Origin of the sequence: Mucilaginibacter sp. McL0603, from assembly GCF_049992945.1 — a bacterium.
Lineage (GTDB): Bacteria > Bacteroidota > Bacteroidia > Sphingobacteriales > Sphingobacteriaceae > Mucilaginibacter.
In genome coordinates, this window is the sequence record NZ_CP188251.1 from 288,143 (window position 1) to 1,210,888 (window position 922,746).

The 922,746-nt window shown below is 40.8% G+C and carries 822 protein-coding genes, 11 tRNA genes, 6 rRNA genes and 4 pseudogenes (2 of these 843 only partly in view); 439 read left to right on the forward strand and 404 right to left on the reverse strand.

The genetic code is table 11. The features are described 5' to 3' along the window. From ACPPVU_RS01415 to ACPPVU_RS01425, 3 genes are all read right to left on the reverse strand, one after another. Positions 1-76, reverse strand: the 5' end (the start) of a protein-coding gene (locus ACPPVU_RS01415; protein WP_426669903.1) for a metal-dependent hydrolase. Its footprint begins 602 nt before the window's first position; only the first 76 of its 678 coding nucleotides appear in the window; the start codon lies at positions 74-76; the stop codon falls past the left edge of the window. A 25-nt stretch (positions 77-101) separates the two neighbouring features. Continuing rightward, a complete protein-coding gene (locus tag ACPPVU_RS01420) occupies positions 102-407 on the reverse strand; it encodes a YbaB/EbfC family nucleoid-associated protein (protein ID WP_426669904.1) in 306 nt (101 codons plus the stop codon). Positions 408-555: 148 nt separating this feature from the next. Then, positions 556-1,785: a serine hydrolase domain-containing protein gene (locus ACPPVU_RS01425; RefSeq protein WP_426669905.1), complete on the reverse strand. Its 1,230-nt coding sequence runs from the start codon at positions 1,783-1,785 to the stop codon at positions 556-558. Between the two features lie 115 nt (positions 1,786-1,900). On the opposite strand from ACPPVU_RS01425, the gene ACPPVU_RS01430 reads away from it, so the two are divergent. From ACPPVU_RS01430 to ACPPVU_RS01465, 8 genes are all read left to right on the forward strand, one after another. Beyond that, positions 1,901-2,938, forward strand: a complete 1,038-nt coding sequence (locus ACPPVU_RS01430) for a tetratricopeptide repeat protein (protein WP_426669906.1) — start codon at positions 1,901-1,903, stop codon at positions 2,936-2,938. 29 nt (positions 2,939-2,967) lie between these two features. Continuing rightward, positions 2,968-3,990 carry a tetratricopeptide repeat protein gene (locus ACPPVU_RS01435; RefSeq protein ID WP_426669907.1) on the forward strand — a complete coding sequence of 341 codons (1,023 nt, stop codon included), beginning with the start codon at positions 2,968-2,970 and terminating at the stop codon, positions 3,988-3,990. 3 nt (positions 3,991-3,993) lie between these two features. Next, positions 3,994-4,353 (forward strand): hypothetical protein, encoded by a 360-nt coding sequence (locus ACPPVU_RS01440; RefSeq protein WP_426669908.1) that lies wholly within the window; start codon positions 3,994-3,996, stop codon positions 4,351-4,353. 539 nt (positions 4,354-4,892) lie between these two features. Continuing rightward, a complete protein-coding gene (fumC, locus tag ACPPVU_RS01445; protein ID WP_426669909.1) occupies positions 4,893-6,290 on the forward strand; it encodes a class II fumarate hydratase in 1,398 nt (465 codons plus the stop codon). Positions 6,291-6,418: 128 nt separating this feature from the next. Beyond that, positions 6,419-6,931: a fumarate hydratase gene (locus ACPPVU_RS01450; RefSeq protein WP_426669910.1), complete on the forward strand. Its 513-nt coding sequence runs from the start codon at positions 6,419-6,421 to the stop codon at positions 6,929-6,931. Between the two features lies 1 nt (position 6,932). Further along, complete coding sequence (locus tag ACPPVU_RS01455) at positions 6,933-7,730, forward strand: S1/P1 nuclease (RefSeq protein ID WP_426669911.1); 798 nt, start codon at positions 6,933-6,935, stop codon at positions 7,728-7,730. Between the two features lie 90 nt (positions 7,731-7,820). Then, positions 7,821-8,264, forward strand: coding sequence for a low molecular weight protein-tyrosine-phosphatase (locus tag ACPPVU_RS01460; RefSeq protein ID WP_426669912.1), 444 nt, complete (start codon positions 7,821-7,823; stop codon positions 8,262-8,264). 45 nt (positions 8,265-8,309) lie between these two features. Continuing rightward, positions 8,310-8,453, forward strand: coding sequence for a hypothetical protein (locus tag ACPPVU_RS01465; protein ID WP_426669913.1), 144 nt, complete (start codon positions 8,310-8,312; stop codon positions 8,451-8,453). A 21-nt stretch (positions 8,454-8,474) separates the two neighbouring features. Here the strand turns inward: ACPPVU_RS01465 and ACPPVU_RS01470 are convergent, their stop codons facing one another. Continuing rightward, positions 8,475-8,975 (reverse strand): GNAT family N-acetyltransferase, encoded by a 501-nt coding sequence (locus ACPPVU_RS01470; protein ID WP_426669914.1) that lies wholly within the window; start codon positions 8,973-8,975, stop codon positions 8,475-8,477. Between the two features lie 118 nt (positions 8,976-9,093). On the opposite strand from ACPPVU_RS01470, the gene hisS reads away from it, so the two are divergent. Next, on the forward strand, positions 9,094-10,599 hold the full coding sequence (gene hisS / locus ACPPVU_RS01475) for a histidine--tRNA ligase (RefSeq protein WP_426669915.1): 1,506 nt from the start codon (positions 9,094-9,096) through the stop codon (positions 10,597-10,599). A 178-nt stretch (positions 10,600-10,777) separates the two neighbouring features. Here the strand turns inward: hisS and ACPPVU_RS01480 are convergent, their stop codons facing one another. Then, a complete protein-coding gene (locus tag ACPPVU_RS01480; protein ID WP_426669916.1) occupies positions 10,778-13,312 on the reverse strand; it encodes a TonB-dependent receptor in 2,535 nt (844 codons plus the stop codon). A gap of 178 nt (positions 13,313-13,490) precedes the next feature. On the opposite strand from ACPPVU_RS01480, the gene ACPPVU_RS01485 reads away from it, so the two are divergent. From ACPPVU_RS01485 to ACPPVU_RS01500, 4 genes are all read left to right on the forward strand, one after another. Then, positions 13,491-13,739, forward strand: a complete 249-nt coding sequence (locus tag ACPPVU_RS01485; protein WP_426669917.1) for a hypothetical protein — start codon at positions 13,491-13,493, stop codon at positions 13,737-13,739. Between the two features lie 98 nt (positions 13,740-13,837). Further along, on the forward strand, positions 13,838-14,176 hold the full coding sequence (locus ACPPVU_RS01490) for a hypothetical protein (protein ID WP_426669918.1): 339 nt from the start codon (positions 13,838-13,840) through the stop codon (positions 14,174-14,176). A 73-nt stretch (positions 14,177-14,249) separates the two neighbouring features. Then, positions 14,250-14,957, forward strand: a complete 708-nt coding sequence (locus ACPPVU_RS01495; RefSeq protein ID WP_426669919.1) for a peptidylprolyl isomerase — start codon at positions 14,250-14,252, stop codon at positions 14,955-14,957. Between the two features lie 115 nt (positions 14,958-15,072). After that, a complete protein-coding gene (locus ACPPVU_RS01500; protein WP_426669920.1) occupies positions 15,073-15,840 on the forward strand; it encodes an exodeoxyribonuclease III in 768 nt (255 codons plus the stop codon). A 45-nt stretch (positions 15,841-15,885) separates the two neighbouring features. On the opposite strand, the gene ACPPVU_RS01505 is transcribed toward ACPPVU_RS01500, so the two are convergent. From ACPPVU_RS01505 to efp, 3 genes are all read right to left on the reverse strand, one after another. After that, a complete protein-coding gene (locus ACPPVU_RS01505; RefSeq protein ID WP_426669921.1) occupies positions 15,886-16,056 on the reverse strand; it encodes a DUF1059 domain-containing protein in 171 nt (56 codons plus the stop codon). Positions 16,057-16,157: 101 nt separating this feature from the next. After that, positions 16,158-16,790: a Crp/Fnr family transcriptional regulator gene (locus ACPPVU_RS01510; protein WP_426669922.1), complete on the reverse strand. Its 633-nt coding sequence runs from the start codon at positions 16,788-16,790 to the stop codon at positions 16,158-16,160. A 104-nt stretch (positions 16,791-16,894) separates the two neighbouring features. Then, positions 16,895-17,458, reverse strand: a complete 564-nt coding sequence (gene efp / locus ACPPVU_RS01515) for an elongation factor P (RefSeq protein WP_426669923.1) — start codon at positions 17,456-17,458, stop codon at positions 16,895-16,897. A 195-nt stretch (positions 17,459-17,653) separates the two neighbouring features. Here efp and ACPPVU_RS01520 point away from each other — a divergent pair, with 195 nt between their 5' ends. Continuing rightward, on the forward strand, positions 17,654-18,841 hold the full coding sequence (locus tag ACPPVU_RS01520; RefSeq protein ID WP_426669924.1) for a class I SAM-dependent rRNA methyltransferase: 1,188 nt from the start codon (positions 17,654-17,656) through the stop codon (positions 18,839-18,841). A 127-nt stretch (positions 18,842-18,968) separates the two neighbouring features. Here the strand turns inward: ACPPVU_RS01520 and ACPPVU_RS01525 are convergent, their stop codons facing one another. The 7 genes from ACPPVU_RS01525 to ACPPVU_RS01555 all read right to left on the reverse strand — a co-directional run bounded on the left by ACPPVU_RS01525 (position 18,969) and on the right by ACPPVU_RS01555 (position 25,340). Then, entirely contained in the window at positions 18,969-20,225 is a 1,257-nt protein-coding gene (locus ACPPVU_RS01525) for a hypothetical protein (RefSeq protein ID WP_426669925.1), read from the reverse strand. Next, positions 20,206-20,769: a hypothetical protein gene (locus ACPPVU_RS01530; protein WP_426669926.1), complete on the reverse strand. Its 564-nt coding sequence runs from the start codon at positions 20,767-20,769 to the stop codon at positions 20,206-20,208. Before ACPPVU_RS01530 ends, ACPPVU_RS01525 begins: the two co-directional genes overlap by 20 nt. After that, positions 20,766-21,341, reverse strand: coding sequence for an RNA polymerase sigma factor (locus ACPPVU_RS01535; protein ID WP_426669927.1), 576 nt, complete (start codon positions 21,339-21,341; stop codon positions 20,766-20,768). Before ACPPVU_RS01535 ends, ACPPVU_RS01530 begins: the two co-directional genes overlap by 4 nt. Before the next feature lie 118 nt (positions 21,342-21,459). Then, positions 21,460-22,086 (reverse strand): AAA family ATPase, encoded by a 627-nt coding sequence (locus tag ACPPVU_RS01540; RefSeq protein ID WP_426669928.1) that lies wholly within the window; start codon positions 22,084-22,086, stop codon positions 21,460-21,462. 65 nt (positions 22,087-22,151) lie between these two features. Further along, positions 22,152-22,805 carry a nicotinamide riboside transporter PnuC gene (gene pnuC / locus ACPPVU_RS01545; protein ID WP_426669929.1) on the reverse strand — a complete coding sequence of 218 codons (654 nt, stop codon included), beginning with the start codon at positions 22,803-22,805 and terminating at the stop codon, positions 22,152-22,154. 13 nt (positions 22,806-22,818) lie between these two features. Further along, positions 22,819-24,873, reverse strand: a complete 2,055-nt coding sequence (locus tag ACPPVU_RS01550; protein ID WP_426669930.1) for a M13 family metallopeptidase — start codon at positions 24,871-24,873, stop codon at positions 22,819-22,821. Between the two features lie 224 nt (positions 24,874-25,097). Then, positions 25,098-25,340 carry a helix-turn-helix domain-containing protein gene (locus tag ACPPVU_RS01555; RefSeq protein ID WP_426669931.1) on the reverse strand — a complete coding sequence of 81 codons (243 nt, stop codon included), beginning with the start codon at positions 25,338-25,340 and terminating at the stop codon, positions 25,098-25,100. 395 nt (positions 25,341-25,735) lie between these two features. Between ACPPVU_RS01555 and ACPPVU_RS01560 the strand changes: the two genes are divergently transcribed. Continuing rightward, the gene (locus ACPPVU_RS01560) at positions 25,736-26,875 is read left to right on the forward strand and encodes an acyl-CoA dehydrogenase (protein ID WP_426669932.1); all 1,140 of its coding nucleotides are present in this window, start codon (positions 25,736-25,738) and stop codon (positions 26,873-26,875) included. A gap of 57 nt (positions 26,876-26,932) precedes the next feature. Next, a complete protein-coding gene (locus ACPPVU_RS01565) occupies positions 26,933-28,165 on the forward strand; it encodes a peroxiredoxin family protein (RefSeq protein ID WP_426669933.1) in 1,233 nt (410 codons plus the stop codon). A gap of 94 nt (positions 28,166-28,259) precedes the next feature. Here ACPPVU_RS01565 and pepT read toward each other — a convergent pair whose 3' ends face one another. After that, positions 28,260-29,501 (reverse strand): peptidase T, encoded by a 1,242-nt coding sequence (gene pepT / locus ACPPVU_RS01570; protein WP_426669934.1) that lies wholly within the window; start codon positions 29,499-29,501, stop codon positions 28,260-28,262. 92 nt (positions 29,502-29,593) lie between these two features. Here pepT and ACPPVU_RS01575 point away from each other — a divergent pair, with 92 nt between their 5' ends. The 4 genes from ACPPVU_RS01575 to ACPPVU_RS01590 all read left to right on the forward strand — a co-directional run bounded on the left by ACPPVU_RS01575 (position 29,594) and on the right by ACPPVU_RS01590 (position 33,210). Continuing rightward, entirely contained in the window at positions 29,594-30,316 is a 723-nt protein-coding gene (locus tag ACPPVU_RS01575) for a hypothetical protein (protein ID WP_426669935.1), read from the forward strand. Positions 30,317-30,318: 2 nt separating this feature from the next. Next, a complete protein-coding gene (locus ACPPVU_RS01580) occupies positions 30,319-30,666 on the forward strand; it encodes an MmcQ/YjbR family DNA-binding protein (protein WP_426669936.1) in 348 nt (115 codons plus the stop codon). A gap of 168 nt (positions 30,667-30,834) precedes the next feature. Continuing rightward, on the forward strand, positions 30,835-32,577 hold the full coding sequence (locus ACPPVU_RS01585) for a M14 family zinc carboxypeptidase (RefSeq protein WP_426669937.1): 1,743 nt from the start codon (positions 30,835-30,837) through the stop codon (positions 32,575-32,577). Then, positions 32,578-33,210 (forward strand): rhomboid family intramembrane serine protease, encoded by a 633-nt coding sequence (locus ACPPVU_RS01590; RefSeq protein ID WP_426669938.1) that lies wholly within the window; start codon positions 32,578-32,580, stop codon positions 33,208-33,210. Here ACPPVU_RS01590 and ACPPVU_RS01595 read toward each other — a convergent pair. After that, positions 33,179-34,168 carry a hypothetical protein gene (locus tag ACPPVU_RS01595; protein WP_426669939.1) on the reverse strand — a complete coding sequence of 330 codons (990 nt, stop codon included), beginning with the start codon at positions 34,166-34,168 and terminating at the stop codon, positions 33,179-33,181. The two genes, ACPPVU_RS01590 and ACPPVU_RS01595, sit on opposite strands and share 32 nt — an antisense overlap. 401 nt (positions 34,169-34,569) lie before the next feature. Between ACPPVU_RS01595 and ACPPVU_RS01600 the strand changes: the two genes are divergently transcribed. Beyond that, positions 34,570-35,583: a dipeptide epimerase gene (locus tag ACPPVU_RS01600; RefSeq protein WP_426669940.1), complete on the forward strand. Its 1,014-nt coding sequence runs from the start codon at positions 34,570-34,572 to the stop codon at positions 35,581-35,583. 382 nt (positions 35,584-35,965) lie between these two features. Further along, a complete protein-coding gene (locus tag ACPPVU_RS01605; RefSeq protein WP_426669941.1) occupies positions 35,966-36,832 on the forward strand; it encodes a 3-keto-disaccharide hydrolase in 867 nt (288 codons plus the stop codon). 88 nt (positions 36,833-36,920) lie between these two features. Here ACPPVU_RS01605 and ACPPVU_RS01610 read toward each other — a convergent pair whose 3' ends face one another. The 4 genes from ACPPVU_RS01610 to ACPPVU_RS01625 all read right to left on the reverse strand — a co-directional run bounded on the left by ACPPVU_RS01610 (position 36,921) and on the right by ACPPVU_RS01625 (position 38,977). After that, a complete protein-coding gene (locus ACPPVU_RS01610; protein WP_426669942.1) occupies positions 36,921-37,463 on the reverse strand; it encodes a hypothetical protein in 543 nt (180 codons plus the stop codon). Positions 37,464-37,544: 81 nt separating this feature from the next. Then, complete coding sequence (locus ACPPVU_RS01615) at positions 37,545-38,453, reverse strand: prohibitin family protein (protein WP_426669943.1); 909 nt, start codon at positions 38,451-38,453, stop codon at positions 37,545-37,547. Positions 38,454-38,467: 14 nt separating this feature from the next. Then, positions 38,468-38,656: a DUF6358 family protein gene (locus tag ACPPVU_RS01620; RefSeq protein ID WP_426669944.1), complete on the reverse strand. Its 189-nt coding sequence runs from the start codon at positions 38,654-38,656 to the stop codon at positions 38,468-38,470. Positions 38,657-38,659: 3 nt separating this feature from the next. Then, complete coding sequence (locus tag ACPPVU_RS01625; protein ID WP_426669945.1) at positions 38,660-38,977, reverse strand: rhodanese-like domain-containing protein; 318 nt, start codon at positions 38,975-38,977, stop codon at positions 38,660-38,662. 124 nt (positions 38,978-39,101) lie between these two features. On the opposite strand from ACPPVU_RS01625, the gene ACPPVU_RS01630 reads away from it, so the two are divergent. From ACPPVU_RS01630 to ACPPVU_RS01660, 7 genes are all read left to right on the forward strand, one after another. Then, positions 39,102-40,220 carry a DUF4407 domain-containing protein gene (locus ACPPVU_RS01630; protein ID WP_426669946.1) on the forward strand — a complete coding sequence of 373 codons (1,119 nt, stop codon included), beginning with the start codon at positions 39,102-39,104 and terminating at the stop codon, positions 40,218-40,220. A gap of 99 nt (positions 40,221-40,319) precedes the next feature. Then, positions 40,320-40,613 carry a nucleotidyltransferase family protein gene (locus ACPPVU_RS01635; RefSeq protein ID WP_426669947.1) on the forward strand — a complete coding sequence of 98 codons (294 nt, stop codon included), beginning with the start codon at positions 40,320-40,322 and terminating at the stop codon, positions 40,611-40,613. After that, positions 40,603-40,950 (forward strand): HepT-like ribonuclease domain-containing protein, encoded by a 348-nt coding sequence (locus ACPPVU_RS01640; protein ID WP_426669948.1) that lies wholly within the window; start codon positions 40,603-40,605, stop codon positions 40,948-40,950. The genes ACPPVU_RS01635 and ACPPVU_RS01640 overlap by 11 nt, the downstream gene beginning before the upstream one ends. 61 nt (positions 40,951-41,011) lie before the next feature. Next, positions 41,012-42,877 carry a M61 family metallopeptidase gene (locus tag ACPPVU_RS01645; RefSeq protein WP_426669949.1) on the forward strand — a complete coding sequence of 622 codons (1,866 nt, stop codon included), beginning with the start codon at positions 41,012-41,014 and terminating at the stop codon, positions 42,875-42,877. 4 nt (positions 42,878-42,881) lie between these two features. Continuing rightward, positions 42,882-44,180 carry a M20/M25/M40 family metallo-hydrolase gene (locus tag ACPPVU_RS01650; protein ID WP_426669950.1) on the forward strand — a complete coding sequence of 433 codons (1,299 nt, stop codon included), beginning with the start codon at positions 42,882-42,884 and terminating at the stop codon, positions 44,178-44,180. A 78-nt stretch (positions 44,181-44,258) separates the two neighbouring features. Next, complete coding sequence (locus ACPPVU_RS01655; RefSeq protein ID WP_426669951.1) at positions 44,259-44,858, forward strand: hypothetical protein; 600 nt, start codon at positions 44,259-44,261, stop codon at positions 44,856-44,858. A gap of 98 nt (positions 44,859-44,956) precedes the next feature. Continuing rightward, positions 44,957-45,544 carry an FG-GAP repeat domain-containing protein gene (locus ACPPVU_RS01660; RefSeq protein WP_426669952.1) on the forward strand — a complete coding sequence of 196 codons (588 nt, stop codon included), beginning with the start codon at positions 44,957-44,959 and terminating at the stop codon, positions 45,542-45,544. A 7-nt stretch (positions 45,545-45,551) separates the two neighbouring features. Here ACPPVU_RS01660 and ACPPVU_RS01665 read toward each other — a convergent pair whose 3' ends face one another. From ACPPVU_RS01665 to ACPPVU_RS01680, 4 genes are all read right to left on the reverse strand, one after another. After that, positions 45,552-46,046, reverse strand: coding sequence for a GNAT family N-acetyltransferase (locus tag ACPPVU_RS01665; RefSeq protein ID WP_426669953.1), 495 nt, complete (start codon positions 46,044-46,046; stop codon positions 45,552-45,554). Positions 46,047-46,093: 47 nt separating this feature from the next. Next, complete coding sequence (locus ACPPVU_RS01670; RefSeq protein WP_426669954.1) at positions 46,094-46,723, reverse strand: hypothetical protein; 630 nt, start codon at positions 46,721-46,723, stop codon at positions 46,094-46,096. Further along, positions 46,713-47,219 carry an RNA polymerase sigma factor gene (locus ACPPVU_RS01675; protein ID WP_426669955.1) on the reverse strand — a complete coding sequence of 169 codons (507 nt, stop codon included), beginning with the start codon at positions 47,217-47,219 and terminating at the stop codon, positions 46,713-46,715. The genes ACPPVU_RS01670 and ACPPVU_RS01675 overlap by 11 nt, the downstream gene beginning before the upstream one ends. 111 nt (positions 47,220-47,330) lie before the next feature. Next, entirely contained in the window at positions 47,331-48,611 is a 1,281-nt protein-coding gene (locus ACPPVU_RS01680) for a replication-associated recombination protein A (RefSeq protein WP_426669956.1), read from the reverse strand. 64 nt (positions 48,612-48,675) lie between these two features. On the opposite strand from ACPPVU_RS01680, the gene ACPPVU_RS01685 reads away from it, so the two are divergent. From ACPPVU_RS01685 to ACPPVU_RS01715, 7 genes are all read left to right on the forward strand, one after another. Next, positions 48,676-49,320, forward strand: coding sequence for a DNA-3-methyladenine glycosylase family protein (locus tag ACPPVU_RS01685; protein WP_426669957.1), 645 nt, complete (start codon positions 48,676-48,678; stop codon positions 49,318-49,320). 1 nt (position 49,321) lies between these two features. After that, positions 49,322-50,197, forward strand: a complete 876-nt coding sequence (locus ACPPVU_RS01690) for a glutamate--tRNA ligase family protein (protein ID WP_426669958.1) — start codon at positions 49,322-49,324, stop codon at positions 50,195-50,197. Between the two features lie 68 nt (positions 50,198-50,265). Continuing rightward, entirely contained in the window at positions 50,266-50,601 is a 336-nt protein-coding gene (locus ACPPVU_RS01695; RefSeq protein ID WP_426669959.1) for a PadR family transcriptional regulator, read from the forward strand. After that, a complete protein-coding gene (locus ACPPVU_RS01700) occupies positions 50,598-51,173 on the forward strand; it encodes a hypothetical protein (protein ID WP_426669960.1) in 576 nt (191 codons plus the stop codon). Before ACPPVU_RS01695 ends, ACPPVU_RS01700 begins: the two co-directional genes overlap by 4 nt. 67 nt (positions 51,174-51,240) lie before the next feature. Continuing rightward, positions 51,241-51,966, forward strand: coding sequence for a CPBP family intramembrane glutamic endopeptidase (locus tag ACPPVU_RS01705; RefSeq protein ID WP_426669961.1), 726 nt, complete (start codon positions 51,241-51,243; stop codon positions 51,964-51,966). Next, a complete protein-coding gene (locus tag ACPPVU_RS01710) occupies positions 51,915-52,133 on the forward strand; it encodes a hypothetical protein (RefSeq protein WP_426669962.1) in 219 nt (72 codons plus the stop codon). Before ACPPVU_RS01705 ends, ACPPVU_RS01710 begins: the two co-directional genes overlap by 52 nt. A 57-nt stretch (positions 52,134-52,190) precedes the next feature. Further along, complete coding sequence (locus tag ACPPVU_RS01715) at positions 52,191-53,183, forward strand: hypothetical protein (RefSeq protein WP_426669963.1); 993 nt, start codon at positions 52,191-52,193, stop codon at positions 53,181-53,183. A gap of 11 nt (positions 53,184-53,194) precedes the next feature. On the opposite strand, the gene ACPPVU_RS01720 is transcribed toward ACPPVU_RS01715, so the two are convergent. The 5 genes from ACPPVU_RS01720 to ACPPVU_RS01740 all read right to left on the reverse strand — a co-directional run bounded on the left by ACPPVU_RS01720 (position 53,195) and on the right by ACPPVU_RS01740 (position 58,027). Then, positions 53,195-54,364 carry a hypothetical protein gene (locus ACPPVU_RS01720; RefSeq protein ID WP_426669964.1) on the reverse strand — a complete coding sequence of 390 codons (1,170 nt, stop codon included), beginning with the start codon at positions 54,362-54,364 and terminating at the stop codon, positions 53,195-53,197. Then, positions 54,361-55,338, reverse strand: coding sequence for a DUF2157 domain-containing protein (locus ACPPVU_RS01725; protein ID WP_426669965.1), 978 nt, complete (start codon positions 55,336-55,338; stop codon positions 54,361-54,363). Before ACPPVU_RS01725 ends, ACPPVU_RS01720 begins: the two co-directional genes overlap by 4 nt. A 158-nt stretch (positions 55,339-55,496) precedes the next feature. Next, a complete protein-coding gene (locus ACPPVU_RS01730; RefSeq protein ID WP_426669966.1) occupies positions 55,497-56,060 on the reverse strand; it encodes an isochorismatase family cysteine hydrolase in 564 nt (187 codons plus the stop codon). 29 nt (positions 56,061-56,089) lie between these two features. Then, positions 56,090-57,358 (reverse strand): MFS transporter, encoded by a 1,269-nt coding sequence (locus tag ACPPVU_RS01735; protein WP_426669967.1) that lies wholly within the window; start codon positions 57,356-57,358, stop codon positions 56,090-56,092. A gap of 51 nt (positions 57,359-57,409) precedes the next feature. Next, the gene (locus tag ACPPVU_RS01740) at positions 57,410-58,027 is read right to left on the reverse strand and encodes a TetR/AcrR family transcriptional regulator (RefSeq protein ID WP_426669968.1); all 618 of its coding nucleotides are present in this window, start codon (positions 58,025-58,027) and stop codon (positions 57,410-57,412) included. A gap of 323 nt (positions 58,028-58,350) precedes the next feature. On the opposite strand from ACPPVU_RS01740, the gene ACPPVU_RS01745 reads away from it, so the two are divergent. The 4 genes from ACPPVU_RS01745 (at position 58,351) to ACPPVU_RS01760 (ending at position 64,538) form a co-directional block, all read left to right on the forward strand. Next, complete coding sequence (locus ACPPVU_RS01745; protein WP_426669969.1) at positions 58,351-59,598, forward strand: MFS transporter; 1,248 nt, start codon at positions 58,351-58,353, stop codon at positions 59,596-59,598. Further along, positions 59,598-60,446, forward strand: coding sequence for an ROK family protein (locus tag ACPPVU_RS01750; protein ID WP_426669970.1), 849 nt, complete (start codon positions 59,598-59,600; stop codon positions 60,444-60,446). Before ACPPVU_RS01745 ends, ACPPVU_RS01750 begins: the two co-directional genes overlap by 1 nt. Before the next feature lie 162 nt (positions 60,447-60,608). Further along, complete coding sequence (locus ACPPVU_RS01755) at positions 60,609-63,266, forward strand: glycosyl hydrolase 2 galactose-binding domain-containing protein (RefSeq protein ID WP_426669971.1); 2,658 nt, start codon at positions 60,609-60,611, stop codon at positions 63,264-63,266. A 123-nt stretch (positions 63,267-63,389) separates the two neighbouring features. Continuing rightward, positions 63,390-64,538, forward strand: coding sequence for a hypothetical protein (locus ACPPVU_RS01760; protein WP_426669972.1), 1,149 nt, complete (start codon positions 63,390-63,392; stop codon positions 64,536-64,538). A gap of 95 nt (positions 64,539-64,633) precedes the next feature. Here ACPPVU_RS01760 and ACPPVU_RS01765 read toward each other — a convergent pair whose 3' ends face one another. From ACPPVU_RS01765 to ACPPVU_RS01780, 4 genes are all read right to left on the reverse strand, one after another. After that, complete coding sequence (locus ACPPVU_RS01765) at positions 64,634-65,281, reverse strand: YceH family protein (RefSeq protein WP_426669973.1); 648 nt, start codon at positions 65,279-65,281, stop codon at positions 64,634-64,636. Between the two features lie 103 nt (positions 65,282-65,384). Beyond that, positions 65,385-65,762, reverse strand: a complete 378-nt coding sequence (locus ACPPVU_RS01770) for a hypothetical protein (RefSeq protein ID WP_426669974.1) — start codon at positions 65,760-65,762, stop codon at positions 65,385-65,387. A 372-nt stretch (positions 65,763-66,134) separates the two neighbouring features. Next, on the reverse strand, positions 66,135-66,530 hold the full coding sequence (locus ACPPVU_RS01775; protein WP_426669975.1) for a hypothetical protein: 396 nt from the start codon (positions 66,528-66,530) through the stop codon (positions 66,135-66,137). A gap of 288 nt (positions 66,531-66,818) precedes the next feature. Next, positions 66,819-67,697 (reverse strand): carboxypeptidase-like regulatory domain-containing protein, encoded by an 879-nt coding sequence (locus tag ACPPVU_RS01780; RefSeq protein WP_426669976.1) that lies wholly within the window; start codon positions 67,695-67,697, stop codon positions 66,819-66,821. Positions 67,698-67,990: 293 nt separating this feature from the next. Here ACPPVU_RS01780 and ACPPVU_RS01785 point away from each other — a divergent pair, with 293 nt between their 5' ends. From ACPPVU_RS01785 to ACPPVU_RS01885, 21 genes are all read left to right on the forward strand, one after another. Beyond that, positions 67,991-68,821, forward strand: coding sequence for an MBL fold metallo-hydrolase (locus ACPPVU_RS01785; protein ID WP_426669977.1), 831 nt, complete (start codon positions 67,991-67,993; stop codon positions 68,819-68,821). A 201-nt stretch (positions 68,822-69,022) separates the two neighbouring features. Beyond that, entirely contained in the window at positions 69,023-72,157 is a 3,135-nt protein-coding gene (locus tag ACPPVU_RS01790; protein ID WP_426669978.1) for an AsmA family protein, read from the forward strand. Between the two features lie 540 nt (positions 72,158-72,697). After that, a complete protein-coding gene (locus ACPPVU_RS01795; protein ID WP_426669979.1) occupies positions 72,698-74,275 on the forward strand; it encodes a glycerol-3-phosphate dehydrogenase/oxidase in 1,578 nt (525 codons plus the stop codon). Positions 74,276-74,321: 46 nt separating this feature from the next. Beyond that, entirely contained in the window at positions 74,322-75,815 is a 1,494-nt protein-coding gene (gene glpK, locus ACPPVU_RS01800; protein ID WP_426669980.1) for a glycerol kinase GlpK, read from the forward strand. Positions 75,816-75,946: 131 nt separating this feature from the next. After that, the gene (locus ACPPVU_RS01805) at positions 75,947-76,675 is read left to right on the forward strand and encodes an MIP/aquaporin family protein (RefSeq protein WP_426669981.1); all 729 of its coding nucleotides are present in this window, start codon (positions 75,947-75,949) and stop codon (positions 76,673-76,675) included. 129 nt (positions 76,676-76,804) lie between these two features. Further along, on the forward strand, positions 76,805-77,905 hold the full coding sequence (locus ACPPVU_RS01810; protein WP_426669982.1) for a glycoside hydrolase family 18 protein: 1,101 nt from the start codon (positions 76,805-76,807) through the stop codon (positions 77,903-77,905). A gap of 213 nt (positions 77,906-78,118) precedes the next feature. Beyond that, positions 78,119-78,601: a hypothetical protein gene (locus tag ACPPVU_RS01815; protein WP_426669983.1), complete on the forward strand. Its 483-nt coding sequence runs from the start codon at positions 78,119-78,121 to the stop codon at positions 78,599-78,601. An 18-nt stretch (positions 78,602-78,619) separates the two neighbouring features. After that, complete coding sequence (locus tag ACPPVU_RS01820; RefSeq protein ID WP_426669984.1) at positions 78,620-79,261, forward strand: hypothetical protein; 642 nt, start codon at positions 78,620-78,622, stop codon at positions 79,259-79,261. Next, entirely contained in the window at positions 79,237-80,019 is a 783-nt protein-coding gene (locus ACPPVU_RS01825) for a sensor histidine kinase (RefSeq protein ID WP_426669985.1), read from the forward strand. Before ACPPVU_RS01820 ends, ACPPVU_RS01825 begins: the two co-directional genes overlap by 25 nt. A 44-nt stretch (positions 80,020-80,063) precedes the next feature. Then, positions 80,064-80,720, forward strand: coding sequence for a response regulator (locus tag ACPPVU_RS01830; RefSeq protein ID WP_426669986.1), 657 nt, complete (start codon positions 80,064-80,066; stop codon positions 80,718-80,720). 102 nt (positions 80,721-80,822) lie between these two features. After that, the gene (locus ACPPVU_RS01835; RefSeq protein ID WP_426669987.1) at positions 80,823-81,158 is read left to right on the forward strand and encodes a tRNA-binding protein; all 336 of its coding nucleotides are present in this window, start codon (positions 80,823-80,825) and stop codon (positions 81,156-81,158) included. Continuing rightward, on the forward strand, positions 81,158-81,628 hold the full coding sequence (locus ACPPVU_RS01840; protein ID WP_426669988.1) for a nucleoside deaminase: 471 nt from the start codon (positions 81,158-81,160) through the stop codon (positions 81,626-81,628). The genes ACPPVU_RS01835 and ACPPVU_RS01840 overlap by 1 nt, the downstream gene beginning before the upstream one ends. A 205-nt stretch (positions 81,629-81,833) precedes the next feature. Beyond that, on the forward strand, positions 81,834-82,445 hold the full coding sequence (locus ACPPVU_RS01845; RefSeq protein WP_426669989.1) for a superoxide dismutase: 612 nt from the start codon (positions 81,834-81,836) through the stop codon (positions 82,443-82,445). Between the two features lie 67 nt (positions 82,446-82,512). Next, a complete protein-coding gene (locus tag ACPPVU_RS01850) occupies positions 82,513-83,508 on the forward strand; it encodes a zinc-binding dehydrogenase (RefSeq protein WP_426669990.1) in 996 nt (331 codons plus the stop codon). 5 nt (positions 83,509-83,513) lie between these two features. Then, positions 83,514-84,527 (forward strand): 2Fe-2S iron-sulfur cluster-binding protein, encoded by a 1,014-nt coding sequence (locus ACPPVU_RS01855; RefSeq protein ID WP_426669991.1) that lies wholly within the window; start codon positions 83,514-83,516, stop codon positions 84,525-84,527. A 213-nt stretch (positions 84,528-84,740) separates the two neighbouring features. Continuing rightward, positions 84,741-85,541 carry a shikimate dehydrogenase family protein gene (locus tag ACPPVU_RS01860; RefSeq protein WP_426669992.1) on the forward strand — a complete coding sequence of 267 codons (801 nt, stop codon included), beginning with the start codon at positions 84,741-84,743 and terminating at the stop codon, positions 85,539-85,541. After that, positions 85,538-86,149: a gliding motility lipoprotein GldD gene (locus ACPPVU_RS01865; protein ID WP_426669993.1), complete on the forward strand. Its 612-nt coding sequence runs from the start codon at positions 85,538-85,540 to the stop codon at positions 86,147-86,149. The genes ACPPVU_RS01860 and ACPPVU_RS01865 overlap by 4 nt, the downstream gene beginning before the upstream one ends. Positions 86,150-86,443: 294 nt before the next feature. Beyond that, a complete protein-coding gene (locus ACPPVU_RS01870) occupies positions 86,444-87,076 on the forward strand; it encodes an MBL fold metallo-hydrolase (protein ID WP_426669994.1) in 633 nt (210 codons plus the stop codon). Between the two features lie 146 nt (positions 87,077-87,222). Beyond that, entirely contained in the window at positions 87,223-88,452 is a 1,230-nt protein-coding gene (locus ACPPVU_RS01875) for an FtsX-like permease family protein (protein WP_426669995.1), read from the forward strand. Positions 88,453-88,552: 100 nt separating this feature from the next. Beyond that, a complete protein-coding gene (gene rbfA, locus ACPPVU_RS01880; protein ID WP_426669996.1) occupies positions 88,553-88,924 on the forward strand; it encodes a 30S ribosome-binding factor RbfA in 372 nt (123 codons plus the stop codon). Between the two features lie 88 nt (positions 88,925-89,012). Continuing rightward, positions 89,013-89,708 carry a peptidoglycan DD-metalloendopeptidase family protein gene (locus ACPPVU_RS01885; protein WP_426669997.1) on the forward strand — a complete coding sequence of 232 codons (696 nt, stop codon included), beginning with the start codon at positions 89,013-89,015 and terminating at the stop codon, positions 89,706-89,708. Here ACPPVU_RS01885 and ACPPVU_RS01890 read toward each other — a convergent pair whose 3' ends face one another. From ACPPVU_RS01890 to ACPPVU_RS01925, 8 genes are all read right to left on the reverse strand, one after another. Continuing rightward, complete coding sequence (locus ACPPVU_RS01890) at positions 89,709-90,782, reverse strand: SGNH/GDSL hydrolase family protein (RefSeq protein ID WP_426669998.1); 1,074 nt, start codon at positions 90,780-90,782, stop codon at positions 89,709-89,711. It lies immediately after the preceding gene. A 152-nt stretch (positions 90,783-90,934) separates the two neighbouring features. After that, the gene (locus ACPPVU_RS01895) at positions 90,935-92,065 is read right to left on the reverse strand and encodes a DUF6515 family protein (protein WP_426669999.1); all 1,131 of its coding nucleotides are present in this window, start codon (positions 92,063-92,065) and stop codon (positions 90,935-90,937) included. Between the two features lie 268 nt (positions 92,066-92,333). After that, positions 92,334-92,903, reverse strand: a complete 570-nt coding sequence (locus ACPPVU_RS01900; RefSeq protein ID WP_426670000.1) for a thiamine pyrophosphokinase — start codon at positions 92,901-92,903, stop codon at positions 92,334-92,336. A gap of 119 nt (positions 92,904-93,022) precedes the next feature. Continuing rightward, a complete protein-coding gene (locus tag ACPPVU_RS01905) occupies positions 93,023-93,646 on the reverse strand; it encodes a thiamine phosphate synthase (RefSeq protein ID WP_426670001.1) in 624 nt (207 codons plus the stop codon). Positions 93,647-93,751: 105 nt separating this feature from the next. Then, positions 93,752-95,452, reverse strand: coding sequence for an alkaline phosphatase PafA (gene pafA / locus ACPPVU_RS01910; protein ID WP_426670002.1), 1,701 nt, complete (start codon positions 95,450-95,452; stop codon positions 93,752-93,754). A gap of 82 nt (positions 95,453-95,534) precedes the next feature. Beyond that, positions 95,535-96,650: an acyl-CoA dehydrogenase gene (locus ACPPVU_RS01915; RefSeq protein ID WP_426670003.1), complete on the reverse strand. Its 1,116-nt coding sequence runs from the start codon at positions 96,648-96,650 to the stop codon at positions 95,535-95,537. 9 nt (positions 96,651-96,659) lie between these two features. Then, on the reverse strand, positions 96,660-97,322 hold the full coding sequence (pnuC, locus tag ACPPVU_RS01920) for a nicotinamide riboside transporter PnuC (protein ID WP_426670004.1): 663 nt from the start codon (positions 97,320-97,322) through the stop codon (positions 96,660-96,662). Between the two features lie 236 nt (positions 97,323-97,558). Beyond that, the gene (locus ACPPVU_RS01925; RefSeq protein ID WP_426670005.1) at positions 97,559-99,946 is read right to left on the reverse strand and encodes a TonB-dependent receptor; all 2,388 of its coding nucleotides are present in this window, start codon (positions 99,944-99,946) and stop codon (positions 97,559-97,561) included. A gap of 368 nt (positions 99,947-100,314) precedes the next feature. Between ACPPVU_RS01925 and ACPPVU_RS01930 the strand changes: the two genes are divergently transcribed. From ACPPVU_RS01930 to ACPPVU_RS01980, 11 genes are all read left to right on the forward strand, one after another. Beyond that, positions 100,315-100,803 carry a hypothetical protein gene (locus ACPPVU_RS01930; protein ID WP_426670006.1) on the forward strand — a complete coding sequence of 163 codons (489 nt, stop codon included), beginning with the start codon at positions 100,315-100,317 and terminating at the stop codon, positions 100,801-100,803. Positions 100,804-100,955: 152 nt separating this feature from the next. After that, positions 100,956-102,701, forward strand: a complete 1,746-nt coding sequence (aspS, locus tag ACPPVU_RS01935; RefSeq protein ID WP_426670007.1) for an aspartate--tRNA ligase — start codon at positions 100,956-100,958, stop codon at positions 102,699-102,701. A 43-nt stretch (positions 102,702-102,744) separates the two neighbouring features. Further along, positions 102,745-103,206 (forward strand): FKBP-type peptidyl-prolyl cis-trans isomerase, encoded by a 462-nt coding sequence (locus ACPPVU_RS01940; RefSeq protein ID WP_426670008.1) that lies wholly within the window; start codon positions 102,745-102,747, stop codon positions 103,204-103,206. Positions 103,207-103,295: 89 nt separating this feature from the next. Beyond that, on the forward strand, positions 103,296-104,606 hold the full coding sequence (locus ACPPVU_RS01945) for an amidohydrolase (RefSeq protein WP_426670009.1): 1,311 nt from the start codon (positions 103,296-103,298) through the stop codon (positions 104,604-104,606). Positions 104,607-104,626: 20 nt separating this feature from the next. Next, complete coding sequence (locus ACPPVU_RS01950; RefSeq protein WP_426670010.1) at positions 104,627-105,172, forward strand: hypothetical protein; 546 nt, start codon at positions 104,627-104,629, stop codon at positions 105,170-105,172. Positions 105,173-105,235: 63 nt separating this feature from the next. Beyond that, on the forward strand, positions 105,236-105,904 hold the full coding sequence (locus tag ACPPVU_RS01955; RefSeq protein WP_426670011.1) for a hypothetical protein: 669 nt from the start codon (positions 105,236-105,238) through the stop codon (positions 105,902-105,904). Positions 105,905-105,919: 15 nt separating this feature from the next. Next, entirely contained in the window at positions 105,920-106,768 is an 849-nt protein-coding gene (locus ACPPVU_RS01960; RefSeq protein ID WP_426670012.1) for a hypothetical protein, read from the forward strand. Positions 106,769-106,775: 7 nt separating this feature from the next. Next, entirely contained in the window at positions 106,776-107,096 is a 321-nt protein-coding gene (locus ACPPVU_RS01965; protein ID WP_426670013.1) for a low molecular weight protein tyrosine phosphatase family protein, read from the forward strand. 63 nt (positions 107,097-107,159) lie between these two features. Further along, positions 107,160-107,468 carry a hypothetical protein gene (locus ACPPVU_RS01970; protein WP_426670014.1) on the forward strand — a complete coding sequence of 103 codons (309 nt, stop codon included), beginning with the start codon at positions 107,160-107,162 and terminating at the stop codon, positions 107,466-107,468. Between the two features lie 393 nt (positions 107,469-107,861). Beyond that, a complete protein-coding gene (locus ACPPVU_RS01975) occupies positions 107,862-108,176 on the forward strand; it encodes a hypothetical protein (protein WP_426670015.1) in 315 nt (104 codons plus the stop codon). Position 108,177: 1 nt separating this feature from the next. Next, positions 108,178-108,537, forward strand: a complete 360-nt coding sequence (locus tag ACPPVU_RS01980; protein WP_426670016.1) for a hypothetical protein — start codon at positions 108,178-108,180, stop codon at positions 108,535-108,537. 235 nt (positions 108,538-108,772) lie between these two features. On the opposite strand, the gene ACPPVU_RS01985 is transcribed toward ACPPVU_RS01980, so the two are convergent. Beyond that, positions 108,773-110,305 carry a serine hydrolase gene (locus ACPPVU_RS01985; protein WP_426670017.1) on the reverse strand — a complete coding sequence of 511 codons (1,533 nt, stop codon included), beginning with the start codon at positions 110,303-110,305 and terminating at the stop codon, positions 108,773-108,775. Positions 110,306-110,406: 101 nt separating this feature from the next. Here ACPPVU_RS01985 and ACPPVU_RS01990 point away from each other — a divergent pair, with 101 nt between their 5' ends. Beyond that, positions 110,407-112,605, forward strand: coding sequence for a DPP IV N-terminal domain-containing protein (locus tag ACPPVU_RS01990; protein ID WP_426670018.1), 2,199 nt, complete (start codon positions 110,407-110,409; stop codon positions 112,603-112,605). Between the two features lie 163 nt (positions 112,606-112,768). Here the strand turns inward: ACPPVU_RS01990 and ACPPVU_RS01995 are convergent, their stop codons facing one another. Together ACPPVU_RS01995 and mutY are read right to left on the reverse strand one after the other, a co-directional pair. Next, positions 112,769-113,197, reverse strand: a complete 429-nt coding sequence (locus ACPPVU_RS01995) for a single-stranded DNA-binding protein (RefSeq protein ID WP_426670019.1) — start codon at positions 113,195-113,197, stop codon at positions 112,769-112,771. A gap of 25 nt (positions 113,198-113,222) precedes the next feature. Further along, positions 113,223-114,269, reverse strand: coding sequence for an A/G-specific adenine glycosylase (gene mutY, locus ACPPVU_RS02000; protein ID WP_426670020.1), 1,047 nt, complete (start codon positions 114,267-114,269; stop codon positions 113,223-113,225). A 106-nt stretch (positions 114,270-114,375) separates the two neighbouring features. Here mutY and ACPPVU_RS02005 point away from each other — a divergent pair, with 106 nt between their 5' ends. The 5 genes from ACPPVU_RS02005 (at position 114,376) to radA (ending at position 119,697) form a co-directional block, all read left to right on the forward strand. Further along, complete coding sequence (locus tag ACPPVU_RS02005; protein WP_426670021.1) at positions 114,376-114,747, forward strand: HU family DNA-binding protein; 372 nt, start codon at positions 114,376-114,378, stop codon at positions 114,745-114,747. Positions 114,748-114,756: 9 nt separating this feature from the next. Continuing rightward, positions 114,757-115,638 (forward strand): tetratricopeptide repeat protein, encoded by an 882-nt coding sequence (locus tag ACPPVU_RS02010; protein ID WP_426670022.1) that lies wholly within the window; start codon positions 114,757-114,759, stop codon positions 115,636-115,638. A gap of 274 nt (positions 115,639-115,912) precedes the next feature. After that, complete coding sequence (locus ACPPVU_RS02015) at positions 115,913-117,463, forward strand: Rne/Rng family ribonuclease (RefSeq protein WP_426670023.1); 1,551 nt, start codon at positions 115,913-115,915, stop codon at positions 117,461-117,463. 115 nt (positions 117,464-117,578) lie between these two features. After that, positions 117,579-118,115 (forward strand): hypothetical protein, encoded by a 537-nt coding sequence (locus ACPPVU_RS02020; RefSeq protein WP_426670024.1) that lies wholly within the window; start codon positions 117,579-117,581, stop codon positions 118,113-118,115. Positions 118,116-118,191: 76 nt separating this feature from the next. Then, the gene (radA, locus tag ACPPVU_RS02025) at positions 118,192-119,697 is read left to right on the forward strand and encodes a DNA repair protein RadA (RefSeq protein WP_426670025.1); all 1,506 of its coding nucleotides are present in this window, start codon (positions 118,192-118,194) and stop codon (positions 119,695-119,697) included. A 62-nt stretch (positions 119,698-119,759) separates the two neighbouring features. On the opposite strand, the gene ACPPVU_RS02030 is transcribed toward radA, so the two are convergent. After that, positions 119,760-121,181: a hypothetical protein gene (locus ACPPVU_RS02030; protein WP_426670026.1), complete on the reverse strand. Its 1,422-nt coding sequence runs from the start codon at positions 121,179-121,181 to the stop codon at positions 119,760-119,762. Between the two features lie 250 nt (positions 121,182-121,431). Between ACPPVU_RS02030 and ACPPVU_RS02035 the strand changes: the two genes are divergently transcribed. Next, entirely contained in the window at positions 121,432-121,887 is a 456-nt protein-coding gene (locus ACPPVU_RS02035) for a DUF4920 domain-containing protein (RefSeq protein WP_426670027.1), read from the forward strand. A gap of 255 nt (positions 121,888-122,142) precedes the next feature. Here the strand turns inward: ACPPVU_RS02035 and carB are convergent, their stop codons facing one another. Continuing rightward, positions 122,143-124,959 carry a carbamoyl-phosphate synthase large subunit gene (gene carB, locus ACPPVU_RS02040; protein ID WP_426670028.1) on the reverse strand — a complete coding sequence of 939 codons (2,817 nt, stop codon included), beginning with the start codon at positions 124,957-124,959 and terminating at the stop codon, positions 122,143-122,145. A gap of 279 nt (positions 124,960-125,238) precedes the next feature. Here carB and ACPPVU_RS02045 point away from each other — a divergent pair, with 279 nt between their 5' ends. After that, positions 125,239-125,766 carry a hypothetical protein gene (locus ACPPVU_RS02045; protein ID WP_426670029.1) on the forward strand — a complete coding sequence of 176 codons (528 nt, stop codon included), beginning with the start codon at positions 125,239-125,241 and terminating at the stop codon, positions 125,764-125,766. A gap of 20 nt (positions 125,767-125,786) precedes the next feature. Here ACPPVU_RS02045 and panD read toward each other — a convergent pair whose 3' ends face one another. Beyond that, the gene (gene panD, locus ACPPVU_RS02050; protein ID WP_426670030.1) at positions 125,787-126,137 is read right to left on the reverse strand and encodes an aspartate 1-decarboxylase; all 351 of its coding nucleotides are present in this window, start codon (positions 126,135-126,137) and stop codon (positions 125,787-125,789) included. Positions 126,138-126,390: 253 nt separating this feature from the next. Then, positions 126,391-127,230, reverse strand: a complete 840-nt coding sequence (gene panC, locus ACPPVU_RS02055; RefSeq protein WP_426670031.1) for a pantoate--beta-alanine ligase — start codon at positions 127,228-127,230, stop codon at positions 126,391-126,393. Between the two features lie 232 nt (positions 127,231-127,462). Here panC and ACPPVU_RS02060 point away from each other — a divergent pair, with 232 nt between their 5' ends. From ACPPVU_RS02060 to ACPPVU_RS02075, 4 genes are all read left to right on the forward strand, one after another. Continuing rightward, positions 127,463-128,287: a glycogen/starch synthase gene (locus ACPPVU_RS02060; protein ID WP_426670032.1), complete on the forward strand. Its 825-nt coding sequence runs from the start codon at positions 127,463-127,465 to the stop codon at positions 128,285-128,287. Positions 128,288-128,302: 15 nt separating this feature from the next. Next, complete coding sequence (locus tag ACPPVU_RS02065; RefSeq protein ID WP_426670033.1) at positions 128,303-129,694, forward strand: DUF4270 family protein; 1,392 nt, start codon at positions 128,303-128,305, stop codon at positions 129,692-129,694. Between the two features lie 117 nt (positions 129,695-129,811). Further along, positions 129,812-131,647 (forward strand): glutamine--fructose-6-phosphate transaminase (isomerizing), encoded by a 1,836-nt coding sequence (glmS, locus tag ACPPVU_RS02070; RefSeq protein ID WP_426670034.1) that lies wholly within the window; start codon positions 129,812-129,814, stop codon positions 131,645-131,647. Positions 131,648-131,964: 317 nt separating this feature from the next. Next, the gene (locus tag ACPPVU_RS02075; protein ID WP_426670035.1) at positions 131,965-132,900 is read left to right on the forward strand and encodes a LysR substrate-binding domain-containing protein; all 936 of its coding nucleotides are present in this window, start codon (positions 131,965-131,967) and stop codon (positions 132,898-132,900) included. A gap of 58 nt (positions 132,901-132,958) precedes the next feature. Here the strand turns inward: ACPPVU_RS02075 and ACPPVU_RS02080 are convergent, their stop codons facing one another. From ACPPVU_RS02080 to ACPPVU_RS02090, 3 genes are all read right to left on the reverse strand, one after another. Next, positions 132,959-133,780, reverse strand: a complete 822-nt coding sequence (locus tag ACPPVU_RS02080) for a class I SAM-dependent methyltransferase (protein WP_426670036.1) — start codon at positions 133,778-133,780, stop codon at positions 132,959-132,961. A gap of 569 nt (positions 133,781-134,349) precedes the next feature. Continuing rightward, positions 134,350-135,111, reverse strand: coding sequence for a phosphosulfolactate synthase (locus ACPPVU_RS02085; protein WP_426670037.1), 762 nt, complete (start codon positions 135,109-135,111; stop codon positions 134,350-134,352). A 234-nt stretch (positions 135,112-135,345) separates the two neighbouring features. Continuing rightward, the gene (locus tag ACPPVU_RS02090; RefSeq protein WP_426670038.1) at positions 135,346-136,749 is read right to left on the reverse strand and encodes a tetratricopeptide repeat protein; all 1,404 of its coding nucleotides are present in this window, start codon (positions 136,747-136,749) and stop codon (positions 135,346-135,348) included. Between the two features lie 252 nt (positions 136,750-137,001). On the opposite strand from ACPPVU_RS02090, the gene amaB reads away from it, so the two are divergent. The 4 genes from amaB (at position 137,002) to ACPPVU_RS02110 (ending at position 142,093) form a co-directional block, all read left to right on the forward strand. Beyond that, entirely contained in the window at positions 137,002-138,543 is a 1,542-nt protein-coding gene (amaB, locus tag ACPPVU_RS02095) for an L-piperidine-6-carboxylate dehydrogenase (protein WP_426672237.1), read from the forward strand. A gap of 23 nt (positions 138,544-138,566) precedes the next feature. Continuing rightward, complete coding sequence (locus tag ACPPVU_RS02100; protein ID WP_426670039.1) at positions 138,567-140,210, forward strand: S8 family serine peptidase; 1,644 nt, start codon at positions 138,567-138,569, stop codon at positions 140,208-140,210. Between the two features lie 243 nt (positions 140,211-140,453). Next, positions 140,454-141,437 carry a pyruvate dehydrogenase complex E1 component subunit beta gene (locus tag ACPPVU_RS02105; RefSeq protein ID WP_426670040.1) on the forward strand — a complete coding sequence of 328 codons (984 nt, stop codon included), beginning with the start codon at positions 140,454-140,456 and terminating at the stop codon, positions 141,435-141,437. Positions 141,438-141,619: 182 nt separating this feature from the next. Beyond that, entirely contained in the window at positions 141,620-142,093 is a 474-nt protein-coding gene (locus tag ACPPVU_RS02110) for a hypothetical protein (RefSeq protein ID WP_426670041.1), read from the forward strand. 413 nt (positions 142,094-142,506) lie between these two features. Here the strand turns inward: ACPPVU_RS02110 and hxlA are convergent, their stop codons facing one another. Together hxlA and hxlB are read right to left on the reverse strand one after the other, a co-directional pair. Then, positions 142,507-143,139: a 3-hexulose-6-phosphate synthase gene (gene hxlA, locus ACPPVU_RS02115; protein ID WP_426670042.1), complete on the reverse strand. Its 633-nt coding sequence runs from the start codon at positions 143,137-143,139 to the stop codon at positions 142,507-142,509. Between the two features lie 39 nt (positions 143,140-143,178). Next, positions 143,179-143,769, reverse strand: coding sequence for a 6-phospho-3-hexuloisomerase (gene hxlB, locus ACPPVU_RS02120; RefSeq protein WP_426670043.1), 591 nt, complete (start codon positions 143,767-143,769; stop codon positions 143,179-143,181). 205 nt (positions 143,770-143,974) lie between these two features. Between hxlB and ACPPVU_RS02125 the strand changes: the two genes are divergently transcribed. Further along, entirely contained in the window at positions 143,975-144,838 is an 864-nt protein-coding gene (locus ACPPVU_RS02125; RefSeq protein WP_426670044.1) for a helix-turn-helix domain-containing protein, read from the forward strand. A 48-nt stretch (positions 144,839-144,886) separates the two neighbouring features. Here ACPPVU_RS02125 and ACPPVU_RS02130 read toward each other — a convergent pair whose 3' ends face one another. From ACPPVU_RS02130 to murQ, 6 genes are all read right to left on the reverse strand, one after another. Next, positions 144,887-145,273, reverse strand: a complete 387-nt coding sequence (locus ACPPVU_RS02130; RefSeq protein WP_426670045.1) for a hypothetical protein — start codon at positions 145,271-145,273, stop codon at positions 144,887-144,889. A gap of 115 nt (positions 145,274-145,388) precedes the next feature. Continuing rightward, positions 145,389-147,638, reverse strand: a complete 2,250-nt coding sequence (locus tag ACPPVU_RS02135) for a CRTAC1 family protein (RefSeq protein WP_426670046.1) — start codon at positions 147,636-147,638, stop codon at positions 145,389-145,391. 151 nt (positions 147,639-147,789) lie between these two features. Beyond that, positions 147,790-150,027, reverse strand: a complete 2,238-nt coding sequence (locus tag ACPPVU_RS02140; protein ID WP_426670047.1) for an FG-GAP-like repeat-containing protein — start codon at positions 150,025-150,027, stop codon at positions 147,790-147,792. Between the two features lie 127 nt (positions 150,028-150,154). Further along, positions 150,155-150,889, reverse strand: a complete 735-nt coding sequence (locus tag ACPPVU_RS02145; protein ID WP_426670048.1) for a Bax inhibitor-1/YccA family protein — start codon at positions 150,887-150,889, stop codon at positions 150,155-150,157. 170 nt (positions 150,890-151,059) lie between these two features. Next, the gene (locus ACPPVU_RS02150) at positions 151,060-151,626 is read right to left on the reverse strand and encodes a hypothetical protein (RefSeq protein WP_426672238.1); all 567 of its coding nucleotides are present in this window, start codon (positions 151,624-151,626) and stop codon (positions 151,060-151,062) included. 152 nt (positions 151,627-151,778) lie between these two features. Beyond that, a complete protein-coding gene (gene murQ / locus ACPPVU_RS02155; RefSeq protein ID WP_426670049.1) occupies positions 151,779-152,591 on the reverse strand; it encodes an N-acetylmuramic acid 6-phosphate etherase in 813 nt (270 codons plus the stop codon). Between the two features lie 112 nt (positions 152,592-152,703). Between murQ and ACPPVU_RS02160 the strand changes: the two genes are divergently transcribed. Next, on the forward strand, positions 152,704-154,284 hold the full coding sequence (locus ACPPVU_RS02160) for a S41 family peptidase (RefSeq protein ID WP_426670050.1): 1,581 nt from the start codon (positions 152,704-152,706) through the stop codon (positions 154,282-154,284). On the opposite strand, the gene ACPPVU_RS02165 is transcribed toward ACPPVU_RS02160, so the two are convergent. The 3 genes from ACPPVU_RS02165 to era all read right to left on the reverse strand — a co-directional run bounded on the left by ACPPVU_RS02165 (position 154,281) and on the right by era (position 157,453). Beyond that, on the reverse strand, positions 154,281-154,919 hold the full coding sequence (locus ACPPVU_RS02165; protein WP_426670051.1) for a hypothetical protein: 639 nt from the start codon (positions 154,917-154,919) through the stop codon (positions 154,281-154,283). The two genes, ACPPVU_RS02160 and ACPPVU_RS02165, sit on opposite strands and share 4 nt — an antisense overlap. A gap of 182 nt (positions 154,920-155,101) precedes the next feature. Then, entirely contained in the window at positions 155,102-156,403 is a 1,302-nt protein-coding gene (gene der / locus ACPPVU_RS02170) for a ribosome biogenesis GTPase Der (protein WP_426670052.1), read from the reverse strand. A 171-nt stretch (positions 156,404-156,574) separates the two neighbouring features. Continuing rightward, positions 156,575-157,453, reverse strand: a complete 879-nt coding sequence (era, locus tag ACPPVU_RS02175) for a GTPase Era (protein WP_426670053.1) — start codon at positions 157,451-157,453, stop codon at positions 156,575-156,577. Between the two features lie 144 nt (positions 157,454-157,597). Between era and ACPPVU_RS02180 the strand changes: the two genes are divergently transcribed. From ACPPVU_RS02180 to ACPPVU_RS02190, 3 genes are all read left to right on the forward strand, one after another. Then, a tRNA-Met gene (locus ACPPVU_RS02180) sits at positions 157,598-157,670 on the forward strand. A 280-nt stretch (positions 157,671-157,950) separates the two neighbouring features. Next, positions 157,951-158,673, forward strand: a complete 723-nt coding sequence (locus ACPPVU_RS02185; protein ID WP_426670054.1) for a peroxiredoxin — start codon at positions 157,951-157,953, stop codon at positions 158,671-158,673. A gap of 457 nt (positions 158,674-159,130) precedes the next feature. Continuing rightward, complete coding sequence (locus ACPPVU_RS02190) at positions 159,131-159,538, forward strand: EthD family reductase (RefSeq protein WP_426670055.1); 408 nt, start codon at positions 159,131-159,133, stop codon at positions 159,536-159,538. Positions 159,539-159,788: 250 nt separating this feature from the next. Here the strand turns inward: ACPPVU_RS02190 and ACPPVU_RS02195 are convergent, their stop codons facing one another. Both ACPPVU_RS02195 and ACPPVU_RS02200 read right to left on the reverse strand, forming a co-directional pair. After that, positions 159,789-161,213, reverse strand: coding sequence for a glycosyl hydrolase family 79 C-terminal domain-containing protein (locus ACPPVU_RS02195; RefSeq protein ID WP_426670056.1), 1,425 nt, complete (start codon positions 161,211-161,213; stop codon positions 159,789-159,791). 497 nt (positions 161,214-161,710) lie between these two features. Further along, a complete protein-coding gene (locus ACPPVU_RS02200; RefSeq protein ID WP_426670057.1) occupies positions 161,711-162,433 on the reverse strand; it encodes a class I SAM-dependent methyltransferase in 723 nt (240 codons plus the stop codon). Positions 162,434-162,517: 84 nt separating this feature from the next. Between ACPPVU_RS02200 and ACPPVU_RS02205 the strand changes: the two genes are divergently transcribed. Then, positions 162,518-162,718: a LysR family transcriptional regulator gene (locus tag ACPPVU_RS02205; RefSeq protein ID WP_426670058.1), complete on the forward strand. Its 201-nt coding sequence runs from the start codon at positions 162,518-162,520 to the stop codon at positions 162,716-162,718. Positions 162,719-162,962: 244 nt separating this feature from the next. On the opposite strand, the gene ACPPVU_RS02210 is transcribed toward ACPPVU_RS02205, so the two are convergent. The 4 genes from ACPPVU_RS02210 to chrA all read right to left on the reverse strand — a co-directional run bounded on the left by ACPPVU_RS02210 (position 162,963) and on the right by chrA (position 167,384). After that, positions 162,963-163,889, reverse strand: a complete 927-nt coding sequence (locus ACPPVU_RS02210) for a hypothetical protein (RefSeq protein ID WP_426670059.1) — start codon at positions 163,887-163,889, stop codon at positions 162,963-162,965. A 548-nt stretch (positions 163,890-164,437) separates the two neighbouring features. Continuing rightward, positions 164,438-164,731, reverse strand: coding sequence for a putative quinol monooxygenase (locus ACPPVU_RS02215; RefSeq protein ID WP_426670060.1), 294 nt, complete (start codon positions 164,729-164,731; stop codon positions 164,438-164,440). Between the two features lie 43 nt (positions 164,732-164,774). Beyond that, a complete protein-coding gene (locus ACPPVU_RS02220) occupies positions 164,775-165,542 on the reverse strand; it encodes an SDR family oxidoreductase (RefSeq protein ID WP_426670061.1) in 768 nt (255 codons plus the stop codon). Positions 165,543-166,055: 513 nt separating this feature from the next. After that, entirely contained in the window at positions 166,056-167,384 is a 1,329-nt protein-coding gene (gene chrA, locus ACPPVU_RS02225; protein WP_426670062.1) for a chromate efflux transporter, read from the reverse strand. Between the two features lie 177 nt (positions 167,385-167,561). Between chrA and ACPPVU_RS02230 the strand changes: the two genes are divergently transcribed. Both ACPPVU_RS02230 and ACPPVU_RS02235 read left to right on the forward strand, forming a co-directional pair. Beyond that, complete coding sequence (locus ACPPVU_RS02230; RefSeq protein WP_426670063.1) at positions 167,562-167,951, forward strand: hypothetical protein; 390 nt, start codon at positions 167,562-167,564, stop codon at positions 167,949-167,951. Positions 167,952-168,109: 158 nt separating this feature from the next. Next, positions 168,110-168,592: a DoxX family protein gene (locus ACPPVU_RS02235; protein ID WP_426670064.1), complete on the forward strand. Its 483-nt coding sequence runs from the start codon at positions 168,110-168,112 to the stop codon at positions 168,590-168,592. A 260-nt stretch (positions 168,593-168,852) separates the two neighbouring features. Here the strand turns inward: ACPPVU_RS02235 and ACPPVU_RS02240 are convergent, their stop codons facing one another. Next, complete coding sequence (locus tag ACPPVU_RS02240) at positions 168,853-169,302, reverse strand: cupin domain-containing protein (RefSeq protein WP_426670065.1); 450 nt, start codon at positions 169,300-169,302, stop codon at positions 168,853-168,855. 105 nt (positions 169,303-169,407) lie between these two features. Between ACPPVU_RS02240 and ACPPVU_RS02245 the strand changes: the two genes are divergently transcribed. Next, positions 169,408-169,872 (forward strand): zinc-binding dehydrogenase, encoded by a 465-nt coding sequence (locus ACPPVU_RS02245; RefSeq protein ID WP_426670066.1) that lies wholly within the window; start codon positions 169,408-169,410, stop codon positions 169,870-169,872. 140 nt (positions 169,873-170,012) lie between these two features. Here ACPPVU_RS02245 and ACPPVU_RS02250 read toward each other — a convergent pair whose 3' ends face one another. Further along, positions 170,013-170,381, reverse strand: a complete 369-nt coding sequence (locus ACPPVU_RS02250) for a chorismate mutase (RefSeq protein ID WP_426670067.1) — start codon at positions 170,379-170,381, stop codon at positions 170,013-170,015. A gap of 438 nt (positions 170,382-170,819) precedes the next feature. On the opposite strand from ACPPVU_RS02250, the gene ACPPVU_RS02255 reads away from it, so the two are divergent. The 8 genes from ACPPVU_RS02255 to ACPPVU_RS02290 all read left to right on the forward strand — a co-directional run bounded on the left by ACPPVU_RS02255 (position 170,820) and on the right by ACPPVU_RS02290 (position 180,311). Then, on the forward strand, positions 170,820-171,668 hold the full coding sequence (locus tag ACPPVU_RS02255; protein ID WP_426670068.1) for a hypothetical protein: 849 nt from the start codon (positions 170,820-170,822) through the stop codon (positions 171,666-171,668). Positions 171,669-171,782: 114 nt separating this feature from the next. Continuing rightward, positions 171,783-174,896: a sensor histidine kinase gene (locus tag ACPPVU_RS02260; protein WP_426670069.1), complete on the forward strand. Its 3,114-nt coding sequence runs from the start codon at positions 171,783-171,785 to the stop codon at positions 174,894-174,896. A gap of 48 nt (positions 174,897-174,944) precedes the next feature. Then, complete coding sequence (locus ACPPVU_RS02265; RefSeq protein ID WP_426670070.1) at positions 174,945-175,592, forward strand: response regulator; 648 nt, start codon at positions 174,945-174,947, stop codon at positions 175,590-175,592. Positions 175,593-176,074: 482 nt separating this feature from the next. Continuing rightward, on the forward strand, positions 176,075-176,725 hold the full coding sequence (locus ACPPVU_RS02270; RefSeq protein WP_426670071.1) for a FadR/GntR family transcriptional regulator: 651 nt from the start codon (positions 176,075-176,077) through the stop codon (positions 176,723-176,725). Positions 176,726-176,729: 4 nt separating this feature from the next. Continuing rightward, complete coding sequence (locus tag ACPPVU_RS02275) at positions 176,730-177,563, forward strand: sulfite exporter TauE/SafE family protein (RefSeq protein WP_426670072.1); 834 nt, start codon at positions 176,730-176,732, stop codon at positions 177,561-177,563. Positions 177,564-177,577: 14 nt separating this feature from the next. Further along, positions 177,578-177,979: a DUF1634 domain-containing protein gene (locus ACPPVU_RS02280; protein WP_426670073.1), complete on the forward strand. Its 402-nt coding sequence runs from the start codon at positions 177,578-177,580 to the stop codon at positions 177,977-177,979. A gap of 69 nt (positions 177,980-178,048) precedes the next feature. Beyond that, the gene (locus ACPPVU_RS02285; RefSeq protein WP_426670074.1) at positions 178,049-178,843 is read left to right on the forward strand and encodes an alpha/beta hydrolase; all 795 of its coding nucleotides are present in this window, start codon (positions 178,049-178,051) and stop codon (positions 178,841-178,843) included. Positions 178,844-179,369: 526 nt separating this feature from the next. Continuing rightward, positions 179,370-180,311 carry a ketopantoate reductase family protein gene (locus ACPPVU_RS02290; protein WP_426670075.1) on the forward strand — a complete coding sequence of 314 codons (942 nt, stop codon included), beginning with the start codon at positions 179,370-179,372 and terminating at the stop codon, positions 180,309-180,311. 181 nt (positions 180,312-180,492) lie between these two features. Here the strand turns inward: ACPPVU_RS02290 and ACPPVU_RS02295 are convergent, their stop codons facing one another. Next, complete coding sequence (locus ACPPVU_RS02295) at positions 180,493-181,533, reverse strand: alpha/beta hydrolase (RefSeq protein WP_426670076.1); 1,041 nt, start codon at positions 181,531-181,533, stop codon at positions 180,493-180,495. 149 nt (positions 181,534-181,682) lie between these two features. Between ACPPVU_RS02295 and ACPPVU_RS02300 the strand changes: the two genes are divergently transcribed. The 3 genes from ACPPVU_RS02300 to ACPPVU_RS02310 all read left to right on the forward strand — a co-directional run bounded on the left by ACPPVU_RS02300 (position 181,683) and on the right by ACPPVU_RS02310 (position 185,034). Continuing rightward, the gene (locus ACPPVU_RS02300) at positions 181,683-182,519 is read left to right on the forward strand and encodes a helix-turn-helix domain-containing protein (RefSeq protein ID WP_426670077.1); all 837 of its coding nucleotides are present in this window, start codon (positions 181,683-181,685) and stop codon (positions 182,517-182,519) included. Between the two features lie 400 nt (positions 182,520-182,919). Next, positions 182,920-184,233, forward strand: coding sequence for a glycosyltransferase (locus ACPPVU_RS02305; RefSeq protein WP_426670078.1), 1,314 nt, complete (start codon positions 182,920-182,922; stop codon positions 184,231-184,233). 12 nt (positions 184,234-184,245) lie between these two features. Beyond that, positions 184,246-185,034, forward strand: coding sequence for an alpha/beta hydrolase (locus ACPPVU_RS02310; protein ID WP_426670079.1), 789 nt, complete (start codon positions 184,246-184,248; stop codon positions 185,032-185,034). 254 nt (positions 185,035-185,288) lie between these two features. On the opposite strand, the gene ACPPVU_RS02315 is transcribed toward ACPPVU_RS02310, so the two are convergent. Continuing rightward, on the reverse strand, positions 185,289-187,739 hold the full coding sequence (locus ACPPVU_RS02315; RefSeq protein ID WP_426670080.1) for a TonB-dependent receptor domain-containing protein: 2,451 nt from the start codon (positions 187,737-187,739) through the stop codon (positions 185,289-185,291). Positions 187,740-187,919: 180 nt separating this feature from the next. Between ACPPVU_RS02315 and ACPPVU_RS02320 the strand changes: the two genes are divergently transcribed. Next, positions 187,920-188,633 carry a hypothetical protein gene (locus ACPPVU_RS02320; protein ID WP_426670081.1) on the forward strand — a complete coding sequence of 238 codons (714 nt, stop codon included), beginning with the start codon at positions 187,920-187,922 and terminating at the stop codon, positions 188,631-188,633. Between the two features lie 156 nt (positions 188,634-188,789). Here the strand turns inward: ACPPVU_RS02320 and ACPPVU_RS02325 are convergent, their stop codons facing one another. Beyond that, the gene (locus ACPPVU_RS02325) at positions 188,790-189,581 is read right to left on the reverse strand and encodes a hypothetical protein (protein WP_426670082.1); all 792 of its coding nucleotides are present in this window, start codon (positions 189,579-189,581) and stop codon (positions 188,790-188,792) included. 507 nt (positions 189,582-190,088) lie between these two features. Between ACPPVU_RS02325 and ACPPVU_RS02330 the strand changes: the two genes are divergently transcribed. After that, entirely contained in the window at positions 190,089-190,556 is a 468-nt protein-coding gene (locus tag ACPPVU_RS02330) for a nuclear transport factor 2 family protein (protein WP_426670083.1), read from the forward strand. Positions 190,557-190,863: 307 nt separating this feature from the next. Here the strand turns inward: ACPPVU_RS02330 and ACPPVU_RS02335 are convergent, their stop codons facing one another. Next, on the reverse strand, positions 190,864-191,232 hold the full coding sequence (locus tag ACPPVU_RS02335) for a winged helix-turn-helix transcriptional regulator (RefSeq protein WP_426670084.1): 369 nt from the start codon (positions 191,230-191,232) through the stop codon (positions 190,864-190,866). A gap of 401 nt (positions 191,233-191,633) precedes the next feature. Here ACPPVU_RS02335 and ACPPVU_RS02340 point away from each other — a divergent pair, with 401 nt between their 5' ends. The 5 genes from ACPPVU_RS02340 to ACPPVU_RS02360 all read left to right on the forward strand — a co-directional run bounded on the left by ACPPVU_RS02340 (position 191,634) and on the right by ACPPVU_RS02360 (position 196,411). After that, positions 191,634-192,422 (forward strand): SDR family NAD(P)-dependent oxidoreductase, encoded by a 789-nt coding sequence (locus ACPPVU_RS02340; protein WP_426670085.1) that lies wholly within the window; start codon positions 191,634-191,636, stop codon positions 192,420-192,422. Between the two features lie 84 nt (positions 192,423-192,506). After that, positions 192,507-193,247: an SDR family oxidoreductase gene (locus ACPPVU_RS02345; RefSeq protein ID WP_426670086.1), complete on the forward strand. Its 741-nt coding sequence runs from the start codon at positions 192,507-192,509 to the stop codon at positions 193,245-193,247. Between the two features lie 40 nt (positions 193,248-193,287). Next, positions 193,288-194,157 (forward strand): NmrA family NAD(P)-binding protein, encoded by an 870-nt coding sequence (locus ACPPVU_RS02350; protein ID WP_426670087.1) that lies wholly within the window; start codon positions 193,288-193,290, stop codon positions 194,155-194,157. 487 nt (positions 194,158-194,644) lie between these two features. Further along, entirely contained in the window at positions 194,645-195,196 is a 552-nt protein-coding gene (locus ACPPVU_RS02355) for an RNA polymerase sigma factor (RefSeq protein ID WP_426670088.1), read from the forward strand. A gap of 450 nt (positions 195,197-195,646) precedes the next feature. After that, on the forward strand, positions 195,647-196,411 hold the full coding sequence (locus tag ACPPVU_RS02360) for a DUF4382 domain-containing protein (protein ID WP_426670089.1): 765 nt from the start codon (positions 195,647-195,649) through the stop codon (positions 196,409-196,411). A gap of 81 nt (positions 196,412-196,492) precedes the next feature. Here the strand turns inward: ACPPVU_RS02360 and ACPPVU_RS02365 are convergent, their stop codons facing one another. Beyond that, positions 196,493-197,491, reverse strand: a complete 999-nt coding sequence (locus ACPPVU_RS02365; protein ID WP_426670090.1) for a YncE family protein — start codon at positions 197,489-197,491, stop codon at positions 196,493-196,495. Positions 197,492-197,581: 90 nt separating this feature from the next. Between ACPPVU_RS02365 and ACPPVU_RS02370 the strand changes: the two genes are divergently transcribed. From ACPPVU_RS02370 to ACPPVU_RS02425, 12 genes are all read left to right on the forward strand, one after another. Then, positions 197,582-198,424: a chromate resistance protein ChrB domain-containing protein gene (locus ACPPVU_RS02370; RefSeq protein ID WP_426670091.1), complete on the forward strand. Its 843-nt coding sequence runs from the start codon at positions 197,582-197,584 to the stop codon at positions 198,422-198,424. A gap of 87 nt (positions 198,425-198,511) precedes the next feature. Then, positions 198,512-199,909, forward strand: coding sequence for a TolC family protein (locus ACPPVU_RS02375; protein ID WP_426670092.1), 1,398 nt, complete (start codon positions 198,512-198,514; stop codon positions 199,907-199,909). Further along, positions 199,906-203,070 carry an efflux RND transporter permease subunit gene (locus tag ACPPVU_RS02380; RefSeq protein WP_426670093.1) on the forward strand — a complete coding sequence of 1,055 codons (3,165 nt, stop codon included), beginning with the start codon at positions 199,906-199,908 and terminating at the stop codon, positions 203,068-203,070. The genes ACPPVU_RS02375 and ACPPVU_RS02380 overlap by 4 nt, the downstream gene beginning before the upstream one ends. Continuing rightward, entirely contained in the window at positions 203,067-204,152 is a 1,086-nt protein-coding gene (locus tag ACPPVU_RS02385; RefSeq protein ID WP_426670094.1) for an efflux RND transporter periplasmic adaptor subunit, read from the forward strand. Before ACPPVU_RS02380 ends, ACPPVU_RS02385 begins: the two co-directional genes overlap by 4 nt. Before the next feature lie 117 nt (positions 204,153-204,269). After that, positions 204,270-205,256, forward strand: a complete 987-nt coding sequence (locus ACPPVU_RS02390; RefSeq protein WP_426670095.1) for a DUF1259 domain-containing protein — start codon at positions 204,270-204,272, stop codon at positions 205,254-205,256. Then, positions 205,256-207,406 carry a DUF5916 domain-containing protein gene (locus ACPPVU_RS02395; protein WP_426670096.1) on the forward strand — a complete coding sequence of 717 codons (2,151 nt, stop codon included), beginning with the start codon at positions 205,256-205,258 and terminating at the stop codon, positions 207,404-207,406. Before ACPPVU_RS02390 ends, ACPPVU_RS02395 begins: the two co-directional genes overlap by 1 nt. A gap of 116 nt (positions 207,407-207,522) precedes the next feature. Then, positions 207,523-207,972 carry a chromate resistance protein ChrB domain-containing protein gene (locus ACPPVU_RS02400; protein ID WP_426670097.1) on the forward strand — a complete coding sequence of 150 codons (450 nt, stop codon included), beginning with the start codon at positions 207,523-207,525 and terminating at the stop codon, positions 207,970-207,972. Further along, on the forward strand, positions 207,957-209,138 hold the full coding sequence (locus ACPPVU_RS02405; RefSeq protein ID WP_426670098.1) for a chromate transporter: 1,182 nt from the start codon (positions 207,957-207,959) through the stop codon (positions 209,136-209,138). Before ACPPVU_RS02400 ends, ACPPVU_RS02405 begins: the two co-directional genes overlap by 16 nt. Before the next feature lie 174 nt (positions 209,139-209,312). Beyond that, positions 209,313-209,858 carry a hypothetical protein gene (locus tag ACPPVU_RS02410; RefSeq protein WP_426670099.1) on the forward strand — a complete coding sequence of 182 codons (546 nt, stop codon included), beginning with the start codon at positions 209,313-209,315 and terminating at the stop codon, positions 209,856-209,858. A gap of 24 nt (positions 209,859-209,882) precedes the next feature. Further along, the gene (locus ACPPVU_RS02415; RefSeq protein WP_426670100.1) at positions 209,883-210,749 is read left to right on the forward strand and encodes a helix-turn-helix domain-containing protein; all 867 of its coding nucleotides are present in this window, start codon (positions 209,883-209,885) and stop codon (positions 210,747-210,749) included. Between the two features lie 160 nt (positions 210,750-210,909). Next, positions 210,910-211,788 carry a sugar phosphate isomerase/epimerase family protein gene (locus tag ACPPVU_RS02420; RefSeq protein WP_426670101.1) on the forward strand — a complete coding sequence of 293 codons (879 nt, stop codon included), beginning with the start codon at positions 210,910-210,912 and terminating at the stop codon, positions 211,786-211,788. Positions 211,789-211,967: 179 nt separating this feature from the next. After that, positions 211,968-212,156, forward strand: a complete 189-nt coding sequence (locus ACPPVU_RS02425; protein WP_426670102.1) for a DUF3606 domain-containing protein — start codon at positions 211,968-211,970, stop codon at positions 212,154-212,156. Between the two features lie 644 nt (positions 212,157-212,800). On the opposite strand, the gene ACPPVU_RS02430 is transcribed toward ACPPVU_RS02425, so the two are convergent. The 3 genes from ACPPVU_RS02430 to ACPPVU_RS02440 form a co-directional block, all read right to left on the reverse strand. Next, on the reverse strand, positions 212,801-213,658 hold the full coding sequence (locus ACPPVU_RS02430) for a sigma-70 family RNA polymerase sigma factor (protein WP_426670103.1): 858 nt from the start codon (positions 213,656-213,658) through the stop codon (positions 212,801-212,803). A 263-nt stretch (positions 213,659-213,921) separates the two neighbouring features. Next, on the reverse strand, positions 213,922-214,395 hold the full coding sequence (locus ACPPVU_RS02435) for a hypothetical protein (protein WP_426670104.1): 474 nt from the start codon (positions 214,393-214,395) through the stop codon (positions 213,922-213,924). Between the two features lie 4 nt (positions 214,396-214,399). Next, positions 214,400-215,338 carry a heme-binding domain-containing protein gene (locus tag ACPPVU_RS02440; protein WP_426670105.1) on the reverse strand — a complete coding sequence of 313 codons (939 nt, stop codon included), beginning with the start codon at positions 215,336-215,338 and terminating at the stop codon, positions 214,400-214,402. Between the two features lie 287 nt (positions 215,339-215,625). Between ACPPVU_RS02440 and ACPPVU_RS02445 the strand changes: the two genes are divergently transcribed. Next, a complete protein-coding gene (locus tag ACPPVU_RS02445) occupies positions 215,626-216,915 on the forward strand; it encodes a BamA/TamA family outer membrane protein (RefSeq protein ID WP_426670106.1) in 1,290 nt (429 codons plus the stop codon). A gap of 48 nt (positions 216,916-216,963) precedes the next feature. On the opposite strand, the gene ACPPVU_RS02450 is transcribed toward ACPPVU_RS02445, so the two are convergent. Further along, positions 216,964-217,605, reverse strand: coding sequence for an START domain-containing protein (locus tag ACPPVU_RS02450; protein WP_426670107.1), 642 nt, complete (start codon positions 217,603-217,605; stop codon positions 216,964-216,966). A 145-nt stretch (positions 217,606-217,750) separates the two neighbouring features. Continuing rightward, positions 217,751-218,182 (reverse strand): hypothetical protein, encoded by a 432-nt coding sequence (locus ACPPVU_RS02455; protein WP_426670108.1) that lies wholly within the window; start codon positions 218,180-218,182, stop codon positions 217,751-217,753. Between the two features lie 534 nt (positions 218,183-218,716). Between ACPPVU_RS02455 and ACPPVU_RS02460 the strand changes: the two genes are divergently transcribed. From ACPPVU_RS02460 to ACPPVU_RS02475, 4 genes are all read left to right on the forward strand, one after another. After that, on the forward strand, positions 218,717-220,273 hold the full coding sequence (locus ACPPVU_RS02460; RefSeq protein ID WP_426670109.1) for a lipase maturation factor family protein: 1,557 nt from the start codon (positions 218,717-218,719) through the stop codon (positions 220,271-220,273). 169 nt (positions 220,274-220,442) lie between these two features. Continuing rightward, on the forward strand, positions 220,443-220,844 hold the full coding sequence (locus tag ACPPVU_RS02465) for a hypothetical protein (protein WP_426670110.1): 402 nt from the start codon (positions 220,443-220,445) through the stop codon (positions 220,842-220,844). Between the two features lie 410 nt (positions 220,845-221,254). Next, positions 221,255-222,115 (forward strand): hypothetical protein, encoded by an 861-nt coding sequence (locus tag ACPPVU_RS02470; protein ID WP_426670111.1) that lies wholly within the window; start codon positions 221,255-221,257, stop codon positions 222,113-222,115. Positions 222,116-222,303: 188 nt separating this feature from the next. Beyond that, positions 222,304-222,450 carry a hypothetical protein gene (locus tag ACPPVU_RS02475; protein WP_426672239.1) on the forward strand — a complete coding sequence of 49 codons (147 nt, stop codon included), beginning with the start codon at positions 222,304-222,306 and terminating at the stop codon, positions 222,448-222,450. Between the two features lie 86 nt (positions 222,451-222,536). Here the strand turns inward: ACPPVU_RS02475 and ACPPVU_RS02480 are convergent, their stop codons facing one another. From ACPPVU_RS02480 to ACPPVU_RS02500, 5 genes are all read right to left on the reverse strand, one after another. Continuing rightward, the gene (locus ACPPVU_RS02480) at positions 222,537-223,004 is read right to left on the reverse strand and encodes a hypothetical protein (RefSeq protein ID WP_426670112.1); all 468 of its coding nucleotides are present in this window, start codon (positions 223,002-223,004) and stop codon (positions 222,537-222,539) included. A 2-nt stretch (positions 223,005-223,006) separates the two neighbouring features. After that, the gene (locus tag ACPPVU_RS02485) at positions 223,007-223,501 is read right to left on the reverse strand and encodes a helix-turn-helix domain-containing protein (protein ID WP_426670113.1); all 495 of its coding nucleotides are present in this window, start codon (positions 223,499-223,501) and stop codon (positions 223,007-223,009) included. A gap of 1 nt (position 223,502) precedes the next feature. Then, positions 223,503-224,003, reverse strand: a complete 501-nt coding sequence (locus ACPPVU_RS02490; protein WP_426670114.1) for a hypothetical protein — start codon at positions 224,001-224,003, stop codon at positions 223,503-223,505. Between the two features lie 595 nt (positions 224,004-224,598). Then, complete coding sequence (locus ACPPVU_RS02495; protein WP_426670115.1) at positions 224,599-225,030, reverse strand: hypothetical protein; 432 nt, start codon at positions 225,028-225,030, stop codon at positions 224,599-224,601. Positions 225,031-225,132: 102 nt separating this feature from the next. After that, the gene (locus tag ACPPVU_RS02500) at positions 225,133-225,816 is read right to left on the reverse strand and encodes a hypothetical protein (protein WP_426670116.1); all 684 of its coding nucleotides are present in this window, start codon (positions 225,814-225,816) and stop codon (positions 225,133-225,135) included. Between the two features lie 336 nt (positions 225,817-226,152). On the opposite strand from ACPPVU_RS02500, the gene ACPPVU_RS02505 reads away from it, so the two are divergent. Further along, complete coding sequence (locus tag ACPPVU_RS02505) at positions 226,153-227,868, forward strand: hypothetical protein (RefSeq protein ID WP_426670117.1); 1,716 nt, start codon at positions 226,153-226,155, stop codon at positions 227,866-227,868. 357 nt (positions 227,869-228,225) lie between these two features. Here the strand turns inward: ACPPVU_RS02505 and ACPPVU_RS02510 are convergent, their stop codons facing one another. The 5 genes from ACPPVU_RS02510 to ACPPVU_RS02530 all read right to left on the reverse strand — a co-directional run bounded on the left by ACPPVU_RS02510 (position 228,226) and on the right by ACPPVU_RS02530 (position 233,761). Then, entirely contained in the window at positions 228,226-228,957 is a 732-nt protein-coding gene (locus ACPPVU_RS02510) for a MauE/DoxX family redox-associated membrane protein (protein ID WP_426670118.1), read from the reverse strand. An 84-nt stretch (positions 228,958-229,041) separates the two neighbouring features. Further along, positions 229,042-229,602, reverse strand: coding sequence for an AraC family transcriptional regulator (locus ACPPVU_RS02515; RefSeq protein ID WP_426670119.1), 561 nt, complete (start codon positions 229,600-229,602; stop codon positions 229,042-229,044). A gap of 67 nt (positions 229,603-229,669) precedes the next feature. Next, the gene (locus ACPPVU_RS02520) at positions 229,670-230,962 is read right to left on the reverse strand and encodes an MFS transporter (RefSeq protein WP_426670120.1); all 1,293 of its coding nucleotides are present in this window, start codon (positions 230,960-230,962) and stop codon (positions 229,670-229,672) included. A 142-nt stretch (positions 230,963-231,104) separates the two neighbouring features. Next, positions 231,105-232,382, reverse strand: coding sequence for a PQQ-dependent sugar dehydrogenase (locus tag ACPPVU_RS02525; protein ID WP_426670121.1), 1,278 nt, complete (start codon positions 232,380-232,382; stop codon positions 231,105-231,107). 248 nt (positions 232,383-232,630) lie between these two features. Beyond that, on the reverse strand, positions 232,631-233,761 hold the full coding sequence (locus ACPPVU_RS02530) for an acyltransferase family protein (RefSeq protein ID WP_426670122.1): 1,131 nt from the start codon (positions 233,759-233,761) through the stop codon (positions 232,631-232,633). 376 nt (positions 233,762-234,137) lie between these two features. Here ACPPVU_RS02530 and ACPPVU_RS02535 point away from each other — a divergent pair, with 376 nt between their 5' ends. The 11 genes from ACPPVU_RS02535 (at position 234,138) to ACPPVU_RS02585 (ending at position 242,070) form a co-directional block, all read left to right on the forward strand. Beyond that, positions 234,138-234,710: a Crp/Fnr family transcriptional regulator gene (locus ACPPVU_RS02535; RefSeq protein ID WP_426670123.1), complete on the forward strand. Its 573-nt coding sequence runs from the start codon at positions 234,138-234,140 to the stop codon at positions 234,708-234,710. Positions 234,711-234,820: 110 nt separating this feature from the next. Next, positions 234,821-235,339 (forward strand): YceI family protein, encoded by a 519-nt coding sequence (locus ACPPVU_RS02540; RefSeq protein ID WP_426670124.1) that lies wholly within the window; start codon positions 234,821-234,823, stop codon positions 235,337-235,339. 29 nt (positions 235,340-235,368) lie between these two features. Further along, entirely contained in the window at positions 235,369-235,587 is a 219-nt protein-coding gene (locus ACPPVU_RS02545) for a tautomerase family protein (protein ID WP_426670125.1), read from the forward strand. 213 nt (positions 235,588-235,800) lie between these two features. Beyond that, positions 235,801-236,178 carry a nuclear transport factor 2 family protein gene (locus tag ACPPVU_RS02550; protein WP_426670126.1) on the forward strand — a complete coding sequence of 126 codons (378 nt, stop codon included), beginning with the start codon at positions 235,801-235,803 and terminating at the stop codon, positions 236,176-236,178. Between the two features lie 47 nt (positions 236,179-236,225). After that, a complete protein-coding gene (locus ACPPVU_RS02555; RefSeq protein ID WP_426670127.1) occupies positions 236,226-236,525 on the forward strand; it encodes a putative quinol monooxygenase in 300 nt (99 codons plus the stop codon). A gap of 37 nt (positions 236,526-236,562) precedes the next feature. After that, the gene (locus ACPPVU_RS02560; protein ID WP_426670128.1) at positions 236,563-237,648 is read left to right on the forward strand and encodes an NAD(P)H-dependent flavin oxidoreductase; all 1,086 of its coding nucleotides are present in this window, start codon (positions 236,563-236,565) and stop codon (positions 237,646-237,648) included. Between the two features lie 181 nt (positions 237,649-237,829). Continuing rightward, the gene (locus tag ACPPVU_RS02565) at positions 237,830-238,462 is read left to right on the forward strand and encodes a TetR/AcrR family transcriptional regulator (RefSeq protein WP_426670129.1); all 633 of its coding nucleotides are present in this window, start codon (positions 237,830-237,832) and stop codon (positions 238,460-238,462) included. A 77-nt stretch (positions 238,463-238,539) separates the two neighbouring features. Beyond that, complete coding sequence (locus tag ACPPVU_RS02570) at positions 238,540-239,391, forward strand: SDR family NAD(P)-dependent oxidoreductase (RefSeq protein ID WP_426670130.1); 852 nt, start codon at positions 238,540-238,542, stop codon at positions 239,389-239,391. Between the two features lie 54 nt (positions 239,392-239,445). Beyond that, positions 239,446-239,898, forward strand: a complete 453-nt coding sequence (locus ACPPVU_RS02575) for an organic hydroperoxide resistance protein (protein ID WP_426670131.1) — start codon at positions 239,446-239,448, stop codon at positions 239,896-239,898. Positions 239,899-239,932: 34 nt separating this feature from the next. Beyond that, positions 239,933-240,868 (forward strand): alpha/beta fold hydrolase, encoded by a 936-nt coding sequence (locus tag ACPPVU_RS02580; protein WP_426670132.1) that lies wholly within the window; start codon positions 239,933-239,935, stop codon positions 240,866-240,868. Positions 240,869-241,011: 143 nt separating this feature from the next. Next, positions 241,012-242,070 carry an alpha/beta fold hydrolase gene (locus ACPPVU_RS02585; protein ID WP_426670133.1) on the forward strand — a complete coding sequence of 353 codons (1,059 nt, stop codon included), beginning with the start codon at positions 241,012-241,014 and terminating at the stop codon, positions 242,068-242,070. Positions 242,071-242,222: 152 nt separating this feature from the next. On the opposite strand, the gene ACPPVU_RS02590 is transcribed toward ACPPVU_RS02585, so the two are convergent. Beyond that, the gene (locus tag ACPPVU_RS02590; protein WP_426670134.1) at positions 242,223-243,269 is read right to left on the reverse strand and encodes a sensor histidine kinase; all 1,047 of its coding nucleotides are present in this window, start codon (positions 243,267-243,269) and stop codon (positions 242,223-242,225) included. Positions 243,270-243,509: 240 nt separating this feature from the next. On the opposite strand from ACPPVU_RS02590, the gene ACPPVU_RS02595 reads away from it, so the two are divergent. From ACPPVU_RS02595 to ACPPVU_RS02620, 6 genes are all read left to right on the forward strand, one after another. Further along, positions 243,510-243,962 (forward strand): SRPBCC family protein, encoded by a 453-nt coding sequence (locus tag ACPPVU_RS02595; RefSeq protein WP_426670135.1) that lies wholly within the window; start codon positions 243,510-243,512, stop codon positions 243,960-243,962. Then, a complete protein-coding gene (locus ACPPVU_RS02600) occupies positions 243,943-244,266 on the forward strand; it encodes an ArsR/SmtB family transcription factor (RefSeq protein WP_426670136.1) in 324 nt (107 codons plus the stop codon). Before ACPPVU_RS02595 ends, ACPPVU_RS02600 begins: the two co-directional genes overlap by 20 nt. Positions 244,267-244,283: 17 nt before the next feature. Further along, positions 244,284-245,165 (forward strand): DUF2911 domain-containing protein, encoded by an 882-nt coding sequence (locus tag ACPPVU_RS02605; RefSeq protein WP_426670137.1) that lies wholly within the window; start codon positions 244,284-244,286, stop codon positions 245,163-245,165. Positions 245,166-245,219: 54 nt separating this feature from the next. Then, positions 245,220-245,654 carry a hypothetical protein gene (locus ACPPVU_RS02610; protein WP_426670138.1) on the forward strand — a complete coding sequence of 145 codons (435 nt, stop codon included), beginning with the start codon at positions 245,220-245,222 and terminating at the stop codon, positions 245,652-245,654. 67 nt (positions 245,655-245,721) lie between these two features. Beyond that, the gene (locus ACPPVU_RS02615) at positions 245,722-246,420 is read left to right on the forward strand and encodes an SRPBCC family protein (protein ID WP_426670139.1); all 699 of its coding nucleotides are present in this window, start codon (positions 245,722-245,724) and stop codon (positions 246,418-246,420) included. A 74-nt stretch (positions 246,421-246,494) separates the two neighbouring features. Continuing rightward, positions 246,495-246,968, forward strand: a complete 474-nt coding sequence (locus ACPPVU_RS02620) for an SRPBCC family protein (RefSeq protein WP_426670140.1) — start codon at positions 246,495-246,497, stop codon at positions 246,966-246,968. 289 nt (positions 246,969-247,257) lie between these two features. Here ACPPVU_RS02620 and ACPPVU_RS02625 read toward each other — a convergent pair whose 3' ends face one another. Continuing rightward, positions 247,258-248,139, reverse strand: a complete 882-nt coding sequence (locus tag ACPPVU_RS02625) for an alpha/beta fold hydrolase (protein ID WP_426670141.1) — start codon at positions 248,137-248,139, stop codon at positions 247,258-247,260. A gap of 189 nt (positions 248,140-248,328) precedes the next feature. Between ACPPVU_RS02625 and ACPPVU_RS02630 the strand changes: the two genes are divergently transcribed. Then, entirely contained in the window at positions 248,329-248,616 is a 288-nt protein-coding gene (locus ACPPVU_RS02630) for a hypothetical protein (RefSeq protein ID WP_426670142.1), read from the forward strand. 184 nt (positions 248,617-248,800) lie between these two features. Continuing rightward, positions 248,801-250,027 carry an MFS transporter gene (locus ACPPVU_RS02635; RefSeq protein WP_426670143.1) on the forward strand — a complete coding sequence of 409 codons (1,227 nt, stop codon included), beginning with the start codon at positions 248,801-248,803 and terminating at the stop codon, positions 250,025-250,027. Positions 250,028-250,140: 113 nt separating this feature from the next. Here ACPPVU_RS02635 and ACPPVU_RS02640 read toward each other — a convergent pair whose 3' ends face one another. From ACPPVU_RS02640 to ACPPVU_RS02655, 4 genes are read right to left on the reverse strand one after another with little or no spacing between them, the layout of a single operon-like run. Then, on the reverse strand, positions 250,141-250,908 hold the full coding sequence (locus ACPPVU_RS02640; protein ID WP_426670144.1) for a LytR/AlgR family response regulator transcription factor: 768 nt from the start codon (positions 250,906-250,908) through the stop codon (positions 250,141-250,143). Then, positions 250,889-251,935 carry a sensor histidine kinase gene (locus ACPPVU_RS02645; protein WP_426670145.1) on the reverse strand — a complete coding sequence of 349 codons (1,047 nt, stop codon included), beginning with the start codon at positions 251,933-251,935 and terminating at the stop codon, positions 250,889-250,891. Before ACPPVU_RS02645 ends, ACPPVU_RS02640 begins: the two co-directional genes overlap by 20 nt. After that, positions 251,932-252,411: a hypothetical protein gene (locus ACPPVU_RS02650; protein ID WP_426670146.1), complete on the reverse strand. Its 480-nt coding sequence runs from the start codon at positions 252,409-252,411 to the stop codon at positions 251,932-251,934. Before ACPPVU_RS02650 ends, ACPPVU_RS02645 begins: the two co-directional genes overlap by 4 nt. Before the next feature lie 5 nt (positions 252,412-252,416). Next, positions 252,417-253,379: a heme-binding domain-containing protein gene (locus ACPPVU_RS02655; RefSeq protein WP_426670147.1), complete on the reverse strand. Its 963-nt coding sequence runs from the start codon at positions 253,377-253,379 to the stop codon at positions 252,417-252,419. Positions 253,380-253,645: 266 nt separating this feature from the next. Between ACPPVU_RS02655 and ACPPVU_RS02660 the strand changes: the two genes are divergently transcribed. The 3 genes from ACPPVU_RS02660 (at position 253,646) to ACPPVU_RS02670 (ending at position 255,904) form a co-directional block, all read left to right on the forward strand. Further along, positions 253,646-254,005 (forward strand): hypothetical protein, encoded by a 360-nt coding sequence (locus tag ACPPVU_RS02660; protein ID WP_426670148.1) that lies wholly within the window; start codon positions 253,646-253,648, stop codon positions 254,003-254,005. 200 nt (positions 254,006-254,205) lie between these two features. After that, the gene (locus tag ACPPVU_RS02665) at positions 254,206-255,093 is read left to right on the forward strand and encodes a dienelactone hydrolase family protein (protein ID WP_426670149.1); all 888 of its coding nucleotides are present in this window, start codon (positions 254,206-254,208) and stop codon (positions 255,091-255,093) included. A 31-nt stretch (positions 255,094-255,124) separates the two neighbouring features. Then, positions 255,125-255,904, forward strand: coding sequence for an HAD family hydrolase (locus tag ACPPVU_RS02670; protein WP_426670150.1), 780 nt, complete (start codon positions 255,125-255,127; stop codon positions 255,902-255,904). A gap of 69 nt (positions 255,905-255,973) precedes the next feature. Here ACPPVU_RS02670 and ACPPVU_RS02675 read toward each other — a convergent pair whose 3' ends face one another. Together ACPPVU_RS02675 and ACPPVU_RS02680 are read right to left on the reverse strand one after the other, a co-directional pair. Next, positions 255,974-257,191 (reverse strand): IS4 family transposase, encoded by a 1,218-nt coding sequence (locus ACPPVU_RS02675; protein ID WP_426672240.1) that lies wholly within the window; start codon positions 257,189-257,191, stop codon positions 255,974-255,976. A 455-nt stretch (positions 257,192-257,646) separates the two neighbouring features. After that, on the reverse strand, positions 257,647-258,765 hold the full coding sequence (locus tag ACPPVU_RS02680; RefSeq protein WP_426670151.1) for a deoxyribonuclease II family protein: 1,119 nt from the start codon (positions 258,763-258,765) through the stop codon (positions 257,647-257,649). Positions 258,766-259,227: 462 nt separating this feature from the next. Here ACPPVU_RS02680 and ACPPVU_RS02685 point away from each other — a divergent pair, with 462 nt between their 5' ends. The 3 genes from ACPPVU_RS02685 (at position 259,228) to ACPPVU_RS02695 (ending at position 261,317) form a co-directional block, all read left to right on the forward strand. Then, entirely contained in the window at positions 259,228-259,791 is a 564-nt protein-coding gene (locus ACPPVU_RS02685; protein WP_426670152.1) for a DUF4468 domain-containing protein, read from the forward strand. A gap of 208 nt (positions 259,792-259,999) precedes the next feature. Continuing rightward, the gene (locus tag ACPPVU_RS02690; RefSeq protein ID WP_426670153.1) at positions 260,000-260,560 is read left to right on the forward strand and encodes an REP-associated tyrosine transposase; all 561 of its coding nucleotides are present in this window, start codon (positions 260,000-260,002) and stop codon (positions 260,558-260,560) included. Between the two features lie 187 nt (positions 260,561-260,747). Next, entirely contained in the window at positions 260,748-261,317 is a 570-nt protein-coding gene (locus ACPPVU_RS02695; protein ID WP_426670154.1) for a hypothetical protein, read from the forward strand. Here ACPPVU_RS02695 and ACPPVU_RS02700 read toward each other — a convergent pair. After that, on the reverse strand, positions 261,304-261,624 hold the full coding sequence (locus ACPPVU_RS02700) for a hypothetical protein (protein ID WP_426670155.1): 321 nt from the start codon (positions 261,622-261,624) through the stop codon (positions 261,304-261,306). The two genes, ACPPVU_RS02695 and ACPPVU_RS02700, sit on opposite strands and share 14 nt — an antisense overlap. Positions 261,625-261,664: 40 nt before the next feature. On the opposite strand from ACPPVU_RS02700, the gene ACPPVU_RS02705 reads away from it, so the two are divergent. After that, complete coding sequence (locus ACPPVU_RS02705; RefSeq protein ID WP_426670156.1) at positions 261,665-262,126, forward strand: SRPBCC family protein; 462 nt, start codon at positions 261,665-261,667, stop codon at positions 262,124-262,126. A 142-nt stretch (positions 262,127-262,268) separates the two neighbouring features. Here ACPPVU_RS02705 and xth read toward each other — a convergent pair whose 3' ends face one another. From xth to ACPPVU_RS02725, 4 genes are read right to left on the reverse strand one after another with little or no spacing between them, the layout of a single operon-like run. Beyond that, a complete protein-coding gene (gene xth, locus ACPPVU_RS02710) occupies positions 262,269-263,039 on the reverse strand; it encodes an exodeoxyribonuclease III (RefSeq protein ID WP_426670157.1) in 771 nt (256 codons plus the stop codon). Between the two features lie 30 nt (positions 263,040-263,069). Further along, complete coding sequence (locus ACPPVU_RS02715; RefSeq protein ID WP_426670158.1) at positions 263,070-263,747, reverse strand: GNAT family N-acetyltransferase; 678 nt, start codon at positions 263,745-263,747, stop codon at positions 263,070-263,072. Positions 263,748-263,783: 36 nt separating this feature from the next. Beyond that, positions 263,784-264,503, reverse strand: a complete 720-nt coding sequence (gene recO, locus ACPPVU_RS02720) for a DNA repair protein RecO (RefSeq protein WP_426670159.1) — start codon at positions 264,501-264,503, stop codon at positions 263,784-263,786. Beyond that, positions 264,493-264,861 (reverse strand): diacylglycerol kinase family protein, encoded by a 369-nt coding sequence (locus ACPPVU_RS02725; protein ID WP_426670160.1) that lies wholly within the window; start codon positions 264,859-264,861, stop codon positions 264,493-264,495. Before ACPPVU_RS02725 ends, recO begins: the two co-directional genes overlap by 11 nt. A 138-nt stretch (positions 264,862-264,999) precedes the next feature. On the opposite strand from ACPPVU_RS02725, the gene ACPPVU_RS02730 reads away from it, so the two are divergent. Continuing rightward, a complete protein-coding gene (locus ACPPVU_RS02730) occupies positions 265,000-265,776 on the forward strand; it encodes an SDR family oxidoreductase (protein ID WP_426670161.1) in 777 nt (258 codons plus the stop codon). A gap of 14 nt (positions 265,777-265,790) precedes the next feature. Here ACPPVU_RS02730 and ACPPVU_RS02735 read toward each other — a convergent pair whose 3' ends face one another. Continuing rightward, entirely contained in the window at positions 265,791-265,976 is a 186-nt protein-coding gene (locus tag ACPPVU_RS02735) for a hypothetical protein (protein WP_426670162.1), read from the reverse strand. A 1-nt stretch (position 265,977) separates the two neighbouring features. Further along, entirely contained in the window at positions 265,978-266,208 is a 231-nt protein-coding gene (locus tag ACPPVU_RS02740; RefSeq protein ID WP_426670163.1) for a hypothetical protein, read from the reverse strand. Positions 266,209-266,281: 73 nt separating this feature from the next. Here ACPPVU_RS02740 and ileS point away from each other — a divergent pair, with 73 nt between their 5' ends. Genes ileS through ACPPVU_RS02755 form a run of 3 tightly spaced genes read left to right on the forward strand, consistent with a single transcriptional unit; the run spans position 266,282 to position 270,672 of the window. After that, positions 266,282-269,680, forward strand: coding sequence for an isoleucine--tRNA ligase (gene ileS, locus ACPPVU_RS02745; protein ID WP_426672241.1), 3,399 nt, complete (start codon positions 266,282-266,284; stop codon positions 269,678-269,680). Continuing rightward, positions 269,681-270,067, forward strand: coding sequence for a TraR/DksA family transcriptional regulator (locus ACPPVU_RS02750; protein ID WP_426670164.1), 387 nt, complete (start codon positions 269,681-269,683; stop codon positions 270,065-270,067). After that, positions 270,067-270,672, forward strand: coding sequence for a lipoprotein signal peptidase (locus ACPPVU_RS02755; protein WP_426670165.1), 606 nt, complete (start codon positions 270,067-270,069; stop codon positions 270,670-270,672). The genes ACPPVU_RS02750 and ACPPVU_RS02755 overlap by 1 nt, the downstream gene beginning before the upstream one ends. Before the next feature lie 387 nt (positions 270,673-271,059). Here ACPPVU_RS02755 and ACPPVU_RS02760 read toward each other — a convergent pair whose 3' ends face one another. Then, on the reverse strand, positions 271,060-272,679 hold the full coding sequence (locus tag ACPPVU_RS02760; protein ID WP_426670166.1) for a M28 family metallopeptidase: 1,620 nt from the start codon (positions 272,677-272,679) through the stop codon (positions 271,060-271,062). 139 nt (positions 272,680-272,818) lie between these two features. Between ACPPVU_RS02760 and ACPPVU_RS02765 the strand changes: the two genes are divergently transcribed. From ACPPVU_RS02765 to ACPPVU_RS02775, 3 genes are all read left to right on the forward strand, one after another. Then, positions 272,819-273,088 (forward strand): SIMPL domain-containing protein, encoded by a 270-nt coding sequence (locus ACPPVU_RS02765; RefSeq protein ID WP_426670167.1) that lies wholly within the window; start codon positions 272,819-272,821, stop codon positions 273,086-273,088. A gap of 35 nt (positions 273,089-273,123) precedes the next feature. After that, positions 273,124-273,510 (forward strand): SIMPL domain-containing protein, encoded by a 387-nt coding sequence (locus ACPPVU_RS02770; protein ID WP_426670168.1) that lies wholly within the window; start codon positions 273,124-273,126, stop codon positions 273,508-273,510. A gap of 147 nt (positions 273,511-273,657) precedes the next feature. Continuing rightward, positions 273,658-274,080 (forward strand): hypothetical protein, encoded by a 423-nt coding sequence (locus tag ACPPVU_RS02775; RefSeq protein ID WP_426670169.1) that lies wholly within the window; start codon positions 273,658-273,660, stop codon positions 274,078-274,080. 17 nt (positions 274,081-274,097) lie between these two features. Here ACPPVU_RS02775 and serS read toward each other — a convergent pair whose 3' ends face one another. Then, entirely contained in the window at positions 274,098-275,369 is a 1,272-nt protein-coding gene (serS, locus tag ACPPVU_RS02780; protein WP_426670170.1) for a serine--tRNA ligase, read from the reverse strand. Between the two features lie 144 nt (positions 275,370-275,513). On the opposite strand from serS, the gene rsmI reads away from it, so the two are divergent. Together rsmI and lnt are read left to right on the forward strand one after the other, a co-directional pair. Next, positions 275,514-276,194 (forward strand): 16S rRNA (cytidine(1402)-2'-O)-methyltransferase, encoded by a 681-nt coding sequence (rsmI, locus tag ACPPVU_RS02785; RefSeq protein WP_426670171.1) that lies wholly within the window; start codon positions 275,514-275,516, stop codon positions 276,192-276,194. Positions 276,195-276,326: 132 nt separating this feature from the next. Next, positions 276,327-277,979, forward strand: coding sequence for an apolipoprotein N-acyltransferase (gene lnt / locus ACPPVU_RS02790; RefSeq protein WP_426670172.1), 1,653 nt, complete (start codon positions 276,327-276,329; stop codon positions 277,977-277,979). Positions 277,980-278,023: 44 nt separating this feature from the next. Here the strand turns inward: lnt and ACPPVU_RS02795 are convergent, their stop codons facing one another. Together ACPPVU_RS02795 and ACPPVU_RS02800 are read right to left on the reverse strand one after the other, a co-directional pair. Further along, on the reverse strand, positions 278,024-278,878 hold the full coding sequence (locus tag ACPPVU_RS02795) for an N-acetylglucosamine kinase (RefSeq protein ID WP_426670173.1): 855 nt from the start codon (positions 278,876-278,878) through the stop codon (positions 278,024-278,026). Beyond that, positions 278,875-279,255 (reverse strand): response regulator, encoded by a 381-nt coding sequence (locus ACPPVU_RS02800; RefSeq protein ID WP_426670174.1) that lies wholly within the window; start codon positions 279,253-279,255, stop codon positions 278,875-278,877. Before ACPPVU_RS02800 ends, ACPPVU_RS02795 begins: the two co-directional genes overlap by 4 nt. Before the next feature lie 183 nt (positions 279,256-279,438). Between ACPPVU_RS02800 and ACPPVU_RS02805 the strand changes: the two genes are divergently transcribed. After that, on the forward strand, positions 279,439-281,190 hold the full coding sequence (locus ACPPVU_RS02805) for a M61 family metallopeptidase (RefSeq protein ID WP_426670175.1): 1,752 nt from the start codon (positions 279,439-279,441) through the stop codon (positions 281,188-281,190). A gap of 165 nt (positions 281,191-281,355) precedes the next feature. Beyond that, the gene (locus tag ACPPVU_RS02810; protein ID WP_426670176.1) at positions 281,356-283,881 is read left to right on the forward strand and encodes an ATP-binding protein; all 2,526 of its coding nucleotides are present in this window, start codon (positions 281,356-281,358) and stop codon (positions 283,879-283,881) included. A gap of 10 nt (positions 283,882-283,891) precedes the next feature. On the opposite strand, the gene ACPPVU_RS02815 is transcribed toward ACPPVU_RS02810, so the two are convergent. Together ACPPVU_RS02815 and ACPPVU_RS02820 are read right to left on the reverse strand one after the other, a co-directional pair. Then, positions 283,892-285,223, reverse strand: coding sequence for a sigma-54-dependent transcriptional regulator (locus ACPPVU_RS02815; RefSeq protein WP_426670177.1), 1,332 nt, complete (start codon positions 285,221-285,223; stop codon positions 283,892-283,894). A gap of 150 nt (positions 285,224-285,373) precedes the next feature. After that, positions 285,374-285,523, reverse strand: coding sequence for a hypothetical protein (locus ACPPVU_RS02820; RefSeq protein ID WP_426670178.1), 150 nt, complete (start codon positions 285,521-285,523; stop codon positions 285,374-285,376). Between the two features lie 300 nt (positions 285,524-285,823). On the opposite strand from ACPPVU_RS02820, the gene ACPPVU_RS02825 reads away from it, so the two are divergent. Further along, positions 285,824-285,979 (forward strand): lmo0937 family membrane protein, encoded by a 156-nt coding sequence (locus tag ACPPVU_RS02825; protein ID WP_426670179.1) that lies wholly within the window; start codon positions 285,824-285,826, stop codon positions 285,977-285,979. A 158-nt stretch (positions 285,980-286,137) separates the two neighbouring features. Here ACPPVU_RS02825 and ACPPVU_RS02830 read toward each other — a convergent pair whose 3' ends face one another. From ACPPVU_RS02830 to ACPPVU_RS02850, 5 genes are all read right to left on the reverse strand, one after another. Next, positions 286,138-286,689: a ferritin-like domain-containing protein gene (locus ACPPVU_RS02830; RefSeq protein WP_426670180.1), complete on the reverse strand. Its 552-nt coding sequence runs from the start codon at positions 286,687-286,689 to the stop codon at positions 286,138-286,140. A gap of 94 nt (positions 286,690-286,783) precedes the next feature. After that, positions 286,784-289,285 (reverse strand): DNA ligase D, encoded by a 2,502-nt coding sequence (ligD, locus tag ACPPVU_RS02835; RefSeq protein ID WP_426670181.1) that lies wholly within the window; start codon positions 289,283-289,285, stop codon positions 286,784-286,786. A gap of 1 nt (position 289,286) precedes the next feature. After that, on the reverse strand, positions 289,287-290,057 hold the full coding sequence (locus ACPPVU_RS02840; RefSeq protein WP_426670182.1) for a Ku protein: 771 nt from the start codon (positions 290,055-290,057) through the stop codon (positions 289,287-289,289). A gap of 105 nt (positions 290,058-290,162) precedes the next feature. Then, entirely contained in the window at positions 290,163-291,593 is a 1,431-nt protein-coding gene (locus ACPPVU_RS02845; protein WP_426670183.1) for a glycosyl hydrolase 53 family protein, read from the reverse strand. A gap of 290 nt (positions 291,594-291,883) precedes the next feature. After that, positions 291,884-293,209 carry an APC family permease gene (locus tag ACPPVU_RS02850; RefSeq protein WP_426670184.1) on the reverse strand — a complete coding sequence of 442 codons (1,326 nt, stop codon included), beginning with the start codon at positions 293,207-293,209 and terminating at the stop codon, positions 291,884-291,886. A gap of 93 nt (positions 293,210-293,302) precedes the next feature. Here ACPPVU_RS02850 and ACPPVU_RS02855 point away from each other — a divergent pair, with 93 nt between their 5' ends. Both ACPPVU_RS02855 and glgP read left to right on the forward strand, forming a co-directional pair. Further along, positions 293,303-295,096, forward strand: coding sequence for a glycoside hydrolase family 9 protein (locus ACPPVU_RS02855; RefSeq protein WP_426670185.1), 1,794 nt, complete (start codon positions 293,303-293,305; stop codon positions 295,094-295,096). A 40-nt stretch (positions 295,097-295,136) separates the two neighbouring features. Further along, entirely contained in the window at positions 295,137-296,789 is a 1,653-nt protein-coding gene (glgP, locus tag ACPPVU_RS02860; protein ID WP_426670186.1) for an alpha-glucan family phosphorylase, read from the forward strand. A 248-nt stretch (positions 296,790-297,037) separates the two neighbouring features. Here glgP and ACPPVU_RS02865 read toward each other — a convergent pair whose 3' ends face one another. Beyond that, entirely contained in the window at positions 297,038-297,301 is a 264-nt protein-coding gene (locus ACPPVU_RS02865; protein WP_426670187.1) for a hypothetical protein, read from the reverse strand. A gap of 130 nt (positions 297,302-297,431) precedes the next feature. Between ACPPVU_RS02865 and acpS the strand changes: the two genes are divergently transcribed. The 11 genes from acpS (at position 297,432) to ACPPVU_RS02920 (ending at position 307,721) form a co-directional block, all read left to right on the forward strand. Continuing rightward, positions 297,432-297,806 carry a holo-ACP synthase gene (gene acpS, locus ACPPVU_RS02870; protein ID WP_426670188.1) on the forward strand — a complete coding sequence of 125 codons (375 nt, stop codon included), beginning with the start codon at positions 297,432-297,434 and terminating at the stop codon, positions 297,804-297,806. Beyond that, the gene (locus tag ACPPVU_RS02875) at positions 297,806-299,098 is read left to right on the forward strand and encodes a phenylacetate--CoA ligase family protein (protein ID WP_426670189.1); all 1,293 of its coding nucleotides are present in this window, start codon (positions 297,806-297,808) and stop codon (positions 299,096-299,098) included. Before acpS ends, ACPPVU_RS02875 begins: the two co-directional genes overlap by 1 nt. 259 nt (positions 299,099-299,357) lie before the next feature. After that, positions 299,358-300,908 (forward strand): HAL/PAL/TAL family ammonia-lyase, encoded by a 1,551-nt coding sequence (locus ACPPVU_RS02880; protein ID WP_426670190.1) that lies wholly within the window; start codon positions 299,358-299,360, stop codon positions 300,906-300,908. Then, positions 300,905-301,633, forward strand: a complete 729-nt coding sequence (gene fabG, locus ACPPVU_RS02885; RefSeq protein ID WP_426670191.1) for a 3-oxoacyl-ACP reductase FabG — start codon at positions 300,905-300,907, stop codon at positions 301,631-301,633. The genes ACPPVU_RS02880 and fabG overlap by 4 nt, the downstream gene beginning before the upstream one ends. Positions 301,634-301,636: 3 nt before the next feature. Further along, the gene (locus ACPPVU_RS02890) at positions 301,637-302,056 is read left to right on the forward strand and encodes a 3-hydroxyacyl-ACP dehydratase (protein ID WP_426670192.1); all 420 of its coding nucleotides are present in this window, start codon (positions 301,637-301,639) and stop codon (positions 302,054-302,056) included. Positions 302,057-302,065: 9 nt separating this feature from the next. Continuing rightward, positions 302,066-303,202 (forward strand): beta-ketoacyl synthase N-terminal-like domain-containing protein, encoded by a 1,137-nt coding sequence (locus ACPPVU_RS02895; RefSeq protein WP_426670193.1) that lies wholly within the window; start codon positions 302,066-302,068, stop codon positions 303,200-303,202. Between the two features lie 34 nt (positions 303,203-303,236). Beyond that, positions 303,237-303,857: a hypothetical protein gene (locus ACPPVU_RS02900; RefSeq protein ID WP_426670194.1), complete on the forward strand. Its 621-nt coding sequence runs from the start codon at positions 303,237-303,239 to the stop codon at positions 303,855-303,857. A 6-nt stretch (positions 303,858-303,863) separates the two neighbouring features. Then, positions 303,864-305,063, forward strand: coding sequence for a beta-ketoacyl-[acyl-carrier-protein] synthase family protein (locus ACPPVU_RS02905; RefSeq protein WP_426670195.1), 1,200 nt, complete (start codon positions 303,864-303,866; stop codon positions 305,061-305,063). Between the two features lies 1 nt (position 305,064). Next, positions 305,065-306,120: a beta-ketoacyl synthase chain length factor gene (locus ACPPVU_RS02910; RefSeq protein WP_426670196.1), complete on the forward strand. Its 1,056-nt coding sequence runs from the start codon at positions 305,065-305,067 to the stop codon at positions 306,118-306,120. An 8-nt stretch (positions 306,121-306,128) separates the two neighbouring features. Then, on the forward strand, positions 306,129-306,503 hold the full coding sequence (locus ACPPVU_RS02915) for a hypothetical protein (protein ID WP_426670197.1): 375 nt from the start codon (positions 306,129-306,131) through the stop codon (positions 306,501-306,503). A 117-nt stretch (positions 306,504-306,620) separates the two neighbouring features. Then, positions 306,621-307,721 carry a zinc-dependent alcohol dehydrogenase family protein gene (locus ACPPVU_RS02920; RefSeq protein WP_426670198.1) on the forward strand — a complete coding sequence of 367 codons (1,101 nt, stop codon included), beginning with the start codon at positions 306,621-306,623 and terminating at the stop codon, positions 307,719-307,721. Positions 307,722-307,825: 104 nt separating this feature from the next. Here the strand turns inward: ACPPVU_RS02920 and ACPPVU_RS02925 are convergent, their stop codons facing one another. From ACPPVU_RS02925 to ACPPVU_RS02965, 9 genes are all read right to left on the reverse strand, one after another. After that, positions 307,826-308,356: a hypothetical protein gene (locus ACPPVU_RS02925; RefSeq protein WP_426670199.1), complete on the reverse strand. Its 531-nt coding sequence runs from the start codon at positions 308,354-308,356 to the stop codon at positions 307,826-307,828. 157 nt (positions 308,357-308,513) lie between these two features. Then, positions 308,514-308,777: a phosphopantetheine-binding protein gene (locus ACPPVU_RS02930; protein WP_426670200.1), complete on the reverse strand. Its 264-nt coding sequence runs from the start codon at positions 308,775-308,777 to the stop codon at positions 308,514-308,516. Between the two features lie 64 nt (positions 308,778-308,841). Further along, positions 308,842-310,122 carry an ABC transporter permease gene (locus ACPPVU_RS02935; protein ID WP_426670201.1) on the reverse strand — a complete coding sequence of 427 codons (1,281 nt, stop codon included), beginning with the start codon at positions 310,120-310,122 and terminating at the stop codon, positions 308,842-308,844. Further along, positions 310,115-310,876: an ABC transporter ATP-binding protein gene (locus tag ACPPVU_RS02940; RefSeq protein WP_426670202.1), complete on the reverse strand. Its 762-nt coding sequence runs from the start codon at positions 310,874-310,876 to the stop codon at positions 310,115-310,117. The genes ACPPVU_RS02935 and ACPPVU_RS02940 overlap by 8 nt, the downstream gene beginning before the upstream one ends. Then, positions 310,867-311,880, reverse strand: a complete 1,014-nt coding sequence (locus ACPPVU_RS02945) for a BtrH N-terminal domain-containing protein (protein WP_426670203.1) — start codon at positions 311,878-311,880, stop codon at positions 310,867-310,869. Before ACPPVU_RS02945 ends, ACPPVU_RS02940 begins: the two co-directional genes overlap by 10 nt. Then, entirely contained in the window at positions 311,870-312,277 is a 408-nt protein-coding gene (locus tag ACPPVU_RS02950) for a hypothetical protein (protein ID WP_426670204.1), read from the reverse strand. The genes ACPPVU_RS02945 and ACPPVU_RS02950 overlap by 11 nt, the downstream gene beginning before the upstream one ends. 86 nt (positions 312,278-312,363) lie before the next feature. Further along, complete coding sequence (locus ACPPVU_RS02955) at positions 312,364-313,512, reverse strand: beta-ketoacyl-ACP synthase III (RefSeq protein ID WP_426670205.1); 1,149 nt, start codon at positions 313,510-313,512, stop codon at positions 312,364-312,366. Between the two features lie 2 nt (positions 313,513-313,514). Beyond that, a complete protein-coding gene (locus ACPPVU_RS02960) occupies positions 313,515-314,414 on the reverse strand; it encodes a hypothetical protein (protein WP_426670206.1) in 900 nt (299 codons plus the stop codon). Between the two features lie 35 nt (positions 314,415-314,449). Beyond that, positions 314,450-314,938, reverse strand: a complete 489-nt coding sequence (locus tag ACPPVU_RS02965) for a hypothetical protein (RefSeq protein ID WP_426670207.1) — start codon at positions 314,936-314,938, stop codon at positions 314,450-314,452. A gap of 249 nt (positions 314,939-315,187) precedes the next feature. Here ACPPVU_RS02965 and ACPPVU_RS02970 point away from each other — a divergent pair, with 249 nt between their 5' ends. The 7 genes from ACPPVU_RS02970 (at position 315,188) to ACPPVU_RS03000 (ending at position 319,830) form a co-directional block, all read left to right on the forward strand. Beyond that, positions 315,188-315,997 carry an SDR family oxidoreductase gene (locus tag ACPPVU_RS02970; protein WP_426670208.1) on the forward strand — a complete coding sequence of 270 codons (810 nt, stop codon included), beginning with the start codon at positions 315,188-315,190 and terminating at the stop codon, positions 315,995-315,997. Positions 315,998-316,086: 89 nt separating this feature from the next. After that, the gene (locus ACPPVU_RS02975; protein ID WP_426670209.1) at positions 316,087-316,347 is read left to right on the forward strand and encodes a hypothetical protein; all 261 of its coding nucleotides are present in this window, start codon (positions 316,087-316,089) and stop codon (positions 316,345-316,347) included. 3 nt (positions 316,348-316,350) lie between these two features. Further along, a complete protein-coding gene (locus ACPPVU_RS02980; protein ID WP_426670210.1) occupies positions 316,351-316,812 on the forward strand; it encodes a 3-hydroxyacyl-ACP dehydratase FabZ family protein in 462 nt (153 codons plus the stop codon). After that, positions 316,809-318,080: a beta-ketoacyl-[acyl-carrier-protein] synthase family protein gene (locus ACPPVU_RS02985; protein ID WP_426670211.1), complete on the forward strand. Its 1,272-nt coding sequence runs from the start codon at positions 316,809-316,811 to the stop codon at positions 318,078-318,080. The genes ACPPVU_RS02980 and ACPPVU_RS02985 overlap by 4 nt, the downstream gene beginning before the upstream one ends. Beyond that, entirely contained in the window at positions 318,080-318,334 is a 255-nt protein-coding gene (locus ACPPVU_RS02990; protein WP_426670212.1) for an acyl carrier protein, read from the forward strand. The genes ACPPVU_RS02985 and ACPPVU_RS02990 overlap by 1 nt, the downstream gene beginning before the upstream one ends. Further along, the gene (locus tag ACPPVU_RS02995; protein ID WP_426670213.1) at positions 318,334-318,990 is read left to right on the forward strand and encodes a 4'-phosphopantetheinyl transferase family protein; all 657 of its coding nucleotides are present in this window, start codon (positions 318,334-318,336) and stop codon (positions 318,988-318,990) included. Before ACPPVU_RS02990 ends, ACPPVU_RS02995 begins: the two co-directional genes overlap by 1 nt. A 78-nt stretch (positions 318,991-319,068) precedes the next feature. Further along, the gene (locus tag ACPPVU_RS03000) at positions 319,069-319,830 is read left to right on the forward strand and encodes a PIG-L deacetylase family protein (protein WP_426670214.1); all 762 of its coding nucleotides are present in this window, start codon (positions 319,069-319,071) and stop codon (positions 319,828-319,830) included. A gap of 108 nt (positions 319,831-319,938) precedes the next feature. Here the strand turns inward: ACPPVU_RS03000 and ACPPVU_RS03005 are convergent, their stop codons facing one another. Further along, positions 319,939-320,220, reverse strand: a complete 282-nt coding sequence (locus tag ACPPVU_RS03005) for a DUF7710 domain-containing protein (protein ID WP_426670215.1) — start codon at positions 320,218-320,220, stop codon at positions 319,939-319,941. A gap of 110 nt (positions 320,221-320,330) precedes the next feature. On the opposite strand from ACPPVU_RS03005, the gene ACPPVU_RS03010 reads away from it, so the two are divergent. The 11 genes from ACPPVU_RS03010 (at position 320,331) to ACPPVU_RS03060 (ending at position 335,946) form a co-directional block, all read left to right on the forward strand. Further along, positions 320,331-320,603: a hypothetical protein gene (locus ACPPVU_RS03010; RefSeq protein WP_426670216.1), complete on the forward strand. Its 273-nt coding sequence runs from the start codon at positions 320,331-320,333 to the stop codon at positions 320,601-320,603. Positions 320,604-320,930: 327 nt separating this feature from the next. Further along, positions 320,931-321,572 (forward strand): (2Fe-2S)-binding protein, encoded by a 642-nt coding sequence (locus tag ACPPVU_RS03015; RefSeq protein ID WP_426670217.1) that lies wholly within the window; start codon positions 320,931-320,933, stop codon positions 321,570-321,572. Next, complete coding sequence (locus tag ACPPVU_RS03020) at positions 321,569-322,549, forward strand: FAD binding domain-containing protein (protein WP_426670218.1); 981 nt, start codon at positions 321,569-321,571, stop codon at positions 322,547-322,549. Before ACPPVU_RS03015 ends, ACPPVU_RS03020 begins: the two co-directional genes overlap by 4 nt. A 6-nt stretch (positions 322,550-322,555) precedes the next feature. Then, positions 322,556-324,709: a xanthine dehydrogenase family protein molybdopterin-binding subunit gene (locus tag ACPPVU_RS03025; RefSeq protein WP_426670219.1), complete on the forward strand. Its 2,154-nt coding sequence runs from the start codon at positions 322,556-322,558 to the stop codon at positions 324,707-324,709. A gap of 11 nt (positions 324,710-324,720) precedes the next feature. Next, positions 324,721-326,847, forward strand: a complete 2,127-nt coding sequence (locus tag ACPPVU_RS03030; RefSeq protein ID WP_426670220.1) for a xanthine dehydrogenase family protein molybdopterin-binding subunit — start codon at positions 324,721-324,723, stop codon at positions 326,845-326,847. Between the two features lie 22 nt (positions 326,848-326,869). Then, positions 326,870-328,012, forward strand: a complete 1,143-nt coding sequence (locus ACPPVU_RS03035) for an XdhC family protein (protein ID WP_426670221.1) — start codon at positions 326,870-326,872, stop codon at positions 328,010-328,012. Next, positions 328,009-328,596 (forward strand): nucleotidyltransferase family protein, encoded by a 588-nt coding sequence (locus ACPPVU_RS03040; protein WP_426670222.1) that lies wholly within the window; start codon positions 328,009-328,011, stop codon positions 328,594-328,596. Before ACPPVU_RS03035 ends, ACPPVU_RS03040 begins: the two co-directional genes overlap by 4 nt. A 162-nt stretch (positions 328,597-328,758) precedes the next feature. Further along, positions 328,759-330,420 carry a non-ribosomal peptide synthetase gene (locus ACPPVU_RS03045; protein ID WP_426670223.1) on the forward strand — a complete coding sequence of 554 codons (1,662 nt, stop codon included), beginning with the start codon at positions 328,759-328,761 and terminating at the stop codon, positions 330,418-330,420. A 400-nt stretch (positions 330,421-330,820) separates the two neighbouring features. After that, positions 330,821-332,947 carry an aminodeoxychorismate synthase component I gene (gene pabB / locus ACPPVU_RS03050; RefSeq protein WP_426670224.1) on the forward strand — a complete coding sequence of 709 codons (2,127 nt, stop codon included), beginning with the start codon at positions 330,821-330,823 and terminating at the stop codon, positions 332,945-332,947. A 29-nt stretch (positions 332,948-332,976) separates the two neighbouring features. Then, entirely contained in the window at positions 332,977-333,267 is a 291-nt protein-coding gene (locus tag ACPPVU_RS03055; protein ID WP_426670225.1) for a chorismate mutase, read from the forward strand. Positions 333,268-333,471: 204 nt separating this feature from the next. Next, on the forward strand, positions 333,472-335,946 hold the full coding sequence (locus tag ACPPVU_RS03060) for a non-ribosomal peptide synthetase (protein WP_426670226.1): 2,475 nt from the start codon (positions 333,472-333,474) through the stop codon (positions 335,944-335,946). Positions 335,947-335,982: 36 nt separating this feature from the next. On the opposite strand, the gene ACPPVU_RS03065 is transcribed toward ACPPVU_RS03060, so the two are convergent. The 20 genes from ACPPVU_RS03065 to ACPPVU_RS03160 form a co-directional block, all read right to left on the reverse strand. Continuing rightward, positions 335,983-336,867, reverse strand: coding sequence for a prephenate dehydrogenase dimerization domain-containing protein (locus tag ACPPVU_RS03065; protein WP_426670227.1), 885 nt, complete (start codon positions 336,865-336,867; stop codon positions 335,983-335,985). Positions 336,868-337,135: 268 nt separating this feature from the next. Continuing rightward, complete coding sequence (locus ACPPVU_RS03070) at positions 337,136-338,536, reverse strand: efflux transporter outer membrane subunit (RefSeq protein WP_426670228.1); 1,401 nt, start codon at positions 338,534-338,536, stop codon at positions 337,136-337,138. Continuing rightward, positions 338,526-341,696, reverse strand: a complete 3,171-nt coding sequence (locus tag ACPPVU_RS03075; protein WP_426670229.1) for an efflux RND transporter permease subunit — start codon at positions 341,694-341,696, stop codon at positions 338,526-338,528. The genes ACPPVU_RS03070 and ACPPVU_RS03075 overlap by 11 nt, the downstream gene beginning before the upstream one ends. A 38-nt stretch (positions 341,697-341,734) precedes the next feature. Continuing rightward, on the reverse strand, positions 341,735-342,883 hold the full coding sequence (locus ACPPVU_RS03080) for an efflux RND transporter periplasmic adaptor subunit (RefSeq protein ID WP_426670230.1): 1,149 nt from the start codon (positions 342,881-342,883) through the stop codon (positions 341,735-341,737). A 526-nt stretch (positions 342,884-343,409) separates the two neighbouring features. Further along, complete coding sequence (gene zwf, locus ACPPVU_RS03085; RefSeq protein WP_426670231.1) at positions 343,410-344,924, reverse strand: glucose-6-phosphate dehydrogenase; 1,515 nt, start codon at positions 344,922-344,924, stop codon at positions 343,410-343,412. A gap of 42 nt (positions 344,925-344,966) precedes the next feature. Continuing rightward, entirely contained in the window at positions 344,967-346,085 is a 1,119-nt protein-coding gene (locus ACPPVU_RS03090) for an AI-2E family transporter (RefSeq protein ID WP_426670232.1), read from the reverse strand. Between the two features lie 359 nt (positions 346,086-346,444). Further along, complete coding sequence (locus ACPPVU_RS03095) at positions 346,445-349,216, reverse strand: MGH1-like glycoside hydrolase domain-containing protein (RefSeq protein WP_426670233.1); 2,772 nt, start codon at positions 349,214-349,216, stop codon at positions 346,445-346,447. 204 nt (positions 349,217-349,420) lie between these two features. Further along, positions 349,421-351,850, reverse strand: coding sequence for an AsmA family protein (locus ACPPVU_RS03100; RefSeq protein WP_426670234.1), 2,430 nt, complete (start codon positions 351,848-351,850; stop codon positions 349,421-349,423). 270 nt (positions 351,851-352,120) lie between these two features. After that, positions 352,121-352,909, reverse strand: coding sequence for a hypothetical protein (locus ACPPVU_RS03105; RefSeq protein WP_426670235.1), 789 nt, complete (start codon positions 352,907-352,909; stop codon positions 352,121-352,123). Between the two features lie 33 nt (positions 352,910-352,942). Beyond that, on the reverse strand, positions 352,943-354,340 hold the full coding sequence (locus ACPPVU_RS03110) for a DUF2252 domain-containing protein (RefSeq protein ID WP_426670236.1): 1,398 nt from the start codon (positions 354,338-354,340) through the stop codon (positions 352,943-352,945). A 645-nt stretch (positions 354,341-354,985) separates the two neighbouring features. Beyond that, on the reverse strand, positions 354,986-355,396 hold the full coding sequence (locus ACPPVU_RS03115) for a type II toxin-antitoxin system VapC family toxin (RefSeq protein WP_426670237.1): 411 nt from the start codon (positions 355,394-355,396) through the stop codon (positions 354,986-354,988). Positions 355,397-355,413: 17 nt separating this feature from the next. Further along, positions 355,414-355,659 carry a DUF6364 family protein gene (locus ACPPVU_RS03120; protein WP_426670238.1) on the reverse strand — a complete coding sequence of 82 codons (246 nt, stop codon included), beginning with the start codon at positions 355,657-355,659 and terminating at the stop codon, positions 355,414-355,416. A 279-nt stretch (positions 355,660-355,938) separates the two neighbouring features. After that, positions 355,939-356,010 (reverse strand) — tRNA-Glu (locus ACPPVU_RS03125). Positions 356,011-356,103: 93 nt separating this feature from the next. After that, positions 356,104-357,408, reverse strand: a complete 1,305-nt coding sequence (locus ACPPVU_RS03130) for an MFS transporter (RefSeq protein ID WP_426670239.1) — start codon at positions 357,406-357,408, stop codon at positions 356,104-356,106. Continuing rightward, the gene (locus ACPPVU_RS03135; RefSeq protein WP_426670240.1) at positions 357,405-358,070 is read right to left on the reverse strand and encodes a bifunctional 4-hydroxy-2-oxoglutarate aldolase/2-dehydro-3-deoxy-phosphogluconate aldolase; all 666 of its coding nucleotides are present in this window, start codon (positions 358,068-358,070) and stop codon (positions 357,405-357,407) included. Before ACPPVU_RS03135 ends, ACPPVU_RS03130 begins: the two co-directional genes overlap by 4 nt. Before the next feature lie 13 nt (positions 358,071-358,083). Beyond that, on the reverse strand, positions 358,084-359,121 hold the full coding sequence (locus ACPPVU_RS03140; protein WP_426670241.1) for a PfkB family carbohydrate kinase: 1,038 nt from the start codon (positions 359,119-359,121) through the stop codon (positions 358,084-358,086). Next, the gene (gene uxuA / locus ACPPVU_RS03145; RefSeq protein ID WP_426670242.1) at positions 359,122-360,315 is read right to left on the reverse strand and encodes a mannonate dehydratase; all 1,194 of its coding nucleotides are present in this window, start codon (positions 360,313-360,315) and stop codon (positions 359,122-359,124) included. Between the two features lie 146 nt (positions 360,316-360,461). Next, the gene (locus ACPPVU_RS03150) at positions 360,462-362,153 is read right to left on the reverse strand and encodes a sodium/sugar symporter (protein ID WP_426670243.1); all 1,692 of its coding nucleotides are present in this window, start codon (positions 362,151-362,153) and stop codon (positions 360,462-360,464) included. 47 nt (positions 362,154-362,200) lie between these two features. After that, positions 362,201-363,526, reverse strand: coding sequence for a xylose isomerase (xylA, locus tag ACPPVU_RS03155; protein ID WP_426670244.1), 1,326 nt, complete (start codon positions 363,524-363,526; stop codon positions 362,201-362,203). A gap of 18 nt (positions 363,527-363,544) precedes the next feature. Beyond that, positions 363,545-365,032, reverse strand: a complete 1,488-nt coding sequence (locus ACPPVU_RS03160; RefSeq protein WP_426670245.1) for a xylulokinase — start codon at positions 365,030-365,032, stop codon at positions 363,545-363,547. Positions 365,033-365,132: 100 nt separating this feature from the next. On the opposite strand from ACPPVU_RS03160, the gene ACPPVU_RS03165 reads away from it, so the two are divergent. Next, on the forward strand, positions 365,133-366,164 hold the full coding sequence (locus ACPPVU_RS03165) for a LacI family DNA-binding transcriptional regulator (protein ID WP_426670246.1): 1,032 nt from the start codon (positions 365,133-365,135) through the stop codon (positions 366,162-366,164). A 5-nt stretch (positions 366,165-366,169) separates the two neighbouring features. Here the strand turns inward: ACPPVU_RS03165 and ACPPVU_RS03170 are convergent, their stop codons facing one another. After that, positions 366,170-367,711, reverse strand: coding sequence for an alpha-N-arabinofuranosidase (locus tag ACPPVU_RS03170; protein ID WP_426670247.1), 1,542 nt, complete (start codon positions 367,709-367,711; stop codon positions 366,170-366,172). Between the two features lie 186 nt (positions 367,712-367,897). Here ACPPVU_RS03170 and ACPPVU_RS03175 point away from each other — a divergent pair, with 186 nt between their 5' ends. Both ACPPVU_RS03175 and ACPPVU_RS03180 read left to right on the forward strand, forming a co-directional pair. Next, a complete protein-coding gene (locus ACPPVU_RS03175; protein ID WP_426670248.1) occupies positions 367,898-368,341 on the forward strand; it encodes a DoxX family protein in 444 nt (147 codons plus the stop codon). Between the two features lie 109 nt (positions 368,342-368,450). Continuing rightward, positions 368,451-369,614 (forward strand): putative sensor domain DACNV-containing protein, encoded by a 1,164-nt coding sequence (locus tag ACPPVU_RS03180; protein WP_426670249.1) that lies wholly within the window; start codon positions 368,451-368,453, stop codon positions 369,612-369,614. 112 nt (positions 369,615-369,726) lie between these two features. Here the strand turns inward: ACPPVU_RS03180 and ACPPVU_RS03185 are convergent, their stop codons facing one another. After that, positions 369,727-370,533 (reverse strand): DUF4350 domain-containing protein, encoded by an 807-nt coding sequence (locus ACPPVU_RS03185; RefSeq protein WP_426670250.1) that lies wholly within the window; start codon positions 370,531-370,533, stop codon positions 369,727-369,729. 68 nt (positions 370,534-370,601) lie between these two features. Here ACPPVU_RS03185 and ACPPVU_RS03190 point away from each other — a divergent pair, with 68 nt between their 5' ends. Continuing rightward, positions 370,602-371,516: a hypothetical protein gene (locus ACPPVU_RS03190; RefSeq protein WP_426670251.1), complete on the forward strand. Its 915-nt coding sequence runs from the start codon at positions 370,602-370,604 to the stop codon at positions 371,514-371,516. Positions 371,517-371,523: 7 nt separating this feature from the next. On the opposite strand, the gene ACPPVU_RS03195 is transcribed toward ACPPVU_RS03190, so the two are convergent. Continuing rightward, the gene (locus tag ACPPVU_RS03195) at positions 371,524-371,955 is read right to left on the reverse strand and encodes a response regulator (protein WP_426670252.1); all 432 of its coding nucleotides are present in this window, start codon (positions 371,953-371,955) and stop codon (positions 371,524-371,526) included. A 162-nt stretch (positions 371,956-372,117) separates the two neighbouring features. Here ACPPVU_RS03195 and ACPPVU_RS03200 point away from each other — a divergent pair, with 162 nt between their 5' ends. Further along, on the forward strand, positions 372,118-372,780 hold the full coding sequence (locus tag ACPPVU_RS03200; protein WP_426670253.1) for a hypothetical protein: 663 nt from the start codon (positions 372,118-372,120) through the stop codon (positions 372,778-372,780). Positions 372,781-373,020: 240 nt separating this feature from the next. Here ACPPVU_RS03200 and ACPPVU_RS03205 read toward each other — a convergent pair whose 3' ends face one another. Next, positions 373,021-373,878 carry an alpha/beta hydrolase gene (locus ACPPVU_RS03205; RefSeq protein ID WP_426670254.1) on the reverse strand — a complete coding sequence of 286 codons (858 nt, stop codon included), beginning with the start codon at positions 373,876-373,878 and terminating at the stop codon, positions 373,021-373,023. A 285-nt stretch (positions 373,879-374,163) separates the two neighbouring features. Here ACPPVU_RS03205 and ACPPVU_RS03210 point away from each other — a divergent pair, with 285 nt between their 5' ends. After that, complete coding sequence (locus ACPPVU_RS03210; protein ID WP_426670255.1) at positions 374,164-375,744, forward strand: alpha-amylase family glycosyl hydrolase; 1,581 nt, start codon at positions 374,164-374,166, stop codon at positions 375,742-375,744. 5 nt (positions 375,745-375,749) lie between these two features. Here ACPPVU_RS03210 and ACPPVU_RS03215 read toward each other — a convergent pair whose 3' ends face one another. Continuing rightward, positions 375,750-376,649: an AraC family transcriptional regulator gene (locus tag ACPPVU_RS03215; RefSeq protein WP_426670256.1), complete on the reverse strand. Its 900-nt coding sequence runs from the start codon at positions 376,647-376,649 to the stop codon at positions 375,750-375,752. Positions 376,650-376,772: 123 nt separating this feature from the next. Between ACPPVU_RS03215 and ACPPVU_RS03220 the strand changes: the two genes are divergently transcribed. Next, positions 376,773-377,594, forward strand: a complete 822-nt coding sequence (locus ACPPVU_RS03220) for a phytanoyl-CoA dioxygenase family protein (protein WP_426670257.1) — start codon at positions 376,773-376,775, stop codon at positions 377,592-377,594. A gap of 99 nt (positions 377,595-377,693) precedes the next feature. On the opposite strand, the gene egtD is transcribed toward ACPPVU_RS03220, so the two are convergent. The 6 genes from egtD to ACPPVU_RS03250 are packed head-to-tail and all read right to left on the reverse strand — an operon-like array spanning position 377,694 to position 384,057. Then, positions 377,694-378,686, reverse strand: a complete 993-nt coding sequence (gene egtD / locus ACPPVU_RS03225) for an L-histidine N(alpha)-methyltransferase (RefSeq protein WP_426670258.1) — start codon at positions 378,684-378,686, stop codon at positions 377,694-377,696. A gap of 19 nt (positions 378,687-378,705) precedes the next feature. Continuing rightward, positions 378,706-379,854: an ergothioneine biosynthesis protein EgtB gene (gene egtB / locus ACPPVU_RS03230; RefSeq protein WP_426670259.1), complete on the reverse strand. Its 1,149-nt coding sequence runs from the start codon at positions 379,852-379,854 to the stop codon at positions 378,706-378,708. Positions 379,855-379,856: 2 nt separating this feature from the next. Next, complete coding sequence (locus ACPPVU_RS03235; RefSeq protein WP_426670260.1) at positions 379,857-381,428, reverse strand: ABC transporter permease/substrate-binding protein; 1,572 nt, start codon at positions 381,426-381,428, stop codon at positions 379,857-379,859. Beyond that, positions 381,421-382,380 (reverse strand): ABC transporter ATP-binding protein, encoded by a 960-nt coding sequence (locus ACPPVU_RS03240; RefSeq protein WP_426670261.1) that lies wholly within the window; start codon positions 382,378-382,380, stop codon positions 381,421-381,423. The genes ACPPVU_RS03235 and ACPPVU_RS03240 overlap by 8 nt, the downstream gene beginning before the upstream one ends. Positions 382,381-382,388: 8 nt before the next feature. Further along, complete coding sequence (locus ACPPVU_RS03245) at positions 382,389-383,774, reverse strand: mercuric reductase (protein ID WP_426670262.1); 1,386 nt, start codon at positions 383,772-383,774, stop codon at positions 382,389-382,391. Between the two features lies 1 nt (position 383,775). Further along, positions 383,776-384,057 (reverse strand): DUF427 domain-containing protein, encoded by a 282-nt coding sequence (locus ACPPVU_RS03250; protein ID WP_426670263.1) that lies wholly within the window; start codon positions 384,055-384,057, stop codon positions 383,776-383,778. A gap of 294 nt (positions 384,058-384,351) precedes the next feature. Between ACPPVU_RS03250 and ACPPVU_RS03255 the strand changes: the two genes are divergently transcribed. From ACPPVU_RS03255 to ACPPVU_RS03300, 10 genes are all read left to right on the forward strand, one after another. Then, positions 384,352-384,423 (forward strand) — tRNA-Glu (locus ACPPVU_RS03255). A gap of 853 nt (positions 384,424-385,276) precedes the next feature. Further along, positions 385,277-386,326, forward strand: a complete 1,050-nt coding sequence (locus ACPPVU_RS03260) for a DUF481 domain-containing protein (RefSeq protein ID WP_426670264.1) — start codon at positions 385,277-385,279, stop codon at positions 386,324-386,326. A gap of 563 nt (positions 386,327-386,889) precedes the next feature. Beyond that, a complete protein-coding gene (locus tag ACPPVU_RS03265) occupies positions 386,890-388,110 on the forward strand; it encodes a DcaP family trimeric outer membrane transporter (RefSeq protein WP_426670265.1) in 1,221 nt (406 codons plus the stop codon). 95 nt (positions 388,111-388,205) lie between these two features. Continuing rightward, the gene (locus ACPPVU_RS03270; RefSeq protein ID WP_426670266.1) at positions 388,206-389,660 is read left to right on the forward strand and encodes an aspartate ammonia-lyase; all 1,455 of its coding nucleotides are present in this window, start codon (positions 388,206-388,208) and stop codon (positions 389,658-389,660) included. Between the two features lie 26 nt (positions 389,661-389,686). Further along, positions 389,687-390,754 carry a type II asparaginase gene (locus ACPPVU_RS03275; protein ID WP_426670267.1) on the forward strand — a complete coding sequence of 356 codons (1,068 nt, stop codon included), beginning with the start codon at positions 389,687-389,689 and terminating at the stop codon, positions 390,752-390,754. Between the two features lie 67 nt (positions 390,755-390,821). After that, positions 390,822-392,114, forward strand: coding sequence for an OprO/OprP family phosphate-selective porin (locus tag ACPPVU_RS03280; RefSeq protein WP_426670268.1), 1,293 nt, complete (start codon positions 390,822-390,824; stop codon positions 392,112-392,114). Between the two features lie 97 nt (positions 392,115-392,211). After that, positions 392,212-393,642: an anion permease gene (locus ACPPVU_RS03285; RefSeq protein ID WP_426670269.1), complete on the forward strand. Its 1,431-nt coding sequence runs from the start codon at positions 392,212-392,214 to the stop codon at positions 393,640-393,642. Between the two features lie 50 nt (positions 393,643-393,692). Next, positions 393,693-394,355 carry a succinate dehydrogenase cytochrome b subunit gene (locus ACPPVU_RS03290; protein WP_426670270.1) on the forward strand — a complete coding sequence of 221 codons (663 nt, stop codon included), beginning with the start codon at positions 393,693-393,695 and terminating at the stop codon, positions 394,353-394,355. A gap of 2 nt (positions 394,356-394,357) precedes the next feature. Then, positions 394,358-396,268, forward strand: coding sequence for a fumarate reductase/succinate dehydrogenase flavoprotein subunit (locus ACPPVU_RS03295; RefSeq protein ID WP_426670271.1), 1,911 nt, complete (start codon positions 394,358-394,360; stop codon positions 396,266-396,268). A gap of 21 nt (positions 396,269-396,289) precedes the next feature. Beyond that, complete coding sequence (locus ACPPVU_RS03300; protein ID WP_426670272.1) at positions 396,290-397,036, forward strand: succinate dehydrogenase/fumarate reductase iron-sulfur subunit; 747 nt, start codon at positions 396,290-396,292, stop codon at positions 397,034-397,036. 121 nt (positions 397,037-397,157) lie between these two features. Here the strand turns inward: ACPPVU_RS03300 and ACPPVU_RS03305 are convergent, their stop codons facing one another. Next, positions 397,158-397,799, reverse strand: a complete 642-nt coding sequence (locus ACPPVU_RS03305) for a hypothetical protein (RefSeq protein WP_426670273.1) — start codon at positions 397,797-397,799, stop codon at positions 397,158-397,160. A 302-nt stretch (positions 397,800-398,101) separates the two neighbouring features. On the opposite strand from ACPPVU_RS03305, the gene map reads away from it, so the two are divergent. Beyond that, positions 398,102-398,866 carry a type I methionyl aminopeptidase gene (gene map / locus ACPPVU_RS03310; RefSeq protein WP_426670274.1) on the forward strand — a complete coding sequence of 255 codons (765 nt, stop codon included), beginning with the start codon at positions 398,102-398,104 and terminating at the stop codon, positions 398,864-398,866. Between the two features lie 248 nt (positions 398,867-399,114). On the opposite strand, the gene ACPPVU_RS03315 is transcribed toward map, so the two are convergent. The 6 genes from ACPPVU_RS03315 to ACPPVU_RS03340 all read right to left on the reverse strand — a co-directional run bounded on the left by ACPPVU_RS03315 (position 399,115) and on the right by ACPPVU_RS03340 (position 401,793). Further along, on the reverse strand, positions 399,115-399,579 hold the full coding sequence (locus ACPPVU_RS03315; protein ID WP_426670275.1) for a response regulator: 465 nt from the start codon (positions 399,577-399,579) through the stop codon (positions 399,115-399,117). 184 nt (positions 399,580-399,763) lie between these two features. Then, entirely contained in the window at positions 399,764-400,192 is a 429-nt protein-coding gene (locus ACPPVU_RS03320) for a hypothetical protein (protein ID WP_426670276.1), read from the reverse strand. Beyond that, positions 400,144-400,509, reverse strand: coding sequence for a hypothetical protein (locus ACPPVU_RS03325; RefSeq protein ID WP_426670277.1), 366 nt, complete (start codon positions 400,507-400,509; stop codon positions 400,144-400,146). The genes ACPPVU_RS03320 and ACPPVU_RS03325 overlap by 49 nt, the downstream gene beginning before the upstream one ends. 55 nt (positions 400,510-400,564) lie before the next feature. Continuing rightward, positions 400,565-400,888 carry a hypothetical protein gene (locus ACPPVU_RS03330; protein WP_426670278.1) on the reverse strand — a complete coding sequence of 108 codons (324 nt, stop codon included), beginning with the start codon at positions 400,886-400,888 and terminating at the stop codon, positions 400,565-400,567. A gap of 2 nt (positions 400,889-400,890) precedes the next feature. After that, positions 400,891-401,028, reverse strand: coding sequence for a hypothetical protein (locus ACPPVU_RS03335; protein WP_426670279.1), 138 nt, complete (start codon positions 401,026-401,028; stop codon positions 400,891-400,893). A 33-nt stretch (positions 401,029-401,061) separates the two neighbouring features. Further along, a complete protein-coding gene (locus ACPPVU_RS03340; RefSeq protein WP_426670280.1) occupies positions 401,062-401,793 on the reverse strand; it encodes an acyl-CoA desaturase in 732 nt (243 codons plus the stop codon). 539 nt (positions 401,794-402,332) lie between these two features. Here ACPPVU_RS03340 and ACPPVU_RS03345 point away from each other — a divergent pair. The 5 genes from ACPPVU_RS03345 to ACPPVU_RS03365 all read left to right on the forward strand — a co-directional run bounded on the left by ACPPVU_RS03345 (position 402,333) and on the right by ACPPVU_RS03365 (position 408,109). Further along, positions 402,333-403,145 (forward strand): hypothetical protein, encoded by an 813-nt coding sequence (locus ACPPVU_RS03345; protein WP_426670281.1) that lies wholly within the window; start codon positions 402,333-402,335, stop codon positions 403,143-403,145. 64 nt (positions 403,146-403,209) lie between these two features. Further along, complete coding sequence (locus tag ACPPVU_RS03350; RefSeq protein ID WP_426670282.1) at positions 403,210-404,337, forward strand: Rv1355c family protein; 1,128 nt, start codon at positions 403,210-403,212, stop codon at positions 404,335-404,337. Positions 404,338-404,373: 36 nt separating this feature from the next. Beyond that, entirely contained in the window at positions 404,374-406,518 is a 2,145-nt protein-coding gene (locus ACPPVU_RS03355; RefSeq protein ID WP_426670283.1) for a sensor histidine kinase, read from the forward strand. A gap of 101 nt (positions 406,519-406,619) precedes the next feature. Then, positions 406,620-407,705 carry a hybrid sensor histidine kinase/response regulator gene (locus tag ACPPVU_RS03360; RefSeq protein WP_426670284.1) on the forward strand — a complete coding sequence of 362 codons (1,086 nt, stop codon included), beginning with the start codon at positions 406,620-406,622 and terminating at the stop codon, positions 407,703-407,705. Beyond that, the gene (locus tag ACPPVU_RS03365) at positions 407,705-408,109 is read left to right on the forward strand and encodes a response regulator (protein WP_426670285.1); all 405 of its coding nucleotides are present in this window, start codon (positions 407,705-407,707) and stop codon (positions 408,107-408,109) included. The genes ACPPVU_RS03360 and ACPPVU_RS03365 overlap by 1 nt, the downstream gene beginning before the upstream one ends. Before the next feature lie 186 nt (positions 408,110-408,295). Here the strand turns inward: ACPPVU_RS03365 and ACPPVU_RS03370 are convergent, their stop codons facing one another. The 4 genes from ACPPVU_RS03370 to ACPPVU_RS03385 all read right to left on the reverse strand — a co-directional run bounded on the left by ACPPVU_RS03370 (position 408,296) and on the right by ACPPVU_RS03385 (position 412,457). After that, positions 408,296-408,880 (reverse strand): carboxymuconolactone decarboxylase family protein, encoded by a 585-nt coding sequence (locus tag ACPPVU_RS03370; protein ID WP_426670286.1) that lies wholly within the window; start codon positions 408,878-408,880, stop codon positions 408,296-408,298. 69 nt (positions 408,881-408,949) lie between these two features. Then, the gene (locus tag ACPPVU_RS03375; protein WP_426670287.1) at positions 408,950-409,495 is read right to left on the reverse strand and encodes a peroxiredoxin; all 546 of its coding nucleotides are present in this window, start codon (positions 409,493-409,495) and stop codon (positions 408,950-408,952) included. A gap of 220 nt (positions 409,496-409,715) precedes the next feature. Then, positions 409,716-411,260, reverse strand: coding sequence for an ADP-ribosylglycohydrolase family protein (locus ACPPVU_RS03380; protein ID WP_426670288.1), 1,545 nt, complete (start codon positions 411,258-411,260; stop codon positions 409,716-409,718). Between the two features lie 108 nt (positions 411,261-411,368). Next, positions 411,369-412,457: a fatty acid desaturase gene (locus ACPPVU_RS03385; protein ID WP_426670289.1), complete on the reverse strand. Its 1,089-nt coding sequence runs from the start codon at positions 412,455-412,457 to the stop codon at positions 411,369-411,371. A 420-nt stretch (positions 412,458-412,877) separates the two neighbouring features. Between ACPPVU_RS03385 and ACPPVU_RS03390 the strand changes: the two genes are divergently transcribed. Further along, complete coding sequence (locus tag ACPPVU_RS03390) at positions 412,878-413,072, forward strand: cold-shock protein (protein WP_426670290.1); 195 nt, start codon at positions 412,878-412,880, stop codon at positions 413,070-413,072. 100 nt (positions 413,073-413,172) lie between these two features. Next, complete coding sequence (locus ACPPVU_RS03395; RefSeq protein WP_426670291.1) at positions 413,173-413,358, forward strand: hypothetical protein; 186 nt, start codon at positions 413,173-413,175, stop codon at positions 413,356-413,358. Here ACPPVU_RS03395 and bglX read toward each other — a convergent pair. Both bglX and ACPPVU_RS03405 read right to left on the reverse strand, forming a co-directional pair. Continuing rightward, the gene (gene bglX / locus ACPPVU_RS03400) at positions 413,355-415,604 is read right to left on the reverse strand and encodes a beta-glucosidase BglX (RefSeq protein ID WP_426670292.1); all 2,250 of its coding nucleotides are present in this window, start codon (positions 415,602-415,604) and stop codon (positions 413,355-413,357) included. The genes ACPPVU_RS03395 and bglX overlap by 4 nt on opposite strands. A 32-nt stretch (positions 415,605-415,636) precedes the next feature. Next, positions 415,637-417,355 carry a GMC oxidoreductase gene (locus ACPPVU_RS03405; protein ID WP_426670293.1) on the reverse strand — a complete coding sequence of 573 codons (1,719 nt, stop codon included), beginning with the start codon at positions 417,353-417,355 and terminating at the stop codon, positions 415,637-415,639. A gap of 150 nt (positions 417,356-417,505) precedes the next feature. Here ACPPVU_RS03405 and ACPPVU_RS03410 point away from each other — a divergent pair, with 150 nt between their 5' ends. Continuing rightward, positions 417,506-418,321 carry an alpha/beta fold hydrolase gene (locus ACPPVU_RS03410; protein ID WP_426670294.1) on the forward strand — a complete coding sequence of 272 codons (816 nt, stop codon included), beginning with the start codon at positions 417,506-417,508 and terminating at the stop codon, positions 418,319-418,321. On the opposite strand, the gene ACPPVU_RS03415 is transcribed toward ACPPVU_RS03410, so the two are convergent. The 3 genes from ACPPVU_RS03415 to ACPPVU_RS03425 are packed head-to-tail and all read right to left on the reverse strand — an operon-like array spanning position 418,318 to position 421,649. Next, the gene (locus ACPPVU_RS03415) at positions 418,318-419,190 is read right to left on the reverse strand and encodes a sugar phosphate isomerase/epimerase family protein (RefSeq protein ID WP_426670295.1); all 873 of its coding nucleotides are present in this window, start codon (positions 419,188-419,190) and stop codon (positions 418,318-418,320) included. The genes ACPPVU_RS03410 and ACPPVU_RS03415 overlap by 4 nt on opposite strands. Before the next feature lie 57 nt (positions 419,191-419,247). Continuing rightward, a complete protein-coding gene (locus ACPPVU_RS03420) occupies positions 419,248-420,942 on the reverse strand; it encodes a GMC oxidoreductase (protein WP_426670296.1) in 1,695 nt (564 codons plus the stop codon). A 2-nt stretch (positions 420,943-420,944) separates the two neighbouring features. After that, positions 420,945-421,649 carry a galactosamine-6-phosphate isomerase gene (locus ACPPVU_RS03425; RefSeq protein ID WP_426670297.1) on the reverse strand — a complete coding sequence of 235 codons (705 nt, stop codon included), beginning with the start codon at positions 421,647-421,649 and terminating at the stop codon, positions 420,945-420,947. A gap of 203 nt (positions 421,650-421,852) precedes the next feature. On the opposite strand from ACPPVU_RS03425, the gene ACPPVU_RS03430 reads away from it, so the two are divergent. Continuing rightward, positions 421,853-422,584 carry a hypothetical protein gene (locus ACPPVU_RS03430; RefSeq protein WP_426670298.1) on the forward strand — a complete coding sequence of 244 codons (732 nt, stop codon included), beginning with the start codon at positions 421,853-421,855 and terminating at the stop codon, positions 422,582-422,584. A gap of 32 nt (positions 422,585-422,616) precedes the next feature. Here the strand turns inward: ACPPVU_RS03430 and ACPPVU_RS03435 are convergent, their stop codons facing one another. The 3 genes from ACPPVU_RS03435 to ACPPVU_RS03445 all read right to left on the reverse strand — a co-directional run bounded on the left by ACPPVU_RS03435 (position 422,617) and on the right by ACPPVU_RS03445 (position 424,686). After that, complete coding sequence (locus ACPPVU_RS03435; RefSeq protein ID WP_426670299.1) at positions 422,617-423,315, reverse strand: DoxX family protein; 699 nt, start codon at positions 423,313-423,315, stop codon at positions 422,617-422,619. 70 nt (positions 423,316-423,385) lie between these two features. Beyond that, the gene (locus tag ACPPVU_RS03440; protein ID WP_426670300.1) at positions 423,386-424,504 is read right to left on the reverse strand and encodes a DUF2911 domain-containing protein; all 1,119 of its coding nucleotides are present in this window, start codon (positions 424,502-424,504) and stop codon (positions 423,386-423,388) included. A gap of 47 nt (positions 424,505-424,551) precedes the next feature. Next, entirely contained in the window at positions 424,552-424,686 is a 135-nt protein-coding gene (locus ACPPVU_RS03445) for a hypothetical protein (protein ID WP_426670301.1), read from the reverse strand. Positions 424,687-424,936: 250 nt separating this feature from the next. Between ACPPVU_RS03445 and ACPPVU_RS03450 the strand changes: the two genes are divergently transcribed. Next, complete coding sequence (locus tag ACPPVU_RS03450; protein WP_426670302.1) at positions 424,937-425,953, forward strand: sensor histidine kinase; 1,017 nt, start codon at positions 424,937-424,939, stop codon at positions 425,951-425,953. Beyond that, on the forward strand, positions 425,950-426,660 hold the full coding sequence (locus ACPPVU_RS03455; protein WP_426670303.1) for a LytR/AlgR family response regulator transcription factor: 711 nt from the start codon (positions 425,950-425,952) through the stop codon (positions 426,658-426,660). Before ACPPVU_RS03450 ends, ACPPVU_RS03455 begins: the two co-directional genes overlap by 4 nt. Positions 426,661-426,784: 124 nt before the next feature. On the opposite strand, the gene ACPPVU_RS03460 is transcribed toward ACPPVU_RS03455, so the two are convergent. Beyond that, positions 426,785-427,213, reverse strand: coding sequence for a VOC family protein (locus ACPPVU_RS03460; RefSeq protein ID WP_426670304.1), 429 nt, complete (start codon positions 427,211-427,213; stop codon positions 426,785-426,787). A gap of 105 nt (positions 427,214-427,318) precedes the next feature. Between ACPPVU_RS03460 and ACPPVU_RS03465 the strand changes: the two genes are divergently transcribed. Both ACPPVU_RS03465 and ACPPVU_RS03470 read left to right on the forward strand, forming a co-directional pair. Continuing rightward, complete coding sequence (locus ACPPVU_RS03465) at positions 427,319-427,999, forward strand: response regulator transcription factor (protein ID WP_426670305.1); 681 nt, start codon at positions 427,319-427,321, stop codon at positions 427,997-427,999. A 3-nt stretch (positions 428,000-428,002) separates the two neighbouring features. Then, positions 428,003-429,361, forward strand: a complete 1,359-nt coding sequence (locus ACPPVU_RS03470) for an ATP-binding protein (protein ID WP_426670306.1) — start codon at positions 428,003-428,005, stop codon at positions 429,359-429,361. A gap of 4 nt (positions 429,362-429,365) precedes the next feature. Here ACPPVU_RS03470 and ACPPVU_RS03475 read toward each other — a convergent pair whose 3' ends face one another. Then, positions 429,366-430,031 (reverse strand): YoaK family protein, encoded by a 666-nt coding sequence (locus tag ACPPVU_RS03475; protein ID WP_426670307.1) that lies wholly within the window; start codon positions 430,029-430,031, stop codon positions 429,366-429,368. Between the two features lie 140 nt (positions 430,032-430,171). On the opposite strand from ACPPVU_RS03475, the gene ACPPVU_RS03480 reads away from it, so the two are divergent. From ACPPVU_RS03480 to ACPPVU_RS03490, 3 genes are all read left to right on the forward strand, one after another. Next, entirely contained in the window at positions 430,172-431,446 is a 1,275-nt protein-coding gene (locus ACPPVU_RS03480; RefSeq protein WP_426670308.1) for a TolC family protein, read from the forward strand. A 7-nt stretch (positions 431,447-431,453) separates the two neighbouring features. After that, a complete protein-coding gene (locus tag ACPPVU_RS03485; protein ID WP_426670309.1) occupies positions 431,454-432,557 on the forward strand; it encodes an efflux RND transporter periplasmic adaptor subunit in 1,104 nt (367 codons plus the stop codon). Between the two features lie 81 nt (positions 432,558-432,638). Next, complete coding sequence (locus ACPPVU_RS03490; RefSeq protein ID WP_426670310.1) at positions 432,639-435,767, forward strand: efflux RND transporter permease subunit; 3,129 nt, start codon at positions 432,639-432,641, stop codon at positions 435,765-435,767. Between the two features lie 140 nt (positions 435,768-435,907). Here the strand turns inward: ACPPVU_RS03490 and ACPPVU_RS03495 are convergent, their stop codons facing one another. The 8 genes from ACPPVU_RS03495 to ACPPVU_RS03530 all read right to left on the reverse strand — a co-directional run bounded on the left by ACPPVU_RS03495 (position 435,908) and on the right by ACPPVU_RS03530 (position 445,938). Beyond that, positions 435,908-438,349 (reverse strand): ABC transporter permease, encoded by a 2,442-nt coding sequence (locus ACPPVU_RS03495; RefSeq protein ID WP_426670311.1) that lies wholly within the window; start codon positions 438,347-438,349, stop codon positions 435,908-435,910. A gap of 110 nt (positions 438,350-438,459) precedes the next feature. After that, on the reverse strand, positions 438,460-439,572 hold the full coding sequence (locus ACPPVU_RS03500) for a hypothetical protein (RefSeq protein ID WP_426670312.1): 1,113 nt from the start codon (positions 439,570-439,572) through the stop codon (positions 438,460-438,462). Positions 439,573-439,602: 30 nt separating this feature from the next. Continuing rightward, positions 439,603-440,721 carry a hypothetical protein gene (locus tag ACPPVU_RS03505; RefSeq protein ID WP_426670313.1) on the reverse strand — a complete coding sequence of 373 codons (1,119 nt, stop codon included), beginning with the start codon at positions 440,719-440,721 and terminating at the stop codon, positions 439,603-439,605. A gap of 308 nt (positions 440,722-441,029) precedes the next feature. Continuing rightward, the gene (locus ACPPVU_RS03510) at positions 441,030-442,049 is read right to left on the reverse strand and encodes an asparaginase (RefSeq protein ID WP_426670314.1); all 1,020 of its coding nucleotides are present in this window, start codon (positions 442,047-442,049) and stop codon (positions 441,030-441,032) included. Between the two features lie 46 nt (positions 442,050-442,095). Next, positions 442,096-442,863 carry a TatD family hydrolase gene (locus ACPPVU_RS03515; protein ID WP_426670315.1) on the reverse strand — a complete coding sequence of 256 codons (768 nt, stop codon included), beginning with the start codon at positions 442,861-442,863 and terminating at the stop codon, positions 442,096-442,098. Between the two features lie 41 nt (positions 442,864-442,904). After that, a complete protein-coding gene (locus ACPPVU_RS03520) occupies positions 442,905-443,876 on the reverse strand; it encodes an FKBP-type peptidyl-prolyl cis-trans isomerase (RefSeq protein ID WP_426670316.1) in 972 nt (323 codons plus the stop codon). A 55-nt stretch (positions 443,877-443,931) separates the two neighbouring features. Next, positions 443,932-444,927, reverse strand: a complete 996-nt coding sequence (locus ACPPVU_RS03525) for an FKBP-type peptidyl-prolyl cis-trans isomerase (RefSeq protein WP_426670317.1) — start codon at positions 444,925-444,927, stop codon at positions 443,932-443,934. Next, positions 444,928-445,938, reverse strand: coding sequence for a DHH family phosphoesterase (locus tag ACPPVU_RS03530; protein ID WP_426670318.1), 1,011 nt, complete (start codon positions 445,936-445,938; stop codon positions 444,928-444,930). Positions 445,939-446,062: 124 nt separating this feature from the next. On the opposite strand from ACPPVU_RS03530, the gene ACPPVU_RS03535 reads away from it, so the two are divergent. After that, positions 446,063-446,482 carry a nucleoside-diphosphate kinase gene (locus tag ACPPVU_RS03535; protein ID WP_426670319.1) on the forward strand — a complete coding sequence of 140 codons (420 nt, stop codon included), beginning with the start codon at positions 446,063-446,065 and terminating at the stop codon, positions 446,480-446,482. 365 nt (positions 446,483-446,847) lie between these two features. Here ACPPVU_RS03535 and ACPPVU_RS03540 read toward each other — a convergent pair whose 3' ends face one another. Together ACPPVU_RS03540 and recF are read right to left on the reverse strand one after the other, a co-directional pair. After that, positions 446,848-447,138 (reverse strand): DUF721 domain-containing protein, encoded by a 291-nt coding sequence (locus ACPPVU_RS03540; RefSeq protein WP_426670320.1) that lies wholly within the window; start codon positions 447,136-447,138, stop codon positions 446,848-446,850. After that, positions 447,131-448,231 carry a DNA replication/repair protein RecF gene (gene recF / locus ACPPVU_RS03545; protein ID WP_426670321.1) on the reverse strand — a complete coding sequence of 367 codons (1,101 nt, stop codon included), beginning with the start codon at positions 448,229-448,231 and terminating at the stop codon, positions 447,131-447,133. Before recF ends, ACPPVU_RS03540 begins: the two co-directional genes overlap by 8 nt. A gap of 253 nt (positions 448,232-448,484) precedes the next feature. Between recF and ACPPVU_RS03550 the strand changes: the two genes are divergently transcribed. The 5 genes from ACPPVU_RS03550 to ACPPVU_RS03570 all read left to right on the forward strand — a co-directional run bounded on the left by ACPPVU_RS03550 (position 448,485) and on the right by ACPPVU_RS03570 (position 451,553). After that, positions 448,485-449,162 carry a tetratricopeptide repeat protein gene (locus ACPPVU_RS03550; protein ID WP_426670322.1) on the forward strand — a complete coding sequence of 226 codons (678 nt, stop codon included), beginning with the start codon at positions 448,485-448,487 and terminating at the stop codon, positions 449,160-449,162. Between the two features lie 110 nt (positions 449,163-449,272). Beyond that, complete coding sequence (gene ribH, locus ACPPVU_RS03555) at positions 449,273-449,767, forward strand: 6,7-dimethyl-8-ribityllumazine synthase (RefSeq protein ID WP_426670323.1); 495 nt, start codon at positions 449,273-449,275, stop codon at positions 449,765-449,767. Positions 449,768-449,994: 227 nt separating this feature from the next. Continuing rightward, positions 449,995-450,324 carry a bacillithiol system redox-active protein YtxJ gene (gene ytxJ / locus ACPPVU_RS03560; protein ID WP_426670324.1) on the forward strand — a complete coding sequence of 110 codons (330 nt, stop codon included), beginning with the start codon at positions 449,995-449,997 and terminating at the stop codon, positions 450,322-450,324. A 64-nt stretch (positions 450,325-450,388) separates the two neighbouring features. Then, the gene (gene lipA / locus ACPPVU_RS03565) at positions 450,389-451,267 is read left to right on the forward strand and encodes a lipoyl synthase (RefSeq protein WP_426670325.1); all 879 of its coding nucleotides are present in this window, start codon (positions 450,389-450,391) and stop codon (positions 451,265-451,267) included. 76 nt (positions 451,268-451,343) lie between these two features. Then, positions 451,344-451,553 (forward strand): anti-sigma factor, encoded by a 210-nt coding sequence (locus ACPPVU_RS03570; protein ID WP_426670326.1) that lies wholly within the window; start codon positions 451,344-451,346, stop codon positions 451,551-451,553. Positions 451,554-451,855: 302 nt separating this feature from the next. Here the strand turns inward: ACPPVU_RS03570 and ACPPVU_RS03575 are convergent. The 6 genes and pseudogenes from ACPPVU_RS03575 to ACPPVU_RS03600 form a co-directional block, all read right to left on the reverse strand. After that, positions 451,856-453,277: pseudogene (locus ACPPVU_RS03575) on the reverse strand (NAD(P)H-hydrate dehydratase); the annotation flags it as partial. Between the two features lie 57 nt (positions 453,278-453,334). Continuing rightward, on the reverse strand, positions 453,335-453,907 hold the full coding sequence (locus ACPPVU_RS03580; RefSeq protein ID WP_426670327.1) for a hypothetical protein: 573 nt from the start codon (positions 453,905-453,907) through the stop codon (positions 453,335-453,337). A 20-nt stretch (positions 453,908-453,927) separates the two neighbouring features. Then, positions 453,928-454,182, reverse strand: a complete 255-nt coding sequence (locus tag ACPPVU_RS03585) for a Txe/YoeB family addiction module toxin (protein WP_426670328.1) — start codon at positions 454,180-454,182, stop codon at positions 453,928-453,930. After that, entirely contained in the window at positions 454,179-454,433 is a 255-nt protein-coding gene (locus tag ACPPVU_RS03590; RefSeq protein ID WP_426670329.1) for a type II toxin-antitoxin system Phd/YefM family antitoxin, read from the reverse strand. Before ACPPVU_RS03590 ends, ACPPVU_RS03585 begins: the two co-directional genes overlap by 4 nt. A gap of 59 nt (positions 454,434-454,492) precedes the next feature. Next, on the reverse strand, positions 454,493-457,339 hold the full coding sequence (gene uvrA / locus ACPPVU_RS03595; RefSeq protein WP_426670330.1) for an excinuclease ABC subunit UvrA: 2,847 nt from the start codon (positions 457,337-457,339) through the stop codon (positions 454,493-454,495). 233 nt (positions 457,340-457,572) lie between these two features. Then, positions 457,573-458,334, reverse strand: a complete 762-nt coding sequence (locus ACPPVU_RS03600) for a lytic transglycosylase domain-containing protein (protein ID WP_426670331.1) — start codon at positions 458,332-458,334, stop codon at positions 457,573-457,575. A gap of 224 nt (positions 458,335-458,558) precedes the next feature. Between ACPPVU_RS03600 and ACPPVU_RS03605 the strand changes: the two genes are divergently transcribed. After that, the gene (locus ACPPVU_RS03605; RefSeq protein ID WP_426670332.1) at positions 458,559-460,142 is read left to right on the forward strand and encodes a pseudouridine synthase; all 1,584 of its coding nucleotides are present in this window, start codon (positions 458,559-458,561) and stop codon (positions 460,140-460,142) included. A 151-nt stretch (positions 460,143-460,293) separates the two neighbouring features. Beyond that, positions 460,294-461,424: a lactonase family protein gene (locus ACPPVU_RS03610; protein WP_426670333.1), complete on the forward strand. Its 1,131-nt coding sequence runs from the start codon at positions 460,294-460,296 to the stop codon at positions 461,422-461,424. A 103-nt stretch (positions 461,425-461,527) separates the two neighbouring features. Here ACPPVU_RS03610 and bshA read toward each other — a convergent pair whose 3' ends face one another. The 6 genes from bshA to ACPPVU_RS03640 form a co-directional block, all read right to left on the reverse strand. Continuing rightward, on the reverse strand, positions 461,528-462,670 hold the full coding sequence (bshA, locus tag ACPPVU_RS03615; protein ID WP_426670334.1) for an N-acetyl-alpha-D-glucosaminyl L-malate synthase BshA: 1,143 nt from the start codon (positions 462,668-462,670) through the stop codon (positions 461,528-461,530). A 264-nt stretch (positions 462,671-462,934) separates the two neighbouring features. After that, positions 462,935-463,315: a VOC family protein gene (locus ACPPVU_RS03620; protein WP_426670335.1), complete on the reverse strand. Its 381-nt coding sequence runs from the start codon at positions 463,313-463,315 to the stop codon at positions 462,935-462,937. Between the two features lie 65 nt (positions 463,316-463,380). After that, positions 463,381-464,187, reverse strand: a complete 807-nt coding sequence (locus tag ACPPVU_RS03625; protein ID WP_426670336.1) for an AraC family transcriptional regulator — start codon at positions 464,185-464,187, stop codon at positions 463,381-463,383. A 150-nt stretch (positions 464,188-464,337) separates the two neighbouring features. Beyond that, positions 464,338-464,784 (reverse strand): hypothetical protein, encoded by a 447-nt coding sequence (locus tag ACPPVU_RS03630; RefSeq protein WP_426670337.1) that lies wholly within the window; start codon positions 464,782-464,784, stop codon positions 464,338-464,340. Between the two features lie 17 nt (positions 464,785-464,801). Further along, entirely contained in the window at positions 464,802-466,634 is a 1,833-nt protein-coding gene (locus tag ACPPVU_RS03635) for a serine hydrolase domain-containing protein (protein ID WP_426670338.1), read from the reverse strand. Beyond that, positions 466,606-468,237 carry an amidohydrolase gene (locus ACPPVU_RS03640; RefSeq protein WP_426670339.1) on the reverse strand — a complete coding sequence of 544 codons (1,632 nt, stop codon included), beginning with the start codon at positions 468,235-468,237 and terminating at the stop codon, positions 466,606-466,608. The genes ACPPVU_RS03635 and ACPPVU_RS03640 overlap by 29 nt, the downstream gene beginning before the upstream one ends. Before the next feature lie 284 nt (positions 468,238-468,521). Here ACPPVU_RS03640 and mutL point away from each other — a divergent pair, with 284 nt between their 5' ends. The 6 genes from mutL (at position 468,522) to ACPPVU_RS03670 (ending at position 475,716) form a co-directional block, all read left to right on the forward strand. Continuing rightward, the gene (mutL, locus tag ACPPVU_RS03645) at positions 468,522-470,381 is read left to right on the forward strand and encodes a DNA mismatch repair endonuclease MutL (RefSeq protein ID WP_426670340.1); all 1,860 of its coding nucleotides are present in this window, start codon (positions 468,522-468,524) and stop codon (positions 470,379-470,381) included. Positions 470,382-470,405: 24 nt separating this feature from the next. Further along, positions 470,406-471,125 carry a rhomboid family intramembrane serine protease gene (locus tag ACPPVU_RS03650; protein ID WP_426670341.1) on the forward strand — a complete coding sequence of 240 codons (720 nt, stop codon included), beginning with the start codon at positions 470,406-470,408 and terminating at the stop codon, positions 471,123-471,125. Positions 471,126-471,156: 31 nt separating this feature from the next. After that, positions 471,157-472,029: a rhomboid family intramembrane serine protease gene (locus ACPPVU_RS03655; RefSeq protein ID WP_426670342.1), complete on the forward strand. Its 873-nt coding sequence runs from the start codon at positions 471,157-471,159 to the stop codon at positions 472,027-472,029. Next, a complete protein-coding gene (locus tag ACPPVU_RS03660) occupies positions 472,019-473,128 on the forward strand; it encodes an endonuclease/exonuclease/phosphatase family protein (RefSeq protein WP_426670343.1) in 1,110 nt (369 codons plus the stop codon). Before ACPPVU_RS03655 ends, ACPPVU_RS03660 begins: the two co-directional genes overlap by 11 nt. A gap of 102 nt (positions 473,129-473,230) precedes the next feature. Beyond that, the gene (gene cysS / locus ACPPVU_RS03665; protein ID WP_426670344.1) at positions 473,231-474,694 is read left to right on the forward strand and encodes a cysteine--tRNA ligase; all 1,464 of its coding nucleotides are present in this window, start codon (positions 473,231-473,233) and stop codon (positions 474,692-474,694) included. A 155-nt stretch (positions 474,695-474,849) separates the two neighbouring features. Continuing rightward, complete coding sequence (locus ACPPVU_RS03670; protein ID WP_426670345.1) at positions 474,850-475,716, forward strand: hypothetical protein; 867 nt, start codon at positions 474,850-474,852, stop codon at positions 475,714-475,716. Positions 475,717-475,777: 61 nt separating this feature from the next. Here the strand turns inward: ACPPVU_RS03670 and ACPPVU_RS03675 are convergent, their stop codons facing one another. After that, entirely contained in the window at positions 475,778-476,740 is a 963-nt protein-coding gene (locus ACPPVU_RS03675) for an AAA family ATPase (protein WP_426670346.1), read from the reverse strand. Between the two features lie 15 nt (positions 476,741-476,755). After that, positions 476,756-478,252 (reverse strand): peptidylprolyl isomerase, encoded by a 1,497-nt coding sequence (locus ACPPVU_RS03680; RefSeq protein WP_426670347.1) that lies wholly within the window; start codon positions 478,250-478,252, stop codon positions 476,756-476,758. Positions 478,253-478,380: 128 nt separating this feature from the next. Here ACPPVU_RS03680 and ACPPVU_RS03685 point away from each other — a divergent pair, with 128 nt between their 5' ends. Beyond that, positions 478,381-478,893 (forward strand): hypothetical protein, encoded by a 513-nt coding sequence (locus ACPPVU_RS03685; protein ID WP_426670348.1) that lies wholly within the window; start codon positions 478,381-478,383, stop codon positions 478,891-478,893. Positions 478,894-478,895: 2 nt separating this feature from the next. Further along, the gene (locus ACPPVU_RS03690; protein ID WP_426670349.1) at positions 478,896-479,480 is read left to right on the forward strand and encodes a non-canonical purine NTP diphosphatase; all 585 of its coding nucleotides are present in this window, start codon (positions 478,896-478,898) and stop codon (positions 479,478-479,480) included. A gap of 1 nt (position 479,481) precedes the next feature. Here ACPPVU_RS03690 and ACPPVU_RS03695 read toward each other — a convergent pair whose 3' ends face one another. Next, positions 479,482-482,061: an OstA-like protein gene (locus tag ACPPVU_RS03695; protein WP_426670350.1), complete on the reverse strand. Its 2,580-nt coding sequence runs from the start codon at positions 482,059-482,061 to the stop codon at positions 479,482-479,484. 102 nt (positions 482,062-482,163) lie between these two features. Between ACPPVU_RS03695 and tilS the strand changes: the two genes are divergently transcribed. From tilS to ACPPVU_RS03735, 8 genes are all read left to right on the forward strand, one after another. Next, positions 482,164-483,498 (forward strand): tRNA lysidine(34) synthetase TilS, encoded by a 1,335-nt coding sequence (gene tilS / locus ACPPVU_RS03700; protein WP_426670351.1) that lies wholly within the window; start codon positions 482,164-482,166, stop codon positions 483,496-483,498. Next, entirely contained in the window at positions 483,495-483,986 is a 492-nt protein-coding gene (locus tag ACPPVU_RS03705; protein WP_426670352.1) for a hypothetical protein, read from the forward strand. The genes tilS and ACPPVU_RS03705 overlap by 4 nt, the downstream gene beginning before the upstream one ends. A 113-nt stretch (positions 483,987-484,099) precedes the next feature. After that, positions 484,100-486,112: a tetratricopeptide repeat-containing sensor histidine kinase gene (locus ACPPVU_RS03710; protein ID WP_426670353.1), complete on the forward strand. Its 2,013-nt coding sequence runs from the start codon at positions 484,100-484,102 to the stop codon at positions 486,110-486,112. Between the two features lie 5 nt (positions 486,113-486,117). Further along, complete coding sequence (locus ACPPVU_RS03715; RefSeq protein ID WP_426670354.1) at positions 486,118-488,328, forward strand: ATP-binding protein; 2,211 nt, start codon at positions 486,118-486,120, stop codon at positions 488,326-488,328. 8 nt (positions 488,329-488,336) lie between these two features. Beyond that, entirely contained in the window at positions 488,337-490,565 is a 2,229-nt protein-coding gene (locus tag ACPPVU_RS03720; RefSeq protein ID WP_426670355.1) for a tetratricopeptide repeat-containing sensor histidine kinase, read from the forward strand. Between the two features lie 46 nt (positions 490,566-490,611). Then, on the forward strand, positions 490,612-491,913 hold the full coding sequence (locus tag ACPPVU_RS03725; protein WP_426670356.1) for a sensor histidine kinase: 1,302 nt from the start codon (positions 490,612-490,614) through the stop codon (positions 491,911-491,913). A gap of 28 nt (positions 491,914-491,941) precedes the next feature. After that, positions 491,942-492,319, forward strand: a complete 378-nt coding sequence (locus tag ACPPVU_RS03730) for a response regulator (protein ID WP_426670357.1) — start codon at positions 491,942-491,944, stop codon at positions 492,317-492,319. Further along, entirely contained in the window at positions 492,319-493,362 is a 1,044-nt protein-coding gene (locus ACPPVU_RS03735; protein ID WP_426670358.1) for an adenylate/guanylate cyclase domain-containing protein, read from the forward strand. Before ACPPVU_RS03730 ends, ACPPVU_RS03735 begins: the two co-directional genes overlap by 1 nt. A 97-nt stretch (positions 493,363-493,459) precedes the next feature. Here the strand turns inward: ACPPVU_RS03735 and ACPPVU_RS03740 are convergent, their stop codons facing one another. Genes ACPPVU_RS03740 through ACPPVU_RS03750 form a run of 3 tightly spaced genes read right to left on the reverse strand, consistent with a single transcriptional unit; the run spans position 493,460 to position 495,946 of the window. Next, positions 493,460-494,338, reverse strand: coding sequence for a YitT family protein (locus tag ACPPVU_RS03740; protein ID WP_426670359.1), 879 nt, complete (start codon positions 494,336-494,338; stop codon positions 493,460-493,462). 16 nt (positions 494,339-494,354) lie between these two features. Continuing rightward, positions 494,355-494,930: an HD domain-containing protein gene (locus ACPPVU_RS03745; RefSeq protein WP_426670360.1), complete on the reverse strand. Its 576-nt coding sequence runs from the start codon at positions 494,928-494,930 to the stop codon at positions 494,355-494,357. A gap of 53 nt (positions 494,931-494,983) precedes the next feature. Continuing rightward, positions 494,984-495,946 (reverse strand): isopenicillin N synthase family dioxygenase, encoded by a 963-nt coding sequence (locus ACPPVU_RS03750; protein WP_426670361.1) that lies wholly within the window; start codon positions 495,944-495,946, stop codon positions 494,984-494,986. A gap of 186 nt (positions 495,947-496,132) precedes the next feature. On the opposite strand from ACPPVU_RS03750, the gene ACPPVU_RS03755 reads away from it, so the two are divergent. The 5 genes from ACPPVU_RS03755 (at position 496,133) to ACPPVU_RS03775 (ending at position 501,602) form a co-directional block, all read left to right on the forward strand. Next, a complete protein-coding gene (locus ACPPVU_RS03755; protein WP_426670362.1) occupies positions 496,133-497,743 on the forward strand; it encodes a DUF6600 domain-containing protein in 1,611 nt (536 codons plus the stop codon). A gap of 90 nt (positions 497,744-497,833) precedes the next feature. After that, the gene (locus ACPPVU_RS03760) at positions 497,834-498,283 is read left to right on the forward strand and encodes a thioredoxin family protein (protein WP_426670363.1); all 450 of its coding nucleotides are present in this window, start codon (positions 497,834-497,836) and stop codon (positions 498,281-498,283) included. A 244-nt stretch (positions 498,284-498,527) separates the two neighbouring features. Beyond that, the gene (locus tag ACPPVU_RS03765) at positions 498,528-500,519 is read left to right on the forward strand and encodes a KUP/HAK/KT family potassium transporter (RefSeq protein ID WP_426670364.1); all 1,992 of its coding nucleotides are present in this window, start codon (positions 498,528-498,530) and stop codon (positions 500,517-500,519) included. 244 nt (positions 500,520-500,763) lie between these two features. Then, positions 500,764-501,075 carry a hypothetical protein gene (locus ACPPVU_RS03770; RefSeq protein WP_426670365.1) on the forward strand — a complete coding sequence of 104 codons (312 nt, stop codon included), beginning with the start codon at positions 500,764-500,766 and terminating at the stop codon, positions 501,073-501,075. Between the two features lie 74 nt (positions 501,076-501,149). Then, positions 501,150-501,602 (forward strand): 3-oxoacyl-ACP synthase, encoded by a 453-nt coding sequence (locus tag ACPPVU_RS03775; RefSeq protein WP_426670366.1) that lies wholly within the window; start codon positions 501,150-501,152, stop codon positions 501,600-501,602. A gap of 4 nt (positions 501,603-501,606) precedes the next feature. On the opposite strand, the gene ACPPVU_RS03780 is transcribed toward ACPPVU_RS03775, so the two are convergent. Together ACPPVU_RS03780 and cysC are read right to left on the reverse strand one after the other, a co-directional pair. Then, positions 501,607-502,437, reverse strand: a complete 831-nt coding sequence (locus tag ACPPVU_RS03780; RefSeq protein WP_426670367.1) for a sulfotransferase — start codon at positions 502,435-502,437, stop codon at positions 501,607-501,609. A gap of 25 nt (positions 502,438-502,462) precedes the next feature. Then, the gene (gene cysC, locus ACPPVU_RS03785; protein WP_426672242.1) at positions 502,463-503,059 is read right to left on the reverse strand and encodes an adenylyl-sulfate kinase; all 597 of its coding nucleotides are present in this window, start codon (positions 503,057-503,059) and stop codon (positions 502,463-502,465) included. Between the two features lie 222 nt (positions 503,060-503,281). Between cysC and ACPPVU_RS03790 the strand changes: the two genes are divergently transcribed. From ACPPVU_RS03790 to ACPPVU_RS03805, 4 genes are all read left to right on the forward strand, one after another. Next, on the forward strand, positions 503,282-503,686 hold the full coding sequence (locus ACPPVU_RS03790; protein WP_426670368.1) for a response regulator: 405 nt from the start codon (positions 503,282-503,284) through the stop codon (positions 503,684-503,686). A 219-nt stretch (positions 503,687-503,905) separates the two neighbouring features. Then, positions 503,906-503,980, forward strand: a tRNA-Val gene (locus ACPPVU_RS03795). Positions 503,981-504,042: 62 nt separating this feature from the next. Next, positions 504,043-504,282 (forward strand): GIY-YIG nuclease family protein, encoded by a 240-nt coding sequence (locus ACPPVU_RS03800; RefSeq protein ID WP_426670369.1) that lies wholly within the window; start codon positions 504,043-504,045, stop codon positions 504,280-504,282. Beyond that, positions 504,276-504,348 (forward strand) — tRNA-Leu (locus ACPPVU_RS03805). The genes ACPPVU_RS03800 and ACPPVU_RS03805 overlap by 7 nt, the downstream gene beginning before the upstream one ends. A 145-nt stretch (positions 504,349-504,493) precedes the next feature. Here ACPPVU_RS03805 and ACPPVU_RS03810 read toward each other — a convergent pair. From ACPPVU_RS03810 to ACPPVU_RS03825, 4 genes are all read right to left on the reverse strand, one after another. Continuing rightward, positions 504,494-504,997, reverse strand: a complete 504-nt coding sequence (locus ACPPVU_RS03810; RefSeq protein WP_426670370.1) for a hypothetical protein — start codon at positions 504,995-504,997, stop codon at positions 504,494-504,496. Between the two features lie 471 nt (positions 504,998-505,468). Further along, positions 505,469-505,618, reverse strand: coding sequence for a hypothetical protein (locus ACPPVU_RS03815; RefSeq protein WP_426670371.1), 150 nt, complete (start codon positions 505,616-505,618; stop codon positions 505,469-505,471). 32 nt (positions 505,619-505,650) lie between these two features. Further along, entirely contained in the window at positions 505,651-506,121 is a 471-nt protein-coding gene (locus ACPPVU_RS03820; protein ID WP_426670372.1) for a hypothetical protein, read from the reverse strand. Between the two features lie 302 nt (positions 506,122-506,423). Further along, positions 506,424-507,503 carry an acyltransferase family protein gene (locus ACPPVU_RS03825; RefSeq protein WP_426670373.1) on the reverse strand — a complete coding sequence of 360 codons (1,080 nt, stop codon included), beginning with the start codon at positions 507,501-507,503 and terminating at the stop codon, positions 506,424-506,426. A 155-nt stretch (positions 507,504-507,658) separates the two neighbouring features. Here ACPPVU_RS03825 and ACPPVU_RS03830 point away from each other — a divergent pair, with 155 nt between their 5' ends. The 3 genes from ACPPVU_RS03830 (at position 507,659) to ACPPVU_RS03840 (ending at position 509,682) form a co-directional block, all read left to right on the forward strand. Beyond that, the gene (locus ACPPVU_RS03830; RefSeq protein ID WP_426670374.1) at positions 507,659-508,258 is read left to right on the forward strand and encodes a Crp/Fnr family transcriptional regulator; all 600 of its coding nucleotides are present in this window, start codon (positions 507,659-507,661) and stop codon (positions 508,256-508,258) included. Positions 508,259-508,382: 124 nt separating this feature from the next. After that, positions 508,383-509,240 (forward strand): SDR family oxidoreductase, encoded by an 858-nt coding sequence (locus ACPPVU_RS03835; RefSeq protein WP_426670375.1) that lies wholly within the window; start codon positions 508,383-508,385, stop codon positions 509,238-509,240. A gap of 25 nt (positions 509,241-509,265) precedes the next feature. After that, on the forward strand, positions 509,266-509,682 hold the full coding sequence (locus ACPPVU_RS03840; protein WP_426670376.1) for a nuclear transport factor 2 family protein: 417 nt from the start codon (positions 509,266-509,268) through the stop codon (positions 509,680-509,682). A gap of 220 nt (positions 509,683-509,902) precedes the next feature. Here ACPPVU_RS03840 and ACPPVU_RS03845 read toward each other — a convergent pair whose 3' ends face one another. Beyond that, positions 509,903-510,607 carry an alpha/beta hydrolase gene (locus ACPPVU_RS03845; RefSeq protein WP_426670377.1) on the reverse strand — a complete coding sequence of 235 codons (705 nt, stop codon included), beginning with the start codon at positions 510,605-510,607 and terminating at the stop codon, positions 509,903-509,905. Positions 510,608-510,735: 128 nt separating this feature from the next. Beyond that, positions 510,736-511,587: a helix-turn-helix domain-containing protein gene (locus ACPPVU_RS03850; protein WP_426670378.1), complete on the reverse strand. Its 852-nt coding sequence runs from the start codon at positions 511,585-511,587 to the stop codon at positions 510,736-510,738. 235 nt (positions 511,588-511,822) lie between these two features. On the opposite strand from ACPPVU_RS03850, the pseudogene ACPPVU_RS03855 reads away from it, so the two are divergent. Further along, a pseudogene (locus ACPPVU_RS03855) lies at positions 511,823-511,927 on the forward strand (FAD-dependent monooxygenase); the annotation flags it as partial. Positions 511,928-512,483: 556 nt separating this feature from the next. After that, positions 512,484-512,780, forward strand: coding sequence for a hypothetical protein (locus ACPPVU_RS03860; protein WP_426670379.1), 297 nt, complete (start codon positions 512,484-512,486; stop codon positions 512,778-512,780). 50 nt (positions 512,781-512,830) lie between these two features. Here ACPPVU_RS03860 and ACPPVU_RS03865 read toward each other — a convergent pair whose 3' ends face one another. Beyond that, positions 512,831-514,216, reverse strand: a complete 1,386-nt coding sequence (locus ACPPVU_RS03865) for a sigma-54-dependent transcriptional regulator (protein ID WP_426670380.1) — start codon at positions 514,214-514,216, stop codon at positions 512,831-512,833. Then, complete coding sequence (locus ACPPVU_RS03870; protein WP_426670381.1) at positions 514,213-516,489, reverse strand: tetratricopeptide repeat-containing sensor histidine kinase; 2,277 nt, start codon at positions 516,487-516,489, stop codon at positions 514,213-514,215. Before ACPPVU_RS03870 ends, ACPPVU_RS03865 begins: the two co-directional genes overlap by 4 nt. Positions 516,490-517,372: 883 nt before the next feature. On the opposite strand from ACPPVU_RS03870, the gene ACPPVU_RS03875 reads away from it, so the two are divergent. Next, positions 517,373-517,762: a hypothetical protein gene (locus ACPPVU_RS03875; protein WP_426670382.1), complete on the forward strand. Its 390-nt coding sequence runs from the start codon at positions 517,373-517,375 to the stop codon at positions 517,760-517,762. A 50-nt stretch (positions 517,763-517,812) separates the two neighbouring features. Here the strand turns inward: ACPPVU_RS03875 and ACPPVU_RS03880 are convergent, their stop codons facing one another. Further along, positions 517,813-518,754 carry a LysR substrate-binding domain-containing protein gene (locus ACPPVU_RS03880; protein WP_426670383.1) on the reverse strand — a complete coding sequence of 314 codons (942 nt, stop codon included), beginning with the start codon at positions 518,752-518,754 and terminating at the stop codon, positions 517,813-517,815. A 93-nt stretch (positions 518,755-518,847) separates the two neighbouring features. On the opposite strand from ACPPVU_RS03880, the gene ACPPVU_RS03885 reads away from it, so the two are divergent. The 3 genes from ACPPVU_RS03885 (at position 518,848) to ACPPVU_RS03895 (ending at position 522,136) form a co-directional block, all read left to right on the forward strand. Further along, positions 518,848-520,341: a catalase gene (locus ACPPVU_RS03885; protein ID WP_426670384.1), complete on the forward strand. Its 1,494-nt coding sequence runs from the start codon at positions 518,848-518,850 to the stop codon at positions 520,339-520,341. A 241-nt stretch (positions 520,342-520,582) separates the two neighbouring features. After that, entirely contained in the window at positions 520,583-521,233 is a 651-nt protein-coding gene (locus tag ACPPVU_RS03890) for an HD domain-containing protein (protein WP_426670385.1), read from the forward strand. Between the two features lie 408 nt (positions 521,234-521,641). Further along, positions 521,642-522,136: a hypothetical protein gene (locus tag ACPPVU_RS03895; protein ID WP_426670386.1), complete on the forward strand. Its 495-nt coding sequence runs from the start codon at positions 521,642-521,644 to the stop codon at positions 522,134-522,136. A 74-nt stretch (positions 522,137-522,210) separates the two neighbouring features. On the opposite strand, the gene ACPPVU_RS03900 is transcribed toward ACPPVU_RS03895, so the two are convergent. Further along, positions 522,211-523,350, reverse strand: coding sequence for a glycoside hydrolase family 18 protein (locus ACPPVU_RS03900; protein ID WP_426670387.1), 1,140 nt, complete (start codon positions 523,348-523,350; stop codon positions 522,211-522,213). Positions 523,351-523,677: 327 nt separating this feature from the next. On the opposite strand from ACPPVU_RS03900, the gene ACPPVU_RS03905 reads away from it, so the two are divergent. From ACPPVU_RS03905 to ACPPVU_RS03925, 5 genes are all read left to right on the forward strand, one after another. Then, positions 523,678-526,002: a PSD1 and planctomycete cytochrome C domain-containing protein gene (locus ACPPVU_RS03905; RefSeq protein WP_426670388.1), complete on the forward strand. Its 2,325-nt coding sequence runs from the start codon at positions 523,678-523,680 to the stop codon at positions 526,000-526,002. A 5-nt stretch (positions 526,003-526,007) separates the two neighbouring features. Further along, positions 526,008-527,465 (forward strand): DUF1501 domain-containing protein, encoded by a 1,458-nt coding sequence (locus ACPPVU_RS03910; protein WP_426670389.1) that lies wholly within the window; start codon positions 526,008-526,010, stop codon positions 527,463-527,465. A 12-nt stretch (positions 527,466-527,477) separates the two neighbouring features. Then, a complete protein-coding gene (locus tag ACPPVU_RS03915; protein WP_426670390.1) occupies positions 527,478-528,503 on the forward strand; it encodes a hypothetical protein in 1,026 nt (341 codons plus the stop codon). A gap of 3 nt (positions 528,504-528,506) precedes the next feature. Then, a complete protein-coding gene (locus ACPPVU_RS03920) occupies positions 528,507-530,660 on the forward strand; it encodes an FN3 associated domain-containing protein (protein ID WP_426670391.1) in 2,154 nt (717 codons plus the stop codon). A gap of 96 nt (positions 530,661-530,756) precedes the next feature. Then, the gene (locus ACPPVU_RS03925) at positions 530,757-533,096 is read left to right on the forward strand and encodes a tetratricopeptide repeat protein (RefSeq protein WP_426670392.1); all 2,340 of its coding nucleotides are present in this window, start codon (positions 530,757-530,759) and stop codon (positions 533,094-533,096) included. A 47-nt stretch (positions 533,097-533,143) separates the two neighbouring features. Here ACPPVU_RS03925 and ACPPVU_RS03930 read toward each other — a convergent pair whose 3' ends face one another. Genes ACPPVU_RS03930 through ACPPVU_RS03940 form a run of 3 tightly spaced genes read right to left on the reverse strand, consistent with a single transcriptional unit; the run spans position 533,144 to position 535,087 of the window. Then, positions 533,144-534,007, reverse strand: coding sequence for a class I SAM-dependent methyltransferase (locus ACPPVU_RS03930; RefSeq protein ID WP_426670393.1), 864 nt, complete (start codon positions 534,005-534,007; stop codon positions 533,144-533,146). A gap of 14 nt (positions 534,008-534,021) precedes the next feature. Further along, the gene (locus ACPPVU_RS03935; protein ID WP_426670394.1) at positions 534,022-534,372 is read right to left on the reverse strand and encodes a DUF2304 domain-containing protein; all 351 of its coding nucleotides are present in this window, start codon (positions 534,370-534,372) and stop codon (positions 534,022-534,024) included. A gap of 4 nt (positions 534,373-534,376) precedes the next feature. Continuing rightward, positions 534,377-535,087 carry a glycosyltransferase family 2 protein gene (locus tag ACPPVU_RS03940; RefSeq protein WP_426670395.1) on the reverse strand — a complete coding sequence of 237 codons (711 nt, stop codon included), beginning with the start codon at positions 535,085-535,087 and terminating at the stop codon, positions 534,377-534,379. A gap of 212 nt (positions 535,088-535,299) precedes the next feature. On the opposite strand from ACPPVU_RS03940, the gene ACPPVU_RS03945 reads away from it, so the two are divergent. Next, complete coding sequence (locus ACPPVU_RS03945; protein ID WP_426670396.1) at positions 535,300-535,551, forward strand: hypothetical protein; 252 nt, start codon at positions 535,300-535,302, stop codon at positions 535,549-535,551. Between the two features lie 46 nt (positions 535,552-535,597). Here the strand turns inward: ACPPVU_RS03945 and ACPPVU_RS03950 are convergent, their stop codons facing one another. Beyond that, complete coding sequence (locus ACPPVU_RS03950; RefSeq protein WP_426670397.1) at positions 535,598-536,677, reverse strand: hypothetical protein; 1,080 nt, start codon at positions 536,675-536,677, stop codon at positions 535,598-535,600. Positions 536,678-537,130: 453 nt separating this feature from the next. On the opposite strand from ACPPVU_RS03950, the gene ACPPVU_RS03955 reads away from it, so the two are divergent. The 9 genes and pseudogenes from ACPPVU_RS03955 (at position 537,131) to ACPPVU_RS03995 (ending at position 542,399) form a co-directional block, all read left to right on the forward strand. Beyond that, a complete protein-coding gene (locus ACPPVU_RS03955) occupies positions 537,131-538,006 on the forward strand; it encodes a glycoside hydrolase family 25 protein (protein ID WP_426670398.1) in 876 nt (291 codons plus the stop codon). Between the two features lie 207 nt (positions 538,007-538,213). Further along, a complete protein-coding gene (locus ACPPVU_RS03960; RefSeq protein ID WP_426670399.1) occupies positions 538,214-538,552 on the forward strand; it encodes an ArsR/SmtB family transcription factor in 339 nt (112 codons plus the stop codon). 109 nt (positions 538,553-538,661) lie between these two features. After that, positions 538,662-538,865, forward strand: a pseudogene (locus ACPPVU_RS03965) (SRPBCC domain-containing protein); the annotation flags it as partial. 33 nt (positions 538,866-538,898) lie between these two features. Next, positions 538,899-539,264, forward strand: coding sequence for a DoxX family protein (locus tag ACPPVU_RS03970; RefSeq protein WP_426670400.1), 366 nt, complete (start codon positions 538,899-538,901; stop codon positions 539,262-539,264). Between the two features lie 14 nt (positions 539,265-539,278). Then, complete coding sequence (locus ACPPVU_RS03975; RefSeq protein ID WP_426670401.1) at positions 539,279-539,506, forward strand: hypothetical protein; 228 nt, start codon at positions 539,279-539,281, stop codon at positions 539,504-539,506. Positions 539,507-539,520: 14 nt separating this feature from the next. After that, positions 539,521-540,309 (forward strand): alpha/beta fold hydrolase, encoded by a 789-nt coding sequence (locus tag ACPPVU_RS03980; protein WP_426670402.1) that lies wholly within the window; start codon positions 539,521-539,523, stop codon positions 540,307-540,309. Positions 540,310-540,390: 81 nt separating this feature from the next. Beyond that, the gene (locus ACPPVU_RS03985) at positions 540,391-541,113 is read left to right on the forward strand and encodes a hypothetical protein (protein ID WP_426670403.1); all 723 of its coding nucleotides are present in this window, start codon (positions 540,391-540,393) and stop codon (positions 541,111-541,113) included. Positions 541,114-541,255: 142 nt separating this feature from the next. Further along, positions 541,256-541,870, forward strand: coding sequence for an START domain-containing protein (locus tag ACPPVU_RS03990; protein ID WP_426670404.1), 615 nt, complete (start codon positions 541,256-541,258; stop codon positions 541,868-541,870). A gap of 169 nt (positions 541,871-542,039) precedes the next feature. Beyond that, positions 542,040-542,399 carry a response regulator gene (locus ACPPVU_RS03995; RefSeq protein ID WP_426670405.1) on the forward strand — a complete coding sequence of 120 codons (360 nt, stop codon included), beginning with the start codon at positions 542,040-542,042 and terminating at the stop codon, positions 542,397-542,399. 14 nt (positions 542,400-542,413) lie between these two features. Here the strand turns inward: ACPPVU_RS03995 and ACPPVU_RS04000 are convergent, their stop codons facing one another. The 7 genes from ACPPVU_RS04000 to ACPPVU_RS04030 all read right to left on the reverse strand — a co-directional run bounded on the left by ACPPVU_RS04000 (position 542,414) and on the right by ACPPVU_RS04030 (position 557,566). Next, entirely contained in the window at positions 542,414-543,316 is a 903-nt protein-coding gene (locus ACPPVU_RS04000) for a metallophosphoesterase family protein (protein WP_426670406.1), read from the reverse strand. A 424-nt stretch (positions 543,317-543,740) separates the two neighbouring features. Further along, positions 543,741-545,153, reverse strand: coding sequence for a glycoside hydrolase family 30 protein (locus tag ACPPVU_RS04005; protein ID WP_426670407.1), 1,413 nt, complete (start codon positions 545,151-545,153; stop codon positions 543,741-543,743). A 92-nt stretch (positions 545,154-545,245) separates the two neighbouring features. Beyond that, positions 545,246-546,670, reverse strand: a complete 1,425-nt coding sequence (locus ACPPVU_RS04010; RefSeq protein ID WP_426670408.1) for a RagB/SusD family nutrient uptake outer membrane protein — start codon at positions 546,668-546,670, stop codon at positions 545,246-545,248. Between the two features lie 75 nt (positions 546,671-546,745). After that, entirely contained in the window at positions 546,746-549,793 is a 3,048-nt protein-coding gene (locus ACPPVU_RS04015) for a SusC/RagA family TonB-linked outer membrane protein (protein ID WP_426670409.1), read from the reverse strand. A gap of 316 nt (positions 549,794-550,109) precedes the next feature. Beyond that, positions 550,110-552,056 (reverse strand): 7TM diverse intracellular signaling domain-containing protein, encoded by a 1,947-nt coding sequence (locus ACPPVU_RS04020; RefSeq protein ID WP_426670410.1) that lies wholly within the window; start codon positions 552,054-552,056, stop codon positions 550,110-550,112. A gap of 402 nt (positions 552,057-552,458) precedes the next feature. Further along, positions 552,459-554,297 (reverse strand): RagB/SusD family nutrient uptake outer membrane protein, encoded by a 1,839-nt coding sequence (locus tag ACPPVU_RS04025; protein ID WP_426670411.1) that lies wholly within the window; start codon positions 554,295-554,297, stop codon positions 552,459-552,461. A 29-nt stretch (positions 554,298-554,326) separates the two neighbouring features. After that, positions 554,327-557,566, reverse strand: coding sequence for a SusC/RagA family TonB-linked outer membrane protein (locus ACPPVU_RS04030; RefSeq protein ID WP_426670412.1), 3,240 nt, complete (start codon positions 557,564-557,566; stop codon positions 554,327-554,329). A gap of 597 nt (positions 557,567-558,163) precedes the next feature. Here ACPPVU_RS04030 and ACPPVU_RS04035 point away from each other — a divergent pair. The 13 genes from ACPPVU_RS04035 to ACPPVU_RS04095 all read left to right on the forward strand — a co-directional run bounded on the left by ACPPVU_RS04035 (position 558,164) and on the right by ACPPVU_RS04095 (position 581,810). Then, positions 558,164-559,237, forward strand: a complete 1,074-nt coding sequence (locus ACPPVU_RS04035) for a sensor histidine kinase (RefSeq protein ID WP_426670413.1) — start codon at positions 558,164-558,166, stop codon at positions 559,235-559,237. After that, on the forward strand, positions 559,224-559,943 hold the full coding sequence (locus ACPPVU_RS04040; RefSeq protein WP_426670414.1) for a LytR/AlgR family response regulator transcription factor: 720 nt from the start codon (positions 559,224-559,226) through the stop codon (positions 559,941-559,943). The genes ACPPVU_RS04035 and ACPPVU_RS04040 overlap by 14 nt, the downstream gene beginning before the upstream one ends. Positions 559,944-560,015: 72 nt before the next feature. Beyond that, complete coding sequence (locus ACPPVU_RS04045) at positions 560,016-560,837, forward strand: hypothetical protein (RefSeq protein WP_426670415.1); 822 nt, start codon at positions 560,016-560,018, stop codon at positions 560,835-560,837. A 338-nt stretch (positions 560,838-561,175) separates the two neighbouring features. After that, complete coding sequence (locus ACPPVU_RS04050; protein WP_426670416.1) at positions 561,176-561,556, forward strand: hypothetical protein; 381 nt, start codon at positions 561,176-561,178, stop codon at positions 561,554-561,556. 70 nt (positions 561,557-561,626) lie between these two features. Further along, positions 561,627-566,009, forward strand: a complete 4,383-nt coding sequence (locus ACPPVU_RS04055; RefSeq protein ID WP_426670417.1) for a CusA/CzcA family heavy metal efflux RND transporter — start codon at positions 561,627-561,629, stop codon at positions 566,007-566,009. Continuing rightward, complete coding sequence (locus ACPPVU_RS04060) at positions 566,006-567,181, forward strand: efflux RND transporter periplasmic adaptor subunit (RefSeq protein ID WP_426670418.1); 1,176 nt, start codon at positions 566,006-566,008, stop codon at positions 567,179-567,181. Before ACPPVU_RS04055 ends, ACPPVU_RS04060 begins: the two co-directional genes overlap by 4 nt. Before the next feature lie 475 nt (positions 567,182-567,656). After that, positions 567,657-568,247, forward strand: coding sequence for an RNA polymerase sigma factor (locus ACPPVU_RS04065; RefSeq protein ID WP_426670419.1), 591 nt, complete (start codon positions 567,657-567,659; stop codon positions 568,245-568,247). Positions 568,248-568,352: 105 nt separating this feature from the next. Next, on the forward strand, positions 568,353-569,354 hold the full coding sequence (locus ACPPVU_RS04070) for a FecR family protein (RefSeq protein WP_426670420.1): 1,002 nt from the start codon (positions 568,353-568,355) through the stop codon (positions 569,352-569,354). Between the two features lie 156 nt (positions 569,355-569,510). Further along, positions 569,511-573,089: a SusC/RagA family TonB-linked outer membrane protein gene (locus ACPPVU_RS04075; protein ID WP_426670421.1), complete on the forward strand. Its 3,579-nt coding sequence runs from the start codon at positions 569,511-569,513 to the stop codon at positions 573,087-573,089. 17 nt (positions 573,090-573,106) lie between these two features. Next, entirely contained in the window at positions 573,107-574,873 is a 1,767-nt protein-coding gene (locus ACPPVU_RS04080) for a RagB/SusD family nutrient uptake outer membrane protein (protein WP_426670422.1), read from the forward strand. Between the two features lie 97 nt (positions 574,874-574,970). Beyond that, positions 574,971-577,397, forward strand: coding sequence for a bifunctional YncE family protein/alkaline phosphatase family protein (locus ACPPVU_RS04085; RefSeq protein ID WP_426670423.1), 2,427 nt, complete (start codon positions 574,971-574,973; stop codon positions 577,395-577,397). 146 nt (positions 577,398-577,543) lie between these two features. Beyond that, a complete protein-coding gene (locus ACPPVU_RS04090) occupies positions 577,544-578,965 on the forward strand; it encodes a hypothetical protein (protein ID WP_426670424.1) in 1,422 nt (473 codons plus the stop codon). Then, positions 578,943-581,810 (forward strand): TonB-dependent receptor domain-containing protein, encoded by a 2,868-nt coding sequence (locus ACPPVU_RS04095; RefSeq protein ID WP_426670425.1) that lies wholly within the window; start codon positions 578,943-578,945, stop codon positions 581,808-581,810. The genes ACPPVU_RS04090 and ACPPVU_RS04095 overlap by 23 nt, the downstream gene beginning before the upstream one ends. 39 nt (positions 581,811-581,849) lie before the next feature. Here ACPPVU_RS04095 and ACPPVU_RS04100 read toward each other — a convergent pair whose 3' ends face one another. The 10 genes from ACPPVU_RS04100 to ACPPVU_RS04145 all read right to left on the reverse strand — a co-directional run bounded on the left by ACPPVU_RS04100 (position 581,850) and on the right by ACPPVU_RS04145 (position 594,030). Then, positions 581,850-583,172: an ATP-binding protein gene (locus ACPPVU_RS04100; RefSeq protein ID WP_426670426.1), complete on the reverse strand. Its 1,323-nt coding sequence runs from the start codon at positions 583,170-583,172 to the stop codon at positions 581,850-581,852. A 247-nt stretch (positions 583,173-583,419) separates the two neighbouring features. Then, a complete protein-coding gene (locus ACPPVU_RS04105) occupies positions 583,420-584,502 on the reverse strand; it encodes an efflux RND transporter periplasmic adaptor subunit (RefSeq protein ID WP_426670427.1) in 1,083 nt (360 codons plus the stop codon). 15 nt (positions 584,503-584,517) lie between these two features. Then, positions 584,518-587,697 carry an efflux RND transporter permease subunit gene (locus ACPPVU_RS04110; protein WP_426670428.1) on the reverse strand — a complete coding sequence of 1,060 codons (3,180 nt, stop codon included), beginning with the start codon at positions 587,695-587,697 and terminating at the stop codon, positions 584,518-584,520. 10 nt (positions 587,698-587,707) lie between these two features. Further along, the gene (locus ACPPVU_RS04115; protein WP_426670429.1) at positions 587,708-589,129 is read right to left on the reverse strand and encodes a TolC family protein; all 1,422 of its coding nucleotides are present in this window, start codon (positions 589,127-589,129) and stop codon (positions 587,708-587,710) included. A gap of 119 nt (positions 589,130-589,248) precedes the next feature. Beyond that, positions 589,249-589,593 (reverse strand): hypothetical protein, encoded by a 345-nt coding sequence (locus ACPPVU_RS04120; protein ID WP_426670430.1) that lies wholly within the window; start codon positions 589,591-589,593, stop codon positions 589,249-589,251. Between the two features lie 30 nt (positions 589,594-589,623). Then, on the reverse strand, positions 589,624-590,277 hold the full coding sequence (locus ACPPVU_RS04125) for a FadR/GntR family transcriptional regulator (protein WP_426670431.1): 654 nt from the start codon (positions 590,275-590,277) through the stop codon (positions 589,624-589,626). 696 nt (positions 590,278-590,973) lie between these two features. Then, positions 590,974-591,504, reverse strand: coding sequence for an RNA polymerase sigma factor (locus tag ACPPVU_RS04130; RefSeq protein WP_426670432.1), 531 nt, complete (start codon positions 591,502-591,504; stop codon positions 590,974-590,976). 107 nt (positions 591,505-591,611) lie between these two features. After that, positions 591,612-591,860 (reverse strand): hypothetical protein, encoded by a 249-nt coding sequence (locus ACPPVU_RS04135; RefSeq protein WP_426670433.1) that lies wholly within the window; start codon positions 591,858-591,860, stop codon positions 591,612-591,614. A 70-nt stretch (positions 591,861-591,930) separates the two neighbouring features. Then, complete coding sequence (locus ACPPVU_RS04140) at positions 591,931-592,671, reverse strand: SDR family oxidoreductase (RefSeq protein WP_426670434.1); 741 nt, start codon at positions 592,669-592,671, stop codon at positions 591,931-591,933. Positions 592,672-592,905: 234 nt separating this feature from the next. Beyond that, a complete protein-coding gene (locus tag ACPPVU_RS04145) occupies positions 592,906-594,030 on the reverse strand; it encodes a sigma-54 interaction domain-containing protein (RefSeq protein ID WP_426670435.1) in 1,125 nt (374 codons plus the stop codon). Between the two features lie 530 nt (positions 594,031-594,560). Here ACPPVU_RS04145 and ACPPVU_RS04150 point away from each other — a divergent pair. Then, the gene (locus ACPPVU_RS04150; protein WP_426670436.1) at positions 594,561-596,849 is read left to right on the forward strand and encodes a tetratricopeptide repeat-containing sensor histidine kinase; all 2,289 of its coding nucleotides are present in this window, start codon (positions 594,561-594,563) and stop codon (positions 596,847-596,849) included. 2 nt (positions 596,850-596,851) lie between these two features. After that, positions 596,852-598,237, forward strand: coding sequence for a sigma-54-dependent transcriptional regulator (locus tag ACPPVU_RS04155; RefSeq protein ID WP_426670437.1), 1,386 nt, complete (start codon positions 596,852-596,854; stop codon positions 598,235-598,237). A 503-nt stretch (positions 598,238-598,740) separates the two neighbouring features. Here the strand turns inward: ACPPVU_RS04155 and ACPPVU_RS04160 are convergent. The 7 genes from ACPPVU_RS04160 to ACPPVU_RS04190 all read right to left on the reverse strand — a co-directional run bounded on the left by ACPPVU_RS04160 (position 598,741) and on the right by ACPPVU_RS04190 (position 608,314). Next, positions 598,741-599,649 (reverse strand): hypothetical protein, encoded by a 909-nt coding sequence (locus tag ACPPVU_RS04160; RefSeq protein ID WP_426670438.1) that lies wholly within the window; start codon positions 599,647-599,649, stop codon positions 598,741-598,743. 118 nt (positions 599,650-599,767) lie between these two features. After that, positions 599,768-600,991 (reverse strand): family 16 glycosylhydrolase, encoded by a 1,224-nt coding sequence (locus ACPPVU_RS04165; RefSeq protein ID WP_426670439.1) that lies wholly within the window; start codon positions 600,989-600,991, stop codon positions 599,768-599,770. A 24-nt stretch (positions 600,992-601,015) separates the two neighbouring features. Continuing rightward, a complete protein-coding gene (locus tag ACPPVU_RS04170; protein ID WP_426670440.1) occupies positions 601,016-602,905 on the reverse strand; it encodes a glycoside hydrolase family 30 beta sandwich domain-containing protein in 1,890 nt (629 codons plus the stop codon). Positions 602,906-603,366: 461 nt separating this feature from the next. After that, on the reverse strand, positions 603,367-605,280 hold the full coding sequence (locus tag ACPPVU_RS04175) for a 7TM diverse intracellular signaling domain-containing protein (RefSeq protein WP_426670441.1): 1,914 nt from the start codon (positions 605,278-605,280) through the stop codon (positions 603,367-603,369). A 988-nt stretch (positions 605,281-606,268) separates the two neighbouring features. Continuing rightward, on the reverse strand, positions 606,269-606,883 hold the full coding sequence (locus ACPPVU_RS04180; RefSeq protein ID WP_426670442.1) for a YdeI/OmpD-associated family protein: 615 nt from the start codon (positions 606,881-606,883) through the stop codon (positions 606,269-606,271). A 19-nt stretch (positions 606,884-606,902) separates the two neighbouring features. Further along, positions 606,903-607,310, reverse strand: coding sequence for a VOC family protein (locus tag ACPPVU_RS04185; protein ID WP_426670443.1), 408 nt, complete (start codon positions 607,308-607,310; stop codon positions 606,903-606,905). A gap of 104 nt (positions 607,311-607,414) precedes the next feature. Beyond that, complete coding sequence (locus tag ACPPVU_RS04190; RefSeq protein WP_426670444.1) at positions 607,415-608,314, reverse strand: helix-turn-helix domain-containing protein; 900 nt, start codon at positions 608,312-608,314, stop codon at positions 607,415-607,417. Positions 608,315-608,646: 332 nt separating this feature from the next. On the opposite strand from ACPPVU_RS04190, the gene ACPPVU_RS04195 reads away from it, so the two are divergent. After that, positions 608,647-609,396 carry a hypothetical protein gene (locus ACPPVU_RS04195; RefSeq protein ID WP_426670445.1) on the forward strand — a complete coding sequence of 250 codons (750 nt, stop codon included), beginning with the start codon at positions 608,647-608,649 and terminating at the stop codon, positions 609,394-609,396. Between the two features lie 257 nt (positions 609,397-609,653). Here the strand turns inward: ACPPVU_RS04195 and ACPPVU_RS04200 are convergent, their stop codons facing one another. From ACPPVU_RS04200 to mbfA, 7 genes are all read right to left on the reverse strand, one after another. Further along, positions 609,654-610,094, reverse strand: a complete 441-nt coding sequence (locus ACPPVU_RS04200; RefSeq protein ID WP_426670446.1) for a VOC family protein — start codon at positions 610,092-610,094, stop codon at positions 609,654-609,656. Positions 610,095-610,139: 45 nt separating this feature from the next. Next, the gene (locus ACPPVU_RS04205; RefSeq protein ID WP_426670447.1) at positions 610,140-610,631 is read right to left on the reverse strand and encodes an SRPBCC family protein; all 492 of its coding nucleotides are present in this window, start codon (positions 610,629-610,631) and stop codon (positions 610,140-610,142) included. Positions 610,632-610,672: 41 nt separating this feature from the next. Next, positions 610,673-610,996, reverse strand: coding sequence for an ArsR/SmtB family transcription factor (locus ACPPVU_RS04210; protein ID WP_426670448.1), 324 nt, complete (start codon positions 610,994-610,996; stop codon positions 610,673-610,675). A gap of 394 nt (positions 610,997-611,390) precedes the next feature. Further along, positions 611,391-612,560 carry an efflux RND transporter periplasmic adaptor subunit gene (locus ACPPVU_RS04215; protein WP_426670449.1) on the reverse strand — a complete coding sequence of 390 codons (1,170 nt, stop codon included), beginning with the start codon at positions 612,558-612,560 and terminating at the stop codon, positions 611,391-611,393. 2 nt (positions 612,561-612,562) lie between these two features. Next, positions 612,563-616,909, reverse strand: a complete 4,347-nt coding sequence (locus tag ACPPVU_RS04220) for a CusA/CzcA family heavy metal efflux RND transporter (RefSeq protein WP_426670450.1) — start codon at positions 616,907-616,909, stop codon at positions 612,563-612,565. A 71-nt stretch (positions 616,910-616,980) separates the two neighbouring features. Beyond that, positions 616,981-617,322 carry a hypothetical protein gene (locus tag ACPPVU_RS04225; RefSeq protein ID WP_426670451.1) on the reverse strand — a complete coding sequence of 114 codons (342 nt, stop codon included), beginning with the start codon at positions 617,320-617,322 and terminating at the stop codon, positions 616,981-616,983. A gap of 455 nt (positions 617,323-617,777) precedes the next feature. After that, the gene (gene mbfA / locus ACPPVU_RS04230; protein ID WP_426670452.1) at positions 617,778-618,731 is read right to left on the reverse strand and encodes an iron exporter MbfA; all 954 of its coding nucleotides are present in this window, start codon (positions 618,729-618,731) and stop codon (positions 617,778-617,780) included. 476 nt (positions 618,732-619,207) lie between these two features. Here mbfA and ACPPVU_RS04235 point away from each other — a divergent pair, with 476 nt between their 5' ends. The 25 genes and pseudogenes from ACPPVU_RS04235 to ACPPVU_RS04355 all read left to right on the forward strand — a co-directional run bounded on the left by ACPPVU_RS04235 (position 619,208) and on the right by ACPPVU_RS04355 (position 642,707). Then, positions 619,208-620,050: an alpha/beta hydrolase gene (locus ACPPVU_RS04235; RefSeq protein WP_426670453.1), complete on the forward strand. Its 843-nt coding sequence runs from the start codon at positions 619,208-619,210 to the stop codon at positions 620,048-620,050. A 100-nt stretch (positions 620,051-620,150) separates the two neighbouring features. Beyond that, positions 620,151-621,161 (forward strand): enoyl-CoA hydratase/isomerase family protein, encoded by a 1,011-nt coding sequence (locus tag ACPPVU_RS04240; RefSeq protein WP_426670454.1) that lies wholly within the window; start codon positions 620,151-620,153, stop codon positions 621,159-621,161. A 63-nt stretch (positions 621,162-621,224) separates the two neighbouring features. Continuing rightward, positions 621,225-621,881 (forward strand): peptide-methionine (S)-S-oxide reductase MsrA, encoded by a 657-nt coding sequence (msrA, locus tag ACPPVU_RS04245; RefSeq protein WP_426670455.1) that lies wholly within the window; start codon positions 621,225-621,227, stop codon positions 621,879-621,881. A 49-nt stretch (positions 621,882-621,930) separates the two neighbouring features. Beyond that, the gene (locus tag ACPPVU_RS04250) at positions 621,931-622,893 is read left to right on the forward strand and encodes an alpha/beta fold hydrolase (protein ID WP_426670456.1); all 963 of its coding nucleotides are present in this window, start codon (positions 621,931-621,933) and stop codon (positions 622,891-622,893) included. A 69-nt stretch (positions 622,894-622,962) separates the two neighbouring features. Continuing rightward, entirely contained in the window at positions 622,963-623,541 is a 579-nt protein-coding gene (locus ACPPVU_RS04255; RefSeq protein ID WP_426670457.1) for a TetR/AcrR family transcriptional regulator, read from the forward strand. Positions 623,542-623,639: 98 nt separating this feature from the next. Continuing rightward, positions 623,640-624,107 (forward strand): DinB superfamily protein, encoded by a 468-nt coding sequence (locus ACPPVU_RS04260; RefSeq protein WP_426670458.1) that lies wholly within the window; start codon positions 623,640-623,642, stop codon positions 624,105-624,107. A 28-nt stretch (positions 624,108-624,135) separates the two neighbouring features. Then, a pseudogene (locus ACPPVU_RS04265) lies at positions 624,136-624,488 on the forward strand (DUF1348 family protein). Between the two features lie 103 nt (positions 624,489-624,591). Continuing rightward, the gene (locus tag ACPPVU_RS04270) at positions 624,592-625,266 is read left to right on the forward strand and encodes a cytochrome b/b6 domain-containing protein (protein ID WP_426670459.1); all 675 of its coding nucleotides are present in this window, start codon (positions 624,592-624,594) and stop codon (positions 625,264-625,266) included. Further along, the gene (locus ACPPVU_RS04275) at positions 625,247-626,044 is read left to right on the forward strand and encodes a molybdopterin-dependent oxidoreductase (protein ID WP_426670460.1); all 798 of its coding nucleotides are present in this window, start codon (positions 625,247-625,249) and stop codon (positions 626,042-626,044) included. Before ACPPVU_RS04270 ends, ACPPVU_RS04275 begins: the two co-directional genes overlap by 20 nt. Positions 626,045-626,426: 382 nt before the next feature. Beyond that, on the forward strand, positions 626,427-627,020 hold the full coding sequence (locus ACPPVU_RS04280; RefSeq protein WP_426670461.1) for a Crp/Fnr family transcriptional regulator: 594 nt from the start codon (positions 626,427-626,429) through the stop codon (positions 627,018-627,020). Between the two features lie 87 nt (positions 627,021-627,107). Beyond that, a complete protein-coding gene (locus ACPPVU_RS04285; protein WP_426670462.1) occupies positions 627,108-627,626 on the forward strand; it encodes a YceI family protein in 519 nt (172 codons plus the stop codon). Between the two features lie 54 nt (positions 627,627-627,680). Next, on the forward strand, positions 627,681-628,415 hold the full coding sequence (locus tag ACPPVU_RS04290) for an SDR family NAD(P)-dependent oxidoreductase (protein WP_426670463.1): 735 nt from the start codon (positions 627,681-627,683) through the stop codon (positions 628,413-628,415). 1 nt (position 628,416) lies between these two features. Then, positions 628,417-629,211 (forward strand): nuclear transport factor 2 family protein, encoded by a 795-nt coding sequence (locus ACPPVU_RS04295; RefSeq protein ID WP_426670464.1) that lies wholly within the window; start codon positions 628,417-628,419, stop codon positions 629,209-629,211. A 202-nt stretch (positions 629,212-629,413) separates the two neighbouring features. After that, complete coding sequence (locus ACPPVU_RS04300) at positions 629,414-629,818, forward strand: hypothetical protein (RefSeq protein ID WP_426670465.1); 405 nt, start codon at positions 629,414-629,416, stop codon at positions 629,816-629,818. A 19-nt stretch (positions 629,819-629,837) separates the two neighbouring features. Continuing rightward, complete coding sequence (locus tag ACPPVU_RS04305; protein ID WP_426670466.1) at positions 629,838-630,428, forward strand: YceI family protein; 591 nt, start codon at positions 629,838-629,840, stop codon at positions 630,426-630,428. A 10-nt stretch (positions 630,429-630,438) separates the two neighbouring features. Beyond that, the gene (locus ACPPVU_RS04310; protein WP_426670467.1) at positions 630,439-630,972 is read left to right on the forward strand and encodes a YceI family protein; all 534 of its coding nucleotides are present in this window, start codon (positions 630,439-630,441) and stop codon (positions 630,970-630,972) included. Positions 630,973-631,126: 154 nt separating this feature from the next. Further along, positions 631,127-631,552 (forward strand): OsmC family peroxiredoxin, encoded by a 426-nt coding sequence (locus ACPPVU_RS04315; protein WP_426670468.1) that lies wholly within the window; start codon positions 631,127-631,129, stop codon positions 631,550-631,552. Positions 631,553-631,762: 210 nt separating this feature from the next. After that, a complete protein-coding gene (locus ACPPVU_RS04320) occupies positions 631,763-632,602 on the forward strand; it encodes an SDR family NAD(P)-dependent oxidoreductase (RefSeq protein ID WP_426670469.1) in 840 nt (279 codons plus the stop codon). A 32-nt stretch (positions 632,603-632,634) separates the two neighbouring features. Continuing rightward, the gene (locus tag ACPPVU_RS04325) at positions 632,635-634,056 is read left to right on the forward strand and encodes an MFS transporter (RefSeq protein WP_426670470.1); all 1,422 of its coding nucleotides are present in this window, start codon (positions 632,635-632,637) and stop codon (positions 634,054-634,056) included. A gap of 29 nt (positions 634,057-634,085) precedes the next feature. Continuing rightward, positions 634,086-634,940: an alpha/beta hydrolase gene (locus tag ACPPVU_RS04330; RefSeq protein ID WP_426670471.1), complete on the forward strand. Its 855-nt coding sequence runs from the start codon at positions 634,086-634,088 to the stop codon at positions 634,938-634,940. A gap of 134 nt (positions 634,941-635,074) precedes the next feature. Further along, positions 635,075-635,710, forward strand: coding sequence for an FMN-dependent NADH-azoreductase (locus ACPPVU_RS04335; protein WP_426670472.1), 636 nt, complete (start codon positions 635,075-635,077; stop codon positions 635,708-635,710). 109 nt (positions 635,711-635,819) lie between these two features. Beyond that, on the forward strand, positions 635,820-637,757 hold the full coding sequence (locus tag ACPPVU_RS04340; RefSeq protein WP_426670473.1) for a sigma 54-interacting transcriptional regulator: 1,938 nt from the start codon (positions 635,820-635,822) through the stop codon (positions 637,755-637,757). Between the two features lie 94 nt (positions 637,758-637,851). After that, a complete protein-coding gene (locus ACPPVU_RS04345) occupies positions 637,852-640,419 on the forward strand; it encodes a tetratricopeptide repeat-containing sensor histidine kinase (protein ID WP_426670474.1) in 2,568 nt (855 codons plus the stop codon). Positions 640,420-640,671: 252 nt separating this feature from the next. Continuing rightward, positions 640,672-641,310, forward strand: coding sequence for an RNA polymerase sigma factor (locus ACPPVU_RS04350; protein WP_426670475.1), 639 nt, complete (start codon positions 640,672-640,674; stop codon positions 641,308-641,310). 293 nt (positions 641,311-641,603) lie between these two features. Further along, positions 641,604-642,707 (forward strand): ATP-binding protein, encoded by a 1,104-nt coding sequence (locus ACPPVU_RS04355; protein WP_426670476.1) that lies wholly within the window; start codon positions 641,604-641,606, stop codon positions 642,705-642,707. Positions 642,708-643,035: 328 nt separating this feature from the next. Here the strand turns inward: ACPPVU_RS04355 and ACPPVU_RS04360 are convergent, their stop codons facing one another. The 12 genes from ACPPVU_RS04360 to ACPPVU_RS04415 form a co-directional block, all read right to left on the reverse strand. Continuing rightward, entirely contained in the window at positions 643,036-643,893 is an 858-nt protein-coding gene (locus ACPPVU_RS04360; protein ID WP_426670477.1) for a sigma-70 family RNA polymerase sigma factor, read from the reverse strand. A 198-nt stretch (positions 643,894-644,091) separates the two neighbouring features. Then, on the reverse strand, positions 644,092-644,664 hold the full coding sequence (locus tag ACPPVU_RS04365; protein ID WP_426670478.1) for a hypothetical protein: 573 nt from the start codon (positions 644,662-644,664) through the stop codon (positions 644,092-644,094). 36 nt (positions 644,665-644,700) lie between these two features. Next, positions 644,701-644,925, reverse strand: coding sequence for a hypothetical protein (locus ACPPVU_RS04370; protein WP_426670479.1), 225 nt, complete (start codon positions 644,923-644,925; stop codon positions 644,701-644,703). Positions 644,926-645,449: 524 nt separating this feature from the next. After that, entirely contained in the window at positions 645,450-645,785 is a 336-nt protein-coding gene (locus ACPPVU_RS04375) for a LytTR family DNA-binding domain-containing protein (RefSeq protein WP_426670480.1), read from the reverse strand. 5 nt (positions 645,786-645,790) lie between these two features. Continuing rightward, complete coding sequence (locus ACPPVU_RS04380) at positions 645,791-646,309, reverse strand: hypothetical protein (RefSeq protein WP_426670481.1); 519 nt, start codon at positions 646,307-646,309, stop codon at positions 645,791-645,793. 412 nt (positions 646,310-646,721) lie between these two features. Then, a complete protein-coding gene (locus tag ACPPVU_RS04385; RefSeq protein WP_426670482.1) occupies positions 646,722-649,745 on the reverse strand; it encodes a KAP family P-loop NTPase fold protein in 3,024 nt (1,007 codons plus the stop codon). 195 nt (positions 649,746-649,940) lie between these two features. Next, positions 649,941-650,471, reverse strand: a complete 531-nt coding sequence (locus ACPPVU_RS04390; RefSeq protein ID WP_426670483.1) for an ORF6N domain-containing protein — start codon at positions 650,469-650,471, stop codon at positions 649,941-649,943. 74 nt (positions 650,472-650,545) lie between these two features. Next, positions 650,546-651,763 (reverse strand): site-specific integrase, encoded by a 1,218-nt coding sequence (locus ACPPVU_RS04395; protein ID WP_426670484.1) that lies wholly within the window; start codon positions 651,761-651,763, stop codon positions 650,546-650,548. A gap of 251 nt (positions 651,764-652,014) precedes the next feature. Continuing rightward, positions 652,015-652,102, reverse strand: a tRNA-Ser gene (locus tag ACPPVU_RS04400). Between the two features lie 2 nt (positions 652,103-652,104). Then, positions 652,105-652,392 (reverse strand): GIY-YIG nuclease family protein, encoded by a 288-nt coding sequence (locus ACPPVU_RS04405; protein ID WP_426670485.1) that lies wholly within the window; start codon positions 652,390-652,392, stop codon positions 652,105-652,107. Between the two features lie 157 nt (positions 652,393-652,549). Next, complete coding sequence (locus tag ACPPVU_RS04410; protein ID WP_426670486.1) at positions 652,550-653,062, reverse strand: hypothetical protein; 513 nt, start codon at positions 653,060-653,062, stop codon at positions 652,550-652,552. A 139-nt stretch (positions 653,063-653,201) separates the two neighbouring features. Continuing rightward, the gene (locus ACPPVU_RS04415) at positions 653,202-653,525 is read right to left on the reverse strand and encodes a hypothetical protein (protein ID WP_426670487.1); all 324 of its coding nucleotides are present in this window, start codon (positions 653,523-653,525) and stop codon (positions 653,202-653,204) included. Between the two features lie 266 nt (positions 653,526-653,791). On the opposite strand from ACPPVU_RS04415, the gene ACPPVU_RS04420 reads away from it, so the two are divergent. The 6 genes from ACPPVU_RS04420 (at position 653,792) to ACPPVU_RS04445 (ending at position 659,675) form a co-directional block, all read left to right on the forward strand. Further along, positions 653,792-654,763: a polyprenyl synthetase family protein gene (locus ACPPVU_RS04420; protein WP_426670488.1), complete on the forward strand. Its 972-nt coding sequence runs from the start codon at positions 653,792-653,794 to the stop codon at positions 654,761-654,763. Then, complete coding sequence (locus tag ACPPVU_RS04425) at positions 654,763-655,812, forward strand: TerC/Alx family metal homeostasis membrane protein (RefSeq protein ID WP_426670489.1); 1,050 nt, start codon at positions 654,763-654,765, stop codon at positions 655,810-655,812. Before ACPPVU_RS04420 ends, ACPPVU_RS04425 begins: the two co-directional genes overlap by 1 nt. A 50-nt stretch (positions 655,813-655,862) precedes the next feature. Then, entirely contained in the window at positions 655,863-656,345 is a 483-nt protein-coding gene (locus tag ACPPVU_RS04430) for a group II truncated hemoglobin (RefSeq protein ID WP_426670490.1), read from the forward strand. A 133-nt stretch (positions 656,346-656,478) separates the two neighbouring features. Then, positions 656,479-657,270, forward strand: coding sequence for a diadenylate cyclase CdaA (gene cdaA / locus ACPPVU_RS04435; protein WP_426670491.1), 792 nt, complete (start codon positions 656,479-656,481; stop codon positions 657,268-657,270). A gap of 81 nt (positions 657,271-657,351) precedes the next feature. Further along, positions 657,352-658,791: an ankyrin repeat domain-containing protein gene (locus ACPPVU_RS04440; protein ID WP_426670492.1), complete on the forward strand. Its 1,440-nt coding sequence runs from the start codon at positions 657,352-657,354 to the stop codon at positions 658,789-658,791. Positions 658,792-658,853: 62 nt separating this feature from the next. Beyond that, positions 658,854-659,675 (forward strand): sterol desaturase family protein, encoded by an 822-nt coding sequence (locus tag ACPPVU_RS04445; RefSeq protein WP_426670493.1) that lies wholly within the window; start codon positions 658,854-658,856, stop codon positions 659,673-659,675. Here the strand turns inward: ACPPVU_RS04445 and ACPPVU_RS04450 are convergent. The 3 genes from ACPPVU_RS04450 to ACPPVU_RS04460 form a co-directional block, all read right to left on the reverse strand. Then, positions 659,665-660,033: a hypothetical protein gene (locus ACPPVU_RS04450; RefSeq protein ID WP_426670494.1), complete on the reverse strand. Its 369-nt coding sequence runs from the start codon at positions 660,031-660,033 to the stop codon at positions 659,665-659,667. The genes ACPPVU_RS04445 and ACPPVU_RS04450 overlap by 11 nt on opposite strands. 129 nt (positions 660,034-660,162) lie before the next feature. Beyond that, positions 660,163-662,673 carry a M1 family aminopeptidase gene (locus ACPPVU_RS04455; RefSeq protein ID WP_426670495.1) on the reverse strand — a complete coding sequence of 837 codons (2,511 nt, stop codon included), beginning with the start codon at positions 662,671-662,673 and terminating at the stop codon, positions 660,163-660,165. A gap of 9 nt (positions 662,674-662,682) precedes the next feature. Next, on the reverse strand, positions 662,683-663,963 hold the full coding sequence (locus tag ACPPVU_RS04460) for an amidohydrolase family protein (RefSeq protein WP_426670496.1): 1,281 nt from the start codon (positions 663,961-663,963) through the stop codon (positions 662,683-662,685). Between the two features lie 255 nt (positions 663,964-664,218). Here ACPPVU_RS04460 and ACPPVU_RS04465 point away from each other — a divergent pair, with 255 nt between their 5' ends. After that, positions 664,219-666,591: an ABC transporter permease gene (locus ACPPVU_RS04465; protein WP_426670497.1), complete on the forward strand. Its 2,373-nt coding sequence runs from the start codon at positions 664,219-664,221 to the stop codon at positions 666,589-666,591. A gap of 286 nt (positions 666,592-666,877) precedes the next feature. On the opposite strand, the gene ACPPVU_RS04470 is transcribed toward ACPPVU_RS04465, so the two are convergent. After that, entirely contained in the window at positions 666,878-667,288 is a 411-nt protein-coding gene (locus ACPPVU_RS04470; RefSeq protein WP_426672243.1) for a BrxA/BrxB family bacilliredoxin, read from the reverse strand. 219 nt (positions 667,289-667,507) lie between these two features. Between ACPPVU_RS04470 and ACPPVU_RS04475 the strand changes: the two genes are divergently transcribed. From ACPPVU_RS04475 to ahcY, 3 genes are all read left to right on the forward strand, one after another. Beyond that, a complete protein-coding gene (locus ACPPVU_RS04475; protein ID WP_426670498.1) occupies positions 667,508-668,386 on the forward strand; it encodes a M23 family metallopeptidase in 879 nt (292 codons plus the stop codon). 63 nt (positions 668,387-668,449) lie between these two features. Beyond that, positions 668,450-668,872, forward strand: a complete 423-nt coding sequence (locus ACPPVU_RS04480; RefSeq protein WP_426670499.1) for a bactofilin family protein — start codon at positions 668,450-668,452, stop codon at positions 668,870-668,872. A gap of 52 nt (positions 668,873-668,924) precedes the next feature. Continuing rightward, positions 668,925-670,241, forward strand: a complete 1,317-nt coding sequence (gene ahcY / locus ACPPVU_RS04485) for an adenosylhomocysteinase (protein ID WP_426670500.1) — start codon at positions 668,925-668,927, stop codon at positions 670,239-670,241. Positions 670,242-671,019: 778 nt separating this feature from the next. Here ahcY and ACPPVU_RS04490 read toward each other — a convergent pair. From ACPPVU_RS04490 to ACPPVU_RS04510, 5 genes are all read right to left on the reverse strand, one after another. Continuing rightward, positions 671,020-671,784 carry a carboxypeptidase-like regulatory domain-containing protein gene (locus ACPPVU_RS04490; protein WP_426670501.1) on the reverse strand — a complete coding sequence of 255 codons (765 nt, stop codon included), beginning with the start codon at positions 671,782-671,784 and terminating at the stop codon, positions 671,020-671,022. An 84-nt stretch (positions 671,785-671,868) separates the two neighbouring features. Beyond that, positions 671,869-672,270, reverse strand: coding sequence for a DUF5655 domain-containing protein (locus ACPPVU_RS04495; RefSeq protein WP_426670502.1), 402 nt, complete (start codon positions 672,268-672,270; stop codon positions 671,869-671,871). Positions 672,271-672,280: 10 nt separating this feature from the next. Further along, entirely contained in the window at positions 672,281-672,673 is a 393-nt protein-coding gene (locus ACPPVU_RS04500) for a hypothetical protein (RefSeq protein WP_426670503.1), read from the reverse strand. Between the two features lie 67 nt (positions 672,674-672,740). After that, complete coding sequence (locus tag ACPPVU_RS04505) at positions 672,741-675,116, reverse strand: hypothetical protein (protein ID WP_426670504.1); 2,376 nt, start codon at positions 675,114-675,116, stop codon at positions 672,741-672,743. Between the two features lie 214 nt (positions 675,117-675,330). Next, entirely contained in the window at positions 675,331-676,323 is a 993-nt protein-coding gene (locus ACPPVU_RS04510) for a polysaccharide deacetylase family protein (RefSeq protein ID WP_426670505.1), read from the reverse strand. An 88-nt stretch (positions 676,324-676,411) separates the two neighbouring features. On the opposite strand from ACPPVU_RS04510, the gene ACPPVU_RS04515 reads away from it, so the two are divergent. The 4 genes from ACPPVU_RS04515 (at position 676,412) to ACPPVU_RS04530 (ending at position 681,339) form a co-directional block, all read left to right on the forward strand. Continuing rightward, a complete protein-coding gene (locus ACPPVU_RS04515; protein ID WP_426670506.1) occupies positions 676,412-677,128 on the forward strand; it encodes a pyridoxine 5'-phosphate synthase in 717 nt (238 codons plus the stop codon). 289 nt (positions 677,129-677,417) lie between these two features. Then, positions 677,418-680,327, forward strand: coding sequence for an aminomethyl-transferring glycine dehydrogenase (gcvP, locus tag ACPPVU_RS04520; RefSeq protein WP_426670507.1), 2,910 nt, complete (start codon positions 677,418-677,420; stop codon positions 680,325-680,327). A gap of 122 nt (positions 680,328-680,449) precedes the next feature. Continuing rightward, positions 680,450-680,761, forward strand: a complete 312-nt coding sequence (locus tag ACPPVU_RS04525; protein ID WP_426670508.1) for an antibiotic biosynthesis monooxygenase family protein — start codon at positions 680,450-680,452, stop codon at positions 680,759-680,761. A gap of 158 nt (positions 680,762-680,919) precedes the next feature. Then, on the forward strand, positions 680,920-681,339 hold the full coding sequence (locus tag ACPPVU_RS04530; protein ID WP_426670509.1) for a response regulator: 420 nt from the start codon (positions 680,920-680,922) through the stop codon (positions 681,337-681,339). A gap of 73 nt (positions 681,340-681,412) precedes the next feature. On the opposite strand, the gene ACPPVU_RS04535 is transcribed toward ACPPVU_RS04530, so the two are convergent. Next, positions 681,413-682,183 carry an MBL fold metallo-hydrolase gene (locus ACPPVU_RS04535; protein WP_426670510.1) on the reverse strand — a complete coding sequence of 257 codons (771 nt, stop codon included), beginning with the start codon at positions 682,181-682,183 and terminating at the stop codon, positions 681,413-681,415. Between the two features lie 161 nt (positions 682,184-682,344). Between ACPPVU_RS04535 and recJ the strand changes: the two genes are divergently transcribed. From recJ to ACPPVU_RS04550, 3 genes are all read left to right on the forward strand, one after another. Beyond that, positions 682,345-684,051 carry a single-stranded-DNA-specific exonuclease RecJ gene (gene recJ, locus ACPPVU_RS04540; protein ID WP_426670511.1) on the forward strand — a complete coding sequence of 569 codons (1,707 nt, stop codon included), beginning with the start codon at positions 682,345-682,347 and terminating at the stop codon, positions 684,049-684,051. A 97-nt stretch (positions 684,052-684,148) separates the two neighbouring features. Continuing rightward, complete coding sequence (gene lptB / locus ACPPVU_RS04545) at positions 684,149-684,886, forward strand: LPS export ABC transporter ATP-binding protein (RefSeq protein ID WP_426670512.1); 738 nt, start codon at positions 684,149-684,151, stop codon at positions 684,884-684,886. Between the two features lie 155 nt (positions 684,887-685,041). After that, positions 685,042-686,562, forward strand: coding sequence for a GH3 auxin-responsive promoter family protein (locus ACPPVU_RS04550; RefSeq protein WP_426670513.1), 1,521 nt, complete (start codon positions 685,042-685,044; stop codon positions 686,560-686,562). Between the two features lie 671 nt (positions 686,563-687,233). On the opposite strand, the gene ACPPVU_RS04555 is transcribed toward ACPPVU_RS04550, so the two are convergent. The 4 genes from ACPPVU_RS04555 to ACPPVU_RS04570 form a co-directional block, all read right to left on the reverse strand. Then, entirely contained in the window at positions 687,234-687,698 is a 465-nt protein-coding gene (locus ACPPVU_RS04555) for a GNAT family N-acetyltransferase (protein ID WP_426670514.1), read from the reverse strand. An 88-nt stretch (positions 687,699-687,786) separates the two neighbouring features. Further along, complete coding sequence (locus tag ACPPVU_RS04560) at positions 687,787-688,275, reverse strand: DUF421 domain-containing protein (RefSeq protein ID WP_426670515.1); 489 nt, start codon at positions 688,273-688,275, stop codon at positions 687,787-687,789. An 84-nt stretch (positions 688,276-688,359) separates the two neighbouring features. Continuing rightward, positions 688,360-688,821, reverse strand: a complete 462-nt coding sequence (locus ACPPVU_RS04565; protein WP_426670516.1) for a GNAT family N-acetyltransferase — start codon at positions 688,819-688,821, stop codon at positions 688,360-688,362. A gap of 35 nt (positions 688,822-688,856) precedes the next feature. After that, positions 688,857-689,207, reverse strand: coding sequence for a hypothetical protein (locus ACPPVU_RS04570; RefSeq protein WP_426670517.1), 351 nt, complete (start codon positions 689,205-689,207; stop codon positions 688,857-688,859). A 208-nt stretch (positions 689,208-689,415) separates the two neighbouring features. On the opposite strand from ACPPVU_RS04570, the gene ACPPVU_RS04575 reads away from it, so the two are divergent. Then, positions 689,416-689,808: a hypothetical protein gene (locus ACPPVU_RS04575; protein ID WP_426670518.1), complete on the forward strand. Its 393-nt coding sequence runs from the start codon at positions 689,416-689,418 to the stop codon at positions 689,806-689,808. Positions 689,809-689,810: 2 nt separating this feature from the next. On the opposite strand, the gene folP is transcribed toward ACPPVU_RS04575, so the two are convergent. Then, entirely contained in the window at positions 689,811-690,662 is an 852-nt protein-coding gene (folP, locus tag ACPPVU_RS04580) for a dihydropteroate synthase (RefSeq protein WP_426670519.1), read from the reverse strand. Positions 690,663-690,797: 135 nt separating this feature from the next. On the opposite strand from folP, the gene ACPPVU_RS04585 reads away from it, so the two are divergent. From ACPPVU_RS04585 to ACPPVU_RS04600, 4 genes are read left to right on the forward strand one after another with little or no spacing between them, the layout of a single operon-like run. Continuing rightward, positions 690,798-691,334, forward strand: coding sequence for a DUF1599 domain-containing protein (locus ACPPVU_RS04585; RefSeq protein ID WP_426670520.1), 537 nt, complete (start codon positions 690,798-690,800; stop codon positions 691,332-691,334). Continuing rightward, the gene (locus ACPPVU_RS04590; protein WP_426670521.1) at positions 691,331-692,476 is read left to right on the forward strand and encodes a BT_3928 family protein; all 1,146 of its coding nucleotides are present in this window, start codon (positions 691,331-691,333) and stop codon (positions 692,474-692,476) included. The genes ACPPVU_RS04585 and ACPPVU_RS04590 overlap by 4 nt, the downstream gene beginning before the upstream one ends. A 4-nt stretch (positions 692,477-692,480) precedes the next feature. Next, a complete protein-coding gene (locus ACPPVU_RS04595) occupies positions 692,481-693,539 on the forward strand; it encodes an ABC transporter permease (protein WP_426670522.1) in 1,059 nt (352 codons plus the stop codon). 7 nt (positions 693,540-693,546) lie between these two features. Beyond that, positions 693,547-694,050 carry a shikimate kinase gene (locus tag ACPPVU_RS04600; protein WP_426670523.1) on the forward strand — a complete coding sequence of 168 codons (504 nt, stop codon included), beginning with the start codon at positions 693,547-693,549 and terminating at the stop codon, positions 694,048-694,050. A 110-nt stretch (positions 694,051-694,160) separates the two neighbouring features. On the opposite strand, the gene ACPPVU_RS04605 is transcribed toward ACPPVU_RS04600, so the two are convergent. The 6 genes from ACPPVU_RS04605 to ACPPVU_RS04630 all read right to left on the reverse strand — a co-directional run bounded on the left by ACPPVU_RS04605 (position 694,161) and on the right by ACPPVU_RS04630 (position 700,833). Further along, entirely contained in the window at positions 694,161-694,670 is a 510-nt protein-coding gene (locus tag ACPPVU_RS04605; RefSeq protein ID WP_426670524.1) for a phosphoribosyltransferase family protein, read from the reverse strand. A 109-nt stretch (positions 694,671-694,779) separates the two neighbouring features. Next, entirely contained in the window at positions 694,780-695,178 is a 399-nt protein-coding gene (locus tag ACPPVU_RS04610) for a hypothetical protein (RefSeq protein WP_426670525.1), read from the reverse strand. A gap of 46 nt (positions 695,179-695,224) precedes the next feature. After that, positions 695,225-696,634, reverse strand: a complete 1,410-nt coding sequence (gene rlmD / locus ACPPVU_RS04615) for a 23S rRNA (uracil(1939)-C(5))-methyltransferase RlmD (protein ID WP_426670526.1) — start codon at positions 696,632-696,634, stop codon at positions 695,225-695,227. 1,858 nt (positions 696,635-698,492) lie between these two features. Further along, positions 698,493-699,848, reverse strand: coding sequence for a cell envelope integrity protein CreD (gene creD / locus ACPPVU_RS04620; RefSeq protein WP_426670527.1), 1,356 nt, complete (start codon positions 699,846-699,848; stop codon positions 698,493-698,495). A 50-nt stretch (positions 699,849-699,898) separates the two neighbouring features. Next, positions 699,899-700,204 (reverse strand): winged helix-turn-helix domain-containing protein, encoded by a 306-nt coding sequence (locus tag ACPPVU_RS04625; protein ID WP_426670528.1) that lies wholly within the window; start codon positions 700,202-700,204, stop codon positions 699,899-699,901. After that, positions 700,201-700,833, reverse strand: a complete 633-nt coding sequence (locus ACPPVU_RS04630) for a hypothetical protein (protein ID WP_426670529.1) — start codon at positions 700,831-700,833, stop codon at positions 700,201-700,203. Before ACPPVU_RS04630 ends, ACPPVU_RS04625 begins: the two co-directional genes overlap by 4 nt. Before the next feature lie 137 nt (positions 700,834-700,970). Between ACPPVU_RS04630 and ACPPVU_RS04635 the strand changes: the two genes are divergently transcribed. Then, positions 700,971-701,372, forward strand: coding sequence for a hypothetical protein (locus ACPPVU_RS04635; RefSeq protein WP_426670530.1), 402 nt, complete (start codon positions 700,971-700,973; stop codon positions 701,370-701,372). 198 nt (positions 701,373-701,570) lie between these two features. On the opposite strand, the gene ACPPVU_RS04640 is transcribed toward ACPPVU_RS04635, so the two are convergent. The 9 genes from ACPPVU_RS04640 to tcmP all read right to left on the reverse strand — a co-directional run bounded on the left by ACPPVU_RS04640 (position 701,571) and on the right by tcmP (position 708,851). Next, positions 701,571-702,152, reverse strand: a complete 582-nt coding sequence (locus ACPPVU_RS04640; RefSeq protein ID WP_426670531.1) for a TetR/AcrR family transcriptional regulator — start codon at positions 702,150-702,152, stop codon at positions 701,571-701,573. 3 nt (positions 702,153-702,155) lie between these two features. Then, positions 702,156-702,572, reverse strand: a complete 417-nt coding sequence (locus ACPPVU_RS04645) for a Rieske (2Fe-2S) protein (protein WP_426670532.1) — start codon at positions 702,570-702,572, stop codon at positions 702,156-702,158. After that, positions 702,569-703,603 (reverse strand): phenylalanine--tRNA ligase subunit alpha, encoded by a 1,035-nt coding sequence (gene pheS / locus ACPPVU_RS04650; RefSeq protein ID WP_426670533.1) that lies wholly within the window; start codon positions 703,601-703,603, stop codon positions 702,569-702,571. Before pheS ends, ACPPVU_RS04645 begins: the two co-directional genes overlap by 4 nt. A gap of 66 nt (positions 703,604-703,669) precedes the next feature. Further along, positions 703,670-704,860, reverse strand: coding sequence for a glycine C-acetyltransferase (gene kbl / locus ACPPVU_RS04655; protein WP_426670534.1), 1,191 nt, complete (start codon positions 704,858-704,860; stop codon positions 703,670-703,672). A 325-nt stretch (positions 704,861-705,185) separates the two neighbouring features. Further along, positions 705,186-705,659: a hypothetical protein gene (locus ACPPVU_RS04660; RefSeq protein WP_426670535.1), complete on the reverse strand. Its 474-nt coding sequence runs from the start codon at positions 705,657-705,659 to the stop codon at positions 705,186-705,188. 525 nt (positions 705,660-706,184) lie between these two features. Then, positions 706,185-706,463: a hypothetical protein gene (locus ACPPVU_RS04665; protein ID WP_426670536.1), complete on the reverse strand. Its 279-nt coding sequence runs from the start codon at positions 706,461-706,463 to the stop codon at positions 706,185-706,187. Positions 706,464-706,511: 48 nt separating this feature from the next. Next, positions 706,512-706,949 carry a hypothetical protein gene (locus tag ACPPVU_RS04670; RefSeq protein WP_426670537.1) on the reverse strand — a complete coding sequence of 146 codons (438 nt, stop codon included), beginning with the start codon at positions 706,947-706,949 and terminating at the stop codon, positions 706,512-706,514. Positions 706,950-706,954: 5 nt separating this feature from the next. Continuing rightward, on the reverse strand, positions 706,955-707,716 hold the full coding sequence (locus tag ACPPVU_RS04675; RefSeq protein WP_426670538.1) for a DUF5131 family protein: 762 nt from the start codon (positions 707,714-707,716) through the stop codon (positions 706,955-706,957). A 4-nt stretch (positions 707,717-707,720) separates the two neighbouring features. After that, positions 707,721-708,851: a three-Cys-motif partner protein TcmP gene (gene tcmP, locus ACPPVU_RS04680; RefSeq protein ID WP_426670539.1), complete on the reverse strand. Its 1,131-nt coding sequence runs from the start codon at positions 708,849-708,851 to the stop codon at positions 707,721-707,723. 377 nt (positions 708,852-709,228) lie between these two features. On the opposite strand from tcmP, the gene ACPPVU_RS04685 reads away from it, so the two are divergent. Beyond that, entirely contained in the window at positions 709,229-709,666 is a 438-nt protein-coding gene (locus tag ACPPVU_RS04685) for a DsrE family protein (protein ID WP_426670540.1), read from the forward strand. 615 nt (positions 709,667-710,281) lie between these two features. On the opposite strand, the gene ACPPVU_RS04690 is transcribed toward ACPPVU_RS04685, so the two are convergent. Further along, a complete protein-coding gene (locus ACPPVU_RS04690; protein ID WP_426670541.1) occupies positions 710,282-711,532 on the reverse strand; it encodes a DUF2130 domain-containing protein in 1,251 nt (416 codons plus the stop codon). Positions 711,533-712,222: 690 nt separating this feature from the next. Between ACPPVU_RS04690 and ACPPVU_RS04695 the strand changes: the two genes are divergently transcribed. The 3 genes from ACPPVU_RS04695 (at position 712,223) to ACPPVU_RS04705 (ending at position 716,705) form a co-directional block, all read left to right on the forward strand. Further along, positions 712,223-713,143, forward strand: a complete 921-nt coding sequence (locus ACPPVU_RS04695) for a YARHG domain-containing protein (RefSeq protein WP_426670542.1) — start codon at positions 712,223-712,225, stop codon at positions 713,141-713,143. 9 nt (positions 713,144-713,152) lie between these two features. Continuing rightward, positions 713,153-713,800: a DUF2306 domain-containing protein gene (locus tag ACPPVU_RS04700; protein ID WP_426670543.1), complete on the forward strand. Its 648-nt coding sequence runs from the start codon at positions 713,153-713,155 to the stop codon at positions 713,798-713,800. A gap of 2,014 nt (positions 713,801-715,814) precedes the next feature. Next, complete coding sequence (locus tag ACPPVU_RS04705) at positions 715,815-716,705, forward strand: DUF6515 family protein (RefSeq protein WP_426670544.1); 891 nt, start codon at positions 715,815-715,817, stop codon at positions 716,703-716,705. A gap of 1,508 nt (positions 716,706-718,213) precedes the next feature. On the opposite strand, the gene ACPPVU_RS04710 is transcribed toward ACPPVU_RS04705, so the two are convergent. From ACPPVU_RS04710 to ACPPVU_RS04720, 3 genes are read right to left on the reverse strand one after another with little or no spacing between them, the layout of a single operon-like run. Next, positions 718,214-718,519: a hypothetical protein gene (locus tag ACPPVU_RS04710; RefSeq protein ID WP_426670545.1), complete on the reverse strand. Its 306-nt coding sequence runs from the start codon at positions 718,517-718,519 to the stop codon at positions 718,214-718,216. A gap of 1 nt (position 718,520) precedes the next feature. Beyond that, entirely contained in the window at positions 718,521-718,658 is a 138-nt protein-coding gene (locus tag ACPPVU_RS04715) for a hypothetical protein (RefSeq protein ID WP_426670546.1), read from the reverse strand. Beyond that, entirely contained in the window at positions 718,651-719,574 is a 924-nt protein-coding gene (locus ACPPVU_RS04720) for an IS1595 family transposase (RefSeq protein WP_426670547.1), read from the reverse strand. Before ACPPVU_RS04720 ends, ACPPVU_RS04715 begins: the two co-directional genes overlap by 8 nt. A gap of 1,388 nt (positions 719,575-720,962) precedes the next feature. On the opposite strand from ACPPVU_RS04720, the gene ACPPVU_RS04725 reads away from it, so the two are divergent. Next, entirely contained in the window at positions 720,963-721,268 is a 306-nt protein-coding gene (locus ACPPVU_RS04725) for an antibiotic biosynthesis monooxygenase (protein WP_426670548.1), read from the forward strand. A gap of 307 nt (positions 721,269-721,575) precedes the next feature. On the opposite strand, the gene ACPPVU_RS04730 is transcribed toward ACPPVU_RS04725, so the two are convergent. The 4 genes from ACPPVU_RS04730 to ACPPVU_RS04745 form a co-directional block, all read right to left on the reverse strand. Next, entirely contained in the window at positions 721,576-723,102 is a 1,527-nt protein-coding gene (locus tag ACPPVU_RS04730) for a SusD/RagB family nutrient-binding outer membrane lipoprotein (RefSeq protein ID WP_426670549.1), read from the reverse strand. Positions 723,103-723,113: 11 nt separating this feature from the next. Beyond that, positions 723,114-726,341, reverse strand: coding sequence for a SusC/RagA family TonB-linked outer membrane protein (locus ACPPVU_RS04735; RefSeq protein ID WP_426670550.1), 3,228 nt, complete (start codon positions 726,339-726,341; stop codon positions 723,114-723,116). A gap of 453 nt (positions 726,342-726,794) precedes the next feature. Then, on the reverse strand, positions 726,795-728,288 hold the full coding sequence (locus tag ACPPVU_RS04740) for a SusD/RagB family nutrient-binding outer membrane lipoprotein (RefSeq protein WP_426670551.1): 1,494 nt from the start codon (positions 728,286-728,288) through the stop codon (positions 726,795-726,797). A 10-nt stretch (positions 728,289-728,298) separates the two neighbouring features. Beyond that, positions 728,299-731,550 (reverse strand): SusC/RagA family TonB-linked outer membrane protein, encoded by a 3,252-nt coding sequence (locus tag ACPPVU_RS04745; protein ID WP_426670552.1) that lies wholly within the window; start codon positions 731,548-731,550, stop codon positions 728,299-728,301. A 984-nt stretch (positions 731,551-732,534) separates the two neighbouring features. Between ACPPVU_RS04745 and ACPPVU_RS04750 the strand changes: the two genes are divergently transcribed. From ACPPVU_RS04750 to ACPPVU_RS04800, 11 genes are all read left to right on the forward strand, one after another. Continuing rightward, entirely contained in the window at positions 732,535-733,491 is a 957-nt protein-coding gene (locus tag ACPPVU_RS04750; RefSeq protein ID WP_426670553.1) for a DUF6515 family protein, read from the forward strand. Positions 733,492-733,934: 443 nt separating this feature from the next. Next, complete coding sequence (locus tag ACPPVU_RS04755; RefSeq protein ID WP_426670554.1) at positions 733,935-734,072, forward strand: hypothetical protein; 138 nt, start codon at positions 733,935-733,937, stop codon at positions 734,070-734,072. A 158-nt stretch (positions 734,073-734,230) separates the two neighbouring features. Then, positions 734,231-736,687: a DUF5686 family protein gene (locus tag ACPPVU_RS04760; protein WP_426670555.1), complete on the forward strand. Its 2,457-nt coding sequence runs from the start codon at positions 734,231-734,233 to the stop codon at positions 736,685-736,687. Positions 736,688-737,151: 464 nt separating this feature from the next. Further along, on the forward strand, positions 737,152-738,108 hold the full coding sequence (locus tag ACPPVU_RS04765; protein WP_426670556.1) for a rhodanese-related sulfurtransferase: 957 nt from the start codon (positions 737,152-737,154) through the stop codon (positions 738,106-738,108). A 119-nt stretch (positions 738,109-738,227) separates the two neighbouring features. Then, positions 738,228-741,116, forward strand: a complete 2,889-nt coding sequence (locus ACPPVU_RS04770) for a ligand-binding sensor domain-containing protein (protein WP_426670557.1) — start codon at positions 738,228-738,230, stop codon at positions 741,114-741,116. Between the two features lie 258 nt (positions 741,117-741,374). After that, complete coding sequence (locus ACPPVU_RS04775; protein ID WP_426670558.1) at positions 741,375-744,356, forward strand: SusC/RagA family TonB-linked outer membrane protein; 2,982 nt, start codon at positions 741,375-741,377, stop codon at positions 744,354-744,356. A gap of 18 nt (positions 744,357-744,374) precedes the next feature. Further along, on the forward strand, positions 744,375-745,859 hold the full coding sequence (locus ACPPVU_RS04780; protein ID WP_426670559.1) for a RagB/SusD family nutrient uptake outer membrane protein: 1,485 nt from the start codon (positions 744,375-744,377) through the stop codon (positions 745,857-745,859). Positions 745,860-745,878: 19 nt separating this feature from the next. After that, positions 745,879-746,742 carry a LamG-like jellyroll fold domain-containing protein gene (locus ACPPVU_RS04785; RefSeq protein WP_426670560.1) on the forward strand — a complete coding sequence of 288 codons (864 nt, stop codon included), beginning with the start codon at positions 745,879-745,881 and terminating at the stop codon, positions 746,740-746,742. Between the two features lie 108 nt (positions 746,743-746,850). Continuing rightward, the gene (locus ACPPVU_RS04790) at positions 746,851-748,518 is read left to right on the forward strand and encodes a glucoamylase family protein (protein WP_426670561.1); all 1,668 of its coding nucleotides are present in this window, start codon (positions 746,851-746,853) and stop codon (positions 748,516-748,518) included. A 20-nt stretch (positions 748,519-748,538) separates the two neighbouring features. Beyond that, positions 748,539-749,891, forward strand: coding sequence for a glucoamylase family protein (locus tag ACPPVU_RS04795; RefSeq protein ID WP_426670562.1), 1,353 nt, complete (start codon positions 748,539-748,541; stop codon positions 749,889-749,891). Positions 749,892-750,049: 158 nt separating this feature from the next. Beyond that, positions 750,050-750,847, forward strand: a complete 798-nt coding sequence (locus tag ACPPVU_RS04800) for a prolyl oligopeptidase family serine peptidase (protein ID WP_426670563.1) — start codon at positions 750,050-750,052, stop codon at positions 750,845-750,847. A gap of 107 nt (positions 750,848-750,954) precedes the next feature. Here the strand turns inward: ACPPVU_RS04800 and ACPPVU_RS04805 are convergent, their stop codons facing one another. Next, positions 750,955-751,344 (reverse strand): GIY-YIG nuclease family protein, encoded by a 390-nt coding sequence (locus tag ACPPVU_RS04805; protein ID WP_426670564.1) that lies wholly within the window; start codon positions 751,342-751,344, stop codon positions 750,955-750,957. A gap of 102 nt (positions 751,345-751,446) precedes the next feature. On the opposite strand from ACPPVU_RS04805, the gene ACPPVU_RS04810 reads away from it, so the two are divergent. From ACPPVU_RS04810 to ACPPVU_RS04820, 3 genes are all read left to right on the forward strand, one after another. Beyond that, positions 751,447-753,741 carry a GH92 family glycosyl hydrolase gene (locus tag ACPPVU_RS04810; protein ID WP_426670565.1) on the forward strand — a complete coding sequence of 765 codons (2,295 nt, stop codon included), beginning with the start codon at positions 751,447-751,449 and terminating at the stop codon, positions 753,739-753,741. Between the two features lie 37 nt (positions 753,742-753,778). Beyond that, the gene (locus tag ACPPVU_RS04815) at positions 753,779-754,114 is read left to right on the forward strand and encodes a hypothetical protein (RefSeq protein ID WP_426670566.1); all 336 of its coding nucleotides are present in this window, start codon (positions 753,779-753,781) and stop codon (positions 754,112-754,114) included. A gap of 213 nt (positions 754,115-754,327) precedes the next feature. Further along, a complete protein-coding gene (locus ACPPVU_RS04820; protein WP_426670567.1) occupies positions 754,328-755,716 on the forward strand; it encodes an alpha-L-fucosidase in 1,389 nt (462 codons plus the stop codon). A gap of 219 nt (positions 755,717-755,935) precedes the next feature. Here ACPPVU_RS04820 and ACPPVU_RS04825 read toward each other — a convergent pair whose 3' ends face one another. Further along, positions 755,936-756,499: an RNA polymerase sigma factor gene (locus ACPPVU_RS04825; RefSeq protein WP_426670568.1), complete on the reverse strand. Its 564-nt coding sequence runs from the start codon at positions 756,497-756,499 to the stop codon at positions 755,936-755,938. Between the two features lie 386 nt (positions 756,500-756,885). Between ACPPVU_RS04825 and ACPPVU_RS04830 the strand changes: the two genes are divergently transcribed. The 3 genes from ACPPVU_RS04830 (at position 756,886) to ACPPVU_RS04840 (ending at position 759,258) form a co-directional block, all read left to right on the forward strand. Next, positions 756,886-757,365, forward strand: coding sequence for a hypothetical protein (locus ACPPVU_RS04830; RefSeq protein WP_426670569.1), 480 nt, complete (start codon positions 756,886-756,888; stop codon positions 757,363-757,365). A gap of 123 nt (positions 757,366-757,488) precedes the next feature. After that, the gene (locus ACPPVU_RS04835; RefSeq protein ID WP_426670570.1) at positions 757,489-757,671 is read left to right on the forward strand and encodes a hypothetical protein; all 183 of its coding nucleotides are present in this window, start codon (positions 757,489-757,491) and stop codon (positions 757,669-757,671) included. Between the two features lie 39 nt (positions 757,672-757,710). Then, entirely contained in the window at positions 757,711-759,258 is a 1,548-nt protein-coding gene (locus ACPPVU_RS04840; protein ID WP_426670571.1) for an NAD(P)/FAD-dependent oxidoreductase, read from the forward strand. On the opposite strand, the gene ACPPVU_RS04845 is transcribed toward ACPPVU_RS04840, so the two are convergent. Then, entirely contained in the window at positions 759,259-759,405 is a 147-nt protein-coding gene (locus ACPPVU_RS04845) for a hypothetical protein (RefSeq protein ID WP_426670572.1), read from the reverse strand. Between the two features lie 39 nt (positions 759,406-759,444). Between ACPPVU_RS04845 and ACPPVU_RS04850 the strand changes: the two genes are divergently transcribed. The 3 genes from ACPPVU_RS04850 to ACPPVU_RS04860 all read left to right on the forward strand — a co-directional run bounded on the left by ACPPVU_RS04850 (position 759,445) and on the right by ACPPVU_RS04860 (position 761,021). Beyond that, on the forward strand, positions 759,445-759,933 hold the full coding sequence (locus tag ACPPVU_RS04850) for a DinB family protein (RefSeq protein WP_426670573.1): 489 nt from the start codon (positions 759,445-759,447) through the stop codon (positions 759,931-759,933). A 79-nt stretch (positions 759,934-760,012) separates the two neighbouring features. Continuing rightward, entirely contained in the window at positions 760,013-760,378 is a 366-nt protein-coding gene (locus tag ACPPVU_RS04855) for a CoA-binding protein (RefSeq protein ID WP_426670574.1), read from the forward strand. 67 nt (positions 760,379-760,445) lie between these two features. Then, positions 760,446-761,021: a hypothetical protein gene (locus tag ACPPVU_RS04860; RefSeq protein ID WP_426670575.1), complete on the forward strand. Its 576-nt coding sequence runs from the start codon at positions 760,446-760,448 to the stop codon at positions 761,019-761,021. 18 nt (positions 761,022-761,039) lie between these two features. Here the strand turns inward: ACPPVU_RS04860 and ACPPVU_RS04865 are convergent, their stop codons facing one another. After that, on the reverse strand, positions 761,040-762,416 hold the full coding sequence (locus tag ACPPVU_RS04865; protein ID WP_426670576.1) for a methyltransferase RsmF C-terminal domain-like protein: 1,377 nt from the start codon (positions 762,414-762,416) through the stop codon (positions 761,040-761,042). A gap of 755 nt (positions 762,417-763,171) precedes the next feature. On the opposite strand from ACPPVU_RS04865, the gene ACPPVU_RS04870 reads away from it, so the two are divergent. The 6 genes from ACPPVU_RS04870 to ACPPVU_RS04895 all read left to right on the forward strand — a co-directional run bounded on the left by ACPPVU_RS04870 (position 763,172) and on the right by ACPPVU_RS04895 (position 770,534). After that, positions 763,172-764,693 (forward strand): 16S ribosomal RNA (locus tag ACPPVU_RS04870). A 286-nt stretch (positions 764,694-764,979) separates the two neighbouring features. Further along, a tRNA-Ile gene (locus ACPPVU_RS04875) sits at positions 764,980-765,054 on the forward strand. Positions 765,055-765,147: 93 nt separating this feature from the next. Next, a tRNA-Ala gene (locus tag ACPPVU_RS04880) sits at positions 765,148-765,224 on the forward strand. 283 nt (positions 765,225-765,507) lie between these two features. Then, positions 765,508-768,391 (forward strand): 23S ribosomal RNA (locus ACPPVU_RS04885). Positions 768,392-768,608: 217 nt separating this feature from the next. Beyond that, a 5S ribosomal RNA gene (gene rrf, locus ACPPVU_RS04890) occupies positions 768,609-768,720 on the forward strand. The 16S, 23S and 5S rRNA genes sit together here with 2 tRNA genes alongside, the layout of an rRNA operon. A gap of 437 nt (positions 768,721-769,157) precedes the next feature. Then, complete coding sequence (locus tag ACPPVU_RS04895) at positions 769,158-770,534, forward strand: aspartate kinase (protein ID WP_426670577.1); 1,377 nt, start codon at positions 769,158-769,160, stop codon at positions 770,532-770,534. A gap of 7 nt (positions 770,535-770,541) precedes the next feature. On the opposite strand, the gene ACPPVU_RS04900 is transcribed toward ACPPVU_RS04895, so the two are convergent. The 13 genes from ACPPVU_RS04900 to ACPPVU_RS04960 form a co-directional block, all read right to left on the reverse strand. After that, on the reverse strand, positions 770,542-771,006 hold the full coding sequence (locus ACPPVU_RS04900) for a luciferase family protein (RefSeq protein ID WP_426670578.1): 465 nt from the start codon (positions 771,004-771,006) through the stop codon (positions 770,542-770,544). A gap of 1 nt (position 771,007) precedes the next feature. Continuing rightward, a complete protein-coding gene (locus tag ACPPVU_RS04905) occupies positions 771,008-771,925 on the reverse strand; it encodes a hypothetical protein (protein ID WP_426670579.1) in 918 nt (305 codons plus the stop codon). 4 nt (positions 771,926-771,929) lie between these two features. Beyond that, positions 771,930-772,433 carry a hypothetical protein gene (locus ACPPVU_RS04910; protein ID WP_426670580.1) on the reverse strand — a complete coding sequence of 168 codons (504 nt, stop codon included), beginning with the start codon at positions 772,431-772,433 and terminating at the stop codon, positions 771,930-771,932. Positions 772,434-772,448: 15 nt separating this feature from the next. Continuing rightward, a complete protein-coding gene (locus tag ACPPVU_RS04915; protein WP_426670581.1) occupies positions 772,449-773,375 on the reverse strand; it encodes a TIGR01777 family oxidoreductase in 927 nt (308 codons plus the stop codon). Between the two features lie 3 nt (positions 773,376-773,378). Further along, positions 773,379-774,158, reverse strand: a complete 780-nt coding sequence (locus tag ACPPVU_RS04920; protein WP_426670582.1) for a DUF393 domain-containing protein — start codon at positions 774,156-774,158, stop codon at positions 773,379-773,381. Between the two features lie 53 nt (positions 774,159-774,211). After that, positions 774,212-774,580 (reverse strand): hypothetical protein, encoded by a 369-nt coding sequence (locus ACPPVU_RS04925; protein ID WP_426670583.1) that lies wholly within the window; start codon positions 774,578-774,580, stop codon positions 774,212-774,214. Between the two features lie 75 nt (positions 774,581-774,655). Beyond that, a complete protein-coding gene (locus ACPPVU_RS04930) occupies positions 774,656-775,162 on the reverse strand; it encodes a GbsR/MarR family transcriptional regulator (protein WP_426670584.1) in 507 nt (168 codons plus the stop codon). A gap of 67 nt (positions 775,163-775,229) precedes the next feature. After that, complete coding sequence (locus ACPPVU_RS04935) at positions 775,230-775,658, reverse strand: putative toxin-antitoxin system toxin component, PIN family (RefSeq protein WP_426670585.1); 429 nt, start codon at positions 775,656-775,658, stop codon at positions 775,230-775,232. Next, on the reverse strand, positions 775,651-775,848 hold the full coding sequence (locus ACPPVU_RS04940; RefSeq protein ID WP_426670586.1) for a hypothetical protein: 198 nt from the start codon (positions 775,846-775,848) through the stop codon (positions 775,651-775,653). The genes ACPPVU_RS04935 and ACPPVU_RS04940 overlap by 8 nt, the downstream gene beginning before the upstream one ends. Positions 775,849-775,914: 66 nt before the next feature. Next, positions 775,915-777,471, reverse strand: a complete 1,557-nt coding sequence (locus ACPPVU_RS04945; RefSeq protein WP_426670587.1) for a hypothetical protein — start codon at positions 777,469-777,471, stop codon at positions 775,915-775,917. Then, the gene (locus tag ACPPVU_RS04950; RefSeq protein WP_426670588.1) at positions 777,472-779,316 is read right to left on the reverse strand and encodes a glycosyltransferase family 2 protein; all 1,845 of its coding nucleotides are present in this window, start codon (positions 779,314-779,316) and stop codon (positions 777,472-777,474) included. It lies immediately after the preceding gene. Between the two features lie 112 nt (positions 779,317-779,428). After that, positions 779,429-781,471 (reverse strand): cellulose biosynthesis cyclic di-GMP-binding regulatory protein BcsB, encoded by a 2,043-nt coding sequence (locus tag ACPPVU_RS04955; protein WP_426670589.1) that lies wholly within the window; start codon positions 781,469-781,471, stop codon positions 779,429-779,431. A 13-nt stretch (positions 781,472-781,484) separates the two neighbouring features. Next, entirely contained in the window at positions 781,485-782,831 is a 1,347-nt protein-coding gene (locus tag ACPPVU_RS04960; protein ID WP_426670590.1) for a sensor histidine kinase, read from the reverse strand. A gap of 70 nt (positions 782,832-782,901) precedes the next feature. On the opposite strand from ACPPVU_RS04960, the gene ACPPVU_RS04965 reads away from it, so the two are divergent. From ACPPVU_RS04965 to ACPPVU_RS04975, 3 genes are read left to right on the forward strand one after another with little or no spacing between them, the layout of a single operon-like run. Continuing rightward, positions 782,902-783,471 (forward strand): glycoside hydrolase family 5 protein, encoded by a 570-nt coding sequence (locus ACPPVU_RS04965; protein WP_426670591.1) that lies wholly within the window; start codon positions 782,902-782,904, stop codon positions 783,469-783,471. Positions 783,472-783,494: 23 nt separating this feature from the next. Continuing rightward, positions 783,495-784,034 (forward strand): glycoside hydrolase family 5 protein, encoded by a 540-nt coding sequence (locus ACPPVU_RS04970; RefSeq protein ID WP_426672178.1) that lies wholly within the window; start codon positions 783,495-783,497, stop codon positions 784,032-784,034. A gap of 59 nt (positions 784,035-784,093) precedes the next feature. Next, positions 784,094-785,074 (forward strand): acyl-ACP desaturase, encoded by a 981-nt coding sequence (locus ACPPVU_RS04975; protein WP_426670592.1) that lies wholly within the window; start codon positions 784,094-784,096, stop codon positions 785,072-785,074. A gap of 113 nt (positions 785,075-785,187) precedes the next feature. Here the strand turns inward: ACPPVU_RS04975 and ACPPVU_RS04980 are convergent, their stop codons facing one another. Next, positions 785,188-785,520, reverse strand: a complete 333-nt coding sequence (locus ACPPVU_RS04980; RefSeq protein WP_426670593.1) for a hypothetical protein — start codon at positions 785,518-785,520, stop codon at positions 785,188-785,190. A 79-nt stretch (positions 785,521-785,599) separates the two neighbouring features. Between ACPPVU_RS04980 and ACPPVU_RS04985 the strand changes: the two genes are divergently transcribed. The 3 genes from ACPPVU_RS04985 to ACPPVU_RS04995 all read left to right on the forward strand — a co-directional run bounded on the left by ACPPVU_RS04985 (position 785,600) and on the right by ACPPVU_RS04995 (position 788,915). Continuing rightward, on the forward strand, positions 785,600-786,496 hold the full coding sequence (locus ACPPVU_RS04985) for a YitT family protein (RefSeq protein ID WP_426670594.1): 897 nt from the start codon (positions 785,600-785,602) through the stop codon (positions 786,494-786,496). Between the two features lie 58 nt (positions 786,497-786,554). Then, positions 786,555-787,577, forward strand: a complete 1,023-nt coding sequence (locus tag ACPPVU_RS04990; protein WP_426670595.1) for an aldo/keto reductase — start codon at positions 786,555-786,557, stop codon at positions 787,575-787,577. Between the two features lie 423 nt (positions 787,578-788,000). Then, entirely contained in the window at positions 788,001-788,915 is a 915-nt protein-coding gene (locus tag ACPPVU_RS04995; protein ID WP_426670596.1) for a BamA/TamA family outer membrane protein, read from the forward strand. Positions 788,916-789,089: 174 nt separating this feature from the next. Here the strand turns inward: ACPPVU_RS04995 and ACPPVU_RS05000 are convergent, their stop codons facing one another. The 10 genes from ACPPVU_RS05000 to ACPPVU_RS05045 all read right to left on the reverse strand — a co-directional run bounded on the left by ACPPVU_RS05000 (position 789,090) and on the right by ACPPVU_RS05045 (position 798,095). Then, positions 789,090-789,572 carry a nuclear transport factor 2 family protein gene (locus ACPPVU_RS05000; RefSeq protein ID WP_426670597.1) on the reverse strand — a complete coding sequence of 161 codons (483 nt, stop codon included), beginning with the start codon at positions 789,570-789,572 and terminating at the stop codon, positions 789,090-789,092. Positions 789,573-789,950: 378 nt separating this feature from the next. Continuing rightward, a complete protein-coding gene (locus ACPPVU_RS05005) occupies positions 789,951-790,613 on the reverse strand; it encodes a DUF1349 domain-containing protein (RefSeq protein ID WP_426670598.1) in 663 nt (220 codons plus the stop codon). 192 nt (positions 790,614-790,805) lie between these two features. Continuing rightward, complete coding sequence (locus ACPPVU_RS05010) at positions 790,806-791,573, reverse strand: DUF4846 domain-containing protein (protein WP_426670599.1); 768 nt, start codon at positions 791,571-791,573, stop codon at positions 790,806-790,808. Between the two features lie 19 nt (positions 791,574-791,592). After that, complete coding sequence (locus ACPPVU_RS05015; protein ID WP_426670600.1) at positions 791,593-792,360, reverse strand: M15 family metallopeptidase; 768 nt, start codon at positions 792,358-792,360, stop codon at positions 791,593-791,595. Positions 792,361-792,424: 64 nt separating this feature from the next. Next, a complete protein-coding gene (locus ACPPVU_RS05020; protein WP_426670601.1) occupies positions 792,425-792,628 on the reverse strand; it encodes a hypothetical protein in 204 nt (67 codons plus the stop codon). Between the two features lie 117 nt (positions 792,629-792,745). Then, positions 792,746-793,282 carry a hypothetical protein gene (locus ACPPVU_RS05025; RefSeq protein WP_426670602.1) on the reverse strand — a complete coding sequence of 179 codons (537 nt, stop codon included), beginning with the start codon at positions 793,280-793,282 and terminating at the stop codon, positions 792,746-792,748. A 70-nt stretch (positions 793,283-793,352) separates the two neighbouring features. After that, complete coding sequence (locus tag ACPPVU_RS05030; RefSeq protein WP_426670603.1) at positions 793,353-796,769, reverse strand: methylmalonyl-CoA mutase family protein; 3,417 nt, start codon at positions 796,767-796,769, stop codon at positions 793,353-793,355. 200 nt (positions 796,770-796,969) lie between these two features. Beyond that, positions 796,970-797,317, reverse strand: a complete 348-nt coding sequence (locus ACPPVU_RS05035; protein WP_426670604.1) for a hypothetical protein — start codon at positions 797,315-797,317, stop codon at positions 796,970-796,972. 156 nt (positions 797,318-797,473) lie between these two features. Beyond that, positions 797,474-797,743, reverse strand: coding sequence for a hypothetical protein (locus ACPPVU_RS05040; RefSeq protein ID WP_426670605.1), 270 nt, complete (start codon positions 797,741-797,743; stop codon positions 797,474-797,476). 193 nt (positions 797,744-797,936) lie between these two features. Next, a complete protein-coding gene (locus ACPPVU_RS05045) occupies positions 797,937-798,095 on the reverse strand; it encodes a hypothetical protein (RefSeq protein ID WP_426670606.1) in 159 nt (52 codons plus the stop codon). Positions 798,096-798,440: 345 nt separating this feature from the next. Between ACPPVU_RS05045 and ACPPVU_RS05050 the strand changes: the two genes are divergently transcribed. The 5 genes from ACPPVU_RS05050 to ACPPVU_RS05070 all read left to right on the forward strand — a co-directional run bounded on the left by ACPPVU_RS05050 (position 798,441) and on the right by ACPPVU_RS05070 (position 805,050). Continuing rightward, on the forward strand, positions 798,441-799,385 hold the full coding sequence (locus ACPPVU_RS05050) for a TIGR01212 family radical SAM protein (protein WP_426670607.1): 945 nt from the start codon (positions 798,441-798,443) through the stop codon (positions 799,383-799,385). Between the two features lie 81 nt (positions 799,386-799,466). Beyond that, positions 799,467-800,669, forward strand: coding sequence for an acyltransferase family protein (locus tag ACPPVU_RS05055; protein ID WP_426670608.1), 1,203 nt, complete (start codon positions 799,467-799,469; stop codon positions 800,667-800,669). Positions 800,670-800,795: 126 nt separating this feature from the next. Further along, positions 800,796-802,028, forward strand: a complete 1,233-nt coding sequence (locus ACPPVU_RS05060) for an acetylxylan esterase (RefSeq protein ID WP_426670609.1) — start codon at positions 800,796-800,798, stop codon at positions 802,026-802,028. Positions 802,029-802,031: 3 nt separating this feature from the next. Next, positions 802,032-802,880, forward strand: coding sequence for a hypothetical protein (locus ACPPVU_RS05065; protein WP_426670610.1), 849 nt, complete (start codon positions 802,032-802,034; stop codon positions 802,878-802,880). A 37-nt stretch (positions 802,881-802,917) separates the two neighbouring features. Next, a complete protein-coding gene (locus ACPPVU_RS05070) occupies positions 802,918-805,050 on the forward strand; it encodes a tetratricopeptide repeat protein (RefSeq protein WP_426670611.1) in 2,133 nt (710 codons plus the stop codon). 208 nt (positions 805,051-805,258) lie between these two features. On the opposite strand, the gene ACPPVU_RS05075 is transcribed toward ACPPVU_RS05070, so the two are convergent. From ACPPVU_RS05075 to ACPPVU_RS05095, 5 genes are all read right to left on the reverse strand, one after another. Then, positions 805,259-806,758, reverse strand: coding sequence for an IS1182 family transposase (locus ACPPVU_RS05075; protein WP_426669617.1), 1,500 nt, complete (start codon positions 806,756-806,758; stop codon positions 805,259-805,261). Between the two features lie 128 nt (positions 806,759-806,886). Next, on the reverse strand, positions 806,887-807,375 hold the full coding sequence (locus ACPPVU_RS05080; RefSeq protein ID WP_426670612.1) for an SRPBCC family protein: 489 nt from the start codon (positions 807,373-807,375) through the stop codon (positions 806,887-806,889). Between the two features lie 32 nt (positions 807,376-807,407). Further along, positions 807,408-807,887, reverse strand: a complete 480-nt coding sequence (locus tag ACPPVU_RS05085; RefSeq protein WP_426670613.1) for a GNAT family N-acetyltransferase — start codon at positions 807,885-807,887, stop codon at positions 807,408-807,410. Between the two features lie 6 nt (positions 807,888-807,893). After that, positions 807,894-808,724, reverse strand: coding sequence for a sulfurtransferase (locus tag ACPPVU_RS05090; protein WP_426670614.1), 831 nt, complete (start codon positions 808,722-808,724; stop codon positions 807,894-807,896). A 66-nt stretch (positions 808,725-808,790) separates the two neighbouring features. After that, positions 808,791-809,264 carry a ribonuclease H-like YkuK family protein gene (locus ACPPVU_RS05095; protein ID WP_426670615.1) on the reverse strand — a complete coding sequence of 158 codons (474 nt, stop codon included), beginning with the start codon at positions 809,262-809,264 and terminating at the stop codon, positions 808,791-808,793. Positions 809,265-809,599: 335 nt separating this feature from the next. Here ACPPVU_RS05095 and ACPPVU_RS05100 point away from each other — a divergent pair, with 335 nt between their 5' ends. Next, positions 809,600-811,648, forward strand: a complete 2,049-nt coding sequence (locus ACPPVU_RS05100; protein WP_426670616.1) for a M13 family metallopeptidase — start codon at positions 809,600-809,602, stop codon at positions 811,646-811,648. Positions 811,649-812,041: 393 nt separating this feature from the next. Here the strand turns inward: ACPPVU_RS05100 and tnpA are convergent, their stop codons facing one another. The 3 genes from tnpA to ACPPVU_RS05115 form a co-directional block, all read right to left on the reverse strand. Beyond that, positions 812,042-812,503, reverse strand: coding sequence for an IS200/IS605 family transposase (tnpA, locus tag ACPPVU_RS05105; protein WP_426670617.1), 462 nt, complete (start codon positions 812,501-812,503; stop codon positions 812,042-812,044). Between the two features lie 235 nt (positions 812,504-812,738). Then, positions 812,739-813,731 (reverse strand): IS110 family transposase, encoded by a 993-nt coding sequence (locus ACPPVU_RS05110; protein WP_426668270.1) that lies wholly within the window; start codon positions 813,729-813,731, stop codon positions 812,739-812,741. Between the two features lie 362 nt (positions 813,732-814,093). Beyond that, positions 814,094-815,086: an IS110 family transposase gene (locus ACPPVU_RS05115; protein ID WP_426668270.1), complete on the reverse strand. Its 993-nt coding sequence runs from the start codon at positions 815,084-815,086 to the stop codon at positions 814,094-814,096. A 405-nt stretch (positions 815,087-815,491) separates the two neighbouring features. On the opposite strand from ACPPVU_RS05115, the gene ACPPVU_RS05120 reads away from it, so the two are divergent. Then, positions 815,492-816,034 (forward strand): cell division protein ZapB, encoded by a 543-nt coding sequence (locus tag ACPPVU_RS05120; protein WP_426670618.1) that lies wholly within the window; start codon positions 815,492-815,494, stop codon positions 816,032-816,034. Positions 816,035-816,076: 42 nt separating this feature from the next. Continuing rightward, positions 816,077-816,559 (forward strand): hypothetical protein, encoded by a 483-nt coding sequence (locus ACPPVU_RS05125; protein WP_426670619.1) that lies wholly within the window; start codon positions 816,077-816,079, stop codon positions 816,557-816,559. 90 nt (positions 816,560-816,649) lie between these two features. Here ACPPVU_RS05125 and ettA read toward each other — a convergent pair whose 3' ends face one another. Then, positions 816,650-818,332: an energy-dependent translational throttle protein EttA gene (gene ettA / locus ACPPVU_RS05130; RefSeq protein ID WP_426670620.1), complete on the reverse strand. Its 1,683-nt coding sequence runs from the start codon at positions 818,330-818,332 to the stop codon at positions 816,650-816,652. Between the two features lie 773 nt (positions 818,333-819,105). Between ettA and ACPPVU_RS05135 the strand changes: the two genes are divergently transcribed. Continuing rightward, positions 819,106-821,646 (forward strand): ATP-dependent Clp protease ATP-binding subunit, encoded by a 2,541-nt coding sequence (locus tag ACPPVU_RS05135; protein ID WP_426670621.1) that lies wholly within the window; start codon positions 819,106-819,108, stop codon positions 821,644-821,646. A 229-nt stretch (positions 821,647-821,875) separates the two neighbouring features. Further along, entirely contained in the window at positions 821,876-822,115 is a 240-nt protein-coding gene (locus ACPPVU_RS05140) for a hypothetical protein (RefSeq protein WP_426670622.1), read from the forward strand. Between the two features lie 74 nt (positions 822,116-822,189). On the opposite strand, the gene ACPPVU_RS05145 is transcribed toward ACPPVU_RS05140, so the two are convergent. Both ACPPVU_RS05145 and ACPPVU_RS05150 read right to left on the reverse strand, forming a co-directional pair. After that, the gene (locus tag ACPPVU_RS05145; protein WP_426670623.1) at positions 822,190-823,344 is read right to left on the reverse strand and encodes an acyltransferase family protein; all 1,155 of its coding nucleotides are present in this window, start codon (positions 823,342-823,344) and stop codon (positions 822,190-822,192) included. Between the two features lie 220 nt (positions 823,345-823,564). Beyond that, positions 823,565-824,599, reverse strand: a complete 1,035-nt coding sequence (locus ACPPVU_RS05150) for a carboxypeptidase-like regulatory domain-containing protein (protein WP_426670624.1) — start codon at positions 824,597-824,599, stop codon at positions 823,565-823,567. A 303-nt stretch (positions 824,600-824,902) separates the two neighbouring features. On the opposite strand from ACPPVU_RS05150, the gene ACPPVU_RS05155 reads away from it, so the two are divergent. Beyond that, a complete protein-coding gene (locus tag ACPPVU_RS05155) occupies positions 824,903-825,328 on the forward strand; it encodes a hypothetical protein (protein WP_426670625.1) in 426 nt (141 codons plus the stop codon). A 110-nt stretch (positions 825,329-825,438) separates the two neighbouring features. Here the strand turns inward: ACPPVU_RS05155 and ACPPVU_RS05160 are convergent, their stop codons facing one another. The 12 genes from ACPPVU_RS05160 to ACPPVU_RS05215 all read right to left on the reverse strand — a co-directional run bounded on the left by ACPPVU_RS05160 (position 825,439) and on the right by ACPPVU_RS05215 (position 837,585). Then, positions 825,439-826,251 (reverse strand): enoyl-ACP reductase FabI, encoded by an 813-nt coding sequence (locus ACPPVU_RS05160; RefSeq protein ID WP_426670626.1) that lies wholly within the window; start codon positions 826,249-826,251, stop codon positions 825,439-825,441. 232 nt (positions 826,252-826,483) lie between these two features. Next, on the reverse strand, positions 826,484-827,269 hold the full coding sequence (locus tag ACPPVU_RS05165) for a serine aminopeptidase domain-containing protein (protein ID WP_426670627.1): 786 nt from the start codon (positions 827,267-827,269) through the stop codon (positions 826,484-826,486). Positions 827,270-827,294: 25 nt separating this feature from the next. Next, positions 827,295-828,971 (reverse strand): DNA repair protein RecN, encoded by a 1,677-nt coding sequence (gene recN / locus ACPPVU_RS05170; protein WP_426670628.1) that lies wholly within the window; start codon positions 828,969-828,971, stop codon positions 827,295-827,297. A 92-nt stretch (positions 828,972-829,063) separates the two neighbouring features. Next, positions 829,064-830,095, reverse strand: a complete 1,032-nt coding sequence (locus tag ACPPVU_RS05175; RefSeq protein WP_426670629.1) for an alpha/beta hydrolase — start codon at positions 830,093-830,095, stop codon at positions 829,064-829,066. Positions 830,096-830,248: 153 nt separating this feature from the next. Then, positions 830,249-832,327: a M56 family metallopeptidase gene (locus tag ACPPVU_RS05180; RefSeq protein WP_426670630.1), complete on the reverse strand. Its 2,079-nt coding sequence runs from the start codon at positions 832,325-832,327 to the stop codon at positions 830,249-830,251. Between the two features lie 101 nt (positions 832,328-832,428). Beyond that, entirely contained in the window at positions 832,429-832,803 is a 375-nt protein-coding gene (locus tag ACPPVU_RS05185; RefSeq protein WP_426670631.1) for a BlaI/MecI/CopY family transcriptional regulator, read from the reverse strand. 335 nt (positions 832,804-833,138) lie between these two features. Next, on the reverse strand, positions 833,139-834,038 hold the full coding sequence (locus ACPPVU_RS05190; RefSeq protein WP_426670632.1) for a DUF4835 family protein: 900 nt from the start codon (positions 834,036-834,038) through the stop codon (positions 833,139-833,141). Continuing rightward, a complete protein-coding gene (gene coaBC, locus ACPPVU_RS05195; RefSeq protein WP_426672179.1) occupies positions 834,035-834,670 on the reverse strand; it encodes a bifunctional phosphopantothenoylcysteine decarboxylase/phosphopantothenate--cysteine ligase CoaBC in 636 nt (211 codons plus the stop codon). The genes ACPPVU_RS05190 and coaBC overlap by 4 nt, the downstream gene beginning before the upstream one ends. 11 nt (positions 834,671-834,681) lie before the next feature. Beyond that, the gene (locus ACPPVU_RS05200) at positions 834,682-835,236 is read right to left on the reverse strand and encodes a flavoprotein (RefSeq protein WP_426670633.1); all 555 of its coding nucleotides are present in this window, start codon (positions 835,234-835,236) and stop codon (positions 834,682-834,684) included. Positions 835,237-835,361: 125 nt separating this feature from the next. Further along, positions 835,362-835,688: a DNA-directed RNA polymerase subunit omega gene (locus ACPPVU_RS05205; protein WP_426670634.1), complete on the reverse strand. Its 327-nt coding sequence runs from the start codon at positions 835,686-835,688 to the stop codon at positions 835,362-835,364. Positions 835,689-835,695: 7 nt separating this feature from the next. Further along, positions 835,696-836,625: an outer membrane protein assembly factor BamD gene (locus tag ACPPVU_RS05210; protein ID WP_426670635.1), complete on the reverse strand. Its 930-nt coding sequence runs from the start codon at positions 836,623-836,625 to the stop codon at positions 835,696-835,698. Between the two features lie 111 nt (positions 836,626-836,736). Continuing rightward, the gene (locus ACPPVU_RS05215) at positions 836,737-837,585 is read right to left on the reverse strand and encodes an NAD-dependent epimerase/dehydratase family protein (protein WP_426670636.1); all 849 of its coding nucleotides are present in this window, start codon (positions 837,583-837,585) and stop codon (positions 836,737-836,739) included. Between the two features lie 684 nt (positions 837,586-838,269). Here ACPPVU_RS05215 and ACPPVU_RS05220 point away from each other — a divergent pair. From ACPPVU_RS05220 to ACPPVU_RS05245, 6 genes are all read left to right on the forward strand, one after another. Continuing rightward, positions 838,270-839,791 (forward strand): 16S ribosomal RNA (locus ACPPVU_RS05220). A 204-nt stretch (positions 839,792-839,995) separates the two neighbouring features. Next, positions 839,996-840,070: transfer RNA gene (locus ACPPVU_RS05225), tRNA-Ile, on the forward strand. A gap of 83 nt (positions 840,071-840,153) precedes the next feature. Further along, positions 840,154-840,230, forward strand: a tRNA-Ala gene (locus tag ACPPVU_RS05230). A gap of 283 nt (positions 840,231-840,513) precedes the next feature. After that, positions 840,514-843,397, forward strand: a 23S ribosomal RNA gene (locus tag ACPPVU_RS05235). Positions 843,398-843,614: 217 nt separating this feature from the next. After that, positions 843,615-843,726, forward strand: a 5S ribosomal RNA gene (gene rrf, locus ACPPVU_RS05240). Between the two features lie 701 nt (positions 843,727-844,427). Further along, complete coding sequence (locus ACPPVU_RS05245) at positions 844,428-845,498, forward strand: AAA family ATPase (RefSeq protein WP_426670637.1); 1,071 nt, start codon at positions 844,428-844,430, stop codon at positions 845,496-845,498. Positions 845,499-845,592: 94 nt separating this feature from the next. Here ACPPVU_RS05245 and ACPPVU_RS05250 read toward each other — a convergent pair whose 3' ends face one another. The 3 genes from ACPPVU_RS05250 to ACPPVU_RS05260 all read right to left on the reverse strand — a co-directional run bounded on the left by ACPPVU_RS05250 (position 845,593) and on the right by ACPPVU_RS05260 (position 847,891). Further along, positions 845,593-845,889, reverse strand: coding sequence for a type II toxin-antitoxin system YafQ family toxin (locus ACPPVU_RS05250; protein WP_426670638.1), 297 nt, complete (start codon positions 845,887-845,889; stop codon positions 845,593-845,595). A 7-nt stretch (positions 845,890-845,896) separates the two neighbouring features. Next, positions 845,897-846,106 (reverse strand): hypothetical protein, encoded by a 210-nt coding sequence (locus ACPPVU_RS05255; RefSeq protein ID WP_426670639.1) that lies wholly within the window; start codon positions 846,104-846,106, stop codon positions 845,897-845,899. Positions 846,107-846,736: 630 nt separating this feature from the next. After that, entirely contained in the window at positions 846,737-847,891 is a 1,155-nt protein-coding gene (locus ACPPVU_RS05260; RefSeq protein WP_426670640.1) for an IPT/TIG domain-containing protein, read from the reverse strand. 291 nt (positions 847,892-848,182) lie between these two features. Between ACPPVU_RS05260 and ACPPVU_RS05265 the strand changes: the two genes are divergently transcribed. Then, a complete protein-coding gene (locus ACPPVU_RS05265) occupies positions 848,183-848,965 on the forward strand; it encodes a hypothetical protein (RefSeq protein ID WP_426670641.1) in 783 nt (260 codons plus the stop codon). A 16-nt stretch (positions 848,966-848,981) separates the two neighbouring features. Here ACPPVU_RS05265 and ACPPVU_RS05270 read toward each other — a convergent pair whose 3' ends face one another. Continuing rightward, entirely contained in the window at positions 848,982-849,860 is an 879-nt protein-coding gene (locus ACPPVU_RS05270; protein ID WP_426670642.1) for a restriction endonuclease, read from the reverse strand. Between the two features lie 19 nt (positions 849,861-849,879). Next, the gene (locus ACPPVU_RS05275) at positions 849,880-853,524 is read right to left on the reverse strand and encodes a DUF7149 domain-containing protein (protein ID WP_426670643.1); all 3,645 of its coding nucleotides are present in this window, start codon (positions 853,522-853,524) and stop codon (positions 849,880-849,882) included. Positions 853,525-853,771: 247 nt separating this feature from the next. Between ACPPVU_RS05275 and ACPPVU_RS05280 the strand changes: the two genes are divergently transcribed. The 3 genes from ACPPVU_RS05280 to ACPPVU_RS05290 all read left to right on the forward strand — a co-directional run bounded on the left by ACPPVU_RS05280 (position 853,772) and on the right by ACPPVU_RS05290 (position 855,559). Next, positions 853,772-853,939, forward strand: a complete 168-nt coding sequence (locus ACPPVU_RS05280) for a hypothetical protein (RefSeq protein WP_426670644.1) — start codon at positions 853,772-853,774, stop codon at positions 853,937-853,939. Continuing rightward, a complete protein-coding gene (locus ACPPVU_RS05285) occupies positions 853,909-854,595 on the forward strand; it encodes a KilA-N domain-containing protein (protein ID WP_426670645.1) in 687 nt (228 codons plus the stop codon). The genes ACPPVU_RS05280 and ACPPVU_RS05285 overlap by 31 nt, the downstream gene beginning before the upstream one ends. A 415-nt stretch (positions 854,596-855,010) precedes the next feature. Then, entirely contained in the window at positions 855,011-855,559 is a 549-nt protein-coding gene (locus tag ACPPVU_RS05290) for a nuclear transport factor 2 family protein (protein WP_426670646.1), read from the forward strand. A gap of 187 nt (positions 855,560-855,746) precedes the next feature. On the opposite strand, the gene ACPPVU_RS05295 is transcribed toward ACPPVU_RS05290, so the two are convergent. The 4 genes from ACPPVU_RS05295 to ACPPVU_RS05310 all read right to left on the reverse strand — a co-directional run bounded on the left by ACPPVU_RS05295 (position 855,747) and on the right by ACPPVU_RS05310 (position 859,592). Then, the gene (locus tag ACPPVU_RS05295; RefSeq protein WP_426670647.1) at positions 855,747-856,226 is read right to left on the reverse strand and encodes a DUF3368 domain-containing protein; all 480 of its coding nucleotides are present in this window, start codon (positions 856,224-856,226) and stop codon (positions 855,747-855,749) included. After that, entirely contained in the window at positions 856,204-856,434 is a 231-nt protein-coding gene (locus ACPPVU_RS05300; RefSeq protein WP_426670648.1) for a UPF0175 family protein, read from the reverse strand. Before ACPPVU_RS05300 ends, ACPPVU_RS05295 begins: the two co-directional genes overlap by 23 nt. A 133-nt stretch (positions 856,435-856,567) precedes the next feature. Continuing rightward, positions 856,568-859,105 (reverse strand): DUF5686 family protein, encoded by a 2,538-nt coding sequence (locus ACPPVU_RS05305; protein ID WP_426670649.1) that lies wholly within the window; start codon positions 859,103-859,105, stop codon positions 856,568-856,570. A 181-nt stretch (positions 859,106-859,286) separates the two neighbouring features. Further along, complete coding sequence (locus ACPPVU_RS05310) at positions 859,287-859,592, reverse strand: hypothetical protein (protein WP_426670650.1); 306 nt, start codon at positions 859,590-859,592, stop codon at positions 859,287-859,289. 110 nt (positions 859,593-859,702) lie between these two features. Between ACPPVU_RS05310 and ACPPVU_RS05315 the strand changes: the two genes are divergently transcribed. Further along, positions 859,703-859,885, forward strand: a complete 183-nt coding sequence (locus ACPPVU_RS05315) for a hypothetical protein (RefSeq protein WP_426670651.1) — start codon at positions 859,703-859,705, stop codon at positions 859,883-859,885. A gap of 97 nt (positions 859,886-859,982) precedes the next feature. Beyond that, a complete protein-coding gene (locus ACPPVU_RS05320; RefSeq protein WP_426670652.1) occupies positions 859,983-860,489 on the forward strand; it encodes a TMEM175 family protein in 507 nt (168 codons plus the stop codon). Between the two features lie 185 nt (positions 860,490-860,674). Here the strand turns inward: ACPPVU_RS05320 and ACPPVU_RS05325 are convergent, their stop codons facing one another. Then, complete coding sequence (locus ACPPVU_RS05325; protein ID WP_426670653.1) at positions 860,675-860,896, reverse strand: YdeI/OmpD-associated family protein; 222 nt, start codon at positions 860,894-860,896, stop codon at positions 860,675-860,677. 212 nt (positions 860,897-861,108) lie between these two features. Here ACPPVU_RS05325 and ACPPVU_RS05330 point away from each other — a divergent pair, with 212 nt between their 5' ends. The 5 genes from ACPPVU_RS05330 (at position 861,109) to ACPPVU_RS05350 (ending at position 866,094) form a co-directional block, all read left to right on the forward strand. Then, positions 861,109-861,951, forward strand: coding sequence for a phosphatidylinositol-specific phospholipase C/glycerophosphodiester phosphodiesterase family protein (locus ACPPVU_RS05330; protein WP_426670654.1), 843 nt, complete (start codon positions 861,109-861,111; stop codon positions 861,949-861,951). A gap of 218 nt (positions 861,952-862,169) precedes the next feature. After that, complete coding sequence (locus ACPPVU_RS05335; protein ID WP_426670655.1) at positions 862,170-863,498, forward strand: cytochrome ubiquinol oxidase subunit I; 1,329 nt, start codon at positions 862,170-862,172, stop codon at positions 863,496-863,498. Between the two features lie 7 nt (positions 863,499-863,505). Then, positions 863,506-864,030: a hypothetical protein gene (locus ACPPVU_RS05340; protein ID WP_426670656.1), complete on the forward strand. Its 525-nt coding sequence runs from the start codon at positions 863,506-863,508 to the stop codon at positions 864,028-864,030. 94 nt (positions 864,031-864,124) lie between these two features. Next, a complete protein-coding gene (locus tag ACPPVU_RS05345) occupies positions 864,125-865,072 on the forward strand; it encodes a hypothetical protein (protein WP_426670657.1) in 948 nt (315 codons plus the stop codon). 5 nt (positions 865,073-865,077) lie between these two features. After that, entirely contained in the window at positions 865,078-866,094 is a 1,017-nt protein-coding gene (locus ACPPVU_RS05350) for a cytochrome d ubiquinol oxidase subunit II (protein ID WP_426672180.1), read from the forward strand. A 121-nt stretch (positions 866,095-866,215) separates the two neighbouring features. On the opposite strand, the gene ACPPVU_RS05355 is transcribed toward ACPPVU_RS05350, so the two are convergent. Then, entirely contained in the window at positions 866,216-866,980 is a 765-nt protein-coding gene (locus ACPPVU_RS05355; RefSeq protein ID WP_426670658.1) for a class I SAM-dependent methyltransferase, read from the reverse strand. Between the two features lie 235 nt (positions 866,981-867,215). On the opposite strand from ACPPVU_RS05355, the gene ACPPVU_RS05360 reads away from it, so the two are divergent. After that, the gene (locus ACPPVU_RS05360) at positions 867,216-869,960 is read left to right on the forward strand and encodes a family 78 glycoside hydrolase catalytic domain (protein ID WP_426670659.1); all 2,745 of its coding nucleotides are present in this window, start codon (positions 867,216-867,218) and stop codon (positions 869,958-869,960) included. Positions 869,961-869,970: 10 nt separating this feature from the next. Next, positions 869,971-870,309, forward strand: a complete 339-nt coding sequence (locus ACPPVU_RS05365; RefSeq protein WP_426670660.1) for a hypothetical protein — start codon at positions 869,971-869,973, stop codon at positions 870,307-870,309. Between the two features lie 27 nt (positions 870,310-870,336). On the opposite strand, the gene ACPPVU_RS05370 is transcribed toward ACPPVU_RS05365, so the two are convergent. From ACPPVU_RS05370 to ACPPVU_RS05390, 5 genes are all read right to left on the reverse strand, one after another. Next, positions 870,337-870,687: a HepT-like ribonuclease domain-containing protein gene (locus ACPPVU_RS05370; protein WP_426670661.1), complete on the reverse strand. Its 351-nt coding sequence runs from the start codon at positions 870,685-870,687 to the stop codon at positions 870,337-870,339. Then, entirely contained in the window at positions 870,680-870,970 is a 291-nt protein-coding gene (locus ACPPVU_RS05375) for a nucleotidyltransferase family protein (protein WP_426670662.1), read from the reverse strand. Before ACPPVU_RS05375 ends, ACPPVU_RS05370 begins: the two co-directional genes overlap by 8 nt. A 61-nt stretch (positions 870,971-871,031) precedes the next feature. Beyond that, entirely contained in the window at positions 871,032-871,808 is a 777-nt protein-coding gene (locus tag ACPPVU_RS05380) for a GLPGLI family protein (protein ID WP_426670663.1), read from the reverse strand. 4 nt (positions 871,809-871,812) lie between these two features. Beyond that, entirely contained in the window at positions 871,813-873,384 is a 1,572-nt protein-coding gene (locus tag ACPPVU_RS05385; protein WP_426672181.1) for a TonB-dependent receptor domain-containing protein, read from the reverse strand. Positions 873,385-873,386: 2 nt separating this feature from the next. Further along, a complete protein-coding gene (locus ACPPVU_RS05390) occupies positions 873,387-874,601 on the reverse strand; it encodes a hypothetical protein (protein WP_426670664.1) in 1,215 nt (404 codons plus the stop codon). A gap of 168 nt (positions 874,602-874,769) precedes the next feature. Between ACPPVU_RS05390 and ACPPVU_RS05395 the strand changes: the two genes are divergently transcribed. Both ACPPVU_RS05395 and ACPPVU_RS05400 read left to right on the forward strand, forming a co-directional pair. Next, a complete protein-coding gene (locus ACPPVU_RS05395) occupies positions 874,770-875,147 on the forward strand; it encodes a hypothetical protein (protein ID WP_426670665.1) in 378 nt (125 codons plus the stop codon). Between the two features lie 97 nt (positions 875,148-875,244). Continuing rightward, positions 875,245-876,846 carry a S8 family peptidase gene (locus tag ACPPVU_RS05400; protein ID WP_426670666.1) on the forward strand — a complete coding sequence of 534 codons (1,602 nt, stop codon included), beginning with the start codon at positions 875,245-875,247 and terminating at the stop codon, positions 876,844-876,846. Between the two features lie 106 nt (positions 876,847-876,952). On the opposite strand, the gene ACPPVU_RS05405 is transcribed toward ACPPVU_RS05400, so the two are convergent. Further along, positions 876,953-877,705, reverse strand: coding sequence for an SDR family oxidoreductase (locus tag ACPPVU_RS05405; RefSeq protein ID WP_426670667.1), 753 nt, complete (start codon positions 877,703-877,705; stop codon positions 876,953-876,955). Positions 877,706-877,792: 87 nt separating this feature from the next. After that, complete coding sequence (locus ACPPVU_RS05410) at positions 877,793-878,392, reverse strand: Crp/Fnr family transcriptional regulator (RefSeq protein WP_426670668.1); 600 nt, start codon at positions 878,390-878,392, stop codon at positions 877,793-877,795. Positions 878,393-878,557: 165 nt separating this feature from the next. On the opposite strand from ACPPVU_RS05410, the gene ACPPVU_RS05415 reads away from it, so the two are divergent. Genes ACPPVU_RS05415 through ACPPVU_RS05425 form a run of 3 tightly spaced genes read left to right on the forward strand, consistent with a single transcriptional unit; the run spans position 878,558 to position 884,208 of the window. Next, positions 878,558-880,642, forward strand: coding sequence for a penicillin acylase family protein (locus ACPPVU_RS05415; protein WP_426670669.1), 2,085 nt, complete (start codon positions 878,558-878,560; stop codon positions 880,640-880,642). Positions 880,643-880,690: 48 nt separating this feature from the next. Further along, the gene (locus tag ACPPVU_RS05420; protein ID WP_426670670.1) at positions 880,691-883,375 is read left to right on the forward strand and encodes a glycogen debranching protein; all 2,685 of its coding nucleotides are present in this window, start codon (positions 880,691-880,693) and stop codon (positions 883,373-883,375) included. Positions 883,376-883,404: 29 nt separating this feature from the next. Beyond that, positions 883,405-884,208, forward strand: a complete 804-nt coding sequence (locus ACPPVU_RS05425) for a DUF5995 family protein (protein ID WP_426670671.1) — start codon at positions 883,405-883,407, stop codon at positions 884,206-884,208. 97 nt (positions 884,209-884,305) lie between these two features. Here ACPPVU_RS05425 and ACPPVU_RS05430 read toward each other — a convergent pair whose 3' ends face one another. Beyond that, positions 884,306-884,743, reverse strand: coding sequence for a UPF0158 family protein (locus ACPPVU_RS05430; RefSeq protein ID WP_426670672.1), 438 nt, complete (start codon positions 884,741-884,743; stop codon positions 884,306-884,308). 405 nt (positions 884,744-885,148) lie between these two features. Between ACPPVU_RS05430 and ACPPVU_RS05435 the strand changes: the two genes are divergently transcribed. Genes ACPPVU_RS05435 through ACPPVU_RS05445 form a run of 3 tightly spaced genes read left to right on the forward strand, consistent with a single transcriptional unit; the run spans position 885,149 to position 887,283 of the window. Next, the gene (locus ACPPVU_RS05435) at positions 885,149-885,625 is read left to right on the forward strand and encodes a c-type cytochrome (protein ID WP_426670673.1); all 477 of its coding nucleotides are present in this window, start codon (positions 885,149-885,151) and stop codon (positions 885,623-885,625) included. Between the two features lie 25 nt (positions 885,626-885,650). After that, complete coding sequence (locus ACPPVU_RS05440) at positions 885,651-886,202, forward strand: YceI family protein (protein WP_426670674.1); 552 nt, start codon at positions 885,651-885,653, stop codon at positions 886,200-886,202. A 40-nt stretch (positions 886,203-886,242) separates the two neighbouring features. Beyond that, positions 886,243-887,283 (forward strand): YncE family protein, encoded by a 1,041-nt coding sequence (locus ACPPVU_RS05445; RefSeq protein WP_426670675.1) that lies wholly within the window; start codon positions 886,243-886,245, stop codon positions 887,281-887,283. Between the two features lie 38 nt (positions 887,284-887,321). On the opposite strand, the gene ACPPVU_RS05450 is transcribed toward ACPPVU_RS05445, so the two are convergent. Then, positions 887,322-888,242, reverse strand: coding sequence for a helix-turn-helix domain-containing protein (locus ACPPVU_RS05450; protein ID WP_426670676.1), 921 nt, complete (start codon positions 888,240-888,242; stop codon positions 887,322-887,324). Positions 888,243-888,254: 12 nt separating this feature from the next. After that, entirely contained in the window at positions 888,255-889,148 is an 894-nt protein-coding gene (locus ACPPVU_RS05455) for an NAD(P)H-binding protein (RefSeq protein WP_426670677.1), read from the reverse strand. Between the two features lie 365 nt (positions 889,149-889,513). Between ACPPVU_RS05455 and ACPPVU_RS05460 the strand changes: the two genes are divergently transcribed. Further along, the gene (locus ACPPVU_RS05460; protein ID WP_426670678.1) at positions 889,514-890,335 is read left to right on the forward strand and encodes an alpha/beta fold hydrolase; all 822 of its coding nucleotides are present in this window, start codon (positions 889,514-889,516) and stop codon (positions 890,333-890,335) included. 135 nt (positions 890,336-890,470) lie between these two features. Then, complete coding sequence (locus ACPPVU_RS05465) at positions 890,471-890,650, forward strand: sigma factor-like helix-turn-helix DNA-binding protein (RefSeq protein ID WP_426670679.1); 180 nt, start codon at positions 890,471-890,473, stop codon at positions 890,648-890,650. Between the two features lie 85 nt (positions 890,651-890,735). On the opposite strand, the gene ACPPVU_RS05470 is transcribed toward ACPPVU_RS05465, so the two are convergent. The 13 genes from ACPPVU_RS05470 to ACPPVU_RS05530 all read right to left on the reverse strand — a co-directional run bounded on the left by ACPPVU_RS05470 (position 890,736) and on the right by ACPPVU_RS05530 (position 903,102). Beyond that, on the reverse strand, positions 890,736-891,845 hold the full coding sequence (locus tag ACPPVU_RS05470; protein ID WP_426670680.1) for an ATP-binding protein: 1,110 nt from the start codon (positions 891,843-891,845) through the stop codon (positions 890,736-890,738). A gap of 100 nt (positions 891,846-891,945) precedes the next feature. Further along, a complete protein-coding gene (locus ACPPVU_RS05475) occupies positions 891,946-892,509 on the reverse strand; it encodes an RNA polymerase sigma factor (RefSeq protein WP_426670681.1) in 564 nt (187 codons plus the stop codon). 355 nt (positions 892,510-892,864) lie between these two features. Continuing rightward, positions 892,865-893,248: a sensor histidine kinase gene (locus ACPPVU_RS05480; protein ID WP_426670682.1), complete on the reverse strand. Its 384-nt coding sequence runs from the start codon at positions 893,246-893,248 to the stop codon at positions 892,865-892,867. Positions 893,249-893,369: 121 nt separating this feature from the next. After that, on the reverse strand, positions 893,370-894,209 hold the full coding sequence (locus ACPPVU_RS05485) for an SDR family NAD(P)-dependent oxidoreductase (RefSeq protein ID WP_426670683.1): 840 nt from the start codon (positions 894,207-894,209) through the stop codon (positions 893,370-893,372). Between the two features lie 171 nt (positions 894,210-894,380). Then, on the reverse strand, positions 894,381-895,115 hold the full coding sequence (locus tag ACPPVU_RS05490; RefSeq protein ID WP_426670684.1) for an SDR family NAD(P)-dependent oxidoreductase: 735 nt from the start codon (positions 895,113-895,115) through the stop codon (positions 894,381-894,383). A gap of 52 nt (positions 895,116-895,167) precedes the next feature. Then, complete coding sequence (locus ACPPVU_RS05495; RefSeq protein ID WP_426670685.1) at positions 895,168-895,686, reverse strand: YceI family protein; 519 nt, start codon at positions 895,684-895,686, stop codon at positions 895,168-895,170. 810 nt (positions 895,687-896,496) lie between these two features. Then, entirely contained in the window at positions 896,497-897,495 is a 999-nt protein-coding gene (locus tag ACPPVU_RS05500) for a hypothetical protein (RefSeq protein ID WP_426670686.1), read from the reverse strand. Positions 897,496-897,930: 435 nt separating this feature from the next. After that, positions 897,931-898,587, reverse strand: coding sequence for a peptide-methionine (S)-S-oxide reductase MsrA (msrA, locus tag ACPPVU_RS05505; RefSeq protein WP_426670687.1), 657 nt, complete (start codon positions 898,585-898,587; stop codon positions 897,931-897,933). 31 nt (positions 898,588-898,618) lie between these two features. Then, positions 898,619-899,251 (reverse strand): FMN-dependent NADH-azoreductase, encoded by a 633-nt coding sequence (locus ACPPVU_RS05510; protein WP_426670688.1) that lies wholly within the window; start codon positions 899,249-899,251, stop codon positions 898,619-898,621. Between the two features lie 135 nt (positions 899,252-899,386). Then, the gene (locus ACPPVU_RS05515) at positions 899,387-900,175 is read right to left on the reverse strand and encodes an alpha/beta hydrolase (protein ID WP_426670689.1); all 789 of its coding nucleotides are present in this window, start codon (positions 900,173-900,175) and stop codon (positions 899,387-899,389) included. 150 nt (positions 900,176-900,325) lie between these two features. Continuing rightward, positions 900,326-901,231 carry a helix-turn-helix domain-containing protein gene (locus ACPPVU_RS05520; protein WP_426670690.1) on the reverse strand — a complete coding sequence of 302 codons (906 nt, stop codon included), beginning with the start codon at positions 901,229-901,231 and terminating at the stop codon, positions 900,326-900,328. 128 nt (positions 901,232-901,359) lie between these two features. Continuing rightward, positions 901,360-902,244: an alpha/beta fold hydrolase gene (locus ACPPVU_RS05525; RefSeq protein ID WP_426670691.1), complete on the reverse strand. Its 885-nt coding sequence runs from the start codon at positions 902,242-902,244 to the stop codon at positions 901,360-901,362. Between the two features lie 306 nt (positions 902,245-902,550). Beyond that, positions 902,551-903,102, reverse strand: coding sequence for a TetR/AcrR family transcriptional regulator (locus ACPPVU_RS05530; RefSeq protein WP_426670692.1), 552 nt, complete (start codon positions 903,100-903,102; stop codon positions 902,551-902,553). 220 nt (positions 903,103-903,322) lie between these two features. On the opposite strand from ACPPVU_RS05530, the gene ACPPVU_RS05535 reads away from it, so the two are divergent. Continuing rightward, positions 903,323-904,411, forward strand: coding sequence for a nickel-binding protein (locus ACPPVU_RS05535; protein WP_426670693.1), 1,089 nt, complete (start codon positions 903,323-903,325; stop codon positions 904,409-904,411). A 141-nt stretch (positions 904,412-904,552) separates the two neighbouring features. Beyond that, a complete protein-coding gene (locus ACPPVU_RS05540) occupies positions 904,553-904,942 on the forward strand; it encodes a DUF4242 domain-containing protein (RefSeq protein ID WP_426670694.1) in 390 nt (129 codons plus the stop codon). A gap of 51 nt (positions 904,943-904,993) precedes the next feature. On the opposite strand, the gene ACPPVU_RS05545 is transcribed toward ACPPVU_RS05540, so the two are convergent. The 13 genes from ACPPVU_RS05545 to ACPPVU_RS05605 all read right to left on the reverse strand — a co-directional run bounded on the left by ACPPVU_RS05545 (position 904,994) and on the right by ACPPVU_RS05605 (position 914,356). Further along, the gene (locus ACPPVU_RS05545; protein WP_426670695.1) at positions 904,994-905,509 is read right to left on the reverse strand and encodes an OsmC family protein; all 516 of its coding nucleotides are present in this window, start codon (positions 905,507-905,509) and stop codon (positions 904,994-904,996) included. Between the two features lie 1,357 nt (positions 905,510-906,866). Next, positions 906,867-907,802: a hypothetical protein gene (locus tag ACPPVU_RS05550; protein ID WP_426670696.1), complete on the reverse strand. Its 936-nt coding sequence runs from the start codon at positions 907,800-907,802 to the stop codon at positions 906,867-906,869. Between the two features lie 9 nt (positions 907,803-907,811). Then, positions 907,812-909,242, reverse strand: a complete 1,431-nt coding sequence (locus ACPPVU_RS05555; RefSeq protein WP_426670697.1) for an MBOAT family O-acyltransferase — start codon at positions 909,240-909,242, stop codon at positions 907,812-907,814. Positions 909,243-909,244: 2 nt separating this feature from the next. Next, complete coding sequence (locus ACPPVU_RS05560) at positions 909,245-909,487, reverse strand: acyl carrier protein (RefSeq protein WP_426670698.1); 243 nt, start codon at positions 909,485-909,487, stop codon at positions 909,245-909,247. Between the two features lie 2 nt (positions 909,488-909,489). After that, entirely contained in the window at positions 909,490-911,016 is a 1,527-nt protein-coding gene (locus ACPPVU_RS05565) for an AMP-binding protein (protein WP_426670699.1), read from the reverse strand. 712 nt (positions 911,017-911,728) lie between these two features. Continuing rightward, positions 911,729-911,995, reverse strand: coding sequence for a GIY-YIG nuclease family protein (locus ACPPVU_RS05570; protein WP_426670700.1), 267 nt, complete (start codon positions 911,993-911,995; stop codon positions 911,729-911,731). Positions 911,996-912,101: 106 nt separating this feature from the next. Then, positions 912,102-912,368 (reverse strand): GIY-YIG nuclease family protein, encoded by a 267-nt coding sequence (locus ACPPVU_RS05575; RefSeq protein WP_426670701.1) that lies wholly within the window; start codon positions 912,366-912,368, stop codon positions 912,102-912,104. Positions 912,369-912,606: 238 nt separating this feature from the next. Continuing rightward, positions 912,607-912,741, reverse strand: a complete 135-nt coding sequence (locus tag ACPPVU_RS05580; RefSeq protein WP_426670702.1) for a GIY-YIG nuclease family protein — start codon at positions 912,739-912,741, stop codon at positions 912,607-912,609. Positions 912,742-912,847: 106 nt separating this feature from the next. After that, positions 912,848-913,114 (reverse strand): GIY-YIG nuclease family protein, encoded by a 267-nt coding sequence (locus tag ACPPVU_RS05585; protein ID WP_426670701.1) that lies wholly within the window; start codon positions 913,112-913,114, stop codon positions 912,848-912,850. Positions 913,115-913,220: 106 nt separating this feature from the next. Continuing rightward, a complete protein-coding gene (locus tag ACPPVU_RS05590; protein ID WP_426670703.1) occupies positions 913,221-913,487 on the reverse strand; it encodes a GIY-YIG nuclease family protein in 267 nt (88 codons plus the stop codon). 106 nt (positions 913,488-913,593) lie between these two features. After that, positions 913,594-913,860 carry a GIY-YIG nuclease family protein gene (locus ACPPVU_RS05595; RefSeq protein ID WP_426670704.1) on the reverse strand — a complete coding sequence of 89 codons (267 nt, stop codon included), beginning with the start codon at positions 913,858-913,860 and terminating at the stop codon, positions 913,594-913,596. Positions 913,861-913,966: 106 nt separating this feature from the next. Continuing rightward, on the reverse strand, positions 913,967-914,233 hold the full coding sequence (locus tag ACPPVU_RS05600) for a GIY-YIG nuclease family protein (RefSeq protein ID WP_426670703.1): 267 nt from the start codon (positions 914,231-914,233) through the stop codon (positions 913,967-913,969). A 49-nt stretch (positions 914,234-914,282) separates the two neighbouring features. Beyond that, positions 914,283-914,356 (reverse strand) — tRNA-Met (locus ACPPVU_RS05605). Positions 914,357-915,035: 679 nt separating this feature from the next. On the opposite strand from ACPPVU_RS05605, the gene ACPPVU_RS05610 reads away from it, so the two are divergent. The 3 genes from ACPPVU_RS05610 (at position 915,036) to ACPPVU_RS05620 (ending at position 918,298) form a co-directional block, all read left to right on the forward strand. Further along, complete coding sequence (locus ACPPVU_RS05610) at positions 915,036-915,416, forward strand: START-like domain-containing protein (RefSeq protein ID WP_426670705.1); 381 nt, start codon at positions 915,036-915,038, stop codon at positions 915,414-915,416. A gap of 29 nt (positions 915,417-915,445) precedes the next feature. Beyond that, positions 915,446-916,870: an LptF/LptG family permease gene (locus tag ACPPVU_RS05615; RefSeq protein ID WP_426670706.1), complete on the forward strand. Its 1,425-nt coding sequence runs from the start codon at positions 915,446-915,448 to the stop codon at positions 916,868-916,870. Between the two features lie 225 nt (positions 916,871-917,095). After that, positions 917,096-918,298: a bifunctional 3,4-dihydroxy-2-butanone-4-phosphate synthase/GTP cyclohydrolase II gene (locus ACPPVU_RS05620; protein ID WP_426670707.1), complete on the forward strand. Its 1,203-nt coding sequence runs from the start codon at positions 917,096-917,098 to the stop codon at positions 918,296-918,298. On the opposite strand, the gene ACPPVU_RS05625 is transcribed toward ACPPVU_RS05620, so the two are convergent. Then, positions 918,292-922,746: the 3' portion of a translocation/assembly module TamB domain-containing protein gene (locus tag ACPPVU_RS05625; RefSeq protein ID WP_426670708.1), read on the reverse strand. Its footprint extends 15 nt past the window's final position; 4,455 of the gene's 4,470 nt are visible here — the last part of the coding sequence; its start codon lies beyond the right edge, outside the window; the stop codon is at positions 918,292-918,294. The genes ACPPVU_RS05620 and ACPPVU_RS05625 overlap by 7 nt on opposite strands.

Here is a 922,746-nt window from a genome sequence, read left to right on the forward strand (position 1 = left end):
TAAAAGGATCAAATAATAATTTTTTGCCACCGGTTTCAATTTCGAATGCCGCGTGACCATAAAAGGTGAATTTCATAGTAATAAAACGTTTTTTTTAATGGTTATTTACCGAACATATTACCAAGACCGCCAAACATATCTTTTGTCAGTGCAGCCATCTCGCTCTGGCTCACATTTTCTGCCTGCACCAATGCCTTATTCACTGCAACCTGCAATAACTCCTCAAGCTCTTCCTTATCGGCGGTTTTTAAAAAATCTTCATCGATATTAATGGACTGGATTACTTTGTTGCCATTGGCGGTAACGGTGATCTTGCCGTCTTCTGCAGTGCCCGAAACAGTTATCCCATCAAGGCGTTTTTTTACTTCGCCTGCTTTTTGCTGCGCTTCAAATAGTTTGTCGAACATGGTCTTTTAAGTTAAGTGGTTGATTGAGTTAGATTGGGTTGATTAGGTTATAAACAACCAACGATTGCAAAGTTGAGAAGTTTTCAAATAATTACAATTTAAAACCTATTCAACCAAATCAACTATTTAACTCAATCAACCAAAGAAACTAATCTTCCGCCGTATCGCCATTACCATTATAGGCACCTTTGCGAATAATGGGCATGCCTTCCAGCTTGAAAAGATCGTCCAAATGTAGTAAGCTTCCGTTAACCAAGTTGCCGAGCAATACAATTGTTACGTCATTTTTTAGATCGCGCACAAAAATATGCCTGAAACCGTGCCACCAGCCGGTGTGATAAACCACCATTTGACCGGGAGCTTCAAAAAGTCTCCATCCATAGCCGTAGTTAAAATGTCCCCGTATCATTGGGTTGCGGGGAGTATATGCAGAATCTTGAGTAGCGGGTTTGATCAGCATACCTGCTCTTAATGCCTGGTCGAACAGGTAAAGATCGCCTACAGTGCTGTAGACACCTTTGTCGCCTACTGGTCCGTCCAAAAAATTAGGAGCTACAGAATATCTCCAGCTGTTACGGTCGTGGCCAATCACATCAGCCGGGATCTTATCATAAACAGCTTTTGAGTAAACTGCTGTATGGGACATGCCGGCGGGTTTAAAAATATTTTCTTTCACATAATCAGCATAGCTCATGCCGCTCACTTTTTCTATGATTGAACCCAATACCATAAAATTGGAGTTATTATACAAAAAGCGTTTATCGGGCTTATTGAATGGCGTAGGCTTGTATTGGGCGATCATGTCCATCGCTTCGGCATTGGTAAGGCCCTTGCGTTGGTTGCGATGCTCCTTGCGATAAATATCATCAATAAAATATACATAGTTCATCATTCCCGAGCGATGTGTTAGCAATAGTTTGATAGTAACACCATCATAAGGGAAGTTTGGGAAAAAGTCTTTTACATCCTGGTTCAATTTGAGTTTACCGCGCTCCATTAGTTGCATAATTGCGGTGGAGGTCATGGTTTTGGTAACCGATGCTAACTGGAATTGTGAGTTGATCTTCAGGCTGTCACGTGTAAGGTGATTGGCCCAGCCCAGGGCGTTCTCATATATTATTTTACCATGTTTGGCTACCAGTATATTACCATTAAAGGCACTTTTTTCGTGTAATTTATGAAAGAATTGATCTATCCGCTTATCCGCATCCTTTGGATCATACTTTAAAAGCGCGGCAGGATCAAAGGGTTTGCTACTATATTTTGGACTTGCGGCAGAGGCAGTATTTGTTGGGCTGGTTTTATTGTTGTTTCCGCAGGACATTAGCAAAAGCAATGGTGCGGAAATTATCAGGAGTTTTTTTATCACTAATCTCATATCTTATTCTAAATCACTTGAAGAAACGCGAAAATTGGAAAATATATACCGTCATGGAATTAAAGTTTTACACATTTCGTTCTTTTAGTTAACAACGTTTACATATTTTTAGTACATGAACTTTTTTCACAAGACCCTATTTATTGTCGCCATAGGCAGCATTTCATTTTCGGCCAGGGCACAGGACAATAGCCCGGTTCCTGATCTGATCAAACAAGGTGTGCAGCTTAACGATCAGGGCAATTATGCCGGTGCGATAGAGAAATACAATGAAGCACTAAAAATAGATCCTGATAACAGTCAGGCATGTTACCAAATGGCCTTCTCTCTATTTGCATCGGGAAAAGGCAACGAAGCGGTTTCATACATTGAAAAGGCCATAAAGGCTAGCACTAATCCGTCTTTAATCGCCTCATCTTATGATCTTTTGGGCAGTATATATGATCAGGATCATAAAAGCGCTCAAGCAATAGAAGCCTATAAAAAAGGGATAGCAGTAAATCCTAAATATCAGCGCCTGTATTATAATTTGGGAATAGCCCAATTCAGAAATAAACAATATGCCGAGGCTGAGGCAAGTGCAATCGAGGCGATCAAACTCGATCCAAAACATGCCAGCAGTCAGCGGATGTATGCATTGGTAACCTTTCATCAAAACAAGCGGGTTAATGCCTTAATGGGGTTTTGTAATTTTTTGATACTGGAACCGCAGGGTCCGCGCTCGGCCGAGGCTTATAATAACATCCAGCATATTTTACAGGGCGGTGTACTTAAGGACGCCAGTGGCCGGAATACGATTATAATATCTCCAAAAGGTGACCAGGATAATGAAACGTTGAATTTGAGTATCTCCATGATTGTTTTATCGGCCCAGAAAAAAAAGCTGGCAGGAATGGAGCTGTTAGAATATGAATTTAAACACATATTTATGATAGCCGGAGAGTTAACTGAAAAGAAAACCGATAAAAGCTTTTTTGACAAGTTTTATGTTGATTATTTCTATAAGCTGGCCCAAACCAATAATATGCCCGCGTTTACACGGCTGGTTAGTGCAAGTGCCAATAATGATGAATACAACAAATGGATGAGCGATAATGATCAACTGGTAAAAGAATTGAATAATTGGGTAGCGACAAGGCAGAGAGATTTTTAAGATTTGATAAATCTTATTAGTTTTAATGCATGAAACCTTATCACAAATTATCACTTATTATTTTATTCTTATTTATCGGAACAAAAGTCTTTTCACAAATCAATGGTGATGCGAAAAGACTTGTCAAAGAAGGTGTAGCTTTAAACGACTCTGGTAAATATGATGAAGCTATTGACAAATATAACCAAGCTATAAAAATCGATTCCAGATACGAAAGTGCATATTACGAAATGGGATTTACTCTTTTTAGCTCTGGAAAGGGAAAAGAGGCGATTCCTTACCTTATCAAGGTAGTTGCATTAAATCCTCAATCAGCTGGCGCGTTTGATTTGCTTGGAAGTATTTATGATGACCTTAAAGACCCCGATAAAGCTATAGACTATTTTAAACAAGGTATAAAAGCGGATAGCAGCTATCAACGATTGCATTTTAACCTGGCTATCACCTACTACAGACAGGGGAAATTTACAGATGCTGAAGTTTCTGCAATTAATGCCATTAAACTTGATCCGAAACATGCCAGTAGCCAAAGGGTATATGCAATGGCTACCTATAAGGAGGGTAAACGAGCCTGCTCATTATTGGGCTGGAATAGCTTTTTACTACTGGAGCCCCGGAGCAAAAGATCAGCCGAAGCTTTAGCTTATATTAAAAATATATTGAACTATGGCATCACAAAAACCGGCGAAAAAAGTATAACGGTTAATGTTCCTTCTACTGATTTGAATTCAATAAATTTAGGTATGCAAATGGCAGTTGTAACTGCATGTGATAATAAAAAGAATATAAGCCCTGCTGATTCTTTGACACTTCAATTAACGTCAGTTTTTCAGATAATTGGCGAGCAATCGGATAAATTGGAAACCCCGTTCTTTTCAAATTATTATGCAAAATATTTCCAAAAGCTGTCGATTTCAAAAAGCATGCCTGCATTTGTCCGTTATATTAGTTTAAGTATGTATAAAGACGAAAATACAGCTTGGTTTAAGAGGCACGATGATGAACTTAAAGATCTGGAAAAATGGGTCTCATTAACAAAAAGGGGCTTTTAAATAATGGGGGATCAAAATATTTCTATCGGGGAAAGGCTCAAATACTATCGCAAACTTGTCGATAATCATCCCGAAGCCGTGCTAAAGGTTCCTTATACGTCTTTGAATGGCAATATGTACAGCTATTTATCCAAAGGGGGTTTTTTGGCACTTCGGTTAGGGAAAGATGACCGGGAAGCTTTTCTTGAAAAATATAAGACTTCCTTGGTATATGCTTATGGCATTATCCAAAAGGAATATGTAACCGTGCCGGATAGCCTTTTGCAGAATATTGATGAGATGAAATATTTTTTTGATTTGAGTTATCAGTATGCGAGCTCATTAAAGCTGAAGCCAACTACTAAAGGGAAGAAAAAAGATTAATATTGTACACGCGTTCTAACTTAAACCTTAACTATTACATGAACAAAAAACTACTTCTGGAATTTATTCCTTTAATACTCTTTGTAATGTTCGGAATATTTACATTTTTCAAAATCCCTTACATGGGAATAATCACTTCGCTTAGCGGAATGTTGCTTGCAATGCTTTATTTCTACGGAGCATTTTGGCTATTTGCCGAAACCACGGCACCGACTGTGAGCCGAGTAGTCGCAGGGCTTGCATTTAGTTTAACTATTATCAGCTGCATATTTTGCTTGTTTCACTGGCCGTATTGGAAATTTTATGGAATTATTAGTTATAGCGTGTTAGGAATAGTGCTAATTTTATGCCTGGTCAATTACAAATCAGCTGCTTACAAACCCTTATTATACCGATGTATTTTATTTCTTGTTGTTCTTTCTTTGATATATAGCTATAGACTATTTTTGGCCTGAAAACAACAATAATATTACTATTCCCATTCCCCTACTTCATATAAAACCCTAACTTTGCCCGCAAAATAATTCATTACAAACAGCATGAGTTTCAGAACTGAACACGATACCATGGGCGAGGTACAAGTGCCTGCCGATAAATACTGGGGAGCACAAACCGAACGTTCACGTAATAATTTTAAAATTGGTCCGGAGGCATCTATGCCGAAGGAGATCATTGCTGCTTTTGCTTATCTGAAAAAGGCTGCTGCATATACCAATACTGACCTGGGCGTTTTACCTGCCGAAAAGCGCGATCTTATTGCACTGGTTTGCGATGAGATATTAGCCGGCAAACTTTCTACTGAATTTCCGCTGGTGATCTGGCAAACAGGTTCGGGCACGCAATCTAACATGAATGTGAATGAGGTAGTTGCCAACCGTTCTCATGTATTGAAAGGTAGCAAACTGGGCGAAGGAACAACTTTTATCCACCCAAATGATGATGTGAACAAATCGCAGTCATCAAATGATACCTACCCTACTGCCATGCATATCGCCGCCTATAAAATGGTGATGGATGTTACTATACCGGGCATTGAGAAATTGCGCGATACACTGAAAGCTAAATCAGAGGCTTTTAAAGGAGTGGTTAAGATCGGTCGTACCCATTTGATGGATGCTACGCCGCTTACTTTGGGGCAGGAATTTTCGGGCTACGTATCACAATTGGATCATGGCTTAAAAGCATTAAGAAATACATTGGATCACCTGTCAGAATTGGCACTGGGTGGTACAGCTGTTGGTACAGGTATCAACACACCGAAAGGATATGATGTTAAAGTGGCTGAATACATCGCCAAATTCACTAACCTGCCTTTCCGTACTGCTGAAAATAAGTTTGAGGCTTTGGCTGCGCATGATGCTATTGTGGAGAGCCACGGTGCATTAAAACAGATTGCAGTATCATTAATGAAAATAGCTAACGATATCCGTATGTTGGCTTCGGGCCCGCGTTCGGGTATTGGCGAGATACATATTCCGGATAATGAGCCGGGGTCATCTATTATGCCGGGTAAGGTTAATCCAACCCAAAACGAAGCAGTGACCATGGTGGCTGCACAGGTAATGGGTAATGATGTTACTATTTCTATCGGCGGCTCCAACGGCCATTACGAACTAAATGTGTTCAAGCCGGTAATGGCAGCCAACTTTTTGCAATCGGCACGTCTAATTGGGGATGCCTGCATGTCATTTAATGATCATTGCGCCAAAGGTATCGAGCCGAATTATGAGGGCATCAAAAAGCATCTGGAAAACTCATTGATGCTGGTAACTGCACTTAACCCGCATATCGGTTATGAAAAAGCTGCAAAAATTGCCAAGACGGCCCTTAAAGAGAACTCTTCACTACGCGAGGCTGCTATCAGTTTAGGTTATTTGACCAATGAGCAGTTTGACCAATGGGTTCGTCCGGAAGACATGATCGGAAGTTTGAAATAAAAGGCCATTCAATAATTTTGTCATTCTGAACGATAGTGAAGAATCTTCTGTAACATACAGAGCGGAGATGCATGACGAAGAAGATGTTTCGCTATCGCTCAACATGACAATAAGTACTAAAATATTCGATGCAAAAACCTTTCGGCTTTCACCTTTTAGCTTTCACCTTATTAGTGGTCTTCGGCCTGGCATCATGTAAACCCAATCCTAATATGCAGGGTAAGGGTGAAGTGTATTTGCAAGGTGAGTGGCGGCAGGATTCCGTTTCAAATGAGAAGCAATTGCTGCAATATTCTATTTATCATTTCAGGTTTAGCTGTGATTCTTTTTTTCTGCAGATCAACTCATTCAGCAAAGTAAATAATGGCGCTGATACCTGTATGCGGTCGGGCCATTGGTCTGAATATGTAAGGGGCAGCTACCAGCAGATGAGTGATACGCTACACATGAGGGGACAGTTTTGCAATGCTGATTATACTCTTAAACAAGAAGGCGGTTGTTTCCGCTCGGGCATTTATGAAGAGTTGTTCCTGGTCAGCAAAAAAACGGATTCGCTTATTCAATTTTCAAGTACATCCAGCGTTATACCCATTAATGCACATTTAACTAAACATACTACCTGTAACCCAAAACCATTGTAATATGAAACTGAACTTATTAAAAAAACTGGTCCTTGGCATTGCTATTATTTATGCTCCGCTGCAATCTATGGCATGGGGGACCGAAGGTCACCGTGTGGCCGGACAAATTGCCGACAGTTATTTAACGCCAAAAGCTCGCGCGGCCATAAAAGCCATATTAGGTAACGAAACTATTGCCATCAGCAGCAACTGGGCCGATTTTATAAAATCTGATCCAAATTTTAGCTATTTGTCAAGCTGGCATTATATCGATCTGGATAAAAGCTATACTTATCCTGAACTAAAAGAATACTTAGACCAGGACACCAAAGTGGATGCGTATACCAAGCTGAATTTTCTGATAGGCGAATTAAAAAAGAAAGACCTGAGCAAAGAGAATAAATTGCTTTACCTGCGTATGCTGATCCACATTGTGGAGGATGTACACCAGCCTTTGCACGTTGGTCATACTGATGATAAGGGTGGTAATGATATTAAACTAACCTGGTTTAACAATCCAACTAATCTGCACTCGGTTTGGGATTCGCAGATAATAGAATTTCAGCAATTAAGTTATACAGAGTATACAACCTGGATTAATCATACAACAGCTGCTGAACGCGCCAAATGGCAGAAAGCACCTATCAGCGAATGGCTTTTTGAATCGAGCCAGATAGCCGGAAAAATATACGACGAAGTAAAGAACGGCGATTCACTGAGTGGTTACAAATACAATTTCAACCACATCGAGACGGTTAATCAACAGCTGTTAAAAGCAGGTGTCCGCCTGGCGGGGATTTTGAATCAGATATTCGGTTGATTGAGTTTATTAAGTTAAGTGGTTGATTAAGTTATGGAACGATTGAAATAACTTAATCAACCCAATCAACCACTCACTAAATCAACTCAAATGAAGATTCTAATGGTTTGCCTGGGCAATATTTGCCGTTCACCGCTGGCGGAGGGTATTATGCAGAACCTTGCTGATGAGAATGGCCTGGATTGGCAGATCGATTCGGCCGGGACAGGAAACTGGCATGTGGGTGAAGGACCGGACAGGCGGTCGACCCGCGCGGCACGTAATCATGGTATCGATATCAGTAAACAAGTATGCAGGCAATTCAGAAGAAGTGACTTTCATGAGTTTGACCACATACTGGTGATGGACAAAAATAACCGCTCGGATGTATTGGCTATGGCGCCTGATGCGCAGGCTGCTGCTAAAGTAAAACTGTTGTTGGGCGATAAGGAGGTACCTGATCCCTATTATGACGATACTTTGTTTGAGCCGGTGTTTCAATTGATAGAGAAGGGGTGTAAGGAGATAATCAGGGTTCTACGAGAAAAGCAGTAGTCAATATTTATTATGATTCTATTTGATAAGAAATGCCAATTGAATATGGACAGAATACTTGTTGAAGTAGATGACATATCTGCCAAGACAGAAGATGATTTTTGGCAATTCTTAGAGAAAATTGGTAAAAAGGCCGAAAGTAACGGGCTTACTGAAGAACAGTTGGATAAGTTACTAAATGAAGAATAGACACTTTTTATACTACCTGATCTACCTTTTCAACCTGAAATAAGCCAACTCCTTCCCTTCTTTCATAAAATTATTTTCGCGCACCAGTCCGGCTTTTTCTAATACTTTTTGCGATCCGATATTCCCTAATGTAGTTATTCCTACAATTTCTTTTGCATCGGTGTGGGTTAATGCGTAACCAACCATAATGGTGGCCATTTCGCTGGCTAGGCCCTTACCCCAGTATTTTTTGTGCATTGCGTAGCCCAGTTCTACTTTGCCCTCCTCATCCTCGTAGTTTCTAAGCAAACAGAAGCCCATAAAATCATCATCAACGTTATTGAATATGCCCCAGCGACCTAATGCCTTATTTTCTGCATAATCATCCAAAACTTGTTTGAATATTTTGATGTGCTCTTGCCTGGTCCTGTATGGGAGGTGTTGTGTAACCTGTTCATCATCGAATAGCGCCATGTACGCATCTTCTTCTTCGGCTGTAAAATTTCGGATTACGAAATCTGGGGTCTGGGCGATAATGTGCATGAAGCAAATTTATATTATTTGTCTGAACCATGATTTTATGGATTAAAGGATTTACATGATTTTTAATACATTCGGCCGATAGCCATAAAATTTATCAAATCGTGTTACCTTTGCGGCTATGGCATCCATCAAACCATCTGTCCCTAAAGGCACACGCGACTTTTCACCGGCCGAAATGGCTAAACGCAACTATATTTTTGATACCATTAAAGGTGTTTTCCGCAAATATGGTTATCAACAGATCGAGACGCCTTCGATGGAGAATTTGAGTACTTTGATGGGTAAATATGGGGATGAGGGGGATAAGTTGATATTTAAGATAATTGATTCAGGTGACTTTACTATTTCTACGAGAAAACGAATCATAGACACTTTAGATATATTATTGGGAATCCAGCAGGCAGAGAGTAAAGAGAAACGTGATTCTACTATCATGACTATGAATGAAGCTGCTGGTATGTGGAATTTTGATATTGAAAAAGCAAAGCAGCAAATACTTGATTTAATTGCTCCCAATACATTAGCTACCGAGATTTCCGAAAAAGCCCTCCGCTATGATCTCACCGTTCCTTTCGCCCGCTACGTAGTAATGCACCAGAACGAGATCACATTCCCGTTCAAACGTTTCCAGGTGCAGCCGGTTTGGCGTGCTGATAGGCCACAGCGTGGGCGTTACCGCGAGTTTTATCAGTGTGATGCGGATGTGGTAGGCTCTGATTCTTTACTCAACGAGGCCGAATTTGTAATGATCTATGATGAGGCTTTAGGCAAATTGGGCTTAAAAGACTTCACAATAAAAATTAATAATAGAAAAATACTATCTGGGATAGCTGAAACTATAGATAAAAACGATAACATCATTGATCTGACTGTCGCTATTGATAAATTGGATAAAATCGGGCTTGACGGAGTGATAAAAGAACTATTGGAAAGAGGCTTTACACAGGCAGATATTGAGAAAATAAAGCCTGTTATACTACTGCAGGGCTCTAATGAGGAAAAACTGGCCAGTCTGCGTGTGGCATTAAAAATTTCAGAGATAGGATTAAAAGGCTGCGATGAGATACAAACCGTTTTAGATTACATCGCTAAGTGTAAACTTAAAACTGCCAAACTGGAACTGGATATTACTTTAGCCCGCGGATTGAACTACTATACCGGCGCTATTTTCGAAGTGAAGACGAACGAAGTAGCTATGGGCAGCATCGGAGGTGGCGGCAGGTATGATGATCTTACAGGCATGTTTGGGTTGAAGGGCCTTACTGGTGTTGGTATATCCTTTGGTGCTGACCGCATCTATGATGTACTGGACGAGCTTAACCTTTTCCCGACAGCAACTAACCAAAGTACGCAAGTACTTATTTGCTGCTTTGATAAAGAGGGCGAAACTTATGCGCTCCCCCTGTTACAACAATTGCGGGATAAAAATATCAATACAGAATTATACCCTGCTGGTGCCAAGATCAAGAAACAAATGGAGTATGCTAATAACAAGCAGATCCCTTATACTATTGTGATCGGTAGTGATGAGATGCAAAGCGGGTTGTTATCCTTTAAGGATATGACAAGTGGTTTGCAGGAGAAATTGAATGCGGACGAGATCGTTAGTCGGTTAAAAAAATAATGTCATTGCGAGGAGCGTGGCAGTTGGCGTGGAAGGGCGACGAAGCAATCCCATACTATACAGAGCAAAAATGCATAGTTCGCGATTGCTTCTTCACCGCTCCGGCCGTTCATCGCAATGACAGGTTTTTTAGGTAGAGACGCGACGTGCATCGCGTCTCTATGGGGGGAATGAATAATTATCCGTTAGTCTTTGTGTGCGGTGACAAATCAAACGGCACAATTACCTTAAAGCTGATATTGCGGCCCATGTTAAAGATACCGGGTTGCACACCTGGCGGCACGGTTGGGTTATCAAAATATTTCAACCGGCTCATGTTCGACTGGTAATTTACATTACCCAGGTTAGTACCCTCAATAAATATTTTCAGGATAGGATTTCCTGCAGCATTAACGATGTTGCCGCCTATCCCTGCACTTATCAAATTATATCCTGCAGTATATGTTTCTGTACCATAAGCAGAGAAATAATGATCCTGCGCAGAATAATGATCAAACCCCGCAAAGGCATAAGTATTTCTGAAAATACCGAACCCTTTGGCGAAAGTTCCGCGTAATTCAGAATGGGTATGCAGTGGTGGTATAAATGGCAGATATTTCAAACTGTCAGGGACTTTACCACCCGTGCCCAGATTGGTGCCATAAGTCAGGCTCAATGAGTTCTCGAAATGCAGCCATGAAAGAGGGTGAATATCTAAGTTAAACTCGCCGCCGTTGATGCGGGCTTTGCTTTGAACGTAAGTAAACTTACTATATTGGCCATTGGGATTAGACGAACCATCAGGATTAACACGCTCGGGGTTGCCATTTGCATTCAGTATTTGCTCCTGGAAAATATAGTTCTGTATGTTATTACTATAAAGTTCGACACTGGCTGAAACATTAGGCAGGGTCAAAAAAGCACCAACGTCTGCCTGTACGTTAAATTCGGGCTTAAAATTACTGTTACCTACATGGTATATCTGCGAACCCGGATCAGCACCGTTGGCAGATAATTCTGCTATACTTGGGGCCCTGAAACCGCGTGCAATGTTACCCTTTAGCAGGAAAGCATCAGTGAAATTGTAAGTTGCACCAAAACTTCCTGTAGCGCCTGTGAACGTTTTATTCAATGCGCTAAATTGTTGAACTACATTTGGTGCTGTAGTTGGGTTTGCCCCGGTATAAAGCGATGGGTAAAATGCTTTGGAAGTATCAAGATAAGCTGCCTGTCCGCTAAATGAGCGGCTGTCATAACGGGCGCCACCTTCCAGATCTAATTTTCCAAAAGTCTTTTTTATGATGAAGAACGGCCCAATATCAAACTGATGATAGGCAGGTATCGGGAAATCGGTAGCATCACCTATAGTATTATTTTGGTATTGCCCGTTTACACCAACCGTAGTTTCAAAATCGTTACCCAAAATATAATTATACTTTATATCGTAAGTATAAGTACTTAGATGCAGGTTCAGTCCGGCAATATCAGGTTCGGTTGGATGGGTATATTCACGCCTGTGGCTAAATTCGTAACCCAGGTTCACTATCAGGTTGCCGTTGCCTAAGATGAAGTTACTGTTATCATAAATACGGTAAAGCTGAACATGCTGGTGCAGTGGTGTAATGCTGTATGAGTTTAAAACTGACTCAGGTACAATAGGCCGATAAGTATCCGCATCACTGATCTGTTGTGTGAATTTACGCGTCAAAGAATCACGGCTGCCATCGGGTATTTCCTGTTCGTCATCAAAAACAGAGGCATTCAGATAAGAATAACCCCATGATTTATTTAAACCAACCATTACCCGTGCATCCTTCTCCTGGAAACCGGTTCCGTATACCCTGCCATCATGCTCGTTTTGATAATCTTTAGCTTCTTTGGCTGATATAATAGTTCCCCATACCAAGCCATTATTATTGCCTTGTAAGCGGAAAGAGCTGCTTAACAAATTATTATTTGTACCATAATTGCCCGAAAACGAGCCTAGTATTTTACCCTCAGGAACAGGTGTTGGCGAAAGCAGGTTAACCACACCGCCAATAGCATCAGACCCATAACTTAAACTCGCAGGACCTTTGATCACTTCAACACGGTCGATGGAATTTTGGTCCACCTCTATCCCGTGTTCATCACCCCATTGCTGACCTTCCTGGCGTATACCATCCTGTAAAGTGACTACCCTGTTGTAACCTAAACCATGTATGAAAGGTTTGGAAACATTTGGTCCGGTGGTAACGGCACTGATGCCCGGCAGGTTAGCAATTTCGTCAATCACATTTGTGGAAGCTGAATGCTGGTCTATATAAGTTTTGCTTATGGCCGCCATGGGCACGGGGTCTCTTTTTATCTCGGTGGCTTTGCTTACCCCAGTGATAACTACTTCGGCAGCTTCAATTGATGAGGCCTGTAACTGGACATTTAATTGCGTGGTTTTTGAAAAATCAACTCTTTGATTAAATGTTCCATAACCAATAAAACTAACCTGCACCAGGTAAATCCCTTTTGGTAACTGGTTGATAATGTATTTTCCATTAGCATCGGATACAGTGCCTTTACGTAGATCGGGAACAGATATAGTGGCACCGGGTATTGGCTTACCATCGGCTTTATCGGTAATTGTACCTGTTAATGTGCTGATCACATCTTCAGCATCGGTTTTATGTCTGATTGCGGCATTTGAGAACGACGCGAAATTTATAAATAGTAAGGAAAAGCAAAATAGCTTCAATTTCATAATAATAATTTTAAGATCTAATAATACCGCCGGTAACAGCAGTTGTTAATTGGAAGAGGTCACTTATTTATTATGAAAGTGGGGGAGCGCGCCCGGAAGCGAGAACAAGGGCAATGCTGATAAAATCATATTTACCCTGTTTGTAGAAATGATCTGAAGAAACCAGCGGAATAAAATAATGATGCGCAGAAATAGTCATGCTGTTGTGATGCATAACATCGCACAACTGACACTTTTCTGTTACCGTTTGCTGGTTTTGGGCTGTTTGATGGGTATGGTATTTTATCAAATGCTGGTGAGCAGATACCATCACCTGTCCTGCCACAAAGCAGATCAGAACAATCCAGGTGTAAATGATATGTCGTTTACTCTTTTTCAAACAGCTTTATTGAGATCGGACAATAATTATGCCTTGCTGCAAAAATAGTCAAACACAATTATAAAACGCCATCCCATCGTAACAATATCGTTGTATTGCATATTTAGCAGATTCTTTTAATTGCCGGCGCAATGTATCTTTGGCGAATGAAACCTGCTGAAATTAATTTGAAATGGGCCGCACTGCAAAAACAAATATCAACCGATTTTGATACCGACACACCCGATATAAAAGTGATGCTGTTTTTGATTGGAGTGCAGGAGTTGGGGCAAGGGCCAAAAAAATTCAGCAAACGCCAAAAGGAAGAGTTAATGCATATTGCTACCTGTAAATTGTTCAGCCAAATGGGCTTTTACGAGCTGGAAGGTCTTGATCAGGACGGCTGGCCGCATTGGAAGCTGGTACAAACCATACCCAATTATACTTTGCTGGAACAGGAAATGGTGATGAAATCCCTTATCATTAATTATTTTGAGAATATGTAGGTGTAGCACAATACTCACCTGCGCATTTTATAAATACGAAAAATTTAGAAAAAAGCTAATTCAATTTAAAAGTATGAAAAGACTATTTACAATCGCATTCTTATTACTCACTGTTACTGCCTTTGCCAAAGGGCCTAAAAATCAATACGTAAGGATAAAAACCAGTTATGGCGAATGTATCATCCGGCTATATAATGAAACCCCGCAGCATAGGGATAACTTTATTAAGCTGGCCAAAAAGGGATTTTACAATGGAACACTATTTCACAGAGTGATCCAGAATTTTATGATACAGGGTGGTGATCCGGATTCAAAAGATCCTAAAAAAGCAACTCCGGGTGCTGAGTTAGGTAATGGAGATGTTGGTTATACTGTTCCGGCTGAATTTAAGGATAGCATTTTTCATAAGCGCGGAGTATTGGCCGCAGCAAGAGATGATAATCCGAAGAAAGCATCCAGCGGTTGCCAGTTTTATATTGTCGAGGGTAAACGTTACACCGAAGGCAAACTGGATACGCTGGAAAAAGCAGAAAGAATGCATGGCCATAAGTTCCCTGCATGGCAAAGGGAATGGTACGAAACCGTTGGAGGAACTCCGCAACTGGATCAGAGCTATACTGTGTACGGAGAGGTAATAACAGGTTTAGATATGGTAGACCGTATTGCTGCGGTTAAGAAGGATGAGCGTGACCGCCCGGTTGCAGATGTGCCGATGACTGTGGAGCTGCTGAGTAAAAGTGAATGCAAGGAATTGGATAAATTGCTGGGATTAGAACAATAAATTTCCTTAAATAATAACGAACATCGAACACCGAATTTTGAATGATGAAATAATTCATAAAACATTTTACTTCGACATTCGATATTCAAAATTCATTATTCGATATTCAACACAAATGAAGATCATCACCTATAACGTTAATGGAATACGTTCTGCAATCAACAAAAACTGGCTGGCCTGGCTACAAGCTACTGATGCCGACGTGGTTTGCCTGCAGGAAATAAAAGCCACCCCGGATGTATTGACCGACTTAGGTTTGGTTGATGCAATGGGCTACCAGCATTACTGGTTCCCGGCTGAAAAGAAGGGCTATAGCGGAACGGCCATCTTCACCAAACAACTACCAAAGCATGTTGAATACGGTTGCGGAATAGCCGATTTTGACAGGGAAGGAAGATGCATCCGGGTTGATTTTGATGAGGTATCGGTAATGAGCGTTTATTTCCCCTCAGGTTCAAGTGGTGATGACCGGCAGATATTTAAATATCGCTTTCTGGATGAGTTTGGCAAATACCTTACCCTGCTAAAAGTGGACTATCCAAAATTGGTAGTATGCGGAGATTATAATATTTGTCACCGCCCTATTGATATCCATAACCCTAAATCAAATGCCAATTCATCCGGCTTCCTGCCCGAAGAGCGCGAGTGGATGGAGAACTTTATTGAGTCGGGCTTTATAGATACTTTCAGGCATCTTAACAAAGAACCACATAACTATACCTGGTGGAGTTTCCGCGCAAACTCACGCGCCAAGAACCTGGGCTGGCGTATTGATTATACGATGGCAAGTAAAGAATTGGAAGAAAATATTAAAAGGGCAGCGATTTTACCGGAAGCAAAGCATTCGGACCATTGCCCTGTTTTGTTGGAATTGGAGTTTTAGCCAAAGAATTGACAACTTTCTAAAAGTTGTCAATTCTAAAACAAGTTATTCTTCTTTGATTAACCCTTTTATCTGTTCTGCTAACTCGGGTGTGACAGAAAGCCCATGAACGATCTTTGCATGTTCGGCGGCCTGGGTTAAAATTTCTTCGTCTGTTTCTGCATGAATTACGGCCTCGCAATCAAAACCGGCATCTGCGCAATGTAATGTCTTCATAATTTTGCCTGATTTTTAAGTTTAATAATTATTTATAAGACAAAATTATAAACTGCTAAATATCAGAACGGTATCAAATGATACACAAGCAAAAAATATTTTCAGGAAACTAACTCTATATGCCCGCGGAATAGTTTGATTTTATTCTGATGCTCATAATCTTTCAGAATCCGGGATATTACTACTCTTGTGGTACCTAACTCGTCAGCCAGTTGCTGGTGTGAAAGATTTATACACTTTCCGTTTTCCTTACTTGCAGCTTCTTTCAAATATTCCATAACGCGTGTATCAATATTTTCAAACGCCACGCCCTGGAATGAGTTGATCAACTGATCGTACCTGGTCCTGAACATCTGCATTACGTACCTGTTCCATGATGGGTATTTTAATTGCCACTGGTCGATCAGGCTGGCTGGAAATATTAATACTTCCGTGGGCTCAGTCACCACACCATGCGAAGTGCTTTTATTATTAAAATAAGCAGCGGCAAGCGACATGGTACAGGTCTCCTCTGCCCTTACATAATAAAGCAATATCTCCCTGTTCTCACTTTGTTGAAAAACCCTGATGGCTCCTTTAAGTACGATAGGAAGAAATTTTACATATTGCCCGTCGCGAACAATGATATCGCCCTTTTTAAATGAAAGTAATTGTCCGTGCTGCAGTAATTCTTCCTTAAATCCCGGCTCGGTAAAGAAAGGTAGTTTTTTCAGAAGATCGGCTGTGTTTGTCATAATGGATCAAACGACTAACTATCATTGATCTAATTTACAATTAATTACATAAAAAAAGCTCCTGGAAACAGGAGCTTTTGTGCTTTTGTTAGTTTTATTGCTAATTATGCTTTTACGCGCTCTACATATGCACCCGTAGCAGTATCTACCTTCACTTTATCACCAATGTTGATGAACAGAGGAACTTTAATTTCAGCACCGGTTTCAACGGTTGCATTTTTTAATGCACCGCTTGAGGTATTACCGGCCACAGCAGGCTCGGTATAAGTGATCTCTAATTCGGCAGAACCTGGTATTTGTCCCATTATAGGCTCGTCGCTTTCAAAAGCTACAATCACATTCATGCCTTCTTTTAAAAACTTAACAGCACTTCCAAACAATATTTTTGGAACATTATGTTGCTCATAAGTGGTATTGTCCATAATTACCAGGTCGTTACCGTCTTCATACAGGTATTGATAATCATTAGTCTCCACACGTGCTATAGTTACATCTTCGTCAGTACGAAAACGGTATTCAACCAGTTTGCCTGTTTTTACATTACGCATACGTGCCTGGTAAAAAGCACGAAGGTTTCCGGGTGTACGGTGCAAAAACTCCTCTACCTGCAATAATTCGCCATTAAAGCGAAGGATATTGCCATTCTTTATTTCTGATGCTTTAGACATAAAAATTTTATTGAGGCGCAAACTTAGCCACTTACAAGCAAAGAAACAAGAACACGATTAAAGGAATGATTGATTTACAGGTTATTGTTAGTCGGGAAGTCCGCTTAAGTCCGCAAGTCCGTAAGTTTTTTTTCTTACTTTCCGACTTCCGGACTTCCCGACTTTTGGTCTCAACCAAATAACTACCTTTGCAGCATGGTGGATGTGATATTAAAAAAAGGTAAAGAAAAAGCGGTTCTTCAGCGTCACCCCTGGTTATTTTCAGGTGCTATTGAAAAAGTGAAAGGTAAGCCAGTCAATGGAGAGATAGTAAGATTGCTAAACGATAAAGGCGCTTTTATGGCCTATGGTTTTTATAACGACCAATCACGCGTGGCCTTGCGTTTGCTTGAATGGGACGAAAGCGTTGAAATTAATGAAGATTGGTTCCGTAGGAAAGTAGCAGTAGCAGTGGCAAGTCGCAGTAGTTTATTGGAAGATGGTAAAACAAATACCTGCCGACTTATTTTTAGCGAAGCGGATTACCTGCCGGGATTGATAGTGGACAAATATGCTGATTACTTGGCTGTGCAAATACTTACCTCGGGTATCGAAAAGATGATGCCTGTAATTATTGATGAGCTGCAAAAACTCTTACAGCCTAAGGGTATTTTTGATAAGAGCGATGCCTCGTCACGCGCTCACGAGGGTTTGGAGACCATCAACCAGGTATTGGCCGGTGAGCATCCGCCCGAAATAGTAAAAGTGCTGGAGAATAATGTTACCTATGGCATCAACATCGCCGAAGGACAAAAATCCGGGTTTTATTGCGATCAACGCGATAACCGGCTGATCACTGCTTTGCATGCAAAAGACAAAAAGCTACTGGACTGCTTTAGCTATACAGGTGGCTTTACATTAAATGCTTTAAAAAATGGCGCATCGTCAGTAACCAGTGTGGATAGTTCGGCATTGGCAATTGAAACATTGAAAGAAAACATTCAATTAAACAAGCTGGATGCATCTAAACATACCGCCATTCAATCAGATGTAAACAAACAACTGCGGGCATTACGCGAGCAGGGTGAAAAATTTGATATCGTCGTGCTTGATCCACCCAAATATGCCCCATCGCGTTCTGCGTTGGATAAAGCATCACGGGCTTATAAGGACTTGAACCGTATGGGTATGTTGCTGCTCAATAGCGGCGGTTTGCTGGCTACTTTTTCCTGCTCGGGCGCGATGGATATTGACAATTTTAAACAGGTACTGGCTTGGGCCGCACTGGATGCGGGTAAGGAAGTACAGTTTATTTACCAGTTTTGTCAACCCGAGGATCATCCGGTTAGGGCATCTTTTCCGGAAGGGGAGTATCTGAAAGGATTACTTTGCCGCGTTTATTAGCGGTAAAAGAATCAGGAGTAAAAACCAAGAATCAGGAAACGCCGGTCAAAAAATGTAAGACAAATGGAGTCTGATTTTATTCTTCCTGTCTCGACTCCTGATTCTATAATCTTGGTTCTTAATAAAGCTACTCTATTTTCACGCTCTGGTAAGTGCTGTTGATGGTGATCTTATTGTTGGAGTTACTATTACCCATATAGCCCCTGTAGCTTTTGGTTGGATGGAAACCTTTTGAATCATCAGGTGATTTGCTGGTTACTTTAAGCCGGTTATCATCATAATTAAAGCTGCCATACCTAACGGTTATATCAAAATCAAAGCTCTCATCACCCCGCAGACCGATGTTTACGCTGGAATATTTTCCGTTGATATCTAAACTTTTTAATCCTTTGCTGATCTCGTTGATCTTTATCCCACCTCCATATTTCGCATTAATACTGCCCGATGTGGTGAGTTTACCTATATCAATAGGCGCATAGGATACATTTGCCTCTAATCTGCCTACATTACCCAATTTTAATGAGCCATAACCCAGGTTGATACTTCCACCAGCTAATTCCTCAATATTCACTTCATAATAGCGAACATTAAACTCGTTTGAAGTATTAGTGAGTGCTTTTGCAGTTAATGAACCATAAGAATTATCAATGCTTACTTTACCGCTCAGGCTTGGTAACACGACAGCGCCGTATTTGTTACTCAAAGATAGTGACATAGTAGACGGCATATAGACGGTATAATTCACCTCTACTTTATGATGGTCATTCATATTATTGAATAAATTATTCCATATCGAGCTTGATCCGTTGCCAAAATTGGTACTGAAAGATACTACATCGCCGCTTTTATTATCAGATATGCTGATAGCATCGATCATTTTCTGGGCAGTCTCATTATCACTGGCATCTCCCTTAATTTGCACATCAACCTTTACCTCATTCTTGTTCCAGGTGTTCACGTTTACACGGCCATATTTATTTGAAATCTCTAATCGGTCATTGGCGTCAACAGAATAACTTTTACTGTAAGTTTTTATCTTTTCCTCTGCACTGCCGCTCTGTATAATCATGACTTCACCATCACTATCATTATCGCCAATGCTGACAGTAACACTGTGCACAATATTATTTACGTTTGATGATATAATAGAGCCCAGCCTCTCTAAATGCATGCCGTTGATGCTGGCATTCAGATCATCACCCAGATTGTCCAGGGCCATTTCAAGGTGTTTGGTTTTCACCTTCACTTTCATGCTTTTATTAAAAGCTTTACTATCGTAAACGTTTGTACCGGCTGTATCAGGCTCATCCTGTGCAAATCCTGGTTTAGCCAGGATCAGCATAGCGGCGATAAATAATACCGGTTTATATATTTTTAGTGTCATTGGTTTGCTCCTGTTTGGTTTGTTTAAGCTGCTCTATCACTTCTAATTGCTGATTAAGCACCTCGGTTTGTATCTGAAGGTTACGTATCATGGCCCGTAGAACGCGTTCCTGGTTGGGACTGTTAACCAGGTCACGATTAAGCCTTTTATAGGTCGAATCCATTTGTGCTATTTCAGCGCTGAACTCTTTATATAATTCAGGGTCTGATTTGGATATCGATTTTAATTCTTTTCTTTTTGATTGAACCATTGAGGTATACTGTATCCGTTGTTTGGCATATACCGGGTTAATGGCTGCATAATTAACGCGATCATTTCTTTCGTTATGCAGATATATAGCGAAACTGATACCCATTATCACAACTATCGAAGCTGCCACCCGCAAAACGAAGCTAAGCGAAAATGTTTTTGCTTCGCGCTTATTTATAGCCGAACCTTCTGCAGGCAGATGTTTCTCAATTTTTGACCACAGATCTGCTGACGGTTCAAGGTCATCAAACTCTTCCTTATTCATTTTAATGAAATCTTCTAATCTCTTGCTCATGGTGTTATCCCCTTTTTTGTTAAAATCTCATACAACTTTCTTTTAGCCCTCAAAAATTGTGTTCTCGAAGTGTTTTCTGAGATGTTTAATATTTGTCCTATTTCTTCATGGTCATACCCTTCAAGCAGGTATAACGATATTACTAACCGGTAGCCATCCGGTAATTCCTTTATGGCTTCTTTTACCTGGACCACTTTATATTGGATTTCTTCATCGCTTTCACTTTCCTCATCCGCAATATTCTCCAATTGGTCCTCTCCCAGCTCAACCAGTTCTAGTTTACGTTTGCGCAACAAATTAATTGCCCGGTGAACAACGATTTGTTTCAGCCATAAACCAAAGGTGGTTTCCTGACGGAAATCCTTTACACGGTTAAAGGCATCCAAAAAGGCTTCCTGTAATACATCTTCGGCTTCGTCAATACTGCCCACTATCCGGAAGGCGACGTTTAGCATCGCTTTCGAATACAAACGGTAAAGCTCGAAGCAGGCTTTTTTACTGCCACGCTTACACTCGACCACAAGGTCATAATGTTTATCAATGTATACGGATTCCAAATTTTCAGCTTTCAAATTATATGACGCGCTGTTTTTTTGAACGTTGCACGAAACCTTAAATTAAGGTAAAGAAATTGTTGGGATTAAGGAAGTCGGAAGACAGAGGCCTGAAATCGGAGTTTTGATTTTAAGATTAATTTTCCGACTTTCGACTTCCGACTTCCGACTTCAAAAAATTATCAATAGCCTTCACCGCGCTATCATACCTTTCCTGCCCGGTGCCGGATATCAATACATAATTAGAATTAAGTGCATTCAATTCCTTATACCATACATCCATAAAATGTTCGCGGTCATTAGGGAAATCGCGTAGGGGATCATCCTCCCAGGGCAGGTCGATGCTAAGCAGCAGGTAAAGATCGTATGGATGTTTAGGTAACTCGTCCAAAACTTCCTGTGGTGAGCGGCCAAAGGTATGATCGCTCCATATTTTTACAGTGATGAAGGTAGTATCACAGATCAGCAGCTTATTGGCTTTGGGAAGATATTCTTCTTCGAGCGCTATTTGTCCGTAAAACATGTTGATCTCATCCTGCCAGGTGGGCGGCTCGGTTAGCTTTTCGCAATACTCCCGAGCATATTCAGGCACCCAAACGGTATTATAGTGATCAGCAAGATAAGCAGACATGGTTGATTTACCTGTTGATTCGGGACCTACTATGGCGATTTTGATTATTTCGGATTTTTCGCCTTGGTTTGTTTTTTCAAGGTGCTCAAGAGGGCTTTGCCGTTTCGGATTTTCGATTTCGGAATTTGGCATTTTGAAATTGTTTTAGTTGTTACCTGGCATAAATAAATTCGAAATTGAACATCCGAAATTCGATATCACGTTAATTGTTTTTTATATTCTTTTTTCCAGTCAATATAACCAAACACTGCTATTGCTACATAAATAGCATACATTACGGCAGTCAAATCTAAATGCTTGAAAATATAAACGCCTACGTAAATAATATCTACAAATACCCATATCAGCCAGTTCTCTAAAACCTTGCGGGCTAAAAATACCTGTGCCACGAGGCTGCATGCTGTACAAAAGCTATCCAAATAAGGATATGATGCCGGAGTATATTTTAAAACGGAACCCAGAAAAACAGTGAAAATTACAATTGCTATTACAGATAAAATAATTTCCTTTTTGGTGATACACAAAACCGGGATTTTCTTTTCAGTGGCGGGTTTATGGCTCCAATAATACCAGCCATAAATATTCATTCCCATAAAATAGAATTGGAGACCCATATCTGCATACAAGCGACTATTAAAGAAAATAAAAATGTATATGCCTACGCTGATAATAGCAAATGGCCAGTTCCAGATGTTGTTTCTTGCAGCCAGGTAAACGCAGAGCAAGCCTGTGATAACACCAATAATTTCGAGCCATGTTTGATGTTGCCACCAATCTTGCAAGGCATGGATGATTTGCATGGGGCCAAATATAAGTAGAGACGCAATACCTTGCGTCTCTACAATTGTCATTAAAGATTCTGATTTACCAGATCTTTACCCTTTTATCCGGTTCGAGCCACATTTTATCGCCCTTTTTAATGTTGAAGGCTTTATAAAACTCAGGCACATCACTAAACGGTCCGTTTACGCGCAAAAAGCCGGGTGCATGTACATCAGTCAATATTTGATTAGCTAATACCTCGTCGCGTTCGTGTCCCAACCAACCCAGGGAGTAGCCTAAAAAGAAACGTTGCAGAGGCGTAAGGCCATTGATCTTTTTCCCCTCTTTATATTGCTGTGTTTTTTTGAAAGCATCCAATCCTAAAACAATACCGCCCAGATCGGCAATGTTTTCGCCAAGTGTAGCTTTACCATTTACATGCAGGCTGTCCAACACAACATAACTGTTAAACTGATCAACCAGCATTTGTGCACGCTGAGCAAATTTTACCGAATCCTGTGGAGTCCACCAGGTTTTTAAATTTCCATGCACGTCGTATTGACGGCCCTCATCATCAAACCCATGGGTTATTTCGTGACCGATAGTTGATGCAGCCACATAGCCATAAGCTACAGCATCATCTACCTCTTCATCCTTTATACCCGGTATCAGAAACTGCGCTGCAGGCAGCGTGATCTCATTATTTGATGGACTGTAATTGGCGTTATAAGTTTGCGGCGACATGTTCCATTCTTTATGATCTACCGGCTTACCCAATTTATTTACGTTGACCATATACGCCCAATGCCTTGCGCTCATCACATTACCCGCGTAAGATTCGCGACTAATAACCAATGCTGAAAAATCCTTCCACTGATCAGGATATCCAACTTTCGGATGTATGGCATTTAATTTTTCAAGCGCCTTTTGTTTAGTTTCGGGGCTCATCCAGTCCAGTTTCTGAATATGCTCGCGATAGGATTCACGGATGGCCTCTACCATGGCTACATATCTTTCCTTGCTCTTTTCAGAAAAATATTCTTTAACAAATAACTGCCCGAGTAATTCACCCATCAGGCCATTTTCATTATCTAATACTCTTTTCCAACGTGGCAATTGCTCTTTTTGCCCGCGCATCACCTTACCAGCGAAACGGAAATTCTCTTCAACAACTGCATTATTTAAATAAGGCGCATAAGAACCGATCAGCTTAAAACGCAGGTATGCTTTCCAATCATCAATTGAAAAAGTACTTAGCGCTTTATTTACTGCCTTATAATATTCAGGCTGACCAACTATAACAGAATCAACAGATGCATATTGCAATTGCTTAAACAAGCCATTCCACTCAATATCCGGTGTCAGGCTGTTTAATTCAGCAACAGGCATTTTGTGATAATTGCTGTACGGATCGCGCAGATCTTCCAGTTTGCGGCTATTCTCCGCCAGGAATTTTTCGATATTATAAACACTTTTTGCTTCGTCAGCAGCTTTTTGATCGTCCAACCCGGATAACGCCAGCATAGCTGGCAGATATTTACCGGTATAATCATTACGTATACGGGTGGTACGGGCATCAGTTTTAAAGTAATAATCCCGGTTTGGCAGTCCCAGGCCCGTTTGACCAAGCTGCACCATCATCTTAGAGCTGTTTTTATCATCCTGATCCACGCGGGAGCCAATGATATTGCGTGTCCCGGTTGAAGTTAACAAAGCTGCAGCATTCAGGATGTCGTTTTTGTCCTTTATCTGATCGATCAGTTTTAATTGGCTCTGTAACGGAGCTAAACCAGATTTTTCGATGCCAGCGCTATCAAGACCGCTATAATAAAAGTCGCCGATCTTTTGCGTAGCCGATCCAGCGGTAGCATTTGCCTTTAATGCATCTTCGTTGATCTTTTTTAGCCTTTCGCGTATTTCTTCTTGTACCACATTACCAATGCCCCAGCTGGAATAGGCAGGCGGAATAGGGTTCTTTTTTATCCAACCTCCATTTGCATACATAAAAAAATCCGCTCCGGGACTTACAGATTGGTCCAGGTTGTTATAGACCGGGTCATTTGGCTTATCAGTAAATTTTTTGGTTTGATAAGCACATAATGAAAAAGCTGCAAACACAGCCATATAGATAAGTGAGTTTTTGTTTGTTTTTTTCATGAACAAGCTATTTGCAACAAACTTAATTAAAAATCTTTGCTCTCTTTTTCCTGTTATTTAAATGATATGAGAATCCAGATATCCAGGGGTTTTGAGAGTTTTCAGAGGAGATTTTACCGACAACTAAATTGAGCAGTAATTATTGTATTGTGTGAAATAAAATACAAAAGTGTATTAAATAATGGAATGAAAGCGGTTTTTAAGACACTCACTAAAACCGCATTTTAGTAAATACCATGGAAAAAACCTGATAAGGATACATCAAAATAGTAACAAACCTTCCTTAAGGTATCTAACCGTATATCTACCTTACCGGATTCGAGCCTGGCGATGTTAATATTGGTTTCGCTGTAAAATTTCTCCTGTGTAACTTGGTTTTGCCGTCTTAAAGTTTTGATTTGTAGCGCTATTTTTCTCTTAAAAGCATCCTCTGAATTATTAAGGTACTCAAAATCAGTAAGTAACATAGTAAGGTAATAGTTTAGTAATGGGTATGTAGTGCAAGCTAAATAAAATAAATGAGCAAACTAAACCTTAAGTTATAATATTATTGTTACGTTAAGTTTGCAAATTCTGACGTATTCGTCATTGAGGTTATGGAATTGTGGCGTTACTTTTGTTTATTGATTAATGACTCTGCATTAGAATCTGTGAAAAAATAGAAATTTCATCTACCTATGAAAAACATTTTTTAAGAATTCTCAGACGCCCAAGCTGGGATTATTTGTTCTTTGTTTTGGGTTTAATCAATAGTTTAAATTAATTAGGGGAAAGAGAACTTTGAAAAAGGTTCTCTTTTTTTGTGAAGACGCTTTTTACTATGCGTGCATAATATTATTTTTGACGGATAACCCATTGTACCATGCATTTTGAATTAACAGAAGAACAATTGATGATACGCCAGGCGGCAAGGGATTTTGCGCAGACAGAGCTTAAGCCAGGTGTAATAGAGCGGGATGAGCACCAAAAGTTTCCAGCCGAACAGGTAAAGAAATTAGGCGAGCTTGGTTTCCTGGGTATGATGGTTTCTCCCCAATATGGCGGCAGTGGCATGGATGCTGTATCCTATGTGCTGGTAATGGAGGAACTTTCTAAAATAGATGCCTCAGCATCGGTAGTAGTTTCGGTAAACAACTCTCTTGTGTGTTATGGTCTTGAAAAATACGGAACTGAGGCACAGAAAGAAAAATACCTTGTTCCGCTTGCAAAAGGTGAAAAAATAGGCGCTTTCTGTTTATCAGAACCCGAAGCAGGTTCTGATGCTACTTCGCAAAAGACGACTGCTATTGATATGGGCGACCACTATTTGCTTAACGGCACAAAAAACTGGATAACCAATGGCGGCAATGCCTCCACTTACCTGGTAATAGCACAAACCGATGCCGCTAAAAAGCATAATGGTATTAATGCACTAATAGTTGAAAAGGGGATGGAAGGCTTTACCATAGGCCCGAAAGAAAATAAATTGGGTATACGCGGATCTGATACCCATTCGTTAATGTTTACTGATGTGAAAGTGCCGAAGGAAAACAGGATAGCCGAAGATGGTTTCGGTTTTAAGTTCGCCATGCAAACACTGGAGGGAGGACGTATAGGCATAGCTGCGCAAGCGCTCGGCATTGCATCGGGGGCTTATGAACTGGCACTGCAATATTCTAAAGAACGCAAAGCTTTTGGCAAAGCCATCTCTGATTTGCAAGCTATCCAATTTAAACTGGCTGATATGGCCACAGAAATTGAAGCTGCCCGTTTGCTGTGTTTAAAAGCAGCCTGGCAAAAAGACCATGGTTTGCCTTATGGACAGGCTAGTTCTATGGCCAAATTATATGCTTCTGATGTGGCGATGAGAACGACGGTAGAAGCTGTTCAGATACATGGGGGTTATGGATTTGTAAAGGAATACCACGTGGAGCGTTTAATGCGCGATGCCAAGATCACACAGATATATGAAGGTACCTCTGAAATTCAAAAGATTGTCATTTCGCGCGAAGTGTTGAAATAATAGAATAGTTTTCGCTTACTTTGAAATAGTATATCAACTTAATAGACTATTTTAAGAATGCGTTATAAAAATCTATTGTTCGCAAGCCTTATCACATTTATCGCTAATACAAGTTTCGCTCAAAGCAGTTTAAAAACAGGTATCTGGCGTGGGGCGTTAATGACCTCTTCAGGTAATGAGTTGCCCTTTAATTTTGAAGTGACTACTGACGCCGGTAAACAGCAACTGGCCATTATAAATGGTGGAGAAAGATTTAAAGTGACCGACATAAAGCAGGAAGGTGATTCTGTTTTTATACAAATGCCACTATTCAATTCAGAATTCAGGTTGAAATATGAGGGTGAAAGCCTAAAAGGGAAATGGATAAAACATTTGGGTAACAGAGACGGTGTGATGGATTTTACTGCTGCATCCGGACAAAGCTGGCGTTTTTTAAAAGATCCCGAAAAACCTGCCTATAATGTTAGCGGCAGATGGTCGGCTATATTTGGGGAAGGCGCTCACGCAGATACTACCATAGGTGAATTCAAACAAAACGGATCAGAATTAACAGGCACATTTTTAACTACAACAGGGGATTACCGCTATTTACAGGGAACGGTAAGCGGCAATAAACTTTATTTATCAACTTTTGATGGTGGTCACGCATTTATATTTACTGCAGGAATTAAAGACGATAAAACTTTAGTGGGTGGTAAATTTTACTCAGGCTATTCTGGCTTGGATAAATGGAACGCTGTGCGAAATGAAAATGCTAAATTACCTGATGCCTATTCACTCACCTATTTAAAACCAGGCTATAAAAAGATAGATTTTAGTTTCCCGGATATCACAGGGAAGAAAGTTTCTTTAGATGATGCACGTTTTAAAGGTAAAGTAGTTATTGTGCAGTTATTAGGTTCCTGGTGCCCGAATTGTATGGATGAAACCTCCTACCTGATAAACTACTACAAAAAATATCATCCGGAAGGTGTAGAGATCATCGGTTTGGCTTACGAACGTACAACTGATTTTTCTAAATCGGTCCCGACTTTAAAGCAATTGAAGAGCAGGTTTGATATTAGTTATCCTTTACTAATTACCGGTTATACCCCTGGCTCAGGCGATCCGCAAAAAAGCTTGCCTATGCTGGCCGACTTTAAAGGCTTCCCTACTACTATTATCATAGATAAAAAAGGTGAGGTAAGAAAAATTCATACCGGTTTCAGCGGGCCAGGCACCGGTGAACACTATACAGAGTTCACCAAAGAATTTGAAAAATTGACGGACGATTTACTGGCAGAAAAATAATGTTAGTCCGAAAGTTGGGAAGTCCGAAGGTCTGAAAGAAGAATCTTGCAAAACATAAACTTCCCGACTTATGCGGACTTTCGGACTATCAACTTTACGTCTTCTCCTCCCATATCATACACAAATGCAAAATGGTTTCAACTGCTTTTTGCATATCCTGTATGGATACCCACTCCTGCTTGCTATGGAAAGCATGTTCGCCTGCGAAAATATTAGGACAAGGTAAGCCCATAAATGAAAGCCTGGATCCATCAGTGCCACCCCGAATACTGCACAAGCGCGCATCTAATCCGGCACGCCGCATAGCCTCCATTCCATATTCGACGATTTGTGGATGCTGGTCCAATACTTTTTTCATATTACGATATTGCTCATGTACCTTTAATTCATAACTGCATCCGGGGAATTTTTTTAATACCTCATCAGCTATTTTTCTGATGACATCGGCATGCTGCTTTAATTTATCTTCATCAAAATCGCGAATAATAAATTCGATCTCTGCAGTTTCCACATGCCCGCTGATACCAACGGGATGTACAAATCCCTGCATATTTTCGGTTCCTTCGGGGGATAACTCATATGGCAAAGCATCAATTATTTGTCCGGCTATTTTAATCGCGCTCTGCATTTTTCCTTTAGCAAAGCCGGGATGTGAGCTGATACCATTAATAACGAGCTTCGCACCATCGGCAGAAAAGGTTTCATTTTCCATATTCCCGGCGCTTTCACCATCCATCGTATATCCAGCATACGCTCCTAATTTTTTAATATCCACTTTATCTACTCCACGCCCTATTTCCTCATCCGGTGTAAATAAAATCCTTATTTTTCCGTGCTTTATTTCCGGATGATTCATTAGCTGATGACAGGCATCCATAATTTCGGCAACACCCGCTTTATTATCGGCTCCTAACAAAGTTGTTCCGCTCGCTGTAATAATATCGTTACCTATCTGATTCTTTAGATCGGGATGATCACTTAACCTGATAATTTGTGAGGGATCATCGGGCAGCACAATGTCCTGACCCTGATAATTTTTATGTATAAGTGGCTTTACCCCATACCCGCTGCAATCAGGTGCTGTATCCATGTGCGAGCAAAAACAGATCACCGGAATGTTGCTTTTATCACTGTTGGATGGTATCGTGGCGTATACATATCCGTACTCATCAATATGCGCATCTTGTAACCCTGCGGCATGTAATTCCGTTACAAGTGCTGTGCCCAAATTTTTCTGCTTTAGGGTGGAAGGACAGGTATCAGAGGTGGGGTCTGATTGGGTATCAATTGTTACATAACGAATAAAACGCCCGGCAACTGTAAATTTAAAATTCATATGTAGCATATATATAGATGTAAATTTTATTTTTGGAATGTGTTATGTTGTGTTGTTCCCCAAATTATAAATTATTGATCAAATAATAAACATTGAAAAAGTTCATTCTACTTTTCGTATTAACATGCTGTGCCATTATTGTAAACGCCCAGGTGGGTTACAATTATAAAGAGTTTTCCGTTGGATTGGATGTAAGTTATGAGCGGGGGTATACCAACCTAACGAATCAAGACTACCATATTGGTGAAAGCGTCAATTTTACTTATAATTATAGTCCTTATATTCCTATTACTGCCGAACTGCAATTTGGATCACTGTCTGGTGGTGGTGCATATCCATCGGGAGATAAGTATGGCCGCCAGTACTTAAATCAGTTTGAAGCGTTTGTAGTACACGGAGATTTGGGACTGGGAGAGCTTATTGATTACTCCCAGAGTGATCTTATGAACATGTTAAAAAACTTTTATGGTGGTACCGGGCTTGGAGTTGTATTTAACAATAATACAGTTACAAGGCATCCAAGTTATGACCCTTCTTATACATTCCCCGGAAGCAATTCCAGCATTAACCCTATTATACCATTAAGGTTTGGTTATGAATTTAAATTATATAACGATTACGAAGAGCCCTGGATGGCAATAGATATCGGCTATGTACATAATCTTGTGTTTGGTGAGGGACTTGATGGTTATGATGACCCTTCAAGTAAATTTAAAAACAACGCCACAAATCAATATAGTCAGATAGTTATTGGCGTTAAATTTGCCCTTGGTAACGTAACATCCTACAACAAGTTTATAAGAAGTTTCTATTAATCTTGAATATTGAAGAAATACGCGATTATTGCCTGGCAAAATCCGGAGTAACAGAGGGCCTGCCCTTTGGCGGGGACACGCTGGTATTTAAAGTTGGCGAAAAGCTTTTCCTTTTGATCAGTATTTCTGACAGCACAAATTTCAACGTTAAATGCGATCCCGAATGGGCTGTTGAACTGCGCGAGCAGCATCCTGAAATAAAACCGGGCTATCACATGAACAAAAAGCATTGGAATACAGTATCCACTGACGGTAACCTAACACACCGCCAGTTATGCGAAATGATAGATCATTCGTATGATCTGGTATTGAAAAGCCTTCCAAAAAATATCCGGGAAAATATAAAATAGATAGCAAGCGTTCACGTTCACATCGCATGAACACCATTTAAATTACTGATTATAAAATACTTGCAATTTTGCCTCTACTGACAAATCATTGTCACCACATTTGTAATATCCACATGACTTTTACTTTGTTAATCCCCTCCCAAACTTATATTTGCTGAAATAATTTTTATGAAGAAATTCCTTGCCGTATTGCTTGCCTCTTTTATTTTTTTGCAGGCCAATGCCCAATTAACCCCGTTTGAATTAAGTAAGGATAAAAACTATACAGCAACCTATGCCGAGGTGATTGCTTACTACCAGAAGCTAAGCAAGCAATATCCTCAGATGAAAATGACCAATTATGGTACAACCGATGTAGGTAAACCATTAAGCCTGATCGTTTTGTCAAAGGACAAAGTTTTCGACCCGTCACTGATCAAAAAGCAAAACAAAAGAGTTCTATTGATCAATAACGGCATCCATCCAGGTGAACCGGAAGGCATAGATGCCAGTATGATGATCGTTCGCGACCTGTTGAAAAACAATAAACTACCTAAAGATGTGGTGTTATGCTTTATAGCGGTATACAATATCGATGGCTGTTTAAATCGTGGCGTGTCACGTATCAATCAAAACGGTCCGCGGGCTTATGGTTTCAGAGGGAATTATAAAAACCTCGACCTGAACCGTGATTTTATAAAAGCCGACAGCAAAAATGCTTTGGCTTTTATGCAGATACTCAACACCTGGCGGCCCGAAGTCTTTTTGGATAACCACACCAGTGACGGGGCCGACTACCAATATGTAATGACCCTGATAGAAACGCAAAAGGATAAACAAAACCCCATACTGGCAGATTACACTTCAAAAACACTTTCCCCCGAATTGTATAAACGCATGGCAAAAAGCGGTTATGAAATGACACCTTATGTAGAAGAGATAAAAGGCACGCCGGATTCAGGCATAGTAAGCTTCCTTGAAACGCCACGTTTTGCGACTGGCTATACGGCGCAGCATAATATCATAAGCTATATTACTGAAACACACATGTTGAAGCCATTTAATAAACGTGTTGATGCTACTTATGATTTTATGAAGCACCTGATCGACATATGTGAGCGTGATGCCAAACTGATAGGCGAGGTAAAACACAAGGCCGATGAGCAGGTAAAACAGCAAACAAGATTTGCCCTTAACTGGATACTGGACGAAGCCAAATATGATACCCTAACGTTTAAAGGATACGAAGCTGGCCGCAAACCCAGCGAAGTAAGCGGATTACCACGTTTGTACTATGACGAAAGCAAGCCTTATACAAAAACCATCAGGTATTATGATAATTATAAGGCGACTGCATTTGCCGATAAACCGATGGCTTATATTATCCCGCAAGCATGGCAAAAAGTGATCGAATTGTTTAAGCTGAACAATATTGTGATGCATAAATTAACCCACGATACCACACTTGATCTTCAGATGTATTATATCGGCGATTATAAAACTGGCCAGCGTCCTTACGAAGGACATTATGTGCACACCAATGTCCAGCTAAAACCAGTCGACATCAAAGTGAAATTTTATGCAGGCGATTATGTAGTATATACCAACCAGGCCCTGAACCGTTATATTGTGGAAACACTTGAACCACAAGGGGTCGATTCATTTTTTACCTGGAACTTTTTCGATTCTGTTTTAGGCGAAAAAGAATACTTTTCGGACTATGTTTTTGAAGATGATGCCGCCAAATTACTGAAAAGCGACCCGGACCTGCGTAAAAAGCTGGATGATGAGAAAGCGAAAAACCCTCAACTGGCCAACAGCGCAGCTGCACAATTAAATTTCGTGTACCGTAATTCGCCTTATTTCGAAAAAACCTACCTTCGGTACCCAATTGGCAGACTATTAACCAATACCAAACTCGATATTCAATAAATGGAACAATATTTTAGTGTGGCCCCTGTGGCCTGTGTTATTTTTGCAATTACTATCATCGTTACCCTCATCGCTTTTTATAATGAGGATTTCTATAATAAGTTGATACTCCAGCCCTACAATGTATCAAAGGGCAAGTATGTGTATACCCTTATCACCAGTGGATTTATACATGCCGATTGGATGCACCTGCTGTTCAACATGATGACCTTTTATTTTTTCGCGTTTCAGTTAGAGGCTACCATAGGTCACTGGCAGTTTGCGTTGCTTTATATGGTGAGTTTGATTTTAAGCGATCTGCCATCAGTAGCAAAGCATAAGAATGATTTTTGGTATCGAAGTCTGGGTGCATCAGGCGCGATAAGTGCAGTTGTTTTTAGTGCGATATTGTTTAACCCCCTGGGTAAAATGGGATTAATTTTTCTTCCAATTCAAATACCCGCTGTTTTGTTTGGAATATTGTATTTGATCTACTGTTCTTATGCTTCAAAACAGGGGCAGGGAAATATCAATCACGATGCACACCTGTTTGGTGCGCTTAGTGGTATAATGATCACTATAATATTAGTCCCCCAGGTAGTGCCTTACTTTTTCCATACAGTTACCGAGGGAGTTCAATCTTTGCTGCATTAATAAAATTACCATCGGCATTCACTAAGAAGCTCATGGGGTTTTCTGGATCTTTGATGATCTCCAATAACAGGAAACCCCACTTTTTCCAAAAATTTTCAAGCACCTGTCCGTAAGTTTTATTTTGCCAGAAATCAAATAGCGGCTTGCTGCTTATACCGCGCAGGGGCATGCTTTCAATGTACGTAGTATCGCCGGCAGGCAAAATGTTGTACTCCGGCAGACGATTAAACAAGTAAGCCGAATAAAATATCCGTGCATTAAATTCTTCAAACTGTATAGGATGCAGGGTTTGTCCCTCAATTTTTTGCAAGATCTCTTTATGGAAAACGCGATTAGCCCCGTTATCCTGCAAGCAAATGATCAGCCCAAAATCTTTTATCCGCAAAGAAAAAGTTAAAGTATTGATCTCGTCACGATAGCCAAAAAGATCCTCTTCATTTTCCACCTTAAACAAAAACAGACTGAATGGCTTAAACTCTTCCATCACAATAGGCTGATTTAAACTCTGCAGCATCAAATGCAGATTGCCGAATTTATGTATAAGCGCCTGCGAAATATTAAATTCCTGTCCCTGTGTGTGCTGTTGTCTTATCCCGGACTGCACCTCGTTGAATAAAATGCCGTAAAGCAATTTACCCGCCCATTGAAAGAGTTTTAACTCATCCACATTTTTCACGGCATCAAAACCAATATCAAAAGCTGCAGCTATTTCAGCTTCGAGAGGTTCAAGATATTGCTCATTTATTTTTGCTGCGCATGGAATTTTTAGATCCTTATAAGTAGCAAAGCTTTCATCTAATAGTTTAAAAGGTTGATCGGCCAAATTGTAACGGTTCATTAACCAGGTAGGAAATACCTGAATCTTTTCTTCTTCGGATGTTAATGAATGCCCCGACAAAAAGCAGGTGCGGTTGCTGAAATTAGACTTTTTGAACGGTTCGTAAATTTGTGCGGACATGGCTGCAAAGATAAGCAGGAAATATTATCAGGCTAATTTGTAGTATACGGAATCAGGTTAGCCTGCAAAAAATTTACTTATGGGTGTTTTTATATCTTAATTACATTACCCCCGGGGTAAAATGTTGGCAGAAAAAAAGATATGGTAATAATTTTTTGTGCTGTAGGTACAATACATTGTTCGCCATGGTTATTCGATATGCATATCCAGGTGTTGCACCTATGGCGCAAAAAACCATTTTAATTATTTTTCTACCAACATTTTGCTCCTAAAGGAGCAGCTTTCTTTCCCCCTCTTTCCGCAAAGCGGAGAAAGGGGTGACAAGCGTAGCGATGTCGGGGTGAGTCAACTAGGCATGCGAAAGGTATATTAATTAAATTATTTTAGCTTTGAATTTTAACATGGAACTGACTTTTCAACCTTTTGAACTAGGGTTAAAACACCCCTTTACGATTGCCAAATTTTCGCGCACCTCTACCCCTTTGATGCTGTTGCAGCTCAAACATGAAGGCTATACCGGCCATGGTGAGGCTTCCATGGTGCCCTACATGGGTGAAGGCCATCAAAGCGCAACCGAATTTTTAAATAATGTTGATGTTAAACAATTTAAATATCCCTTTGATTTCGCGGCGATAATTAATTACCTCGATAGCATCGCAGCCGGACAACCAGCTATAAAAGCTGCCATTGATATAGCTTTGCATGATCTGGATGGAAAGATCAGACAACAACCCTGTTGGCAATTGCTCGGCAGCGATCCAAATAAAATGCCGGTCACCAGTTTTACTCTTGGAATCGATACACCCGAAGTCATCATCCAAAAAGTAAAAGAAGCGGCAAGCTGCAAAGTGATAAAAGTAAAATTAGGGCGTGATAGCGATAAAGAATTAATACAAACTATCCGCTCGGTTACCAACGTGCCTTTATACGTTGATGCAAACCAGGGCTGGACCGACCGTCAACAAAGCCTGGATATGACCCACTGGCTGCATGAGCACGGAGTTTTACTAATAGAACAACCCATGCCGAAAACCGATCTCGACGGTAATGCCTGGCTCACTGAGCATAGCCCTATCCCAATTATTGGTGATGAAGCCGTACAACGCTTGCCCGATGTAGAAAAAGCAAAAGGCATTTACCACGGCATCAATATAAAGCTGATGAAATCCGCAGGGATGCATGAGGCACACCAGATGATATTAAAAGCAAAAGAGCTTGGATTAAAAATATTGATAGGCTGTATGAGCGAAACCAGTTGTGCTACTTTGGCAGCTGCAGCCCTCGCCCCCCAATGCGATTGGGCCGATCTGGATGGACCGCTATTGACCAGCAATAACCCTTTCAAAATGCCGGAATTTAAGGATGGAAAGTGGGTGCTGAGTAACGAACCGGGGCTGGGAATTCAACGCATTTAATTCAAATTGTCATTGCGAGGAACGAAGCAATCGCATACTATACAGGGCGGACTTACATAGTATGCGATTGCCGCGTTTAGCTTATGGTCGGTGATAACATCACAAGTCTTCGGAAGATCGAAAAAGAATCCAACACAATTCATTTTGTCATTCTGAACATAGTGAAGAATCTTCTGCGTTGACTAAGTATGCGCCATATTTTTCACCGTAAAGTCCTGGTGAAGAAGATTCTTCGCTCTCGCTCAGAATGACAATTCCTTCTTTAGCTAATTCTATCTTCGTTAATCCCGACAACACGGTATTAGGCTCAGCCACTAACAATCTAATTAGTTACAGCAACTTGTCCTATATTCTATTAAGTTTACACCTATAACTTTTTATTATGAAAGCCTCGCTGTTAACAATCTGCTGTATTCTAATCTTATTCACCGGTTCATCTTTTCAACCTAAAGACGACTGGACTTACTTGCTTGACAAAAATCTAACTAAGTGGAATATCTACCAAAGCTTTCATCATAAGTTAGGCTATAAAGGTGAAGCACCGAAAGATGAGAATGGTAACCTGATAAAACCGATCGGTTATAACATTAACCAGGATAAGGTATTTACTACGATGGAAGAAAACGGCGAGCCAGTTTTGCATATTGATGGTGATATTTATGGTTGCCTGTTCACTAAACAGGATTTCGGCAATTATGATCTGAAACTAAAAGTGAAATGGGGTACACATAAGTATGTGCCACGCGTAAATGAACCAAAAGATTCAGGCGTACTCTATCATTCACAAGGAGAATGCGGTGTAGAATACTGGCGCACCTGGATGCTGAGCCAGGAATTCCAGGTAACAGAAGCCGGAATGGGCGATTATTGGTCGCAAGCCAGTTCAAGATCAGATGTTAAGGCAGTAAAAAAAGGCAGCGATTACTTTTTCGATAAGAACGGCACTTTAACCGCTTTTGGTACCGGAACAGGTAACGGTGGCTTTTGCCATGCAGGTGTTGATGCCGAAAACAAAGATGGCTGGAACGATCTCGAACTGATCACTTACGGCGATAAAAGTATCCGTATCGTAAATGGCCAGGTTGTAATGGCGCTATCAAACAGCAGGTACGTAGTTAATGGCGAAGCAAAGCCATTGGTTAAAGGCAAAATCCAAATCCAAAGCGAAGCCGCCGAAGTGTTTTATAAGGATATCAAGATAAAATCGATAAACGGGATACCGGAGGAATATGCCGGATATTTCAAATAAAAAAAGGCGAATTAATCGAAGTTTAAATTCGTTTCAGTTTATGGCCAGACTTACGAAGTTTTAAAAACTTCGTAAGTATTTCTTTCAATTACACATTTGCTTTTTTATTCCTTTCTAAACTGAAAGAATGTAGCTGTTCAAAAACTTTATTATTATCTTTTTTTATTGAGATTGATAAAAATTCTTGTGATTTATTATATTGAACCTGAAGAACTACCAAGATATTTTCAGCCGAAGAATCTATATCAGATATTTCTAATTTCTCTTTTTGAAGAAATAATCTAATTGTAGTATGAAGTTGTAGATAAAATTGATCTATAAGTGATTGTACATCAAGGTGTAATATAAATATGTTTTTCTTTAAGTTTACTTGGTAATTAAGCAATTCTTCCGCAGTTATAATTGAAGACAAAATCCCAGAAATTTTGTCTAATTGTTTTGGTGCATCACCATAATTATTTGAGTCAAGATTGGTATTGCAATCTTTTGCTTTGTCAGCTAACTGCGCATTAATTAAGGAAATAATTTGATAACGAATTGCCCTATAGCCAACAAAAAGGGCTATTATTGCCACTACCAATGCAAGTATAGAACTGAGTAAATTGTAATCTATATTATTAGAACAACTCATAGGTGATAATTTTAAAGAGGCGAACTACACATATTTAATAATTTTTGTAATTCACCTCTTTCAAAAAATTTGTTTCAGAATCTATTTATCACTCAACATAATCGGATTCCCCTTACCCCCGCCGCCAATAATGATCACTTTGGCATTTGGCGATAAAGCAATTTCCTTTTGAGCTTTGATGCTTTCGTATATCAATTGCTTGTCAGACAAACCGGTAGAAAGTATTTTCTGATAATCGGCTATACCTTGCGCTTCTACACGTTTACGGTCGGCTTCCTGGCGTTCCTTCTGTAGTACGAACTGCATTTTCTGTGCATCCTGTTCAGCATTAATTTTTGATTCAATACTGGCGCGTACAGTTGCCGGCAATGTGATATTACGTACCAATACCTGTTGAACCTCGAGCCCGTTTTTGGCGAAATTATCTGTAATGGTTTTGTTGATCTTGAATTGAAATTCCTGGCGTTTTACAGAGTATAAATCTACAGCCTGGTAATTTACCGCATTATCTCTGATGGCAGTGCGTGTTACCGGGCGTACTATCTTATCTTCATAATTAACACCAATGTTTTGCAAAATAAAAGGTGCTTTTGCAGGGCTCACCCTATACAAAACAGAAAGATCTATAGTTACTTCCAATCCATCTGACGATAATACGCGGATGGCATCGTCACCTTGCACCTGTCCCTCACCACTCCTGGCGCTCATGGTATAATTTTCAGTCTGGATGCTGAAAGTAGTTACATCAACCAAAGGGTTTATAATGTGTAACCCGCTTTCCAATACTTCATCCTGTACTTTACCAAAAAGTACCTGTACGCCAATTTTACCCGGATCGATTACTTTAACAGCGGAGAGTAATAAACCCAAAACAATAATGACGATTCCTACAGTGTTTACGATACCACCAAAACGGCTGCCTGGTTCCGGCGAGCGTTTGAGCACTATGCCCACAATGAGCACAATGACACCTAATATTGCGATAAGCATTTTTTTGGTTGAATTTAAGGTTTTTTCTGCATGTTGCGTATTTCTTTCAGCAACCGTATCTTCAAAATTACAAATACAGCGCCTATAAATACAGCACCCGCTATATATTCGTACCGGGTATGTTCAAAACCGTAATATGCCAGTGCCAGGCAAACAAAAATGCCGATGTTATAGAGAACATTCAGCGCTAATTTTTTACCCATGGCTTAATATACTTGTATAGTAGGATCAATTTCTTCCGCCCAGGCTAGTATGCCGCCTTGCAGGTTGTATAAGTTTGTAAAGCCAAACTGCTGCTCCAATTGACTAATAGCTGCTGCACTGCGTTTTCCACTGCGGCAATGTACCACTACAGGTTTGTCTTTAGCTATCTGCTCGGCCTCGATCAGTATCCCCCCAAGCGGAATCAGTTTACCACCCAGGTTTGACATTTCATATTCAAAATCTTCGCGAACATCTATCAGTTGAAAATCTTCGCCCTTGTCCATCATTTCCTTCAGCCTCTTTACAGTTATTTCTTTCATCTTTTTTTATTAATTTCAATCAAATGTAAGTTTTTTCTATATTAATTAATTGCGAAGATAATTTGTAACAATCAATAAGTAAGTGCGTTTTATATATGTTTGCATTAAAATTACATTTTAGCCGATGAAGAAGGTAACCCGGTTTTTTTGGTTCTGTTCAGGGGCCCACGTAGGTACGTTAAAAAAATATCCAATAGAGCATAATAAATATGTAGGTATTGGTGCCACTATATTCTTTACTGCGTTATTCGCCTCAATGTCAGGTGGTTATGCCATGTATTTTGTATTTAACGGGAGTCCGTTTGCCGTCGGATTTGCTATTTTATTTGGGTTGATATGGGGCCTTGCCATCTTTAATATGGACAGGTATATTGTATCAAGTATCAATAAAGAAGGTACCACCAACCAACAAATATTGCAGGCTTCCCCGCGAATTTTGCTGGCAATTATGATCGGGATTGTAATATCACGCCCGCTCGAGCTAAAAATATTTGACAAAGAAATACGCCAAAAATTAAAAACAGCCTACCTCAAAGGGCAGCACCGTAAGATCGATACGCTCCAAAGAACATACAATGAGAAGTACGGTATGGAGCTGACCAAAAACAATGATCTGAAGAAAGAAAAGGATTCGCTGGAAAAGGATATCAACCGCTCACGCTATGAATTGAATCAGGAAGTTTTTGGCGATAAAACCAACCAAACATCTGGCATAGAGGGCTATGGCACTTATGCCAAGCAAAAGCAGACTGTTTTGCAAGAGAAAGAAGACAGGCTAAAACAGGTCACCAACAATTTGGGACAAATGGATAATTATCTAAGCCAGCGTAAAGAATTTGAAGGTTTAAGTGGTACACGAATGTTTAACCCACACGAGTTGGACAGCCTGAGCAATATCGCAGGTTTCTCAGACCGCAACTGGGCCCTGGGGCAGTTAACCTACAACGAAAATGGTACCCGCGACCTGGATACCTACCTCGCCATTTCATTTATTGGTTACCTGTTTATTTTATTTGAGTGCTTACCGGTATTTGTAAAACTGATGTCGCCCAAAGGCCCGTATGATGTAGCCATAGGTAAGGTAGCCGAGGCTAACCTGCATTTTGCTGAAAAGGACAAAGAACGTGAAATGGAGGCCACAGATCAGGTATTTGAACATGATGTTGAAACTGACGTTGACCGAAAAAAGAAGATCATCACAGCCCAATCAGAATATGACCTGGAGCGGCATAGTTATGATTAAGTTAGTTAGGTAGTTGATTGGGTTAGATTGAGTTGATTAAGTTAAATGAGGTCAACCTACTCACCAAATCAACTCAAAATAAATATTATATTTGTATAAATGCAGTTATCAGCCAGGGATATACAAATTGTAAGGGATTATTTTTCTAATCAACCGGTAATAAAAGCCTATTTATTTGGTTCATATTCTCGTAATGACGCTGATCATGATAGTGATGTAGATATATTGGTTGATCTAGACTATTCAAAACATATTGGGCTTGGCTTTGTGCAAATGCAATCAGATCTGCAACAAAAGCTCAAAAAAAAAATCGACCTGGTTTCTTCTAAAGCAGTTTCTAAATACCTTCAACCATTTATAGAGCAAGATAAAGTTTTGATTTATGAAAGGTAAGATAGGTGATCGTCAAAGATTGCTTCATATTTTGGATGCGATTAATGAAATTCAACTTTACACTGAAACAACTAATCTAAAATCCTTTCTTGCAAATTCTATGATGCGTTTTGCTTGTGTAAAGCAAATTGAAATAATAGGAGAAGCCGCAAATTATATAACGCCCGAAACAAAGGCAATGTTCACCGATTTAGAATGGAGCCAAATAGTAGGAATGCGGCATATTCTCGTTCATGAATATTTCGGAATGGATTTCGAATTAATTTGGCAGGTGGTTATTAATGATCTCCCTATATTGAAAGAAAAGATTCTATCTGCTATAAATACTATTCAGTAATAGCATTAATATAAAACTTTTCCCGATTTAATAGTAATTTCAGCGCTATTAATTCGATATCATGAAGAAGTTTTATTTATTGGCAATTACATTACTATTGGCTACTGCATCATTTGCACAGCAGGAGCAAAAACCTATTTTTTATTCCGTTTCATTCCCTAACGCTGTACATCACGAGGCCGAAATTGTGCTAACTATACCGCAAGCACCAAGTGGCAGGATACTGTTAAGAATGAGCCGTTCCTCGGCGGGAAGATATGCCACGCATGAGTTCGGCAAGAACATTTATAATATTAAAGCATATACACAGGGTGATACCAGCCTTAAAATAAACCAGATTGAAGGTGACCTGTATGAGATACCTGTGCATGGAAATACTGTTAAAATAAGCTATACCCTGTTTGGTAACTGGACCGATGGCACTTATGCAAGCATTGATCCAAGTCATGCCCATCTCAATATGCCTGCTGCATTTTTATGGGTGGTAGGTCAGGATAACCGACCAATAAAATTTGAATTCAATGATTTGGATAAATACGGCTGGAAAGTAGCCACACAGCTAAAAAATGAAGGCGCCAATATCTACAGTGCTCCAAATATGCAGTATATGATGGATAGCCCAACTGAACTATCTGCATACAAAATAAGCAACTGGCAGGTGGATAATAATGGCAAAAAGGAAACTATCAACCTCACTATTCACTCAGATGATGACCAGGCTACCATAGATGGTTTCGCAAAAAAGGTTGAGCGCATGGTTTTGGAGGAGAAAGCTGTTTTTGGCGAACTTCCTGTTTATGATTATGGCGAATACACTTTCCTCGGGGATATTTCTCTAAATGATTCCGGCGATGGTATGGAGCACCGCAATTCAACCTGCATTACTATACCGATTGCTAAAGTTGGTGGTTTTGAGAATAGATTGTTGGGGGTATTTGCACACGAATATTTTCACAGCTGGAATGTAAAGCGCATTCGCCCAAAATCATTGGAGCCTTTTAATTTTGAACATGCCAATATGAGCAGCGAGCTTTGGTTTGCCGAAGGTTTTACCCAATATTATGGCGAAATGGTGTTGGTGCGTGCGGGTTTTAATACTGTCGACGACTATACCGGTACTATTGGCGGATTGGTTAATCAGATCTTAAATACACCCGGTGCTGCCAAATCTTCTGCCGCGCAGATGAGCCGTTACTCGGTGTTTGCCGATGCCGGGGTATCTATCGATCCAAATAACCAGGCCAATATGTTCACCAGTTATTACACCTATGGTGGTGCAATTGCTTTGGCGCTTGATCTTCGCTTGCGCAGTGAGTTTAACCTGACGTTGGATGATTATATGCGTACTGTGTGGTTGGATCGTGGTAAGGTAATGAAACCTTATACCATTCCTGATCTGCAAAGTGACTTGGCTAAGGTGACCAAAAACCCCAAATTTGCTGCTGACTTTTTCAATAAATACATCTATGGCATAGAAAAAAATAATTATGAAGAATTATTAGCGAAAGCAGGTCTGCTATTGCGCAAAGCTGCACCGGGCAAAGGCTGGGCTGGTCCGTTAAGTTATAACCGCAACCGTGGCCGCTCGGGCGAAGCACGTACCGCAGGCGAAGAAGGTTTGCCTGTGCAGATCAGTATCATCGGTACGCCGGTTTACAAGGCAGGCTTGGATGTAGGCGATATTATTTTGAAGGCTGATGGTAAGGAAGTAAAAGATATGCAGGCTTTTACCGATATTGTAGCAGCAAAAAATCCGGGCGATAAGGTAGTTGTTAATTACAAAAATCGTACAGGCGAACACGAAGCAACCATCACACTTGAAGAAAGTCCGTACCTGGAAGTGGTTACTTATGAAAAAGCAGGTAAAGAACTGACTAAAGCACAAACAGATTTCCGTAATAACTGGCTATCAACCAAAGTAAAATAACAGGATGAAGAAATTTTTATTTGCAGGCGCATTACTTGCTTTGTCAGCAGGCGCTTTTGCACAGGATGTTGACAAAATGATCAAACAGGATGATGTGGAACGCATTATCAAAACTTTGTCGGCTGATGATATGCAGGGAAGAGGAACTTTTACCCCCGGCATTGAAAAAGCGGCACAGTTTATTGAAGGTGAATACAAGCAGATCGGATTGCAGCCAATGGAAGGTAATTCAGGTTATCGTCAGAATTTTTCGATGATCAAAACTGTACCTGTTAAAACAGAAGTAACTATAAATGGTGTTGCTATCCCTGCTGATAATGTTGCTATTGCAGGCAGCTCTGCATTTAGCTGGAATAAATTGGAAGATGCAGAAATAGTAAAAATTACACCGGACAAAGACTTGCGGAAAGAATATATAAGCGCCCTACAAAGCGATAAAAATATGCTGCTCCTAATTGATCCTAAGTTCGAAGCTATGTTTAAAAGGGTCCGCGGCCGTTCTGCAGGCGGTAGCGTTGCTTTTAAAGATGCCCCTGCAAAACACGCACTGGTTTTTGTTTTGGGAATTTTTGATGATGTAAAATCATTCACTGTAAACTATGATGTGAAAAACCAGGAATTACCGTTGTTTAACGTAGCAGGCATTATTCCCGGCAAAACAAAGCCTAATGAGTATGTTGTATTTTCCGGGCACTATGACCACCTGGGAATCATAGCACCCGTAAAAGGTGATAGTATTGCCAACGGTGCAGATGATGATGCATCCGGTACAACTGCTGTGATCAGCCTGGCTAAATATTATAAAAAGTTAGATAACAATGCGCGTACCCTGGTCTTCGTGGCTTTTACAGCCGAAGAGATCGGCGAATACGGTTCACAATATTTTGCCAAAACGGTTGATCCTGAAAAGGTAGTAGCCATGTTTAATATAGAAATGATCGGCAAGGCTTCTAAATTCGGACAGAACTCGGCTTTTATTACCGGCTATGAACGGTCTGATTTTGGTACGATACTGCAAAAGAATTTAGAAGGCACCGCCTTTAAATTTTACCCCGATCCATATCCCGCCGAAGATTTGTTCTACCGCAGCGATAATGCTTCCCTGGCTAAAGTAGGTGTTCCCGCGCACACCATATCGACTGATCAGATCGATATCGATAAATTATACCATACTGTGGGTGACGAATTCAGCACACTGGATGTAGGTAATATTACCTCAACTATTAGGGCGATAGCTTTAAGCTCGCGCACAATAGTAGCAGGCACCGATACGCCAACACGGGTAGCTAAATTGGAAAGATAATTGTTTTAGTAGCAGTTGCAGTTTAAAGTGGCAGTTAATCACTGATACTGCCACTTTAAATTGCAACTTAGGAAACCTATGAATAATGAACTGCACACAATTCCCCGCATAGCCATCACAAGTATAGCAACAGGCTTACTAATGATGGCTTTTTTTACTACGATGTGGACGGGTATTGCTTGTGGCAGTTTGAAACATGGAATAATTTTGCTGATTTTATTCGGCATTATAATTATCACATTTATAAGCTTTGCTATATACCTGTTCGGTATATCCAAACGCTTCCCTAAACTTGAAAGCGAAACAGATAAAGCAGAAGGCAAACAAGCTGGAAAATGGTTCGGAATAATTTTTGGCGCCGAAGGCCTGGGTATTTTTGTGGCGATCAACATAGTTGTTAATCTTGGTCATGCCGACCTAACCATACCCGTTATCGCCCTCGTTGTGGGATTACACTTTTACCCATTGGCAAAAATATTTAAACGGACAATTGATTATTACCTCGCTACCTGGACAACAGTAATAGCCATTATTGCGATTGTGCTTATTCTAAAGAAAGTTTATCCCCCGGCAAATGTTGATGCTTTTGTAGGTATCGGCACCGCTATCGCGACATCGGGTTATGGTTTGTATATGATCTACGTTGGCAGGAATTTAAGTAAGAAGGTAATACAATGAAGTATCCTAAACTAACTTGTTGTTCATCGCTGGTAATTTTATTATTAGTTTTTTGCTCCTGCAAACAAAAAACTAACGTTAAAGTCTCGAAACCTTCTTTGAAACAAATCGATGTTAAATCTTCTCAAGATACAGGCAAAGCTATCTACGACAGCTCCATTATTTTATTTAACGATACTGCTTATAGGGTAAATATCAGAGTTTTTGATAGGGAAGCTGAAGGCGAAACAAAAGCTAATGCGATACTAATTCTGAAACAGACTCAAAATGGAAGGATGTTGATTTTAACAAAAGACAGTATATACACAAGAAATGGAGGGTATGTGCAATTCGCTGATTTCAACAATGATGGAATAAAAGATTTGCTCGTTTTTTACACTGATGGTGCGCGTGCTAATCCAAGATTTCACCTTTATCTAATCAATACTAAATTGCACCGATTAATACCTGTTAAGGGATTCGAAGAGTTAACCAATGCTGAATTTGATAGTAAAAACAATATTATTATTAGCGTTGGTCTCTCAGGTTCAGACTATTATTCATTTTATAGGATAACAAGAAAAAATAAACTAATTAACCTTGGTCACTCATTTGAAGTACGCGAAAGTCATTCTAACGAACATGCTGACAGCGTAAGGTATAATAATGCAATAAAGGCGATATTAAAGGACAATAAGACGGAATAGCTCTAATTTATAATTCCTTCCGCATCACATAATCATTCATCCAATACGGACCGATAGCTATATCTTCTTCATAAGCTACTGAAAAGCCCATTTTCTCATAAAAGTTTTTTGCCTTGTTATAGCGGTTTACATTCAGGTCAAGTATATTTTTGCCGGCCTCAATAGTTTTGTTCGCTACCTCAGTAATCAGTGTTTTACCGTACCCCTTACCCTGTGTTTCGGGCAGGCAATATAATTTGTGCAGTTTATAAATGTCAGGGTCTTCCTCGCGTGGCGAGTAGGCAGCAAAGGCAACGGGTTTCTCTTCCTCTATTAACAACAAATAGATCTGGCTGCCGGTATTAAGCTGTTGAGAGATCTTTTCAACCGAATAAATTTCATTCAGCATAAAGCTGATCTGCTCTTTTTCTAATATCGGCGAGTAGGCTACCCACCACGTATCTTCGGCTATTTGCCTGATGGTCTCGAGATCATTTATAGTTGCTTGTCTGATAGAATACATTTTTCAAATATATCAGAACACCCGTAGAGACGCAAAATATTGCGTCTCTAATCTTCTCTTTCCAGATCGTCCACTACCTTTTTAAGCCCTGCCAGATATTTACCGTATAGAGAGCGGACGGATAAGTTGATGCATACATAAATTATTGCGAATGAAATGAGTATAATAGAAAACACCAATATCATCATTCCGGGGGATACCGTTACACTACCCGATAAAATACGCTGTATGAGATCGAATGTTTTTTTACCGCAAACTAAGCCAAAAGTTATCATCACGGCTAATGGTGTTACGCAAAGATTGTAAGCCTTGTATAATTCTATGTTCAATTCCAGTTCATAAGCTACTTTACGAATACTGTTTTTTACATTCAGATCATAGTACCCTATTGATTTATAGAATACATAAAACTTGAAGAAATAATACGCGTTAGGTATCATTAAGGTAAATATTAATACGCTCGCCGTGGCAAAGAAAAAGGCATTTTGCTGATAGAAAAATAAAAAGCCGAACATTGCAAGGTAGCTGATCAATGTTGCTATAAATTCTTTTTTCATATTTCTGCGTATTTTCGCGATAGCCGAAGTGGTGTCCCTCAGAGCGGCAGTACTTACCGGCAAATGCATGCCTGAAGGCTCATCTTTGTTCCAGGCATCTTTTAAATCATCAATATTCATAATTCATTTCTTTAATTAAGTCCTTCAATTTGTTTTTAACCCGATTTAGCCTAACCCGTAAATTAACCTGCGTTATACCCAAACTGGCAGAAATTTCCTGATAGCTTCGATTTTCCATGTATAGAAATATCAATGCCCTTTCTACCTTATCGAGTTGCTGTACGGCCTTGTAAAATACCGCCAGTTGCTCCTCCTTTTCCCCGGAGGTAACAGGCGCGTCCGGGTGGTCAAAATTTTGAGGCAATTGTTCAATATCCGGGCGGCGTTTTTGTTTCTTAAAGAAAACAATTGCTGTATTTAACGCGACGCGATACATCCATGAGCTTATTTTACTTTCGCCCCTGAATGAATCAAACACAACCCAAAGCTGTAATATTATTTCCTGGAGCAGGTCGTCCTGATCTTCAGGGTTATCCTGATAAATTTTACATATTTTAAAAAGCATCCCTTTGTTTTGCTCAATTGTCTGCAGAAAAAGGGTTTCCTTATTGTTCACCTTAAATACCGTTACAGTGTTAATGCTTAATACACAATAAGTATCATTTTTTAAAATTTGTTACAAAGAAGATTTAATTGTTGGGGGGCGATGATATTTCCGTCGTTTAGATTAATATTTATACCTGTCGCCCCAAAGTTTCTTTAATTTTTCTTTTGTCTCCGCTTCGCGGGCATTGTTGCCTGGCTGATAAATTTTTGTCCCCTTGATCGCATCCGGCAAAAAATCGATATCGACAAAATTACCCTCATAGCTGTGGGCATATTTGTAATCTTTGCCGTAGCCGATATTCTTCATTAGCCTGGTGGGTGCATTGCGTAAGTGCAAAGGCACAGGCAAATCCCCGGTTTCCTTTACCAAAGCAATAGCAGCGCCAATGGCCGTAGTAGCCGAATTACTTTTGGGCGATGTAGCCAAGTAAATAACCGTTTGCGATAAGATCAATTGCGACTCAGGCATCCCGATCACATTGACTGCATCGAAACAGGATTGTGCCAACAATAAGGCATTAGGATTAGCATTACCAATATCCTCTGATGCCAGGATCAGCATCCGGCGGGCAATAAACTTGGGATCTTCACCCCCTACTATCATCCGTGCCAACCAGTAAACCGCACCATTCGGATCACTGCCGCGCATGGATTTGATAAAGGCCGAAATAATATCATAATGCTGCTCGCCCGTTTTATCATACAGAGCCATGTTTTGCTGCACATGCTCCAGCACCATATCGTTGGTGATGGTTATTTTCTTTCCGTCGAATGCATTTACAAGCAGCTCGAAAATATTTAACAGCTTACGTGCGTCGCCGCCAGAAAGGCGTAACAAGGCCTCGTGCTCTTTTATCTCGATCTGTTTTTGTTGCAGCACAATGTCTTCCTTCATTGCCTTATTGAGCAAACTCACCAAGTCATTTTCTTCCAGGGGCTGCAAAATATAAACCTGGCAACGGGAAAGCAAAGCCGAGATCACTTCGAAAGATGGATTTTCAGTTGTAGCACCAATCAGCGTAACTATCCCACGTTCCACCGCACCCAGCAACGAATCCTGTTGCGATTTTGAAAAACGGTGTATTTCATCGATAAATAAAATGGGCAATACCTCGCCCTGTTCTTTTAATAAGGACGCCTTTTCAATTACCTCACGTACATCTTTTACACCAGAATTGATCGCACTTAGCGAAAAGAACGGCCGGTAAAGCGATTGCGAAATAATATAGGCCAGCGTGGTCTTGCCCACACCCGGTGGCCCCCAGAATATCATGGATGGCAACGAACCCGATTCAATGGCTTTGCGTAATACCGCACCCGGTCCCACCAAATGTTTCTGACCCACATAATCATCCAAAGTTTTTGGGCGCATGCGCTCAGCTAAAGGAGGCAAATTGTTCATGGTAGTAAAAATCTGAAAAGTAAATGCTAAATCCTAAAGAAATTAGTATTTTAGAAACAATTATATGATACAACAGTTTGACAGGTCCAATTATCAAACTATTTGTGACCAGCTAGCTTCCTCCGATCCGGAGCTTAAAAAAATAATTGATACCCACGGCTATCCCCCTTTTTGGTCAAGGCCAAATAGCTTTGAATCATTGGTGCATATTATTTTGGAGCAACAGGTTTCCCTGGCTTCGGCATTATCAGCATTAAACAAACTGAAGGAAAGGATACAGGAATTAACACCAGCGAGAATATTATTATTGACCGACGAAGAAATGCGCGCCTGTTATGTAAGCAGGCAAAAAAGCAGCTACATCAGGTACCTGGCCGAAGCACTTTTGAGCGGACAATTAAAACTGGACAATTTGCCGCATTTGCCAGATGAAGCAGTTCGTGCACAACTGGTCGCGCTAAAAGGCATAGGCAACTGGACGGCGGATGTTTACCTGATGTTCGCCCTGCAGCGGGCAGATATTTTTCCTATCGGTGATCTGGCTGCAGTCAATGCGCTGAAGCGGGTTAAACAGTTGCCTGCCAAAACTACCCAGGAAGAAATGCTGGAAATAACCACACAATGGCAGCCTTATCGGACTCTTGCTGCTATGCTGCTCTGGCATTATTATTTAAGTTCGCCCAAACCATCTGCAAAAACAAAATCCTGACGTGAGCATCCCAAATTATAAAAAGACACGCATAGCCCCCACGCCGAGTGGTTTTTTGCATTTGGGAAACGTGCTGTCTTTTAGTATCACCGCTGCGCTAGCACAAAAACACGGCGCGAAAATATTATTAAGAATAGATGATCTTGACCAGGCCCGGGCAAACGACCAATATCTGCAGGATATTTTTGATACGCTGAACTTCCTGGAGATACCCTGGGACGAAGGCCCGCGTGATGTAAATGAATTTAAAAATACCTACTCACAAGTGCATAGGATAGGGTTGTATAATGAGACACTTGAAGATTTGCGTGCCCGTAGACGTATTTTTGCCTGTACCTGCTCCCGTCAGCAATTGCGTGACAACATTCCGTGTGCCTGCCGAGATAAAAATATCCTTTTAAATGAAAAAGATGCAAGCTGGCGTTTGATAGCAGATGATCAGGCTGAGTTAAATGTTAAAGATTATTCAGGACAGATTATTCATGCTGCATTACCAGGAGATATACACAATTTCATAGTCAGAAGAAAGGATGGTCTACCCTCATACCAGTTGACTTCTGTTGTTGATGATCTGCATTATGGGGTCGATCTTATCATACGCGGCCAGGACCTATGGTCATCCACAGTGGCGCAGCACGAACTCGCAAATACGCTCCATAAAGGTGATTTTCATGCCATCACATTTTATCATCACCCCTTACTAGTTGAGCCGGATGGGCAGAAACTTTCCAAATCCGATGGTGCCACTTCTGTACGCTATCTGCGCCAATCAGGTAAAGCGCCAGTCGATATCTATAGAATGATCTCGGCATCACTTGGCATTAATGCAGAAATAAATAGCTGGCAGCAGCTTGCAAATACACTTATTACTACTTAAAGAAATTTATTTTAAAAAATACATAGCAAAGTATTGTACATTGTATTACTATGTATTATATTTGTCGCATGAATACTGAATTTGTACAGAACTGGTTTTCCCAGGTAAAGAAGGGTACCCTATCCTATATCATCCTCATCATACTGGATGAAAAGGAATATTACGGTTATGAACTTGTGCAGGGAATAAAAATTCATACAACACTGGAGGTTGCTGAGGGTACTTTATACCCTTTGCTAAACAGGCTAAAAACAGAAGGAATTGTAGATTCTAAATGGATCGAGCAGGAATCAGGCATCCCCCGCAAATATTATACATTAAGTAAGGATGGCAAGGCTACACTAACTGAAATGAAGAAGATCTGGTCAGCATTGGAAACAGCCATTCAAAAAATTCAAAAATGAAAAGAATTATTTTTAAAAGTCAAACAGCTCAAAGGATCTACGACGATTACTTTAAACGCGTTAACAGGTGCATCAAAATATTATCTGCTGAAGATCAGCTGGAGTTACAAATGGAACTGAACAGCCATGTTTACGAGGCAACACACACCGCTTTGCCCGAAAATGAAATCGATACATTAATGAATGTATTAGAAAAGCTTGGCGATCCTGAAGTAATGTTGCAGCCATCTGTTGCTTATAAAAAAGCGCAGCAGGCCGGCAGGTCATTCAACCCTAAACACATTTTGCAGGCTTTGTACCTGAATACTTTTAGAGGTATAGGCTATTTTATGATTGCCCTGATCTATTTATTGATCATCGCATTTGGCTCATTGATCGTACTCAAAATCGCTTCACCAGAACATACCGGGTTTTTTATTGGAAACGGCCACTTCTTTATGGGCTACAATACTCATCCGACCACTGGGCTTACCGAAGTACTGGGTAACTGGTTTATCATTACAGTTATAGCATTAATGGTCCTGTTTTATTTTTTAAACACCCTGCTATTTCGCTTGCTGAAAAGGAAGTAGCTTTTTTTATAAATATATACATCGCATTGCTATGTATTTTGTTATACAACTTAAAACTAAAATCATCATGACTAACACATTGAAAGAAAACAACAACTCATTATCCCGCAGGAAGATCATTTTATTCACAATGGCTTGCATAGCCATATTTGTAGTCATCGCAGTTATTTGCGATATGCTAACATCATGGATCACTGTCAGGGTGGTCAAAGTAGTAATAAGGGAAGTTTTTTTAAGGATGCCTATTACAATTTTCACGCTTCACCTTTTTGCCAAAAAGACAATAAAAGCCTATGATCCAACTGCTATCTATGGTAAGCTGACCACAGTAAATATGGCAAAATGGATAGTAATCGGCTTTGCTTTACCAATTGCTATCTGGCTGTTTTATTATTTGTTTCATTTCGCTATTCCTTTTCAGCATACCGTAGATTCGCTAAGCGTAGCAGATAAAATTAACCTGTTTATTATCTGGTTAGCTGTTTCCATTGCAGCCGGGATAACTGAAGAAGTGATGTTCCGCGGACATCTTTATAAGATCATCAGCAACAGGTATTCAAAATTCCAATCAATGCTGATTACATCACTCCTTTTTGGCCTGGTACACATAGCTATGCTGACATCATTTACCCTGGTTGATATTCTTATGGTAGTTTTTGGCGGCATAGTAGCAGGCATGATGTTCTCCTTTATTTATCAATCCACCAAAGTGATCTGGTATGCAGCAATAGTTCATGTGATATGGGATATTTCTTCATCGGAAAGATCACAACCCTTGCTTCCTCACAGGTAGATGCTGATAAGGCCATACTGGCTTTTAAACTAACATCACAAAACCTGCTCCTTAGTGGTGGAAATTTCGGGATAGAAGCATCTGCACCATGCCTGGTAACTTACCTGGTGGTATCGGTAATTTTATATAAAAGGTTTTACAATTATAGGAACAAGATATCTTTGTAATGTGCGGATCAATTGTTATTATCGTACCCTGTAACCACCTTACATTATCACCATACGATGACACCTAATCCGTTATTAATTAAGCTATTCTGTTTATTGGCTGTTTTTTCTGTTTTGCAAAGCTGTAGTCCTCATGATCCAGGCACCTGGAAAAATGGCGAAATAGAAAGCAGCCAGAAAGAAGATTTTCATGCGCTTAACAAACAATTGTTAGAGGGTCTTAAATCCAATTCTCCGCGACAAGTAGAGGCTGTAATGTCAGAGGTGTTTATTGAGGATGTTAACAGGCTAAGATTAATAGAGCTTTGCAGCAACCGCCTTAAGGAAGATAGTTATACATTGCTCGATGAGTACTATGTTGTTCACAAAGATCGCGGCGACAAAACTATTGAAACAAAGGATCGGAATATTAACAATTATTCACTGCATTATAATGCTGAAACACGTGAAATGTATATGGCATTTTTTGTTCCAAAGTCGATACCTAACAAATACATGATATCAGCAGTGTATTGTAAATTTAACTACGGCTGGAAATTGACCCGACTTGAGCTAAGTCCGTATACTTATAACGGTAAAACAGCACCAGAGCTTTTTGAAGAGGCCAAAAAGATGTATGACAAAAAATACCTTTTAGATGCTTTAGACGATATACAGCTGGCACAAAGCTGTGCAAACCCATATGAAGGCTGGCAGTACCAGGATGAAAGCGGAATGGGTGATCTTCATTCAAAAGTGATCGAAGAGTTAAACAAGAAATATGTCTATCCCTTTACCCTGGAACAGGTGCCAACCCATCCCCGCATATTCAGTATTGCTACCCAAACTACTCCCGAAGGCGTATTCCCACTGGTTTATTATAAGTCGACAGTTAAATTAAGTGATGCAGCCGGATTGAAGAAAGAGAACGACAACATTAAAAAAGTGATTGGTAAACTGATACCGGGAATTGATCAAAATAAAAAATACGTTTACTATGATGCGTTTAACGAGTGGCCGAGGAGCGACCGTTCTGTTGACCGTGTAGATCTGATCGACAAACTGAAATAATCAAGTGATAGTTAAAAACTATCGCTTGATCCCCCACCGCCAAAGTCGCCGCCGCCAAACTTAGCGCCATCATTAGCAGGCGCAGCGGGGGCTTTGGCAAATGTTTCAGCAACGATGAGCGATTCTACTTTAAGGTTGTCCATCATATTTGAATCATCTTGTTCAGCATAGGTAAAGCCATGTTTTGGGTTTTTTAGGTATTTCATGATTGCATATGAGATACCTAATACTGTTGCTCCCACAATGGTAAGCATTATATCTAATGGCAGTATATGATAATAAGCATGGAAAGTTATTGCCGCGGCTGCAATCAGTATTAAGCCAATACGCAGCAGGGTCGCATTTTTTTTCCGGATACCCAATCCAAGGTAAATAAATGGTAACAGTATGGTCAACGCCCAAAAGAAGCCGCCAAAGGGCAATGCTTTTGGAGCAGTAATGTTGCTGCTGTTAAACTCGCTGCCCAATGTTTGTACTACATAATAATTACCGGCAGCATAAAGGGTGATCAAACTGATAACCTGCACAATGACGAGGCAGTTTTCATAATTGATAGTTGAAGATTTCTTACTGCTTACAACTGCCGCTAAATAAACGCCAACGGACACCAGCATCATAACGAATGCTTCAGTATTCAGGCCGGATGGTACTATCTTCATCCAACCAAAAAAGATGAAAGCGAAAAAAGCCCCGCATGATATGGCAGCCATCAGTATATCGGTAAAACGAAGCGTTAAAACCAGGCTTATAATAAAAATGAAAAGCGAAAGTGGCAGAGCTACTTCGTTATGAAACAGCATCATGGTGAAACCAACTGAAAACATACATCCTGAAATAAATAGCAAAGCATTATCAACACCAGAACGGTAATGATGCTTTACATATACTATTAATTCTAACCCGATATAAGTTAAGGCTCCCAGGAAAAAATACCATCCAGCTTTGTCTACAGCATCAAAACCTGTCATAAGCGTTAATAAGCCGCTGCCAAAAAGAACAATAACACAGGTGAGAATAATTAGCCCGATGCGCACAAACAGGTTAGGCGTGTAAAACTCAACAGGATATTTCTCCTGTATAGCGCCAAACTCAGCATCGGTTATACAACCCTTGTTCAATTGTTTTTTTAATTGCGTCTGCAGCCGCAGATTGGCTAACCAGGTTTTATTGTAAGCAATCATGCTGCTTTTATTTTTTTGTTAAGGTTGATCAACACGAATATGAGGCCGATAGCAGAGCCAATAAAATACAACATCATAAGATACAATGCGCCTTCATCCTGCATCAAAATAAGTACGCGCACCACCAGGCTGCTTATAGTTATATAACTGTAAAGGATAACTAATAGCAAAAAGTAAAACGACCGATTTTTAAAAGCATCGCGATAAATAAACCAGGCGAGTGCACCTATACCAATTATAAACACTACCCACAATACTGAACTATAATAAAAGAAGTAACCGGCTAAAAGCGAGATAAAAGTTACATGCACACCATAATGCTGGTAACTAAATTTAAAGTGCTTTTTAAAATTAAAATGCTGCGTAGCATAAGATCCTGCCAGCAATAAAATACCCAATAACAAGTAGGTATAAATTATCGTTTCGCTGTTAAAATCGCTGTGTAACAATAGCTCTTTTGGAGTGACGGATACCCCCATCCATATAGCCAAATTGGCAATGGCCATATTGAGTATACCCAGATGATCAAAAAAATAAGCCACAAAAAATAATACCAGCATGGGTATCAATGTAGCCAGGCCGTAATTAGTACCGAATGCCTTATATTCAAACTGCAAATAGCCTACAAAAGTTATGAAGCTGATACAGGCCAGTAACAGCACATAGTCAAAAGAAGTATTTGGCGATTTTACTTTATCAGTACTAAAAGGCAGATGGGTTTTAAAACTGTAAGAAAAACATCCGATACAGATCAGGGCGATCAGTAACAAAACAAATTGATGACCGATGGTGTCTATATTCTCATAGATCAATATGCCCAAACCTGTAGTCAGCAGCAATACACCCAGGTAAAGCAAAGTCTTTATTTCCCAATGAACAGAAAATAGCTGTGGCTCCTCATTGCGATTTATTTTATTGAAAGACTCATCACTGATCAATCCTTCCGCATGTAAGGTTTTATAAAGGTCGGTCATCTCGATTTAGGTTTGGCTTATCAAGTATAGTAAAGATAATTGGTTAATGCTATTTCTAGCGTTAACAACTCTTTATGAAATCAAGATGAATCATCTTTAAACATGCCTGGTGCTTGTATAAGAACTATCAGAGCACCAGGCATATTAGGCATATATTACTACACGGTATGCCATTCCTCAACCGTCAGCACATCGGCCTGGCGAGGAAAAACTTTGGTCGTCAGTACGCGATGCACTTCCTCGTCGCTATCTGCGCAGCAATCGGCCAGTACGGTTATGCGATAATCCTTATCTGCCGCTTCCCGTAAGGTGGATAAAACTACTCCGCTGGTAGCTATACCAGTCAGTACCAAATGCTGAATGCCGTAAGCCCGTAAAATAACTTCCAAATCGCTGCCGGTAAATGCGCTTACACGCCGCTTTGTAACCACAACTTCATCGGCTTGCGGTTTTAAATCTTCATGAACTCTCATAAATTCGGCCATGTCAACGCTTGCGAATCGTTCCTTACTGGCAGCGAAACCTTTATTGTTCAGGCTGACTTCCGGTGCGCCCTGCCGGAAACCAACCACTACGTAGATAACCGGAATTTTCTGGTCGCGTGCTTTCGCAATAGCTTTGGCTGTAGTGCTGAGGATAGCTGCCGTGTCGGGCAGCATGGCTACGATACCTGCCTGCACGTCCATAACTAAAAGGGCGGTGTTTTGAGTTTTTGGTTCCATTCTGTTGTTTTTTTAGATAGTATAAGTAATTATGTTTCTATGGTTTTTTGTTTAACGGTTGTTTCTACCGGCTTATTCTGTTCGACTTTTTTGAGCAATATTTTGCTAAACACCGCTGTTATCACAAGTGCCATAATTCCCTGACCCAGCATGGTTAATGGTGCTGTTATTCTTTGCGATATGCCACCGATAAGCAAACTCCCTAAAGGCAGCATGCCAAAAAAACTCATGGCCATGTAGCTCATTACCCGCCCGCGCATGTGGGTGGCAGCTTCCATTTGTATGGTAGTAATGCTGGCCGTCATGGGCATCAACGAACCAAAACCTATCAACACTGCAAAGGGCATAGCTAATGCAAAATAGCCAATGCGCGAAAAAATAATAAGGCCTATGCCTAAAATGCATGTACTCAATAATATCACCACCCTCAAATTGGTTCCCTTTTTTAACGAGGCAAAAAACAAACTGCCCAAAATAGCACCAAAGCCCATAAAGCTGCTGATGTAGCCATAAGTGGCAGCATTGCCCTTAAAAATAACCTTGGCAAACACAGGCACAATGGTATCGTAAGGGAAAACGAACAGGCTTAATATGGTAAGCAACAATATAATGGTGCTGATGCCAGGTGTTTGTCTGAGGTATTGCAATCCTTCGGCAAGCTCATGGACGATTTTTTTCTTTACCGCTGGCGGATTAAACGGCGGCAATTTCATCAGTAACAAAGATGTAATAACCGCTATAAAACTTAATGCATTTAACGAAAAACAAATGCCTGCACCAAAAGCTTGCAAAACAAGACCGGATAGTGCCGGGCCAACCAGCCGGGCTATATTTACCATACCCGAGTTTAGCGCGAGTGCATTTGGGAGGTCTTCTTTATCACTGACCATTTCATGCACCATGGGCTGCCTCGCCGGTACGTCAAAAGCATTTATAATACCTAATATTACACTCAGCGTTAGTATTTGCCATACTACATAGTGGTTGGTTAAAATTAGTATGGCCAGCAGCACCGCCTGTAGCATCGATGCCGTTTGGGTAACCAGCAATATTTTATGACGGCTGTACCTATCGGAAACCACACCGCCGTGCAACGAAAGTAAAAACGAAGGGAATTGTTGTGCAAACACCGCTAACCCCAGCATAAAGGCCGAGTGGGTAAGTGAATAAATTACCCAGGTTACCGCCGTGCGCTGCATCCAGGTACCAATTTGGGAAACAGATTGCCCGGCAAAAAACAAAGCATAGTTCCGGTTACGGAATGCGCGGAAAGTATTTCTGGTTCGTTCGCTCTTCATATTTTCTTTTAGACAATATTTGTCATTTTGTCGAAACCGGGTTAAAAAAAATTATTGCTTCAGCCCGTACATGGCCATGCGGATAAACATATCTACTGCCGGCGTAACCTTTCCATAATCACTTTCCAGTTCCAGTTCACGCTTTAATCCGCGCAGGCTGCTAAGCAGGACCAGGATGAGCATCTCCAGCTCAGAAGCTGACATTTTACGCAGTTCCCCTTTGTTCATGCCATCTGTGAGCAAAGCTTCCAGCAAAGTGCTTTCCTGCCGGATGATCAGGTTATGAAGTACAACTTTAGTTTTCTGGAAATTAGAAAAAGCATCAGCATCCATACCTGCATCGAGCATCTTAAAAAAAGATCTTTTTTCACGAAGTACCTCAAGTTTGGTGAGAAAGAAAGCACGAAGCTTTTGTTCAATGCCTGACGCCTGGTCAACGGCGCAGGTCATCGCCGTCAGCATTTCACGAATTTCTATCATTACAACCGCATCGAAAATTTCATCCTTACTTTTGTAGTAGTAATAAAGTGAGCTTCGGCCTTTGTCGATTGCTTTAGCTACATCGTCCATCGTCACCTTCGCTAAGCCATGCACCTGGAACAGGCATTTAGCTGCCGCCAGAATCTGTTGCTGTATTAAATCTTCTTTGGTAGAAATGCTTGCTGACATACGGGAGAAATTTTAATAATTCAAAAGTAGAAACTTTAGACAATTGAACGAAAATTGTTTAAATGTTTGAAATTAATAGATGATTTTATTTTTAAACGTCCGTTTTCTGGTTGCAGAGTTGAGCGACATGATTACCACACCCTGCTCATCTATTACAAGAATGTATTAACTTAATTGTTCCCGGACAGCCTCTTGGATTTTGAGAATTTTCTAAGTATATCATGAATGTTACTCAAATACTTTTTAAAATTTTTGCAAAAGTTAGGTTATACTGAAAATTTATCGATATTAGATACGCTTTCACACGGCCTAAATTAAACTTCATGAAACGTAACTACTACATCGTGGCATTGATCATGCTCACGTTCTTCGTTATTTCTTTCCTTACAAATATTATTGGGCCGTTATCTCCCGAATTTATAAAGGATTTCAAGTTAAGTGATCTTTTAGCCGGGGCTCTTCCTTTTGCTTTTTTCATTGCCTACGGGGTGATGTCAATCCCATCAAGTATGCTTGTACAGAAGTATAACGAAAAGACGATCATGGTATCAGCGTTTATTGTTGCCTTTTTTGGGTCTTTACTTTTAGCCAGCGAGCCTAATTATCTCACAGCCATATTATCGCTTTTCCTCATAGGATGCGGAATGGCAATGCTGCAGGTAGTAATTAATCCATTACTAAGAACAGCAGGCGGTGCAGAAAACTATGCGTTTACCTCTGTGCTTGCACAATTGATATTTGGAGGGGCATCATTTGTTAGCCCACTGGTATATTCATACATGGTAACCAACCTGAATAAGGGAAATCATTCAGGTGTTTTCTCCCTATTGCAGCCACTGGTTCCTCACGGCCTTACATGGATATCGCTGTACTGGCTTTTTACTGTCATCTGCCTGTTCATGTTTGTTATTTTGTTGGTTTCTAAATTCCCGAAGGTTGAATTGCAGAGTGACGAAAAGGCTGGTCCATGGCAATCACATGTAAAGCTTTTTTCAAAGCGAGTTGTTATCCTGTATTTTATAGCATTATTCTGTTATGTAGGGACCGAGCAGGGAGTATCCTACTGGATGTCACAATTCCTTTTTGAATACCATAAGTTCGACCCGCAAACAACCGGCGCAACAGCCGTAGCCTATTTTTGGGGATTAATGACCGCAGGCGGCATTTTAGGGCTGATCTTACTGAAAATAATGGATAGCCGAAAGCTATTGATACTATTTAGTATTCCTGCTATTATTTGTTTCACATTGGGTTTGTTTGGAAGCGCACAGGTTTCCCTGTACTCTTTTTCAATCGTTGGGTTTTTCATGTCGGTAATGTATCCCATTATATTTTCCCTCGCCCTTAGCTCGGTTGAAGAAGACCATGGCTCCTTTGCTGGTATATTGGTTACAGGCATTATAGGCGGAGCTGTTGTACAGATATTGATTGGTGCTTTAGGTAACATGATCGGCTTACGTGGTGGCATGACGTTTTTATATATCACCTTCGGTTATATGTTAAGCATCGGCTTCTGGGCAAAACCACTGATCACCAACCAAACTGTATTTGATAAAAAAGATAAAGCATAATGGATAACAGAGTTATAGGGATAGATCTGGGCGCGACTAATATTCGCGGTGCCGTGGTGGGTGAAGATTATATGTCTGACATTATTTCCCGTCGTATTCAAACCAAAGGCACCGAAGAGCAGGTACTCCAGGATGTATACTCACTAATTGATTCACTGATCGGCAGCAGCGTAGTAAAGGCCATAGGTATAGGCGTACCGAGCGTAGTGGATGTAGAAAAGGGAATTGTATATGATGTGGTACATATTCCGTCATGGAAGGAAGTTCATCTGAAGGAGTTGCTTGAAAAACGTTATCAGATACCCGTGTTCGTGAATAATGATGCCAATTGCTTTGCCCTGGGCGAGTATTATTTTGGTAAAAGCAAAGGTAAACCAAACATGATCGGCTTAACTATAGGAACCGGACTTGGTGCAGGTGTTATAATTAATGGTCATTTATATGCAGGTAAGAACTGCGGCGCGGGTGAGTTCGGCATGGTGGATTACCTGGAACAGAACTATGAATTTTATGCCAGTGGTTCATTTTTTAAAAATGTTTACGGGTTGAACGGCGAAGGTGTATTTAAGAATGCACAGAGCGGTGATAAAGAGTCGTTGAAATTATATGAAGAACTGGGGATGCACCTTGGCAATGCCATCAAGTTGATCATGTACACCTACGATACGGAATTGATCATCCTGGGTGGATCTGTGCAACTCGCTTTTGAGTTTTTCGAAAAAAGCATGTGGGCGCGGATCAAGACATTCGCTTTCCCCAAAAGCATCGAAAAATTGGAGGTGAAGACGTCGGTGCTGCAAAACAGTGGCATACTGGGCGCGGCAGCATTGTATTATGATGCACAATAAAAACGTGGTTGGAATGTGCGATTCCTTCCTTGGGGAAGGGAAGGTAGGGGTTTAATGCATTGCTAAGTGAAGAAACCCCTCCCTGCCACTACACATTCAAACACACCCCTCCCAAAGGAGGGAATTTATAAAGACAATTAAACAATACTTAAATAATCTGTTATGAAAAAGATTGTCCTTCTCATCGCATTAGCGCTTTTCATTAATTATTCGTTCGCACAAGACAACGAAACTTTCCGGATGATCCTGAAAGATAACTGGCAAATGCAATCGGCATTAAAAGATCCGTCACCTGCAGCGACCATATCACAGGATAAGTTCGAGCCAAAAGGCTGGTATAAGATCAGTGTACCATCCACTATCATAGCCGGACTGCTGGCCAACAAAGCTTATGATTTCGACCCATTCTATGGGATGAACTTTGAAAAACTAAACGATCCTGCCCTTGACAAACCCTGGTGGTTCAGGAAAGAATTTGAATTACCTGCTTCGGAGAAAGGAAAGAACGTTGTACTGAAACTGCATGGCATCAACTATAAGGCAAACGTATGGTTGAATGGCGTACTCATCGCTGATTCAACTAAAATAAAAGGCCCTTTCAGGATAATCGATCTTGATGTGACCAAACAGATTAAAAGCTCTGGAAATAACGTGCTGGCATTAGAGATCACAAGGCCATTCACCCCAAATAAACAAAAAGGTGATTTAGCTATTGACTATGCCGACTGGATACATTACCCACCTGATTACAATGCGGGTATAGTAAATGATGTCGAAATAAAAACTTATGATAAAGTAGGCATCCAATACCCATTGGTAACTACAAATTTTGATCTGCCTTCGCTTGCCGTTGCACATTTAACAGTTGATGCACTGGTAACCAATTATTCAAAAAATGAGCAGGATGTAGTGGTAAAGGGTAAAATAAACAGCGATATCGCCTTTGAAAAAAAGGTGCATTTGGGACCTAATGAAATTAAAAATGTAACCTTTACTCCTGCTGAATATTCACAGCTGAATATTAAAGATCCGCATATTTGGTGGCCTTGGCAATATGGTAAACCCGAGCTGAACAAGATCGAGCTTTCTGTACTGCATGATAATGCTGCAAGTAATACCATTGCCGAAAATTTCGGTATCCGCCAGATGACGTCAAAACTGATCGATGATCACTCACGTGTATTTATTGTAAATGGCAAACAGATCATGATACGCGGTGCTGCATGGTCACCGGATATTTTTCAACGCCGCTCGCCTGAAAGACAAGAGCAGGAGCTGAGATTATACAGAGACATGAACATGAACATCGTCCGCTCGGAAGGTAAAATGGAAGACGATCATTTTTATGCCCTGTGCGATAAATACGGTCTGCTGGTAATGACCGGCTGGATGTGCTGCGGCGCATGGCAATATCCCGAAAACTGGGATGCGGCAAAAAGACAAGTGGCTATGGCATCAGACAGCAGCGTAATGTATTGGCTGCGCAATAAACCAAGCCTGATGGTTTGGCTGAACGGAAGCGACATGCCGCCACGCGATACCAGTGTTGAGCGCGATTACCTGAAGATCGAAGCGGCTTTAAAATGGCCGAACCCTACCATATCAACTGCCGATGCAAGCAAATCAAAAGTATCAGGCTTTAGCGGTGTAAAAATGGCTGGTCCGTACGAGTGGGTGCCGCCAATCTATTGGGAAACAGATTCGACCAGCAAATACGGTGGCATGTGGAGTTTCGCTACAGAAATATCTCCCGGCCCATCTATCCCGCCATATGAAAGTTTGATCAAATTTCTACCAAAAGATTCGCTATGGTACACTTCGGCCGACTGGCAATACCATTGCGGTACGATGACCTTTGGTAATACCAAAGTATTTAATGCTGCGCTGATCGGGAGATATGGTCAGCCTGCAAACATTAAACAATATGTAGCATTTGCGCAAGCGCAAAATTACGAAGCACACCGTGCTATGATGGAAGCCTATGGCTTGCATAAATACAAAACCGCCACCGGCGTAGTGCAGTGGATGGGCAGCAACCCATGGCCGGGACTGATATGGCATACCTATGATTATTACCTGTACCCTGCCGGAACTTATTTCGGAATGAAAAAATCCATGGAGCCACTGCATATCATGTACTCCTATGCAAATAACGAAGTGCATATTACCAATTCACTGCTCGAGAAATTTACTGGTTTAAAAGCCGAGGTTACAGTTTTTAACCTGGATGGAAGCGTGAAACTTGTTAAAATAGTCAATGCTGACGTAGATGCCGATGGTACACAAAAATGCCTTACGCTGCCTGCAATTGATGGTTTATCTGATTCCTATTTTCTTCGTTTGCAACTGAATGATGCCGCAGGCAAGGTAAAAGACATTAACTGGTACTGGTTGTCTAAAAAGCCTGATGTACTGAACTGGAAAAAATCAAAATGGTATATGACACCTCAAACATCTTATACCAATTTCTCAGCTTTACAAAATATCGGCAAAACAGCCTTGAAACTATCTTATCAAACCGAAAAGGGTGCCGATACAACTGTTAATACAGTAACGATCACTAATACCGGCAAAACGGTTGCCTTCCAGGTGCATTTGCGTGCATTGAAAGGTAAAGATGGCGACGATATCCTGCCGGTGATCTTTAGCGACAACTATTTAGAACTTGCCCCCGGCGAAAGCCGCGTGATATATTGCAAATATGCGGATAAGGATGCCGCACATGCTGAGCCTTATTTTGTAACTTCTGCATGGAATATTGATATGGCGGCAAGCAAGTCGGAAAAAGAATCAGGGTTTGAAGAAGTGTGGGTGAAATAAAATTACAAGGTCTGTTATACTGACCCCGTCGAAGCCGTCCTGCCAGCAGAGGAAATTTTAAGTTTTTTTAACATTTTCAATGCTTTGGTGATTACTTTAGCTAAAATTCTGTAAATAACTGAAATGAGTTCCATCAATATCACCATAAAGAATAAATTAGAGCGCCTTTCCTTGAAAGGAATCAACTTTGGGAATCTTAAATATACTGTCAAAAATTTAGCTGAAAAGCTTTTAAAGGAGAAAATTTTATTGATTACTAAAGACCGGGCGAACAACAGCAGCTTTGTTTCTATTGGTTCAATTAAACCGCTGGCACGGTATAAGTACCTTTACCTTGGTCGGGCAGCACACGTAAGGTACCTGTTAAAGATCAGTTTTAATACCCGGAAGCTACTGCCATATCTTTTAAATAAAACCGGATTAGTGGTAATAAAGGATAGCGGATTAGTAGACATTTTGCGGGAACAAGTTGTTATGCAACCAAGTTTTATCGACCTGGAAATTTCTTTGCCGGATACTTTTGAGGACTACTATAAGACACTAACCGGTGCACGTGCAGATGTCAGAAAGATCAAGAAAAATGGCTATACATCTACCATTTCTAAAGAGCCCGGCTGGGTTGATAAATTCTTTGATCATTATTACGTACCCTCCATGCGCGGGCGGCATGCTGAAGAGGCTTATATTATGCCCAGGCACGAAATTATGGCCTTAATTAAACAACCGGGTGCAGAATTTCTGGATATATTCTCGAATGGCCAATGCGTTGCCTCAACATTATGTAAGGCTGATGGCGTCAAATATTATTATTTGCGTGTGGGCTGGTTAAACGGCGATGACAGCCTATTAGCTGCAGGCGCTACAGCGGCTATTTATTGGTTCCTTATTCAAAGAGCTTATGAATTGGGCTGTAAAAGTATAAGTTTAGGCGGCACACCACCATACCTTGAAAATGGCGTTTTGAAATATAAAGCGAAATGGCAGGCCCGGTTTTGCCCTGATGTTTTCTATGTTGAAAACTATCTGCTGCTCGATCCGTCCAATCCTGTTTGTTATCAATTTTTGCACGATACATCTTTAGTTGTTTTCGGTTTAAAAAACTCGCTCATCGTATTGAGCAGTAAATTATCCACAGATCTTAGTATGCCGGGAATTATTTTGAATGATATTGAAAGTTGGTTTTTGTTAAGGCCACAGCGCTCTGAATTTTACCCGGCTGGAATGGAAGACTTACCTGAACATCTGCGTTATTGGTATCAGAAAATACCATAAAGGCCCAGGCAATATGCTCTTGGCTATTACCTGCAAATTATCCATTCCCTTGCAGGAACCAGGAGCCTTCCGGCTCAGAAATTAAGACTTGCGACTCAACTCAACTCCTTCATCAACTTATCAAAAGCCTCTCTCAACTCAGCAAGCTCCTGTTCTAACTTAGCAACCCGGGCTTCCAACTCACCTGAAGATCTTTTTGACGGTTCTTGCGTGAATTCTTCGTCGTCCCATTCCGTTACACCACTCAGTAAATGCATATAACGTACCTCTTTTTGTCCGGGACGTCTTGGTAATTGTTTGATAAAAGGAATATCCCCCGAAGCAAGGTTTTCTAACATTTCCTGCACCTCTTCTATCGACTCGAATTCATACAAACGGCCCGAATTGGTGTTGATCTCTCCCGGCGTTTGCGGTCCCCTCAATATTAGCAGACAAATAATCGCCACCTGTGACGGGATAACCGGGTATACAATAGCAAAATTATGCTTGTATTTTACCACACGATCTGTGCCTCCTGTGGCTGTTGATATCAACCCACGTCTTTTAAGTGTGTTTAATGCCAGTACCACGGTTTCCTCATTATACTGCACCACCGGGTTGCGCGAAGTCTTTTGATTACAGGCCGCAATAAGACTATTGACAGTCATGGGATAATAATCGGGCGTGGTGCGGCTTTTCTCCATTAATGAGCCGAGCACACGTAACTCGGTATCATCCAGTACAGGTAGGGTTTGTGAATCCATCGGCTAAAGATAGAAAACAGGCCGTCTTTTTTTCAAATAAAAAAGCATCACCCAAAGATGATGCCTGTGTAAACTTGAATTTATTTATGTATCCCGGTCTTAATTATTGGAAGAAGAAATATGATTTGGCCTGACCGTCGTCATATACATGCATTGTTTTCTTTACTGATTGACCGTCAGAAACAATTTCAACTGTATAATCGCCATATTCAAGGTTGTTTATCAAATAACCTTTTTGTGCGCTGGCTTCTTTCGACAGCAGGTCTTTAAAAATTACGTTGTGCTCACTGTCATAAATGATAACGATTGATTTGCTGGCTGTTTCTTTGCTGATCTGTACGGCGAAGCCGTTGTCATTTTTTAGTGGTGCAAAATAAACTTCATCCTGTAAATCGTTGCTTGTAAATTTTGCTGGTGATGCTGCGAATACGCTTGTGCCTATTACTAATAAAAGGGCTGCTAATGTGATTGACTTTTTCATGATAGTATTTTTTTATGTTAATTTTTGAATTTGCTCCGTGCTTTCAATAATCAAAGAAACAACGACTTTGAACATAAAAAAAATGTATTAGACCACCGTGCCAAAGGTGTAGACCAACGCTCTTTTTTAACCGATAAGAGCTTATAACTACTTATAAATAAGGCAAATATGAGGTTGATAGTGTAAAAAGTATATCTTGTAGACTGATTTACCCTGTTCATCGGTTATTTTTACAGAAACGCCTGAAATAACGCGCCTTTTACGCCGGCAGTCCAGCAAGTACACGGCCTGAATTTTTGATATTAAAAAACGCCGTACCTGGTAACAAGTACGACGCCGTTTAATTGTGCAGCCTATGTAAGAAGAGATTGTTTATATCATATGTACGATTTTCTTTCGGCCGTTATCATACACATAGAATGATGTTTTTATATCGTGCGTTTTAGAAAAAACTTCAACGGTATAATCGCCGTTGGCAAGATCAGACAGAATGTATTTCTTTTCCGCTTTCATGCCTTTTGTCAGGCGATCTTTAAAAACTACATTTTTATACTGGTCATAAATGATAACCACTGAACTCCCGGGCTCCGGTTTATCTACCATTATGGCAAAGCCTCCTTTTTGGTGTAGCGGAATAAAGCTAACCTGTTCATGCGTTTGTATATGCTTTATTGTTGTTCTACGGTTATTAGGCTTTGCTGAAACTGTTGAACAAACTCCCACTCCCAATGCCAGGAATAAGGCAGCTCGTGTGACGAACTTTTTCATGATCTTTAATTTTTAATAAAATAATCATGCTCCTACTAAAAAGAAGCAATAAATTTAACTTTCATGAAAAATAACAACATAATTACGAAAGTGTTTCATTTTTTTAACCTCAACTTGTTAATAATTAATGAGATATACTGCTTCGGGGCTTGGAACGTAATATACAGGGCAAACGCATTAAAATTTCGAGAGCTTTTTTTCTTTGGATGCTAATATTCCTCGTCTGATTCTTTTTAAGGATATTTAAAGTGACAGAGTCTTTTTGTAATTAGCTTTGCCGCTTTAAACTTAATAAGCTATTGTTACAAAGCTGCTCAAATTCACACCCATTCTCTTCCATTTGTCCTGACTAGCAATTCTTACGTAACAGTTTTTAGAAAGTGGCGTCACCGCGACCGGGAGTATGGTTATTGGGTTTTCTTTTTTATACATTCGGCTTTCTATCCATTGAACTGTCACAATAAACTCCCTGTCAACGTTGATATTATATCGTTCCACATCTATTTTATTCCAGCCAATTTTAAAATTGTCAACAGTTGCAAAAATTTGCTTATTATACATTAATGTGTCGGGCAAATCGTTCTTCACGGAGTAGACATTTACCCTGAATTTTATAAAATTGAAGTTGTTTGCTGAAATGTAAAAGTTAAAATCCTTAATAATGGCATTTTTTCTGTTTGTTTTATAGCGCATACCCATTTCCGAACCTATAGTTTCGTCTGCTGACTTTTTGTTATGAACGGATACTTGTACAAGTTTGCTGACATGCTCCCTTCCAATGACTTCCGTGTTTGCCCGTTGGATTGAATTTGTAATTGGCACTTCTGCAAGTTGCTCGACCTTTACAATCAACTTAATTGCCTTACTACTATCTGACATAAAATCTTTTACGGGAATTTTCAATGCGGAGTAACCTACCATACTTACTTGTATGGTGTCTGAAAAATTGTCTTGACTGATATTGAAAATAAAATGGCCAGACGTGTCAGAAACCGTACCCAAGGAATTATTTAAAATGCCTACACTTACATAAGCCAATGGCGAATTGCTTTCTTTGTCTAAAACAATTCCTTTAAGTGTTACATTTTCGGCTGCAGATCCCTGTGCGAAGGTTTGCCAGGTAACGGTACAAACAAGGATAAGGATTAGGAATGGTTTGAATATCATGATTAATAGGTTTAACTTGATTACAACTATAAAGATATGATAACAAATTCAAACTGAACTATAAATTTAGGGGTCATAAAAGTCGCTGTCAAGCCTCGAACAATTGAATTGATTGTAACAAACCCAAGGTTAGTCCAGATTTACAATATTGCAAATCCGGATTAAGGGTTATATGCCGATTTCTCAATTATTTTATCTCGTTTACGCTGACGCAATATATAGCAGATAAATTGCTTCATTCAATTTATTATATTTAGAGAAATCTCATCCAAATACGTTTATTTTGTAATTAAATGTCCCTCTTTATTGCATCACTAAATTCTGGGAGTAATGGTAACTGCTATTACATAGGTAATGAGCGTGATGCCATACTGATTGATGCCGGCATATCCTGCCGCGAAACAGAGAGGCGCATGCACAGGCTAGGCCTATCCATGCAAAAAGTGAGGGCTATTTTTGTATCGCATGAGCATAGCGACCACATCAACGGCATTACCGTACTATCCAAAAAATACAACCTGCCGGTTTATATCACCCCCGGAACACTCAATAACTGCAGCCTGGTACTGGATGAGCAAAGGACGTTTTCCTTTATAGCTTATGAAGTAATTCAAATCGGCGAACTGTTGATCTCTGCTTTCCCTAAATTTCATGATGCCGCACATCCGCATAGCTTTATAATTGAATGCAAAGGAGTAAAAGTTGGTGTACTTACTGATATTGGCGCGGCTTGTGAAAATGTTATTAAGCACTTCAGTCAATGCCATGCAGCATTTTTAGAGGCTAACTATGATGAGGAATTACTAGAAAAAGGCCGTTACCCCTATCACCTAAAAAGACGTATTCGCAGCGGATATGGACACTTATCCAACAGCCAGGCATTGGAAGTATTTATTAATCACCGCTCTGCTCATCTGAGCCATCTGCTCCTATCACACCTTTCAAGAGATAATAACCGCCCCGAACTGGTTCACGAACTATTCAATCAGCATGCCAACGGAACAGAGATCATTGTAGCATCCCGTTACGAAGAATCAGCAGTTTACCATATTGACGGATTGCCTGTATCCCAACAACAGCCTGTCAGTATTCATGAAGGGCAAATGCAGTTCAGTTTGTTTTGATATAGGATTTAACATCACTGTCTGTTTATTTTTGCCTCTATTACTTTTGTCAGAATCACAGATTGAACTGATTTAATGATCCCGCTGATTATTATAAGTTGATATAATAAAAAATCTGTGCAATAATAGAAATCCGAAAAATCAGTGATTCAGACAATTTTTTATTTTTAATTTCATGCACCCCTACTTATAGGATTTTATATGAAGTTACCTTTTAAAAAGATACTGTTTAAGACGCTGAAAATAAGTGGTATCGTGATCGGATCGATATTGTTGCTGATGTTTCTGCTGCCAGTACTTTTCCCTAAAACCATTACAAATAAGATAAAACAGCTCGCCAATCGGAGCATAACCGGTAAGGTAAGCTTCTCCGGAACAAATCTTTCGTTCTTCAAACGCTTCCCTGAACTAACCCTCACGCTTGAAGATTTTTCGCTAAAGGGTAGCGCCCCTTTTCAGCAGGATACTCTTGTAGCGGCTAAAGAAATATCCTTTGCGGTTGATCTGACATCACTGCTAAGAACCAAACTTAAAGTAGACAAAATATACCTGAGCGATGCCTTTATCAATATTGAGGTAGACAGCTCAGGAAATGCTAATTATAATGTATATAATTCGCCCGCCAAAAATCCGCAGGCACAAACGGACACGGCCAGCGCATCACTGGGTATCGATCAGATCATTATTCAAAAAAGCCATTTGGTGTATGACGATGCATCTCTACCCATGCAGATAGATGCCCGGGGTTTTAATTACAAAGGCAGCGGCGATCTGACTAAAGATGTATTCGACCTGCATACACACCTGGAAGTTGCTTCTGCTGATTTTATTTATGATAATCAGGCATATGTAACCAATAAAAAAATAAATGCCGACCTGGTAACCAGCATCAATACCAAATCGCTGGCCTTTGCATTTCAAAAGAACGACCTGATGATCAACCAACTCCCGGTACAATTTAAGGGCAGTTTTGAGTTCTTGAAAGATGGTTATGATATGGATTTCAAATTCACCTCGTACCCGAGCGATCTGAGCGATATTTTCACTGTCCTGCCTCCCGAATATGCCAAATATGTAGCCAATACAGATGTAGATGGCACCGGCGTGATACAGGTTGGTTTAACCGGAAAATACATAGCGGCAAAAAACCTTAAACCAGATTTCACTTTTAGCATGAAGGCTAAAAACGGGTATATCGCCAATAATAAAACGCCCTCACCAGTACGCGATCTGTACCTGGATATGAATGCCAAAATACCTAATCTTGATCCCAATCGCCTTTCGTTCAGTATAGATTCATTACATTTCAGGATAGACAATGATTATTTTAATTCAAAATTCAGCATCAAGGGATTAAAGTCCCCTGAGATTTTTATGCGGGTAAATACAGAGATCGACCTGGCGAAATGGAACCGGGCTTTTGGTGTTAAAACTGTTGACCTGAAAGGGCGTTATGCACTTCATTTATTGGCGCAGGGCAAATACTCAACTGGTCTGCAAAAACGTGGTTTGCGGCATGTAGATACAGTGATTACGAGCATACCCAAATTCAGCTTGAAATCGTCCTTTAAAGATGGTTATATTAAGTACGCTAAAGTACCTGAAGCCATTAAGAATATCGGCTTTGAACTGGATGCCAGTTGCCCGGATAATGATGTTAAACATGCCTCGATGCAATTAACCAACCTCAATGCATCTGCTTTGAGCAACTATATTAAAGGATATTTTAAGTTGAGCAATGCTACAGGATTAACGATGGATGGCGACTTGCAATCTAAGTTCCACCTGGCCGATCTGAAACAGATTTACCCGGTAGAAGGATCGGACATAAGGGGTGATTTAAGTATCGATATAAACACAAAAGGACGCTACATCGCAGCTCAGAAGATATACCCGATTACCAAAGCAGAAATTAACCTGCAAAACGGCTACATCAAAACCAAATATTATCCCAACCCGGTTGAGGACCTGCAGGTAAGCACCAGTATCGTAAATACGACAGGTACGCTAAACGGAACACATGTGAATATCAAGCCTGTTTCGCTGAAGTTTGAAGGCCAGACCTTTTTGCTGAAAGCTGATCTGAAAAACTTTGCTGATCTGCAATACAGTGTCAAATCACAAGGTACGCTTGACATAGGAAAGATATACAAAGTGTTCGCTGTTAAAGGATACGATGTAAAAGGACTGATCATTACCAATTTCTCATTGAAAGGCAAACAAAGCGATGCTTTAGCAGGAAGGTATAATCAATTATTCAATTCAGGAACGATGCGGGTGAAAGACCTGGTGCTTACTTCTGATTTGTTCCCCAAGCCTTTCATCATCAAATCCGGGCTCTTCAGTTTTAGCCAGGATAAAATGAAGTTTGATGCCTTTACGGCAAATTATGGTAAATCGGTTATTATATTGGATGGAGCTTTATCTAACGTGATCGGTTATTCGCTTCAACCTAATTCACCTTTGCAGGGTACTTTCAACCTGAAGAGCGATTTAATTTTAGCTGATGATTTTATGGCCTTCGCCGATGGTCCTGCATCAGCCGCGGGTCCGGCAAAAAGTACATCACAAGCATCTGGTGTGATCTTAGTGCCTGCCAATCTTAATCTCACTTTCACTGCGGATGTGAAAAAAGTGAAATATAACGGGATGGGTATTGATAGTGTAAAAGGACAGATGATCATCAACAACGGTCAGATCATTTTAAAACAGGCAGGTTTTACTTTGATTGGTGCACCTGTAGTAATGGATGCCACTTATGGCAGTATCACACCCCAAAAAGCCTATTTTGATTACCACATTAATGCACGGGATTTTGATATCAAAAGGGCCTACAACGAGATCAAATTATTCCATGACATGGCTACCTCAGCTTCGAGTGCTGAAGGCATTGTTTCCCTGGATTATAAATTAAACGGCAAACTGAACAGCAATATGCAGCCGGTATATCCTACACTAAAGGGTGGCGGCGTGCTTTCAGTAAAGAAAGTGAAAATTAAAGGCTTTAAATTATTTAGTGCTGTTGGAAAAGAAACCGGTCATGATAGTCTTTCAAAGCCCTCGGATGTTTCAAAAGTGGATATAAAAAGTACTATTGCTAATAACATCATCACCATTGAACGTACCAAAATGCACGTGGCGGGCTTCAGACCAAGGTTTGAGGGCCAGGTGGATTTTAATGGTAATCTGAACCTGCAATTCCGGCTGGGTTTACCGCCGTTGGGGATATTCGGGATCCCGATGACCATAACCGGCACGCAAACTAAGCCTATCATACATATGAGTAAAGGCAAAAAAGAGGATGAGCTGAAAGTGCAAGCCAGCGATGACCAGTAACGGCCAGGGAAATCTCCTTTAAAATGGCAGGTGTATAAATTTTAGGCTAAAGCCGATTTAATAATTCCAGCTTAGCCGGCTGAAGCCAAACGGCAATGAATAATAAAATAAAATTCATTGCCGTCCCAAAAATGGCTAGCGTGTACCCACATCTTTATGATTTGCCCCATCGGGGCAAAATGTCGGTAGAAAAAAAAGATATGAAAGCTATTTTTGCACCATAGGTGCAATACATTTTTCGCCATTGTTATTCAAAATGCATATTCAGGTATTGCACCTATGGCGCAAAAAAATCATTTTAATTATCGTTCTACCAACATTTAACTCCTAAAGGAGCAGCTTTTCTTGAGAAATATGGATGTGGGTACACGGTAGCCATTTACGGGGCGGAAAGTATATAAAGTAGAGGGCTTAAGCCAAAAAATTCAGCGATAAAGTTTTAAAAGCGATTTCCCCGCAATAACGGCACTTTACGAATTGTTTTCAATTTAATATTTCGTTATTAACGTGCGGTAATTTTAAAGTTCTTAAATTGCTGTGATGATTCCGACTAACCGAGCTCACATTTTGAAACCATTGTCCAATTCCGAAAAGGAATGGGATATCATCGTCGTTGGCGGCGGAGCAACAGGCTTGGGTACTGCATTGGATGCGGCCTCGCGCGGTTATCAAACTTTATTACTGGAGCGGGCTGATTTTGCAAAAGGCACTTCAAGCCGCAGTACTAAACTGGTGCATGGCGGTGTGCGTTACCTGGCACAGGGGAATATCGGCCTGGTGCGCGAGGCTTTGTATGAACGTGGGTTATTACTCAAAAATGCACCTCATCTTGTAAAAAATGTATCCTTCATAATCCCTAACTATCATTGGTGGGAAGGTCTATTTTATACAATCGGTTTGGGTGTTTATGACTTGCTGGCGGGTAAATTAAGTTTCGGCCGTACAAAGCATATCTCTAAAAATGAAGTATTAAACAAACTACCCGGCATCAACCCAAAGAGCTTATATGGTGGAGTGGTTTATCATGATGGCCAGTTTGATGATTCGCGGCTGGCAATAAATCTCGCTCAAACCTGCCTGGAACAAGGAGCCACTGTGCTTAATTATTTCAAAGTAACAGGACTTCTAAAAAACGCTCAGCAAAAAATATCAGGAGTTAAGGCAACCGATCTGGAAACAGGAGAAAAATATCAGCTTAAAGCAAAAGTTGTTATTAACGCTACAGGTGTTTTTGTTGATGATCTTTTGCAGATGGATAAGCCCGGCAAAAAACCATTAGTGAGGCCGAGCCAGGGTATACATTTTGTTTTGGACCGATCTTTTATGCCCTCGCATGATGCCCTGATGATACCTAAAACTGATGATGGGCGTGTGCTTTTTGCAGTACCCTGGCATGATAAGGTAGTGGTAGGTACTACAGATACACCAATTGATTCCCACAGCCTTGAACCGGTTGCATTAGAACAAGAGATAGATTTTATATTAAAGACTGCTGCCAAATACTTAACAAAAGCACCAACCCGAAAAGATGTATTGAGCGTATTCGCAGGCCTGCGTCCTTTAGCTGCCCCGCAGAATGATTCATCAAAAACAAAGGAAATATCGCGCAGCCATAAACTGATTGTATCAGAATCGGGCCTGATCACTATTACCGGTGGTAAATGGACAACCTACCGCAGGATGGGCGAAGATACAGTTGATAAGTCAATACAAATTGGTGGTCTAAATTCACAATCCTGCAAAACCAAGGAACTGCCCATACACGGAAGTATGCAGGGTGTTGATTGGGATAACTACCTATACGTTTATGGAAGCGACCGGGATAAAGTTCTTGATCTGGTAAACGAAAACCTGGAATGGGGTAAAAAACTCCATCCGCATTATGATTATTTGCAGGCTGAAGTAATTTGGGCTGTACGCAATGAGATGGCGCGAACAATTGAAGATGTACTTGCGCGAAGGGTAAGATTGTTATTTCTTGATGCAAAAGCTGCTAAAGAAGCGGCACCCGTAACGGCAAAATTGATCGCCGCTGAGCTCGTGAAAGATGCAGAATGGCAGGAAGAACAAATACTATCATTCAATACACTGGCGGATAATTATTTATTGCAGCCTTGATGTTTATAATGTAGATTTATACACCAATTATTCTTTTCAACCCTAAATGGAACAATATATTTTGGCCCTTGACCAGGGCACAACCAGTTCGCGTGCTATTGTGTTCGATCACAAAGGGCAGATCAGATCGGTTGCCCAAAAGGAATTTAAGCAGATCTTTCCCCAGCCCGGATGGGTTGAACATGACCCAAATGAAATATGGTCGAGCCAGGCAGGAGTAGCCGCCGAAGCAACCGCGAAGATGGGCATTAATGGCACAAACATTAAAGCTATCGGCATCACCAATCAGCGGGAAACTACCATAGTTTGGGACCGCACAACCGGCGAACCCATTTATAATGCTATCGTTTGGCAGGACAGGCGTACTGCAGCTTTTTGCGACCAGTTGAAGAGTGATGGTCATACTAATCTGATCCGCACAAAGACGGGCTTAGTGATCGACGCCTATTTCTCAGGCTCAAAGATCAGGTGGATATTAGATAACGTCCCCGGTGCACGGGCCAAAGCCGAAGCGGGTGAATTAGCCTTTGGCACAGTGGATAGCTGGCTGGTTTGGAAACTTACGCGTGGGCGCATACACGCTACCGACGTTACCAACGCCTGCCGTACTATGTTATTCAATATCAGGACTCTGGAATGGGATAAAGAACTACTCAAAATATTTAACATCCCCGCAAGTATGCTGCCTGAAGTGAAACAAAGCAGCGAAATATACGGCGAGACCGCTACTACCATTTTCGCATCCAAAATTCCGATCGCAGGTATAGCGGGCGACCAGCATGCGGCGCTTTTCGGGCAGATGTGTATTGATAATGGCATGGTAAAAAACACCTATGGCACCGGCTGTTTTATGCTGATGAACATCGGTGATGAGTTTATCGAATCAAAAAATAACCTGCTCACCACCATAGCCTGGAAAATTGACGGCAAAACCCAATACGCTTTTGAAGGCAGTATATTTATTGGTGGTGCGGTAGTGCAATGGCTTCGGGATGGGTTGGGAGTGATCAAAACATCTGCTGAAGTAGAGCAATTAGCCTCAACTGTGCCTGACACTGGCGGAGTATATTTTGTACCTGCATTTGCCGGTTTGGGCGCCCCCTATTGGGACGCCGAAGCAAGAGGTACCATAGTAGGCCTTACCCGTGGCTCAACAGCCGGACATATTGCCCGCGCGGCGCTTCAATCTATCGCTTATCAAACTATGGATGTGTTAAAGGCAATGGAAGCAGATGCAGGCATGCCGATAAGAGAATTAAGGGTTGATGGTGGCGCAACAGCCAATAATCTGTTGATGCAGTTCCAGGCGAACCTGCTTAACTGTAAAGTGATCAGGCCAAATATAGTAGAGACTACTGCACTCGGCGCAGCCTACTTAGCCGGACTAGCCGTAGGATACTGGAAAAACCGCGAAGAGATACAACAACTATGGCAAACCGAAAGGGAATTTATCCCGGCAGCAGATACACCCGAAGTGCAGAACGGAATCAAAGGATGGAAGAAAGCTGTGCGGGCTGCACAAGCATGCAACGACATTTGAGAATCAAGAGTAAAGAACCAAGAAACAGGAATAAAAAAAGAACCGTTGGAGTTAAACAATACAATCTTGCTTCCTGGCTCTTAAATCTTGACTCCAATATAAATTATTTCATTTAAAAAAACCTCCTTACAATGTCTCCATTCATAGCCGAACTGATCGGCACCATGCTATTAATCCTTCTAGGCGACGGTGTAGTTGCCAATGTTCTTTTAAACGATACCAAAGGCAACAACAGCGGCTGGATAGTGATCACCACTGCCTGGGGTCTGGCCGTATTTGTTGGCATTACGGTGGCGGGTCCATATAGTGGGGCGCATTTAAACCCTGCAGTTACCATCGGACTTGCTATTGCGGGTAAATTTGCCTGGGCTAGTGTTTTACCTTACATAGCCGCCCAGATGATCGGCGCCTGCATTGGCGCTTTCCTGGTTTGGTTGATGTATTACGATCATTTTCAGCGGACGAATGATCCGGGTTTTGTTTTAGCCTGTTTTTGTACCGGACCGGCGGTGCGTAATTATGTCTCAAATATTGCCAGTGAAATTATAGGTTCGTTTGTGCTGATCTTTGTTGTTTTTTATGTGACTAAAGGAGAGATCATCCCGACTAAAACTCCCATTGGTTTAGGATCAGTAGGTGCTGTACCCGTTGCTTTTTTGGTTTGGGTGATAGGGCTTTCCTTAGGCGGTACAACCGGGTATGCTATTAATCCGGCGCGCGATTTGGGTCCCCGTATTATGCATGCTATATTACCTGTAAAAAGTAAAGGCAGCAGCGATTGGGCATATTCCTGGATACCTATATTAGGCCCAATCATCGGCGCAGCAATAGCAGCGTTTCTTTACATGCATTTGAATTAATTAAGATTTTATATACTAATATTTGTTTTGCCTCACCAAACTCTCCCCCTTTGGAGAGAGGAGTTTGAATACAAATATTTGATAGAGTTTGGGGTGAGGCTCTCTGCTTTTGAATTAATAAAATTTAAGATGAAAAAGTTTTTGATTTTCGTGTTGGTGCTATGCTCATCAGTAATTTTTTGCACCGCTCAGGATAAACCTGTTATTATAGGTTATGTAGGGGGCTACCGGGGTTTGATCAATGTAAATGTATCAGCTAAAAAATTGTCCATTATCAATTATGCTTTTGTTGATGTGAAGGATAACCGGGCATGGCTGCACAGGGAAGCAACAGATACCGTCAACTTCAGGCGTTTAAATGAACTTAAAAAACAAAACCCTGCACTTAAAATTGTAATATCAATAGGCGGCTGGACCTGGAGCGGGAAATTCTCTGATGCCGTATTAACAGATACCGCAAGAGCAGCATTTGCAGCCAGCGCTGTGGATATCGTCCGTAAATATGATCTGGATGGCGTGGATATCGATTGGGAATATCCAACCATAAAAGGTCTGGATGGAAATATATACAGGCCGGAAGACAAACAAAACTATACCCTGATGTTCCGCGACCTGCGCCATGCCCTTGATAGCATCAAACAACAAACCGGCAAAAGTTACCTGTTAACAACAGCTGCAGGCGGATTTAAAAACTTTGTGGATAATACCGAAATGGGTAAAGCACAGCAATATCTGGATTACATCAACCTGATGACCTATGATTACTCTTCCAAAATAGCAGAACATCATACCAATCTGCACAAGTCCAAACTGTATAAAGGGAAAAACAGTGCTGATAAGGCTGTGGATGCTTTTATAGCAGCAGGTGTACCATCAGAAAAATTAGTAATGGGCATTGCTTTTTATGGGCGCGCTTATAACCTTGCATCTGATACCAAAAGTGGTATAGGTGACAGTATTCTTAATCGCGATAGAGGCTGGGGATATAGTACAATAAAGGATAGCCTGGTCAATCAGAACGGTTATGTAGAATATCGCGATAAAAAAGCTAAAGCGCCTTATCTATACAATGCTTCCAAACGGCAATTTATTACTTATGACGATGAATGGTCGGTCAAGAAAAAATGCAAGTATGTACTCAAAAATAAGATGGGCGGCGTGATGTTTTGGGAATATAGTTCCGATCCGAAGGAATATTTACTGGATGAGGCGAATACCATTTTAAAGTGATTTGTAGCCTAACGTGCCAGCACTGTTTCTGATACGTAAAACTACGCAATATTAGCGGGTGATTTTTGTGGGTTTAAATAAATAACATTGCAAATGAGGCAATTACATTGTTTTTGCTCTTTGCAATGCTTTGTAACGCTACCTATGCTTTGTTGATGAAATAACCTATTAACATTATTTTAGTACAAAATCCCTAAAAACCTATTATTTATTATGGAAACTAAAGAAAAAACAAAAACAACAGAAACATCAGAATCAAGATGCCAGCTGACGGGAAAAGAGGGTTCGCCGATCGATCTTAAAGTCGCAGCGGAATGGACACGAAATCATCGTCACAGGCATCCTGGTGGCGTGATATCCCAATTTTTCGGCCAGGAAATCTTAAACCAGATCCTTGAGCAACCGGATTGCATAGGTCTGCGTTTTTATTATGCTAACAGTAAACCTTTAACCGGATGGCAGCGCTTTGCGAAAAAAATCTTCAAAAAATCCGAAGGAGAAGTGCACTTGATAATTAGCGGAGTAACCCCTGATGGTAAGGATCAACTGCCGGCATCAGGAAAAGGTATAGATGGACAGGCATTAGGAGCCCACGTTGCATTGGCACAGGCCACAACCGGCAGTACACTTGGCGAGCAAGCGATACCTTGTCCCGGAGGCACCGGATGTCCTCAAAATGTGCTTACCGGGTCATGAGATAAAATAATTTAGGTAATGTCCATAACTGTCATACTGCTCTATAGTTCAATAGCATTGGATATTTTACCATTGCTTGCTGCTTTATACAACTATCGCAGGCTCGACGGGGTATTAAAATTATTTGCTTTTTTTTGCCTGATACCCCTAACTTTTGATCTCCTGGAATGGATCTTATCAAAATTCCAGGTACATAACAATTGCCCTCTTTTGCATTTATATGATCTGTTTGCCATATTATTTTTTACAGCGATTTATTACAGAGCATTTTACGGATCAATTTTAAAGAAGATTGCTTTGATACTTGGTGGAGCGGGCTTAGTTGTTGTTGTTTGTAATGCGATTTTTATTGAACATATATGGACGTATCCCTCAATTTCAAATACTGTTTTATGCCTGCTGATGATTATCGTATCATTAACCTATTTTTACCAGTTGTTAACCCGGCAGGAATTTTTACATATAGAGAAGCAGGGACTGTTCTGGATAAATTCTGGAGTTCTATTTTATTTTTCTATCAATATCTTCCTGTTTATGCTTTATAATAAAATGAGTATAAGTGTAAGGAACGATTATTATGTGATACAAACGGGGACAAGTATTATTGCTAACTTACTTTATTCAGTCGGATTACTTTGCAAACCTCAGAAAACAACCTGATACCTGTATTGATAACGGGAACGATCGTAGTAATTATACTCGTTGTTTTTTTATTCCTTTTTGTGATCGTATACCAGAGAAGGATGATCAAAAACCAGGTAGTATTAAGACAATTGCAGGATGAAAAACAAAGCGACCTGCTTAATGCAGTTTTTGAAACCCAGGAGACTGAACGTAAGCGCCTTGCCGAGGATCTTCACGATAGCGTTGGACAAGTTTTATCAGCAATAAAAATGAATCTTCACCGAATCGAAAAAATATATGAAAGTGATAATACAAATGGCCTATTATCAGATACCCGCAAACTTACCGATGAATGCATACAAGAAATACGAAATATCATCCATAATGTATTACCGCCCGTGCTAACTGATTTTGGTTTGATCGATGCTTTGCAGGCGTTATGCACCAAAATGGCGCAGACGACTGATATTAATATCACTTTTACGCGGAACCTGGCTGATGAAAGGTTCCCGTCAGAAATTGAACTGACGTTTTATCGCATAGCACAAGAGCTTTTCGGCAACGCGGTTAAACACTCGGGTGCCTCGGCTATACAGTTGTACATTACAAAAGAAACAGGTTGGCTGGTAATGTCATTCAGTGATAATGGTGCCGGTTTCGATATGGATAATGTGAAACATGGTTTCGGACTGAAGAACATGCAAAGCAGGGCTCATCTCATCAATGGGAAAGTACATATTTATACTAAACCCGAAAACGGCACACTTACTACATTAAAGGTTAAATTGCCCTGATTATTAACAGACTATAATTATCTTTACGCAAATTTAGCCTGCTTATGAAGCCAATAAATCTGGCAATTGCGGATGATCATAAAATTTTCAGGAACGGCTTGAAAGCTATGCTGGAAGATTGCCCCGACTTTAAACTGCTGATAGAAGCCTCGAATGGCAAGGAGCTTATTGGCCAGTTAGCTACCCATACCCCCGACGTAATATTAATGGATATAAAAATGCCCGAAATGGATGGTATGCAAACCACAGCCTATATTCATGAGCATTTTAAACAGATCAAAGTGTTAACTCTTTCCATGCACAATGAAGATAAGTACATTGTAGATATGATGAAGGCCGGTGCTTCGGGATATCTGCTTAAGAACGCAGAGCCCGAAGAGATCATTGACGCCATATCAACAGTTTACGAAAAAGGCTTTTATTTTAATGAACACCTGTCTGTAACGCTCATTAAACAATTGGTAGGCCCGGGCAGCTATACTGATAGCGCCGGACAACAAACTGTAGATCTAAATGACCGGGAGATAGAAGTATTAAGACTGGTTTGCCAGGAATATTCCAACCAGGAAATAGCCGATAAAATATTCCTGAGTGTGCGTACGGTTGAAGGTTATCGCGCACGCTTGTTTGAAAAAACCGGTTCAAAAAACCTGGTGGGGCTGGTGATATTCGCCATCAAGAGAGGGATTATTAGCGTTTGATCGATGTCAGAAGTCTGAGTTCTGATGTCTGAAAAAAATCTAATCAAAAAAATCTTCTGACCTCAGATTTCCGACTTCAGATTTCAACAATATCTTTGCACAATGGAAACCATTACCTGGCATGATTTTGAAAAGGTAGAGCTTCGCGTTGGTACGATACTGGAAGTTGCTGATTTCCCCGAAGCACGCAAACTTGCCTACAAAGTAAAGGTTGATTTTGGTCCTTACGGTATCAAATGGTCAAGTGCGCAGATCACCAAACACTACACGAAAGAACAGTTGCCTGGCCGGCAGATAGTGGGAGTGATCAATTTTCCAAAAAAACAGATCGCCACGTTTATATCCGAGTTTTTGGTGACCGGCTTTGCCGATGAAAACGGTGATATCGTATTAACCTCAGTTGAACATACCGTGCCCAACGGCAGTAAATTAATATAATGCGTTACTATAATTTTGGCGATGAGCAGCCTGCCATATCGCCCGATGATTTTTTTATGAATGAGGCCCTCAAAGAAGCCAAACAAGCTTTAGCCGAGGATGAGATACCCATTGGAGCGGTAGTAGTTTGCAACGGGCAGATCATTGGCCGCGGCCATAACCTTACAGAACGCCTTATTGATGTATCCGCACACGCAGAAATGCAGGCACTGACCGCTGCAGCGAATTTTTTGGGTGGTAAATATCTCAGAGATTGTACCTTATATGTTACTATGGAGCCTTGTGTTATGTGTGCAGGAGCATGTTATTGGTTCCAGCTGAGTAAGATCGTATTTGGTGCTTATGATACCAAATTAGGTTTCGGTAGGTTGAATCAAAAGATCACCCACCCCAAAACACTTATTACCGGCGGCATCCGCGAAAATGAATGTGCGGAACTGGTGCGGAATTTTTTTAAAAGCAAGCGGTAGCTGTTTTATAGTCGATGGTCCATAGTCGATAGACCATAGTAGTTGATTGGAAAGTTTATTATCCGATATATATAACTATGGACTATGGTCTATTGACCATGGACAATAATTCACACAAAAACTTGACATTAATTTAGAACAAAAGTTAATCTCATACCTTTATATTTGTACCTCAACGAACATTAACCTTTTAAAATAAATTATTATGGCATTCACACTACCTGCGTTATCATACGCTACCGATGCTTTGGAACCACACATTGATAAAATGACGATGGAGATCCACCACGGAAAACACCACCAGGCTTATGTAACCAATTTAAACAAGGCCCTTGAGGGTAAGCCTGAAGCAAACAGCAGCATTGACGATATCATTAAAAATATTTCAAAATTCCCGCCGGCGGTTCGCAACAATGGTGGTGGCCATTACAACCACACCATGTTTTGGACATTGCTTTCACCAAGCGGCGGTGGCGAACCTACAGGAGCTTTGGGTACTGCAATAACAAGCACTTTCGGGACATTTGCCGATTTCAAAACCAAATTATCAGAAGCCGGTGCTACCCGTTTCGGTTCAGGTTGGGCATGGCTGATCGTTACACCTGACAAAAAACTGGCAATAAGCTCTACCCCTAACCAGGATAATCCGCTGATGGATATAGCTGAAGTTAAAGGCATCCCGGTTTTAGGCATCGATGTTTGGGAACATGCTTATTACTTAAAATATCAGAACCGCCGTCCTGAGTATTTAGCTGCTATCTGGAACGTGATCAACTGGAACCACGTTGCTGAATTGTATGCAAAAGCAATAGCTTAATTTTAAATCAACAAATAAATTGAACGGCGGGATAGAATTATTCTGCCGTTTTTTATTACTACCTATTATGAAGGCAATGGTTCTGGAAGCGGACGATAAACCGCTAGTATTAAAAGAAGTTGAAAAACCCGTATTGCAGGCTGATGAGGTATTAGTGCAGATAAAAGCTGCCGCCTTAAACCGGAGGGATTACTGGATAACCGTAGGTAAGTATGCGGGAATAAAATATCCCTCAATAATTGGTTCTGATGGTGCCGGCATAGTAGCAGAAGTGGGCAGTGACGCAAATAAAGTATGGTTGAACAAGGAAGTGGTTATTAATCCCTGCCACAACTGGGGAAACCATGATGAATATCAGAATCGCGATTTCACAATATTGGGTCTACCCGAAAACGGAACTTTTGCCGAATATGTAAAAGTTAAAGCCGAATATTTATATCCAAAGCCCCCACACCTTAGCTGGGAGCAAGCAGCAGCACTCCCCTTAGCCGGATTGACTACCTTCCGGGCATTATTTACTAAAGCCAAAGCAAAAAAAGGCGATAAAGTGCTGATAACCGGTGTAGGCGGTGGAACAGGTGTATTTTCCCTGCAATGGGCAGTAGCAGCCGGATGCAAGGTATTTGTGACCTCCGGATCGGGCGATAAAATACAACGCGCAAAAGATTTAGGTGCTTCAGCCGGGGTTTGTTATAAAGCGCAGGACTGGGCACAGGAATTACAGCATCTGACAGGTGGCTTTGATGTCATTATCGATAGCGCATTGGGTAATGGATTCGATAAACTGCTTGATATCAGTAACCCCGGAGGACGTATTGTATTTTTTGGCGGAACGGCAGGCAATATTCCCGCACTAAATGGCCGTAAAATATTCTGGAAACAATTACAGATCTTAGGTACCACCATGGGTTCACCTGATGATTTTAAGGCAATGATCGATTTTGTAAATAAGCACAGGATCACGCCTATAATTGACGAAGTGTTTCCGCTTGCACAAGCACAAAAAGCGATAGATAAAATGGAGAACTCATCACAGTTTGGGAAATTAGTACTTACAATCTAATCAGAATGCTTCAGTTAAAAATTGAAGCCATTAAATGGGAAACCCCCGATACGGCCACTTTCTTTTTAAGTGAACTATCCGGCAAGAAGATCCACTACAAGGCCGGGCAGTTTATCACGTTTGTATTTACTCATCATACCGAAGAGATCCGCAGATCATATTCATTAAGCTCATCGCCTGATGAAGATTTATTGGCTATCACTGTAAAAAGAATAACCAATGGCGAAATATCCCGTTTTATGCTAAGTAAGCTAAAGCCGGGTGAAATATTGAATGCTGTCGAACCCGCAGGTAGATTTACGGTAACCGATTCCAAATCAAATAAAAATATTTTTTTATTTGCTGCCGGCAGTGGTATCTCCCCCGTATTCGCGCAATTAAAACATGCGCTTGCTCGCCCCGGTAACAGCCGTTTCATACTTATTTATAGCAGCCTAAACCAGTCCTCGATATTGTTCAAAGAAGAACTGGATAAATTGGCAACAGATCATCCCGGCAGGTTAAAGATCATTCATCTTTTAAGCAGTGATGGGAACAGGTTAAATAATACGACAGTAGAGCAGTTGGTAAAGAGGAATGCCACCTTCGACCTGAATAAAGCAGAATTTTATCTATGCGGCCCTTTCGCCTATATGCGAATGATAAGGCTTACACTGATATTTATGGAAATAGAGCCTGCACAGATACGTAAAGAGAACTTCGTAATTGAAACTGTAGCAGTAACCACCGGCAAGAGTACTTATCCACCCGGAAAGATCAAGATAAATTATAAAGGCGAGTTATATGACATCAGCGTAGGCGAAAATCAATCCATATTGCAAGCTGCTCTGCAAAATAACATACAATTGCCCTATAGCTGTCGTGCCGGGATATGCTCAACCTGTACTGCCCTGTGTAAAAATGGCACAGTGGTAATGACGGAAAACGATGTCCTTACTGATAAAGACCTTGACGAAGGTTGGATATTAACCTGTACAGGCCATCCAATTGGTGACGATGTAGTAGTTGAATTTAAGTGATAGATAGTCCGAGCAGTAGTGGCCTGAAGATAGCCAAAACAGGAAATTGTCATTCTGAGCGAGAGCGAAGAATCTTCTTCATCAGGACTTTACGGTGGAAAGTACAACGTATACTTAATAAACGCAGAAGATTCTTCACTATGTTCAGAATGACAAAACGAAATTTAAATGCAAGCAAATAGAAATCCCATCCTTTCTTATTAATATTACAGCATGAAACAATATGGTCTCATAGGCTTTCCGCTTTCACATTCTTTTTCTAAAAAATTCTTCACTGCAAAATTTGAAGCAGAAAAGATAGAAGATACCCAATACGACCTTTTTCCTGTTGAACATATTAAAGACCTGCTGGCTTTGCTGCATCAGCATCCTAATCTTTGCGGACTTAACGTAACCGTTCCGCATAAAATAAATGTACTTAAATATCTGGATTGGATAGAGCACGATGCCCGTACCGCAGGTGCCGTTAACTGTATCCGAATCACAGCTGAAAGTCCTGTGGTAGCAGCATTCACCGGGGAAGTAGGCATTAAGGGGCATGATTTTAAGCTTGAGGGCTTTAATACTGACATTTATGGATTTGAGGCATCTCTAAAACCTTTGCTTAAACAACATCATGACGAAGCACTGGTTTTAGGTGATGGCGGCGCGGCCAAAGCAGTTAAATGCGTGTTAGATAACCTAGGTATCAACTTTAAATCCGTTACCAGAAAGGAAGTTCCAGGTCATATTTTATTCAGTAGTTTAAGGCCACATCATATTGAAAAATATAAACTGATCATTAATACTACACCAATAGGCATGTCGCCCAATGTTGATGAGTGCCCGCCAATACCATATGATGCAATCACTGACAAGCATCTGCTTTATGATCTGATCTATAACCCCGAACAAACTTTGTTTTTGAAAAAGGGAGAGGAAAAAGGTGCAGTTACCAAAAACGGATATGAAATGTTAGTATTGCAGGCTGAAAGATCCTGGGAAATATGGAATTCAAAAGAAATTTATCCATGAAGAAAATAGCACTGTTTATTCCTGCTTTATTACTCCTTGCTGCCTGCCATAGCAATCATGATTATACGCCAAAACCGCGTGGATATTACCGGATCATTTTCCCTCAAAAAGAATATCAGCCATTTAACGGGCCTTACCCCTTTACTTTTATCTACCCAAAATATGCGGTGATAGAAAAAGACACTAATTCAATACCTGGGAAAAGCGATAAAAAACTGATCAATATGAAGTATCTGCTGAATATGCAGTTCCCCCAGTTTAATGGCACGCTTCACCTGAGTTATGAAAGCATTACCTCAAAAAAAGTTTTTGATGAGCTTACCGAAGATGCTAGAAATTTTGCTTTTAAACATACAGTAAAAGCTACCTCTATCGATCAGGGTATCATCCACAATGCTGATCGCAAAATATATGGCATTTACTATACCATTGATGGCAATGCAGCATCATCTGTGCAGTTTTATCTTACCGATAGTACTAAGAACTATATTCGTGGAGCCCTTTATTTTAACACCCCTCCCCGTCTGGACTCGATACAACCTGTGCTGAAGTTTGTAAAAAAGGATATAGACACGATGATCAAAACCTTCAGGTGGAAGGGAGAATAAATTTGGGATGCACGGAAAACGCTTTTTAAAATTTTCTGCAATTTTGGCTAAAGCCCCGCTTGTTTCCTCATCCTTTCCGCCCCATAAATGGGACGGCAATGAATTTAAGCATCAGATTTTTTTATTCATTGCCGTTTGGCTTCAGCCAACGGCTAAGTTGAAAATAATTAAATGGCTTTAGCCTCAAATCTATACGCCTAACATTTTAAAGCAATTTCTCTGATTTCGGATGCCGAATTTTCGATTTCGGAATTATAAATCCGAAATTGCACCTTCTTAATTCGAAATAAAAACATGATCCAATCATTCGTAAATAACCCTTTCCAGGAGAATACCTATATTTTATTTGATGAAACCAGCGAATGTGCTATTATTGATCCGGGTATGTACAATGCCTCCGAGCAAAATGTAGTAGTCAATTTTATCAGGGATAATCAATTAAAGCCGGTGATACTCCTAAACACCCATTGCCATATCGACCATGTGCTGGGCAATAAATTTGTGTTCGATCAATATGGATTAAAGCCGCAGTTCAATGAAGGAGAATCATCCGTATTAGCATCTATACCTGCTTATGCACCACAAATGGGCATACGTTATGAAACTTCTCCGCTGCCCGATCATTACCTTGGCGAAACAGGGGCCGTTATTTTCGGCAACACCGAATTAAAATTGATCTACGCACCCGGACACTCACCCGCTCATCTTTGTTTTTATGATGAAGCCGAAAACCTGCTGGTAGGAGGCGATGTGTTATTCAGAGGGAGTATAGGCCGTACAGATCTGCCCGGTGGCAATTATGACCTGCTGATCCGCAATATCCGCGAGAAACTGTTTACCCTGCCTGATGATTGTGTTGTATATCCCGGCCATGGCCCCGAAACCACTATCGGCTTTGAAAAAAAGCACAATCCATTTTTTACGTAGTGGTTAAGGTTTTACGTAATACGTTTGACGTGGTACGTTTTTTCAGCGCAAATAAAAAACATATAATCTCTGCCCGTTTTTCTTAAATTGGACACAAATAAAAACGTACAACGTACCACGTCAAACGTATAACCCAGAAACAACCTTTGAACACTTCCATCTACATAGCCAAACGATACCTGTTTTCGAGGAAAAAGATGCATGCAATTAATATTATTTCCGGTGTATCCATGCTGGGGGTATTTATCGGCAGTGCTGCTTTAGTTATTATTTTATCGGTATTTAATGGTTTAGAGAAAGTAATCCTTTCGGCATACAGCAATTTTACGCCCGAGCTCAGGATAGAGCCCCGCCAGGGAAAAACCTTTGACCCCAATACGCCTTATTTCAATGCGCTTCGCCGCGATCCAAAACTGGTTTCGTTCACTGAAGTATTAGAAGAAAAAGCGCTGATAAGATATGGACAAACGGGTCAGTTTATCGGAACAGTGATGGGCGTAAGTGATGAGTTTTTGAAAAATCAGCAGCTGGATAGCACCATTGAAAAGGGCTCATTCACACTGAAAGATAAGAATAACTTTTATGCGGTTATAGGTGCTACCGTACAAGGAAAACTATCTGTCAATATTCACGATCAACTCTCGCCCCTTGAGGTTTATTCGCCCCGACGGGATGCTTCCAATTCCGCAGACCCTTTAAGTGCATTTGAAGTAAAATATATTTATCCATCAGGTATTTTTAATATTCAGCAGGATTTTAACGGGCTGATCATTACACCGATCGAGTTTGTCCGTGGTTTACTGAATGAACCTAAAAACATTTCGGCTATTTATCTCAATTATAAAAAAGGCACCAACCTGAAAGATATGCAAGCTGACGTGGTGGATAAAGTGGGTAGTATGTTCACAATCAAAAACCGTTTCGAACAAAATACCGATCTATATAAAACATTGAACTACGAACATTGGTCTATATTCATGATCCTCACATTTGTGCTCATCATCGCTATATTTAACATCGTCGGGTCGTTAACCATGCTGGTAATCGATAAGCAAAAAGATATTGCCATTTTAACCAGCCTTGGTGCTAATAAGCGGTTGATACAGGGCATTTTCTTTTTTGAGGGAATGATGATATCGTTCATTGGATGCATTTTAGGGATAGCAGTAGGGCTTATATTTTGTGTTTTGCAGGAGCAGTTTGGTTTTATCAAATTTGGAGACAACCTGACGATAATAGATGCTTTTCCCATCGCTTTAAAATTTACCGATTTTATACTGGTATTTTTAACGGTGACCGGGGTAGCCGTCATAGCGTCAGGAATTAGTGCACGTTTAAGTATCAAAAGACTCGGAGAGATCAAAGAGGAATTGTAAATTTGGAAGACCCGAAGGTTGTTTGGAGAAATCAAAACAGAATTGAAAGTTTAGAGTTTAGTAATTAGAATTTAGAGCTTAGGGTTTAATTTAAAAGAATATGGAATCGAAACGTCAGCAAAAATTTGCAGGAGTAATACAAGAGGACCTGGCAGCTATATTTCAGAAAGAAGGCCTGAACATGATGCCTAATACCCTTATTACCATTACCAAGGTAAGGGTAACACCCGATCTGGCCATTGCCAGGGTTTTCCTGAGCTTTTTTAATACCAATAATGCCCAACTGGCACTCAACACTATAAAATCGCACTCTTCTGAATTGCGCTATAAGTTAGGCGCGCGTATAAAAGATCAGGTGAGGATCATCCCTCAGCTTGAATTTTTTATAGATGATACCAGCGAGTATGTTGAACGTATGGATAAGATATTCGATAAGATCAGCAAGGAAGAAAGACAGCCGGATACTGAATAATTTTAAATGGCCTGTACTGCCAGATTTACGAAGTTTATAAAACTTCGTAAATCTTTCTGAGGATGACAATGCTCCTATCAAATCCTTAATGAATAAGCATACTCAATTAGAAAACTTCATTAATAATCACCCGGCGCAAATTGGCAAAGTAGTTGATTTCAACCCCGAAACCGACCGCCTTTTTAAATTTGATTTTACTGCATCCAATACCGAATTAGCTCCGGAAGATGTGAATGATACTACAAAATTCAGCAATTGGGTAACTAAAAAACTTAAAGATAATAACAGCAGGTATGGCATTGGCGGCTACATGGAACACCGCACCCTATATGCCCGCAGCGAATTATTTAATACAGAAGACGAACCACGCCGCCTGCACCTGGGCGTTGATATATGGGCCGATGCAGGTACGCCCGTTTATGCCCCGATGAATGCAACTATACACAGCTTTGCTGATAATGATCATTTTGGTGACTACGGCCCTACCATCATTTTAAAACATCAGCTTTATGATTTAGAACTTTATACTCTGTACGGTCATCTTAATCGCGAAAGTCTTGAAGGATTATCAGTTGGTGATTCTATCAACAAAGGGGAAAAAATAGCAGACTTTGGTAACCAGGATGAAAATGGTCACTGGCCGCCGCACCTGCATTTTCAATTGATGTTTGATATGGAAGGTTGTTATGGTGATTATCCGGGTGTAGGCCGTTTCTCAGAAAAAGATAAGTACCTCAAAAATATTCCTGACCCGAATTTGATCCTTGGATTCCCTGATCGATAATCACCAGCCCTCGACCTGTTTAATATAAGCTGTTAATTCATCAGCAATTTGCATATGCTCAGCCATGTCCGGGTGGCCGCCGCAGCCATTATGATATCTTTTTGAGAAAAAGTATTTGTATACTTTTTTATCGCCTTGAGCATTCATGTAAGCAGCAATACCCGACAAATACTTTCTTAACACTACATTCAACGTAATATTAGCCATCGGACTGGTTAAACAAATAATATCCGCTTTAGGATAATGCATCCTTACTGTATTGATGAATTTAACATAGGCGCTACAGAAAAGCGTGGAATCAACAACTCCATCATTTTGCCCCAAGCATATCGTCACTACATCCGGTTGGTAGCGACTAAAATCCCATTGCATTTTATTATTACGCAGGTACATTTTATCCAATACATCAGGCATCAAAATGTCCATATTGCAGCAGCTGTGAGTAAGACCAATACCCGCCACGGCAGTTAGCTGCCACTGCGCATCCAGCGCACGTGAAGTGACTGGGCCATAACTCATATAAGCATTATGCTGATCATACCATTGTCCTTCATCACAAGGGATGACAGACAGGTCCATACCTGTACCGGCTGTAATGGAATCGCCGATGTATTCAATTTTTCGTTTTGGTTTTGACGGAAGGGACAACATTTTATCACATTTTATCCCAACAAATTCCAGGTAACCGATACCCGATTCTGTATCCTTGCAAATAGTGATGATATGTTCCGTATCGGCCAGCCCTTGCGCAGCTTTTATGATGTTTTGCTTATCTGTTAGTTTAATCCTTACAGGCGCATTATTATCAATAGCGATCTCTATGTAATTGTGGTTATCCCCACCTAATATTTCATCGTTGATCACCAACTCGCAATCCGTCCCTTTAAACTTTGCCTTAATGTAAACGCCAGGCGACCAAAACCTCGGTTTTAGCGGATCTGAGAAATCGATCCTCCCAAAATATTGAATGTTAGTATTATTGGCTTTGTACAAGTTTAAAGCAGGCTTTTTAGGTTTTGCAAAAGCGATGTTGATGGATAGGATTAAAAGCAGTATAGAAAATCGGCGGGTCATAGGTTGTTTTACGAGTATGGTAGTGGATAAAGTTATATGTTTGAAAACAGACCGATCAATACTTTTATAGCAATTTGTTAAAGATTTAGCATTATTACTAAACAATAAAAGCCCCGGTAAACCGAGGCTTTTAAAAATTTTATTTTTATAGCTTATTGATTTTGTGGCGCATCTTCCGGTGTACCTACTATTTTATAAACCTTGTTATTGTTTGCGTCACGGGCATCCTGGTAATAATAACCATCAGTTGACACATAGTATTTTTCACCATTAAGATTGATCTTCCTGCAATCTGGTGGAAGTGATTCAACTATATCACCAACCTGTGGAACCTGTTGGTCGCCACCGTTAGGATTATTTGTATTCAATTCGCCATCTTTACCCTGAACCTGGTAGGTTATGCTGCCATCATCTTTAGTAATGGGCAGATAATATACACCATTAGCTTCATAGTATTGCTCGCCATTGATTACAATAGATTGAGCATTTGAAGGTAATGTATTGATTTCAGCGCCTACAGGTGGTTCAACAACAGTGTATTCATTGTTGTCATATTGGTAGAATAAACCAGCGCTGTAATAGAATTCAGCGTCACCATAATAGAACGGATAATAACCATATGGTAAAAACCCTATACTGAAACCAAGTCTTGGTGCATAATAAGTACCATAATATCCGTGATGGTAGTGGTAATAATTACTATTCCTCCAGTAAGAAGGGCCATAAAAACCACGGCCACCAACACCTACCGAAGCACGGCCACCAGCACCTACATAGCCACGGGTACCAACATAACTGCGGGCAGTGGTATTAGCATAGCTGCTGCCGCCATAATTAGGTGATCCGGGATAAATTGCAGAGCGATGAGCAGCACCTACAGTATAACCGGGAGCATTTGTGCGTGGTGGAGCTATAGCAACCCGGGAACTACCATTGCCTGGTCTGTAAGATCCTACACCGCTTACTGTCCTGCTACCGCCATTGAATGATGGTCTTGCACCACCACCGGCATTAAATGATGGCCTTGCGCCGCCACCGCCATTAAATGACGGCCTCGCACCACCGCCACCTGAAGGAGCAGATGGTCTTGCGCCACCACCACCACCGCTTGATGAACCACCAGACGGTTGTGAACTACCACCTCCTCCGCCACCACCGGATGAACCACCACCACCGGATGAACCTCCGCCACCCCGGTGCTGGGCATTAGCAGACACTGCTACAAACAGGCACAATAGTCCGTTTAAAGCTACGGTAATTAAATATTTATATGTCTTTTTCATGATCTGTATTATTAATATCTACAACTAGCTATGATTTATAGTTGATCGATATAAGTTTGGACTAAAATAATTGCAAATGGTTTAAAGTTATATTTAAATAATTCGCAAAAAGCAGACCAATGTTTTTACGTGTGACTCAAACACAAGGTTAGAATTCTTTTTGCAGAGGTAAATGTAATAATTAATCGTAATTCTATATAATGGGTGTTCAAACAAACAGTTAATTTTAAATAATTCTGACGAAATGGCTGATTAGTAACAAACATGTTCAGATACTCTCGGCAATGAACAAAAACGGTTGTTCAAACCGCAGGTTGAAAAAGCCATCATGAGTGGTCCTGAAACTATGCTTTCCGACGGGTTCCAATCCCTGGTAGTGCAGATCATGTGGATAGGTCAATATTTCGATCTTATCCCCGGCAGGTTTCCATTTACTGAAACCCGAATTAACGGCATAAATTTTTTGATTACCATAAAAGATCACCAAATCGATCTTGTCAACAAAAAACAAATAATCCTTTAAGTGAAATTCATCTGTTATAATATTCACAGCGGGATAATTATGCGTTACCAGGTATTTTAAAGCCGCTTCAGCCGTTGTGTCATTCCCCACCGGCATCTGCTTAACATCTGATTGCAAATTGCTGTGTAAATCATTGGTAATTATCCAGTCTATTTTAATACCATAGTCATTCAATGATTTTGCAGTTTGCTGTGTAGCTATAACAGTTGGATTCCATTCCAGCAATTGCCCCAGTAATTCCGCCGGAAAACTATCCAAACCCAGCACCAGTAGTGCAGGCTCCTGTTTTTCGCGGACAATGTGATGCGAGGACATGGCTTAATTTCAGATGTTAGTTTTACAATAGAAAATTAAGTAAATAGTTTGGTATTAGTGACCAGTTAATCAGCGATTAGTGATCAGTCCTTAAAGTTTATAATGAAAGTGGAATTTTCCTAATAGATTTTACGGTAAAATTCTTTTAAAACGGCTCCGGGATCAATTGCCAGGTTGATAGCGCCCGATACAGCTATACCGTATACACCTGTTTCTAATAAAGGTTCAATATCATTTAATTGTATACCACCTACAGCAATAACCGGTATTTCGATAGGATGCTTCTGTAGTTCGCGATAGCCCTGAAACCCAAGTAAGGGTTTATTATTTGGTTTAGTATCGGTATGCGCAAAAGGACCGTATCCACAATAGTCCACCACTCTCGTATTTTGTACCTGCAACAAATTTTCAATATTGGTTGCTGATGCTCCCAACGTTTTATCATCGCCAATATGTTTGCGTATAGTGATCAGGTCAGCATCAAAATCTTCGATATGTACACCCTGAGCATCCACCCTGTCCAATAATTCATAATGATTGGTTAAAATAAGTGTGGCACCCCAGTCATCACAAATTACTGCTATCTCGTTGATCTCATCTACCAGTTCATCATCAGCCTTGGTAAGGCAGCGGTACTGTATCCAGTTTGCCCCGGCCTGGCAAGCGATCTGCACCTGTTCAATATGACTTCTATGCGGCAGGTCCTGGGTGAGGTAATGGAATTTAGATATGTATTTTTTCATAGTTATAGTCCGGAAGACCGTAAGTCTGAAAGTCCGGAAGTATTATTAAAGTTTAAAAAAATTCAATTCCCATCTTTCGGACTTCCCGTCTTTCCGACTTCCGGACTATTTTAGCGCCTCTGCAATCGGCTTGCCTATACATCCGTTCGGTGCCTGTATATGCAATAACGCAGCTACAGTTGCAGCAATGTCGGTCATATGTGTTTCGCGGTTCAGGTGACCGTGAGGTATACCCCAACCCATAAATACCAGTGGGATATGTGCATCATAGGGATTCCAGGTGCCGTGTGTAGTACCTGTTTTGCTGTAGGCATCATACCATCCTGGTTTTAAAATGATCTGTATAGTGCCGCTATGTTCTACACTATAACCATTGATAATACGTGTACGCAGATCTTCGGGGATATTGGCAGTTTGTGCTTTTGCCATGTCCACTGCATAAGCTACGCCCGCTTGCTGCATCAAAAACTCAATACAATCCTTTTTTAATGCTTCTTCATCCAGCTTTGCATACCTGATATCTTTATAGTTGAAATTAACCTGGTAATTACCCAGACTAAGAACAAGGTTTTCTACCTTATATTTACTTAACAGCATTTTATTCAGATCACTTTTAACTGTAGCACCGTTCCACATTCCGGCAGGGATATTATGATCATTTAAAAAAGTTGGATTGTGCGCTGCACCATGATCGGCAGTCAGGAAGACTGTATAATTCCCCTTACCCAGTTTAGCATCTAAATAGGTAAAGAATGTTGCAAAGTCCCTGTCAAGTTTCAGGTAGGTGTCTTCTATTTCAACCGAGTTTGGCCCGAATTGGTGGCCAACATAATCAGGAGATGAAAAGCTTACCGCCAGGAAGTCGGTTGCATCGCCCTGACCCAGTTTTTCACCATTGATGGCAGCTATCGCCATATCAAGTGTTAAGGTATTACCATAAGGCGTTGATCTTATTAAACCTAAATTGTTCTTGTATAATGCCGATGTTTTTACGGGCAAACTTGGCGTATCAGTGCCCTTAAATTTACCTTCGTATCTCGGGCTGATATCAGGTGTGCTTTGTAAGTAGGAATCTATAGGATAAGCGGGTATCCAGTCTTGCTTTAAATAGGTTTCCGGCATTTTTTGGTCGTTAAAATCCTTTACCCATTGCGGCAGATCGTTCATATAATAAGTACTGGTTATCCAGTTGCCGGTTTTGTCTTCGAACCAATAAGCGGCATTGGCGGTATGCCCTGCAGGTAAAATACCACCCCTGTCCTTAAGTGCAATGCCAATTACCTTTGACCTGAAATTTGTTGCCAAACGAAGTTCATCGGTAACAGTGCTTGTTAACAGGTTGCGCGGCGAGTTTTGTCCCTCTAAAGCCGGGGGACTTCCGACAGCCTTAACCGACGTATCACGGGTGCAATAAAGTGATTGCCCTGTAGCCTGCACAATAAAATCATTACCAGCTATGCCAGTTAACGCAGGTACCGATCCGGTATAAATACAAGTATGTCCTGCAGCGGTTACCGTCGGGATATAATCAATCAGCGTATTTTCGCAGCTGAAACCTTCATTCAGCAAGCGTTTAAAACCGTTGTTTTGGTAACGGTCGTAATAGCGGTATAAGTAATCCCAGCGCATCTGGTCAACAACAATGCCTACAACCAGTTTTGGGCGGGGCACAGATGTGTTTTGTACTGCTTCAGCAGCAGTTTTGGCAGGAATTACATTTTCGGTAGTTTTTTTCTTTTTTGTTTGGGCTGATACATTCAGCGCGGCAAAAGCTAACGACGTTAACAGCAGGTATTTGATCTTCATCAGGGAACAATTTTTATTTGGCGCAAATATCTGCAAAGTGATTAAAATCTAATGTGATATTTGCGTTACGACAATTTAAAGTTTATGTTTCGGGATCGGCAAAAGTTAGCAATGCATGCTGGCTTGCAGTATGCAAATCGCGCCAGGCACGGTTAATTTCTGTTTCGGTACTTGCTGCAATTAATCCGCATAAAGGATAAAGCCTGTCTACAGTTTCCCTGGCTAATTGAGCAAGCCTGCGACTGGTAATGCTAACCCTTTTTAATTGTTCATCAGAAACCGCATTGTCTTTTGTAATAGTATCCCATGATTGGTCCACTGCCTCAAAAAACCTTTCCCTTGCCAGGTTCATATTATTCTTCGACCAGTCCAGTTTTTTAATTAAAAGAACTTTTTGTCCATCTGTGAGCCTGGGCTGTTTAATTTTATCCTGAAAGATGCCTTCACAAAGATCCATAAAATGAATAGCGATACCCGATAAGTTAACTGCCAATGTCGTTTCTGCCAATTGCAAAAAGGGATATTGATATAATGGTTCCGGAACAATTGCTGCTAGAGGATCGATCTTAAATTGCCGGTTGTTAGCAACCTTAAGGCCCTTAATTTCAAAAGCATCGCTTCCGGTAGCTACCATGCCGATATATTTCCATGCAGGCAGTGTATTGACATCCTTTTTATCAAATATAAAAGGCAGGATTAGTGGTTCGCCACCATCATCCAAAACAGGCTCTCCATTTTTTTTGATGATGCAATTAGCCGTAATATGTGTAGCATGATGCGCACCACTGGCATATTTCCAGGTGCCGTTTATGATATATCCGGTATCAGTAATATCGGCTGTGCCACCTGCTGCACCACTCCCTGCAAGACAAACTTTAGGATCATTAAACAGGTCTGCAATTTCGGGAGATATAAAACCGCCGAACCAACCAGCACCGCTGCACAAGGTAACTACCCAACCGGTGCTGCCGTCTGTCCAGCTTATTGCCTCTTGCAACCGTACCAAATCAGGCAGAGTTATTTGCAACCCGGTATAAGCCTGTGGTACTAGTAGCTTAAACCATTTATTTTTATAAACTACCCGTAATTGTTCCGGATGAAGCATACCCATTTGTTCGGCTTCAGCTGCTGTACTGCGAATGCTATAAACATCAGTTTCATCAATAAACTTTGAAGGGTGTGGAATAGTATTTTCCATTGTATTAATTTAATAAACTACCTTTTCAAGCCCCTCTCCCTTGGAGAGGGGTTGGGGTGAGGCATTTTCCTTTTTCCAAATAGCAAGCCACTCAAAGAATCCGAAGAATGCTACAATAAATAAAAACAGGGTAAGCACCGAAAACAGGATAAGATGTTTATAGCACAACAGCGGGATAGCAAACAGATTAGAGATATTGAGCAATATCCAGTTTTCGAGTTTACGCCTTGCCAGCAACCACATCCCAGCCCATGCTGTCGATGATACCCAGGCATCCCACACCGGCACATTTGATGTGGTGAATTTTTTAAGCAGTACATACAATATCGCCCACCCGGCAAATACGATAAGTAAGGTGATAACCCATTCACGTCGTGTTGCCCACGTGATGGTTACCGGTGGCTCATCCCGCCGTTTTATCCAGTGTACCCACCCATAAATACTCATCACCAGATAATAAACATTTAAGGCTGATTCTGCATACAAACCGGCGATCATTAAAATATAGATCCCGATAAACGTGCCTGCAATACCTGTTGGGTAAAGCCATATATTGTTTACTTTGGCCAACAATACTTCAGCTACACTAAACAATACGGCAGCCCATTCCCAAAACGTGGTTTCTTTAACCTGTTCTAAAAAGAGTTGTATCCAGTGATTTAAATCCATCATTACTGATTTACTTAACTATTAATTTGTTTTGCCCTCTTTCCGCGCAGCGAAGAGAGGGCCGACCAGCATAGCGTAGTCGGGGTGAGTAACTTGCTGTAATGCATAGCGTTAATATCGCTTTTATATTTACTCACCCGGTCGTTTCCGCCTAAGGTCGGATCGACCACCCTCTCTTCGCTGCGCGGAAAGAGGGATCTTTATTTAGTTTGACCTAAGCATACCCGATATTTTTCCGCCTAAAACTTAAGATTTAAAGAAGCCAGGAAATTGATCGGAGCCTGCGGGAAAAAATAATTATAGTTAACCACCTTACCGCCCTCAATATCCGGGTAGGTAGCACCGTCAGACTGATATTTTTTGCTGAATATGTTATTAACCAGCAAACCCACGCCAACATTCTTAACACCTTTTATCTTGAAATTATAATTCAGACGAACATCATTCACCAGGTATCCGTCTAAGGATCTGCTTTGGGTCGATGTATTATCCAGATATTGTCTGCTTACATATTTGGTGATAAAAGCGACCTCGCCGTTTTTTACCAGGCGATAACTGATTACGCTCGACCCGACAAAATCGGGAGAATAAGCAATGTCAGTCTTCTTATACTGCACCAGGTCCAGGGTTCCGGTATCATAGTTTTGGAGATACTGCGGGAAGTTTTTTACTTTATTGGTGCTCAGGGTTGCATTTATCGACCAGTTTAATGGTTCGGCAATCTTTACCTTTGCGCTGGCTTCGATACCTGCACGATAGCTGTCTTTTATATTGGTTCGGATAGCTTCACCTACGGTGTCAAGCTTTCCGGTTAACACCAACTGGTTTTTGTAAAGCATATAAAACCCATTGATGCTGGCGCTAAAAGCTGGCCCGCTGAAACGGTAACCGACCTCAAGATCCTTCAGATTTTCCGGCTTAGGACGGTCCTGGGGCGATGATCCTGTATAGTCGCTGCGATTAGGCTCATGATTGCCCACAGCAAGCGATGCATAAACATTACTATGCGGATCTATTTCATAAGTAATACCCACTTTCGGATTAAAGAAATTCAGTTCAACCGATTGCTGCGCGCTGTTCAGGGCCGCGTTGAATCCTAAGAATGAATAATAAATATGGCGGTATTGCATGTCGCCGTAAAGCAGCACTTTGCCTGTGTGATACTCGGCACGGCCAAAAACATTGAAATCGGTTTTTTTAGCGTTGTCACGTTCATATTCATAATCAGGCGGGATGTTGGTGCTTTCCTGTGTCCATTCAATATTGTTATAGTGGGCACCTTTGTATTCATTATAAGCGCCGCCAAGGATCATATTCAATTTGTCGTCCGGTTTATAATTTAGGTTGTAAGTCAGGCCGTAAAAATCGTTATTCAACCATAAACGCCTTACAAGGTCTGTTGTGTCAATGGTTTTACCACCTACCACAACCGGGGTGACGCCATAATTTGCAAGAGGCTCTGCATTTTTATATTCCTCATAATAACCATAGCCTTTTGTATAATGCAAGGCCCCGCTAAACGAAAGCTTGCTGGTAATCTGCTGATTGTAAAGTAGCTGGTAATAGTTCTGCGTATAATTATCAGTTTGGTTTTTATAATAACTGTTGCTCGAGTTGATGTATCCCAATTCGTTATATCTGCGGTTCCCGGCGTTTACACTATCTTGCGGTACACCGTCCCATGCCTGGTAAGTTTGTTCATGACCTGAAAATACATTCAGCCGCAGCACACTGTTTTTGCCATAATAAGCACCAGTTAAGAAGTAAGATTTCAGATGCGAAAATGCCCGGTCAATGTATCCGTCCGAGTTCATTCTTGATAAACGACCATCAAAGCTAAAATGCCCGCCAAGTAAACCCGTACCTACTGCCACAGTATTTTTAACTGTTCCGTATGATCCGGCCGAATTATTCAATTCCGCATAGGCGGTATCATGCCGGGTGGTAGTTTGGATATTGATACTTGCGCCAAATGCACCGGCGCCATTAGTAGATGTACCCACACCACGCTGTACCTGTATATTATCAACAGACGAAGCAAGGTCGGGCAGGTCGACAAAATAAACCCCCTGATCTTCAGCATCATTGATCGGGATACCGTTCAGCGTCACATTGGTCCGGGTAGCATCCGAACCACGTATACGGATACTGGTATAGCCAACTCCTGCTCCGGCATTTGAGGTAACTACCGTTGATGGGGTTTGCTCCAGTAAATACTCAAACCCACGACCCGAATTATTTTTATCGATATCCTTTTTACTAAGATTGGTAAACGCAGTAGGTGAATTATTGGAGGCCCGTGTAGCACTTACGGTAATTTCTTCGGTAAGTGTGGTGCTGTTATTAAGCGAAATATTAAGGATGGTATTTACAGTCAGTACAACTGCTTTTTCAAAAGGCAGATAGCCGATGTAAGTTACCTTTAAAGTGTAATTGCCATTTGGCACGTTGCTGAGCTGGTACTTACCGTTTCCATCAGAAATAGTAGTATTGGCTGGATTAATAGTGACAGTTGCGCCGGGCAATGGTGCACCCGTTTGATCAGTGACTTTCCCCGAAATGGAAAGTTGGGCCGTGGCTAGGACAGGCAACAGCAAGGCGAATAGCGCCGTGAATAAATTTTTCAAAATGAATTAAATAAAACTTGTTAAACCATCTGCCCACCAGGGTTGGAATGCGCAGTACACTTAACTTTTTACCTCTCCCTACGCCGGCATTACCCGGATCAGGTGTAGCCCCCGACCCCTAAAGGGGAGGAGTAAATAGTCAAAGAAATCCTTAGGACTATCAACTCCCCCTTCAGGGGGTCGGGGGGCATGGGTTTGATCTCAGCCCGTCTTTCAGTTTGGTAAAATAACCTGCAGATTATTTTGCGACCAAAGCAAGGCACCCCTTGAGAATTATAGGGCAAATATAAGTTTAGATATTGGATTTCGGATGTTTGATTTCGGATTTGTATAATTATAAGCTTAAATTCGATAAATGACAATACCTAATGGGACAAATTACATACGCATTAATAGAACACGGATTAAGCCCGAAAGAGATTTTGGAACTCCCTTTTTATTTAAAATCAACTGCAAATGATATTATCAACGGTGAATGGGCTTGGACTAATCCAAACATGGACATCAAATTCTTGGATAATTATTGGAATAAAAAGCCTGATTACTTTTTCACGAATTCGTGGAATGAGGAAGACTTTCCTTGGTTGAAAAAGGAAAATTTATCATTAGATTTTCCCCATCCTAACCTTGTAAAATTTGATCATCTACTAAATTGGTATTTCTTTTTTAGAAATGATTCTCAAATAAATGAGTTTAAAAAATTAACAAAGGATATTGCAGAATTATTAAAACCAGTTGATATGATTATAGTTCCTGAAACATTCTACGATGCTGTAAAGGAAAATGAAGGATTGACTGTTGAAATGTTTAGAAGAAAGGCAATAATCGGAAAAAGCCCTTTTATAGAAGTGGGATAATTCATTTTTTAAAATAGTTTCCATATTAACTGGTTTGTGCCAGTCATGAAAATTGCGCTTTTCTATTTCTTGTCCTTGTACTCCAACCTAAACTTTACCTTTCTCATTTCACCTCAAAAACGTAAGTTTGCAAACTTTTACATACACAAGTTATGCTACGAACACATACCTGCGGCGAATTAAATATCAGCCATTTAGGCCAGTCAGTTACCTTATGCGGATGGGTGCAAAAATCACGCGATTTGGGCGGTACCACATTTATTGATGTGCGTGACCGTTATGGTTTAACCCAACTTGTTTTAAACGAAGGTACTACTGACGACCTGCGCACTAAAAGCCGCAGCCTGGGCCGTGAGTTTGTGATAAAAGTAAGCGGTAAAGTTATTGAGCGTACCAGTAAGAATACCAAAATCCCTACAGGTGAAATCGAAATAGCTGTTGAAGCGCTTGAGATATTAAATGAGTCTAAAATTCCGCCGTTCATGATCGAAGATGAAACGGATGGTGGTGAGGAGTTACGTGCTAAATACCGCTATTTAGATTTACGCCGTAACCCTATCCGTAATAACCTGGTGCTTCGCCACAAAATGGCACAGGAAGTGCGTAAATATTTAGACGGACTCAACTTTATCGAAGTTGAAACTCCCGTGTTGATCAAATCAACGCCGGAAGGTGCACGCGACTTTGTGGTGCCAAGCCGTATGAATCCGGGTGAGTTTTATGCCCTACCGCAATCACCCCAAACTTTTAAACAGTTGCTGATGGTGAGCGGGTTTGACCGTTATTTCCAGATCGTAAAATGTTTCAGGGACGAGGATTTGCGTGCTGACCGTCAGCCTGAGTTTACACAAATAGACTGCGAAATGGCTTTCATTACGCAGGAAGATATCCTGCATATTTTTGAAGGGTTGACTAAACACCTGTTCAAGACAGTTAAAAATATTCATTTGGACCCTATCCCACGCATGCAATATGCTGATGCGATGCGCTTATACGGTTCTGATAAACCGGATATCCGCTTCGGGATGCAATTTGTGGAGCTGAATGATATTGTAAAAGGCAAAGGCTTCAGCATATTTGATAATGCTGAATTGGTTGTCGGTATCAATGCTAAAGGCTGTGCAGCTTATACCCGCAAGCAAATTGATGAGCTGACCGAGTTTTTAAAACGCCCACAAATTGGTGCTACAGGGTTAATTTATTGCCGTTACAATACGGACGGTACTTTAAAATCATCAGTAGATAAATTTTATAACGAAGACGAGCTGACCAACTGGGCAGCAGCTTTTGAAGCAGAAGCAGGCGACTTAATGCTGGTGTTAGCCGGACAAGAAGAAAAAGTACGCAAGCAATTGAATGAGCTGCGTTTAGAAATGGGTAACCAGTTAGGCTTACGCAATAAAGATCAGTTTGCTCCTTTATGGGTGCTTGATTTTCCTTTATTGGAGTGGGATGAAGAAACAGGCCGTTTCCATGCTATGCACCATCCGTTCACTTCGCCAAAGCCTGAGGATATCCCAATGTTGGATACTGATCCTAAGAATGTACGCGCTAATGCATATGACCTGGTGATCAACGGAACTGAAATAGGTGGCGGTTCAATACGTATCCACGACCGTGCTTTGCAGGCCCTGATGTTTAAGCATCTTGGTTTCAGTAAAGAAGAAGCACAAAAACAATTCGGCTTCCTGATGGATGCTTTTGAATATGGTGCACCGCCGCATGGTGGTATTGCATTTGGTTTCGACCGTCTGTGTTCTATCTTCGCCGGGTTGGATTCTATACGTGATGTGATCGCTTTCCCTAAAAATAATTCAGGCCGTGATGTGATGATCGATTCGCCATCAACCATTGCTGATGAACAGTTAAATGAGTTGAAAATAAAGACGACGGTATAATTTTCTTCGAAAAAGAAAGTTATTCAATCAAAATTATTTGTGCATGAAGAGATATATCCTATTACTTGTTTTATTTATTGCTGCGTTTTCATCCTGTAAAAAAGATACACCGTTTGACCCCGTCAAGCAGGCCGCAGCTGATGACGCTTCTATACAAGCTTACATTAAAGCTAATAACATTACAGCCACAAAAGACCCATCCGGGCTTTATTACCAGATTATTACACCGGGAACAGGTGCTTATCCCACTAAAAATTCGTTGATTTCGGGCCAATACACAGGTAAATTACTAAACGGAACGGTGTTTGATTCCAATTCAATTCCTAATGACCCGTTGTCGGGTTTTATAACAGGCTGGCAAATCGGGATACCTCATATTAATACCGGTGGAAGAATATTACTATTGATACCATCTGCATTGGGTTATGGGAATTCAAAAAGCGGAAGTATACCCGCTAATTCGGTATTGATATTTACGTTTGACCTTACTGGTTTTAACAATTAGAAAAGAGCAGATCTTTTATTGAATGATATAAAGGGCGATTTATTTAAATCGTCCTTTTATTTTTATATTCGGTAAAAAATCCCTTTTTAATGAAAAGACTTTACCTGCTAGCATTATGTGTTTTCTCTGTACCTGCATTAGCGCAGGACAATACTTTAAAAACTATAGTAAACAAAAAAGCAGACTCGTTACAAAGCCAGGTTGTAGCATGGCGAAGGGATTTCCATCAAAACCCGGAACTGGGTAACCACGAATTCCGTACGTCAGCTATTATAGCTAAACATTTGCAGTCATTAGGTTTGGAGGTAAAAACAGGAATAGCAACTACGGGTGTAGTAGGCATATTGAGAGGTGATAAACCCGGTCCGGTTGTGGCCCTGCGTGCTGATATGGACGGGCTGCCTGTTACTGAGCGTACCCCTGTTCCGTTTGCATCAAAAGTAACAACCGTGTATAATGGCAGGGAGACAGGTGTAATGCACGCCTGCGGGCATGACTCGCACATGGCTATCCTTATGGCCGTAGCAGAGATATTATCATCGATGAAAAGTGAATTACACGGTACAGTAAAGTTCATTTTTCAGCCGGCTGAAGAGGGTGTACTGCCCGGTGAAAAAGGCGGGGCCGAAGAGATGGTAAAAGAAGGCGTGCTGGAAAATCCAAAGGTTGATGTCATCTTTGGGCTGCATATTAATTCACAAACCGAAGTGGGCAAGATCAGTTATCGTCCCGGCGGAGCAATGGCCGGTATAAACGACGTGCAGATTATTGTAAAAGGACGTTCAGCACATGGCGCATATCCGTGGTCGGGTATTGACCCTATCGTTGTTTCTGCACAGATCATCAACAATCTGCAAACTATCGTAAGCAGGAATATCAATGTGACGGAAAATGCTGCTGTGGTAACTATAGGGGCAATAAACGGGGGTAACAGATCAAATATCATCCCTGAAAAAGTGGAGATGCTGGGCACATTGCGCGCGTTCACGCATGCAGATGAGCAGTTGCTGATAGCACGGGTAAAACAGATCGCAACAAAAACTGCCGAGGCTCAGGGCGCTATAGCGGAAGTAAAAATCCCTTATAGTTCACATTACCCGGTTACTTATAATGATCCGGAATTGACCGAAAAGATGTTGCCAACCTTACAACAAACTGCCGGGATGGACAATGTGATGCTGAGGCCTCCTGTAACCGGTGCGGAGGATTTCAGTTTTTATGAAGAAAAGGTGCCGGGTATATTTTTCTTTTTAGGGGGGATGCCTAAAGGCGGGAATCCGCAAACTGCGCCATCACATCATACACCTGATTTTTATATAGATGAGAGCGGATTTGCATTAGGTGTTAAAGCTTTATGTAACTTAGCTTTAGATTATATGGATGAGAAAGGTAAATATTAATACATTTGCGAATAACCTTTATGAGTAAGCGATTTTTAACTATTCTATATTTAAACATAGCTGCGGCCATGTTTTTTGGGCAAATCAGCTATGCGAAAAATAGCAGTGGCATATCTGCATCATCATATTACTCAAATACGGGCTTTAAAATTGTTGACTCAGCGGCGAATCGAAATGCGGTAATGGATATTATTAACACGGTTGTAAAAGCTTCCGGTACTTTTGATATTGATGCAGTGGCCAATCTTTATACTCCAAACGCTGTCATTGCTGATGAAGAACCCCCATTTTCATGGAACGGCCCCACCGCAGGTGTTCAGTGGGTAAGCACTGTTGAAAAAACCTGTAAGGACTTTAAATTAAAAGGATTCAAAGGTAAAATAGGGTCGATTAACGTTTACCTGCAAACCGATGAAAGTATTTATGTAGTGGTACCTGTGGAATATTCCGGTTCAATCAAAGAAAATCATTTTGAAGAGGATGGCGCTTTTACCTTCGTATTCAGGATGGTTGGCGGCCACTGGCTGATCAAAAGCCAGGTATGGATGGCGCGCAAAGGGTTATAATTGCCAGTGTAAATAACATCCAAGACAAATTCTTCGTTCTAAACCTATCAACTTATCAGAATAATGAGTGTCAATTTCCTGACCTTTCAGCAATTTAATGATCCCGCTTTGGCAGAAAGTCTTGTTGATCTGTTAGTCGACAACAAAGTCGCCTATGAGGTGGAAGAGGAACTCGTAGCGATTAATACTTTAACAGCCATTAATAACGAACTAACCAAAGTTTACTATGTTAGAATTAACGCCGATGATTTTATCAGGGTAAACCAGCTTTTAAAAGAACGGGATGATCAATACATCAATGATGTTGAGAGGGATTATTACCTGTTTGATTTCACAAATGACGAGCTAACCGAAATACTTGAAAAAGAAGATGAATGGAGCAGTTTTGATCATGAACTTGCCAAAAAGATCCTTACTGAGCGGGGAGTTGATGTAGACATCGTAAAGCTGGCTGTTATTAGTGAATCTCGTTTAAATGAATTAAGACAGCCCGAAGAGCAAGAAACCACCTGGAGGTATCTTGGATATTTTTTTGCTGTTATGGGGGGAGTTCTCGGTATTTTTATCGGCTGGCATCTATCATCTCATAAAAAGACATTGCCCAATGGTGAACAGATATATGCTTATAATGACAACGACAGGAAGCATGGCCGAATCATTTTTTATATAGGTATATGTTGTTTTATAAGTTGGATTATTTTGAAATTAGTGTTTTTTAACGGACAAAACTGATACAAGACTAATAATATGAAAGCAATTATCATTCTTTTGTTGCTAATTTTTACCTGCTCAACTGTGTTTGCACAGGAGAAAGACTTAAATAAAATTGCAGATAGCATTTATAACGAAGGTATGCGGCTTTACATGTCTGAATGGGCTTCGTGGAATGGTACAGATGTTTTCAGGGAAAAATGTACGAGTATGCAATCCCTGTCAACGGGCTATTTATCATACGACAATGGCAATGGCTTAATCAACATTTTTTTCTCTGAGGGCACTGATCCGAAAGTATTGTCTACTATTTCGTTTGGATATGATCTTGAAGCTAAGAATTATAAACTGGATACCATTAGCCGGAGCTTTAATGCTATTGAACGTAATTTATACACCATACGGCAAACTGCTCTCAAAGAGATGGACAAAGACACATTTTTCAGGCATTATGATAATACCAGTTTGAACCTGATACCGATTATCAATAACAACATCAAAAAAGTATATATACTGACAGGGACAAGCGTGAATGGCGTGGTTATTTTCGGCAATGATTACCTGATAAACTTTGATAAGGATAATAACATTATCAATAAAAAAAGGCTGCATAAAAATCTTATCCCGGTGTATACCGATAAGGATACTACCGGGACTATTTCATTTCACACACACCTGGCTGAAACAGGTGATTTTATGACCAGTACAGATGTATGTACATTATTACTTTATGAAAAATTCACCAAATGGTCACAGCATTATGTTGGATCACCGGATTATTTTTCTATTTGGGATTGTAAAACAGACAAATTGGTTATTATAACTATGGCAGCGATGAAACGGATACAGGAATCGCAGAAAAAGGAACCCCCAAAGAAAAATTAATTATCGCTTGTCCAACCTCCTATTTATATGCAGTAAAAATCAATGGCGCAGTCCTACTGCAGAACTATTATTTAAGGATCATCCAATACATACGGCCCGTTCGGCAGGGACAAGCGATAAGGCGCGGATTAAGGTAAGCCAGAAAATTATTGATTGGGCCGATGTGATATTTGTAATGGAAGGCAAGCATCGCGATATCATCAGGCAGCGTTTTAATTTTGCGGATCAAACTATCATCGTGCTCGATATGGCGGATGATTACCAGTTTGGCGATGCCGAACTAATTGACATATTGAAGCTTAGTTTGGCTGATTATCTGCAGAAATAATCTCCTAATTAATTTGATAATGTGGCTTGTTTTTTGCTTATATTTGAGTATAAGCCATCAATTATGAGTGTTAATGAAATCAAATGCCCCGAATGTGGCGCATGGAATCAGTCGACCGGGATGGTTGACGCCAAGTGTGCTAGTTGTAATGAATATCTTGAACCCGAGCGTGTTGCACACGAAGAGGTTAAAAAAATAGATGCAGCCCGCAGGGTAAATTATTACCTTGAAATAAAGGATAGCGACGAAACCCTCACTCAAATTTTCAAACTTTTCGTAAATTCTGTGAGGTGGACCGCATATTACATGGTGATGCTGTTTTTCATCTTTGTAGCAAGCGTCATATTCATTGTAGGTTTGATCGCTGCTTAATAGTCTTTCACTGCCTTCATTAAACAATCCTTCGATTGTCTATATCATATTACGTCCTTTCATTTCTATTCTTCGCTTTCTGGCGATAGTGTTTCTGTTTGTGGCAGTGTAAGAGTTCAGTTATCCATAAAATTATAAACGCGTATTACATTGTACTGAATGTTAATATGTTAGTATATTCTATTTGAATAAAAACCCAGATAAAAATAGCTTTGATATATCAGTTAAAAGTTATTGTTTGTTTGGTTAATTAAATTTCATGTTAGTCGGGGTATAATAGCCCGGCTAATTTTTTTATAAGAAGCGAATGCCAACCGTTTCTGCCTTAACCAATCCGTCTGTCGGTAAATACCACAATCCTATTTTCTTTATCTTTGAGTCTTAGTACCAATTATGAGCCAGGTTAGTGAAATAAAGTGCCCGCACTGCGGCAAGTGGACTTTATGGAACGGCAGTGTGGATGACAGATGCCTTTATTGTGACGAGTTCCTCGAACCTCAACGGTTCTCGCGTGAAATCGAAAAGAAGATCGCTGATGAAGTAAAAAAGGAAAACGATTACTTTGCAATTAAGCCCGGCGACGGCCTTTTTAAACGCAGGGTAAAACGCTTTTTTAATTCATTCCGCTGGGCAGTATATTATTTGGAGATCGCCTTTTTTATATTCATCACCCTGCTGCTGGTATTGCTAAGTTTAATGGCTGCTTAAAATGAAAACGTTACTCAACGGATGGTTTATTGCAGGCTGTTTAACCTGGTTGATTGTAATAAGTATGAGAAAGCTCGGCCATCCAATACCTGTATTAAATGGCTATATAAATGATGCTGTGGCCATACCCGTTATAGCCAATCTGGGGCTGTGGTTTCAACGGGTATTTATGATAAAAAACGATTATTATGTACTGGCGCCCTGGCACGTGATCTTCATCATTATCTATGTAACATTGCTCTTTGAAGGGCTACTTCCTTATATATCAAAAACTTACACCGGCGACTGGCTTGATTTTTTTTTATATACAGCAGGGGGGATATTTTTCTATAAGATAATGAACAAGCCTTATAGGATATAAAATGTCGAAAAACAAGAACTTTAATTAATTGATAATATATAAAAAAAAATTTTCGCGTCGCAATTACACAATGACTTAAAAACAAATATTTTATATATATTTGTGGCTACAAAGTAACATCATTGTTACAATGTGATAAGGTTTAGGTAAAAACCCCCAATCAGCGAGTGAAAGGGGGTTTTTTTATTTACTTCACTGATCGTCAAAAACTTAGACACATTGCATAAACAATAATCTATTGGACCTTCTTAAAATCGTAAGGATCATATTCAACAAAATCCGCCACTTTTACCCGCACACTTGTTACTTTACCGTTTTCAACTGTAAAAGGGAAAACTGCTTTACCAAATGTCGGATCAGAGAAAGTAACGTAAAAACGATTGCCACCTAACGGTTGTAAATGGGCAAACATTTTAGGGTGATGTTCAAAACGCATCTCAAGGTCATTGTTTAAGCCTTGAGTAATAGTCATAGTACCATAAAGATCATTGGCATATTTGCCGGTGTATTGCCCTGCTAATAACATTGGCGGGCGATTAAGAGCAACGCTATCACGTAACTTTTTATCCTTTTGCTGTTCAACATCCTGTCGTGATTTGGAACGCGCGAGATATTTATCGCTATAATTACTAAATGGCTGTTTAAAATAAACATCCATAATATCCCATTTCAAAGCCTCGTAAAATGAATTGACATCGGTATTAGTTAATATGATAATGCCTAAATGTTCTTTTGGTACAAGTGTAACCGAAGAAACATAGCCATTTACACCACCTGTATGCATTACAATGTTATGATTTTGGTAAGTCTCTAAGAACCAGCCCAGGCCATAAAGCTCATAATCGGACTCACCATTCATGTGTGTTACCTCCCCAACAATATCCTGCGGCTCACGTGTTGCTTTAATTGCTGCTTCGGGTATTACCTGCCTGGCGCCTACTTTACCGTCGTTTAGCAAGGCCAATACCCATTTGCTCATATCATTTACTGATGAGCTGATGGCGCCAGCCGGTGCAAGTCCATCTATCTGGCAATAAGGTATAGCGGTAAGCTGTCCGTTTATAAAGGTATGAGGAACGGCACGGTTCAATGATTTGCTAATATCAGCAGTAAGCGCCAATGTGTTCATCATCCCCAGCGGGGCAAATATGTTTTCTCTTAAAAATATCTCCCAGGGCTTGCCGGTTACTTTTGGTATGATCTGCCCTGCGGTAAGGAAAGCCGAATTAGTATATCCCCATTTGGTACGGAATGGATAAGCAGCCTTGACATGGCTCATTTTCTCAATCACCTGGTCGCGGGTGAGATCAGTATTATAAAAGGTAAAATCTCCCTGGAATGTACGGAAACCTATTCTGTGGCAAAGCAAGTCGCGTATATCGGCTTCTTCGTTCGCATACTTATTGTCGAGTTTGAATGTCGGAATGTATTTGGTCACTTTATCATCCAGCGAAAGCTTACCCTGTGTTTGCAGCATGGCTATCGCTGTAGCTGTAAAGGCTTTGGTATTGCTGCCGATCATGAACAGCGTATTTTCATCAACTTTATTATTCAGGCCCAGCTCTTTCATGCCATAGCCCTTCATCATTACCACCTTGCCATCTTTAACAATACATACGGCGGCACCGGGTATGCGCCAGTTGGTCAGAGCACGGCTGACATATACATCCAGGCTGTCAGAAATAAACTTGCTGCGGTTTACTCCCTGCGCCTTTGAAAGCGATGTAACGATTGTAAGGACAATTATAACGAGATATAGCTTTTTCATGCGGAATTATTAATTTGCGCGGTATTTGATCATTGATTCGGCCCCAAATTTATTGATTGGATACAACAAATCTCAATTTACTGAACACTAATTTAATTTAAATGAAAACCAGGTTTTATTACTCGGGGGTTATTCTCGTGACCCTTGCCTTGATGTTCTGCTTTCAGAACAAGGCAAAAGCCCAGCGCGGCGGCGTTAATTGGGCAAAAGACGGGTATCAGTACTATCGCAACATGCCGGGTGAGGGCATAGTTGAATTTGATACCCGCGACTCGGCAAAGAAAACAGCTATCGTAACAAAAGAAATGCTTACCCCGCAGGGAAAATCTCTTTTAGCAGTAAGTAGTTTTTCATTTTCTGATGATGGAAGTAAAGTAATGCTCTTCACTAATACCAAAAGGGTATGGCGTTACAATACGAAAGGAGATTATTGGGTATATGATATGGCTGCTAAAACGCTGAAGCAAATAGGTGTAGGCAAACCTGTATCCTCATTAATGTTTGCTAAGTTGTCACCTGACGGTACCAAGGCTGCCTATGTGAGCGAGCATAATATTTATGTAGAAGACCTGGCAACAGGAAGCATTAAGCCTTTGACCACTGATGGTACTTCCAGGCTGATCAACGGCACTTTCGACTGGGCTTATGAAGAAGAGTTTGATTGCCGCGATGGTTTCCGCTGGTCGCCTGATAGCAAGCTGATCTCCTACTGGCAGATTGATGCCCGCAAGATCAAAAACTACCTGATGCTGAATACTACAGATTCAATATATCCATACAACGTTCCGGTAGAATACCCGGTTGCTGGTGAAGATCCAAGCTCATGTAAAGTGGGTGTGGTAGATATCAGTACTGCAAAAACAACCTGGATCGATGTTCCGGGCGATAATGTACAGCACTACATACCACGTATGGAGTGGACAACCAATTCGAACGAGATCATACTGGAGCAACTGAACCGTGCTCAAAACGAGAGCAAAATATTTGTGGGCAATGTATCAAACGGCGCCGCGCACGTAATACACCAGGAGAATGATAAAGCCTGGATAGACGGAAAAGCCCGCTGGAATGAAGGCAACCCTGTTGGTTGGGACTGGCTGAAAAGCGGCAAGGAATTCATTTGGGTGAGTGAGAAAGACGGATGGCGCCATATCTACAAAATATCAACCGACGGCAAAGAGACCCTGATCACTAAAGGTAATTACGATATGATCAGGCTTAATTGCATTGATGAGGCGGATGGATATGTCTATTTTACAGCATCACCTGACAATGCTACTCAAAAATATCTTTTCCGTGTAAAGCTGAATGGCTCAAGCAAAAATCCTGAAAGGTTAACCCCGACGAACTTGCCGGGTACTCATAATTATAACATCTCTCCAAATGGAAAGATAGCGATGCACAGTTTCTCAAACAGCTATACAATGGCTCAAAATGAGGTGGTGAGCCTGCCGGATAATAAGCACATAAGCGGTGCTCCTATGGCAGTAAACCAGGGTGCAAAAAATAAACCGGTATTCTTTAAAGTTAAAACTGTTGACGGTACTGAAATGGACGGATGGATGGTAAAACCAACACATTTTGATTCGACAAAGAAATACCCCGTTGTATTTACAGTATATGGCGAGCCTGCCGGACAAACAGTTACTGACACTTATGGCATAGGCCGTAATGGCTTATATGTAGGCAGCATGGCCGATGACGGTTATATCTACATGTCTGTTGAGGGACGCGGCGCACCTGCACCAAAAGGAGCTGCATGGCGCAAGTCAGTTTACAAAAGTATCGGTATCATCAACATCCGCGACCAGGCTATGGCTGCCAAAGAGATCATGAAATGGTCTTTTGTTGACTCAACCCGCGTTGCCGTACACGGATGGAGTGGAGGCGGTTCTTCTACCCTTAACCTGATGTTCCAATACCCGGAAATTTATAAAACAGGTATCGCTGTGGCAGCAGTAGGATGGCAATTATCATACGATAATATTTACCAGGAGCGCTACATGGGCGTACCTACCGATGCAGCCGGTCGTGAGCCGTTCATCAAAGGATCACCTGTAACTTATGCTAAAAATTTGCGTGGTAATTTATTGTACATACACGGCACAGGTGATGACAATGTGCATTACAGGAATGCCGAATTGCTGATCAACGAGCTGATCAAATACAACAGGCAGTTTCAGCTAATGTCTTACCCAAATCGTTCACATGGTATATTTGAGGGCGAGGGTACTACACTGCATTTGCATACCTTGTTTACTCAATATTTGAAAGATCATTGCCCTCCGGGAGGAAGATAGATCGCTAAAATATCGAATAATTAACATCGAACGCCGAATGATGAAGTATGTATTGATTAAATACTTCATCATTCGAAATTCAACATTTGGTGTTCGATATTACTTAAAACGAAAGCCCTGGATATTTATTTATCGGGGGCTTTTTTGATAGGGTTTAGGGGATTTAAAATGGAAGATCGTCGCCGGTTGTATTATTGTGGAAAGTATCACCGTTGGTTGATCCCTTTCCTGTTTGACGCGAGTTGCCATCAGGTTCAAAATCGCTTTTACGACCCAGCATGGTAAAGTTCTCAGCAACTATTTCGGTTGTATATTTTTTAATGCCTTCTTTGTCTTCAAAAGAACGGGTCCTGAGTTTTCCCTCAATGTAAACCAGTTTGCCTTTCTGCAGAAATTTGCCGGCCACATCAGCCAAACCGCGCCACATCACAATGTTGTGCCATTCGGTTTGCTCCACCTTTTGGCCATCCTTATTAAAAGTTTCTGAAGTAGCAAGCGGGAAACTGGTAACAGACACTCCGCCTTCCAGGTAACGCATTTCAGGATCTTTGCCTAAATGGCCGATCAAAATAACTTTATTTATACCAGACATGATTTAAATTATAAAGAGAATTTATTTACAAATTAAATAAATTATTTAGAAATATAAAAATGATTTTCGGCATGGCCAATTTTTCTAAATTATTTACGTTAGTGTAAAACCATTTTTGTTCTAATTTAATTGGTTTATTTTCTATATGTATAAACTGTGCATGCAAATGTTGATGTGTAAGTATGTGTTTCTTTACAGGGAAGGTATTAATGATCCGGACATTTTCTCCGAAATACTCTTTAACGGGGGGCAATATGATGACTTCTTCCGATGGTAAACGCTCCTGAGTTTCAAACAACGGAAGGTCATACATGTTTGCCCAAATGTCCTTTTCATCACGTTTATTCATTAAAATGTTATCGCCATCGGTGATGAGCAGATAATTTAAGTAGCGCTCTTTTATTTTGAGTTTTTTTAGCTTTTGAGGTAAGCTGTTTATCATGCCGTGTTTAAGCGCATAGCAACCTTCTCTTACCGGGCATATTCCGCAATCTGGATTTTTAGGTTTGCAAAGCATTGCTCCAAATTCCATCATGGCCTGGTTATGCAGTCCGGGATGTTCTTTGCTCAGCAAATCGTTTGCAATGCCCTGGAAGAGCTTTTTTCCTTTTGTGCTATTGATGGGTTCACTGATGCCGAAATATCGTGCCAGTACTCTGAAAACGTTTCCATCGACTACCGCCCTGGCCTCATTTGCAGCGAATGAAGAAATAGCAGCGGCTGTATATTCACCAATGCCTTTCAGATCGGTCAACTGAAGGTAATCTACAGGAAACACCCCGTTGAATTTTTCAACCACTTGCCGCGCCGTTTTCAGCATGTTTCTTCCGCGGGAATAATAGCCCAGGCCCTGCCATAAGTTTAGTATATCACCCTCATCCGCGGCCGCGAATGACTGCACATCCGGATATTTTTCAATAAAACGATGAAAATAGGGCATCCCCTGTTCAACACGTGTCTGTTGCAAAATAATTTCTGAGAGCCATATTACATAAGCGTCGGTACTGTTGCGCCAGGGTAGTTCTCTTTTGTTTTTAAGGTACCACTGTATCAATTCGTTCGATAGATCCATCTGGTCAAATGTAATGTGCAGACGGGGCAATTAGATGATAATTGTAACGTTTATGTACTAATTACGTATTCAATAAAAAAAATCGACCAATTATTTTAATCTTTGGTTGGAAACCAATACTTTTGCAACCCCAAAACAGTTAAGTAATTACATAATTAAACAAAGAAAATCTGATATGACTAAGGCAGAAATTATAGCTGAGATCTCTTCTAAGACAGGTATCGAGAAAGTAGACGTTCAAGAAACTGTAGAGGCTTTTTTCAAAGTTGTTAAAACCTCAATGGTTGGTGGCGAGAATGTGTATGTGAGAGGCTTCGGCAGCTTCGTAGTGAAAAAAAGAGCGAAAAAAACAGCGCGTAATATTTCAAAAAACACTGCTATAATTATTCCTGAGCATTTTGTTCCAAGTTTTAAACCTGCAAAAACTTTTGTTGAGAAAGTAAGATCAGGTAACAAAACTACAAAAGCAGCTAAATAATTTTATAACATGACCAGGAAACAAATAACCGTAATTGTAATAGTTCTTGCCATTTCCGGTTATTTGTATTCCCTGCCTGTTAAAGGCTTAATAAAACCGAAGGACGCGAAAGCTACTGAAGGTCATGTTAATGGCTCACAACCTTCTTCAACTGTTAGAAATGTAACTGTTGAAGATGTATCCTCTCCTGCTAAAACTGCAATTGGTGCGGCGCTTGCCGCAAGAATAAATGACCTTGAAGGGCAATTAAAAAACACTTCAGGCGATGCAGACAAATTGGTAATAGAAAAACAACTGGCTAAACAATGGGACGACGATAATCAGCCGGCCCCTTCAGCTTTTTATTACCAGGCAATAGCACAAAAAGAGAGTACGTTTGATAACTGGATGAATGCAGGCAATCATTTTAATGAAGCCTTCAAATCTACCCAGGATACAGCAGTTCAGCCGGCTTTCATTGAAAATGCGATAGGTGCCTATAAGAATGCCGTTAAGCTGAAACCAGAAGATCTGGGAGCAAAAACGGGTTTAGGTATTGCATACGTTAATCAAACAAGCCTTGGTATTACTGATCCAAACGGAGGTTCGCCAATGCAGGGTATTATGTTACTGCTTGATGTAGTAAAGCAAGACCCGAACAACAGGAATGCTAACCTGAATTTAGGTTTGTTCGCTATGAAATCGGGACAGTATGAAAAGGCTGTTGCCCGGTTCAAAACAGTTATTGCACAAAAGGCTGAAGTTGAGCCTTATTTTTATCTTGCAGAAAGTTATAAGCAACTTGGAATGAAAAAAGAAGCCATTGATGCTTATCAGAAATGCAAGGAAATGATCCCTGACCCGATTGTTGGCCAGAAGATCGATCAGTATATAAAGGAATTAAAAAATTAAAATTCACATTTAAAAATTATTATTATGCCCAGCGGTAAAAAACGTAAGAGACACAAAATGGCTACCCATAAACGTAAAAAACGTTTAAGAAAAAACAGACATAAAAAGAAGTAAGTTTTTAGGTTGATTAAGTGAGTAGTTGATTAAGTTATCATATCGAAATAACAACTCAATCAACTTATTCCAACCTGATCAACTATTGAACTTACTTACTATTGTTTTACCTCTTATGATAGGCGGCAGATTCATGTCGCTTTAAGAAATGGAGTAGCAGTTGATAAAAGAATTAATTATCGATTCAACCCCGAACGGGGCTACCATTGCGTTATTACAGGATAAACAACTTGTAGAACTTCATAAAGAGCAGGTGACCAACAATTATACTGTTGGTGATATTTATTTGGGCAGGATCAAAAAGATCATGCCCGGCTTAAATGCTGCTTTTGTTGACGTTGGCTACGAGAAGGATGCTTTTTTGCATTATCTTGACCTTGGCCCGCAGGTGCAAAGCCTGCTTAAACTGACCAAGCAAGTACGTAGTGGTGGTTACCAATCGAAGTTGTTAGACAATTTTAAGCTGGACGCTGATATCAATAAATCCGGTAAAATATCGGAGGTGTTGACAAAAAATCAGCTTATCCCGGTACAAATTGCTAAGGAACCGATATCAACAAAAGGACCCCGCCTCAGTTCCGACCTGTCAATAGCAGGCCGGTATGTGGTGTTAGTGCCGTTTTCAGAAGCCATCTCTATATCTAAAAAGATAAAGAGTAACACTGAGCGTAACAGGCTGCGTAAAATTGTTGAGAGTATAAAGCCCAAACATTTTGGGGTGATTATTCGTACCGTTTCGGAAGGAAAGGGTGTGGCCGAGATGCAATCGGACCTGCTCGACCTGATATCGAAATGGGAAAGCTTTATTACGCGTTTACCTTCTATCGAGCCTGCTAAAAAAGCATTGGGCGAGATCGATCGTACATCAACGCTTTTACGTGATATCCTTAACCCCGATTTTCAGCATATCTATGTAAATGATAATGCCATTTACGAGGAGATACGCACCTATGTGCACCAGATATCCCCGGATCTTGAAAATATAGTTCGTCTGCATAAACATAAAGACCCCATATTTGAATACTACGGGGTTGATAAGCAGATAAAGGGCGCTTTTGGTAAAACGGTGAATTTAGCAGGTGGTGCTTACCTGGTGATAGAGCATACCGAGGCCCTGCACGTAATTGACGTGAACAGCGGTAACCGTACTGCCAGCAAAGAAAACCAGGAAGAAAATGCCTACCAGGTAAATAAAGAAGCTGCCAGGGAAATTGCCCGTCAGTTAAGATTGCGCGATATGGGCGGCATTGTGGTTATCGACTTTATAGATATGCACAAGCCCAATAACCGTAAAGACCTCTTTGATTTCCTTCGGGATGAGATGTCACACGACAGGGCGAAGCATACTATTTTACCGCCAAGCAAGTTCGGCCTGGTACAGATCACCCGCCAGCGGGTAAGGCCGGAAATGAATATCGTTACCAGCGAGGTTTGTCCAACCTGCCATGGTACTGGCACCATACGTCCGACAATTTTATTACTGGATGATATAGAAAATAACTTCAACTATATCCTGGTTGAGCAAAACGAAAAAAGCATTACTCTTGTAGTACACCCTTATATTGAGGCTTACATTAAGAAAGGTCTTGTTAACCGCCAATGGAAATGGTACTTTAAATACGGCCAATGGATAAAGGTTAAAAGTAATCCGGCCTATCAGATCACCGAGTTCCACTTCTTCTCATCCAAAGACGAAGAAATTAAATTATAAATGTGCAGATATGCAAATTTGCGAATGTGCAGATGCTTTGATAGGGTATCTGCATTTTTGTTTTTAGGGTCAATTTTAAAGTCGTATCTTGTTGTTAAAGTACCCAAACCTGAATATGAAATCTATCATCTTCCTATCGATTTTACTGTTATTTATTGGATGCAACAAGCCTGTTCATCGGAATAATAAAATAACGAAAATTGAATTTGCGAGAAGTGGCGCCTGGGCTGATTTTGGAGCTTCAATAAGCATTGACAGTGGGTTAAATTATAAATATTGGGGAGATTATAAAAGTGCAAAACAAAAATATTTTGTCGGGAAAATAAGCAAGGGATTTTGGGATACCTTGAACATTAAATTAGAGGGAATAAAATTTAAAACAGTTACACTCGGGACTGATCGTGGTTGCATGGACTGCGAATATTACGAATTGATTGTTCATTGGGAAAATAGAACAAAGCGTATACTAAGGAATGATTCTCAACCAGAAGATTCTGTCATGAGCGTATTTAAGTGGTTGGACAGGAGTCACAATATTTTAAAGCTCAGAGAGGTGAAAGATTCTATAAAATTCGAAGACAGAACTCATTTTGTGTTGAAGCAGTCTATTAAGTCAATAAAATTCCCCCCGCCTCAAAATTCAAATAACTAATATTTTTAGTATTTTTATCGATTGATGATTTAAAATCTGCACATTTGCACATACGCACATTTGCACATCAAAAACATTGGCTAAATCTAAAGTTGCATATTTCTGTCAAAGCTGTGGCTTTGAATCTCCTAAATGGCTGGGCAAATGTCCGTCATGCCAACAATGGAATACTTTTGTAGAAGAGGTCATCGAAAAGGTAAATATTGCTGTGCCTACATGGAAAAGCAACTCTACTACCACACAACGCGCTAATAAGCCTGTACAGGTTTCAGAAATTACTTTTGATGAGGAGCAGCGGATGCTAACACCGGATAAGGAATTTAACCGTGTCCTGGGTGGAGGAATCGTAGCGGGCTCATTGGTATTGATAGGCGGCGAGCCGGGTATAGGGAAATCAACTTTAATGCTGCAGCTTGCACTCAATATGCCAAATCTGAAAGTTCTGTATGTATCTGGTGAAGAAAGTGAACGGCAGATAAAGATGAGAGCGGAGCGGCTTATGCCGGAGGGTGGAGAGCGGAAGGCGGAAGGCGGAACACCCCAATCCCCAATTCTAACCGCCAAACTCGACATTGAAAATCCGACTTCCGACTTCCGACTTCCGACTTCTGACTTCGGAAAGGGTTGTTTTATCCTCACGGAAACGTCTACCCAAAACATATTTAAACAGATAGAACAACTGGAGCCTGACCTGGTAGTGATCGACTCGATACAGACGCTTTACTCGTCGCATATTGAATCTACACCCGGAAGCGTATCACAGGTTAGAGAATGTACTGCTGAATTGCTGCGCTTTGCTAAAGAATCATCAACACCGGTATTCCTGATTGGGCATATTACTAAAGATGGCATGATAGCGGGCCCCAAAATACTTGAGCACATGGTTGATACTGTTCTGCAGTTTGAGGGCGACAGGCATCATGTTTACCGCATCCTTCGGGCTGTTAAAAACCGGTTTGGATCTGCATCTGAACTGGGTATTTATGAAATGCTGGGCGAGGGTTTACGCGAAGTATCCAATCCATCAGAAATATTGCTTTCGCAACGCGATGAACCATTGAGCGGCATCACTATATCTGCAACGCTGGAAGGCATGCGGCCTATGCTGATAGAGACCCAGGCATTGGTGAGTACATCTGCTTACGGAACACCACAACGTACCGCTACGGGCTTTGATACCCGCCGTATGAGCATGCTATTGGCCGTGTTGGAGAAACGCTGCGGATTTAAATTGGGCGCGAAGGATGTTTTCCTCAATATAACCGGGGGCATAAGGGTTGAAGACCCGGCTATAGACCTGGGACTTGCTGCAGCCATTATTTCTTCACATGAGGATATCCCTATCCCATTTAAGACTTGTTTTGCAGGTGAGATTGGTTTATCAGGCGAGATAAGAGCAGTCAACCGCATAGAACAACGTATTGCCGAAGCACACAAATTAGGCTTTGAGCAGATATTTGTATCAAAATATAACCTGGCCTCGGGAGGTAAGGACAAAAAACGACTCGATTTGTCGCGCTATAATATTGAAGTTAAAACGGTAGGCAGCATTGAAGAGGTATTCGGATTGCTGTTTGGTTAAAGGAAAAGGCCTGATTCTAAGCGAACCAGGCCTTTTATTATTTTGCGAAATTTTGGTTTTAATTAATTGGAATTAACAACTAATACTTTACGTATCCTGTTATTGTCGGAGTCGGCTACATAAATATTTCCTGCAGCATCTACACCTATACCTTGTGGTGTATTAAATTGCGCAGCTGTTCCTGAACCGTCTGCAAAGCCGGTAACATTTGAAGCACCAGCCAGATCATAAAGTACCTTTGCAGCGGTCAGTTCAATAATGCGCCCGGCTTGGTCTGTTATAAAGAAATTACCCTGTGCATCCATAGCTATACCAGCAGGATAACCTATCAAGGCTGATTGCCCGGGCCCACCTGCTACAGTGGTTACAACGGCTGCAGGAGTAATTTTCCTTATCGCACTATTTCCGGCGTCGGCTACAAAAATATTACCGGAAGCATCAAGCACCAAAGCAGAAGGGTTATTAAATGAGGCATATGTGCCGGTAGTTGTATTAACGGTTCCATTTACATAGCCAGGTGTTTTAGTGCCTGCAACAGTAGTAACCACACCAGTTGAAGTAACTTTACGAATTACGTTGTTATTAAAATCCGCCACAAACAAATTGCCTTTATTATCAACTGCTACCCCGGCAGGGCTGTTGAACTCTACGGTATCAGTAGATGCCTTACCACTTAAGTGTCCGTCTGTACCATTTACGTATCCGGCAGTGCCATTACCGGCAATTGTAGTTATGATGCCAGACGTATTAATTTGGCGTATTACATTGTTGCCAAAATCGGCCACAAAAATATTACCCTGTGCATCAACAGCTAAACCTCGTGGGCCATAAAACGTTGCGCTTAATGCATTGCCCTTATCGCCGGAGTATCCTGCAGTCCCGGTGCCGGCTATTGTCGTTACAGTGCCGGAAGGTGTGATCTTTCTTATACGGTTATTGAATGCATCGGCTATATAAATGTTGCCTTGCGCATCCAAAGCAATGCCTTGCGGATTATTGAAAAGCGCGGCCGTGCCCAGTCCATCAGCATAACTGCCTGTTGCATTACCGGCAAAGGTGGTTACTGCGCCTGTTACTCCTGATAAAGTACTGCTCGTAACAAATTTCACCACTGCTCCATACCCTGTGCCATATTGGTTGCTTGCATAGGCTCTTACATAGTAAGTAGTGCTCGGTGTTAAACCGGTTAAATTACTGGTAAAAGTATAGCTATAGGTAATGATCGGATCTGTTGTCTTCGAATCAGCGATGGTCGGTGTTTGATTTGAGGTGCTGTAACATATCCCGTTTGCGGTTATGGCTGATGACCCTATTGATGTAATAGTGGCACCACTTTGTGCAGTGGTTGAGGTAACATCCAATATTACGTCATTGGTAGTTAAACTGGGAGGATCAGTTACTGCCTGGGTTTTTTTGCAGCTGGTTCCTAATAAAATAGCAGAAAGTGAGATGAATAAAATGGCAATGAGTAGGGGTTTTTTCATTTAGATAATTTTTTAACGTAATGATCGATTCATGAGCAAATGTGGTTTAATGAAAGCTCATATGCATCACCTGCAATTTTTGCAAACGTAGCTTAAATAAGCCTAATGCATAACAGATTCCAATACTAATTCAAAATTGTTACTTTATAAACTGATTTAACAAATATTAACAATGTGCATAGTATAAAATCCTCTTTTGTAAATCCGGTGCAGCCTGAAACTTTAAAATTTTTTCATTGTTGTTCAATTAATGACTATTACGAAGAAAACGATCTTTTTATTACAGGCCCTCTTATTTTCATTTGCAGTTTTTGCACAAACAAATAAACCATTGCCACACGGGACAATTTTTGGAAAAAAACCCGATGAAACAGCCATGGTGAATGCTGATAAATTACAAGCATTTATGGCTCAGAAACCGCGGATAAGTACTACGATTAAAGGTAAAGTGATTAAGGTTACCAAGGAAAAAGGAGGTTGGTTTGACCTTGACGCAGGAGGCGGGAAAGTGATCGCAGCGCATTTTAAGGATTACAACATCAATATTCCGGCTGATCTTAAAGGGCGGACAGTTATTGTAGAGGGCGTGGCCCAAAAACAAATTGTTGCAGATGATCAGCAGCACTATGCAGGCGAAAATCAGCCTAAAGCAAAAGATAACTCTAATCAATTGACCTTTGAAGCAACAGGATTGATAGTGGAGTAGCCCCCGGCCCCTAATGTCATGATGTTAAGGTTTTTAAATATCCAACATCGAATATCCAATGCTGAATAATGAAGTAAAAAAATCGGTGTTCGATATTCAAAATTCATTATTCGATATTATCGGCGTCTCGGTTGTGCTTAAGTAATGATATCTGGCCAGTCCCTGAAGGGGGTTATAAAGTCAGTAATTCATGTAGCATTCCAATAAAAAAGGCGAAAGGGTTACCTTTCGCCTTTGTCCTTTCTGCCTTTAACCTTATTTACTAAGGTACATTGATTTTTCTTTATACAAATGCCTGAAATATGGATCTTCCAGGTTTGGTATGAAACGGATAGCTTCACCGGTTGACTTCATTTCAGGGCCCAGCTCTTTGTTCACTTCAGGGAATTTATCAAAAGAGAACACAGGTTCCTTTATCGCATAGCCCTTTAGCTTACGTACTATTGTAAAGTCCTTTAGCTTATTCACACCAAGCATGATCTTGGCTGCAATATTGATATAGGGTACATCATAAGCCTTTGCAATAAACGGCACCGTACGTGATGCACGTGGGTTAGCTTCGATCACATAAACCTTCTCATCCTTTATTGCGAATTGTATGTTCAGTAAGCCGCGAACGTTTAATGCCTTCGCGATCTTTATTGTATGGTCTTCCATCTGTTTGATCACATGGTCAGACAAGTTGAATGGCGGCAATACTGCACTTGAATCGCCCGAGTGAATACCCGCTGGCTCAATATGTTCCATCAAACCGATAATGTGGACATCATCCCCATCACTGATGGAATCTGATTCAGATTCTTCAGCACGATCAAGGAAGTGGTCTATCAGTACACGGTTGCCAGGTAAATTCTTCAACAGGCTAACCACTGCTTTTTCCAGGTCCTCATCATTGATCACGATACTCATGCCCTGCCCGCCTAATACGTAGCTTGGGCGAACCAATACCGGGTAACCTACTTTGTGCGCTACCTCGATAGCTTCTTCTGCGTTTTCGGCAACACCATACCTGGGGTACGGAATTTCAAGTTCTTTCAGCAAGTCGGAGAAACGGCCGCGGTCTTCGGCAATATCCATATTGTCGAATGATGTACCGATGATCTTAATACCATGCTCATTCAGCTTCTCAGCCATTTTCAATGCAGTTTGTCCACCCAATTGAACAATCACCCCTTCTGGTTTTTCCAGTTCGATGATCTCACGAACATGCTCCCAAAAAACCGGCTCGAAATAAAGCTTATCGGCCATGTTAAAGTCGGTCGACACGGTTTCAGGGTTACAGTTGATCATGATCGCTTCGTAACCTGATTCCTTCGCGGCCAGCAAACCATGCACACAGCTATAGTCAAACTCAATGCCCTGACCTATGCGGTTAGGGCCCGAGCCCAATACGATTATTTTTTTCTTATCAGATGCTATCGATTCATTCTCACCTTCGTAAGTCGAATAATAGTATGGTGTTTTTGCGGGGAATTCAGCGGCACAGGTATCTACCATTTTATATACCCGGCGAATGCCAAGGCGCTGACGGCGCTGGTAAACATCCTCCTCACTTACATTACCTAATATATGGGCGATCTGTGCATCCGAAAAGCCTTTTTGCTTCATGGTATAGAAGAACTCCTCGGGCACATTATTTAGATGGTAACGACGCAGTTCAACCTCCAGGTTTACAATTTCCTGTATCTGGTTCAGGAACCAGCGATCGATTTTTGTTGCTTTTCTTACAGATTCTATCGGCACACCCAGGCTCAACGCATCATAAATGTGGAACAGCCTGTCCCAGCTTGGATTTTCAAGACTGTGCATGATTTCGTCCAGGTTGCGGCTTTGGCGGCCATCGGCACCTAAACCGGCGCGACCAATTTCCAAACTCTGACAAGCTTTTTGCAATGCTTCAATAAAGCTGCGACCTATACCCATCACCTCGCCTACTGATTTCATTTGAAGGCCCAATCTTTTGTCGGCACCTTTAAACTTATCAAAGTTCCAGCGTGGTATTTTTACGATCACGTAATCCAATGTCGGCTCAAAATAAGCCGAAGTAGTTTTGGTGATCTGATTTTCAATTTCATCCAGATTATAACCGATAGCCAGTTTAGCGGCTATTTTAGCAATAGGGTACCCCGTTGCTTTTGATGCCAGTGCTGATGAGCGCGAAACACGCGGGTTAATTTCGATAGCGATGATCTCCTCGTCGGCCGGGTTTACCGAGAACTGTACGTTACACCCTCCGGCAAAATTGCCTATGGCACGCATCATTTTGATGGCCTGGTTACGCATTGACTGGTAGCAGCGGTCGCTTAGTGTCATAGCGGGCGCTACGGTTATCGAGTCGCCGGTATGGATACCCATCGGGTCAAAATTCTCGATAGAGCAAATGATGATCACATTGTCGCGATTATCACGCAGCAGCTCCAGCTCGTATTCCTTCCAGCCTAAAACCGCCTGCTCTACCAAAACCTCGTGGGTTGGCGATGCTTGCAGCCCGCGGCTTAGTGCGGCATCAAATTCTTCTTTTTTATGTACAAATCCTGCTCCCTTACCACCCAGCGTATAACTTGGACGTATTACCAACGGGAAGCCGATATCCTGCGCAGCTTCTTTACCTTCTAAAAACGAGTTGGCAATTTTTGATTTAGCCACGCCTACACCTATGTCAACCATCAGTTGGCGGAAGGCCTCGCGATTTTCAGTTTTTTCTATAGCGGCAATATCAACACCTACTATTCTTACGCCGTATTTTTTCCATAACCCGCGTTCATCAGCCTCGATACAAAGATTCAACGCAGTTTGGCCACCCATAGTAGGCAGTACGGCATCTATTTTTTGTTCGATTAAAATTTTCTCGATGCTTTCGCAGGTTAAAGGCAACAGGTAAACGTGGTCGCCAATAACATTATCGGTCATGATAGTAGCAGGGTTGCTGTTGATGATCGATACGGTAATACCTTCATCTTTTAGTGAAAGTGCTGCCTGTGAACCGGCATAGTCAAATTCACACGCCTGGCCAATAATAATAGGGCCTGAACCAATAATTAAAACGGATTTGATGGAAGTATCTTTGGGCATAGTTTTTTGAGTCTTAAGTCTTGAGCCCCTGAGTCTTAAACCTGTCCAAAAATTACTATGGACTATGAGCTATCAACTATGGACTTTACTATGCACTGAAAGGGAAAATCCCGACTTCAGTGTCGGGATGCAAAGATAGAAAAATAGAGTTATTCGTAACCAGGATTTTTCAATTTTTAATAAGCGCCGTTTTCTTGACTTAAAAATGATTTATCATTCTATTGTTAGCTCAGAATTTTTATATTTACGATACTAGATAAACCGATTTTAACTACCATAATGAAAAGATTCTTTTTGGCATTGACTATTCTCTGCACAGTCATCAGCAGTTGTGCGATGTTCCAGTCCATGGTCAAATCCTCATTCCCCTATACTACTACGTTGGTTGTTCCAGCCGCATCTCAAGCAGGCAACTCATATTCGGCCATTAGTATGGCCACAAGCTTTGATCAGAATTTTAGTAAAAGCGGCAATAATGGCGACAGGATAACACTGGTACGCATTGTGTCGGCTAAGTTAACATCGACAGAGCCCTCTGATTACAATATAGGAAATTTACAATCGGTAAGGATTTTCCTTTCAAAAGAGGATGGCACTGATGAAATAGTGGTTGCCGAGCGAAATGATATAGGAGCTAATGCCGGTAACAATGTAGTGCTGGATATAGATAATTCGCACATGCTGGATGAATTGGTACGCGAACCCGGTATAAGAGTGCGCATGGCTTATAAAGTACGTAAGGGTTTTAGCACCGATGCCAGTCTACATGTGGTTTTGGGGTTAGCGGCGTATCCGGCACCCAAATAGATTAAGAAAAATACGCCGGTCTACTTAATCAGCTTGTTGTCTGCATCAGGAAATACCAATATTGGTTGATAATTGCGGGCCTCGTCCATTTCCATATAAGCATATGACATAATAATCACAATGTCTCCAACCTGCGCTAGCCTGGCGGTAGCACCATTTAAACAGATAGTTCCGGTACCGCGTTCACCCCGTATTACATAGGTTTCAAACCGGGCACCGTTATTGTTATTTACGATCTGTACTTTCTCATTGGCTATAATATTAGCCGCATCCATTAAATCCTCATCTATGGTGATGCTGCCGACGTAATTCAACTCAGCCTGAGTTACCCTTGCGCGGTGCAGCTTGGATTTTAATACCTCAATAATCATGATGCAAAGTTAGTAATTTAGTTAATCAGAGATTAGAGATTAGTGATTAGTTGCATTATGATGACGACTGTTGTCAGTTACCAGTTAATCAGAGGTCAGTGATTAGTTAATTAGTGATCAGGTGTTTTTGTATGAATTACTTACCGGCTCATAATTAACAAATCCACTGTCAATTATTAGGTAACCAGCGATTAGTGATCGGGTATTTTGTATGAATTGCCTACCGATCACTGATTAACGGATCACCAATTAACTAATCCACTAAAATAATATTATCTATCAGCCTTGTATTGCCTACTTTAACTGCTACAAGAGCCACTATGCTTTTGGTTTGCTGATCAGCACTATGCAGACTATCGCCATCCACTACCTCAAAATATTCCAGTTGGACGCCGGGTTCAGCATTGATCATTACTTCGCTGGCATTTGTTAACGAAGCAATATTACTCTTATTAAAATGCTGTTTAAGCCAGTTGAGGGTTTTTGATAATACAAGTGCATGCCGCCTTTCCTCAACTGATAAATGTATATTTCTTGAGCTCATGGCCAGGCCATCCGGTTCGCGCAGTATAGGGCACATAACCAGCTTAACCGGCAAATGCAGCAACTCGACCATTTTTTGGATAACTAAAAACTGCTGATAATCCTTTTGGCCAAAGAAAGCCATGTCCGGCTTAACAATATCAAATAATTTGAACACAACCTGCGTAACCCCCTGGTAATGGCCGGGCCTGAATTTTCCTTCAAGCAAATGCTCCAGTTCGCCTATGTCTAAATGCCATTGCTCATTGGCGGCATACATCTCATTTACCTCCGGGTTGAACAAAATGTCGCAACCAGCCTGCTCTAATTTTTCAATATCGGAGGCTATCGGGCGCGGATATTTCTCCAGGTCTTTAGGATCGTTAAATTGCGTTGGGTTAACAAAAATACTGCAAATTGAAACGTCACAATATTGTTGCGATTGCGCCAATAGCGATAGATGACCCTGGTGTAGTGCACCCAATGTAGGCACAAAACCAATCTTTTTTCCGGCCTTACGCAATTGCTCAAGGTACTCGGTAAGGTTTTTCTTAGTAGTGAAAATTTCCATCAAATGGATTGTTTTTTATTGGCGATGAAGCTATCATGAGCAATTTAATTTATTGAGTTTAGCTCATGATGGTTTCAAGCTATGAAATTTAATAAAAATCGGGCAAAGTTGTGCATTTGATTAAAAATAACCAAAACTAACTTGCATAATACATTGATAATTCATAAGATAATGCTTATATTTGCAGACTCAATTTTTTGACTTCTTTACATAAATTTAATACTGATTAGAGATGGGTAAATCTAAGCTTCTGTTCATCACACATGAAATGTCACCTTTCCTCGAACTCTCTAAAATTTCAGAAATAACGCGCCAATTGCCACAGGCAATGCAGGAAAAAGGTTACGAGATCCGTATCCTTATGCCACGTTTCGGGAATATAAATGAGCGTAGGAACAGACTTCATGAAGTGATTCGTTTATCGGGTATGAATATCATTATTAACGATAATGATAACCCTTTGATCATTAAGGTAGCGTCGATTCCGGCAGCGCGTATGCAAGTGTATTTTTTGGACAATGAAGAATATTTTCAGCGTAAGTATGTGTTTGGCGATAAGGATGGAAAGTTCTATGCTGATAATGACGAAAGGACGATTTTCTTTTGCAAAGGTGCATTGGAAACTGTAAAAAAATTAGGCTGGGCGCCTGATGTGATTCACTGCCATGGCTGGATGAGCGCATTGGTACCTGCTTATTTAAAAACAACTTATAAGGATGATCCGACTTTCAAAAACTCGAAAGTGATCTATTCTATTTACGAGAATGATTTCAATGGTCAGCTTAATCCTGACTTTGCACGCAAAGCAGTTATGGCTGATATGACTGAGAAACATACCGAGGTTTACAAACCCGGAACGAACTCATCACTATATGCCGGTGCCATCCACTATTCTGACGGAATAGTTTTGGGCAGCGAAAATATCGATGAGGAAGTGTTAAATAATGTTAAAAACAGCCATAAATCAGTTTTAGAGTTTAATTCCACTTCTGATTTCGAAAATTATTACAATTTTTACGACGAAATTACCAACGAAGAATTGGTACATGTTGCATAAGCTTTGAGATCATATATGAAATTTTTCCGAATAGACTTATTGACCTTGTTAATAAGTCTTTTTATTTTGAATAGCTGTAAGAACAAGGATACCGTAGGGCTTGACCCGGGTCCTGCACTTCAACTTAATGGTTCACTGGTAGATACAGCGACGGTAATTGTAAATACGCTCAAGGAAGATTCGGTACCGACATCCTCCCTGGCTAAAACCCCGCTGGGTTATTTCATTGACCCGGTATTTGGCTCTTTAGAGTCAAATATTGCTGTTGGGCTTAATTTGCCTGGCAGTGTGCCTTACTCATTGCCTACAGGAACAATATCTATTGACTCTGCAGTTTTGGTGTTAAAATATGCCGATGGCTTTTATGGCGACTCTCTTACTTCAAGGTATAAAGTTAATATTTACCAATTAGGCGCAGGTGCACGTCCGTTAGGCAAAACGTATTATAATACAATGAATTGGGATGGCCTTGCCAATAAAGCAGTACTATTGGGGACACGCACATTTAATGTACGCTCGCATGATAGCATCAAGATATTAAATATCATAACCGGACAGCCTGATAGCTTAATAAAAGTAGCGCCTCAATTAAGAATACCAATAGATAAAAACTTTGTCAATAGTATTTTATTTGGAGCAAGCAGCGCAACGCTGGCCTCAAATACTGTTTTCCAAAATACCGTTAATGGGCTATATTTTACTATGGACAAAACCGGATCAACCGGTGCCGGTGGGATAATGATGTTTGGCTTGACCGATTCATTAAATGTATACTACAAGGCTACAAATGGTACAACTATAGATACTGCCATGGTTGCGCTTCCGCTTGGTATCCATACTGCGCAAATAAAACACACATTTTCTACTACGCTCCAAACTGAATTCGCGGATACTACGAGTTCAAGAAATTCGATCTATCTGCAGGGATTGGCTGGTACAAAAGTCAGGATCAAATTCCCGTATCTCAAAAGCATGATAAAAAACATTGGGAATATCGTTATAAACCGCGCAGAGTTGGTAGTAACGCCCGATGGAACTACGATCATTCCTTTTAAGCCACAGCCTAAAATAACCATGTACAAATATGATATTGCACATCAGAAAATTGAATTGGAAGATGCAAACTCGCTAGATCCCCGTTACCAGGGTGTAGGTGTATTTGGCGGATATTATGGTACAGCTACAAAAAGCTACCATTTTATTGTAACTGCTTATATTCAAGACTTAATGGACGGAAGAACAGTTGATTATGGTACTTACCTGGCGCCTGTTGACACTACCAATACAACCGCCATTGATATTAGTCCCACACCTCAGACGGCAGGAAGAGTGGTTGCCGTCGGGAGCGACAAAACTTCCGCCTCCCGTATCAAGCTGAATATCATTTATACCAAGATAAATAAGTAAAGTAAAGGCCTCATAAAGAGGCCTTTTTTATTTATTGTAACTATTTTAGCTGTTACTGTTGATTATGTCAGATAGCTAACTATTTTTGTTACTTCTTAAATTTAAAAACTTCTACTTATGTGTGGTATTGTTGGTTATATTGGTTATAGAGATGCATATCCTATCATTATCAAGGGGTTACATCGTTTAGAATATCGTGGATATGATAGCGCAGGCGTTGCTTTAATTGATAAAGATCTTAAAGTTTATAAGAAGGCCGGCAAGGTAAGCGACCTGGAAAGCTTTGTTAAAGATGTAAATTTAAAGGCCACAATTGGCATGGGTCATACCCGTTGGGCTACACATGGTATCCCCAGCGACCGTAACTCTCATCCGCATTCTTCCGGCAATCGTAAGCTTACTATTATTCATAACGGTATCATTGAGAATTATGCAGTCATTAAAGAGGCTTTGCTGGCAAAGGGGCATGTGTTTTTAAGCGATACCGATACCGAAGTGTTAATACACCTGGTTGAAGATATCCAGCAAGAAACAGGGCTTGATCTTCATGAAGCTGTAAGGGTAACTCTTAATAAAGTAATCGGCGCTTACGCTATTGTGATCATGAGCTCTGACGAACCGGATCAATTGATCGCTGCACGTAAAGGCAGCCCATTGGTTATAGGCGTTGGCGAAGGTGAATATTTTGTTGCGTCAGACGCTACGCCTATTGTAGAATACACAAAAAATGTGATCTACTTAAATGATAACGAAATAGCCTATATACATAGGGAGAATCTTCTGATCAAGAATATTGATAACACAGTACAAATTCCCTATATACATGAGCTTGACCTGAAGCTGGAAATGCTTGAGAAAGGTGGCTATGACCATTTTATGTTGAAGGAGATATACGAACAGCCACGATCGATCCGTGATTGTATGCGCGGCAGGATATATCCGCAGCAGGGTAAGGTGCAATTGGGAGGCATAAAAGAGTATACCGAAAAACTAAAAAATGTAGACCGTATCATCATTGTGGCCTGCGGTACTTCGTGGCATGCCGGGTTGGTTGGCGAATATTTGATAGAGGAATATGCCCGCGTTCCGGTTGAAGTAGAATATGCTTCTGAATTCAGATACCGTAATCCTATCATTACTGAAAAAGATCTGGTAATAGCGATATCACAGTCGGGTGAGACTGCCGATACAATGGCTGCTATTGAATTGGCAAAAGAAAAAGGAGCAACAATATTTGGTATTTGTAACGTGGTTGGTGCTTCTATTCCGCGCACTACACATGCAGGGGTATACACACACGCTGGTCCCGAAATTGGGGTGGCATCAACCAAAGCATTTACCGCACAGGTTAGCGTACTTACTTTAATCGCTTTTTATATAGCACAGCAACGCGGAACTATTACTCAAAGCAAGCTGATAGAATATTTAACAGAGCTTGATGAAATACCTGAACTGGTAGAAAAAGCACTTAAATCAAATGAGCACGTTAAAGCAATTGCAGCTAAGTTTAAGGATTCTACCAACTGTTTGTTTTTAGGCCGGGGCAGCTCATTCCCGGTTGCTCTTGAGGGTGCATTGAAGCTTAAAGAAATATCCTATATCCATGCGGAGGGATACCCTGCCGCCGAAATGAAGCATGGTCCTATCGCTTTGATAGATGATGATATGCCGGTTGTATTTATAGCTACTAAACATTCATCGTATGAGAAAGTGATCAGCAATATACAGGAGGTTAAGGCCCGTGGCGGGCACGTAATTGCCATTGTTACTGAAGGAGATACCGATGTAAAAGCGATGGCGGATTTTGTCATAGAAATACCTCAAACTGCGGAAGCTTTTGTGCCATTACTGGCTACTATACCTTTACAACTATTGGCTTACCATATCGCTGTAATGCGCGGATGTAATGTAGACCAGCCAAGAAATTTGGCGAAGTCGGTGACGGTGGAATAGGTTATAGGTTATACGTGAGACGTTTTACGTAGTTGTAAGAATAGCCCTCTGTAATAAATATACAGGGGGCTTTTTGCGATGGATAGTTGAACGTATAACGTCCAACTTAAAACGTATAACCAATTCTTAGCTACAACCATTTCTATTATTCTTTAATAGAGAAAATCAATAATTATTATATTTGAATTAGATTTGATCTATATTGGTTAAGTTCAAGAAGCAAGCGCCAGGATTAATAAATCCCAAATATTTGTTTTGCACTTTTTAACCCGGTTTAAAACTTGATTCCTGACTCTTAACTCTTAAATCCTATCTATATGACAATCACGCAACTTGAATATATTGTAGCTGTTGACACCTACCGTAGCTTTGTTTTGGCGGCTGAAAAGTGTTTTGTAACCCAGCCTACACTAAGTATGCAGGTTCAAAAGCTCGAGGACACACTTGGCGTTAAAATATTTGATCGCAGCAAGCAGCCAGTGACCCCTACTGAAATTGGTATAGAGATCATTGACCAGGCAAGGATATTACTAGCTGAAAGTGAAAAGATACGTGAGATTATCACCGACAGGCAAAAAGAACTATCCGGTGAATTGAAAGTGGGTATTATCCCTACTGTATCACCATATATCCTGCCGAAAATAATCAGCAGTTTTATTCAGAAGTATCCGCAGGTAAAATTGATTGTGTGGGAGCAAACCACGGAGGATATTATTCAGCAATTAAAACTGGGCACGCTGGATTGCGGCATATTATCAACCCCATTGCGTGAAAATGCACTGACTGAGATACCTGTTTTCTACGAAAATTTTGTGGCTTATGTATCTAAGAACAGTAAATTATCGAAGAAGAAAAGTATCAGTCCGGAGGATATTGATATGGAAGAGATATGGGTGCTTAACGAAGGCCACTGCATGCGCGAACAGGTGCTGAATATTTGCCAGCGTCGCAAGACCACAAAAGGGTTCCTGCATTTTGAATATAATACAGGTAGTGTAGAAACCCTGAAACGAATGGTTGATCAAAACAACGGTGCAACTATTTTGCCCGAACTAGCATTAGCTGAATTAAGTGACAAGCAATTAGATAAAGTCCGCTACTTTAAATCGCCGGAACCAGCAAGGGAAGTTAGCATTGTTATCCAGAAAAACTTCCTTAAACGCCGTATGATAGAAGCGTTAAAGAACGAGATATTAGAATTTGTTCCCAAGCGAATGAAAAGCAAGAAGAAGAAAGAAGTGATGGAGATATAATGATTTCGGAGTTGAGATGTTCGATTTCGGATTTATTTATCCTTATGCCGATATGAAATTATTTCTTTCTTGCAGCGATCATCATGTGCGGACTTAATGAAAGCAGCGATTGATCATTTTCTGTGATCTTCATCAGTTCCAGCATCCTTTCTTTTTTTTCCGGATTGGATCGGCTTTCAAAATAATTTTTATCAAGCCATACCATACCTTCTACGGCATACGTATCCAGGCATGTAAGCCCGGCTTCTTCAAATTCGGCCTTTAATTCAGCAGGGCGATGGAAATAAGCATTAGGCAATATACCCGGCATATTTGCAGGTGGGGTGTGTATGCCCGTCGTCAATTCCACCTCGCACATGGCAAATATTTCAGGCGTGTGGATAAATCCGTTCAATAAGGCTGCAATGGCAGATGCGGAATGATTGATGGCAAAGCCAAGCACCACTCCATTCGGTTTTAATACCCGTTTAGCTTCTGTAATCGCCCTGATCCTATCAGCTTTTAATTGCAGATGATATAATGGCCCATGCAGTATTATAACATCAGCAAAACTGCCTGCCAGTTCCAATTTTTGCGCTTCCCCTAATAGGCTTTTGAATGGCTTTTTGGCTTTGTTGGATCTTTTATTGGCTTGTTTAATATGCTTCTCAACCGGGTCGATCAAATATAACTGGTGACCTAAGCCAGCCAGCCATTCTGAATAAACGCCTGGGCCGCCACCAACATCTATCACAATTCCTTTTTTAGGCAGATAACGTTGAATGAGTTCTTTATTGCGCTCAAACTCCAGTGGGCCGAGGCCAAGCTGCAGCCTGCCCTCTTCGGAAGTGTTAGCGTAGAAGTCGTCGATATCAGAGTTGATGAGATTTTGTGAGGCCATAACGATTGCCCGAATATAGCAATGTGTTTGCACAAACCATAGGGATGGGTTTAAAACGAAGAGTGTTCGAAAGATTTAATTATCGAATAACTTCCCTCCCAAGGGAGAGCTACTGTGTACCCATCTTTATAATTTACCCCAATCGGGGTAACATGTCGGTAGAAAAAAAGATATGATAGTTCCTTTTGCCCCGTAGGTGCAATACATTTTCCGCTATTGTTATTAGAAATGCATATTCGGTTATTGCACCTACGGCGCAAAAATCATTTTAATTATTCTTCTACCAACATTTAGCTCCTAAAGGAGCAGCTTTTTTTGAAAAAAAAGATGTGGGTACACGGTAGCCTAGAGAGGGGTGCGGCCGAATGTGAAGTAGCAAGGAGGGGTTTTATGCGCTATTAAAGCTACCGAAAAATCCCTTCCTACACCCCTGCCTACCGGCAGGCAGGTTCCCCGAGGAAGGAATCGCATATTCACACCCTCATTTTTAATGTTTCAAACCCATCACTATAAAACAAAAAAACCCTCAGATCGCTATCCGAAGGCTTCATTAATATTATGTAGCTATATTACAGATTCAAAAAATGATCAAAAGTATCGCTGCGGATACCCAGGCGCAGGGTTTCCAGCGGTATTACATCAGCAGGGGCTATATTGCCCAGACTTACGTTGGCCCCAATCAGTTTGATAAACCAAACCTGCTGTGCTTTTTGTGGAGCTTCCCAAATGATTTTTTCTTCGGGTATCTGGGTTAATATTTCATCAACCAATCCCTGCCTTACTTCTCCCGAATCACGATAGATACCCACATTGCCGCTTTCGCGTGCTTCAGCTATTACTTTCCAAGATCCTGCCTCAATTTCGGCATTCATCAGCTTGATCCATTTATAAGGCGCAAATATTTTTTGCACGTCTTTGGAACCAACCTCTGATATCACAGTTACCTGCTCACTCAATTTGCGGATATATTCACATTTCAGTTCGTGCTCGATCTCTATCGACCCATCAGAAACTTCCACATGCTCCATTTTGTATTTATCCAGTATGCGGCGATAGTCCTCAAACTGGCCACGTACAATAAATGCCTCGAATAAGGTGCCGCCAAAATAAACAGGGATACCGGCATCACGATAAAGTTTTAATTTTTCATCAAGATTAGGAGTAACAAATGAAGTTGCCCATCCCAATTTAACGATATCAGTATAAAGGCCGCCTACTTCGATAAAATCCTCCACCTGGCGTAAACTCAGCCCCTTGTCCATCACCATGGTAATACCACTGTTACGGGGTTTAACGGTGCGTTCGGGTAAATTGTTCAATGGGTAGTTCATTGATATTAATTAGTTATAGGCTATAATAAAAAGTTCTAATGGTCGCAAAGGTCTATATAAATGTGCAGATGTGCAAGAGGGATGTGCAGATATACAGATGTGAAAATACGCATATATGAATGAATCAAATGGACTTTTTTACTTTAAAATTAAATCCAGGGCAAAAAAAATGCAGATGTGTAAATCGCTACGTATCTAACAATTTACACATCTGCACATCTTCTTATCCGCACATTACTTGCAATACCTGTTAATGATATCCAGTATCACTTTGTTTTTTTGCAACTGCGGCAAGTAGTCGAACAATATATAATGCTTTTCCGGGTCGGACGATAATGCCAGTTCCAGGAAATTCAGCGCTTCTTTGTAATCGCCGAAGGCAAATAAATAGGCCACCATGCGGTAATACAATTCGGCTGCTTCAGGATTATTTTTGATAGCCTGAGACATTACTTCGATAGCATCTGATAAACGGGTTTGCTCATACAGTATAGATGAGTAATCCAGCCATGCGTCTACATCAATAGGGTTTAACTCAACCACTTTTTCGTAGGCATGCTCAGCTTCGACCATGTGGCCCAGCTTGTATTCTGCATCGGCAATGGCAAACCAGTAGTCGGCATTGGCGATATCCAGGTCGAGCGCTTTTTTATAAAAGTGCAGGGCCTCAAAATAACGTTCTTCAAAATCAAGCGTTACTCCGATACCGAACCAGCCATCAGCCAGTTTAGAATCCATTTTAACTGCTTTTTTATAGAACGCACGTGCATCGTCCATCTGCTCCAGCTTTTCATAGCATTCGCCTATAGCGCAATAAGTATCCGCATTGGGTTGTTCGTATTCAAAGGTCTGGCGGTATACCTCAATAGCTTCCGCATATTTTTCAAGGTTGACCAGTGCATTGCCCTTATTAAAGTAAGCGGATGCGAAGCTATCCTTGATCAGGATGGCATAGTCATAAGCATCAATCGCTTTTTCAAACAGGCTTAATTTAGTGTAGGCGTTACCCAGGTTATACCATGCAGCATAACTGTAAGGTTCGCTGTCGATATATTGCTGATAAAACTGCACGCTTTCCTCCTGGTTGTCCATCACATCGTAACAGAAAGCCAGCTCATATAAAGCGTCCTGGTTTTCCATATTCTGTTGCAGACACATTTTCAGGTAAGTAATGGCCGTGTTATAATCGCCCATGTTTTGGTGTACATATGATATATGCAGCAAAATTTCATCGGTCTCGTCAGCCAGTTCCAGTGCTTTTTCGTAGTTCTCCAAAGCTTCGGCATAGCGCTCCATGTTTTCATAGAGATTGCCGCGGATGATATAAATATCCGCATCCGAAGCTTCGAGCAACGCCGCCTTCTCGAGTGCCAAAAAGGCATCGCTGACACGGTTGGTGACGACCATAAGCTGGGCTTGCTTGATTAAAAATACGGCGGCAAAGGGATGCTGATTGCAAGCATATTCAACCACCTGAAGGGCTTTCGCCGGATCATTCTTTTCGATGTAGTAGTCGATAATATTTTCAAACGCCTGCGCATCAAAAAAATACTGATCATGATTACGAATCATTTCTTCGTAACGTTCAACTGAGAACTTGGGGTCCTCACTGAAACCAAATTCAAATTCTTCTTCCATTCAATATATTTTTCAGAACGCGAGCTGCTATTTTGCCCTTCATATAATTGTTGGGCTTTTTAGCTTTTGCTGTCTCAAATTACAATTTGTACCTTCTTTTAGGGAATTTAGTTTTCAACATTCAAACATTTTTAACAAGGTTTTTTGCAAGTACCTGATAGTAAACGAAAAACATTTAAGAGTTTGAGTCCGGCAAAGGATGAGTTGATAGTAAATTGCCCTAAAGATTTTACCTTTGACAAATTTACGATTATGAGCCTTAATATTTCAACGATTCTTAAGCATTTACATATAAACGACAATAATGAGGCGTTTAGTACAGGTGCTATCTTGGGAAGCAGTGCGGATGCACAGGTAAAAACTATTGTTTCGCCGGTTGACGGCAAAAAAATAGCTTCGGTTAAAATGGCCACAAAGGCCGACTATGATAAAGTAATTGAAAAGGCCGGTGAGGCGTTTAAACAATGGCGCAACGTGCCTGCACCGAAACGTGGCGAAATAGTGCGTCAGGTTGGTGAAGCTTTGCGCGCAAAGAAACAGGAATTAGGCGCGTTGGTATCCTATGAGATGGGCAAAAGTCTGCAGGAAGGTTACGGCGAAGTACAGGAGATGATCGATATATGTGATTTTGCCGTTGGACAAAGCAGGCAATTATACGGCTTAACGATGCATTCTGAAAGACCGGAGCACCGCATGTATGAGCAATATCATCCGCTGGGCATAGTGGGTGTTATCTCAGCATTTAATTTCCCGGTGGCTGTTTGGAGCTGGAATGCCGCATTGGCCTGGGTGTGTGGAGACGTTTGTGTTTGGAAACCATCTGAAAAAACACCGCTGACTGCAATAGCTTGTCAGCACATTGCCCAGGAGGTTTTCGCTAAAAATGGTGTTCCTGAAGGTGTGTCCTGCCTGGTGATAGGTGATAGAGTGGTAGGCGAATTAATGTCTAATGATAAACGTGTACCATTGATCTCAGCTACTGGTTCAACCCGTATGGGAAAAGCAGTAGGCGCAGCCGTTGGCGCGCGTTTAGGGCGTAGTTTATTAGAGCTGGGTGGAAACAATGCCATCATCGTAAGCCAGTATGCTGATTTAGATACTGTACTGGTTGGCGCAGTGTTTGGCGCAGTTGGTACTGCCGGGCAGCGTTGTACCAGTACCCGCAGGCTGATCATTCATGAAAGCGTTTATGATCAGTTTAAACAAAAAATAGTGAACGCCTATAAGCAGATACGTATTGGCGACCCACTGGATCAAAACAATCACATGGGGCCGTTGATAGACCAGGACGCAGTAAAACTTTATCTTGATTCCATAGAAAAATGTAAATCAGAAGGCGGCAAGTTTGTGGTAGAAGGCGGTAAATTGGATGGTGCGAACTATACTTCGGGCTGTTACGTAAAACCATGTATTGCCGAAGTGGAAAATCATTACCAGATCGTTCAGCATGAGACCTTTGCACCTATTTTGTACCTGATAAAATATAGTGATCTAACACAGGCTATCGAGCTGCAAAATGCTGTTCCGCAGGGGCTTTCATCTGCTATCATGACAAATAATTTACGTGAGGCAGAACAATTTTTATCTTATGCTGGTTCTGATTGTGGAATAGCCAATGTAAACATCGGAACATCAGGTGCCGAAATAGGCGGCGCTTTTGGAGGTGAGAAGGAAACGGGCGGTGGCCGCGAGTCGGGGTCTGATGCCTGGAAAGTTTATATGCGACGCCAAACCAACACCATCAATTATTCAACTAAATTACCACTGGCGCAAGGCATTAAATTCGACCTGTAGCTTATACTATCTAACCAAATTCGATGTTCATTACTCCAAAGTTCCTTATAAGCTGCATTTTAACCGGCTTTTTGTTCATAAGCCTGAATACTTTCGGTCAAACGCTGCCACCTTCACAACCTGATCCGCCTAAAAACTGGCACGTACTTGATTTAAAGGCTGACGGATATTATGGTATCAGCCTGGTGCAGGCCTACCAGTTTATCAGTGGTCTTAAAAGCAAGCCTGTAATAGTTGGTGTTATTGACAGCGGCATTGATACCTTACAAAAAGATCTGCAGGGAGTGCTTTGGGTAAATCCCAAAGAAAAGCCAGGTAATGGCAAAGACGATGACCATAATGGCTATACTGACGACGTACATGGCTGGGATTTTTTGGGTGGCCCCGGAGGCAAAGCTGATTTTAGTGAAACCGAGGAAGAAGTACGGGAATATCATCGGCTTAAAGGAAAATACCTGAGTCTTACAGCTGAAACAGCTGAAAACAAAAAAGAATATGCTTATTGGGCCAATGTAAAAACGGAGTACGATTCAACTGTTACCAAGGCACGTATAGAGACCAGCCAATTGTCGCCCATTATGAATGCAATGGTTGAGACCAGTGGCTATATCAGGCATGCCTTAAATTTAAAGGCTAACCAGACATTCACCAAAGCCGATGTGGAGCATTTGCAAACAACCAACGATACGTTGCTTGAAGTTAAAAATTTGTGGGTAATCGCCTTTAGCGATGAGGTGTCGACCAGTACAAATGTGAAGGTGCTAAAGGAGCTGAGCGAATATATGGCCAAGCTTAATAACTCTATAAATCCTGACCTTGAAGCCCGTAAACGAATTGTTGGCGATGATCCGAATATTTTGGATCATAAGCCATACGGTAACAATATATTAAAATATAATGATGCCTCGCACGGTACTGAAGTAGCAGGATTAATTGGCGCTATCCGTAATAATGATTATGGGATAGATGGGGTTGCTGATAATGTAAAATTGATGGCAATTAAGGCTATACCAATAGGCGATGAATATGATAAGGATGAGGTTAGCGCCATCCATTACGCTGTTGATAACGGAGCGAAGGTGATTAATATGAGTTTCGGTAAAAAAATATCACCGCATAAGGAGTGGGTTGATGAGGCTTTTAAATATGCTGCAGCACATGATGTACTTTTGGTGCTTGCGGCAGGGAATGATAACAAGGATGTTGATGCAAAGCCTGATTATCCGAACGATACTTTTGCGGATGGTTCTGCTACTGATGCGGATAATGTGATTAATGTAGGTGCATCCGGCTTAAAGGCTGACGAGAATCTTGCTGCTGCTTTTAGTAATTACGGGCAAAAAAATGTGGATCTTTTTGCGCCGGGAGTTAAGATCACTTCAACAGATTCAGATGCGGAAACGATAACAGACGATGGAACCAGTTTTTCGGCTCCTATCGTTACCGGGATAGCTGCTTTGATATTAGAATACTATCCTGATTTGAGCGCACGGCAGGTAAAACAAGCGATAATGGAATCGGCTACGCCACTGAAAGGTACGATGGTTTTAAAACCAGGCACCAAAGAGAAGGTGGATTTTACTACCCTGTCAAAATCCGGAGGTATAGTAAATGCCCGTAAAGCGTTGGAAATCGCCTCGAAAATGAAAGGTGAAAGAAAAAAATAAAGCTATTGAGTTGAGGCAACTCAGGTCGAATTCAGCCATAAATACCAGATAATTTTAGGCAGATTATTATCCCAAATGTGTTTACTATAGGGGGCAAATATAGCCGATAATCACGTGCATAAGCATTGCTGTGTCAGACTTTTGTATCTATTTTAATATAAAAGCCGATACATTATGCAGCTAATTGCATTTCACACATTAGTGATTATATTTGCGTTCGCAAAAATTCATTTAAATATACTAATGAGAGAAATACAATTCAGAGAAGCGCTTCGGGAAGCCATGAGCGAAGAGATGCGCAAGGACGATAAAATATACCTGATGGGTGAAGAAGTGGCCGAGTATAACGGTGCTTATAAAGTGAGCCAGGGTATGCTGGATGAATTTGGTGCCAAGCGTGTAATTGATACGCCGATCTCTGAGTTAGGCTTTGCCGGTATCGGTATCGGTTCTGCTATGAATGGCCTGCGCCCGATCATTGAGTTCATGACCTTCAACTTCTCGTTGGTGGCTATTGACCAGATCATCAACGGTGCTGCCAAGATCATGTCGATGAGTGGTGGTCAGTTCTCTGTCCCAATCGTTTTCCGTGGCCCTACAGGTAATGCAGGGATGCTTAGTTCACAACACAGCCAGTGCTTTGAGAACTGGTATGCTAACTGCCCCGGCTTAAAAGTGGTTGTACCATCAAATCCTGCTGATGCAAAAGGTTTATTAAAATCTGCTATCCTTGACCCGGATCCGGTAATTTTCATGGAATCAGAATTAATGTATGGCGATAAAGGCGAAGTTCCGGAAGAAACTTATTATATCCCGCTTGGCAAAGCAAATGTAACCAAAGAAGGTACAGACGTTACCCTGGTTGGTTTCGGAAAGATCATGAAAGTGGTAAATGCTGCTGCTGCCGAACTGGAAAAAGAAGGTATCAGTGCTGAAGTGATTGACCTGCGTACTGTACGCCCGATCGATTATGATACAGTGATCAATTCCGTAAAGAAAACAAACCGTTTGGTAATTGTTGAAGAAAGCTGGCCATTGGGCTCTATCGCAACAGAAGTAGCCTTTAAAGTACAAAAAGATGCTTTTGATTATTTAGACGCTCCTATCCTGCGCATTATGGGTGGCGACGTTCCCCTTCCTTATGCACCAACCCTGATACAGGAATACCTGCCAAATCCAGAAAGAGTGATCAAAGCAGTAAAAGAAGTAATGTATGTAAGTAAATAATCTTCGAACTTAAAAATATCACAAAAGGCTCCGATTTAGGAGCCTTTTGTATTTGAATTGTACTATATTCACTTAGTATGTTCAAAAGGTGTCTCTTAATATTTTCTATTTGTGCCGCCTTCTTTTCTTGTAGACCAAATTCGTCCCACCCCCCTGTTGCAGCTAAAAATGTCAAAGACAGTTTGAAAAGAATTACTGACTTTGATCATCACTATAAAACAATCCACGTCATAGTTGCATTATGTGACAACAAATACCAAGGGATAATACCTGTGCCGGCAAAAGTTGGCAACGGGCAGGATCTGGATAATAATCTTTATTGGGGTAGCAAGTATGGTGTACGTAGCCATTTTAAAAATTCCAAGAATTGGAAATTAGTAGGGAAGTATAGAATTGATAGTATAAAACTTGAACGGTTAATCTTTAAAAACGCTACAAATAATTACTACCTCATTGCAGGTGCTTATAATGGCCGGTACATTAGAAATGCGATCAAGGATTTTTTGTATAGCAGTTCAGGTCAGTTAAAAGATACTATTCATACAGATAATAAAACAATTGGCATTAATGGGAATGCTAGCCTTCTGGCTTATATCGGGCATGAAGCAAAAAGTATTTTGAATTCCCAATTAGAGCTGCCAATGCTAACCCGTTGATATGGACTAACCAACTAATGTGCCCTGAAGCATATACTTTGCATGATGCAATAATTGGATATATTAATAATGAGTCGGCTGATGCTATCAGGATGAGGGCGGTAAAGGCATATAGTAAATATCAAAAGTGCAGCACTACACAATCCAAAAACATTTTAGTTACCGGATGGTAAGAAATATTAAGAGGTCGTCTCAAAAGTATAATTTACAAAGTGGAGCAAAATATTATTTGGCTTTGTGTGCTTTGTGTTCTTTTCTTAATGATCTCTGTGGTAAAATTAAACCACCAAGACTACTAAGATTTTGCAAAGGTCACAAAGATAAATCCAAGCCAAATTTTGTTCTGTGCGCCAAATGGAATTTTTACTTATAAGACAGCCCCTTATCTCGAGATACTGTTAACAGTTTGCTAATCAGGCGGCATCTATTGCTTCGCGAAGTGCTTTCGCCGCCGCCGCCGGATCTTGTGCACCATAAATTGCAGCCCCGGCAACAGCCACCCGGGCACCAGCATTAATCACGGCACCAATGTTGTTAATATTAACACCGCCTGCAATAGATACCGGTACGCCGGCCCTTGCAGCTTCATCAATTAATACCTGGATAGAATACCCTGATGTCCATTGTTCATCTAAGCCTGCATGTAATTCTACAAATTCAACACCCAGGCCTGCTACTTCCCGTGCGCGTTTTACACGGTCGGGATAACCAATCGTGTCTACCACAACTCCTTTGCCGTGGGCTTTTGCTGCTTTTACAGCACCAATAATAGTTGCATTGCCGGCTGCGCCCATAACAGTTACCAAATCGGCACCCGCTTTAAAAGCAATGTCTGCTTCCAGTTCTCCGGCGTCTGCTGTTTTAAGGTCTGCAAATACCAGTTTATCAGGGTGTGCCTTTTTCATCGCTGTGATAACACCAGACCCCATATTTTTTATAAGTGGAGTACCTAATTCAATAATATCTACATAAGGTGCAACTTTTGCGGCTAATGCCAGTGCATCATCGGTTGTCAATAAGTCTATTGCTACTTGTAATTTGGCCATTTTATTTTCTATTTAAAATTAATAATTATGTATTTTATATTATTCCATGTTAGCGTGTCGTTTCCATAATTCCTCGGCGGGGGTACCGTCAATTGCCCATAAGGTCTGGAATATGGCATCGGTGATCAGCAATAAGGCCTGTTCGAAAAGACTGCCCGCATATTGTTTGGATTTGCTGCCACCATGATCCTGCTTTTCTGCTGCAGGCACCTGGATGTGATGATCAGAAAGCTCTACCAGAGTTGAAGTTGAACCGGCAGTTATAGCAATCACTTTCGCTCCAGCCTGTTTTGCCTTTTCAGCCGCCCTTACAATGGTGCCGGTGGTTCCAGAACCCGATGCGGCCAATAACAAATCGCCTGATTGTATGGCAGGTGTTGTGGTATCACCAACAAAATAGGCACTAAATCCAAGGTGCATCAACCGCATGGCTGCTGATCGCATCGAAAACCCCGAACGTCCTGAAGCAATCAGAAATATCGATTTGGCTTGCCAAATGCTTTTAATTAGCGAGGGAAACTGGGTATAGTCAATGCCGCCCGCCAACTGCAAATTTTCACGAAGTACTATGTCAAGGTTTTTCCGGACATCTGCTACCAACTGCTCATCTTTTATGTTCTCTGCATCCATTTTGCTGACCCGATTAAAATTGTGTACAAACGTACCGGAAAGGTTAGCGCAGTTGGTTATACAATCCGCTTATTCAGGTGGACTATCAGGAAATTTCGTAAGAAAAAAGTCATAAAAACGTCTCATATGGTGTATATTTCCGAATAGTCCACTATAATTGCCTAATTATCCTATTCGAAAAATTAAAAGTAGCAACCTTTATATTATGCAGACTATTTTGAAAGAAACGAAGCTGGAAAGCTCACTGATCTATATCCGAAATCTGAATAATTGCCCCCCCAGCTATCTGAATGATCCGGGCAGAAAAGATTTCTTTGAAATAGTATGGTTAAAAAACGAAGCGCCGCTGCATGCTTTGAAATTTAACGATACAGATGTTAAAGGTGATTGGATTTACCTGATTCCTCCCTACCGTGTCCATCAGCTTAATAAAGCAGGAAAAAAGGGTGAGCTCATTTCATTCAAGCGGGAAATTTTGGAAGAAGAGGACAAGGAATTTCTGCTGGACCTGTTCAAAATTTTTAATGTACAGGGAGAGTTTTCATGTTTACGTATAAACCAGGAATCAGCAACCGGCCTTGGTAGTGTTTATACTTTATTAAGTGAAGAGTATGAAAAAGGAAAGGATAACCTGATTGTAGTAAAAGCGCTTTTAAAAGTATTTTTATTGAAGCTTATCCAGATAAAGGAACATGAATTTACGGACCATGATATCAATCAGAAACGAGTGTATGAGTTTTTAATGCTGCTGGAAAGTAATTACCTGCAGGTACGCAATACGGATTTTTATGCAGGAAAGCTGGGCATTAGTTCTAAAAGACTTAATCAGATACTAAAGGACAAACTTGATAAGACTGGAACGCAACTTATCCATGACCGTATTATTCTGGAGTCAAAACGGTTGATAATCCACAGTGAAAGCACCATCAAAGAGATTGCTTATGATCTTGGGTTTTCAGACCGGCCATATTTTAGCCGTTTCTTTAAGAAGCAAACCGGACAAACACCGGATGAATTTCAAAAACAGGCACAAAACCATGTAAAGTCAAAATTGAACACCTTGATTTGAATGACTGAGCAATAGAATATATTGTTTTAATTATTTAAACATATATAATTAACTTTCTGATGTTGCGCTCCATCCATCACTCCAACCATTACTTTTACCGCCTTTATTTTCTTTTATCAGCTTATCATAGCTGGCGGCCTGTGCAGGCGTTAATATGGCTTTGATCTGGTTGATCGTAGAGGTACGTAATGGCCCGATATCTTTCATCATTTTATCGGTATTGCCTTGGTCTGCAACTTTTATCTTTTCAAATTTCTCTGATGATTCTTTATAAACAGCCGCTACTTTGGTAGTTTGGTCATCAGTAAGTTTGAGTTCCTTCTGTAAGCTTTTAGCTTTTTCTACAGGATCGGTGGTTGTTTTTTTGGTAGTTTGGGAATAACTTGCTGCAGTTAATCCAATAAACAAACAGCATAATAACAAAATTCTCTTCATGGGTTCTTGAATTTTTTCTACAGTTTAATCTACTAAATGTAACGCTTATTTTACAGAAACAAAAGCAATAACAAATTGATTTTTAATTCTTAATAATTTATTTGCCTTACTCTTATTATGAGCCTGCAGCCATCGACATGTTCATAGACATACCCTCCTTGTGTTTATAAATCAACTTTTTCAGATGAATCACTTCGGCATGTTGATTTCCTTCCGTTATGTGCAGAAATTGATTCGGGGCAATATTTGTAAGTCGCTGCACAGTTTGGCTGCCTGCCCATTTAATTTCGATCTCATCAATCAATTTAGCCTGGCCTATGCCTATTTCCTGTCTTAGAGGCGAAGACCCAAAGCTTCCTCCGGAATTGACATCTTTATAAACGCTCCGTTTTACGCCATTCTCTGTAAATGTCACTTTAAGGTGACTGCCTATGGCCGCTTTATTTGATTTTACCCCTTCCAGCTTTAAACCGATCCAGTTGTTGTTACTCTGACCAGGGTTTACATAGAGTGAACTGTTATAAGAATCACCTTTGTAGGCACCACCCATCTCAATAAAAATATCCTGAGTACCCGTATTTCTAATATCGGCAAATGCTACACCGTGGCCTTTTTGAAGGTTGCCTGTGCGGGAAGAGGTGGTGACATCAGCGAATTTTTTGCCGTCGATATTCTTAAATAGTTTATTTGGAACAAGGGATTTGAAATCAGGGTTGCCTGTACCGAAATACATATCCGTGTAACCGTCATTATCAATATCGCCAAAATTAGCGCCCATGCTAAAAACAACCTTATCCAGGCCGGTCTCTTTAGTAACATTGGTAAAAGTGCCGTCATGATTGTTTTTGTACAGGTAAATATTCCCCGCATCCGGTACTGGTTTGCCCAATGCTTCTGCAGCGGCATAGATAGCTAAAGTTTTATCGTAAGTATAGTCAGCTACCATTATATCCTGCCAACCATCATTATTATAATCATAAAACCAGGTGGTAAAGGTGCTTTTTGTGTTAGCTGCGATCCCTGATTTTGCTGTAACGTCTTCAAAATCTACATCCCTTCCGCCTTTACCTTTGTTTTTTAACAGATACTTTTTACCGTCCATCGTGGATATAAAGATATCCGGCCAGCCATCATTATTGAAATCTGCAGATGTTACTCCTTTTACATAGGATGTAATGGCACAATGCGCTTTTTCCGCCACATTAGTAAAAGTGCCGTCGTGATTATTCATATATAACATGCAAGTATGGGTACCACCAGAATCCAGACTTAATGGATTTTCGGCACCGACATATACATCAAGCCAGCCGTCATTATTAAAATCGGCCCAAACAGCCGTTTGGGTGGGATGAAGGAAAAACAATCCGCTGGGGATCGTCACATCAGTAAAAGTACCGTCACCGTTGTTTCTTAATAGCGAACTTGGTTGATTTCCTAAGCCCTGGGTATTCCATGCTCCGCGCAAAACAAAAATGTCCAGCTTACCGTCATTATTATAGTCTGTTTGTTGGATATTAAGGCCTCCCGTTAGCCCTTTCAAGCCACTTTGCTCTGTGCGATCGCTAAACGTACCGTCTTTATTATTTTGGAAATAATGCATCGGATTATTCAGTTCCCATCCCGATGTTACAATATCCAGGTATCCGTCATTATTAAAATCATCAACAATGACCCCACCAGCCTCTCCGTAAATATCCAGGCCCAGGTCAGGCGCCATATCTGTAAATGGTTTTACTTTGTAACCGGTATCAGCCCCAAGATTGGGTATTAAAAATTCCTTTGGCACTTGGTTGGGATAGCCGCCAAGAGTCATAAATGCAATGTTAAGGAGCCATCTCGATGCCAGATCGTTAGGATTGTTCTTTAACAACCTTTCATATACTTTTATAGCCTTTTGTGAACCAGTTTTTATCTTATGGATGCCCTCGTTTTTTATAGGATATATACAAGATGATCCATTATGATTAAGCATGCAATTAGTACGTTCACCCAATCGCATATAAGCTATACCCATACCAGGCAGTATATCACTTGCCTCCATTGGCGACAAGCGTTTAGCCAGGTCCTGGTAGATGTTTACGGACTGTTCCTCCTCGCCGTTTTTTAACAGTAATGGTGCCTTTTTTAAAAGTATATAAGGGTTATGTTCATTATGTGGTAGCTTAAGCAATGAATCGTAATGATATAGTTTACTTTCAACTCGGAATGAGTTTGACGTATTGTTATTCTTTTTATTTAACTTTTGAAGTATGTCGATCATTTCCTGGTGCGATGATGGGGCTCTATGACAGGAAACAATTGAACTAAGTGCGGATAGGGCGACAATAATTTTAGTGATTTTTTTGCGATTTTTTTTAGGTATCATTATTAGCTTTAGATAGGTATCCCTAAAGCTAATTGCCGATATGTCGCAAGATGAATAAGTTTAGTAAAACTTGTGATACACTACTAAAAAGGGCGTTTTTTCAATAATATTGTTACAAATGAATTAGCATAACAGCATAAAATAGACATGCTCAATTTAGCCCTGCAGCCATTGACATATTCATAGGCATACCTTGTTTGTGTTTATAATTTAGTTTTTTCAGATGAATAACTTCAGCATTAGCTTCACCTTCTGTTATATGCAGGAATTGATTGGGACCAACATTTGTAAATCGCTGCATGGTTTGACTACCCGCCCATTTTATTTCGATCTCATCAATTAATTTGGCCTGCCCTATCCCTATCTCCTGTCTTAAAGGTGAAGACCCAAAGCTGCCACCGGAATTAACATACTTATAGACGCTCCGTTTTGTGCCATTCTCTGCAAAGGTTAATTTGATGCGACTGCCTATAGCCGCTTTATTTGCTTTTACACCCTCCAATTTTAAGCAGATCCAATTGTTATTATTTTGACCGGGATTTACATAGAGTGAACTGTTGTAAGAATCGCCTTTATACGCGCCGCCCATGTCTATAAAAATATCCTGGATACCGATATTTCTAAAATCGGCAAATGCTACACCGTGGCCTTTTTGCAGATTACCTGTGCGTGAAGAGGTAGTAACATCGGCAAATTTTTTGCCGTCGATGTTTTTGAATAATTTATTAGGTACCAACGATTTGAAATCAGGATTACCTGTACCGAAATACATATCCGGGTAACCGTCATTATCAATATCACCGAAGTTAGCCCCCATGCTGAAAACGACCTTATTTAAACCCGCCTCATTGGTTACGTCAGTAAACGTTCCATCATGATTATTCTTGTACAGGAATACGTTGCCTGCTTTTGGAATAGGTTTTCCAAGTGCTTCGGCGGCAGCGTAAGTTCCAAGCGATTTATCAAAAGCATAATCGCAAACTAATATGTCCTGCCAGCCATCATTATTATAATCATAAAACCAGGTAGTAAAAGTGCTTTCTTTGTTAGCAGTTAAACCTGCACTTTCAGAAACGTTTTCAAAATCTACTGCCTTACCACCTTTCTGTTTATTTTTCAAAAGGTATTTTTTACCATCCATGGTGGATATGAAAATGTCAGGCCAGCCATCATTATTAAAATCACCAGCAGTTGCTGCCTTTACATAATTTTCGAAATCGCAATGCGCACTTTTAGCCACATTGGTAAAAGTACCATCATGATTATTGATGTATAGCATACAAGCGTGTGTTCCGCCGCTGTTGCCTAAATTTTCAACACCAACAAACAGATCCAGCCAGCCATCATTATTAAAATCAGCCCATACTGCAGTTTGGGATGGATGGAAATATAACAGGCCGCTTGGTATCGTAACGTCGGTAAAAGTGCCATCCCCGTTATTGCGTAGCAGTGAGCCGGGCTGATTTCCGAACCCTTCAGTATTCCATCCGCCGCGTTCTATAAAAATATCGATGTTGCCATCGTTATTATAATCGGTCTGCTGAATATTCGACCCCCCGGTTATCCCTTTTAACCCGCTCTTTTCGGTAAGATCGCTAAACGAGCCATCCTGGTTGTTCTGAAAATAATGCATCGGATTGCTCAGGTCCCAGCCAGTCATAACAACATCAAGATACCCGTCATTATTAAAATCATCAACAATAAGTCCGCCGGCCTCGCCATAGATGTCCAGGCCAAGGTCGTGCGCCATATCCGTAAAAGGTTTTACTTTATAAGCGGTATCAGCATCAAGGTTGGGTATCAAAAGCTCTTTAGGTACATCTTTAGGATAACGGCCCAATGTCATAAACGCGATATTAAGCAGCCACCTTGATTGCAGGTCATCCGGATTGTCCTTTAGTATTCTTTCATATACTGCTATCGCTTTTTGTGAGCCCGTTTTTATTTTATGTACGCCTTCGTCTTTTATCGGGAATATACATGATGATCCGGTATGGTTAAGCATGCAATTAGTGCGTTCGCCCAAACGCATATATGCCAGGGCCATTCCGGGGCGCATATTGCGTACTTCAGTTGAGTCCATACGCTTAGATATGTCTTCATAAATGTCTACTGATTTCTGCTTCTGGCCGTCCTGCAGCAAAAGAGGTGCTTTTGCCAGAAGAGAGAAAGCATTGCTACTGTTGCCAGGCATATTAAGCAGGGAATCGTAATGGGCTAATTTGGCCTCGGGCCTGAATGGGTTTGCCACATCGTAATTCTTTTTATTCAGCCGCTGAAGTATGCTGATCATTTCCTGGTGCGAAGATGTTCTATGACAGGAGGCAATAATGCCGAAAGCCATTAATGCAATAGCAGCTTTTGCAATAGTATACTTTTTAGAGATCATGTTTTGTAAATTCAAATGCAGAGAGATTTTTAAAAATACAAAATATGCCAAACAACCTGCAAAAAAAATCCCGGTGCTTTGTGCAACCGGGATTTTATAATTTTTAAATGAGTATTTTATTGACGAATTATCTTCTTCCGCCGAAAATGCGTAGCATCGAAGTAAACAAATTAATAAATGTTGTGTAAAGAACAAAAGCACCTATTAACACCAATTTTTTAGAGCTGTCAGTACCGAATTCCATGCCTGCACCAATTCGTTTCAGCATTTGCATGTAATAAGCAGTCAATCCGATCATAATCGCTACAAACACAAAGCTTAATAAGTATTGAAGTTGCGCACTACCAAGAAAGAAATTAATAAGGCCAACAGCAAAAGCAGCGAAAAATATCATGATCAATATTGATCCGAATTTTGTCAAATCCATGTGCGTTGTATAACCCGCAATTGCCATTATACCAAAGACTACAGCAGAACTTAGGAAAACTCCAAATATTGAGCTTGCTGTATAGATAAGGCCAAAAATACTTAAGCTAACGCCTATTGTTACTGCGTACGTAATAAACAGAAATAGCATAGCCGGGTATGAAATGCGGTTAAAACCAAAGCTTATTACAAATGAAAAAGCAACTGGGGCAAATATTGCCAGATAACCTAAGCCCGTAAATCTATGAGCAACGGGGTCAACTATAAGATCCATTAAACTCGCATTTGCGAAAAACTCAAAAGTGGTGAAGGCTGAAATGCCTAATGCTACAAACATCCATACAAATACACTTGCTAAATATTTGCGTGAGGTTGACTCACTGTCTTCTATCTGGATTACATTATTATAATTGTAATCCTGGTTCTGATTTTCCATTTTTTAAAAAAATTGATTTTTTATTTTATACGAATTTACGAAAATTTTGATACATATCGGATGTGCAAATGTGCGGATATGCAGATGTGCATATGTTTTTGCTTTTCCCGATCATCTGCACATTTACTCATTTGCATATCTGCACATCGAACAATCTGCACATTAAACATCTAATTAAGCCTTTTTACCAGTTGTTCTTCTACCTTTTTAAATACCTGTATTGGTTTCAGGTTGCGCCAAACGATGTCGTCCAGTTCGCCGCCAAAATTGATATAGTAGTCGATATTGTTCCGCTTAAATTCATCGATCACATGCTCCCTGAAATTGACACCGGCTATCCACCCGTCTTCCACATCCTGGAACCACTCCTCGTAGTAGCAGTCGTCAGATGAATGGTAGTTTAACACATTCTCGCCGATCAAAATAAACTTGTTGATACCATTATCGATCATCAGTTCCAATATCTCGCGCTTTAACAGCATGATATCATTATTAATAGCATCGTTCCATTCACCTATCAGTTCAATTATACTGTATCCGCGTTCATAATCAGCAAACAGTACTTTTAAATATAAAGTGCTTGAGCCAAACGAATCCCACTGCGGGTGAAGCAAATAGTTATAGATCTGCTTATCAAATTCAAACTCACTGTATTCCGTTGCATAAAAAGGCGAATATTCATCCTCGGATGCAATGTAATCATCCCTCCATTTATAATATGGCTCTATCTCGTGCATTAGCCAGCCCCTCCAACCTCCCATACCTCATCCGGCTTTCAGCCACCTTCTCCAAAGGAGAAGGAAGACGGAATAGTCGTTTTGTTTGGGAGGCGTTTTTTGTTTCTAATTTATTAATTATTTGTACATCTGCATATTCACGCATCTGCACATTATTTAGCCTGCATATGTACTTCAACCGCCTTGCGCACGTTGCCGTATTTTATCAGTAATTCGGCTGCCTCGTGTTCAGGCAGACCTGTATAATTCATCACCATTCGTGTACCTCGGTCAACCAGCTTGTTGTTGGTTAACTGCATATCCACCATCTTATTGCCTTTTATTCTGCCTAACTGTATCATCACGCTGGTGGTTAGCATGTTTAATACCAGTTTTTGTGCTGTGCCGGCTTTCATCCTTGTTGAACCTGTTACAAATTCCGGTCCGGTTATTACTTCAACCGGATATTTGGCTTCTGCCGCCACCGGACTGCCACTATTGCAGACAATGCAACCGGTAGCTATATGTTTCTCATTAGCCTTTCGCAGGCCGCCGATTACATAAGGCGTAGTGCCTGAAGCAGCAATGCCAACTACCACATCTTTTTCATTTATACGGTAAGCCGACAGATCTTTCCATGCTTGTTCGGTATCATCTTCAGCAAACTCAACAGCTTTACGGATAGCTCCGTCACCGCCGGCTATTATACCGACAACCATATCAAAAGGAACGCCAAAAGTAGGCGGGCATTCCGAAGCGTCAACTACACCGAGGCGGCCGCTGGTACCAGCACCGATATAAAAAAGACGTCCGTTATTCCTCATTTTTTCGGTAACTATAGTTACCAATTTTTCTATTTGGGGAATAGCTTTTTCTACAGCATCAGGAACGGTACGATCCTCCTTATTGATATTTTTAAGGATATCAGACACGCTCATCTGCTCCAAGTTGTTGTAATGAGAGTCTTTTTCGGTAGTTCTTTCCATTTTCACGGGTAATCTTTTAACAAAATTCGGTAAAAATCATCAAATACGAACAGGGTCGGGCATATTATTATTTGCCTTGCCATTCAATTGTTTAACTTTGTAATCCAAGGTGATGAAAAAGGCGGCGACGATTATTTTCAGGTCATTTATATTAATATTACTAGGTATAGCCATTGGGTTATATCTGGCGGATAGTCCGCGCCGTGTTTTCCCGTTTTCAACAAGTAAAGTATCCAAAGTTTTACAATTGGTGCACCGCAACTATGTAGATTCCGTTAATGTGGATAGCATTGAAGGTGTTACTGTAAATAATCTTTTACAAAGCCTTGATCCGCATTCGCTTTATCTGCCCCCGCAACAGGCTCAATCTATTAATGAACGTCTTGATGGCGGATTTGAAGGAATAGGCATTGAATACCAGCTACTGCGAGACACACTTGTGATTACCCAGGTTTATGAACGGGGACCCGCCCAATTAGCGGGTATTAATACAGGTGATAGGGTGATCAATATCAATAATAAAAAATTCTCGGGTACGCATCTTACTTCATCAACAGTAAATAAAGTTTTCCAGGGGGTAAAGGATTCAGAGATCGCACTTTTAATTCTTAAGCCTGCTGACCAGTCAATAAAAACATACCATGTTAAACGCGGCCATGTGGACTTAAGCAGCCTGGATGCCGCCTACATGACTGCACCTGCTACCGGTTACATCAAGATCAGCAAGTTTGCTGCCACTACAGATGCCGATTTCAGGAGGGCATTTAAAAAACTAAAGGCTGAAGGAATGCAAAGATTGGTGCTCGATCTTCGCGGCAATGGAGGCGGTTATCTTAACTCTGCTACAGCATTGGCAAGTGAGTTTTTAGACAAAGGCAAACTGATAGTTTATACCCAGGGCATTCATGAGCAGCGTGCTGATTATTTTGCGACAGATTCGGGCTTATTTAAACATGGCAAGCTGGCTGTTTTGATAGATGAATACTCTGCTTCGGCAAGCGAAATACTGGCAGGAGCCCTGCAGGATTTTGACCGGGCAGTGATCGTAGGCAGGCGGTCATTCGGTAAAGGGTTAGTGCAACAACAATTTCCATTTTCTGATGGTTCGGCTATCAATTTAACGGTAGCGAGGTATTATACGCCTTCGGGAAGGTCGATACAAAAATCATACAAAGGCGGGATTGAAAGCTATCACAATGAATTGGCTGAGCGTATGCAGAAAGGCGAATTATTTTCGGAACAAAATTATACCGCCGATAGTGCTTTCAAAAAAGCTGCTGTTTATCATACATCAAATGGGAGAAAAGTATTTAGCGGTGGCGGCATAATGCCCGACCTGTTTGTACCTGCCGATACTACCGGCAATACCATGCTGATACAGGAACTAAACAATCAGCAACTTTTTAATGCCTTTGTAATCGACAAAATGCAAAGCACTCTGAATAGCTTTAATACAGATGACAGCTTTGTGAAAGATTATGCGATGAGTGATAGCCAGTTTGATGATTTTATCGTTTATGCTTCTAAAACTTTGAAAGAAATGGATTCAAACGAGGTTAAAATATCAAAGGACAATATTAAACAGATATTAAAAGCCTTTGCGGCCCGCTATAAATGGGGAGATACTGCCTACTTCCAGGTAATGAATACCAATGACCCGGCACTTAAAAAAGCTATCACAGCTATTTACTAAAACAAGATTATACCACTGTTATAATTAATAGTTTTACCGCTTCCATCCTGAAATACTGCTTGCGGGTAAGATGCATTTTTAGGAGCAACCCACCATGCTTTAACAAAATTAGGAGTGCTGTTGACATTATCGTTCAGATCATAATAACCAAATTGGGCTACCAGGCACGAGTCTTTTAAACCTGTAGCTAATGTACTGTTGTGTTTATTTACTTCTGCAATGTATGCTGCCCTCAGTTGAGTTAACTGAAGTGCAGAAGAAGTACTCAAGTTAATTGCACCGTATCTAACACCAGATGTTGCTTGCAAAACATTGTTTTTAAACTGGTACCATATCTCGCCTGAAAGAACCGGAAGCCCATTAATCTGTTGAATTACAAAAACACTCTGATAAGTGCCTGCATTAACATCACTAGTTGGTACATCATAGGATGAGAAATATTCTAATTGAATATCATTATAGGGAATGTTATTCTGTTTAAGTAACTGAATTGCCGATACCGAGTCGCTGCTTTTAATATTGAAATTTTGCCGTTTTATCCGGGTGATGCAGCCACCGTCACCAGGTAGCTGGTCATTTTTTTTGCAGGAGGCAAATGCCAAAGCTATAAATGCGATAAGGTATATCTTCTTCATAATAAAATTATTAGCTTGTAATAATTGACATTACGGAGTTAGCCTTGCAAGTGTAACAGTGATGTGCAGATTCTGGATGTGCAGATGTGCGAATTCTAAATGACCAGATGATTAAAAAAGAATAAACCCATTTGCATATCCGCACATCTGCATATTTGCACATTTACTCATCTGCATATCGACTACTTTTGCCTGAAGAATATCTGTACCGGGCTTCCGGTAAAATCAAAATTCTCGCGCAGTTTATTTTCTATAAAACGATAGTAAGGTTCTTTAAGATATTGCGGCAAATTGCAGAAGAAGGCAAACATAGGCGATACACCATTGATCTGCGTGATGTACTTTATTTTAACGTATTTCCCTTTGATAGACGGCGGCGGGAAGTTTTCGATAATAGGCAGCATCACCTCATTCAGTTTTGAAGTTGGGATCTTTTTCTTACGGTTCTCATAAACCTGCTGGGCAGTTTCGATCACTTTTAATACCCTTTGTTTTTCGGTAACTGAAGTAAATACGATCGGAATATCTGTAAAGGGAGCGATCTTATCACGAATCTGCTCTTCAAATACCTTAACGGTTTTATTGTTCTTTTCGATCAGGTCCCACTTGTTGACCACGATCACAATACCTTTTTTATTCTTTTCGGCCAAATGGAAAATATTAATATCCTGCGACTCAATACCCTCAACCGCATCAATCATCAGGATCACCACATCAGCTTCTTCTAAAGCTTTGATGGTACGCATTACCGAATAGAACTCAATATTCTCTTTTACCTTGGTTTTTTTACGCATACCGGCGGTATCCACCAGCATAAAATTGTGGCCGTATTGGTTATAATGGATATGGATCGAATCTCGTGTGGTTCCTGCTATAGGGGTGACAATATTACGGTCCTTGCCTATAAGTGCATTTATAATAGATGATTTGCCTACGTTAGGACGACCAACAATGGCAAATTTTGGCAAGGCGTTTTCCTCAACAACTTCTTCATCAAAATCTTTTACTACGGCATCAAGCAATTCACCAGTTCCTGAACCTGTCATGGAGGAAATATTATATATCTCGCCTAGACCAAGACTGTAAAATACCGTAGCATCTATTTGTTGCGAATTATTATCCACCTTATTAACCACCACATGCACAGGTTTTTTGCTTCTGCGCAGTAATGCAGCTATTTCATCATCCAGGTCAGTGATGCCGGTAGTTACATCCACCATAAACAGGATCACAGTAGCCTCTTCAATAGCTATGACAACCTGCTCGCGGATAGCAGCTTCAAAAACATCTTCGGAATTAGCTACATAGCCACCAGTATCGATCACTGTAAAATTGTGATGCGTCCACTCGGCAACACCGTAATGGCGGTCGCGCGTTACACCGCTGAAATCGTCTACTATAGCCTTGCGGCTTTCTGTTAAGCGGTTATATAAAGTCGACTTGCCCACATTCGGCCTGCCTACGATGGCTACTATGTTACTCATTGTTTTTTTAAGATTTGAGATATGAGATATGAGATGTGAGACGGGAAAATTGCCTGTCAAATATCAAAAATCTGTATCTAAATTATTTTTGTATGTGTGAGAGCAGAAATTTGGAGATAAGTAACCAGGTGCTTGGTTCTCACGTCTCACATCTCATATCTCACATCTAATTTAATCTTCGTACCCGAATCTTTTCAGGTAATTTTTTTTACTGCGCCAGTCGGGGATCACTTTGATGAACATTTCCAGGAAAACCTTCTTCTGGAAGAAATCCTCCATATCCTTGCGGGCATAGGTACCTACCTTTTTAAGAGTTTCACCGCCCTTGCCAATCAGAATATTCTTTTGCGAATCGCGCTCTACGATGATCTCCGAACTGATACGATATAGTTCATCCCCTTCCTTAAAGGCAGTGATAATTACCTCGGTGCTGTAAGGGATCTCTTTCTCGTAGATCTTAAATATTTTCTCGCGGATAATTTCCGAAGCAAAAAAGCGATCGTTACGGTCGGTCAGGGCATCTTTCTCATAATAAGGCGGATGCTCGGGCAGATGCTCTATCACGAAGTTCATCACCGCCAAAACATTATGGTCTTTCAGCGCCGAAACAGCGAATATGGCTTGTGGCTTTAATTTATCCTGCCAGTAGTCTACCTTTTGCTTTACAGTTTCTTCGTCAGATTTATCTATCTTATTAATAATAACGCACAGTGGTGCTAATGACCCCTGCAATTTTTCGAGTACGTCGCCTTCATCATACTTTTCGTTGATGTCGGTTACCAGTAATATCAGGTCGGCATCTACGATAGATCCGTTAACCTGGTGCATCATAGTTTCCTGCAATGCATAATGTGGTTTGATGATACCCGGCGTGTCAGAAAACACGATCTGGTAGTCTTCATCGTTTACAATACCCAGTATTCGATGACGTGTAGTTTGCGCTTTTGGTGTAATAATGGACATTTTTTCGCCTACCAAAGCATTCATAAGCGTGCTTTTGCCTGCGTTGGGCTTACCAATTATGCTTACAAAACCTGCCTTATGACTCATATAAAAATAAATAAAATATTATTTGGACTGCAAAGAAACGAATTATATCTTTGCAGTCCAATTAAAACGGAGTGCAAATTGCATTTTTGATAATTGGAAACAACTTTCCGAAGTTATGATCGGATCGAAAAATATAAAAAATAGTGCGGGATGGAGCAGTTGGTAGCTCGTCGGGCTCATAACCCGAAGGTCGTAGGTTCGAGTCCTGCTCCCGCTACCGAAGCCTCTCAGAGAAATCTGAGAGGCTTTTCTTTTTTACCTGGTAGCTCATCGGGCTCATGTCCGCTGGTAAGCGGACGTAGGTTCGAGTCCTGCTCCCGCTACCTCAAGAAAATGAAAAGCCTCAAGTCGAAAGATTTGAGGCTTTTTTGTTTCATACATTTCGCAGATTGCAAATCTGCCGTTATTTACTCCTGTATGGAACATCCGGACTAAATAAGGAAAGGAATCTCTCGTTCCAGTGTTAGTTAAAAGGTCGGCCAAACCCGGCAACGGCCTTGGCGCAAGCAGTTGCCCGGCAGGCCAACCACAATAAATTTTTAATGACAAGCAACCTGATTCCGCAGACTATCGTAAATTTGATAATAACACCATTAACAAATCAAAACAATCTCGCTATGTTCAAGAAATATTATTGCTTATCTTTTTTAGTTTTAAGCTTATCACTCCTGGTATCCCAATCTGGCTTTGCCCAATTGGCAATGTTGTCAAAAGGAGATGCTGCGCCTGCCTTTAACGCCAAGGCCAGCCTGGCCGGCAAAGAATTTGATTTTTCATTAAAAAACGCCTTGGCTAAGGGGCCAGTTGTGGTCTATTTTTATCCTTCCGCCTATACCGGCGGCTGTGATGCGGAAGCACATGCCTTCGCTGAACTCAAGGATAAATTTACAGCGGCGGGAGCCACTATTATCGGTGTATCTGCAGACGATATTCAGCGGTTGAATGCATTTTCTTCTGATCCACAGTACTGTGCAGGCAAGTTTCCTGTTGCTTCAGACCCCGGGGGTGAAATTGCGGCAAAATACGGACTGACAATATCTGCTGGAAAATCCGGAATTAAAGATGTACGCGGCCAGGACCTTATACACGGCTTCATCCCGCGAACCACTTACGTCATCGATAAGGGAGGTAAAATTGTAGCAGTATTTTCATCAAATACCGATCATATTTCACCTACCGATCATGTTGAAAAGTCGCTGGCGATAGTAAAAGGGCTATAAGTTGCAGGCTGGGTTCAAAATTTAAATCTCTTCTGTTCGAAGTCGGTAACTTCGAAGGAGTATCGTTGTAGAATTCGTCGACACTTTATATAGCCTTTTATTAAAGCTCTTAAATTCACCAAAAAAGTTCGAGATTTATCCCGTTTCGTCTACTAAAGTAAGTCAAAAGCCTCAAGTCGAAAGATCTGAGGCTTTTTGTTTTGTACCCTCATGACAATTTACGCGAGTATGGACATTCACATCATTTTGCGGTTAAGCGTGGATGCCTAACCGGGCGGGTGTAAAATTTAATAACTCCTTGTTTTTCAAAAAATATTTGAGCTATCTTAATTCCATATTTCCAAATCGGTCTTTTCAATTGTTTTCATCTAAAATAACGTTTTGTGAATAAAGACAATATTTTAATATTTGTGTATAATACTCAAATTGAACATTTTATCAATTAAATAAATTAATTATGAAATTAAAACTAATTGTATCGTTTTTGCTTTTAACTACTTGTTTTACTGCGTTTAGTCAAGAAAAGCAGAACATGGCTGTTGTTGAGAGAGGCTTAATTAAAATATCCATCATGTACCCTTATGCCGAAGGTAAAACCTTTAATATGGAGTATTATGAAACTAAGCACATGCCTATGGTAGCAGGGTTTTTAGGATCAAATTTGATTAAGTATACCATTGAAAAAGGGCTTGCCAATGGTATTCCTAACCAACCACTGCCTTTTATGGCTATCGGAATATTTTATGTAAAAAACTTAAGCGATTATCAAGCGGCTATCGGGCCGCATATAGACGCCATTCGTGCGGATTTTTCAAATTACACCAATATCAGTCCGGTCATTTTGGTGAGTGAGGTGATAAAGTAAAGATAAAGTTTTCACAAGATGGCAGGCAACTCGCCGGTTGAACCAACTCTTAAATATTATCGAATATTTGCAAGTCATGCATTAAGCGGTTCGATAATAATCCTGTTGAGGCAACCAGTAAGTCAAAAGCGTCAAGTCGAAAGATTTGAGGCTTTTTTGTTGCCAATCCATTACACCGTATTACAAGTGGCAAGGTGATTAAAGCAAAATTCAGGCAATATGATAATTAATTTACCGCCATATTTGCGTATTACTTTATTGTTATAACTGCAGCGCTTGCTGCCGGAACCTTTATAATAAAACTACTCTTGCCTATTTGGGACTCTTCCTGATTTGCCGGCGAAAAACTACCATCGCCTTGTACTGCAGCACCGGCAAAAGTGATCCCGGTTGTTGAATTAACTGCCGGGGCAGTCAGGCGCATAACATTAATGCTGGTAACAGTTTTACCTGCGTTTACAGTAAGCGAAATGTCCTTTTTCTGCTCTTTGTTGATGATGGTCATTGTATAGCCCTCATTTGTGCTGCAGGCATAGGCGGTATAATTGGAATCGTTATTAGGAATATTAACAGGAATAATCGTTCCTCCGGAAGCACCGTATTTGAAGGCCAGCATCGCATAATATACAGCATTCGCGGTGCATTGTCCGTTAGAAGTGACAGATATTGGCGAATAAACCAATTCACCGCCATGGAAATTGATACCCTGCCCGTTATTGGCAGCAATTGACCACATCAGGTCAAGCGCCCATAGCGTTCCCGCAAAAGCATCGCTTACACCTTGCTTCCCGCCACCCCAAATACTGTTGGTCTCTGTAATGCGATAGGTCAAACCTACCTGCTTTGAAGCGTTATCTAAAGCCTGGAGATAAGGGATCAGCGTAATATCCGTTGAAAGTATGGTTTGACAATCAATGTAAGGATCTGTAGCCGGACCGTCGTTGTAATAGTGGGCGTCGAGCAGCATAATGTTCTTAGAATTGTTTGCGGCAAATGTTTGAGCCCAGCCCAGGTTATCACTTACATCCGGCCCTGCGAATTGTGCCTGGGGTACCTGTGTTTTTATGGATGCGAAATTGGTGTTCCACTCGCTTTGATAGTCCTGTTCAGAATAGTTTGTGGGCCTGTAACCTAACCTGAAATAATCGGGTTCATTGCCTATCTGTAGTGCATAAAGGTTAGCGCCAAGTTGCTGGTAAAGATATTTGGTTTCGTCTATAGAAGCATTAATATTAGTATGCCCCAGGTTAAGCCCGAAAATAACCTGCCAATTAGTTTTTCGCGAAAAATCTGCCAGCCTGTCAATACCCGCAGGAGTGAGCACATCAAAATGGGTATCAGCATTAAATCCGTTGCCCGTCCAATCGGTCTCATCGCTGCTATTGCCACCCATACGTATAACTCCTGGCCCAAGATTTTTGATCAACTGGAGCATTGCCGGATTATTGGGATCCAGGAATTCCGGGTTGCGGGATAAAATCCAGTTCTCAAAACTTAGTCCTTCGAAATTTTGCGGAATAGCATTTGCAGGGTGATTGATATCAAGTGTTAAGGTCCCATCCGTTTGTTCGTTAAGAGGTGGCGCAGGATGATTAGGGTCAAAATGGGGATCGTTTTTCTTAGCGCAGGCGCTGAAAATTAAAAGACAAAGTGCCAGTATGTAGGTTTTTTTCATTGTGACAGGTCCAGGTTTAGGACAAACGAATATACGAAAAGCGCTTAATAAAGTTTTACTCTCATACATCTATTGGTTTTCAGTTTTGGAATAATTTTCCAAAAGGAAAGATGTAGGAGTAATTTACCTTCCCGGAAGCGTTTTTGGAGAAGCTTGTTTTGTTGGATATGTACCTCAATCTAACCGCAAAAGAAGTGGCCAGAAGCTATCGTTTACCCCATTTGTTAAAATTTTATCGAAATAAATCCATCTTTACAAAAAGAAATTGCTGTCGCTGTCTTAAATGTGAGGTACGTGATACGTACATATCCATTCGCTTCTCCGGTTTAATTACTGCCTCCGAAATGGGCTCAAACCAGTTATTGAATAGCTGACAAAATCTTCAAACTGTCTTTTGGGGCTCGGGTTTAGTCCTGTTCGGTTACCTGAGCAAGTCAAAAAACCTCAAGTCGAAAGTCCCGAGGTTTAGCTTAACTGCATTGTGTTTCTTTAAAGGTCTATTTTATTGCGCCAAACGCAGCAAAGCACGAGTTCTTGTGTAATACATCTATGGTACTAAATCCAACTTTTGCAAGCAATGAAAGCTGATAATTCAGCGAACGGGGGGTATCCTCATAGCTTACATAATCCAACACTTTCTGACGGTATTCTGAGCCTCCCAGAGTGTCTAAATAGCTGCTATACTTATCTTCAAATAACTTAATAATCCATTCAGAATCATGAGAGATTAAATCCGAGACCCAAAAACTACCCCCTGGTTTCAGTGCTTTATAAATTTTATTAAACATCAATTCCCAGTCGTCGTCGTCGCGCAAATGATGCAGTGTGGCGGCAGCAAGAATAATATCAAAATGATTGTCAGGCAGGTCAAGGTTTCGCATGTCATCCTGAATTAAAGTTACCGTGCCCTTCGTTTGCGGCGTAACCCTTTCTTTGGCTTTCTGTAACATGGGCATGCTCAAATCATTCAAAACGCAGTTTAGGCCAGAAACCTTACTCAACATCTTCAGGGTGTAATTACCCGCGCCGCAACCTATGTCCAGCAGCTCCGTTGCATGTGGGTTAGTATACTTTGCCGCTTCTGTGCATAACTCCATGGTTAGCGGTGCGTCAATAGTGGTTTGCTGACCTGTTTCGAGGTTAGAAAAGCGTTCGGTGTCGTTGTCAAATCTTTCTCTGATCTGTTGGTTTGTTGCCTTTGTTGAATAATCCGTTTTCATACTTAAATTTTGATTTGTCGAAGTTACCCGGTTTAATGATATTTGAAAAATATCAATTTTATCAATTATTGATACTTAATAGGTATGGAACTAAGACATCTTTTATATTTTAAAGCGGTTGCTGACGAATTACATTTCCGAAAAGCCGCACTAAAGCTTTTTATTTCTCAACCATCCTTAAGCCGGCAGATAAAAGAGTTGGAGGATGAATTAGGTGTACTGTTATTTACCCGGAAAAATAAGCGGGTAAACCTTACCGATGCCGGGATTTGTTCAGCAAAATAAAAATTTGCTTTTCCACCCTGAAAGTCGAATTAAAAAAACTGTCAGACAAAAACATCCCATAATAAACAATTAAAGAGGCTGTCCCGAAGTACACTGCCTCTTTAATTGTTGAGCACAAATTCTATTTATCGGATAATTGAACTCCGTTTAAGCCACACTAGCTTTTAAAGAAAAAGAATCATATTATATTTTTTCTAATTAATCAAATATTCAAATCATAATTCTTGATTAGTCAGAATCTTAGCTACTTAACAACAGGACAATTAACTGTTGCACCAATAGCTGTACTTGGTACAGCGAGAGCCGAGGCTAAATTGGTAACCTTTGAAAAATTAGAGATATCAATTTTAGTCACATTCCACAAAGGGGAATACCCTGTTTGTGTTGGGTTAACCGAAATAACATTGTGGGTTTGGGTGCTTCCTGCAACAGTTGCAAATCCCATGGAAGGATCTGTATTATTTGCAAAAAATACATAGATAGGCGGCGCAGGGACCTGGTTGGCCGAAGTAAGCATTAGCGGGGTTTTTGCTTCATTAAAGTTAAAGTAAACAACTGTGCTGTCTTTATACCAGCCTGTAACTAAAGATTGCGGGCTGGTGCTTCCATATGTTAAAGCAGCGGTAGACCCAAATGGTACTACAGGGCAATTAACAATTTGATTGGTGGCGACAATAGGATAGCCCGAATTTAATATAGCGGTTGCGTTAGTTAACGAATTAGGCACATAGTTATCGGGTACCATTACTTTATTTACAAGCCAAAAGTCATTATATCCTGCATCGCCAGGTTTTACAGGTATAACATGGTTTTGGGCTGTTAACTCTACAGTCGGGGTGCTTTGCTTAAAGAAAACATAAATAGGAACAGGCGTTACAGGGAGCACATCAAAATTATAATAAGTAGTTGGTGTTCCATCTGGATTTAAACCATGGGTAATAAAAGGCGCTACATCCATATTAATGGGTGCATTTGCTGCCGGTAACCCGTTAGTAGCTGTCCGGACAAAAATATGGCCGAAAGCACTACTAAATCTGTCAACATATGCATGTGGTGCAGTTTTGATGTCTTTTCCAATAGGGGTGGATAATGAATTCTTCTTACAGGAAGTCGCTACTGTAAAAAGCAGAATTGCAGCTGCTATAACTGCACCGGAATTAATTGTTTTCATACTGTTTTTTTGTTTATGTAAACCCTTAGTCGGGTGCCCTTAATAGGCCTTACAAAGTATTTTAAAATTTATTCTTTACTTGTAAACAAACTAAGATGGTGTTTTCCATTTAGGCTGAGACAATGTGATATTTATCTGAATATAAAAAGCGTTCCGAATTTCACCACGGGTTTTAACCTAATCTTAAATCCCTTGTGCAAGCCCGCCGTTACGCTTTTATCTTCATATTGTTATAACCGTAGCCGATAGAACTACATGATACAAGGTGCAACCTGCACATAGGGAAACAACCCCAATCCCCAGTTTTGATAAAAATTCATGCTTTTCCACTGTTCCTGGCATTTTTACAGGTGTAGATATCCTGCCCTGCCTGGTTGATCGTCCAGGCAAGTAAAATCATAGCGATATATTTCATTTTATTTTGGTTTTGAAAATGCGTTTAAATTCCAGAAAGCCGGATGCAGCCATTACGGCCATCCGATTTGCTAACAATCAGATCAGGCACCTGCATACAGGTGCCTGATCTGATGTTTATCGAAGTTTTTACTTTATTTTACAGCGATCAGGTCCACCTTTTCAATGACAGGAGCTGAAGCTAATAATTCCGGGGCCTTGGTCATTAACGCCTGCGCAATTTGTCCTCCCAGGTGAGCATTACGCCCTTCTTCATGTTCAAAGGTATCAAAGATGCCAAAGGTGGAAGGCCCCAGTTGCAGGGCGTACCAGTTAATGGTATCATTTTCCTGCTGCGCTAAAGGCAATGCGCTTTTTATAAAATCTGCTACTTCTTTTTCTCTTCCAGGCTTAGCTTCGAGCCTGGCCAACAATGCTAATTTTACCATGATTTAATGTTTAAAATGTTAATTTGTTATTGATACTATTGTTTTATAACAGGCCTGTGGTCACCCCACCGTCTACAGACAGGTTCTGGCCAGTTATATAAGATGCTTTATCCATCGCCAGGAAAGCGACTGCAGCCGCTATTTCATCATCCTGCGCTACACGGTTGAATGGCGTTCTGGACTTTATTTTCTCCAGTTTATCCGCCTGTGACAAATAACCTTTGGTCAATGGTGTTTCGGTAAACCATGGAGAAACCGTATTAACACGGATGCCGTAACCGCCCCATTCAGCAGCCAAATTCCGTGTTAATTGGATGAGGCCAGCTTTGGCCATTCCATAAGGTGCACCGGTTTGCAAATCATAGGAACCGGCAACAGAGGATATATTGATAATGGCAGGACTGTCGCTTTTCCTGAGCAAAGGGAGCAACACCCTGCAGAATTCAAACGGCGCTAATAGATCAGTATCTATCACGCGAAGATATTCGTCCACAGTATATTCATCGCTGGCTTTCCTGAAATTGATTCCCGCGTTGTTTACAAGTATATCCAACCTGCCCCAATGGCTGGTGATCCAATCATTAATTGCCATACGGTGATTAAGGTCTGAAACGGAACCTGCCAGTATGTGTCCGGTAAGGCCTGTGTTTATGATGGAATCCAGTGCAGACTGAAGATCATTTTCATTCCTTCCGGTAAATAACACCTCTGCTCCTAAAGATGTCAATTCCTTTACCACAGCTTTGCCTATTCCTTTTGAACCACCGGTAACCAGGGCTTTTTTGTTTTCAAGATTCCAGTTTTTCATCATTAATTCGTTTACTTTAAATTATATTTTATTTTTTATGCCCATGAGCATTTTCAACTTTAGCGCAATTACAGATCACCTGCAGCCATTTAAGATTAGCACTAAAAGTGGTGGATTAATAAGTTTCTCCTTATAATATCGTCTTGGTCGAAAGAGCTTTCCAATCCTTACAAAAAAAAATAAAAACCGTTGTAAGAACTTTGCAGCAGGTATGACCAACGCTCAGCAGGACAAAGTTCTTGATACAACAATCTTAATACACGCATCTGCTTTATACTCCGTTCAAGTTCGTAAATAGACTTTTCAATGTGTCATATATAGGTCGCCTCTTCGGTATCTGATGTTTCCCAAACCAAATGGTACTGATTATTACCGGAAAGTAAAAACACAAAAGAGAAAGGCTCCAATACAAAACGAAGTTTCAACATGGTTCATTCATGTTTCATCGGACCGCTATTGACAGGTGGATGTCGGCGTAAAAAAGATTGGAGGATGAAAGAATCACAAATCTGTTAATCAAATACCAGCAATGAACCTCAAAAAACCAACACATAAACTAAGGAATATCAGGTAAATCGCATTAAGGTTAAGGCGGACCAAAAGGAATAGCGAGACCAATATCCAGGCCAATGAAATGAGATCCAAATGTGCTATTGCAACCCCGCCGGGAAATATAACGTCTTTACCGAGATAGATCGTCAGATTAAAAATTACTCCCACGACTGCGGCTGAGACCAGTTTGAGCACAGAGCTGATAGTCTGGCTTCCGTGGGATTTTTCAATGAGGGGGCCACCGGCAAAAATATAAAGGAAACAGGGCAAAAAAGTATAAAAAACAGTGGTCAGTAATGCGACCGTACCCATCAATATGGATTCATGAAAATGGTTGAAGCCCGACATAAAACCCACAAATCCAACTACGATAATTAACGGCCCAGGAGTTGTTTCGGCTAAGGCAAAACCGTCGACCATTTGCATTTTAGACAACCAGGCAAACTTCCCTACAGCGAACTGGGCAACATAGGGTAAAACCGTATAGGACCCGCCAAAGGTAAAGAACGCAGTTTGGGTAAAAAACAGGATAAGGTTTTTCCAAAATGGCCTGTCAGGAAGAAAAATCAAACAGCAAACAAAGGGCATCAACCACAGAACAAAAAATACAACAAGCTGAATTACCATGTTTTTCCAACTGAACTTTTCTGTTTGGCTTGCAGATATTTGGTTGATGAAATAACTCTTTTCATCGGCCAATTCCTGTTCGCTTGTGTCCTGGTCTCTAAGCAATGATCGCGGATTTATATAATGCAGAAGAACGGCAATGATTATGGTTCCGATAATGATCAATAGCAGAGAAATATTGAAAAAGAAAATACAGATAAATGCAAGCCCTGCAATAGCGCAATGCAGCGGGCTTTGCAAGGATTTTTTTCCAACACGAAAGAGTGCGACAATAATCAGGGCAATGACCGCGGGCTTCAGTCCGTTAAATAAGGAATAGATCCAGGGCAGGTTGCCATAGGAGACGTAGACGATACTCAAAGCTAGCAGGATAAACATCGAGGGTAGCACAAATAGGATTCCTGCGGCTATACCGCCTTTTTTCCCATGTAATTGCTGCCCGATATAGATCGATAATTGCTGCGCTTCCGGCCCCGGCAACAACATGCAGAGACTGAGGGCGTGAAAAAAACGGCTGTTGCTGATCCACTTCTTTTTATCTACTAAAAAATCATGCATTATGGCAATATGTCCGGCGGTTCCGCCAAAGCTAATCCAACCTAATTTAAACCAAAAACGTAATGCTTCTTTGAATTTTGGACGTCTTGCGGGGGGAAGATTTAACATCGTTAAAGGTACGAAAAATGCCCCTGATTGCCCCGAAATTGAACAATTAGATCGTCATAGCTATTCAATAAATCTTGATAATTTTACACAAATCTGAAATTGTACTATTAGCTTTTGCCCCAAATCTTTTAGCTTTGAAAAGAATAAATCAACCCAAGGTTAAAGAACATTTTGAGTATGATAGCATCTGAAAAGATTCGCCATTTCTTTAAGCCATCTGCCATCCTTTTGTTCATACTCATTTTTTTGATCTTTGGTTATTGCCCCGTGAGGGATTCTTTATTTTCTGCTCTGGGACGCGCGCCACAAACTGCTCAGCATAAAAAGATCGGCGAAATAAAAACATTTACCTATCATATTTGTCAGGAGTCCGGTCCCGATAAATTAACGCCTGTTCTGGCACATATTTCAAATGCCAACCCCTTGGCTTTTATAGCCGTTGGTATATTGATTTTTTGCACAAGCATTGTCGACCTGCAAAAGATGGCCATTCGGTATCAGGATATTGCTGTGATCAGCTCAAATCAGGTTCCCATTTATCTCAGAAATAAAGTATTGCGCATCTGATATTTATTCTAAAAGATTACCCTTTGAAGTTCCTGTTAAGGTGCTTTTACTCATTTCAACATATTAAAATGTCTTAATTTGACGGGAGTTGATAAACACTTGTGCATGTTATCAATTCCGGCAAAGTCATTATCTATATTTCATTAAAAATTAAAACGATGAAGAACAACATATTGTCTATAGCTGGTAAAAATTATCAGCAACTGGCCCCTTTATTTTTACGTTTAGCAGTTGGTTTTGGCTTTATGGCCCATGGCTGGGCCAAATTGAGCAGAGGTACTGCCGGATTCGAAAAGCTATTGGTACTGACTGGCGTCCCTCTGCCGCATGTTAATGCGTATTTAGTACCTGCTATTGAGATACTGGGCGGAATGGCCATTTTTATTGGAACGATAACCGTTATTGCAGCCATACCTTTGATCGGTACTATGCTGGTGGCCATGGTTACCATCCAATTAAAATTCGGGTATAGTTCTGTAAAAACCATCGGCTTAACTGCAAGTGGCCCCATTTTTGGACCTCCGGGTTATGAGATCAATCTCCTGTATATCGCAGCGCTCGTTGCACTGATGTGTTCAGGACCAGGACTACTGTCAGTAGATCAATGGCTGGCCGGGAAAAAGCAGAACGTTAACCGGTAACAACTATGTTGAACCTGAAAAACTAATATAAAGAGTAGCACCCCGAGCTGCGTTAAGCCCGGTAAACTGAAATGTTTACCGGGCTTTAAAATAAATTAATATTGCGTGGTGCTGTAAGGTTTTTTTAAAGAAACCCACTAATATATAGCTTGTCTTAAAGATAAATAACACATGTTAATTTAGGTTTCGGGTTTATATTTAAAAGCTGGACTGATCAATAGTCCACCCCTTATTAGCATCCAATAGCTTTATAACAATAATCAGAGGCTGCTGCCCGGAGGTCCTAAAGTAATATCGCCGATTTCGCCGGAAACCTTTGCAAACTGCTCCATGTCAATAGATTCAACGGGTGGTATATTCTCAGCACCGGCGGTTCCAAATTGGGTCAATAGTGACCCAAATCCGGCTGGGGCAAATGTTTGAAGCGTTCTGGTAATACCTTGTTTTTGCGTTGCTTCCAGCGAATGCGGCATTCCTTTTGGGATAAAAAAATGCTGACCACTGTTTAAAGTAATTGATTCTTCTTTAGTGTGAACGGTCATTTGCCCTTCGATAACGTATACCAGTTCGGTATAACCGCCATGTATATGCGGCGGTGTTTTTACTCCGGGTTTTGATCTTTTTTCAACCTGGTCATACTCCAAATTAGGGTAGTGAGGATCGGTAATAACATAATGATGTGACCCGAAAAGCCAAAAAGAGTTTTTCATAGTTTTGATATTTATAAATGTTCGTAAACATTTGTTTTTTATCGTATTAGTGCAATCCCCCAATTCGGGGATTATTTGACCATTTTGTGTGCTTTAGAGCACCGCATGAATTCGGATTTTAAGTCAATAAATCTCATTCTTTACATTGGGGCAATTAATTATAACTCGGCTGCCGATCTCCCGTCGGAAATTGCTACGCTATGTCCTGCAGGGGTAGATATTTATTTTGACAATGTGGGCGGCAATATCTCGGATGCAGTTATCGCCAATATCAATAGTTATGGAAGAATTATTGCCTGTGGTGCAATATCGAATTATAATGATGCTTCAATACCGACCGGTCCGAGCCTTTTGCCCCTGGTTGTATATAAATTTTTAAGCATCCACGGATTTCTTATAGCTGACTTTGCGCCAAGGTTTCCCGAAGGTGTTAAACAACTGGCTGCCTGGATAAATAGTGGGGATTTGCATTATTCCGAAACCACGATCAATGGTTTTGAAAAGCTTCCTGAAGCTTTTATTGGGCTTTTCCAGGGGAAAAATACTGGGAAAATGATCGTTCAGGTTTAGATTGATCTGATCGAATATTACAGGCTGGGTTTTACTGATTTTTTAGCCCTGTACCTCCAGTGAACAGGGCTAAAAATTTGTCCGAAGACCCGCCTGGCAGCAAGGTTACGAACGATATGAATTAAATAAGTTTTTCATCATTATTGATTTTTCTTGATATCCTCTTCAATTCGCAGGCTTTCCTTGTGAATGGCATTTAGTAATTCAGTTACGAATTCTGCAGATAAACCTTCCTTTTCGCCCGCTGCAATAGCTTGGTTTAAGACTTCCTGAAAGCGGGCTGCTTGTAAAGGAGCGATATTATTTTTCGCTTTATATATGCCGATTTCTTTTACTATTTTTTCTCTTTCGCCTATCAGTTCAATGAGTTGTTTATCAATCCGGTCAATTTTTTTACGGCTGTTTTGCAATGTGGTGTCAGCCGCCGGTGGTACGCTCTGAGCGTGGGCTGGGTAATTGCAATAAAATAACAGGGTTAATACTGCTGCTAAAAAGAGATATTTCTTCATGATTTTAATGGTATACATATTAATAGATGTGTTTGATAATAAATACTGCCTATTGAAACGAACATGGTTTGTATCTTATTACAATAACCGTTTTGAGTTAATCACTCCCGTCGTATTCTTCGGCAATTTGATCAACGAATGCTATACAGGATCTGGAATGGCAAACCGTTGATTAATAAGCGGCTAAGTCAAGCAAATAAACACAGCCGGCAGAGTTATTCATTTTACCGTATCCCCAAAAGTGGTGTAGCCCTTTCACCAGTATCGGTAGCAACAAAAGAACCGGATGCGAGGCAAATTTGCAATGTTAAAATTATTAACCGGTTTGCGGCACTTAACAAATAAAAAACTTTGCGATCAATCATGACAGAAAAGTTATCGGGCCGGCCGGTAAATAGTTTTATAAAACATTAACAAAACAATTTTTAAAAATCAATTATGAAAATCAACTTTATTAAAGCAAGTGCAATACTGGCCCTTGTAGTCGGCCTGGCATCCTGTTCAAAAAACAATGATAATGCTTATAATACTCCGGCGGGTACAGCAACCGTGCAATTGGCTAATAATTCAAAATTCGGAAGCATTTTAACGGATAAAACTGGTCGCACGCTATATTCTTTTGCAGTTGATGCTGCTGCCCAATCAAATTGTAACGGTAACTGTGCCGTAACATGGCCGGTTTTTTATGATCCCGCCCCGGCATTGGGTACCGGCCTTAAAAGCACAGATTTTGGCGTTATAACCCGTGCAGACAATAGCAAACAAACCACCTATAAAGGCTGGCCGCTGTATTATTACGCTGGCGATAATAAGGCCGGTGATACCAACGGTGACGGCATCGGCAAAACCTGGTTTGTTTCAAAACCCGATTACACGGTAATGTTAGCCAACGAACAGCTAACCGGTGCCGATGGTGTTGCTTATAACAGCCAGTATAAACCAGGGGCAGAAATTGTGCAATATATTACTGATGACTATGGCAGAACGTTGTATAGCTTTATAAAAGATAAAGCCGATTCGAATACTTATACTAAATCTGACTTTAGCAATGACAGTGTTTGGCCTATCAATCAAGTTTCAAAAGTGTTAAACGTCCCTTCCATTTTAGATAAATCAATGTTTGGAAGTATCACTGTTTTTGGTAAACCTCAATTAACCTTCAAAGGCTGGCCAATGTATTACTTTGGTGCCGACGGCGGTGTAAAAGGAAGCAATAAAGGGGTTAGTGTCGGTCCTGGTGCATGGCCGGTTGAAAATACCACTACAGTTGCGGCTCCTTCAAATTAATGTAATATATTAATAATTAAAGCTTAATATAATAATAATTAAAGTGCAGGCAACGTTCCAGGTCACGATTACGTGATAGCGTAAAAACTATCTATAATAAATGCACCTATGCTAATGAGGTATCTTGCCGAATCCGTTCTGAACAAGATTAATATCTTCAGTGTTTGTTTATCGTTGCTGACTACTATTTTTTGCAACAGTGTAGCTCAGGCCCAGGCTGACAGGCCATTTTTTAGAAATATTGGAACAGAAAATGGCCTGTCGCACGATAAAGTCAATTGTATTATGCAGGATAAGCGTGGCTTTTTATGGTTTGGTACTGAAAATGGTTTAAATCGTTATGATGGCCGCTTTTTTACTGTCTTTAGAAGCCAGCCTAATGATACCTCCAGTATTTCCGGAAATATTATTACCGATTTGCATGAAGATAAAAGCGGCATCATCTGGATAGCTACTGCTGATGGCGGACTAACACGATATAACTATCATTTGCCCGCGTCAAGGCAATTTAAACAGTATAAATACAATGCGCGTGCTGCCGCAGGCCTGCCCGAAAGCCACATCAGCAAAATTGTCGAGGATGAAACCGGCAATTTGTGGCTGGCCACTACCAACAGCTTTGTAGTAAGGTTTAATAAACAAAGCGGTAATTTTGATCTGCCTGTGAAAAATGGCAATGCCGGTATCCTGTCATTAGCCATGGCAGATAGGGATACCTTATGGGTTGGCAGATCTGACGGGGGCTTATTAAAAATCAATACACGCACGCTGCAATATAAATTTAGCAACTGCTGTAATAATTTATTAAAAAAATCGGCTCATACCCCTGTCACGTCTATTTTTAAAGATGGCAGCAACACCGTGTGGTACGGCACCCTGGACAAGGCATTATATAGTTATGAACCAATAACACATAACGAAAAAGTATATCAGCCGTCGGCAACCGGAGCGCCTAACGATGAAGTAGTATCGTTTACTGAAGATAACCGGAGGAAAGTATGGATAGCCACCCAAAGCTCCGGCGTGGCTGTTTATGATCGTGCTTCGCATAAATTTAGCAGCTACCAGCATAGTGCCAGGGATGGTTCATTAATTAATAACCATGTAAATGTTGTTTTTACTGACCGGACTGGTATTGTTTGGATAGGTACCGATAATGGGGTGAGTATACATGACCCCGTTTATTCGCCCTTCCAACAATATTTTCTGCCTAAAAGTCCGGACGGGAAAGATATTACCGTTTATGATTTTTATCGCGACGGGGATGATAATCTCTGGATAGCCACCAGCGATGGTATCTATATCAAACAACAAGGCAGCAATATTTATGAACACCGCAAACTGGTTTATAACGGGCATTCCCTTGCTGTTACCAAATTTTTTATTGATAAGGATAAAACGACTTATTTAGGGACCGACTACACTTTATTTAAGTATAACCTGCAAACCAACCAGCTATCGCTTTTGCCCAATACGACATCAGACAGGGTAATGAAAAGGCTTGTGAACTCCAGGATCGTATCTATAGTCAGGGATACGATTGATACTCACCCGGTGCTGGTAGTTTCGCCTTATGGGCAGTATATAACCTATTACGACCTTGCCAGGAATAAGTGGGTATCGCACGTTGATTCGGTAAAAAAGATCATCGGGAAATTAAATATAAAAGACAACCTGGTCAAGAAATTTTATAAAGACAAAAAAGGCGGTTTGTGGCTGGCTACAGATAAGTTTGGCCTGGGCGCCTGGCAGCAGAGCAATATGCCCATAAAGTACTTTACCAATGACCTGGCCGATAATTCATCCATAAGCAGCAATGATGTTTTTGACATGGAGGAAGATAAAACGGGTAACCTGTGGGTAAGCACCTATGGTGGCGGGCTCGATTATTTTAACAAGGGCTCCGGCAAGTTTATACACATCAGGGAATCAAGCAATTTAACCGAGGGCATGCAGGCAGATACGCACGGAAATGTTTGGATGATATGTGATGGTCATATGCACGAGTACAATCCTTTAAAAAAAATATATAGTTGTTATGACCTGCCAAGCCTGAAACATAACGGGGGCATTAAGGGCTATATTTATAAGGATACAAACGGCAATTTTTATGCCGGAGGAGTTAATTTCTACATTTCATTTAGTCCGGGGAGTATCAGCAAAATAAAGAACGATCCTGATGTATATTTCACCGATTTTAAGATATTCAATACCTCCTATAATCAGCTGCTTGAAAATAAAACCATCAAATTAAATCACGAACAGAATTACTTTTCGCTGGAGTTTTCGGCGCCGGAGTACAGCAGCAACCATATACACTATGATTATATGCTGGCAGGGTTTGATAAGGGTTGGGTTGATGCCGACAGGCGTAACTTTGTCAGCTATTCAAACCTGCCCGGCGGTAAGTACCTGTTTAAGGTAAGGGCTTGCAACTGGAAGGGTAACATGGTTGAAAAATATTCTTCTGTTATAATTATCATAAGCCCTCCGTTTTGGCTGGAGTGGTGGTTTTATGCCTTGCTGTTCCTCATTATTGTACCTGTTATTTATATGCTTTACCGCTTCAGGCTTAACGAGTATCTTAAACGCCAGTCTATCAGAAACGGAATAGCGCAGGATTTGCATGATCATATCGGCTCTACCTTAAGCAGCATATCCATTTATAGCAAGGTGGCTAAAATTTATCAGCAACAACAAAACGAAGACAAGCTAAAAGAATTGCTGAATACCATTGGCGAAACGGCCAATGAAACCATAACCGAAATGTCTGACATTGTTTGGGCCATCAATCCGAAGAATGATCATATGAATAATATTGTACAAAAGATACAGTCATATGCCCAGCCATTGTGCCTGGCACAAAACATTCAGTTTAAATTCAACTGCGATAGTAAGGTACTAAAGCTCACGCTTGAAATGGCTGTCAGGAAAAACTTTTTCCTGATACTTAAAGAGTCTATCAATAACGCTATAAAACATTCGGGCTGCAAAAATTTAACAGTTGACATCAGGTTAAGTAATAACAATATTGATGTGCTGATACAGGATGACGGCGTTGGCTTTGCCCCCCCGCTTAAATATGAGGAAGTGTCTGCGCCGGTAACACGCGGAGGCAACGGCTTAGCTAATATCAAGTCACGGGCCAAAGAGCTGAATGCCAAATTGAAAATAAAAAGTGAGGTTTATAAAGGAACTCATATAAGTTTAATGTTCAGCGGCTTTTAACATATGTAAAGTAACAGAATACCCTTAATTACAAAAAAGACACAACAGATGAGTATCAGAATAGCCATATTTGATGATAACAAAAATATCCGTAACAGCATTATCCTGTTACTAAACACTGATCCGGATTTTGAGGTGGTGGGCAATTTTAGCACAGCGCAGCACTGCGTTGAAAATGTGCTGACTTCAAGGCCTGACTTGATTTTGATGGATCTTGAAATGCCCGGAGTTAACGGCATTGAAGCGGTTAAGCTTTTGACCAAAGAGTTTCCGCACATCCAGATCCTGATTCAAACAGTGTTTGAAGACGATGAGCGTGTTTTTGACTCCATTTGCGCCGGTGCCTCGGGTTATATCTTAAAGAACCAGTTAAATACTTCGCTGATCGATGCAATTAAGGATCTGCAAACCGGCGGTTCACCCATGAGCCCTTCAATTGCGCGAAGGGTATTAAACATGCTGCAGCATAGTTACCCGGGCAAGCGCCAACAGCCATTAGAAGAATATAATCTTACAGCCCGTGAGAAAGAAGTATTGAGCGCCGTTGTTAACGGCCTGAGTTATAAAATGATCGGCTATGAGTTGAATATCAGCTATGAAACTGTACGAAGCCATATCAAAAAAATTTACGAAAAATTGCATGTGGCGTCCCTAACTGAAGTAGTTGCAAAAGCCATTAATCAAAATATAGTTTAAACAGTATAAGGCGCTCTTCATTATAATAAAGGCAATTCTGCCTGAAACGGACTCCATTACTAGTGTCAGGTCAACAGTCTTTAGTCGTAAGTCGAATTTTATGCATTCCCTTACTTAGAACTCAAGACTTTAGACTCAGGACTAAACGTCAGTTCTTAATTGACACGACACTAGTGGCAAGCCACACTATTTCTCTTTTATCAAGCATACAGATGATTAACCTAATCGTTAACGGGGGCACCTTCCCTATTGGGTATATTCTTTAGATTATAAAACCCCATTTCCTTTTTGCAATAGATATTTTGCATATCAAAAACGGCCGGATCTATGAAGACCGGCACCTGGAAGACAACCTTTCCTTTTTACAGCAAATTGAGTTGCCAGGCTTTAGTTGTGGCTAAGTAATGAGAATGTCATAATGCCATTTAAAGGTATGACCTTTATTTAAAAGGTCATACCTTTGAGTTATAAAATAATGCAGTATGAAAAGCGAAAGACTATCAGATCAAATCAGCGCCCGCATCCGGCAGGATATTCTGAATAAAAAGTACAAGGCAGGGGAAAAAATACCTACGGAAAAGGAGTTAATGGAAACCTATTCGGTTGGGCGCTCTACGATCAGGGAAGCGATTAAAAGCCTGTCAATGGCGGGTATTGTAAGAGTACAACAAGGGAACGGCACGATTGTAAATGAAGAAAGCCCATCCCAAACGATAGATGAGCGTTTGAAGAACGCCGACTTTGACGAAATCAACACCGTAAGGAAACTGCTTGAGGAAGAAATTGTCAAGCTGGCAGTCGAGCACCATACTAAAGAGCAACTGCAAGAAATGGAACAGCAGCTTGCACTTCGCAAACAAGCTATAACCGACGAAGACCGGCAGCAATGCACAAATGCGGACGTAGCGTTCCATGTGGCAATTGCCAAAGCTTCATCAAATAAGGTTTTATTTAATCTTTATCAACATTTCACCCAAACCATACGCTCATTTTTTTCACAGCGCGAATTGCAGGGCATCGGCCATTTTGCAATGAGCCATCATTTGCACGAGGACTTGTACAAAGCGATCAAGGGCAAAAAAAGAAAGCAGGCGCTGGACATTATCAAATTTATTCTGGACAATAATTATTAAAACGATGACTATTCTAACATTCACCCTGATATTACTTTGCGGCGCCTATCTTGCCGGCTTGATCGGTTCGCTCACCGGCTTGGGCGGCGGAGTTGTTGTTATACCACTGTTAACCCTTGTTTTTCATGTCGATATACGGTATGCAATCGGCGCCGCACTGCTGGCGGCGATTGCCAATTCTTCCGGTGCGGCCAGCGCTTATGTCAAAGAAGGTATCACCAATATCCGCCTTGGTATGTTCCTTGAAATTGCCACAACAATCGGTGCCGTTGGCGGAGCAGTGATCGCTGTTTACACCCCGACCAATACAATTGCCATTTTATTTGGTGCTATTCTTTTATTCTCCGCTTATATGACCATCCGGAAAAAAAACCAGGAGGTACTGACCACCGGAAGTGGCGCGGCGTTAAAATTGAAACTGAACAGTACCTATCCTGCCAAAGATGGTGAGGTAGCTTATCAGCTAAAAAACGTCGGGGCGGGATTTTCCATTATGGCACTTGCGGGTGTGCTTTCCGGCCTGCTTGGGATCGGCTCGGGGGCATTAAAGGTGCTGGCCATGGATTCCACCATGCATATTCCGTTTAAGGTTAGCACTACAACCAGTAACTTCATGATCGGTGTTACAGCGGCGGCCAGTGCCGTAATTTACCTTCAAAGGGGTTATATGGACGCCGGCATTGCCTTTCCCGTTGTGTTAGGGGTACTTGCGGGCGCATTCACAGGCTCCAAATTACTTACCAGGCTTGATCCGAAAGTGTTGAAGTATATTTTTTGCCTGGCCATTTCATTCGTCGCCCTCGAAATGATCTATAACGGTTATCAACATCAATTTTAATAAATCATTTGAAAATGAAAAATATAATTTCAAAAAAAACTGCGGCAGATCAGGATATCGAGCGGCTCATCGGATTACAACTAAGATTTGGTGTGATCATCGCCAGCTTGATCGTGCTCATCGGCGGATTGATATATCTTAAACAGTTCGGAGCCCTGGCTGTTCCTCATTACCATTCATTTATCGGAACCAAAGCCGGGTACACAAGCCTGGGCGAAATTTTTAAAGGCGTATACACCGCCAATGCAAAAGGAGTTATTGAGCTGGGTGTAGTGGCGCTTATCATCACGCCTATTTTACGGATCGCTTTTTCCCTTGTAGGCTTCATTATTGAAAAAGACAAATTATATATCTGGATAACGCTCACCGTTCTGGCTATCATGATGGCCAGCATTTTTGGGGGCCTAAAAATCTAATTAAATGTATATCCACCTGTTGCAAAAGCACAGGCAACCATGAATTTTAATAACATAATCTTTATAAATATGAAAAAGTTAATCAACATCATCAACAGGCTATCGAAAATCAGTCTATTTTTCGCATTGATATTAAACTTTGCTGTGGCCGAAGCACAACAACAGCAACCATCCGGTGTTAAAAATATTGTCCTGGTGCATGGGGCTTTTGTAGATGGTTCCGGCTGGAAACCTGTTTATGATATTTTAGTAAAAAAAGGCTATCACGTTAGTATCGTGCAACAGCCACTGACCACGTTTACTGATGACGTAAATGCCGTTAAACGAATTTTGGCCCTGCAGGACGGGCCCTGCATTTTAGTGGCGCATAGTTATGGAGGTGCCATTATAACAGAGGCCGGCAATGATCCGCATGTTGCAGGCCTGGTATATATTGCCGCGCACGCTCCGGATAAAGGTGAGAACGAAGCAGCCAACGGGAAACTGTATCCACCTGCCTATAAATCACTTCAAAAAACCGCAGACGGCTTTGACTATATCAATCCTGAGCATTTCCATGCTGATTTTGCTGCTGACCTGCCTGAAGCAATAGCTGAATTTGCCGCTCATGCACAAACGCTGACCGCAGACGGAGTGTTTCATGCGGTAATCCAAAATCCTGCCTGGAGATCAAAACCAAGCTGGTATATGGTCGCCAAATCTGACCGCATTATTAATCCTGACCTGGAACGGATGTACGCCAAGCGAGCCAACAGTCACACGGTAGAAGTCGACGGGGCAAGTCATTCTGTTTATGAATCACATCCTATTGAAGTTGCCAAACTAATTACTGAGGCCGCAAGCCAGACCGCAATAGCTAAATAGAAATAACATTATTCAAAAATGGCATAAAGGGTGTATGAGTAAAGCAAACTCTTAGCGCCCTTATGCTGTTCATGCAACTCATGACACGGGTCGCCGGCTACCAGGTCTTCTGGAGCCTTTGATCACCCCGTTCGGAGCTAAAAACAAGCCATTCCGAAACACTTTGAGCGGATTAATTCATTAACCGTTAATGTCAATTTTCCTGATAGCGAACACAAGCTAGTGTTAAGTCAACAGTCTTTAGTCGTAAGTCGAATTTTTCCCATTCCCTTACTTAGAACTTAAAACTTTCGACTCAGGACTGAACGTCAGTTCTTAATTGACACGACACTAGTGTCCTGTCCATATTATATAATCCCCGGATTTGGGGATTTACGACTGTTATTGATTTGTCGAACTTGCGCCTTTCAGTATTAGCCTTTCAGTATTATATACTGTCGTAAACAGCGTTTTGAAATAAAAAAATGAGAATTGGTTTTAGCGAAACCGCAATCGCCAAACATTTAATAAGTGGAAGAGGAGACACATGAAAGAAAATAGAAATAACCGGATATATTTGATAGGGCTGGGTGCAATTGGATGCAATTACGCGGCAAAGCTGTATGACAGATTCCCGGAATCAATAAAAATTATAGCGAAAAAAAAACGGATTGAGACCTTTAAACACTCGGGAGTCATCATTAATAACAAAACTTATAATTTTAATTACATTTCACCAGGGGAAAAACATGACCCGGCCGATCTTCTTATCATCGCAGTAAAATATCCCGATCTCCGACAGGCAATTACAGATATAAAGGGTTTTATTGGAAAGAATACCGTCATTATTTCACTGTTAAATGGCATTTTAAGCGAAGAGATCATTGGTCAGGAAATCGGAATGCAGCACATGTTATACGCCTACTCAACAGCAAGCGTCATGCGGGACCAAAGTTGTGCAACGGGTAAAGGATATATGCATACGGGTAAGATCGTATTTGGCGAAAAAGTAAACTCAGATATGTCGGCGCGCGTAAATAATGTGAAAGCGATTTTTTCAGAAGCACGGATACCTTACGAAATACCGGCGGATATGATCAGGTCTCAGTGGAAGAAATTTATGATGAATACAGGCATAAATCAGGCTTCTGCCATATTAAAAGCTTCTGCTAATATGTTCCAAAAGGAAGGGCCCCACCGGGAACTTGCGATTATGGCGGCAAAAGAGGTGGTAAAGATCTCACAACGATGTGGAATTAATCTTAACCAGGCAGACATTGAAGACTTTATTACTACAATAAACGCGTTAAATCCTGCTTTTAAAACTTCTATGTTGCAGGATGTCGAGGCGGGAAGGAAAACTGAAGTTGAAAATTTTTCGGGCGCTGTCAGAAAGCTTGGTAAAAAGTATTCAGTAGTCACGCCGGTTAATGAGACGATGTATTATCTCCTATCGGCGATTGAACAATCACAAGACAGGCTGCCTTGAATAGGAAGGGCGATCGAAGAGGTACTTGTTGTTGCGCTCCATTACCAATCTCCTGGCGCCGGTCATGATGATAGCGGAGTTTGCCTCACGGCTGATCACAGCGTAATTAATGGAAAAAGAATCTATAAGGCCGTCCCGTAAAAGGGCGGCCTTATAGATTCTTTTTGCGAAGAAAATCTCTTTATTTCAGGGCTTTTTTCAGTTCCGACGCAGCCTGCAGCATGGCAGAGCGGCTGGCAGGTACTACAGCCAGCGGATTAAGTAAGCCCCAGTCGTGGATCATACCATTGTAACGGGTAGCAGTAACCGGTACGCCGGCCTCATCCAGCTTACGCGCATAGGCTTCGCCTTCATCACGCAGTACGTCGTTTTCAGCGGTTTGCACTAATGCGGGTGGCAAGCCTTTTAGTTGAGCAGCCGAAGCGCGCAGTGGAGAAGCATAAACCTGGTCACGTTCATCGGCATCTGTTGTATAATTGTCCCAGAACCAGATCATCATGTTCTTGCTCAGGAAACGCCCGGTGGCAAACTGGTTATAAGATCCAGTTTCAAAACTGGCATCGGTTACCGGCCAGAAAAGTACCTGCAGTTTAATTTCCGGTCCCTTCTTTTCTTTGGCCATCAGCGCAATCACTGCAGCCATATTGCCGCCCACGCTGTTGCCGGCTACCGCTAAGCGCTTGCCATCCACGCCGATCTCGCTGCCATGTTCAGCAACCCATTTTGTGGCTGCATAAGCCTGGTTGATCGCAACGGGGTAATGTGCTTCCGGCGATGGCGTATAATTTACAAATACCGCAGCCGCACCAGACTCCACCACAAGATCCCGAACAAAACGCTCATGGGTAGGAAAATCACCCAATACCCAGCCTCCACCATGAAAGAACATAAATACCGGAAGTGTGCCTTTGGCGTTAGCTGGTTTAACGATATTAATCCTGATCGACCGGCCATCGGCGTTAATGGTCTTTTCGGTAACCGCGATGCCTGACAAATCAACTTTTACAGAGGATTGCAATCCTGCTAATGCCGTTCTGGCATCCGCAGGTGATAATTGTTCGATTGGTTTACCACCACCGGAATTGACTGCGTTTAAAAAAGCCTTTACATGGCTTTCTATCTGTGGATCCTGTGCAGGGTTAATGATTTGTGCGTTAGCTTGTGCGCCTAAAGCCAGTCCTAATCCGAGGGCTGAAGCTTTTAATGCAGATGATTTTTTCATATTATTAATGTTTAATTCTTGTTAATTATTGAACAGGTCAAAAGTACCCGGCCAGCCAGGGCCATTCAATGCACTGTTTTCGACATGAATAGCACTTTTTTCCCTAATTGTATATATAATCCTATTTTAGCAAACTAAAGAACATAATTATGGGACGTTTTAGACAATTCACTTTTAAGCAGTTCGGCTATTTCGACTTTGACGGCAACCTTCCGGACCTGCTTTCGCAGGAGGATTTCAGTGCATTCATCAAAGTCGTTTTTTTAAAGCGGGGAGGAATGGCGGTGATCGACTTTAAGGAGTATAAGCTGGAACAGGATGCCTTATTCTTTATTAATGCTGGTCAATATTACCACTTTGATGACAGCTGCCGGGGAACTATGCTTTATTACAACCGGGACTTCTATTGTGTGGAGATCCATGATAAGGAAGTTGCCTGTGACGGTATCCTGTTTCATAATATTTATGAAATCCCCGTTATTTTTATGACGGAAGAAATCTCGGTGGAAATGGAAGGATTGATCGGTGCCATCAAAAATGAATTGGAGATGGAAGACAGTTCAATGGAAGAAGTGCTCCGTATTTTCCTGAAGCTGATCATCATCCGAGCCACCCGGATATGGAAAAAAGATCATCAGGTGGCGGGCGGGGAAGCCCATAAGGAAGTGGAATTCTCGAGGAACTTCAGCCAGTTGGTCGAGTGGCACTATACGCGGTACCATACAGTAGCTGAATACGCCGACTTGCTCAACATCAGCCCCAAGGCCCTCAATAAGCGGGTAACCCGCTACACCGAAACCACACCGAATGATATTATCAAAAACCGCATCATCCTGGAGGCTAAAAGGCTGCTTGTCCATACCAGGCTAAGCGTAAAAGAGATTGGCTATAAGCTTGGTTATGATGACACCTCTTATTTTATCCGGCTTTTCAGCAAACAGGCCTCCACTTCACCGCAAAGCTTCCGGCAGCAATATCAGGCTTGATACAAGTGTAGCGGGGGTATAAATTTCTTTAGTCCCCGTTTTAGGTGAAAGCAACCCCGATTTAAGGGATAGGTTTTGGTTAAGGATTTTATTTTTTTTGCATATCTAAAATGAATATTTAAAAAAACAAAATGAATCAGTTGGAGGCTGAATTGAATTAGAAATTCATGAGTTAGTTAAGTTTTAGTTAAAAGTTAATATGAAAAGCGGGGCCGGCGGGCCCTGCTTTTTTCGTTGTGTGCATCTGCCCGGTTAACGCGGCACGTAACCTTGTGCTGTTCGTTATCCCCCGGTATGGGGATACAAACGCTCTATATTGGTGATTTCAGCTTCACAACCTTTGAATGACCTTTGTATCATTAATCCACTACTTAACATTAAAAAAAACATGAATACTTCTATGGAACAACAACTGACAGGCAAAAGTATATTATTCGCTTCTGTGCCCGCCGACGGCCATGTCAATCCGTTAACAGGCCTTGCCAAATACCTTCAAAGCATCGGATGCGATGTGCGCTGGTATACCTCTGAGATATATGCAGATAAGATGGAAGATCTTGAAATTCCATTCTATCCGTTTGATCGTGCGGTGGATATTAATAGCGGCAACGTTGCCGAAGTGCTTCCGGAAAGGGCCTTAATAGCAGATGCAGTTGAGAAATTAGACTATGATATGCTCCATATTTTCGCAAAACGAGGCAGCGAATATCTCGAAGATATCCAGGCGATATATCAGTCTTTCCCTTTTGATCTGATGATCGCTGATAGTTTGTTCCCCGCGATACCTTTGGTAAGGGGTAAAATGAAAATTCCGGTCATAGCTGTCGGAGTTATGCCGCTGGCAACAAATTCAGTGGACCTGGCGCCTTACGGGATGGCACTGCCGCCGGCCATGAATCCCAAAGAAAAAGCAGAATACGCGGAACTGCATGACCGGGTTAACAACGTCATGTTTAAGCAATCAATCGACTACTTCAGTGAAGTCCTGACGAGTTTTGGTATCGCTCATAAAAAAACGATATTATTAGATCAGCTCATCGTACAAGCAGACTTGCACCTTCAAATAGGCACCCCTGGATTTGAGTATGAACGCAGCGACTTTGGGGACAATATTCGGTTTATAGGTGGTTTAATGCCTTATAAATCAACAAAAAAAGCCAGCCCCTGGTACAATGAGCGTTTGAAAAAATATAAAAAGATATTGCTGGTAACACAGGGAACCGTAGAGCGGGACACTAAAAAGTTACTGGAACCTACGCTTGCGGCATTCAGAAATACTGACACACTGGTTATTGCCACTACGGGCGGATTTGATACAGCGAGGCTGGGTATACTATATGCTGCCGATAATATTATTATAGAAGATTTCATCCCTTTTGATCAGGTAATGCCTTACGCTGACGTCTATATCACCAATGGCGGTTACGGCGGCACCATGCTTAGTATTAAAAATAAATTACCGATGGTAGCAGCCGGTGTGCATGAAGGCAAAAGCGAAGTGTGTGCGCGGATCGGTTTTTTCAACTGTGGGATCAATCTGCGTACAGAAACCCCAACAGTTGAAGCCCTGCACAATGCGGTTGAAGAAGTACTGAGTAATAAGCTGTACAAGGAAAATGTGACCAGGCTGTCCGAAGAAATAGAGCGCGTGGATTCGAATGAATTGTGTGCAAATTTTATCAGCCAGTTATTGTTTGAGGAAGTTAAATATTAAATCCCATTGCTCATGAAAATTCTAAATCAAACTGTCAGCTGTATGGTGATCGCAGCCGGACTGGCGCTTTATCTCATTCTTATATCAGCCGCTACTACCAGACAAGGGGCAGGACAGGTAAAAAATATTGTGCTGGTGCATGGCGCATTCGTTGACGGTTCGGGCTGGCAACCTGTTTATGACATTCTTGTAAAAAGGGGCTATCATGTATCTGTAGTCCAGCAACCGCTAACCTCTTTTCAAGAAGACCTTGCGGCAGTGCAACGTGTACTTGATATGCAAACCGGCCCTTGTATTTTAGTTGGACACAGCTACGGCGGGGGACTGATTACCGGGGCTGGCAATAACCCTCACGTAGTCGGACTGGTATACATTGCGGCGCATGCACCGGATAAGGGAGAATCGGAGGCAGGCAATGGTAAACGTTTCCCTCCAGTTTATAAATCGCTGCAAAAATTGGCCAATGGTTTTGATTATATCGATCCGGCTCACTTTTATATGGATTTTGCCGCTGATCTGCCCAAAGAAAAGGCTGAATTTATGGCTAATGCCCAAACGCTTACCGCTGATGGTGTATTCCATGCCGTTACTATGAATCCGGCCTGGCGCCTAAAACCCAGCTGGTACATGGTGGCAGGGGCTGATCGGATCATTAGTCCCGATCTGCAGCGCATGTATGCCAAAAGGGCTGGCAGCAATACGGTTGAGATTCAAAGCGCCAGCCATTCTGTTTTCGAATCACATCCCGAAGAAATCGCTAAGTTGATCATCGAGGCTGCAACCAAAGCAGGGAAAAAATAGTTCTTTAATTTGTTTTAATAATAAATTCTGCCAGTGAATTATTCATTTTAGCAAGCATTTTCAATGCCTGATTTTTGTATGCCTGATTACTTTTTTAATCTTCCCTTTTGGGACCCCTCTCTGCGAATAATCTGTCAAAATAAACAAAATCCTGCAAATCAAATGATTGCAGGATTTTGTTTTGGTGCCACCCCCCCCATTTTATGCACCGACAGTAGTATTATTGTTCTTTTTGTAATTTGTCAGATACGTGATTAGTGCGCTCTGCCTTGTTCACTGTCTGCACCGCCGGTATCACGTTTTTGAGGCACATTGGTTAGCTTCCCGAAACTATAGGTAAATGCCAGGGTTACTACCTGGGTATCCAGATAGTTATGGAAGGTTGCGGTAGCATCTTGAATATTGGTAATAGTGCCGCTTGGCCTAAACGTGTGAAAAATGTCCCGTACACTTAACTTAATTGACCCCTTATTGTCGAGTATTTTTTTCTGAATAGCGGCATTAAGCATTCCTTTGGGTAGTATAACAAACTGACCGTAAGTGCCACCGTTGTCATAAAACCCGCTTAATTCGGCGTTCCATGTCTTTGATATAGTGAACTGATTGTTGCCATTCGTCGAAAATGTATATTGGGACTGATTGAGGTATCCGGTGTAAAATTCGCCCTGATAAGTGTTTTTATAGACCTCGGCATATAGATTAACCGACCACCATTTGGCAGGCTGAAAATTGGTATTGACAGAAAGATCCAATGTTTTTTGTTGCCCTATGTTACCGGTGGTGCTGATAAATACGTCGCCGTCTCTGTGAATGGTCTCGCCCTGAACATCCGTTGTATAATTATAGGCAAACGCAACAGTAAACAGGCTCCTGAAACTATAGGCCAGTTTATAATTATCCGTAAACTGCGATTTCAGGAAAGGGTTGCCAGAAAAATAGGTGTACTGGTCCACAAAAAAGGTGAAAGGGTTTAAACTTCCATAATTCGGTCGGCCTATACGGCGACCATAAGAAAGAACCAGCACATTATGCCCGGCTGTATCCAGGTTATAAGAAAAATATGCGGTTGGAAACAGATTTGTATAATGATTAGCAAATGATGAATCGGCCTTTTCGACATTACCCAGCTGGTGCCCGTTACCATTGGTGTTCTCTACCCGCAAGCCTGTTTGTAATGAGAACCGGCCGAAGTTTTTATTAAAATTAATATAGGCAGCATTTATATTCTCTTTATATAAAAACCGGTTAGTATTGTTATAATCAATGGTGTTTACACCATCGATCACGTTATAGTAATTGGCAGCGTTATCGGTATTTACGTAGCTGCTCTTAATGCCCGCCTCCAGCTTTGCCTTGCCTTTGAGCGGATGAGAGTAATCAGCCTTGGCGGAGTAAATATTGATAGTAGAGGGCAAATTATCATTCAGGGTCGTCGAGTTTGTTAAAGTGCCATCTGGTAAATAAGTATTATTTACAAACATCTGATTACTACCCGCTATGTCGTGGATATAATCCAGATCAAAGTTGAGCTGCCTGCCGGTGCTATCAAACTTATGGGTATAATTTAAGTTGATACCGTTGCTGTTAAATTTGTTTTTAGAAGTATTAAGGGTATTAACAGTTGAATCCAGGACACCGTTGTTATCATATAATAAGCTGTATACCGGGCTGCTATCGTTGCTACGTGATATATCACCGGTATATACTATCCCCCATGTAGTTTTTGGCGATACAAAAAAGTCCATCCCAGCCTTAATATTGGTATTATGGTTTGTCGGCCTGAAATAAGAAATATCCTTTAGCGATGAGGTTAGGTTTCCGTTCGTATCAAAATAATCCCGGTCAATTTCAAGCCTTCTGAAAGTTCGTTCCTGATCATAAGCAAGGTTAGCAAACAGGTTAACTTTGTTTATACGATAATTGAGGTTAATGCTTTCGCTGGTACGACCATAATGCCCCTGCGCATAATCTGCCGACACCACAGCGTGAAATCCCCTAACGGAATTTTTTTTTGTCTTGATATTGATTACGCCCGCATTTCCGGCGGCATCATATTTGGCTGGTGGATTATCCATCAGTTCTATCTGATCTAATGATGACGATGGTAAAGAACGCAGGTAAGTAGCCAGGTTTTCGGCTGAAAGATAAGTCGGCTTATCATCAATCATCACCAATACGCCGCTTTTTCCTTTAAAAGTAATATTGCCATCAGCATCTACCTGTACACCGGGCGTTTTTTCCAGTACTTCCAGGGCATTAGTGCCGGTATTGGATATCAGTGCGCCCACATTAACCACGGTGCGGTCAATTTTTTGCTGGATATACGATTTTTGTGCGGTTACGGCTACTTCATTCAACTTTTTTCCGGTTGACGATAAAGTAAATGGCGATAAATTAACCGGCTTTTGCTGGCTAACAACTATACGGTCACTACGGTAATCTTTATAACCAAGATAGGTCACTCTTAATAGGTAAGTGTTGTCTTTTAAGTTTTGAAATGTGAAACTGCCATCCAGGTGAGCAAGTTGTTTGCTAACTTCTGCGGAATCTTTTGCGGTAAGTAAAATCACTGTTGCACCGTCGAGTGGTTTTTTAGCATCATCTAAGACAGATCCGGAAATTTTACCGCCGGCAGTTTGTGCATTGGCAAAATTGAATTGTAACAGTGTGAATAAGGTTAAAAATAGTACAGGTATAAATTTCATGACTAAAAGACAACGATCTTGATGAAATCGTTACAGGGGAAATAAAATTTATTTGAGTGTTTGGTGAACTGCTGGATGATGACATCATCAATCACAAGCTGAAAAAGATATAACCTTTTATCTTTATATTAGTGTTTTAAATGGCTTTGAAAAATTCCTGAACCAACTTATAACAATATAATGAAACCTACCTTTCTTTTCATTGCCTTATTTTTTTCGATCAGTTGTTACTCACAAACTCTTGAGCTGCACCTATCTCTTCCACAGCCCAGATTGGGCCAAAGCTTTTATTTATCCTTTAGTTCTGATACAATAAGTAAACAGATATTTAATCTTGCTCCTGGCAAATTCAAAATAAATTCGTACATAGCTTTGACCGGGCAAGAAACATCCTTCAGCGTGCAAATAGAGGCATTAAAAGTTGGACCAAACGAGATTGGGCCTTTAACCTTTAATTTTAATGGCAATACTTATAAAACTGACATTATCAAATTTATAGTCGCTGATTCTTTGCCGAATGTCAATAAGGGCATTTGGATAAGAAAAGTGCCTATTGATGATACGACTGTATATATAATGATTGATCAACGGATACCAACGCACAACCGTATTACACAGAAGGATAGTAACACCATCAGCATGTCTGCAGAAGTCAATGATGATGAAAAAGAGGCCGGGTTAAAATCCGAAGATATAGAAAATGCCAAAATAGAAAACTGGGGATCATCAAGCGAAACGAGTCCGGACTTTACTGGCAAAGGGTTAAGTCATGCGTCGTTTTACAAATGCTATAAGGTTACCATAATAGACAAAAGCAAACCCCTTGTCCTTGTAAAACAGACATTTAATAACTTGCCCGATTATTATAAATTCAAAAACATAACGATTAATTGATACGAAAGCCCTTCAAAATAATTTATTAATTTAAGCGGAACGCTTAAACTGTTAGTGTCAGGCGACACGCCTCGACAGGCGGGGGTATTCTTAATCGCAAAAAAGGCCCTCTGGTGATAGAGGGCCTTGTCGCTGATGTTTTTATTGCCTAAAAAATTACTTCTTAGTTGCCGTTTTTACGATCTGGTATATAAATGTCATAGGCGGACCCACAGCTATTTTTTGCAATGAATCAAGTCCTGTAGTGGGGAATTTTGTATCCGGGCTCCATTTTTCTAACAAAGCCGACTGTAAAGTAGGGTAAAGATCGTATGACAAACAATTAAATTTCATTGAACCGCCGGTTGGAGATAATACAATAGCATTTCCCCAGGCTTTTTGCACTGTTTGATTTTTATCCATAGCGGCTTTGATAAATGGCCCCCAATTACGAATTTCGATAGCGTTGAAAGATCCAGGATCGGTTGAATTGTGATAATTCATTTTGATATATTTAAAATCCTTATCCCCATTAACCTTTGCCACTTCCTGCCATCCCTGAGCTTGAAGGTAATATTCACTAATCACCGTACTCATGCCATAAGTGTCCATTTTTGACATCGGAACATCTGGAAATACCTTTGCAGCATCAAAAACACTACTTAAATCTACATCCATGTCGGGGAACGTATTGACAAATAAAACGTTGGGCGAGTTTAACTCGTCTGCACCACCTACTTTTGCCAGCACCGCCCAAAAGGTCATTTTTCCGCCATCTATCGCTTTTTGAGCCACTTTGCTCCAATAGGTAGTTTCCCGCTTAAGAAATTCGTCCATTTTAGCCGGATCGACACGCCGGTATTGATAAACCGTTATACCTTGTGCATGCACCGTGGTGCTGCAATTAAAGACAAGTGCGATAAAACATAAGATGAATGGCACTGCTGCGGACAGAATTCTCTTTTTCATTTTTTTAATGCTTTAATTATGAATGGAAATGTAAGTTGATAAAATATATTATTGGGTTATTTTATAAACGCGCCTTATAATAATTATTAATTTATAGACAGGTGTAATTTATCCGGATGGCGATTTCACCTTAATAGTTGAGGTTTCAAACGTCAAGCTTATTAAATTTCTTAACTATTCGTTTGTGATAAGATAATATATATTATTTTCAGGAAGAGGCATTGCATAGCCTTACTTAATTATCTTCTGAATATGAGTACATTACGAATTATAATCGAATCTATACAATATAAATTCAGCAAACAAATAATATTAATAAATATATATTATTGATACAGAATAAGTGGCGTCCATGTCCCTAAAAGCATTGTCAGTGCCACATTCAGGCCGCAATGCGTATATTTTTACTGTCCATGGTTACCTAATGGTGAACAGGTTACTAAAGGGTGAACTTCTTGGGCTATCAGATGAAACCAGCCATCTTTGCCGGTATCAAATTTAACTTTTATGAATACTCTTTTTAAGACTACTTTTTGGATTTCAGCTTGCGTAATCGCCCTGCTCGCAGAGCCAGTTGCGACCCAAGCGCAAACCCGGGCCGACGCTGACGTCGTAACGGCCATCTCCAATTTGGAAAATGATGCTGTCAAAGCCGATTTGGCCGGAGACGCAGCCTTTTACCAGAAGTTCCTGGCTGACGATTGGACCCGGGGCGATAGCGATGGAACGTTTTACACTAAAACCCAAATCGTAGGCCTAATGGCCGACTCAAAGAGCTTTAAGACAAACAGCGAGAAGCTTTCCGAACTCAAGGTGCGGGTTTACGGCAACGCGGCCGTAGCAACCTACAAGGATACCTATGATATTATGATCATGGGCCAACATCGCGCCCACACCATCATCGCCACCGACACTTTCGTCAAAACGGGCGACGGGTGGAAGCAGGTCGCGTCTCACGGGGCAGAGGTGAAGTAGCCTCTTGTTCTGACGCCTTAATACGCAGCACTTTAAGGCGTAAAATCAATTTTCAGCCCTGATGCTATCCGATTTAATCATCGGATAGCTATTTTATTTATGAGATGAACCAATCCAAACTCCATACCTGCAAGGGTATTATTACGTATTTGTTGATAGCTTTTTTGTTAAATGCCGTTGTTGATGTTCTGATCATCAATGCAGGTCATATAAGTAAGATCCGCATCTATCGGGCTAAATCCTATCTTTTCATATATTTTAATTATTTACCGCAAAAGCTTATTGGTAAATAATTTAGGCCTTACAGCTATAGCCGGCCACTTTTATTCCGCGCAGTTTTTTCAAAAACTTCCACTTTTTCGGTCGCATACTCATTAGCCCATGTTTCCAGCACTACAAAAGCAGGCCCCAGTGCCCTGCCTTTTTCTGAAACTCTGTAGGATACTTCAGGCGGAAAGCCTGACTTCTCTTCCCTGATAATCAATTCGTCGTTTTCCAGTTGTTTCAGCTGATCGAGTAAAACCTTCTTAGCCACCTTGGGAATAATGCGCCATAACTCCGTAAAGCGCATTTCCGGATGCTGGAAAAGATGATACAGAATAAGTGGCTTCCACTTCCCTGAAAGTATTGTCAGTGCCACATTCAGGCCGCAATGCGTGTATTTTTTATTGTCCATGGTTACCTAATGGTGAACAGGTTACTAAAGGGTGAACTTCCTGGGCTTACAGATGAAACCAGTCATCTTTACCTGTATCAAATTTAAACTTTTATGAATATAAAATTATTGCGTAATGCAACGTCCGTGTTAAATATCAATGGCAAAACCATGAAAACATGAAAACCATTATCAGATACTAATTGTAGGCAGCGGAAATGCAGGCATTTCTGTTGCAGCAAAATTATTGCACACGAACCCTGCAACGCCCAGATAAGTCTTAAGTCCGGAGTCGAGATTCATAAATCCTTTCAACCTGCTTGAGACTTTGGACTTAGAACTTCATCAATACATTTTTACCATTTGTTAAACGCCAGGGGAATTTATAGTCCGACATTTGTACTATAAATAAAGGAGGAACAATGTCACGTATATTCGTCACAGGAGCAGCAGACGGCCTTGGCCTGATGGCTTCCAAATTATTGATCGCCGCCGGGCACCATGTGGTATTACACGCACGTAATGACCAACGTGCAGAAGAAGCGATGTCCGAAGCACCGGGAGCTGAAACGGCCGTTTCCGGGGATCTGTCCAGTATTAAAGAAACCATTGAACTGGCAGAAAAAGTAAACAAATTGGGTCACTTTGACGCCATCATTCACAATGCGGGTATAGGTTATCAGGAACCACGCAGGGGCAATTCAATCGACGGCTTACCGCCGCTATTTGCTATTAACAGCCTTGCTCCTTATATTTTAACAAGCTTAATTCAATTGCCTGAGCGGTTGATTTATTTAAGCTCAGGATTGCACAGGGAAGGCAACCCATCACTGGATGATCTAACCTGGGATAGTAGGAGATGGAGCGGTTATCAGGCGTATTCAGATACTAAATTACACGATGTATTATTGGCGTTTGCGGTAGCAAGGCATTTTCCGCACATCTATTCTAACGCGTTGGAACCCGGATGGGTAGCGACCAAAATGGGAGGCCCCGGCGCACCGGATAGTTTAGCGGACGCCCCGAAAACACAGGTATGGTTAGCCGTAAGCAACGATGAGAAAGCATTGGTAAGTGGAAAATATTTTTATCATCAAAAGCGAAGGGAATATCATCCTGCCGCCGGTAATGCAACCATCCAGGAAGGTTTTTTGGCCGCTTGCGAAAGAATTTCGGGCATTAAATTTCCTGACGGAAATAAATTACAATAAAGTCCTGATCGTTTTTACCAATTGGTAAATGTGAATTTTAAATAGTTCCGGAACTTTGAGTAATCAAATTAATTAAAAAATATCATGGAAAATAAACTAAAAACAAGCGACCTGTCCGGTAAAAAAGTTATCGTTCTGGGCGGTAGTTCAGGCCTGGGCCTGGCAGCAGCAAAAGCAGCAGGAAACGAGGGCGCAAATATTATAATTGTGTCCAGTAACCAAAGCAGGATCGACAGCGCCTTACGCGAACTGCCCGAAGGCAGCAGTGGTTTTGCAGTAGATCTGAGCAAGGAAAAAAGTATCAAAAGTTTCTTTGAACAAGTTGGCAATTTTGACCACCTGGTGTATACAGCCGGTGAAAACATTACCATGAGCATGGTAGGCGATACGGATATCGAAAACGGTAAGGATTTTTTCACCATCCGTTTTTGGGGTGCATTTGCAGCTATCAAATATGGCAAGGCCCATATAAACGAAGGTGGTTCCATAACGCTGATGAGCGGCAACTTTGGCCAGCGTCCAAGTGCGGGATATAGTCTTGGATCTACCATTTGCGGTGCAATGGATGCTTTTACACGGGCGATGGCTGTGGAACTTGCCCCAATCAGGGTCAACAACATTGCTGCAGGAGTTATCAAAACCAACTTATGGAATAACCTGAGTGACGAAGATCGTAACGGGTTCTATAATCACCTGGCAAGTACGCTTCTGCTAAAAAGAGTAGGTGAAGCCGAAGACATCGCACAGGCATTTGTCTACCTGATGAAACAGCCCTACACTACCGGGCAATCTTTAGTTACTGACGGAGGCGCGGTATTGGTATAAACCAATCCGCCCCCGTTATTCATTTTTAAATTCTCATATTATGTATGCGATTACTGGAATCACCGGCCATGTAGGCCGTGTGGCAGCTAAGCTATTGCTTGAAAAAAACCTGCCTGTAAGGGCCGTTTTGCGCAATCCCGTGAAAGGCGGGGAATGGAAAAATAAGGGTACTGAAGTAGCAATTGCCGAATTGCACGATGCAGTGAGCCTCGAAAATGCTTTTAAAGATACATCCGGTGTGTTTGTTATGACACCGCCACTGTTTGATTCTAACGATCCCCTGGGCGATCACAACCGGATGCTTGACGCATTGGTTACTGCAATCAAAAAGGCAAAACCTCAAAAAGTTGTTTATCTCTCTTCAGTTGGAGCGCACCTGGAAAACGGCACAGGGGCTATCAGAAAGCTTTATGATATGGAACAGACGTTTAAGACGTTGGATATACCCACGGCAAGTATCCGTGCGGCCTGGTTTATGGAAAACTTCCAGGGCAACATTGCCTATGCAAAAGACAGCGGCAGGCTGCCAAGCTTTTTAAATCCGCTGGATTTGTCAATACCCATGGTTTCCGCTGTTGACATCGGTAAACTGGCAGCTGATCTATTGCAAGAAAATTGGGAAGGGCACCGTATTCTTGAACTTTCTGGCCCTTGCAGCTATTCGGCCAATGATGTGGCTTATATATTATCTTATCGTTTGAACAGGCCTGTAAAGGCCGAAGTTATCCCGGCTGAACGGTATGCAACCTCCTATGAGTCGTTCGGGTTTACCAGTGCCGCATCACAACTAATGGCAGAAATGAACGAGGGTTTTAACAAAGAACATATCATTTTTGAGAAAACAGGGCAAGAGCAGGTAGCCGGGAAAACCTTATTAGAAGATGCAATAAACAGTTATGTAATTGAATAATCTGGTTAACTCTCACATTTTTTGATGGCACCATGTTTGTTTGTACCTATTACTGCTGAAGGTTTTAGCATCTCCATAACATACACCAACAATGTCATGTTACTGTAAAGACCTTCGATTTTTTTCACTCAAACATATGATGTTTAAATATAACATCATATGTTTGAGTTATTGATTTAAGGCGATGAAAAAGGAAAAAACTTCCCGCCTGTTCAAGCGTATCCTTGAACACTAACAATTTAAGCGTCTGGTCAGAGTGGGGTTAATTTATTCACAATATGGCGCTCGCTGACATATAATTAGTATTTGATTAGATGTCAGCAATATGTTAGATACAATGGGAAAAGGTTTTCCCTTATTATACTTCCTGATTTAACACCTCCTTTTTGCAGTTCGAAATAAATATAATGGTCTGGTAACGGTGGAAAGTAATCATTATCAGTTGGAGTTTAACGATAATGATCATTGACCTAAAAGTGTGGAGACAATGAAAGACACAGTATTAGATATTTTGATAGAGGGATGCCTGAATGGTAACAGGTCAGATCAAAAGGAATTGTATAAAGCATTCTATGGTATGGCATTTAACGTTTGCCTGCGATATGCAGGAAACAGAAACGATGCTTCTGAAATTATTAATCAGGGTTTTCTTAATGTCTTTTTAAACCTAAAAAAATACCGGAAGGACATGCTTTTTGCTGTATGGCTAAAAAACATCATGGTCAATAAAGCAATTGATTATTACCGGAAAAATTTAAAGTTGACGCTTCAGGATGATCTTGACGTTGCTGAATATCTATTATCCAATGAGCTGCCTGAAAATAAGATAATGCATGAAGACCTTCTCACTATAATCCAAACCCTTCCTACAGTCTACAGGATTGTGTTCAATCTTTATGCCATCGAAGGTTATTCTCACAATGAGATCTCTGTGAAACTCAGGATCAGTCCGGGAAGCTCAAAAAGCAATTTATCAAAGGCAAGAAGGGAATTGCAATCAAAAATATTTGAGCTGGATATTAAAAGGATTAAGCAATAAAATTAATTGCCATCTATTGTCCGTCTGTTCAATCGTGTTGCAATAAACGTTAACCTAAGAACCGGCCCTGTAAGGGCCAAATATTGGTAGACACAGAAAGCCAAAAAATCCGTGCCTTCAGGTACGGAACCCAGCGTTGTTGCGTACCTGACGGCACACTATACCTTTAATTTTTTATTTTCTACCAATATCTTGCTCCTAAGGAGCAAGTGAAAAACAATATATCCTCTTAAGTTAACGGCTACGGCGTGTCACTTGAACAGGTGGGTAACTGTATAGTCGCGCCAGATGAGGCGTTGGTTCGCCTTTCGCGCTTGATAACAGGCCAAATACCAAAACACAAATGCTCATTATTTGAAAAATGCGCATCAAAATAATCTTATAACTTTTCCGTTACAACTGCGTATAACTATAATTATTTAACCAATACTAATTATTTAACGAATGCTTATGAAAATTTACTCCCTATTATTTGCCCTCATTTTTTGTTTTGCGATTGCTTCGTGTAACAAAGATAATTCCAGTACAGGTTCAACCCACGTTTCTGTTAAAATGACCGATGCGCCGGGAGCTTATGATGCAGTTATTTTAAGTGTCAAAAGTGTCGTAGTGGTTACCGATAAAGGTGAGCAAACGATCGCTGTAGGCGGAGGGCCCATTAATATCCTAAATTTCAGGCTTGGAAAAGATACTTTGCTGGCGGCACAGGATATCCCCGCAGGAAAGATACAACAGATTCGTTTAGTGCTGAATGATTCGGGTAACCAGGTTGTGGTAAATGGAACAACGTATAACCTGACTACACCGAGCGGACAGACCTCTGGTGTTAAACTAAATGTTCATGATCAATTAGTTGCAGGTATTGACTATACCCTGCGACTCGATTTTGATGCCGCCCAGTCTATCGTGTTGACCGGGAATGGCAAATACAACTTAAAACCTGTGATTCGCGCTATTCCGGTGGCGGCGTCAGGCGCTTTGACAGGCTTGGTTACTCCTGCCGCTTCATCTCCTAAAGTGTATGCAATCGTAGGAACAGATACTGTTGGCACTACCACAGACGCTACGGGTAAATTTTATTTCCCAGGCCTTGCTGCCGGCACATACACTGTCAATTTTGTACCGGTGAGCCCCTATCTGACCAAGACAGTCAGCAATGTAACGGTAACTACGGGCGCCGTACAGGACATGGGCACCGTTACCATCACCCAATAACAAACTTTATACCCTCTCCGCCTGTTCAAGCCACGACGCGCTTGAATGGGCGGAGTTTAATAAGAGTCGCCAACATGCCACCTACCTACTTATTTTATAAACTAACAAAGCAGCTTTTTGATCGCCATCTGCCCTCGCAGCAATAAGTAATAAATTAAGTTCAGGAACTAATAAAGAAGTTCTCGCACCGCTCCGCGTTTTCACATTTCCTGTTTGCTGATAGGCTGTATCACTGATCTGCTTAAAAACATTAACAGCACCTCCGCCGCCACTGATAAAAATCTCTTTGCTGCTTTTGTCCCAATACAGATCATCCACATCACTCACCATAGGAGCGCTAAAAATTGTTGCACCCGTTTCGCTATTGTAAACTACCAGCTTTGCAGGTAAACGGTAACCCACTATAATGCGGTGTTGCTGTTCGTCATAAGCCATTGGAAAGTTTGATCGTGGAAATAATTTTGACCATTTGGCAATTAGCTTTTGTTGCTTCGGATCTATTACGCCAACCATCCCCGAACCCGGCAGGTTTACCCATAACCGGTTTGCTTTTGCATCTAACTGAAAAGATTCAGGATGTGCAGGGAGTTTGATATCACCAACCTGTTTATGGTTTTGTCCGTTGATAATAGCGATACCGCCGCTTCCATAACCTACATATATAAGGTCGGCCTCGATATCATAACGAACGTCATCGGCATCATCATCCAATTTTAAACTCCCTGTTTTTTTCAGAGTGATTGCATCATAAAAGCCGCATTCGCCTGTGCCGCCGTTTGCTACAAATATTTCTTTGTGTTTATCAATGTACGCTACACCTTGCGGCTCATCCAATCCGTTAATGGTACCGGTTACTTTCCCGGCTTTAAGATCGACTATCTCCAGTGTGTTATTACCTAAAGCTGCAACATAGGCTATCTGGTCTTTAACGTTTATATCAATATGGTCAATACGCCCTTTAACATTGGGTAAAGCAATTTCCTTTTCCGGTGTAAGGAATTTTTTACCGGTTTCCTGTGCCTGGCAACTGGTAAAGCAACCCAGCGCAACAAATGACAGTATTAAACGATAGTAGTACATATAGATGATTTGAATAACCGAATTTAGGATTTGTTTCCGTTATCTTTCTGTATTTTCAACAAGCCTCCTGTACTGTTAACTTTACTACCTATGAAATGGATCACCCGCGAACATCCGAAAATTGACCGCATCGCCTGTCCCTGGCTGATCAAACGCTTTATTGATCCTGAAGCCGAGATCATCTATGTTCCTTTTGACCAGGTGATTGCACAGGCTGAAGAATTGAATGCAGTTCCTTTTGACCTGCCGGGCGTTGAATACACGCACTATGAAGATCATTGCACCTTTGATTATTTTATTAAGAAACATCATCTCAAGGATGTTGCCCTTGACCGCGTAGCGGCAATCGTCCGGGGGGCTGATACTGACCGACATGATTTCGCTCCACAGGCTTCGGGCCTGTCAGCCATTTTTTTGGGGCTATCGAAGAATATTCCTGATGATCATGAACTACTCGAATTAGGAATGAAAGTTTATGACGGGCTTTATACCTGGGCTAAGTTTTTACATAAGCAAAAGCATACCAAAGATGCCCCCGTAGAGCAAATGCTGCTTGAAGTTTATCACAAATACCTAAAACAAGGAAATTCAAAAAAAGCGCCCGAATGGACCAGGGAGCTTAAAGAAATGATCCAGGACCAGGTGGATACCAATATGAGCCTGAGTCTTCAGCAGGTATCCCAGGAATTGGAAATTAACCCGGCTTATTTGTCGCGCGAGTTTTCCAGGTACTTTGAGAATTTATCCTTTGGGGACTATATCCGTAAAATGAGGATCGAGAAAGCCGTTCACCTGATGGAGACCACCAATTACGCCTTAACGGAGATTGCCTACCTGACCGGATTTTCAGACCAAAGCCATTTTAACCGCATTTTTAAAAAGCAAATGGGTATGACAGCCTCCGAATTCAAAAAGAAGCATATCCAAAAGTAAATTCTGTACTACAAGTAAAATCTGTTCTATTTTACGGTTGCAAACTTTTATAACATTGAGCTTTATTAATACACTGGACATCCAGCTATGAAACATTCTATTTTATCTGCATTCAGGAAGATCGGCCTGCTTGCAGCGATACTTCTTTGTTTTTTACTTCCGGAACAAGTAATTGCGCAACAAGGTAAAAGTTACCTCGATTCTTTGCTCAAAACAGCGGAACAAAATTACCCCCTGATCAAGGCCAAAAAGCTGCAAATCCAGGCCCTGCAATCTGCGGTCAAGTACAAACAAAACGGCATCATCCCTTCGCTCAATGCATCCTACCAGGTGGATTATGCTACTGCGAACAATATCACCGGTATGATCTACCCGCAATACATTATACCAATCAGCGGGCCGCCTAGCAAAGGAAACGATTACAGCGGTGTGCCCGGCAGCGCCGCAGCGCTCAACCTGCTATGGGAACCCATTACGTTCGGTCAGCGAAATTCAGAGGTCGAGCTGGCCAAAGGAAAATTGCAATTTGGCAAGGCCGATGAAGAACTGTCGTTATTTCAGCAGCAGGTGTATGTGATCAATGCCTGGTTAAACTATACATTAATTAATGACCTGATCAAAGTGTACCAGTCCAATATTGACCGTTCTGCTTTTAACCTTAAACAGGCGGAAACCCTGGTGACCAGCGGCTTAAGGCCCGGTACCGATTCTTCATCTTTTAATTCGGAATATACTATTACCCGGATACAATTAATCGCATTTGAAAGACAACGGGACTCGACCCTGATTACACTCAAAGAATTAGTCGGTGGCAATTTACCGGCGGGTATAATAGTAGATTCCGCACTTTACAAAAATCTTCCGGTGTTAACCCTGGCTGATACTTCTTTGGCCGATCACCCGGAAATACAATTAGGGAAGGCCGATGTCGCGACAAATGAACTGGCTTTAAAATCCTTAAAGAAAAGCATCATGCCCCGGCTGACACTATGGAGTACTGGCTATGCCAGAGGGTCGGGTATCGGCGCTGACGGTTCGGTGAATTCATCTGACGGGTGGCAGTTTCAACGCTACAATTACGGCGTAGGGGCACAAATTTCCTTTCCTGTATTGGAAATCTTCCATCAGAAGCCATTATGGAAACAGCAGGAACTGATTACAGCGTCCAGCCGTGAACAGTTGCAGCTAACCGAATTGCACCTGAACTCGCAGAAAGAAATTGCAACATCCAACTTCCAAAAAGCACTGGAATCGGCCCGGCTGGCACCGCAGCAATTTTATTCGGCTGAATATTCCTATAAAGCTATCCAGTCCAGGTACAAATCAGGCCTGATCAATTATTATGATGTGATCCAGGCACAGCAGCTCTTATTTCAATCAGAAGCCGCGGTAAAGATCGCCTATTATAACGCCTGGAAGTCGCTGCTCAATAAAGCTGCTTACTACGGAAACCTGAACCTGTTTTTAAATCAATACGGCAAATGAACATTATTCAATTTATATATGCCTCTTTACGAAAACCGGTTACCATTATTGTTGCCGTAATCGCTATCGTTTTCTTTTCAGTAGTATCTATACGTACCATGCCCTTAGATATATTCCCAAAGCTGGGCACGCCCACTATCTATGTGGCGCAAACGTATGGCGGCCTGTCTGCCGAGCAGATCGAGGGTTTCGTTACGTCTTATTATGAATATCACTTTCTGTATGTAACAGGCATCAAATCGGTAGAAAGTAAAACCATACAAGGCGTTACCTTATTGAAACTAAATTTTTATGAGGGAACGGATATGGGGCAGGCCACCGGTGAGGTGGTTTCCTTGGTGAACCGGGCACGGGCCTTTATGCCGCCCGGCACCGTATCCCCATTTGTTACCCGTTTTGACGGCGGAAGTGTTCCGGTCGGTCAGTTGGTCTTCAGCAGTCCAACGCGATCTTTGGCCGAAGTCTCAGATCTTGCTTTATTTAAAGTAAGGCCTATGTTCTCTACGCTTCCGGGTGTCTCTGCACCACCGCCCTTCGGCGGTAATCAAAGAACTGTATTGATCAAAGCCGACCCCAATAAACTGCGCGACTACGGGATAAGCCCTGATGAACTGGTAACTGCAATTGCCAAAGGGAACACGATAGTACCGGCGGGTAACCTGCGTGTGGGCGATCAAATGCTGATCACACCCCAAAATACAGTGGTCGATAATATACAGGACCTGGGGAACATCCCTTTAAAAACGGGCAGCGGGCCGGCAGTATACGTGCACGACATTGCTCAGATAGATAACGGAGCAGATGTCACCTCGGGATATGCATTGATCAACGGCAAGCGTTCGGTGTATATTCCGGTTACCAAACGCGCGGATGCTTCCACCTGGGACGTTGTACAAAAGGTAAAAGCTGCTTTACCGGATATGCAGGCCGCCATTCCTGCAGATATTAAAGTAAGCTATGAATTTGACCAGTCAGGCTACGTGATCAACTCCTTGAAAAGCTTGATGACCGAAGGTATTTTGGGCGCTTTGCTGACCGGACTGATGGTATTGTTATTCCTGCGCGATTGGCGGGGATCACTCATTGTTGTTTTGACCATTCCCCTTGCCTTGCTTTCGGCCGTCATCTGCCTGAAATTATTTGGTCAAACGATCAATATCATGACTTTGGGCGGTTTGGCACTGGCTATCGGCATCCTCGTGGACGAAGCTACCGTAACCATAGAAAATATCCATCATCACCAGGAAAAAGGAGAGATGAAGGGAAGGGCGATACTGGAGGCGTGCAAAGAAATAGCCCTGCCAAAACTATTGATCCTGCTTTGTATCCTGGCGGTGTTTTTTCCGGCATTCTTTATGTCCGGAATCCCCAAAGCCATGTTTTTACCGCTTTCCCTGGCGGTCGGTTTTGCGATGATCGCTTCTTTTCTATTGTCACAATCATTTGTGCCGGTAATTGCCAACTGGCTTTTTAAGGACCATCTGGCCGAAGGCGCAAAAGAAGGAAAGCGCATGACACGTTTTAAAGAACGACACGAAAGACTGATCCACCGGCTTTCGCCGGTAAGGAATATTTTTATCCCGGTTTATCTCATACTGTCGGTTGTTTTGGCCGGGCTCATGTTTTTTACATTAGGAAAAGAGTTGTTTCCAAAAGTAGATACCGGGCAGTTTCAGGTCAGGTTAAGATTGCCGGAAGGCAGCCGGATTGAGCGCACGGAAACAAAGACCAAACAGCTGCTTCACCTGATCGACAGTCTTTCCGGGGGCAACAAAATTGCAATATCGTCTGCATATGTTGGCCTGTTGCCATCCACTTATCCCATCAATGCCATTTACTTATGGTCGAGCGGCCCTGAAGAAGCGATAATGAAAGTTAATTTCATTAAAGGTTCAGGCATCCATCTGGATGATTTTAAAGAAACCTTGCGCAAAGCAGTCGTTAAACAAATGCCGGATCTTCATATCTCTTTTGAACCCGCTGACCTCGTGGACCAGGTGATGAGCCAGGGCACAGGTACGCCGGTGCAAATACAGGTGCTGGGCAAAAACCTGGCTCAGGACAGGGTCTTTGGAAAAAAACTTGTTGAACGTCTCAAGACCTTGCCTTATCTCCGGGATATTGCTTACAGCGCACCGCAAAGTTATCCCGGCATGAAAATTGAATTTGACCGGGTTAAGCTTGGTCAATTGGGATTAACCGTGGAGGATGCCGGTAAATCATTAGCTGCGGCCACCTCTTCCAGTCGTTTTACGCAGCCAAATTATTGGGTGGATAAATCCGCAGGAACGGCTTACCAGGTACAGGTACAAATACCGGAATATATCATGAATGATCCCGGACAGGTTGACAATATTCTCCTGAGTTCTAAACCCGGAAGACAGGTTTATATGCGTGATGTGGCGACCTGGAAAATGGGTAATGTTGAAGGGGAGTATGACCGCTTAAATCAAAAACGGTTTATCACCATTACGGCTAACTTACAGGGTAAGGCGCTTGGCTCGGCCATCGATGATATTGATAAGATCATAGCCGGAACAGGCAAGCTGCCGGAGGGTATGAAAATACAGCAGCCGGGACAGGCGGAAGTATTTGGCCAAACCTTCCAGGAGTTGCAGCAGGGTATTTTGCTGGCAATCGTGGTGATTTTCCTGATGCTGGCTGTAAACTTTCAGTCGTTCAGGCTATCCTTAGTTGTCATATCCATTATCCCCGGTATTATAGCGGGCAGTTTCTTGCTGCTTTGGATATTCGGCAAAACCCTGAACATACAATCTTATATGGGTTGTATCATGGCCATCGGTGTAGCTGTTGCCAATGCGATCCTGTTTGTTACACAGGCAGAAAAACACAGAAAAGAAAAGCAAAAGGAACCCTTTTTAATAGGTATCAAAGACCGGATAAGGCCGATCATCATGACCAGCTTCGCGATGATCGCTGGCATGATCCCGATGGCCTTAGGATTGGGTGAGGGGGGCGACCAAACTTCTCCGCTGGGAACCGCCGTAATTGGTGGTCTGCTCTTTTCTATGTTTTCCAGTTTAGTCTTATTACCATTAATCTACCAGTCGTCCATCGGCAACCGTCCTGCACCTGTCATCTCCTTAGATCCGGATGATCCGCATGGCAAGTATCATATTCTAACCGAAAATCAATCATGAAAGCTATAAAATATATATTCTTATTACCCGTTTGCCTGCTGGCAGCCTGCGGGGGGAACCAGGCAGAAAAGGCTGTTCCGCAAGGTTTACCAGAAAAACCGGTTGTTAAATTGATCACCCTGAAACCGGAGCCGGTTTCCAATAAACTCAACTTAACAGGAGAAATTATCCCTTTTGACCGCGCCAATATTTATGCGCGTACACCGGGATATGTCCGGGAAGTGAAAGTGGATATCGGCTCAAAAGTTACAAAAGGACAGGTTTTGTGCATCCTGGATGCACCCGAGCTGAATGCCACGCAGGCCCAGAGTCAAAGTAACAGCCTGGGCGCGAAAGCCAAATATGAAACCAGCAGGACAACTTACTTAAGGTTAGTCAAAGCCGCCCAGGTACCAGGAGCAGTCGCTGACAATGAACTGGATATCGCACGGAACCAAATGAAAACTGACAGCGCAGTTTACCAGGCTTCCCGCTCTGCGACACAGGCCAATAAAGCGATAGAAGATTACCTGGTTATCCGTTCGCCGTTTAATGGCGTGGTAACTGCAAGGAATGTTTTTAAGGGTGATTTTGTCGACAATACCGGGAAAACCATGTTATTCAGCGTAGAGGATAATTCATCCTTAAGGGTGGATGTAGCCGTGCCGGAAGCATTTAATGCTTCTAAATTAAAAGATAATGAGGCATCTTTTACGGTTTCTGCCAATCCGGGACAGGTTTTCAAAGCTAAACTGGCAAGGAAATCGGACGCTATCGATCCACAGACCAGAAGCGAAACATGGGAATTTACATTTCCGAATGCCAAAGGTTTGCTGAAGCCCGGTATGTTTGCCCAGATTGTATTGCCGGTTAGTCGTCCTAAAGACGGTTTCATGGTCCCTTTCAAAGCCGTCGTCACCACCCAGGAGCGCAAATTTGTAATCAGAATAGAAAATGGTAAAACCAAATGGGTCGATGTAAAGACAGGGTTTACCAATAAGGAGAAAACAGAGATCGCCGGGGACTTAAAATCCGGGGACCAGGTAGTGGCCCAGGCCAACGAAGAATTAAAAGAAGGCACAACAGTTCAGGTAAAACCCTGAATGTAAATTGGAACGAAACACAAATTAAAGCGCCTGTTTAATTTAGAACTATCTTAATATCTGTTAATTAACTTATAAATTTGAATACCAATTAGAAAATTACATCAATCTTTAAATATGAAAACAGAAAAATTCACCCGTAGGCAAGCTTTACAGGCAACTGCGGTATTGGGAACAGCTTTATTGTTGCCCGTACAGAAACTGCAGGCAGCTTCGTTGATCGCAGGAAAAACTCCTGCACTTACGCCCGATGAGATTACAGCCATAGAAACAGCTATTGGTAAAAAAGGCAGTTATAAGGAAGCAGAATCAGTTCACACTACCCCCTTGCCCCGCAATGATCTAAAGGTTAAACTTAAAGGCGAACCGATCCCGATCCCGTTTGGCTTTGGCGGCTGGGTTTCCTTTAAAAAATCTGTTGACGGCAAATCAGCTATGGTAATGGGGGATACAGTATTGCTGCAGGAAGAAGTTAATCCCCTGATATCAGCGGCACAGGCAAATGGTCTGGAGATCGGCGCTATCCATAATCACTTTTTTTATGAAGAGCCGCGGATTTTTTATGTGCACGTCCATGGCATGGGTACTGTTGCTGATCTTGCTAAAAGATATGCTGATACGATCCGCGACAGTAAAGTTTTTCCGGCAAATCAGCCCCCAGCTGGTCCACCACCGGCAGTTACAGGCAAAGAAAATTTTGATATACCGGCCCTTGATGCGATTGTTAAATATACCGGAACGGTAAACGGTCCTACCTATAAATATACCATCGGGCGCAGCGACCTTAAGGTAATGATGATGGGGGTTGAAATGACCACGAATATCGGTTTGAATACCTGGGCCTCTTTTGCCGGAAAGCAGGATGATGCCCAGATAGCCGGTGATATAGCCATGCTGCCTGGTGAAGTGAATAATGTGATCAAAACGCTGCGTCAGCACAATATAGAAGTGGTTGCTGTTCATAGTCACATGCTGAGTGACGACCCGCATATCATATTCCTGCACTATTTAGGCAAAGGTCCCGCAGTGGACCTCGCCAAAGGGTTCAGGGCAGCATTGGATGAACTGGGTAAAAAGAATTCAATGGGCGGGATGAAGATGTAGTGAAAATTTTATTCCCTATAATAGCAGCACTTACCTGGCCGGTTTGTTTATTGGGACAGGTAAATTCACCGGATACCATTCCGGCAATCTATTTAGGTGAAAAAATAAAACTGGACGGGAAATTGGATGAACTTGTGTGGCAGCAGGCGACTCCGGTTTCCCGTTTTATACAAAGAGACCCTGATTTTGGACAGCCTGCGACCGAGAAAACCATAGTAGCTGTCGTCTATACAACGACAGCTTTGTATATCGGCATATGGTGTTACCAGTCACACCACAAGATCATAGCAAAATCTTTGCAGCGGGACTTTGATTTTACGGGTGAGGATAACTTTAAAATCGTTATCAGCCCGTTTAATGACGGCAGGACAGGCTATGAATTTGTGATCAACCCTAACGGCGCACGGGCCGACCTGTTAATAGCTGCAAATGATGATACCAATGCCGACTGGAACGGGGTTTGGGATGCCGCTACTACTATCAATGATGATGGATGGTTTGCGGAGGTTGAAATTCCTTATAATACGCTGAAATTTAAAAATGCGCCCAGGCAAATATGGGCGATCAATTTTGAACGTGATATCAGCGCTAATAATGAGCAGGATCGGTGGCAGAACTGGTCGCGTAATAATAACCTGGAAAACTTCTCGCAGGCAGGCACCCTTTCCGGGATGCAGGGCATCCGTTATTCACAGCGTTTTGAATTTAAACCTTATGTACTTGCAGGATGGGATTTTAAAAAAGACACCACCCCATATACCCTCGTCAAGAAAGTCGGCGCTGACCTGAATTATAATATTACCCCAGCACTCAAACTTAACCTGACGGTCAACACCGACTTCGCACAGGTCGGCGCGGATATTATACAGGTAAATTTAACCCGTTTCAATTTGTATTATCCAGAGAAAAGGGATTTTTTCCTGGAGGGCGCAGGTAATTTTGAGTTTAACCTTGGCAACAATAACAGCGCCTTTTATTCACGAAAAATTGGCCTGGAAAATTTTTCACCCGTTGATATCCTTGGAGGTGTCAGGCTCTTTGGCGAGGCAGGTAAAAGCAATATCGGTTTTCTTTCGCTGCAAACGGCTGCAAAGGATTCCGTGCCTACTGTGAACAATACCGTATTAAGATATAAATTTAATATTGGCGAACAGTCTTACATCGGCGCTATCATTACTTCAAAAATAAGCACCAGGAGTAACAACCTGGTTGCTGGTATCGATGGGCATTACCTGACTTCGCATTTCCTTAGAAATAAGAACCTGGAGGTCGCGGCTACCTTTGCTGAATCTTTTGATAATGGCAAGTCTAAAACAAACTCCCTTGCGTACCGGATATTTGTGGATTATCCCAATGATCTGATCGATCACTTTATCGCTATTTCTTCTTTACAGCAAAACTTTGATCCGCAGTTAGGTTTTTTAACGCGGGATAATTACAATGCCCTGAACTGGCACCTGGTTGTTGAGCCCCGGTGGTTTAGCCGGTACGGGATTAAGAAGATAGAATTAATGCCTTGGAATTTCGCGCTGTTTCATACACAAAGCACCGGCGAACTGGAGTCTTTCAATAATGAAACAAGGCCATTTGGCCTGCTTTTTAAAACGGGCGATGAATTTCAGTTCAATACTTACCAGTCCTATGACCGTGTCGACGTTCCCTTTGCTTTAACCAATAAAGTTGAAATTGGCATTGGGAAATATCACATGAATAATTACGAATTTCAGTTTAACACGTTCGCCGGCAGACGGATATTTTCCCAGGTATTATATAATTGGGGAACCCTGTATGATGGCAACATTCAAACTCTGACTTTTCTATTGGGGGTTAATGTCAATAAGCACCTAAGCTTTAAGGAACAATATAATTTGAATCCCATTCAACATAGCGGCATTAACGATCAGATACGGCAATGGGTGTCCACTATCCGCTATGCCTTCACCAATAAAATTGATGTGTCTTTGCTGACACAATACGACTCGCAGGAAGACCAGTTCCTCTCCAACTTTAATTTGCATTGGATACCGAAGATCGGGTCTGATTTTTATTTGGTCTGGAATAATGGTTATGATCCATTGACAAAGGCAGATTATTTGAGACCGATGATCAGCAATGGCGCAGTCAAATTCGTATGGCGGGTTACATTTTAAGGAAAATTGATAAAATAAAGCTCGAAAGGTAAAATTGGTACTATCAGTAAAACCTGTTCTATTTTCTGGCATGGAATAAAGTTATCATTGTATAGAACGTAAAAACTAAGAAAATCATGAAATGGATAACACGGGAACGCCCAAAAATCGACCGCATAGCCTGCCCATGGCTGATCAGGAATTTTGTGGATACAGAAGCGGAATTTATTTATGTTCCGAAAGAGGAAGTTTTTGAAAAAGCAAAGATCCTCAATGCGATACCTTATGATATTCCCGGAGCGGAATATACCCATGAGGGAGAACGTTGTACATTCGACTATATCATAAAAAAGCATGGATTGACCGATCCTGCGGTATTGCAGATAGCTGAGATAGTCCGGGGAGCGGATACCGCGCGCTTCGACCTTGCGCAACAAGCGGCTGGGTTATGGGCGATTTCGGCCGGACTATCTTATAATTTTAAAGACGACCAGGAGCAACTGGCATTTGGAATGAAAGTGTATGACGCCCTATATAGCTGGGCGAAATATGTTCAGGAGGAAAAACATACATGGCAGAACAACTGAGCAGCCTGAAACCTGCCTATTCATTACCTGACCTGGTAAAATACTATTTAAAACTGGGTACCTGGGGTTTTGGCGGCCCCGTTGCGCTGGTAGGTTATATGCACCGCGACCTGGTGGAAAATAAAGGCTGGCTGACTGAAGAAGAATATAAAGAGGGGCTTGCCTTAGCACAGCTGGCACCGGGACCGCTTGCGGCGCAACTGGGTATTTATATCGGCTTTGTACATTACAGGTTCATTGGCGCAACACTTGCAGGGCTGGCATTTGTAATTCCATCTTTTATTATGGTGGTTGTTTTAGGCATGGCCTACCAATTGTATGGTGGCTTAGCCTGGATGCAGGCCGTATTTTACGGTGTAGGTGCAGCCGTGATCGGCATTATCATCATGAGTTCTTATAAACTGACCATTAAATCAATCAGTAAATTTGAACCGGCTGCTATAAAATCAAAATGGTTGTTGTGGCTTTTTTATGTTACAGGCATTGTTATTACTGTAATTACCGAAAAAGAAGAGGTCTTACTGTTCCTTGCCTGTGGCATTTTATATATGCTGATAAAGGCTCCGCCCAAATGGATCAAAAGGACGGCAGTTGTACCTGCCGCCCTTATGTTGAACGTCGGTTTTTGGAATTACAATGATAAAACCCTTCAGCAGATCGCATGGTTTTTTCTTAAGGCCGGTGCGTTTGTATTTGGCAGCGGACTAGCTATTGTCCCTTTCCTGCATGGCGGCGTGGTAAAAGAGTTTGGCTGGCTTAACGAAAAACAATTTGTAGATGCTGTGGCTGTAGCCATGATTACCCCGGGCCCGGTGGTGATTACGGTTGGATTTATCGGTTACTTAGTGGCAGGATTTCCCGGAGCATGTATAGCTGCTTTAGCTACTTTTTTGCCATGTTATTTATTTACGGTTGCATTGGCTCCATCTTTTAAAAAGATCGCAAAAAATGCAAGTATTAAAACTTTTGTAGAAGGTATAACCGCATCCGTAATCGGGGCATTGGTAGGTTCAGTAATTATTATTGGGCTGCGTACTATAACTGATCTCCCAACAATAATAATCGGTGTTGGCGCAATTTTGACTTTAGTCTATATAAAAAGAATGCAGGAGCCTTATATTATAGCCATTGCTGCAGTAATTGGTTTGTTAATTAAATGGGTGTAAGATTTAGGTCATAAGTACTAAGTCTAAAGTCGTTTGACCTGACTTGGGACTTTAGACTTAGTACTCAAGACTGCCCCGGCAACGCCCGGCACAAAATTAAAAACAGCAAGATTTCTAAGGTCTGTTACTTGTCAGTAAGCTATCATTGTTTTATAATTTATTTAATTCAATGTAATGGAAAATCAAACAGCACCTTTAAATGTGACACCGTTTGTGTCGCTATTAGTTTCAGAAAAACCTTCGCCTGATCTTGGTATTCATGCCGGAGTATACGCCCCGCTGATCGGCAGCTGGAAAGTAACCACTATTGATCATGATGTTAATGGCGACAAACATACTTCTACCGGAGAATGGCATTTTACATGGGCACTTGACGGCAGGGCTATACAGGATGTTTTGGTAAATCCGGGAAGCAGCCAGCGATATGAAGGAATGAGCAGAGTGCTTAACCGTTATGGCACCACTATTCGTTTTTTCAATGAAAAGACAGGAAAGTGGAAGTTATTTTGGTTTAATCCGGTAAATAGCCGTCAAAACGAATTAGAGGCCACCCTGTTGAATGGTAACATAGTGCAGAATGGAAAAGATGAGGCAGGAAACCTGTTAAGATGGACATTTAGTGATATTACTCCGGCATCTTTTTATTGGCTGGGAGAGGCCTCACCCGATGGAGGAGCAACATGGACAACGCAGACAGAGTTTTTTGCCATAAGGATATAATTTTTTGAGTAAATTTAGATCATCATGCAGGCTTCCATTGTTACGCTTTACAGATCGTCGATACTGGAGATCAAAAATTTTGTTTGCCAATGCCGGGAGTGTGGCATGTCTGCCCATGAATACCAGCAAAAATTCTCCATTTGTTATATCCGTCGCGGAAGCTTCTTATTCGAGGTATTTAATGACGACCTTGAAAGTTATACCGGCAAATTCCTGATCAACAAACCCGGTTTTACCCATCGGGTAAGGCACTACCCGGCCCAACCTGATGAATGCACAGTAATTTCAATAGATACTTCGTTTTACAATGTATTACAGGACCAATTTAGCACCAAACTGAACGGGTTCTTTAACGATCCAGACGTACATTCCATCCTGGTAAATGCAACTCCTGAAAGCGAATATTTACATTACAGGTTGTATGCAAATTTATCTTCCGGAAATGCTGAAAACCTATTGATAGACACCTTGGTAATGGACCTAATCAGTTGTCTTTTTGACGACCGGCAGGTTTTTGGTACTAGTGCGCTTTCTCAAAGGCACAAACAGATCTACCTCCCTCATATAGAAAAAACCAAAGAGTTTATACAAGAGAATTTTATTGAAGATCTATCGCTGGAGCAGGTAGCGGCAAAAGCCTGCATGAGTGCCTATCATTTTAATCGCATTTTTAAAAAATTTACCTGGTCAAGCCCTTATCAGTACCTGCTTAACTTTCGTCTTCAGCATGCAGAACATTTATTGAAAGACACCGATAAAAGTATCACATTGGTAAGCCACCTTTCAGGCTTTAACAGTCCCGATCATTTCAGCTATGCTTTTAAAAGCAAAAACCGACTGTCGCCAATAGAGTACAGAAAAAATCATGCCCTTTTAAGTCTGAAGTTCTAAGTCTAAAGTCTTTTTTACCCGACTTAGTACCTTGGACTTAAGACTTGCAACTCCCACCAACCCATTCAGTTGCAACGCGATGTAATTTTATTGTGTCATTATAACGCAATAATAAAAAATTCCTAACTTAGTAGTCTGTTAAACCAATAAAAAACTAGCTATGACAACCAGACGTTCATTCATAAAAACCACAGCGATGGTTTCAACCGGGCTTTTAATGGCCCCTAAACTATTTGCCTTTGCCAAAAAGAGGCCGATAGGCACGCAGTTATACACCGTGCGTGATGCAATGGCAAAAGACCCATTGGGTACTTTGACAAAGGTTGCCCAAATAGGTTTCAACACCGTAGAGGGGGCAACTTACACCGGCACCGAATTATTTTATGGCATGCCCGCCACACAGTTCAAAAATGTTTTGAGAGATAATGGTTTGGAGATGCCAAGTGCCCACTATGTACTCGGCGAATCAATGGCGAAAGCAAAAGGCACTATAACCAACGATTGGGAAAAAGCCGTTGATGATGCTGCTGCCGTCGGATTAAAATATATGGTTTGTGCGTATTTATTCGATACCGAACGCGGTAACCTCGACAAATATAAAAGCATCGCCGAAAAACTGAATGTAGCCGGCCAGATCGCCAGAAACCGGGGCATCCAGCTTTGCTACCACAACCACAATTTCGAATTTGTGCCCCAGGAAGGCAAACTCCCATATGATGTATTATTAACCAGCACCGATGCCGACCTGGTTAAAATGGAAATGGATATCTACTGGGTATACAAAGCCAAACAGGATCCGATAGCTCTGTTTAAAAAATACCCCGGCCGTTTCCCGCTATGGCACGTAAAGGATATGGATAACACGCCCGAGCAGAAATTTACCGAAGTAGGCAATGGCGTTATTCCTTTCAAAGAGATCTTCACCCACGCTAAAGAGGCAGGTATGAAGTATTTCTTTAACGAGCAGGACGTAACCCCCGGCGATCCGCTGGTGAGCATGGCCCAGAGCTATAAATATATTAAGGAAAATCTGGCCTAATAATTTGGTTTGGTAATCCTTCCCTTGAACATCGGCGCTTAATTTCCTTAAAGTTTTGCGCCGATTTTCAATTTGTCAGCCGATAGTCAGTAATTTTAAATTCACTATTTGTTAACATTACCTTAATATATGAGAAATAATGATTGTCTAGTTTTGTGTTTCACACCATTATGTCAATTATGGAAACTAAAACGCAAGTAGAAATACCGGAAACTAAGAAAGCCGGTATCGAAGAAGATAGGGAATTGAGCTATTGGTCGAACAAATTCGGCATCGCCAAGGAAGAGTTAAAAGAAGTGATCAGGCACGGTGGAACCTTCACCGAAGCTATCGAAAAATACGTAAATAGACTGAAGTACGCTGTATAAGCTACTGCCATTCCCATAATACCTTATTTCATTTAAAAACAAGCGCGATAACCTCCCGCTTGTTTTTTGCTGTCCGGAGTTTTACATTCCGGACAGCATTTTTTTCTTCAGGCTACCCAAATCTCACCCATTTAATGCCTGGCATCTACCTCAGCCCCGGCAAAGCAGGAATATTACTCCCGATGTGGGGTATGGAAGCATCAACAACATCTTCATAAAATACTTAAATACAATTAATTACAAAATTGACATTGTAATTGAATATCCCTTTCCGAACAAAAAACCATTACTGCAGGATCTGCCGGCACTCCAACATTCAAATTATAAGTGCCGTGCCGGTTTCTGATTGGCTTGGATTTCACCACCAAAACCGATGGCTCCTATTTTTTAATGGTAAGTTATGAAAAAAACATTCCGGCAAGTATCCTATCTGGCTTAAGGATACATATCTGAAGAATAGCCTGGATGTTCGTACCAAGAGCTACAGTTTTAATGTAAGCAAAGCTGATGCCAATTCATTTGGAAAAAACAGGTTCTAGCTGATAATAAGATAAGAATTAACAAAATCACCGGGACTGACATTCATAACAAAAAGCCTCAAATCGTTCGACCTGAGGCTTTCCTTATGAATATTATAATGTTGATTACAAATACGATTGCAGTAATTTCGCTTTAGAATTCTGTCTAAGGCGCATTAATGCTTTGTCTTTTATCTGGCGCACACGTTCGCGGGTCAGGCTAAATTTTTCTCCGATCTCTTCCAAAGAATGAGGAGAACCTTTATCAAGCCCAAAAAACAGTACGATCACTTGTCTTTCGCGTTCTGCTAATATACCCAGTGAGCGTTTGATCTCCTGTGATAACGAATCGGTGATCAAACCACTGTCTGTTTCAGCTTCTGAGTTTTCCATCACATCCAGCAGCGTATTATCTTCCCCTGCGATAAAAGGTGCATCAAAAGATAAATGGCGCCCTGAATTGGCTAATGAATCAGAAATCTTTTCAACCGTAGTTTCAAGATCTTCAGCTAGTTCTTCAGGCGTAGGCGGGCGTTCAAATTGTTGCTCCAACCTTGACGATGATTGACGGATCTTGCTTAAAGAGCCTACCTGGTTTAGTGGTAAACGCACTATTCTTGATTGATCTGCTACTGCAGATAAAATAGATTGCCTTATCCACCATACGGCGTAAGAAATAAATTTAAATCCCTTGGTTTCATCAAAACGTTTTGCTGCTTTGATCAATCCCAGGTTTCCTTCATTGATCAGATCTCCTAAAGTCAATCCCTGGTTTTGGTATTGCTTGGCAACTGATACAACGAAACGAAGATTGGTTTTTGTTAAACGTTCCAAAGCGGCCTGATCGCCTTCACGTATCTTCTGGGCCAGTATCACTTCTTCTTGTGCTGTGATCAGGTCAACCTTTGCGATCTCACTTAGATACTTATCCAGTGATTGAGATTCGCGATTGGTTATGGATTGGGTTATTTTTAATTGTCTCATTGATTGCCGCAAAGGTACTGAAAGTTATGTAGTTATAATGTAATTACTTTGAGCGCGTTAAAGCGTTCATTTTTAATAGGAAACAGGAACTAAATATAGTGTATAAAGAGTTAGGCCACCTGCGTTTTCGATTAGGGCCTGCTTAATTTAAAGTCCGGATTTGACGTTAAATCAGCCGCGGTTTTTTTAAAGATACCTAATTTTTACACCAAAACTTTATATTTATAAAGAATAATGCTTGATTAATCTTCATTTAAGTTAGATCAAGGCATTACAGAAGGCTTCTGATCAAAAATATATTTTATCCTGATCTGGTTATTTGAAGTATCTGTACTCAAAGTAAGGTCTTTGCCCTCAAATTTTTGATAACTGATACGATTACTCCCCACGCCTGTTTTAACATACTCCACCGATAATAAATTAGACGGAATTTTTGCACCAAACCAATGATCGTCTGCCTGCTGTTTCCAGGTCACCAATGCAAATACCTCGCCTGTGGTTACAGTACCTGTTCCGGCAGCGGCCGCTTTTAAGGCCAGTTCATTGCCGTATAAGGTTGACATGGTGCCCTGTTTCTTATTGATGAACGAAGTGATCACCTTAAACCCCATTTTACCAAAATTAAATGATAACGGTAGTGAAGCTGCATCGTTCATCAAAGCAGTATTGTTAGTAGTACTTGTGCAGGCTGCAAGCATAATTGCTGTAAAAGCTAGTAATATATAAGCTGATTTCATAATTTTAATTTTTTATAGGCATGGTAAATACATAGTCCTCATTTTTTAAGGGCTCGTGGCAATCAACACATTCTGTGGTGAATAGTGCATCCTTACCGTAAGGCACCATTTTGGGTGTTTTAAACCTTGCCCATCCCCAGCCTTTGGTCGATGCATATTTCTTGTCATCCTTTATCATATATTCAATCTGCTTAAAGGCCCCCGTGGTTGTATTGCCATCTTTATCTTCAAGCTGATCCCAGGCTACTTTTGCAAATATGGTTCCATTGGGCCAGGGGTGAATATTGTTTTCCCTTATCGCCTTTACAGCAACATCGTTACCGAAAATTACACGCATGGTACCATTATCAAACCGTTCTGTAGTGCTTATAGGCTGCCAGTTTTTATAATCTGGTATATAAGTAACGCCATTGGCAGCCTTCGGAAGTTTGGTCACTGGATTTTGCAATTCCTTATACTGTTTATCCAAAGCATTGATTTTCGCAGTATCACCCGGTTTGTCATGAACCATTCCCATAAGGTAATTTTTTAGTACAGCAAGGTCATTATCTGAAACTTTAGCAGAGGGATGTACAAATTCATAATTTTTGATCGGCATCGCACCAGCTGCCACCTGGTTAACGGCTTCCCATAATAACCCTTTTTGGTCTGCGGGCGCTAAACTATCCCAGTTAGAAAAGTTAAGCTCCTCCCGGCCGGTCTTTACATGTGCTGCCACCTGCCAGTAAATCGGAGATATCTGATCATACCAACGCAAATTGGTCGCATTAGAATGACAATCATAACAAGCCCTTTCAATAATACTTTTAACTTCCGGAGGAGCTTTAAAATCACCGGTTGCGGGCAGATTATCAATTTTAGGGCGTATAAACTGTATCGCTAAAAATAAAACAACTGCAGTAATAACAGCTTGCCGAATGTATTTACGCTTTGATCTGTTCATCACTTTAATATTTAATTCAAAGTTAAAGGATAGATGAAGAAGGAACAGCAAAAATCGCATTCAAAACCTGCAATTAGGCCAATAGGCATAACATTTTTAGACTTCCTGAGGTCCCCGTTATTCGTGATAGCTAAATAAATAATTATAATTATAAGGCTAATACTGTTATAATAACTTTAGAATAAAACCTTTAGCCGATCTGGTGGTTTAAAATAGTACTTTCACATAATATTAAAACTTTATACCTAGCCGTGCAGTGTATCCCAGTTGATAAAAAGCCTCCTTTGTTGAAATTACTATTATTATCCTTGTTTATCAGCGTAGGAGGATTTGCTTATGGCCAGGTGACTGCGCCGTCTGATTCCCTCAAAGCGGATTCTTTACGTACTTTAAAAGCTAAAAGGGCAGATAACATAAATAAGCAATACGATTTCTACGATTTAATGCGGGACATTTTCACTCCCAAAAAACAGGCCGATACGACGCACAAAAGAGCTATAAGTATTGTACCCAACATTTCTGCTAATCCCACTGTTGGTTTTCAACTTGGGATTAAGGCAGTGGCAGGCAAAAGATTAGGTGATGATCCAAATACACTTTTATCCGTTGCCGCTACATCAGTTTCTTATACTACTAAAGGGATCTTTTATTTTTACTTTAACCATAACATATTTACCCCCGGCAATAAGTGGAATTTCCAGGGCAATATTGTCGCCTCGAGAAGCATTACGCCTGATCATGGCTTAGGGATAGGTCGGGTTGTTGAAGGAGGAAGCGAAGAAGACCAGATACTGGCAAATCCTGAACACAAAGGCTATTCAATTCATTCTCAATATTATAATTTACGTGAAAAAGCATATAAGCAGGTAGCTAAAAACCTTTTTCTCGGAGCGGGGTTGTCCTTTGAGGTCAGACGGAAAATGAATCAGAAAGATACTGTCAACAACGCAACGCCCATGAGTGTCTATAACAATCGATATGGATTTCCGCAGGATCATTATTCAGCAAACGGTTTTCTTTTTAATGTGCAATATACTACCCGTGATAATCCGAATCGCGCTTACCAGGGCATTTATTTTGACGCAGGCTTCCGAACTAACCAAACATGGATAGGAAGCACAAAAAACTCCGTACAATTTACCACCGACTTCAGGAAATATTTTAGCTTATCAGATGTTAATCCCGAAACCGTACTGGCATTCTGGAATTGGGGCTCCTATCTGATCGGTGGTGCGGTACCTTATCTTGAATTACCGGGTACTACCAAGGATGGTAATTTTAGAAGCGGCAGGGGCTATGTAACCCAGTATTTTAAAGGCAAGCAATTTAACGATACAGAAGCCGAATTCCGCTTCCCTATAACAGCCAACAAATTTCTCAGCGGTGTTGCTTTCGGCAGTCTGCAAACCGCCAATGATGACCAGGGCACCAAACTATTCCAGGTATTTCAGCCAGCCTACGGTGCTGGCTTACGTGTACTATTTAACAAAGCAACCCGTACAAACCTGTGTCTCGATTATGCCTTTGGTAAATTTGGCAACAAAGGATTTTTCCTGAATTTGAATGAGGCATTTTAATATCTTGAAAGGAATTCCATTGTCAACGACTACACTCAGCCGGTTCATCTAATCCTTAATAAATGGCAGTGCCGCGTTTTGGTACGCAGGTTTTTTAAGCTGAACAATCAGCCCTTCAAAACTTTTCATCGGGCCTTGTGTGGCTAAAAGGTTAACCAGCCAGGCCGGTACATTACCTCCTGGGTCAACCTGTAAAGTATATACTACTTTTACAAGGCCTTTTTTCAGCGGGGTAATTATCCATAAGCTTCTTGACGAATGCACCCGCACAATGCCCTCTTTTATTGGCACAAACCCGGATACGGCCGGGCCATCCATGGTAACCACCTTAGTTTCCGGATTTTGATGCACAACCAGGTGGGCAACAAAATCCCGGTTTTGCACAGGCCATGGAATACTTACTTCAGAGTAATAATATAATTCGGACGGGGAAACCTGTTTGAGCAATGTACAGGATTTAGTATGGTCAAGCCATTCGGGGCAGGCTTTGATATCAAGCAATACTTCAACCAACTGAGATGCGGTTGCATTCAGTTCACATTCAACCTTTATGGCTTTAAACTTCGAGTTGGATACCTGGCTACTGTAAACTTTAATACCGTTCTTTTCATTTTTAAGGTTCCAGTCTGTTTGTGCATATACACCGGTTACTTTTAAAAGAAGAAGAGTTGCGAAAAATATTCTGTACATTAATAAATTATTAAACCATCGTCAAATCTAACTACATGCCGACTATTTAGAGCAACGCCACTGTCATACTTTAACTTAATGTGATTTAAATCTTAAAATACAGCGGGTTGTCCAACGTCAGTACTAATCCCGATCCCTCAGGAATTTACTTTGATTGCCACAACGGCACAATAACCAGTTTGAATAATTTAAAAGTAAGGCGTGCGCTGTGTTTCAGGTCGATGCTGTATACCATCGTCGGCATGATACCATGTGCCGGGTAAGCTTTTCTATTATTTTTGGCCAGGCGATAGGCGAACGGTTTTGAATAAAAGTTTTCTGATGCCCGATGAAAATTTATCGTGGGCAATATTTGTTCATCGGCTGGCTCTTCATCGTGGTTGTTTACATCAGCCCTGATGTAAATATGATCAGCTTCAGATTCATTAGATAAAGAACGGTTATGCAGGTAATCATTATAAGCGAAAACGTTGTCAGATTGGGCCGCCTGGGCATTAGCATTAGTTTTGAGTAGTAGGGTCAGGGAGATGATAAGGGAAAAGTGGATAAGGAACTTTTGCTTATTAGATAAACGCATTTAAAATGTCATTTATTAATACCCAATATTACTCATCAGTTATTATTCGTTATTAAAATTTAGGTTAAGTTATAGTTATATGTTAAGTTGATAATTTACAATGATTTAATGTGTTTTTTAGGGCTGTGCATTAGGCTTCCCCTCTTGAGAGGGGCAGGGGCGTGTAATCTTCGCGCGATTAAACACAGCCCTATCATCGCATCACCAAACGCGCCCCCCTCTAGACTACCGTGTACCCACATCTATATTTCTCAAAAAAAGCTGCTCCTTTAGGAGCTAAATGTTGGTAGAAGAATAATTAAAATGATTTTTGCACTGTAGGTGCAATACCAGACTATGCATTTCGAATAACAATGGCGAAAAATGTGTTGCACCTATGGCGCAAAAATTGATAACATATCTTTTTTTCTACCGACATGCTACCCCGGATGGGGTAGATCATGAAGATGTGGGTATACTGTAGCCTTGGGGGGGATGCTCGAAGTCTGTTGAACCTTTTTAGTTAGATTTGTTTAGGTAATAAAAAGATATCTAATGCCTTTAGAATCTTTATCAGGACACGAAGTCTCCGAAAGAGTTCCGCACACACCCGGTAATCCCCCGACTTACTGGCTCACCCGCTTTATGATCCTCCGGCTGCTTGGGTTGATCTATGCTGTGGCCTTCCTGGTAGCGATCAACCAGATCGTTCCTTTAATAGGCGATAATGGACTGCTTCCTGTCGGGATTTTCCTGAAACAAGTGAGCCAGGTGCTGGGCTCAGCCGGGGCAGGGTTTGTGCGGCTGCCATCGCTATTTTGGATCTGGCATTCGGATACTGCACTATTAACCGTATCATGGATCGGATTCATACTTTCATGTGTAGTCGTGGCCGGTTACGCAAACGCGCCTTTACTTGGTGTAATATGGTTTCTTTATATGTCCATCGTCCATGCCGGGCAGGATTGGTACGGTTATGGCTGGGAGATCCAGCTTACCGAGACCGGGTTTCTCGCCATCTTTCTCTGTCCGCTGCTTGATATGCGGCCATTCCCTAAGCGACCGCCACCTATGCTGATCATCATTTTATTCCGATGGCTAACCTTCCGTATCATGCTTGGCTCAGGATTGATCAAATTCCGCGGGGATAAAATATGGCGAGATGGCACAGCCCTGTATTACTACTTCGAAACACAGCCCATTCCCGGACCATTAACACGCTGGTTTCATTTTCTATCGCATACTTCATTAAAAATTGGCGTCTGGTTCAACTGGCTGGCTGAGTTGGTGGCCCCCTGGTTTGTATTCTGGCCGCGACTGGCCCGCCACATCGCCGGATCGGTGATCGTGCTGTTCCAGTTCGTCATTATCCTCAGCGGCAACCTCTCGTTTTTAAACTGGCTGACCATCCTCCCTGCATTAGCTTGTTTCGATGACGGCTTTTGGGCGAGGATTCTTCCCCGAGCACTCGTCCGTAGGGCCGAAGCTGCTGCTGACCGCGCTGAAGAATCTCAGCCCATGATAACCACCTCTTATATTATCGCCGCCCTAATTGCACTGCTGAGTATCCAGCCTGCAATTAACATGTTATCAACCCAGCAGATCATGAATACCTCATTTGATCCGCTCGACCTTGTTAACACCTATGGCGCATTCGGAAGTGTGGGGCAGGAACGCGCGAACGTGATTTTTGAAGGAACGATGGACGACACAACCAACAACAAAGCCATCTGGAAACCTTATGTCTACAAAGGTCTGCCCGTGCCGCTTGATAAGCGACCACCACAAATAGCACCCTACCAATTGCGTTTAGACTGGCAAATGTGGTTCGCCGCCATGTCTACCGCTGATCAATACCCGTGGACATACAACCTGGTATGGAAACTCCTGCATAATGATCCCGGTGCTGTCAGCCTGTTTGCCGGCAACCCGTTCCCCAACAAACCGCCCCGATATATCCGCGCAGTATTATACCGCTACCAATTTGCAAAGCCAGGCAACCCGCAGGGCATTTACTGGACGAGGGAAAAGATTGGTGATTGGATGCCTGCCCTGTCGGTAGATGATCCGCAGTTGGTGAAGTTTTTGAGATATGAGGGGTGGGTGAGGTGAAAGAGTTCACAACCGCCCATTGCAGCATTAACGCTGGAATGTTTTAAAAATTTAGCTTGGACGCTAAACTTGGCGGGGATTTAATTGAAGGCGTAATTTAAGGTATTGCCATAATATTATTACCTGCCCGAATTAAGTTTCCTAAACGGATAAGGCTTAATTTTGCCGGATGAAAAGGAAAAGATTGCTTATCGGTTTCTTAACTGTAATAGCCATGGCGGCAATATTATGGAATGCGTTGTCGCAGCCCGGGATTGCCGATTTAAAAGGCAATTTTAAACAAGTTGCATTTAGTCGCAGCGTACAAAATAGCGGCCCGGTGATTCGGGTATACGCGGTAACTTTGTCTGATACGCTTTGGAAGCAAATGATGGAGTATGGCGATTATATGCCTCATAATAAATACGGAAGTACAAAGGTTTATTTCTTTCTAAACACAGGACCGTACCCCCAACAGGTTTCCATTGGCGATGTTAATTTTGATAGTAAATTTAATGGATATTGCGTTGGCTTCTATCAAAAAGACGCAATGAGCCAGGTGAGGTTAAAGAAGCTGCCATTTGCCAAATAGCTGACCACCGCGACTGCCCCGCCCGGCTAAGCGTGCAGCTTGGCCGACATAACCAAAAACTTGTTAGAAAGATAGGGCCCTGCCCGGGGGCCTGGCTTTGTTGTTTAATGGGCGTAAGCTTTTTTTAGTTTTAAAATCCTCCAGGATGGCACTTATGCAGCGAGGGAAAATGAGATTGCATACACCGACCGATTCCAGTGGAGAACCTGGAGTTCGCAAAAGCCATCAAAAATGACCATAGTAACTTAAAGACATTGAAGACCTTGGGTTTGTTACCATGACATACCTGGCAAAAGTGGATAGAGAAAAAGCCTTTTTCCTTAATTTATTTCCGGGTGGAGGCAACGCTTCTAAACTCCGGCCTGTAGTATACTACTAAATACATATAACAATTTTAAGCCTATTAAAAAATGAAAACCAAAAGAATTTTTAATCCCCTGATAGCTGTCGCTATCACTTTAGTTCTGTTAAGTACAGCCTGCTCAAAAAGTAACACTAAACCTAATGTGCCAACACCTGTTGTGGTTACGGGTGTCGTGTTAACCACTGATGCTAAATTCGGTAATATATTAACAGATAACGCAGGACGTTCGTTGTACTTTTTTTCTAATGATGCAGCCGGAACATCCACCTGCACAGGTGGCTGTGCTGTTACCTGGCCTGTATTTTACCAGGCAAATCCATCTATCGGAACCGGCTTAGCCGCCAGTGATTTTACTACAATTACCCGTTCTGATGGTGCAAAACAAACTGCTTATAAAGGATGGCCGCTTTACTATTACATGGGCGATTCCAAAAAAGGAGATGTTACCGGCGATGCTATTGCTAATATCTGGTTTGTGGGAAAAGCAGATTATTCTGTGATGGTTTCAAACGCTCAGTTGGTGGGACTTGATGGCGCAAACTACAATGACCAGGGCGTGGCAGGTGCGGGCTCGTCTATGTATATTACCGATCCGGCCGGTAGAACGCTTTATTTATTTTCTCATGACACTCATGACACCAACGTTTTTACCAAATCCGATTTTAGCAATGATGCGCTTTGGCCAATTGATCAAGTAAGTACCGTAGGTAGTATACCCTCTATACTGGACAAGACCCAGTTCTCTGTCATCACAGTTTTTGGTAAATCTCAATTGGTTTACAAAGGACATCCTATGTACTTTTTTGGACAGGATAATTCACTGCGTGGAAGCACAAAAGGTGTAAGCTATCCTACTCCCGGAGCTGCTATTTGGAAGGTTCTAAATAACAATACACCGGTTTTATAAATAACAGTTTAAATAGTTTAACCGAGGGGGTGGATGGTGACATTCACCCCTTTGTTTACTACTTGACGTGGGTGACAAACGTGGTTCGCCGCCATGTCAACCGCCGACCAATACCCGTAGACATACAACCTGGTATGGAAACTCCTGCATAACGATCCCGGTGCTGTCAGCCTGTTTGCCGGCAACCCATTCCCCAACAACCACCCCGATTTATCCGCGCAGTATTATACCGTTATCAATTTGCAAAGCCGGGCAATCCTAAAGGCCTTTACTGGACACGTGAAAAGATCGGTGATTGGATGCCTGCACTGTCAGTGGACAATGGCAGTTGGTGAAGTTTTTGAGGTATTAGGGGTGGGTGAAGTGACGGGGATTCATAACCGCCTACTCTAGCGTCGACGCTAAACTTTGTGCGAAACTATTATTTGTTGGTTTCCTGTATAACAAGAAGATTCGCCGGATTTATTACAGGAAGTAAAATACTATCAAGCACTGTTCCTGCAGTTCTCGTAAGAATAATCCCACGTGCGGTTGAATACACGATTCCCATTAAAGTTATACCAAGAGTGGAATCCAAAAGAAAACCATGTTCTACACCTGGAACTTGAACTTTGAAATTTTCGAGATTTTCAATCGAAAAGACAAAATCGATACTAAAGCTAGCAGAAAAATCCGTTTGATCCTTAAGCTGCTCCGCTGGCAAAAAACCAACTGTAAAGTCGATCTTACAGAATTCCTTATCCTCAAGAGATAAACTTGTATTGGAATTAAATGTAATATCGAAAGCTTTATTCTTTTCCAGTAACTCATTGCCCTTTGTCATACTGACATTAGCATTAGTAACCTGAATGGATACAATATGTATTTGTTCCGGGATGATGTTGGCCATTTTTAAGCAGCTGTTGGAGAATATTCAAGATTTTTTAACTCTTCTGATTTTTTCCGAACTATTCGCCTATTCAAAGTTGTTTTGCTGAAAACAGGCGATGCATGGCACCAATGTTGTAAAGTCACCTCGCGGTGAGTAAGGACTTGATTACGTAATTGAAATGATGAACTAACTAATTTAATCAGTTCGTCAACCAATTTGCTTTGTACTTCCTTAACAACCGTCTGACGGTGTTTGATTGGTGTAACCAAGATCGGACTTCCCAGAACTTGTTCAAGTTTAACAATAGTTTGAAAAGTGAAATTATGAAGTCCAGAAAGCCATTTACTGATCTCTGACTCGGACTTCCCTAATTTTTGCGCCAGGGTTTTCTGTGTCCATCCTTTTTGGTCAAGCAAATGTAGCACCTGCTCGATTACATCGAGATTCTTGCTTACAAATGCTTTGTGCTGTGGATTAGCACGTTCATTGGCTCGTTTAAATCTTTCACTGTTCATATCAATATATAGTTATAAGGTCTTCATCACCAGCAGGAAACAATTTATTTCCCTTAATTACAAAAGCCTCCTGTCCGTCACTGTTTATCTTCTTGGCAAAATTTTGCGCATCCCAAAGTGCCATTGAAGGTTTTCCAGTTAATGAATCATGTGCGATGCCACCACCAAGCAGTATAACAATGTCTTCCGAAACCGGAACATAATACAATCTTAAGTTGTTTTCGAAAACATCAAACTGAACATCCCTAGCCAAAGATTTTGGCGGAAACGCAAAAGCCTTAGATTCTTGGCGAACTCGATGTATCACTTGCATGCCACGGTCAGCAAGTTCTACAATAAGAGCGTGAATCATGCCAAAATCTTCGCTATATTCATTATGCTGTTCGAATTGGTCATAAAAGCGATCAGTCTCGGAATTATCGCGGTCTATTAAGCGTACAGTGTAAAAATTGCAAGCATTTTTTTCCTCCACGAAAAATTCTTCAATGACAAATGTATTCACTTTTAAGTTAAGTCCAAGCTTTTTAACGAATTATTTACAGTTGGGTTGCAATCGGTCTGGCAGTCCCAATATTACGAAAAAAGAATGTCAATCTGTAAGAATATCTCTACCCTTGTTGGAGTACTTGTTGGTGACAACATACTATTTAGTAATAAACTATTGAAAATGTTTTGCAGTTTGTTGGTAACAACACCATAGGTGTTCGGAAGATTATAATTTCTTAAAAAAAACAACAAGTCGTGCTGAATTTATTTCAGCATCCCATCAGAAAGGTTGACGCTTTATAGATAATTCGAAGCTCAGCGCAGGTGTTACCTTGCAAATGAGATGCCGATCTGCATCGACATGACCGCATTTTTTATTTCTTCCGAACACCTATGGTAACAACACCAACAAAGGCGGGAGCGTTCCTACTCCCGGAACTGCTATTTGGAACATTCTAAATAATAATACACCTGTTTTATAAATAACAGCTTAAATAATTTAACCGCGAGGGGGTGGATGGAGACATTCATCCCTTTTTTTATTACTTGACCCGCCCATTCCAGCGTCGACGCTAAATTTGGCGGGGGGATAATAAAGGCAAGAGTTGGTTTTACGAATAAAAGCCCTGTGTTGTTAATTCTTCGAAAACGGTGTCGACTAATACGTTTCTGTCATATGACGATGTTATACCCATTGGTGTTTTTATCATTGAGATTGGTATGTTGCTATGATACATTAAAGTATCTTCTATTTTCAAGAAAACCTCACTCAAAAAATTATTCATTGAAATAATATCTTCTTTTCGATCTTTTGTAGTCTTAAATTCCGCCGTGGTTGTAAATGAAGCAGAGGCAACCTTGTTGCAAGTTTGTACTGATTCAAAAACAACTTCATAATCGAGCGTAATAAAATCACCTGTCACCTTTCTCTCAATTGCAACTATCATATCGTTTTTCCTAAATCGACACAGCGTACTACTATTTGTATAATCTGCATTAAGCCATAAGTCATCCGGGGTTAGATCCCATTCATAAATAAACATTGTGATTGGATTTTATACCCTAAATATACTCAATTTTTCAGAGTAAATTTACACAGGTGAAATGCCACGAATTTTTTGGCTCAACCCAAAAAATATAAATAGTTACTTAACATTCGGCTGTTCCATTACAGTAACCATTAGATTCTTATTATCAACCGAAGTACCTACCATAAAATTTTCATTACCATTACTTTGAATCGGGGTTAATGGCACAAATCCGTTGGTAACCTTAAAATCGAAATGTTTTAATTCAAAAATTAAATCATCCGCTAATTGCCGAGAGTCTTTATCGGGAGACGCATTCACCTCAACTAAATTTCTCTCAGCTTTTGGGTGTTCATCCCAAAACTTGTTAATTCTTTTCAATAAACTAAAGAACATTACGCTGTCAAGGTGGCGAGGTTTTATTCCATTAAAATTTTCAACCTTTGCATTGTCTCCAACTGCACTGTGATCTACGGTTGCATGGCTTAAATCATATTTGCTTTTGCTAGCAGTGTCATTTTTTTTACTGGAGATTTCAGTATTTGGTATACTTTTTAGCCGAACGTATCGTATTTGGGATTTATCTTTTGTCGGTTTGTTCAATTCTGGGTTTGGCTTATTGGTATGGGGTTTATTTATCAGTAATGGTTGTTTCTTAAGTGTATCTACTGATTTCTTATTATCATCATCATATGCCTCAATGCCGAATACCTTAATGTGTTTGGCCGTTGAAATTTTGAATACTACAATTGCTAAACCTATTGCAAGCAAACATATTATAGCTATTATTGCTGTCTTCATTATCTTATTTTTTGATAATGATTCCAATATCTCTTGAGTTTCTTTAATGCTCCCCATAATTAAAGTCAGGGATACAAATTACTAAGAATTATCGAAACTCCGCTGTTCAAAGTTTGCAGCTTCGAACCACTATGCCTGTAGTTTTCAACTACACGAAAATTGCATTTGTGATAGCAGCGTATACAGGCCCTCGAGCCTAATGCCAGCGCCGTATAAGTGTATAGCACGACCCGCCTCTATCGGCGGTAACGCCCAAATCATCTACCAACATATAAATCAGCAATTTATGCGATTTTTCAATAGCGATTTGTACCTTTAAATACCAGTTAGACCATTATGAGAAAAGCAATATCCGCCATCGGGTTAATGTGTATAGTTTTACTATTTACCGGGGCATCCAAAATACAGTCGTGGCTGGATCGGCCTGCCTATACACATGATATAAGTACATGTGGGGTATATCCTTTAGATATAAAGCCTGGTGCAGATGGTAAGTTTATTCCTGTGCTGCCGGGCTGGGGGCATCATCATTACCAGGTCAATACCAAGTCTGATAGCGCACAGCTCTATTTTGACCAGGGACTGGCTTTTTATTACAGCTATCATTTTACCGAAGCGCAGGCATCATTTAAAGAAGCCGCCCGTTTCGACCCAAATTGCACCATGGCTTATTGGGGGCAGGCGCTCGCGATGGGGCCGTACTACAATAATTATAATTACAAAATGGGCAAGCAGGTGCCAGCCGTTTTAGTTTCATTACAACGGACAAACGCAGGTGCTGATGCCAAGGAAAGCGACCTGGTTAATGCGATGATGCAAAGGTATTCCTCAGACACTACCAATGCCGACCGGAAAGACCTGGATCTCCATTATGCCGATGCCATGCACAAGCTTGTCGCTAAATATCCTGCGGATAATGACATCAAAGCACTATACATTGATGCTGTGATGCTGTGCCACAAATGGGATTTCTGGAATACAGAGGGAACCCCAAAACCCTGGACTCCCGAGCTCGTCAATTTATGCGAGGCTATACTGAAGACGGACTCTGTGCAGCCGGCAGCGCTGCATTATTATATCCACGTCACAGAAGCATCCCGCCATCCTGAGGTTGCGCTGCATTATGCAGACGTTTTAAAAGACCAAATGCCCGGCGTAGGCCATATGGTGCATATGGCTACACATTCTTATCAGCGCAATGGTCTGTTTGCTAAAGGTGTAGTGGTGAACGAAGAGTCAAATACGGTATACAATAATGTGGATTCTATTGCGCCCTCTTTACATTTAGGAAAAAATAATCTTATTCATGTTTATGCGGTGCAGTCGTATTGCGCCATGAATGCCGGGATGTTTACCAAAGGTATGCCTGTTTACATGCGGGCAAAAGACAGACTGGTGGCACAAGCACCGTCTTTCAAAAATAGCGCTTATGCACAGTTTGTTTATATGATACCGGAGATTGCCTACGCCCGTTTAGGAAAATGGCAGGAAATATTAAACCAACCGCATCCGGATGCGCAGTGGAAATTCGCAGTGATCCTGGATGATTTTTCAAAAGGACTGGCCCATGTCCACAATAAAAATATAACCGAAGCCAAACAGTGCCTTGATGAACTTCGGAATAATTTGTCTGATGGTTTACTTGCTATCCGGGCTATGCCTTTTAACAAACCACAACAGATATGCCAAATAGCCGCCGACATTTTATCCGGCGAGATCCTGTATGCCGAAGGCAAACCTGACGAAGCCATTGTTGCCTTGAAAAATGCCGTCAGCGGCGAAGAGCAATTAATTTACCGCGAACCCCAGGAGTGGTTTATCCCTGCCAGACAATACCTGGGCTATTATCTTTTAAAAATCAACAAGCCTGCCGAGGCAGCCAAAGTTTATAACGATGACCTGATAGCAAACCCCGAAAACGGATGGTCATTGTTAGGGATGTATAACAGCCTTACTGCCCAAAACAAAATAAGCGAAGCAGCCAATTATAAATTGAGATATAATAAGGCGTTTGCAGAAGCTGATATTAAGCCCGTTAACTCTGTTTATTGAACCGCCTATTCCAGCCTTCAAGCTGGACTTTGTGGTAATTATTGATATAAATTTCTTTCCTTGGCAGCTACCGTGTACCAGCATCCATATTTCTCAAGAAAAGCTGCTCCGCCTGGAGCTAAATGTTGGTAGAACGATAATTAAAGTGATTTTTTTTACGCCGATAGGTGCAATACCTGGACCATGCATTTTGAATAACAATGGCGAAAAATGTATTGCACCTATGGCGCAAAAATAGCTTTCATATCTTTTTTTTCTACCGACATTTTGCCCCGATGGGCTAAATCATAAAGATGTGGGTACACTGTTGCCACCACCGCCTATTCAAGCCACGCTAAACCTGACGGGATACAGGAATTATATCAGCAACATAATCAAACTCATTATAATCATTAATCCATCTTCTATAATGGTGACTGTACTCATAGGCAGATTAAACACTGCACCCAGGCAAGCACACTTGATCTGACGTTTGTTAAGTACACTTTGCACTACCCCAACCAGGCTTATCGACATTACAGCAAACGTAATACCACTAGTGAGTTTTGGCAATAAATCGGTGGCGTATAAAAGCCCTAAAGCCAGCTCAACAAATACGTATACATAAGCCCAGCCTTTAAAACGTTTAGCAACAAGGTCATACATAGAATAACTATCCGCAAACCCTTGTATATCCAATAACTTAAAAAATGAAAATGCAAGGAAAAAACCGCTCATGAAAATCCGCATGGCTGTTAATCCATTGATCCCGTCTGAAGTTTTACCCGCAATAAGGGCAATTGCAAACAGGTAAGTGCCTATAAATAAAATAGGTTTATAGGTTTGGAGCCAGCTTTTGTTTTCAGCCTGATCATTTTGCTCTACAACTGCATGATGTGTATGTGCTTCGCTTAACTGGTATTTAGGGTAATCAGCCAGTGCCAATTGCAGATCTTTAGTTGCGATATGTTTTGCCATGGTGATATCTGCTGTACCTTCAGTCAGGGAAATATCTACCTGTTTAACATTGGGAACTTTTTTTAACAAGCTCTCTACCTTCGCAAGGCAACCGGTGCACGTCATACCGGTTATTTGATATGTGTGTGTCATGATGTTTTGAAATCTTTTATGACACAAAACTACTACTGCACCCTCGGGAAGCTATTACAGAATTTTGGGAATCTGTTACAGGATTTACAGGTTGTCCAGGCTGGTACGCTTGTGACCCTTCAGCTCTTTAAAGGCAGAAGTAGTTAATCCCGTAACCTGCTTAAATTGGGCAGAAAGATGGGCAACGCTGCTGTAGCCTGTTTGATACGCGATTTCTGATAAAGTGAGTTCATTATAAACCAAAAGTTCCTTAACCCGCTCAATCTTTTGTGCGATGTGATACTTTTCAATAGTCTGCCCTTCAACTGATGAGAACAAATTACTCAGATAGGTATAATCATGCTGTAGTTTATCAGCCAATAATACCGAAAGTTTAAAAGGCTGCGGACCAGGGCTGTAATGCACAAGCTCAATGATTTGTGTTTTGATTTGTTCAATCAGCAGACTTTTCTGATCGTCAATCAGTTCGAAACCAAGTGATTTTAAACTGTTGCGCAATTGCTCCAGTTGCATTGGTTCCGGGGCTGTTTTGAGTGTTACTTCACCCAGCTCTACCTGTTCTGTCGCAATCCCGACTTTTTCAAGCTCGTTTTTCACCGCCATTTTACAGCGGTTGCATACCATATTGCGGATGTAGAGTTTCAAGCGTGTAAAGATAAATGTTTGTCTCCTTAATTTGTTTCATTACACCCTGCCCAATGAGTGGACAACCCTAAACCTTGCTTGTATCTACTTCTTTCATTGACGACCATGCCGCAAGCAATGCCAAAAAAGTAATAGCTGCCGCAAATGACAAGTAGTAACCAACATAATTAAGTCCATAACTTGTTGCCAGCTTTGTGGCAAGCGCGGGTGTTAATGATGCACCCAGTATACCCGCCAATGTGAAAGCTAATGAAGCTCCCGTATAGCGTACCGATGCGGGGAAAATACCGGCGAGTGCAGTACCTATCGGACCATAAGTAAGACCCATTAAAAACATACCCAACACCAGGAATCCAACCGTTATTGCCCAACTACCCGTGCTGAACAAAGCCGAGAAAAACAGGCCGAACAAGAAAATGCCAACTGTTGCCGCGATCAGCATCGGTCCGCGGCCGTATTTATCCGCCAAAACAGACGAAATGGGAATACCCAACCCAAAGAATAAAACCGATATCATCTGCGCGATCAAAAAACTGGTACGCGAATAATGCAGGGCTGAAGTTCCCCAGCTCAAAGTGAACACAGTCATCAGATAGAACAACAGGAAAGTAGTAATAGTAGCCAGCGTACCTAATACAATAGCCTTTGTGTGTTTCACAAACACATCTATTATGGGCAGTTTTACACGCTCATTTTTTTCGATGATCTTAATAAAATCAGGCGTTTCAGTCAGTTTTAAGCGGACATAAAGGCCCACCCAAACCAACAGTGCACTGGCAATAAACGGTATGCGCCAGCCGAAGCTTAAAAACTGCTGATCGCTCATGTATTTACTCAATAGCAAAAACGTTCCCGTCGAAATAAAAAACCCGATGGGTGCACCTAATTGCGGGAACATGCCGTACCATCCTTTTTTACCCGGCGGTGCATTTTCTGTGGCTAGTAATACAGCGCCTCCCCATTCGCCCCCTAAACCCAACCCTTGCCCAAAACGGAATAGCGCCAAAAGAATAGGCGCCATAATACCGATAGACTGATAACCCGGCAACAAGCCTATCGCTACGGTTGACGGCCCCATGGTCATTAAAGCGGCTACCAACGTAGCTTTACGGCCTTTGCGGTCACCAAAGTGACCAAATAGTGCGGCGCCTATTGGACGGGCAAGAAATGCCAGCGCAAATGTGGCTAAAGATTCAAGCGTAGCCAAAGCAGGGTCACCACCCGGGAAAAACAATTTCGGGAACACCAGCACAGCCGCGGCGGCATAAATATAAAAATCAAAAAACTCGATAGTAGTTCCGATGAGGCTGGCTATAAGGATACGCCTTACGGGATTTGTTGTGGTAATGGTTTGGTTCATTCGTGTTCGTAATTCGGCTTATGATAAAGCAAACCCAAACATATCATATTTGGACGAATAATTTAGCTTAATCAGCATCAGCAAAAAAGCCTCAAATCTTTCAACTTAAGGCCTTCTTCTGATAACAGAAATAATCAATTACTTATTTCTTCTCCGAGTAACTTATCCTGAAAATAGTCCCTTTCAAATCATCCGAAACATATAAAGAACCGTCTGGTCCCTGGGCTAAACCCATAGGGCGGTATTGAAGTGGCCCCTTGGGTTTACTCAGGTCTATGCCGGCAAAGTTATCGGCAAATATTTCCCAATCGCCTGATGGCTTGCCGTCTTTGAAAGGTACAAAAGCTATCAGGAATCCTTTTTTCAGTTCTGGTGATTGGTTATGGAAAACTATAAATGCTCCGTTCCGGTATTTTTCAGGGAACATGCTACCGGTATAAAATAACAGGTCGTTTGGAGCCAGATGTGCCGGGAAAGCAGCAATGGGATCAAGATATTTGCCTTCAACTGTCTTTTTACCATCCCCGCCATATTCGGGCGAAAGCATTTTCTTTTTCTTAAACTGATCATAGTAAACAAAAGGCCAGCCGGCATCAACGCCCTTATGCAGTTCGTACATGGTTTCAGCAGGCAGTTCTGCACTTTGTTTGGGCGTATAGTATTGCGGAAACTTATCATCAAACGGTCCCCTGCCATGCTGCATGGCAAACAGGGAATTTGTACTGCTATTCCAATTTATGCCAACTACATTCTTAAGTCCGCGGGCATAATGCACTGCATCGCCATAGCTTTGGTCGGTCTTATTTGTTTTAAATTGCCATACACCGCCCACCGAATCCAAAAGCGGGCATCCCGGTATCCCTTCACCAGAGTTGGGCTTGCGACAGGTTTCATTATAAGATCCAACGGTTACATACAAATTACCCTGATCGTCAATAGCTATCGACTTGGAATTGTCGCGTTGCTTATCTACCAGTCCTTTAACAATGGTTTCCGGCTTGCCCGTATCGGTCACCATGCCCTTATCGTCTAGTTTATATTTAAACACCCCGCTATTAGACGATGCATAAAGCTCATCGTTTTTTATCAGGATACCTGTGCCCGGATAATCTGCAAAACCTATTTTTTTGTCTACTACGCCGTCATGGTTGGTATCAGTCAGGAAGTAGATACCTTTCCCGTCTTTCAGCGCATTTAGCTTGACATAGATATCACCCTGCTTAGTAACAGCCAGGTGTCTCAATGCTCCGAGGGAATCAGCCACAATAGTAGCAGAAAACCCGGTTGGAAGTTTCAAATTAGTTTTATGAAGTGTATCACTTTTATTTTCAGCGGTTTTATTGCTGTTGCAGCTTATTAAACCGGTTGAAAAAGTAAGTGCTAAAAAAGAACAGGCACAGCAAAGGATTATTTTTCTCATAAAATTTAAGGTGAGATGTTTTAGTTATAACAAAACTATAAAATATTTCGCCTGTAAAGTTAGGCTCTATTCACAGTATTCGGAAGATCGAAAAAATATACAACATCATTCATTTTGTCATTCTGAACGTAGTGAAGAATCTTCTGCGTTTATTAAGTATGCGCTGTACTTTCCACCGTAAAGTCCTGATGAAGAAGATTCTTCGCTCTCGCTCAGAATGACAATTCCCTGTTTTGGACTTGTGGTCTCTATCCCGCTTTTTTCATCAAAAATCGCTTTTTAAGCCACTCGCGAACAGGTTCATCATAAAATTTCAGCGACGCATAAGCCACTGCAACACTCACAATAAGTAGCCCAACACCAGCCAAAAGACCCGGCCCCATCGGTATTTTATTGTTAACCACCCAGGCCATATGCAGGTAGATCAGTGGATAATGTGTAATGTAGAGCGGGTAGGATATCGCTCCGAGGAACTTACATATCTTGGTGGAATATTTTCCTGTCATAGTGCCCCCCGCACCGATATAAACGATCAGCGGGAAAAGAATGATGATGCAAAATGACTCATATAGGCCGTTCATCCATAGGTCTTTGGTACCACCCAATCTTGGAATTGAGAATATAATAATAAGCAGCAGGCTGCATATCGCAAAAGCCCCTTTAATATGGATCAGTTTTCCCATACGACAAAGCAGCACTCCACCAAAAAACGGATAAAGCACACGGGCAAAGCCGACATGAAGCTGAGTTTTATCCAGGGCCCATCCACCAATAACATCGCCCTGCGGACCCATTACTAAATATTGGACTAAAAAGCAGGCCGACAGAAATACAAATATCGCAAGCAATGTTTTTGAGAACTTGCGTATAATCACCGCATACAAAATATTGGCAATGTATTCGAAAAATAGCGACCAGGCGGGCCCATTCAGCGGATGCATTTCCTGCCAGCCACGGATGTCCATCGATATGGGCAAAGGAAGCATTGTAAAACCGACCGCCATCACCAGCAACATTTTCCACAAAGGTGTTCCGGCGATAAGCGGGAACGCACCGCTAGCCTGGAAGTAAAAAAGAATTGCCCCTATTATCGTACCAATGATCACCATCGGTTGCAAACGGATCAGGCGGCGTTTGTAAAAATCCCATTGGGTCATTTTACCCCAGCGGTCATCATACGCATAAGCTACCACGAAACCCGACAACACAAAAAAGAAGTCGACCGCCAGATAACCATGATTAATTATTTGGTGAAAACGATCGCCGGAATATGTTTCAAGTACATGAAAGGTGACTACCAGAATAGAGGCTACGCCACGCAAGCCGTCCAGTATCTCATAATGGTTTTTTGATTCGAGGTATGCAGGATTTTTACTCATTAGCCTTTTAAATTGGGATAAAGATGGTTGTTGGTCTATAATTGGTTAGGTCTGGCAACAAGTCTATTGCGTTCGCCCGACACAATGATAAATAAAACTTTTAATCCGGCAAGAGAAATATTTACAATTAGCTTGCCTATTTAAATTTTTCTGGCAATGCATAGAGAATCAAACTGGCCGTAAAACTTAAAATGTGGAGAATTTAGCAGAGAATTTTTTATGACATAAGTTGGGCCCGATTCATCGCGCATTTCGTAAAAATCATGAAATTGACAGCAGTTCGATTAAATATTAAAAGCAAGAATGATTTTATATGTCGTCTTTTCTATTAGAATTCCTAATTTTAAAAACTGTAGTAATATACCTATAACTATCAATGGAGGCTAAAGAAATATTAAAAGCTCATATAGCTAAAATAACCCTATTAACTGATGAGCAGTTTGATTATTTCTTTTCGCACTTTAAAAAACTGAGCTTTAAAAAAGGACAGGTCATTATTGCCGAGGGCGATATGGTAGATTGCGAATACTTTGTGGTCTCCGGCTGCTTAAAATCCTTCTTTATCAATGATGAGCTAAAAATGTTCATCCTGCAGTTTGCCATGCCCACCTGGTGGGCTTCTGATTACAACGCGTTATATAATCATACCAAGGCCACCATCAACGTGGACTGTATTACCGATTCGGAGGTGCTTTGTATTACCAATGACGATAGGGAAAAGCTATGTAACGAACTTCACAATGCAGAACATTTTTTCCGGTGGCGAACCAATAAAGGCTATATCGCAACTCAAAAACGGCTGCTGTCCTTAATGAACAATGATGCAAAACATCGCTATGAAGAACTTTTAAAGCTATATCCTGAGCTTTATAATATCGTACCTAAAAATCTGATTGCTGCATACTTAGGTGTTTCAAGAGAAACACTTAGCAGGTTATACCATGGCTGAAAAGTGACATACATCACATAAATATTGCCTTCCGTTAAATGTGATATAGGTCACACGGCCACCTGAGTTTTCCTAACGAAATTTGTTGTGTAATTAAAAACACAAATAAAATGGAAAATCAAAAATTTGAAATCGTAAGTACCCAAAGCAATATTGATTGGGTAGGCAAAAAGGTAACCGGTGCACACAATGGCACCATAGCAGTTAAAAAAGGTGAACTCATTTTAAATGGTGGCAACCTTACCGGCGGTAAATTTGTCATCGACACTACCTCCATCAAAATACTGGATGTAACCGACCCCGCAACTAATGCGCAATTCTTCGGTCATTTGGCCTCTGATGATTTTTTCTCTACTGAAAAATACCCTGAAGCAATTTTAGAGATCACTTCAGTTTCAGGCAAACATGTTGAAGGCAATCTGACAATAAAAGGAATTACCCATCCCGTAAGTTTTGATGCAACAGTTAATATTAATGGCGATGTGTTAATAGCAACCGGCAAGCTTGTAATTGACCGTACCAAATATGAAATGAAATTCCGTTCCGGTAATTTCTTTAAGGATTTAGGCGATACGCTGATCTACAATGATTTTGAACTGAATGTAAGTGTAACCGCTAAAGCTGCTTAATTAGTCGCTTTGACATAAAAATTAAAGTCATGCCATACGTTAAAATAGAAATAACCCGCGAAGGTGTTACAAGGGAACAAAAGCAAACCCTTATAAAAGGGGTAACAGACCTGATAGTCAACACACTTAACAAAGATCCGCATTTAACCCACGTGGTGATACAGGAAATTGATCTGGATGACTGGGGCTTTGCCGGAGAACAAGTATCTGTATTGCGGGAAAAGGGTATTACTGCTGATAAAAAATAAAACAATGAACCGTCATGAGCTGCCGCTCAAAAACAGACTGAGTATAGCTCATGATAGCTTCATTGCCACTTATAAAAAATATAATAGTGAAAAAGCAAACCATAGTAGGTGGTATGGTCGCCGGACAAAATCTCAATTAATATGAAAACGCTTTTATTGACCGCTTTTTTGTCCTGCAGCTTGCTGGTCTTAAAAGCACAAAATTCAAAGAAAATGGAAACTACTCAAGATTCATTAGCAATTAGCCAGGTGCTGGAAAATTATTACTTCAAAGGGATATACGAAGGTAATGTAACTGTATTAGGCAGCACTTTTAACCCCGGCACTTTATTATTCGGCGATGTGAAGGGACAACCTTATGCCAAAACCCTCGATCAGTACCTTGACGGCGTAAAAAATCGTCAAAGCCCGAAGGATTCCGGTAAACCTTTTAAAGGAACTATCATTTCGGTTGATGTGATCAACTCTATAGCTGTTGCCAAAGTTCACGTTAAAATGTACGACTTTAACTACGATGAGTTCCTGTCGTTTCATAAAATCGATAACCACTGGCTGATCGTCAATAAAATGATCACCGATGTGGCTGAATAAAAGCGGGGTAACTGATAAACAGAAAATCATCCTAAATAATATTAGCCATGGAAAAATTAATCTTAATTGCCAATATCAATATACTCCCGGGTTTTGAAGACGAAGTTAAAAAAGCGGCGATTGCACTGGCTGCCGAAACCCGCCAGGAAACAGGTTCTGAATCATTTCTGATCCATACCCGGAATGACTCGCCTCAAACCATCGTTTTCTACGAGATCTACCACAGCCAGGAGGCTTTCCAGCAGCACAAGACCTTCGCTTACTCCGAAAAATTTTTTGAATTCGTGAATGGGAAGATTAAAGATGATAAGATCGAAGTCATTTTTCTAACGAGATTGGATAGTTGACAACAATGCACAACGTAAACGAATAAAATTGAAACCCATGTGGTACAATACAAAAGCAGCTGAAATATTAGGCATTGAATATCCAATTTTGCAAGGACCGTTCGGCGGTAACCTGTCATCTGTTGAGCTGGTATCAACAGTATCTAACGCCGGGGGGCTTGGAGGCTACGGGGCCTATACATTAAGCCCGCAGGAAATCATTGAGGTAGATAAGCAAATAAAGACTGCAACTAATAAACCCTATAACATTAATCTATGGGTTTCGGATACAGACGCGCCCGATGGAACTGTGACTGATGCGCAATACGAACAGGCTAAACAGCTGTTCAAGCCTTATTTTGATGAGTTGGGAATTGCTCTGCCTGAAAAACCTGCCCCGTTCAAATCAAGGTTTGAAAACCAGGTAGGGGTGATATTAGACATCCGGCCAAAAGTATTCAGCTTTATGTTTGGCGTACCGTCGGCTGATGTGCTGGAACAATGCCGCAGGCTGGGTATCAAAACCGTTGGCGCAGCCACTACTTTAGATGAGGCCATCTTTTTAGAAAATGCCGGTGTGGATATGATCATTGCTTCCGGCTTTGAGGCGGGAGGGCATCGTCCATCATTTCTTGCAACAGCAGAATCCTCTACTATCGGGACTTTTGTACTGCTCCAGTTGATTAAAGAAAAGGTAAAGACCCCGATTATCGCCGCAGGCGGTATTGCAAATGGTAAAGGCGTTGCAGCAGCTTTGGCATTGGGCGCAAGTGGTGCACAGATCGGTACTGCTTTCCTGGCGACTGACGAATCCAACGCTTTACCCATCCACAGGCAAATGTTGTTTTCTAACGCTGCAAAATACACTACATTATCACGAGCATTTACCGGGAGACTCGGAAGGGGAATAACCAGCAGAATTGCCAAAGATCTTTTAGGAAAAGAAAAACAATTTCTGCCGTTCCCATTACAAACAACATTCATGTCCTCATTACGGAAAGCAGCACTTGAACAGGAAAAATGGGATATGATCTTATTCTGGGGCGGACAAATTACACCGATACTAAAACACAAAAAAGCCGCCGAACTGATGAGCTCTATCCTCGAAGAGACCACAGCATACTTTGATCATTTAAAAGCTTAAGAGCAAATTCTTAAGTTGACTCACTCACAACAAAGTCCGCCTATATTTATCTTTATCAGGCGGGCTTTTGGCACACGCTACCGTCAACTTTGATCATCCGCAAAAGCTAAATGCTCCTGATTGTCACCACTTTGTAAAGATGCCTTGCTTTATGAAAAATAGCTTCTGATAAATTTGCAAAATGACCGAAAGGTCATTTATATTTGTACTGTTATTCAGAAAGAAAATGACAAAGGCAGAAAGAACCAAACAGTTTATCCTTGAGAAATCAGCACCTATCTTTAACACAAAAGGTGTGGCCGGAACGGCAATGAGTGATATTATGGAAGCTACAAAACTGGCTAAAGGCAGTTTATATGTGCATTTTGATAGCAAAGAAGATCTATCATACGCAGTAGTTGACTATAACCTGGATAAGTTGGCTGAAAAAAGTGTTGCTGCTATGAACAAACACAAAACAGCAAAAGGCAAAATCCTCGCATTTGTTGATCTTTATAGCGATCCGCTTAATCCACCTGTTGTGGGAGGCTGTCCCATGCTGAATTTTGGAATGGAAGCCGACGACACCAACCCCATTATCAAACAAAAAGTGAACAGGATGGTACAGGCTTCTCCGCAAAAGCTTGCAGCAATTATTGAGCAGGGAATTAAGGATGGAGAATTTAAAAATAGCTGGAACGCAAAAGAATTTGGCATCAAAATGTTTGCAATGATCGAAGGTGGTATATTGATGTCTCGCGTTTCGGGGAATAAAGAGCGGATGACTATCTTAATAAATGTGATAAAAAAAGAAATCGAAGAAAACAGCATATAATTTTTTTACCCAATAAGTGACCGATCGGTCACTTATTTAACCTATAAAAGTTCATAATCAATTAAAAAAATAAAACAATGGAAACTAACAAAACAGGAGATATCTCAAAAGCTCCAAAAGTATTTTTAATAACAGGTGCTTCACGTGGATTTGGCAAATTATGGGCCGAAGCATTTTTGAAACGTGGTGACAAAGTAGCCGCCACCGCAAGAAACCTGGATCACCTTAATGACCTTGTAGAAAAGTATGGTGATGCCGTGCTTCCAATAAAACTGGATGTAAATAATCGCGAACAAAGTATTGAGGCTGTTAAACAGGCCAAAGATCATTTCGGAAGAATTGATGTACTGATCAACAATGCAGGCTACGGCTTATTTGGTGCGATAGAAGAGACTACCGAGCAGGAAGCAAGGGAACAGATCGAAACTAACTTTTTTGGCGTACTCTGGGCAACCCAGGCGGTTCTTCCGATTATGAGAGAACAAAAAAGCGGTCATATTATACAGGTTTCCAGTTTCCTGGGTTTGGTAACATTGCCTGTGCTGGGACTATATAATGCGTCCAAATTTGCAGTTGAAGGCCTGTCTGAAACATTGGCTACTGAAGTGGCAGGTTTTGGTATCAAAGTCTCTTTGATAGAACCAAACGGTTTTTCAACCGACTGGGCCGGAGCATCCGCCATCCAGACAACACAAACAGAAGTTTATGCCCCATTGAAAAAAGCATTCTCTGAAGGAGCTACAGCAGATACATGGGGTGTACCAGAGGCCACTGTTGATGCCGTTATCAAACTCGTTGATTCAGCTAATCCCCCATTAAGATTGCTGTTAGGTAAAGTAGCCTATCAGGCTGTAACGCAAACCTACGAAAAGCGTTTGGCCGGCTTTGCGGAATGGAAGGAAGTTTCTGAAGCTGCTCATGGAAAATAATTAATGCTATATAGGCCTGGTCACAATAAACAGAATAAGTAAAAAATTAAAACAATGGAAAATAACCAAACAGTGTATCCACAAGTGGATACCCCAATCGAAAAAGTATTGTATACAGCCAAGACTCGCACCATAGGTGGCAGGGAGGGCGGCTCATCCCGCACTTCTGATGGAGCCCTGGACATTAAATTATCCGTTCCGGGCACACCGGGTGATGGCACCAATCCGGAACAACTTTTTGCAGCTGGCTGGTCATCTTGTTTCTTCAGTGCGATGAAGATCGTGGCCGGGCAAATGAAGGTGCGTTTCCCTGTTGATGCTGCCATTGATGCCGAAGTGGATCTGGGCTTAACCGGCGAAGCTTTCGCTATACAGGCCCGCCTTAACATCAGTTTGCCTGGTTTGGATCGCGGGATCGCCCGGGCACTGGCTGATGGAGCTCATCAAATATGCCCTTATTCAAAAGCTACACGCGGTAATATTAATGTAGAGATCAATCTGATCTAAGCATATCGTTCACAGAATTTAAATAAGTAAAAACATGAAAACTAGAAGAATAAGGCAGTTAATGAAAGGAGCATTAGTATTGGCAGTGCTCGGACTAAGTGTTGCATTTGTATCCTGGAAAAAGGATAACACAACTAAAGATTATCATAAAACAGCTGAAACGCAATTTGTTACGGCCGATGGAAATAAAATTGCTTATCGTGTTTTGGGAGATAAAGCCGGCATTCCGCTGGTAATGATATCTCCTTTAGGCAGCGCAATGGATGACTGGGACCCTGCGGTGACCAACGGTCTCGCCCAAAAATACAAGGTGATCATCTTTGATATCCCGGGTGTGGGCACATCCGGCGGAACAACAGCCGATAATATACCGGATATGACTAAAGAAGTGGTTTCATTTATCAAGGCCATGGGTTACAACAAGGTCGACTTACTGGGCTTCTCTATGGGTTCATTTATCAGTCAGCAGATTGCACTGACAGAGCCTGCGTTGGTTAATAAGATCATCCTTACCGGTACCGGCCCCAAAGGAAGCAAGGGACTTTCTGATCTTCCTAAATTCCTGGCTGCAGCAGCTAAACTGACTCCGGAACAAGTCTTTTTAGGCTCCTTCTTCGCCCAGTCTGACTTCAGCCAGACTGCCGGTAAAAGCGCTTACGAAAGGGTGCAACAACGCCAGGTGGATCGTGATGCCCCGGTAGGCTCCGAAAGTTTCACCAACCAGGTAAAAGCAGTTTTGGGATGGGCACAGCCAAATCCTGATGCGCTGACAGAACTGCAATCAGTAAAACAACCTGTCCTGATCGTTCAGGGTCAGGAAGATGTTTTGGTTCCGGTAGATAATGCGATCAGCATGTCTAAAAGTATACCAAATGCCAAGCTGATCGTTTACCCCGATGCCGGCCACGCTGCCTTTTTTCAGTATCATGACGACTTCGTTCAGAAATCTCTTGAATTTTTAGGAAAGTGACAGTTTGCGTCATCAGTAACAGGCGGCTTTGTTTCAATTTTAGAAAATAAGAGCTGCGTAATCATCTACAAAAAATAGCCTGCCAGATCAACATGGCTGGCTATTTTCCTAATTTTATATTACAAATAAGAAAGGAGTATATTATGTCAGAAAAACCCCACTATGGCCGTCGCCGCTTTTTAGGTGCCGCGGCTATCACCATTGCTACCGGTCCTCTCTTCATGGTCAGTTCAGCAAACGCCAAACCCGAAAAAACAAATCCGAAAAATATGATTCCATCCAAACCAGAGATGAACACATCTTTCGATACTATAAAACAGATCAATGCCGGCGTTTTGAATGTTGGATACGCTGAGGCTGGCCCTTCCAATGGCCCTCCTGTAATTCTCCTGCATGGCTGGCCGTATGACATATACAGCTTTGTTGATGCCGCCCCCTTATTGGCGGCAAAAGGTTATAGGGTTATTATTCCCTATCTGCGCGGCTATGGTACCACACGCTTTCTTTCAAATGAGACGGTCCGAAATGGACAACCATCTGCGATCGCTACTGATATCATCGCCTTGATGGATACGCTGAAGATCGAAAAGGCCATCCTCGCTGGCTTCGACTGGGGTGCACGCACGGCTGACATCATCGCGGCCTTATGGCCGCAACGGTGCAAGGCCCTGGTTGCAGTAAGCGGCTACCTGATCGGAAACCAGGCCGCAGGCAAGCTACCGTTGCCGCCATCAGCCGAGTTCCAATGGTGGTACCAGTTCTACTTCGCAACCGAACGCGGCAAGGCTGGCTATGATAAATACCGGCATGACTTCGCCAAACTGATCTGGCGGCTCGCTTCGCCGAAATGGAATTTTGACGATGCCACCTTCGATCGCTCAGCCGCAGCATTCGACAATCCCGACCATGTGGCCATCGTTATCCAGAGTTATCGCTGGCGGCAAGGCCTTGTGGAGGGTGAGTCTAAGTACGACGACCTGGAGAAACAACTCGCCCAAAGCCCGGTCATCACGGTGCCCACTATTACCCTGGAAGGTGATGCCAACGGCGCGCCACACCCACCACCAAGCGCTTATGCTAGTAAGTTCTCCGGCAAGTACACAAACCGGATCATCACCGGGGGCGTCGGGCACAATCTGCCCCAGGAAGCTCCGCGGGCATTTGTTGATGCAATTATCGAAGTTGATGGTTATACTAAATAGCCTCACTAACAATTTATGTGATTTTTTATTAGAATTAAAAACCCCTTAGTTTTCACTAAAGGGTTTTTAATCTACCATTTCTATTTTTTCGAATTCGTAAAGCCAATCACTAATAAGGCGCTTACCTAAATGGATTTTAGCATAAGTAATACTTACTCTTTAAAAGAGATAGTGAACTTTGCACCCTTATTAACCTCACTGTCAATATCTATTTTACCGCCCAAGCTTGTAACATGGCTGTATACCAGGTAAAGTCCTATTCCCTTACTATCGTTATGGTCATGAAATTTCTGGCGAAATCCAAAGATCTTATCTTTCACATAGTCCATATCAAAGCCTTGTCCTTCATCAGAAAAAATCAACTGATTAACATCATCCACCTTCCTGGAATAAATGTTTATTACCGGAAAATGATCCGGCCTGGCATATTTTATTGAATTTGTTATCAGATTAAGAAAGATGCTTTCGAGGAAGGATTTATTGAATTTGATTTTTTCAACCTCCGAAAAATCAAACAGTATTTTTGCCCCCGAGTCTTGAATCAAGGAATTTAACGATTGCAACACTACATTTAAACAATCATTTAAATCCAATTTTTCGGCCTGCATGCCTAAGCTTTCTTTTTCATTTAAAACATCCACATAATTATTTAAAGTGTCCCTTAAACTTTCAGTGGCCGACTTTAATATACCAATAAACTCGCGTGTTTCTTCATCATTTATCTTAGAGACATCTAACAGATTAAAAACAGAAAGCAGGTTACTTACCGGCGATCTTAAATCATGCGAGGTTGTTAATGTTAGTAATTTGAGGTCGTCATTTATCTTGGTAAGATTAGCAATAAGTGTATTACGGTCATCTTCCTGTTTCTTTTTATGCGTAATGTTTTTAGCAATGGCGTAAACCAGTTTTTCGCTGTCAACAGGCATAGATGTCCACGATAACCAAACAATTTCTCCGCTTTTGGTTACATACCGGTTTTCAAAATGCAGAAGTGGTTTGTCATTTATAAGATTATTACGATGCTTTGCTGTTATCTCTTTATCTTCAGCATAAATAAATTCATGGATCGGCTTTGCGAACAATTCCTCGTTAGTATAACCTAATAGCCTGGAAACAGAAGGACTTATCCTTCTAAAATAACCATCATAACCGGCTATGCACAGCAGGTCAGCAGATAGTTCAAAAAAAAGTTCCAAGTTAAAAGCATCAATTGGGGTGGGCTCACTCTCTTCAGTCGGCATTCTTTTCCGGGAAATTCTTGATTTGCAAAAATACGAAAATAAATAATCAAGCAATACCCGCTTAACCTACGGGCAAGATTGTTACACAAATCTGGATGCAATATAGCTAGTTTCTGTACAAATTATTTTTTTAAAAAAATATTTGCGTAACTCAAAAGTTACTTATACATTTGGGTAACTTTTAAGTTACCTATTATGACACCAAGTATTAATCACCAATTTTTCTTTCCTCATCCTCCATCATCGGTTTGGGAATATCTTACAAATGCCGAGTTAATGGAACTATGGCTGATGAAAAACGATTTTCAACCAATCGTAGGGCATGAGTTTCAATTCAGGACAAACCCCCATCCGGATGTCAATTTCGGTGGAATTTTCTATTGTAAGGTATTAGAGGTCGTTCCTTTTAAAAAGCTTTCCTATTCGTGGAAGTGCGGGCCCGGAGATGGGACAATCACTATCGATTCAGTAGTTAATTGGAAACTGGAGCCAAAAGATGGCGGAACGGAACTCTTTCTGGAGCATAACGGCTTCGCTATAATGGAAAATTTCCCATTATATAACTCTATGATTGATGGCTGGCTTAGAAATATACATAAGATTGCTGAACATTTAAACACTACACAACATGGCACTACCAACGCTTGATGCTTTCCAGGTAATAGCCGACCCGAGCAGAAGAGAGATGCTAATGCTGCTCTCCAAAGACAGTTTAACTATCAACAGCCTGGCCGAAAATTTCGATATGAGCCGCCCCGCAGTTTCGAAGCACATTAAAATATTGTATAACGCGGGATTTATATCTATACAGGATATCGGTCGTGAACGGCATTGTGCGCTGAAACAGGATGGGTTCAACGCCTTGCATGAGTGGCTCAAATACTTTGATCAGTTCTGGACATCGAAACTGAAGAATCTGGAAAAGCTATTAAATAACAAATTACCGAACTGAACATAAATTAAAATCTTATGAAGATAAATCAATCCATTACAAAAATCATAAAGATAGCCTCACTGTGCTTTTTTGTTGTTATAAGCTTCAGTTCTCACAATGCTGCGGCGCAGGAATTAAGACTAAAAATACCGGCTGCAAGCCCGGGACAGCGGATTGAACAGGACTTCGGACTTGGTGTGATATCCATAAAATATTACAGGCCAAATACCAACGGCAGAAAAATATTTAACGGAATGGAGCCCTATGGCATTGTTTGGCGAACAGGGGCCAATAATGCCACTGTTATAAAACTGACTGACACAATCCAAATAGAAGGCCACACACTGCCAGCTGGTTCTTATTCGCTTTTTAGTATCCCGGGCGCTGATGAATGGACAATTATATTTAATAAAAATGTGGATCAGTGGGGCGCTTACGCATACGATGAAAAGCAGGATTTCCTTCGTTTTAAAGTAAAACCAATTAAGCTGAACAATAAGATTGAAACTTTAACTATTCAATTTGCCGACGTTCACCAGGATAGTTGCCTCCTACAGATACTATGGGAAAACACAGGCATAAACCTCCATTTAAAAACTGATGTGGATAACCGTATAATGGCCAATATACAAGAGGCGATGAAGGGCGAAAAGAAACCCTATTACATGTCGGCCATTTGGTGTTATAATCATAACAGAAACCTTGATCAGGCACTTACCTGGATGCGGGAAGCAAATAAAGCCCAACCGCAGGCATATAATGTAAAATACTGGTTAGCGAGGTTACAGCTAAAAACAGGAGATAAAAACTCGGCTATTATTTCAGCTAACGAGGGCCTTAAACTGGCGTCTGCGGAAAACAATGCAGAATACATCCGATTGAACAAAGAAGTATTGCACGATGCCGGTTTGAATTGAAAAATGGAAACCGGAGCAATAATATGGGCTAACAGATGATAAAAAGCAAAGAAAATGAATCAGCAAAATTACCAGTGCAGCATAGCTGCAGATTTTACGCCCCGCGAGGCGTTCGAAGGCATCAGCCAGGTTAATGAATGGTGGGCAAAAAACTTTGAAGGCAGCGCCGAAAAATTAAACGACGTTTTTACCGTCCGTTTCGGCGAAACCTTTGTAATCTTTAAAGTTACCGAAAGCATAACCTGTGAAAAAATTGTATGGCAGGTAACAGACTGCTACCTGCCATGGCTCAAAAACAAAACCGAGTGGAACGGCACCAGCGTCATGTTTGAAATTTCCTCCTTAGGCGATAAGACACAGGTGACCATGACGCATATCGGCCTGGTACCAGAGATAGAATGTTTTAGCGGCTGCGAAGCAGGTTGGAACAGACATTTCAAAGGAAGTTTATTTAAACTGCTAACTGAACACGCAGGCGTTCCGCAATAAAAAAAAGGTTTTGAAACCAGTTAGGTAACTGCTAAGACAGAAATTTTAATTTAATAAATCAAATTTCATGGATAAACCTAATTATCATGTTCGGCTTAAGGTTAATACGACCACTGAACAGGCGATCAAAGCAATCAGCAATGTATCGGGCTGGTGGGCGCAGGAAGTAGATGGCAATGCAAAAAAACAGGGAGACCAGTTCACAGTTCATTTTGGTAAGACATGGGGACAGTTCCGAGTGTCAGAACTTAGTCGCAATCGCATTGTGTGGGCAGTGACTGACTGTTACCTTGACCTGCTTAAAGATACAAAAGAGTGGAATGAGACCCGGCTTATCTTCCAGTTTAACAGCGCGGACGATAAAACGGTCATCGACGTAACGCATGAGGGCCTGACACCGGATAAGGAATGTTTTAACGACTGCACAAAGGGCTGGAACTTTTACTTCCGGGAAAGCCTGTTCGGTTATTTAGAAAAAGAGCAGGGTTTGCCGGGTGCGGGTATCCACGCCTGGCTGGAAAGTGACGGCAAGATATACAGGGGTAAAATCTATACCCGGGACCAGTTATCTACAGAAATGACTGGCGACCTGCTACTGCTGGATGTGAAGCAAACTAAGGTTGAACAAGTACTTTCGGCTTATTCGGTCAGTCCCTTTAATGGAGAGGCAGGAAAGCCTCACGGCGATTATTATATGCTGCTGAATAATGAACCAGGGCTAATGGATCACTTACAAGACTTTGTCAATCAAACGTCGATGAACTAAAAGGTCTGCCGGACACACCTAAAGACGTCCGAAACAAATAAACTAAATGATCAATCCATTTTAATTTCTAACGTATGAAAGATTATCAAAAAAGCATTACAGTAAACAATTCACCAAGTGAAGTTTACGCTGCTATTACCGAACACATTCAGGACTGGTGGAGCGATGATTTTTCGGGAGGCGCAGCCCAAAAAGGCGACCAGTATAACATTGCCTTCGGTGAAACCAAAAAGACTTTCGAAATTATTGAAGCGATTCCCGATCAAAAAATTGTTTGGCTATGCCTGAAGGCCCATATTGATATGCAGGCCCTGAAGAAAAAAGATGAATGGGTAGGCACACGTTTGATCTGGACGATAACAAGTGATGACAACGGTACAATCTTAACCTTTTTGCACGAGGGTTTAAATCAAAATTTCGAATGTTATAACGTGTGTGAGGCCGGCTGGGATTATTTTATCGATAGTCTGCAAGCTTTTTTAACTACAGGAAAAGGAACGCCTTATCAAAAACAGAAGGCCAGATTAGAGTGGGAAGAAAAAAAGTAATCGGTTAGCCAGCGTCCCGGTATAAATGCAAATAATATTGACTGCCGCCACTCTGGTAAATTACAAAATATCATGATACTTTCTTACAAAAAAGCCTCAACCCTTCGGTTTGAGGTTTTTGACTTATGAGGTAGCCCCAACAGGACCAAACCCGAACCACTTTTTTGAAGATTTGGAGCGTTTGGCGAATATTTCTCTTAATCAATAGTACCTGTCTTAACATTTCCGGCGCGAGCGTAATTGGCAACAATAAATATTTATTGAAACATTTTTTTGATACCAAATATGATTAAGTTTGCTTTAAAAAGTCGTCCAGGTAACCTAATATTGTTTTTGTCTGCATCATTAGGCTGACATGCCCCTGCGAAGGAACAATGGCCAGATGCGATTTTGGCATCGGTCCCAAATCAGCAGGTACACCACCTCCCAGTAATTGATACGTCTTCATCAACTCAATTTTATCCAGGCCATCGTTGTCGCCCGAGATGAGCAATACCGGAGAAGTAATTTTCGCAATATTGGCGTCACCCATGTCGAAGGGCGTCTGGACAAAAACAATCATCTGTTCCAGGAACTTTGTCCATTTTGTTTTGTCGGGTGCTACTGCATCATATGCCGTTTCCAAAGGACTGTTCGCTAAATACTCAGGTTTCATACTTTTAAATGCGTTATTTACCTGGGGCAGCCAGCCACCACTTTTATAGGTAGAAGAAATGATCACTAATTTTCTTACCCGTTTAGGGCTTTGTATTGTCAGCTGGTAAGCCACGGAACCACCCATGCTGTATCCCACAACATCAGCACTTTCAACTTTCAAGTGATCCATTACTCCTTCCACATCGCTTGCCATGGTAGCCAGGTCTATTTTTCTGTCTGAAAACGGTGTGTGCCCATGTCCCTGCATTTCAATGGCAATTACTTTCCTTGTTTTTGACAATTCAGGTATTAATTGCCCCCAGTTCATCTCAATGGTCATAAAAGCACCATGCAGCAAAACGAGGGGCTTGCCCTCACCATATACTTCGTAATAAACTTTAATGCCGTTAACCGGCACATAGCCACTGTCGGCAGGTTTACCCTGTTGCCCTTTAGACTGAAATATTGTAAAAAAAATCATAGCAACTACTAATACCGCTTTAGGGACATCAGATCCTTTAAATACTCTTTTCATAATATGATATTTAAATGAGTTTGATTTATTGACAATATAAAGATAGAAGGCATTTCAGGATTTTACGCTGTGTAAAAACGACATTTTGAAAGGTAGATCGCGACAAATAACAAAACTATAAAAGGCTTAATTAGACGGCTTTTTGTATTTTTAAGCAGACGTTGCAAATTTCAAAAAAATAATCCTCCAGTGAAAACTTTAACCGAATTTAAAGAATCCTTGAATTCAGAGCAACCCATTAGCGGGCTATCTGTGCAGTTAAAAAGCCTTTGGTATGATGGTAAAGGCGATTGGCATCAGGCGCATGCCCAGGTTGATCATTTAAACGATAAAGAATCGGCATGGGTCCATGCCTACCTGCACCGTAAAGAAGGTGATATTTGGAATGCTGATTATTGGTATAGCAAAGCACAACAAATCCGTCCGAACATATCTCTGGAAGAAGAATGGGAGCAATTAGTATTACAGTTTCTTTGATGAATGAATCTGTGGTTTGAAGGTGAATTACAACATATCATTCCCGGAGATGACCCGGCTGACTAAGCAAGCCAACTCAAAAAAGTCAAGCGTTTTCCTTAGATCCCCTGTGGTCGCGGGAAGGCATTTCTTTATTACTTCCAGCAAACAATCCTAATTTGGGCTATTGTTACCTTTGCCGCAAATGCTTACAACATCTGCTATAACAACATCACAACTCAAAAATCAGCGGGTTTCAACCATATTGGCGTTTGCTTTGTTGCCGCTGTCGGGGTTCGCTACAGACATTTATATTCCTTCATTACCCAACATGGGCGCTGATATGCACATTAGCAGCATACAGGTACAATTAACCCTGACCGTGTTTCTGATCAGCTACGGCACCTCCCAATTGTTTTTGGGGAGTATTTTAGATTCATACGGACGATACAAATTCAGTTTGGGAGCGTTGGTGGTGTTTATCCTGGCAAGTATAGTCATAGCCATTACCCGCAATATTTATGTAATTTATGCCATGCGGATCATTCATGGCATTACCGTGGCTATGATAGTAATAGCTAAACGGGCTTATTTTGTGGATGTATATGAAGGCGCGCAGTTAAAGCATTACCTCAGCATGTTTACTATCATTTGGTCTGCCGGACCTATAGTGGCGCCCTTCTTAGGCGGTTATTTTCAAAATACGTTCGGCTGGCAGTCAAACTTTTATTTTCTGGCAGCTATGGCATCGGTTATAGCTGTGCTTGAACTTTTATATAGTGGCGAGACCATCCGCCACCGCACAGAATTTCACTTAAAAAAAATAGCTGCTGTGTATGCCGAAATGATCAAAGCAACCACGTTCAGCCTTGGTATCCTGATGTTGAGCTTTGCTTATTCAATGGTGATCATGTATAACATGACAGGTCCGTTTATTATTGAGCATCACTTTAAATTTACGCCGGTTGTTGCCGGTTATTGCTCGCTCATTCTGGGGCTGGCCTGGATGGTGGGCGGCTTTATTGGTAAGGCATTGATCAACCGGCCGTTTTTTGGTAAGCTGTTCGTTAATATTTTGCTGCAACTCTTTATGGTTGCTTTAATGGTCGTCACCGCAAAATTTGTCAGCAATGTTTATGTAATGGTATTTTTTGCCTTTGTGATACACGTAGGCGCCGGATTTACTTATAATAATTATTTTACTTATTGCTTAGGGCGATTCCCTAAAAACGCGGCTATGTCTGGCGGGTTTACCGGCGGTATGGTGTATGTGATCCTCTCGCTACTTACTTACATTGTAGTGGCTGTCATTCCGGCTAAAGATCAACTTAATCTCAGCTATAGCTACCTGGTGTTTATAATGTTATCTGTTGTAGTAATGCTGATATTATTTCGGATAAACAGAAGTCCAGCATTGGCAATAGCGGCCTAACCCTGCATTTAAGCCGGGTTTGAATCGGCTAATCGCTTCAAATCATAGAAGAAATGGTTTGTTCACAAGCTTTTCTTATCCCGGCAAAGCGGAACGCTCAGCCGGGCAGGACATTACCTTTTTTCAAGCCACCCTAAAAAAATAGTCGCTTTGTCTTTTCCAACTATTAATTGTTCGGAGGTTGGTATGACTAACTTTACTAATAGTTTGCGGGAAAAATAATGCTCCACTTCTTTAACAGCTGCAAAATTTATTAGATATTGTCTATTCAGTCTGAAAAACTGTTTATCAGATACCAGATTGCGCACTTCGTCCAGCGATTGAGTAATGCCGTATTCCTTTTCATCAAAGGTGACGATGGTTGGTATTTCATTACGAATGTAAAAAAAAGCAATGTTCTCGCTGGCAATGGTTATGTACCTGTTATTCTTAAACACAAGGAAGCTTTTCTTTTCCACCGGAACGCTGATTCTGTTTAAAAGGGCTTCAATATTTAACAAGTCGTTTTTGGGATTTTGAAAAAAGCTTTGGAATTTGTTTACCTTTTCAAAAGTTTTTAAAATAGTCTCTTTAGAGAAGGGTTTCAGTATATAATCAATCCCGTTGGATTTGAATGCTTCTATCGCATAATCATCATAAGCAGTGCAGAACACCACCGGCGATACAATTTTCACTTCCTTAAATATCTCGAAACACAAACCGTCCGCCAGCTGAATATCCATAAAGATCAGATCGGGCCTGTTATTTGTCGTGAGATAAAGGACAGCCCCGGATATACTTTGTTTAGAAGCAACGATCTTAGCCTCCGGCTGCACATTAACAATCAGTTGCGCTAAAGCCCTGGCAATTTTTACCTCATCCTCAATGATCAGTATATTCATAAATTACTGGAAGTTTAACTTTAAAATGCCGTCCATCTGCGATAATTTCAATCTTTTTCCCTATTAAATGCATATAACGCTGATTAATATTTTCAAGGCCCATGCCAATAGATGATTCGGGTACTTTTTTCAGTTGCAATTGATTTTCTATAACCAGTGTGTCGCCATCGGAATATAAATTAATATTTAAAGGTTGTTCCAGCGAAACCACATTATGTTTAATGCAATTTTCGACCAGCAGCTGTAAAGTAAAAGGGGGAATATTGCTTGAGGTATGCTTGCTGCTGATTTTAAAGTTAAGCAGAATCCCATCCTCAAATCTCGCTTTTAACAAAAAAAGGTAAGCATTCAGAATATCCAGTTCTTCTGACAAACTAATAATGTTCATCTTCCTGTTTTCGAGTGTATAACGGTAAAAATCAGAAAGCTTTACAATAAAATCGGCAGCATGCTCATCGCCGATCTCAACCATTGATTTTAGCGTGTTTAAACTGTTAAACAAAAAGTGAGGATTAACCTGCTGTTTAAGCAACTCATATTGTGCACCTATATTGTCCGCCTTAATGCGTTCCAAATCGATGCCCATTAACCTGGCTTGATAACTTTGATAAAGCAGATGCAAAAACATGTAGATGGTTAGGTTCATCAGAATACCCCTAAATTGGTACATCAGTATCATAGATTGAAACAGATATCCTGAGAACAGCAATTGATGAGCACTAACCAATACCAGCATTAATGCTATACCAAGCAACAAGCTTTTTATAAGCCTCCGGTTAAAAAAGCGGGTAGTGTTATACTGATTTGAAAATTTTGGCAGGCTGTAGATATTATAATACCATACAAATAATGAAAACAGAAAGGCTATTGATGAGTCCACTAACAATTCAGAGCCTTGGATATGAAGCTGAAGTATCTTTGGGATGGAGGCTAATATTCCCATAAACAGGGAACTGAACCAAATTATCCCGGCCGATACCCTGAAAACCTTTTTATTACCAGTATGATTATTTTCCGCAAATATCATGGCATTACCGACGGTTGCTGATCAAAGATATACTTTATTCTATCTTGCTGATGCATTGTATCCTGATTTGCAACAAGGTCCTTGCCGTCGTACTTTTTATAATTAATAAAAGTCCGGTTCCCGGTTGACGTAGTTTTAATAACTTCTGCTGATAGCAGATAGCCCGGTATTTTACCGCCAAACCAATTATCATCATCCTGTTGTTTCCAGGTAATTAGTGCAAATACTTCTCCGGCCTGATGTTCTTTTAACCCAATAATAGCATTTTTTAAAGCCAGGGGATTAGCATAAAGGATAGACATGGTGCCCGGTTTTTTATTGATGAATGATGACATGACTTTTAAACCCAATGTATCCAATTTGAAAGCAGATGGCAGGGCAGCTTTGTCATTCAACAAATGACCATTTTTGACGTTATCGGTGCAGGCCGAAAACAGGAAAATCCCTGCAAAACATATATAAAGTAACTTTTTCATAACGCTTAGTGTTTAATAGGTTGGGTAAATACAAAGTCCGCGTCTTTTTGCGGCCTATGGCAATTAATACATTCATTGGCAAACAGCAGGGTTTTTCCATAAGGCACCATTTTGGGAGTTTTAAAACGGGCAAATCCCCAGCCTTTGGTTGATGAGTATTTCTGATCATCCTTTATCATGTATTCAACCTGTTTAAATGCCCCTGTCTTTACATTGCCATCCTTGTCTTCGTTTTGATCCCAGGCAACCTTTGCAAATATGGCCCCATTTGGCCACGGGTGTATATTATCGTCCTTAATTGCCTTTACAGCAATATCATTAGCGAAAATCACCCGCATGGTGCCGTTATCAAAACGCTCGGTTGTGCTTATGGCCTGCCAGTTTTTATAATCAGGGATATAGGTAATACCGTTTAGGGCCTTAGGAAGGCTGCTAACCATTATCTTCCCATTTTGCCATTGCTTGTATTGTTTAGTCACAGCGTTTGTTTTTGCTGTATCTTCGGGTTTGTTTTTAGGTGCCATTTCCTTAACATATTTCTTTAAAACAGCGAAGTCTTCGCTGGAAACTTTGGCAGCCGGGTGAACCAGTTCATAACTCTTAATGGGCATAGCTCCTGCAGCAATCTGGTTTACAATCTCCCAGAGTTTAGCTTTTTGATCCGCAGGTGCCATCTTTTTCCAGTTGGAGAAATTCAATCCCTCTCTACCTTGTTTTACGTGTGCTGCTACCCCCCAGTAAACAGGAGCTATTTTATCATACCAGCTGAGATTGGTCTCATTAGAATGGCAGTCGTAACATGCCCGCTTTATAATAGCGCTGACATCAGGCGGTGCAACAAAGTCAGCTGTTACAGGCGGATTCTTTATTTCCGGATGTATAAATTGAACCCCGACAAAAGCAATTACCAGGACAATTATGATAAAGAGAATTTTTCCCTTGCTGGATCTGAAAGTTAACTTGTTCATGTTATTAACGTTTGTACAAAGGAAATTATTAAAATAAGCCTCTGATAGAACATTCTCGTCCAAACCGGCTAAATCACAAGCAAAGACGGCATTTTAAGAGTTGAGCAGCTGCAACACCTTATCGCAAACAGGAGGCCGGATTAGAGTGGTAAGAAAAAAAGTAAACTGCCTGAATTTCAGACGGAAGATAAAATAGCAATGCAAAGCACTTAAGATTTCGATCTTTTGAGCAGTTATATTTAGTTTTGATATTATATAAATATGCTATGGATAATCTCAGGCATTTATCCGCATTTCCCATCATCAAGACTTCGCACGCTTTAATGCTGTTTGATCATTTTATAACTGAATTGCAAAAGATCGGGCCTGTTAACATTCACCCGCACAAAACAATGATCAGTATTGCAAATACGCATAAAGGGGTGGCTTATGTAACGCAAGCAGGCAAAGCCTTTATTCATATTGTGTTCCCTTTTAAACGGCGATATGATGATAACCTTTGTTTTAATCGAATACAGGAGGTGCCCGGGAGGAATACTGTATATCATCATTTCAGGATGCTGTATAAGGAAGATGTAAATGATGAGATACGTGAGTTTATGCGGATAGCCTATCAAGGTTGCTAACCATTTCAGCCTTCAACCGCTTTTATTAATTAAAAAGTTCAAATCTTTTTGACTTGAGGCTTTTGACCTACTTAATGTAACCGGATGATAGTTATCCGCTTAGGAAGAAAATTTCTCTAAACTTTATGCGTAACCAGACTGTTACGATTTGATAAGCAGGCAATTGCCATGAATTATTATATTTGAGTAAACCTTTAATTATGAGCCAGATCAATAAAGAAGACGTCAAGCAGGAAGTGTTTGACCTGTATGATGATTACGCGCACAACCGATTGGACCGCCGCGCATTTGTACAAAAGTTATCGCTTTACGCTGTCGGCGGTTTAACCGTACCCGCGTTAATGAGTTTTCTGATGCCTGATTACCAGGGCAACGTACAGATAAAAGCGGACGATCCGCGTTTGAAATCAGAATATATTAAATATGACTCTCCAAAAGGGGGCGGTTCGATCAAAGGTTTGCTGTCGGAACCTAAAGATAATAAAAAGAAACTGGGCGGTATTATCGTTGTCCATGAGAACAGGGGCCTGAACCCTTATATAGAAGATGTGGCCAGAAGGGCCGCACTGGCAGGTTTTATTACCCTGGCGCCCGATGCGCTGACACCACTGGGCGGCTACCCCGGCAATGATGACAAGGGCCGTGAAATGCAGTCACAAAGAAAGCCCGCCGAAATGCTGGAAGATTTTATCGCTGCATTCGAGTACCTGAAGCAAAACAAAGATTGCAACGGTAAGGTGGGCGTGGTGGGCTTTTGCTTTGGCGGTGGTATCGCTAATCAAATGGCTGTCCGTCTTCCTGATCTTGCTGCTGCGGTTCCTTTTTATGGTGCACAACCACCTGCTGAAGATGTGCCGAAGATCCAGGCTCCTTTGATGTTGCAATATGCCTCACTGGATACCCGTATCACCGGCGGGTGGCCTGCCTACGAAGCTGCGTTAAAAGCAAATGGCAAAAAATATCAGGCGTTTATTTATGAAAACGCAAATCACGGCTTCCACAACGATACAACACCCCGTTATGATAAAGCTGCTGCAGAACTAGCCTGGAGCAGGACTATTGATTTTTTTAAGGAGAATTTGAAATAGGGCGTCAATATTGCGGAATAACGGGTTGCGAATGTTCGACAGATTAAAAAGCCGTCATGCCGATTATTTCGGCATCTCATGTGACATTTCTTGCTTAGTCTGCGGTTTGCCGGTAGCAGACCTGTCTGCCTCACACCATTCAAATGAGATGTCGCCTAAAACTGCTCAAGCAACGCATGATCATGTACTTTGCACTATATTTGCAGCGATGGATATTTCAAAGCTGGATCAGCTAACGAACCTGAGCGCAGGGTTCAAAGCTTACTTATATGATTGTGACGGTACGCTGGCTGATAACATGGGCGCGCATAAGGACACCTATATTAAAGTGGCGGCAAGTAAAGGGCATGTCATCGAAGGTGATATCATTGACGAGCTGGCCGGGTGGCCGGTAATAAAGGTGATTGAAGAGATCAATAAGAAATATCAAACCAGCTTCGACCCACAGGAATTTAAGGATTTAAAATATAAATTGTTCCTGGAGGAATACATCGAGCATACTTTACCTGTGGCTCACGTAGTTAATCATCTTAAGGCGCACGCAGGGCAAATAAAAATTGGTGTCGTGTCAGGCAGTGGCAGGGTAGCAGTGGAAAAGACATTACGGGTGCTTGGTATAGATCATCTGGTTGAGGTGATGGTTTGTGCCGGGGAAACACAGAACGGCAAACCATTTCCCGATCCTTTCCTTAAAGCTGCAGAACTATTGAATGTTGATCCGGCCAATTGCCTGGTCTTTGAAGATGGGGAGGCCGGCACCATAGCTGCAGAGGCGGCCGGTATGAAGTGGGTTCGTATTGATCAGTTATAATCATGGGTCTTTTGACTCCGCCTGTTCAGGTATGTCCGCCTGTTCAAGCGACACGTCATAGTCGTTAACCTAAGGATTAAAGATATTATTGACTATAGCAAAAGCAGCCTTTTTCCCTTTTTTAGGCTCGATCAGCAGGCTTTTAATATTAAATAAGAAGACCTTGCACCAGTCTGCAAATTGCAATTTCCCGATAACGGCCATTCTTAATGCGTAGCCGCATTTCCTGGCTTGTTTGAAGAACTTCCACATAGAGCAAGCATAGTCGGATGAGTGGTGGCGGATAAAGGCGTCAATGCATCGGAATACCTTCCAGTTTATCAATATCCAAATAAATTTAGCAATCAGGCGGCACTCTAATCGTTCCTTTTTAACAGCTTTAACTTTGTGTATATTAAGCAAGGATTTCCACGTTTTAAAAACCAGTTCAATTTGCCACCTTAAACGATACAGCTGAATAATCTCGGCTGCCTTCAGCATTTCCTCTGAGGTATTGGTAATAAACAAACTAAACCTGCAGCGCTGTTTATATTCATCAGTAAGGTGATACCCAACGCTTTTTGCGCGGATTTGTGCTTTGCGTATCCGTTCAGCCCAAACTTCTTCGGGTACCGCTACAGCGGTCAGCCGACAGTTAAATGCATTCTGACCTGTTCCAATGGTAATCATTGTTTCTAAATGGACGCTTCTGGTTTGTTGTATTTTTTCGTAAAGTGATACCCAGTTGATCGCTTTTCCTGTATCGCATAAAACAGGATTCCATAACGGATGCAACCTGTTTATAAAAAAAGCTTTTTCTTTTACAATTTTAACCAGGTAGGCATGTGATACATAGCCCAGGTCCCGTATATATAAATCACCTTCGCGGATATGCTCTAAGGTTCTTTTTGTATAAGCCAGATCATTTTCAGTAGCTTTGGTTAATTCCAGACCTTCCCAGTTCCCATGCTTGAGGTCAAAGGCATATTGTATATTCATAAGGGACTTGGCATGGTTGCCTGAGTAAGCCGGATAATCTTTCTCGAATTTTTGCGGCAGGGCGAACTTACATGAATCGGCAATCATTACCCTGCTGAAAGGCTGCCAGTTGTTCTCCCCGGCGACTCCCAGTTTCGAAGCCATTTGTTCCGCTAAAACTGATTTTAGAAAATCAAGGCTTCTGCCGTTAAATCGCTTGTGTAAAGCTACTTTACTCAAAGATTTTTGATGTTGTTGCGCCAAATCATCACAACAATTCTGTAAACTCAACTGATGGTGATCAAGGTCGTTGAATAACATTGTATCAATAAACTCTTCTGGCTAAGCTTGGACGTTCTTTGTAAAAAACCCGTTTCGCGAGCTATTTTGTAAAGTTTTGATGGATCAAGGGTTGTACCAATACTGGCTTGTAATGTGTTTGCATGATCTGCAATAAATCGGCCCTGATTGAAAATAAAAGGAGCTTTTCCCCTAAAAAACAATTGCCATTTTTAAAAAAAATGCTATATTTATATAAGAAAAAGGCGGTAAAATGTCTGGAAAACAACCGCCTTTTTTATCAAAATAAAATTAAACAAATATGGGAAAATCTAAGTGGTTTTGCCCATCGGCGAAGCCCCCTGCTTATAACATCCCCCAAAAAACTTTCTTAGGTTAATGGCTAAGGCGACACGTTTGAACAGGCGGAGGAGGGAAAAAAACGAATGCCTCACTGTTATTGAGGCATTCGTTTTTTAAATCAGCCCTTTCACACTCCTGCCGGTTTAGTTATCGGTGGCAGGTTTTTTTGGAGGGGCTTCTGAGTGAGGGTGATGCGTTTGCTGGAGCAGATCGTGAGCCTCGGTTCTGGAATGTCCTGGTGGCGCTAACAGAAGGCCTGATTTCGACAGCGCCAACCACAGTATATTATTTTGAAAGGCAATCGTACCGCCTCCCCGCTTTCTTTGCGAGATCATGCGATTAATGTCGCCGACACAAACCCAGCGGTTGTGCAGGGTGACGCCCCATTTGGCATGATCATGGGTTTCCGGCCAGGCCCAATGCGCTCCCATCGGGCCCAGGTTGACATACTTTATGTCGAAAGTTTTGTGAATGCCATCTCTGTCGGCAATGGGCGGAATAGGACCGCGGATCCATGTTTCATCGTCCATATCGTCCTTTAGTTCAGGCCCGACCAGGTCGTTCCAAAAATCACCATTCCACTCTTTATTCTTAGCTATTATCTTGAACGGCATCCCGTCTTTAGAGGTCAATTCGATCGTATCGGCCGCTGCGGCCGGAGGGGCGGTTAACGGTTGTGTCAGCTTATAAATATCGTCCGTTGTAGGCAGGTCTGCAGTATTTGTAAAATAGATTTGCGGTTCCTGGTGGGTTGTCATCTGTGCAGCAATTTTTCTAATTGTTTCAATATCCAGAGAAACACACAAATAGGTTTGCCCATATTTGGGAGTTGGGTCAGTCGGTGCACCGGGATCGGCAAATTTTGGCCAGGAATGAAGCAGCCAAAAACCAGTCTTTGATACTGTATCAAATGCAAGCACACCTTTGGTATGTCCTTTATGGCCGTCGTCCGAACGTTCAACGCTGGCCGGCATCTCATCATTATAAAGGATCCACCCGGTTGTTGGCGGCGGGTTTTTAAAATTATCAAATACCGAGTCCAATGTGTGGTTAAGCGCCCCCTTACCTCCATTGAGAACAAATGGCGATTTAGCGATGTTCCTTTGCCGCGTATCGGGGTTTGCATCGATTGTTGAGTCATAGTAAACATATTCATAACCGGTGGCGCTGTCAGTCCCTGACCCGGCGTTGAGTTGCGGGACTTTGTAAATAAACCACCAGTCAACCGGCTGGCCGTCCTCGTTAAGTGCAGAGATTTCCATGATTTTTTTGATTTAAATTGCAAGTTTTTTGTGTACCTAAACTAATAAGATTATGGGCGAGTTTGCACCGTGATTTAACGGTATTTCCATGGCTAAATCACGGTATTTTCGGCCGTAAATTTAAGCCCCCGCTGCCAGGTGAAGGAGTATCAGTATTCCATTAAAATTATAGATTTTCTAAATCAAAAGCCTGCCCAGGTTCTGATTAGACATTTTTGTAATAAATTCCATTATCAGTTGCCAGGAAGAGGGTGCCTTTGAATTCACGAATAGCTGATGACAATGACCACAAAAATAAATTAGCACAAACATATTGTTAGCGGACTTGTCGGTCATCAAATTCTAACTACAGCGACACGCTTGAACAGGCGGAGGATTTTTTTTAAAAGGCTTTTGAAGAATGTGCGATTCTAAAAAGCAATTATTACTTTTGGTGCCTGGTAGCCTAACCTTATCATAAGCATGAAGACACCTCTACTTCTAATATTATTTTTACTAATAGCCAAATTTGGATTTGCCCAGACGGATACGCTGAACATGCCATTGCATAATGGCAAGCTGGAATATACAGGTACTATTACTTTGGCCAATAAACCCCGTTTCCAATTGGATACTACTGCAAAAGGTTGGTTTGACCGCTACTTTAAATATAAGCAACTTACTGATTCGGATATAAACAGTAGTGTTTTGGCTAAAGGGGCATTGCAATTCAGGATGACTACAACATCATTGGCTTTGGTGAAATACACATTTTTTCTTTGCATGGATATTCAGATCGACTGTAAAGAAAACAGCTATACCTACAAGATATCTAATATTTACTTCACTCCAAAAAATGCGTTTTTCAGAAAGGTTATTATTCACGAGAACAGCCCTGAGTTTTTGATCGATCTGTATAATAAAAAACACATGGGCTTTGCCTATTCAATTAACCTTGGAAGAAAGAAAGTGCGGGAATATCTTACGCGAACAAATGATACCATCTTAGCTTGTATAGCATCGCTAAATCAATCCATGGTAAAGTGAATCCATTTGCCTTTATCAATTTATTACCGGATTTATATTTTACTGGCCGGTCCTCCGCTGCTATCACTAACTCGAAAGAAATTGGACACCCCCGTCCCTGGCGCAAGAATGAGGGGCCGGGCAGTGTGTAAAAAGCTTCTTGTGCCTATCTTACAGGTACCAATTCGATATATAGAACTTATAATTTTTAGCTTTACTTTGATGCGGCATGAGTACCAAATATAAATTCGGAAATCAGGATCAGCTTTATTTCGTAAGCTTTGCTGTTATTAACTGGATAGATCTGTTTATCAGAAACGAATACAAACAAATTATGCTGGATAGCTGGAAACATTGTCAGCTAAACAAAGGCCTGGAAATATATGGATGGTGTATGATGACGAGTCATATTCATATGGTTATAGGAAGCAACCAAAATAAACTGGAAGATATTATGCGCGATATGAAAAGGCATACTTCTGAAAGATTAAAAGACGCAATTAAATCAAACCCACAGGAAAGCCGCAGAGAATGGATGCTTTGGATGATGGAGCGGGCTGGGCGGAAAAACAGCAACAATGTAAACTTTCAACTATGGCAGCAGGATAACCATCCTATTGAGCTTTATGATAATAAAATACTGCATCAAAAATTGGATTATATCCATAACAACCCGGTAGAAGCTGGTTTTGTTGAGAAGCCTGAAGATTATTTGTATAGCAGCGCACGGGATTATTACGGGCTGCCGGGGCTTTTAGACATATTATTGGCCGATCCTTTGGTGGTTTGAAAGCTGATAGGTCTGGAAGAAAGTCACAAGTACCCTGACGCGCTTTTCCCACCCGGATACTTGCGCCAGAGTGGGGATATAAACGTTGCACAACATCTAATAGACTATAATATCCGCCTTAATAATACGAACACCATTATTTTTAAAATTTTTGATCAAAGTAACAACACCACAATCCAATATGACAATGAAAACATTATTAACACTGAAAATGGTTTTCACTTTTAATAAAAAAGTAACCTTAACCCTGGTAATCTTTTTCTTTTTTAATTCTTTTTTATCCGCACAGTCTTTCAAAAAGATGAATCTTCCGCAATTTAAAGAAAGTCCAAAAATCGATTCATTGTTTGATATAATAATTCCTAAAAGTGACAGTAATTATGTTTACTATTCTGTGCGTTTACTTAACAATCACAGCAATTTGGAGTTGACAGTCTCGCAACTTATAAACAAAGGCGCGGATATTTATTATACGTTCATGTTGCATGAAGACATGAAATATTTTGGTTATTTTCAGTATAAAAATAAATTTATTCTAATGAACAGTGATACTAAAAAAAACGGCTTATTCAAAGTATTAAGTGATCTGAAACCATTTGTTTTTATTTTACATAACCCAGAGGTGTATGATAATCATCCAGACCTTTATTTTAATATTTATTATTATGAAGGCGGAAAATTTTTGCCCACAGGGCCAAAAATTTTAGACAGTTTTAAAAGAATACAAAATTCTAAAGATTCGCTTAAGAAATATTGAAATAACTTCCAATCTGGCGCGAGGTACTGTCATGCAGTGCAAGCCTAAGAGGTGGCGTACTCGTGATTAGGAAATCGCTTAGAAAGTCACGAGTAGCCATTGCTCGGTTGCTTTGTAATGACAGTACCTCGCGCAAGCTTAAGATTTTTAAATAGCTCCGCGTTAGTGATAGCAGCGTATACCGGCCTTCGCGCCTAATGCCCGCGCCGTATGAGCGGATAGCACGCCCGCCTCTACCGGCGGGAACGCCCAAAAGATTTGATAAAGATGATACTTCCCTGAAGGGAAGCCGGGTGCTTTTTGCCAATTTATTGCCGAATTTAGTATCCGCGTTTATTTAAAAGAAAATGATTGATCATCAATTAGCCACTCATCAAACTATCCGTAAATCAATTCGCATGGATGCGTCATTAAACGAAGTATGGGAGGCGCTTACGCAGCCTGGGCTGATGAAAAGCTGGATGTCGGATTCGGAAATTGAAATTGTTACGACCTGGGAGGTTGGCAGCCCGATGATTATACATGTGCAGGAGGTATCCTACAAAACAGCTTTTACCAATACCGGTATAGTTTTGCAATTTGTGAAGGAACGCATTTTGGAGTACAGTCATTTAAGTTCCATATCACGGCTACCCGATGAGGCCGAAAATTACACGATCATCAGGTTTACTTTACAGCGGGAGGGGGATCATACCCTGTTAGAACTGAGTTTGAGCAATTTCCCGACAGAGTCTCATTATAAGCATATCGATTTTTACTGGACCATCACACTTGATGTATTAAAGCGATTTGTGGAAGAAAGGCATTGATAAAGCGAACATCCATTTTTGGCAGTGGTGACAGTGTTTTGTCAGTAGTAGTAAAAATACAATTTATTGATTATTAGTTGTTTAATAAACGTTCACGGGCGAGTTGTCTGCTATGAACGTGAACACCTACACCACGTTAGTCCTAATCCAGTTCTATCCAAACCGGGGCATGATCGCTTGATTTTTCCCATCCGCGCACGTTGCGGTCCACCCCGGCAGCGCGGAGGCGTTTATCCAAATGCGGGCTCAGCAGGAAATGGTCTATGCGCAAACCGGCATTACGGCCATAGGCATCGCGGAAATAATCCCAGAAGGTATATATTATTTCATCCGGGTGCAGTTTGCGGATGGCGTCGGTCCAGCCCTGGTCCACCAGTTTTTTAAAAGCCGCGCGGGTTTCCGGCCTGAAGAGGGCGTCATTCACCCAGCGTTCGGGTTTGTAAACGTCAATTTCGGTTGGCATTACGTTATAGTCGCCGGTGAGTACCACGGGTTTATCTGCAGCCAGCAACCCGGCCGCATGGGCAGTAAGGCGGTCGAACCAGCCTAGTTTGTAATCAAATTTTGGTCCGGGAGCGGGATTGCCATTGGGCAGATACAGGCCGCCAATGGTAATGCCGTCGATCAATGCTTCAATGTAGCGGCTGTGCAAATCTTCGGGGTCGCCGGGGAGTACGCGGCGTAATTCCTTGATCTCGCGGTCGCGGGCGAGGATAGCAACGCCGTTCCAGCTTTTTTGCCCATGCCAGATAGCATTGTAACCGGCGTCGTTTATTGCTTTTTCGGGGAAGTTTTCCTGCGGGGCTTTTAGTTCCTGCAGGCAAACCACATCAGGCTTTGTTTCATTAAGCCAGCGGAGCAAAACGGGTAGCCGTCCGTTTACGCCATTCACATTATAGGTTGCTATTCTCATTAATCAAACTTAATAAAAAATGAAAAGCTATTAAACAAGGATCACATAAAAATAGATTTCCCTCCTGGTCGAGAACCCTAAACTTTCATAAACTTTTATCGCCCGGTCATTATCACACCGTACATGCAAAAATGGAATTTCTGATGCTGTTTTGATACGATTTATCTGATGTATCAATAATTGTTTTGCATACCCCCGGCCTAAATAATCAGGGTGTGTACAAACTGCGCTGATTTCGGCATAATTAAAAATATGCAGGCGCTGACCGGCCATGGCTACCAGTTTATCGCCATCAAAAATGCCTTGATAATGACCAAAATCTATTGTCCGGGAGGCAAATGGTCCAGGGTTGGTCAGCTTGGTAAGGGCCAGCATTTGGGGAATGTGTTCATCGGTCAAAGGGATTAATTTTAATGGTAGTTCGCTTTGCTCTGTTTGGATATCACAAACCATTTGTCTGCCCTTTATGCAGTTCAATACTTTCCAGGGAAATGGGATCTCCATTTCTACAGGTGATATGAATAACAGAACCCTGCCTTCTGGAATTAGCTCATAAAGCGTTTGAAAGTTCTCAGCTGAATTTTCCCTGAACGCTGCAAAAGGTGAAACATCCTTATCAAAATATTTCACCGGTTCGTTGCCAAAGGAAAGGTTGCTGTTACCCGAGATAAGAGCATTCCATGCAGGGTTATCCAATACGTGTTCCATCGCAGCAAACCTATAAAAAAGGCTTTAGATTAATGACTAACTCAGTACTTCTTCCAATACCTCATGCGAGCGGATATTGCCAAAACCTTCTATATGCAGGGCATAATATTCCAGTAATTTTTGTACAAGATACCGGCGTTCATCATTGCTGAACCTTAATTGATGGATATTCTCAAAACTGCTTTGCAACAGGTTATAAAAGTTTTGAGTATGCGGTGGTGAAAGATAAGAAAAGCCTTCGGGTTTATATTTGCTGAACACGCCGTTTTTCATATCGAAGTAATCAGCATTGGCGACCTGATTCGGAGAAAAACCAAGAAAGCGTGTTAATCGTGTTAAAAAAAGTAAATGGAAATTGGCTATTCCTTCTGTTTGATTGTCCAGCCATTCAATCGAATTAAAAATAAAATCGAACATATTCTCATCTGCCGACTGCTGCTTTACCGCCTTGTATAAAACCTCGTTCAGAAACAAAACAAGGCTACTTTTGATCACATCATAAGGAATGCTTTGCAGCACAGGCGAGTTCTTCAACTCAGCTATGCGTTGCACCTGGCCGGTGTTTTTATGATAAACTACCATATCCAGCAAATGCAATGGCTGCAGCATGTTGCGACTGATTTTAGCCCTCGGTTTCTTAACCGCGTTGATGATGTAAGATTGTAGTCCGAATTTCTCTGTAAACACCTGTACGATCACACTGGTTTCGCCATAATCGGTCGTTTTAAAAACTATGCCACGGGTTTTATGCAGCATGATGGATTAGGACTAACAATTTGGGAACAAAAATAATCAGGCCGATTATTAGCGCGCAAATAGCAGTGACCAATACTGCCCCTGCACTCATATCTTTTACCAAACCTGCTTTTTTATTGTATTCGGGAGATACCAGGTCGGTGAGAAATTCAATGGCAGTATTGAATAGTTCGGCGGTTAAAACCAAGCCTATGCAAAGAATGATCCATAGCCATTCATCCGGAGAAATATGCAGGGCCCACCCGCCATACACTGCAACTATAGCAGCCGCCAAATGCACTTTGAAATTAAGCTGTGTAGCTGCTGCGTGCCAAATGCCATTAAATGCGTAACCGAAGCCACGGATAAATTTTCTCATTGATTCAAAAGTAATTTAAAAATCGCAAAAAGAGCTCAGGATGACAGCGCGCATAAATTTGTTTCTCGTTCGAAATGACAATCCTCTTATATTAATTCCATAAAACCTGCCTAAATTCCGATCTCGAAATATTTACCTATGGATCTCAAACTAAAAGATAAAGTAGCCATCGTACTGGCAGCCAGTAAAGGATTAGGCAAAGCCTCCGCTTTGGCTTTATCTGCCGAAGGCGCAAAAGTGGTTATCAGTTCGCGCAATGCAGATGAATTGAATAAAACCGCTGCCGAAATACACCAACAAACCGGCAACGAAGTAATTGCTATCCCGGCGGATGTCTCAATCGCAGAACAAATGACCGCATTGATCAAAAAGACCGCAGATATTTTTGGTCGGATAGATATTCTGCTGAATAACGGCGGCGGACCTCCGTTTGACAAGTTTGAGCATTTTGATGACGAACAATGGAAAAAAGCATTTGATCTTACCATTCTCGCATTTGCGCGTACCAGTCGCGAAGTACTGCCTTATATGCAGAAAGCGGGTAGTGGTCGTATCATCAATATCATCAGCGGATCAGTAAAATCAGTATTAAACAACGCGGTACTGTCAACTTCCATGCGGATGGGTGTAGTGGGCATGGCAAAACTGATGGCGGATGAGTACGGTCCTTACCAGATCACCGTCAACAATATTGCACCAGGATTGATCCAAACCGAGCGCATAAAAGAAACATTCCCAAAAGGAATGGACCCCGAACAAGCACTAAAAGAGAAAACAAAAAACATACCTGCAGGCCGTATTGGAAAAACAGAAGAATTAGGTGCTTTGGTAGCATTTTTGGCCTCAGAACAGGCGGCTTACATTAGTGGCACTACTATACAAATAGATGGAGGGGCAACCAGGGCGATAATTTAATAGTGCCTATATTTTCATGGCTTTTTTCCTGGCTTCAAAAGCACAATTATTATCCACACGATGGATACCGCCTGCACCATAAACATGCTACCTGTTAGCAATTGCCCTCCAGGCCAGTGCATTATTTTGAACAACAAGCCTATCATCAGCATAACAAAGCTTGCCAAAAACAAAGCAATGGGATAGCGTAATTTATCCATATTAGTTAAGCGGCGGTCTGCTATTGATTTGATCAATGGTTTTTTGCTGTTTTTTGTATTGTACAAAATAGTATATCGATGCAACAAAGGCGACTATTCCTGCACCTATTGAAAATCCCTGGAAGAAATCAGCCCTCGGAAGAATTCTGACCGACGGCACAAAAGTGGTAGATAAAAATATAATAATGCATACTAAAACTACCACAAAAGCCCTTATAAACTTAATTTTCATGATGCTAAAATAACTTTTTAATAGTAAAATTCCGTATTTTTGCAACCTCTAAAAATTGAGGTGGAACATATTGATGTACAAGGAATATAAGCAGCTAAATTTATCGCAGATTGGCAAGGATGTCTTAGAGTTTTGGAAACAGCAAAACATCTTTGAGAAAAGCATTACCAGTCGCCCGGAGAACAACCCTTACACTTTTTATGAGGGACCTCCGTCGGCAAATGGTATGCCCGGTATTCACCACGTAATGGCCCGCTCTATAAAGGACATTTTTTGCCGTTACAAAACTTTAAAAGGTTACCAGGTAAAACGCAAAGGCGGCTGGGATACACATGGCCTTCCTATTGAGTTAGGTGTTGAAAAAACATTGGGTATCACCAAAGACGATATTGGCAAAAAAATTTCTATTGAAGACTATAATGCCGCCTGCCGCAAGGAGGTAATGAAATATACTGACGTTTGGAACGACCTGACCGAGAAAATGGGTTACTGGGTTGATCTGAATGATCCGTACATCACTTACAAAAACGAATACATAGAAACTCTTTGGTGGATACTAAAGGAGCTTTATAACAAGGATATGCTGTACAAGGGTTATACCGTACAACCCTATTCGCCAAAATCGGGCACAGGATTAAGTTCACATGAGTTGAACCAGCCGGGTACTTACAAAATGGTGAAGGACACTACCGTTGTGGCCCAGTTCCATTTAAAGAACGATCAGCAGCATCCCTTCATCAAAACTTTGTTTGAAAATGCTGATGAGGATACTGTAATATTAGCATGGACAACCACTCCATGGACCTTGCCATCCAACTGCGCTCTAGCAGTTGGTGAAAATATCCATTACGTTAAGATTAGCACCTTTAATCCTTATACCTATCAGCCTGTAAGTGTTGTTTTGGCTAAGGAACTGGTGAGCAAATATTTTAAGGCTGAAGGTGAAAACGCCTCATTCGAAGATTATAAAGAAGGCGATAAAGTAATTCCATGGGTTGTTAAAGCCCAATTTAAAGGATCTGATCTGCTGGGTTTGCGCTATCATCAATTGATGCCTTACGTAACCAACGATGACCTGGAAAAAAATGCTTTCCGTGTGATCCCTGCTGATTTTGTGACCACTGAGGATGGTACCGGTATCGTACATACAGCCTCTGTTTTTGGTGCGGATGACTTTAGGGCTTGTAAGGAAAATGGTGTGCCATCAGTAATGGTGATTGACGAAACCGGCAAAGAAGTACCGCTGGTAAACAAGCAAGGCCGTTTTGTTGACGAGGTAACCGACTTTGCAGGTTTATACGTTAAGGAAGAATATTATACAAAAGAGGAACGCGAAGCACCGGGTTTTAGAGCGACGGATGTAATGATCTCTATCAAGCTAAAGACAGAAAACAAAGCTTTCGACGTAAAAAAATACGAGCACAGCTATCCGCACTCCTGGCGTACAGACGAACCGATTTTATACTATCCGCTGGATAGCTGGTTTATTCGCACCACAGCTGTAAAAGACAAACTGGTTGAGCTGAACAAAACCATCAACTGGAAACCGGAATCAACCGGCACAGGTCGCTTTGGCAACTGGCTGGAAAATCTGGTGGACTGGAATCTTTCCCGTTCGCGCTATTGGGGTACACCGTTACCTATCTGGCGCGAAGAAAACGGTGGCGAGGAAAAATGTATCGGCTCGATTGCTGAAATGGAGCAGGAGATTGAAAAGTCTATTTCGGCGGGTTTTATGCCAAAAGGTTTTAAGCTGACCGACATGCACCGCCCTTATGTCGACGATGTGATATTGACTTCATCGACAGGAAAAAGAATGGTACGCGAACTGGATCTGATCGATGTTTGGTTTGATTCAGGTGCTATGCCTTATGCACAGTGGCATTTTCCTTTTGAGAATAAAGATCAATTTAAAAATGCTTACCCGGCCGATTTTATAGCCGAAGGTGTTGACCAAACCCGAGGCTGGTTCTTTACGTTGCATGCCATAGCTGTAATGCTGAGCGAAACCAGCGATGAGATCAAAGCCGTTAACAAACAGGTTGGCAACAAAGGCGTCGCCTTTAAAAATGTGGTATCGAACGGGTTGGTGCTGGATAAAAACGGCAACAAAATGTCCAAACGTTTGGGCAATGCTGTTGATCCGTTCTCCACCATTGAACAATATGGTGCTGATGCTGCCCGCTGGTATATGATCAGCAATGCATCACCATGGGATAACCTGAAATTTAATATGGAAGGGCTGGACGAAGTTCGCAGGAAATTCTTCGGTACCTTATACAATACCTATTCGTTCTTCGCGCTTTATGCCAATATTGATAAATTCAATTACAGCGAGGCAGAGATCGAACTAAGCAAACGCCCTGAGATAGATCAGTGGATCATTTCACTGCTAAATACTTTGAGCAAAGAAGTTGATGCTTTCTACGCCGACTTTGAGCCTACCAAAGCTGCACGTGCCATACAGGATTTTGTGGATGAGCATCTGAGCAACTGGTATGTACGTTTAAGCCGTCGCCGTTTCTGGAAATCTGATGACTCAGAAGATAAGCTTTCGGCCTACCAAACTTTATATACTTGCTTGGTTTCCATCAGTAAACTAATGTCGCCCATCGCGCCATTCTTTGCCGATCGTTTATACACCGACCTGAACAAGGTTACCAAAAAGGAAAAATTCGAGTCAGTGCATTTGGCTGACTTCCCGTCTTACCATAAAGAGCTGGTAAATAAAGCCCTGGAAGAAAGGATGCAAATGGCGCAGGATATATCTTCGCTGGTATTATCACTTCGTAAAAAGGTGAGTATCAATGTACGCCAGCCTTTGAGCAGGGTTTTGTTACCTATACTGAACAAAAACTTTAAGCACCAGGTTGAGCAGGTTAAAGATTTGATCCTTTCTGAAACCAATATCAAAGATATTGAGTATATTACCGATGCGTCGGGTTTCATCAAAAAGAGGGTTAAACCGAACTTTAAAGCGCTTGGTCCTAAAGTAGGCAAGGATATGAAAGCCGTTGCCGAAGCTATAACTAATATGACGCAGGATGCGTTAAACGAGTTTGAACAGACCGGCATTGCTAAGTTTGAGATCGGAAATTCATCATTCGAAATTGAATTAAGTGACGTTGAGATCATCGCAGAGGACGTTCCGGGATGGCAGGTTGCAACTTTAGGAAAACTAACTGTTGCTTTAGATGTTAACATCACCAACGAATTGAAACAGGAAGGTATCTCGCGCGAGTTGATCAACCGGATACAAAACTTACGCAAGGGAAAGGATTTTGAAGTGACTGATAAGATAAATGTTCGCCTCCGCGACCATTCTTTCATCAACGAAGCAGTAAAAAATAATTTATCATATATTTGCGCCGAAATTTTGGCTGAGAGCATACAAGTTGATAGTCAGCTAAATGAAGGCGAAACAGTACTAATTGACGAAAACGAGATTTTGATCGCTATAACAAAAATATAAATGAAACAAGAAACAGAAAAGACCAGGTACTCTGATGCGGAATTGCAAGAGTTTAAAGAGTTGTTGTTGGATAAGCTGAAGAGCGCAAAGGAAGAATTGAACTCACTGGCATCGTCATTAAGCACACCTAATGCTAATGGAACCGATGATACTGCAGGTACTTATAAGACTTTAGAAGATGGGTCTGCAACGCTGGAAAAAGAATCTATTAACCAGTTAGCTGCCCGGCAGAAAAAATTTATTGAGCAATTGGAAGCTGCGCTTGTACGCATTGAAAATAAAACTTACGGTGTTTGCCGCGAAACCGGTAAACTGATACAAAAGGAACGCTTACGCGCAGTACCGCATACTACGCTGAGCATGGAGGCCAAACTGAAGCAATATTAATGAAGGCAGCTTACACTAAACCCTTTCTTGTTGCTGCTTTTATAATTCTTGCCGACCAGATCATTAAAACCTGGGTGAGGGCTCATATGTACTTAGGTGAAGAAATTCACTTTCTGGGTAGCCGTGGCATGCTTCATTATACCGAAAACAACGGTATGGCTTTTGGGATGGAATTTGGGGGCGAGCTGGGTAAGCTGGCTTTAACCTTATTCCGCATCGGAGCAGTTGTAGCTATTGGCTATGGCCTGGTATACCTCATCAAACATAAATATCATCGCGGACTGATCATGAATGTGGCCTTGATATTTGCGGGCGCCCTCGGTAATATTGTTGATTCCACTTTTTACGGGATCATGTACCGTTATGCATCGCTTTTTCATGGACGTGTAGTGGATATGTTTTATTTCCCGCTGATATCAGGTAATTTCCCTTCATGGGTACCTGTGTGGGGTGGGCAGGATTTTATATTTTTCCGCCCGGTATTTAATTTAGCCGATGCAGCCATATCCGTGGGTGTTATCCTTATACTGATCAATCAAAAGCATTATTTTAAACACGAAACTCCTGAGTTAAGCACGCCAAATAGCGAAGTGGTTGAGGAGTGATTTTTTAATGTGCAGATGTGCAAATTACAGATGTGCAGATGAAATAGGGTTCGTGCAAATAATAAAATAAAAGAGCCGCTATAAGCGGCTCTTTTATTTTATAGATTTTACGTCCTGTCTTGAAATAGTGTAAAGTAAACACGCTTACGACGACTAAGGAAAGAAAAATATTAATCATTGGTTAATATCAAAAACACAAAAGTGCCCATACGCGCTGGAAACACATTTTTACATTGTTTTAAAAATCTGAAAATACCGTGAAAACACGGGTTGCGGGCAAGAGGTTAATTGCTGAGATTTGTAGTACCTAGTCCTTATCACAAAAAAGACAACCAGTACTAGGTGTACAGTTGTCTTTTTGTGTTTTGGTATGTCTATAGGACAAGATTACTTCCCTAAAGATTTTTCCCTTATAGCTTTAAACTCCGATCCATCTTTCCAACTGGGATAAGTTGTTTCATTACTTAGTTGATAACCTACATTGAAAAGCAGGTTTGCCACTTGTGCCATACCGCTTGCATCCATTTCAGGGCTATAATTATCAGATGCCTGGTGATAATGATGCGCCGTATAATCCTCCTGCTGTTTTTTACCCCAAGCCTCTCCATGTGCTAAACTATTATCGCCATTGTTCATATCCAGTGCGGGCACGCCAATCTTGGCAAAATTAAAATGGTCCGAACGATAATAGCTGCCTGCAATTGGGTTACGGTCGCCTACTACTATATCGCCTTCGGCATTTGCATATTTGGTCACATACTCATCCAATTCATTCTGACCTTTGCCTGTTATGGCAAAATCTTTGGTTTCGCCATAACTACCCAGGGCATCCATGTTCAGATCGGCAATAGTTTTATTTAGCGGATAAATCGGATGCGTAGCATAATATTCAGAACCTAACAAACCTTGCTCTTCAGCAGTAACCGCCAGGAATATAATAGAACGCTGAGGCTTCTCCTTTGCTTCAGAAAAAGCCTTAGCCATGCTGATCAGTGCGGCTACACCATCCGCATTATCTACGGCTCCATTATAAATGCTGTCGCCCTTGGCATCAGGCTTGCCTACGCCCAGATGGTCCCAATGTGCGGTATAAATGATGTACTCACCGGGATTGGTGCTCCCCTTTAAAGTTGCAATAACATTATGTGAGGTAGAATACTTTAGCTTATTGTGTATAGTCAAACTGGCATTTAAATTAAGCGGTATAGCTTTAAAATCTTTTTTACGGGCAAGAGCTCGCAGATCATCAGTAATACCGATCGAAGAAAACAGTTTTTTAGCAGCATCCTCAGTTATCCAGCCTTCAACTTTACAACGGCCAAGGTGTTTGTCTTTTTGCTGCAGATAGAGTTTCGCTCCCGGAAAACTGCTGGCAACTACACTCCATGGATAACTCGCTTCTTTTGTTTGGTGCACAATAATCACACCTGCAGCACCTTGTCGTGCGGCCTCATCGTATTTGTAGGTCCAGCGTCCATAATAGGTCATGGTATCGCCTTTAAAACCCGGATCATTCACCAGTACGATCACAGTTTTGCCTTTAACATCCAATCCCGCATAATCGTTATGATGATATTCCGGTGCTATAATGCCATAACCCACAAATACCAAAGGTGAATTTTTCAGTTCGACCTCATCTAACTCCTGACGTGTAGATGCTACAAAATCAGTAAGGTTATTTAATATGATTGGCGATTTACCACCGCTGATCTCCATAGTTGCTACCGGGCTGCCGGTGATCTCAACCATAGGTACTTCCTGGAAATAACTGCCGTTGTTCCCCGGCTCAAGTCCCAGTTTTTTAAATTGCTGCGAAATATAATTGATCGTTTTAGGCTCTCCTGCTGTAAACGGTTTACGGCCCAGCAGTGAATCATTAGCCAACACAGCAATATGGCTCTTAATTTCTTCAGCTGTAATGGGTTTAGCAGGTTTTTCCTGCCGGGAACATGCACTAAGCAATGCAGCGCCTAAAAATAAAAGCGGATAATAGTAAGTATTCTTCATTAATTATTGAGTTGATTACGAATGTAATGAGGTTAAAGCTAAAAGCAAAATGGTAAGCCGCTTATCATTTTTAAAACAAAGTGTTGCGATTTAACCTTTAACTTCGTCTAGAGTTATAGAAACAAAATAACACCGTATTATGAAAAAGCTATTTACCCTTGCAGCACTTATTCTATTTACTTGCAGTGCTTTTGCTCAGAATGTTGACCTGCGCCGGAAAATTGAAGTAACCGGGCTCGCCGAAAAAGAAGTGACACCAGATATCATCAATGTATCAATATCGTTACAAGAGTATCTTGATGGGAAAAAGAAAATCACCATCGATCAGTTAGAGAATCAGCTGGAAAGTGCAGTAAAGGATGCCGGGATACCTAAAGAGGATTTCACTATAAGCAATGTATCAGGCTGAATAATACCTGGCAAAAAAAGAAGAACCCCGATTTTTTGGCAAGCAAGCAATACAGCATCAGGTTTCATGACCTGGATAAATTTAACCAGATATTGAGCAAAATAGATCCTAAGGGCATACAATCTACTAATATTGACAGTTATGATTACTCAAAAATGGCCGATCTGAAGAGGGAATTAAAAATACAGGCTTTACTATCCGCCAAAGAAAAGGCTACTTATATGTTGAGCAGCATAAACGAGAAAGTTGGGAGACCTATAAGCATTACTGAATCTGATAACAGCAGTTTCCCAACACCAAGACCAATGATGTACAAAACAATGTCTGTAGGCCTAAATGCTGCTCCTCCTGAATCTGACATCGATTTTAAGCCTATAAAATTAAATTTCCAGGTACAGGCTGTTTTTGAGATACTACCGTAACTTTTTTAAATTTTGTTCGTACACAATAACCGGAGAAGGCTATTTTGCTTTGGGCGGTTGTAAACCAATTATTACCTGCTGATAAACAAGTGCTTGACAATACAATGTATAGATATTAACTTTTAAATATCCATAAATAAATTGAGCATGTTACATTTAAGGACCGAAAGAGTACTGTTGGTAGCCCCCAACATATTTTCAGTACAGCTCTTGGCCAAGCATAAGCAGATTAAACTCATCACTTCGGTGGATCGTGTTTTTCCTGCGATTTATGAATTCGCACCTCATATTATCGTATTTGATTATGATTACCTGGACAAGGATATGGAAAAATTATTGCGCCGTATCCGCACCAATTCCTATTATAACAAGATCAAAATTTGCTGCTTTAAAAGCAGTGCCGACAGAAGAATAGACAGCTTTTTAAAGATTTTGGGCGCTAACCATGTAATTTATAAAGACGAATTGAACAATCCTACGAAAGCTTCTATCAGCCACGTTAAATCGATACTTGATCCGGCCGTTACAGATATACTGATAAGTGGTAAGGAAGACGAGGAGGGGAAATAACCCTATCCCATTCCTCATCAGTCAATCCACTCAAACCTGGTATAAGGCACCAGCACTTCGGGTATTTTAATTCCTTTTTCAGTCTGATTATTTTCTAACAGCGTTGCTACAATGCGCGGTAAAGCCAACGCGCTGCCATTTAATGTATGCGCCAGTTGAGTTTTACCTTCGGCATTGCGGAAACGTAATTTTAAACGATTGCTCTGGAAGGTTTCAAAATTTGATACAGAAGAAACTTCGAGCCAGCGTTGTTGCGCAGCGCTCCAGGTTTCCATATCATAAGTTAAAGCTGATCCAAAACCCATATCGCCACCACAAAGACGTAATACCCGATAAGGCAAACCCAGTTTTTGCAATAGACCTTGTACATGGGCACTCATCTGCTCCAATATTACATAAGATTCGTCGGGATGTGCCACTTGCACGATCTCTACCTTATCAAACTGGTGCAAACGGTTCAGCCCGCGTACATGAGCGCCATAAGAGCCAGCCTCGCGACGGAAACACGGCGTGTGCCCGCAATTTTTCATCGGCAAATCACTTTCCTTCAATATCACATCGCGGTACATATTGGTAATAGGCACCTCTGCAGTTGGTATCAGGTATAAATTATCAAGGCCAACAAAATACATTTGTCCTTCTTTATCCGGTAATTGAGATGTTCCGTAGCCGGAAGCCTCATTAACCATTAGTGGAACACTTACTTCGCTGTATCCTGCCTTCTCGGCCTCATCAATAAAATAATTGATCAGTGCTCTTTGCAGCTTGGCTCCTTTGTTTTTATAAACTGGGAAACCCGCACCGGTTATTTTCACGCCCAATTCAAAATCGATCAGGTTATATTTAGCAGCAAGTTCCCAATGAGGTAAAGCATCGGCGGGCAGGTTCGGTTTAGCACCATTTTCAAGCACCACTTCGTTTTCCTCTGGTGTTAATCCTTTCGGCACAGATGAGTGCGGCAAATTAGGCAGCAATACCAGTTTTTGCTGCAGATCACTCTCAATCGCAGTTAATGCTTCGCCCAAAGATTTTATTTCTTCTTTCCAGGCGCCGGTTTTTGCTTTTATAACCTCTGCTTCGTCCTTTTTACCGGCACGCATGAATTCGCCCACCTGTTTTGCAGCAGCATTAGCTTCGGCCGATACATTGTCCAAACGGTTTTGGGTTTGACGGCGGTCATTATCTAATTGAATTACCTTATCAACCAATTCGGGCTGTTTAAAATTTTTTACAGCCAAACGTTCTAAAACCTTTTCCCTGTTATCGCGGATATAACTAACTTGCAGCATTATTGTATTTTTTGAGCAAAGATATAAATAAGTCGATAGTCAATAGACCATAGTCCATAGTAATTTGAACTTGGCAACGGCTCTTTTAAACTATGATTTAGAAACTATGGTCTATCGTCCATGGACCATGGACAAAATTAAACTATGAACCAAACCGGTAAACTCTACTTAGTACCAACCCCCATCGGCAACCTGGAAGATATGACCTTCAGGGCGATACGCGTTTTAAAAGAGGCTGATCTGGTGCTTGCCGAGGATACACGTACATCGGCACCTTTGCTTAAGCATTTTGGTATCGAGAAAAAAGTGTTCGCTCATCATCAGCATAATGAGCATCAGTCATCAGGTGAGATCGTGAGGTTTTTAAAAGAAGGTAAGAACATCGCGCTCATATCAGATGCTGGTACACCTGCGATATCCGATCCTGGCTTTTACCTGGTACGCGAGGCATTGAAACATGATATTGAGGTAGAATGTCTGCCGGGCGCTACAGCTTTTGTTCCGGCACTGGTTAATTCAGGCTTCCCTACTGACCGCTTTTGTTTTGAGGGTTTTTTGCCATTAAAAAAAGGACGACATACCCGCTATAAACAATTGGCCGAAGAAGAACGTACAATTATACTATATGAATCGCCGCATCGCTTTTTAAAAACATTGGACGAAATGGCTACTTATTTCGGCAGTGAAAGGCAGGTTTCCGTTTCGCGCGAGCTGACCAAAATGTTCGAAGAAACCGTGCGGGGAACGGTTGCTGAAGTAAAACTTTATTTTGAAACCCACCCGGTGAAGGGGGAATTTGTGATATGTGTGGCAGGAAAAAACTAATACAAAAAAACCGTAAAACCGTGTCATTGCGAGGAGGAACGACGAAGCAATCTCCACTATGCAGATCGAATATGAAAGGTTCGCGATTGCTTCGTTCCTCGCAATGACATGGTGAAAAATGATATCTATTAAATGAAAAAAAACATTTTCTTATCCATCCTTTCAGGCCTATTATTATGGATTGCGTGGCCGCCAACACCTTATAGCACTTTTTTACTGTTTGTCGGCTTTGTGCCGATGCTGCTGGCGATAGAAAATATCATACAGTCGGCTTTGCCAAAAAAGGGGAAGAAAATATTTGGCATTACTTTTTTGGGATTTTTTATCTGGAACACCTTATCTGTTTACTGGGTTTATAATTCCATAAAAACCATAGGGGCAGTTGTAGCTGTGCCTATTTCTTTAATTCCATATTCGCTGGGGCCATTGCTCATGTCCACTGCTTGCTGGCTATATTATCGTCTAAGATTAGTTACCGGATGCGGACAAGCGCTGGCTGGCTTAGTTTGCTTCTGGCTAGGTTATGAATATTTGCATCAAACCTGGGCACTTAATTTCCCCTGGATGACGTTGGGTAACGGATTTGCCGTAAGCCACAAATGGATACAATGGTATGAATATACCGGGGTTTATGGAGGCACCATATGGGTGTGGATAATAAACATCCTGGCATTTTTAATTTATGTTGGATTAAGTAAGCCGAAAGCACCCAAAGAAAGAGTTGGTCTGATACTGGCTGTAGGCTTAATAGTGGCATTGCCAATTGCTTTTTCTCTGTATCGTTATCACACTTACAAAGAGCAGGAAAATCCATCCGACATCGTAGTAGCACAGCCCAATATTGATCCTTATGAGAAAGAAGGTGGCATACCTACGTCTCACCAGATCGACATATTAACCCATCTGTCAGATTCATTGGCCCAGAAGAACACTGAATTTTTTATATGGCCTGAGACAGCTATTTCTGATCCCCATGACCTGAACGAAGACCTGGTGCGCAGCAGCCCATATTTTTTGCAGATACAGCAGTTTCTGAATAAATACAAGAATGGTAACGTGCTAACCGGTTCAGAAGACGTTAAATTCTACAACTCCAGGAAAACGAGTACAGCAAAATCGTTTGATCCGCAAGGCAATGAGTATTATGATGTTTTTAATGCGGCTGTTAATATTGAAAACTCTGCCGAGGTGCAATTCTATCATAAATCAAAATTGGTACCAGGTGTGGAATCGATGCCATTTGGTGATGCCCTATCCTTCTTAAAACCCGTGTTTGAACACTTAGGCGGTGCAACCGGCGATTATGCTGGTCAGGATGAACCGGGCGTATTTTATTCGCAAAGCGGAATAGGCGTTGCGCCTGCAATTTGCTATGAATCTATTTATGGCGAATGGATAGCTGATGCGGTACATAAGGGTGCGCAATTTATAGCTATCATCACCAATGATGGCTGGTGGGAAAATACATCGGGGAAAGACCAGCACCTGGATTACGCCAAGCTCCGTGCTATCGAGACACGACGCTGGGTATGCCGTTCGGCAAATACCGGTATCTCAGCCTTTATTAACCAGCGTGGTGATATAGTGAAACAAACCCAATGGTGGACACGCACCGCCATCAAGCAGGATATCAACCTGAACTCTGATCTTACCTTTTATGTACTGCATGGTGATTATCTGCCAAAAACAGGTAGTTTATTAGCCATTGCAGGTATATTTTGGATCCTAATTGCAAAAGTGAGGTATCGTGGCAGAAAGTCTAAAGTCGTTAGTTCTAAGTCTTAAGTCGAATATCTCAGACTCCTGACTTAAGACTTCGGACTTAAAACTTAGGCATCCCTGCTTACAATAAACTGCATCAGGTCATAGATCGGCTGGCGGATTATTTTACCTACGTGCACCTCATTTTCTTCGCATACGGCTTTCAATTCATCTGCAAAAACGTAAGCTATTGAGCCTACAAAATGGCATTTGTAACGGTGGCATTGCTGGGGATAGGATTTAATATCGCTATTAATAAACTCCTGAAAACCTTTTTTTAATAAATTTTGTACGTATTCCGTCTGCCTTATTGAATTCAAAAATTTGGCAAAAGATGCCAGGTATGAATTTGCCCGGGGCTGCCGGTAAACATTGTTGATTACAGTCTCCTTATTTAATGCATACTTTTCGTTAAACAAGGCATGTATATCAGCAGGCATATTGCCATATAAAAAGTCGGTGATCAGCGCCTTCCCAAACCAGGTGCCCGAACCTTCATCACCTAATACATACCCCAATCCATGTTTACTCGAATGTACCTCTTCGCCATCAAAAAAAGATATGTTTGACCCTGTGCCTAATACGCAACAAAGGCCTTTTTCATGGCCGCAGGTAGCATAAGCGCTGCCTAAAAGATCACTATCAATGCTGATATATGCTTTAGGGAATAACTGACTAAGGGCATTTGAAACGATCTCGTGCCTGTCGGGACTGGAGCAACCTGCACCAAAGAAATATATTTCTGTGATCTCTGCAGTATGTGCTACCAGGTCGGCCCCCTGGTCCTGCAGTATTTTTACCATTTCCTTTTCTGTCAGGAAATATGGATTAAGGCCGCCTGTTTTAAATTGTAATGGCTCCTGCTCGGGTACAGCAAGCAACCAGTCTGTTTTGGATGAACCGCTATCTGCAACCAGGATCATGTACAAATATCGTCAAGTATTTTTTGGGTGATCGGCTTATGTATAAATTGGGTGATGTACTTATTATTGCTCGATTTTTTTATATCAGTAGGGTCAAGAGAAGAAGACAGCATGAATATTTTTATCGCTTTTTTTCCATCAATTTCCAGTTTATCATATTCCTGCAAAAACTCAAACCCGCCCATTACAGGCATACGGATATCTAAAAATATGACATCAGGTTTGACCGATCCGGAACGCAAAGAATCTATAGCCTCTGCAGCTGATTGGCTGACAATTACTTTTTCGGCAAAGTTGCCGCCTTCTAAGATTCTGCGTGTGACAAAATTATCTATGTAATTATCGTCTATCAGCAAACAAGTTTTATAATTTGACATTCACACCAAAAATAGCTTTTATAAGAATAAAAAAGAACGGGTTTGATTTTTTATTTTATATATATCTATATGATACTGACTTGCTTCAACAAGATAGTTACAATGCGATGTGTACTTTTTTTATAAATTGCCCTTATGAAATTATCACATTTAGCAGCACTTTTTTCTTTAATATTGCTCGGTATGAACACTACTAACAGCGAAGCAGCCGGAAATACCCAGATTTCTTATACAGTAACATTCCCCGAGGCACAGGCACATTACGCGGATATTGAAATGAATATATCCGGATTAAAACAAAATGTCCTGGATCTTAAAATGCCTGTATGGACACCGGGTTCATACCTGGTAAGGGAGTTTTCTAAAAACGTTGAGTCTTTTAGCGCTGAAGCTAGTGGTAAACCGCTCGACTATAAAAAAACGCGTAAAAATATCTGGCAGATACAAACTATCAATGTATCAGCAATAAAGATAAAATACAGGGTTTATGCTTTTGAACTCTCTGTGAGGACTAGTTATATTGATGTTAATCATGCGTTCCTGTCAAATTCGGGTATATTTATGTACCCCGCGGATATGCTTCATCATCCTTCAACAATTCATATTATCCCTTATAAAGGCTGGGCAAAAGTTTCTACCAGTTTAGAAATGGTTAATGGCGATCCTTTTACAGTGTATTCGCCGGATTATGATATTTTGTTTGATTCGCCAATAGAAGTGGGTAACCAGGATGTATTTGGATTTGATGTTGGTGGTGTAAAATACGAGGTGGCTATGTGCGGAGGCGGTAACTATGATAAAGAGCGCCTGAGCAAGGATATACCTAAGATTGTTGAGCATGAGGTCGCTATCTACGGCGAAAACCCTAATAAACACTATGTATTTATTGTACACAATACCTCAAAAGGGGGTGGCGGGCTTGAGCATTTGAGTTCGACTGTACTTGGTGCGGCTCGCGATAGTTATAACACAGATAAAGGTTACCAGGGCTTTTTGAGTTTGGTTGCACATGAGCATTTTCACTTGTGGAACGTAAAGCGCCTGCGGCCAATCGCTTTAGGGCCGTTTGACTATGATAATGAAAACTACACAACCGATCTGTGGATAGCAGAAGGTTTTACAGCTTATTACCAGGACATTATTGTTCGCCGTACTAATCTTTATCCTCCTGATAATTACCTGGGAGTTTTGGCTGCCGATATCAATTATGTAGCCAATCAGCCCGGTAACAAAGTACAAACATTAGCGGAGGCCAGCTATGATGCCTGGGTAAAATATTATCGCCCTAATGAGAACTCTGTAAACACCAATATTTCCTATTACAATAAGGGCTCTATTATGGCCTTGATGTTCGACCTGGAGATTATCAATGATACCAAAGGGAAATACTCGCTGGATGATGTGATGAAATACATGTATGACACCTATTACAAAACCCAAAAACGTGGTTACACCGACCTGGAATTTAAGCAGGGGCTTGAAAAATTCAGTGGCGAAAACCTGGATGAGTTTTATAAAAAATACATCTATGGATTAGATGATATCGATTACGATAAATACCTTGGTTATGCGGGCTATCATTTAAACGATGAATTTGCGGGAAACAATGATCCTAATCTGGGTGTTATAACCACTACTAAAGACGGGAAGATAACAGTATCCAATGTACTGCGCGGTACAGCAGCATGGATAGATGGCATCAACGTGAATGATGAAATAACTGCCGTAGATAATAATAAAGTAACCGATATGGCTACCGTTTTGAATGGTAAAAAACCAGGCGACCGGATAACTGTTTCTGTAGTAAGGGATGGTTTGCCACTAAACTTACCGGTTACTTTGCTTAAAAAGACCCAGGTAAAATATAAGATAGATAGCTTAGCAAACCCTACCCCACAACAACTGGTGGTAAGGAAAAAATGGCTGAGCCTATGATAATTGATTAATTAACCAGAAACTAATAATTCTTTATTTAAACAAAACGATCAATATTATACTTTTAGATAACAAATGAAGTTTATTAAATACCCCATGTGAGGCTTGATAGGTTTTTGACGGAGCGACTATTAAGGAAATACTTAATGCTTTGACTTGGATAAAATGGGAAAAATCAGTTTTATTCGTTCTATTAAAGGGAAAATATTAATTGCATCAATACTTGCATGCTTTGCGCTATTTATGGCCTGGCAAACCAGTAAGGATGCATTCAAAGCTGTTCTTAATTCTTTCGACAATATTTCTGCTCCGAATAATAAGCTGAGGCTGGTTAATGAGATTTCTCACCGGGTAACCCGTCTTGACCAGATGCAGAAGGCACTACTTTTAAAAAAACCGTCTAAATATTATGGCTTTTTTATAGAAACGAAAAAGCTGAGCCTGAAAATAGATACCTTAAAAAAGCTTTATGCAGGCAGGCCCAACCAGATTAAACGGCTCAATACTTTAAAAAGGCTGTTGCAGGACCGCGATAGACTTTATATAGGCTATTTAAATGTCAGATTAGGTCTCGTCAACAATAAATCGTTTTCATCCCAGGTGAATCTATTGAGTGATATGGTTAATAAAAGCGCCAGTCAAACCGATAGCCTGGTTACTACAACCGAAAAGAAAACATCCACGACTACTTTTTTCCCTCCTGCCCAGGTTTCTGAATCTGAAAAGGAGCAGCACCGTGGCTTTTTTAGCAAACTGTTTGGCAAGAAGAAACTTGAAAATAATGAGGCCAAAGTAAACATGCCTTACCAGGTAGTTGATTCGGAGTTAAAGGTAAAAAAAGACACAATTGCTATTGCCATGCGTGATAGCTTGCTAAAAGGGGTAGGGCAAACCATTCAATATATCCAAAAAGCTCAGGAAACAAAAAGTGAGCTGTTTATACGCCGCGAAGCCATGCTAAACAAGGCAAGCGCCAGGGTTGTGGGCCAAATTTTGATTATTCTGAAAAAGGTTGAGGATGAAGCGATAGCCCAAACAAGCGCCAATAATATGATGGCCAAACAAGTTGTAAGAAGCAGTATTGAACGGATCAGCTTGATCATGATGCTGTTTTTTACGTTGACCGTTGTGCTGGTTTATTTTATTTTAAGAGATATTTCGCGTACTAATAAATACAGGAAAGAAATTGAGGATGCTAAAGACGAAGCGGAATACCACAGCCTTGCAAAACAACGTTTCCTGTCGAATATGAGCCACGAGATCAGAACGCCGTTGCAATCTATTATCGGCTATGCGGAAATAGTTAAACACCAACCATATCCCCGGAAAGAAGATTTGGAGGCGATTTATAATTCGTCTAACCACTTATTGCAGATCGTGAATGAGGTGCTTGATTATAACCGGATCATCTCAGGGAAGTTTACGTTTGCTAATGAGGTTTTCAATATGCAAAGTTTGCTTGATGAGGTGATATCGGTAATGCGTTTGCAGGCAGCCAGGAAGAAAATTATTTTAAAGACAAACTACGATAAATCCATTTCGGCTTTTTTAATGGGTGATCCTTTCCGGTTAAAACAGGCGTTGTATAATTTATTGGGTAATGCTATCAAATTTACCCATGTCGGTGAAGTAGAACTGAACGTGAGTGGCAAAGAAAAAGCCGGACAAATATTTTTTGAATTTGCAATAACAGACACCGGCGTTGGTCTTTCTGAAAATGATATTGGCAGAATATTTAACGAGTTTGAGCAAGCGGGTGATGAAAACCAGGCTAAAAAAGGGACAGGACTTGGTCTGGCTATTTCCAAACAGATCATTGAAAACCAGGGCGGCAGTATTTCAGTAAAGAGTGAGTTAGGCAAGGGTAGCTGTTTTACTTTTGAACTTCCATTTACTATAACCGAAAAGCCTGTTGACATAATTGGCGAACAAAATATTATGATTGAAGAATCAAGCCTATTTAAGGTTTGGGTAGTGGATGACGATCCTTTCATATTAGACCTTTGTGCCCGTTTGTTTGAGCAGAATAAAATTGAATACCGTTGCTTTAACTCACCATTTGAAATTTTAAATACAGTATGGGACAACGATGTAAAATGTTTGCTTATCGATATCAGAATGCCCGAAATGGGCGGTATAGAACTTTGCCGTTTATTACGTAAGAAGATGCCTGTACAAACCCAGGTGTATGCACTGACCGCGCAAGTTATGCCCGAAGAGCACCAACATGTTCTAAAAGGAGGTTTTAACGGGATACTGACCAAGCCGTTTAAGGAAAATGATTTGATTGCCCTCGTAAAAAAACATGGATGTGTTTCGCCATCTGTTACTGAAAAACCAGTATTGGATATCAAGGCAATAGAAAAAATGACTTTTGGCGATCCGGCTCTTGTAGCCAGTATACTGATGCGTTTTTCTGGAGACAGTTTAAACGATATTGATGAATTATATGCAAAGATCAATGAACATAATGCGGAGGGTGTATTACTACTAATTCACAGGATTGCAGGCCGTACAGCACAGGCCGGCGGGCGTGAACTTGCAGAACGGTTCAGGCTTGCCGAGATCGAATTGGGGAAAGACATGGAACTTACGCAGGAAAGAATAAAACACATTTTATGGCTCGCTAACCAATTAAACGATCTGGCTATAGCAACAAGTAATTATAGTAATAAAGAAACAACTGCTTAGTCTGCACTTGCTACTGGTCAAGGCCATAGCGTTCCATTTTGCTGTACAATGTTTTCCGGTCGATGTTAAGCAATTTCGCCGCTTTTGATTTATTGTAGTTTACGTCTTGCAGGGTTTTTTGTATCAGTTTTTTCTCGTTCACTTCGTTCTGCGCCTTCAGATCGGTTTCTTTGATTGTAGTAAGGCCATTATTTATGGAGAACAACATTTCATCTGGCAAGGTATCAGCCTCAGCCACATCACAGTGCGTTAACAGCACCATTCGTTTAATCACATTCTTAAGCTCCCGCAAATTACCCGGCCAATCATATCGGTGCAGTATGTCATTGGCTTCAGAAGAAATACGGATTACTTTACGGCCCAATTCGGTGTTTGCCAGCTGAACAAAATGCTTTATAAAAATATCGATATCGCTGTCTCTTTGCCTTAACGGCGATAATTGTATCTTAAATTCGTTGATGCGGTGATAGAGATCCTGGCGAAAACCATCGTTGCTCACGCCATTGATGAGATCATCGTTAGTTGCAGTAATAATCCGGACATTGACAGGTATCTGCTTGTTGCTACCTACGGGTTGTATCACTTTTTCTTGCAGAGCACGCAATAACTTTACCTGTACATCATAACTAAGATTACCCACTTCATCCAAAAATAAAGTACCACCTTCGGCATATTCAAATACGCCTTTTTTATCGGCAATTGCACCCGTGAACGCACCCTTAACGTGGCCAAATAGTTCACTTGCTGCCAATTCTTTTGATAATGCGCCGCAATCAATGGCAACAAATGATTTGAGAGACCTTTTACTTTGACTGTGTATCATCCGGGCTACATATTCTTTACCGGTTCCGCTTTCCCCCTGTATGAGTACTGACATATCTGTAGGGGCAATCAGGCCAATATGTTCATGAAGTTTGTCTGAATTCGGACTACTGCCTTTAATAAATTCCGGAGTGCCTGTTTGTGCCACAGGATCGGGCGTTTTATTATTAAGGGCGGTACCCATGATCATCAATAGCTCGTCCGGATTAACAGGCTTTGTAATGTAATCAAAGGCTCCTAACCGCACAGCTTTTACCGCAGTTCGCACATCATTGAAGCTGGTCATCATAATGGCAGGGACGAGCGTGCCTTTTTCTCTGTTATAAGTTAATACATCCAACCCCGTACCATCCGGTAAGCGATAGTCGAGTAACAAGAGATCAAACGTGCTTTGTTCTAAAAACTTAAGACCAGTTTTAACATTTGAAGCAGCGGTAATTTCATGCCCGTTTTTCTGCAAAAAGTTTTGCAGCATTTGTGAGAAGGTCAGATCGTCTTCAACGAGCAATATTTTCGCCATGTATTTGGATTATACCCCATACAAAAATACAAAGAGTCGCCCCATATATAAAATGAAGCGACATCTTTGTTTTTAGTTAAATTAAAAAGAAAGCGAATTAATTGAGATTAGTATAGTTGATTTGGGGAAATACTTTCTTTTAACTTTCAATTAACGACGATCCGGTTTTTTTGTAGTGTCTTTTTTAGTTGTTTCTTTTTTCTTTTTAGTAGTATCCTGTTGCAATCCTGTATTAGCTGACGCTACAAAAGTTCCGAAGGTGAAGGCTGATAACATCAGCACTGTTACTAATTTTTTCATAGTTATTTTATTTTTAGATTAATTGTGATATCCATCTGCATAACTGTGCCAAAAAAAGAAAAAACAGCTTTTTATATATAAAATCAAGGGGTTTTTAAAAAATGAGATCAATAAAATTGTGGACTTATTCCGCAGTGTGTAGAGAAAAGCAACAGATATTTATACCCTGTATTTTTTTATGTAAACCGCTCTTTTAAAACAGAAGTTACTTTTTATTTATAATGAATTTTTTAAAACATTTTGCTTATTCACAGGCTTATATATATGAAAAACATATTATAAACTTTAAAATCATCTACCATGAATTCACTATTGTATATCGTTGCGGTTATCCTCGTTATCGGATGGGCGCTTGGCGTATTTGTCTACTCGGCAGCAGGGCTGATACACGTGTTGTTAGTTATTGCCATAATCGCCATTATTCTGGGACTGATCAGAAGGCCAACGGCCATGTAAACATAAAATTCTGACCAATAAAAAAGCCGCTTTAAGCGGCTTTTTTATTGGTCTTTCTGTAAAGCTCCATCAACATTCGGATTAACTTATCAAAGCTATTATTTCAACACATAAAAAAAGCCGCCTAATGGCAGCTTTTTCAATAGAAGAAATTACACTTATTTTCTTTCGTTTTTTGCACCTTGATTAATACTGCTTTCGGCAATCTGTGTTAGCATAGTATCGGCATTTTTTTCTTCCTGTAAAGTAGCATCAAGCAATTCGGCTGCTTCATCATAACCTAAAACGCCGGCGAGCGTTTTTAATGTGCCGTAAGAGGCGATCTCATAATGTTCAATCTTTTGTCCTGCTGAGATAATACCGGCATCACGCGTAATACTCCCTTTTTCTGTATCCGCAACTATTTCATCACCTTCTTTTATCAGTCCGGCCATTGCTTCGCATTTTTTTGCCACGGCTTTTTCTCCGATTGAATCAAAAGCCCGTTCGAGGCGGGTGACATGATTTTCTGTTTCGGTAAGATGGTTCTGAATTGCTGTACGCAATTCGTCGCTTGTGGCTGCTTTCGCCATTTTAGGCAATGCCGTTGTTAAATGTTTTTCGGCCCAATAAATGTCTTTTAATTCATCGATGAATAATTCATTCAATGCGGATTCATGCACACCAGTGGCCATTTCTGATGAACGTGTTGCTGTTTTTGTAGTTGCCATAATGTGGATTTTTTTAATGTTTGTTTGTCTTATAAACTACATGCAGGCTTGGCTTAAGTTTTATTTATTTGAAAATAAATAAATTAAAAATCAATTATATTAACTTTAGTAATTCAAGGGCCTTTTTCAGATCAGCCTTATTTTTAGTGAGATCCTTCCAGGGATCATCAATCTTTTTTACCCGTTCCAACATATTATGGATGGTATAATTTGATAATTTCAGATCATTATTAACTTCACTCCAATGCAGGGGTGCTGATACGGTTGCACCTGGTTTCGGCCTGACAGAATATGGGCAGGCGATGGTTTGCCCTCTGCGGTTTTGCAGGAAATCGATGTACGTTTTGTTTGGCCTTTTTGCCGGACTACGTTCCACACTGGTAATATTGGGCAATTCATCATGGATCAGTTTCGCAATGTACTCTGCGAACATTTTAGTGAAATCGTAATCATATTGAGCACCGACATAACAATAAATATGCAACCCCTTTGAGCCCGAAGTTTTGATAAATACGTCCAGTTTCATGCGATCAAAAACTTCCTTTGTTTTTAAGGCGACTTCCACTGCCTCATTAAACGGCACATCATGGGGATCAATGTCGATAACCACAAAATCCGGGTTATCCGGTTTCTTGTATGAACTTAGCCAGGGATTGATCTCAATACAACCGAGATTAGCAAGATATAGCAAAGTCGCTTCATCCTTCCCGATAATATAATTGATGTTCTTGTCATTACTTTCCGAATAAAGCGGCTCGCTTTTTATCCATTCCGGCAAATGTTCTACATCGGTATCCTTCTGGAAAAAGCCGGGATCTTCTATCCCATTCGGCTGCCTGCGCATACTAATGGCTTTGTCTTTTATATATGGCACTATTGAGTCAGCCATGTCCCGGTAATAATGAATCAGATCACCTTTGGTGATGCCTTCATCCTTCCAAAAAACTTTGTTCAGATGGGTGACTTTAAGTTTGGCCTTACCCATCTCTATGAGTTCTTCATCAGCCAATTGCTTATCAGGTGTTTCCATAACTACTTTTTCTTTGTCCTTATCTATCCGCAAACCTTTATATACAGGCTGTCGCAAATGCCCGTCGCCGGTCCATTCGGCAAACCAAACCTCGCAGACCAGTTCGGGTTTTATCCAGGTTACTTTTGTGCGCTGGTGCACTTTTTTCTCAAAAGGCTTTTTATCAGTTTCAAGCGGATGCATTTTGATATAAAGGTCTTTGATCAGCGCATCATTAAACCCGGTTCCGCAATTACCAATATATCTTATTTTATTGCCATCATTAATGCCCAATATCAGCGCACCGAAATGTTTTCTTGATCCAGTCGGTGCTGTGTAACCGCAAATGATAGCCTCCTGTGAATTTTGCAATTTAAATTTCAGCCACCTGTCCGATCGTTTCCCGCTGTTGTAATAACTATTGGCATCCTTTCCGATAATGCCTTCCCAAGCTTCTTTCTTTGCTTTCTGAAAGAGTTCGGTTCCCTTCCCCGCGATATGATCGTTATAAATGATCCTCTTACTATTTAAGGATGTAATGAGCATTTTTAAAAGCTCTTTTCTTTTGTACAGCTCAAGTCCGCGAAGGTCATGACCGCTAAGATTGAGCAGGTCAAAAACATAATATTTTAACGTTTGTCCGTTGGTATCGCCATCGTAATTCTGTATATGCTGAAACCGGCTTTTGCCAGTTTTGTCCTCTATCACCAACTCACCATCCAGTATAGCATCTTCCTCGATTACCTTTAACTCGTCGAGAATAGCCTTATACTTATGACTGAAATCAATACCATTCCTCGAGATTAACCTTGCTTTTTTACCTGTATAACCTATAGCGCGATAGCCATCTAATTTTTTCTCGTAAATCCAGCCGGGTTTATCAAATATCTTAGCTTCCAGTTTGGCCATCATTGGGGTATAAGCTCTGTCGCCGTCAGAGTTGTTTTCTACTTCGTCGTTTATATCAGGACTTTTTCTTCCAGACTGAGTTTTCTTTACCCGAGGAAGCCGGCTTGCTTTGCCGCTTTTATTATTGAGCATTTCTTTTATTTCATCCGGCACCTGCTCTTCACTGTTGTAAGGTTCATGTACAGCGAATTCATCATTATGCTTGATTAACAGCCAGGAGTTGTCTTCGGCACTGTTCAGTTTTACCAAAGCAAATTCGCCCTTCAGTTTTTCACCGTTCAATTTAAATTTCAGATTGCCGGATTTTAAACCCGTCCGCAAATTTTTTATATCATCAGTACGCTCATCAGCCAAAGAAGTATAAGTGCCATTGTCCCATATCAATACCACACCTGCACCATAATTCCCATTTGGGATGATGCCTTCAAAATGCTGGTAGTCTATCGGGTGATCTTCTACCATCATAGCCAGTCGCTTATCGTTCGGATTCATAGAGGGTCCTTTGGGCACTGCCCAACTTTTGAGTGTCCCGTCTAACTCCAGCCTGAAATCATAATGCAGGTGTGAGGCATGATGTCGTTGCACCACAAAATTTAACTTTTTACCGGTGCTTTTCCCTCCTTTTGGCTCAGTGGTTTTATCAAAGAGCCGTTTTTTAACATACTCCTTTAAACTCATCTCAGGCTCCCTTCCTTGTGTTGAGACTTTGCATCAATTGTTCGTACAGATCATCGCCGCTAGTTTTATGCGGTTTTAATTTCTTAATAGTTGGACGCTTGCCTTTGGCCTTAGCATGGATGATCTTCAGCAATTCTTCATGATAATCGTCATGGAATTTAGATACATCAAAAGCCTCTTCGTATTGCTTTATCAACGCAAGGCCAACTTCCAGCTCTTTTTTGCTTACGGTAACATCGTCATCAATATTCAGGTCATCCATACCGCGTATCTCATTTGCAAACCGGATGCGTGTAACCACCAGGGCATGCTCTAAGGGGTGTACAATACAAAGGTTTTCATTGTTGCGCAAAACAAATCTTGCCAGTCCAACCTTTCCTGATTTTTTCAGAACTTGTTGTAAAAGCGCGTAAGCCTTATTGTTTTTTGTATCCGGTTCGGTGTAATAGGAGGTTTCATAAAACATGGGGTTTACCTCCGAGATATTTACAAAGCTTTCTATCTCGATAACTTTACTTTTTTCGGGTGCGGCATCTTCAAAATCACGTTCCTCTAATATCACATAATCATCGTCCAGCTTGTAGCCTTTTACAATTTTATCATAGGGAACTTCCTTATGCGTGTGTTCGTTCACACGCATGTAGCGTATGCGCGAATGATCGCGGCTGTCCAGCATATCCAGGTCGAGCGAGGAAGTTTGTACTGCGGAGTACAATTTGATGGGAATGCTTACCAGTCCAAACCCTATTGAACCTTTCCAGATAGATCTCATAGTCAGCGTAGTTGATTGTAACTACTATAACCATGAAAATGAATAAAGGGTTTTAATAGAAAGTAAAGTTTTGAGGCGCAAAGCTTTGCGCCTCAAAACTTGTTACTATTTAACGTTATACTTCTTAGCTATCTCCGGATATATATTCATGTACTGATTAGCTTTACCATCGCGGTCAAATATCCCTTCCCAGGTACTCAAAGGCTCCCAGATAAATGAGCCTACTGCTTTGCCATTTGGGACATTAAAGGCAACATCATTTACCTCACGTTTTAGCTGTGAGTATTCGGCTACCATTACCTGTTGTGGGTAGCGATTGGCAAGGTCGGCCATGTTATTTTTCAAGTCTTCAATAGTGCCATGCCATTTTGGATAATAGGATAAACCGATCACATCAAAAGGCACATTGCGCGCTTTCATATTATCCAGGAAAAAACGCGCCTCGGCATTTTGCCCGCCTAAAGCAATATGCAGCATGATGATGGTTGACGGACTCACTTCCTTTACCCCGGTAATGCCAGAATAGATCAGTTGCGACAAGCTATCCAAATTACTGATCGCGCCATCGGGCCAGATCATCCCGTGATTGATCTCGTTACCTACTTGCACCATATCCGGCGTGGTGCCCTGATCTTTTAACTCCTGCAGCACTTTCACGGTATAGTCGTGAACTGACTGTTTAAGTGCCGTAAAATCTTCGCCAACCCAGGCGGCAGGTTTATTTTGCTGTTGTGGATCGGCCCAGTAATCGCTGTAATGGAAATCAAGCAAAAATTTCATTCCGGCAGCTTTGATGCGTTTTGCCATTTGCTTGGTATGCTCCAGATCGCAGAAACCTTTATTTGGCGAATATCCCTTTGGATTAGCCGGGGCATTAAATATGCGCAGGCGGATATAGTTAAACCCATGATCCTTCATGATCTGTATTGCATCGCCGGGAGTACCATTATCAGAAAATTTCATTCCACGATTTTCCAGTTCAGGCAGGAAAGAAATATCGGCACCCAATACCTTATCTCCTGCTTTTTTGGGAATGTATTTAGCGTTAGTAACTGCATGTGGTTTTCCCGGCTGTACAGTATGTATCTCTGTTGATCCCGGCCACAGGCTATCGGCTTTTGCCTCAAACTTGATATGGCCCAGGGTTTTGCCTGCAACCATGGTCACCCAAAGCAAACCGTTTTTAAATTGAGTCTGAGCGGTAGTATCACCAATTTTTGCGTCGGCATTGGTTTTATCGCCATATTGGATACGGGTAATATGCGCATCGCCTTTTATAGAAAATCTGACAGGGTTTGAGGCATCAGTCATTATCTCACCCACACCATCTATCACGGCAACTTTTATAGAAACCTCGTCTTTACCATTAGCTATCATGGTGGTTTTATAAGGGGTGACCTGAACCTCAAATGCTTTACCTGCCACACCACGCCTGCGACCCTGTGCATTGACTGATGAAACAACGAGAAGTAATAGAGATGCAGTAAACAGGCTGCTGAACAACCGCTTGATAGAGGTAGAAAAATGCTTTGTCATGGTTATTTAAATTGGTATTCTAAAGGTAGATATTAAAGTGTATGATTGACAATTATTAATCAATAAAATCCCCTTTCATAACCAATTTTTTACAAAGCGGGTTTGACTTATAAATGAAATTCTTCCCTCTTTCCGCCAAAGGCGAAGAGAGGGTGATCGATCCGCCTTTGGCGGAATGATCGGGTGAGTTGACTCTGCGACATACCAGTTAACTCACCCTGTCATCGCTATGCTCGACATCCCTCTCTACTGCAAGCAGTAAAGAGGGAGATTTTAATGAAATAAATTTGCTATCCAACTTTTGCGGTAGGTCTTGTCCATTTGATTATCCACCAGGCTATTTCGGCCGTGAGTAGGGCACAAACTGCAAAGACCGCAGGCATTATCCCCTTACCTGCTGATGAAAGTGCCCCGGTTAGTGCTATGAAATAAACAACTAGTGGCAGCAGCGCCATAATAACAAGACCTGCAATATTCAATGGTATTTTGAATGGACGTAAGGTATCCGGTTCTTTCATCCGCAGGCGTATCAATGAAATGTATTCCAAAAACAATCCTGCGCCATACACCGTAACATCAATAATCAGTAGATCGGCAAAGGTCCATAGCACCATCAGACTCACTACAATGGAGCAAATAATAATAGAGATATAAGGCGTATTAAATTTTGAATGTTCTTTGTTCAGCCATTTAGGTAACAGACCATCATCAGCCATTACTTTTGGTACCCGTGATACAGATAGCAATACTGCCGCATAAATACCCAACGTGCTGGCCATGCCACCTGCAGCGATCAATATCCCCAACCATTGGCCACCAATCAGTATGCCTAAGGCGGGGAAACCTTTATCGGTTAATACAGCAAAATCAATATGCGATTGCTGTGCTATCAATATGGTGAAAAAGTAAACTACCAAGACCAGCACAAAAGCAACAAAAATAGATATCAAATAAGAGCGCACAGGCTTTTCAACTTCTTCGGCGTAGGTTGTCACATTATCCCAACCCAGGCAGTTCCACATTACCGTATATAAAGCCATGCCCATTGACGGGAAAGAAATCCCTTTTAATGTTGGTGACGGAATTGATAATGCACCGGTATGATGATAGAAAAACACAATGATCAATACGAAAAATGGGGTTAGCACAGCAACACTTAATAGTAATGATACCTTACCGACAGGTACGATCCCTAAAATATTTAACCCGGCCGATAACCAGATAATTAACAGGCATACGGGTATTTTATAAGCAGCAAGTTCGGGGAAAAAGAATGAGGCATATTCTACAAAAAGTACCGGGTAAATGGCGAGGTCGACAAAAGTATATAGCCATGTCCACCAGCCTTCATAAAATCCCCAACGAGTACCTAGTACATATTTTACCCACCGATAATATCCGCCTTCTATCGGCATCATACTGTTCAGCTCCAATACGGTGAAAATGGCGGGGACATCCCATACCATAGGTGTGAGCATTAACAACAATAATGCGCCGTGCTGACCTGCGTAAGATAATAAAGGTTCGAGACCGTAAGGCCCGCCGGAAACCGTGAAAAATATGACAGCAACAAGCTGTAAGGGCCTGATCTTTTTTATAGTTGATACAGATGGCATGATATCCGATAAAAATATTGTTTTTGTAGATTATATTTGGATGAAATCATCTATACTGAAAAAAAGATCAGCCTTATTCTTAATTGCAATACTATGAAATACCTAAAATCTTTAATTGCAGGCATACTGCTAACTCTTTCTTTGTCAGTTTTTGCCCAGCCGGTTATCTATATCAACCAGGTGGGTTTTGACAGCCGGGGTCCAAAAATAGCCGTTATAGGCTCTGATGCTCCACTATCTTCCAAGATCACTTTTTCAATAGTCGATATAAATACACATAAAACGGAGTATACGGGTACTCTTAGTACCGCACAAAAAGTAGCGGACTGGTTTCCCGACAAAATTTTTTACCAGGCTGATTTTTCTAAACTGAGCAAAGCAGGCAGTTATAAATTAGAATTTGCTGAAGGAAAGGAATTATTTTCTTCAGATAAATTTACCATTGCCGAAGGTGCATTAGCCAAACTGACGCTGTCTTCTATCATTCATTATTACAATAAGCAAAGAGCCAATTCGCCTGAAGAGTTGGAAGCCGATCAGCACATCAAACTTTATGGAAGCGATAAAACAGTCGATCTGCGCGGTGGGTGGTGCGATGCTTCTGGTGATGTAAGCAAGTACTTTTCGCACCTGGCTTATGCCAATTTTGTGTCGCCGCAACAGATACCCCTGGTTACCTGGTCGATGGAAAGTGTAGACGAACGTATTCCGACCCTGCTTACAAAATGGGGACTGAAAGATTCTCTGGAAAATGAAGCACTTTATGGGGCAGATTTCATCACACGTTCCCTGTCAACTGAGAATTATTTTTACGAAACCATATTCAGCTATTTTAGTAAAGACCCGAATGCCCGCCGTGTGGTAGGTCTTCGCGCCAACAGTGTCACCACTGATGCTTACCAGGCCGCTTTCCGCGAGGGCGGGGGCATGGGTATTGCCGCACTCGCCCGGATATCAAGATGGAAAAAACATGGGGCTTTTACCTCTGAGCAATATTTAGATGGTGCTAAGCGTGCCTTTGCACACCTGCTCGTCAACAATACCAAATATGATGACGATGGAAAGGAAAATATTATTGATGACTATTGCGCCCTAATGGCTGCCACCGAATTATGGATAAGCACCAATGAGCCACTTTACCGGGATGAGGCCCGCAAACGCGCTGATAATTTAGCCAAGCGAATGTCTCCTGAAGGCTATTTTATTGCCAACGATGCTAACCGTCCATTCTGGCATGCAGCAGACGCGGGTATGCCGATCGTCGCGCTTTCGCGATATTTAAAAAAGGAAACCGATCCTGCATTTAGGGATAATGCTTTACAAACCATTAAAAAAGCGCTTGATTATAATTTAAAAGTTACTAATGAAGTAAGCAACCCATTTGGCTATGCACGGCAAGGTTTTTTATATAAAGGCGAGGTGAAAGACGGCTTTTTTATTCCGCATGAAAACGAGACTGGCTGGTGGTGGCAGGGGGAAAATGCCCGATTAGGATCATTGGCAACGGCAGCTATTATTGGTGGTCGATTGGTTTATCCAGATCAAACAGGTTGGGGCGTTAAGGCGCCATTAGCCACTTTTGCATCGCAGCAATTATCGTGGATTTTAGGCTGCAACCCTTATTCCATGTGTTTTATGTATGGGTTCGGTAAAAACAATGTGCCTTATATGCATTCCAGCTTTGGGCATGGCTCACAAAAAGGCGGTATATCAAACGGAATCACTGGTAAAGATGGTAACGGCGATGGTTCAGGCATCGACTTTAAAAAAGAAGCTGCCGGCAACGAATGGCGCTGGACCGAGCAGTGGATACCGCACGCTGCCTGGTTTATGCAGGCGATATCCGAAATGGCTGAGCCATTAAATTTACCGATTAAAAAACAATAACCGTCCTTTCATTATTAATGGTAAGATATATCCCAGTAACATGATATCTAAAGACGAGATTTTCGGCTACCAGCCTAACCCGAAATATAAAAAATCAGTAGCCTACTTCTCGATGGAGTTTGCTATAGACCAGGCACTAAAGATCTATAGCGGCGGTTTGGGCTTTTTAGCCGGATCGCATATGCGCAGCGCTTATGAGCTGAAGCAAAACATTATTGGCATCGGCATGCTCTGGAAAAACGGCTATTACGACCAGTCCCGCGACCTGAACGCCGATATGAAACCTATTTATGTTGAAAAGGACTATTCTTTTTTAGTGGATACAGGCATCATGTTTACTGTACAGGTTCATGATTTTCCGGTATACGTAAAAGCTTATTTATTAAGACCCCAGACTTTCGGATCTGCTCCCATCTTTCTATTAACCACCAACCTGAATGAAAATGATGAGCAATCACGCTCCATTAGCTACCAACTGTATGCTTCGAATGAGGCTACCCGGATTGCACAATCCATTATATTGGGTATCGGCGGCGCAATGTTGTTGGATAAATTAGGATTGGACATTGAAGTTTATCACATGAATGAGGGCCACTCACTGCCGTTGAACTTTTACCTGTATTCAAAATATAAAAGCCTGGAAGAAATCAAAAAAAGAGTGGTATTTACTACGCATACACCGGAAGCTGCCGGGAATGAGGAGCACCGTTTTCCGCTGCTTAAAGAAATGTCCTTCTTCTACCATTTGCAGGATCACGAGGTTAAGCATATTTTGAATATTGAGGGCGATTCGCTTAATTATACAGTTGCAGCTTTAAAATTCGCCAAAAAGGCAAATGGGGTATCTAAGATACACGGAAAAGTAGCGCAGGAAATGTGGAAGGGAAATTCAGGTATTTGCGAGATCATTGCCATCACCAACGCGCAAAATAAAACTTATTGGAAAGATGATCAGCTTGAGAAAGCTTTGGCTGATAATAATGACGATGCCATCATCACCCGCAAAAAGGAAATGAAAAAGCAGCTTTTCAAAGTAGTGGCTGATCAATGCGGAAAGTTATTTAACGAGGATGTATTAACCGTAGTTTGGGCCCGTCGCTTTGCTGCCTATAAACGTGCCGACCTTATGATGCGCGACTGGAACCGCTTTATTAAGCTGATCTCAAATACGGAACGCCCTGTACAGGTAATATGGGCAGGCAAACCTTATCCCGAAGATTATGGGGCGATAGGGCAATTTAACCAGATTATTCGCCGGGCTAAACCTTTGGCTAATTGTGCAGTATTAATAGGCTATGAACTTGCCCTGTCTGCTTTGTTAAAAAAAGGATCAGATGTATGGCTGAATAACCCACGCATGTACCGCGAAGCATCAGGTACCAGCGGCATGGCAGCCGCTATGAACGGCAGCATCAATCTCTCATTACCCGATGGCTGGGTACCCGAATTTGCAAAGGACCAGGAAAATGCTTTTGTTATAGCCCCAGCGGATGATAATCTTTCTTATGATGAAAAAGATAGTAAAGAAGCAGCCGAGCTAATGGATATATTGGAGAATACCATATTGCCGATGTATTATAATGATCAAAAGAAATGGCTTTCCATCCTCAAAACGGCAGCAAAGGATATTGTTCCAACATTTGATTCGGGCAGGATGGCGGATGAGTATTATCAAAAGATGTATTTAGCGTAACACTCTCTTATCTTAAAGAATTAACATGCCCTGTAAGGGCTACCACGTTGTAGAAAAAACAAGATAATAACATTTTTGCCCCGTCAGGGGCTACCCTTGGCGAATTGGGTAGCCCCTAACGGGTCAAAACAATTTTTTATAGAAATTTCTACAAAGCGGTTGCCTCTATGAGGCAATCACGTTATTGAAATATTATTCAAATAAAAAGCCTCCCAATAATTGAGAGGCTTAAATATGTTATATCCTGATTACGGACGCGGTGGCCTTGGTGGCGGCGGCGGTGGTTTTGGCAAACGTATGTGTAGGCCAGTATGCCTGTGATGATGGTGATAGGGATGGTGATGCCTTGCAAAATGCGGACCGGGTGGCCTCCTTGGCGGTGGCGGAGGTGGCGGAGGTTTTATCTGAAAAATCGCAGTTGGTCCGACCAATAACTCAGCACGCGCAGCTTTTGCAAAATTGATGCTTAAGACCGCAAGGCATGTTATGATGCAAATTTTTATAAACTTCATTTTATTCGTTTAATGTAAATACTATACAAATAACTTAAATATAGTTGTAATGTTTAAATAATCCACCATTCATTATATTTAAGCGATGCGCAGCAAGTCCGTTTTTTGTCTTTTTTACTACATTTGAAGCATGACTTCAGGCGTTGGCATTGATATGATAGAGGTGGAGCGTGTGGCCGAAAAAATAAATAAGGAGATTGGTTTCAGGGAAATGGTATTCTCCAAAACAGAAATAGCTTACTGCGAATCAAAAAAAAACAAGTTTGAAAGCTATGCTGCCCGGTTTGCAGCTAAAGAAGCATTTTTTAAAGCACTGGGCACCGGTTGGGCCGAGAATACTCAGTTTAACGAGGTGGAGATCATAACTAACAAAGAGGGCAAACCAGAAGTGCAATTATTAGGTTCTACACTCGAAACTATAAATGCAATGGGGATAAAAAAGATTTTGGTATCATTATCCCATATAAAAACCATCGCATCTGCGGTAGTAATGATAGAAAAATAATGGGGCTTTTAGAACAGCATAAACAACCGGCGGTTAAGGAAACAAAGATGCAGGAAGAAAAATTGCAGGAACTCTTACAATACGTTTCTCAACATTCGCCATTTTATAAAGAACTTTTTGCAAAGCACCAGGTCGACATTTCAGTCATAAAAACATTGACAGACCTGTCTTTGATACCTCCTACCACAAAAGAAGACCTACAGCAACGCAATAATGATTTTTTATGTGTTCCGGCTGAAAAGGTAGTGGAATACACTTCTACCTCGGGAACATTAGGAAGCCCGGTAACAATCGCCCTTACAGAAAACGATTTGAACCGTCTGGCATATAATGAGTACAATTCTTTCTCATGCGCTGATGGTTCTAAAAATGATATTTACCAGTTGATGCTAACACTTGACCGCCAGTTTATGGCCGGAATTGCTTATTACTTGGGCATACGTAAGTTAGGGGCAGGTATTATACGCTTAGGTCCGGGTGTACCTGCACTACAATGGGAGACGATTAAAAGGTTAAAGCCGACAGCCATTGTTGCCGTTCCGTCTTTTATTTTAAAACTGATCGCTTTTGCGAAAGAAGCTGGGATCGATGTCAACCAGACTTCAGTAAAAAAGGCGATTTGCATTGGCGAGAATATCCGCAATACTGATTTCTCCTTAAACATCTTAGGTAAAAAGATCACCGAATCATGGGATATTCATTTGTATTCCACCTACGCCTCCACCGAAATGCAAACCGCATTTACTGAATGTGGTGAAGGCAAAGGCGGCCATTATCAGCCTGAATTAGTCATAGTGGAACTATTGGATGAAAATAATCAGCCCGTAGAACCCTATACCCCCGGCGAAGTAACCATTACGACATTGGGAGTTGAAGGTATGCCTTTACTGCGCTACAAAACCGGTGATATATGCATGTATTTTGATGAACCATGCGCCTGCGGGAGAACAAGTTTGCGCCTGTCATCGATCTTAGGTCGCAAAAAACAAATGATCAAATTCAAGGGGACTACCTTGTATCCACCTGCACTATTTGATCTGCTTAATGAGCGCGAAGAAATTTTGGATTTTGTGGTAGAGGTTTATTCTAATGAGATTGGTCTCGACCAGGTATTGCTTTATGTGTTGCCAATAGAGAATAGTGAAGAATGCGATCACCGTATACGCGCTTATTTACAGGCGCGGTTAAGGGTGAGCCCACACATTAAGTACGTTACAGCCGAGGAAATACAAAAAATACAATTCAGCGAAGCGAGCCGAAAAGCGATTAAGTTTATTGATAAGAGAGCGTAATTCTGGTCCGGAAGTCCGCATAAGTCGGAAAGTCCGAAAGTTGGGTAGTGTCGCGTCAATTAAGAACTGAGGTTTAAGCCCGGAGTCGAAAGTCTGGAGTTCTAAAAAAGAAATGGTTGAAATTCGACTTATGACTCATGACTTACGACTAAAAACCATTGCTTTCTGACTTCCGGTCTTTCCGACTTCCGGTCTTTATATATATTTCATACTTTAGCCAATTAATTTCAAACGTTGATAAAATAAATATTTTTTGCCCATGATAAGTGTTGGACAAAGTGCGCTTTCTTTAGATGATTTTTCTGAACTGATATTTAAACACAAGGAAGTTGCTTTAGATAAAGCGGCTTTAAATAAGGTTAATACTAACTACGAATTTCTTAAAAAATTCTCCTCGCATAAGCTGATCTACGGTATAAACACCGGCTTTGGACCGATGGCCCAATACAAGGTAAACGAGGAAAACATACTACAACTTCAATATAACCTGATCCGCAGCCATTCTTCCGGTAGTGGCAAACTGATGCCTGCACAATTGTCAAAGGCTTTGATGATTGCCCGGCTGAACAGCTTTATGCAGGCTTATTCAGGTGTGCACACCGATGTGGTCGAGTTGCTGAAAGAGATGATCAATAAAGAGATCTGCCCCTGCATTTATGAACACGGCGGCGTAGGTGCAAGCGGCGACCTGGTTCAACTGGCACATTTGGGCCTTGTATTGATCGGCGAAGGCGAGGTGATATTCGAGGATGCAGTTCATCCTACTATTGAGATATTCAATAAATTTAATATTAAACCGCTTTCCATTCATATCCGTGAGGGACTGGCTATTTTGAACGGCACCTCGGCTATGACGGGTATAGGGATGCTCAACATTCTGCAGGCAAGAAAACTTTTAAGCTGGTCCGTTTTGTTTTCGGCGATGATCAATGAAGTTGTTGAAGCATTTGACGACCATTACTCGCACGAGCTGAATATTGTAAAGCGTCATAAGGGCCAGAATAAGATCGCTGAGATCATGCGTGATATTTTGAAAGACAGCAAAATGATCCGCGACCGGTCGGAACATCTTTATAACCCGGAAAATCTTGACCAGGAAGTTTTTGAAGATAAAGTACAGGAATATTATTCGTTGCGCTGTGTAACACAGGTTTTAGGGCCGATTTATGACACCATAAGTCAGGCAGAAAATGTAGTGGTAAACGAGTTGAACTCGGTAAATGATAACCCGGTGATCGACCATGAAAATCATAATATTTTCCATGGCGGTAATTTTCATGGCGACTATGTTTCGTTGGAAATGGATAAGCTGAAAATTGCCATCACCAAATTATCCATGCTGGCCGAAAGGCAGCTGAATTACCTGTTAAATAATAAGCTGAACCAAAAATTTCCACCTTTTGTGAATTTGGGTGTACTTGGGCTTAATTTTGGGATGCAGGGGATGCAGTTTACTGCTACTTCAACCGTTGCGGAAAATCAAACATTGTCTTTCCCGATGTATGTTCATAGTATTCCAAACAATAACGACAACCAGGATATTGTAAGCATGGGCTGTAATGCCGCGCTGATGACAAAAAGAGTGATCGATAATTCGTTTGAAGTACTGGCTATCCATTTGATGACCATTTTGCAGGCGATCGATTACCTGGAATGCGAGGATAGGTTATCGTCAATTTCGAGATCGCTTTATGATAAGGTGAGGGTGATATTTCCAAAATTTGTAGAGGATCAACCACGATATAAAGAAATGGCCAGGGTGAAAGATTTTCTTGAAAATTCTGATCACATATTTGCTTTCAAAAAATGAAGTGTGCATTAATTACCGGCGGCTCAAGAGGCATAGGGAAGGCTATTTGCATCAAAATGGCTTCGTTGGGATATTATGTGCTGATCAATTATAAAAGTAACCTGGAAGAGGCCAATAATACGCTCGCACAAGTTATGCTGGCGGATGGTAATGGAGAACTGCTACAGTTTGATGTAGCTAATAAAGAGCAGATAAAACAAGTATTGGGTGGGTGGATAGAAGCTAATCCGGAAAAGCATATAGAAGTTTTAGTAAACAACGCCGGTATACGCGATGACAGCCTGATGGCCTGGATGGGAGAAGAGCAATGGGATCATGTGCTTAAAACTAATCTCGACAGCTTTTTCTATGTTACCCGTTTGATACTGAGCGATATGCTTGCTCAAAAGTATGGACGCATTATTAATGTGGTATCCCTTTCGGGAATAAAAGGATTGGCGGGGCAAACTAATTATTCCGCAGCAAAAGCAGGGGTAATTGGTGCTACAAAAGCATTGGCTCAGGAAGTGGGGCGACAAGGAATTACCGTTAATGCCCTGGCACCTGGATTTATCAAAACAGACATGACCGAAGGCCTTGACGAAAAAGAATTAAAAGCGCTGATCCCGGTAAAACGTTTTGGCTTGCCTGAGGAAGTGGCTCATGCTGCAGCTTTTTTTGCATCGCCTGAGGCTGCTTATATTACCGGGCAGGTACTATCTGTAAATGGAGGTTTATACACTTAAAATATGATGCTTCCGGTAGAAAATATTATTCCGCTTATCCCGCAAAAACCACCCTTTGTAATGGTGGGCAAGCTGCTTTATACAGATGCGGAGCTAACGCGCAGTAGTTTTACGGTAAATGGCGATAACGTTTTTGTTAAAGATAGCCTGTTCCAGGAAGCGGGGTTGATGGAGAACATTGCACAAACAGCAGCATTACGAGCTGGATATTTAGCGCAAATTGAAGATAAGCCTGTGGCGGTAGGTTATATAGGCGCGGTAAGCAGTTTTGAAATATTCGACCTGCCAAAAGTAGATGATGAGATCATCACCGAGATCACTGTCGAAAACCAGATATTTGATATCACTGTACTTTCCGGCAAGGTTTGGCTCAACGAAAACTTAATGGCCAAATGCGAAATGAAATTGTTTATCAGTAAATAATCTACCGGGATGAAGGAGCAGGATGTGTTTGTTGTTGCTGATAATGTATTGTCGCCCTTTGGAAAAACCACTACTGAAAACTTTGATCTGCTAAAGCAAAACAAATCAGGCGTAAAACAGTATCAGGATACATCCATTTCGTCACAGGCTTTTTATGCTTCTCTTTTTGAAAAGGACGAAGTATTGGTTCCCGCTAACGACCATAAATACACCAAATTTGAGCAATTGCTTATTGCATCTATTATTGATTCTTTAAAAGATAGCGGAATAGACGCGAAAGACAATAAAACCATACTTATCATTTCCTCAACCAAAGGAAATATAAGCCTGCTCGAAACTGAAGAAAACACGCCCGAATTAAAAAAGCGAATAGCACTATCAACTTCAGCAAAATTGGTTGCTGAGTATTTTGGATTCGTCAATCAGCCCATTATTATTTCTAATGCCTGTATTTCGGGCGTAATGGGAATAATTACAGGGATGCGGCTATTAAGATTAGGTCAATATGAAAATGTTGTGGTTGTGGGAGCCGATGTGATATCGAAATTCATCCTGTCGGGTTTTGAATCCTTTCAGGCCCTTAGCCCGCAGGTATGCAGGCCCTTTGATCAATCACGGGATGGATTAAATTTAGGCGAGGGCGCAGGAACAATTATCTTATCGACCAATAAAAAATACGCGCAAAATATAAAAGTGCGTGGGGGCTCGGTGAGCAATGATGCTAATCATATATCGGGCCCATCACGTACAGGACAGGAATTGAGCTATGCTATTAACAGTTCAATAAAAGATGCCGGCCTGTCGGTGACGGACATTGATTTTATTTCAGCACACGGAACGGCTACTGTTTATAATGACGAAATGGAAGCTAATGCCATTGCTTTATCGGGTTTGCAAGCTGTGCCACTGAATAGTTTGAAAGGCAACTACGGGCATACTTTAGGTGCGGCCGGATTGATCGAATCGATCATATCTATTCAATCTTTAAAACAAGGATTGGTTTTGGCAACTCCGGGATTTCAGGAAATTGGAGTTACTCAAAAAGTGAACGTGATCGCATCACCATTGCAGATCGAAGCAACCAACTTTATTAAAACAGCTTCGGGGTTTGGAGGTTGTAATGCAGCGGTGGTATTTGGTAAATAATAGATTATTTTTGAGCTAAGGTAAAGGATTAACATTGCTGGCAGAAAACTATATAACAAGCAGTTGCAAAATAGACGGTGGGGCTGTTTTTAAGGATGGACAACGCATCTTTGAAAACAAGGGCGTTGAAGTAAATGATTTTTTGCTTTTGATTTACCAACATTTCCATTTGAATTATCCGAAGTTTTATAAAATGGATAATTTGAGCAAGCTGGGTTGGTTAGCTTCTGAAATATTAATAAAGGATAGCTTTAAGAAAGACAACTATCAACCGGAGGTAGTGGGGGTAGTTTTAGCCAACAGCAACTCAAGCCTGGACGATGATATTAAGTATTTTGATTCGGTAAAGGATATTGCCAGTCCGTCGTTGTTTGTTTATACGCTGCCAAATATTGTGATTGGTGAGATCTGCATCCGGAACCATTTTAAAGGCGAGCATGCATTTTTTATACAGGATAATTTTGATGCCACATTTATAGTACAGCAGGTAAAATATCTTTTGGATAATAATATTTTAAAAGCTTGTATTTGTGGTTGGGTAGATGTTTTGGAACAGGACTATAAGGCCAGTTTATTTTTAGTTGAAAAGCAAAAGAGCGAAAACCTCCTTTCATTTTTAGCTGAAAATATGGATAACATTTTTAAAGATAGTTAACGGAATATGGATTCATCAGTGTATGTAGCGGGTGTTGGTGCGATCTCGGCAATAGGGAATAACGTTGCAGAACACCTGCAGGCGTTTAAGAACGAGAAAGCCGGCATGGGTGATGTTACCATGCTCAATACCATACACAAGGGTGAGCTGCCTGTTGCCGAAGTCAAATTAAGTAATGAGGAACTGTCTGCGATGACTGGTCTGCCCCTGCGGACAAGTCGGACCGCACTTTTAAGCCTTGTTGCCGCTAAAGAAGCATTGTCTGATGCCGCTATCCCAAATTTTGATTCTTTGCGTACAGGGTTTGTTTCTGCAAACAGTGTAGGTGGGATGGATAAGAGTGAAGATTTTTTTGTCGAGTTTTTGGCCGATAACAGTAAGGGCAAATTAAGAAATATATTTGATCATGAATGCGGCAGTAAAACTGAGATAGTTGCCGATCATTTAGGTATCACCGATTATATGACCACCATCAGCACAGCCTGCTCCTCATCTGCCAATGCCATTTTTTATGGAGCAAGACTAATCAGGAATAACGTGCTCGATGTAGTGATTGCCGGGGGAACAGACTCTTTGACCAAATTTACGCTGAACGGTTTTAATACCCTTATGATCTTAGACAAACACTTTTGCAAGCCTTTTGATGAAAATAGAGAAGGACTGAACTTAGGTGAAGGTGCCGGTTATTTGGTATTGGTATCTGATAGGGTAGCAAAAACTTTGGTTGAAGATCCTTATTGCGTACTAAGCGGTTACAACAACAGCAACGATGCTTATCATCAAACGGCCTCTTCGCCGGATGGTACAGGATCATACCTGGCGATGAAAGGGGCATTAAAAAAAGCGGGTTTAGAACCATCAGATATTGATTATATCAACCTCCATGGCACGGGTACACCCAATAACGATAGTGCTGAAGGGACCGCTATTAAAAGAATATTCGATCCTGAATATCCACTAATGAGCTCGACCAAATCATATACCGGGCACACTTTGGGTGCAAGCGGTGGGATTGAGGCAGTGTTTTCGGTACTGGCTATTAAGCATCATATTATTTATCCTAATCTCAGGTTCGAAACGCGCATGAGCGAATTGCCTTTTGAGCCGGAAACAGAATTTTTGACCGGTCAGGACATTAAGCACGTAATGTCGAACTCATTCGGATTTGGCGGAAATTGTACATCTTTAATATTTTCGGCGATCTGATATGAAGATATACATCCGCTCATCCTCCTGCATTTCACCGCAGAATACATTCGGTAACGAAGGTTTTTTGACAGATATAATCGAATATACCGATACGCGCCTGAAAGCTATTGAGCCTGATTATAAAGAATTCATCGACCCAAAACAGATACGCAGGATGAGTCACGTGATCAAGATGGGCGTTGCGGCAGCAAAGGATTGTTTAAACAAAGGCAATACAGAAATGCCCGATGCAATTATTACGGGGACAGCCTTTGGTTGCCTGGAAGATACCGTTACCTTTTTAACCCGTATGGTGGAGCAGGATGAAGAACTACTGCCGCCTACTGCCTTTATACAATCTACCCATAACACAGTAGCGGCACAGGTAGCGCTGATGCTTAAATGTCATGGATACAATAACACCTTTGTACATAAAGGTATTTCGTTTGAAAGTGCTTTGTTTGATGCGATCATGCTATTGAACGAGCAGGACGCAGATAATATATTAGTGGGCGGAACGGAAGAAATGGTGGACGCCAGCTTTAAAGTTTTAACCCGGTTAGGATTATACAAATGTCAGCCGGTTTCAAATCTACAGCTTTATACTGAGGAGTCAAGAGGTACTATCGGTGGCGAAGGCGCTGTATTTTTCCTGCTGACTGACAAGACATCCGATAATAATCTGGCTCAGCTGACAGCCATCAAAACACTTTATAAACCAAAGAATATCGAAGAAAACATTATCGCTTTCCTTGCCGAAAATTCATTGAAAATTAGTGATATTGACCTTGTGGTCACAGGACGTAACGGCGATACCCGGAACGATGAGGTTTATAAAAATTTCGGAAATACTTTATTTAGAAGTAGTTCACTCGCAAATTATAAGCACCTTTGCGGGGAGTATTCAACATCATCGTCATTTGCTTTGTGGCTGGCGGCTAATATTATAAAAAAGGGTATAGTGCCGGAGGTAGTTATTGAGAAGAATATCAATTTAACTGCCCCCAAAAGAATATTGATCTATAATCACTATCAAAATAAATATCATTCATTAATGCTGATCTCGGCTATTTAATTCACTTTATGCCTTCTATAACTAACGACTTGTTCAGCATTGATAAAGTAATCCATGAGGATGGCGCGATATCGGTAATACTCAGCATTAATCCTGATAGCGAAATTCTCAAAGGCCATTTCCCAGGCCATCCTGTAGTGCCAGGCGCTTGCATGCTACAGGTAGTGAAAGAAGTTTTAGAAAATGCATTGAATCATCCTGTCAGGCAAAAAAAGGCTGATCAGCTTAAATTCATGATCATGATAGACCCGACAAAGACATTGACCGTAGCTTTGGACATTACCTATAAAAAAGCTGAAGATGATAGCATTGTTGTTACTGCTAAATTAAGCAATCCTGATGCTTTGTACTTTAAATTCCAGGGAAGTTTTGTGAGGATATAAAATCATCTGATTATATACTGCGCTCGTCTTTATTAACGATGGTGGACATTTACTAGAAACAGTTATCACTTCTCGTTTGTATTATAGTTTCCTTCTCAACATTAAAATCATAGTATTATGGAAACATTAGTGCATCCTGAACCTGATAAAAAGTCAGCAGAAGAAACATCAGCTCAATTTATGAAGGCATTGGTTTATCATGGGCCGGGGAAAAAATCCTGGGAAGAAAAACCAAAACCCACGCTAAAGAAATCAACCGATGCGATAGTAAAAATTCTGAAAACGACTATTTGCGGCACTGACCTTCATATTATGAAAGGCGATGTGCCGGAGGTTACTGACGGGCGGATAATAGGTCATGAAGGGGTTGGCATAATAGAAGAGGTTGGCAACGGCGTAAGTAATTTTAAAAAGGGCGACCATGTGCTGATATCCTGTATTACCTCATGCGGTAAGTGCGAGTATTGTAAGAAAGGCATGTATTCGCATTGTGAAGATGGCGGGTGGATACTGGGCCATATGATTGATGGCACACAGGCTGAATATGTAAGGATACCTCATGCAGATAACAGTCTTTATCCTATTCCTGCCGGTGCAGACGAAGAAGCGCTGGTGATGCTTAGCGATATTTTACCTACCGGCTTTGAGTGCGGTGTTTTAAATGGCCGCGTAAAACCGGGCGATACGGTAGCTATTGTGGGTGCAGGACCGGTAGGTTTGGCCGCATTGCTCACTGCTCAATTTTATTCGCCGGCTGAAATTATTATGATCGACCCGGACGATAACCGGCTGGCTGTTGCAAAGCAATTTGGCGCAACCCAAACCATTAATAACAGCAGCGTTGATGCCATCGAAAAGATCAAAAGTCTGACAAACGGAAAAGGCGTTGATACAGCTATAGAGGCCGTAGGCATACCGGCAACATTTGAATTATGCACATCCATTATTGGTCCCGGTGGTACTGTTGCTAATGTAGGGGTGCATGGGAAAAGTATAACGCTGCATTTAGAAACGCTTTGGTCCCAAAATATATCCATCACTACCCGGCTTGTGGATACGGTGACAACCCCGATGCTATTAAAAACCGTTCAGTCGAAAAAATTACAGCCAAAACAACTAATCACCCATCATTTCAGGTTAGACCAGGTAATTGAGGCATATGAAACATTCGGGAACGCGGCGAAGGAAAAAGCGTTGAAAGTGATATTGACGAATTAAAAACTCTGAAACACCAAAGGGGGAGCAAAATTGACACTTTGCTTCCCTTTTCACAAATTTTTAAATTCAGTGATCGCAGACGAGCGTAAGAGCGGTAAAACTAACTAATTCCCTTTAGCCCCTAATCCAGCTTTGCCAGCACGAATCACGTCATAGGCTTCCATCACATAGAATGTTTTATCTTGAATTCTGGTTGTACGTACCAAAAAGTCTTCGTTTCCCTTTTCATAAACGGTTTCAGCAGGATCTGAATTAGCTTCTTCCAGTTTTTTAAACCCCATTTTAAGAGCGTCATTTAATGTTTTTAAATACAGATCATTTGAATACGTGATATACATTGCTATTGTTATTTGGTCTTTCACCACTATAATACAATAGCTATCAGTCGCCTGTGGAATTTTATACTTTATAAGCATCGCTTCATATCCTCCCATATCTTTATTGCTACGGCTAACCAAATTGTACTTTTTATTTATAAAATAGCTATTAGCCTCTGCAGGAGAAATATTTTCTATACCTAACATTTGGGTAACCAAATTGCTCTCATCAATCTTGGTCGTATTCTGAGCATATGTATTAAGGGCTACAATCATAAAAAATGCACTAGAGAGATGCAATTTGGTTATTAAGTTCATGATAAAAGTTTGGGTTTTATTAACAATAAAGGTATGGAAACTCTGTATAAGTTACAGCTTTTGTTCGAAGCACGTGTTGGCGACAAATCCTACTCATATTAAGCATTTGGCACAGACGAGCCACATAATAACTAATCTCTGATCACTAATTAACTAATCACTTCACCCCGTGCTTCTCAATATAATCCGCCATCGAATTAATATCTACCAATACTTTACGGCCTTCCTTAGGATCTTGTATGGTTATGCCGTATTCCCTTTTCAGCAATACGATCAGTTCCAGTGAATCAATAGAATCCAGTCCAAGGCCATCGCCAAATAATGGTTCGTCATCTTTTATATCTGCAGGGGTAAGATCGGTCAGGTTTAAAAATAATATGATCTGGCTTTTCAGCTTTTCTTTCAATTCGGTGTTACTCATGGTAATTATTTATGGCTAACGATTAAACATTTGTTAAATCCTTTCAATCGCTAAATCGTGTCAATTATATTAAATTTTTTCGTTTCAATCCTAAAAAGGTTATGAATTGTAATACGAGGGTGATCAATACCAAAGGTACAAGGTAATTCATTACGTCGGTTAGTTTGCCGCCTTCGAGAAATAGGCCGTAATAAGCCTGCAGGCACCAGTGCATCGGCGAAAAATCAGCAACGGTTTTTAATGAGGTGTCCATAGCAAAACTTGGCACCATTAAACCACCAATAGCTGCCAGTATCACAATGGATATTGCCCCGAAACCATTGCTTTGCTCCTGTGTTTTGGAGAAAACGCCAACACAAATGGCATAACTTACCGCGCACCAGCCGCAAATAATAGTTACGATGAGCAACCCAAATACATCAATAGGCACATTTAACGGCGGCAGCCCCACCAGGGGGAAAACAAATATGCCTAAAGAAAATATCACAGCTGCCTGTAATACGGTAACTGTCACGTAAGTGATCTGCTTGGATAGTAGCCCTACGGCATAATTGGTTGGCAATGTTTTTAACCGGACAAAACTGCCGTTTGTTTTTTCTTTGACCACACTGCCCCCTAACGACATGATCACAAAGAACATGGCAAAGATGGTCCATGATGGTACATTATGTTGTGCCGCGTTGGGAGTGCGTAAGCTTCCATTTTTTGAGACCGGAATTTCATTGATGGATGCTTTATTATTCAGCATTTCGTTCTCCAAATTGGTGGGTAATTGCTTTTCATTGATAGAGAAGTAGAGACTGCGTAAGGTTTCCCTGCTCTCCACCAGTTGTAAGGCACTCCGTAAGCCGCCTTGTACTGATAAACGTAATTGTTCCTGTAAAATCGGGTTGTAGTATAAAGTTAAAGGATCAATTTCACCGGGGTCCTTTTGGACAGAATCGGCCTGTAAGCCAAAACTGACCAGCGCTTTCCCGGCTACATTTTTGGCTTTGGCTTTTACTTTTCGCGTAAAATCATCAGGAATGGTCACAGCCACTAGTACATCTCTTTGTTTCATGGAATCGGATACGAATTTGGTATCCTGATTTTTTGGCAATTGGTATACTTTAAAAAGGCCGATTTTATTAATAGATTCAATCAACTGCGTGCCTGATTCCCCGGTATCCCGGTTGATTATCAAAACCGGCAATTTGTTTTTGTTGATCATCTGGAACGTGCTTTCCTGGATGTCCGTTACCACAAAAACCAGTATAACAGGCATCACAAACATCAGGGCAAGCCCGATGCCGTCCCTGCGCAGCACCCTGAAGTCTTTTATTATGGTGGCCCAAAGTTTAAACATCGTTCCTGTAAGCTTTACCGGTTAAATTCAAAAACAGATCTTCGAGACTCTCCTGGCGGTGTTCCCTGAGCAATTCTGTTAAACTATCCTGCACTATTATTTTGCCCTCATCAATCAAAGCCATTTCTGCACACAGGTCTTCGGCTTCGCTTAATTGGTGCGATGTGTAAATCAGTGTGGTGCCGTTTTTATTTAATTCAAGCAGATAGTTGATAATGGCGTGGCGGGTTTGAACGTCTACACCTACGGTGGGTTCGTCCAATATTAAAATTGCAGGATTATGTATCACGCCAATGGCCAGATTAACACGGCGTTTCATACCTCCGGAGAATTTTTCTACGGCTTTATTCCGTACATTCTCTAAGCCTAATATATGAAGCAACTCGTTGGTCCTGGTTTTTATCTGTTGCCTGTTTAACCCGGACCATGCTCCGAAAAATTCCAGGTTTTCAACCGGGCTCAGCTCCTGATAGAACGAGAAATCCTGCGGTACAAAGCCGAGCAGTTTATTCACTTCCTTGTCTTTTTTGCGGATATCAAGCCCTAATAAATGAATACTGCCTTCATCAGCAGAAAGCAAACCTGTCATCAGGCTAAGCAAAGTGGTCTTACCAGCGCCATTTGGTCCGAATAAGCCAAAACGCTGACCCCTCCTTACCTTTAAATTAAGCCCGGAAAAGGTAACGCCGTCGTCGCCCGGGTAATGAAATCCCAGGTTTTCAACGTTTACCGCTAATTCATCACTTAAGCCCATTTTATTTTCTTTAGAGCCAGGAAAGCATTTTTCTCCAATTCAGATATTTCAATTAAATAATCACCCATCTGGTCAAAATCTTCCTGGCTGCCCAATCTTCCTTTATATATCCCTGCAGCATGTACGGCTGCAGTGCGCCAAAGGTCGCCTGATTGTGTAAATATTTTTGAAATTTCCAATAATTCCTCTTTCTGCAAATATGCATAGGCCTCCTGTAAAAAGGCTGCATAAATATACCGGAAACCGCCCCCGCCTGTACCTATCTCCTCTTGCATGCGCACCAATTGTGCCAAATAGGAGCCTGCTTTTTGCAGCCCCAGTTTATCGCGCCAGCCTTTTATCTTTTTGCCTGTATATTTAATGCCTTTTACACCTGCAAAATTACCGGGTATGCGCAGCATCTGGTTCACGTTGTTTTTTATTCCGCTGATGATTGCTTTCTTTATTTGCTCATCAGTAATTATCTTATCGTTCTTTGGGTAATATAATTGCCCTTTGGGCGCAAGCGCACCTTTGGCAAAGCGTACCCGTTCCAGTTCATAACTGGTGAGTTTGGTAGGTGTTTCCATCACCGGGTCGCTGATGAGGTAATTATCATCCTCTTTACCAAAAACGATAAGGTTATGTGCGTTAAAATGAAAACGATACTCGCGCGGGAAATAGGAAAGGTAGTAGACCCCAACCTGACAACCAACAGGATGTCCTTCTTCCAAACGATCTTTTAAATAGCTTTCGGCCTGCTCTTTTGAGTTGAATTTTTTACGGACAACTGGTATGCCTAAAGCATTGCAGGTTCTTTTAAAGATCAACCCCGGGAACGTACGGAAAGCAATAGCAGGCCCGTTATTTATTTTGATAAGCGGGATATAACAGAAAAACAAACCCGCGCCGATACCAAAGGCTAATGGCTCAGTGATCTTATTTTGAGAGCTTTCGCGTAATAAACTGCTGGTAACCCCTGATTCGCAATGTGCCGATTGGTGGTGTTCAAAATCAAGCTTCATGCACTGTCATGGTTTTTAAGTCTTCCACCTTTACATTAAAGGCTTCAGCGTATTTTTGTAGTTTTTTGTCTGATAATTTATTGAACACGTCTGGTTTTAAATGTCTTTTTATCTGCCATTTCCAAAAGCCGGTATAATCTGATAAAATGCTGATATCCATTAAGCGATATTCCATAAAAAATAAAAGCGGACTGGCTTCTCCGTTCAGTACCTGTTGTTTGGCTTTGGCTATGCGCTCCTCAACATCTTTCCAGGCAACATCCAAAGCATTGATCTTCACATCCCAGCCGCTGCTGAGTTCGGTCACATATTTGCCCGAACTATCGGTTGCGTAGCAAACCTCTTTTGTGATCTTTCCGAGCGAGCTCATATCCTGTGGCACATTTTCCTTCTTCATATTGACACGATTAAGTGATTTTATGGATTAACTGGATTGCTTGTCCTGCTTAACTAATCACTGGTCTCCAGTCACTGATCACTAAATTAACAAACCGTCAGCATCGCATACATATACGAGAAACGGGCACTTTCCGGAACCAGCAATAAGAGCCTATTGCCTTTTTTCAATTTACCGCTGTTGAACAATTCATTGATCATCAGGAAAATTGATGCTGCACCCACATTTCCTACGGTATATAAATTGATAAACCATTTCTCGTAAGGGATACCGCCACCGTAGATCTCTACCAGGTCATATATTCTGCTTTTAAAAAAGTCGCTGGAAATATGCGGTAAAAAATAATCTACATCAGCAGCAGTGAGGCCCCTTCTGTCCATTATTTCTTTTATTTTCTTACCGCCGAGGTGTACGATGTTATCGCTCAACAGCGTAATATCTTGCTTTACACTGAATATCGATTTATTCATGATCTCCTCCGGCGTATAATCCATAAAGCCTTTTAGCGAACCATCTTCCACCTTTTCGCCACCCATATACATACAGGTATCCATTTGGTTGGCATAAGAAGCACCCTCTATCCAATCAATGCGCAAGCTTAACCCGTTCTCATTTGGCTTATCAGACATTAAAAATGCCGATGCGCCGTCTGATAACATCCATCTCAAAAAGTCTTTCTGAAAAGCGATGAAAGGGTTTTCTTCCATCTCTTTCAATTTTTGCGCTTCCTCTTCAAATACATCGGATACCAGCAAGCCTGAGAATCTTTCAGAACCGGTTGCAACCGCCAGTTTGGTTTCACCAGATTTGATGGCGAGATAGGCATATTTAATAGCATGCATACCTGCGCAGCATACACCCGAAGGTGAAACTACTTCTATCGATTCAGCCTCGGGCAGCCAGCCGTGTGCCATTACGCCGTGGCTTGGCATTACCTGGTCGGGAGATGAGGTGCCGCATGATAGCAGTTCAATTTCTTTTATTTTTTCAGGATTATCTTTAAACAATTCCTTCACAGCCAGTGCAGTCATCTGCGCATTGGTATGGGTCGACTTGCCATTTTTATCCAAAGCATAATAGCGATTAACAATGCCATTGTTCCGTAATACGATCTTTTTTGATTTGGAAGGCCTGCCGTCGATATAACCCAAATATTCTTCCATCTCGTCATTTGATACGGGATCATTCGGGAAATAGGCTGCGGTAGAATTTATATAAACCTGGTTTGTTGACATAATTATATAACTTGTAAATAGTTCTGTTTTTTAGCTTTTATTCTTTTGGATGAAAATGGTCTTATAAAGATAGCATCTAATATAAGAAGAACGGGTGCGCCAATAAATAAGGCCACGAAAAGGTAATATTTGAACGCCGATATCCAGGGCGCTTTATTTTTCCTTTTGGCAATAAATTTGGCCCAGGCTGCAAAAATAAATTTGGCCTTTCCCTCTATAAACATTAAGGGATATTTTACTACTACTGATTTTTGATCGAGCAGCTCGTGTTGAAGCCCATCCCATTGCCCTGTAAACAAATGAGGGGCGATAATAGTTCCAAATACTTTGGTATTCCTTATGTCTTCTTCGGCTACGCCGGGCTTAGGGAAAACATTCAAATATCGTTCTTTTTTGCCGGTAAGCATCCAGTAAAAAATGGTGATAAAACTTACCGGGTTAGGGTGTTTATCCACCAATGCAATATTGCCTGCCAGGTTGGCCCCGGCATCTTTTAATGATTTTCTAATCCGGTCATAGGCATTCAACCACATATTCCTTCCGGCACTTATAGTAATCACTGGCGTGTCTTTTAAAACAGCTTTAAAAGCCGTGTGATTTAACAATGAATTGGATGGTATACTTGGCGATAAAAACCAGGGCTGATAACCCAAAATGATCAGATCGTATTTTTTTTCTTTCAGTACAAATGGCTGCAGTTCGGTCGGCACACTCAGCACGCAATCAGGCATTACAGCAAAAAAACGATTGCCTGTCCACGGGAAAGTGTATTCGGCAACAGGTTTAATCACCACCTTTTCAACTATCGCACCGGCTTCAGCAATTGGCGCTGTGAATGAATTAATGATCTCGCCCATTTGTCCCGACTGGGTGTAATAAATAGCCAATACTTTTTTATCCATTCTGCGGTAAAGTTAAAAACTATCTCTTTAGGAAGCTAAAAATCTTCCTTATGCAACACTTTTGAATTTTCACAGTAATCCAAAATAGCATGTCGTACAACCGGGGAAAGGTTTCTGAAATTCTTAATCACTATCGCTTTATCTTTTTCTATATCGCTGTGATATTTCACAATCTTGGGGGCATGCTCTTCTATAGCCAATCGCAGAAAATGAAACTCCGTATTATCGTTATCTGCGGATATTGCTGTTTCCAGTTTAATGCGGCCCTGCTTAAAAAAGCTAAGTCTGTCTTTTGGTTTTTTAAGCAACCCGGCTTTTTTCATGAGCAATGCACCTTCATATCCTTCCCTGTCCTTTTCCGGGGCATCTTTGACTGCTTCTAATTCATTATTAACGGTTTCCAGGTTGGCGGATTTCATCACTTCATAAAATTCAGCTTTGTCAAATTTTTGCTGTATTGTTTTGCCTTTTGCCAGGCCGGCTATCGCACAAAAAAACAATGCGAAAACTAATTTCACTCTCATAAAATATACTAAGCAGTACCAAACATAATAAATAATAAACGCCGGGCAAACAGTTAAAAAAGTATTGTAAGTTCAATTTAACAGTAATAATAAACTGTTGTTGTTGTCTTAATATTGCTAACATTATGCTTTAAAACTAATTAACTTTTGTTTACTTTGAGGCTGCAATTTTTTACATGTAATAAATTGCGCTTAAATTTAATACCCCATTAAGACAAGCTAAGGTTATAAAAGTTTAAAAAATTCGAGGTGAGTAAAAACATACCGTTTTCGGGCTTATGGGCTGTTATTTTAGGAGGATCAAGCGGTTTTGGATTTGCTACAGCTGAAAAGCTGGCCCGGGAAGGGATGAATGTCGCGGCACTTTACCGGGAAACTTCCGTTACAGAAAAAGTATTGCTTGAAAAATTCTCTAAGTTGGCTTCAGATAACGGGGTTACTATTTTGCCCTATAATATCAACGCGTTAAATGAGGATGGACGCAGCAAATTCCTGGAAAAATTCAGTGCTGAAAATGGTCTTTCAAATCATAAAGTAAAGTTATTGCTCCACTCTATTGCGAGAGGCAATTTAAAGCCATTAGCAGGTACCGAAGGCGTCAGCGATGTACTTTCTACAGAAGATATTCAATTTACCACCTACGCCATGTCAAATAGTTTACTTGACTGGACAAGAGATATTCTGAAAGCTGAACTTTTTCACCCTGATGCTCGTATTATTGGCCTTACCAGCGAAGGAGCTCATAAATATTGGGATGGTTATGCTGCCGTTTCTATTGCCAAGGCATCACTGGAAAGCCTGGCAAAATATATGGCAGTTGAATTTGCCCCATTCGGCTTGAAAACAAATTTGATACAAGCTGGTATTACGGATACATCTTCGTTAAAAATGATACCGGGCAGTGAAAAATTATTGGAAATAGCCAATACCCGGAATCCGATGGGAAGAATGACACAGCCGGAAGACGTGGCAAACGTGATCTATCTATTATGCACCGATGAAGCCTTCTGGATAAATGGTTCAATAATCCATGTTGATGGAGGAGAACACTGCAGGTAGATGTGCAAATATGCAAATGTGAGGATGGTTTTTGATGTGCAAATATGTGGATGTGCAGATATGCAAATGATTATTTTAATTTAAAAATTATGAACATTTTTTCTTCATCTACACATCTGAAATTCGCACATCGGCACATTGTGGATTCATCTGCACATCTGAAATTCGCACATCGGCACATTGTGGATTCATCTGCACATCTGAAATTCGCACATCGGCACATTGTGGATTCATCTGCACATCTGAAATTCGCACATCCGCACATCGTGGATTCATCTGCACATTTGAAATTTGCACATTGGAGGTTATCATTTGCACATTTGAAATTCGCACATCTGCACATTAAATAAAGTATGTATAAAGATATATTAAACCATTTGCCTTATAAATCGTCTTTTCTTTTTGTAGATAACATTACAGAACTAAATGATAATGGGGTGATTGGTGAATATACCTTAAGGCCGGATTCTTTTTTTTATGAGGATCATTTTGTGGGCAACCCGGTTACTCCGGGAGTAATTATTACAGAAATTATGGCTCAGATAGGTCTTGTGGTGTTAGGTATATTTTTACTGTCGAAAGAAAAAGAATATAGTGATAATCCGGATGAAGCGACATTTCCGTTGTTTACGTCAACAGAAGTTTCTTTTCATAAGATGGTTTTACCGGGTGAAAAAGTAATGGTTATTTCAAAAAAACAATATTTTCGTTTCGGAAAGCTGAAATGCTACGTAGAAATGCTGGACAGCTCCGATAATTTAATTGCAAAAGGCATGTTTTCGGGCATAGTAAAAAGAGTGGATATTAAAAAATGAGCAGGCGCATTGTGGTTACCGGGTTAGGTATTGTATCGCCTAACGGCGTGGGAATTCCCGCTTTTTTAAATGCCATACAAAAGGGAATATCAGGAGTAAGATTTATTCCGCTTTATGAGGAGCTCCACATGAGTTGCCAGGTAGCAGGGCTGCCTGATTTTGAATGGGACAGTTTAAAAAGGTATATTTCTGAAGTTACCTTTTATGGTTTAAAAGGTACCAATATAGGATACGGCATCACTGCCGCAATGGATGCGTGGATTGATGCCGGGCTTAGTTTGGATACCGACGAACCGCGCTGGGAAACCGGCTGCGTTTTTGGTAACAGCACGCCTGATACCCAGGCTATGAAAAATGTAATAAGCCGGGTGGATAACAAGGAAGCCAAAAAATTAGGCTCGCGGGTGGTGGAACAAACGATGAATAGCGGTGTTACCTCTTATATCTCCGGTCGTTTAGGGCTGGGCAACAAAGTGATAACTAATTCATCAGCGTGCGCAACAGGCACACAGGCTATATTAATGGGCTATGAGTATATCAAGCATGGCTATGCTAAACGTATGGTGGTAGGCAGCAGTGAACATGTTGACCCCTACGTTTTCGGCACATTTGATTCGATGCGCGTATTATCCCGGAAATTTAATGATCGTCCTGAACAGGCATCAAGGCCGATGAGTGCTACCGCAGGCGGGTTCGTTCCCGGTTCAGGTGCAGGCGCTTTAATATTGGAAGATCTTGAATTTGCACTTGCCCGCAATGCAACTATTTATGCTGAAGTATTGGGTGGTTCGTCCAATTCGGGCGGGCAACGTGGCGGAGGGTCTATGACGGCCGCAAATTCGGTAGGCGTTGCCAGGTGTATACAGGAGGCTATTGATAATTCGGGCATTAGTCCGAATGATATCGACCTGATAAGCGGGCACCTGACAGCGACAATAGCCGACAAACAGGAGATACACAACTGGAGCAAGGTGTTGGGCCGTAGCGGAAAGGATTTTCCATTGACCAATTCCCTAAAATCGATGGTTGGGCATAGTTTGAGTGCGGCTGGCTCTATTGAGTCGGTGTCATGCGTATTGCAAATTTTACATCAATTTGTGCATCCAAATATTAACTTAGAGGACCCGAATCCTGAAATAACTAACATGGTAAGCATTGATTGTTTACCAACAACTATGATAAAAAAAGAAATTAACCTAGTAGCTAAAGCGAATTTTGGTTTTGGCGACGTTAATTCCTGTTTAATATTTTCAAAATTTAACAACTAATGAGCAGAGAAGACACTTTAAATGAACTTAAAACGGTTATCGCACCTTACACGATTAATAAGGAAATGCTGAATAGCATTAACGATGAAACAGACCTGATAAGGGATTTAAAAATTAATTCGGCCAACTTGGTTGACATTATTATCGACGCAGAGGCTAAATACGATATAGAAATTGACTATGATTCGGCTGATAAAATGATCAACGTAGGTAGCTGCCTTGATGTGATCACCGAAAAAATAAATCAAAAATAATGATCAGCACGGGTAATGATATAATAGCGTTAAAGACTATCAACATTGCCCGCACCAAACAGAAAAATTTTTATCGAAAGATCATTTCTGCTTCAGAAAAAGATCTGTATGACCGTCAGCTTTCAGATCTTCTGCCATTCGATGTTTTTGTGTGGTTATTATGGTCTGTTAAGGAATCGGTTTATAAATATCTGCAAAGAATAACGCCCGAACTGATTTTTTCGCCAACAAGAATTACCATTGATCAGCTTGTTTTGCCGGTGAATAATTTTGTTGGACAGCTTGAAGGCCGGGGTTTTGATGAAGACTCAGCTTACAAAGGTATTGTAAGCTTTGGTGAACACACGCTACATTCACGGTCGGTGATCAATGAGGAATTTATTTTCTCTGTAGTAAATGGTACAGATAATTTCGGGCATATTCGATGGGGCATTCAATTGATCAACTCATCTGATCCCGATGCGCAATCGAAATCTGTAAGGGAGTTTTTAATTAAAAAACTAAGCGCACTGTTCCCCAGCAGTGATTTGATGGTTGACAAAAGTCGGCAGGGTTATCCAATTATACTTAAAGATGGCGTTGAAATTCCATTGCCTGTTTCGCTGGCGCACCATGGTCATTACGTGGGTTATTCAATTGCAGTTCTGGAAGATTAATTACCCGTACAATTCTATTAAGAGGTGTAGCGCTACACTACACTTGGCATTTTCATTAAATATCTTTAATATTATTTCATGGAAACCTCATCTAACAGCCGACGTAATTTTGTTAAAACCACCGCAGCCGGTTTAGGGCTTTTGACATTACCCCAATTATTGCATGCCCAACCGAATGAGCCGGTTACAAAAAAGAAAATTGTTTGTTTCGGCGGCCACCCCGACGACCCTGAAAGCGGTTGCGGAGGAACTTTAGCACGGCTGGCTAATAGTGGTCATGAGGTAACTATTATTTACCTGACCACCGGCGAAGCAGGAATAGAAGGAAAAAGTCATAACGAAGCTGCTGCCATCAGGAAACAGGAGGCGATCAATGCGTGTGTTGTATTAAAAGCAAAACCAGTATTTGCAGGACAGATAGATGGTGCAACCATTATGGATAACGACTGGCTAGCCAAAGTGCAAAAGCTCATTGCTGATGAAAAACCCGATTTAGTGTTTACCCATTGGCCTGTTGATAGTCATAAAGATCACCAGATTGCCAGTTTGCTGATGATACAAACATGGGTACGGTTATCAAAGAAATTTCCATTATACTTTTTTGAGGTATGCACGGGCGAGCAAACGATGATTTTCCGCCCGACGGATTATGTGGATATTTCTGAAACGCAGGAACAGAAGCGCAAATCCGTCTACTGCCACTTAAGCCAGGATCCACCGGGAATTTATGGTTGCGGACATGCTGCTATGGAAGATTTCAGGGGTCGGGAACTGGGTGTAAAAGCAGCCGAAGCTTTTGTGTATATGACCGGTAAAGGGATGGGTTGGGGGATGGATTAAACTAGTGTCGTGTCAATTATGAATTGACGTTTAGTCCTGTCGAAAGTCTGGAGTCAGAAAAGCACAAAATTGACTTGAGACTTACAACTAAAGACTGTTGACTTGACACTAGTCTATCTCTCCATTTTCATAATGAAAGTGTTCTTGACTGGCCGTTGTAAAACTTTGGATGAATGCTGGCTCTCTCTGATTATCTTTTTTAACGTCAAAAAGTTCATTTTCGATGGCCCAATCATAGACCCCTTCATCCAGAGGATATTCTGTTAATACCCCCGTTAAACTGTGTTTCTTAATCCAGTGCCCGGCTTTTTCTAATGTCGTAAAAACTCCACTTGCAAATCGACCTTGTGCCCCATGAAATACCCATACGGTGTTTTTTACATCATTCATTCAATTCTTATAAAAATTAAATCCCCGATTCCCAATCTCCCAGCTAATAAAAACTTAGGTTGACGATCCATGAAATAATTGGTTGCAACTATTTTAGGTTTAGCTATTTTTTGTCACCCAACAATAATAAGCAATTTGATCCTGAAAAGTTGAAAGCTTTAAACATCATTTTGCTTCAAACTTTAGATAATAATGAGTATTGTAATGCATTATATAATATTATAACAGTGAATGCGTCAGGCCAGATTGTTAAAACTGCCACAACAAGCCAAATAAACTGGCAAGCTAATGTAAGCGGTTTATTGCCGGGTACCTATGTTCTGCAGGTTGTTAATAGCAGCGATAACAGTTTAGTGGGCAAAGGCACTTTCGTGAAATTATAAACCGGAACTTTATTTATTAAAAGCTGCTTCGATAAAGCTTTACATAACGGTAAAGCAAAATATCTTTGTAGGTGATAACTTGCAAGGACATTTTTGTTTATGCAGCTAGTCCGCAGAAATATTTATTATCAGCTTATGACTATTTACCTTATTTTGCAAGATCTTATTGAAAGTGATATATAAAATCATGTCTTTGATATTATGTATCTGTATTTTTACTAAACATGTATATATCTCAGCTTGGTTAGCAACAACAATTTTCTTTTATTAGTGTTGTTAAAAAAGTAAAAGTAGTAACTTTAACATTGCCTATTTAATTCAATATCTATGTCAAATAAAAAGCCGTGCATACCGCCGGATGGCGAAGGCAACTCAACAGAAACGCGTCGTGATTTCATCAAGAAGTCTACTTTAATAACTGCTATTGCGTTAACACCGGCAGCTGTTGTTAAAGCCGCCGACGATCAATGGGACGAAAGACTTGCAGACATTTTTGAGAAAGTGCCCGTGCACCTGGAAGTGAATGGTGTCAAACATGATCTTTCTGTCGAACCACGTGTGACACTACTTGATCTGCTACGCGAACAACTTGATCTTACCGGCACTAAAAAAGGCTGTGACCATGGGCAGTGCGGAGCGTGCACGGTGCATGTGGATGGCTACCGTGTTAACTCATGCCTCACTCTCGGCGTAATGGTCAATGGGAAAAAGATTACCACAATTGAAGGCTTGGCAAAAGGAGATCAATTACACCCGATGCAGGAAGCTTTTTTAAAGCACGATGGCTTTCAATGCGGATACTGTACTCCGGGACAGATCATGTCGGCAGTGGCTTGTATTCGCGAAGGACATGCCAATTCGGAACTCGAAATAAGGGAATATATGAGTGGTAACATTTGCCGTTGCGGAGCTTATCCCAACATTGTGAATGCCATACAGGAAGTTAAGAATGGAGGGCAGGAAGTATGAAACAGTTTCAATACGTTCGTGCTTTAACGCAGCAAAGCGTTCTGGAAGCCATCAACAAACCCGGCACAAAGATCATAGCAGGTGGGACTAATTTGGTCGACCTGATGAAACGCGGTGTTACCGCCCCTGATAAACTGATTGATATTAATCATCTGCCATTAAAAAATATTACAGCCACAAAAACCGGAGTTCACATAGGCGCACTGGCTTTAAATAGTGTGGTATCTGAGAATAACCTCATCATTGAAAAACAACCTTTGCTATCTATGGCACTTAAAGCAGGTGCTTCTCCTCAATTGAGAAATATGGCTACTGTTGGCGGCAATATGATGCAGCGAACCCGTTGCACTTATTTTTATGATGTCACCATGCCATGCAATAAACGCGAACCCGGATCGGGTTGTGGCGCTTTAGAGGGTATTAACCGGATGCATGCCATTTTTGGCACAAGCACGCAATGCATAGCTGTGCATCCAAGTGATATGTGCGTTGGCCTGGCGGCCCTTGATGCCAAAGTAGTGATTGCAGGGCACAAAGGCGAAAGACGTATTTCCTTTACCGACTTCCACCGGCTTCCCGGCGATCATCCTGAAATGGATAATAATCTTGGGAAGAATGAAATGATCGTGGCGGTTGAGATACCTGACAATAACTTCGCTAAAAATAGCTATTACCTCAAAGTGCGCGACAGGCAATCCTATGCTTTTGCATTAGTTTCTGTAGCAGCAGCGCTGGATATTGATAATGGGGTTATCCGTAATGCCCGTCTTGCAATGGGTGGTGTGGCACATAAACCCTGGCGGTTGTTTGATGCTGAGAAATCATTGGTGGGTAAATCCGTTTCCGAAGAGAGCTTTAAACAGGCCGCGGAAATTGCTATGCAGGGTGCTAAAGGGTATGAATATAATTCCTTCAAGTTAAAACTGGCTCCGGCAACTATTACCGAAGCATTGAAACATGCCTCAGGCCTAGTTTGATCTGCTATGAAAGAAGGCGCAATCAATAAGGAAGGGTTAAGCCGTATTGACGGTCGATTAAAAGTAACCGGCGCGGCGCGGTATTCAGCAGAATTTACACCTGCCGGAATGGTTTATGGTGTATTAGTAGGTAGTACCATCACTAAAGGCAGCATCAAATTGATAGATACTAAAGCGGCCGAAAAAGCACCGGGCGTTTTAACGGTGATCACGCATTTTAATTGCCCAAAGATTCCGGGATATCAACCAGAAACAGGCAAGCCCGAACCCGAAAAAGGGCCTTATAAATTCTTCTATAATAATAAGATATTGTTTAATGGGCAGCCTGTAGCTGTTGTTGTCGCGGATACTTTTGAACGGGCATTGTTGGCTAGCTCTTTAGTTAAGGTACAGTATAATACCGATAATTACCGTACTAATCTGCGGGCTAACATTGATAAGTCCTTCTCACCTGGTAACGATGGCGAAACGAAACGCGGAAATGTGGATGCCTGGCAAAGTGCGCCTATAAAGTTACAGCAGGAATACGTAATCCCTTCGGAAGTACACAGCCCAATGGAACTCCATTCAATCATAGCACGCTGGGATGCAAATGATAAATTAACTGTCTGGGATAAAACGCAAGGTGTTAAAGACACGCAGGAGAGTATCGCAAATACTTTTAAACTGCCTAAAGAGAACGTGCAGGTCAACTCAAAATTTGTAGGCGGTGCATTTGGTAGCGCCTTGCAGGTTTGGCCACACGAGATTGCTGTAATTATTGCCGCAAAAGTAGTTAAGCGACCAGTTAAGTTGATGCTTTCCCGTGCTGATATGTTCACATCTGTTGGTTATCGACCACATACCTGGCAAAAAATAGGGATAGGGGCTACAGGAGATGGTAAGCTTGTGGGGATCACCCACGAAGCCATAGGACAAACATCGACCTATGAAGATTTTAATGAGGGGCCTACTGGTGTAAGCCGGTCGACCTACGCCTGCGCCAACGTACACACGATCTATAAATTGAATGCGCTTGATATAGGCTCGCCAACATGGATGCGTGGGCCAGGGGAAGCCACCGGTGCATTCGCTTTAGAATCGGCTTTGGATGAGCTTAGCTATGCATTAAATATCGATCCGATCGAACTTCGGCTTAAAAACTATGCAGAAACTGATCCGGAAAGCGGCAAACCATTTTCGAGCAAATATTTGAATGAGGCTTATAAACTCGGCGCTGATCATATCGGATGGAATGACCGCAGTCAAAAACCTGCATCCATCAGTAAAGATGGCTGGCTGGAAGGTTATGGTATGGGCGGAGGCATGTTCGGTGCTTATCGCGATCAGGCTGCCTGTCGTGCTTTAATGATGGTTGACGGTACGTTGCTATTACAAACTTCCGTTAGCGATATTGGCCCCGGTACTGGAACAGCCATGGTAAGTATTGCATCAGAAATGATGGGTATCGATCCGGAAAAGATCAGATTTGAAATGGGCGATTCGTCCCTGCCTTACGCACCATCACAGGGCGGTTCATCAATAACTGCAACGGTAGGGTCAGCTGTGAATGATGCCTGCAAAGATCTGAAGGAAAAATTTCAGCAATTGATCGGAAATGGCGGCTCTGATAAACCTGATTATGTAAAGATTTTGAAAGAACATAATCTATCCAAACTGGAAGCAACAACCGCTTCTAAAGGCGGACCGGAAATGAGTAAGTATGCCATGTACTCATGGTCTGTTCATTTTGTAAAAGTGAAAGTACACCCTGCGACAGGTGTGATTAAAATAGATAGAGTGGTATGTGTTGCCGATTCGGGCCATATTGTAAGCCCTAAAACAGCACGCAGCCAGATAATAGGAGGAGCCATCGGAGGAATAGGCATGGCACTAATGGAAGAGGTGGTAATAGACCATCGTTACGGAAAAGTGGTGAATAACAATTTTGCTGATTATCATGTGCCGGTAAATGCTGATATACCGCAGATAGAAGCCTTATTTGTAAATAAACCCGATCCTTATATTAACCCGATGGGTGCCAAAGGAATGGGTGAAATAGCCCTGATAGGCATGGCTGGTGCCGTAGCCAATGCAGTTTATAACGCAAGTGGAATACGTGTACGTGAGTTGCCAATTACGCCTGACAAGTTAATTATGGCGAAAAATGCACAAGTTTAGAATACATACCTATGGAAAGCAGAGCAATAAGAAAACCAGTTGAAGAAGGTTTGAGCCGCGTGGACGGGAGACTTAAGGTTACCGGTGCGGCTAAATATTCAGCGGAATATAATGTTAAAGGTTTAACCTATGGGGTGATGGTAGGCAGTACCATTACCAGGGGCAACATCAAATCCATCGACACTAAACAGGCCGAACATGCGCCGGGAGTGTTTACGGTGATCACTTATTTAAATTGCCCTAATATTCCCGGTTATCATATAGAGAATGCACCGCCTAAAGGCCCCCTGAAAATATTTATTGACGATAAGATCTATTTCAACGGACAACCCATTGCTTTAATAATTGCGGATACCTACGAACGGGCACTATTTGCCGCCTCACTGGTAAAAGCAGATTATAATAAGGAAGAACATCAAACCAATCTGAAAAAGAATTTAGATGCCGGTGTTTTACCCAAGAACACTAAAGACTATCTGCGTGGGCAGGAAGACGCTTACAAATCAGCACCTATAAAAATTGAACAGGAGTACATACTGCCTACCGAGGTGCATAACCCGATGGAATTGCATGCCATTATTGCAAGATGGGATGCCGACGATAAAGTAACTGTTTGGGATAAGACACAAGGGGTAAAATCAACTCAGCGCAATATAGCGTTGGCTTTTAAATTACCCCCGGATAATGTACAGGTAACTGCGCCTTTTGTGGGTGGTGCATTTGGTGCCGCATTGCGCACCTGGCCGCATGAAATTGCGGCTGTAGTAGCTGCACAAGTTGTAAAACGTCCTGTCAAATTGGTACTGAGCCGTGCTGATATGTTTACTTCAGTTGGTTATCGTCCGCATACCTGGCAAAAAGTAGGTTTAGGCGCTACTACAGATGGTAAACTGGTAGGCATTACGCATGAAGCAAGCGGTCAAACTTCTGTTTATGAGGATTTCACGGAAGGTGTAGTTAATATCAGTCAGTTGATGTATGCATCGCCTAATGTTAACACGAGATATAAGTTAGTTTCGCTTAATGTGAACACGCCTACCCCGATGCGTGGCCCTGGTGAAGCAACCGGTGCTTACGCGTTAGAATCAGCAATGGATGAACTTTCTTATCAATTGAATATCGACCCGATAGAACTTCGCCTGCGCAATTATGCAGAAACTGACCCGTTAAGCGGAAAACCTTATTCGAGCAAGTTTTTAAAAGAAGCTTACCAATTAGGAGCCGATAGAATTGGTTGGAATGAACGAAACCAAAAGCCAGGTTCGGTCACAAAAGATGGTTGGCTGGTAGGTTACGGCATGGGAGCGGGAATGTTTGGTGCTTATCGCAGCAATGCGACGGTTACTGCCCGGATGATGGCTGACGGTACTTTATTCCTGCAAACAGCAGTGACAGATATTGGTCCGGGTACAGGTACGGCAATGGCAACTATTGGGTCAGAGGTGATGGGCATTCCTGCCGGTAAGGTCCGGGTTAATTTAGGTGACTCATCTTTGCCGCCTTCACCAACTCAAGGTGGTTCGCAGATTACATCAACAGTAGGCGCAGCTGTGTACGATGCCTGCATGGAGCTTAAAGACAAATTCAAACAATTAAACGGCGGTGCAGATAGTGCTGATTATGTTCAATTATTAAATAAAAATAATCTGCCACAATTAGAAGTTACAACGCTATCCAAAGGAGGACCTGAAATGGGTAATTATGCAGCGTATTCCTGGTCAGTACATTTTATACAGGTGCATGTAAATCCTGCTACCGGGGTAGTAAAAGTAAATAAAGCAGTATCTGTTGCTGATGCAGGTCATATCGTTAGTCCCAAAACTGCTGCCAGCCAGATAAAAGGCGGATCTATTATGGGTATAGGAATGGCACTAATGGAAGAAGCTGTGATAGACCACCGTTATGGCCGTTTGGTGAATAATAATTTTGCCGATTACCACATGCCTGTTCAGGCTGACATACCACAGGTTGAAGCGCTATTTGTGAATAAACCAGATCCGCACCTTAATCCGATGGGTGCAAAAGGTATGGGCGAAATAGCTACCATAGGCGTGGCAGCCGCAGTTGCCAATGCTGTATATAATGCTACCGGAAAAAGAATAAGGGAATTACCTATAACACCAGATAAACTTATATAATACTACCCGTTAATATCTGCAGATGAAGGAAATCATTGATATAGTAGCTGCATATGACGAAGCTGTAAAACAGGGCAAAAAAACCGCCCTGGCAACAGTAGTGCTGGTTGAAGGCTCTGCATATCGCAAGGCTGGTGCAAGGATGCTGATTACTGAAGATGGCTTGTTAACAGGTGCCATCAGTGGCGGTTGCCTGGAGGGTGATGCTTTACGAAAAGCCAGAATGGTTATACTTCAACAGGAATCTTTACTGGTAACATATGATACTATGGATGATGATGATGCCAAACTCGGTGTTGGCCTGGGATGCAACGGCATTATTCATATTTTGATCGAGCCAATAAATGATCATTCAAAGAACCCTATTGCGTTATTAAAAAAAATAATAGAGAATCGGGGAAATGCAGTTTTAGTAACCCTGTTTTCGATTGAAGACCGTAAAGCCCCTCAGCCAGGAACCTGTTTGTTCTTAAGTGAAAATGATTTGATCTTTAATGGATCAGACAATGCTAATTATCACCCGGCTTTGATCGATGATGCAAAAAAAGTTTTGGAAAATCAGCGATCAGAGACGATGAATTATACTTACGGTGCCGTGTACACGGGCTTTGTCGAGCATATCAAACCTCTGGTATCATTAGTAGTAATAGGTGCCGGGAATGATGCAATTCCATTGACTAAAATAGCCGCAGTTTTAGGTTGGAATATTACAGTTATAGATGGTCGGCACAATTACGCGGTTCCTGAACGATTCCCCCTGGCAAATAAAGTTATTGTTGCCAAACCGGAGAATGTATTGCCGCAGCTTGAGCTGAACGACTGGACAGCATTTGTTTTGATGACCCATAATTATAATTATGAGATATCATTGCTTAAACAATTGTTGCCGCTTAATCTACCCTACCTCGGTATTTTAGGTCCTAAAAAGAAGTTGGAGCGCATGCTCACAGAGGTGGAAGAAAGTGGAACTGAAATTACCGAAGAACAATTGCATAAAGTATACGGCCCTGTGGGTTTGGATATTGGCTCAGAAAGTTCAGAGGAGATTGCTTTATCTATTGTCGCAGAAATAAAAGCCGTATTGTCTTCACGAAAAGGCTATTCACTGAAATATAAGCCAGTACCTATTCATGACGATCAGCTAAAAATTACAGTGGATAAATGATCGCTCTGATCATCTTAGCGGCCGGTGCATCAACCAGGTTGGGACAACCCAAGCAAAACCTGGTCTTTCAAAGAAAAACACTCTTAGAACGGGCAATTGAAACTGCAATCGATACTGAATGCAGGCCGATATTTGTCGTTTTGGGCGCAAATGTGGATGATATTGACTTCGATATTAAATCTAAGGAAGTTAAATTTATTTTTAATTCCAATTGGAATGAAGGCATGGCATCATCTATAAGAATTGCCATCAGCGAGATTGAAAAGCATGAAGAAATAAATAATGTATTGATCATGCTTTGCGATCAGCCATTTGTTACCTCAAAATTAATAGCTGGCATGTTGTTAAAACAGCAGGAAACCGGTAAAGCAATTGTAGCCTGTAAATATGGTGACACTATTGGTGTACCAGCACTATTTACCAGAACATTGTTCTCTGAATTATTGTTACTAAGGGGACAGGAAGGCGCAAAAAAAATTCTTAAAGATCATCCGGAGGATGTGGCAATAATTCCCTTTGATAAAGGAAATATCGATATCGATACAAAGGAAGATTATAACCGCCTGATCAACTTAGATAATTAATTTATTGATTTTTTTTCGGTTAATAACGGCATAATAAATAGGTTGTATAGAATAATTATTTGATAACTTTGATTTTCAATCTTATTATATTAATAATAAGGAATCTACAATACCTAATAAATATTTTTTTTTAGTTTACATAACGAAGCACTAGCGACACGTATGAGCGGACTTTATAAAAAATTTCTTAATCTCATTAGTAGTAAACAACCAAATGAAAATGAGAAACCGAATCTTATTAAGGAGGAACAATTAAATCAATTAAATAACGGAGTTAGCGGTCCTGTTGTAAAATATCCCACAGATAAAACACTCATTGATTTATTCCTGGAACATGTAGCAAAAAGTCCCGATAGCATTGCCCTTGTATACCAGGATAAAAAACTTTCCTTCCGGCAACTAAATGAAAAGGCTAATCAACTTGCACATTACCTCAGGCAAAAAGGCGTAAAAAAAGAAACGCTGGTACCTCTTTGTATAGAGCGATCTATAGATATGATGGTAGCCATATTAGGAATTATGAAAGCCGGAGGAGTCTATGTTCCAATAGACCCGGATGTACCCCCCCAAAGAATTGAATTTCTATTAGAAGATATAGGTGTCAATACTGTCATAGCTGCTGCCGGAAACAAAGCAAAGTTGTTAGGAGTAAAAGCCGGGCTCGATATAATTTCATTCAGAGATGATCAGCATGATATAGATCAGATGCCTCTAAAAAATCCAGCTAATAAAGTTGAGCCGCATCACCTTGCCTATGTTATTTATACATCCGGTTCTACAGGCCTTCCTAAAGGTGTAATGGTCGAACATAAAAGCATCTACAATTATCTGCTAAACAGCCGGGAGAAATTTATCAAAGCAGGAGAAAATGGTTCAGGAACCTTCATACATATTCCCTATACATTTGATGCATCACTAAAAAGTATTTTTACACCATTAGTTGCAGGAAAATTAGCAGTAATTTCATCTGAACCATCCCCCTTTGTATTTGAAGACGATAATCTTCACAAGTATGCCCCGTATGATTTCATCCAGTTAACTCCCGCCCATCTCGATTTCTTTTACGCAGAATTTAAGGATAAGCGTAATAAAGCAATAACCGGGAAGATATCGATTGGCGGCGAGGCGTTATACCTGAGTCACTTTGATCCTTTGATCGATAAGAAAGCAACATTAGAAGTTATTAATGAATATGGCCCAACCGAAACGGTAGTAGCCTGCACAGGCTATTATTTTAATTTTGGTGTAGATATTGATTTACCGCGGAGCCTGCCAATTGGAAAACCAATAAACAATGTGCAGATATATTTACTGGATGAGGATTTAAATCCTGTACAGCCCGGCGAAGAGGGCGAGATCTGCGTAGGTGGTGTCCAGGTAGCAAGAGGATATTTGAACCAGCCGGAGCTGACAAAGATGAAGTTTATTCCAGATCCTTCCAGTAGTAATGGGAATGATAAAATATATAAAACAGGAGATATAGGCCGTTTGCTACCGGATGACAATATAGAATATGCAGGCAGAAAAGATCACCAGGTGAAAATACGGGGCTATCGGATAGAGCTTGGTGAGATCGAAAGTGTTTTAATACAAAGTGAAGCTATAAAAAATGTGGTGGTAGCGGCCCCTGAAAATAAGCAGGGAGATAAGCAGTTAGTTGCGTATATAGTCCCTAATGGCATATTTGATAAACAGGCAATACTAACTTATTTAAAGGATAAGCTGCCTTCTCACCTAATACCTGAAAGATTGGTTGAGTTGGAAAATTTGCCCGTAACGCCAAACGGGAAAATAGATAGAAAGGCTTTACTTGGCATGAAGTAGATTTTAAAAAAATCTATTAAATCTATAGACTACAATATTTTATTATTATAATTGTATAGAATTTAAAAAGCTGAATTCAAAGTATAAATAATAATATTGGGAATTTAGATCAATATATCTTAAATTTACATTGATTCAGCTAAACATTTACATCGCTATAGCGTGTTTGATATATTAAAACAAGCTATAATACCTATGAATGTAAATTATTTATTGATTTGCCTAACCGCAAAAATAAGTGTTATTGTAACTTATTTGAGTGTATAGTATTATTGCATACCTATTCAATAAACTAATTACCCATAACTTAGAAATTATAAACATTAACATCGCAGTAGAGTTAACTATTGGAACTACCGAGTCTACGAATATTTGAATATGGATTATTAAAAAATAGCTTATGAAAATATTAATAATTGACAACTATGATTCTTTTACTTATAACCTATTTCAACAAGTAGCAAGCATTAAGAAATGCATCCCGGATGTGTTTAAAAATGATGAAATAAGCTACGACGAAATCGTTGCGAAAGATTACGACTGTATTATAATCTCTCCCGGCCCGGGCTGGCCAGGCGTTAAAGAAGATTTTGGAGTTTGTGCCGACGTGTTATTACGTTCAAACAAGCCGGTTTTGGGCGTTTGCCTGGGTCACCAGGGTATGGCGCATTATGCCGGTGGCAAAGTAACTCACGCACCTGAACCCTTTCACGGCCGGTTAACGCCAATTTACCATAACGATTCGGGGCTTTTTAAGGGCTTGCCCCAGGGATTTAATATTGTCAGGTATCATTCACTTGTAGTGGCAGACCCACTTCCAAAAGATTTCAAAAAGAGCGCCTGGACTAAGAATGGTATAATAATGGCAATTGAGCATGAAACAAAACCATTCTTTGGCATACAATATCACCCTGAGTCCATTTCGACAGAATTTGGTAATGAAGTAATTGCGAAATTTCTGGAGCTGGCAGAGGAATTCAATAAAAAGAAATATGAAGATCTAAAGCTACCTGTAGATACTTCAGCGGGAAATAAAGCTAAACCGGAAAGCCTGATCGTTGATTATAAAACCAGTGATTTAAATGCTCCCACAGATCTTATTTTTTATAACCTGTTCAGCGAAAGTAAATACTCATTTTGGCTGGATACCAGCAAAATAATTAAAGACTACTCAAGGTTTTCAATTATGGGGAGTGTTGAAGCAAATCACGATAAAGCGATCTTGTTTGAAAGAAACAACAAAGAATTATCAATAGTAAAAGATGGGAAGACATCTACCTATAAAAGGGACCTGTTTGAATACCTTTCCGAAGAAATAGATAATAACTATGTAAAACCTGTAGACGCATTGCCTTTTAATTTCAATGGCGGGTTGATAGGTTATTTTGGATATGAACTTAAATCGGAATTAGATTTTAAAACTTCTCATAACTCTGAAGTGCCGGATGCTGCATTGATTTTTTCTACCCGGTTTTTGGTTATCGATCATAAGGAAAATAAAATCTATATAGTTGCAATCGCTAAGGACGCTAATGATACAAAAGCAACGCAGCAATGGATAAACGAAATATCAGGGAAATTACAAAAATTAGCACCCATACCTGTTAAAAAGGATAATCATGTTAAGGAGAAGCTGGAGTTTTACGGCAGCCAAAACCATAATACCTACATTGAAAATATAAAAAAATGTCTTACTGAAATCAAAAATGGTGAGAGTTACGAGATATGTTTAACAAACAGGTTATCAATTGATCTGGATCTCGATCCGATGGATCTGTATTTGAATCTAAGGAAGATAAACCCCGCTCAATATTCAGCCTATTTGCATTTTAATAGTTTTAGCATTATTTGCTCATCTCCTGAACAGTTTTTAAAGCTTGACAGGGATAAAAATGTTTCTACCAAACCTATAAAAGGAACAATAGTTAGGGATAGCGATCCGGAGGTGGATGAAAGAAATAAAGCTACCCTGCATGATAATGAAAAGTTCCGTGCCGAGAACTTAATGATCGTAGATTTATTAAGAAATGATTTTGGAAGAGTGTGTGAGATAGGCAGTGTTAAGGTTCCGCATTTGATGGCTGTAGAAACATATGAAACTCTGAATCACCTGGTGAGCACTGTGGTTGGTAAGCTCGGGTCAAGATATAATATCATTGATTTGCTTAAAGCGACATTTCCAGGCGGATCAATTACCGGCGCGCCGAAGAAAAGGACGATGGAAATAATTGACAGGTTAGAACGTGTTGCAAGGGGGCCTTATACAGGTGCCTTAGGTTATATAAGTTTATGTGGTGCAGCTGAACTTGATATTATCATCAGAACAGCGGTTTTGACAAAAAATAAAATTACAGTAGGCTCGGGTGGCGCAATTATTGCACTATCTGATCCGCAGGAAGAGTTTGACGAAATATTATTAAAAGCCTTCCCTCTTATTAAATCAATTGTCGTTACTGCCAAAGGGGACTATAATGAAAATTACTATACCCTAAATCTGTATGATGAAAAATTGAAAGAATATGTTTAAAATAGTAACTGCAAGCCATATTTGAACTTATGCATGAGTTAGTAAATTTCAGGGAGAGAATTGATGAAATTGACGAAAAAATTGTCAGGCTTATAAATGAAAGATTAGGGATATGCAAAGCTGTAGCAAAATATAAAAGTGAAAACAATATCCCCATGATGCAGCCGGATAGGGTAAAAGAAGTTTTAGTCAAACGGAGAAAATTGGCAGATGAGCTCTCTCTAAACCCTAATCTGGTTGAAAATATATACCGGTTAATAGTTGAAGAAGCCTGTATATTGGAGGATGAAATAATAAACAGCTTACTAAAAAAAGATTAAAAATATAAGTTACTGCAACGCCTTTTTAGCACTGATTAATTATATACCAGAAGTTTAACATTCAGTAAATCTGGGAAAAGTTATGATTGCATTTATTTAGAAATAAAATCATTTTGTAACCCCGGCAAAATGTTATAATAAAATATAAACCTAATAATATATAGAATTAAGGGATTTGGTTATTCTCTAACCTTATTTTCTTTCATGCCTAAAATTAAGGAAGTATTCACCATGAATAAAAAATTGACTCGGACTTATGCCTTTCAAATCGATAAAGATTTAAGTGAGGAATTGAAATATGTAAGTAAAAAACAGAATGTTTCCCTATATGTTACTTTGCTCGCGGCCTTTAAAGTGATGCTTTTCCGCCTTAGCGGCCAGTATGATTTATTCGTAGCTACACCCAACGCAACGTTTTCTGATATTCTGGCATTAAACACAAGTTTGAATGTTGATGAACCATTTGACTCATTATTACAAAGAATAAAAGAAATAGCCCGACAGGCTAATTTAAATCCCAAGACTCCATTTGGAGAGGCGGATGAATCACACAAAAGCAATACTCAAAATTTGCTGCATGAGTTCATGTTTGTTTTTCAAAACTTCGCTGAAGAGGAATTAAACCGCGATAAATTTGAAGAAAATGCATCCAAATTTGGCCTGACTCTCTCGATAACGCAAACATCCGATTACTTACAGGGTCTGGCAGTATACTCTACAGACTTATTCAATGAAAGCCAGATAATTCGGATGGCGGGTCATTATAAAGAATTACTTCATTCTATTGTAAAGCAGGAACATCAAAAGGTGGGTGAACTGCCAATGCTTACCAAAGCAGAACATGAATTGTTAACCGGGTTTAATAATACCGCAGTTAAACATTCGGCAGAAAAAACTATAGTAGATCTGTTTGAAGAACAAGTTGAAAGAAGACCTGATCGGACTGCGGTTATATTTAAAGATGAGAAAGTTACTTACCACCAGTTAAATGAAAGAGCCAATCAGCTTGCTCATTATCTTAGGCAAAAGGGTGTCAGGGAAGAGACTCTTGTACCGATATGCATAGAAAGATCTGTCGAAATGATAGTTGCTATATTGGGAATTTGGAAAGCCGGTGGCGCATATGTTCCCATAGATCCGGAATCGCCTGATTCCAGAATAAAATACTTTTTAAAGGATACTAAAGCTAGTTTGGTTGTCAGCAATGCTGAAGGTAAGCAACTGTTATTATCTGCTTTACCAGGAGTTGATGTTATTTCAATAAATGGAGATTCGCACATAGAGCAGTTTCCTATAACTAATTTAATAAGCAAACCTGCACCACAACACCTGGCGTATGTTATTTACACATCAGGCTCTACCGGTACGCCTAAAGGGGTCATGGTTGAACATAAAAGTATCTTTAACTATATTTTAAGCAGTAAAGAGAAGTTTATTAATGAAAATGAAACCAGTGCAGGAACCTTTGTTCATCTTTCCTATACGTTTGATGCATCTTTAAAAAGTATATTAACTCCGCTGGCTTCTGGTAAATCGATTGTTATATCGTCCCAGCCATCTGCTTATGTATTTGAAGATCCTAACTTGTATAAATACGCCCCCTACGATTTTATTCAGTTAACCCCGTCGCACCTTGAATTTTTTTATTCGGTGTACAAGGACGAAAATGATGAGCCAATAACCGGGAAAATATCAATTGGTGGAGAAGCATTATACTTGAGTCATTTTGATTCTTTGATTGAAGCAGGGGAAAAACTGGAGGTTGTTAATGAGTATGGTCCAACGGAAGCAACCGTAGCTTGCAGCAGTTATACTTTTAACATTTTCGGAGATAAAAGGTCACGGCAAAGACTACCAATTGGAACTCCCATAGAGAATGTACAAATATTTATATTGAACGAATATGAGCAACCCGTGCCATTAGGGGTAATTGGTGAGATATACATAGGTGGGGTGCAAGTTGCAAGAGGCTATTTAAACAACTCTGATCTGACAAAAAAGAAGTTTATCGCCAACCCGTTTGATAATACTCCGGTAAATACAATTTATAAAACAGGCGATATGGGCCGATGGCTGCCTGATGGTAATATTGAATGTATTGGCAGGAGGGACGACCAGGTGAAAATCAGGGGTTACCGTGTAGAGCCCGGCGAAGTAGAAAGCATCCTGATAAAGAATGATATGGTAAATCAGGCAACCGTTGTTGCCAAAGAAGATAGAGATAATATAAAACATTTGATCGCTTATGTGGTGCCCAATGGGATTTTTGACAAAACAGCAATGATTTCTTATCTTAAAACCTGGCTACCGGATTATATGGTACCTGAAATTTGGATTGTGCAAGACTATTTGCCCCTTACTCCAAACGGGAAAATAGACAAGAGTAATCTTCCGGAACCTGATTTCAAAGCCACGTCATTGGATGAAGAATTATCAGAAAACTCTGATGCCCCGCGCACCGAAGAAGAAAAAAGAATTGCAGAAATATGGCAGGACGTATTAGGTGTAAAACATATAGGAGTTAATGATAACTTCTTTGAATTAGGAGAACCGTCATTGTTGGCTATAAAAGTTCTAAGGCTTGTAGAAGAAGTTACCGGACAATTTTTGCCTCTGAGTACCATATATGAATACCCTACTATTGATAAGTTCGTAAAACGTCTAAAGGAAAATAAATAAGATTTTTAAAAAGAAAGTTTAAGTCAGCACCAAGACTCATTTAGTTTTATTTTGTTTAAACTGTAGTGAGAAATTATGGGATAATTCTTTAAAAGCATCCTTCTGATCTTGCGTTTTCGGTTCAATTAATTCATTAAAATCTTCTTCCTTTTTGCCATCTATGCTTTCATCCAGGGCAATTAAATTTTTTATTAATGCTTTTCTAACAGCGGAAGCATAAGCATTTTCATTTTGAATGTTCCAATATACTTTTTTGGTCCCGGATACAATTCTCCCAAAGAGTGAGCTTAGACTTAAAAAAGGTGGTGTTGAAACTTTTAAAAGCTCTGTTAATGAAAAGTCAGAATTATTTAGTGTAATACCAAAAGCCATTACAGCGGCATGTGCCGCCACTTGTATAATCGAACTCATTTGATCATGCTCTTCACTTGTAGCGAATACTATATTTAGTTTCCATAGCTCTAACAAAGAAATAAACCAGGTTGACGCCTGCGTTTCTTTGAATTTTACCACGATAATATTTTTCCCATCAATTTGCAGATCCGGGCCGAACATCGGGTTTAAACTCAGAGCATTAAAATCATGTTCAATGTAGAATAATGAAACATCTTTTTTAACCGATAAGGTATCTACCAGGAGCATCGTTTTTGCGATGTGGTATTTATATAATTCTAAGAATTTGTAGGCGATATCCTCGGGTAAACAGATGATAATTACGTCGGATTTATTGAGCAATAATTTAAGATCTTCATCAGGCACTGTCAAATCAGACTGAATGTATTTTGAACATTTGCTTGATTTATAAACCTCATTATTTAAATCAACCCCTGTAATTGCCAGTTGCTTTTCTTTATCTAATAACCTGGAAAACAGAGATCCGAAGCTTCCGTTTATTCCTAATATTGTAACTTTCTTTTCCATATACAACAATAATAATTGGCCCTTGGTGAAAAGCCCTCCTTTCAATTTAATGTTTCGTTAATCAAGATATTTTGTGAACAAGTTAATCAAAAAACAAAATGAGTAATCAGGTATAATTAATTCTGTTAATATAACTGTAAGGTATATAGAAATGGTACCTAAAAATAAAAAAGAGGGCACTTATGTATTGCCCTCTTTAATTGTTTTTAATTGCCAATGATTATCAGATTGCTATTTTTAGAGCAGCCTGATATATACACAACCCGGATCATTGGGTCACGTTCCATCCACCGCCCAAAGATTTGTACAGGCTCACGATTGAATTTAATTTTTGCTGTAACGTTATAGAAGCTTGCAACTGTGCATCAAAAAGAGCAGATTCAAGAAAGCTTACTTCTGTATAGTTAGTAAATCCATCATCGTACCGTGCCTTTGATAGCCTTAAGGCTTTGAGACTCGCCTCGACTTGTTGTTGCCGCAGCGCATATTCTTCTGTAAGTGTTTTATAAGCCGCCAGAGAATTATCTACATCCTGAAAAGCACTTAATACAACTCCCTGATATTGATAATAAACTTCAGTTGTCCTTGCACGCTCTACTTCCACCAATTTTTTATTCTGACCAAAATTAAATATTGGACCTAAAATAATCCCAAAACCATTGGCCACAAAACCATTACTGCTTAAAAATGTACTGAGTTGCGGGCTTGCAAACCCAAGCATGCCTGTTAAACTGATACTGGGCAATCTGTTTGCCTGAGCTATACCAATTCGTTCAAACTGGGATTCCAGATTTCTTTCGGCCGCCCCAATATCGGGCCGGCGCAAAAGAAGTTGGGAAGAAAGACCAACCGGAATATCAGGAGACAAGGATTGTTCAAAATTACCCAATCCGCGTCCAACAAGCCCGGGACCTTTACCAGTTAAAAGCCGGAGGGCATTTTCTGTTAAGACGATCTGTCTTTTTAAGGCCGGAATCTGGGCGGCTGCTATAATTTGTTGCTGTTTAGCCATCAGCAGATCTAACTCGGATATATATCCCTTATTAAACCTTTCGGAAAGAATTCTTGTATCTTCTGTTCTTGTTGCCAAAGTTTCTGAAGCGATAAAAAGCCTGTTATCAAGATCGCGCAATAGAAAATATTGCGTGGCAACTTCTGCAACCAGGCTTACCTCTAAGGCGTTGCGATTATCAATGCTGGCTAAAAATTGTACATAGGCTGCCCTGGTAGATCTTCTCACTTTCCCCCAGATATCAAGTTCCCAATTCAGTACGCCTACTGCATTTAAATAACCGCCGTCTACGCCTCCTGAAACTTTCACAGCGTCCGAACCTGCTTTTCCACCACCTGCCTGAGCCTGATACCCGAACTTAGGATACAAGTCAGCTTTTACGACTGCGGTCTGGATCCTTGCTTCCTCAATTCTTGCTGCGGCCACGAGCATATCCCGGTTGCTGTCAATGGCCAGTTTAACCAGGTTTTGAAGCACAGGATCTTTATACAGATCAAACCATTTCATCAATTGAGAAGTATCTGTAAATACGGTATCACGATAAGCAATATCAGTAGGCGGATGAGGTTTTGAATATTTTTTCCCAACCATGCACCCCGCCAGGATGAAAATGCTGAATAAAATGACGGCAAGAAAATATATTAATTTATTTTTCATGGTTATGCCCTGAAATAGTCCCGGAAGAGTCAACCGGAATAGTTTTTTTCAATTTCTTTTTTCTTTCAATCAGTACAAAAAATGCCGGGATAAGAATAACACCAACTACAGTTGCCGTGATCATCCCACTGAAAACCGCAAGGCCCATCACTTTTCTTGCCTGCGACCCAGCTCCACTGGCGGTTAACAACGGGATTACGCCCAATATAAAAGCAAGGGACGTCATAAGTATCGGACGAAAACGAAGCCTTGCGCCATCGATGGCAGCTTCCAAAACGGTAGAACCGCTTTCGAGTTTCATTTTTGCAAATTCTACAATCAGAATAGCATTTTTTGCATTTAATCCGATAAGCATTACCAGGCCTATTTGTGCGAAAACATTGTTTACAAAAGTTTCTGAGAAGAGTCTGCCTATAAATAAGCCCATCATGGCTCCCATAACAGCCCAGGGGGTTCCCAGCAAAACACTGAAAGGCAACGACCAGCTTTCATATTGCGCCGCGAGGATAAGGAATACGAACAAAAGCGCCATGCCAAAAACGAAGCCGCTGCTTCCCTCAGCTGCTTTCTCCTGATATGACATATTACTGTATTGGTAGCCTACATCTCTGGGCAGCGTTTCCTTGGCAACAATTTCCAGGGCATCCAAAGCCTGGGCCGAACTGTATCCTTCTTTAGGTGAACCTGATACCTCTGCTGTACGGTAAAGATTGAAACGATTGGTATATATAGGGCCGGTAGTATCGGTTACGGTAGCAAGGGTGGCGAGCGAGACCATATTTCCGAGATTGTCTCTTATAAAAAACTGGCTAATATCGTTGGGCTCCATCCTGAAAGGTGCATCCGCCTGGATATAGGTCTTGTATTGCCGCCCAAATGAATTAAAATTATTTACAAACGCACTACCTAAAAAACTTGAGATGCTACTATTCACATCATCTAAATTCAAACCCAGTTTTTCTACCTTTTCCTTATCAACACTGATGTTCTTTTGGGGAGCACTTGCCCGGAACAATGTATATATCTTACCAATTTCAGGACGCTTTTGTGCCGCGAGGATAAACTTACGGGTTTCCTCAGCCAGGTATTGAGGTGATTTCCCGGTTCTGTCCTGCAATTCCAACGTGAAGCCGGCTGCGTTCCCCAGGCCAGGGATCGGTGGTGGACTTACTGCAATAGCGGTGGCTTCGGTAATTACTAAAGAAGTGCGCTGGTTTACTTCCCTGATAACATCTTTTGATGTTCTGGCTCTGTCATGCCATGGTTTTAATTGCACAAAAACTGTTGCATTATTTTGTGATACGGTACTTGAAAGAATATTATACCCATTAATCACCGTATACGACTTAATTTCATCAATACTTTTTAAAACGCCTTCTAGTTTATGTGTTACCGCATCTGTTCTTTCAAAAGACGCAGCATCCGGAAGCAATACTCCCATTAAAAAATATCCTTCATCTTCTTCAGGCACAAATCCTCCGGGTACCTTTTTCATAAAAAGGACGGTAGAAACAACAATAATGCCGAGTATAAGTAAAGTGAGCACCAGCCTTCGGGTAAAGAAACTTGCGAGTTTTGAATAACTGTTGGTAAACCTGTCAAACATCCGGTTGAACGCCGCGAAAAAGCGCGCAAGCAATCCTTTTTTTTCTCCTTCACTCTTAGGCCGGAGGATCATTGCCGCCAGTGCCGGACTTAGTGTTAATGCATTGAAAGCAGACAGCATAACAGAAATAGCAATTGTAATGGCAAATTGCTGATATAATCTACCTGTAATACCTGCCGTTAAAGCAACGGGGATAAATACAGCGGAAAGAACAATTGCAATGGCAACTACAGGACCCGCCACCTCTTTCATTGCCAGCCTGGTTGCTTCTTTTGGCGACAATCCATGCTCAATGTGATGCATAACCGCTTCTACAACTACAATGGCGTCATCAACAACAAGGCCAATGGCCAATACCATCCCCAATAATGATAATACGTTTATTGAGAAACCAAGTAAAGGAAAAAAAATAAAAGTACCCACTAAAGAAACTGGTACCGTTAGCAAAGGAATAAGCGTTGCCCGCCAATCCTGCAGAAAAATAAATACAACAAGTATAACCAGTACTAATGCCTCTACAAGAGTATGAAGAATTTCCTCAATCCCGGCACTTACTGCAAGCGTAGTATCCAGTGAATAATTAAAATCCATGTCCTGCGGAAACTGTGTTTTTAAACCATCCATCGTTTTTCTGATGTCTTTAGCCAGGTTTAACGCATTGCTGCCAGGAATCTGGTAAATAGCGATGGAAGAAGCATTTTTTCCACTATAACGGCTCGATTGGAAATAGTTTTCTGTTCCCAGCTCAATTCTTGCAATATCCCTCATGCGCACCAATGCGCCGCTATTACTCGATTTAAGAATTATTTTTCCGAACTCTTCAGGAGACACAAGTCTCGCTTGCAATTGGGCTGAATAGGTATTTTGCGTTCCAGGAATTGCAGGATTATTTCCGAATGAGCCTCCCGGGTAAATATTATTATAAACGTCCAGCGATTTTTTTACATCACTCACCGAAATACCGAGCGCAGCCATTCTATCGGGGTGCAACCATACACGCATGGCATATTCAGCACCGCCAAATACGGTAACATCCCCCACTCCTTTCAATCGTTTGATCTGGTCAACCACGTTGATAAAAGCATAGTTATTTATGAATTGAGCGTCATAACTATTTTTTGGCGAGTATAATGAAACGATCATTAACGGAAATGCCAAAGCTTTTTTTGTAGTTACTCCAAGACTCTTTACAGCCGCAGGGAGCGAAGGATCGGCCATAGAAACGCGGTTTTGCGTCAACATATTTGCATTATCCAGGTTGGTGCCCACGTCAAATGAAACCTGAATGGTTGTTGAACCATCATTGGCATTGATTGATAGCATATAAAGCATATTTTCGACCCCATTTACCTGCTGTTCGATCGGAGTTGCTACGGTTTGCTCTACGTTCACTGCATTAGCACCACTATAATTTGCTGTTATCTTGATCATTGGTGGCGTAATATCGGGGTATTGGGAAATTGGAATTCCTTTTAACACAAGAACTCCAAGGATTATAGTGAAAATGGATATCACGATCGCTACAATGGGCCGTCTTATAAAAAATTCACTCATACAATGTAATTTGATTTTTTTTCGTAGAATTCAGTCCCTTAATTCTTTGTAGTTGAATCATAATTCCAATTCATGGTTACCACATCAACCGGCGTATTCGGATTAATAGATGCACTCCCAACCATTACCACTTTGTCTCCCGGTTTCACACCTTCTGTAATGATCCAGTTGCTGCCAACGCGATTGCCAACCTTTACTACCGTGGGTGTAATTTTATTGCTATCATTCAGCAAAAAGACCTGGTAAATATTCTGTAGCTGGTTAACGCATTGTTGGGGCACCACAGTGGCATTTTTATATACATCTGATTGAAAACGAACTTTCACATATTGACCCGGCCGCAGTATTTTTTGTTTATTGCCAAAAACAGCCTGTACAAGTAATGATCCCGTTGAAGGATCAATTTGGCGATTTGTTAAATCGATCCTGCCTTTTTCTGCATATACTGAGCCGTCGCCTAAGATCAGGTCAACCGGGATCTTAGAAAAATTGTTGGATTTGGGGTCTTTGCGGATTCTCTGCACAAACCTGAGGTATTCATTCTCAGATATTGTAAAGCGCACCCTTACATCACCAAGAGCTGAGACCGTATTAATACCGCCACCAAATGCAACTCTGCTTACATAATCGCCAACCAAAACTTTGGATATGCCGATCACACCGGTAATTGGAGAAGTGATATGTGTATACCCAAGTTCAATATTCGCATTGGCAAGTCTTGCCTGTGCAATTTTTACTTCGTCTTGTGATACTTTATATGCTGCAGATGCGGCGTCCAGATCGCGTTTGCTTAGCGCGTTCATGTCAGCCAACGGTTGTATGCGACTAAGGTCAGATTTTTTATTTTCCATGATCGCCTGGGCACGGCTAACATCCGATTTGGCTGCATCAATTTTTGTTTGGGTAGGCAGATCATCAATCGTATAAAGTAATTTGCCCTTTGGTACAACATCGCCTTCTTTAAAGAAAATGCCGGTGATCGATCCCTCCACGCGAGGTTGTATCTGAACATCGGATTCACCGTAGATCTGACCTATATGCACATCATAGATCGCTATATCTTTTTTGCCTACTACAACGGCATTTACTTTGGGAGCCTGAAGGGATTGACTTGACTTGTCTTTACAGCAAATAAAAAAAAGGCAAAAACAACAAATCAATAAATTACGCGCGATAATTGTGACCATGATACTATCGTTTTTATAAAGAATGTAAAAGGTAGCTGAATCTATTATATTGAGAACAAAACATCTTATCTGCCTAAGCCTATAAAAAACATCCAACGTGGAATTTTTCTACCATTTTTAAGGTCAATTAAGACACTCAAAGTTATTTAAGTGGAGTTGTATAAATTCCTATTTTAGAGAGATACACGTTGCATATTTGAAAGTGCAACAAGAGCTTTAAATAAGTGCGCCTTTTTCACTTTTATAGACCAAGCTTGTAATTTTGGAAAAGGGTTCTGCAACTGCTTAAATGTTTCAGAGCAATTAATTGTGTTTTATCCACTTATTTTCTTGTTCCAGCGGAAACAGCAGTCTGGCAATGAGAGCTGTCATTGCTGATCGGTAAGATATGCGTCTCCCACCATTTTTCAAGGAAAATTCGATTACTTTTTGCTCCTGTTATGAATCGGAAGCCTGTTTTGGGTCAGGCAAAGGATTTGATATTCCTATGATTGTTTATATTTGCAGAGGATGCTAAAAATATTTATCAGAGTGTCCCGATCATTCTTTCCATCCTCGGCAGCTGAAACCATTTTTTTGCATAAGGCTTTAATAAATCCTGCGCGGCTTCAGGACCCCAGGTCCCGGCTTTATAAAAATGCAATTGTTCAAGAGGGTGTTTTTTCCATGCATTTAAGATAGGCATTACTACTTTCCAGGCGGCTTCTACCTGGTCAGCACGCATAAACAAAGTCGGATCTCCATGCAATACATCCAACAGCAATGCTTCGTATGCTTCGGGCAATGATTCGGTATATGCCTCCTGGTAAGTAAAATCCATATCAACAGCCTGCAGTTTCATTTGCAGTCCCGGCACTTTACTCTCAAAAAGCAAACTTATTTCCAATTCTGGTTGTATACTTATGATTAAACGATTTGGTACAATATCTCCCTTAAAAATTTTATGAGGTGATTCTTTGAATTGCACTACAATCACTGATACCTGCTTGGGCAAGGACTTGCCTGTTGCTAAAAAAAATGGTACACCTTTCCAACGTTCATTATCAACAAAAAATTTAGCCGCAAAAAAAGTTTCCGTGGTCGAATCAGGTAGAACTTTTTCTTCTTCCCTATAACCCGGACTTGTTGTATTATTGATGTCGCCTCTTGTGTATTGTGCCCGAACTACATTTTTAAATACTTCTTTATCGGAATAGGATCTTACGCTTTTCAACACATTAGTTTTCGCGTCGCGTATCAATTCTGCCTCGTAGGCCGCAGGGCAATCCATTGCGACAATGCATAACAATTGCAACAAGTGATTTTGTATCATATCCCTTAAAGCACCGCTGCTATCGTAATATCCTCCCCGTTTGCCTACGCCCACTTGCTCCGCAAGTGCAATTTGTATATGATCCACGTATTTATTGTTCCATAATGGTTCGAATACATAATTCGCAAAACGAAAAGCCATTATGTTCTGCACGGTTTCTTTACCCAAATAATGATCTATTCGATACAGTTGTTTTTCTGCAAATCGCTCGTTTAAAAAAACATTTAATTTTTTTGCAGAGTTAAGATCAGTACCAAAAGGTTTTTCTATTACAATACGGTCCAGTAGTTCACGGTTACAGAGTTTATGTTTATACAATCCTTCGGCAATTGTTTCAATAAAACGGGGTGCCGTGGCGAAATAAAATATTTGTGTACTTCGTTGTCCATTCTGGTTATCAAAATTATTTGCCTTTTCTTTAAGGCTGCTAAAAGTTCCGGCTTCATGGAAATCACCTTGAATATAAAAAAGCTTCGAGGCAAATTCATTCCATTTTATTTCCTCTGCAATACCATTGCGACTAAATTCATTGATGCCCGTCAGTAAGTCATTTTTAAAAAACGTTTTCTCATTTACCAAATAATCAACACAATAAATGGTAAATATTTCAGGCAGATGGTTGCCGGTATATAAATTATAAAGAGCAGGAATCAGCTTACGCCTTGTGAGATCTCCTTTAGCGCCAAATATGACGATCAATGCAGGAAGGTGATTTTTTTTGGAGTTCATGCAGATTATGTTAAAAGGAGTATGGTGATGCTGGTGTCACAATTAGTTTTCAGGAATGGTATCAGTAACGTGCATTGCAGCAAGAGTTTCCTCTTCATTTTCATCTGTAAGCCAAAACAGGTACAGATTGTAAGCAATCGAAAGTACGACAGCGCCAAGAAAAAGTCCGATAAATCCCATGGATATAAACCCTCCGATTGATCCAAGAAAAATGACTAGCATAGGTACAGGAGCACCACGCCCCAACATGATCGGTGTCAATACATTACTGGCTAGCAAGGTAATGACCATCCAAACCGCAAATAAACTCGCTGTGAGTGAATCCGTCACGGTGAACATATAAATCATGGTCGGAATGATTACAAGTCCGGCCCCTACCTGAACAATAAAAAAAATTAAACAAATTACAGTCAATAGTCCTGCAGCCGGAACTCCGGCAACCCAAAAACCTATACCAGCCATGAAAGCTTGTATAACTGCTACACCCAATATTCCTTTCACCACCTGTATGATGGTAACTTTTGATATGTAAGTGAATTTTTCGCCATTTTTACCGGCAAGGCGCACAAATATTTTATTTGTCGCAACATGTCCTTCTTTTGCATACACCAGTAAAACGCCCGCGATAATAATAGAGACTATGAGTTGTAGAATTCCCATCCCGATACCAGCTAATGCAGCCAACAGCCAGGCACCCGCAGCCTTCAACTGAGGGTTATACTTTATTATCGCGGAATCAATACTTTGAGAGGCCGATTTCCAGGCTTCCGCTATTGGTTTTGCAATGGTGGGCCATGAATTGACGCGGTCGCCTGGTGGTGGTATGACAGGTTTACCGCTGTCAATAGCGCTCCTAAGCTCGGAAAGGCCCGTAACCGTGGATTTTGTTAGCAGGACACTTGGTAAAATGATTACTGAAAGTAATATAAGAGTAATAACGACTGCCGATAATTTCTCTTTGCCACCAAAGATTTTACTTAATCTTTTAAAAATTGGATACAAAGGAACTGCAATGATGATCCCCCATGCCACAACAGAAAGAAATGGCCTAACAATACTGATGCACCAACCAATTATAAATGCCAGCAGTGCGATGCGAATCGCTATCTCAACTGCTTTTACTAAATACCCTTTTGGGTTAGTACCAGGTTCGGCTTCCATATCAATTTAAATTATTAAATGTTATATAACTAATCTGCTTTTGTTTAACACGGTTGATTTGAACACTTGTACAATTTATGCCGAATTGTAATAATAGCGTTATGAGATATTCTCTAAAATGGTTGTAAATTAAAATATGCAACCGATTTAGCTGAAACTTGCAACACTCAGGTATGATCACTTGGTAACGTCTGTGTTATTATTTTGCAGCTAGTCAGATCATGTTTTAGCCATCTGATTTTTTTACGACTTTGGGAGTGGGAGAACTTACTGCAGTGCCAATATCGCCCATTAAGTTCGATGATTTATGCTTCTTAATAGCCCATCGTGATCGCTGCCGAAATGATACAGTTTGGCTATTATTTTTCGGGATTTAAATCTTTAGCTAAGTTTTCAATTTTCTGGTTCTTGGTAACTTGGATATCTATAGTAAATCCAGCCTTCCTTCCAATTTCAAGTGCCTGGTTTGAATCCATTGATCCGTAAAGTTGGATGATCTTGGCAATAACTCCGGTCCACCCTGTTTGATGGCTCGCTCCCAAACCCGCCCCATTATCTCCATGGAAGTACTCATAAAAAAGTATGTTATCACGCCAGTGCGGGTCGGTTTGAAATTTTTCAGACCTCCCATATACTGGTCGCTGGTCATGCTCATTGCGGGTGAATATTCGTGTGAGCCGATCGGCGATCTCTTTACTAACATCAAAAAGATTCATCATGTTACCTGAACCAGTCGGGCACTCGATCTTGAAATTATCGCCATAATAGAGATAGAACTGCTGCAGTGCCCTGATGATGAGTGTGTTTATTGGCATCCACACTGGTCCCCGCCAGTTTGAATTTCCACCGAACATTTCTGTATCAGACTCGGCTGGCAGATAGTCCACCCGATACTCGTGTCCGCCTACAGAAAAGACATACGGATGTTGCTCGTGAAATTTCGAAGTTGAACGAATTCCGTAGGGGCTTAAGAATTCATTCTCATCAAGCATTTTCGTAAGGATCCGCCGGAGGCGCACAGGGTTGAGAAGGGCAAGTATCCCCCTGTCAGCTACGCCAAGATGATCCGGCCCTGTGGGGTGAACGGTTTCTAATAGATGAGGAATCCGGCGCATTCGCTCCGTTACCGCTGCCGTTGCTAACGGCACGAGATCCCGCTGCTGTTTTTCAATTATCGTTGTAGCGCAGAGTGGCAGTAATCCCACCAACGAACGTACCTTGAGTCGCGTCGCGCTGCCATCCGGTAAACGCAGCAGGTCGTAATAAAATCCATCCTCTTCATCCCACATCCCGTCCTGCCCGGGTCGGTTCATAGCCGAAGCAATAAAATAGAAATGCTCGATGAACTTGAAGACCATATCTTCGTACATACTGTCATGAGTGGCAAGTTCAAATGCCATTTCCAGCATGTTCTGACTGAATAAAGCCATCCACGACGTGCCGTCGGCCTGCTCCAGGTGGCCACCAGTCGGCAGTGGGGCACTGCGGTCGAAGATACCAATGTTGTCGAGACCGAGAAATCCGCCTTCGAACACATTTTTGCCAAAACGATCTTTACGATTCACCCACCAGGTGAAGTTCAACAATAGCTTGTTAAATGTAAATTTGAGAAATTCGATGTCCGATTCCCCAGTCTGGACCTGTTGCATGCGGTAGAGGAAAAGGGTTGCGAAAGCGTGAACCGGCGGATTCACGTCGCTAAAATTCCATTCGTAAGCAGGCATTTGTCCATTTGGGTGGAGGTATCGGGTGATAAGCATCAATTTCATTTGCTCTTTAGCAAAATCAGGGTCTGCGATCGATAGCGGCAAGGCATGAAATGCTAAGTCCCAGGCCGCGTACCAAGGGTATTCCCACTTGTCCGGCATAGAGATAATATCCTCGTTTAACATATGGAACCATTCCGAGTTGCGTGAATTGATATATCCGGAATGCAGTGGATTTGAGTTGTGTTCTTCGAGCCAACTATTTCCATCAAAGAAAAAGTACTGTTTGCTCCATAGCATGCCTGCGATTGCCTGGCGCATTACGTTTGCTTCATCCTCTTTTACTGACACGGGTGTGAGTGATTTATAAAACTCATTCGCTTCATGAAGTCTTGCTGCAAAGATTTTGTCAAACTGATTTCCAAAAGGATCGCCGACAGATTTTTCAGCCCTATTCTTGAGTCTTAAGCGGATCACAGTAGTTTGACCGGCGTCTATAGACAGTTGATAATGAGCCGACGCCTTGGTGCCCTGCTTTTCAGGGTTCACTGAGTTTTGATTACCCATCACAATGAAATCGTTAATGCCATCTTTAACGAAGGGTGATTCGTTCTTTTGCCCGGGAAAAAGCCGCTCGTGATTAGTTTCGTTTTCGGTGAATAGCAATGGTACAGTTCCTTCGCAGGAAAAAATGAAGTCCCCCAGCGTCGAATGTGACGCTTCGACAGCACTCATGTCTGGCTGGCCACTGATCTGTCTGAGAATTGGTTTCCTTTTTGCTCTGTTCGATTCATTGATCCATTCTGACCAATCGTTGCGGAACCAGAGCGTGGGGAGCAGGTGTAATTCGGCGGTTTCCGGTCCCCGGTTGGTAGCAGAAATCTTAATGAGAATATCTTCAGGGCCATTCTTTGCGTATTCGATAAATACATCGAAATACCTGTCTTCATGAAAGACACCGGTATCCAGTAACTCATACTCCGCATCACGACGAGTCCGCTCCCTATTCTCTTTTATTAGCTCTTTATAGGGATAGGCCGCTTGCGGATACTTGTACAGGCATTTCATGTAGGAGTGCGTTGGCGTGTTATCGAGGTAGAAATAATACTCTTTGACATCCTCACCATGATTGCCCTCGTTGTTGGTCAAACCGAAGTACCGCTCTTTTAGAATGGAATCCTTGCCGTTCCACAATGCCAGGGCAAAGCAGAGGCGCTGCTTGTCATCTGAAATGCCGGCAATACCATCCTCTCCCCAGCGGTAAGCCCTGGAGCGGGCATGATCATGTGTAAAGAAATTCCATGCATCGCCATTTTTGCTGTAATCTTCCCGCACGGTACCCCATTGACGATCACTTAAATAGGGGCCCCACTTTTTCCATTCAGTTTTTTTCTCGTGAGCCTCTTTTAATCTTGTCTTTTCCATGCTGATACATTTTAACGGATTTTAAATTGCCCATCTATAAATTCCTAAACCTCCATGCAGATTTAAAACTGTTTGATCCCGGGGTAATTAGTTAGTTCGGTGACGTTTTATACCCTTTGTAAGCGTTACGATAAATAAACTCGTTGCGGAGGGTAATTAAATTTGATTGGTCTATAGAATTAATTTATATAACATCCGCTAATTTCATAGTAGCTTATAATCTTTATTCCGGCCTATTTTTAACTTCCCGTTTTCATCGGTTTTCGCCCGGACATGAACTACAACTCCCTTGTTACGCTTTTTGGCACGCTCAGCCGGATCGGTAATGGCTGCATCATTCTTGGGATCTCTTAACGGAATATCCAGAACCACATTAGTTTCGTTTGCAAACGAATACACACCGGCAACATCGGCATTCAAAACATTTGAACTAATCTGCATTGGATTAATGATTATGTTGTTTCCTTGTAAATCAAATTTTGCGTCAAGGCTGGGTATGACGATTTTATGCAGGTTACGGCGAGGGAACACGTACTTACCCACACTTATAAGGGGTTGGAAATTTATTAATTCACCATTTTTTAATTTAATGGTAACCGTGCCATTTACTGAGCCCGGTACTATACCACCTTTATTATTGGTTAAACCTTTTATCTGGCTATTTGCTGATAGAGAACCATTTACGGTTTGATAAGTAAGGCCTTTTAGCCCAAAACTATCAAACTGATAAAAGAATTTGCGAATATCAACATCAGAAACAATAGTAGTTACCGTGAAACTGCTACTGGGAATACGGTGCACCAAATTGCCATTTATTTTTAAAGAGCCCCCTGAACTTTTCAGACTTACATTATTAAATTGCAATCCATCATGTGAAAGTAGCAGATCTGCCGTGGCATCAGTTGCCAGAAATTTTAAATAATAAACATTTGCCGCTCGTACATGCAAGGTTGCTTTGGCATTTTCTAAAAATTTATATAGCTGAGCATTGCTTTTTTTGGCGGCTTGTTGTTTAGGGGAAGCTGCCGCTGGTTGCCCCTGATTCAAAAATCCCAGAAATTCACTTAAATAAAGCTGAGGGCTGGTAAGTTGCAAGTTTAGCAGTATTTTTTCCGGCGCGTTATAATACAGGTTTAAAAAGTTATCTACCCGGGCTTCCACGAATACGATGCTTTTGCCCGTTTGTATACGAATATTATTCAGTATTAAATCATTATTTACAAAGTTGATTGCTATTGAAGTGTTTTTGAAATTCAGGCTCGCTGGTAAATAGTTTACGTCAGCGTTCATTAATTTAATGTGGCCGCGTATCATCGGTTTATTTAGTTGAAAGTTTACCACATCTGCATTAAAGTGTAACGCGATATCCGCCGTTCCCTTGCTAAATTTTGCAATACTGGCTCCTAACAGATAATTAAGTTCAGTAAGCGAAAAATTGGACCTGAAATTACCGGCAGCCACAGGTTTAATTAGATCAACGATACTACAGGTATCCATTTTAAATGGCAGATGATTGTAGCTTCCCATAAAGTTAAACACGCGTATTATTGAGTTTTTATCTCCAAATTTTTCACCTTTTATATAGTTGTTAGTGAAGACGCCTTTAAAGCTGCAATTATCAAGGTTGCTGCCCGGAATAGTTAACTTACTATTCCGCACATCAGCGGTAATATACAAAAACGGATCGCCCCCGCCTGCCAAATTTCCTGCTATTATCGCAGTAACTGCCAAGGGCTTATCCATATTAAACATATTAAGCTTTTTAGAAATATTTGCCGCAACTAGTTGGGAGGCATGGCGCCAGAGAAGCTTATCGGCAGTGATGTAAAATTTAAAATTCGCTTGTGGCTTACCTAAAGCAAACCGGGCGATGATGTTAAATGGATCACCGCCAATGGTGAAGTCATTAAAAGTGGCATTGATAGCTTTAGTTTGTTTGTTGTAGCCCACATCCAGATCGCCTTCCAGCACTTTATCTTTTATAAAGCTCCCGCGTTCGGTATTAAAGGCCATACTTTTGGCCAGCAGGTTCAAATGCATTTTTGCATTTGCGCCGCTGTCCGGATAATTCATTTTGCTTTTCAGTTCACTGATTACAAATTTAAAAAGCTTTTTAGCCCGTCGATCATCAACGATAAAGGTTACATTATTTAGGTTAAACTTGCCAATTTGTAGCGACGAATTGCTTTTGCCGGTACTGTCTTTTTTTGAATTGCTTTTTTTAAATACTGAAGTATTGCTGTAACCTGAACTATCCGTAAACAGATCAATAGCTGCATCATCGATAGCGATATTATTAATACGAATATTTCCGCCAATCAACGCAACAACATTAACCGCTATATTTAATTTTTGCGCCTCCAGCAACGTTTGATGATGGCGTGCCCAATCGTTATCCCGTAAGGAGATTCCTGTTAACGTAACAGACAAATTCGGGAAATTTTTAAAAAATGAAGTTCCCATGCCACCAACCGCTAGTTTACCATTCAGATTTTTATTTAACTCGTTGACGACGCGAGATAATATCTGAGGCTTATGACTGGAAACATATATGGATAGGGCTATCAATGCTATGACAAGCAAGGTCAGCAAACCACCAACTATTTTTAGCGTTAATTTTAACCAGGAGGGCATATGGCATTTAAATTGAGGACGATGAATTTAGTAATGACGGTGTCAATTAAGAAGACTTCAAATTATCCGTTAAAAGTTTTATAAAACTAAATATTCGACGGGTACCAAGCTTTTTATTTAGCTTAAAGTGTGTTCCAAATTAGAATTTGAAACGCTATCAATGTTGAACCAACAAAGCATTAGATTCCCGATGCGTTAACTCCGGGTTTTCCTGCTTTTATCATGTTTTTTGAGGAATGTTTTAAAAAATTGCATGTAACACCAGAATAACTATTTGTTAAAGAGCTCACGGAGCGCAGTAATATTTTGTTCTGCGGCATCGAGGTTAAGCATACCTCTTCGTGGCCGGTCCAATTCAAGAATCAGATATAAAGCGATGGTTGTCATCACGCTGAATGTACATATCATAACCAGGTTACGACGCTTTCCTTTGTGACCATAACCCACTAGAAAAGAAGACAGAAGAGTTAATAGGAACAGCATGGTTAGAATGATAGTTGGCACTTTGGCCTTCCTGCCCGATTCCCTGACACTCACAATATCGATCATGCTGTTCAATGCCGGTATCAACTGAAGATTACTTACCCGATACCGGTCGTTCTGTACTAAATCGGCGGCCCGCTTCCATAATCTGCCCGAATAGACATTAGTTTTTATAAGAGCAGAATCGATCTTTTTCTTATCTATGCCTGCATTATAATAGAAAATCCTGGCTTCAACATAATCTTTGAAATCTGCACGCAGTAAAGTTCGAATGCTATCCGGATAAAGATCTGCGCGGAGAAGGGCCGTACCAATATTATTAGCTTCCTCTACGATAATTTGCCGCCTGGTTTCAAATTTTGAAATGGCCATTGAAAACGTAAAGCCCAACATCAGGGCCATTAACCCCAGCATGGAAGACTCCATGGGGCCGGCTCCATTTATTGTCTCTATACCAGGTTTCGCTTCCTGAAACTTCCGGTAACGGAATCCCAGCCAATTAGTCAGCAGTATTAGCAGAAAAATTGCAATTGCTATCCAGTGGGCTTCTACTTTATAAAAGATCGAATCATACATTTGGCGGTGACGTTAAATTCTATTTGTTTATGATCAGCCTTCGGCACTGGCAACCTGGATTCTACCATTCCTTGCGGCAGCAGCAAGAGCTCTATGATCTTTTTCAGTCTGGTCTGCATAAGCAAAGCTGAATTGAACCATGGCATTGTCCAATTCTTCACTGTTTCCGACGTACCCTGTAATCATTGCAGCATCTCCTGATTTGGCATGAGCAAGAGCCAGTGACCATGCACACAATGCACTATACTGTGGTAGGTTTTGAATTTTTACTTTCTCCGGATCGAATTCCACGCCGCCTTTCATATCCCGAAGTTGCCTTATATAAAACTGAAAACCATCCATCTCCCCCCAGCCAAGAAAAATGTCGGGGGCTCCCTGAATTAGTCTTTGTCCGGCCACTACCCGCTGGCCGTGGTTTGAATAAATGGATTTATTAACGAAAGGTTCAAGTACGGAGCGCTGTGCTTCTTTTACCTGGAGAAATAACGGATCATTAGAACTGTTCCCTGTGAGGAAGACGATCCAGCACCTGGTCCCTACACTGCCCACACCAACTATTTTTCTTGCTACATCAGTAATTTGATAGTGTTGAAGCAAATACTTCCGGTCATCGGCGAGTGAAGTAAAGTAGGATTTGAGCACTAAATCTAAGGCCTCTTCGATAGGCCTGCCTAATTGAGTATGTGTTTCACGCACAATGAAAGGAGCGTTTACACGAAGGCGGTATTGGTCACCCACAAGGTCTGTCATTTTACCCAGTACCTGCATGTGTGTTCGTTCACGAGCTTTGTCGGTTATTTTCTTCATACGCTTTCGGTTTGCGGGGGTAAGTGTTTGCAGAATATCTTTTTCGGTAATGATAGTATACCATAACTCCATGTTTCCCTTATAAGCAAATTCTTTCATTCGGTTGCGGTAAGAACTTACTGCTGCGCGGACGGCTTTTTCGCAAAGATTCTCGCTGGCACCTAAAAACCGACCGCTGGCCACAATACTTGCTACCAATCGTTTCAGATCCCATTCCCAGGGGCCAGGTAGCGTTTCATCAAAATCGTTTATGCCGAAAATAAGATTGCGCTCCGCTGAAGCGAATATTCCAAAGTTTGCCACGTGCATATCGCCACATGCCTGCACCACAATTCCCGAAGTCGGCGCGCTGGCAGCTAAATCGGCCGCCATGATGGCCGCTGCCCCGCGTAGAAACGCGAAGGGAGATGTAAGCATTCTAGCATACCTGATAGGCACCAGGTCTGGGAGACGGCTTTTTCCCTGCTCTTCCAATATGGCAACCGGGTCAGCCCGATCCGGTGCTGGTTTATAATTTCCCTGCTTTGCGCGGGGGAATTTATTGCGAAGTGATTTCCCTTTTGCTATTCGCTGCTCAACGCTTGGTCTTTCTTTTGTTAATTCATATGAAGATTCTTTTTTCATACATCTGTTTTTTTTGAACACGCAACATCGTTCGCGCTGATCAGCTGTTTTGCTCTTTGAGAGGCTACTACCTGGAAAATAAATGCTGGTATAGGCTATTCAAAAAAGATGTAGTACCATCAGTAATTAAAATTATAAAGTAAAGGGGACAATAAATTCAAACTTATTTTAATATGTGTTTCACATTTTAAGATGGAACTATTTTTTAGAATTTTCCGTGGCATGCAGTAAATCAGAACATCATAGCTTTGCAAACAATGGTCGAATGGAGTGTTGTCAGGTTCAGTATGTCGGAAGTTTAGGGCTTGTCCACTATGAATTCAAAATCGAAAATCTCTATTTTACAGTCTGCGCCACTTTTACTATTTTAATTTAATTGATTAATAGGAAGTTGTATAAAAAATAAAGGGAGCCAGATACTTTATATCTAGCTCCTTTAAGTAGCCCGTAGGGGAAGCTTTTCGAACCGTTTTTTGGAAGATTTGAAGCGGTTGGTGAATAGTTAGGGGTCTAACTATCAAATGTTATAATGCAATAATCAATAAGCCGAATTTCAATACTCGTTTTTTTTCGGGTATTAATTTCTGCGTTTTTTACTTAACATAATATTGATTTTAAATTGAGCATTATCCTTACCTTTTCACACTATAAACCACCATCTAGTGCAAAGATTGCTTCAGCAGGTGTTAATACAGATAGGGCGCTTTTTTTGAAATCTTTGGTATCTCGTGTAACAATAAAATCAATTTTAGGTATGCTAAGGGCGCAATAATATTGAATCGCATCCTCATAATCCTTAAAATCTGTTTTTAACGATTGTTTAATAATTGACTTGGTTACATCAGCTATCTCTGTCATTTCAGCCAACTCCTCTAATAACTTTATAGTAGCGTTATTGGTTAAAGATTGCCTTAGTATGTAATAAATGTTATTATAAGAAACTGCTGAAACGTAAATTCTGACTTTTCCATCAATGGTAAGATCAAAGAGTCTGGCTGCATGGAGTGAAAAAGGTTCCCGATCTGCTAAAAAATCAATAACAACGTTGGTATCCATGAAAATATGTTTCATCGCTATCTGTATTTTTTAACTAAAGCGATACCGATTTCCTTTTTATAATCAAAATCTTCTGGCAATTTAATTATTCCTTTTAGCCTGGCTACTTTGGGCGATAGACCTTCCGTTGTTATTTCGTGAGTGGATATCGATTTTAAATAGTTCTCTACTATATCTGATAAACTTTTTCCTTTTTGACGGGCATATTCCTTAGCAGAATCGATTACTTTACCTTCCATTGTCAGTGTGAGTTTAGTTGTCATTGCACGTGTGATTTAATATTCAAATATACGTATATTATTTAAAGAGAGAAAACAAATTATTTAGAAAATGCTAGTTTTCTGTTGAAGTAACTATACATTTAGCCATTTAGATAATTTCGAACTTAAAAAAAACTCGCGAGTTCCCTAAGATCGTACCGGCGTTGCTTACAAATTGGTATAAGAGATTAAACAATATATCCGAACTATATAGATTGTCCATACAAATAATTGTTTAGAGCATAAAAAAAGGAAACCGACAGTTATGTCGGTTTCCTAAAGTAGCCCGTAGGGGAATCGAACCCCTGTTTCTAGAATGAAAATCTAACGTCCTAACCCCTAGACGAACGGGCCTTGTTACTCTTTGTTCAGGCCGCAAATATAATAAGATTGAATAATTAGACAATCTTCAAAAATGAAAATTGACATTATTCAACACAAAGTATATCAAATATTAACCTTTTTCATTTTGGGAACAAGGAAATGCATAATGCACCAGGCAAGTAAATATGATCCGCCACAAACAAAAAACATAATATAATAGGCGGTCTCTATCTGATGGATAGCACGATAATGGACAAACATATTTTTCTGCACAAATAATGACAAGCATACACTACCAATGGAGCCAAACATACCACCTATGCCGGTTACTGAACCCACCATTTTTTTAGGAAACATATCAGATACGGTAGTAAATATATTTGCACTCCAGGCCTGATGTGCTGATGCAGCCAAACCAATTATGATCACAGCCAACCACATATTTACACTGCCTAATATTTGTGCGAAAATAATCGGCACTACCGCAAATGCATAGATCAGCATGGATGTTTTACGGGCTTTAAATACAGGCCAATTTTTCTCGATCAGGCTTTTTGGCAAATAACCACCATAGATACTACCAAATATAGCCATAGTATAAACCAATGCCACCGGAAGAGCCCTACCTGTATCTTTTAATCCATATTGACTCTCCAAAAAATCAGGTAACCAAAACAGGTAAAACCACCATATCGGATCGGTTAAGAATTTGCCAACGGAAAAAGCCAAAGTTTGTCTGTAACTAAGTAATTTTGACCACGATACTTTTGAATTATCAGGTAGTTTATCAGTTTTATCGTGTTCATCAGTATCACTATTTATATAATCATATTCGGCTTTTTTTAATCGCTTTTGCTGTGACGGGGTATCATAAAACCAGAACCATAAAATAAGCCAAATAAAACCTATCGAGCCAGTAATAACAAAAGCCCATCGCCAACCCCATGCATGAACAATAAAGGGTACCGTTAATGGGGCAATGATCGGCCCTATATTAGAACCTGAATTAAATATACCTGTCGCCAAAGCCCGATCCTTCTTAGGGAACCATTCTGAAACGGTTTTTATTGCGGCAGGGAAATTTCCAGCCTCACTTAAACCCAATGCAGAGCGAACGATTATAAAACCAATTGTACTATTAGCAAGTGAGTGAAATACAGCAGAAATGCTCCATAAAAGGGTAGCAAAGAAATACCCCATTTTAGTGCCCAATCTGTCTATCAATCGACCTGCAAGTAATAACCCAATGGAGTATGCTACCTTAAAAGCTATTTCTATATTGGCATAATCGCCATCATCCCATTTGAATTCTTTAGTCAGGTCTGATTTCAAGAGGCTGATCACAGCCCTGTCGAGATAATTAACAGTTGTGGCAAAGAAAATAAGCGAGCAGATCACCCACCTGTAATTTCCTGGTTTTTCGTTCATATTTGCCTGGCGGATTGGATCAATTGTAATGTATTAACTGTATTGGTATAAAGCTGGTCGTACTGTTTATTCCATAAAATTTCTTTCGTAATTAACTTGCTTCCCATACCTACCGCACAAACGCCAGCTTTAAACCAGCCATTTAAGTTATCCAAAGTGAGATCTACTCCACCGGTTGGCATAAATAATTGGTTGCGGAACACATCCGATACTGCAGTAACATAGCCCGGACCTAAAACATTAGCAGGAAATAGTTTTATTAATGCTGCACCGTGCTGCTGTGCTAAATGTATCTCCGTTGGGGTCATGCAACCGGGTATCCAAAGTCCGCCGTGTTCATTGGTAATCATTGCTACATCCGGATTGACAATTGGTGCCACTATAAAATCGGCTCCTGCATTTACATATTTAATGGCATCTTCTTTTGTCTTTACAGTGCCGATTCCTAAATACAAATCAGGCATCGTGCTTTCCTGCGCGGCTTTTAATACTAAAAAATTCTCAAATGCTTCTTTTGCCCGGTTGGTATATTCCATCACACGCACGCCAGCTTTATACAAAGTGCGTAGTACTTCCAGGCTTACCTCAGTATCCTCATAAAAAAACAAAGGCAGCATTCCCTGCTTTAAAATGCTATCCAGTACGGCTTGTTTGTTTTTCATAGATTTTAACTTATCAACTATTCAATTTCAATAACAATTCCTCCGCCGGTATATTGGTTGTATCGCTTTCAATAAACAGTTTCTCGAAAGCTGCCATTGCTGCAAAATTGAGGGTTTGTTTAGGATCGAAATCATTGTAAAATCCATAGATCAGCCCGGCCATAAAGCAATCACCGCTACCTACTTTATTAACAATGTGCGTAGTATTAAATTCATTTGATGTATAAAATTTCTCACCGGTATATAGAGTAGCATAATAGCTAACTTTGCTTTTTGCATCAAACCTGAAAGTATTAGCTACTGCCTTGCATTTTGGATATTGCTTTATAATTTCTTCAGACGTTTTTAAAGCTTCTTTGAGATAGATACTTTTTTGACCGGATTCATGTATGTCCGGTATAACCGGGATACCCAGCATCATATCAGCAGCCCAAACGTTGCCCATTATCAAATCACAGTATTTCACTAAGTCAGGCATTACTTCATGCGCCGCTTTTCCATATTGCCATAATTTTGAGCGGTAGTTCAAGTCAACAGAAATTGCGATATTCTTTTTAGATGCGACTGCTAAAGCTTCTTTACATAGATTAGCAATATTAGGATTTAATGCCGGACATATAGCGCTGAAATGAAACCAGCTTACTCCTTCAAATTGCTTATCCCAATCTATCGTTCCAGGTTTCAATTCTGAAAACGCAGAGTTAGCGCGATCATAGATCAAGGCATCATTTTTAAGATCTTTCCCTTTAGTCAAAAAATACAATCCAAGCCTGCTGCCCTGAAATAATACCGGGGACATATCAATTTTTTGCTTTTCAAGATAAGTAACAATTTGCCGCGACATACCATTGTCAGGCAGGGCAGTAATGTATTTTGCAGGTATATTCCATAAAGCCAAAGCGGTTGCGACGTTGAGTTCTGCTCCTGCAATGTAAAATGGGAATGAGTTCTCTTTCAGCCAGTCACCGCCCTCATCGGGCGAAATCCGCAGCAGTAATTCGCCGAACGAAAGTACGGTTCCCTGAAAGCCTATTTTTAAAGGATCGCTCATTTACTGATATAACGTATTTTTGATACCCATTTCCAAACCCCTCAATTCGGCCAGGCCCTTTAAACGACCGATAGCAGAATAACCCGGGAAAGTATTGTAATTAAAATCATCCAATAGTTTATGCCCATGATCAGGTCGCATTGGTATAGCAATATCGTCCCTGCCGCTATCCATTCTCTTTTTTTGTTCCAGGATTATATTTTTCATCACCGCACACATATCTGTGCTGCCACCCAAATGATCGGCCTCATAAAAGCTGCCGTCGGCTTCGCGCTGAACATTTCTTAAATGCAGAAAATGGATATGCTTACCCAATCTTTCGATCATTCGCGGTAGATTATTATCTGCACGTGCTCCTAATGAGCCTGTACAAAAAGTAAGCCCATTACTTGGTGATGGTGCCGCATTTACTACATCCAGCAGATCATTTTCTGTTGATATTATTCTTGGTAACCCGAAAATTGGAAACGGAGGATCATCCGGATGGATGCACATTTTTACCCCCAGCTTTTCAGCCTCTGGAATGATAGCTTGTAAAAACCAGGCTAAATTTTCTTTAAGTCTTGCTGCATCAACATCATTGTAGTTTTCAAGATGACCTTTAAATTGATCGATAGTCAGTACGTCTTTTGTCCCGGGCAAACCCGCCATTACGTTACTGGTCAATCTGTTTTTTTCTTCAGTACCCAAGCTGTCAAAATACAATTTGGCGTCTTGCTTCTGCTGTATTGTAAACTCTTTATATGCGTCTTCGCGCTCCAAAATGTACAAGTCAAAAGCTGCCAGTGCAGGTGCATAGAAACGCAAGGCTGAAGCACCGTTTGGTAAGCGATAATCAATATCAGTACGCGTCCAATCAAGCACCGGCATAAAATTATAGCATACTGTCTTAATGCCTGCTTGTGACAGATTCTTCAGGGAAGCGATGTATTTCTCAGCATACTTTTCCCGTTCAGTACCGGCTGTTTTTATGCTTTCATGAATGTTCACACTCTCTACTACCGACCATTTCAGCCCGGCTGAAAGAATGACATTCTTACGTTTTTCGATCTCGTCAATAGTCCAAACCTCACCGCTTGGGATATGATGTAAAGCGGTAACAATACCGGTAGCTCCTGTTTGCCTGATGGCAGCTAAAGTTACCGGGTCGGACGGGCCGTACCAGCGAAAAGTTTGCTCAAGGTTACTGAACATGCGATAGATGGTTTATAAAATCAGAGCCTAAATATAAGATAAATTGGTTTTAACTATAATGATATACAATTGGATTGTTACAATGGAAAATAAAAAAGGCGCTCTGAAATTGAGCGCCTTGTAATTATTGATTGATTTGAATTTTATTACCAGTAAACGGTATATAATACTGTTAAAATAATACAGATTGCAAGAGCTCCAAATGTGAAGCCACGGCTTGGTTTAAACATAGAGGCATCGACTTCCAACCCGTTTGTTGTAACTCCCCGTGCAGTTTCTATTTTAGATATGATATACATACCGACCATACAGATGATGAACACAAACCCCATCCTATCCAAAAATGGTATTTCATAGGTTGTGTCGGTGGTGAGCTTTGAAAAACCATAGGGTGAAAGGAATTTTAAATTTGCAAAATAAGGCAGGAATTTAAAGAAAACTGAAAATACAAACCCTCCTATAGTTGCAAATAAAGCCGCATTGGAAGTAGCTTTTTTCCAGAAAAACCCTAAGAAGAACATCGCAAATATGCCCGGCGATACAAAGCCGGTATATTCCTGAATATATTGAAAGCCTTGTTTGCCCTCACCCATTAACGCATTGCCAATTATTAATGATAATATTACCCCAAGTATCATGGCTACCACCACGGAATATTTCCCTAAAACAACAAGTTGCTTATCTGTAGCATCCGGTTTGATGGCTTTTTTATAAATATCAAGGGTAAAGATAGTTGCGATACTATTTGCCTTGCCAGCTAACGAGGCCACTATAGCGGCAGTAAGCGCTGCAAAAGATAATCCCTTTAAACCTGAGGGCAGTAAATTAAGCAAAGATGGATATGCTTTATTAACATCAACAACTCCATTGCCAGTAAGCATTTCCTGGTGGAACATTCCTTGCTGGTATAGTTGGAAAGCCGCTATACCTGGTAACACTACAATAACAGGCATCAATAATTTAAGAAAAGCTGCAAATAGTATACCACTGCGGGCAGTTTTCAAGTCTGCGCCTAAGGCCCTTTGTGTTATATATTGATTACAGCCCCAATAGTTCAGATTAGTGATCCACATACCGCCAATTAACACCGATAGGCCCGGCAGATCCATGTAATTTGGATTATCTTTCTTGAATATCATCTGGAAGTGATCGCTCGCGTGTTCTTTAAGTAAAGCAAAACCACGTAAGAGTCCGGTAGTACCCGCTTTCTCACTAATTAGGTTTAAGGCAAGATAAGTGGCCACCAGCCCGCCTAATATTAATACAAACACCTGTATAACATCGGTATAACCAATTACCTTCATACCACCCAGGGTGATAACGATAGAAAATAATGCCAGTCCGGCAATACACCAATAAAGACCTATTCCTGAGATACCAGATACAGCTAACGCTCCAAGATAGAGGATAGACATTAGATTAACAACGATGTACAAGAACAACCAGAAAATAGCCATAATCATAGCCACCTTACCATTATACCGCTGATGCAAAAACTGCGGCATAGTATATATCTTATTTTTAAGATATACTGGTATAAAGAATACGGCTACTATAACCAATGTAAGCGCAGCCATCCACTCGTAAGTAGATATGGCCAGCCCCATCTTAAACCCTGAACCGCTCATACCGATCATCTGTTCGGCTGAGATATTGGAAGCGATAAGCGATGCACCTATTGCCCACCATGTTAATGAGCCTGCGGCCAAAAAGTAATCTTTTGAAGTGGCATCAGCGTTGTGCTTGCGTTTGTATACCCACCAACCATAACTGGCAACTATAACAAAGTAGATCAAAAATACGGCATAATCGCCATAGGAGAGGGTTTTTAGGTTCATTATTTAGTTTATATTTGGGTTTAATATGTTGGTTTGACAATTATAAACTATATGAATCGATTTATCAAATTTTCGAGATATTCTTGTCTGCCGCTCAGTGTTTTGGGTTCACCGTTTGCGATAGCATAGTCTCTGAGGCCTTCCAGGCTTACTTTTCCTTCTTCAAAAGCTTTGCCTGTGCCACTGTCAAATGAAGCGTACCGGTCTTTTCTGATCTTTTTATAATCTGATTTCTGCAGGATCTGATCGGCAATAACAAGCGCCCTGGCAAAAATATCCATACCGCCAATGTGCGCATAGAAAAGGTCAGCCGGATCAGTTGAGTTTCTGCGGATCTTGGCGTCGAAGTTTATGCCACCGCCGGCAAAGCCACCAGCCTCTAGTATGATCAGCATATATTCAACCACCTCACCAATATTATTAGGGAACTGGTCTGTATCCCATCCATTCTGAGCATCACCACGGTTAGCGTCAATAGAGCCTAACAAACCAGCGTCAGCAGCTACTTGCAAATCATGCTGAAAGGTATGGCCGGCTAAGGTTGCATGGTTCACCTCCAGATTAAGTTTCATGTCTTTCAGCAAATCGTATTTCTGTAAGAAGCCGAGTACGGTAGCGGCATCATAATCGTATTGGTGCTTAGTTGGTTCACATGGTTTTGGTTCGATAAAGAATGTCCCTTTAAACCCTTGTTTGCGGGCATAATCTATTGATGCATGTAAAAATTGGGCAAAATGTTCCTGCTCACGTTTCATGTCGGTATTAAGCAGGGTCATATAGCCTTCACGACCACCCCAGAACACGTAGTTTTCACCACCTAAAGCAATGGTTGCATCCAAAGCAGCTTTCACCTGTGCTGCCGCATGTGTTAATACATGGAAATCCGGATTGGTTGAAGCACCGTTCATATACCTGCGGTTAGAGAACAGGTTCGCAGTTCCCCAAAGCAGCTTTACACCGCTCGCAGCCTGTTTTTGTTTGGCATAATCAACCAAAGCCTGCAGACGCTTATCATTTTCATTGATGTTATTGGTATAATCCACTACATCCACATCATGAAAACAATAGTAAGGGAGGTTCATTTTGGTGATGAACTCAAAAGCTGCATCCATTTTGTCTTTGGCACGTTCCACTGCATCCGCTTTTTCATTCCATGTGAATAAGTGTGTCGGTTCACCAAAAGGATCGGCACCCGAACCACAGAATGAATGCCAGTAAGCACAGGCAAAACGCAAGTGATCTTTCATCGATTTTCCCGCTACTATTTTATTCGCATCATACCAGCGGAATGCCAGTGGGTTATCACTTTGAGGGCCTTCGTATTTTACTTCGCCTATACCTTTAAAAAATTCTTTTTCGCCTATGGTAGCCATGATTGTTGATTTATATAGTTATTGATTGGTCTTTTCTAATTGTGTTTTAAGCAGATTTTTCCAGTCCTGGTAAATGGGTTCAAATTTGGTATTTGCCGGTTCTACAGTTTTTATTTTTTTCATCTTACTGAAAGCTTCCGCGGCAGTCGCAAATATCCCTGAGCCAATACCTGCTCCTAATGCAGCACCAGCACTACCATCATTTTTATATAGCTCGACAGGTACGCCGGTAGCATTTACAAATATTTCGGTGAACAGATCGCTCATAAAAAGATTGGCTTTGCCTGCTCGAATGACAGACGGATTCATGCCGTTTTCGCGCATAATATCTAACCCATATCTGAATGCGCAGGCAATGCCTTCCTGCACTGCTCTGAAAATATGGGATTGGCTGTGTATATTCAGGTCGATATTTTGAATATGCGCGCCAATTGGTTTATTAGCAAGCATACGCTCCACTCCATTTCCGAAAGGTAAAATCCGCAAACCATAGCAACCGGATGGGGCCTCTGTTGCTTTTTCATTCATTTGCGCAAAGCTTAATGATGGTCCGTAAAGGCTTCTTACCCAGCTGTACAATCTGCCTGTGCCATTTATACAAAGCAGAACGCCGAGACGCTTTTGCTCTTCAGCATAATTAACATGGGCAAATGTGTTTACCCTTGATTGCGGATCATAAGTCAGCTGATCGCTTACCCCGTAGATCACTCCTGATGTCCCGGCTGTCGCAGCAACTTCGCCCGGATTGAGCACATTTAAGGAAAGCGCATTATTTGGCTGATCTCCTGCTTTGTAGGTAATAGGTATGCCCGCTTTCAATCTTAATTTTTCGGCAACTGACCTTAAAAGGGTGCCATGGCTTGAAAAAACGGGTTGAATGGCAGGAAAAAAGGTTTTATTAAAACCGAAATAATCCAGCACATCTTTTGATAATTTATCGCTTTTAAAATCATAAAAGATACCCTCAGACAAAGCCGAGACCGAAGTGTTAATCTCTCCTGTTAATTTCATGGAGATAAAATCGCCCGGCAGCATGATCTTATCAATCTGATCATATATTTCCGGTTCGTTTTCCTTCACCCACGCCAGTTTGGATGCCGTAAAGTTTCCGGGTGAGTTAAGCAGATGTCTCAGACATTTTTTTTCTCCAATAGCAGTTAATGCCTTATTCCCAATTTCAACTGCGCGGCTATCACACCAGATAATACTATTACGGAGCACATGTTGATCTTTGTTTACCAACACAAGCCCATGCATCTGGTAAGCAATGCCAATAGCAGAAATGTCATGCGGATTGTATTTGCCGCTATTGTTACAGAGTTCTATAGCATGTTGTACCTGTTGCCACCACATATCAGGCGATTGTTCGGCCCAGCCGGGTTGCGGTGCCAAAATAGGGCTTTCGTTATCCGGATATTGCGCAGATGCTATCGCAGTTTGTGAAGCAGCATCCACAACGGATACTTTAATGGATGATGTTCCTATATCAATACCTAATAGCAGCATGGTTTATTCGGGTTCGGAATATAATTGACGTCGAAATTAGAATATTTTTTTGTTTTGCAATCGATTGCCGAAATTTATTTTATCATTTTTACAATTCGAAATGAAACAGAAAAAAAGAATTACTATTTATGATATCGCTAAAAAGCTGAATATTGCTGCGTCATCTGTATCAAGGGCGCTTAATAACAGCGGAAATATAAATGAAAAAACCAGGAAACTGGTGATGGCAACAGCTGCCGATCTCAATTATAAGCGTAACGCGCTAGCTTCAAACCTACGTATGGGGCATTCTAAAACTATTGGAATTGTGGTACCCCGCATCAATCAAAACTTTTTTTCAAATGTGATTGCCGGTATTGAGGAAGCTTCTTATCAGAAAGGATACAATCTTATTATTTGTCAGTCTAATGAATCACATGAAAAAGAAGTACAGTGTGTAAATACGCTGATTAACCAACATGTGGATTGTATTGTTATATCAGTTTCGGCTGATGGCAATGATTATAAGCATTTGCAAAATGTAATTGATAATGAGATACAACTGATACAATTTGACCGTGTAACAGATGAGCTTGAAACGCTAAAGGTAATCAACGATACCGAGCAGGTATCCCTGGAAGCCGTATCACATATGATCGAGCAGGGTTATAAACGGATCGCCTTACTTGAAGGGCCACAAAACCTGCATATTTTCAAGCAAAGGAAAACGGGTTATCTTAATGCCCTGAAGAAACATAATATACCTGTTGCAGAAGAGTTAATTGTTAAAAATGCCTGGACCAAAGAGTTGGGGGCCAAGGCAACAAAAAAGCTTTTAAACCTGCCAAACCCACCCGATGCCATATTTGCTTCGACATCTGATTTTTCTGCTTTAGGAGTATTGGAAGTAGCTTCGGCAATGGGTATAAAAGTACCCTCAGAATTGGGCATATGCGGGTATTCTAATGAAGCTTTTACAGAAATAACAAGTCCCTCAATTACCACCATTGATCAGTTTAGTATTTACATGGGTGAAACAATAGCTGATCTCTATTTCAGGGAAATGGACCAGGAAGAATCATCCCGTACACCCAAAACCATCAGTATTAAGCCTAAGTTGATTGTCAGGGCGTCTACAAGGAAAATGGGTTAACAAGATCAATTCAATTCAAGTGTTACAACTGATTTTGCCGGCAGATCAATAACCAGCTTCCTACCATCATTTTTTGCACCGTTGAAATTGGCTATGCGCACTTTATCAGGTTGCTGGAAAGTGTTTACATCTGTTAAATTGGCCGAAGTCAATATTTGCCCGCTTACCTTATTCCATTTCAGGCCATCAAGATTCGTACTTACAGCTATGCTGTTATGCGGATCAAGGTTGACCAGCGAGACATGTATTTTACCAGAAGAGTCTTGTGATGCTGAAATATTTACTGCAGGAACTTTCTTTCCATCAAATTCATAATCCGGTGTATTGAGCTTTACAGGCAAATACTTAGCATCCTGGTGTACCTTATATAAATCGAATATATGGTAAGTTGGCGTTAGCAGCATCTTATCCTTGTCTGTTAGAATAAGTGATTGCAGCACATTTACAGTTTGCGCCAGATTGGCCATTTTTACCCTGTCGCAATGATTGTTGAATATATTTAAGTTAGTTGCGGCTATCAACGCATCGCGCAGACTGTTTTGCTGGTAAAGAAACCCAGGATTAGTGCCCGGTTCTACATCTGTCCATACGCCCCATTCGTCTACTACCAAAGCCACACGTTTTTCGGGATCATATTTATCCATAATGGCTGAGTGCTTGTTGATTAGCTCCTCCATTTTCAGCGAATTCACCATCGTACTGAAATATTCCCTCTCATCAAAACTGGTTGCTGACCCCTTTTTTTCCCAGTTACCTGTCGGAATAGTATAATAATGCAAAGATAGTCCCCACATACCAGTTCCGATGTTCTTCATGCATACTTCAGTCCAGTTATAATCATCAGCATTAGGGCCGCTGGCAATTTTTTTGAGTCTCGCGCCCGGGTAGTTCCTGGCATAAGTTGCATAACGTTTATATTGATCGGCGTAAAATCCGGGAGTCATATTACCTCCGCAGCCCCAGCTTTCGTTTCCCACACCCCAAAAAGTAACTTTATATGGTTCAGGGTGACCGTTTTGTTTTCTTAACTGGGTCATTGTACTTTCACCATCCAGGTTGAGGTATTCTATCCATTTAGACATTTCCTCTACAGTACCACTGCCTACATTACCGGCAATGTATGGCTCGCAACCTATTAGCTTGCAAAGCTCCAGGAACTCATGCGTGCCAAAACTATTATCATCCGTCACATTTCCCCAGTTGGTATTTACCATTTTTGGGCGTTGTTCCCGTGGACCAATGCCGTCTCTCCAATGATATTCATCAGCAAAGCAACCGCCCGGCCAGCGTAGGTCCGGTATCTTTATTTTTTTTAAGGCATTTACTACATCAAGCCGTATCCTGTCCTGCTTTTCTACGGGCAGGGATTGATCCACCCAAAAACCACCATAAATACCATGGCCCAAATGCTCGGCAAACTGACCATAAATGAAACGGCTTACTGTTAGCTTGGAATCGCTACTTACATCAGCTGTAGCAGTTTTTTGTGCAGAAGCGTTAAGGCATAGTATTGTTAATACTACGGATAGGAATACATTGGTTCTCATTTTATAAATGTATAAAGAACAATTATATTAATCCAAAAATTATTATCCAACTTGCTATGTTACTGCTGATAAGATCTATTGTATTTACATTTCACCGAATGAAAAACTGCTTGACCAAATGCAATATTTTTGTTACATTTGATTTACAACCAATTATTTCCTAAATCTAAATTAGAGGGGCTTATCATGAATTTGATTCATAAAATTGAAAGTTGGGGAGACAGTCATCATCCCAAATTCCTGGATGTTATTCGCATAATTCTGGGTGTCTTTTTATTACTGAAGGGCTTGGGCTTTATGGACAATACTGCCTATTTGAGATCGGTTATTGAAAACCGGTCTGACATTTCTGTTTCTCCGGATATATTAATGGCGCTGGTTTATTACGTCACCTTTGTCCATCTGGTAGGGGGGACACTAATTGCATTGGGTGTTCTTACCCGTTTTTCATCCATTATGCAGATACCTGTAGTATTTGGAGCAGTTTTCTTTATCAATATGTTTCAATCACCCTTTAACACCGATATGGCATCATCGATAACTGCCTTGATTTTCCTGATTGTATTTGCAGTAATCGGTTCAGGAAAGCTGTCATTGGAAAACTATCTGCATAACCAGGAGGATGTATAGTTTCAAGGTCATCTCAAAAGCATCTTAACGTAATATTTTGAGGTCGCTGTATCTCTGATAGGAATTTGGGTAAATTAGTATCGTAATTTTGCCCGAATAAAATCCTACTATGAATAATGATATCAGGTCGATGATAAGTGAAACTTCTTATAAAGCTGCACGTTTGGTTTCCGGAGCTATTGAAAAGCATTTTGCACATCAATTGGCCGCTGCTGCCGAACGTGGAGAGGATGACCTGGCACCTGAACCCCAGAAACAAATAATCGAGGCTATTATTGATACCGCTTTCTGGACAAGCTTACGAAAAGAAGAAGGCCGTTCACCAAAGATCTCATTGGCATTTCTTCCGCCTGATAAAACAAAAAAGCCCTTAATTTTCGAACAACGCCTGGCGTTTACACCTGAGGCTTTAACTAAACTGGCACCTGCGGTAGAACGTTCCGGCATTCACCTTGGCGTATGGCAGGATGAGGATGAAATATACATTTGGGGTACTACACATGACATTCCGGGTTTTTGCTTTGTGCTGGAAGTGGTTGAAGCAGGACTACTGGTTATTAAACACAGGCGGGTTGATGGTTTTGGCAAGTTTGTAAACGTAGCTGTATTAAATGGCGACGAAGTAAAAGTAGTAGACGAGCAAAGTGTAAGTCTGCCTGATTGCCCGGCTCTATTAACTTCATTACTTGGCTTTAGTTCACCTGCATCCTGGAACGACGCTGTTAACCTGCATGTACAACTGGCAGTTTCTATGCGCGCGCATAAACATGGTGGCTTATTGTTAGTAGTACCTTCTGATAACGACAGCTGGCGCGAATCGATCATCCACCCGATCTCATATGCTGTTTCGCCTGCCTTTAGTGGCCTGGCCGACTTGATGCGGGAAAAAGTGAGCAAACAGAACCTTGTAATGTGGCAGGAGGAGTTTAATCGCGAAGTTGAAAAAGTGGCAGGACTTACCGCAGTTGATGGAGCGACCATTATCAATGATAAGCATGAACTGCTGGCCTTCGGTGCAAAAATAACTCGCCCCTTCGGTGGTGAAACCGTTAAAGAGATCATGGTAACCGAGCCTATTATTGACAGCCCGGCACAGATTATGGCACCCGGTCAGGATGGTGGTACAAGGCATTTTGCAGCAGCCCAGTTTGTGTATGATCAGCGCGATGCTTTTGCATTAGTGGCTTCGCAGGATGGAAGGTTTACAATCTTCTCCTGGTCGCCATGTGATGATATTGTGCATGCACACAGGGTGGATACCTTGTTGCTATAAATTTGTCTGAACCCTGATTGGCATGATTTAGGTAGTTATAGGATTTTCTACCTAAAAAAGGTAAAACATAATCAGGTTAATCTATAAGTCCTATAAATCAAGGTCCAGACAATTATCGATGTTTTTCCGGTATCTGCTGTATCAGCCATAGCGCAAGATCATTAGCCGCTTTATCATTTTCAAAACTTTTCGGCAAACGGCCATTAGTATATTCATTATACAGCCAGGGATCACCAACAGCTATCACTGTACCCCTTCCTAAATGAGAAATGGCTATAATAACAGCCTCACCATCCTGCAATGCCGGAGTCGCGGGCGGAGTGATCGTTAGCGAGCAAATATCCTTCATGAATATCTTTTTTGCTGTGATCAATACGGGATTATAAGAATCAATCGTAAATGCACCATCCTCAAAATGCTGATCATCTTTGACATGATTCCGCAGATCATCATTAAAATGAATGCCAAATTTTTCGGCAAGGGTATTAAAATGTTTTAATTCTACATTAGCACTGTCATTAGCCATCAATAGTAATACTCCACCTTTTCTAACCCAATCTGTAATAACTTTTACATTATCTGGTTCAATGTATTTAGGATTAGGACTTTCTTTTTTTGTGTCGGGATCAACAATAATATAAACATCTGCGGAGCCGAGAACATCAGGATCGGGCGGGCCATGAAGTTCAATAATGCCTGTGGCGCCGGCAGTTTTAAATGCAGCCTTAAATATGGAAAATCCATTATTATCGGTCTCATTCCACTTATAATGATAAGAGATCATTTGGCCGGCAGCATCTTTCATATGCTCATCATTAAAATAAGAATCGAGCAATACCTGTTTTCGTTGCTGGGCCTTAACTGGAAGGGCTATAATAGCCAAAATGATTATTAAAAAGTACGGGTAGGGTTTACACATGGTCTAAATAATAGAGAAGCAATTTATCCAAAGATTATTGATTTTTGCTATTTTGAGCCGATTTTTATATGAGACAATTCTGGTTCCTGCTGCTTTTGCTTATTTCTATATGTTGTATTTCGTGCGATCATTTTCATGCTAAAAAAGGTTTACCCTTTGGTACAGTAAAAGGAACACATTTCAAAGAGGTGCGCCGGATCTTCAATAATGGGCTTAAATTTGATAAGCAAGGATATCAATTAGAACCCTCATGGGACCTTTACTTTTTATCTGATGACTCAGTATTGGTATTTAGCCCGAAGACGAAGAAATATTATGGCTTTCATGTCTATTTTGATCATGATTCTATATTCAACATGGTTGATGCCTGGTTTAAGGTAAAAAAGATAGCTACAGATAGCCTCATTTTACAAGCCTTAAGAGTTGAAAACAAAATTATCCTGGATGATGATGAGGGCTCAAAAGTGTTTCTTACTTTTTATTCAGACCGGTACATAAAAACTCACTCTGCTGAAAGTATTCGAAAGATGGGTATTCCCGGTCCTAAGGATACTTTATTTATAAGGGCAAGAACCAAACTGGTAAACACTAAAATTGACAGTGCATTCGCTGCAAGAGAACCAGTTGTATTAAAAAGCAAGTCACCATTAGTCGCAGTTGAAAAGGTGGAAAGGGTATCGACACCAATTGAAGAGGTGGATGCATCTGATAATTACCTCGCTCCGGAATATAATATCGCCATTCAGAAAGCGTATGAGGATTTTGACTATTCATTTTATGTTTATGTGGATGATAAAGGCAAAATGTATTTCCGGAAATCCGCTATCGCCTGTCTTCCTGAATATAGAGCAACGTATGAACAAATAATGAAAGGCCTGATTGATGGCTACCTGCATCATTATCTTGATGTTACCCCTGGCAGTACTTTAGGGATCGTACATGCCAGCTCTATTTTGTTAAATGTGGCAGGTAAAAAAGAATAAGCCTGGTTTAACAAGCAGTTTCTATCATTACAAATCTATCTATAGGTGATTCTATCTGAAGTACTAATTTTTGAAGCACTTCTTTTGTTATAGGCTTCAGCATAAATGCTTTCACAAAAGCGTATTCTTTGGCGCGTTCTACGTCTTCCGGATATTTATTGGCAGATAATATATAAACGTCTAAAGGCTTAGGCAAAGAAGGATGTAACCATTTTATCCTATCGAGGAAATCCCAGGCATTAATACCAGGCATGTAAATATCCAGTAAAATAATATCAGGCATTTGTTCCTCGTTCAACTTGCGTTGTGATAGCAGACTAAGTACGCCAAGACAGGTGTCGGTACAATTTACTTCGCATGATGATCCGTAACAAGTCAATATTTTTTTGAGTATAAATTGGTCTAACTGGCAATCGTCGATGTAGGTTACTTTGTTCATGATGGTAGTGCTTAAAATGTATATCCAAAAGTATATACCAGCCTACTTTTATCATGCAGGGTTTCTACGGGATTGTCTGCGTATTATTACGGATTTACAGATTTCAGTTTCCGCGGTAATAGATGACTGATTTTTGATAATTTAGCCGCTTATAAAAACATCATGTCAATAAAGAAAGCCTCTTTATACCTAATAATAGTTTTAGCCGGGTTTAGCTCATGCAGCCATAAAAAAGTAATACAGGGGTCTATATCCTATGATATTGAGTATAAATTACCTGATAGTCTGCACAAGTATTTGTTCTACTTACCACGATCAGCCAAAGTATTTTTCAAAGGCGACTCTGCAGTGAGTATCCAACAGATGAATGACGAATCAACAACGGTTATTACGTATAAACCAACCGACTTTATGCGCGTGCTGCTTGCTTCAAGTGCAAAAAAATATGTGATAGACTACGATAAAGCTGACCAGGCTGAAGAGTCACCGGCCAGGCTTGGGTATAGCTATGAAGCATCAACAGAAACGCGCACAATCGCCGGTCATAAAGCTTTAAAATATACACTAACAGATAAAGTAACTGGCGAAAGTGCAGAGGCTTGGTTTACAAAAGAAATTAGTGTGATCCCAAATTCGTTAACAATGCCTTTTGATACAACGAAGGGCGTACCGCTTTCTTTTACAGTTAATCACAATGGGATGATAATCAAAACAACAGTAAAGGAGATAAAATTTGAACCTGTGCCCGTTGCAATATTTTCGACGCCGGCAGGTTACGAGCCGCTAACACCAAAGCAACTGAGAGAAATGCCGGTGGAAAACTAGTGTCACGTCAATAGTCTTTAGTCGTAAGTCTTAAGTCAATTTTGTGCTTTTCAGACTCAAGACTTCAGACTTTCCACTCAGGACTAAACCGGAAGCGCATTTTACTTAAAATATTACCGATTGCGTCTCTGTGATATTACAGACATTGCCGCACCCATGGCTACTCCCATAGCAACGCCCCTACCCACATTGTGCATTACAACACCAACGCCGCACCAATGGCAATTGATTTTGACAGTTTTATAACTGTTCAGCAAAAAAATTTAAAGAGTATATGATATGTGCAGACCAGTATGACCATTCATGCCCGCCGGGATATTCTTCGTAAGTATGCAGTATACCTTCCTTTTGCATTTTATGATGCAGGTCGCGGTTATGGTTGATCAATGGGTCATGGATGCCACAATCAAAACGCATAGGAGGCAATTGATCCTGGTATTGTTTAAATGTGGCAAACAGGTCCTCATCTACAACATTTAACGGCAAATAACATTTTAGGTGCTCCTCAACAAAAAGCTTCATCTGGGGCAAACTGGTAATGGATGACAGCCCGGACATTGCTTTAAACTTCAATCCGTATTTAGCGCCTATTCGTAATGCCCCAAAACCACCCATTGACAAGCCTGAAATAAAAAGAGGAGACGACGAATCAGCGCCATCAATGCTTTCAACAACCGCATCAACAACATCCTCAATTATCCATTTTTCGAAATTATAGCCGTTATGATGCAAATAAGCCGAGCCATCGCCCCAAAGGCCATCTGATGGCATCGCAAGGATCATAGGGGGCAGCTCGCCGTTTTCTATTAGCTCCTTTACTTTTAAATGTACACCGCCGCTATGCGCCCAACTCCAGGCACTGCCATATACCCCGTGTAATAAGATAACTATGGGCACAACATCTGTTTTAGAAATCGAGGGTGGCACAAACACGCAAATATCCCCTCGTCCTTTTAGATTGGGCGTTTTAACCGTTATAAAGCGTAAATTGTTGCTTTCAAACTGCGGGTTAGAAATTTCGAATGTTCTAAACCGGGACATTTTACTATTATTTAGATACGATGATACCTTTGGCATTTCGGCCGCTAAGTAGGTCATCAAAGGCTTTATTAATTTCATTCATCAAATCCGGTAGCTCGCTTTTAAGAATTATAAACTAATATTTAACTATTTTTAAATAGGGTGCGAAATAACGAATATGAGAAAGGAAAAAAAATAATAAAATTGGCAATTATATGGAGTATTTTATTCCAAATTACTAATGAATTGAAACAAAAAAACCAAAATACGATAATTTTGATAAGTTTTTCTACTTTTATGATAATTTCTTCATTGTTAAACAGCCAGCAGTTGTTTTATTTTGGCTCTCATTAAACCTAAATAATGCCTAAAAATAGTTACTTATTAATAATCATGCTGTTAAGTGCACTGGTATGCCCGGTTGCTAAAGCACAGCATAAAATTCAAGCACCGGCTAAAGATGAAATTATCTATCACATCTTTCAGCGTAGTTTTTATGATAGCAATGGTGATCAGCATGGTGATCTGAACGGCATCAGGGGAAAGCTGGATTATATGCAACAGTTGGGAGTTACAGCAATCCTGCTTACACCATTGTACGAATCGGCATTTTATCACAATTATTTTGCGAGCGATTTTGAAAAGATCGACCCGAAATATGGGACTATGCAGGACTATCTGCTATTGGTAAAAGATATACATCACCGGGGAATGAAGTTGTACATGGATATGGAAACTCAGTACGTTACCGAAGACCATATCTGGTGGAAAGATGGTATAAATAGTCCTAAATCAAAATATGCTGATTATATAATTTATGACGATGGTGCACATACTAAACCAACATCCATAGTGTATGGCCTCAATGGTTTATTGGGTTACGACAGTGTATATAGAAAAATAACCACCGTGAACCTGAATAGCCCAAAAGTGCTTGATTATAATTACCGCTTATTCAAATACTGGATGGACCCCAATGGCGATGGAAAATTTGATGATGGAGTTGACGGTTTCCGGTTGGATCACATGATGGATAACCTGGATAATAAAGGCCTGATGCCGCACTTGTTCGATACTTTCTGGAATCCTTTATTAAATAAACTAAGGCAGGTTAATCCAAAAATTAACATCGTGGCCGAGCAAGCCAATTGGGCTTCTTTTGGTGTTGATTATTTAACACATGGCGGGGTTGACAGGGTTTTTGATTTCAGATTGGCTTTTGCTATCCGCTCATTCAAAAAATCCGAACTGATTAAAGCTGCTGATTCAACTTTTCTGCTTACTCCTGCGGAAAAACAACAAGTAATATTTATTGAGAATCATGATACCCCCCGTTTTAGCTATGGTGTTGACGGGAACCTATCCAAATTAAAAATAGGTGCTGCATTAAATCTTTTATTAGGAGGCATTCCATCCATCTATTATGGTCAGGAATTGGGCATGACCGGTACCAGCGGGAAATTCGGTGGTACCGATGCTAACGAGATACCTAATCGCGAAGCTTTTGAATGGTACAAAAGCGACCAGGGAAAAGGGATGGCCTATTGGTACAAACTAAAAGGCCCATGGAAAGACAAATTCGATAATGATAAACCGAATGATGGAATATCGCTGGAAGAAGAAAAAAATGACCCTAATTCACTTTGGAGTTTTTATCGTGATATGATTAGTTTGAGAGGGTCAAATCCGGTTTTAATCCAGGGTGGTTACAAATCGCTACAAAATAACAACGATCAAATATTTTCATTTGAAAGAGCCGAAGGAGATAAGAGAGTGGTTGTTGCAATTAACTTATCGGATAAAAGCCAGGATGGCGTTATTCAACCAACAACACATTTGGTAAGCATAAAAAATTTGTATGGCAGTATTAAGGCTGGGATAAATTCAAACACGATCACCATCAATTTACCAGCTTATGGGATCGGAGTCTGGAATGCGGAATAATACACTTATGCCACAGCTTTTCCCCTGTCTTCACCATCAAACTCTTTCATGAAGTTTTTGCGGTAATTGAGTGGGCTTTGATGCATTTTGTGTTTAAACATTTTATAAAAATGCGATACATCCCCAAAACCGCTGTCAAAGGATATTTCTGATATAGGCTTATCGGTTTGTACCAGTTGCTGGGTAGCATAATTAAGGCGATACTCAATCACTGTTTCCATAAAAGTTTTACGGGTGATCTTTTTAAAATATTTGCAGAAGGCATTTGGGGTCATATGGGCTATGCCTGAGGCTACGTCCAGTGAAACCTGTCTTCTGAAATTCTCCACCAAATAAGCAAAAACAGGGTTGATACGTTCTTGCTCTGCACGTGATTGTTCAGCTACACTTCTTTGCTGATCTAATAAAGTATATTCATTTGAAAAAGCTAATCGTTGCAATATTTCCAGGAAAGTGATCAGCATCTTAAAATTGCCCTTCTCTTCTGCCAGTTGTTTCATGCTACGGTTCACTATATTCCTTGTGCCAGAATTAAAGCTGATACCACTTCCACTTTTTTGGAGCAATTTTTTAATGCCTTGCAATTCGTCTTTGTTAAAAAAATCATCCCCCAAAAAGTTAGCATTAAATTGTATTACAATTGCGCTGGCTTCCTCATGTTCTTGCTCAGCAGTTTCCAGTTTCCAGCAATGTGGCACGTTAGAACCGAGTAACACAAGATCTCCGGCAGTAAAATCTTCCATATGGCTACCCACATATCGCTTGCCGCGGCCATGCAAAATATAAGTCAATTCATACTCTTCATGAAAATGGTAAGGAGCATCAAATGCAGTTTTACCAAATTTTCTGACCAAAAAGGAGTGCCCGCTTGTGGGTTGAAGTACCTCATAGGATGCCTTAATCATTGCTTATTTTGTCATTATGGGTTTACTTAGGCAATGTAATGATAAAATAATCCATAATTCAACCATTTTCCTCATTTTTTTTCATAGGCTTCTAAACTTACATTTGATTATAACTTAAATGAGATGAGCACGCAAGTTTCGCAATTACCCGAATTGAACAATTTTAAAACCGTTTCGGATGAAAATAAGAAGGAATTCTCAGAAAAAGGGCACACCCTGATCAAAAATATATTGTCACTGGGGGAGATAGCTATTTATCGCCCTGTTATTGTCAGTGCCGCTGAGCGATACAATACCGAAAAGCGCAAAATGGAAGACAGGGATACTTACGGGAAGGCATTTTTGCAGATTATGAATTTATGGCGATCTGATGAGGCTGCGAAGAGATTTGTTTTCTCAAAACGCCTTGCAAAAATTGCAGCCGACCTGATGGGTGTTGAAAATGTTCGTATTTATCATGACCAGGCTTTATTTAAAGAGCCGGGTGGTGGCCCAACTCCATGGCACCAGGACCAGTATTACTGGCCAATAGATACCGATAACACCATCACAATGTGGATGCCTTTGGTTGATATTGATGTGGATATGGGTATGCTAACTTTTGCTTCCGGATCATTTACAAAAGGCTCAATATTTGACTTTGAAATTTCTGATGAGTCCGAAAGTGCGTTTGATGACTATGTGAACAAAGAGCAGTTCCCGATAAGCAGGGCAAAAACGATGAAAGCAGGTGACGCTACTTTTCACAGGGGATTCACTATTCATAATGCACCGGGGAATAACTCGGATAAAATGCGCGAGGTGATGACCATTATTTACATTGCAGATGGTGCGAGGGTATCACCTCCTAAACATCAATGGCAAAAAAATGATCATGCAAAATGGCTGATGGGAAAACCTGTTGGCGAGTTGATAGACTCTGAATTGAACCCGAAGGTACTCTAGATTGAATATCGAATAATGAATTTTGAATATCCAATGATAAAGTAATTATTTTATACTTCGTCATTGGATATTCGTTATTCAGTGTTCATTATTATAAAATTACTCCGCTATCCAAACAGCATCCAGAAACCAGTTCTTACTGTCAAAAAAGCGATTGACAGGCTTAAATCCTGCTTTAGTAGCCATATGTTCAGTTTGTGCGACGGAAAATTTTTGAGATATCTCCATATAGATATACTCATCCTTTAAAAACTGAATTTTCTCTTTTCCATTAATGGTTACTTGTTGGTCTTTTATACTAACAAGATAGCTTTTACAAGCGCCAGTTTCAGGATCATAAGTAGGGTAGTGTTCAAAATTGGTCAGGTCGAAATCTGCATTTAATTCGCGATTTATTCTTTCGAGCAAATTCAAATTAAACCGTTTGGTTATTCCGCCTTTATCATTGTAAGCTGCAAGTACTGTTGCAGGGTTCTTTTTCAGATCCATGCCTATCAGCACCATATCGCCTTCATTTAGATGTTTCCGCAACTCCTTGCAAAAAGCAATAGCATCGGATATTGGCATATTCCCAATATTAGAGCCTAAAAATAGCACAACCTTACGCTTATCTGATAGAGCAGCTGCCTTTTCCAACATGTCAAAATATTCACCATTCAATCCGGTTATCTTTAATCCCGGCAGAGTTACAGGCAGTGTTATATTCAAATATGATATTACATTATCAGATATGTCGATAGGCAAGTAAGTAAAATCAACTTTTTGCTTTAAAAGATATTTGAGCAGGAAAGTTGATTTCGTGGCATCACCGGCTCCCAATTCTATCAGGTCGAAATCATCACCATCAGCAACAATAGCCTCGCATATATCCGCTGTTTTTTCTGACAATATTTCTATCTCACAGCTAGTTGGATAATATTCAGGACAATTCATTAACTCCTGGAAAAGTTTATCACCATTAGCATCATAAAAGTACTTTGAGTTCAAGCGCTTTGGTGTCGACTTTAAACCGGATATAACGTCATCATAAAACTGATCTGTTTTTCGATGAATTTGCTCTTTTAAATCGGATTGTACCAAAAATATTGCCATGTTTTTAAGGTTGAATAATTTATTTAGCAAGACGTATGCCAGTAAATTGCCATTGCAGATGTGTTTGAAAGAAATTACGGTATGTGACCCGGCTATGACCTGGTGATGTAACTTCTGAGGCACCCCTGAGCACCTGTTGGTTTACCATAAATTTTCCATTGTATTCGCCAATTGCACCCGGGGCCTTAACAAATCCCGGATATGGCAGATAAGCGCTCTCCGTCCACTCCCAGCGTTGCCCCCATTTAAATTGATCTGCTGCTGCTTCCCATTCAAATTCGGTTGGCAGTCTTAAGCTTTTCCACGCAGCATAAGCGGAAGCTTCAAAATAGCTGACATGGGTCAATGTATCCTTTAAATTAAGCGGCTGCAAACCAGTATAAGTGTAAGTATGCCATTCCGCATCTATGTTGTGCCAGTATAATGGCGAAACGACATGATTTTTATTTATCCAATCCCAACCTTCGGCATGCCAGTGCCTGAAATCCTGGTATCCGCCCTCATTTATAAATTCTAAATATTCCTGGTTAGTTACTAATGCGGTGCTTATTTCAAAAGGATTAAGGTAAACTTTATGCCTTCTTAATTCATTATCAAAACAAAACCCATCGCCATTAAAACCTATTTCATAAATACCTTCCTTAACCTTTATAAATTTTGAGGCCGCATCATCGACTTTTGGTGCGATATAATCTTTAGAATAAGCTGGAAACAACGGGTTATGACCTAAGATATATTTAATATCGGTATATAAAAGTTCCTGGTGCTGTTCTTCATGATTGAGGCCGAGTATTAATAATTCTTTTACATCAGCCGATGGCTGCTGGCATAGGAATTTATCCATCGCTTCATCCACATATTCACGGTATTTATAAATATCAGCAACCGTTGGACGGCTTAAATTACCTCGGTCCGTACGGATCACACGCGTGCCTACTGTTTCGTAATAACTATTAAAAACAAAATTATACTGAGGATCAAATTCCTGATAACCCATAAAATAAGGCTTCAGGATAAAGGTTTCAAAAAACCAGGAGGTATGGCCCAGATGCCATTTAGGCGGACTCACATCGGCAATGGGCTGCACAACGTAGTCTTCGGTTTGCAAGGGGCTGCAAATCTGCTCTGTTCGTTTCCTGACTTTCTTATAACAGTCTGATAATTCCATAACTACTTGCTCTCCAAATACCGTTTCAGGTCGGAAATTGTTTTAATATTTAGTTTTTTGGCTTGTTTCTCACGCATCATTAAAGCATACGAATTATTAAAGCCGATTGGTTTTAGCCATTTGATACTATACTCCGTCTCAAAGGCTTTTTGTACATAATCGTAAGTCTTGTTCTTGTCGGCAGTAAGTGAATCTACAGTTTTTGATGAAGGATGTAATATAGCCAGCAGGCCTGTGCCTGTATATTCAGGATACAAATCGATCTGGTCGTTGGTTAATGCATCAAAGCAAATTTTTGTACCACCAAGCCCTGTTTTTGTCGACACATCGTAGTCTGTATAACCTTTGATCAGCATGCTGTACATACTGGCCAGGATATATTGCTCGCCAAAAATTTTTGATCCGATGCGAACAATTCCTGCATTTCCGTTTCTCGATGGCTTTAATAAAGCTTTAGAGCGTAGAAAATCTTCGGCAACCCTTTCAGGAGTTTGATGCAGGTAATCTGTACGATAATTCAGATCGGTCATTATTGAATCTGTGATCTTTCCTGATATCAAATTAAGAACTTTTTCCAATTCGGGAAACCTTTTTAATGCATCCTCCCGAACAATTGGCGCAGCATAATAAGGAGGAAATATTTTCTTATCATCATCCAAAACAATCAGGTTGTAGGCTTTTAAACGGCCGTCTGTTGAGTAACCGCTGATGACATCCAATTGGTTTTCATAGGCGGCTTTATACATTATCGCATCACTGATCACGATGGTATGTATTTTTAATCGGTATTTATTTTGCAGCCCGAGGTTACCGTCCTGTCTACCCATAAATTCGGGAGTAAAACCTGCGGTCAGTTTTCCTCCGTAAGCAGAGGGAATGAAATAAAAAGATGCAAGTAGAATAAGTAGCACTGGTAAAGTTGCAGTAGCAGTTTTTACTTTTTTAAAATTGAAATGTTGCAATCGTGACAGCAGAAAATCAAATAGTATAGCCAACAATGCTGCGGGAATAGCCCCTGCCAATATCATATTGGTATTATTGAGTGATATGCCGCCGAAAATAAACTCGCCTAAGCCACCCGCAGCGATATAGGATGCCAATGTGGCCACCCCAACATTAATCACCGTAGCGGTGCGGATACCTGCCAGTATGACCGGCATAGCAAGCGGCAGTTCAACCTTAAATAATATCTGCCATTTATTCATCCCCATGGCTAAAGCAGCTTCTTTTACAGCGGCATCAACGCCAGTTATACCAGTGTATGTATTCCGGATGATAGGAAGTAATGCGTATAGTAACAAAGCCACAATAGCCGGCTTAGCGCCAATGCCCAACAGAGGGATCATAAAACCTAAAAGAGCGATGCTGGGAATAGTTTGTAACACACCTGCTATGCCTAAAATGGTTCCGGCGAATTGCTTTTTCCGTGTGATCCAGATGCCTAATGGTAAACCTATCAGCACAGCGATGATCAGCGAAATAAAAGTTAAACCGATATGCTGCAGCGTTTGAGTAACCAATTTATCGCTTTGCTGCTGCATAAACTCCCATAAGGTTTGTTGATGCTCATTCATGGGCGCGGCTGCTTTGGTATTTATAAAATGCTGTGATCAACTGTTCAAATCCTATTGCTCTTGTTTCTTTACCATGCGTTATATTTAAATGATCTGCCTGATGATATTTGAATTTCTCCAAGCCCGACCAAATATCCATGTTAGCAGATAGAGACACAACTTCAGTAATTTCTTTGGTATGAGGTAACAAGTTCCAGATATCTTTTATGCGAATAGCCCTGAACTCCAATTGAAGCCGTTGCTCCTTTAAAAATGAGCTGACAAAATCATTAGCCGGTTTAAAAAGCAATTCAGCAGGTGTGCCTATCTGGATAATCTTTCCTTTATCCATCAGGCAAATACGGTCGCCCAGCTCAAAAGCTTCCTGTACATCGTGGGTTACCATAATAATGGTTTTCCTTTTCAGTTCATCCAGAGCTTTAAACTCTGCATGTATTTTTGAGCGGGTAATATTATCCAACGCTCCAAACGGTTCGTCCATTAACAAAACTGGTGGGTCGGCCACCAATGCCCTCGCCAAACCAACTCTTTGCTGCTGGCCACCGCTTAATTCATTTGGATAAACTTTTAATTGATCAGGAGATAAATGCAACTTGTCTATCAGCTCGGCTATTCGCTTTTCAATGCGTTTGCTATCCCATTTCAACAATTGGGGAACGATAGCAATATTTTCGGCAACAGTGTAATGCGGGAAAAGACCATTGTTTTGCAATACATAGCCAATGCCACGGCGCAGCAGTTCAGGCGATTGATCATGAATGTTTTTGCCATCGATCGTAATCATTCCTGAACTTGGTTCGATCAGGCGGTTGATCATTTTTAAAGTAGTGGTTTTACCGCAGCCGCTGGTACCTAATAAAATCAGATTCTCGTGCTCAACTACTTCAAATGAAATACCATCTACTGCATTAACCTCTCCAAAATGTTTGCTTAGTTTTTCAACTGTTATCATAGGCAGCTTTAACCGTCAATAGTCATAAAAAGATTATTCAATGACTCAGAATACAGGGGGTGTGCAAACACACAGTAACGGATACGGTCGTAGGTTATGCCACCTTCCATCGCCATTTGTAGTACGGTCATGATCTCGCCGCCTTCCGGCCCTAAAACAGTAGCTCCTAGTATCTTTTTGGTATCCGCATCAACAACAGCCTTCATAAATCCACGGGTATCACCAGTTTCAATAGCCCTGGCTACATGTGTCATGGGTAATTTAGCCACTTTAAAATTAAGCCCCTGCTTTTTAGCCTCAGTTTCGCTTATGCCAACATGTCCCAATTGCGGATCGGTAAACATACAGTAAGGTACAGGCCTGTCTTTTGTATTCAGATCTGCACCTTCCAATAGATTACGATAAACAATGGTATAATCATTATAGGAGATATGGGTAAATGCTGGCCCGCCTTTTACATCTCCCAAAGCATAAATCCCTTTGACATTAGTTTCCAGCTTGTCATTTACCTTAATAAATCCGCGTTCGTCAGTCTTTACACCTGTTTTTTCGAGAGCTAATTTATCTGTGTTTGGTCCCCGGCCTGCAGCTACCAAAACATGTGAGCATTTGATCTTATGTTCTTTTCCGGCAGTTTTAATAGTGGCAGAAATGTTCCCTTTTCCAGTTTCTTTAAATTTTAGCGGTTGTGAATCCGTTAAAATTTTGATATTTTCTTCTTCAAGGATATGAGTTAGTTCGGCAGAAACATCTTCGTCCTCATGCACTACGATACGGCTCCCTTTTTCCAATATGGTGACCTTGCTTCCAAACCTTCTGAACATTTGTCCAAATTCGAGCCCGATATAATTACCCCCTATGACCAATAAATGATCAGGTACCTTATCCAGTTCGAGTATGCTTGTTGAGGTTAGATAGTCAATATCATTTAAACCCTCAATATCAGGAATGAGCGTTTTACAGCCAGTATTTAGAAAAAACAAGTCAGCCTTTAACTCTACCTTGCCGCCTTCTTTTAACTGCACTGTAACTGTATTTTTGCTGGCAAAGGTTGCATCGCCGAAAATAAGATCAAGATTTTTAGTTTCCTCAATACCTTTTTGATTGCCATTACGTGCTTTAAGTACGATTTGATCCTTGCGCCTTTTTATCTGCACCATGTCAACTTTAAAGCTTTTGACATTTATACCTAGATCCTTGCTTTTTACAGCCATGTAAGCCGCCTTAGCTGATGCTACCCAAGTTTTGGTAGGTGTACAACCATCGTTCACACAGGTTCCACCTACATATCTTCTTTCTATCAAGGCAGTTTTCTTTCCAGAGAGAGCAAGTTTTTTGGCAAGAGGTCCTCCGGCCTGACCGGAACCGATCACAATGGCGTCATAAGTTTTCATATCATTCGGTTACTTTAACACCTTTCCAAAAAGCTACGTAGTCCGTAATGTTTTTTGCAGCGTCCTTAGGGTCGGGATAGTACCAGGCGGCATCTTTATTTTGCTGATCATTTACTTCAAGCATATAATAAGATGCCAACCCCTTCCATGGGCACGTAGTGTGTGTGGCTGATGGTTTTAAATATTGGCGGTTCACACTTTCCTTAGGGGAATAGTGATTGTTTTCAACAATGATTGTGTCATTGCTTTCGGCAATTACTTGGTTATTCCAGATCGCTTTCATGAATTATTCTAAAAGATTAAGTGATTTTATTTTTTACAATGGCTTTGCACGATTGTTCTTTAGTCGGCACTTAAATAAGAATCTTACAAGGATTTATAAGATTCAATATAAATGTAAAACAATTGCCAAAGATTTATAATACCTGAATACCTCAATTTGTTTTTATGACTTAATTATCACAGTTAAATATGCGGGCTTACAATTTTTTTGAAAATTAATTTTAAAACTTACTTTAAAGCTATATCTTTGCCATCCCAAAATAAGGGGTTTTAATCCCTGAAAACTTTGAAAAAAGGCCCGTTCGTCTAGGGGTTAGGACGTTAGATTTTCATTCTAGAAACAGGGGTTCGATTCCCCTACGGGCTACAAAAATAGTATTAAAAGATGCTAAAACCCTGCAAATCAAAAATTTGCAGGGTTTTTTATTGGTTCTGGAACACCATTTTATGCACCAAATCGCAACAAAAAGGAGCGTAATTCGGTGCGTACTTAAATGGAAAAAGGCTACGCGCCGAATTGCTAATAATTATTTGATTGTCAACATGTTCGGCGAGTGAACATCTTGATAAAAGCAGGCAGCAAATCTACTTTTGTTTCACTTTTAAGCTTGTAATTATGAAGAGTAGCTTCCATCTACTTTTTTATTTGAGAAAGCAAAAAAACTACAAAGATGCCCCCACGACTATCTACATGCGCATTGCCATTAACGGTAAACGGGCTGATATGTTCGCAGGACGTGAATGCGGACCAGTTGGGTAAAACAAAAAAAGCCACTACCTGATGATGGCTCTACCTATAAATTAGTTCCAATTTGTAAGATGCAACCTGCTTAAACAAAGATTGGCCATTATCAGTTCCTCATCTTATTAGCTTTGATTAAATAACAATAGTCTAATGGCACAAGTTTGATAATTTAAAAACTGCTGCAGCCATATGAAATTTGGTAAAGATGGTTCGCTAGCAATTTACATGCAGAAAGACAGTCCTTGGAAAGACAAAGAAGGTAATTGCTTCCTACTCGTTTAAATTCGTATAGTAGCAGGATTTTCTTATACAACAAAACCAAGTTAACAGTTGAATCTTAATTATTAAAAATCATATAATTAATTATTCCGCCTTAAATCAACGATTGATGGGAAAAGTTGGGATAAGGAAACTCGGAAAAGGCTTGTGTCCTATGTGAGTTTAATAGCAGACTAAAATTATAAAATCAATGCAAATGAGATTAAAGCGATTTCCTTTTGTTCTGCTGCTGGTTTTACCACTTCTATTAATAGCTGGCAGCAGTTTTGCACAAGTAAAAAAGGATACGCTTTTTCTATATAATGGCGAATTATTGATCGGTGAATTAAAAGAGATCATCCGCGGCAGAGCAACTTTTGACTCAGACGTTCTTGGGCTGATATCCATTAAAACTATCAAGATTCGTACCGCACATACAACTATAGGAACTTTGCAAGTACTGACAATTGCAAAAGATAGAATATATGGTACGATAGAACCGTCCGGTAGCAAGGATACCATATACATTACAGACGGAGTTTCTAAAACTAAATTGGCTATAAACCAAATCAATTCTACTGTAGCATACAGGCGCAATTTCTTCTCTCAGCTGGATGGAAATGTATCAGCTGGATTAAGTTTTGCGCACTCCACTTCTACTGGTCAGTTTAATCTTAATGGCAGTGTAAAACACACCTCCCGTTTGCTCATAACTGAGCTCACAGTAAACGCATTAGGCAGCATTGATTCGTCTGGCTTTTCAAGAGACCAGGAAACGGAACAGCTTGGTTCCTATCATTACATTCTGAATTCAAATTGGTTTGCTGAAGCAGCATTAAGTCATCAGACAAATAAAGAATTATCCCTGGCTCATCGTTTTCAGGAGTTGATTGGCGGCGGAAATAAATTCCTGGCGGGACAGACGATAGAGGCATTTGCATTAACCGGAATAGCTATCGCCCAGGAGGAGAGCCTTTCAGGACAGTCGGGTAAAGGCAACCAGATGGAGATACCGGTTATAATAAAACTGGATTATTTTAAATTCGCTCATCCAAATATGCAGATCACTATGACTAACGCCGGATACATTAGCCTGACACAGGCCAAACGTTACCGGTACGATGGGAATATCAGTTTTTCATGGGAATTATTTTCTGATTTTTCCTTTACAACTAACCTGTACGGCAACTATGATAGCAAGCCCCTGGATCCTGGATCGGGTAAAATAGATTATGGGCTTGTTATGGGATTATCTTATAAGTTTTAATCTGGTATTTAATACTGCAATTCCGTAGCAATTCATCATTGTTGTAAAGGGGATAACATAGACTTACCTGGGCAATTTATTGAAAAGAGAAAAGGACCCTGTCTCGATTCTGCCGTGTAATGCATTCAGCTAAATCCTAACTATTGCATTATAGCTTCTGGTCTGATGAATTTTATTATAACCGGTTTGACGGGATACTTAGTTTTACCCCAGGCCTTATGGGTAATGGTTTCTTCAAAACCGTGCTTATCTTTTATTAGGTTAACTGAAAATCCCAGGGCATCACACGCTTTATATCTTTTAGTTTCCAATTTCTTTTTAGGTTTCACTTTCTAATATGCAACGTCTTAACAGCGATTGTATAGAATACTTGACTTTTAATCATTTTACTTTTGATTTCTGAGATATCATTTACTGGTAATTGAGCATGAAAGTCAATAGGCTTCGCAGTAAAGTATAGACATTAATGAATTTCGTGATATTACAGAGCTCGGTTCTGGTGCTTCTAAAAAATACAATGCGTCTAAATTCTGTTTTTGAAACTTAATCTGAAATCAAGCCATATGAAAAAGCTATTTACGAAAATGAAAACGGCATGTCTGATAACTGGTTTTATCTTATTTTTTGCCAATGCGCTGCGTGCCCAGGACGCACAGCAGCAAAAAACTATGGAGATATACGGCTTCGTACAAACGGATGCCGGTTATGATTTTAACCAGATAAATCCTAATTGGTTCGACGTTGTCCGGCCAACACAATTGCCTTCTTTTACAAATCAATATGGGACCAACGGGAACACTTATTTCTCTGTTCGTCAAACCCGGTTGGGTTTCAAAAATTGGTTTACTACCCCACTGGGCGAATTAAAGACCACTTTTGAGTTTGAATTGTTTGGCACCGGTGTTGATGCCGGGCAAACCACCTTCCGTTTACGGCATGCCTATGGAGAACTCGGAAAATTTGGCGTAGGGCAATACTGGAGCCCATTTATGGATATTGATGTTTTCCCCAATTCGCTTGAATACTGGGGGCCCAGCGGGATGGCGTTCTTCCGTAACATTCAAATACGGTATATGCCTATCCAGGGCGATACCAAACTTACCTTTGCACTGGAAAGACCCGGAGCCAGCGCCGATGGCGGGGTATATGCCGACCGTATAGAACTTCAGAATGTAAAAGCCAGGTTTCCACTCCCGGACTTTTCGGCAGAATACCGCTATGGACAGAAATGGGGCTACCTTGAACTTGCCGGCATACTAAGAGACATTCAGTGGGAAGATCAAAATAACGATCAATACGACTTGTCTGGCGGCGCTACCGGATGGGGGCTTAACTTCAGCACCAATCTTCACCTGGGTAAGAATGACATATTCAGGGGATCGTATTTATATGGTGAAGGGATAGAAAACTACATGAACGATGCGCCCGTGGACATCGGCATTAAAAATGATCTTTCCAATACCGTAAGCCCGGTTAAGGGTGTTGCACTGCCGGTGCAGGGTATTGTAGCGTTCCTTGATCATACATGGAGTCCCAAATTCACTACTTCTCTCGGCTATTCCCAGGTTAAGATCACCAACTCCAATGCGCAATTGCCCAGTGATTTCAGGCAAGGAAATTACGCACTCGTAAACCTGCTGTATTATCCTGTAAAAAACATGATGGCAGGTGTGGAGTATGAATGGGGCGACCGGCATAACTACACCGATGGTTTTACCAGTAAAATTTCGAAAATACAGTTCACTTTCAGATACAATTATTCACAGGCCTTTTATAAAAAGTAGGTCAGTTACATAAACAATAAATCTTTAATAACAATAGGACCATTTTTATTCAGCTTGACACTTTAGTTATCTAACCTCCTTAAACCCAAAATAAAATGAAAACTGCAAAACTGACATTGATGATCCTGTTTGGATTGAGCATAAGCACGCTTTATGCACAAACCCGAACAGAAAAAGACCTGCTGGGCGAAAAGCAGATTCCTGACAACGCCTATTACGGGGTTCAAACTGCACGTGCCCTGGAAAATTTCCAAGTCAGTGGCGTGACAACAAAGTTCTACCCGGACTATGTGAAGGCATATGCGATGGTGAAACTGGCTGCAGCCAGGGCAAATGCTGATGTAGGCAGGATGAAGAAAGACAGACTTGATGCGATCGAGAAAGCTTGCAAGGCGGTAATTGATGGAAAGTATCACGATCAGTTCCTGGTTGACCTATACCAGGGCGGCGCCGGCACATCGGCAAATATGAATGCCAATGAAGTATTAGCCAATATAGCCCTCGAGATGGGTGGTCATAAAAAAGGAGAATATAAATTTATAGAACCCCATGATGATTTAAACATGGGTCAATCTACTAACGATGTGTATCCTACAGCCATCCATGTTGCCTTGCTACTGCATAATGATAAACTTATAGCCGAGGCGAAGTTGCTGGCCCAGTCATTTCATAAAAAGGGTGATGAATTTAATAATTTGTTAAAGATGGGCCGTACCGAGGGGCAGGATGCTGTACCGATGACCATCGGGCAGGAATTCCATGCTTTTGGTTTCCAGCTTGATGCAGCAATTGAGGTTCTCCGTAAAACTGAGGCTTATTTGTACGAAGAAAATATGGGTGCTACAGCCATTGGTACCGGCTTAACTGCAACCCCCGGTTATGCTGAGAAATGTGCTACCCGTCTTGCGGAGGTTACCGGAAAACCTATGGTATTAGCTAAAGATCTTATTGCGGCTACAAGCAGCATGCAGGCATTTGTTATGTATTCCTCAGCAATAAAAAACTTTGCTGTTACCATGTCTAAGATCAGTAGTGATTTAATTTTCCTTGCATCAGGTCCGCGCACCGGCATTTTTGAAATTAATTTACCGCCACTTCAACCAGGCTCCTCCATTATGCCCGGGAAAGTAAATCCTGTTATGGCTGAGTTGATGAATGAAGTATGTTACAAAGCTATAGGAAATGATGCTACCGTCGCAATAGCATCACGGGACGGTCTTCTGCAGCTGAATGCTTACGAGCCCGTAGTTGCTATTGCTATTATGGAATCACAAGCACTTTTCTTTAAGACCATGCCTTTGTTCCGCAAAAATTGTATTGATGGAATTACTGCAAACAAGGCCGTAGTGGATCGTTACATTGAACGAAGTGTTGGTATTGTTACGGCCCTGAACCCGGTATTAGGGTATGACAAAACTACAGAGCTCGCGAAGGAAGCACTGGAAACCGATAAAGGAATTCTGGAATTAATTCGCGAAAAGAAATTACTAACTGAGGATCAGATCAAGAAACTGCTTGATCCGGCAACTATGACGGGCCAAAAACAATAAATATTTAACCATATAAAAACAAGAACATGAAATACATTATTTTTCAATTCAGAAACGTACTGTTAACCCTATTGGTGGTTATTAGTATTGATGTGTTGGGGCAGACAAAACCCAACATCCTTATTCTGGCTACCGGCGGTACCATTGCCGGAGCCGCCGGCAGCGGTGTGCAATCGGGTTATACTTCCGGCCAGGTGACTATTGATGCCATGGTCAATGCTGTTCCTGATGTGTTGAAAGTGGCTAAAATCAAAGGGGAGCAAATTTCTAATGTCGGATCTCAGGATATGTCATTTGACATCATGCTCAAGATTGCCAAGCGCATTAATGAGATGGCAAATAGCAATGACGTTGATGGGTTTGTCATTACTCACGGAACGGATACTATGGAAGAAACTGCTTACTTCCTCAACCTGGTAACCAAAACTGATAAACCTGTAGTCCTTGTCGGATCTATGCGGCCATCTACAGCTGTAAGCGCTGATGGACCATTGAATTTATACAACGCAATTGCCGTTGCAGGGGACCCTAATGCGAAAGGACGTGGTGTGGTTTTGGTGATGAACGATTGGATCCACTCCGCTCAGTCATTAACTAAAGTAAGCACCACCGCTGTGCAAACATTTATGTCTCCGCTTCGCGGACTTATTGGCGTCACTTCTTATGGAGTAAATGACTTTTACCGTTATCCTGATCAAAAGTTTGGTAACAAATCCGAATTCAGTGTTGATGGTGTCACCAAACTTCCCCGGGTGGATATTATTTATGCTGACGTGGATATGCCCGCCGATTTGATCGATGCTTCAGTTGAACATGGAGCAAAGGGAATCGTGATAGCTGGCGTTGGAAATGGAAATATGCCTAAAGCAGCGTTGGAAGCTTGTGCCAGGGCCAGTAAAAAAGGAGTAATTGTTGTTCGTAGCACCCGGGTTGCTACAGGTACCGTTGGCCGGAATGTAGAATGCAATGATGATGAACTTGGCCTCGTGGCATCCTATAATCTCAACCCGCAAAAGTCCAGGATTCTTCTCTCGGTTGCTTTATTAAAACCGCGTAAACTGGATGAAATGCAAAAGATATTTATTGATTATTGATCACTGAACCTTTGTGTATAGTTTTTCACAACCAGTTTCAGAAAAAGGGATTTTTAAACCTTTAAAGATGTCTATAAGGAATTTTCTATTCGGCGTAATGTTACGGGCATCTTTGCTGGTTGGCGCAATCCTGATATTGCCAGGAGATTGCTTCAGCCAGGATACGGTGAAAAAAGTTCCGGATGGAACCGAAGGGGAAACACTTAATGCAAAGGGTAACACGTTTGCCAAAAACAAAGCCTGGAATGAGTTTAATTTGGGTTTTACCACATTTAAAATTGGTTTGGGTTTCCTGTATGAGTATGGGGGATTTTCACAGGATGCGACGGGTAAACAGCAGATGGATTTGGCGAAAGTTACGCTCAGCAATGGATTTGACGTCCGGGATTCCCGCTTGCTTTTTGGCGGGCAACTGAACACTAAAAGACTTATTACCTGGAAGGCGGGGTTCATGTATGATGGTTCGGAAAGAGCATGGTATGTTCGTGAATCAGGCGTCCTGATAGCTGTGCCGGAATTGTGGGGTAGTTTTTTTGTCGGTCGCACCAAAGAGGGCATTTCAATGAGCAAAGTGATGAACGGGTATTCCGGAGAGGGGTTGGAAAGGGCCATGGTCCTTGATCCGATTCCGATTCTTGCTGATGGCGTGAAATGGCTTGGCTATCTCGAAAAGCCGCGCATTTTTTGGAATGCCGGCGTATTCACAGATTGGCTCTCTAAAGGCCAATCGTTCTCAACATACACCTGGCAAGTTGTTGCCCGGGTAGGGTGGCTGCCGATACATGATGATAAATCCAATTTGCACATTGCTGCTAGTTTCCGCATTGGACATCCGCTCAGCGATTCAATCCGGGTCAGGTCCCGGCCCGAAGCAAACAATGCTCCGTTCTTCATTGATGCAGGCAAATTCCCCACCGATCAATCCACTTATACGGGAGGTGAGGTGTATTATAGTACAGGCTCCTGGTGGTTCGGTTCAGAATTCTACTGGGACTCATTCAGATCTCCGACAAAGGACAACCCTGTTTTTTTTGGCGGGGATTTAATGGCAAGCTACGTATTAACCGGCGAGTCTCGGCCATATATGACCACGGGAGCTATCTACGGCTTTGTACCGGTCAAAAGATCTGTTTTTAAAGGAGGGCCAGGGGCATGGGAGGTAGTACTGAGATATTCAACTTTTGACCTTAACAGCGGCCTGATAAACGGTGGTAAGTTTTGGCGAATAACACCCGTAGTCAACTGGTATCTCTCGGCTAATTTCCGCCTGGCACTGGCATATGGTTACGGAGTTCTTGACCGATATGATCTGAAAGGAGCAACTAACTTTTTTCAAAGCCGGCTCCAGGTCATGTTTTAACGGGTATGTTTTAAATTATCCAAATGAAATATTTAAAAATCCAGCAATAATTTGATAGATAAGTACAAGTAGTGAAGTGTAGTTTAATCTAATCATAATGAAAGAAATTAACTTAAAATCACTGATCATAACGGTGGTAATTGGTTTGATTATCTGGTTTATACCCGTTCCGGATGGCGTTAAACCTAATGCGTGGCACTTGCTGGCTATTTTTGTTGCAACTATTTTAGGCATTATTTTAAAGGCCGCCACTATGGGCTCAATGGCAATGATTGGGATTACCATGTGTGCCGCCACCGAGGTATTAGCACCGGGCGATCCGGTAAAATCTATTGCTAATGCATTAAGTGGGTTTGGCAATTCTACTATATGGTTAATCGGACTGGCATTTTTTATTGCCCGTGGTTTTATTAAAACGGGATTGGGCACCAGGCTGGCGTACAGTTTTATACGAATTTTTGGTAAAAGTTCGCTTGGGCTGGCTTATGGTTTAAATACCGCAGATCTTATACTTGCTCCTGCCATACCCAGTAACACAGCAAGGGCAGGCGGGGTAATATTTCCCATCATGAAATCTATTGCTGTTAACATGGGATCGGAACCGGATAAACCCGAAACTCACCGCAAAATAGGTGCTTTTTTAACATTAAGCAGCTACAATGCCAACATGATCACCTCTGTAATATTCCTTACCGCAACCGCGAGTAATCCTATGGCGCAAAAGTTCGCTAAAGATTTAGGTATAACTATTACCTGGAGCAGTTGGTTTATTGCTGCTGTGGTGCCTGGCCTGGCGTGTTTTTTACTGGCACCGCTATTCCTGTATAAATTTTATCCCCCTGAGCTAAAAAAAACCAGCGATGCCCCCGGCATGGCTGCAGTAAAATTAAAGGAAATGGGCGCTATAACTATACAGGAATGGCTAATGGTGGCAACGTTTATCATATTGCTGGTGTTGTGGATGTTTGGTAATTTATTTGCCATCGATGCAACTACCGGCGCACTTATAGGTTTATGCATTTTATTGCTTTGCGGCGTCTTAACGTGGGAAGATGTAAAATCTGAAAAAGCAGCCTGGGATACAATAGTTTGGTTTTCATCGCTGGTGATGATGGGTTCTTATCTTAATTCGCTCGGTTTTATTGGTTGGTTTGGACATTTGATAGGGGGAAAGATGTCACATTTAAGCTGGCAACTGGCTTTCCCTATTATCATCCTGGTTTATTCCTATTGTCATTATATGTTCGCCAGTGCAACAGCACAGGCTGCGGCTATGTATTCGGTATTTCTGGCAGTCGGCATATCGGTGGGTGTCCCAGGTACAATGCTTGCAATATTTTTAGGAGCCTGTGCAACGCTCATGGGTTCAATAACGCATTATGGACACGGTCCCGCTCCCATATTTTTCGGAAGTTCCTATGTGGATATGAAAGACTGGTGGAAACAGGGTTTTTTTATAAGCGTGATGTTTTTGGCCGTTTGGTTTTTAATAGGCGGCTTATGGTGGAAGGCTATCGGTTTATGGTAAAAATAAACTTTATGAATCATTAAATCTGTTCAAACAAAAATACTTTTCATATGAAAACCACAACACTTCAGCATAAATTATGGATGTCAGCGACAGGGTTTTTTATGTGTTTCTTTTTGGTGATTCACCTGTTGGGGAACTTCCAGTTGTTTTTACCGGGTCCGGAAGCAAGAGAACAATTTAACTGGTATTCTCATTTACTTGCGGGCAATATTATTATAGAAATAGTTGCATATGTGTTATATGCTTCCATTATCGGCCACACGATTTATGCTATTTTAATTACAAAAAACAACGTTAAAGCCAACGGAACTAAATACGAATATGATAAGCGCGGCGAAGTAAGCGTTTGGTATAGCCGCAATATGGGCTTGTTAGGCACCATCATATTCCTGTTTTTGATCATCCATTTTAAAGATTTCTGGTATCAATACAAATTTACAAATCTGCCGCTTGATGCTAAAGGCAATAAAGACCTGTACACTATTGTAGTAAAGGCCTACGGGCAATTGTGGTATGTATTGGTTTACGAAGTTGCATTGATTGCGTTGGGCTTTCACCTGCTGCATGGGTTTTACAGCGCGGCCCGTACGCTGGGATTATTTCATCCCCGGTACGTTAAGTGGGTGAAAATATTGGGGTGGGTATACACAACTATTATAACAATTGGGTTTATGGCAATGCCCGTTTACGTTTATTTAAACAGCTTATAATTATGTTAGATGCAAAAATTCCGGCAGGTAAGCTTGCCGAAAAATGGGATAGTTACAAGGAGCGCGCCAGGCTGGTTAATCCGGCCAACCGCAAAAAGCTGGACATTATTGTTGTCGGGACCGGGTTGGCGGGTGCATCAGGCGCGGCTTCACTTGCAGAACAAGGCTATAGCGTAAAATCGTTTTGTTTCCAAGATACTGCACGCCGGGCACATTCAGTTGCAGCCCAGGGAGGTGTGAACGCCGCAAAAAATTACAAAAACGACGGTGATAATGTGTATAGGATGTTTTATGATACGATTAAAGGAGGCGATTTTCGTTCGCGCGAAGCTAATGTATACCGCCTTGCGGAATGTTCTGCTGAGTTGATAGACCAGGCTGTTGCCCAGGGGGTTCCTTTTGCAAGAGAATACGGAGGGTATTTAAATAACAGATCATTTGGCGGGGTACAAGTATCACGTACCTTTTATGCACGGGGACAAACAGGCCAGCAATTATTGCTTGGCGCTTACCAGGCCTTAATGCGGCAGGAGAGTTTAGGGAAAGTAAAAACCTATACCAGGCACGAAATGCTTGAGCTGGTTGTTATTGACGGTAAAGCGAGGGGCATTATTGCACGTAATTTAGTTACCGGCCAAATAGAACGGCATGCTGCCAATGCGGTTGTATTAGCTACCGGTGGATATGGCAAAGTTTACTACTTATCCACATTGGCTATGGGTTGTAATAGCTCGGCCATATGGCGCGCACATAAAAAGGGGGCTTTTATGGCAGGAGTAAGCTGGATACAGTTTCACCCAACCTGTTTGCCTCAATCAGGGGAATATCAGTCTAAATTAACACTTATGTCGGAGTCTTTACGCAACGACGGGCGGATATGGGTGCCCAAAAAGACCGGTGATGAACGGCTTCCCAAAGATATACCGGAAGAAGAACGTGATTATTACCTGGAGCGTCGTTATCCGGCATTTGGTAATCTTTCTCCAAGGGATATTTCTTCGCGGGCCGCAAAAGAGCGAATAGATGCAGGTTGTGGCGTTGGACCAATGAAAAATGCGGTTTTTCTTGATTTTTCAAAGGCAATCAAAGAGCAAGGCGAGGATAAGATCAAAGAAAAATATAGCAATCTGTTTACCATGTATCAAAAAATAAATGGCACCAATGCCTATGAACATCCCATGCTTATCTCCCCTGCTGCGCATTTTACTATGGGTGGATTGTGGGTTGACTACCATTTAATGACCACCATCCCCGGCTTGTTTGCATTAGGGGAAGCGAACTTTGCTGACCATGGGGCTAACAGATTGGGCGCTAATTCGTTACTTCAGGCCTGTGTTGATGGCTATTTTATAGCACCATACACTATCCCCAACTATCTGGCAGATGAACTTAAGGCCGGGAAAGTAACGACAGAAAGCCCAGAATTTGCTGCAGCTGAAGACGCCGTTAAATCGCAATTAGAAAGATTTTTGAAGATAGGCGGGCATCTCTCTGCCGATCATTTTCATAAAACCCTGGGTAAATTACTTTATGACAAATGTGGTCTTTCGCGTAGCAAAAAAAGCTTGGAAGAGGCTATTGTCGAGATAAATCAATTAAAAGATTCATTTTATAAAGACTTAAAAATAACGGGGGGTGACAAGGTTAACAGTGAACTGGAAAAGGCGGGTCGCGTAGCAGATTACCTTGAGCTTGGCGAACTTATGTGTTATGATGCCCTAACAAGGGAAGAATCATGCGGAGCGCATTTCAGAGAAGAATATCAGACCGCAGATGGTGAAGCTGTACGCAACGACCAGGATTTCTGCTTTGTGTCGGCCTGGGAGTGGAAAGGTTCAGGCGTGGTGCATGAACTTCACAAAGAGCCGTTGGTGTTTGAGAACGTAGAACTTACGGTGAGGAGCTACAAATAAATCACATTAAATTTATTAAAAATGAAATTTAATTTAAAGATCTGGCGGCAGGAAAGTTTTGATGCAAAGGGAGCTATGATAAACTATCTGCTGGATAATGTATCAGAGCACATGTCGTTTCTGGAAATGATGGATTTGCTGAATGAAACACTTGTTCAGAAAGGGGAGCGCGTTGTTGAGTTTGATCACGATTGCCGTGAAGGTATTTGCGGACAATGTGGAATGATGATCAATGGACGGGCACATGGCCCTTTATCTAATACCACCACTTGCCAGTTGCACATGCGCAGTTTTAAAGATGGTGATACTATTTATATTGAACCATTCAGGGCAACAGCATTTCCTGTTGTATGTGATCTGAAGGTAGATCGAAAAGGGTTTGACCAAATTATACGGTCCGGTGGGTTTATAACGGTATCGACAGGGCAACCGCCCGAGGCCGACACTATCCTGATCTCGCATAAGGTAGCGGAAGCAGCATTTGATGCAGCCGCGTGCATTGGTTGTGGTGCCTGTGTAGCCACTTGTAAAAATTCCAGCGCGGCACTTTTTACCGCTGCAAAAATAACACATCTCGCTTTGTTGCCCCAGGGCGAATTAGAAGCGGCGGACAGAGTGATCAATATGGTTGAACAGATGGATGCAGAAGGTTTCGGACACTGCTCTAATACCGAAGCTTGTGAAGTAGAATGCCCGCAGGCAATATCTGTATTACACATAGCCCGTATGAACTATGAATACAATAAAGCATTATTACTAAAGACATAAGCTGATTAAAAATGCCAAACAAAATGAAAAACAATGTTTGGCAATTTTATTGCAATAAAATAGAATTTTAAGCACCAAACTGAGCTGAATTTTCATCTGCCCCACTATCGAAAATACTATGTTAGTGGTTCGTTGCTAATTTTTTATGTGTTCTTGGTTTAGTATGAGCAAAATCTTCCTGGTTGGTAAAATACTCAAGTCCTAAAATTAATAACGTTGAACTGACAAAATTTACTTTTTGCATTATTGGTAATAAACTCCAATCGCTTATGCCCCATAAGTAAACACTGTAATAAAAAACCAAAAGGCTAATAATGCAAAAGAATTTAAATAAATGAAGTCTTGTCTTCAGGATAAAAACGGTGATAACAATTAAACATGTCCAAAACAAAGTGGTTGATATGATTAACATGATGTCATGCAAAGGTGTTACCGTTAAAAACGTAAAAAAAATATTAGCTACACCTCCATATTTTAGAATATTGGCAGCATTTTTTTCAGGTATTTTTTTTGACATATTAATGAAAAATACTGCATAAGTAAATGGAAGGAAAATCATTCCTGAGTATGCCCAAATTCTGGAAGGGTTTTCAGCGCCATTCAACGCTTTTGTTCCAAACAGGTTGCTCATGAAATTTTTTGTCCAGTCAAACCCAATAGAATATTCATCGAACATTGTGCCGCCCGGGTAAATTGAAATGGCTATCATTATTAAAATCAAAGAAATTACCACTCCTATTAAAACTGAATATTTCTTAACCATTTGCTTAAAGTATCTGTTTGTCAACTACCAATAAGATTAAATCGCTAGCCTATTGTTACTGATTGCTTTCCGAATCGCTCCCTTTCGTTTGACTTTTCAATTTTTGGTTTCAATCATACCCAACAAGAGTTGATAGCGAACTAATAACCTGCACCTTATCCCATGATAAGACAACGTACACTGTAGCGGAATCAAAGATGCAGCAATACATGTTTGCAGGAACGTTGTTTTCGTAAACTGACGTTTGGTAAACGGTGTTAAATGTATTAATTGTTAATTTTGGCATAGATAAAAACTTAATAATGTCGATAACTACCGAAGACGAAAGAATTGGAATGCAGCAGGCAAGTGATGCTGTTGCCATCACTCTTAAGAAGATGCGTGAGTTTGCCAAACCGGGTATCTCCACAAAGGAGCTTGACGAATACGGCGGCAAATTGCTGGCACAGATGGGCGCATGTTCTGCACCTGCGTTAACCTACGATTTCCCCGGGTATACTTGTATAAGCGTTAATGAGGAAGCTGCGCACGGCATACCATCAGTGGATAAAATCCTTAAAGATGGTGATTTGGTAAATATTGACGTATCGGCAGAGCTAAATGGCTACTGGGCTGATAATGGCGGTTCCTTCGTATTGGGTGAAGATATCTACGGCCATGGCAGACTGGTAGAAACATCGAAAGAGATATTAAAAAAAGCGATCAGCAACATTAAAGGTGGTGTCAGGATATCGGAGATCGGCAGATTGATCGAGGCAGAAGCTAAAAAAGCCGGCTACACGGTAATAAAAAACCTGACCGGGCATGGTATTGGTCGCAGCTTGCACGAAGAACCACACGAGATAGCTAACTACTGCGACAGGTATAACACTACGCGTTTTAAAAAGAATTCGGTGGTAGCGATAGAGACATTCATTTCAACACGGTCAATAATTGCCGATACACAGGCCGACGGCTGGACACTAAGCGGTAATAAAGGTGGTTTTGTTGCGCAGCACGAGCATACCATTATGGTAACTGGCGGTCAGCCGGTAATATTTACAGCGCAGAACGGCATTTGGGATTAATCGTCAAACAGCTTACATCACAGCAATCAAACTGGCAACCCAATATTTCTGACCTGATGCCCGGTAGTTATATCATCAAGGTGCTTAACACCACGGACAACTCCATTGTTGGCAATTCTAAATTTATAAAATTGCAGGAAAGGGGTTTTGTGTTCCCGTTTGGATTTTTACCAAAATACTCATGACATGGACCGTCCGATTTTTCAAAACGGGTCTTTAGAGGATAGCCTCTTTGTTCTGAAAGAGTATTAGGAAAGCAATTTTTGTCTTAGCAAAAACTCTAATTGATCATTTGAGCCTTCCAGTTTTTCATTCATTTCTTTTAATTGCGCTTTTTCAAGGTATTTTGCATAAGCTCGATTTATTGTCAGCTCCAACTCTTCTTCATTCCATGGCTTGGTCACGTAATGGAATATTTTCCCCTTGTTAACTGCATCTACCACAGCAGTCATATCTGCATATCCTGTCAGAAGGATTCTCATTGGATCGGGAAAATTTTCTAATACTTTTTCTAAAAACGCAACACCAGTCATTTCTGGCATGCGCTGATCAGTAATAATTATATCGACCTGATTGTTTGCCAGAATCTTTAGGGCCTCACCTCCGCTAAGTGCTGTTAATACATGGTGTTTTATCCTGAATGTAGCCTTAAAAGAAAGCAAATTGTTTTCTTCATCATCCACATAAAGAATGTTTATTTTTTTTGCTACCATACCGTCTGAGTTCACAATAATTTTATCACAAAGTTAATAATTATTGATCGTTTTAACTTACATACAAATATACAAACCAGCATAAGACCCAAGTACCCAATGATGAATGCAATAATAAGTCACAAACAAATAATATAATGGCTTTACGATAATTTATCTCAGTTTGTTCTGATAATCGAAAAAATTAATCAGTGTGCGCTTTTAGATTTTTATTTTGCAGATAAGGCAGATAATACTGCTGATAAAACTGTTTCTTAGCATCTTTGTAATAACTCACTGCACCTAACCAACTCATGAATTTGATATAATACCAGGCAAAATCAATCTGGTAGGGCTTAAATCCACTCCTGGCGCTTTTTGGGAATAAATGATGATTATTATGCCATTCGCCGGCTACAAAGCCGGGCCATATCTGATTGATGGATTTATCTTTATGATTGTAGTCTGTACGTTCATTTTGCCTATCTTTTCCTTTCGCGTGACCCTCATAATTAAAGGTACGGACGCCCACAGCCCAAAAGCCGACTGCGCCAAATAAGCTGCAAGCTAAAGCATGCCCCCCTATCAAGTAAAATACCGTGTACCAAAACGACCAGTTGAGAATCCAGGACAATAGGTATAGGCACCATGTGTGCAATAGCGGTGGTGCCATATGGTGCCGTGTGTGCCCATAATGATCATACCATAAATAAAAGCCGCAGGTATGGTCCACCATGTTAAAAAATAAAATATAAATATTACGAAAAAAGGAGCCAGACAAAACACCTTCAGCCAGCTGAAAAAAGGCAACCAGTTTTTGCGGGTCTTACAGATGTTTAATCGTGAAAAGAACTCGGCTAATATTTGTCTGATAGTGGGCTTAATTAAAATCCCTTGTTCATCCTTCCAGCCATAAGAAGGTGCTTGTAGTACGTGATCTAAAAAAGGCATCGGCTGAAAAATTAAAAAAAATGTGCATGCTTTAAGACTAATATATTTTTTCGATTCAACAGGTACGAAGCCTGGCCGGGTTAAAAGCGATGATATATTCAAGGTGGTTTTTAGCTATACTATTGCTATCCCATTGCTTTTTGTTGTCTATGGTTTGGCTTAATTTTGCCTTAACCAGGTCAAACATTTCGGCTAACAATTCCGGTAAAGCTTTAGCTGAGGCGATAGGATAATAATTCCTCACAAATACTAACCGCTCCTCGTGAGTCACCAGCATAACCTCCCAGGTTTCATCTGGCTTGAAACCAAATTCTCTGGAAAGATTACGGAGGTCATATACATATTCTCTGGCTTTTAATTCGATTGGCTGACTAGTCATAATTATTTACTTTTTTTACTGGTAGTTACGATTTCAACTTTACCAGAACTGTTTTTTCCGGCCTGGTAATCCGACTGAGTTTTGTTCCCTGCAAGGGTTGGCAACTTTTTTATATTTTTACTTCCTTTGTCTTTGCTCATAATATTTTATGTTATTTGTTAAAGAGTTGATTATTAAAATGCTTTACGAAGTTTAATGATCCGCATCCAGTGCATGATTTTAATCACAGGGTAGACAGGGTCAATTTCAAACCACTTTTTACCGAAGTTGGCGCTATTGGGATACCTGTGATGATTGTTCTGAAATAATTCCCCTAACAGCAGGAAATCAAAAGGCGAAGTGTTTTTTGATTTATCCTTATTGTCAAAATTAGTATAACCGTATTTATGCCCGCACCAATTAACGATAGCTCCCTGTATAGGCCCCATCATAAAATGGATAGGAAGCAGCAGGAATAACCACCAATGGGCAGCAAAAAAAATATAAAAGCAAGTATAAGCGGTTCCGAAAATAAGTCTGGAAGCCGTTGACGATCCCATCCTGTCCACAAGGGGCCATTCCGGATAATTACCCTTGAACCTCGCTTCGGGATCTTTTGTTCTATGTAAATGATCATCAAATGTTTTAAAGGTTGCTTTTACCATGTGATACACATCCTTAAAAAAATGAGGAGAATGAGGATCTTTTTCGGTATCACTGTAAGCATGATGTTCCCGGTGCATGGTGGCATAAGCACGAGGGTTTAAAAAAGATGCGCCTTCAAAAATATAGGTCATTAAATAAAATATACGTTCCCATGTTTTGCTGACGGTAAACATCCGGTGGGCGGCATAACGGTGCTGAAAAAATGTTTGAAAAAACAGAGACAAAAACCAATGGGCGATAAAGAAAATGAGGATCGGCATAAAAACAGTATTAACGTAAAGTAAAATAACAGGCATGATTCCTTTTTGAAGAGGGGGCACGGATGTTTTAGATTAGCAGCAGGATAGTCTTGTTCCTTATGCTATGGATCTGCCTGATATTGAGGCGCAATGAAATTTAATGTGCGCTGGTGATCACCGTTAAGTTAATATGTTGCGGATAAAAACAAAAAAAGGCAGTAGCTTTATAATAATAGATTATCAAAGCCTACATACTATTAACCGTTAATTGAGTAATTTGTTATGTCATTTGCCATATATATTTTTAGCAAATAGAATATTCTTAATTCGGGTAGCCTGGTCAAATAGTCTCAAGCTAAAAATCTCTTTTTTTGCTTCAAAGAAACTCACAAGCTTAATCGTTCTTTTTGTTTAGTAATAGCAGCCTGGTTGTAGGCATCCGTCTATAATTTTCATTGAGTAATTTTCAGTATTATTGCATTTTTATATTAAATCCTAAACGGTTTTGTAACTAATGATTAACGTTATTCGTTATAGTTAAATAACAGGCATTTTTATTAATGGAGGAGGAATTAAAGAAAGTAAGGCCGGAAGTAAGGATCAGGGCATTCAGGGCTATCGACGAGCCTGAAACCTGCGAGTTGTTTATCCAGGGTCATACCCAGGTTTTAACCAGCATCGGCGTCACCAAAGTTACTTCATCTAAAAATGGATGGGCAAAGAACCCGGATGCCTTTGTAATTATTGTAGAATCATTGAATGGGAAGGAAGTTTTTGGTGGTGCAAGAGTACACGTAGCAGGCGGGACGGAGCCTTTGCCGATAGAACAAGCTACTGGTGCATTGGATTCGTCTATTCATGATCTGGTTTGGAAATATGCCCAATACGGAACCGGCGAGATATGCGGCTTATGGAATTCTCAGGACCTTGCAGGCTATGGCATAGGAACTCCTTTGCTGATAAGAACCCTTATTGCAATTTCATCACAGCTCGGTATACAGTCGCTCTTTGCATTATGTGCGCCATATACTGTTAAGCCTGTTGTGAATTGTGGCATGGTGCTGATAGAGAGTATTGGTAATAGGGGGACCTTTTATTATCCAAAGCTGGATCTGATTGCAACAGCCATGATTTTAAATGAGGTTGCTACTTTAGGTAAAGCTCTCGGGGAAGACAAGACCTCGATATTTCAAATGAGAGAAAGTCCTAATAATTTAAGGATAAATGAATTGAAAAACAGGGAAATTACAATTGATTTCGAACTTCAGATTCCCAATCTAGATAAGTGGGATTTATCTCAAGCCATAGAATCAGCATTTAAAACCTACCAACTAAAAAATAAAATTGATGAAAAGGAACCGACCTTCTTTTAAAGTCTGTTTATTTTTTAATCAGCTAAGTCCACGTTATTAAGAATGCCATTATCTAAAATCAATTATGAATATCATATCAAGCTTTCTGACAGATTTTAAAAATATAAAGGATATTCATAAACCCGCCATACTCCGATTAGATAATTTCCAGGATAAAGCAACTTTCAACAAGCTATTTGAAGATTCTAAAATCACATTTGTTTGCGATGAAATATATGGTCAGCTACAGGAATTAATAAAGAGTAAAAATCCAGCTGTAACCATAAGCCAGGACGAATATCCCGAACTTATTAATAAGCATTTAGCAGGAAAAGATATTCAAGAATACGGTGTGTGGGTTTATTATCCATGGAATCAACGACTGGTCCATCTGTTAGATGAAGAAGAATTTGTTGAAGTACGAACAAACAGGAACAGAAATAAGATAACTACTGAAGAACAAAATCGGCTCAAAAAAAAGAAAATTGGTATTGTTGGATTGTCGGTAGGGCAATCTATTGCATTAACAATTGCAATGGAGCGTACTTGTGGAGAACTAAGATTAGCTGATTTTGATACTGCCGAACTTAGTAACTTAAATAGAATTCGAACCGGCGTGCATAACCTGGGATTAAATAAGACTGTTATCGCAGCTCGGGAAATAATGGAGATCGACCCATTTTTGAAAGTTAAAATATTCAGTGATGGCCTGCATGAAGGCAATATGGAGGATTTCTTTTTGGGAGGAGACAAATTAGATTTGTTTGTAGAGGTTTGTGACGGGTTAGACGCTAAAATACAAAGCCGCTTTAAAGCCCGCGAGTTCCAGATACCTGTTATAATGGATACAAACGACCGGGGTATGATTGATGTTGAACGTTTTGACCTTGAGCCTGAAAGACCCATTTTACATGGGCTGGCAGATGGGCTTGATCCTGATAGCATCAAGGATCTTACAAACCAGGAAAAAATTCCTTACATTCTTAAAATGGTTGGGGCCGATACTATGTCAACAAGACTAAAGGCATCAATGCTTGAAGTAAAAAAAACTATTAATACATGGCCCCAGCTAGCATCATCTGTTACCTTGGGCGGGGCAGCTACAACTGATGTTTGCCGTCGGATTTTATTGGATCAGTTTCATGATTCAGGAAGATATTATGTAGATCTGGATGAAATTATTGGCAATAAACCTGAATCATTTGTCTCATAGATTGATAAACTTTATGCGTAAATTCCTCCTGCCGATATGAAAAAGATCTATTTAAGCTTATTGCTGCTTCAAATTCTTTTTTTACCCAAAGGAATTGCTCAAAAAGTCATAGTTTTCAAGGGAGACAATACGGTTATTGGTCAAAATGTATCTATTCTGGAGGATACTTCTAAACAACTTGACTTCAACTCAGCGCGCAAATCTTCCGGATTTATCCAGTCGCTTACACAGGTTCCTAATCTGCAACTGAGTACATCAGTTTTTTGGTTACGGTTTACGATAAAGAATGAAAGTCCGGAAAATCAGCTTCTGCTTAGCCTTGAATATCCGACATTGGACGAATGCGAGTTTTATTATCCTGTTAAAGGCATTTATAACACGGAAACGTTAAGCGACAATAATTCTTTTGAAAAAAGAAAATATAAGCATCAGGATTTTCTTTTCGATATTAACATTCCAAAAGATAGTATTGCTACATTTTATCTTAAAGTTCGAAGTAATGAACAAATGGTATTGCCATTAGAATTAGGTACACCACAAAAAATTGCCGAAACCAAACTTACACGCGACATGCTGTGGGGAATTCTTGTTGGGATATTATTGGTCATGATACTTTACAACACTTTTGTGTTTATCTCAACTAAAGATATCAGCTATTTGTACTATGTGTTGTATGCTTTTTTTATAGCACTTACGCAAACCTCATTGTCGGGTTATACCTATCGCTTCATTTTTCCAAATTCACCGGTGATGTTTAATATGGGTATAATTATATTCAATTCATTGGCCGGCATTGCTTTTTCATTATTTGCTCAATCTTTTTTGGCAATTAAAGAAAGAATGCCAATAATGAGCAAGCTGTTTAAGCTAATAATCCTGTTATATGCTCTTACAATCATTGTGCGGCTTTTGGGTTATGCCCATGTAAGTTACCGGATGACTGATGTTAGTGCATTAATAGTAACGGTTAGTATTTATATTGTTATCATCAGGCTTTCGCTGAAAGGATACAGGCCGGCGAAGTTTTTCCTGTTTGCATGGACTATGTTTTTTACAGGAGTTGTATTATTTGTATTGCGCAATTTAGGCATATTACCTTATAATAGTTACACCAATTATACCATGCCAATAGGTGCAGCTTTTGAAGTTATCTTGCTATCCCTGGCCCTGGCTGATAGAATAAATATTTTTAAAGCAGAGAAAGAAAAATCACAGGAAGAAACTCTGAAAGTACTACAGGAAAACGAAAAGATTATTCGCGAACAAAACGTAGTTTTAGAATTAAAGGTAAACGAGCGTACACACGAATTAAGTGAATCAAACCAGGAGCTGAATATCACACTTGAAAATCTTAAACAAACACAAACCCAACTGGTCGAATCCGAAAAAATGGCATCCCTGGGTCAGTTAACTGCTGGTATAGCCCATGAGATCAACAACCCGATAAATTTCGTAACTTCAAACATCAATCCTTTAAAACGGGATATTGAAATGGTATTGAATGCGCTGACGGTAATTGAAAATGTAAGTACATCCGATGTGCCAACTGCTGATAAACTAAAACAAATTAAAGAATATAAAGAACAACTGGACTTTGATTATCTTACAACGGAGATCAGGCATCTGATAAAAGGCATTAATGAAGGCGCTACCAGAACTGCTGAGATTGTTAAGGGTTTGCGGTTCTTTTCACGACTGGATGAGGATGATCTGAAAAAGGCCGATATTAATGAAGGGTTAGAATCGACTATGGTTATAGCCAATAATTTACTAAACAATAAAATAAAAATAATAAAAGAATTTGGAGATTTGCCAAAGGTGGAGTGTTACCCGGGGAAATTAAACCAGGCATTTTTAAATATTATTTCAAATGCTGTTTATGCGATTCAAGAGAGATTTGAGAATAACGCGGGCGGCGAAATAACTATTATAACAAACCACGATAAAAAAGACGTATACATAAGAATAAAGGATAATGGAATAGGAATGGATGCTAACACACAAAAGAAAGTATTTGAACCTTTTTTTACAACCAAAGATGTTGGAGAGGGAACCGGTTTAGGGATGTCAATTGCTTATAATATAGTAAAAAAGCATAACGGGATAATAAATGTTAATAGTTCTCAAGGAGAAGGCACTGAATTTATTTTGCAAATACCCATCAACTTCACAGACAACTAAATAAATCATAATTAAATTGGGATTGATCAGCGTTTTAGAATCATAATTTTTCCTTTGGTAAAATTGATAATGATAACCTATGACCATAAGCATAAATCAAAGTGTCAGAAAAAATAAAAATATTATACCTGGACGATGAAACTGATAATCTAATGGGCTTTAAGGCGTTATTGCGCCTTGATTATCAGATTTTTACAGCTGTAAATGTTCCCCAGGCATTAGATTGCCTGGAAACTAATCCTGAAATCAGGGTTGTTTTTTGTGACCAGCGGATGCCTGGCAAAACTGGGGTTGATTTTTTTGAGGAAATAAGGATCAGCCACCCTCTTCCGATACGTATTATGCTTACCGCATATACCGATGTTGAATCGATAATTGCTGCCATAAATAAAGGGAACATTTTTAGGTTTGTAAAAAAACCATGGACAGAAGCTGATATTATAGGGGCAATAGAGGAGGCAAATAAATTCTACATAGCCAACTCAATGCTTGCCATTAAAAACGATGAACTGCAGAAAGCCTATGACGAATTAAACAAGTTTGCGTATAGTGTTAGTCATGATATAAGGGGGCCTTTATCGGGGATTTTGGGAGCAATTAATCTGGCAAATGAGATTGACGATGTAGAGGAGATGAAAGAGATGTTGTTCCTGATGAAAAAATCAGTAAAAAAGATGGATGCTTATGTGTTAAGTATGCATGATTATTATAGTTTACAAAGAGGAGAACTAAAAATAACAGAGATTGATTTTCATAAAGTTATAGACGAACTAAAAGCCATATATACTGTGCTTGCAAAAGTAAATGATGTGGCGTTTAATATAAGTATTAGCCATGATGGGATTTTCCGAAGCGATTACGCACCGTTAAGGCTTATTTTCAACAATCTTTTATCCAACGCTTTTAAATACCAGGACAGAGACAGCAAAAATAAATCTGTTGAGGTGATTGTGGAAGTAGATAAAAGCGTAGCAACAGTTTATGTGAAAGATACAGGTATAGGTATTTTAGGAAGTCATGTTGGAGAAATTTTTAACCTTTTTTACCGATCAAATTCACTTGAAGTCGGGTCTGGCTTCGGGTTATATAATGTAAGAAGTGCTTTAATGAAGTTAAACGGGCAAATAGAGGTGCAATCCGTTTTGCACAAGGGGACAACTTTTAAAGTGACTATTCCATCTATCTAATGAACATGGAATTTTCGTTTATAATAATTGATGATAGTGAACTTGATTGCTTTGTTACTCAAAAGTTCCTGGAACTTAGTAATAGAAACTTAGCTATTAAAACTTTTCAGAATGCAAAACATGCATTGGAAATAATCCGCGAAAATCCTAATGAGGATAATTTTCCCACTATGATTTTGCTTGATTTGCAGATGCCATTTATGAATGGATTTGAGTTTGTTGAGGAATTTGAGAAATTCCCGGCTGAAATAAAAAAGAATTATAGGATTGCTATACTAACTATATTATCTCCAACAAATAATCCAACGGATGTATACAAGATATTAACTTATAAAACAGTAAATAGTATCATAGAAAAGCCTCTTACAAAAGAAAAGTTGTTATCATTGCTTAGCCAGGTATAGCCTGCACTGAATTAATTTCCAGGATATATATTATACTTAATAAAATGACCATGATTTTTTTGATCATGGAATCGAATATTATTCTAATATCAATCTAAATATGCTATTATGCATAATGTAATGCATTAATAAAAAGGAGCTGTTCGGTTGGTCGAACAGCTCCTTTTTATTAATATTATATTACTCTTAAAATACTATTTTACCTGTCGCAGTTACTAATGATGTAATACGGACGGCATCAAAAATGCGCTCTTCAGTAGCGCCTAATTTAATTAGGGAGTCTTCATGCGCGTTCACGCACATCTCGCAGCCGTTAACTGCTGAAATTGCAAGACTCATCAATTCAAAAAACTCTTTTCCTGTAACTGGTTTCATCATCAATTGCATACGTATACGTGCAGGTATTTGTCCGTATTTTTCTTTTTGTGTGAAATGACGGAAACGGTAAAATACATTGTTTGAAGCTAACAATGATGCACATCCTGCTGCTTCAGCAGTATCAGCAGGAGTAGCGCCCTGCTCTTCGGCATAGCGGTTGAAAAACTGTATCAGTAAAGAATTATTATTGTTGATAGCAGTTGCAAGTCCGATCAGCGCACATTCTTTCGTGTTTAAGTGCTCAGATGTAAGTGTGCTTGTTAAATTCAATTTCAGGTCGCGCAAATAGCGTGATTCGCCTTTTTCAAGCAAAGTAAGGGCATCGGTACGATATGCTGTATCGATACCTAAGCTCTGCAATATCTCATTTATGATCTCTGTCGATTCGTTCATTATTTTTCACATTTAGAAATAAAAAAATCCCCGCACTTATACAGTACGGAGATCAATTAATTAAATTAATTATACTGTTAAAGTTTCTTCACCTTTAACCCAGTTACATGGGCAAAGCTCGTCTGTTTGCAAAGCATCCAGCACACGTATAACTTCTTTTACATTACGGCCAACATTCAAATCGTTTACTGATACCCAACGGATAATGCCGGTTGGGTCAACAATAAAAGTAGCACGGTAAGCAATTTTTTCATTAGGCTCTAAGATACCCAAATCTTCAGCCAATGATTTTGAAGTATCAGCCAACATCGGGAATTTCAGGTCGCGCAGATCATCGTGATCTCTTCTCCAGGCAGCGTGTACAAATTCAGAATCGGTAGAAGCACCAATCAGGCGGGTATCACGGTCACGAAAATCGCCGTAGCTTTTATTAAACTCAGCAATCTCGGTAGGGCATACAAAAGTAAAATCCTTTGGCCACCAGAACATTACTGTCCAAACGTTATCATCGTTTACCATAAAATCCGAGGTGATGGTTTCGAACTCTTTTCCTTTTTCGATACTTACAACAGATGTTTTAGAAAATTCGGGAAATTTTTGACCGATAGTTATCATATTCTCAATGTTATTATTTTTTGGTTACAAATATACCGCTTTTACAAGCGTGATTTTATATAAAGAATTGATATGATATAGTTATAATCTATATCAACTTGATTTTTAGATCGATTTTATCAATATGGAAAAATCTCCTGGAATAGTGAGTCCGAACTTTTGAAATTATTAAAAAGCCAGCAGAATAATTATTAAAATTTAAATCAGCTTAAACAAGCTCTCATTTACTCTTGCCATCGCGAATTTTTAACGCATTGCCATAAATAATATAGCTGGAGGTATTAAGGTAGTAATCGCTATTAGGGTTTAACACTTTAATAGTTACAGAATGTTTTTTGTCGGTCAATTGGTATTTCCAGAAAAGCTCAAGCCGGCGTGTTGTAAAATCAGTTGGCAGTTTGGCTGTTTCAATCTTTTCCCCGTCGATGTAAAGCTCCACCTCAAAAGCATACTCGCCTGCTTTGTTTTTGTTTTTCCCGGCCTCTCCGCTAATTGCAAAACCAGTTCCACTAAATTCAAAGCTCAGTTCTTTAGTGCTGATATCTTGCTGCAATTCTACTTTTTGTAAAGGGCGCATATTTGTAAAGCCTTGTTCAAGCCTTACTGGTTTGGGAGTCTGGGTGGCAATAGTTACATTATCTCCGTCTATCCTTCCACCATTTCGGGTGATAACCTGCAATGCGTGTTTAAAACTGATATCATACACTTTATTTAATGACATAGTGGTGTATTTAAAGTCTATTGACTCGGCGTCCTTCAATCCCATTTTCCAATAAGCAGGTATTTTTTTATAACCCAGCATGGTGCCCAAAATACCCCCTACTGTAGAAGGGTTACAATCCGCATCCTGTCCGCAACGCGCAGCCACCTCCAGGGTTTTTGAGTAATCGCCGTTGCCATATAGCAAACCCACTACAACATAAGCCGAGTTAAGTTTGGAGTCGATATTAAAAGCATTGAACACGCCATCCGGACAACCTATTTCTGACGACCATTTCCTTTGTAACTCAAACCAGGTTTGATGCCAGTCGTTCGGGTATTGTTTATGCCACCTGATCACATCGCTGATGCATTTATAATAAGTGCTTTGTGTGGGTATTGCTTTTAAAGACTCGTTAACAATATAATTAATATCATTAGAGGTAAATGCCAAAGTATACATGGTGCCGACAAATACACCACCATACCAGCCATCGCCATAATTCATAATGTGACCTATTTTATCATCTATTTGCGATGCAGTATTGGGCATACCGGGACACATTAAACCTGAAAAGTCTGATTCGATCTGGAAATCAATATCATCCGAATGCGGGTTATTCATCCAAAATCCGGATTGAGGTGCTTTTATTCCATTCAAAAGATTGTAACGGGCAGCCTGATTGGCATGCCATAACATATAGCTCGCATGGGCAAAAGCATTGGCAAAGGAATCAACAGGGGCATCCAGTCCATATTTTTCATATACATCAACAAATGTCAGGTCCATATACAGATCATCATACAGGCCCGGGTTTTCGATCATGGTTTTTTTCAGATAGCTATCATACCACAGCAAAGGTTGATAATCCTGTATGAATGTCCCATTAAAACGAAACTCGTATGGGCCGCCAAAGGTTACTGCGATGGTTTGTCCTGCCCATCCACCCATGACCTTATCCTTAAGCTGTTCCTTTGTAAAGGTGATCTGTTTTAGGAGAGTTTTTGTTTGGGCGGATGCCTGCAGGCCGATTAAAAATAGGGCCAAAATTATTAATTTCCTCATATCTGTTTTAACTGATATTAATTATAATTATAAAAGGACTGTCACAAGGTGCAGTCCTTTTATTAAAGATATGAAGAAATTAAGTATAAGGAATATCGCAGATCGATATTATGGATTGATCTGTCCCTTCAGACTTTTACTTATTGCCAGTTTCTCAACGGCCAATTCTTTTTGCCGTGCAAGTTCGGGCAGATAATATAGTTCATGAAACTGTTTTTTATTGTCTTTATAGCTCTTTACAGCACCCAGGCGGTTCATTAGTTTTATATACTGCCATGCCAAATCAAGCTGCATTGGTTTAAAACCACTGCGAGCACTTTTAGGAAACAGGTGGTGATTATTGTGCCATTCGCCGGCTACAAAACCCGGCCAAACCTGGTTAACAGACTTATCTTTATTATTAAAATCAATCCCCTCGCGTTGAACGCCTGAGCCTTTGCCGTGTCCTTCATAATTAAATGTACGCACACCTACAGCCCAAAAACCAGCTGCTCCAAATAAAGTACAAGCCAATGCATGTCCGCCTATCAGGAAGAAAACAAGGTACCAGAATGACCAATTTAATATCCACGACAATACCGCACGCCCCGGATTTACATAGGAACCCCATTTTTGATATTGAGCATAAGTATTTCCTTTAATGCCTGTATGAAGCATAAGTAGGTTTATACGATTGTAATCTTTTTCACTAAGATCTTTTGCAATGGGCTGGTGGTTTACATCCGCCAGGAAGCAATATAAAAAGCCACCGTATGCATTATATGGATCACCAGGCTCATCCGATTTAGAGTGATGAACGTGATGAGATATTACATAAATCTCTTCGGGTATAACATTCAGAGTCAAATTCTGTGTAAAAAAACGCCAAAAATTGTTCTTGAATTTATAGGCCCCATGTGTACAATAACGATGATGCCATATTGTACCATGCGTCCCCATGATGATCATGCTATATAAAAAAGCTGCCAATAGCATATACAGGCTAAAAAAATGGAAAAGAAATAGCAGGAAAAACGGCGTAAGGCACAATACCTTAAACCAGCTAAAAAACGGAAGCCAGTTTTTCTTGTTCTTAAATACGTTTAACCGCGAAAAGAATTCGCTGAAGATCTGTCCTGTTGTAGGTTTGACTAAATCGCCGTTTGTGTCCTTCCAGCCGTATGACGGAGTTTGTAATACATGGTCTAAAAATGCCATTTGTTAGTTATGTGTTTTTTTAAGTGCTAACTGCGCTGAGTTATAAAGGTCGACCTGGAAGAGGGTAGAATTGAAGGTTGCCAAATACTGTAGCTTGTTTGCTTTGTTCATTATTAATTAGCCAAAGCTTAAATATTACCGGGTCAGAAGATGGCAATGCCTAAGTTGAGGGATAATTGTGTCGGTTTGGTTTTTATCGGTTTTTAATGGTCATAAAAGTATGTAATTTAAATGTAATAATTGTATTTTTTACAAACAATAAATACATTAATGTACCAATGTAAACGATAGATATATGCAAAAGTTGCGCACTAATTAAAATAAAGTTGAAAGTCGCTTAAAAGAAAATTAAATATTTTTACCAAAAAGCAAATAGATGGGTATTAATGACTAACTTGCCGACTTATTAAAAAAATCATAATGCAAAAAGAAGGAACAGTAAAGTTTTTCAATGTTACAAAAGGATTCGGCTTCATTTCTCAAACTGATGACAGAAGCGATGTTTTTGTACATTCAACTGGCCTCATTGATCAGATCCGTGATAATGACCGGGTACAATTTGATGTGGAAGAAGGCAAAAAAGGCCTTAACGCGGTAAATGTAAAAGTAATCTAAGAAATCACTATACAATCGTAGGCACCCCGGTATACCGGGGTGCTTTTTGTTTTAATATAATTTAATTTTCAGATATCATTCACATCAAAAACTCAACAATATGGCAAAGTCCCAGGCAACATTCATGAAAAAGCAGCTTGAAAAAAACAAGCAAAAGAAGAAAGAGGATAAAGAGCAGCGCAAACTGGAACGCAAGGAAAATTCAGCAGGCGGAGGCCTTGAAAGTATGATGGCCTACGTAAATGAATTAGGTGAGATCGTATCCGAACCGCCTGCTAAAAATTAATTAGTCAGCTCAAAGGATTTTTGCAACCTTATATCACTTGAAGCGCTACCGATCATAATTTGGAATGTACCGGGCTGCACAATACGTTCCAACTTATCATTATAAAACGACAATTCATCCTTCCTGATATTAAAGGTAATGCGCCTGGTTTCGCCCGGTTGGAGCAGTATTTTCTTAAAATCCTTTAGCTCTTTTACAGGCCGTACTGGTTGTGATACCATATCACGAAGATATAATTGCACTACTTCTTCACCAGCGTACTTGCCTGTATTTTGTACCATTAATGAAACGGAAAGTATGTCATTGTCCTTCATTGAAGGAGTAGACTTGCTCAATTCTATATTTTTATACTCAAAGTTGGTATAACTTAAGCCATACCCAAAAGCATAACGCGGCGAGTTCGGAAGATCAATGTAAGCTGATTTATAAAAAAGATCAGTGTCATTTTGGGCAGGACGGCCAGTATTATAATGATTATAGTAAATAGGTATCTGACCTTCAGACCGCGGGAAAGTAATCGGTAATTTACCCGATGGATTATAGTCACCATATAATACGTCTGCCATTGCATTACCACCCTGGCTGCCTAACCACCAGGTATATAAAATAGCGGGCACATTATCGGCGGTCCAGTTAAATATCATTGGTCGACCGGCCATCAGCAGAACGATTACCGGCTTTCCGGTTGCTTTTATTTCTTTGATCAATTCTTCCTGTACACCCGGCAAATGAATATTTGATTTACTTTTTGCTTCGCCTGTCATGTCTGGAGCTTCGCCCATGGCCATTATAACTACATCGGCTTTTTTGGCAGCTGCTATAGCGTCATCAAAACCCTTACGCGATGTGTCTGTAATACCACATCCTTGTGAATAGAGTAATTTGGTTTGCCCGGCATGGCTTTGCATCCCATCCATCAGGGATATGATCTCTTCGTTCTTATCTATATCAAGCGACCAAAATCCTTTCAACTCCTTTTCAGCCTTTGCCAAAGGCCCAATAAGAGCAATCGTTTTTAGGTTTTTTGAGAGCGGCAAAAGATTATTTTCATTTTTAAGCAGCACAATACTTTTACGGGCCATATCCCTCGCTGCATCCACATATTCAGGTCTGTTTAAGCTGGTTTTTTCACGCTCAGGATTAATAAAACGATAAGGATCATCAAAAAGTCCCAGTTCAAATTTCTTCTTAAGTATCCGCCTTACCGCGTCATCTATCAGGTTAACAGATATCTTTTTATCAGCAACCAGTTTTGCAAGATTATTGATATAGCTGCGGCTTTCCATATCCATATCGCTGCCGGCTTTAAGGGCTTCTTCTGCTGCTTCGTAATTGTCTTTTGCATAACCGTGATTGATCATTTCCCCGATCGAGCCCCAGTCGCTTACTACAAATCCTTTAAATCCCCATTTCCCTTTCAGAATATCGCGTTGCAGATAGCTGTTCCCGGTGGCAGGTATACCATTAAGATCATTAAAGGAGTTCATAAAAGTTCCTACCCCGGCATCAAGTGCGGCTTTAAATGGTGGCAAATAAACTTCCCAAAGCGTACGCGGACTCATATCAACACTGTTATAATCTCTACCGCCGATAGCAGCACCATAAGCAGCAAAGTGTTTGGCGGTGGCCATTACTGCATCAGTGCTACCTAAACCTTTACCCTGAAAACCTTTTACTCTTGCAGCAGCGATGAGCGAACCAAGGTAAGGGTCTTCACCCGCCCCTTCCATTACGCGGCCCCAGCGGGGGTCGCGGGCTATATCTACCATTGGAGCAAATGTCCAGTTAATACCGGATGCAGATGCTTCTGTACCGGCGATCCGCTCTGCTTTTTCAATTGCGCCCATATCCCAGCTTGATGCCTCCGCTAAGGGTATAGGAAAAGTAATACGATAACCATGGATCACATCCTGACCAAATAGCAGAGGTATCTTTAAGCGCGACTTCATAGCGGCATCCTGAAATGTACGGCAATGCTCCGTACCCATAATATTTAATACCGCACCCACACGACCCTGTTTGATCTCATCAAGTTTATTACCTACATCCTTTGTTACAGGCCCCGTCGCTTCCCAATCGCCGTTGTATTGATTTAGTTGCCCTATCTTTTCTTCCAAAGTCATTTTAGCCAGCAAGGCCTCAACTTTCTGGTTGATATCTTGCTTTTGAGCAAAAGCTTTATTACCAGCAGCAATACAAGCTGAAAGGATCAGTATACAAATTGCTTTCTTTTTAATTTGGATCATTTTATTGTGATTCAGGTGATTTAAAATATAACCTACAAATTCCCTTTTTTCATTTCATCAACAGCATAATTTGCTGCCCTGGCAGTTAATGCCATATATAAAATAGACGGGCTTTGATTTCCGGTACTCGTCATACAGGCGCCGTCGGTAACAAATACGTTTTTACATAAATGCAGTTGGTTCCATTGATTCAATAAGGATGTTTTGGGATCTTTACCCATGCGGCAGCCGCCCATTTCGTGGATATCGAGGCCAGGCGCCTGTTTGTTTTCATAGGTCTGCACATTTTTGCAGCCCGCTTTCTCCAGCATTTCCTTACTTTCCTTTAAAAAATCCTGTATCATGCGTTCATCATTATCATCATATTCAACTGATGTGATAAGCAATGGCATACCCCATTGGTCTTTTTGATCCTTACTTAATCGCACATGATTTGTTTCTTTGGGAACAGTTTCACCCTGCATATACATATACACTTTCCATCCACCCGGCTCTGTTAATGAATCTTTATAATCGGCACCAACCTGCCCCTGGTCAGTATCTGCAGGCCTTTTATCGCGGTAAGCTCCCATAAAGGTGGTATAACCTCCAAAATAGTCGGTTTCATGTTTATGCAGGTTTTTGTAATTAGCAAGGATCAACTCAGTTGGGTTTCGGCCGTAATAATATTTATCTAAAAAGCCATCCATTTCTGCACCAACAGATGCCCGGTAATTCTGAAAGGCAACGTACTTGCCAAGCAAGCCATTGTCATTACCCAAGCCATTTGGAAAACGATTAGATGTAGAATTTAACAATACCAGGTTGCTGTTTAGTGCCGATGCATTGAGGAAAATGATCCTCGCTTTATACTCGATCACTTCTTTGGTGTTGGTGTCGATTACCTTAACACCAGATGCCTTACCCAGCTTTTCATCATAAATAATAGAATGTACTACCGAAAAAGGCCTTATGGTTAAGTTGCCTGTCTTTTTAGCCCAGGGTAACGTAGAACTGTTTGAACTAAAATATCCCCCGAACGGGCATCCACGCATACACATATTACGTGCCTGGCATTTCACCCTGCCCTGATCGATATGGATCTGTTTGGGCTGGGTAAGATGTGCCCATCGGGCATGCACAAGGTGACGGTCTTTATAATTTTCTTTGATCTTTTTGCTGATCTCTTCCTGCACACAATTCATCTCGAAAGGCGGCAAAAACTCACCATCAGGCATTGATTCTATACCATCCTTGTTACCGCACACACCAATAAAGGTTTCTACATGCGAGTACCATGGCGCTACATCATCATACCCTATGGGCCATGCAATGCCATAGCCGAATTTTTCGGGATTTGTAAATTCATATTTACTCCAGCGCTGACAGGCCCGGCCCCAGGTAAGGGACTTGCCACCAACCTGGTAACCACGTATCCAGTCGAAAGGTTTTTCCTGTATATATGGGTGGTCTTTATCCTTTACAAAAAAAAGTGCATTGTCTTCACCATAGCCTGCCGCTTTGCTTATCAGCAGATTTTCCTTAAGCATGGCTGTGGTCATTCTAAGCCGGTGTTTGAACTCCCATGGTGGTGTAGTAGCTGTAGGATAATCTTTGATATGCTCCACGTTACGGCCGCGTTCCAGCACCAGGGTTTTCAATCCTTTTTCACATAATTCCTTAGCGGCCCATCCACCGCTGATACCAGAGCCTATAACGATGGCATCATAAGTGGTTTTGATCTCTGTAGCATTGTTGTTTGCAGCATCCATTGGTATAAAAATATAATCGGTTTACAGCATAAAGCATGCGTTAATTGTAGTTTTTAAAGGTAATACTTTCTGAATAAACGCTCCATGATTTTCTTGATTGCGTTAATTGGAAACTTCTTTATATTTAGGCACCTGATAATCAATGCCGATATGAACAGATTACTATCAAGCTTAATTCTTTTATTTTCAATGGTACAGGTTGCCTGTAGTCAACAGGTGAGATATGGTGACAATCCGGCTGCGGGAAAATACTATGATGTACGTGGCATAAAAATGTATGCCGAGATTTATGGCAGCGGCAAACCTTTATTGCTGATACATGGCAATGGCGGCAGTATCAATGCTTTTTCGCAAACTATCCCTTACTTCTCCAAAAAATATCAGGTGATTGCGGTGGACAGCCGGGCGCATGGGAAAACGGTTGATGCTAAAGATTCGCTTAGTTTTGAGATGATGGCCGATGATTTTGCAGCGCTGCTGGACAAAATGCATATTGATTCTGCCTATGTGATCGGCTGGAGCGATGGGGGAATTAATGCCCTGGTACTTGCTATGCGGCATCCTGAAAAAGTAATTAAACTGGCCTCGACCGGGGCTAACTTAACACCTGATTCGTTAGGACTGCAGCCCCCAGTATGGAAGGATATGCAGAAACAATACCAGGCTGACAAAAACAAGCCAAGAACCACCGACAAAGAGAAAAACGACTGGAAAATATTTATGCTGGATTATGTTCAGCCCAATATACCTTTTAGTGCGTTAAGGACTATTAAATGCCCTTCGCTTATCATTTGCGGTGACCATGATGTGATACCTATTGAACATACCACCAAAATTTACCAGGGAATTCCGCGCGCTTATTTATGGGTAGTACCTAGTTCAGGCCATCCTACCTTACAGGAACACAGGGATGAGTTTAACCAGGTAGTGGATGAGTTTTTTGAAAAACCCTATCACAAGTTTTAAGCTAATCGCAATCTCTTAAGGTAGTCAATATTCGCTTTAGCACTTTGCAATGGCGTTTCATTATAGAACCTGCTTTGCTCAACAAAAAAGTATTTCATCCCATTATCCAACCCGGTTGATAGCAGGTGTGGATAATTGATGATTCCCTGTCCAAGATCACAGGCTGATTCTTCTTCGCTTCCTTTGGGCAGGCGCTCCTTTAATACATCGCGCATGTGGCAAAGCCTAAAGCGGTGGCTATATCTTTTGATATATTCTTCCGGGTCCTGCCCTTCTGTTACCGTATAATAGAAGTCCATCTGGAAATCGACCAGGTCCTTGTCGGTATTGGTTAATAATACATCTATCGGCAATTGGCCATCTACTTTCTTATAGGGATAATCATGTGGATGATAGCCGAACCGCATACCATGCTTTTTGCATAGCTCTCCGTTTTTATTAAACTCGTCCGCGAAGCGTTTAAAGTTATCTATAGATTTTTGCGGACCTTTCCATGGGCATATCAGATATTTCATTCCGATCTCAGCTGCTCTTTCGGCTTGTTGTTCAAAACCACCCGGCTCATCATTATAATGACTTGAAACCAAAGTTAACCCATAGCCATTAGCCAGTTTTTGAAACTCCTTATTACGCATCCCCCAAAACATGCCCTTATTGCCACCATAACTTTCAATTTGGGTATAACCCATTTCGCCAAGCTGTTTTAAAGTGCCCGGTGTGTCCTTTTCCATATCTTCCTTTACCATGTACAATTGTATTCCAAGTGCGGGAAGCTTACGATCTGAGAAGAACAAATCTCTTTTATTCAAAAAAGGAGTTGCCAGCCCCAAAACGCCGATATTTTTGATGAATGCACGTCTGTTGGTCATAAACAATAATTAAACAAAAGCCCTGATCAATAGTCTCTAATTAATTGATCTCTAAAACTAAATATTCCCCTTTTTCATTTCTTCCGCAGCATGATTAGCTGCCCGCGCAGCAAATGCCATATATAAAATAGACGGGCTTTGATTTCCGGTACTGGTCATACAAGCGCCATCGGTTACATAAACGTTATTACACAAGTGCAACTGGTTCCATTTGTTTAATAGAGACGTTTTAGGATCATGCCCCATTCGACAACCGCCCATTTCGTGGATATCCAGGCCCGGCGCCTGGTGGGTATCACGTTTGGTGACATTCTTCACCCCTGATATCTCCAACATTTCGGCACTTTGATCTAAAAAGTCTTTGATCATTTTTTCATCGTTATCATCATAGCCTACTGAAGTGATCAACTGCGGAATTCCCCATGGATCTTTCTGGTCCTTACTTAAGCGAACGTGGTTACTTTCTTTCGGTAAAGTTTCGCCTTGTATGTACATACCGGCATGCCATGGCCCGGGCTCTGATAATGAATCTTTCAGATCGGCACCGATGCCATCATTCCAGTATTGCCGACCCCTGTTTGCATAGACAAACGTTAAAAATCCCCCTAAATAATCGGTATCCTGCTTGTGCAAATTGCGATAATTAGCAATGATAGGATTAGTAGGATTTCGTCCATAATAATATTTATCCTCAAAACCTTCATAGGTACCATGAACGCTGGCACGGTAATTTTGGAAAGCGATATACTTTCCAAGTAATCCACTATCATTTCCTAATCCATTTGGGAAACGCGAAGAGGTTGAATTAAGCAATATCAGATTGGTATTTAAACAAGCAGCATTCAGGAAGATCACTTTGGCGTAGTACTCTACTTCTTCTTTCGTGTTTGTATCAATAATCCGCACGCCGGTCGCTTTGCCTTTTTGCTCATCATAAATAATTGAATGAACTACCGAGAACGGCCTGATGGTTAAATTACCTGTTTTTTTTGCCCAGGGCAAAGTCGATGAAACAGAACTAAAATATCCGCCAAAAGGGCAACCGCGTGTACACAGATCCCTCGCCTGGCACTGCCCGCGACCTTGCTGCAGATGTATCGGCTCAGGTTTAGTTAAATGTGCCCAGCGGGTTTTCACCATAAAACGGTCTTTATAATGTGCGTTTATCTTCTTCTGCATTTCCGCCTCAACACAACTTAATTCAAAAGGCGGCAGGTAATCGCCATCAGGCAGGGCCTCCAACCCATCCCTATCACCGCAGATACCCGAAAATCTTTCTACATGCGAATACCATGGTGCAATATCTTCATACCGGATTGGCCAGTCTATCGCGTAACCATATCGTTGTGGTGCCGAAAATTCGAAATTGCTCCAGCGCTGGCAAGCACGGCCCCACATAATGGATTTACCGCCCACCTGGTACCCCCGTATCCAATCGAATGGTTTCTCCTGTATGTATGGATGCTCTTTATCCTTCACAAAAAAGTGATGTGTATCCTCGCCGTAAGCATAACATTTACTGATCACGGGGTTGTCCTTTAATACCTGCAAAGGTTCTTCCATGCGATGCGGAAATTCCCATGGCCCTTTTGTTGCAGTAGGATAATCTTTGATGTGTTCAATATTTCGACCACGCTCTAAAACAAGGGTTTTTACGCCCAGGTCGCACAATTCCTTCGCGGCCCAGCCACCACTGATACCCGAGCCGATCACAATGGCATCATAGGTGTTTTTCTCAGTTCCTTTTCCCATTATTAATTATCATTATCACAGTAAAAACATTGCACATCCGCATGCAGCCATAGAAAAGACGCCGGTAATTGGCTGCTTATCTTTTGCTCCATTAGTTTTTCCATTACAGCATTCTTATGCGTCCCATTTACAAGCAAGATTATTTTTTTTGAACGAAGGATGTCAGCCATACCCAATGTCAGGCCATATTTGATATGTTCATCATTGCCTTTTATCATGGTATGTTCTAAAGAGGTTTTACTTAATGTGGCTAAATGCACCCGAGGGTGTAAAAAATCTGCAGGCTCATTAAAAGCGATATGGCCATTTTTGCCCAGCCCCAAAATACACAGGTCTATCGGGTCATGCTCATCCAGGTAATGTGCTATGCGTTCACATTCTTTTTCAGGCTCATTACTTTTGCCATCGAAGGCAATATATCTTTCAGCAGATACCTGTAAGGGTTGTAATAAATACTTATGTAGATAATGCTCGCACGATCCTGCATCATTTATACCCAAACCATACCATTCATCCAGCTTGATAAATCTTAAATTTTCGACAACTATCGACCCCTGTTTTTCAACAAGTTTTTGATATACCCCAGTAGGCGAATTACCCGTAGCCGCACAGACCAGGGATTGAGGATTTTCCTTCAAATCGCTGATAAGCATATTTGAGGCCAGCTCATTAAGTTCAGCAAGCGTGTTGCACCTGGTTATTTGCATAAAAGGAAGATTTATAATTGGTGAATGGTTATTACTCAAATATAAAGCTTCCTTTTATAAACTATGCTGTCATAATTAGCTTAATTGTGGCATAGATTAATAATTATTGTTATTTAAATCCCACATTTATTTGTATCGTTTTATTTTAAACAAGATGCTCTTTCGCAAATCAAAGCAGTAATTTTGCCGCATAATAAAATAATATGAGAAACAAATCAATAAAAGAAGAATTAGAAGAAGCATCTGAATTAATTGATGTGTTGAAAACACAAGAAACTGATGCACTAAATAATGAAGAAGTATTAAAATTAAGAAGTCCTAAAATTGTCTCTGCTTTGTCACATTGTCGAATTTGTCTGGATTACTCAACCCACGATATAGAAGATGTTCTAATTAGTGAGGCAAATAAAAAAGGTATAGTATTGAAACCAAAGGAAAAACTATATTTCCCGTATGTTACTGAGCAAAAAAGATTCAACAAACGCGTTAACGAAATTCTACCGAATCTAAAAACTTATTTGCCAGACGTTTATAACTTATTAGAATCCATTCAACCATATAATCAACCTCGTAACGAACAATGGTTAATAAATATGATAGATTTAAATAATAGCACTAAACATTTTGGTGAAAAGGAGCAAGCCAAACAAATGGTTTCCAGTGTGGACATTGGCAATGGTGCGATTGTAATCGACAATTCACATAATATACAACTTAACAATGTTACTGTTAATGGCGTCACACAGGATTCAACTTTCAATTTAGGTGAAGGCGAAATCTTAGCACAACCTTCTAATTGGGATATACAATTTGAACCCTTCGCTAAATTTAAATTCAAAGAGTCGGATATTTTCATTACAAGACTATTGGATAACTCTTTAGCTGGAGTAGATAAATATACTGACGAACTCTATAAATTATTAGTCAATTATTAAATAAACCGATTTATCTGTACTGTTGTCTAATTTCATACAACATAAATAGGCGTAACAGGATGCATTTTGTTAACCTGTTTTTCAAAATAGTAAACAAGCAGCAGGAGTGATAGATTGATCAATTGGATAACTGCAGCGTATGAATCTGAAAATGGATCACGATTATGCAGATGGGTATAAACCGCGCCAAACATAATTATTATCAATCCCCAGGCAGCCAATGGCCCTGTTTTTAATTTGTAATGAAACAGGATACCTAAAGCGCCTAATGGTTCGACGCTCATAATAAAGTACAGGAACCAGTTTGCATAGCCCGAATGCCTGAAAAAATCGAGCATATATGCCATGTTCTGTGATTTGCCTGCAGTAGCTAAGATGAAGGTATTGGCAATCGAAATAGAAATTGCCCATCTGGTTAAACGGATAACATTTTTTAAACCTGCATTTTCGGTTTGATCAGTTAAGTGCTGAAAATTCAGAATGATATATGCTACCATGTATCCAAGCAATGCGTGCGCTAAACTATTTATAACCTGTAAAAAGACATTGAGCACTTTTAGCAAATCAGCATCTGCACCTACAAAATAGTGTATCCAGGTGTACAATGCGGCTACTATAGCAATGAAAACATAAATGCCCGCAAGGCGGCTAGCCGACCTTATATCAAACTCTTTTATAAAGTTGAGCAAGCCGCCAAGCAGCAGAAGACCGATCAGTATTAAAACATCCATTTCCAAAATCTTAATTTGAAGAAGCGATATTATTGACCGACACCCAAACGAGTGCCGGTCAACCTAAGATTTAGTTGATATCCTTCCCTTCCTGCAGGGTTTTAATAAAATTTGCTGTAATGTCCTTGTTGGGCTTATCCGGAGCCATTTCGTGAGCCTTTTGTGCAAATGTTAAAGCCTTTTTATAATCGCCAATGGCTGAATAACCTCTTGCCATACCTGCATTAGGCAGAAATTCATTAGGATGTTTATCATAATTCAATTTAAAGATATCGAAGGCTTCTTTCCCTTTTTTCTGGCGTGTAAGCGATCTTGCGTAAAAGTACAATTCATTAGAACTGGCAAAAGGGAGTGCTTTTTTCATTACCTCTGCTGATTCTGTAGATCGTCCAAGTCCATCTAATACCGAAGCTTTGGTACTCCATGCAGTGAAGCTTTTATCACCACCAAAGTTGACGCTTGTTGCGGTATCGGTCCACAGTAAGGCCTCGTCAAGGTTGGTTTTGTTTTGTACACAATATTGTGCTGCCTGGTCCCAGCTTTCCCAATTGAAGCCTTTTTCACTTCTTAGTTCTTTTCTGAATGACGCTACCTGTGTATCTGTTACATCCACATCGATTTTAAATGGGATAACTAATTTTTCCCATTGCAAAGCGACTACAGCACTCGTAGGGGTTTGGTCAGTAAATTCATACTTTAACCATTCTACGCTTTTGTCAGCTGCTACGGGTTTTACTTTTACACGTAGTACATCTTCATCGGGCTTGTAATAGAAACTACCCCAAGAGCCATAGTTTTTTGAGAAGATCAGCGTGCATTCGTTCGGATCATAAGCGATAAAGAATCCGTACTTACCGGCAGCAAGAGCCTGGCCTTCGATCTTTACATCTGTAGAAAATTCGATGATAGTATTTTCATTGGCACCGGCGCGCCATGGGGCCGATTTGGATGGGCCAAATCCCTGGTCCACATAACCTACAGGTATTAATTCACCCCAAATGTGGCCGTCGCGTTTTTTAACAGCAGGGCGGCTGTAATTAATAGTGACATTGGTGATGCCTATTCCTTCGCTAACGGTGGCTCTTTTATTGCCGCCGTTGGGCAGGGCGGTCAGCTGTGCCTGCACAAGACCAGTAAAAGCAAATTGGAAAATAGCCAGTAATAAACAGGCTTTAATAAATTTTTTCATGTGTAAGAAGTTTTAAAATGAATAAACATTGTTTGATGATGATCTTCTTATTTCCAGGCAGAAACTACAATCGGCAGATCGATGCTTTGCACCTGCTTAACCACATTTTTTGAATGTGACAGTAGTAATAATAGTGTGGCTATTATCGGGGCTATTTTTTCTGCAATGGGATGTAGTTTCATGTCTGGTAAATAAGGGTTTATAATGGTTAGTATGGAATAAAGCTGACGTTTATTCTTTTTTATTGAAAATAAATTCAACCGTAAAGGGTTTATTTTTAATTGTTTACCGGATTGTGTCAATAGGTGATGATATAAACCTCATTGGAATAATGGGCTACGGCGGTTGAGATTATGATGGCATTTATTGAATAGACCCGGCCAATTATTGAAAACGAAGTGCGCCTAAGCAAAAAGCTTTGTACTTTTAGAAATGAATCTTTTGAAAGGGAGAGCGACTATCGTACAATTACAGTTGTTGGTTTGGATAGCTGTTTATTTTATCATCTTTTTTTCTTTACTACCGGAAGACGGCTTTCCGCAGGCTGCCAGTTTTACCACAATAAGCGTTGCGTTTTATATATTGGTGATTTATGGCAACATCAAGTTCTTATATCCGTATTTGTATGAAAAAGGGTATAAGGTACAGTATGTAATTTGTGTGATCATACTTTTGGTAGGCGGAGGATTAGCAAGGGGATCGCTGATCATGTTTATCTACAACACGTTCTTTGCGAAAAAGCCGGAAGTATGGACATTCGGAATGACCCTGAACTTCGTGATAGCCGGATTTCTGACTTATCTTTTAAGTTTCATCTTCCGTATCGCCATAGCCTACTTCTCTTTAAAACAGCAGGCTGAAAAAATATTAGCCCAGAAAAGCCAGGCCGAACTGAATCTCCTTAAATCCCAGGTACAGCCACATTTCCTATTCAATACGTTAAATAACATTTATTATGAAGCCTATCGAGAGGCACCCCGCACGGCAGCTCTGATAGAACGGCTATCGGATATTATGCGGTATTTTGTGGATGAAAGTCCGAAGGACGAAGTTTCCCTGCAAACGGAAATACAGTTCCTTGAAAATTATATCGCATTGGAAAAGATCCGCATAAGACATGAAACGGAGATCAATTTTGTAAAAGATTATAATGCAGAAGCCCGCATACCCCCAATGCTGCTGATGACCTTTGTGGAGAATATTTTTAAACATGGCATCGATAAATCGAGCAGTGAGAATAAAATAGATATTTCGTTGATACACCAGGATGGATACCTGCTTTTCCAGACATACAATAAAAAACCCCAGCAAGCGCAAGAAACTACTCACGGATTTGGTATTGAAAACTTGAGAAAAAGGCTTATATTGTTGTACGGAGAAGCATTTGAACTAAATATTGATTGTACAGAAAAGCAATTTACCGCCTTTTTAAAAGTACCATTATCATGAATTTAAGTTGCATTATCATAGACGACGAACCCAATGCAGTTAACCTGCTTGAGATATTGATCCACCAAACCACGCAATGGCAACTTATGGCGAAATGCTACGATGCATTGGAAGCCATGACATTTTTAAAGAAAAATAAAGTTGATTTCATTTTCCTGGACATCAATATGCCGCAACTTACAGGTATGGAATTGGCTGCCTTGTTACCTGACGAAACCAAGATCGTATTCACCACGGCTTATTCCGAATATGCTGCCGAAAGCTATACTTTTCAAACGATAGACTATTTATTGAAGCCAATTACATTAAAACGCTTCCTGTCATCAACCCAAAAGATAGAGGCACATTTTGGCAATAAGGAGCCTGTTGTGGCACCGGTTTCAGTACCTGAAAAGGAATATTTCTTTGTCAAATCCGGCAAGACATTGAGCAAGATACGGTTGGATGATATTTTATATTTTGAAGGTGAAAAGGAGTATGTAAGATTGGTAACTGAAACGGGTCAGTTATTGATCTATCGCCGCCTTAAAGAGATTGAAGAGCAATTACCACTGCCATTTGTAAGGGTGCATAACTCCTACATTGTGAATACCAAACAACTGGAAAAATTCCACGACAACCATATTTATATTGCAGGTAAGCAAATACCAGTAAGCGAAAAGTTTAAGAGTGATTTTCTGGCGGTGATACAGCAGCGGATATTTTAGAACTTCTAAATTAATTTTGTCATGTTGAGCATAGCGAAACATCTTCTTCAACCTGGCATCTCCGATTTGCATATTGAAGAAGATCCTTCACTATCGTTCAGGATGACAACCTGATTTATAACCCCTATTTCGCAAACAACTGTCCTATATCTTTAAATGCCTTAAACTCCAGCGCATTCCCGGATGGGTCCTGGAAAAACATAGTTGCCTGTTCGCCGGGCAGGCCTTTGAAGCGGATATAAGGTTCTATGACAAATTTTACACCATGCTTTTTAAGGCGTTCGACCAGCTTTTGCCATTCGTCCCACTCTAATACTACACCAAAATGAGGAACAGGTACATCATGCCCGTCAACAGCATTGGTATGGTGCTCAATCGAGCCTTCCGGTTTTGGTTTATAGTGGATGACAAACTGGTGGCCATATAAGTTGAAATCTGTCCACAATTTATCAGTACGACCTTCCGAACAACCCAAAACCTCGCGGTAAAATTTTCTGGCTTCTTCCAGATTATAAACCGGTACAGCCACATGGAATGGTGTTATTTTTTGCATAACTTAAATAATTATTCCGTTACAATTATACTGATTTGATATTTGCGCTATTGTAAAATATCTGTCTGAAAAAAATTAAGCTTAATATTATCATATTTGTTCGGTATGAATCACATTTGTTTAATTGAGGATGAGCAAAAAGTTGCCGCTTTTATCCGTAAAGGCCTGGAGGAACACGGGTATTCTGTAAAAACAGCAGAAGACGGCCTGAGTGCTCAAAAACTATTACAGCAGGAGCAATTTGATTTGTTGATATTAGATGTAATGCTGCCTGATACCAATGGCATTGAATTATGCCGAAATATCCGAAAGACAGACAGCAATACGCCGATACTTATGCTTACCGCACTAAATCAGGTGCACGATAAAGTATCAGGATTAAAAGCAGGTGCTGACGATTATCTTGTAAAACCCTTTCATTTTAGCGAACTGCTTGCGCGTATTGAGGCATTGCTGCGGCGCAATAAAAACAAGGAAGATGATCATATGCTTGTATTTGATGATCTGAAACTGGATACTTGGAGCAAAACTGCTGAAAGGGATGGCAAAAAGATCATACTCACTGCTAAAGAATACACCCTGCTTGAACTGTTTTTACGAAACCCCAATAAAATATTATCACGGGAATACATTGGTGAAAAAGTGTGGGAGATAAGTTTTGACACCGGGACTAACTTTATTGATGTTTACGTAAACTATTTGCGAAAAAAGATCGAAAAGGACTTTAAAAGCAAGCTGATACATACGGTTATTGGCATGGGCTATATTTTGAAACAGGGGAAATAAACAATGAAGATCAAAAACCGTCTTGCGCTTTATTTTACGCTCATTAGTACGGTGATCCTGCTTATTGCACTTGCTATTATCCTTGTTATATTCAATTCATTTGCTAAAAGCGACTTTTATAGCCGTTTAGTAGACAGGGCTAAAGTTGCCGCACAATTATATCTGGAGGCAGATGAGATATCACCTGATTCATTGAGCCATGTTCGTGAACGCAATCTGAAACAGCTTCCGGGTGAAGTGACGCGATTTTATGACGACCGGAACGGTGCATCATTTATTAGGGACAGGCAGCAATATTGGGACAGCAATGTGATTAATATGGTGCGCAAGGGAAGACAGGTAGAGTTTACCGAGGGTAACAGGCAAACCGTTGGCATTTATTACAATGATAACCAGGGGAATTTTGTTATTCTGACATCAGCGGTAGATATACAGGGACATCGCCGGATCAACGACCTGATTGAAATAATGCTGATTATGATTGTTTGGGTGGTAGCAGGACTGTTTTTTATTGGTCGTTGGTTCGCCAAAAAGGCGCTTGAACCTATTGATGATATCATAGGGCAAATGCAGCAGGTGCGTGCCAGTAACCTGAGTATGCGTATTAATGAAGGTAACGGCAAAGACGAGATCAGCGAACTGGCCCAAAATTTTAACCGCCTTTTAAAACATCTTGATAATGCGTTTGAGGTGCAACAAACCTATGTTGTCAATGCATCTCACGAGCTGAAAACCCCTGTTACCAGTATTATTGGCGAGATAGAGGTTGCCTTGAATAAAAAACGCCCGAATGAAGAATATGAGCAAATTTTAAAATCGGTACTGAATGATGCCGAAAATTTAAATGAAACCATTACAGGCCTGATGGAACTGGCACAGGTTGATATGAGCTACACACGGGCCGAATTAAGTCCGGTAGCCGTTGATGAACTGGTGTGGGAGTTGGCTGATCATTGGACTAATAAAATGGGGAAAGGACTTTTTGCAGTAAGCATACAACATTTGCCTGATGATCCTGAAAAATTACAGATACCCGCCAACAAATCATTATTGATCATCGCATTAAATAATATTATCAGTAATGCTTATAAGTTTTCAGATAAACAGCGTGTGCAATGCGACCTTTATGCTGACAGCAGCCATATCAGCATTACTATTAGCGATAAGGGATTAGGTATACCGGCTGAAGAGCTGGAGAAAGTATTTCAATCATTTTACCGTGCTACCAATGCGAAGGATTATAAAGGCAATGGTATTGGTCTATATATTACCGGTAAAATTATCAGCCTTTTTAATGGCACCATTAACGCTACTTCTGAGCCAGGTAAAGGCACGTCTATCACTGTTAGCTTTATTAACTGATATTCTATGCAACCAGATCTTTTTTAGGATAAATGATCAGGACGATCCCCGGCAATAGTAATCCGCCCAATCCAATCACTTTTCCTGCCATAGCACCTAATAAACACCCGACCAAAAATCCGCCGATAATTAGCGATTGATGTTTTAAGCTTGCTATTATCAGGCTATCGCTAAATTTTGTCTTTATTACTTTTAAAAAATCAAGTGCAGCCTGGGTAACGTTTCCGGTCATCATGGTAGTAGGGCCGTAGGTCTCCTTACTATAAAGTTTGCCAAACGCATTTTGCAATCCCATGGCAAAAACAACTGGCATAACGATGCCATAAGCAAGCCATCCTAAAGAAATATTTTCAAACTTTAATACAAATGCAACCAGACCCGTGGCTAGCAGTATAAAACCCTCTAAAAGTAAAATGCTGCGTTTACTTGAAGTCTTATTAATCAACCATCCGCCGGTTATAACAGCTATGATGAAGACAGGAAGAGTGATCAGTTTTGCCCACGACTGGCTATCGGCCCCTTTGATAACATCATAGGCAAACAAAATAAAGTTGCCTGTAACGTGGGCAGAAAATTCGTCGGCAGTTATAAAAGTTATTGCATCACAAAACCCTGCCGTAAGGGCAAGCAATAAACTAAAATTGCGAATATTATTATGCTCGTCTACCATGTATGTATGTCCTGTAACTAAAATAGTAAAGATAGTTCCAAGAGTGATAAAAATCTCAAAATCAAATTCTAATCCCTTTCTAATCCAGCTTTAATTCTGCTTTAATACCCCGAATCTAACTTTGCGCAAACAAAATAAATATGCTTTTAAAGTTTATTCGAGCTCTTCTGTTGGTGCAAATAGGGTGTATAGCTGCCGGGGCAACTGCATTTGCGCAGGCCCCGGTAAGCGATACACTTAAATTGACAGTTAAACAAGCCGAAGATCAATTCATAAAAAATAACCTTAGTCTCATTATTCAGCGGTATAATATTGATAACGCCAGTGCCCAGGTAATTACTGCAAGGCTATTCCAAAATCCTGATTTTAATTTTAACAATGGTATCCATGCTACCGGAGTGCCTAATGCATTTAGCGAGCAATCATTCGGTGTATCACAACTTTTTTTTACGGCAGGCAAACGCAACAAAAATATTCAGTTAGCTAAAATTGGAGTGGAGCAGGCTAAATATCAATTTTTTGATTTGTTGCGGACTCTGAAGTTTACACTCAGGAATGATTTTTACACGATCTATTTCCAGCAACAATCAGCCAAAATCTATAATGAGGAGATAACTTCCTTATCTAAAACACTTGTTATTTTTAAGGAGCAATATACCAAAGGCAACATCGCACAAAAAGAAGTATTGCGTATCCAGTCACAGCTCTATTCATTACAAAGTGAGTATAATAATCTGTTAGCCGGCATTGATACTACACAAAGCGAGTTGAAATTGCTTATTAAGGCATCGCCTGATACCTATGTTTTACCGCAGGTTAATTTTGATAACCAACAGCAAGTAGCTCAGGTACCATACCAGCAATTGCTTGACTCAGCCTATGCTAACCGTTATGATCTGAAGTATACCAAATCAGCCGTTGATTATAACAATCTTAATCTGAAACTTCAAAAAGCCACAGCTGTTCCGGATATTTCATTAGCCTTTAACTATGATAAGCTGGGTTCATACGGTAATAATTTTATGAGCGCGGGTTTAGCGTTCAGTCTGCCATTCTTTAATCGTAACCAGGGTGGTATAAGACAAGCGCACATTGCCATTGACCAGAGTAAAGTGCAACTGCAAAGCCAGCAAAACCAGGTTGAAAGTGATGTTGCTACCAATTATAAAGGCGCATTAAGGCTCGAGAAACTATACAACAGTTTTGACCCCCAGTTTAAAGATGATTTTACACACCTGATACAGGAAGTGATCAAGAATTATGATAAGCGGAACATCAGCATGTTGGAATTCCTTGACTTTTATGATTCGTACAAGACAAATACCCTGCAATTAAATAACCTGCAGCTCAACCGGGTCATTTCGCTTGAGCAACTAAATTACGCCACCGGGACACCATTTTTTAATCAACAATAAGCCCATTATGCTACACCATACATATAAAACAGCGGTATTTATCCTGGCTTTGCTCATCACGGGCATAGTATTACAAAGCTGCCATCATGCTGAAAATGCAGACGATCAGAAGGAACAGAAATTTGAAGTGACCGATACTTTACTAAATAGTCTTTTAATAGACACAGTAAAGGAAGCGAGTGCGCTTTCAGAAATAAATCTTACCGGCAGCATCGCACCTGACGAAAATAAAACTGTGAAAATTTTCCCTATGGTAAGCGGTGTGGCGCAGGATGTACATGTGCAATTGGGTGATTTGGTAAGCCAGGGACAAACATTGGCTATTATGAAGAGTGCCGAGATGGCTGCGTTTACCAAAGATTATATTTCTGCCGAAGCTGATGTAAGGAGTGCCAAACGCACTTTTGAATCTACCCAGGATCTGTATAAAAGCGGACTGGCATCACAAAAAGATTTTGAGCAGGCACAATCCGATTATCAGAAGGCACAGGCAGAAAGCAAACGCGCCGAAGCAGTTATCGGAATCAATAAAAGTAATGCGCAGGGATATATAATTAAATCTCCTATCTCTGGTTTTGTCATCGAAAAAAATCTAACGGACAACACGCAGGTAAGAGCAGATAACAGCCAGAACCTGTTTACCATCGCTGATCTGTCGGATGTATATGTGCTGATTAATATTTATGAATCTGATATCGCCAACATACAAACCGGCGACCCGGTAAAGATCACCACCCTGTCTTATCCTGATAAAGTGTTTGAAGGCAAGATAGATAAGATATACGATGTGCTTGATCCTGACAATAAAATAGTAAAGGCAAGAGTGAAGATAGCCAATCCGGGTAATAAGCTTAAACCGGAGATGTTTGCTAATGTGACAATCAAAGCCAAATCGGGTGAGAGTTTGCCGGTGATCAATACCCGTGCGCTGATATTCGATAATGATAAAAACTATGTGATACTGGTTGATGGCAAGGCGCATGCGCGCATACAGCAGGTAGATATTGCTAAAAAAGTTGAAGACAGGGCATATATCCGCGCCGGTTTAAAGCATGGTGACCGGATTGTGGCATCAAGACAGGTATATCTTTTTGAATCGCTTAAAGACTGATAGGTGCAAGGCGGTTGGCGTCGAATAAAATTGAAATAAGACATAAAAACAAATCCGAAATCGGACATCCGAAATAACAACATGAATCGATTCATAAAGACGGTACTATCATTCGCACTGAGGAATAAGTTTTTCATATTCTTTGTTACTGCGTTGCTTGCTGCCGGAGGATATATCAGCTTTAAAAATATCAGTATTGATGCGTTTCCGGATGTGACTAATACTTCGGTGACGATTATTACACAATGGCCGGGCCGTAGTGCTGAGGAGGTTGAAAAATTTGTAACCCGTCCGCTGGAAATTGCCATGAACCCGGCTGAGAAGAAAACCAGCATCAGGTCATCTTCACTCTTCGGCCTGTCGGTAGTAAAAGTAACTTTTGACGATGATGTGGACTATGCCTTTGCGCGTTTACAGATCAATAACCATATAGGTGATGCTAATTTGCCTGATGGTGTTAACCCTTCCATCGAGCCGCCTTACGGTCCAACAGGTGAGATATACCGCTTTACATTAACCAGTAATAAGAGGTCAGTACGTGATCTGAAAACTATTGAGGATTGGGTAGTTGACCGCGAGATACGTGCAGTACCCGGTATAGCAGATGTGAATAGTTTTGGCGGTGAGGTGAAAACCTATCAGATCACCGTTGATCCTCAAAAGGCGTTGCAATACGGTGTTTCGGCACTGGAGTTATACGAAGCAGTTTCAAAAAGCAATGTAAACGTTGGCGGTGATGTGATTGAGCAAAGCGGACAGGCCTACGTGGTAAGGGGTATTGGCTTGCTTAACAATATTGATGAGATCAAAAATGTTGTCGTTAACAACGTAAAAGGGACCCCTATCTATGTAAAAACAATAGGTGAGGTTACCGAGTCTGCGCTGCCCCGATTGGGGCAAGTAGGGCGTGACCGTGACCCGGATGTGGTTGAAGGCATTGTAGTAATGCGTAAAGGTGAGAACCCAAGTGTTGTAATCAAAAGCCTGAAGGAAAAGATAAAAGATCTGAATTCTAATATCCTGCCTTCTGATGTAAAGATCAGAACTTTTTATGACCGGGAAGACCTGGTAGACTTTGCTACCCATACGGTATTACACAATATGTTCGAAGGGATCATATTTGTAACTGTTATTGTGTTCCTTTTCATGGCCGACTGGCGCACTACATTGATCGTGTCACTGGTTATCCCGCTGGCTTTGCTGTTCGCTTTTGTGTGTCTCAAATTAAAAGGGATGTCTGCCAATCTCCTGTCCATGGGAGCTATTGACTTTGGGATCATCATCGATGCTGCGGTGGTGATGGTCGAGGGCATATTTGTGGTGCTCGATCACAGGGCCCGTGAAGTGGGTATGGAAAAATACAACCGTTTGAGTAAGCTGGGGATGATCAAACAAGCCTGCCTGGTTAACGGTAAAGGCATATTCTTCGCTAAGCTGATCATCATAACAGGTTTACTACCCATATTCAGTTTCCAAAAAGTTGAGGGTAAAATGTTTTCTCCCCTGGCCTGGACATTGGGTTTTGCTTTACTGGGCGCACTTATTTTAACTTTCACTTTTGTACCGGCCCTGGCCAGTGTACTACTCAATAAAAATGTTAAAGAAAAGCACAATGTTTTTGTAGAGTTTGTAACCGGATTTTGCATGCGGATATATACCTGGTGCTTTAAGTTCAGGAAAATAATGTTGCCGTTTACGCTGGTTACATTATTTATGTGCCTTGCCTGTTTTGAATTGCTCGGAACAGAATTTTTACCCGAATTAAATGAAGGCTCTATTTATGTAAGAGCTACTGGTCCATTGAGCATTTCGCTTGGTGAATCGGTAAAGCTTGCCAATGAGATGCGTAAGATATTCCTGAGTTTTGACGAAGTAAAGCAGGTAGTATCACAAACCGGTAGGCCGAATGACGGTACTGATGCTACCGGTTTCTATAATATTGAGTTCCACGTAGATATTTATCCCGAAGATCAATGGAAGCGTAAAGAGACCAAAGAGGAATTGATACAGCGGATGAATGAAAAATTGAAATTTTTCCCGGGTATCGATCTCAACTTCTCGCAACCTATATCTGATAACGTAGAGGAAGCGGTATCAGGCGTAAAAGGATCTATCGTAGTAAAAATGTTTGGTGATGATTATAAGTTCATCGAAAAAAGAGAGGATAGTATTTTTAACATCCTCAAGGGTGTAAAGGGCATCACGGATCTGGGCGTACTGCGGGATATGGGTCAGCCCGAGTTGCAGATCAACCTGAACCAGGCAAAAATGGCACAATATGGTGTAGAAGCCGCCGATGCCAACGCCGTTATTGAAACAGCTATTGGTGGCAAAGCTGCCACACAGATATACGAAGGGGAACGTAAGTTTGATCTGCGTATACGCTATCCTGACGATTTCCGGAATAACACCGATGCTATCGGCGACCTGCGCGTTCCATCTATCAGCGGTAATAAAGTGCCATTGCGCGAGATCGCAAGTATTACAAAGATCACTGGTATAAGCATGATCTATCGGGACGATCATAAACGCTATGGAGCCATTAAATTCTCTATCCGTGGCCGCGATATGGGTAGTACTGTTAGGGAGGCCCAGGATAAAGTAAATGCGGCGATAAAGTTACCAAAAGGCTATTTCCTGGAATGGGCGGGTGATTTTGAGAACCAGCAAAGGGCATCAGCAAGGCTGGCTCAGGTAGTCCCTATCAGTTTGTTGATCATTTTCTTTATCCTGTTTATCCTGTTCGGCAATTTCAGAGATTCACTATTGGTATTGAACAATGTGCCATTCGCTATAGCTGGTGGCATACTGGCTCTGCTGATTACCGGTGTAAACTTTAACATCTCGGCAGGTATCGGCTTCATCGCACTATTTGGTATATGCGTGCAGAACGGAGTTATCCTGATCACCAAATTCAAGAGCAATATTAAAGAGCTACGATTCCATTCGGCCCGCAGGTTTTCTGATGCCTTAAAGCTGGGTGTTGCGGATCGTTTGCGCCCGGTGGTAATGACTGCCATGATGGCTACAATTGGTTTATTACCGGCTGCAATATCACATGGCATAGGGTCAGAAGCTTCAAAGCCATTGGCTATCGTAGTAATAGGTGGCTTGATCACTAATACAACATTTAACCTGTTCATATTCCCGATCATCTTTTACTGGGCTTACAAAAAGAGAGTTGAAAAAGGAAATATAGGAAGGATATAAAAAGAGACTAATACCCCTAGAGTATCAGTATTGTTGAAGGCGGTGCAGCTTCCACTGCACCTGCCGGAGACAATTAAAGGTACAAAACTTGTAGCGACGGGCTTAAACCTGTCGCTATTGTTTTTAATAATGATTTATTTTTACTCAGATCTCAGACTATCCACCGGGTTAGCATTTGCCGCCCTTACTGTTTTAAAGGCAATGGTAAAAAATGCAATGATCGCACCTGCTGATAAAGACAAGGCGAATATCCACCAACTAATCGCAATACGGTACGGAAAATCATGTAACCAGCTGTTCATGAAATACCAGCCCAGTGGCAGAGCAATAATATTTGCAATGATAACCAGCTTAAAGTATTGTTTATAGAATAGCATTACGATACTGGGAACACTGGCGCCTATCACCTTGCGAATACCTATTTCACGGGCCTTTTGAGTTACAGTGTAGGTAATCAATCCTAGTAGTCCGAGGCATGATATATATATTGTCAATGCTGTAAAAATCCCGATCATCTGTTGCTCTCGCTGATCCTGTATATAATCGCTCTGGAAAATATCATTCAAAAATCCATACGAAAAAGGAGTATCAGGATTTAGCTTCTTCCATTGGTCTGAAGCATATCGAACGGCTGCAGGAATATGCTTGCCATCAACTTTTGCCACAATAGTAGTACACCTTAGAGGATTAACAGCCATTATTGCACATGGGCCTATAGTCGCATGCAAAGAAAAGTAATGATAGTTCTTAATTACGCCCACCACTTTATAACTATAAACAACGCCATTGTGAAGGTGCGATACATATTTACCAGCTGCTGTGTATGGATCAAATCCTAACAGCTTTGCGGCTTCTTCATTTAAGATCACCTCCTTGCCAAAGTCGTGCAGTTCCATATCTTCCTGCATATTGGTATTGATGAATGTCGCCTGAGTAAAATTACTGCCTGAGATCAGCTGCAGACCAAGTGTTTTTAAATAATTTTCATCAGCAAAGTCAAAGAATACTATTTGTTTATCCTCTATTGTTTTAGTTGCCGAATACAAATTCATATCACCCGATATCAATGGTGCTGTCGCATTGGTTACCGATTTGAAGTTTATATTACTGGCCAGCTGCTTTACCAATAGGGAGCTGTTTCTTTGAGCTTGATCACCATTAAGATTTAATACCAATTGCTGATCCTGGTCAAAGCCCGGTTTGGTATTGAGCATAAAATGCAGCTGGTTCCATATCACTATCGTAGAAAATATGAGGCAAGTTGAAATAATGAATTGCGATACGATCAGTACTTTACGTATACTAAACATGCCTGATGAATCACTCACGTTCCCTTTTAATACTTTGACAGGATTAAAGGCCGACAAATAAAACGCAGGATATAAACCTGCTGCCAGACCGGTTATCAAAGCAATTAATGTCAACCATAAAATTAAGCTAGTATTCTCGCTGGCGAAGAACGATAAAGTTTGTCCTGTGAAATTATTAAACACTGGTAAGAACAGGAATGATAGCCCGATGGAGATTATCAGCGCACAAATACTAATGATAATAGTTTCAATCAAAAATTGATAGCGGATAGCACCTTTACCTGCCCCCATTACACGGCGTACGCCTACTTCACGTGCCCGACTTACAGCCTGGGCAGTTGTTAGGTTCATATAATTGATACAGGCCAGCAGCAATATCACCAGGGCTATGGAGGATAACAGATACAGGTATTTTATATTGCCCTGCTTATAGGCAAGGTAATCCATAAACTCGGAAGAATTAAGGTGAATATCCTTGAGCGCCTGTAGCGAGTTGGTAATGTGATCGCTATGTGCTTTTAGCTCGGCGCCTGCATGTCTTTGAAGGTAAGTGTTCAATTCATCAATTACATGCTGAACATTACTGCCATGTTTCAACCTGACGTACGTGTAAAAATTATCGTTTACAACCCAGCTGGTATTATTAGCCATGAGCTGCCTGATGTTATCGCTGTTGTTAGAAGCGAAGAAGCCAGCTTGTATATGGTTTAAAAAATCCTCCTTAAAAACACCTGTAATAGTATAAATAGTTCCGGCTGCTTTTAAAGTTTTCCCGATAGGGTACACTTCTTTAAAAAGCTTTTTGGCCAGTGACTGTGAAAGCACAATAGTATTAGGTGCAGCAAAAGCCGTTTTACGATCTCCCTGCAAAAAATGGAACGAGAGTAAGTTAAAAAAATCGGGATCGACCCAGTAGCCGGAATTTTCAATATACGGAGTTGAAACACCAGTACCTTGTACCTGGACAATGGTAGTGCCGTTTGTTGGGTCCAGTCGGCTAACCTCTTCTATTTCGGGTATCTCGCTTTTTAAGAATTTAGCGTAAGGAAGGCCTACTGTAGGCGCTTTGCTGCCATCCTTAAAGGTGGATGTTACCCGGTAAATATCATCACCATTGTCAAAGCCTTTGTCAAAGCTCAGTTCATGCTGAAAAAATAGGAATACTAAAGCGCAGCACGCAAGCCCTACAGCCAGGCCAAAAACATTAATTAAAGTGCTTGTTTTGCGTTTCCACAAATTGCGAAGGGCAAGTTTGATATAGGTTTTGAACATAACGATTGGGTTATATTCAAAAATAGAAAGTTCCTGGATAAACAGCTATCCGTCAACAGAGTATTTAACAATGTTTAACAAATGGTTAGCGATTCTATTAAGAAGCAGAATTATTTCGTAACAACCTGGATTCCGGTTTCACCAAATGAAGAAGTGGCCGGCAACTTTAATGTTACAGGCGTCCCGTTTTTCCAATATAGAGTTACAGCTGAATCAGGCCCCTCAGTTCCACCTACATAAACATCATTGCCCGACAAAACCATGTTATTAGTATATGATGCAAACGCACCTTTGCTAAGTGTTACCGGCACACCATTTTTCCAAAGCGTAGCATGGGGCAGCCGAAAATCCATATTTCTGCTATTCCAATTTCCGTTATTTATATATCCGGCTACATACACATCATTCCCTTTAACAGCAATTGCTGTAGTATGGGCAACATATCCACCGGCTTGAAGCACAGTCATTGCACCATTTTTCCAATACACTGCAGTGTCAATGATAGGTGAGTTGAATACCGGATCAATCCTGTAAACATAACCGGAAGCATATACATCGTTGCCTGAAATAAACATGGATGTAATAACGGACTGCTGACTACCTTTTATGTCACTTAAATGTACAGGAATTTTATTTTTATAATAAGTGGCGTATAACGATGGTGAATAGTCTGGTGTAGCGATAGCTGTATCGCCAAAGCAATAAATATCAGTCCCGGAAGAAACAATTCCATATGCACTGCCTGTAAATTCAAATAATGTGTTGTTGTTTAGAGTGTAGCCCGCTGTCTGCCTAACGGTTGAACCTGCTAATGTATTGGCACCTGCGAAAGATAAATAGGTATTATTTCCATCCATAGCTATACCTGTTACCAGGGAAACATCAGAGTTAGCGAATGGCTGCTGGGTATTATTTTTCCAGAAGACCATTGACTTATTAAATACACCATAAGCATAAATATCATTATTTACCACTGTAAAGGCAGATATTCCGCAATATGCTGCAGTAGTGTTACTTAAACTATGACTTATTCCATTTTTGTAATAAACCGGTAGCTCGGTAAAAATACCAGGCGCCATTAAGTTAGCGATTACACCACTTACATATACGTCCGTTTGCTGATCAGCACTTGGAACAGGCGTATTATGAGCCTTGCTACATGAATATGATATCAGGCATAACATGATTACTAAATAAATCAGGCAACTTCTAAAACTATTCATTTTAATAACTTTTAAGATAACTTGCAATAACTATTTATTTTTAGGTACAACTACGACACCGCTGACCAGTAAAGAGTCTTTAGGTGCAATTTTAAATTTTACAGGCGCACCATTTTTCCAGTAAACGGTAAAAGCTGAGTCAGGACCTGAATAACCACCAATATAAATATCATTTTTCGAGGCAACGATATTAGTTGTATAGGAATCATAAGCAGGAGAGCTCAACGTTGTCATAACACCATTTTTCCATAAAACGGCAGCATGCACCGGCGAATTAACAGTGCCGGGAATGATATTACCGGTTTCAATATATCCAGCTATGTATACATCTTTCCCGTTTATAACAATACCGGTAGTACGGGCATTAACGGTGGTGGGGCTGAGTATTGTTAATTGCCCATTTTTCCAATATCCTGCTACGCCGAAATCAAAAGATAAATTGCCGCAAGCATAAACGTCCTGCCCGGAAAGAAACATACCTGTAATGGAGGTTGCCTTTGCATTTGTTTGTGCCACAAATTGAACCGGTTGATTGTTTTTATAGTAAATAGCATTATTACCCTGAGCTGAAGTTCCAAAAACATACACATCGGTTCCCGAAACAATCACGCCGTTCAAAAAATCATTATATTGATATTTTATAATGCCATTGACGGCTATCCCGTTTACTATTGAAGTACCTGAACTATTTTCTCCATAATAAAGCTCATAATAATTTTTACCATTTGCTGCCGTACCCATTATTATAGGAACAGGTCCATCAGATCCGCCAAGTACCGGGAGTACATGCACGGTGCCGTTTATCCAATATAGTGCTTGGGCAATGTCGATAGGAGCCAAAAATTCATCTGTATAAGCTCCGCCGGCATAAATTGTATCACCGGAAATAGCAAATGAATGAATGTAAGCTAGCCCATTTGGTGAAGTTGAATTCGCGGGCAGGTTTAAAGTCACTAAGCCGCCATTCTTATAATAAACAGCATCCCCGTTTTGAGGATACAGGCCTGACGCATCCAGGTGCCACAAGCCTCCATATACATATACATCAACTGGTTGACTATCTGTTGGTTTTGGAATCTGATGGTCTTTATGACATGCATATATCATCCATATTAGAAATAATAAGAGATGAATCTTAAAGCCTCTCATAACTGTGAAAATTGATATTAATTTGTTTGCCGGAATTGGTGAGAAATAAGATAATTAGGTAAAATCTAATCTAAAACAAATTAATTATAAAAACAACCCGTTTTTACACCCATATTTTAAATCGTTTTCCTATAAAGAAAATTTTATTCTATTGGATAAAGGAAGTCACACTTATTGGAAGCATCCTGTCTATAATCCTGCTGTTTTTTCTTTGTTGATGATAGCGTAATAGGTTACTGCCATAATTAACAGCGGATATATCCGTAAGGTGGTCGCAAACATTTCGTTTGTGCTTCTGGAAGCTTATATTACGATACCGTCAACTCACCCCGAAGATCAGTTTCCAGCAACTCTTTGATCATTAACGGCTCACGGTATTGACCCAACAGATACATCATTTTGGTGATGGCGGCCTCATAAGTCATATCATAGCCATTAGCTATGCCCATGTCTTTTAATTCCTTACTGGTTTCGTATCGTCCCAGTTCAACTGTACCTACTTTACATTGCGAAATATCCAGTATTACTTTACCGCTGTTGATGGCATTTTTAAGCATACCGGTAAACCAGGCATCTGTAGTTGTATTGCCTGCACCAAATGTTTCCATTACTATACCGCGTACATCGGAATTGAGGATAGTTTCAACAACTTTCGGACTAATACCCGGATATAATTTTAACACTGCAACATCACTTACCAGGTCGCGGTGTACGATAAAAGGTGCATCTAATGGTTGTCTTATATCATTGATGCTGAATTTTAAATGCACACCCGATTCGGCAAGTATTGGATAATTAGGCGAACGGAAAGCCTCAAATTTTGAAGAGTTATATTTAAACGCCCGGTTACCTCTGAACAATTTATAATCAAAATAGATACAAACCTCTGGCACGCGCGCGCGGTCATGCTTTTTAGCTTTAGCTATTTCAATCGCCGTCATCAGGTTTTCCTTGGCATCGGTACGTATGGCGCTGATCGGCAATTGTGAACCGGTGAAGATGACAGGCTTGCCCAGATTCTCCAGCATAAAGCTTAATGCCGAAGCAGTAAATGCCATCGTATCCGAACCATGAAGTATCACAAAACCATCAACATTATCATAGTTTTCTTTGATCAGATGGGCCAGCTCACTCCAAATCTCGGGGTTCATATTGGATGAGTCGATGATCTGCTCAAAAGAATGAACCATGATCTTGCAGTTCAACTTTTCCAGTTCAGGAACATTCTCCATGATCTGTTCAAAGTTGATCGGTTTGAGCACTTTTGTTTTGGGGTCGCTCATCATACCAATTGTCCCTCCGGTATAGATGATCAGTATTTGACTCATGGATCAGGTTGTTATGCTAAATAATAAATGTAAATATAAAAATGGTTCACACACCAAAAACAATTTTCGAATTTTCTGTGGTGATGGCTGCTACATTTTCCACGCTTGTCTGGTGCAGATCGGCCACCTTTTCAGCAACGTATAATAAATACGAGCTTTCATTCTTTTTGCCACGGTATGGAACTGGCGTAAGATAAGGAGAATCTGTTTCTAAAACTATGTGCTTCAGGTCAATTTGCTGTACAATTTTGTCGAGCCCGGAATTTTTATAGGTCACCACGCCGCCAATTCCAAGGTAAAAGCCAAGTTCGATCACTTTTTGTGCCTGTTCCAATGTACCGGTAAAGCAATGGAAAATACCGCGAAGATCTTCATCCTGTTCTTCTAACAACACCTTGTAAACTTCTTCAAATGCATCTCGGCAATGGATCACGATAGGCAACTTTAGTTTTTTTGCCCAGTTGATCTGGGTCTTAAAAGCTTTTACCTGGTTGTCTAAAGTGGTTTTATCCCAATACAGGTCTATGCCTATTTCTCCAATGGCGTATATTTTATGTTGAGGTATGGCAGCATTGATGGTATTCAACTCATCCTGCCAATTTTCCTTTACATCGCAGGGATGCAAACCAAGCATGGCAAAACAATACTGCGGGTACACCTTTACCTGGCTCATCACCAATTCAATTGAGGCCGAATCAACGTTTGGTAAAAACAAACGGCTGATACCATTGTCCAGGCAGCGCTGCATCAGCTCTTCCCGCTTTATCGGATCGGTCTCGTAATATTGATGGGTATGTGTGTCCGTAAGTAGCATGTTGCAAAATTAAAAAGCCCCCGGATTATCGGGGGCTTTATTTAACTTTTCTTTTTCGCTGCGGTCGTCTTATGCTTAACCGGGGTTTTTGTAACCGGTTTAGCCGGAGCATGTTTTATCGGTTTAATTTTCACCAGTTCCACATCAAACACCAATGTGCTGTATGATGGAATGTCTGCACCGGCACCTTCGGCGCCATAACCTAAGTTAGATGGAATAATAAACTCCGCTTTCGAACCCTCGTTCAGCAAAAGCAAGCCTTCATCCCAGCCTTTTATAACTGCGCTTGTACCAACAATAACCTGTAAGGGTTCATAGTTGCGTCCCGGCTGGTTTAATCCTGCTTTTTGCGCATCTGCCTGAACACTTGAATCGAAAACTTTTCCATCAATTGTTTTACCTGTATAATTAACAAGCAAAGTATCACCAGTTAAAGGCTTATGTTTAACCGATGGCTGTGTAATAAAATACTTCAGGCCTGATGGCGTAGTTTTCACAACAAGTTTATTATCCGCAATATATTTATCCCTTGCAGGAATTTCCTCAGCCTTAATTTTTGCTAAGCCTGCGTTTCTTTCAGCCATCGCCTCTTGTAATGATTGTATCTTTTCAATCTTTACAGTAAACAGCAGATTACATCCTTTTGGTAAAAATGGTGGCCTTTGATCTTCATGATCTTTAAAAATCGAATCAGTTGGAACCTTTACTAAAGCGCTATCTTTTTCAGCCAATAAGGGCAATACATCCATCAAATCTCCCGCGTTCTCACAAGCTTGCACCTGTATTTTTAAAGGGTGGCCCATTGTATAACTGCTAAAAAGAACCGAGTCCTTTTCCGTCTTTTGCACCACATTAAATGTGATCACATCATTCAGTTTAATTTTGGCACCGGTGTTGGCAGTAAGTATTTTTACAAGGTTGCCTTTAGCTGTATGCACATAATTGTCCTGGGCATTTGCTTGTATACCAGTACCTAAGTACAATAAAGCAATTAAAACAAGTTTTTTCATCATCTATATTAAAATAAAAAGCCCCCGGTTTTATAACCGGGGGACCTTAACAGATCAATTATTTTTTAGCCTGCTGCTGCTTAGCTTGTTCCTGCAATTGTTGCAATGTCATCTGAGCCGGAGGTACAATTTTCTTAGCGTTCGGATCAGGGTGAATAATGCTTACCAGTTCCACATCAAATACTAATGGTGTAAATGGAGGTATGATCTGGTATCCTTGTTCGCCATAAGCTAAATTTGATGGGATAACGAACGTAGCTTTAGAACCTTTGTTTAAAAGCATTAAGCCTTCGTCCCAGCCCGGTATAACACCTTTTACACCAACCGGAATGCGAATAGCTTTGTATTGCTGCATAGGGTTGAATGTTTTATTTTTTTGTGCGATATCCTTAACGTTGGTTTCAAAAATTTTACCGGTAAGATATTTGGCAGTATAAAATACTTCAGCAGTATCACCAACAGCTGGTTTATCACCCACGCCTGGTTTTGTGATGGTATAGAATAAGCCTGAAGCAGTGGTAGTACCAACTATTTTATTATCGTCGATATATTTTTTAATTTTTACGGGCTCTTGCTTTTTCATTATGTCAGTTTGCACTTTCATGTAAGCCTGAATACGGCTGTTAAATGCAGTATCGGTCATTGTGCCCTTAGGAATAACCTTTTCAACCTTAATGGTATATACTATATATTTACCCTTAATAGGAGGCCTGCGTGTGCCTTTTTTGTAGATTGAATCAATCTCAGTCTTTATAGTAGCGCTATCACCTTCAGCTAATAACTTTACCCCGGCAAAAATATCGCCTGTAGTTTGTGGCTTCTGTAATAGTGTTAAAATAGGACGTCCCTGCTCGTAAGTGCTCATCAATACCGAGTCACCATCAGTTTTTGCTATCAGGTTAAGGCTTATAAAGTCGCCCTCCTTAACTTTAGCACCACCCTTATCAGCATGGATATCATATAACAATCCGCCATTGCCTTTTTTAAATCCGCCATTGCAGCTTGCTAATCCTAGTGCTGCAAAAGCTAAAAACATCAAGTTTTTCTTCATCATTTATTGTATTAATAGTTTTTTATATTCGGGTAAAATTAGTTTAAATTGATTGATGACCTCATCAAGACTATCTGTTGATGTGCCACCAGCCGCGTTACGGTGACCACCACCGTTAAAATATTTTTTGCAAATTTCGTTGGCCGGAAACTCTCCCCTTGACCTTAACGAAAGTTTTACCATATCAGTACGTCCTACGATAAAAGCTGCCAAACGGATGCCTGTGATAGATAATGCATAGTTAACTATTCCTTCGGTATCGCCCGTAACAACATCATATTTTTCCAGTTCCTGTTTAGTAACTGATATGATTGCCGTATTAAATTCATGCAGCACTTCCAGCTTTTCGCTTAAACAGTATCCCAAAAAGCGCAGCCTGCTTTCGGATGAGTTACTATAAACCAACTCATGTATGCGCCAGTTAACTGCACCCAGGTCTATCAGGTCAGCAGCTATGCGGTGTACAGCAGATGTTGTATTGGGCAACCTGAACGATGCTGAATCAGTCATGATTCCTGTATACAAACAGGTAGCAACATCTTTATTAATAAGGGCCTTATTGTGCAGTTCATTCACAATAAAATCATATACCAATTGCGCAGTTGCACAAGCATTAATATCCCAGTGCCTGTAATCGTCAAAATCTTCCGGTTCAAGGTGATGATCGATCATGATCTTTACCGCAGAGCTTGCACGAACCAGTTCGCCCAGTTCATTAATGCGGCTCAGGGTGTTAAAATCGAGACAGAAAATCAGTTCAGCCTCAGCTACTATCGCAGCAGCTTCTTCTGTATGGTCTGTATAGATCATCACATCCCCGTTACCGGGCAGCCACGCCAGAAAATCAGGATAATCTGTAGGCGTGATCACTTTTGCATGATGGCCCTGCTGTATCAGGTAGTTATATAAACCCAAAGACGAACCCATCGCATCGCCATCAGGCTTATGATGCGTAGTAATTACTATCTTACGGGGGTGTGCTAAAAGTTTAGTAAGCGCAGCTAAATCCAACATCCATTTAAAAAATAGCTGCAAAGCTAAATAAATAAATTAAATACAAACTATCTAATTATAAAGCTAAAAGCGTTTATTTTATAAAATTTAAAACGCTACTTTTGCGCCAATTTATATAAACACGATGGAAAATAATAAAACTTTCACCATGATTAAGCCTGATGCTGTGGCTAATGGTTATACCGGTGCTATCCTTGATCATATTATAAAAGGTGGTTTTAAAATAACTGCGATGAAATATCTTTGGCTTACTCCAGAAAAAGCCGGCGAATTTTATGCAGTGCATAAGGCTCGTCCTTTTTATAACGACCTGGTATCGTTTATGTCTTCAGGGCCTATTGTTGCTGCTATCTTGGAAAAAGGCAATGCAGTTGAAGATTTCCGCAAGCTGATCGGTGCTACTGATCCTGCTAAAGCTGAACCTGGAACGATCCGTAACCTGTTTGCTAAATCTATAGATGCAAATGCTGTACACGGATCAGATTCAGACGAAAATGCCCAGATAGAAGGCAGTTTCTACTTCTCTTCTTTCGAGAAATTCTAAATTATATACCGGGTATGTAGATTTACTTATGCATACCCGGCATTTATTCCCCTCTCTGCTTGCTTTTTCAATCTTAAAGTAATAGTTTTAGCGCATTGTAAATGTTATAGTTATGCCGTGAGGTTTTTACCTGGCATGATTATTGGCATTATACACGTAACCATTGCCATTCATTATGAAACTGCTAATTAAATGTTTAATCTATTCACTGCTTATTACAGCAATTATTGTTGTTAATTCGCTTTTCTTCCTTCACCATCCGCCCGAAGTGCAGTTGGTATTCATCACTCCTGGAATAATTATATTAGGTTATTCTATAATCAGTGATGATTTAAGGAAAAAATCATTAGCCAGGGCAAGATGGTCTAGAGGAAGATAATCTCTTCCACTAGCACACCCTTAGCTTCGTTATTTATCTTTTCGATAATTTGCGCACGCATTAATAACAGCTCATTCTTTATAACTGACGACTCAATACGCAAAAAGAGTTTTTTATCGTGAATGTATATTTCCTTGGTCCTATTTGCCACTGATTTACCAACCAACTCCGGCCATGAGGCTTTTATACCGGTCTCATCATACTTCCGCTTAATCTTATAAACCTGCAACATTTGCTCAATAGCCTCTTTAAGGCTTTTGTCGTTAGTCCTACCCATCAATTTCTCCTCCTGTTACTTTAAACAATTTCAGATCTACATTTATTCTTTTAAAAATATTTTCAACTTTATCTGCATTGGTATCTGTAATAAATACCTGCCCAAAATCATGGTTCGATACCATTTGCATCAGTTTGGTTACCCGGTTATCATCCAGTTTGTCAAAAATATCATCAAGCAGCAACAATGGCTTAAATCCTTTTTGCTGATATAAAAAACTGTACTGTGCTAATTTAAGCGCTATTAGAAATGATTTTTGCTGCCCTTGCGAACCAAATTTCTTCATTGGCATGCCGTGTATAGCAAACTGCAATTCGTCCTTATGTATACCTATAGTTGTACGTTCTAATATACGATCCTTTTCGGTGCTTTTTTTCAACAGTTCGGGGAAATTATCCCGCAATAACTGGGATTCATAAACCAGTTCTACTTGCTCAGCATCCCCGCTTAAAAATTGATAATGTTTATTAAATATAGGTGTAAAGCTTTCCATAAAATCTTTACGTTTTTCAAACACCAGGTTACCTGATGCAATCAGTTGCTCATCAAACACACTTAACAATTCGGGATCATACCTGCCGGTATCCGCTATGCGTTTTAATAAGGCATTGCGGTTGATCAATACCTTATTATAATTGATGAGTTCGTCGAGGTAACGGTTATCTGTTTGCGATATCACATTATCAATAAACCTGCGGCGTTCTTCACTTCCCTCAATTATGATACTGATATCATATGGTGACACCATTACGAGAGGGAACAAGCCGATATGATCAGCCAAACGCTGGTAATCCTTTTTATTGCGTTTAAATTGTTTTTTCTGATTGCGCTTTACCCCGCATGCGATCGCTTCATTTGCACCATTTTTATTAAATGTGCCATTGATGATAAAAAAGTCGGTACCTTGCTTTATCTGCTGGGTATCTATAGGATTGAAGTAGCTTTTACATAATGATAAATAATGTATGGCATCAAGCAGGTTGGTTTTCCCGGCGCCGTTATTACCTGTAAATACATTAACCCCTTCGCTGAAGGTAAGTTCGGCTTCGGTGTAGTTTTTAAAGTTAATAACAGATAATTGCTGCAGATACATAAGGGTTGTCAAAGGTAGTGATTTTGTTGGGCAGTTATCGGTGATTAGTTAACGGGTGATTAGTTAACTAGGATTGTGAAGGCAATAGCAAACTGCTTTATGTAATACTAATAACTGATCACCGGTTAACTGATTTGCCAATCACTGATTAACTGATAACCAGTCACTAATCACTCTCCAACAAATATTTACATCAACCTATTGTTAACAAACTTGAAAAATGTATTTTTGCAAACTTAATTTTAGAATAGAAATGTCAAAAACCCAAACAAATACCAAGGTCATAGCGAATGATAAGGATTTAGGACAGACCGGTAAATTTGTGCGCGAGAACCAAAAAAGTTTAATTTTTATAGCTGCTGCCATTATCGCAATGGTGATCATTTATTTCGGTTACCAGAAAATGTATCTCGCTCCGCGAGAAGAAAAGGCTGCAAGCCAAATGTATGTTGCGCAAGATTTTTGGGCGAAAAAAGAGTGGGACAAAGCCATAAAAGGTGATGCCGGATATCCTGGTTTCGAAAAGATCATCAGTGATTACAGCAACACTAAAGCTGCTAACCTTGCTTCTTTTTACCTGGGGGTAGCTTACCTTAATAAAGGTGAGTATCGTAAGGCAATTGACAATTTAACCAACTATCGCGGTAGTGATATTATGGTTGCTGCTGAAGCATTAGGAAGCACAGGTGATGCTTATGTTGAATTGAAAGATTATGATAAAGCTTCAACTTACTTCAAAAAAGCTGCTGATAAAACAAACAATAAATTTTTATCACCTATTTATCTGAAGAAGCTTGGCTTAGTTTACGAAGCACAAAACGACTACAAGTCGGCTGATGAAACTTATAAAAAAATAAAATCAGATTATCCTGAAAGCAACGAAGCACAAAGCATGGACGGTTATATTGCCCGTGTTGAAGCCAAGTTGTAAACAGGTGTTGAAGTTGTTAAAGACGTTGTAGAAGTTGCAAAGGTTTAGAAATCTTTTTTTCAACTTGTGCAACATTTACAACCTTTATAACTTTTCAAAAACCACTATCAATGGCTACCCAATTTAAAAATCTGTCCGACTTTTCAAATACCGAAATCCCTTCGGCAGTACCTTACCGGTTTGGGATAGTAGTAGCCGAATGGAATGCCGGAATTACCAATGCCCTTTATGAAGGCGCTTATCAAAGCCTGATCAATCATGGGGCGTTGCCTGATAATATCTTTACCTACGCTGTTCCGGGAAGTTTTGAATTGACATCCGGAGCAGATATGCTGCTAAAAAATCTTCATCTTGATGCTGTAATTTGTTTGGGCTGTGTGATACAGGGAGAAACCAGGCACTTTGATTTTATCTGCAATGCTGTGGCCAATGGAATAAGCAATGTTGCTATAAAATATGCTAAACCAGTTATATTTGGTGTGTTGACAACGGATAACCAGCAACAGGCCGTAGACCGCGCCGGCGGCAAGCATGGCAATAAAGGTGATGAGGCTGCAATTACTGCTATAAAAATGGCTAACTTAGCTGAAACCTTGAATGGATAATTTACGTTAAACAAGTACTTATTCAAATCGATGAAAAAATTAATTTATATAGCAATCATTGCAATAGCATTAGGTACAATTATCACTTCATGCTCAAACAAATTGTGTCCCGCTTATTCTTCTTACCCAAGACATAGTAGATAACAGCCAAAAGTCATTTTTCATCTCTTTTTGGAACTAATCCAGCTCTGCGCTGTATTTTTGTGATTAGTTTATTAATTATTTTTATGAATTGGATATCGTTGGAGTCGGCAGAGCAGCTGAGTGGAATTAAACAAAAAGAGGGTTACAGTATCATTTTTAAACACAGCACCCGCTGTTCTATCAGTTTAATGGCAAAAAGACGCCTTGAACTTGATGGTGATCATTTACCAGAAAATTTACCTGTATATTTTCTCGACCTGATCAAATACAGGGACGTATCCAACCTTGTAGCACAAGATTTCCAGGTGCACCACCAATCACCACAACTATTATTGATTAAAGACGGCGAGTGTATTCTTGACCAGTCTCACGGCGGAATATCTGTTGAAGAGGCGCTGTCTGAACTAAACTAAGAACAGATTCAATAAATTATACCGCCCTTTAGGGGGTTAGGGTGTTTTTAACTATTTTTGTATCATGATCGAATTACCGGTAATACCTGTAAATCAAACCCAACGCAAACCCGATTGGCTGAGAGTAAGGCTCCCGGTTGGAAAAGAATATGCGCATGTACGTGGTTTAGTGGATACACATAAGCTGCATACTATTTGTGAAAGCGGCAATTGCCCCAATATGGGCGAATGCTGGGGAGCCGGTACGGCCACCTTTATGATCCTGGGTAATATTTGTACGCGTTCCTGCTCTTTTTGTGCTGTAGCAACCGGAAGACCATTGGCAGTTGATGTGGATGAGCCAAACCGTGTAGCCGATTCAGTGAAACTGATGCAAGTTAAGCATTGTGTAATTACCTCGGTAGACCGTGATGACCTGAAAGATGGTGGTTCAACCATATGGGCTGAGACGATTAATGCCATACGGAGGGAAAGTCCTGAAACTACATTAGAAACTTTGTTGCCAGATTTCAGGGGCATATGGGAAAATCTTGAACGTGTGCTTGCAGTGCGCCCGGAAGTGGTTTCACATAATCTGGAGACCGTACGCCGTTTAACCCGCGAAGTACGCATACAAGCAAAATATGACCGCAGCCTTGAGTGTTTAAGACATATTTCACAGGCAGGACTTAGAACCAAATCAGGTATTATGCTTGGCTTGGGAGAGACAGAGGAGGATGTGCTGGAAGCAATGCATGATCTTTTGGAAGCCGGTGTACATATATTAACACTGGGACAATACTTACAACCAACACGCAGCCATCACCCGGTTATTGACTGGATTCACCCAGATCAATTTAATCGACTCAAACAATTGGGCTTAGATATGGGTTTCAGATACGTGGAGAGCGGGCCATTAGTACGCTCATCCTATCATGCAGAAAAGCATCTGTTTGAATTCTGATTAATCATTTATCTCTTCACAATCATTGAGTAAGGAGTGAAAAATATCACTATCCGAAGAAGAGCTTGTGCTTGCCTTGAGACGCCGTGAAAAGATTGCGGTGGAAGCATTATATGATATGTATTCCTCTTCCTTATATGATGTGATCGTCCGAATAGTTATTGATACAACTATGAAGGAAATGAAATCAATAGCTTCGGTTGATGCCTTCGCTGTAACGCTTGAACCACGTGGCGGTAGCCTTGGTCCTACCATTGATCAAATGGTAGTGATCGGTAAATTCTGAGATTCAGCTACAAGCTTATTCCGTACTGACTTACTCGTAAGAATTTTTCTTTTAATTGTTAATAATTGTTAAAAAACAATTTAATGGGATACGTTGTTGTAACAAAAGACGCACTAAGAGCGTCTTTTAGTTAGACACAACAAAGAGTATTCGTTCTTTATAAGATCAGTTAATATATTAATTAAAAATGCGGCCTGACAATACTACAGCCGCTTTTTTTATGCCATTAATTTTGCCATTGTAACAGGTAACTGTGCAATGATCCTGCCGGGCAATACTACATGCATGCGATTAGGCAATGCCAATTCATCGCCCGCCTTGCCGTGTATGTAATTGCCGATAATACAGGCGTCTTCTGAAGAGTATTTTTGAGCAAGCAAGGCTGCAATTATTCCTGTTAATACATCACCCATGCCACCACTTGCCATAGCCGCATTGCTGGTAGAGTTAAAATAAAGCTTCCCATCCGGGGTGATAGAAATAGTGTAATCATTCTTTAGCACGATATAAATTTTATGTTCTTCTGCCATATGGATAGCTGTTTGCAGGCGCTGCCACCAGTTTTTATGCGAGCCAAACAAGCGGTCAAACTCTTTTACGTGCGGAGTAATAATGCTGCCTTTAGGAATGTGCTTCCACAATCCAAAATGAACAGCCAGTAAGTTAATTCCATCAGCATCTAGCACAATTGGTTTATCGTACTTCTTTAAAAGGGTCACAAATAGATCCAGCGCATGTTTATCTTGCCCAAATCCGGGCCCTATGGCTACAGCGTTAAACTTTTCCCATTCAATTTCAGGCTGTTCCTTTTCTTTTCTTACAATGGCCATTATCTCAGGATGATAACTATTTAGCGCGGTAAGTCCGCTTTGCGGAATACAAGCAGTGGTTAACCCTGCCCCTGCATATGCACATGCTGATGAACAGAGCAAGGCTGCGCCCATTGTTTCGGGCTGACCGGCAATAATTAATGCATGGCCATAAGTACCCTTATTACTAAAACGGGTACGATGCTTTAGTTTTTTTCGGATATCCTTCTCCTCCACCAATTGATAAGGAGAGTTTAACGACCTGATAAAGCTTTCATTGATACCGATATTCACTGCCTCCCAACAATGAATATGAGATCCCGATTCCGGTAGTAGAAAATTAATCTTGGGTTGCTGAAATGTTATCACCAGGTCGGCTTTCAAGACCGCGGCATCGGGACTGGTTTCCCCTTCACTAAAAAATCCCGTAGGTATATCAACAGCAACAACTGTTTTGTGTAACTCATTAAGATAATTTACCAGCCTCGTATAATCCCCGTCCAATTGCTTGTTTAAGCCTGTACCTAATAATGCATCAATAATAATACTACTATCTTCTCCGGGCAGATCGTCGCCCGGCTTGATTTCCAGTATGCTGATCCCGGAAGGGATCAAACGATGCAGATTAGTATTAAAATCGTCTGAAGATCTTGTAGAGAAAGAAGCTATTTTAACATTTACGTTTTGATACTGATGTTCTTTTAACATCCGGGCTATAGCCAATCCATCGCCACCATTATTACCAGTGCCGCAATAAATAGATATGCTTTGTTTTTTTTCAGGAAAATGATTGATAAACCAGCCAACAAAGGCTTTGGAGGCACGCTCCATCAAATCGATGGATGCAATAGGTTCATGCGCTATGGTGTAACTATCCGCTTCGCGGATCTGTGACGAAATAAGCAGAGGCAGCATAATCTATAAAGATAGGAATTGTGCGATTTGTTTCTCTTTATATTTAATATTTGAGGCTTAGAAAGTCAATTTCCAATAATCTTTTCGTGCTTTTATAAATATTGTGTTTGTATTGAACCAATAAACATAATCAGGATTAATGCCATCTTTCATAGTGAATAAATATTCTGTTTTGAAACTGCCATTAATAAGCTTCCCGACCTGAATTTTTTGTTTTGTATCTGTTCCTGAACCTTCGAGACAAACAATATCAGTACCATTATTACTAAAAATAGGTTTTCCAACAAGAGTGTCAATTCTTGCGGTTTTTTTATTTATAAGGTAATATTCTTCTGTATTTGGTTCAAGTTCATGAATTAATATTAGTAGGGGGGTATTTAGTTCACCAACGTATTTGTACTCTTTGAATTCGCCGTCATCTTTAAGGACGACATCTTTAACATCGGTCTTGATACGTATTACACCGTTATGTTTAATTTGAACGTTAGCTTTTTTAATAAAATTAAAATATGCTTGATGATGGGCAAATTCTACATGGCCAATTTTTATACAGCTTTTATATTTATTTTTTTGAAGATATGAGCTTATTGACATCACGCTCAACAAGATAAGTAAAGATATTACTTTCATATTATGCTAGTAAGTAAAAATCAATAATGATATCTGCACTGTAAAAGAATGATCGAATCATTCTCAATTTTATACACCAGCCTGTGTTCCAGTGTTATTCTGCGTGACCACCATCCGGTAAGATTGTGTTTTAAAGGTTCAGGTTTACCATTGCCTTCAAAAGGCATCCGCTCAATTTCTTTTATTAATGAATTAACTTTCTTTAGCATGGTCTTATCTGTACTTTGCCAATACAGGTAGTCCTCCCATGCTGGGCTCAGGAAGATAATCTTCATTGTTCAATTAGACTTCTTTCAGTGCCTGAGCCTTTTTCGTATTCTTCGATACCTTTTTGCAGTCTTATGGCATTAGCAGGACTTTTGAGCAGATAAAAGGTTTCTTCCATGCTTTCATAGTCTGACTTTGAAAGCACTACAACGTCCTCACCATTGGCGCTGGTTACATATAGAGGTGAATGGCTGCTCCGAACTTTATCTAAATATGATTTTAATTGCTGTCTGAAAGCAGTGTAAGTTGTTATTTGCATTTTGAATGAATTTAAGTAAATATAAATAATAAAATAACTTGTACAAAATCTTGTACAAGTTATTTTATCCCCATCTCTTTCTTCAGAAATTGCCCGGTAAAACTTTCCTTTACTTTGCACAACCCCTCCGGGGTGCCGCTGAATAGTATTTTACCACCACCTGCTCCGCCTTCAGGGCCTAAGTCGATCACATGGTCAACTACTTTTATCACGTCGAGGTTATGTTCAATCACCAACACGGTATTGCCTTTGTCAACCAGTTGGTTTAATACACCTAATAGTACGTTGATGTCCTCAAAATGCAAGCCTGTAGTTGGTTCATCAAGGATATAGAATGTATTTCCGGTATCTTTTTTAGAAAGTTCGGTTGCTAGTTTTACACGCTGTGCCTCACCGCCCGACAATGTTGTTGATGCCTGGCCTAAACGAATATAACCCAAACCTACATCAAACAAGGTTCTTATTTTGCGATGAATTGATGGGATATGCTCAAAAAATTCACAAGCGGTTTCTATACTCATATCCAGTACATCGCTGATAGATTTACCACGATATCGTACCTCAAGTGTTTCGCGGTTATAGCGCCTGCCACCGCATTCCTCGCAAGGAACTTGTACATCTGGCAAAAAGTTCATTTCGATCACTTTCATGCCTGCACCCTGGCAAGTTTCGCAACGACCACCTTTTACATTAAAGGAAAAGCGCCCGGGCTTGTAACCCCTGATCTTTGATTCGGGTAATTGCACGTACAGGTTGCGGATATCAGAAAAAACACCGGTGTAAGTAGCCGGGTTGGATCGTGGGGTACGACCAATCGGTGTTTGGTCTATCTCAATCACCTTATCAACGTTTTCTAACCCTTCAATCTTTTCATAGGGAAGCGGTTGTTTTTTCGCCCTGAAAAAATGATGATTTAATATCGGGTATAAAGTCTCCGTGATCAGGCTTGATTTACCACTACCTGAAACACCGGTAATGCCTATCAATTTACCTAACGGAAAGTCAACAGAGACCTTTTTAAGATTATGCCCCGTTGCTTTTTTAAGTGATAGTATCTTGCCATTGCCATCACGCCTTTTCTCCGGTATGGCAATACTCCTCTCACCATTTAAATAAGATGTAGTGAGTGTATGAGCAGCCATTAATTCTTTAGGAGTTCCTTGTGCCACAACTTCACCACCGTGAACACCAGCAGCGGGACCCATATCGATCACATGGTCCGCTTCCAGTATCATATCCTTATCATGCTCTACAACCACCACAGTATTGCCCAGATCGCGCAGGTTTTTCAGTGCCTTGATTAACCGTTCGTTATCACGTTGATGCAAGCCGATACTCGGCTCATCCAGTATATACATTACATTCATCAACTGCGAGCCAATCTGCGTTGCCAGCCTGATGCGTTGTGCCTCACCGCCCGAAAGCGTGCGTGTTGTACGGTCAAGTGTAAGATAACTTAAACCTACATCCAGCAGAAATACTATGCGCGCACGTATCTCTTTTAATATTTCGCGGGCTATGGTATTCTGACGTTCAGTCAGCCTGTCTTCCAGGTTAGTGAACCATTCCTGCAGGGTTCTTATATCCATACAGGCCAGTTCAAAAATATTCTTTTGGTCGATCTTAAAATGAAGTGATTCTTTCTTTAAACGCGCACCTTCACAAACCGGACAAGTTTTTAAAACACGGTAATTTTCCATGTCGTCCATGTCCTCTTCACTGCGTCGTTCCTGCTGCTCCTCCAGCATCCTGATGATACCATCAAAAGTTATCTGGTAGCTTTGCACGTTCCATTTATTGTATTCTACCGCTACGGTTATCATTTCATGCGATCCGTTCAGGATAATATCCAGTGTTTCTTTTGGAAGCTTCTCTATCGGGGTGGATAATGAAAAGTCGTATTTTTTTCCCAGTGATTTTAGTACCTGGAAAACCCATGTTTCGCGGTATTCGCCCAAAGGCGCAAGGCCGCCATTCATGATGCTTAATTTTGGATTTGGAATAACCGAATGTTCGTCCACTTCAAAAATATAGCCCAAACCGTCGCATTTTTCGCATGCTCCATAAGGAGAGTTGAATGAAAAAGTATTTGGCTGAGGTTCATCATATGATATGCCCGAAACCGGGTCCATCAGGTATTTGCTGTAATAAAATACATTATTATCCTTATCCGCAATCCTGATAATGCCTTTAGCTATTTTTAATGCCGCTTGTATGGAAGTTTGAAGCCGCTTGCTGTCTTTATCGCTGATCACCAGGCGGTCAACAACGATATCAATATCATGTATCTTATAGCGGTCCACTTGCATTTTGGGCTCAACATCGACTATTGTACCATCTATCCAAACTTTTAGATATCCTTGTTTGCGTATCTGCTCAAATAGCTCCCTATAGTGACCCTTTCGTCCTTTTACAACCGGTGCCAGGATGTTTACAGGCTGCCCGTCAAACTTTTCGTTGATGGTTTTTAGTATCTGATCTTCAGACATGCGTTCCATCTTTTCGCCAGTCACATAGGAATAAGCCTCACCTGATCTGGCAAAAAGTAAACGCATAAAGTCGTATATCTCAGTAATAGTACCTACTGTAGATCGCGGGTTTTTACTCGTAGTTTTTTGCTCGATGGCAATTACCGGACTAAGGCCCGAGACCTTATCCACGTCCGGGCGCTCCATGCCGCCCATAAACTGCCGCGAGTAAGCCGAAAATGTTTCCATATACCTGCGCTGGCCTTCGGCATAAATCGTATCAAACGCCAGCGAGGATTTGCCGCTGCCGCTTAGCCCGGTGATCACAACCAGCTGGTTGCGCGGAAATGAAACATCAATATTTTTTAAATTATGTACCCTGGCTCCGTATACTTCAACTTCACTTTGCTCGCCCAGGTCAACAGGTTTTGTAATCATATGTAAATTCAAATAGCTGAGTTGCGGCCCGCAACTTTCTTGCTAATTTAGTTAGTATTTATTGAACTGAATGTCAATTTTTAAATAACCGGAAATTGTTATTAAAAGTTTACTGCACAGGCAATTTGCTTTACTTAACCGGGCTGCTTTTAAAAGCAGCAAAGATACACAAAAAAAAGCCGCCATGCTATGTAGCAAGGCGGCCGTAAGTGCTCCGTAATTGAATAGGCTTTTTAATTAAATGCCATCAAATCTGCAGGCTGCAGACTAAATTTATTTAATTTCTTGTAGCCATATAATTCTGGTCTTTCTATCACCTCTTTCATGGCGATGATCCTATAAACATAAATTCCTGTCTCAGGATTAAAGTGCATGCGGAAATAATTATCCTCGCCTTGCACTCTTATAGCTTTCGCCATTTTTATCTCGCCGATATTGTAAGCGGCTGCAGCAATTGTCCAGCTGTTAAATTGGGCGTGCAATTCTTTCAGGTATTTGCAGGCTGCGATTGTAGACCTGCGAATGCTGTACCTGTCGTCTCTGCCGTTACCTACCTTTAAACCGTAAGTGCGTGCTGAACCCGGCATAAACTGCCACCAACCGGCGGCACCGCGTTTAGATACACCCGATTTAAGGCCCGCCTCTACCAATGGCATGTATTTAAAATCTTCGGGGATTCCGTAAGATTTTAGAATAGGTACAATAATGGGAAATAGTTTTACAGCTTCTTCCTGCAAAATGTAGGATTGTAGGTTGTTGTAGCTGTTTTTTACTAATGTGTGCTTCATCTTGCGGGTTATCCGCATATCGTTGATGGGCATTGCTTCATCAGCAAAGGTGAAATCATTTGAAACACCTTTTTTAGGGTAAATAAATCTGTAATTTGACGTGTTTTTTGACACCTTTCTGGTGTCGGCTTTGGCATTAATAAATAGCCCGGAAATGACAACAGTCACCAACATTACGGAGCACGTAATAAAGAGTTTTTTAATCATTTCTTTTTTGGTTAACAAATAAACATTTAGGTAGATGCAGAGACAAAAGTACGTCATATAAATCAGATTATCAAATACTTATCTTCCAATGGGGTGTTTACAAATCGTTAAAACGGTTCAAAAACATGGTTTAAAATAACTTAAACCATGTTTTTGAACCGACTAAAAAAGTTGTGAAACCCACTAAAAAGCATTAACTTTGACCCTCTCTTAGAGTTAAAATTATGGTATTTAGAAGACCAGGGAACAGTCGCGACGACAAGTCCAACCGATCATCAAACAGGGCCTCAAAAGGTGATGATCAGTCCAAAAGAACGGGTGCGCCCCGTTCAAGCAAACCCTCAAATTCCGGCAGTGATAAAGCAGGCGAAAGGCCTAAAAGAAGCAGCTATGGAAGTGCGGCAAGCGGTGGACAAAAAAGTACATCATCTGAAAGGCGGAAACCTTACTCAGGCAGACCTGATTCTGGCGGTGATAGTTCCACAAGACGTACTTCCAGCGGAAGTGCACCTTATCGCAGTAAATCAAATACCGATGAAAGGCCTAAAAGGAGCTTTGGTGACGATACAGCAGGCGAAAAAAGAAGTTACAAACCAAGAAGTACACCATATTCCGGCAGACCAACTTCCGATGATCGACCTAAAAGAAGTTTTAGCGGCGAATCTTCAGGTGAAAAGAAAAGCTTTAAACCAAGAAGTACACCATACTCTGGCAGGCCAACTTCTGATGACCGACCCAAAAGAAGCTTTGGTGGTGAATCTTCAGGTGAGAAAAAAAGCTTTAAACCAAGGAGTACGCCATATTCAGGTAGACCAACTTCTGACGACAGACCTAAAAGAAGTTTCAGCAGTGAATCTACGGGCGAAAGGAAATTTTCTGATAAACCGAGTTTCAAAAGTGCTGAAGGTTCGGGTGATAGAAAGTTCAACAGACGCCCGGCAGAAGGTGCGGGATTTAAAAAACGTATTGAAGATCCGGCTTACAAGCCATTCCGCAATTCAGAAAATTCATCCTACAATAAGCCTAAAACTGAGCGTGACCCGGATGCGAAAACGTTGCGTGGCAGAAAAAAACCTGCAACAAAAGAAGATTCTGGGTTAATACGTCTTAACCGTTATATTTCAAATGCAGGTATCTGTTCCCGCCGTAAGGCTGACGAGCTGATCGCCGCAGGAGTAGTATCGGTGAATGGTGAAGTAATTTCAGAATTAGGCCATAAAATTGATCCGACAAAAGATGCGGTGCGCTACAATGGCGAACTGCTGAAAAGAGAAAAAATGGTTTATGTATTATTAAATAAGCCTAAGGATTATATTACAACAACCGACGATCCACAGGAGCGCCGTACCGTAATGCATTTGGTTGAAAAGGCAAGTAAGGAGCGTATTTACCCTATCGGAAGGCTTGACCGTAATACGACAGGATTATTATTAATGACCAATGATGGTGATTTGGCCGATAAGCTATCTCACCCTAAAAATAATATTGTAAAGCTTTACCAGGTTGAATTAAGCAAAGCCTTAACACAGGGCGATCTGAATAAGATATCATTCGGCCTTGAATTGGAAGATGGTTTAATAAAACCTGATTCTATTGCTTATGTTCAGGGTGCCACTAAAAAAGAAGTCGGAATACAAATACATAGCGGTAAAAACCGTATTGTACGCCGTATTTTTGAACATTTGGGATATGAGGTTGTAAAGCTGGATAGGGCGGTTTATGCCAACCTGACCAAAAAAGATTTGCCTCGTGGACGCTGGCGTTACCTGGATGAAAAAGAAGTGATACAGCTTAAGCACCTGATTTAAGCTGAAAGCGGAAAGTCCAAAGCGAAAAGCTCTGGACTTTTTCATTTAAGAGGTTTTTGTAATAAATTGAATGCATTTTCGAGCTTTATGCCGAAAGCTTTGGACTTTTGGCTTTAAGCCATTAGATTTACAAAATAACCGATCCCTGAATATGAAACGTCTGCTTCTTATCATTGTCTTGTTGTTTCCAGTGTTTACTTATGCACAGAAACCGGCACCATCAACCTACGATCTTTTAATAGGCACATACACTAAAGGCACCAGCAAGGGTATACTTGTTTACCGCTTTTATGTAGAGAGTGGTAAACTGGCTTATTTAAGTCAGATTGAAGGGGTAAGTAACCCTTCTTACCTCTGTGTTGCAAAAAATAACAAATATGTATACTCCGTAAATGAGGACGGGAAAGACGGAGGAGTAAGCTCATTCTCATTTAATCCGGTTGATGGAAGACTGAACTTCCTGAACAGACAAACCTCTGCAGGTGCTGATCCGTGTTATATTTCGGTAGATGATGATCAGAAAAATGTTTTTGTGGCCAATTATTCAAGCGGCAGTCTTGCCGTATTGCCTATAAATAGCGATGGCTCATTAAAAGCCCCATCACAGGTAATACAGGATGAAGGTAAAGGGCCGGATGCAAGCAGGCAGGAAGGGCCGCATGTGCATATTGCTTATTTCTCGCCTAATGAAAAATACCTGCTCTATACTGACCTCGGCACAGATAAACTAAATATTTTACGTTATCGCCCATCAAACGCATTGCCATTAAGTCCTGCTACGCCCGCTTTTATAAGCACGGCGCCCGGTAGCGGTCCAAGGCATTTGGTTTTTTCACCCAATAAAAAGTATTTATACCTGTTGCATGAAATGGGAAGTAACATTAATGTTTATGAATTTAATGGTGGCAAGCCTGTTCGTTTGCAAACCGTTAAATTGCTTCCCGATGGATTTAAAGGAACCAATGGCGCTGCAGCCATTCATATGACCCCGGATGGACGTTTCTTATATGCTACTGACCGTTTGGATGCCAGCGGATTGATCGTTTATTCAGTTAACCAGGAAACCGGTCAATTGACCTTTGTACAACGTGCATCAACCTTTGGTAAAAACCCACGCGATTTTGCAGTGGATCCAACAGGCAGGTTCCTGATAGCGGCGAACCAGGACAGTGATAATATTGTGGTATATAAAATAGATCAAAAAACCGGGGCGCTTACTCCAACCAACTCAGGAATACATGTTGGGAACCCGGTTTGCTTAAAATTTACTCCTGCTGAGTAAGCAAAAAGCATAAGGCTTAAAGCTTTAATAAATTAAAAAGCTGAAAGTTGATGCCCATTATTAAGGCAAAAACTTTCAGCTTTGTGCTTTTCGCTTTCAGCTATTATACAATGTTGGCTTTGCTTTTCTCTATTACTTCGATATAGTAGTTCTCATATATCGGGAGGATAATTGAAAGGTCAAATTCTTTTGCGCGGGCAAGGGAATTCTCTTTAAAGGTCTTAAGGCGGGCCTCATCTTCTAAAATGTATATGGCTTTTTCGGCCATGCCATCTACATCACCAATATCTCTTAAAAAGCCTGTTACGCCCTCAATATTCAATTCCGGAAGACCACCGGCATTAGTACTTATTACAGGTACTTTGCAAGCCATAGCTTCAAGGGCAGCCAAACCAAAACTTTCTGATTGCGAAGGCATCAAAAAGAGGTCAGATACTGATAATATTTCTTCTATTGCATCCTGTTTACCAAGAAAGCGCACATTGTCGCTCACGCCCAGGTCGCGGCATAATTGTTCGCAATCTGCACGTTCTTCACCATCGCCCACCATCAAAAGCTTTGAGGGTATCTTTTTAACAACCTTGGCAAATATGCTGATCACATCCTTTGTGCGTTTTACTTTACGGAAGTTGGATGTATGGATCAAAATCTTCTCACCCGAAGGAGCTATAGCCTTTTTAAAGTGGTCCTTTGGTTTCAGACTGAAACGGGTCAAGTCGATAAAATTGGGTATTACTTTTATCTCATTTTCTATCTCGAAAAATTCGTAGGTATCTTTTCTCAAATGTTCAGAAACTGCCGTTACGCCGTCTGATTTGTTGATAGAAAAAGTAACTACTGGTTTATAAGTCCTGTCTTTACCTACCAGGGTAATATCTGTACCGTGCAATGTGGTCACTACAGGGATATAGATGCCATAGGTCATCAATATCTGTTTAGCCATAAAGGCAGCCGAGGCGTGCGGAATGGCGTAATGTACGTGTAATATATCGAGCCCCTCAAAACGTACAACATCAACCAGGCGGCTGGCTAATGCAAGCTCATAAGGCGGATAATCAAACAAAGGGTACTTGGATACCGAAACCTCGTGATAAAAAAGGTTTTCTGAAAAGAAATCGAGACGTGCGGGCTGGTTGTAAGTAACAAAATGAACCTGGTGACCATGGTCGGCCAGTGCTTTGCCCAGTTCGGTTGCTACAACCCCGCTACCGCCAAAAGTGGGGTAACAAACTATTCCGATCTTCATTGATGTTGTTTCTCTCTTGCTAAATGGTAATGAAACTACCGCCCACTGTCGATACCGATCATAAGCAGATATGTGTGCGGTAGTTTCACTGCTGCAAGTTTAACAGCAATTTATGGCAATAGTGTTAAGGCTGTGTAAAATGATTGGGACCGATTATCTTTATTTGAATATCGTACATCGAATTTTGAATATCCAATTTCGAAGGTTTTATAGCACTAGCTGGATACTTCATCATTCAAAATTAGTTATTCAGTGTTCGATATTCTAAAGAGCCGTTGTCAGCCACCATGTATTGCCAAATGGGTCTCTTACACCAGCACTGCGTCCATAGCTCTGATCAGCAGGTTCCATAACAGTTACAGCGCCATTTGCTAATGCCTTTTGATAAATTTTATCACAATCATCCACATAGATAAATAATCCGGCGGTTTGTTTTGCGTGCTGTTCTGTAGCATCGGCAAACATAATTACGCTGCTTCCAATACTTATTTCAGCATGCATGATCAGTGTTTCTGTGCGCATGGCTTTATATCTTTCTACGGCATCAAATACATTTTTGGTGAAACTAAAAAAAACAGCAGCATTTTCGACAACAAGGTAAGGCATGATCTGTTGATAGCCTTCGGGGATATTTAAGTTTTTCATAATGTGTTTCTTTTATACAAATATGACTTAACTGACAACGCACAAATTGTAAAAACCGGACATCTTTAAATATTCCTGTATTCTGTCCCCTCGGCGTTCCCTGAAAAATAAAACCCGGGGTGATACCCAGTAAATGCCTTAACATCATGTATAAAATGCGATTGATCATAATAGCCGCATTCATAGGCAATACGGGTTAATGATTTATTGCTTCCATATTGTTTCAAGGCGTTTTGCAGACGGGTAAGCCGCAAATACATTTTAGGACTAAAGCCTGAATAGATTTTAAACTTACGATCGAACTGGCGGGTTGAAAGTGAAAATTTAGAGGCCAGCTCGTTTACATTGGTTCCTGTTCCGTCATAAATGGCATATCTTACAGCATGCATCATATTTTTTTCGAGCATCTGCCTTTTATGCAATTGGTTCTCTAAAAATGACGAAAGGATATTTATCCTTTGCGTATTATCTGCGGCCAGCATGATTTGTTCCTCCAGAAATTTTCCTTCGTCTCCTAATAATAAATGAAGGTCAAGTTGGGTATTGGTAGTTTCTTCTGCGGGCAAACCAAACATTCGTGGTATGGCATAAGGATAAAGATAAGCGCCAAACAGGCCGAAGTCTTCATGAATGATAAATCTCGAATATTGACTGGTTTGCGATTGCAGGCCCGAACGATAAGATGCAGGGTTAGTATTACCTGTTATATCATCAAAAACCCCTTTATAATGAAAAACAATTTCCGCACAGCCATCCGCCACAGATCGGTACACATAAGATGGCTCACTTAAGGATAGCTCATGCTCAAACACCCAAAAGCACCGCACATAGGGTTTTAGGATTTCCGGTGGTTGAATGGTTTGATACCTCATTGCATTTCGATGTTCGAAAACTCAAATGAATCACAATAAAAACCTAACAAATTCAAATCAAAGTTAAAAACTTGAAACAAGCAGAAAGGTAATAAAATCCAATTTTATTCACAGTAATAATCTATTAGATTTTCGGCGACGATGTGTCTTCTATGTAACTAAATTACTATTAGAAATTGTAATAATATCTCCTTCGTATCTTGTTTTTATTAAGATTTCTTTAATTTGATCCGGAAATTCATCTAGCCTAAGTGGTACTGTAGGCGAAGCCACAAGATGAATTTGAGTTGCTGAAAAATTATTCAAAATTGTTCTATCGAAAGCATACAATCCTTTTCTTGTCATTTCTATAAAATAATCAAGATACATATCATCGGCTTGTTCTCCTAAGATTTGACTTAAATTAGCGTTAATGATTATATCAGAATTATATGGTAATTCCATAAAATAATCAGTTAATAAAGTATCCAATTGTGAATAATTATTAGCTACAGATAATGGTAATTTCCCACCACCAGAGGCGACAAAACCAACGTCTACGCCATTAGTAAAAAACCAATCAATATCTAATATTTGTTGCTCTATTTGACTGTACATATTTAATGTATTACAATCTATAAGCCTTTCTGTATAGCCTCGTAAACCGCATCCTGTATCCTCGGCCGGATATTCAGGCTGGATAGTTGATCAGTTACTTTTGGGTTTACACGGTTTGATAAAAATATGTATACTAAATTATAAACCGGATCAACCCAGACACCAATACCGGTATAACCTGTATGCCCGAATGTTTTAGGCGATGCCAGTTTTGACGGATAATGATGGTCGGCAAGAGGGTCCCAGCGGTCAAAACCTATGCCTCGGCGACTTACATCTGATTGCTTAGCTGTGTACAGGTCGACTGTCTCGGGTTTAAAATACTCATCACCTCCATAAGTACCCCTGTTAAGCAGCATCTGGTATAATATGGCCAGGTCATTGGCACTCGAGAATAAACCTGCATTGCCCGAAACACCCCCCAATAAAGCCGCGGTTGGATCATGCACATAACCATCCAGCAAACTATGCCTGAACACTTCATCATACTCGGTTGGTACTATTTGGCTTTGCGGAAAACGTTTATAAGGTAAAAATCCAGCGGTTTGCATGCCCAGAGGATCATAAAAGTTCTCCTGTGTATATTCATTGAGTGGTGTTGCGGTAACGGTTTCGTCTATTTCTTTCATAAAACACATGCTCAGATCGCTATATACGTACTGTCCACGAGTTTTTAAAGGCGAATCCAGCATATCAGCCCACATTACATCCTTGAAATAGTTTTTACGCAGATAGAAATGTAAAGCTACTTTGGTAGGATAAGCTGCCGATGAATCTATACTGATATCTGTTGGTTTTAATTTTTCATAGGTCTGGATATCGGGTATCAAACCTGCCTGGTGCTCCATTAGTTCGCGTATGCGGATATCGTTCTTATTTGTTTTACGCGCCATCGGGATATAGGTACCAATGGTCGAATCCAGGTTCAACCTGCCTTCCTCTGTAAGACGCATAGTTTCAATTGTAGTGGCTGATATTTTGGTGACTGATGCCAAATCAAAAATATCAGTGATCTTGTCCGGTATTGCTTTATCATAAGTATGATAACCGTAGGCTTTGTTAAAGATCACCTTGCCATCCTTTGCCACTAATACCACACAACCCGGCGTAGCCTGGTTACGGATAGCTTCATAAGCGATGTTATCAATATCATTTAGATTTTTGGAGTTGATACCGACCTCTTCAGGTACTGTATACTGTAAACGGGTCTTAGTCGTAATGAAACCTGTATTTGCGCGATATTTTTGAGAGAAAGTCTTACTTAAATTTTGTGTGATCGCAATCCCTCCAAAAATAGCCTGTGCGCTAAAATATGCTGAGACGGGCGATGACCGCTGCGACATAATAATAGGCGCAGTCACGTTATCCAGCTTGGGTAGCGAGCTACCGTCACCGAAATAAGCAATGATCACGTTTTTAGACCGGCGGTTGGTATTGATAAATCCGACGATCTGTGGATTGGCCATATCCGCATCGGTCAGCTGTACTATTAATGTATTGTATAGTTTGGTGTCAAAATCAAGTACATCCGGGCTTTTGATACCTACATAATCCATGCCGTTGAAAGAATCTACTTTGGTGTATTTATTTGCGAGGCTGTCAAACCCTGTGGCATAAGGATATGAGAAATGAATGCTGGCAACATTGAGTTGGCCAAGCGCTTTAAGGGGAATCAACCCCTGACCGTTATTTAGTAGTATTGTAGCTTTTTCAACTGCTTTTTCTTCGTTAACATAGGCTTGACCGGTAAAGGGGGGATTTTGCGCACAGGCTGAATGAACTAAAACAAATCCTGAAAGGATCAGAACGCAAAATCTCCACTTATTTTTTCTCATATACTTTTTCTCCATTAACATAGGTTTTTAACACTTTAACGCCCGGCAGCTCCGATCCTTTTATTTTCATAATATCTTTATCAAGGATAACAAAGTCGGCATATTTTCCCGGCTCTATACTTCCTTTTTCTTTTTCTTCAAACTGCGCCCTTGCCGCCCATATGGTCATTCCCTTTAACGCTTCAATCCGGCTTATCGCATTCGCACTCTGAAATCCGTCTTCAGGATAGCCTTTCAGGTCCTTGCGCTCAACTGCTGCGTAAAACGTATAAATAGGGTTAATATTTTCAACAGGGAAATCTGTTCCCAACGGCAACCAACCATTTTGATCAAGCAATTGTTTGTACGCATAGGCGGTTTGTAAACGCTTAGTTCCAAGCCGCGTGCCTGCCCAGCGCATATCAGATGTGGCATGAGTAGGTTGTACCGAAGGGATGATATTATAGTCACCAAAATAATGAATATCGGCCGGTGATAATACCTGTGCATGTTCGATACGCCAGCGGCGGTCGTTCTTGCCTTTTAAAACGCTTGCATAAATTTTAAGTATCACCCGGTTGGCTGAATCACCAATGGCATGGGTACACATTTGGAACCCCTTTTCCGCAATCTTTTGAGCCACTTCTTCAAAATGTTTCTGACTGCTTAGCAAAAAACCTTTCCAGTTTTTCTGATCGCTATAAGGCCGCAGCAGGCAAGCTCCTCTTGACCCAAGTGCACCATCGGCATATACTTTAAAAGAACGCACATCCAAACCGGGAGTTTTAAATACACCACGTTTAAACAGGTATTCGTAGTTCTCAGCCCGATCTGACAGCATTACATACATACGCATTTTAAGGTCGCCCCTATGCTGTAACTGTGCAATTGTACTGATCATGGTATAAGGCAGACCACAATCAGAAACGGTGGTAAGTCCATCGGCAAAGCAATTGTGTTGAGCATCTAAAAATGCAGATTGTGTAATTTGTTCGTTTGGTTCAGGAATCTTCCGCTTTACAATACCTACGGCGTTATCAACCAAAATGCCCGTTAGCTTTCCTTTTACAGTTTCAATTTCCCCACCTGATACGGTTTGGCCGGGTTTTATTCCAGCTAAATTTAAGGCGGCCTGGTTGGCAATGGCTGCATGCCCGTCTATGCGGGTCAATAATACCGGCCTTACCGGGAATGATTTATCGAGTTTTTCTTTGCTTGGGAACTGTTTTATTTTCCATCTATTCTGATCCCATCCGCGGCCGATTATCCAACCGTCCGTGTTTCGTTTTGAGTAGGCGTTTACGGTATCAATGATCTCGTTCCAGCTTTTTGTGCCATCCAGATTCACTTCCTGCAAGCTCAAACCGTACTCATAAAAATGAGAATGGGCATCAATAAAACCCGGATAAACAGGTTTGCCTCCGGCATCGATCACCTTGCGGGCTTTGTATATTTTTTCTAATGAGTCATTCTTACCAACTGCAATTATTTTACCTCCATTGACCACAAAGGCATCAGCTGTGGAGAAGTTAGCATTTACTGTATAAACCACTGCATTTTTAACCAGCAGATCGGCATTAAAATCCTGTTGCTTACAGGCGACTACCAGTAGCATCAACAAAGGGAAAATTTTTCTCATAGAGTTCGTTTAGCTAAACTATATACAATTATTATATTATTAAGTTGTGGTAACAAATTTTTACTAATTCTAAGTCTTTCTTTTTACGTTTTGCTCATTAAAACTGTTGACGTTGACTGACCGCTTTCGGCTTAAATTGTCACGCTTTTATAATAATGAACGACTTACGTTAACATAATACATATACAACAATTGAAAGATAAAGTTATGCAGCCAATTAATTAATTTAGCATCGAATATGATCCGCCCGCTAACAGGGCGGACGGAGAGAAGGGGAAATTTAAATGCCAGATATAATTCAGCTTTTACCAGATTCTGTGGCTAATCAAATAGCTGCTGGAGAAGTAGTGCAACGACCTGCATCAGCTGTTAAAGAACTGGTTGAAAATGCGATAGATGCCGGTGCCGATAAGATACAATTGATATTAAAAGATGCCGGGAAATCACTGATACAAGTGATAGACAATGGCTGTGGTATGAGCCTTACCGATGCCCGTATGAGTTTTGAACGGCATGCTACTTCAAAAATACGCAAGGCTGAAGATCTTTTTGCGATACGTACTATGGGTTTCCGGGGTGAAGCAATGGCCTCAATTGCTGCTATTGCGCATGTGGAGTTAAAAACGCGCCGGCATGAGGATGAACTGGGCACCTGTATTATAATAGAGGGCTCGGAAGTATTGAGTCAGCAGGCATGCTCAGCTAATACCGGGACAGCCATATCCGTCAAAAATTTATTTTATAATACACCTGCACGCCGGAACTTTTTGAAAGGTAACCCGGTGGAAATGCGACACATTGTAGATGAGTTTCAGCGTGTAGCTCTGGCTAATCCGAATATATTTTTTACCATGCACCACGACGGGCAGGAAGTTTACCATTTACCGGCGACCGCACTTAAACAACGCATCGTTCATTTATTTGGCAATACTTATAACCAGCGGCTGGTTCCCGTCGAAGAAGATACTTCGATCATCAGGCTCCACGGTTATGTGGGCAAGCCAGAATTTGCGCGTAAAACGCGTGGCGAGCAGTTCTTTTTTGTAAACAACCGTTTTATACGCGATGCTTACCTGAACCATGCCGTGCTAACTGCTTTTGAAGAGTTGTTGCCGGATGAAAGTTATCCGTTGTATGTGCTTTTTATTGAGATCGACCCCTCAAAGATCGATATCAACGTGCATCCCACTAAAACGGAAATAAAATACCAGGATGAAAGATCCATATATGCTATTATCCGCTCCGCAGTAAAACGTGCGCTCGGCAAATATAACATTACGCCTACCCTTGATTTTGACCAGGAGAACAGCATTGGCCATTTAATAACATCAAAACCGCTGGAACAAATAGTGCAGCCAACTATTGCCTTCAATCCCGATTTTAACCCTTTTGCTGCCGAAGTAAAGAAAGCAGACCGGGAAATCTCTTTTAGGCAGAATGCGGGCGAACATCAGCGTACTGCTATTCCGCAAAATTGGGATACGTTGTATGAGATCAGCAAAAGGGAAGAGCAGGCGCAACAAGAAATGCATACCGAAAGTACGATATCCGTGCAGGAGCAGGAGGTAAGCAAATCAAGCGAACGACAGTTGTTCCAGATACATGGTCGGTACATTCTATCGCAGATCAAATCGGGTTTTATGCTCATCAGCCAGCAATCGGCACATGAGCGTATTTTGTATGAACGCTTTTTGCAGCAACTGGACAATCATTCGGGTACCAGTCAGCAAAGCCTGTTCCCGCAATCGGTTACCTTGCAAAGCAGTGATTTTGAATTATTGAAAGAGCTTTTGCCAGATATTCGGGCTTTAGGTTTTGATATCCGCGAGTTTGGTAAGAATACAGTTGTGGTTGAAGGTATCCCCGCCGACCTTAGCAATGTGGCCGAACATACCTTGTTGGAACATTTACTGGAGGGCTTTAAAAATAACCTGGCTATTTTAAAGTTAGATAAACGCGATAACCTGGCCCGGTCGCTTGCCCGCAATGGAGCTATTAAGACCGGTACGAAATTATCACTGGAAGAAATGAATTTACTGATCGATCAGCTTTTTGCCTGCCAGATGCCTAACCTTGCACTCAATGGTAAGCCGGTGATCAGTACTTTTACATTAAATGAATTAGCCGAACGATTTGAAAAATAAAATTATTAGCATTACACTAAATCTATGAGCGCATACAGGCAATCACCTTTCTCCAATTTAACACCGGTTGTAAAAAACCTCTTGATCATCAATATTATCTTTTTCGTTGCCACATTTATACTGCGCAATACTTTTGATATGGATAAGTGGTTAGCGGTATATTATTTTAACTCTCCGCAATTCAAGCTATGGCAGATTATCAGCTATATGTTTATGCATGGCAATATCGGGCACATATTTTTTAACATGTTCGCTTTATTCATGTTTGGACCGATGCTTGAATACAGTATAGGATCACAACGTTTTTTTAATCTGTATTTTATTTCCGGTATCGGAGCAATAGTTATTCAAATGCTGGTGCAAGCCCTACAGGTACATGCGATAACGGGCGGGATCACTATATCGCATCCTGAATTAGAGTCATCATATACAGCCTATGGTCCACTTGCTCAAAAATTATATGATATTTATAACATACCGGTCGTTGGCGCTTCGGGGGCAATTTTTGGTTTGTTGGTAGCATTTGCAATGCTATATCCAAACCTGGAAATGATGATACTTTTCATTCCTGTTCCAATCAAAGCAAAATACATCATACCGGTATACATATTAATTGAATTATGGCTTGGGGTTGGTCAGTACGGTGGCGATAATGTAGCCCACTTCGCCCATTTGGGTGGTGCGCTGTTTGGTTTTATTATGGTAAAATTTTGGCGTTTACAACGACCGAACAACTATTTTTAGTTCTATTGCGTTATTATTATTATATTGATCTATGAATACGCTTTGGCAAGATATCCGTATTAAAATGTTACACTCGGGCAGTAGGCTGGGACTGCTCATCGGTATTAATATTATTATTTTCCTGGCCATTAATATACCTGGTGTATTAACATGGGCATTTACCGGGCATAATCTCGTATCAGGTTATGCTTTTGATTATCTTGCATTACCGGCCTATTTCCCCAAACTACTTTCCCGTTTCTGGACACCGTTTACCTATATGCTGATGCATGATGGCATACTGCATATTTTTTTCAATATGCTATGGCTATACTGGATAGGACAAATATTTGAAGAGTACCTGGGTAAAAAGCGCACCATCGGTTTGTATATATTCGGAGGGTTAACAGGCGCGTTGTTTTTTGTTCTGGCATATAATTACCTGCCTGTATTTGCCAATTCAGGAGCTGCAGAAGTAAACACGGTAGTGGGTGCTTCTGCAAGTGTAATGGCTATCATTATTGCTACCGCTACATTACTTCCTGATTACACGATAAGCATGATGTTTATCGGTCCGGTAAAGCTAAAATGGATTGCCATATTTTATGTGATCCTCGATTTTTTATTGATTGCCGGGCCAAATGGCGGGGGCGAGATTGCTCACCTTGGGGGGGCCTTATTCGGCTTTATCTATATCAAACAACTGCAACGCGGTCACGACTGGATTGGCGCCATAAACGGCATCTTCAAACCAAAGTCAAAATTGAAAGTTGCTACTAAAAATTCGGATAGAAATTCAAACTCCAAGCCGCGACAAGAGGAAATAGACCGTATCTTAGACAAAATTTCGCAAACAGGATACGATAGCCTGAATAAACAGGAAAAAGAGATACTATTTCGCGCCAGCAAGGATAATGAAGGCTAAAAAGAACCTAACTTTTATTGACAAGGTATTTCTTTGGATAAATATTCCCCTGGGTATTGCCCTGCTTATCAGTTACCTGGCGCCAATAACCAATCCTGAAAAATTTTGGGTCATCGCTTTTTTTGGGCTCGCCTATCCATTTTTGCTTTTCGGTAACCTGATTTTTATTGTTTATTGGCTGATACGTAAAAGCAAATGGGTGCTATTGTCAATAATTGTGATTGGCATCGGGTGGAAGATTCTGAATAAAAACATCGGTCTCCGTTTTCCGCAAATGTATAGTCGTGCAGCTAATCCGGATATGCTACGGATAATGACTTACAACGTTCATAACTTTAAACGTTATGGTGAAAAAAACGATGTTTCGACCAAGCGCGAAATATTGCAGATTATATCAGACTACTCACCCGATATCATCGGTTTACAGGAATTTTACACACGCAACCGCGGTCAGTATGATATGATGGATTCTGTTCAAAGGATATTAAAGTCTAAACATTATTTTTTTGAGTCTGTGGCTTCCAATAAGGATGAGGCCATGGGAATGGCGATATTCTCAAGGTTTCCGATAGTTGCTCATGGGCTAATACCTCTGGCAGATCGCAAAAGCGAAAACCAATGTATCTATGTGGATATCAAAAAAGGCGCAAAAATTATCCGCGTGTATAACGTCCATTTGCAATCGATCCGTTTCGACCCGTATGATTACCGTTACATTAGCAATATAACCGAGCAGGGAAAGCCGGAAGTTAGTTCGGCCAAACGATTGGGCGGTAAGTTAAAGATCGCCTTTTTAAAAAGGAGCGAGCAGGTGTTTAAGATAAAATCTCATGCTGATTCCTGTACTTATCCATATATCATCTCGGGGGATTTTAATGACACCCCAGCTTCATTCGCGGTAAACCAAATGAGTAAAGGATTAAAAAATGCCTTTTGTGAAAAAGGTTCGGGTCTGGGACGAACCTACAATGGAAACTTCCCTAATTATCAAATAGATTATATTATGACCAGCAAACAGTTTGATGTGAAGGGTTATAACATCATCGAAAAAAAGCTATCTGACCATTACCCGGTGTGTAGTGAGCTGGTGCTCAAATAAGATAAGTCAACCTACTGTCAAAAGCTATATCCAATACAAAGGTTTTGGGATTTAACCAAACGGATATAAGCTTAAAATCGAAAAAATCGTAAGTTTGCCGACATGGAACAAAGCCTGTTCGTTTACAATACTTTAACAAGGAAAAAAGAAAAATTTGCAGCATTAAACCCGCCACATGTGGGTATGTATGTTTGCGGGCCAACCGTATACAGTGATGTGCACCTGGGTAACAGCCGCACTTATATTTCATTCGACCTGATATTCAGGTACCTCACTCATTTGGGTTACAAAGTACGTTATGTACGTAATATAACCGATGCAGGGCACCTGGAAGGTGATGCCGGTGATCAGGGTGAAGATAAGATTTCAAAAAAAGCTAAGCTGGCTCAACTGGAACCAATGGAGATCGTGCAGAAGTATACGATAGGCTTCCACGATGTAATGCAGATATTTAATGTATTGCCACCAAGTATAGAACCTACGGCAACCGGTCATATTATTGAACAGATAGAACTGGTGAAACTGATACTGGAGCGTGGATATGCCTATGAAATAAACGGATCTGTTTATTTTGACGTAGAGAAATATAACCAAACCCAGGATTACGGTATCTTGAACCGCCGGAATTTGGAGGACCTGATAAATAACACACGAGATCTGGGCGGTCAGGATGAAAAGCGCGGAAAGCTTGATTTTGCACTCTGGATAAAAGCAAAGCCCGAGCACCTGATGAAATGGCCTTCGCCATGGAGTGTAGGCTTCCCGGCCTGGCATTTAGAATGCTCGGCCATGAGTAATAAATATCTCGGTCAGCATTTTGATATTCATGGGGGGGGTATCGATCTGATGCCTACGCACCATACCAATGAGATAGCGCAAAATGTTGCTGCCTGCGATAAAAATCCGGCTAATTACTGGGTGCATGCCAATATGCTGACTGTAAACGGTCAGAAGATGTCGAAATCACTGGGTAATAGTTTTTTACCTTATGAACTATTTACCGGTCAGAACTCTATATTAAGTAAAGGCTATAGCCCGATGACGGTGCGCTTTTTTATATTACAAGCACATTACCGCAGTACACTTGATTTTGGTAATGAAGCAATGGAAGCATCTGAAAAAGGCTTTAAGCGTTTGATGAATTCATTTACCTTAATGGACAGCCTGCAGGCATCCGGTAGTACGGATGTGGAGATAGCACCCTTATTGCAACGTTGCTATGATGCCATGAATGACGATTTTAATAGTCCGGTATTAATTGCTGAGTTGTTTGAAGCATCGCGTATCATCAATACAGTATATGATAGCAAAATGAAGATCGACGCCAAAAACCTGGAGCTTTTAAAGCAACTGATGAATGATTTTATCCTTGATATTTTAGGATTAAAGAATGAGCAAGCTGCAAATGATGACCTGCCAAAAGTATTAGACATGATTGTGGAATTGCGTAATGGGGCAAAAGTAAACCGTGATTATGCCACATCTGACAAAATAAGAGATGGCTTGCAACAAATTGGTTTCCAGCTAAAAGACGGGAAAGAAGGGACTACCTGGAGCAAAATTTAAATTTGTTTAAAAACATAATTATTAAACTTTTGTACTTTAACCATGGCAAAGCCGTTAATTAAAGCGGTATAAAATTTAAACAATGTCTAATGGGTAACAACTCCGGCATTGCAATTAACTTTTATTATTAATATTGCCCAAAACCTGTTATAAGAATGAAACAATTAATATTAGTTGCTACTATACTTATTGGCTTCCAGGAGTTAGCCTTAGCACAAACAAAACCTGTTGAAGTAAATACAGTAATAGAAGCCGAACATGCTTTTGGCAAGCAGGTTGAACGCAAGGGCATAAAAGAAGCTTTTTTATCAGTGACAGACCCGGAGGGTATCGTATTTAAACCGGATGTGGTTAAAATAACAGACTTTTATAATTCTATAGATAAACAACCCGGCACCTTAACCTGGGAACCAAAGATTGCCCGCATCTCTGCTAATGGTGATCTGGCCTTTACAGCTGGTCCGTATTTATACCAAAATGGGAAAGGTGAGGATGATAAAGTTTATGGTGATTATGTTTCAGTATGGCGCGCCGATGCAGATAATAAATTAAAATTGCTGATAGATCTTGGTATTCAGCATCCTGAGAGCGGACAGGAGCAATTAACCGATTTTAAAGATCCTGATCCATCTAAACGTGTTGCGCCAAGCAAGGATCCATTTAATGGCCGCAGCATTATTATAGGAACTGATAAAATTTTCAATCACGAACTGACTGTTTCGGCATTGGCTACATACAAAGAGTTTCTAAGCCCAGAAGCACATTATTATTTTCCTGGTTTTGACCCGATCATAGGCCAGGACAAGATCATGAAGTTTATCGATAATGAAGCGATCAGTATAACTGCCGAAACTGTTAACGTAGGCCGCTCAACCAGTAATGATCTGGCTTATAGCTATGGCCGCGCCCGCATAAAAAAGGGAGAGTTCGTAAGCAATTATAACTATGTGCGTATCTGGGAAATAGATAAAGAGCACAAATGGAACGTATTGCTTGAAGTATTCTCAGCAGTAGAGCAATAAATTTATCATCAGTCATTGGTCACTAGTCATTAGAGATGAAGAAAAAGTCAACTAATGACCATTACAACAATCTGGTAATAATATCATCAGCTGATAGGCCTTCTGCTTCAGCATGGTAGCTGCGTATAATACGGTGTCTTAAAACAGGTTTGGCAACTGCTTGTACATCCTCAATATCCGGCGAATATTTGCCGCTGATAACTGCATGACATTTTGCTCCTAAAATTAAAAATTGTGATGCACGCGGACCAGCTCCCCAGTTAAGCAAGCGCTTCACTTCAGCCGAAGCCAAATCACTGCCCGGGCGTGTTTTTGAAACCAGTTTAACGGCATATTCCAATACATGGTCAGTCACAGGGATATTTCGTACCAGCTGCTGAAAATAAATGATCTGTTCGGCATTCAGTACCTTTTTCACATCAGGAACTACGGAACTGGTGGTATTCTTTACAATTAACAGCTCTTGCTGTAATGTTGGATAATCCAATGATACATTGAACATAAAGCGGTCCAATTGCGCCTCTGGTAACGGATAAGTTCCTTCTTGTTCGATTGGGTTTTGGGTAGCCAGCACAAAGAATGGCTGCGCCAATTTATGAGTAGCGCCAGCAACAGTAACCGCTTTTTCCTGCATGGCTTCCAGCAATGCTGCCTGGGTTTTTGGGGGTGTGCGATTTATTTCATCCGCGAGGATGATGTTTGAAAAAACAGGACCCGGAATAAATTTAAAATTTCTATCCTCACCCAGGATCTCAGAACCGATGATGTCGGATGGCATCAGGTCGGGGGTAAATTGTATTCTGCTAAAATCCAGGTCTAAAACCTGTGCAACCGTTTGTACCAGTAAAGTTTTTGCCAAACCGGGTACGCCAACCAAAAGGCAATGCCCGTTGCTGAAAATAGAGATTAGCACCGATTTAACCACCTCATCCTGTCCGATGATCACCTTGCCGATTTCAGAAAGAATATGCTTGTAGGTACCCCTCAAGGCATCAGCAGCTTCCACATCTGTGCGGTGTTGCATATTGTTATTTAAGGTTTATTTAATTTGTGCTGCCAACGGTGTATTTGCCCATCCATTTAATAGCGGGCATGTTTTGTACTCAGGGTCGATCTTGATGAACGTTTCTTTTCTCCTTTTTTCAAACCACTCGCTTACCGTTCTGTTGATCTTATCGTTTAATGCGGCTTCTTTTAATTTCGGAAAATCTTGTTTTAAGTTAGCCTTGTGCGCATCGGTAGCAGACTTCAGAAAAAATATTTTATAACTTTTTTTACCACCCTGATCAGCAATAAGTTGTGGCTTTGATATATGTCCAACTTTCATGGTATCAACAATAAGGGCAATCTGCGGGTCAAGTTTATCAGTAGGAATATACGTTGTGCGTGTTTCCACATTATCCGCATTCAGCATCATACCGCCATTAAACTTGGTATCCTTATCGTCAGAATAAAAGGATGCTGCAGTTGAAAAATCATTCATCTTGTTTTTGATCAGCAGATCGTAAACGCTGTCTGCCTTAGCTTTTGCACGATCAAGGCTGGGCTGCGTAATAACCGGCATCACCAGGATATGTCTTACATGCACTTGCTCACCACGGCGCTCAATTACCTGCAGAAAGTGGAAACCAAACTCTGATTCAAAAACGGGTGATATCTCACCTGCCTTAAGCTTGAATGCCCAGGCAGCAAATTCCTTTACGAATGTGTTACGATCTGCAAAGCCCAGGTCACCCCCATCGGGTGCCGAACCAGTATCTTGCGAATATAGACGTGCCAGCGTACCAAAATCTTCTCCCTTTTTCACCCGATCATAAAGTTCCTGAGCTTTTTCCCTGGAAGCGTCTTTCTCTTCTTTGTTCAGCTTCGGAGCAATTTGTATTACGCCTATTTCAACTTCTTTATTATAGGTTGGCAAACTGTCTTTTGAAATTTTGTTATAAAATTTTTCAACTTCAAGCGGAGTAACACTTATCTTTTCAGTTATTTGTCCACGCATCTTGCTCGCTATCATGTTCTCTTTGATATCCGGGCGCAACTCATCCTTGTACTGGATAGTTGACCTTCCTAAAAATTGTTCCAATCTTTCCTGTCCGCCAGCCCTTGAGATCATACCACGCATTCTGCGGTCCAATTCGTTGTCTACCTCGTCATCTTTTACAGTAACGCTATCGATCACTGCCTGTTGAGCCAGTAATTTTTGGGTCATTTGATTACGTAAAATAATGCATTTGATCGATGGATCGGGCTGGTTACCAGAAGCCAGGTAATTAGCGTATTGTAACTCAATATCTGATTGAAGAATAATACTGCTACCCACTACACCGGCAATTTTATCCAATGTATGTTTCGGGCCTGTAGAAACCACAACAGGAGTGGTGTCTGGCTTAATTACTTTAGCCACTGCTTTTGATGAAGTATCCACCTTGCTTGGTAATACCAAAGGTTTTAGTGTAGTATCAGGTTTGTTTGTCTGAGCTACTGCTATGGATATGGTTAAAATTGTAATTAAAAGGACTGTCCCAAACTTTCTCATGAATCTTTTATATGGTGCAAAATATGCAAAAGTGCAAATTTATAAATAATCTGTATATTAATATTTTGTGCGAATATGCTGATAAACGCTCAAACAATTAGCTATTTTTGGTTAAAATTTGTTAAAAAGTGAAAGTTGAAGACCCAAGTGCGCTACGTTTTATACTCCAGGATGAACTTTACCTGCTCGAAGAAGACAAACCCAACTATATTACCGATAACAATCGGATCGCGGCGCCTGAACCTCAGATAGAAACGTCACAAATTACTTTTAATTATCTGGGTTCGAATAAAAAAAACTTCCTGGTATTGGTGCATTACCCAAGGCACGAATTTATTGCGGACGACCACCTTGCTGCATTAGAAAGTGTGCTTAACCGGAAGGACCATACACGTGACGATGTGGCCATATTTAATACAGCAAAAAATGTTGCTGCTTACAATGCTATCAAAACTCATTTTAATCCGCAAACAATACTGATACTCGGCCAGGAATCTATCCCCGAAGGGATAAAACAAACGCAATTTAACCGCTTTGAAAATCATGATGGCTTAAATATTTTATACACCTTTAGCTTTGATGCCATGATGACCAGCACCGAGAATAAAAAGGCGTTCTGGGAGCAAATGAAGACTTTATAATTATGCCTTTACAATTAGTTTTTGCTACTAATAACCGTCATAAACTGGAAGAGGTTGCTGCCAAAATAAACGACGAAATCCAGCTTTTAACACTTGAAGATATCGGTTGCAAAGAAGATATAGAAGAAACTGGTTCAACCTTTAAAGAAAATGCAAGCATAAAAAGCCATTTTGTGTATGATAAATACCATCTGAATTGCTTTGGGGATGACAGCGGACTTATTGTAGATGCATTAAATGGTGAGCCCGGAGTTTACTCTGCCCGCTACGCCGGTGAGCATGGCAACCATGCCGCTAATATTGCTAAAGTGTTAGACAAGCTGAAAGGTGTCGAAAATAGAAGAGCTCGATTTAAAACGATCATCTCGTTAATCTGGAACGGCAATGAACATTTTTTCGATGGCACAGTTGAAGGTACTATCCGGCATCAAATTACAGGCAATGGCGGTTTTGGGTATGATCCTATATTTCAACCGGATGGCTATGATATCACTTTTGCCGAAATGACAATGGAAGCAAAAAACAAGATCAGTCATCGGGCGAGGGCGATGGAAAAACTGATCTCGTTTTTAAATAGTCATCAATAAACTATTGACCGTTATTTGGCTTGGTCGCTGTGCTGTCTTTCTTAGTTTTTACATCAGGCACTTTTTTAACAGGCGACTGAAGCGTACTATCAACTTTGGATTTAACGGCACTCGTATCTTTTCCAGTCTTTACATCAGGTACTTTTTTAGCAGGCGATTGAAGTGTGCAGTCAATTTTGGATTTAACGGCACTGGTATCTTTTCCGGTCTTTATATCGGGCATTTTATTTAATGGCGACTTAACGGCACTCGTGTCTTTCCCGGTTTGCACACCCGATGGTTTATTTAATGGGGGTTTGCCAGTTGCTGTTACTTTGGTATTAGCTTTAGAATTTTTGTTAAACGACGGAATGATCGACTCTTTTGAAACCGGTCGTTCTTTTGGTTTCCAGATAAAGCCTTTCAGTATTTTATCTTCTTCAGTAAACTTGTCCAAAGGCCCATATCGGTGTTCGGGCTTAGATAAAAATACAAGGTTAGTTAATTTACTGTCTTTAAAATTCATTCTTATACGACTGCTGAGTGATCGCTGCATGCCACTTATCTTTCCGCTATCGCGCGAGAAATAAATAGTTTCGGCATTGCCATCCATAAAAAGACGTTCAAGCTTATCATTTTTGAAAAAGCCACGCATTTTTTTCCCGGCAGCCTGATTGAAATGCGTAGAATCCCCCTTCTCCACATTCACTGCAAATGCATTCAAAAATGCTTCTATATTATCAAATTTCTTGTTTTTCATCTGCAGATTGATGGTATCCCCGGATAGCTGAGAGGCCTGAGCCCAGATGATCGGCTTTACATATAACCTAATGATGGAGTCGCTTGTACTATAAAAAGCTGAGTCGGATTTTCCCTGCAAGTCAGACTTAAATAATTTAACATTATGAAAAGCACTCAATATTCTTATCCGCGAGGTATCACTTAATACGATCTTTCTTGTGAGATATACCGAATCTACTTTGTTGGCCTGCTTTATACTATCCTGTTTACTTAGTTTTTTAACCGGGGCTTTAGCGGTTGCAGCAAGCTTATCCGGCTTTGCCGATTTATCCGGGACTTGCGGCTTTTCATTTTTTTGAGTTTTACCCGATTTCTTGTTGACTACTACTGCCTCCGCTTCAATTTTTCGCGGTTTATAGTTTTTAAATATATCCCGGTGCAAATAAGTGGTGTCCTGTATCCATTTGGGAGCTGAGATCTCAATAAATTTAGGCGATGTTTTATAAACTATAGACGGTGCTTTTTTTGTAGTATCAATTATATGAGCCAGGCGTATTTTTTCCTGTATATCCTTCAGGTCTTTATAGGTGACTATCCGTGTTTCAAGGGTGTCCGACGTTATATAAACGGAATCATGCTTGATCTTAGCAGTATCCTTTTTTAATAAAGCGCTATCAGGAAGCTTAGTTTTTTCACTCTTTTTATTCTCTTTTTTGACATTTGCTGTATCCCCGGCTAGCTTAGATGTTTCCTTTGGAGGAGGAGATTTTGCTGCATTTTTAGTATCAGCTTTGGGTTGTTCGGGCTTGCTTGCCGATGTAGTTATTTTAGCTGCAGATGTTTTGGCTGTATCAATTCCCGTTTTTTTATTGTCAGCTTTGGGTTGATTGGGTTTGCCTGGCTGCGTAACTATTTTTGTCACGGGCGCTTTGGCTGTATCAACTACAGCCTTTTTAGTATTACCGGGTTTCACGTTGGTTTTTTTCGTGACCGTATCATTTTTACTGGTATCACGCTCCTCCGTAACAATTATCGCGTAAGCATTTTCAGTAACTACCGTTCGCTCATCCGACTTAAAATAAGTACCCAGGTCGCCTTTCAGGCTCATCTTTTGTTCATTATCATTAAAGGTGATGTTCTTTACCACCCGGCCATAGCCTTTTTTACGGTCGTAAAACATACTGTCGCCTTTAAGTGTCTTGGTACCCTGGCTGTATAAATTTTTCTTCCCGAAAAAGGCTTGCTCAGTAACGGTATTATAGAGACCATTTTCTGTATAAAGGGTATCGTTGTCCTTTTCTTTCTCTTTCTTTTTGCCGTAAATATGGGTAGGGCCATAAAAGTATGCAATCTTAGACCCTGTATTATAGCGCAACGTATCTGTTTTGGTAGTTGCATCAGGACTTAGCAGTACCACATCATAACGGAAATAAGAATCACGTGAATTGGCGAAATAGTAACCGTTTTTGCTGGTAAGCGTGTTATCTTTATTTACCAGTTTGCCGCCATTAGTATAAGTGCCATATTTAGTCGCCGTATTGTAAGTAAGGTAGTTGGTGGTAAGTGTAGCATCTTTATCCACCATGCGTACATTTTCTGTAAGGATGGCTATTTTGGTATTACCGTTATAATTTAGTTTGTCAGAGTAGATATTTAAAGTATCACCCTGGCTGATGACCACGTGCCCAAATGCATCAAAGGTATTTTCGGCCTGGTGAAAATAAGCGCTGTCTGATGTCAGTGTAGAATAATCCTGTTGAAAAGTACCGCCATATACCTTCAATACATCCACGCCATTAATTTTAACGCCTTGTATACTTTTGGATTTTATCAGATTAATAACCGATTTTTTTTGGGCCATAACGGCGGTTACGGCAATCAGTAATAATAAGGTTAACACATATTTCCTCACGGGCGCAAAATTAGTTTTTTGTATGGGGTTATTAAATTAATAATTTTGGTGATGCTGCCGGTTAAAAATTTCACTGATTTTATTGAACAAAATAATCTATTTAAGCCTGACAGCAAAATATTGGCTGCCGTAAGCGGTGGTATGGATTCTGTTTTAATGGTGCACCTGTTAAAAGCAGCAGAATATAATTTCGGTATTGCCCATTGCAATTTCCAATTACGGGGTGACGAGGCCATTGCCGACCAGCAATTTGTAAAGCAATTGGCTGCACAATTAAACATTCCTTTTCATGCTATTGATTTTGATACCAAAAAATATGCCGCTGATAAAAAAATATCCATTCAAATGGCGGCACGGGATTTAAGGTATCAATGGTTTGCGCAAGTCAGTCAACAAGCTAATTATGATGTGATTTCACTGGCGCATCACCAAAACGATGCCATCGAAACAATATTGCTTAACCTAACGCGAGGAACAGGCGTAGCGGGCCTGCATGGGATATTACCTAGAAATGGGTCGATAGTTCGTCCTTTATTGTTTTTAAAACGTGATGAAATACAGGATATTGTGACCGCCAACGGCCTGGCTTATGTCGAAGATAGCTCAAACAGTTCGGTGAAATATGCCCGAAATAAGATCCGGCTGGAAGTTGTTCCCAAACTAAAGGAACTTAACCCGGCCCTGGAAAAAACATTTGAACAAAATCTGAAACACTTCAGGGGGCTGGAAACATTGTTAGACCAAAAACTGGCCGAATTAAAGAAGAGCATCTTTATCATTCATCAGGATGAGCTACATCTATCCATTGAAGAAATAAAAAAACTTCATCCGCAAAGTCTGTTGCTTTTTGGTTTGCTGCAGGAATACGGTTTTAATGAATCCACCGTTGATGATATTATTTCTGCATTGGATAAACACTCCGGAAGGATATTTGAATCGACCGACTTTACGTTGATACTTGATCGCGAAAAATTGATACTATCAAAGAAGCATGAACGGTTAAATGATGTGGTGCGGATAGATGAAGGTCAGCATGAGGTAAATTATAACAATTACCGGCTGAACATCCTGCATGATGATTCAGCTCTTATTATCAGGGATAATCCATTGGCTGTTTCTGTAGATTCTGATCTGTTGATTTACCCCTTAACACTGCGTCATTGGCAGCAAAGCGATCATTTTTACCCGCTTGGAATGAAAACCAGGCAAAAATTAAGTGATTTTTTTATTCATCAGAAAATTCCTTTACACGAGAAAACACTCATCCCACTATTGGTAAATGGCAATGGGGAAATTATATGGATCGGTGGCTACCGGCCCGATGAAAGGTACAAAGTGAGTAAGAAAACTAAAAAAGTTACTATATTCGAACTGTATAAAATATGAATAGCGAAAAACCGGCTTTTATTGAGAAACAGTACCTGGGCAGAGAATGGATACCTGTTACTATCCGCCTGGTTTTAGCCATTTTTTGTTTCGCTGCCTATACTTTTGATTTCTTTTCGGACGAGCAAAATAAGTCGGAAATATTAGCTGTAGCAGGGTTCGGAATTATCATTATATCCATCATTATGGGATTCCTCCTGCATTTCCGCACCCGTGTCTATAATCAAAGTATTCTTATTGACGGCCTATGGACTACCCGCCTGGTAAAGATAGACCTGAACAGCATAGTAAAGGTTGAAAAGGACAAATACAGCCGCTACCTTTTTAATAATCCGGTGTATAACCTGCATCAAAAAGGCACAATCCGTTTTTATACTTCGGGCAATGATGCCATCCATTTAACAGACCGGGATGGTTTGATATATATTATTGGTTCCCGCCATGCCGATGAGCTTTTGAGAGCGATTAAAGAAGAAATGAAGAAATAACTTCATATACAGCTTCTTATTTTTTGTCAATCAGGCATTTACAGTTTCAAAATTTTCCAATTACCGGATAAAGTGGTTAACTTAAACCTCTGATTTAAGCTTATCCCTTTTTCATGAAGAAGTACCCCCTTGCCGGTAAAAATTTATTTTTATTGTTGATTTTTTTGATGGCTTGCTGTCAGTTTGCAGCAGCTCAAAAAAACAAAGTAGATAGTTTACAGAAAGCATATCAAAAAAATAAGCAGGATACTACCCTGGTAGAATTGCTTCAGGAAAAGGCTACGAAGGTATACCTCACTTCAAATACTGATTCTGGTATGCTCTGTATGAAGCAAAGCCTTGCCTTGTCCCGGAAAATTCATTATAAAAATGGAGAAGTGCGTGCTCTTGCAGGGATTGCTACTTACCTTAATATCCAGGGTGATTTGCCAGGGACTTTACGTCAAACATTTGCAGTGCTGCCTCAAGCCATACAGATCAAAGACTACAATGTAATTGTCCAATGCTATAATAACATCGGGTTAACTTATAATATCCTCAAGGATTACAAAAAAGCTAAGGAGAATTATAAAAAGGCAATGGTAATTGCAGAAAAAGCACATCTATATGATCTTGCGTTGATAGAATACAATAATGTCGCAAGATCTTTTGTGGACAATGATGAACTCGATTCGGCATTGTTTTATACTCAAAAGGCTTATAATCTCGCTTTAAAAAGCAATAATAACCATAATCTAGGCTATTTAATACGCAATTTTGGTATTATACAATTTAAAAGAGGCCATTATGCCCACGCTATTGATTTCTACAATAAGAGTATCAAAAGTATTCCAGGCAACAATAACCATTATTTATTAAGTGAAGATTACCGCCGAATTGCTGAGGCCTATCAGCATTTAAATAAAGTTGATTCCTGCATTGATTTCGCAAAAAAAGCGTTTGAACAGGCAAAACTTGCCCGAAATCCCGACCAGGTGCAGTTAGTGACCAAATTGCTGGCAGATGTATTTCTATCAAAAAGCGACTTTAAACAGGCTTTTGATTATCAGCAGATCATGATCAAAGCAAAGGATAGTTTGTTCAGTCAGCAAAAGACCCTACAAGTACAAAATTTAGCATTCAACGAAGAACAACGCAAACATGAGCAGGAAGCTGCCGCAATAGCTTATCAAAACCGCATTCGTTTATATGCGGTAGTAGGGATTTTGGGTGTGTTTGTCCTAATTGCATCAATTTTACTATATGCAAATCAAAAAAGGAAAAAGGCAAATAGCCTGTTAAAGCAACAGAACGAACAAATACAAACCCAGCACAAAGCCCTGAAAAAAACTTTAGCCGAACTCAAGACCACACAAACCCAACTTATCCAGTCCGAAAAAATGGCCTCATTGGGTGAGTTAACGGCAGGTATTGCTCATGAGATACAGAACCCTCTGAACTTTGTCAATAATTTCTCTGAAGTAAATACTGAATTGATCGATGAGATGGAGCAGGAAATTGGCAAGGGTAATTTTGAAGATGTAAAAACGATTGCAGCTGATATTAAAGATAATCAGCAAAAAATAAATCTGCATGGTAAGCGTGCAGATTTTATAGTGAAAGGAATGCTGCAACATTCGCGCAACAGTACCGGCGAGCGACAGCTAACCAATATAAATGTATTAGCCGACGAATTCTTAAAACTCTCCTATCATGGTTTACGAGCCAAGGACAAATCATTCAATGCAGAAATGATCACCCATTTTGATGAAAACCTATCCAAAGTAAACGTAGTGCAGCAGGATATTGGCCGTGTGCTGCTCAACCTGTTTAACAATGCTTTTTATGCGGTAAACCAAAAATCGAAAACATTAGGTGAAGATTATAAACCTGCAGTGAAGGTAACTACTTCAACTGAAAACGGACAGGTCATCATCAAAGTAAAAGACAATGGTATTGGTATACCCGATGCCATTAAAGAAAAGGTACTGCAACCTTTCTTCACCACCAAACCAACAGGCGAGGGCACTGGGCTGGGGTTGAGTTTGAGTTACGATATCCTTATAAAAGGGCACAATGGCACTTTGGATATCGTCAGCAAAGAAAGAGAAGGCGCAGAGTTTATTATTTCATTGCCATCAAATTAAGTATCATGAAAAAGGTATTTATCCTGTTGCTAATGCTTTCAGCAAACAAAGTATTTTCGCAGAGCCAATTACCCCCAGTTTTCCCTATCACAACTGATACGGCCACCTATCAATTTATTGATGATAAATACACGCAACTGATTGAAGATAATACAGGTAAATTGGAAATTCAACAGGTCAGTAGATCACCTATATCGGAAAAATTCGTTGCCAATTACACAAGGATAGAGGGCATAAATTACGGTAACCATTTTTTCTGGATTCGCTACCGGTTGAAAAACTTAATGAATACAAAAGTTAAGGTATGCCTCACTAATGTAAGTAAGGCTGATCAGTCTGATTTTTATATTTCTAATGAATTTAATAAATGGACCCATTACGTAACAGGGACACTTTATCCAAATGATAAATCAGATGGTTTAAAAAAAATAAATAGCATACCCATTGCCATTCTTCCTGGTGAAGAAGTGATGATTTATAACCGGTTGAAAAACTATTATTACTTTAACAAGCCCAAACGCATAGAGGTTGAAATTGGCTATACCGATAGAGTAATCCAGGAGAACTATATTGGAAGGCAGTACGGAATTTCTTATAGGGATTTGAGTATTCTCTTTACTGGTATTCTTATATTCGGCTCTTTATTGTATTTGTTTTTTTATTTCATAGAAAAGAGGAGGATTTACCTATACTTCTCATTATTTCTTTTCTACTTTTATTTTGACGGTGATTATTTTCTGAGTGACTTTATCTTTCCGACCCTCCCTGTTATTCGATCCGTCATTGTGGCTATTGTCAATTGCTTTGGAGTTTTCCTGATTATACAATTTAGCAGATATTTTTTTAGAACGTTTGATAGATTTCCGGTTTGGGATAAAGCGCTTAAATTTATTGCCATCAGTCAAATGGCAGAAGCCCTATGCAGCTTTTTCATCGAACCTTATTTGACTGGTAAATGGAGCGGGACCTTAAGTTCATTATCTGACTTATTATTTAGCATAGGGCTTTTTATGTTGATGATCACTTATTTTAAATTCATAAAAGGTGCTGATAAATTAACAAGGGTTGTACTAATATCAGCTATCCCGGCAAGTGTGAATTGGGCTTTTGGATTTGGGTTATTAGATTCGTATGCATTCATGGCAGATAGGTTTGGGGTCAGTCCCCCAAATTTTATTAAATGGCTGAGTGGCTGGTTTAATGCTGCAAATTTGATATGTGTGATGTGGCTCGCGCTATTCTTTTCATGGGTTTTAATTTTGCAATTTATGCAACTTAGAAAGGAAAATGCGCAGCAGGCCTTGGATAAGGAACGTCTTGCAAAAGAAAAGGAAATGGAACGAAGCCAGTTAATAGAGCAGCAGAAAATTGAACTAGAGAAAGAAGTTGAGGAACGTACTGCCGAATTAAAACATTCGCTCATTGAGTTAAAATCAACCCAAACCCAACTCATCCAATCCGAAAAAATGGCCTCTCTGGGTGAATTGACTGCGGGCATTGCCCACGAGATACAGAACCCATTAAACTTTGTCAATAATTTTTCAGAAGTAAACAGAGAAATGATTGAGGAATTAATAGAAGAATTGAAGCATGGCAATGTAGATGAAGCGATATCTATCGCCGATGATGTCCAGCAAAATGAAGGGAAAATAAATCATCATGGAAAGCGTGCAGATTTTATTGTAAAGGGGATGTTGCAACATAGTCGCACCAGCACAGGGGAGCGACAGCTAACCAATATAAATGTATTAGCCGACGAATTCTTAAAACTCTCTTACCATGGCTTAAGAGCCAAAGACAAATCATTCAATGCAGAACTAAAAACCCACTTTGATGAAAACCTGCCGAAAGTAAATGTAGTACCACAGGATATTGGCAGGGTATTGCTCAATTTATTTAATAACGCCTTTTATGCCGTAAATCAGAAACAAAAAAATACAGACTCTGATTATAAGCCGGAGGTATCAGTAAGTACTTCTACCGAAAATGGGAGTGTGATCATCAAAGTAAAAGATAATGGCGTTGGTATTCCTGATGCTATTAAAGAAAAGATCATGCAACCATTTTTTACTACTAAACCGACGGGTGAAGGAACAGGATTAGGCTTGTCGTTAAGCTATGATATTGTGGTAAAAGGACACGGAGGGAGCATTAATGTAGAAAGTGTGGAGGGAGAGGGTTCAGAATTCATTGTTAAATTAACTATTCTAACTTAATAGATCACATGAAAAAAGTACTGGTTTGCCTTGCACTCATCATCTGTTTTGTAAAAGCCTACGGGCAGGAACGGGAGATCAAAAAATTAGAATTGGAATTAAAAAATCACCCCCAGCAGGATACCTTCAGGGTAAACCGGCTGAACAGGTTAGGTCAGTTTAATTCTCTGCCCAATGCAAAGATCGATTCGCTGGCTACAGAAGCGTTGATGATATCGCGCAGGATCAATTATCCTGTTGGTGAAGGAAATGCACTTGTGAATCAATCTTTTGCAATAGCCCGGCAAGGCCGTAAAGCGGAAACTAATGGCTTGTTACAACAAGTGTATGTAATAGCAAAAAGGACGGATGACCAGGAGCTTTTAGTGCGATATATGATAGGAATGGCGAGATTAAATTTGCTTACAAATAATCAAAAAGCACTCGCCTTTGATTTAAAGGCCGATTCTATAGCTGAAAAACTGGGTAATAAAGATTTAATATCCCGTTGCCAAAGAATCGTCTCAGGTGTTTATATGACATCCTTCAGCAATTATCCTATGGCTATGGAATGGATATTAAAGTCGATCAAAACGGCAGAGGAGGCAAATTTATTAAATAATTTAGCGCAATCATGGGCTAACCTGGCCACTATCTACACTGCCTTAGGGGATCATAAAAACGGGCTTATCTATTATAAAAAAGCTTTGGAGGCTAATAAACAATTGGGCAATAAAGATTTAGCGAGCAATTTATTAAATAATATAGGCGAACGGTACCGTTTGTTAGGCAATTATCCTGAAGCTATTAAAGCCTATAATGAAGAACTTGCTACCGGGGTTCTGACACCTTATCGTACTGAGCTTATTGAAAGCAACCTGGCAGATGTGTATGTGCGGATAGGAGATATGCCTTCGGCTTTAAAATATGCTTTCCATGCGTTGCATCTTGCTGAAAAGATTGATGATACAGAAGGCGCTTCATGGATAAATGGCATATTGGGGCGGGCCTATATTAAGCTCAATAAACCTGATAGTGCTGTTTATTATGGTAAACGTGGACTTGATGCTGCATCTAAAACCAACACCATAGAGTTTATGCGGGATAATAGCGAGGTACTGACAAACGCTTACGCATTAAAAAAGGATTTTGCCAACGCCTTTAAATATCAAAACCTGTATGTGAATTATCGTGATAGTATGTCAAATGTGCAGGTGTCCAATAAGGCTAGTCTATTGTCATACAATTACGATCTGGCTAAAAAACAGGCACAGATAGCAACACTTAACCAGGAGAAAAAATTGCAATACGCTTTATTGGTGGGAGCATTGGTGGTGCTAATATTTATTGGCATTACAGTGGTGGCATTATACAGGAATAACCGCCAGAAACAAAAAGCTAATATCCTGTTAAGTAAACAAAAAAAGATGATAGAGGAGGAGCGCGATAAAACCAATACGGTACTGGCTGATCTGAAATTGACACAAAGGCAATTAATCCAGTCTGAAAAGATGGCCTCGTTGGGTGAGCTGACTGCCGGCATCGCTCATGAGATACAAAACCCGCTGAATTTCATTAATAATTTTGCTGAAGTAAATCAGGAGATGATAGATGAATTGGAGGAGGAGTTAAAAAAAGGCAATACTAAGGCAGCCATGGAGGTAGCGGCCAGTATCAAATTAAATGAAGAAAAAATAAACCACCATGGCAGGCGTGCCGACGGAATTGTGAAAGGGATGCTTCAGCATAGCAGGGCAAGCAGTAATGTAAAAGAGGCAACAGATATCAATAAATTAGCTGATGAATACCTCCGCTTAGCTTACCATGGCTTGCGTGCGAAGGACAAATCATTTAATACCGAACTGGTAACTCATTTTGATGATCAACTACCTGAGATAACTATAGTGCCGCAGGATATAGGGCGCGTATTGCTCAATTTGTTTACCAATGCATTCTATGCCATTCAGCAAAAACAAAAAACGGCGGGACCGGATTTCCAGCCTGAAGTTTCCGTAAGTAGTTCGGCAGAAAACGGGCAGATCATTATAAAAGTAAAGGATAATGGTGGCGGCATCCCCGATTCTATTAAGGACAAGATCATGCAGCCATTTTTTACAACAAAGGCTGCAGGGGAAGGTACTGGTTTAGGACTATCATTGAGTTATGATATTGTAGTGAAAGGGCATGAGGGGAAGATCGATGTAAATACTAAAGAGGGCGAATACACTGAATTTACGATAGCATTGCCGCTTTCTTAGGTTTAAATAACTATTTTTAGATTCGAAATTGAATTTATACTAAAGTATGTTTGTATTTTATTTCCTGGCCGCATTTTTACTGGTAAATCGTTTAAAAAAATCACTTAGATTTTCGCTCCTCTATCCCAAATGGAGAAGTTTGATTACTGTAGCAACATGGTCAGTAATTGCCCTTTGTATATTAACTTTTAGCCTGGATGATGGTTTTCAACATCTTGTTGGCGCAGCTATATTGTTCGGCCTTTTATTTTACATTAACAGAGAGCCGGATTTTCAATCGCAACGGCCTTATTTGATAGCAAATGTCCCATTGATCGTAATGGGGCTGATAAACAGTATTGCCTTGTTTGTTGTCTCAGATTTTTATGAAAAATACGATAACTATTTTAGCTGGGCTACGGTGGTTGCTTTTGCATGGATATTTGGCAAATGGGCAACTTCTAAAAAACAGGAAGAAGAATTAAGAATCAGTACTGAACGCAGAGCTGAGCTGGAAATATTAGTGCAGGAACGCACAACTGAACTGTCTAAACAAAAAGAAGAACTACAGGAAATAGTAAAAGAGTTAAAGTCGACCCAAAATCAATTGATTCAATCCGAAAAGATGGCCTCATTGGGTGAGCTGACAGCAGGCATTGCTCACGAGATTCAAAACCCGCTAAACTTCGTCAATAATTTTTCAGAAGTGAGTATGGAACTAGTGGATGAAATGGAAGAAGAGCTAAATAAGGGCGATAAAGCAGAAGCCATAGCCATTGCAACCGATATTAAACAAAATCTTGAGAAAATACGCCATCATGGGCAACGTGCCGATGGTATTGTAAAAGGGATGTTGCAGCATTCGAGAGCGAGCAGCGGTCAAAAGGAGCCAACGGATATTAATGTACTTGCTGATGAATATTTAAGATTAGCTTATCACGGTTTGCGGGCTAAAGACAAATCATTTAATGCTGACCTGGTAACTCACTTTGATACCGCAATACCTAAGGCGAATATGGTGCCTCAGGACGTTGGCCGGGTATTGCTCAACTTGTTTACTAATGCATTTTATGCAGTACAGCAAAAACATAAGAAATTAGGCGCGGAATTTAAACCAGCCGTTGAAGTAACCACATCCACCGAGAAAAAATTTATTACAGTTAAAGTTAAAGACAACGGGACCGGTATTCCTGAATCTATCAAGGATAAGATCATGCAGCCGTTTTTTACAACCAAGCCAACCGGCGAGGGAACGGGACTGGGATTATCAATGAGTTATGACATTGTAGTAAAGGCGCATGGTGGTAGTATTGATATTAACACCAAAGAGGGTGAATACACTGAATTTGTAGTTAAAATTCCGGCATAGGGTAAAACTTTCTTATATTTAGCTGATTATGAAAATATTAGTCGTTGATGATGAAGTAGATGTGCAATCACTTTTTTTACAGCGTTTTAGAAAAGAAATAAAAACAGGCGAATATGATTTTTCATTTGCCCTTTCGGGTGAAGATGCGCTGAACTATTTGCATACTGCACATTCAGAAATCGTATTGATACTTTCGGATATTAATATGCCAGGCATGACGGGCATTGAATTGTTATCGCGCATCAGGCATGAGTATGAGACACCTCCTCCCGTTGTGATGATGATAACCGCTTATGGCGATGAGGAAAACCGCAACCAGGCGATGCGGAATGGTGCAAATGATTTTTTAACCAAGCCGCTGGATTTTAGCTTGTTAAAAGAAAAACTTAAAATACTTGTCGAATAATGGCCAAAATACTTGTAGTTGATGATGAGGCGGATCTGGAGCTTTTGGTTAAACAAAAGTTCAGACGCAAGATCAGGGAAAATATTTACGAGTTTGTTTTTGCAAATAACGGCGAGGATGCCCTGCAGAAATTACAAGATCACCCGGATGTTGATGTGATGCTGAGCGACATCAATATGCCTGTTATGGATGGCCTGACCTTACTGAACCGTTTGGCTGAGTCGAACGCTATTTTAAAAGCCGTAATGGTCTCGGCTTACGGCGATATGCAAAACATACGCACGGCCATGAACAGGGGAGCATTTGATTTTGTATGTAAACCGGTTGATTTTGAAGATTTGGATGTGACGATTGAAAAAACCATACAGCATGTAGTACAAACACGGGCCACCCTTGCAGCCATAAAAGAAAACAATATTCTGAAAATGTATGTGGATGAGAATGTGCTGAATTTTATGACGAGCAAGGAATACGAAAAAAGCCTGCTCGAAAATGAAACAGTACAGGCTACCGTAATGTTTATTGATATCTGTGGATTTACTGCTATAACGGAGAATGCACCGGCCGACCAGGTGGTTACTATCATCAACAAACTTTTTGATCTTATCGTAAAGGAGGTGATAGCTCAGAATGGCCATGTGGATAAATTTATGGGCGATGCGGTGATGGCAGTTTTCAGAGGTAAATTCCATTTGGACAGGGCTATTGACGCTGCGTTGGCGGCCAGGGAGCATATCAAGGATGTAGAAGGACTTACTGCCAATGACAAGGTATTCAAACCTGAAGTATCTATCGGTATTAATTCGGGTGAGATGATATCGGGTAATATCGGGTCAGCCTCACTCAAACGGCTTGATTATACTGTAATAGGTGACGCAGTGAACCTGGCCCAAAGATTACAATCAACAGCTAAGGCCGGACAAATCATCATAACCGCAGATGTTTACGAAATGGCCAAAGAATCATTTAAATGTGAAAAAATTGGCGAGGTCAGCCTAAAAAATAAAGCTAAGCCTGTGATGATCTATGAGGTTGTAGAATAAGCATGATAGTTGATTAAGTGAGTGGTTGATTAAGTTAGATTCCGGCAAAATAACCAATCAACTTATTCTAACCCAATCAACTCAATCCAACTAAGTTTTAATGCCTTGCCCGTTTTTTCAATACGCCTCCCGCGGCTTCTTTTATGGTGCCCGTAAACATAAAAGCATTCGGATCGATACTTTGGACGATATTTCTCAGGCGTCTTATCTCCAATCTGGTAACTACGGTAAAAATAATATCAACAGGATGACTTACTTCGTAGCTTCCTTTTAAGAAACCGCGTTCGCCTTTGTAAATGGTAATTCCACGACCAAGGTCCATCACCAGCTTTTCCTTTATTAATTCGCTTTGGCCGGATATGATGGTAAATCCAGTATATTCTTCGAGCCCTTCTATTACAAAATTTATGGTGTGCGAAGCTGCATAATAGGTCATGATAGAGTACAACGCTGTTGGAAGTCCTAATTGGATAGCTGCAATTAAGAAAATGAGTACATTTATTCCAAGTATGATTTCGCTAACAGTAAAGCTGCTTCTTTTTAGGGTATAAAGCGCCAAAACTTCGATCCCATCAAGCGCACACCCGCCGCGTATGGCCAAACCTATACCCGTACCCATAAAAACACCGCCAAAAATGCATACCAGCAATTTATCGTGCGTTATTGGCTGTGGATAAGGGAAAAATTGCAGGCATACACCAACTCCAATAATTGCAGCAAAAGTTTTCCACGCAAACCTGCTGTTAACCTGGAATATACCCATAATAATAAAAGGGATGTTGGCGATTACAATTACCAGGGCGATATCAATATGATATAACTCGTGGATAAGTAAGGATATGCCTGTTACCCCTCCATCAAAAAAGGCATTGGGTACAAGGAAACATTTTAGTGCAAAACCGCATATTAAAATACCTGAGATAATATATGCAGCATCTTTTACATGGGCTATGATTGGATATTTACTGGCTCCCATTTAAGGTAATTGATATTTAAATTTTTAATTTTACTAAATTAAGATATTCTTCCTTCTTCGTCTGTCTTAATTTTATAGAATTTGCGGTGTGATAGTGATGTGTCATCATAAATCCCTCCTGCAACTTGTTCCATTCTTTTTCGTTTTTGATTAAGCCTTCAAATTTTAGCTCTTCAAACAGCTTATTGCCGGTGCTAAAAAAATCATCACGACCCAAATAGTCCAGATCAGCATCACACAGTATTTCCTCAAGATACGTTTGTGGCGACTGTGGTATACGTGTAGCCATGATCATTCCGCATATAAATTCAATTTCTGCAGTATGATAACCATATAGCGGTAAATACTGCCTGGCGAAATAACATGATTCTGCTTCATGTCCTTCACGCTGTTTTATAAATCCTGAATCATGGAACAGTGCTGCAGTAAGCAGCAGCTTTTGTTCATAATTTGAGATGCTCTTTTCCTTTGCTATTCTTTCGGCAGCGGCATATACATCTAGTGTATGATCAATACCGTGATATGATAAATGAGCGGGTAATTCATTTCTGAGCTTGTTTAAAATAAAATTACCCGCGCGTTTAAATTGCATTAAGCAGTAACATTTTACCGCTAAGATATTTAAAGAATTCGCAAAACTGCAAACTACTTCTTCAACCCTATCTCTCTTAAGCGTTCATCCAGATATTCGCCGGCTGTCATATCGCTATATTTTTTAGGATGTTGTGCATCAATACAGGATGGCAGGCTTGTTAAATCCATATCAGATTTTGGATGCAGGAAGAACGGCACCGAATAGCGTGAGTTTTTCATTTGCTCGCGCGGCGGATTAACCACACGGTGTGTAGTTGATTTTAGTTTGTTATTGGTTAAACGTTGCAGCATATCGCCCACGTTTACCACTACATCCTCGCCATGCGCTTTAACCGGGAACCACTCGTTTTCACGGGTGAGTAATTCAAGTCCGTCGGCACTGGCGCCAATTAATAAGGTGATCAGGTTAATATCCTCATGGGCCCCTGCTCTTACTGCATCAGGAGGAAGCGCATCAGGATTCTCAATAGGGAAATAATGTAAAGTACGCAGGATGGAGTTTCCGTTATGTACTTTATCATCAAAATAATTCTCTGACAGGTTTAAATAAACTGCAATAGCACGAAGCAGATATTTACCCGCATTTTCAAGTTTTTGATAAACTTCACGTGTTGTTGGATTAAACTCAGGCAGTTCTTCTACTACCAGGTTTTCAGGATATTCATTTTTAACCGGATCGTTATCGGTAACGGTTTGCCCTATCTGCCAAAATTCTTTCAGATCCGGAACTTTAAAACCCTTTGCTGTTTCTTTTCCTTTGCTTGTATAACCACGCTGTCCGGCCAGCTCAGCTTTTTCATATTTTAATTTTGTGGCCTCGGGCAGTTTAAATAGTTCTTTTACCTGCTCATAAAGTTTATCAATCAATTGTTTGCTCAAGCCATGATTGGTAATGGTGACAAACCCCGTTTCATTAAAAGCTTTTCCGATCTCGTCCGAAAAACGCTTTTTGTCTTCAGCATTGCCATTGATATAACTATTCAGATCAAGCCTTGGAATATTTACTGTGCTCATAAGTGTTAATGTGTTAAAAAAAGTAAAATTATTAATTAAAGGCAGATATTAAACCTGATGTTTAAAACTATTAACATTCCCTGGTTTAACAACATTAGTCATTTATTAAAACCAATTCACAGACTAAACGTTTTATAATTAAACCTGTCATAATACATGGCAGGTTTTTTTAATATTGCGAAAAACATGAAAACATTAAATAAAATATGGGGCATTGGCTTATTAGTGGTATTACTATCACTGGCTGTCCCGAATAAAAGTATAGCACAGGGAGGCTATATCTCTGACCAGGAATTTTATGACGGCCTTGCGCCCTATGGCACATGGGTAAGTGACGAACAATATGGTAATGTTTGGATACCTGATGTTGACCAGGATTTTAGACCATATGCAACCCGTGGCCACTGGGTAATAACAGACTATGGAAATACATGGGTATCTGATTATGAATGGGGCTGGGCGCCTTTTCACTACGGACGCTGGCGCTATGATGATTATTACGGCTGGGAATGGATTCCCGGGCACCAGTGGGCACCTGCATGGGTAAGCTGGCGTCATGGTGGGGGGTATTATGGCTGGGCGCCGTTAATGCCGGGTATCAGTATCAGTATATCAATAGGCAGCGGGTATAACGTGCCGGATTATTATTGGGTATGTGCCCCACAGGCTTACATTGCTAGTCCGAGAATATACAATTACTATGTACCCCATACCCGCACGGTAACTATTATACATAATACTACTATTATTAATAACACTTACGTTAAAAACAATGTAACTTATGTAAGCGGACCACGTGTACAGGAGGTAAGGCAGGTAACCCGTAATAATAATATAAGGGTATACAATATTAATAATGCCAGCAGACCCGGTGTTGCGAGTGTTAGCCATAATAGCGTGAATATTTATCGCCCGGCAGTGCAAAAAGCGCCAAATGCACGGCCTGCCAGGGTAGTTGATGCTGGTGCTTACAGAAATCAGCATCCTAATGAGCATATTGCTAACAGAAGCGCAGGTGCAGGATATAATCATGCTGCGGCAGCTAAACTGGCTACCACTGCTCGTACTAATACACCTGATAATAAAATAGTAAGAGTAAATCCTGTAAATAACAAGCCAAATCCGGCGCAACAACAAGCACAGCAAAAGCAACAGGCTACACGGGAGGCACAGCAGCATCAGCAAGCTGATCAGCAGAAACAAAAACAGCAGGGCCAGCAACAGCAAGCTGATCAACAGAGACAAGCCCAGCAAAAACAGCAGCAACAGGCTCAGCAAGCTCAACAGAGACAGGCTCAGCAGCAAGCCCAGCAAAAACAGCAGCAACAGGTTCAGCAACAAGCTCAGCAAAAACAGCAGCAACAGGCTCAGCAAGCTCAACAGAGACAGGCTCAGCAGCAAGCCCAGCAAAAACAGCAGCAACAGGTTCAGCAACAAGCTCAGCAAAAACAGCAGCAACAGGCTCAGCAAGCTCAACAGAGACAGGCTCAGCAGCAAGCCCAGCAAAAGCAACAGCAGCAGGCTCAGCAAGCTCAACAGAGACAGGCTCAACAGCAAGCCCAGCAAAAACAGCAGCAACAGGCTCAGCAAGCTCAACAGAGACAGGCTCAGCAGCAAGCCCAGCAAAAACAGCAGCAACAGGCTCAGCAAGCTCAACAGAGACAGGCTCAGCAACAAGCCCAGCAAAAGCAACAGGCTCAGCAAGCTCAACAAAGACAGGCTCAGCAACAACAGCAAGCTCAGAGACAACAGCAGCAAAAACAGAGACCGCCCGAAGAAAAACATGAACAGCGATAGGCTGAATAAAAATAACCAAGTTAACTTTTATGCAACAAAAACCGTAATAGCACATATATTTATATGTGCTATTTTTTTACTTATTAAGATATGACAAGGAAATATTGGGGATTGATACTGGGCTTTATTATAATGGTAGCCATACTGCCCGATACAGCCAAAGCGCAAAATCAAACTGCTGTTCAAAACAAACAGATCATTTTTATTGAAAATGACTTTAACGAAGCGTTAAAACAGGCGGCTGCGCAGAATAAATATTTATTTGTAGATGCTTATGCAAGCTGGTGCGGTCCATGCAAAATGCTGAAGTCTACAACCTTTAAAAACAAAAAGGCGGCAGAATTTTATAATGCAAACTTTATTAATGTCGCAATTGATATGGAAAAAGGACAGGGCCCCGAGCTTGCCGCTCAATGGGGCATGCAGGCTTACCCTACGCTCATTATATTCAATCCTAAAGGCAAACCGGTATTAGGTTCAGTAGGTTATATTAAGGCCGATGATTTGATCAAATTTGGTGAGGCAGGTCTGAAAAAATAACCCTGCCGGAATTTTTATCGTATATCAAGATTTATAAAAATTATAATACAAAGGCGCTCGCTTTTTATAAATTATACTTTTGTCACTCATTACCCTGTCATAATTATTTGATTTATAATTTATTGACGTTTGTCATAAGGCTCCTGTCATTTTTTATGCGGTAGTTTAGAATTTGTTACAGTAATTAAATTGCTTGCAATAAGTATATTAAATACATTTGCGCGCTTTTTAAGTAGCAATTGATATGACCCCTAATCTTAAAAAAGTTTCAGCAGCCGGTATGCTGATTACCCTCGGAATTATTTTTGGCGACATCGGTACATCGCCATTATATACATTTCAAACACTATTACAGGAAGGCGGTACAGCCGATATAGATTTTGTCTTCGGGGCGATCTCATGCGTATTCTGGACGCTCACCCTTCAAACTACTTTTAAATATATTTTTATCACGCTGCAAGCAGATAATCATGGTGAAGGTGGGATATTCTCACTCTATGCATTGGTGAGGCGCTATGGTAAGTGGCTTGCAATACCAGCTATAGTTGGTGCGGGTACTTTGCTCGCTGACGGTATAATTACTCCACCTATTTCCGTTGCTTCGGCTATTGAAGGATTAGGCCAGGTGCCAAAATTGGCCCATGTAATGATACCGGGCAGCTGGCTCATTATCGGCATTGTGATAGGTATCATTTTGCTCCTGTTCTTCTTTCAGCAATTCGGTACTAAAGTGGTGGGAGCTGCCTTCGGCCCGGTAATGCTGATATGGTTTTTAATGATAGGCACACTTGGTGTATTACAGGTCGCACATTTTCCCTCTGTTTTAAAGGCATTGAATCCTTATTATGGTATACATATGCTTATTAGCCACCCGCGCGGTTTTTGGCTTTTAGGTGCTGTGTTTTTGTGTACTACTGGAGCAGAAGCCTTATACTCAGATCTTGGGCATTGCGGACGAAAAAACATCCAGATGACATGGATATTTGTTAAAACCACCTTAGTGCTTAATTACCTGGGACAAGGCGCATGGGTGCTTTCACAATCAGTAAAGCCTAATTTCGGATATATAAATCCATTTTATGCTATAGTGCCGCATTTCTTTTTAATACCAAGTGTAATCATAGCTACTTTTGCTACCATTATCGCAAGCCAGGCATTAATAAGCGGTTCCTTTACGCTGATCAACGAAGCCATAAGCATGAATTTCTGGCCGCGCATTGCAGTAAAGTACCCATCGAATGTGCGTGGACAAATCTATATACCTGCCATTAACTGGGTGCTTTGTTTTGGTTGTATTGCTGTGATATTATATTTCCAGACATCCTCTGCCATGACAGCAGCCTACGGATTTTCAATCACCATAGCAATGCTGATGACCACCATACTTATGTATTATTACATGCGCTATAAAAGGCATTGGCCAATATGGGTGGTTACCATTATACTTTGCGTATTCATTTCGGTAGAGTTTTCGTTCTTCCTGGCAAACTCTGTTAAGATATTGAAGCGGTTGTTCTTCCTGGTATTTGAATTTGGATTGATATTTACAATGTATATATGGTTCAAAGCCCGTAAGATAAATAATCGTTTCCTGCATTTTATCGATCTGAAAGATCAAATACCTCTTCTAAATGCATTAAGTGCTGATAAAGGCGTATCAAAATATGCTACACATTTGATTTACCTTACTAAGGCTAATAACAGCAAACAAATTGAGCAAAAGGTAATGTATTCTATTTTTAGCCGGAAGCCTAAGCGTGCTGATGTTTACTGGTTTTTACATATAGAACGCACAGATGATCCTTATACGATGGAGTATAGTGTAGAGGAAATTGAACCGGATAAAGTAATAAGGGTAGAGTTTCGTTTAGGATTCAGGATACAACCCCGCGTAAATGTATTGTTCAGAAAAGTAGTTGAAGATATGGTTTCGCGTAATGAGCTGGATATTTTAAGCCGTTATGAATCATTGAAAAAATTTCACATGGCAGCTGATTTCCAGTTTGTGATCATAGAGAAATTTCTTTCCTATAATAATGAATTCAACATCAGCGAAGGATTTATATTAAACAGTTATTTCGCAATTAAGAAATTGGCGCAAAGCGAGGCAAAAGCTTTCGGTTTGGATACCAGCGAAACACGGGTAGAAAAAATCCCTTTAATTGTTAAGCCAGTAAGCAACATAGTTCTGAAACGGGTTGACCCTGAACATAGTTATGGGGGCGAATCTTATTAAGATAAAAGTTATAATAGTCTATATATAAAATACATATATTTTCATATCTATTTGAGATAGTCTCAAAAACTCTTTTATTAAGGTATTTTTGGCCGATTGTGCATTGTAAAGAAACATTACATAGTTGAATTTTTATTGTATATTATATCTATTATAATTATTTTTGTTTATTACAATAATATTATCCCGCACAAGAAAACTACCTAAACAAAAACCAAATACTCTTACAACTGTTACGCTTACTATGGCTCATAATGTATATTTATTGGCAACAGATCCAAATAATCCCTGTCGGGATGTGATCCACTCAAGAGATACAGATTTAAAAGTCAGGGTATTTTGTCTTGAACACGAGGTATTTCATCATGATGCTAATGAAATACAGCTATTCGGGCAGTGTATTGATAAACTATATGTCTTTGAAACTGTAAGCATTGCATCAGACGATGCTTTGGATATAGTGGAAGCTATACAATGGTATGCAGACTATATTGAGTGCCCCGAAATGGAAATTTTACCTGAAGACCCCCGCCAGGGTAGAGATATTGCCATGTAATTTTGGCCCTTACCGCATTATTCAATTTACATCAAAAATATTTTTTACTAATATTACCGAATTTACACGCTACCATGAATGATATAAAGAGGGAATTGTATGGCCTGTGTATTGCCTATGTAAAACAACGTATAGATACTGCGAAACAAGCAATAAATGATGCACAGCAAGCTGCAGGTGAAGAGACTAAAAGCAGTGCGGGAGATAAATATGAGACCAGCAGGGAAATGATACAGCAAGTAACCGACAGGAGCCAGGCCCAGCTGAATGAAGCTAATAAATTATTGATCGCCCTCAATCAGATCAATGTAGATACTGTTTATGAAACTGCCGTACCGGGTAGTTTAATAACAACAAATAATGGCAGATTTTATATCGCTATAAGTGCAGGTGCATTAATATTGAATGGAGATACTTACTTTGCTGTTTCAATGGCTTCCCCGATAGGCTTAAGCTTGAGGGGGCAAAAAGCCGGAGATCAATTCAGCCTGAATGGTAAACAGTACCTTATAGAAAATATTACTTAAAGTGTTAATAGTCTCTTATATATTTTTCAAATTCCTGTTCGATATTTTTTGCTTTTACCAATAGTGCACTATCATGTATAAAAGGAGAAATGTCAACAGGCTTGCTTATTAAGCTTTTGTTGTAAACTTCTTTAAACGGAAAGTAGTTCAGTGCAAATTGCCATGTCTTTGTCAGTGCCGAAAAAACCTTTTTGTCATGCTTTCCAAGTAGCGAATAGTTGATAACGATATAATCTTTTACTGGCAGATCTTCCAGCATATTTAAAATATGTTCATTGTACTCTATCCATATTTTTAAATAACATTCAGCATTATTCTGATAGAACTTTTTTCTTCTGTTCCCTCTTCTGAAATAGAGCCAAACCAGGCGTTGAAAAAGTTTGCGTGACAAGTACTTATTTTCAAATAAGGCAAAATCTCTTTTTAACATAGAGTGAACCACTGATCCATGATCACGCATAATCACCAGGTATTTTGAATCAGGAAGTAATTCTCTGTACAGGTCTAAAAATAAACAAGTCCGGGGCTCTTTCCAACCCCATTGCTTGTAAAGTTGATTCTTAACTTTTATAACGCTTTTTAACCTTTCAAGATGATAGATGGAGATATCTATTTTCTTGTCATAAACATATCCCGAAGAAGGAAAATCATTACTTATTAAAATCTCCTCATGTATTCTTAAAAACTGAACATCTTCAAAATGCCCTTCAACATTTCCCTTTCCGGGTTCTAACAAATGTTCGCCTATTTGTAATCCGCAACGATGCAGCCAGTTTGTAATTAAAGATGTGCCGGAACGGTGCATTCCTACAACCATTAGTGTCTTTGATTGCATATATTTGGGGTATTAGCGCAAAGTATTAAACAGCTGTTGCTATGTGAGCGTATGGATTAGAGGCATAATTTTCCTTTATAATATTTTGCATAATGAATGAATAAACTTCATTAGTACTTTGTCTGATATTCATTGTGCTGGTGTTAATATAAAGATCGGGTGATTCAGGTATCTCAAAAGGGTCATTAATGCCTGTCATATTTGAGATCTTATCAGGATGTCCGTTGGGAAGCAGGGCCTTTTTGTATAAGCCTTTGGTGTCTCTTTTAATAAGCACATCGATATTACAATCGAGATGAATTACTTTAACATTATTGTAGGTATTTACCAGTTCTATGCGGATGGCGTCATAAGGGTTTATGGCACTAACTATGGTAATTATGTGGTGAGAAGAAAATTTATCAGCAATAAATCCCAATCTTCGTATATTCTCGAAGCGGTCTTCCTTTGTGTAACCAAGATCTTTAAACAATCGCTGACGGTACTGGTCGGCATCAATTATTTCTACAGGTATCTCATCTCCTGCCAACTTACTTTTAACTCGCCCGGCTAAAGTTGTTTTTCCGGCCCCGGATAGTCCACAAAAGAGTAGTATCATAGTTTTAGTTTTTAGTTTTTCTATAGTAGTTACTACAACTTTTAAGGGGGTTTAGGTTGTAATAAAAACAGCTGTTAAACGAATAGGCCTACAAATATTGCGTAAGAATCGATAGAAAAGCATTTTGTATCGATTGTTTTACATATAGCTGTATCGCATTGACGTAATACTACGTAGCATTTACCGTGTAAACACTATAGTTTATGTTAACGGACACCTCTAACTTTGAGAAATACCTGGTACACTATGAAGAAAATTATATTTATAGATGATAGTCCGCTCGACCACTTTATTTTGAAAAGAATACTGAAAAGATATAAACTAGCTTATGAGGTTAACTGTACAGAAAATGGTGAAGAAGCAATTAAGTTTTTGGAAAAGCATAAAAATGAATCCGATAGCTTGCCGGATGTTATTTTGCTTGACCTGTATATGCCAAATTTTGATGGGTGGGAATGTCTTGAGAAAATACAACAGGTGTGTCTCACACTGGCTAAGCCTATAAAAATTTACATCTTATCATCCTTCATTAACCCGGAAGATATACAACGTGCCAAACAATATGATTGTGTAAAATCATTTATTTTTAAGCCGATAACCAAAGTGGTGCTTGAAAGGCTGATCAATGAAGAAACAAGAAATATTCTATGAAGAATATTCCAAAAACATCTGTTTTTCCTTGTATAAGAGCATGTATTTTAATTGCAAGTAGCTGCATATCAGTTTTTTTAATAAAATTTCAAATTATTTTTTGACTAATTGAACAGACATCCTATATTTGCAGTCCCAAAACAAGGGAGCTTAGCTCAGCTGGTTCAGAGCATCCCGATTACATCGGGAGGATTACTGGACAAAGAGCCAAAAAACAATGGGAGCTTAGCTCAGCTGGTTCAGAGCATCTGCCTTACAAGCAGAGGGTCACTGGTTCGAACCCAGTAGCTCCCACAAACCCGATAGAAATGTCGGGTTTTTTTATGCATAGAATTTAAATTCCCTGACTATGTATTTTGTTTTACATTCTTTATTCGCCAACCAAGAACAAATATTATGTAGGTTCATGTGAAGATGTAGGCAAAAGACTAATTAAGCATAACACTAATCACTCGGGCTTTACCGGCAAAGCCGGGGACTGGGTTATAAAATGGATAGAACAACATCCTGATAAAATAATTGCCTTAAGGCGCGAAAAGCAAATTAAAGCCTGGAAAAGTAGAATAATGATTGAAAAACTTATTGCAGAAGCCTAGCTCAGCTGGTTCAGAGCATTCCGATTAAAATCGGAAGGGTCACTGGTTCGAACCCAGTAGCTCCCACAACAAAGACCACGTGGTCAGTTTCTTCAAAAGAAGTTTAGAAAGCTCTCGGATTAATTTCTGAGAGCTTTTTTATTTTTGTACTTACAAATTACGGATATAAGCGTCCGAAGAACGGCGTATCGTTCCATTTCATCTTCGGCATTCATTGAGCTCTTTTGATATCAAACCCCTGTAAATAAGATATTTTCCATTTACCACCCACCTTTGTCACATTGAATTTATAGGTAATGGTTTTCCAACCGGGAGATACGTCTTTAGGTAGACTACCCCACGTCCAGTACAATTTTCCACTTTCGCTGTTTAATTCAATAATATGCACATCAACTAGACCGTAAGCGTTAGGATGGTCATAAGGCACTTCCTGACAATTGCACCATGGGTCAGCATCTGTATCGAAACCAAAAGGTGGTATTTCTCCTGTTGAGAAAGGCGCGATCTCCTTATCTTTCATCCGCCTATCGAGTACTTGAATGATTTGGTTGTAGTTATTGATGAACTCTTTAGAAAAAAAACCTGTGGTTTTCAAACTATCATCAACTCCTTTAAGTTTACTCAGATCAAAGCCTGTAACTGTACTAGCCTGTCGATTTATCACAAATGGAAGTAAGTCCGGAACTCCTTTTCCATCCTCCGCCCATACAAGCAAATTACGGATGAGTTTTTGAATCTATTGTTTATCCTTTGTACTGTCCGACGTTGCAGGAGTATTAACTTTCAAAATCGCTTTAACTTGGGTTTCAGTTGCTTTTGGTTTACTGTTTTCATTACAGCCTAATAGGCAAATTATTAAAGCTGAGAAGGCAAATCTTAGACAGGTCATTTTCAATTGGTAAAAGATTTCGACATGTTAATATAGCTTTCTGATTGCAAATCGAGAAACAAACTACAGGATAATCGTCCGAAGTTAATAAAATCAGCATGTTCTGTGGGTTTGTGGTTTTTAAGAATATTCATTTTGATAAGGTATTAATCCGTTAGTGAAGATAGACAATTTGAACCGTTTTCAATTTAAGTCCAAATCCGATAGTCTTTTCAAATCATGAAAGAAATGTTGTGTTATAAATAAAGTCTGCACCACAGACTCGATAGAAATGTCGGGTTTTTTTATGCATAGAATTTAAATCCCCTGACCATGTATTTTGTTTACATTCTTGGGACTTGATGGCTTCACTTTGGCAGTCGATAAGGAATCCTGCTGATACGCCGATGCGCTTAAAGTGGTAAGCGCAAATCGCATGCTACTAACCAATAAGATTTTAGTTTTCATTTGAAAAGATAAGGTTGTGTTTAAATTTAAGATTAAAATGTAGTATCGAAACGCCCTTGATCAATGGTCAGCACATTTCCGGCATCATTGACCATAGTTGCTGAAAATTCTCCTGATACAATACCCTTAACACCATCAAGGTAGGTTACAGTCATCAAGCCCTTCGTGCAATGGTAATGATCGGCGTTATCGATAAAGAGAACAGAATTTCCGCTTGCCGTCAGATCATAACTGCCGGTTGATGATAAACCATAAATACTGAAGACAATGTATTGGTTCAGGTGATTTGCAGCAAGCGAAAATCCGTTTTGAATGTAGGAAGAAAGTGCCGGGCTACTGTCAATGCCTTTGCTTTTGGGCAGCCAAAGTTGATTGTTTAAATAAAAACCAAAAGTATTTTTCCCTTCATGCGTCTCGGCAGGCAGAGAAGGAGGCACAACTTTTGGTTTAAAACAACTGGAAAAAACGATACAGATCGAAATTCCGAGGAGGAATAGTTTCATGGGTAAGTTGATTAGGTTTAAGTAAAGTTGTTATTTTAATAATTCTATATCCTAAAGTTAACTAAAAATCCAATAAAAAAATCGGCGTAACTATCTTAAGGCTTTCTAAGTCCGCGGTGAGATTATGCATCGGACAGATCATGCGTCCATTCTTTTCAGGCACGTGACAGCCTACAAAAGCGGAATGGTGGAGCTATGTTACGAAATAAAAAAATAATAGAATGTTCCAATAGGGCTTCTATGGAATTCTGCTAAGCCCTCAGGAATTCATGAAGGCTTTTATTATTATTACATATTACTGATTAGCCCTGTTTCCTTTTACTTGTCAAATATCTTCGGACGGGAATATCATAAGTTACTATTACCAACCAGGCTATGCCAAGCAAAAGAATTAGGCCTGTTATGATGATGTATGATAGTTGTGCTGTGCCGGGTTTATGACTGCTGTAATAATTCCCAAACATCCACATCACTGCATAGTGTGTCATATATAAGGGATAGGATATCTTACCAAAAAAAACACAAAGTTTTTTAAGCCCTTCGGTTAGCGTAGCTCCAGCTCCTAAGGCAATCAATAATGGAAAATAGAATAAAACAACCATTGGCTCTGTTAGCCAGTTCCATTTTGAAAAGGGCATGATGAATGCTAAAAACAATAATACAGCCAGGCCTATAAAACCTAATTTATTTTTAATGATCCATTTAGAGCGATAAACAAATAATCCTGCTAAAAATGAAAAGGAAATACGGGCGCCGCCATCCCAAAAGGTTCCTCCGCTCCATCCGCCCATCAAATTCCCGGCGCGATAACAAACAAAACAAAGTGCTATTGCTGAAAGTATAGTCAACAAAATCAACCATCTGCGGCTGATCTTGTAAAGGATAAAAGCATAAAAAATATTGGCAACGTATTCCCAAAATAATGACCACGCAGGTGCATTAAAACTAAACAGGTTAAAAGCACGATCGCTCACTATCGGTAAAGGAATGAGAAAAATGGAGGTAAGGAATACCAAAATAATTTTGCCTGTACTGTATAATTCAGGGTGACCGCCAAATGGATCGAATAGGAAAGCCAGTAAACCTAATACCGAACCTAAAATAACTAAAGGATGGAGTCTTATCAACCTTGATTTAAAGAACTCCCAAAATCCCATCTCGCTAATGCGATCATCATAAGCATATCCAATAACAAAGCCTGACAAACAGAAAAAGAAGTCGACAGCTAAAAATCCGTGCCCGATAAAGTTTTTGCTATAATCTGAATAAACAATTTCCATAAAATGGAAAGTCACGACTGACAAGGCGGCTATTCCTCTTAATCCATCAAGTATTTCAAAATGTTGTTTAGTTTTTAGAATGTTAGGGTTTAGTTGATTCATTTTTGGCAATAGTACGTTTATGTTGAGTCGGCTTCAAGATTACCTAATAATAATAAGTCCACAAAATTTTTGGACAAAGCGTTATCTCAATCAAGAGCCAGACTAATTATAACAGGCGTCCACAAGGGCATTTTTCATATAAATTGTTACTACTTTTGAGCAATCAAATTAATAGCGTGTACGAGGCTTTTAAGAAATATATCGATACTAAGATCCCATTAACGGAGCAGCAGAATGATCGCATTCAATCGCTTAGTATTGTTAAAAAGCTGCGCAAAAAACAATATTTGCTACAGGAAGGTGATACCTGGAAATATCACGCCTTTATAACTAAAGGATGTCTGCGCACTTATTCGGTTGATGAAAAGGGGCTGGAGCATATTATCTATTTCGGTATTGAAAACTGGTGGATCGGGGATAAGGAAAGCCTGATGCTTAATCAACCCAGCAGATACAATATTGATGCTGTGGAAGACAGCGAAGTGGTATTATTTTCCAACTCTAATTTTGAATTGATCTGCAGGGAAGTGCCACCTTTTAACGATATGGTGAACGCGATCATGCAAAGAAGTTTTGTCGCATCCCAAAGCCGCATACAGGTAGCCATCAGCTATACAGCCGAAGAAAAGTATCTTAATTTCCTTAACAAATATCCGGGTTTTGCCACACGCATACCACAAAGCATGATTGCCTCCTACCTGGGCGTCACTCCCGAAACCCTGAGCCGGGTACGCAATCTGTCGGCTAAAAAATAGCTGTCTTGACCGCATTCTGATTGATATTTATCAATTTCTTTCTTACGATATGTCAATGTGCAGGATTTTCTGATACTGCAACTTTGTAGTGTTCAATAATTAATAACAATTAAAAATCATAAACATGTCAAAGACAATTTTCATCACAGGAACAAGCACCGGCTTCGGTAAGTTAACTGCCATAACATTAGCAAAAGCTGGTCACAGTGTAATAGCCGGCATGCGCGGAGTAAACGGGAAAAATGAAGACGCTGCAAAAGAACTATCAGCCTTATCTAATATTGAGGTAGTAGAAATAGATGTTACCAGCGATACTGCTGTTAAAGAGGCATTCGAAAAGGTGCTGACCAAATATGGCCATATTGATGTGCTTGTCAACAATGCTGCTGTTAGTGGCTTCGGTTTGCTGGAAGGTTATTCGATAAATCAGGTAAAGGCTATGTTCGAAGTAAACTTTTATGGTGTGCTGCGCACTTATCAGGCTGTATTACCCGCTATGCGTAAAGCTAAAAATGGCCTGATCATTAATCTTACTTCTGGCGCCAGCGGTCATACACTGCCATTTATGATCCCTTACCTGGCATCCAAATTTGGTGTAGAGAGCATAACAGAGGGATTGCAGGACGAGCTTAGCGAATATGGTATCGAAAACGTCAGCATACAGCCAGGGGTTTATCCAACCGAAATGAATAATGGCAACAAGGCAGGTGTACACGCAGATAAAGCAGATATCATTGCAGAATATGGAGACGCTGCTGCACAGAAATTTAACGCCCTCGGCACCGCCTTATTTAGTAAAATGGCTGAATTTAAAATGGATCCTCAAACCATTGCAGACGGTATACTGGAATTGGTTAACATGAAAACGGGGTCAAGGCCATTACGTTTCCCTCTGGACGCTGTTGCACAGGGTACCGACCAGGAATTTATTGATGCAAGAGCTGCGATCAAAACAAAATGGCTGGCTAAATACAATAATTAATTATTCGATATTAAAATAAAGCACAATGAAAACTGCAAAAGAATTACTGCTCGGCTATTTGGAACATATTAATAATCCGGATGAAGCTATTAAGCTTTTTGCCGACGACGCCATGATAGAGCTCCCTTATCTGGCAAGTTTAGGTTTGAATTATCAAATGAAAGGCAAGGAAGTAATTTATAACTTCCTTAAAAATCTGCCGGATACATTTACCAATTTTAAATTCCAGAATATCCAAATACATATTGATACGCCCGATCAGGTATTTGGAGAATATGAGGTTAATGCTATCGTAAATTCCACTTCAAAACCTTATCATCAATTATACATGGGACGATTAGTAGCCGAAGATGGGAAGATCAAATTATTGCGGGAAGCTTTGGATATGATTGTTGTAGCAAGGGGAATGTTTCCGGATGGATTGCCACAACTTCCGTTATAACCAAACAGGTTACGTACTGATTGGCCAGATCATTACTAAATTAAGCGGCATGCATTTAACTAAGTTTATTGAAGAAAGACAGTTTAAAGTAGCCGGAAAATAAAAATGCAGCAGAGCGGATAAAAATACTTTCGGTCAATTAATATTTACCCCGCTTAAACAAAAAATACCGCATGCCGGTACCGGCATGCGGATCAAATAGATGCATCACAAATAAAAATTAAACTTCTACTGATGCGTTTTCAGCCGCTTCGATAATAACACTTGCAACGATCTCAGGCTGCGACATGAAGATCACGTGACTACCTTTAACTTCGGTTACCTGCGTGTTCGAACGGCTGTACATATGTCTTTGTATATCAGGATTAATGCTTTTATCTTCGGTAGCGATCAGGCCATAGGTCGGTTTGTGCCGCCAGGCTGCATCAGTAATCGGGCTTACAAAGCCTTTAGCATAAAACGCTCCCTGTGAGGCATACATAAACGCTGCTTCATCAGCATCTATATCAGCACAAAAGCCTGCATGGTATTTATCTTTATCATAGTATACGATGCCTTTCTCATCCGGAGGAAGTACGCCGTTCTCAGGTGCAGGCGGAGCTGTTTGCAGCCATTGCAGTGCAGACTCGCCGTTGTCAGGCTGAAATGCAGCTATATAAACCAGCGCAACAACATTTGGGTGGTTACCGGCTTCAGTGATTACAGCGCCGCCCCATGAATGTCCGGCAAGGATTGCCGGGCCGCCGATCCTGTCCAAAGCAACGTGTGTTGCCAAAACGTCGTCTTCAAGTGAAGTTAAAGGGTTCTGTACAACTGATACGTTATACCCCTTTTTAGTTAATTCGTTAAAAAGCGCTCTAAAGCCGGAACCGTCTGCGAATGCACCGTGAACAAGCACTACATTCTTTACATTTGAGTTTTTCATTGTTTGTCAGTTTTGTTTGTTTGAATGGTTTATTTAATGCCTCTGGCTAATGATCATTGCATGGCATTACAAAACAACAAAGCGCGACGCGCTCAAACAATGCAGGAAAGAAAGGAAACTGTGGACAATTAGCGGTTTTTGTCCCTGAATGCCTGGGGAGAGATTTTTTCAGACTTGGTAAACACCCTGGTAAAATAAGCCTGATCGCTGTAACCGAGTTCATAAGCTATAGTTTTTATAGTCTTATCGGTATAAAATAATAAACGTTTGGCCTCTATGGTAATCATGTGTTGAATCCAATAGCTTACAGTCTGACCGGATGTTAATTTTATCGCTTCGTTTAAATAAGGGGTGGAAACCTTTAATTGTTGTGCATATTCGGAAGGACTTTTCAAGCGCTTATAATTAAGAAACAGTAAACTTTTAAATTCATTGGTCAGGGTAATGGCTCTCGAATCTTTCTTATCATGTTTTTGCATAACTAAAAACTCTTCTGTAAACATACCTGCAACCGCATCGATGAAGCCGCGCTTGATATGTTGTTTAAATACGTTATTACAGAGATCCTGTGTAATATCTGCAAATAAGGTAAGACAGGATCTCATCCGCTCTGCTTTAGTAAAGCTTACAGATGTTGGAACCTGAGCAAAACAGCTTTCATTTAATACTGACTTAAACACGTCGCTGACTAAGGAAGGATCAACCGCGATAACGCATACGTCCCCTTCGGAATCGACATGTTGATGAATTTGTCCAGGGAGGATAAAATAGACTGTTTTTTTCGGAATAAAGATCTCATGGAAGTCAACGATTAGCTTTAAGAATCCTTCGTATGCAAAGACAAAAAGGAAGTCTGTATCTCTGTGAGGTATCTTGACAAAATGATCGGCGCCGATTTTGTCGTAATTCACTATCTGCACACCATTGGCTTTTACCTCATCAAGGATGATCGTGGGGACAAGCATTTTATCTCTGTTCATGGCAATCCTGGTAAAAGCTGAATTCAGAAGCAGCGAAAAGTCGTTGGCTGTCATACCAGACGGCTCGTATTTTGAAACTCAAATCTAATTTACGATTTATCCGTATTATTCAGCTTGTGGTCGGTATCATCACTGCTCGAATCCAGTCGCCCCAAAAAATCTTCAATATTTCTGAGAACTTTTTTATTCTTTTTATGTGCTGTTCGTCTATCCTATTATAAATATTGCATAAAGCATGAACGCAATTAAAGACAAAAACATAGCGATAATAGGCGGTGGGCCGGGAGGACTGACGTCGGCGAGAATTTTACAGATGAACGGTGCTGATGTGAATGTGTACACAGGCCAAATTAACAATTACACCAACGGCGTGTTTGAAGTAGGTCTCAAACTGAAGCTAGTCGACCCTTGAAATACGTATAATTATTTGATTATCAATAATTTGTTAATGGTAATTGGGTTTATAATCTGCAAGTTTTCCTGATACGTCAGACTGCTAAGGAAATTATCCGCTGAAATCTATAACAATGAACTGGCTCTGTTTGAGCGGGTGTTGCAATGTATCAGCAAAGGCGTCCCCAGTTATTTTTATTGAATCTGGTTTTATCTGCTTTTTAAAGCGCGACTATATTGATAGTATGCAAAGGTGCTGCCATTTATTCCGCTTGGAATGGGCCGGCTTAAACCAAGAGTTGCGGGCTGATTTTCGCCCAATGCTAACTCTATCGATATTTCAATACAAATCGACGATATATCATTATTGTTTTACCTTACAACTATTTATATAATTTATTATCAGATACTTAAAACAGTGGCATGATATTTACATACCATTAAAAAGATTTGTTGTTAAGATGAATGGTTCATAAAATCACGTTGGTTTAAAAAGTAAAAAAATGAACACCTATGCTCTTTTAATCAAAACCAGGAAAGTTAATGCCGGGGTAACGCAAAAAGTAATAGATCTGCATCATCAGGGTTATGTTTTTGATTTCTATTTGTCAGATCATCAAAAAATCTCATGCTTACAAGATAACCAATGCTTTTCCTTTGACAACGTTGAAATTGAGGTCATAGACCAGGTCTATGATCAATTTAGCCGTTCGTTCAAATATATTCACACCATAAAAACCTGGTGCGGAGCAATGGGTTTGCTGCTTACAGATACCATTTGTTTCGTTGGTACGGCCTAAAACAAGTCTGATACAGGCCATAACTGCTTCCTCAATTTAAAAAAACAGGATCAGGTTGTAATCGCTTTATCCCTGTATATACCGAGTTTCTTGATTTTTGAATTAAGTGTTGATACCTTAATCCTTAATATTTCGGCTGCACCACCCCGACCTGACACTTTCCATCCGCATTTTTCCAGTACCATTAATATATGATCACGTTCTATTTCTTCAATAGTTTTAACTTTCTCTTTATCATGAATGTTCACTAATTTTTTAAAATTCTCGGGTAAAATTAAGGAGTTAATTAAAGTGCCCTTGGCAAGCAAAACGCTTCTTTCCATCAAATTTTCTAATTCCCTGACATTTCCCGGCCAGGAATAGCTTAGCATTTTCTTAGTAATATCATCGGCAAAACCAGTTATTGACTTACCTGACCGTTGTGCAAAGAGGTTTATGAAATGAGTACTCAATAATAAAATATCTTCTTTACGGTCACGCAGGGGGGGTAATAAGATAGGAAAAACGTTAAGCCTGTAATACAGGTCCATCCGGAAACGCCCTGCTGCTATTTCTTCCTCCAAATTACGATTGGTCGCGGCGATAATGCGAACATTAATTTTTTTGGTTTGGCCCCCTATCCGTTCAATTGTTTTACTTTGTAATACACGAAGAAATTTCACCTGCAAATCCGGGGGCAGTTCCCCAATTTCATCTAAAAAAATAGTCCCCTCATCGGCTTCTTCAAATTTACCAATTCTTCTGTTCATGGCCCCGGTAAAAGCGCCCTTTTCATGCCCGAATAGTTCCGATTCAATCAGGTTTGAAGGTAACGTAGCACAGTTAACAATAACCATCGGTTTTGCGCACCGTTCGGACAGGCTGTGAATACGTTCGGCAATGAGCTCTTTTCCTGTGCCGCTTTCCCCTAAAACAAGCACTGAAGTATTTGAGGGGGCGACAATTCTAATATTCTCCAAAACATCATGCATTTGCTGACTACGTCCAAGGATCATTAGTTCCTTTCCTTTTAGCAAATCTGGTGGAGTTTTTGAAGGGACATTCTTCATTTTTATTATCTCCATCCTTTCCTGGTGAAGGTACCAGGCAACATCGAGCATTAGCAAAACATCTTTTTCTCTAAAAGGCTTAACGAGGAAACCATAGGGCTTTGTCAATTTAGCATCATCCAGTGTTTGCTTATGCAAATTTGCAGATATAAACACAAATGCAATATTTTTGGTATTCAAAGATTTCGCAAGATCGATTCCTGTCAATTTACCTTGTAAAAATATATCCAGCAAAACCATATCCGGCCTTTCATTATTGATAATTTCCAACGCTGTTGCAACTGAGCGGGCTACCGGGCAAACCTGATAGCCTGCACGTTCAAGTATCCGCTCCAGATTAGCAGCTTCAATAAACTGATCTTCTACAATAAGAATTTTGGCCTTCATATACTAACCTCCGTTTCTTTCAAGAATGGTAATGGTTCATTATGTTCATATAAAGTATCTTTTTTAAATACGACGACTATTTTTGTTCCTCCATCATTTTGAAAATTTATTTCGGCGTTTATATCTTGACTAAGACCTTTCATCAGTTTCATACCTAACGAACCAATTTTATCATCCCTGGTACCAGGTTGTATCCCTTTCCCATTGTCGGTAATTATAACGGTAATCTCATCGGCTACCTGATACATTTGGATCGTAATTAAGCCCGGAGCATTTGGAGAAAAAGCATATTTAATTGAATTAGTTACAGCTTCATTGATAATCAGACCTAATGGCATAGCCTGCGAAATCCCTAGTTTCAAAGATTGAATGTCAAGGCTGAAGTGGATTTGCTGATCAATCCCGAAACTATCGCTCATGTAACTAACCAACTCAGAAATGTATACCGGCATATTAACAGTTTTTACATCGTCCGTGAGATATAACTTTTGATGAATTAATGACATAGCATATATACGGTGCTGGCTGATTTCTATCGCCTTTAAAGCGTCGTTTTCCAGATATGCAGCCTGATACTCCAGCAAACTGATTATGGTGTGCAAATTATTTTTTACACGATGATGTACTTCTTTTAACAACCATTCTTTTTGAGCCAGCAATTGCTCTAATATGTGATTTTTCTGCGTGATCACCATGTTGTTCTGTTGTTTGAGCCTGAATTGACGATAAAATAATCCGACAATAATAAAAAGCAATACGATCCCGACAATGGTAACATTTTTTATCACATCATCTCGCTGAAGATTGCCCTTTTGAATTTGATTTTTTTGCCTTAACAGCCTTATATCCTGATCTTTTATTTTAAGGTCGCTTGTTTTTTTCTGTGTTTCATATTGTACTTGCAGCTGCGCTATCTGTTTGCTCTTAGTTTCATTGAACAAAGAGTCATTTATCTTTTGTGATTTTAACAAATTATAAACAGCAGATTTGTAATTATGCTGTGCAGTGTCAAGGCCAAACCACGAATTGTAATTATGGGAGATTCTAACGGGATCTCCAATTTTCTGAGTTAAGGATTTATTTTTTATCAAATAAGAAAGAGCCAAAGGATATTGTTTAGAGGCTTTATAATATCTTATCAGCATAACGTAAATATTAGTCCGGTCCAAATCATCCAGATTCGGACGTTTAACTATTTCCAATAGTTTATCACAGTAAGGCTGGGCTTGCTTATAATTTTCAAGTTGAATATAAATCATTAAATAGCCACTGATGATCCCATAACCCATCGCCGTATTGTTATAATTTCGATACCTTGTCGTTACCCCGTTTAAGAGATGCAGGGCATCCAGCGGTTTGTTAAGCCGTACATAAGTATCTACAAGGTTTGTTGTTATTAGAATGATATTATATTGATCTTTATATTTTTCTGCAATTGCCAGTGCGTTTTTGAAATAATTTACTGCCTTTTCCCTGTTCTCCAATTCCAAAAATATTAATGCAACTGTATTGTTTATTTCACAGGTCTGCATGGTTGTATCTTTCACACTTTCGGCAGTTTGCAGTGCCATTAGTTCGAAATTTAAGGCCTGTTTAAAGTCTCTCAAGTCATAATAAACTCTCCCCAATAAATCATATACCCCCTGTACCTGGCCATAATGAATTGACTTATATATCTGCAAAGACTGTTCAAGTTCTTTCAAAGCTTTCGCATTCTCGAGGTTGATATTATGTAATTCTGCAAGCTTTTGAAGGCTGTACGCTTCATCTTGCAAGTGCCCTGACTGTTTAAATGATTTCACAGCCTGTTCTGTTAGCTGTATCATTACCGTTAATTGCCTTCTGTCGTTATAATCATAATATTGAGCTAAGTTCAAAAAGGCTTTACCCAAATGAAATCTATCTTTAACACCGCTTAAAATCCGAATAGCTTGCTCAACTAAGTCCTTCCCTGTTTTTGTTTGTCCTTTTTCTCTTTCGAGGTAGGCTTTTACCAAAACAATATATCCATAAATATCTGTTGACTTTTCTTTAACATTTAACCGTTCGGCCTGATTAATAAATGTTGCTGCACTATCCAAATCAGCCTTGTATTCACCAGGCTTAAATATTTGATACTCCGCTAATTTTAATAATGAATTAATACGGGTTGCATGGTCGCTGCTCGTGTTCAAAGTGCGCCGCAGAGAATCAGCTTCATGCCTTGATATATTTTGCCCATCAGCATACCAGAATATAAACAGCAAAATAATAATTGTTATTAACCTTTTCATTTACCAGGGAATTGTAATCAATCAGCATTATTATCGCTTTTAAAGCTTAAGGCCTAATAAAATTAGCAGTGCTTATAAAAGCATTTAAATCGGCGTTAAAAAAGGTAAGGAAGGTAAACATCCTGAAATACAGTAATATACATTTTAGCGAGCCTGTCTAAAGCACTAATTTAAACAAAACATTAATCACAATATAATTTTTACTGAAATTTTATACTAATTAAAAATAACCGGATGATAAGCACAAACAATTTGAATACTTATGGAAATAAACATGCAAAAAAGGTTTTTTGTTGTTTTATAACAGTTTGCATGCCATCAATTCACAATTTTGTCAAAGCCACATAAAACAGCTAAGCTTCCCTGCCTCACTCAATTGTCGACATAGGAATAAAAAAAATGAAATATCGCTACCAGACCAAAATAAAAACAATTTAACTTATTGATTAGTAAAAACTTAATTCGGTGGCACCATCTTTGAATTTTCAACTGGGTTGCAACACGGTTGTATCGTGATACCAAAAACGATAACCACTTGGAAAAGGTGTACCAAGCTGAACCCAAATAGGGGAATGGGACGATAGATATAACTGAATATTGCATGGTTGAGCCGCAAATAAGTTATTACCTATTAGTTAGCATAGCGATGTCTAAAAAACTGTTATAAACCAGTGAAAATCAAACCGCACAAATAAATTTTGACCCGGAAATCCGAGAAAAAACGCGACAACTTAAAATTTAGAAAAACAAGACAGGAGATTATGTACAAATGCAGTAGCCCTGCTGGTCAATACGTAAGCTATTTTATTGCTTTCCAGATTTATACCATAGATAAAATTGTTCTGAATAAGGCTTTTATAATAAACTTTTAAATAAATACGACATGGACATACTTGAATTATCACCCGATCCAGAAAAAGTGCGAAAAAGTAATATCGTGCAATTTAGAACGATGGAATACAAGCCAGTTGTTTCTTTTTCAAGAAGAAGCAAAGAGGCTATGGCGGATAAGGCAAAGACCAAATGGTTTGCCAAATATATGCTGGAAAATTTAACAGTCAAAGAAGCCCTTATTCGCGGATCTTTAGCTATGGTAATACCTGTGCTTTCAGCCATCGATTGGAATTGCAGAACGCATACAATGCTTTACATTGCACCAATCTTATTTTATTTCGAAGTAACCGTATTTACAATGACCTGCCCGGTTAAATCATTGTTGCGAAAATACAGACAATCATCAGTTAATGACCTAAATAACGGGTCAATTTATTAATCAGGAAATGAACCAAAATTTGATCAGTTCGGAAATAGCCCCTGAATCGATCACAAAGTGACAGGAATAACATTGTTGCTTTGGTTAGACTTGATTTTTTCAGGAATAGCAAGCAATATTTCTTTTTTTACCAATTCGATTAACTTTCCTTTGATAAAGTCGCGATGAACTACTGCGCTTACCTCTCTCATAGGTGCAGGCCTTGAAAATTGCCATACCTGGGCGAGCTGATCTTCGGTCATATCTGTAGTTGCAAGTTCAGGAAGAATCGTGATACCATCATTGGTATCCACCATGCGGCGCAGCGTTTCAATACTTCCTGATTCATACCTCACACCACATCCATCGTTATTTGCTTTTTTCAGCTCACAAAGATTTTCTATCTGGTTTCTGAAGCAATGCCCTTCTTCGAGCATCCATAACTTAGCCGGATCGATTTCGCATGGAAGAATATAGGTTTTCTTATTTTTGGCATTTCTCTTTGAAACAAAAGCCATTAGCTCTTCATAAAACAAAGGATATTCTTTAATTCCTGGCTCATCCAGTGGTGTCACCAGCAGCCCCATATCAATTTTCCCCTGGCGCAAATTTTCTGTAATCATAGCTGTCGTCATTTCGCTGATCACTAATTTAACGCGGGGGTATTTTTCCGTGAATGATTGCATAAACAAGGGCAGAAGGTACGGTGCAAGGGTCGGTATTATACCTACCTTCAATTCACCTGATATAATGCCTTTCTTTAAATTTACGATTTCATCCAAAACGGCCATTTCGGCGATGATTTTGCGGGCCTGTTCAATAAGTTCGGCTCCTACTTCGGTTGGGATAAGGGGCTGCTTGCTCCTGTCAAATATCCTGACACCTAATTCATCTTCCGCCTTTTGCAATTGCATGCTAAGCGTAGGTTGCGACACAAAACAATTCTCCGCAGCACTGACAAAATGCCGATAAGTATCTATTGCAATTATATACTTCAATTGAATAATGGTCATACTTATAAATTTTTCTTATGATGTTTCAAATTTAATTGATTTGATTGATATTTTAAAATCAACCACATTTGCTCAGCATTAAAAAATAGAGATATGAGCGACAACAGAAAATTAACCACCGCCTCGGGGATACCTTACTATCATCATGAGGACACACAAAGCGTAGGTCCGCGGGGACCGCTTTTACTGCAGGATTTCATTTTGCACGAAAAAATGGCCCACTTTAACCGGGAACGTATACCTGAAAGAATTGTGCATGCCAAAGGATCCGGTGCCTATGGCACATTCACGGTCACCAATGACATAACCCGCTATTCAAGGGCAAAAGTGTTCAGTGAAGTTGGTAAGCAAACCGGTATTTTTCACCGTATGTCTACTGTCGGTGGTGAAAAAGGGAGTGCAGATTCTGAGCGCGACCCACGTGGGTTTGCTTTAAAGTTTTATACAGAAGATGGCAATTGGGACCTGGTTGGTAATAATACGCCTATCTTTTTTATTAAAGACCCCAAGAAATTTTCTGACTTTATCCATACACAAAAACGCGACCCCTATACCAATTTAAAAAGCGCCACTATGGTTTGGGATTTTTTCGGCCTTAACCCAGAAAGCCTGCACCAGGTTATGTTTTTAATGAGCGACCGGGGCACACCATATGGCTTCCGCCATATGCACGGGTACGGTAGCCATACCTACAGCATGGTAAACAGCAACAATGAAAGGGTTTATGTCAAATTCCATTTCAAAACCCAACAGGGAATCAGGAATTTGAATGGAGAGCAAGCCGATCAGCTGCGGACCGACCCGGATTACGCGCAAAGAGATCTGTTAACAGCTATTGATAACGGAAACTTCCCCCGCTGGACGATGAATATCCAGGTGATGACAGTCGAACAATCAAAAGCACATCCGTTTAACCCGTTTGATCTGACCAAAACCTGGAGCCAGAAAGACTATCCATTAATTGAAGTAGGAACAATTGAATTGAACGAAAACCCGCAAAACTATTTTGCTGAAGTGGAACAAGCAGCATTTGCACCGGCTCACGTAGTTGACGGCATAGGCTACTCTCCGGACAAAATGCTGCAGGGGAGGATATTGTCTTATCCCGATGCACAAAGATACCGTTTGGGCGGAAATTATGAGCAGATTCCGGTAAACCGCTGTCCGTTCATGGTTAGCAATTACCAGAGAGACGGGCAAATGCGCGTGGATGGAAATGGGGGCAAAGGGCCGAACTATTTCCCCAACAGTTTTGATGACATCAAACCAGACGCAAGCTACATTGCGCCTCCAGAAATATTAGATTCCAATATTGCCGATTGGTATGACCGCAATGGTGAAGGTGAAAACGATCATTACACCCAACCAGGTATATTTTTCCGCGAAGTATTGGGAGATGAGGATAAAAAGCACCTGATCAGCAATATTGTCGGAGCAATGTCTGGCATAGATGGCCCAAAACGCGACTTGATCGTTAACCGCCAATTATGTCATTTCTTCAGGGCTGATATTCAGTTAGGAATGGCCATTGCACAGGGCCTGGGCATTAATCTTGCGGATGTTATGCCGCAGGAGCGGCATGCTTAATTTACAAAAAAATAACCGGCGCATATTGGCTTTTGTAGCTGATTGCATAGAAGCTCTTTATGAACTGGAGTTGAGTAACCTACGGAATTTAAGAGTCCCGTGGTGAAAAACTCCGGTTGGCTGGAAGTTTTATGAGGTCTGTAGCAACTCAGTCAGGCTTTTCTATTATCGTTTTTGCAAATTTTAACATACCAGTCATATACATTATTCTGGTTCAAATTGAATTTTAAAATATAACATCATGTCAGTAACCACATCAAAATCAGTAGCAGGGATCATTATTCCTGACAGTACTATAGCAAATCAGGCAACAGAGCTATTGCTTGAACATGGCACAGAATTTATTTATAACCATTCGCTAAGGGTATTCTTATTTTCCTCACTAAATGGGAAACGCAAGAATTTAAAGTATGACCCGGAATTGCTTTATGTAGCTTCGGTATTTCACGACCTTGGGCTGGTTCCGCATTATAGCAGCCCCGATCTCCGTTTCGAGGTGGATGGAGCCAATGCGGCCCGAGATTTTCTAAAAAGCCACGGTGTACCAAAAGAACAACTGCAGCTTGTTTGGGATACTATTGCATTACATACAACCATTGGCATAGCGGAGCATAAGGAACCGGAAGTGGCACTTATGTATTCCGGAGTGGGTTTAGACGTAATGGGTGAAGGCTATGAGAACCTGACCGCAGAACACAGGGATGAAATCATCACTGCATTTCCGCGTAATGACTTTAAGAAAAAAATTATCCCGACGTTCTTCTCAGGCTTTGAACATAAAACCGAAACAACTTTTGGCAATATCAAAGCTGATGTGTGTGCTTTCATGATCCCCAATTTCCATCGTAAAAACTTCTGTGATTGCATACTGCATTCACCATGGTCTGAATAATACGATGGGTACCAACCGCTATTCTCCGTTTTTAAACTTACTGTGTACCCACAAGGATATTTTTCAGCAGAAGTGCAAATAATATCGAATAACAAATTTCCAATATCCAACACCGAGGTTTTCACTTCATTATTCGATATTGGAAATTCGATGTTCAATATTTAAACTGGCCTCAATTTCTTCTTCCTGCTGTTTAACAAATTGATGGCATTACGAATCAAATTGTAACAATTCCGTTGAAGTATCATTTTCTCAGAACAAAACATATGATGTTTTAATTAAACATCATATGTTTGTATTGTCAAAGAATTTTCCTTGATAAGAAATCGGAGGAATCGATTGAAGAAAACAGATTAATAGCTGTCACCGGTACAATTTTTAAATAAGTCACATTAAATAGTTAAAAGCATGAAACGATTATCATTAATACTCTTATCACTCGCTTTGCCATTTTCATTAATGGTTGGTTGCGGGCAGTCCGGCAGTGGAAGTGCAGATCTGCAAGCCCGGGTAGATAGCCTGCAAAACAAGCTGGATTCAGTTTATAAACCGGGTACAGGGGCGCTCATGAATACTATTGTCCAACCGCACCACCTAAAATTATGGTTTGCCGGGCAGAACAAAAACTGGGCGCTGGCCGAGTATGAAAGACAGGAATTGATGGGTGGATTTGAAAAGATTCAATTATATCATAAAAATAAACCCGAAGCAGCAGCTGTTGCAATGATCTTTCCGGCAATGGATGCTGTTGAAAAATCAATCAGGGACAAAGACGCAGTTGCTTTCAAAAGCAATTTTGTTGCGTTGACGAATAATTGCAACACCTGCCACAAGGCATTAAAGTATGAATTTAATGTAATAAAAGTTCCGGTCACAAATAGCTTTGGCAATCAAAGTTTTTAATGGAATATCATTTAAAAAAACATCCGGTGTTTAATTAAAACATCCGGTGTTTTTTGCTTTGGCTTTAACTAAAGTTAATTATTTAAAAAATCATACAAGGGGTTGAATAGAGCCTGCTTTTTTAAGTCTTCCGTGTACTCCCAAAACATTACCCCTGCTAAATTATGCTCTTTAACATACCTGGTTTTGTATTTAAATGCCCTTACATCATTATAGGTAACAAATGTATGTGTTTTGCTGTTCCACAAGTAGGGCACTTTTGCTTTTTTGTCCCAAAATCTATCAAAACCATTCTTATTGATGTACGAATTTTCCAGGGAATCATAAGGTAGAGAAAAATGGTGGCCTGCAGAGGGCTGATATAATCCGCGGTCCTGATCATTTACCATGGTCCAGCCACGGCCGTAAAAAGGCAGCCCCATTACGATTTTATTTGCGGGCACTCCTGCTTTTATAAAGTTTTGGATTGCATCATCGGCGCTAACCCTTACTTGATGGCCATATTTTGATTGATAGAGATTACTTTGATGACCTGTTATTTTATCATTACCGTTATAAATATCGTAAGTCATTATATTGATATAATCAAGGTACTTACTAACGGGGCCTACTTCTGTATGGTTCATATAAGCAGTATCTACTCCCATAGCTGCTGTTAACAAGTAGTTTTGACGATGGTCTGTAGCGGCCTGTTCATCAAGAGCTGTACGAAACTCTTTCATAAGCAGTGTGAAATTTTGCTTGTCTTCCGGCCTGTATATATTACCTGCTCCTATCTGGGCTGGGTATTCCCAGTCAATATCAATTCCGTCAAGTTTAAATTTCTTTATGAAAGCTAATGCGCTTGTAATAAATTTAGCCCTGGATTCGGCAGTTAAAGAGGCATCCGAAAAATATTTGCATCCGCCCCAACCTCCAACTGAAATTAAAATCTCAAGTGCTTTATTTTCATCTTTAGTTGTATTTAATATTGTGAGGTTTGTTGAATCTTTTAAAGAAGCCGGTGCCAGTACGCCGTTTTGGGTCAGATTTGCAAAAGCATAAATGATGTGGGTCATTTTTGTAGCAAGGATATCTTCTTTAGTCCAGTTTTTACTCCCAATGTAACCCATTAACACATATTTGCTACTCCCGGTGCTACTGGGCTGAGCAAATGAAAAATGACTTTGTATTAAAAATAGAACAACAGCAAAGGGAACAAAAATATGTTTCATGGGTAAGTAATTAACATTAATGCCTAATGGATGTAAGATTAATTAAAAAATTAAAAAGTCGCAATACTTATTAAAGTATTTAATTAAGTATAATGAATTTGTTACACCATAGAAAATATGTCTTCTCAAGAATCCTATCAGACTATGAATGGTGTTTCACCACACTATTAAATAGCTGAAAGTATTAAGCAGGTGTAGCGCTACGAACACCCGCCATTTTTATGATGTATCCTCACTTTTACAAATCCGTCCTATTAAAATTGCCCAAACAATACTACATTTACATTAACCAATTTTAACTGTACCGCTTACAGGTTTATATCAATTATGCATCGCAGAATATATTATGTGCTGGTAGTTAGTGTGGGATGTATTTTATATTCCGTTTACTCCTCTGGCCGTTTCTCATCCAAACAAAGTAGGGATGAAGAGGTGCCGGATACGATCAGCTATAATTTTAATATCAGACCCATCCTGTCTGATAAATGTTTTAAATGCCATGGCCCGGATGCCAATAAGCGGCAGGCAGGCTTAAGATTGGATATACCCGAAAGCGCATTTAGTGCATTAAAAGATGATCCCGAAGCACATGCACTGGTGCCGGGCAGTCTCAAATTATCACAACTTTATCAGCGTATAACTACGGATGACTCCACCACTATGATGCCGCCGCCGGGATCAAATCTTAAACGATTGAATCCTTTCGAGGTTGGATTAATAAAAAAATGGATAAAGCAGGGCGCTAAGTATGAGAAGCACTGGGCATTTGTTCCGCCTAAATCATACTCTGTTTCGGAGGTTGAGGATAAAGCATGGCCCAAAAATCCTATCGATAATTTCATATTGCATAAACTGGAAGCTAAAGACATAAAGCCAAATCCGGAAGCTGATAAGGAGAGACTGTTAAAGCGGATATGTTTTGATTTGAACGGCTTGCCACCAGACCTGAATATGATGGATAGATTCCTGTCGGATAAAAGCCCCAATGCTTATGAAAAGATGGTGGATGAGCTGATGGCCCGACCAGCTTATGGCGAAAAAATGGCATTGCATTGGCTGGATATTGCCCGCTATGCCGATTCGCACGGTTACCAGGATGATAATTACCGTACACAATGGCCCTGGCGCGATTGGGTAATACATGCCTACAACGAGAATTTACCTTATAACGATTTCATCACATGGCAACTTGCAGGTGACCTGATGCCGCAACATACCAAAGAGCAATTACTAGCCACCGGCTTTAATCGTAATCATAAAATAACAGAAGAGGGCGGCGTAATTGACGAGGAATACCGCATAAGTTATGTTACTGACCGCACTAATACCTTCGGCAAGGCAATGCTTGGCGTTTCATTAGAGTGTGCCCATTGCCATGATCATAAATATGATCCTTTTTCGCAAAAAGAGTATTACCAGGTGTTTGCATTTTTCAATAGTGTAAAAGAAGCTGGATTACAGTCGACCGTTGGCGGCCCTGAGACCTATGCCAAACGCCCGATGATGCAGATCAGCAATGATGATGTAAAAAATGTATTGAAATTTATAAATAAAAAAGATACAGGTAAGCTTATTGTATCTGTAATGGGAGACAGCGAAGTTTACCGCAAAACATACGTACTAAGACGCGGGTCATACGATGCGCATGGCGACGAAGTGTTGCCGGGTACTCCTAAAGCTATTCTGCCTTTTAGTGGCAAATATCCTCAAAACCGGTTAGGGTTGGCCGAATGGTTATTCAACAAACAAAACCCGCTTACGGCAAGAGTTTATGTAAACCAGCTATGGCAGGAATTTTTCGGTCGAGGAATTGTTAAGACCCTGGGTGATTTTGGTATGCAAGGCGATCTCCCCTCAAATCCCGAATTACTAGATTGGCTGGCAGTAGATTTCCGAGATCATGGCTGGAATGTAAAACGACTTGTAAAACAGATTGTCATGTCGGCAACCTACCGCCAATCGGCAGTTATATCTCCCGAAAAACTAAAAACTGATCCTGAGAATATTTTATTAGCACGTGGTCCACGTTCCCGCCTCCCTGCCGAGTTTGTGCGGGATGAAGTATTGGCAAGCAGTGGTTTACTTAACCGTACCATCGGCGGCCCGAGCGTAAACCCTTACCAACCATCGGGCTTGTGGGAAAATGCTACATCTGGCCGCGGACAATTGGCAAGTTATAAACAGGTGCATGGTCCAAATTTGTATCGACGTGGAATGTATACGCTGATCAAACGTACCGTTCCGCCGGTTGAGATGGCTATTTTCGATGCCAGTAACCGGGATCAGTGCGAGGTGCAAAGGCTCCGTACCAATACACCTTTGCAAGCATTGCTGATGATGAATGATCCGACTGTGCTGGAGGCTGCGAGGGTATTGGCTGCAAAATTATTAGAGGAAAAAAGTGCCTCGAAAGATAAAATATACAAAGCCTTCAGGTTGATCATCTGCCGTAAACCTACTGATAAGGAGATGACGATGCTGACATCGTATTATGCCGATCAGTTAAAGTCAGTTGATAAACAGGATGCGGCCAAATTATTAAATGTTGGAGAATATCCAATACCAGCCGATTTGGATAAAATTACTTTGGCTGCAATGATGCAGGTAGTAGATACAATTTATAACTTAGAAGAAGCGATCACAAAAACCTGATAGCCATGGAAAAGAATCTATTAGAGCATGGCCTAAGTATTAACAGGCGGAAATTTTTATCAAGGTTGAGCCTTGGTATCGGGAGTGTTGCATTAGGTTCACTGCTTATCCCCGATCTGTTTTCCGGTGCTAAAGGAGACAGTGATGCCGATTTTATTCCCGGCATTCCCAACTTTGCGCCAAAAGCCAAAAGGGTGATCTATTTGTTCCAGGACGGTGCGCCGTCACAGTTGGAATCATTCGACTACAAGCCCAAACTGCGTGAAATGATGGGACAGGAACTGCCTCCATCCGTTCGCGGCAGCCAAATACTAACAGGGATGACGGCCAAACAAACCTCATTCCCATTAGTAGGATCATTTTATGATTTTAAACAATACGGGCAAACCGGTGCATGGGTTAGTGATCTTTTCCCGCATATCGGCAAGATCGTAGATGATATTTGCATCGTCAGGTCGATGTATACCGAGGCCATTAATCATGATCCCGCATTGACCTTTTTCCAGACAGGCGCGCAGCAAGGCAATCGACCAAGTATGGGCTCATGGGTAAGTTATGGGCTTGGGAGCGAGAATAAAAATTTGCCAGCTTTTACAGTTTTGTTATCAAAAGGAAAAGGCAATGGACAAGGGGTGTATTCCAAATTATGGAGTAATGGTTTTTTAGACTCTATTCATCAGGGCGTACAATTCAGCAGTGGCGAAGATCCTGTGCTCTATCTGAATGATCCCGACGGGATGAGCAGGCACGAGCGCCGCAAAATGCTGGATAAAATGGCTGAGTTGAATGATCTATCAGGCAAACAATTTAATGATCCCGAGATCACTACTAAAATACAGCAATATGAAATGGCCTACCGTATGCAAACGGCGGTGCCTGAGATAATGGACGTATCAAAAGAACCAGACGATATTATCAAACTATATGGGCCGGATTGTTTGATCCCCGGCACTTATGCTGCTAATTGTTTGCTGGCGCGAAAGCTATCCGAGAATGGGGTAAGGTTTGTACAATTATATCACCAGGGATGGGATCAGCATTCGAACTTGCCGATGGAAATGGCAGGTCAGGCAAAAGATGTTGACCAGGCATCAGCGGCATTAGTTACCGATCTGAAACAACGTGGATTATTAGATGAGACATTAGTGATTTGGGGCGGAGAATTTGGTCGCACCAACTATAGCCAGGGTAAATTATTGAAAGATAATTATGGCCGCGATCATCATCCGCGCTGTTTTAGCATTTGGATGGCCGGTGGTGGCATTAAACCGGGTATGGTTTATGGTGAATCGGATGAGTTTGGTTATAACCTGGTCAGAAACCCGGTGCATGTTCACGATTTCCACGCTACCGTGCTTAACCAATTAGGCATCGATCATACCAAGCTTACCTTTAAGAGTTTAGGGCGCAGGTACAGGCTCACGGATGTGGCAGGTAATGTGGTAAGAGATATTATATCCTAATTATAACCGATCATGGAAAGAAGGAAATTTATTAAACAGACAGCGATAGTTTCAGCAACCTTTTTTATTGCAAAAGATATGATGGCAAAAGACAATGGCCCCATTTACGGGCACAACAATATGCGCTACCGCATGGATACAGCATGGAGCAAAGCCGATCCGAATATTAACCCGGTAAATGACTGCCATGAGATGGTGCAGGACTCAAAAGGCAGGATATTATTACTGACCAACGAGACAAAAAACAATGTGCTGATCTATAATAAATCAGGCAAGTTACTGGATACCTGGGGGCATGATTTTCCGGGAGCACATGGCCTAACCTTGTTTAACGAGAATGGAACTGAGATTCTATTCATAACCGACACAGTAAAACACCAGGTTTATAAAACCACCATCGATGGTAAATTACTGATGACCATTGATGTGCCGCTTGAAACCGGCGTTTACAAAAAAGCAGAAGAATTTGTGCCAACCGAAACGGCTATTGATACCAATGGTGATATTTTTATTGCCGATGGTTATGGGGCGCAATACATTACTCATTATGATAAGGATGGTAAACTAAAAGGTTTTTTTGGAGGTAAAGGTGAAGGAGACGATCATTTGGATAATGCTCACGGCATAGTAATCGACCGTCGAAAGAGTACCCCTACTTTACTGATCACAGACCGTACCCGGAACTGTTTCAAACGGTTTAGCATGGATGGTAAATTGATAGAAGTAATCAAACTACCGGGCGCCTGTGTGTGCCGTCCTGTGATTAAAGGCGATCATTTATATGCCGCTGTATTGCGCTCACCTGATCTTGGTGCTAAAGATTCCGGATTTACTACCATATTGGATAAAAACAATAAAGTAGTATCCAATATAGGTGGTACTGAGCCTATTTATAAGGATGGCGTTTTGCAACCAATGTCCCAAGCCGAAAAAATATTCCTCAACCCGCATGACGTATGCATAGATGACGACGAGAATCTTTACGTGGCACAATGGGCTTCGGGGAAAGTATATCCATATAAGTTTACCCGTGTTTAATAAATGATCAAAAGCAGCCATAAAGGTTTTGCAGGTAAACTGTTACTCGCACTTAATATCTTCATTCTGTTTTTACTGGCAGCTGGCAGCCGCTTGGTTATTCCGCAATGGCTGCAACCAGTAGGGCGACTGCATCCCGTTATACTGCATTTCCCAATCGTTATATTAATATTGGCTATGCTGATGGAATTTTTCCGTTTCAGGAGCGAGTTTGCTAAAGAAAAGTTTTACCAGGATTTCGCCACTACCCTTTTGCTTATTGGTGCTCTGTTTGCGGGTATAACGGTGATCATGGGCCTGTTTCTTTCGCGCGAGCCGGGTTATGAAGGCAGTAATTTACAATGGCATAAGTGGTTTGGGGTAAGTATCGTTTTTATTTCTTCACTTATTTACTGGTTCAGAGGCACTAGTTGGTATAGCAGCAGATCAGCCATGGGGGGCTCAGTTATAGTAATGCTTTGCCTGGTGGCAGCAGGTCATTACGGCGCCGATATTACGCATGGCGATAATTTCATATTAGCGCCTGTGATGAAAAAGGACTTAGTGCCAATTGATAAGGCTTTGGTCTACAAGGACGTAATACAACCCATATTTGAAAGCAAATGTACGAATTGCCATAATCCTGATAAGCTGAAAGGTGGTTTGATGCTGACTGATGAGGCATCTATTTTAAAAGGTGGCCGGGCAGGTAAATTATTCGTTCCCGGTCAGCCGCAGGTTAGCTTGTTGTTGCAACGCATCCATTTGCCGGATGATGAAAAGAAGCACATGCCCCCTGCTGGTAAAACCCAATTGACACCAGCGGAAATGAACCTGCTCTATCTTTGGGTAAAGGAAAATATCGGGTTTAAGAAAAAAGTATATGACCTCCCTGCTAATGATTCACTTAGAGTGATCGCCGCCACTATACTAAAACCCGCTGAAGCTACTGAAGAGCAATATGATTTTGCTGCTGCGGATGAAAAAGCCATCAAAAAGCTTAATAATAACTACCGCGGCATTTATCCTCTAGGTGCTGGTTCGCCGGCATTGGCAGTCAATATTTATAACAAAAGTTCTTATACCCCGAACGTGCTTACCGAACTGAGCGACATTAAAAAGCAAGTGGTGTCCCTTGATCTGCATAAAATGCCTGTAAAGGATGGCGAGTTAAAAACCATTGCACAATTTGAAAACCTGCGCACACTTAATCTTAATTATACAGATATAACCGGAAGTACACTAAAAGACTTGTCGTCCTTAAAATATTTGCGGTCGTTGTCTATAGCAGGCGATAAATTAAGTCCTCATGCACTTGATCAACTCAGCGCTTTTAAGAGTTTGACTGAACTAACTATTTGGAATACCAGCTTAAGCGTAGCGGATATTCAGCAACTGAAAAAGACCAATAAAAAGATACAGTTTATAGAAGGATTTAAGGATGATGGCAAGGTGATCCAGATAATCCCGCCTCAAATTAAAAATGCACAATTTGTTTTCTCCAAGCCTATTCCGTTACTGCTGGGTCATCCTATTAAAGGGACTGATATTCGCTATACTACCGATGGTTCCAAACCCGATAGCATCAAATCTGCTTTGTACAAACCCGGGATCATGATTGCCGATAATACTACTATTAAGGCAAAGGCTTTTAAGGCAGGCTGGTATGGCAGTGATATCATTAGCTATACTTTTTATAAAAATACCTACAAGCCAGATAGCATTCAATTTATAACTGCGCCTAACGAAAAGTACCAGGCTGATGGTGCAAAAACCTTAATTGATGGCGAATTAGGTGGCATGAACTTCGACAACGGCAAATGGCTTGGCTGGCAAACAGACATGCAGGTAATTATGTATTTTAATAAGCCTATTGCTCTGCATACCCTTACTTTAAATTGCCTTAAAGTGATTGGCGGCCAGATATTTTTGCCCACAGAGATACAGGTATGGGGAGGCAGTGATAAAGCACATTTGAAACTAATAAGCACTTTAAGAACCGGCGAACAGAAAAAGAACGACCCAGCCATAGATACCGGATTGGTTTGTAAATTGACGAAATCAGGCCCTGTTTCGTGTATTAAACTGGTAGCCAAGCCAATCTATAAACTACCAGCCTGGCATCCTGCAAAAGGAAAGCCCTCATGGGTTTTTGCAGATGAAATCTTTTTGAATTAACGAGTTTATGCTAGGTACAGAAACACGCACATAATATATTTACGAAATCTTTGTAAAATGTGTTATTTTTCGTGGATATAAACCGTATAAGCTGTTGTGAAAAAAAGACCTTTACTGATCTATACTATTTTACTATTCCTGGCTGTTATAGCGACTTATATCAACCATTTTCATAACGGCTTTCATTTTGATGATTCGCACTCGGTTGTCGATAATCCCTACATCCGCGATATTAAAAATATTCCTCTTTTTTTTAAAGACGGTACAACCAGCAGCGTACTACCGCAGAACCAGTCTTACCGTCCGGTAGTGAGCACGTCACTGGCTATTGATTATAAACTCGGCAACGGGTATGATCTTTTTGCTTTTCATATTACCACATTTATACTGTTCCTGGTACAAGGATTATTGATGCTTATATTTTTCAAGAAGTTATTGAGTCTATCCTCGACAAACAAATATATTGGCTATGTTGCACTGTTTGCCACTGCATGGTATATGCTGCACCCTGCCATTGCTGAAACTATAAATTACATTATCGCACGGTCTGATGTGATATCAACCGTTGCAGTTATGGGAGGTTTTGTGCTTTATACCAACTCGCCTTTTTGCCGTAAAACATTTTTGTATTTGATCCCTGTGGGCATTGGCGCTTTAGCCAAACCGCCTTCAGTAATGTTTGCTCCGTTGCTTTTGTGTTATATCCTGCTTTTCGAAGAAAAATTGGGTTTACTTGATATTTTCAAAAAATCAAATCTGAAACCGTTATGGAATAGCGTCAGAAAAAGCCTACCTGCATTTGTCTTTTGTGCCTTAATGTACTTGCTCATCGACAAGCTTACGCCGAAGACTTGGGCACCTGGCGGTAATTCGCCCATACAATACCTGATCACGCAACCCTATGTCATCCTGCATTATTTTGGCACCTTCTTTTGGCCTGCCGGGCTCAGTGCTGATTCTGATTGGGCTCCCCTGTCCAATATCTGGAATGCACGATTTTTTATAGGCTGCGCTTTTATTTTGGCGATGTCCAGTGCGGCTTTTTATACTTCTCAAAAAGTAATACTTCGCCCAATCAGCTTTGGTATTTTGTGGTTCTTTTTGGCGCTTATTCCAACATCAAGCATTATACCGCTGGGCGAGGTCCTGAATGATCATAGGATGTATTTCCCGTTTATCGGTTTAGCGATAAGTGTGAGCTGGACGATAGGCTTAATTGTATTTAAATTTATTAGCGATGCTGATCATATAACTACAAAATATAAGGTTCTGATTTTAACTCCTGCTCTGCTGTTACTCTGTACTTGTGCTTACGGCACCTTTAAACGGAATGCTGTTTGGCGCGATGAGGAGAGCTTGTGGTTCAATGTCACTGTAAAGAGCCCGGGAAATGGTCGCGGAATGATGAATTATGGCGTCATAATGATTGAGCAGGGCAAATATGCTGAGGCTGAAAAATATTTAAACAGAGCAATGCAATTGGCACCCAACTATTCATATGTATATGTAAATGTGGGTGTGTTAAAGGAAAATACGGGAGATATTGTTGCTGCTGAAAACAATTTTTTGGAAAGCATTAGATTGGGTAGTGGTTATTCCATGAATTACTTTTTATATGGACAATTTTTGTACCGACGTGCACGGTTTATTGAAGCCGAGGTAATGCTTCAAAAATCAATGCAATTATCAAACTCTGATTTAAGACCGCGTGAACTTTTAATAAAAACTTATGCGCTTTTAGGCCAATGGGATTTACTCAAAAATATTTGTGTTACTACCCTTAAAATTTCTCCCGGTAATGGAGTTGCCTTAAACGGTCTCGAGGAAAGCTCACGAAGAAAAACAAACGCCGAAATACAGGCCGATAAAGCAAAGGTGGCTCCAACAGCTGAAAACTATCTGGAGTTAAGCCTGGCTTATTATAACGAGGGTAAATATGGCCTCTGCATTGAAGCGGCTAAAAAAGCTTTAGAACTAAAACCTAACTATGTTGAAGCTTATAATAATATTGGCTGTGCCTATAATATTTTAGGTCAGTTTGATAAATCGGCAGAGGTATTTGCAATGGGGCTTAAGATAAAGCCCGATTACCAATTGGCAAAAAACAACCTGGCGCTTTCAGCAGCGCACCGTTTTATATCAGATGTTGTTATAAGCTCACAAGTTTACACAGCGGCCGACTATGTGAACCAAAGCCTGAACTATTATAACCAGGGGCAATATGAACTAAGTATTGCAGCCTGCGTAAGTGCTCTGATCATCAATCCCGATTATGACCTGGCCTACAACAACCTATGTGCAGCTTATGTCAAATTGGGCCAATGGGACGATGCCATTACTGTGGGTGAAAAAGGATTGAAGATCAACCCCAATAATGAACTCCTGAAAAACAACGTAGCTCAGGCTAAATGGAATAAAAAGAATAGTAAGAAATAGTGATCGGCGATTAGTGATCAGTTATTTTCGTCAGTTTATAAAACAGTTTAAACCATTTTCTTAAAAAAGAAGGCTTTAGTGTCAGGCTCTGATGATGTGATAAAAGGTTTCATTAAAGTGATTGCGGTTGTCATGAACCAGGCCTTTAGCCTGTTCATTTGCTTATCGGCCATGATCCGTTCTTTTACGCTTGAAAAATCCAGTGTCTCTAATTTAAGCACATCGGTGGCTGAAAATCCGTGCTTGGTCAGGAGCAGTTTCATGTTAGGCTCATTAAAATAGTTCATATGGGGACTATGAAAATTAAATTGCCACATCCTTGTTAATGAACTACTGAAACCCAATTTATGCATCTTTATGGCCATTTTGTAAAAGAAACCAGTGCTCATGGGTAAATTAATGATCAGAATACCATTGTCACTCAAATCTTTCTTCAGATTTTCAACCAGGCCATTGATGTCTTCGATGTGCTCAAAAACATCATTGAAAATAATAAAATCGTAACCCGTTTCTTTCTTAGGACTCACATCAGGATAAAACCCGTAAATAATATTCAGATTATTTGCCTTGTGATAATTTTCATATATCCTTTCCGGCTCAATACCGATGCAATCGATATTATTCTTTTTGCAGGTTTCCAGCCACCAACCGTTACCGCTGCCTATCTCAAGGCCGCTCAGATTGCCACCTTTCTGCCTTTGCAGTTCTTTTATGATCGTATCGGAATTTTTTAAACGTAATTGTCGCAATCCTATATCCCGCGAATCTGATTCCAGATCTGATTGAAATGAGTGCTCAAATTGCGCATCAGAGTTCAGTAAACCGCAGCTATCACATTTATATACATTGAATTTTAGCTTGTACTTTAATTTAAGCAGATTACCGCAAACCGGGCAGGTTAAATGGTCCATTTGACTAATGATAATTATTGATCACCTACGTGCTTATCAAATTTTTCTTTGAGAAGCGATATTTCCTGGGCAAGCTTCTTATTATCATTATGCAACTTTGAAGCTACTACGCTCAGGTGCAATAGATAGATCAATATGGCAAAAATAAATCCCGTAAAAACCAAATTCGGTGCCTCATAAACGCCGGTTAGCCGTGCCATAACTTCCAGGCCATTACGCCAGAAGGAGAACAGCATTAAGATCAGTGTACATATTACCCATACAATAGCGTACTCTTCCCTTAGCTTACCTTTAATTATAAGTCGGGAAATGTACAACACAAACAAAATATTTGCGATAATGGTGATGATCTGTATTTTGGCCATTTTATTACGGTTTACGAATGAATGAAAATAACATGGCAAGGCTTACTTTAATGCAATAATACAACGAACCAAATTGCCGTATAGATGACTGTCCACCCTGCCTTGCGTTCATGATTACAGGCACTTCAGCTATTTTTAGTCCGGCTTTGGAAAATACAACCAGTGATTCCGGCTCAGGATATTCATCGGGATAATTTACAGCGGCAATTTTTATCGCAGCTTTATCAAATAATCTGAAACCGGAAGTGCTGTCATAGATGTGTAGCCCGGTCATAAGCCGGTTTACCCAATGAAAATATTTGATGCCAAGTCTGCGTGCAAATGACGACTGGAAACCTTCTTTCTCCAGGAAACGAGATCCAATTACAATATTAGCGCCTGATTCCAAATGAAAACTAACCAATTTACTGAGTTCTTTTGGTGGATGTTGCCCGTCGCCATCCAGTTGGATAGCAATATCATATCCATTATTGCGGGCATACAAGATGCCAGTTTGCACCGCACCGCCAATGCCAAGGTTCACCGGCAGATCGATCACTATGGCTTTCCCTTTTTTGGCGACAGCCGAAGTGCCATCTTTTGAGCAGTCATTTACTACCAGTACATCCAACTGATAATTATCCGGTAGCACGGTCTGTTGCAATTCTTTTAATACCGATGGCAGTGAAGCCTCTTCATTATAGCATGGAATTACAATTAAAACTTTACCGGGCATTGATGGATACAGGGTTTTCAGCTGATTAAGATCGTGTTAATTTAGTGGTGAAATTAATTGTTTTTTGGAGAATTCAATGATTTATTAAATGAGTAAATGAGATATTTAATAACTACGAATCATTCAGTGAATAACTTATCAAATACCTGGTTTCTGTGTTACTCAAACATACTTTCAGTTGTGGTGTTATCTGTGAACAAATCAAGATCATCATGACTAACACGGAAAATAAAACACAGGCAGGCACCGAAGGCATGCACGAGTTCACTATGCAATACGGGGGACGTGAACTGTCATGCCGGGTTGAAAAAGACGGGGACAAACTGAAAGTAAGCATTGATAACAATATGACCGCCGAGTTGGAAATTCACTGGGATGGTACCATAACCCAAATCTCCGGTAATGCACTGCCCGATTCCAATATCGAGTTTATCAAAAAACAAGTATTAGGACAGAATAAATAGTTTTTTAGCTGATCGTCTACTGCAAACTAAGTTCGCATCCTGAAAACTAATTATTCTTCAGCCCTATTTTATGATGTGCATAATCAGTTAAATATTCATTTTTTACAAAAAAGTCAATACCAAAAATAGTTCGGTAATCACCTGTTACATTCGGATTTTGTATTTCTGTCAAATTAGAGGTATTAGTAGTAGTATAAGTGTATGTAAAACCTGCATAGGTTTTAATTGTAACAACAGTATTTGCTGGCAATTGGCCTAAACTGTTTGTCGCCAGTGGGTTTTCAATGGTTGATATCTGAGGTGTACCGGTATCAAACAAGACATTTGTTGAAACACTTTGCCCACTATAAGTAACGGTTGAAGGTATATTTGGCGAAAATCCCCCAACGCCCGGATTGCTAAGCTGATGCATAACAAAGCCCGATGACGTCAGATCGGAGGATGTTAAACCGATACTTAAAAGCCCTGCTACATAAGTGCCCGTACTACTAAAACTATTGCTCTGCAGCATGGCCAGTCGGAAACCGCTGGTAAGGCTTGCGTCGATATTGAAGTATGTTAAAGGGCTTGCTATTAATGAACTGGCATAGCTTGTGCCGGGACCTACTCCAAATATATCAAGCGAGTGATTAACAGTATCCGTTTCACCCGTCGTTTCGTCAACTACCTTGTAGTATAAGAAAAATGGAACTCTTTTAGCACTGGTTTTACCGTTTTGATCACCTATAGTCACCGATGCATAGGCAAGATAACCATATTCTTTTATTAGCCCGGTTTGATTGCCATAGCTCATTATTGCTTGTTGTGAAGTAATAGTAATACCACTTACAACAACGGAATCACCTGTAAAGGTTATTCCTGAAGTCGTGATCATCGACGCCGGGATAATGCCGTGAGCATCGATGGTCATGCCGGTAGACCCGGTATCAAAAACACTAAAATAATCTACAGCTTGTGTTCCGATCTGTGTTATTGGGATAAATACTCTTTTTCCCTTGTCGGTTCCGTACTGGTATAAACCCATTGTTAGTGGGGTAATAGTCGGTTTGACTTTATCCTTTGAGCAGGAGTTTAGAACTATAATTATAATAACCCAGCAACATAGGCAGGGGAAATTTTTTTTCATGTCAAGTCGTTTAAAGCGTAGAATTTGGTTCAGGTTAATAATAACGTAAAAATGCTAATTGTTTTATTTGTTGCTAAAAAAATACTTTTATGTTTAATTTAAGATTATCAGCCGGTTACCTGTAAGAAATAATATAATTGGTAAAAAACAAGTACCACATTAATCTACGGCAAATATACGCCAAAACGTTGCCTGGCCTCAGTCATTTTATTGGAAATGAAATTATTAGACACACATACACTATTTAAATTAGAGCATAAGCATTAAATATATTTTCTCCTGTTTACTTACAATTAAATATAATAGCCATATTAGCTCTAAATGTCCGGCAAATTTTATCCAACCATTAACCAATGGGCAATTTGCGTTTTGGGCAATATTTATAATTAGATAATTACACCAGATAATACAAAACAGTTTCCAGTTCGCAAGGCATTTTTGTAGTTTTGCCATGTGACATCCCATCGTAAACAACCTTCTCCGATCAAGAAAGCACCTGTAAAGAAAAAGGCTTCAGCCCGAAAGAAAAAAAGCAAAGGATGGTCTGTACTACTGAAAATAGGCGTAGCTGGCTTGTTCCTGGTATTATTATCTCCTTTTTATTATGGATATGTTTTGAGGTCATTTACTTCTGCATGGCGATGGGTAAGTGATATGGGAGGAAATCCGCATTACCGCACTTACAAAAGCTTTAATATTCAGATACCTGATAAATATGCCATTCATGGCATTGATGTTTCATACGCCCAGGGCAAAATAGACTGGCAAAAAGTAAAATCAATGGAGGAAGATAGCGTGCACATCAGTTTTGCCTTTATTAAGGCGACAGAAGGTGTATTATCGGTCGACCCCTATTTTCAGCGTAACTGGCGCGAAGCACCTAAAGTGGGGATTATTTGTGGAGCCTATCATTATTTTAAACCATCCAAAAACGGTAAGTGGCAGGCAAAATTCTTCCTCCAAACCGTTAAGATCGAAAAAGGCGATCTGCCGTTAGTTGTTGATGTAGAAGAGCTAAACGGCGTTACCCCCGTAAAAATGCGCCAGGAGCTGAAAGACTTTTTAGCCTATGTCCAAACCAAAACCAGGGTGAAACCAATCATATATTCCGGAATGAGTTTTTACCAGGATTACCTCGCGGGATACTTTGATGAAAACGTATTGTGGGTAGCCAACTATCACCAAGCCGAATTAAAAATAAACAGTAAAACTAACTGGTTATTTTGGCAGCACTCCGATAAGGCAACCATAAGTGGAATTAACCACGTGGTAGATTTTGATGCTTTTAAGGGGGATAGTGCTGCGTTTCAAAAACTATTGGTTCAATAGTATTACTTTTTAATTTAATACTTCCTGTCGCAATTCGCCCCTCGGATTGCCGCATTCACCTGTTTCATAGTCATATTATTGCCAGTAGGTTTGTATTAGCCTTTGTAAAACAAGTGCTTGTAATTTATTTCTAAAAAAATATTCAAAAAAATTTGTGCAACTGAAAGGTGGCACATATATTTGTGCAACCAAAAGGTTTCATGAAATATGAGAAGAGATGTGTTCCAGGCAATTGCCGACCCAACGCGGAGAGAGATATTGGGAATGATAGCGCACAAGTCGCTTAATATAAATTCGGTGACTGAGAACTTTGACGTAAGCCGGGCAGCCATTTATAAACACATGAAGATACTGGCCGAGTGTGGTTTGCTGGAGATAAAGCAACAGGGGCGTGAGCGATATTGTGAAGGAAGGTTTGAAAAGTTGAATGAAGTATCGGACTGGATAGATCAATACCGGGAACTGTGGGAGGCAAGGTTCGATTCGCTGGATATTTATTTAAAGGAGTTACAAGCTAAAAATAAAAAGCATGGCAGAAAAAAATGAGTTGATTATAACTCATTAATATATACTCAATAAAAATAAATAAGAGGAGAAACATCATGAAAACATTAAATGACGCCAATGTTGATATTAGGGATCGCGGCTTGCTTATGAACATGGATCAGGGGAGGAAGATGACCCCAAAAAATTTAATGTGGTGATAACCTTTGAAGATCAAGGGAATAAAACTAAACTTACAATGCGAAGTATATTTGGTACGGCTGCGGCCCGCAACTATGTGGTTCAGGAATTCAGAGCAATTGAGGGTGGAAATCAAACGATTGATCGCCTGGAACAAGAATTAGCGAAAATGTAAACCAATCATTATAAACTTAAATCACTAAAAACAATGAAAACAACTAAAATTTTGTACTGGGTATTTACTGTATTAATCGTGGCCTTAATGTTATTCTCCGCCATTAGCACTTTTATCCCGAACCCGCAGGGGGCCGAAATCGCCAAGCACATGGGCTATCCGCTTTATGTGTTTAAATTTTTGGCGGTAGCAAAGATACTGGGTGTTGTAGCACTACTGGTACCGGGTTATCCGCGGTTAAAAGAATGGGCTTATGCTGGCTTCTTTTTTGACATGGTCGGGGCAACTTACTCATTCATAGTTATTGGCGATCCGGTTGCCAGTTGGGCGCCGATGTTTATTTTCATTGCCATTTTATTTGGCTCTTATATATTTTATCACAAAAAAATAAATGCATAATAATTGATTTCACAATGGAAATGGTACTGAATATGGTAGAGGTTTTTAAAACGAATGTCCGTCACAAAAGGCAGGCAAGGAAGCTCCTGGATATCTTGTCAGCACAATTTCCATTGTTCAATATCAATTTTGACCTGGAGGATTGTGACAAGATATTAAGGGTCGAAGGTGAAAATATCCAGCAGGATAAAATTGTAAAACTGGTAAGCGAAAATGGTTATCAATGTGATGTATTGCACTAAAGATTAAAATAAACATGAAAAAAGTAGTTTCAAAAGATGGAACTTCCATCGCCTATGATCAAATTGGTAGTGGATTTCCACTGATTTTGGTAGATGGGGCATTGTGCAGCAGGGCCTTTGGTCCAATGCCGAAGCTTGCAAAGCTACTGGCTGATAACTTTACCGTTATTAATTATGACCGCCGTGGAAGAAATGAGAGCGGCGATAACAAACCTTATGCTCCTGAAAGAGAAATTGAAGATATTGAAGCGCTCATCAATACTGTCGGTGGATCGGCATTTGTATTCGGAATTTCATCAGGTGCAGCATTGGCGATTGCGTCAGCAGCACAAGGTTTAAATATTCCTAAACTGGCATTGTATGAACCTCCGTTCATGGTTGATGATGAAGGGCATCATCCGCCGGCTGATTCATTAGTACAGCTACAGTCGATGATTACAGAAGACCGCCGGGGCGATGCTGTAAAGTTCTTCATGAAAGATATGGTCGGCCTGCCAGGAATATTTACTTTTATCATGAAGCTGATGCCCATCTGGTCAAAACTTAAAGGCGTGGCACATACGCTTCCGTATGATGCTGCCGTTATGGACGGTTACTCATTGCCTGAAAAGAAAGCGGCATCGATAAAAGTATCGACCCTTATTTCGGGAGGGGATAAAAGCCAGGTTTCACTTCAGCATGCAGTAAAAAAGCTTTCTGAGATAATGCCCAACAGTCAATTGCAAATATTAAAGGGGCAAACCCACAATGTGTCGGAAAAAGTATTGGCACCAGTGCTTATTGATTTCTTTAAAAGCAAATAATTTGCTGATATTTAACACATTACTGTTAAAAAAGGTTAAATAATTATTGCGGTCAGACCACTTTCTTATTTTTATTAAAGTATGACCTGTAGTAAGATATTTAACCTTTGCTTTTTTCTGCTGGCTGTTTGTAACCAGTCAAATGCGCAATCAGAAAAAGCACAACGAGGTATACTTTATAAAGCCGGTACTGGCATCAGGCTCGGTGATATACAGATATTCAATAAACGAAGCCTAATTACAGTAAAATCAAATATGTATGGCATGTTTACCATACCTGCATCTGTCGGAGATACACTAGAGATCAGCTGTGCTGGCTATAATAATGCAGAATTAGCGGTTAATGATTTTACTGATAAAATTTTCTTTTTAAAATCAGCTATTGCATTGCCCGGAGTCGTAATAAAAGAAACTTCGGTACAAGTTAATCTTGATGAAGTAAAAAGGGGTTACAGGAAGAAAAGTGTTTTTTATACCGGCACTCCACATTATTACTACCTGTTTTTAAAACCGATGACCTTCATTTATGAGAATTTTAAGAGTGAGGTAAAGGATGCCCGCAGATTCAACCGTTATGCTAAAAAAGAGTCGGCTTATTATGAGATCTCAGCGCGGTTTAATGCGCAGAATATAAAAAGCGTTATCCCAATAAAAAATGACGAATTGGAAGACTTTGAAAGTGATTACTGGCCTGCACTTGAACAAATAAGGAAGTGGAATGACTATGATCTGGTCAATTACATCATAGCCTCATACCGGGATTTCAAATGGAAGAAAACATCTAACACTTATTTCAGGAGATGATAAAAACCAGAATCAATTGACCCACTATCTTGGTCTTGCTATAAATAACAGTCTATAAGCACATTAAATCCTGACTATTGCAATAATTCTTGTACGGGAGAGTTATAATAGGGAGGGTTATTAAATAGATAAGTAAGTTTTGATGGGCAAAGGACTTCAATTATTAATTGCATTAATTAGTCTACCAATTTTATGCTTTGCCCAGGAAAAATGGCAATTAATAAAAAGTGAAGATGGTATAAAGGTATATACCAGGAGATTAGACAGCGAAAAATTTAAGGAAGTACGAGCTGATTTTGAGTTAAATGCTACAGACGACCAATTAATTGCAATACTGCAAAATATTCCCCACCAAAAAGAGTGGAGTTACGGAACCAAAAAGACCTATCTGATCAGCAAAAAAAACAAGGATACGTTAATTTATTATTCTGAGGTTAAGCTTCCATGGCCTTTAAGTAACCGGGATTTAGTAATAGAGTTAAGCTTCAAAAAGGATACAGCCAATAAAGTGCTGTATATTCAGGCGAAAAGTATTCCTGGGATATTGCCAGATAAGCCCAACCTGGTAAGGGTGCCTTTTTCACTTGCATCGTGGGACGTTAAAACTATGTCTAATAAACTATTAAAAATTCAGTATACCTTTAGTACTAACCCCGGAGGATATCTGCCTTCATGGTTGGTTAATTTTGCTGCCAGCGTTGGTCCATACAATTCGTTTCAAAAACTTAAGGAGATAATTGCGAAAGGAAATCAGTAAATTTAATCATTTAAAAGTTTTTGTGCTTATGAGAGATTTTTAAAATGGTTCTTTCTATAAATCTCAAATAAAATTATAGCATTTCAACTATATTCTTTTAGAAACCTTGTAAAACAATTTAAACCTTATAAGGTTTCTTAGGTTGACGCTTATATATGTATGGGAAGAAATGGCAAAGCAGATTTTAATAATTGAGGACGATGCAGATATTCTGCAAGTGTTGGAAACAGTGCTTCAATATAATGATTTTGCGGTTAAAGGGTTAAGCCGCACAGATGATATTTTGCAATCAATTAGTGATTATAAACCCGATCTGGTATTAACGGATTATTTACTGTCGGGAACTAACGGGGGGAAGATATGCCAGCTCATAAAAGGCAATAAAGACACCTGTCATATCCCGGTTATCCTGATCTCGGCTTATCCGGAGTTAGCGGCATCACTTGGTAATTTTGGGTTCGATGCTTTTATAACCAAACCATTTGACATCAATATGCTTGTGAAAAGGATTGATGCACTGGTCAATTAGCCTTAATTCTACGATCAATAATTAATATAATCTTCAGTAAAGCTTCCATCGTCGTACAGGTCGATCAAACCATATCCGGGCGCTGTTTCTCTTCTGTTGCCTTCCCACCACGCCCCGCTTACTGCACCATTGCATAAATACGTAACCTTGTTATATACCAGTTTCTCGCGCAGGTGAATATGTCCGCTTAAGCATAACTTAACATTTGGATGTTTGTAGAAGAGACTGATTATTTTGGCAGTATCTGTATGCATATCACCACCCAGCATCACCCATTTATTAACAATATCATCTTCTATCAAATTGGTAGCTGTAAGTATAGGGATGTGTGACATTACCAGCACCGGCACAGAAGGATGGGTATTTTTAAGTTCATTTTCGAGCCATGAAAATTGCTCATCGCCTAATTTGCCAATATACCAGGTGTTATCTATATCCAGGTGTACACTATCCAGGATAATAAACTTCCAGCCATTTTTTGTGAAGCTATAAAAAGGCTTATGTAGCCCTATCTTATCCATTGAATATTCTTTGCCATAAAGAGCCTGGTCTTTATCGTTTTCGTTCCACCAGATATCATGGTTGCCCAGGCAATAATTAACAGGTAAGCTACATTCAGATTTTATGACCGATTGAAATAATTGCCATTGATCATTAATAGTGCTGATATTCTCTTTATTCATGTCGAATACGATATCACCTCCGTTCAGGATCATATCTACCTTAGGTGATTGCTGTTGTACATGATGCAGGCACTTTGCAAACCTTGCAGGGGCATCAAACTTATTCTTAAGGTGAATATCCGTTAGATGTGCTATTCTTAAAACTGATCGTTTCTCTGTTGATAAATTGCCGAGAGACAAAGCAGGCGCTAACAAAATACCACCAATGTTTTTTAGAGCTGATCTTCTTTTCATGCGATTTGGGCAATAGTTCTGTTTGCAAATTTGCCTTTTATCTTTCGATTATATCTTAACCAAATATTAAATAATTGAGGGACCAGAATTGATAAGGTTGTTAGCTACCAGGGGAAAGCAGTATCGGTTAGGTTATAACGACGCAGCAGAAATCATTCTAAATAAAAAGAGGCTGTCTCAAAGTAAAAATTCAATTTGGCACACAGAACAAAATTTGGCGCGGATTTATCTTTGTGAACTTTGTGCAAAAACTTAGTGGTCTTAGTAGTTAATTTTACCACAGAGATCATTAAGAGAGGACACAAAGCACACAGAGCCAAATAATATTTTGCTCCACTCTTGTAAATTATACTTTTGAGACAGCCTCATATCTAAATCAACTAAACTGCAGAATCTCCACTCTGCATTATCTTCATTTTAAGAATCAAAACACATAGGTGCCGGTAGCGGCAGGGTTTAAAACAGAGGAAACCTGTTTATTATTCAATTTGATATTAAAGGTTTGTGTACTATCAGAATCATTAAATACGATCAGGACAGTTTTGCCTGTTGGAGTTAAAAAGGCAACGTTTGGCAATTCTTTGATATAATTTGATTCAATCCGATGCGAGCCTGGCCTAACAAACTTTGAAGCGTGCGCTACAATATAGTACGCTGGGTTCCTGGTCACAATATCACCATTTATGGTTATGGCTCCCAGGCATTCGGTGCATCCACCCGGGGTATGCGGTTCCTGTTTAGGATCGGCTGCCAAATTCCATTCAATTACATTCCGGCTCCAATTTCTTGGCGCACCAATGATCAGATCCCTTATATGAAAACGCATCTCTTTTTTCAAATCTCCCGGCGCACCAACCCACTCTTCTGTAAAATACAGGTTCTTGTCGGGGTGAGCATTATGAACTTCTGATAATGCCTCTATTTTGCCACCATATAAGTGAAATGCGGAGCCATCTACATATTGACTGGCCTTCGGATCATTAAGGATCGAGATGGGGTAGTCGGGCCTGTCAGCGTTGTGATCGTACAATATTATTTTTGTTTTGATCTTATCAGCTTTGAATTCCGGACCGAGATTGTTTTTAATGAAATCACCCTGTTCAGAAGCCTCCATTACCATACTCGGATTATTTTTAGGATTCAAAGGCTCATTCTGAATAGTTATAGCATCAATAGTTATACCATTAGCAGCCATCCCCTTTATGTACTTTATTAAATACTGCGAGTAGGTGTGGTAATATTCGGTCTTTAAATGTCCGCCGCCTGTGCTATCGTTGGTTTTCATCCATGCCGGCGGGCTCCATGGGGAAGCCAGTATTTTTATATGCGGGTTGATAGCCAGTATTTTTTTCAATACAGGTATCAATGCGTGTTTATCATTATTCAGGCTGAATTTTTTAAGTTCGGCGTCTGTTTCACCTGCTGGGAGATCGTCATAAGAAAACACATGGTCATCCAGATCGGATGAGCCTATGCTTATTCTTAAATAACTAACGCCAATATCATTTTTATCAGTGCCAAATAACTCTTTTAATAAAGCGGCTTGTTTATCGGCACTCATTTTATCAATAAGCTCAGCACTTCCTCCGGTTAAAGCATAGCCAAAGCCATCCATTTGCTGAAAGGACTTTGATTTGTCTATAGTAATTGTGGGAGCACTTTTAAGCGTATTCACTTGCTTGAGTCCCTGATTCTGTTGCTTGAATAATACACCATTATCAGGATCGGTAAGCCATAGTTGGGGTTGGGTTGACTGAGGCTTCTGACCATCAGCATTAAAGCATTGAAAACTCAATACAATTAATAACCCAATAATGAAGTACTTGCTGTTATGCATTTTGTATAATTATAGGCGTGTAAGTAATTTGAGAATATAAGCGAAGCTATGGTAAAAAAGCTGCCCGATTTAACCGGGCAGCTTTTTAATTTTTATTTATAACCCGGATTTTGTGTCAGATTTCCGTCTAACTGGATCTCGTTATAAGGAACCGGAAATATTAACTTATTTTGATCTACATTGTAATTTAATGGCTTGCCAAAAGGGTCAACCTGGCTATTCATTAAAGTGATGGTATATTGTTTACCATACCTCAAAAGGTCAAGCCAGCGGAAGCCTTCAAAAGCAAGCTCCATTCTGCGCTCAGTTAATATGGCCAATGCAACATCAGTTTGAGAGGTCACAGTTATAGCAGGCAGTTTAACCCTTGCCCTGATCTGGTTCACCAATGGAATTGCTTGTGCTGTTTGTCCTAATTGGTTCATGGCTTCGGCTTTTAACAATATAATATCAGCAAGGCGTAGCAATATAGTATTATCTGTACCACCGCCAAATTGCGAAATATTGGTTTTCCATTTATACAGGAAAGGAACTGTAGGTGAAGCGTTTGTGTATGGAGGCGGAATTGGATCTCCGGCTACCGTTCCATCTGCCGCAATTGTTCCTGTAAAAACTGATGCAGCTAAACGGATATTGTCGTTTTGCGATTTAAACAGGTTAATAAGGTCATTAGTTGGAACGTTAAACTTTAAAAAAGAATAGGTACCAAACTGAGCAGGCAAATATAACGAGGTGTTGTAAGTAGTAAAGCCACTTGCAGATGAGTGTTGTATCTCAAATATAGACTCAGAAGTGTTTTTAGTCCCATCAAACAAGGTTGCATAGTTTGGCACCAATGCATATTGACCATTGTTGGTCACTTTATTGCAATAGTCCAGGCATTGCTGATATTTGCCTTCCTGGGCATATACTTTCGCTAACAAAGCCTGTACAGCCCCTTGTGTGGCATGACCTACATTGGGAAATGAAACAGGTAGTACAGCCTCTGCCTCAAGCAGATCCTTTTCTATTTGTGCATATACTGCGCTTGCTGCTGTCCTTGTTGGTTTAACAGGTGTATTTATGGTTGATAAAATCAATGGAACATCTCCGTAAGTAGTAACCAACTGAAAATAGGATAATGCTCTTATAAATTTAACTTCCCCCAGAATTTGCTGTTGCCTGTTATTTGCAAATTGTGTTGCCGGAATTTTAGGCACGTAATCTAATACTATGTTTGAAGCATAGATATCCTGGAATAACCCCGCCCAGTCGCGGGTTACATTTCCATTAAGTGATGTTAAGGTAAAGCCATCTATACCAATGTTATCCGGGTTGTTTCCACCGGCATAACAATTATCTGCACGTGCGTCACCATTGGTTGTGTAATCCCAAACCCAGTATTGGTCGTTCAAAAAAGCTTGCTGATAAGCACCTACCAAGCCACCTTCTGCATCGCTTGCAGTTTTATAATAATTACCTGCCGTACCCTGGGATATAGGCTGTTTATTTAAAAAGTCTTTGTTACAGGCTGACATTATTAGCACTGAGACACATAATGCAGTTGTTAATATTTTATGATAGTTGTTCATTTTCGTAAAATTTAGGATAGTTTAAAATGTAACATTCAAACCTGCTGTATAAGTTTTTGTCTGAGGATATGTACCATAATCGATACCAATAGCTGTTGAGCTTGGCGTACCGAGCGTGCCACCGCTTTGTGAGCTTCCGCTGAACGCATTAACTTCAGGATAATAGCCTTTGTAATTGGTTATGGTAAACAGGTTTTGAGCTGTTGCAAACACGCGGATCTTTATGCCTTCCTTTTCAAGGGTGCTATTTTTGATCATATAGCTTAATGATAAAGATTTCAACCTTACAAAAGCGCCACTTTCAATAAAGCGCGAAGATGGCAAAATAGTTGAAACACCTGCACTATTTGTGCCCGTAATATTTGCAGCAGGAACATCTGTAATATCACCTGGCTTTCTCCAGCGGTTTAATACAGCAGTACTTGCATTACCTGTTAAATACATCCCTTCGGTTTCCACTCTTGTAGCATCAAATACCTTATTGCCTGCTACTGCATCAAACAAAAAGTCTAAACTGAAATTTTTATAGGTAACCGTATTCGCAAAGCCGTAAACTGCTTTTGGCAAACCGCTGCCGAGATAAGTCTGATCAGCTGTTGTTGGTGCCGCAGTGGTACCTCCGTTTGCTGTTTTATACAATGCATTACCGTTAGCAGGATCTACACCGGCAAACTGATAACCATAAAACGCGCCTAAAGGAAGGCCATTTTTCACAATTGCCAGGTTGGTTGCGTTTCCGTTACCACCAAATGCAATTCCGCCAAAAGGGAATGTCTGGTCAACTAAATTTCCATTAGAATCTAATATTTGCGGGATACCACTTACATTGTTTGAATTGAATGAAGCATTGAATGTAGCGGTCCAGCTCCAGTCTGATTGGGCTATTATTTTAGCGGTCAATGAGAACTCAATACCCTTGTTTGTTATATGACCAGGTAAATTCTCGTTCTCAACATTTGCGGCACCACCTTCGGCTGTTGAAATAGTCACAGGAAAGATAAAATTGGTGGTTTTCTTGTCGTAGTAATCAGTGCTTAACGTTAATCTATCATTCAAAACAGATATGTCAAAGCCAATGTTTATGCCCTTGGTACTTTCCCATTTTAAATTAGGATTACCTGCCGGATTGGTGGGATTATAGCCTGATGCACTGTTGCCGCCAAATAAATAAGCCGCCGGGTTTAATGTGCTGTAGCTGTTATACAATGTTTGTGGCAAGTTACCTACTTCGCCGTAACCAGCTCTTAATTTAAGATCACTGATGGTGTTGTTATTTTTCAGAAAATCTTCCCTGGAAATGCGCCATGCACCGGATACTGCAGGGAAATAGCCCCACTGGTTATTGATGCCGGCCCTTGATGAACCATCAGCCCTTAATGATGCTGTTAACAGATATTTATCATTATAAGCATAATTAACACGACCAAAATATGAACTGGTTGTCCAGTCAGTTTTATAAGTAGAAATTGATTTATTGGCGCTTGCCGCGTTTAAGGTGGTTACACCAGCAGGGAAGCCTGTTCCATACAAATAGCTATCAGTATACTTTTCTTCAATTGCTGATGTACCTATTACCGCGGTGATGCTGTGCACTTTATTGATGGTAGTATTATACGTTAAAGTGTTATCCCAGGTATAACGGAATGTTTCATTATTCTCACTGCTGCCTACACCATTTACCTGGCTGGCTCCCTGGTTAAGCGTTGGGTCGATAAATAAATCTGTATTAAAATTGTTCAACGAAATACCCAGTTGCGAACGAAATTTGATATTATATGGCAGGGTAATTTCAACATGTGCATTTCCTAATAAATTGTTTCTTATGTAATGGTTTTCATTACTATAAATATCATCCAGCGGGTTGGTAGTATTATCAGAATTGGACTGATACATGCCATTTGCGTTGAATATGGGAACAATTGGAGGGGTGGATAAAGCTGCCAGCACAGTACCACCATGATTGGCCGAACTATTGTCATTTACAGTACGCCCATCCTGCCTGTTATACGAAATGTCAGTTCCGAAGGATAGCCAGGTCTTCATTTTTTGTTCAAGGCTCAAATGGGTAGAATAACGCTTAAAGTTTGTTCCGTTTATGATACCATCCTGGTTTAAGTCGCCTAATCCAAAATAGAAAGTACCTTTATCTGTACCACCGGATAAGCCGACATTTATACCGCTTTGGTTAGCAGTGCGGTAGGTTAGATCCTGCCAGTTATTGTTGGCAGTAAAGTTGGCAGGGTATGCCGGTACTGTCTGGCCTCCATTTGTAAACTCGTCAGTCATCAGGTCTTTATACTGTTGGGCATCCAGCAAATCTAATTTTTTAACTATTTGCTGTTTGCCGGTGTACATGTTTACTTCAACCTTCGTTTGTCCTTTAACACCCTTTTTGGTAGTAATTAATACAACACCATTTGTAGCGCCTAACGAACCGTAAATCCCGGCAGCTGATGCATCTTTCAGCACGCTGATAGATTCAATGTTATTAGGGTCAAGGCTTTGCGTATTGGGCACAACAACACCATCGATAACATAAATAGGTTCAGAACCATTGGGTGATGATGCACCGCGTATACGGACACTAAAATTGTTGCCTCCCGGCGCACCTGATGCATTAAACACCTGCACGCCCGCTGCCTTGCCATCCAGTACTTCTGCAGTATTAACAATTGGCCTGGAGCTTACATCTTTAGTGCTTACGGTGGCAATGGCTGATGTGATATCCTTTTTCTTTTGGGTACCATAACCTACTACAACTATCTCATTCAGCTGCTTGTTTGAGGCAACGAGTACTAAATTGATCTCTGTACGGTTGTTAACCGGCTGCTCCTGGCTATCATAGCCAATGAATGAAAATACTAATGTTCCGGTTGGCGAAACTTTTATGGTATACTTCCCATTTACGTCTGTTGTAACAGCGTTGGTGGTCCCTTTTTCCATAATGGTCACTCCGGGTAGGGTGCCCTGGTCATCTTTTACAATACCGGTAACGGAGCTTGTTTGCGCGCGGGCAAAGGCACAACTCGTTAACAAGATGACTACAAATAAAGTCAGTTTTCTTTTCATAGAATTTTGCTTGTGATTAAAAATTGGTTCAATGCCAATGATGGCATTTGATTAATGAGACAAAGTTAGACGCATTAAATGTGAAAAATGCAAAAATATTGAGATATTTTTCTAGCTAAATAACTGATATTTAATTAGTTATACACTAATCTGATACGGTTTAGTACCTGAATAGATACGACTATAATCGATTGATTATTAATAAGGAAGAATGAGAAAGTGATGAATTTTTAACAAATTGTGATACGGATAAATACCCTTGTTTAGAAATTGATAATTAATGAGTTATGGATTGTAATTAATAAGTAAAACTTACTTACTCCTCATGATTTTCCAGTACCAGGTTGCTCCAGCCCTCGTGATTTTCAACTTTTGGGCCTCTTTTACGGACTACCAGGAGTTTCTTTATGCGGTTGCTGTATGCCCAGCAGGTACTTTGGCGTATAGCCAATATCTCAGACAGTTTGTGCGATGATATTTTTCCGTTGGTTGAGTAAACCAAAAATATCATATAAAAGGCTTTTGTTATAGGGATACGTGTGTTATGAAATATGGTATAAGCCGTAACAGATTCCTCATAGCTGCATTTGCTGCATCTTTTGCTATAAGGCATATGCCCGCTAAATGAATGCGTATGATGGCATTTGTGGCATTTATAATTAGTGCTCCATTTCAAGTCTGCCAAAAACTTGTAGCAGCTGTCGGGATCAGGGTAAATCTTGCTGAACTCTTCAAAATCCACAGTAGCCGACATGATCCTATCGCGTGACACCTTTTCAAAACCGGTTTGCAACTCCTGGTTATCCCTTTCCAGTAACAAGTTCATTCTGAATATGTCTTCTGCCTGATGCTGCAAAATTTCATTGGCCCGGTTCAGCTCTTCATTTTGTTTTTCGATGATCAATGCCTTCTCCAATACCTCATGCGTTCTTTCGCGTACCTGTTCTTCCAGTTTGATATTGATCGATGCTTCCAGCTTTTGCTTGTCTCTTAGCTGTTCAATAATTTCGCGCTGCGCTTTATCTTTCTCTCTTTTTAACAGGCGAACCTTATCCCCTATTGCCAGGGCAAGGAATATCATTTCTAAAATAAAGCAGAGACTAAGGCTATAGTAGCTAATAATTCCAATACTGAACCAGCCAAAATAAGCCAGCATCTTTAGCGTAAAGCCGGCAAAAAGAAACCCATAGCCCAATACAAAAAACCGGGCGGGCCTGTAACCGTTAATTAAAATATAGATACCAGTAAAAAATGCGATGCATAGTGGTATGAACTCTAAAAGTTTATAATTAAACCATTGCCTGTTTACGAAGAAGCAGACGAGGAAAAATCCTACCCTGGCTATTATGACCGCATTGATCAATTTGTATAGAATGGGGGCATTTTTCTTTACAAATAACAGCTTGCGGGTAAACAATAAGGCGAATACGCTTATGCAGCAGAGAGCAAAACCGTAGGCATACTCATTCCAGGCGGGCGAATTTGGCCACAAATACTCATAACCTATACCATCGGTACAAAGCTCATAAAATCCAACACTGAGGTTATATAATACATAATATAAATGCTGCCTTTGCCTGAAAGCTACAAACATGAGCAGGTTATAGAAGGCGAAAACCAATATCATCCCATAAAACACACCGAAAAGCAAATACTCGCTCAAAGCGTATTCAATGAACCAATTAACAGATCGTAAAACAATAATAACATCTGCCGTTTGGTGTGATTTTATCCTGAAATAGTAGGTATAGGTACAGGGCTGATAGATATTCAGGTTAATACCGAAGTTTTTATGGTGAATTTGCCGCTTGTCAAATTTATACAAGGCGCCAAATTTTTCAATTTTATATTGTCCATTGCCTGATGGGATGTAAGCAGTTATGTCATCAATGGTTTGATCAAAGAATTCAAGCATCCAGTTTTTTTGAGTGTTTAGCGGATGCTTTATACTGATCTTATACCAATATACCGATGACTGATTATAATTTTGTGGAGTGCTTGACCAACTTTCCTTAAAGCGGGAAGATATCTGTGGGGATAAAACCTGGTCAAATTGAAGAATACCTTTAGGGTCTTCCAGGCATTCAATTTCTTTGTATGAAAAAATGTGCTGATTAACCTGATCATCAATTATGACCTGTTTTTGTGCATAAACGGCTTGTGCTGATAATAAGCAGGTTAGTAATACGAAGCTTGCAGGCAATTGCTTTGCAAATTTTTTGATTGCTTTTTGAGCGTTTAAGAATGGTAGATATAACACCATAGTCCTCTTTTAATATTATCCCGGTCAATCCAGGCGTACAGAAATAAGGGCCAAATATTAACTTTTCCCGGTTAATGATCTGTACGCCAAGAGTAAAATTATAGTATATAGTAAGAATACAATTTATCTATACGAATTGTTATGGGAGGAGAAGAACAATTCTTATAATAATATTTATAAGGCGTTTTTATTTTATTTAGAATACAGTTGGAGGAAGAGGAACTATTTGCTTTTATTGTGTTAAATGATTGATTTTAAAAGCATTAAAAGTAATTGTCATAACAGCTTTTGAGATAATATCTGATCATCTTTACTGTGAAAAAAATAATTGGAGCTTAAATATTATAAGCAGAAAGGCCCTCAACGGGCCCTACTGCTAATTTTGGATGGTTAATGTGTTAGTTAATAATTTGGATTTTGTTTGACAGTGCCATGTGTGTAATCGATCTGGCTTTGGGGAATGGGATATAACTCGTTTTTTCCGGCTGTGAAATGTGCGCTTTTAAGCAACAAAGCCGGAAAATTGGGAACAGCAATTTCATGCGCCAGGTAAGAGTTTAAAGCATCAGCCATAAAACCTTTGGGCATCGGTCCACCATAAAGCCCATCCCAGCGTTGTAAGTCGAAGAAACGATGGCCTTCCTGTCCAAATTCGAGCCTGCGTTCAAATTGTACTGCTTTGCGGGCATATGCCTGCCCACCAACAGCAAATCCGCTTGGCGGATTACTGCCTGCCGCTCCATATAGTCCTACTACATAATGAGCCGCAGGTGTATTGGTAAATCCTCCTGTGGAATTAGCGGGATCTTTATAAGTTTTAACCCAATTAGCTGGTAGTGCAGCACGGGCTCTTACACGGTTAACGTAATCCTCTGCTTTTTGCAAGCTGCCTATCTCTACTTCAACCTCTGCTGCCCATAGCAACACATCTGCAAAGCGGATGGCATTATAACTATTGGCAGTTGATTGGTTTGCTGCCCATCCTGCAAAGGTGTCAGATGTAGTTGCCTGTGCAGCCTTATAGTAAACACTTTTAATTGGTGCATAAGGACCACCATCTGCCTGATCCCGACACCACGCCTGGCCGGGCATAATTCCCCAGTCAAGATAAGGAATGCCCCTTCTGCCTACTGACCAATCTAACCTGGAATCTATATTTGCGGTTGTCGGTGTAAATGGCTGATCAGAAGTAATATTTTGATCGTTTTTAAGATCAGAGTCATTATAAGTGTCAAGCAGTGGCAATCCATTCGCGTCTGTTTTAAAGGCATTTACAAAACTGAATGATGGCTGAAAGAAACCGCAGCAATTTGCCGGGCCGCCAGAAGAAAAATTTAAAATATCTCCTGAATTACCATTTGCACCATTAGATCCATCGTGAACAGAGGTCTGGATAACAAACACGCCTTCTGCCCCATTCTTGGTGGATGGATTGAAGTTGTCGCCATAGGATCCCAAAGCATACTTGGCACCGCTTGAATTTACGCCATTAGCGATCAGGTCCTCTAATAATGGTTTTGCCTGGGCATATTTATGCTCATACATATAAGCTTTTGCAAGGAAGGCCTCTGCCGCATATTTGTTTGCACGACCTACCTGTGGCTGCGTAACAGGCAGATTGGTCATCGCAAAAATAAGGTCTGCTTCAATCTTGTCCCAAACGGGGCCTGGATTTCCCACATTATAATTACCATTTGCATAATTAACAGTTTCATCAATATAAGGCACATTTCTCCACAGTTTTGACAGTTCGCTTTCGTAAAAACCCCGCAGAAAACGGCACTCCGCTGTAACTTCAAGTGCATAAGCGGTGCTTATTGAACCATCCTTTACTAAGGGCAATTCACGCAATACATCGTTGGTGCGTTGGATGGCCCCAAAATTCATTGCCCATTTTGGGTCAAGGTACCCATTGGTAGCGGTTGTTGTGTAGCTTTCTATAGCAGCGGCATCAGGCTGATCACCGGGAGTTGAGCCTTTATGGGCATCATCCGCAGCCACACTGCCATAAATCCAGTTATCAGTACCTGTGGCCCAGGTAGAACCTGCCTGACCGGCCCATGTACCATCCAGCAGCGAGTAGGCTCCGATAAGCAAACCATCAACACCCGCCTTATTAGCCAAATCTTCTGTGGCCAGTGAGTTTGGCGGCGCTTTATCAAGCCATTTTTTACAAGCAAAGGATGACGCCAGCATCAGCAGGCCTAAAACGAAAATTAATTTAATATGTAAACTTTTCATAACACTGATTATTTAAAGATTGGTTATTGTTAAAATGTTAAGTTGACGCCAAGAATTATTCTGCGTTCATTACTTGGATAATTACCCAGATCTGTTCCTATGCCGTTTGAGGTTACTGATTGTAGCTCAGGATCTAATCCAGAATATTTAGTTATTGTAAATAGATTGGATCCCTGTACATATACATGCAATTTCTCTACACCTACGGCTTTGAGCTGTTGTGAATTAAAGGTATACCCCAACTGTGCCATCCGGCATTTTAGAAAAGATCCGCTTTCAACATACCAGGAGTTAACTGCCCCGTCTGTGCTAAAAGTGCTTACAGCTTCGGCAATAGGTGTTTTGGGATTAAGGTTAGTTGGTGACCAGGAATTATTTAACAGATCCTTGCTCTTGTTGCCGGTCAAAGTGCTGTAAAAGTCCGTCCAGTATTTGATGTAGTTATAATCTTTGTTTCCGTACGAACCATACAATACCATACTGAAATCAAATCCCTTATAGCCTAATGACAAATTAACACCATAGGTAAAATTGGGATTCGGATTTCCAATATTAACACGGTCGGCATCGGTAATTTTGCCATCACCATTGGTATCGGCATACTTAAAACGACCGGGAGCAGCATCGGGCTGTTTTGCCGAGTTAGTAACATCTGCAGCACTGGAGAAATAACCGATCACTTTATATCCATAAAAAGATCCAATTGGCGATCCGACTGCATCCCGTGTGATAAACCCATTACGTACGGAGTTTACAAATATGGGTGATGCTAAGTCGTCTACATTATTTTTGTAGCTGGTGATATTGGTGCCTATACTGAATTTTACTTCCCTGCCTAAAGTGCCATGATAAGTGGCTGAGGCATCGAATCCTTTATTTGAAACTTGCCCTACATTAACATACGGCGGTGTTCCGCTACCGGCAGTTGCAGGGAGAGGTACCTGGAATAATAAATTACTGCTTATCCGTTTGTACCATTCAACAGTCAGGTCTAAATGATTGAACAAGGCTGCATCAAACCCGATGTTTGTAGTTTTATCCGTTTCCCATGTAGTTTTAACATTGCCATAATTTGTCGCATAGAACCCGGCCTGTGCGGTGCTTATGGAGCCTGTTATTGGATAACTTGAATTTCCGGGATTGGTCGTATAGGAAGAGTAGGCATTATTTGCAAACACGTTACCGTTATAGCCGGACGAGCCGTAACTGCCGCGCAGCTTCAGGTCATTTAGCCAGGATACACTCTTTAGAAAATCTTCCTGTGAAATACGCCACGCTACCGAAACAGAAGGGAAAGTGCCATATTTCTGACCAGTATAAAATAATGACGAACCATCGCGGCGTATTGTTCCGGCAAGATAATATTTACTATTATAGTTATAGTCAATACGGCCAAACAATGATGTGCCAGTAAAATCCGTTACAAAATTTGTTGGTATACCGCTGGATGCAAGTATAGTGCCGGTGCCATTATTAATGCCTATAAACGAAGGATCTAATGAAAAGAAATTGGTTTGTGAGGCCTGTATAAACCTGCCATAAGCGTTAGTTAATTCAACACCGCCCAGGGCAGTAACCGAATGTTTTCCGAATGTCTCTTTGTAGTTTATAGTGTTGGTCCAATTATAATTACTGTTAAATCCGGCGCCTTCAGCAAACCCATTAGCATTGCTATGGCCTTCGCCGCTCCAATATGGGGTTTCAGTTATGTTGGTGCTTGAGTAATTGGTAACATTACCACCAATAAGGCTACGTACCGTAAAATACTTTAAAAAATCAACCTCGGCATAGGCGGCGCCTTCAATATTCCAGCTTTTGCCTTGATTATTTCGGAATGAATTCATCATGGCAACCGGGTTAACAGCATTGCCAAGCTGAGTTGGACCATCCCAGGTACCACCATAATTGCCTTTTATATCATATACAGGTATCTGTGGTTCCATACGATAGGTCATAGATATTGCATTGCCTTCATTTTGGTTACCATTGGAAAATCCGGGGTTTTCGATATAGAAAATTTGAGCGCTTTCTCCAACCCTGATATGATCAGTAAGACTAAAATTGGTGTTAATGCGTGCCTGGTACCGCTTTAGATAGCTTTCTATCAATGTTCCCTGCTGATTCGTATAGCCCAATGAAAACAGGTAGTTGTTTTTACCATTGGCGCCACTGGCGCTAAAGCTGTGCTGCTGAACCGGTGCTGAGTTGAAAACAGCATGGAACCAGTCAGTACCTTCTCCATTGTCAAATTTTTGGATCAGGTAGTCGTTTGCCGGATTATTAATGTCCAGCAGATAGTTGGAAGGATTGGCTCTCGGGTCACTGGCGCTGCCAACACCTTTTACCCCCGGGCCCTGAAAACCATAATCCTGGATACCGTTTACAACCAAAGTATTTTGCGGGTCAACCTTTTGTATCAGCCTCATGTAGTCGGCGCCATTGAGTACATTCCAGACATTGCCACCTTTTGGCGAGGCGCTGCCGTAAAAGGCATCATAGCTAAACCGGGTTTTACCCGCCTTCCCTTTTTTGGTAGTGATCACGATAACACCGTTGCCACCTCTAACACCATATATTGCAGTGGCTCCCGCATCCTTTAATACGGTAATGGATTCTATATCATTAGGATTAAGATTTGACATACCCCCGCTTGCTGCAACCATTGCCCCAGTCATACTATTAGTGGGTTGAATGCCTGGTTCCTGCACACCATCAATAACATACAATGGGGCAGAGTTACCCAGGTTACTTACACCGCGTACCAGCACCTGGCCCTGTGAACCTGGCTGACCGCTTGTTACTACAGTAACACCGGCTGCCTGGCCTTGCAGTAAGTTTTCCGCACTGGTTACGTTCAGTTGCCTGGCAGTAGCGATATCCACCGTTGCAACAGAACCGGATATATCTTTTTTGAGCTGAGTTTGATAACCGGTTACTACCACCTCATTCAAAGTGCTGTGTGTCTGTTCAATTGTAATTGTACCCAACGCAGCACTTGTGACCGGCACATTTTTGGGTTGATAGCCGATGAAAGATATGATCAATACATCCGAGATCTTAGCACTCACAGTGAATGCACCGTTAACATCTGTTACTACCCCTGTGGATGTACCTTTAATTTTTACAGTAGCGCCTATTACTGGTTGGTTGTCATCGCTGCTGATAACTTTACCGGTAATTTTTGTCTGGGCTGTAGCCGCCATTGAAAAGAGTATGCATAATAGCATTATGCAAATGCGCTCTTTTTTGTAGAGTAAACTTTTGAACATGAGGTTTATTTTTAGGTTAATGATTGATAGTCAATGGAAAATGACGAAAACAGAAAGGGATTATCAATATTCTTCTACCGGAAGTGACCTTCGCTGTAAATAAATCCGGGTAGGTGATATTAAAGCTATTAACTACCGAAAATGCTACGGAATATTCGTTGGAAATGGTTGTTGGTAGTTGATTGAACTAAAAAATCAATACGGATTTATAGTTGGAATTGAAAGCATCGGATGGAATAAAATAGAAAAAGGCCCCCATCCCGGAAGCCTTTTTCACCAACTAAATCTGTGCTCTATCTCAATCTCAAATCGACAAAGCCAGGACAAACATTTTAATAAAATATCCTTATTAAAACTGATGCAGACGTATAACCATTAACTACCGATAAAAAGCTGAAACTAGTGAACTGATCACCATTGGTATGGTAAATACCTGTTTTGGTGCCTTGCAAATGGTTTTTAATATTTTCTGTTTATAGACTATTAGCTAAAATTATATGGATGTCGTTCATTAGTCAAATGCTGTCGTTCTTACTCTGTAAGTTGCTGTTTGTCAATTTTTATTTAACATTTATAATTAATAGCGATCTTCACATAGTGGAAATAAAAAAGATATATCGTCATCTTCTTTTTTGGGTGGTTTATAGCATACAGGGTACTTTGCTTGAATATGCCTGGTTTTATTCAGTCTTCACCAAAAGTCATTCGCCCGGACATATAGTTCTGCTTGCCATTTATTTTAACCTGATCCTTTTGCCTTCCAAATTATTATTTACCTATTATGCTATATACGTTTTTGTAAATCATGGCTTAAAAAGATACTACAAGGTTTCAACCATACTATTTGAGTTAAGTATCGCGATGCTTTTAGCTGTGATATTTCACCGCGCTGTTACTGTTTATTATATCGATACTTTATCAAACCCTAAACATATCCCGGTTTTAGCGGATGTATTTGACCTGGCATGGTTATTTGTATCACTTTTGGATATAGGGTATGTTGCAGGTATTGCAGTAGGGTTAAAACTTTTCAGAAAGCAAATTATGAATCTCAGAAATGAGAAATATCTTGTTAAGGATAAGCTGGAAACCGAACTGAAATTTTTAAAGAACCAGATCAACCCCCATTTTTTATTTAATACGCTGAACAATATTTACGCACTGGCACGCAAAAAATCTGATAAAACTCCCGAAGTGGTAGTAAGATTATCAAAGCTGCTCCGGTTCATGCTTTATGAATCAGCTAAGGATTCAATACCAATATCAGAAGAGATCCAGATATTGGAAGATTATGTGCAACTGGAAAAGATTAGGCATAGTAACAGGTTAGATATATGTTTTTATAAGGAAATAGACAATTATAACCAGCCAATTGCTCCGTTGATTTTATTGCCTTTTATAGAAAATGCCTTCAAGCATGGCATAAATGAGACTATAAATGAAACCAGTATCGAAATAAAAATTGAATTAAAAGAAGGACAACTGGCATTTTTTGTAAAAAACAGTCACGAAGGTGAAGAAAGCAAGCCTGTTATTGAAAAAATAGGTTTAAGTAATGTGAGGCGCCAGCTGGAGCTCATGTATCATGATTTTTCATTGACTACGCGTAGCCTGGCGCAAACGTTTATTGTGGATTTGAACGTAAATCTGAATAAAAATGGAAAAATATAACTGCATCATCATTGAGGACGAGCCACTGGCAGCAGAAATATTGCAGGAATATATTGCAGATATTCCTTTTTTGAATTTAAAGAATACCTATAAAGACGCTTTGCGGGCATTGGAAGATATGCGTTCAAACGAAATTGACCTTATCTTTCTGGATATTAACTTACCTAAACTAAAAGGTTTTGACTTTATCCAAACCTTAAAAAACCCACCCCATATTATTATTACTACTGCTTATCACGAATATGCTTTGCAGGGATATGAACTAAATATAGTCGACTATTTGTTAAAGCCGATTGAGTTCAGCCGTTTTTTAAAGGCTGTGAACAAGTTGAAAATGCTGAATTCGCTTAAATCCTACTCATCTTCTGTATTCATTCCACAAGGCAGCAGTTATATGTTTGTTAATACCAGCAAGAAAAAGGTGAAGTTGCATTTTGAGGATATTCTTTATATAGAAAGTTTAAAAGAGTATATAAAGATCTATACCTCTGATAAGATCATAGTCACCAAATACCAGCTGGGGCAAATAGAAGAACATTTACCTAAAGGGGACTTTTTAAGGATACATCGATCTTTTATTGTCTCAAAAGAAAAGATAGAAGCATTTACCAGCAGCGAAATTGAAGTTGGTAATAAGCAATTGCCTATAGGGCGGAGTTACAAAGAATTAGTGAACAATTTATTACAGGGAATATCAGGCATTTAAGGAATCATCCCACTTTTTATAGCCTGGCGTTTTATAAAATAACATTACCGAAAAATATTAACGATAATAACAATGGAAAAACTCATCAAATTGGGGCGGATATTTTATGGCCTCGCAATAGCCGGCATCGGGTTTCAGCAAATTTTCTATGCAGATTTTCATCCAATGACGTTCCCGCCACAACATGCCTGGCTCCCCGGGCTTGCTATTTGGGCCTATGTAACCGGTGCTGCACTCATTATTGTGGGGGGAGCTATTGTTTTTGAAAAAAATGCCAGAACCGTAGCTCTTGTTTTAGGCGGTATTTTCTTTGCAATCTTTTGTTTCTATTATATTCCTTATGAGCTGATTGTTGATCCCTATTATAAACATTTGGGTGAATGGGGAAATGCAGAAAAAGAACTCGCTTTAGCTGGCGGGGCGTTTGTGGTTGCCGGCTCTTTTCATGACGATCACACAAATGTTCAGAAGAAATCCTTACTTATTAAGTTATTAGAAAAGCTAGTTCCTTTTGGGAGTATATTCTTTTCCATAACGATGATCAGCTTTGGTATTGACCATTTTTTGTATACAGCAGGTATTGCAACATTGGTACCTGCCTGGATACCCAACGCTATTTTCTGGACCTATTTTGCCGCAGTAGCATTGATCGGTGCTGGCATTGCGATCGTTTTTAGGATCAAGCTAAATATTTTTGCCACTTTGCTGGGAACAATGATCCTTATTTGGTTTATTATATTACATGTTCCCGTCTCAATAGCTCACCCTTTTACCGATAAAGGAAACGAAGTAACCAGCGCGTTTTCTGCGTTGGCATTTAGCGGAACTGCTTTTGTCATTTCAGGAATCAAAAGCGCTGTTTTTAACCTAAATAAAGCATATAAAAAAGCGTGAATGGTATGGTGGTTGGTTTAAGGCGTACCTAAGCTATTTTTAATTGAATTGGTTAATCTGGATATGGCCTTAATAAACCATGTGCAGTTTGAAAAAATGAGCCTCGTTCAGTTTGAATATAATGTTATTGCAATATTTAAAGAAGTTTTATGATGGCCGTTGAAAATGTTTTATTATGCAACAGGCTCTCAGATAGGTTGTTGTAAAATATTCATCTCACAACAACCTGACAATATAGGTTTTATCTATGCTATCATAAATAATATCGCTTTGATTTATATTGCTTGTAATAATAATTTTGCTGCATTAAAAACAACTGCTTTTTAAGCCAGAATTTTATGCAAAGAAGGATCGCACGGTTATTTCTCCTGATTTTTTTAATGCAGGTGACGCCACTGGGTGAATTTGCCAGGTTGCCATTATTAGTGCAGCATTATATGCAGCATAAACATTTGCATCCTGAAACAACAATTTATGGGTTTTTTAAAATGCATTATTTGGATAAAACTGTTGTAGATTCCGATTACGACCAGGATATGCAGCTACCTTTTAAAACAGTTCATGCGCATTTTGCCGTTCAAATGTCAATGCCACAGGCGTCATTAACATTGAGCAATGTTTTTTTTCCGTTAATTAAGGAAGATATTACTAACCTACAGTTCATATTACCCAACTCCTCGCTTTCCTCCATTTTTAAGCCACCTATAATGGCATCCTAAATAAATTCCAATATAAAATCTGTTTTCACTACAGATTAAGTTATTTTTTTATTGTTTAAGCAAATTATTTATGATTGACCGTATAATAGAATTTTCGGTCAGGAACAAGCTTATTGTGGGTATACTGGTGCTGCTTATGGTAGCTACCGGCATATATTCTGCCACACAATTGCCTGTGGATGCTGTTCCTGACATTACCAATAACCAGGTGCTCATTATAACCGTATCGCCCTCACTGGCGGCACCGGAGGTTGAGCGTTTAATTACCGCGCCTACTGAACGTTTGATGGCGTCATTGCCGGAATTAAAAGAAATGAGATCAATATCGCGGTTTGGCTTGTCCAACGTGACTGTTGTTTTTGATGATAATGTAGACATTACCCGTGCCCGTCAGCAGGTAGCCGAACGTTTGGGGCAGTTAAAAAGCATGATACCTCCCGGTATAGGTGAACCCGACATGGGGCCCGTAACTACAGGATTGGGTGAAGTATACCAATATTATGTTGTACCCAAACCCGGGTATGAAAATAAATATACCTTAACGGAGCTTCGAACAATTCAGGAATGGATTGTAAGGCGGCAACTGTTAGGGGTGCCAGGTGTTGCCGATGTAAGCAGCCTTGGCGGTACATTGAAGCAGTACCAGGTGGTTATTGACCCTGCAAAAATCAGAAGTTTAGGCATAACCCTTGATGAACTGTATAATGCTGTACAGCAAAATAATGAGAATTCAGGTGGCGCTTATATCGAAAAGGGGCCTAATGCTTATTATATCCGTACCGAGGGAATGGCCACAACGCTGGCAGACCTGCGCAGCGTCGAAGTTAAAAAGGTAAATGGTTTACCGTTAACCCTGGCAGATGTTGCAGAGGTAAAAGAGGGGCATTCTTTGCGCTTTGGAGCCATGTATAACGATAAATATGGTGAAGTATCAGGTGCCGTGGTGCTCATGCTTAAAGGTGCAAATGCCATGCAGGTTGTAGACCAGGTAAAGCAGCGTATTGAAGAAATAAAAACCAGGCTACCTGTTGGTGTTACTATTTTGCCCTATTATGAACGCAGCAAAATGGTTGGGAATTCTATATCTACCGTAAAACGAAACCTGATTGAGGGTGCCCTGATTGTGATTTTTGTATTGGTGTTATTTCTGGGTAATTTCCGTTCGGGACTTGTGGTGGCATCCGTTATTCCGCTTTCAATGCTTTTTGCATTGATCGTGATGAACGTATTTCATGTTTCTGCCAACCTGATGAGTTTAGGAGCATTGGATTTCGGCTTGATTGTAGATGGAGCGGTTATTATTGTTGAAGGTGTGATGCACCGCTTTAAGGAAAAAATCGCTAATCAGGTCACAGCGAAATTTTCTCAGTATGAAGTAAATCAGGAAGTTAAGGATTCTTCATCCCGATTGATGAACGCTGCCATTTTTGGTCAGATCATTATCCTGGTTGTTTACCTGCCCATTTTAAGTTTGCAGGAAATAGAAGGTAAAATGTTCAGGCCGATGGCCGAGACGGTGGCTTTTGCACTCGTTGGAGCATTTTTACTATCGCTCACCTATGTGCCGATGATGACTGCGCTGACCATCAAAAAGAAAGCGACAAAGAAGATCAATTTCGCCGATAAGATGATGGCTGTCATACAAAAGGGCTATACACCTTTATTGAGTAAAGTTCTTAGTTATCCGAAATCCATTATGCTGATAGCGATTGGATTAATCGTGTTTGCATACATGGTATTTAACAAGTTGGGTGGTGAATTTATACCGCAACTGGAGGAAGGTGATTTTGCTATTGACGCCCGGTTTTTACCGGGAACTTCCTTAACACAAACCATTAAGGGTATGCAAATGGCCAGTGCGGAGCTGAAAAAATTCCCTGAAGTTCAGCAGGTTACTTGTCGTATCGGATCTGCTGAAATACCTACCGACCCTATGTCACTGGAGCAGTGTGATATTTTTGTAACCCTGAATGATAAAGACACCTGGACAACCGCTCATGATTATCCTGCACTGGAAGATACGATGAGCAAACGTTTGTCACAAGTGCCTGGCTTAAACTTTGGTTTTGAATATCCTGTGCAGATGCGCTTTAACGAACTGATATCGGGCGCAAAGCAGGATGTGGTTGTAAAAATATATGGCGATGACCTGCAGCAACTGGCGCACCAGGCGGGCCAGTTAAGTGGTATAGTAGCAAAAGTAAAGGGCGCTGTTGATGTGACCACTGAAAAAATAACCGGACTGCCTCAGTTGGTAGTACACTATAACCGGGCTGCATTAGCTCAATATAATGTAAGCATCAGCCAGGTGAACCATATCTTAAATGCCACATTTGCGGGTGAAAAAGCCGGCAGTATTTATGAAGGTGAGCGGCAGTTTGATTTAGTACTTCGGATAGCTGATTCAGTAAGGTCTAATATGGATCAGATTGGGCAATTACAGATCAATACACCCGGAGGTATGCAGGTGCCGCTTAATCAGCTGGCAGATATTTCGTTAAAAGAAGGCCCTAATCAGATTCAACGTGATAACGGTCAGCGCCGGGTATCCGTTTCATTTAATGTCAGGGGCAGGGATGTGGAAAGTGTAGTCAAAGAACTGCAGCAACAGGTGCATCAAAGTTTAAAGTTACCCCCAGGATATTATGTAGAATATGGCGGACAATTTCAAAGTTTGAATTCGGCTAAAAAACGTTTATCGATCGCCGTTCCGGCATCACTTTTTTTTATATTTATTCTGCTGTATTTTGCTTTTAAACAGTTTAAAGAAGCACTGATTGTATTTTCTGCCATCCCACTAGCGGCCACCGGTGGTGTTTTTGCCTTATGGTTGCGCGGAATGGCTTTCAGTATATCTGCCGGTGTTGGCTTTATTGCTCTTTTCGGGGTAGCCGTACTTAACGGAATTGTATTGATTACGGAGTTTAATCGCCTAAAGAAGGAGGGGGTTGATGATCCGGATGAACGGATACGTAAAGGTACATCCAACAGACTCCGTCCCGTTTTAATGACAGCTACCGTAGCGTCGTTGGGCTTCTTTCCAATGGCTATATCTACCCACGCCGGTGCTGAAGTGCAAAGACCATTGGCTACAGTTGTTATTGGCGGCCTTATTACGGCTACATTGCTTACACTGGTTGTTTTACCTGCATTGTATAAACTATTTGGCTTCAAATCCAAACCCTCAAAGCTTTCAGGTAAATTAATCAAAACTTTAACAGCAACAACAATTATTATGCTGTTCGTTTTGCCGGCCTATTCACAAATACAGGGCGAGAAAATTAAAGTTGATGATGCCGTTAAACAAGCACTATTGCATAATTCCTCAATTCTGTCTGCTCAGGATCAAACGCGGGCATCAAAAGCTAATATTGGAACGGCCTACGATATTCCTAAAACCCAGGTGAATTTTGATGCAGGTAAAATAAATAGCTCAAATACAGACAACCGAATCGCAGTTAACCAAACCTTTGCGCTGCCATTTTATTACAGTAATCAGCGCAATTATTTAAATGCAGAAAGTGGTTTAACCGCATTGCAGGAAGAATCTTTGAAAAATCAAATCGCTTACCAGGTTCGTGATGTGTATTTGCAAATGGCCGCTTCCCTGGCTAAATTAAAGTTGTTAACTGAGCAGGATTCAATTTATGCATCGGTAATTAAATTGGAGCAGCTAAGATTAAACACAGGTGAATCATCAAAGATAAACCTGACCAGCGCGGAAGCGAGGGCGGGTATGCTTAAAAACCAAAGACGGACGTTGGAATCGGAAATCAATGTATTGCAAAGCCGTTTGCAGGTTTTGATGGGCAGCAATTCATTGTTTTTACCCGATGATCAAACGCTGCCGGCCTGGCAAACTATCTTCCAGCCGGATTCAGCAACTGCGCTGCAAAATCCTGAAGTAAAGCAGGCCCGGCAACAGATAAGCATCTATGACTGGAAAACTAAATTAAGCAGATCAAGGGGATTACCCGAAATAAACCTTGGATACAGCAATCAAAGTTTTAGCGGACCGGACATTAACAATGCCAATATTATTTTATCACAGGGTAACCGCTTTTCATCTTTTTTGGTTGGTGTGAACATTCCCTTATTTTTCGGACAGTATAAGGCTGCGGCACGGTCTTCAAATTACCAGAAGAAATCAGCTGAGTATGCCTTCAGTGAGAAGCGAACTGAATTTACAGGCCAATGGCGGCAAGCATATCAGCGCTATGTTCAACAACTGCAGGCACTTAATTATTATGAATCATCTGCACTTAAACAGGCCGATGAAATACTGCATACAGCAACCTTATCCTTTAGCAACGGTGGGATCAGCTACCTTGAATGGGCCAATTTGTATAGTCAGTCAGTTCAATTACGAACAGACAGGCTTGATGCACTTTTACAATTAGATCAATCTATTAATATGCTCTGGTATTTCCAGGGCCAAACAGAAAAACCATGAAAATCAACTATATTGTACTCTTTTCCTTGTTTTTAGCAGCTTGCAGCACAAAACAGAAAGAAAAAAATCAGGATAAAAAAGATGCTGTTTCAGTACAACAGCAGCAACCGAAGGATAAAAGCAATGCTATAATTTTCACACCTGAAAAAGTAAAAAACGGCGGGATTGATACGGGTCATATACCTATGCACAGGCTGGCTGCTTCCATACACGTAAACGGTCAGGTTGATGTACCGCCCGAAAACTTAATAGCAGTAAATATCCCATTTGGCGGCTTTCTGAAAAGTACTACAATGCTGCCCGGAGAACCTGTACGCAAGGGCCAGGTAATTGCCGAAGTGGAGAACCAGGATTACATCACCCTGCAACAGGATTACCTGACTGCTGCAAGCAAAACTACCTTTTTGAAGCAGGAGTTAGAGCGCCAGCGCGTATTAAGCGCACAACAAGCCAGTCCCCTTAAGCTTTATCAGCAATCGCTGGCTGATTTTAATAGCCAGCAGGCACAATTATGCGGCCTGGCACAAAAGCTTATCATGCTGGGTATAAATCCGCAGAAGCTTACACCGGCAGCCATAAAGCCTATTATTTATATCACTTCGCCCATTACCGGTTATGTTTCAAAAGTAAATGTTAACATAGGGAAGTATGTAAATCCAACAGATGTACTAATGGAATTGGTTAATACCGATGATATTCATGCTGCTCTAACTGTTTATGAACAGGATATAGCTAAAATAGCCATTGGTAATTCTGTAAAAATAAACTTACCCGGCATTCCTGATAAAACCTATCCCGGAAAGGTAATTCTGATTGGCCGTATGCTGGACACCGGCCATAGTGTGATGGTGCATTGTCATTTTTTAAAAACCGACAAAAACATCTTGCCTAATATGTTTTTACAGGCTACTATTGAAACCCGGCCTCAAAATACATTAGCAGTGCCTGAAGACGCTATTGTGAATTATGGAGGCCAACGCTGTATGTTTATGTCCACTTTGCATGGCAAGGATATATTGTTTAATATGATCCCGGTAAATGTTGGAGTTCAGCAGGATGGCTGGTGTCAAATTCAGTTAAGCAAACCCGAATTAAAGGATAGGTCATTTGTTCTGAAAGGCGCTTTTTCTATCTTATCAGCCATGAAAAATGTTGGAGATAATGATAATTGAGGGAAGAAACCAAGTAAAGCGGCCGAAAAATTGAATTATTATTTGACCTCAACAAGTGCTTACAAAAGACAGCCATTTTTAAACGCTTTGGATATGAATATAGTGTTGTATTAAGTTTTCTTATTAACCGCTAAAGTAGAAGACACATAATCTTTTGGTCCCTGGTTTGTGCCAGGGTGGGAATCGAACCAGGGGCCAAAAGTTAGCGACATATTAAATGCGCTCCATTTTTTTTGACTTTCGACTTTGGATTTATCAAACAATAAGTGAGCTGCCGATTTTTTAACCGGCTGGTTGTTTTATATGCCCTAGTCCACTTAAAAGGCGCATTTGTTCCGTAAATTGGTTCGAAACCCACACACTGTGGGAACATGCAGAAAGGTTTTATATAGTCTTCTTTATTCTTCAAATATAACAACAGTGTTACATTACGTTTAATATCAGCTTTACATTGCACGCCTATCTTTGAGACGCAATGATTACAAGTTTGGCAGATGACGAGTTGCTGAGGAGGATTCAAATGGATGATCAGCAAGCTTTTTCGGTAGTTGTTTACCGCTATAATGTGAGGCTTTACAGGATTGTGTACGGCCGGGTGCGGATGGAAGATGATGCAAAGGATATCGTACAGGAAATATTTATTTCTCTCTGGAATAATCGTCACCAAATCCAGTTTGGTGCTGCTTTATACCCATATCTGTCCAAGTCTGCTTTTTATGCTGTTATTGACTGGCAACTGCTTCATAAAAAAAATATCTCCAGGCACCATTTATTGCTTGAAAAAGACGAACCGTCTGTATTCCCGGTAGAAAATCATGTAATTGCAAATGAGTTAAGGCAGGAACTAATGAAGGAAGTAGAAAAGATGCCTGACACAACCAAAACAGTTTTTCGCATGAGCCGGATTGAACAAAAATCGGTAAAGGAAATAGCAATAACACTGCAGTTATCTGAACAAACTGTGAAAAACAATATCTCCATAGCACTTAAACAGCTTCGTAAGCGAATGGTCAGCAATAAGCTCTCCCTGTTGCTTTTTTTTATCCTGATAAAAGGTATTCTTTAAATTTTGCTAATACTTCCCGTATGCGATATTGTTAATATAGGCTTAATATAAGCATAGCAATTTAGTAACGGTACATCCTGGTTCTTTTTCAGACTATACTGATGAATGGACACATCATCAGAAAAGGAAAAGGCCATAGCGCTCCTTCAAAAATACAAGGCCGGTTTATGCACTCCGGAAGAAATAGCCCGTATCAGGCAGTGGTATGATTCTTTTGAGGATTTGTCACATAGTCTGAATACTGAAGATGCACAGTTGGCTGCAGACGAAGCTGCTGAACAGGCACTGGTTAAACTTTTTGGTGAAAATAATGCACAAGGGCCGGATGTTAAAAAAGCAGGTCTCGTTTATTACTTATTACGGATCGCCGCCTGTTTAGTAGTTGGGGGCACGCTGTACTTCATTGCTGGTAAATTCAAAAGAGCACAACCCAATTTAATTACTTATAGTAAATATAGTACACGAAAAGGTGAGCGGAGAGAAATTCAGCTTTCAGATGGGTCTGTGGTTACGCTTAATGCAGCCTCAACTATTCAAATCGCGTCAGATTTTGGTGTGAAAAAGCGAGACGTACTGTTGCAGGGCGAGGCGTTTTTTCAGGTAAGTAAAGATAAAACCCGTCCGTTTATTATTAGAACAGGAAAAATATATACCCGTGTTGTAGGAACCTCTTTTAATATCAACGCTTATGCTGATGAAAATCTGATTAGCGTTGCGGTAGCCACAGGGAAGGTTCAGGTTGAAAAAGAAGAGGCCAAAGGGAAGACAGTGATCGGCAGGGATCTCACGCATAACCATCTGCTGGTATATGATCTGAAGAAAGATACTTACAACCAGACATTGGCAGATGCCGACACGCTGAGCGCATGGAAAACAAACAAACTAGTATTTAATCAAGCTTCTATAGCACAGATAGCCCGAATTCTTGAAAGGGCCTATAATATCCCAATTGTACTTACCGGCAAGCCCAGGAAGCCAGGCTTTTATACCGTAACATTTGATAATTGCTCACTGCAAAAGCTGTTACCATTGCTGGCAAACTTGTCCGGGATAACTTATGAGCTAAAAGATCAGCAACTGATCGTGAATATTCAAAACTGCAGATAAGATGCTGCAGGTTCCACATTTAAAACAATAAAATATATGTAGAAAGGGTCGATTAAAAAAAGTACAGGAAATGCGCCAACATTCCCTGTACAATACCCTGCCGCTGTAGCAGCCGCAGGAATTTAACAATTACGGAATCATTAAATATTAACAAAAATGCGAATAAATATTTACAAAAATATAGCCATACCCCATACCATCAATTTTCTTTTTAAGGTTATGCGTATACAATTTATTATTATACTGCTATTTCAAACCGTGTGTATGGCCGGTACCCTAAAAGGCCAAACCATGAATAATACCAGGATAAGCTTAAATGCTCATGATATTTCTTTGAAAGCGGCTTTTTCTGCCATAGAACAAGAAACAGAATTTTCCCTGGGTTATAACGCGAAGGATATTAACACCAACCAAATGGTGGACATTTCTGCCGTAGATGAACCTGTGTTTGTTATCCTGAAAAAACTCCTTAAAGGTTATAAAGGAGAAATTAGCCAGGTGAGCGACCGGAATATCTTTCTGAAAGTAAAACGAAGCGAGCCGAGTGAAACGCCTGTTGTGCAGGAAGACGTTGAGGTGGTTAAAGTAACCGGGCGTGTAACTGACGATACAGGGCTGCCACTGCCCGGGGTATCAATATTCGAAAAGGGCGGCAAAAGCTCCACCGCTACAGACAATAACGGAAATTATAGCATCAGCGTGCCGGATCACGCAATGCTTATTTTCCGCTTTATTGGTTACACTGCACAGGATCAAATCGTTGCGATGAAAGAAGGAAACGCGGTAACCATGGACATAATTATGAAAGCCGCTAATAACGGCCTTAAAGAAGTTGTGGTGGTAGGATACGGTACTCAAAAAAAGGTAGACTTAACGGGTGCTATATCAACAGTTAGCGGGGATGTGTTGGCTGACAGGCCTACGCCAAACGTTGCAAGAGGATTAGAAGGGGTAGTACCTAATTTAAATATTGTGCTGACTGATGGTAAGCCCATACGGTCCCCAACATTTAACATCAGGGGAACTACCTCCATCGGAGGCGGAGGATCGGCGTTGGTATTAATTGATGGTGTGCCTGGTGATCCAAGCTTGTTAAATCCTAATGATATTGATAACATATCTGTTTTAAAAGATGCCGCATCAAGTGCTATTTATGGAGCAAGAGGTGCTTATGGGGTGGTACTGATTAATACAAAAAATCCAAAGAAGGAAAAAACGACGGTTAATTTTAATGCCAGTTATACGATTAATCAAAAGACAGTAGATCCTTCTGTTGTAAGCAATGGATATGAATGGACCCAAAACTTCGTAAATTCTTATACGGCCTGGTACGACTATCGGTCCCAGCCTACTACAATTAATGGGGTTTTACCGTATACTCCTGCTTATCTGGATTCATTAAAAGCAAGGGTAACAAATCCCTCGCTGCCACAGGTAACGGTAGATCCCGCTACCGGAAAATATGTTTATTATGGCAATACCGATTGGTATAAACAATTATACAGACAATCAATGCCTGCGACAGACTATTCATTAAATATTGCAAGCAGCACTAAAAACAGTAGCTTTTATATATCTGGCCGCGATTATAATCAAAAAGGGATATATACTTATAATCCTGATGACTTTAGCCGGTATAATCTTCGCATGAAAGGTACTGTAAATATTACGCCCTGGCTGACCCTGTCAGATAACCTGGATTTTAATGCTTATAAGTATTTCTATCCTCTTACAAATGGCAATGCACCGGTTACGCGATACCTGGATATTACTGCAGCACCAGTAGGGATATTGCGAAACCCAGATGGATCGTTAACTCCTTCATCTTATTACTCAGTTGGTGATTTAGCTACAGGAAACGATCATTCAAACACCAACCAAATGTATATAAGAAACACGGTGTCGTTAAATGCTGATCTGATTAAGAATTATTTAAACCTAAAGGCCGATTTTTCATACGCACATACGAATTACAACGTATTGTCACAATTTTATCCGGTGAGCTACAGCGCAGGCCCGGGTCTTACCGGCCAGAGCGTTAATAATTATTTGAATAATTCAAGCACTATTACTAATTATTGGGCTACCAACATTTACGCAGAGGGAAAAAAGAGTTTTGGAAAACATTCATTTAAACTTCTTGCGGGAACAAATATTGAAGACAATACAATTAATATGAATAGTTATCAGAGAGACGGGCTGATCGACCCTTCATTGCCTGATTTCAATTTATTAAATGGAACAAATTATACCATTACCGGGGGTGGTAACGAATGGACCATTGCCGGTTTTTTCGGAAGGTTAAACTATGATTATGACGAAAAATATTTATTGGAAATAAATGGAAGATATGACGGTTCATCGAAGTTTCCGTCCTATTCGCAATTCGGATTTTTCCCTTCCGTTTCTGCAGGTTGGATAATGTCTAAAGAAAAGTTTATGTCGTTTGCATCAAACTGGCTGGATATGTTTAAGTTCAGGGCTTCCTTTGGCAGCTTAGGCAACGGTAACATTAATCCCTACCAGTTTATTCCTCAAATGGCTGTTGCCCAATCAACCACAACAGCTATCAATGGAGCTTATCCAACTTATACGAGAAATCCTAATGTTTTACCTGACAACCTAACCTGGGAAACTTCAACCACTATTGATGGTGGAGTAGACTTTGCCATGTTTAATAATAGGTTCTCAGGTTCTTTTGATTATTATTCAAGGGCTACCACAGGAATGTTTACGCCTAGCCAGCCTTTACCGGCAACCTTCGGTGCAGCGGTTCCTAACGGCAACTATTCTAATCTGCGAACCAATGGATGGGACCTTTCTTTAAATTGGAGCGATCATATTTCCAAATCGGTAAGGTACTCGGTAGGGATTGTTTTGTCTAATTATACTGCAACAATTACTAAATACAATAATCCAAACGGAGTTCTTCCTTATGGCGGCGTGAATACCTACTATAAAGGCGAAAAAGTTGGAGATATTTGGGGATTTACCACCCAGGGCTTGTATACTGCGGAGCAGCTTGCCGGGCCGCATCCCAATCAAACAAACTATATCGTCGTATCTAATTCAAATATCCCGCTACCAGGCGATGTTATGTTCAAGGATATAAATGGTGATGGCGCAATAAATATAGGCAAGGGTACTTTGGCAGATCACGGAGATTTAAGCGTTATTGGGAATTCAACACCGAAACTGCCTTATGGCGTTAACCTTGGTTTATCAGTTAAAAACTTCTCATTTAGTGCTTTCATTCAGGGAGTGGGTCATCTTGACTGGTGGCCGGGAACAGATGCAGGCCTGTTTTGGGGACAATACAACCGCCCTTATGGATCGATACCCACCAGCATGCTGGCTAATGTTTGGTCGCCAAGTAATCCTGATGCATATTTCCCAAGATACAGGGGATATGTTGCTTTAAGCGGTACAAGAGAACTGGCAGTAGTACAAACCAGGTATTTACAAAATGCTGCTTACACCAGATTAAAGAACGTTAACCTTACCTACACTCTTCCTCAAAGCCTGGCATCAAGACTAAAAATGAGCAGTGCAAAGATTTTCTTCACCGGTCAAAATCTGTTAACCTTTACACCATTGCATAAGTACGCCCCGAATTACGATCCGGAAGTTATTTATGGTTCAGATCCGGAAGTTAACCCAGCTGCTAATATCGGTAACGGATACTCTTATCCTATGTTAAAGTCTTACACATTAGGTATTAATTTAACTTTTTAGACCTTTTAAAAAAACATATGAAAAAGTTCATTTTATTTTTCACCATCCTTTCTATCCTCGGGTTTACGAGTTGTCAAAAATTTTTAGATAAACAACCGTTCTCGAGCCTTACGCCCAGTCAGGTATTTCAAAGCAGCGGCGATTTGGCGCTATACGTAAATTCTTTTTATGTTGACCAAATTCCCAGCGCCGCTACTATTACAGGCACAGATAACACCTCTGATTATATTACCGGCAACACTATTCCGCCATTGATGTCTGCATCTACTAATGCAAATAATCCTGTAGCAGACCCTGCCGGAGGGTGGACATGGACAGTTCTGAGAAATATTAATTATTTCCTGGACAACGACAATAGCAGTAAAGTACCTGCCGCTGTTAGAAATAATTACAACGGTATTGCTAAATATTTTAGGGCCTTATTTTACTACAGGATGCTGAAGCAATATGGAGATGTGCCCTGGTACAGTCATGCAGTTGCACCCGGGGATAGCAGTTTGTATAAACCAAGAGATCCGAGAACTTTAGTAGCAGACTCTATTGTAGCTGATTTAGATTTTGCCATTAACAACGTAACGACAACAAAAGATGCAGGTAGTTCTACCATCACCAAGTGGGTAGCTTTGGCTCTCAAATCAAGATTTTGTTTGTTTGAAGGTACATTTAGAAAGTATCATACTGAATTGAATTTAACACAGACAGCATCTGCTTTTTTAACTGAATCATTAGATGCTTCGACTCAAATTATGAGTTCAGGTAATTACAAGTTACATAATACCGGCAATCCTGGTTCAGATTACAGAGCGTTGTTCACAACAGAAGCACCATGGAGCGATGAAGTTTTGCTGGCTTCTGTTTACAGCAGTAAATTAAAATTGTATAGCTCATTAAACTCACTTTTTACAAGTCCGACCCTGGGTTTTAGAAGCAGCTTAAACAAGGTGTTTGTTAATTGCTATTTGAATGCAGATGGTACCAGGTTCACCGATAAAAGCGGATATGATACAATTTCGTTTGTAAATGAAGTAAAGAACCGGGATGCCAGATTACAGCAAACCATCCGTTGCAACGGTTATAAAAGAGCAGACGGCTCGGCTGCCCCTCCGGACTTTTCTTATACTTACACCGGTTATGATATTTTAAAATTCACCCTCGACGATAAAACTTTGGATTATAGTTCATTGAATACCAACTCTATTCCTATATACCGTTATGCAGAAATTCTTTTAAATTATGCGGAAGCAAAGGCAGAGTTGGGGCAGTTTACCAGTGCAGATTGGGCTACCACAATCCAGCCAATCAGGCAAAGAGCCGGCATTGCTAATGCCCCTTTCCCAATAACAGCAGATCCTTATTTAACTACCAATTATTTCCCGAATATATCCGACCCTGTATTATCAGAAATCAGAAGAGAACGCGGAGTAGAACTATTTGATGAGGGAATGAGATTTGATGACATCAAAAGATGGAAAGAAGGACCGATGATGTCTTTGCCTTACCTGGGTATGTATGTTCCAGCAATGAACACTTATTATGCAACCAACGGCGATGGGGTATTGAATGTTGACTTTGTTTCAGCGGCGCCTACGCCCACAGTACCAGGCGTGTTTTATTATCTGGTTCCGGTTACTGCGGCAAATCTTACAAATGGCACCACAGGTAACATTCATTGGCTGCCAAACTATGATACACAGAGGGCGTGGAATGATAAATATTATTATTATCCAATTCCAACTTCGGAGCTGGTATTAAATCCAAGATTGAAGCAAAACACGGGTTGGTAAACTCAAAGCAATTTAAAAATCTCTTAAACAATATGCATCACACAAATTTTGGTGTGATGCATTTGTTGAAACTTAAACAAATTAACTTAATACTACCATGAAAAAAACACTTTTTATTGCATTTGCAATGCTTGTTTCGTTCAAGGCGAGCGCGCAAAGCTTAGCCGACATAGAGAAGCATAGAATTATGTTGCCAAATGGCTGGGGCATAACAAAAGTTGGCGAAAGCTTACCCCTGGGCGACCTGCCTTTAAATATTGCTGTCAGCAAAACGAAAAAATTTATGGCCGTAACCAACGACGGGCAAAGTACGCAAACCATCCAGCTGATAGATGTTGCATCGCAAAAAATTGTTGATCAGGTTACCATTCCCAAAGCATGGGGCGGCCTGGTATTCAGCGCCGACGAAAAAAGTCTTTATGCATCAGGCGGTAACGACAACTGGATATTAAAATACGCGATAAAAGACAACAAGCTGGTTACAACAGATACGCTTAAATTGGGAAAACCCTGGCCCAATAAAATTTCGCCAACTGGTATTGCTTTGGACGACGAGAAACAACTACTGTATATAGTTACTAAGGAAGACTTTTCGCTTTATGTTTTTGATCTGAAAACCAAAAAGGTTCTGAAACAATTGTCATTAGGGACTGAAGGTTACGCATGTTTGCTTTCGCCCGACAGAAATGAACTTTATATAAGTGTTTGGGGGTCTAAAAAAATATTAGTATACAACACCAATAAGAATGAATTTGCCGATAGTGTTAAAGTAGGAAGTAACCCCAATGATATTTGCCTTACTCGCAACGGAAAATACTTGTTTGTTGCAAACGCTAATGACAATACAGTTTCTGTCATTGACATAAAAAAAAGAAAAGTACTGGAAACCCTGAATGCAGCATTATATTCGAGTGTACTTAGCGGGTCAACTACCAATGGTTTAGCCTTATCCGCAGATGAAAAGCAATTATATATTGCCAATGCTGATAATAATTGCCTTGCCGTATTTGATGTTAGTAAACCAGGTGCAAGTAAATCTTCGGGTTTTATACCTACAGGATGGTATCCAACCTGTGTAAGGGTAATTAATAAAAAAATATATGTATCAAATGGCAGAGGGTTTTCTTCAATGGCTAACCCTAATGGCCCTAATCCTGTCAGCAGACAGCAAATTGTTGAACTGCACCGCGGGACAATAAGTACAGCACCCGTACAGTATATAGCCGGTTTATTTATGGGCACACTGAGTATTATTGATGTTCCTTCAACACCATTGTTGTCAATTTACTCTCAGGCTGTATATCATAATACCCCTTATAATAAATCAAAAGAGCTTGTGGTATCAGGTGAAGAAGCTGGGAATCCAATACCCAGTAAAGTTGGGGCGCCTTCACCTATTAAATACGTATTCTATATCATCAAGGAGAACCGTACCTATGACCAGGTTTTGGGTGATGTAAAGGAAGCCAACGGGGATACCAGTCTGGTATTATTTGGCCAGAATGTGACTCCTAATCAACATGCTTTAGCCCATGAATTTGTTACGCTGGATAACTTTTATGTAGATGGAGAGGTTAGTTCCGATGGACATAACTGGAGCATGGGGGCTTACGCAAACGATTATTTGGATAAAACATGGCCAACCATGTATGGCAGAAGAGGCGGCACTGAGCCATCTTCGGGAAATAAGCTTACAGGAAATAACAAAGATGGTTTTATCTGGGACGATGCTAACAGATCGGGAGTGACTTACAGAACCTATGGAGAATTTGCCGATGGTCATAAAGCCAGCCTACCGGTGTTAAAAGGTCATTTTTGTACCAATTTCCCGAGTGCTGACTTTAAAGTGAGAGACACTACAAGGACAAAAATCTGGATCAAAGAATTTGATTCATTACTTGTTGCCCATGCAGTGCCCCAATTGAATACCATCAGACTACCAAATGATCATACACAAGGTACTGCGACCGGCAGATCTACTCCTTTTGCTAATGTGGCAGATAACGACCTGGCAGTTGGCATGTTGGTAGATCATTTAAGCAAAAGCCCAATCTGGAACGAAAGCGCGGTATTTATTGTGGAAGACGACGCTCAAAATGGCCCGGACCATGTTGACGCCCACCGCAGCCCTGCATATGTTGCCGGAGGATTTGTTAAAAGGAATTTTGTTGATCATACCATGTATTCAACTTCATCAGTGTTACGTACCATTGAACTTATTTTAGGTATGCCGCCAATGACCCAATATGACGCTGCTGCTACGCCTATGTGGCGCAGTTTTACCAATACCATTGATATGCATCCTTTTGAAGTGAAGCCGAATCAGGTGAATTTGAATGATATAAATGTGGTAAAAGATAAATATAGCGCAATCTCAAATAAACTCGATTTTTCGAAGGAGGATCTTGCACCGGAACAAGTGTTAAATGAAATTATATGGAAAGCGGTTAAAGGGTATAATTCACCGTTACCCAGCCCGGTCAGAGCTGCATTTTTCAAAGAAAATAAAGCTGACAAGGATTAATTAATACATCTCATTATGAAGATAACGTGAGCCCGATATGTCGGGCTCGCGTTTAGGAAAGCAATATTTATTCAAATTATTTCCCTAACACACTGATAACCTCAAACTCATAAAAATACTCTTTATTAGCCCACGAAATTGTCCCTATGAAACGTTTGAAACCGTTATTTACAATTCTTATACCCATAATCTGCTTATATTCTTGCAGTAAATCATCCAATGATCAGCAAATACAAATATCCCCCCAGGAATTTCATGCCGGGAGCTATATCCAGAACGGAGATACTTTAAACTCCAAAAACAAATCAAACGGCAGGTCGATCAAAGGGACGCTTAAAGCAGGACAGACCTATTACCTTGCCAGCGATTATGGTGATGCAACAATTAATGCAGGCGATACACTGGTGGTCCAAAGCGGTGTAACTGTTTACATCGTTGGACCGGCAACCGGCCCTACCGCCATCGGCACACAGGAGCATTGCCCCAGGATGGTTGTAAATGGTTATTTATATTCATTGGGTACTAAAGCCAAACCCAACCTGTTCACTGTGCAGAATGCAGCCTTAAAATCTGACCCAACGAAAGATCCGCAAGATCCCAACAACGACCCTGCTTTTAAAGGTTACTGGGGTGGTATTCAAGGCGGTTCCGGTTCGGGCGACATCATTTTAAAATGGACGCGGTTCGAATACCTCGGCGGATTGACCCCGGCAAGCTCCCCAACCCGTGCAACATTGGACAGCTATGGTGTATATTTTACCAACCCCAATGCCAACTTTGTATTGGAAGACTGCTGGATCTATGGTTCGCATGACGATATGATCAGGGTCGCAGGAGGGAAGTTTGAGATCATGCGCAATACCTTTGAAAAGGTTGGTTTCAGTGCAGGCGAGTGTGTCAATATTAAAAGTGGCAGCGTCGGCGATATTGCTTATAACGTTGCCATCGGGGGCACAGGGAACTGTTTCAAATCGGCCAATGCCGGCGGTCTGTCGCCCCAGGCCAATATGGTTTGCTATAACAATACCATGATTACCGGCGGCTACCGCCAGCAAAAGGCAGGAGAAGGTGGTTCGCTGGATTTTGAAAACGGCGGTCGTGGTTTAGCGTACAATAATTTCATTGTTGATTGCGCATATGGTTTAAGTGTACTTGGCGGTTCGGGCACTACTCCGGCTGCGGATACGGCCAATATTAAATACGGTTGCACCTACAATTATGGTGATAATACCACCATAACCAGCCAGTTCTTGCCGGTAGGCTTTATTTCAAAAGTGCAGCCGGGTGATATTAATGCCGGTAACAATACAACGCCGGGGGCCAACAACCCAATGTTTGTAAATTATCCTTTGCCGCTGCCTGCAAACACAGCATGGATCAGCGCAGACTATATGGGCTCTTATAATTTCAGGCTCCAGTCTACTTCACCGGCTATCGGAAAGGGGTACATCAATTTTGCGCCTTACGCCGTGGTTAAAGTGGATAAAACATTTGGAGTTACAGAAATTACGCCTCCTGGTACTGACATCGGGGCATATCAAACGAATGGAACGGGCAACCAGCATTAAAAAGTTCAAATTCTTAAAGCTGACCACTTGCTTCTGGTTAGCACTTATTTTATCGGGTTTCAATGAGGCCGCAATAGCGGCCTCTATTGGAGGCCGGGTGAGCGACAAAATCACATCAAAACCAATTGCCGGCGTGATCGTTGGCATTGCCGGTCAATCCGGACCTGTCGCCTTAACCGATAGCAGCGGGTTTTACCGGATAGACCAATTACCTGCAGGGAAAATCACCCTGGTATTTTCAGCGGCAAATTACCGGCAACAAACGGTAACACTTGCCTTAACGGAAATGGCTGTTGCTCACTTAGACGCTGCACTGGAAAATCTGCAAGTCAACTTGGGTGAAGTGGTGATTTCCGCTAAAATCAACCCGCGTTCTGATCTGCAATCCAGGCTTACTGAAAAGAATACTATCCCGACGGTAGACATTGTTTCCGGTAATCTGATCGAACATTCCGGGAGCATCAGCGCGGGGGATGCCGTTCAGCATATTCCGGGCCTTTCGGTCACCTACACCAGTACAGGCAACAGTGATAAGGCCATCATCCGTGGCATGGAAGCCAAATACAGCTATACGCTGATCAATGGCTTTAAAATACCCAGCCCCGACGATAAGAGCCGCTACATCTCTCTGGATATTTTTCCCGCGGCTTTACTGCAAAGCGTACAGGTGTATAAATCATTAACCGCGGATATGGAGGGCGATGCGATAGGCGGAGCGACCAACCTTGTGATGAGGGATCCGCCCGACGACCCCTTGCTGCAGATCAGTCTGAATACAGGTTACAGCACACGGTACTTCAACAATGCCTACCGGACATTTGACAGCCATGCCGTACAGGACCGTTCTCCTTACGAACGTTTCGGGCCGGGCTATTATGCAACCGGTGCTGATTTTACGAGGGATAACCTTTCCTTTTATAACAGCCAGCCATCGCCGGATATTACGGCCTCAATAGTGGCCGGCCGCAGGTTCTTCGGGAATAAATTGGGCTTTATTGCCGCGGCCGATTATAAGAATATTAAAACAGGATCTGACGGTTTTTTTATCCCTTTAAATTCGCAACCTAATTTGAACAATGTTCCCGCCTTTTCCGATTATCATCAGCAAAGCTATAACAACAATAAAATAGCATTGAGTATCAGCACTGAAATAGTGTACCGGCCCGACAGCGCAAACAGGTTGATGCTGTCGCATTTTTTCGTGCATCAGACAGATGCAGAAACCCGCAGTACGGTTGACACCAGTCTGGTTTTGGGCCGCTCAGGGGCGGGTACCGGACGAATATACCTCAGCGACCGCTCGCGCGTTCACCAGCAGCAGCTCAACAACCTTAACCTGAAAGGAAGTCATAGCTACAATAACCTGGAGATAGACTGGGCAGGCGTTTATTCAGCCGCCGATGGCAGCTATCCCGACTGGGCCGAACTGACCGCCAATACCGGCAGGCTGTTATCGCCAAACGGAACGATCACCAAAACGCCGCTGCTCCTGGCGCCGCTCACCCGAATATGGCTGCGCAATCAGGAAAAAGACGAGGATGCCTATCTGGACCTGCATGACAGGCCTGCACTGTTTAAGCAAAAGCTTACCCTGAGCGGCGGGGCCCTTATCCGGCATAAAACGAGGGATAATTTTTATAACAGTTATGTGTTTTCCCCGCAAATCAACGAGCCTTTTACAAATATTTATGATGCTGTTTGGGTAAATAATAACGGGCCGCAAAACCCGCTCGGCAACGTGAACAATCCCAATACTTATACTGCCACCGAGCAAATCAACGCATATTATCTCATGGCCAGTCTGCTTGCCGGGCGCTCAGAATTTACCGGCGGGATCAGGGCTGAACAAACCGCCCAGCATTTCGTGTCCGCATTGGACCCTACCGTAAGCTACGGGCAAACTGTTGGCATCAGTTATAAAGACTGGCTGCCCGACCTGCACTGGAAATATTCAGTTAATGACGATCAGCAGTTAAAAGCCAGTTATTTTAAGGCAATTTCCAGGCCGGCTTTATATGATATCACCTTTGCCACCATAGCCTATGAGGATTATAATGTAGCCGGGAACCCTTTTTTGAAACGCACCCAGGCTGATAATTTTGATCTTAACTATACCTGGTTAAAGACAAATGGCAACCGGTTGAAAATGAGCTTATTTTATAAGCACATAATAGATGCCTACGAAAAAACTTTGATCAACGGTAATGATGAACTTTACCCTATCCCGCAAAATGGCCTAAGTTACACTCCTGCCGGGGTGTTGACCGAACAATTAAAAAATACCGGGACAGCCACCAATTACGGAGCAGAACTATTATACAGTTTTAACTGGCGCAATTTCAGCGTCACCTGTAATTATACCTATACCTCATCCAGCATCACCCGAATGAAAAAATTCATCACCAGGGTAAATCCGGACGACCCGTCCAGCAACATCGTTACCATCACCAAACCGGAAGAGGGGCCGTTGGCAGGGCAATCAAAAAACCTGGCGAATATCAACCTGCTTTATAACAACAAGCCCGGTAACTGGTTGGCCAACCTTTCAGTGGTGTATACTGGAAAACGGATTGACCTGGTTTCGCCCTGGTATGGTCTGGACTACTGGCAAAGGAGTAATATTACCCTTAACCTCTCCGCGGAAAAGAAATTGGGTAACCATTTTAAGATCAGCGCAAGCGCCATCAATTTATTAAACAGCGGTGTAACCGATGATATTTTAACCCCTAACCCAAATGGTATCGGTAACAATGATTTGCCAGGACAAACGCAGCGCGACAAGATCACTATATTAAAGCAGAACTTTTCCGCTTATTGTACGCTGGGGCTGCATTACCAAATGTAAACTATGCAATCTGCTACATATACTCCATTTTCATGATTTTTATCGTCCGCCATTATAATCTGCAGGCAATTCGATTAAAAATGATGCGCCAACGCCAGGCAGACTTTCGACGCTTATACCACCGCCTAAAGTCTTCACCTGGGTTTTAACCATGAACAAACCTATACCCTTACCCTCAATGTCTAAATGAAAACGCTTATAAAGGCCAAATACTTCATTTCTTTTGCTGGCCAGATCAATACCACGCCCATTATCTTTAAACCGGATTATTACCTTATCATTTTCTTTCCATGATCTGATATCAATTATCGTTGTTTTATCCTGCTGGCGGTATCTAATGCTATTAGATACCAGGTTGAAGAAAATACTGTACAAATAGCTTTTTACCGTAAAGAGTTCGCTTACCTCGGAAAAATCAGTTAGGACAATAATATTTTCCTGTTCAATTACGAGATGAAAACCAGCCAGCACATCACTAAGCAATTCAGAGAAAATAACCTTTTCCATTTTTTCTTTGATTCCCCGCCTAACCCATAAAATATCGTTCAGGTCTTTAACAATTACGTCTAATTTCTGGATTGACTGGGAAAGAAAATTCTCCGTTTCCATTCTTTCCCTTAAAGGGATATTCGCCTGCTTAAGTATTTGGAATAGCCCGGTAATGTTTGCCAGGGGAGCACGCAGATTATGAGAAACAATATAGGAGAATTGTTCGAGGTCCTGGTTCCGCCGTACCAGTTCATCAGCAATCCTGGTACTTTCTATTTCTGCCAGTTTAGCCCCTGTAACATTAATAGCCGAGCAGCAAAGCCCAATGGTTTTATCATGATGATCTTTTACAGGATTCATACTGATGCGATACCATTCAGTGTTACCCTCTTCCCCCCGAAAGCTGGTTTCATAGTTAACGGGCTGGTCTGCCATTGCAGCAGTCATCATATTTCTAACAGTCTCTGCACGTTCTTCATTCGGGAGTTCAAAAAAATAGGTTCCTTCCCGCAGCTGCTTGCCAAACAAGTGCTCCGACCAGTAATTGGCTGTCGCGTTGTAAGATAATATTTGCAGGTCGCTGTCCAACAGCAGAAATGCAATGTCGGTCGTTTTAAATATTGTACGTAAGTGGGATTGGGATTTCTTCAGGGAATCACCTGCTTCTGCCAGGTTCCTGGTCCGTTCAGCTATACTATGCTCCAAAAATCTGTTTTTCCTCAATATCTTATTAGCAACATACGAAGTGATAAGTGCAGCAATTATCGAGATACCTGCATTTACCATGCTTATCCAGGAAAGCAATGGTCTGGCATTCATTTTCAGATGTGCAAGAACAATAAGACAGCAGGCAGTCAGGGAATATATAATCATTCTCTTTAAAGACTGCCCGACAATCAGCAACACACAACAAACATATAGAGCATCGAGCCTTATTCTGGCTGGCAGCATTAGGTCGACACATGTAATTGCCAAAAGGCAAATGTAAGCCTGAATATAGGCCCTCTTAAGGTCTTGCTTCCTCTGACGATGGTCGGTAATAAACTTAAAGAACATAAAAATTCAAATTAATCCATTTTTCAATTGATGTGTAGGGAAGGGATGTTGGGATATGCGGATGCTACCTTGTATTTACTGATGTGCCATTTTTTAATTGATCAGTAGCATTGCCAACAAGTAAATCACCGGGTTTTAAATCGCCGTAAACCTCCAGGCTGTCCGTGGTCTCCCTTCCTTTTTTCACATCTACCCACTCTGCTTTATGATTCACAACCCGGATAACGAAGATGCGCTGGGAGTTTTGAGTCACTGCGGTTTGTGGTATTACAAAGGTTTTTTGCTTGTTGGTTAGCCGGAGCGTCACCTCGGCAAACATGCCCGGCAGCAATTCCCTGGTTTTATTAGAGATATCCATTTGCATCTGCTCCGACCGTAAATTAACGTTCAAAGCGCCGGCCATACGGTTAACCACCGCCACGAACTGTTTTCCAGGTATGGTTTTTACCGTGAAATGAAGGGTGTCTTTATTCGCAAAATAATTTGTTGCCGCTTCCGGCACATCTACCACCAGCCGTAACTTGGTCTGTTCCTGCAGAGTGAGCATCGGGATATTGGAATTTTTATCTGTAGGTGCCACATAAGCGCCATTATAAACATTGCGCGAACTGATTACCCCATCAAACGGGGCCCTTACCTCCAGGTAATCTTTCAAATCTGCCGATAACTGATAAGCAGATTTCGCTGCGAGCAAATTGGAGCTGTCTGCACTCATTTGGGCGTGGGCCATGTCCAGGTCATTGGGCGAAATAGTTCCCGGTTTTTTACTGGTGCTTAACAAACGATCATAATTGGCTTTGCTGCCCCGGTAGGTAGCTTCTTTAGCGTGCAGGTTTTCCTGAGCTTGGGTAAGTGAAGCTGTCATTTCCGGCGCGTCAAGCGTCATCAGTAATTGACCCTGATGTACCTGGCTGCCCACATCAACCGTCATGGTTTTTACAAAGCCATTAACTTTGGCATACAGGTCAACCGTTTGATAAGGCTGCAATACGGCCGGCAATCTCATCGTTGTATTGAGCGTCCCTTCTTTCAGGCTAAAAACCTGGGTGACGTCCGGCTGAGCGGCAGCTACCGGTTTTTGTTTATCTTGACAGGATGCCAGCGCACCAACAGTGAATAGGCATAAAATAAAATGATATGTTTTCATGATTAATATTTTTGTTTATTCTGATAATTGTGTTTTGGGGTCATAAAATATACTTTTCTGATCGTCCGGATCCAGTGACACGGCATGAACAGGAGCGTTACGCCTGATCATATAAAAAATAACAGGGAGAATAAATAGGGACACAAAGGTTGATAAGATCAGCCCCCCGATAACCGCGCGGCCAAGCGGTGCCGTTTGATCGCCTGCCTCCCCTAAACCGGAGGCCATCGGGATCATACCGGCTATCATGGCAATCGTGGTCATCAATATAGGTCTTAACCGGAGTTCCATCGCCTCAATTGCTGATTCCATAGCGCTCTTTCCGGTTAACCTAATATGCTCAGCATTAGTGATCAATAAAATAGCGTTGGAAACGGAAACCCCAACCGACATGATAATGCCCATGTACGATTGCAGGTTGAGGCTTGAGCCGGTGGCCAGCAAAGTCAGCAATGAGCCAACCAAAACACCAGGGATACAGGTGATCACCGTAAATCCCAATGGAAAAGACTGGTAATTTGCCGCCAGCATCAGCATCAGGATAACGATGGTGATCAGCAAGCCGAACTGTAAACTGCTGAGTGTCTGATCGAGCAGGATAGTTAAGCCCCTAACCTCAACAGATACCCCTCTTGGCGGTGTACCGGCATTCTTTATGGCTTTACTTACCGCGGCACTGGCAGAACCAAGGTCTCTTTTATAAATATTAGCAATTATAGACAAAAACCGGCCCGCGCCCTGGCGGTCATACTGGCCTACAATGGTTCCCATAGTGAGTGTGCACACATCGCCAAGTACAGGCCTTGGCCGGTCTCTGAAAATAGGAATAGCCTGGAGATCGGCAAGGCTGGAGATGCTTGTCTGTGGTATCTCTACCTGCACATCATAGGAGGTAGCATTTTTCTCATCCAGCCATAAATCCTTATTCGTAAAACGGCTGGACGATGTGGCCTGTGTAATACAATTACTTACGTCCGTCATCATCAGGCCCATTTGCTTTACCTTATCGCGATCAATATTAATATGAATTGCCGGGCTGTTAAGTTGTTCTTTTAACTGCACATCCCTTAAAAACGGCACCTGCTTTAATTGCGCAATCACCGAATCTGCATATTGTTTGTCCTGGCCAATGTCTTTACCCATCACGGCAATTTCTACGGGCGTCGAGGAGCCCTGACTCATGATTTTGCTCGTCAGATCAATCGGTTCAAAAGATGTTGTTATCTCAGGCATCGCCTTATGCAAAGCGTTCCGCAGGTTCTCCTTGACGTCCTGTATATTCATTTTATAATCTGCACTGAGGTTAACCTGCATAACAATTTCATTAGAGGCGCTCATAAACAGGATGACCGGTAAGGTTGGAAAAGATGAAGGATGCTGCCCGGCAAAGGCGGATATAATGTCCACGTTTTTTTGGCCTCCTACGGTATTGTATATGATCTGCTGGGCTTGCAGCATAGTTTTTTCCGTTTGTTCAAGCCTTGCACCTTGTGGAGCACGTATCCGGATCTGAAACTGTCCGCTGTTTAATTTAGGCAGGATATCTTTGCCAATAATGGATACACATAAACCAATAATAAAAATGGACACAACTGCGTATAGCACTACGCTCACCCGGCTGCGCTTCATCATCCATTGTATCATTTGCACGCAACCTGATTTAAAACGGTCAAATCGTGTTGGTTTGTGCTCTTTTTCGGGTAATTCGTCTTTATGTTCGTGAACTTTTAGTACCCAGTTTGATAAAATAGGAACAAGTGTTTGAGACAACAGGAATGCGGCGATCATTGAGAACCCTACGGCCATAGATAGCGGCAGGAACATACCCTGAGGCACACCGGTCATAAAAAATGCCGGAACAAAAACAGCAAGGATACTTAACAGGATCAGCAGTTTTGGCAAAGCGATCTCTTCGCAGGCATCTGCAATGGCGCGGGCCTTGTTTTTGCCCATTTCCATATGCCGGTGTATGTTTTCAATTGTAACGGTGGATTCATCCACCAAAATACCTATGGCTAATGCCAAACCACTCAGCGTCATGATATTGAGTGTCTGTCCGAAAAGTTTCAGCGCCAGGGTGCCGATGATCACCGAAAGCGGGATGTTAACAATAACAATAAACGCACTCCTGCGGTCGCCCAAAAAGAGGAGCACCATCACACCTGCGAGTATAGCGCCTGTGACCCCCTCGCTGGCGAGACTTTTTACCGCATTAATTACATAAACAGATTCATCGAACTCAAATTTTAAGGATACATCCGGCGGTAAAAGGCTTTGCATGGAGGGGATTGCCTTTTTCAGTGCCTGAACTACCGACCAGGTGGAGGCGCTTGAGCCTTTAATAACCGGGATATAAATTGACCGCTTACCATTAACGTACGCAAAACCACTTGTAATATCCGCCCCGTCTACAACCTTTGCTACATCCTTAAGATATATGGTAGCGCCATTCTGATATAATAAAGGTATGTTTTCAAAATCTTTTATTTTTTGAAGAACAGTATTTGAGGGAGTAAGATAAGCCGTACGTCCTATATTAACCGTCCCAGCCGGAGATATGCGGTTATTATCCGATATGGCAGCAGTAATTTGATCGGCTGTTACCTTGTGGCTGCTCATCAATTCAGGATCAACATTAATTACAACAGTACGCACGTTACCGCCAATTGGAGGAGGTGAGGTTAACCCGGGTATTTTTGAAAAATTGGGCCTCACGTACAGACTGGCTAAATCCTGTAACTCATTATTACTGCGTTTGGGACTGCTAATAGTTAGCTGGCCAACCGGCAACGTGGAGGCATCAAAACGAATAATAATTGGCGGCTGTGTTCCGGGCGGCATTTCTGCAAAGGCACGGTTGGTAAGTGAGGTGACTTCAGCCGCGGCCTGAGCCATATTAGTGCCATCATAAAAGCTGAGTTTTAATGTGCTCAAACCCTCAATATTATTTGTTTGAATGGATTTGATACCGCTTACATATAAGTACAGGTTTTGATAATTAGTGGATACAAACCCTTCCATTTGTTGCGGCGACATCCCCCCGTAGGGCTGGGAAACATAAATCGTCGGTAAATTTATATTAGGAAAAATATCAATATTGATTTCTGTAACGGCAATAATACCCATCAATACCACACCAATGATTAAAACGATAATCGTTATTGGTTTTCGTAATGAAAATTGAATCAGGTTCATGACTATTGTTTTAAAATTGATTAATGAATAAATTGAAATTACCCGACGATGCAGCCATATAAAGCAGCGACTGCCAAACAGCGGCACTGGAAATATCTTTGTCGGTCTCAGCCAGGTTCAAATTGTACAGCGTTTGGGTAACATCAACTATTGTTGTAAGACCGTTGCTGTACAACGTTTTCTTCTGTTCATAGGCATCACTGGCTGCTTTTAACTGGATTGGGGCTTCGCGGTATTTTTGCAGCGAATTAACCAGTTGTTTATTGCCCTCTTTTAACTGATTGTTAAGGTTATTTTCCAGGTAGTGATATTCATTGGTCAACCCGTCTGAAACGTAATGCTGACTTTTCGCCCTTGATGCTGCTCTTCCGAGATCACTTAAATTCCAGGTAACGCCGACACCAATCAGGTAATTTCCCCTCGCCGGGGCAATGCCGTTTAAATAACTTTGACTAAAACTGCTGGGATCATTTGGATTATATCCACTGCCATAACCAGATCCCCTATCCTGCAGAACGCCGAAAAGAGACACTTTCGGTAAACTTGTTTTGGAAATGAAACTGGCAGAAAGATCACTTGTCTTTACCCTTGCTGATAAAAACTTCAATTCCGGATGATTAGAAATATCATCTACCGGTTGTGCAGGCAGCCTTGCTGGTATTTGATTGACGTAAATACTGTCTAAGGAAAATGATTGATTATTTATTCCCAATTGTATCGCCAGGTTCGACGCTTGATTTTGCTCATAATTAATAGCATCGGTAACCGCCATACGCGCTTTTGAAAGTTCCGAGTTGGCAATGGCACTGTCAACCCCGGCGTTTAAACCGTTCTCTGTTCTAACCAGGATCACATCCCGGAGCTGGGAAACACGTGACAGGTTGACTTCCATCGAATAGCGTAGCCGCTGGGCCGATAATAGGTTTAGATAAGCTCCTGCAACCCTAACCTTTTGTTGAAATTTTTCTTGTTCCAGGTCTGCGGCGTCCATCTCATAAATACCTTTGGCTTCGGCTACATGTGCCTTCTGTAGTCCAAATGAAAAGATATTCCAATCGATATTCGAAGAATAGAATGCCCCGAAAGCAGCATTCCAATTTTGTTTGGCAGCAACCGGCCCGGCTGTAATAGTCGTCAATCCGGGCAGGCCAGAAGCTAATCCATTTAAGCCATTTATGGTTCCATATGCTTGTTGGGTTGATAAAACAAAATCAGGCAAACCGTCCCTTTTGGCAGCGGTTATACCTTCGGCCGATGCTTTTGAATAGTTGTCTTTAGCTTTTAATATTTGTTGTTTGGACAGCGCAATATCTAACGCTTTTTGCAGCGTTAAAATGCTGTCTGTTCCCTGGGCCTGTGCAGAAAAACAGGCCAGTACCAATGAAACGGATGACATGATGCAGATCATGATCAGCTTTTTCGTCGTTTTCATGATGAAAAAATTAAATGTTTAACTCAATGACCCCCTAAAGGGCACACCTGTAAAATTTTATGGGAAACCGGCCTGGCCGGTTATGAAGATTAAAAGCACATGAGAATATGTGCAGTCGATTAAAAAACAGGGGGCGCTCTGAGCGGTAGTAGCCGGACCGAACCTGTTAGGAAATGTTTTTCCTTAAAGGGCAGGTAAAACCGGTTAATGACAAACGATGCAGTGATGAAGGAAAAGAGAAATGCGATAAGCGGAATATCCAGTGCCTGGAAATGCTGCGTATAACATTGCAGTTTACAATGAATAATGCCCGCCCTTACCCTGGTAGTCTCTGAATGGACCTGCTCGGTTTTATGATTTTTATGAAAAATTTCCAGGTAACGAATAATGACCCTCCCTTGTAACCCCAGAAAGATTACAAGTACCAGCAAAAACTTTAATATGGTATGGAATGCCTTTTTCATTTTATTTACTATTTAATAAGCAAAGTATACTTAGTAGTTATTTTCTATAATTTTATTAAGCACCTGTTGCGCCAGTTTTTCCTTTTTGGCCTTAATTGCTTCAAATAATTGTTCATGCAGATGATGGCTCATTGCAAATTGAGTGATTCCCTGCATTTCTCTTTGGTAGAAAAAATCGCGAATGATCGCTGTAAAGCTTTGATAAAGATCAGCAAGCACATGGTTTAAAGAGGCATTAGCAATTGCTGTATGAAATGCAATATCCGCTTCAATACATGTCTGCCGCTGGTCATTGTGTATTGCCGATCTTCTGTTTTCCAGGCATTGTTTCATCTCTTCCAAATCTTTTTCGGTATGGTTTTTTGCAGCAAGCCTTACTATTTCGTCTTCCAGCAATTTTCTTACAATATTGATCTGATCAAAATCGGCACGTCTTAGCCGCTGATCAATGGTTTCATTTTGCGGGCTGGTACTTACAAAAGTGCCGGAACCTTGTTGAACTCTTAATATTCCAGTCATTGCCAGGGTTTTAATCGCTTCCCTTATTGTCGATCTGCCTACACCATATAGTTTCATCAATTCAGGCTCGGACGGTATTTTTTCACCTGCTTTATATTTATTCTGATCAATATCCTGTCTTATCTTACCGGTTACCTGGTCACTCAATTTTTCGGAAGCTTTCATATTTGTCTAATGATAATACAAACATACGATGTTTAATTAAAACATCTGATGTTTTGTTTGAAAATATTCTAGTTTCTATTAAATTGTTACATAACATAAATTTGCAATCAACACATCTGTACAAGATGATCGCCTTTTAAAACTATTGTATATCAGTGATTTATGTGGTTTATGATGAGTAAAGGATCCTAGGAAAATTACTCGTCGAATTACTCACCATTTTATTGTGAATTGGTAATAATATGATGATTTCACTGTAACACAAAGGCCTGCAAACATTTGATTTGCCGGCAACACCGATACCTTAACATTATCTATGAAAAATACATATAGGTAAAGCCAACTAAATCATTAATGATCTTTTGTTTGATTTCCACTTGGATTTTATCCTGGCACCAAAAACAAAAGCCATCGAAATACACTCAATGGCTTTTGATAACTGTTGTAAAAATTAATAATACTTCGTCATTCTAATTGGGCTGCTTATTTGCCAAACCAATAGTAATCTATGGAAGGCACCGCTTCCTTTTACGATAATTGCCATAATAATGGCCAGCACCAACACAAAGTATTCTATACCTTCGCTATCTTTTTTACCATACCAGTTCAACTGAAAACTAGTTATCAGAATAAGGAAGTCGTATTGACCGATATTAAAGAAATTTCAAGGTCAGCCCCCTGTAACAATGACGCGCTTTACCGCCCGGAATTAAGTATCATTACTTTTAGTTTCTCTCTCGCTTTAAACAGGTTTGATTTTGATGTACCCGTGCTGATGTTTAGTTGTGCGGCGATCTCCTCGTGCGGGAACCCTTCAATAGCAAACAAGTTAAATACGGTGCGGTACGCGTTTGGCAATTGCTGCAGCATACCTAACAGATCATCATAGTTCAATTTCTGATCTGGTAAATCATTATGACCGATGTCTTCTGCCGCATCCAGATCGTCGTTCAGCGATAACTTCAGGTTGCTTCTGTAATAATCTACAGAGGTATTTATCATAATACGGCCAACCCAGGCAATAAACGGACGGTCTGTATTGTATTTATGTAAATTAGTGAACACCTTTAAAAACCCCCGGTTCATGATTTCGGCAGCCTCGTAACGATTACCGGCATAGCGTAAACATATACTCATAGCAAAACCATAAAATGCTTTATACAGCATCTTTTGATCTTTTCTGTTTTGTTGCATACAGCCTGCAATAAGTTTTTGTAGTTTTTCCATAATATTTTCTCATCTGCTCCCGGTCACCAGTTTGTTTACCAAAATCTAAGTGAGTTTAGTATCTATGTTATTATTTGTAGAAGTTGCTTGCTTCATATCCAAGTGATTTATTTGCCTTCAGAAAGTTTTTTGAGTGTGTTATTCCACAGGTCATGCCCGCGGTGCATAGCGGCCGGGTCTTTCTTCCTCAGCGTCTTTGCACCCTCGCCATTTACGCATTCTTCCATAATAACACGGGTTTTATTTGCCGACGGTGATACCAGGGAACCCGGGTTGGCTGATTTAGATTGGCACCCTGTCAATGCCATGAAGAACAACATAACAGCGATTCCCCTAAACTGATATTTGTTAAACATAAATAAGTTGTTTAATAGATAATTTGATTCGACTGATATTTTGAGCTTCAAAGACACCTGCCTTAAGCTGTTAAACCAGTACGGCCCCACCATCAGTGACAAGCGACTGCCCCGTTGTGTAAGGCTGTTTCATCAGGTAAACAAATGCCTGTGAGATGTCTTCGGCCTCACCTACCCGTTTTAATAACAAAGTACTCTCCAGGTATTTGTAAAATCCCTCGCGGTCGGCTTCGCTCAGGTTATTCCACAGATTTGTTTTGATAACACCCGCGGCTACATTGTTTACTCTTATAGGGGCAAGTTCTACTGCCATTGCGCGGGTGAAAGCATCCATCGCACCGCAAATGGTTGCACCCAGGCTGTATCCTTTACTTGGTCGCTGACCAAAATTGCCACTCATCAGGTTGATTGAGCCGCCTTCATTAATATGAACTTTACTGTATTTAATGGCAGCGAACGCGCCCCAGAAGCGTATGGTAAAAAAGTCCTTCCCTTTTTCAATATCCGTGTCATCTACCATGCTCATCGAGATATTTTCTCCTGCGGTATACACCAGGTGATCAAAACTGCCTGCCTGGTTAAAGAAATCCTTGATGCTTAGTTCATTGGAAAGATCTACCGCATAGCCTTTGCTTCCTTGCGGCAATCCTTCTAATGCAGTATCTATCCTGGCCTGGTTGCTCGAAACGATAACCACATTTGCCCCCTCTGCGGCAGCTGCTTTTGCGGTTGCAAAACCTAAACCTGAACTACCGCCTAAAATGATCACTCTTTTACCAGTTAATTGGTTTCTTTTACTTTGATTTTCCATGCTATTGTTTTTTCTTATTGTTCAATACAAAGGTCCCTAACCTTTAAATACTTGCAATTACCATATGGTAAAAACTACTTCGCGTACAATTATTGCCGTTGCTTTTTTGGATGGAAAGCTAAGCCGGTAAGCTTTTCAAGAACTGTCACCGGCAATAGAAATAACTCCTGAACATATTTTCTTTGAATTAATCAACGGATTCTAAATAACATCATCATTGCCGCCTGAAGATTGTTAAGGCAGATATTCTTTCCTGATTCCCAAACGCTTTATTTTGGATTGTAACGTTGTTGGCGGAACGTCCAGAAGGTCAGCCGCCCCACCGTCCCCGGCAATTTTACCTTTGCAGACCTTGAGTATTTCGAGGATATGGTCACGTTCGTTTTCGCTGATCGTCTTGACGCGTAATTGGTGTCCTGTAAAATCAACAATTTGATTTTGCCTGGAAGGTATATCTATATGATCAATCGTATTTCCTGTAGTTAATAATACACTCCGCTCAATCAAATGCTCCAGTTCGCGAATATTACCGGGCCAATTATATTGCATGAGTTCCTGTAAGACCGTGCTATCTAAATTGTCAATCTTCCTGCCCGCTTCTTTTGAAAAACAGATAATAAAATGGCAAATTAATGCGGGTATGTCTTCCCTTCTGTCCCTGAGCGGAGGCAAATAAATAGGGAATATGTTTAAACGATAATAAAGATCCATCCTGAATCTGCCCTCCTTCACTTCCTTTTCCAGGTCACGGTTAGTGGCAGCAATGATGCGGACATTTACTTTGATCGAGCCTTTACCACCAATGCGGTTTATCTCTTTTTGCTGTAATACCCGCAGCAGCTTAACCTGCAGATCCATGGGCAATTCGCCAATTTCATCCAAAAATATAGTTCCGTCATTTGCCTGTTCAAACATGCCGATACGTCGCTCGGTGGCACCCGTAAAACTACCGCGTTCGTGACCGAATAATTCGCTTTCAATCAGGTTGACAGGAAGGCAAGCACAATTCACTATAACCATCGGCTTAGATTTACGCGGTGAATCGTTGTGAATTGCACGGGCGATCAGTTCTTTTCCGGTACCGGTTTCGCCTAAAATCAAAACGGTAGTAGCTGATGGAGCCACCAATGCTACCAATCGAAATATTTTGTTCATTTTCGGGCAATTCCCAATAATTTCGGTGTGATTATTCGAAACTTCAGCGAGGTCTTTTAAGTATATTTTCCTCTTTTCTTTAACCATAGTATCAAAAAACGGCAAGTGCGATTTAGGAGAAACTCCTTTTAAAAAGGAGCCCAGGTTGACGCTATCATTTTCGCATTCATTCAGGGGTAATTTCGTGTCTTCGAGATAAACCATGATTATAATGATAATAATGAATAAAATGTAAAAAAGCAGCTGCAACAACCAGCGCATTCAGATTCCAATTGGAGATTCAAGTATACGCGAATCCGGTAGTGACTGTCTTCTGGTTAACCATGTTTCCAATAGTTGTGCCACTTCTTAATCTACTCATAATAAGCGAATTAATATAATTTAAAATATTTATATATCCGATATATCAAAACCATTTGTAAAGTGCTTTGATATATCGTAGTCCGCATGCCCCCGGGGACGGGCGTCCTGATCCGGTAAACTGGCTGACCATAAAAAAATATAAAATGCGCACTCCCTTTACCATTTCAATATCTCTTTTTTATTGATTAAATTTGTTAGAGATTAGATCATTTGCCTTTTTAAGGAGCGGCTTATAAATTCAAACAGGATTTATCATTCGGGGACAAATAAATATTAAAAAAAACTTTGTCTGCTTCCGTGAACCACTGATCCCCCGGGCGGAAATTTTAGTATTCCTTCAGCCTTAAGTCATGCGTTATATAAAAACTGATATGAACTGCGAGAGATCGTTTTTTCAAATAAAAATCCCCGTTATTGTCCTGCTGGTTGCACTACATCTGACAGCCTTTGGTCAATACTATCCTGCCCCTAAGCCCGTAAATCCATCGAGGGAGCCTGGATTATTATATCATCTGAAAAATAGCCAATCGGATAGCGGGAAAATACGATTGTTGCTCGATCTGTGTAATATCAATTTCAACAAACCATTAAAAAAACCGGTTGACCTGGACCGTGCTATGGTTTTTGCCAGAGAAGCCAGTCAGCTAAGTATCAAACTGGGGAGCCGGTCAGGCTACAATGACGCACAATTGTTTATGGCGGACATATTTACAGTGAAAGATAATATGAAAGCTGCTGAAGATATATTGCCTTTGGTTAATGACACATCCCGGATCAATTTGCTCCTGAATTTAAGCTTCAAGTATGATATAAGGGATGGTGTAAAAAAAGAAGAAGACTATAAAAAGGCTGTATTATTTGCGCAGCAGGCAAAAGAGTTAAGCATTAAATATCACCGGCCCGAAAAAGAGATTCTGGCACTTAAGGACATTGCCATGGTTCACGTTGACCAGAGAAATCCTTCGGCCGAAAGCGAATTGCTGGAAGTTATAAAAAAATACAAGGCCATAGGATATCGCAACTTACATTATACCTATTCTAAACTAGCTGTTTTATATTTCTGGAGATCCAATCCGGCCAAGGCCCTTTATTATTCGCTTCAAACTATAAAAAGCATGAAAATGACGGGGGACAGTACTGCGGCGGGTGATTTTTATACTGATCTTGCTGTCATTTGCATTGAAAATGATGAATTTCAAAAGGGAATTGATTACGCCACCATGGCAATCAATAGCTATAAAATTCATGCAGGCGCATCTAACTTGTCTGATGTTTCAATATTTGGAGTGATCCCAAGGGGGTTACGCAAATTGAAGAGATACCCGGAGGCGCTCTCCTATATAAATGATAAGATAAAAAAATACCCGCCCCGAAATGATGCGGACAAAGTTATTTATGCTTCAATAATCGGAAATATTTACAGGGACATGAAGAACTTCGATAAAGCAGAGGAATATTTTATACGGGAACTTGAACTAAGTAAAAAACAGGGCGTAGCCGGATTCGAACTTTACCGGAACCTTGGCCAGCTTTATGTCGAATCAGGCCGATACGCCAGAGCAAAACCCTATTTATACAAGGCCCAGGAGTTTCCTGAAGGACAGAGGACCTTAGGGGCGAACATCCATTTCCAATACTTGCTTTTCCTGGCAGATTCGGCAACCGGGCACTACCTTCAGGCCATTAAACACCTAAATAAAAACCACGCGCTGGTTGAGGCCAGTATAAGAGAAACAAAGGCAAAAGACGTGCAAAAACTGTTCATTCAATTCGAAACTGAAAAGAAGGAAAGTGAGATTAAAATGCAAGACAAGAATATTGCATTGTTAAAGCAAAACGCCAGACTGCAGGGAGCGAAACTACAACAGGCCAATGTCACTAAAAATATCACCATTGGAGCAACGGTCTTGTCCATAATGTTCATCGGCTTGCTTTATAATCAATACCGGAATAAACAAAAAAATAATTTGATCATTAGCCAAAAAAATGAACAGCTGCAACGTTTAGTGCAGGAAAAGGAATGGCTATTGAAAGAGGTGCATCACAGGGTAAAAAATAATTTACATACGGTGATCTCTTTGTTAGAGGCACAATCTGTTTATCTTGAAAACGATGCTTTAAAAGCCCTTGAAAACAGCCGGAACCGTATTTACACTATGTCTTTGATCCATCAAAAACTATATCAGTCCGTTGATATTAAAACAATAGACATGGCCGTATATATTCCGGAAATGATACAATATTTGAGTGATAGTTTTGATACTGGAAATAAAATTCATTTCAGGTTGGAGATCGATCCCTTGAATCTTGATGTAGCATATGCCATACCATTGGCATTGATCATTAATGAAGCAGTAACCAATTCGATTAAATATGCTTTCCCGGGTAAACAAAAAGGGGAAATTTCCATTTCATTAGATGACCAGGAGGGGACGGTAAAACTGGAACTGGCGGATAATGGCATCGGCATGGATCCAAACATCACTGAAACAGAACAGGATTCGCTGGGTTTGGACTTAATGAAAGGTCTTAGCAAAGATATCAATGCTGACATTAATTTTGATACCCATCAGGGAACTACGATTATTATTATATTTAAATTGGAATACCTCTATTATCCCGATAATCTTTTGACACCGCAGGGCATATTAGAAACATGATTATGAAAACCAAAGTACTTATTGTTGAAGACCAATATATTGAAGCAAAAAACCTGACGCTTATACTTGAAAGGGCAGGATATCAGGTCTCGGGAATTGCCCGGTCCGCGAATGAAGCATTAAAAATAGTTGAAGAAGAGTATCCGGATTTCGTATTACTGGATATCTATTTGCAAGGTAAACTGACCGGTATTGATCTTGCTAAAGTATTAAGAGATAAGAATATCCCATTTGTATTTCTGTCCGCCAATTCAAATAAGCAAACTTTAGATGCGGCCAAGGCCACAAGACCGTACGGATTTTTGGTGAAGCCCTTTCGCGAAAAAGACGTATTGGTGATGCTAGATGTTGCATGTTATTTGCACCGGCAAACTCAGGAATTAAAAATTTCTTCAAAGCCTTACACCGCGTCTTCGTCACAGGATGACTTCAAAGAAATCATCGGAGTGGGACAGGGTATGTCGTGTGTACAGAATAACATTAAAATAGCAGCGCCATCGAACATCTCGGTCTTAATTTTAGGGGAAAGCGGTACGGGAAAAGAACTGATCGCTCAATGTATTCATCGTGCCTCATCCCGCGGAAAAAAATCCCTGATCGTAGTGAATTGTGCGGCGCTGCCGGCAACCCTGATCGAAAGCGAATTATTTGGCCATGAAAAGGGAGCCTTCACCGGTGCCGTTGACAAAAGAATCGGAAAATTTGAACAGGCTAACGGCAGCACCGTTTTTTTAGACGAAATTGGTGAATTGCCCCTGGACATGCAGGTAAAGCTGCTGCGTGTACTGCAGGAAAAAGAAGTTGAGCCCATAGGAGGACAAAAGAAAAAAATCGATGTTCGCATTATAGCGGCCACCAACCGGAATTTAGAGGAGGAAATAGCATCCGGCCGATTCCGGATGGATCTTTATTATCGCCTTAATGTTTTTCCGATTGCACTGCCGCCGCTGCGTGAACGTAAGGAGGATATACTTCCCCTGGCAAACCAGTTCGTAAAAATTTATGCGGCTAAAGAAAATAAGCCCATAACGGGCTTTACGGATGATGTTGCCCAGACCATGCTGGGTTATACATGGCCCGGAAATGTAAGAGAATTGGAAAACCTGATGGCCAGAAGTGTTTTGCTGACCAACGGCAATACGATCAGCTTTTTGGACCTACCCCATGCTAAAAGCCAGAAAACCACAACAGACCGTCATCTACGGGTTAAAACGATAGCTGAGAATGAGCGGGATCATATAGTAGCGGTTCTTGAAAAATGTAATTGGAAAATATTCGGTCGCGGGGGGGCAGCAGAGCTATTGGAACTTAACGCCAATACGCTTATTTCCAGGATGAAAAAATTGGGTATTGAAAGGAAGATATCATTGAAAATCATAACTGATTAAAATTGCCCCCGTTAAACCAATAATATTCCTGATGCCGGCTTAATACTGACTTAAAAGAAACCTGGGATTATTTATTAAAGCATTGGCTCTAAATAAGGCATACCAGGCACTTTTATCCCCGGCTTGCAAAGCGGTCAATATCCTTTTTTACAGTTGGACGCGGGGGGGGATTTTTTTTAGACAAACCCGCAGGGCACGGCCTTACCGGACAGATCAGCCATTCATTGCTTTGTGACAAAAAAGCTAACGTGAGGCAACTAATTCAAAGTGGTGACAAAGTCACGGCTTTTCAAAGCAGGGAAGCAGCTGAATGGCGGAACGACCTTCAGCTGCTGCACCTGCTCGGCTATACAAATTTCATGGAAGCTCCAGACTTTGCGAGTTCCGGGCAAAGTCCCGGCCTCGAGGACGGCAAAGATCATTTTCGTATACGAAAATACGTCTTTGCTATTGCCTTCGACGCTAATGAAACAGGCCTATGGGCTGGCTCCTATTAGCTGAATTTAATTTCCCCCCAATAGCACACTTAATCCTACTTCTACTCTGAAACCATTTCTTATAACCTCATTTAATTGAGTTTTGTCAGTTTCTCCGGTGGTTAAGTAAAGCTGATCGGTACCATTACCGGTTTCCCAGTTAAAGAAGGCTGCACCCAGGTTTGCAGAAAAATAGCGATTTATTTTAAATGCCAGTTTTGCATCAGCATCAATACCGTAGCCATCGGCGGAGTGACGAAAGCTGACAGGGTGCTGAAAAGTTTCAATCAGGTTCCAGTCGGCAGCGGCGCTATATTTTACCTGGTTGTAAGTTAGATCTGCTACAATTTCAAGACGATCACTGATATTAAATGTTGGCTTAATTTTAAAAAACAAACCCTGCCATTGTGTTTTGTAGCTGGTATTAAGTTGACCGAAGTCGCCTTCATTCCCCAACAAATAATAGGTTTGATAATTGATACCATATCCCAGATAAGGCGACAGGCTCCATAGTTTGTTTTTGAAAAGCAGGTAACCAACGCCTGTTGACCAAGCGGATGTACTGCCTTTGTTGCTATCAAAACTTTGGTTGTAAACCGGTCCGGTTCGGTTGTCACCGCTGTAATCGGTGTCATTTGAAGTGCCGGATCTGATAAATGATTTGTCATAATCAGCCAGTAATAAAAAATGATCCCATACATTCCACTGCAGGGCCAGACTATAAAGTGGCCCCTTGATCGCTTTCCATTTCAGTTCGGAATAGATATTTGGATTTTGCCCGTTGACGTTGCCGGCAATGGACCAATGGAAATTTTCGTTTTGATAACCTGTAGCCGCCGATAGCTGTATTTTGGGTTCACCGTTCTGGGCGCGGACAATACCGCCGTACACAATACACAAAAACAGTAGTCCATACCGTATTGAAAATTTGCCCATTCTAAAAAAACTGATCAGTTTTTAATGTTCTGAAATAAACGTCTGCCTTATCGCATAAAAATAATAAAACCAGCACCAGTTTGTTGCTGGTGTTGGTTTTATATGATAAAATATATTATTATTTATTTACGCCAAAAGCTTCCCATCCGGAGGCCGTCGCCCGGTTACAGGTCATGGCTTGTGTGCCGTTTTCACTTGAAACGAATTTGCCGTTGCTCCCTTGCAGCGTTATTGTTCCGTCAGAGTTTGTACCCCAGGTAAATGTTTCCCAGGCCCCAAAAGTTGCCCGATTACAGGTAATAGGCATGGTGCCGTTTTCGCTGGATACATATTTACCCATACTTTGCAGAGCCACTTTGCCACCGCCCGCGTCAACTACTAAAAATTGTTCCCAGGTTGAAGCAGTTGGACGGTTACAGTTCATAGGCATTGTGCCATTTTCGCCGCTAACATAATCGTTATTAAATCCCTTAAGCGTAATAGTTTGTCCAATCGGAGGCGCGTTTGAGGTTACTGCTTTATATACGCGAACATAATCAACAAGCATATTGGTAGGTAATGAACTATTGTCGATTGTATTTCCAGGCAGGTCGCCACCTATAGCCAGGTTGAGTATAACATAGAATGGCAACTGAAACGCCCCTGTATTGTTGATGTTGTTGGCAATATTACCGGTAGCATATAAAGTATTATCAACATACCAGTTTATACTGTTGCTATCCCATTGAACAGCATAGATATGAAAACTGCCAGGGCTCGTCGTAGTGCTACTGCCATATTGAACATGCCCGCTGCCGCCGTTCCAGTGCATGGTGCCTAATATGGTGTTGGTAGTGTTTACATGTTCCATTATATCAATTTCGCCGCAATTTGGCCAGCCTACTGTACCAATGTTATTCCCCAGCATCCAGAATGCCGGCCATGTACCCGTTACCATAGGCAATTGGATCCTTGCCTCAATGCGGCCATACTGTACCGATAATTTCCCCGAAGTATTCAGCTTGGCAGAAGTATAAGGCTGTCCGCCAACACTCTGTTGTTTGGCAGTGATCACCAGATTACCACCGGATTCAGTAACGTTGGCTGCCTGATAATACTCCTTCTCATTATTAACCCCCGGATTGCCAACGTCAATATTCCATTTTGATCCATCAACGCTGCTGCCATTAAACTCATCCGACCATACCAACTGATAGGTGACCGCCCTCGGAGTAGTGGTTTTCCCTGGATCTGCCAGGTCTTTAGCCGCCTGGTTGGCGTCCTTTTTGCAGGAAACTGCCAAAATTACAAACATCAGTACCATACCAGTACTTTTCAAAAAATTGAAGAATTGCTTTCTCATACTCATAATAATTGATTTAAATTTCTATTTGTTTACACCAAAAGATTCCCAGCCCGAGGCAGTGGCTCGTGTGCAGGTCATAGCCTGCGTGCCATTTTCACTCGAAACGAATTTGCCATTGTTACCTTGCAAGGTTATTGTACCGTCGGCATTTACACCCCAGGTAAATTCTTCCCAGGCGCCATATGTTGTGCGGTTACAGGTAATAGCCATTGTACCATTTTCGCTGGACACATATTTACCCATGCTTTGCAGCGCCACTTTACCGCTACCAGCATCAACTACTAAAAATTGCTCCCATGTGCCGGGCGTTGCGCGGGTGCAGGTCATAGCTGTGGTACCGTTTTCGCCGCTTACATAAAGATTATTGAATCCTTTAAGGGTAATAGTTTGGCCAATCGGCGGCCCTCCGCTCGATTGTGTGCCCGACCATTTAAACGTCGCCACTGCACCCGCGGGCAAAGTGTAGGTAAATGACTCGGCACCCCATTTTATTTTAAAGGATTGGCTTGACGTTGCTGTATTTAAAGCCACAACTACTTTACTGCCATCAGGGTTTTTGAAAGCAACATTCTGAATGCTTGCTGAAAAGGTATTGGATGATATGCGGACAGCACCTGCCCTTACGAATTCAGAAGCATGGGCTACAGTATAATAGGCAGTGTTACGGGTGTAGTTATTCCCTGATATGGTTACCGCGCCTAAACAACTAGAGCAGCCACCACTGGTGTGAGGATTATAATTAGGGTCAGCCGCCAAATTCCATTCTAATACAACCTTGCTCCAGTTACGGGGTGCACCGATAATTAAATTATTGACATGCCATGAAAGATCGCCCCCAAAACTGCCGGGGCCGCCTATAAACTGCTCCGTAAAATAAACGTTCTTGCTGGGGAAAGCATTATGCACGGCAGTTAAGGCGCTGATGTCGCCGGCATATAAGTGAAATGCTGAGCCATCCACATAAGGATTGGCGCTTGCATCTCCTAAAACCGCTTCAGGATAGCCAGGCTGATCGCAATTATGATCATAAGCTATGATTTTGGTGCTGATACCATTGGCGGAAAATTGAGGGCCTAAATTGTTTTTAATAAAATTAGCCTCCTCGTTCGACTGCATAGTCATTGCAGGATTGTTGTTGGGATTTAAAGGCTCGTTTTGCGGAGTAATAGCATAAATATTGATCCCTTGTGCCTGCATAGCCTGAATGTATTTTACAAAATACCTTGCATAGGCATCATAATATGCCGTGTTTAAACTGCCGCCGGTAAAGCCACTGTTACCGGTAGTTCCTGTTTTCATCCATACCGGCGCTGTCCAGGGTGTAGCCAGTATTTTTATAGATGGATTAACTGCGATGATCTTTTTCAGAACAGGTACCAGGTCTGTCATTTCCTGGCCGATACTGAAATGGGTTAGGTTGACATCCGTTTGTCCGGAAGGCATATCATCATAAGTAAAATCTGATGAACTCAGATCTGATGCGCCTATGGTGATACGTACGAAGCTTGAACCAACATGGCCGGATGCTGTTGAAAAAATGTCAGTCAGCATGGTGCTTTGATTTGGCCCCAACCCATTGATCAACGAGGCACTTCCACCTGTTAAAGCATATCCAAAGCCATCAATAGTTTGATAAGTAGTATTCTCATCAACAGCAATGGTAGTTGGATTGGTACCCGCGTCAGTTGAGAAGTTGACGCTGGTTTGTTGTTGTAATAGCTTGGACTGATCTGGGGTGGTTTCCCAAATGCTTACCGTTTCATTAGCCGCGCGGGAAACTGTTCCTTTTGCGACAACGACTGCATTAGCCGGATTGGACAGGTCCTTTTTACACGAATAATAGAACACAGCCGGAAGTATCATTAATAATACAGACAGCCATTTCATTTTGTGGTTGTAATTGATTCTCATAAAGTTTACTATTTAGTTGAAAGATTTTTGGTTATTTATCAGGCACTTACATGAAATATTTTCAGCATTGGGAAACAGGAGAAAATATGTCTGCATATTTTTTCAGTATTTTTAAATTAACCAATGCTAAAAAATATAAATAACCAAATCTTAAAGAAGACAGGTAGCCATTTAAGTGTTTTTAGTTTTGGCCTAGGTTGTATGAATATAACTGGCATTACAAATCTATAAGAATTAAAGACAAATCAGCAAGCAAATAATTAATAAATTATTGATTATTAGAATGTTATATGCAAAACAATACGCTTGAGACACAATACATAGGAGGCAAAAAATTGCCCAATGAACACTGTAATAGTGTTTTTTGAAAGGGTAGAAAATAATTACGATACGGTTAATTAACAATTAATTGTTGCGAAAAAATACTTATTTAAGTGTCAAAAAAAACGTATTCAAAAATTTCAATCTGATAGACTGGTATCAATAACGAGCTTACTCCAGCCTTTGTCATCCGCCTTGCTGAGCTCTTTTTTCCTGCTGTTCATGATCTTTTTAATACGTGAGCTATAAGCCCAGCAAGTGCTTTGCCTTATGGAGAGTATTTCAGACAATTTATGTGAGGATATTTTGCCTTTGGTGGAGTACATTAAAAAAATAATGTAGAAAGCCTTATTAATGGGTATGCGTGTGTTTTGCAATATAGTATAGGCAATTACAGACTCCCCATAGCCGCATTTTGAGCACCTTCTACTGTAAGGAAGATGCCCGTTACCATAATGTGTGCCCTCACACTTGCGGCATTTATAACCTTTTTCCCATTTCAGATCGGAAAGGAATTTAAAGCAGGTTTCTCTGTCGGGATATATTTTGCTGAATTCTTCAAAATTAACCTCTGCCGACATTACACGGTTATGTGTAACCTTTTCAATATCGTTATGTAATAACGTATTATCCTTTTCCAGCAAAACGTTCATGCGCGATATTTCTTCTGCCTGTTCTTTCAGCAACTGGTTTACCGTTGTTAGTTCCTGGTTTTGTTGTTCAATAACCACGTTTTTTTGTACCAATTGGCCGGTTCGTTCCTGTACCTGCTCTTCTAATCTTTTATTTAGTGTGTCTTTAAGTTCTTCATTTTGTTGAAGTTCCTTTATAATACGCTGTTGTGCAATGTCTTTTTCTGTTTTTAATACTCTTACCTTATCACCGATGGCAAATGATACAAAGAACATTTCCATAATAAAGCAAATGCTTAAGGTGTAATAATTAAAAGCGGTAACAGGCAACCACCAAATGTTAAGGGCAATCAAAGCCTTAATAATAAAACCAAAAAGTAAAAAGCTGTAACCCACCACAAAGAAACGGGCTGGGCTGTAGCCTTTATACAGGACATAGCAACCTATTATGAAGGCTACAGTCAAAGGAATTATTTCAATGATCTTGTAAGTGAACCAGTTTTTATTAACTGTTAAACACAAGAAAAAAAACATACACCGGCTTGCAATTATCCAGTAAAGTAATTTATTTAAACGGGGCGCCCTGGTCTTTACATTCAGCAGGCTTTGCGTAAATAAAATAGCAAAAATGCTTGCCGAGAACAAGGCAATGCCATATGCGTAATGATTCCATTCGGGCGAAAGCGGCCATACATACTGGTAAGCGATGCCATCAGTACACATTTCATACAGCCCAATACTTAAATTATAGACAATATAATACAGGTATTGCTTTTGCCGCATGGCAACAAACATGATCATGTTATAAAGTCCAAAGACCAGGATCATTCCATAAAAAATGCCAAATAAAAAATATTCCTCCAGCGCATAGTTGATAAACCAGCTTACCGAACGCAGCACAATGATCGAATTTACTGATTGATGTGATTTGATGCGGATGTAGTAGGTTTTGTCGCCCGAAAACGTATTGTTAAGACTAAAGCTAAAGTTTTTATGCTGATAGAGCCTGGCAGTAAATGGTCTGTCGCTTCCCAGTAAGGTAGCAAAATATTGATTTTTATTATCGGGTGAATAGACGGTAATACTATCTATTGTTTGGTCAAAAAATTCAAGTATCCAATTATTTTTGCTATTCCGATTGTGTTTAATGGTGATCCGGTACCAGTAAGCGGAATTAGGGTGATCAGTAACGGGGGTTGCTGTTTTATTAGGTTTAAATTTTTGCAGAATGCCAGGCAATCTTACCTGGTCAAAAGTAATGCGCGCTGTCGTATCTTCCAGAAAGCTGATCTCGGTATATCTAAAAATATGTTGTTTGGCATTATCATTAATTGGGACGATAATTTGTGCATTTGCAAATGCCGGTATGCACAAAAAAGTCACTAAAAAAAGCAACTGGAATCTCAGGAAAAACTTTAACATAATAATTCAGCTGCTTGCAGGCAGATCGTCTTAATTGGTATAAACAATTTTAAGGTTATTCATTATTAAAACCTATTAAATTAATTAATACAGTTATTGCCTGAACCAACTTTGCCGGTTTAATTCCCAAAAGCCTCTTTTTCGAAATTCGCAAAACTTAACATTATGTTGAGTAACAACACAAACTTGACTGTTTATATTTTAATTGAAAGTTATAATTCCTGGCAAAAATTTAAAATTCAATTACAATGATAATGCCCTGGATAAAGAATATATTGAAACAATACTTAACGGCGATAGATTCTTAAAATCTCTTACCGCGACAATTTTGAGTTTTTAGGTAAACGAGCAGGGTTTGTAAAGAAGAATAGCCCAAATGCGAAAGCGCAATGTGACGAGTTTATTGAACTTTATGATAAAATGAAAAAGGAATCAGAATTGCAAATAACAAATAAAAATAAGTCTTTGGCAAAGGATGGAAATAATTGGACGTGTTGACCTTACTGGCACGAACCAAAAAGTCCTCTAGTCTTCAGGACTGATCTAAAAGAATAACGAAGTAAACCGCCTGTAACAGTAGCTTAAATCAACTAGTTTCTTATTTATTCAAGTTAATTCATCAGCCATAACATTCTCTGGAACAATAGGTAATTCCCTTATACGTCTAGCCGTAGCATGAAATACCGCATTGAGTAAAAGATCCTCAGAAAATTACTCGCCGAATTACTTACCATTTTATTGTGAATTGGTGAATAATATGATGACTTTACTATAACACAAAGGCCTGCAAACATTTGACTTGCAGACCTTTTTTTATTTGATATTGAAATAAGCGGGGATAAGGGGAGCCAGTTAGAACACTTAACTGCGATTCTCGCAATAATCAAAGAGATTACAGGAAATAAAAATAAGAAATGATCAGTCGTCCTGGTTCTTGGTTTTATTTCCCAATAGTTTTAAGGCAAGGTGGTGTAGCATTTTAGGTTGTCTATTTTTGGTGTTTCCAAAACCTGCCTTTTCCTTCGGCTATCCACTCTAAAGCTTCACTTATTCTTTTTTGCCGTGTTTCGTCGGTTTTGGCGTCACTAATCCAGACAATATATTCCTTGCGGAAAGAGTTGGATTTGCTTTCAAAAACTTCTTTTGCTTTGGGGTTAGATATTAATGCGGCCAGCAGATAATCGGGCGTTTCCAATACCTTTGGTTTATCAGATTCTGGTTTATTCTTTTTTGTCTTGATTCCTTTTTCGTTTAACTGCATGGCTTCTTTAAGCATCGCTATAAATTCATCGTCTGGTGGCAGATCGCCAATTTTGCTGATCTTCCCCAAAAATCTTTGGATCGGCTTTAAGTCCTTGTTTGCTTTCAGACGCAGGTCGGTCATCAGTTCAGCCTTTAGGAAGGTGAAAGAGCAATGATTTTTATAAGATGCCACTACACACATGTTATCGCCTTTGTAGTCAAAATGGGGTAGGCTCCATTTTATAGTTTCTTCTGCATCCGGGCAATTTTCATGAATGAGCCGGTGCCAATGCTCAAGAATGGGTTTTGCAAAGTCTTCCGAGTTGGCTATGTAAGCATCCACATCTGAATTACGATTCATCGTGTTTAATTTAAAATTGTTACTGTTGTGGAAACTGACTCATATCCAGGTAGGCCATCTCCCATTTGTGGCCGTCAAGATCGGCAAAACTATGTTGATACATCCAGCCCTGGTCCTGTGCCCGGGCATATATCTTTCCGCCCAATGATTCGGCTTTGCTGACGAATCGTTTTACCTCATCTGCCGACGCGGCATCAAGCGCAATAAGCACTTCGGTAGAGCGATGTGCGTCGCATACTTCGGTATCGATAAAAGATTTGAAATAGGTGTCGGTAAGCAACATCACAAAAATGCTGTCGCTCACAATCATACAGCCGGCCTTTTCGTCGGTAAACTGTGGATTAAATGAAAAACCTAAATCCTGAAAGAATTCCATAGACCTGGCCAGGTCCTTCACTGGAAGATTGATAAATACTTTAGTTGCCATGTTATTAAATTGATCGTTTAGGATATATTTAATTTACTGGAGCAAAAAAACTTAAAATGCTTCAGGAGATTTGGTCGAAAACTTGGATAAACAGGTCAATTTAATTACTTGCGTTGTTTCCGGAACTCCGAAGGAGACAAGCCTACCTGCTTTTTGAAGAATTTGCCAAAATTAGCAGGGTCTGAAAAGTTGAGTTGATAGGCAATCTCAGCTACCTCAAAATCGGTGTATTGAATGAGCGACCGGGCTTCGGTGGTCAGGCGTTCAGCAATAAAAGTAAGTGCATTTTTACCCGAAACCTGCTTAACAGACTGGGAGAGATAATTGGCGGTAACCGAAAGCAGATCTGCGTATTCCTGCACGGTGCGCTTATTGATATAATGGTTATCAATTAACTGAATAAATTTACGCAACAGGATTTGCTGCGTTGTGGCCTGGCGAATATCCTTTTTCTTTTCCAGCGCAAAATCTTCCAGGTAGTAGAGCAAGCCGAGCAACTTTACTCTTGCTTCCATATGTTGTGATTTGGCCGACCCTTCATAAGCGGCAAATACAGCTTCAAAATGCGGCGCTAATTGTTTAAATGTGGCCTGTTCAAACTTAAACAAGTTGGTATGTAACACATCAAATAAGGAAAATTGCTGGTGAAAATCTGGTTTGAAGAATGAGAAGCATTCCGGCTTAAAATAGATCACATAACCCTCCAGGGCATTGTTATGCGCAAAGCTATATACAAGATTGGGCGAATGAAAGACGAGATAGCAATCAGGATCGTGAATGGTCTGATCGCCATAGCTAACCTCGATCTTACCGGAATTGAATAGCAGGGCAAAAAAATAGAATGAACGTTTAAAAGGTGGCCGGTATACCTGCAGATCCTGATCGAGTGGCTTTAACCTCAAACAGTAAAAATCTGGATCAATTGTTCGTCCCGGCCATGGAATAGAGGCCAGAAAATCGTTGATCTCTGTGTAATAAGGAAGAGCGGTTTTTGTTTTCTTCATAAATGATCAACAAGAAGGTTGATTCTAAAATAGAGAAAGAAAATATATTCACCTACTAATACAAAAAGATTCACCGCAGAGAGGAATTAATATTACTTATATAATTATCGCTTTAATTTGCATATCGTCAATATATCAATTGGAATAGAAATGATGTTTAGAACATCACGGCGCCTTGTGTCCGTGTTTTAAAGCAACAAAACCCGATATTTGTCGGGTTTTGTTGCTCCTGAGAGAACGGGACCGTAGTCGAACACTTTTATCTCATTTTTAAATTTACTGGATAATCTGCCATAGTTTAATTTTCTTAAATTTGAGCATCAGCCTAATAAATGAAATATATACCATTTTTGATCTTATTGCTATCTCTAACAGCTTGTTTCAATTCTTCTGAAGATAAACCTAGGCTTTTGTATAGGCAAAGAATCGCTAATAGTAGTTATGTGATTTATGAATTTACCTACCCCGGAAGTTTTGTAACAAGTTCAGATTTTAGTGGTTTGACAGTTTTAGATTCAAATGATGTATTTTCAAGAAATAACATCAAACCGTTGCCATGCTATTATTTTGAAAATAAACCGACAGGTAAGCAACTTAAAATGATTGATATTACTGATGGGCCGAATCCAAGCACGGCGAAAGATACACTTTTAGTACCTGAAAAAAAATATAGTATAACCAATAGCGGGTTTATTATAAACGTAACTGAATATAAACAAACCTATGGAAGTGCGATAAGCACTACTGGCTTAATGGAATATAGTTTTGATGGTTTTAAAGAGACAAAAGACAGCTTAGTTTTTTATCAGGTAAAAAAGAAGTTTGGCGGCAAAGACTTCTCAGGTATGGTCCCGTTTTTAAAAGGAAATATAAAAATTATTGAATCTGCAGGTAAGCAAATTGATCATATCGAAATTGATCAGGCAATCATTACTCGTGGTCCGATTTACAAACCAACAAAGCCACTTGAATTAGTAGCTAATCAACCAATTGTTGGGTTTGCCACGTATTATTTTTATCCTAATAAAAACATAAGTTCAGCACAGCTCACAGACTTTGGAATTTATAAACAGATAGAATAAGCTATTTAAACACAAATGCCATCTGCCTGCGGCGGACAGCATTTGTGCTGGAGGAGAGGGAGGGATTCCAATCGAACACCTGATATCACTTTTGACCTTTTTAGAGACTTTTAAAATTAAATCGGATTTAAAGCCGTAATCAAATCTTATTATTTTAAGTGTGTTATTACCCTAAATTCGATCTTTACGAGCAAATGGTTGGCTTAATTTTATGACATTGGACCCGGCACCATGTAAGTGGCCGCTTTTTTCTTCGGTTAAATTTGCCCGTTATAAGTGGGGTCAAATTCCACAATCCATTCAATGCCATATTTATCCCTAAACATCCCTGCGTAGGTGCCCCACGGACTGTCACCAATGGGCCCCTCTACCTCTCCGCCTGCCGATAATCCGTTAAATATTTTGTCGGCTTCTTCACGACTTTCTGCACTAACTGATATTTTGGACCTGTTCTCGCTTTCGTTTACCCGTCCCATAAATTCGGGAACATCATTGGCAATTAACACATTGTGTTTGCCAAGTGGCAAAGCGATGGTCATTATTTTATTTGCTTCCTTTTCTGCTACCTGAAATTCAGCGCTTGCCAGGTCCTTGAAACGAATGACCTTTGTGAATTCTCCGCCAAAAACTGATCTGTAAAAAGTGAATGCTTCTTCGGCATTTCCGTTGAAGTTGATCCAGGGATTGATTGTTCTCATAATTTTTATTTTTTAAAGTGATTGTAAATTTTCTTTTTATGTTTTCTACGATAAGGAGGCCAACAGTTCTTCCAGGTTTTTTAAGGTCATGGTGAAGCCTATTTTGAAGCCCTCTAATAATTTCTCCAATCGCTCAAACGATTCATTGTAAATGGTAATGTCCACTTTGGTTATGCCATTTTGTTCGCTGAAATTGTAATCCCATTCAGAACCCGGCAGTTCACGATTTTCGTCTTTATCCGCAAACGCGTTGTACATCTTAAAATTGGTTTTCGGGGTAATGGAAGTAAATTCCTGCACCGCCCAGCGCTCCTGCCCATCGGGGCTTATCATCGCGTAAAATCGCCGCCCGCCAACTTCAAAATTCATATACTTGGTTTTGGCGCGCATAGGTGCCGGTGCCACCCATTGGTCCAGCAGTTCGGCTTTGGTAAAGGCATCCCATACTAAAGCCTGCCCGGCATTAAATTCCCTGGTGATGTATACCATTTTCGCTGCCTTGTCAACGTTAAAATCAAATAGCAAATCGTTGTCCATTATTTATTGATGGTTAGTTAATAATTTTATTGGTATCAATGCTACTTCGTGGTCTGTGTTTTAATTGTAGTTAATAATTGGTCCAATTGATTAAATTGAGTTTCCCAGTTTTGCCTGAATTGGGCTAACCAATGGTCAAATTCCTGCATTTTTTTCGCGTTAAAGTGATAATAGATTTCCCTGCCGCTCTGCTCGGGTTTAATCAATTCGCATTCGTGCAATACTTTAATATGTTTTGATACTGCCTGGCGGGTCATATCAAATTTTTCCGCCATTGCATTTGGTGTTAATGCCTGGATAGCGATTAATGTTAAAATAGCCCTGCGTGTTGGGTCTGATATGGCCTGGAATATATCTTGTTTCATTCTTGATTATTAATTGCGCAACCCTCAGGTTGCAAATATATATGCAACTTTTGAGTTGCGCAAATATTTTTGCATTTTTTTTTGTCGAGGTATAATGACGGGAAGTTTGTGGTATTTGTTACAATAGCCAACGAAACCGTGTCTTACTTTACATGAAGAAGGAACTCGAACTTGCAAATATCTATAACCATCTTATTTTCAAATATTTATTCCAATTTATATAGGTTATTTATGCGCAGAAAATAGTTCAAAAAGAAATAGCCTGCTAAGAATCAATGCTTTAGCAGGCTATTGTATGACAAGGCTGGGTGAATGGGAATCTATTAGAACACCTTGAAGGGATTTTGGAGCTTGTTAAGGAAATTAAAGAAGTACACCCCTAATGCGGATTCTATTATTCATCCTCACCTGTATTTTTCATTTTCATGAGCAGGCTGTAGGCCCCTTTGGTCACAAAGGTATTGTTGCGCAATGCTACATCGCTTGCGGTCAGTTCCACAAAGCCGTCTTTGGCAACCCCTGTTTTTACTTCCATCATTTCAAAACTGTTCTTGCCCTTTACCTTAAAAGCATAGGTTTTGTTTTCATAGTTCACTATGGCATCTTCCGGCAATGTTAAGGCATTGTTCGCGGTTACCTCGATCTCCGCATTCATAAAAGTGCCGGGTAACAGGTTTTTATCGTATTGTTCAAAGTGGCAATGCACCTCTGTCTTACGTTGGTCGCTCAGGTCTTTGCCGATGAGAACAATTTTGCAGGTATATTTCTTATTCGGGCTGCTGTTTGTATAGGCTATTACTTTCTGGCCGCTATGGAGCTGACTGACATCTTTTTCAAAGACATCCAAAGCTAAATGAATATCCCTCGGGTCAACAATCTCGAACAGCACATCGGTGGGGTTCACATATTTGCCGATGTTGACGTTCACCTTGCTCACATAGCCGTCAATAGGTGAATAAATTGCTGCATTGCGAGTAATATTACCATCAGTAACCTTTGCCGGGTTCATGCCAATCAGCCGCAATTTCTCTGATAAAGAGCCGACCAGTATCTTCTGGCTTTCATAGTCGGCCTGGGCCTGCTGAAATACTTTATCGCTATTGGCCTTACTCTGGTTCAGATCGCGCTGGCGGGTGTAATCCTTTTCTGCGTAGGATAACTTCGCTTTGGCTGTTAAATAATCCTGTTGCAACTGGATAAATTGCTGATCTTCCATAATGGCGATGGTTTCCCCGCGGCTAACATGCATCCCCGGCAACAAATGACTGTATTGGAGATAGCCGCCCATCGGGAAACTGATGCTCACCATATTTTGCGGCGGCACATCAATTGCGCCGGTTACACGCAAGGTGGTCGAAACGGGGCGTTGCTGTGCATGACCGGTATCTATCCCGGCGGTTTTGAGCTGGGCATCGGTTAACGTTACCGCAGAGCTGTTTACAGAGGTGGACTTTTCTGCTGTTTTGGTTTTCGTTGTATCCGGTTGCTGACCGCAGGAGAACAGCGCTAAAGCTGCTATCATTACAGCGGATTTTTGAATATATGCTTTTATCGTTGGGTTCATGATTATTTGGTTTGAAGCGAGCTGATTTGAATAATAGCCTGGTTAAGATTGTTCACCACATCGGTATATTCACTGCGGATGGACATTGCCTGGTTGATGAGTAAAACATATTCCAGGTAATTAATCTGGCCTGCCGTAAATTGCAGATTGGCTGTTTTCAGAATGAGGCTGGCATTGGGCAAGCCAGTCTTTTCATAGTAATCCACCAGTTTTTGATACTTGCTAACTTCTGCTGCAGCCTGTTTATACCGGCTTTGTAAAGCTTGTAAGCCGGACTGGTAATCCACCTGTGCCCTTTGTTCCTGTATCCTTGACGCGCTGATCTTATTTTTCTGCGCGCCAAAGAACAATGGCACCGAAACCCCTAACTGAACCGATGAAAAGCGGTTGCTGTTATCATAAAAGCGATCGACCCCGTTAACTAGTTGTGTTCCTTTAAAGCTCTGGTTAAAATAACCAAGGCTCAAATCCGGCATGAGTTTAGACTTTTCAACCTGTGTTTGTGCCTTCGAAATCTGCGCCTGCTGGCTGAGATATTTGATCTGCGGATGCTGACTTAAGGCAGTATCTGTTATTATTGGCAAAGCGAGTTTAAAACCGGCCGCATCAGGCTGGTAATCCTGACTGGTATTCAGCAAAGTTTTAAAGCGGTCCTCCGCAATCGCCAAATCAGCATTCACCATTTCAGTTTGCCGGGCGATCTGCCCACGCTGGGTTTCCGCCGTGGTTTTTTCCAGGATATTGCTTTCTCCCTTTTCAAGGCGAAGGCTGGCGTTTTTAACGAACAGCGCATAGGTGCTATCAGCGCTAAGCAGCAGTTGCTGTTTTTGTTCCAGGTAAAGGATCTGATAAAAACTTTCTGTTACTGTCCGTTCCAGTTCATGCTGCCGCAAATTAACAGTCAGTTCACCTGACTGGTATTCAGCATCCAGCAAGGCTTTTTGCCTTGTATAAACCGTTGGAAAGTTAACCGATTGCACCACCGAAAACCTGTTGTCCGTATAAGCGCTGTTGATATTGCCGTATTCCCCGGATATATTGGTTTTGGGGATAGTAACACCGGTACCGGTGTTCTTTTTCAGGTAATCAGCATTCAGCCTTTCGCTCTTCAGGCTCAGGTTATTTTTGATAGCGGTATCTAGCGCAGCTTTCAGGCTGATCGGCGTTTGCGCTTTTGCACAGCCGACGAAGAGGCCCAATGAAGTGAGCGATAAAATCACCACAGGTTTAACGGGTACTTTCATCGTTTTTCCTTTCTCAAACAGGATATATAAAATCGGTAAGACAAACAGCGTTAGTAAGGTCGCGGTCATTAAGCCGCCGATCACTACGGTAGCCAAAGGCCGCTGTACTTCTGCCCCCGACCCATTGCTTAATGCCATTGGCAGGAAACCTAATGAGGCAACCGAAGCAGTCATCAGTACCGGCCGTAATCGCAATCTGGTCCCTTCAAAAACAATGGCCCGAAGATCATCCCAGCCCTCTTTTCGTAAGCGGTTAAATTCAGAGATCAATACCAGGCCATTCAACACTGCTACGCCAAAAAGTGCAATAAAACCAACTCCTGCGCTAATGCTGAAAGGCATTCCTCTGACCACTAGGGCAAGGATGCCGCCGATAGCGGATAAGGGAACAGCCGAAAAAATAAGCAAACCGTGCTTAACGGAACCGAACGCCAGGTACAGCATAAGCAGGATTAGTAACAAGGAAACCGGAACGGCAATAGTCAGGCGCTGCTTGGCGGCGTTCAGGTTTTCAAAAGCGCCTCCGTAAGTCGTATAATAACCGGGCGGCAGTTTAACTTGGCTGTTTACTTTCTGCTGCAGTTCTTCCACCATACTTTGCACATCCCGTCCCAATACATTAAATCCTACGATGATGCGCCGCTGCGCATCTTCCCGCTGAATCTGGTTGGGGCCTTCTTCAATCTTAACTTCTGCAACCTGCTGCAAAGGCACCTGGTTACCATTGGGGGTCGGGATCAATAAGTCCTGTACATCGCTCAACTGTTTGCGCTGTTCCCCGGCCAGGCGCACCACCAAATCAAAGCGTTTTTCACCCTCGTAAACCGTGCCGCTGCTTTGCCCGGCAAATGCGGTGTTCACCACGCGGTTAATATCTTCCACATTTAAGCCGTATTCAGCAATGGCCGCCCGTTTATACCGGATGACGATCTGGGGCATACCCGTGATCGTTTCCACATAAATATCCCGTGCGCCTTTAATGCCCCCGACAATCGCGCCCAGCTTTTTGGCAAAAATGGCTAGCGTATCCAGGTTATCCCCGAATATTTTACACACCACATCCTGCCTTGCACCGGTCATGAGTTCATTAAAACGCATCTGAACCGGGTATTGAAAACCGAAGGTCACCCCCGGGACTGCTTCCAGTTCTTTAGACATCTTCGTCGTCAGTTCATCAAATGTTTTAGCCGATGTCCACTGGCTCTTATCCTTCAGGATGACCATCATATCACTGGCGTCAATCGGCATCGGGTCGGTTGGTATTTCAGAACTGCCTGTTTTACCTACAACCTGTTCCACTTCAGGAAACTTGCTTAACAAGATAAGGGACCCTTCAGACACAGCGTTCACAGAAGTTTGTAAACTGCTGCCGGTTAGCACGCGTGTTTCTACCGCAAAATCGCCTTCTTCCAATTTTGGGATAAATTCGCCGCCTAAACGGGTAAGAATAAATACTGCTACGATAAAAGTTACTGAAGCAATACTGAGCACTAATTTTGGGTGTTTAATCACCCGTTGCAACAGGTACTGATGAAACTTCATAAAAAAATCCATCATGTGATCTGACCAGTTTTTTTCATGTTTCCCTTTACGGGTAAGAAATATGCTGCTCATCATCGGTATATAGGTCAGTGAAAGAATGAATGCACCTATTAGTGCAAAGGATACGGTCTGTGCCATCGGTTTGAACATCTTACCCTCAATCCCCTGGAGAGTGAAGATCGGAATGTAAACGATCAGGATAATCAATTCTCCAAAGACAGCAACATTCTGCATTCTTGTTGCTACACTGATCACCTCAGTATCCATTTCCTTGTCGCCGATTTTTTCCTGTTTTTTCAGGTAAATATCGTGCATAATGGCCTCCACAATGATCACTGCGCCATCCACGATCAATCCAAAATCCAGGGCTCCAAGGCTCATCAGATTTCCTGAAACGCCAAACAGGTTCATTAGTATAACGGCAATCAGCATGGCAAGTGGGATCACCGAAGCGACCAGTAAACCTGCCCGGAAATTGCCCAGGAAAATGATCAGCACGATCAGCACAATGACCATTCCTTCAATCAAGTTATGTTCTACGGTGCTGATGGCATTGTTTACCATTTTTGTCCGGTCGAGGAAAGCATCGATCACCACGCCTTGTGGTAAAGTCTTTTGTATCTGCGCAACCTTATCCTTAATATTTTTGATCACTACGTTGCTGTTCGCACCTTTCAGCATCATTACTACCGCGCCGGATACCGCCTGTTTGCCGTTCCAGGTCATCGCTCCATATCTTGTCGCATGTCCCAGGCCAACTTCGCCCACATCCCTGATCAGTAAAGGCGTGCCGTTAGGCAGGTTTTTCACTACGATGCTGCCAATATCATCCAATGATCCAACCAGTCCTTCGCTTCGGATGAACAATACGGTCGGCCCCCGTTCGATATAGGCCCCACCGGTATTGTTATTGTTCTTTTGCAATGCATTGAAAACATCCGTTATGGAAACATTATTGGCTTTGAGCCTGTCGGGGTTGACCGATATTTCATATTGTTTAAGATAGCCTCCAAAGCTGCTGACATCGGCAACACCGGGTAAGCCTAAAAGCTGTCTGCGCACGATCCAGTCCTGTATAGTGCGCAATTGCATGGCATCGTATTTCTTTTCGTAACCGGGTTTGGCCCTGACGGAATATTGATAGATTTCGCCCAAACCTGTAGTAACAGGGGCCATTTCCGGTTTGCCAAATTCAGTGGGTATTTGGGTAGCGATATCTGCCAGGCGTTCACTCACCTGCTGGCGTGCCCAGTACACATCAGCCTTATCTTCAAAAACGATGGTGACCACGGAAAGGCCAAAGCGGGAAAAGCTGCGGATCTCTTTGACATCGGGGATATTGCGGCAGCTTTGTTCAATTGGAAAAGAGATGAGACGTTCTACGTCAGGCGCACCCAATGACGGGGTACGGGTAATAATCTGTACCTGGTTATCGGTTATGTCGGGCACCGCATCAATAGGTAAACGGGTGACCTCATAAATACCAAAGCCTATTAGGCCAAGAATGAACAGGCCGACGATGAGCTTGTTCCTTACGGAAAACTCAATGATTTTATTCAACATGAAAGTAGCAATTAACTGTTAATGATTAAAGAACAGGCAAAGGGATGCCTTATGCTGTGTGTAACACAGGATTAACAGTTGGAAGGAGGGCCGCGAAGAATGGTTTGATTGGTACCCCAGCCCGGCGGGTAAGGTTCTTCCGGCAGGATCACCGGCTGATTTGGCAGAATCACCGGGAATTGTACAAAGCTGTATTCTGGTTTAAAAACTAAATCCGGAATGACCGCCGGTAAGCTTGTATATGTGTATTGGGTGAAAAAAATATGATCAATTTTGGCATGCTCCAGGGCATCGTGGTTATGATGGTGAATATACTTTTCGTGTTCATCATCGTGATGGTGAGCAACGATATTATGGAACAGCAACAGGACCATCCCTGTCATTAAGAAAAATTTGCTGATCCATAGCTTCATAAAGCAAATATAGGGATTGAATTTATAAAATGATTTATGAAGTGTGGTTTCATTATATTAAATGAACTGTATTAGATCAGCGCATTTCAGGGAGACTTGAAGAGACTTGGATCGCTTTATAATAAAAAAAACAAAAAACGTTCGCAAGTACCACGGTACTTGCGAACGTTTGCGGAGAGGGAGGCTTCAACGGAAATTGAAAACCCTGCTAATATTCAATATGTTATGTGGGTTGGATTTCTTACTCACCGAAAAACTCACCACTTTCAAATACAGACTAATTGCAAATCTTATGCGATAAAAATAAAAAATATTTCAATATTAATTGTACCATAATTTCAACATATGGTTTGTTATTTGATATGTTAAAGGCGAGGCAAAACCGAATACAAAAACAGAAGGATAAGTTGCTGTAAAATACAAATCAGTTTAATCAACAGAACCTTTGAAATAGATTAACCAACGCCTACGAGCCATCCAACGACAAACACCAAGACACCACCTACTACTACCTGAAAAATTGCTGATAACAATGGGGTGTCCATATAGCGCCGTCGTATCCACGAAATAACAGCTAACTCTACCGCCACGACCATGCATGCCACCGCTAGCGCACTATGAAAATTACTGACCAGAAACGGAAAAGTATGTCCGAGTCCTCCTATTGTAGTCATCAATCCGCAAACAACTCCACGGGTCCAGGGAGAGCCCCTACCACTTAATTTTCCATCGTCCGAAAGTGCTTCTGCAAACCCCATGCTGATTCCTGCACCAATCGAAGCGGCAAGACCTACTTTGAATGTCGCCATAGGGCTGGTAGTAGCAAAGGCTGCGGCGAATAAAGGTGCAAGTGTTGAAACGGAGCCATCCATAAGGCCGGCAAGCCCTGGCTGGACAAAACGTAAGACAAACATACGCCGACCTGCCTCACGCTCAAGTTGCACTGCGCCTGATTGGATTTGGTTTTCAGTTATTTCGCTGAAAGTTCCCTCATGTTGCGTTTCCTCCTGGGCAAGATCGCCCAGCAATAGTCTTATTGCAGCATCGGTGGTTTGCCTGGCCGCAGCTTCATAAAAATGTCGTGCTTCGATTTCCATAAGCTCTGCCTCTTCACGTGCGTGTTCGGGGCGCAATGATTTCCTAAACCATGAAGGCCGTCTGACATAAAACCCTTTTACATCTTGCCTCCTTATCAGGGGTATATGCTCGCCGAATTTTTTGCGGTATAATTCAATGAGCCTATGCCGATGCCCGTCTTCAGCGAAAGCCATCTTTTCAAACAATTCTGACGATGCAGGAAATTCTTCCCTGAGCGATTCGGCAAAATCGCGGTAGATATGCGCATCCTCTTCCTCGGCCCCAACGGCAAGCGCTAAAATCTGGGGCTCTGTCAGTTCTTTAAAATGCATGATTAATTTTTTTTATAAAAGTAAGGTTCAAATGCGTGTTGGAATGAGCTTGTAATTCCATATTAACTTTTTATCGTTTAGATTTCGACACTAATTGATAGAGAATTATCATGCCATTATCTAAATTGCTAACGGTCAATTACTTAATTTAATTTGCAAAATACACGCTATGGCTGATCGTAATTATTGGCTAAAAGAAGACGATTTATCGTCTTCTTTTAGCCAATAACCCAGAATGTAAGTCGCGCTTAATTACCTTATGTTATGTTGAGAATAATGAAATCAATTATAAAGCATTTATGCAATTTAAGTAGCTGCCAACGATCGTAATACACACAGCCGATTGTACTCTATCTAAATAGTGACATAGATCACATAATTATTCCCTTTCGTAAAATGTGATGTAGATCACACCTTCATCTAAATTTTCATGCAGTAGTTTGTTGTATAATTTTTAACTAAACAAAACATACAACATGAAAAACTCATCAGAAATCAATTGGAATGCAAGCTCTACCGAAGGTAAAGGAATAATACCTTCAAAAAGCACCAACGTATTAAACAAGTGTTTATTCGCCGTATTTATTATTCTCAGCGGCCTTTTGATAAAGGTTAGTCCGGTAGCGGCGCAGACTCCGCCTATAAAAAATATTGTGATCGTACATGGCGCATTTGGAGATGGTTCCGGATGGAAGGCTGTTTACGACATACTCACAAAGAAGAGATATCATGTAACCATTGTTCAAAATCCCCTGACATCATTAAATGATGATGTTGAAGCAACTAACCGGATACTTGATCAACAGGATGGACCGGTAGTACTGGTGGGTCATTCATGGGCCGGTGTAGTAATTACCCAGGCGGGTGTTGATCCTAAAGTTGCCTCATTAGTTTATGTAGCCGCTTTTGAGCCGGATAAAGGCGAAACCGCAAATTCATGGACAGAGACTCAGGCAAAAGCCCCTTCAATGCGGGTTACAGCTGATCCAAAAGGATTTGTATTTTTTGACAGAACAACATTCCATGAGGGCTATTGCGCCGATCTTCCGAAAGCTTTGGCAGATTTCATGAACGCCTCACAGCAAGCAATCGTCGGATCATGTTTTGGTACCACCGTAACTGAAGTCGCCTGGAAAAACAAGCCAAGTTACGGGATTGTGGCTACTGAAGATCATGCCATCAACCCAATGACGGAGCGTAATATGTACAAAAAAGCAAATACTAAAATCACAGAGATCAAAGGCAGTCATGCTGTGTTCATCTCGCAGCCTGAGGCAGTAGCGGCGGTTATAGTTAAAGCATCTTATGCTAAGCAGTAACAAATCCCGATAAATTAAACTATAGGCATCACAGTAGTGAGTACGTGGTCCTTCAAGCAAACGGAATCCAAGCTAATTGAATCATTAAGAATTTTATTTTATGAAAAAAGAATCACAAGAAAGTACGCCAGGAACAAATATGGCCCGAAGGACGTTCCTGCGTTATGCAGGTGTTAGTGTTGCATCAGCAGGCTTATTAGCTACCGCCGCAGACGCTAAAAACCACACTAACATCACAACCTTTAAAGGTATTGATAATAGTGCGATCGGAGATTTGGCTAACGGTAACCAACTAGTTTTTCTGACGAAGGAATCACCAGTGCTTTGGCGCGTGACCTTAAATAACCCGCCAGTGAATATTTTCGGTCCTAAAACGATTCCACAGCTTAATGCGATCATCACGGCGATAGAATCCGACAAGCAGTTGAAGGTGGTTGTTTTTGACAGCGCGATCGAAGGATTTTTCATGACCCACTACGATTTCCTTTCGCCTGCTGAAGAGACAACCAGTCTGCCGACAGGACCAACGGGGTTGCTGGCCCTGCCAGACATGCTCGTTCGACTGAGCCGGGCACCGGTAGTTTCCATTGCCAAGATCCGGGGTCGTGCAACCGGTGTGGGGAGCGAACTCGCTCTCGCCTGCGACATGCGCTTCGCCAGCCGCGAAAAAGCAATCCTCGGGCATTTTGAAGTTGGGGCAGGGATAGTACCGGGTGGCGGCCCTATGGCGCGGCTACCACGGCTGATGGGGCGGGGGCGTGCCATGGAAGTGCTTATGGGCGCCGACGATATCCCGGGTGATCTGGCCGAACGATATGGCTACGTTAATCGGTCGTTTCCGGATGCGGACCTGGATGGTTTTGTCGATTCACTTGCAAAAAGGATAGCGTCGTTCGACAAGCAGGCGCTCAGCGATACAAAGCGTTTTGTTGATGTCGCCAGTTTGCCGTCAGACTATGAAATCGGAGCGGAGATGCCGGTGTGCTTCACATCGATCGCGCGGCCGGAGGCACAGCGGCGGATTAAATTGTTATTGGATCGGGGACTTCACAAGGCAGGAGATGTAGAAACGCGGTTGGGTTACCATGTTGGACAACTCGGGAATGACTGATCGGCTTCATCCGACCAATTAATCATCGAACCGCTGTTTGATTTATTAAACTAAAAACCTCTTATGAAACGATTTATCTTATTTGGCATCGGATTTTTATTATTTGCCGCTGCCGTTAATGCACAAACTGTGGGTGGAGCGAATGCTTTCACTCCATTGCCAAATCCTGCTCCGGGAGAAAAAGTCGCCACTTTTGGCGGCGGCTGTTTTTGGAGTATGAGCGAGGCTATGTCTGAACTAAAAGGTGTAAACAAGGTCATTTCCGGCTATGCGGGTGGAACAACTAAGAATCCAACTTATGACCAGGTAGCATCACTTACAACCGGGCACGCCGAATGCTCGCTGGTTTATTATGATCCAAAGGTGATCAGTTTTGAGACTATAGCCCGTGCATTCTTTTTTGCACATGATCCAACAGAGCTTAACCGCCAGGGGCCTGACGTTGGTACCGACTATCGTTCGATTGCCTTTTACCGAACCCCGGAAGAGAAAAATATTTTACTGGGTTTGATAAAAAAGATTAACCAATCAAAGTATTATCATGGAACCATAGTTACCCAGGTTGTTCAGTTTACTGCATTTTATCCCGCTGAAAATTATCATCAGGGTTATTACAGGCTCAATCCCGATAAGATTTACATAGTGCAGGTTTCAAAACCCAAAGTGCTGAAATTCAGAAAAGCTATGAACGCGGAATTAAGGCCGGAGTTTCAAAAATAATATTGGCTACACAAACAAATTAACAGGACTCATTTAATACCACTACTATATGAAAACAACAAATAGGATATTTAGAATTACGGTAATGCTTATTGCATTTACCTTAAGCTATTACACTTCATTTTCAAGAAATCTCATTGGTCAGGCGACAAGAACCAACGATACAAAACCCGCATTGCCGCCAAAAGGTTTTTCCAGCCAATATGCCATTGTAAACGGTGTAAAAATACATTACGTGATCGGCGGACATGGAACACCGCTTATGCTGGTACACGGATTTCCTCAAAATTGGTATATGTGGAACCGGTTACTTCCGGAACTGTCAAAACATTTCACCGTAATTGCCCCGGATTTGCGCGGTGTTGGAGAATCCGGTAAACCACAAGGTGGTTATGATAAAAAGAATATGGCTATCGATCTGCACGAACTTGCAAAAAAACTCGGTTATAAAAAGATCGATATAGCCGGACATGACATCGGTATGATGGTTGTTTATGCCTATGCAGCGCAATTTCCCAATGAGGTTAATAAACTCGCTTTACTGGATGCACTGATACCAGGTGTCGAACCGGTTTGGAGCCAGGTTAAAGCCCAGGCATGGTGGTTCGGATTTTTTATTCAGCCACATTCAGCAGAACTTGCAGAGGGTAGAATGAATTTATTTTTGGAAGATTTTTTTCCGGCGGTAAGTTTCGTACAGAACTCATTTACTGCCCGGGAAAAAGCTGAATTTACCAGGGCGTATTCGGTAAAAGGTGCAACGAATGCTTCGTTTCTTTGGTTCGTATTTGACCAAGACATTAAAGACAACCAGGAATTTTGTAAAAATAAGCTGGCGATGCCTGTATTGGCAATGGGATCAGACCATTTCGCGCCCTTTTTGGGGGATCATGTCCGTTTGGTTGCATCCAATGTAAAAGATTGTCTGATTACAAGTTCGGGGCATTGGATTCTCCAGGAACGACCTGAGCAGGTACAAAAAGGCCTGTTGGATTTTTTCATGGAGAAGTAATTCAAAAAGCATTATGATTGTTAAGGTTCAAACTTCATTTGCGCTTTAGCTTTTCGAATTATAGCGAGGATGAGAAAGAAAAATTTTGACGAAAATATAGTACTTGAAAGGGCTGTGAACTTGTTTTCAAGAAAAGGATATAACGCGACTACAGCTCAAGATATGGTGGACGAATTAGGCATTAGCCGTTCGAGTTTATATGACACGTTTATTGATAAACGAACGATTTTTATAAAATCGCTGAAACGGTACGAAGAGCTTACCACCGATATTCTTATAAATATGCTGGAGGCGGCGAAAAATCCGGAACGTGCTATTAACCTGATATTTCACGATACCATACAACAAAGTGTCGCTGACAATTCTTTAAAGGGTTGCCTGATGGTAAACACAACTGTGGAATTGGTGAATGATGACAAAGAAATCGCCGATATCGTCCGTAATAATAACCAGAAGTTTGAAGCTGCATTAGCCAAAATTATAGAAAAAGGCCAGGAAGAAGGCTCTTTTTCAAAAAGAGAAACGGCTGCTACTTTTGCACATTTTATTTCTGGTATCATGGGAGCCTTAAGGCTTGTAGCAAAGTCGGGTGCCAATAAAAAAACAATGGAGGATATAGTAAAGGTTGGCCTTTTCGCTTTAAAATAGTGTTTTCATCTCCTGCAAGTCTTTCTTTTCCCTTTTTCTAATGGAAGATCCAAGGAATAATTAATCATCAGAAACGATCAATTCAAAATATAAACAACATGATAAATTCAATAACAAAACTCTACGAAAGAGACCTGCTAAAACTTAAACAAGAAATTGAATTGTATGGAAATGAGGCGGATTTATGGAAAATTCAAGGCGGAATTGCTAATTCTGCCGGGAATCTTGCCTTGCATTTGATAGGAAGCTTGAATCATTTTTTAGGAAATCATCTTGGCGGAATCGACTATGTGCGTAATCGCCCATTAGAATTTTCGGATAAAAATGTGCCTAAAATTGAGATAGTTGCAAAAATTGAAGCGACCCGGCAAATGTTAAACGAAGTTTTACCAAAGATTTCAGGAGAAGTTTTAGCTCAAAAACAGACCGATGGAGAAAACTCAAATGAATACTTTGTGATTCAGCTTTACGGGCATTTTAATTATCATTTGGGGCAGATTAATTATCATAGAAGGCTTTTAACAAATCGAAATAATGGAACAGAAACTGCCACTTCCGCCATTTAATTTTGAATCGGCAACGCTGAAAGTACAAATGGCTGAAGATGCCTGGAATACTAAAAATCCTGAAAAGGTTGCTCTTGCTTATACCATTGACACGGAATGGAGAAACAGGCATCTTTTTATTAACGGACGGGAAGAAGTAAAGGAATTTTGACCAACAAATGGAAAAAAGAATTAGACTATAAGCTTAAAAAGGAATTGTGGGCTTTTACAGACAATAAAATTGCTGTCCGCTTTGAATATGAGTGGCACGACAGTAGTGGGCAATGGTTTCGGTCGTACGGAAATGAGAATTGGGAGTTCGACGATAACGGCTTTATGAAAAAACGATTTGCAAGTATTAATGACTTGGCTATAAACGAAACAGAACGCAGATTCAAATAAAAGCTGCAAACCGAAACTTCAAAAACAAATAAAGGTCAAAAAAGCCTCTTCGGATAAGATAACAATCAAAATGAAAGTCATAAAAGAAAAGCATCCCTTGATAATGAGATGGACACACTGGGTTAATTTTCCTATCCTGGCCATTATGATCTGGAGCGGAATGCTGATCTACTGGGCAAATGATGAATACAGCATCACCCTTTTCGGGCATACCGATATTCGCTTCTTCCCCGATTGGTATTATAACCTACTACATATACCTTCCCGTTTGGCTGAGGGCATGGCTTTTCATTTCCTGTTTATGTGGTTTTTTACGCTGAACGGGATATTCTATGTGTTGTACACCATTTTATCGGGGGAGTGGCGGCAATTGTTACCCAACCGGCATTCATTTAAAGATGCATGGCTGGTGTTGCTGAATGATCTTCATATCCGCAAGACTGCGCCGCCGCAGGATAAATACAACGCGGCCCAGCGTATCGCTTACACCGGCATCATTATTATGGGATTTGGTTCGCTGGTTACTGGGCTGGCCATTTACAAGCCGGTTCAGTTTAACTGGCTGGTTTGGTTGTGCGGCGGCTACCATCTAGCCCGGATATGGCATTTTGTATTGACCATAGGCTATGTTTTGTTTTTTCTGATACATATTATACAGGTTATCCTGGCCGGGTGGAACAATTTCAGATCTGTGATCTCCGGATTTGAAGTAGTGAACGAAAAGCCCGCACCTACCATTGAAATTAAAACTCCGGGTGATGAACAATCCATTCAATAAAAAAAATCAGGACCTTAAAAAACCGTTGACGGTTGAACAAAAGATCAAACGCAGAAATTTTATCTCGTTTGCTGTTTTTGGTGCTTACGCCGCAGGCACTTACGGCGGCTGGAGATGGTTATACAAATCACCCTCAGAAACTCCGGGCATAACGGGCAATGCACATAAGCCACTGCGCAGGGCACTTAACAAAACCGAACTATTCTTCAGAAGGTTGACTTTCAATGAAGATCACCTGGTAAAAACCTACCCCCGCTCAATGGCCGCAAAAAAAATCAGGCACAATACTGACATTGGCTCGGAAGGTAAACTACCACCCGAATACTGGAGACTGGAGGTGAAAAAGATCTCGGGCGAATCATTGCAAATCTCGCTCGATGAACTAATGAAACTGCCAAAAACAGAGATCACCTATGATTTTAAGTGCGTTGAGGGTTGGGACCAGATATCGCATTGGGAAGGGGTGAGTTTTCGTGATTTTATTGCACACTTTAAACTTGAAGCAGAATCTAAGATGGGATATGTGGGCATGGAGACTCCAGACGGACAGTACTATGTAGGGATAGACATGCCAAGCGCCATGCATCCGCAAACTTTGCTAGCCTACCAGATGAACGATGAGTTATTGAACGGCATACATGGGCAACCTCTCCGGCTCATCATCCCTGTAAAATACGGCATCAAAAATATTAAACGTATTGGAAAGATCACTTTTAGCAACAGTCGTCCGCGGGACTACTGGGCTGAACAGGGATATGATTATTATTCAGGATTATAAAAATAAAACTGTGTTAACTGGATACCTCAGCTTTCAAATCAGGAAAACTACACTTTCCGCCCGGAAAAAGAAGTATTGAATTTAGGGACCGGCCATTTACAGATAAACGTGGGATGGTATTGCGTGCCGATTAAATATTCGCATCTAAATTTAGAAGCTTGCATTTTAGTTTCAATGACGATATATCGTACAATTTGACGAATTGTACGACCCGTCCATTTTTAAATCAACCCCCAAAAGAGGCAAGTATATGATTTACAATCGGAAAGACAATGGCACGAAAGTAGGTTACAAAGTCGTGATTTAATTAAAAAATTGTCGACGAAGATTTACACCGAAAAGTTCTCCTTCGTGGCTTTTCCCTTAAATGAATGTATGTACTATGGATGCCAAAGAAATCTTAAAGGTTCACGTAGCTAATTCCGTATCACTGACGGACGAGCAGTTTGATTATTTCTTTTCATTTTTTAAAAAACAGAGCTTTAAAAAAGGGCAGTCAATTATTGGCCATGGTGATATGGTCAACTGTGAATATTTCGTAGTCTCCGGCTGCTTAAAATCGTTCTTAATCAATAGTGATTATAAAATGCTCGTTCTACAGTTTTCTATGTCAACCTGGTGGGCCTCCGATTACTATGCCCTGTATAATCATACCCGAGCTACAATCAGCGTGGACTGTATTACGAATTCAGAGGTACTATGTCTGAGCAATGCCGATAGAGAAAAACTTTGTGACGGACTTCATATTGCGGAACGTTTTTTCCGGTGGCGGGCCAATAAAGGATATGTTGCTGCGAATGAAAGGCTGTTATCCATAATGAATAATAATGTAAAATGCCGGTATGAAGAGCTTTTAAAGATATACCCTGAACTGTATAACATAGCGCCTAAAACTCTGATTGCCGCCTATTTAGGGGTATCAAGGGAAACACTGAGCCGTTTATACCAGGCGCAAAATGTGATCTATGTCACATAATCTGTGCTTTCGTCAGAAAGTGATCTAGGTCACACGAGCACCTGAAAATACCTGCCGTACTTTGTTTTATAATTCAAAAACAAAAAAATGGAAAATCAAAAATTTAAAATCGTAAGCACCCAAAGTAATATCGACTGGGTTGGCACAAAGGTAACTGGATCACACAATGGTACCATTGCAGTTAAAGAAGGTGAATTGATTCTGAACGACGGAAAACTTACCGGCGGGAAATTCATTATAGATACCACCTCCATCAAAATTCTGGACATAACAGATCCTGCAACTAATGCCCAGTTCGCCGGTCACCTTGCATCAGATGATTTCTTCTCTATCGAGAAGCACCCGGAAGCATCTTTAGTGATTACTTCAGTTTCAGGCAATCACGTTGAAGGCAACCTGACCATCAAAGGCATTACCCACCCGGTTGGCTTTTATGCTGTTATCAATGTTTACGGTGACAATCTAACCGCAACCGGAAAGCTTGTGATCGATCGCACTAAATATGAAATGAAATTCCGCTCCGGCAATTTCTTCAAGGATTTAGGCGACACCCTAATCTATAATGACTTTGAACTTAATGTAAATGTAGCTGCTAATGCTGCTTAATTACACGCTTTGATATTAAAGCGAATAATACACAACTAAAGGATAATAATTCTAATGAAAAAACAAACAGTAATAGTTACCGGCGCATCATCTGGCATCGGTAAAGAAGTAGCCCGCCATTTTTTAGCGAACGGGGATAACGTAGTGATCAATTCATTCACTGCGGATAAATTGGAGCAGGTTTACCAGGAACTGGGCGCAGGCGAAAACCTGGCCCTGGTAGCTGGAGATGTAAGCGATAAAAGCACTGGCGAGAAGCTTTTAGCCGTTGCTCTCGAAAAATTTGGTTCCGCAGATGTACTGGTAAACAACGCCGGCATCTTTGAAACCAAGCCTTTCCTCGAAGTGGACGAAGCTTACCTTGACCGCTTTATGAATACCAACCTGAAGGGCACTTACTTCACCACTCAGGCTATTATCCCTCAAATGCTGAAACAACGTGATGGTGTAGTGATCAACATCGGCACACCATTGGTCAACCACGCCCTTGCGGGCGTACCCATTACAGCACAGATGGCATCAAAGGGCGCAATTCAAGCGCTTACCGTACAGCTGGCAGGCGAATTTGGAAAGGATAATATCAGGGTGAATTCGATTGGGCCAGGTACGATCCGCACCCCGATGCATGGTGATAATGCAGATCAAACCGCTGGATTGCATTTGCTGAACCGTGTGGGCGAAGTGGAAGATATCGCAGAGATGGTTTATGCGGTTGCCAAGAGCAACTTCATCACTGGCGCTATCATCAATGTAGATGGCGGTATAGGTGCCGGCCGCAATCTGGGTTGATATGAAAACGCTTTTATTAACGGCTTTTTTGTCCTGCACCTTGCTGACATTAAAAGCACAAAATTTAAAGAGAATGGAAACGCAAAAAGAAAGCATAGACGCTATTTCTAACCTTTTGGAAAATCGTTATTTCAAAGGTATTTACGAAGGAGACACATCATTACTAAACACCGCCTATCATCCCGGGACACTGCTCTTTGGTGATGTAAAGGGACAGCCTTATGCAAAAACGCTCGGCCAATATCTTGACGGTGTTGCCAGTCGTCAAAGCCCAAAAGATTCAGGTAAACCGTTCAAAGGGGAAATCCTAAATATCCGCGTGGTAAACTCAATCGCTGTCGCCGAAATAAAGGTAACAATGTACGACTTTGTCTATCAGGAGTTTTTATCTTTTCATAGGATTGATGACAAATGGTTGTTGGTGAATAAAATGATTTCCGATATAGCTGATCAAACCCCTGGCTCAAAGTCAACAGGAACACCAGCTGCGGGCATTAAAACATCGCTGATAGCTACGATCCGTATCCTTCCTGGGTTTGAGAAAGAAGTGAAAGAAGCTTTGAAGACTATGGAAATTGAGAGCAACAAAGAACCGGGCTGTGAACAATTCGTTGTGAGTATCCAAAAAAATTCACCGCAAACAGTTGTTGTTTACGAGGTCTACAAAAACGATGAAGCTTTTCAATTGCATGTAAATTCGGCACACGCCAAAGCATTCTTTGAGTTTTTAAAAGGGAAAATGGTAGATGACAAAATAGAAACTGTTTTTCTGACAAAATTAGACAGCCCCCAATAAATTGTAAGGCAATGTGGCACCAAATAAAAGCGTCAGTGATACCGTGTATTCAATGCTCTATCCTCCAAGGACCGTTCAGCTACAATTTGTTATCTGTCGAATTGGTGTCCACAGCGCTTAAGGCAGGCGGCCTTGGGGGTTACAGTGCCTACACATTTATAGTCGCAAATGCGAAATCAAATAAACTATTAAAAAGAGAAAAATGAACTGGAAAAAAGAACTCGCGTTGAGTTTGGCAAGCGCATTTTTATCAGGTCTTGCTTGTGTCATTTACGACCAAATTTACAGTAGAGCATTCTATGTCAACTTTAGTAAAATTATAAATATAAGAGGCATAATGGTTTTAAGTATTATAGGTTGCCTGCTGATGTCCATTGGATATATTTTATTAATTAGATGGAAGGGTAATAAGCTTATTCCATGGGCAAATGTTGTTTATGGTGTTTTTAGCTTTGCAAGCATTGTCGCAGTACTCTCGTTCAAACTACCTCTGGACATGGAGTCTCCCGAACTCTTTCCTGGATTAGCAACGCCAATGCATTTTTTCCCTGTATTATCCTTTTTAATAGTATATCCGTTCTTCAAAATAAATAATCAAATAAAATAACAATCTAGTAATCAAAAAAATGAAAAAACAATTATCAGTTTACGCAGCAGTAGCATTTGCGATCGTGCTGCTAGCATTTAAATCTACAACACCTTCAAGTTGGACAGCAGATACAGTTCATTCTCGGCTGGGTTTTACAATAAAGCACCTTGGAATTGCGGATTTTAGTGGGAGATTCGATACTTATGAAGTTAAAATTACCGCGAACGATGCTACTGACTTCTCGGATGCTGTAGTAGAAATGAGTGGTGATATTGCCAGTATTAATACTGCCAATGAAACACGAAATAAACATCTGAAAAGTGCAGATTTCTTTGACGCAGATCAATTCCCAAAATTCACTTTCAAAAGCACAAGCTTTAAAAAATCTGCCAAAAATGAATACACAGTTTCGGGGCAGTTGGCAATGCATGGTGTTACTAAGGAAGTTACACTAAAAGCAATACATGTTGGTAATACAACAAACCCAATGAGTAAAAAAGAAACGAGTGTATTTAAGGTTACGGGAACATTTAAGCGTTCAGATTTTGGAATTGGCGCCAGTTTTCCTGAAGCGATGTTAAGTGATTTGGTAGCATTAAATGCAGATTTAGAATTAGCTAAAGACTAACAAAGAAGCCGTGAAAAAAATACTGGCGATTTTGACAACACTTCTTCTCTTAGGAGGAATGCTTGGTTTTACTCAAACTGCAGGTTGGAGGCTAACAAAAGAAAACAGCGTAAAATTTTCAGGAAAAGGCGTTGATGGAATATTTAAAAAGCTTACAGCTAACGTAACATTTGATGAAAAGAATCTCCAAGGTTCAAAATTTGTAATTGCTATTGATGTTGCGTCGCTTAATACAGGAAATGCACTTCAAAATAAACATGCTACCGGCTCTGAATGGTTTGACGCGGCGAAGTATCCACAAATTAAATTCACTACCAATACCATTGAAAAAGTAGGCAATGATTTTGTGGCAAAAGGGAAAATGGAAGTAAAAGGCAAAGCCAATGATGTGAATATTCCTTTCGCGTTCACCAGTTCGGGATCTATAGGAAAGTTTACCTCAAAGTTTTCTATCAAACGAACGGATTATGGTATAGGAGAACCAACCGGGGACGTAGCGGATGTCATTTCTATTGAAATCGTAGCCAATGTGACAAAACAATAAATATAGACTTGAGATGGGTTTTCATTGTATTAAAAGCATAGAAACATATCACGCAACGCCCCCTTTGTTCAGAGCGAAGGAGAATAAGTGCAAAACCCGGGAAGCATTGTAGTAACTAATAATTTAAAAATTAATACAAATAAAAACAAACAATATGAAACGTACAGCAAAAGCTCATTGGAATGGTAACCTTCAGGAAGGTACAGGAGAAATATCTTCTCAAAGCACAGTTCTTAACGAAACACCTTTTTCGTTTAAAACACGATTCGCCTCTGGTACACTCACTGCTACCAATCCTGAAGAATTGTTAGCGGCGGCGCACGCCGGCTGTTTTACTATGTCGGTAAGTGCAACCCTCGAGCGCGAGGGCTTCCTGGCCGGCGACTTGTACACCGAAGCTATTCTTGATTTGGATTTGCCTAACCGTAAGGTTACTGGCATTCATCTGGATTTGAGAGCATCATTGATCGAGGGTGTATCCGCTGAAGCTTTTCATAAAATTGCGGAAGATTCGAAAGCCAATTGTATTATATCCAAAGCGCTGAGTGTGCCTATTACGCTAAATGTTTCTTACCAATAATGATATAGGCCTAGGCCTAATGCCCGTTGCCCATTCTTATTTCAAGTGACCATATCACGCATGTATAGTGATCGATAGTTGTTGTTTGGGAAGATGATAGGCTCATAAGAAATAATTTACCGTGTAGTTGCCTTGCAATTGCCCGGTAAAGAATGGCAAGGGTAAAATTGGACTTCGTGCCTAAGTAAAATGCTTTAAAAACGTAATATCATGAATACTTCAAAAGTATGGTATGTAACAGGGGCCTCCCAGGGATTGGGATTGACGCTCGTAAAAAAACTGCTTGAAAATGGCTACCAGGTTGCCGCAACCTCTCGCGATGCGTATACCTTGAGCCAGGCGGTCGGCTTGATCGACAAGGAACGCTTTCTACCGCTGGCCGTCGATTTAAACAACATGGATTGCATTGATGAATCCATACAGCAAACGCTGGCAGCATTCGGCCGGATAGATGTAGTGGTAAATAATGCGGGTTACGGAATGGCCGGAACAATAGAAGAGATAGCAGAGCAGGATATCAGGAACATTTTTAATGTTAACGTGCTGGCAACAATAGATGTGGTAAAGAGTGTCCTGCCGGTAATGCGCAGTCAAAAATCGGGCTATATTATCAATATCGGTTCGGTAGCGGGTTTTGTGGGCGCTCCTGGCTGGTCTGTTTATTCGGCCACCAAAGCCGCGGTAGCCGCCTTTTCCGAGGTGATCGCACTGGATGTCAAAGAATTTGGGATCAGGGTTACTGTAGTAGAACCATCGGGTTTCCGCACAGGCTTTTTGACGAAGGACTCGTTGGCACTGATCTCCTCCAAAATCGAGGGATATGAAGCTGTAAAAGACACGCAAGACCGTTACCTGTCTGCAAACGGACAACAACCGGGTGACCCGGACCGTGCTGCAGAAATATTTATAGAATTAGCGGAAAACCCGGAACCGCCCATGCAGCTGTTTCTTGGGGCTGATGCTTATAAGAGGGCTTCAGGAAAGCTGGCTGCGATGTCGGCAGAATTGGAACAGTGGAAGTCAATCACCATCGGGGCTGATTTTAAATAAAGGAGAATATCAATTAACAAATAGAAGTTATCATGGAAAAGTTAAGTAGGTCACGTTGGTTTGCGCTGGTGATCGTGCTCACCGCACCATTCCTATCGTTGATGGATATATTCATCATCAATATTGCATTGCCTGCCATCAAAAATGGCTTACATTCAAGCAACGCAGAGCTTCAGATCGTCATTGCGGGCTACTTACTGGGATACGCTTCTTTTATGATAACAGGGGGAAGGGCCGGCGATCATTTTGGCCGGAAGAAAATATTCCTGTGGGGAATGATGGCATTCACCCTTGCATCGTGTTGGTGCGGCTTGTCAACCTCTACGCTCGAACTTAACATCGCAAGGTTTTTACAAGGTGCCAGTGCCTCTTTTATGGTTCCTCAAACCATCTCGTTCATACAGTTACTCTTTACCGAACCCAAAGATCGGGCAAAAGCCATAGGTACCTTCGGGTTCATATTAGGCTTGGCCAGTATGCTGGGTCAATTTTTAGGTGGATTCTTTACTTACTATCACTTCGTAGTAGCCGGATGGCGTCTTATTTTTTTCATCAACTTGCCAATTGGCATAGTTTCCATAATTTCAGCGTGGCTTTTTATTGAAGAAACTCCGCTTCATAAAGGAGCAAAGTTTGATCTTTCAGGTGCGGTATTACTTTCTCTCGCATTATTCGCCTTGATCATACCCATTATCCAGGGTCGAGAATTGGGTTGGCCGCTATGGTGTGTTTTAGGCATGATAATTTCTTTAGCGTTGTTTTCATGGTTTATAATCGATCAGAAACAAAAATTAAGAGAAAAGAAGGCGCCCTTGGTCAATCTGAATTTATTTAAGATCAGAGATCTGGACATCGGATTGCTATGTGTGCTCTTTTGTTACATGGTTTATAATTCCTATCTATTGATCAGCACACTGACGTTGCAGAATGGATTTCATTTCAACGCTTTGCTGACGGGCTGTATGTTCGTAATGTTTGGTGTCGGTTTTTCTTTCTCTTCATCCTTTGCAATGCGTTTAGTAACCAAAATAGGCAAAGCGGTATTGCAGATCGGAACAGTTGCGCTAATGATATCCCTAGGCTTACAAATGCTTCTATTTTCAGGAAATACCATAGCCCCGCATATTGTATTTTTATTGGTATTGCTCCAGGGTATGAGTGCAGGATGGGTAATGCCACCCATTATGAACGTGACACTTAAAAGTGTTCCCCAGCATTTTGCAGGTGCAGCTTCGGGTCTTTATGCTACGGTTCAACAAGCGTCTGGTGCATTAGGTGTCAGTATTATCGGCGGCTTGTTTTTCAACAAGCTTTTATTGAACCGGACTCATCCGGATTATAATCTCGCGTTCCGGTACGGCGCGGGACTTGAACTCTTGATGCTCGTCATTCTCTTTATTCTCCTCTTGTTTATTCCGGGCGGAAAAACATCCGCTCATCACATATCAGAATAATTCTTTAACCAAAATAAATAATGATTACAATGAAAAACAACCAAATCGGGAATTCACAAGTGAATACCCAAATCGAAAAATCAGTACGCCAAGGCAATATGCCTACCAGCCAAAACGGGTTATTAAACCAGTTTTTTGTCACTGCACTTCTCATTTTCTGCGCATTGTTGGCTGGAATAAATCCCGTAGCAGCGCAATCCCGTCCAGTAAAGAACATTGTGATTGTCCATGGTGCATTTGCAGATGGTTCCGGATGGAAAGCTGTTTATACTATACTTACAAAAAAAGGTTATCATGTAACTATTGTTCAAAACCCGCTGACTTCATTAAACGACGATGTTGAAGCGACTAATCGTATTCTCGATCAGCAAGATGGACCAACAGTTTTGGTAGGCCATTCCTGGGCAGGAACTGTAATAACTCAGGCAGGTGTGCATCCTAAAGTTGTCAGCTTAGTTTATGTAGCTGCATTTCAGCCGGACAAAGGTGAAACCACAAATCAGTGGGCTGCAACTCAGCCAAAGGATTCCAAAATGCGTGTTTCAGCGCCGGACAAAAAAGGAGTAATATTTTTTGACAGAACAACCTTCCATGCAGGTTTCTGTGCTGATCTGAGCCAGGAGACCGCCGATTTTATGAACGCTTCGCAACAGCCTATTGTTGGTCAGTGTTTTGCTACTCCAGTAACTGAGGCTGCCTGGAAAAATAAGCCAAGCTATGGTATAGTGGCTATTGATGATAAAACTATCAACCCTATCATAGAGCGTAACATGTACAAACGTGCAAAGGATAAAGTTACAGAGATCAAAGGGAGCCATGTGATTTTTATCTCACACCCTGACCTGGTAGCCCAGGTGATCATCAATGCAGCACAAAGTAAGTAAGGAATTTGATACCCTATAAGATTACCGATACCCCGGACAATCTGGGTTCGGGTATCTGTAATTGGCTCAAAAACAAATAAATATCTTAAAGAATTAACAGAAAAATAATAACGAACATAAATAATTAGAACAACATGAAAAAATTGCTTTATATCGTTGGATCGCCAAGGGAATCAGCATCAGAATCGTCCAATATTGCAAATGCATTTTTAAAACAATATAAGGAAACAAACCCCGATGCTGTAATTGATGAACTCAACTTGTGGAAGGACAAGATACCTACATTTGACGGCAACAAGGCTGCCGCAAAAATGACCTTTTTGGGTCAGGGGGTCTTGGAGGGTAAATTAATAACAGCATGGGACGAGATTGTAGAAATAACTGATCGTTTTAAATCGGCTGACGAATACCTTATTACTGTGCCAATGTGGAATGGTGGAATTCCCTGGGCATTGAAGCAGTACATAGACACAGTCACTCAAGCTGATTTGACATTCGGGTTCGGCCCGGACGGCTATTTCCCGCTATTGAAAGATAAAAAAGCCTGTTTAATATATACTTCCGCCGTTTACGGACCTGGGTTGCCGGTATCATTTGGCCTTGATTATCAGGTGTCTTATATGAATTGGTGGTTAGAATTAATTGGAGTAACCACAGTTCATAATGTGACTCTTTTAAGCACTGCTGTGAGACAATCGTCACTGGAACAGGACAGAAATTTAGCATTAGAAACGGCATCTGCAATTGCAAGGAAGCATTTTGCAGCTTAAAAGTCCGCCTGGGGATGGGCACCAGGCATGTCTTATCTAATGTTGATGAACATAGGGGTTCTAATAAATCCCTGTCGTCAATTTTAGGAATCTTAAGGAACTTAAGTCAATGAAATTAAACGTATTAATTGTAGAAGATCAATTTCTTGAAGCTGAGAATTTGAGCATCATCCTTAAAAAAGCGGGCCATTCAATACACGGAATCGCTAAGTCGGTGGACCAGGCTATCGGACTGCTTAGAAAAAGCATGCCTGACATCGTGCTGGTTGATATTGTTCTCAAGGGTGACCTTAGTGGAATTGACCTCGCTGATATGCTGAATAAGAAAAACATACCTTTTATCTTTCTTTCAGCAAATTCAAACGCTACAACCTTCGAAGAGGCTATTGAGACAAAACCATACGGGTTTCTTGTGAAGCCGTTCAGGGAAAAAGAACTTTTGCTTGCGTTAAACATCGCCATTTACCGCTATCAAAAAAATCTCGAATTGGTTAGCAGGCAGCAAACGTGGCTAAACGGCCTGCTAACCTACGTCATTGAAATGCCGGGAAGCAAAGACGATAAAACATTATCGCTTATTCGTGCGCTTACTTCTTTCCTGCCTTTTGATTTTATCATTATTGATACAAAGCTAGCTGATAAGAATGAATCAGCGGTACATCGTTACTTGAGAACCGGATTTGACGAATACGTTAAGATAAGCGACAAAGCCATGGAGTCTGATTGTGGAATCATTGCTGAAGATTTGGTTGCCGCACGGAAAAAATACAACGGCAACGACAATGCCTATTTTTTAAATGGACAGGATTTCCTAGACCATTGTGCGCTTAGCCTTTTAACAGATAAGATGCGCCGGGCCAAAAATTTTAACGCTATGCTTTGGCTTCCCTTAGTCAGTCAGTGGAATGTGAATATGGCGATCACCTTTTATCGTTGCACGGAGGAAAGTTACACACAGGATCACCTTGATCTGATGATTTCCACTCAAAAACTTATATCCGAGGTCGTGGACAGCATTAGAAAAACTTCACACGATCAAAGGTCTGAGGAATATAAGCCCTCGAAATCACCCAATCAGTTGTTGAGGCCTGTAGTTGAAGGTATTATCGGCAACAGCCCACAATTAATTAAGGCCCTTGACAAGGTGACTCAAGTCGCACCGTTTGATAACACAGTTTTAATACTTGGTGAAACTGGAGTGGGAAAAGAGGGGATAGTTAAGGCGATCCACCAGTTATCACCCCGGAAGGGCCGTCCCCTTGTGCGTGTGAATTGCGCAGCCATACCGGTCAACCTGGTGGAGTCAGAATTGTTCGGGCACGAAAAAGGCGCGTTTACAGGAGCAATAGAAAGAAGGGTCGGGAAATTTGAACAAGCAAATGGTGGTACCTTATTTTTGGATGAGATAGGTGAATTGCCCGTCGAGATACAAAGCAAACTGCTGCGTGCCATACAGGAAAAAGAAATTGAGCGTGTTGGCGGCAGGACAACGATAAAAACGGATGTGAGGATTATAACGGCTACGAACAGAAACCTGCTAAAGGAAATCGCAGCTGGCCGTTTTCGCATGGATTTGTACTACCGGATCAATGTTTTCCCAATTTGTCTTCCTCCATTGCGGGAAAGAAAGGAAGATATTCCAGCACTCGCAAACTATTTTCTGAAATCCTATGGAAGCAATATCAGGTCAGAGACTATGAGTCTCTCCGCCGCTGCCCTGAAACAGCTGAGAGATTATTCCTGGCCCGGCAATATTCGCGAACTGCAGCACCTGATTGAGCGCCATGTTTTACAGTCGCAATCAAGCCGCATAGATATGTTTGAAATGCCTGATGAGATTGCCGCAAATGAGGGTTTACCAACTGCTGAACCCGAAATAAAATCTTATGTCGAGATGGACCGTGTACATATCATTGGCGCTCTCAAAAAGTCAAATGGAAAGGTCTCCGGTCCGGGAGGCGCGGCAGAACTATTAAAACTTCCGCCAACCACATTAAGATCGAAGATGAAGCGGCTCGGGATTGCCTGGCCGAATTTACTGATATAAAATAGAGGATAACGACTTCCAAGGAATACCGGCTTTATGAGCAATTCTGATAATTGTGTTGAATGTTTAATATCAATTGTTAAAAATTTGAATCATGTTATGGTATAAGAAATATTTTCTCCTTTGTTTTCCTTTATGGTTCCTCGCTCATTGTACCGGCTTTTGCCAAAATACGCGCGGAGGACATGACGTTCCAAGGGTTGGTGTAAACCTGCTGTCTTCAACCTTAAATGATCTGAGCAATGCCTCGGAGGATACTACCAAAACAAACTTACTGCTAAGGTTAAGCTGCATCTATTATTGGCAAAACAAAACCCGATATCATTATGCTGCCGACAGTGCGCTCTTTTTTGCACAGCAGGCATTGAATCTCAGTTCAAAAATCAAATTCACTAAAGGAATTACCGAATCTGAATTTTTATTGTGCAGGACATTAATAGACAAATCAGATATGACGGGCGCAAGGCGGATAGTTGAAATGTCAAGCGGCGAGCAAAAGGTTCGGCTCCTAATAGTTATCGGTGAACACTATGTTATTTTCCAGCCGTCTCCTATTGGTACGGATAACTTGCGTATTGCGTACCCGGTATTAAAAGAAGCCCTATCGCTTTCAGAAGGTCTGAGGTCGAATTATTGGCTTGTTGAGAGCCTGGCTATTATGGGGAAATACTATTACGTTAACGGAGACATTTCCAGGGGCGAAGAGTTTTTTTTCCGCATCATTAAGTTATTCGAGCAAACACATGATGTTGCCAAGCAGGCCTATTGGTGGGGGCAGATGGCTGATTATATGCCATATGCACCGGAGCGCTACAGCGAAGAGCTAAGCTATTATCAAAAGGCGCTCGACTTGTATCTTTCAATCAATCATAAAACTGAGGCTGCATCCGTCTATGGTGGTATGGCCTTTCTTGATAAAACTATGAACTATTTCGACGATGCAAAAAAACTTTATTTTAAGAAGATTGCGTTGCTTAAAGAGTTAGGGAATAATCAATTCTACGAAACCTTCATGTACCTTGCAGAAATTTATTATACAGAGGGCAATCTAAATAACGCATTAAATTATGCCCTTCAGGCGCTAAAGAATATTGAACTTTTACATGCGGACAATAATCTTCCACTGATTTATCTCCCCATAGTTTATAAGTTACTTGGTGACATCTACAGAGCCCTAAACGAAATCGATCAGGGCAGCAACTATTATCGTTTGTGCCTGGACTATAGAAATAACACCGCGTTCATAAAGAACCGTGGGTACGCGGCCCTCAAAAGTTACTCAGCAGTTTTGATATTGCAGGGGAAAGCTGCTGAAGCTTTGGCGTTTACCAAAAATTATATCTCTGATAATCCTCCGGTGTCCATGTATGATGTGGAAATTCGCGAAAACGTGCTTGGGGCGTGCTATGACGCAGTTGGGAATATTGGCATGGCCGAAAAAAAGTATCTGCAAATGATTAAGTATGACACTTTTTGCCAGGCAAATATGGGAAAAGAAATGTTCTTTACAGAGAACATTGTCGGTACAGCCGCTTATTACGAGATAGGAAAATTTTATGTATCGCATAATAGATACCGGGAAGCACAACCTTACCTGGAAAAATCTTTAAAATTTAAAAATGTCCCGGCTCCTTTCAAAAAAGATGTTAACTACCTGCAATTCAAAACAGATTCTGCATCTGGAAATTTTGCCAGTGCTATCCGGCATTATCAACGAAGTGTTTTTCTTAAAGATTCAATATCAGCCGGGGAAAGACTTAAAGAACTCAATTTCCTGAAAGTGCAATTTGAGACGGCTCAAAAGGAAAAAAACATCAAGCTCCTGGAGAAGGAGGCTCAATTACAAAGAAAAAAGTTGGAGCAATCTGCGCAATTACGAATGGGGTCAGTCGCTGTAATGATATTGCTTGTAGCATTCATGGCCATTCTCTATAACCGTAACAGGCTTAAGAATAAAAAGAACATGCAGCTTGAAAGGCAAAAGGGAATCATCAATGATAAGAATTTATCGCTTTCACAGTTGGTTCGGGAAAAGGAGTGGCTTTTAAAAGAAGTTCACCATCGCGTTAAGAATAATTTGCAGATCGTTACCAGCCTTTTGAACAGCCAGTCAGATCTTCTCGCTGAGGGGCCGGTACTGGATGCTTTGTTAGAGGGAAAACATCGGATTCAGGCCATGGCCATGATCCACCAGCGGCTATATAATACAGATGATTATAACACTATTTTGATGCCATCCTACATTGCGGAACTGGTCGATTACCTTAAAGAGTCCTTCAATCCGGGAACCCGCATTATTTTTAAGTTATCGATCGATCCGGTCGCGTTAAATTTAAGTGCGGCAGTTCCGATTGCATTAATTTTGAACGAAGCAATTTCCAATTCACTAAAACATGCATTCCCGAACGGGCGGGAAGGCACGATTACGGTTGAACTGCAGTGCCTCGGTGCCCAGGCAAAACTATTAAAAATCGCAGACGATGGCATCGGTATCCCGCCTTCCATTGATGAGAGTTATCCCAGTTCGTTCGGGCTTCGTCTCATTCGTGGCTTGACTTCCGATCTTTCAGGGTCACTGAAAATAGAAAAAGCTGAAGGAACATCGATTGAAATTGTTTTCGATGTTGACGATGAAACAAAGTTCTCTGTTTCAAATAGTTAATACACATTCCACAGTCCCTGAATTTTTTGATGATGTTCATTCGGGATACTATTGCGCTATCAGTCTAAGTTAGTAGCGGATTTAATAACTGAATAAAGTAACGGTCGTTTCTTAAAGCGATATTTAGTAACTGGCTAGCTTTGTCTTTCTTATTAAATGGTTGATTGCCAGTTGTTCCATTTATGGCAAGGTTTTGATTATGTCAACGGTAATTAAGGATACACCAATTCACTAATTAACTGACACCGGGATATGAGACAATCAATTTCTACAACCAATAAAATAGATAATAAACTCACGCAGTTTTCTGTCATACAAATGATTAGCCGCGAGTGCCTAAGGGAATATGACGGAAACCTGCAAAAACTTATTGCCGGCTGTTTGCCGCAGAATAGAAAAGATCAAAAGATGCTTTATAAAGCATTGTATGGCTTTGCCATGAAAATATGTATTCGTTATGCCGGCAATCGTGTTGAGGCTGTCGAAATCATGAACAAGGGGTTTTTAAAGGTGTTCGCTAAATTGAAAAAACATAATATAGATCATCTGTTTATTTCCTGGGTTGGCCTTATTATGGTAACTGCCTGCATAAATTATTACAGCAGCAGCCTGAAGTTATCACTTTATGAGGATCAGGAAGTAACAGAGGATATTAGCAATATTGATCTGCCAGAACAAAAACTGAACTATGATGAACTGTTGAGGGTAATACAGCAATTGCCAAATGCTGATCGTATAGTATTTAATTTATTTGCTATTGAAGGATTTTCGCACGGCGAGATAGCTGCATATTTGAGTATAAGCACGAGTACATCAAAATCAATCCTGTGCAACGCGCGAGCGAAACTAAAAATAATACTTAATTCCTGCCGCTTAGCTGGCAATTCCTGAGAGGATAGGGGACATCCAATTCGTGCTATTAAAACTATTCATATCGACTTGTTAGGTTTGATTGAGTTGAAGCAAGATGAAAGAAATGAATTTTGCATTACATCCGCCATATACCAGCAAGAGAATTACAACTGCACCACATTTAGTAACGTGCGTGTCTAAAAGCGATATTCGGTGAGTAAATAGCGGCGCTTCTGTGGTAATTATCATACTATCAATCACTTAAATAATGGCACGGTTTTGATTAAGGTATGCAAAGATGAAATAAGTCATCCGTTAACTGATCCTGAGATATGAAGGTATTGACTTTTACAAATAAAAACATGGATAGTAAGCCCACGAAGGTTTCCTGTAAACGGATAAGTGAGCGGGAGCAGATAAAAGACTATTATGGAAATTGGAAATTATGTCTTGAAACCAATGCGCTAACGCTAAACTCAGCAGCAAGGAACTTACTTGGTCTGAGACAGGATGGCAATTACGATATGAGGCAATTATTAAGGCTGATCGACCTTAAATGTTTTGAAAGGGCAAAAACCTGGTTAAGAATGCTGCGAAGCGGTGGAGTTTTAGAGCCTGTTCATTTGAAAATTTATACGCCTGGTATTGAGCCTATATGGATAAGATTGTCTGGATTTCATTATGCAGACCAGCAACGGTCTCCTGGATTAATATTAGGATGCATAGAAGATCATACTCAATATGTAAATGAAGAACGTATAACCCTGGCTATTGTAAATCATGAGATACGCACCCCATTGTCTGTGATGAAATTAAGCGCCCAGATGATTCAGTTACCGGGTAAAGATGAATCCAAAGTTTCTCACGCAGACCTGGCCAGGAATATTGAACGTCATGTTGATGGGATCACTACATTGCTCGATCAATACTTGTCCAATTCTGGTGATGACGGCAGATTTCAAAGGCTAAACCTGTCCGTTTTCGACCTGAATCACCTGGTACGGCAAGTATTTAATGATCTTACCATGATTCACTGCCACAACAAGTTCATCAATAAGACCTCAGTGCAGGCCGTGGTTAAAGCAGACAAATACCTAGTCATGCAGGTTGTCATAAACTACTTAACTAATGCAGTGAAATATTCGCCGAAATATTCAGAGATTACGGTCGACTTGTGTGTTGGTGAAAGAGATATCGTTGTTGGCATAGCCGACCAGGGGGAAGGTATACCTGCCGGGCTGGAGAATAGAATTTTTGATCAGTTTTTCCGTACTGGCATGTATAAAGATACTGCCGGTAGAGGACTTGGGCTTTACCTTGTAAAACAAATCATCGAGCGCCATAAAGGATCAGTTTGGATGAAAAGCGGCAAGGAAAAGGGATCTGTGTTTTTCTTTAGCCTGCCATTCCACAGATGCGAAAGCGAAACCATGTAACCCGGCAGCAAATATGGCCGGGCCCTGATTGCGTTTCGGGCGCTTTATTGAGAAATGATCTTATTTTGAAAATCTTAAATTTTTCGTTCGGATTGAAGGATTAGGAAGGCTCTCCAGGACAAGCAGGAAGCTGAGTATTGTTCATTATACAACAAACAGCGATCCTTGTCGAATCGCTAGCTTCGATCACTACCACTGGAATGTTTTCAGTGTTTTCCGGGGTGCATCGGAGCAATGCTAACAATTGACTATTCGCGTGGGAATTTGCCGGAATCCGTCCTCACTTAGTTTCGAACATCTGTCTCCACACCATTTGGAGCTAAAAATTTTAGAGGCAGGACTTTAAAATGTTTGCATGAGAACTATGGCGAAGTTTATGAAGTGCCTTTTCTTTTAACCGTCCCACATGTTCTTTGGTTATATTTAGGTAGTTGCCGATCTCCTCCAGTGACATGGGTGTCGTAGATCCAAGCCCAAAAAACATTTTGATCAACTCGCGTTCTCGCTTACAAAGTACGTTTAATGAGTAATGTATTTCTTTTACGATGGAGTCGCGAATCAGACCACTATCGGCGAGCGGTTCGTTGCTTTGCAAAACATCCAAAAGGGTATGATCATCATTTTCTTCGAAGGATTCATTTAGTGATATGTGGGGATTTGATTTGCTCAGTGATTCTGCGATTTTTTCTACAGGAGTTTCAAGCTGCTCAGCGAGTTCTTCGAGGGATGGTCTACGGCCGTGCACTTGTTCTAAACTGCATGCGGCTTTGTAAAGCTTGCTTGAAAGCCTGGATTGGTTATAGGGCAGTCTCACCATACGTGCGTGTTCGGCTATCGCGCTGATGATCGATTGGCGTATCCACCATACTGCGTAAGAAATAAATTTAAACCCTTTGGTTTCATCATAACGCTTTCCTGCCATTATCAAACCAATATTTCCCTCGTTGATCAGATCTCCGAGCGTAAGCCCATAGTTTTGATATTGTTTTGCTATCGATATGACAAATCGTAGATTGGTTTTTGTCAGGCGCGCTAGCGCTTCCTGATCGCCCTCTTTGACTCTTCGCGCCAACGTCACTTCTTCTTCAGGAGATATCAAATTTATTTTCTCAATTTCATTGAAATATTTATCCAAAGATTGAAAATCCCGCGGAGTGATGCTTTGTGATATAGATAATCGTTTCATATTAAATTGTTTGTTATTGAGTCTAAGTCGTTTTATTCGGTTTTAGAAAGTTGGATTTGGGTTTTGAAATTCATGTCCCAATTAAATAGTCATTCACCTTTGATATCAACGTATTGCGTAGCGTACAAATCTAGATTAAGTGGTAAGGCAGGTGTTTACCTACCTTAAACACTTCATCCAGACTTAATTTATCATAGGTTATAGGTTAAATGCATAAGCTACCCGGATCGCAAATAAATTACTTGTGTTTCCGCCATCGTAGAACTTCTGGTTGCTCTCGAATCTGATACCGGCGTCGATGTAATTTCCTCCGCTAATTTTTAAAAGCACACCCGCTTGCGGAGCATATACAAATACCGCAGATTTATTTGCATTCAAAGTGTTTTTATCTGTAAGGAACGATACTCCGGCTTCTCCCTGGACATACACCTGTTTAATTACAAAATATTTCAAGCCGGCCTTTACAGGGATCAGATGGATGTCAGGGAACTTGTATTGGTTTTTGGCAAAAATCGATGTGTAACCACTATTAAGGGTTGCATAAAGCTGGTCTTTTAGTATTGGGAAATCACCTTGTAATGAACCTCCAAAGCTCCAATTATAGGCGTTGTTTAACGAACCGGAAGGGACACCTGCGTCTGCACCTGCGCTCAACCTGATCCCTGACCCATATGATTCTGTTTTTCCGGTACTGGTTTGGGCATTTGAATGCAAACCTGAAAGCGAAATAATAGCAATTGCCAGTGCACTGATTTTAATTGAATTTTTCATGGTTTTTAGATTTTATATTAAACATTTAATTAGATGCTACCTGATAAACACGGCCAAAAAAGCTGCAACTTTAGAATAAAGGGACACTGTGATGAACCGCCTTGGTTTTACCTTCAAAACAAGGTTACTGGTAACAGATCTTTTTACCCTTTGAGCTGCCGTATTTAACGATATGCCAATGATACCTATCATACAAATCGCCATAATTGCGTGTGTAATTACATACATGGTTTCCATAGTTTTTTGAGTTTCGTATATCATTGGTATTGATTTTGATTTCTTAATTGGTCAAGCGACTTATACCAAATAAGTGCCATATATTAAATAGTTGAATATTAACCAATTGAGTGAAAAGTGTTACGAAGCGACTGGCTCTATTTCGTAATTGTCAACGATTTGAACTGAATATGGCCGAAGTAATAAGACGACTATGACATCCGGATTTAAGATGGGATTGGGTTAAGGAAAGATTGAGCCATTCCACACATCACCCCATTTTTTCCGCTTAGGCACCAAAACGGAAGACGGATAAAATGTCAAGGCCGAAGCGCCGCTGAAAAACAAATAAAAATGCTTCGCTTGTATAGCCTTGACGTTTTATTCCGGCGGTCGGTAATTTTGCCGGACGCGGTGAAATGGGATTATGGTTTTCGTGGGAGGGAAAGGCAGGGGTGTTATGAGGAACGAGTTTAACTACTGCCAGCCACTGTGAGGCTGACGACGTAAGAATGAAGCCGTATGCCCTAGCTCCGTGGTTTCAACGTATTTTATAACCTTTTTTATCTCTAACGATTTTTTATTACCAATTGCGCTTTTAACCATGAAATAACCATTGCAGCTTTATCCCTGCTTATTTTGACAGGTAGCTCCGTTTGCGGTTCAAGTTCCAGATGTATTCCCCGGTCACTTTGTTTCTGCAAGCGTTTGAATGATTTACGTGTAATGATATAACTGCGATTTACCCTGCAAAAATGAGCCGGGTCCAGTTTCTTTTCTATTTCATCCAATGATTGCCAGAAAACAAAGCCTTGCCCGTCATGTGTCCTTAGTAAAACCTCTTTGTCTTTGCGATAGAGATAAGCCATGTCAATCAACTGAACTTTGATTTCTTCTTTCCCCATGGGGATTAGGAGGTAGTCCGTATAAATTGTCTCCGGTTTTTCGGCTTCGGCAAAACGAACGAGCCGTTTTTATTAAAGAATTTACTATAAGTCTGTTTTATTTTTGCTTCCTCATCATTGATTTGTTTATCACTGTAACCCCAAAAACTTTTCCCAAAACGTTTGAGATTTGATAATCCGTATCTGAGATGATCAGTGTAGAGCGGCCAAATATTTTTTTCTATTTCATCATCGGCTGTATAATCTTTTTTGATCACATATAAGGTCATCAGGGAATCGGAAATCAGCGTTCGCAGGATGAGGAACAAGCTATCAAAGTGTCTTTCTGATGTTTTAGTATTATTGATAAAAAGGTGGCTGCTATTTAACCCATTGTTCAGCTTATACAAAATTGTATATAAAAAGATCTTGGGTTCCTGTTGAATATCTCCGGCAGCTTTTATAGCAGTTATATATTCTGTGTCTACATATTCCGTAAATGCTACTAAGTCATCATGCAGTTCTGTAATTATCTGGTCAAGCATTGTGTTTTCTGTTGACACAAAACTACAGAATTTGACAGTCTCTAATTCAAAAAATACTTGGACGCTCCCCCGCTCCCGCCGAGTTCTGCTGTGCGCCATGAAGCGATCGACGGCTGTAAGAAGATCGAATGCTTTATAAAAGATGATAGTATGGCCTATGACTATCGCTGTACAAGCGGAGGCAATAAACCATGTCCCGGTGCTAGTCGTGTAATTGACTGATATTGAACGGATAGAGGAAAAGGTTCCGAAGGAGAGATCAGGTGGGAGTAAGAGAGACGAATACAAATCAACCACCGAAGACGCGACGAGAAAGCATTACCTATTGTCAAAAGCTTGTGAAGTAGCGTACCGAGGGAAAATTATAGCAGTCGCTTGCAGGATAAAGAAATTCAGCGATATCAATTGTTAATCACCATACACCCATCCTTACCGCCTTCTCTAATGAGTTTTTATCTTTTTTTAGAATTTTAATAAAACTGTAAAGTTCCTCATCCCTGAGCCAGGTTAGTTTTGGAGCATCGCTGTCAATTACCTTAGTCCAGGCGTTGTAGCCGCTATGTTGATGCACTAATTTTTCAAAGCTTCTGGCTCTATCCAAAGCGGTTGTCCCACTAATGAAATCTGACTCCGTGTGCCACTGTATTGCTCTGACCAACTGCGGCCAACGGATCATTAAGACAATCCATTGTCCGAGGTGGGCACTTGCAGTTTCCTGAAGCATAACATTGCGATTTGTAAATTGCAAAAATCTATAAAAACGATATAGGTTAATGAATCTCTTCATTGATCTGGGCGATGTGCCCACCCATTGCGCTATCCCATCAACTAATTCCAAAGCTTCAGGATCATTGTCGTCATATTCCGCCGCGGCCGCATCTATAAACTTATCTTGTATTTCTATGGCTCGGTCAGGGTCAACTCTCTTTAAATCACTCTCTAGTTTTGTAGTTTCAGGCGTTAAAAGCTCGGACATTTTTTCTCCGGAATTTATTCTCTTCTCCAAAATAGATGCTTTAGCATGAATGCTCGCGTTTTCCTCCTTTGTTGCAACAAACTTATGTGGTTGAAGAAAATTCTTAAAAAATACGCTTGCTTGTTCGCCATTTAAAACCGGAATGCAAAATTGCAGCTGTACGAATTTTTCCATAAAATGCCAGCCAAGCGAACCCTGCTCCCGATACATCGCAGGTGACTGACCGCTAAATTTATCGTAGGCAACGTCAAGTGAGGCGGCGACCATTTGGGCGTCCTGTCCAAGTATAAAATAACATTTAGGAAAATCGCCGCTGATAAATAAATTTATAGCTTCCACTACTTCTGCAACTGTATTCGGAGAACATCTGTCCAGATCATCAATGAATATGACCGCCGGTTTGGCACTGTCAACTAGGAGGTTCATAACATCCCGAAGATCGTCTTCTACCTCGTGAAAATATCCTCTTTTCGACGCATAATCAGGTTGTTTGACGAATTTTTCAATATCGAAATCAATTTTTTCATCGTTTGCACTTTTCTGGTCATTAACAAAATAAAAAATTGCGCCAATCGGAAATAAACCGCAAGTTATCAAATCTATATAGGTTGACCATTTAAATAAAATGCTAATTGTAATGCTGATAATTGCAAGAACTACGGTGCCTATCCCATTAATCATTTTATTGATGACTTTAAACCTGATCTTGTTCCGTAGTTTTTCCTGATCCACCCTTTTTAGGTTTAGCCGGAGCCAAAATTCCTCCCGCGCTAGCTCATTGGGTAACTGGTTGACCAACTGATGAATGATTTCATAAGCAAATCCCGCCCATATTTGCTCATTCTTTTGAAACTTCCAGGCATTAAACCAAACCGTAGGATATCGCAGCGTGTTTTCATAACCGAATTTTTCTTTGGCTTTATCCAGCCATCGGCGAAACAACCTAAATGTGGCAGTTTTTTCACACCCTTTGGCGGTATGGTAAATTGTTGTTGGTTCCAGTGGCGGGAAAGCCTTGAGTTTTTCTTCAATAAAACGCATCAAACTGGTTTTGCCTTTCCCCCAGGGAGCCATGATACCGATTGTCAAAGGGGGGTTAGTGTTTTTATGATTGATAAAAGCTACGATAGCACTCGCGTATAATTTATAATCTAAAAGGTCTTCTTTTGCATAATAATCGGTGAGGAAATTTGATGCAATAGTTTTTGGGGGCGGCACTGGGACGGGTTCAAATTCGAGAGATTCCAAATTCCCAGGGAATAATTTATCGCTTTCTGTTTTATCCGGATCATAGTTCCAAAGTTTTTCAATTTCGTCGAGGTAGAGTACCTGGCTGATCAGCACGCCGGAATTGGCTGGATTTGTGGGGTAGATTCCCCAAAGTTTGAATTGCTTAAAAACGATATCCAAGTCTTCTTCTTTTGAATAAGTGATGCCATAAATATTTCTTAGTAAAAGTCTGCGATCGCGGTTTGACAACATACTTAATTTTCTCTCCGGTTCCTGAAAAAATCTCATGGCGTTAATTACATCGGAAGGCAGCCCTAAGAAATTATTCTCTGCCCTATAAAGAATAAAGCAGCTTACCCAGTCAAATTGATAAACATGAGATTTAGCAACGACACGTTTATCAGGATAACGGTTCCAGTCAATCTTTCCTGCGGCATTTTCATCGAGATAGGCCACCAGTTCACCGCAGATTTTGAGGAATTCATATTGCGGTTGCGAATCCGAAAATTCGTTTAGAATCTCTATTAAACCCGAAGACTTTTGACTGTCAAACTTTTCACGCAGCTTCTTGAAGAAATCCGGGTCGTCATTTTTGAAGTTGATATACTCGTCGTATTTGTTACGAGCAAATTCAAAATAGAAGTCGGTTGAATTGATTATTGGGGAGATAGATGCATTCGTATAAGTTTCCTTGACCGACGCGTTAAAAGCTAGTTTACTGCTGGAGTTGTTATCGAACTCCCGAATATCAAGATTTTCAGCCGCTTCAAAAGTGGCGTGGTCGTTGGTATAAATATTTAGCGTTTTATATGAATTTTCCAAAAATGACTTACTCAAGATTCGTAGACATTCTATTCCTTTTAAATCATTACTCCCCGCTCCAATTACACCGCAGGCAACAGTGTTAACGTCTTTATGTTCGTTTGCAAACTCCGCCAATTTAATGCCGATACTGCGAACAGCCTGGTACGTCGGACCGCCAGGACCCTCAGCAACTGCATATATCAGATATTTAAAAGCAACATCACTATTCAAAACTGCTCTGGGATCAATTTCACCTGCGGGCGTATCGTCTTCCGGGTAAATACCCAATCGCTCCGCTAATGCTAGGTTGATGCCATTAATGTGCCCGCTTCTAGATTGTGTGATAACGAGGATATCCGCTTTTGCCTCTAGAAGATTTCTGCCGACATGCAATTCTAAGTTGTTATGGTCCGCGATGTTTGCCATGATAATGGATAAGTTTAGAGTTGAATACTTATGAAAATTACGATAATACTTTTGATTGTCCCTAACTGCTTATATAAATTGTTTGGAATTCTGATCCCCATGGCTTTTCCTACAGCTCGTTTCGAAATCAATTTTGGAGGCTTCTAATTAATCTATTAAACTAGTTAATTGAACTAAGGCCAATATCGAATTTATCTATAAATTGTCAGGTTTATAACCTATTCGTTTACGCTCCGGCGGTTTCTCCTTTCTATCAATTAATTCATCAAGATATCGGAATACGATTTCCACATTTTTATCCTGATTATCTAGCTTACTTTTAATCTTTTCAATAGCTAACCAAATTTCTGTTTGTTCGGCGTATACTTCTCTAAGCTTTACAAAGACGTCGATAATCCTTATACTTATTTGTACCGCGCTATCGCTTTTAAGTACATTTGATAGCATTAAAATACCATGTTCGGTAAAAGCATACGGTAAATATTTCGAGTGAGCGCCGTGTCTTAAGGTCACATTTTGTGACCTTAAGACATCATTTTCCTCTTTTGTTAACTCAAACATATAATGATTTGGAAATCTATTTAGATTCCTATTTACTTGTTGCTTTAATTTTTTGGTTTCTGTATCGTATAATTCGGCTAAGTCTTTATCAAGCATTACTTTTTGATTTCTTATATAATAGATTTTGTTCATGATGATTTCATCAGGTATCAATTGATTTTCCATTGCGTTATAAATGTTAAGAATGCTATTATAATCTTTGAGATCATAAAATGTGATCTCAAAGATTTATTGGTTGACTATATAATTGTGTATTTCTTTTTCAGTAATGCCATATCCTGGCCTACTTTTAAATCAAGGATTTTTGCATAATGCTGAGTTGTCTTGATATCTGTATGACCGAGCATTTTACTTACGCTTTCTATAGGCACTCCATTAGATAGGGTTACCGTTGTTGCAAACGTGTGTCGGGCAATATGAAAGGTTAAAGGCTTATCTATATCACAAATTCCTGCAATCTCTTTCAAGTACTCGTTTACCTTTTGATTTGAGGGCACGGGCAACACCCTGTTATTGTTTACACATATGGGATGATCTGAATATTTAGCTATTATACTTATTGCGGCTGGTAGCAAAGGAATACGGCTAACCGTATCAGTTTTTCGACGTGTTGTGTGTATCCACATTTCGCCATCAAGTCCCTTTATAACTTCGTTTTTGGTTAACTTGCTCACGTCAGCATAAGCTAAGCCAGTGAAACAACTAAATAGAAAGATGTCTTTAACCTGGCCAAGGCGGTCGTTATTTAGAATTTTGTCTGAAATGCATTGTATTTCATCCTGACTAAGAAAAGACCGATCAATGCGTTTTACTTTTGCTTTATAATTTATGAACGGGTCTCTTTCTAACCACCCACTTGCTAAACAAATCCGTATAATTTTACCGAAGTTCTTAATGTATTTAACGGCAGAGTTATTAGCACATTTTCGTTCTGATCTTAAGTAGAAATCAAAATTTACTACAAAGTCATGGTCAACCTTTTTAATATCAATATCAGATATTTTGTATTTCCATTTAATGTAGTTTTCGGTGTGCCTAAGGGCAATCTCATATCTTCCGATAGTTCCTTGTGCATATTCCTTACCAGCTAATGCTGCGATCTTTTTATTGTGGTCTTGAAAGATGCTTAGAAGTGTGCGTACTTTATCACACTTACCTAGCATTCTGTTTTTTAATTCATTCGCGGTAATGGGCTTACCAGCTACAGTTTGTTGATAGTGCGCCTCATAAATTTGAGACTGTAAATTGTCAAGATAGGCATTTAAAGTCTTGGTGTCTTCTTTTGTACCTTTGAGTCGCCCGGAAGTAATATTCCAAGCATCCGGCGCACATTCACGCCCGGAAGTAAGTTCTGCACGCTGCCCATTGACGGTGATTCGGATGTAAATAGGCAATAAGCCTTCTTGATAATTTTTTGGCTTTTTTAGATAAAAAAGCAAGCTGAAATTAGTTTTCATAATGTGAACATTAAAAAGTGAAACAAAATTAAGCTTGCAATCATCTCTGCACAAGATGTTCATCTTCTGAACGTCTTGTTTATCAGTTTGTTATGCCATTTCTGGTGAGTAAAAAATCTTCAAAAAACAACTCACCGAATTACTCACCATTTTGTTGTGAAATGGTGTATAATATGATGATTTCCTTAAAACAAAAAAGCCTGCAATCGTTTGATTTGCAGGCTTTTAATGTATTTTGGTATTGAAATCAGCGGAGAGGGAGGGATTCGAACCCTCGATACCCTTTTGAGGTATACACACTTTCCAGGCGTGCTCTTTCGACCACTCAGACACCTCTCCTTTTATATGATATTCTTTCCTTTTAGAAATTTATAACCATCAATTGATTTATAAAATCTCTCTCTTTGTACAGCTAAACTACGATCTAAATGCTCTTCCACAAAATGAATTACAAACGGCCTCCTGTATTTAGTTGACGGCACTTGCCCTTTATTGTGTCTGATAAGACGCTTGGTAACATCTACTGTACTGCCGTAGTAGTATTTGTTGTCCTTTAAACTTTTTAGAATATAACTGTAATACAATTTATTATAATATTCGAACCCTCGATACCCTTTTGAGGTATACACACTTTCTCCAAAGGAGTCCTTCGGACCAGGCGTGCTCTTTCGACCACCTCCAAAGGAGTGCCTTTGGCATCAGACACCTCTCCATAGAAATTGGATTGCAAATGTAGAATTTTTGCTTGAATATGGAGTAATGAATTGTGCGGGTTATGCGCCGGGGTTATTGGTATTGCGAATTATACAATTTGAGTGCCTTGTTGGTATGCTTACCTGAATTAGCCAGGTTAATAAAGGCAGCAGTTAATAATCCGGTAGCAACACCGGTTAAAATATAGGCCCCTGCTAAGCTGTGATGCTGGTAAATAAACTCGGGCTGACCGTTAATCAGGCCGACAGTTTCACCTGCATGGCTATTATGGGTTGCATATAAAATGGTTGCCACAATTCCTGACACGCCTGCTCCTGCAAATGAAACATAGCCCCAGGTTGCAGTATTTTTTGCCTTTGATATTTCTACTGCTGATGGTTCATAACGCATCAACCTGATCAGAACATCTTCACGTGTTTGCAATTTACCTCCGATGGTATATAAATACGAGGTATGTTTTCCTTCGCCAACAGGTATAAGTTTAATGATACTATCAGGTTTGGATTGCACGTGTTGATTATCCTGTGCTTTGATCAATAATGAAGAAAATAATAGTAACAATGTGATAAAAAAAGGCGTTTTCATAGGTGATAAATTTAGATAGGAGTTATGAAGTTATTTTAATTTAATGGTTAATAAATAGGAAGGCTACTAGATGTGGATCCTTAAAAAAGCGCACCGGCTTTTACCCCGGTACGCTTCATCAATCACTCACTTATCTGATTTATCCTCTAAAACGATCATTATGTTTATCGCGGTGGATGGCACGGCTGGTGCGGTTTTCCTCGCGGCGCAAATGCCTGCGCTCATTCATTGTTACCCTGCCGTTTGCTTTGGCCATGTATCTATCGCGGCTTATCCTTCTTTCATCATTACGTAAATTATATGCCTCGTTGCGGGTAAGTTCGCCGCTGCGCACGCCCTGGTTAATCCGACGCTCCTGCCTGTGTTGCCTGGGGTTAATTACAGGTGTGCGGGTTTGTGCATTTGCAATAGAGGTAATGGCTAACATAGCAACCAGTGCACCTCCTAATATTTTGATTTTCATGGTATTATTAATTTTTATTTCTTTTTCGGTTGTTTGATAATAGATTGAAAATAGTTAAATAGGTTTAGTGGAGTGATAAGTTTTTGTTGATTAGGTTGAATAAATTGATTGTGTTGGATAGTCTAAAATTTGTAATTAGTTTCTTAATCGGCTATAAAATGAACTCAATCAGACACAAATTATCGCAGATAAATATTTTTACCTTATGTTTGCTGCTTATTGCCAAACAGGCAAATAGACACATACAAAAGCTTGTTTAGTTCCAAATGCTGAGCATCAACGAGATCAAAAAACCTATTGCTGCTGATATTGATGCTTTTGAAGAAAGATTTAAAGCCTCGATGCAAAGCTCGGTGCCCTTGCTGGACCGTATTACCCACTATATTGTAAAGCGAAAAGGAAAGCAGATACGACCCATGTTCGTCTTCTTTTCGGCCAGCATTTGCGGGGGGATCAATGATTCTACCCATCGTGGCGCTGCCCTGGTTGAACTACTGCATACTGCCACATTGGTTCATGATGACGTGGTGGATAATTCTTATCAGCGTCGCGGATTTTTCTCCATCAATGCTTTATGGAAAAATAAGATAGCCGTATTAGTGGGCGATTACCTGCTCTCAAAAGGCTTACTGCTATCGATAGATAATGGCGATTTTAAATTGCTGAAAATAGTATCGGAAGCGGTAAAGCAAATGAGCGAAGGCGAGTTGCTGCAGGTAGAAAAAGTGAGACGGATGGATGTGGATGAGCCGATATACTACGAAGTGATCAGGCAAAAAACAGCGTCCTTAATTGCTTCCTGCTGTGCTTGTGGTGCAGCTTCGGCAGGGGCGGATGATGAGACAGTTGAAAAGATGCGTTTGTTTGGTGAAAAGATCGGCATTGCATTCCAGATAAAGGACGATATGTTCGACTTTGGGACAGATGACGTAGGTAAACCTTTAGGCATTGACATAAAAGAAAAGAAAGTTACACTGCCGCTGATCTATTCGTTGAATAATGCTACTTCGTCTGAACGGAAAAGGATCATCAACCTGGTAAAGAACCATAATGATGATCCAAAGAAAATTGAGCAGATCATCAGGTTTGTAAATGAAACCGGGGGGCTGCAATATTCAGAAACCCAAATGAAGATTTACCAGGAAGAGGCATTTAAAATACTAAATACTTTTCCGTCGAGTGCATCAAGAGAAAGTTTGGAACAATTGGTGCGATTTACTACCGAAAGAAATAAATAATGTCAAGCGAACTCATATTTTTAGGAGGCTTCATCGTTTTTATCCTGCTGATGATGTCGATTGACCTGGGGCTTTTTGGTAAAAGTGATAAGCCCGTCAGCATGAAACAGGCTGGCATCATGAGCGCCGTATGGGTATCGTTTGCTTTGATTTTCTATTGGCTTATTTTACAATATGGCGATCTGCTGCATCATGTGGATAGTTTTGCTGCACTGAAAGAGATCAATGTTAGGCATTTTCATCAACTTAAATTAAATGCGGATGACTTTGCAGGAAGCTTAGAATTATACCGCAAAAATCTGGGCCTCGAGTTTATAACAGGCTACGTAGTAGAATACGCATTATCAGTTGATAATATATTTGTGATGGTACTGATATTTACCGCATTTGCAGTCAACCCCAAATACTATCATAAGGTTTTATTATGGGGCATTATCGGTGCTATTGTGATGCGTTTCCTGTTCATTTTTATAGGGGCAACGCTGATCGCCCAGTTTCATTGGATATTGTACCTGTTCGGGGCGTTCCTGGTATATACAGGTGTAATGATGTTTATCAACAGGAATCAGGAAGATGAGATTGATCCTGAAAACCACCGGATAGTAAAATTCACCTCCAAATACTTTGCTGTTCATCCAAAGTTTGAGGGGGACCGATTTTTTATAAAGTTAGAGGGCAAAAGGCTAATTACCCCATTGTTTTTGGTGCTTATGATCATCGAGGTGACCGACCTGGTTTTTGCCGTCGACTCGATACCTGCTATATTCTCGATAACAAAAGACCCCTACATTGTATTCTTCTCCAATATATTCGCTATCCTGGGGCTCAGGTCGATGTTCTTCCTGCTGGTTAATATTATCGAGAAGTTCCATTATCTCAAGATCGGTTTATCCGTATTGCTGGCATTTATCGGTTTAAAAATGCTTGCTGCAAATTATGTATATAGGATCGGGCTTACTACCGGTAGGTCACTGTTGATTATACTTGGTATTTTACTCGTAAGTATTGTAGCTTCACTTATATTTCCTAAAAAAGAGCCTGCAGCTTAACTCATTGTAAATTGTAATTATATTTACTTCGCACTACAAAGACGAAGTATATGGAAAACAACAGTAAACTTAGCGTGCCTTTACTTTTTGAATGGGCAGGTGGTATGCCCGCTTTTGAGCGTCTTTTTGATCAGTTTTATGATAAGGTTTTAGCTGATGATATCCTTGAGCCGGTATTTAAACATATGTCACCCGAACACAGGCTGCATGTAGCCCATTTTGTAGCCGAAGTGTTAGGCGGTCCCAAGCTATACAGTGCGTCAGAAGGCAGCCATTTCAAGATGATCCAAAAACACCTGTCAAGGCATTTGACCCAACAGCATCGCAAACGCTGGATAGAATTATTGCTTGAGACGGCCGATGAATTGAACTTGCCGGATGACCCGGAATTCCGTTCGGCATTTATGGCTTACCTGGAATGGGGTACACGTATCGCTGTGATCAACTCTAATACCGATGAAATAACCGAAAGCCCTGATGTGCCAATGCCGGCTTGGGGATGGGGTGTGCCCGGTGGTCCGTACCAGGGATAAAGATGTGAGATATGAGATATGAGACATTGGGGAAAATTTAACGATCCTGGTCCTTTATTCTGCTATACTGTCCAAGCCACTAAAAGATTTCATCTCACATCTCATCTCTAATAGAAAATATTAACTTCGCTACATGCAATGGTTTGATTTTAGCCACCTCAAGGTTACCTTTTTTGATGTACTGGATATATTACTGGTAGCCTTTATTATTTACCAGCTTTACAGCCTCATACGGGGTACCATAGCAGCTAATATCTTTATCGGGCTGGCACTGATCTATGTATTGTTTTTTGTGGTAAGGGCGCTGCAAATGCGCTTGCTTACGGCTATACTGCAAAACTTTGTTAATGTTGGTATCATTGCCGTCATTGTCGTCTTTCAACAGGAGATAAGGCGGTTTTTGCTACTGGTGGGTAAAAATGCATCCTTGCAGCGAAACAAGGCATGGTGGGGCTATTTCTTTGGCAAGGCAGACGACGAGAAGAACAACTATTCGCGTATTAAACCAATTGTTGATGCCTGTAAAAGTATGAAGCAAACCCGTACGGGCGCACTCATCGTATTTGCGAAATTTTATGACGAGCAATTTTATCAGAACAGCTGCGAGGTCATCGACTCTAAAATATCGAAGCGTTTGCTGGAGAGTATTTTTCAAAAAAGCAGTCCGCTGCATGACGGTGCCGTGGTGATATCTGAGAATAAAATAAAAGCCGCCAGCTGCATATTGCCGCTTACCGATAAAACAGACCTGCCGCTGCAATTTGGTTTGCGCCACAGGGCGGGTATAGGTGTGACTGAAACCAATGAGGCAACAGCCATTATTGTATCCGAAGAAACAGGTGAGATATCCTACGCGAAACAAGGCCGTGTTAAAATGGACATCAGTTTTGCCGAGTTGGAAAAATTGCTGAATAAGGATTTTTGATAGCTCTATCTTAAATGGTAGATTTAGATATTGCTGAATCTTTGATAAAGCAGTAACTTACGTGCACTAACTTCCTAAACCATGCGATTGATTTTAATTTTTCCCCTGTTATTTTTCTGTTTAACCACTCTTGCTCAAAATGTCACTAACCATCCGGTAGAACCGAAAGGTGTTTATAAGGAGATAAGTCTTTCAAACGATATAAGGGTTATTCAATTATTGGCCGATACAAATGTCAATCATTCAAAATCTGCTTTGATCGATTCCGTAGAAAGAGATGCAAACAGATACACCCCACCCGTTTTGTATATATTATCTAATGTCCTTTTCTCTCAAAAAAAATATAATGAGGCTTGCTACTGGTTTTATCTTGCTCAGTTAAGAGCAAGGTATGATGTTAATCGTTGTACAGACAAAACAGCTAATGCCGATGCATATAATATGAATTTTGGACCGTTTATCAATGATTATGCTTTTCACCATTTAGATAGTTTAAAAATAATAGTTCAAAAGGTGGTGGACTTTGTTAGGGTAAATGATGAATTGTATGATCAACGATGGATCAACCTAACAGGCATGGATGCAATGACTGCAAGTTTGAGCGACAAGTCAGTTAGTAAAAAACTTAGCATTGATAAAAGTCAATGGCCTGCTATAAAGAAAAAAACAATAGATGACTATTGCAATGATTTTAAAGCAGCCACCAACAGGGATATCACTGTAGACAAGGAAACGCTATTGGGTGGCGACTATCGCCTATTCCAAAATACGCCAGCATGGGAATTGGCAAAGGCTGTTAAGGACGAGGATACCTCTAAAATCAAAGAAGAAATAAGTAAAAACAAAAGCCTGCTTAATTTCGGAGAGCCTCGTTTTGGCCAGACATTGTTATTAATGGCGGTTAAGACTCTAAAATTTGAGTCAGCTAAAACTCTTGTTTCATTAGGTGCTAATCCAAACGACCAGGATAAATATGATGGCTCATCGCCGTTAATGGAAGCTGCTCATATTAATTTCCTTGGCAATGATACTTATGGAAGCGATCCAAGGTATCTAAAATTACTATTAGAACACGGTGGAGATCCAAATGCAGAACAAAAAGGAACAAGGAGAAAAGGAAATGGTACAAGATATACGCCTTTACTTAGGGCTTGTGCTATAGGTAATTTTGATTATGTGAAAATATTAGTTGATGCCGGAGCGAATGTTAACTACAATAATGAATTTAGCATGAGTCCTTTAGGTGAAGCTGTGATAGTTGGAAGTAACCCAGATGTTGTGATTTACTTAATCGAAAAAGGAGCTGATTATAAACGATCTCTTTTAACAACGGTTAGTGGAAAGAAACTTTATATCACGGATATATTGCGAGATTGGCTTTTTGACCTGGGATCGGATAAGTACAAGAAGAAAATGGAGCTTGTTGATTTTCTGAAAAAGAACGGTATGGATTACTGGAAAATAGAGATACCAGAGCAATACCTTGATGATTATCCCAAGAGCTATTTAGAAAAATATTGATTTGCCATAGCCTGTCTGTATCTTTAATTAAAATATTTTAATGAGATAAACGTCTTATTATCATGATCTCAGATTCAACTTTATCTAAGGCAGGTGAGATAGCCAAAGCGCTTTTTAACATAAGCTCAAGATATTTTTTGTTTGCTGGATCATTTTACCTGGTTTTTTATGTGTGGAAGAACCGGAAATTCTGGTATGCTAAGATACAGCAGCGTTACCCGGAAAATAAGCATATTTTAAGGGAGATAGGTTACTCTATGCTCACCATGCTCATTTTTGGAGCAATCATTGTCCTTACGATCGTAGCCGGCAAAAAGGGGTTAACAAGGGTATATAATGATATCGGCGAGCATGGGTACGTATACTTCTCGTTCAGCATTGTGCTGATGATCTTTATACACGATACTTATTTCTACTGGACGCACAGGCTGATGCACTGGAAGCCTTTGTTTAAGATCGCACATAAAACGCATCACCTATCTACCAATCCTACGCCCTTTGCCGCTTATGCATTTCATCCTATTGAAGCAGTGGTAGAAATAGGGATCATTCCGCTTATTGCGTTTTCAATGCCGTACCACCCGACGGCACTGGCTGCTTTTTCCATATATGCCATAGCACTTAATGTGATCGGACATTTGGGTTTTGAGCTTTTCCCAAAGGGGTTTGCGAGCCACCGTATTTTTAAGTGGCATAATACTTCAACTCATCATAACATGCACCATCGTTTGGTGAAATGTAATTACGGCTTATATTTTAATATCTGGGACAGGCTGATGAAAACTAATCACCCTGAATATGAGAAAAGCTTCGATAGCGTTATAGCGCAACGCGAACAAAGTAAGTTAATTCCTGATGCAGAATTGCAAAAGATTAAGGGGTAACTAATGGTTGAGTGTTTTTAAGCGGAACAACTTTCACACTTTTTATCGGCATCCTATCAATGTTGCCTTCAACTTTAGCTACCGGCATATTATCAATATCTCCACTCACCCGGACTACCGGCATGTTACTGTAAAATAACTCTGCAGTGCTAAAACCAGGTAATGCCGCCAATTGCTGCGACTTTGGCAGATTCTGAAAGTTTTTGAACAGGCTGCTATCATTCAGATTAAATTGCTGCAACTTCATGTTTTTTGGTGCTTTAAAGAAAAGCGAATCAGATGGTTTGATAGTTAATTGCTGTGCCTTTAGTTGAGAAGCAACGGCGATCATAAACAGAAATAGCAATATCTTTTTCATGGCTAATTTGTTTTAGTACTAATATAACCTATCTGATTGTTAAAATGTGTTATTTTTTTGGCGTAAAATGTTAAAATGAAAAAGCAGGCTGAAATAAAGCCTGCCTTTTTCATTTTTAGAGAATATCACTTATTTACTATTCGCATCGGTAACAACTTTTACTGCATCTGCGGCTGCTTTTGCAGAAACGTCGTCTTTTAGATTAGCGCGTTGCGTTTTAATGTCATTTAGTAAGCCTATAATAAAAGGACCTACACCAGTATACATTTTGTATTTGATACCCATGCCCTTTATCAATTCAATGCCCTGTTGTGCGTCAGCAGGATTATCTACATGCCCGGTCATTTTAGCAAAACTCCTGATCATGCCAAATTTACCGTTAACATCGGCGCTGTTAAATTGCTTATAAACGAAAGACCACTCTGCAGAATTCCCACTTTCAGCATATACATATACAATAGCCGGGGTAAGTGCGCCACTGTTATCCTTTTCAAAGCCTTTGGCTAACTGTAGTGCCTGAGCCGGATCTAACTGGCTGATGCCATTTAAAGCTGCACCCTGTATAGCATATGATTCGCTTTTTAATGCTTGTTTAAAGATATCCATGTTGCCTGGCGCTTTAAGTTTGGCAAGGACGGTCATTGCAGCGGCACGTACCAATGTGTTATCGTCTGTTTGCGCTAATGAAGTTAATACAGGTAAAGCCGCGCTGTGAATGTCATCACTTTTCATATTCAATGCCAGTATAGCTTGTTCACGCAGGCCATAGTATTTATCTTTCAGAGCAGCCAGGACGATTTTGGCCCCTGCTTTTTCTGATTGTTTTCCCTGGGCTGCTTCCAAAGCCTCATAACGGTCCATGTATAACGGGGCGTTAGCATATTGGAATGCAAATTCGTCAAGCGTTTTATTGTCTGTTTTTAGGGCAAGCAGTACTTTGTCAGCATCAACATTTACCAGGTCTGGTTTAACGTCTGAGTGGAAAGTTAGGGTATCCATTTTATCGTTCATCCAAACTTTGTGACGCTCTTTTTTGCCACCTGCATAAATATCAACAGCAAAAGGTAGTTTAAATGTTTGTCCTACCTGTTTCTGAAGCAGGTAAACAGTTTCAGTTTTTGAAGCCTCGTCCCATTTGTAGTTGATATCCAACATAGGGTGCCCGGCACCGTAATACCATTGGTTAAAGAACCAATTCAGGTCGCGACCACTGGCTTCTTCTTCGGCCAGGCGCAGTTGCTGTGCTTCACCGTTTTTAAAGGCATTGGTTTTTAGGTAGATGTTCAAACCTTTAAAGAAGGCGGCATCTCCTAAATAATTACGCAGCATATTTAAAATTCGACCGCCTTTTTGATAGGTAACCACATCAAATACATCTTCCTTATCAGCATAATGGAAACGTACCAGGTTTTTGGTTGCAGCATCGGGTTGTTCAAGATAATTTATTAGTGCCTCGTGACTGTGCTCATCCGCAGCATCTTTGCCATATTTATGTTCAGCCCAAAGCATTTCGCTAAAATCTGCAAAGGATTCATTTACTGTCAAATTACTCCAGCTTTCGCAGGTTACATAATCGCCAAACCATTGGTGGAACAATTCATGCGCAATGGTACTTCTGCCCTGATCGTAATAACGATCTATCAGTTCGCGATGGGTGCCCTGTACATACTCGCCATGCAAGGTAGCAGTGGTATTTTCCATTGCACCGCTTACGTAATCACGCACTACAATTTGTGAGTATTTGTTCCATGGGAAATCAACACCCAAAGTTTTTGAATAGAATTCTATCAACTCTGGAGTCATTCCGAAAATTTCTTTGGCGTAAGGTGCATATTTCGGCTCCAGGTAATAGTTTACCTCTTTGTTGCGCCACTTGTCATGATAGATCTTAAAATCGCCCACAGCCATCATAAACAGGTATGGCGAATGTGGTAATTCCATTTTCCAGGTATCGGTGCGGGTGCCATCGCTGTTTTTCTTTTGCGAAGCCAGGCGGCCGTTTGACAGGGTAACATATTTTGCCGGAACGGTCATGCTGATCTCGTCGGTAGTTTTTTGTTCGGGCTTGTCAATAGTAGGGAACCATGCCGATGAACTTTCAGTTTCTCCCTGTGTCCATATCTGAACCGGCTTGTCTTTTTCAGTGCTGTCCGGATTGATAAAATAAAGGCCTTTTGCATCGTTTATCGCAGCGCTGCCTCTTGCTTTTAGCAGGTTTGGTTTTGCGGTATAATCAATATAGATGGTATAAGATTCGTTATTATGATACACCTGATCCAGATTGATAGCCAGGCTGAGGCTGTCTTCGTACTTATACTTTAGCGGGATATTTTTGCCGTTTTTAACTACCGAAATATTTTTGATATCCATTCCTTTTGCGTCCAGGCGCAGGGTATCTGTAGGATAGAAATGAGGCTTTAAAGTAACCCACTCCTTGCCATACATATAGCATTTTTTGTAATCGAAATGCACATCCAGTTTGGTGTGTACAAGATCATTGATCTTTGGAGGTGTTGCGCGGTAGATTTTCATTAACGGATCTTCCGCTTTGGAAGTGGAATCCTGTGCGTAAGCAATGTGTAAACTTGTGATCAATACACCCGAAAGAGCAATTGAAGCAAGCATTTTAAGATGAACCATATTTGTTAATTATTGATTTGTATAGATGTTTCCTTCCTTCATAACGAAGGCCATGTTTTTCATTGTTTTAATGTCTGCTAACGGGTCGCCGTCGACTGCTACAATATCAGCAGATTTTCCTTTGCTGATGCTGCCAATCTGGTCGCTCATCCCCAAAAGATCAGCGGCGTTAGTGGTAGCTGCTTTTATTGCTTCCATAGGTGGCATTCCGGCTTCAACCATATATTGGAATTCGATGTAGTTTTTACCATGTGCATATACACCTGCATCAGTACCAAACGCAATTTTTACGCCTGCCTTATATGCCTTACCAAAATTCTTTTGAATTTGCGTGCCCACTTCCAATGCTTTGCGTGCAATTACCGGTGGAAAATACCCGGGTATTTTGGCTGAATCAGCTACGGACTTACCCGCAATAATTGTAGGAACTAAATAAGTGCCATATTTTTTGGCAAGCTCTATGTCCTCATCGTTCATAAATGTACCATGCTCAATAGAAGTAACACCACCTAAAATTGCGCGTTTGATGCCTTCTGCACCATGGGCGTGGCAGGCTACACGTAAGCCATAATCTTTCGCTGTTTCTACAACTGCTTTTATTTCATCAATTGTAAATTCAGCACCTGAACCGTTTTCACTCAGATCGAGCACACCGCCGGTAGAAGCAATTTTAATCACATCTGATCCTCGTTTGATCTGCAAACGAACAGCTTTGATCAGTTCGTCCCTGCCATCAGCCACACCATCGTCTGGTCCCATTTTATGATCAAAAACATCATTACGAAAGCCTACAGATCCATCCATATGGCCGCCGCTTGCTGAGATCGCGCGACCAGCAGTGATAATACGTGGTCCGTCAACAAGTCCATGTTTTATCGCTTTGCGCAAGCTGATATTTACGCCTGTTCCGCCCAGATCTCTTACGGTTGTAAAACCAGCCATTAACGTCCTTTTGGCATAAACTTCGGCCTGGTAAGCAATGTCGGCATCGGTCAGAATAAAACCTTCGACTATTGAATTTTTGCTGCCCTGGCTCTCCAAATGGACATGGCAATCAATTAAACCGGGCATTATAGTTTTATTTTTCAGGTCGATCACCTTATCGTTCGCACCGCCGGTTGTATAGCCTTTTTGTATATCGGTAATCAATTTGCCATCAACAACGATGGTCATTTCTGTTTGGGCCTGGTTGGATATGCCGTCGATTAAGCGACCGCAATGGATGTATGTTTTTTGTGCAAATGCTGAGGACACAAAAAACAATAGCAGTATGAAGCTAAGTTTGCGCATGAAATGTTCAGTTAATATCAGGCTAAATTAGAAAGTTTTTTATATAAATGCGTAAGACGCACATAAGCTCAGTATGTTACAAATGTCATTTTAAAAATGACGTCTAAACGGCCAAAATCGGACACCTGATGTTCGTATCCGAACAGTGAACTATTGATATATTTCATAATGTATTGTATTTCAAATATTTGATTTAATGGCACGGCTTTTATTAAGAATACGTGACGTATTACGAACAACATAAACGTACTATTTATGATTAGGAACTATTTAAAAGTCGCCTGGCGCAATTTAGTGAGGAACAAGGCACACACATTTATTAATATGGCCGGACTTTCAGTAGGTCTGGCTTGCAGTTTGATGATTTTGTTATGGGTTCAGAACGAGCTGAATATGGATGCTTTCCATAAAAATGGGAAGAATTTATACCAGGTGTATGAACAGCAACATTATGATAATAAAGTTAACGGGCAATATTATACCCCAGGCGTTTTAGCGGCCGAAATGAAACGTTTGATACCTGAAGTGCAGTATGCTGTAAACACCATTTTTAATGAAGAGCATACTTTTAAAGTTGACGATAAGATCATCAAATTGACAGGCGGTTTTGCGGATGCTGATTTCTTTAAGATGTTTAGTTATCCGCTAATACTGGGTAATGCACAGAAGGCATTACATACTGTATCAGATATTGCGATATCAAAGAAAATGGCTGAGGATTTCTTTGGAAACGCACAGTCGGCGATGGGTAAAACAGTTCGTTTGGATAACCGTAAGGATTTTATAGTTACCTCGGTATTTGAAAATGTTGGTACAAATTCTTCTATCAAATTTGATTACCTGATCAACTGGTTTTCGTTTCTGGAGGATAATCCGTGGGCAAAGAAATGGGGCAATAACACACCATATACATACATCCAATTACGCCCGGATGCAAATCCTGAGGTGGTTGGCCAGAAAGTAAGGCATTTACTCGAGAAACTGGATGCAGATGAAAAGCCAGGCACATTTACTGAGGAACTGGCTTTGCAAAAGTTTGATGAGGTATACCTGCACAGTAATTTTAAAGAAGGTAAAATTGATGGCGGCCGAATAGAATATGTGCACTTGTTCAGCATCGTGGCAGTATTTGTTTTGCTGATTGCCTGTATCAACTTTATGAACCTGACTACAGCACGGTCTGTAAAACGGGCCAAAGAAATAGGCATAAGAAAAGTGGTAGGCGCAGTGCGGGGCGTATTGATCAGGCAATTTATCAGTGAGTCGTTATTGCTTACTTCTATGGCTGTAGCGGTTTCGTTGTTCATACTGGTTGCGTTGCTGCCATTATTTAATCAGGTCACCCAAAAGCAAATTGAACTGCCTTTTCATGAGGCGCAATTCTGGATAAAATTATTGGTAATTACGCTGATTACAGGTGTGGTTTCTGGTAGTTATCCTGCCTTGTTCCTGTCGTCGTTTAATCCTGTTAAAGTATTGAAGGGCACTTTGAAGCTTGATTCGGGTACAACACTGTTCCGCAAAGGATTGGTGGTATTTCAGTTTGTGCTTTCGATAGTATTGATCATCGGGACTATCATCATTTCGCGCCAGGTATCATATATCCAATCTATCAATCTCGGGTTTGATAGGGAGAATATGGTTTATATTCCGTTGGAAGGAAACCTTGTGAAAAACTATGAGGTGTTTAAGAATGAGGCGCTAAAAATGCCTGGAATTAAGTCAATTACAGAGAGTACAAGTCAGCCTACAAACCTGCAATCTTCAACGATAGGTGTTGAGTGGGTAGGAAAAACTCCGAATACTTCGATCTCATTTTCCAATGCCGCCGTTGGTTATGATTTTTTCAGTACACTGAAATTGAAAATGGCCACCGGACGTGATTTTTCAAAAAGCTTCGCTACAGACACGAACGCCTATGTGATTAATGAAACTGCTGCAAAAAGGTTAGGCTACCCTGATCCGATAGGGCAATATTTAACCATGTGGGGGAATAAAGGTAAGATCATTGGTGTTGTAAAAGATTTCCACTTTAGCTCGCTTCATGACCAGATCGAACCATTGATACTTCGGTTTAGTGAGAATGTGGATTATGGCAGTATACTGGTACGCACTATGCCAGGAAAAACTAAAGAAGCACTGGCCAGCCTGGAGACAGTTGCTAAACAATTGAACCCTAATTTTCAATTTACCTACACTTTTTCTGATGATCAATACAACAAATTATATAACAGCGAACAGATCGTAAAGAAGCTTTCTGACGGATTTGCTTTCCTGGCCATATTTATTTCTTGTCTTGGGCTATTAGGTCTGGCCATGTTCACTGCTGAACAACGCTTAAAGGAAATAGGCATACGCAAAGTGTTAGGCGCAAGTGTAGGATCATTGTTTGCTTTATTATCATCAGAGTTTTTGGTGCTTGTGGTTATCGCAATGCTTATTGCTACCCCGGTAGCATGGTACGGTATGAATGCGTGGCTGCGAAACTTTGCCTATCACACACCTATACAATGGTGGGTGTTTGCGCTGGCAGGCGGGTTGATCATATTGATCGCATTAGCAACTGTAAGTTTACAAGCGATAAAGGCGGCTTTGGTTAATCCGATAAAGAGTTTGCGTTCAGAGTGATGTTAGTCATTAGTCATTAGTCAATGGTCATTAGAGTTTAGGATTTAGAATTTCGAGATTAGTCATTAGGATTTAGAACTTAGAATTTCCCAAACGTCATTCGTCAATGGTCATTCGTCATTAGAATTTAGAATTTCGAGATTAGTTATTAGAGTTTAGAATTTTCTATCATGATAAGAAATCAACCCGATAAAAAGCTTGAGAAGCGAGTAAACGGGGATATAAAGCAAAAGACCTGCTATGTTTTATGATAGCGGGTCTTTTTATTTAATTGGACTTAAAATTATTAGCAGTATTGTTCAAATGCACCGATCAAATTATCGGCTATCATTTGTGCAGGGCGGCCTTCTATCTGGTGGCGCTCGATCATATGAACCAGTTTGCCATCTTTAAATAAGGCCATAGCTGGTGATGACGGAGGATAAGGCAGCATATAATTACGTGCAGTATCAACAGCATCTTTTTCCATCCCGGCAAAAACTGTTACCAGTTTATCAGGGTGTTTTTCGTTTTTAGAGGCAATTCTTGCTGCCGGGCGGGCATTAGCCGCCGCACAACCGCAAACTGAGTTTACCATTATAAATACAGTGCCCTCGCTTTCAATAGCTTGTTTTACCGCATCCGCATCTTTCAACTCTTCAAAACCAACTTTTGTAAGTTCTTCCCGCATTGGGGTAACTAAATATTCTGGGTACATCATATCGCTTTAAAAATTTCCTGTAAAGTTACTAAATGATTTAAAAGTAAATTATACTACACGCAATAATAACATTTTGCTGACGAAGCCCGTATACAGTACCAATGGTAATTATAGTGACCAAAGGTTTTGAATTTATTAACAAGAATCGAAATATTTTGGATTTTTGTGCGTCTATTGTTATATATTGCATACACTATTGTAACCCTAACTAAGACTATGAACCTAAAACTTACCAATTTTAGTACCATCATTATTGTCAATAAGAGCCAGGAACAAACGCAGGCTATACGTATAAAAACAAAGCATTTGAAAAGAATGAAGCATTATATTGCTTCAGTAATATGCCTGGTGATTGCGTTGGTGGGAACAATTATCTATCTGAATTCCAGGAACTCAGAACACGAACTGGAGAAACAGCAACTGCTGACCCAGATCGCTCAGCTTAAAGGCAAATTGCCTATTGCAATGGCTGCATCCGCTACTGCTGCGGCTAATGCAAATACTGCTTCATCATACATACAATCTATACAGGGTAAGCTTGAAAAGATCAATGATTATCTTCGCAAGAGAGGCTTAAAAGGCTTTTCAACAAAATCTGTAGGCGGTGATGATAAGACGGAAACTTCCAAATTAACAGATAACGAAAAATATTCCCTTTATGACGACTATTTAAGCCGTTTGTTAAACAGTGTAGCCTTTACCCCTATGGGCTATCCGCGTATAAGCGCTATAACTTCAATGTTTGGTTATCGTAGTAATCCTTTCGACTCAGGAAATGCAGAATTGCACCCGGGTATTGACTTTAAAGGAGCAACCGGCGACCCCGTACACGTTACAGCGGATGGTAAAGTATTTTTCACAGGCTGGAAAGGTGGTTACGGTAATTGTATTATCGTTCAGCATAAAAACGATTTCCAGACATTATATGGGCACCTTTCTCATATTAATGTTCAGGAAGGGCAGTCTGTAAGCACAGGTGATGTGATCGGAAAAGTAGGTTCAACCGGCCGTTCAACCGGCTCGCATTTGCATTATGAAGTGCGAAAAAATGGCAAGCCGATCAACCCGATCAAATTTTTGACTTTAAATAACTAATATCAGTGAGTTCTGATCAGGCCCCCCTGATCCGGCTCACCTAACAATTAACTAAATAAAACTATGGCTATCTTTTCAAAAAAGAACAAAATCGAACTTGATCAGCAAGTGATATCAACACTGATCAGTGAAGGGTGTTTGTTAGATGGTAATCTGAAAGCTCCGGCATATGTGCGTATAGAAGGGCAGATAAACGGTGATGTAAACATTGATGAAGGTTTGATACTGGGCGAGAAAGCTCTGATCAAAGGGAATGTGGTTACCAAGGAAATGATAGTTTATGGTGCAGTTAATGGTAATATAAATGTCCACTCATTAGAAATAAGAGGTACAGGCCGTATAACCGGTGATATAAAGACACAGGTATTGCAGGTTGAACCGGGTGGTACACATAATGGTAAGTTATCTATGTCAGGATCAGCTCCTGTAAATCATAGCTCAAAACAGGAAAAACAGGCAAAAGTTGTTGAAGCGGAGGCAGTCTGATTTCATTAAGATATTTCTATTGATTACTTTTGCATTTTAAAATCGAAATGTTATGTCATCAGTAGAAACCGCTTACACCAAATACAAAGTAAAAGACTTGTCGCTGGCCGAATGGGGCCGCAAAGAGATTGGCCTTGCTGAAGCAGAAATGCCCGGCTTAATGGCATTGCGTGCTGAGTATGGCGCGTCACAACCATTAAAAGGTGCCCGCATTGCAGGCTGCCTGCACATGACCATCCAAACCGCTGTTTTAATTGAAACATTACAAGCGTTGGGTGCTGAAGTGACCTGGTCGTCATGTAATATATTCTCAACACAGGATCATGCTGCTTCGGCTATTGCTGCTGCCGGTACTTCTGTTTATGCCTGGAAAGGGATGAACGCTGAAGAGTTTGACTGGTGCATCGAGCAAACACTATATTTTGGTGAAGACCGCAAGCCATTGAACATGATATTGGATGATGGCGGTGACCTGACCAACATGGTTCTGGACAAATACCCTGAACTGATTGCCGGCATTAAAGGCTTATCAGAAGAAACTACTACCGGTGTACACCGTTTGTATGAAAGGATGAAAAATGGCACATTGCCAATGCCTGCCATCAACGTAAACGACTCGGTGACCAAATCAAAATTCGATAATAAATACGGCTGCCGTGAATCACTGGTTGACGCTATTCGCCGTGCCACAGACGTAATGATGGCTGGTAAAGTAGCTGTTGTTTGCGGTTATGGCGATGTGGGTAAAGGTTCTGCCGATTCATTGCGTAACGCTGGCGTTCGTGTTATCGTAACTGAGATCGACCCGATCTGTGCGTTGCAGGCAGCTATGGAAGGTTTTGAAGTTAAAAAATTATCAACTGCTATAACAGAGGCTGATATCGTGGTAACTGCTACAGGTAATTGCGATATCCTGCGCGAAAAGCATTTCCGTGCATTAAAGGATAAAGCTATCGTTTGTAATATCGGTCACTTTGATAATGAAATTGATATGGCCTGGTTAAATGGAACTTATGGTAACACCAAAGTTGAAATTAAACCACAGGTTGATAAATATACCATCAACGGTAAAGACCTGATCGTATTAGCTGAAGGTCGCCTGGTAAACTTAGGATGCGCAACCGGTCACCCAAGCTTTGTGATGAGTAACTCATTCACCAACCAAACTTTGGCTCAATTAGAGCTTTGGTTAAACGGTGATAAATACGAAAACCAAGTTTACACCCTGCCAAAACATCTGGACGAAAAAGTTGCCCGTTTACACCTTGCTAAAATTGGTGTTGAACTGGAAGAACTTGATCCGCACCAGGCTGAATACATCGGTGTGCCAGTTAATGGTCCGTTTAAACCGGAGTATTACCGTTATTAAGTTTTGAGTCTTGAGTCTTCAGTACTGAGTCTGAAGTCAAAAATATGAAGGGCATGGTTTTAGGATCGTGCCTTTTTTGTTTTTGGAATTTAATACATTTATGAATTGAAGATTAAGCAGATCAATGGTCAAGTATTTATATTATATTTTATTGGGAATAACCATCTTTTTGATAATTGGCTTTTTTGGGTGGATATATTCATTTGGGAATGGTTTTATGAACACTGGCAGATACACTGATGCCGAATACTTTCATATACAAAATCGTTTGAAATTTCAAGTCCCATATAGAGGAGAGATACTTGATTCCCTATTAGTTGATCAGGCTAAAAGCGACACAACATATTCAATTCATGAAGATTTATCACCCGATGAAATGCCAGATAGTAATTCCCACTGTTGGTGTTATTGTGGTAATTATACAAGGACATTGAAATTTAATAAGTCGCCGAAAGAAATATACTTGGTCACTTATGATCAAGGAGACCACTCAGTAGGAATAGATTGGGTTATAAAATTCAAGGACAAGAAGTGGAAATGTAATCCGACATCTAAATTAGATTCTCTCGAACAACAACGTATAGAAAATCGCTTTAGCGAAATAGTATCAAAATTTCCTTTAAAGGACACATCAGCCTATTCTAATACATGGCAAGGACATAGTATTGATTACGGCTTACACTGAATAGGACGGAACTTTAAGCTTATTTTAGATTCCTTGTTGGTAAAAACGTGACAAGAGCATTCCAAATATAATGTTATATAATTAACTAGACCTTCATCTCCCGGGCTTCACAAACTCCGCATAACACTTCTTAATATAAATCATCATCTCATAATCGCTCATGGTACGGGCCGTCCCGGCAGACGGGCGATATTTATCCATAAAGGTTTGCAGAGAGTCGCCTTTAAGACGGGTCAGCTCAACCACTTTTGGCCTGGAAAATACCTGATCGACATAATTGCTTTGCTCATCCCTAAGCAGTGTTTGCTGTAATTTTGATGTTGGCGTTTTGTTCTTACCAAGCCAGTCAATAACTGAAAGCAGGTTAACGCTTACCAGTGTTGTCATGTTATTGGTTGAGGTAATAAAGTCGTTATAGGGGAGAATATTATTCGAATTGGGCATAAAGACATCCTTAAACGTAGTGCCCTTGTAGGCAAATACTGGTGCAAACTCTTTTCTTAAATTAATAGAATCGATTTTAGATGGGCGTTTGCCAATAATAACCACACTTTGCAATGATGTTGTTGATTGCTCTAAATATACGGGGATGGTATCAGCCACCCTTTGCGAATAAACCAGGAAATGTGATTTATAACCAATGCATGTGATCTTAATAGTATCACCGCGATGAAGATCATAAAGTGTAAATACTCCTTTTGCGGATGTAGTTGTGGTATACTTTGATGCAATGATGGTAGCGTGTGGAATGGGAAGCAAGGTATTGCGATCTATAACCAATCCGCTCAATTGCTGAGCATAAAGCGTGGAGCACGATGCTATTAATCCAAATGCAATTAAAAGTTGAAAGCTCTTCATTAAAATAGCAGATCAGGTTTAGTATAAAAATAACTGATATTTTAGTTGATGGCTAATTTTTAACAAAACTTAACAAATGCCAGATCATAGCAGGTTGTATGATTCTTTAATAAGAGCATATACCCGTGGAGTGAGTTTGTCTAAAGAAGTCAGCCGGATATGATTTTCATACCTCTTTGAATAAAACGTGCTTTTGGTAACAATAGAGTCTTCAAGTAATTTGGGCGAATAAAACTTGAGGTCTAGCAGGCCTTTCATTGGCCTTATCACAAAGAAAGTTTGATTACGAACAAATACGATGCAGTTTTTTGAACAGCTTATGGTTACGCCGTCCCAATCGGCAATTTCGGCCAGTAGTTTATCAAATGCTAAAACAAGTTCTTCGCTCTGGTCTTTTAACAGATCATCAACACTTACTTTAATGCAGTAATGTATCTGGTTGGGCTTCTTTAGTTCCCGTTCACATTTGGGACAAATCCAGCTCATGTTTGTATGATCAATTTACAGATGACTTTTGCTTTACCGGGCTATCTACCATGTAAGGTTTAATCTGTTTAGGATCGGTTAATACAATTTCGGGTTTGCCCTTATCGCTGACTACCACTCCCGTTATGCAGATATCTTTTCCTTTGAAGTCGATATCAGGACGCCCTTTAAATTTGGAGAGATCAGCTGTTTTAATGAAAAGCGTTAATAGTTGTTTGGGGTATTCTTCGCCAAGATATAATAACGTTCCATCTGAAGTATGGCTGCTGCCATATACCTTATCGCACACCTTAATTTTATAGCCAAAATACTTTGAAGCATTTTTTGCAGGAGTAATATTCTGGGCTGATAACCGGGGTACAGATAATAAGATAATAGCTGAGATAATGAATATATGTTTCATAAACTAAATTTAGTCAGTAAAACCTATAACCAGATGTTAAACATTGTTAATATTGACCGCTTTGTGCCTATAACGCTTTTCCCTGTGTTTTAAAATTAGCAAAGACTGTTTCTGAATCAGAGCCATTCCCTTCTGAAATTTTGATGCTAAAATTGGCATTACCGCTTACCAGATCGCTCTTGCCTGAAATTAGGAATTTCATAACTACTTCTTTACCTGCCTGCAAACGGGGAATGGTTTGTTTGTTATCATAGGCTATGCCTTTGGTCAAATTGACATCGTTTATTTCAATCACCATATTATAGGCATCACCTTTGCCCTGGTTTGAAAGTGTGAACCTTATTTCTCCTTTTTCATTGGCATCCAGTATATGATTATTGTTGCCCAAATTGTCTGAAAAACTGATGTTGACTATTTCCAGATCGGCTGGAGATTTAGGATTTGGCGCCTTTTCGATATAGTCATATTTCCTTACTTTAACAAAAACGCCATCTTTCCACTCGCCCATCTTTTTTTTGCCGGTTTCGTCTATCATTGTTCCAAGGCCGTTTATTTGATCATCTTTCCATTCGCCCTCATAAATCTGTTTATTTGCGTAATAAAATACACCCTGCCCGTTTTGTTTATCATCTTTCCACTGTCCCTCATATTTATCACCCGATGTCCATAGCATCTGGCCTTGCCCGCTTCTGACCCCGTTTTTCCATTTCCCCAGGTATTTTTGTCCTGTTGGCCAGATCATATACCCCTCTCCGGATTGTTTATCCGCTTTCCATAGCCCTACATATTTTCTTCCGATAGCCGAAATGGAGGTTCCTTTTCCTTCTTTATAGCCATCACTCCAATTGCCGGAATATTTGCTACCATCTGCCCCTATCTCAATTCCCTCTCCATTTTGCCTGTCGGCTTTCCACTCGCCATCATATTTGCGGCCATCCGGCCATATCATGGTACCCACGCCATCCATTTTTCCATTTTTCCATCCACCTTTATATCTTCGCCCATCCGAAAAAACCATGGTGCCTTTTCCATCTTTACAATTACCTAAAAGGCATCCAACCGGTGTTTTGTCAATTGCCAATGCTTGTGGCTTAATAAATTCCCTTGTTTTAAATGAGATATAAAATGGACCTGCATCAAATCCGTTACCTTCATGCAACTGTATCCTGAAGTTTGTTTCACCTTCTGCCAGGGTCATATTGCTTGTTATAGGTATAGATATTTTCATTTGTCGACCGGCTGGCAGTGAAGAATAATTCTGCCTGGTTTCATAACTTACTGCCTGGGTATAATTCATATCCTGGATCTCAACGATCAGGTTGTTCGCATCCCCTTTACCCTGGTTTGACAAGATGAACTTTATTTCTCCGGTTTCATTAGCATCTAAAACATGGTTTTTGTTACCGAGGCTGTCATTAAAGGTGAGACCAATAACTTTTAGGTCGGCAGGTATAACTGCTGCGACCTTAGGCGCAGTAGCTACAGGACTATCAACCGGCAAACTTTTTTGATCTTGGTCAAAAACATCTGCTTTCCATATGCCAACATGAGTGGTGCCGTTTGCAAAGGTGAGCGTTCCGCTTCCATCTTTTTTGTTGTCCCTCCATTGACCTTCATATTTGCTGCCATCAGCATAGGTTTTGGTCCCCAATCCATTCTGCTTATCTTCTTCCCATTCACCGTCGTATTTACTTCCGTCAGAATAATTCTGCACCCCATGACCGCTCCTTTTATTATCCAGCCACTCCCCAATATATTTTTCCCCATTTTTCCAGGTTAGCACCCCATGCCCATTTTGCATATCATTGTCCCATTCGCCCACATATCTTCTTCCATCGGTCCAGGTCATGGCGCCTGTTCCATGCTTTAGGTTTGCGGCCCATTCACCTTCATATTTATTACCATTGGGATAAGTGTCTATTCCTTGTCCTTCTCTCGCATCATTTTTCCAGCCACCTACATACTTTTCCCCGTTGGCCCAGGTCTCATACCCCTGTCCATTTTGCATATTATAGCTCCATTCGCCTACGTATTTCCTTCCGTCGGGCCAGGTCATCGTACCTTGTCCACTTCTGCGCCCGCCTTTAAATTCACCGGAGTATATGTTTTTTAGCGACCATGTTTCTGTTCCGCCCCCATCTTTGTAGCCATTTTTCCAATCGCCCTGGTATTCATGCCCGCCGGGCCAGGTAAATATGCCGGGGCCATTGAATTTATCATCTTTCCAGTACCCTACATATTTTTTGCCGTCGGGCCAGGTCATGTTTCCTTTTCCGCTCATTTTCCCGTCAACGAAATTGCCTCCGTATTTTCTGCCGTCCGGAAAAGTTAACGTACCGATGCCGGTTTTGCAATCACCCAAAATACAGCCGTCTCTTTTTTGAGCATAGCAATGAAATGACCATAGCAGTAGAAATAGAAGAATACCCTTTAATTTGATCATTTATTATTCGATAGTTAACATGGATTATCGCAAAGCCGCTGCTGCATGATATACTCAGGATTTCAAATATATAAGTTTTTGGTTCTTAATATTTGTTTTAGCCTTTTAATAAGGAAGTGGCATTGTGATAATAAGTGAAAATATAAAAAAAGGGCAGGCAATGCAAATGCGTTGCTGTATTGTTACGTTTACCAGGTATCAGTTATAATTAAAACTAATCCGAACTTTCTGCGTCCTCATCAACAGTCTCGCGCAGATCATATAGGAGCCATTGTTTATTGGCGATCTGCTTTGTTTTTGACTGGAGCAATTTGATGAAATCATTTACACCAACCGGTTCATTGCCGTTGCCGTGTATCAGCACAATGCTGCCGGCTTGAGGTTGTTGTCCTTTGGCAAGCCAGGCATCAGAACCGATGGGTATGAGTCCAAAATCTGTGATCTTATAAACCAGTTGCTGATCGGACACCAGGCCGGGGAAACGGAAAAATATGGAAGGGACGAGACCATTCTTCAGCATTAGTTCTTCTGTTGCCAATACTTCATAGTTGATATCGGTACCGGGCTCAAGCAAAAAATTCATTTTAAGCGGGGCGGTTTTACTTACCCGGTGATTGTAGGAATGATTTACCCAGGTGATGCGTATCTCGCCGTCATTACGTAGTTTTTTTAGCCATTCTAAATCTTCTTTGTGCTTTAACATCCATAGGCCACTTACAGAAAGAGCGATTGGCGCCGGCTTTTCTACTTTCTGAAATTCGGCGATCATTGTGGTAAATATCCTCCTGTCGAGGGGCCGATGCGATGGGCAGAGGTCGGCTGTGAGGCTGATTCCTGTTTCTGTAGGCATGCCGCGTTCAATACCGGCATCCTGTATGCTTACCGAATGTTTTTCTACCTTGCTTATTACTTTTTCATAAGGTGTGCTTTTAAAAAAAGTACGGGTTTCGGCCAAGGTCATTGGTTTTACCTGGTAAAAGCTGCTTTCGTTTACTTTAGTTTGCAGGGTTTGGGGATTGACCAATAGCAGATATTCTTTGCTTTGATTTTCAAATTTGCGTAATACGACCCAATCCTGTGGGTAATTATGTGCCCAACCGTAGTAAACACGGTAATTGGTGATATTGAGAAAGTTTTGCTGGGCATGAACTAATGTGAAAGAGCACATTAATAAGATAAAAAGCAAAAATTTGATCGGAGTATTCATATTAAGGTCACAAATAAACGAATCAGAAAATTGTTTTAGATGTTAAACAAGTAATAATGATATTTACCGCTATAAAAGTATTGCTTAAATGACCCGATTATCTGTCAATATTAATAAAATTGCCACCATACGTAACTCGCGCGGAGGCAATAATCCAGACCTGGTACAGGTTGCCAAAGACTGTGAGCACTTTGGTGCACAGGGCATAACTGTACATCCCAGGCCAGACGAAAGGCATATCCGCTACAACGATGTTTTCGAACTAAAGAAAATTGTAACCACCGAGTTTAATATTGAAGGAAATTGCCAGGAGCAAAAATTCATCGATCTGGTATTGGCCAATAAACCCGAGCAGGTGACTTTAGTGCCTGATGTTTTGGGGCAGATCACCTCAAACCATGGCTGGGATACGATTAAGAACCAGGCATATTTGAAGGATATGATCCGCGTTTTTAAAGATGCAGGGATACGGGTATCCATATTTGTTGATCCGGTAGTTGAAATGGTGGAAGCCGCAGCTACTACGGGAACTGATCGTATTGAACTGTATACTGAAGCTTATGCAGCGCATTACAGTCAGGGTAAAGAGCTGGCGATAGCGCCTTATATTAAAGCTGCCGAGGTAGCACAAAAAGTGGGACTTGGATTAAATGCGGGACACGACCTTGACCTGCATAATTTGAAATATTTTGCTGAAAATATACCTGGTCTGGATGAAGTAAGTATAGGGCATGCGCTGATAAGCGATGCGCTTTATTATGGTCTTGAGAACACGATACAGTTGTATTTGCGGCAATTGGCTTAGAACGCAGGAATCAAGAGTAAAGAATCAGGAGCCAAGAATCAGGAGTCAAGAGCCAAGAATCAAGAATCAGGAGTCAAGAGCCAAGAATCAAGAGTCAAGAATCAGGAGTCAAGAAAGAACCCACAGGACTATATTTTTTTAATCTTGATTCTTGACTCCTGATTCTTGGCTCTTAAAAAAAATCAAATGATTTTTTTTAAATAAAACCATTGTCACTATAAGGTTATCTCATTGTTACTCATATTTCAAAATTGTACCTTTGCAAAAAATTTAAAGGGACATTGAATTCATGAAGCTGAACGCAGATTATCAGGAAAGATTTCAGAACAGGCATATTGCTCCAAATGAGGCAGATACGGCCGAAATGTTAAAAACAGTGGGTGTAAGTTCACTTGATGAATTGATCGATCAAACCATTCCGGCGAGCATAAGGTTGAAAAAGCCGCTTAACCTGCCGCCTGCAAAAAGCGAGTTTGATTATCTGAATACACTTAAACAAACTGCATCAAAAAACAAGGTATTTAAGTCTTACATAGGTCAGGGTTACTATGATGTGATCGTGCCAGGTGTTATCCAGCGCAATATATTGGAGAACCCGGGGTGGTATACTCAATACACTCCATACCAGGCTGAAATTGCACAGGGCCGTTTACAGGCTTTGCTGAATTTCCAGACCATGGTGATCGATTTGACCGGAATGGAGATTGCCAACGCTTCGCTTTTGGATGAAGGCACTGCCGCTGCTGAAGCCATGTTTATGCAGTACAGCCTGCGCAAAAATCAGAATGCTAAAGTGTTTTTTGTATCGGACGAAGTGTTCCCGCAAACTATCGATATTTTAAAAACACGTTCAGAGCCTTACGGTATAGAGATTCAAATCGGCGATCACCGCACGGTTGAACTGAACGAAAATATATTCGGAGCAATAGTACAATACCCTGCCGGACACGGGGCGGTGTATGATTACTCTGACTTTGCAGCTAAAGGTCACGAAAAAGGCATTAAGCTAACTGTTGTTGCCGACATCATGAGTCTTGCATTATTAACGCCTCCGGGTGAGTGGGGTGCTGATGTGGTAGTTGGATCAACCCAACGCTTTGGTGTGCCGATGGGTTTTGGTGGTCCGCATGCTGCATTTTTTGCTACTAAAGAAGAATATAAACGCTCTATACCGGGTCGCATTATAGGGGTTACCATTGACAGCGCCGGGAACTACGCCTTGCGTATGGCTCTGCAAACCCGTGAGCAGCATATCCGCAGGGATAAAGCAACTTCTAATATTTGTACTGCACAAGCTTTGTTGGCTATTATGGCCGGTTGTTATGCCGTTTATCATGGCCCTAAAGGTGTTAAGTTAATTGCTGAACGCATACATGGTTTGTCGGTATTGCTTTCGAAGTCGCTGGCGCAATTAGGTTATGAGCAGTTGAACGAGTCTTATTTCGATACGCTGAAATTTGATCTGGGTAATTTGGTCGGCCCTATTCATGCTGAGGCGATCAATAATGAAATGAACCTGAATTATGAAGGCTCTGTAGTTACGATCTCTGTTGATGAAACTACTTCTCCGGAAGATATTAAAACCATGGTTCGCTTTTTTGCCAAAGTAAAAGGCAAAAGCCTGAGCGATGTGAGTTTTGATGAATTAAAATCAAACATTCAAACTACTATTCCTGCAAATCTGCAGCGTAAATCTGCTTATTTAACACATGGTATTTTCAACTCGCATCACTCAGAACATGAGATGCTGCGTTATATTAAATCGTTAGAGGCTAAGGATCTTTCTTTATGTCACTCGATGATCGCATTAGGCTCATGTACCATGAAGCTGAATGCTACTACAGAAATGGTGCCTGTTACCTGGGCTGAGTTTAGCAAGATGCACCCGTTTGCTCCTGCCGACCAGGTAGGCGGCTACATGCAATTGTTTGACGAGCTGAATAACTGGTTATCAGAAATTACAGGTTTTGCAGCCATGAGCCTGCAGCCAAACGCCGGTGCTCAAGGTGAATATGCCGGTTTAATGGTGATTCGCGCTTATCATCACGACAGGGGCGAAGGTCATCGTAATATCGCATTGATCCCATCGTCTGCTCACGGTACCAATCCTGCGTCAGCAGCTATGGCCGGGATGAAGATCGTGGTAATAAAATGCGATGAGAATGGAAATATCGACGTAGCGGACCTGAAAGAAAAAGCAGAGCAACATAAAAATGATCTGTCATGCCTGATGGTAACTTATCCTTCAACACATGGTGTGTTTGAAGAAGCTATTGTTGAGGTTTGCGAGATCATTCACCAAAATGGCGGACAGGTTTACATGGACGGTGCCAATATGAATGCTCAGGTTGGTTTAACAAGTCCGGCTAATATTGGTGCTGACGTTTGCCACCTGAATCTGCATAAAACATTCTGTATTCCTCACGGTGGTGGTGGTCCGGGTATGGGCCCTATCGGTGTTGCAAAACACCTGGTGCCTTATTTACCGGGACATGCAGTTGTTGATATCGACCGTGGCAAATCTATCCACGCGGTTTCGGCAGCGCCATGGGGTTCAGCTTCTATATTGATCATCTCTCATGCTTATATCGCGATGATGGGTAGCACAGGTTTAACTGATGCAACCCGTTATGCGATATTGAATGCTAATTATATCAACACAAGGTTGAAACATCATTATCCTGTATTGTATACCGGTGCCAATGGCCGTTGTGCACACGAAATGATTTTGGACTGCCGTGCATTCAAAAACTTTGGTATTGAGGTTACTGATATAGCAAAACGTTTAATGGACTATGGCTTCCATGCACCAACTGTATCCTTCCCGGTTGCGGGCACGGTGATGGTTGAACCGACAGAATCGGAGCCTAAACATGAGCTTGACCGTTTTTGCGATGCCATGATCTCTATTCGTCATGAAATTGATAATGTGGAGAAAGGCTTGTCTGACAAGGTAAATAATCCATTAAAAAATGCACCTCACACTGTTGCTGTAGTTACAGGTAATGAGTGGGATCATCCTTATAGCCGTCAGAAAGCGGCATTCCCGCTGCCTTATGTGGCTGCCTACAAATTCTGGCCATCGGTGGGTCGCGTTAATGATACTTATGGTGATAGGACATTAATCTGTTCATGCCCGCCATTAACGGACTATGAATTTGAAGAAAGTGAAGTAACGACCCCTGAGTTTGGAACGTGATTGAGTAAATGTGCAGATATGAAGATGTGCGGATGTGCAGATGAAAAAAATAAATTATTTGCACATCTGCACATCTGAAATTTGCACATCATTCGCATATCTGAAATTTGCACATCAAAAATATGATCGCTAACACCCCACAAGCGCCCTACTATGCTGTTATCTTCACCTCATTGCGTACCGATGGGGATAATGGCTACGGCTCCATGTCTGTTGAAATGGAAGAGCTGGCCAGGCAGCAACCGGGTTTCCTTGGTATTGAATCCGCAAGGGAAGAGGTTGGCATAACGGTGTCTTATTGGGAATCGTTAGAAGCTATTAAAAACTGGAAAGCAAATGCCCGGCATTTGTTTGCCCAGCAGCAGGGGCGCGAAAAATGGTATGAGCAATATAAGGTCCGGATATGTAAAGTGGAACGCGATTATGGATTTTGAATGCAATTTATACTTGCCGCTTTACGTTTTAAAGAATAATTTAAGTAAAACTCGTAAGAAATTGGTAACTTGTAACGTAAGCAAAAAAACACCCAGTTTTTTGGCTTGCACAATGTACCTGCATAACCTTTTAGTTTTTCGCCCCGTATAACGTTCATATGACTAACACTAACGGTACCGTAAGCATTTTGCTGGTTGATGATGACGAAATAAATAATTTTATTTCCATCAAGTTAATAAAAAAAGCCTTAGTAAATACTGATATTATGGCTTGTCTTCACGGCAAATATGCAATTGATCTTTTGCTGGATATCCAGCGTAACGATCCTTCTAAATTGCCAGATTATATTTTGCTGGATATCAATATGCCTATCATGAATGGCTGGGAATTTTTGGATGAATACAGCCGTCTGAATATAGATCCGTTAGGTAAGTCAAAGGTTTATATCATATCTTCATCAGTATTTAGCAATGATATTAATAAAGCACGTTCGTACCCGGTTGTTAAAGACTTTATTTCGAAACCTTTAAATGTGGAGAAAATAAAAGAGCTTTTTGAGGTTGCCAATCACGTTTGACTATAGCCTGATTTTAAACGGCAAACTCATTTAAATATATAGTCCCCCGATAAACCTTCAGACCTTATCACAATTAAACCGGCGTTATTGTAAAATGATCATCAGTAAAGCCCACCTTGCCAACAGGATTTGATTTGGCATGATAAAATAAGCAAGTATACTTCTCTTCAGCCGCTATTTTCCCATACTCTTCGCGCAACTGCATTGCCTTACGACCATCGTAATCATATTTAGCTATAAATTTTCTTAATAATTGTTCAGGCTCGGGAAGTTCATCGCCACCGAAAAAACATTTATCGCCTTTGTCATCTATCCAAAAAACCTGGTGAAATGGGCAATGGCCGCCTGATAGTTCATACCTTATGCCAGGTTTCAACTCTCCTGAGTTTTCTACAAACTGAATTTCTACTGAATCTTTTAAAGCTTCAAAAATTTCTTTATGATAGGATGATGATCTGCCGGCAATAGCAGTTTCCCATTCGCCTTTTTGTATCACATGCAGGGCATGCGGAAAGCTGGGCCCGAGACGACCGTTTCTTTCTACCACTAAGCCGCCCGAATGATCATAATGCAAATGCGACATTAATACCAGTGTTACTTCCTCCGGATCAAAGCCGGCATTGCGGATATGCTGATGAACGAGCAGTTCATCACGTGTGTCTTTAAAACCCAAACCGCTATCAAACAGGATCAGGTCATCAGTAGTCTTAACCAAAAACGGGTTAACGTGGATAAACAAAGAGCCCGGGCGATCTTTAGCGCTATCGGTTTGAGGATCAAAGGGTATAAACTTTTTAGAGGAATCGACAGAGTAAGACCCTTCGCCTAATGCAAAAATCTCCATAGTGTTTTGATGTGCGGATGTGCAGATTTCAAATGTGCAGATGATTATAGAACACCCGCTTGTACTCAATTAATTAATTTGCACATACGCACATTTGCATATCTGCACATTAAAAATCATCCGCACATTTGTATATCTTTACTGTTTTAAGCGACAAAGATATGAATAAACGATGGGCAGTAAGGGAAAAGCCAGATAATGCGGATGTCAAAAAACTGGCTGATGAACTTACTATCGATACTGTTTTAAGTACTTTGCTTATCCACAGGGGCATAACTAATTATGATGATGCCAAGTATTTTTTCAGGCCTGATCTGAGGCATTTGCATGATCCCTTTCTGATGGCTGATATGGAGAAAGCTATTGAGCGGATTGAAACTGCAATTGCAAAAGAAGAGAAGATTCTTATCTATGGTGATTATGATGTAGATGGCACTACTTCCGTAGCCTTGGTTTACAGCTTTTTTAATAAGCGTTATAAACACCTCGAATATTATATTCCCGATCGTTATCGTGAAGGATATGGTATATCCACAGAAGGTATCGATTATGCGGCGGATAATGGTTTCAGCCTGATAGTAGCGCTTGACTGCGGTATCAAGTCAGTAGATAAAATTGCCTACGCTAATACTAAAGGGATTGATTTTGTGATCTGCGATCACCACCTGCCGGGAAAGGAATTACCTGAAGCCGTTGCGGTGCTTGATCCCAAAAGAAGCGACTGTAGTTATCCTTATAAAGAACTTTCAGGATGCGGGATAGGTTTTAAACTGATACAGGCCTATGCCGAAAAAAATGATATTGATTTTGAAGAAGTAGCCTGCTATCTCGACCTGGTCGCTATCAGCATTGCTTGCGATATTGTGCACATCACCGGCGAGAACCGGGTGCTGGCTCACTTCGGCATACTAAAGCTGAATAGTGATCCATGTATCGGGGTGAAAATATTGATGGAGATCGCCGGGCGGACAAATAGCTATACCATATCGGACGTGGTTTTTACTCTCGGTCCGCGTATTAATGCTGCCGGGCGTATCGATGATGCCAAACATGCTGTGGAATTGCTAATCGCTTGTCATGAAGATGAGGCAAGGGAAAAAGGCATGCTCATCAACGGAAAAAATACGGAACGAAAGGGGCATGATCTTTCCATTACCGACGAAGCTTTAAGCATGATCGCTAATGATGAAATGATGGTTGGCCGTAAATCAACCGTGGTATTTAATGAGAAATGGCATAAGGGGGTGATAGGTATTGTGGCATCGCGCCTTACTGAGAAATATTACCGCCCTACTATTGTCCTCACACGATCCAACGGCCATGTTGCGGGTTCGGCAAGGTCGGTGTTGGGGTATGATCTGTACGAAGCACTGTGCGAATGTAAGGACCTGTTGATCCAGTTTGGCGGCCATAAATATGCGGCGGGGTTAACCATGCATCCCGAGAATGTAGACGCTTTTATAGAGCGATTTGAAGAGGTGGTATGTGCCAGTATCACCGATGAACAATTGATACAGGAAATAACAATAGATGCAGAGTTGGCGTTAAAGCAAATTGAACCTAAATTTTTCAGGATATTAAACCAGTTTGCTCCTTTTGGACCCGAGAATATGTCGCCTGTATTTATCAGTCGTAATGTGTATGTTAGCGGTTATGCTGGTTTAGTGGGCGAGAATCATCTAAAAATGACGGTTATGCAGGATGGTTCACCGGGGTTTGATTGTATCGCCTTTAACCAGGGAATGCATTTGCCCGAAATAAAAGCCGGGAAGCCTTTCGATATTTGTTATCACATCGAAGAAAATATTTGGCGCGATAAGCGTTCTATACAATTGAATATAAAAGGAATACGGTTTGGGAAACTCTAAGCTCTAAATTCTAAACTCTAAATAAATGAGTTAATAGAGTTTGGAATTTAATTCAAGATTAGAATTTAGAGTTTAGTATTTAGAATTTTAATAAAATATGATATTAAGAGCAGACGATCTGGTAAAAAAATATAAGCAACGTGCGGTTGTAAATCATGTTTCATTTAATGTTTCGCAGGGCGAAATTGTGGGGTTATTGGGGCCGAATGGTGCCGGCAAAACCACTTCGTTTTACATGATCGTGGGATTGATAAAGCCTAATGAAGGCAAGATATACCTGGAAGATGAAGATATAACCGGCGATCCAATGTACCGCCGTGCGCAAAAGGGCATAGGTTACCTGGCCCAGGAGGCCTCTGTATTCAGAAAGTTGTCTGTTGAAGATAATATTAAAGCAGTGCTGGAAATGGGCAAAATGAGTAAGGAGCATCAGCATGACAAACTGGAGGAACTGATAGATGAATTTAGCTTGCACAAAGTGCGCAGGAACCGTGGTGATCTGCTTTCAGGGGGCGAACGCAGGCGTACTGAGATTGCGCGCGCATTAGCAGCTGAGCCAAATTTTATATTATTGGATGAACCTTTTGCAGGTGTTGACCCAATTGCGGTGGAAGAGATACAAGCCATGGTAGCCAAACTAAAGCATCGCAATATTGGTATATTAATAACTGATCACAATGTACAGGAAACGCTGTCGATAACAGACAGGGCTTACTTGCTCTTTGAAGGAAAAATATTGGAATCGGGCGTGCCTGAGGTGCTTGCAGAAAATGAAATGGTGCGCAAAGTTTACCTGGGTGCTAATTTTGTGTTGAAAAGAAAGACATTTGTATAAAGGCTTCGCGTCATTAGTCATTTCGTTGCGCTGTCATTAGTCATTGGTCATTTCGCTTTGCTGTCATTAGTCATTAGTGGCTCAATGGGGTAGTAAGAAACCGATGACTAATGACCAATGACCAATGACCACTGACCACTTAACCTGTAACGTGTATGACAATTATTAACTCTGTATTTACATGGTTTATCAAAAAGCGTATCCACCAGATAGAGCTTTTTATGAAATACCCCAACGAAGTGCAGGAGGAGTGGTTTGAGCAATTGGTATCGGGTGCGGAAAACACGGAATGGGGTAGAAAGTATCAATATAAAAGCATAGAAAATCTACAGCAATTTAAGGAAAGGGTTCCTATACAAAATTATGATACCCTGAAGCCTTATATCGAAAGGATGCTGAAGGGGGAGCAAAATGTGCTCTGGCACTCAGAAATAAAGTGGTTCGCCAAATCATCAGGCACCACAAGCGATCGCAGTAAATTTATTCCGGTAAGCGAGGAGTCACTCGAAGAATGTCATTTTAAAGGGGGTAAGGATATGCTCACCCTGTATTTTAATAACCGCCCTAATGCGAGGATATTTACAGGTAAGGCATTAACACTGGGTGGCAGTCACCAGGTGAGCCAATTAAAAGCAGATACTTTTTTTGGCGATCTGTCAGCTGTAATCATGAAGAACCTGCCTATTTGGGCGGAGTTTTACCGGACGCCGCATCTTGATATTGCCTTGCTGGATAATTTCGAAGAGAAGATTGAAAAAATGGCAAATGCCACACGGGATGTAAATGTGACCTGTATCAGTGGTGTGCCAACCTGGAATATTCTTTTATTTAAACGCCTGCTGGAAATTACAGGAAAGAAAAATCTGCTGGAGATATGGCCTAACCTGGAGCTTTATTTCCACGGGGCAGTTAATTTTACCCCTTACCGCGAGCAATTTAAAAAGCTGATCCCTAACCCGGATATGCATTATTTGGAGACTTATAATGCATCCGAAGGATTTTTTGGGATACAAGATTTGGAAGAACACGGCGATATGTTATTGATGCTGGACTACGGTATATTCTATGAGTTTTTACCGCTGGAACATATCCATGATGATAATCCCAAAACCCTTACGCTGGATGAGGTAGAATTGAATAAAAATTATGCGCTTATCATCAGTACCAATGCCGGTCTTTGGCGGTATATGATAGGAGATACTATCCGTTTTACTTCGCTTTCGCCTTATAGGATACAAATTACTGGTCGTACCAAGCATTTTATCAATGCCTTTGGTGAGGAGCTGATCATTGATAATGCTGAGCGTGCTTTGGAAGAGGCTTGTCATCAAACCGGAGCCATTATCAAAGAATATACCGCCGCCCCAATATATTTCAACGGCGATCAGAGCGGTGCACACGAGTGGATCATCGAATTTGAACAACGGCCACCTGAGTTTGAACGTTTTGTAGACCTGCTGGATGAAACCCTGCGCAAGATCAATTCAGACTATGATGCTAAACGGTTTAAAGATATGGCACTACGCCGTCCAATTGTACACCGCGCACCCGAAGGCACTTTCTTTAACTGGATGAAAGAGAAAGGTAAACTGGGCGGACAGCATAAAGTGCCGCGTTTGGCAAATGACAGGGAGTATATTGATTCTATTTTGTTGATGGCGGAGTTGGTGGGATAGGATAAATCCTTAGATGCTGAAGTGAGAACGCTGAGCATAACCCATAAATAATAAAAGCATAACCCTAAATCTGAAAAATGGAGCAGTTTAATTCGTATAAAATATATTTCACCCGAACAAAATTAAGCTATACAGCTATCTTTTTTTCATTGCATATCCTTTATAGAATGTTAGGGTGTTCAATTGTATCTTACCTATGCGGACAAAGTTTAGACTTTTTTGTACCAGTCTTTGTAATTTTAGTTTATTATATTACGTTACTCGTTTCTAAATCGATTATAAAAAAGCTAGGATTTTCTAATCTGGATTATTATTCAGGGGAGGCCGTTTTGTTTGACTTCTTTGCTGAGAATTTATTTTATATAACAACCGCCGTGCTAATTTACATTGAGAGGTGGTACCCTTATTATTGTCTTAGAACTTCGATTATAATTTTGGTCGACCTTGTTTTTGCATTTTTTATATTCAGGAGAGGATTTGTTTCAAGATATGGCTCGACACAGGATAATGACGAGATATTTGTTTACAAACCTATGTGGTTTGTCACAATTGTTGGAGCAGTTATATCTTTCTTTATTATATTCTATATTTTAGAATTTCTATTAATTATGCTTGGTTTGATATCTGGTTAGGGTTGATCCCCCGCTACTGCTTGAACGGGCAAATCCTTCTTACAACTTCTTCTTCATACAAACACTAATTTCTTTCCCAACATATTGCCCGTAGTTCGGTATAATAGAAAATCCGGCTTTTTTATAGAGGGCAATAGATTCGTGTTGTTTGTTGGCAGTTTCCAGTACGGCGTATAAAAAGCCTTTTTCTTTAGCCCATATCTCCAATTCGCTTAATATATTAGAACCGATGCCTTGTCTTCGTTCATCAGGCTTAACAAACATCCTTTTGATCTCGACTGTGGTATCATCATATTTTTTAAAACATCCACAGCCTATCGATAAATCATTAATATAGCCCATCACTACGGTATCTAAATTGCTGATCTGATCATAGGAATCGTAAATTGATTCTTGTCCACCATATCTTTCCCGCAACTCCTGGTTTAATAGCGCAACCAATTGTGGGAAGTCCAGGTCATTACTGTCCGTTCTTTTTATGGTTATGGTTTTGGCCCTGTTCATTATCAAATAGTTAATTTGTCTCAAGTTAATCATCTTACACAGGAACTAAAAATATAGGTGCTGCCTTAGATTCATTAGAAGAATTTACCTATTTCTTCGTTATCACGCTCACTTCGCCGCTTGTTTCCATATAAACTTCATCTGCGTCGTCTAAAGATCCTATATTGGCCTTCATCCGCAGGTCGCCTTTAAGTTCATCTTCGCCAATCAGGCTCTTATTTAGGTTCTCTTTTTCGAGATGGTTATTATGGTATAAACGAATGCTTTTCCCTTCAAGTATGTGCCTGATCGATTGACTGCGGATGTTTAACCATGCCAGGCCCCGATGAAGCAGCACTAATACAAGGCATGAAGCAACAGTTGGTATAAAGTCTGACGCCCCTACAACAGCACGACTTAATACCGCACCTAAAATGAAAACGATAGTATTATCAAAAGCTGTTTTCTTACCAAAAGTGCGCCTGCCGCTTATGCGAAGCATTAGCAATGCAATAAAATAAATGATAATGGCACGGTCGCACATTTGAATGACGGAGAGATCCTTCCCTTCGCCAAATAGCTGGTACAAAAGTTTCATAACCATTAAAACAATTCAACATGAATTAGTTTTGATGTCGGTTAGTCAGTGGTTTAGGTGTAGCGCTACGCTACACCCATAATCTTATAACTCTTTCCGCATACAAATACTGCTCTCCATGCCAGAGTATTGTCCATAGTTAGGGATAATTACATAGCCAATTTTCTGATATAGTGCGATGGCTTCATGCTGTTTGTCCCCGGTTTCGAGTATTGAATAGGAAAATCCGATTTCTTTGGCCCACAGTTCCAGCTCAGTTAAAATAGATGAGGCAATGCCTTGCCCTCGTTCATCAGCTTTAACAAACATTCTTTTGAGCTCGGCAGAGGTATCGTCAATTTGCTTAAAGCATCCACAACCAACAGCACTCTGATCGCGATAAGCGATTACTACTGTATTTATATCAATAATATGATTATAACGGTCGTATTCCGATTGGAGGTCGCCATATTGATTATGCAGTTCCTTGTCAAGTAAGATCGTCAGATTTCGGAAGTCCGGGTTACTGCTGGTAGTTCTTTTTAATGTTATATTATTGGATGACATGGGTTGATCGTTTCAGCCCAAATATAAAGATCGTATTAAATTAAAATTGCAAGGTCACCTGCTTTTGCAACAGAGAATTGTGATGTAAATACGCGCGTAATAAAAGTCTTAATTCGGTTCCAAAAACTTTGAGGTTGAGTGGATTGCTTGAATGAGTTACCGCTATCTCCGGTATCGTTCTGCGGTGTATTTATGTCTTCTGTATCGCCAGTCATAAAGCTTTCCCTGATAACTAAATCGCGGATATCCGGGACACGATTCACGATCTCATCCAATTCGGTCAGTTCCTTAAAAGTAGCTTTTCCGGCTTTTTGCCGTTTGATAAGGGTATAATAACGGTCCTGTGAATAGGTGCGCCGTTCTAATTGTTTGCGATGGTGAGCCATGTTTCTGTATGCTGCTGTAATTGGCACCACAAAGCCAATGCCGATTATGTAAACTATTAATTATCAATTAATTAAATTGTATTTGAACTTGCGACCGCGCAATTTCGATACAACAGGCGTTCGCTTTCGTACAGTATTAACACGAAAAATTAACGTCTGTTGTTACATTATGTAAATTGATTGCGTAAAGAGAATAAAGTAATTAGGTATGAGGGCGTTAATATTAGTTATAGTTGCGACATGTTGCCTGATAGCTTGTAAAAAAAGTGAACCGATATCACCGGGAATTTTTGGTAAATGGGAATTGCGGACTATGGTTGGCGGCATAGCCGGATTTGATTCGACCTACAAAGCGGGCAATGGTACTATTTTGCAATTTAATCATGACAGCACTTATCTGCATTATATCAGGGGAAAGCTAAATAACCAGGGTGTTTTTCATATCAAAACTTATTATCCCCCATCTGGTCCATATGAGGAAATACTGTTTGACAATAATACAAGCGGTGAATTTTTTAAACAGCAGGGAACCCAATTAACCATAGGCCAGGATTTTGCTGATGGGATTACGATGAGCTATGCGAAGATTCAAAATGAATAGGCCTATTTGCAAGCCAAAAATATATTGACAGCCTCAACAGCTTCCTTTACATCGTGTACACGTAAAATATTAGCCCCTTTCATTAGCGCGATGGTGTTTAATGCCGTAGTGGCATTTAATGCATCTTCAGCAGTGCCGCCTGTTATTTTATAGATCATCCGCTTGCGGGATATACCTGCCAGGATAGGTAATTCTAAAATGTTAAAATCCTGTAAGCGGTTCATTAGGCCATAACTCTGGTCGGGCATTTTTGCAAAGCCGAAGCCCGGATCAAGGATCACATCATGTACACCTAATTGTTTTAACTGGTGGTAACGTGATGCAAAATAATCCAGTACTTCTATAAAGATATCATCATATTGGGCCAGCTGGCTCATATTTTTGGGCGTTCCTTTCATGTGCATCAATATGTAAGGAACTTTCAGCTTAGCCACAGTTGCAAACATATCCTCATCCAATTGTCCACCAGAGATATCATTAATAATAAGCGCCCCTGCTTTTACAGCGGCCTCGGCGACTATACTACGGAAGGTATCCACCGAAATAACAGTTTCAGGATGACTAGCGGCAATCAGTTCAATAACAGGCAGCAAGCGGTCCATTTCTTCCTGGGAAGAAATATCTTCGGCACCGGGTCGCGATGAGTAGGCGCCGATATCCAGAAAGTCAGCACCTTCAGCCAGCATTTTGCTTGCTTGCTGTAAAGCATCGTTTAGCAATGGTTTACGGCTGCCGGCATAAAAAGAATCAGGTGTGATATTGATAATGCCCATTACCTTAGGTACACTCAGATCGATCAGTTTACCACCTGCATTTATAGTTTCCTTTTTCCGAAAAAATGTATCTTTAGCCACTGGGTTTTTCGTTGTAATGTTTGAGCGCTGAAAGGTTGTAAAGTTACTTTAACTTTTACAAACTATATCACCTGCTTCGTTTAACAGATCTAAACATTTCAACCTTATAACCTTCCAACTTTACAGCTAAATAAATTGAATACAGCAGCAGAATACGAAGCAGTAATTAAGATATGTAAGGGACTTTTTATGAAAAAGACCCGTGACTATGGCACTGCATGGCGCATATTGCGTATAGAATCCATTACCGACCAGATATTTATTAAGGCACAGCGCATACGCACGCTGGAAGAGAAAAAAATATCAAAAGTTGACGAGGACATTACCAGCGAATACATTGGTATAGTAAACTACTGCCTGATAGCCATGATGCAGTTGGATTGCGGTACTGATACTCCTATAGAGCTTACCGTTGAGCATGTCAGTTCACTTTTTGATGATAAGGCCAATGCTACCAAAGAACTGATGCTTGCTAAAAACCACGATTATGGAGAGGCATGGCGGGATATGCGCATCAGTTCAATTACCGACCTGATATTGATGAAACTGTTACGTGTAAAACAAATAGAAGATAATAAAGGCCAAACGCTGGCATCAGAAGGTGTGGTGGCTAATTACCAGGATATGCTGAACTATGCGGTTTTTGCATTAATAAAATTGGGCGTGAAATGAAGAACATAGTTTGGGTTTGGAGAATACTGGTAGGCTTATTATTTATCTTTTCGGGACTTATTAAGATCAATGACCCTCTTGGGTTTTCTTATAAGCTGGAAGAATATTTCGAAGTATTTCATATCGGATTTTTAAACAGCCTGGCGCTTAGTTTGGCTATTATTTTGTGCTCGCTCGAGATTATACTGGGTTTTGCGCTTTTGATAGGGGTACGTGCAGTATCGGTTGCATGGGGCTTACTGCTTCTGATTATTTTCTTTGCATTTTTAACATTTTATTCGGCTTATTTTAAGGTGGTGCAAACCTGCGGCTGTTTTGGTGATGCTATTCCGCTTACGCCATGGCAGTCGTTTAGTAAGGATTTGGTTTTATTATTGCTGATAATCGTTCTGTTTATCAATCGCAGAACCATCAAACCTCTATTCGGCAAAAGGACTGGAGATAATTTGCTGATCGCTTCGGTGGTGGTTGCTGTGGGGATTGGATTGTATACCTATAATTTTTTACCGGTTATTGATTTTCTGCCTTATAAAGTGGGCGCCAATATCCCGGATGAAATGAAAACCCCGCCTGATGCAAAGCCGGATGAATACCAGATCACTTATCACCTTAAAAACAAAAAAACAGGTGAGGCCAAAGTGATGAACGATAAGGATTACATGAAGAGCAATATCTGGAAAGATGATAACTGGACCATTGTTGGTGCGCCAGAACAGGTATTGGTTAAAAAGGGTTTTACACCGAAAATTATTGATCTGTCCATACAGGATGCACAGGGGAATAGCTATACCAAAGAATTGTTAGCAAGTCCATTCTATAACCTCATTATCGTGGCGTATGATCTTGACCACACAGATGTTGAGGCTATTGGTCGGCTGAACGCCCTTGCCGCAAACCTGGCGCAGAATTTTAATACACGTACGGTTTTGCTAACTTCTAATTCGGCAAAAGATGCGGAGGCTTTCAGTAAAGCCAATCATTTGGTGATGGATATATTTTATGCGGATGGTGTGCCGTTAAAAACAATGGTGAGGGCTAATCCCGGTATTTTTTTGATGAAGAACGGGACCATTATTAATAAGTGGCACTATCATTCCATGCCGAAATATGAAGATCTGGTAAAAGAATATTTTCAGAAGTAAACAGATGATCAGGTACATTCTCCGCAAATTGAGCTATGGTATAGCAGTAATGCTGGGGATAGTGATTGTGGTGTTTTTTCTGTTCAATGTTTTGCCAGTCGATCCCGCCAGGATGACCCAGGGACAAAGAGCGGACGTGCAATCGTTACAAGCTGTGCGTAAAGAGTTTGGTTTGGATAAACCTATCCCAGTACAATTTCTTTATTACGTGAATGATCTTTCGCCAATAGGGATCCATGCCCGGGATGCAGAAGAACAGCAGCGTTATCATTATGTATCGCTGATCCCGATTTCAAAAGAAAGAACAATCGCTTTGAAATGGCCTTACCTGCGCCGCTCCTATCAAACCCGCAAGGACGTAGCATCATTGCTGATGGGCGTGATCCCTAATACATTGATATTAGCCACAACAGCCATGATATTTGCCATTATTATTGGTGTGATGCTGGGTGTTATCAGTGCGGTTAATCAGAACACCTGGATAGATAAACTGGCAGTAGCTTTTTCAACGCTGGGTATTTCGGCGCCATCATTTTTTGCGGGCATTATTATAGCGTGGATATTCGGATTTGTACTGCACAAGTATACCGGTCTGAATATGTCCGGCAGTCTGTATAGTTACGATGCCTTTAATGGCGAGGTGATTACCTGGCGTAATTTGGTGCTGCCCATGGTTACGCTTGGTTTGCGTCCGCTTGCTATTATTGTGCAGCTTACCCGCAGCGCCATGCTGGATGTTTTGGGGCAGGATTATATCCGCACCGCAAGAGCCAAAGGTTTAGGCGAGCGGACAATTATTTACCGTCATGCTTTAAAAAATGCACTCAACCCGGTGATCACAGCCATTGCTAATTGGTTTGCCTCTTTGCTGGCCGGTTCATTTTTTGTGGAATATGTGTTTGGATACAATGGTTTAGGCAAGGCTACGGTAGATGCCCTTGAAATGTCGGATTTCCCGGTGGTAATGGGGTCGATTCTTTTTATTGCGTTTATTTTTGTGGTGATCAATATTTTAGTGGATGTGCTATATGTTTGGATCGATCCACGTGTTAAGTTGAGTTAGTTATATTATGAAGATTTTTTTAATCGGTTTTATGGGCAGCGGCAAAACGACATTAGGTCGCAAATTAGCTGCAAGGATGGGGTGTGAATTTATCGACCTTGATCATAAACTGGAACAACAAGTAGAATTAAGCATTGCCGAATACTTCTCTATTTTTGGTGAGGATGCTTTTCGTACACTGGAATCTGAAGTATTGAAGAAGACCATTTACCCTGATAATGTTATTATTTCAACAGGCGGAGGCCTTCCATGCTATTTTGATAATATGGAATGGATGAACGCAAATGGTAAGGTCATTTACATCAAACTATCTCCAAAAACTTTGGCTGACAGGTTAGAAACCGGAAAAGAAGAACGTCCGCTATTACAAGATAAGCACGGCGATGACCTGGTTGCTTTTATCGAACAAAAGCTCGCAGAGAGAGAAGGATTTTACTCCCAGGCAAATATTATTGCGGATGGGTTGAGTTTAACGGCAGAGCGGTTGGAGCAGATATTGGGTGCGGAGTAGTTAACTTATTGTCATGTTGAGCGATAGCGAAATATCTTCTTCACCTTGCTTCCCGGTTATGTATGGCGAAGAAGATTCTTCACTATGTTCAGAATGACAAAGGGACTTTTCTAACTCAAATAAACTGCATCTTCTTTACCTTCTTCATTCAAAACAACAACAACGTGCTCTTTTAATACGGTGGAAAGGGCTATGCCGGCAAAATCAGTAGTTACAGGGAAACTTTTGTGATTACGGTCTATTAATACTACTGTGCGCAGTTTCTTTAACGGGACGTCCAGGAAAACACCAAAGCCATAAGCCAGCGTTTTACCACTGTTGAGCACGTCATCTACTATGATAACTGCTTTGTTATTGCATATCTGTATGTCAGTATCAGTTTTGGCTTTCAAGCTTGTGCTTAGCTTGTCGATCTCAATAGTGATCAGCGTGCTTTTAAAGGGAGCTATCTCATCAAGTATTGTTTTCAACCTTTCGGCAATGTAATTGCCTTTTGGCAAAATACCGGCGATGATGATCTCTTCTTCATCAAAATTATCTTCTAACAACTGATAGGCAATACGATTGATCTTTTGCTCTATCTGGTGCTGGTTTAATATAAGGATCTTTTTCTCGGACATTGTGTTCTTGTTGGAAAGTTGGAAAGTTGTAAGGTTAAAATGTTAATCCGCCCATAAAACTTATTGTAAATATAGACGCAACTTTACAACATTCCAACCTTACAACCTTTCAACTACTTTTTTTATAAGGATAATATACAAAATTAGCCCCCTCGGGTACCACCACAAACAGGCACATATATTCGTTTGGGTTTTTGTAAGTTTTCAGGAAACGGGCTTCCAGTTCTTTTTTTATAACATTGTGTTCTTTAAACTCTTCCAAAGTAGAGGCATTAATGCTCCACTCCATATTCAGATCATCACGGTCTAAAATAGGCTCGCCTAATTTAACCATATGCTGATAGGCAATAAAGATGGGATGGTTTGAAAGCCCCTCCATCATGATCTCAATTGCTACTTCGTGAATCGATTCATTGTAGATCTTCAGGTCTCTTTCGAGGCTTACCAGCGGACTTTCTTTTTTCTGTTCCTCGTTGCTATGTTCGTTAAGCAGTTCTTCGGGATCCATTTTTTTAAATTCTAAAAAATAAATTCTAAACTCTAATTTCTAAATTCTAATTGGTTCTGAGGGTTAACAAGACTACATTCTCCACGTGCTGTGTATGCGGGAACATATCTACTGGTTGGATTTTTACGGTATCGTATTTTTCCTTTAGCACCAGCAGGTCTCGTGCCTGGGTAGCTGCGTTGCAGCTTACATAGACGATCTTTTCGGCCTCAATTTCCATCAACCTATTTACTACATCCGGGTGCATGCCTGCGCGGGGAGGATCGGTGATGATCACATCCGGCTTGCCATGTTCGGCTACGAAATCGGCGTTTAATACATCTTTCATATCGCCAGCATAAAATTTGGTGTTGGTGATATTGTTGATGGCTGAATTGATCTTAGCGTCTTCGATAGCTGTTGGCACATATTCAACTCCGACTACCTCTTTTACTTTACCTGCTATGAAATTGGCTATGGTGCCGGCACCGGTGTACAGGTCATAAACCAACTCATCACCTTTAAAGCCGGCAAATTCGCGTGCTATTTCGTACAACCTTAAAGCTTGTATTGAATTGGTTTGATAAAATGATTTTGGGCCGATACGGAAACGGATACCTTCCATTTCTTCATAAATATATTCAGGACCGCGCCAGGCTATTACTTCCTGGTCAAAAATGGTATCATTCTTTTTTTCATTGACAATGTACAGGAGCGAAGTGATCTGCGGAAACTTGTTATCGATAGAAGTCATCAGGCTATTGATCTCTTCTTCGGCAGGATAAGCAAAAACTACAATTACCATTAACTCACCTGTGGATGAGGTACGGATAATGAGGTTACGCAAAGCACCTTCATGAGCTTTCAGGTCATAAAAGCTAATGCCTTGCTGTTTTGCAAAATCACGTACACTGTTGCGGATATCGTTTGACGGATCGGCCTGTAAATAGCAATGTTTTACATCGAGTATCTTATCAAAACGACCTGGGATGTGAAAGCCCAGTGCATCCATATTCATTGGCTCCTCTGTACGGTTTTCGCCATCACTCAACCAGCGCTTGTTAGAGAAAGTGTATTCCAGTTTATTGCGATAATATTTGTCCTCAGGCGATGGCACTATAGGCATCATATTGCTTACATCTATCTTAGCTAAATGACCTAATGCACCTGCCACCGCTTTTTGCTTGAATTGTAATTGGGCATCGTAAGTCATGTGTTGCCATTTACAGCCACCGCAGGTGCCAAAATGTTCGCAGAACGCCTCAGTACGATATTCAGAAGCCTGTTTAAGCTGGACAATCTTCCCTTCAGCAAAATTTTTCTTTTTGCGGTAGATCTGCACATCGGCGATATCGCCCGGGATAGCTTTATCTACAAAGAGCACAAAATCATTAGCCTTACCTACACCTTTACCTTCCTCGGCAATATCAATAATGGAGACGTTCTCAAAAACAGGATTATTCGCAACTTTATTCATCAGTTTGCAAAGGTACGGTTTATCAGCCTCACCCCAAACCTTGTCTTCAAAGTGTTATACTTAGCCTCACCTAAATCCTCTCCAAAGGAGAGGACTTTAACTTCGGCTTCTATTAGAACCTCTCTTTTGAAGAGTGCAGGAGTGAGCTGCCAGGCTTGGTGGTAAGAATTAACCACTCATTTTTCCTTAACTTAATAATGTACCCCGTAGGGGTATAATGTTGGTAGAAATATAGTTTATACAATTATCGATGTGCCGTAGGTACATAACCTATCCGAGATTAGTTATGTATTAGAAAGATATCGCCGATTTTGTTTCGCACCTACGGCGCGCAAAGTTGTTATGTATTTTTGTTACCGACATTTTGCTCCTGACGGAGCATTTTTAGGATTTCTTCTGAAGCTGCCACGGTATTAAAATAAGAGAAATATTTAGACAAAGCAACGACACGAGTGCAATCCCAATTGTCGCTAATCAGCTAATTTGGCTAAAGCCCTTAGCTCTGTGTTAATCCACCCGTCCCTTAAAAGGGACGGGTAAAAGGTAGCAAAGTAAGGCTTTAGCCAAATTCCGCGGATGTATAAGCTAAGTAAATGGGTTAGTAGCGACAATTTGAATTGCACTCAAAGTCACTCATCTTTTAAAAAGACGACCACAAGATAGAACAGTAACGATCAAATAAACAAATTGACAATAGCCTGCCAAAAATCATCATTCTCTATATCTGCTATTTCAAACTGCTCATCAATCTGTTCCGAAAAATCATTTAGTTCCTCACTCATGATAGAAAGTTGTAATTAATGCTAAATTAAACATATTTATACCAAAAACCAAAATGGTATTGTGAATTATTTTTTGAACACACAGGCTCAATAAAATGTTTTTGAAAAAGTAAATTAATTAGCTTTCATCAGGTCCTAAATTGTAAAATAAACTCCCCGTACCTATACAAAAGCAATAACTCAACATTATTGTAAGAGGCATATCTGTAAAGGTGTCTTTAAAAGAAAACAAGCATGAAAAAATGAATAGAAATGTGAGAATAGTTAAAATGATACCCATAAGAGACATAATTAATTTCCTGTGAATAACATTTGTAGTGTGACGACACGTTACGATCCCTATTCCCCAAAAGAAAAGCCAGGTGATAAAAGACAAGACACAACCTACCGTTATAAGTCCAAAATAGCCTTGCAATAATGAGCCGATGCCTGACAGAGAAATACTTAATAATTGATGATCGTAAAAAAAGTAAATCGAGGTGAAAATTACCGGTGCAAGGAGTATACTGGTTATCCAGACTTTAAAACTGTAAGAAAGAGCGTAAAATTCCATAAGAGTTAGTTTTGTGATGAAGAAGGAGGCTCAATAAAATGTTTTAAAAAGTAAATTAATTAGCTTTCATCCGGTCCTAAATTGTAAAACAGACTTCCTGAACCTATGCACAGGCAATTGAATAGCATCATGGAAATCCTTGCATCATCCAGTGAAAACCTCATCTCATCCTCAAGGAAAAATGGAAGAAAAGTGATAATGGTTAAAATAATACCCAAAAAACACATGATCAGTTTTCTTTTGATTCTATCCGGAATGTAGAGACATGCTAAAGTTGCGGCCCCCCAAAATATCAACCATGTAACGAAAGAACAAACTCCACTTACAATTGTAAATAGGAAATATGTCTGAATAATTGAATCCGAATCCGTTGGCTTAGGATAGAAACAATAACCAATAGCTAACAAAAGTATTGGCGCCAGAAACACACTGCTTAACCAAACCTTTAGGCTGTAAGGGAGAGTATAATATTTCATTGTAAGAATAATGTGAAGGGGCAGCCGGGTAGCTGCCCTGGTTAAAATTAATGCCTGTCCCAATTTATCTTTCTCGAAAAATACATGAGCGTTGCTATTATAAGGAATAGTGCCACGCTGCCAACCAGAAGAGCGAGATCTTCTAACTGGATGATGATGTATATAAATGCATAAAACAGGCTAAGGATAAAGGCAAACAGGCCTGTCGACCTCATGCTTTTTATGAGCGATCTTAAAAAGGCAGCAACCAAAATTACAGTTGCTGCCGAAGCGATAAGGTAGGCGAAAGTGAACCCTATTTGCTCTGAAAATGAAAGCAACAGGGTATAATAAACGATCATGGCAGCACCAATCAGCACATAATTGAATACATGTATACGCTGCTTGCTGATCATCTCTGTCAGAAACAAGGAGATAAAAGTGAGCATGATAATCAATATGGCGTATTTGCTGCTACGCATAGTTTTTTGATATTGATCTACAGGCAGGCGCAGTTTAACGCCAAAGGTGGCATCATCTGTTTTCTTGCTGTTTGCTATTAAACTGTAATCGTCAGCCCACTGCTGGGGAAAAGGGCGATTGTAGTACAACATGCGCCATTTTGCTTCAAAAGTATTTGTTTTTGGATCTATTTTGCGGATATCAGGCAGGTAGCGGCCACTAAAGCTGGGACTGCCCCAATTGCCTTTTACTGTTACATCGGTGGTTTTGCCTAAATGCAAAAAGCTTAGTTCCTGGCTTCCGTTCAACTCCAAATTGAAATCGAAGGGAATAGCCTTATCCATCATCCCGGTTAAATTGACGGCGACCTGTAAGCCATTTGCGAATACGTTGTCGCCAAAAGCAGGCTCTGCAGTAGCTACTTGTCCGGCTACTTTAAATTGCGGGTTTGTTTTGAGGCCTTTCAGGTCACTTATACTGAATAACATCCTTGCTTTTTCGGGCATCAATTGATCGGGTGTTATCGAGAGCAGATTTAAATCGGCCCTGGTAAAATTGCCAGACACTTTAATGGCACTATTATAAACCACTACTTCAAATATTCCCCGGTGCAAAACATCGGGGCTTACATTCGCATTGTAGTTAAGTTCGTTTGGCAATATGAAGATGTTTTTGATCACTTCTTTGGTGACCTCTTTACCAGAAGCAACGTTTTCTTTTACTTGTGTTTTGTAGGGGATCACCAATACCGGCCCTTGTACCAACTGGCTGCCTGAATATTGATCAGATACCTGTTTCTCCGTATCATCCTGCCGGGTGGAGCGCTCCTGTATCAGGTTCTGTATCAACACTGAGGGGATGAGCAGTATTAAGACCAGAAAACCAATGAATACTAATTTTACGGTCACCGACTCCCTGAGCCAGTGCATAAATCCTTGTGGTTGTGATTGTTCTTCTATCATGATTGGTTGTTAAAAGTACTTTGTATTTGAAAGTGTAGGTATAAAAAAAATTAAATTGGTTTTTGCTGTTTTATAAATTGCTCCAAAGTGTCAAGGTGATCTTTAAAAGCTGTTTTGCCTTTTGCCGTTGCTTCATAATTGGTATTTGGTTTACGGCCCAGGAAACTCTTATTCACTAAAATATATTCTTCCTTTTCGAGCGCTTTCAAGTGCGATGCCAGGTTGCCATCGGTAATGTTCAGCAGTTCTTTGAGCGAATTAAAATCATACCGGTTGTTAGCTACCAGTACGCTCATGATCTGCAACCTTACGCGGTTCTCAAAAGCTTTATCAAGTTTATCAAAGGAGATCTTCACCTATCGTATTTTAAGTACATCATACTGCCGTAGATAATATGCAGCACACCAAAACCAATTGCCCAAATTAGCAATCCGTAACCGGGGAAACAAGCGGCAACAAGTCCCAGAGCTATTTCTAATAAGCCGAGATATTTAACATCGGTAAAAGTAAAGTTGCTGGCGCTTACTAATGACAGGCCATAGAAAATAAGCATAATAGGCACAATCATTCCATAATAGCTATGATGAATTAATATTAATATAAATATGCCACCTGCTATAAGAGGGATGGCCATGTGAAATAAAAGGACTTTGCTGATCGTACCCCAAATAGGTTGACCTTTACGTTTAGCTTGTCGTCTGCTTAATATAAAAGCTGTCAATATCGATGCGAAAAGGATTAAAATGGCTATTGTAGCAAAAATGTTTATTATAAAATCGCTTACCCCATGAAGTGCAGCGCTGTCAGGATTATTATTGCTATGATCAAACGCTTCAGGGGCAGGTAAGTAAACAACGGCCGCACCTATCAGCGCATAAACACCAGCTAATATCCCGGATAAACCGCTAAGGGATATAAATTTTGAGGAGCGCTCCATCAGTCCCCTGATGGCCGAGAGCTCGTCGTGAATTTCTTTTTCTTCCACTTGAAAGTACTTTGTTTGTCAAAGTAAAACAATTTATTTTAGATAACAAAATCATATACAAATTTTATTTAAATCCGTATAAGTTAAAATTGTCAAGTTCATACATGATAAATTATCAGTTACGTAAAACTAATTTTATGAAAAGTATATTTTTTATTGGATTAATTGCCTGTTTGATCAGTTGTACAAAAGCACCACAGGAGCAGCCAACACCACAAATTATTAATTATCCTTATACCGCACTTGTTGGTCACACCTGGGAGGGATTGAGTTACACAGACCCGGTAACAGCTACACCATACTACCAATTTTTACATATTACAAGTGATACTACTGTTGGAATTTATACTGCCTCTTATGATGCATCTACTATTGTAGTGCCAGAGGCAGCGTATGCATGCAAGATAACTACGCATCCCAATCACGCTGATGCATTGGAAATATTTTATCCGGGAAGTTCTCAACCCCATTCATTTTCTACAACGGGCGATACCACCAGGATTACCGACGGGACTATAGATTATAAAAGATTTAAATAGCTGTGACTAGTATCGTGAATCAGATACTTTAAGCTGAGAGCTAAAATGTCTGAGCTGTTTGATCAGTTAACCTAACTAACTGTTGCTGCCTTTAACAGATAATGCAATTTGTCAGTAGAGTAAAAAAATGCAAATTGCTGATAATCAAAATGTTCATGTGTATGCGCAGGCGTTCATGTGTGTTGTGAACGTGAACGCCTACACCGATATTGCCGCCTTAACCAGATAAGGCAATATCTCTTTCTGAAATGAAACGAAATTTTTACGTACGTCCGAGTCGCTCACAGAGGTAAACGCGAAGCTAAACACGATGCTTTTGCTGCATTTGATCAGGAAGCGTATGCGCTGCATATAGTTTTCCTGTTTACGCATTCCGCCTAATTGCATAAAGGAACTAACCAGCATTTCTTCCAGTTCGTTGGAGAGCTTTTTCAGAAAATCCTGTGAATTGGCTGACTCGCGGATAAAATCCCAGCCGATAAACTCATTACAAACAGTGTATGATAAACGGCAGGTCTTCATGATCAGGTTGCTCAGGTGAGCTTCCTCGTCCATTTCATGTACATCGCTGTGGATCAATTCATCAACGCTGGTCTTGATGTAATCCATCAGCAATACATGCAGCACAGCTTCTTTGCTGTCGAAGTACTTATAAATAGTGGCTTTTGCTATTTTGGCTCTTTTGGCGATCTCGTTAACACTTGTTTTGTGGTAACCAAATTTGCGGAATAACTCCTGTGCCGCTTTTTTAATGCTCTCTTTTATTTTGTCAGCTTCCATGTATTAATTGGATACAAATATCTCAAAATTACTCACATTTACGCTATATGACCTAAGCGACTTGGTTGCGGGTGCTTTTACGGGCGTGCCATCAGCTAATGAGAATTTAGCGCCACTGCAAGGATCGGTACAAGTCAATGAATTATTATCGAGTGTTACGGCACAACGTTTTTGTGGCTGATAGCTGCTGCAGGCATCGTAAGCAACATATGTCAGATCAGCCTCGCGATAAATAATAATACCCGCCACACCATAACCCGGAATAATAACTGCTCCGCCCGGACTATGCAGAGCATTTAAAGCAGGGTTATTAATATCAGCTTCATAATTTACTGAAACGTAGGGTACAACGTCACCGCTTTTACCGCACGAAAGATAAGTTAAGCTGATAATGGCAAGCAGAAAAATTTTTCTGATCATATGATCTCTGTTTGGAATTGCTTCAGAAAACGCACATCGTTTTCGGAGAATAAACGCAAATCCTTTATCACATATTTTAAGTTGGTGATTCTTTCTATCCCCATGCCAAAAGCAAAACCGGTATATTTCTTACTGTCGATATTGCAATTTTCCAAAACATTAGGGTCAACCATGCCGCAACCTAATATCTCTACCCAGCCGGTATACTTGCACATATTGCATCCTGATCCCCCGCAAATGGTACAGCTGATGTCCATCTCAGCAGAAGGCTCTGTAAAAGGGAAATAAGATGGGCGGAAACGTACTTTAGTACCTTCGCCATACAATTCCTGCACAAAATGATAGAGCGTTTGCTTCAGGTCGGCGAATGATACATTCTCGTCAATATACAACCCCTCCACCTGGTGGAAAAAGCAATGCGCACGGGCAGATATAGCCTCATTACGATAAACGCGCCCAGGCATAATAGCCCTAAATGGCGGCTTGCCATTCTCCATCATCCGTACCTGCACTGATGAGGTATGCGTACGCAGGGCAATATCATCTTTCCCATTATTCTTTTTGATGAAGAAAGTATCCTGCATATCACGTGCCGGGTGCTCTTCGGGGAAATTAAGTGCAGAGAAATTATGCCAGTCATCTTCAATTTCAGGTCCTTCTGCTACTACGAAACCCAGCCTTTTGAAAATATCAATGATCTCTATCCTCGTCAATGACAACGGATGACGTGAGCCAACACTAAATCCTTCGCCCGGTAATGTAAGGTCAAGTTGTGAGTCTTGAGTCTTGATTCCTGAATCTTGAGTCTCTTTTAATTCCTGGTATTTGGTTTCAGCTAATTGCTTAAACTGGTTTAGCACTTTACCGAATATCCGTTTCTCTTCAGCACCCACACTTTTAAACTGGTCGAAAAGGTCTTTGATGATCCCTTTTGTACCTAAAAACTTTATACGGAATGCTTCCAGCTCATCAGCGTTAGCGGGCGAAAAAGCATTGATCTCTGCTGTATATTGATCTATTTGTTCCTGCATTATAATCTTCTTTATTTTTTTGCTTCCTGCGTCATAACGCCATCCGCCATTCCCCTTGCGATTCTGTTATTTTATTACCCCTAACTCTTTACCCACTTTAGTAAATGCAGTTATGGCTTTATCCAAATGTTCCTGCTCATGTGCGGCTGATATCTGCACCCTTATCCTCGCCTTGCCCTGTGGTACCACAGGGTAGTAGAAACCGATCACATAAATACCCTCTTCCAGCATTTTAGCCGCGAAATCCTGCGATAACTTGGCATCATACAGCATCACCGGTACAATAGGGTGTACGCCCGGTCTGATATCAAATCCCGCTTCCGTCATTTTACTGCGGAAGTATTGCGTATTCTTTTCCAGTTTATCGCGAAGCTCAGTGGTTTCGCTTAGTAAATTCAGTACCGCTATGGAAGCACCGGTAATAGATGGCGCAAGCGTATTGGAAAATAAATAAGGCCTCGACCGTTGCCTCAGCATATCAATGATCTCTTTCCTGCCCGAAGTAAACCCGCCCGACGCACCGCCCAGCGCCTTACCAAGCGTACCGGTAATAATATCAATCTTGCCCATCACATTATGGTGCTCGTGCGTACCTCGACCGGTTTTGCCCATAAAACCCGAGCAATGGCTCTCATCTATCATCACCAGCGAATTATATTTCTCGGCCAGTGCGCATATTTTATCTAATTGTGCGATGGTGCCATCCATGCTGAACGCCCCATCCGTAACAATAATACGGTGACGGCAATCTTGCGTAGCTTTCAATTTTTCTTCCAGATCCGCCATGTCATCGTGCTTGTAACGCTGACGCTGGGCCTTGCACAAACGCACGCCATCAATAATAGAAGCATGGTTCAACTCGTCCGATATAATAGCATCCTGCTCATTAAACAGCGGCTCGAAAACCCCGCCATTGGCATCAAATGCAGCGGCGTATAATATCGTATCCTCAGTACCCAAAAACTCGGCTATTTTGGCTTCCAGTTGTTTGTGGATATCCTGTGTGCCACAGATGAAACGTACCGACGACAGCCCGTAGCCGTGCGTATCCATCACCTCTTTTGCCGCCTGTATCACTTTCGGGTGCGACGACAGCCCCAGGTAATTATTAGCGCAGAAATTGATCACATGCTTACCGCCCTGCACCGTAATATCAGCACGCTGCGGCGACGTAATAATCCGCTCTCTCTTATATAATCCGGCCTTCTCAATCTCGGCGAGTTCCTGTTCCAGCACAGGTTTCAGGGTAGTATACATAGCAATGGTGTTTTACCTGCTTTGGCAGGGATTGCAAAATTAAGCATTCGCCACGAAATATTTGGCATGGGGGCGAGGACAGGCGGCAGTGTTCACGTTCACAACACAATGAACGCTCGCTGATATTTATGAACGCCTAATTATCAATAACTTACCTTTTATATACTACTGACAAAACACTGTCACCACTTTTTTCTTAAAAAGGAATACCGCTGCCAGAATTAACGCCGACGTTTGAATGAAAGCAGAGAGTTGCGCCGACTCCCCCCTCGAGAAGGACAGGGGTGTGTTTCTTCAACTATTCAGACAATTATTGAGGTTCCCCCTATTTTTTAATCGTAACTAATTGCGCTAAGCTGCAGGGGCTGCATTGCTGAACATTATTAAGCGTAATGCTTTTTATTCGCGTGCGGGGGCAGCATACGGGCGAGTCGCGGGCAAGGACTACTCTGATGCTATCAGCGCTTAGTGCGGCTAATTTGATTGTGAATGTTTGCGTTTCGGGGCTTGGTACCCTTACAAAACGGTTACCTGTTCCCAGGCTGTCTACCACAAACCTAACACTGTCGTTTACAGAGCTGGTCACCTTAAGGTCGCTGAGCTTGTAGGGCGAAGTGGGCGACAGGAACAGATCGGCGCCGGTGGTCTTGTCAACTATTTTGACGCCTATGGTGGGCAATATCTCCAGATACATGGGGCAGGGACCGCATTTGCTGGTTATACCGCCCGAATGATTATTCTGGCACGAAACCAATACCATGCACACCAACCATAAAATAAACAAACCAACTGCTTTCATAATCTATTAGTTTTAAACATAGTACGCATGTAAAGCTGTTTGTGTAACAGGACATTGCAAATATCGTGTTTTCCACCCTGCTAACTGCCAACTCCAAACTGCTAACTAAAAAAATGGGCGTTCCCCGCGGCTGTCACACTGAGGCTCTCGATTGCGGGTCGGGTCATCCGCTCATACTGCACAGGCATTAGGCTCTTTGTGCAATTAACTATCTGCAAGGTAAATGCAAACTGCCAACTTCTAACTGCCAACTGGAAATGGCCGGTATCCGCTACTACCCCTAACGCAGCTCCGTTCCCAATATGTCATGGCGAGGTACAGCTTGTCCCGAACATCTTCGGGAAAGCCATCGCGAACTATACAGAGCCACCATGCAATTGTCTGAACCATGATTTATGTGATTAAATGATTCCATGATTATTTTCCGCGCGTCGTGCCGTCCGCCCATTGGCGGATCGGCACCCCATCAGAAAGGTTGCCAGCGTGTAGCCGACTTAGTCATGTCGGTTTAAATAAAGCGATTGATTATTTCCAAAAGAATGCAGCAGCATCCGCAATTTTAATTAACGAAGCATCCGTCAAAAACGGGTAATTGGCTTTTAGTCGGTTTATGGTTTCGTGATGGCTAACTCTATTATCGTCATTGCTCCAAGTGACATCGTTTGTCGCGTATGCTGCTATATCACATATTGTTACAACTGTTTCTTTTCCAAATAAGCGTTCAATTTCAGAAGTAGATTCATCCGTGAATAAAATAGACAGATGAAAAGTAATAGCATCATTAATACTACTTTCATTAACCATAGTTCGAATATCCTATAATTATTAAAAATCTATAGGCTTGAGGGGGATTTATTTATAACAACTTTCCATTTCTTTACTTAAAACTCCCCTTGACATTTCCAGTAAATCATTTATCAGAGCCTTTAATTTATCCTCATTAACTTCTTCCTCATGTATGATTTTTTTTATATCACTCATTCTATTAATAATAATTTGTTGAGTATCAACATTAGGGTTAAGCATTAATTCAACTTTGTTTTGCATCTGGGAAAGTTCCATGGAATGACTGAAGTAAGAATCATCATCATCAAGATCAATTATTGAAATCATCTCTGCCTTGGCAATAAAAAGGCTTATAGCATTTCTCAAATCATCAATCCATCTTTGACGAAACTGAAGCATATTGCCGCTTAATAATTGTCTTTTTGCCAAGAAGTAACTAAGGGCAGCAATAATTATCGGTATGCATAATTTATCTAAAAGGGCTATCCAAAAATGATTTTCCATAGCACTTACGCGGCTTTTTCAGGCATTTCTCTATAAATTTCTCCATCTAACTCACAGCCACCTTTGGCATGCTGCGGATGTTCTGAATTGATTGTTGGATCATTTGGGTTAACATTAAATTTCGACTTACCCCATTGTTTAAAGAAGAATGCGCTGTTCTGTTTTTTACATTCATTCTTTACGTAATCAATCCATTGTTTTTTAATTGGTCGAGCTTTGTGTCCTGATTCACCACCAACTATAACCCAATCTATTAGAGCCAGGTTTAATGTTTTAACAGGGCCTATAAGAGGCTCAATTGAAAGAAATTTAGTTTTAGCAGCGATTTTTGATAATTCGTCTATTCTATAGGTATACTTTTCATTTTCTACAGAAACACCCATCCAAATATTATTGGTCCAATTCAATTCTGATGATAATTCCAATAATCTGTCCGAACGTTTAGTAAGCACCTGGTAAATATGTTGCGGCGTCTGGTTCATTACGTTAAATACTGCTTTAATATATTCAGATGGTATTTCCGGATGAAAAAGGTCACTCATTGAATTAACAAATACAATCTTTGATTTTTTCCAGGTAAAAGGGGTATTCAACTCATTTGGATGGGTACGAATATTGAACCCGTCCTGATATTTTTCAATACCCATTGCCTTTAATCTCTTGGACATTACTTCAGCATAGCAAAACTTGCAACCCGGGCTTATTTTATTGCAGCCAGTTACAGGGTTCCAGGTTAATTCTGTCCATTCTATGTTTGACTGTGCCATAATATTATTGCTTTAATGAAACTAAAATTTTACGTTGATCATTGTCAATATACCAACTTAAGGCTGGTTTATTATCCGCCGAAGTTAATTTGATTTTATCCGAGGATAACAAATTATCTAAAACAACCTTGGTATGTTTAGGTAAATATTCATTTTCTAAACCAAAATCCAGTAGTTGTACGTTGGTAACAGATTTGTTTTTTTTTATAAAATCATAAACTAATTCATCATAATTAGAGACATGGGTAGTATCGAACAGGCTCGCCTGCTGCTTATTAACTGACATTTTGTATCCTCTGCCATTTTGTTCATCCAATTTCCATTTAGTTTCCAACATCTTTTGAAATCCTTTTTTATTGTTTGTAAAGAAAAATAATGAAAAGTAGTGCCCCGGGTTTCTTTCTATAGAAAATGATGTAGAAAATTTGATTGTCAAGTAGTTTTTGAATTGTTTAGTTAACGAATTAATGTATTTTAATTCAGAAGTTAAATCTGGAGTTTTGCTACCAAACAATTCTCTAATAAATAATTGCAAAGGCTTTCCACCTGGAAAATTATCTTCGGAAATTGCTTTATTAGTAAACATATACATTAAATAAACTGGCAAAAAAAGAATTATTTCTGTTTTCCCATTCTGTAAAATTATTTTCAATTGCTTTGGATCAATTTCTTTATAACCCCAAGGGTCTATAAAAAATAGTGCTCTTTCGTCATTTTTAAGATCCGCGAGCTTATTTATAGTATTTGTCAAAATCGTATTACTGTCGAAATCAGAATAATTTATTTCTACTGAGTCTGGTTTAAATATTGATTTAGCAAAATGTTCAACTCTATCAATTCTTTTCTTGCCTTTTTCAATTTCTGATAAACCATTGTCGTTAAATTTAATTTCTATATTCAGACATGTGTTATTATTAGCGTAATAATGATCCCTGATCTTTTCTAGTGTAACTAATGGGCTTCCAGATTCTCCACCTTTATATTTGCCTTCTCCGCAAAAAACATCATATATATAGATTTTATTAATCCCAGGTGCCCTTTGGATAATATTTAAATAAATAGATAAATAATAACTCCATAATTCAATTTTGGCTTTTGAATGTTCTTCAAGAAAGTTTGAAATTTTGCTTCCCATAATTCGAAAATACTAATAAAATTAGCAATTTTAATATAAATTGTGATAAATTGAGTCATTGAATAGGTTGTGTCGAAAGATATAGTTAATTAAAATATATTTTATACCGTGAAAACACCCATTTTTCATTAGTAACTATTTAGCAATTAATTTGCCTGTGTTGAGATTGCCACACTATTGGCCGCCATAACTCGTGGAAATATAGTTGCGGAGAATACAGTTCTCATTTCCCCGTCAGCAGACCAGCTTCGGCCAAAATCGACCAAAACAATGCTGGCCCTGTGCGCCGGAAATGATCAGGAATATTGCTGAAAATCAAATAAATACCTCTGAATTATGCCGGGTATTTTGTAGCTTAGAAAGTGAATTCAAAAAATATGATCCGCAAAAAGTTTTTAAGCAGCCTTCTTCCGTTGCCTTTTCTTGGCAGCGTCTCCATACAGGGAGAGAAAAAATTGAAGATCTTTATGAAAAGCGCCTGGGGGTCGGATGATCCTACGAAAGCATCCTTTCCATTCCTTCACGGGAATGCACTTGCAGAAGCCGGTCATGAGGTACAAATATTTTTGCTGGGCGAAGGGGTGAGCCTGATGCGGGACAGCACCCTCAATGCGATAACGCCCGTCGGCTGGCCTCCCCTGAAGGAAATATTGCCAAAAGTGCTGGCCAATAAAATCCAGATCTATGCCTGCGGCGCCTGTTGCAAAGCCCGGGGCATCACGGCGGCCGACCTGGAAAATAAAAACGCCAAATTCGGCAACCCCCAGATCTTCGTCGGCCTGACAGAATGGTGTGATAAAATTATTACGGAATAGTACTACTTCGTTCTCGCCATGACGCGCTGAGATGTAGTTGCGGAGAATACAGTTCTCATTTCCCCCGTCAGCAGACCAGCTTCGGCCGAAATCGACCAAAACAATGGTGGCCCCTGAGCGCCGGAAAGGGCATAGTAAGTTTTGCAGAAGCCAGGGCCTAATGCGAGCGACAGCGGGGCAAAATATTACAGCCCGTGGTTTTGGTCGATTTGCAGCGCAAAGGCCCCGTGCGGCAAAGAAGCAAGCGTCGGCTGACTTGACTTTTTGGTTGCTTTTGTGTCAAGACAAAATTGCATAGCAATCATGAACACCTATAAAAAACAAACAACAGGTGAATAACTAACAGCCCCCGCGGCAATTGAGCGGGACGGAGTATCTTATAACCCCAGAAATAGGTTCCGTTACCTAAACAACGACGACTTAGCATGTTTGACAAGCCCCACGTACCACACTTCGAGTGCCTCAGTGTGACACCCGCCTTGAAGAATCATAGTAAATCAATTAATCAAACAAATCATGGTTCAGACAAAAAGAAGCATGACGTAGAAACCCACCCCTGCCACTTCATTGGCCGACGCGCCCCCTCCCAGAGGAACCTTTTTTAGTTTACACTTACTATTCCAACAACAACGCATCCTCATCATCCCCCAAACTCAAACTTATCATATCACTACCGGCGATACCTTCAATTGAGCCTTTAATGTGGGCAGCATTTAGCAGTACTTTTTCCAATTGCTTTTCACGTGCTTTCCACATTTTTTCCATAGCATCACGTTCGCGTTGTATGGATAAACGCATGCTCATATAGCCTTCGCGTATGGCTTTCCATTGTTCAGAGAATTCGTTGCTTATCAGATAGTCATATAGCAGGTGCATTTTATCGCCTTTATTGTCCTGTGCTTTAGCCAGGTTGGCAAGTTTAATAATACCATCCCTCAAAATGTAGGACACCGCTTTTACTTCATCAAATGAGCATATCCAAACGCCATCTTTTTCACCAAAACAATCCATCCCTTTGGGGTAGCATTGACTTACAATTACCGCAACATCAACCCCAATGGCACGCATGTCTTTTTTCAACTTATCAATCCAGTCGGCCGAAAAATCTTTAGTGCGCTTGCTCTCATAAATAATGCGGCCGCATTCCTGCCCAAAATTATTGCGGACAGTTTGTACGCAATCAGCCCCGCGCACACCCTTGCCCACTTCGCTGATCACATCAAACGGAAAATTATCGCGTAATAACTCTTCCAGTATCAATTCCTGTACTTCGCCTTGTAACTGCATAGAGCCTTGTTCGGCCTTACGTTTCATTTCGTCCACCAGCTTCTTCTGGTCTTCTATTTGTTTTTCCAGTTCCTTTACTTTTAACTGGTGGTCAGTATCTTTCAGATTAAATTTTTCAGCCTCTTGCTTTCTTATCTGTTCGCTTAACTCATTCCGCTGTTCCTGCAATTTCCGCTGTACGGAAAGCTCCAGTTCTTCTTCCTTTTGTTTAAGTGCCTGTTCCTTTTGCAAAAATTCCAGTTCCTTTTGTCTTGACGCCTTTAATTTTTCGTCCGACTCATTCTTAGCGTTTTGAAGCATCAGCAATTGATTCTCAAAATCAGTAGCTATTGACTTACGCAGGTTTTCTTCGAGCGTTAACTGCAATTGTTTTTTTTCTGCTGTAAGCCGTTCCTCAAACTGTAGTTGTTGCTGGCGTTCTTTTGCGGCAAACTCACTTTCCTTTCTTTTATATTCCTCCTCTTTTTGCTGGGTATATTCCTGCATTTTCACCCGAAGCTCTTTCTTATATTCTTCGGCCATCACTTCCTCAATCGGAAATCCAAAACCACAACTAGGACATTTTACTTCTGTTGCCATATTTATAAAGGGAATTAAAACTGCAATTATTTAGTAGCAGCTAAAGATAGTCATTGGCAAAACCAAAAAATACAACTATATCAAACCTCAACTAATTTGCAATCATCCGCAACCCGTGAAAACACCCAATTTTCTCTTTGAATACATCTCGGTCCGTTGACCTGCCTAAGTAGAGGTTGCTTCGTTCCTCGCAAAGACGGGCGGAGATATAGTTGCGGAGAATACAGTTCTCATTTCCCCGTCAGCAGACCAGCTTCGGGCGAAATCAGGTAAAACAATGCTGGCCTGTGCGTTGGAAGGGCATAGCAATATTTGCCGTAGTATAGGCCTTGTGCGACACACGGGGGCAATATTTTGCAGCCCGTGGTTTTGACTGATTTGCAGGGCAGAGGCCATGTGCGGCAAAGAAGCCTTTCTGCTGACAAGCACTTTTGGTTACTTTTGGTGCCTCAAAAGTAACAGCCACGCGGCAATTGAGCGGGACGGAGTATCTTATAATACCCAGAAATATTTTCTGTTACCCCGCACGAGCGATGACTTAACGCGTGGGGTGCTGAAACAAGTTCAGCATGACGGAAAGGTTATGTGATGTACGTCGCATTTGAATCGCGTGTAAAGGAAGTGATACACGGGTAATTTGAATTGGCAATAAATTCAAACAAATAGTATATTCAGCTCAAATTTTTAACCATGAAACCCTTATCACATTTTTTTGTTCTGGCTGCTCTTGTATGCCTGCAAGGCTGCAGCGGTTGTATTAAAAAGAGCGGAGACTCAACTCAAACTTCTAAAACCGGTAAATCGAGATTTCCGGTTCCTGTAGCTACCGATAATCTTATCATTAAAGACGAAAAAGATCTCACAGGTTATTGGGCAGGCACTTTCGGCCCGGATAAAGCAGATACATTAGAAGAGGATGGAGATTACCAGAGTGGATATAATAAAATAAACATTTCGCTGGATAATATTGATGGCAACAAGGTAGAAGGCCACATAGTAATTCAAGGAAAGCTTCGTCCCTTTAAATGCAGCATGATCAAAACAGGATCTAAGTACAGGTTCTCTTTTAAAAGCATTTCTGACGAAAAAGTTGCCGGAATTTATAAGCTGAGTATTTCCGAAGGTGATAGCCTGCTTACTGGTCACTGGAGTGGCGGCGACAAAGTTCCTTCCCATGACTTTGCTTTAACCAAAAAACTTTTCAGCTATAACCCCGACTGGAAGCTGGAACGGGCCAGTTATATTGATTGGAGCAAATCAAAACAAATAGCGGTAAAGCCTGATAGTGGAGAAACTTATACCGATGAGCGTTATGCTACAACATCAGATGAAGTTCAAAAATATAACTCTTCAACCGATGTACTTACTACAAAGTACCTTGCCAACCTGAAAAAAGCCGATCTTTTGATAATACGCAATTCTATTTTTGCGCGACATGGCTACACCTTTAAAAAACCGGTTTTGAGCTGGTATTTCAGTGAGCAGTCGTGGTATGTGCCTATCAGTAATGATGTCACTGCTGAACTCACCCCGATAGAAAAGCAAAACCTGAAGCTGATGGCACCTTACGAAAAATATGCCCAGGAATACTATAATGCTTTCGGTCGGTGATCATTTCTTATGCAGCTAAGTAAAAAATATTATTTGTTAACTGCGGGCAATGTGTTATGGTATGCATGCCTGCTGTTTTTTTCGTATCTGATGCTGCTCATCACGCTTCAATATATTCCTGTACGTACCGATGTGGCTTTTCTGCAGACAAAGGGAGACGTAACAGGCATGCTGCATTATCGCGTGGCTTTTTTTGCACATGTGTATACCGGTATGTTTGTACTGCTGTCGGGTATGCTGCAATTCCCCTCTTTTATCAGGCGACGATTCCCGGCTCTTCACAAATGGAGCGGGCGAATATATGCAGGCGGTATTATTTTAGTTGCAGGTCCAGCGGGGCTGGTCATGGGTTATTATGGGAATGGCGGGCTGATTAGTCAAACCGCCTTTTGCATTTTGGCAGTTTTGTGGATAACCTTCACCTGGAAAGGCGTTACCGCTATATCGGCAGGCGACATAAAGAGCCATAAAGCATGGATGTACCGCAGCTATGCCCTGACGCTTTCGGCACTGAGCCTGAGGGCCTGGAAATGGTTGCTGGTATTTTTATTTGCCCCGGCACCAATGGATGTTTATCATATCATTTCCTGGCTGGGCTGGACCAGTAATTTGTTGGTTGCCGAGATGATCATACGTGCCAGAGGGGATAAATTATAGTGAGTGGTGAATGGAGAGCAGAGATTAGTTGTTTTCCCGTCAGCAGACCAGCTTCAGCCGAAATCGTCCAAAACAATGCTGGCCTCAGAGCGCCGGAAAGGGCATAGTAAGTTTTGCAGAAGTAGGGGCAAGTGTGGGCGACAGCGGGGCAAAATATTACAGCCCGTGGTTTTGGTCGGTTTGCTGCGCAAAGGCCCGGTGCGGCAAAGAAGCAAGCGTCGGCTGACTTGATGTTTGGTTACTTTGCATCTAAGGTAAATTGCATTAGCAATCATGAACACCTATAAAAAACAAACAATAGGTGAATAACTAACAGCCCCCGCGGCAATTGAGCGGGACTGCATACCTTATAATCCCCAGAAACATTTTCCATTACCCGCACGAGCGATGACTCAGCATGTGGGGTGCTGAAATAAGTTCAGCATGACGGATGGTGTAGAATCTGCATAGCTCCTCTGTAAATCGGGGATTGCTTCGTACCTCGCAAAGACGCACGAAAATGCATGGTGATGACTCCCCCACGCTCAGCACTTCGAGTGCGTTAGTGTGACACCCGACTTGAAGAATCATAGTAATCAATTAATCAAGTAAACGGCGAAGCCCTCTTGAACACAACTGAAAAAAAATCATCGGTGAAAAATCATGGTTCAGACAAAAAGTGGATGTTCCTCGCAAAGACGCGCGGAGATATCGTTGCGAAGAATACAGCTCTCATTTCCCCCGTCAGCAGACCAGCTTCGGCCGAAATCGACCAAAACAATGCTGGCCTTGAGCGCCGGAAAGGGCATAGTAAGTTTTGCAGAAGCCCGGCCTCAGAGCGCGCGACAGCAGGGCAAATAATTACAGCCCGTGGTTTTGGTCGATTTGCAGCGCAAAGGCCCCGTGCGGCAAAGAAGCAAGTGTCGGCTGACTTGACTTTTTGGTTACTTTTGTGTCAAGACAAAAGTAACAGCCCCCGCGGCAATTGAGCGGGACAGAACATCTTATAATCCCTAGAAACACTTTCCGTTACCTGAATGAACGATGACTCAGCATATTTGACAAGCCCCACGCACCGCACTTCGAGGGCCTCAGTGTGACACCCATTTTAAGAATCATAGTAATCAATTAATCAAGTAAATCATGGTTCAGACAAAAAGTGGGATGTTCCTCGCAAAGACGCGCGGAGATATCATTGCGGAGAATACATTTCTCATTTCCCCCGTCAGCAGACCAGCTTCGGCCGAAAGTCAGAACTCGAATTTGTAGAATTAATTGAATTTCCTGAATTCTGTTCATTCTTAAATTCTATAAACGGCATAGCCCTCTTGAGCACCCCAAAAAAACAACTCGCGAAAAATTCCGGTTCAGACAAGACGTAACAGCCCTCCCGGCATTATCAAATTATTGTAAAATATTCATTATAAGACTATTGTAACGGATATTTTATAGGATATATGGGATAGTGTGAATAATACACTATAATTTTGTGCGGTTAAAACATTGAAATATCAAAAAGGATAAACATATAATAAAAAAATGTCTGACACTTACTGTTGCAGCGCTGTACTTCTTCATGGCGTCAACTTATATTTCATATCTTCCAAAATATGATTTGTATTGGCCAAAAACTTCCACTGCGTCAAATGTCACTTATCTTCAAAAGGATAACAATGCTAACAATTTCTTTTTACAAATGCGTCTTACTGTTAAGACCGTCGTTGAAAATAAGCTTAAGGCATTAAGCATTTTAATTAAAACTGCAGCATTTGTTTTTTTATTGGTTTTTAGTGTAACTGCAATAACTGCTTTATTAAGAAAATCAAGAGCTCCGTTAAATACCCTTCTTTATCCGCACAGACCTTATTACCAAACCTTCCGCACCCTTCGAATTTGATTATACACTTAAATGTGTTTACTGATCAAATTTCTAAAAATGGCATCTCATAGTTTTCCGACTATGTATTTACCATGGTTTGTACTTAACCATGCAGGTACCGGATGCTTGTAACAATAATTTAAAATATTTAATACAATGAAAACAATATCAAAATATTTAACACTTACCGGCTTAACCGCAGTATTGTGTTTGTTTCTGGCTTTGCCCGCTAATGCACAACATGGAGGTGGCGGAGGCGTTCATTTCGCTGGTGGCGCTCATTTCGGCGGCGGCTCCCATTTTGGCGGTGCAAGCCATTTCGGCGGTGGCGCTCATGTTGGCGGTGATAGTCATTTCACCGCCGTCGCTCATGCTGGCGGCGATAGTCATTTCCATCCTGTTTCAGGGATTAGGGGTGTACAACCTCACTCAGTTGGATTCCGGGGAAATGGGCCTGGCGTTTATGGACATGGCGGGCGGTATGGTCATTATGTTTGGGGCAGGCATGGCCATTATTTTTACAATCAAGGCTTTTACGGTAGTTTATACTATCCTATGCTGGGCCTGGATTTCGGATTTTTGCCCGCTGGCTATTATCCCTTTTACTGGGATGATGGCGAGTTCTACTTCAGTGACGGGTTTTACTACCAGCTTGATAACGAACAATATACCGTGGTAGAACCTCCCATAGGCGCCGCAATAAAAACGTTGCCGTCAAATGCCAAATCTACGCAGATCAACGGACAGCAGTATTATGAGTTAAATGGTGTTTATTACTTACCTGTTACCCAGGATGACGGCACCGTACAGTATCAAATTGAAGGTAAAGACGGCAAGTTAAATACAGATGCAACCGGCGCTAAAACGATTGTGCCAAAAGTAGGTAATATGGTTACTAAACTGCCCCCTGATTGCAGAAAGATCGATCTTAATGGTGATACTTTGTTTGTATCTGAAGATGGTATATATTACCAGCAAATTAAAGACAGTAATAATAAAACAACATATAAAATAGTTGCGCTTGAAGCAGATGGATCGGGCAAATAATGCCTTTGTATAAACAATAAAGGGTTGGGTTAAATAGCCCTCCCTTTATTGTTTATTTAGCAAACTATCTGACTTTTACACTTCGGGCGAAAAATTGTCTGAACCTTTCAGTTTAACCCCCTTTACACCATTAATTGAATATTAAGCAGACTTTTGATACCTGCACAATCCCGTGCCCCGTGCGCCTTCGCTGCCGCAAGCCTCGCTTGTGGTTGTTCGGATATCGTTGCGGAGAATACATTTCTCATTTCCCCTGTCAGCAGACCAGCTTCGGCCGAAATTGACCAAAACAATGCTGGCCTCAGAGCGCCGGAAAGGGCATAGTAAGTTTTGCAGAAGTCGGGGCTAAGCGCGAGCGACAGCGGGGCAAAATATTACAGCCCGTGGTTTTGGTCGATTTGCAGCGCAAAAGCCCCGTGCGGCAAAGAAGCAAGCGTCGGCTGACTTGACTTTTTGGTTACTTTTGTGTCAAGACAAAATTGCAATAGCAATCATGAACACCTATAAAAAACAAACAATAGGTGAATAACTAACTAGGCCCCTGCGGCCATGAGCAGACAGAACATCTTATAATCCCCAGAAACATTTTCCGTTACCCGCACGAGCGATGACTCAGCGCGTGGGGTGCTGAAACAAGTTCAGCATGACGGAATGGTGAAGAAACCCCTCCCTACACCCTCCCGAGGGAGGGAATCGCGTGTGGCCTGCCCACATCTTCTCGTTCCATTGGCCTGCCTAAGTAGAGATTGCTTCGTTCCTCGCCATGACACGCGGAAATATAGTTGCGGAGAATACAGTTTTCATTTCCCCCGTCAGCAGACCAGCTTCGGCCAAAATCGACCAAAACAATGCTGGCCTCGAGCGCCGGAAAGGGCATAGTAAGTTTTGCAGAAGCCCAGGCTCAGTGCGAGCGACAGCCGGGCAAAATATTACGGCCCGTGGTTTTGGTCGATTTGCAGCGCAAAGGCCCTGTGCGGCAAAGAAGCAAGCGTCGGCTGACTTGATGTTTGGTTACTTTGCATCTAAGGTAAAGTAACAGCCCCCGCGGCAATTGAGCGGGACGGAGCATCTTATAATCCCGAGAAATACTTTCATACCCGCACGAGCGATGACTCAGCGCGTGGGGTGCTGAAACAAGTTCAGCGCGACTAAACGGTGAAGAAACCCCTCCCTCCACCCTCCCGAGGGGGCATCCACATACAATGTTACACAAGGAGTGTAACATATAAAATATGTTACTGCCGTTGTTAATGGCAGTACTCAAGTATCCTAATAAAGCCACTATAGAAATATTAGCTAAATACGGGTTTAGTAAAATAAAGAGGGGTCACAGGAAAGGTGTGTATATTAGACCGGATAAAGACGATACAGATTGGGAGCATGTAATGCATATAAGTGCTGATAGGTTATCAATTTCTTATATAGATCAGAAGTTAGGCAAAAAAAGGTATTGCACTGGTGGAATAACGGTTAAAGATGATAATGAGTTGGTGTGGCTATTAGACCGCTTAACTATGCTGCCCAAGATAAATGTTAACGGCAGTGATAATACCGTTAATGTCATAGATTAGATAAGCGTATGCTTCATGTATAGCAAATTCTTTATTTGTAAAACTATCAAGTTCAGTAAAGCTATCTTTTAGTTTATCTATCAAATCACCTATTTCAAGTGTGTGCAAGCTATGATTAAGAGAAACGGATATGTTTATAGCCTCTTTGATCAATTGGTGAATACGTTCAAAACTTGATCTATCGGCATCTTCAAAGGTGCTCAACTCGTCTCTTATTTCAATCAATCTATCTAAATTATCCATGTCATTTAGGCTCTTTGGGCTGATCTTTCTTCGGTGGTTTAACCTTAGTAAGGAACAGCAAATCTTTATTAAAGTCGGTGAGGGTCACGGGAGTGACCTCTACGGGCTTATCTTTCTTAATGTACTTGCGTTTACTCATGGCCTACTAAAGTTTTGTAACTCAACTTACCTACAACATTGCTAAGAACAAAGTCAAAGCGAGATGAAGTGCTAAAGTTACGGGTATTATGTCGTAAAGTAAATTCCTGGGCGTATGCGTTTGTGTGTTTTGGGCTTATTTGGTGATAGATTCCGTAGATGCCTCTTTTAAATTGGCTCCAAAAACCATCGATATGAGCGGTATGAAAATGATCACGGGCGTAGATACCTTTCTCATGGGATACTGATTCATGCTTTAAGCCAGCCACGCCCATATATGCGCTGTGGCCGTCAGAAACTAAGGTGCTTTCAACCTCTATCCATCTGCGTAATAGAGGCCGTATGTTTTCCTGATCTTCTTTAGCTATAACCCCTGCAACTATATTACCATCGCGTTGAATCATACCTAATACAGGCGTTTTGTTGATACTACCAGTTCCTTTGGCATTATCTAAATCGCGTTTGCTTTTATGCTTGTTAGTGGTTTTACCGCCAACATAGGTAGTATCAGCCTCAACAATGCCTTCTAACTTTTCGGATGGAGTAGCAAAGGCATAGCGTAAGCGATGCAGCATAAACCAAGCGGACTTTTGGGTAATATCAAGATCGCGGGCTAACTGGTAGCTGCTAATACCTTTCTTATGGCTTGAAAAGACATACAGAGCCATAAACCACTTCATAAGCTTGATGTTACTATCTTCAAATATAGTACCTGTACGTGCATTAAAATACTTGTTGGTGTTGCGGCACTTGAAGCGATTGCTCTTGCACTTGTACACGGTACTGGATGCATCAAAGGGGCTAACCACCAATCCACCCCACCGTATTTGTTCAAGGTGATTGATACAAGCTTGTTCATCAGGGAACACGGCAATAAAGTCGTGAATACTCTTGAAATATATGTCTTGTTGTTCCATGGTGTAAATATGAACTTAAACTTTGACAATAACAAATGTTTGAGACGTTTATTACACAAATAAATAAAGGGAATATTGTTAGCTTTGAGCATGGAACAAAGCAGAATAGATAGAATAGAAGAAAAGTTAACCGAATTCAATGAAGCGGTTACTGAATTAGGGAATAGACATTCAATGGTGATAAGCGATTACCTAATCATAAAGCCAGACTACACGAAGCATGAGTATGTAGTGAGGTTGTGTTTTAGAGGGGAACCATTATTAGACGACAGGCTAAAGGGTGAATGTGAGATTATATTTGATCGGTTGTTTCCTTATCCAGATGGATTACCCGTGTTGTCCCACACTTCATGTGAGGATCAGGGGCAGGCATAAGCTTGACAAAGTTTGGTTGGGCTATCATTTCCATAAGAAATGGTTCATCCATATTGCCGTTAGAGAATGATATTATCAGGGGCGCGCCATCGTGTTTAATAATCATAAGGTCTTTACCGTGTCTAATTCGGATAGTGAGTGGGGAGTAGATTTTAGTTGGCATAGCTTCGCCAATGGATAAAGAACTATCAGAAGCTTTACCATCACCTTGTGTATCATCGTATATTAGTGCCCCCGAGGGAGGGAATCGCACATGGTCTGCCCACGCCTTCCCGGTCCGTTGACTTGCCTAAGTAGAGATTGCTTCGTACCTCGCAAAGACGGATGGTATTATCGTTAAGGAGAATACAGCTCTCATTTCCCCCGTCAGCAGACCAGCTTCGGCCGAAATCAGTCAAAACGATGCCGGGCATGAGCGCAGGAAAAGGCATTAGCAAACTTTGCAGAAGAAATGGGTAAAAGCGAACGATAGTAGGGCAAAGTATTGCAGCCGTGGTTTTGACTGATTTGCAGGGCAAAGGCCCCGTGCGGCAAAGAAGCAAGTGTCGGCTGACTTGATGTTTGGTTACTTTGCATCTAAGGTAAAGTAACAGCCCCCGCGGCAATTGAGCGGGACTGCATATCTTATAATCCCCAAAAACATTTTCCGTTACCTAAATAAACGACCACTCAGCATGCTTGACAAGCTCCATGCACCGCAATCGAGAAATCAGTGTGACACCCCGCTTAAGAATCATAATAATCCTTCAATCAAGTAAACGGCGAAGCCCTTGAACACAACTGAAAAAACAATCATCGGTGAAAAATCATGGTTCAGACGAAAGTAAAGAAGCCCCCGCGCAAGAGGTAAATTGCACAACCCATCAACCTGTTTTTTGTTGAAAAAATTAACATAAAATCAATGATTCCGGTGTTAACTTTATGTAGCATTCCACCCATCTTAAAAACCTTCTTTTTATCACGGTACAGTACTTTGATTGTAATAATTCAATTACATATTAAATGTGTTTATCATGGAAAGAATAATCGTTCAATTTAATATTCCGGGCCTGACAGCCCAGGAGTATGACCAGGTTTGGACAGAACTGCGCAACGCAGGTCAGTCGCACCCACAAGGGCTTCACCACCATGTAGGTGGGCAGCAAGAAAATAATTGGCTGGTGGTTGATGTTTGGGAATCAGAAGAGGCATTCCGGAAATTTGGCGAAACCTTAATGCCGATTTTGGCAAAGATCGGCGTTACTGCCGACCGGGCCCAACCGGTGATAACGAAGTTGCATTATGAATACGAAGGTGCAGCGGTAGGTGCAGGGCATTAATGATTTGCGCGCTTTTAATATCGAACATCGAATGTCCAATGCTGAATAATGAAGTAAAAAACATCGGTGTTCGATATTCAAAACCTGCCTGCCGGTAAACCCCTTTTATCATCTGCGAAATCCGGCAACGGTGCAGCCGTCTTGAACACATTTAAAAACAATTAAGCTGTGAAAAATCAAGTAGACGGCGACCCCCCCTGAACGCAACTGAAAAAACAATTATCGGTGAAAAATCACTGGTTCAGACAAAAAAGCCCCGACCGCTTTTAAACGGCCGGGGCTTTTGGTTATTAATTTTAAAAAGGTATTATTTAAGTGTAGTAGCCAGGTCCCAGAAAAGTTTGGTAGTTACCAGGTCGCCACCGATAGCCTGGGCGGCCTTATTGTAATTCACCACGTTCACATTTTGCTCGCTTATAGGATAAGTAAAACGCAAAGGGAATTCACTGTAAGCATTTGCGGGCTTCACTAATACCGGGTAACCCAATCTGCGGGTTGTTGTCCAGGCATCCCAGCCCCTGTTATAAAACGCTATGTACTCCTGCAAAGCAATTTTTTGGGATGTATTTAATAAGCCCGGCGCCTCAGGATTGCTGGCCGTGGTAAAAGCAACGTTTGGCAGTGCCAGGTATGCAGCAGCCTGTGCGTCAGTTCCACCCCAATAGGTGATGGATGCAGTTATCGCACTGTTATAGTGTGACTCCGCACTACCGCCCACATTATAAAGCCTATCCGCAGCTTCTGCCAGGTTAAATTCCGTTTCCGAATAATCCAGCAGGTCACCAGGAAAATCAGGGTTAGTTAAACTGCCAATTGATTTAGGCTGTGGTGTTGTAGGTGGCCCGGGGGTTAGCAATGGTCCTGAAGGTAACGAATACTGGCTGTAAACCAAGCCGCCATTACCTGAGCCATTAGGGGCACCTACATACAAACTACTCACATTTTCGGCAAAATAATAAGGCAGGCGCGGGTCTGCAGTGGCTGTGTTTGGGCTTAATAAGCCCAGAAATTCGCTGGTAGCAACAAAATCATGCCTTTGGCTTTGCACCAGGTCAACCCAAACAGGGTTAGTATTCGGCGGGCTAGCCACATAGTTAAAAGTTGCATTATCACTATTCGATGCAAATACGCCTGCAGCTACTGCGGCCTCAACGGTCGTTTTTGCCGTAGCATTATCATAATCAGCAATAGTGATACCCATTTTAAGCTTAAAGGTATTGGCAAATTTTAACCATTTGGCCGGGTCGCCGGTGTAGATCACATCTGCACCCCCATAGCTTCCACCTGATGTATTTAACGCTGCAATATCAGCATCCAGACGGGTTAACAGTGCATAATAAACTGTTTTTTGGTCGTCATAAGCCGGGAATGGATTGTTAATATTCAAGGCTTGCGTATAAGGGATATTACCATAGGTGGTAACCAGGTAATAATAAGCATACACTTGTAATATGTCGGCAATTGCGATCTCATTTTTTTGAGTAGGCACATCTTTTACTTGCGCCGGAATATAACCCTTTGCTTTTTCAAGGTTATACAAAACGCCGGTATACATTGCGGTCCAAATGGCGTCGGGCTGGCGGCGGGAGAATAATTGATAATCTGTTTCATTTAAATAGGTGGTTTCTGTCCACTGCTGTTCAATTAAACGGAATATATTAAGGTTCACGCTGGCAGAACTCACGTTGTTGGTCAGCAATCTTTCAGATTCGGTAAACAAAGTGTATGCGGGCACTGCCGCCGGGTTTTTAGGATCGACATTGAGGCTTGTCAGGTCTTTTTTGCAGGCCGACAATGTCGAAACCAGTACAAAAATTAATGCTATCTTTTTCATATCTGTAATGACTAGAAACGTACTTTTAAATTAAGTGAAATGGTGCGTGTGGTTGGATAAACACCTTCCTGTATACCCTGCAGATTGCCCGAGCTCAGGCCTTGTTCAGGATCGGCATAAGGCAGGTTTTTATGGATGATCCATAAGTTTGTGCCAATAAGCTGTAAAGTAACGTCTTTAACCGGCCCCAATTTGCTTATTGCATTTTGCGGCAATGCGTATCCTACAACGGCTTCCCTAAGTTTTATAAAACTTGCATCATACACAAATGCCTTAAGTGGCAATAAGCCGGCGCCATCACCAAAATCGCCATAGTTATAAGCGGTTACCCTGGTAGTATTAGGCTGACCGTTTGCATAAACCCCCGGGCGTATCATACCACCACCCTGGTTAAGCGGGTTACGAACAGGATTGCCCAGATCATTAGTATAAGCTGTTAAAGGATAAATACCATCAGCCAAACCATAAGCCATATCACCTGAGAACACCGAACCACCATGACGGATATCAATCAGGAAGCTTAACGTAAAGCTTTTGTAAGTAAAGCTGTTATTGATACCACCGGTCCAGTTGGGGTTGGTATTGCCAATATTATTGTTTGCTGTGGTAGTTATCAGGTACTGGCCATCGGGTCCAACCGTTTTCTGGCCATTGGTATAAATATAATCGGTACCTCTGATAGTACCCAGAGATTGGCCAAGCGGTGCATTAAGGGTTTCGCCATTCTGGAAGCTGCCCAGCTCAAGGTTGGTCGCTTCCTGCCCTGTTGCATCCTTATACAATGCGGTAACTTTATTATAAGCAGCAGTAAAGTTAACGGTGATCTTCCAGTTAAAATCCCTGGTCTTTATTGGCGTACCGTTTACTGAAAGCTCAACGCCCCTGTTCTGAACGTTACCAGCATTTAAATATTCGTTAGTGTAGCCTGTTGCTGGCGAAACGTTAACAGGTAATATTTCATTAAAGGTATTGGTAACATAATAGCTTCCGTCAAATCCTAAGCGGTTATGAAAAAACGCTAATTCAAGTCCAATTTCCTTGCTTTTGGTTTGTTCCGGTTTCAGGTTTTGGTTATTCTTGGTGGTATTAAGAATAGTTTGCGGATTAGCGCCAATGGGCGGAACAATTGAATAAGTATCGTTTATACTATGAAGCGGGGCATCGCTGCCGACCTGTGCATAGTTGGCCCTTAGCTTGCCATATGACAGCCATGTCCAGTTTTTAAGCAGTTCAGAGAAAACAAAACCGCCGGATACTGAAGGGTAATAATAAGTATTATTTGCTGCCGGCAGAGTTGAAGATTTGTCCCTGCGGATGGTACCGTCTAAGGTCACCATGTTTTTCCAGGTGAGTGTGGTACCCGCAAAAATACCGTCCACCTCTTTTTTACCATCAAATTCAGCAGGCGACAAAGGCGCACTTAAAGTATTTGATAATGAATATAAGCCCGGTACAATTAAACCGCCATTGGTGCTTGCATTGATGCTGTTATCACTATCCTTCCGGATATTGGCGCCTAAAAGAGCTTTTAAATTAAAATCTTTGGAGATATTTTTGTTTACGTTAGCTAAGAAATCGTAGTTGTTTTCGGTGTAGGTGTGGTTATACCTCGAATAATAAGGAACACCGATACTGCCCACGTCATAACGCTCCTGGTCAAGTTCCGAATAGGTATCTAACGATGTTCTGCCGGTGAATGATAACCAATCGGTTGCGTTATAAGTGGCGTTGATATTTCCTAAAACGCGGTTACGTGTATCGGTTTCATAGTTGTGATCAGTCACCCAGTATGGGTTATTCCAGAACGCCGGGCCGGTATTTCCGTTTATCGGGTCGGCCATATTCCAGGTTACATTTGATTGTGTCCTGTCGTAGGCTGCTTTTAGTTCCTGCACGTCAACGTTGGTTTCCCACCATTGTCTGAAGCCGGTCATCACGTTACGATTATATGAGTTAGAGCCGCCATCATAACCCGTTCCGCCACGTCCTGTACCGTTGGTGTTGTAATAATTAACATTGGCACCTACTGTCAATTTTGGAGTGATTTTATAAGTGGCGCCAAAATCTACCAGGTTCTTGTCCAGCCGGCTATTTGGGATAACACCATTGTTGATACTTTTGGTATAGCCCAGCTTGAATGAGCCATTATCGCCGCCGTTAGTGATCATGATGCTTTGATCGGTTGAAATAGGTTTTACAAAAAATGTGGCAGGGCCATTTTTTGCTGCAACCCATGGAGTAGCTTTTCCATAGTTAGGCGATGTAGGATCGAATGCATCCCACTGATAGATCTTCAGGTTAGGGTCAAATGCTGTACCATTAGAAGCGTCATCCGCAGTGGGGGCAACCTGTGCGTTGGGGTTGCCAAAAACATTGCCGGTATTAAAATATTGGGCATATCCTGCGCCATATTGGTTCTGATATTGCGGAAATGTAGATTTATCTATCTCACTTAAGCTCAAGGTTGAATTAATGGTAATACCCAAACCCTTTTTTGCTTTTTTAGTAGTGATCAAAATAACACCATTGCTGCCGCGCGAACCGTATAATGCTGATGCTGCGGCGCCTTTTAAAACGGTTACGCTTTCAATATCATCAGGGTTTATGTCTGATGCGGGGCTGCCATAATCATAACCGCCACCGCCTGTTTGCTGGTTGGTGCCATTGGTGTTTTCATTGCCAATAGGAACGCCGTCAATCACAAACATCGCCTGGTTGTCGCCGGTGATGGATTTGGAACCGCGCAGCACCACGTTTGTTGAACCACCAAGCGTATTATTCTGACGGATTTCCAAACCGGATACTTTGCCCGATAATCCATCAATAAAATTATCTGAACGTTGTTTGCTTACTTCGTCGCCGCTTACCTCTTGTGCTGCATAGCTCTGTTGGTTACGCGTTCTGGTTATACCAAGCGCACCGGTAACAACAACCTCACCAAGTTGCTTAGTCGAAGTAGCTAATATTACATTCAGCGTGCTGCCGTTAACGGTTAATGTTTGCGGTTCGTACCCGATAAAGTTAATTGTTAATACAGCGCCATTTGCTGCATTGATTGAATACTTACCGTCTGCACTGGTTTGTGTTCCGGTATTTGTCCCTTGTATTTTTACCGATGCCCCGGGTATTGGCAAGCCATCGTCTTTTCCCGTAACTTTCCCGGTCACGGTGTGAATTTGTGCGAACAGCTGATTTACAGCCAACAAGAAGCACAAATTCAAGAGTAGAATTTTTTTCATGAAAGATCAGTTAATTAAAAGTATAATTTATTAAAGCGAGTAAAAATAGGTTTGATTAACCCGGTAGTCAAAATTTATGCTGTAACATATCATTTACAAACAGGAAATTGATTGTAACGTATATGTTGCTTGTTTTAGTTAAACAATTCCCTATACCTTTGCTGGTGAGAAATCAAACTGGATTTTACTATTAGTTAATAGTTGGTAATAAGACAGTTAAGTAGTTAATTGTGGCCGGGAAATACGCGAGGTAATTCCCGGCTTCTTTTTAAATACGCTGGTGAGCAAAAATTCCTTGCAGAAATGTAATATGATTGTCGATTTTTTTTGACTTATAATTGACAGATATGGAGAAACTGAATATTCTTCGGATGAAGGGTGAAGTCAGGTCACAAAAAAAGCCCCGGTCACTTCTCAGCAATCAGGGCCTTGTTATAAGGTAATGAGTACTCGTTAATGTTTATCAAAGAAAAGCTTGGTAGTTACCACATCACCGCCTATGGCAGCAGCAGCTGCATCGTAGTTTGTTACGTTTACGTTCTGCTCGTTAATAGGATAAGTAAAACGAACCGGGAAATCGCTAAGTGCACTTTCCGGGGCCGGGAAGGACGGAAAATCGAGTCTCCTGGTAAATATCCAGGCATCCCATCCCCTGTTATAAAGTGCCAGGTAACCCTGGAGCGCTATTTTTTGCAGCTCGGTAAGTGGCCCATTAGGCCCTACGGCAGTTGCAAAAACAACATTTGCCTGGGCCAAATAAGCAGCGGCAGCCGCATCAGGCACTCCCCAGTATGCTTCTGAAGCAAGCACCCCGGCGTTATAGTAAGTTTCAACAGTAACAGTGCCGCCGATCAGGTGTTTTGACACTGCTTCGGCCAGGTAAAATTGTGTTTCAGCATAATCCAGTAAACTGGCCGGGAAATCCGGGTTGGTGATCATACCAATTGAACTTGGTACCAGCAGTGGCCCCGAAGGCTTGGAGTTTCCACCAAAGCTGCAGTTTGCGCCCGGGTCGCCCCCAGTATAAACACCCTGGTTATTTACAGTGAAATAATAAGGCAATCTTGGGTCGGCTGGTACAGCTGGGGTAAGGGCTGGTTGCAGGTAGTTTAAAACGGTAGAACATGCTACGAAATCCTGCCTGCCGCTTTGTACCAGGTCAACCCATATCGGGTTAGTGTTTGGCGTTAATGCCAGGTATTTAAAAACGGCATTGTCTGCATTTGAAGTAAATATGCCTGCCGCCATTGCAGAAGTAATGGTGGTGGTTGCTTTTGCTGGATCACTGTCAGAAATCACAATGCCCATTTTAAGCTTAAATGTATTTGCGAACTTTCCCCATTTAACCGGATCTCCACCATAAATAAGGTCTGCTCCGCCAAAGCTTGCACCTGTTTCATTTGCCTTTAGTACAGCAATGTCATTGTCTAAGCGGGTTAAAAGATCATAATAAATGGTTTTGGCGTCATCAAACTTAGGAAACGGCTGTTTAATATCCAGCGCCTGGGTATATGGGACATTCCCGTAAGTGGTAACCAGGTAGAAATAAGTGTACACTTCCATAATATCAACAATGGCGATCTCATTTTTTTGCTGTGCCACATCGGGAACGTCAGTAGGTATTGATTTTCTTGCCTGCTCAAAATTTGCTAATACAACGGGGTATAAATTATCCCAAATTCCATCTGGTATGGCCCGCGACTTCAAATTATAATTTGACTCGTCTGTATAAGTGGTCTCTTCCCACTGCTGCTCTATCAAACGGAAGATATTTAAATTCACATTTGATGAGGTTAATGTATTTGCCAAAGCATGCTGGGCATTAGTAAATAAACTGTACGAAGGCACAGCTGAGGGGTGCTTCGGGTCCACATTTAATTTCTGTATATCTTTAGTACAGGCCGCTAATAACGAAACCAGTACTAAAATCATTGCTTTCTTTTTCATGTCGATATCGTTAGAAATTCGCTTTTAAGTTGAAAGAAAAGGTACGCACGGATGGATAAGAGCCTTCCTGTATACCCTGAATATTACCGGCGGTTATGCTGTCTTCAGGGTCTGCATATGGTAAGTTTTTATGGATTATCCATAAGTTATGGCCTATAAGCTGTAAGGTTATACCTTTAACCGGTCCGAGCTTTTTGATTACACTTTCGGGCAGTGTATAGCCAATCAAAGCTTCGCGCAGTTTGATATAACTTGCATCATAGATCCATGCTCTATCAGGCAAATTCACATAGCCAAAAGCGGTATAATCATCTGCTGCTATACGCGTTGTATTTTTCTGGCCATTTGCCAACACACCCGGGCGTATAAAACCACCACTCTTTGAATCATTGGTGAGCGGTGAACGAACAGGGTTGCCAAGGTCATTAGTATAAGCAGTTTCAGGATACAGACCGGTAGCTAATCCATAAGCAATATCTTGTGAAAATACCGAACCGCCATGACGGATATCGATCAGGAAGCTGAAAGTGAAATTTTTGTACCTGAATGAGTTATTTATACCGCCCATCCACTGAGGATTGGTATTACCGATCGGGTTGTTGTTGGTAGTAGTTAATACGTACTGACCGTCAGGGCCTACAACTTTCTGACCATTCAAATAGGTGTAGTCAGACCCCCTGATAGTTCCCAAAGATCCACCCAGAGGCGCATTTACACTTTCGCCATTCTGGAAAGTACCGAGATTAAGGTTTTGAGCTTCGTTACCACTGCCGTCTTTATATAAAGATTCAACTTTATTAGCGTTGTGACTGAAGTTCACCTTGATGTTCCAATTGAAATCTTTTGTACGTACCGGAGTGCCGTTAATTGAAAGCTCCACACCCTTATTACGGATAGAACCCGCGTTTAAGTATTCATTGGTGTAGCCTGTAGCGCTTGATACCCTAACCGGCAATATTTCGTCGAAGGTGAGCGAATTATAGTAAGAACCGTCAAAACCTAATCTATTATCGAAGAAGTTAAGTTCCAGGCCAACTTCCTTGCTTTTTGTACGTTCAGGCTTTAGGCCCGGGTTGTTTTTGGTAAGATTAAGTGTTGTTTGTGGCGCAGTATTGTAGGGAGCATTGATAATGTAGGTATCCTGGATAACATAGATAGGTGCATCACTGCCCACTTGTGCGTAATTGGCTCTTATTTTCCCGTAGGATAACCATTTCCAGTCCTTAAGAAGCTCTGAGAAAACAAAGCCGCCGGATATAGACGGATAATAGTAAGTATTATTGGCTTCAGGAAGGGTAGATGATTTGTCTCTTCTTATCGTTCCGTCCAAAGTCAGCATTTTTTTCCAGGTTAATGTAGCGCCTGCAAAAATACCGTCAACCTCGCGGTGCTGGTCATTTTCCACTGGTGCTAACGGCGTAACCAATGAATTTGTTAAAGAATATATGCCCGGTATGATCAATCCACCATTGGTAATATTATCGATATTGTTTATAGAATTTTTCCTGATGTTACCACCTAATAATGCTTTCAGATTAAAGTCCGGTGAAATATCCTTATCAACATTGCCCAACAGGTCAAAGTTGGTTTCAGAGTAATTGTTACTGTACCTTCGGTAATACGGTACACCAATACTGGTCACGTCATAACGTTCCTGGTCAAGTTCAGAGTAAGCATCTAATGATACCCTGCCCGTAAAAGTTAACCATGGTGTTGGTTTGTAGTTTGCGTTAACATTGCCCAGGTACCTGTTACGGGTATCTGTTTCATAATTATGATCGGTTACCCAATATGGGTTGTTCCAAAAGATAGCAGAATAATTGCCACTCTCAGGATCAGCCATATTCCAGGTTATGTTTGATTTGGTTCTGTCATATGCAGCTTTTTGTTCCTGCACATCTACGTTTGTTTCCCACCATTCGCGGAAATTAGTTAACACGTTCCTGGCATCGGAGTTAGTGCCATCATAACCTGTACCGCCGCGACCTTTACCATTGGTTTGATAAAAATTGATTGCGGCGCCAACTGTCAATTTAGGAGTTATATTATAAGTGCCTGCAAAATCAACCTGGTTTTTCTTGATGCTGCTATTGGGGATAATGCCTTTGTCGTCACTATAGGTATAGCCCAGTTTAAATGTGCCATTGTCGCCACCATTGGTGATCAATATACTTTGATTGATCGACAGTGGTTTTATGAAAAAGCTGGCAGGCCCATTTTTAGCAGCAACCCATGGAGTAGCTTTACCAAAATTCGGAGATGTTTTGTCAAATGCATCCCATTGATAAACCATCAGGCTTGGGTCGAATTTGGCACCAAATGATGCATCTTCTGTTGTTGGCGTAACCAGGTCTGGTTTACCATCTCCATTCACGTCAAAATAAAAGAAGTAACCACTCGGATCAGCGTAGAATTGGCCATAGCCTGCACCGTACTGGTTCTGATACTTCGGGAAAGTAGATTTATCCATTTCAGACAACGTCTCTGTGGAGTTAATAGTGATCCCCAGGCCTTTATGTGCCTTTTTGGTAGTGATCAGGATAACCCCGTTACTACCGCGTGAACCATAAAGTGCTGTAGCGCCCGCGCCCTTTAAAATGGTAACATTATCAATATCATCCGGATTAATATCAGAAGCTGGGCTACCATAGTCATAGCCACCTCCGCCTGCCATCTGGTCTGTGGTATTTTTATTGGTGTTATCAATCGGAACGCCATCTATCACAAAAAGTGCCTGGTTATTTCCATAAATTGATTTGTTACCACGAATCACCACGTTTGTTGAAGAACCAAGGGCATTGTTCTGACGAATGTCCAACCCCGACACTTTACCCGATAATCCGCCGATAAAATTAGTTGAGCGCTGTTTGCTTACTTCATCGCCGTTAACCTGCTGCGCAGCATAGCTCTGTTGGTTGCGTGTCCTTGTCAAACCAAGGGCGCCGGTTACCACAACTTCGCCTAATTGCTTGCTTGAGGAAAGCAGCACAACGTTGAGTACACTGCCGCTAACAGTTAATGTTTGCGGCACATAACCAATAAAACTGAATGTTAATTTAGCACCATCCGCAACGTTGACTGTATACTTACCTTCCACGTTGGTTTGAGTGCCGGTTGTGGTTCCACCAATGCTTATTGATACCCCTGGTATCGGCAAGCCATCATCTTTTCCCGTAACCTTCCCAGTCACAGGATGAGTTTGCGCCAGTAGCTTAGTTATAGCCAATAGCAAACACAAACTCAAAAGTAGAGTTTTTTTCATGAGAATAAAGTTGTTAGTTATAGTTAAAGAATTCGGAAATACTAATTTACAGTATGTTTTCCTTTAAGACAAGTATTTTTATTTTATACTGCGTTGAAACTGTGAATTTTAATTATAAAGTTTTTTAGTATAATTAAAACATTCATGCATTTTAATTGTATTAAAAGCCATAGCTGGGTTATTAAAATTAAACCAAAAGTTAATTATAAGGCCAGTTAATTAGTTAATTGTGGCCGGAAAATACGCGAGGTATTTTCCGGCTTCTTTATTACAAGATGTCCGTAAATAAAGAGGCCCTTCAGAGGTTCAATAATGACCGGCGATTTTTCTAATTTAAGAGTAACATAAACTTGTTGGCTCAATATGTCATCTGATCTCAATAAATCACCTAAAACTGCATCCTCCATTAAACTTTTTACATTCTGACCTGTCTAATCAGTTATATTTGTATATTTATAACAGCTTATACCCCGGCACGTGAAAAAGGATAGATCTTTCGTAAAGAAATGTATGGTTGTATCACTTACGGTGGTTTACCTGCTTATTGCTGTTACCTATCTTTTATATCTTCCCAAATACAATCTCTTAAGACCCTCTGCTGCCTACACTCGTGTAAGGACTCACTTAGTTGTAAACCCCGCACATCGTATGGAACACCGCGCGGCCAATATGGTTGTACTGCTGCATCAGGTTTATAAGTCTACAGTTGATAACAAGCGCGAAGCACTGAATATGATATCGAAAGCAGCTTTGCTGATTTCATTTATACTTGGCAGTATTTCACTTATTAGTCGCTTACAATTATCAAACAGAAGAGATTTGAAAGTTCGCTATGCGTACCAATACGTCTACCTTTGTTATCGCTCTCTTCGAATTTGATACATGAATTAAGCTTTCACAGCTTTATTCATCAATTTATCTATTTTTTTTACAAAATTTCTATCATTTACATATATATACCTAAACATTTAAATTTCTAAGATCATGAAACGTGCATATAAATTTTTAACACTTACCGGCTTTAGCGCAGTATTGTGTTTGTTTTTGGCTATGCCTGCTATGGCTCAACACAGAGGCGGTGGTGGCGGTGGTGGCGGCGGAGGCGGTCATGCCAGTGGCGGCGGCGGCGGTTTTTCAGGCGGTGGCCGTTCAAGCGGAGGCTTTTCGGGCCATTCATCGGGTATTGCGCCGTCACATTTTAGCGGTGGCTCACATGCTGCCGTTGGAACCCGGGGTTATGTAGGCGGTTCGCATGGCGTTGCCGGTGCACGTGGTTATGGGGCTCGCTATGGCGCTGCAGGTGCTGTTGGCGGTCACCGTGGTTATATAGCTGGCTCCGCAGGTGCTGGCGTTTACGGTCACGGTGGTTATTATGGCCATTATGGGTGGGGAGCACATAGTGGTTACTACTATTATGGAGGTTACTATGGCAGCCTTTACTATCCATGGTTGGGCTTTGGCTTCGGCTTTTTACCTTATGGATATTACTCGTTCTATTGGGGCGGCTATCCATACTATTATAGCGACGGCTTTTATTACCAGTATGATAATGACCAATACACAGTGGTTGAACCTCCTGTTGGTGCGGCAATAAATGCTTTGCCTAAAGGCGCTCAATCTATTGTTATAGACGGACAACAGTATTACGAACAAAATGGCGTTTATTATCGGGCTGTAACCAAAGATGACGGTACCGTAGTTTATGAGATTGCCGGCAAAGACGGGCAGCTAAACACTAACGCAACTGGTGCCAGTTCAGTAATGCCGAAAGTAGGTGATATCGTGAGCCAGTTACCTGCTGATTGCAGAAAAGTTAAATTGGGCGGAACTACTTATTATGTATCAGCTGATGGTATTTACTACCAGGAAACTACAGACGGAAACAATAATAAAGCTTATAAAATTGTAAGCATTGATGGTGCTGGTTCTAATAATCAATAAGTTAGCCTAAAGCTCTTTTCCATATTTGGGAAAGGTTAAATTAAATTTCAGGGGGTATCCTAACAGGATACCCTTCTTTTTTGCTTTGAATTATAGCCAGTTACAATAAATTTACAAAAAAACACAGTATTAAGTAACCTTTGAAATCATACTGACGTACAAGCAGTTATATTAGTTATTTTATACAGCATTTAGTAATTATTAGATCTCTTGCCGTGGGGGCGGCAAGGGATTTTTTTTTGGAACATTGTTTCGTTATCCACTCCTTATCTTCTCTAAACGGTTACCTGCTAATAACCTTGTATTGTATTCTAAATTAGTCGCTCTGTATTTATGGCTATACTGTATCAAAGTGTGCTAACCTGGTAATAGTTGTTTTTTACTTGTATCAAAGGGTATTGGCATAATATTAGCATTAGATCAATCACAAAACAATAACCACCATGAAAAACTCAACTAAAACAACGGTAATATTAAAAGCGCTGGATATGGAACTAAAGGCGCTGATCCAGACAGATCTTGAAAATTTTAAATTAGCACGTTCCGGTCAAAAACAATCTCAGGTTCAACAAGCAGCCTGATCTGCATATATATATTTTCATCTGCCTATGATAAAAAAGAGTTCCGTTGTGAACTCTTTTTTGTTTAATGGATGGCCTCCTAATAGAAATATAACTTTAATAGCTATTTTACAAACATTTTCTCCTTAGCCTGTTATAGGTAAGGTTTATTACAAGGTATGCGAAGGTATTTACTATTATTATTCATTGTCATTATTTCCGTGCACACCCTGGCTCAACAGCAACTGCTTACCGGCAGGGTTACTGATCATGATAACAAGCCGATCTCTTTTGCCGCGGTTTACATTCGAAATTCTACTTATGGTACAATTGCTAATGAAGCGGGTCGGTACCAGTTTAAGTTGGCTCCGGGTAATTATGATGTGGTATACCGTTTTGCAGGATACCAGGAAAAAGTTGAGAATATAACTATTACTGACCAGGGCACTGAGCATAATGTGAAACTCGTTGATGAAGCTTACGATGTAAAGCAGTTTGGGAAGGATTCGGCTATTAATATTGTGCGCAAAGTCATCGGCAAAAGAGAATACTATCTAAAACAGGTAAAAAAATATTCAAGCATAGTTTATATCAAAGGCGTTCAAAAATTAGATCATGCGCCAAAATCATTGATGGGCCAGGATGTAGCGGACGCACTTAGCGTGGATAGCAGCGGCAAAGGAATATTGTATCAATCAGAATCATTATCAAACTATAACTTTCTGCAACCTGATAAAATAAAAGAAGAAATGATCGCTTCCAGATCGACAGGGCAGAATACAGCCTTCAGCTACAACAAAGCATCTGATCTGGAAGTAAATTTTTATAGAAATATTTTCAGTATAAATGGTTTAAGCAGTCATGGCTTTATATCTCCTATAGCGCCTAAAGCACTACGTTTTTATAAGTATAATTTAGTAGGCTCAAAAATCGAGAATGGATTAAAGATCTATAAGATACAGGTGATACCCAAAAGAAAGTATAACCCTGTTTTTACTGGATATATCTACATTGTTGATGGCGATTGGCGACTGTACAGCGTTGACCTGATGCTTACTAATAAAAATAACGGACTTAACCTGATAGATACCTTAAAAGTAAGTCAGGCGTATATACCTATAACAGACAGTGTGTGGCTGCCGCTGGCAGCTCAATATAGTTTTAGAGGAACCGTGTTGGGTTTCACGTTTGAGGGATACTATCTAAGCATTCATAATAATTATATTTTGAACCCGGCTTTTGCTGATAATTATTTTAATGGTGAAAGAATGCGTGTGGATACCGTCGAAAATAGCCGCGATTCGGTATTCTGGAACAGGGTACGTCCCGTTCCTTTAACCAGGCAGGAGATGCTGGATAACAACAAAAAGGAATTCAGGGCCCAATTGGAGAAGGCTATCCAAAAATATGACCCGGCCAGCATTCATAAAAATAGGTTTCTGGTCTTGCCCTATATTCCGTTTGGCTACAAAGCATCCTACAACAATAACAAGGATTCAATTTATGTATTCCCATTTATACAAACCTTATTCTATAATACAGTAGAAGGGATGGGTATCAACCTTAAAGGCACATACACACATTATTATGATGATTTTCGTTCTTATAGTATAACACCTAATTTGCGGTATGGCTTTGCCAGTAAGTTGTTTAATGCTAATGTAAGGGGTGATTATACTTTCGACCCAAACCACAGGGGCGCATTTACAGGAGGTTTTGGAAGCGATATATTGGACTTGAACAATGTGGGGACAAGATCACTCTACTTTAATACGCTGAGTACGCTATTAAGCGAAAGAAACTTTGTAAAATACTATCGCTCGCAGTTTGTCGAATTTGGCTATCAGCATGATATTATTACCAATGGATTATTATTGAAGGCTAATCTTTCATACGCAAACCGTACACAGCTATACAATAACTCTTATTATACCATAAGCACTTTTGAAGACAGGCATTTAACCTCTAATAACCCTTTAATGCCTGATGCGCCTGCGGATGACAGGTCAGTATTGTTCCCGCAAAACCAGGCGCTTACACTTGCTGCATCTTTAACCTATACTATCGATCAGCAATATGAGACAAGACCCACAGGACGCGTTTATGATCTGTCGCCTTATCCCCAGATCAGGCTAAGTTATCGCAAAGGTATTAACGGGCTTGGTTCGGATGTGGACTATGACTTTGCCTCTATTGAAGTGTACCAGGAACACCTTAATACTGGTATCACAGGTTTCTCGTCCTTTAAATTTGCAGCAGGCGATTTTTTTAACCGTAACCAGTTATATTTTATGGATTATTACCACTTTTCGGGTAATCAGGGTACCACATTCGACCCAACTCCGGGTAGTTTTCACTTTTTGCCTTTTTATACTTATAGCGCAAGCGGAGCTTTTTTAGAGGCGCATTATGAGCATAATTTTACTGGCTACTTTCTTAGCGATATTCCGCTGATACGAAAGCTAAAGCTGGATGAGATCATCGGTGTAAATTACCTTACAGAAAATAACAACCGTAACTATTCCGAATTCTATATAGGCCTGCAACGGCTTATATTTCGGGTAGATTATGGTATATCCTTTGCAGGTAATCACAAATACATGCAGGGCTTCAAGATATTCTATGGTATCAAGTAAACTAGTGTCAAGTCAACAGTCTTTAGTCGTAAGTCAATTTTGTGTTCTAACTCAAGACTTCAGACTCAGGACTAAACATCAATTCCTAATTGACACGACACTAGTATCTGGATACCCGTATAAAATGAAATCCCCCGTCAGTTAAGCCAGAGGATCCCGGGTATAAAGAATTAATTAGGGTACGGCAAAGATAAAATAACTTGTTTAAACATCGAAAGAATGGCATTTAAATAAACTGTTGTTTTGGCGAATTATATATAAAAATCTTATTGTCAATGCTTTAAGTTTTGAACTTTTTAACAAAATTGTTCATAACTCATGTATTTAACGTATTGTGTACCATACAATAGTTGGGCCTATAACCAATCACTGATATCCTGGTAACTGATCACTATTTCAGTTTTCGCCTCAAACTCTTATCTTTGCAGCTCATTTAACGCTGTTTGCAACAGTATCAATGCATTATGACAAAGTACAACACACTACTCTATTATTGTTATTCAACAATAGCGGATGCGGAGCAATTTGCTACCGATCATTTAAAATTTTGTAAATCGCTTAATCTTGTTGGCCGTATTATCGTTGCCGAAGAAGGGCTCAATGGCACTGTATCAGGCACAGCCGAATCTTGCAATACCTATATGGATACATTGCATGCCGATCCGCGTTTTGCCCGTGTCGACTTTAAGGTAGACGAAGTAGGCGAGCCTTCATTTGTAAAAATGCATGTTCGCTATAAATCTGAAATAGTACATTCAGGCTTGCGCGATCCCCATATTATTAATCCAGAAAAGAAAACCGGGAAACATCTTGATCCCAAAGATTTTATGGCGATGAAGGACCGCGATGATGTAGTGATTTTGGATGTGCGTTCAAATTATGAGCATTCCCTTGGTAAATTCAAAAATGCCGTTACACTGGATATAGAAAACTTTCGCGATTTCCCTGCCAAAATAAACGAGCTTGCCCAATTAAAGGATAAAAAGATATTAACCTATTGCACAGGCGGGATTAAATGCGAGAAGGCTTCTGCCTTGCTGTTGCACGAAGGTTTTACTGATGTATACCAGTTGCATGGTGGTATCATTAAATACGGCAAAGAAGCAGGCGGACAAGATTTCGAAGGCAAATGCTATGTATTTGATAATCGCCTTTCTGTTGATGTAAATCAGGTTAATCCTGTCGTGATCTCCACCTGTTATAATTGCGGTAAAATCACCGATAAAATGATTAACTGTGCTAACCCTGAATGCAATGAGCATTTTACCCAGTGCGATGAATGCGGTACAGCAATGGATGGCTGCTGCAGTGATGACTGTAAAGCACATCCCCGCAAAAGGGTTTATGACGGTACAGGTTATTATGTAAAAGTGCCACAGCCGGTGAATGTTAAGAAAGCTAAGGTTCAATTAGCTGATTAAGTATAATATTATTCATATTTATATTATTTGCTTAATTCCGACATCAGCGTTTACATTGTCGCTTTCAAGTTGTATTTTCGTTTGATTCCTTATCTCAGGGATTCCGGCTGAACTTAACCATGCGCAAAGCAATTCTGATTTTTATATCCTTTGTGTTCTTCAGGGCATATTGCGCCTTTGCCGCCGATATAAAAAGCATCGGTGTGCCTTATGTGCAGAACTATACCAAAGCCATCTATCAGTCGGGCAATCAAAACTGGTCTGTAACCAAGGATGAGCATGGCATCATGTACTTCGGTAATTCGCAGGGCCTGCTCACATTTGATGGCCGGTACTGGCAATCTCACCAAATGCCCAATGGGTTGATCGTGCGCTCAGTAGCTGCTGACGGCAAAGGGAAAATATATGCCGGCAGCTTTGGCGAATTTGGTTATTGGGAAAATAACAAAAACGGCAAGCTCCAATATCACTCGCTTAACCAGTTGGTCCCTAAACAATATCAACCCATCAATGAAGAAATATGGAAAATATATGTTGATGACGGGCAGGTTATTTTTCAGTCATTCGGCTCCATTTACATTTACCGGCATGGTAAGATCAGCGTTCTAAAGGGCCCAAATCCATACCTTTTCTTATTTAAAACAGACGGCAGGTATTTTGTAGAGCAGGTAAACACAGGCCTGTTTGAACTCAAAAATGATAAACTGGAATACATACCCGGCAGTAATATAATGGGTAATAGCGGAGTTTTATCTGTATTACCCCTGTCAGCAAATAAGTTCCTGATCGGCACCGCTCGTAACGGATTATTTATTTACGATAATAGGCAGATCAAACCCTGGAACACCCAGGCCAGTGATTTTTTAAAAACCTATCAGCTTAATAATGGTGTATTGATTGGTAAATATGTGGCTTATGGTACAATATTAAACGGAGTTATCATTATGGATACGCTGGGCAATGTAGTACAGCAGATCAATAAATCAAGCGGCTTACAAAACAATACCGTTTTAAGCCTCTTTATTGATAACGAGCAGAATCTTTGGGCTGGACTGGATAATGGCATTGACCGGATAGAGATCAATTCGCCTTTGTATTTTTATTTTGATAAGACAGGCCTCTTCGGTACCGTTTATTCAAGCATTATCTACAACAATAAAATATACCTCGGTACCAATCAGGGCCTTTTTTATAGCGATTGGGTTGATAATCGTGATAAAAGGTTATTCCAATCATTCAATTTTAAACTGATACCCGGCTCACAGGGCCAGGTTTGGGAACTATCCCTGCAGGACGGTCTCCTGCTTTGCGGCCATAACACCGGTACGTTCCAGGTAAATGGAGCCACTATATCCAAAGTCACAACCATAAGCGGCGGCTGGACAATCAAGAAATTAAATGATCATCAACTCATACAAGGCACCTATACCGGACTGGTGATCTACAAAAAAGACAATAGCGGCAATTGGGTATTCGATCATAAAGTGGAAGGCTTCGGTGAGCCATCACGCTATGTAGAACAGGATAGTAAAGGCCAGATTTGGGTGAGCCATGCCTATAAAGGTATTTATAAGATCGTCCTGAGCCGCGACCTGAAAAGAGCAACCTCGATAAAATATTACGACAATCGCTATGGCCTGCCCGGCAGCTATAACATTAATGTATTTAACCTTGATAACCGTATTGTCTTTACATCTGATTCTGGATTTTATAGCTACGACGACATCAGCGACCACTTTTTTAAGTACCAGCAGCTAAATAAAATGCTGGGTTCATTTGCATCATCCAACAAGATCATCCCTGCTTTAGGCAAAAAGTACTGGTTCATTAATCATGGACGGGTATCCCTCGCAGATTTTTCTGAACCCGGCAAAATAAGCATTGATTCTACACGTTTTAGTATCCTTGATGGCCGCATGGTGCAGAATTATGAAAACATAAGCCGCATCAACGATGCACTCTACCTAATCAGTGTTGATGATGGCTTTGTAATACTAAACGATGAAGATGCATTACAGCGCACGGACATAAAATTGCCCCCTGTACTAATAAGGCGGATAGAAAACATTACCGATAAAATAACCAGTATTGCTGATAATAGCCCCCAAACAGAGATAGAGCTGCCTTACTCTCAAAATAATATCCGTATATCCTGGTCGTTACCCTTTTTCAGACAGGAAAAAGTGAAGTTTCAGTATTACCTGGAAGGCTACTCACGTCAATGGTCAGACTGGGGCACACCAACCCAGAAGGATTTTACTAATTTAAACCAGGGTACTTACCATTTTAAAGTGAGGGCAAAAATAAACGAGAAAAATTTATCACCCGAAACGGTTTTTACCTTCACCGTATTACCACCCTGGTATGCGAGTAAGATAGCCCTCGTGTTTTATTTTTTATTACTGATCCTGGCTTATTATGCTATCCGGTATTATTACAGGCTGAAATTGAAACGCCATCAGCATCATATCCACGAGAAGATTAGAAAAGAACATGAGGAATCCCTGAAACAAGAGGCCAGCGCAAACGAACAACGAATAGTAAAAATAAAGAATGAGCAACTGCAGGCCGATCTGGCAAGTAAAAGCCGTGAACTGGCAAACTCAGCCATGAACATTGTTTACAAAAATGAATTGCTGCAAAAGATAAGTGATGAGATCACCCAGTTGAAAGATAGTTCGGGTAAAAAACTTTCAGAAGAGCAATTGAGAAAGATACAGAAAGTGATCGATGACGGAATGAGTGACGAACGCGATTGGAACCTGTTTGAAAGCAGTTTCAACGAAGCGCACGAAAGCTTCTTTAAGAAATTAAAAGCACGGCATCCTGATCTTGTTCCTAATGACCTTAAGCTTTGCGCTTACCTGCGTATGAACATGAATAGTAAAGAAATGGCTTCGCTACTCAACATATCCTTACGTGGTGTTGAAATCAGGCGCTACAGGCTGCGTAAAAAGCTCAATTTGGAGCATGACAAAAATCTCGTCGAGTTTCTCATGGAGCTATAATACTACATCATTACCTCTCATAACCTCTTTTTAACCTCCCATGTAATACTTCTTTAATGTAGTATGTATGTGATACACTAAGTATTTCATAAATTATTGATTGTTAATTATTTATGAAAATATAAAAAAATAGATGAGAAACTACTTTTTAAATGATGTAATAATGTTGAGTGCATTTTTTTGTTAAAAATGTATTATCTCCCCAAATTCGTACGTATTTCGAACCAATTATTATCAATTCTAAATTACTAAAACCACATGAAAAGAATCTTTACTATTTCAGGTTTGGTGCTATTGTGTTTCTTTTTTATCAACTCTGCGTTTGCGCAAAATTTATCAGTGAAAGGTAAAGTCACTGATGCTGCAAGCAACGAAACGTTGATAGGCGTAAGCGTAACGATTAAAGGAACAACAGAAGGTACACAAACCGACGTTAACGGAGCATTTTCAATAAGCGCCCCATCGAATGCCACATTAGTCATCAGCTATATTGGCTACAAACCACTGGAAGTCCCTGTAAACGGGCAAACCACACTTGATGTTAAATTACAGGCACAAAACAACGCCCTCAATGAAGTGGTAGTTGTAGGCTACGGTACGCAAAAGAAAGCTGATGTAACGGGAGCTATTGCTACAGTAAAGGGTGCCGATCTCGCAAGCCAGCCAAACCCCAATCCTGTAAGTTCTTTACAAGGTAAGGTAGCAGGCGTTCAGATCATCAATTCCGGAACCCCTGGCTCATCACCTCAAATTACCTTGCGCGGTTTGGGTACTATATTTGGCAGCAGTTCACCTTTATTTGTTGTTGACGGAGTTTGGTATCATGATATCGCTTTCCTGAATTCAAATGATATCGAAACCATGAGCGTATTAAAAGACGCCAGCAGCGAAGCTATATACGGGTTGGAAGCAGCAAATGGTGTAATTATTATCACAACCAAAAAAGGTAAGGGTGCAGCGCGTGTAAGGTATGATGGTTATGTCGGTTTCTCAACCCCAACAAATCTACCTGTTATGGCTAATGCCACGCAATACGCCACAATGGTTAACGAGGTGAATGCCGCAAGCAGCTTAGCAACGTTTGCCAATCCATCAAGTTTTGGAACCGGTACCGACTGGATACACCTGATCGTGCATAACGCGTTTACCCAAAATCATAATATAGGCGTAAGCGGTAGTACTGATAAAACATCCTACAATTTTTCGGCAAACTATTTTCAGCAGGATGGTAACATAGCATATAATACTTACAATCGCATTACCACGCATTTGTACCAGGATGTGCAGATATCTAAATTTTTAAAAATGGGTTATACGGCTATATTATCCGGAGATCATTCAAAGGATATCCCTGGTGATATTATGTATCATGCATATGTAGCGGCGCCAACTGTTCCGGTACGTTATGCGGATGGTACTTATGGTGACCCTAGTTTAACACCTCAGGTGGGTAATGCGGTCAATAACCCACAGGTTGAGCTGGATTTTTTCAATCAGAACACTCAACATTATAACTTTAACGGAAACGCTTTTGCCGAAGTTAAATTTACCGACTACCTGTCATTCCGTACCAGCTTTGGCGGTACCTTCGCCCACCAGGAAGTGCAGGCCTATACGCCTGTTTATGCGGCTACAGGCGGACAGTTCAATACCATCAGTACGCTATCGAAAAATAACGTTGATGACCGTAACTGGATATGGGAAAACACGCTGACGTTTGATAAAACTTTTGATAAAGATCATCATGTGACCGTATTGGCTGGCCAATCATCACAACGTTACAGGCACTATGAGCAAAATGTTAGCGCCCAGAATGTGCCGAACGATAGCAGCGGCGATTTGTATTTGGGTTTAGGCACTAATCCAACTGTTACCACACCTAATGCTTCGTTGGAAACCCGCGAGTCATACTTTGGAAGAGTGAACTATGCTTATCAGGGCAAATATCTGTTGAACGCCACTGTGCGTCGTGATGGTTCTTCTGTTTATAGTGACGAGCACAAGTGGGGAACTTTCCCTTCAGTAGGGGCTGGCTGGGTAATCAGCAATGAGGATTTTATGAAGGATCAGCATATTTTTGATAATCTGAAACTGAGAGGCAGCTGGGGCGAAGCCGGTAACGGTAGTATAACACCAAACCTGGCAACAGCCGTAAATACACAGTTCTATTCTAATTTCGGCGGAGGTTTGCAATTAGGATCTGGATTGTTAGGCCAGGTGCCACCGGTGATCTATTGGGAGAAAAGCGTGGGTACAGACGTGGGCTTAGAGGCTGCATTTTTAACGAACCGCTTGACAATTGAAGCAGATTACTATATTAAGGAAACTCAAAACGCTGTGTTCCCGGTACCTATCTTATTATCCTTAGGCACCAGCAGCGGACAAATTACTGCAAATCAGGCCAATATTAAAAATGTCGGATGGGAGTTCACTGCAGGATGGAAAGATCATATCGGTAAAGACTTCTCTTATTCTGTGAGTGGTAATTTTAGTATAAACGACAATAAAGTTACCTCAGTAACTTCTGGTCCTATACCATTATATGGTGGTGGCAACGGAGGTACAGGCGGTGCATTAACTACTCGTACCATTGTGGGCCAGCCGATAGGCGAATTTTATGGCTATCAGGTTGCAGGGATTTTTCAGACGCAGCAACAGATAGATGCCCAGACAACTCAGACTAATGCCAAGCCCGGTGATGTGATCTACGGTAACAACGGGCAAAAAACAGTCATAGGTAATCCTAACCCTAAATACTTGTATGGTCTTAACATTAATTTAAAATACAAGCAGTTTGATTTTGCCGCCGATCTATCAGGTGTTGGTAAGGTAAGCTTATACAACGCAAACGAAAGCATTCGCTTTGGTGAAGAAAACTGGACTCAGGCATTTTATAACTCCCGCTGGCATGGTGCCGGTACATCAAATACCACACCGTCTTCCTTCCTCAGCGACGTGTCTAACAGTGCGCCGAACTCTTACTATGTTCAGAGTGGAAGTTATTTAAGGATACGCAATGTACAGTTAGGGTATACTCTGCCACCATCTGTCGCATCAAGTATAAAAATGAGCGCCCTGCGTTTATATATTTCCGGGCAAAATCTGGCAACATTTACCAAATACAAAGGTTTCAATCCTGAAGTTTTATCAACCGGTACAAACGGTATAAACCAGGGAATTGATAGCGGGACGGTGCCGATATATGCAATCTTCAATTTTGGTGTAAATGCTACGTTTTAACTATAAAATATTAAGATCATGTTAAGTAAAAGAAATAATTCTTCTCATTTTGTAGGCATAGCGTGTGCAGCTGTGCTGATGATACTTGCGGGAGGATGTAAAAAGAGCTTTTTAGATTCTCAGCCGCAAGGACAGCTTCCGGCTACGCAGTTATATGTTAATGCTGCAGGTGCAGAACAGGGGATCAATGCTATTTACGCGTTGGATCGCGATTTTAATCATACAGCATTTCCTGCCCTGGCTATCGAAAGTATGGGTGGCGATGAAGTAGAAAAAGGAAGTACTCCGGGCGATTCATCGCCAATGGGTTTGTACCATACCTTTACTCAAACCGGTGACGAAGCCGGCTTTGACGATCCGTTCTGGTCGGGACAATACCAGTCTATCAGTTTAGCTAACCAGGCAATAGACAGTATTCCTAAGATTAATATGGATGCGTCATTAAAGGCCCGTTATATAGCTGAAGCTAAATTTTTAAGGGCATACAGCTATTTTAGGCTGGCAAGGGCCTATGGCGATGTTCCATTAAGATTGCATTATCCAAAATCTGCCGCAGATTTTAACATACCCCGTACGGCAAGGGCACAGATATATGCCCAGGTTGAACAGGATTTGACAGACGCAGCTTCAATATTACCGCAATCTTACAGCGGTGCCGATGTTGGCCGTGCCACTAAAGGTGCAGCACTGTCATTACATGCAAAAGTAGCAATGTACCAAGGCAAATGGGGCGATGTACTAACCTATACTAATGCTGTTATCGCTTTGGGGCAATATTCATTGTTCCCTAATTTTGAAAAATCTTTCCGTGAAGAAAATGAAAACAACCCGGAAGAGATATTTGAGATACAATGCCCTAACGATGCCAGTAACCCAGCGGCGGCCACGAGCCAGTTTTCGCAGGTACAAGGCGTAGCTCCCGCAGCAGGCTGGGGCTTTAATATACCTACACCGGCATTAGTAGCGGCTTTTGAGGCAGGTGATCCAAGGCTTGCAGGTACAATTCTTTTTGCCGGTGGCACCTCTGCCGAAGGGGACGCTATACCAACCGGGCAGGTGGACCTTATGTATAACTACAAATCTTATGTTCCATTCAGCGAGCCTATTTTAAACGGTACCCCCGGCGCAGGGCAGGATGTACGTGTAATTCGTTATTCAGACGTATTACTGATGAATGCCGAAGCTGCAAATCAGGCCGGTAATACTACTTTGGCATTGGCTTCTTTAGAAAAAGTTAGGGCACGTGCACGTGCAGGCAATAACACCATACTGCCTCCGGTGACAACTACTGATAAAACTGCATTGCAAACAGCGATATGGCACGAACGCCAGGTAGAGCTGGCTATGGAAAGCGATCGCTTCTTCGACGTTGTTCGCCAGGGACGTGCAGGTACAGTATTTGCCGACAGGAATTTTAAGGTTGGCAAAAATGAGCTTCAGCCTATACCAACCTCTGAGATATTGAAGAGCGGTGGTTTATTGAAACAAAATCCGGGTTATTAATCATCAATAATTTATTATCATGAAAAAATTATTTAGTATATATACAATAGCCCTTTTGATAACGAGCATAGGGCTTTCATCCTGCGTAAAGAAATTTGATCCAAAAAGTTATGCGCCGCCTTTAAATATCAACGGGTATACCAGTGCCAACCAGATAGCACCATCAAACTTAGTGGCACGCTGGGGCTTTAACGGGAATCTTACCGATTCGTTAGCAACCGCTACCAGCACTACAGCTGTAGGCACAAGTTATTCAGCCGGATTATTAGGTCAGGCTTTACAGGGAGCCAGTAGTGCCTATGCGTTATCCGATGTGCCTCCAGCGGTGCAAAACTTACATAGCTTCACCTTTAGTGTTTGGGTTAATATGCCCCAAAATACTAATGGAGCAGTAGGATTAATGGATATTGCCAACGACCAAAGCGGTGGCCCCGGATTTTGGGGTAGCATGGCTATATTTTTTGATAATGGAGGTACAGCAAATACTGGTGTATTGAAAGTTCATGCCTTTAATGTTGCCGGCAGCCCTACCGGGATAGATGGCTGGCTGGGAGGCTATACCGTTAACAATCCATGGGGCGGTTGGATAAATGTGTCCGTTACTTATGATGACACCACTTCTACTTTTGTGGTTTATTATAACGGGGGATCAGTAGGGACAAGTACGGTTACGGGTTTTGCGCCGCTTAATTGGACGGCTGCTAAAAAAATGGTGTTCGGTACACTGCAATTCCAAACTACACCATCTTTAACAGCCAATACAGGTGCTCAGGATTGGGCCAGTTACCAGGTAGGCGCAACAGATGAAGTAAGAATTTATAATCGCGCTTTAACGGGCGTTGAAGTAAGCTCATTGGTGGCGCTTCAACGCCGCGGAAAATAATTTAGTTGAATTGATTTAGGTTGAGGTTGTTTGCCCGCCTGGTAGCGGGCAGCAACCTTTTTTTTTGCCGGTTTGTAATATGAATTTTATAATATGATGCTTGAGGGGATGAGAAATCTGAGATATTGTTGGGCTATAGTACTGCTTTTTTGCTTATATGCTTGTTCTAAAGAAAAACCTGCACCGCCAACCCCGCCACCTGTAGGGCCTTCTTCGTTCGCGTTCAACGGGTTAAAGGTAAATGGGGTATCCAACGGTTTCAGCTATGTTAATGTGAATCCGCAACCGGTAATTAAGATAGCTTTCTCCGCAGCCGTAAATACAACATCGGTAGCAAATAGTGTTACCTTCAGCAGTAAGGCAGGTGCTGCGGTTGCTTATGCTGCTACTTATGAGAATCACGACAGCACCCTGGTGATCACCCCATCAGCATTGCAAGCTATTACCCAATATACACTGGCGGTATCAACCAATTTAAAATCATCAACTAACGGAAGCCTGCAAAGCACAGTAAATGTGCAGTTAACTACTGCTGTTGATACTACCAATAAGTTCCCGCTAATATCTGATAATGCCTTACTCGACCTGGTACAAAAACAAACCTTTAAATACTTCTGGGATTTTGGGCACCCGACCAGTGGCCTGGCACGAGAGCGCAATACTTCGGGGGATATCGTGACAACAGGTGGCTCAGGCTTTGGCATAATGGCCATTGTAGCAGCTGTTAACCGCCAGTTTATTACCCGGGCCGATGGCTTGGCGCGCATGCAAAAGATCGTAGGTTTTTTAAAAACAGCACAAACCTTTCACGGAGCCTTTCCTCATTGGATGAACGGTGTAACTGGTGTTGTTGTGCCATTTAGTACACAAGATGATGGCGCCGACCTGGTTGAAACTTCTTATTTGATGGAAGGCTTGTTAACCGCACGCCAATACTTTAATGCAGCGAGTACTAATGAAACTACCCTGAGAGCTGATATCAACACACTATGGAACGCGGTAGAATGGGATTGGTTCCGACAAAACGGGCAAAATACATTATACTGGCACTGGAGTCCCGATTATGGATGGTCAACAAATATGCAGGTAAATGGCTGGGATGAAGCGCTAATCACCTATGTAATGGCTGCTTCATCAACCACGCACCCCATAACCAAGGCTGTTTATGATAATGGATGGGCGCTTAACGGTGGTATAAAAAATGGCAATACTTATTATGGTGTACAATTACCTCTTGGCCCGGCTGACGGTGGTCCGCTGTTTTTTGCCCATTATTCGTTCCTCGGTATCAATCCAAACGGGCTGACTGATACCTACGCAAGTTACGATGTGCAGAACAAGGCTCACGCCATGATCAACTATAACTATTGCGTAGCAAACCCCAATAATAATAACGGCTACAGCAGCAATTGTTGGGGCTTAACCGCTAGTGATATTGCAAATGGCTATACTGCCAGTTCGCCTACTAATGATGTTGGCGTTATAGCACCAACTGCGGCTATCTCATCATTGCCGTACACGCCTACACAATCTATGGCAGCGCTCCGCTTCTTTTATTACAAGCTGGGCGATAAAATGTGGGGGCAATACGGATTTTATGATTCCTTTAATCTGACCAATCCGTGGTTTGCCAATTCAACACTGGCTATCGACCAGGGACCGATCATCGACATGATAGAAAACTACCGTAGCGGCTTACTCTGGAACTTATTTATGAGCTGCCCCGAGGTAAAAACAGGTATGAAGAATTTAGGCTTTCAAAGCCCTAATTTATAATAATTTAAAACTGATATTAAATGAGATCCTTTTTAATAGCAATTCTACTAAGCTCAACAACGCTTTTGGGCTTTGCTCAAAATACCCCCAAAACAGCCGAAGACGGCATCAAACCCGTTGGCATCATCAAAGGCTTAACTGATAGTGCCCTGCTGGATGTGGTGCAGCGACAAACATTCCGCTATTTCTGGGACTTTGGTTACCCTACCAGCGGCCTGGCACGTGAGCGCAGCAACGTAGCTTATGATTATGGCAATGAGGTAGTAACAACCGGCGGCTCGGGCTTTGGGATAATGGCTTTGATCGTTGCAGATCACCGTAAATTTATCAGCCATGAGCAGGCCGTGAACCGTATGCTTAAGATAGCGGATTTCTTATATCATGCTGATGCTTTCCACGGCGTTTTTCCGCATTGGATGAATGGCGAAACCGGCAAGGTTATCCGTTTTGGCCGTAAGGATGATGGCGGTGACCTGGTAGAAACATCCTACCTGTTTGAGGGCCTGCTTTGCGCCAGACAATATTTTACCGGCAACAATCCGAAAGAAAGACATATCCGCGACGAGATCAACTGGATGTGGGGCGAGATAGAATGGAACTGGTATACCCAGGGGGGCAGGGATAACCTGTACTGGCATTGGTCGCCAAATAATGGATGGGTGATGAATTTCCCTATCCGTGGCTTTAATGAGTGTATGATCACGTACATACTGGCCGAATCAGCAGATCGTTATCCTGTACCTGCAAGTGTATACCACGGCGGCTGGGCGCAAAGCGATTTCTTTAAGAACGGCAAAACCTTTTATGGTTTTAAACTGCCATTAGGGTTTGATTACGGTGGCCCATTGTTCTTCTCACAATATTCATTTATGGGGCTTGACCCAAGAGGCTTAAAAGACCAATACGCCGATTACTGGGAGCAGAATAAAAACCATACACTGATTAACCATGCTTATTGTGTGGATAATCCCAAGCACTTTAAAGGCTACGGAGAAAATTGCTGGGGACTAACCGCCAGTGATAACTTTGAAGGCTACAACGCCCACTCCCCAACCAACGATCTGGGTGTAATCACCCCGACAGCGGCTTTATCAGCATTCCCTTATACGCCCGAATACTCGATGAAGGCATTGCGCCATTTTTATTACGACCTGGGCGATAAGATTTGGGGCGATTATGGTTTTACCGACGCCTTTAGCGAATCGCATAACTGGTACGGCAAATCATACCTGGCAATTGACCAGGGGCCTATCGTAGTAATGATAGAGAATTACCGCAGCGGTTTGCTCTGGAAACTGTTTATGAGCTGCCCCGAAATACAGCATGGATTGAAAAAATTAAATTTCCAAAGTCCGGCTTTTGCTAAAAATTAAGATCATGAAAGATAACTCTGTGTGCCTTTGTGTTGATTCTCTGTGAGCTTTGTGGTTAGATTTTCACCACAGAGGACACAAAGTTTTAACAAAGATTCACAGAGCAAACACCATGTTAAATGATAATTTACATTATTATTGTATTTTAACATTTACCAATGAAAGCAATCAAGATATTTTTAACAGGAATGCTGGGCCTTTGCCTGGCATTCCCTGCTTTTTCACAAACGCCTGATCTGTCTAAATTCGATCATGGTAGTTATATCAATAAGAACGATACACTTCCTTACCGTATCCTGTTCCCCCAAAATTTCGACCCAGCAAAAAAATACGCGGTGATATTGGTGCTGCATGGCGCAGGCGAACGCGGTAATAATAATGAAGCGCAAATAGTTTACGGTCCCAAGCTTTTTTTAAATGATACCATCCGTGCAAAATACCCAGCTATAGTGATCTTCCCTCAATGTCCTGCCAATGGCTGGTGGAGCAATACGAAGATCACCCAGAATGCCGCCGGCAAACCCATTTTCAATTTTGTTGAAGGCGGCGATCCTACAGCAGCCATGAAGAGTCTTTTAGGTTTAATAACTGCATTTCTGGATAAGCCTTATGTAGATAAGCACCACATGTATGTTGGCGGCCTGTCAATGGGTGGCATGGGAACGTTCGAATTGTTAAGGCGCAGACCTGATCTTTTCGCGGCGGCCTTTGCTATTTGTGGTGGCGACAATACCCGGAACGCACACATTTACGCTAAAAAAACACCGATGTGGATATTCCACGGTGCTAAAGATAGCGTGGTACCGGTTGACCATTCCTTAGTAATGGTTGAGGCAATCAAAGCCGCAGGTGGCAATCCCAAACTAACCATCTACCCCAACGACGACCACAACAGCTGGAACGACGCCTTCGCCGAACCAGATCTGATACCGTGGTTGTTTTCGCATAAGAGATAAAACTCAATAGCCACCATGTCATTGCGAACGTAGTGTGGCAATCGCAAACTTTGCCTATCCGCCCTGTATAGTCCGCGATTGCTTTGTTCCTTACAGCAATGACATGGTTAATCATACCAATCAGCACTCAAATCATTCCATAGAGGATTTTCAACAGTAATTAAATCAATTTTCTTTTGTCTTGAACCCGCTTTAAGTTGCTTTTCTCTGGCTATAGCATCTTGTATCCATTGATATTCTTCGTAATAAACCAATTTATTACATTCATATTTTGCCGTGAAACCTTTATAGATTTTGTGTTCAGATACTCTGTTTTGAAGATCATTAGTTACACCAACATATAACACAGTATTCGATTTATTAGTAAGAATATAGACATAGTACAGGTGTATCTTCATCCACCTAAAATAATAATTATTGTCATTGCGAACGTAGTGTGGCAATCGCAGACCATGCTTCTTCGCCCTGTATAGTTCGCGATTGCTTCGTTCCAGCAATGACATGTGATATACTGTTACACGTGTTACGGCAGATTACCCACAAGTAACAAATCCACCATTAATCTCGATAATATTGCAATCGTGATTATATTTGGCGTAATGAAACGCCTATTTTTCTCAATAATAGTCGCCCTGCCTGTTCTGGCTATGGCGCAAAGCAAAAATACTTCTGATAAGCTGGTCCAATATGTGCACCCCATCATCGGTACGCAGCGCATGGGACATGTGTATCCCGGTGCTACGGTGCCTTTCGGTATGGTGCAGCTGAGCCCCGAAACGGATACCGCCGGTTACGAACTAAACGGGAAATACAATCCCGACGTGTATAAATACTGCGCCGGTTACCAGTATGATGATAAAACCATCGTCGGCTTTAGTCATACCCATTTCAGCGGGACAGGTCACTCGGATTTAGGCGATTTTTTGATCATGCCTACCATCGGCACATTAAAACTGAACCCCGGTACGGCAGACAAGCCGGGCAGCGGTTACCGTTCAGGTTTCTCGCACGCCAATGAAGTAAGCGAGGCCAACTACTACAAAGTAAAACTGGACGCCAGCAACATCACCGCCGAAATGACCACCACCACGAGGGTTGGTTTTCATCAATATACTTTCCCAAAATCGGATAGTGCGCATATCATCCTCGACCTAATGGCAGGCATCTACAACTATCCAGATAAAAACGTGTGGACGTACCTGCGGGTAGTTAACGACTCGACGGTTATTGGCTACCGCTCTACCAATGGCTGGGCACGCACCCGTACGCTGTATTTCGCGATGAAGTTCAGCAAGCCGTTCATCGCCCATGGCTATAAAAATTATTCGAAAAGAGAAGTGTACGGCGGTTTCTGGGGACAGTTTAATCGTACGCCAAACTTCCCCGAGATAGCGGGTCGACAGATAAAAGCTTATTTCGATTTCAAGACCAATGAGGGTGAGAAGATAAAAATAAAAATGGCTTTGTCACCGGTAAGCATGGCGGGCGCAATGGCCAACATGCAGGCCGAAGCACCGGGATGGGATTTTGAAAAAGTGAAAGCCGACGGACAAGCACAATGGGAAACCGAACTGCACAAGATCGTGATCGATGCCAGCAAAACCGACAAGGAAAACTTTTATACCTCGATGTATCACGCCATGGTCAACCCAACAGTTTATATGGACGTGGACGGGCAATACAAGGGCCTTGACCAGAACGTGCACAAAGCAGAAGGCTTTACCAACTATACCACCTTTTCACTTTGGGATACGCACCGTGCGCTGCACCCGCTGTTCAATATCATCGAGCCAAAACGCAATGCGGACATGGTACAAAGCATGATCGCCCATTACGAACAAAGTCCGGAACATATGCTGCCGATATGGAGCAACTCGGCCAACGAGAACTGGTGCATGAGCGGTTACCACTCCGTATCTGTACTGGCGGATGCTGTGGTAAAAGGTAATGCACCTTTTGATGCCAACAAAGCGTTGGAAGCTTGTGTAACCACCGCCCGTCACCGCGATTATGCCGGTATTGGCTATTATATGGATATGGGTTACATTCCTGACGAAAAGAATGGCAACTCGGTGTCCTCCACAGAAGAATATGCTTATGACGACTGGTGCATAGCCCAAATGGCAAAAAAGCTGGGTAAACAGGATATTTATAATGAGTTCATCAAACGCTCACAAAACTGGAAGAATGTTTACGATCCCAAGAGCGGCTTTATGCATCCTAAGCTGTTGGATGGCACATTCCGTACGAAGTTTGATCCATTTACTACCATCGGGCAGGGCTTTATTGAAGGCAACGCCTGGAACTATACCTTATATGTACCGCATGATGTAGACGGACTGATCAAAGTAATGGGCGGCAACAAGCGTTTTGTTACTTATGTAGATTCTTTATTCAGCTATGAGCTGCCTGATAAATACTTCGCCGAAACAGAAGACATCACCCGCGACGGCATCATCGGCAACTACGTGCACGGCAACGAGCCATCCCACCACGTAGCCTACCTGTACGACTGGACCGACAAGCCCTGGAAAACACAGGAAAAAATAAGAATGATACTGCCCCGCATGTACAAACCAACTCCTGATGGTCTCGGTGGCAATGATGATACCGGCCAAATGAGCGCCTGGTATATTTTCAGCGTGATGGGATTTTACCCGGTAGCCCCGGCATCAGATCAGTACGCAATTGGTAGTCCGGCGGTAAATAAAGCGGTGATCAACCTGGATAACGGGAAAACCTTTACTATCAACGTAAAAAATCAGGGCGATAAGAATGTGTATATCCAGAAAATCGAATTAAACGGCAAACCGTTGAATGGGTTGTTCATCACGCATGAAGATATTATGAATGGCGGGGAGATGGTGTTTTATATGTCGGCGAAGCATAAGTAGGTGTTCGTGCTGCTGACTTGATGTAGTGGTTCGGACAATGCTCCGTCCCGCTCATGGCCGCGGAGGCCTGGTTACTTTTGTCGCCACTAAAGTAACCAAAAAGGCTGTCAGCAGAAATGCTTCTTTGCCGCACAGGCCTTTCCCCTGCAAATCAGCCAAAACCACGGGCTGCAAAATGTTGCCCCACTGCGCCTGCCTGCCGGTAGGCAGGTTCGCGCCAGGCCAATGCTTCGACAACTATTGCTATGCCCTTCCTGCGCTCAGGGCCACCATTGTTTTGCCTGATTTCATCCGAAGCTGTTCTGCTGACGGGGAAAATTTCAAGTTTATTGGTTCTATAAATGAACCCAAAAACAGGAGAGCGTTGGGCTGACAGAAAAGCGGGCCGGGTGTATGGCGGGAATGACGGTTTAGCTTTTTCGCGTGATGCGAAGAATGAGCATCCAGAAAAGCGTTAAGAACCGGCAGGGCGGGTTGAAGCTTTTTTCTGTCTTGACTTTTTGGTTACTTTTGGGTCAAGCCAAAAGTAACTAGGCCTCCGCGGCCATGAGCGGGACGAATATGAATTGAACCACTAAATACACTTATGAAATATAACCTCAGATATCTGCTATTAGCTTTCCTTTCCCTTACTTGTTTCACCGCTAACGCCCAGCAAAAACCCTTAGCACAATTGCAGCAGCAATTTGTTGACTTGCGTTTCGGGATGTTCATCCATTTCAATATCCCAACCTATATGAACCAGGATTGGGCCGATCCGGAAGCGAAACCGAATATCTTCAACCCAACAAAACTGGATTGCGACCAATGGGCAAAGGCAGCCAAATCAGCCAACATGACTTATGGCTGTTTAACCACTAAACACCACAGTGGCTTCTGCATTTGGGATACCAAAACCACGGATTATAATGTGATGAACAGTCCCTATAAAAAGGATGTGGTAAGGCAGTTTGTTGACGCGTTCAGAAAGAATGGCTTAAAAGTGATGCTGTATTATTCTATACTGGATACGCACCATAAGCTCAGGCCAAATTCTATTACCCCTGCAGATATAAAAATGATCAAAGGGCAACTAACAGAACTACTAACTAATTACGGCCCTATCGAAGCTTTAATTATAGATGGCTGGGATGCGCCTTGGTCGAGGATATCTTATGACGACGTTCCTTTTGAGGAAATCTATCATTTAGTAAAATCATTACAGCCCAACTGTGTGATGATGGACCTGAACGGTGCCAAATATCCAGCTGAAGGCATGTACTATACCGATATCAAAACTTATGAGATGGGTGCCGGGCAGCGGGTATCAAAAGAAACCAATACCATGCCGTCATTAGCTTGCTTGCCAATCCAAAAGAGCTGGTTCTGGAAAAACACATTCCCCACAGAGCCAACAAAGGATCCGTTTAAATTGGTGAACGACGACATCGTCCCCCTCAATAATGCAAACGTTAATTTTATCCTCAACGTGGCACCAAACCGGGAAGGATTGTTTGATGATAATGCGCTGGCATCATTAAAAAAGATAGGGGAGTTATGGAAAAATGCCGGTTCGGAAGCTACGTTGCCCCTTTTGGATGCACCCATTATATCGCACAACCTGGCTAAGCATCAGCCAAGCAATTCAAGTTGGAGCGATGATATGAACATCATGGATTTTGCTAATGACGATGATTTTACCACTTCGTGGATATCAAATACCACGGTAGACAAGCCCTGGTACGAGATCGATTTTAAAACAGAAACAGCATTCAACGCCATTGCCATAGCCGAAGAAAAACCTAACATCAGCAAATACGTGCTGGAATATTACCACAGCGGCGCATGGAAACCGGTATTCGACGGCGAGAACGCTAAAAAAGTAAAAGTAAACCATTTTGACCGGGTAACCGGAACTAAAGTAAGGGTGCGGATACTCAAATCAGATCACCAGGCATCCATAGCGGAGTTTGAGGTGTATGATGAGAAGAGGTAAAAGCCTCACCTAAATCCTCTCCAAAGGAGAGGACTTTAAAAAAATACAGCAAAAAATAAGTCCCGTCTTTTGGATGGGACTTTTGCGTTTGAAGATATATGATGGAATCCCAACTGTGTCGGGATGTTTATTTCTTTTTAAAAGGATTAAAATAGGCGATTATACTAAAACCCATAGTTACTACAAAGAATATGATCACCCACATATTTCAGCGCTTAATTATCCTGCCATATGATATTGTTCGTTCGTAGTTAGCTGCATTAATTTATCTTTCAGGATGTTACGCGCACGGTAAAGTGTAGTGCGTGATAATAATTCGGTAATGCCCAATTTATTGCCGATCTCCTGGTGTGAATATCCCTCAACCGCATACATATTAAACACTGAACGATAAACCTGTGGCAATTGCTGAACCAGTTTTAACAGATCCTTCAATTCAAGATTATTAGCATTTTGAGTGGCTGAGGTATGAATAGGGTTTTCAGACATATCCTCAACCAATACCATTGGTTTTAATTTACGATAGCGCGAAATAGCGGTATGCACCATAATGCGGCGGATCCAGCCTTCCAGGTTACCATCGCCACGGTATTTATGTACATTGTTAAACATTTTGATAAAGCCTTCTTGTAATATATCCTGGGCTTCGTCCCGGTCATTTGCGTAGCGCATGCAAACAGCCATCATTTTTGGAGCTAAGGTTTTGTATAATAGTTCCTGTTGTTTGCGATCGTTTTGCAGGCATCCTTCCCACATCCGGTTCAAATTTGTATCAGTATTCATGGCATTGTGATTTGATAGATCTATGCCAAACCTGATGCCATTTGATAAATAATTGATTATCAATATTATAAATTTTTATTGATCTACGAAACTGTTCGTTTTCGTACGGTTGTGACACAATTGCGGACGGTTTTTGACCCGTCCGGAAATAGCTATACCGCGTGGTGAGTTAATCCTGCAATAGTTATACATCGGATTCTGATAATCCTGGAATGAACTATACAGGTCATAATTGTAAAGATAATGGTTAAATAACTTGTTGTTTGGAAATCCCCGGAAGGGAGGGCTTTTTAATGATTTCTGAAATTTTGCAAATAGAATCTTCCCTGCAGGGGGAGATTCAAATGACTTTGGTAACTTTGAGCTTTTGATAAAGCCGTATCATAATGAATACTTCAACTGTTTTAAAAGGAATTATTGCAGTTACATGCCTAAGTGTGCATGCTTGTAAGTCCCCCCAAAAGAAAATGATCCGGATTGATACCCCCAGGACGGTATCATCCAAAAGCCAGGTACAATCTGATAATAAGGAATTGCAATTTGAAATTAAAATTTATCTGAAAGCAGACGCTATTTATTCAGGGAAAGTCTATACCAATAAAGACAAAAAGGATGTCTTTTATAGGATTTTAGAAATCCCTGAAGAAGAAAATATAATGTTAATAGCCGAGAATATTTCAATCGGTGAAGAAGGCGGAAACTATCAGTTAATTAAAAGAGTGCGGTTAACTGACGATAATGCGGTGTTGCCAAGATTTGGACTAAGTAAAATAGATTCAGTTAAATTTATCGATAGTGTTAGAGTAGAAGGATATTTTAACGACAAGAAAATGATAATAAATGTTGATTCGTTGAAGAAAATGTGATCGATCTTAGTTCCGTCCCTCTTTCCGCGCAGCGAAGAGGGTCGACAAGCGAAGCAATGTCGGGGTGAGTAGATGGGCGACTTTTTTATTAACTTTAAGCTTTACCAATAGACTTATCACGAAATGAATTTTTTATATGTGTTAGGCGGAGTGGCTTGTTTGGCATTCGGAATCTGGCTTACCGTACACCAGGTGAAAATATTTTTGAAAAAAGAACAGGATGAGCTTGGATTTGATATTAAAGGACTAGGTGTTGGAATCATGTTCATCATTATAGGAATCTTTATTATCTCAAAATACATTTAGCTACCTTTGCCTCATCCCGGATAAAAACCGGGCAACACTATGATCAAAGAAACAGAAATTGTTTGTTCGCCTGAGCAACACGAAGATGAGGCCACTTTACAAAGACTGGCCGCCGCCGATCTAAAAATATCACCTCAACAAATAACAGGCTTAAAAATTCTTAAACGCTCTATTGATGCCCGTGGCCGCAAAGTGGTTTATCGTATGCAGGTAAGGGTTTTTGTTGGCGAGCCCTATCAACCCGATACCTACACTATTAAATATCCTGATGTAAAGGATGCCAAACCGGTTATTATAATAGGTGCTGGTCCGGCAGGGTTATTTGCTGCTTTGCAATGTATTGAATCTGGTTTGAAGCCGGTTATACTGGAAAGAGGCAAGGATGTAAAACAACGTAGGCGTGATCTGGCCAATATTAATAAGCAGGGATTAGTGAACCCGGAATCCAACTATTGTTTTGGAGAAGGTGGTGCCGGGACTTACTCTGATGGCAAGCTTTACACACGTTCCACCAAGCGGGGCGATGTAAACCAGGTATTAAAAACCTTTGTAGCGCACGGTGCTGAGGAAGATATATTAATAGATGCACGCCCCCACATCGGCACCAATAAATTGCCAGGTATTATCACTGCCATACGTGAAACGATACAGAACGCAGGTGGGGGGATCCATTTCGATACTAAGGTAACAGGTCTGGTAGTTGATTTTGGTAAGATAAAAGGTGTAAAAACATCTGATGGAGAAACCTGGAAAGCCGATGCAGTGATATTGGCAACCGGACATTCGGCACGTGATATTTTCGAAATGCTGCACACTCAAAACATCCTGATAGAAGCCAAACCATTTGCTTTGGGTGTGAGAATAGAACATCCGCAGGAAATTATCGATCGCGCCCAATATCATTGTGATGACCGTGGCGAATACTTGCCGCCATCCTATTATAGTTTGGTTGAACAGGTGGATGGTCGTGGTGTATTCTCATTCTGCATGTGCCCGGGAGGTATCATTGCGCCATGCTCTACAGAAGATAAAGAAATTGTAGTGAACGGATGGAGCCCTTCAAAACGAAATAATCCATATGCCAATTCGGGTACGGTGGTGCAGGTGAATTTGGAAGATGTAAAAGGTGATAATGCTGATCCATTTAAATTACTCCGCTTTCAGCAGGAGATAGAGCAAATAGCATTTACAGCAGGCGGCGGTCAGTTGGTAGCCCCCGGTCAGCGGATGGTTGATTTTGTTGAGGGGCGTGTTTCAACCGATCTCCCCAAAAACTCTTACCTGCCCGGCACAAAAAGCGTAGATTTAAAACAGGTTCTGCCCGTATGGATTGCGGCAAGCCTGCAAAAAGCATTGCCCGCCTTTGGCAGAAAGATGAAAGGATATTATACTAACGAGGCTATATTAGTAGGTGTGGAATCGCGTACCTCATCGCCTGTAAAAGTTCCGCGTGATAAGGATACTTTGCAGCATCCCCAGATACAAGGGTTATTTCCATGTGGTGAAGGAGCAGGATATGCAGGTGGCATTATTTCTGCAGCGATTGATGGGATCAATTGCGCATTGGCGGCGAAGAAGATTTTATAGTTACATAGACGCGTTAGGGATAGAAAACGGATACCAGCCTGCGCCTAATGCCTGCAGGCGTATGAGTGGATAGCCCGTTAAAACGCCCAAAATAGTCTGAACCGGAATTTTCAGAATTAAGGAATAAACAAAATTCAGGTAATTCATAAATTCAAAAAGTTCGAGTTCAGACAAAAATATACAACCATGACAACATCAGAAAAACTCCAGCACGAACTACAAAAGGTATTATCCGGCGATCCTTGGTACGGCAACCCGGTTTATCAGATTATTGAGCAGGTAAGTTTTGAAGCTGCTTTTGAAAAGCCTCAGCACGCCGCACACAATATTGCCGAAATTGTACTGCACATGCTGGCGTGGACAGAAGAAGTGCTCGACCGGATGAACGGTATGGACGCTGGTGTGCCTTCGAGCGGAGACTGGCCCCCGACAGGCAACCCCGAGGAACAAAAATGGCAGAACTATGTCAATGATTTGAAGCTGGTCAACGTAAATTTGTTAGGTCTTATTCAGAGTTTCCCGGAAGAGAAATGGAGTGAGCTAATAAACAGTGAACGAAACCGCGAGTTAGGCAGCGGGGTAACTTATGAAGAATTGGTGAACGGATTGATACAGCATCATATTTACCATGCCGGCCAGATCGCAGTATTAAGGAGGATTACACAGATTATATAAGGATTACACCGATTATCAGTGCAATCAAAATTACATCGGTGTAATCATAAAACAATCGGTGTAATCACAAATAAATAATATGGCTGATAAAAGAACGCTTGTTTTAGGGGCCAGCCCCGATACAAGCCGATACGCTAATCTTGCCGCCAACAAGCTGGTACGGGATGGGCATAGTATAGTAAATGTAGGATTAAGAACGGGTGAGATAGCTGGCGTGCCAATTGAAAAGCCGGAAACTATACACCATGATATAGATACGATCACCCTGTATGTTGGTCCGCAGCACCAGGAAGAGTTGTACGATTATATATTGGATACCCATCCCAAACGGATCATCTTTAATCCCGGCACTGAAAATTCAAAACTCCGTCGCATGGCTAATGAGAAAGGTATTGAGACGGAGTATGCGTGTACGTTGGTGTTGTTATCGATAGGACAGTATTGAGGTTAGTGGTTGGGGATTAGTTTTAAAATTTTCGGGGAAATAGATGGCTTAATATTATTTTTATGCCATGAAAACCTTATCACTTCTATTTATTCCTATAATATTTTTATTGCACCCAACTCTGGATGCTGATCTCACCGTTCTCAAAAAACAGAAGGAAACTATTGACCAATATGCATATAAGCACCGAAAAGAAATGCTGGTGTTTTTAAAGCTTGAGGGTAAAAGTAAATTGATCAGACTGAAAACCGAAGATCTCCCTGACAACGCCGAATACATATACAATGTGTTGAAGGATGGATCGGGACATATCGTACTCATCGAGCAAATCCCTTGCAGTCAAAGCGGAGACTGGTATATTGAATGGAAGCATTATTTTGATGCTGATGGCAATACATTTTGCTTTAGCAACAGACAATCTATTTTTAATGATAGTGTAAAAGGTGGAGTTGTCGTAGAAGAGCTAGTTAAGTATTATAATAAAGAATTTAGACTGTTAGAGAGTAAGAGCAAGTTAACAGATAAAGACGATAAGACTATTTCAAGAAAGGTGAGCGAATTTGATTTTCGTGACTATAAATATAGTATCTACAAAAATGCCGACGAATGCTTAAATGCTTTTTATATTATACTAAATAAATAAACTTTCAGCTTTCGCCTTTTAGCTTTCAGCTCTGGACATTATCCTAATCTCCTTCGGATAATAATTATTGATTCTATTTGGTAGTAATTTTGCCCAACTTAAAGCATGACCTTCAAAATTCATTAAGCTCCAGCCCTTATCGGTAACATCTAGATCAGTTATATTTTCCCGCCTTAAATATTGAATTGCCTGATCTTTGTTTAGTTCGGTTTGTAAAAACTGGTCTTTATTTACAATCAGGCTCAAAGCCAGTTCATGGTCGGGTATCAGATCTTTACCCATTAGTTTGCCAATCCGTATGCCCGACTTCTTAATATATAGGTATCGCTGCAAAATGGCAAGGCTTTCCTTATGATGACGGTTGATAGCCAGCCAGTCATCATTCACCTTGAAGAAGAAAAAATCTGCGGCATCATTAATATAAGGCTTTACCTGGTCTATCTCCTTAAAATTAGCTTTCTGATGTTCTTTATCTTTCACAGGCGGTACGTCTCCGCTGCTTTCCTTTTTTTGCAGGCAGGCAGCAAATAAGCCTTCGCCTTTTACTTTATCCGGGTAAAACCGGTAACCCCAGGCTTGTTTTTGGGTCGACTGGCTTTCTACTATCCCCCAATCGGCCTCGATAGGTATCCTAATGCTTTCCAATTCAAATTCGGTGCAGAGCCAATCGAGTATATCTTCATTTTCTTCGACAGAATAAGAGCACGTACTATATATAAGGTATCCATCCTCCTTTAAAGCCGGGTAAACATCCGCCAGTATGCGCTCCTGCCGCTGATGACATAAGTTCACATTCGCTTCCGACCATTCCTCCATCGCCGCCGGATCTTTCCTGAACATGCCCGAACCCGAACAAGGCGCATCCACTAATATAATATCGAAGAAGCCTTTCAGCCTGCCGAAATCCTTAGGGTCATTATTAGTTACTATACTATTGTCCGTTCCCCACCTGGTCAGGTTATCCATCAGCACAGGCACGCGTGTTTTAATGATCTCGTTAGCAACAAGCAGGTCGTTGCTTTTTAAGGCTGAATTGATCAGCGTGCTTTTACCACCGGGAGCAGCACAAAGGTCCAATACCTTTATCCCGTCTGTCTCCTTATTAATATAGTGTAGTATATGATCGATGAACATAGACGATGCTTCTTGTACATAATAGCACCCCGCATGGAAAAGCGGATCAAATGTAAAAGAAGGTCGTGTATTAAGATAATAACCCTCGCTGCACCATGGCACTTGTTTATCACTTTTTATGTTTGATTTTTTGAACGGATTTAGCCTGATGGAGGTAGGCGAATCCGAAACCTGGTGCGCTTTTGTAAAATTTTCCGCGTCGAAGCCGGGCGAGCCAGCTAGTAAATTCAGAAAATTTGAGGGAAAATCGGTGTTGTTCATATCGTTTTCAAAGATACAAAAATCAACAGCTTTGATTTTTGGCCTTATTGACCCGTTGAGGTAACAAATAATTGGCCTTAGTTTACAATGAGTTAAAAGGATGTTCTTATTATTTTAATATTTCTTTTTGCAGCTATCCATTTTCTCCTTACATTTGTAACCCGCTTACGAAAGGAGCGGTTGTTTTTTGAAGATTTAGTGGTGATAAAATAATCTGAAAATAAGTGAAAATAACACTTGACAGGAATTAAAAAAAACCACATCTTTGCAGCCCGCAAACGAAGGAGCGGGAAGTTCTGAGAAGGTTTGGAGAAGAGAGGCAGAGGGGGTTTGAGAAGGAGAAAAGAGAAGAAGATAACCCGGCGCCAGGACTTAGAAAAATAAAAAAAATAAGTTTTGGAAAAGAGAAAAAGGTTTCTACCTTTGCAGTCCCAAAACGAACAGGGAAAAAAGCCGGAAGCGATTTCTGGTTTGAAGATTGAAAAAGTGGTCACAGCGATGTGAAAACGATATAAAGTTCCGAACCGCGAGGCGAGGGATGAAAGTTCTTTAGAAGGTGAATAAATAATTATGAGACGCAGCGAGACGGAATCTGCTAACGCAGAAGAAGTCAGAAATGTTTTTTAAAGACGAGATAGAAAGGCGTAATACTGTATAAAGATACAACGCTGGAATGTCGCAAGACAGGAAAGCAAATACAGATTATAAAATGATTCTATTGAGTAAATAGGGTCAGTAATCAAACAAAACATTATACAATGGAGAGTTTGATCCTGGCTCAGGATGAACGCTAGCGGCAGGCCTAATACATGCAAGTCGGACGGGATTGGAGAGCTTGCTTTCCATGAGAGTGGCGCACGGGTGCGTAACACGTATGTAACCTACCCATATCAGGGGGATAGCCTCTCGAAAGAGAGATTAAGCCCGCATAAAATCACACACTGGCATCAGTAAATGATCAAATATTTATAGGATATGGATGGGCATGCGGAACATTAGCTAGTTGGTAAGGTAACGGCTTACCAAGGCTACGATGTTTAGGGGATCTGAGAGGATGACCCCCCACACTGGTACTGAGACACGGACCAGACTCCTACGGGAGGCAGCAGTAAGGAATATTGGTCAATGGGCGCAAGCCTGAACCAGCCATGCCGCGTGCAGGAAGACGGCCCTACGGGTTGTAAACTGCTTTTATACGGGAATAAACCTACTTACGTGTAAGTAGCTGAATGTACTGTAAGAATAAGGATCGGCTAACTCCGTGCCAGCAGCCGCGGTAATACGGAGGATCCAAGCGTTATCCGGATTTATTGGGTTTAAAGGGTGCGTAGGCGGCCAATTAAGTCAGGGGTGAAAGACGGTAGCTTAACTATCGCAGTGCCTTTGATACTGATTGGCTTGAATGTACTTGAGGTAGGCGGAATGTGACAAGTAGCGGTGAAATGCATAGATATGTCACAGAACACCAATTGCGAAGGCAGCTTACTAAAGTATGATTGACGCTGAGGCACGAAAGCGTGGGGATCAAACAGGATTAGATACCCTGGTAGTCCACGCCCTAAACGATGAACACTCGATGTTGGCGATATACGGTCAGCGTCTAAGCGAAAGCGTTAAGTGTTCCACCTGGGGAGTACGCCCGCAAGGGTGAAACTCAAAGGAATTGACGGGGGCCCGCACAAGCGGAGGAGCATGTGGTTTAATTCGATGATACGCGAGGAACCTTACCCGGGCTTGAAAGTTAGTGAATAGAGCAGAGACGCTCTAGTCCTTCGGGACACGAAACTAGGTGCTGCATGGCTGTCGTCAGCTCGTGCCGTGAGGTGTTGGGTTAAGTCCCGCAACGAGCGCAACCCCTGTGAATAGTTGCCAGCACGTAAAGGTGGGGACTCTATTCAGACTGCCTACGCAAGTAGAGAGGAAGGAGGGGACGACGTCAAGTCATCATGGCCCTTACGTCCGGGGCTACACACGTGCTACAATGGCCGGTACAGAGGGCAGCGACCTGGCAACAGGAAGCCAATCTCAAAAAGCCGGTCACAGTTCGGATCGGGGTCTGCAACTCGACCCCGTGAAGTTGGATTCGCTAGTAATCGCAGATCAGCAATGCTGCGGTGAATACGTTCCCGGGCCTTGTACACACCGCCCGTCAAGCCATGGAAGCTGGAAGTGCCTGAAGTGCGTAACCGTAAGGAGCGTCCTAGGGTAAAGTCGGTAACTGGGGCTAAGTCGTAACAAGGTAGCCGTACCGGAAGGTGTGGCTGGAATACCTCCTTTCTGGAGCAGTATTGCCCTTATCTTGTCATAAAAGCAAAAGCTGTTCTCATAATTATCACCTTTTATTTAAGCATTAAATTGGTTTGAAGGTTTAAAAGTTGGAAAGTTGAAAGGTTAATACCTGATGACTACTGATCAATGACCATTCACCAAAAAGGAAAACCCAAAAGATGAAGCCATCGATGTGGGCCTGACCTAAGGGCAGGGACGCTTAGTTGGCAGTAGCAGTAGTAAGTAGCAGTAGAAAGAAAGCTGCCACTGCAACTAAATACTGCAACTAAAAAACAGTCCCGTAGCTCAGTTTGGTTAGAGCACTACACTGATAATGTAGGGGTCAGCAGTTCAAATCTGCTCGGGACTACATTTAGAGTCATTAGTCAGTGGTCATTAGTCATTAGCTTTTAAAGCGAACGATCCAATGACAAATCAACTAATGACGAATGACTAAATCTAAGGGGGATTAGCTCAGCTGGCTAGAGCACCTGCCTTGCACGCAGGGGGTCAACGGTTCGAATCCGTTATTCTCCACCATGCTTGAGAGAATCAAGATGAAAGAATCAAGAAACAAGACATAAAAATCTTGAATCCTGGCTCTGGACTCCTGAATCTGCGAAGCAAAACGTTCTTTGACATATTGGAAGAAGTAATTGAAAAAAAGAGAAGACAACAGTAGGGACGTTGTTTTTGAAGAATCAAGATACAAGAATCAAGAAACAAGACTTCGGTCCTGGCTCATGACTCTTAACTCTTGGATCTAAAGAAATGACTCTCAAATAAAAAAAGCATACTCTACCGGGCAAAAGCGGTAGAAGTAGAAGAAAGTAAGAAAGGGTACACGGGGGATGCCTTGGCTCTCAGAGGCGATGAAGGACGTGATAAGCTGCGATAAGCCGCGGGGATCAGCAAATATGAATTGATCCGCGGATTTCCGAATGGGGAAACCTAACTATCTGAAGGATAGTTGCATAAATGCGCAAACCTGCTGAACTGAAACATCTAAGTAAGCAGAGGAAGAGAAAACAATAGTGATTTCCTGAGTAGTGGCGAGCGAAAGGGAAACAGCCCAAACCCATTATGTTACGGCATAATGGGGGTTGTAGGACCACGATGTGGTATATTAAACAGAAGCGGAACGGTGTGGGAAAACCGGCCATAGAGCATGATAGCTGCGTACGCGTAATGAATAATAACCTAGTGAGTTCCTGAGTACCGCGAGGTCGGAGACGCCTTGTGGGAACCAGCCGGCACCATCCGGTAAGGCTAAATACTACTGAGAGACCGATAGTGAACCAGTACCGTGAGGGAAAGGTGAAAAGAACCCCGAACAGGGGAGTGAAATAGAACCTGAAACCGTGTACTTACAAGCGGTCGGAGCCACCTTGTGTGGTGACGGCGTGCCTTTTGCATAATGAGCCTACGAGTTACTCCTCACTGGCAAGGTTAAATGGTTAAGCCATGAAGCCGAAGCGAAAGCGAGTCTGAAAAGGGCGTGCAGTCAGTGGGGGTAGACGCGAAACCTTGTGATCTACCCATGGACAGGTTGAAGGTGCCGTAACAGGTACTGGAGGACCGAACCGATAAACGTTGAAAAGTTTCCGGATGATCTGTGGGTAGGGGTGAAAGGCTAATCAAACTGGGAAATAGCTCGTACTCCCCGAAATGTTTTTAGGAACAGCCTGGCGGTTGAGTTATTCAGAGGTAGAGCTACTAATTGGGTGCGGGGGAGTCAAATCCTACCAAATCCAGATAAACTCCGAATGCTGAATAATATACGCTGGAGTGAGGCTCTGGGTGCTAAGGTCCAGGGCCGAGAGGGAAAGAACCCAGACCATCAGCTAAGGTCCCCAAATTAACGCTAAGTTGAACTAACGAGGTCCGATTGCACAGACAGCTAGGATGTTGGCTTGGAAGCAGCCATTCATTTAAAGAGTGCGTAACAGCTCACTAGTCGAGCGATCGGGCATGGATAATAAACGGGCATTAAGCGTTATACCGAAGCTATGGATTTGCACTTTGGTGCATCTGGTAGGGGAGCATTCTAATTCCGGTGAAGCAGGAGGGACAACCGACTGTGGAGGGTTTAGAAAAGCAAATGTAGGCATAAGTAACGATAAGGCGGGAGAGAAACCCGCCCACCGAAAGACTAAGGTTTCCTGATCAACGCTAATCGGATCAGGGTTAGTCGGGGCCTAAGGTGAAGCCGAAGGGCGTAGCCGATGGACAACTGGTTAATATTCCAGTACTTTTTATAACTGCGATGCGGTGACGGAGTAGTGACACTGACGCGAACTGACGGAATAGTTCGTTAAAGGCTGTAGGTATAGGTTTGGTAGTTAAGTACGCCAGATTTGCTGAAAGCTGATAGTACCTTGAACCTTCGGGGGATGGGATAGTTCAGGTAATCAGACTTCCAAGAAAACCCGCTAAGCTTCAGGTTATAAAAACCCGTACCGTAAACCGACACAGGTAGTCGAGGAGAGAATCCTAAGGTGCTCGAGTGAATCATGGCTAAGGAACTCGGCAAAATGGCCCTGTAACTTCGGGAGAAGGGGCGCTGTCAGCAATGGCAGCCGCAGTGAAAAGGCCCAGGCGACTGTTTAACAAAAACACATGGCTTTGCAAAATCGAAAGATGACGTATAAGGCCTGACACCTGCCCGGTGCCGGAAGGTTAAGAGGGGATGTTAGTCGCAAGGCGAAGCATTGAATTGAAGCCCCGGTAAACGGCGGCCGTAACTATAACGGTCCTAAGGTAGCGAAATTCCTTGTCGGGTAAGTTCCGACCTGCACGAATGGTGTAACGATCTGGGCGCTGTCTCAGCCATGAGCTCGGTGAAATTGTGGTATCGGTGAAGACGCCGGTTACCCGCAACGGGACGGAAAGACCCCATGCACCTTCACTACAACTTAACATTGATATCGGATACAGGATGTGTAGGATAGGTGGGAGACTGTGATCTGGCTTCGCTAGGAGTCAGTTAGTCAACGTTGAAATACCACCCTTTTTGTATCTGGTGTCTAATCCCGCATAGCGGGAGACATTGTTTGGCGGGTAGTTTGACTGGGGTGGTCGCCTCCAAAAAGGTAACGGAGGCTTTCAAAGGTAAGCTCAGTACGCTTGGTAACCGTACGTGGAGTGCAATAGCATAAGCTTGCTTGACAGTGAGGCAGACAAGCCGAGCTGGGTCGAAAGACGGATATAGTGATCCGGTGGTTCTGCATGGAAGGGCCATCGCTCAAAGGATAAAAGGTACGCTGGGGATAACAGGCTGATCTCCCCCAAGAGCTCATATCGACGGGGAGGTTTGGCACCTCGATGTCGGCTCGTCACATCCTGGGGCTGGAGAAGGTCCCAAGGGTTGAGCTGTTCGCTCATTAAAGTGGCACGCGAGCTGGGTTCAGAACGTCGCGAGACAGTTCGGTCCCTATCTGTTGTGGGCGTTGGAAGTTTGAGTGGGGCTGACCTTAGTACGAGAGGACCGGGTTGGACTAACCTCTGGTGAATCTGTTATGGCGCCAGCTGTATTGCAGAGTAGCTACGTTGGGAATAGATAAGCGCTGAAAGCATCTAAGTGCGAAACTAGCCACGAGATGAGACTTCCATTGAGGGTCGTAGTAGACTACTACGTTGATAGGTTACAGGTCTAAAGGTGGTGACATCATAGCCGAGTAATACTAATTGCCCGAAGCTTTCTTCGTGAACGGATTAAAGGTTGTACGTAAAACGTTTTACGTAATACGTACAACCCCGTACAAAACAGATAATAATTATTAATGCTGTTGTTTTCTTTTTGATCAATCACTTCTTTCAATTAATGTCTTAGTTAGACAGTCCATAGCCGATAGTCGATAGTCCATAGTCAGAAATGACTTAAGACTCAAGACTTAGAACTTACGACTAATAACTATAAAATATTCAGGTGCCTATATCGGCGGTGTCCACCTCTTCCCATTCCGAACAGAGAAGTTAAGCCCGCCAGAGCCGATGGTACTGCAGTAAAATGTGGGAGAGTAGGTCGGTGCCCAATCTTAATCAAGAAGGTCGTTATCGCAAGATGACGGCCTTTCTTGTTTTAGTTTAGAGCCAGGAGTCAGGAACCAGGAATCAGGATAAAAGTCTCTTGATTCTTGACTCCTGAATCTTGACTCTCATTCCCACCGTTCACGTTCACAAACACATGAACGCTCCGGTTGTTTATATAAACGTCTTATATACAGCTGTTTGTAAACTATCCCCCACTGACAAATCCCTGTCACCACTTCCCCCAATCCCACCCATTATATTTGCAGGTAAAAGTTATACGTTCTACGTAGTACGTTATACGTAATAAATCCTGTTTGCAAAAAGACGTAAAACGTATCACGTCCCACGTACAACCAAAACTCACCATTCACTCATTCACTAAATCGCTAATCACCCTCATAATATCTTTCTAAGAATCAAAATATTTAATAGTTTCGCGGCATGCTTACCGTAGAAAAAATTGGCGGGACCTCAATGAGTGCGCTCACCGAAGTACTGGATAATATTATTTTTTATGACCGTTCCGGCGAGGCGCTCTATAACCGCGTATTTGTAGTGTCGGCTTTTTCTGGAGTTACCAACCTGCTTTTAGAAAATAAGAAGACAAAGGAACCGGGCGTATATCATCGTATTGCTAGCTATGAGGATTTTCATGGTCTATTAGATGAGCTGGTAGCCAAATTAAAAGCAATAAACAAACAGTACGAGCCCCTGGGACTCGACCTGGCTAAGGCTAATACTTTTATTGAAAAGCATGTTAAGAAAGCAGAGTCCTACCTTGAAAACCTGGTCGACGTTTTAGCGTCGGGTTATGTAAGTAAAGAAGGAATACTTCAGGCAGCAAGAGAGATCCTCGCCTCTATCGGCGAAACTCATTCAGCGTTTAATTTATCTAATATTTTACAAAATAAAGGCTTAAATGCAAAGTTCATCGACTTAAGTGGCTTTGATGACCAGCGCCCTTTTACTATCGATCAGCGTATTAAAGATGTTTTCTCGGGGATCGATTTGAAATCCTGCATTTGCATAGTTACCGGTTACGCCAAAGGAACAGAAGGTATCATGCGGGAATTCGACCGGGGTTACTCAGAAGTAACATTCAGTAAGATCGCCCAGATACTCAAACCTACGGAGGCTATTATCCATAAAGAATATCATTTATCTACCGCTGATCCGGGAGTTGTGGGTATCGATAACTGCAAGCCCGTAGGCTTTACCAATTATGATATTGCGGATCAACTGGCTGACGTGGGTATGGAAGCTATTCACCCAAAAGCATCCAAACCACTTGAAATTAATGGAATTAACCTGCGAATTAAAAATACCTTTCAACCCGCTCACCCCGGAACACTGATCACCAAAGATTATGTTTCCGAATCAAAAAGGGTAGAAGTTATTACAGGATACGACCGCATGCTGATCATAGATGTGTATGACCCTTTAATGGTGGGCAGTGTGGGCAGCGACTTGCAGATCATGCAGATATTCTTTCAGCATAACGTCAGTTATACTTTTAAGGCTACAAGTGCCAACAGTATCTCAATTGTTATTTGGGAGAACGATTTTTCTCAAGCCTTCATAGATGATCTTGAGAAAAAGTTTGAAAAGATAACTGTAGAAAAAGTTGCAATGGTATGTCTGCTGGGTTCAAATATGGATCAGCCTGGTTTACTGGCCAAAAGTACAGAAGCCCTGGCCCGTGAAAATATCAATATCGTGAGTGCTGGAATGGCCTTGAGAAAAGTAAATATCCAGTTTTTAATAGCACAGGAGCATTTTAAAACTGCCATCATTGCATTGAACAAAGCGGTAGGGTAATAATAGCTCAAATTGATTTAAAGGTTGGTAGTGAGTCCGAACTTCGAACTCCTGACTTAACTACCAATCTTTCATACCCCATCCGCAATAGTTTTAAAGCATATTCCTTATCATCAGCATTATGCATATAAAAGCTTATCCATCCTGTATTTATAAAGGAATGGTGATGCTCTACCCTACCCACTTGCATTAATGATTGTTTGACCGATCTGCTCAGCAGCATATCAAGCAACCCATTACTATGGATGTGGCCAATTTCTTTATCGCGATAGTTAAATTGCATACCTCCATATTTATGAATAACGGAGGTGGTATTTTCCCATTTCAAAACTTCAGCCTCAATTTCATCCATCCAGTCAAGTATTTCAGGCTTTTTGATCAATACCCAAAGTTTTAGCCAGCCATCAAATGCCCAGCCTAACGTAGGGACGGATTTTAAAAAGCCGAGATACCTGGTTACAAACAGAAACATACTACTTAACTTCGCTCAATTCTTTGATATGCTGCATCACCCGCAGGTGTACATTGCGGGTAATACTTTGCGCCCATATATCGTAATACCATGTCGGGAAAACATAAAGCTTATACCAGCTATTGCCGGTAAGCGTAGTGGTGCCGTTTCCATTATCCTTTAATAAAAATTGCCCCTGTAAAATATCGATGTGTCCCATTATCTCCGGGTCGCGTGGCTGATTGGTAACTGCAAAGGTGAGATTCTTATTCACATCATAGGTCACTATTTTCTCGTCGAATGTATAACCATTGCTGAAGATACATTTGCGTTTGGCGCCCAAATAATAGCCTTCAACGGTCGACTCAACCGGACTGGGCATACCGACCTTAAACAACCAATACTTATTCTTTTCCTTTATTCTTTTAAAGGCGACTACGTTTTTCCAAACCAGGTTAGCCGGCGCATTAACAGTAATCGTGTCAGACACTATGTTTTCGTAATGATGCTCAGATGCAGAGTCGATAATAAAAACAGCTATCATTAGGCCGATAATACTTATGTTGATAGTGGTGTTTTTCCGCCTAAACATTGCTCTTCCTAAAAATGCTCCGGATATGACAAATGATAATACTAAAGGTGATACAATAATCAGGCAAATCACACCCTCACCTAAGAAAATTGAGCTGAGAAGAATACCTATGCAAGCATTTATAATAGATTTACCAGCTAATTCCGCCCCTCTATATTCCAAATCGCGCCAAAACCATGCACTAATGATCCCTATCAACATGGGAATAATAACAAATTCTGAAAAAATAAAAGTATTATTTACGCTATTGGGAGAAGGGATCAGGTATTTATTGGCACCAATTATGGCCATTGCAGTAAGGTTGGATACTAAATACCCATTTACGTGCGGCGTGAAGATCTTTTTCATGTTACTAATTGTGAAAGGTTAAATTTTCGGTTTGAATATATTCTAATTTTTTGGTGTATCGATAACATAGATAAAGCGGGATTATTCCAATCACGCCAAACGCACAGTCGACCAGTGACCAACCCACTGGGATATGCCTTATCGGGCCGACAATAAAAGCGAGCGGTAATATGGCTGCACAGGCGATCATGCCGAATTGCAATACCCAAATATTTCGCACAGGATCACGTAATGGGCCGATAAATGTTATAGCGATAATAATATGAGCGAAAGCCAGCCAATCGGTGCCGTAGCTCAAATATGGATAATTGGTGTTGGTGATTTTTACAGCGTGGTAAACGGTATTGATCCAATGCTGCAGGCCAGTTGAAACTATACCTGGTTTGGCTATAAATGCAAGCTCGGTTTCAATAGGGAAAGCAGTTATACCGCTTAGTACAAGACCTGCGATGAAAAAGATTAGCCATCTTTTTATCCGTACGCGCAAATGTTGTTCGGTTGTTTTCATATATGATTGGTTAGGTTAAATTCTGATGCTTAGCAGATCGTCTATAGCATGTTCTGCTTTGGTAAAAAGGAAATCATAACCTGAGTCGAGAAGACGTTTAGGTGTAACCCAGCGACTTTTTAATATCAGCTCAGTTTCTGTACCGATCAACCTTGCCCCGATTTCTAAAAGCCAGGCCGGAGCAGGTAAGCCGATAGGCATCCCATATGCTTTTTTAATCGCTAACATCAGATCTTCATTTTTAATAGCTTCAGGTGCGGTGCAATTAACCACGCCATTTATTTCCGGGTGTTGCATTAACCATTCTGTACATCTTGCAGCATCCTGTTCATGTACCCATGATACATATTGCTGTCCGTTGCCCTGCTTACCGCCTAACCCGAACTTTACAAGATTAAGCAGTCTTGGAAATACGCTATCTTTTCTACCTAATACAATGCCCATCCTTAAAGCTATTTTCCGGGTATTCACATTGGCATCAGTAAAAAAGGCTGCTTCCCATTGTTTACACACATCAATAGAAAATCCGTACCCAATCTGCCCTTTTTCTTCATCCTGTGCAAAATCCTCAGCGTGACGGTAAATAGTTGCGGATGTTATATTGATCCAAAGTTTAGGAGGAGTATTTAACTTTCCTACCACACGGTTTAATAGCATGGTTGGGATCACTCTTGAACTGATGATCTCTTCACGATTTTTTGGCGTATACCGGCAGTTGACGTTTTTACCGCAAAGATTTACTAAAAGTTCAGCGCCTTCCATTTCTTCAACCCATTCACCTTCATTTATGCCATCCCAAATCAAAGTCTTAATATTTTTCTCAGGTGCTTTGTATTTACGGCTTAATACAATCACTTGTTCGGCTAATTCAGCATAATAGGCTGCAAGTACACTGCCCAGGTAGCCATTGCCACCTGCCAATATTATTTTTTTATATTTCATGGCTCAGTTAATTAAGAGTATCAGTAAAAGAAGTGCTGCACGGTAGAGTACCCATGTGATGGTTAATGTCCAGCCCAATTGCAATAATTTGGTTCTGCGGATGTGCTCTAAAAACATAAATCCGGCAACCATCATGAAATAAACTGTGTACAAAATAGGTTGATGACCCATCCAATGTGCTGATAGCAAAACAATGGCTAGCAACAATGAACCTGCGAAAGAAATGGTCATCATGTTACCGAGATAATCCCACTTCTTTTCTTTGGCTATGAGAGTGACGATCAACCCCTGGAAAAATATCTGACCGCCGCATATCAGGTATTCCCTGTAAGCATTTCCAATCGGCACAACACCAATCAACAAATGGGCATAAGCAGTGAGAATGAAAGATGTAATTGCCCAGGTAAAGAACAAATAAGCTATGCGATACCTAAGCCTGAATGTAGGCTGATACTGAAACTCGCTTGTAACCTTTGCCGGAACAATTACCTTTCTGTTGTAAGATATGAAAGCATAAACCCTGCTCATTAAACTGACGAATGGCCCGAAATTGAAAATATATCTTAATGCAGGAACAGCAGTTGAAAGGATTTTGAAAACGCTTTTAATTCCATAAGTAACTTCACCCGTTTCCTGATTTACCAGGGCTATTTCGTTTACCGCCCGCTGCCTGTCCACCATCGGGCATGCGTTCGGCGCTAATGCCTGGTAGGGGGCGCGTCCCTGTGTTTCCAGCATGCCTGTTTCTACAAAGGCTTTGGTATACAGATCGCACAGGGGCATTCGGCATCGTACAGAATGATGTAGTTCTTTAAGGCTTTCATGAATCTTGTTTATTAAATTTTACTTTCGGTTAAATGTTTTTGGGCGCGGGTCCTCAGCTTAAAGAAGATGGTCAGATTGAGAAAATGCATACCCCCGAGGATCAGGATAATCCATCCCAATTTAAAGCTTAATACCTCAACCACCACCTGGGCGTTAGATATGTTACCGCCTTCCTTAAGTGCAAGGCTCATGTAGCCAAAATTGATCAGGTAAAATCCCACCACCAGCAGTTTGTTTACAGAATCAGCAAGCAAAGCATTGCCATGAAAGATGTCGACCAAAAAGATTCGGCCATTCTTAAATAAAACTTTAGCTACCCAAATGGTTAAGGCTATGCTGATAGCTAAATAAACTGAGTACGTCAAAATAAAATAGTTCATGATTTTGTGATTTAAGTTATATATTATATTAATTGAATTTTCAGTAAAATTTGAAACATATAGAGCAAAAAAATATTATTTGAATACTTTAAGGATAGAACCCCAAAACCAGCTTTCTTCAGCCTTAAGCATGGTCTCTAAAGTTTTATCTACGTTCTTAGCCAATTTATTAATATCGGTAACCGACCGGTGAAAGGTCTTATATTCAGGATCACTCTTATCACCCTTCACATTAGCCAACTCATCAAGCACTTTGATAACCGGATCAAGCTCTCTCTTACGGCGCTCTTTGGCTACCTGGCGTGCAATATTCCATGTATCTTTTTCAGCATAAAAATACTCTTTGCGTTCGCCCGGTTTATGGCGTTTTTCAACCAATCCCCAGTTGATCAGGTCACGTAAGGTCATGTTGGCATTACCTCTTGATATTTGCAAAGTCTCCATGATCTCCTCCGTAGTCAACTCGGTTGGAGTAATAAGGAGCAAAGCATGTACCTGGGCCATGGTGCGGTTAATACCCCATTCAGATCCGAGTTTCCCCCACGCCTCAATAAACTTTTGCTTTGCCTCAGGTAATTCCATATACAAAGATAAATAAGTTTTTAAACTTTCAAAATATTTTGAAAGTTTATTTTAAGATGATACGACCTTAAGGGTTAAGTATATTTTTGTATTGCTGCTCGAACTCGTCGTAACGTAATACTGCAATTTGTGGGAATTGGCTATTTTTTATTTGATGAATATGACGATCATTACTAATAATATAATCACACTGACCTGCTATATAGGTATCAATAAACTTATTATCGTCTTTATCATTTTCAACCAGCTGCCACAAATATGAAGGGTTTTTAAGAATAACGTTTGGTAGTAGCAATAGAAAATCAAGAGAAGCATCTGTCTTTTCAATTCCATACCTTGTTGTAATCTGCTCCTCGTATTCTGTTATAATTTCGTTGGATACAACCAAATCATATTTGTTTTGAAGTAATGACTGATAAATCCAATTATATTTAAAATTGGGTGCAAGAGAAACCAGGAAAATGTTGGTATCTAAAATGAGACGTAGTTTACTCATCAAGCCAGCGATCAAGATCTTCTTGTGTGATATTCTTTTCTTTTATCGCTTTTTGAATATTTTTTTGAAGTTTACCTGAAAAATACTTTGCCAGCAATTCTTTAATTGCCAGTAGATCTTCTTCTTTTGGCTGAAATGAATAAATATTTAAAAGCTCTAACTGTAAAGCACTTAATTTTTGACTTTGCATAATGCGTTTGCTTTTAACAAAAATACACAATTTCTAAAGAAACAAATAACTTTGGCTTAGTGCTTACTACAACACCTTATAAAGCACCCAGTCGTTAGTTTCATAAACCCGTTGCAGGTTCAGGTTATCGTCTGAATGTTTAATTGCAGGTATATACTTATTATTTAACTGTGTGTACCCGGTAAGAGGGTTGCTGTCAGTAGCGATCAATATATAATTTACATAGTGCTCAGGCGCTTCACTGGCACTCAGGTAGGTTTCCTGGTAAGGTAATGTAAATCGTTGGGCATTATGGGTAAATGCAATAACAGGGTAGGCAATAGCATCGTCCATCAAAATTTGTGCATTTGGTGGCAAGCCATTTATAAAGTCTGCCATTTCCATATTATCACTTTGCTTGTCTACCGGTGCCGGATTAAATAAGATCTTCACAAAATCCTGCTCCTCAGTTAGGAATGATCTTCTAAGGAAAACATACCCCATCACTAGTTGAAACACGATGATAACGCTCAACAGGATCTTTACAGCTATCTGATTTTTTTGCTGATGCGCCTTAAATATGATGCATAGTAAGGACAATACCAGGAAGATCAGGAAATACTCTTGCGACAGAAATATTTTATCATACTTGATCTGCAGGAACTCTACAAACGCAAATGGCGTTGCAATAGTCAGGATCTGATAAGTACTTTGCCTGAAAAGGTAGATCGCCATGATGATCATCGGGCAAAAAAGTGCGATACTGGCAGTTACTATTGGCGATATCTGTGATGTATGATAATGCGCGAAGCTGGTTGCCTGCTCAAAATTCAGCTTGTCGATCAAAACTGACCATGTCGCATAAGGGCTTTCCAAAAAATAGTCAAGGTCATTGGCATGCGTCAGGTTAAGCATTTTGTAGATCGCAATGGACGCAATCGGCAGAACGAACAGGATAATATAAATAGCAAACGTTTTGTTAATCAGTTTACGGCGTAGTGTCGGACTGTTAAAGCTTTGATATAACCTGAATATCGTTTCCTTTTCGCCAAGGTTAAGACTTTGGGTAGAAATGAAAAGCACCAGCGGAATAAAGAATAGAGTAAGCCAGATAAACTTATAATCACAAAATACCAGCACCACCACACATATACTCGCAATAGAAATATGAAACGTAGTATTTGACGAGTAAAACCGGATGATATGGAAAAAGAACAAGTAAAAGAAAATAAGCACCATGTAGATAGACCGCCCCGAACAAGCGCTATATAACAGCCCTGGATGAAATAAAAACAACGCAACGATCAGGAACAAATAAAAGTCGTCACTGGTTCGTTTTATCAGCGTATTAGCCATAATATAGAACAATATGGCCGTGCCTAATGCCGAGGCTATTACCGGGGCGAGTAAGCTATTTATTACCGAGAAGAAAACCGTTCCGTAAAAGGGAAGCACAGGCGTAGTTAGTCCCATCACCTTTAAACGATTACCTAATCCTTCAAAAAGTATTTTGCTTTTTTCTATGTAGAAAAGAGACTCATGGTTATAATAGCCCAGTTTATTTAAATAGATGCCCATTAGCAGGTAATAAACCGCTATGAATACCGTGATTAGTATGAGATATAAGTGTCTTCTATTTCCCATTTAATTAATGACGTTTGTTGCACTATTTACTTTACTCAAACCATGATTTGTTTTTTCCCAGTAAAATGGTTTTACTACCAGCTGATATAATCCCATATATGCCGCTGCCGAATGCATTAACCAGTATATCGGGTTGGCGATAGCAAACAGGATCAGCTCGTAAAAACGGCGTTTAAATACGGCCATCATATTTACATAGATCATCAATATATTGCCAACCATCAGGTTAAATATGGACATGAACAGAACCCAATCCGGAAAAAGCGTTTTTATCGCATTTATATTAAATACAACGTAGGCCAAAAATATAAACAACAATATTGGGTATACCAGGAACGTAACAGGCGTTGCTCCAACAAAGAAATTAAAGCCTATAAAGCCTTTCCAGCCAATTTTTTTGATCAATTTGGCAGGATTACGCATATGTACCAGGTAGGTCTGCATATAGCCTTTGATCCATCTCGAGCGCTGACGTACCCAGTTAAACGGCTCGTTATTCGCTTCCTCATAAGTAGTTGAATTTACCAGGGCCACCTTTAGACCTTTTGCGTATGCACGCACGCCTAAATCAGCATCCTCAGTCACGTTAAACGGATCCCAGGCGCCAAGTTCAATCAGGGCATCCAGTTTAAAATGGTTGCTGGTACCACCAAGCGGAATAGGGATATCCAATGTATCCAGGCCAGGCAGCATATAATCAAACCAGTAGGAATATTCAAGAGTAAACATCCTTGTCAGAAAGTTCTCGTTCCGGTTAAAGTAGTTGAGTGCACTTTGTACACAAATATAATTTTCGGGAAGTTTTTCAAACAGGGCCACTACTTTTTTAAGCTGATCGGTATCCGGGATATCTTCAGCATCATAAATGGTTAAATATTTACCACGCGAAAAGTGCAGACCGTAGTTACAAGCTTTTGGCTTGGTTTTAGGCATGTGAAAAGGCACCACGATTACTTCAAATGTTGCCGGGAAATCAAGATTGCGCACCGCATTTAAGGTGAGGTCATCATCCTCTTCTATTAATAACTTAACATCAAGCTGCTCGCGCGGATAATCAAGGCTTTGCAGGTTCCATATCAGCTTTTTGATCAGTTTATCTTCTTTATAAACCGGTAAAAGGATGGTATATATTGGTAATTCGCTGTCCACCACAGCTTTTACTTCATCTTTAGTAACTGCCTGGTGTAATTCAAAACGCGAGCCTACCAATGAAAGAAATAGCTTAAAAATGATGGCTATAAGAAAGAACGAACTCATGGCCACATTAACGCCAATAGTTATCGTCTTAAAGTCAAAAACCAAGCCTATTGCCAGAAACCCGAGAATAAGAAAAATGATTACTAATTGCGGCGTGGTAAAAGTAACTAATGCCGAACTATCCGGATCCCGGTTTAGTAACTCAAAAACAGCTGATTTAACATATACATCGCCTCTCAGTTTATGGCTTAGCCAGGTTATATCAAGGTCATCAGCTACTATGATCTCCGGCTCGAGGTTATAGGTCATCCTGATAAAGTCAATGAACAGCCTGTCTGTAGGGTCAGCCATCAGTGTTACAACCTTTCCGTTTTCGATACGTAAGGGCAGGGCCAGGTGTGCATCTGCAAATATCAGCTCTATGTTATCAAGCACATCATTATCATATCCCTCTTCCCTGACGGGTTTAAAGGTATATCCTGCGTTTAGCATCGAACGTGCGTAGTTCTTGCGGGATATGTAGCCATAGGTCAGCGCTATTTTAATAAACGATAGCTCTGTTCTGACAGAAAATTTTTCGATCTTTTCCCGATCAGCTGGCGTAATAAAACCATCATTAACCAAAAGTTCAGGAATTGAAATATTCATTGTGCTGTATAAAATTATTGACCGGTTAATAAGCAACCCCGGGTAACTGTTTAGTATACCTAAGGCTACTTAATTGACATTGGTACTCAATGTCTATTTAACTGTTCGCTATTTATTCATTAAATAACTCCTGTGATTTTTGAACTTTTGAACGTACGTAAAGGAATGACATTAATATCAGCACAAGTATGCCAAGCAGAATATACAGGTTATAGTTTTCCCAGAAACGTGTTAATGAAGTCTTGGTATCTATATACTGGAGGTTCTCGCTTGATTTGTTGATATTGAATAAATATTTGTCGCCGTTTACATCTGATACACAAACGTTGCTTGATAACGTAGACAACTGCTCTGTAATAGATTTTGAAGCAGCGGTGAAAGCACCTGCCGGATCATCGCCGGTAGCTGTTAAAACCAGCACTGCATTATTGCTGCGACCGTAAAATATTTGTGCAAGTCCGTTGGATACTGAATCGGATAATGAATAAACAACCTTATTATTCTCGTTATTTAATAACCTGAATTTCTTGTTAAACTTTATCGGTGCATCATGCAATTTGTCCATCAACTGATCATGCTGCGATAAAAGCGCAATAATGTTGTATTTTTTCAGATCAGCGTCTGTTATATTATCTGAATAAGAAAACTCAGGGAAATTATTGGAGTTGATATTATTATTCAATTCGTAAATAATTTCGCCCATTGCAGTTGCTGCAAATCTTGAAAATTCTTTAGTTACGATTACCTTGGTAGTACCTGTGTTAAATGCCTCAGGATATTGGTAGAAGCTCAAGTCGTTAGTAATAAACGGATTTTTCGACTCCAGGTATGATTTGTCCACATCAATTTCGGCAAAGAAATTGGTGAACGCGTTGATACAATTCCCGCTGCTTGGATATATCCTGAATTCAGCCTCAACGGTATTGTATTTGTGGTGTTGGTAACGGTTGATGCTTACTGATGTGTTTAATTTCCCAGATGCATCAAGCCTTTCACTGCTGATCAAAGCGCCATTCAGGTAGATATTAAAATAACCACGGTCGCCAGGCGATAAACTGCTGTAATTGGCTACAAAATGCAGCTCCACTTCTTTTGGTGTAAAGCTGAAATCGCTGTTTTTGAAACTGTATACATTGGTTAATGAACCAATACCCGACATAAAGTTAGGTGCACCGCCTACCTGGCGCAAGGTCAGCTTCGACCTGTTTTCTTCAATACTTCTAAAATAACTGTTTTCTGCCTCGTTAATCAATAAAAACTCACCGAAAGATGAATTTAATATACTCATGTTTCCAAGGGTAGTGATCGCTTTACTATAACCTGCATCATCGCCGCCGGTTACAAATAATACTTCGCCGGGCTGGCTAACTTTAGCGCTCAGTTTAGAAGTATCCTGGTATGAAACAAGCGATTTGCTTAAGTATAATAATCCCTGACCTGCCTCAGGAGTAGTTTTTAACAGATCTTTTTTATCTATAGGAAGGTTGGCTAAAGTACCAACAATGATATAGTTTTTAATACTGTCAGGAAGCTGATCAGTCTGGAAAACTTTGATATCCCTGTTCATTGCCTTTTTTAGCCTTGCATATGCCCATGCTACTGCTTTAAGGTCGTTCAGGCTTGGATTTGCAGGATATACAATAGCTCTTTTTGATTCGAAGCAATTGCTCAGATTTACATTTTTAAAGAAGTTTTCATTGGTTTTAACCAACGACAGGTATGAATAATCTTTTACCTTCACCCACATCGCCGGGTTATCAAGGTCCTTACACTTATCATCCGATACGGTAAGCAGGGTCTTAACCTGTATCTTAAGAAACTTATCTGAAGTAAGATCTTCAGGAGTTAAATTAATAATGATCTTTTCAACAGAATCCTTAGTAAGGCGTGCACTATAAACAGGCCTTTCATTAATAACGACATTAACAAAAGAGTGATCTTTTATTAACGCCTGTGAGGGCTCAACATATAAAACCAGTTTGCTCCCTTTCATTTCAACAAGCGGGCTTAGCTTTAAATAGAATGAACTTGCTCCGATCATCCCATATATGGACTCATCATCATGTCCCATCGACTTGAATGATACAATGCTTTGCGCTATTGATGCAGTACTTAGTAGTAATGCAAGAGCTAAAAGGCGTAAAAATTTATTCATTTTGTTCTAAATATTAATTAATCACGTTGAATTCTACTCTAAAATAATTGCCGTTTTCGTCGCTTCTGTAGTCCATTATACCACCCATTTCCTGGGTCATCAGCTTAGCAATAGAAAGGCCAAGCCCAAGCCGGCTTTCGATATTGCCCGAAGCGTCGTTTAGAGTTTTTAATTTATTGAACATCATATCCAGTTCTTCCTGACCTATAGCAATCCCTTCATCCATTATTTCAAATATGAACCTTTGGCGTTGCAGGCTGGTAATTACTTTTATATTGTTATTTGTTTGCGAAAACTTAATGATGTTTGATAGCAGGTTCTGAAATATCTGACCGGTAAAAACACGGTCGAGCTTAACGTTAAGAGGCAATTTCAGGATATTATCAATCAGGTGGATATTCTTCATCTGGGCAGTCTCAATTAAGCCCCTGTATACATGCTGTACTTCAATGTTGACATCAAATATCTCCAGGTTGAATTTCATTTCTGCAGCCTCAATCTCACGTACGTCCATCAGTTTATTCAGCATATATTGCATTTTATCGGCCGAGTCGCTGATGTATCCTACAAATTCTTTCTGGTCATCACTCAGGCGCTCTTCCTCGTCTTTAACCATGTTATTACTCATGATGATTGAGCCTACAAGGTTCTTAAGGTCGTGGCCTGCTATATTGATAAAGCTATTTTTCTGTTCGTCCAGTTTACGCAGTTTCTCATACTGCATATCAATAATGTTATTCTTTTCGGTAATGTCCCTGTTTTGTGATTTTAACTGTTCGTTTGATTTTTCGATCAGTATCTGCGAGCGCACATCGCGCATGATCACTTTATACCTGGAATTAGGAATAAGACAAGAAATAACAGCGATAATAAAAAAGTACTGTCCGCCATTATTAATGAAAATGTCTATGCTATAATCGCTGAAGAGGTTGAAAAATAAAATAAGCAGTACTACAGATATTAAAGTTTGAATAACCGAGTTAATAGGTTCCCAAAATACCTGCAGGTTAAAGAAAAGGATGATAACCGAATATAATAGAAAATATACGTTCAGGTCCTGCGTACGTACAATTGTACATAACAACGCACAATTAGCTGACAGCAGAAATAAGGATAGATGCAGTAATATCCTGTAGTTATAATGTTTACTCTGGAAAAAATTAAATAAGATGTAAATTATCAGTACGATAATAATACGGACAATGAAGAATTGAAGCCATATATCCGGTGCATATATAAAATCAATAATGCTGAAAAGGGGATACATGAATATGATTGTCCATATCACTATATTAGCCTGGTACCAGGCTTTTTTGGTAACCTCTTTTAAAAACTCTTCTTTGTTAATTTGAACAAACATTATAATAGTTTTCTTAATTATAATAAGATTAAATCAGGTGTTGATTTAGTCGCTAATAAAATAAAAATAAGTGAAAAAAGTACGGTATCCTACATTGTTTATTAACAGGTTGTTAGAATTAACTGTACTTTTAACGTTATTCACTATATTTAGTTGCAGCGCACAATCAACTGCCAACCACACCTCTATTTTTAAAAAAGCCCAAAGCCTTGACAATGGTATCAGTGTTTCCTGGCTCGAACAAACCTGGAACAAGAATATCTTGGATGAGCCTGTCATTAACCCTTCTGATTTTCAATTATTAAAAAAGCTTGGTTTTAAAAGTATCAGGCTTCCTGTGGCTTTTGAATATTTTCAGGCTAACAATGGTTCTATAAATAAAGTTATTGAACGTGTGGACGAAATCCTCAAGCTCTGCCATTTATACGGATTTAGGCTTATAATTTGTTACCACTCAGGTAATTTAAATGAAAATACTTATGTGGCTGAAACACCGAAGGTTATTCAGTTGTGGGATGTCCTTGCGAAACGGTACATTAACCAAAATGCTGATAATCTATTTTTTGAACTGTATAACGAACCGCCGCACATGAACCCCGATAATGGAAAGATGCAGCTTTCAACATCATTTCGGCGATAAGGAAAATTGACAGAAACCGCACACTGATAGTTGGGGCATCTAATTTTAACAGTATTTATGAATTAAGCCGTACAGCGCCTTTCGCGGACGAAAATATCATTTATACATTCCATTTTTACGAGCCTTTCTTTTTTACGCATCAGGGTGCAGCATGGGTTGGCAACCAGGCTGCTACTATAGGTGTGCCCTTTCCTTATGATGAAAAGAGTTTCCCGTCGCTGAACCCTAAAGCTAAGAATACATGGGGCGAAACGAATTATTATCAATACCGTAAAGACGGGAACGAACAATCGGTAAGAGATAAATTGCAGATCGTGAAAAGTTGGGCGCTCAAATATAATGTGCCTCTTTTATGTGGCGAATACGGGGTGTATAATAAATATGCCGATCTGGATAGCCGTTGCAGGTATATTAAAGCGGTACGGCAAAATTTAAATTCGATGCACATCCCTGGAATATTATGGGATTATAATGCTAATTTTTCGATATTTGATGGAAAGCCTTCAGTATCCAACCTTCCTGATTGTATGAAAGATGCGATAGGTTATGTCACAAAAAAGTAATATCAAAGCTTTGTAAATTACTTGTTTTAAATAGTTACCTTTGTATACTATAATAAATTATGATATTTTTTGAAGAGAAGCGTAAAGAGGTGATGAAGCATATTGAAAAATTTATGCTCGAAAAAATCAGTGAGTACCTCAAGCCGGTTGATACCATCTGGCAACCGTCTGATTTTTTGCCTGACGCGACAAGAGAAACCTTCTTTTCAGAGATCAAGGAATTACAGGAAAGTGCTGCCGGATTATCTTATGACCTGATAGCTGTTTTAATTGGTGATACCATTACTGAGGAGGCGCTGCCAACTTATGAATCATGGCTTACCATGGTTGAAGGTGTTTCTAAAGATGAAGAAGGTGGCTGGATGAAATGGACCCGCCATTGGACATCAGAAGAAAACCGCCACGGAGATCTGCTTAACAAATACTTATTTCTATCTGGCCGCGTAAATATGCGGATGATGGAAGTATCCACACAATACCTCATAGCTGATGGTTTTGAGATCGGCACAGGCCGCGATCCTTACCGCAACTTTATTTATACCTCTTTCCAGGAACTTGCAACCAACGTTTCTCACCGCCGTGTAGCCTCACAGGCAAAAAAGGATGGTGATACCCTGCTGTCAAAAATGTGCGGTGTAATAGCCGGGGACGAAGCCCGTCATGCTAAAGCTTATAAATATTTTATCGAGAAAATATTTGAAGTTGACCCTAATGAGGCCATGATCGCTTTTGAGGATATGATGCGTAAAAAGATTGTAATGCCTGCCCACTTCCTGCGCGAAGTTGGTTTAAAGGTAGGACAAACATTCGGCCACTTCACTGATGCCGCCCAGCGTTTAGGCATATACACAGCTATAGACTATGTGGATATCCTGAAGGAACTGATAGACGACTGGCATATTGAAAGTGTTACCGATCTTACCGAGACCGGCGAAAAAGCCCGCGATTATATCATGAACCTTCCGGACCGCCTATTACGCGTTGCCGAAAGAATGAAAAATCCGATGCTGGAATATAAATTCAGCTGGATAAACGGGTAGTGAAGTTCTAAGTCTTGAGTTCTGAGTCTTAAGTCTTTTTTATAACGACTTCTGACTTTCGACCGCAGACTTCTAAATTCCGAAATCCGCCTTTCGAAATCCGCAATCAAAAATTAACCTTCCTGTATCAAATCGGTTCCATCTTTTCCTGCAACATGTTTAAACAGGTCATTTAGTATGGATTCTATAGTCAGTGAGTTCACATCATCAACATAATGCTCACATCGCGTAATATGTAATTCGGCGCCTTTAACTGCGATCTTATATAAAACATCTTCAGGATATATTTCAGGCTGTGATATTTCAATGGTATTATCGCCCACCTTTTCAATTTTAAAATCGATGTCCGCCTGCCTTTGCTCTTTAAAAAGAGTGTTCAGTTGCATCTGCAAATGATGGAGTAACTCATCAATTTTAACGCGGTTATGCAGTGTGACGATCTTCATAATTATATCTTTATATTATTACAACCAGTAAAAAAAATTGTTTCGTAAGTGTTATCTTGACAATGCATAAAAAAGCGCTATGGTCACGAGAAGAAGAATTATCAGCATATACCTTAGGGTAAAGGGTAAACATGTTGGCGGGAGTTTTGTATTGATTATCCTGGGTATCTTGTCCGCAGCGATGGGTTTGAAAGGATTTTTGCTTTCGAGTAAGTTTATTGATGGCGGCGTAACTGGTATATCGATGCTGACTGCCGAAATAACAGGAATACCCTTATCAATATTAATCTTTGTTATCAACATACCCTTTCTTATTTTGGGTTATAAACGGTTAGGTATTTTATTTGCTGTGAAAAGCACAATGGCAATTGCCGGTCTTTCACTTTGCCTGGCCTTTGTTCATTTCCCGGATGTAACACATGATAAATTGCTAACAGCTGTTTTTGGTGGGTTTTTTATAGGTGTAGGTATAGGCCTGGCCATCCGGGCCGGGGCAGTATTGGATGGCACCGATATAGCCGCCTTACTGGTAAGTAAAAAAACACAGTTACTGAAAGTAAGCGACGTGATATTATTGCTCAATGTGCTCATTTTTTCGGCTGCATTATTCTTTTTAGGTGTAGAGTCGGCCCTTTATTCTATCCTTACCTACCTGGCTGCTACTAAAATGATCGATTTTATTTTAACAGGTATCGAACAATATACAGGCATTACAGTAGTATCAGTTAAGGGAGAAGCTATCAGGAAAGCGATCACAAAAATGGGTCGCGGTGTAACGGTATATGAAGGTAAAAGTGGTTATGGAAAAGACGGTCATGTCAATGACCCAAGGGATATCATTTTTACCGTGGCCACACGATTTGAAATTCCTGCTATAAAAAGAGAGATATTGAATATTGATCCGGCGGCTTTTATCGTTCAGCATAGTGTTGACAATACAACCGGTGGCTTGGTTAAACGACACGGATTACATTAAATTTGCCTTTATTAAAACAATTGCAATCACACCTTTTTATAATAACATCTACTAACATATGAATTACAAATTACTGGGCCGCTCGGGCCTTAAAGTTTCAGAACTATGCCTGGGAACAATGGGCTTTGGCACCGAAGGCGGATGGGGTGCTGATAAAGAGGCAAGCTTTGCCATTATGGATGCCTATGCCAATGCCGGCGGCAATTTCCTGGATACCGCGAACATGTATAAGCTGGGTACCAGCGAGAAGATCATTGGCGAATATTTAAACAACCATGACCGTGATTACTTTGTGCTGGCCACAAAATATACTTTGAAGGATAACACCACAAACCCCAACGCATCCGGCAACAACCGTAAAAATATGATGCGCAGTGTGGAAGAAAGTTTAAAACGCTTGCAAACTGATTTTATCGATGTGCTTTATCTGCACATATGGGATGACCTAACTCCGATCGATGAAATAATGCGTGGCATGGACGATCTGGTTAGACAAGGGAAAGTAAACTACATAGCCATCAGCGATACACCTGCATGGGTGGTAGCCAAAGGCAATACACTGGCCGAAGTAATGGGATGGAGCCAGTTCGTAGCACTGCAAGTTGAATATAGTTTAATAGCCCGCACGCCAGAACGGGAGTTGATACCTATGGCTAAACATTTCGGAATGACGGTTACTCCCTGGGCCCCGCTTGGCGGAGGTGTTCTGACCGGCAAATATTTAAAAGGAGATCAGGGCAGGATAAAGCCCGAAAGCAAAAGGTTAAATGATAAGGCAGTTGAAATTACCAAAGTAGTAGTTGATATTGCTGATGAACTCGGTGTTTCAGGAAGCCATGTAGCCTTAAAATGGACGATGCAGCAAGGGTTTTCCTCTATTCCAATTGTAGGCGCTACCAAACTAAGCCAGTTGGAAGACAATCTGAAAACCATTGATGTTACCCTGACTGCCGAACATTTGAAAAGACTGGACGAAGTCAGCGCCATTGAATTGGGCTTTCCCGGCGAATTCTTCAGAGAAGAAGGTGTGAAGACCAATACCTTCGGTGGGTTTTATGATAAGTTGGAGAAGAGGGGTTAGACAGTAAGATGCCTATCTGTATCCAAACAAAAGCGGGCATAGGCCTGACAGAAAGCGGCCCGGAAAGACTGCTGACTTGACAATAATTTCCACGCTCAATGATTCGTTGCAAATTATAAGTTGCAACCTATTGTGGTTATTAAATTGAGCCTGTACCTCCAATTTCTCTCTACTTTTGATTTTGTTAAATCGGCCCTCCAAAAATCGTCACAACAAGGCCAAAATGCCACGCGGGGTCAATTTATAATGAACTATCAAATGGTATAAGATGAAGCAAACGCCCTTAATATTTTTTTTTTATTTTTTCATACGTATGCATTTTGTCAAACCCAGACGGATAGTATACCGGCACAAAAAACAAAGGAAAAGAATATTGAATTGCGGGTGATGCCGTATTTGGGTTACAACCGGAACCTTCAATTTATGTTTGGAGCTATTCCGATGATGATGTATAAGGTGAACAAGCAGGATACGGTTTCACCTCAGTCATTATCGGGACTCATGGCTATTTATACTACCAACGATTCCTATTTTATTGCTGTTTTTAACAGATGGTACGTAGCAGAAGATAAATGGCGCCTTAAATTGTTTGCTCTGACGGGCAATTATACTTCGCAGTTTTTCGTCGATGACGTGGATGAACCCGATTTTTATGATTACGGCACCAAGACCTCAATTATCAGCATTGGCGTGCAACACAAAATTATAAAGGGGTTTTATGGCGGGGTATCTTATACCTATGCCCATTACAATACTGTTTACCAAAACAACATAGCGCCTTCCAGTGTAACCTATACCAATGGATTGGCGCTGGATTTATTGCGTGATACCCGCAACGCGGTTTATTACCCCACGCAGGGAGACGAATTTAAATTGAGTTGGACAACTTATCCGGAATGGTTCGGTAATGCTGTTGTCGCAAACAGAATTTCCCTTGAGTTGAATCAATATATCCCTACACGTGATAATAATGACGTAATTGCGGTACGGCTTTTCGGAAAATTTGGTTTAGGAAATATACCATTTGAGCAACAAACTACGCTGGGCGGAACAGATATAAGAGGATATTCAGACGGCAAGTACCGTGGGGATGGTTTGATGGACATCCAGGGTGAGTATCGTTATAACTTTGGCAAAAAAGTTGGACTGGTGGGCTTTGCCGGGCTAGCCACTATTTATGGTTCTGACACGGAAAGCTTTAACTGGAAATTATATCCCGGTGCAGGAGGCGGTTTTCGTTACAACCCGTTTAAAAAAACAAAATTTAATGTGGGTGTGGATGGTGCAGTGGGGAAAGGCGATTATGGGATCTATTTCAGGATTGGAGAAGCATTTTAGTAAACGTTTACAATTGGTGATCTATGTGCCTGATGTATTACCCACGAACATTTACTTTAAACCACATCACCTGCGGGTATCAAAAATGATATCGGGATATTCGGGCGTATGCTCAAAATATAGAAGCCCCCTCTATATGAATAGAAGAGGCTTTCATTTATAAAATTGAAAGATCTATTTCGATGCCTCTATAAAAGGCGTTTGGTCATAATAAGAAAGTTCCCTGCCTATTTTCCCATCCTTATTAAATTCATCAAACAGCACCATATAAACCTTGGCGGCTTTCTTAGTCTTTTTATTGACTGCTGTTATAAGCCACCATGATTGTACAGTAAAAGGGTCCTTTTCATATTCCAGTCCGTCGGGATAGCCCTGTTTTGTAACCTTTATTTGCTCCCAATCATTATAAATATTTGCCCATCCTTTTTTTTGATCTGCTAAACTGATAGCCTTAGTGCTCGATGGATCGTAAAACTTGGCGGTATCTGCATAAAGCTTGGCCATCCCATCCCAATCCTGTTTCAGAAAAAGATCGTTTGAGTTGTTTACAATAGTAATGTAAGGATGCTCTTTATAAATAGTCCCGTTTTTTTGAGGACCCTGTGCAAAAACGCTGCAGGCAAGCAGTGTGAATACTGCGATAAGTAGTTTTTTCATGTCTTTTGAGATTAAATTATTAAGTGATTAATGTGTATACATATATAAGAAAATAAATATATATAAACTAATTTAATTATCTGATTATAAAAATGTTATAGATATATAATTTATTTATTATTGAAGATTTTGTTCAGTGTGCTGTATTATTTAAAATAATACAGGTTTTTATAACAAAAAGAGGCTGTAAGGATAAAGCAGAATAGTTATTTTTATTTACCAACTCTAAATCTGTATGACAAACCTCATGACATTGATAGCCGACAACCAGGCTTTTCATTGAGTTTGATGGCAAAAAGGATTACAGCTTTGATTATTTAGCTGATGTAATAAAACACTATAATCAACAGGTTGTCGAAAAGAGTAAATAGCAGGATCTTATTCGCCGGTATATGGGTCTTTGATCTTTTTGGTTGAATAGGTGATATTTGAGAACGTTACTTTACAATCTTTCCCGGTTGGAGATTGCGCCAGGAAACCTAATTTGATAGGTTTGGTAGTATTAAACTGTAAATGCCTGATCAGGAACCATTTTTTACCATCGGCAGAGTAATATAAAGTGATCACATTATCAGCTTTTGCGATCTTGTAAAAAACCTGGTTCCCGGTAATGGCGACTGAATTGCAATCGTCCGAAATATCTTTGGTTACTACACTCACCACCCTGTGCATGCCGGTATAATCCTTTTCGAAACAGAATTTTATCCAGTTCAGTTTATCTGCTTCCAGTACAATTGCACCGCCATCCCATTTACTTAAAAAATCATGATGGATCTCTGCTGTCAGCACAAAATTCGGATCGGCGATAAAAGATAATCTTGGTGCATTATCCGTGTTATAAGTAACGTTCGGATCACGGAACATATCTGTTTTTTCACCCGCCTCAATAAAAATACTTCCCGGGTTTATTTTATAGCTAACGGGCTTGTTGATCCAGGATAAAGGATGCGGAATACCGGAGAATTTAATACCAGTTTGCGCATGCGAACCAATGCAGGTAATTACACATAAAATAATAGCTATCAGAATTATTTTTCTCATGTGATTTTTGTTTAGCTAAGCCAGTGTCAAGTCAATAGTCTTTAGTCGTAAGTCGGATTTTATCAATTTATTTTACTTAGAACTCAAGACTTTAGACTCAGGACTAAACGTCAAATCTTAATTGACACGACACTGGTTTAATGAAATATAATCATAGTAATCTTTTAATCAGTTTAATCATGGTTCTGACAATTAGTCAAATTTTCTCAAATACTGCGGCGTTACCAAGTCGCCATACCATATATTGGTGAGTTTATCCGTAGTGAACCAATAATATCCGGCAGCATATTGCAAAACCTGTAAATTTTGCGCCGGCATAAAGCTTTGTGCCAGTAAGAACTGCTTTTTATGCTGATTGTTTTCCACCACATCCATCACGATAAAACAATGCCCCGGCGAACCGCCATGAATAAATACGTCCCCGGCTTTTAACTTATTCGGGTCTGCTACTTTGTGCAATTCTTTTTCTAAGGACAATGTACCGGCATAAGAAAAAACCAATTCGATATAGCGCATAAAAGTTGGATAGTTGTAATCCTTTTTTGCTTTTAATATCCAATGGCCATTACTATATCGGTAGCCATTGGCATAGTGTATATAATCGCACTTAAAGCCGCTGACAAAATTAAAGCTGATCTCATTAAACCGTTTGGCCTGGTATAGGTACTCACCCCGAAGCCGCATTACCACATCGGCACATTGTTGTAAGTCCTGTTTACCTACACTGATGTCCACCACCGCAGCGGTTTCAATGTCAGTTCGAGCTATATCTCCGGTATAGGTTTTGGTGTGAGTGCCTGCGGGTTTAAGCGGTAGTTTCTGAAGCCATTCGGCAAAGCTGCCCTGTACAACTTTTTGTTGTGTATACCCCGCAGGTATCGGGAAACGTGTTAATACATTATCAGGAGGATTGAACGATGAAAGCAGGCATAGGCTCAGGATGGCTAAAATAGATTTCATCGGCTTTAGGTTTTGTTTACTAATTTATCAATTCGGGCCGGTATTCAAAATGCATGGTATCAAAATGGTACCATTTGCCGCCCCATATAAATCCGTATTTCTCAAATATGTCCACAATAGTTTGCGGTATCCTGTTTTTGTAGGTGATCGCAGCATCTTCATTAACGCATTTGCAGCTCCATTGCCAGTAATCAGAATAGGCGGTGTTGATATCGATAGTCATCCCGAAACTGTGCATACTATGCCTGTTTGTTCCGTTAATGTTGCGCCATGTAAAAGTGCCGCCAATATTGGTGAGATATTTTTTTAATTCGGGATGCTCATCCAGCTCCTTTGATATCTGGGCCAGCTTTTTGTCAATCCCATTAACTTTTGTCACGGTGATCTTTTGACCAACCAGTTTAGGGCACCAGGTTATTTCGGTTAAGTGCTGTCTCACTTCTTTTTCTGTCGACCCATATATCTTCATAAAAAACGCCTCATTCCTTACCCTGCCCGGATCAAAATTTTTAGTGGGAAGTAATGTAAATTCGCCGGTCGTATATTTCTGGATGAACATGTCTTTGAGATCAGGTTTTTCCAACAAATCTTTAAATGATTTATTCTTTATGCCATCGTCCCAAAGCAGCTTTGTGCCATCTTTAAAGATCAAGTGGTTGTCGGCAAATCCGGTAATAAAATCAGGGTAGCATTTGATGAGTTTTTTTGCACCCGCAGGCGTGGTATCTTGAGAAAATGTGCAAGCAGTGATCAATAAAATAGAAAGGCTCAGAAATATTCTTCTCATGGGGTTTACGGAAGAATAAATTTAAGTAAAATTTAATGGATTGATCGCAGGTGAGTTTATGCGTTTAATTAATAGCTTTCTCTGACCATCTAGCAATCAGATGCGCGTCTTGCTCAGACCAGGTAGAAACCAGGAGTATATTTTTCTTATAAGATGAGCCTTGCTTTTTAAAGCTTTCTTTTTTACCTATCAATTGATCAATAAAATCCCTAACCTGTTTTTTAGAAGCAGAGTCAAGGGAATTATATTTTGACAGGATATTGTCCATAAGCTATATCAAATTTAAGGAAAATAGATTTGATTTTTAATGAAGAATTAGTGGAAATGTATCTTTGAAAGGAACAGGCATACGGCATTTACAAAACTTCGTATGCCTGGATAATGTTTACCTCGCGACCTTGTCAAAGCCTATCTTATCTTTCAAAATGTCACATATCTCAGAATAATTTTCATTATCAACTTCAGCCCGGTTAATTGTAAACACTATTGTGCTTGAGTCTTTGGCTATTAAGAATATGGAATCTTTGAAAATAATATATGGCTTAAATAATGACCAGGATAATTTGTATAACTTCTCCTTATCTTGATATTCAATTTCATTTTCAGAAAAAGTAAAAGTGCAGGCCATTGCTTCTTTTTCAAAGCGTTTTGCATAATTCCTGCTTTTATTAAGAAATTTAACTCTTCTTTCATAAAACCCAAACCACCTTAAAAGAACATAAAAAAGATAGCCGGAGATTATTCCAAAAGCAAATGAGGATTGATCCTTTGTACTTAAACTTATGATAAATAATATAATAGCCCATGCACCGAATATGGCGTGTATTTTAACAAATTTTTTATTTGAAAATGACCAAATGTTTTTTCTACTTCTTAGAAAGTTATCGGGATCGAATAGAATAGTAATTGTTTTTTCTTGCATACAAATGTGATAAGAGCCGAAAAATACGAACTTTTTCCTGATCTCTGATCACCAACCACTAATTACTAACCTACATATTCCTTCTATACTGCCCCCCAACCTCATACAAAGCATGGGATATCTGCCCAAGAGAGCAGTACTTGCAGGCTTCCATCAGGCTCTCGAAAATATTTTGCCCGGCTATGGCTTTGGTTTGCAGTTCCTTTAACAAAGCTGGTGCTTTATCCGCATTCCGTTTTTGAAATGCTTCTAATGCCGCTATCTGGAATTGCTTTTCTTCTTCTGTCGCCCTGATTACTTCTGACGGCGTAATTGTAGGGGATCCTTTTTTATTAAGGAAAGTATTTACACCGACGATAGGGTAATCGCCGTTATGTTTCATCGTTTCGTAATACAATGATTCTTCCTGTATCTTGCTGCGCTGATACATGGTTTCCATCGCGCCCAAAACACCACCACGATCATTAATGCGTTTAAATTCTGTTAGCACAGCATCTTCCACCAGGTCGGTCAGCTCCTCAATAATAAATGCACCTTGTAATGGGTTCTCATTTTTAGCCAATCCTAATTCACGATTAATGATCAATTGTATCGCCATCGCCCTGCGAACGGATTCTTCAGTAGGCGTAGTAATCGCCTCGTCATAGGCATTCGTATGCAACGAATTGCAGTTATCATAAATAGCATACAAAGCCTGCAGCGTGGTGCGGATATCATTAAAGTCGATCTCCTGCGCATGCAGTGAGCGGCCACTCGTTTGGATATGATATTTTAATTTCTGTGAACGGTCATTGCCCTTATATTTATTTTTGATAGCCTTGGCCCAAAGCCTGCGCGCTACTCTGCCTATCACCGAATATTCAGGGTCGATACCATTTGAAAAGAAGAACGACAGATTTGGCGCGAAATCATCAATATTCATCCCCCGGCTCAAATAATACTCCACATAAGTAAAGCCGTTTGATAGGGTAAAGGCCAGTTGCGTAATGGGATTAGCCCCGGCTTCAGCAATATGGTACCCAGAAATAGATACCGAGTAAAAATTCCTTACTTTTTCATTAATAAAATACTGTTGAATATCGCCCATCATACGCAGGGCAAACTCTGTGGAGAAGATACAGGTATTTTGCGCCTGGTCTTCCTTTAAAATATCAGCCTGCACTGTGCCACGAACGTTAGCTATACCGAATGCTTTGATCTTTGCATATACATCCGGTGGTAAAACCTGGTCGCCGGTTAAGCCCAACAACATTAGGCCCAAGCCATTATTTCCCTTTGGCAACTTGCCAACATAATGCGGACGGGCTAACCCATTATCATCATACAACTCCTTAAACTTCGCCTCCACCAAATGCTCCAATTTATGCTCATGGATATATTTCTCACATTGCTGATCGATCACCGCATTCATGAAATAACCCAGCAGCATAGGCGCAGGGCCGTTGATAGTCATAGATACCGAAGTGGATGGATTACACAGGTCAAAACCAGAGTACAGTTTTTTAGCATCATCCAAAGTAGCAATGCTCACCCCGGAGTTACCGATCTTACCATAAATATCCGGACGGATATGCGGGTCTTCACCATAAAGCGTAACCGAATCAAAAGCAGTTGATAAACGGTGCGCAGGCTGACCAAGCGACACATAATGAAAACGTTTGTTTGTGCGCTCTGGCCCACCCTCGCCAGCAAACATACGGGTTGGATCTTCGCCCTCACGTTTGATTGGGAATACCCCGGCAGTGTAAGGGAATTCACCCGGCACATTTTCGGTCAGCAACCAGCGAAGAATATCACCCCAGGCTTCATAACGTGGCAATGAAATTTTAGGCACTTTCAATTGTGAAAGCGAAGTATAATAAAGCGGCTGACGAATCTCCTTGTCCCGGACTTTATAAATAAAATCATCAGCCTTATATTTTTTTACCGTTTCCGGCCATTCATTCAATAAACGTTTGCATTCAGGATGTAGATGACTTTCCAGGTGTTTGTAAACAGCTTCTAATCCATCTTTTAAATCCTCTCCTTTGGAGATGGTTTGGGTGAGGCTCATCGTGCCCCTCACCTGGAACATCTGCTGCGCTATCTTACACTGTTCATCCACCCACTCGCTATAATCCTGGCTGCTCTCCGCAATTTCAGCCAAATAACGCGTGCGATCTGGCGGTATAATATATATCTTTTCCGATTCGCCCCAATGCAGTGTGGCAACGTCGTATTTCTTCCCAATAAAATCTACCCCGGTTTTAGCTTTAATGGCACGCATCAAAGCTTCGAACAAATTGTTCATCCCCGGATCATTAAACTGCGAGGCCATTGTGCCATAAACAGGCAGATCTTCGTCTTTTGCCTCAAATAGGTGATGGTTCCGTTTATATTGCTTGCGCACATCACGGATAGCATCCAATGCCCCCCGCTTATCAAACTTATTTAATGCTACTATATCGGCAAAATCCAGCATGTCTATCTTTTCCAATTGCGTAGCAGCCCCAAACTCGGGCGTCATCACATACATAGAAAGATCGCAGTAATCGGTAATCATCGTATCTGACTGGCCAATGCCTGAAGTTTCCACAATGATCAGATCAAACCCTGCCGCTTTGCAGATATCAATAGATTCCTGCACATATTTAGACAGCGCCAAATTAGCCTGCCTCGTAGCCAGCGAACGCATATACACCCGCGGACTATTAATAGAATTCATCCGGATACGGTCGCCTAATAAAGCGCCACCGGTTTTGCGTTTAGATGGGTCGACAGAAATAATGGCCAGCGTTTTATCTGTCTCCATCAAAAACCGCCGAACAATCTCATCCACCAAAGATGATTTACCGGCACCGCCTGTACCTGTGATACCTAATACCGGGGCCTCACCTAAATCCTCTCCAAAGGAGAGGACTTTACTTTTATCACTCTTAACTCCCTCTCCTTTGGAGAGGGCCGGGGTGAGGCTTAATCCATTATTCTCCGCCATTGTGATCAGCGATGCAATAGCCTTCGGATCCTTTTCCGGCAGATGTTTCAACTCACCATTCAGTTTCATCACTGTCTTGAAATCACATTTCTGCAACATATCATTGATCATCCCTTGCAAACCCATTGTGCGGCCATCATCAGGAGAATAAATCCGTGCTATACCATAAGCTTGTAATTCTTCAATTTCTTTAGGCAGGATTACCCCGCCACCACCACCGAAAATTTTAATATGCCCTGCGCCGCGTTCCTTCAACAGATCGTACATGTATTTAAAATATTCCACATGGCCGCCCTGGTACGATGTAAGTGCTATACCCTGCACATCTTCTTGTATAGCACAATTCACAACTTCGTCCACAGATCGGTTATGCCCGAGGTGGATCACCTCCGCGCCGGATGATTGCAAAATGCGGCGCATTATATTAATAGTAGCATCGTGCCCGTCAAACAGCGAAGCGGCGGTTACAAAACGAATTTTATTTTTGGAATGGTAGGGCGCAATGATTTCCATTTGCAGTGTTTATAATACTACAAAGCTAAACAAAATACTGTGAAGCTATGCGTGCATAATATCGATGTGCAGATGTGCGGATATGCAGATGTGCAAATGTTGAGCGAATAAGCAATGGGATTATCGGGGTAAGTAATTGAACAATTACAATCTGCGAAATCTGGAAAATCATTTAAATCAGTGGTTCTGACAAAAAAAGACTAAAATGTTTCGCCTGGTGGCAATTTGGATATTTCTGTTGTTTTCGGGAGTTTAAATACCCTGTCGCCATCGGCTTTTGTAACGATAATCCAAAAATCCTTTATCAGTAGCAGGTCACTAACTGGTTTAATATCAATTACTGCTTGTACAGTAGTGTAGGCTAAATTATAGATGAAGGTAGTTGTTAAGGCCGATAAACAATCATATTCGTCGGCAGGCAGGTCACGCCATGTACCGTGACAATTAATGGCCCTATAAAACAAGGCGTCATGCATTTCCTGATATAGCAACTCGTAATCACCGTCATCAGGATTTTGTAATTCAACCCTTGTTGTGAAATTTTCCATCGCTTTAAAATGAGAATTAAACAAAGAGTAAAGTAGTGTTAATTATTCATACTTCAATTAGTTTTATTTTAGGGGTTTGGCTAACCCGGCAACAAAAAACGGGAACCGGGCATTAAACCCGGCCCCCGTTCCGGAAAATCTGCGAGAGATAGCCTTTTATTCCTTCTTCTTACTGGTTTTCTTTTCCTCAGTAGTTTTTACCGTGGTTTTAGTAACCGTATCTATTTTTTTAGTCGTATCGCCGCTTATCATTTTTGAACTGTCTTTTTTAGAAGTATCAGGCTCTACGGTCGAGTCGATCTTAGTTACCGAACTCGAATCCGCTTTTAAAGAATCGGCACTGCCTCCTGATTTATTGCCTTTACATGCCGCAAGTGATAATGACATTGCCAGGGCTATTAGCTGAAGTTTAAAATAATTTTTCATAGCATTGATTGCTAATATGTTATAATAAGATATAACTCTTTGGGCATAGAAATGTTTTGTGTTAGATCGATAAATAAAGAGTCGCCAAGCTAATTACATTGTACAAAAAACGGGATCTGTTTCAAATACAGGTCCCGTTTTTCGGATCTATGATCCGTGCTGATATGCAGCATCTCTGCTGTAATTGGCCATACTATCTATGGCTTTTCGAATTCTGGCTGTTTTGTTGCCTGTTTTGGTTGTCCCTGGTATTACCCTTTGAACGATTGTCACTGTTTGATGAAGATGATGATCCCATCTTTCTTGTGCTTTCATTTTCCCTGGTATTTCCAGGATTTTTCGTGGTAGGCATAATGAGAATTTTAAAAGGTTAACATTTTGGTTAATTGCCACAATCGGTGTAAAAACCATACCCAAAGGCAATTTGTTAAAACTGAGATTTTGGATGGAAAAATAAGATATTGAAATATAGTTAATTAATAATTAATTAAATTAACATGTAAATAGCGGCTCGATTTTTATTATTGTACAACTGTGTATACAGATGGGAACACCTGCTTAAGCATACAAATCCTGAAATCTTATAAATCATGGTTCAGACAACAACATCTTTCAAACAATCAGAGTGATCATAAAACCGTATCTTTGCCCCCATCGGTGAAATCATAATTATATCGGTGTAATCAAAAAACAATCAGTGGAATCAGCGCTACAACAGGGGATTAAGGGATATAACAATTACGGAGCATGGCTGCGCGAAAAATATAAAGGTCAGCGTGTATTCAAAGTAATTGTGGATGGCGGGTTCACTTGCCCCAATCGCGATGGGTCAAAAGGTTATGGCGGCTGCACTTATTGCAATGTCGATTCATTTACGCCTTCGGTATCCCGCAATAACCCTTCCGTTCGTGAACAGGTGATACAAGGTGTTGAGCGTGCCCGTAAAGGCAATAAAGCTGATAAATTCATCATCTATTTTCAACCCAATACCAATTCCTACGCCCCGACGCATTACTTAAAAATGCTGTACGATGAAGCATTGAGCTATCATACCGAAGATATCGTTGGTCTATCTGTCGGTACACGCCCGGATTGTATCGATGCAGAGAAGATTGCCCTGCTTGAAAGCTATACCGACCGTTTTGATGTAGACCTGGAAATGGGTATGGAATCCATTTACAATGATACCCTGTCGCAAATAAATCGTGGCTGTAGCCATGAAGATCTACTAAAAGCGCTAAAACTGGTTGAGAATAGCAAGCTGGATATCTGTGTGCATACCATATTCGGTTTCCCCTGGGAAACTAAGGAAATGATGCTGCGTTATGCCGATGAGATCAACCGCTTTCAGCAGATCAAATTTGTAAAATTCCATCACCTGCATATAGTAGAAGGCTCCGTAATGGGTGTAAAATATAAACGCGAGCCTTTTAAATTGTTCAGTCTCCCCGAGTATACCGACTTTTTATGCGAGCTGTTACCCCTTGTTCGCCCTGACGTAGTGATCCAGCGTTTGTTCGGTCTATCAGACATGGAATTATTGATCGCACCCAACTGGGGATTGAAAAAATCTGAGATTCAACATTATATCGATAAGGCGATTGAAGACAGGGGAATTATCCAGGGTTCTGCCTTTATATAAATTCGGTAATATTGCTTTAATTAGCATCTTATCAAAACTTTGCGGTGAAGAACATCGTTAAACGCCTATAAATAATACGTTTTGTCACGAATAGACCTGAAAAACTATATTCCGGCCTTAACAGGTGTACGCGCATTCGCTGCATACCTTGTATTTATTTCTCATTACGCTGATGTTTTTGACGGTGCTATGCCGCATACTTTTCAGCGATTTTTTAATGAATTTCATATCGGGGTAACTATCTTCTTCGTGCTTTCGGGTTTCCTCATCGCTTTCAGATATTTTAATAGTTTTCAATTGACCGGTGATTGGTTTAAACAATATCTCAAAAATCGTGTGGCGCGTATTTACCCTATGTATTTTTTGCTAACGGCAGGTGCGTTTATCTATTATTTTTTTACCCGTGACCCAGTTATAGTAAGGAACTTTCCGAGTGCAATTGGCCTGTTTTTTATGCATATCACGTTTGTGCGCGGCTTCTTCTATGATCTGAATTTTACCGGTATAGGGCCGGGATGGTCGCTCACTGTAGAAGAATGTTTTTATTTCTCTGCACCTATCGTATTCTTTATTGCCAAAAAGTATAATAAATTCTACCTGCAAATATTCGCAATTACGGGTTTTGGAGTGCTAATGGTGCTTATATTTCGTAATGTAAACTGGTATGGTTTCTTCGGCAATTTTACATTTATGATGCTGTATACTTACTTCGGGCGCTGCTTTGAATTTTTTGTAGGGATCCAGCTGGCTCTGTTTGTTCGTAAAAATGGACTGGAGCGTACCAATAAGATAAGATATACCTACATCGGTTTTATTGCCATTTTTGTCTGCGTGGCTATTATGTCAAAGCTGGCTATCCCGAGAGGCTGGTCAGCAGGTTTGCACAATCCTTTTGGCATCATTACCAATAACTATTTATTGCCAATATGCATCGCCACATTTTTTTATGGGTTGATTACCGAAGGCAGCAACCTGAAGAAAATATTGGCCAGCCCCTTTGTGGAGTTGCTTGGTAAAAGCTCCTATATATTTTATCTGATACATTTGGGCTATATGTATAATATGATGCATCATACATTTAACTGGCTAAATGACCAGGCATTTTCAATATATGATAAATGGGGGGTCGAATGGCATTCGCCGTTTGAATATGATAGTTTGAACCTCTTGTATGCATTTATCGTATTAAACTGCATTTCAATATTATTGTTCAAGTTTATAGAGGAACCTTTGAACCATTATATTCGTAAATCAAATTTTCTGATCAATAAACCAACAACTTAATTGCCCATACTGTACTTTAGAAACCTCATTAAAAACAAAATATTGATAGTGAAATTAAGTAAACTTTTAATTGTTGCTTGCGGGCTAATCGTCTTAATAACTTGTCAAAGGGCTGTTGCAAATGTTTTGAAGACCAAACCGGAAGGCGATGTTAGCACTGAATTAAAGATCCGCGACAATGAGGGCATTTTTAACGGGCCGGCTTCCTTCACTTTTTCTGTAAAAAACCCATTGGCTAACGATCAGAAGGGCAAGATATCGTACCTGTTGACCGACGAAAATGGAGATAAGGTTAGAGCAAAAACCATTACTGTAAAAATCGGGAAGAACAGTTCGGCAAGCTATAATTTTATTATTACTAGCCTGAAAACCGGTTTCTACAAGCTTAATCTAATGATCAATGTTTCTGATTATGATGATACCACGCGACGTGTATTTGGTATCAGGCCAAAAGAAATACAATCAGATCACCCTAAGCCTGCTGATTTTGACCAGTTCTGGCAAAAAGCAAAGGACGAACTTGCTAAAGTGAAACCCGATTTCAAGGTTACACCGATGCCAAAAATGAATACGGAGAATCGCGACGTGTATGAAATACAGATGCGATCACTAGGGAACTACATGATCAGGGGGTATATGACCCTGCCAAAAACGAAAAATAAGAAGAGAAAATTTTCGGTATTGCTTGGTCTGCCGGGTTATCAGGTCGATCTTGAGCCTATGGTAGGTCTGGATGATGATTTGGCCATTATAACCCTGAATACCCGCGGACAGGGGACAAGTCGGGGAGAGATTGATACCCGCAGGGACGAATTTATATCATACCATATTGAGAATAAAGAGAAGTATGTGATGCGCGGCGTAATTATGGATTGTATCCGTTGTGTCGACTTTATTTATAGCCAGCCAAACTTACAGCACGATAATATCCTGGCAACGGGCGGCAGTATGGGCGGTTACCTGGCTTTAGCTGTTGCCAGCCTGGATAAAAGGGTAAACCTCTGCTCTGCACAAAATCCCATTTTATGCGATGTACGCGGCCTTATGGGCGAGGTAGACTGGCCCATAAGCAGTATTAAAAAATACGTGGCTACCCAGCCCTGTCTTACAATGAATAAGGTATTAGATAACCTGGATTATTTTGATGGGAAAAATTTCGCTTCAAATGTTACCTGCCCAACTATTATGGGTATAGGGCTGCTTGATCCTTTTGCGCCACCTAATAACGAGTTTGCAACTTACAACCTTATACCCGGTAAAAAACGTATTATGGTATTTAAGGATCTGGGGCACGAGATAAGCGAGAAATATAAGGAACTGGAAGGACGATGGATGCGTGATGCGTTTGCATTATTTTAAAATATGGTAACAAAATTTACAAAAACACAAATTAAACCATTACTTATAGCGATTCTGATCCTGATCGCGGCACGCAGCCGCAGTTATGCGGATGGGTTCCCGCTTAGGCCACATAGTTTGTTGCTTTCTCCATCAGTAAGTTATTTTTATGCCAATAAAGGATGGGATTCAGTAAGGCATTTAACGCCATTCCCTAATAATGGTCATTTTTCATCACTTACTTATCAATTATATGCAGAGTATGGCCTTAGCAGGCGTTTTACTTTAGTGGCGTTGTTGCCCTACTCCATGAATACCTATCAGCAAGATGGTTACAAAAGTACAGCAAGTGGCCTTACTGATGTGGAAACGGGCATAAGATATTATATTGCCAACATAGATTATCGGTTCTATTTTATGGTGCAGGGTACACTTATTACACCGCTGTATAATAATCCCAATTTAGGATATGGTGAAACGGGTGCTGAACTTAGGTTCTCATTTGCGGGCAGGGGACATGTATTTGACAAAAACTGCTTTTTCTCGATCGAGAATGGCTTTAGGCAGTACTTTGGCAGTACCGGGCCATTCCAGGATAGATATAACGGTACATTTGGGTTAACGATTGACAAAAAATTTCAGAATCAGTTATCTATATCGGTAGGCGGATTTTATTCGATAAGTGATTTTAAAACATTCTCACCAAGCCCGGTTGTCGGCAAAGACTTTGACTTCAACCAGGTTTCACTAAGCTACGGACATTCATTCAACAGGCAATTCTCTATATTTTTAACCGGTGGTAAATTTATAAACGGACGCAATACCGGCGACGGTACAAGCGCGTCCATATCAGTAGTCCTAAAACCATTTTAAATGTATTTTATATAGATTGTTACCTTATCAGAAGAAAATGAAAAGATTATTACTAGTTGGATTATTCCTATTGCCTTTTTACTGCTTTGCCCAAACGGCGGATAGTTTTATACAAAGCGGCAATGACAAAGCAAATCACAAAGATTACAAGGGAGCTATAGCCGACTTTACAAAGGCTATTCAGTTGAATGGTAAAGTTGCCAATGCTTATTTTTACCGGGCCAATGCCAATGCAAATATGGGCGATAACAAATCTGCTATCGTCGATTTTACTAAGACAGTTGAGCTTGACCCCTCAAATGTAAATGCGTATTTCTATCGCGGCAATGCCAACAATGCAATCAAAGAATACAAGAGCGCAATTGCCGATTTCGACAAATCCATATCAATGGACCCGAATAATGCAGATATGTACCATTACCGGGCTAACGCAAAATCTAATATTGGGGACTACGCAGGTTCTGAAACAGACTTTGATAAAGCGATACAGCTCAAACCAAATGATCCTGAGTTATATGAATACCGGGGTGTTGTAAGAGCCAACCTGAACCGTAACAAAGAGGCCATAGCCGATTACGATGTGGCAGTTAAGCTTGATCCAAAAAATTCTGACCTGATCTATTACAGGGCCAATTCAAAAGGAAATATAGGGGATAATAGAGGTGCTATAGAGGATTTTACAATGGCTCTCAGCCTGAACCCGAAAAATATCTACGCCATTTTTTATCGCGCAAATGCAGAAAGCAATATTGGCGATTATAAAGCAGCAATTGTTGATTACAAAAAAACGATAGAGCTCAACCCGAAAATGCCGAATGTATACAAGTACCTGGCAAACGCGTTGGGTAATGATTCGGACAACCAGGCCGCTCTTGACTATTTTGGCAACCAGATAAAGCGTGATCCTAAAAATGCTGAACTATATCTGTATAATGGGTTAGTTAAAAGCAATATGAATAATAAAAAGGGTGCGATGGCCGATTTTGATAAATCTATTTCGCTCAACCCTAAAAGTTCAGATGCATACCAGCTACGGGGTGATGCAAAATTAGGCCTTAAACATTATAGCGGTGCAAAACAGGATGCCGACTCTTCTTTGGTTCTTGATTCAAAAAACAGTTATGCCTACATCACTCGTGCCCGTGCTTATGCAGCAATGAATGATACAGCAAAAGCCGAAGCCGATCTGGAAACGTCTATCGGCCTTAATCCCAGGAATGATTATGCTTACGCTGTTCGCGGCGACCTTAAGTACAGTCACAAAGATTATACAGGTGCTATGGCTGATTATGATAAAATGATAGAATACGGTTCCGGAAATGTAGAGAACTATTACAGGCGTATCAACGGAAGGATCAAAACCAGCGACATAAAGGGAGCAAAACAGGATTTTCAAAGGATAATGGAGCTCAATCCGCAGGATGATAACTTAAACGTACGCTTGGGTAAGACACTGATCAACGGGAAACTTTTTGATCAGGCAGTAGTGTTTTTTGATAAGCTGATCAAAAAGAATCCTCAGCATGCCGGTTATTTTGTTCAGCGTGGTATTGCTAAGCAGAACCTCGGTAATATAAATGAAGCCATATCGGATTATAACATCGCATTGCAGGTGGATACCAGTTCAGGTGAGGCTTATTATAATCGTGCTCTTGCCAAATCTGTATTGGGTGATTACAAAGGTGCGTATGGAGACGTTTATAAAGCGATCATTATCAATAAGGATGACGATGGGGCTTTCTTTGCAAGAGGAAAGTTAAGAGCAGCACAACAGAATTACAAACGCGCAATAGATGATTATAATAGCGCATTGTATATCAACATAGCCAATCCAAAGGTGTTTGCTTATCGTGCATTGGCCGAAAGCTATTTACCCGATGGCCTGGATAAAATGAATGCCGACTTTAATGAGGCCATAAAACGTGATCCCAGGAATGAGGATATTTATAACCTGCGCGGGCAGGCCAAGCTGCATTTAAAGGATTTAAAAGGTGCTATTGATGATTTCACCATGGGTATAAGTATAAACCCTGAAGACCCGGTTCCTTATTTGAATCGCGGCCTTGCAAAGCTAAACTCCGACAAAGCCGGTGCTTGTGCTGATTTTAACAAATCATTGGAATTAGGATCAAAAACAGCAAAAGTAGCTATAGATGCTTATTGTCATTAATTAGCTGGCTAGGAACAAGGAAAATCGCTTTTAAAAGTTTATCGCTGAATTTTTTGGCTAAAGCCCCTTTTGTTTTATTATACTTTCCGCCCCATAAATGGGACGGCAATGAATTTTTGTACTTTGCTTTCACCAGTTCATTGCCGTTTGGCTTTAGTGGCTGTTGCACGACCACCGTTCCACAACTTTTTTAATAAAGTGAGCCTAATTAGAAGTTGATTACCGGATGTTTAGTAAAGATGTCAAATAATCGAGATAAGTAATTATTATCACTTAAAATTAGCTTGTCTGCTTTTGATATGACTTTATTTAGCAATTTTGAAGCCTTGTTCAATTCTTGTAAATCGCTCTTGATTGTGCGTGGCTTATATTTCAGTAGTTTCTTAAGATTATAAGCGGTTGCGGCTATGTTTAAGCATTTATTTGCCTGATCAAGGCCTTTTGAATTCACCTTTTTTATACCCAGATAATTAACAAGTGTACCAATTACCGGTTCAACCGTACTTTGTCTTTTTTTCATCAGCCGGGCAGCTTTTTTGGTTTGCATCCGCAGATGCATCTGGTCATAATAGGGCTTATCAATGGTTGTTTTTATAGCCATATACTTTTTATCGCCTATGCAAATATTTTTAAACGGGCATCCCTGGCAATGTTTCCCGGCAATGACATAACGCTTGTCGTTCTCACTAATCCCGCTAAAGGTTAATGCTTTCCCATTTCTGCATTCATAATAATCATCTTCCGAATGATAGATAAATCCCTCACGTTCAAATTTAAATCTACCAGTGTTAGGTATGTACGCGGTGATACCTATTGCTTGTAATGTTTTTAATGCAGTTCCACTGCTGTAGTTGGTATCAGCTATCACTTCCTGTATCGCAATATCATTCTCTTTCAAATTGCTTGTCAAATAGGTAAGTACAGCTGGCAGGCATTGGCTATCTCGCTTATCAGCTAAAAATACCTTCGCACAAGTGATCATATGAGAAGCTGTATCTACACTTACCTGGCCAAGATAATTCAGAGCCGTTGGCTTACCCGGCTTGACAGACATCTTTGCATCAGGGTCTGACGGGCTATAATGGGTATCATTACCGGGGTTGCTTTCAAGCTTTAGACCTTTATCATCACAGCCTTGTTTTTCTTTAAGCTTTAGAACAGGACTTTCTTTATCTTCATCCTCATTGGCTTTTAGTTCCCGGCCAAAAGTTGTTGCATCTTCCAGTATTTCCTTTTCAACCATGCTGTCCAGTGATGCATTCGCCTTAATAAAGAAACCGTCAACAGCCTGTCTTCTGCCGGATATCATTCCTTTATCAATACATTGCTTCAATACACGTTTAAATACCGCTGTAAATACATGTTCACCATATAATTGCCTGGTTCTGCTTACGGTGCTGTGCCATGGCAGTTCTTCACCCAGATCATAGCCAATGAAATAAAGTATATCCATCCGAAGACGAGAGGCTGAGATAATGCGGCGGTCGCTGTTCAGGTTCTCCAAATAACCTACCAGCATCAGTTTCATAAATACAACCGGATCGATGCTTTTCTGGCCCTCTGTTCCATAATATTCTGCTGTCAACGGATAAATAAACCTAAGGTCCAGTTGTTCTTTTAATCGCCTGTAAAAATTATCAGCAGGCACATAGTCTGATAATTGAAAGTTTACAAAGAGTTTTTCCTGATATGTCTTTTTGCCTTGCATGATACAAAATACTAATAATCAGATATTTAAACAAATCAAGTTTTCAACATCTTAGTCGTGCAACAGCCACTTTAGCCAACGGCTAAGCGGATCATTAAAATGGCTTTAGCCTAAAATTTATACGCCTGTCATTTTAAAAGCGATTTCTCTGGCTTTGAGCCGAATAAATGGGCGATAGCTTCTTCGCGATAGGCGAATACTTTTTTGAGTTTATTTTTTACTATCAGGCTGTTAGCTAATCTGCCGATAAAACCATAAGGGATGGCGTAGTGTACAAGATCAGTCATTTGTACACCGCCATTTACTTCTTTAAAATGGTGCTGATGGTGCCACAATGCATAGGGGCCAAAGCGCTGCTCATCTACAAAATATTCTTTCTCCTTTACATGGGTGATCTCGGTCATCCAATTAAGTTTGATACCAAATAAAGGTGATACTTTATAAGTGATGATCATCCCCGGATAAATTTTGGTACCTTCCTTGTAATCCGATGTGACTACAAAACTTATCTCGGCTGGAGTGATTTTTTCAAGGTTCAAAGGAGAAGAGAAAAAACTCCAGGCTTTATCTAAAGTTGTGGGCAGGAAAGTTTCGTACTTGAGTGGATATGTTTTCACAGTAGAACTACGGTATAACTGAGTATAAAGTTTTATTTCGATTTTCCGGCAGGTACTTCCATCCGCATTTCTATGAGCAGTTTAGTAAAACCTAATTTCTCATAAGCCTTTATTGCGGGTGAATTTCTATCATATACTTCCAGTCGGAATTCATTCACACCCCGCGATATGGCCCATTGCTGCAAAGCCTCAATTACTTTTTGGTTGACACCCTTACCGCGATCCTCAGGCTTTACATACATAAATCCTAAAAAACCATGCTTTTTATGCTTCAAAAAAGCTTTTGAATCCTCAATACGCACATAACCGCTTCCAATGATTTCACCGCCTGATTCAGCAACCGCAACCTCTACGTTAGCGGCTGTGATCATATGTGCAATATCGTAGTAATGAACATCGCCTTCCTGTATGGTCGGATCAAAGGGGCGCTCAGTAGTCATGATGCCTTTTTCAAATCCCAGGAGCGTATCCAGGTCGTCCAAAGTTGCTGTTCTTACTGTAACCCGCTCCATAGTTTATTATTCAGTTGCTATTGGTAAATCTCTTCTTGACCATTCGCTCCATGAGCCCACGTACAGTTTAGGACCTTTGATGCCCGCATAATCCATCCCTAGTAAAGTGTGACATGCTGTAACGCCTGATCCGCAATGAACAATGACTTCAGACGGCAAAACATTGCCAAATAGTTTTTCATAAGTTTTTTTCAACTCATCGGCAGGCAGGTACTTTCCGGTAGCATCCAGGTTGGTAGTATAAGGCAAATTAACTGCACCGGGTATATGACCTGCTATAAGGTCGATAGGTTCAGTCTGCCCAAGATAACGCGGGCTTTCGCGCACATCGATCACCATTTTGGTATCATCTTTAGCGGCATCCCCTGCTTGTTCTATATCAGCGGTCCCCATATACAAAGGCGGCACAGGGTAAGGTTGTACGGGTTCTGCTGTGTAAGGCTCGGTACTCAATGGAACTCCTGCATTTATTAAGGCTTGTAAACCGCCATTCAGTACCTGCACTTTTTTGTGACCGATAGCTTTCAACATCCACCAAATCCTTGCACCTCCAAAGGCTGCAGCTTTATCATCATAAACAACTACATGAGTATCGGGCGTTATTCCGAGCTTTCCTAATAGTTTGGCAAAATCTTCAAGAGGTGGTAAAGGGTGGCGGCCGCCGTAGGCAGGGTCTTCTGGTTTGACGGCAAGATCCTTATCAAGGTCGACATGCTGTGCGCCTTCCAGGTGACCGGAAAGGTAACGTTGATAGGTATCCGCTCCGGCACGAGCGTCGATAAGTATGACAGGGCCGTTAATCGACCTTAGTTCATCTATTTCAATAAGTGGCGACATGGTAAATGCAATTTATACCTCAAAGATATAAATGGATCGCCAAATAAAAATGTTTTCCCGGTTTAGTTATTGCACCATTTTGTTAGCACAATAAGAGCTGGCAAAGGCTTCAGGCTTAGCTTTGAATACAAAACCCATGCTCAAAATGTACCCCATAGCTTCATGCAGCGCCTGGTTTGATTTAAACATTGGATTGGTATTAATATCAGCATGCACTTCCAGGTCAACATCGTACAGGTCGAGCAAATCGCATAGCTTATAGGCAATGTCGATAGACTTTTGCACCTCGCTAAGCATACGTTCCTTAATGCTCATTTTTTGCCCTGTCCGTTCCTGGTGGATGAACATGAAGCCACCACGTTTCTCACGAAGAAAAACGATGACAGTAGCAAAATCAGTGACAGTGCCTTTTACTTGTGAGTCGGTGCCGATGCAAACTTTAAGCTTATTGCCGATCAGGCTTTCCCTTTCGATGGCTTTCTCAACCTCTTCAAGGATTGGCGATTGGATGATCTCGCCGCTAAATTTTCTCCAGGCCATATAAATTATTTTAGGTTAATTTAATTTGACCTGTTTTTCAGGTCTATAAAAATAAGCGATAAGCTTTCATATAAACGTTAAGCCGGTGTGATTTATTTGTTAACACTTTCCTAATTACCAACAGGTTAAATGTAATTATTATTAGATTAGTGTTTTTACTACGTTGCCAATAAATGCAATTTAGTGTTTAAAATTGGATTCAGCAGCAAATTGAAAGGGATGACGTATTTCTTTTAATCTCAAAATAAATTATAAATAACGTAATGCGTTGCCTATATGTATTGAAAAAAATACTTAATATTGAATTGTTTGGGGCTAAAAATTATCAAAATCATATGAAATTAACTCACTATGCATGGCTCGCCGTTGCGGCCATGTCAGTAACTGCATGCAAACACAAACCGGCAGAATCATCATCCGATGTACCAAAACGTACCATATTCTTTGATAAGACCGGTATGGACACTACCATAAAACCAGGCGATGATTTCTTTTCATACGCCAGTGGTAAGTGGATGAAGGAAACAAAAATTCCACCATCTGAAATTGGCTGGGGGTCGTTCTATACATTGAGTGATGATAATCTAAAGAATCTTCATAAAATTCTGGACGATGTATCTGCACAGGATAACAAAGCCGAAAGTAAAGAACAAAAGGTGGGCGACCTGTATAAAAGCGGCATGGATACTACGACAATAGAAAAGCTGGGATATGAGCCTATTAAGCCACTGCTGGCAAAAATCAATGTTGTAAAAGATTATAAAGAGCTGGTGCAATTAGCTGCTGATGGCTTTAAAACCGGTGATGGTTTCCTGTTAGGATTCTATGTGTCGCCAGATGATCGTGTCAGCTCAAAAAATATAGCTCACTTTGACCAAACCGGAATCACGTTGCCTGAAAGGGATTATTATTTCAAAACAGATTCCGCATCTAAAAAGATACGTGATCAATTTGTAAAACATATTGCCAAAGTATTTGAGCTGATCGGTGTTGATACTGCAACTGCGGCAAAAAAAGCAGGTGGTATTTTGAAGCTGGAAACAGCAATAGCCCAGTCACACAAAACACCAGTTCAATTGCGTGACCCGCAGGCTAACTATAATAAATTTGCTGTTGCTGATCTGCAAAAGCAAATGCCTGACGTTGACCTGAAGGATGCATTTAACCGCATGGATCTTAAAACCGATACGATATTGGTTGGGCAGCCTGGCTATTACAAAGCCCTGGATAATCTGTTGAAAACACAGCCTATTGATGTATGGAAAGATAAAGTAATTTTTAATGCGGTGGATGGAGCATCTTCATTATTAAGCAAGAGTTTCAGAGATGAGCATTTTGATTTTTACGGCAGAAAGCTACAAGGTCAGAAGGAGCAGAAACCACGCTGGAAGACAATCGCCTATAATGTTGACGGCGGATTAGGCGAACTTTTGGGTCAGCTGTATGTAGAAAAATATTTTACGCCTGATGCTAAACAGCGAATGCTTGATCTGGTGAACAACCTGCAAAGTGTTTACAAAGACCGGATAGATAAATTGGATTGGATGGGCGCTGATACAAAAAAACGTGCGTTGGAAAAGCTTGCGGCTTTTACCAAAAAGATCGGCTATCCGGATAAATGGAAAAAATATGATGACGTGGAGATCAGCAAGGATGCTTTTTATAAAAATGAAGAATCTATAGCAAAGCACGATTATAACGAGGAGCTCAAAAAGGTAAATAAACCTGTTGACCGCAGCGAGTGGGGGATGACACCACCAACTGTAAACGCTTATTATAACCCTACGTTTAATGAGATCGTATTCCCTGCCGGAATATTGCAGTTCCCTTTCTTTGATGAGGAAGCGGATGATGCTATTAATTATGGTGCTATCGGTGCGGTTATCGGTCACGAAATGACACATGGTTTTGATGATCAGGGTCGCCAGTACGACAAAGACGGTAACCTGAAAGATTGGTGGACAAAAGATGACGCCGGTAAGTTCAAGAAAAAGGTACAGGTAATGATCGATCAGTATAATAAATTTACTGTGTTGAAAGACTTGCATGTAAACGGTAGTCTTACACAAGGCGAGAACCTGGCAGATATAGGCGGTTTGGCCATTGCTTACCAGGCGTTCAAAAATACACCAGAAGGTAAAAGCGATACGAAGATCGATGGATTTACGCCAGATCAGCGCTTCTTCCTGTCGTTTGCACAAGTATGGCGCATCAAAAATAGTGATGAAACCATGCGCATGCGTATCAATGTTGATCCGCACTCGCCAGAAATGTACCGTACAAACGGTCCATTATCAAACACACCAGCATTTTATAAAGCATTTGATATTAAACCGGGCGATAAAATGTACCGTGATGAAAAGGATATGGTGAAGGTTTGGTAGAGTTTAAATTCCATATGAATTAAAAATGCCATCCGGTTTTCGGGTGGCATTTTTTTGTTGGAGATATTTATGCAAATGAAATGGTCGCTTCAAGAGGTTTCGTACCTACGGCACGAAGATTCTTGTTTTATTATTAGTGCTACCAACATTTGATCCCTATGGGATTGGATATGATAATGTGTCCTGGTTTCCATAGGAATTCAATTTTGATAAATATGCAAGGGGCTCCATAGGCATTCAATTTGACAAATGTATCCTGGTTTCCATAGGAGTTCAATTTGATAAATATAAAAAAGGCTCCATCGGAGCCAAATGTTGGTAGCAAAAAAGAATATCCAACATTATTATTGCCCCGTAGGGTCAATACATAAACCGACATAACCGATTTTTAAATCATTCCGGCAATTTGAAAATATATCTTTCATCATATTCAATCTCAAATTGTTCGAGAAATTGTTGGTATTCTTCCAAAAAGGTTCTCTTGCGATGATGTTCCTCCTGGTTCATTATATAATCTGTAACCGCTTGCATATGTGAACGCGAATAGGAAAATGCACCATAGCCTTCTTGCCATCTAAACATTGCTGACGTAAATTGCTGTTTATTTATCCATTCAGACGATTCGCCTTTAACCAATCGCATCAAATCGGAAAGAGATTGATTTGGCCTAAACCCTATAAACAAATGCAAATGGTCTGGCATGCTGTTAATAGCAATCATTTTATGGCCATGGTTCTGTACAATGCCTGTGATGTATTTATGCAATTGCTCTTTCCAGGATAGTTGAATGAGGGACTGGCGGAATTTTACCGCCATAACGCATTGAATGTGAATTTGGGTATAGGTATTGGACATGGTTTAGATAAAGCTTAATTAACGCAATATAGTAATGCATTTACAAACCAAAAACAGGCATTGGATAAAATCAAACCGACATGGTGTTTAATTTCGTACCTATGGCACGTAAATCTCCTATATTATTTTTTTCTACCAACATTTGATCCCTACGGGATTTTTATAAATAATACAGCTATTCTGCTCCGTATTCTAGGTTTACCATATATCCAAATTAATTTAAAATTGCTTTTTTTCAGGCTGATCGTTTGTAGTTATCCACATACATTTCACCTCTTTTTACTAAGGAGAACATTCGGAGGATCAGCTTGAATTTAACATTGTTTAATACCAGTGGATAGCATTTGTTTTTGAACTTTCTTTCGGCATATGCTTTGAGTTCAAGGTCATGCGCTATCGCTGTTTTTGCAGCTTGATTCAACTCCTGTTTCAGTTCCTTATTTGCAAGTTTACTGACCCTTGTGCGGCCTTTGACACTTGTTCCCGATTTATGACCAAATGGAAGCACACCCACATACACTGCGTACGTTCTTGCATCCGGGAAACTGGTAAAGTTTTCGGTATAAGCGATGGTCATCCATGCATTTATTTTACCGATGCCCTTGATGCTGGTTATTATCCGGTAGTTTAACAACATAGCGTCATTGGCTTTAACTATTTCCATTATCTGTTTCTCCACCTGGTTTATGTACACCGTGTTTGATTTCATTTTTGCCTTACTAACACGGGTAATTGTATCGGCTGTCTTTATCTCGTACATGTGCTGGCGCTCGCTTAATGTGCTTTGCAAGCCCGCATTTTCCCGTACCAATCGTTTACGAAAAGATAAGAGCTGTTTAAGTATCAGGATGGTTTTATCCAACGGCCTTGAAGGCTCAATGTCTTTTATCCTTTGTTCACCATATTTGCTGATACGAAAGGAGTCGGCCTCATCACTTTTCCCCCTGGTCATACCCATGGAGTTTTTTATTTCAAGTCCAGGCACCCTGCAATATGAAATAGAAAAAGCCTCGCAAAATTGAATGAACCTGTATTCATAACCACCCGTGTATTCCATCACTATCAGGGTTTCTTGCAAATCGATGTTATGAGTTTTACACCACTTCTGAAATACCTTGAACCCCGCAGAACAATTGTCGATTTTGATGTGCTGCCCAAGCTCGTAACTACTTACGTCCAGTGTCAACTTCGACACATCCACCCCCAGAATAACATTCCACTTTCTCATACGTTTATAATTTAAGTTTATAAAGATTGCCTTTTGCCGAAAAAACCTTTGTTGTAGCAAGGTTAGTATTCTAGTTGGGCCTTGGGCAATCATAAAGGGCAGGGACTAATACGGAGCATAGTTCTGTAAACTTAGTAGGAGCTCAAGTTCACCCTGCCCTTTATCATAACGTTATTCACAAAGTTTTTAGTTTTTAACACCCCCCAGACCCCCCGTTTCAAACAATAACAATATTTATAAAAAATACTCTTAATTAGACCAAAGGTCAGGAGCAATATGTTGGTAGAAAAAAGGGAAGAGAGGATTTTTGCTCCGTATTCTAGGTTTACCATATATCCAAATTAATTTAAAATTGCTTTTTTTCAGGCTGATCGTTTGTAGTTATCCACATACATTTCACCTCTTTTTACTAAGGAGAACATTCGGAGGATCAGCTTGAATTTAACATTGTTTAATACCAGTGGATAGCATTTGTTTTTGAACTTTCTTTCGGCATATGCTTTGAGTTCAAGGTCATGCGCTATCGCTGTTTTTGCAGCTTGATTCAACTCCTGTTTCAGTTCCTTATTTGCAAGTTTACTGACCCTTGTGCGGCCTTTGACACTTGTTCCCGATTTATGACCAAATGGAAGCACACCCACATACACTGCGTACGTTCTTGCATCCGGGAAACTGGTAAAGTTTTCGGTATAAGCGATGGTCATCCATGCATTTATTTTACCGATGCCCTTGATGCTGGTTATTATCCGGTAGTTTAACAACATAGCGTCATTGGCTTTAACTATTTCCATTATCTGTTTCTCCACCTGGTTTATGTACACCGTGTTTGATTTCATTTTTGCCTTACTAACACGGGTAATTGTATCGGCTGTCTTTATCTCGTACATGTGCTGGCGCTCGCTTAATGTGCTTTGCAAGCCCGCATTTTCCCGTACCAATCGTTTACGAAAAGATAAGAGCTGTTTAAGTATCAGGATGGTTTTATCCAACGGCCTTGAAGGCTCAATGTCTTTTATCCTTTGTTCACCATATTTGCTGATACGAAAGGAGTCGGCCTCATCACTTTTCCCCCTGGTCATACCCATGGAGTTTTTTATTTCAAGTCCAGGCACCCTGCAATATGAAATAGAAAAAGCCTCGCAAAATTGAATGAACCTGTATTCATAACCACCCGTGTATTCCATCACTATCAGGGTTTCTTGCAAATCGATGTTATGAGTTTTACACCACTTCTGAAATACCTTGAACCCCGCAGAACAATTGTCGATTTTGATGTGCTGCCCAAGCTCGTAACTACTTACGTCCAGTGTCAACTTCGACACATCCACCCCCAGAATAACATTCCACTTTCTCATACGTTTATAATTTAAGTTTATAAAGATTGCCTTTTGCCGAAAAAACCTTTGTTGTAGCAAGGTTAGTATTCTAGTTGGGCCTTGGGCAATCATAAAGGGCAGGGACTAATACGGAGCATAGTTCTGTAAACTTAGTAGGAGCTCAAGTTCACCCTGCCCTTTATCATAACGTTATTCACAAAGTTTTTAGTTTTTAACACCCCCCAGACCCCCCGTTTCAAACAATAACAATATTTATAAAAAATACTCTTAATTAGACCAAAGGTAGGTGCAAAACATATTCGGCATGGGTTGAAAATGGGAATTTGGGTATAAGGGAAGATAATATTTGTTAAGAATTATTTTTATAAATAGATTTACGTTGAATCACACTTAATTTCAGTAGATCGATCTCAACAAAATATTATGTCTACAGTTCAAGTAATAACAGAAGTTATTTACTATACGATTGATAATAGCCTAAACTTTCATGCATATGATAATTTTGGCAATACCGGTAATTCAGATGAAAGTAAGTTTATAATTAGGAAAAACATTGGCTATAACTCTTTTCAATCTAATGCAGGTGATTTATGGCAGAATTATGCCGCTAATATGGAATTCTTAGATGAAAATGGTAATTCAGTTTCAAATATTTCAGAAAATGACTGGAAATTTGAGATGGATCATTTCGGTATGACGGGGGGATATTCTTATACCACTATGTGGATAAAATTTACTGATTCGTTCGGATTTTCAGGTAGAGAAACATTCAATATATCTATAGAAGGTTTTATTGATGCATACAAAAGATTTCAAAGACTAAATAAATTTGATGGCTATAAATACGCCAAATTATCTATAGAAAATGAAGAATTGGTTGTTGAAAATAGTGCGTTAAAAGAAAAGCTTAATGATTTAACCTTAGAGAACATAAAGTTAAAGAGTAAACTATCAGCAGTTTCTTAATAGTAATGCTATTGCATTTTCCCCATCATTAAATAAATGATAATGAATAATCATGTTGAGTATTTTAACGTTAAAACCGCTACAATTGCTATAGTTGTGCAGCAGTATTTAGCTAATAACAGTGTTTATGTCAAAACAGAAGAATTTAGAGAATACCCGAGTATAGGGCACCCTAAATTAACAGATTGGAAAACAGACACTGCATTTTTATGCGCAGAACTTTCAAAGACTGAATTAGACGGCGATGATTATTTTACTTCTTTGTATGAAATGTGCAAAAAGCATTTGCTACAATTCGGGAGATTAATTGATATCGATTTATATAATTATATTGATGAATTGGTGCTTATAAGTAAAGCACTTTATGAAATGTTTGGTGATCATTATCCAAGTGAGTGGGGCAAAAGTTTTTGGCATGATTTGCAACATTCAGCATTTAGCAAATTTGGCGAACATATCTATATTCATAAATTTGATGCACTGAAAACGGAGTTGATTAAATTGACGGACTTTCAAGGTCTTTAGTGGCTTTTAATCGGTCAAGATAAGAGACTCAAGAAGTTCTTGATACTTAGAGAGTCTTTTAAATTCCAAACAATAAATTCTAAAACAACCTCATCCCACCAACTTCTTATACTTCAACCTATGCGGCGTTACATCACCCAAACGTTTTTTTCGGTTTTCTTCATAATCTGAATAATTTCCTTCAAAAAAGTAAACCTGTGAGTTGCCCTCAAATGCCAAAATGTGCGTACAGATACGATCCAGGAACCAGCGGTCGTGGCTGATAACCACAGCGCAACCCCCAAAGTTCTCCAATGCTTCTTCCAATGCACGCAGGGTATTCACATCGATATCATTGGTCGGCTCATCCAGCAACAATACGTTTGATCCTTTTTTCAGCGTGATAGATAAATGCACCCGGTTACGCTCACCACCTGATAATACGCCTACTTTCTTTTGCTGATCGGCGCCGTTAAAGTTGAACTTGGATACATAAGCCCTTGAGTTAAGCGGCTTATTGCCTACCAGTATAGTTTCCAACCCACCGGTAATGTTTTCCCAAACTGATTTATTTGGATCAAGGTCATCATGCAACTGGTCCACATAGCCTAAAGCAACAGTTTCACCAACACGGAATGTACCTGAATCCGGAGTCTCCTGCCCTGTAATCAAGCGAAACAAAGTAGTTTTACCGGCACCGTTTGGCCCGATAATACCCACAATACCCGCTGGTGGTAATGAAAAAGTTAAGTTCTCAAATAAAACCCTGTCACCATAAGTTTTGGTCACATTATTCACCTCGATTACCACATTACCCAAACGTGGGCCAGGTGGAATAAATAATTCCAATTTGTCTTCCCTTTCCTTTGTTTCCTCGGAGGCCAATTTTTCATAGTTGGATAAACGGGCTTTTCCTTTGGCCTGTCGTGCTTTAGGAGCCATACGTACCCATTCCAGTTCGCGCTCCAGGGTTTTCTGGCGTTTGCTTTCAGTTTTCTCTTCCTGTGCTAAACGTTTTGATTTCTGATCGAGCCAGGATGAATAATTTCCTTTCCACGGAATACCTTCACCACGATCAAGTTCCAGTATCCAGCCGGCTACGTTATCCAAAAAGTAGCGGTCGTGCGTTACGGCTATTACTGTACCTTTATATTGTTTCAGATGCTGCTCCAGCCAATCAATAGATTCGGCATCCAGGTGGTTGGTAGGCTCATCCAATAAAAGTACATCCGGTTCCTGCAACAGCAATCGGCACATAGCCACCCGGCGACGCTCACCACCTGATAGTACCGATATTTTGGTATCCGGATCAGGACAGCGCAGCGCATCCATCGCCCTTTCCAGTTTGGTGTCCAGTTCCCAGGCATTTACAGCGTCAATTTTATCCTGCAATTCGCCCTGGCGTGCCATCAGTTTATCCATAGCATCAGGGTCGCTGTAAACTTCTTCAAGACCAAATTTTTCGTTTATTTCTTCGTATTCTTTTAGTATAGCAGTAATTTCTGATACGCCTTCTTCCACTACTTCTTTAACGGTCTTATTTGGGTCAAGCTCAGGCTCTTGTGCCAAAAAACCTACAGTATATCCCGGAGAGAATACAACTTCGCCCTGGTATGACTTATCCAGCCCGGCAATGATCTTTAAAAGTGAAGATTTACCTGAGCCATTTAGACCGATCACACCTATCTTTGCACCATAAAAAAAGGATAGATAAATATTCTTTAAAACTTGTTTTTGCGGAGGATAGATCTTGTTTACTCCGGCCATTGAAAAAATGATCTTTTCGTCTGCCATGTTTTTTTAATTAGTGAATTAATGAATGAGTGAATTAGTGAATGAGAAAGTCTTACTCAGTCCTTCACTCAATCACTAATTCACTCATTGTGTTTCAAGGTCACAAATATGCTTCAAAATTGATGGAATAGCAATTGTTTTAGGCGTTGAGTGAGTTAAAAAATATCCTGATAGCAACTATTCAACTCAGGCAACTTATTCAATCAATTAACGGTACGTATTGTAACAACCTGCGATTAATTATCGTCTTAACTATCTTAACTATATAATAATAAAAAGACGCTAGGAGAGTTTAATAGAAGGGTTTTATGTAATAAAAACGAGATTTATAGTGTGTTGTGGAAATCTTGAAAACTATTTGACATAATTGACGAAATAAACAATCATTTTTGAATAACTACTCGTATAAAAGCTACCGGAGACTATTAGAAAGGGCATTTGTGTCGTAATGTCATACACGGGTGACGAAATTTCTTGTTTTAGCGTTCTTATATAATTACCGGGTTTGTAAAATGGTTAAACTTTTTGGAGATTGCTTTGTCAATACCTATAAAGAATAAAATTATCGAAAATAATCGCTGTTACAACAGTTTTTTTGCTAATTATCCTTGGAATAAAAGTTTTCTTTGATAGATTGCGCATCATAATAATGTCTGTTTTTGTAAAGTGTGAATAGTTGGCAGAATTGTTGCCATTTGATAGAACAGACGTCTTAATAATATTAAAAACTAATTGTTAAATTAGGACGTACATAATTTTTGGAAAGGTATTATATGGAAGCTAAATTTTCGCCGCGGGTTAAGGATGTAATACAATATAGCAGGGAAGAGGCATTGCGTCTTGGACACGATTATATTGGTACCGAACATCTTTTACTTGGGCTTATTCGCGACGGTGATGGTATCGCAATTAAATTGCTGAAAGGATTGAATGTTGATACCGCCAAACTTCGCCGTGCCGTGGAAGATGCTGTAAAAGGCACCATTGGCACCAATGTACACATCGGTAGTATACCGCTTACTAAACAAGCGGAAAAAGTATTAAAGATCACTTACCTGGAAGCTAAGATATTTAAGAGTGACGTAATTGGGACCGAGCATTTGCTTCTTTCTATCTTACGTGATGAAGATAATATAGCATCGCAGATATTGCTGCAGTTTAATGTTAACTACGAGATTTTTAAAGGTGAGGTAGAATCGCACAAAACTGACGTGACCGACGAAATGCCCGGTTCACCAACAGGTGGCGAGGATGATTTTAAAGAGGACGACTCTTTTAGCCAGCCTAAAAAAGTATCCGATATTAAATCTAAAACTCCGGTACTGGATAATTTCGGTCGTGATTTGACCAAAGCTGCTGAAGATGGCCGCCTTGACCCGATCGTTGGTCGTGAGAAAGAAATCGAACGCGTATCACAGATTTTATCTCGTCGTAAAAAGAACAACCCTATTTTAATAGGTGAGCCTGGTGTAGGTAAATCAGCAATTGCTGAAGGCCTTGCATTACGCATTGTTCAACGCAAAGTATCACGTGTATTGTTTAACAAACGTGTGGTTACGCTTGATTTAGCTTCATTGGTTGCCGGTACCAAATATCGTGGCCAGTTTGAAGAGCGCATGAAAGCGGTAATGAACGAATTGGAGAAATCACCTGATGTAATTTTATTTATCGACGAAATTCATACTATAGTTGGCGCAGGCGGTGCTTCCGGCTCGCTTGATGCATCTAATATGTTTAAACCTGCTTTAGCAAGAGGCGAAATACAATGCATTGGCGCAACTACATTGGACGAATACCGTCAGTATATTGAGAAAGACGGAGCTTTAGATCGTCGTTTCCAAAAGGTAATGGTTGAACCAGCCACTCCTGATGAAACTATCGAAATATTAACCCGCATTAAGGATAAATACGAAGAGCACCATGGTGTAACTTATACTCCCGAAGCTATCAATGCTTGCGTGGCTTTAACAGCAAGGTATATAACCGACAGGTTTTTACCGGATAAGGCTATCGATGCGTTAGATGAATCAGGCTCAAGGGTACATTTGACCAATATTCATGTTCCTCAGAATATTTTGGATGTTGAGGCGAAGATCGAACAGATCAAGATAGAAAAGAATAAAGTTGTTCGCAGCCAGAAATATGAAGAAGCAGCTAAACTGCGTGATACAGAAAAACATTTACTGGAAGAACTGGAACAAGCCAAAGCAGTTTGGGAAGCTGAAACAAAATCAAAACGTTACACTGTAACCGAAGATAATGTTGCCGAAGTGGTAGCCATGATGACCGGTATCCCGGTTCAGCGTGTTGGACAGGCCGACAGCCAAAAACTGTTGAATATGTCTGAAACCATTGCCAGCAAGATCATTGGGCAGGACGAGGCGATCAAAAAGCTGACCCGTGCTATACAACGCACACGTGCCGGATTGAAAGATCCTAAAAAACCTATTGGTTCATTTATATTCCTGGGCCCTACCGGTGTGGGTAAAACAGAGTTGGCTAAAGAGCTTGCACGTTTTATGTTTGATACCGAGGATGCCCTGATACAAATAGATATGAGCGAGTACATGGAAAAATTCGCTGTATCACGTTTGGTAGGAGCGCCTCCGGGTTATGTAGGATACGAAGAAGGTGGTCAGCTGACTGAAAAAGTTCGCCGTAAGCCATATGCTGTGATCCTGCTGGATGAGATCGAAAAAGCTCATCCTGATGTATTCAATATCCTGTTACAGGTATTGGATGAAGGTCAGCTAACCGATTCATTAGGTCGCAAGGTTGATTTCAGGAATACGATCATCATTATGACCTCAAATATTGGTGCTCGCCAGTTGAAGGATTTTGGACAGGGTGTTGGTTTCAACACAGCTGCCAAAACCAATCAGGCTGATGCACACTCAAGAGGCGTGATAGAAAATGCATTGAAACGTGCTTTTGCCCCTGAGTTCCTGAACCGTATTGATGACGTGATCGTGTTCAACTCTTTAGGTAAAGAAGAAATATTCAAGATCATTGATATTGAACTGGCATTTTTGTTTGGCCGTGTAAACAGCCTTGGTTATAAAATAACTTTAACTGATAATGCCAAAGAGTTTATTGCCGATAAAGGCTTTGACTCACAATTTGGTGCACGTCCTCTAAAACGCGCTATCCAGAAATATCTGGAAGATCCAATCGCTGAAGAAATATTGAAAGGCGAACTGGTTGAAGGAGATACCATGGAGGTAGACTACGACAAAGAGGCCGACCAGGTAAAAGTTCTTGATAAAAAGAGTAAAGGCGAAAGTAAAAAGCCAAAAGAAGAAGAACAGGAATAAGTAAACTTTTTCTGATAAATATTAAGCCCCGTTAGTCTTTGACTGATGGGGCTTTTTTATGGCTCTATTGCAAATATTAAAGCTAATAATGATTTGTAATCTATTGGCTATTGGTAGCCCACACTAACACATGTTAATAAGTGCCAACCATTTTTAGCATGCAAAACAATTACTTTAGAATATATGTTAATTTATTACACTATAACTATTAACCTATGAATTCTTTATTATGGAAAGTGACGAACTGTATGATGATATACAGGAAGCGAAAACAGCGTTTGTAACTACCTTATTGGTTGCTGTTTATTGCTTTTCGGTTATCATGAAATCTATTGCGGTGCATTTGGAGTGGAAAGTGATCTGCTCCAGTATTGGATTTCTAATAGTCACCCTGATTGGAGTCTGGCTTTTTATCAGGCTCGTTAGATTATATAAAGTATCTAAGAATGCTTTAAATGATCTGGAATAGATCAGTGACTATATCAATAACGAAAAAGGCCCCGGGATCCGGGGCCTTTTTCGTTATTGCGTTTTATAAGAAAATCAGAGCTCAGCAACTTTTTGCCTTTTAAAACTGAAAATATTGGTGTGGCGCAGGTAATCCACTTGTTTCTCAGGCTTTCTAAATGTATATAGCCACCATAGCTTATACTTGAGGCAGAAATTATAAAAGAATATTGGTAATACTATACCAGATGCCCATACCAGCATAATAAGCGCCGGGGTATAAGTAATATGCAAAAAGCTTTGGAGAAAAATGCGGACAAATGTCATTACAATAACCTGCATGCAATAAACGAACAGGGAATGGTATCCCACAATGCGTATCCATGTAAATACTTTATATTTCTGAAGCAGAAATGAGAAACTTACAGATGTTGCACAGCCCATCAGCGCTTCCAACAGAAAGAATAAAGGCATTTTTTGTTCTACATATCTGTCATAATGGCCTGGCTTTATATTGATCTCTGTAAAATAATATTGAACAACTAGAAATACCACTAACAGGGGGACAAATATCTTCCACGATGAAAAACCCTGGATATTCTTTTCATCGAGCATTACGTTTGAGATCAGATCGCCCAGCGCAAAGAAGAAGTAGTATTCAAAAATATCGGTTAAAAGCATTGCATTTATATCATGGACATGTATGTAAGCGGACATCGCATAGAGTCCCAGACCCAATAACACATTAAAAATTGGCTTTAATTTGAATATGGATTTAATGGAAGCGTATACAACGCCTATGCAAAACAGCGCGTTAAGATACCAGAAATGGCCTGTTTGCCGCGGATCAATAATTAAATAGAGAAATTTAGTAGGGCCTGCATCGGTATTGTGTGTAAAACTTGTAAACCTGGCCGCTATGATCTGTAATGTGATCTCTATAACCCCCCATATCAGTAAAGGGAATAGTATATTATTGGTACGGTCGCCAATATAATTGTTAAGCCCTTTTTTATTGAGGCTTCTGCCAACCAGCAGGCCTGAAATGATAAAGAACAAAGGCATTCTGAAACCGTAAAAGAAAGCACCGAAATAGGTCCAGCCAGGGTAGGCGCTTAAATCTGTTACATGGCCTTGTAATGCTTCCATGCAATGGCCGTAGCCAACAAGCATAATACTGATGCCCTTATCATAGTCTATCCAGAGCCAGCGTTTTTCTTTGAGTATAAATTTCGAATTAAAAGGATCCATGTTTTGCTATAGGTTCAATTGTGGTTTAAATTAAGTTAGGTATTAGTACTGCTTCAATCCAATACGGCAAAAACTGGGGAATAGTTGCCACATTATTAACGATTTAGCTAAATTTAATACCCATGAGGCTAAACGACAAAGAAGAAAGGCAAACTTTGTGCCGCATGCATTTATAGTTAAAATACAGCCACGTCAATTAAAAAAAGGGGAATTTTTTTATCTATTGGGGATAGTAATCCACAGGCAGCAGCTCGGCCATTCGATTTTTTCCCCAATCACCTTCAAAAGTTACACTGGCCGGGTCGAGGAAAACACCATTATTATCAAATAAGGAATAAGGCTTTTCAAATATGATATTTGTACTCAGATCGCCACGGGTGATAGATAAACAATCTTCAAACTCAAGTGCGAAAAGACCTTTATCATCTGTAGTCTTTACAAAATCCGAAGTTGTCAAAAGAGTTTTATATACGGTTTCGAGGTATTTTCTACCCGATCCATTATAGTCAGGATTAAGTTTTCTAACCAGCCTGAATACTTTAAATTTCTCCTCTGTAATGCGGTTTGCTATTACTGAGCGCAAAAAATGCATGCTCGATCCGTTATAAACTTTTAAACGCGCTTTCTGCCAGCGACGCTGCATTTTTTGATCGGGTAGCTCCTCAAACAATGCCGACCCCTCATAAAAGAGCAGGCCATTACGGTAATCCCTTGTAAACTGGGTAAGAAGATATTTTATCTTGTAGCCCAACGCCTTATTTTCAATCTCGATAAAATCAAACGAACTTGCGGTAAGTTGCCTGCTTTGTTCATCATAATGGATATCAAGCATGTCAGAATTGAGTATCTTACATTGTTTGGCATAGTCCGACTGGCCCAAAAACTCTTCTTCAAATAGCTTGTAATTTCTTTCCCGGTTAAGATCGGGTCTGATATCTACTTCTTTTAAAGCAATTGCCTTTGGTATAATTTCTATATCAGGCAATGCAATGTTCCGGTTCACCATCAAGGTTTGCCGGTAAGTCTCATACCCGATAATAGATACCACCAATTCATATCGGCCGGAGTGCACACCGGTGATTTCGTAAGTGCCATCTTCATTAGTTTTTGCTCCGGCAGTGGCATTACTCAGGAACACGCTGGCATTGGCAACAGGTTTTTTATCTGCCTGGTTAAGTATTTTCCCTGCCAGATGATGTTGACCTAATGTGGTAAACGGCAAAAAAACAAGCAAGAAAAATAATATCCGTTGCATACACCGTATAAAATGTAAAATTATTTTAACAAGGGGATTGACTGAAATCTCGTTAAGCACAGTGCTATAAATTGATTTGCCGGATGATCTCTGCTTGTGCAGATTTAATTGAAACAAAGGACAAGGCGGTAGCGTTAAAGTTTTAAAGGAATTAATTAAAATTATTTGAATAGTTTTTAAACCTTTTTCATTTTTTTTGTTCTAATTTATAGAAAACATATTATTTATGAAATCATCATGAGCTTCAAAATATAAATGCCGACTCATGATAGCTTCATAATCTTTTTAAAACAAATTATTTATATGAAAAAACTCTTATCAATCCTTTGCTGCTCAGTAATATTATTGACAGTATCCTCATGTACTAAGCAGTATATCACACCTCCTGCACCAAACCAGAATCAAACGATAACTGCCAATATTGCTTCAACCGACTGGCTGGCGTATACTGATGGTAAATCTTACTATGTACCTATCGATGTGGCTGCTTTAGACGATGCCTCGGCACAATTCGATGGTGTTGTGGTGTCAATTTCTTATGATGGCGGTAAAACGTATGAGCAATTACCTGAAGTATATAATGGATTGTCCTTCAGCTATACGTATAATGGAGCTGGGACCAGCAGTGCGGGTAATGTAAGTATTTATGCCCAATCTCCTGACGGCGGCACCCCGATTAAGCCTACCGATCCCATCATGGTGAAGATTGTATTAGTTTATTCTAATTAATCACCGGGGATTTTGAAGAAACAAAAAAGGTGTGCCGAATTTCAGCACACCTTTTTTATGGATTGTCATTAAAGTCTCTCCGCCAACTGGCGGAGGAGATTTAGAGGGGTTTATTTCTCCATTTGCTCTATAACAGCTTGTGTTACTCCGGTAAAGGAGAAACCGCCATCATGAAATAGATTTTGCATCGTTACCATTTTGGTAAGGTCTGAGAACAGGCTTACACAATAGTCAGCACACTGATCAGCAGATGCATTACCAAGCGGACTCATTTTCTCAGCATAATTAATAAATCCATCAAAGCCTTTTACACCCGAACCTGCAGTAGTACGGGTTGGTGATTGCGATACCGTATTGATGCGGACATGCTTTTTGGTGCCATAATAATAACCGAAGCTGCGGGCAATGCTTTCTAAATAAGCTTTATTGTCAGCCATGTCATTATAATCAGGGAATACGCGTTGTGCAGCGATATAGGTAAGCGCCAGTACAGATCCCCATTCATTAATGGCATCCATTTTCATAGCGGTTTGTAATACCCTGTGCAAACTCAATGCAGATATATCCAATCCTTTATGAGTAAAATCATAATTGTTCTCAGTATAAGTAATGCCCTTGCGAACATTTACACTCATGCCTATAGAATGCAATACAAAATCAACACCGCCACCAAAATGTTCCATTGTTTTGGTAAACAAGTTAGTAATATCTTCATTGCTGGTTACATCAGCAGCAATAACGGGTGCATTGCACTCGGCAGCCAGGTTATTCAGTTCGCCCATGCGAAGTGCCAGCGGTGAGTTTGACAGAACGATTTCTGCGCCTTCCTGTACAGCTCGCTGCGCTACTTTCCAGGCGATCGAATTCTCATTCAATGCGCCAAAAATGATTCCCTTTTTGCCTTTTAATAAGTTGTAAGCCATTTTCCTTGGTTTTGTTGAGTTGGTAAAGTTATATATTAGTTTGCAGTTTTCTGTTTGCAGTTTGCATTTTCAATAACTGCCTGATTTCCGGCTCTTTTTCTGCAAACATCCCAATGAAAACTGCTAACTGTTTAGGAGCTCCTTGGCATTTTGCAAAACGCTTACTCCCGGTTTAGCGTCCCTTAGCAATTTCGATAGTCACATGACGCCGGGTTTATTTTCTATAAACAACCTACCGGGCACTGTTTAGAAAATCCATAATAAGTAAGTTTGTCTCTTTCTTCTGAGCTTGGGTACCCCTACCGCCCATATCATTGTGTATTGTATTTACCTTGACTATCTTTATTTTATACCTTTTCTGTTCTTCTGGCGCTGGTAGTACCCCGGCATCGGCCGGCTGGTCGCTCGAACGGATGGAAAATATTTTTGGATGATCCGCTCTAGGAATAGCTACCCGGCGATTATCCAGAGTGATCACCACTTTAGCAAAACTGGGGTATTCATTGGCAATCAGCATAGCCATGTCCCCACCGTTGGAGTGGCCCATTAATATAATATGATCATAATCTAACTGCGGATATTTCTTTTTGAGCTGATCAGTAACAAAAAAGATGCTCTTAACACCTCTGTCCCAAACGGCCCTTCTTAATTTATAAATATCCCCCAATCTTGGCAGCGTATCATCCGTAGGGAGATCATGCTGAATAACAATCACGAAATAGCCGTTGGCGGAAAGGTTAGTAGCGATATAGCCGTAATCAGTGCTTTTACTACCATAGCCTGGATTAAATATCACCAGTTTTTTCTTAATGTTACGCGGTGCCGAATTTACAACGTTATAGGTAGCTATTGGGATTACCCTGTTGCGTGAGCTGTCAATTAACGTAAGCGTATCTTTTTTTGTATAGAGATCTGTAATGCAGACACCGGAATTGGCGAAAGTTTCATTGGACCTCGCGTCAGCGCACTCCCAAAGCAATATGGAGATGAATAAAATAAAAAAGCGTTCAATTTTCATTGGATAAGGTATCAACTTAAAATAGTTAGGCTTTCAATAATTCCCTCGCATTCTGCAAAGCACTTTCGCCCGGTTTATCACCGCTCAGCATTTTAGCAATTTCCAAAACCCTTTCCTGTTTACTCAATTGCCTGATACGGGTATAGGTAACAGCGGCCTCGTTATCTTTATATACAAAGTAATGACTTTGCCCTTTGCTGGCGATCTGCGGCAGGTGTGTTATGGTGATCACCTGCAAGTTTTCAGCAAGGCGTTCCATGATCTGTCCTACTTTATTAGCCACTTCGCCCGATACACCTGCATCGATCTCATCAAAAATAATGGTAGGTAATGCGGTATATTTTGCAATAAGCGATTTGATGGAAAGCATCAGCCTTGAAAGCTCACCCCCTGAGGCTACTTTACTCATTTCGGCAAGTGTATGTCCTTTGTTTGCTGAGAAAAGGAAACGAACCAGGTCCGTACCGTTAGCCCCCAAACCCCCTGAAGGGGAGTTATGTCCTGGCGTTTGGTTTTGTTCAATTTTTAGGATTGAATTATCCATGCCCATTTCGGAAAGGGACTGAATTACTTGTTTCTCTATGTCAGGGATAGCTTTTGCGCGGTTTGCGGATAACTTAGAGGCCAAATTTTCAAGCTCCTGCTTTTCGGCGGCGATTTGTTTTTGCAGCTTTTCTATTTCTTCATCACCAAAAAGTGCCTGCTGTATTTTTGTGGATAGCTCACCCTGCAATTGTAGCAATTCGGCGTTAGTATTTACATGGTGCTTTTTTTGCAGATTGTAGGTGAGGCTTAAACGATCACTAACTTCGGCAGCCCTGGCCTCGTTGGTATGCGTATGTTGCTCCAGGGTCTCAATTTCTGCCGCAATATCCTTCAGTTCAATTAATGTGCTTTTCAGTCTTTCATGCAATTCTGCAATTAATGGATTGAATTTCTCCAATGATGACAGATGGTGCGTAGCCTCACGTAATTGTATCAACGCCGATGTTTCGCCCTCCTGCATCAAATAAGAAGCGCCTAACAAGTTACGTTTTATTTCTTCGGCATTATTAAGTGTATAAAGTTCCTGCTCCAATCTTTCTTGTTCATCCTCTATCAAATTCGCCTTCTCCAGTTCATCAAACTGGAACTGATAATAATCCAGGTCAGACTTTGCTTTATCACTTTCACTGATCAGTTGCTGTAATTTGGCCGCAGCTTTCTTATAAGCTTTAAATTTAGACTGATAATCCGTTAAGAGGTTTCCATGCCCTGCTACCGAATCAACCACCAGCAACTGGAACTCCGGGTCGTTAATTTCCAAAGTAGCATGTTGCGAATGGATATCGATCAGTTTTTCACCTATGGCTTTAATTACATTCAGGGTGACTGGCGTGTCATTAACAAAAGCCCTTGATTTTCCATCGGCAGATATTTCACGCCTTAAAATGGTCTCGGCCTCATAATCCAGTTCATTATCCTCAAAAAAAGATTTCAGGTGAAAATCAGAAATGGTAAATATTCCCTCTATCACACATTTTTTTTGCTGATTAAAAAAATAACGGCTTTCGGCACGCTGACCTAATATCAACGACAGTGCACCCAATATAATGGACTTACCTGCACCGGTTTCGCCGGTCAAAATATTAAGGCCATCGCCAAAGCTTATTTCCAGATTATCAATTAAGGCGTAGTTGTTTATTACGAGCTTTTGAAGCATAAAAAAGTATCCGTTTTGAGGATACTAAATTACGGTTTTAGTTGATTAAGTTGGATTGGGTTTAGTAAGTTGATTGAGTTATGGATTAACTACTATAAACGGCTATCAGTTTTGTAAGCACCGATCACCTGCCTAATGGCATCAATAACTAACGCAGGGTCATCCAAATGAATATTGTGGCCACTATTGTTATCAAAAATTATCTTGCTATTGGTGGATAAGTGAGCCAGGTCTCTTTGTAATTGTATACGCTCACTTTCAAGTACAGCCGAATCAGCCAAGCCCGAATAGCCGCCGTTACCACGTGATAGCACTACTAATGGGATATTATCCAGCATATATTCCGGCTTCCCCTTGTTTGCATACATATCTGCCACATCCTCGGGCGACCAGTTCATCTCGTTACCCCCTGCTTTGCGGTATGCCGGCTGTGATTGTGCCCATATCTGCATTTTCTGATCATTTACTGATAACTTATTCAAAGGCGGTTCGATAGTTGTGTCCAATTTTACCACCTGTGGGGTATCGGGTGTACTATTCTGTTTTGTTTTATTTTGTGGTTCTGGTGCATGCTCTCCTTTGGCCCATTCGCGGATACGCATAGGTTTATTATTTATGATGATCCTTGAGTCCTCATTAAGAGCATCGACCAAAACAACCCCGGCAATTTCATTTTTATAGAACCGCGCAAATGAGCGTACCAGGAAGCCGCCGTAGGATTGACCCACTAAAATGTATGGTCCGCTTATCCCCGCATTGCGTAAAGCAGTGTGTAACTCATAAGCTATTTGCCTGCCTGACCGGGGAAGTGGTCCCGCCTCGCTCCAGGCATAGCCCGCCCTGTCATAAGATACCGTGGTCACAGTTTCCGAAACCTCGGGCTGAACCAGATCCCAGATAAATGAAAAATCACCGCTTCCGTTTTCAAATACAACTACGGGTTTGCCTTTTCCCATCACGTGGATATGTAATAAATGACCTCCAGCATCAACCAGTTTCCCGGTCGGCGGATATGGAACCGATTGGCCATAACTAATAAATGTTGATCCTGATAAGATCAACAAAACCAGCATTAATGTTGAATGCCATCTTTTCTGTGTACACAGCGGATCTTTTGAGCTCATTATCAGTATGTTTATATTAATAAGATGTAATAAACAGGGAATAGGTTACATCTGATTACAAATTTTAATGGAAAGAAAAAAGCGCCCTTATGGACGCTATTTTTTTACTATTTGCAGATTTTAACTAATTACTGATCGCCAATCAACTAATCACTAATTATCACTGTCTGTATCTGGTTTCTCTGGCTTTTCCGGAGCTTCAGGTTTATTTATTTCTGGTTTTTCCGGAGCCTCAGGTTTATTTATCTCTGGTTTCTCTGGTGCCTCAGGTTTTTCCGGAGCCTCAAAGTCATAATGATAATTGAAGTTCATAGCTTCTCTTCTCATCTGCTGCATACGTGCTTTAAATTGAGGCGACTTCATATAAGCTTGCATTTTTGCGCTGGCCTTGCGTAATTCCTCTTGTGCTCTTCTTAATTCAGGACTATTTTGGTAAGCACGCATTTGTTCGCTCAGCTTTCTCACCGCTTCCTTAGTCTGTTCCATAGCCGGACTGTGATATGCCTTTCTTATGCTATCACCCAGCATACGCATATCTTCTTGTGCCTTGTGGGATTCAGGGGAATCGTAACGCTGACGAATTTGCTCGCCCAATTTCTTCATTTCCTCTTCGCGTTCTTTTTCTGCCGACGAAATATGCGATTTTAGCTCTTCCTGGTACTTCTTATAGTTTTCGCTTTGATAAAAATCATCATCTTTTGAATAATTGCGATCATGCGGAATGCCATATTTCTTTTCCAGTTCCGTATTCAGCTTTTTAAACTCAGGAGTGCTGTAATATTTGCCTACCTCACCGCCCAGTTCACCCATGCGCCTGCTTATCCTGGCCGTTTCGCCGTTCTCGCCCCAGTTTTTACCGAAATCAGCCGCTAATTTTTCTTGTTTTAGCTGCAATTCCTTCATGGCAGGATTGTTGTCAAGATCTTCCATTGATTTATTTTCCAGTTCCATTTGTTGGGTTAACTTTTGGAACTCCGGACTGTTATAATATTTGCCGATAGCTTCACCGTATTTACCCACTTCTGCTGAAAGCCTTTCCAGTTCAGCATCATTATAATTAATGTCGCCACTATAGTAATCCCCTTTGTGAGTAGCCTTTGCAGCAGGCTTTTTAGTTGCAGCCACTTTATGATGAGTAGTTGCGGCTTTCTTTTTTACCGTGTCAGTGAATAGTTCACTAATAGCGTTAGGCTTTATTTTGTTGAAAGATATTTTGCCGTTCGCGATGGTTGGGTTTAACCATGCGAGGCCTGTAACGCTTGCTGTAAGCAAGGCTATAGCGAGTAATATATGGCGTGTGTTGCCAATGGGTTTCTTAGTTTTCATGATACGTTCAATTCGATTTAATAAATGATACTTTTTGCCCGTGGCTGCCAGCGCAAGCTGCCATTCCTGCCGACGGGTCTGTTCTAATTTCAATAGTGCATGCGCATACACCAAAGGTTTTTTAGAGGCCTCTATTACAATATCATCGCAGCTGTTTTCCCTTTCGTGGTTAATAACGCGATTAATTAATTGTGCAAATGGATTGAAAAACAACATTACCGACATCGCCTGTTGTGCCAGGTTAATAAGGTAATCGTTGCGTTTAATGTGTGCCAGCTCATGGAGAATAATTATCTCGATCTCCTCGGCGGACAAATAGGTAGATAAGGTAAAAGGTAACAATATAACCGGTTTAAAATAACCCATCATACAAGGGGCATCAACCAGTTTACTTAAACCGAACCGCACTTTATCGGTGATGTTCAGCATCGATACAAACTGATCTACCTTCAGTTGCATCTGTACATCAATACTCATCGTTTGCCTGATGTGATTGATCTTTTTACGGGCCCATACTAACTGACCTGTATTAAAGATGAATCCTATTATATATACTATAGTAATATAAGGCAACAGCCATTCTATAGTGTAATTGTATCTCTCGCTAAAGGTTGCATCATGTGTCAGGTGCAGAGGCAGCCCGAAAGCAACAGGTACAATATCTTTATTATGGGTATTTATAGCAACCCAGGTATGCATATTAAATTCGTTTGAAAGGGTATACACAAACCATACTGTGATCCACACTAACGCGGTTATGGCAACATTATGCTTTGTAGCTGATGATAACTGTGGGAACAGCAATATAATCAGCCGTAATCCCAGGTATACAAATAGCCCCTGCCATAATGAGTGGATAATAGCAACTCCTATTACCTGGCTTATGTTATAGAGTATGGTTTGCATTTTGTTTAAATTCTAATCTTTTAAAACTCTAAATCCTAATTTCTAAGGCTGTTCAACTTGGCCTAACTAATCACTGATCTCTAATCTCTGATCACTAGTCGCTAACCTCTACCCCCAAATTGATCCAGATATTTCTTAATTGCATCTATCTCATCTTTTGATGCCTTATGATGTCCTAAAGCCTGTATTACCAGATCAGAGGTCGAGCCTTCAAATACAGTAGACAGTATTTTATCCAGAGCACTGCTTTGCGCTTTTTCCTGGGTATAGTGTGCCTTGTATATATGCGTTTTAGAAGTGGTATCGCGCTCAACTAATCCTTTCTCATCCATTATCTGCATCAGCTTTAAAGTAGTTGTATAACCGGCACCTTTGGTTTTCGCCAATTCTTCATGCACATCTCTTACGGTGGCTTGTCCCATTTTCCATAATACCTGTAGTATCTCTAACTCGCTTTCTGTTGGTTTGCTTTCCATGTTCTTAATCTATATACGAATAACTTCGTACAAATATCTACGACAAATTTCGTAAATGCAAATATTTTCTGATCTTTTTTATTTTATTATTTACGATACAAACAAAAGACGCTGAGGATCAGGGTTTCGTTACAAAAAATTTTAAGAAAAGGGAGGGGCTTCTATGCCTTAGAATGTGAAGCTTAGAATTTAAAATTTAGGATTTAGAGCTTAGAATTTAGGGTTTAGAATTTAGAATTTAGGGTTTAGAATTTAGAATTTAGGGTTTAGAATTTAGAATTTAGGGTTTAGGGTTTAGAATTTAGAATTTAGGGTTTAGATTTTAGACTTTCCCCTTAATTCGCTTTTATCCCCTGGTATTTAGTACCATTTGCAGGATCAACTTGTGACAGGATAGTAATGGCGTCGGTTTTTTCTTTTGAATCCGCCTTGCTGAAAATGGAAACCAACTCATCACTTTTGGCTGTGAAGAATATCGTCGGGAGCATAGCTCCAATACGCTGGTTATCTACTTGTGTTAGCGATGGTAGTATATCAGCAATAAATTTGCGGCCTTTTGAAGAGTTGTCAGCCATTTGGTCGAGCCCGTTTCGGTGATAATCGTAAACAAACGCCCGTAAGGGAACATATGCTCTGTTATTTAAGTTTTCTGATAACCAATAACGATTGATGTTACCGTCAAAAGCCTTCCACCCCTTGTAGCCGCCGCTTGATGAAGCATTGATCACTACGGTCTGCGCAGCCTGGAAATATGAGCTACCGCCAAATCTCGAAAAACTATCGTAATCCATACCCAAAACAATGTAAGCATAAAATGCCATTACCGAAGCCAGGTTACTTGTAAATGTTTGGTCGCTATAATCGATGGTCTGACCTTCGGCGTAGGTAAAATCGAAATCCTTATCGTTAAGATTTAGCAAAGGCGTAGTGTAGGTCGAATTAAAAACCGGTCTGCTTGATTGCACCTGCAGCTCACCACTGAAATTGCTGTTACCGTCCCAATTGGTTAAGTTCAATACAAAATTGCAATCGATCCTTTCTGCAGGGAGGATATTGTCAGGGCTCCATTTATGGCCATTCAGAAAATCCCTCATAGCTGTCTCCAGCGACTGAAAGATATGTGTATTACTGGTTTTAATTTTACCGCTGATGACTTTTACCCGCGCGTTCAAATCCTGTGCCGAGGCTGAACAGCCTAAACAGAACAGTAAAACATAAATAGCCAGTTTCTTCATGTGTTTATTAGTTCAGCAACTTTATTACAAATATCCGTAGCTACCTCGTTCTTGTCTTTTAGATCAAACACAGTCTTTTGCAGCTTATGGTCAATGATCGTTATTTTGTTAGTATCAGTCCTAAAACCGGCACCTTTATCATTAAGCGAGTTTAGTACAATAAAGTCGAGATTCTTCTTCTTTAGCTTTTCAACGGCATTGTCCTCCTCATTGTTCGTTTCCAACGCAAAACCTACTAATATTTGTCCATTACTTTTTTGCTCACCCAGCGTTTTTAAAATGTCTGTTGTCTTTTTAAGTTCGATATTCAGATCAGTATCCTGCTTCTTTATCTTTTGTGCCGATACTGTAACCGGTGTAAAATCAGCCACAGCGGCGCACATGATACAGGCTTTTGAATTTTTATAATGCTGCAGGCAGGCATCCAGCATTTCGGCTGCGGATGTTACGTCAATACGTTTTACACTTGGTTGATGACTTTTCTGAGCTGTTGGCCCGGCAATAAGGGTAACATCTGCACCCATTGCAGCTAACTGGTCCGCAATAGCAAAACCCATTTTGCCGGACGAATGGTTGCCAATAAAGCGCACCGGATCGATGGCCTCATAAGTAGGTCCGGCCGTAACCAGTATCTTCTGATTAACTAAAGGGAGTTTTTTTTTATTTCTGTCGTCAAAAAATCGACGATCTCCTCAGGCTCTGCCATGCGTCCTTCACCATATAAACCGCTTGCCAGTTCACCCTTACCAGGCGGGATCAATATATTACCGTAGGATTGCAGCTGTTGTATATTTTGCTGTGTCGCCGGATGTTTCCACATATCCAGATCCATAGCCGGCGCAAAGTAGACCGGGCATTTAGCAGATAGGTATACTGCAGTAAGTAGATTATCACTTTGCCCGTTCGCCATTTTTGAGAGCGTATTGGCGCTTGCAGGGGCTACCAGAAAAATATCAGCCCATAAACCCAACTCCACATGGTTATTCCATTCGCCATTAACGGAGTTAAAGTACTCAACCAATACAGGTTTTTTGGAAAGGGTCGATAAAGTTAAAGGTGTAATAAAGCTGGTGGCATCCGGTGTCATCACCACCTGTACATTGGCACCGGCTTTTATGAGCAGGCGTACAAGCAGAGCTGATTTATATGCTGCTATGCTACCACAAATACCTAAAACAATGTTTTTATTCTGAAGCATGCCCCCTAACCCCCTGAAGGGGGAATTGTAAATTTAAAAAGTTAAAAGTAACAAAAAAAACTCCCCATTGGGGAGTTTTTTATATCAGAACCCTTTTCTTCCTCCCCTTCAGGGGGACGGGCGGTTTATTCTTTGTTTGGGTTACGATAATAGATCTTATCTTCCAAAAATTCCTGTACCGCTACTAATGACGGTTTTGGTAATTTTTCGTAATGTTTAGAGATCTCTATTTGCTCGCGGTTTTCAAAAATTTCTTCCAGGTTATCATTTGATGAAGCAAACTCTGAAAGTTTTTGGTGCAGTTCTTCCTTCACGTTATTAGAAATCTGGTTTGCCCTTTTTGACATAATCACGATCGATTCATAAATATTATCGGTCTTTATATCCAGGTCGCGCAAATCACGTGTTACGGTGCTGCTTGCTACAGTCGATTTATTTACAGGATTGTTCATATCAATTTTAATTTGGTATTTTTTTATTAAGATCTATTTTTATTGATGGGGGTTGACCCGTTACTGTGTCTTTTTTAGCAAGGCGGCGCGCCAGGTTTACATCATTTGCTTGTTCTTCTAATTGTCTTTTAGCAGATGCTATACCTTGTTCGCTGTTCTTTTTGTAATAAAGCGCATCATTCTTGAATTTGCTTGATGGATATTTATCTGCAAATTGCTGCTGATAAGATAAAGTCTGGGTATAACGGTCTACCTGCGTATAAACTCTGCTATGTTCAGCATATAAATATTGTGCTTTAATAGTAAGAAAATCTACTTCCTCAGCATATTTGGTATCCGGATAATCACGTAACTCGTTACCAAATGCTATAACGGCAGCATAGTAATCGCCAATAGTTAAATATAGCTTAGCATTTTCAAATGCTTTTCTTTCCAGTTTATCGCGCAGGTTTTGAATCAGTTTACCAGCCTCTGCGACACGTTCGCTTTTTGGATACAAGTTGATAAACAATTGCAGTGTCTCAATAGCCTTGGTTGTATTCTCCTGGTCGAGCGAATAAATCGGCGAATCAAGATAATAACAATATGCCTCCATAAAGCGGCACTCTTCTGCCCTTGCACTTTGAGGGTAGGTATCAGAAAAAGTTTTAAAGTGATATCTCGCCGAAGTATAGTCCTTCAGGTTATAGTTTGCATAAGCATAGTAATAGTAAAGGTCTTCCGCCTGGGCCTGCCCGCGATAACGCTGTACCAATGTTTCAAATAATTCAAGTGCCTTGCTGTATTGCTTTTTATTATAGAAAGCCAACGCAGCCTGGTATTTTTTGGCATTGTCGTTACTTGCTTTTAGTTTCTCAAATTTGCTTTTACAACTTACAGCCGCTATAATAAATAGAATTAAAAGGCCGGATAATATAGCACGTTGTTTTTTAAACATTTTGCAAAGATATGGTAATAATATAAATCAGTCAATTATTTATTTATCAGCGAATATAGATGGGTTAAATTATATGCCGATACTGGTATACCTTTATTTAACATCTTTTAACTATTCTTTATTATATAATAGGTATTCAAAAGTGTAAATTGGTTGATAACCTAAACAAATCTTTGCTTTTTCAGTAACATATACCCGGTCGATACTTGCCGGAAACTTCCAGCCTTTGGTTTTATATATTTCGGCTGCATCCGGATAGTGCTTTAATATGACTGGTTCGGGATTGTGCTTAATAGTATTAAGTTCTTCCCTATTAAATGGTGAACCACTTGATATATTAAAGATCTCAAATTTGTTAAATGTGATGCCTAATGCCAGCCGAAGTGCTTCGGCTCCATCTCTTTCATCCAGCCCGCGGTATAGCCGGTGATTTATTTTCAGATTATCGTCTTCGGGCAAAAATCTGGCAACGCGGTATACCGATGCTTGCAACCCTTCCTTATAAAAGAAGTCCCTGCATAACTGCTCTGCTGTTTGTTTGGTTATATCATATATATCACGTGGCTGTTCCCTTAGCGATTCATCTACCCAAACTGCTTTTTCAGCATCAACCAAAGCGTCTCCATATATAGATGTAGTACTTGTAAACAGAAACTTAGGAATGCCATTCTTGATACAGGCGTTAAGCAAATTCAGCGTACCTATAATATTGGTATCGATAAACGTTTCCCGTGGGTACTTCAGCTCATAATGTTTACCGTGTATTGCGGCGGTATGTATAATAGCATCATATCCGCGACAAGCTGCCATTATAGCTTCTTTATTTTTCAGGTCGATCAATTCATCCGTCGTGTCTGATGGAATGATATCTATACCATATATAGTATGACCGTGCGTTTTTAAAAGTTTAGCTGTAACCGATCCTAATTGCCCTGATGAGCCGGTAACTAATATTTTCATGCCGACTCAAATTTATCTAATATATAGGTTTAACGGTTGTTTTATTTAGCAGGAGTGGGGAAGAATATTTTAATTGAAATTTTTTCCTGCTGATTTGCAAAGTGTTATCAGTACACTAATGCTTTTTCTTAAGCAAGCATTTGCAGAATCCAAAAGTCTGCATACCTTTGCAGCCCGCAAACGAAGGAGCGGAAAGTTCTGAGAAGTGTTGGAGAAGAGAGGCAGAGGGGGTTTGAGAAGGAGAAAAGAGAGAAAGATAACCCTGCGCCGGGACTTATAAAAATAAAAAAAATAAGTTTTGGAAAGTAGAAAAAGGTTTCTACCTTTGCAGTCCCAAAACGAACAGGGAAAAAAGCCGGAAGCGACTTCTGGTTTGAAGATTGAAAAAGTGATTGCGAAAGCAATAACGAAGATAAAAAAAAGTTCCGAACCGCGAGGCGAGGAGCGCAAGTTCTTTAGAAGGTGAATAAATAATTATGAGACGCAGCGAGACGGAATCTGCTAACGCAGATGAAGTCAGAAGAGTTTTTTAAAGACGAGATAGAAAGGCGTAATACTGTATAAAGATACAAAGGGAAGCGCAAGGAGCGAGGTGGCAACACCAACCGCCGACCGCCGACCGAAATACAGATTATAAAATGATTCTATTGAGTAAATAGGGTCAGTAATCAAACAAAACATTATACAATGGAGAGTTTGATCCTGGCTCAGGATGAACGCTAGCGGCAGGCCTAATACATGCAAGTCGGACGGGATTGGAGAGCTTGCTTTCCATGAGAGTGGCGCACGGGTGCGTAACACGTATGTAACCTACCCATATCAGGGGGATAGCCTCTCGAAAGAGAGATTAAGCCCGCATAAAATCACACACTGGCATCAGTAAATGATCAAATATTTATAGGATATGGATGGGCATGCGGAACATTAGCTAGTTGGTAAGGTAACGGCTTACCAAGGCTACGATGTTTAGGGGATCTGAGAGGATGACCCCCCACACTGGTACTGAGACACGGACCAGACTCCTACGGGAGGCAGCAGTAAGGAATATTGGTCAATGGGCGCAAGCCTGAACCAGCCATGCCGCGTGCAGGAAGACGGCCCTACGGGTTGTAAACTGCTTTTATACGGGAATAAACCTACTTACGTGTAAGTAGCTGAATGTACTGTAAGAATAAGGATCGGCTAACTCCGTGCCAGCAGCCGCGGTAATACGGAGGATCCAAGCGTTATCCGGATTTATTGGGTTTAAAGGGTGCGTAGGCGGCCAATTAAGTCAGGGGTGAAAGACGGTAGCTTAACTATCGCAGTGCCTTTGATACTGATTGGCTTGAATGTACTTGAGGTAGGCGGAATGTGACAAGTAGCGGTGAAATGCATAGATATGTCACAGAACACCAATTGCGAAGGCAGCTTACTAAAGTATGATTGACGCTGAGGCACGAAAGCGTGGGGATCAAACAGGATTAGATACCCTGGTAGTCCACGCCCTAAACGATGAACACTCGATGTTGGCGATATACGGTCAGCGTCTAAGCGAAAGCGTTAAGTGTTCCACCTGGGGAGTACGCCCGCAAGGGTGAAACTCAAAGGAATTGACGGGGGCCCGCACAAGCGGAGGAGCATGTGGTTTAATTCGATGATACGCGAGGAACCTTACCCGGGCTTGAAAGTTAGTGAATAGAGCAGAGACGCTCTAGTCCTTCGGGACACGAAACTAGGTGCTGCATGGCTGTCGTCAGCTCGTGCCGTGAGGTGTTGGGTTAAGTCCCGCAACGAGCGCAACCCCTGTGAATAGTTGCCAGCACGTAAAGGTGGGGACTCTATTCAGACTGCCTACGCAAGTAGAGAGGAAGGAGGGGACGACGTCAAGTCATCATGGCCCTTACGTCCGGGGCTACACACGTGCTACAATGGCCGGTACAGAGGGCAGCGACCTGGCAACAGGAAGCCAATCTCAAAAAGCCGGTCACAGTTCGGATCGGGGTCTGCAACTCGACCCCGTGAAGTTGGATTCGCTAGTAATCGCAGATCAGCAATGCTGCGGTGAATACGTTCCCGGGCCTTGTACACACCGCCCGTCAAGCCATGGAAGCTGGAAGTGCCTGAAGTGCGTAACCGTAAGGAGCGTCCTAGGGTAAAGTCGGTAACTGGGGCTAAGTCGTAACAAGGTAGCCGTACCGGAAGGTGTGGCTGGAATACCTCCTTTCTGGAGCAGTATTACCCTTATCTTGTCATAAAAACAGCAAGCTGTTCTCATAATTATCACCTTTTATTTAAGCATTAAGAAAAACCCAAAAGATGAAGCCATCAGGGTGCCTGAACGAAAAGAAGCAGGGACACAGTTGGCAGTAGCAGTTGGCAGTAGCAGTTTAATCTGATAACTGCAAACTAGGAACTGCAAACTATAAAGAGTCCCGTAGCTCAGTTTGGTTAGAGCACTACACTGATAATGTAGGGGTCAGCAGTTCAAATCTGCTCGGGACTACAGCATTAAGTAGCGGTAGCAGTGAAAAGTAGCAGTAAGATGCTGCCACTGCAACTAAAAACTGCCACTTAAAAAACATCTAAGGGGGATTAGCTCAGCTGGCTAGAGCACCTGCCTTGCACGCAGGGGGTCAACGGTTCGAATCCGTTATTCTCCACCATGCTTGAGAGAATCAAGATGAAAGAATCAAGAAACAAGACATAAAAATCTTGAATCCTGGCTCTGGACTCCTGAATCTGCGAAGCAAAACGTTCTTTGACATATTGGAAGAAGTAATTGAAAAAAAGAGAAGACAACAGTAGGGACGTTGTTTTTGAAGAATCAAGATACAAGAATCAAGAAACAAGACTTCGGTCCTGGCTCATGACTCTTAACTCTTGGATCTAAAGAAATGACTCTCAAATAAAAAAAGCATACTCTACCGGGCAAAAGCGGTAGAAGTAGAAGAAAGTAAGAAAGGGTACACGGGGGATGCCTTGGCTCTCAGAGGCGATGAAGGACGTGATAAGCTGCGATAAGCCGCGGGGATCAGCAAATATGAATTGATCCGCGGATTTCCGAATGGGGAAACCTAACTATCTGAAGGATAGTTGCATAAATGCGCAAACCTGCTGAACTGAAACATCTAAGTAAGCAGAGGAAGAGAAAACAATAGTGATTTCCTGAGTAGTGGCGAGCGAAAGGGAAACAGCCCAAACCCATTATGTTACGGCATAATGGGGGTTGTAGGACCACGATGTGGTATATTAAACAGAAGCGGAACGGTGTGGGAAAACCGGCCATAGAGCATGATAGCTGCGTACGCGTAATGAATAATAACCTAGTGAGTTCCTGAGTACCGCGAGGTCGGAGACGCCTTGTGGGAACCAGCCGGCACCATCCGGTAAGGCTAAATACTACTGAGAGACCGATAGTGAACCAGTACCGTGAGGGAAAGGTGAAAAGAACCCCGAACAGGGGAGTGAAATAGAACCTGAAACCGTGTACTTACAAGCGGTCGGAGCCACCTTGTGTGGTGACGGCGTGCCTTTTGCATAATGAGCCTACGAGTTACTCCTCACTGGCAAGGTTAAATGGTTAAGCCATGAAGCCGAAGCGAAAGCGAGTCTGAAAAGGGCGTGCAGTCAGTGGGGGTAGACGCGAAACCTTGTGATCTACCCATGGACAGGTTGAAGGTGCCGTAACAGGTACTGGAGGACCGAACCGATAAACGTTGAAAAGTTTCCGGATGATCTGTGGGTAGGGGTGAAAGGCTAATCAAACTGGGAAATAGCTCGTACTCCCCGAAATGTTTTTAGGAACAGCCTGGCGGTTGAGTTATTCAGAGGTAGAGCTACTAATTGGGTGCGGGGGAGTCAAATCCTACCAAATCCAGATAAACTCCGAATGCTGAATAATATACGCTGGAGTGAGGCTCTGGGTGCTAAGGTCCAGGGCCGAGAGGGAAAGAACCCAGACCATCAGCTAAGGTCCCCAAATTAACGCTAAGTTGAACTAACGAGGTCCGATTGCACAGACAGCTAGGATGTTGGCTTGGAAGCAGCCATTCATTTAAAGAGTGCGTAACAGCTCACTAGTCGAGCGATCGGGCATGGATAATAAACGGGCATTAAGCGTTATACCGAAGCTATGGATTTGCACTTTGGTGCATCTGGTAGGGGAGCATTCTAATTCCGGTGAAGCAGGAGGGACAACCGACTGTGGAGGGTTTAGAAAAGCAAATGTAGGCATAAGTAACGATAAGGCGGGAGAGAAACCCGCCCACCGAAAGACTAAGGTTTCCTGATCAACGCTAATCGGATCAGGGTTAGTCGGGGCCTAAGGTGAAGCCGAAGGGCGTAGCCGATGGACAACTGGTTAATATTCCAGTACTTTTTATAACTGCGATGCGGTGACGGAGTAGTGACACTGACGCGAACTGACGGAATAGTTCGTTAAAGGCTGTAGGTATAGGTTTGGTAGTTAAGTACGCCAGATTTGCTGAAAGCTGATAGTACCTTGAACCTTCGGGGGATGGGATAGTTCAGGTAATCAGACTTCCAAGAAAACCCGCTAAGCTTCAGGTTATAAAAACCCGTACCGTAAACCGACACAGGTAGTCGAGGAGAGAATCCTAAGGTGCTCGAGTGAATCATGGCTAAGGAACTCGGCAAAATGGCCCTGTAACTTCGGGAGAAGGGGCGCTGTCAGCAATGGCAGCCGCAGTGAAAAGGCCCAGGCGACTGTTTAACAAAAACACATGGCTTTGCAAAATCGAAAGATGACGTATAAGGCCTGACACCTGCCCGGTGCCGGAAGGTTAAGAGGGGATGTTAGTCGCAAGGCGAAGCATTGAATTGAAGCCCCGGTAAACGGCGGCCGTAACTATAACGGTCCTAAGGTAGCGAAATTCCTTGTCGGGTAAGTTCCGACCTGCACGAATGGTGTAACGATCTGGGCGCTGTCTCAGCCATGAGCTCGGTGAAATTGTGGTATCGGTGAAGACGCCGGTTACCCGCAACGGGACGGAAAGACCCCATGCACCTTCACTACAACTTAACATTGATATCGGATACAGGATGTGTAGGATAGGTGGGAGACTGTGATCTGGCTTCGCTAGGAGTCAGTTAGTCAACGTTGAAATACCACCCTTTTTGTATCTGGTGTCTAATCCCGCAAAGCGGGAGACATTGTTTGGCGGGTAGTTTGACTGGGGTGGTCGCCTCCAAAAAGGTAACGGAGGCTTTCAAAGGTAAGCTCAGTACGCTTGGTAACCGTACGTGGAGTGCAATAGCATAAGCTTGCTTGACAGTGAGGCAGACAAGCCGAGCTGGGTCGAAAGACGGATATAGTGATCCGGTGGTTCTGCATGGAAGGGCCATCGCTCAAAGGATAAAAGGTACGCTGGGGATAACAGGCTGATCTCCCCCAAGAGCTCATATCGACGGGGAGGTTTGGCACCTCGATGTCGGCTCGTCACATCCTGGGGCTGGAGAAGGTCCCAAGGGTTGAGCTGTTCGCTCATTAAAGTGGCACGCGAGCTGGGTTCAGAACGTCGCGAGACAGTTCGGTCCCTATCTGTTGTGGGCGTTGGAAGTTTGAGTGGGGCTGACCTTAGTACGAGAGGACCGGGTTGGACTAACCTCTGGTGAATCTGTTATGGCGCGAGCTGTATTGCAGAGTAGCTACGTTGGGAATAGATAAGCGCTGAAAGCATCTAAGTGCGAAACTAGCCACGAGATGAGACTTCCATTGAGGGTCGTAGTAGACTACTACGTTGATAGGTTACAGGTCTAAAGGTGGTGACATCATAGCCGAGTAATACTAATTGCCCGAAGCTTTCTTCGTGAACGGATTAAAGGTTGTACGTAAAACGTTTTACGTAATACGTACAACCCCGTACAAAACAGATAATAATTATTAATGCTGTTGTTTTCTTTTTGATCAATCACTTCTTTCAATTAATGTCTTAGTTAGACAGTCCATAGCCGATAGCCGATAGTCCATAGTCAGAAATGACTTAAGACTCAAGACTTAGAACTTACGACTAATAACTATAAAATATTCAGGTGCCTATATCGGCGGTGTCCACCTCTTCCCATTCCGAACAGAGAAGTTAAGCCCGCCAGAGCCGATGGTACTGCAGTAAAATGTGGGAGAGTAGGTCGGTGCCCAATCTTAATCAAGAAGGTCGTTATCGCAAGATGACGGCCTTTCTTGTTTTAGTTTAGAGCCAGGAGTCAGGAACCAGGAATCAAGATAAAAACCTCCTGGTTCTTGACTCCTGAATCTTGACTCTCATTCCCACCGTTCACGTTCACCGCATGAACGCTCCCGTGGTATCTATGAACACCTGATATCCAGCTGTTTGTAAACCATCCCCTACTGACAAACCCCTGTCACCACTTCCCCCAATCCCACCCATTATATTTGCAGGTAATAGTTATACGTTTTACGTAGTACGTTATACGTAATAAATCCCGCTAAAAAAAAACGTAATACGTACCACGTCCAACGTCCAACCAAAACTCACCACCCCTACTGACAAATCCCTGTCACCACTTCCCCCAATCCCACCCAGTATATTTGTATATATCACGTTATACGTTTTACGTAGTACGTTATACGTAACAAATGCCGTTTGCAAAAAGACGTAAAACGTACCACGTCCAACGTCCAACCAAATTCACCACCCCTACTGACAAAACCCTGTCACCACTTCCCCCAATCCCACCCATTATATTTGTAGGTAACAGTTGTACGTTTTACGAAGCACGTTATACGTAATAAATCCCGTTTGCAAAAAGACGTAAAACGTCCAACGTAAAACCAAATTCACCACTCACCCATTCACTAACTCACTCATTCACTAATTAAAATGTCCTCCCAACGGCCCCCACACATCGAACAGCTCCGTGCCGAAGCCCGCGGCTACCCCCTCCGCCCCGCCAAACGCTCAAAACCCGCCGCTCCCGCACCCGACCCCGACGAATGCCGCTATGTATTCACTGTCTTCACGGGCAACCGCTGGATGGAACTTGGCGAACGCGAGCCCGAATCCAAAATGCTCTTCGGCGAATTCTGGCACCAGGGCGAACTCTGCATCCTCTTTGCCGATACCAACGTTGGCAAATCCGTGCTCGCCGTGCAAATCGGCAACAGCATAGCCCTCGGCAAACCCATTGCGCCCTTTGCCCTGCGCGCCAAACCCTCCACGGTGCTTTATATCGATTTCGAACTTACCGCCAAACAATTCTACCAACGCTATACCCACCCGCAGGGCAATTACAACTTTACCGACAATTTCCTACGCGCCCAGTTCAACCCCATCACCGAAATCCCCGGCAACTACCGCAGCTATGACGACTATATCATCGCCGGCCTCGAATACAGGATCAAACAAGTCAAAGCCACCGTGCTCATTATCGACAACATCACCTGTCTGCGCGGCGGTACCGAAAACGCTGCCGTGGCACTCAGCCTCATGCAAAACCTCAAAGCGCTCAAAACCGACCTCAATCTGTCCATACTGGTGCTGGCCCATACACCTAAACGCCGTAACCCCGGCTCACCACTCTCGGCCGACGACCTGCACGGCAGCAAACTCCTCATCAACTTTGCCGACAGCGCCTTCTCCATCGGCACAAGCAGCACCGACCACCACCTGCGTTACCTCAAACAAATCAAACAGCGCAGCACCGCACAGGTCTACGGCGACGACAATGTATGCCTTTGCCGCATCCAAAAGCCCGGCAATTTCCTGCAGTTCCGGTTCCAGGGCAACAGCCCCGAACGCCTGCACCTCCGCACCCGCAACACCCTCAACCGCGAATTACTAACCCAAAAAGTAGCCGAACTCTCCGCCAAAGGCCTCAGCCAGCGCCAGATCAGCCGCGAACTCCATATCGCTTTAGGCTATGTCAACAAACTAATGAAGAAGGATGTGTGAATGTGCAAATATGCAGATGTGCAAATAAAAAGGGGGTGTCATGCTGAATTCAGTCTAAGCATGTGCGTTTGGAGACGATTGGACGGTGCATATGTTAATAAACATCATCGTGTGTGCCAATATCTAATAATAAGATATTTTCTACGTCAGGATCAGAAAGATCTTTCTCAATTATAAAAATAATCCTGCAATCATATCCGCAGGAGCAAGCCAGGTATGCTGCCAATTTCCCACTTAATTTATGGGTCCGAAGTGAAGGATCATAAGCATCTTGCTGTAATTTAAGCAAAGCCTTGCTAATCGTTGCTTTTAAAGCCTGATTTTTAGAAGTAAACTTTTGATATGATTTCTCGAAAGCCTTAGATAATACTAGTTTTCTGTCTGAAGGCATTGGATAACTAGAAGGTATTCAATTTTTTAACAATTTCGTCTGCTGTGAGCGGAGTTATTTTCCCCGAATGGTATTCCTTTAACGATTGCTTCGCATTTTTGGCCATTACATCCCTGCGGGCCTCAATTTGCCTCTTCTGCAAAATCTCCAATAACATTTCCCTGGAGGCAAAGTCCAATTGCATTATATTCTCCAACGTTGAATCTATCGTTACCATATCATACTATTGTATTACAAAAATACAAAATTCACAATAAATATTTACAGCGATCTCTTTCATTGCCTAAAACTGTAGATAACAGGTATGTGAATGTGCATACTACCATTTCACCAATGACAATTGACTACTGACCAATGACTAAAAGGGCGTTCCCTCGCACCTCCAGCACCCACCACCGTGCGGCGTCGGGCTATCCACTCATACTGCGCGAGGCATTAGCCGCTTTGTGCTATCAACCATCTGCAAGGTAAATGCAAACTGCCAACTCCTAACTGCCAACTGGAATGGGCCGGTACCCGTTCCTATCCCATAACGCAGATTACTGCTACTATAAACTGCCACTGCTACTAAAATAAGGTATACGTTTCTATCCCTTACGCGAAGAGCGGTAACCGTAAGTAATCCATTTATATATTGAAAAAAATAACCGCTACCGCAAGCTTTCAGCTTGTGGTAAATATTGTTTACAGCTTTCAGCTGGCAACATAAAGTAAAAATTAGCTGAAAGCTAACCACATAATAACCACGAGTTACACTGCGTTAAACTCGCGGGAGCGAGATATTTACCGACATATTTTACACTACGTTAAACTCACAGGAGCAGATTAACGCAACAGGCAGAACTTTTTACTCAATCACTATCTTCCTTATTTCATTGCCGGCCCCGGTAGTATAATTATAAGTCGATACATAAAGGTTACCATCAGCATCTATAGCTAAACCTTGCGGACCATTTAATGATGCCTGTACACCAACGCCGTCTACATCCGCTGGGTTGCCGTTACCTGCTATGATGGTTGATTTGCCATTTTTTTCAATCATCCGGATCACGTTGTGAAAATGATCCGCTTCGTAAAAGTTGCCCGCTTTGTCTATGGCTATTTCCCAGCCCCCAAAAGCCTGGTCTTCAAGCCATATCGATGGAGTGCCTTTTTTATCTACCTTAAATATTGCGGCTGCACTGTTAGCCTCGGCATACCCGGCAACATACATGTTGTTTGATTGATCAAATATGATATTACGTGGCGTACGTATTCCGCTTGCAAAGGTTTTTACATTGCTGCCGTCGGTGTTCATCTGGTATATTACACCCTGGGTATTGTTGCTCATATAAAGATACCCGTCTGCACCAAGGGCAATACCAGTAGTCGGCATATCGCCATTATAAATAACCGACATGCTCATATCGCTGCCTATTTTCAATAAATGGGCATTAAAATCGGTAACATACAAGTCGTGCTTACTTTTGTCCAGGGTTATATCATTGGGCGAGTAGAAGTTGGCGCCATGTATCGTAACGGGTAAACTAATGGTGGTTACTTGTCCGGCACTGGTTACTTTTTTGATCGATCGGCCGTAGCATTCGGCTACATAAAGATCTCCGTTATCATCAATCGTTATTCCCCAGGGACAGTAAAACGAACCCGAGCCAACAAGGGTACTCACAGTGGCTTTATATTTATAGGTGAAATCAGGACAGGTGTAGGTTTTATCGCCGATGATTGCCGTTATCTTGCCAGAGCCGGCCATTTTTGGTACAATAACCTGTAATTCATCCGGCCCACTTTTGATGATAGTCATGGGCTGATCGTTGAGTTTTATCACAGGTGTAGCACCATTCAGCGCTAAATTTTTCCCCGTTAGCGTTAATGTGTCGCCACCTCCGGCAGCAAGCGGGAAAACTGAGTCCAATGAAGTGTTTTGTGTTTTTGAGCAGGACGAAATGATGCAGCTTATAAGGATAACCGTATAAAGCCACAAATAGGGTTTAGGTATATTCATGGTGGCTTAAATTTAGCAGATTTTTGCCATGAAACCAATTTTTTTAATCAAATCCTTAAAACTGGTCGTCGCTACCGTCCCGAGGACAATCGGGATGGTAAATATTGTTTACAGCTGAAAGCTGTAAACATACGGCATAGAATTAGCTGAAGCTAACCACATAATAACCACGAGTTACACTGCGTTAAACTCGCGGGAGCGGGAGAAAAGCATTTCGCCCTATTCAAACCTTCAGGACTAGAATATCATTTAGCGGTAAGCTCTAAAGATATAATAATTACATTCGTGATTATGAAATCGCTTACAGAATTTGGAATGACATACGTCGGATCAATAATTAATTATTCTGACTTGGCTAAACTTGCGATCCAAGTTGCACAAAAAATTTCAGAACCTAATTTATCCAGAAGGACTACCGAACTAGCTAATGCTCACCTTAATAGTAAGGAAAATTATCTGAAAGCTTATGCAAAACTTAATCATCTTTTAGTTAGCCTTAAAAATAAATCAGAAATTGAAAAGCAATCTATATTACCAGAAGTTGAGCGGGCTGCTTATATATTCATAGTTTCAGGAAAAAACTCGTTGGACATGCTAGCATGTATTATGGATATACTTGAAAACAAAATTGTTAGACCTGAGAACAAACTACCGGACTTTTATAGCTCAAACTATGTATCAGCAAGTTCAGATATAAAAATGCTTATAGATGGAGTAAAAACTTCGGTTTGGGCCGATAGTTTAAAAGAAGCCAGAAATAAAATTTTACATAGAGGGTACAACATTGCTATTGCGCTTAACGATACAAATAATTTTGAAGTGCTGATGACGAAGACAGAAATTGCTTTCGCAGAATTTGAAAATAATATAGTTTTAGATGCTATTTTAGGTGTTGAGCTAATGAAAAAAAACGCTCTGGACATTGAAAGTATAATGCAAGGATTATCTTTTGATCTATGTAAGTTCGAATATGATGTAGCAAATAAGTTTGTAAATGAAAATATTATTGGACTTGATTCTTCTTTAATAAATAATTGGGTTATACCTTCTTTTCGCTTAATAAATAATTATTAGTTTTTTGTGTTAAATTTCATAAATTACTAAACCAATCGGTTTTAATTTCAATAGTTTCTGTCATTTGTATAGCAATACCCAATTTTAATTCTTTTAACTTATCGCATAATATTTCTCCGTCAATCAAATCAATCGGTGGGGCTCCATCTCTTGTTGCTTCCTTAACCGCTTCCCTGGTAAACCGGCCTGTGGTGATGATAAGGCCTTTGTCAGCCCTTCCCTGCATGGCACCCCGGAAATCCCTTACCTGGCTTGGTGTAACAGCACCCTTATAACGTTTACATTGAAAAATTACATGGAAACTTAACAGGCCACTTACCCTTACTATTCCCTTTCCGTCAATACCGCCATCGCCGGATTTGCCGGTTACTTCCACCTGAAAAAAACCGCTTTCGCGTAATAATCTTTGGGCAAGCCGTTCAAAAGCAGCAGGGGGGATTTTATACAGTATATTAAGTAATTGATCTTTCCACTCTTCAACATTTTCTACCTCTTCTTCAATTTTATTTTCAATTTCTTTAGCAGGAGTAGATAAGGCGATTTCAGTTGGCCTGGATTGTTCCCTAACGGTACGCTTGATTTCAGTGACATTAATTTTGTTAATATCAATATTGGCTTTTGACAGCGCCCAGATACCGCGCGAAGAATTTTCAATCAGACCAAACTTTTTAAGATAGGTACGGCTCCAGGCAAGGCGGTAATCCACTTCATTGGTGTTTCCTTCTTCACCGTGCGGTAATTGCAAAATTGTGTCAGCAATACCCGCAATTTCATAAACCTTATTGTTTATTTCTTCAACCGAGCCCGAACCGCCTAAAGCTACAAGGGCCTTAAGGGTTGGTATTATAAGTTCATCAAATGTCGGTAAGTTATTATTTTGCCGCGTTCGTGCCATTGTAATTATTTTTAATATATTAACCCTCACCCTCAACAATCTTTATTTCTTCTTCGGTTAAGTCGTAAAGTTGGTAAACGAGTTGGTCGATTTTTTTTTCTAAATCACTGGTATCTGAGTAAGGGTTTGAGTTTTTTGTATTTGTAATTTTTTGTGCAATTTCTATGATTGGTTTTTGTTCAAACTCGTCTGATTTTTTTATATACATATTGGATAAATTTGGTGCTGAATACAGCATGTAACCACCAGCCATTTTAAGTCCTTCAAAAAAGCATTTGTAAGTATATTGGAAAAGCTTGCTATTTAACCATCCTAAAATATAATAAGGGTTGAAATCTTCTTTAAATGCATGCAAACAATTTGTGTTTATTGATGCATATTCGCCTTTTGAATCAAAAAAAACCTCTGTATTTATAGCAATTTTCGCGATTAATAATTTAGGGCTAGAATATAGCTCAAAACGATTCTTAGAAAGCAGTTTGTCGTCTATTGGCAAAAACGGAGTTGTAAATTTTGATCCTTTATCAACTAATTTCTCGACACCCCAAGTATTTGCATATTTGTCTATTGTCCCAGTATTAATCAGTTTAAATCCTTTGGTTTCGTTTATATAATTGTGGTAAATATCTGCCTCGCTTGCAGTAGAAGTTGCATTTATTGTTCCTGCTTCATATAAAGGAATTGATTGATCTATAATTTTTTTTGTAATAGTGAATTTGTCACTTAACACGAATCCCCAGATAAATTCACTCAAACAATTCAATGTAGAAGAGTCGAATACTCGCCATTCAAACTCGGTTAGCTCGTCAATGAAAGTAAATGAACTAAATTGATAAATATTAGTAACCTTTTCTTTCTTTAGGAAAGTCAATATTGGATATGTAGATGCCTCTTTAAAGACTTTCACGTGGGAATAATCACCGACCGATATGTATTTAGTCCGTTCTATCAGATAGCTTCGTAATCCGAAACCATAGCTTGCTGACAAATATCTATTGGGAGTAATATATGTTATAAATTGTGAATCTCTTGTTATGTTAACAGCAAGTTCAAAGAAATAAATATATATGTCAACAGTTCCTTTGGCAGTCTTAAAATTCGATTTGTAATAATCATATTCAGCTTTGGTTAACATTTTCTTCAATTCCAAAGCATTTATATAAGGTGGATTACCAATTATTACATCAAACCCCACAAAATCACCATCCTCATTCAATACTTCCGGAAACTCAAAGCGCCACTCAAATGCGTTTTCATAAACTTTGTTGTTTTTAATCTCGGCTATTTCTTCGCTTAATTTGTTTACTTCACCTTCTAACTTTTTACGGTCTTTTAACTGAGCTGCTGTTAACTTTTCATTAAACAGGTTATTAGTTGTGTATTTAACATAGAGTTCATTTCCTTTTTTATCAAGTAACTTTATTTTGGGATCGGTTGCGCTTATCTCGGTTCTAAAATCATTCTTAATGATGGAAATAAGCTTTTCCATCTCCCGTTTTTGTTCTTTGTTAGTCGATTCGCGGTAGGTTTGGACAGCTATCTTATAGGCGTCAATGCTATATTTACTTTTCTTTAATGCCTGCTTCAAATCGGCATCCAAAGCAAAACGGCTAATCAATGAGTTGCCTACTTTTATATTAATATCAATATTGGGCAGGGTTTCCAGTTCTACTCCGCCGCCCGTGTCGGGTTTGTAATAGGCGTTCTTTAACAGCTCAATCCACAAACGCAAGCGGCATATTTTTACCGAGTTGGGGTTAATGTCGACCCCGAACAAGCAATTTTCAATAATGGTCTGCTTTTCGTGGAACAAGGTCTGTTGCACTACCTGGCTGCGCAAATCCTGGTAGTTGTATTTAAAAGGGTCGCTGTTTTCGTCGGTCACTATCAGCTCATCATTTACTACCTCAATGTGGTAGTCGCGCAGGGTGCGCCCGTCGGCACTCATCAATATATTTAAATCGCTTTTTATAGCGATGATCTCATTTAGGGCAGACACCAAAAAATGGCCGGAGCCAACTGCCGGGTCGCAAATTTTTAAACTGTTAATAATTGCATTGGCTTCAGTACGGTCAGTGATTAAATCATACAGCTCATAATATTCGCTTATATTCCATCCTTTTACATCTTTAAATTTTTGCACTACAGCGCGGCGTATAGTTTCACGGCACATATACATGGTGATAAAACCCGGCGTGAAAAAAGAGCCGTCTTTATAACCGTTTATCTTTTCAAATATCAACCCTAAAACTGAAGCATTAATAAGGGTTTTATTATCCTCCTGAATTTCCTCGGCGCCTTCACTGCTAAAATCATAGGCATTTAAAAAATCGAAAAGATAATCGATGGTATTTAAACTGCCTTTTAAAATTTTACCTTTCTCATCTTTTAATATGGTTGAACCAGGTACGGGCAATGGAACAAAATCTTCTAGACCATTAATAAACAAGGTTTGATGTTCCAGTTCGGTAGGCTCAAAAAGTGATGAATTGAGGTACGGTACTTTGCTAAACAGGTTCAATATCTCGTTGCTGCGTTCGTCAATCCTTTTGGCCAGCACCCTGAAAAACAGTTTATCCAGGTCATCGAAGTCCTTTATTTTGTCCTTATTCAGAAAATTATAAGTCTTATCGCCTTTATGATAATTAAGTAATTGCGCCTCCAGCAGTTTTAAAAAAAGGATACGGTTTATCCAGGTGATCACCAATTCCAACGCCACGTTATACAAGCGTTCCTGGTAAGTTTCGCCATATTGTGAAGCCCTGTCGAGCCGCGAAATTTTATCGTGGCTATCTAAATTAATAATTGCGTTTTCGAGCAACGAGCCCGCGTTGCGTTCACCTTCCTTTTTACGGTTGATCAGTTTTTTGCTGCCTTCTTTATATTCATACAAGCCAATAATATGCAATAACTCCGAATAGAACTTAGGCTGTAATGTGTTGCTATCATTGGTAAATGATAACTTTAATAAATGAACCGGTGATAGTATTTTAAAAAGCGGGATCAGTTTTTTATCGTCATCGGGATTATTATTTAAAGCAGGCTTTTTATAATCCCTTATATCGAAAAAGGTAGTTTCAATAGATAAATCCGGATGGGCATCGAAAAACTTTTTGAGTTCATCGTAAAACCACGGGTTATCCTTGCCGTCGGATTTTTTTAAATCATACAACTTTTTAATACCAGTGTTACGGTATATTTTTTTATCAAATTCGTTGGCGTCAATAATATACCACTCGTAAATATTAGTGATGATTAACTGCTTAAGCTCGTTCCGGTTGCGTGTGATGCGCTCATCCAGATAATATAATATTAACTCATGCAACGCTTTAGCATTGGTTTTGCCGTCCGAAACCATTTCGGTTTTATTGCTTGGGCTTTTTACTTCTAATATTACACCATAAGGGTCATTGGGCGATTTGCCGGTATGTATTACAAGATCGTTTTTACCAATGGGATTTATCTGGTGGGAATCCTTATACCAGGTGAATTTGAGAAAATCAGCAACCAATGATTTCAGGTGTTCTTCATCGCCTTTGTCATTTATTTTGCCAAGAAGATCAGAGAAATGTGTTTTAAAAAGCTCAATATCGCTTCGGCTTATCTTTTCTTTAAGATAGGCCTTATTCAGCGATTGTTTTATAGTAAGGGATTTAAGGTTCATGCAGTAAACAAGACCTGTAAATTAACAAAGAATTGTGGGAGTAACAAAGTTAAATCGGAAACAGATGTTGATAGTCCATGGACCATAGTAGGATTATGCTAGTCAGAAAAATCCATCGACTATCGACCATCGTCCATCGACTCCCCCAACGTACAACGTATTACGTAAAACGTATAACGAAAAGAATTCGCCACAATTAAAAGCCATTACCTATATTTAAAATTCTAAACCCTCATCACACTCCACTATGGCAAAGAATACAACGATCAATGTAAAAGGAACTGAGATTATTCTTTTTTCTAAAGGGAATGAGGATTATGTTTCGATCACCGATATAGCGAGATTTAAGAATGCTGTTGAACCAAAAGACGTTGTGAAAATTGGATGCGAAACCGGAATACTATTGAATTTTTAGGCTTGTGGGAAAAAATAAACAACCCGGATTTCAAAGGGGTCGAATTCGACTCCTTTATGTATCAGGCCGGCAGTAACGCGTTCGTGCTTTCTCCAACAAAGTGGATCGAATCTACAAATGCAATAGGAATAATTTCAAAAGCCGGAAGCGGTGGTGGTACATACGCTCATCTTGACATTGCGTTTGAATTTGCCTCATGGGTAAGTGCAGAATTCAAACTTTATATGCTGCTGGAGTTTAAACGATTGAAAGCTGAGGAGAATGATCGCCTTAAATTAGAATGGAGCTTTCAACGAACCCTTGCTAAAGTAAATTACCATATCCACACCGATGCCATTAAAGAAAACCTTATCCCCAAACAACTTGACAAAACCCAAATCAGCTTTGTATATGCCAATGAAGCTGATCTGTTAAATGTGGCACTGTTTGGTATTACTGCAAAGCAATGGAGAGATACTAACCCAAAAGCTGCGGGTAACATAAGGGACGAAGCGACTATTGAGCAATTGGTGGTTTTATCAAATTTAGAAAGTATCAATGCGGTTTTAATTCACCAGGGTAAATCGCAACCGGAAAGGCTGCAGCAATTAAACGCGATCGCAATCACCCAGATGAAATCGTTACTTAGCAGCAAACATACAAAGCATCTCAAATAAAGGTTATACGTACAACAAAAAAACCACCTGCGGAGGAGAAGGTTATACGTATTACGTTTTACGTTATACGTTTAAATTGTGCTTAAAGCCACGTACAACGTATCACGTAGAACGTACAACAAAAAATACGTATTACGTTTTAAGTTATACGTTTAAATTATGCTAAATCAACATACAACGTATTACGTAAAACGTCCAACAAAAACACACGTAACCTTGCCAATCATCACCACCCACAAATAAATTTTGATTTAATCAATTCTTCCTTGTAAATTTAGTTAGCTATTATTATTGCCTGATAGTGAATAGTTTGTGGTTGCGTTCGCCTGTGTAATTGGGGGCAATTTTACGGCTCATTCCAAGTGCCAATTAACAAGCCTACAATAGTTCACCCTTCCATTAAATTCAAATCAAAATGAAAAAGAACCTTCAATCATGCTTTTTACTGGCAGCAGCACTCCTACTGTTTTCGGTAACAAAAATCCAGGCCCAAACTGCTGCACCGACGGTCATGCACCAAAAGGATATGATAGGGGATAACCCTACTGCCGACGCTGATATTAAAACAGTGAGCGATTTTACTAATGCGCTCGTATCGGGCGATATAGACAAGGCTAAATCTTTTCTGACTGATAAATGTATCAATTACGGCCCCGGCCCGGCAGATTCTGCCAACGTTGCACAGTTTGTAGCGCACTGGCAGGAGAATTATAAAATGCAATCAAACCGCAAGGTAAACTTTGTTGCCGAATCATTCAATGTAAAATCCGGTGATCTGCAAGGCAACTGGGTAGCGGCCTGGGGCGATTATACCTTCACCTCTAATGGCATAACCGTGAAGTTCCCGTATCAGTGCAGCTATCACGTAACTAACGGGAAAATAGACAGCAGCAGGATATATTACGATCAGCTGTACATAGTCCAAAAATTGGGGTTCACGTTAACCCCTCCGGCGAGTAAATAGGGTAATCTTAAAAAGATCACAAGGCTCGTTCATTTATTTGGGCGGTTTTTTTTGTTATACGTATTACGTTGTAAGTTATACGTTTAAATCGCTCTCGCAAAAAGCCACGTACAACGTACAACAAAAAAACCCACCTCCAAACTGACGCGCGGTACATTGATAGACAAAGCCCGGCTTAATTGAATAATTAAATTTCTCCGGCCTCTTTAAGTACAGTATGAAATAGTTCGGGAGCCATCCTGAAATTGGTTTGCTTAATCAATTCGAGGTAAGGAGCGACTAAATTTATCAACCCGTTTTGCTTGGCAAGCAACAACACGCCCAGAGTGCCCATCATGGGCAAGCCAAGTTTTATTGCCAGTCTACGTGCCTGTAAATCATCGGTAATTAAATAATTATTTTCAATTTCGTGGGCCAATGCAATGGCGCTGGCTTCTCCCGGATCTACAATAAAAGATAGGTCATTTTGTAGTGTTTTATTCTTCACAGAAAGTATGGTAACCCATTGGGGCAAGGACATACCGTATTCTTCTGCTATTTCTGGAGTGGTGATTACAGTAGCAAATACCTGGTGAAGCAGGTGTAGGGCATCAACTTTATGAAGTATGATGAAACAGCTGGCATCGGTGATAACAACGATTTGATCAGCCGATATTTTTGAACTCATTAATTATATCTTCTGACGTATATTGAAAATAGTTTACATCATAGTTGACCAAAATTTCAGCAAAATCCCATTTAGGCATACCAGCCACCTGGGCAGCCTGCCCTAAAGACAATTTGCCCGATTCGTACAGTTTAGCTGCCAGAAAACGGACGGTATCCTCATGATTTGCTTCAAGAGAATCTGGTACCTGAAGTGTCAATGTAGTCATGATTACAATAATTATACATATCAAATATAAGCATAATCTGAAGAAAATAGAAAAGTTGCCCTGTAAACAACGTACAACGTATCACGTAAAACGTACAACCAACCTGGCTGAGTAGAACAGCCCGCCATCCGCCTCAAAAATCAAACTGAGCCCTTACCCTCACCCCAAAATGTTGCACATTAGGGTTATTCAGATAGTCAAAACGTTCAACCATATCCACCCTGAAAACTTTAAAGATATTGCCAACGCCTATGCTGCCTTCAGTATAAGGGTTCTTGCCCAGCGTATAGGTTATAGGTACGCCGTTCTGCGCAACCGGGAATTCGAAAAGCTGAGGGTGCAGCGCAGGATCATTTTCGCTGCGGAGGTTGCCATACAGGGTTTTAAACGATATGTACTCTCTCCACTTTAGTTTTTTAAATAATGGTAGTTTGTTAAATAAAAAGCCGTTGAGGCAGTAATCAATTTTTAAACTGGCGTAATGGTCACTCACAAACTCCAAAAAGTTCATTAAGTTGTACGATTCCGGGTCGTAAGTATAGGTCTGGTTGGCCTGGTGTATGGTCAGCAGCGGGAAAGGTACCTGCCCAAAAAGATAGCCCCCTTCAACACTAACATCGGCAAAGCCCAGTTGCGACAGATAAACGCGCTTATCAACCCTTAAACGCAAATTCGCATAGTTATACTGCCCGTTAAAAAAGCCTTTGATGCCTTCGTGATAATCCAAAGTAAAAATGGGGTATTTGCTGGGTATAATTATCCGGTACAGCTTGCCCTGCACCAACTGCTCATGCGGTGCATAACGCAGGTTTAACGAGAGTTCGGTAGTAGTCACCTTATCTATAGTATTCGGAACGCCGCCAACATTATTTACAAAATATAATGCCCCCGCAGGCGATTGCTGCCAATTTTTAAATCCCCAGGCAAAGGAAAAATGGTTTTCGTACTCATTTACATAATCCAGCTTGTAATAATTATTGTAGAGGTATTTATCATCAACCCCCCGTTTAAACGACAGGAAAAAGGCATCCGGTTGTTTAAAAGACAATTCCTGCCCCGGTATTTTTACATCGTTCTGTATAGTCGCTTTAATATAACTCTCCGGGAATTTGTAGATCGACTTATTATTGAACGAATAAGCAGCACTTAAAAGATATTTAAACTTTTCATCCTTAAAACCATAAGCACCATAAGTCTCCAGGTAATACCGCGTGCTGAAATCAGTATTGGTACGCCCGCCGACTTTTAGCCTAAAGCCTTCAACAGAATTAAAACTATAAAACGTCCCGATAGGCCCAACATCAACCGGTCCGAATGTTTTAAAACCTACAGTAAACAGGGCGATGATCTCCATGGCCCGCTTATAGGACGGCATGGTTTGCAGGCTGTCGATATTTTTGTAAACATTGCCTTCCACACTCGTAAGCGTATCCCGCCCCCGGCTATCCGACCAAAACTGGTCGCCCTGCTTCAACGCATTTTTAACAGTCACCGTTCTCTCCCCGGCATACACGCTATCGGGCCTGGGCACATTTATTTGGTAATTAGAGTAGGTTATGGTTCGATCACCAAAAATTCCCTTATCCGGGTTTTTGCTGATATTGAAGGTCGCCTTCATCTCACTTTTACTCAGGTGATAGCGGCCATCCGAACTTTGTTCGTAACTCAGGTCGTTAGCCATACTGCGCACCCAGTTCAGGTTAATATTTTTATTGACCGATAACCTTGCTTTCTGCACCGCATATTTCCCGTCCAGCGTCACAATGATGAGCCCCTCAAACAGCATATCATTACCATTGCGCGGAGTAAAACTCAACTCCACCATCTTTTTATGGTCTACCTCAATGGTATCGGTAATAAAGAATTTATAAAAAGATGGCGCATTATCCGCTATCGGGCTCAGGAACATATTCGTCATCAAAAAGATATTGTTCGAATAAATATCAACTTCGTTATACATCCTGTTCAGATAGATATTAACCCCATCCTCGTCAACAAAATTTACAATATTTACTTTTTTCTCGCCCTCGATAATCTTTTTGGTCTTCTCCGGGTTTTTACGATAGTAGCTTTGTGTCAGCTTTTCTTCCAGGTAAACCGGCAGCAACGATTTGCCCGGTAAATTAGTAGTATCCCGGTTATCTAATAGGAATTTATATTTACGATACCCTTTCTTCTCCGATAATTTGGGGTTCACATTGATAAAAGAGAACTGCAATTTTTCGTACTGCTGGTACTCAGTATAATCATAGCTCTGCATCCGGTTCGAGTCCTTATGCGCAATTACCTGCCTGATCAGTTCAACAGCAGGATTATCTTTGTTCCGGTAGCGTTTCTTTTTCCCGGATTTGATAGTAACCGTTGCCAATGCCTGCACGTCAGGCTGCAGTTTAATGTTGAACACCTGCTCCTTTCCAGCTAAAATTGTCCTGGTAACGGCTTTATAACCTACAAATGAAAATTTTAATTCGGTATATGTTTTGGGGGTGGTGATGTAGTATTTTCCATTCTTATCACTATTTACGCCAATTGACGTACCGGGGAATGATACGGACACAAAAGGCAAAGGCTGATTAGTTTTGGAATCAGTTATTGTGCCACTAACAATGGTGTTTTGCCCTTTTGCCGTAATTGAGAAAAATATAGTAATTAACAAAAAGGTGTACTTCATTCAGATACTTTTAGCCAGAAATTTGAAATGTAATCAAAAATTGTTCAGCTTCAAAAGCATCCGGTGAAAATGTTCTCAGATAGGTTTAATGTTAGCCCGACTCTTTTTTCGTTACATTGTGATTAAACGAATAGGGCTGAAAAATGTTATTGATTATTTACGTGCTAAAAACGCCCAATTCTTATTGAGTAGCCAGTGCCATATTGATCTCAGTAGCCAAAAGTCCGCTGCCACCACCGTAATGCTGGATAATGGTGATATTAGGGTTCCGTGTAATAAATTCATGACGCAATAAGCTATCAGATTCCGGTTCGATACCACCGCCAAGCAGAACGAGGTTAAAAGATTGACTTTCGAAATGTTTGATGGCCTCTTCGTCGGTAAGAGCGAAAGTAGCATTCCAGGCAGGATTATTATTGATCAGTCGTACCACGGTTTGTACGATCTCGGGGTTGCGGCCTATTACAAGGATCTGTATTTTGTCCATGATGCAAAGGTAGTTAGCTTTGCCGGGTTTGTTGTTTTGCAGCACGTTATTTAACGCGGTGGTGACAGAGGAATATATGCTGGTAAATCACTTTTATGAACCTATTGTTAATGAACCCAAAACAAAAAGAGCGTTGGGTCGACAAAAAAGCGGGCCGGGTGTATGGCGGGAATGACGTTTTAGCTTTTGCAATGTGCGAAGCACGGAAAAAGCGTAAGAAACGGCAGGGCGGGCTGAAGCTTTTTTTTGTCTTGATCTTTTGGTTACTTTTCTATCAAGAGAAAAGTAACTAGGCCTCCGCGGCTATGAGCGGGACGGAGCATCAATTGAACCGCGAACACATTTAACCCTCCTCCACAAATCACTATATTAGCTTTCAAACAAATCTACATGAAAAAAGGACGTTTGGAAGCTTTCAGCGATGGGGTAATAGCAATCATCATCACTATTATGGTGCTCGAGTTTAAAGTACCCGAGCACGGCAGCAACCTGGAAACACTCATTCCGCTGGCACCTTTTTTCCTGAGCTATGTCGTAAGCTTCATTTATGTAGGCCTTTATTGGAACAATCATCACCACATGTTCTATATAGTAGATTCTATTTCCGGTGGTGTACTCTGGGCCAACCTGTTTTTTTTATTTTGGTTGTCGCTCATGCCCTTCGCTACAGAATGGATGGCCTATAATCACTTTGCCGCAGGGCCGGTAGCTGTATACGGACTGGTGCTGATGATGTGTGGATTGGCCTATACATTGCTTGCTAACATTCTGGCGAGTCATTGCGGTAAAAATTCTGAGTTGGCACAGGCTCTGGGTAGAGATTGGAAAGGCAAAGCATCTGTAGTGACCTATGTTATTGCAATAGCTGTTGCATTCTGGATGCCTGTGATATCCTGAGCATTGTATGTGCTGGTGGCCTGTATCTGGATCATCCCCGACAGACGCATCGAAAAGAAAGTAATCCACCGAACCGAATAAGTTTTAACTCCCTCTCCTTTGGAGAGGGCCGGGGTGAGGCAATACCGGGGCGTTTCAGTAAATTTCAGATGTGAAGTAAAATTGGGATAGATGTTATCCCCTTATCAGGGTTTAAGCGTCTTTTGCCCCTTTTGCAGCATGATCAACGCTTTTTCGGCCCGTGCTTTCCGGGTTTCCTCTTGTTTGGCCGATCCTACCCAATCGCAATAGCCTTGTTTATAGGATTTTGACAAGCTATCAAAAAATATTTTAGCTGCTGCATCTCGTGTAAGCAGTGTTTCCAGTTCGGCAGGAACGCCTTCTATATGTTCACCTTTTTTCAGCATGAAGTACTTTCTTTTTATTTAAAATAATATTAACCATCGTAATTCAGTTACGTATAAGAACTGTCATGGATCGGTAATATTTTTACAATGACCGTGTCAGAAGAATTAATATTAAGTACCCCTATTTTAACTATTGATTTACATTGACTTTAAAGTATCAACATAATAGAAGGGTAATATTGCGTCGTAAAGTTAATACCCCGTACCCTAAAATGCAATCACAAAATACAGGCGCGTGTCGTCTCAGATTGTTTTTTTTCATACTGTTTGCAGTTGCCTCGTTTAACTGCTTCGCCCAATCCACCCCGCTTATTAATGGTTTTGCACACAACGATTATTGCCACAAACACCCGCTTTATGATGCGCTCGACAATGGTTTTACCAATATCGAAGCAGACATATTTCTAGAAGATACAACCCTGGTAGTGGCACACGTTTTTCCTTTCTTTCGCCTTGGCAGAACATTAGAAAAGCTTTATTTCAAGCCGCTTTATGAACGGGTAAGTCAGAATAATGGCAAGGTTTACTGTGGCTATGATTCGCCCGTTATTTTAATGATCGATGTTAAAACCGGAGCCAACAATACCTACAGAGCGCTTGAGAGATTGCTTCATAAATATCGTTCTATGCTCACCAGTTATGAAGACGGCAAGGTGGTGTACCGTGCAGTTACCGTAGTCCTTTCCGGTCATAAGCCCTACAAGCTACTTGAGAACGAACAAACACGGCTCGCTTTTATTGATGAGGACCTGCGCAAAGTATCGCGGGATACGCTCACCACTAATGTGTTCAGTATGGCAAGCTGTAAGTATTCAAAGCTGATCAAGTGGAACGGGAAAAACCCGATTTCAGACATCGAACAAAGAAAACTATGCAATTTTGTCGTTATGGCGCACAGGATGGGGAGCAAGGTAAGGCTATGGGCTTCTCCGGAGAAAAAAGTGGTTTGGGATGAGCTTTTAAAATGCGGGGTCGACATGATCAATACTGATCAACTGGTAACTTTACGAAAATACCTGGATAAAAACTCAATTGTCCTGGCAAAGGCCAATTAAATGCTGATGCCCAACAAGTCCCCGTTTGGATAGCCATCAATACTAAATCTCACCAACTTAATCAACTCAATCTAACCCAACCATCCAATTTATATTCAAAATAAATTGCAATTTGTAAATGGTTATCAGTCTTACTTTTACTTATGTTCCCTACATTCGGTGTAACAAATATTTTGCAAAGCCGGCTATTGGTTTTGTTCATTTAATCACCGTTTGCTATGGATGATTTTATTGCCGCCAGGTCTCAGATGGCGTTATCGTTAGGGTTTCACATTGTCTTTTCATGCATCGGGATGGTGATGCCGTTTTTTATGGCCATTGCCCATTTTTACTGGCTCAAAACCAAAGACCCGGTATATAAGAATATCACCAAAGCCTGGAGTAAAGGCGTAGCCATATTCTTTGCCACGGGTGCAGTATCCGGCACAGTATTATCTTTTGAATTGGGATTGCTTTGGCCCAAATTTATGGAACACGCCGGGCCTATCTTCGGTATGCCATTTTCCCTGGAGGGAACAGCATTTTTTATCGAAGCTATTGCACTTGGCTTTTTCCTTTATGGGTGGGATAGGTTTAATCCCCGGTTCCATTGGGTTACGGGAGTAGTCGTAGGTGTTAGTGGGATCATATCCGGTATACTCGTAGTGGCTGCTAATAGCTGGATGAACAGTCCGGCAGGGTTTGATTATGTGAACGGACAATATTTAAATATCGATCCGATGAAGGCCATGTTTAATGCTGCCTGGTTTGAGCAGGCGCTGCATATGTCTATTGCGGCCTTTGCGGCGACTGGCTTTGCAGTAGCAGGCGTGCATGCACTGATGATCGTACGAAAAAAGAATGCAAAATTCCATTATATGGCTTTCCGTATAGCTATTGTATTTGGTGCAGTAGCCGCTATTTTACAGCCCTTAAGCGGAGATATTTCAGCAAGGGATGTAGCCAAACGTCAGCCCGCTAAACTGGCCGCGATGGAAGCACATTTTAAAACTGAAAAACACGCACCGCTAATTATAGGCGGCATACCCGATACAAAAACTAAGGAAGTAAACTACGCCATCAAACTGCCGGGTTTGCTTAGCTTCATGACCTACGATGACTTTAATGCTGAAGTAAAAGGCCTGGATAAGATTCCTGAAAGGGATCAACCACCGATTGCAATCACACATTATGCTTTCCAGGTAATGGTAGGTTTTGGTATGATAATGATGGCGCTTGCCCTGATATATTTTATCGCGCTGATTAAACAAAGAAAGTGGTTTGGCAAAGCCTGGTTCCTCAAATTATTTGCATTGGCAACACCCTTTGGGTTCATCGCCGTTGAGGCCGGATGGACAGTAACTGAAGTTGGCCGTCAGCCCTGGATAATACAGGGCGTAATGCGCACTGCCGATGCGGTAACACCGATGCCGGGTATCCATTATACATTTTACCTGTTTACGGCTGTATATTTATCACTGAGCCTGGTGGTTGTTTTTATGCTTTACCGGCAAATAAAAATGGTACCGAATATGTATGATACTGAAATTTCAAACTCTGTAAGCTAATATAATTATGAAGATAATCAAGATCATTGTATCAGTTATTCTATTGATAGTAATGTTAGCGTTAACTGCTCTAGGCTTTTTTTTAAAGATTTCACTTGTAGGGGGGAGTGTAGATTCGATGGAGGATCTAATAGCACTGAGTGGTGCATGGCCCGCAATGTTCCTGGTGATTTTTGCTTTTTTGCTTTTCTACTATTTATACAAGCCCGATAGGGTGAAACTTGTTTTTTTAGGAATCACGGTAGTGTTGTGGTTTTTAAGCGGTCGTATGATCAGTATTATATTTTGGCCGGATGGAAGAGTTACTACAGGATGGTTTAGTGCATCAACCGAAATATTTTATTTATGTGATAATAAATCAGATTGCGAAACAACGATAGCTTATCACACAAAAATAGAAAATTTATTTTTTTGGAGGATACGGGTAAAAAATGAAAATATAGACAAAGTAATATTTGTGGGGCCTTTTATTTGGAACAAGACGTTAAAGCTGGTTCATGATCAGATTGGTGCAGGTATCTATACAAAGTGAGAAGATTGATTTTAGCAGTTAAACATTATGAAAAATAAGTAAGATATTAGCATCAAAACAATAAATATAAACCTAAACCAAAATCACAAAATACATGAAACAGATCATTAGCTTGATTTTTATTCTTTGGACATTCAGTTCTTGCAGCCAAAGCGGTGCTTTTCCTGATAAGATAACCACAAAAAAAACAAATAAGAGTGTAAGGATAAAAGGAACTAAAGTATTTATACAACCGCAGGATGGGTTTAAATATATCAAACAATCGGCAATTTATAAAAAGAACGGGAAGGCGTATTTACAAGTGGAAGACGCAAATACTTATAGTTTTTCAAAAATAAGACCGGGACTTACAAGACAAACTCTGGAGGCAAAAGGGGCAAAGATAGATGTAATAAAAGATATAAAGTTTAATCAATTTGATGCGGTATATGCTGAAGGTCCTGCAGACGCTCTGGGTGATCAGACAATTGTCTCCTTATTTTTTGGTGATAACAATTTTGTGGTTATAATAAAAGGTGTTTATAAAACAGGGGATAATGAAAGCAAAAGAGAATTGCATGAAATGATGAAATCAGTGTATTACGATAACACGTTAGAAATAGATCCTTTTGAACTAGCTAATTTTGAATTTGATCATTCAATCACAAATTTCAAGTATGCAATGACGGCTTCAAATTTCTACAGATATACTGAAAATGGCAAAAAAGATGCAGAAAATGACACTGCAAATGCGTTTGAAATAGGGGCATTTGGTAAAATGACAGACGAAATAGCTTACAAAGCTATGCAAAATGTGATATCGGCTTATGAAGCAAAAAATGTCGAGTTTGATAACAAAGCAATTACTAAAACTAAAATAAACGGTTATCAGTCATATGTTTTGGAGTCAAAAATGACACGTCAATATAAAGAAGGCGTTATTTATATGACATATATGTTGATGGACAACAAGACTATAGTATTTATGGGAAACGCTTACAATGATACTGGTAATTATTTAGAGAAATTTGAGAAAACAGTGCAAACAGTAATGGATAAGTAAGAATGATGATATACGTAGTCATAATTTTTTTGTGGGTAGCATTACTGCTGTACCTGCTGCTTGGCGGGGCCGATTTCGGCGCCGGGATAATCGAGTTATTTACTTCTGAAGAAAATAAAGTAAAAACCCGTAAGATCAGTTACGAGGCTATCGGTCCAATTTGGGAAGCCAACCACATGTGGCTAATTATTGCTATTGTGATATTGTTTGTTGGCTTCCCTGCTATCTACTCTACCATGTCTATCCATCTGCATATACCGCTCATTATCATGCTACTGGGTATCATCGCCCGCGGAACGGCTTTTGCATTCAGAAACTATGACGCGGTAGTTGACAACATGCAGAAGGTTTACAATAAGATATTCGTTTATTCCAGTTTTATTACGCCGATGTTTTTAGGCATCATAGCCGGCAGCGCTGTTTCCGGCCAGATAGATGTGCATGCTAATACCTTCCAATCGGCCTATATTTCCAGCTGGCTCAACTGGTTCTCGATAAGCATTGGATTTTTCACCGTGTCACTATGCGGATTTATTGCTGCAATTTTCCTGATAGGCGAAACTGTTGACCTTGCAGAAAGAAAAAGATTTGTACGCAAAGCCTGGCAAATGAATATTGCCGCAGTTATATCCGGCGGAATGGTTTTTATCACCGCTATTTCTGATAATATACCATTGATGCAATGGGTTTTCGGCAATCCTATTGGCATAGCTGCCGTGACATTAGCAACCATATCACTCATTATTTTGTGGTATCTCATCAACAAAGGCGGCTCAAAGCGCCTTCGCTTTTTGGCAGGATTCCAGATCACTATGATATTGCTCACAGTAACCTACAAGCATTATCCAAACATTGTCATACTCAAAAATGGCAGCTACCTGTCACTCATCGAAAACAAAGGCGCTGACAAAGCCATTGAAGCCTTAGGTCTGGCCTTACTAATAGGCAGTATATTTATCTTACCTGCCTTGATCTACCTGATCTATAGTTTTCAGAAGAGGAACCCGGAAGAAGCACATTAACACATGCTGTCGTGTCAATTATGAATTGACGTTTAGTCCAGAGTCGAAAGTCTGGAGTCAGAAAAGCACAAAATTGACTTAAGACTTACGACTAAAGACTCCTGACTTGCCATTACAATGTTTAGGTAAAATCCCCGTTTTTGAAAGGCAGCTTAAAATAACTTAACAAGCGGTTCAGTTTACGCCTCCATTTGTTTAGAGTGATCCGGCTAAAACTTTCATAATCCAGGTCTATTTTGATTGAACCGGTTTTACGCGAGCTTGGCTCTTTCATCTCTCTTTTTTCGATAACCTGCATGCTGTCATAATAGTGAAGAGAGTGTGCCGACCGGGTAAAAGAATCAACCTTTAATGACTTCTCTTCCGAATGCCATGCGTTTAACTGATCAATAAAATTCTTGGAATATTCTATAAAAGTTCCCCTTCTTTTATGCCCCCCGCCAAATTTCATCCAGTATGAAGTGTGCAAATCCTCGCACAAGTAAACACCATCAGACTTAATATGACCAAACAGCTCTTCAAAAGAGACGATCTGTTGCAACATAGTGTGGCCCCCATCATCGATCAGAATGTCAATGGGCGGTATTTCAGCTTTTACCTTCTTCAGAAATTCCCTGTCCGACTGTGAACCTATAAATACTTTGGTGTTTTCATCTTCGTGCTTTTTGCAGTTCGGGTTGATGTCCATCCCGTAAATTTTTGCTTTATCACCAAAATAATTCCTCCACATTTGCAAGCTGCCGCCGTAGTAAGTGCCTATCTCTAATAGAACAATTTCTTTGCCCCTGTATTTGCTGAAATGCCTGTCATATACCTCAAAATAATGTTCCCACCTATCAATTATTTTGCCCGTATTATTATTAAAATATTTTTCAAGATCGTTCATTTATTTCTCCCGATAAGGTTATAAAAATTGTTATGTCGCCCGGGGTTAGGCGGTTTATTTTAGAAAAACCAAATTTAACATTATAACTGTTTTATTACATGCTAAAAGAATTAAATTCTTCTCAAAATAAAATCATAGTTACAAGACAATTCAGAACAGTTTATACAATCTGTTTTTATTAGCTTTATCGTCACAACAGTTAATAAAACTGTTTTACACCTAATAATCAAATTTCATGAAATTCCTTTGCTCTTTATTTGTTTTGCAAATTGCTGCTTCTTTATGTTTTGCACAGGTAAAAGTTGATGGCCTGCTTTGCGAAAACCGCACCAATCCTCTGGGCATGGATGTAATACAACCCCGGTTTACATGGCAGATCAGTTCTGATAAACGGAATGTAATGCAGTCGGCCTACCGTATCGAAGTAAGTGAAAGCGCCACTTTTCATGGTCATGTTTGGGATTCACAAAAAGTAAAGTCCGATTCATCAGTATTCGTTACTTATAAAGGTAAGCCTTTGCAGTCCGACAAAAAATATTTCTGGCGGGTACAGGTATGGGATAATACAGGCAAATCATCAGGATGGAGCCAAACCGCATGGTGGCAAATGGCACTGTTGAGCGAATCTGACTGGAAGGCCCAATGGATAACACCCGGATATGTAGAGGATTCGATCAGCCGCCCAAGCCCGATGATGCGTAAGGAATTTGCATTAAGTAAAAAGATTAAATCTGCTGTGGCTTATATTACGGCACACGGTTTATACGAAGCCAATATCAATGGCAAACGCGTAGGCGATGCGTATTTAACACCGGGGTGGACAAGCTATAAAAATCGCCTGCAGTATCAAAGCTATGATGTAACAGATATGCTAAAAGACGGTAAGAATGCCATCGGCGTAATGTTAGGTAATGGCTGGTACCGGGGGATTATCGGTTACAGCGATAAAAAAAATGTCTATGGGAAAGATATTGCCCTGTTGATGCAGATCAATGTTACTTATGAGGATGGGACAACCGGACTGATCACATCAGACGAAAGCTGGAAATCATCAACAGGGGAGATCGTCTATTCAGAAATATATAACGGCGAAACCATCGACCATAATAAAGTGCAATCTGGATGGACACAACCTGGTTTTAATGATTCACAATGGAGCGCCGTCCACGCACAGGATTATTCAAAAAAGATACTCATCGCCACTTATAATGAAATGATAAGAAAGCATGAGACCTTTAAGCCGGTTCGCATTTTCAAAACCCCAAAAAATGAGCAGGTAATTGATTTCGGTCAAAACCTGGTAGGCTGGGTTGTTTTAAAAATTAAAGGCAAGGCAGGGGATAAGATCACGGTATCACATGCCGAAGTATTAGATAAACTTGGTAATTTTTACACCGAAAATCTTCGCGCCGCAAAAGCGCAGGATACTTATATTCTGAAGGGTAGCGATGAGGAAATTTTCGAGCCGCATTTTACTTTCCACGGCTTCCAGTTTATTCGCATTGAAGGCTATCCGGGCGATATTATCAAGCCTGAAGATGTTATTGCGGTTGCTCTCTATTCGGATATGAAACCGACAGGTACCTTCACCACTTCTAATCCGCTGATCAATCAATTACAGCACAATATTCAATGGGGGCAAAAAGGGAACTTTCTTGATGTACCTACCGATTGCCCGCAACGCGACGAGCGCCTGGGTTGGACGGGTGATGCGCAGGTATTCTCACGTACCGCCACCTTCAACATGAACGTGAACGACTTTTTTGCCAAATGGCTGAAGGATGTAGCTGCCGATCAATCACCTTCAGGGATAGTCCCTTTTGTGATACCGAATTGTTTAGGCATGACACAAGGCAGTACCGGCTGGGGCGATGTATCTACCGTGATCCCATGGAACATGTATTTGGCCTATGGCGATAAACGTATCCTGCAAAATCAATATGGCAGTATGAAAGCATGGGTAGATTATATGCAGCATCAGGCCAAAAATGATCTCTGGAACACCGGCTTCCACTTTGGCGACTGGCTATTTTACAGCCGCGATGACGATACCGACGGCTCATCGGCCATAACAGACAAGTATTTTATTGCTCAATGCTTTTATGCTTACTCTACCCAACTGCTGATCAACGCAGCAATCGTACTTAATAAACAGGATGATGTAACTTATTACACCGCCTTATTGAAAAAGATCAAAGATGCATTCTACAAAGAATATGTAACACCAAATGGCAGACTGGTATCAGGTACGCAAACAGCCTATACACTTGCTTTGAATTTTGATATGCTGCCAGAGGCATTGCGTACGCAGGCTGCAACCCGTTTGGTAGAAAACATTCATGCCTACGGAGATCACCTGACTACCGGCTTTTTGGGTACACCTTACCTGTGCCATGTGTTAACACGTTTTGGTAAAGATGACATAGCTTACAAGCTGTTGTTACAAGATACCTATCCGTCATGGCTATACCCGGTAAAAATGGGTGCTACCACCATTTGGGAACGCTGGGACGGCATCCGCCCTGATAAAACTTTTGAGGCAGCCAGCATGAACTCATTTAACCATTACTCATACGGCGCCATCGGCGATTGGATGTACCGTGTAATGGCAGGGATGGATACCTACCCCGACGGACCGGGTTATAAGCATATCAAAATTATGCCGCACCCGGGCGGAAAGTTTACCCAGGCGACAGCCAACCTGTTAACCTATTACGGTAACTTAAGTTCAGGCTGGGAAGTGAAAGACGGTAAAACGTATTACACCATCGACATACCTGCCAATACCAAAGCTGACATCTATCTCCCAGCTAAACAAGCTGAAGATATAACCGAAGATGACAAGGCATTAGCAATGGACAAGGCGCTTGTTGTTGGCCAGTACCAGGATGGCTATATTGGGATAAGTGTAGGTTCAGGTGTTTATCATTTTGCAGTGATTAATCCGATTGTAACGCCACAGGCGCCTGCCACAAAATAAAAATTAGATAGTGAAGAGTTTAAATATTGACGAATTGGAAGATGCACAGGAATCTAATGGGATTGATCCCGTTTTAGCCAATGTTATAGGTATTTTTCTTAAAGCGAATAATGATTGGCCAATCGCTGTGTTGACATTGGAGGATTTTGAAAGCGAAGTGAGTAATTTTATTAATGGCACTACAACAAAAAACAATATATATTTAGCCTCTAAGAAAATTGATCTTTTCAAAAACGCCTGGCAAGCAGAATCTCTAGGGCAAATTATGGATGTATTCCAATTTTTTGAAAAGGGTATGTCATTAAAAGAAATAATAGAGAGACTTAGAATAGAATTGGGAAATAACTAAATAACAGGATATCTTAATTGTAATACCTTATTCTTTTGTTTCCTTTTGTAAAATATAAGAAACTTCGCTTAACAGGTCGGAAAGATTAAATTGAATTATATCCCAGACAATGTTGTTGTCTATGCCAAAATAATCATGGACGATAACGTTGCGAAAATCTTTTACTTGTCGCCAGTTAACTCCTGTACGCATCAGCTTAAAATCTTCAGGTAGCCTTGAAACGGCTTCACCAATTATCATAAAGTTATGCTCTACGGCATGCCGTGTTTTAAGATCGTTACAGTAGTCTTCAAACGAAATCCCTTTTGTAAATTCAAATATATTTTGAATCGCCTCCGAAATGTCATTTAACAAGATAACCGAATTGCGTTCAGACATGAATCAGATTTTTTTCGACAAATGGCAAGTAACTCGGTTTGATACCTTTTCGGGAAACAAGGTCGACCTTAGCATGAAAAATATCTTCCAGTTCGTGGGCAAGAGATATAAATTCTATACCTATTCTCCCGTTAAAATCAACTAATATATCAATATCGCTATGCTCATGGTTATCCCCGCGTGCATAAGAACCAAATAAAGCCAATTCAGAAATAGGATACCTTTTTTCAAGGTTCTTTTTCTGGCTTTTAAGTATTTCTACTATTTGTTCGGTATTGTACATATACAAATTTACTGAATAAATATAAGTCTGCAATATTCGATGGAAAGGCGAATATATAAGCTTATAACGCAAACACCTTCGAATAAATAGGAGCTTCGCTGCCCCAATCCTTAAAGGTGGCCTGCATCTTATCTTTAAATCCTTTGCCATCAAATGGTTTGCCCTTTTTAGGAGGCATTACAGCATTTGGTGCAAGCGTCATATCTGTTACTTTAGTGGCAAACCAGGTAATATTTTCATGGGGCAGTGCTACGCCCAGGATCATTCCAGGCAAACCGTTGAAAGACTCCGGTCCGCCCGAAACCGGGATCTCCGTTGTATAAAAAGCAACCACATAGATAGAATCCAGCATAATGGCATTGGCACGTCGACAAGTATAACCTGATATCTCTTTTGTTTCATCAGTTATTTTCCATTTTATTTTTCGTGTGCTGTCCTTCACCAAAAAAAGCTCACCAAATACCTTTTTCTGAAAAACACCGGTTTTGCTGTCCAGGTCGCTGTAAATGGTATTGTTTTGGGTAGCTATCGGGCTGTTGCTGAAGTATCCCCCGCCTTCAACGGTTTCTTCCTCGACAGGGATAAACAAGGTTTTATTATTTGAGAATGATAAGGTGCTTTTTAGCGTTTTAAACTGTGTTTGCGATTTTTTGTAGGCTTCAAGCATAGGTGTAAGCCATACCTCGTTATCCTTGTTGATCATCTTAGGGATGATGGCGAACATGTTTGTTTTCCGCTCAAACTCAATAGTGCCCGATGTGGTAAAATGTGCATGCTGGGCAAATAATTTACCGTTCAAAAGCAGCAGGCAAATAAGGGTTATGGTTAGTTTTTTCATAAGGTTATTTTTTAGCTCCTCCCACGGCCATTCTTGTAAAATCATAATCAATAGTAAACATAATGTATCTCCTGATGGTGGTATAGCTGTTCTGGATGATCATGTTAGAATTCGCTGTCCTGCTAAAACCGACGTTCTGGTTCAGCAGGTCATTACCCCATATCGTGAACTTTAAATTATCATTTTTAGGGAAGGTTTTAATAATAAAGGCATTAATAAGCATCTTGCTAAAGTCAGTATCAAACGACTCGGTTTTGGCCGTGTACTCGTAACTGTTATTCGTACCGATCTGGAATTTTCCCGGCAGATAGATCGTAAAACCGCCATCCGCCCTAAAGCCTCCACCATTGTTATTAATATCCGGTTGCAGGGATGATTTACTGATGGTATAGGTGGGGCCTCCCGACAGGTATATCTCGATCTTTTTTTCTTTGTATTTAGAAACATTGATCCGCGGATTAATGGTGTAGCTTGGCGTCCTGTTCAACTGACCGTTTACCAAATTGTAATAAACATTGCCATTGCCATTTATTCCTATACCTGTATTTATGTCCAGTTTTTCTATCTTTTTATCAAAATTGGCCCAGAAATTAAAGTTCGAGATCCGTTTTCCCGGCAAGTTTGAATATTGACTGACGCTCCCTCCGTTTGAGGCGTAGGTAACAGCACTTACGATAGGATTGGTGGTATAGGAATAATTTCCGGAAAGGTAGATATACTGGTTCGATACCACTTTAAATGAATTATACCATAGGTTGAAATTGTTGGTGAACGATGGTTTGAGCCCGGGGTTACCAACAATAATATTAAGCTGGTCGTTATTGTTTTTTATTGGTTGCAACTGATCTAAAGTAGGCAGTACGGTATTTCCGCGATAGCTTACATTAAATGATTTTTGTTGCGAAAAACGGTATTGAAAGCTGGCCTGTGGCATCCAGTCTGTAAAATCCCTGGTCAGCACATCGCCGGTGTATTCATCTGTCTGGCGGAGGCGTACATCGCCCACTTTGGTACCGAAATTAATGATCGTCTTTCCCTTCTTGAAATTAAATATGGCGCCGCCAATGTTGGATAAACTGTTCAGCTTATAGTTGCTGCTAAAGGTATCATTAAGCATATTATAAACACCCGGGCTCGACTGGTCAAACGTTCTCCTGTCGGCGGTGCCGTTATTTATGTCTACCCCATAGTTAAGTGAAACGGCCAGTGATTTTGAGAGTGGCTCAGTATAGGTGAGGTTGGTAATTAAAACAGAGCTTTTTAAATCATTGGTTTTATACTGATCGGTCGGCACAGTATCTACCTTTGCCTGGGGATTATAATAGTAGAGATTTGATTTTAAGTACCCTTTAGCATCGCTCTGATTAAAGGCTTCGCTGATATTGAATGAAAGCGTGCGGCGTGGCTTTTTGAATTTGTGGGTATAAAAGGCGCTTGCATTAAATATTTTTTGATCAACATTATTAGTGATGTCCCTGGTACTTTTGTTTATAATCGTATCGTTCCGGGTTTCAAATGCGTTATAATTCTCCCTGGTATTTGTATTTTTTGAGGTACCATTGACCGCTATTTTCAGGTTTAGCTGGTGTCCAGTTTTACATTGTAAGTAACATCCAGTTTTTGCCTGAACATGTAATTATGAAATTTCTGTGTAGAGTTGTTGACCAATATCGTATCAGGCAGGTTGTTTTGGGTAATGTTATTGTTGCTGCCATCAACAGTAAGCGAGCCTATTTTATAATTGGTATTAAGCGATTCCTTATCGTTGTTCCATTTGGTATCATAGTGTACGCCGCCGTTACGGGCTATCGGTAATCCCTGGCCATCATACTGACCGCTGAAGGAGTCGAGATCATCACCGTTACCGCCGAAAAAGAAGATCGAACCGCTATCGTCTGATTGCAGGCCATCTCCCGTACCATATTTCTGATTATCCTCCCAGCCAAGTCCCACTTTGCCGTTATTGCCCGCAGTGCCATAAACTGACAATTTCTGCTTTGCCTTAAAGGCGTTAAACAATACCTGTGCCTGGTAAATACTCTCAGTGCCACCGCCCGCCTCCGCTTTACCGAACATGCCGTTCTTTTTATCTTCTTTTAGTTTGATATTGAGGGTTTTTTCCTTCTTCCCGTCATCAATGCCCGTAAAGGCCGCCTGGTCGCTTTTCTTGTCGTAAAGCTGCACCTTGTCCACCATATCGGCACGTATGTTTTTAGTGACTAGTGTTGGGTCATCACCAAAAAACTCCTCTCCATCAACCAATACCTTATTTACCTGCTGACCTTGTGCTGTGATCTTACCATCTTTATCCACCTGTATACCGGGTAATTGTTTCAGCAGATCCTCCACCTTCGCATTTGGTTGTATCTTATAAGCTGCCGCGTTAAATTCAGTCGTATCGCCTTTTATTTTGATCTCCGCAGCTGTGCCCTTAATAATAACCTCGTGCAGCAGGCGCGACTTTAGCTGCATATTGATCCTGCCAAAGCTGTAGCTCTGTTTAATGGAATCAAGACTGAAATGATCCACATATTCCGCATAGTCAGGGTAGGCCAGTAATAAAATGAATTTGCCTTTGTTAAGGCCTTTTATCTCGAATGAACCATCTTCGGCGGTACGTGCAAAAGTAACCAGTGTAGAATCTTTTGCATTAAGCACCGCGACGGATGTGTTGTTCAATTTGATATGCTCAACGCTATCACCGATGATACCCTTTACAGAATAATTAGTTTGTGCAAATGAAGAAGCGGAAAACAAAAAGAAAATAAGGCATAGTAGAATTGTGAATCTCATAAGGTTGAATTAGGAAACCCTAAGATATAACTAAATGGTTAGTATGGAAATGCAATGTGTGTTAAAGTATGTTAATAAATGTTAAATGCTTAACATTCAATATTATTCATATGCAATAGAATTTGATTAGCTGGTCAAACATTTTAGTACATTATACATTTGCTGTATATGGCACTAAGTACACAAATTACATGGCTGTTTATTTTAGCCATCCCCATAGCCTGTATCGCATGGACAGTAACACATGAAGAAGTTTTCAGAGAACCGCGGGAATATTGCCTAAAGCGTTCAACAGAAGGGAGAACGATTGCAGTACGTAAGTTTTTTTACCTGTTTACCTGCGAGTACTGCTTCAGCCATTATATAACAGCTATTATGCTGATCATCACCGGGTTTCAATTATTGTATACTGATTGGCGCGGATATCTGATAGCAGGTTTTGCATTAGTTTTTGTTGCCAATGTATACATGAATTTATTTGCGCTGATACGTGTCGATCTGAAAAAGGTAAGGATGGAAGCAGAAAATGAAGAGAAAAAAAATTAAGTGATATTAATAAATTGCTTTATAAAGCCTCTTGTTTTTTATAAAACCGGATAAAAAACTATTTTAGTGGCTTAATACCTAAATCCTATTCCAAAAAATGAAGAATCTATTCCCGGTTAAAAAGCTTATAGTAGCTATAAGCATCTGTCTGCCAATTTGTTCACAAGCACAAGTTGCTCAAAAGGCGAAAAAGAATTGGCAAAATCTCGATCTTAAAACAGACACAGTGTTTGGGATAAGCACAGAAAAAGCATACAATGAATTACTGAAAGACAAAAAGCATGTAACAGTGGTTGTTGCCGTAATTGATGGAGGCGTGGATATTAATCATGAAGACTTAAAACAGGTTATCTGGATAAACACCGCCGAAACCGCAAGCAACAACACCGACGATGACAAGAATGGTTATGTGGATGACATACATGGCTGGGATTTTATCGGATCGGTAAATGGAGACGAGCATTTCGACAATACAGAATTGGTGAGATTTGTTCATTTATATACGATGGAATTTAAAGGAAAAGATACTACAGCCTTGAAGGGTAAAGAGTTGACGGATTTTTATGCTTATCAAAAGATGCGTAACGATCTGGCTGATAAGGTAAAGAAGGCACGCCGGACTTATACCATCATCACGAATTTTAATGAGATGTTAAAAGATATGCTGCCTAAAATGAGTAAGTCTGACCCGGGATTAACAGATTTTCAAAATTATGAACCTCAAAATAACAGGGAAGTATATGTTAAGAAAATAATGGTAGAAAACCTGGGTAAATATAAAGATCTTGCCGATTTCAGAAAGAATGAAATAGACGATGCGCTTAAACACTTTTCAGAGCGGTTAAATTATCATTATAACATCGATTATGATCCCCGTTCGATTGTCGGAGATAACTATACAGATAGTAGTGAACATTTTTACGGCAATAATGATGTAACCGGACCGGACGCTGATCACGGTACGCATGTATCAGGCATCATTGGCGCAGTGAGGGATAACGATCTTGGCGTAATGGGGGTGGCTAATGATGTGCGGATCATGTCTGTGCGTACTATACCAAATGGCGACGAAAGAGATAAAGATGTAGCTAATGCAATACGTTATGCGGCTAACAACGGAGCAAAAGTGATCAATATGAGTTTTGGTAAATCCTACTCATATGATAAAAAAGCGGTCGATGAGGCTGTTAAGATCGCGATGAGCAAAGACGTGTTGATCATACATTCTGCCGGAAATGATGGTCAGAATAATGATATTGAACAACATTTTCCAAACCGTACTTATGAGGATAAAAGTGGCGTTGCCGAAGCATGGATAGAGGTAGGGGCATCAGGTATAAAAGATGATAAAAATTTAAAGGCATTCTTTTCAGACTATGGGAAAAACAGTGTAGATGTATTTGCCCCTGGTATGGAAATCAACTCTACCACGCCTAATTCAACTTATACTGTGCATGATGGCACCAGTATGGCAGCCCCGGTAGTAACAGGCTTGGCAGCTCTTATTCGTTCATATTATCCAAAATTAACAGCATTACAGGTAAAAGAAATTATACTAAAATCGGTTGTAAAAGTTCAGCATAAAGTAATTGTTAAAGATGGTGAAAGCGAACACAAAGTTCCTTTTGAGGACATATGCATTACAGGTGGTATTGTAAATGCCTATGAGGCACTAAAACTTGCGGCTACTTATCAATAATTAAAATCTGCCTTGATATTAATTTGCCAGGATTACTAATCCTGGCAAATATCAAAATCCCCTGCAAAATTCATGGGGGGATTTTGAATTATATTCATAACACCAATTATAACGATCGTATACCGCCATCCAATAATATCTCACTGCCTATCATAAAGCTCGAATCATCTGATGCAAGGTAAAGATTTGCTGCTGCGGCTTCCTGTGGGGTGCCTACTCTCTTAGCTGGGGTAAATGCCCCCATGCCGGCTTTTACCGCTTCAGCCTCTTCTTTTGTAGAGGTGACTGTTTCAAAAACAGGTGTGTCTATCGGGCCGGGTGTTAGTACGTTAACACGTATCTTGCGGTCTAGCAGTTCTGCTGAGAAACTTCTGGCTAATGATCTTATTGCTGCTTTTGATGCCGCATAAACTGAATGGTTCGGAACCCCTTTTTCAGCTACTACAGATGAGGTAAGTACGATTGAAGCGCCATCATTCAAATAAGGCAATGCTTTCTGAACAGTAAAAAATGTGCCTTTAAAGTTGATATCACTCAACTGATCAAACATTTCTTCACTAAAATCGGCTAATGGAGCCAAAGCATAAATTGCGGCGTTTACAATAAGCACATCTATTTTACCCAGCTTGGTTTCAACTGTTTTATACAATTGATCCAGGTTAGCTAAGTTAGCTACATCTCCCTGAACACCAATTGATCCGTTGCCAATTTCAGCTACGGCGCTGTTCAAGTTTTCTAACTTACGACCGGTTATAGCCACTTTTGCACCTTCATCCGCAAACAATTTTGCAGTAGCCAAACCAATGCCGCTGCTACCACCTGTAACAACAGCTATTTTATTTTTTAATTTTCCTGACATGATCTTTTTATAAAATTAACTATACAAAGTTCTGCTATATATTTTTTTTTTAAGATGAACCAGGTTAGGAAATATGGTTGAACCAGTTCAACTTTTTCTCCTTACCTTTTTGTTGCGGATCTTTGAAAGGAATTCGGTGGTCATTCCCAGATAAGAGGCCAGGGCATATTGCGGTACCCGCCGAACCAGCAGAGGGTATCTTTCTAAAAAATCATTATAACGCTCTTCGGCAGTCTGTGTCAGGTTAGAGATAAGGCGCCGTTGCTGATAAGCTGCAGAACGCTCAGCCATCATTCTGAAAAAGGTTTCGTATCTATGGTTGGCGGCCTTCAGTTTTTGTTCACTTGTATAGTCTATTTGCAACACGGTGCTATCTTCAAGCGCAACGACAAACATGGTAGCAGGCTGTTGAAAAACATAACTATTATAATCTGTTATCCACCAGTCTTCAATTGCCAGCTGGATTGTATGTTCATCGCCCTTTTTATCGATCACATAGGCGCGAAAACCACCCTTGATCACATAGTTCCGGTGCCTGGCCACAAAATCAGGCTGAATGATGAGCTGTTTCTTTTTTATATTTTTTGTTGCGAAATAACTCAGTATTTCGGTAAGCTCTTCTTCACTTATAGTAATCCGCTTTTTGATATACTCGATAAGAGGTTCAGCTATGTTCCGGTTTTCCATGCAGATCAAATGGATGATGGGTAGTTATTTCAATAATAAACAAAATAAGTAATACTATAACTTATATCAACAATCTTGTCTGTCTAAATCGATGTCGTTTTTTTATTTGTAGGTACCCTGCAATTGTTTGTATCTTCAATATCAAACTTATCTTCAACCTAAATTATGAAAAACCCTTTCCTGCCTATAAAGATCCGCATTTTAGCCGCATGTTTTTTTGTGTTGATTTTTGGAACGGCGAATGCTCAGCCACAAAAAACAGAGATATTATGGGATAATTATGGTGTGCCGCATATCTTCAGCAAAACAACTGCCGGTATGTATTACGCCTTTGGCTGGGCACAGATGCACAATCATGCAAACCTGGTATTGCATTTATATGGGGTAGCGCGTGGAAGGGCAGCAGAGTACTGGGGGAAAAATAACCTGAGGTCTGATGAGATCATCAACAAATTTAACCTGACACAGGTATCACAAAAAATATATGAGCAGCAACATTCAGAATATAAATCTTATCTCGATGCCTTTGTACAAGGCATTAACGATTACGCAAAAGCCCACCCCGAAGCGATTGACAGGCAGAATCAGCAAATATTGCCGGTTGTACCTGCAGATGTTATTGCCCATACCATTAATGATATCAGCCTGAATTTTGTTGCCGCTGGTGATATTTATGATTCTATAAGAGAAACGATCCCCGGCTCAAATGCATTGGCAATAGCTGCAAGCCGGTCGGCCTCAAAACATGCTATGCTGATGGCCAATCCGCATTTACCATGGGAGGGGCTTTATACCTTTTTCGAAGCGCATCTGAATGCTCCGGGCTTTAACGCCTACGGGGCAACGTTGATTGGGATACCCGTTCTGGCCATCGCCTTTAATGATCATTTGGGCTGGACGCATACTGTAAATCCCATTAATGCATCTACCCGGTATGAGCTTACTTTAAAAGACAATGGCTATTTGCTGGATGGTAAAGTAGTCTCTTTTGAAACACGTGATGTTATCCTGAAAGTAAAGCAAAGCGATGGCACTTTGAAAGAGCAGCACCTGGTTTGTAAATATTCAAAGCAGGGCCCTGTAATGGGCGAGAAAAATGGCAAGGCCTATGCTGTGCGCGTAGCCGGACTCGAAAACCCTTACTTTAACGAACAATACCATAAAATGGCAAAGGCAACCAATTTTGCCCAGTTTGAATCAGCAGAAAAAATGCTGCAGATGTCTATGTTTAACGTGGTTTATGCTGATGACAAAGGTAATGTGATGTATTTATTTGGCGGTAATATCCCCGAAAGGTCAGAAGGTGATTTTGAGTTCTGGAAACGTAAAGTAGACGGAACTTCATCCAAATATATCTGGACAAAGATGCTTCCTTATAATACACTTCCTAAAGTGCTTAACCCGCCATCCGGCTTTGTACAAAACTCCAATGATGCACCGTGGCTTTGTACTTATCCAATGGTATTAGATCCCCAAAAATATCCCGCATATGTATCACCGGATTATTGGTACGTACGCGATTTCCGCGAACAGCGTATAATCAATTTGATAAAAGATAACCATGCCATCACTTTTGATGATTTGGTCGGTTATAAACTGAATACTGGTCTTGAAGTGGCAGACCGATTTTTGGACGACATGCTAGCTGCCGCTAGCACTTCTTCTGATAGCCTTACCCGCAAAGCTGTTGATGTGCTGAAAGTCTGGGATAGACATACCGATACGGCCAGCAGGGGAGCAGTATTATTTGTTCAATGCTGTTTTAATATGAACCCTGATTCGGTTTTTAAAAATCCATGGTCGGCAGAGCACCCCATAAGCACACCAAGCGGAATAAAAAATGCAGATTATGTAGCCCGGAAGTTAAACAAGGCTGCAACAGAAGTAATGAAACGTTATGGTACACTGGATGTGAGCTGGGGCAGTGTATTTCGTTTCAGAATCGGCAATATCGATCTGCCTGCCAATGGATGTTTTTCTCTTTTTGGCTCATACCGGGCTATCGGCTTCCGTCCGGATAGGAATAACAAATTGAAGGCAGTTGACGGCGATTCGTATGTGGCCATTACTGAATTTAGCAAACCTGTAAAAGCAATGGTCTCGCTCAGCTATGGCAATGCATCCCAAAAAGACAGTAAACACATCGGTGATCAGTTAAAACTTATGTCCGATAAGAAGTTACGACCGGCTTTACTCGATAAGGCCGATATTCTTAAGAACGTCGAAGAAAAAGAAGAATTAGAATATTAACAAAGGATTTGACTGAATTTATCCCTTATTTTACCTCAAATTCATCCGATGAGATTTTCACACTTTTCTATTTTCGGTTTGTTGCTGATAAGTGGCTCTGCTATGGCACAAAATGACAAACCCATATACAATTCAAAAGTCTACAGCATTTATCCGGATCGTGTAGTACAGGGGAAATATACTGCAAAGGCAGTTTCTACTACTGAACTAACCTCTGATTACCGTAGTCCGGCTAATATGTATAAAAGTCCGGTGGTTGAGTTTAAATTCAGCATCAATGGCAAGGATAACGAGATGGTATCCGGTGTCAATCACCATTATGTCTGTAGTGATCAATCAAATGAAACACCTCTAATTCAATTCGGGAAAGTAAATACAGAGACCAAATCTGCTAACGAAGGTATCTATCTGAAACCATCCACCCAATTTAAAATCCGGTTGGACATGCGTGCTGTACTTAAAGAATTTAAAGATCAGGGCTATTACACCTGTTTTAATGGTGATAAAATTTATAAGAACGATTTTAAAGGTGTGTTTGTAGCGGGTAATACCGCACCTATGATATGGGACTTTAACAATTTGGTTAACCATGCAGAACTGGAACTGAAAGATCCGGATGGCGACGGTATTTATGAAACTACCTTGATACTTAACAAACCCGAAGATGAAAACAAACTGGCATCCTCATGGAAACTGAGCCGCGATGTAAGCGCGTTCCCTCAATACCATTCAACCTATAAAATATCGGATGCCATATACAATCTGGCGTTAGAGGAAATGCAGAAAGCAGTAGAACCCGATAGCACTTTCCGTACTGGTAAAGAGTGGGGTGGCGTTTGGACAAGGGACATCAGTTACAGTATCATTCTGTCAATGGCCATATTACAGCCAAAGGTTGCTGTTTACAGTTTGCTCAAAAAAGTAAAAGACGGCCGCATTATACAGGATACAGGCACGGGCGGTGCATACCCTTGCTCATCCGACAGAATGATATGGGCAGTAGCCGCATGGGAAGTATACAAAGTGACCGGAGATAAAGATTGGCTGACTAAAGCTTACCAGATCATCAAAAAATCCGCAGAGGATGATGTCTTAAATGTGTATGATAAGCAAACCGGGTTGGTAAGGGGCGAATCATCTTTCCTGGATTGGCGCGAAGAAACCTATCCCAAATGGATGCAGCCTGCGGATATTTACGAATCTGAATGCCTGGGAACCAATGTGGTGCATTACCAGGTGAATAAAGTATTGGCAGCAATGTCTGCAGTTTTTAATGACCATGCTGCTGTTACAAAATATACCCAACGGGCTGATATCATAAAAAAAGGCATACAGGAAAATTTATGGATACCCACTAAAGGTTATTATGGACAATACCTGTATGGCCGTAATTTTAAAATGCTTTCGCTCCGGTCCGAAGCATTAGGCGAAGCACTTGCCATATTGTTTGACGCGGTTGATGCAGAAAAGCAGCAAAGCGTGATCAGCAACACACCGGTTAATGCTTTCGGAATACCTTGTATCTATCCACAGATACCCGGCATATTGCCTTATCATAACAATGCAGTATGGCCATTTGTAGAAACCTATTGGGCTATGGCATCGGCAAAAGCAGGCAATGAGGAGTCTTTGATCAGGGCGATCAGTGCAATTTACCGCCCTGCCGCTTTGTTCCTAACCAACAAGGAAAACTTTGTAGCCACGGATGGTGATTATGCCGGTACGCAGATCAACTCAAGTAATATGCTTTGGAGCCTTTCGGGTAATATTGCATTGGTTTATAGAGTTTTGTTCGGTATCCATTATAATGAGAACAGCCTTGAATTTAAGCCATTTGTACCGAAAGCATTAGCCGGCGATCGTTCACTTGAGCATTATAAATACCGTAACGCTATATTGAATATCAGTATGCAGGGGTTTGGCAATAAGATCAAAAGCATGACATTGGACGGGAAACCAGTAACAAATCATAGAATCCCTGCTGATCTGAAAGACGGGCATGCCATTAAGATCATCTTAGCTGATAATATACTTACGGGAAAGAGTAACATGGCGCCAAATTATGTAGCACCTGAAACACCTGTTGTTATTTATAAAAAAGGAAAGATCTCATGGGAAAAGGCAAGCCGGGGCACCGCTTATAATGTGATAAAGAATGGTAAAAAAATTGCTTCTATCAATGGACTAATTTTTCCTGTCAACACAAACGAATATGCCGAATACCAGGTTGCATCAGTGGATGCCAAAGGCATAAGCTCATTTAACAGTGAACCGCTTGAAACCATACCTGCAAAAGCGGTAAATATTATCCAGGCCGAAAGTATTGCCGATCCGTCTGAGCTACCCTACCAGGGCTTTTCGGGAAAAGGTTTTGTGGAGATCAGCAAAACAAAAAATACAACTTTAACTATCACTGTTGATATAAAAGAAGATGGTATTTATGCTATTGATTTTAAATATGCTAATGGTAACGGCCCAATCAATACCGAAAATAAATGCGCCATACGTACTTTAGATGTGGATGAGCATTTTGCGGGTACTCTTGTATTTCCGCAAAGAGGAAAAGGGGAGTGGTCTAACTGGGGTTTCAGCAATTCGGTTAAAGTGAAATTGTCAAAAGGCAAACATGTCGTAACTCTGCAATTTAAAGATGCTAACGAGAATATGAACGGTGATATTAACCAGGCCATGATCGATTATTTGCGTATGATAAAGTTGCCGGGAAGTGTTTAAATTAGATTAACCTATTCATTCAAAAATGTATGGTGCCTGCCCAAAATATTGATGAAGTAATAGCTCAGCTGGAAACAATTATAGCTAATTCAGTAGCTTCAAATAATCGCGCGGGTTATTTTGCGGCCTTATATCATAAAGTTACCTGCCGGGTTAAGCAGGGAATTCAAACCAAAGAATTTGAGAATGGCGCGAGGATGGAACAATTTGACGTGGTTTTCGCCAACAGGTACATTACTGCTTATGATCAGTGGATAAACAAAGAGCATACGCAGATGTCGCAATCATGGCAGGTGGCTTTTGAAATGGCCGGGAAGTCGTCTGTATTGGTATTGCAGCATTTGCTGATCGGCATGAACGCACACATCAACCTCGATCTTGGCGTAGCAGTAATAGTGGTAGCCAAAGAACAAAATCTGCCATTGGCCGATATGAAAAATGATTTTAATACCATCAATACTATACTGGCATCCTTAACCTACCAGGTGGTCAGCGAGCTTGATCGTATTTCTCCGTTATTATCCCTGGCGGGGATGCACTCAAAGAACGATTCATTATTTATTCAATTCGCGATGGACAATGCAAGGGATGGTGCATGGTGTTTTGCAGAAGAACTATATCCCAAAGAAAATGACGATTTTAATAAGCTGATTGCCGGGCGGGATAAAGATATCTGGATGCTTGGTAAAGCGATTGTCGATACAAAAGGATTACTGGCAATTACGGTCTGGATCATACACCTGTTTGAATATAAGATCCCTGCAAAAATAACCAAGATATTAAACGAGTATAAAAAAACCTATTTAACAGTTGATGATTTAAAAGTTAAGTGAAGAGAAAAATTGCGGTTTGTTGATTCAATTGCAGTTCAATTGTTTTTTCTCTATATCAAGAATCACCCAATCTAATGATTCTTCATTTGGCAAACAATCAATCAGACTCGAGCCTTCCATATAATTCAATCTGACTTTTGACAAACTCAATATAGTTTTGCAGTTTAAAGGCAAACCATTGTTCCCGGAGATCGGGATAATAGGTAAGCATGTCATTAAAGTGCGCGAATGGTTTTTTACGGGAGATGGCATCGATAAATTTGTTGTGCGTAGGTATATGGTTTATGCCATCGATGAAGTTTTCCATTACTTCAAACGCTTCGTGACTACTCATTTTTTCAATTTCTAAATAATCGTCGGGCGAGGCTTCAATTTTACCGGTCTCTTCAGTCCATTCGTCTTCAAGTCCCGAATCTTCTAATCCCTCAGGATAAGTTACCAATTCACCATTAGTTTTATTGTAAAAACAGAGCATGCCTGTATCCAAATACTCGGCTATCTCTTTTAATAATTCAGGTTTTATTTCGATTGCCATAGATACAAATTTAGTGAAATACCCAAAACAACCCAATAGATGGCATTTTTCTAACACGAGCAACCTTATTAAAATTACAAATTTTAGAAGGAGGCGCCTACGGAACCCAAATACACTGGCTGGGTTATTCTATAAACAGGATATTCCTAACGGAATAAAAAATCAAATTGAAAAACTAGTATTAGCTCCATGGGAGCTCCCTGTTTGTAGAAAAAATCAGACAATGCCAGACTCCATAGGAGTCTCCTAATTGCATATTGATTATAAAAGCAGAATTTACAGGCATGCTGATAATCCTACGGTAGATCAAATCCTACCTTTTCATCTATAAATTCTCACTCTAGGTCGATTTTTAAAAAAGTTGATGTTATAGGTAATTACCTTAGAATACCAAAAACACATTTTATGTATTTGAAAAAACAACTCATTATAACTGTTGGCGTACTTGGGGTAGTTGCTTTAAGTGTTGCTGCTACATCGCCTCAACAACAAGCCCCGCCTAAATTGGTCAACTTGAAAGTTTTCCCTAAAAACATATCTTTCCGTGTATTGGATCATGAGATGGATGTTTGGTCGGCTTCCCTGGGCGTACATTGTAATTTTTGTCATGCGCGTAATGATCAAACCGGGAAAATGGATTTTGCGAGTGATGCAAAGCCGGAAAAAGAAGCAGCCCGCCATATGTTCCTGATGACAGCAAAGATCAATAAGAAATTTTTCCAGGCTAAAAAGGACTCGCTGGGAATGGTATTAACTGCAGGCGTTAATTGCAATACTTGCCATAATGGTACGGCACATCCCGAGGTGAAAATACCAGACGAGCACAGAGGCCCGGGCGGTCCTCCTCCGGGTGGTCCGGCAGCACCCCCTTCAGGCAAATAAACAGGGTTATCATTGCATAATTATTATGAAGAGATTTTTTGTTTTTATAGCGATCATTTCTGCGGTTTATTCAGGCACTTTAAGTGCGCAGTCCTCCGTTACACGATCGGCCATAACGTTTGAAATTAAAAACCTGGGTATCAATACCGGTGGTTCATTTGGCGGCCTTGCAGCGAAGCTTCATTTTATACCGGCTAATTTGAACGCGAGTACAATTGAGGCGTCTGTTGATGTTGCCACGATCAATACCGGCAATACAGGTAAAGACGAGCACCTGCGCAGCGAAGATTTCTTTGATGTTGCGCGCTATCTGAAAATTTCGCTCAAATCAGTCGCCTTTAGGCATAAAAGCGGCAATAATTATATTGGGACGTTTACCCTTAACATTAAAGATAAATCAAAACAAATTGAAATGCCTTTTACTTATTTGGAAAAGGGGAATACAATTGAATTTAAAGGTACATTTAAAATAAACAGGCTGTATTTTGGGGTTGGCAGTTCAAGTATGACCCTGTCAGACGAAGTGACCATTAATATCGACTGCGAACAAAAAAAATCAGAGTCAGCTCAGATATGACTTAATGATTTGCACTGTACATTTATATAAACATTCAATTATGAAAACCCGTCATTTACTAAAAGTTGCTGTAAGCTTATTAGGGCTATCGTTAGTCTGTTCTGTAACAGCGTGCACTGCCCAATCTACACCGCCGAAATCGCTGCTTGCACTTTCAAAAGGCGATCATGTTCTGGCGATCATAGATCCGGGTACGCTAAAAGTTATCGCGCGTGTGCCGGTTGGTTCCGATCCGCATGAGGTTATTGCCTCGGCTGATGGGAAGACGGCTTATGTTACGATCTACGGAGGAGGTAGTTTACACGAGTTGAATGTTATTGATCTTGTAGCGCAAAAGCCTTTACCCACAATTGATACAAAACCATTTATGGGGCCGCATGGCTTAACTTTCGCCGCCAATAGAGTGTGGTTCACAGCAGAAGGCACTAAAACAGTTGCCAGCTATGACCCGGCAACCGACAAATTAGATTGGTGTATGGGTACGGGACAAGACCGCACCCATATGATCTATGTAACACCCGATGCAAAAAGGGTTTACACAACCAATGTCTCCTCAGCAACAGTCAGCATTCTGGTGGATAGCCTGATCAAACCAAAGCCAAATCCGGCCGGCTTCACACAGCCACCGCATCAGGACTGGGTACAGACGGTTATCCCCGTAGGTAAGGGTTCTGAAGGTTTTGATGTGTCGCCGGACGGACGGGAATTATGGACGGCCGGGTCTGATGAAGGAATCATCACCATCATAGATATCGCCTCCAAAAAAGCAATTGGTACAATTGATGCGAAGGTTGTTGGTGCTAACCGGCTGAAATTTACGCCAGATGGTAAACGAGTGCTGATCACAAGCCTGAGAAACGGCGATCTGTTTATTTACGATGTGGAATCGCACAAGGAGATTAAGCGATTAAGCACCGGCCACGGCGCGGCGGGTATATTAGTGGACGACGACGGATCACGCGCATTCATCGGTTGCACTGCCGATAATTATGTCGCGGTAGTAGACCTTAAAACATTAGAAGTAAGCGGACACATTGATATACGCGGTGCAGACGGCCTGGCCTGGGCGGTTCGACCTTAACACACAAAACGTATAACGTACCACGTAAAACGTATAACTCAATTAAACGAAGCCCTGAACTCCAAAGGCGAGAAATTAGTTTTTGTCTTAAATAGTTTGCTGAAAGACTGCGAATGTTCAAAACCCAACCCGTATGCAATTTCGCTTACAGATAGATCGGTGGTGGACAATTTTTCCTTTGCCTTTTCGATGAGTTTGTTGTGGATGTGCTGCTGAGTGCTTTGGCCTGTCAGCATTTTCAGTAATCCGCTTAAATAACTGGCTGATATGTTTAACGTGTCAGCGATGTATTGGACGGAGGGCAATCCTTTTTTCGCTAAAGTATCGCTGCTGAAATATTCTGTCAGAATATCTTCCAAACGATTGAGGATATGATGGTTGGTTATTTTTCGGGTGATGAACTGTCGGTGATAAAATCGGTCGGCATAATTGAGCATTAATTCAAGCTGTGAAATAATAATGTCCTGACTGAATTTATCAATGTTAGAATGATATTCCTGCTGAATGTTTTGCATAAGGCCGATAATGGTCGCTTCCTCTTTTTCCGACAGGAACAATGCTTCATTTACCGAATAATCAAAAAAATCATATTTCTTCATTGCTTTCGCCAGGGGGGTATTCCATAAAAAATCGGGATGGATGAGCAGCATCCACCCCGTATGCCTTAATTCTTCATCGTTATTAACCTCGATCCCAAACACCTGCCCGGGCGACATGAAAAACATGATCCCTTCATCAAAATCATATTGCTGCTGACCATATTTTAATTTGGCATTGAAATTTTTTTTGAGCGAGATGGAATAAAAATCAAACACAAAATTGTTTGATTTCCGGCCGGGCAAATGTTTGAGGTCTTCAAAGTTGATCACCGTGATCAAAGGGTGCTCCGGTTTAGGGAGCCCTGTCACCTTATGATATTCGCTTATCGTCTTAATCCGGAGAGGCTGCATACCTGGCATAACACAATATAATTAATTTTGATTGTAAACAGCGGCAAATTCTTTGGCAAAATCCGTCATTTTTACTTTGCCCAGTACAGGCTGGTTGCGATAATAATCCTCATATAAAACGGTGCGCCTGCTTGCATTCATTTCAACCAAACCGGCAGCAATAGTTGGATTCATTCCCGCGGCTATCATACCGTTTAGCACTTGTTCATCAGGAATAATGATCCATTTTAAATCAGGTTTTCCGATAGCCGCACCCAAAATGCCGGCTACTTCGTTACCCGTAAGTTCGTCGCTTGCCACGTAACGGATTTTTCTTCCTTCAAACGGTTTTACAATTTCTTCGGCAACTGCAGCAGCTATATCTATAGGCGAAACCCAAGGTTCCTTGTCGTTTCCCCCGTAATTTGATGCGATAACACCCTGCATTTTTATGACAGGTATAAAAGCATATAAATTATAATAAAAGCCAACGGGGCGCATAAAAGTAATAGCTACATCGGGCGGAAGAGTGCCCAAAATCTGCTCTACATTGTGATAAGAAGCAAGAATGCCATTGCCTTTTTCCATATGGGCGCCGATACTGCTTAAATGAACCACACGCTTTACCCCCGACCGCTGTATGGCCTGCAAATAATTATATGCCAGTTTGTGGCCCTCCGCCATCAGGTCAAAATTTGGGTCAGAATAATTGCCCGCCACTATCATGGTGTATACGGCATCGGCACCGATAAAAGTAGCTGTGAGGAAGTCCGCGTCTTCCATAACGCCAATGGCTGCCGTGGCGCCCAATGCTTCAATTGCCGCCTGTTTTTCAGGTTTACTGCTTACCACAGTAACCTGATGCCCTTTTTGTACCAACTCCTTTGTGAGTGGCAGGCTGATGTGTCCTAATGAACCTGTTAATATGATTTTCATCTTATTGATTTGTTTTTTAATGGTGAAGCTATCAGATTACTTATTTCGCTATCGGTGGAGGGCGTGTAATCTGATGGTTTCATCTTCTGTTTCTTTTTTGTTGATACAAAGTTGCGCAGTAACAAAGGAAGAAATGTAGCCTAATCTACTGTTGTTGTAGTCGAAAATGAGTGGAGAGAAGTTGAGTGTAAAGCCAAAACAATATCCCAAATTGTTGTTTAACTTATAGATTAATACATAACCCGTACCACTTAAACCATGATTTATACGTCTGCAGTATTGCCTATATTCCGGAATTTTGTTCTGAAATATATTAAACAGAAGTATATCTTCTAAATATTATTAATTACTAAAATCAAAATCCTATGAGTACAATTACAGTAAAAGACGGAACCGAAATTTATTATAAAGACTGGGGCACCGGGCAGCCAATTGTTTTCCATCATGGCTGGCCATTATCCGGTGATGACTGGGATGCACAAATGATGTTCTTCCTTAAGCAGGGATATAGGGTTATTGCCCATGACCGCCGCGGACACGGAAGATCTACCCAAGCTTCCGGAGGGCATGATATGGATACCTATGCGGCTGATGTGGCCGAGCTTACCCGGAAGCTCGATCTGAAGGATGCGATACATGTTGGCCACTCTACCGGTGGAGGCGAGGTGATCCATTATGCCGCAAACCATGGGAAAGGTCGTGTAGCCAAAGCGGTGCTGATCAGTGCAGTTACGCCGATAATGGTACAATCTGCAAGCAACCCGGACGGTGTACCTATGTCCATATTTGATGAAATACGCGAAGGTACAGCATACAACAGAGCGCAATATTATCAGGACTTTACCATTCCATTTTATGGATATAATCGTGCAGGTGCAAAAATATCACAGGGAATCAGAGACAACTGGTGGCGTCAGGGAATGATGGGCGGAGTAAAAGCACACGTAGAAGGCATTAAGGCTTTCTCCGAAACAGATTTTACAGAAGACCTTAAAAGTGTGGATATTCCGGTTCTCGTTCTGCACGGCGAAGACGACCAGATCGTGCCATTCCCGATTAGCGGAGCGAAGGCAGTAAAGCTTTTGAAAAATGGAAAATTGATTTCATATCCGGGTTTCCCCCATGGAATGCCGGCGACAGAAGCTGCGACGATAAATAAAGATTTGTTAGCTTTTATCAAATCATAAAGAACAATTCGTTTTAAATCTTGAGGATATAAAAGCTGTCAATTATTTATAATGACAGCTTTTATAATTTTCAGTATGCAGAGGCTATCGAATTTTGTTGTTAAAAATTAGCCGCGAAAACGTCTATCCGTTAGATTGATCCACTTAAAAATAAGCAATAACCCACGGGCGATAGCTATAGCCTCGCCTATGTCACTGGAGGATATTGGTAAATGCCTGAATATCACCAAAGAACATGTAGGCCGATTAAAAGAAAAGGCGCTTTTTAAGCTCCGTAATAGTTCTGAAGCACCCGTCTTAAGATCCTGCCTGTAACTAATGATTTCGATGGTGTGACGCGGCAGAACGGTAATAAAGTCCAAATAAGCGAAATCAGGACCCGGCTGAATTTCCTCCCGGGTTATCCCATTTCGCATTCGCGCCTATGCGATGGCAGGCTAAAGAAGAACACAGAACCTTTTTCCCCGCCACTTTTCATCCAAACTGATCCTTTATGGCGCTCGATGATCTGTTTAACCAAATAAAGCCCGAGTCCTCTGCTGGCGGTATCCTTTGAACATTTTCTGCCGGTACGGAAAAACTGCTCAAAAATCCGATTCTCCAGCCCGGCAGGTATTCCTTCCCCCTGGTCGGTGATCCCAACCACGATATCCCGTGCATCAACGCACACTTCAACTGTGATCTCTGAGTTTTTTGGTGAATACTTAACCGCGTTAGTTAAGTAATTTATTAAAACCTGCATAACCAGGTATTTGTCTGCCCTTACCATAGCCTGACCTGAATTCTTATTGATAAACTTGTGCTGACAGTGAATCATGGTTACATCTTCAAGGACTTGCCTGACAAGGTGATTAAGGTCAAAAACTGAGAGGTTCAGCCTTTGGAGTTTGCCGTTATCATCAGAATCAGACAAATACTGATCGAGCAGCCTGGTGACCCCGTCAACATGACGTTCAATATTCCTGGCCAGGTCCGCATGTGAAACCTTAAATGGGTCTTTACCTGGTAGCTGGATCATCTGGGCGCTTAGTTTCATTACCGACAATGGGGTGCGGATCTCATGATTTACGATAGATAAGGTTATGCGTTCTTCATTTACATGCTGTGTATAATCCTGAATGATACCCAATATCAGTCCCTGGGACCGCCGGTTATCCGTGTAATGAAACCCGGATAGCCTTACCCAGATAGTATTACTGCCCGTTGTACAGACTTTTAAATGAACAGGCTCCAAAACCCCACCGCTTCCCAGCATTCTAAACCAGGTTTTTGCTTTTTCAAAACATTGAAGATCGATCAGCCTTAACAATTGCCTTATATCGTAATTACATTCTTGTCGCAGACCAAGTAAGTTCTTAGCTGCCGAATTTAAAGCCAGCGTATTGGTTTTAAGACTTAATTTCCAATTTCCATAATATTCTCTCAACGGCTCCCTGTCAATTGTCCGTTTACCGGAAATCTGCGCGGGCTTATTATCTATCTTATTATTTGTAGAAGTTAATTGCTTCATATTCCAGGGTTAGTTAATTGATGAATTTGTTCAGCTTTATCTCATTATTAATTCAATCAAATATGATATTCCGATGCTGATGGCGCTAATAGTAACAATTTTATGCCCGCGCATCCCTAGAAGAGTTATCCAGTAACCGCCCGGAATTAAGTATCATTATTTTTAGTTTCTCTCTCGCTTTAAACAGGTTTGATTTTGATGCACCCGTGCTGATGTTCAGTTGTGCGGCGATCTCCTCGTGCGAGAACCCTTCAATAGCAAATAAGTTAAATACTGTGCGGTACGCGTTTGGCAATTGCTGTATCATACCTAACAGATCATCATAGTTCAATTTCTGATCTGGTAAATCATTATGACCGATGTCTTCTGCCGCATCCAGATCGTCGTTCAGTAATAACTTCAGGTTGCTTCTGTAATAATCTACAGAGGTATTTATCATGATACGGCCAACCCAGGGAATGAACGGACGGTCTGTATCGTATTTATTTAAATTATTGAACACCTTTAAAAAACCCTTGTTCATGATTTCAGCAGCCTCGTAACGATTACCAGCATAGCGCAAACATATCCGCATTGCAAAGCCATAAAATGCTTTATACAGCATCTTTTGATCTTTTCTGTTTTGTTTCAAACAGCCTGCAATAAGTTTTTGTAGTTTTTCCATAATATTCTCTCATCTGGCCCATGTCGTCTGTTTGTTTACCGGAAAAGCCGGGGATTTTATAATTCGTGTCATTATTTGTGGAAGTTAATTGCTTCATATCCCAGGGCTAGTTAATTGATGAATTTGGTTCACCTTTAATTTTACCAATGACTTAATCAAAACCGTGCCATTATATGAAACAATTGGCAATCAGGCTGTTAATAAGAAAAGTATGGCTACTTACTAACTAAATATCGCTTTTTTACACGTTTTTACTATATGCGGTGTGTTAAAATCCACCTCTAATTTCGGCGGCCACCGGAATGTGATTCGGAAATGATGGCCACCAAAAAGATTTTGGTCTGCAGACAGTGAACTAACTATTAGTGACAGGAAAGCCTGTTTCATCATTAATATCGAAAGCGATTACAATCGATGTTCCTTCGGATTTTTCTATCGATAGTGTTCCTGAAATATCAGAAGTCAAACCACGAATAAGACGAAGGCCGAAGGAATTAGTATGACTTTCGTCGATGTAAGGCGGAATTCCGATGCCATCGTCTGCGATCTTCAATAACTTTGCGTGGCCACCAAGGCATTGCAGTTCAACAGTTACAGCGCCTTCCCGTCCGTCCGGGAATCCATGCTTCAGTGAGTTGGAAATTGCCTCGTTCAAAATAAGAGCAATTGGAATGGCAACACTCAAATTCAAAGTCACCGGATCATCCACTTGTAAATTCCCGTTTTTGTTGTTTTTCATTGTTGTGATTAAAAAATTATTCTGATATATGATGTGCGGACGTTTTACCGACCGGGATAAGCAAAAGGAGGATAAGCAAGATCTGGAGCATAAAAAAAACTCTGTTAATTGATGTACTCGATTATTTATAATCGGCCCCGATAGTAATTGATTTCCACTGTTCCAATTCTGTTGACATCGCAGCCAATTTTCCAGAAGCCCTCTTATAAGCATCAGCCCCAAGAAACAGTTGCATTGGCGGTTCTGAGCTTTCTGCTAATTCTATAAATATTTCTGCTGCACGATCCGGGTCGCCTGGTTGTTGTCCGTTTGCTGACAGGTATCGGTCTTGTGTGTTTTTTACAGCTTCATATCCCTCGATTTTGGACGAGATTAGTGCTAATGAGTCCTTGGTCAAAAAGCATGTGCGGAAACCTGATGGCTCAACTACAGTAACCTTGATCCCAAATTCTTTGACATCCAGTGCGATCACTTCGGAGAAGGCGGCCACCGCGGCTTTGGCAGCCGAATAAACAGACCAGTCCGGGGCACCCACAAAACCGGCCACCGAACCGATATTAATAATATAGCCCGATTTTTGACTGCGCATTGCCGGCAGAACACTCTTTACCACATCTATAGTTGCCAGCACATTAACATTAAAAATGTTCCTGATATCCTGCTCTGCAATCTCTTCTATTGTTCCGGTCATTCCGTAACCAGCATTATTTACCACCACATCTATCCGCCTGAATGCTGCCAGCGTTTGCTGTATAGATTCATCAATGCAATCCAGGTTGTTCAAGTCGACAGCCAGCGGAAGAAAGCGATCCTTGTCTATTAAGCCGATTGCCTGGCTCAGCGTATGCGCATCGCGTGAAGTTGCAGCAACGCGGTAGCCATGATCAAGCAATTTCTTTACGAGAGTCAGTCCCAACCCCTGGGAAGCCCCTGTTACATACCACACTTTTGAATTGTTCATGATATTATGTTTTTGTAGCATTTTATTCAGACCCGCTGTCTGATTTTTCCCCTTGCCATTCTTTACCAGGCAGTCGCAATTGCAACTACCCGGTAAATTATTTCTTATGAGCGTATCATCTTCCCAAACAACACCTATCGATCACTATACATGCGTGATATGCATTTCATGTTAATTCAGGTTATGTCCGGCTCCAATACCACCATCTACATTGATAATAGCGCCGGTAATAAAGTTGCTCTTGGCAACTGTATAAACCATTTCTGCGATATCGTTCACTTCGCCCACACGGTTCAGCAAATGCAATCCCGCACTTTGATCAGCATTATCACCATGCATAGGGGTGCGGATCGTACCGGGTCCAATCGAATTGACCCTGATGTTATCTTTTCCAAACTCGCCTGCCAGCTGTATAGTAAGCGCTTGTATTGCCCCTTTTGAAGCCATTTGTGCAGTAATCGGTACTCCTGCAAGGGCGTGGTTAACCAGCGGGGTGCCAATATTGATCACTACACCATCATGCTGTTTCAGCATTTGGGGAATAATGGCCTGAGTGGTGAAGTAGGTGCCTTTCAGGTTGGTATTCAAAAAACGGTCGAGGTAAGCTTCGTCCACTTCGAGGAAAGGCTTGGTTTCAAATATACCGGCGTTGTTCACCAGTACATCTGCAGAGCCAAATTTTTCCATGGCAGTTGCCAAAAGCTTCTCGCCGGTTCTTTTATCGCTTACATCACCAGCTGCCATGGCCAGGTTTTCGCCTGCGCCCAATTCATGGTAAACTTCTTCCAGTTTTTCAGCAGTTGAAGAATTGATCACTACATTATCGCCGTTTTCTAAAAAATGGCGGGCTACTTCTTTGCCGATGCCAGATGAGGCGCCGGTAACTATTATGGTTTGTTTTTTCATTATACTATTATTCGTTAGCTGTGTATTATTTGTTTTATGTTAAAGCGGCTTATCAGGCAGCCTTAGCGGTTACACTTACATTAAGTTCAAAATCATTGTAGATCAGGGTATCACCTAAATCCTTGAAGAAATTACCGGAACGGAATTTCATTTCATATTTGGTACGGTCGATCACCAGTTTGCCGGTTGCAATTAATGCATCGCCATTAACATTTACAGCTGCATCAAAACCAACCGGATGGGTGATGCCTTTGATGGTCAGGTTGCCTTCAACATGTTTGCCTGAAACCGAAGTGATCTCCAAAGTAGCTTCCGGGTATTTATCAATAGAGAAGAAATCATCAGAAGCCAGGTGATCGAAGAATTGTGCATTAGTTGCAGGGTCGGTTACGTCCAGTATTTTGATGGAGGTGGTATCGATAATGAATTTACCGCCGGCAAGTTTACCGTCATTCAAAATGAGTTCACCTTCCTTAACTGATATAGTACCATTGTGTGCGCCGGTTACTTTTGCGCCTACCCAATCGATATTACTTTGGGTGCTTACGATCTTAAATTTTTGATTTTCCATTTCTTTGTGTTTGAATTATACAACAAAGTACGGCAGGAAATTACAGGTACTTGCGTGACCTAGATCACATTTCGACGAGAGCGTAATTTATGTGACATACATCACATTTCAAGCCTGGTGTAATCGGGCTAAGTGTTTCTCTGGAAACACCCAGGTAGGCGGTTATCCGGTTTTTAGGTATTATATTATAAAGTTCAGGGTATAGTCTTAAGAGTTCTTCATACCGGCATTGATTAGGAGCAAAACCACGAAGGAGAACTTAGGCCTAAAACTTCGTCAGCATTTTTTTAATTAAATCACGACTTCGTAACCTACTTTCATGCCAGCATTTTATCTTTTAGAAATCATAAAAGAATTGACATATCGTCAAATCATCAAATTCCCAATATACCGTCATTCAATCAACTGGCAAGCTTCTTTATTTAGATGGGAATATTTATTCAGCGCCCAATACCTGCATCCGTTTATCTGGCTGCTTATTAAATTTACTGCTTTTTTCCCTGCCGGAAAGTGCATTTTTTCTGGTTTGAAATCTGAGGTAATCAGCTAACGCTGTTTAGTTTTTAGTGCAATATGCATTTTGTTTGTTATCTTAATTAAAAACGAGGAACCTTGCCATAATCTGAAAAGCTAAAGCGCAAAAGGAGTATGCGCTTTAGCAACTACAATTATTTTTTGATTATTTTTCCATGAAAAATCCAACAGACCTTTTTGTAGCCCTGAATCAGATTTTCCAACACCACGCAAACCCGGAGCAATTACGGTGAAATGCTTTGACAGTTCCAGAACCGAAGGTGAGGCAACAAATGATCAGATATCTGAGTAAAAAAAACTTAAATACTTGCCCCGGCTTTGTACCAGTTTCGATTTCATTGGCTCATAGGAGAAAATGTCCTTGCCGTTTTTTCTAATCACGATCCTGAAAGGTTGTTTTAATTTTTGCGTTAAGTCATAAACGGTAACGAACTCGGCAAGGTCTTCATGCTGGCTGCTGGTGCTGTAAAGTGAAACAAATGGGGTGCGCCCGAGCGCCCGGTAAATCTCCACAGCCCGATCAAGCGGCAAGACTTTTCCGCCAGGCCGGAAACGGGTACTATCCAACAAGGAATCACGAAACTTTGCGGCAATAGTGGTACGGTCAAGCCAGATGCCGGTAGTAAAGGAACCGCTTGCCAGGCTGTCGAAAGATTTCTTGCTGGTATTATTGGGTAATATTCCAAGCGATCCGTCGACAACATGCGTGGCTTCATGCATCAGCACATAGGCTATAGCATCAAGTTCGCCGGCCATGATGGAGACATTTAAGGAGGAGTCGCCCCCTTTGAAACAACTTCGCTCTTTTTCCGTGATCCATTGCGATAAATTCTGCTTGAGAATTGCTGCACGAAAGGTTATATCATAAAGCTTAAACTGGTCATCATGATTCACTAGCGAGGTCAGGGCGGTATTTGGCATATTGTCAAGAAAATTAATGCTTCGTAAATGTGCCCTTAATACCCTTTGGTGGAGGGGAGGAAGGACAGCAAATGCCTTAGAAACTTTCAAACGTTCTTCTCCGGTAAGCTGGTGTTGGCTGGGCGACATGCCTGCTTCCCGAAATAATTTTATTACACTGGCCGAAGCGTCCCGAATGCGCATGGAAAGTGGGGTTATCGGATCAAGTCCATTTTTGCGTTGAATTTCGGCTATTTGACTTGCAGATAACGCTGTATCGGTTATTTGCGCTAAACAATTATCGGCATTGATTATAAGATATGCGGAAAGGATAATACAACTGAAGATACCGCGAAACAAATTTTGGGTTTGCATGAATTCAAAAATGTGATTGTTAACAAATATGGCCAAATAATTTGTGGCATTCGCCACCCGATTCCTTTAACCGAGAGAATTTGGCAGTTAACTTTTCCTCGCGCCTGTTCAAGCGTGCCGCCATAGCCGTTAACTTAAGAACCGGCCCTGTAAGGGCCAAATATTGGTAGACATACAAAGCCAAAAAAATCCGTGCCGTCAGGTACGGAACCCCCGCGTTGTTGCGTACCGAACGGCACGCTACACGTTTAATTTTTAATTTTCTACCAATATTTTGCTCCTAACGGAGTTAGGTGAAAAACAACATATCCGCTTAAGTTAACGGCTATGGCGTGCCACTTGAACACATAACCCTTTAAGCGGAACGCTTAAAGGGTAGGTGGTCTTAAAAAGAAGAGGTTTGTATCAATCGAATTTTGATACAGCCTCCTTTTATCATTTTTGAAATTCCGCTTTTAATTCCGCATTCATCACTTTTCTGAATTTCATTACTTTGGGCTTTGAAACTTGCACTATATAAGATTTATCGCCATTGAGCCTGTAATAGCACTGATGATAATTTTCAGCAGCATAAAATCCAGTAAATGGAACAACCTGGGTAACTATTGCTTTAGAATAATGCTTCGATTGGTTAATCTTTTTTATCAGACCCAATAAAATATTTTTCTCTTCCGGGGTTCGGTAAAAGGCAATCGAACGATAGTCGGTACCTACGTCGGGCCCCTGGCGGTTAAGCTCTGTGGGGTCGTGAGCAAAAAAGAACGCATTGGCCAGAGTAGTAAAACTGATCACCTTTGGATCATAATAAATTTGTGAGCATTCAGCGTGCCCGGTAGTAAGCGTAGCTACCTGGTCATAAGTTGGATTTTTAGTTGTTCCGCCCGCATAACCAGAAATTACTTTATTTACACCTTTTAGCTCAGACATAGCCTCGCTCATACTCCAAAAACAGCCACCACCAAAAGTAGCTACTGCTTCTCCTGCTTTCGGTTTTGGCAATGGGGTAAAACCATTAGCACCACCTGATGATTGCCCTTTGGCAACACCGGCGAATAATAAAATTCCGAAAACATTTAAAATTAATCGTTTCATAAAATACTGTTAGTTAAAAATGGCAGGCTTTTTAAGCCGCAAAATGGTGCTTTGCGATCGCAGACGCTTTTACTATTGCTAAATGCCTGTCTTGTTCCAGAGATTGTGTTATAGCAGTGCTTAAAAGAGTCACATTGTAAACTGTAGTTACCCCTATTAACTCTAACCACCAATTCATGTAAGACACCTGATAGTCAAGACCAAATGATTTTGGCAACACAGGGCTGTAAACACTGGAAGTATAGACTACACAGGCCTTTTTATTTTCCAATAGCGGCGAGTAGCCATTTGGCCCGAAATCGAAAGTCAAATCGTTTTGAGTGATCGTGTCTATATACTGTTTCAATGCCCATGGAATACCTCCGTTCCACATTGGAACAGTAATAAGATAATCGTCAGCCGATTTAAAGCGATCTGTTATTTCTACAATCTCATCCCATGCTGTTATTAATTTACCCTCTAACACTCCCTGTCCCAAAAAGGTCATTTTTGCAGCAGCCTTGTTACCGTCAAATGCTGGGATTTTCTCCTTCCACAAATTGAGCTCATCAATTACAGCATCGGGGTTTGTTTCCTTATACTGTTTTAAAAAAGCATTTGCAATATTGGACGATTCTGACGCGGATTCTCTTGGAGATCCCACTATATAAAGTAATTTTTTCATGTTGTTCTGATTAATTATACCAGTTATTATTTTGCTGTTGGTTTTTTAAATACCAGTATGTTATTGACGCAACTAAAGATACCCGAACCCCGGTTGTATCGGGGTATCGGGCTTCTTATTCAGGTATCAAACCCCTTACTTCTTTTGAGATGCTTTGATGATCACCGCCGCCACTGCCTCAGGCTGCGAGATGAACACAGCATGGCTGCCTTTGATCTCGGTGATTTTAGCATGTGCGCGTTTATACATGTTACGCTCTATCTCCGGGTTGATTGTTTTATCCTCAGTTGACACTATCCCATAGCTTGGCTTATCTTTCCAGGCTGCTTCTGTAACAGGAGTACCAAAACATGCTCCGACGACAGGCTGTTGTGAAGCATTCATGAAATCTGCTGTGGCCTTAGGAAGATCGGCACAAAAACCCGCATGGAATGTTGTTCTGTCAAAAAATACAAAGCCCTTTTTATCAACTGTAACACGCATTGAAGGTGCTTGTGGCTGAGTAGCTGTCCATTGATTTGCGGTTTCACCTTTATCCGGCTCCAAAGCAGCTACATAAACTAATGAGGCAACTTTAGGATCAACACCTGCTTGGGTAATTACTACACCGCCCCATGAATGGCCCACCAGTACCACCGGTCCATCCTGTTGATCAAGTATACGTTTGGTTGCTTCAACATCATCGTCTAATGAGGTTAACGGATTTTGAACAATGGATACATGATAACCTTTGTTTTTAAGTATGGTGTAAACACTTTTCCATCCGGAAGCATCTGCAAATGCGCCATGTACAATCACAATGTTTTTTACAACCGGGGTTTGCGCCGCTACAGGACTAAGCCTTATAAGCAAGCTGCTTAAAATAACGAATGCTGCGATTAAATACTTTTTTAACGAGCTGTTTTTAATTGATACAATTTTCATCTTCTTATTTAATATAAATTGATAATAGACAAAAGTATCCTTAAAAAATGCCCGCTATAATGGCTAAACTTCCCAAAATGATGGATGATTTTCCCCGGGGATAGTGTCGCAGATAAAAATATTAAATAAGAAATGAAGACTACCTGCTACTCAGGCATTTTGTAATATGCCTGATGTCAATGACCTATCATGTACATTCCTTAATGAATTCCTGAATGATTGAGGAGAAACCTTTATCTTATTTTTAAAGTACCGGCTGAAATGATATTCATCATTAAAACCGAGATCATAAGCAATCTCTTTTAAAGTCTTAGAAGTGAAATTAAGCTCTCTTTTGGCTTCCATAACGATCCTTTCAGCTATTATTTCGGTCAGGGTTCTCTGGAAATGATTTTTGACGATTCTGCCAAGTGTTTTTGTTGGAATATTCAATAGTTCTGCATATTCACCTACACTATGTTTGGTCTTGAAATGTAACTCTATCATCCTTTTAAGTCGGCGCAAAAGATTAGCGTCGGCTGTACCCTGATCCAGCGGCAGGGATGTTGTATTTTTTAGAAACTTTATTCTAATAGCCCCGATCAATAATATTTTAAGATAGGCGATCAGAAGATCTTGTTGAGCAAGGCCTCCAAATGACATTTCGGCTGTTATTTGTTCTATTATGCTGTAAATCGTAGCACTTTCATTTTCAGGCATATTGAAAAAGGGTGCATTATTGGGGTGATCAAAAAGTATACCGTCGCACGCAACCTCATTTTGGTGCCTGAAAATGCAGAAGAAATCGGGATGAAAATTAATCATCACTCCTTTTAGCGTTGTGCCATTGATCATAAATGGCTGAAATGGTGAAAAGAACACTAATGCCCCTTTAGAAATGTGATAAGCAGCGAAGTCTGCTTGTAATTCGCCGTCCCCTTCTGATACCAGGATAATTGAAAAGTAAGGGGCTCTTTGCACCTCGTTAAAATGTTTATCATCCTCAAAGTGTATTATTCTGAAACCCAATTCCCCATCTGCGGGGTTTCTAAGTATCATGGCCGATTCTGTTTTCATATTTAAGAAATTGATGCGTTTCTTATGTACTTCCTGCCGCTTCCTCACCCTATATCTTTTCTTTGGTTAAAAATCACACGATAAAGTTCGGGAGGAAAATTCAGGTGGTTGTGTGACCTACATCACATTTAACGGAACGCGATATTTAAGGGCAATTTTTCGAGGAATTTCAAGATTTCTTCACCGATCCCATTCACATGGGTTTCCAGCGCGAAGTGGCCCGTATCGAAGAACTTCACAATCGCTTTTGGTAGATCTTTCTTGAAGGCTTCTGCACCCGGAGGCAAAAAGAACGGGTCCTTATCACCCCAGACAGCTAAAAATGGCACCTGGCTTTCCCTGAAGTACTTATGGAATGCAGGATAGAGTGCCACATTACTGGCATAATCTTTAAACAGGTCAAGCTGAATCTCCACATTTTCATTACGGTCAAGGAAAAACTGATCGAGTGAATACGACTCCGGTGCTACAAGGGTCTTATCACTCACGCCGGTAAAATATTGTCGTTGGGTGGCATCAGCAGTTGTCATTACCCTTAAGTTATTTCGGTTTTCCTCGGTTGGCTCGGCCCAGTATTTCTGGATCGGGTTCCAACCATTGCTCAGCCCTTCTACATATGCGTTACCGTTTTGGGAAATGATACCGGTAATTTTTTCGGGGTTGGCAACAGCCAGCCTGTAACCTACAGGGGCGCCGTAATCAAACACCTGGATAGCAAAGCGCTTTAATTCCAATTGATCCACCAGGCCCTGGATATATTTTGTAAGGTTGTCAAACGTATAATTGAACGCCTTGTAATGCGGTGCGTCAGAAAATCCGAAGCCGATCAAATCCGGTGCAATCACATGGTATTTATCGCTGAGCATTGGAATCAGGTTCCGGTACATGTGGGAAGAGGTTGGATAGCCATGTAATAAAAGAATTACAGGCGCATCCTTTGGTCCTGCTTCACGGTAAAAAACGTTGAGATCTTCAACCTTAGTTTTTAGATACTTAACTGCTGGGTTTTTCATGATTTTAATTTTTAGTTTTATTTGATATTTATGTGGTATTTCATGTTTATTCTAAAGATGTTGTCAAGTTTATAAAACAGACAAGTTTGTTTTTATAATTACAAAGAATCGATTTTATTTTATACAATCTTGCGTTCCAACCTCATCAGCAGGGGCGATTATAAATGTTGTTACTTACTAACGACTGATTCTTTTACTGATATCACAAGCCAAATATAAAACAGGCTTGTCCGTTTTTTGTTCATTACTATTTTTAATATGTCTACCGTTTTTATCAATAAGTTCCTGATTTCTAGCTAATCATTTTTAATTAAGGAGTTTCCCTGCTATATTCCTCGCAATAGTTATGGGCCAAATTTCATTATGCACCTTATTTCCAATCAAAGCACCTTCAAATAAGATATAAATTTCATCTGCCAGATCTTCTTTTCCAATCGGCCCCAGAATTTGGGAAAACAACCGGCGGACACCATTTTTTTGTTTTTTGATCTGAGTCCTTACACGCTCATCCTCTATGGGTATCTCCGAAATGATATTCAGAAAATTACAGCCGTAATATTCCTTTTCCTGAACCAACTCTATCAGGTAATCAAAGACCGCTAAAACCTTTTCTTTAGGATCTGCAAACCTGTCGGCAGCTCCTTTTAAAGCTTCATCCACAACAAACCCTGTATTTTCCAGGTAAGCCATCAGGATATCTTCTTTTGACCGGAAACTTGTGTAGAGCGAGGATTTGACAACACCTGATTCATGGACAATCTGATTGATGCCCGTATTGCCATACCCCTGTTTGTAGAATAAACGGGACGCAGTATCGACGATAATTTGCCCGACTGCATTTTTTCTCTCTTTGCGCATATGCAAAGGTGTGAAAAAAAATACAAACAGACAAGTCTGTTTTAATGTATAATTTTATTTAATGCTGGAGTTAGTTAATTATTAGACATTAAGCTTGATTTAGAATTATTCCTTCCCGGAATTTGCAGAATATCAACACATTAAATTTTACTAATTCATAATCAATGCAAAAAAGTGTTAAATTTAACATATACTTAATGCATTTGTTATGCCAATATTCATGGATGTTCATATTGTTCCAGGTGTAAAAGCAAAAGATGTTGCTGAGGCGCACCATTTAGACCTTTTTCACCAGCACGAACATGGCTGCAATTGTATGACCTATTGGATCGATGAAGCCCGTGAAAGCATTTTCTGTCTTATTGAAGCCCCGAATAAATATGCAGTGGAAGAATTGCATAGTAAAGCACATGGCCTTATTCCACATAAAATCATTGAAGTGAATAGTAACCTGGTTGAAGCTTTCCTGGGGCGTATCTATGATCCGCCAGAGGCTCAAATCTCAAATGATGGTTTGAAAGTTTTTACCGACCCTTCTTTCAGGATTTTATTGGTTACAAAAATGACCGATCCTGTTTTGCTGAAACATCAGTTTGGAGATGAGAAAGCAGCCGAATTATTAAGTGCACATACCAGCATCATCCGGAAAAACATTTTACAACACGCCGGGCGGGAGGTTGAACATGAAGGAAGCGGTTTTGTTGTTTCATTTTCTTCAGCTTCCAATGCCGTGGCATGTGCATTGTCGATCCGGAAGGAAATGCCGGATTCCACTTCAGAGCGGATTGATCTTAGGATAGCGGTAAATGCAGGTGAGCCGGTTGAGCGCAGCGACCACCTGTTTGGAGAAACCATTCAATTCGCATCGAACATGTGCCGCATTGCAAAAGAAGGAAAGATTGCCATAGCATCACCTGTAAAAGAATTGATTGCGGATGATATTTTCCAGAAAGAGCGAAAATATTTCCTGAACCTTTTACCGCATGATGAGCATTTATTGAAATTATTGTTTAGCAAACTGGAGGAAAACTGGCAGGATGCGGATTTCGATATGTCAGATTATTGCAGGGAAACTGCCATGAGTGGTTCACAATTGTACAGAAAAACGATAGCCCTTACAAGCTTGCCACCCAATTCGCTTGTAAAAGATTTCAGGCTGCATAAAGCAAAAGAGCTGATGAGAAGACGGTATTACAATATCGCACAAATAACTTTCGATTCTGGCTTTACCAGTGCATCTTATTTCACCAAATGTTTTAAAAAGAAATACGGGCTCCTGCCAATGACCTATCTCGAATTGCTCCATTGAATAGTTGCTAACTGATTGAATTTTACCACTTTTTGATTGATTTATTTCATGCCCTTTGCTACTTATTGAATGATTTGTTATAGCCCTCCGCTATTTGTTGGTGGTATCTTCGATTATTCATTCACCACAAAATTTCACATCATGAAAAGTATCAAAAACATCATTCTGCCTCTTGCCATTGTCCTGTTCGCCGGCATCACCGCCACTGCGCAAACAACAACAGCAAACAATTCATCCACATCCAATTCAACAAAAATGAAAACTTATTTAATCGAAAGAGACATCCCTGGCGCAGGCAAATTAACTCCGGAACAGTTAAAGGGCATTTCACGGAAATCATGCAGCGTACTGCAAAACATGGGTCCTCAAATTCAATGGCTGGAAAGCTATGTAACAGGCGACAAGATTTTCTGCGTGTACAAAGCCGAAAATGAAGACCTCATCCGCGAACATGCTAAGGAAGGCGGTTTTCCTGCCAATGTGATCACAGAAATTTCAACAACCATCAGTCCGGCTACCGCTAAGCAGTAATGAAAAGGAAAAAGTAATTTTTGAGAACCCGCTTAATGCGGGTTTTTTATTTTAAACAGAATGCGAAGAATGATATTCCGTTTTAACCTCCACTCCTTTTGTAAGTGTTTGATATACAACACAATATCTTTCAGTAAGTTTTTTGAGAGCCGTCATTTGCTCTTCGCTTGCATCTGTATCCAGGTCAAATTCCAGGCGGATCGTTTTAAAACCCACAGGGGCTTCTTTACTTACACCTAAAGTGCCTTTGAAGTCGAGGTCGCCTTCTGCTCTCACTGTCCCGCTTTTGATATTTACCTCAATAGCCGTTGCCACTGCTTGCAAGGTAACGCCCGCGCAAGCCACCAGTGCTTCAAGCAGCATGTCGCCGGAGCATGCAAGCATACCTGTCCCTCCAGTGGCGGGATGCAGCCCTGCTTCCACGATGGATTTACCGGTTTCAACTTTACAGGAGATACCTTCGCCTATCTTTCCTTCTGCTTTTAATGTGATGATCGCTGACTCTGGCTGCTCGCGGTATTTATCTTTGAGCGGGGCCTGGAGGTTTTTGAGTTCTGTTACATTCATGATTACAAGTTAATAAAAAAAATCTGACAACCAGGGGCGATATCTTAAAGTGTATCCTTGGTAGCTAAGCTGGAGTTACCGGCCTCCTGGTATTTATTTTTTCACCTTGGAATAAATAGAATAGGTATCGGATGTTTAATATTTGTACATGTGTAAGTCGAAGAACTTATTGTTAGTTTTTTTTGATTCTCTTTTAAATGAATTCTAATTTTAAATTAATTTAACTGGTAGATAATTTAATCCCTATCTTTGAATTAACTAAACCACCAAATCATGGATCCGGTAGATAATCTCACTTACTATAAATACGGAGTATTTTATTATAATAAAGAAGACTTGCGTACTGTGGTACCAAAAAAAAATCGCTCCTTAGGTTGGACTCTTAACTTTGCGGCACGGAAGTCATATTTATTTATAGGTATGATACTAGCATCGATAATATTGTCCTTTCTTATTTACTAGTAAATATTTTATTACGGGTTCTGCTTAATAAAACTTGTTTCACAGAAGTTATATATTCGAAATTGAAGGGCTGATCCCAGGGCCTTAAATATAATATAAGAGAGGCCGACATTGAAAAAAAGAAACTGATAAGCCCGTGAAACAAGAGAATTATAAAATGAAAATATTCCCGCTATTAATAAAGAATTTCGGCACCTTTTATTTAATGTCAATCCCAAAAATAACATTATTTCGACTATGATTGGCCCCCAAGTAAGCATATTTACAATAAATGCATTTTTTAAAAGAGAAATGATAACTGGCTTCCAAAAATCGTTACATCCCAAAATCGGGTCATTCAACCAATACCAAATGGCTGTTCCCCGCCCGGTTAAGCGTTCGCGCTTAACCGAAAAATAATTTCGAGTGTCCACACTCGCTAGAATTGAAGATACAACACACAATTAAATTCAACAAAAAAGTCTTTAGACTTGCGACTAAAGACTTTTGACTTAATGAGTAGCCCATACTGGACAAATCTCGAACTACTTCTTAGAAGACTTGAGTCGATTGGCTTTTAATCTTTAATTTTTTTTGGGGGGTTCGATTCCCTTATGAAATAGTCCCTGCCAGCAAGGGTTAAAAATAACACCGAAATAGCTTTCTGTGTAGAGCCAAAAATCGGCATATCTCATTTTTTTTCAATCAAACAACTACAAGAGTTCCATAATCTCTTCTACAGGACAGGAGCTTCTTTTATGCAAGGCTATGCGCTCGGAGTTATACAAGACCTCTACAATATCCTGGTTATACTGAACCTCCTATTTCATGATCGGGGAAGACCAAATGAAGTTTGTAGTAATATTTATTCTTTTTGGTATGTAAATAAAAAATTATGAAGCCAAGGTCTATTAAATTATTTTTTGAAAATACTATCATTGATAGTATTGAACAACATTTTATTAAATTTAGTTACTCCTTGTCTTGTAAAGTGATTTACGGCGTAATAATTATGGTAATTATAAGTAATAGCTGAAGTGTCAAAAGTGAAATATGGGATTAAATATTCTTTAGCGATTTCATTAATTTTAAAAGTATATTCCTTTAAAAAGGGGTTATCATTATAATGTTTCTGATAAACTGGCAACTTATACAAAATAATTTTAATGTTTTCCTTCTTACAATACTCTATAATTTTTCTAAGATATTGTTCTTGCTCAAAATCCCATTCATGTTTATCAATTTTTAGATTGAGCCTACTAAAATCTTTTAGTGTATCGGATTCTGTGGGCGCTTTAAACCCATTTTCAAGTATATTATTAGATTTATTAGTCAAACTCAGATATAGACCCCATAGGTTTTTTTGCAGAATAAAATTATTATAATAAGAAAATCTCAGATAAGGAATATTACTATAAAAAGCATAATGTGAATCAAATTTTTTAAGTATTTCATAAACAACACTATCATCTACAAAATTGGCATACCTATAAGAGTTAAGCATATCAGGAATTAATCTGTTTAATTCTTGGGGAGCAACTTGTAAAATAAGATAGTTTGGTTTTTTCTGATGCTTCAAATATAAATATAAAGCTAAATAATTCTCAGCAAAATTTGAATATGCTTCAGCAAGATTATATGCTTTTTGTCCAGTAACTTTTTCAACATAATCAGGATCAATAGTCCATTCAGATTCACAAGCTCCATGTATTAAAACTGTAGCATCTAGTATTGATTTAGTTATCCTTGTCGTTTTTAACTTTGTATCCTTTGATATCAAATATCCTGTGGCTATCTGAAATAAAAATAATAAAGTAACAGAGATAAAAATGGTGATTACTATTTTTTTCATAATACACTATCAAAAATTCATGTAGATAAAACGAGACGCGCTATCGAAAACACCTAAAGTTACCAACATTACAATTAAAAAGACAAACCATCCAATCCTGAATTTCGGGTAAGACAATGCCTTTATTAGCTTTGTTTCAAAAATAAGGTATAGCAATGACAGGAAAACCCCAACCCATAAAGTGAAAAAGTTGTTTTCTGTAATTACATTCATACCTAACCAAGATTGTAAAGTTCCAGAAGGCCAAAATTTATTTTTGAATAGTATAGTTAAAAGTCGTAGTGCATGTACCATATTAGTTGAACGAAAAAACAAATTAGCAAAACTAACCATTAAAATTGTAATCGGTATAAATAGAAAACTATATAAGCCAGGGGGGAATTTAGATTTCAATAATTGTAATCCTTTTTTATTTAAAGTTGAATAGGCAAGATATAGAAAGTGTAATCCTCCCCAGATTAAATATGTAAAGCCAAATCCATGCCACAAAGAACTTATTAAAAATGTAGCTGCTATACCAACAATAGCAGACGTTTTTTGATATTTCCGAATCTGATATACCAATGGATAATAAACATATTGAGTAAACCAATTCATCAATGTGATATGCCATTTCCTCCACCAATCTGCGATAGATTCAGAGCGCAACGGCATATTGAAATTCTCAGAAAGTTTAATCCCAAAAAAACGTGCCGATCCCACAGCAATGTCCATATACCCTGAAAAATCAAAGTATAGCTGAATGGTAAATAATACACTTCCGAATACAACCCCCAATCCACAAGGTTTATTAATAGTGCTATCAAAACAATTATCCACATATACTCCTAGTCTCTCCACAATTAAATATTTCTTTATCACACCTATCAAAGAACGTTGCAAACCAATAGTAAAATTTTCTTCAGTGAAACGGATGGGAAGGGTCGTCAATTGCTGATTAAAAGAATTAAGATTCAATATGGGACCAGAGGAAATTCTTGCAAAGAAAATATTTCCTAATGTAAATTTTAGAAGATCAGTTGCTGCGGGATACCTTTTTTTATACAGATCAATTTGATAGGCAATATTTTGCATGGTATAAAAACCTAATCCCAATGTCGAGATTAAAAATTCAAACTTTTCATCCTTTATAAAAAAGGAAATTGTTTCAAAATGATATTTAGAGGTCAACCTTAGACTTATTAATACACCAATATTTATCACATTAATGATGGCTAATTTCCGAAACGTATAACCCCCCTTTATTGCATATTTTCCAAAAAAGAAATTAACCAAACTAAGGGATACAGCAAATAAAATAGATGTGATCCCAAAAAAATAAAGAAAAAATAAACTACTAATCAGTAACAGCCACTGCTTAAATTCAACTTTATTGATAGCGTAATAAAATAAGATCACTATAAAAAGAAGTCCGAAATAAGCAAATGTTCCTGGAACCATAACTAAATTTTGACTTTAATGGTGTTCACCAAATCTCCAATACTCTGAAATGAAATAATCTCATCGAGACTAAAGCTTATATTGTAATGCTGTTCTATACTAAACATAAGATCCATATGTGTTATTGAATCCCACATTTTAATTTCATCAGCTGTAGTACTTTCATTTAGAATAATTGTTTGATCTGAAAATTCAACTCTGAATATTGATTGAAGATCTGCAAGGATATTTTCATTCGAGCTCATATTTAATTAATTAAGAGTGATAATGCTTTTCTATCCACCTTATTATTATCATTAAGTGGAATATTTTCGATTTGAACTAATTTTACAGGGATCATATATTCTGGAAGAAACCGTAACATTTCTTTTTTGAGCTCTTCTTCATTAAATATTTTTTTTTCAATGAATCCAACCAAATAATTTAAACCTTGTTCATTTTTTTTAGCAATTACTGTAACTGGGCTTGCAACTATATCATAAATTACTTTCTCAATTTCTGGAATCTCAATTCGGTATCCATTGATCTTACACTGAAAATCTTTTCTCCCATGAAATAATAGATTCCCGTATTTGTTGACAGAGCACATATCTCCAGTTTTGTAACAACGGGTATTTGTCCCATTCACTACCAGATTAATGAACATGTTTTCGTGTTCATGTCCAACATATTCATCTACAACTTGTTTCCCATAAAAGCACAATTCTCCTGTTTCACCAACGGGTACCAATTTTCCATCGTCATTTATAATTATAAATTCAATCCCAGGAAAAGGAGTACCAATTGGCACTATGTTATTTACGCTTTCTAATTCAGATTGAGTCTTGTCCCAAATATACCTGGTGCATTTAATCGTTACTTCTGTAGGTCCGTAAAAATTATCAATACGACCATTAGGAATTACACCACTCCACCCTACAGTGGCATCTTGGTATAAAGCATCACCTATAAAAAAACTATAGCGTAAAGAAGGCAAAGAAATTTTTGACAAATAATTTTTCAAAAATAAGATTACAGTAGGGACCATGCTTACAACCGTAATCTTATGATCTTGTAACATTTTAATAATCTCAAGAAATTTCATTCTTCCAGTCTCATTTTCGAGCGCATAACATGAAGCACCAATAGACAACGGTACAAACATGGAAAAATAAGAGACATCAAAAGTGAAATCAAAAACTTGTAAAAAACGATCTTCTTCTGTAAAGTCATAATTTGTTTTATCAAAATAATACTGCAGAAAATCATGCACATTTTTCTTTGAAACTGGAACTCCTTTGGGCTTTCCTGTACTTCCAGAAGTAAAAAGTATATAAGCCATTTCTTTAAAAGAGGTATTATGAATTACAGTGGAATGTGCTTCAATAAATTTTTGCCTTTTCAGATTTAGAATTAATTGAGAATAGTTTTTAATAAAATCAAATTGCTGCTTAATATTATCTTCTACTTTACTAGAAAACAAAACCATACTTGGTATGGTTTTATCAAATGAATACTGTATCCTTTCTGGCGCCATATCAGGCTTAAAAGGAAGTATCACATTCCCACTTAATGAGATAGCCAATATACCAGCGTATGTAAACTCATTTAATTCATCTGCAATTGCAATCACACATCCAGTAATTTTTAAATTTTTTTCAATCGCTTCTCGGATCTCCGATACAATTTCAAATAATTCAATATATGTATAATATTTCCCATTACAAAATAAGGCTACGCGTTGTGGATGCAGTTTGACAACTTCTTCAAAATGGTGGGCTATAGGTAATTCCATATAGAGTTTTTTAATCAATTTCTGATATTCGAATTTAAATTAAAACTTATGATATACCACATATCTTATAATATATAATATCTCAATCAAGCTATTATCACCGTCCCTTAAATGGAGCCAAAAGAACTCGAAAATCAGTATCTTTATGAAATATAATTCCCTTAAACGCTAAGGGTTTACACTTATTCATTATTTATTTGTATTTTTTAAAATCATTAACACCTGAAATTAAAGGCAAATATCGTCAATAAAATCGGCCGACGTCATCAGGGATTGATAAAACAAATCAGGTTTTTGACCTATGGTAACGCTGGAATTAAAGCTCACCTGTGAGGGGTGCCCATAGATTCCTTTTTTTGTGGTGATCACAATAACGCCGTTACCAGCCCTTGATCCCCAGATAGAGGCTTGTTCGGCGAAATCTTTTAGCCGCCCGGAGTGGCAAAAGTTGTTGATTGAGGTTAAGAAGAAAAGAGGTCAATCTGACTTGATACTCTTTACTAAATGGGATCGCTTCCCCGCCCGGTTAAGCGTCCGCGCTTAACCGAAAAATAATTTCGAGTGTCCACACTCGCGAGAATTGAAGATACAACACAAAATTAAATTCAACAAAAAAGTCCTTAGACTTGCGACTAAAGACTTTTGGCTTAATGAGTAGCGGGGAGCAGGATCGAACTGCCGACCGTTTGTCAGCGGATATGAATCCTGCGCTCTAACCATCTGAGCTACCAAACTTTTCATAGACGATATTCCAGATGAATTCCCTGCCATTAGCTGTTTTTAATTGGGCCTCGCGTTTCAATGCTTCTGATTTTGTTCCGTACTCTTCAGTATAGGCGATTACCCAGGGGCGATATTTGATAGTATGACCTTTTGTGGCTAATTCATTGTGAGAAAGAAAGCGGTTATTCAGATCGGAGGTAAAGCCGATATAGATCTTGTTATACTTTGTTGAATAAAGTGCGTAAACAGTGAACATAGGTTTAGGTTTAAAAAAGGAAAGCCCCATAAATGGGGCCTTCTACAAGTAGCGGGGAGCAGGATCGAACTGCCGTCCGCTTGCCAGCGGATATGAATCCTGCGCTCTAACCATCTGAGCTACCAAACTTTTCTTGGATAATATTCCAGATGAATTTCCTGCCATTAGCTGTTTTTAATTGGACCTCGCGTTTCATTGCTTCTGATTTTGTTCCGTACTCTTCAGTATAAGCAATTACCCAGGTGCGATATTTGATAGTATGACCTTTTGTGGCTAATTCGTTGTGAGAAAGAAAACGGTTATTCAGATCGGAGGTAAAGCCGATATAGATCTTGTTATACTTTGTTGAATAAAGTGCGTAAACAGTGAACATAGGTTTAGGTTTAAAAAAGGAAAGCCCCATAAATGGGGCCTTCTACAAGTAGCGGGGAGCAGGATCGAACTGCCGTCCGCTTGCCAGCGGATATGAATCCTGCGCTCTAACCATCTGAGCTACCAAACTTTTCTTGGATAATATTCCAGATGAATTTCCTGCCATTAGCTGTTTTTAATTGGACCTCGCGTTTCATTGCTTCTGATTTTGTTCCGTACTCTTCAGTATAAGCAATTACCTAGGTGCGATATTTGATAGTATGACCTTTTGTGGCTAATTCGTTGTGAGAAAGAAAACGGTTATTCAGATCGGAGGTAAAGCCGATATAGATCTTGTTATACTTTGTTGAATAAAGTGCGTAAACAGTGAACATAGGTTTAGGTTTAAAAAAGGAAAGCCCCATAAATGGGGCCTTCTAAAAGTAGCGGGGAGCAGGATCGAACTGCCGTCCGCTTGCCAGCGGATATGAATCCTGCGCTCTAACCATCTGAGCTACCAAACTTTTCTTGGATAATATTCCAGATGAATTTCCTGCCATTAGCTGTTTTTAATTGGACCTCGCGTTTCATTGCTTCTGATTTTGTTCCGTACTCTTCAGTATAAGCAATTACCCAGGTGCGATATTTGATAGTATGACCTTTTGTGGCTAATTCGTTGTGAGAAAGAAAACGGTTATTCAGATCGGAGGTAAAGCCGATATAGATCTTGTTATACTTTGTTGAATAAAGTGCGTAAACAGTGAACATAGGTTTAGGTTTAAAAAAGGAAAGCCCCATAAATGGGGCCTTCTACAAGTAGCGGGGAGCAGGATCGAACTGCCGTCCGCTTACCAGCGGATATGAATCCTGCGCTCTAACCATCTGAGCTACCAAACTTTTTATGGATAATATTCCAGATGAATTTCCTGCCATTAGCTGTTTTTAATTGGACCTCGCGTTTCATTGCTTCTGATTTTGTTCCGTACTCTTCTGTATAAGCAATTACCCAGGGGCGATATTTGATAGTATGACCTTTTGTGGCTAATTCGTTGTGAGAAAGAAAGCGGTTAGGTAAATCGGAAGTAAAGCCAATGTAAATTTGGTTGAATTTTTCAGAATAGAGTACGTAAACAGTAAACATAGGTTTAGGTTTAAAAAAGGAAAGCCCCATAAATGGGGCCTTCTACAAGTAGCGGGGAGCAGGATCGAACTGCCGTCCGCTTACCAGCGGATATGAATCCTGCGCTCTAACCATCTGAGCTACCAAACTTTTTATGGATAATATTCCAGATGAATTTCCTGCCATTAGCTGTTTTTAATTGGACCTCGCGTTTCATTGCTTCTGATTTTGTTCCGTACTCTTCAGTATAAGCAATTACCCAGGTGCGATATTTGATAGTATGACCTTTTGTGGCTAATTCGTTGTGAGAAAGAAAACGGTTATTCAGATCGGAGGTAAAGCCGATATAGATCTTGTTATACTTTGTTGAATAAAGTGCGTAAACAGTGAACATAGGTTTAGGTTTAAAAAAGGAAAGCCCCATAAATGGGGCCTTCTACAAGTAGCGGGGAGCAGGATCGAACTGCCGTCCGCTTACCAGCGGATATGAATCCTGCGCTCTAACCATCTGAGCTACCAAACTTTTTATGGATAATATTCCAGATGAATTTCCTGCCATTAGCTGTTTTTAATTGGACCTCGCGTTTCATTGCTTCTGATTTTGTTCCGTACTCTTCTGTATAAGCAATTACCCAGGGGCGATATTTGATAGTATGACCTTTTGTGGCTAATTCGTTGTGAGAAAGAAAGCGGTTAGGTAAATCGGAAGTAAAGCCAATGTAAATTTGGTTGAATTTTTCAGAATAGAGTACGTAAACAGTAAACATAGGTTTAGGTTTAAAAAAGGAAAGCCCCATAAATGGGGCCTTCTACAAGTAGCGGGGAGCAGGATCGAACTGCCGACCTTAGGGTTATGAATCCTACGCTCTAACCATCTGAGCTACCCCGCCATTAATATTTTATTTAAGAACACATTCCCGAACTGCCGTCCGCTTACCAGCGGATATGAATCCTACGCTCTAACCATCTGAGCTACCCCGCCATTAATATTTTATTTAAGAACACATTCCCGAACTGCCGTCCGCTTACCAGCGGATATGAATCCTACGCTCTAACCATCTGAGCTACCCCGCCATTAATATTTTATTTAAGAACACATTCCCGAACTGCCGTCCGCTTACCAGCGGATATGAATCCTACGCTCTAACCATCTGAGCTACCCCGCCATTAATATTTTATTTAAGAACACATTCCCGAACTGCCGTCCGCTTACCAGCGGATATGAATCCTACGCTCTAACCATCTGAGCTACCCCGCCATTAATATTTTATTTAAGAACACATTCCCGAACTGCCGTCCGCTTACCAGCGGATATGAATCCTGCGCTCTAACCATCTGAGCTACCCCGCCGTATTATTTTTTTCTCTTTTTATCGCTTTTCTTTCAACAAGTTAACTGAAAAAACTACCTTCATGTGCTCCAAACGTTGTTCTTCGTTTCAAGTGATAAAACAAGGAGCAAATAAACCGCCCCTGCCATAAAAAGAGTTTGCAAATATAGGATAAATTCGTTTTCTTTAGAAAAAATGTTAAGATTTACGGCAATATAGGCCGAATGTGGTAATCCCTTATGTCTGAGAAGAAGAAATTTAATATTGAGTACGAGATAAAATCATCACCCAGGATACTGTATGGCTTTCTGAGTGAGGCAAATGGGTTGACGCAATGGTTTGCCGATAATGTTACAGTGCGAGACCAGGTTTATACCTTTACCTGGGATGATGAACAACAAAAAGCCAAACTGATTGCCGTAAGAGAAAATAAACTGGTACGGTTTAAATGGGTAGATGACGATCCCCAGTATTTTTTCGAAATGGAAATATTGCAGGATGAGCTTACCAATGATGTTGCCCTCAGCATTACCGATTTTGCCATAGAAGACACCATAGTTGAACGGAAACAGATATGGGATAACCAGGTTGAATACCTGATTAGCGTATTAGGAGCTTAAGGGAATAAATTTTTCCCTAATTTTGCATTGTGAAAAAGATTCATCTTTTATTACTCAGAGCTTTTATAAGACCTTTCATCGTTACTTTCCTGATCGTAATGTTTGTGTTGTTGATGCTATTTTTATTTAAATACATCGACGACCTTATCGGGAAAGGATTTGAAATGTCCACCATCGCGCAACTGATGATGTATGCATCAGCCACCAATGTGGCAATGGCATTGCCATTATCGGTTTTGCTGTCGTCCATCATGACTTACGGCAGCCTTGGCGAAAACTACGAACTGGTGGCTATCAAGTCGGCCGGCATATCATTGCGCCGGGCCATGTACCCCATGATCATTGTTGTAACTATATTGAGCATAGCAGCATTCATTTTTTCTGATAACATGCTTCCCGTCGCCAACAGAAAATATTATTCGTTATTATATGACGTAAGGCAGCAGAAATCAGCTAATTTATTGCCTGAGGGCGTGTTTAGCAATAGTTTCCCTAATTACACCATTCGCATAAATAAAAAAGATCCCGACGGACAAACACTGCATGGCATTGTTATCTATACTAAAAATGAGGCCGAAAATAATACCAATGTGTTGATGGCCAAAGAAGGCAGCATGTACCGCACTATTGATGACAAGTTTCTTATATTGAGACTAAAAGATGGCATTAAGTATGATGAACAGCCTGGTGAAAAGGGTTTTGAGCAACGGCAAAGATTTACCCGTTTCCGTTTTAAGACTACCGAACAGAAGTTTGATCTTTCCTTCATGAAAATGCAGCATACGAATGAGGATTTATTCAGGTCGGCAGTGCAGATGATGGATTTAAAGCAATTGAAATATTTTGGTGATTCTACAAAGCGGCAGGTAGATAGTAGCCTGTTGGTAAATTATAAACTGATGACGCCGTATATCAAGTATTTTGCTATACCTAAAAAGTCGGCTTCGAATATTAAATATATACCTTTTAAAGGGGATAATGCGTTAGGCGGTTTAACCAGGCAGCAACAGATCTCAGCCTTAATGAATGCCGCCAGTGAAGTGCGTACTGTGCAGGATATTATAAAAAATCGTGCCGATATGTATAAAGATGCATCAAGAAGTGTCCGTAATTTTGCTTTGGAGTATCATAAAAAATTCGAATTATCAGCCGCTTGTATAGCATTGTTTTTGATTGGAGCGCCGCTGGGGGCAATCATTCGTAAAGGCGGGTTAGGGATGCCGGTAGTAGTATCTGTAATATTTTTCCTGCTTTACTATATCATTTGGACTATTGGCGAAAAATCAGCAAAGGGGGGGAGCCTTTCGCCTATAATTGGCGAATGGATTTCAATTATGGTATTAACACCGATCGGTATTTTCCTTACCTATAAAGCAGCCAACGATTCTGTATTGTTTGATATGGAAGCCTATAAACGTTTCTTTAATAAATTATTCCGAAGGAAGGACGCTTGATTTTTGTTGTAAAGTTTTAAAGTTGAAAGGTTGCAAAGTTACATCTTCGTATTAATAACCTTCCAACTTTCCAACCTTTCAACTTTCCAACAAAGCAGTAAAGCAACTTTTACAAATATCCGACCGTATTGCATATGTTATCAGTTAACTTTGTATAACAACTAATCTATTGGCTTTTATTAGCCTTTTTAATTTAAGCCATAGCAACCCCTACTGACACCCAAAATGCTGAATACCATACAAGAAGCCATAGAAGCTATAAAAGCCGGCAAAACCATAATAGTAGTTGATGATGAAGACCGCGAAAATGAGGGCGATTTTTTAACTGCAGCACACAACGCTACTCCCGAAACCATAAATTTTATGATACGCCACGGCAGGGGACTGGTTTGTGCACCAATCACCCGTCAGCGCGCCAAAGAACTGGAGCTTGAGCCGATGGTGAGCAATAACACCACCTCGCACGAAACCAATTTTACAGTTTCTGTTGATCTGCTTGAGGGATGTACTACGGGTATTTCTGCGTCCGACCGTTCAAAAACTGTGTTGTCGTTAATAGATCCGTCTACTGTACCGTCTGACTTAGGTCGACCGGGACATATCTTTCCTTTGATAGCTAAGGACGGCGGTGTATTGCGCCGTACCGGTCATACTGAAGCAGCTATAGATATGGCTGTTTTAGCTGGGTTTGAACCTGCCGGTGTGATCTGCGAAATTATAAAAGAGGATGGCGAAATGGCCCGCTTACCTGACCTGTTGGTAATGGCAAAAGAATTTGACCTGAAGATAATATCTATTAAAGACCTTATAGCCTACCGCTTATCTGCCGAAACACTGGTACATAAAGAAATAGCAGTTAAAATGCCTACAGAATGGGGTGATTTTGATATGATAGCCTATACACAACTGGATACCGGCGAACATCACCTGGCTTTGGTAAAAGGAAGCTGGGAACCCGATGAACCAGTGCTGGTCCGCGTGCATAGTTCATGCGTTACCGGCGATATTTTCGGTTCATGCCGTTGTGATTGCGGCCCACAGTTGCATAAGGCAATGGAAATGATCAGTAAGGAAGGTAAAGGCGTGGTTGTATATATGAACCAGGAAGGCCGTGGTATTGGCCTGATCAATAAGCTGCGTGCTTATCATCTACAAGAAAATGGTTTGGATACTGTAGAAGCAAATCTGAAACTGGGCTTTAAAATGGATCAGCGTGATTACGGTATTGGTGCTCAAATATTACGCAGTCTTGGTATCTCAAAAATGCGGCTGATGAGCAATAATCCTAAAAAACGTGCCGGCCTCATAGGATACGGTCTTGAAGTGGTAGAAAATGTGCCTATCGAGATCATGCCTAATCCGCACAATGAAGCTTATCTTAGAACCAAGAGAGATAAAATGGATCACGCTATATTGCGCGATCATTGATCTTCAGGTTCCGGCTTTTCGCCGGTACCACCGTTTCCGCTACCACTGCCGCCTGTATTTGATGCCGGAGGTGTAGTGGCGGGCTGAGGAAGCGGGTTAATGGGTTGTTTTTTCTTATTCCTGCCAAAAATGTTTCTCAAAAACTCACTAAAAGTATCAAAGTCTCTTTGATACACCAGGCCGAGTCCGTTTACATACTGGGGACTCAACTGGTTATCAATGGTATTTAATACCGTTCCGTTCAAAAGCCGGTAGGAATAGCGTGCAGTAAGGTTGCCATTTCTGGTAATAAGATATTGTGCGCTAAAATCTTTTGAAAGGTTATTAAAACTCGAATTAAATAAGTTTGTGTTATTATTAAAAAGCTCGTTACTAGCAGTTGAAGTGGAATACAAAGTGCCGCTGAGTACAATCCGTTCATTAAACAGCCTTAACGAAGCGCTGGCATCATTGAATGATCGTATATTAAGGTCAAGGCTTTTGATGGTATTGGATTGAGAAATTAAGGTATTCAGTTTATTAAATGCGAATTCACTTACCGCTTCACCCGCTGTGTTTAATGTTTGCTGGCCAAGTGCGCCGGTGTTGCCTCCCGGCGAAAACCTTCTTGTAGCTATAATGCTCAGCGCCTGTTGTGTGCGGTTATTATAGTCGTTTAAATACGTGCCCAAATTGTCTTTTATCGACGGGTCTGTAGGGAAATTAAAGTCGAAATCTATTGTAGGCTGTAACAGTGATTTGGTTAAAAGCAGATTGGCTTGTACAAGCACAAGTTCCGAGGGTAAAGCGATACCCGCAGCCGAGTAAAGGTCCTTTATATCGGCGCGCACCTCATAAGTGGCCTTCATGTTAATTTCAGCGTTGGTTGGATTCCCTGTCCATCGGATAGTACCTCCCTGTGTTACCTGGAAATTTTTGCTGATCACATCTTTAGCAATAAATTCGAACTTACCTGTGGAAATCAAAAAATCACCATACATGTTAAAATCACCCAAACTGGAGATATTTAATTTCAGGTTGTTTGATATTCCGCTTCCTTCCAGCTTGCCATAATCTGTGGTGATCTTTACCAAAGTTTTTTCATCAACGCTTAAATCAAAGTTCAAGGTGATACCATTAAAAGCACGAACTTTGTTTACTACTTTAGCGGTATCCTTGTGACTTACAAATTTTATAAAGTCATAATCTTCCGCTACCGAAGATGTATTTAAGGGAATATTAAACACAGTACCGGCCTCAGTTTTAGCTTTGATGTCAATATCCATATTATCCGTCGGCCCGCTAAAGGTAAAACGCCCCGTTCCATAAGCTACGCCATAATATATCCGGTTATCTTTAAATGTCGTATTCAGCGCCATAAAATTTTTGGCATTTAACACCACTTCAATATCAGGGTTTGCAAGATCGTTCAGGTCAACCTTCCCTGTGGCTGTCGCTTCGTGCCCGCGTATATCTTTCAACACCATGTTGTCCACATTGATCACGCTGTTAGATACCGATAGTTTATTGTTGACCGTATAGGCTGTTCTTAAGTAATTAACAGTTACGCCTGTATTAGCCAGGGTTATGTTGCCATTTAATTGCGGATTTGCCAGGGTCCCCGTCAGTTTTAGATCGGTTGAAATAGTCCCCTTTAAGTTCGACACCAGGTCCTTTACAAATGGCTCAAATATAATAGCTTCAGTCTGGTTCATTTTGATATCGAAATCAAGCTTGTCGTCAGTTTGTTTACCTATCATATAGGCGCCGGCTATGTTCATAGTTTCGAGCCCGCGGTTAATAATATTCATCTTGATATTTGCCTGCGAAAGGTTGCTGTCAAGAGAAGAGGCTATTTTCACGTCACCGATCAGTGTTTTGTTCATCACAAATGAATCAATTGCCAGGCGCGAATCAAACTCACGTGATTTGGTAACGCCGCTTAAAACCACATCACCGTTCATCCTCCCTTTTAACCTCACGTCGGCTGATTTAGTTAATTGGTCAAACGTTGACATCTTGAATTTCTCGAACTCGATTTTTAGCTTATCAGCTGAATTATCCGAAATAAAGCCGTTTATTCTTGCCTTTTGACCGCCGTTTGAAAGTTCGAAGCCAGATATTTGTGTCTTCCCGTCAAGAAATCTTATCTTAACCTGGTCCGTAATGCGCCAATCTTGGTGTTCCAATATTACATCTGATGGCAAAAGTGATAACCTGGCAGTTGTGTCGCCCCCAAACTGAACCAAACCATAAAGGTCGAGCTGGTTGGTGGCATCTTTATCAGCCAGTTTAACGTTGAAACTCAGGCTGTCTTTTCTCAGGAAATTTGAAATATTGATATTTTTTACAAACAGGCTATCAGTAAAATTTATACGGCTCAAGGAAACGTTCAATTCCAGATCATTATCTGTGGTGTTTTCATCGATGATGAAATCATGAAAAACCGTTTTTCCGTACTGGAATGTTTTAATAATACCTGTAAGTGTTGCCGTTTTTTTTTCAGAATCAAATTGACCTATAAATGTCCCCTGATCAGGTACTTTTAATTCAGGCATATACATTGCTAAAAGCGGCTCGAGATTTTTGAGCTTTAAATTAAATGCAAAATGTTGCGGCTTAGGCGTAACTATATCGGTTTTTAACGAAGGGACATATTTTTTGATAATAGTTTTAAAGTAAGAAGGCAGGGTGGCCAAATCATAATTGCCTTTAAGGCTGCCGTCAGCAATATCCGATTTCAGGCTGATCTCCCGTACATTGCCCATTCCGGAGGCTGATAGGTAGAGCGAATCAACCACATAATTATTCCTCGGGTCAACCAGACGGATAGGAGATAACAGCACTTTCCCTTCAAAATTGTCTAAGGTATTGCCACTTAAATTGACAGCCAAATGTGTGCTTAAGATTATAGTATCCTTTAATAATTTTAGCGTATGCAAATTGGCGCCGTCAATGCTTGCATCTAAATTATAAGCAGGCAGTTCGGCATTCAGATCAATGCTTCCGCTGGCATCCAGCTTAATATTGGCATCATTGATGGTGATTTTGGCCTTCGCTACCTTTTTAATGAACGTGCCATTCAGTGCTACATTACTATAATTATAGCCCCTAAAGCTGATGTTTTTAATGTTGGCATCTAACTTTTCAGTCAGGTTCTTTAGCTCATCGCCGCTTCCCTTAATATTAGCAGTAAGTGTGGTTCTGCCAAGGTCGCTTTCATCTATCAAAGTGCCTAAATCAAAATTATAAGTAGTTATTTTGCCACTATAACTTGGGGTGCCTGCCTTGTTTATTTTTAAGTTGAGATCCGAATCAAATCGTCCCAGTTTAGTTTTGAAAGTGCCATAAGCTACGAAATCATTTTGCAGACCAGTAAACCTGCCGCTGAAATTAACCTCCCCAAATTTTGCTATAATATCCGGAACCCGTGCTCTGGCCTTGCCGGTGAAATTGCTGTATAAGTAATCCAGGTCCCTTTTATTGGTAGCTACCTGCTCAAAGTTCAGTTCAAGAAAAGTGTTATCCCAATCAGGTAACCCCTTTAAATTAAAATTGCCTTTAACATAGGTTGCCTGCCCGCCGGTAACTAAGAGGTTTTTTGCCCGAAGATTATTTACATATCCCTTTATATGGCCATCTACGCCCAGATCAAATTTTACGCCCTCTAATCCGTCAGTAAAATAAGCAATGTCACGGGATGATATTTGAGATGTCTTAAAATCACCATCCATATAAACACGATCCTCAATATGGTCACTAACATCATCAAACGACTTGAATTTCATCCTGAAATAATTTTTCAGGTCAGAATGTGCCGTTTGTACATGCATGTTTTGAACCAGTATCTGGTCGGTATCGACGGTAGCATTGCCGCTTAAGTTTTTAAGATAAAAACCGCTTTTTTCGCGAAGGGTAAGCTTGCTTATTTTAGCTTTGAACAAGTGATGCGCCACATCCATATCAGTTAATACTGTGCTAAAGTTTTTGACATCCACATCATCAAAATTCACTTGTTTCATCAGGGTATCAACCAAAAAATTCTTATATCTAAAATGGAGGTTATTGATGGCTATTTTCTCAAAATTGATGCTCCAGGGTTTGCCTTTTGTTTTAATGGTATCAGGGGAGCTGAAAAAGTCAGTCAGGAATTTAAGATTGCTGGTGCTGTCCTTCTGTTTTTTTAGATAGACTGAGCCGTTATCCAGTTGTACAAGGCTCAGGTCAAGATTGCGGTTTTGTATGCTGGTAAAAAGTGAAAATCCATTAATATCAACGGTAAGCTTTGGGGTACTTAACAGCGTATCTTTTTGCCTGTCCAGTACATAAAAATCCTCCAGTACTACAGATGAAAAAGGCTTAATATAAAGGCTTTTAATATCGACCTTCGTTTTTAGGGCTTCCGACAAATACTCAGTGGCTTTTTTTGCCGCCCAGGTCTGAACCGGTTTATACTGAAATAGCAGCAG

Coding starts and splice junctions, on each gene's coding strand:
- ACPPVU_RS01420 (WP_426669904.1), bottom strand. CDS start 407: ATGTTCGACAAACTATTTGAAGCGCAGCAAAAAGCAGGCGAAGTAAAA.
- ACPPVU_RS01425 (WP_426669905.1), bottom strand. CDS start 1,785: ATGAGATTAGTGATAAAAAAACTCCTGATAATTTCCGCACCATTGCTT.
- ACPPVU_RS01430 (WP_426669906.1), top strand. CDS start 1,901: ATGAACTTTTTTCACAAGACCCTATTTATTGTCGCCATAGGCAGCATT.
- ACPPVU_RS01435 (WP_426669907.1), top strand. CDS start 2,968: ATGAAACCTTATCACAAATTATCACTTATTATTTTATTCTTATTTATC.
- ACPPVU_RS01440 (WP_426669908.1), top strand. CDS start 3,994: ATGGGGGATCAAAATATTTCTATCGGGGAAAGGCTCAAATACTATCGC.
- fumC (WP_426669909.1), top strand. CDS start 4,893: ATGAGTTTCAGAACTGAACACGATACCATGGGCGAGGTACAAGTGCCT.
- ACPPVU_RS01450 (WP_426669910.1), top strand. CDS start 6,419: ATGCAAAAACCTTTCGGCTTTCACCTTTTAGCTTTCACCTTATTAGTG.
- ACPPVU_RS01455 (WP_426669911.1), top strand. CDS start 6,933: ATGAAACTGAACTTATTAAAAAAACTGGTCCTTGGCATTGCTATTATT.
- ACPPVU_RS01460 (WP_426669912.1), top strand. CDS start 7,821: ATGAAGATTCTAATGGTTTGCCTGGGCAATATTTGCCGTTCACCGCTG.
- ACPPVU_RS01465 (WP_426669913.1), top strand. CDS start 8,310: ATGGACAGAATACTTGTTGAAGTAGATGACATATCTGCCAAGACAGAA.
- ACPPVU_RS01470 (WP_426669914.1), bottom strand. CDS start 8,975: ATGCACATTATCGCCCAGACCCCAGATTTCGTAATCCGAAATTTTACA.
- hisS (WP_426669915.1), top strand. CDS start 9,094: ATGGCATCCATCAAACCATCTGTCCCTAAAGGCACACGCGACTTTTCA.
- ACPPVU_RS01480 (WP_426669916.1), bottom strand. CDS start 13,312: ATGAAATTGAAGCTATTTTGCTTTTCCTTACTATTTATAAATTTCGCG.
- ACPPVU_RS01485 (WP_426669917.1), top strand. CDS start 13,491: ATGATGCGCAGAAATAGTCATGCTGTTGTGATGCATAACATCGCACAA.
- ACPPVU_RS01490 (WP_426669918.1), top strand. CDS start 13,838: ATGAAACCTGCTGAAATTAATTTGAAATGGGCCGCACTGCAAAAACAA.
- ACPPVU_RS01495 (WP_426669919.1), top strand. CDS start 14,250: ATGAAAAGACTATTTACAATCGCATTCTTATTACTCACTGTTACTGCC.
- ACPPVU_RS01500 (WP_426669920.1), top strand. CDS start 15,073: ATGAAGATCATCACCTATAACGTTAATGGAATACGTTCTGCAATCAAC.
- ACPPVU_RS01505 (WP_426669921.1), bottom strand. CDS start 16,056: ATGAAGACATTACATTGCGCAGATGCCGGTTTTGATTGCGAGGCCGTA.
- ACPPVU_RS01510 (WP_426669922.1), bottom strand. CDS start 16,790: ATGACAAACACAGCCGATCTTCTGAAAAAACTACCTTTCTTTACCGAG.
- efp (WP_426669923.1), bottom strand. CDS start 17,458: ATGTCTAAAGCATCAGAAATAAAGAATGGCAATATCCTTCGCTTTAAT.
- ACPPVU_RS01520 (WP_426669924.1), top strand. CDS start 17,654: ATGGTGGATGTGATATTAAAAAAAGGTAAAGAAAAAGCGGTTCTTCAG.
- ACPPVU_RS01525 (WP_426669925.1), bottom strand. CDS start 20,225: ATGACACTAAAAATATATAAACCGGTATTATTTATCGCCGCTATGCTG.
- ACPPVU_RS01530 (WP_426669926.1), bottom strand. CDS start 20,769: ATGAGCAAGAGATTAGAAGATTTCATTAAAATGAATAAGGAAGAGTTT.
- ACPPVU_RS01540 (WP_426669928.1), bottom strand. CDS start 22,086: ATGCCAAATTCCGAAATCGAAAATCCGAAACGGCAAAGCCCTCTTGAG.
- pnuC (WP_426669929.1), bottom strand. CDS start 22,805: ATGACAATTGTAGAGACGCAAGGTATTGCGTCTCTACTTATATTTGGC.
- ACPPVU_RS01550 (WP_426669930.1), bottom strand. CDS start 24,873: ATGAAAAAAACAAACAAAAACTCACTTATCTATATGGCTGTGTTTGCA.
- ACPPVU_RS01555 (WP_426669931.1), bottom strand. CDS start 25,340: ATGTTACTTACTGATTTTGAGTACCTTAATAATTCAGAGGATGCTTTT.
- ACPPVU_RS01560 (WP_426669932.1), top strand. CDS start 25,736: ATGCATTTTGAATTAACAGAAGAACAATTGATGATACGCCAGGCGGCA.
- ACPPVU_RS01565 (WP_426669933.1), top strand. CDS start 26,933: ATGCGTTATAAAAATCTATTGTTCGCAAGCCTTATCACATTTATCGCT.
- pepT (WP_426669934.1), bottom strand. CDS start 29,501: ATGAATTTTAAATTTACAGTTGCCGGGCGTTTTATTCGTTATGTAACA.
- ACPPVU_RS01585 (WP_426669937.1), top strand. CDS start 30,835: ATGAAGAAATTCCTTGCCGTATTGCTTGCCTCTTTTATTTTTTTGCAG.
- ACPPVU_RS01590 (WP_426669938.1), top strand. CDS start 32,578: ATGGAACAATATTTTAGTGTGGCCCCTGTGGCCTGTGTTATTTTTGCA.
- ACPPVU_RS01595 (WP_426669939.1), bottom strand. CDS start 34,168: ATGTCCGCACAAATTTACGAACCGTTCAAAAAGTCTAATTTCAGCAAC.
- ACPPVU_RS01600 (WP_426669940.1), top strand. CDS start 34,570: ATGGAACTGACTTTTCAACCTTTTGAACTAGGGTTAAAACACCCCTTT.
- ACPPVU_RS01605 (WP_426669941.1), top strand. CDS start 35,966: ATGAAAGCCTCGCTGTTAACAATCTGCTGTATTCTAATCTTATTCACC.
- ACPPVU_RS01610 (WP_426669942.1), bottom strand. CDS start 37,463: ATGAGTTGTTCTAATAATATAGATTACAATTTACTCAGTTCTATACTT.
- ACPPVU_RS01615 (WP_426669943.1), bottom strand. CDS start 38,453: ATGCTTATCGCAATATTAGGTGTCATTGTGCTCATTGTGGGCATAGTG.
- ACPPVU_RS01620 (WP_426669944.1), bottom strand. CDS start 38,656: ATGGGTAAAAAATTAGCGCTGAATGTTCTCTATAACATCGGCATTTTT.
- ACPPVU_RS01625 (WP_426669945.1), bottom strand. CDS start 38,977: ATGAAAGAAATAACTGTAAAGAGGCTGAAGGAAATGATGGACAAGGGC.
- ACPPVU_RS01630 (WP_426669946.1), top strand. CDS start 39,102: ATGAAGAAGGTAACCCGGTTTTTTTGGTTCTGTTCAGGGGCCCACGTA.
- ACPPVU_RS01635 (WP_426669947.1), top strand. CDS start 40,320: ATGCAGTTATCAGCCAGGGATATACAAATTGTAAGGGATTATTTTTCT.
- ACPPVU_RS01640 (WP_426669948.1), top strand. CDS start 40,603: ATGAAAGGTAAGATAGGTGATCGTCAAAGATTGCTTCATATTTTGGAT.
- ACPPVU_RS01645 (WP_426669949.1), top strand. CDS start 41,012: ATGAAGAAGTTTTATTTATTGGCAATTACATTACTATTGGCTACTGCA.
- ACPPVU_RS01650 (WP_426669950.1), top strand. CDS start 42,882: ATGAAGAAATTTTTATTTGCAGGCGCATTACTTGCTTTGTCAGCAGGC.
- ACPPVU_RS01655 (WP_426669951.1), top strand. CDS start 44,259: ATGAATAATGAACTGCACACAATTCCCCGCATAGCCATCACAAGTATA.
- ACPPVU_RS01665 (WP_426669953.1), bottom strand. CDS start 46,046: ATGTATTCTATCAGACAAGCAACTATAAATGATCTCGAGACCATCAGG.
- ACPPVU_RS01670 (WP_426669954.1), bottom strand. CDS start 46,723: ATGAATATTGATGATTTAAAAGATGCCTGGAACAAAGATGAGCCTTCA.
- ACPPVU_RS01680 (WP_426669956.1), bottom strand. CDS start 48,611: ATGAACAATTTGCCTCCTTTAGCTGAGCGCATGCGCCCAAAAACTTTG.
- ACPPVU_RS01685 (WP_426669957.1), top strand. CDS start 48,676: ATGATACAACAGTTTGACAGGTCCAATTATCAAACTATTTGTGACCAG.
- ACPPVU_RS01695 (WP_426669959.1), top strand. CDS start 50,266: ATGAATACTGAATTTGTACAGAACTGGTTTTCCCAGGTAAAGAAGGGT.
- ACPPVU_RS01700 (WP_426669960.1), top strand. CDS start 50,598: ATGAAAAGAATTATTTTTAAAAGTCAAACAGCTCAAAGGATCTACGAC.
- ACPPVU_RS01705 (WP_426669961.1), top strand. CDS start 51,241: ATGACTAACACATTGAAAGAAAACAACAACTCATTATCCCGCAGGAAG.
- ACPPVU_RS01710 (WP_426669962.1), top strand. CDS start 51,915: ATGGGATATTTCTTCATCGGAAAGATCACAACCCTTGCTTCCTCACAG.
- ACPPVU_RS01715 (WP_426669963.1), top strand. CDS start 52,191: ATGACACCTAATCCGTTATTAATTAAGCTATTCTGTTTATTGGCTGTT.
- ACPPVU_RS01720 (WP_426669964.1), bottom strand. CDS start 54,364: ATGATTGCTTACAATAAAACCTGGTTAGCCAATCTGCGGCTGCAGACG.
- ACPPVU_RS01725 (WP_426669965.1), bottom strand. CDS start 55,338: ATGACCGACCTTTATAAAACCTTACATGCGGAAGGATTGATCAGTGAT.
- ACPPVU_RS01730 (WP_426669966.1), bottom strand. CDS start 56,060: ATGGAACCAAAAACTCAAAACACCGCCCTTTTAGTTATGGACGTGCAG.
- ACPPVU_RS01735 (WP_426669967.1), bottom strand. CDS start 57,358: ATGAAGAGCGAACGAACCAGAAATACTTTCCGCGCATTCCGTAACCGG.
- ACPPVU_RS01740 (WP_426669968.1), bottom strand. CDS start 58,027: ATGTCAGCAAGCATTTCTACCAAAGAAGATTTAATACAGCAACAGATT.
- ACPPVU_RS01745 (WP_426669969.1), top strand. CDS start 58,351: ATGAAACGTAACTACTACATCGTGGCATTGATCATGCTCACGTTCTTC.
- ACPPVU_RS01750 (WP_426669970.1), top strand. CDS start 59,598: ATGGATAACAGAGTTATAGGGATAGATCTGGGCGCGACTAATATTCGC.
- ACPPVU_RS01755 (WP_426669971.1), top strand. CDS start 60,609: ATGAAAAAGATTGTCCTTCTCATCGCATTAGCGCTTTTCATTAATTAT.
- ACPPVU_RS01760 (WP_426669972.1), top strand. CDS start 63,390: ATGAGTTCCATCAATATCACCATAAAGAATAAATTAGAGCGCCTTTCC.
- ACPPVU_RS01765 (WP_426669973.1), bottom strand. CDS start 65,281: ATGGATTCACAAACCCTACCTGTACTGGATGATACCGAGTTACGTGTG.
- ACPPVU_RS01770 (WP_426669974.1), bottom strand. CDS start 65,762: ATGAAAAAGTCAATCACATTAGCAGCCCTTTTATTAGTAATAGGCACA.
- ACPPVU_RS01775 (WP_426669975.1), bottom strand. CDS start 66,530: ATGAAAAAGTTCGTCACACGAGCTGCCTTATTCCTGGCATTGGGAGTG.
- ACPPVU_RS01780 (WP_426669976.1), bottom strand. CDS start 67,697: ATGATATTCAAACCATTCCTAATCCTTATCCTTGTTTGTACCGTTACC.
- ACPPVU_RS01785 (WP_426669977.1), top strand. CDS start 67,991: ATGTCCCTCTTTATTGCATCACTAAATTCTGGGAGTAATGGTAACTGC.
- ACPPVU_RS01790 (WP_426669978.1), top strand. CDS start 69,023: ATGAAGTTACCTTTTAAAAAGATACTGTTTAAGACGCTGAAAATAAGT.
- ACPPVU_RS01795 (WP_426669979.1), top strand. CDS start 72,698: ATGATTCCGACTAACCGAGCTCACATTTTGAAACCATTGTCCAATTCC.
- glpK (WP_426669980.1), top strand. CDS start 74,322: ATGGAACAATATATTTTGGCCCTTGACCAGGGCACAACCAGTTCGCGT.
- ACPPVU_RS01805 (WP_426669981.1), top strand. CDS start 75,947: ATGTCTCCATTCATAGCCGAACTGATCGGCACCATGCTATTAATCCTT.
- ACPPVU_RS01810 (WP_426669982.1), top strand. CDS start 76,805: ATGAAAAAGTTTTTGATTTTCGTGTTGGTGCTATGCTCATCAGTAATT.
- ACPPVU_RS01815 (WP_426669983.1), top strand. CDS start 78,119: ATGGAAACTAAAGAAAAAACAAAAACAACAGAAACATCAGAATCAAGA.
- ACPPVU_RS01820 (WP_426669984.1), top strand. CDS start 78,620: ATGTCCATAACTGTCATACTGCTCTATAGTTCAATAGCATTGGATATT.
- ACPPVU_RS01830 (WP_426669986.1), top strand. CDS start 80,064: ATGAAGCCAATAAATCTGGCAATTGCGGATGATCATAAAATTTTCAGG.
- ACPPVU_RS01835 (WP_426669987.1), top strand. CDS start 80,823: ATGGAAACCATTACCTGGCATGATTTTGAAAAGGTAGAGCTTCGCGTT.
- ACPPVU_RS01840 (WP_426669988.1), top strand. CDS start 81,158: ATGCGTTACTATAATTTTGGCGATGAGCAGCCTGCCATATCGCCCGAT.
- ACPPVU_RS01845 (WP_426669989.1), top strand. CDS start 81,834: ATGGCATTCACACTACCTGCGTTATCATACGCTACCGATGCTTTGGAA.
- ACPPVU_RS01850 (WP_426669990.1), top strand. CDS start 82,513: ATGAAGGCAATGGTTCTGGAAGCGGACGATAAACCGCTAGTATTAAAA.
- ACPPVU_RS01855 (WP_426669991.1), top strand. CDS start 83,514: ATGCTTCAGTTAAAAATTGAAGCCATTAAATGGGAAACCCCCGATACG.
- ACPPVU_RS01860 (WP_426669992.1), top strand. CDS start 84,741: ATGAAACAATATGGTCTCATAGGCTTTCCGCTTTCACATTCTTTTTCT.
- ACPPVU_RS01865 (WP_426669993.1), top strand. CDS start 85,538: ATGAAGAAAATAGCACTGTTTATTCCTGCTTTATTACTCCTTGCTGCC.
- ACPPVU_RS01870 (WP_426669994.1), top strand. CDS start 86,444: ATGATCCAATCATTCGTAAATAACCCTTTCCAGGAGAATACCTATATT.
- rbfA (WP_426669996.1), top strand. CDS start 88,553: ATGGAATCGAAACGTCAGCAAAAATTTGCAGGAGTAATACAAGAGGAC.
- ACPPVU_RS01885 (WP_426669997.1), top strand. CDS start 89,013: ATGAATAAGCATACTCAATTAGAAAACTTCATTAATAATCACCCGGCG.
- ACPPVU_RS01890 (WP_426669998.1), bottom strand. CDS start 90,782: ATGACCCGCCGATTTTCTATACTGCTTTTAATCCTATCCATCAACATC.
- ACPPVU_RS01895 (WP_426669999.1), bottom strand. CDS start 92,065: ATGAAAAAGACATATAAATATTTAATTACCGTAGCTTTAAACGGACTA.
- ACPPVU_RS01900 (WP_426670000.1), bottom strand. CDS start 92,903: ATGTCCTCGCATCACATTGTCCGCGAAAAACAGGAGCCTGCACTACTG.
- ACPPVU_RS01905 (WP_426670001.1), bottom strand. CDS start 93,646: ATGAAAAAATACATATCTAAATTCCATTACCTCACCCAGGACCTGCCG.
- pafA (WP_426670002.1), bottom strand. CDS start 95,452: ATGAAGATCAAATACCTGCTGTTAACGTCGTTAGCTTTTGCCGCGCTG.
- ACPPVU_RS01915 (WP_426670003.1), bottom strand. CDS start 96,650: ATGGAAAATACTATTCCACACCCTTCAAAGTTTATTGATGAAACTGAT.
- pnuC (WP_426670004.1), bottom strand. CDS start 97,322: ATGATGGATTTAAATCACTGGATACAACTCTTTTTAGAACAGGTTAAA.
- ACPPVU_RS01930 (WP_426670006.1), top strand. CDS start 100,315: ATGGGACAAATTACATACGCATTAATAGAACACGGATTAAGCCCGAAA.
- aspS (WP_426670007.1), top strand. CDS start 100,956: ATGCTACGAACACATACCTGCGGCGAATTAAATATCAGCCATTTAGGC.
- ACPPVU_RS01940 (WP_426670008.1), top strand. CDS start 102,745: ATGAAGAGATATATCCTATTACTTGTTTTATTTATTGCTGCGTTTTCA.
- ACPPVU_RS01945 (WP_426670009.1), top strand. CDS start 103,296: ATGAAAAGACTTTACCTGCTAGCATTATGTGTTTTCTCTGTACCTGCA.
- ACPPVU_RS01950 (WP_426670010.1), top strand. CDS start 104,627: ATGAGTAAGCGATTTTTAACTATTCTATATTTAAACATAGCTGCGGCC.
- ACPPVU_RS01955 (WP_426670011.1), top strand. CDS start 105,236: ATGAGTGTCAATTTCCTGACCTTTCAGCAATTTAATGATCCCGCTTTG.
- ACPPVU_RS01960 (WP_426670012.1), top strand. CDS start 105,920: ATGAAAGCAATTATCATTCTTTTGTTGCTAATTTTTACCTGCTCAACT.
- ACPPVU_RS01970 (WP_426670014.1), top strand. CDS start 107,160: ATGAGTGTTAATGAAATCAAATGCCCCGAATGTGGCGCATGGAATCAG.
- ACPPVU_RS01975 (WP_426670015.1), top strand. CDS start 107,862: ATGAGCCAGGTTAGTGAAATAAAGTGCCCGCACTGCGGCAAGTGGACT.
- ACPPVU_RS01980 (WP_426670016.1), top strand. CDS start 108,178: ATGAAAACGTTACTCAACGGATGGTTTATTGCAGGCTGTTTAACCTGG.
- ACPPVU_RS01985 (WP_426670017.1), bottom strand. CDS start 110,305: ATGAAAAAGCTATATCTCGTTATAATTGTCCTTACAATCGTTACATCG.
- ACPPVU_RS01990 (WP_426670018.1), top strand. CDS start 110,407: ATGAAAACCAGGTTTTATTACTCGGGGGTTATTCTCGTGACCCTTGCC.
- ACPPVU_RS01995 (WP_426670019.1), bottom strand. CDS start 113,197: ATGTCTGGTATAAATAAAGTTATTTTGATCGGCCATTTAGGCAAAGAT.
- mutY (WP_426670020.1), bottom strand. CDS start 114,269: ATGGATCTATCGAACGAATTGATACAGTGGTACCTTAAAAACAAAAGA.
- ACPPVU_RS02010 (WP_426670022.1), top strand. CDS start 114,757: ATGACCAGGAAACAAATAACCGTAATTGTAATAGTTCTTGCCATTTCC.
- ACPPVU_RS02020 (WP_426670024.1), top strand. CDS start 117,579: ATGAAATCTATCATCTTCCTATCGATTTTACTGTTATTTATTGGATGC.
- ACPPVU_RS02030 (WP_426670026.1), bottom strand. CDS start 121,181: ATGAAAAAACCCCTACTCATTGCCATTTTATTCATCTCACTTTCTGCT.
- ACPPVU_RS02035 (WP_426670027.1), top strand. CDS start 121,432: ATGACTATTACGAAGAAAACGATCTTTTTATTACAGGCCCTCTTATTT.
- carB (WP_426670028.1), bottom strand. CDS start 124,959: ATGCCCAAAGATACTTCCATCAAATCCGTTTTAATTATTGGTTCAGGC.
- ACPPVU_RS02045 (WP_426670029.1), top strand. CDS start 125,239: ATGAAAAGATTCTTTTTGGCATTGACTATTCTCTGCACAGTCATCAGC.
- panD (WP_426670030.1), bottom strand. CDS start 126,137: ATGATTATTGAGGTATTAAAATCCAAGCTGCACCGCGCAAGGGTAACT.
- panC (WP_426670031.1), bottom strand. CDS start 127,230: ATGGAAATTTTCACTACTAAGAAAAACCTTACCGAGTACCTTGAGCAA.
- ACPPVU_RS02060 (WP_426670032.1), top strand. CDS start 127,463: ATGGGTAAATCTAAGCTTCTGTTCATCACACATGAAATGTCACCTTTC.
- ACPPVU_RS02065 (WP_426670033.1), top strand. CDS start 128,303: ATGAAATTTTTCCGAATAGACTTATTGACCTTGTTAATAAGTCTTTTT.
- glmS (WP_426670034.1), top strand. CDS start 129,812: ATGTGTGGTATTGTTGGTTATATTGGTTATAGAGATGCATATCCTATC.
- ACPPVU_RS02075 (WP_426670035.1), top strand. CDS start 131,965: ATGACAATCACGCAACTTGAATATATTGTAGCTGTTGACACCTACCGT.
- ACPPVU_RS02080 (WP_426670036.1), bottom strand. CDS start 133,780: ATGGCCTCACAAAATCTCATCAACTCTGATATCGACGACTTCTACGCT.
- ACPPVU_RS02085 (WP_426670037.1), bottom strand. CDS start 135,111: ATGAACTACCCATTGAACAATTTACCCGAACGCACCGTTAAACCCCGT.
- ACPPVU_RS02090 (WP_426670038.1), bottom strand. CDS start 136,749: ATGGAAGAAGAATTTGAATTTGGTTTCAGTGAGGACCCCAAGTTCTCA.
- amaB (WP_426672237.1), top strand. CDS start 137,002: ATGAGCCTTAATATTTCAACGATTCTTAAGCATTTACATATAAACGAC.
- ACPPVU_RS02100 (WP_426670039.1), top strand. CDS start 138,567: ATGTTCATTACTCCAAAGTTCCTTATAAGCTGCATTTTAACCGGCTTT.
- ACPPVU_RS02105 (WP_426670040.1), top strand. CDS start 140,454: ATGAGAGAAATACAATTCAGAGAAGCGCTTCGGGAAGCCATGAGCGAA.
- hxlA (WP_426670042.1), bottom strand. CDS start 143,139: ATGGCCAAATTACAAGTAGCAATAGACTTATTGACAACCGATGATGCA.
- hxlB (WP_426670043.1), bottom strand. CDS start 143,769: ATGGATGCAGAGAACATAAAAGATGAGCAGTTGGTAGCAGATGTCCGG.
- ACPPVU_RS02125 (WP_426670044.1), top strand. CDS start 143,975: ATGCAGACTATTTTGAAAGAAACGAAGCTGGAAAGCTCACTGATCTAT.
- ACPPVU_RS02130 (WP_426670045.1), bottom strand. CDS start 145,273: ATGAAGAGAATTTTGTTATTATGCTGTTTGTTTATTGGATTAACTGCA.
- ACPPVU_RS02135 (WP_426670046.1), bottom strand. CDS start 147,638: ATGATACCTAAAAAAAATCGCAAAAAAATCACTAAAATTATTGTCGCC.
- ACPPVU_RS02140 (WP_426670047.1), bottom strand. CDS start 150,027: ATGATCTCTAAAAAGTATACTATTGCAAAAGCTGCTATTGCATTAATG.
- ACPPVU_RS02145 (WP_426670048.1), bottom strand. CDS start 150,889: ATGGAAAATCAGAACCAGGATTACAATTATAATAATGTAATCCAGATA.
- ACPPVU_RS02150 (WP_426672238.1), bottom strand. CDS start 151,626: ATGCACGAGATAGAGCCATATTATAAATGGAGGGATGATTACATTGCA.
- murQ (WP_426670049.1), bottom strand. CDS start 152,591: ATGGAAAGAACTACCGAAAAAGACTCTCATTACAACAACTTGGAGCAG.
- ACPPVU_RS02160 (WP_426670050.1), top strand. CDS start 152,704: ATGAAAAAGGCGGCGACGATTATTTTCAGGTCATTTATATTAATATTA.
- ACPPVU_RS02165 (WP_426670051.1), bottom strand. CDS start 154,919: ATGAAGAAGATATACCTTATCGCATTTATAGCTTTGGCATTTGCCTCC.
- der (WP_426670052.1), bottom strand. CDS start 156,403: ATGAGTAACATAGTAGCCATCGTAGGCAGGCCGAATGTGGGCAAGTCG.
- era (WP_426670053.1), bottom strand. CDS start 157,453: ATGAGTCATAAGGCAGGTTTTGTAAGCATAATTGGTAAGCCCAACGCA.
- ACPPVU_RS02190 (WP_426670055.1), top strand. CDS start 159,131: ATGAAATTAAAACTAATTGTATCGTTTTTGCTTTTAACTACTTGTTTT.
- ACPPVU_RS02195 (WP_426670056.1), bottom strand. CDS start 161,213: ATGAAAAAAACCTACATACTGGCACTTTGTCTTTTAATTTTCAGCGCC.
- ACPPVU_RS02200 (WP_426670057.1), bottom strand. CDS start 162,433: ATGAAAACGGATTATTCAACAAAGGCAACAAACCAACAGATCAGAGAA.
- ACPPVU_RS02205 (WP_426670058.1), top strand. CDS start 162,518: ATGGAACTAAGACATCTTTTATATTTTAAAGCGGTTGCTGACGAATTA.
- ACPPVU_RS02210 (WP_426670059.1), bottom strand. CDS start 163,889: ATGAAAACAATTAATTCCGGTGCAGTTATAGCAGCTGCAATTCTGCTT.
- ACPPVU_RS02215 (WP_426670060.1), bottom strand. CDS start 164,731: ATGGTAAAATTAGCATTGTTGGCCAGGCTCGAAGCTAAGCCTGGAAGA.
- ACPPVU_RS02220 (WP_426670061.1), bottom strand. CDS start 165,542: ATGATGAAAAACTGGAATCTTGAAAACAAAAAAGCCCTGGTTACCGGT.
- chrA (WP_426670062.1), bottom strand. CDS start 167,384: ATGTTAAATCTTCCCCCCGCAAGACGTCCAAAATTCAAAGAAGCATTA.
- ACPPVU_RS02230 (WP_426670063.1), top strand. CDS start 167,562: ATGATAGCATCTGAAAAGATTCGCCATTTCTTTAAGCCATCTGCCATC.
- ACPPVU_RS02235 (WP_426670064.1), top strand. CDS start 168,110: ATGAAGAACAACATATTGTCTATAGCTGGTAAAAATTATCAGCAACTG.
- ACPPVU_RS02240 (WP_426670065.1), bottom strand. CDS start 169,302: ATGAAAAACTCTTTTTGGCTTTTCGGGTCACATCATTATGTTATTACC.
- ACPPVU_RS02245 (WP_426670066.1), top strand. CDS start 169,408: ATGAATTCGGATTTTAAGTCAATAAATCTCATTCTTTACATTGGGGCA.
- ACPPVU_RS02250 (WP_426670067.1), bottom strand. CDS start 170,381: ATGAAGAAATATCTCTTTTTAGCAGCAGTATTAACCCTGTTATTTTAT.
- ACPPVU_RS02255 (WP_426670068.1), top strand. CDS start 170,820: ATGAAAATCAACTTTATTAAAGCAAGTGCAATACTGGCCCTTGTAGTC.
- ACPPVU_RS02260 (WP_426670069.1), top strand. CDS start 171,783: ATGAGGTATCTTGCCGAATCCGTTCTGAACAAGATTAATATCTTCAGT.
- ACPPVU_RS02265 (WP_426670070.1), top strand. CDS start 174,945: ATGAGTATCAGAATAGCCATATTTGATGATAACAAAAATATCCGTAAC.
- ACPPVU_RS02270 (WP_426670071.1), top strand. CDS start 176,075: ATGAAAAGCGAAAGACTATCAGATCAAATCAGCGCCCGCATCCGGCAG.
- ACPPVU_RS02275 (WP_426670072.1), top strand. CDS start 176,730: ATGACTATTCTAACATTCACCCTGATATTACTTTGCGGCGCCTATCTT.
- ACPPVU_RS02280 (WP_426670073.1), top strand. CDS start 177,578: ATGAAAAATATAATTTCAAAAAAAACTGCGGCAGATCAGGATATCGAG.
- ACPPVU_RS02285 (WP_426670074.1), top strand. CDS start 178,049: ATGAAAAAGTTAATCAACATCATCAACAGGCTATCGAAAATCAGTCTA.
- ACPPVU_RS02290 (WP_426670075.1), top strand. CDS start 179,370: ATGAAAGAAAATAGAAATAACCGGATATATTTGATAGGGCTGGGTGCA.
- ACPPVU_RS02295 (WP_426670076.1), bottom strand. CDS start 181,533: ATGAAAAAATCATCTGCATTAAAAGCTTCAGCCCTCGGATTAGGACTG.
- ACPPVU_RS02300 (WP_426670077.1), top strand. CDS start 181,683: ATGGGACGTTTTAGACAATTCACTTTTAAGCAGTTCGGCTATTTCGAC.
- ACPPVU_RS02305 (WP_426670078.1), top strand. CDS start 182,920: ATGGAACAACAACTGACAGGCAAAAGTATATTATTCGCTTCTGTGCCC.
- ACPPVU_RS02310 (WP_426670079.1), top strand. CDS start 184,246: ATGAAAATTCTAAATCAAACTGTCAGCTGTATGGTGATCGCAGCCGGA.
- ACPPVU_RS02315 (WP_426670080.1), bottom strand. CDS start 187,739: ATGAAATTTATACCTGTACTATTTTTAACCTTATTCACACTGTTACAA.
- ACPPVU_RS02320 (WP_426670081.1), top strand. CDS start 187,920: ATGAAACCTACCTTTCTTTTCATTGCCTTATTTTTTTCGATCAGTTGT.
- ACPPVU_RS02325 (WP_426670082.1), bottom strand. CDS start 189,581: ATGAAAAAGAGAATTCTGTCCGCAGCAGTGCCATTCATCTTATGTTTT.
- ACPPVU_RS02330 (WP_426670083.1), top strand. CDS start 190,089: ATGAATACTCTTTTTAAGACTACTTTTTGGATTTCAGCTTGCGTAATC.
- ACPPVU_RS02335 (WP_426670084.1), bottom strand. CDS start 191,232: ATGGACAATAAAAAATACACGCATTGCGGCCTGAATGTGGCACTGACA.
- ACPPVU_RS02340 (WP_426670085.1), top strand. CDS start 191,634: ATGTCACGTATATTCGTCACAGGAGCAGCAGACGGCCTTGGCCTGATG.
- ACPPVU_RS02345 (WP_426670086.1), top strand. CDS start 192,507: ATGGAAAATAAACTAAAAACAAGCGACCTGTCCGGTAAAAAAGTTATC.
- ACPPVU_RS02350 (WP_426670087.1), top strand. CDS start 193,288: ATGTATGCGATTACTGGAATCACCGGCCATGTAGGCCGTGTGGCAGCT.
- ACPPVU_RS02355 (WP_426670088.1), top strand. CDS start 194,645: ATGAAAGACACAGTATTAGATATTTTGATAGAGGGATGCCTGAATGGT.
- ACPPVU_RS02360 (WP_426670089.1), top strand. CDS start 195,647: ATGAAAATTTACTCCCTATTATTTGCCCTCATTTTTTGTTTTGCGATT.
- ACPPVU_RS02365 (WP_426670090.1), bottom strand. CDS start 197,491: ATGTACTACTATCGTTTAATACTGTCATTTGTTGCGCTGGGTTGCTTT.
- ACPPVU_RS02370 (WP_426670091.1), top strand. CDS start 197,582: ATGAAATGGATCACCCGCGAACATCCGAAAATTGACCGCATCGCCTGT.
- ACPPVU_RS02375 (WP_426670092.1), top strand. CDS start 198,512: ATGAAACATTCTATTTTATCTGCATTCAGGAAGATCGGCCTGCTTGCA.
- ACPPVU_RS02380 (WP_426670093.1), top strand. CDS start 199,906: ATGAACATTATTCAATTTATATATGCCTCTTTACGAAAACCGGTTACC.
- ACPPVU_RS02385 (WP_426670094.1), top strand. CDS start 203,067: ATGAAAGCTATAAAATATATATTCTTATTACCCGTTTGCCTGCTGGCA.
- ACPPVU_RS02390 (WP_426670095.1), top strand. CDS start 204,270: ATGAAAACAGAAAAATTCACCCGTAGGCAAGCTTTACAGGCAACTGCG.
- ACPPVU_RS02400 (WP_426670097.1), top strand. CDS start 207,523: ATGAAATGGATAACACGGGAACGCCCAAAAATCGACCGCATAGCCTGC.
- ACPPVU_RS02405 (WP_426670098.1), top strand. CDS start 207,957: ATGGCAGAACAACTGAGCAGCCTGAAACCTGCCTATTCATTACCTGAC.
- ACPPVU_RS02410 (WP_426670099.1), top strand. CDS start 209,313: ATGGAAAATCAAACAGCACCTTTAAATGTGACACCGTTTGTGTCGCTA.
- ACPPVU_RS02415 (WP_426670100.1), top strand. CDS start 209,883: ATGCAGGCTTCCATTGTTACGCTTTACAGATCGTCGATACTGGAGATC.
- ACPPVU_RS02420 (WP_426670101.1), top strand. CDS start 210,910: ATGACAACCAGACGTTCATTCATAAAAACCACAGCGATGGTTTCAACC.
- ACPPVU_RS02425 (WP_426670102.1), top strand. CDS start 211,968: ATGGAAACTAAAACGCAAGTAGAAATACCGGAAACTAAGAAAGCCGGT.
- ACPPVU_RS02430 (WP_426670103.1), bottom strand. CDS start 213,658: ATGAGACAATTAAAAATAACCCAATCCATAACCAATCGCGAATCTCAA.
- ACPPVU_RS02435 (WP_426670104.1), bottom strand. CDS start 214,395: ATGAAATCAGCTTATATATTACTAGCTTTTACAGCAATTATGCTTGCA.
- ACPPVU_RS02440 (WP_426670105.1), bottom strand. CDS start 215,338: ATGAACAGATCAAAGCGTAAATACATTCGGCAAGCTGTTATTACTGCA.
- ACPPVU_RS02450 (WP_426670107.1), bottom strand. CDS start 217,605: ATGTACAGAATATTTTTCGCAACTCTTCTTCTTTTAAAAGTAACCGGT.
- ACPPVU_RS02455 (WP_426670108.1), bottom strand. CDS start 218,182: ATGCGTTTATCTAATAAGCAAAAGTTCCTTATCCACTTTTCCCTTATC.
- ACPPVU_RS02460 (WP_426670109.1), top strand. CDS start 218,717: ATGCCTTTAGAATCTTTATCAGGACACGAAGTCTCCGAAAGAGTTCCG.
- ACPPVU_RS02465 (WP_426670110.1), top strand. CDS start 220,443: ATGAAAAGGAAAAGATTGCTTATCGGTTTCTTAACTGTAATAGCCATG.
- ACPPVU_RS02470 (WP_426670111.1), top strand. CDS start 221,255: ATGAAAACCAAAAGAATTTTTAATCCCCTGATAGCTGTCGCTATCACT.
- ACPPVU_RS02480 (WP_426670112.1), bottom strand. CDS start 223,004: ATGGCCAACATCATCCCGGAACAAATACATATTGTATCCATTCAGGTT.
- ACPPVU_RS02485 (WP_426670113.1), bottom strand. CDS start 223,501: ATGAACAGTGAAAGATTTAAACGAGCCAATGAACGTGCTAATCCACAG.
- ACPPVU_RS02495 (WP_426670115.1), bottom strand. CDS start 225,030: ATGTTTATTTATGAATGGGATCTAACCCCGGATGACTTATGGCTTAAT.
- ACPPVU_RS02500 (WP_426670116.1), bottom strand. CDS start 225,816: ATGAAGACAGCAATAATAGCTATAATATGTTTGCTTGCAATAGGTTTA.
- ACPPVU_RS02505 (WP_426670117.1), top strand. CDS start 226,153: ATGAGAAAAGCAATATCCGCCATCGGGTTAATGTGTATAGTTTTACTA.
- ACPPVU_RS02510 (WP_426670118.1), bottom strand. CDS start 228,957: ATGACACACACATATCAAATAACCGGTATGACGTGCACCGGTTGCCTT.
- ACPPVU_RS02520 (WP_426670120.1), bottom strand. CDS start 230,962: ATGAACCAAACCATTACCACAACAAATCCCGTAAGGCGTATCCTTATA.
- ACPPVU_RS02525 (WP_426670121.1), bottom strand. CDS start 232,382: ATGAGAAAAATAATCCTTTGCTGTGCCTGTTCTTTTTTAGCACTTACT.
- ACPPVU_RS02530 (WP_426670122.1), bottom strand. CDS start 233,761: ATGAGTAAAAATCCTGCATACCTCGAATCAAAAAACCATTATGAGATA.
- ACPPVU_RS02535 (WP_426670123.1), top strand. CDS start 234,138: ATGGAGGCTAAAGAAATATTAAAAGCTCATATAGCTAAAATAACCCTA.
- ACPPVU_RS02540 (WP_426670124.1), top strand. CDS start 234,821: ATGGAAAATCAAAAATTTGAAATCGTAAGTACCCAAAGCAATATTGAT.
- ACPPVU_RS02545 (WP_426670125.1), top strand. CDS start 235,369: ATGCCATACGTTAAAATAGAAATAACCCGCGAAGGTGTTACAAGGGAA.
- ACPPVU_RS02550 (WP_426670126.1), top strand. CDS start 235,801: ATGGAAACTACTCAAGATTCATTAGCAATTAGCCAGGTGCTGGAAAAT.
- ACPPVU_RS02555 (WP_426670127.1), top strand. CDS start 236,226: ATGGAAAAATTAATCTTAATTGCCAATATCAATATACTCCCGGGTTTT.
- ACPPVU_RS02560 (WP_426670128.1), top strand. CDS start 236,563: ATGTGGTACAATACAAAAGCAGCTGAAATATTAGGCATTGAATATCCA.
- ACPPVU_RS02565 (WP_426670129.1), top strand. CDS start 237,830: ATGACCGAAAGGTCATTTATATTTGTACTGTTATTCAGAAAGAAAATG.
- ACPPVU_RS02570 (WP_426670130.1), top strand. CDS start 238,540: ATGGAAACTAACAAAACAGGAGATATCTCAAAAGCTCCAAAAGTATTT.
- ACPPVU_RS02575 (WP_426670131.1), top strand. CDS start 239,446: ATGGAAAATAACCAAACAGTGTATCCACAAGTGGATACCCCAATCGAA.
- ACPPVU_RS02580 (WP_426670132.1), top strand. CDS start 239,933: ATGAAAACTAGAAGAATAAGGCAGTTAATGAAAGGAGCATTAGTATTG.
- ACPPVU_RS02585 (WP_426670133.1), top strand. CDS start 241,012: ATGTCAGAAAAACCCCACTATGGCCGTCGCCGCTTTTTAGGTGCCGCG.
- ACPPVU_RS02595 (WP_426670135.1), top strand. CDS start 243,510: ATGACACCAAGTATTAATCACCAATTTTTCTTTCCTCATCCTCCATCA.
- ACPPVU_RS02600 (WP_426670136.1), top strand. CDS start 243,943: ATGGCACTACCAACGCTTGATGCTTTCCAGGTAATAGCCGACCCGAGC.
- ACPPVU_RS02605 (WP_426670137.1), top strand. CDS start 244,284: ATGAAGATAAATCAATCCATTACAAAAATCATAAAGATAGCCTCACTG.
- ACPPVU_RS02610 (WP_426670138.1), top strand. CDS start 245,220: ATGAATCAGCAAAATTACCAGTGCAGCATAGCTGCAGATTTTACGCCC.
- ACPPVU_RS02615 (WP_426670139.1), top strand. CDS start 245,722: ATGGATAAACCTAATTATCATGTTCGGCTTAAGGTTAATACGACCACT.
- ACPPVU_RS02620 (WP_426670140.1), top strand. CDS start 246,495: ATGAAAGATTATCAAAAAAGCATTACAGTAAACAATTCACCAAGTGAA.
- ACPPVU_RS02625 (WP_426670141.1), bottom strand. CDS start 248,139: ATGAAAAGAGTATTTAAAGGATCTGATGTCCCTAAAGCGGTATTAGTA.
- ACPPVU_RS02635 (WP_426670143.1), top strand. CDS start 248,801: ATGCTTACAACATCTGCTATAACAACATCACAACTCAAAAATCAGCGG.
- ACPPVU_RS02640 (WP_426670144.1), bottom strand. CDS start 250,908: ATGAATATACTGATCATTGAGGATGAGGTAAAAATTGCCAGGGCTTTA.
- ACPPVU_RS02645 (WP_426670145.1), bottom strand. CDS start 251,935: ATGATATTTGCGGAAAATAATCATACTGGTAATAAAAAGGTTTTCAGG.
- ACPPVU_RS02650 (WP_426670146.1), bottom strand. CDS start 252,411: ATGAAAAAGTTACTTTATATATGTTTTGCAGGGATTTTCCTGTTTTCG.
- ACPPVU_RS02655 (WP_426670147.1), bottom strand. CDS start 253,379: ATGAACAAGTTAACTTTCAGATCCAGCAAGGGAAAAATTCTCTTTATC.
- ACPPVU_RS02660 (WP_426670148.1), top strand. CDS start 253,646: ATGGATAATCTCAGGCATTTATCCGCATTTCCCATCATCAAGACTTCG.
- ACPPVU_RS02665 (WP_426670149.1), top strand. CDS start 254,206: ATGAGCCAGATCAATAAAGAAGACGTCAAGCAGGAAGTGTTTGACCTG.
- ACPPVU_RS02670 (WP_426670150.1), top strand. CDS start 255,125: ATGTTCGACAGATTAAAAAGCCGTCATGCCGATTATTTCGGCATCTCA.
- ACPPVU_RS02680 (WP_426670151.1), bottom strand. CDS start 258,765: ATGGAAATCTCTGCACTTAACGAGGACGGCCAGCCGGTTGACTGGTGG.
- ACPPVU_RS02685 (WP_426670152.1), top strand. CDS start 259,228: ATGAAGACACCTCTACTTCTAATATTATTTTTACTAATAGCCAAATTT.
- ACPPVU_RS02690 (WP_426670153.1), top strand. CDS start 260,000: ATGAGTACCAAATATAAATTCGGAAATCAGGATCAGCTTTATTTCGTA.
- ACPPVU_RS02695 (WP_426670154.1), top strand. CDS start 260,748: ATGAAAACATTATTAACACTGAAAATGGTTTTCACTTTTAATAAAAAA.
- ACPPVU_RS02705 (WP_426670156.1), top strand. CDS start 261,665: ATGATTGATCATCAATTAGCCACTCATCAAACTATCCGTAAATCAATT.
- xth (WP_426670157.1), bottom strand. CDS start 263,039: ATGAGAATAGCAACCTATAATGTGAATGGCGTAAACGGACGGCTACCC.
- ACPPVU_RS02715 (WP_426670158.1), bottom strand. CDS start 263,747: ATGGAACACGTATTGGATAACCCTGCATGGAATGCTCTTATCTCGGGT.
- recO (WP_426670159.1), bottom strand. CDS start 264,503: ATGCTGCATAAAACCCGTGGCATAGTTTTTAAAACGACCGATTATGGC.
- ACPPVU_RS02725 (WP_426670160.1), bottom strand. CDS start 264,861: ATGAGAAAATTTATCCGTGGCTTCGGTTACGCATTTAATGGCATTTGG.
- ACPPVU_RS02730 (WP_426670161.1), top strand. CDS start 265,000: ATGGATCTCAAACTAAAAGATAAAGTAGCCATCGTACTGGCAGCCAGT.
- ACPPVU_RS02735 (WP_426670162.1), bottom strand. CDS start 265,976: ATGGATAAATTACGCTATCCCATTGCTTTGTTTTTGGCAAGCTTTGTT.
- ACPPVU_RS02740 (WP_426670163.1), bottom strand. CDS start 266,208: ATGAAAATTAAGTTTATAAGGGCTTTTGTGGTAGTTTTAGTATGCATT.
- ileS (WP_426672241.1), top strand. CDS start 266,282: ATGTACAAGGAATATAAGCAGCTAAATTTATCGCAGATTGGCAAGGAT.
- ACPPVU_RS02750 (WP_426670164.1), top strand. CDS start 269,681: ATGAAACAAGAAACAGAAAAGACCAGGTACTCTGATGCGGAATTGCAA.
- ACPPVU_RS02755 (WP_426670165.1), top strand. CDS start 270,067: ATGAAGGCAGCTTACACTAAACCCTTTCTTGTTGCTGCTTTTATAATT.
- ACPPVU_RS02760 (WP_426670166.1), bottom strand. CDS start 272,679: ATGAAGAATACTTACTATTATCCGCTTTTATTTTTAGGCGCTGCATTG.
- ACPPVU_RS02765 (WP_426670167.1), top strand. CDS start 272,819: ATGAAAAAGCTATTTACCCTTGCAGCACTTATTCTATTTACTTGCAGT.
- ACPPVU_RS02775 (WP_426670169.1), top strand. CDS start 273,658: ATGTTACATTTAAGGACCGAAAGAGTACTGTTGGTAGCCCCCAACATA.
- serS (WP_426670170.1), bottom strand. CDS start 275,369: ATGCTGCAAGTTAGTTATATCCGCGATAACAGGGAAAAGGTTTTAGAA.
- rsmI (WP_426670171.1), top strand. CDS start 275,514: ATGAACCAAACCGGTAAACTCTACTTAGTACCAACCCCCATCGGCAAC.
- lnt (WP_426670172.1), top strand. CDS start 276,327: ATGAAAAAAAACATTTTCTTATCCATCCTTTCAGGCCTATTATTATGG.
- ACPPVU_RS02795 (WP_426670173.1), bottom strand. CDS start 278,878: ATGATCCTGGTTGCAGATAGCGGTTCATCCAAAACAGACTGGTTGCTT.
- ACPPVU_RS02800 (WP_426670174.1), bottom strand. CDS start 279,255: ATGTCAAATTATAAAACTTGTTTGCTGATAGACGATAATTACATAGAT.
- ACPPVU_RS02805 (WP_426670175.1), top strand. CDS start 279,439: ATGAACACTACTAACAGCGAAGCAGCCGGAAATACCCAGATTTCTTAT.
- ACPPVU_RS02810 (WP_426670176.1), top strand. CDS start 281,356: ATGGGAAAAATCAGTTTTATTCGTTCTATTAAAGGGAAAATATTAATT.
- ACPPVU_RS02815 (WP_426670177.1), bottom strand. CDS start 285,223: ATGGCGAAAATATTGCTCGTTGAAGACGATCTGACCTTCTCACAAATG.
- ACPPVU_RS02820 (WP_426670178.1), bottom strand. CDS start 285,523: ATGAAAAAATTAGTAACAGTGCTGATGTTATCAGCCTTCACCTTCGGA.
- ACPPVU_RS02825 (WP_426670179.1), top strand. CDS start 285,824: ATGAATTCACTATTGTATATCGTTGCGGTTATCCTCGTTATCGGATGG.
- ACPPVU_RS02830 (WP_426670180.1), bottom strand. CDS start 286,689: ATGGCAACTACAAAAACAGCAACACGTTCATCAGAAATGGCCACTGGT.
- ligD (WP_426670181.1), bottom strand. CDS start 289,285: ATGAGTTTAAAGGAGTATGTTAAAAAACGGCTCTTTGATAAAACCACT.
- ACPPVU_RS02840 (WP_426670182.1), bottom strand. CDS start 290,057: ATGAGATCTATCTGGAAAGGTTCAATAGGGTTTGGACTGGTAAGCATT.
- ACPPVU_RS02845 (WP_426670183.1), bottom strand. CDS start 291,593: ATGACAAAGCATTTTTCTACCTCTATCAAGCGGTTGTTCAGCAGCCTG.
- ACPPVU_RS02850 (WP_426670184.1), bottom strand. CDS start 293,209: ATGCCATCTGTATCAACTATAAAAAAGATCAGGCCCTTACAGCTTGTT.
- ACPPVU_RS02855 (WP_426670185.1), top strand. CDS start 293,303: ATGAAATACCTAAAATCTTTAATTGCAGGCATACTGCTAACTCTTTCT.
- glgP (WP_426670186.1), top strand. CDS start 295,137: ATGATATCTAAAGACGAGATTTTCGGCTACCAGCCTAACCCGAAATAT.
- ACPPVU_RS02865 (WP_426670187.1), bottom strand. CDS start 297,301: ATGAAGTTTATAAAAATTTGCATCATAACATGCCTTGCGGTCTTAAGC.
- acpS (WP_426670188.1), top strand. CDS start 297,432: ATGACTTCAGGCGTTGGCATTGATATGATAGAGGTGGAGCGTGTGGCC.
- ACPPVU_RS02875 (WP_426670189.1), top strand. CDS start 297,806: ATGGGGCTTTTAGAACAGCATAAACAACCGGCGGTTAAGGAAACAAAG.
- ACPPVU_RS02880 (WP_426670190.1), top strand. CDS start 299,358: ATGATAAGTGTTGGACAAAGTGCGCTTTCTTTAGATGATTTTTCTGAA.
- fabG (WP_426670191.1), top strand. CDS start 300,905: ATGAAGTGTGCATTAATTACCGGCGGCTCAAGAGGCATAGGGAAGGCT.
- ACPPVU_RS02890 (WP_426670192.1), top strand. CDS start 301,637: ATGATGCTTCCGGTAGAAAATATTATTCCGCTTATCCCGCAAAAACCA.
- ACPPVU_RS02895 (WP_426670193.1), top strand. CDS start 302,066: ATGAAGGAGCAGGATGTGTTTGTTGTTGCTGATAATGTATTGTCGCCC.
- ACPPVU_RS02905 (WP_426670195.1), top strand. CDS start 303,864: ATGGATTCATCAGTGTATGTAGCGGGTGTTGGTGCGATCTCGGCAATA.
- ACPPVU_RS02910 (WP_426670196.1), top strand. CDS start 305,065: ATGAAGATATACATCCGCTCATCCTCCTGCATTTCACCGCAGAATACA.
- ACPPVU_RS02915 (WP_426670197.1), top strand. CDS start 306,129: ATGCCTTCTATAACTAACGACTTGTTCAGCATTGATAAAGTAATCCAT.
- ACPPVU_RS02920 (WP_426670198.1), top strand. CDS start 306,621: ATGGAAACATTAGTGCATCCTGAACCTGATAAAAAGTCAGCAGAAGAA.
- ACPPVU_RS02925 (WP_426670199.1), bottom strand. CDS start 308,356: ATGAACTTAATAACCAAATTGCATCTCTCTAGTGCATTTTTTATGATT.
- ACPPVU_RS02930 (WP_426670200.1), bottom strand. CDS start 308,777: ATGAGTAACACCGAATTGAAAGAAAAGCTGAAAAGCCAGATCATATTA.
- ACPPVU_RS02935 (WP_426670201.1), bottom strand. CDS start 310,122: ATGTTTAAACTTTGGGCCACCATAATAAAAGACTTCAGGGTGCTGCGC.
- ACPPVU_RS02940 (WP_426670202.1), bottom strand. CDS start 310,876: ATGGGCTTAAGTGATGAATTAGCGGTAAACGTTGAAAACCTGGGATTT.
- ACPPVU_RS02945 (WP_426670203.1), bottom strand. CDS start 311,880: ATGAAGCTTGATTTTGAACACCACCAATCGGCACATTGCGAATCAGGG.
- ACPPVU_RS02950 (WP_426670204.1), bottom strand. CDS start 312,277: ATGAAGAAGGAAAATGTGCCACAGGATATGAGCTCGCTCGGAAAGATC.
- ACPPVU_RS02955 (WP_426670205.1), bottom strand. CDS start 313,512: ATGTCAACAAACCAGGTTTATATAAATTCTACCGCAGCCTATTTCCCG.
- ACPPVU_RS02960 (WP_426670206.1), bottom strand. CDS start 314,414: ATGGATAAAAAAGTATTGGCTATTTATTACACCCAGTCGGGACAAATG.
- ACPPVU_RS02965 (WP_426670207.1), bottom strand. CDS start 314,938: ATGAGAGTGAAATTAGTTTTCGCATTGTTTTTTTGTGCGATAGCCGGC.
- ACPPVU_RS02975 (WP_426670209.1), top strand. CDS start 316,087: ATGAACATTTTTTCTTCATCTACACATCTGAAATTCGCACATCGGCAC.
- ACPPVU_RS02980 (WP_426670210.1), top strand. CDS start 316,351: ATGTATAAAGATATATTAAACCATTTGCCTTATAAATCGTCTTTTCTT.
- ACPPVU_RS02985 (WP_426670211.1), top strand. CDS start 316,809: ATGAGCAGGCGCATTGTGGTTACCGGGTTAGGTATTGTATCGCCTAAC.
- ACPPVU_RS02990 (WP_426670212.1), top strand. CDS start 318,080: ATGAGCAGAGAAGACACTTTAAATGAACTTAAAACGGTTATCGCACCT.
- ACPPVU_RS02995 (WP_426670213.1), top strand. CDS start 318,334: ATGATCAGCACGGGTAATGATATAATAGCGTTAAAGACTATCAACATT.
- ACPPVU_RS03000 (WP_426670214.1), top strand. CDS start 319,069: ATGGAAACCTCATCTAACAGCCGACGTAATTTTGTTAAAACCACCGCA.
- ACPPVU_RS03005 (WP_426670215.1), bottom strand. CDS start 320,220: ATGAATGATGTAAAAAACACCGTATGGGTATTTCATGGGGCACAAGGT.
- ACPPVU_RS03015 (WP_426670217.1), top strand. CDS start 320,931: ATGTCAAATAAAAAGCCGTGCATACCGCCGGATGGCGAAGGCAACTCA.
- ACPPVU_RS03020 (WP_426670218.1), top strand. CDS start 321,569: ATGAAACAGTTTCAATACGTTCGTGCTTTAACGCAGCAAAGCGTTCTG.
- ACPPVU_RS03025 (WP_426670219.1), top strand. CDS start 322,556: ATGAAAGAAGGCGCAATCAATAAGGAAGGGTTAAGCCGTATTGACGGT.
- ACPPVU_RS03030 (WP_426670220.1), top strand. CDS start 324,721: ATGGAAAGCAGAGCAATAAGAAAACCAGTTGAAGAAGGTTTGAGCCGC.
- ACPPVU_RS03035 (WP_426670221.1), top strand. CDS start 326,870: ATGAAGGAAATCATTGATATAGTAGCTGCATATGACGAAGCTGTAAAA.
- ACPPVU_RS03040 (WP_426670222.1), top strand. CDS start 328,009: ATGATCGCTCTGATCATCTTAGCGGCCGGTGCATCAACCAGGTTGGGA.
- ACPPVU_RS03045 (WP_426670223.1), top strand. CDS start 328,759: ATGAGCGGACTTTATAAAAAATTTCTTAATCTCATTAGTAGTAAACAA.
- pabB (WP_426670224.1), top strand. CDS start 330,821: ATGAAAATATTAATAATTGACAACTATGATTCTTTTACTTATAACCTA.
- ACPPVU_RS03055 (WP_426670225.1), top strand. CDS start 332,977: ATGCATGAGTTAGTAAATTTCAGGGAGAGAATTGATGAAATTGACGAA.
- ACPPVU_RS03060 (WP_426670226.1), top strand. CDS start 333,472: ATGCCTAAAATTAAGGAAGTATTCACCATGAATAAAAAATTGACTCGG.
- ACPPVU_RS03065 (WP_426670227.1), bottom strand. CDS start 336,867: ATGGAAAAGAAAGTTACAATATTAGGAATAAACGGAAGCTTCGGATCT.
- ACPPVU_RS03070 (WP_426670228.1), bottom strand. CDS start 338,536: ATGAAAAATAAATTAATATATTTTCTTGCCGTCATTTTATTCAGCATT.
- ACPPVU_RS03075 (WP_426670229.1), bottom strand. CDS start 341,696: ATGAGTGAATTTTTTATAAGACGGCCCATTGTAGCGATCGTGATATCC.
- ACPPVU_RS03080 (WP_426670230.1), bottom strand. CDS start 342,883: ATGGTCACAATTATCGCGCGTAATTTATTGATTTGTTGTTTTTGCCTT.
- zwf (WP_426670231.1), bottom strand. CDS start 344,924: ATGAACTCCAAAAAAAATCACCTTCCTGCATTGATCGTCATATTTGGC.
- ACPPVU_RS03090 (WP_426670232.1), bottom strand. CDS start 346,085: ATGGAAGCCGAACCTGGTACTAACCCAAAAGGGTATTTAGTAAAAGCA.
- ACPPVU_RS03095 (WP_426670233.1), bottom strand. CDS start 349,216: ATGGAAAAGACAAGATTAAAAGAGGCTCACGAGAAAAAAACTGAATGG.
- ACPPVU_RS03100 (WP_426670234.1), bottom strand. CDS start 351,850: ATGCCCTCCTGGTTAAAATTAACGCTAAAAATAGTTGGTGGTTTGCTG.
- ACPPVU_RS03105 (WP_426670235.1), bottom strand. CDS start 352,909: ATGTATGATTCGATCTTTTATAAAGTAGAAGCCCACTGGATAGCAATT.
- ACPPVU_RS03110 (WP_426670236.1), bottom strand. CDS start 354,340: ATGAAAAAAGAATCTTCATATGAATTAACAAAAGAAAGACCAAGCGTT.
- ACPPVU_RS03115 (WP_426670237.1), bottom strand. CDS start 355,396: ATGGATACCAACGTTGTTATTGATTTTTTAGCAGATCGGGAACCTTTT.
- ACPPVU_RS03120 (WP_426670238.1), bottom strand. CDS start 355,659: ATGACAACTAAACTCACACTGACAATGGAAGGTAAAGTAATCGATTCT.
- ACPPVU_RS03130 (WP_426670239.1), bottom strand. CDS start 357,408: ATGAACGAAAAACCAGGAAATTACAGGTGGGTGATCTGCTCGCTTATT.
- ACPPVU_RS03135 (WP_426670240.1), bottom strand. CDS start 358,070: ATGAAAAACAAACAAGCCGTACTGGATAGCATTTTAAAGCAGGGAATG.
- ACPPVU_RS03140 (WP_426670241.1), bottom strand. CDS start 359,121: ATGAGCGATCCTTTAAAAATAGGCTTTCAGGGAACCGTACTTTCGTTC.
- uxuA (WP_426670242.1), bottom strand. CDS start 360,315: ATGTTCAGTAACCTTGAGCAAACTTTTCGCTGGTACGGCCCGTCCGAC.
- ACPPVU_RS03150 (WP_426670243.1), bottom strand. CDS start 362,153: ATGAACCTAAAAACCCTCTCCTATGGCGATTATGCCGTATTTTTGATC.
- xylA (WP_426670244.1), bottom strand. CDS start 363,526: ATGGCTACCATAGGCGAAAAAGAATTTTTTAAAGGTATAGGCGAAGTA.
- ACPPVU_RS03160 (WP_426670245.1), bottom strand. CDS start 365,032: ATGCTGCTATTAGGTATTGATATAGGAACATCATCCATTAAAGTATCC.
- ACPPVU_RS03165 (WP_426670246.1), top strand. CDS start 365,133: ATGAAACAGAAAAAAAGAATTACTATTTATGATATCGCTAAAAAGCTG.
- ACPPVU_RS03170 (WP_426670247.1), bottom strand. CDS start 367,711: ATGAGAACCAATGTATTCCTATCCGTAGTATTAACAATACTATGCCTT.
- ACPPVU_RS03175 (WP_426670248.1), top strand. CDS start 367,898: ATGAATTTGATTCATAAAATTGAAAGTTGGGGAGACAGTCATCATCCC.
- ACPPVU_RS03180 (WP_426670249.1), top strand. CDS start 368,451: ATGAATAATGATATCAGGTCGATGATAAGTGAAACTTCTTATAAAGCT.
- ACPPVU_RS03185 (WP_426670250.1), bottom strand. CDS start 370,533: ATGTGTAAACCCTACCCGTACTTTTTAATAATCATTTTGGCTATTATA.
- ACPPVU_RS03190 (WP_426670251.1), top strand. CDS start 370,602: ATGAGACAATTCTGGTTCCTGCTGCTTTTGCTTATTTCTATATGTTGT.
- ACPPVU_RS03195 (WP_426670252.1), bottom strand. CDS start 371,955: ATGAACAAAGTAACCTACATCGACGATTGCCAGTTAGACCAATTTATA.
- ACPPVU_RS03200 (WP_426670253.1), top strand. CDS start 372,118: ATGTCAATAAAGAAAGCCTCTTTATACCTAATAATAGTTTTAGCCGGG.
- ACPPVU_RS03205 (WP_426670254.1), bottom strand. CDS start 373,878: ATGACCTACTTAGCGGCCGAAATGCCAAAGGTATCATCGTATCTAAAT.
- ACPPVU_RS03210 (WP_426670255.1), top strand. CDS start 374,164: ATGCCTAAAAATAGTTACTTATTAATAATCATGCTGTTAAGTGCACTG.
- ACPPVU_RS03215 (WP_426670256.1), bottom strand. CDS start 376,649: ATGATTAAGGCATCCTATGAGGTACTTCAACCCACAAGCGGGCACTCC.
- ACPPVU_RS03220 (WP_426670257.1), top strand. CDS start 376,773: ATGAGCACGCAAGTTTCGCAATTACCCGAATTGAACAATTTTAAAACC.
- egtD (WP_426670258.1), bottom strand. CDS start 378,686: ATGGCAATATTTTTGGTACAATCCGATTTAAAAGAGCAAATTCATCGA.
- egtB (WP_426670259.1), bottom strand. CDS start 379,854: ATGGAATTATCAGACTGTTATAAGAAAGTCAGGAAACGAACAGAGCAG.
- ACPPVU_RS03235 (WP_426670260.1), bottom strand. CDS start 381,428: ATGAATGAGCATCAACAAACCTTATGGGAGTTTATGCAGCAGCAAAGC.
- ACPPVU_RS03240 (WP_426670261.1), bottom strand. CDS start 382,380: ATGATAACAGTTGAAAAACTAAGCAAACATTTTGGAGAGGTTAATGCA.
- ACPPVU_RS03245 (WP_426670262.1), bottom strand. CDS start 383,774: ATGAAAACTTATGACGCCATTGTGATCGGTTCCGGTCAGGCCGGAGGA.
- ACPPVU_RS03250 (WP_426670263.1), bottom strand. CDS start 384,057: ATGAAAGCGATCTGGAATAACCAAGTAATTGCCGAAAGCAATGACACA.
- ACPPVU_RS03260 (WP_426670264.1), top strand. CDS start 385,277: ATGAGATTAAAGCGATTTCCTTTTGTTCTGCTGCTGGTTTTACCACTT.
- ACPPVU_RS03265 (WP_426670265.1), top strand. CDS start 386,890: ATGAAAAAGCTATTTACGAAAATGAAAACGGCATGTCTGATAACTGGT.
- ACPPVU_RS03270 (WP_426670266.1), top strand. CDS start 388,206: ATGAAAACTGCAAAACTGACATTGATGATCCTGTTTGGATTGAGCATA.
- ACPPVU_RS03275 (WP_426670267.1), top strand. CDS start 389,687: ATGAAATACATTATTTTTCAATTCAGAAACGTACTGTTAACCCTATTG.
- ACPPVU_RS03280 (WP_426670268.1), top strand. CDS start 390,822: ATGTCTATAAGGAATTTTCTATTCGGCGTAATGTTACGGGCATCTTTG.
- ACPPVU_RS03285 (WP_426670269.1), top strand. CDS start 392,212: ATGAAAGAAATTAACTTAAAATCACTGATCATAACGGTGGTAATTGGT.
- ACPPVU_RS03290 (WP_426670270.1), top strand. CDS start 393,693: ATGAAAACCACAACACTTCAGCATAAATTATGGATGTCAGCGACAGGG.
- ACPPVU_RS03295 (WP_426670271.1), top strand. CDS start 394,358: ATGTTAGATGCAAAAATTCCGGCAGGTAAGCTTGCCGAAAAATGGGAT.
- ACPPVU_RS03300 (WP_426670272.1), top strand. CDS start 396,290: ATGAAATTTAATTTAAAGATCTGGCGGCAGGAAAGTTTTGATGCAAAG.
- ACPPVU_RS03305 (WP_426670273.1), bottom strand. CDS start 397,799: ATGGTTAAGAAATATTCAGTTTTAATAGGAGTGGTAATTTCTTTGATT.
- map (WP_426670274.1), top strand. CDS start 398,102: ATGTCGATAACTACCGAAGACGAAAGAATTGGAATGCAGCAGGCAAGT.
- ACPPVU_RS03315 (WP_426670275.1), bottom strand. CDS start 399,579: ATGGTAGCAAAAAAAATAAACATTCTTTATGTGGATGATGAAGAAAAC.
- ACPPVU_RS03325 (WP_426670277.1), bottom strand. CDS start 400,509: ATGCCTTTTTTAGATCACGTACTACAAGCACCTTCTTATGGCTGGAAG.
- ACPPVU_RS03330 (WP_426670278.1), bottom strand. CDS start 400,888: ATGACTAGTCAGCCAATCGAATTAAAAGCCAGAGAATATGTATATGAC.
- ACPPVU_RS03335 (WP_426670279.1), bottom strand. CDS start 401,028: ATGAGCAAAGACAAAGGAAGTAAAAATATAAAAAAGTTGCCAACCCTT.
- ACPPVU_RS03340 (WP_426670280.1), bottom strand. CDS start 401,793: ATGCCGATCCTCATTTTCTTTATCGCCCATTGGTTTTTGTCTCTGTTT.
- ACPPVU_RS03345 (WP_426670281.1), top strand. CDS start 402,333: ATGGAGGAGGAATTAAAGAAAGTAAGGCCGGAAGTAAGGATCAGGGCA.
- ACPPVU_RS03350 (WP_426670282.1), top strand. CDS start 403,210: ATGAATATCATATCAAGCTTTCTGACAGATTTTAAAAATATAAAGGAT.
- ACPPVU_RS03355 (WP_426670283.1), top strand. CDS start 404,374: ATGAAAAAGATCTATTTAAGCTTATTGCTGCTTCAAATTCTTTTTTTA.
- ACPPVU_RS03365 (WP_426670285.1), top strand. CDS start 407,705: ATGAACATGGAATTTTCGTTTATAATAATTGATGATAGTGAACTTGAT.
- ACPPVU_RS03370 (WP_426670286.1), bottom strand. CDS start 408,880: ATGAACGAATCGACAGAGATCATAAATGAGATATTGCAGAGCTTAGGT.
- ACPPVU_RS03375 (WP_426670287.1), bottom strand. CDS start 409,495: ATGATAACTATCGGTCAAAAATTTCCCGAATTTTCTAAAACATCTGTT.
- ACPPVU_RS03380 (WP_426670288.1), bottom strand. CDS start 411,260: ATGAGGAAATTAATAATTTTGGCCCTATTTTTAATCGGCCTGCAGGCA.
- ACPPVU_RS03385 (WP_426670289.1), bottom strand. CDS start 412,457: ATGGCATTTTTAGACCATGTATTACAAACTCCGTCATACGGCTGGAAG.
- ACPPVU_RS03390 (WP_426670290.1), top strand. CDS start 412,878: ATGCAAAAAGAAGGAACAGTAAAGTTTTTCAATGTTACAAAAGGATTC.
- ACPPVU_RS03395 (WP_426670291.1), top strand. CDS start 413,173: ATGGCAAAGTCCCAGGCAACATTCATGAAAAAGCAGCTTGAAAAAAAC.
- bglX (WP_426670292.1), bottom strand. CDS start 415,604: ATGATCCAAATTAAAAAGAAAGCAATTTGTATACTGATCCTTTCAGCT.
- ACPPVU_RS03405 (WP_426670293.1), bottom strand. CDS start 417,355: ATGGATGCTGCAAACAACAATGCTACAGAGATCAAAACCACTTATGAT.
- ACPPVU_RS03410 (WP_426670294.1), top strand. CDS start 417,506: ATGAACAGATTACTATCAAGCTTAATTCTTTTATTTTCAATGGTACAG.
- ACPPVU_RS03415 (WP_426670295.1), bottom strand. CDS start 419,190: ATGACCAACAGACGTGCATTCATCAAAAATATCGGCGTTTTGGGGCTG.
- ACPPVU_RS03420 (WP_426670296.1), bottom strand. CDS start 420,942: ATGGGAAAAGGAACTGAGAAAAACACCTATGATGCCATTGTGATCGGC.
- ACPPVU_RS03425 (WP_426670297.1), bottom strand. CDS start 421,649: ATGCAAATAACCAGGTGCAACACGCTTGCTGAACTTAATGAGCTGGCC.
- ACPPVU_RS03430 (WP_426670298.1), top strand. CDS start 421,853: ATGAGAAACAAATCAATAAAAGAAGAATTAGAAGAAGCATCTGAATTA.
- ACPPVU_RS03435 (WP_426670299.1), bottom strand. CDS start 423,315: ATGGATGTTTTAATACTGATCGGTCTTCTGCTGCTTGGCGGCTTGCTC.
- ACPPVU_RS03440 (WP_426670300.1), bottom strand. CDS start 424,504: ATGAAAAAATTTATTAAAGCCTGTTTATTACTGGCTATTTTCCAATTT.
- ACPPVU_RS03445 (WP_426670301.1), bottom strand. CDS start 424,686: ATGAAACTACATCCCATTGCAGAAAAAATAGCCCCGATAATAGCCACA.
- ACPPVU_RS03450 (WP_426670302.1), top strand. CDS start 424,937: ATGAATCTTTTGAAAGGGAGAGCGACTATCGTACAATTACAGTTGTTG.
- ACPPVU_RS03455 (WP_426670303.1), top strand. CDS start 425,950: ATGAATTTAAGTTGCATTATCATAGACGACGAACCCAATGCAGTTAAC.
- ACPPVU_RS03460 (WP_426670304.1), bottom strand. CDS start 427,213: ATGCAAAAAATAACACCATTCCATGTGGCTGTACCGGTTTATAATCTG.
- ACPPVU_RS03465 (WP_426670305.1), top strand. CDS start 427,319: ATGAATCACATTTGTTTAATTGAGGATGAGCAAAAAGTTGCCGCTTTT.
- ACPPVU_RS03470 (WP_426670306.1), top strand. CDS start 428,003: ATGAAGATCAAAAACCGTCTTGCGCTTTATTTTACGCTCATTAGTACG.
- ACPPVU_RS03475 (WP_426670307.1), bottom strand. CDS start 430,031: ATGGTAGACGAGCATAATAATATTCGCAATTTTAGTTTATTGCTTGCC.
- ACPPVU_RS03480 (WP_426670308.1), top strand. CDS start 430,172: ATGCTTTTAAAGTTTATTCGAGCTCTTCTGTTGGTGCAAATAGGGTGT.
- ACPPVU_RS03485 (WP_426670309.1), top strand. CDS start 431,454: ATGCTACACCATACATATAAAACAGCGGTATTTATCCTGGCTTTGCTC.
- ACPPVU_RS03490 (WP_426670310.1), top strand. CDS start 432,639: ATGAATCGATTCATAAAGACGGTACTATCATTCGCACTGAGGAATAAG.
- ACPPVU_RS03495 (WP_426670311.1), bottom strand. CDS start 438,349: ATGTTCAAAACCTATATCAAACTTGCCCTTCGCAATTTGTGGAAACGC.
- ACPPVU_RS03500 (WP_426670312.1), bottom strand. CDS start 439,572: ATGAATAGTTTTAGAAGTTGCCTGATTTATTTAGTAATCATGTTATGC.
- ACPPVU_RS03505 (WP_426670313.1), bottom strand. CDS start 440,721: ATGAGAGGCTTTAAGATTCATCTCTTATTATTTCTAATATGGATGATA.
- ACPPVU_RS03510 (WP_426670314.1), bottom strand. CDS start 442,049: ATGAGTCAAATACTGATCATCTATACCGGAGGGACAATTGGTATGATG.
- ACPPVU_RS03515 (WP_426670315.1), bottom strand. CDS start 442,863: ATGCTACTTACGGACACACATACCCATCAATATTACGAGACCGATCCG.
- ACPPVU_RS03520 (WP_426670316.1), bottom strand. CDS start 443,876: ATGATGAAAAAACTTGTTTTAATTGCTTTATTGTACTTAGGTACTGGT.
- ACPPVU_RS03525 (WP_426670317.1), bottom strand. CDS start 444,927: ATGATGAAGAAAAACTTGATGTTTTTAGCTTTTGCAGCACTAGGATTA.
- ACPPVU_RS03530 (WP_426670318.1), bottom strand. CDS start 445,938: ATGTTGGATTTAGCTGCGCTTACTAAACTTTTAGCACACCCCCGTAAG.
- ACPPVU_RS03535 (WP_426670319.1), top strand. CDS start 446,063: ATGGAAAATAATAAAACTTTCACCATGATTAAGCCTGATGCTGTGGCT.
- ACPPVU_RS03540 (WP_426670320.1), bottom strand. CDS start 447,138: ATGGGTAGGACTAACGACAAAAGCCTTAAAGAGGCTATTGAGCAAATG.
- recF (WP_426670321.1), bottom strand. CDS start 448,231: ATGTATCTGCAGCAATTATCTGTTATTAACTTTAAAAACTACACCGAA.
- ACPPVU_RS03550 (WP_426670322.1), top strand. CDS start 448,485: ATGTCAAAAACCCAAACAAATACCAAGGTCATAGCGAATGATAAGGAT.
- ribH (WP_426670323.1), top strand. CDS start 449,273: ATGGCTACCCAATTTAAAAATCTGTCCGACTTTTCAAATACCGAAATC.
- ytxJ (WP_426670324.1), top strand. CDS start 449,995: ATGAATTGGATATCGTTGGAGTCGGCAGAGCAGCTGAGTGGAATTAAA.
- lipA (WP_426670325.1), top strand. CDS start 450,389: ATGATCGAATTACCGGTAATACCTGTAAATCAAACCCAACGCAAACCC.
- ACPPVU_RS03580 (WP_426670327.1), bottom strand. CDS start 453,907: ATGAAAGTAATATCTTTACTTATCTTGTTGAGCGTGATGTCAATAAGC.
- ACPPVU_RS03585 (WP_426670328.1), bottom strand. CDS start 454,182: ATGAAGATTATCTTCCTGAGCCCAGCATGGGAGGACTACCTGTATTGG.
- ACPPVU_RS03590 (WP_426670329.1), bottom strand. CDS start 454,433: ATGCAAATAACAACTTACACTGCTTTCAGACAGCAATTAAAATCATAT.
- uvrA (WP_426670330.1), bottom strand. CDS start 457,339: ATGATTACAAAACCTGTTGACCTGGGCGAGCAAAGTGAAGTTGAAGTA.
- ACPPVU_RS03600 (WP_426670331.1), bottom strand. CDS start 458,334: ATGATTAAAAAACTCTTTATTACGTGCTCCGTAATGTTGGTGACTGTT.
- ACPPVU_RS03605 (WP_426670332.1), top strand. CDS start 458,559: ATGGTATTTAGAAGACCAGGGAACAGTCGCGACGACAAGTCCAACCGA.
- ACPPVU_RS03610 (WP_426670333.1), top strand. CDS start 460,294: ATGAAACGTCTGCTTCTTATCATTGTCTTGTTGTTTCCAGTGTTTACT.
- bshA (WP_426670334.1), bottom strand. CDS start 462,670: ATGAAGATCGGAATAGTTTGTTACCCCACTTTTGGCGGTAGCGGGGTT.
- ACPPVU_RS03620 (WP_426670335.1), bottom strand. CDS start 463,315: ATGAAAAACTTAAATATCCCCGAAGGCTATCAACAGATCATGCCTTAC.
- ACPPVU_RS03625 (WP_426670336.1), bottom strand. CDS start 464,187: ATGAGGTATCAAACCATTCAACCACCGGAAATCCTAAAACCCTATGTG.
- ACPPVU_RS03630 (WP_426670337.1), bottom strand. CDS start 464,784: ATGTACAGTCAAATAGAGCAACAAATATTAGATATTGATTGGTTTTTT.
- ACPPVU_RS03635 (WP_426670338.1), bottom strand. CDS start 466,634: ATGGAGAAAAAGTATATGAGAAAAAATAAGTGGAGATTTTGCGTTCTG.
- ACPPVU_RS03640 (WP_426670339.1), bottom strand. CDS start 468,237: ATGAGAAAAATTTTCCCTTTGTTGATGCTACTGGTAGTCGCCTGTAAG.
- mutL (WP_426670340.1), top strand. CDS start 468,522: ATGCCAGATATAATTCAGCTTTTACCAGATTCTGTGGCTAATCAAATA.
- ACPPVU_RS03650 (WP_426670341.1), top strand. CDS start 470,406: ATGAGCGCATACAGGCAATCACCTTTCTCCAATTTAACACCGGTTGTA.
- ACPPVU_RS03655 (WP_426670342.1), top strand. CDS start 471,157: ATGAATACGCTTTGGCAAGATATCCGTATTAAAATGTTACACTCGGGC.
- ACPPVU_RS03660 (WP_426670343.1), top strand. CDS start 472,019: ATGAAGGCTAAAAAGAACCTAACTTTTATTGACAAGGTATTTCTTTGG.
- cysS (WP_426670344.1), top strand. CDS start 473,231: ATGGAACAAAGCCTGTTCGTTTACAATACTTTAACAAGGAAAAAAGAA.
- ACPPVU_RS03670 (WP_426670345.1), top strand. CDS start 474,850: ATGAAACAATTAATATTAGTTGCTACTATACTTATTGGCTTCCAGGAG.
- ACPPVU_RS03675 (WP_426670346.1), bottom strand. CDS start 476,740: ATGCAACACCGCACAGATGTGGAAGCTGCTGATGCCTTGAGGGGTACC.
- ACPPVU_RS03680 (WP_426670347.1), bottom strand. CDS start 478,252: ATGAGAAAGTTTGGGACAGTCCTTTTAATTACAATTTTAACCATATCC.
- ACPPVU_RS03690 (WP_426670349.1), top strand. CDS start 478,896: ATGCCTTTACAATTAGTTTTTGCTACTAATAACCGTCATAAACTGGAA.
- ACPPVU_RS03695 (WP_426670350.1), bottom strand. CDS start 482,061: ATGGCCCAAAAAAAATCGGTTATTAATCTGATAAAATCCAAAAGTATA.
- tilS (WP_426670351.1), top strand. CDS start 482,164: ATGCTGCCGGTTAAAAATTTCACTGATTTTATTGAACAAAATAATCTA.
- ACPPVU_RS03705 (WP_426670352.1), top strand. CDS start 483,495: ATGAATAGCGAAAAACCGGCTTTTATTGAGAAACAGTACCTGGGCAGA.
- ACPPVU_RS03710 (WP_426670353.1), top strand. CDS start 484,100: ATGAAGAAGTACCCCCTTGCCGGTAAAAATTTATTTTTATTGTTGATT.
- ACPPVU_RS03715 (WP_426670354.1), top strand. CDS start 486,118: ATGAAAAAGGTATTTATCCTGTTGCTAATGCTTTCAGCAAACAAAGTA.
- ACPPVU_RS03720 (WP_426670355.1), top strand. CDS start 488,337: ATGAAAAAAGTACTGGTTTGCCTTGCACTCATCATCTGTTTTGTAAAA.
- ACPPVU_RS03725 (WP_426670356.1), top strand. CDS start 490,612: ATGTTTGTATTTTATTTCCTGGCCGCATTTTTACTGGTAAATCGTTTA.
- ACPPVU_RS03730 (WP_426670357.1), top strand. CDS start 491,942: ATGAAAATATTAGTCGTTGATGATGAAGTAGATGTGCAATCACTTTTT.
- ACPPVU_RS03735 (WP_426670358.1), top strand. CDS start 492,319: ATGGCCAAAATACTTGTAGTTGATGATGAGGCGGATCTGGAGCTTTTG.
- ACPPVU_RS03740 (WP_426670359.1), bottom strand. CDS start 494,338: ATGGGAGCCAGTAAATATCCAATCATAGCCCATGTAAAAGATGCTGCA.
- ACPPVU_RS03745 (WP_426670360.1), bottom strand. CDS start 494,930: ATGCAATTTAAACGCGCGGGTAATTTTATTTTAAACAAGCTCAGAAAT.
- ACPPVU_RS03750 (WP_426670361.1), bottom strand. CDS start 495,946: ATGAGCACAGTAAATATTCCAAGGCTTGATCTGAATAGTTATATCAAT.
- ACPPVU_RS03755 (WP_426670362.1), top strand. CDS start 496,133: ATGAAAACATTAAATAAAATATGGGGCATTGGCTTATTAGTGGTATTA.
- ACPPVU_RS03760 (WP_426670363.1), top strand. CDS start 497,834: ATGACAAGGAAATATTGGGGATTGATACTGGGCTTTATTATAATGGTA.
- ACPPVU_RS03765 (WP_426670364.1), top strand. CDS start 498,528: ATGACCCCTAATCTTAAAAAAGTTTCAGCAGCCGGTATGCTGATTACC.
- ACPPVU_RS03770 (WP_426670365.1), top strand. CDS start 500,764: ATGGCTCATAATGTATATTTATTGGCAACAGATCCAAATAATCCCTGT.
- ACPPVU_RS03775 (WP_426670366.1), top strand. CDS start 501,150: ATGAATGATATAAAGAGGGAATTGTATGGCCTGTGTATTGCCTATGTA.
- ACPPVU_RS03780 (WP_426670367.1), bottom strand. CDS start 502,437: ATGCAATCAAAGACACTAATGGTTGTAGGAATGCACCGTTCCGGCACA.
- ACPPVU_RS03790 (WP_426670368.1), top strand. CDS start 503,282: ATGAAGAAAATTATATTTATAGATGATAGTCCGCTCGACCACTTTATT.
- ACPPVU_RS03815 (WP_426670371.1), bottom strand. CDS start 505,618: ATGAAAACTAAAATCTTATTGGTTAGTAGCATGCGATTTGCGCTTACC.
- ACPPVU_RS03820 (WP_426670372.1), bottom strand. CDS start 506,121: ATGAAACTATTCCTCCTCGGAATTTCGATCTGTATCGTTTTTTCCAGT.
- ACPPVU_RS03825 (WP_426670373.1), bottom strand. CDS start 507,503: ATGAATCAACTAAACCCTAACATTCTAAAAACTAAACAACATTTTGAA.
- ACPPVU_RS03835 (WP_426670375.1), top strand. CDS start 508,383: ATGTCAAAGACAATTTTCATCACAGGAACAAGCACCGGCTTCGGTAAG.
- ACPPVU_RS03840 (WP_426670376.1), top strand. CDS start 509,266: ATGAAAACTGCAAAAGAATTACTGCTCGGCTATTTGGAACATATTAAT.
- ACPPVU_RS03845 (WP_426670377.1), bottom strand. CDS start 510,607: ATGAAAAACTCAAATGTAAAGAATGTAGTGCTTGTTCACGGTGCATTC.
- ACPPVU_RS03850 (WP_426670378.1), bottom strand. CDS start 511,587: ATGAACAGAGATAAAATGCTTGTCCCCACGATCATCCTTGATGAGGTA.
- ACPPVU_RS03860 (WP_426670379.1), top strand. CDS start 512,484: ATGAACACCTATGCTCTTTTAATCAAAACCAGGAAAGTTAATGCCGGG.
- ACPPVU_RS03865 (WP_426670380.1), bottom strand. CDS start 514,216: ATGAAGGCCAAAATTCTTATTGTAGAAGATCAGTTTATTGAAGCTGCT.
- ACPPVU_RS03870 (WP_426670381.1), bottom strand. CDS start 516,489: ATGAAAAGGTTAATAACAATTATTATTTTGCTGTTTATATTCTGGTAT.
- ACPPVU_RS03875 (WP_426670382.1), top strand. CDS start 517,373: ATGGACATACTTGAATTATCACCCGATCCAGAAAAAGTGCGAAAAAGT.
- ACPPVU_RS03880 (WP_426670383.1), bottom strand. CDS start 518,754: ATGACCATTATTCAATTGAAGTATATAATTGCAATAGATACTTATCGG.
- ACPPVU_RS03885 (WP_426670384.1), top strand. CDS start 518,848: ATGAGCGACAACAGAAAATTAACCACCGCCTCGGGGATACCTTACTAT.
- ACPPVU_RS03890 (WP_426670385.1), top strand. CDS start 520,583: ATGTCAGTAACCACATCAAAATCAGTAGCAGGGATCATTATTCCTGAC.
- ACPPVU_RS03895 (WP_426670386.1), top strand. CDS start 521,642: ATGAAACGATTATCATTAATACTCTTATCACTCGCTTTGCCATTTTCA.
- ACPPVU_RS03900 (WP_426670387.1), bottom strand. CDS start 523,350: ATGAAACATATTTTTGTTCCCTTTGCTGTTGTTCTATTTTTAATACAA.
- ACPPVU_RS03905 (WP_426670388.1), top strand. CDS start 523,678: ATGCATCGCAGAATATATTATGTGCTGGTAGTTAGTGTGGGATGTATT.
- ACPPVU_RS03910 (WP_426670389.1), top strand. CDS start 526,008: ATGGAAAAGAATCTATTAGAGCATGGCCTAAGTATTAACAGGCGGAAA.
- ACPPVU_RS03915 (WP_426670390.1), top strand. CDS start 527,478: ATGGAAAGAAGGAAATTTATTAAACAGACAGCGATAGTTTCAGCAACC.
- ACPPVU_RS03920 (WP_426670391.1), top strand. CDS start 528,507: ATGATCAAAAGCAGCCATAAAGGTTTTGCAGGTAAACTGTTACTCGCA.
- ACPPVU_RS03930 (WP_426670393.1), bottom strand. CDS start 534,007: ATGGACCATTTAACCTGCCCGGTTTGCGGTAATCTGCTTAAATTAAAG.
- ACPPVU_RS03935 (WP_426670394.1), bottom strand. CDS start 534,372: ATGGCCAAAATACAGATCATCACCATTATCGCAAATATTTTGTTTGTG.
- ACPPVU_RS03940 (WP_426670395.1), bottom strand. CDS start 535,087: ATGCCCGGTAAAGTTTTAATTGTAATTCCATGCTATAATGAAGAGGCT.
- ACPPVU_RS03945 (WP_426670396.1), top strand. CDS start 535,300: ATGACTAACACGGAAAATAAAACACAGGCAGGCACCGAAGGCATGCAC.
- ACPPVU_RS03950 (WP_426670397.1), bottom strand. CDS start 536,677: ATGAAAAAAAATTTCCCCTGCCTATGTTGCTGGGTTATTATAATTATA.
- ACPPVU_RS03960 (WP_426670399.1), top strand. CDS start 538,214: ATGAGAAGAGATGTGTTCCAGGCAATTGCCGACCCAACGCGGAGAGAG.
- ACPPVU_RS03970 (WP_426670400.1), top strand. CDS start 538,899: ATGAAAACAACTAAAATTTTGTACTGGGTATTTACTGTATTAATCGTG.
- ACPPVU_RS03975 (WP_426670401.1), top strand. CDS start 539,279: ATGGAAATGGTACTGAATATGGTAGAGGTTTTTAAAACGAATGTCCGT.
- ACPPVU_RS03980 (WP_426670402.1), top strand. CDS start 539,521: ATGAAAAAAGTAGTTTCAAAAGATGGAACTTCCATCGCCTATGATCAA.
- ACPPVU_RS03985 (WP_426670403.1), top strand. CDS start 540,391: ATGACCTGTAGTAAGATATTTAACCTTTGCTTTTTTCTGCTGGCTGTT.
- ACPPVU_RS03990 (WP_426670404.1), top strand. CDS start 541,256: ATGGGCAAAGGACTTCAATTATTAATTGCATTAATTAGTCTACCAATT.
- ACPPVU_RS03995 (WP_426670405.1), top strand. CDS start 542,040: ATGGCAAAGCAGATTTTAATAATTGAGGACGATGCAGATATTCTGCAA.
- ACPPVU_RS04000 (WP_426670406.1), bottom strand. CDS start 543,316: ATGAAAAGAAGATCAGCTCTAAAAAACATTGGTGGTATTTTGTTAGCG.
- ACPPVU_RS04005 (WP_426670407.1), bottom strand. CDS start 545,153: ATGCATAACAGCAAGTACTTCATTATTGGGTTATTAATTGTATTGAGT.
- ACPPVU_RS04010 (WP_426670408.1), bottom strand. CDS start 546,670: ATGTCAGCCTGTAACAAAGACTTTTTAAATAAACAGCCTATATCCCAG.
- ACPPVU_RS04015 (WP_426670409.1), bottom strand. CDS start 549,793: ATGAAAAGAAAACTGACTTTATTTGTAGTCATCTTGTTAACGAGTTGT.
- ACPPVU_RS04020 (WP_426670410.1), bottom strand. CDS start 552,056: ATGGTGTTATATCTACCATTCTTAAACGCTCAAAAAGCAATCAAAAAA.
- ACPPVU_RS04025 (WP_426670411.1), bottom strand. CDS start 554,297: ATGAAAAGTTTACATATTAAATTAATTTTCGTTTTAGGCCTGCTGATG.
- ACPPVU_RS04030 (WP_426670412.1), bottom strand. CDS start 557,566: ATGTTCAAAAGTTTACTCTACAAAAAAGAGCGCATTTGCATAATGCTA.
- ACPPVU_RS04040 (WP_426670414.1), top strand. CDS start 559,224: ATGGAAAAATATAACTGCATCATCATTGAGGACGAGCCACTGGCAGCA.
- ACPPVU_RS04045 (WP_426670415.1), top strand. CDS start 560,016: ATGGAAAAACTCATCAAATTGGGGCGGATATTTTATGGCCTCGCAATA.
- ACPPVU_RS04050 (WP_426670416.1), top strand. CDS start 561,176: ATGCAAAGAAGGATCGCACGGTTATTTCTCCTGATTTTTTTAATGCAG.
- ACPPVU_RS04055 (WP_426670417.1), top strand. CDS start 561,627: ATGATTGACCGTATAATAGAATTTTCGGTCAGGAACAAGCTTATTGTG.
- ACPPVU_RS04060 (WP_426670418.1), top strand. CDS start 566,006: ATGAAAATCAACTATATTGTACTCTTTTCCTTGTTTTTAGCAGCTTGC.
- ACPPVU_RS04065 (WP_426670419.1), top strand. CDS start 567,657: ATGATTACAAGTTTGGCAGATGACGAGTTGCTGAGGAGGATTCAAATG.
- ACPPVU_RS04070 (WP_426670420.1), top strand. CDS start 568,353: ATGGACACATCATCAGAAAAGGAAAAGGCCATAGCGCTCCTTCAAAAA.
- ACPPVU_RS04075 (WP_426670421.1), top strand. CDS start 569,511: ATGCGAATAAATATTTACAAAAATATAGCCATACCCCATACCATCAAT.
- ACPPVU_RS04080 (WP_426670422.1), top strand. CDS start 573,107: ATGAAAAAGTTCATTTTATTTTTCACCATCCTTTCTATCCTCGGGTTT.
- ACPPVU_RS04085 (WP_426670423.1), top strand. CDS start 574,971: ATGAAAAAAACACTTTTTATTGCATTTGCAATGCTTGTTTCGTTCAAG.
- ACPPVU_RS04090 (WP_426670424.1), top strand. CDS start 577,544: ATGAAACGTTTGAAACCGTTATTTACAATTCTTATACCCATAATCTGC.
- ACPPVU_RS04095 (WP_426670425.1), top strand. CDS start 578,943: ATGGAACGGGCAACCAGCATTAAAAAGTTCAAATTCTTAAAGCTGACC.
- ACPPVU_RS04100 (WP_426670426.1), bottom strand. CDS start 583,172: ATGATTATATATTCCCTGACTGCCTGCTGTCTTATTGTTCTTGCACAT.
- ACPPVU_RS04105 (WP_426670427.1), bottom strand. CDS start 584,502: ATGAAAACATATCATTTTATTTTATGCCTATTCACTGTTGGTGCGCTG.
- ACPPVU_RS04110 (WP_426670428.1), bottom strand. CDS start 587,697: ATGAACCTGATTCAATTTTCATTACGAAAACCAATAACGATTATCGTT.
- ACPPVU_RS04115 (WP_426670429.1), bottom strand. CDS start 589,129: ATGAAAACGACGAAAAAGCTGATCATGATCTGCATCATGTCATCCGTT.
- ACPPVU_RS04120 (WP_426670430.1), bottom strand. CDS start 589,593: ATGAAAAAGGCATTCCATACCATATTAAAGTTTTTGCTGGTACTTGTA.
- ACPPVU_RS04125 (WP_426670431.1), bottom strand. CDS start 590,277: ATGAAAGCTTCCGAAAAATTGAGTGACCAGGTAACCGGTAAGATAAGA.
- ACPPVU_RS04130 (WP_426670432.1), bottom strand. CDS start 591,504: ATGGAAAAACTACAAAAACTTATTGCAGGCTGTATGCAACAAAACAGA.
- ACPPVU_RS04135 (WP_426670433.1), bottom strand. CDS start 591,860: ATGTTTAACAAATATCAGTTTAGGGGAATCGCTGTTATGTTGTTCTTC.
- ACPPVU_RS04140 (WP_426670434.1), bottom strand. CDS start 592,671: ATGGAAAATCAAAGTAAAAGAAACCAATTAACTGGTAAAAGAGTGATC.
- ACPPVU_RS04145 (WP_426670435.1), bottom strand. CDS start 594,030: ATGGTTTATCTCGAAGACACGAAATTACCCCTGAATGAATGCGAAAAT.
- ACPPVU_RS04150 (WP_426670436.1), top strand. CDS start 594,561: ATGAACTGCGAGAGATCGTTTTTTCAAATAAAAATCCCCGTTATTGTC.
- ACPPVU_RS04155 (WP_426670437.1), top strand. CDS start 596,852: ATGAAAACCAAAGTACTTATTGTTGAAGACCAATATATTGAAGCAAAA.
- ACPPVU_RS04160 (WP_426670438.1), bottom strand. CDS start 599,649: ATGGGCAAATTTTCAATACGGTATGGACTACTGTTTTTGTGTATTGTG.
- ACPPVU_RS04165 (WP_426670439.1), bottom strand. CDS start 600,991: ATGAGAAAGCAATTCTTCAATTTTTTGAAAAGTACTGGTATGGTACTG.
- ACPPVU_RS04170 (WP_426670440.1), bottom strand. CDS start 602,905: ATGAGAATCAATTACAACCACAAAATGAAATGGCTGTCTGTATTATTA.
- ACPPVU_RS04175 (WP_426670441.1), bottom strand. CDS start 605,280: ATGTTAAAGTTTTTCCTGAGATTCCAGTTGCTTTTTTTAGTGACTTTT.
- ACPPVU_RS04180 (WP_426670442.1), bottom strand. CDS start 606,883: ATGAATCGTAATTCAGATGTGGATGCTTACATAGCCAACTCGGAAGAC.
- ACPPVU_RS04185 (WP_426670443.1), bottom strand. CDS start 607,310: ATGGCAACTAAAGTATTTATCAATCTTCCAGTGAAGGACCTGGCCAGG.
- ACPPVU_RS04190 (WP_426670444.1), bottom strand. CDS start 608,314: ATGAAGAAAACAAAAACCGCTCTTCCTTATTACACAGAGATCAACGAT.
- ACPPVU_RS04195 (WP_426670445.1), top strand. CDS start 608,647: ATGAAATATATACCATTTTTGATCTTATTGCTATCTCTAACAGCTTGT.
- ACPPVU_RS04200 (WP_426670446.1), bottom strand. CDS start 610,094: ATGAGAACAATCAATCCCTGGATCAACTTCAACGGAAATGCCGAAGAA.
- ACPPVU_RS04205 (WP_426670447.1), bottom strand. CDS start 610,631: ATGGACAACGATTTGCTATTTGATTTTAACGTTGACAAGGCAGCGAAA.
- ACPPVU_RS04210 (WP_426670448.1), bottom strand. CDS start 610,996: ATGAAACAAGATATATTCCAGGCCATATCAGACCCAACACGCAGGGCT.
- ACPPVU_RS04215 (WP_426670449.1), bottom strand. CDS start 612,560: ATGAACCCAACGATAAAAGCATATATTCAAAAATCCGCTGTAATGATA.
- ACPPVU_RS04220 (WP_426670450.1), bottom strand. CDS start 616,909: ATGTTGAATAAAATCATTGAGTTTTCCGTAAGGAACAAGCTCATCGTC.
- ACPPVU_RS04225 (WP_426670451.1), bottom strand. CDS start 617,322: ATGAAGCTATGGATCAGCAAATTTTTCTTAATGACAGGGATGGTCCTG.
- mbfA (WP_426670452.1), bottom strand. CDS start 618,731: ATGCATTTTAAAGAACTGACAGAGCCCCAGATTTTAGCGCTTGCCGTT.
- ACPPVU_RS04235 (WP_426670453.1), top strand. CDS start 619,208: ATGAAAAACTCATCAGAAATCAATTGGAATGCAAGCTCTACCGAAGGT.
- ACPPVU_RS04240 (WP_426670454.1), top strand. CDS start 620,151: ATGAAAAAAGAATCACAAGAAAGTACGCCAGGAACAAATATGGCCCGA.
- msrA (WP_426670455.1), top strand. CDS start 621,225: ATGAAACGATTTATCTTATTTGGCATCGGATTTTTATTATTTGCCGCT.
- ACPPVU_RS04250 (WP_426670456.1), top strand. CDS start 621,931: ATGAAAACAACAAATAGGATATTTAGAATTACGGTAATGCTTATTGCA.
- ACPPVU_RS04255 (WP_426670457.1), top strand. CDS start 622,963: ATGAGAAAGAAAAATTTTGACGAAAATATAGTACTTGAAAGGGCTGTG.
- ACPPVU_RS04260 (WP_426670458.1), top strand. CDS start 623,640: ATGATAAATTCAATAACAAAACTCTACGAAAGAGACCTGCTAAAACTT.
- ACPPVU_RS04270 (WP_426670459.1), top strand. CDS start 624,592: ATGAGATGGACACACTGGGTTAATTTTCCTATCCTGGCCATTATGATC.
- ACPPVU_RS04275 (WP_426670460.1), top strand. CDS start 625,247: ATGAACAATCCATTCAATAAAAAAAATCAGGACCTTAAAAAACCGTTG.
- ACPPVU_RS04280 (WP_426670461.1), top strand. CDS start 626,427: ATGGATGCCAAAGAAATCTTAAAGGTTCACGTAGCTAATTCCGTATCA.
- ACPPVU_RS04285 (WP_426670462.1), top strand. CDS start 627,108: ATGGAAAATCAAAAATTTAAAATCGTAAGCACCCAAAGTAATATCGAC.
- ACPPVU_RS04290 (WP_426670463.1), top strand. CDS start 627,681: ATGAAAAAACAAACAGTAATAGTTACCGGCGCATCATCTGGCATCGGT.
- ACPPVU_RS04295 (WP_426670464.1), top strand. CDS start 628,417: ATGAAAACGCTTTTATTAACGGCTTTTTTGTCCTGCACCTTGCTGACA.
- ACPPVU_RS04300 (WP_426670465.1), top strand. CDS start 629,414: ATGAACTGGAAAAAAGAACTCGCGTTGAGTTTGGCAAGCGCATTTTTA.
- ACPPVU_RS04305 (WP_426670466.1), top strand. CDS start 629,838: ATGAAAAAACAATTATCAGTTTACGCAGCAGTAGCATTTGCGATCGTG.
- ACPPVU_RS04315 (WP_426670468.1), top strand. CDS start 631,127: ATGAAACGTACAGCAAAAGCTCATTGGAATGGTAACCTTCAGGAAGGT.
- ACPPVU_RS04320 (WP_426670469.1), top strand. CDS start 631,763: ATGAATACTTCAAAAGTATGGTATGTAACAGGGGCCTCCCAGGGATTG.
- ACPPVU_RS04325 (WP_426670470.1), top strand. CDS start 632,635: ATGGAAAAGTTAAGTAGGTCACGTTGGTTTGCGCTGGTGATCGTGCTC.
- ACPPVU_RS04330 (WP_426670471.1), top strand. CDS start 634,086: ATGAAAAACAACCAAATCGGGAATTCACAAGTGAATACCCAAATCGAA.
- ACPPVU_RS04335 (WP_426670472.1), top strand. CDS start 635,075: ATGAAAAAATTGCTTTATATCGTTGGATCGCCAAGGGAATCAGCATCA.
- ACPPVU_RS04340 (WP_426670473.1), top strand. CDS start 635,820: ATGAAATTAAACGTATTAATTGTAGAAGATCAATTTCTTGAAGCTGAG.
- ACPPVU_RS04345 (WP_426670474.1), top strand. CDS start 637,852: ATGTTATGGTATAAGAAATATTTTCTCCTTTGTTTTCCTTTATGGTTC.
- ACPPVU_RS04350 (WP_426670475.1), top strand. CDS start 640,672: ATGAGACAATCAATTTCTACAACCAATAAAATAGATAATAAACTCACG.
- ACPPVU_RS04355 (WP_426670476.1), top strand. CDS start 641,604: ATGAAGGTATTGACTTTTACAAATAAAAACATGGATAGTAAGCCCACG.
- ACPPVU_RS04360 (WP_426670477.1), bottom strand. CDS start 643,893: ATGAAACGATTATCTATATCACAAAGCATCACTCCGCGGGATTTTCAA.
- ACPPVU_RS04365 (WP_426670478.1), bottom strand. CDS start 644,664: ATGAAAAATTCAATTAAAATCAGTGCACTGGCAATTGCTATTATTTCG.
- ACPPVU_RS04370 (WP_426670479.1), bottom strand. CDS start 644,925: ATGATATACGAAACTCAAAAAACTATGGAAACCATGTATGTAATTACA.
- ACPPVU_RS04375 (WP_426670480.1), bottom strand. CDS start 645,785: ATGGGGAAAGAAGAAATCAAAGTTCAGTTGATTGACATGGCTTATCTC.
- ACPPVU_RS04380 (WP_426670481.1), bottom strand. CDS start 646,309: ATGCTTGACCAGATAATTACAGAACTGCATGATGACTTAGTAGCATTT.
- ACPPVU_RS04385 (WP_426670482.1), bottom strand. CDS start 649,745: ATGGCAAACATCGCGGACCATAACAACTTAGAATTGCATGTCGGCAGA.
- ACPPVU_RS04390 (WP_426670483.1), bottom strand. CDS start 650,471: ATGGAAAATCAATTGATACCTGATGAAATCATCATGAACAAAATCTAT.
- ACPPVU_RS04395 (WP_426670484.1), bottom strand. CDS start 651,763: ATGAAAACTAATTTCAGCTTGCTTTTTTATCTAAAAAAGCCAAAAAAT.
- ACPPVU_RS04410 (WP_426670486.1), bottom strand. CDS start 653,062: ATGAAAACGCCTTTTTTTATCACATTGTTACTATTATTTTCTTCATTA.
- ACPPVU_RS04415 (WP_426670487.1), bottom strand. CDS start 653,525: ATGAAAATCAAAATATTAGGAGGTGCACTGGTTGCTATGTTAGCCATT.
- ACPPVU_RS04420 (WP_426670488.1), top strand. CDS start 653,792: ATGCTGAGCATCAACGAGATCAAAAAACCTATTGCTGCTGATATTGAT.
- ACPPVU_RS04425 (WP_426670489.1), top strand. CDS start 654,763: ATGTCAAGCGAACTCATATTTTTAGGAGGCTTCATCGTTTTTATCCTG.
- ACPPVU_RS04430 (WP_426670490.1), top strand. CDS start 655,863: ATGGAAAACAACAGTAAACTTAGCGTGCCTTTACTTTTTGAATGGGCA.
- cdaA (WP_426670491.1), top strand. CDS start 656,479: ATGCAATGGTTTGATTTTAGCCACCTCAAGGTTACCTTTTTTGATGTA.
- ACPPVU_RS04440 (WP_426670492.1), top strand. CDS start 657,352: ATGCGATTGATTTTAATTTTTCCCCTGTTATTTTTCTGTTTAACCACT.
- ACPPVU_RS04445 (WP_426670493.1), top strand. CDS start 658,854: ATGATCTCAGATTCAACTTTATCTAAGGCAGGTGAGATAGCCAAAGCG.
- ACPPVU_RS04450 (WP_426670494.1), bottom strand. CDS start 660,033: ATGAAAAAGATATTGCTATTTCTGTTTATGATCGCCGTTGCTTCTCAA.
- ACPPVU_RS04455 (WP_426670495.1), bottom strand. CDS start 662,673: ATGGTTCATCTTAAAATGCTTGCTTCAATTGCTCTTTCGGGTGTATTG.
- ACPPVU_RS04460 (WP_426670496.1), bottom strand. CDS start 663,963: ATGCGCAAACTTAGCTTCATACTGCTATTGTTTTTTGTGTCCTCAGCA.
- ACPPVU_RS04465 (WP_426670497.1), top strand. CDS start 664,219: ATGATTAGGAACTATTTAAAAGTCGCCTGGCGCAATTTAGTGAGGAAC.
- ACPPVU_RS04470 (WP_426672243.1), bottom strand. CDS start 667,288: ATGTACCCAGAATATTTAGTTACCCCAATGCGGGAAGAACTTACAAAA.
- ACPPVU_RS04475 (WP_426670498.1), top strand. CDS start 667,508: ATGAACCTAAAACTTACCAATTTTAGTACCATCATTATTGTCAATAAG.
- ACPPVU_RS04480 (WP_426670499.1), top strand. CDS start 668,450: ATGGCTATCTTTTCAAAAAAGAACAAAATCGAACTTGATCAGCAAGTG.
- ahcY (WP_426670500.1), top strand. CDS start 668,925: ATGTCATCAGTAGAAACCGCTTACACCAAATACAAAGTAAAAGACTTG.
- ACPPVU_RS04490 (WP_426670501.1), bottom strand. CDS start 671,784: ATGAAGAGCTTTCAACTTTTAATTGCATTTGGATTAATAGCATCGTGC.
- ACPPVU_RS04495 (WP_426670502.1), bottom strand. CDS start 672,270: ATGAGCTGGATTTGTCCCAAATGTGAACGGGAACTAAAGAAGCCCAAC.
- ACPPVU_RS04500 (WP_426670503.1), bottom strand. CDS start 672,673: ATGAAACATATATTCATTATCTCAGCTATTATCTTATTATCTGTACCC.
- ACPPVU_RS04505 (WP_426670504.1), bottom strand. CDS start 675,116: ATGATCAAATTAAAGGGTATTCTTCTATTTCTACTGCTATGGTCATTT.
- ACPPVU_RS04510 (WP_426670505.1), bottom strand. CDS start 676,323: ATGAATACTCCGATCAAATTTTTGCTTTTTATCTTATTAATGTGCTCT.
- ACPPVU_RS04515 (WP_426670506.1), top strand. CDS start 676,412: ATGACCCGATTATCTGTCAATATTAATAAAATTGCCACCATACGTAAC.
- gcvP (WP_426670507.1), top strand. CDS start 677,418: ATGAAGCTGAACGCAGATTATCAGGAAAGATTTCAGAACAGGCATATT.
- ACPPVU_RS04525 (WP_426670508.1), top strand. CDS start 680,450: ATGATCGCTAACACCCCACAAGCGCCCTACTATGCTGTTATCTTCACC.
- ACPPVU_RS04530 (WP_426670509.1), top strand. CDS start 680,920: ATGACTAACACTAACGGTACCGTAAGCATTTTGCTGGTTGATGATGAC.
- ACPPVU_RS04535 (WP_426670510.1), bottom strand. CDS start 682,183: ATGGAGATTTTTGCATTAGGCGAAGGGTCTTACTCTGTCGATTCCTCT.
- recJ (WP_426670511.1), top strand. CDS start 682,345: ATGAATAAACGATGGGCAGTAAGGGAAAAGCCAGATAATGCGGATGTC.
- lptB (WP_426670512.1), top strand. CDS start 684,149: ATGATATTAAGAGCAGACGATCTGGTAAAAAAATATAAGCAACGTGCG.
- ACPPVU_RS04550 (WP_426670513.1), top strand. CDS start 685,042: ATGACAATTATTAACTCTGTATTTACATGGTTTATCAAAAAGCGTATC.
- ACPPVU_RS04555 (WP_426670514.1), bottom strand. CDS start 687,698: ATGAACAGGGCCAAAACCATAACCATAAAAAGAACGGACAGTAATGAC.
- ACPPVU_RS04560 (WP_426670515.1), bottom strand. CDS start 688,275: ATGAAACTTTTGTACCAGCTATTTGGCGAAGGGAAGGATCTCTCCGTC.
- ACPPVU_RS04565 (WP_426670516.1), bottom strand. CDS start 688,821: ATGTCATCCAATAATATAACATTAAAAAGAACTACCAGCAGTAACCCG.
- ACPPVU_RS04570 (WP_426670517.1), bottom strand. CDS start 689,207: ATGGCTCACCATCGCAAACAATTAGAACGGCGCACCTATTCACAGGAC.
- ACPPVU_RS04575 (WP_426670518.1), top strand. CDS start 689,416: ATGAGGGCGTTAATATTAGTTATAGTTGCGACATGTTGCCTGATAGCT.
- ACPPVU_RS04590 (WP_426670521.1), top strand. CDS start 691,331: ATGAAGAACATAGTTTGGGTTTGGAGAATACTGGTAGGCTTATTATTT.
- ACPPVU_RS04595 (WP_426670522.1), top strand. CDS start 692,481: ATGATCAGGTACATTCTCCGCAAATTGAGCTATGGTATAGCAGTAATG.
- ACPPVU_RS04600 (WP_426670523.1), top strand. CDS start 693,547: ATGAAGATTTTTTTAATCGGTTTTATGGGCAGCGGCAAAACGACATTA.
- ACPPVU_RS04605 (WP_426670524.1), bottom strand. CDS start 694,670: ATGTCCGAGAAAAAGATCCTTATATTAAACCAGCACCAGATAGAGCAA.
- ACPPVU_RS04610 (WP_426670525.1), bottom strand. CDS start 695,178: ATGGATCCCGAAGAACTGCTTAACGAACATAGCAACGAGGAACAGAAA.
- rlmD (WP_426670526.1), bottom strand. CDS start 696,634: ATGAATAAAGTTGCGAATAATCCTGTTTTTGAGAACGTCTCCATTATT.
- creD (WP_426670527.1), bottom strand. CDS start 699,848: ATGATAGAAGAACAATCACAACCACAAGGATTTATGCACTGGCTCAGG.
- ACPPVU_RS04635 (WP_426670530.1), top strand. CDS start 700,971: ATGAAAAGTATATTTTTTATTGGATTAATTGCCTGTTTGATCAGTTGT.
- ACPPVU_RS04640 (WP_426670531.1), bottom strand. CDS start 702,152: ATGGAAGCTGACAAAATAAAAGAGAGCATTAAAAAAGCGGCACAGGAG.
- ACPPVU_RS04645 (WP_426670532.1), bottom strand. CDS start 702,572: ATGATCAGAAAAATTTTTCTGCTTGCCATTATCAGCTTAACTTATCTT.
- pheS (WP_426670533.1), bottom strand. CDS start 703,603: ATGCAGGAACAAATAGATCAATATACAGCAGAGATCAATGCTTTTTCG.
- kbl (WP_426670534.1), bottom strand. CDS start 704,860: ATGTATACTACCCTGAAACCTGTGCTGGAACAGGAACTCGCCGAGATT.
- ACPPVU_RS04660 (WP_426670535.1), bottom strand. CDS start 705,659: ATGAAAGCAGTTGGTTTGTTTATTTTATGGTTGGTGTGCATGGTATTG.
- ACPPVU_RS04665 (WP_426670536.1), bottom strand. CDS start 706,463: ATGGTTAATGAAAGTAGTATTAATGATGCTATTACTTTTCATCTGTCT.
- ACPPVU_RS04670 (WP_426670537.1), bottom strand. CDS start 706,949: ATGGAAAATCATTTTTGGATAGCCCTTTTAGATAAATTATGCATACCG.
- ACPPVU_RS04675 (WP_426670538.1), bottom strand. CDS start 707,716: ATGGCACAGTCAAACATAGAATGGACAGAATTAACCTGGAACCCTGTA.
- tcmP (WP_426670539.1), bottom strand. CDS start 708,851: ATGGGAAGCAAAATTTCAAACTTTCTTGAAGAACATTCAAAAGCCAAA.
- ACPPVU_RS04685 (WP_426670540.1), top strand. CDS start 709,229: ATGATCCGCAAAAAGTTTTTAAGCAGCCTTCTTCCGTTGCCTTTTCTT.
- ACPPVU_RS04690 (WP_426670541.1), bottom strand. CDS start 711,532: ATGGCAACAGAAGTAAAATGTCCTAGTTGTGGTTTTGGATTTCCGATT.
- ACPPVU_RS04695 (WP_426670542.1), top strand. CDS start 712,223: ATGAAACCCTTATCACATTTTTTTGTTCTGGCTGCTCTTGTATGCCTG.
- ACPPVU_RS04700 (WP_426670543.1), top strand. CDS start 713,153: ATGCAGCTAAGTAAAAAATATTATTTGTTAACTGCGGGCAATGTGTTA.
- ACPPVU_RS04705 (WP_426670544.1), top strand. CDS start 715,815: ATGAAAACAATATCAAAATATTTAACACTTACCGGCTTAACCGCAGTA.
- ACPPVU_RS04710 (WP_426670545.1), bottom strand. CDS start 718,519: ATGGATAATTTAGATAGATTGATTGAAATAAGAGACGAGTTGAGCACC.
- ACPPVU_RS04715 (WP_426670546.1), bottom strand. CDS start 718,658: ATGAGTAAACGCAAGTACATTAAGAAAGATAAGCCCGTAGAGGTCACT.
- ACPPVU_RS04720 (WP_426670547.1), bottom strand. CDS start 719,574: ATGGAACAACAAGACATATATTTCAAGAGTATTCACGACTTTATTGCC.
- ACPPVU_RS04725 (WP_426670548.1), top strand. CDS start 720,963: ATGGAAAGAATAATCGTTCAATTTAATATTCCGGGCCTGACAGCCCAG.
- ACPPVU_RS04730 (WP_426670549.1), bottom strand. CDS start 723,102: ATGAAAAAGATAGCATTAATTTTTGTACTGGTTTCGACATTGTCGGCC.
- ACPPVU_RS04735 (WP_426670550.1), bottom strand. CDS start 726,341: ATGAAAAAAATTCTACTCTTGAATTTGTGCTTCTTGTTGGCTGTAAAT.
- ACPPVU_RS04740 (WP_426670551.1), bottom strand. CDS start 728,288: ATGAAAAAGAAAGCAATGATTTTAGTACTGGTTTCGTTATTAGCGGCC.
- ACPPVU_RS04745 (WP_426670552.1), bottom strand. CDS start 731,550: ATGAAAAAAACTCTACTTTTGAGTTTGTGTTTGCTATTGGCTATAACT.
- ACPPVU_RS04750 (WP_426670553.1), top strand. CDS start 732,535: ATGAAACGTGCATATAAATTTTTAACACTTACCGGCTTTAGCGCAGTA.
- ACPPVU_RS04755 (WP_426670554.1), top strand. CDS start 733,935: ATGAAAAACTCAACTAAAACAACGGTAATATTAAAAGCGCTGGATATG.
- ACPPVU_RS04760 (WP_426670555.1), top strand. CDS start 734,231: ATGCGAAGGTATTTACTATTATTATTCATTGTCATTATTTCCGTGCAC.
- ACPPVU_RS04765 (WP_426670556.1), top strand. CDS start 737,152: ATGACAAAGTACAACACACTACTCTATTATTGTTATTCAACAATAGCG.
- ACPPVU_RS04770 (WP_426670557.1), top strand. CDS start 738,228: ATGCGCAAAGCAATTCTGATTTTTATATCCTTTGTGTTCTTCAGGGCA.
- ACPPVU_RS04775 (WP_426670558.1), top strand. CDS start 741,375: ATGAAAAGAATCTTTACTATTTCAGGTTTGGTGCTATTGTGTTTCTTT.
- ACPPVU_RS04780 (WP_426670559.1), top strand. CDS start 744,375: ATGTTAAGTAAAAGAAATAATTCTTCTCATTTTGTAGGCATAGCGTGT.
- ACPPVU_RS04785 (WP_426670560.1), top strand. CDS start 745,879: ATGAAAAAATTATTTAGTATATATACAATAGCCCTTTTGATAACGAGC.
- ACPPVU_RS04790 (WP_426670561.1), top strand. CDS start 746,851: ATGAGAAATCTGAGATATTGTTGGGCTATAGTACTGCTTTTTTGCTTA.
- ACPPVU_RS04795 (WP_426670562.1), top strand. CDS start 748,539: ATGAGATCCTTTTTAATAGCAATTCTACTAAGCTCAACAACGCTTTTG.
- ACPPVU_RS04800 (WP_426670563.1), top strand. CDS start 750,050: ATGAAAGCAATCAAGATATTTTTAACAGGAATGCTGGGCCTTTGCCTG.
- ACPPVU_RS04810 (WP_426670565.1), top strand. CDS start 751,447: ATGAAACGCCTATTTTTCTCAATAATAGTCGCCCTGCCTGTTCTGGCT.
- ACPPVU_RS04815 (WP_426670566.1), top strand. CDS start 753,779: ATGCTCCGTCCCGCTCATGGCCGCGGAGGCCTGGTTACTTTTGTCGCC.
- ACPPVU_RS04820 (WP_426670567.1), top strand. CDS start 754,328: ATGAAATATAACCTCAGATATCTGCTATTAGCTTTCCTTTCCCTTACT.
- ACPPVU_RS04825 (WP_426670568.1), bottom strand. CDS start 756,499: ATGAATACTGATACAAATTTGAACCGGATGTGGGAAGGATGCCTGCAA.
- ACPPVU_RS04830 (WP_426670569.1), top strand. CDS start 756,886: ATGAATACTTCAACTGTTTTAAAAGGAATTATTGCAGTTACATGCCTA.
- ACPPVU_RS04835 (WP_426670570.1), top strand. CDS start 757,489: ATGAATTTTTTATATGTGTTAGGCGGAGTGGCTTGTTTGGCATTCGGA.
- ACPPVU_RS04840 (WP_426670571.1), top strand. CDS start 757,711: ATGATCAAAGAAACAGAAATTGTTTGTTCGCCTGAGCAACACGAAGAT.
- ACPPVU_RS04845 (WP_426670572.1), bottom strand. CDS start 759,405: ATGAATTACCTGAATTTTGTTTATTCCTTAATTCTGAAAATTCCGGTT.
- ACPPVU_RS04850 (WP_426670573.1), top strand. CDS start 759,445: ATGACAACATCAGAAAAACTCCAGCACGAACTACAAAAGGTATTATCC.
- ACPPVU_RS04855 (WP_426670574.1), top strand. CDS start 760,013: ATGGCTGATAAAAGAACGCTTGTTTTAGGGGCCAGCCCCGATACAAGC.
- ACPPVU_RS04860 (WP_426670575.1), top strand. CDS start 760,446: ATGAAAACCTTATCACTTCTATTTATTCCTATAATATTTTTATTGCAC.
- ACPPVU_RS04865 (WP_426670576.1), bottom strand. CDS start 762,416: ATGAACAACACCGATTTTCCCTCAAATTTTCTGAATTTACTAGCTGGC.
- ACPPVU_RS04895 (WP_426670577.1), top strand. CDS start 769,158: ATGCTTACCGTAGAAAAAATTGGCGGGACCTCAATGAGTGCGCTCACC.
- ACPPVU_RS04900 (WP_426670578.1), bottom strand. CDS start 771,006: ATGTTTCTGTTTGTAACCAGGTATCTCGGCTTTTTAAAATCCGTCCCT.
- ACPPVU_RS04905 (WP_426670579.1), bottom strand. CDS start 771,925: ATGAAAAAGATCTTCACGCCGCACGTAAATGGGTATTTAGTATCCAAC.
- ACPPVU_RS04910 (WP_426670580.1), bottom strand. CDS start 772,433: ATGAAAACAACCGAACAACATTTGCGCGTACGGATAAAAAGATGGCTA.
- ACPPVU_RS04915 (WP_426670581.1), bottom strand. CDS start 773,375: ATGAAATATAAAAAAATAATATTGGCAGGTGGCAATGGCTACCTGGGC.
- ACPPVU_RS04920 (WP_426670582.1), bottom strand. CDS start 774,158: ATGCCCCTGTGCGATCTGTATACCAAAGCCTTTGTAGAAACAGGCATG.
- ACPPVU_RS04925 (WP_426670583.1), bottom strand. CDS start 774,580: ATGAACTATTTTATTTTGACGTACTCAGTTTATTTAGCTATCAGCATA.
- ACPPVU_RS04930 (WP_426670584.1), bottom strand. CDS start 775,162: ATGGAATTACCTGAGGCAAAGCAAAAGTTTATTGAGGCGTGGGGGAAA.
- ACPPVU_RS04935 (WP_426670585.1), bottom strand. CDS start 775,658: ATGAGTAAACTACGTCTCATTTTAGATACCAACATTTTCCTGGTTTCT.
- ACPPVU_RS04940 (WP_426670586.1), bottom strand. CDS start 775,848: ATGCAAAGTCAAAAATTAAGTGCTTTACAGTTAGAGCTTTTAAATATT.
- ACPPVU_RS04945 (WP_426670587.1), bottom strand. CDS start 777,471: ATGGGAAATAGAAGACACTTATATCTCATACTAATCACGGTATTCATA.
- ACPPVU_RS04950 (WP_426670588.1), bottom strand. CDS start 779,316: ATGAATATTTCAATTCCTGAACTTTTGGTTAATGATGGTTTTATTACG.
- ACPPVU_RS04955 (WP_426670589.1), bottom strand. CDS start 781,471: ATGAATAAATTTTTACGCCTTTTAGCTCTTGCATTACTACTAAGTACT.
- ACPPVU_RS04960 (WP_426670590.1), bottom strand. CDS start 782,831: ATGTTTGTTCAAATTAACAAAGAAGAGTTTTTAAAAGAGGTTACCAAA.
- ACPPVU_RS04975 (WP_426670592.1), top strand. CDS start 784,094: ATGATATTTTTTGAAGAGAAGCGTAAAGAGGTGATGAAGCATATTGAA.
- ACPPVU_RS04980 (WP_426670593.1), bottom strand. CDS start 785,520: ATGAAGATCGTCACACTGCATAACCGCGTTAAAATTGATGAGTTACTC.
- ACPPVU_RS04985 (WP_426670594.1), top strand. CDS start 785,600: ATGGTCACGAGAAGAAGAATTATCAGCATATACCTTAGGGTAAAGGGT.
- ACPPVU_RS04990 (WP_426670595.1), top strand. CDS start 786,555: ATGAATTACAAATTACTGGGCCGCTCGGGCCTTAAAGTTTCAGAACTA.
- ACPPVU_RS04995 (WP_426670596.1), top strand. CDS start 788,001: ATGTTTGGAGCTATTCCGATGATGATGTATAAGGTGAACAAGCAGGAT.
- ACPPVU_RS05000 (WP_426670597.1), bottom strand. CDS start 789,572: ATGAAAAAACTACTTATCGCAGTATTCACACTGCTTGCCTGCAGCGTT.
- ACPPVU_RS05005 (WP_426670598.1), bottom strand. CDS start 790,613: ATGAGAAAAATAATTCTGATAGCTATTATTTTATGTGTAATTACCTGC.
- ACPPVU_RS05010 (WP_426670599.1), bottom strand. CDS start 791,573: ATGAAATCTATTTTAGCCATCCTGAGCCTATGCCTGCTTTCATCGTTC.
- ACPPVU_RS05015 (WP_426670600.1), bottom strand. CDS start 792,360: ATGAGAAGAATATTTCTGAGCCTTTCTATTTTATTGATCACTGCTTGC.
- ACPPVU_RS05020 (WP_426670601.1), bottom strand. CDS start 792,628: ATGGACAATATCCTGTCAAAATATAATTCCCTTGACTCTGCTTCTAAA.
- ACPPVU_RS05025 (WP_426670602.1), bottom strand. CDS start 793,282: ATGCAAGAAAAAACAATTACTATTCTATTCGATCCCGATAACTTTCTA.
- ACPPVU_RS05030 (WP_426670603.1), bottom strand. CDS start 796,769: ATGGAAATCATTGCGCCCTACCATTCCAAAAATAAAATTCGTTTTGTA.
- ACPPVU_RS05035 (WP_426670604.1), bottom strand. CDS start 797,317: ATGGAAAATTTCACAACAAGGGTTGAATTACAAAATCCTGATGACGGT.
- ACPPVU_RS05040 (WP_426670605.1), bottom strand. CDS start 797,743: ATGAAAAATTATTTTAAACTTCAGCTAATAGCCCTGGCAATGTCATTA.
- ACPPVU_RS05045 (WP_426670606.1), bottom strand. CDS start 798,095: ATGCCTACCACGAAAAATCCTGGAAATACCAGGGAAAATGAAAGCACA.
- ACPPVU_RS05065 (WP_426670610.1), top strand. CDS start 802,032: ATGGTAACAAAATTTACAAAAACACAAATTAAACCATTACTTATAGCG.
- ACPPVU_RS05070 (WP_426670611.1), top strand. CDS start 802,918: ATGAAAAGATTATTACTAGTTGGATTATTCCTATTGCCTTTTTACTGC.
- ACPPVU_RS05075 (WP_426669617.1), bottom strand. CDS start 806,758: ATGCAAGGCAAAAAGACATATCAGGAAAAACTCTTTGTAAACTTTCAA.
- ACPPVU_RS05085 (WP_426670613.1), bottom strand. CDS start 807,887: ATGGAGCGGGTTACAGTAAGAACAGCAACTTTGGACGACCTGGATACG.
- ACPPVU_RS05090 (WP_426670614.1), bottom strand. CDS start 808,724: ATGTCGCCACTTATTGAAATAGATGAACTAAGGTCGATTAACGGCCCT.
- ACPPVU_RS05095 (WP_426670615.1), bottom strand. CDS start 809,264: ATGGCCTGGAGAAAATTTAGCGGCGAGATCATCCAATCGCCAATCCTT.
- ACPPVU_RS05100 (WP_426670616.1), top strand. CDS start 809,600: ATGAAATTAACTCACTATGCATGGCTCGCCGTTGCGGCCATGTCAGTA.
- tnpA (WP_426670617.1), bottom strand. CDS start 812,503: ATGTCCAATACCTATACCCAAATTCACATTCAATGCGTTATGGCGGTA.
- ACPPVU_RS05110 (WP_426668270.1), bottom strand. CDS start 813,731: ATGAGAAAGTGGAATGTTATTCTGGGGGTGGATGTGTCGAAGTTGACA.
- ACPPVU_RS05115 (WP_426668270.1), bottom strand. CDS start 815,086: ATGAGAAAGTGGAATGTTATTCTGGGGGTGGATGTGTCGAAGTTGACA.
- ACPPVU_RS05120 (WP_426670618.1), top strand. CDS start 815,492: ATGTCTACAGTTCAAGTAATAACAGAAGTTATTTACTATACGATTGAT.
- ACPPVU_RS05125 (WP_426670619.1), top strand. CDS start 816,077: ATGAATAATCATGTTGAGTATTTTAACGTTAAAACCGCTACAATTGCT.
- ettA (WP_426670620.1), bottom strand. CDS start 818,332: ATGGCAGACGAAAAGATCATTTTTTCAATGGCCGGAGTAAACAAGATC.
- ACPPVU_RS05135 (WP_426670621.1), top strand. CDS start 819,106: ATGGAAGCTAAATTTTCGCCGCGGGTTAAGGATGTAATACAATATAGC.
- ACPPVU_RS05140 (WP_426670622.1), top strand. CDS start 821,876: ATGGAAAGTGACGAACTGTATGATGATATACAGGAAGCGAAAACAGCG.
- ACPPVU_RS05145 (WP_426670623.1), bottom strand. CDS start 823,344: ATGGATCCTTTTAATTCGAAATTTATACTCAAAGAAAAACGCTGGCTC.
- ACPPVU_RS05150 (WP_426670624.1), bottom strand. CDS start 824,599: ATGCAACGGATATTATTTTTCTTGCTTGTTTTTTTGCCGTTTACCACA.
- ACPPVU_RS05155 (WP_426670625.1), top strand. CDS start 824,903: ATGAAAAAACTCTTATCAATCCTTTGCTGCTCAGTAATATTATTGACA.
- ACPPVU_RS05160 (WP_426670626.1), bottom strand. CDS start 826,251: ATGGCTTACAACTTATTAAAAGGCAAAAAGGGAATCATTTTTGGCGCA.
- ACPPVU_RS05165 (WP_426670627.1), bottom strand. CDS start 827,269: ATGAAAATTGAACGCTTTTTTATTTTATTCATCTCCATATTGCTTTGG.
- recN (WP_426670628.1), bottom strand. CDS start 828,971: ATGCTTCAAAAGCTCGTAATAAACAACTACGCCTTAATTGATAATCTG.
- ACPPVU_RS05175 (WP_426670629.1), bottom strand. CDS start 830,095: ATGAGCTCAAAAGATCCGCTGTGTACACAGAAAAGATGGCATTCAACA.
- ACPPVU_RS05180 (WP_426670630.1), bottom strand. CDS start 832,327: ATGCAAACCATACTCTATAACATAAGCCAGGTAATAGGAGTTGCTATT.
- ACPPVU_RS05185 (WP_426670631.1), bottom strand. CDS start 832,803: ATGGAAAGCAAACCAACAGAAAGCGAGTTAGAGATACTACAGGTATTA.
- ACPPVU_RS05190 (WP_426670632.1), bottom strand. CDS start 834,038: ATGAAGAAACTGGCTATTTATGTTTTACTGTTCTGTTTAGGCTGTTCA.
- ACPPVU_RS05200 (WP_426670633.1), bottom strand. CDS start 835,236: ATGCTTCAGAATAAAAACATTGTTTTAGGTATTTGTGGTAGCATAGCA.
- ACPPVU_RS05205 (WP_426670634.1), bottom strand. CDS start 835,688: ATGAACAATCCTGTAAATAAATCGACTGTAGCAAGCAGCACCGTAACA.
- ACPPVU_RS05210 (WP_426670635.1), bottom strand. CDS start 836,625: ATGTTTAAAAAACAACGTGCTATATTATCCGGCCTTTTAATTCTATTT.
- ACPPVU_RS05215 (WP_426670636.1), bottom strand. CDS start 837,585: ATGAAAATATTAGTTACCGGCTCATCAGGGCAATTAGGATCGGTTACA.
- ACPPVU_RS05245 (WP_426670637.1), top strand. CDS start 844,428: ATGTCCTCCCAACGGCCCCCACACATCGAACAGCTCCGTGCCGAAGCC.
- ACPPVU_RS05250 (WP_426670638.1), bottom strand. CDS start 845,889: ATGCCTTCAGACAGAAAACTAGTATTATCTAAGGCTTTCGAGAAATCA.
- ACPPVU_RS05255 (WP_426670639.1), bottom strand. CDS start 846,106: ATGGTAACGATAGATTCAACGTTGGAGAATATAATGCAATTGGACTTT.
- ACPPVU_RS05260 (WP_426670640.1), bottom strand. CDS start 847,891: ATGAATATACCTAAACCCTATTTGTGGCTTTATACGGTTATCCTTATA.
- ACPPVU_RS05265 (WP_426670641.1), top strand. CDS start 848,183: ATGAAATCGCTTACAGAATTTGGAATGACATACGTCGGATCAATAATT.
- ACPPVU_RS05270 (WP_426670642.1), bottom strand. CDS start 849,860: ATGGCACGAACGCGGCAAAATAATAACTTACCGACATTTGATGAACTT.
- ACPPVU_RS05275 (WP_426670643.1), bottom strand. CDS start 853,524: ATGAACCTTAAATCCCTTACTATAAAACAATCGCTGAATAAGGCCTAT.
- ACPPVU_RS05280 (WP_426670644.1), top strand. CDS start 853,772: ATGGCAAAGAATACAACGATCAATGTAAAAGGAACTGAGATTATTCTT.
- ACPPVU_RS05285 (WP_426670645.1), top strand. CDS start 853,909: ATGCGAAACCGGAATACTATTGAATTTTTAGGCTTGTGGGAAAAAATA.
- ACPPVU_RS05290 (WP_426670646.1), top strand. CDS start 855,011: ATGAAAAAGAACCTTCAATCATGCTTTTTACTGGCAGCAGCACTCCTA.
- ACPPVU_RS05295 (WP_426670647.1), bottom strand. CDS start 856,226: ATGAGTTCAAAAATATCGGCTGATCAAATCGTTGTTATCACCGATGCC.
- ACPPVU_RS05300 (WP_426670648.1), bottom strand. CDS start 856,434: ATGACTACATTGACACTTCAGGTACCAGATTCTCTTGAAGCAAATCAT.
- ACPPVU_RS05305 (WP_426670649.1), bottom strand. CDS start 859,105: ATGAAGTACACCTTTTTGTTAATTACTATATTTTTCTCAATTACGGCA.
- ACPPVU_RS05310 (WP_426670650.1), bottom strand. CDS start 859,592: ATGGACAAAATACAGATCCTTGTAATAGGCCGCAACCCCGAGATCGTA.
- ACPPVU_RS05315 (WP_426670651.1), top strand. CDS start 859,703: ATGAACCCAAAACAAAAAGAGCGTTGGGTCGACAAAAAAGCGGGCCGG.
- ACPPVU_RS05320 (WP_426670652.1), top strand. CDS start 859,983: ATGAAAAAAGGACGTTTGGAAGCTTTCAGCGATGGGGTAATAGCAATC.
- ACPPVU_RS05325 (WP_426670653.1), bottom strand. CDS start 860,896: ATGCTGAAAAAAGGTGAACATATAGAAGGCGTTCCTGCCGAACTGGAA.
- ACPPVU_RS05330 (WP_426670654.1), top strand. CDS start 861,109: ATGCAATCACAAAATACAGGCGCGTGTCGTCTCAGATTGTTTTTTTTC.
- ACPPVU_RS05335 (WP_426670655.1), top strand. CDS start 862,170: ATGGATGATTTTATTGCCGCCAGGTCTCAGATGGCGTTATCGTTAGGG.
- ACPPVU_RS05340 (WP_426670656.1), top strand. CDS start 863,506: ATGAAGATAATCAAGATCATTGTATCAGTTATTCTATTGATAGTAATG.
- ACPPVU_RS05345 (WP_426670657.1), top strand. CDS start 864,125: ATGAAACAGATCATTAGCTTGATTTTTATTCTTTGGACATTCAGTTCT.
- ACPPVU_RS05350 (WP_426672180.1), top strand. CDS start 865,078: ATGATATACGTAGTCATAATTTTTTTGTGGGTAGCATTACTGCTGTAC.
- ACPPVU_RS05355 (WP_426670658.1), bottom strand. CDS start 866,980: ATGAACGATCTTGAAAAATATTTTAATAATAATACGGGCAAAATAATT.
- ACPPVU_RS05360 (WP_426670659.1), top strand. CDS start 867,216: ATGAAATTCCTTTGCTCTTTATTTGTTTTGCAAATTGCTGCTTCTTTA.
- ACPPVU_RS05370 (WP_426670661.1), bottom strand. CDS start 870,687: ATGTCTGAACGCAATTCGGTTATCTTGTTAAATGACATTTCGGAGGCG.
- ACPPVU_RS05375 (WP_426670662.1), bottom strand. CDS start 870,970: ATGTACAATACCGAACAAATAGTAGAAATACTTAAAAGCCAGAAAAAG.
- ACPPVU_RS05380 (WP_426670663.1), bottom strand. CDS start 871,808: ATGAAAAAACTAACCATAACCCTTATTTGCCTGCTGCTTTTGAACGGT.
- ACPPVU_RS05390 (WP_426670664.1), bottom strand. CDS start 874,601: ATGAGATTCACAATTCTACTATGCCTTATTTTCTTTTTGTTTTCCGCT.
- ACPPVU_RS05395 (WP_426670665.1), top strand. CDS start 874,770: ATGGCACTAAGTACACAAATTACATGGCTGTTTATTTTAGCCATCCCC.
- ACPPVU_RS05400 (WP_426670666.1), top strand. CDS start 875,245: ATGAAGAATCTATTCCCGGTTAAAAAGCTTATAGTAGCTATAAGCATC.
- ACPPVU_RS05405 (WP_426670667.1), bottom strand. CDS start 877,705: ATGTCAGGAAAATTAAAAAATAAAATAGCTGTTGTTACAGGTGGTAGC.
- ACPPVU_RS05410 (WP_426670668.1), bottom strand. CDS start 878,392: ATGGAAAACCGGAACATAGCTGAACCTCTTATCGAGTATATCAAAAAG.
- ACPPVU_RS05415 (WP_426670669.1), top strand. CDS start 878,558: ATGAAAAACCCTTTCCTGCCTATAAAGATCCGCATTTTAGCCGCATGT.
- ACPPVU_RS05420 (WP_426670670.1), top strand. CDS start 880,691: ATGAGATTTTCACACTTTTCTATTTTCGGTTTGTTGCTGATAAGTGGC.
- ACPPVU_RS05425 (WP_426670671.1), top strand. CDS start 883,405: ATGGTGCCTGCCCAAAATATTGATGAAGTAATAGCTCAGCTGGAAACA.
- ACPPVU_RS05430 (WP_426670672.1), bottom strand. CDS start 884,743: ATGGCAATCGAAATAAAACCTGAATTATTAAAAGAGATAGCCGAGTAT.
- ACPPVU_RS05435 (WP_426670673.1), top strand. CDS start 885,149: ATGTATTTGAAAAAACAACTCATTATAACTGTTGGCGTACTTGGGGTA.
- ACPPVU_RS05440 (WP_426670674.1), top strand. CDS start 885,651: ATGAAGAGATTTTTTGTTTTTATAGCGATCATTTCTGCGGTTTATTCA.
- ACPPVU_RS05445 (WP_426670675.1), top strand. CDS start 886,243: ATGAAAACCCGTCATTTACTAAAAGTTGCTGTAAGCTTATTAGGGCTA.
- ACPPVU_RS05450 (WP_426670676.1), bottom strand. CDS start 888,242: ATGCCAGGTATGCAGCCTCTCCGGATTAAGACGATAAGCGAATATCAT.
- ACPPVU_RS05455 (WP_426670677.1), bottom strand. CDS start 889,148: ATGAAAATCATATTAACAGGTTCATTAGGACACATCAGCCTGCCACTC.
- ACPPVU_RS05460 (WP_426670678.1), top strand. CDS start 889,514: ATGAGTACAATTACAGTAAAAGACGGAACCGAAATTTATTATAAAGAC.
- ACPPVU_RS05470 (WP_426670680.1), bottom strand. CDS start 891,845: ATGAAGCAATTAACTTCTACAAATAATAAGATAGATAATAAGCCCGCG.
- ACPPVU_RS05475 (WP_426670681.1), bottom strand. CDS start 892,509: ATGGAAAAACTACAAAAACTTATTGCAGGCTGTTTGAAACAAAACAGA.
- ACPPVU_RS05480 (WP_426670682.1), bottom strand. CDS start 893,248: ATGAAAAACAACAAAAACGGGAATTTACAAGTGGATGATCCGGTGACT.
- ACPPVU_RS05485 (WP_426670683.1), bottom strand. CDS start 894,209: ATGAACAATTCAAAAGTGTGGTATGTAACAGGGGCTTCCCAGGGGTTG.
- ACPPVU_RS05490 (WP_426670684.1), bottom strand. CDS start 895,115: ATGAAAAAACAAACCATAATAGTTACCGGCGCCTCATCTGGCATCGGC.
- ACPPVU_RS05495 (WP_426670685.1), bottom strand. CDS start 895,686: ATGGAAAATCAAAAATTTAAGATCGTAAGCACCCAAAGTAATATCGAT.
- ACPPVU_RS05500 (WP_426670686.1), bottom strand. CDS start 897,495: ATGCAAACCCAAAATTTGTTTCGCGGTATCTTCAGTTGTATTATCCTT.
- msrA (WP_426670687.1), bottom strand. CDS start 898,587: ATGAAACGATTAATTTTAAATGTTTTCGGAATTTTATTATTCGCCGGT.
- ACPPVU_RS05510 (WP_426670688.1), bottom strand. CDS start 899,251: ATGAAAAAATTACTTTATATAGTGGGATCTCCAAGAGAATCCGCGTCA.
- ACPPVU_RS05515 (WP_426670689.1), bottom strand. CDS start 900,175: ATGAAAATTGTATCAATTAAAAACAGCTCGTTAAAAAAGTATTTAATC.
- ACPPVU_RS05520 (WP_426670690.1), bottom strand. CDS start 901,231: ATGAAAACAGAATCGGCCATGATACTTAGAAACCCCGCAGATGGGGAA.
- ACPPVU_RS05525 (WP_426670691.1), bottom strand. CDS start 902,244: ATGAAAAACCCAGCAGTTAAGTATCTAAAAACTAAGGTTGAAGATCTC.
- ACPPVU_RS05530 (WP_426670692.1), bottom strand. CDS start 903,102: ATGCGCAAAGAGAGAAAAAATGCAGTCGGGCAAATTATCGTCGATACT.
- ACPPVU_RS05535 (WP_426670693.1), top strand. CDS start 903,323: ATGGATGTTCATATTGTTCCAGGTGTAAAAGCAAAAGATGTTGCTGAG.
- ACPPVU_RS05540 (WP_426670694.1), top strand. CDS start 904,553: ATGAAAAGTATCAAAAACATCATTCTGCCTCTTGCCATTGTCCTGTTC.
- ACPPVU_RS05545 (WP_426670695.1), bottom strand. CDS start 905,509: ATGAATGTAACAGAACTCAAAAACCTCCAGGCCCCGCTCAAAGATAAA.
- ACPPVU_RS05550 (WP_426670696.1), bottom strand. CDS start 907,802: ATGAAAAAAATAGTAATCACCATTTTTATCTCTGTTACTTTATTATTT.
- ACPPVU_RS05555 (WP_426670697.1), bottom strand. CDS start 909,242: ATGGTTCCAGGAACATTTGCTTATTTCGGACTTCTTTTTATAGTGATC.
- ACPPVU_RS05560 (WP_426670698.1), bottom strand. CDS start 909,487: ATGAGCTCGAATGAAAATATCCTTGCAGATCTTCAATCAATATTCAGA.
- ACPPVU_RS05565 (WP_426670699.1), bottom strand. CDS start 911,016: ATGGAATTACCTATAGCCCACCATTTTGAAGAAGTTGTCAAACTGCAT.
- ACPPVU_RS05570 (WP_426670700.1), bottom strand. CDS start 911,995: ATGTTCACTGTTTACGCACTTTATTCAACAAAGTATAACAAGATCTAT.
- ACPPVU_RS05575 (WP_426670701.1), bottom strand. CDS start 912,368: ATGTTCACTGTTTACGCACTTTATTCAACAAAGTATAACAAGATCTAT.
- ACPPVU_RS05580 (WP_426670702.1), bottom strand. CDS start 912,741: ATGTTCACTGTTTACGCACTTTATTCAACAAAGTATAACAAGATCTAT.
- ACPPVU_RS05585 (WP_426670701.1), bottom strand. CDS start 913,114: ATGTTCACTGTTTACGCACTTTATTCAACAAAGTATAACAAGATCTAT.
- ACPPVU_RS05590 (WP_426670703.1), bottom strand. CDS start 913,487: ATGTTTACTGTTTACGTACTCTATTCTGAAAAATTCAACCAAATTTAC.
- ACPPVU_RS05595 (WP_426670704.1), bottom strand. CDS start 913,860: ATGTTCACTGTTTACGCACTTTATTCAACAAAGTATAACAAGATCTAT.
- ACPPVU_RS05600 (WP_426670703.1), bottom strand. CDS start 914,233: ATGTTTACTGTTTACGTACTCTATTCTGAAAAATTCAACCAAATTTAC.
- ACPPVU_RS05610 (WP_426670705.1), top strand. CDS start 915,036: ATGTCTGAGAAGAAGAAATTTAATATTGAGTACGAGATAAAATCATCA.
- ACPPVU_RS05620 (WP_426670707.1), top strand. CDS start 917,096: ATGCTGAATACCATACAAGAAGCCATAGAAGCTATAAAAGCCGGCAAA.